Here is a 922,746-nt window from a genome sequence, read left to right as displayed (position 1 = left end):
CCCCTCCCCTATGAGCCCGGAGGGTAATACTAAAAGCATCATCCCGGTTGAGCTTGTATTGCCCATGAATCAAGTCGAAAGTGTCCGCAAAAGAATAACCCTTAATTAAACTGTCAGCGGCCAACACCCTGTATGCCAATTCTTTTAACCGTTTTAAGGTCAATGCCCCTCCCATATATTCACTAAAAACTGCCAATCCTTCCTGGGTCTCTACATTTTTGGGCAGACCGTTGGAAAAAATCTTCAAAGGCTGTTGCAAACCATTGTAGGTAGTGACCAAGTGCACACCAATTTCATGGTTGGCCAAAGTCAATAACTGATTCTTGCTGAACTTGGTGTTCTTTTTGATCAAAAGTGACTGGGAACTGTTACTCACCATAGCCTCCGCAGCAATATTGGTGGAGAACTTAATATTCAACGGAAAATCGTACTGCTTTACAAAATCTTCAAAATAGGAACGGGCCTCTTCAGCAGAAAACACTTTTTCCATATCCGAGACCATGGGTTCATCCCCAAAATGGAGAATGAAACGTGCATTTTGCACATCTTTTTCGGTTGGGGTACCATAAACCCGAAGCGAGTTGTAATAAAAATTCTTGCCTTTACCAATGGTTTCTATGCACTGTACCATGTTGGAATAGTAATAAATGACCTCTTGGTACAATTTTCGGATTCTGTCATCCGAGATTCGCTCTAAGCGCTGGGAGAAGAACAGCCTATGCAATTTATAGGGGTCGAACTTAAGCTTGGGGTACTTAAACTCGGGCTCAATGGTGTATTTTGAAGCAAAGAAGCGGTTTTTCTCCTTTTCAATATTTAATGGGTTAATATAGCTCAACAGCTCAATACGGCCTACCAAACGATCCAGATTGGCATCAATTTCAAATAGGTCGCCATATTCCCTAGCCAATTGCTGTGTTTCCTTTTCTCCTATCATACGTTCGCCTTTTCAAAAGCAGTTACCATTTCAGGAATCAAAATCTTTAATTGTCGCTCTACGGCCCAAACTACTTCGGGAAAAATTATCCCGGTATGCTCATCACAATAGATTTTCGAGATTTCAGTCGCCAAAACTAAGGTATTATTAAATTCGTGGGTTATAAATTTTAGAAAATGGCCATTCCCTTGGAAGGTATCATTGATTTTTGAAGTGGACGGTGTTCCATGAGGAAGCTCAATCGTCTGTAATCTTTCTCTCCACAGTTCTGCCAATCCCCCAAATCGCTCATTGTCAATATTGGAAGTACCCAAATTCCAAACCGGCACTTCCCGTTCCCAGCGCTTCCAGTTGTAGCTGTGCATATCAAACACCAACACCTTGGGGAACTTGGACTCCAGCTTGTTGACCAGAGCATGCACCACTTTGTAAAAATTGTGATGTTTTTGAAGGCTTATCTCCCGTTCGATTTCCGATAAAGGGGTTTTCCACAACTGTTTGCCCCAAGCATCGGTATAGATTGCCGTTTCTTCCGGTCGGTTCAGGTCGTACTCGAACCTACTATCGCGCCCGGCAATTACAATAGGATGGAATTGTATCATTTGCTTGGTGCAGGGGTCTTCCTCGTACCATCGTTCATACTCAGTATGCATACAATTGTCCCACAGCGATTTTCTGAATTGGTGTCCATCATGAACAGCACCACAGATGTAAGGGACATACCCATCAATCTTTAGGGTAAAGGAATAGTCTTCAGAAACGGCCTCAAAACATTCTTCGTTGTTGATGCGAAGAATAATGTCATCAATGCTGCACCTAAGCATTTTCAACTTCGTTACGTAAACGTGACCTACGGTCAAAAGCGGTCAGCTTGTCCACAACCTTACTTTCGATAAAATCAATGACCTTGGTCTGCACCTTGGTTTTATAGGCTTTATTGATGTAGGTAATGCCTCCAGGGGACATGACATTCACCTCCACCAATTTACCGCCGATTACATCAATGCCCACAAAGTAGAGTCCATCGTTTACCAATTTGGGACCGATCTGCTTACACAAAGCCTTTTCCTGTTTAGTAAGGGTGTGCTTGGCCACAGAACCACCGGCCGATACATTGGAACGATGATCATCCGAACCAGGTATCCTTCTCATAGCTCCAATGGGCTCTCCATTAAGCAGTAAAATACGGATATCCCCTTGGTCCGCACCTTGAATGTATTCTTGAAGTATGACGTAGTTAGAAGTTCCATCTGAGTTGGTTACATAAAAATCCAACAACGAGTTAATGTTGGACATAGCTGATTTTTCAATAAGGATTACTCCAGAACCCCCATAACCGTTCAAGGGCTTTAAAATCATCTTGTCCGCAGTTGAGGCTTTAATCTGTTGGATTAGATATTTCTTGTTTTTGGACACATGGGTCGCTGGGATGATATTGCTATGGCTATCCCCAAAAGCGGCCGTGTACAACTTATTATTGGCCTCTCGCAATCCTTGCAGTGAATTAACAATGAACACATCATCCTTTACGGAATCCAAAAAATTAAGCATCAGGGGATCCAAGGGAGGATTAGCTCGCATAAATATTACATCAAATCCTGCCAAAGGAAGCATTTCTTCGCGCGTACTGGCCTGCTTGTAGAAGGTTTTCGGACTACTGGAAATCTTTTCCTGCCTATTGATCACAGTACAAAAAGCGCTGGTAACACTGTTCCTAATGGTTAAATTGGCCGGCGTACACAAAGCCACGCCGTGCTTTCGTCTTACACATTCATGGATCAAGGCCAAACTGGTATCGTTTTCCGGATTGATCTGATCCCACGGATACATTAAAAAACAGATGTTCATCACAGTATGTTTTTGTTATTTTACTTCATCGTAATTGTCGTCCCATTCTTCAACATGTGGGTCTCCGAGCTTATCAACAGATTTGGCTACCACCATGGAAACAGTGGCATCACCTGTCACGTTCACAACAGTTCTGCACATATCCAAAGGTCTATCCACTGCAAATATCAAGGCTAGACCTATGGCCAATTTATCTGCGGGGAAACCGATTGATTCCAGTACAATCACCAACATTACCATCCCCGCACCAGGTACGGCGGCAGAACCGATAGAGGCCAATAGAGCCGTTAACACTATGGTCAATTGATCGGCAAAAGTGAGTTCAAAGCCAAGAGCTTGTGAAATGAAAACAGCGGCGACTCCTTGGTAAAGACTTGTCCCATCCATATTGATGGTAGCCCCTACCGGCAACACAAAGCTGGACACTTCTTTATCCACACCAATGTGTTCTTCCACTCTTTCCATAGTTACAGGCAGGGTTGCGGCACTGGAACTGGTAGAGAAAGCCAAAAGTTGGGCCGGACTTATTTCCTTTAAAAACCAAAAAGGGTTTTTCTTGGTAAAAGTAGATACCACAACAGCGTAAAAAACTATCATAAGAGCAAGCCCCAAAACCACGACACCGGCATATTTCAATAGGGCCAATAACAAATCAGGGTCACTCGAGGAGACCACAACCGCCGCCAATAGTGAAAAAACAGCATAAGGAGCAGTAAGCATGATCAAATCCACCATTTTTAGGACCACATCATTGAGGGAATCAAAGAAATCCTTTAAGGGTTTTGCCTTTTTTTCCCCTATCAATAACATGGAAATCCCCAAGAAAATGGTGAAAAAGATGACCTGTAGCATCAAGCTATTGTCACTCATGGCCGACAGAGCATTATCCGGGACCATGTCTACCAAAAACTGCAACGGACCGCTGTCCTTTTGTCGCGAAGCTTCTTCCAACTTGGAGGTGACCCCTGCATCATTCGCATAGGTTTCGGTAAGCTTGGTTACCGTTTCTTGGGAAATCCCTTTTCCAGGGCGTACTGTATTCACCAATATTAAACCAATGCTAATGGCCACTACAGTTGTGATGATGTAGATGCCTATGGTACGTAAACCTATATTCTTAAACTTGGAAATATCTTTGAGGTCCGAAATCCCCTTCACCAATGAAGCAATGATGAGTGGAATGGCAATCAACTTCAGCAGTTTCACAAAAACGGTTCCCAGAGGCTGGATCCAGTCAGAAACAAAATCATTTCCCCAGTCCACGAGGGTCATTCCAAATCCAAACAATATCCCCAAGAGCATACCGATAAGGATTTGCCAGTGCAGTTCAAGTTTACGCATATTTACTTTTTAGGAAAGTAATATACTATTTTTGATGGGAAACGCCGTAAAGCTGGTTAGATTTTGTTGGATCGGGCCAATAGCGTATAATCTGCCAGGACCAGAGCAGCCATAGCTTCCACAATGGGAACAGCTCTTGGAACAACACAAGGGTCGTGCCTACCTTTACCCTGGGTAGTCACTTTTTCCCCTTCTTTATTTATGGTGTCATAAGCCTGAAGTACCGTGGCAACAGGCTTAAAGGCTACACTGAAATAGATATCCATTCCATTGCTGATACCACCTTGGATGCCGCCGCTACGATTGGTTTTTGTGGTGCCGTCCGTATTATAAGCATCGTTGTGTTCGCTGCCCTTCATCTTCACACCATCAAACCCACTACCATATTCAAAACCTTTCACTGCGTTGATGGACAACATAGCTTCCCCCAATTTGGCATGGAGTTTATCAAAAACAGGCTCTCCAAGACCGATAGGTACATTTTGGATAACACAGGTAACCACTCCACCAATGGTATCGCCTTCTTTTTTAATGGATTTGATGTATTCTTCCATCCGACTTGCCATTTCCATGTCTGCACAGCGCACTGGATTGGATTCGATTACGGAAAAATCGAGCTGATCATAGCTCTTCTCCAACTTAAGCGCCCCAACTTGGGAAACATATGCCGTAATCTTAATGTCCTTCAACAATTGCTTGGCGATGGCTCCAGCCACTACCCTACTTGCTGTTTCCCTGGCCGAGCTCCGACCTCCTCCACGATAGTCACGAAAGCCGTATTTCCGATCATAGACATAATCGGCATGGGACGGGCGGTATGAATCCTTGATGTGAGAATAATCCTTGGATTTTTGATTGGTATTCCGAATAGCAAAACCAATAGGTGTTCCCGTGGTCTTTCCTTCAAAAACACCAGAAAAAAACTCCACCGTATCTGGCTCTTTGCGTTGGGTAACTATGGCCGACTGCCCAGGCTTTCTCCTGTCCAACTCCTCCTGAATCATTTGCAAGTCCAATTCAACACCTGCAGGGCAACCATCAATGACCCCGCCCAAGGCAACACCATGTGATTCCCCAAAAGTGGTCAGTCTAAAAAGTTGTCCAAAAGAATTCCCAGCCATCCGGTATAAAATTTAAGAATTTCAAAGGTAGATGTTAAAAATCGAATTCAAAAACAACCCAGCCACTTAATGTTATTGTAACAAATTGCTTTTCTGGTTGATGATTATTTAACGATATGCTCATGAAATATTGATTTGAATTTGATTTTAAGTTTATTCCTACATCCTTAATTTGTAAGTAAACCTATACGATTGAAAAAAAGGAAGATAGAACTCGCCGTCATATCCGATGTACATTTGGGCACCTATGGTTGTCATGCCCATGAACTCATTGCCTACCTCAATAGCATTCAACCTAAAAAGCTCATCTTAAACGGGGATATCATTGATATCTGGCAGTTTAAAAAACGGTATTTTCCGGCTGCCCATTTAAAGGTTCTCCGTAAAATAATAGGAATGGCCTCAAAAGGCACGGAAGTTTACTACATCACTGGAAATCATGATGAAATGCTCCGTAAGTTCAGTGATACTTCAATGGGTAACTTTAAAATTTCCAACAAATTGGTGTTGAATTTGGACGGCAAAAAGGCATGGATTTTTCATGGGGATGTATTTGATGTCTCCATCCAAAATGCCAAATGGCTGGCCAAACTGGGTGGATATGGATACGACTTGCTTATTCTCATCAATAGTCTGATCAATTGGGGCTTGGTGAGAATGGGGCGTGAAAAATATTCCCTTTCCAAAAAGATAAAAAATAGCGTAAAGCAGGCCGTGAAGTACATCAATGATTTTGAGCGCACTGCAGCCGACCTCGCCATAGAAAATGATTACGATTACGTCATCTGCGGACACATCCATCAACCCAAAAAGGAACGCTACGAAAACAAAAAAGGAAGCTGCGTATACCTTAACTCCGGGGATTGGGTGGAAAACCTGACCGCTTTGGAATATTCCTTTAAACGTTGGAAGGTCTACCATTACAACCATGACCGACTATCCCCTTTCTTTGCCGATGAGGACCTCAAGGAAATGGACATGAATGAACTCATTGCCTCCATAACCGACAAAGAGGTGGAAATTGAAAACGTTACCGAAGAGTACGAAAACCAAAAACTGGAAAGCGAAAAATCCCTAAACGACCAAAGCCTGTCTCAAGATTGATACTGGATGCTGGGCATCCCGTTCCGTTCCATCCTTGATTTGATGCCTACAACTGGTTCCATTGGCCGAAATCAATGTGTCTGCATCACTTTTCCGTACTGCGGGGAACAGCTTCAAATCCCCAACTTTCATACTGGTATCATAATGCTCTTTCTCGTACCCAAAGGAGCCCGCCATTCCACAACATCCTGATGCAATTATGGTTACTTTGTAGTTTTTGGGCAGATTAAGCACATCAAAGGTCACCTTCTGGTTGCTCAATGCCTTTTGATGGCAGTGATTATGAATTTTAACCGTTCTTTCTTCCTGCGTGAAACTATCGGAAGTAATATGACCTGCAGCAATTTCCGAAGCCAAGAACTCCTCTATCAAAAATGACTTTGATGCCAACTTTTCCAAAAGGGGTTTATCATTGTGAAGTCTTTGGTACTCATCACGGAACGAGAGAATCGCAGAAGGCTCCAATCCCACAATGGGGATATCCTGGTCCAAAATCTTCTTTAGCTTGTCCAAATTCTTTGCTACCAGTTTTTTGGCTTGCTTCAAAAACCCCTTGGACAAATACGTCCTACCACTTTCAGCATAAAACAGCTCCACATCATAGCCTAGTTTGCACAACAATTCTATCGCGTCCTTGCCCACTTCAATATCGAGATACTTGGTAAACTCATCCAAATACAAAACCACTTTCTTCTTGGAAAGGTCTGTGTTTTTTAAGTTGAATTGCTTCAAATGCTTCTCAAAATTAAATCGATATACTTTGGGCAGGCTACGCTCTTGGGCCACTCCGGAAGTTTTCTTTATAAATCCTCCGATAAGCTTGGAGTCGTACATAGCATTGGTCAGTCCAGAAAGTTGGCTCCCCAAGGCATTCAATTTGGTGTTGTACGCAAATAACTTGCTCCGCAAGGGGTAGCCATTACTTTCATGATACTGATACAAAAATTCAGCCTTTAAAGTAGCCACGTCTACATTACTGGGGCATTCACTGGCACAAGCCTTACAACTCAAGCAAAGATCAAAAACCTCCTTAAGTTCTTTTTGATCAAACTTATTGGCTTTCTCGGTATTGGTCAAAAATTCACGTAATGCATTGGCCCTACCTCTTGTGGTATCTTTTTCATTTTTGGTTGCGTGAAAACTGGGGCACATGCCTCCAGACATATGATGACTTTTACGGCAATCCCCACTGCCATTACATTTTTCGGCCGCCTTGAGGATACCCTCACTATCCGAAAAGTCCATCAGCGTAGTCACTTCGGGTTCTTCTCGGTCCACTTCGTACCGCAAGGATTCATCCATGGGGTAGGCATCCACAATTTTCCCTGGGTTGAAAATACTATTGGGGTCGAACAATGATTTTACCCGTTTGAGCAATTCATAATTCTCCTCCCCGATCATCATGGGGATAAACTCGGCGCGGACAATACCGTCTCCATGCTCCCCACTGAAACTTCCTTTATATTTTTTGGTGAGTTTGGCCACATCGGTGGTGATGGAACGGAACAATACCACATCCTCTGACTTCTTCAGGTTGAGAATGGGTCTTAAATGCAGTTCTCCAGCTCCGGCATGGGCATAATACACGGCATCTTGGTTGTAATCCTTCATGATTTGGGTGAACTCCCCGATAAAATCTTTCAAATCCTCCAAAGCAACCGCTGTATCTTCAATACATGCCACAGCTTTGCGATCCCCAACCATATTCCCTAAAAGTCCCAAGCCCGCTTTTCGAAGCTCAATGGCCTTGTTGATATCGTCACCCATCAAAACAGGATTGGCATAGCTCAACCCTGATTTTTCTAGCGTATCCAATAAATCCTTTAACTGTTTCTTCAATTCTTCCTCGGTATGAGCCCTCACCTCCAACATAAGAATGCCGGCTGGGTCTCCATCCACAAAAAACCGATTGGCCAGCTGCGCCCTGTTATTCTTGGTACAATCCAAAATAACCTTATCCATCATCTCGCAGGTATGCAGATTATGCTGCATAACAGGAGCCACATCACCTAAACAATCCTCTAAAGTTTTATAGTGTGTAGCGACCATAGCAGACATTGGTGGAGGTAAATCATCCACTTGCAAGGTAATCTCAGTGGTAAAGGCCAAAGTACCTTCACTTCCAGATAATAATTTACATAAGTTAAAATCTTCCTTGAAGGCTCCAAAAAGGTTGTTCTTCAACAATTCGTCCACCGCATACCCCGTATTTCTCCTATGGATACTGGCCTTGGGAAACTCTGCTTCAATATTATCCTGATTCTTCTTGTTGGAAAGCTCTTTCTCCAACTTGGCATAAATGGTTCCCTCCAATGAGGTCTCCAGTTTCTTCTTATCAAATATCTCTTTTGAGACTTCCGCGAATGAAGCTTCGCTACCATCGGATAAAATACAGTTCAGGGCAACCACCTTGTCTCTAGTCACTCCATACTGGATGGAAGTTGTTCCTGAGGAGTTGTTGCCGACCATTCCTCCAATCATACACCGGTTGGAAGTGGAGGTGTTGGGCCCAAAAAACAAACCAAATGGTTTTAAAAATAGGTTGAGCTCATCCCGAACCACGCCCGGCTGCACACGTACCTGTTTTTTCTCCTTGTCCAGATGTAGAATCTGTGTGAAATTTCGTGATACATCAACAACAATTCCCTCGCCCACACATTGGCCAGCCAACGAGGTTCCTGCGGTCCTGGGAATTAAACCTATATTGTTGTCTGTTGCAAAACGGACCAAGGTTTTAATATCATCTATATTTTCAGGGTATGCCACAGCGGTGGGCAACTTACGGTATACCGAAGCATCTGTGGCGTACAACGCCCTGCTAAGGTTATCCATCAACAATTCTCCGTTCAGATTTTGCGACAGAGATTTTAACAAAGATTTATCCAATCTGGAACAATTTTTGGTGACTGAAAGAGTTTCAAAAGTGTCTTAAAGACATTACAAAATTATTTTAATTTTAATTAAAAAGAGAACCTTATGAAGATTACCACACTATTTGCAGCGCTTTTTTTGTTTGCCTCAACCGCGGTGAGTGCGCAAGACATTGCCAATCACGCTCTTGGACTCCGTTTGGGGGACAGTGATGGTTTTGGAGCGGAAATTTCATATCAAAAATCCATAGCCCAATATAATAGGGCGGAATTCAACTTAGGCTGGAGGGACAGCCGTTATTTTGATGCCTTTAAACTTAGTGGTGTTTATCAATGGGTACACCAATTGGATGGCAATTTTAACTGGTACTACGGTGTAGGTGGAGGATTGGGAAATGTGGATTTTGATCCGGGACCCGATTTCGACAATGATAACGATGGCCTGTTTGTGTTTGCTGCAGGTGATATTGGGGTGGAATACAATTTTGACATCCCTCTACTCCTTTCCCTTGATTTTAGGCCTGAAGTGGGCTTGGTGGGCTATGATGGGTTCAGTGACAATTTTGACTTTGACATTGCCCTGGGGATTCGATACCAATTTTAAAAATACAGTTTAAAGATATTTTCACCCTTGTACCTTTTTGATAGGTACAAGGGTTTTTTTATGCCATATGGAATGAATACCTTAGCAACTTAAACTACAAGACATGAAATACGTATTTGTAATTGCTTTCGGAGTTTTACTATTGGCTTCGTGCAATTCTGAACCGAAAGGATATTCATTGAATGTTACTGTTACTGGCGAACCAGAGAACGGGACCAAAATATTTCTAAGAACCACCGATTCCCTAAACCAGCTTGTGGATTTGGACACTACCACCATAGAAAATGGAGCTTTCAGCTTTACGGGAACACAGGCCGAACCAAAGCTTTCATATCTATTTATGGAATCCGGTAGAGGAAACATTCCTTTTATTTTGGAAAACGGGGACATCAAAATCAAGTTTCAAAAAGACAGCATGACCTATGCCAAATTGGAAGGTACTCACCAGAATGATCTTTTCATGGATTTTTTGGATGACTCCAGGGTACTGTCCGAAAAAGCAATGTCCATGCAAAACGATATGCGTATGGCCGCCCAACAGCGCGATACCGCAACCGTTACTGCGCTACGGGAAGAATTTATAGAGTTCCAGGAAGAAGCTAAAAACTTCAATGTTGAATTCGCCAAAAACAATCCAGATGCATTAATCTCTGCTTTGATCATCGGTAACCTTATGGCCAGTAAGGCTTTACCCCATGAGGAAATCAAAGCCATGTTCGAAGCCCTATCCCCTGAGGTAAAGGCTTCAGAACCTGGAAAACAAATCAAAGAACAGTTGGATAAGATGAAATCCACCGAAGTTGGTGTAAAGGCTCCTGAATTCTCAGCGCCAACCCCAGAAGGTGATGTTTTGGCATTGAGCGATGTTACCACTAAAGGAAAACTCACTTTGGTCGATTTTTGGGCAGCATGGTGCAGACCTTGCCGGGAAGAAAACCCCAACATTGTTTCTGTGTACCAAAAATACAAGGATAAAGGTTTTAATGTGATCGGGGTTTCTTTGGACGCTCGTGCAGAAGATTGGAAAAGTGCCATCGAATCAGACGGATTGGTTTGGAACCATATTTCCAACTTAAAGCGTTTTCAAGACCCTATTGCCCAATTGTACAACATCAATGCCATCCCAGCTGCATTTCTTTTGGATGAAAATGGGGTGATCATTGCCAAAGATCTTCGCGGACCCGCCTTGGAACAAAAGGTGGCTGAGGTTCTTAATTAAAGAAAATATTCCCTTCAGATTTAAAAAGGCCCTTGATCAAGGGTCTTTTTATTGATTTATATTTTTCCCATTTTCTCCAAAACAAAGAGAATCACAATAGGCACGGCTAATAAAACCACAATGAAAGTATCTGTCACAAACAATTCCGGCTTAAACAACAAAGTGACCACATAGCCTCCTATAGCTCCCCCAAAATGAGCGGTATGTCCAATATTCCCCAACCTACTCTTCATCCCATAAATCGAATATAAAAGATAGGCTATCCCCAATACATAGGCCGGCAAAGGAATGGGAATAAACATGATTCCCAGCTGCATATCCGGATTCAACAGGATGGCCGCATATAAGATTCCTGTTACCGCGCCACTGGCACCCACGGCACTATAATAGGGTTCATCCTTATGAAAAAACAAGGCCAATAAGCTTCCCGCTACCAAACTGACAAAATAAATGACCAAAAATTTTCCGGGACCAAACCACCCAATCACCACATTGGCGAAAAAATAGAGGGTGAACATGTTAAAGAACAGATGGGAGATGTCAACATGCAAAAAGCCAGAAGTCACTATTCTGTCGCGCTGTCCAGCCCGAATTCCACTGATATTGAACTTATATCGGTCAAAAAAGCCCGTATCGTTGAATCCTCTAAGGGAAACAATGACATTGGCGGCCATAATGGCAATAGTAGCGATGTGTAAATTGAACATGAATAGTAAAGTTTGGATTCAAATATAGCTATATTTGCACACACGAATCGCCTATGCAGTTGACCATATTCATCCTTGTCTATCCCTTGCTCTGGTTGGTCTCCAGACTCCCCTTTAAACTGATCTACTTGCTTTCAGATGGCGTGTACGCGCTATTGTACCATGTCATCGGATATCGTAAAAAAGTGGTTCGTAGCAACTTGGCCTTGGTTTTTCCCGAAAAATCCCAAACGGAACGTCTAGTGATAGAAAAAAGGTTCTACAAGCATATGTGCGATATGTTCTTGGAAATGATAAAGACCATGGGCATTAGTAAAGAAGAAATCCAAAAACGGTTTACAGTAACCAATTTTGAACTGCTTCATAGCCTTGAAGAAAAAGGGACCAATACCATGCTTATGCTTCCCCACTACGCCAGTTGGGAATGGGTTTTGTCGTTAAACCTTCAAATACAGTCCAAAGGCTATGGCATCTATCAAAAAATAGAGAATAAATATTTTGATAAACTGATCCGTCAGATCAGGGGGAAATTCAACACTACTTTAATATCAACCCGAGAATCCAGAAAAATCCTGAAAGCTGCCAAAGAGAGCAATGAGTTGTTGATGGTGGGTATAATCAGTGATCAATCCCCGATGGTCAGCAGGGCAAAGTATTGGACGGATTTTATGGGAATTGTGGTTCCCGCCCACGTTGGAGGTGAGGAAATCTGCAAAGCCAATGACATTGTTCCAGTATACCTTAAGGTTAAAAAGAAGAAAAGAGGATATTACGAAGGCACTTTCAAAATACTTTCCGAAAACCCTTCTGAAGTAGAGAACTACAAGATAACAGATGCTTTTTTGAAAGAGACTGAAAAATCCATACACGAAGCTCCCGAGTATTATTTCTGGACCCATAAGCGCTGGAAACACAGAAATAAGGTTCCCTTAGAGTTTCAGAATCAGTAGGTAAGGTTTAAAATAGTGAACCACTTGACGTAGGTGGGATGCAATTTGTTGTTGGTCGAAATTTTATAGAATTTTTTTCCTAGTTTTCTACTTTCTAAACCAACTAAACAAACTTTCATGGAATTATTGCAAACGCTTTATAACGAGATCATAGGCTTTTTGGGTATCTCACAGGCTTGGGAAATTCTGAGTTCAGGCGATTATTCGTCCTTCACTACCTATGACGGTATTGTATCCCTGATTTATCCCATTATCCCGCTTCTGCTTATCCTTGAGCTTATTTTGGGATTGATATATAAAAAACCCCAAGCCAAGGTCTACAAGGTAAATTTTCTGATTTACATCTTCAATAGGTTTGTAGGACGGTTCATTGCTATTGCCATGGTTGCCTTTTGCATTGGATTATTTCAACAATATGCACCTTTCCAAACCACCATGACCTGGTATTGGTTCATCTACGGATATATTGTTTGGGAATTGGGCCATTTTGTCTATCACTATCTGGGCCATAAAGTTCGACTGTTCTGGTGTCTGCACTCCACGCACCATGCTCCGGAAGATATGAACCTATCCGTGACCCATGCCCATTTTTTCTTGGAGGCCCCGTATGCAGATACCATCCGGACCACCATCTGTATTCTTTTGGGAGTACAACCCGAATTACTGTTCCTGATCATGTTCATTGATGGCACCTATGGCGCTTTCATCCATGTTGGAGAGAATCTATTGAAAAATGGTCGATTGGGTTTTTTGAACAAAATTATCCTGACCCCATCACACCATAGGGTACACCACGCCAAAAACCCACTTTATATGGACACCAATTTTTGCAACCTGCTCAATATATGGGACAAGGTGTTCAAGACCTATCAAGAGGAACAGCACCATATCCAGATTGAGTATGGCATCACCCGTGAAATGGACTCAGGTAATTTTCTGGATGTGTATTTTGGTGAGATAGTGGCCTTGGCCAAAGATGTTTGGAATGCTCCGGGCATCCTCAATAAGTTTCGATATCTAGTCATGCCACCCGGATGGAGTCATACTGGCGACCACAAAACCGCCAAAGTGGTCAGAGGTGCCTATTTGGAATCAGTACATAGCTAAATCATTTGGAGGCCTGCTCCTTTATTGGAGAGTATCCAAAATCTTATACTTTTCTTAAAAGAGAACCGCAAGTTGGTTCTCTTTTTTTATATTCAACCTCATTCAATCAACAAAAAATGAAACAGTTAGCCACTATTTTCCTCTTCTGCACCTTTGTGTTTTCTTACGGACAACGACCTCCTAAAGACATTCCACAGGAAACCTTGGAAACCATTAAAACAGAAGTCTGGATTCCATTTATGGAAGCCTACGACCAATCCGACTCCCAAAAATTAAGGTCGATCCACACCCAAGATATTTTTAGGGTGACCCAAGATTTCAACCAAGTTGAGACCGGGGAAAAGTATCTGGAAAGCTTTGGGAGTTTTGTGGAATCCGTAAAATCTAGAGGTCATCAAGTGGGTATTGCCTTTGCAATCCGCTCCACGGCCCTCAACGACACCGGCGATATGGCCTACCAAACTGGATATTATCGTTTCAGTTCCAAAAGAGAGGATGATGAAGATCTTGTGGTAAGGGGATACGGCGAATTCAATGTGGGATTGCGCAAGGAAAACGGTACATGGAAAATATGGCTGGATGCCGACAAGCGCATCCAGCTTACGCCAGAGGATTTTAATGCACAGGAAATCCTGTACGAGTTGGAAAAATCCTAGCTCAATCCAGCCACTTCCTTGATCTCATCAATGATCCTATCGGCAAGACCATCGGCCTCCGCTTGGGATTTGGCCTCCGTATAGATTCGGATAATGGGCTCTGTATTGGATTTTCGCAAGTGTACCCAATTTTCGGGGAAATCAATCTTTACCCCATCAATGGTGGATACTTCTTCGTCTTTGTACTTGTTGTGCATAGCATCTAGAAGGGCATCCACATCCAACTCAGGGGTAAGTTCTATCTTCTTTTTGCTCATGAAATAGCTCGGGTAACTGGCCCTAAGTTCGGCCACTGTTCCTCCTCTTTCGGACATCAACATTAAAAAGAGCGCGGTGCCTACCAAGGCATCGCGACCGTAATGACTTTCAGGGTAGATGATTCCACCATTCCCTTCACCGCCAATAATAGCGTTGTTGGCCTTCATTTTGGTCACCACATTTACCTCTCCTACCGCTGCTGCCTCATAGATGCCGCCATGTTTTTCGGTAACATCCCGTAAAGCTCTTGACGATGATAGATTGGATACCGTATTTCCTTTGGTCTTTCCCAAAACATAATCGGCACAGGCCACCAAGGTATATTCCTCCCCGAACATTTCCCCATCATTGCTGATAAACGCCAGACGGTCCACGTCAGGGTCTACCACAATACCAAAATCGGCTTTTTCCTCAACCACTTTTTTACAGATGTCCCCTAAATGCTCCTTCAATGGCTCCGGATTATGAGGAAAATGCCCAGTGGGGTCACAATATAATTTCACCACTTCAACCCCCAATTCTTCCAACAATTTTGGAATGGCAATGCCTCCTGTGGAATTCACACCATCGACCACTACCTTAAATTTTTTCTCGCGGATCACATCGGCATCCACCAAGGAAAGCTCCAATACTTCATCAATATGGATATCAATGTAGGAATCGTTCTTGGTTATGGTCCCCAAATCATCCACTTCAACAAAGTTGAAATCCTCTTTTTCGGCCAGGGTCAATATTTTGGCACCTTGTTCCGCATCCAAAAATTCTCCTCGCTCGTTCAACAACTTTAGAGCATTCCACTGTTTGGGATTATGACTGGCGGTCAAAATAATACCCCCATCTGCTTTTTCAATAGGAACAGCGATTTCCACCGTAGGGGTTGTGGAAAGTCCCAAATCAATCACATCAATGCCCAATCCCACCAAGGTAGAGACTACCAAATTTTGAATCATCTCACCGGACAGTCGGGCATCTCTACCGATTACCACGGTCAATTTCCCCTTTTGGGAATACGCCTTCAACCATGTACCATAGGCAGCCGCAAACTTTACGGCATCTACCGGGGTCAGGTTTTCATTGGTTCGTCCTCCTATAGTTCCTCGTATTCCTGAAATTGATTTGATCAGTGTCATAGTGTTAAAAAAGTTTTTGCAAATATATAGGGCCTGTCCGTATTCCATGTTTGGAATTTGTAAATTTCGATGGAAAAGAAATTTGCCTCGATGAACTTCCTCGCCCACATCTATCTGTCCTTTGATGACAAGGAAATTACCTTGGGAAATTTCTTTGCGGACCATATCCGAGGCAATAAGTACAAACACTTCCCGGAGCGCATACAAAAAGGCATCTTGTTGCACCGGGAAATCGACACCTATACGGATGCCCACCCCATTCCCAAACAAAGCAGCAAGCGGCTGCACAAGAACTACAGCCATTATAGCCGTGTCATTGTGGATATCTTTTATGACCACTTTCTGGCCAAAAACTGGAGCGATTATTCAGAAGTTCCCCTTGAAGATTACGTGGAAAACTTTTATGACCTATTGGAGGACAACTACGACCTACTCCCTTTGGGCACCAAACGGATGATGCCCTATATGATTACGGACAATTGGCTGCTCAATTATGCCAACCTTGCCGGTATTGGGCGGGTCCTCAATGGAATGAACCGAAGGACACAGAATCGGTCGAAAATGAATTTTGCCATTTTGGACCTCGAAGAACATTATACTGACTTTGAAGCGGAGTTCACCGCTTTTTTTGAAGAATTGATTACCTTTTCCAAGCAAAAATTCATTTCCCTATGCGAAGAATAATACTCCTAGCCCCCCTCCTTTTCCTGTTCTTGAACTGTAAGCAGCAACCTGCGGTCCCTACGGGACTGGTCACGGAAAAGGCCATGGTGGTCTCGGCCCGTGAAGAAGCCTCAAAGATTGGAACGGACATCATGAAAAAAGGCGGGAATGCCTTTGACGCCATGGTGGCCACAGAGTTGGCTTTGGCCGTTGCCTATCCCTTTGCGGGAAATTTGGGTGGCGGTGGTTTTATGGTCTATCGAAAAAACAATGGCGATATCGGTGGAATCGACTATCGCGAAAAAGCCCCGCTTGCTGCCCACAAGGATATGTATTTGGATTCCCTTGGGAATGTGATTCCGAATATGAGCATCGTTGGAGCCACTGCAGTTGGTATCCCCGGGACCGTGGCCGGGGTCATGGAAGTACATGAAAAATTCGGTTCCCTGCCCCTATCCGAAATCATGGAACCGGTAATCGCTTTGGCCCAAAAAGGTGTGGTGGTTACCGAAAAGCAAGCCAAGCGATTGGAAAGCTACAAAGAGCGGTTTATTGAAGTTAATGGGGATAGCACCAAATTTGCCGCCAATTTCAAGGATGGGGACACTATAAAATATCCTGAACTGGCCAATACCCTTAAGAAGATTCTCGATAACGGAAAAAATGGTTTCTACAAAGGTGAAGTGGCCCAAAAGCTTGCGGCCTTTGTACAGGAAAAGGGAGGCTATATGACCGAAGAGGATTTAGCGAGGTATGAAGCCAAGTGGCGTGACCCGATTGTGTTCAACTATAAAGACCTACGCATTATTTCCATGAGTCCGCCCAGTAGCGGCGGGGTGACCATCAACCAAATCTTTAAGATGATGGAACCCCATGACGTTTCCAAGTTTGGGCACAATTCCGTGAAGACGATTCAGCTCTTCACCGAAGCAGCGCGACGTGCATATGCTGACCGAAATTATTTCTTGGGCGATCCTGATTTTGTGGATATTCCCTTGGAAACATTGCTCAGTGATGCCTATTTGCTGGAACGTATGGCCAATTTTTCATTTGACCAAGCCACCCCTTCTTCGGAAGTGAGTCATGGGGAGGTTGAAATTGTTGAAAGCTCAGAAACCACCCACTATTCCATTGTGGACAGCGAGGGCAATGCTATTTCTGCCACTACTACCCTCAATGGTGGATACGGTTCCAAACTCTATGCGGCGGAATTAGGTTTCTTTCTGAACAATGAAATGGACGATTTCAGCTCAAAACCAGGAGTACCCAATATGTTTGGATTGATTGGTGCCGAAGCCAACAGCATTGCTCCCGAGAAACGTATGTTGAGCAGTATGACCCCAACCCTTGTGGAAAAGGACGGAAAGCTTTATATGGTTGTTGGTACGCCCGGAGGCTCCACCATTATAACTGCAGTGGCCCAAACGATTCTAAACGTGTATGAGTTCAATCTGAGCATGCAAGAGGCCGTAAATGCCCCTCGGTTCCATCACCAGTGGCTACCCGACATGATCATCTTTGAACCTGAAGGGTTTCCTGAAACCCTTACCGATGAACTGAAATCAAAAGGATACATCATCAATGAAGAAAGAACCCCCATCATTGGAAAAGTAGACGCTATCCGTGTGCTCCCCGATGGTCGTTTGGAAGGCGGAGCCGATAAAAGAGGGGACGATACCGCTGTTGGATTTTAAAGTTTGCCTATGAGTTTTGATGTCGTTGTACTGACCGACCCAAGATATATCAACCCCAAAAAAGAAAGCGCCTACATAGAAAATGTCCTTCTTGAAGACCGTTTAGTCTTGGAAGCACTGCAACGTTTAGGGCTGAATGCCATACGAAAGTCTTGGGACGACCCGGATTTTGATTGGTCATCCACCAAATATGCATTGTTCAGGACCACTTGGGATTATTTTGACCGATATCAAGAGTTTTCCAAATGGTTGGAATCCGCCTCCAAACAAACGAAATTCATCAATTCCAAAGACCTTATTTATTGGAACATTGACAAACATTACCTGAAGGACTTATCAGATGCCGGAGTGAATATCCCCAAAACCATTTTTATTGAAAAAGCGACCCAAACCACCCTTCAAGATACCATTGAAGATGCGCTCGAAAATCAAGGGTTCATAGATGACATTTTTATCCTGAAACCCTGTGTTTCCGGAGCAGCCCGCCATACCTATAAAATCCTAAACGAAGACATTCCAAAACACGAAGCCATCTTTCAGGAGTTGATTGGCGAAGAAGCCATGATGCTCCAAGAATTTCAGGAAAATATTGTTAAGGAAGGAGAAATTTCCATGATGGTATTTAACGGAAAGTTCACCCATGCGGTACTCAAAATTGCCAAACCGGGGGATTTTAGGGTACAAGATGATTTTGGTGGAACGGTACACGATTACATCCCCTCCAAAGAACAGATTGCCTTCGCCGAAAAAGCGGCTCAAGCCGCATTGGAACTCCCGATATATGCCCGGGTGGATATTTTTAAGGATAATAACGGGGAATGGGCCTTGGCCGAGCTCGAAATTTTTGAACCTGAGCTTTGGTTTCGATTGTATCCTGAAGCGGCCAATATTCTTGCCAAAGGTATCAAGGAAACCTATTTCAAGTAATTTTTAGGTGTTGACCTGCCCCATTTGGCGTTTGAGCTCTTCCATGGACTGCTGCAACTGCTTCAGCAAACCAGTTTCTGTTGTGGCATCCACATTAAAGGTCAATTTGCTACTCACTTCCCAAATTTCTTGGATTTGGAAGGGCTTAATGTCGTAAGGTGGATACGCCTCGTTCAAGGAAACCAAAGTGATATTATTGGAATTGGGACGTTTCTCAATCTTTTTGACCATCACGGAATCCTGAAGCACCACCACGTACATTTTATTAGGGCTCACATGATCTATATGTTCAATGGCTCGGGCCAACACCCAATCATTGGGTTTTAGGTTGGGCAACATACTGTCGCCTTCGACTTGAAAACCGCGATAGGTGGCATTTCTAAACTCGGGAATGGGTAGGTCAAACGCTGGCAATTGTTGATACCAACTGGTATCTGTGATATTCTGGGGATACCCTGCCGCGGCCCGGGCATTCACCAATACCATATTGTCTTGGTCTGAATTATCAACAGTGACCACTTTGGGAATCACACTGGTTTTGGAAGTGTCCAGATGTTTCTGATCACTTTCCCCGAACAACCACATGGGATTTATCTTGAACTGTTTCAACAGCTCTGTCACCACTTTCCCGGATAGCTTGGTCCTTCCCCGCTCAATATCGGCCGTGGTATTCTTGACGCCCAACAATTGGGCAAACTCTGCTTGGGTAAATCCCAATTCACGTCGGATATCCGTAAATCGTTTTAAGGTTAGTTCATTTTCCATTTCATCCGTTCTTATATGAGATTGAGGCCTGAATTGTCATTATTTAACCTAAGAACAAAGACCTCTCGATTGCGGTCGAGGTGACCAAATAATTTCAAATATACATAATTTGGATTATTTCCAAAATATTTAATGGATTATATCCAATAATTGGAATATTTCCATATCTTTGATTGGAATATTTCCAAGTTATGAATTTTGAACGGATACGGGAAAAGTTGAACATTCTGGCTGATGCCGCCAAATATGATGTGTCCTGCGCCAGTAGTGGTAGTGACCGGACCAACAAAAGTCAAGGGTTGGGCAATGCCTCCAAAATGGGAATATGCCATAGCTATACGGAAGACGGCAGGTGTATCTCTTTATTGAAGATCTTATTGACCAACCACTGCATTTTCGATTGCGCCTATTGCGTAACACGGAAAAGCAATGATGTCCAACGTGCCGCTTTTAAAATCCAAGAAGTGGTGGACCTCACCATTAATTTTTATCGCAGGAATTATATCGAGGGGCTGTTCTTGAGTTCCGGAATTTTTAAAAATGCCGATTACACCATGGAACGTTTGGTGACCGTGGCCAAAAAACTACGGGAAGAGGAAAATTTCAACGGATACATCCATTTAAAATCCATTCCCGGGGCCAGTGATGAGCTCATGTACGAAGCAGGATTGTATGCAGACCGACTTTCCGTGAACATTGAGGTACCTACCATTTCAGGATTAAAGTTATTGGCTCCCGACAAAAAACATGAGGATTTCACCAAACCCATGCTCAAGGTGAAAAATGAGATTGTCCGCTACAAGGCTGAACGAAAAATCATCAAGAGCACTCCAAAATATGCCCCTGCCGGACAAAGCACCCAGATGATTGTGGGCGCTTCCGGGGAAACCGACAAGGACATCATGTATTCTGCAGTCCATTATTACAAGAATTACCAAATGCGCAGGGTCTATTATTCGGGCTATGTTCCCGTAGCAGATGATATGAGACTGCCCGCCATAGGCTCACAAGTGCCCATGTTGCGCGAAAACCGACTGTACCAAACGGATTGGCTCCTTCGGTTTTATGGCTTTGCCATTAACGAAATCCTGAACAAGGAACATCCCAACCTGGATATGGATGTAGATCCCAAACTCTCATGGGCATTGCGCAATCTGCACCATTTCCCCGTTGACGTCAACAGTGCAGACAAGGCTCTATTGGCACGAATCCCGGGAATTGGGATGCGTTCTGTGGATAAAATCCTTAAGGCACGCCGCTTTAGAAGACTGAACTGGGACCACCTTAAAAAAATCGGGGTGACCCTCAACCGTGCCCAATACTTTATGGTATGTGATTCCCGCCATTGGGAACGTAGGGATTTGGATGCGGAGAAAATCAAGGGTATGATCCTACAGACTTCAATAGGCAAGTTTCGGAATCAGTATAGCACCCAATTGTCATTGTTCAATTAAACATCAAAAATGAGCACTATGAAACCTTCAAAAACCCTAATTTACGATGGTAGCTTCAATGGCTTTCTTACTGCCGTCTTTGTCGCCTTCGATGAAAAAATTAATGTGGCCGACATCCAAAAAAATGGCCAAGGTCAGAACGGATTGTTTTCCGAATCAGAAACCATCTTCACCCATGTGGAAAAGGCCAAACGGGTCTGGAACGGAATCAGAAACAAGAGTCATAATGCCATTGCCAATGTGTATTTTGCTTTTTTGAGCGAAACCGAAGGGGTAGAATTGATGCTCTACACCTACATTCAAAAACTGATGGCCACCACCCTTGGAAAGCAAATGGATTATTCCGATGGGATTGTACTTTTCATTGACCAATTGGCCAAAAAAGTGGGTCGCGAAAAACACCGTATGGAAGCCTTTGTTCGCTTCCAACTGACCAAGGACGATATCTATTTTGCCAACATTGAACCCGATTTCGATGTGTTACCCCTGATTTCAAAACATTTTCGCCACCGCTACGCAGACCAGCAATGGCTGATCTATGATGTGAAACGTAAATATGGTATTTACTATAACCTGGACCATGTGGAAATGGTTTCCCTCAATCTGAAGGAAATCCATTTTAATAAAATCCATAAAAGTGATGCTTTTTTGAGCGAGGAATACGATTACCAGACCCTATGGAACGATTATTTTAAAAGTACCGGCATCAAATCCCGTATCAACCCAAAATTGCACACGCAACACGTACCCAAACGGTATTGGAAATATTTGAGCGAGAAGAAAGAGGCGGTATAACCAGTTCTCTTAATTTTGGACGTATCTTCCAAAAATAAAGAGTATGGCTTATAAGCAGTTAAAGCTTTGGTTTGATGTGGAATTGGCCCAACTATTGGCCAATAAGCTATCTGAAAAAGGTATTCCTATAAATCACGAATCGTTTACAAGTACAGTTTCGGAAAGAGTTGGCAAACTGGAGCTGAAAGATAGAATTGAGTGTATAGCCGATGCCTTGGAATCCCATTTAACTGGTGATTACCTTACCAATTTAAATTGTTTGTTAGCCATTTTGGGTCCTGAGAATAAAAAAGAGACAGGCATGTTCAAAGAGTTTTATTGGATTATGCCGATTGCCAAATATGTTGAAAAGTATGGCCATGATCATTTTGAACAATCCATGGAGGCCATTGGGGAAATCACCAAACGCAATACTGGGGAGTACGCTATCAGGCCCTTTCTTGAAAAGTACCCTGAACAGACAGTAAAGGTGCTTATTCAATGGTCTAAGAGCCCTAACAAACATGTACGTCGTTTATCCAGTGAAGGGGCAAGACCCCGCTTGCCATGGGCCAAAAAGCTGAACATGTTTGTACACGACCCATCCCCCATCTTTCCAATTCTGGAGAATCTTAAGGACGACCCCAGTAAATATGTCCAAACCTCGGTAGCCAACACCATCAATGACATCCTGAAAGACAACCCTAACAAAGCCAAAAAACTGGTTGAATCATGGGTGCCTCAGGCCACAATAGAACGTAAGTGGATTATTAAACACGCTCTTCGGAACCTGAGAAAATCAAATGATCAATGGGCCATGGAAATAATAACCAAACTATAGTGTTACTTACTCCGCTCCCCAACAAAATGATCGCTCTTATTTTTGAACAGCACATTGAAGCTGGTCAAGCTGCCATAGATGCGGGTAATATATTGCTGCAGGTCTATCTTTTCCTGATCATCCAGATTTTTACTGCTGTTGATTTTTTGTTCCATCACCCTGATGCGGTCACGCACCATCACGATCTTATGGAAGAAGGTCTCAATAGGCATTTCCTTGCTCTGCGTGGCATCATCCGGTTCCAAAACCAATTTTCCACCTTTCCATTTATCGGCAATTGCCACTTTCTCATGGGTATCACTCCATTTTTCCAAAATCTTCACCAAGGAACGCTCCACATCAAAAAAACTGACTGTATCCACTTCGTCCTCTACAGCTTCAATCACCTCAAATTCGGAATCCAAATCAATGGTTTCCAATCCATTTTCCAAAAATGTGACCCAATAATGCTTCGATGATACATTAGTCACCACCCCTTTACCATACTCTGGATGTTCAATTCTGGAACCAATACCCAATAATTTCATTTTATATAGTTAATGTCATTTCGTAGAAGCTTTGCATCTGAGAAATCTAGATTTCTCCCATTTGGTCGAAATGACTGTTTTCAAACTCAAAAATAAATCATCAATTAACAAAAACGAAACTTGGGGCCACTTCATTTTTACATCCCAAATCGCTACTTTTGAGGTTTGCTATGATTTTATGGTCAACTACGAAGAACATATTGAGGTTAAAGGCGCCAGAGTCCATAATCTGAAAAATATAGATGTTACCATTCCGCGTGAAAAGCTCGTAGTAATCACCGGTCTTTCGGGCAGCGGAAAATCCTCTTTGGCCTTTGATACCATTTATGCTGAAGGCCAGCGACGCTATATAGAAACCTTCTCGGCCTATGCCCGGCAGTTCTTGGGCGGATTGGAACGTCCCGATGTGGACAAAATTGATGGTCTGTCCCCTGTGATTGCCATTGAACAGAAAACCACCTCAAAATCGCCCCGCTCTACCGTTGGGACCATTACCGAGGTGTACGACTTTCTCCGATTGTTGTTTGCACGAGCTGGTGATGCCTACAGTTTCAACACTGGTGAAAAGATGGTCAGCTATAGCGATGAACAAATCAAAGATTTGATTATTGAGGCCTATCTCGATAAAAAAATAAACGTATTGGCCCCAGTGGTCAAATCCAGAAAGGGTCATTATAGGGAATTGTTCGAACAAATCGGCAAACAAGGATTTGTAAAAGTGCGTGTTGATGGCGAAGTGTTGGACATCACCAAGGGAATGAAAGTGGATCGTTACAAAACTCACGACATAGAGATTGTCATTGACCGCTTGAAAGTTTCGGAAAGTGAGGATTTCCATAAACGTTTGGGCGAGACTATCAACACAGCCATGTACAGTGGCGACAATGTGCTCATGGTTTTGGAAGAAGGCGAAACCATTCCCCGCTATTTCAGTAGAGATCTTATGTGTCCTTCCACGGGCATCTCCTACCCCACTCCGGAACCCAATACCTTTTCCTTCAATTCCCCAAAGGGCATGTGCCCAGATTGTAACGGTTTGGGGCACGTTCATGAAATCAACGAGCAAAAAATCATCCCCAATCCAAAATTGTCCATCAAGGCGGGTGGACTCGCCCCCTTGGGGGAATACAAAAAATCTTGGGCCTTTAAACAATTGGAGACCATTGCCCAGCGCTATGGTTTTGAACTGACCGACCCCATTGAAAAAATCCCGGCGGAAGCTATGGAAATCATTTTGAATGGCGGAAAGGATAGCTTTGAAGTGGATTCCAAAACCTTGGGGGTAAAAAGACAATACAAGATTGACTACGAAGGCATTTCCAACTTTATAAAAACCCAGTTCGAAGAGGCCAATTCCACTTCCATTAAACGGTGGGCCAAAGACTATATGGACAAGGTCCAATGCCCTTCCTGTGAAGGTGCACGGCTACGGAAAGAATCGCTCTATTTTAAGATTGGGGAGAAAAATATTGCTCAACTGGCCCAAATGGACATTGCCGAACTGTTCATTTTTTTCGAAAAGCTTGAAAGCTCCCTCGGGGGTAACCAAAAAATCATAGCCGAGGAAATCATCAAGGAAATCAAGACCCGGGTGCAATTTTTATTGGATGTGGGCTTGGACTACCTCTCCTTGAACCGAAGCTCCAAATCGCTTTCGGGAGGTGAGGCACAGCGTATACGATTGGCCACACAGATCGGCTCCCAATTGGTGGGCGTTCTCTATATTCTGGACGAACCCAGTATTGGTCTGCATCAACGGGACAACGAACGATTGATTCATTCCTTGGTATCCCTTCGCGATATTGGAAACTCCGTAATTGTGGTGGAGCACGACCGGGATATGATAGAACATGCAGACCACGTTATCGATATTGGTCCTAAAGCGGGCCGCCATGGAGGAGAAATCATCTCCGAAGGCACTCCCGAAGAATTAAGGAATCATCACACCTTAACAGCACAATACATTACAGGGGAACAGGAAATTCCCGTTCCTACAGAGCGCAGGAAAGGAACTGGTAAAAAAATCGTGCTTTCAGGGTGTACGGGTAACAACCTAAAAAATGTTACTGCCGAGTTCCCTTTGGGAAAACTGATAGGCGTAACTGGGGTATCCGGTAGTGGAAAGTCTACTTTGATCAATGAGACCCTCTACCCCATTATGAATGCCCATTACTTCAATGGGGTTAAAAAACCCATGCCCCATAAAAAAATTACCGGGCTCCAATATATTGACAAGGTTATCGACATCAATCAGTCACCCATTGGGCGCACACCACGTTCCAATCCAGCCACCTACACGGGTGTATTTAGTGAGATACGGGCGCTCTTTGCCAAGACCACCGAGGCCACTATCCGGGGGTACAAACCTGGACGGTTTAGCTTTAATGTGGCCGGAGGACGCTGTGAAACCTGTCAAGGTGGAGGCTTAAAAGTCATTGAAATGAACTTTTTGCCCGATGTTTATGTGGAATGTGAGACCTGTAATGGGAAGCGTTTCAATCGGGAAACTTTGGAAATTCGCTATAAAGGCAAGTCCATTGCAGATGTGTTGGATATGACCATCAACGAGTCTGTGGATTTCTTTGAAAACATCCCCAAAATTTATCGCAAACTAAAGACAATAAAAGATGTGGGATTGGGTTATATATCTCTGGGGCAACAGTCCACAACCCTTTCAGGTGGAGAGGCACAACGGGTAAAGTTGGCCACAGAGCTTTCCAAACGAGATACCGGAAATACTTTTTATATCCTCGACGAACCTACAACTGGCTTGCATTTTGAAGACATCCGGGTGCTTATGGAAGTGCTCAACCAATTGGTGGACAAAGGAAACACCATTCTCGTCATTGAGCATAATATGGATGTAATCAAAATGATGGACCATATTATAGATATTGGCTATGAAGGTGGCCGTGGGGGCGGAATGGTCGTAGCTACTGGTACTCCCGAGGAAGTGGCCAAGGATATGAAAAGCTATACGGCAAAGTTTTTGAAGAAAGAATTGGAGAATACAAAACAGAAAATTGCAAAGGCAGTTTAAATCATAATTATGCAGATGCGAAAAGAACAACATACCAAAGGATGGAATGAGATAAAGACAAACGATTCATGGGCCATATTCAAAATTATGGGTGAGTTTGTCAATGGATTTGAGAAAATGAGCCAGATAGGTCCCTGTGTATCCATATTTGGTTCTGCTAGAATTCGTCCCGGACAACCCTATTACGACTTAGCCGTTAGGATATCACAAAAAGTAGCTGAAGCAGGCTATGGTATCATTACAGGAGGTGGTCCCGGCATTATGGAAGCTGGTAACAAAGGCGCCAATATGGCTGGAGGAACTTCCGTTGGATTGAATATTGACCTGCCCTTTGAACAGCATGATAATCCATTCATTGATGATGACAAATCTTTAGACTTTGATTATTTCTTCGTACGAAAGGTAATGTTCGTGAAATACTCCCAAGGGTTTGTGGTAATGCCCGGAGGCTTTGGTACATTGGATGAGCTCTTTGAGGCCATCACCCTGATACAGACGCATAAAATTCAGAAGTTTCCCATTATTTTGGTGGGCACCGAGTTTTGGAAAGGATTATTGGATTGGATCAAAAACACTATGCTGGAAGCAGGTAACATAAGCCCAACCGATTTAGATCTAATCCGACTGGTGGACACGGAGGAAGAAGTGGTTGAAATCATTGATGCATTTTACAGAGGGCACGATCTCAGCCCGAACTTCTAAAAAACTTCTTTATTGACTGCGCATTTCTCTTTAGTTCGGATTTCTTTGCTGTTTTTTACGGTATGCTCCTCTCTGTGGGGACAACACACCAATGAAATCACCGCAATTCTGGACCATGAATCACAACAAATACAGGTGCGGCAGGGATTCACATACGTTAATGCATCCCAAAATGGGATATCTACCCTCTACTTTAACGATTGGAACCACGCCTATGCCAACAAGAATACCGCATTGGCCAAACGATTCGCAGAGGAATTCAACCGTAGCCTACACTTGGCCAAGGACAAGGAGCGAGGATATACCGAAATAAAAACCATAGTCGGAAATGATTATTCTGGATTGGATTGGAAGCGTGTTGAAAACAGAGATGTAATTGCCGTTAAACTAGAACAAGTTCTAGAACCTGGACAATCTATTCAGCTGTTCTTCACGTATACTGTTCATCTACCCAGTGCCAAGTTCACCACCTACGGATTTACTGGTCAGGGGTACAACCTCAAGGATTGGTATCTCACCCCAGCAGTTTTTAACGAAGGATGGCTTTTGTATGACAATGTAAACTTGGATGATCTGTATACCGATGTCACCAATACATCCATCAATCTAAAATATCCTGACAAACTGTTTTTGGCCACGAATTACGATGAGTCCAATACTACCAAGTTTCCTGGGGGACAATACGTAACACTTACTGGAAAAAACCGGAAAAGCTGTGAAATCATTTTGAGCCCTTTCAAGAGGTTCACCAAGCATGTTACCGGCCACCTAACTGTTACTTCTGACTTGGAATCCAACAAATATGATGAGATATCCCAGGGCATATCAATAAACAAAGTGTCTCAGTTTCTTGAAGAAAATTTAGGGGAATATCCGCATGACAATCTGCTGGTAAGCGAGTTTGCCTATAACAAGGCCCCATTGTACGGCATTAATCAACTTCCCTCCTTTATAAGGCCGTATGATGAACGTTTTCAGTTTGAAATGAAGTTTCTGAAGACAGCCATCAATAGTTTCCTGAAAGAAACCCTGTTCCTTGATCCAAGACAGGAGCGTTGGGTGAGCGATGCCATCGCCTATTATTTGATGATCAAATATGTGGAAGACCATTATCCCAAACAGAAATTGGCCGGAAAACTATCCAAGATTTGGGGGATTAAAGGCTTCCATTTGGCTCAAATGGACTTTAACGAACAATATGCCTTGTTGAGCATGTTACCTGTCCGGAAGAATATTGACCAAGCATTAACTGTCCGCAATGACTCATTAATCAAGTTCAACCAGAAAATCGCCAATGGGTACAAGGCAGGATTGGGCATGTCTTACCTTTCCGAATATTTAGGAGACAAAAAGGTAGACAGTAGTATCATCGAGTTCTATAAAAACCATCGTTTAACGTCCAAAGTAAATGCTTTGGATTTTAGAAAAACCTTGGAGCAGTTTGCTGATAAGGATATAAAATGGTTCTTTGATGAGTATGTAACTACGGATAAAAAGATTGATTTTAAAATCAAGAACATAAACAAGACCGAGGATTCCATTACTTTGGTCCTGAAAAACAAAAGAGGCACCAATGTGCCCATTTCGTTATTTGGTCTTCAAAAGGATTCTGTGGTTTCCCAGTATTGGTTCACGGATATCGATACTACCAAGACCGTGACCATACCCAGGAATGGGGAAGATCGGATGGTGCTCAACTATGACCAAAAGATTCCGGAGTTCAATCAACGTGACAATTGGAAAACCCTTAACGGTTTTTTCTCAAGCAACAAAAAACTAAAATTCCAATTTTTCAAGGATACCGAAGACCCCTATTACAACCAAGTCTTCTATGTGCCCATTGCCAACTTCAATATTTATGATGGTATAACGCCGGGAATGCGCATCTACAACAAGACCTTTTTGGAACGCCCCTTTCAATACGACATTTCGCCCACCTATTCTTTTTTGGAACGAACCCTTGTGGGCAAAGCTACCTTGCACTACAGGAAATATCACCAGAAAACGGGGCTATATGTCACCAATTATTCTATTACAGGTTCTACCTCGCATTTTCAGGTCAACTCCCGCTTTTCAACACTTACCCCGGCTGTGAGCTTTGGGTGGCGGCCCAATGATCTGCTGTCCAACCGTAGACAAAGTCTACTTTTTAGATACCGGAATGTTTTTAGAAGTATCGATGACAATATTGCGGATCAAATCGACACCGATCCAGACTATAGTGTAATGAATGTTCGCTTCATAGATGTGGACAACAATATCCTAAACTACAATTCATGGTTTTTGGATGCACAACATTCCAGTGATTTTACCAAACTCGCTTTTGAAATGGAATACCGCAAACTATTCCAAAGTAACCGACAGCTGAACCTTAGACTATTTGCTGGTAAGTTTTTACGCAACAAAACCGATTCCGATTTTTTCAGTTTTGCCCTTGATCGCCCCACCGATTATATGTTCGACCTAAGTTATTTGGGACGATCGGAAAGTTCTGGGCTTTACAGTCAACAAATTATTATTTCCGAAGGTGGTTTTAAATCAAAACTTGAGAATCCCTTTGCCAACGATTGGATGGTAACCGCAAATGCCAGTACTAATATTTGGCGATGGATTGAGGCTTACGGGGATGTTGGCTATCTTAAAAACAAGGGCGAAGATGCCCGCTTCGTATATGATTCTGGCATAAGGCTCAATCTGGTCACCGATTATTTTGAACTATACTTTCCTGTATATTCCAATAGAGGATGGGAAATTGCCCAGAATAATTATGAAGAACGCATTCGTTTTGTGGTCACGATCAGCCCTAAGACGCTCATAGGACTCTTTACCCGGAAATGGTTTTAATATTATCATATTCCCAAAAAACACCCCGCAAACAAACATCAATTTTAAAATATCTTTGTTTTTTAAACAAATTTTTATTGAATTGATATTTTATTAACAGGGTTTCATATTGCTGTTTTGAATGTATTTTAGTACTTTCGCAGAAATCTTAGACCGTCCATGAAACCCGATCCAAGTACAAGCAACGATATTTCCTTTGATGACTTTCAATCCCAAATCCTTCAGGATTATGAGGTTGCGGTCACCAGTAGGGAATGCAGCTTACTCGGAAGACGGGAAGTATTGTCGGGAAAAGCCAAGTTTGGCATATTTGGGGATGGTAAGGAACTGCCTCAGCTTGCCATGGCCAGGGCCTTTCAAGATGGGGATTTTAGAAGTGGGTACTACAGGGACCAAACCTTTATGATGGCTCTAGGATATCTCACTCCAAAGGAATTTTTCCACGGTCTTTATGCCACCACGGATTTGGAAAAGGAACCTATGAGTGCTGGAAGGCAAATGGGCGGGCATTTTGTTACCCATAGCCTTAATGAAGATGGCACATGGAAAGACCTTACCAAACAAAAAAACAGTAGTGCCGACATTTCATGTACTGCCGGACAAATGCCACGACTTCTTGGATTGGCCCAAGCCTCTAAGATATATCGTAATGTCAAGGAAATGGATCAGACCAATTTTTCCAACAATGGAAATGAGGTCGCATGGGGCACCATTGGAAATGCCAGCACCAGTGAAGGACATTTTTTTGAAACTGTAAATGCTGCCGGGGTAATGCAAGTGCCCATGGTCATCTGCATTTGGGATGATGAATACGGTATTTCCGTACCCGCTGAATTCCACACCACCAAAGGGGATATTTCCGAGATGCTAAAAGGCCTGCAACGCAATGAAAATGCTGCAGGATATGAAATATTGAAAGTAAAGGGGTGGGATTACACAGCCCTTACCCATACCTTTGAAAATGCATCTGATATTGCCCGGGAAAACCATGTTCCAGTATTAATCCATGTTACAGAACTCACCCAACCCCAAGGACACTCCACATCTGGATCACATGAGCGATACAAGTCTGCAGATCGTTTGGAATGGGAAAGGGAAAACGACTGCAATAAACGATTTAGGGAATGGATTCTTGAAAATGGAGTAAGTACAGAAGAGGAACTCAAAAAACTGGAACGGGAAATAAAACAAAAAGTCAGGGCTGCAAAAAAAGAAGCATGGCTAGAATTCCTGAAACCGCATCTTGTAGCTAAAAAACAGCTTGTGCAGTTGTTGTCCAATGCTGCTGACAAAAGTTCAAACCGTGCTTTCATCACTAAAATAAAGAATGATTTAATCGCCATTGAAGAGCCTCTTAAAAAAGATTTGGCTTCCAAGTCCAGGACTGCCCTTCGCTACGTCTTGGGTGAAGAAAACCAAGAAAAAGAGCAGCTTCAACAATGGGTTCAGGACTTTTTAAATGAGTCTCAACCAAAATACAGTTCGCACCTTTACAGTGAACTCCCCAATAGTGCTGCCCACGTAAAGCCAATAAGCCCTACTTATTCTGAAAAAGCCGAGGAAGTAGACGGAAGAATCATACTTCGCGACAATTTTGATGTGCTCTTCAACAAATATCCAAAAACCATGGTCTTTGGAGAAGATACAGGTAACATAGGTGATGTTAACCAAGGACTGGAGGGCCTTCAAAAAAAATATGGAGAGCTTCGCGTGGCCGATACCGGCATTAGAGAAACCTCCATTATAGGGCAAGGTATTGGTCTAGCGTTGAGAGGTCTTAGACCCATTGCAGAAATCCAATATTTGGACTATATCCTCTACGCCATTCAAACTCTAAGTGATGATTTGGCCTCATTGCTGTATCGCACCGTAGGAAAACAAAAGGCCCCATTGATTGTACGTACCCGAGGGCACAGACTGGAAGGCATTTGGCATTCCGGCTCACCTATGGGCGGATTGGTACATTTACTAAGGGGAATGCACATCCTAGTACCTAGGAACATGACCCAAGCAGCAGGTTTTTACAATACACTATTGAAAAGTGACGAACCTGCCTTGGTCATCGAAAGCCTGAATGGATATCGTCTCAAAGAGAAAAAACCTTCCAATCTGGGGGAATTTTGTACGCCGATTGGAAAAGTGGAAACCCTAAAGGAAGGGTCTGACATTACCCTACTATCCTACGGTTCTACCCTTCGCATAGTGGAAAAAGTGGCCCAAGATCTATTGGAAGTCGGTATTGATGCCGAAGTAATCGATGCACAATCACTTCTCCCTTTTGATTTGGACCATGATGTGGTAAAAAGTCTTCAAAAAACCAATAGACTATTAATTATTGATGAAGATGTTCCTGGAGGCTGCTCTGCTTATCTACTTCAAGAAATACTGGAAAAACAGGACGGATACCGCTTTTTGGACAGTGCGCCACAAACCTTGACCTCAAAGGCCCACAGACCTGCCTATGCTTCAGATGGAGATTATTTTTCTAAACCCAATGCAGAGGACATCTTTGAAAAGGTATACCAAATTATGCAGGAAACCGACCCCAACTCCTTTCCAAGTCTAAGGTAATTCCGTTTTTTGTCCAAAATAAAAGTTAGCAGCACATTTTTATGTGCTTTTCTTGCATGAATTAAAAACTTAATTAATATTTTCACACGGACAAAAAATCCCCCAAATGAAAAATAACACATTGGTCCACTTGGGCTTGGCACTGTTAAGAATTGTTCCTTCAGTGTTCATGTTGACCCATGGATATCCAAAACTCTTAAAACTTATCAACGGAAATACAGAATTTGCCAACCCATTTGGCATAGGCGAAGCTCCTTCCCTATTTTTGGCTGTAATCGGTGAATTTATCTGTCCGCTTTTGATGGTCATTGGCTTTAAAACCAGATGGGCTGCCATTCCAACAGCGATTACCATGGCTGTGGCCGCCTTTATGATCCATGGGGCGGACCCTTTCGGAACCAAGGAAAAGGCACTGCTCTTTTTTGTGGTCTTTGTTGTTATTTTTCTTTTGGGTCCCGGCAAGTATAGTGTAGACAAGAAATAGCTCTAGACAATTTCGGTCAGTAATTCTTTAAGTAAATCTGCCTGAGCCATATTATTGGCCCCCACCCCTTTGCCCTTAAGGTCCAAATTCCTTAAGCCTGATATAATACCGCTAACTCTTTTCATGGGATAGTTTTTGGCGGCAACCGAGTATTCTTTAACGAAATAAGGGTTTACACCCAATACTTTGGCCACATTTCCTGGAGAATGGTCACTTAGTCCATGATATTGCAGCAATTGGGTAAAGAAGGTGTTCAGCAAGGTTACGGTTACCACAAACGGGTTGTCCTTGGGGTTTTGCGCAAAATAATCAATGATACGGGATGCTTTGGCCACATCCTTTTCCCCTATCGCTTTCTTTAATTCAAAATTATTGAAATCCTTGCTAATTCCTATATTTTCCTCTATTACCTCGGGGGTGATTTCCGTAGAGGGCTGCACTACCAAGGTCAACTTATCCAGTTCGTTGTTGATTTTCCCCAAATCCGTTCCTAAAAACTCAACCAATAACATACATGCCTTGGGAGAAATCTTGTACTTTTTACTGGCAAGGGTCCTTCTTATCCACTCCGACACCTGATTCTCGTAGAGTTTCTTGCTCTCAAAAAGTTCCCCTTTCTTTTGAATGGTTTTATAGAGCTTCTTACGCTTATCCAACTTTTTGTATTTATAGCAGATAACCAAAATGGTCGTGGGCTGCGGATTTTCAGCGTAGGATGTCAGGTTCTCGATGGTTCTCGAAAGGTGTTGGGCCTCCTTAACGATCACCACTTGGTGCTCGGCCATCATAGGAAACCGTTTGGCATTGGAAATTACTTCGTCCACGCTGGTATCTTTTCCATAAAGTACCATCTGGTTAAAACCTTTTTCATCTTCAGTAAGGACATTGTCAGAAATATACTTTGAAATCCTATCGATGTAATAGGGTTCCTCTCCCATTAAAAAATAAATGGGTTTTGGGTTTCCTGCGTCTATTTCAGCTACAATTTCCTTTATCCTATCCATTCAGAAAAAAATCATCAAATTTGCCTAATGCAACCTTTAAACTTTCCAGCGTACTCGTTCCGAATCAAAAATAGCCAAAATAGACACTATATTTTTGACGGAATACGCAAAAAATTTGTGGTGCTCCAACCAGAGGAATGGGTACGCCAGCATGTACTTCATTTTTTGGTCTTTACAAAGAAATATCCCAAAAGCCTCATAAATGTTGAAAAGCAGTTAACGGTGAATACGTTGAAAAAAAGGTATGATGTGGTCGTGTTTAATCCCGATGGCTCTATTTTCCTGTTGGTGGAATGCAAGTCACCCGAAATCAAAATAAACCAATCCACTTTTGATCAAATTGCCCGATATAACCTGCAATTACAATCCCAATACCTCATGGTAACCAATGGACTGGAGCACTATTATTGCGAAATGGACCATCAAGAGGAAAAATATAGGTTTTTAAAGGAAATTCCTGATTTTAGCCGTTAATTTGCACCCGTTTTGAAAGTTGCCGTAGTCATACTCAATTGGAATGGGGAAGCCTTGCTCAAAAGGTTCCTTCCTTCTGTAATAAACCACTCTGAAGGTGCAGATATTTATGTGGTGGACAATGCCAGTACTGATAGCTCCGTTGCATTCATTAAACAACACTATCCCACTATTGGCATTGTACAAAATAATCTTAACGGCGGTTTTGCCAAGGGGTATAATGATGGACTAAAATCCATAGACGCCGACATCTTCTGCCTATTGAATTCAGATGTGGAAGTAACCCCAGATTGGCTGACTCCAATCATAAAGATTTTTAATACCCAGCAAGACATTGCCATAATACAGCCCAAAATATTAGACCTAAAACAGAAGGATCATTTTGAGTATGCCGGTGCAGCCGGGGGATTTATTGATATGTTGGGGTACCCGTTCTGCCGAGGTAGAATATTTCAGGCATTGGAAAAGGATACAGGCCAATACAATGATGTAAAGGAAATTTTTTGGGCCACAGGAGCCTGTATGTTCATCCGTCGAAATGTGTTTGAATCGCTGAATGGTTTTGATGAGGACTACTTTGCCCATCAAGAAGAAGTAGATCTCTGCTGGAGAGCTAAAAATGCTGGCCACAAAATTCTTTATGTAGGCCATAGCCATGTATTCCACTTGGGCGGGTCTACATTAAAGAATATGAATCCTAAGAAAACCTTCCTCAATTTCAGGAATTCTCTCTACTCTATCACCAAGAACCTTCCCAGGAAAAAAGCCTTTCCCATTATTTTTATGCGCTTGGTTTTGGATGGTATTGCTGCCCTAAGGTTTATCTTTCAATTAAAATTCAATCATTGTCTGGCAATTCTTCGAGCGCATATCAGTTTTTATGGTAACTTTAGAAAAATGTACAGAAAGCGGGAAAAAGCTAATTTTATATTAAAGTACCACACCACGACATCCATTGTATGGTCACATTTCGTACATCAAATAAAGAATTTTAACATTTTAGTAAAAGATTAACTATACCGAAATAAGGAAGATTTGCATTTTATCTAATTTTGGTCGAGATTTTTTACAAAGAGATATCTAACAATCCTTAAATTATATTCTGAACTATGAAAAAAGTTTTTCTAGGAACATTGGCGATGACAGTTCTACTATCATCTTGTGTATCACAAAAGAAATATGCTGATCTGGAAGCCAAGCAAAAAGAAACCCAAGATTTATTGAACTCTGCCACTGTTAAGTTGAACGACTGTTTGGAAGAGAAAGCAACGGCGGACTCAAGACTTCAGACCCTTGAAGATCAAAACGCCTTCCTTAAGGCCAATAACCAAGAGCTCATCAACAACATGGGCAACTTGACCACCCTTACCACAAAAGGTGCCGAGAACCTTGAAAAATCTTTGGAAAGCTTACGTGAAAAAGATCTTACCATCAGAAAATTGCAAGATGCCGTTACCCGAAGGGATTCTGTTAACCTTTCTTTGGTACAGAGCTTGAAAGGTGTATTGGGCAACTTGGATGATGAAGACATTGAAATCAGTGTTGAGAAAGGTGTTGTATTCGTTTCCATTTCTGACAAACTATTGTTCAGAAGCGGTAGCTACAACGTAACCAACGCAGCCAAAGAAGTATTGGGCAAAGTAGCCAAGGTAGTAAACAACAAACCCGATTTTGAGTTCATGGTAGAAGGTCATACCGACAATGTACCTTACAGAAGCGGTGTTTTATTGGATAACTGGGATTTGAGTGCCAAAAGAGCAACTTCTGTCGTACGAATCCTTCAAAATGATTTCGGTGTAGACCCAGCCAGGATGACTGCTGCAGGACGTAGCTACTATATTCCTTTGGTAAGCAATGAAACCTCTGCCGACAGAGCCAAAAACAGAAGAACCCGTATCGTGGTACTTCCAAAAATTGATCAGTTCTATAGCATGATCGAAGAAGGCATGAAAGATCCTGCCATCGGCGGTGGCGGAAAATAAGATCTTAGTAATTATACTAAACGAAAAGCGGCTCAATTGAGCCGCTTTTTTTTATGCTAAAAAATATCCGAATCTCCCTTCCCTTCCCTTACCACTTCGGGCACACCGGTTGATAGGTCTATGACCGTGGAAGCCATGTTATCTCCATAGCCACCATCTACCACAACGTCCACCAAATTTTGCCACTTCTCATAAATAAGTTCGGGATCTGTGGTGTACTCCAAAATATCATCCTCATCATGTATGGATGTGGAAACTATGGGATTTCCCAATTCTGTGACCAAAGCCCTGGCAATAGCATTATCGGGAACCCGAATCCCCACGGTTTTCTTTTTTTTGAAATCCTTGGGAAGATTGTTATTTCCGGGAAGGATAAAAGTATAGGGGCCCGGCAGTGTACGTTTTAATATTTTGAAGGTTGAAGAATCAATCTGCCTAACATAGTCCGATAGATTGCTCAAATCCGCACAGACAAAGGACCAATTGGCCTTTTCCAATTTTATCCCCTTGATCCTTGCGATACGCTGCAGGGCTTTGGAATTCGTAATATCACAGCCTAATCCATATACCGTATCGGTAGGGTAAATTACCAGCCCACCCTTCCGCAAAACATTGCCAATTTTCTCAACCTGCCTTGGGTTTGGGTTTTCTTCATAAAGTTTGATAAACTCTGCCATACATGTCTAGAAATGGCTCCAATGCCAATCTCTACGCAAGGTAACAAAGTTTACTTTGAAAACATACTTCCCTAAAAAAGGTCATTTTAGTTAAAAATATGATAAGACACTCAACCCATGATCTCTTTTTGCATCCATCCAATCAAAACAGCTATTCATCAAATAGATTAGGGCATTAATAAATTAAGGACCCTTTCATCAAGTTTAAACTGGGAAGTTTGCATAATAAGTGAATCAGAATCTTTATTGATATGAAATTCAACCATATACTATTATCTGCCATTTTAATTGCCTCTTTTGGGCTGTTGAATTGCACCAACAAGCAAAATGACCTAAAAAAATTCAATACCGGCAAAGCGTTGATTTTTTCCTTGGATAGTTTATTCACTAATCTTTCCAATGTCCCCACGAAAGCTAAAGGTTCATCCGAAGCTGTGGTTCATATCAATGAAGAAATACGAAAAACCATAGAAAGTATTGATGCTCCACAATTATTGGAAGAGTTGGCGGTTGAGTTCAAATCCAAAAAACATGATTTCTCATTTATAGTATCGAAAGATAAAAAAGTGGGGGTGTTCTCTTGGGATACTCGGATGGGCTTGTCGGAACAAAGTATTAAAAACATAGCGCTGTACAAATCAGGAGACCGAGTACTACCCACCTCTTTGTACGGAAAACCAATGGTTTATGACAAGGTCTACCAAGTTGAACCTGTATCAGGAAATACCATCTACACATTCCACGGCCACAGTGAAGCCATGGGGCACCCTAATTATCGATTGCATGCGTACACCCTAAAAAGTGGCCATTTGGAAGAAACTCCGGTTTTTCCGTTGAATACCACGTTTATCTCATCGGAAAAATCTTTTGCCGATAGTGATATTCAATCAATGGATTTTGAGGTCTCAAAAAATGGTTCCCATATTTTAATCTCCAAGGCTTTGGATTCTGCTACCGTTATTAAAACCTTGGCATTTGATGGCGAAAAGTTTGCGTCAGCTGAGGAAAAACTGGAAATATCCTATAAATAATTCCTTTCTCGGGTCAATCTTTTAAAACCTCCAGCTTTGCGAAACGGAGCAATAGCTTTTTTATTCCTCCTTGTTCAAACTGAATTTCTGCTTTCCTATCGTTTCCTACTCCTTCGATTTTTACAACCCTACCCCTACCAAAACGGGTATGGTTCACTAGGGAACCTTCCGTTAAATCAGAATCTATGCTTGGATTGCCAGCTGAAGGCGAAGCCAAATCAGGTTTCAATTTTCGTAGTTTGCGCAATTGATTTTCGTTGGGGCGTTGCACGCTGGGCGGCGTACCATTGCTTGGTTTCACCTGTCGGAGTTTGCTCTTGTCAACCTCACCAAAAATATTGGCATTGATCATGGATTTATACCGATACCCATCGTTTACCGGGGTAAGGTTATCCACATATTGTTCATCTATCTCTTCCAAAAATCTACTAGGGTCAGCATCAATAAGTTTACCCCATCGATATCTATTCTGGGTATAGGTTAAATAGGCCTGCTTTTCGGCCCTGGTGAGCGCCACGTAGAACAATCGCCTTTCCTCTTCCAACTCACTACGGGTGTTCATGCTCATAGCCGATGGAAAAAGGTCCTCTTCCATCCCCACAACATACACATAAGGAAACTCCAATCCTTTAGCCAAGTGAATGGTCATCAAGGCTACCCTATCATCATCACCTACATCCTTGTCCATGTCTGTAGCCAAGGCCACATCTTCCAGAAACTCCGTTAAGCTTCCCGTGGCATCCGCCAACTCTTTTTGCCCTTCCACAAAGTCCTTGATTCCGTTCAAGAGCTCTTCAATATTTTCCATTCGGGCAATTCCCTCCGGGGTCCCATCTTTCTTGAATTCCAACAACAAACCGGTCTTCTTGGACACGTGTTCTGCCAAGGTAAATGCATCAGAGCCTTCGTTCATGATTTGAAAACTCTTGATCATGGTCACAAAATCCTGCAACTTGCGTTTGGTTCCAGTATTTATATTGAGGTTGAGCTTCTCCAAATGTTCCATCACTTCATAAATGGAACGTCCGTAATGATTGGCAGCGACAATGAGTTTATCTATGGTGGTTTGCCCAATACCCCTAGCTGGAAAGTTGATGACCCGTTTTAGGGCTTCTTCGTCCTTGGGATTGACAATCAATCGCAAATAGGCCAAAACATCCTTGATTTCCTTGCGTTGGTAAAAAGACAATCCACCATAAATTCGATATGGGATATCCCGCTTTCGAAGCGCATCTTCAATGGCCCTCGATTGTGAATTGGTACGGTACAGCACAGCAAAATCCCCATTTTGCATCTGTTGCTGCATCTTATTTTCAAAAATGGAACCTGCCACATACCTCCCCTCCTCTGCGTCGGTGATACTTCTATGGATAATGATCTTATTGCCTGCATCATTGGAGGTCCATACCACCTTTTCCAACTGATCTTTGTTCTTTTCGATGATGGAGTTGGCAGCATTGACAATGTTCTTGGTAGATCGATAGTTTTGCTCCAGTCGATAGACCGCCACATCATCATAATCCCTTTGAAAATTTAGGATGTTACTGATATTGGCCCCACGGAACGAATAGATACTTTGGGCGTCGTCCCCAACTACGCAAATATTTTGGTAACGGTCCGACAAGGCCTTTACAATAAGGTACTGCGAGTGATTGGTATCTTGGTACTCATCCACCAAAATATATCGGAACCTATCTTGATACTTCATCAGAACCTCTGGAAAACGCGTCAGCAATTCATTGGTACGCAACAAAAGGTCATCAAAATCCATGGCACCGGCCTTAAAACAGCGGTCCACATAATTCTGGTATATTTCTCCTATCCGGGGACGCTTGGCCATGGCATCGGCCTCTACCAATTCCGGATTCTGAAAGTAGGCCTTTACGGTAATCAAACTATTCTTGTAGGACGAAATTCTATTCTGAATCTGTTTGTACTTGTAAATATCCTTGTCTAACCCCATCTCTTTGATAATGGAAGCTATCAAACGTTGGGAATCTTGGGTATCGTAAATGGTGAAATTGCTTGGGAATCCCAATTTATCCCCATCAAACCGTAATAACTTGGCAAAAACAGAATGGAATGTCCCCATCCAAAGATTTTTGGCTTCGGAAGTACCCACAATATCGGCAATCCGTTTCTTCATTTCACGAGCTGCCTTGTTGGTAAAGGTTAGGGCCAAAATGTTGAAGGAATCCACCCCTTGGTTCATCAAGTGGGCTATGCGATAGGTCAATACCCGTGTCTTCCCCGAACCGGCTCCTGCAATCACCATTAACGGGCCATCCTTATGCAATACAGGGGCTCGTTGTGCATCGTTCAATTCATCCAAAAAAGTACTCAAATGCTCGGCTTTTAAAACGTAGGGGTGAAATTAGCCAATAAAGCCCTCATGCTAAAATCATCCTGTCAATATTTATAAACACGAAGGAGTTTTGATTTGAATTGAATATATTTAACAACTCAACTTTTTGCTGATGAAGTATTCCCGTTTTTTACTTATTTCATGTTTTTTTATTGGACTTATGATAAATGCACAGGAGAAGAAAACAGGCCCTGTCCTCGAGAAACATGGAGCGGTGTGGGCTGTGGAAAACCAAGATTTCAAGACCGATACAAGTGCTGAATTCAAAGTGGTGTTCGATATCATGGACAGTCCTGACTCCCACACAGAAATCAATAAAAAGATAGAAACTGCGGCACGTTTTTTAAACATGCATGCCCAAAATGGTGTTCCGCTATCCCAGCTTAAAGTAGCATTGGTAGTTCATGGAGGCGCTACCAAGGACCTTGCCCACAACGAAGCATACCAAGATCGTTTTGGAACCATAAATCCGAATTACGATTTGATAAATGAGTTACAGAATGCTGGAGTACAGGTTATTTTATGCGGACAATCTTCGAATTCCCGAAAATACCCCAAAGAAGATTTGATTCCTGGGAGTAAGATAGCCCTTTCGGCCATGACCGCCCTTATCCAATTACAAAACCAAGGATATCGACTTATAAAATTTTAAACTGATTTCTTATGAACAAAATTATCACCCTTGCTTTTTTGGTATCTGGCCTATCCCTTTGGGCACAGGATGCCAAATTGGAAAAAGATTACCAGAATATTGAAAGTAAAGTCATTGAATGGCGCCGTGATATCCACCAAAACCCGGAACTTAGCAACCGAGAGTTCAAAACAGCCGAAAAGATTGCAAAGCATCTAAAATCCTTGGGTATAGAAGTGCAAACCGGCGTTGCAAATACCGGAGTAGTTGGTCTACTCAAAGGAGGAAAGCCTGGTAAAGTAGTTGCCTTAAGAGCGGACATCGATGCTCTTCCTGTTACTGAGCGCAACGACCTTCCATTTAAATCTACCGTAAAGTCGGAGTTTCTGGGAAACGAAGTCGGCGTTATGCACGCATGCGGACACGATACCCATACAGCCATTTTAATGGGAGTAGCTGAAGTATTGTCCAAAAACAAAGACAAGATTAATGGCACGGTCAAGTTTATCTTCCAACCTGCTGAGGAAGGTCCACCTCCCGGTGAAGAAGGCGGTGCCAAACTAATGGTCAAGGAAGGCGTTCTTCAAAACCCTGATGTGGATGCTATTTTTGGTCTCCACATTAATTCCCAGACCCCCATCAATACCGTTAAGTACAAACCGGGAGGGGCTATGGCAGCTGCCCAACGTTTTGTCATCAATGTTAAGGGAAAGCAGACCCATGGGTCGCAACCTTGGGCAGGTATCGACCCCATCATGATCAGTGCCAAGATTATCGATGGCCTTCAGACCATCATCAGCCGTGAAACCAACCTTACCAATGAAGCCGCGGTAATTTCAGTGGGGAAAATCACTAGTGGGGTCCGATTCAACATCATCCCTGAAAGTGCGGAGATGATCGGTACCATCCGAACTTTGGATTACGATATGCAGAAGCACATCAATAAACGTATGGAAGAAATGGTACCTGCCATCGCAAAAGCCTATGGTGCTGAAGCAACCATTGAAATTACCACATCCACAGCCATTACGTTCAATGATTTGGATTTAACAGCGCAAATGGCCCCTACCCTTGAAAAAGTAGCCGGCAAAGACAATGTTACCATTCACAAAGCTATTACAGGTGCCGAAGACTTTAGCTATTTCCAAGAAAAGGTACCGGGCATGTTTTTCTTTTTGGGCGGAATGACCCCTGGCACCACCGAGTCCTTTCCTCATCATACTCCTGATTTCAAAATTGATGACAGCGGACTCCTTTTGGGCGTAAAGACCATGACCCAACTTACTTTGGACTATTTGAACATGTAATTATGGAATCTATATTGGATTTTCTTGGAAGTATCCCTTGGTGGGGTTGGATACTTGCTTTTCTTTTTTTGGTAGCTGTCAGAGATGTTTTTTTTCAGAAAGCGCACACCATCAGTCATAATTTTCCAGTGGTAGGTCATTTACGATATTGGTTGGAGAGCATTGGTCCGGAAATGCGTCAATATTTTGTGGCCAATAATCGCGAAGAACTACCTTTCAACCGTATTGAACGTTCCTGGATTTATGCCTCGGCCAAAAAAGAAAATAATTATGAGGGCTTTGGTACGGACCGTGACATCTATGCCCATCAGCACATTTTTGTGAAAAATGCCATGATAGGGTATCAAATACCAGATGAACACCCAAACATATCTGACCCTTGTTTTCTACCCTGTGCAAAAGTCATTGGCGCCTACAATAAACGTAAAAAACCTTTTCGACCTGCTTCGGTGATAAATATATCTGCCATGAGTTTTGGTTCTTTGTCTGCTGCTGCAGTAACCGCCATGAACCTAGGCGTGGAAAAATCCGGAGCATACCACAATACAGGGGAAGGAGGTCTATCCCCATATCACAAACAGGGTGGTGATGTTATTTTTCATTTTGGCACAGGATATTTTGGAGTAAGATCAAGAGATGGCAACTTCTCTATGGAAAAGCTAAAAATACTGGTTGATGAAAACCCTTGTATAAAAGGAGTGGAAATAAAGCTTTCACAAGGAGCCAAACCTGGAAAAGGTGGGGTTTTGCCTGGTGCTAAAATAACCCATGAAATTGCTGAGATACGGGGTGTTGAAGTGGGCAAAGATGTACTTTCCCCTTCAACCCACAAGGCCTTTAGTTCTATCCCAGAGCTTTTAGAACTCATAGAATCCATTGCCGAGGAAACCGGACTTCCAGTAGGCATCAAGGGTGCTGTGGGAAAAATGGACCAATGGGAAGAATTGGCTGATTTGATGAAAAAATCGGGAAAGGGCCCTGACTTTATTACCATAGATGGCGGCGAAGGAGGAACCGGTGCCGCTCCCCCAAGTTTTGCAGACCATGTCTCGCTTCCATGGACTTATGGTTTCTCATCAGTCTATAGACTTTTTGCAGACCGTGGATTAACAGAAAGAGTGGTTTTCATTGGAAGTGGGAAACTGGGATTTCCAGCCAAGGCGGCCATGGCCTTTGCCATGGGTGTAGATTGCATCAATGTAGCCCGGGAGGCTATGATGAGCATAGGCTGTATACAAGCACAAGTATGCCATACCAATCGTTGTCCCACTGGTATCGCCACCCAGAACAAATGGCTTCAGAACGGCATAAATGTACCTTTAAAGTCTGACCGATTGGCACAATACTTCAAGACCTTCAGAAAAGAGTTTTTGGAAATTACCCATGCTGCCGGTTACGAACACCCTTGCCAATTTACCATGAACGATATCCAAGTAAACGTGGATGACGATTACCTGAGCAGTGATCTCGAAGCCGTGTATCGATATAAAAAAGTGGTGGTCCCGTTCGAGTCCATGCAAAGTCTATATGAATGTTCTCATTTGGGAGGACGACCAATTTTGAAAAAAACATCCTAATTTAGCAGTCGATTAAAACAGACCAATACACATACCACATATGAAAAAAAAGTTACCCCTTATTGTATTCTTAGCCATGACCGCAACTATGTTTTCACAAAGAAAAAGCGATCTTTTGGCCGAGATTGAAAGTCTAAAATCCCAAATATCAAATGTTGAGCAGGATTTGGCCAAGGCCAAGCGCGAGATATCTTCCAGCAAAGCCAAAGCTGAAACTTTGGAAGTGGAAAATGTAGGTCTTAGGGATGCCAATGCAACACTCTTGGGCAACTTGAGTAACTTCTCGGAGCTTTCAAAACAAAATTCGGAAAATGTAAACCGCGCCATGGCTGCCTTGGCCAGAAAAGAAAAACAGCTTAGCGGTATAAACGATATGATATCGGCAAACGATTCCACTGCTATTGTTTCCTTGACCCGAATTAAACAAACCTTAGGTGAAAATGCCAATGTTAGTGTTGGCGATGGCGTAATCGTTATTTCCAATAGCCTAAGCAGTCTTTTTGGCTCTGACACCTCCACCACCCTAACCGATGCTGGTAAAGCATGGCTTGCCAATGTATCCAAGGTAATTTTGACCAACCCTTCTTTTAAAACCGAAATTGAAGGGCTCAACATTACAGGGGAATTTGGCCCTACTTATGACCAAGCGGTATCCGTTTCCAAAGAGTTGGTAACGGTATTGGGGGTTCCTAGTACAAGCATTCAAGTTTCTGCCAAAGATGGTAACTTCAAGGAAGGTATCAATATTAAATTACAACCAGATTACAAAGGTTTTTACGCCAAGGCCAAAGAAAGTGCCAAAGCCACCCAATAATATGGGAAGATAGATACTTTTTAAAAGTTTGGTGCGTTCTTGTTCTGTAAAATCAACAAAAACCAATCTGTCTTATGAGTGGAGATGACATCCTTCAGCTTTTTGCCTATTTATTACCTGCCGTTGTAACCGGGGTCGTTGCCTTTTATTTTTTCAGGTTGCATACCCGTAATGAAGATGGCCGCAGAAGATTTCTTTTGCACAAAGATTCCCAAAAAGATACACTACCTGTGCGTTTACAGGCTTATGAACGTATGGTGCTTTTCTTGGAACGTATTGCCATAAACAGCTTGGTGGTTCGAGTGGCACCAAAGGGAAAAAGCAAGAGTGATTATGAGAATCTGCTCATCAAACAGATTGAAACCGAGTTTGAACACAACCTTTCCCAGCAAATTTATATGTCCGATGAATGTTGGAATATTATAAAAGCAGCTAAAAATGCTACCATACAAATTATTCGCTCAGCAGGGATGAGCCAAACGGATTCCCCTGACAAGCTTAGAGAGGACATCCTTAATCAAACTATGGAAAAACAATCCCCGTCCAACACGGCATTGGCTTATGTAAAAAAAGAAGTCAGTGAATTATGGGATTAATCTATTCCTGAAGTTCGGGATTGATTGGACTTGTCTCTTCGTTTTTGTTCTTGGCATACAGATACCCTCTTTTCCACCACAAGGTCATCCGTTCTTTGTTGAAGATGAGCGAATTGGTCGTTAGAACCGTAGGCGTGTAATAAAAGTTGATGATGGCATCCCGCTGGTTGGCCACGAGTTTCCCTATCCGTATATTTTGATTTTCTATCCTATCCAACATAAAACCGAAGATAGTGGTAATCAAGTCAAAAGGATTTTTGGAAGACATCCGGTTCAGATAGTTCACCTCAGTATGCAAGACCACTACATCAACTTCAGTTGCGCCACGACTTAGTGCTTCCTCTATGGGGACTAAACTGCCCAGCCCCCCGTCGGCATATTCGCAGCCATCTTTTTTCACCAAGCTCATAAATGGTGTGTAATTGGATGAAATCCAGATCCAGTCGCAAAACTCATCATAGGTACACTCGTTGATAGATTTGTATTCTACCTGGTTCAGGGACAAATTGGAAACCGTGACCACAACATCCATATCGCCTTCCTTCAATTCTTCGAACTCCTCCTTGGTTATGGACTCCCTAATCAATTTCCTTAGGTTTTCACTTTCCCCAAACGTTTTCTTTCCCCTGATAAAATTTTTCACCACATTCCAGTGGTTGATGGCAATAATCTCTACGCCATGCTTTTTTTTGATAAGGAAAGGACAATTGTTAAATATGCTATCTTGATCAACGGACGAATAGATTTCCTTGATTTTATCAAGCTTGTTGAGTGCCAAATGGGAAATCAGTAGGCTTCCCGTGGATGTACCCACAAAAATATCGTACTTGTGTTGGGCTTCCTGAATCAAAAACTGCGCAACACCACCTGCAAAGGCCCCTTTGCTGCCTCCTCCCGAAATGACCAATGCCCTCATTTGCCCAAAGTTTTATCCAAATATTGCTGTTCTTCTTGGTTTAACAAAGGATAAAGTGCTTTTAATCTTGCCATGCTGCCCTCACTTTTCAAAAACTCCTTCAACATGTTCCGAGACGATTTTTTAAAGTGCCATACGTGATGCCCACATGCCTCAATCAAGTTCCGCAACGTTTCATCGTTTAATCCCCCGATGCTTTTCAAATATTGAAAAGCCAACAACCGAACCTCAAAATGATAGTTGGAATTTGTATATGAACCCAATTCCTTGAAAAAGGAAGGTTTTGAATCCATTCGATATTCTGGGGTCACCAAGGCCAGTGTCAACCAAAGCAAACGAATATTTTTGTTCGGAAATCCAATAACGCCATCGACTTTGTCCAGATATTTTACTTGCTCTTCCGGAAAATCTGTCCAAAGTCTATATAAAGCAGGCTCCAAGGTCGCATAGCTCTTATCGTTAAGCAAGGTCTCAAAATCCTTTTGCAACGCTGCATCTACATTGGACAAAGTAAGTGCCACTGCTTGGCGAACTTTTGTATCCTCGGTCTGCAAGATTTTTGAAATGAAACTGGCGGGCAATTCAACCCCATAATCCAAAATCAAACGATGTTTTAACTGGCTGGATCGTAAAGTGGTCCAATGGCCCGTTAAGATCGCAGCAGCTTCGACCTTAGATTCCCCAATACTATCCTTGATTTTAAAATAAGTTTTAATGGAGGAGCTTTTTTCCATTAAAAAGGTCTTTATCTGATCAAATGGAAAGTCAGAATCTTGCAACCACGTATTCTCAAAATCGGCAAGATTCATTCCAGAAGCTTTTTCCATTTCCCACATAAAATCAGGTATGGTCACATTTTGAAAAGCATATTTGGTCAAATAATTCTTTATCCCTTGTCTAAAACTGGCATGCCCTACCCTGTCTTGAAGCATGACCAATGCCCAGGCTCCTTTTTCATAAAAGGTAAGGCTCCCTGCCCCAGAGTTGGTAAGTTCCTCCCCATTACCATCTTGCGAAAAACGTTCCAAGGCCTCTGCGGTTCCCAACAAATGCCAGTAAAAATATTCTTCTCCAAAAATGTCCTTTTCCGCCAAGTACGCATAGAATGTAGCAAATCCCTCATGCAACCAATGATGACTTCCGCTCTCCTCCGTCACCAAGTTTCCAAACCATTGATGGGCAAGTTCATGCGCATTTACATTGACGTAGTTTTTGTCCACAAAAGCCGTGGAATCGATTACATATTGGTTGGAAAAAATGGTACAGGTGGTGTTTTCCATGCCTGCATACAAAAAATCCTGAACGGGCACCTGTTTGTAGTTCTGCCATGGATAGGGAACGCCGATCTCCTTCTCCAAAAAATCAAAAATGTGTTGGGTATACCGATACGTGGGTTCAGCTTTTAGGCTGTCCTTGGGTTCATAATACAGCTCAATGGGCACTCCAGAAGAAGATTTGAGCTCTTTTTTATCGAAATCCCCAATGGCAAACCCCACAAGATAACTGCTCATAGGTTTTGTCATATCAAACTGCCATAGAAAAGCTTTTGAGTCTGGAAGTGTGTCTTTCTTTTTCAGTTTTCCATTGGCAATGACCTGATAGTCTTCCTTCAAAGTAATGTCCAAGTCAAACTCTACCTTTTCCGTCATGTCATCCAAGCTGGGCAACCAATGACTGGTATATTTACCTTGGCCTTGAGTCCAAACTTGGTCATTGCCAGGAATGTCATCATCCCAACCCAAAAAATATACTGTCTGTTTAGGTTGTGTTTCATATTGGATAAACAGCTTATTCTTTGCTGAAGGTTTTAATTTCTTATGGATTATTAACTTCTTTGTATTGTACAAATAGTCAACTTCTTTTCCGTTCAACTCAACTTTAAAGATTTTCATGTTTTGAGCATCAAGAAAAAAAGTGTCAAGTTGTGAAATGACATTAAATGAATATTCTACCGATCCTTTTATTTTCAAACTATCAACATCCACATAAATACCAGAATTGGCATGGGTAAAATCCACCTTGTCCTGAACCTGGGCGTTCAGCAATTGCACAAATAGGAAAAAAATAAGAGTCGGGCTCAGCTTCATGCCATCATCGTATCAAAAGTCCTTCCAAATTACATATTTTAGTTTGATGAATCCCAATTTTCTGCAAACTCCCATTCCCTATTTAAAAGGTGTCGGCCCCAACCGGGCGGATACCCTCAAGGCAGAACTGGGTATTGAAACCTATCGAGACCTGCTCCATCTATTCCCCAATCGGTATTTGGATAGGACCCAGTATTACAAAATTACCCAATTGCAGCCCAGCGGAGCCGATGTCCAAATTGTTGGAAAAATCATCCATCTAAAAACGATTGAACAGAAACGGGGAAAACGCTTGGTCGCCACTTTTGTTGATGAAACCGGACAAATGGAACTGGTCTGGTTCCGCGGCCACAAATGGATAAGGGAAAATCTGAAAATCAATGAACCTTACGTGGTTTTTGGTAAGGTTTCACGATATGGCAGTGCCTTTTCAATGCCCCACCCCGATATGGAGCTCCTGTCCGAACATCAACAAGGGGTAAAAATTGCCATGCAACCCATTTACCCTTCCACCGAAAAGCTTGTGGCCAAGGGTATCACCAATCGGGTTATAGGGAAAATGATGCAGCAATTGTTTTTGGAATCAAAAGCACAGTTCCCTGAGTCATTATCCAATACTATTCGGGAAGAATTACAACTCATTTCAAAAAGCGAAGCGCTTTTCAACATTCACTTCCCAAAAAACCAAAACTTACTGGCCAGGGCGCAGTTTCGGTTAAAGTTTGAAGAGTTGTTTTTTGTGCAAATGCAGCTCATCTCCAAAAAAATGCTTCGCAAACAGAAAATCAAAGGGATGCCGTTTGAGGCTGTAGGCGAAAAGTTCACCGAATTCTTTGAGAGTCACTTACCTTTTGACCTTACAGAAGCCCAAAAACGGGTAATCAAGGAAATTCGAAACGATTTGGGCAGCAACGCACAAATGAATCGTCTCCTACAAGGTGACGTAGGTTCTGGAAAAACCATAGTTGCACTGATGTGCATGTTGTTGGCCATAGACAATGGTTTCCAGACCTGCTTAATGGCCCCAACTGAAATTTTGGCCACACAACATTACAACGGACTCAAGGAGCTTTTGCAGAATATGGACGTGAAAATTGCCCTATTGACGGGTTCCACCAAAAAATCGGAACGGACCTTACTACACAATCAACTGGAAAATGGCAATTTGAATATTTTAGTGGGCACCCATGCGGTCTTGGAAGACAAAGTGCAGTTTAAAAACCTTGGCTTGGCCATTGTGGACGAGCAACATAGGTTTGGCGTGGCACAGCGATCTAAACTTTGGCACAAAAACCAAACTCCGCCCCATATATTGGTAATGACTGCCACTCCAATCCCTAGAACTTTGGCCATGAGTTTATATGGAGACTTGGATGTTTCGGTTATAGATGAATTGCCACCAGGCCGAAAACCCATTAAAACTGTACACCGTTTTGACAGTAACCGATTGAAGGTTTTTCGCTTCATCAAAGATGAAATTAAGAAAGGGCGGCAAATCTATGTCGTATATCCCCTAATCCAAGAGTCGGAAGCACTCGATTACAAGGACTTGATGGATGGTTACGAAAGCATTGTCCGGGATTTTCCGCAACCACAATACCAAATATCCATTGTCCATGGAAAAATGAAGCCCGCCGACAAGGATTATGAAATGGAACGCTTTGTAAAGGGCGAAACCCAAATTATGGTGGCTACTACGGTGATTGAAGTTGGGGTGAACGTTCCCAATGCCTCGGTAATGATCATAGAGAGTGCAGAACGTTTTGGGCTCTCCCAGATGCACCAGCTCCGCGGGCGTGTGGGTCGTGGTGCCGAACAAAGTTTCTGTATTTTGATGACGGGACACAAACTTTCTGAAGATTCCAAAACCCGGCTACAGACCATGGTGCGTACCAACGATGGTTTTGAAATTGCCGAAGTAGACCTAAAACTCCGTGGCCCGGGGGATTTAATGGGAACCCAACAAAGCGGCATGCTCAATCTTAAGATTGCCGATATTGTCAAGGATAACCAAATCTTGAAAACGGCACGCTACCACGCCGTTCAATTACTAAAGCAAGACCCAAGATTGGAAAAAGAAGAAAACAAGCCCATACTTATCGCCTATTCCAAAATGATGCAGAACAAGACTATTTGGAATTATATCAGCTAAAAAAAGCCCGATCAATACCGGGCTTTGTCTTTCTATGTCGAATTGAACATCAATTAATGTCCGATCCTTCTTGTAGTCTAGTAATATTGGCAGCTATGGCATCCTTGTTCAATTGGTCTGGGGCACGACCTTCGGCCACTTTAAGGTGTTTTAAGGCGTTTTTATAGTCCCCTACCGCAGAATAGCCCCTGGCCAATCCGTAATCCACTGGCCAGGTGCCCTTATGATTTTTCGCATTCCACTGGAACACCGCCAGGGCTTCATCTTTTTTCCCTTGTGCAATCAGTTGCCGTCCGTAACCATGAATTTCAAATACCGTACCCAATGGCATGGCTTCATCCATTACCGCTTTAGCCTCTGCAGCTTTCCCCTGTCGCTCCAAAATTTGGGATTTAATGCTCAAGTTGTTAAAATTCTTTTCACTAAAAAATTGTCCCTCAATGGCAGCATTTGCCCAACCTAAGGCCTCATCCAAATCACCTCCATTGTTCAGGGCATAATTAGCAGCCTGTTCCCAACTTTGCCTATTGAATCCCGGGCTTGTCTGCAATTGCTGGCGAATCTCTGCCAATATGTTTTGGGTAACATCGGTTTCAACCTTAAATGGAATTTTCTTTTTCTCCCAACTCAATGAAGCTACCGCAGAGTTGGCATCCACTTGGTCAAAACCAAAGGTAAGTTGCTCCACATGGGAAACTTCCAGAGTTTCAACATCCACGCGAAGGGCATCTTCAGCAGGGTCATAAAAGTAACTGCCCCAAGCCCCATGATTCTTCGAAAAAATAACCGTAGCGGTATTGTTTTCATTTACAATCATGTGCAGTCCGTACTTACCCGCTGGAAGGTTTTTTCCACCAATGGTAAGGTCGTGAGTAGTCTTAAAAATGGTATTTTCATTGGCTCCTGCACGCCATGGGGATTGCTCTGCGGTCCCAAATCCAAAATTGTTCATCCCATACGGGACCAATGCTCCCCAGACTTCCCTCTCATTTACGCTAGGTCGGGAGTAAACGATGGTGACATCCGTATTTCCTATCCGTTGGAAAACTTTTGCCATTTGACTTCCCCGTGGTAAAAAGTCCAATTGCGCAAAAGCGGTACTGGACATAAGAAATACGGTCATTAGAATTGTGGCCGAAAAGGCCGTGTAAAATTTTCTCATGGTTCGTTTTTTTGATGTAGTTAATGAATAAACTTTCAAGTTGATGTCCTAAAGTATGCAGCTTCAGGCTTGGATAGCGTTACAACAATGTTAAATAATACTGGAACATGTTAAATAACAATCATTTACCTTGTGCACTTTAAAGTTGAAGGATTCCCCAAAGTGATATTTGAAAATACTACGCCCGCTTTTGTTAACATTCGATGTTTTCTATAAAAAATGGAGTTGAACATCGTAATTTTAAACACAAAAAGCTCGCAAGTTTTTATTCGTACCTTAAATTTGTTGGCTTACCAATTATTGAATGCAACGATGAGTAAAACACTATTTGATAAAGTTTGGGATTCCCATGTGGTCCAACATATTGAGAATGGTCCAGATGTTCTTTTTATTGACAGGCATTTGGTGCATGAAGTAACAAGTCCCGTAGCTTTTTTGGGATTGAAGAATAGAGGCATCAAAGTACTGTACCCTGAACGTACATTTGCTACGGCAGATCACAACACCCCTACCCGAAATCAACATTTACCGGTCAAGGATAAATTATCGGCCAATCAACTAAAAGCATTGGAAGAAAATTCCAAAGCCCATAACATCCCATATTGGGGTCTTGGACATAAGAAAAATGGAATTGTGCACGTCATTGGGCCAGAAAATGGGATTACGGTTCCCGGAGCAACCATAGTTTGTGGGGATTCACACACTTCCACCCATGGTGCATTTGGAGCCATTGCCTTCGGAATTGGAACCAGCGAAGTGGAAATGGTGCTTTCCACCCAATGCATTATGCAACCCAAACCCAAAAGAATGCGCATCAATGTGGATGGAACTCTTAGCAAAGCGGTTACCCCCAAAGATGTGGCCTTATACATCATCTCCCAATTGACTACTTCCGGTGCAACCGGATATTTTGTGGAATATGCCGGGGAAGTGTTCAGGAACATGTCCATGGAAGGTAGAATGACCGTTTGCAACTTGAGTATTGAAATGGGTGCCCGTGGCGGGATGATTGCTCCTGACGATAAGACTTTTGAATACATTAAAGGTCGCGAATACACTCCAAAAGGCCATGATTGGGATACTGCAATGGAATATTGGAAAACTTTATATTCCGATGAAGATGCTGTTTTTGACAAGGAACTTTCCTTCAATGCCAGTGATATAGAACCGATGATTACCTACGGAACCAACCCGGGAATGGGAATGGGTATCCAAAAATACATTCCGCTTGCGGAAGCCGTTGAAGGTGGTGTGGCCACTTATAAAAAGTCCTTGGAGTACATGGACTTCAACGAAGGTGAGGCCATGATCGGAAAACCCATTGATTTTGTTTTCTTGGGAAGCTGTACCAATGGTAGGATTGAGGACTTTAGAGCCTTTGCCTCCATCATTAAAGGGAGAAAAAAAGCAGACCATGTGACCGCATGGTTGGTTCCCGGTTCCCACCAAGTGGAAGCAGCCATTAAGGAAGAAGGTATTTTGGACGTTCTTCAAGAAGCTGGTTTTGAGCTTCGTGAACCCGGATGTTCCGCCTGTTTGGCCATGAACGATGATAAGATTCCCGCTGGAAAATATGCCGTGAGCACCTCCAACCGAAACTTTGAAGGAAGACAAGGTCCTGGAGCACGTACACTTTTGGCCAGTCCATTAGTAGCGGCGGCGGCGGCGGTTACCGGAAAGGTCACCGACCCAAGGGAACTCATGGAAGAAGCGTTCGCATAACAATAAACAATGTACAATTGGCAATAAACAATGAACAATTATCAATACACAAAGGAACAACCTATTGTTAATTGGTAATTGTCAACTGAAAATTGAAAAAACATGGCATACGATAAATTCAACATATTAAAAAGTTCGGCGGTACCCATGCCCATTGAAAACGTGGATACTGACCAAATCATCCCAGCCCGATTCCTTAAAGCCACGGAACGTAAAGGTTTTGGGGACAATTTGTTTCGCGACTGGAGGTATAATTCAGATGACACCCCAAAAGAGCATTTTGTACTGAACAACCCCATCTACAGTGGAAAAATACTGGTAGGTGGAAAAAACTTTGGTTCCGGGTCATCCCGAGAACATGCCGCTTGGGCTGTATACGATTACGGATTCCGTTGTGTGGTTTCCAGTTTCTTTGCTGATATTTTTAGGAATAACTGCTTGAACATTGGGGTTTTGCCCGTGCAGGTAAGCCCAGAATTTTTGGACAAGATTTTTACGGCCATTGAATCCAACCCCAATACAGAGTTGGAAGTAAACCTTCCTGAACAAAAAATCACCATTTTAGAAACTGGTGAAAGCGAAAGCTTTGAAATCAACGGATATAAAAAACAAAATATGCTCAACGGTTTTGATGATATTGACTACTTGTTGAACATCAAAAATGATATCGAGGAATTTGCCGAAAAAACTCCTTTGTAGGCAGCAAAAAACCCGTCAGTAACGTAAAAATGAAGGCACGCACCGTTGAAATCATGGACACCACCCTTAGGGATGGTGAACAAACCTCTGGGGTTTCGTTTTCAGTCTCCGAGAAGCTCACATTGGCAAAGTTGCTGTTGGAAGAACTTCGGGTAGATCGCATCGAAGTTGCATCCGCACGTGTTTCCGAAGGAGAGCTTAAGGCAGTACAGAACATCACGGAATGGGCCGCTACCGAAGGTTATATTTCCAAAGTGGAGGTGCTTACCTTTGTGGACAATGGTGTATCCTTGGATTGGATGGTAAAAGCTGGTGCCAAGGTGCAAAACTTGCTAACCAAGGGGTCACTGAATCATCTTACCCATCAACTCAAGAAAACACCCGAGCAACATTTTTCAGAAATTGCCGCTGTAATCCAAAAAGCCCAGGAACTGGGCATTGAAACCAATGTTTATCTTGAAGATTGGAGCAATGGTATGCGAAATTCCAAAGAGTATGTTTACCAATTTTTGGATTTTCTTACCGCCCAACCCGTAAAACGAATTTTATTGCCCGACACCTTAGGGGTATTGACCCATGGTGAGACAGGCCTATTTTTCAAAGAGATCATTGAAAAATATCCAAACTCACATTTCGATTTTCATGGGCATAATGATTACGATCTAAGCGTGGCCAATGTCATGGAAGCTCTTAAGGCAGGTGCCCACGGGCTACACCTTACTGTAAATGGAATGGGGGAACGGGCAGGAAACGCCCCATTGGCAAGTGTTGTAGCAGTTATTAATGATTTCATGCCTGAAATCTCCATCGGGGTCAAGGAATCCTCGCTGTACAAAGTGAGCAAGTTGGTATCGGCATTTACCGGATTTGGCATCCCGGACAACAAACCCATTGTTGGAGATAATGTATTTACCCAAACTGCTGGTATACATGCAGATGGAGACAGCAAAAAGAATCTTTACTTTAATGATTTATTGCCAGAGCGTTTCGGTAGAAAGCGGAAATATGCTTTAGGCAAAACATCAGGCAAGGCCAACATTCAAAAGAACCTTCAAGAGCTTGGCTTAACGTTAAATGACGAAGAACTCAAAAAAGTTACTGAGCGCATCATAGAATTGGGCGACAAAAAAGAACGTGTCACCAAGGATGACCTTCCCTACATCATTTCCGATGTGTTGGACAGCGACCTCCATCAACAAAAGGTGTTTGTGAAATCCTATGTGCTCACCCACTCCAAAGGACTGAAGCCCTCCACTACCCTTTCCATTGAAATTGAAGGAAAGAGCTATGAGGAAAATGCACAGGGAGATGGACAGTTCGATGCCTTTATCAACGCGTTGAAAAAAGTGTACAAAAAAGAAGGAAGGGAACTGCCCAAGCTGGTGGACTATGCCGTTAGAATCCCTCCTGGGAGCAATTCGGATGCCCTTTGTGAGACCATTATCACTTGGCAGACCAAGGAAAATGAGTTCACTACGCGTGGATTGGACTCCGACCAGACCGTATCGGCCATAAAGGCCACAGAGAAAATGCTCAACCTAGTATAGATAATTGTGATTGTTGAAAACTGATAATTAAAGAAATGAAATTGAACATAGCCCTATTGGCCGGGGATGGAATCGGCCCCGAAGTAATAGACCAAGCTGTAAAAGTATCCAATGCCGTTGCAAAAAAATTCGGACATGACATCAATTGGACGCCTGCACTTACCGGTGCTGCTGCCATTGATGCCGTAGGAGAGCCCTACCCTGACGAAACCCATGAAGTCTGCGCAAACGCCGATGCCGTACTTTTTGGAGCCATAGGCCATCCTCGTTTTGACAATGACCCATCTGCCAAGGTACGTCCTGAGCAAGGGTTGCTGAAAATGCGTCAAAAATTGGGACTTTTTGCCAATGTACGGCCCACATTTACCTTTCCTTCATTGATTGACAAATCCCCTTTGAAAAGAGAACGTATCGAGGGCACCGACCTTATCATTCTTAGAGAGCTTACAGGAGGAGTTTATTTTGGGGAAAGAGGAAGAAAGGACAACGGGAACACTGCCTTTGACACCATGACCTATCAACGGTTTGAGATAGAGCGATTAGCCCGCAAAGGCTTTGAAATGGCTCTAAAACGCTCCAAAAAGCTTTGTTGTGTGGATAAGGCCAATGTTTTGGAATCCTCTAGATTATGGCGCGAAACGGTACAGAACATGGAAAAGGAGTACCCAGAAGTGGAAGTGTCCTACGAATTTGTAGATGCAGTCGCCATGCGTTTGGTACAATGGCCCAAAGCCTACGATGTTATAATCACCGCCAACCTCTTTGGTGATATCCTAACCGATGAAGCTTCGGTAATTTCTGGTTCCATGGGGTTGATGCCTTCCTCCTCGGTAGGCAGCAAAGTATCGCTTTACGAACCTATTCACGGTTCATATCCACAGGCAGCAGGCAAGAATATTGCCAACCCACTGGCAACCGTGCTTTCGGCGGCCATGTTATTTGAAGACCTTGACCTAATTGATGAAGCTGAGGTAATTCGTGCTGTTGTCAACAAGTCATTGGCTGAAGGCGTAGTAACCGAAGATTTGGCCGAAGGCGGTAAATCTTACGGTACCAGTGATGTCGGGGACTGGTTGGCTTCCAATATTTAACCAATCCTATAAAAATCAACTTAAAGAGCCCCATTTTGGGGCTTTTTTTATGAGACAAAAGAAGTCTCTTCAACTCAAAACCCCACTACGTCAACCCAAAACCCGTATCCGTCAATTACATCCCATTTTTTGTGATAAGCCATAATAGTTTTGGTGCCCAACAAAATCTCAAAAATATTAAGATGGCACTACAAGAGGAATTTGAACAACAGGGCATTTGGTTATTTCGACACCGAAGCTATTTACCCATAATTATTATTGTCATTGGGGCAGGCTTATACATTAATACTGAAATACACCCCGAAACATTTTTCCTTAAAGGCACCCCATACGAATTCTACTATGGTCTCTTTTGTTTGGTCGTAGGAATTCTGGGGCAATTCATTAGGGTCATCACCATTGGCTATGTTCCCAAGAACACATCAGGCCGTAATGTAAAGGGTCAAGTGGCCGATACATTAAACACAACTGGTATTTATTCCATAGTGCGTCACCCACTCTACTTGGGCAACTTCTTTATGTGGTTGGGGCCAGCCCTATTGACCGGGAATTTTTGGTTTATCATGGCGTTCTGTTTCCTTTTCTGGGTATATTATGAGCGTATCATGTTCGCCGAAGAGCAATTTTTACGCAAGAAGTTTGGGATGACCTATCTACATTGGTCCGAAAGGGTTCCAGCCTTTATACCCGATTTTAAAAATTATAGACGCCCCATCATGACCTTCAATTGGAAAAAAGTCTTGAAGCAGGAGAAAAATGGTCTCTTTAATCTCTTTGTCATCTTTTTTGTTTTTGATGTGATTGGAGAGCTCATTATAGGGGGCACCAACTTCAATCTTATCTTTTTGGGAGGTTTTATCGTTTCAGGGGTCAGTTTTATAGTTTTGACCTTCTTAAAACGACGAACTACCGTCTTGCAAGTGGAAAATAGGTTGCGGTAAACACTTATCGGTTCCCATTGGCCACAGACCGTCAACCCGAAACAAACATAGATCAATCCAAACAGGGCATCCATAAATCCGTACCAGAATTACCTCCTGTCTTTGTATTCCTTTGGAAAAACATTAAAAAATTCATGATGAAAAAACTAACTGTACTGGCACTCCTTCTTAGCTGCTTTGCCAGTTTCTCCCAAAAAAAAGTAAAGACCACCAAAAATCCGATTGGCTGGCAGTATACTATTTCACCCTTAAATGCATTGCCAGAGGAATACACCCACTATACAATTAATGTAGATACGGATTTGGATCCTTTGGATTTTTGGGATGAGATAAATGTTGGATTAAAACTTGATATAGAAGATAGGGTCGAAAGTCAAATTGCAATTCAAAAAGCGCATCAGGATACTATCAACGCTTGGGTTGAGAGATATATGGAACCTTTCAGCTACCCGATAGCCAGAACCAACTCCAATCCTCAATTTATAATTGAATTGACCACCAACCCTGTACAAATGGAAAATGTACAGGTGGATATAGACTATAGCGACCAAGAAAGCATATTGGGAGAAATCAATGTAACTGCCAATCTAGAAGTCCGTGACATGAATAATAACCTTCTAATGAACGAAGAACTAAGGTTTCTATTAGATGACCATGATGGTCCCACAAACCTATTGCGTTTAAGACATTTCTTTGTTAACCCTTCCTTTAAGCTAAAGTTCAAAATGACCAAGAAACCAGAAAAAAAGAAAGCATTATTAGAAAAAAGAATTGAAAAATATGAAGCCGTAATATTGGAATATTTTATTGAAGAAGCAGGGAAACAGCTTACCAATCATTTTGTTGATCAACGCTTGGATATGTATGCCGCCTCATTTGGGATCAAGGACAAATCTTATTCATCATTTAATGATTTAGCTGACAATGTGGCTAATAATATCAATGCTTTGACCTCTTTCAACAAAAAGAAACAGACTTCAATGGAAGAGATACTTCCCTCATTGGGACTAGCGCTGGAAAGCTGGAAAAATGAATTGAATACATTTTCATCCAACCCTGAGATGACTGATATTATCAATTATAATTTAGGATTGACCTATTTGTTTTTAAATGATGTGAATGCTGCCAGACAGCATGTCCAAAAAATAAAGGCTTATAACACATTGGACTCCAACACCATCTTCTCTGGAAGCTTCAACTATTATTTAAAAGGACTTGTTGATGCCATAGAAACCGTAGAAAGATTTGGCGACAGGGCAAAAGTATACCGACCCTAACCTTATGATTTCATAAAAAAAAGCCTTGGAAAAATCCAAGGCTTTTTTTTAACATCTAAGTAATACTAGAGATTTCTCGTTGTCCCGATAACCATCGCGACTTACTCGAAATGACATCGAAGCGTTCCTGTCATTTCGAACTGTCATCCTGAGCCCTGCCCTGAGCGAAGTCGAAGGGGTGGTCGAAGGAGAATGTGAGAAATCCAAACACCTCACTCACAACATTAATCAAAACATGGATGAAAAAGAGATTTCTCGTCGTCCCGATTACCACCGGGACTCTGTCGAAATGACATCGAAAAGCTCCTGTCATTTCGAACTGTCATCCTGAGCGAAGTCGAAGGAAAATGTGAGAAATCTAAACACCTTACTCACAACATTAATCAAAACATGGATGAAAAAGAGATTTCTCGTTGTCCCGATATCCATCGGGACTCTGTCGAAATGACATTGAGCTATTGTTAATTGCGTATTGCAAAAACTTGGCTTTTACAAAATATAATCCGTACTTAAAAAGTTGCTCACCTTGGCCTCCAACAACTGTTCAATGGTCTCATTGTTGAGGTCGTTGTCCTTAAAGGCTACAAAAGTCCGTATGGAGAACGAACGCAGGGCATCATGTACACTCAAGGTGGACTGGGCTGAATCCTTTCGCCCCGTAAACGGGTACACATCCGGGCCACGCTGGCAGGAGCTGTTCAAATTCACCCGACAAACGAGGTTCGCCAATGAATCAATAAGCGGTGAAAGTGTATACACATCCTTCCCGAACAAACTCACCTGCTGACCATAGTTGCTTTCGGCCATATCATCCAAAGGTTCCTCAATGTCCTTGAACGAAACAACGGGAATTATGGGTCCAAACTGCTCTTCTTCATACACCCGCATATCCTTGGAAACCGGATATAACACTGCTGGCCAGATGTAGTTATCAAAATGTTTTCCTCCTTTTTTGTTCATCACCTTGGCCCCTTTTGTTTTAGCATCATCCAATAGTTCTTGGATATAGGCAGGCTTCCCGGGCTCTGGGAGCGGGGTAAGGTTCACTCCCTCATCCCACGGGTTTCCAAACTTAAGAGCATCGACTTTTTCTGAGAAACGCTTTAGGAACTCTTCCTTGATATCCTCGTGTACATAGACCACTTTGAGCGCCGTACAACGTTGTCCATTAAAGGACAGCGTACCGGCAATACATTCATTGATAGTGAGGTCCAAATCGGCATCGGGCAATACAATGGCCGGGTTCTTGGCTTCCAAGCCCAACACCAAGCGCAATCTGTTGCTCTTGGGATGCTGTTCTTGTAATGCATTGGCCGATTTACTATTGCCTATAAGGGCCAAGACGTCTACTTTGCCTGTTTTCATAATGGGGGCCGCCACGGCCCTCCCTCTTCCGAAAAGAATATTTACCACGCCTTTAGGAAAACTACTCTTAAAAGCTTCCAAAAGGGGTGTAATCAACAAAACTCCATGTTTTGCAGGTTTAAATACAGTAGTGTTCCCCATAATGATGGCAGGAATCAACAATGCAAAAGTTTCGTTCAACGGGTAGTTATATGGTCCCAAACAGAGTACCACTCCCAGTGGCCCTCTACGAATATGGGCATAGACCCCATCATGCTTTTGAAACTTGGCGCTATCCCTATCCAACTGCTTATATTCCTCAATGGTATCATAAATATACTCTACGGTACGATCAAATTCCTTATAGGAATCTGGCAGCGACTTGCCAATCTCCCACATCAGTAATTTCACCACCTCATCGCGCTTTTGCTCCATTTTCTTCACAAAGGATTCCATGCATTCAATGCGGTCCTTCACTTTCATGGTGGGCCATACACCTTGCCCTTTGTCGTAAGCCGCCAATGCCGCATCAAGGGCCTCCATGGCTTCAGGCTCTCCCATATCGGGAATACTGCCCAAAGTGGTAGGGGCATAATCATTGGTGGAAGAAATTGTAGAAACCACAGGGGTTGTGCTGCCCTCCCATTTACGGAGTTCACCATTGACCAGGTAGGTTCCTTGGTGGATTTCTTGAGTAATTTGAAATGCTTCGGGTATTTTAGTTTTAGTTGCAGGCATAGGTTGTGATTATTGTTGTTAGTGTTCAAAAAAAGTCGCCCATTCATCACAAAGCTAACATAAAAATAGCTGTAAATCGGCTTGTTTTCAAAGGTTTCCCATCGAAAACGATAGAGTTTACACCAGTTTCAAAATAAGCTCAGAATTTGTTAAAAAGGTCACACCAGATACTGAAAAAGATCAGGCTTATTATTGAGATAATCCCCAAAGAAGTTGTTGGCCTTCATCCTCTTGATCAAAGGTTCCAGGTCTTCTGCCGATTTTAGTTCTATGCCCACCACTGCGGGGGCATTTTCCCTACTCGATTTCTTGGAGTATTCAAAATGAGTAATGTCATCGTTAGGCCCCAAGATGTCAGCAACAAATTCTTTGAGTGCTCCCGGACGTTGCGGAAACCTCACAATAAAATAGTGCTTTAAATTGGCGTACAACAAAGCACGCTCCTTAATTTCGGCGGTTCGGGTAATGTCGTTGTTGCTTCCGCTGATGATGCAGACCACATTCTTGCCCTTGATTTCATCGGAAAAATCATCCAATGCGGCAATAGTCAATGCCCCTGCTGGTTCCACCACAATGGCATCCCGATTATACAAATCCAATATAACCTGACAGGCTTTCCCTTCGGGAACAGTCGCCATTTTGTGAAGATAGTCTCTACAAATAGGAAAGGTCAATTGCCCCACTTTCTGAACAGCGGCCCCATCAATAAACTTGTCAATCTGTTGAAGCTCCACTAGTTTTCCATTGTCGATGGATTCTTTCATGGAAGGGGCTCCTTGGGGCTCCACTCCAATAATCTTGGTACTTGGGGACAATGCATGAAAGGTGGCACAAAGTCCAGAGGCCAATCCCCCACCCCCTACGGCAACAAAAACATAGTCAATTGGAACATCGGTCTGCTGAAGCAATTCCAATCCCACAGTTGCTTGTCCTTCAATGATTTTTTCATCATCAAACGGGTGGACAAAGGTTTTTCCTTCCTCCTCGCAAAATAATTGGGCTGCTTTATTGGAATCATCAAAGGTATCTCCCTCCAAAACCACCTTTACCCAATCGCCGCCAAACATCATGGTCTGGTCTATTTTTTGTCTTGGGGTCACTACAGGCATGTAAATGGTTCCTTTTACCTGCAAATGACTACAAGCAAAGGCCACGCCCTGGGCATGGTTACCTGCGCTGGCGCAGACAACCCCTCTCTTTAATTCTTCTTTGGAAAGCGAACTGATTTTATTATATGCACCTCGAATCTTGTAACTCCGAACACGGTGCAGGTCTTCTCTTTTCAATAAAATATTGGCCCCATATTTTTTAGAATAACGGATGCTCTGTTGTAAAGGCGTAACCTCGGCCACCTGGCCAATCGTCTTTGCAGCTTGGTATATGTCCGCTATTTGAGGGAAATAGGCATCCACGGTCTTCTTCATGGGGCCAATATCTATATTATGCTATAGGCTTCATAGCCGTCATTGATGCGCGCAAACGAGCTCCCACAACCTCTACGTCATGTTCGCGAATAGCTTTGTTCACTGCAATTAGCTTAACATTGTCCACACCACTGTCTTTTCCTTCTCCAAAGTGTTTGCCAATAACGTCTGTTTCCACTTTTTTCATGAAATCGGTCAACAAAGGCTTACACGCATGGTCAAACAAATAGCAACCATACTCAGCGGTATCGGAAATTACCCGGTTCATCTCGAACAATTTCTTTCTTGCTATGGTATTCGCGATCAATGGAGTTTCATGTAGGGACTCATAGTAAGCAGATTCCCCAATGATTCCAGATTCTGTCATGGTCTCATAGGCCAGTTCCACACCAGATTTTACGAAAGCAACCATTAACACCCCATTATCATAGTAGCCTTGCTCAGAAATGGCCACATCTCCTGCAGGTGTCTTTTCAAATGCAGTCTCTCCAGTTTCTGCTCTCCAATCCAATAGATTCTTGTCGCCATTGTCCCAATCTTCCATCATGGTTTTAGAGAAATGACCACTCATGATGTCATCCATATGCTTTTGGAATAAAGGACGCATAATGTGTTTCAACTCCTCTGCCAAATCAAAGGCTTTGATTTTGGCCGGGTTGGACAAACGGTCCATCATATTGGTAATCCCGCCTTGTTTCAACCCTTCAGTAATGGTTTCCCAACCGTATTGAATCAATTTGGATGCATATCCCGCATCAATGCCTTTTTCAATCATTTTATTGAATGAAAGGATCGATCCTGTCTGTAGCAGTCCACAAAGAATGGTTTGCTCCCCCATCAAATCTGATTTTACCTCAGCCACAAAGGAAGATTCAAGCACACCAGCCTTATCACCACCGGTAGCAGCAGCATAGGCCTTGGCTTGTTCCAACCCTTTTCCTTCAGGGTCATTTTCTGGGTGAACGGCTATTAGCGTAGGTACACCAAAACCTCTCTTGTATTCTTCCCGTACTTCAGAACCAGGACTCTTAGGAGCAACCATGATAACAGTAATGTCTTCACGTACCTGCATTCCCTCTTCCACTATGTTAAATCCGTGGGAATAGGAAAGTGTAGCGCCTTTCTTCATCAAGGGCATTACCGTACTTACCACATTGGTATGTTGCTTGTCTGGAGTTAGGTTGATGACCAAATCGGCTGTTGGGATCAACTCCGCGTAGGTACCTACCGTGAAGTTATTCTCTGAAGCATTCTTATAAGATTGTCTTTTCTCTTTGATGGCCGCTCCACGTAAAGCATAGGAAATATCCAATCCGGAATCTCTCATGTTCAACCCTTGGTTCAACCCTTGGGCCCCACAGCCCACAATTACAATTTTCTTGCCTTTTAGAGCGGTAACACCATCAGCAAACTCGCTGGGATCCATAAACCTGCATTTTCCCAACTGGGTCAATTGCTCGCGAAGTGATAGTGTGTTGAAGTAATTTGCCATTTTCTGTATTTGATTTTCTATTTATTGATTTTGAAATTCTGCTAAAATGTTGGTGATCGGCATAGCCGCCTTGCTCACGGCTATCCTGCCCGAACGAACAAACTGCATTATACCATATGGTTCAAGGGCATCGTGCATTTCGTCAATTTCATGGCGTCGACCTGTTTTGGCCAAGACAAAGAAATCCCTGCTCACAGTAACAATCTGAGAATTGCTTTCTTTGATGATATTTTGAATTTGGCGTTCATCAAACAACAAATGCGATGCTATTTTGAACAAAGCCGATTCTTGATAAATGGTCTCATCGTCTGTATGGTAATAGGCTTTGATTACCTCTACCTGCTTCTCAATCTGATTGACAATCTTGCGTGCCCAATCTTCTGTGGAATGAATCACAATCGTGAATTTTGATACATTTTCAATTTCTGACTTTGAGACATTTAAGCTTTCTATGTTAATGTGTCTCTTTAAGAATATTCCCGATATCCTGTTGAGCAATCCCACATTGTTTTCGGAATACACCGATATGGTATACCATTGATTTTTCATGTTCATTTTAATTTAACCGCAACTATAAGTCCAGTGGACCAATTCATTTTTGTAATTGTTATATCTTCTCTCCTTTCCAATTCTTGGATCAATTCTTTTGCCTTTTCCTCATGACCCGCGGGCCAATTGGGTTGTCTTATCATGTCGTCGATGATGTAAAACCCACCTACCTTCAGTAAAGCCAACGTTCTGTCCAGATGGCTATACTTTCCGGGCCAAGCATCTGCAAAAATCAAATCGAAAGGCTTGCCTTCATAGGATTCCAACCATTCACCTGCATCGGCACAAATCAGTTTCACTCGGGAGTCCTCCTTAAAAAAGGTGCTGGCAATCTGTACAAGCTCCGAATCGTTGTCCACACTGGTACTATGCGAATCTCCATCCATTCCTTTGATCATCCATGACAAGGACAGACCTATCCCAGTGCCCAACTCCAAGAAATTCCCTTTGGGTTTTGACGCCACCAAGGTTTTCAAGAGGGTGCCCACATACATATCCGAGCACATGGAAAACCCCATTTCTCTTGACTTGGCCACTAAAGCCGTATACTTGGACGGTGCGTCCAAAATTTGGGCTTGATCCATTTATTTCAACCTTATGTCGGAAACCGATGCTCCGGCTGGAATCATAGGAAACACATTATCTTCTTTCTCTACTTTAACTTCCAAGAAATACGGATTTTTGGAGGCCATCATTTCTTCAATGGCAGATTTAAGTTCCGAGCGCTCCGTTACTCTCCTGGATTGGATATGATACCCCTCAGCAATCTTGACAAAGTCTGGGTTCGTCATTACCGTAGAGGCATATCTGCTTTCAAAGAACAGCTCTTGCCATTGGCGCACCATTCCCAAGTGGTCGTTGTTCAATACCACAATTTTTACAGGGACATTATGTTGGAAAATAACTCCAAGCTCCTGGATGGTCATTTGGTAGCCCCCATCTCCTATGATGGCCACTACTTCACGATCCATAGCTCCCATTTTGGCCCCAATGGCCGCAGGAAGGGCAAATCCCATGGTTCCCAATCCTCCCGAAGTAATATTACTCTTGGTCTGCTTAAACTTAGCATATCTGCATGCAATCATCTGATGTTGACCAACGTCCGTAACAATAACCGCTTCATGCTTGGAAGCAATGTTTATTTGCTCCACAACTTCACCCATGGTTAGCTTTTCCTTTGTTGGGTGAATATCTTTTTCAATGACGGTGTCAAATTCTATTTGGTGCTTCTTGTCAAACTCCGCTCTCCACTCTTTGTGTTCGTTCTTGTTCACCAAGGGCAAAAGCAAGTCCAAGGTCTGTTTGGCATTTCCCAGAACAGCCAAATCCACCTTAACGTTTTTATTTATTTCCGCAGGGTCTATCTCAAAATGAATGATCTTGGCCTGCTTGGCGTAGGTATCCAGATTACCGGTTACCCGGTCATCAAAACGCATTCCTATGGCCAAAAGGACATCACACTCGTTTGTTAGGACATTGGGACCGTAATTTCCGTGCATACCTACCATACCCACGTTCATAGGGTGGCTTGTATCCAAGGCAGAAAGTCCCAAAATAGTCCATGCTGCGGGAATACCAGCTTTTTCCACCAAAGCCTTGAGTTCCTCTTCAGCTTCACCCAAAATAATTCCCTGCCCAAAAACAATGTATGGCTTTTTGGCATTGTTAATCAATTCAGCTGCAGCCTCAATAGTCTTCAAATCAGGCTCAGGAGCCGGTTTATAACTTCTTACCCCTGTGCACTTTTCATACACAAAATCAAACTCTTCCACTTGGGCATTCTTGGTGATATCAACCAATACCGGGCCCGGTCTCCCCGATTTAGCTAAATAGAAAGCCTTAGCCATAATTTCGGGGATTTCTTCAGCACGGGTAACTTGGTAATTCCATTTGGTCACTGGAGTTGAAATTCCAACAATATCAGTTTCCTGAAATGCATCGGAACCCAACAAATGTCTGAACACCTGACCTGTAATGCATACCATTGGTGTGGAGTCTATCTGTGCATCAGCCAGCCCAGTCACCAAATTGGTAGCGCCAGGTCCTGAAGTAGCCATGGCCACACCTACTTTTCCACTTACGCGTGCATACCCTTGTGCCGCATGGGTAGCTCCTTGCTCATGTCTTGTAAGAATATGTGTCAGCTTGTCTTGAAACTTGTACAATTCGTCATATACTGGCATAATGGCCCCACCAGGGTAGCCGTAGATAAGGTCCACACCTTCTGCCAAAAGACAATGTATAATTGCTTCTGCACCGGTTATGCGTATAGATGTAGTCTTTTTGTTCTCTTTTTTTTGTGCTTTCAATGTTTCCATGAGCCTTAATTTTTGGAAATACTATCCTTTCCCAATATGGGCATTGTATGTTTTTTAAAATAAATCAGTAACACATCCTTTTGAGGCGGATGAAACCGTTTTAGCGTACTTATATAGACTTCCTGATTTTATTTTCAGTTCAGGTTGCTTCCACGCTTTTTTTCTTTGTTGGAATTCTTCATCCGAAATATTGATGTTTATGGTATTCTTAACGGCATCTATGGTTATTTCATCCCCATCTTTCACCAACGCTATTCCTCCACCAACTTGTGCTTCGGGAGAAACATGCCCCACCACAAAGCCATGGGACCCTCCTGAAAACCTACCATCGGTAATCAACGCAACATCTTTACCCAAACCTGCGCCCATAATGGCAGAGGTGGGTTTCAGCATTTCGGGCATTCCAGGAGCTCCTTTTGGTCCCTCATAGCGAATGACCACCACATCTCCTTTTTGTACTTTTCCTGTATGAATGCCTTCGTTTACTTCAACTTCACTGTTAAAAACCCTTGCGGTACCGGTAAAACTCAAACCTTCCTTACCTGTAATCTTGGCCACAGCACCTTCCGAGGCCAAATTGCCATAAAGAATTCGAATGTGTCCCGTTTCTTTGATAGGCTGGTCCAAAGGTCTGATAATGTCCTGCCCTTCTGCCAAGTCTGGGGCATCCAATAAATTTTCAGCCAATGTTCTACCTGTAACAGTGATGCAATCTCCATGAAGCATCCCCTTCTTCAACATATATTTTAGGACCGCAGGAACACCCCCAACCTTATGAAGATCTTCCATGAGGTATTTACCACTGGGCTTTAAATCGGCCAGTAAAGGAGTGGTCTCACTTATCCTTGCGATATCATCCAAAGTAAAGTCCACCTGCGCAGCATGGGCAATAGCCATAAAGTGCAGGACAGCATTTGTAGATCCACCTAAAACCGTTATTAGTCTAAATGCATTTTCCAATGATTTTTTAGTGACGATATCTTTTGGTTTGAGGTCCTTTTGCAGTAGATTCAGTAAGGCAGTCCCTGCAGCTTCACAATCCGCATTCTTATTTTGGTTCACAGCTGGTATTGAGGAGTTAAACGGCAAAGACATTCCCATGGCCTCTATGGCCGATGCCATGGTATTGGCCGTATACATTCCTCCACATGCTCCTGCACCCGGACATGCTTTGTGGATTACTTCCTTATATTCGGTTTCATCAATGGTTCCCGCCACCTTTTGTCCATACGCTTCAAATGCGGAAATGATATCCAATTTCCTGTTATTGTGGCATCCAGGGGCAATGGTTCCTCCATACACCAAAATGGAAGGTCTGTTCAAACGCAATTGTGCCATTAAAGCTCCCGGCATGTTTTTATCACAACCCACAACGGTCACCAAACCATCGTAACTCATGGCTTGAACCACAGTTTCCATAGAATCTGCGATAATGTCCCGCGAGGGCAGTGAATACCGCATTCCGGGCGTTCCATTGGAAATTCCATCACTGACCCCAATGGTATTAAAAATGAGCCCGACCATATTGGTAGACTCCACTCCCTTTTTCACCTCTAATGCCAAATCGTTCAAGTGCATGTTACAAGGATTTCCCTCATAACCTGTACTGGCGATGCCTATCAATGGTTTTTGTAAATCTTCATCGGTCAACCCAATGGCATGCAACATGGCTTGTGCAGCGGGAAGGGTTGGGTCTTGGGTCACATTTTTACTAAACTTGTTCAGTTCCATTATCAAATTTCGTTCAAATCGAGATTTCTATTGAATTTACTTCAGTAATTCAAAGATAGATGTTTAAAAAACCCTATATTTTTAACAGTTTCGGGCTGTTTAAATCCATTTGAATTATAATCAATATACCATACTGATTATCAGCTATTTGCACTGAAAAAAATCCAATATTCATTTATTTTTTATTCCAAAAGAAAAGGGCCTGTATCAAATTTGATACAGGCCCTTTCCATCAACAGCAAGTCTGTATCATTCCAAATTTGGAACAATAATGACGACACCGTTGACTAGAATAGTTCTTTTCATACGTCAATGTTACAAAAAATTATTCTGAAACAAACCTATCCTTAAAAAATATTTGATTTTTTATACAAGCCTAAATGAGAGCTTATCTCCCATTTTCTTTTGGGCCAGTATGTCTATAGCTTGTTCGGAGAGCTGAAGTACCCTTGGATATCCACCTGTGGTCTGCCCATCCTTCATTAAAATAATTAATCTGCCTGCAGGAGTAAACTGGACGGTTCCCGGCAAGGTTCCAGATGTGAGCATGGACACTTCATGGCCCGGGACCACTTCTTTAAGTTGGTATGCCATGCGATTGTTTTCCTTGGACACCGTGAATGGTTTTGAAAAAATATCTGCTAATTGTGTATCAGACAGGATATCAAACTCAGGGCCTTTGAACACTTCCAATTCCTTGGTCGAAAAATGATTTTCAATCTTCACTTCCGATATCATTGGTGAGTAAGCAGCCTTTTCATATGGAATCCCATCCCCATCCTTAATTCTTTTTTTTGATGTGACTGGGAAATACTGGGAACGACTTTGCAAAACTTTTTCGGTTAGAAAACCTCCTTTAACAGCCAAGTATCCCCTAAGACCTGCTTCCAATTTGCCGTAGGAAAGAATATCCCCCGATGACACTTGCACTACCTGATAATTCTCAACGGGTATATTGTTGAGCGTAGCGGAAATATTGGCTCCAGAAAGGCATACAGCAGTGGGTTCATCAAACTGTAGTGTTGGCCCGGTCATTGTAATCTCCAATACGGCCGCATTTGGGTCGTTTTCCAAAAGAAGATTGGCTTTTTTTACCGAATCTGTATCCATGGCCCCAGAAATAGGTACTCCAATATCACGGTATCCAAATCTACCCAAATCTTGAATGGTTGTAAAAAAGCCCGATTTTAAAACCTTAAGCATTCAACTCAGTTTTTTCAGGTTTATAAATACCTACCTCCCCTTCTATTTTATGCAAGTCGTATTCGGCCTTGGATATTTGCTGAAATTGTATTTTGTCCCCAACCTTTATAAAACAAGGTTCCTTTAATTTTGGGTTGAATAGATTCACCGGACAATTCCCAATGATGTTCCATCCTCCAGGGGAGTCCTGTGGATAAATGCCCGTTTGTTTACCCGCCAATCCTACTGAGCCTTTTGCCACTTGTAACCGAGGTTCTGCTCGTCTGGGTATTTCCAAGGTTTGGGGCAATCCACCCAAATACATAAATCCCGGCAAAAAACCTATCCCATAGACAACATATTGATGTGATGTGTGCTGTAGAATCAACTCCTCGATGGATAGTTCCAATTTCTTGGCGACTTCTTCCAAATCAATGCCAAACTCCAAATCATAACACACTGGTATCTGCCATAAATGTTGGGCCCGCCTTATTTTAATATTCTCCAACTTGGCGTGACAGTCCAAAACCACCTTTTTGATTTGCTCAAAATCCAAATGTTCCTTATTGCATACCATGGTCAAGGAATTATATGCAACGGACATCTCCCACCCAAAAAGTTTCAACTCTTTAAAAGCATCATAAAAATCGAGGATGTTCGCCAAAATGGCTTCTTCAACTTGGTTGGGCCATTCAATAAGTATGGCACGTTCTCCAAAGGGCTTGATGGTTATGGGGTAACTTTTCACTTTTGTAATAGTACCTGGTGGTTGGGCAATTCTTCCGAAAGATACATCAATATTTCCAATGCGGAAGTGGTATCGCCATGCACACAAAAAGTTTGTGCTTCAATTTTTATTTCCTCACCTGAGACCGTCAATACCTTATTCTCCTTTATCATTGGAACCATATGTTTTAAGACACTTTTAGGGTCCTGAATTAGAGCATTTTCCAATTTTCGGGAAACCAATTCCAAATCATTGGTATAGTTTCTGTCCGCAAAAGCCTCAAATCGAACTTTATAACCTTTGAGCAGGGCCTTTGACTCCATCACTGAGCCAAACGGAACATATAAAAATGCCTTCTCCTTATACTGGTTTATCGCATCCAAATAGATTTCGGCCAAATTTTCATCCTTTGCTGTTTGATTGTACAGAGCCCCATGCGCCTTAATATGATGCAGCTTGACCTCCTCACCTTGCAAAACCTCCATAAAGGTTTTCAACTGATCCCGGATGCTCTTCTGTAGTTCTTGGGGTGAAATATCCATGACCTCCCTTCCAAAATTCACTTTGTCCGGATAGGAAGGGTGCGCCCCTACCTTTATATGATGCTTTTTGGCCAAATTTACAATCCGTCGCATGGTGGTTTCATCTCCGGCATGTCCACCACAAGCAATATTACAGGAACTTATGTGGGGAAAAAGCAAAGCTTCATTGCCCATTCCTTCTCCTACATCGCAATTAATATCTATAAACCATTGTTTCATCTACAACAATCCCGTTACGGTGAGAATACTTTTCAAGCCTAAAAAAATGGTAAATCCCACAATGCCTACTCCGATAGCATTCTGAGCTGTGGTATTTCTATAAGACCCCATTACTGACTTTCGGTTCACAATCCACAACAACAGAATTGCCATTATGGGCAGTAGTATTCCGTTCGCCATCTGGGCAAATTGGATGACTTGAATAGGTTTTATATCAAACGATAAAAAGAAAACCCCACAGAACAAGATAAAGCTCCAAACCATTTTAAACCTTTTGTCTTGCATTCCCCCGCTCCAACCAAAACAACTGCTGGCCACAAAAGCAGCGGCAAGGGATGCAGTTATGGCAGAAGTGACCCCCGCAGCCAATAGACCAATGGCCATAAGATGTACCGCCATTCTTCCAAATAGTGGCTCCAAGCCCTTAGCCATATCCAAAACATGGTTTACATCATCTATAGGTGCCGCAGAAGCGGTGACCAAGATAGCCAAGGATACAAGACCCCCCAACCCTATGGAGATGGCCGTATCCCACTTCACCGCTTTCAAGTCTTTATCGGATTTCCATTTTTCCTTTACCAAAGAGGCATGGAGAAAAAGGTTGTAGGGCACCACAGTGGTTCCTACCAAGGCAATAACGGTCAACAGACTGCCTTCGGGCAGGCCAGGAACAAACATACCTTGTAATATATCCGAAATGGAAGGCTGGGTCAAAAAAGCACATATCACAAAACATACGCCCATTAGAGCGACCAATCCCACAAAAATCCGCTCCAACAATTTATAATTGCTGAACCAAAGCAAAAGAAAGATTGCAACTCCCACTAAAAGCGGATAAAAAGGCATTAGAGATTTATCGGGAAAAAGTTGTTCCAGTCCCAGGGTTGCCCCGCCAATATTTCCAGCCTCATAGGCTGCGTTGCCAATTAGAATGGCTCCCAAGACCATCGCAACCACTATTTTTTTTGCCCAAGGACTTGTCAGCTCATTTTTTACCACGTCCACAAGTCCTGTTTGTGTCACTACTCCTATTCTTCCGGCCATTCCCTGAAGTGAAATCGTGGCAAGAATGGATACGAACAAAGCCCAGATAAGGGCATAACCAAACCGAACCCCTGCCAAAGTACACATGGCAATGGTACCGGGGCCCACAAATGCTGCAGCCACCAAAACCCCTGGGCCAATTTTTTTCCACATATCTGTGTTGATTTCTTGGCGTTCAAAATAAGAGGATATTGGGAGAAATGCTGCATTTCATCCAAAAAAATGCATTTCGTCTAAAAGTGGGGTGTTTTATATCGACAATTTATACGATAATGGAAAAGCAAAAGTTATAATAATCCCAAATCATACATAGACCTAAACCGAACAAATACTTATGACATGTAAGGATTGCGCCAGAAGTATCGGACACGAACAATACAGGGAATCTTTAGACTCCCTAAGTGTAGCACTTTGCGAAAGACATACCAGACTCATTAAAAGGGTCATCCTAAATAACAATACCCCATTAGAGGCCATACAACTCTTTTACGCACTAAAAGAAGCTGGGGCCAACCCCATGTTGGAATGGTGGGATGGCAAACGCTCCGTGGACATTGCCATTTCCCGGGTAAAACTCAATATAGAAATAGACAAAGACTACAATATGATTACCCATGAGCAGGCCATCAACGATTTAGAAGATGCCATGCACTCGTTTAAAAATGGGTTTACAACCATACGGATTCCCCATTTGGCCGTGAAGTACTATCTTGAAGATACCGTTCAGAATATTTTGGGAATCATCTCTGGTCTTAAGGCAAACATTAAGGCTATCTAGTTGCAAAACTGCAACTTGTTGTCCAGCTTGGTTTCCTTATATTCCAAAATATTGATGACAATGGGGTCTTCCCCAATGTTCTCCAGATCATTTATATAGTTTTTTCCGCGATACTCAAAATATTCAGTATCCCCTGGATCCAACTTAACCATGTCTATTTTGCCATTCCCGTAACGGGTCAAGGCCAATCCACCTGTTGTACACACCCAACCATAATTGGTATTGTGCTTTCTAAAAGGAATCCGTTGGCGTGGTGCCAGACGCAGCTCCCATAGTTTTACACTCTCATTTTCAAACACCAACCGATCACTCAACGATTGTGTTATTTTTTGATGCAGCAACTCATCTATCTTCTCTTGCTCCCACGGGTCAAAGTTTCCTGCAGGATTCAACTCTACACATTGCATTACAGTACACTAATTTAAAAACGGCTGCAAAATTATTGTATAATTGTTTCATTAATTAGCTGACATACAATGTTTAACGTATTTTTTACACTTTTCCCGATTTTTTTGATGTTTTTTATCATTTTGATTATGAACATCTTATGTATTGATGCATTCTTCAAGGAATCACTCTAACCAACCTTCGCGATCTAAACTTCTGTATTGAATAGCTTCGGAAATATGGTTTTCTTTTATATGGGAAGCATTCTCCAAGTCAGCAATGGTTCTAGATACTTTTAATATCCTATCATAGGCCCGCGCAGAAAGATTTAACCGTTTCATGGCCATTTTCAAGAGTTCTCTGGACGGATTGTCCAAAACACAGAATTTTCTAATGCTCTTGGTTCCCATCTGTGCGTTGTAGTGTATGCTTTCTGTATCCCTAAACCTTTGGGTCTGTATTTCTCGAGCTGCCATTACACGCTTTCTAACCGTAAAGCTATCCTCCCCGTTCCTTTCCTCTGACAGCTTATCGAAAGGCACTGGGGTCACCTCAATATGAATATCGATTCGGTCCAACAAGGGCCCTGATATCTTGCCAAGGTATCGTTGCATTTCTGCTGGGGATGAAGTCACCGGGGCATCCGGGTCATTGAAATATCCTGAAGGACTTGGGTTCATACTGGCCACCAACATGAAACTACTGGGGTAAGTTACGGTGTATTGGGCCCTGGCTATGGTGACTTCCCTATCTTCCATGGGTTGCCTCATTACTTCCAACACCCTTCGTTCAAATTCCGGAAGCTCGTCCAAAAAAAGTATTCCATTATGGGCCAAGGAAATTTCACCGGGTTGTGGATAACCTCCTCCGCCTACCAATGCAGCACTACTTATGGTGTGGTGTGGACTCCTGAAAGGTCTTTGGTTCATCAAGCCTTGATTTTTAACCTTCCCCACCACACTATGTATTTTGGTAGTCTCCAAGGCCTCTTGCAAGGTCATTGGTGGTAATATGGAAGGTAGTCGCTTGGCCAACATGGTCTTTCCCGCTCCCGGTGGCCCTATCAAAATAATATTATGTCCGCCAGCTGCGGCAATTTCCATACATCGTTTTATGCTCTCTTGCCCCTTTACATCGGCAAAATCGAATTCTGGGTGGTCTATATTGTTGTAAAATTCCTTTTGGGTATCTACTATGGTTTGATGCAGTGGGGTTCCGCAATCAAAATAATCAATTACTTCCTTAATGTTCTCTACACCATAAACTTCCAAACCATTGACCACTGCGGCCTCGGAAGCATTGTCCTTGGGAAGGATAAATCCTTTAAATCCTTCCTTTTGTGCTTTTATGGCAATGGGCAGAGCACCCTTGATGGGCTGAAGGCTCCCGTCCAACGAAAGCTCACCCATGATCAAATAATCTTCAATACCATTGGATTTAATTTGTTCTGAAGCCGTCAATATCCCCAAAGCTAAGGTAAGATCATATGCAGACCCTTCTTTTCGCATATCGGCTGGGGCCATGTTGATCGTAATCTTCTTACCGGGAATTTTGTAACCAATATTCTGCAGAGCTGCAGCTATCCGATAATTACTTTCCTTGATGGCATTGTCGGGCAAGCCGACCAAATGGTAACCCACGCCTTTATCAATATTTACTTCTACAACAATGGTTGTTGCCTCGATGCCAAATACGGCGCTTCCGTAAACTTTTATGAGCATTTGGGACTTTCTTGTTAAATCATCCCAAAAAGTAAATAATCTCTATCAACAATTATCCCCCGTTTGACGGATACCGGGTTCCCAGTTGACGTAAGCCTATTTAGAACCAACGGATTTTTTTAATGATATCATTCTTTAGTGAAGATAAGTACGGATTCCGCAGTACTTTGAATCTCTTCTTGGTTCATCATCATTTTTCGGAACTTGCCTTGTGCATACATTTCCGCCTGATCTTTGTAGTGTTTGCTGAACGGGTTACCTGATTGCCCTGTGGGCAAAATGCTGATACTGTTCTCTATATCTGAAAAATCAACAATACGTCTGGTAGACGGCCCAGAGTTTACTTTGTAAAGTCCTGTGCTATCGTAGGGGAAAGCTAAATTGTTGATAACCTCACGGCTTCCTTCAACCGGGAACGGTCCCACATTGAAGTATTTTCGCAGTGATTCCACCTGACCTATTGGGTGCGGGTGTTCCAATGTATGAACCTTGTCCCATGTCCATTGGCTGGGATCAGGACCAAAGTCCTCTACCAGGGAAATCCATGCATCCGAAAAAGATTTTAAGACTATGTCCCTGCGGGTTTCCACCACATCCTTGGTGTTCACATTATCCCACCACTGCCCCTCGGCCATATTAGCGCCCCATGCAATCTGTCGTTTAAAGAGATGGGTTGCCAAAAACTTATTGAACATTTCTTCGCCCATCTCATCTTCCATGGTATTCTTTACAGTAAAATATTCGCATCTGTGGTATAAGGTAGGTACCGTACTGTTCAAGGAGTAACGGCCATCCCAGTTTTTTAGGGAATCTACCTGTACCAATTGTTCCTTGGTAAGCAAGGTTACATCGAACATTTTGATTAGTTCCGTTATCAAGGAAGGATTAACGGAAGAGGTAACATCCAATATCATCTCAGATGCAGTGGTTTTATCCCAATCATTCTTAGCATCCAATAATTGCACAATGCGTTTAGCCCTGTTCTCGGGCAAATAATATCCTGGATAAAGCTGTCCGGCTATCGAATCTGGTTGATTGTTGGCAGAATACACATAATGCCAAGGCGGATTGATCGCACTTGGGTTTTCGGAAAAGTCTATATAATGCAATGGCTCTTCTTTCCCTGTTGCTCCATCCAAAATAAATTTTGTGGACAAGCTATCAGGCATTTGGTAGAGTTTTGCCGCAGCCCACCAGGCCACATTGCCTTCTGAATCCCCATACATAATGTTGAGCCCTGGAGCGTGAATTTTGGGCAAGGCATTTTTAAACTCATCTAAATTAGCGGCATGGCTTATTCCGTATAGGGCATCCAAAACCTCATTCTTGGGCTTTGTATAGACCCAGGACATGGATACAGGCCTTTCTTGTGAAATCTGGTCAGCAATGCCATTTAAGACAGGTCCATGGTGCGTCTTTTTGTACGCAAAGGATATATCTTCACCATCTTTCACCTTGATGGTCTTGTTCACATACTCAAAATCCAACCATGTATTGGCAACCTTGTATTTTGTACTATCCGATGGGTGTACTTCTTCATAATAAAAATCAATATCATCATTTTCGAACATGGTCATTCCATAGGCCAAGTTCCTATCATGGGCCAAAATTGGAAACGGAATGCCCGCCATGTGATATCCGTACTTTTCGTAGTTTGTGGCGTTTACATGCGCCTCGTACCAAACAGAAGGCTGAGCAAAACCAATATGGGGGTCGTTGGCAAAAATAACCTTGCCGTTTTTGGTTTTTTCAGGTGCGATCACCCAACTATTGCTTCCAATAAATTGAGGTATTGGCAAATTGTCCAATGCTTGGGTTACACTTTTGGTAATATCCACAGCCAATGAATCCATGGGAGTTTTCCGATAATTTTTGATCCATACGGTAGAAGTGTCGGAATCTATAGCCAAATCACGCATATATTCCTCTCCCAACTTATCGCGCAAACTGGTTAGCAACGGGTCTGTTTTATGAGCCATGGCAAAACTAAAAGCCATATAACCAACTGCATTATAAATGTCTTCCAGTATAAAAGGCTCTTTTTCCAATCCAGTGAGATGGAACTCTATAGGGGTCGGCCCTTTTTTTATGAATTCGTTGATTCCCTCAAGGTAGGCCCTGGAAAGCACAACCATTTCACTCTGCATGTTTAGTTGAGCAACTGTTTGGGTGGAATACTCGTCTATACCCAAGGAGAGAAAAAACTTGTCCGTTTTCACCAAATCCTCTCCAAAAACCTCTGAAAGCCTTCCAGTGGCCACACGGCGCAATAATTCCATTTGCCAAAGTCGGTCTTGGGCGTGTACATACCCCAAAGCTTTTACGGCATCCACCTCTGTGCTGGCATAAATATGGGGAATGCCATAGGTGTCGTAAAAAACATTCACCTTTTCCTGAAGTCCAGGTAAAGTCTTTTCCCCAGAATAATCAGGTTTAAGTGAGTTGACAAAAATAAGCGCTCCAACGGTTATGAGCAGTAGCAAAATGGCTATTGCCCAGAGTACCTTTTTTATCTTTTTCATGGAATTTTGGTTAAGCTAATTAGCATTCTAAGGTAAGTTTATTTTCTTGAATGCATTAAAAACCAACTAAAAATAACTGTTATTTATTCATGGAAAGTTGATGCTTCTCCAGTCCTGAACGCAACCATTTTTCATAGGTCTCTACATCAACATATTGCACAGCATCATTTAATATTTCCAAATTTGGGGATAGCAATACGTAATACGGTTGCGATGCGGCATTAAAGTTAATGGTTTGGAAGGTCCCCCACTTTTGACCAATGGTTTCTATGGTTTTTATTCTTCCGGAATCGTACTGAAAATCAAACTTTTCGGAGTCGGGAAGCTTTTTTCGATCATCTACGTAAAGTGAAATAAGAACATACTCATCCTTCAACAGAGGATATATACTGGAATGGCTCCATACATTTTCCTCCATCTTTCTACAATTCACACAAGCCCAACCTGTAAAATCCAACAAAATGGGCTTATTGACTTCTTTGGCATACGCAACGCCTTCGTCAAAATCCTTGAAGCAATCCAATCCCAATGGACAATCGCTCTCGGTTTGGGAAACACTATAAAAATCAGGAGGTGGAAAACCACTCAAAAGTTTTAATGGTATAAGATTGAAGATCCCCAGCACCAGGTATACCGAAAATGCCAATCCGAAAAGACCGAACATTTTGCGGGTAGCGGACAATTTTTGTTTGGGACCATCGTGTGGAAAGCGGAACAACCCAAAAAGGTAAAGGGTCATGAGCACAAATAGTACAATCCAAATACCCAAGAAAATCTCTCTTTTGAATATTCCCCAATTACCTACCAAATCTGCATTGGAGAGGAACTTGAAGGCCAACGCCAGCTCCAAGAAACCTAAAACCACTTTCACGGTGGTCATCCATCCCCCAGACTTGGGCAAAGAATTCAACCACGCCGGAAAAAGGGCGAAGAGCGCAAAGGGCAAGGCCAAGGCCAGGCCAAAGCCTACCATGCCCACCGTTAAATTGGTGGCCACATCACCATCAGCGAGGGTTGTACTCCCCAAAAGCCCTCCTAAAATTGGCCCCGTACATGAAAAGGATACAATGGCCAAGGTCAACGCCATAAAAAAGATTCCCAAACCTCCTCCTACTTTTGATGAGGCTGAATCCATCTTATTGGCCCATGAGCTGGGTAAGGTAAGCTCATAATAACCAAAAAATGAAAAAGCAAAAATCACAAAAATGACAAAGAAGAAGACATTAAGCCAAATATTGGTGGCTATGGTGTTCAATATTTGTGAGTCTACCGAATTGAATAGATGAAAGGGCAAACTCAACAAGAAATAAATCAACACAATAAAAAATCCGTACAAAACGGCGTTGGCAATTCCTTTTGATTTCTGTTGTGACTGTTTGGTAAAAAAAGAAACCGTCAATGGAATCATAGGAAAAACACAGGGCGTTAGCAAGGCAATAAGCCCTCCTAAAAATCCTAGACCAAATATCATCCACAAATTGGATTTTCCATCCGCTCCACCAAGTCCTCCTTGATTCAATAAAGATTTGTTCTTTAGTTCTACTCGAAGCGATTCGCCCAAGGCCAGGCTGCGCTCATCCAATTCTTTTTTGGTTTCAGCAAATGCATTGCCATCCAACGAAATTTGGAACAATACATCTTTGGGAATACAGACTTCTTTGCAGATTTGATAAAAGAGATTGACCGATATCTGTCGAATAGCTGGATTGAGCAGTTTTATTTTCTGGGTAAAAATGGCCTCTTTTTTGAAAAAGGTCTCCTCTACTTCAAAAATATCACTGTATTCTTTAATGGTTTCACTCTCAGAAGTCTTACCAATAAGTTCGTAATCCTCTCCAGCCTTTTCAAAGGTGAACTCGCTGGGCAAAGAACCCCCTTCGGCAGTATATTGGGAATACACATGCCAACCATCCATGATCTTACCTTTAAAGACCAATTCGTACTCGGTGTCCGATATTTTTTTTACTTCATGACTCCAAAGCGCAGGGTCTGCATCTGTTTGCGCAGAAAGGGCAAGGGTAGTAATAAAAAAACCAAATACAAGTAAAAAATACCTCATGTAACCAGTGTAATCTTTAAAATATCCTTGGTTGAATCCTCAACCTTGAACCGTTTGTCCGCCCTTCTTCCCACAACCCAGGCAATGGTATCGTTGGAACATAGCAACCATTGCTTTTCTTTGGAAATAACATCCACTTTTTCATCCTTAAAGAACTTGGACAGTTTCTTCTTGCCATCCATTCCGTAGGGATAAAAGTAGTCGCCTTTTTCCCAATTCCTTAACAATAACGGGAAGTTTAACTTTTCCTTATCCAAATAGATGGTGTTTCTTCCTGTATTTTCAATGGTTTTAACGTTTTGCAACCTAAGGTTGATAGGTTTTTCAAGTTCCTTGACATCATCCGAAATCCAAAACACTTCCTCCAATCCTGTCTCGATTGGGGACAAAATCAGATGGGTACGGTCTTTTACCAAACGATGGGTCTTGGAACGCACTTCCTTACCGCTCATGGCGTGCAACAAGCCTTCCACATCATTCCATTCCGTAAAGCCATACGCTCGGAAGAGTTCGTATAGATACCCTACCAAAGGTTTAAGTCCTTGTAACTTTTCCACGCTCACTCTGATGATATCTCCTTGGCTTTCAAACAGTTTTTTTCTGATTTCTTCCACGTGATGCCGTACCAAGGATTGGGTCTGCTCCAAATGGGATTGGGTCCGCTTGAAGTTTTCCAAAAAAGTCGGATGCAGTGTTTTGAGTTGGGGCACAATATCCAATCGGATTTTATTGCGAAGGTATTTGCTCTCCGAGTTGCTACTATCTTCCCGCCATTCCAAGGCATTGTTCTTGGCATGATCCAAGATTTCTTGCCTTGAAAAGTTTAACAAGGGGCGAATTACTTTTTCATTCTGAACGGGGATCCCTGAAAGACCTTCAATGCCCGTTCCCCGAGACAGATTGATTAAAAAGGTTTCCAAATCGTCATCGGCATGATGTGCTGTCAGTACAAAATCAAACTCTCCGGTATTTAAAACCTCATTGAACCATTGGTAGCGCAACTCCCTTGCCGCCATTTGGATGGACCCTCGGTAGGCCACCGCATATTTCTCTGTATCAAATTGATGGGTAATCACCTCCAACCCCAATTTTTCACCAAGGTCTTGAACAAAGATTTCGTCTGTATCACTTTCCTCCCCCCTTAATTGAAAGTTGCAATGGGCCAAGGTCACCTTCAACCCAGATGCGACACATAAGTGGGCCAATACCACGCTATCCACTCCCCCGCTACAAGCCAACAATAGTGGTTTTTCCTTTAGGAAGGGGAGATTGGAATTGATATGTTCGGTGAACTGTTTCAGCATGCCACAAAAATAGCAATAAAGATCAGTCCGTTTCCAAAACGCTGCGCATGGCCTTGGCCTTCAACAAACACTCCTGATATTCCTTTTCAGGATCCGACTTTGCCGTAATGGCACTTCCCACCGAATAGGACACATATTTGTTTGTGGCATTGTACAGAATACTTCGGATGACCACATTAAAATCGAAATCCCCTTTGGGGTCAAAATAGCCTACAGCGCCACTGTACAAACCTCTTTTGGTTTCTTCCAGTTCCTCAATGATCTTCATGGCCGAAATTTTTGGGGCACCGGTCATGCTGCCCATGGGAAAGGTCTCTTCAATAAGCTCGACCGGATTTTTGTCTTTTGGCATAGTGGCAACTACCGTCGAAATCATCTGATGCACTTGCTTGTAAGGATATACTTTGCATAACTCTTCAACAAAAACACTTCCTTTTAGCGCACTTTTTGAAAGATCATTGCGAACCAAATCGGTGATCATGATATTCTCTGCACGCTCCTTTTCATCTTGGGTCAGTTGCTGCTTTAGCTTTTCATCTTCCTTCTTATCCCTACTTCGGGGCGCAGTACCTTTAATTGGCTGGGAAATAACTGTTTGTCCTGTCTTTTTTAAATAGCGCTCTGGTGAAGCACAGAGAAGATACCTCTCGTTCAACCGCATAAAGCTAGCAAAAGGAGGTTGTGAAATGGTATTCAGGCGCTTGTAAGTTAACCAAGGATCTATGATGCTATCTTCAGCATAAAACTCCTGGCAGAAATTGGCCTCGTAAATATCACCTCGATGGATATGCTCCAGAAAACGGTTGGCTTTTTCAAAGTAGGCATTCTTGTGGATACGCATTTTTATTCGGATGGGAGTGGATGCGATTCTCTTTTCTTGCAACACTCCCCTATTTGACAAAAGTTGTTCATAATCACTTTCAATGTCCTCATCAAAATGCTCCAAATACAAGAAGGTCAATTCTTTTCCGTTGAGCAATATGATCTTTTCAGGCTGAAAAAACTGCAAGGTCTGAAATCCCAATCCATCAAAATTATGGGAATACAAGTCTTCCAGTTCATTTTTAAGGTCGTATGAAAAATACCCAAACAACCAATCTTGATTATTCCGAACAACATCCTTTAGTTGTTGCAATGAATTGATATCCTTTAAATCATCTGTCTGGCGAGAAACAGCCAAAACCGCATCATAGGAGTGGTAATCATTACGATGGCCATTGTCATCCAACCATACAATCTTTTCATAATCCCTGGTCCAGTGCAACAAGGACTGCTTAATAGTGTCTGGGTCGGAAATTGTATACGTTCGTTGCTTTCGCAAGGGGTCGCTTATTGAAGTGTTTCTAGAAAGGTGTCCAAAGCGGTAAGGTGCTCTTCTTTAAATTCGGCATTGACAATGGCCCCAGACCCAAAATTTTCATGGAATGAGGGCAGGGAAAAGGTAGATACAATCTCGGCTCCAAATCTGGGCAACATATTTTCAATGACCCCCAAAGAACCTATGCCTCCCCGTTTACCCCCTGAGGTCGACATTAAAAAGACCTTTGTGCCTTCCAAAAATTTACGGTCAATCCGGGACAACCAGTCCAATACGTTCTTAAAGTAAGCCGAAGGATTTCCATTGTGCTCGTTCACAGAAAGAATAAGGGCATCCGCTTGCTGAAAATCATCTTTCAGTTTCACTAATGCATCTGGATAACCGTTCTGTTTTTCATCATCCTCACTGAACATGGGATAGGGATGCTTAGCCATGTTTAGTTCCTGAATATCATGGGTTTGCACCAATGAAGTGGTATATTGAACCAATTTAAAATTGATGGAAGTTGAAGAATTGCTTCCGGCGAGTGCCAAAATTGCAGCCATTACAAGAAATATTTGATTGTTTCGCTAAAATACCCCAATTGATGAACAGATGCGACTATTTTGTATAATTTTGCCCCGAAAAGCATCCAAACCTATTGCTAAACAAGTATATAGGATAGCCGAAGACAAATGAAAGCACAGACCAACAGATTGTTTTTTATCGATACCATGCGGGCTTGGGCCATTTTAATGATGCTCCAAGGGCATTTCATTGATGGGCTTTTGGACCCCATTTACAGGGATACAGAAAACTCTATATTCAATGTTTGGTTGTATTTCAGGGGCATCACCGCGCCTGTTTTCTTTACGGTATCTGGTTTTATTTTCACTTATTTGCTGATTCGGATACCCCAAAAAGGATTCAATAATCCCAGAGTTGCAAAGGGTGTCCGCCGCGGATTACAGCTTCTTTTGATAGGGTATTTGCTTCGTTTAAATGTTTTGGGACTTTTCAAGGGACAACTGTACAACGCTTTCTATTTGGTAGATGTGCTGCACTGCATTGGTTTTTCCATTTTGGCATTGATTGGTGTCTATCTTCTTGCAAGCAAGCGAAAACCATATCTTTTCCCAACAATACTACTTGGGATTACCTTAATACTGTTCCTGTTTGAACCCGTGTATAAACAGTGGTCGTTTTCCTTTTTACCCAATGCCATAGCCAACTATTTTACCAAGGCCAATGGCTCGGTATTTACCATATTTCCTTGGTTGGGATATGCTACACTAGGCGGGTTTGTTTCGGTGCTCTTTACCCGATTCAAGGATTTTAAATATTTATATACTGTAGGCATTCCTTTGGCAACAGTGGTGGGGTATTTGCTGATTTATCATTCATCAGGTGCATTTACATCCCTATATAAAATTACGGGATGGGAGTTTTTTGGATTGATTCCTTTGAACAACTACCTCTTCATTAGGCTTGGGAATGTCTTTATCGTTTTTGCCGTGTTCATGCTCCTACGGAGATTCTTGACCAACCGTACCATTTTGAACATTGGTGCCAGCACATTGTCCATTTATGTCATTCACTTTATCATTCTCTACGGTAGTTTTACCGGAATTGGACTCTATCGTTTTTTCAACCATTCCCTTGCTCCACAGATAGTGATTCCGGGGGCAGTCCTTTTTATGGTTGTCTGTACGTATCTAGCCTTGAAGTACCACCGACATGAAGTAGAAATCAAATCACAGATTGCGTGGGTTATGGCTTCCGTGAAACGTCAAGCCATTGATATGAAAGAGACTTCAATAATTCCCCTGTTCAGGGAACTTTCCATCCGCGCGCGATTGGTATTGCGCAGATTTCTACGTACCGTTAGGGGCTAAAAAATGCCCAAAACGTCAACGATGTAACTCGATGACCCTTTGGGCAAATTTCCATACAGCCTTTGGCTGATGCTATACTTTAAACGTGTATGGCCCTATCATCTGTAGCGGCCAAGGCAGCTTCCTTAACAGCCTCAGCAAAGGTTGGGTGGGCATGGCTCATCCGGGCAATGTCCTCTGCAGATGCCCTAAATTCCATGGCTGTGACCCCTTCCGTGATCAAATCCGCACTTCGGGCTCCAATCATGTGCACCCCTAGCACCTCATCGGTCTTTTTATCGGCCAAAATCTTTACAAACCCATCTATGTCCATGCTGGCGCGGGCACGACCCAAGGCACGCATGGGGAATTGACCCACTTTATATTCCACACCAGCTTCCTTGAGCTGCTCTTCGGTTTTACCCACCGCGGCAACTTCTGGCCATGTGTACACTACGCCGGGAATCAGATTATAATCGATATGTGGTTTTTGACCTGCCAACAATTCCGCCACCAAAGTTCCTTCTTCTTCGGCCTTATGGGCCAACATGGCACCACGGATTACATCCCCGATGGCATAAATATTGGATACATTGGTCTGAAGGTGGTCGTTCACCTCTACTCTACCTCTATCATCCAATTTTACTCCGGCAGCTTCAACATTCAATCCGTCCGTGTAGGGTCTTCTTCCCACACAGACCAAGCAATAATCTCCCGTGAAGGTGACCTCCTGTCCTTTTTTATCATCGGCCTTCACAATGACCTCATCGCCTTTGCGCTCCACCGATTTTACTTTGTGGGATAGGTTGAACTTCACTTTTTGCTTCTTCATCACCTTCATCAACTCTTTGGAAAGCGCCCCATCCATTCCAGGGATAATACGGTCCATGAACTCCACGACGGTCACATCGGCACCAAGACGCTTGTATACCTGACCCAATTCCAGTCCAATGACCCCGCCTCCAATAACAATCATGTGCTTGGGAACTTCTTTCAGTTTCAATGCCTCTGTTGACGTAATGACCCGTTCCTTATCAATTTTGATGAAAGGCAATGTGGATGGCTTGGAGCCAGTAGCAATGATGGTATGCTTTGCTTCAATGGTCTCTTTTTTGCCATCAGCTTTGTCAATGTTGATGTGGGTGGCATCCTTAAAACTGCCTAAACCTTCATAAACATCAATCTTGTTTTTATCCATCAAGAATTGGATTCCTTTGGTAGTCTGGTCCACAACACCCTGCTTACGGGCAATCATCTGCTCCAGGTTCACCTTTATCTCTCCAGGAATATCAATCCCGTGCTCTTCAAAATGCTTTACGGCATCTTCGTAATGATGCGACGAGTCCAAAAGGGCTTTGGATGGAATACAGCCTACATTTAGACAGGTTCCCCCCAAGGTGGCATATTTCTCAATTATTGCAGTTTTCATTCCCAGTTGGGCACAACGGATTGCCGCTACATAGCCTCCGGGCCCAGAGCCAATAACGGCCACATCATATTGATTCATAGTAAATGCTTAGAGATAATTATTCTTTCGATTATCAGATACAAAAATAACAATGTTTCTCTGATAGACCATGCATTTTTCCTTAACATATCCGGGTAAAAAAGTTGGGGGGGGCTCCCTAGCGGAACAACTATACTGGAGCCAATGGGAATTTAATGGCACCGTAGCATCCCAACCAAAGTCCACCCAAGAGTGAAAGATGCACTCCCGACTCAAACCACAAAGGTCCACCCCATTGGCCACAAAGTGCCACCATGGACAGTTTTCCAACAATAAAGAGCGAAATAATAAAATGGGGCCAAAGATTATCCCGGACCACTATCAATGAAGAAATGAAACCTGTGAGAACGGCCGAGGTGAACATGGCCAATGTGCCCAATGTCAAATCCAATGTAGAGGAAGAGCAAAAACTCATCCCATCAAACAAAATATCTTGGGAAAGTGTAGTGTACAAGGACAAACATAGCCCTCCAATGACCGTGGCCAACACGGTAAGAAACAATCGGGTACGGGTTTTCATGACGGAAAAAGAAGTCTTTTGATGGTTGTTCGTTTTTTGATATCGCAAAAATTACACATCCTATTATACCGAAAGCCGTTTTTTAACACCGATTTAGGTTAAAGTTTGCTAAATATGTACCGATGGGCTGTTTTTCACCTCGTTGATAACAAACGAACTCTGCGTATTTCCAATATTGTTGATAGTGGTTAGCTTGGTCAACATGAACTCGCGGTAGCTTTTCATATCCCCAGCATGGATCTTTAAAATGTAGTCATAGTCGCCCCCCACATGAAAGCATTCGGACACCTCTTCCAACTTGAGGATTTCCCGTTCAAATTTCAATACATTCTCCTTAGTGTGCTGCACCAATCGTATCTGGCAAAGCACCATAAAGTCGCGCCGTACCTTCTCCTTGTCCACCAAGGCCACATAGTTTGTGATTACCCCATTGCGCTCCAATCTTCTTATGCGTTCATACACTGCTGTCTTGGAAAGTTGTAAGCTATCCGCATATTGTTTTGTTGTTTTCTTGCAGTCTTCCTGAAGCAAGTGTACCAACTGTATATCTGTTGCATCGAGTTCCATCCTGATGATTTTTCTATTTCCGATTGAATATTACATTAAAAATAGAATATAAATCTTGAATAGGAACTTTATATAGATTTAAAATCTAAATAATAACACAAATGTTGACTTAATACCCACATTTGAATACTTTTCACCTAAAATTATCAAACAATGGACTATAAAGCATCGGAACACATCCAAGACCTTCAATATTTTGGTGAATTTGGTGGGGTAAACCCCTCCATATCAGATTCTTCCACCTATACATTTCTTTCCGCAAAGACCATGTTCGACACCTTTGAGGGCAATACTGAAGGTTGCTATCTGTACAGCAGACACTCCTCCCCTTCCAATCTCTATTTGGGTGAGGCCATGGCCCAGCTGGAAGGCACGGAATCGGCCAATGTGTTTGCCAGTGGCATGGGCGCCATCAGCGCTGTGGTTTTTCAACTTTGCGATACGGATGACCATATAGTCTGCAGCAGGACCATCTACGGAGGCACCTATGCCTTTTTGAAAAACTTTGTGAAGAAGTTCAATATTTCCACATCCTTTATAGATATCACCGATTTGGACATGGTGGAGCAATCCATCACCCCAAAGACCAAAATGATCTATTGTGAAGCCATTAGCAATCCCCTTTTGGAAGTAGCAGACATCTCAGCCCTTTCCAAATTGGCCAAGAAACATGGTATTCCTTTGGTGGTGGACAATACCTTCTCCCCTTTGAACATCAACGCGGCCCAATTGGGTGCGGACATTGTCATACACAGTCTTACCAAGTTCATCAATGGCAGTAGTGATTGCGTTGCCGGCGCCGTTTGTGCTTCAAGCGATTTCTGCCTAAGCCTAAAAGATGTGAACAATGGAGCGGGAATGCTCATGGGAAGTACGTTGGACAGCCTCCGGGCGGCATCCATCCTCAAAAATATGCGTACACTGCATATCCGCATCAAAAAGCACAGTGAAAATGCTTTGTACTTAGCTCAACAATTTGAAAAGGATGGTTTAAAAGTGGTCTATCCGGGATTGGAAAGTCACTCTGGTCACAAGTTGATGAAATCCCAAATGAACCCAGAATATGGTTTTGGCGGGCTGCTCACCCTGGACGTAGGCTCAGTAGATCGGGCCAATGCTTTGATGGAACTTATGCAAACCCAAAAATTGGGTTATTTGGCAGTAAGCCTCGGTTTCTACAAGACCCTCTTCAGTGCATCAGGCAGTTCTACCTCTTCAGAAATTCCCATGGAGGAACAGGAGGCGCTGGGATTGTCGCAAGGACTTATCCGTTTTTCAATTGGATTGGACAACAACATCCACCAGACCTATTTGGCCATGAGGAGCTGTATGGAGAAATTGGGGATTCTAAACCTATCACCATCAGCTATTGATTAAAGGATAAAAAGCGGTTTGGAGAACAAGGTTCAAAATCGTAATATTACCTCTTAACAAACTCAGACCACATGCCAAACAAAGAGGAAAAACCAAAGTACAGACAGGATGAACATATTGTTGAAAATAAGGAGCTGACCATTGGGGAAGCCTTGATTCCTGTTTTTGCGCTGGTAGCCATGTTGGCCTATAACGTCTATGTTTTTGGTGATGACGCCCTGAGTGGTTCCAACCAGTTTATCCTTCTTATGGGAGGTGCCATGGCGGCCATCGTGGGGTTTTTCAATAAAGTATCCTACAAACAAATGATTGCCGAAGTGGCCGAGAATGTGCGTTCCACTACCGGGGCCCTACTTATTTTATTGATGGTGGGCGCCCTTTCCGGGACCTGGTTGGTCAGTGGTATTATTCCGGCCATGATCTATTACGGTCTCCAAATATTGAATCCCACCATATTTTTGGCAGCCTGCGTAATTATTTGCGCCATCATTTCCATTGCCACGGGAAGCAGCTGGACCACGGCCGCAACGGTGGGTATTGCATTGGTGGGCATTGGTGAAGCTTTGGGCATTTCTTTGGGAATGACAGCTGGAGCGGTACTTTCAGGAGCTTACTTCGGAGATAAAATGTCCCCTTTGAGTGACACTACCAACTTGGCCCCTGCCATGGCGGGCGGCGAATTGTTTTCCCATATTCGATACATGGCACTGACCACCGTACCCACTATCACCGTAACCTTATTGGTGTTCATTATTATGGGCTTTACCATTGAAACCAAAGGAGGTGCCGATACTGGTGCTATCCTTGAAACCATTGGGAGCACCTTCAATGTTAGCGGTTGGTTGTTCTTGGTACCTGTTGTGGTGATTTTTTTAATCGTTAAAAAAGCCCCTCCCTTATTGGCCTTATTGATAGGAACTTTATTGGGCGGCGCCTTCGCATTGATTTTTCAGTCGGATATTGTCACCTCCATTAGCGGTAGCGAAAACCTCACCTTTGAATCAGGATACAAGGGCATTTTAAATGCCATCACCGTAGACACCTCCATTGCCACGGACGACCCTGCTTTAAACGACCTATTCTCCTCGGGAGGAATGGCTGGTATGCTGGACACCATTTGGCTCATAGTCTGTGCCATGGTCTTTGGCGGCATCATGGACGGCATAGGTGCCTTGGAGCGCATCACCGAATCCTTATTGAAAATGGCCAAGACCACATTTGGGCTTTTTGCCAGTACCGTGGGCAGTTGTTTGGCGCTCAATGTAACCGCATCGGACCAATATCTGGCCATTGTGGTCCCTGGAAAGATGTTTTCCAAAGCATATCGGGAACGTGGCCTAGCCCCAGAAAATTTAAGTAGGTCCCTTGAAGATTCAGGAACCGTGACCTCTGTACTGGTTCCTTGGAACACCTGTGGTGCCTACCATAGCGGCGTATTGGGCGTTGGTGTTATGGAATATGGGATTTATGCGGTCTTCAATTGGTTGAGTCCGTTCATGACCCTATTGTTCGCCGCCTTCAAGATTAAAATCAAAATGTTGACTGAAAAGGCTACGGCATAAAAATTTATGGCCTCATTTTTACCCTAGGGCCATTTCTTTGCGAAATTGCAATTTTTCACCCTTCGTAATTGTTGGATTTTTAAAAATCCGCTGCTTTTTTTACACCATAAGTTAGGGTTATCCATCCATAGGAAATACTGATTTTTTCCTTGGGGAAAGCCATTTCCCTGCGCTAATTTTGCAGTATAACCTATATAAAAAAACACAAGAATGACATTAGTCGGAAGAAAATTTCCAAACATCGAAGTAAATGCCATTGATGAATTGGGCGACACTTTTAAAATCAACATTTTAGAAAAAGCCAAGGCTGAAAAAAAGAAAATTTTGCTTTTCTGGTACCCAAAGGATTTCACCTTTGTTTGCCCAACGGAGCTACACGCTTTTCAACAACATTTGGCCGAATTTGAAAAAAGGAACACTTTGGTGATTGGCGCATCTTGCGATACTGCAGAGGTACACTTTGCTTGGCTGAACACTGCAAAGGACAATGGTGGGATTGAAGGAGTAACTTACCCTATCGTTGCCGATAGCAATAGAAACTTAGCCAAGGCTTTGGGCATTTTGGATATTACCAACGAAGATTATAATGAGGAAACCGATTCTGTTCTTGTTGAAGGAGACAATGTAACCTACAGGGCCACCTATTTGATCGATGAGGAAGGTACGGTGTTCCATGAAGGCATCAACCATATGCCCCTAGGTAGAAATGTTAAAGAATTTATCCGTTTGGTGGATGCATTTGCCCACGTACAGGAAAAAGGTGAGGTATGCCCCGCCAACTGGGAAGAAGGTAAAGAAGCCATGAACGCCAATCGTGACGGAGTAGCAGAATATTTGGCCAACCACGTAAACTAAGGACATGGTCATAGAATTGGAAAAAGACAACCTGAGTGAACTTGTTGCAAGCAACGAGTCCGTTGTGGTACAATATTCCGCATCATGGTGTGGAAATTGTAGGATTATGAAGCCCAAGTTCAAGAAAGAGGCTTCCCTTAACCAAAATGTCACTTTTGTGATGGTTGATGCTGAAAAATTCCCGGAGTCGAGAAAAATGGCCAACGTGGACAATCTGCCCACCTTTGCCGCCTTTTCCAACGGGACATTGAAAAATCAGGTACAGACCAACAAATATGATGTATTAAAAACTTTGGTCCATGAAGTTGCCCATAATTAAACAGCTGGTCAATTTTGTTGAGGAGCATGATGAGGATTATCTTCTGGAAACCGCAGAAACATTGGAACACATCTGCGATGTTCCCAGTCTAAAAGATGAGGAATTGGACACCATTGGAGAACTCATCTCCAATATTTACGGCGCCTTGGAAGTATCAAATGAGATAAAAAACGGAACACCAAAAAAAGAAGCCTTAAATGCTTTTATGTCCCGAGTGCTGAGTTCCATCGACAAATAGACCCTACCATATTTTCTATTCAAGAACCTTCCCGTAATGCATTATGGGAAGGTTTTTTTTAAGTATTTTTGAGCCTGAACCAAATATATAGTTATGGCTACAGTCACCTTAAAAGGAAATGAAATACACACCCTTGGAAACCTTCCTGAGAATGGTTCCCAAGCCCCAGAATTCAAATTGACAAAAAACGACCTCTCCCCTGCCTCCCTTTCGGATTATTCGGGCCAAAAAGTGGTCTTGAACATATTCCCAAGTATAGATACGGGCACTTGCGCACAATCGGTTCGCCAATTCAACCAAGAAGCTGCCGAACTGGACAACACCAAGATACTTTGCATCTCCAAAGATCTTCCCTTTGCCCAAACCCGTTTCTGCGGTGCCGAAGGCATTGACAAGGTAGAGACCCTATCCGATTTCAGGGATGGAAACTTTGGAAAATCCTATAAGGTAGAGTTTACCGATGGCCCATTGCAAGGGCTTCTGTCACGCTCCATAGTGGTCCTCAACGAAAAGGGGCAGGTCATCTATTCCGAGCAAGTTTCCGAAACTGTGGACGAGCCCAATTATAAAGCTGCGCTTGAAGCATTGATGGATGCCTAAGGAATCTTTTTTCAAAAATAGGATCCGAGGTGTGGGCTTTGCATTCAAGGGCCTATTTTTGTTGTTGCGCACAGAGGCCAGCATCAAAATACAGTTTTTTATCGCCTTGGTGATAACCGCAGCGGGATTCTATTTTGAGATATCGCCCACGGAATGGATGCTTCAGCTTTTTGCCATTGGATTGGTCATGGGTATAGAGGGAGTGAACACGGCCATTGAAAAAGTAGCGGATTACATCCAACCCGATCAAGATCCAAAAATTGGTCTGATCAAAGATATTTCCGCGGGTGCCGTAATGATTGTATCCATTGTCGCCAGTATTATTGGATTGATCATCTATGTGCCCAAATTGATGTAACAACATCCAAAACCCTGTATAGCAGCGTAAATTTGTAAATTAGCCCCATAGCAAACGGATTAATGGCAAAGAAAAGGACAAAATCAAAATCCAAACCTACAACCGCCAAAAAGAAGGTCTCTTTACGGCCTTCCAAGCAAAACAAGATTATCTTGGGCAGTTTGCTGATTGTACTCAGCATAGCACTTTTCTTCTCTTTCATGTCCTACTATTTCACGTGGCAGGAAGACCAAAGCATCCTCTCCGAGTTTGCCCACAGAAATGCGGAAGCCAGTAATCTTTTGAACAAGTTTGGCGCTAGTGTGAGCCACTTTTTCATGTACCAGGGATTTGGGCTGGCTTCGTTCGCCTTCCCCTTATTGCTCGCCGTAACTGGACTTTACTTGTTCTTGGGGTTGAGTGGCAAAGGGTTGATAGGAAAGTGGATTTGGGGTCTAACTGGTATCATATGGATTTCAGTGGCCTTGGGTTTCTTTGCTGCAGAGCAACCCCTTTTGGGAGGGCTCATCGGTTATGAGATGAACGACTTCCTTCAAGATTATACCGGTAAGATTGGAGTCTTCTTGATCTTGATTTTTATGTTGATGGTCATTTTAGTACGACTCTTCAACTTTACGCCTGAAGGAGTTGCCAATTTCTTCCGGTCCCAACGACAAAAAATAAAATCCGATTTTCAAAAGGATGCTCCTCCTGTTGAAAATATGGATGAGCTTGATGAACTCAGCATTCAATTGGAGACAAAGGAAGCAGATGTTGCTCCAGTTGTGGATACTTACACCCATAAAAAAGACATACCTCCACTCCAAAATGAAGCAGGACTGGATGTTAACCTCCCCCAAGAAGAAGAGATAGACATTAGCCTTGAAGTTGAAAAAGTAAAGGAAGAAAAGGAGGAAAAAGACATCAAGGCAGAGAAATTGGTCAAGGATTTTGGGGAATTCGACCCAAAACTGGAACTAGGAAACTACAAATTCCCTCCTTTGGAGCTTCTGGAAGCGCATGGTGCATCTGGCGGAATCACCATCAACCAAGAAGAGCTGGAGGAAAACAAAAATCGTATTGTAAGCACCCTAAAGAACTACAAAATTGGAATTGCCCAAATAAAGGCCACTATCGGCCCCACGGTTACCCTCTACGAAATTGTCCCCGAAGCTGGTATTCGTATCTCCAAAATCAAAAATCTTGAGGATGACATTGCCCTGTCGTTGGCTGCTTTGGGCATACGTATCATTGCGCCCATTCCAGGAAAGGGAACGGTGGGTATTGAGGTACCCAATAAAAATGCATCCATAGTTTCCATGCGGTCAGTAATTGCCTCCAATAAATTTCAAAAGGCGGAAATGGAACTGCCCATAGCTTTTGGTAAGACCATTAGCAATGAAACCTTTGTGGTGGATTTGGCCAAAATGCCCCACTTGCTTATGGCGGGTGCCACAGGACAGGGTAAATCCGTAGGATTGAATGCTGTGATCACTTCGCTACTCTATAAAAAGCATCCTGCAGAGATCAAATTTGTTTTGGTAGACCCCAAAAAAGTGGAGCTAACCCTCTACAATAAGATTGAACGACATTTTTTGGCCATGCTTCCGGATTCCGAAGAAGCCATTATCACGGACAACACCAAAGTGATCAACACCTTGAACTCGCTCTGTATTGAAATGGACAATCGGTATGAGTTGTTGAAAACTGCAATGGTCCGGAACATTAAAGAATACAATGCCAAGTTCAAGGCCCGTAAGTTGAATCCCAATGATGGACATAAGTTCCTCCCCTATATTGTCTTGGTGATTGATGAGTTTGCAGACCTTATTATGACTGCGGGGAAGGAAGTAGAGACTCCGATTGCCCGTTTGGCGCAGTTGGCAAGGGCCATAGGAATCCATTTGATCATTGCCACCCAACGACCTTCGGTAAACGTAATTACCGGTATCATAAAGGCCAACTTCCCGGCCCGTATTGCTTTTAGGGTGACTTCCAAGATAGACTCCAGAACCATTTTGGATGCACAAGGAGCCGACCAATTGATAGGTCGTGGAGACATGCTTTTCACCCAAGGCAATGATGTGACTCGCTTGCAGTGTGCCTTTGTGGACACCCCTGAAGTTGGAAAAATAACCGAATATATTGGGTCGCAACGTGCCTATCCTGAAGCTCATTTACTGCCAGAATATGTAGGAGAAGACTCTGGCACGGGTATTGATTATGATATTTCGGACAGGGATGCTATGTTCCGTGAGGCGGCCGAAGTGATTGTTACGGCCCAGCAAGGATCAGCCTCCCTCATCCAAAGAAAATTAAAGTTGGGGTACAACAGGGCCGGTAGGATCATTGACCAATTGGAAGCCGCCGGAATTGTAGGTCCCTTTGAAGGAAGTAAAGCACGTCAGGTATTGATTCCGGACATTTACTCATTGGAACAATTTTTGGAAAACGAATCAAAATAACGCTATGATCAAAAAGCATATTCTTTTTATTGGACTATTAACCGTTGCATTTTTCTCCCATGCCCAAAGCTCATCCAAGGCAAAGGCCCTGTTGGATGAGGTATATGACAAAGTGAAGAGTTATGACAATATTTATATTGATTTCACTTCCACCATAGAAAATACAGAAGCAAACCTAAAACAAGAAACGCATGGCAATGTGACCCTAAAGGGCGAAAAATATTTCTTGAATTATTTTGGGGCACAACAATTGTTCGATGGCGACAAAGTCTACACTGTGGTTCCTGAAAACGAAGAAGTTACCATAGAAGATGTGAATGAAGATGCAGACAACGTAAGCCCTTCCAAAATGCTTACCTTTTATAAGACCGGCCACAATTATTCTTGGGACATTCTGCAAAATGCTGGCGGAAGAAAAATTCAGTATGTAAAGCTTACCCCCATTGATTCAAACACGGAGATAAAGTCGGTTCTTTTGGGCATAGACACCCAAACCAAACACATATACAAATTGATTCAAACCGGGAACAACGGTACAAAAACGACCATAACCGTTAATTCTTTCAAAACCAACCAGCCACTTTCAAGTACCCTATTTACCTTTGACGAGAAAAAATACGAGGATAAAGGGTATTACATAACACGAAACTAAGCATTGAAAATACTAGACCAGTATATATTATCGAGGTTTCTCTACAACTTCTTTAGTTCCTTTGTCATCTTGATTGTCATATTTATTTTTCAGGGAATATGGCTCTTCATAGATGATTTGGCGGGAAAAGGTCTGGGGTTTGTAATTATAGCCAAGTTTATTTTTTACTTTATCCCTACCTTGGTAGACAAGGTGCTGCCTTTGACCGTATTGCTTTCCTCCATCCTTACTTTTGGAACCTTTGCCGAAAATTATGAGTTTGCGGCCATGAAGGCTTCCGGCATTTCATTGCAAAGAGGAATGCGAAGCTTGGTGATTTTTGTACTTTTTCTAGGTGTGGTCACCTTCTTTTTTGCCAATAATGTCATCCCAAAATCCGAACAAAAAATATTCAACCTTAGACGGAACATTGCCAAGGTAAAGCCAGCCGCCGCCATTACCGAAGGGGTCTTTAGTGATTTTGAAGGCACTGGGGAGGGTATGAACATTAAGGTAGACCGTAAGTATGGGGACCAAGACCGGTTTTTGGAGAATGTGGTCATCCATAAAAAAACCAATCAAAATGTAAACAATACTGTCATCAAGGCCAAAGGTGGGGAATTGATCAGCAGTGAAGATTCCGATATCATCCAACTGGTTTTGAAGGATGGTAATTACTACGAAGAGTTGGTAAAAGATGACAATAAGGAAAAAAGGAAACAACCCTTTGCAAAAGCCCATTTTGAAACCTATACCATCAACATAGATATTTCAGAACTAAATGATCAAGATTTGGAAGAGGATGGCAACATTACCACGGACAAAATGAAAAACGTGGGCCGTTTGATCAAGGATATTGATTCTTTAGGCACCAACAATCTTGAAAAAGTAGAGGCATTTTCCAAAAACATTGTCAATCGAATGGGCGCCTTTCCTGCGAACCCTCCAGCTGTGGACAGTTTAGAAATCGCATCACAAATACAGGATAAGGCAATTTCCAAGGATTCCATAAAAACAGTGGACGATTTACTGGATGCACTACAGGAATGGCAGCGTTTGCAAGTGGTGAACAATGCCAAGAACTCAGTAAACAGTATTATGAACACCGTGGTTTCCAAAAAAGAAGAGTTGCAACAACGGTACAAGTTCTACAATGCCCATATATTGTCCCTGCACAAAAAATTTGCACTTGCTTTTTCTTGTATCATTTTATTTTTTGTTGGGGCGCCATTGGGGGCCATTATCCGAAAAGGAGGATTGGGATTACCTATGGTCATTGCCATTGTTTTATTTTTGACCTATTATTTTATTGGGGTCTTCGCTGGCAATTATGCCAAGGAAGGCAATATCCACCCAGCAATCGGAGCTTGGCTCTCTACCTTGATCATGTTGCCCTTGGGCATTTCATTGACCAAAAGAGCCACGGCGGACAGAGGATTGTTTGGTTTTGGACATATTATTGATCGTATTAAGAGCATTTTTAAACGAAAAAGCAACGTTGTTGAAGAGGAATGATTGAGGAAAAACAAATACAATTGCACGCCATAGAGGAAGCCATTGAAGACATTAGGCAAGGAAAGGTCATTATTGTTGTGGATGATGAAGATCGCGAAAATGAAGGTGATTTTGTGGCTGCTGCTGAACTGATTACTCCTGAGACCGTAAATTTCATGGCCACCCATGGCCGAGGGCTTATCTGTGCCCCGCTTACCGAAGGTAAGTGCAAAGATTTGGGCCTCCATAAAATGGTCACCCACAACACAGACCCATTGGAGACCGCCTTTACTGTTTCTGTGGATTTAAGGGGAAATGGAGTCACAACTGGGATTTCCGCTTCGGACAGGGCCAAAACCATCTTGGCATTGACCGATGCAAATACCAAAGCCCATGAATTGGCCCGCCCTGGACATATCTTTCCCCTAATTGCTAAAGAGGGTGGTGTGCTGCGTCGTACAGGACATACCGAAGCCGCTATTGATTTTGCCCGCTTGGCCGGACTGGAACCTGCTGGCGTCATCGTGGAAATCATGAACGAAGACGGCACTATGGCCCGTTTACCCCAACTTTTGGAAGTAGCAAAAAAATTTGACCTTAAAATTGTATCCATTGAAGACTTGATTGCCTACAGAATGGAGCATGACAGTCTTATTGAGCTTAAAGAGGCCTTCAATATAAAGACCCGGTTTGGGGAATATCGTTTGCGTGCTTACAAACAGACCACAAACGACCAGGTGCATATTGCCTTGGTTCGAGGTAACTGGAAACATGGCGACCCTGTGCTTACCCGAATCAACTCTACCCTTGTGAACAATGATATTTTGGGCACCCTCACCAACAACCCGGACGAAACATTGCACAGAATGTTCAACGTTTTGAATGCAGAGGACAAAGGCGCCATGATTTTTATCAATCAAGGAAACCAATCCAAAAATTTATTGGGCCGTTTGGCAGAATTAAAGAAACTTCAGGCGGAAGGTATTACCAAAGCTCCCAAAATTGATATGGATACCAAGGATTTTGGTATCGGCGCCCAGATTTTGCACGACCTCAACATTTCAAAGATTCGTTTGCTTTCAAATTCTGAACAGACCCGCCGAGTAGGGATGGTAGGTTACGGATTGGAAATTGTGGAATATGTGAAGTATTAAGATTCGACTTGGTCGTCCTCCATTAAGCGAATCAGTTCACCCACTTTTTTTAATCTGGGGGTAAACTCTTTCTTTACCACCCATTTGTTGACCTGATAAACAAATATTCCAATAGCACCAAAAACCGCGAGGCTGATCCAAACCATTTTTGTACTTGCTATTTGCGACCAAGATTTCGTCAACAAGTCTAATTTTCCAATCATTATCAAGACAACTCCTATCATGCAAGGAAGAACATACCATTGCATTAGTTTGCTTGATAATTTCTCATGGCGTTCTAAATAGACCCTACTCTTTTTTAAATATTTGAGATAGGCTTCATCTTCATTAGGTTTTGCCTTTTTCAGTTTTAAGGCAATATGTATCACATAGATTAGCCATATCACAATTAAAATAGCGCCAAATTTTGACAGTATACTTGGTAATCTGTATGCTTGGTAAGCAAAAATAGGAATCATTATTGTCGCTATACCAATTTCCATAAAATCCCAATATCTGGTAGTTATCTTAAACTTATCCAGACTTGATTGCACCTCCAGCATCAACCTCGATTTTTCAAACTTAATGCGTTCGTGGTTTGGTGAGGACTGCCAAATGGCAATGAGTTCGTTCTCCATCATAGCTTTTCATTTATACAGTTCAACAATTTTTCTTTGATTCGCTTGACCCTGACCGCGACCGTATTTTCCTTGAGTCCTGTAATTTGGGAGATTTCTTTGTATGGCACCTCTTCTAAATACAACGCAATGACCGCTTTGTCCACCTCATTAAGGTTTCTGACACAGGCCCTGAGCAGTATCAATTTTTGATCGCTTGGACTTTCTTCAGCTTGGGATTCAACATGCTCTACAATAATACTTTTGGTTCGAGCAAACCGAAATCTGTTTTTGATCAGGTTGGTTTTATACCTGAGACTTACATTTATCGTAATACGATAAATCCATGTTGAAAGTGATGAATCTCCCTTAAAATTGGGTAGTGATTTCCATATATTGACCAGTATTTCCTGAAAAAGGTCTTTGGCTTCCTCCGTATCTTTTGTGTACGAAATACAGATACGGAATATTTTTTCCTGGGAATGTTCCAGTGCATTTAGGAAAACACTTTCTAAATCTTCTTCCATAAAGATTGCTGGGTCTTTATTCCTTTTAGTTACCGTCAATCTTAAATTATGACAAAAACTTAAAAAAGAATCATTGCCCCTCAGCAACTTCTAATTGGGAGACACTTAAGCCTTGAGTACTTTTTGAATGGTTTGGACCATTTTTTGCGCTCTTTCCTGTACTTCAGTTTCAGTCCAACTTAATTTGATCAGACATGAAATGGTCCTGCCTATCCAGTGGTCGGATGCGGAAAAATCAGTTTTGGAATAGTCCGGCAACCCATTTATCACTTCTTGCGGTAGTTTGCCCAACGCTTTCTTTTGGGTAAGGTGTTCCCATTTTCTATAGTAGTGCCAGTTGTTATTGTACCAATAGAAGCAAGCATCAACTCCGTTTTCCCCCAAAGCTTTGTGGGCTTTTTGGGCAATCGTTTCCGAAGGAAGGAAGAAACTCAGGAAAGAGTAGTTCTCTTCTCCCTCATCAGGCACCGTTCGAAAGGTAATCTCCGGGACCTGGGACAGGGCTTCCCTTAAAATGGTATAATTTTTCTTCTGAAGAGCGATAAATTCATCCAATCTATTCAGTTGAGCCAGTCCCACGGCAGCGTTCAATTCTGAAATCCGAAAGTTGTATCCCAAGAAGGGATGCTCTTCCGCTCCCCTGTCGTTTCCAATATGGTCGTGCCCATGATCTGAATATTTATGGGCATTTTGGTAATAGGTCTCATTATTGGTTATAACAGCTCCTCCCTCACCACAGGTTATTGTTTTTACATAATCAAAGGAAAAACAGCCCAAATCCCCTATACTGCCCAAAGGTTTACCTTTATAACTTCCCCCAATGGCCTGGCAGGCATCTTCCAAGAGCAAAAGGTCGTGTTGGTCACAAATCTGTTGTAATGCCTCCAAGTTGGCCATGGAGCCGCACATATGAACTGGCATCACCACTTTGGTTCGAGGAGTAATTGCTTTCTCAACTGCCAATGGGTTTAACGTCAACGTATCGTCTATATCCACCAAAACAGGAATGGCACCAAGGGCCAAAATAGATTCAAAACTGGCCACAAAGGTGAACGTGGGCATGATTACCTCATCCCCTGCCCCTACACCTGCACTGGCCAACGCGGCCGTAAGTGCGGCCGTACCACTGCTCAACAGGTGTACGTGTTTGGCCTTCATTTTAGCGGAAAGGGCAGCTTCCAACTCCTTAGCCTTCCAATGTCCGTTACGCATTCCATCGAACCCGTAACGCATCAATACTCCAGAGTCCAATACATCCTGTACCTGTTTCCTTTCCTTATCTCCAAAAAGTTCAAAACCCGGCATTCTTCTCTTGTTTTATATTGTTAAAAAAACCATAGTTTAATAGCCATGGCTACCACCACAACCACTAAAAAGGTCTTTATGAATCCATCCCCTTTTTTTACCGAATAACGGCTTGCCACCCATGCTCCCGACCCGTTTCCAATGGCCAAAATAAGTCCCAATTTCCAATTCACCTTATCATTAAAGGCAAAAACGGCCAAAGCGGACAGCATATATATGAAAACCACCGCTACCTTAGTGGCATTTACCCGGACAAGGTTCATCCGGTTTACATAGTGCATGAAAAATATCATTAAAAAACCTAGACCGGCGTTGATGAATCCACCATAGATTCCAAAAAAGAAAAATACAATGAGGCTCAACCAGAGATACTTGCCTGTGAGCCTCTCTTCCATCTCCTCCATGCGCATTTTGGGTTTGAAAACAATGATAAGCACCACGGCCAACATAACCATGGCCAAGATTCGGTTAAAAGTCTCGCCATTAATGTCAATGGCAATCCAAGCACCCAATATGGCCCCTAGAAAGGCTGCAACGCCCAGATATAGATTGAAAGGGAAAGTGGAAACCCCCTTACTCTTAAATCCTGCTGTGGCCAAGGCCGTTTGGATAACAATGGCTACCCTATTGGTACCGTTTGCCACGGCTGGGGGAAGTCCCAAAAAGATAAGGGTTGGCAAAGACAGCAAGGAACCTCCACCGGCTACGGTATTGATAAAGCCTACGGCAAAACCAACCGCAACCAAAAGCACATAGTGGTACCATTCCATCATGCCAGCAAAAGTACTCCCTTAAAATGGGATTCATTAGTACAAAAAATTAAAGTTTATAAACTTTTACAGAACCAAAAAAGCTTTATATATTTGCACCCGCTTAGGAGGAATGGCAGAGTGGTCGAATGCGGCAGTCTTGAAAACTGTTGAGGGTCACACCTCCGGGGGTTCGAATCCCTCTTCCTCCGCTTAATGACGTGAAAAGCCCCTTAGATAGGGGCTTTTTATATTATACACAACTTAGAGAGTTTGTTTTGTCTTATTAAATGTGTATCACCGTTTCAAAAAAAAGATTCCTGAAAACAGTCTGTTCTGAATTGTGCCAATCCATTGATTGTCCAAATAATTTGAATCCTCATTTGATGGTTCTTCCTGTTCGGGTATTTTAAGCTTTCTATATTCCATGAGTACTTTTTTACATCGGGTGCAAGTTGATTATCATTAAATACTTTCAAAAAATGTCATGATGATTTCAGGCAGGTTCACATCTCGATTAAGGTTTCCCAAATAGTCCGGCCAATCCTTAAAGTCTGGATTAGCAAAATGATGTCCACCATTCATAATTTCCAAAGTGGATATTTTTATGCTTGATCCAAATGACGAATAAGTCCTTTGTACAGCCCTCGAGTTATCCCTTGGATAGGTGTCTTCATAATCTAATTTTGATTCCAGTTTTGATTCTCCAGGCAATAGGCTTAGCCAATAATCACGCGTTGTCTCCAAGGACATTACACATCCCCGGGTTTGCCCATCACCAGACCATACCTCTCCTCCTTCATAAGGGTTTATAGGGTCTGTAGTTCCATTTATCAACAGCATGGAAATTGCTTCATGGCTACTTGTACAGTCATCATTGTCCGAAACGGGAAGGTTGGCACCAACTACTGCAAAACCCTTAAATTCACTGGAGGCCACCTTGGCCAATTTAAAACACATGTGCCCCCCATTTGAATAGCCTACGGCGTAAACATCCAAGTCATCAAAGTCGAATTTACGCTTCAACCTTTTCTTTATATCCAAAAGAAACGCCACGTCGTTACTATTTTCCAGTTTTGCTGGATAGGTGGCCTTTGCCCTGCAATCGTTCCAATTTCCTTTATACCCTTCTGGATAAACTATAATGGTGTTACTGTCCTCTAGGGCCAATGTATTGAATTGCCCACCTACCACTTCTTCCATAAAATCCATGCCCATACCAGAACCATGAAGTACAAATATGATTTTTGCCTTGCCCCTATTTTCTTTGGGCTTCGTGTATCTAAAGAATCGAACCTTATCATCGACTTTCAACGAATCCACATACGACATTTGTGCATTCATCATAATAGGCATTGCAATAGCGAAAAGCCATAAAACGGCGTTGGATGTATAATTCTTCATCATTTTAAGATTAATGGGTTTTAAGTTGCGTAGAGCTCCTTTTAACCCTACGCAACTTTTTTGATTTTAATGTAGTATTTGGGTAAAACCGTATAGACAATCAAACCCAACTGTGTTTTCAGCAAATGCAGACATATCCAATGTGGCATTTAGGGTTGATCCTCCTGCAAAACCGGAATAGATACCTGTACCCGACACCACATTATCTTTTGTGTTTTCTTTCTTGATGAAAGCGTTCATATTAGCCGGTGGAGCCGGTATCATATCAATAAGGTTATGTAGTACCAAGGTGCTGTTTTGGGGGTCTTCAAACAAGAACACCGTATAGTTTTCACCAAACATGCTACCATCTTCAAAAGTTTCCGCACCTACGTTGATATCTATCACCGTGCCCATACTCTCCCCTGTTGCGGGATTGTACATGGTCATTTCAAAAGCATTTCCAGCGACGGACAAGTCGGTTCCCGGTAACTTGAAGTTTTCAACCATTTTACCTGTTACCGTTCCCTTTGCATTTATACTGAACATTGGGGTTGTTGTGGGGTCTTCATTGATGATATCCCCTTCATAATCATCATCGCTACAGGATAGCAATGCCATAAGACTAAAGGTTAGCGCTATGAGTTTAAAAATCACTTTTTTCATTTTGTACAGAAATAATAATTGTTCATGATGTCGTGTTCGTAATTTTCTACGGTAATGGTGCCAAAACCTGCTTCCGCAAGCATTTCTTTGGCCTTTTCCACTCCCCAAACTGTTCCCAGGCCCATTCCGCCCTGTGCAAGCGAAACGGACATGCAATGCAATGTTGAGGCGGTATAAAGAAATGGCGCCAATGGATGTTCTTCGTTATTCTCCAAATTGGAGGAAGCATTGATGTCCATCATAAGGTATTGACCTACGTCTTTTTTCAACAAAGCATTTATTTTGGAAAGGACCTTGTCCGGGAATGCCAGGTCATGGATAACATCAAAAGTTGTGATCAAGTCAAATTGCCTGTCAAAATGATAATCCAGCACATCGGCCTCAAAAAAATCAACATTTTTAAGTTCAGCTATCCTTGCCATGTTTTTGGCACTCTGTATAGGCTCTGGACAAATATCTATACCCACAAATTGACTGTTGGGAAAAGTTTTGGCCATTTCCATGAGTATTTTCCCATCACCACACCCAACATCCAGTACATCAATCCCTTTGGAAAGGAGCTGCAACAAATCTGGTTTGTGTTTTAGGATATTGTCAATAAGGTTATTTCCCACATTGGCATTGCTGATTTCCCCCATAACCTGATAGAATCTACCATACTCTGAGTAGGGTACTCCTCCCCCATTTTCAAAACAGTTCACAATTTTGTCCTCAACACCAGACCAAACGGGCAAGATAGAGGCAATGGCTGCCATGTTTTTTTCATTTGATTTACGCGTGAGGAAAAAGGCATTTTCGGCAGGTAATAGATAGGTCTTGTCCTTTGCATTATACTCAACTACCTTTCCACAAACCAAAGCTCCCAACCACTCCCTAACATACCGTTCGTTCAGCCCGGCCGATGTGGCTATTTCTAAAGAGGTGGACGGTTCCAAGGTATCCATTACATCAAACAACCGGGTTCGGTGCCCAATAGAAATCATTGTCCCCAGCGCAGCGTTGTTTATAACGGACATCATTTGCCCTGCAAAGGCTTCCATTTTGTTCGCATCACTAGGGATTCGGGGCAAACAAGAATTACACATAATTTTATTGTTTTAAGATTATTATGTGCAAACTTATGGGGGTTGCTTTGGCGGGAATGTTCAAATAAGTCCAAAGAATTGGCAAATTGGACCAAATCTATGAATTCATGGAAGCGCGATATTTTGTTGGCGTAACATCTTGCTGTTTTTTAAATGTTTTAATAAAGTGTGAAGCGCTTTCAAAACCACATCTAAAAGCCACTTCATTGATGTTCAAGTGAGAGTTCCCCAACAACTTTCTGGCCAATTGCAGCTTTCTATTGAGCAACCATTTTCCTGGTGCGGTTTTATACACTCTTACAAACTCCCTTTTAAAGGATGAAAGACTCATATTGCATAACTCTGCATACCCCGGAAGTTTTAGGGTGCTGGCATAATTCTCCTCCATAATTTGCCGTATCCCCACACGGTCGTCCCCTACCAATTGCAATAGGTATGATGATAGTTCGCCGTATTTGGGCTGGGTAAATAGATTTAATAACAGCTCATCAAACTTTACTTCCAAAAGTTCCTTGTTCACAACCTCCATATTGGCAAAATAGTTGAGAATGGTAAAAAAGAACACTTCCAGATTGGAATCTTGTTCCAGGGCAATTAAGTTTTCTTGGGTACCGTGTGCCAGATCTGCTCCATGGTCCATAACCTTCAAATAATCAAATTTGGACAAGAATGACCAATATAACTCTCTGGCAAGAAAAGCATCAGGGCACAATATTGCTCCTCAAAAAAGCTTTCACCAGTATACGCTCCTTTTTTCATAAAAAATACAGTGCCTTTGGCCACCGCAAGGTCTTGCCCCTTGGAACTGTATATTTTCTTCCCGGATGTACAAAATACCAAACACCCCACTTCCGTCCAGAATTTGAACGTCCGGTCTTCCAAAAAACACTTGTATTCCACACAAAGTAAATCGCGGATAATCACTTTCTTGTAGATATCCAGTGCTTTTAAAGTTTGATAAAAATTGATCATCTGTATTGACTTAAGTAATGATTATGATGATACAGACCAATTGTCTCGTCAACCTTTCAATTGTTTATGGTGTCGGTCAAATTCTCTCTGCCCTTCCGAGGTCAGGTAAGGATAAATGGCTTCCAATAACAGGCTACTATATTCCCGTATTGTCTTCTTGGCAACGCCTTTGGGGTGGAGTACTTGTGCAGACGACATCCAAAAATCGCCCAAAATTTGATAGCGTTTCCCAAGATTCCTGAACTGGTTGGGATACTGCTCCTCTTTCATTAAGCCTTTTTGAACAAAAGCGTCGAACAATTCGGTAATCTGCTCTTCCCTTAGCTTGGCCATACTCCGAAAGTGATTTCTTATGGTCTTGTGTTCTTGCATCACCTCGGTAAAATTCAACAGTATGAATCGATAATTATAAAAATTGATGGTTACCACTTCTGAAACATCAAACAGCAATTGTAAGCTGGCCTCCTTATTCTGATTGCCCAACATTACTTGATCGATGTCGTAAACCAATCTTCCATACAATTCGCCGATAATATCCTCTCTTTTTTTAAAGTGATAGTTTAGATTGCCTTGGCTAATACCCAAATCTTTTGCTATTGTTCGTAAGGTCACGCTAGATGTTCCATACCTGTTGAACAGTCGTAAAGCACTTTTTAATATGTTCTCTTTGGTATCTACCATAAGGCAAATATATAAAATTTTAGTAAACTTGACCTATTTTAGTACATTTGACCTAATAATGAAGGCTGCTTTACTTGGCCTAAACATTCATTCTTTTGAAGTTGGGAACGCCTTCTGGGGATTAAGTCACGATTGCATACTGAATTAGTAAGGTCCGTTGCAAATTGACCTTGTGTAAAAGACTTATGTGTTTTATAAAATTTCAAAAAGTTCATCAAGCGGCTTGCGCACCTTTTTTCTAAACTGAGTATGGTCTTCTTTGGAGCGAAAGCCCACGGGAACTATCACGCTTGCATTCAACCCTTTCTCGTCCAACCCTAGGATTGTATTGTACTTTTCCACCTCGTAGCCTTCCATGGGACAAGCATCAATCCGCAACTCGGCACAGGCCATCAAGAGGGTGGACATGGCCAAATAAGTTTGTTTTTCTGACCAAGACATCCAAGTAGTTTGGTCCATTCCCAACAAACTACGCTTGATAAGGTTTCCATATCCCTCCAATTTGTCCACTGGGGTACCCTGTATTTGGGAAATGGATTGAATGTATGCATCCACATCTTCATTCTTTCGTTGGGTGTAATTACAGAACACAAAAAGATGGGAAGCATCTGTAATCTGGTCTTGGTTCCATGAAGCTATTTTCAACTCCTCCTTGAGTTTCTGGTTTGAAATCACCAATACTTTATACAACTGAAGTCCATAGGATGAGACCGATAATTGTATCGCCTCCTTTAATTGCTCTATATCCTTTTCCCCTATTTTTTGGGTAGAATCGAATGTCTTGGTGGCATAACGCCATTTTAAATGTTTTAGCAACTCCATTTTTAAAAATCAATTTCCATTAATAGGCTCGCTACAAATCAAATTCAGTTAATTAAATGTCCTTGGTTGACTAAACCTCAACATAAAATCCACACTTTATACCTTTTAGCACTCATATCAATCCCAAGAACTGGTATTGGAAAGGGCATATTTGCCTGCGCCAAGGTAGTAGAAAACCATCCCCGAAGTTACATAAATAGCCAAAAGCTCCAATGACCAACCTCCAAAGTCATTCAATCTAAATATATTTTGGGTCTGGGCCAACAGTATGGCCACTAAGCTATTGAAAGCAAACAATAGGCCCGCAAAACGAGTCCTAAAGCCCAACATGATCATGAGGGGAGCCACTATCTCACCAACAAAGACACCCTGGGCAAAGACCCTTGGTAAACCATATTGCTCCAAGAGCATTTCTATGGAAGCCACTCCCATGATCAATTTGTTTATCCCATAGACCAACATTGTAAATGGAATACTTACCCGTAGTAGCAATATTGCCAAATTCTTGTCTTTTTTCATTTTGATTTATTTTGATTAAAATTTATAGTTCATAAAAACACCTATGTTCTCCAATGTTTTTTGGGCATTGCTGAATTGATCTAGGTTTACAGCCAAACCAAAGTTCAATCCCTGATTTGTCATGCCTATCCTGAGTTGCTGAAGTCCCCGTATATACCCTTTCCGGCCAATGTTCGCGGTGGCCAATAAATTAACATAGCCACGAATGTTCCAAATGAGATTTGGGGTATAGTTGAGTAAGAGGGCTTGTTCAAAAGAAAACCCATTTTGATAGGTGCTCCCGGCCGTGTAGCCCAAAGAAAAATTGGAACTATTGGTTTGCACACCCAAAGAAAATGTCCCAAAAGACCCTGGGTTTTTCACCCCAAAGGCCAAATTTGCACTAAGGCCTTTGGCAAGCCATAAAGAAGCGGTATTTCTGATAAAGTAAATATTGTTTTCATCGTTGTTGTATTCCGTATCAAACAATATCAAGTTATTCAACCTCAATTGCGGGGAAAGTTTATAATTCAAAGAATGCTTGTAGGTAATGGACCTATGCCCAAATACCATGTCGGGCGCATAACTCAAATCTTGTCCAGAGAGACTACTGCCCCATTGAAACACTAAACAAACAATTATAATCCTAAGGTTCATTGTTGTTATTTTTTTATGCAACAAATTTATTTTCAAAGGATTACGTGAATATTAAGGTAGATTAATAAAGTTCTGGATTAAGGATTTAAAAAAGAACGCAGTTGCGTTCTTTTTTTCATCTGACATTCCCGTTCTATTGAATCGTATAGCTTTCCAGATTTCCATAAGTCTTAAAACCCATTTTGGAATAGATTCGCTTCCCTGCTTCAGAAGCTACCAGATAACATTGGTTTCCCCCATTCCTTCTTACCTCCAAAATAAGCTTCTGTGTCATCTTTTTTCCAAGACCCAATCCACGATAATCTGGCAAGGTTCCGATCATGTGGATTCCAGAAGCTCCTTTCTGATCCACATAGAGTATCCCGCAAGAAACAAACTCATTGTCAAATTTCCCCAAGAACAGCTTCATTCTTGGATGCCCTTGCAGAGGAATAACCGTAGATACCAGCACTTGATAGCCGAATGATTCCGAGGCAATCTTAGCGAAAATGCCACTTAGTTTATTTGAATCTACTTGGACAAAAGGTGCTTCTTGATCGTCATTTACCTTGAAAGGTTTGTTTAAGGCCATAGCCGATACCTTGGAGCTCAATTGAAATCCCATTTTGACCAATTCACCACCCCATTTGGAATTTTCTGCAATAGCTACGGAGTTGGGCAATTTACCTTGCTTTATGTTGTGGAACAGCTCGTATCCGGATAATTTGTTCGGTTGCAAGCCATAAACTTTGCTAGGCCATGACCCATCTCCGGGATGGGTGGTATAAAATTCAGGATGCCGTATGAAAAAACTGCAATTCCGACCAATTTCGGACCAAAATTCGAATAGGTGTTCAATGATTGCCTTGTTCATAGCTCCAGAGCTGGGGTATTATTTTCCATTGCGGCAATGAGCGCTGCAGAATCTTCATAAAACCGATACTCTTTGATCATGCCATCCTGTATCCAACAAAGTTGTACCCAATCACTGTTAAACAGTTTTCCGGTTGATCTGACCAAATGGGAAAAATTGCCACGGGCCAATACCAGGTTCCCACCGGAAGAACAAACCTCTTTCACCAAAAAACTCTTGGTCTGGAACATATTGGATATGTTGGACAAGAATTCCCCTACTTCTTCCCTACCATGATAGATTCCGTGTAAGGCTCCTTCATTTCGTTCTTCCTCCTTGACACTGACAATGTAACATTGAGGGTGGAACAGTTGTATTACATCCGTTGTACGGCCTTCGGAAAAAGCATCAAAATACGTTTTAACAACATCTACGTTTGATTTTTGCAAATCATCTTTTCCTGCCAAGAACATTGCTGTTTTATGTTTCAACTCTGCTCTGTACGGCTCCAATAAAGTGCCTTCTTCAGCATTGTAGCTCTTATAAAAATTACCTAGAGAATATGTGCCCATGAGATTTCCTCCCCATCGACCTACCAAACGGGCCAACAAATCAAGATGGGACCTTCCCCCAGTACTTCCAGGCGAAGTGCTCATTAAAAAAATGGGTTTATTTCCAAAGAATTGTTGGTCGATACGGCTTAACCAATCTACTATATTCTTCAGGAATGCAGATGGAAGTCCGTTATGCTCCGGCGAGGCCATTATAAATCCTGTGGCCTCGTTCATTTTATGGAACAATACTTTTGCCGCTTTAGGAATCCCTATGCCTTCAATCGCCTGACTGTATAGGGGGAGTTCAAAAATTTTCAGGTCAATAAATTCGATTCCAGAATCTGGAAACTCCTGTATGACAGATTTTACTAATTTTTCATTGATAGAGTCTGGGTTGTTACTTCCCGCAAAGGCTATGATTTTTTTCATGGTGTACTGATTTATAGATTATCAATACAAACCTATCCCTTACACTTTGCGATAAACTTAAGGTATCTTAAGAAAGGTTATCTCAAGTCTTTCCGAAGTGCACTTAGAAACTCTGGGGTAACTCCCAGATAAGAAGCCACCATATATTGGGGTACCCTTTGTTCTATGTCCCTATGCTTGGAGCGAAACTCTAAATACCGTTCTTCCGCGGTTTTACTCATGGCGTTTATTGTCCTGTCTTGAAGTGATACATAGGCGTTTTCAAATTTTTTCCGATAAAATCTTTCAATGGCAGGTACCTCATTATATAGGTCGTTTAAAGTGTCCCGATGAATCTGAAGAACAATGGAAGGCTCCAAGGCTTGTACAAATTGCTTGGCCGGAGTACGGGTAAGATAACTATATAGGTCATTGACCCACCACCCTTCAATACCAAACTGAACAATGTGTTCCTTGGCCTGCTCATCCATATAATATGCCCGTAAACAACCTTGGGCAATAAACCGCATGTGGGTTGAAACATCGCCAGCAAATAAAAGTACCTCCTTTTTTTTCAGCTGATGCAATTGAAAACTGTTGGCCACTATATTGGCTTCCGTATGGGAAAGGGAGATGGTTTCCCTTAAATGTGAAACAAGCAAGTTTGTGGGTTCCTCCATGAAAAAGCTATGGGTCATTTCCACAAAATTAAGGGCATTTTAGGTTTTTACCGTTAACCGGGCCAAACTTTTACGACCTAGCCCCTAGTAATTTAAATCAACACCATCATGAATCGAAAATCTATTATCAACCTAGCGCTAAGAATCATAGCAGCAGTAATTTTATTGCAAACCCTATTTTTTAAGTTTACCGCCGCACCGGAATCGGTATACATTTTTGAGACATTGGGATTGGAACCAGTTGGACGTATAGGCATCGGTGTATTGGAATTGGTAACAGCCATTCTATTGCTTGTCCCAAGAACCACCGGGTTGGGTGCTCTATTGGGGATGGGAATCCTAGGTGGGGCCATTTTTTCCCATCTTACCCAACTTGGCATTGTGGTTCAAAACGATGGAGGTACTCTCTTTATATTGGCAGCGATCACTTTTGTTATCTGTAGTGTCTTGGCTTGGCAACATCGATTTCAAATCCCTATATTGAAAACCTTGTTGAAAAAATGATAATACAGCGTTAAACCCAGCAACCGCTTTGGTGTATTGCAAACAGGGGTTGTACCTTGCACAAAAAAGCACCTTTTCATGGATATTGAATCAAACCGGAATCTTAGCTGGGACGATTTTCAAAAAGTACAGATGGCCGTAGGGACCATTATTTCTGCTGAGGTTTTCAAAGAAGTTAGAAATCCCGCCTATAAAATGATCATCGATTTTGGCGAATTGGGAAAACGAAAGACTTCTGCACAAATTACCAAACTGTACAAACCTGAAGAACTTATTGGAAAACAAGTGGTGGCTGTGGTCAACTTTCCTCCAAAACAGATAGCAACCATGATGAGCGAATGTTTGGTGATGGGTGGCCTTGGGGACGACAAGGAAGTCATCCTTATCCAACCCGAACGAAAGGTAAAAAACGGTACGCGGATTGGTTAAAGCTACGTATCTTGTAACTATATGCCCAGATACCTCCTTATTTACCCTATTCGTTTTTCCCTTTTGGGGATTTTTCTTTGTTGTCTTCTTTTTAATGTCTGGCATGGGCATTCACAGCAAGATTCCTCTCGGATTGTCACTTATACCGATAAAATCATTTTAAAAGCCAACATAGATACCCGCGCCGATGCACTACTATACAGAAACCAAGATGAGGGTGAAAGATTGGAACTCACACCCAACAGTAGATATCGGCTCTTCCTGTCTTTGGACTATGAATTTATAGGGGTAAGTGTGGGTCTGGTCCCAGAATTTTTGGGAGCCAACTCCGATGAGAATCTTAAGGGCAAATCATCATTTACAGATTATCAGTTTCGCTTTTTCCTGGGGAAATGGGTACAAGGACTCTCCTATAGCAAAACAAAAGGATACTATGTAAGGAATACAGCCGACTTTGCTCCAAACTGGACTGAAGGAACCGATCCGTACGTACAATTCAACAATCTTACCAATTCCCATTATGGTATGTCAACTTCGTATGTTCTCAATCCAAACTTTTCATATCGGAACATCATCTACCAGAATGAGTGGCAAAAAGTGAGCAGCGGCAGTCTTATTCCAACCTTATATTATGACTACAATATTTTTTCTTTTGATGAACTGGATATCAGCAGCAAGGAAAAGTTTTTTAATCTAAGACTTTCTCCGAGATATTTCTATACCCATGTATTCCATGAGAATTGGTTTGTTTCCGGTAACCTGTCCCCTTCCTTGGGTGTTCGCTTCTCTAAAGAAGAAATCATGGAATCTGAAGTTATAGAAACTGAGCACAACACCTACTTTACACGCTCCTTTTCAACTGGATTGAATCTGGGTTACAGTTCAGAGAAGATTATTTTTGGTCTAAATCTCACCTTCAGCTCCGATTGGTATAATGAAGACAGCAACAGCAGTGTGGAAACGGACCAACTTTATGGAGTACTGTATTTTGGTTATCGTTTTCAGCCTCCAAAGTTTATAGAAAATGCATTTAAACCCTTTTCAGGGAATTAAAGACAAAACATGAAACAACGAATAGCGCATATTTCTTTGGTAGTGAATGACTATGATGAAGCCATTGCCTATTATACGAAGAAGTTGGGGTTTGATTTGCTACAAGACGTCCATTTGAACGAAGATAAAAGATGGGTGGTGGTAGCTCCAAAGGGAAGTCAAGAATGCAGCCTTTTGCTGGCAAAGGCTTCAAACGAACAGCAGAGCAACTGCATTGGCAACCAAACGGGCGGAAGAGTATTCCTATTTCTTTACACTGACGATTTTTGGAGAGATCATGAAAAAATGAAAAGCTTGAATGTTGAATTCATTGAACCTCCACGGGAAGAAATCTACGGCACCGTAGCTGTGTTTAAAGACCTTTATGGTAACCTATGGGACCTTTTGGAGCCTAAATGAATGGTTAACAAACAGCTTTACGTGCAGATAAACGGTTAAAAACATCGATAAACGATACTCCAGTGTTATTTTATTGAAAAATGTTTAAAATTTTTTCGATGAAATACATTTTTTAATCGGTAAAAGTGAAAACCTATGAAAAATTCATAAGTATTCCCTTAAAATCTTTTTGATCTTTGTCATGTATTAACCCCCAAATCAGAATATCATGACACGTTCACTTATCTACAGCCTACTTACTATCGGAATCTTCATCTGCAATGAAAATGCAAATGCACAGATGGATAAAGACCTTTTGCCCCATGTTATGGATGGCAACCTATCTACAATTGATGGTTATGTACCTTCCATGACCATTACCAAGGATGGTCAAACTGCATACTTTAGCAAGGCCACCTACCAAAAACCTTTATATGGAGTTTTTTCCAAGAAAGAACTCATCCATGAAATTTACAGAGTAGAAAACGTTGATGGTGAATGGAAAAACATGACCAAAATGGAAGTTTGTCCAAAATATGCTTCAGCAAAGCATCCTACTGTTTCTGATGACGGTAAACGCCTGTTCTTTGCCTCTAATATGCGTGGAAGCTTTGGAAAATATGATATTTATGTTGCCGAAATCAAATCTGATGGTAGCTTGGGCGTATCCAAAAACCTTGGACCTAAGGTGAACACCAAGGAAGACGAACTATACCCCAACTTGTACAATGGAACCTTATTGTTCTTTGCCTCCGAAGGAAGAGACGGTTATGGCGGTCTAGACCTCTACGCCACTCAAGTAGTATTGAATACCTTAACACCTTCCGTTAACTTAGGCGATCGCATCAACAGTGACAGAGATGACTACGCCATCCAACTAACGCCAGAAAAGGGACTTGGGTTCGTGGTCTCCAACAGAGGACAAAACCACACCATTTCGCAGTATACTGTTGCTTATGGACGAGCCAATAAGAATAATCATGACATTGCACAAAGGGATGCAAATCTTGAAACCGCAATGAACACCACAATACAAGAGTATACAAGTACGTCGTTTGAGGACAAATAAAAACATAAAAACCTAAAGTCGGTCAACTACCTGAGGTGTCATCTGATTCTGTTTCATAGCCGAGATTTGAAACACTCATGACCATGATAAGAAAGACAGGGGGAACTGACAGTCTATCATAGAAGCGGGTTGTATTATTTCAATCTGACCGATTTTACCAAGAATAGGATGCATTAAACTGCATCCTATTTTTTTGTATTATACTGAAATACAATTTTTTAGAATCAAAATGATTCATATTCAGTGTTTAATTCCAGTAAACCAAATCCAATTACAGGAATGCATTTGAACGAAAAACACTACAAAAAATTCTGTGGGAGTGAAAAAAAAACTAATTTAATTTTTGAAATAATACAAACCCAAATCTATTGGTCATGAAAAAAAACTACAACTCTCGGAAAAAAGGCATACCTAAAGCTACCTACAAGCTACCTTTTTAAGGTACTGAACAACCTTTTCTAAACTACATTTTGATCTGATCCAATTTGGATCTACCTGCCCTATTTGTTTGGTTCGGACAATGGCAGCATTAGGCGCGTGCATATAACATTCAATGCATTGCTCCCTAATATGTGTTCCATTTACCTGCTCATTCAACTGGCGGAACAGGTATTTTTTGCCCAAATTTTACCAAAAAAGGGATTTAATACTATAACAGAATCAGATGACCCCCAAATCTATGCGTCATGAAAACTCACCCTTTACAAATTGCGATCATCGACAATGATGAAAGCCTAAAACCTATGTACAAACTGTATTTTGAAGATACTGTGGAATATGAGCTGCACGGAATTTACAAATCAGTTCACGAGCTCTTGTCCAATTTTGGAAGAAAAACCCCTGACATCATTCTATCTGAAGTGACCTTGGCCGGCATATCCGGAATTGATGGTCTGGAATACTTCCTCAGGAAAGATGAAGACTTGAAAGTCTTGATGATGAGTCAAAAAAGCGATTTTAAGGTTATCAAGGAATCTTTCAAAAAAGGGGCCAGCGGCTACCTTACCAAACCGCTGACCAAAGATAGGCTCTTTGCTGCGGTTGAAGCACTACACCTGCATGGTGTGGCTTTGGAACATGAGATTGCCAAAAAAATCATCCATTCTTTCCAGACCAAATCTTTCGATTCGTTCTCCAGAAAGGAAAACCAAATTGCCGAACTCCTTACCCAAGGATTCACCTATAAAATGATTGCGGACAAGCTTTGTGTTACGCCCAGTGCCGTCAATTTCCATATTCAAAACATTTATGTAAAACTCAATGTCAACTCAAAATCAGAAGCGTTGGAAAAGCTTCGCGAAATGGAAATGCGCCAATTGAACGCAGCATAAGACCCAAATCAAGCAAACAAAAAACCCTGACTAAAGTCAGGGTTTTTTATGGTTTATGCTATTCGAGTATTACTTCACTTCCTCGAAGTCAACATCCTCTACATTATCACCTTCCTTGGTATTGCCTCCAGCAGCGCTATCAGCACCGGCAGATGGATCAGCACCATTGGCCTGGGCCGCTTCGGCTTGAGCCTTGTACATCTCCTCGGAAGCCACTTTCCAAGCCTCGTTGATTTTCTCCAAAGCAGGTTCTATCACAGCAACATCTTTGGTCTCATAGGCTTTTTTCAATTCTTCCAAAGCATCTTCGATGGGCTTTTTCTTGTCATCGGACAATTTATCGCCAAACTCCTTCAACTGCTTTTCGGTCTGGAAAATCATACCATCGGCCTCGTTCAGCTTATCAGCTTTTTCCTTGGCCTGTTTGTCCGCCTCGGCATTAGCTTCGGCCTCAGCTTTCATTTTTTGAATTTCCTCCTCGGTCAATCCAGAAGAAGCCTCTATACGGATATCTTGGGTCTTGTTGGTAGCCTTGTCCGTTGCAGAAACCTTGATGATACCGTTGGCATCAATATCAAAGGTTACTTCAATCTGAGGCGTACCTCTTGGTGCCGGTGGAATACCGTCCAAGTGGAACCTACCAATGGTTTTGTTATCCGCGGCCATGGGACGCTCCCCTTGCAACACGTGGATTTCAACCGAAGGTTGGTTATCCGCAGCTGTGGAGAATACCTGTGACTTTTTGGTAGGAATGGTGGTATTTGCCTCGATCAATTTGGTAAATACACTTCCCATGGTCTCGATACCCAATGAAAGTGGGGTAACGTCCAAAAGAAGTACATCTTTTACATCCCCGGTCAATACACCTCCTTGGATAGCGGCACCTACGGCCACTACCTCATCCGGGTTCACCCCTTTGGATGGTTTCTTGCCGAAGAATTTCTCAACAGCCTCCTGTACCGCAGGGATACGGGTAGAACCACCCACCAATATAATTTCATCAATATCACTTTTTGAAAGACCTGCAGATTTCAATGCGGTCTCACAAGGCGCAATTGTTCTTTTTACCAAATCATCGATCAACTGCTCAAATTTGGCTCTAGACAAAGTTCTTACCAAGTGCTTGGGTCCAGATGCCGTAGCCGTTACGTAAGGCAAATTGATTTCAGTCTGCGCAGAAGAAGACAATTCTATCTTGGCCTTCTCAGCAGCTTCACGCAAGCGCTGAAGCGCCATAGCATCCTTACGAAGATCCATATCCTCATCCTTCATAAACTCCTCGGCCAACCAATCAATGATTTTCTGGTCAACATCATCACCTCCCAAGTGGGTATCTCCATCCGTGGCCAATACTTCAAAAACGCCATCCCCCAATTCCAAGATGGACACGTCATGCGTACCTCCACCAAAATCGAAAACCACGATTTTTTGATCGGTGTCTTTTTTGTCCAAACCATAGGCCAATGAAGCGGCTGTTGGTTCATTGATGATTCGCTCCACAGTTAGACCGGCAATTTCACCGGCTTCCTTGGTGGCTTGTCTCTGGGAATCGTTAAAATAGGCAGGAACCGTAATTACCGCACGGGTAACATCCTGACCCAAATAATCTTCAGCGGTCTTCTTCATTTTCTGAAGAATCATGGCCGAAAGCTCCTGAGGAGTATATAAACGGCCGTCAATATCTACACGCGGGGTATCGTTGTCCCCTTTGGTTACTTTATACGGCACCCTGTCCGCTTCCCTTTTGGATTCAGAGAACTTGTTCCCCATGAATCGTTTAATGGAATAAATTGTTTTGTTAGGGTTAGTGACCGCCTGTCTTTTGGCAGGGTCTCCCACCTTGATCTCTCCACCTTCCACAAATGCAATCACGGAAGGGGTGGTACGTTTACCTTCGGCATTTGGAATTACCACTGGCTCGTTACCTTCCATTACAGAGACGCAGGAGTTGGTCGTACCCAAGTCTATACCTATAATTTTGCTCATTGTATCTAAAGTTATTCTGTTTAAAATTCTTTTTGTCTCGTTCTTGAAGTGTCAATGATCATGCCATGCCCTAGAATATGACAAGGTGTCAGACCGTATCTGACCATATTCAGAAATTTTTCCCTGTTAAGCTACCTATCGAAACCAAAATACCCTCCAAACTTATTTCCTTCTTTATCCAACCTACTTGTTATATTTGAAACATTAAATCGGATCTATGGAATGTATCAGTGTGTTTGATATGCTCAAGATTGGCGTGGGGCCTTCCAGCTCACACACCCTTGGGCCTTGGAGGGCAGCCGAACGTTGGATTGGCGAACTCAAAGAACAGAGCATTTTTGATGATATTGAACAGGTTTCCGTGTCTCTCTTTGGATCCCTTTCACTAACAGGCAAGGGCCATGCCACTGACATTGCCGTTGTCATGGGATTATTGGGCACAGACCCGGAAACTGTCCCTATTGATAGTATTGATTTGGCCATTGAAAATGTAAAAAGCAACAGCACACTCCAATTGGGAGGAACCCACTCCATAAAATTCGATTTTAAAAACGATCTTGTCTTTAAAAAGGAATTCTTGCCCTTTCATTCCAATGGTATTCGTTTTGAAGCACAGCTCTCCAATCGAAAATCAACTTCTGAAACCTACTACTCCATTGGAGGCGGTTTTGTGGTCAAGGAAGAATTGATTCACTCCAAAGAGAACAAGGAAACATTCAAGACCTTCCCCTACCCGGTTAAAACTGGACAAGAATTGCTGCAATACTGTCAGGAAAACCAAAAATCCATTTCGGAAATCGTTTGGGAAAATGAACTTTCATTGCGTTCTTCCGATGAGATCGACACAGGTTTACAGCGTATTTGGGATACCATGCTCGAATGTATGTACACGGGTTGCCATACCGAAGGAAAATTGCCTGGCGGTCTAAACGTAAAAAGGCGCGCCTTTGAAATGCATCAAAAATTAAAAGGCAATACTCCCTACACCACTCCTCAAGAATGGTTGGAAAGTATTCGGGGCACTGAAGTGAAATTCCGCCAAATCATCAAATGGGTCAGTTGTTTTGCATTATCCGTGAATGAGGTAAATGCCTCACTGGGAAGGGTGGTCACTGCTCCAACCAACGGAAGTGCCGGGGTAATTCCCGCCGTTTTGATGTATTATATGGTCATTGAAAACCACGATGCCAACTTTGATGATGTTCGACAGTTTTTATTGGTGGCCAGCGAAGTGGGAAGTATCTTCAAGAAAGGAGCCACCATATCCGCAGCCATGGGCGGCTGCCAAGCTGAAATTGGGGTATCCTCGGCAATGGCCGCTGCTGGGTTGACAGAACTCATGGGCGGTACGCCTGAACAGGTTCTTATGGCCGCAGAAATTGCTATGGAACACCATTTGGGACTCACTTGCGATCCTATTGGAGGATTGGTTCAAGTGCCCTGCATTGAGCGCAATGCCATGGGAGCCATTAAAGCCATTAACGCTGCGGAGCTGGCCCTCGACACCGATCCAAAAGAGGCTAAGGTCCCATTGGACAAGGTGGTCAATACCATGTGGGAAACTGCAAAGGACATGAATTCAAAGTATAAAGAAACTTCTGAAGGCGGTCTCGCCGTAGGTGTTTTCCTTAGCGACTGTTAAATAGGATTGCATCAAAAAATACAGCATTGAATATCGCTTTTTCTTTCTTAATCGGTTAAATTTCATTAGTTTAGTGTAGAACTGTAGAGCAATTGGATTCTTTCATTTGATAGAGAGCTCGATTGATTGCTTCCCCCACAGAACCGGATGTTCCAAACATCGGTTGGCTAACACACAACATCATCATCATGAAAACAAAACTAAGCTTGGCCATTTTGGCACTAGCAGTGCTAATGGTTATTCACCTAGCTAGCGATGAATCCCAATCCATCGTGAACAAGGATAGGCAAAAAGCCTCATTCAGCTTTATTAAATGTACTCCTACCACTTACCTATTGGATATAGTGGATTCAACCCAACAAATTGCTCCCCTTTTTGAAAACTTGGGTGATTTGAGTTACCCCATCACCACTAAAAGCGAAAAAGCCCAAACCTTTTTTAATCAAGGTCTGCGGCTCACCTATGCGTTTAACCATGCAGAGGCCCACAGGTCTTTTATGGAAGCATCCCGTTTAGACCCTACTTCGGCCATGACGTTTTGGGGTCAAGCCTATGCCTTGGGACCAAACATCAACGACCCATTGCCTCCAGAAGACCGAAAAATAAAAACCAACGAAGCCATGGCAAAGGCCAAAAGTCTTATCTCCTCGGCCACCCCAAAAGAGCAGGCACTAATTCAAGCACTTACAGCAAGGTATAGTGAAGATCTTACCAAAGATGTCGCGGAATTGAACATGGCCTATATGAACGAAATGGCAAAAGTTTTGAAAAAATACCCCGAAGATGCAGAGGTGCAAGTACTTTATGCTGCTTCGGTGATGAATACAGTCCCTTGGAACTATTGGGACCAAGATGGGAATCCATCTCCCAACATTTCTGAGGCCAAGGCTGCTTTGGAAAAGGCAATGGAAATCAACCCTAACAACCCTGGGGCACACCATTATTATATTCATATGGTAGAATTGCCCAAGCCTGATTTAGGTGTGGCCAGTGCCGATAAACTAGGAAAACTTATGCCCGCAGCCGGACATATTGTACACATGCCCTCACATATCTACATTCGGGTTGGGCGTTATTTAGATGCCGTAAAAGCGAATCAAGCTGCCATTTTAGCGGATGAGGATTACATTTCCCAGTGCTATTCACAAGGATTGTATCCTTTGGGGTATTATCCGCACAACATCCATTTTTTATGGTCCGCAGCCAGCTTGTTGGGTGATAGTGATATTGCCATAGACGCCGCAAAAAAAACGGCTGAAAAAGTTCCCGTGGGCGAATTCATCACCATGCCATTTCTGCAAGACTTTGCCTCTACTCCTATGCTGGCCTATACACGTTTTGGCAAATGGAATGAAATCTTGACCATACCTGCCCCCAATCCAGACATAAAGCACCTGAACCTGATCAGACACTATGCCCGGGGAATGGCATTTGTGCGAAAAGGGAACAAAAAAGAAGCGCAGGAAGAACTGGATGCCCTAGAGGCCTTAAAAAATGACCCTGATTTGGAAACCCTTGTGGCGACACCACATAATCCGTCCGTTAATGCCGCGAACATTGCCTATGAAGTAGTTGCGGGAGAACTTGCCGCCTTGAACGGGGACATCAACGGTGCAATAGAGCACCTGAGCAAAGCCGTTGAATTTGAAGACGGGCTTACCTACACGGAACCCGCTGCTTGGCACATTCCCACAAGACAAAACTTGGGTGCAGTCTTGATGAATGCCAAAAAATACCAAGAGGCTGAAAAGGTCTATCGAGAAGATTTAAGCGTGCTCAGGCAGAATGGCTGGTCGTTGATGGGACTACACAACAGCTTGAAGGCCCAAGGCAAAATGGAAGACGCACAGGCCATAAAAGATGAGTTTGACAAGGCTTGGAAACATTCGGATATCTCCATAGAAACTTCGATTTTATAGATGGGAAAACCTTCTTCGCTAAAACAAAACGGCTCCAAAATACCAATGGTACTCATTGCCCTTGGTATTTTGGCAGTGGTTTATGGCATTTTCAAAAATAACCCGGAATTGCCTGTTCTGGGACCAAAAGATTTCAATGCGGAACTGGTAGACGTTAGTTTTCAAAATAATATGGCACCTCATAGGGTTGCCAATTTTGAATTGATCAATCAGAATGGAGAAATCATTACCCAAGAAGATTATGGCGACAAGATTTACGTTACCGACTTCTTTTTTACAAGATGCCCTAGCATTTGTCCCATAATGACAAACCATATGGAGCAACTCCAGGAGGTTTTTCGGGATACCCCCGATGTGATGTTTTTATCCATTTCTGTAACTCCTGAAATGGACAGTGTCCCCATTTTAAAGGAATATGCCCTCAGAAATGGGGTATTGGATTCAAAATGGAACATCACTACGGGCAACAAAGAGCATATTTACAACCTGGCCCGTAAAAGTTATTTTGCGGCTGTGGATTATGGAGATGGCGGCTTACAAGACTTCATTCATACTCCAAACTTTGTTCTTGTTGACAAAAAAAAACAAATTCGGGGCGTATATGATGGAACCAACAATGACGAAATCCATAAGCTGATTGACGCCATAAAAACCTTGACCGAGTAATCTTATCAATGCTTACTCTTCCATACAGCCAGCCTTGCCCCTGGTATCTATCAAGTAGATGATTTTCCAGTCACCATCAAAATTTACCAGTTGAAAGGAATTTATGCCACAATGACTGAAAGTATCATTCAACCAAAATTCGTAGCCCACCCATGCATTGGCCATGGTACGGTCTACCTGAATGGAAAATGAGGTCAGTTTCTCCTCAAACTTAATGCTATCTGGAATACTACAAATGGAAGTGAGGAAATTTGAAAACTCTTCGTTGCGGAATCGGGTCTTGCCCTCTTGGTCCCTTCCAGTGGTCTGGAGCACCACCTGATCGGCCGAAACGCTTTTTATGATGGTAGAGTCCTGCTTGTGAAATCCATCAAAAAAGGTTTCTATGACCTCTTTTATTTGCTGTTCGAAATCAACATCCGGTGGGTTTGGGCCTTGTGCCGAAACCGTAAAGCATAACGCAGCTAGAAATACGAAACTTAGAAAAGTTCTCATGATATGTAGTTTTTTGATTGAAGTCCAATTTAAACAAATCTGCTTACATTTATCCTGTAAAACAGAACCAAATGTCAGTTGCCAAAAAAGAATACAAGAGAATTACTGTGAAATCTCTCATTGAAATGAAGCAAAACGGTGAGAAGATTTCCATGCTCACCTCCTACGATTACTCCATGGCCAAAATTGTGGATGCCGCCAATGTGGATGTTATTTTGGTGGGAGACTCCGCCAGTAATGTCATAGCGGGCCATGAAACCACATTGCCCATCACACTGGATCAAATGATCTACCATGCCAGTTCCGTGGTCCGTGCCGCAAAAAGGGCACTTGTGGTGGTGGACATCCCTTTTGGCAGCTACCAGAGCGACTCCAAGGAAGCCTTGCGTTCCGCCATCCGAATCATGAAGGAAAGTGGAGCCCACGCCATAAAAGTGGAGGGTGGGGCCGAAATCAAAGACTCGGTAAGCCGTATTCTGCAAGCAGGTATTCCTGTAATGGGGCATTTGGGGCTTACCCCTCAATCCATTTATAAATTTGGCACCTATACCGTTCGGGCCAAAGAAGAGGAAGAAGCGGATAAATTGAAGCAGGATGCCAAAATGCTGGAAGAATTGGGCTGTTTTGGTATCGTTTTAGAAAAAATTCCCGCAAAACTGGCCAAAGAAGTGGCCGAAAGTGTTTCTATCCCGATCATAGGCATTGGTGCTGGAAACGGAGTTGATGGACAAGTTTTAGTGGTACACGACCTACTGGGCATGACCCATGAATTCCACCCTCGTTTTTTAAGAAGATATATGAACCTTTATGACGAAATGAGCAAAGCCATATCCCAATATGTGGATGATGTAAAAAGCAGGGACTTTCCTAATGAGGAGGAATCCTATTAAATTCCAATCAGCAATTGTCAATTAACAATTCCCAACATTCTAACAAATACAATCTGGAAGTTCTCTACGAGGACAATCACCTTATTGTGGTCAATAAAAAACCTGGTGATATTGTACAAGGAGATAAAACCGGGGACACACCCCTCAGCGATATTGTCAAGTTGTACCTCAAGGAGAAGTACAACAAGCCCGGCAATGTATACCTCGGGGTGGTCCATAGGTTAGATAGACCAACTTCGGGTATTGTAGTGTTTGCAAAAACCTCCAAAGCTTTGCCCCGATTAAATAAACTGTTTTCTGAAGGAAGCTCACAAAAGACCTATTGGGCAGTAGTAAAAGGTGTCCCCCCGAAAGAAAGTGACACGTTGACCCATTGGCTGGTGCGGAATCCAAAACAAAACAAGTCTTACGCCCATGCCAATGAAGTACCCAATAGCAAAAAAGCCATTTTGGAATACCGAATCCTAAAAAAATTGGATAGTTACTTTTTACTGGAGATAGATTTAAAAACAGGAAGACACCATCAAATAAGGGCTCAACTTTCTGCCATAGGCTGTCGTATAAAAGGTGACCTAAAATATGAGGCGGGTCGCAGTAACAAAGATGGGAGCATTCATTTGCATGCACGGAGCTTGGTCCTGGAACATCCTGTGAAAAAGGAGCAGATATCCTTTTTGGCAAAACCGCCCATTGACCCTATTTGGAACGCTTGCATCAACGCGTAACGGCCATGGCCTTTTCCCTAATTATTTGGGAAACAGGTTTGTTCTGTAGGTGGCTTTCCAACCAAGAAAGAATGTCTAAATACAAAAACGCTCTTTTTTCGTAAGGGTGGTTTTCATACTTCTTGAGTTCATTATATAGCTTCTGGAACTCATCCTTTAATTCATGTGGATAGATATCTCCCAAGCTCCTTAAAAATTTGATCATCTCTTTTTGAACTGCATGTAAGTCGTTCATTTTCAATAAGAACTTGTACGTACTCTTTAGTTGCACTTCAAGATGGTAATCCATGCCCGCTTCGTAGTGCGCCACAAGACTCAATACCCTGGCAAAACACATGAGGTCTTCACGCATTTTCAAATTCTTGTTGGAAATTATTCGTTTTAAGTAGGCAATGCAGTTCTTGTTATCGCCATTCCCAAAATACAGACAAGCAATTTTATAATAGAGCAGCATAATATGGTGCTCATCTATTCGCTCCCTGTGTTTTTTAATTCCATACTCCACCACATTGACCAAGTACAATCCTTTATCGAAGGTTCCTTCCAAAAAGTGAAGGTTCAACTTATTTGAATTGATATACAGAAAAGCCAAAGAGGCAATATTATCGTTCTGTGGAAAGCTCGGGTTTTCAACCTGGGTTTCCAACCTATGCAAGGTTTCCCGAAACTGTGATGCATATTTTACAAAGAAAAGTGACTCCAATAGATAATGATTACCCTTCAGATAAAAAACAGGGTTCAAGGCAATCATTTCTTCATGGTCGTAAAAGAGGTCTACCCATTTACTTGCATATTTATAGGCAGACAAAAAATCTTGAATAAGCAGACTGTACCACAAATGGGCTTTATATAGCCATAGTTTTTCCCGAAAACCAAGACTTTCCAAACTATAATTTGGCATGTGGGAATCAAAATACGACTTCACTTTTTTTAAATCCTCATCGCCACGCACATACCCCACTTTAAGCATCATTCCGTATAATTGCAGGGAAAGATTGGAGAGTTTGCTGGTCATCACATTTTGGGCAGAAAGTTCTTTTGCCTGCACGGCCAACTCATCGGCCCTATCCGGAATACTTCGGGTAATATACTGTGTTTCAATTATCTTTTCAAATTCCACAATCTCATAGGCCACATTCTTCTCTTCATTTTCAATAGCAACGGTTTTGGCCTTGTCCAGAATCTTCAAACTCTGCTTGTAGAGTCCTTTTTGATATAGTATAGTGGCAAAATCAAGCTGTTCGCGAATTTGCACTCGAATATTTTGATTTACCGGGTTCAAACGCAAGCTTACCAAAATCTGCTTGTACAGATGTGCTTTCAAATTGGATAACTGAGCCTTTTTCACAATGCCACTTTCCAGGATTTGACGCTCGTCGTAACTCCGCATTTTGTCCAATAGGTTAAATAGGGCCAAAAACTTGGCGTCCGTATTGACCCCTAACCGGCCCACATACAGTTTAAACTGGCGCTTTTCTGATTTAGAAAGCGATTTTACCAGCACAAACAATGCATCCTTATGCGCATTTGTCATCGTAAAAAATATAATTTAAACAATTGAATATCAGTATACTATATAGCACTAAATACGATTTAACGTTGTATAAGGTTTTAACCTCACTTTTCCCTTTCCTCTCACCTTCTCTATTTTCGTGTATACACGACGAAACAGACAAATATAATGGGTAAAGATAAGGTACAAATTTTTGACACTACGCTAAGAGATGGGGAACAAGTTCCGGGTTGCAAGTTGGACACGGAACAGAAATTGGTCATCGCGTCACGTCTGGATGAGCTAGGTGTTGATGTCATTGAGGCCGGATTTCCCATTTCCAGCCCTGGAGACTTCAAATCTGTACAAGAAATCTCCAAATTGGTCAAAAATGCTACGGTATGTGGCTTGACAAGAGCCGTTAAAAAAGATATTGAAGTGGCCGCTGAGGCCATTAAACAAGCAAAAAAACCAAGGATACATACTGGAATTGGCACCTCTGATTCCCATATCAAATACAAATTCAATTCCACAAGGGACAAAATTATTGAGCGAGCCGTTGAAGCAGTTGCCTATGCAAAAACGTTTGTGGAAGATGTTGAATTCTATGCTGAAGACGCTGGACGTACGGACAATGAATTTTTAGCACAGGTGTGCGAAGCGGTCGTAAAGGCCGGAGCAACTGTTTTGAATATTCCTGATACTACCGGCTACTGCCTTCCAGAAGAATATGGTGCGAAAATGAAATACCTCAAGGAAAATGTGAAGAACATTGATAAGGCTATTCTATCGTGCCACTGTCATAATGACCTTGGATTGGCCACGGCCAACTCCATTGCTGGGGTAATTAACGGCGCCAGACAAATTGAATGTACCATCAACGGTATTGGTGAACGTGCCGGAAACACTTCTCTGGAAGAAGTAGTGATGATTTTAAGACAACATCCTTACCTTAATCTGGATACTGGCATCAACAGTCAGTTGCTATGGGATACAAGTCGTATGGTCTCCCAAAAAATGGGAATGCCTGTACAGCCCAATAAGGCCATTGTGGGCTCCAATGCCTTTGCACATAGTTCTGGAATCCATCAAGACGGTGTAATAAAGCAACGTGAAACCTATGAAATCATCGACCCAAAAGATGTAGGGGTCAATGAATCTTCCATTGTGCTTACCGCAAGAAGTGGAAGGGCCGCATTGGCATACCGCGCCAAAAAAGTGGGGTACGAACTTACCAAGCTACAACTGGATGTGGTCTATGAAAACTTTTTGAAGTTTGCCGACCGTAAAAAAGAAATCATGGATGAGGACATCCATGAAATTGTGGAAACCAGCAATATCAGCATACAAAGTCTAGCTTAATTCTCGGTTTCTTTTAGACGCAAATCCTGTCATCACATGAATTTGAACATTGCATTGCTTCCTGGAGATGGTGTAGGACCCGAAGTATTGGCCCAAGCTGTAAAATGTCTTCAAGCGGTTGAAGAAACCTTTAACCATAATTTTGTGTTTAAAGAGGCTTCCATTGGAGCCATAGCCATAGATAATAAAGGTGCGTCATTGCCAGAAAGCACCCTTAACCTATGTAAGGAAGCAGATGCTGTACTGTTAGGAGCCATTGGCCACCCTAAATACGATACCAATCCCAATTCCCCTATTAGACCCGAACAGGGACTGTTGAAATTAAGAAAGGAACTGGGACTCTTTGCCAACATAAGACCCGTAATTGCCCATTCGGCGCTTGTTGATAAATCTCCCTTGAAGAAAGAGGTTGTCTCGGGTACGGATTTTGTAATCTATCGCGAGTTGACCGGGGGAATTTATTTTGGGGAGAAAAAACTTAATGAAGAGGGTACGGTAGCTTCCGATCTCTGTGAATACTCTGAAGAAGAAATCAGCAGAGTGGCCCACCTCGCGTTTAAGGCTGCTAAAAACAGGAGAGGTAAACTTACCCTTGTGGACAAAGCCAATGTACTGGAATCTTCCAGACTTTGGAGAAAAGTGGTTGCCAAAATAGGTGAAAGTTACCCCGATGTAGTGTTGGATTATTTGTTTGTGGACAATGCTGCCATGCAAATCATTCTGAAACCGACCCAGTTTGACGTTATTCTTACCGAAAACATGTTCGGTGACATTATTTCTGATGAAGGAAGTGTTATTGGTGGGTCCATTGGATTACTGGCCTCGGCATCAATTGGAGAGGAAAGCGCACTTTTTGAACCTATCCATGGTTCATATCCCCAAGCTATGGGTTTAGACATTGCAAACCCTATTGCCTCCATTCTTTCGGTAGCCATGTTACTTGAGCATTTTGGTCTTATAGACGAATCGCTTGCCGTTCGAAATGCTGTGGATAAATCATTAAAGAAGGAAATTGTTACACCGGACCTAAAGCCTGATAGTCAATATGGAACCAATCAGGTGGGCGATTTCATTGCTCACAACATTGTTGATATTGAAGATGATTTCAGTGTAAATGATGAGAATATCCATTTGGGAAAATCCACTATTATTTAAACATCTGTCTTTATAGGTTCCGAAGCCAGTTCTTGCATGGTTTCAGTAAACTGTTTTTTGAATTCCTCATACTTTTTGCCCGTCGCAGGCCCGTTGAAGCCCGTATGAATCTTTCTGACTGCACCTTTTTTATCGAGATAAATAGTAGTGGGATAAGACAAAATATGGTTGAGCATGGGCAATTTTTCATTGGCTTTCTGTTTGTTGGAAGTACCAAACTGTGCCAGTAAAATGGGGTAATTTGCCCCTACCCTCTCTTTAAGGCGGCGAATACCCTCAAAGGCTTTTTCTTCGGTCTTGGCATATTCGAAGGCCAGAGCTACCAATTCAATGTTTAAATCTGGATGTTCTTTTAGGAAATCAACGTAAAATCGGGTTTCATCCAAACAATTGGGACACCAAGACCCCATAATCTGTACCAAAACAGGTTTTCCAGAAAATTTGGCATCGGACAAACTTACCATTTTGCCTGTGGCATCGGGAAAAGAAAAGTTCAACCGATCATAGCCTTCCCTTAGATACGTCAACGTATTGGCATCCGGTAATTCAAACGCCTCATTACGGGCACCCATAAATTCTTTTACGGAATGGTTTCCATCGTAAAACCTCCCCTCCAAAGTACTGTCTGTTACCTTGGCCATAAAAAGGTACACGTGTGAACCATCAAAAGCAGAAAGTTTTAGACTATCGCCAGTGACCACACCATCCAAATACCTATAATCTCCCGTTCTGGTTCTAAAAGTCCCCTTGATTTTATTCCCATTTTGCATAAATATGCCCTTTGCGGGGTATTCCGTATCTGTATTTATATCAAAATAAGTTTCCCATATCCCTGAAATATTGACGGCAGCATCCTGCTGTGTTTGGAAACGTTCCCGTTTTCCGTAAAAAGCACTAAACGGCACTATACGCTCCAAACTTTCTTTTATAAAGCTTCCATGAATTTCTTCCGCCGAAAAAGTTCCTGCAAAGTAACCCTCAAAAACAGGCATTTGTATGTGGATTGAATCACCTTCTATCTCGATCTCATCCACAGTGATCACCTCCTCGGCGTTATACATTTGCATAACGTAGCGTCCATCTGTATTCTTGGATAGGGTAAACGTAAAAGGCAAGTCTAGATGTGATGCAACCTCCATCATACCCCACCAGTCGCCGACCGATATTTCTTTCCCCTCCTTTTTGCATGAAACCACCAACAAAATCAGCGCCCAAAACAACGATATCCTCTTCATGATGTGAAAGATTTTTCTTAAAAGTAGAAAATAGTATCCAATTCTTACAATTTAGACCATAACCCTCTTATTATTTACATTGAATCTGTTGGGCTATTGTTTTATATTTGTCCCCTCTAAAATTGGGGTATGAAGATTTCTTACAACTGGCTACGACAGTTTTTACAGATTGATTGGGATTCACAAAAAACTGGTGAGTTGTTGACGGATTTAGGACTTGAGGTAGAAGGCATTTCCCGTTTTGAATCCGTGAAAGGTGGCCTGAAAGGTGTTGTTGTGGGCCACGTGCTCAGTTGTGAGCAACATCCAAATGCCGATAGACTAAAACTGACCACTGTTGATATTGGAAATGGAGAACCTGTACAAATTGTATGTGGTGCCCCAAATGTTGCCGCCGGACAAAAAGTTCCTGTAGCGACTATCGGAACCACATTGTATTCCAAAGAGGGTGAAGCATGGCAAATAAAGAAAGGAAAAATCAGAGGTGAGGAAAGCCATGGTATGATCTGTGCCGAAGACGAGTTGGGCTTGGGAAATGGCCATGATGGCATTATGGTATTGACCGAGACTTTGGAGCCAGGAACCCCTTGTGCCAAAGTGTTCGATATTGAGAGTGATGAGGTTTTTGAGATAGGCCTTACCCCTAACCGGTCCGATGCCATGAGTCATTTTGGAGTGGCCCGCGACTTGAAGGCTGGATTGGAACAGAAAGAAATCCAAAAGGAGTTGGTAACACCTTCCACCAGTAATTTTTCCATTGATAACCGATCCCTAAAAATTGATGTTGAGGTCAAGGAAAGCCAATTGGCACCAAGATATTGTGGAGTTACCATAAGCAATCTTATTGTTCAGGAATCTCCCCATTGGCTAAAAAACAGGCTAAAAGCCATTGGATTGTCTCCTATTAACAATGTGGTGGATGTAACCAATTATGTATTGCACGAATTGGGACAACCCTTACATGCTTTTGATGCATCCAAAATAAAAGGCAATAAAATAGAGGTCAAGACCTTACCGGCCGGCACAAAGTTCAAGACCTTGGACAATGTGGAACGTACCCTCCACGAAGATGATCTTATGATCTGCGATAGTGAAAAACCCATGTGTATTGCCGGAGTCTTCGGTGGGGTTTATTCCGGAGTAACGGAGCATACTTCTTCCATTTTCTTGGAGAGCGCTTATTTTGACCCTGTTTCCATTCGAAAGTCTGCCAAAAGGCATGGACTAAATACGGATGCTTCATTTCGATATGAGCGTGGCATCGACATCAACCTAACCGAGTATGCCCTTAAAAGGGCAGCATTGTTGATTCGAGAAATTGCGGGGGGATACATCACTTCTGAGGTTGTTGACCTTTACCCAAAGAAACCTCAGGATAGACAAGTGTTCCTGACTTTTGATAAAATCAACTCACTCATTGGACAGGAAATTCCAAGGGATACCATAAAATCCATTTTGTCTTCCTTGGAAATCCGCATAAACAATGTTACAGAGTCTGGACTTGGATTAACCATTCCCACCTATCGTGTTGATGTTACCCGAGAAGTGGATGTCATCGAAGAGATCCTAAGGGTATATGGCTATAACAATATTGCCCATAAGGAAAAGCTTACAGCTTCCATTGCCAAAACATCTCGCTTTGAAAACCATCGCATACAGGATGTGGTTGGAAATACCTTGGCATCCCAAGGATGCTATGAAATCATGACCAATAGTTTGGTTTCTCCCGATGCCCATACGCAAGAGCGTGATGGAGAAAAAATCACCATGCTCAACCCATTGAGTTCAGATTTGTCGGTTTTAAGGACTTCCATGCTGTTTTCTGGACTTCAAGCCATAAGCTACAACCATAATCGTCAGAAAACCAGTCTAAAACTTTTTGAATTCGGCAAGACCTACCATAAAATAGCAGGCGAAAACCAGGAGCGACAACATTTATCCATCTTTATTTCTGGAAACCGAGCGGCGGATAGCTGGAGTGTCCCTAGCAAAAAAACAGATTTCTTCTACCTCAAAGGTATTGTGGAATCTCTGTTTGATCGCTTGGGAATAAAAGACGTTAAAATTAAACCATGTACCAATACCGTCTATGCCGAAGGGCTTTCCTATGAAAAAGATGGCAATGTCTTGGCGCACTTTGGTTTGGCTTCAAAATCTGTTCTTAAAACGTTTGATATTAAGCAAGAGGTTTTCTTTGCGGACTTTGATTGGGATTCCATTCTTGCATTGGTGGGCAAACAAAATATTGTCTTTAAGGAAATCCCGAAATTTCCAGAGGTTACCCGTGATTTTGCGCTATTACTTAACGATTCCACGTCATTCCAGCAAGTGTATGACATTGCTTGGAAAACAGAGAAAAATCTTCTGAAAAAAGTAAACCTTTTTGATGTTTATACGGGCAAAAATTTACCGGATGGGAAAAAATCCTATGCCGTGAGCTTCACCTTGTCGGACGAGAAAAAGACCTTAACGGACAAACAAATTGACAAGATTATGGCTAAGTTATTGACCCAATATCAAAAGGAATTGGGTGCCGAACTACGCTGATTACATTTGTGAAGGCAGAATAACACTATCTATTTCATGGGCAACCCCATTCTTGAGGTTTAGGTCTGCAGAGGTAATGCGAGCTTGATTCCCCATTGGGTCGGTCAATACAATATCAAAACCTTCCATATGGGCCAGTAGTTTTTTACCTTGTATCGTGGTAAAGCTTGCCTTGCCATTTCCCCTGCACATAGCCCTCAAAATCCTAGAAGCGGTCAAATGACCTGCAACAATGTGGTAGGTCAACAATGACTTAAGGGCACTTTTGTCCTGTGAGTTGATGAGTTCCTTTATCTTTTCGGTAGAAAACCGCTCAAAAGCAGCATCTGAAGGCGCAAAAATGGTAAATGGTCCAGCTTTTTCCAAAATCTCTTCCATTTGCGTCACTTTTACAGCTTCAAAAAGTATTTTATGTTGCTCCGAATCTATGGCATTATGGGCAATTGTTTTAGTGGTAGATCTTGGAAGTTGAGCAAAGGCGGATGCGGTACAAACCATGCAAAGAGCCAGTAAAAGTTTGGTCAAAGGGGATTTCATTGGTTTTTGGTCAAATTTGGGACTCTTAATAGTATGATTTGTCGATTAAATGCTGAAAACTTCGATAAGTTACATCTTTTTAAGGATATACAAGCAGTTTTCCCGTCCCTACATTCAATTTAACACAACGTTAACATTAGATGGTTTTGGCAGCCTTTACAATCACCCCTACAATTGCTTAACTTTGAATAGGTTGCCAAGAAAAAGATTATGGTTTTCAAGAACACAAATATTGAAGAAAGTCTCCTTAAGGTCCGTAACAGACAGGTAAAAGAACTTCAGATTTTGGAAGAAGTCCAAGAAATTTTACGGAATGATGCCCAGAAGGAAGAGAAAATTGCCCATGAACTTGCTTCAAAAAATCCAAGCGTTCAAAACCCCTTTGTTTTTGACGAATTGGAGACCGATAAAATTTACCACATAGATCATATCAAACAAATCTGTATTGATTACCGACTTCGTTTTCTGGACAGTTCATATTTCAAAGGAGCGTTTCCTTCCAGTACCATAGCTAAAATTAAATCGCTGGAAAGACTACATCAAATCGATATAAAAGGGTATAAGGTAATGGCGCCTTCCAAGCTTTTTAAATTGGAGGACAAGGACGACCCCCTACTGTTTGCTCCCATTGGTAATGGGTATTATTATTTGGTGGATAAATGGGGGAACGACCTACATCCTTTCCGAAAATTATTGGTTTGGCCCTTCAAGAATATGGTCAATTTGACTCTTTTTGTGGTCTTGATCAGTTATTTGGTAACCCTTATGGTTCCCGAAGGTCTTTTTTCCAAAAAGAATACAACTGCCGAGTTTTGGATCATCTTCTTTTTTATGTTCAAATGTATTGCCTCCGTGGTTATTTTTTACGGTTTTGCCTTGGGCAAAAACTTCAACCCCGCTATTTGGAACAGTAAGTATTTTAATGCTTAGGCTGTAACGGCGTACATTTTCTCCCGTTGTTCTTTAATGGCCTTATCAGACATATAGTCGTCAAAAGTCAAATAGCGATCAATGGTACCCTTTGGAGTAAGCTCAATAATCCTGTTTGCAACGGTATGCACAAATTCATGGTCATGGGTGGTAAGCAATACCGTTCCTTTAAAGTTTTTCAAGGAATTGTTGAATGCCGTAATACTTTCCAAATCCAAGTGGTTGGTGGGTTCATCCAAAAGCAGTACGTTGGCACGAATCATCATCATACGGCTCAACATACAACGCACCTTTTCACCTCCTGAAAGTACGGTACATTTCTTAAGGGCTTCTTCACCACTGAAGAGCATTTTACCCAAAAATCCACGAATATAGACTTCTTCTCGTTCTTCTTCGGTTTTGGCCCATTGGCGTAACCAATCCACCAAATTGATGTCTTCTTTGAAATAATCGGAATTATCGGCAGGTAAATAGGACTGGGTCGTAGTAACCCCCCATTGATGCGAACCACTGCTCGCCTTAATCTTTCCTGAAATGATATCATAGAAGGCTGTAGTGGCCCTGGAATCTTTGGACAAGATGGCAACCTTGTCCCCTTTGGCCAAGTTGATGTTCACATCCTGAAACAGCAAATCCCCATCCTCTGAGGTTGCCGAAAGCTTCTCAACATTTAGGATTTGATCTCCGGCCTCACGCTCCCGGTCAAAGATGATGGCGGGATACCTTCTGCTAGATGGTTTGATGTCTTCCACCTTTAGTTTATCCAACATCTTTTTACGAGAAGTGGCTTGTTTGCTCTTGGCTACGTTGGCACTGAAACGCTGGATGAACTCCTGCAATTCCTTGGCCTTCTCCTCTGCTTTTTTGTTCTGTTGAGCACGTTGGCGAGCAGCCAACTGACTGCTTTCATACCAAAAGGTGTAGTTTCCTGAAAAAAGATTGATTTTCCCAAAGTCTATATCTGCGATACTGGTACAAACGGCATCCAAAAAGTGCCTGTCGTGCGAAACCACTATCACGGTATTGTCATAATTCGCTAAGAAATTCTCCAACCAGTTAATGGTCTCGTAGTCCAAATCGTTGGTAGGCTCATCCATGATCAGCACATCGGGGTTACCAAATAGTGCCTGGGCCAAAAGTACCCGCACCTTTAATTTGGAATCCATGTCTGCCATAACGGTGTAATGTAGCTCTTCCGATATCCCTAAATTGGACAAAAGGGCCGCCGCATCACTATCGGCATTCCAGCCGTTCATTTCTTCAAACTGCACTTGCAACTCGCCTATTTTCTCCGCATTTTCATCCGTATAATCGGCATACAACGCATCTATCTCCTTCTTGATCTTGTAAAGGGGTTTGTTTCCCATGACCACAGATTCCAAAACAGGAAACTCATCGTAGGCATTGTGGTTTTGTTCCAAAATGGACATACGCTTGCCGGGTTCCAAATGCACATGCCCGGAAGTAGCATCCAACTGTCCTGACAATATTTTTAAAAAGGTAGACTTCCCGGCACCATTGGCGCCTATAATACCATAGCAATTTCCATGGGTAAACGTAACATTTACCTCATCGAACAATACGCGTTTTCCAAATTGAACAGATAAATTGGATACTGATAACATGCAACTATTATTTTTTTGCAAAAGTAGCTAAACCTCCCCTTATTTCTAAATTTAAGAGTACTTTCTTAAACCCCACAAAAACAGTGTTTTACAACATTTAACTCGCCATTAACAGAGTGAGGCTTCGGGGATTCTTAATTTTGTTCGTAAATGTTTGGTTCGCAATATATGGTTAGATTATTACTCGGCCTCACTTTATTGTCTTTTCTAGCATGCGGGAAAAACTCCTCGGATTGTGCCGCTGTGTTCTTTGGCGGTGAAATTGTAAATCCTACTAGTGACTTTGTTGTACTCTACCATAATGATACTTATGTTGACTCGGTAAAGTTGGATGACAACAACCGCTTTTCCTTCAACCTTGAGGGCATAGAAGAGGGATTATACCATTTTGACCATACTCCAGAACTTCAATATGTATATCTGCAAGGCGGTGATAGTCTTCTAATCCGGTTGAACACTTTGGAGTTTGACGAATCTCTGGTTTTTTCAGGTGAAGGAAGTGAAATCAATAACTTTTTGATTGAAATGTTCCTGGCCTATGAAAATGAAGAACCTTTAGTCTACGACTATTACTCGCTAGACCCCGATGCATTCAACCAGAAAATTGACTCCTTGAAGGCCTCCAAAATTTCCCATTTAAAAGAACTGGAAACGGACCACGGACAGTTTACGGGCAAAGAATTGGCCATGGCCAAAGCATCCATTGACTATAATAGTTATCTATACAGGGAGAAATATCCGTTTTACCATAAGAAAAAAACCGGGGAGGAAACCATACACGACCTAGGCGCGTCATTTTATGAGTATCGCAACCACATTGACCTGAACAATAAGGACCTTACCTATTTTAGGCCCTATTTTGATTTTATGAAATGGCATTTGGGCAATGTATCCTACATGAGCTGTATGGAAAATTGCCATACGGGAAAACTTCCCATAAGTGACCGTTTACACTTTAACAAACACAAACTTCACCTTGTGGATAGCTTGGTAAAGGAAAATGAGCTTAGAGACATTCTTTTTAGAAACATAGCCGTGGATTACCTGTTGAAGGAGCACAATCCCAGTGAAGAAAGTCAAGCTTTTATAGAAAAGTTCCGTACACTATCTTCAAGCGATGACCATAAAAAGGAGATCGATCAATTGTATGCGGGCATTAAAAGCCTTCAACCCGAAAATAGCCTACCAAATATAGAGGTTAAGGATTCGGACAACAATGTGGTTTATTTGAAAGATGTGGTCAACAAAAAGAAAACCACCGTTTTCTATTTTTGGACCGCTGACCAGAAAGGGCATTTCAAAAATATTACACAACACATTGCCCAGCTTGAAAAAAAACATCCTGAGTGTAACTTTATTGGCATCAACTTAAAGACCAGCTATCCGCAATGGATAAGCATGATGGAGGAATTTCATTTGGACAAGAGCAAACAGTTCCACGGCGAGGATTTTAAGGAGATACAAATGGCCATGATCGTGGACGGACTCAATAAATGTATTATTACAAAAGACACGGTAATTGTCAATGCCTTTGGCAATCTGTATGCCTCCTTCTAATAAAAAAAAGCCTTGGTTAACCAAGGCTCATTCTTAATTTTCTTTTCTCCTTTACTTATGAATTTCCCTTTCGATAATCGGCCAAGAATTTTTCAAGTCCAATATCGGTAAGTGGGTGTTTCAACAATCCTGTGATGGATGACAAAGGTCCGGTCATAACATCCGCACCGATCTTTGCACAATCAATTACGTGCATGGTGTGACGGATGGATGCGGCCAAAATTTGGGTTTCAAACCCATAGTTGTCATAAATCAACCTGATTTCAGAAATAAGGTTCAACCCATCGGTGGAGATATCATCCAACCGACCCAAAAAGGGAGAAACATAGGTAGCTCCAGCTTTGGCGGCCAATAAAGCCTGTCCTGGTGAGAATACCAAAGTGCAATTAGTACGGATACCTTTATCTGAAAAATATTTCAATGCCTTTACACCATCTTCAATCATAGGCACCTTTACCACAATTTGCTCATGTAGTTCCGCCAATTCCTCGCCCTCTTTCACCATGGCCTCAAATTCGGTAGCCACAACTTCAGCAGACACATCGCCATCCACGATATTGCAGATATCCACATAATGTTTTAAAATATTGTTCTTTCCAGTGATTCCTTCTTTGGCCATCAAGGATGGATTGGTGGTAACCCCGTCAAGGACACCCAATTGTTGTGCTTCCTTAATTTGATCAAGATTGGCAGTATCAATAAAAAACTTCATTCCTTTAGTTTATAAGTGATTAGTATGAGGTATAAAACTACAATTTATAATGGTTGAGCAATAGTTTTTCGTAGAGTTTATCCGGTAAAATATTCTTAAGGACCAGAGAAAACTTTTGCATAAAAGCACCTACCGGATTATGCACTTTGGGTCGTTTTTGGTTGATGATCTTATACACCGCCTCTGCTACTTTAATGGGATCTCCGGCACTGTTTACATCATCGTTTATGGAATCTACGGTCTGTGCATATTTATCCTCATACGGAGAACCTTGCAAAACCGGAGCATGGTACCTTCCCGCCGCTATATTGGTAGCAAAATCCCCGGGGGCCACATTGGTAATGCTAATGCCAAAATCCTTGGTCTCCATGCGCAAAGCTTCGGTAATCAAGCCCAAAGCACCTTTGGTGGCCGAATAAAACCCGCGGAACGGCAAGCCCATATACCCTGCGATGGAGGTCACATTGATGATAGCTCCCCCACCCTGCTGGCGCATTTGTGGCAATACCGCTTTCATCACATGGACAGGTCCGTGAAAATTGGTATCAAAAACATCCAAGATTTCTTCATGGGGGGTTTCCTCAATGGGACCGGTAATACCTTTTCCCGCATTGTTGATCAATACATCCAAACGCCCTTCTTTGGAAACAACCTCGGAAACAGCCCTGTGGATGCTGCCCACATCCTTTACATCCAATTGGATAAGTTCAAAAGCATCAAAATAAGGGTGATTGTCCGGGTTTCGTGTGGTTCCGTAAACTTTATAGCCTTTGGAGGTCAAGAAAGTTCCAATGGCCTTGCCTATGCCAGAGGAGCCGCCGGTGATCAAAATAACTTTTCTATCCATGGCCATCTGAGTTTAGGGAACAAAAAAAGGCAAGCTACCTACATCGCACCGCTACGACCACATACCCTTGCTGCGTTCCCGCCCTGGGGGATTCTGCAGGAGCTGGTCGTGTAGGACTTGCCTGTGCAAATATACGACCTTTTAAAATTTGCCACAATCCTATTTCATTCTTAATTTCGAAGTGTAAGCATTTATGCCATGAAACATGCATTTAAGACTATGATCAAATTAGCTTCCATTTTTGGGTTTTTACTGTTCTTCCTAGGTTGTGGAGGAGAAAACGATCCTTCCAAACTTTTTTCCATTCAACTGGAGAACAACAATGTACAGCAATATCAAAAGGTAGGTGTTGCCATCAAAAACAAAAAAGATGTCGAAATCTCCAGTGTCAAATATTTTATGGATGGGCAAGAACTTCCTTTGGAAAACAACCAACTTACCATTAATGCAAAAACTTTGGGAAACAAAACGCTTGTGGCCCAAATTGAAATTGAGGGACAAACCGTAGAAATTAAGGAAGATTTTCGGTTGTTGGCCGCCCAAGCTCCTGAAATATACACCTATGAAATTGTGAATACTTATCCCCACGACCCTAAGGCTTACACCCAAGGCTTGGAGTTCCACAATGGTACACTTTATGAAAGTACGGGAAAAAAAGGGGCTTCCACTGTCAGAAAAGTGGATTTTGAAACTGGTGAAGTGATACAAAACATAGATTTGGACAATACCGTCTTCGGTGAAGGCATTACCCTTCTCAATGACAAGTTGTACCAACTCACTTGGCAAAGTGGTCTCGGTTATGTTTACAACGCCTCCAACTTGGAAAAAATTAGAAACTTCTCCTACGGCAAGAGCCGTGAAGGTTGGGGACTCTGCAACGATGGCAAAAAGCTCTTCAAAAGCGACGGCACAGAAAAAATCTGGTTTTTAGACCCTGAATCCCTTGAGGAAGTGGGCCATATTGAAACCGCAACCAATAAATCCATTTTCAACAAGGCCAACGAACTGGAATACGTGAACGGAAAAATCTATGCCAACGTCTATCAAAAGGAAAGCATGATGATCATTGATGCTGCCTCAGGGGCCATTGAGGGCGTGATCAACTTTGGTGGACTCAAGAGCAAAATCCAAAAAGGTCCTAACTGGGACGATACCAACTCTGTGCTCAATGGAGTAGCCTACCATAAGGACAGGGGCACTTTTTTTGTGACCGGAAAAAATTGGGACAAACTCTTTGAGGTGAACATCCTTAAAAAAGATTGATGAAGACCTATACCGAAGTCTTAAATGTATCCCCAGAAGACCTTGATGACCTTGACCATGTCAACAATGTGCGCTACGTGGAATGGATTCAGGATATTTCCAAGAAGCACTGGGAAAAGGTTGCCCCACAAGCCATGCGCAACGAAATGGCCTGGGTGGTTCGCAACCACAACATCAACTACCTAAAATCCGCCGTATTGGGAGATACGCTTCAAGTTTCTACCTATATAAAGAACAATACTGGCCCATTGTCCGTACGTGTTGTGGAAATCAAAAACAATAAAACAGGTCAACTTTTAGTTAATGCCCATACAGAGTGGTGTCTTTTGGATGCGAGGACGTTTCGTCCCAAACGCGTTCCCGAGGCTATCAACAATCTATTTCTATAGTGGACCGTTGGCACATAAACCTTGTTTCTGCCATGGCAGGGATTTTCCTTGTTGTGATGGGAGCATCGTGCCGAAAGGATTTTGACTACACTCCCAGCACTGGCCAGTTAACATTTTCCAAGGATACCGTTTTTCTGGATACCGTTTTTACCAACATCGGAAGCAGCACTTATACCCTGAAGGTATACAACCCCACCAACAATGACATTTTGATACCCTATGTGGGATTGGAAACCGGACAGAGCAGCAGTTATCGCCTCAATGTGGATGGTATGGCAGGAAAAGAGTTCGACAATGTACCCTTACTGGCCAAGGACAGCCTTTTTGTCTTCATCGAGACCACTTTTGACATCACCCCGACCACTACCAACGAATTTTTGTATGCCGAAAGCCTCATATTTGGAAATGGTACTTCAAACCAAAAAGTGGAATTGGTCACCTTGGTCAAGGATGCCGTTTTTTTATATCCCACTACCCATTCGGATGGTACCAAGGAAACATTGGTCTTGGGCCAGGATGAAACGGGGAACGACATTACTGTGGAAGGTTACTACCTAAAACCTGACCAGCTCAATTTTACCCAAGAAAAACCTTATGTAATCTACGGCTATGCTGCCGTTCCCGAAGGGAACACGCTCACTATGCAGCCTGGAACGCGGGTTCACTTTCATAACCGCTCCGGAATTTTGGTAGATGCAGGGGCATCCATCCACATCAATGGTGCATTGAGTGAAAATCAAGAAACACTCGAAAATGAGGTCATCTTTGAGGGTGACCGCTTGGAGCCCAGTTTTGAAGATGTCCCGGGACAATGGGGTACAGTTTGGATCAGGGAAGGCAGCAACAACAATATAATAACACATCTAACCTTAAAAAATGCCACAGTGGGCCTACGGGTCTATGGTGATACTGTTCTGGACTCCCCTACCCTTACTTTGCGCAATACCCAAATCTACAATAGTCAAGAATACAATCTTTGGGCCACGGCAGCCCATATCAATGCGGAAAATACGGTATTGGGCAACGCAGGAACTTCATCCTTGTATATTGACTTGGGTGGAAAGTACAATTTTGTGCACTGCACCTTGGCCAATTTTTGGCCACATAGCTTCAGGAACGGGACCGCACTGTACCTTTCCAATTTTTCTGGCGACATCACCAACAATTTGCAGAATGCCAACTTTGCCAATTGTATCATAGCTGGGAGTTTATCCAAGGAACTGGCCTTACTGCAAGACCCAAATGCCAATTTTAACTTTACCTTTTCCCACTGTTTGTTACAGTTTAACGATAACAATGGTCAGTTTGGAGAAAATCCACTCTACAATTTTGACAATACGGCCCTTTACCGTAACATAGTGTTGAACCAAGAACCAAGCTTTGTCAACCCATCTAAAAACCAAATGACCATTCATGAGGGCTCTGCAGCCATAGACCTTGCCGACACCAATGTTTCTCTTTCTGTTCCAATGGATCTTTTAGGAACGGATAGAACCCAGAATCCAGACATTGGCGCCTACGAATTTTCATCCAACAACTAGATTTTTAACTGTTTATTGGGAAAAATGTAGGAAAATAAACCTTTTTCAAGGGAAACCCCTAGTTTTTTTAAGGGAAAACTTTAATGAGTTTATTTGGCACGTTAGTAACTTGCAATCAGCATTTTGCATATGGATTATACCTACACCATAATAGATTCCAGCGCCTCTTCCAAGCTCCAATTGCAGCTCTATCTGCAGGAGTACGAAGATTTTACTTGCGCAGGGGTAGCCACCAGTGCTTCGGAAGGATTGGACATTATTTTAAAGTTCACTCCAGACGTAGTACTCGTTAATTTGGCCGAAGATGGTTTGGAGTATTTTCAAATGGTAACGGAACTCAACCAGTACATGCCCAGCTTGCCCATCATTATTGGGTATGCCACTACCAAGAAGTATGCATACAATGCCATTAAGAGTGGCTTTTTCGACTATTGGATACTGCCTCATAATGAATTTGATGTTAGAAAGACCATTATGAGGCTTCGCAAATTGCACCCCAAGCACAACATCCCATCCACCATTTGCCTTAAGTCCTATAATGATTATAGGTATCTGGACACCAAGGACATTTTATATCTAAAATCGGACAACAACGCCACGGATTTCTTTATGAGGGATGGCAACGTGGTCAGTGCCTTTAAGACCCTAAAATCTTTTGAAGACCTATTGCCTGCCGGTTTTGTTCGGATTCACCAAAGTTATATCCTTAACAGCCGGTATGTTTCCCGTATAAATTATGGCAAGTCTTTGTGCACACTCAAAAATGGCCAGGACGAACTCCCCTTCTCCAAAACCTACAAGGGCAAGATAGACGCCCTTAAGGAAATGCTCTCCAAAACTGCAGTAGGAGAGTTAAATTGATCAAATTCTAGCAGATTTAAGTAAAATTCTAGCAGAATCCCTACAGATTCTAAATACCCCCTACTATTCTGCGCTTCTTCATATTAGGTCGATAATTTGGCGGTATAAACCTATTTATTAAACCATAAACCTAATATTATGAAAAAATTACTTTCTATTGTTGCGATTGCCCTTTTGACCACTGGACTATTCTCTTGCGAAGCGGAAACCGATGTACAGGACACTGAAGCCATGATCAAGAACCTTAGCGTTGACTCAGATGAGAACGCCACAGATGGTAAATACTCTGAATCTGACCCTAGAGGAGGAAGCAACTAATTTTTGTATTTATCTGATTATCCGTAGTTTTAAGTCGTGAAAAAAATGTTCCGCCTCCTAATCGGTGCCACAATACTTTGTGCTCTTGTTACGCATGACCAAGATGGTTCCCAGACCAATGGGACTAGAATAGAATCTGCTTGGATGGACAATGGCAACAGCACGATTTCGGCACCTGACCATGGAAACCTAAATAGTATAAAATACCATCTGTCCGGGTTCAGGTCCAGCGCAGATGATCGAAAACTATAAGGATCAACCAACATACGATATAGCCCCAACCTCAATCATGGTATGGGGCTTTTTTGTTACCTTGTATGGGGTATTTTTTGTAACAAAACCTACTTTGCCTTGAAAATTAAGTATTTACTTCCCATAATGGCGCTTGTTCTCTGGAGCTGTTCCCAGAACACTCCAAAAAAGAGGGAGAGCGTTGACCAGAAAAGTGAGTCCATTAAACAATGGATCGCTTTTGCGCGCGATAGTGCCCATCTACCCTTGGAAGAACGCAAACAGTTTTTGCAAAACGCCCAACAGGTTGTATCTACTTTAAAGAATGACACTTTGATCATAAACCATCTTTCCAACATTTCCTTGGCTTATATGAGTCTTCCTGACTCTTTGGAGTTCCGAAAGACCAACAAACAGGTCATGGAACTGGCCAAAAAAGAAAAACAATATACCGCGTTGGGAAATTCCCATTGGGATATGGCTGAATTTTTTCAATCGCGCGGGAGTTTGGACAGTGCCTTTTACCATTACCAGAATGCATTGAAATCCTTTGAAAGTCTTCCTGTAGATTCCACTTCAAACTCGCTGAAAGGAAGAATGTTGTACAACATGGGGCGTATCCAAGACTCCTATAAAGATTATCTGGGAGCCGAAACAAGTGTAACCAGTGCTATAAAATATTTTAATGAGTTAAAGGATATAAGGAGGTTATACTTAAGTTATAATGTATTGGGTATCATTGCCAGCGGTATGGGCAACAGTGACAAATCCTTGGAATATTTTCAAAGAGGCAATACCTACATCAACCAAATGCAGAGTGCGGATCGCATAAAATACACCGAACAGAGCCAAAACAACATAGCCCACGAGTTTTTAAAAAAAGAAGATTATCGGCGTGCCAAAATAGCCTTTGGGGACTTATTGCAGAGCAAGGATATTTTCACCCGGAACCCCGAGCTGTACTCCATGTCGCTTTCCAGTCAGGCCTATGCCATTTATAAAGATGAAAAGAACTTAGACACGGCAAAAGAATTATTGTCTCAAGCCATTAAGATCAATGACAGCATAGCGTATACTGTTGACCAACCAAGGGCCAAACAATTTTATGCCGAAATTTTGGCAGATCAGGGCGATACGGCAAGTGCACTCCTTTATGCTAAGGAATCTCGCAGTATGGCTAAAGAAACCTATAACAATGATCGTCTTCTGGAAGTGCTCCGTCTGCTCACCAAACTGGATAGCAACAATGCTGCATCCTACTCCAATGAGTATTATGACCTTAACGAGACCCTTAAAGAAGAGGAGCGCACCAAACGGGATAAGTTTGCGCGTATTCGCATGGAAACTGACGAGATCATACAAGAAAACGAAGTTCTTACCCGCGAAAAAGAACTCTGGGCCGCATTTGCATTGATTTTTATAGGATTGGGTACAGCCGGACTTGTTATTATAAACCAGCAAATTAGAAACAACAAATTAAAGAACAAACAAAAGCAGCACGAAAGCAACCAGGAAATCTACAACCTTTTACTTTCGCAACAGGGCAAAATCGAGGAAGGAAAGCAAATGGAGCAAAAACGTATCTCCGAAGAACTACATGATGGGGTTTTGGGCGAGATGCTGGGTATTCGTTTAATCCTCAGCGGCCTTAACGAAAAAGAAGATGGGGATTCCGTGGAAAAACGTGCAGAGTTCCTTGAACGATTGCGTGATGTGGAAGAGGAAATCCGCACCATTTCACACGAACTCAACCATGCGGCCTATGAAAAATTTCATAATTTTATTGTGTCCTTGGAGGGCTTCATTGAAAATCTGGAACAGTCCTCAGACATTGAATGTTCTTTTGCGTACGATAATGAGGTAAACTGGGACGGGCTGTTGGGTGACATCAAGATAAATGCTATCCGAATTGTTCAAGAAGCGCTTAAAAACTGCGTTACCCATGCCAAGTGCAAAACAGCCAGTGTAGCCTTGGATGTGCAGGGCAATAAACTCAAGATTGTCATTGCCGATGACGGAGTTGGTTTTGACACCAAGAGAAATAGAAGGGGAATTGGTCTTAGAAACATTGCCTCAAGGGTAAAAAAGTTAAAAGGAACCTTGGATATAGAAAGCAGTAAGGGCAAGGGAACCACAATAGTGGCCACAATTCCCTGTAAATACACAGAAACTGTTCCCCGCAAGGGAGATTCAGACCAAAGAGAAACAATAAATGCCTAAATCTTACATAGTAAAGCAGAACATATGAGCACACTTAGAATATTGGCCATAGACGATCATGAAATGACGATGTTGGGGTATAAATATATCCTAGAGCGTATTGAGTTCGAAGGCTATGAAATCATTATTGTGGATACTGCCACCACGTTTGCCGCAGGAAAAAAATTGATCGAGGATTCCGTGAATTCCTTTAAGTATGATGTACTGTTGTTAGACGTACAACTATATGCCCCCAATGAGGAACAGCCCCAGACCGGGGAAGAACTTGGAATTTTGGCCCGAAAGCTGGTGCCAGACACCAAAATAGCATTTATGTCCTCCTTTAGCGATAATTTCAGGATCAACAGCATTTTAAAGACCGTTGATCCCGATGGCTATTTGGTAAAGACAGACATTGACCCAAAAACCTTGGAAGATGCGGTAAAGACCATTGTGCTGAATCCACCTTATTATTCTTCCAAAGCGCTATCTGCCATACGGAAAAAAATGTCCAACGACATTGAAATAGATGAAAAGGACCGACAGATTTTATACCACCTTTCCAAAGGAACCAAAAATAAAGATCTTGAGAAATTTATCCGGTTGTCACCATCCTCCATCGAAAACCGAAAAAGACACATGAAAACGCTTTTTGGCACAGAGAACGAAAATGATCTGGCCTTGATCCTAGCCGCAAAAAACAGGGGCTTTATTTAACGTATCCTTTCCCTAATTTTCGAAATAATAAGAAATAGTAAATAGTTTTTCCGGTTTATGACCTAAAAACCCTACAAACTAAGGAAAACCCATAGAATTTTTATGGGTTTCCTTTACTCTTAAAAAAAAGATTCATCCTAACTTTAAGGGTAAAGAAAAATTAGATAGCAGCCACATGTCATTACAAAAAAAAACCAATCTAAATTTCCACCATTATGGCCCAAGGGTATTTGAGGTCGCATATGGGTTGGATGAGTTTCTGAAAGTTCTGGAAAGAAACTTTTTTGCAGAAGCCAAAGTTCAGTGCACTTACCATACTGAGAGCAAAAAAACCGATATGGTTTTGGGATTGGACCTTAATTTTGGCATAACGGAAAGTCTACACCATTTTAATAAGGGGACTTGGGGAGGTATGACATTTTCAGAAGACAACCACGTTGTTTCGAATGAATTTAAAAACCGCTCTGGAGCATTTGAATGAAAAAAATATTCATTGTATAGACATTGCTGAAATCTCATTTCACTTTAAGGATACTTCTGTCATAATCTCCAGACTCTACGAACACAGTATTGCCGAGCAATTGGGAGATATCCTCCTAAGAATCAGTGAGCATTTTGTATACCTTACCAAGGGTCTTACCCAAATGCCCTATGAAGTCTTTGTTCCCGTTTTTGAGGACAAATCCCAACGTAATGAGGAATTTTTACAGGACCACAACGGATATTTTGATTACTGGGGACTCTATTTCGAAAGTGAAAAACAGCACCAAGTAATGGTATATTCCCTTGAGGAGAGAAGGCTCAACCATGAAGACCTTTTCCTTTTGGAATAGCTCAAAATAATCTACCGGAACTAAATATTAAGCCACAAGAAATTAACCATTGAACAAAGGTCGAGACTTCATAAGCTCATTGACCTTTTTGCGTACTTGTGCAATTCCTTTCTCATCTTCTGGGTTCATGAGTACTTGATCTATGAATTCCACAATGGTTTCCATATCATCTTCTTTGAGTCCTCTTGTTGTGATTGCCGGGGTCCCAAAACGTATACCAGAAGTAATAAAAGGAGATTGGTCATCAAAAGGCACCATGTTCTTATTGGCTGTGATTGCAGCCAGCTCAAGAACCTTTTCAGCATCTTTTCCTGTAATGTTCTTGTTCCTTAAGTCGATGAGCATCATATGGTTGTCGGTTCCTCCAGAGATTACTTTGTAATCTCGTTTCATAAAGGCCTTGGCCATAGCATCCGCATTTTTCTTTACCTGCAGCATATAGTGTAGGAAATCATCGGAAAGAGCTTCCCCAAAGGCTACGGCCTTTGCAGCAATAATATGCTCCAATGGACCTCCTTGATTGCCTGGAAAAACGGCCAAATCCAATAAAGCCGACATTTTTCTTAGGTTGCCATTCTTTAGTTTAATACCAAACGGATTGTCAAAATTTTTCCCCATTAAAATAAGACCCCCTCTTGGCCCTCTTAGGGTTTTATGGGTTGTTGTTGTAACAATATGGCAATGAGGAACGGGATCGTTCATGATACCCTTGGCTATCAATCCTGCTGGGTGGGAAATGTCTGCCATTAAAATGGCCCCAACACTGTCCGCAATCTCACGGAACTTGGCAAAATCCATATCGCGTGAGTATGCAGAAGCGCCCGCAATAATCAATTTGGGCTTTTCCCTTTCGGCCACCTCCCTGATTTTGTCATAATTCAAAGTACCAGTTTCTTCGTCTACACCATAAAAAACCGGACGGTACAATTTTCCAGAAAAATTTACGGGAGATCCATGGGTCAAATGTCCTCCATGGACCAAATCAAAACCTAAAATTGTGTCCCCAGGATTCAAACAAGCATGATATACCGAGGCATTGGCTTGTGATCCCGAGTGTGGCTGAACATTGGCATATTCTGCACCAAAAAGTTCTTTTGCACGATCAATGGCCAATTGCTCTACTTCATCAACTACTTCACAACCTCCATAATAACGCTTTCCAGGATAGCCTTCGGCGTATTTGTTGGTAAGTACCGACCCTGCGGCTTCCATTACTTGTGGGCTAGTAAAGTTTTCGGAGGCAATCAATTCAATTCCCACAATTTGTCTTTCCCTTTCCTGTGTTATCAGGTCAAAAATCTTCTGGTCTCTTTGCATTTGGCGATTAAATTTAACAAGGGTCAAAATTACGAATTGCTTACCTAATTATCCCAAAAAAAACGATTCTGTGTTTGATTTTATCAAACAGAAATCAACAATTTTATGATTTTTACAACCCATTGAAAAAGAGTTGATTAAAAGGATTTTATCCGATTTATACTACCGTTCATCCTTTTTCGTTAATAGATTGTGGGTTTTTGGCACAGCTGTTGAAAACAATTCTGTAACCCATAAATTCAAAACCTATGAAAAAAATTTTACTCCTTTCAATATCGGTTTTCATTGTCGCCTGCAGTGGTGTCAAAAAAACCCAAGAGGCCTTGAATAGTGGAAATTATGTGGCCGCTATGAACAAAGCCATAAAGAACCTTGCAGAAAACAAGACTAAAAAGGGCAATCAGCAATACATCCTGCTCTTGGAAGATGCCTTTGCCAAAAACACCCAAAGGGAACAGGCGGAGATTTCTTTTCTTCAAAATGATGGCAACCCTGCAAATCTGGAAGCCATTTACAACAAGTATTTGCATTTAAAGGAAATACAGCAACGTATACGACCTTTAATGCCTCTAACTATTTATGATGAGGGACGGGATGCCCGTTTCAGTTTTGTGAACTACGATTCCAAAATTCTAAATACCAAAGATGATCTTTCGGAGCATCTGTACAACAACGCCTTAAACTTATTGTCCGATGCCCGGACAAAGGCAGATTACAGAGCTGCATATGATGACCTTAAGTATCTACAGGAAATAAATCCCGGATATAAAGCCACAATAGCCAAAATGGATGAAGCGTACAACAAAGGCTTGGAGTTCGTTAGAGTTGAGATTGCCAATCAAACCGAACAAATCATCCCAGAGCGATTGGAAAAAGAGCTTTTGGACTTCAATGCTTTCGGTATCGATAATTTTTGGCTGCAATACCATACCAATCCCTTATCCGATGTGACCTATGATTATGCCATGAACCTAGATTTCATGGAAATCAATGTTTCCCCGGAGCGTGTCAACGAGACCCAGATTATTAAGGAAAGACAGATCAAGGATGGCTGGGAATATCTCCTGGACAGGAACGGAGATGTAGTTAAGGATAGTTTGGGCAACAAAATAAAGGTAGACAAAATGCGAACCGTTACCTGTAAGTTTTTTCAATTTACGCAAAGTAAGAGTGCTCAAATTGGCGCAAAGGTGAGTTTTACTGACTTAAGAAATGGGCAGGAAATAAATGCCTATCCCCTATCCAGCCAATTTATTTTTGAACACATTTTTGCCAATTTTCAAGGAGACAAAAGAGCATTGGAAGACGACCTCTTGGTCTATTTAAATGCACGGGAGGTACCCTTCCCTTCCAATGAACAAATGGTATACGATGCCGGAGAGGACCTTAAAGCACGCTTAAAAGGCATTGTCTCAAAACATCAGTTTAACTAAGAAAAAGCCCCGCAAAGCGGGGCTTTTTTTATATGTAATCTTGAATATTGATATCAGTAATCGCTCCATGCGAAGTATGGAAAGACACTTCTCCATCCTTAATAATCAATAATTGAGGCGATTCGTGTCTTACGTGAAAGCTATCAGCAATAGCGTTGGAAATGTCCCTATGGGCTTGGATATCCAAAAAATAAAGGTCGCATTTTCCTTCCCATTCAAAGGAACCCTTAAACATACGCCATGTCATTCCGCTAATACCACAGGTAGTGGAATGTTTAAAAATAAGTTGCGTTTTTTCTTGTGAACGCTCTTTCAATCCATCCAACTGCCCCAAGGTTGTCAAAGAAACCCACGGCGATGTTGTATCTTCATTGGTAGATTTATCCCGTTTCCCAAATACATTGTCAAATAATCCCATGCTACAAATTTAGAGGATATGTCGAGCAGAACCAAAAACCTTACACCTGACGAAATGTCCTGTGTTTTCAAGGGTTTACAGACATTTTGTCCGCTCCTGTTGTCTGGTAAGGTTGTTGAAATAGAGCAAACAAAACAAACACTATGAACTTTAACAATTTTACCATAAAATCACAGGAAGCCATCCAAAGGGCCCAGCAATTGGCCCAAGAGCATGGCCATCAACAAATAGAAAATGAGCACCTCTTCAAGGCCATTGCAGAGGTAGATGAGAATGTTTTGCCCTTCATTTTAAAAAAGTTGAATGTCAATGCATCCCTCGTCTATCAAATCTTGGACAAGGAGCTTCAGAGTTTTCCAAAAGTATCGGGAAGTGAAATCATGTTGTCCCGAGAAGCTGGAAAAACCTTGAACGAAGCAAGCATCGTTGCCAAAAAAATGGGCGATGAATTTGTCTCCGTGGAGCATCTACTGCTTGCCGTTTTTAAATCGAAAAGCAAAATAGGCCAAATCCTAAAAGACCAAGGGGTTACCGAAAAGGATCTCACTGCGGCCATTGAAGAGTTGCGCAAAGGAGGAAAAGTAACTTCGCAAAGTGCAGAGGACACCTATAATTCATTGGACAAGTACGCCAAAAACCTCAACCAATTGGCCGACAATGGTAAATTGGACCCTGTCATTGGAAGGGATGAGGAAATCCGTAGAGTACTGCAAATTTTATCCAGACGCACCAAGAACAACCCTATGCTGGTTGGTGAACCCGGTGTGGGAAAGACGGCCATTGCCGAGGGGCTGGCCCATAGAATTGTGCAAGGTGATGTCCCTGAAAACCTAAAGGATAAAGTGCTTTATTCCCTAGACATGGGCGCGCTTATTGCCGGTGCCAAATATAAAGGCGAGTTTGAGGAGCGATTAAAGGCCGTGATAAAGGAAGTAACCTCATCTGACGGCAATATTGTCCTTTTTATTGATGAAATCCACACCCTGGTGGGGGCAGGTGGCGGACAAGGCGCCATGGATGCGGCAAACATCCTAAAACCTGCCTTGGCTAGAGGAGAATTAAGAGCCATTGGGGCTACCACCTTGGATGAATACCAAAAATATTTTGAGAAGGACAAGGCCTTGGAGCGACGGTTCCAAAAAGTTATGGTTGATGAACCAGACACGGAAAGCGCCATCTCCATTTTAAGGGGTATCAAGGAAAAATACGAGACCCATCACAAGGTACGCATCAAAGATGAAGCGGTCATTGCCGCCGTAGAGCTTTCCCAACGCTACATCACTAATAGATTTTTACCGGATAAGGCCATTGACCTCATGGACGAGGCTGCATCCAAATTGCGTATGGAAATCAATTCCAAACCAGAGGAATTGGATGTACTGGACCGAAAAATCATGCAATTGGAAATTGAAATTGAGGCCATTAAGCGTGAAAACGATAAGGCAAAATTGCAAACCCTGAATTTGGACTTGGCCAACCTGAAAGAGGAAAGAAATGAAATCTTTGCCCAATGGGAGAGCGAAAAGACCGTTGTGGACAACATTCAAAAGACCAAGCAGGGCATCGAAGATTTTAAATTGGAAGCTGAACGGGCAGAACGCAATGGGGATTATGGCAAAGTAGCAGAGCTTCGGTATGGAAAAATCAAGGAGGCTCAAGAAAAACTGGACGCCCTCCAAGATGAACTGGCCAATCAGCAAAGTGCCGGCACCTTGATCAAAGAAGAGGTGACCAATGAGGATATTGCCGAAGTGGTGGCCAAATGGACCGGCATTCCTGTAACCAAAATGATGCAGAGTGAACGGGAAAAACTCTTGAAATTGGAAGACGTACTCCATCAGCGTGTTGTAGGTCAAGAAGAAGCCATTGTGGCCGTTTCAGACGCCATAAGAAGAAGTAGGGCTGGCTTGCAAGATGCCAAAAAACCTATTGGTTCGTTCCTGTTTTTGGGAAACACCGGAGTAGGAAAGACAGAGTTGGCCAAAACCTTGGCCGCCTATTTGTTCGATGACGAGAACGCCATTACACGAATAGACATGAGTGAATACCAGGAGCGACACTCCGTAAGTCGCTTGGTAGGAGCACCTCCTGGGTATGTAGGTTATGATGAGGGCGGGCAGTTAACAGAAGCGGTGAGAAGAAAACCCTATTCCGTTGTTCTGTTGGATGAGATTGAAAAAGCACATCCTGACACCTTCAACATTCTATTGCAGGTTTTGGATGAAGGTAGGTTGACCGACAACAAAGGACGTGTGGCTGACTTTAAGAATTCCATCATTATTATGACCAGTAATATGGGAAGTCAAATCATTCAGGAGAAGTTTGAGGACGCAATGGATGTGGAAAGTACAGCAGAAGCTGCCAGGGTCGAAGTCATGGGTTTGTTACGCAAGACCATCCGTCCGGAGTTTTTAAACCGAATAGACGACATTATTATGTTCACGCCTTTGAACAAAGCCAACATTAAGGAAATTGTAAGGCTGCAGTTGGAACATCTGAAAAAGATGCTTTCAAAACAGCACATTACCTTAGATGCCACGGAAGAGGCCATCAGTTATCTGGCCGAGAAAGGTTACGACCCACAATTTGGGGCCAGACCCGTTAAAAGGTTGATTCAAAAAGAAGTATTGAACAACCTATCCAAAGAGTTGTTGGCTGGTAAAATAAAGTCGGATAGTATCGTATTACTGGACTCTTTTGACGATCATTTGGTCTTCAGGAACCAAAATGAATTGGTTGAATAGACCTACTGATATAGAAAACGAAGCCCTTACACTGTTAAAAGTAGGGGCTTTTGCTTTTAAAATACCATACAGTATTTGATTTTTTATATATTAGTTACACCCAACCAAACTGAACCGCCATGACCAAAAAAGCAGAACGCACCACTGCGTACATTATTGAGACCGTAGCCCCCATATTCAATAAGTTTGGGTACGTGGGCACTAGCATGAGTGACCTTACCGAAGCCACAGGTCTTACCAAGGGTGCCATTTATGGTAACTTTGAGAATAAGGAGGCGCTTGCCTTATCCGCTTTTGAATACAACCGGAACCATTTATTGGGTGTCATAGATGAGAAACTTGCGGTTGATGGTACTGCTTTGGAAAAACTTTTTTCTTTAATGGCATTCTATCGGCAATACGATGTCTTTTCCCTTCCCTTGGGCGGATGTCCGATTCTCAATGTAGGTGTAGATGCGCAAAACAACAATACTCTGTTGGTTGCCGCAGTAAAAGAAACTATAAAGGATATTGAAGGAAAGATTGCGTTGGTCTTGGAAAATGGCGCCAATAAAGGTGAAATACGCTTACCAGTGCCCCCACTCCAATTTGCCAAACAACTTTTCACCATGGTTCAAGGGGCCATTGCCATGAGCACCATGACCCGAGACCGAAAATACCTTATCAACACCATGACCTATTTGGAACATCTGGTGCAGGGAGAAATCAAAAAATAGCCATTTTTGTGCTTAATTACCTCTCACTCTGAATATCCATGTTTTATCCGGGTACTTTCCAGAAAACTTGCTGTCTCTAGCCTTTCGGGCTTCTTGCATAGTGTTGTACCGCTCCAAGTACACATAATTATATTGGTTGACGCTACGGAAAAAGGATTTTGGCTCCAATCCTTTTTGCTGAAGGGTTTTCATGAAGTTTTCAAAATATTTTTTGGTTCCAAAGACATTGGCTATCAAATAAAACCCAGGCTCCAAGCCATCTGCTTGTGACACCTCCTCATATTTTTCGTTGGGTTCTACCTCAACTTTTTGTGCCAGCACCTTAGCAAGGCTATCTTGTTGCTGTTCCCTCTTATGTTGAAGTTCTGCCAACTCCACAGTTTGTATGGAGTCTTTTCTGCGTTGTTCTTCTTGAAGGCGTTTTTGGGCCAACTCTTCTTTCTGTTTTTCCAACAACTGTTGCTCTACGAGTTTTTGTTCCTTTTGCTTCCGCTCTTGTTCCAATCGTTGCTCCGTCCTTTGCTTTTGTTCTTGTTCTAAACGCTGCTGTTCTTCTAGGGCCTCTTTCTTTTTTTGTAATTCCTCCTCTTTTCTTTTAGCAACGGCTATCTCCTCTTCGCTTTCCATATCAGGTATAGGCTCCTCTTCCTCGATTGGTTTTTTATCAAACTTATAGGATAGTAAAATCTCCAAGGTAGAATCTTCATTAGTTAAAGAGGTGTCAGCACCAAACTCCATTAATCCGCCAATGGAAAAGACTCCTCCCAGGGTCACACCCAATCCGGCAGAGGCACCATAAAAACTGTTGTACCCTCCCTGTAACCAAACTTTGGGGGTTGATAGCAGCCCGTTGACCCCAATTTGTGTGTCGCCGTTAGGAACTGACTTCACATACAGCATAGGCCGCACAAAACTATGGCCCCAGTTGGAAAAAATTGACACTGGAACATCGTAATTGATACTTCCTGTAATGGTCTTAAAATTGGAAGTTTCTTCAAAATCACCTTCACCCCCGCCAAATCCAAAAGCATTCTCAAAGGCCAGCCCCAATCCAAACTGATTTGCCTGAAGCCGTATTCCCGGTGAAAATTGCACAATGAAGCCTTCAGCAGTCTCAAGCTGTATTGTATCCATTTGGGAATCGGGAATAAAGCGGTCGTCCGCCAAGCTGCGCTGCGAAGCAAATACATTGGTTCCGGCATAAACATCAACCCCCTCATCCACTGAAAACTTATGCACATAATTAAAATGTCCTCCCGTTTGCAGGAAAGTGCCTGTATTATGCTGCAAAAAACCTACAGCCACGGTTGATACGTTATTGATATTGTGGGTATAATTCAAAAAAGTGGTGGTAGGATCCCCATCCAAGGTCTGCCATTGCCAACGCATCCAAACGGAGAGCGAATTTGGCCTGTTCCAATTGGCAGCATAAGTGGCGTTTAAGAAACTGGCATTGAACTGCGTCAGAGTATGCTGCCTAAAATCAGATGGTAATTGGGGTTCTTGGGCCCAACCCAAAGCAGAAATCCATATCACCAAAAGGAAAAGCAAGGTCTTTCGCATACGAGAAAATAAAAATTAAACGTTACTTTTAAAACCAGAACCATAAATAACGAGGGAACTCTTATATCACTACTATGCGGATTATCAAAGCTCTAATTGCCCTTGCAATTATTTTAGTTGGAAGTGTCAGCTGCAAAGAAGATACGAAAATTGTGGAAGACCCTGTCATATCCACTTTTTATTTTATCAGACATGCTGAAAAAGACCGGACCGATCCAGACAATCCTGATCCAGAGCTAAATCAAGATGGCTTGGACCGGGCCATAAAATGGGCAGAGGTATTTGATCCCATAGCCATAGATGTCATTTATTCCACCAACTATGAGCGTACTTCCATGACGGCTGCGCCTACTTCGGTTAAAAAAAATGTAGACGTAAAGTATTATGACCCCAACAATATTGATATTGAACAATTTAAATCTGAAAATGAGGGTTTAAATGTTTTGGTGGTTGGGCACAGTAACACAACCCCTGCTTTTGTAAACAAGATGATCGAGGTTGAAAAATATGAACCCATGGACGATACGGACAACAGCAGCCTTTTTATTGTTCGCATCATTGACGGTGTTCCCACCGATTTTAGGTTGAAAATGGATTAATGCTTTTCTACTGCAATATCCGTAAGTTCGATTTTTGAAAGCAGCTCCAGTTCCCCATTGTTGAACCGTTTGCCTATTTCCAAAATGCCCGAATCCTCTTTTTTGGGTTTATAGTTCTCATAATCCACAAACCGGATACCATTTACGTACCGCTCATTGTAAGCCCTTCGGAACCGTTGACCTCCACCATTCACATGAAAGTCATATGCCAAATAATCAGGTTTAAAACTTTCTTTATCAAACCAATACACATAAGTATCATCAAAATCATCCCCTCCTCCTTCTTGATCAAAAGTGACTTTTACTTTGTAATACTCTTTTCCCTTTATGGTTTCTTCGCCTAAAAGCTCTTTGTTAACGGCTTTATCATTTAAACCATAGGGCAATCGGGCAAAGTAATGGACCGAATTTATGGAGTTTGCGTATTTGATGGCCATGGAATCCGGTACCTCAACAAGGGAATCGTTAAAGAAGCGTTGAAAACTGTTTCCCTTTTTAATATCCTTTACGGTAACGGAATCCAAGTTAAAGATCCGTACAAAGACCTTTTTCCCATCTTCCTTACTTGCGCTGTACTTCTTATCCCTGAAAACAAATGAGGTATCGTGGTTCTTGTATAACTCACCTCCACTGTCGGCTATTGATTTGTCCACAATTTCTTGTACGGATAGTGTTTCTTTTGCTGTCTCCTTGCAAGCAAGAAAAGATAAAAGGATTAGAAAAGTAAAGTATCTATTCATCGTTAGGGTTTCAAGTATATTCGTAAAATAAGCCACAACATTACAATTTTCTTCCCGAAGAGTTTATATTTTTGCCCTCCATGATGAAAAACATCAACATAAAGAACAAACGGGCCCGATTCGATTATGAGATTTTGGACACCTATACTGCCGGCATTGTCTTGGGAGGTACCGAAATTAAATCCATCCGATTGGGAAAGGCCAACCTATCCCAAAGTTTTTGTGAGTTCAATGACAAGGGCGAGCTTTTCGTCATTAACATGCAGGTTGATGAATATAGCCACGGAGGACATTACAACCACAGGCCCAAAGCAGAGCGAAAACTTCTTCTGAACAGAGGGGAACTCAGAAAACTTAGAAAAGAAGTGGCCACTTCCGGGCTTACGATCATTCCTCTTAACCTTTTTATCAATGACAGGGGATTGGCCAAAATGAATGTTGGATTGGCCAAGGGTAAAAAACAGTACGATAAACGGGAAACCATCAAAGATCGAGACAACAAGCGCAATCTTTCTCGAATCAAAAAAGATTTCAACAACTAGTTTTTGTCTTCAAGTAAAGGAACAAACCGAAAAGCGCCCAATTCTTTTTTCTCGAACCTTTTTTCCGACTTCCTAACAAATAAAGTCATAACCTGCTCATCCACACCTACAGGAATCACCAACCTTCCTCCCACCTTCAATTGAGACATCAAAGCTTTGGGAACTTCGGGGGCGCCGGCTGTAACTATGATACTATCAAAAGGGGCGTCATCGGGCAGCCCTTTATAGCCATCACCAAACACCATCTTTTTGGGCCTGTAATGCATCTTATTGAAGAACAAACGCGTTTTCTTGAAAAGCTCCTGCTGCCGTTCTATGGTATATACACGAGCTTTTAAGTGCAACAGAACAGCAGTTTGGTAACCGCTTCCTGTGCCTATTTCCAAAATGGAGTCATTAGGCTTCACCTGGAGCAATTGGGTTTGAAATGCCACCGTATAGGGCTGGGAAATGGTTTGATCCGCTCCAATGGGAAAAGCCTTGTCTTGATAGGCATGGTCCTCAAAACTACTGTCCAAAAACAAATGCCTTGGAATTGTTTTAATGGCCTCGATCACCCTTTTATCCGTTATTCCCTTAGTTGACAGCAATTCCGCCAACTTATTGCGCATGCCCTTGTGCTTAAGCGTGTCCTTCATCTCATTGGTCTGGTCCACGAATTTAAAAAGTTCTCCAAAAACTTTCCCTCGGTTCAGCCGTTATTTTTGTGGAAGAGTGCCCCCATATCCTTATTTTTGACAAAAACACATACTATGCTAAAAGTTGGTGTCCTAGGCGCAGGACATTTAGGAAAAATACATCTTAGGCTCTTGAACCAATCGGAAAAGTATGAGCTAGTTGGTTTTTACGACCCCGATGAAATCAATGCAAAAAAAGTAGCGGCCGAGTTTGGTTATACTTATTTTGAAAACATCAACACCCTCATGGATGCTGTGGACGTGGTAGATATTGTTACCCCTACCCTCTCCCATTATGATTGCGCCAAAAAGGCCATTGAAAAAGGAAAGCACATCTTTATTGAAAAACCCATAACCAATACCTCTGAGGAAGCACAGGAGTTGTTGGAGCTTTCCAAAAAACATCGTGTAAAAGGTCAGGTAGGGCATGTAGAACGTTTTAATCCCGCCTTTTTATCTGTAAAGGATAAGATAGAAACCCCCATGTTCATAGAAACCCATCGTTTGGCCGAGTTCAATCCCAGAGGCACCGATGTCCCTGTGGTCCTTGACCTTATGATCCATGATATTGACGTAATCTTGAGCGTGGTCAACTCCGATGTGAAACAAATCAATGCCAGTGGTGTATCTGTCATTAGCAGTTCTCCTGACATTGCCAACGCCCGTATAGAATTTGAAAATGGTTGTGTGGCCAATTTAACGGCCAGTCGGATTTCCCTGAAAAACATGCGCAAATCCCGTTTTTTCCAAAAGGACGCCTATATTTCTGTAGATTTTCTGGAGAAAAAAGTGGAAGTAGTGAAAATGAAGGATGCCCCGGAAAATCCAGGGGATTTTGATATGATCCTACAAAACGCGGAAGGAGAGAAAAAACAAATCTATTTTGAAAATCCCGAAATTGAAGTAAACAATGCCATTTTGGATGAACTGGAGACCTTTGCCGATGCCATACAAAATGACACCACACCTGTAGTAACCTTGGAGCAAGGTGCAAAAGCACTTCAAGTGGCCCTACAGATTATAGAATCGTTTGAAAAATAAGGTATGTCGTTCCCGACTACGCTCGAACTGGCATACATTCAATCCAAATACCATGAAAAACATAGCAGTCATCGGTGCAGGAACTATGGGCAACGGAATAGCCCATGTTTTCGCCCAAAATGGATTCCAAGTCAATCTTATCGACATTTCGCAAGCCTCCCTGGACAAAGGGATTGCCACAATCACCAAAAACTTGGACCGAATGTTGGCCAAAGAGGTTATCGACCAAAAGAATAAAGAGACCACCCTGGCCAATATCTCCACCTATACAGATTTGAACAAAGGGGTTTCCCAAGTGGACTTGGTAGTAGAGGCCGCCACGGAAAACCTGGACATCAAACTCAAGATTTTTAAGGATTTGGATGAGGCCTGCGAAGCAAGCACTATTTTGGCTACCAATACCTCTTCCATTTCCATCACACAGATTGGTGCAGCCACACAACGTCCGGACAAAGTCATTGGTATGCACTTTATGAATCCTGTCCCCATTATGAAATTGGTGGAAATCATCCGTGGATACAATACTTCTGATGCGGTGACCCAAACCATAATGGAACTTTCCCAAAAGTTGGGAAAAACCCCAACTGAGGTAAACGATTACCCCGGTTTTGTGGCCAATCGGATTCTTATGCCCATGATCAACGAGGCCATTGAAACACTTTACAATGGTGTAGCTGGTGTTCAGGAAATAGACACTGTGATGAAGTTGGGCATGGCCCATCCCATGGGACCATTGCAATTGGCCGATTTTATTGGGCTGGACGTCTGTCTTTCCATATTGAATGTGATGTACGACGGGTTTAAAAACCCAAAATATGCTCCCTGTCCCCTATTGGTGAATATGGTCATGGCAGGAAAACTGGGCGTAAAATCAGGGGAAGGTTTTTATGATTATTCCGAGTCCCGAAAAGCGGAACATGTTTCGGCTCAATTCAAATAATGAAAAATGGCCCTAGTAAAACCCTTTAAGGCCATAAGACCAACCAAGGATAAGGTCTCTTTTGTGGCTTCACGCTCCTACGAGGAATATCCCAAAGACGAGTTGAAGTCTGTACTAAAATACAACCCTTTCTCCTTTCTGCACATCATCAATCCAGGGTTTAAGTTTGATAAGAGCATTACTGGGAAAGAACGGTTTCGATTGGTGCACAATCGGTATTTGGAGTTTTTGGAGGAACATATTTTCCAAAAAGATGATCAAGCTTGTTTTTATCTCTACCAAATAGGAAAAGGGGATTTTAAAAGCCTTGGGTTCTTCTGCGCCTGCAGCGTTGCCGATTATAGAAAGGATGTCATCAAAAAGCATGAAGACACCATTCAACATCGAGAGCGGTTGTTCGCAGACTATCTGCACACCGTTGGTTTTAATGCTGAGCCTGTGCTGATGACCTACACGGATAATGATTTCATTCACGCCATATTTCAACAAGAAGTCCAAAAACAACCCGAATACGCTTTTTCCACTACGGACCGGGTTAGCCATAAGCTTTGGAAAATTTCAGATAAGAAAACCATCAAAAGTTTAGAGGCTGCCTTTGCCCAAATGGATGCCCTTTATATTGCTGATGGTCACCACCGTAGCGCTTCATCCAACCTGTTGGCAAAAAAAATGGAAGGCCAAAACAAAGTGCATACAGGTCAGGAAGCCTACAATTTCTTTATGGCTTATCTCATTCCTGAATCCCAAATCAAGATTTATGAGTTCAATCGTATGGTCAAAGATTTGAATGATCATACCAAAAAGGAATTCTTGATCAAACTGGATGAGCATTTTCGAATTGAAAAACGGGAAGATGGCCTCTACAAACCTACCAAGAAGCATCATTTTAGCATGTATTTGGAAGGTGAGTTCTATTCGCTCTACCTTAGAAGGACCAATTATACTTTTACCGATGCACTGAGTAAATTGGACACCCAAATCTTGTTCAAGACCATTCTTGAGCCTATTTTGGGAATAACGGACCTTAGAAACGACAAACGGATTTCCTACGGCTACGGCAAGCACAACCTTATTAAAATGAAGGACTGTGTGGATGAAGGTAAATTTGCCGTGGGATTCAGCTTGGTGCCCATTACTATTGAAGAAATAAAGTCTATTGCCGACGCAGGTTTGGTAATGCCGCCCAAGAGCACCTATATTGAACCCAAACTAAGGAGCGGATTGGCTATTTACGAATTATAATACGTCTTTATGTCGATTAAAGAACAGCTTAAAAACATAAAAACAGAATTACCCGATGGAGTAACCTTGGTAGCGGTTTCCAAAACCAAGCCCAATGAAGCCATCTTGGAGGCCTATGAAGCCGGACAGCGGGTGTTTGGTGAAAACAAAGTACAGGAAATGACCCAAAAATGGGAGGTGCTCCCCAAGGACATTGAATGGCATATGATCGGGCATTTACAGCGCAATAAGGTCAAGTACATGGCCGAATTCGTATCCTTGATCCACGGAGTGGACAGTCTTCGCTTATTAAAGGAAATAGACAAACAAGCCCAGAAGCATGATCGGGTGATTCCTTGTCTTTTGCAAATGCACATTGCAGAGGAAGACACTAAATTTGGGTTGGATGAAGCGGAATTAAAGGAACTTATTCAGTCCGAAGAATTCAAAGTCATGGAAAACGTAAAGATTATGGGATTGATGGGTATGGCTACCTTTACTTCAAACCAAAACCAGGTTCGAAAAGAATTTTCAAACCTTAAATCCATTTTCGAAAAGCTTAAGCAGGAACTTCCCAATATTTCAGTGCTATCCATGGGTATGAGCGGAGATTACTCCGTGGCTATTGAAGAAGGCAGCACCATGGTACGCATTGGAAGTAGTATCTTTGGAGTTAGAAACTATTCCTAAAAACACCAATACAGTTTCATGTACGCCATACTCGACATTGAAAGCACAGGAGGAAAATACAATGAAGAAGGCATCATGGAAATTGCCATTCATCGGTTCGATGGGCATAAAGTGGTGGACAAGTTTATCTGCTTGATCAATCCAGAGCGGGAAATTCAGCCTTTTGTATCAAAACTAACCGGAATCAACGATAAAATGCTCCGTTCCGCCCCAAAATTTCATGAGGTGGCCAAACGAATTGTTGAGATTACGGATGGCGCCACTTTGGTGGCTCATAATGCCCAGTTTGATTATCGTATTCTTAGGACAGAATTTAGACGATTAGGGTACGACTATCAGCGAAAAACGCTATGTACAGTTGATCTCTCCCAAAAATTAATCCCTGAAGCCGAATCTCATAGCTTGGGCAAACTTGCCCGCTCCTTGGGTATTCCCATGAGCGACAGGCATCGGGCCAATGGAGATGCCATAGCTACCCTGAAACTCTTTAAATTACTACTGAACAAGGATTCTGGCAAAGGCATCATCCAAGAGGTTATCCGGGAAGCGGCACACGGGGAACTATCCCACAACCAATTGGACATGGTCACTTCCCTACCCTCCGAAACAGGGGTGTACTACATGCACGACAAAGAGGGGGAAATCATTTTTCTTGGGAAGACCACAAACATCAAAAAAAGAGTCAACCAACATTTTACCAACGTGGGCAGTCTCGCAAGAAGATTGCAAAAAGAGACCAAAAGAGTCACGTATGAACCTACGGGAAGTGAACTCATTGCACTCCTTAAAGAATATCAAGAATTGCAAAAAACCAACCCGCGACATAACAACATTACCAAAAGAAATCTTTTTTCGCATGTGGTGAGTTTTAGCAAGAATGGCTCTGATCATATTCTTGTTGGCATAGAAAACGGCAGCTCTAAGGCTAAACTAAAAATGGGGTTCAGTGGTGCTGTTTCAGCCAAGAACTTTTTGGAAAGAATACAGTCTGAGTTTAATCTTTGCTCTTCTTCTTTTGCAAAAACACCCGAAAATGGAGTTGATGTCAATCCTCAACAATGCAATGAAAGGATAATGGAGGTGTTGGACAAATACAGTATTTTGGAAAAGAATGTTGCTTTGGTAGACCGTGGACGGGAAACAGGGGAGCGTAGCTTTTTGCTCATTAAAAATGGTCATCTACAAGGTTTTGGGTATGTGGAATTGAATCATCAAATGAATAATATTCATATATTGGAATCCATAATGACTCCTATGAGCAGCGATGAGAACACTACTTTTATCATTGAATCCTTTTTAAGAAAGAAAAATAGAATCAAGACCATAGCATTAACTCCTTCAACTTGAAAGAGCAGAACGCACATTCTGGATGGAAAAATAAACTTCATGAAATTATTTATGAGGCGGACACCCCAATGGGAAAATTGTTCGACATGGTCCTATTTTTCCTGATTATCCTCAGTGTAATTCTGGTAATGTTGGAAACCGTCAAGGAAATAGACGAACGTTACCATCAAATTTTACTAGCCTTGGAGTGGTGCGTAACCATCTTCTTTTCACTAGAATATATAGCCCGTATAGTCAGTATTAAAAAGCCATGGAAATACATTTTCAGTTTTTATGGCATCATAGATTTTGTATCCACTATTCCATTGTATTTAAGCTATATTTTGGCAGGTTCGCAGGTATTGTTAGCGGTTAGGGCATTCCGATTACTGCGTATTTTCCGGATATTAAAATTGGTGAAGTTTATTGGGGAAGCTTCCCAATTACAGTCAGCTTTAAAAGCCAGCCGTACCAAAATAGCCGTTTTCATTTATGTTGTACTGATACTTTCAGTAATCTTAGGCACTCTAATGTATCTTGTTGAAGGAGATGATTCAGGTTTCACCAGCATTCCCCGAAGCATTTATTGGACCATTGTAACCCTCACCACCGTAGGTTTTGGCGATATTACCCCACAGACAAGTTTAGGACAGTTCCTAGCTACGATAATCATGATACTAGGTTACGGAATCATTGCAGTTCCCACAGGCATTGTTACCGCAGAGTTCTCTCGAAATAAAAAAGAAATAGAAGGAGCCAAGAAAATGGTACATCTAAACACACAAGCTTGCCCAAGCTGCTCCGCAGAAGGGCATCGAGATGACGCTACCCATTGTTATAATTGTGGCCATACGTTATGAACTGCAAGGTACTCATAGCGGTAGTGGGGCCCACTGCCATAGGAAAAACTGCCTTGGGTATTGGATTGGCCCAACATTTTAACACCGAAATCATATCTGCTGATTCCCGGCAATTTTTTAAGGAAATGGAAATAGGTACTGCAGTGCCTTCCAAAGAGGAATTAAAGGCCGCTGTGCACCATTTCATTCAACATAAAAGCATTTTTGATCCTTATTCCGTTGGGGATTTTGAAAAAGATGCCATTGAATTATTGAGTAAGCTGTTTCGAAAGCAAGATGTTGCCATAATGGTCGGAGGAAGCGGTTTGTATGTGGATGCCGTAGTGAACGGATTGGATGAATTTCCAGAAGTAGACCCCAAAATCAGGGAATCCTTGAATCAAAAGTTGGATGAAGAGGGACTAAATTCCCTGCAAGAGGAATTAAAGGAAAGAGACCCGTCCTACTATAAAATCGTGGATATTGAAAACCCACATCGGTTGATTAGAGCCTTGGAAGTTTCCATTATGGCAAACAAACCCTATTCCACGTTCTTGAATCAATCCAAACCCAAAAGAGAGTTCAAGGCCCTTTATGTTGGCATAGAAGCGCCAAGAGAGGTCATATACAAACGCATCAACACCCGGGTAGACCTTATGATGCAGGCTGGTTTGTTGAAGGAAGTACAAAAGTTGCATCCGTACAAGCATCTGAACGCCCTACAAACGGTTGGCTACAAAGAACTTTTTGAATATCTTGACGGACATTGTCCTCTGGACACTGCTGTTTCAGAAATCAAAAAGAACACAAGGCGTTTTGCCAAACGGCAACTGACTTGGCTGCGGAAAAATCAAAATATACTCTGGGTGGACCACAAAACAGAACCTAAAAACATCTTTAAGGCAGTTTCAGACCAACTAAATAACATATGTCATGGTCAAGAACAATAAAGTCCTTGTTGTTATGGGCGTCAGTGGTACTGGAAAAACCACAATTGGCAAATTGCTTGCCGATCAGTTAGGTTATCCTTTTTTTGATGGAGATGATTTTCATCCTGAAGCGAACATTCAAAAAATGTCATCTGGAATTCCATTGAACGATTTAGACCGGAAAGGTTGGCTTTTACGGTTGAACGCTTTGGCTCTGGAGCATAAAGACTCAGGAGTGATTATAGCCTGTTCGGCACTAAAGAAAGCCTATAGAAGCATCCTAAAATCGGGAATGGGCCAACAACTTAAGTTTATCTATCTGGATGGTTCTTTTGATTTGATACAATCGCGTTTGGCGAGCAGAAAAGACCATTTCATGCCACTTGGGTTATTAAAATCACAGTTCGAAACCCTTGAGCCCCCTTCAAAGGCAATCACCGTGTCCATTGCACAAGAATCAAATAAAATCGTAGAAGAAATCCTAAGACAGCTCAAATGATTGAAGTCAATTTACTTCTTGCGGTCATTGTTGGTATATCCGTACTGCTTTTTTTAATTCTAAAGCTTCGCATCCATGCTTTTGTATCCCTATTGATAGGCAGCATTGTAGTAGGGCTTATTGCTGGTCTGGATGCCAAACAAATCATAGCCACCATCCAAACAGGAATGGGTGGGACATTGGGGTTTGTTGCAACCGTGGTAGGGCTCGGCGCCATGTTCGGAGGAATTTTGGAAGCTTCGGGCGGCGCCAAAACCATTGCAGACTTTATGGTTTCCAAATTTGGATTAAAAAATGCCCCATCGGCCATGGCCGTTTCCGGGTTTTTAATCGCCATCCCTGTTTTTTTTGATGTGGCCTTCATCATTTTGGTTCCCATGATCTATGCCTTGCAACGAAAAACAGGAAAGTCATTATTGTTATATGCCATTCCATTGCTTGCCGGACTGGCCATCACCCATGCTTTTATTCCACCCACTCCAGGACCCATTGCAGTTGCCGACATTATAGGGGCCGATTTAGGATGGGTCATTTTAATGGGTTTTTTTGCTGGAATTCCCTCTGCCCTATTTGCTGGCCTTCTTTTCGGAAAGTACATATCAAAAAAAATATTTGTTGAAGCACCTAAACAGATAGAGGACAAGAATCCAACCCAACTCCCTCCTATTGGACAAACACTGTTTATTATTGGCCTACCCATTTTGTTGATTCTAACCAATACCATACTGTCAACGGGAGCATTTGGTATTAATGAAACAATCTTGAATTTTATCGCTTTGATTGGACACCCCTTTTCAGCGTTGATCATAGCCAATCTATTGGCATGGTATGTTTTTGGAATCCGAAAAGGATTTTCCAAATCACAACTTTTAAACATTACCACAAAATCTTTAGCCCCAGCAGGAACCATTATCTTACTGACAGGGGCCGGCGGGGTATTCAAACAGGTACTGACCGATACTGGGGCAGGAGAGCTTTTGGCAACATCGTTGGGCAATGCAGGAATCCCTGTACTTATCTTTGCTTATATAAGTGCAGCCATTGTTAGGGTCATCCAAGGATCATCCACTGTAGCCATGATTACTGCCGCAGGACTGGTTTCGCCTTTACTTATCCATACTGATTTAAATTCGTTGCAATTGGCCTGCATGGTAATTTCCATTGCGTCTGGGGCAAGCATTTTTTCCCATGTAAATGATAGTGGCTTTTGGCTGGTTGGACAATATTTGGGCATTACTGAAAAGGAGACCTTTAAATCATGGACAGTAATGACCACAATTTTGTCGATTGTAGGAATGTTATCCGTATCCTTGGTGTACCTATTTGCCTAAATATCATACAATAAAAAAGCCGCCCTTTGGGCGGCTTACTATTAAAAAATAGTATTTCTTTTATTGGTTCTCAGCTTTAATCACCAATCTGAAACCTTCACCATGAATATTCAGGATCTCCACTGTATCATCACGTTTCAGATATTTTCTGAGTTTGGCAATGTACACATCCATACTTCTTGAGGTAAAGTAATTATCGTCTCTCCAAATTTTGGTCAACGCCAATTCCCTTGGCATTAAGTCATTCTCATGCAATGCCAATAAACGTAACAGTTCATTTTCCTTGGGCGAAAGTTTAATAGGCTCCTCATCGTTGAATTTCAAGAAGCGTAATTTAGAGTTCAAGTGGAAATTTCCAATTTGGAACTCAAACTGCTTGCTGTCTGCCAAGGTACTGGATGCTTTTCGTTGAAGTATGGCTTTAAGTTTCATCAACAACACTTCAGAATCGAAGGGCTTGTTCAAATAGTCATCGGCACCGGCCTTATATCCCTTGAGCACATCTTCTTTCATAGTCTTGGCAGTAAGGAAAATGATAGGAACATTCTCATTCTTCTCACGAATCTCCTTTGCTAGGGTAAACCCATCTTTGTAAGGCATCATCACATCCAAGATACAGACATCATAGTTGTCTTTTTTGAATTTCTCAAAACCCTCCATACCATTTTTGGCCAGAACCACTTCAAAATCGTTCATGGACAAATAGTCTTTAAGAACAATCCCAAAGTTAGGGTCATCCTCTACCAATAATATCTTCTTTTTCTCTGTTTCCATAGTTTGCTTTTAAATTAGGGGGAGTTTTATGAAGAATGTGCTTCCTTTTCCTTTTTCACTTTCTGCATAAACCTCTCCTTGATGGTCGTCTGTTATTCTTTTTACATAGGCCAACCCTAATCCGTGGCCTTTTACATTATGTATATCACCGGTATGCTCCCGGTAAAATTTCTCAAAAACTTTTTTAAGGACGGCTTTGCTCATTCCGGCCCCTTGATCTTGTACTTTTATGATGATATTGTTTTTCACCACTTCTGTATACACATCAATTTTTGGCGGCTCAGGGGAATATTTTATGGCATTGTCCAGTATGTTTACAATTACATTGGTCATGTGCATGTCATTGGCCAAAATTTCAGATCTCTCGGCTTCAAGATGGGCATTTACATAGCCTCCCCTATCCTGCACGATCAATTCCACATGGGCAATGGCATCGCCGATGATGTCGTGTACATCCACCCTGTCCTTACTGATGTCCAGTTGGTTCTTCTCCAGTTTAGATATTCTCAGAACGTTTTCCACCTGCGCATGCATACGTTTGTTCTCGTCCCTTATCATACCCAAATACCGTAGTACTTTTTCCTTGTCCTCTATCGCCTTTGGGTTGCGAATGGCTTCCACGGCCAAGTTGATAGTAGCGATGGGAGTCTTGAACTCATGGGTCATATTGTTGATGAAATCCGATTTGATTTCGGATATCTGCTTTTGCCTTATCAACTGATAGATAGCGCTGGAATATGCGATCATAATCACCAAAGTGAATATGAGGGACAATAGTGCCATCCCCGTTATAGACCTGAACAAGAATTTTTTCATTTTGGGAAAGGTGAGCAGCAATGAAAAATTGGTGAACCCCTCACTATCCTTGAAAATTGGCGCCTTGTACATTTTTGAACCGGAAAACTTGAACTTCTTTGACCGTACTTTTGTGGGGTAGCCCTGACTATAGACCCCATATTCGTAATCTATATCAATATTCCTGTTCTTCAGCTCTTGGCTCAACAAGAGTTCCAATTCTTGATTGGATACTCTTTTATGAATGGGTCTTGTCTTGGCATATTCCATAAAGACATCTTCCCATGCTGCCTTATCAATCCTGGACAATCCTCCAATTTTTTCAGCTCTTTGGATGGGGGTCAGACTATAGCTCTTCCCATCCAAGCCATACTCTTCCTTAAATACAGCCTTGGTACGTTTACTGGTATAGTTTTTAAACGTAGTTGTATCGTCTTCTCCGCCTATGTTATCAAAGAACGTAGATGTTATATTGTAATCTTCTTCAAGAATTCCGTGGGAATAAAAAAGAATCTCATCGGAGTTCAAATCCCGGTCAACAAACAAAAAATTCCTGAACTGTGTGCTTTTAGGTTGACCAATACTGTCCACGAGCGAAGCCAAACGGTCTGAATAATCTTTCATCTCCATCATCTCCACTCTACCAGCCACCTTATCCAAAATATCCGTGACCGTCCTTGAAAATTGCTCTTCCTTGTCGTTTATGGATGTCCGTATCCAATATACCTGAACGAATATTATCCCGGTAAGGGACAAACTCATAAGAATGACTAGAAGGACGAATAGCTTCTTGTTCATTGCGTCAAAATTAAATATTTAACATTTAGACCTTTGGCCGTTTAACCTAACCTTAACAAAAATGTTAAAATTATGAAGAAGACAGCGCCGCAAGCTTGGCGTGAAGTTCCTGAACCTTGCTTTTGGTAGTTTCCAAATCCACGTTTACGATACAAAAATGAGCCAAATCCACTTTTTGGGCATCCTCCATCTGATTTTTCATCCGCTCCATAACCTGCTTTTGTGTTGCTCCATCCCGTTCCATCACCCGTTGCAGCCGTAAATCAAATGGAGCTGTCACCAACACAATATAATCATATTGGTCTTGGGACTGGTTTTCAAATATCAATGCAGTTTCCTGAATTACATACGGCTCATCGTACTTTAATGACCAATCCAAAAAGTGATTCCTAACAGCGGGGTGCACAATACCATTAAGTTGTTCCAGTAATTTTGGGTCTTTAAAAACCTTTTCAGCTATGTATGCCCTATTTAATAGATTTCCTTCATAAGCCCCATCACCTAGAAGACCCATGATTTTACCCCTAAGCTCATCTGAGGTGGACATCAGTCGTTTGGCCTCCAAATCCGAGTCATAAACTGGAACCCCCAAATCTTTGAACATTTGTGCAATGGTGCTTTTTCCGCTCCCTATACCTCCAGTAAGTCCTACAATTTTCATGGTTGTTGTTCCAATATAAAATTGACTCTTGCCTCTTGCAACCTAACATCGTACACATTTTCAGGGCTCTTGGTTTTTTTGAGGAACAATACGGTTCTTTCGGCTCCATTCAATTGTGCATAATCTGCGGTCACCTCGAAATCCGATAACGAAATTTCCTTTAATCGTTCCACAGTGGCCTTGCAAAGTACCGTTACCGAGCTGGGAAAGGTTTTGATTTGGTATCCTTCAGGCAAATTTATCACCCGAACGGGCACTTCAAAAACCTTTTCTGAAAACCGCACCACTTTTCCTGAAACATTGACCCTCCCCACTGAAAAAATGGTATTGTCCATCCCTTTTGGAAAAATCAGTGACATTTCTCTTGAAAAATCCGTTGACAAATTGGTCAATTGTAAGGGGGCGGTCCGAATGCTTCGCAGTGTGTCTATTTCATTTTTTGGGCCTTTTACCACAACATGGTCTGGCGAAACATCCAATTTCCCATCCAAAATATGGTTTTGCTCAAATTGCATGTCCAGACTTGGCACCACGGGAATTTCTTTTGAGGCCACTTGATAAAGATCAACCTCTAATTGATTGCGATCTATTTCCAAGAGTGATATGTTCTGTGACAATTGCTGATCTATTTGCTTTTTTAGGGCATCTTCGGTCAATACATATTTCCCATTCAAGTATACCGCCTTCGACACATCAACATCTATCCGCTTCCTGAAAAAATTAAAATACAGGAACTGAAAACCGCTGGTTCTCAGCTTGGCTTCAACAGTACTTTCAGAATTTTTTCCCAATAAAAGTGTATCCGGTAGATTTCTGTAATTAATTGCAAAATTGGCTCTGGATTCGTAGGATTCAGACAAATTACTCAAAAACCAAGCTAGAAAAGAGCACAACAAAAACAGTGAAAAAACCTTCACTTTTCTTTGATTGAGGCCGTGCAATAGCTTTTTGAACACTTCTATTTTTTCTTAAAAAACAGCTTGGGAAACAGTTCCTCCGGTTCCCTATTACTAAAAGTAAGCAAGATTGTGGACTTGAAAAAACCTATTCCATACCCCGTAAACTGTGTCAATGCCGCAAATAGGGCCAAAAAGGCCACTTTTAAGTTCCGATTCTTGAGCAATGCATCAACAAACAGCAGTAAAAAATAAAAACCGTACAATACCAATGGAAGGTAAATCCCAAACAATCCGAGTATGACAGAAATGCTCAGACCAAGCATAAAAAAAGTGGGGAACCAATACGTAGGGCGGGCCGTGCCCGGATGCCATAGGTTTAAAATAGGCCGTACCATTCCAAACTTATTCACTTGGATGTAAAACTTATTCCAATCTATTCGCCTTTTATGGTAAACGTGGGCCTTTGGAAACAATCGGGAATCAAATCCTGCCTTCCAAATTCGAAAGGTCAAATCTGGGTCTTCCCCAGGGTGAATACGTCCAAATCCACCCGCTTTTTCAAAGGCTTCCTTGGATATTCCCATATTAAAACTGCGTGGCTGAAACTTTCCAACGGACTTTTTCCCTCCCCGAATCCCTCCCGTGGTAAAAAAAGAGGTCATCACATAATTGATGGCCTTTTGAACCGTGGTGAACGATTGATCGGCAGCATCGGGTCCGCCAAAACAGTGCACAAATTCCCTTTGGAGTTCCTTGTCCACTTCAGAAAGGTATTGCTCTGGCAAAATACAATCCGAATCCAAAATGATATAGTAATTCCCTTTCGCCTTTTGCATGCCAAAGTTTCGGGAATCCCCTGGCCCTGAGTTTGGTTTGTAGTAATACGAAATCTGGAGCTTATCCTGAAAGGTCTTAACTACTTCTTCCGAACTCTCCGAAGAACCATCTTCCACGATGACCACCTCAAAATCCTTCCGAAAAGTTTGTCTGGAAAGACTTTCCAACAGTTCCTGAATTTCATCAGGTCTATTGTATACGGGAACAATTATGGAAACGAATGTGTTCATGAAAAGTATGGAATGTCAGTTCGAGCGCAGTCGAGAACGCCTAAAAAATCCTGAATATGTGCTACACATCTCGACTGCGCTCGATGTGACCATCGAAAACTTCTTTGGTATAGGTCAGTTATTTGGTAAATTCATCGATTACCTCTTGACTTACCCCTGTATTGGAGAACCCACCATCATGGAACAGGTTCTGCATGGTTACTTTTTTGGTCAGATCAGAAAACAGACTCACGGTGTAATTGGCACAATCATCTGCCGAAGCATTCCCTAAAGGCGACATTTTTTCGGCATAGTTGATAAAACCATCAAACCCTTTTACGCCTTGTCCAGCTGTAGTTGGTGTTGGGGATTGTGAAATGGTGTTTACCCTTACTTTTTTCTCTTTCCCGAAGAAATAGCCAAAACTTCTGGCCACCGATTCCAAATACGCTTTGTTATCGGCCATATCGTTATAATCTGGGAATGTACGTTGGGCCGCCATATAGGTAAGAGCTACAATACTGCCCCATTCGTTCATGGCATCGGCTTTATATAGGCTCTGCATTACTTTATGAAAGGAAAGTGCGGAAACGTCCCAACCCTTTGCCGTAAAATCATAGTTCTCATCAGTATAATGCTTTCCTTTACGCACGTTCACGGACATTCCTATGGAATGAAGAACAAAATCCAATTTTCCGCCCAAGATTTCAGTGGCTTTTTCAACAAGGTTGTTCAAATCCTCTTCGTTGGTGGCATCGGCTGGGATAATTTCTGAATTGGTTTTTGCAGCCAATTCCTTTATCTGTCCCATTCGCATGGCAATGGGTGCATTGGTCAGCACAAAGGTACCTCCCTCTTCATGAACTCGTTCTGCGGTTTTCCAAGCAATTGAATTTTCATCCAAAGCTCCAAAAATGATTCCTCTTTTTCCTTTTAAAAGATTGTACGCCATATGTATTTTGCTATTGTTGGTTCTGTGGCAAAGATATTTATTCTATTTTGAAGTTCTCCGCTTTTTGCCCAAATGTGTTCTGTTTGCATTTCTATTGCAACAATTGCCGTGCATGGGCCAAAGCAGATTCTGACAATGACTTCCCTCCCAACATTTCTGCAAGTTCGGTAATGCGCTCATCGGTGCTCAGCTTTTTCATTTGGGTACTTGTGCCTCCCTCCTGCTCTTCCTTGAACACTTTAAACTGATGTTGTCCTTTTGAAGCCACTTGTGGCAAATGCGTTATGGAGAATACTTGCATGGTCTTGCTCATCCGTTGCATGATCTCGCCCATTTTGTTGGAAATCTCCCCCGAAACTCCAGTGTCAATTTCATCAAACATCATGGTAGGCAATTGTTCGTATGCAGCCAAAATGGACTTTATGGTGAGCATGATTCGGGAAAGTTCACCTCCGGAAGCTACCTTCTTCAGCTCTCCATAATTGGACCCCTTGTTGGCGGAGAACAAAAACACCAAGTCGTCCTTCCCGTGCATCTTAAATACATTGGTTTGATTTACTTCAATCTTGAAGCTGGCCGAAGGCATGCCCAATGCCGACAGGTTTTCCTGTAGCATATCTTTTAGTTTTGGAATGACCGATTTCCTAGCCTTGCTGATTTTGTCCGCCCAAGCATCCACTTCTTTGGTGATTTGTTGAACTTCAGCTCGTTTGGCTTCAATCTTTGATTCAATATTGGCAACCGCCTCCACTTTTACCGACAATTCCTCCCGAATCGCAATAAGCTCATCCACAGAAGCTACGTGATGCTTTTTTTGCAAATCGTACAATTGCTGTAATTGTCCATTAACGGTTTCCAATCGCTCTGGATTTGCCTCAACGGCATCTTTCATAGTTTCCAGTTCCGAGGCAATATCATCGGTTTCAATAAAAACGGATTGCACCCTATCGTTCAAGGATGCATATGCCGAACCAAAACCCGAAAGGTTTTGGAATGTTCGCTTTAAATCTGCCAATCGACCCAAAATGCCCAATTGTTCTTCATTCAACAACTGGTATCCTGCAGCCAATTGTTCCATGATCTGCTCTACATTGTTCAACTGCTCATATTCATCCTCCAGTTCTTCCTGCATACCAGCCCGCAACTTGGCTTCTTCCAATTCTTTCAACAAAAAACTGTTGTAATCGTGTTCTTTATCGGCATTGGATTGAAAATTGACCAATTCCTGTAATTCCCTCGATACTTTGGCGTGTTGGGCCAAATGGGTTTTGTAGTGCTTCAGGTTTTCTGAATTATCCGCAAGAGCATCGATGACCTTTAATTGAAAGTCGTTCTCGGTCAAACGAAGGGTCTGGTGCTGGGAATGTACATCTACCAACTGCTCTCCCAAGGTCTTGAGCACATCCAAGGTTACCGGGGTATCATTGACAAAGGCCCTGGATTTTCCACTGGGCAGTATTTCCCGACGCAAAATGGTATTATCCTCGTAATCCAGGTCGTTTTCTGCAAAAAACGGTTTTAGATTGTATTTGGAGATATCAAATTCAGCTTCTATCACACATTTTTGCTCGGTGTTCTTGAGCGATGTTAAATCTGCCCGTTTGCCCAATACCAAGGAAAGACCGCCCAACAATATGGATTTCCCTGCCCCTGTTTCTCCCGTAATTGTGGTAAATCCACTGGAAAAAGTCACATTGACATCGTCAATAAGCGCATAATTTTGGATGGAAAGATTTGCTAGCAATTTGGATAATTTTCCCCGTAAAGATAAATGTCTTTGGAGAACTTAGCTAGTAATTTATTTGGTTCCAAGTATTGGAATAAAATGGGGCCACTTTGTTCAGGGTTTCCTTGAGTTTTACAATATCCACCTTGGGGCCGTCGGAAAAGATGTTTTGGATTTCCTCAGATTTGGCATCAAAGAAAGTTTGAATCAAAAAAGCATTGGGACGTCTTTTGATAAGGGTCTCGAACAACCGAAGGCTTCCAGCAATGACCTGTTTCCCCGTACTATTATTATCGGCTAGAATATCCAAGCCCTTGCGGTGGTAATTATACATGGCGATGCGATATTCCCTAAAAGAATTGCTCAAAAGGTTGTCCACCAACTCAAAGCGGGTACGCTCACCGGTTTCTTGGCTCCATCCACTATAGTTGGATCCCTGTGCTTGTGTCACAATATTTTGGGCCGTTCTATAAAAATCATTGCCCCCTTCCAAAGAAAAGGTATCGGCATCCAAGCCCAAAACAAGGTATACATAATACGATATGACTCCTACCAGATTGGAGTCGAACAGATTGGGATTGTACACCAAGGGCTGAAATTCTTGGTATTGGAAATTGAAAGCATCATCCTTGTAATTAAACACAGAACTCTCATAGGAAGTGTTGAACACGGGACGGGAAGACTGTATTTGGATATTGGCCTCAAAACGGTCCGATTCGTATTGTGTTACGGTAATGAACATTCGGGCATTGACCTTCTCGTTTTCACGATAGACCCTATTGGTCCATTTGGTATTGTTTACAAAATCGTTCAGTGAACGTTCCAATGTCTTAAATATCTGTTGATTGGTCTGCCCTACTTGATCAGAATTTACGGTGACCTGACAATTGAGTTCCTGCGCGTGAACCGCAAATGAAACTATTAAAAATAGGCTGAACAATAGAATGTTACGCATGGATTCGTGCAATGATTTCTTCCCAAATATCCGAGGCCACTTCGGGCTTCGTCTTCAATCCAAACGTTTTTATCTGCAAATTCTTATCAATGAAGGTGATTTTGTTGGTGGCGCTTCCAAAACCTGCGCCATCATCCTTAAGTGAATTGAGCACTATGCCATCCAAGTTTTTACGCTGTAGCTTGCCTTTGGCATTTTCCAGTTCGTTCTGGGTTTCCAACGCAAATCCAACCAAAAACTGATGGGCCTTGCTTTCTCCCAATGACAAAAGGATGTCAGGGTTACGTTCAAGTGCTATGGTAAGACCACCATCTTCTTTTTTGATTTTTTCCTTGGCTACTTGCTTGGGGCGATAATCGGCTACGGCTGCGGCACATATGGCAATATCCGTAGTTGGGTAATGGGCATGGCACGCATCGTACATTTCTTGGGCCGATGTAACCCTTACCAATTTAATGGAGGTATGTTCTATGGACAATCCCGTGGGTCCGGATACCAAAATAACTTCTGCCCCCAAATCTGCCGCCTTTTTGGCGAGTTCAAAACCCATAGTGCCCGAAGAACGATTGCCTAAAAATCGGACAGGGTCTATGGCTTCATGGGTTGGACCTGCTGTAATAAGTACTTTTTTGCCTTTCAAGGGTAATCCTTCAACCAAATGGTCCTGAAGAAATTGAACAATGTTTTCAGGTTCTGCCATGCGACCCTCACCATGCAATCCGCTGGCCAATTCGCCAGATTCGGCTGGGATTAGATTATTACCGAATGACGTTAATTTTTCTATGGAAGCTTTGGTAGTGGGGTGCTGATACATGTCCAAATCCATGGCCGGAGCAAAATAGATGGGACATTTTGCAGATAGATAAGTAGCCATAAGAAGGTTATCGCATACCCCGTTTGCCATTTTGGAAAGGGTATTGGCCGTTGCAGGCGCTATGAGCATAATGTCTGCCCATAGACCGAGTTCCACATGGTTGTTCCATGAAATGCTACCGTCCTCCTCGTTGATGAAATCGGTTAGTACGGGATTCTTGGAAAGTGTGCTTAAGGTTAACGGGGAAACAAAAGAGCCGGCACTCTGGGTCATCACTATTTTAACCTGGGCACCAGCTTTTATCAATAACCTGACTAGAAATGTAGTCTTATAGGCGGCGATTCCCCCGGTAATACCTAAAAGGATGTTCTTACCGCCCAACATATTCTAGGCGTCTTTCTCTGTGTTTCTGTAGTAGATTTTATCTTCCAACCACTCCAATACAGCCAAGGCATGGGGCTTTGGCAATTTTTCGTAGAACTTGGAGACCTCAATTTGCTCCTTGTTCTCGAAAACCTCTTCCAAACTATCGCTATAGGTAGCAAACTCTTCCAGCTTTTCCAACAATTCCTTTTTTATTTCAGAATTGATTTGGATGGCACGTTTGGAAGCGATGGAAATGGCTTCATAGATGTTCTCCGTCTTTTGATCGAACTCGTTTCTGTTCAATGTAACTGTAGAGACCGGAGCTTTTGTATTTTTCAAATCTTGCATATGCAACTGTTTTAAAAAACTTGTTATTTGGAATCGGAAATGGTGTTAAATGCACTCAATTCCTTTTGGATTCTATCGGACAAATCGTCCGCTTTCTTTTTAAACTGTGTTTCGGGGTAATAACGTAATAGGTTATTGTAGGAGTCCAGAGCTTCCTGCAATCGCTCTTTCTTCTTGCTGTCAACACTGTTCATGGCCAAAGTGGTTGTGGCCTCTATACGGTAGTACAACGCTTCTTCCCTATATATTGAGCCTGGATTGTCCGATACAAAATTGTCCAATGCAGTAATGGCAGATACCAAAATAGTATAATCCCATCCACCCAATTTATTGAATTGTTTGGCAATCTCTATTTGCTTTTTCTCTTTCTTGGAGGTCAACTCCTTTGCCATGGTATTGGCCTCATCAAAATATTCCGATTCTGGATATGTGTTGATGAAGGTCTGCAATTTTGCCAAGGCCTTGTCTGTGTCTGTTTGGTCCAAAGAATAGGATGGTGAAAGCATGTAGTAGCTTTTGGCCCCTAAAAAACCTGCCTCTTGAATCTTGTCGCTCTGTGGATAAGATTTAAGGAAGCGTTCAAACTGATATCCTGCCAAATAATAATCCTCATTTTTGAAATAGCAATTGGCAAAGAAGAACATTACCCGCTCTCCTTGGGGTCTGCCCACATATTTTGGAGCTATCTGTTCAAACAACCGAATGGCTCTTTTGTAGTCGCCTTCTTCATAGAGTTTTTCGGCCATATCATATTTAGCCTTTACTTCCTCATTTTTAAGCACCTTTTGGTACTCACTGCAGGAAGCAAGAAAAACCATGGCAAACAATACAGGGAGAATGTACCTCATTTTCAAAAACATTTTGCAAAATTAGTGATAATGAACGGATTTAAAAAAAGAATTTAAAATCCAAAAGTAATAGGTACAACTACCATTCCCCAAGGTTTTGGGCAACTTTTAACGAAATTTAGGCATGAGCCGTATCCATTGCCTTCAAAAAAGCGCCAATTCTATTCTTGAGGGAGGGTGTGGCGTCTACCAAAGGTAGGCGTACAGTGGACTTACATAGGCCAAGACTTTCAAAAACACTTTTTATGCCTGCTGGGTTACCTTCTTCAAAAATAAGTTGCATCAATGGCAACAACTTATGGTGGATTTGATAAGCTTCATCAACATTTTCCTCCAATCCTAAGTTCATCATCTTTGAAAAATGACCAGGCAGTCCCTGTCCCAATACGGATATGACCCCGGAACCTCCCGCCAAAACGGTGGGCAATGCGGTGAAATCGTCTCCTGAAATCACCATAAATCCTTCGGGCTTTTCCTTGATGATTTTATCGATTTGAACCATATCCCCGCTAGCTTCTTTAATGGCAACAATATTAGGGACATCGTGGGCCAATCTTAGGGTTGTCTCTGCAAGCATGTTACTACCAGTCCTAGAAGGGACATTATACAAAATGATTGGTTTTGGGGAAGCTTTTGCAATAAACTTGAAATGTTGATAGATGCCTTCTTGCGTTGGTTTGTTGTAATAAGGTGAAACGGAAAGTATTGCATCAAAGTCCGATAGGTCCAAAGTGTTTAATTCTTCGGCCACGGCAGCCGTGTTGTTTCCTCCAACACCCAATACCAAAGGTAATCTTCCTGCATTGGTGCGCACAACCACATCCATGGCCAAAAGTTTATCGGCTTTGGACAACGTGGCAGACTCTCCCGTGGTACCCATGACCACCAAGTAATCCACTCCACCTTGAATGTTATGTTCCACAATCCTTTCCAAGGCGTTAACATCTACCGAAAAATCCTCTGTAAAGGGGGTTACCAAAGCAACTCCCGTTCCTACCAATTGTTCCATTACAGTTCTTTTAAAACCTTCAAGTATTTCTTTAATTCACTTTTAAACAACTCAAAGTCTTTCAGTGGCGTACTCAAGATCAAATCATTGACCTTTAAGTCTTGGGTGCCCAACCCTACTTTTAAGCGGGCCTTGGCCCTAACCGATAAAAGTTTCATCAAAAGATTGTCCTCTTCGTAATAGTTAATGAGCATATCATATTCCCTGCCCAAAAACTCAAGCACATATCCATTTCCTATTTGTCCTTTCCACCCAAGGTCTCTATCCGAGAACATCTGAATGGCATAAGGTGAACTTTTATCGTACTCTCTCTTATAACCAATGATTTTTATGGCATTGGGTTTAAGGGAAAAATCACCAATCAACTCATAAAATGCCTCTGCTTTCTGAAAATTATCGGTATCAACAATACAACCTATACTGGTGATCCCCTTCTCTCTGTTCACAGGCACGGGAGGCTTTTCCATTTCCTCCTTCAAATATTTGAGCCCTGATTTAACTTTAAATTTATCTTGGAGACCCCTTATAAACATAATTTTATGCATTTTTACAAAGGTAAATATTCTACCAAGATTACTTGACAAAGATACAGACGTGAGCGTTTTAAAATTAAAACAATTTGTTATATTTATAACGATGGGTTTTTTGTTTTCCTGTAAACAGGAGACTCAACAACTATCCTCAATCCAAGGACAACAGATTCCCATTGATGCTTCCCTCCATGAAGTAGATTCCATTGTTTCCTTTGTTGAACCATACAGGACCCGCATAAACCAAGTGCTGGACAGTGCCCTGGCTTACGCTCCAAAACCTTTTCTATTGGATGATGGCAAGCGCAATACTTCCATGGGAAATTTAATGGCTGATATTGTTTTGGAGGAAGCCACTCCTATTTTTAAATCCAGAACGGGAAACGACCTCGACTTTGTTGTACTCAATTACGGAGGTGTCCGGTCTATAATTTCCGAAGGAAGCGTAAGTGCCCGAAATGCATATGAGGTCATGCCTTTTGAAAATCGCATTGCCATTGTAGAAATGAGCGGTTCTGCGGTTCGGGAACTCATCACTTTTTTGGTCAACGCCACCCGAAGACATCCCATTGCGGGTATGCAGATTGTCTTGGATAAAAAAGGTGGTTTGGAATCTGTGGACATTCAAGGAAAACCCTTTGACGAAACCCGAACCTATTTTGTGGGGACTTCGGATTACCTGGTGCAGGGTGGACCCAGCATTGGATTTTTTAAGGACACTATTTCCACTTCTGATATTGATTACCTTTTGCGAAATGCAATCATTGATCATTTCAAGAAGGTAGATACACTCAATGCTATTGTTGATGATCGATTTATTCAATTGGATTAAATGAAACGAAGGGATTTTTTAATAAACACAGCGGCAGTGACAACCTTGGCTGGCATGGGCGGTATAAGCCTCAATTCCTGCTCCAATTTTGGAAGTAAGCAGATCACCATATTGCACACCAATGATGTACATAGTCATATTGACCCTTTCCCAAACTCGCACTCCCAATATCCAAATTTGGGTGGGGTGGCCCGTAGAGCAGCTTTAGTGGAGCAAATTAGAAATGAGAATCCAAATACACTGCTTTTTGACGCAGGCGACATTTTCCAAGGTACCCCCTACTTCAACTTTTATGGCGGAGAACTGGAATTCAAACTGATGAGTAAACTAAAGTACGATGCCGCCACAATCGGCAACCATGATTTTGACAATGGCGTGGACGGTTTGTTGGCTCAAATGCCCTATGCTTCGTTTGAAATGCTCTCGGCCAACTATGATTTTTCCAACACGGTACTGGACGGCTATGTGAAGCCCTTCAAAACCTATGTGGTGGATGAAATTAAAATCGGTGTATATGGACTCGGTATTGCTTTGGATGGACTTGTGACCAAACGTCTGTACAAAGAAACCCAATATTTAAATCCGTTTGAAATCGCTCTGGATATAGAACGTCAACTAAAGGAAGAGGAACGATGTGACCTGATCATTTGCTTGTCCCACTTGGGATACGATTATGAAAATCCTCAACGCCCTTCTGATACGCAGCTGGCGCAACGCACCTATCACACCAATTTGATTATTGGGGGGCACACCCATACTTTTTTGGAAAAGCCCGATGTCCGCACCAACCAAAATGGCGACTCCGTTTTGGTGAATCAAGTAGGATGCTATGGGCTGAATGTGGGTCGAATCGATTTTTATTTTGATGCCGCCAAAAAAACTACAACACAAGGAGTAAGCATTTCCGTTTAGGTTTCCAATGTCTAATTGGCAATAAACAATGATCAATAGATCATGTTCAATGAACAATACCGTCCTCATGCAATTGATAGTTGGGCTTGGACTTCAATTTACAAGGCCATGACCCGGATGAAAACGACTATTTATCCGATGAACTGCTTCTTTTCAATTCAATAAGCACTTTTAACCGAAAAAGTGAAACAAAGGTTTTGTTTTTTGTTAAATTTTTAACATTTTAGAGGATTCACACAAACCATTTTATATGAAAGAAAAGATTTTTACCCCACACCCCAAACATCTACCTCTATCCCTACTCTTTAGCTTTCTTCTGATCTCATCTATTTCATGGGCCCAAAGCCAACAGTCCCTCCCAGGACCTATTAGTGAGTTGACCATGAACAGCAATGGCGAAATTGCCTGTGAAATCCATGCGGCAGATGCTGCAGCGGCAGCCCATCACAGTATTGGCAAAGCACGCTCAGGACTCATAGTGAACGGAAACCAAAAATCTGCTTCAAACACTAAAAAAGCACCAACCGGAGCTACCATTTTTGTAGATTACTACAATTTTGATCCCTCACTACCCATTGAAGATTTTATAATTGCAGCCACAGCGTTTCAATCTGCAGTGGATGCATGGGCCAGTCTATTGTCTTCTGATGTGCCAATTTATGTTGCCGCTGTTTTTCAACCTTTGGATGAAGGTGTTTTAGGCTCCGCTGGACCCACCAGTGTTTTTGCCAATGCCCCCGGATTGGAAAGAAATACCTGGTATGGCGATGCCTTGGCCGACAAGCTTTCAGGGGAGGATTTAAATCCTACTAGTTATGACATCGTGGCCAATTTCAGTACGGTTTTCCCAAACTGGTATTACGGCACCGATGGAAATACCCCTGCTGGCATGTACGACTTTAAGTCTGTAGTATTACACGAACTTGGACATGGTTTAGGCTTCTTCGGCTCCCTATTTGTTGACAATGAAACGGGTATCGGAGATTATGGATTTGGCATTCCCAATCCCGTTTTCCCTGCCATTTATGATCGATTGGCCCATTCAGCTGATGGGAAGTCTATTTTGAAGGAAAACAAATACGGTAATTTTACCACAGCGTTGGGGGATGTGCTCCTTTCTGGCCCTCTGACTGCCAAAGGACCCCGAATCAAAGGAACTACCCAAGGTAAAGGTGCCCAAGTGTTCACCATATTGGATTCTGATATTTTAGGCGGTGAAATTCCAGGTCTTACCGATATTTGGTTGCCCGGCTCAAGCTATTCGCATTTGGATTATTTCACCTACGCCGGTGGACCCAACGGACTCATGGTTCCATTTTTGTCCACAGGAGCCTCTTTTGATAATCCCGGTCCCATTGTTCTTTCCATTTTTGATGACATGGGTTGGAACGGTAAGGTGAATCGTGAAGTTATGGAAAACCCCAATGCCCAGGATGATGAAGGTGATGACCCTTTAGCCGGAGCTGACAATGTAGTTGCCGTGTATCCCAATCCCTTCTCAAGCAACATAAATGTTAGTTTACTAGAAGGACGATCTATCAAAAAAGCAATTCTTACCGATGGCGGCGGATACAAATACAATGTTCCCAAAGGGAAAATCAGCGGAGGACAGCAGATCACCCTGGATTTATCCAACGCAAAAGGCCCCTCTGGACTTTACTTTCTTCAATTGACTTATGATGACAATTCTAGTGAAGTTGTAAAATTGTTCAAACAATAATCACAAAGTGATACTTGTCAAAGTAATATGGAAATGCCGGCTAAATGCCGGCATTTTTCATTGAAGATTGGTCTCCACCAAAAGTTTAAGTTCTTCCTCCAAACCATAGTTGGGAAAAGACTTACCTGCTTGACTGTACCAGTATTTAGCATTCCAGTCATCTCCTTCCTTTCTATGCAGGTACGCATGGATCCAACTGCCCATAGGGGTATGTAGGTCCTGGGCAATATCATGTGAAGCCTCCCAGTCGCCACGGGCATCATACCACAAAGCCTGAAGGGGTAAGGGCCATGCCGATGAAGGTTTGGCTTCTTCCAAAGTTTTTTGAAATGATGGGAAGTTTTCAGGGATCATGCACTCACTTTTTCCATAAACTCCTGTTCCGAAATGATGGGCACGCCCAAACTCTCCGCCTTGGTTTTCTTGCTGGGGCCCATATTGTCGCCCGCCACTACAAAACTGGTCTTGGATGAAATGGATGAGGCCACCTTGCCCCCATTGTCCTCAATGAGTTTCTTGAGGTCGTCCCGACTGATGCTTTCAAAAACGCCGGACACTACAAAAGTTTGCCCCTTCAATTTGTCGGTTTGATTTTCCAATTGTTCTTCAGATAGTGAGAACTGTAATCCATAAGATTTCAAACGGTCTACAAGTTCCACATTGGAGGAATCTGCAAAAAAACGAATCACACTTTCAGCAATCCGCTCCCCTATCTCATCTACAGCGATCAATTCCTCTTGGGTGGCCACCATCAACGCATCGATGTTTTTATAGGCCTTGGCCAATTTTTTGGCAACGGTCTCCCCAACATATCTAATTCCCAAAGCAAACAAAACCCTTTCAAAAGGGATGCTTTTTGATGCCGCCACACCATTGACCAAATTTTCAGCAGATTTTTCCGCCATTCTTTCCAAAGGCATCACCTGTTCCTTGGTCAGGGTGTATAAATCAGCATAATTGGCAATCAGTCCTTCCTTGAACAACAATTCCACCGTTTCGCTGCCCATGCCTTCAATATCCATAGCCTTTCGGGATATAAAATGTTGTATTCGACCTGTAATCTGGGGAGGACAACCCGTGTCATTGGGACAGAAGTGCTGGGCCTCCCCTTCTTTCCGAATGAGTTCCGTGCCACATTCTGGGCAATGGGTAATATATTCTGTAGGTTTTGAGTCGGTAGAACGCTTCGTAAAATCCACCGCAATAATCTTGGGGATGATTTCCCCTCCTTTTTCCACAAAAACGGTGTCCCCTTCGCGCACATCCAGCTTGGCAATCTGGTCCGCATTGTGCAGGGAAGCCCGTTTTACCGTTGTACCAGCCAACAATACAGGTTCCAGATTGGCCACTGGGGTAATGGCTCCGGTGCGCCCTACTTGGTAGGTGATTTCATTGAGTACGGTGGATACCTGTTCCGCCTTAAATTTATAGGCCATAGCCCACCGGGGGGACTTTGCCGTATACCCCAATTCTTCTTGATGTTGGATGCCGTTCACCTTTATCACCACCCCATCGGTTTCGTAGGGCAGGCTATGACGATGGGTGTCCCAATAATCCACAAACTCCATTACCTCTTGAGTGGACTTGCACAACTTGGCCACGGTGGGCACCTTAAACCCCCATTGCCTTGCTTTTTCCAGCACTTCAAATTGGGTCTTGATGCCCAAATTATTTCCAGTAATGCTATACAACAGACACTCCAAAGGACGCTGGGCCACCAAGGCACTGTCTTGCAGTTTAAGGCTTCCCGATGCTGTGTTCCTTGGGTTCATGTAGGGGTCTTCACCCGCTTCGATACGTTCTTGGTTCATCTTGGCGAAACCTTCGAGAGTGAGAATGATCTCGCCGCGGATGTCAAATTTTTGAGGGTAGTCCCCTTTTAATTGTAAAGGAACCGATTTGATGGTCTTGATGTTGGTGGTTACCTCATCACCTTGAAAGCCATCGCCACGGGTAACCGCCCGCACTAATTGCCCATCTTCATAGGTAAGGCTTATGGAAGCGCCATCATATTTCAGCTCACAGGTGAATTCTACCTGTACATCACCCAAAATACGTTGGATGCGTTTTTCCCAATCCTCCAAATCTTCCTTGGAATACGAATTGTCCAACGAATACATCCGATGTTCATGCACCACGGTCTCAAAGTTCTTGGTCACCGCTCCCCCAACCCGCAATGATGGTGATGTTGGGTCATGGAATTCGGGATGTTGTTCTTCCAGTTTTTGGAGTTCCTTGAGTTTCATATCAAACTCAAAATCCGAAATGGAAGGTTGGTCCAACACGTAATATTTGTAATTATGCTCCCGGAGTTCTTCCCGAAGGGATGTTATTTTTTGTTCGATGCTGCTCATCTGCTATATCTGATCTTTTTTAATCCATTTTGGGGTTGCCATTGGTTGGTACGATCTCATTTGGCCCAGAAGTCCTTCTGAAGTTGTATCCACCAAAAGCATATCCCTATTTTCTTGTTTCAATAGTCCTGCGACCACCATGCCATCCAGAAATTCCAACAGTTTGTCATAATATCCATTGATATTTAAAATCCCGATAGGCTTGGTGTGCAGGCCCAATTGTCCCCAGGTTACCATCTCGAACAATTCTTCAAGGGTACCAAATCCACCGGGCAGGGCAATAGTGCCTTCGGAAAGTTCGTGCATTTTCATTTTCCGTTCCTGCATGCTGTCCACCACAATCAATTCGGTAATCCTATCATGGAAAATTTCCTTGGAACGTAGGAAATCGGGAATCACCCCAATAACCTGTCCATGATGGTCCAATGCCCCGTTGGCCACCTGTCCCATCAGGCCTACTTTGGCACCACCATACACCAGGGTGATATTTTCATGGGCCAATAATGTACCCAATGCATACGACTCACGGACAATGGCCGTATCATTACCGTTACTGCTACCGCAAAAAACTGAAATACTTTTCATGGATTGGGATTCGCCTTGATCATCCTATCATTGCCAAAGATGTCTTTTCGGAGTTCAATTTCCGAAAAATTATGGGCTTTCAAAAGGGACTGGCTCTCTGCTCCCAAATATTGATTGATTTCCAAGTACAAACCTCCATTTTTGCTCAGGTTTCTATTGGCAAAATGGGCAATGGCCCTATAAAACAGCAAAGGGTCTTCATCCGAAACAAATAGTGCCAAATGCGGTTCGTGGTCGACTACGTTTTTCTTTATCTCCTTTTTTTCCAACTCCCTGACATAAGGTGGATTGGAAACGATGATATCAAATTCAAGTTCAAGTTCAAGTTCAAAATTAAGAATGCTGTGTTTTAAAAAGATAATCTCCACGGTGTTGGCTTTGGCATTCTTCTTTGCTACATTGAGGGCCCTCTCTGAAATATCCAAAGCATAGACCTTTGCATTGGGAATATTTTTGGCAAGTGAAATGGCAATACAACCGGTTCCTGTTCCGATATCCAGGATTCTTATTTCTGATGTCCGATGTTCGATTTCTGATTTCTGATTTTCCACATCATCCATAATCCATTGCACCAATTCTTCGGTTTCGGGTCGGGGAATGAGAACATCTTCATTGACGGCAAACTCCATGTCCATGAAATGGGTCGTGCCCAAAATATACTGCAGGGGTCGTTCTTGCTTCAGTTGTGTCAAAGCTTCAAACAGGGGCTGTTCTTCTTCCTTGGCCACCGTAGTCTTGGGTCGAACAACCAGAACAAAGCGCTCCAATCCCAGATAATGTTCTATACATCGGTAGAAGAATGCATCCACTTCCTCTTTGGGATAAATACCATCCAATTCCTTATGAAAAATGGTCTTGATTTCTTGGAGCAGCATTACAGTTTTTTTAGCATCCAGACCGGGCAAGAATAATGCCCTGTATTGCCCATAGGGGCATCAATATACTCGAAACCGCTGCGTTGGTAAAGTTTTTGGGCCGATTCCATATAGGGCATGGTTTCCAAATAGCATGCCTCAAAACCATACATCTTGGCCTTATCCAGGCATACGTTGATCATCTGCACGCCTAGTCCCTTCCCCCTAGCCTCTTCCAAAAAGTACATTTTTTGAAGTTCGCACACATTTCCATCGTAGTTCTCCAAAAGCGCAATTCCTGCACAACCAATGATGTGGCCATCATACTCCACAACAAAGTAGGTAGCCCTGGGCACATCATAGGCGGCATACATATCATCCAAAGCCTTATCGGCATACGCAGTACCCACTTTGGGCACCCCCATATCCTCCAAAACCTTGCGAACTACTTGGGCAACCTGAGCGTTATCTTCCGGAGTAATCTCACGGATTACCGCATCCTTCATATTGTGTTTTATTGTTCTATTTTTGTTGGGTGAAGATACACCAAAAATACATCCTCAGATGCATTGAACTGGGCAAAAAAGGACTGGGCAGCACAGCACCGAACCCTATGGTGGGTTGTGTTATCACCCATGATGGAAAAATTATTGGTGAGGGATACACCAGCCCTTATGGAGGTCCTCATGCCGAGGTGAATGCCATCAACTCAGTAATGGACAAAAGCCTTCTTCCCAAAGCTACACTGTATGTTCTCTTGGAGCCCTGCTCCCATTATGGAAAAACACCTCCCTGTGCCGATTTGATTGTTCAACATGGTATTCCCGAGGTGGTCATCGGAATCAAAGACCCCCATGACAAGGTGGCCGGAAAAGGCATCCAAAAACTGAGAGAAGCCGGGTGCAAGGTCACCGTTGGGGTTTTAGAAGAAGAATGTCGCAGTCACCTTAAGCGCTTTTTGACCTTTCAAGAGAAAAAGCGTCCCTATATTATATTGAAGTGGGCAGAAACCCAAGATGGTTTTATAGCCCCAGATCCAAAATTAAGGAAGAGCACCCCGGAACCGTTTTGGATCACCAACCCCTATTCCAAACAAATGGTGCACCAATGGCGAAGCCAAGAGCAGGCCATTTTGGTGGGGACCCAAACCGTATTGATGGACAATCCAAAGCTAACCACCCGTGATTGGAACGGAAAAAACCCGGTGAGGGTGGTTTTGGACAGGGATTTGAGAATTGGCGCCACTTTTCACGTCTTGGACAAAACTGTAAAGACCCTAGTCCTGACCCAAGTCAAAGATGCATCCCGCTATTCCGAAGGTATTGTTTATGAAATCATTGACTTTTCCAAGGCGATTGCCGCCCAAATATGCCATGTACTGTATCAACATTCCATAACCAGCATCATCATTGAAGGTGGTTCACGTACCCTTCAAACCTTTATCAAAGAAAACTTATGGGACGAGGCACGGGTCTTCAAAGGAGAAACTTTTTTTGGAAGTGGACTTCCTGCGCCAAAACTCTATGGACATCTTGTAAGCGAGCAATCTATTTTAACCGATACCTTATCCGTTTTTACCAATGATTAAAAATATTATACTCGATTTTGGGGATGTGTTCATCAACTTGGACAAGCCAGCAATAGCACGGGAGATGATCAAGTTTGGTTTTTCGGGCATTACTCCGGAATTGAGCTTGCTCTTCTTGGCTTATGAAAAAGGAGCTTTGGATTCCCAGAAATTCCTTGAACAAGTCTCAGGGTATTTCCCAGACGCCAAAGAACACGATTTAATCTATGCATGGAATGCCATTTTACAGGATTTTCCCGATGAGCGACTTACCTTTCTTGAACAGCTGGCCGAAGAAAACCAACACCGGCTTTTCCTGTTGAGCAATACCAATGACTTACATATTGAATGTGTGAAACGGCAATTGGGAATGGAAAAGTTCAACCGGTTCAAGAATGCTTTTGAGGTGTTCTACCTCTCCTATGAAATGGGTATGAGCAAACCTGACGCAGAGATATTTGAATTCGTATTGGAGCAAAACGACTTAACCCCATCCGAAACCTTGTTTGTTGACGACACCAAAGAGAACACAGATGCGGCGGCCGAGCTCGGCATTCACACTTGGAACCTTTTGGTAGGCCAAGAAGACATCACCCAACTTAAACGTTATCTGTAAATGATGGACCTAGCCTTGAGCATTCTGAGTTCCACCCTAATATTTGTGGTCTTTAAACTATTTGATGTTTACAAAATCCAAACCCTGTATGCCATCATTGTCAACTATGTGGTGGCCTGCATTGTTGGACTCTTCGTTTATGAAGGTCCCGTGAAAATGGGTGACGCTGTTGAATCTTCATGGTTTTTGGGCCCAATTTTTCTGGGAGTACTTTTCATCACCATTTTTAATCTGATGGCCAAAACCGCGCAGGTTGCAGGGGTATCTGTGGCTTCTGTGGCCACCAAAATGTCACTGGTCATTCCGGTACTGTTTGGGGTACTGTTCTATCAAGAGCATCTGTCCGCATGGCAGATCATTGGAATATTGCTGGCCCTGGTGGCCGTTTATCTGGCTTCATTAAAGGAGCAGCACATTACCATCCATAAAAAGGACCTGATATTGCCCACCTTGGTTTTCTTGGGTTCTGGGGTTATCGACACCAGCATTAAATATTTTGAAGAGCAACATCTCACTTCCCAAGAAATCCCTCTCTTCTCTTCCATGGTATTCGGGTGCGCCGCCTTAACAGGATTTATTTTTATTGGCTTCAAGGCCTTTAAAAACCCATTGCGCATCAACCTAAAAAATGTGTTGGGTGGGATAGCATTGGGCGTTCCCAATTACTTTTCCATTTTCTTTTTGATTCGAGCCCTGCGCTCCGATATGCTGGAAAGTGCCGCACTGTTTACGCTGAACAATGTGGCCATCGTCATGTTTTCGACCCTTGTGGGGATACTGATGTTCAAGGAAAGGCTTAGTCTAAAAAATTGGAGCGGTGTGGCCTTGGCCGTGGTAAGCATAATCCTTGTAGCTTTGTTTTAATGCAGGAAGACACCTTTAAAACCATAGCGCAGCCCACAACAGAGCTTCTATTCAAAGACCGGAAAAGTAAATTTTTTGCACAGGCCTTCCCTATTCAATCCGAAGATGAGGTAAAACCCATTGTAGAAAAACTTCGCAAAAAACACCATACTGCCAACCACGTTTGTTACGCATGGCAATTAGGGGAAAAGGAACATACCTATCGCGCCAATGATGATGGTGAGCCCAACAACTCTGCCGGAATGCCCATTTACGGCCAAATACAGTCTTTTGGAGTGACCAATGTATTGATAACGGTGACACGTATTTTTGGAGGAACCAAGTTGGGCGTAGGTGGCCTGATCCAAGCTTACCGTGCTGCCGCGCAAATGGCACTGGAAGATGCCAAAATCATTGAAAAAATACTAACGGCCCAATTTCAATTGCAGTTTGATTACCCCGAAATGGACAAGGTGATGCGAGGCATTAAACAACGAAATCTGGAAATTGTTTCCCAAAAAATGGAGATAGATTGCAGACTGGTCATTTCAGTTCGGGAAAGCGAGGCAGAACAGACTCTATTGTTTTTTGAAGAGATGCAGCATGTTCGTGTTAAGAAAATGGAATGAAGAACCGTGACCAAGCTCAAACCTAAGTTCAAACTCAAGCATAAGTGCAAGTCCTGACTCAAGTTCAGGTTAATTTGCGGTACTTTTTTACAGAAGCTACAGAAAATGTGCTTAACCCTATACCTATATAAGCTGACTTTGCTTTAACGGAAATATTATCTTTCCAGCTTTTCCAAAATGTATTCCGGACATTTCATGGGGCGGTTGGTCTTTTTATCCATAAACGCCAAGACGGTATGGGCCGTGGCCAAAAGTTCCCTGTCCTCATTATAAATTTTATAGTCGAACTCAATTTTTACCAGAGGCGTTTTTGTCAAGGAAGTCTCCACCGTGATCAAATCATCGTAAAGCGCAGATTTTTTGTAGTCTATCTGCAAAGAAATTACGGGTAGCATAACACCGTTCTCTTCCATGCTTCGGTAAGTAACCCCAAGGTCCCTTAGCCATTCCACCCTACCCATTTCCAAGTATTGGGCATAGTTGCCATGGTAAACCACACCCATTTGGTCAGTTTCTCCATAACGTACCCGAAAAGAATGCGAATTTAACCCCATATTTTAAATGAAAAATTATATATTAGAGACTTGGTTAACATTAGGGTAACATGCGAAAAAAAAACAAATTATTCAATGTGCATTTCATTTTTTTTTTTAAAGATTTGTTCACATATTTGTCGCATCCATTGGGCATCTAAATACCCCTAGATGTTACATCTAAAAGTGTTATTACTAACCAACAAAAAACGAGGAAAAACTTCATGAGTGTTACTGCTAATTCCGTATGGAACAACTGTTTGGCTTTTATCGAAGATAATATCCAACCGCAGGCATTCAAAACTTGGTTTGAACCCATCAAACCTATTAAGCTCACCGAAAAAGCACTTAGCATACAGGTTCCCAGCAAGTTTTTTTACGAGTGGCTGGAAGAGCATTATGTTAAGCTTTTAAAAGTGGCTTTAACTCGTGAATTGGGCAGTAACGCAAAATTGATCTACATTATTAAAATGGAGAACAAGTACGGGAACAAAGAACCGTTCACCGAACAGATTCCAAGTTCCAACCGTACCGCTGTTGCACCCCAGGAATTGGACGTGCCCATTACCTCTAAAAGTCCCGAGCTGAAAAACCCATTTGTTATTCCTGGGATACGGAACATAAAAATAGAATCCCAATTAAATCCCAACTACAATTTTGACAATTTCTTGGAGGGGGATTCCAACCGTTTGGCTAGATCTGCCGGAATGGCCGTGGCCAATAAACCGGGTGGAACCTCTTTTAACCCTCTTTTGGTCTTTGGTGGCGTTGGTTTGGGAAAAACCCACTTGGCGCATGCCATCGGGGTGGAAATAAAAGACAAGTATCCTGAAAAAACGGTACTCTATATATCTGCGGAGAAGTTCACCCAACAATATATTGAATCGGTTAAAAAGAACACCCGTAACGATTTTATCCATTTTTATCAATTGATTGACATCCTCATTATTGATGACGTACAGTTTCTCTCTGGTAAATCTGGAACACAAGACGTGTTCTTCCATATTTTTAACCACTTGCACCAAAACGGAAAGCAGGTTATCCTAACTTCGGATAAGGCACCTGTTGATATGCAAGATATTGAACAGCGATTGCTATCCCGTTTCAAATGGGGACTTTCTGCCGAATTGCAAAGTCCTGATTACGAAACCCGTGTTTCCATTTTAAAGAACAAACTGTATCGTGACGGTGTTGAAATGCCCGATGAAATCATTGATCATGTAGCCAAGAACATCAAGACCAATATTCGCGAGTTGGAAGGCGCCATTATTTCGCTGATAGCACAATCCTCATTCAACAAGCGTGAAGTGACCTTGGAACTGGCCCAGCAGGTTGTGGAGAAGTTCGTAAAGAATACCAAGCGCGAGGTTTCCATAGACTACATCCAAAAAGTGGTGTCCGATTATTTTGAAATGGATGTGGCCACGCTTCAATCCAAAACCAGAAAACGGCATATTGTACAAGCTAGACAATTAGCCATGTTCTTTGCCAAAAAGTTCACCAAGGCCTCTTTGGCCAGTATCGGTTCACAAATTGGAAAAAGAGATCATGCCACTGTATTGCATGCCTGTAAAACCGTGGATAATCTTGCTGAAACCGATAAACAGTTCCGAAAGTATATCGAAGACTTGAACAAAAAGTTCTCTTAACCTCAATTACATAATGAAAACCAAGGTGTTGATGGTCTGTCTGGGCAATATTTGCAGATCACCATTGGCCGAAGGCATTTTAAAATCCAAGGTAGATTCTGACAAGGTGTTTGTCGATTCCGCCGGAACTGCCGGTTACCATATAGGCAATGCTCCTGACTCTAGATCAGTTGCAGTGGCAAAGAAATATGGATTGGACATTGGCTCCCAAAAGTGCAGGCAATTTTCACAGATGGATTTCAAAGAGTTTGATTGGATCTATGTGATGGACCGAAGCAACCTTTCAAATGTAATCAACCTGGCCAAAACTACAGAAGAAATGAGCAAGGTAAAATTGCTTTTGGATGAGGTCAATTTAGGTATTAAAGAGGTGCCCGACCCCTATTATGGAGGGGAAAGCGGTTTTGAAGATGTATATCAAATGATCGACATAACTTGTGAAGCTATAGCAAAAAAACTAAATTAAACCTATGGAACAAGAGGTTAAACCGGGGTTGGTCATGGGCAAGGTGTATTTGATCCCCACAACACTTGGGGACAATGCTCCACTCGAAGTGCTGCCCATTTCCATTAAGCGAACCATTGAAAACATAGATCACTATATTGTTGAGAATGAGAAAACCGCTCGGCATTTCATCAAAAAGGTGAGCCCAGGCAAATCGCAACCTAATTTACACATAGAGTCCCTGAACAAGTATACCGATCCCTCTGTTATCCCATCCTATTTAGATCCCTGCATTCATGGTTTTAATATTGGGCTATTGTCTGAAGCAGGCTGTCCAGGTATTGCAGACCCTGGTGCCGATGTGGTACGGATAGCCCACGAAAGAAGAATCCAGGTCGTTCCTTTAGTAGGGCCGTCCTCCATTTTAATGGCCATGATGTCCAGCGGAATGAATGGGCAGAATTTCGCCTTCAATGGGTACCTTCCCATAGACAACAACGAGCGAAAGAGCATGATAAAAAATCTAGAACGTCTGTCAAGGGAAAAAGGTCAATCACAGATTTTTATGGAAACCCCTTATCGCAACAACAAGTTGGTCAAGGAATTGGTGCGGACCCTGCACAAGAATACGCGTTTGTGTATTGCCTGTGACATTACGCTTCCCTCAGAGTTCATCCAGGCCAAAAGTGCACATGAGTGGGGCGAACAAGAAGTAGATTTGGACAAACGCCCAACCATATATATTATTCAGGCATAAAAAAACCCCAGAACAACAATTCCGGGGTTGATTGTATTTTATCTTACCGTATTAAATCTTTGGATTTTTTTTCTGCGGAATGATGGAAACATCGTACCCTGCAAACTTCCTTATATAGTAAGAGATACTACTTCCGAAGGCATCAGCCACATCATCCTGACCATATGACCGAAGGTATTTCTTCACATTTCCAGCTCCAGCTAAGTGGGCCGCTGCCAAAATACCTGACTCGGTAATCTTGATTCCCCCAATTCTTTTTCCGTTAAAGCGTTTGATATCCCTACGCAATATCCATTTATTACGGGCGATGTTAATATCAAAAACTTTTTCTTGAAGCACCGGGTCATTTAAGAAACCGTCCATATCGTAGACGCCCATCAAATTTAGGGTGCTTCCCCCAAACTGATATTTACCCAAATACCCTAAAGTGTTCACTACATGATATTTTCCTTGGGATTCCTTGAATGCAAGGGCATCCTTAAAGCCATTATAGGCCTTTCCCAAAAAAGGAGGGGTCATCACATCAATTTCAGAATCCGCAATGGAATCCAACTGAACTGATTGCTCTAAGTTGGCCGTAACCTGAAGCGAATCCGGTATCTCGTGATTCACTTTTTTCATAACGGTATACGTACCAAAACTTGTTAAAATTACAATCATGGCAAGATGTAATATAAAACCTATCCATCTTTTCATAACGTTGCTATTTAAGTCTCCAACACCAAAAGCGTTGAAATTAAATTTGGCCGGCAAATATAGGGGGAGACTTTTTTTTAACAGTAGTAAAGCTCCTAAGATTTTCTTAAAAGAGGCTTAAAATACGTTAAAGAGCTGAAAATTAACGACGAACCGTGTTACCTGAGTACTTTTTGCTCATTTAACCACTGGGTATACTGCACCTTATTTCGGTTGTGCTGCGCTAAAGTTTTGGCGAACATGTGATATCCAAAATTGGAAACATCGGCCACAAAATAAAGATATTCGTGTTTTTCTGGATTGAGAACCGCTTCTATGGATGAAATATCGGGCATGGTAATGGGACCCGGTGGAACCCCGGCATATTTGTAGGTATTGTATGGGGAATCCATCTCCAAATCACGATACAGTACTCTTTTTATAATGGTGTCATAATTCCCTGTTTCCTTTTTAATGGCAAAAATCACCGTGGGATCGGCCTGCAACAAGATTCCTTTTCGGATTCGGTTGAGATAGACCCCCGCCACCCTACGGCGTTCATCCACTTTGGCTGTTTCTTTTTGCACCACTGCGGCCAAGGCAATAACCTGTTCCGGTGTAAGGTTCTGTTCTTTGGCCTTTTCTAGGCGCTCTTCGTTCCAAAATGATTGATATTCCTTCAGCATCCTGTCACGAAAACCTTCTGCCTTGGTGTTCCAAAAGAATTCATAGGTATTGGGAAGGTACATACCCAACTTACTGTCTTCATCAAAATTGGTTTCGCGAAGGAAATCCGCATCATTGAACGCATGCAAAAGCGATATGCTATCCGCCTCCAACTGTTCCGATATGCGACCCGCCAAAGACTCCAAAGATTCCTGGTTGTTGAAGGACACCCTAACCGGAATATTGGCGCTACGAAGGGTATTGATGATTTCGTTGTTGTTCATCCCCTTTTTCAAGGCGTACTTTCCCGCCTTAATATTGGTCACATAGCCTTTTCTTTTGGCAACGGCCTCAAAAGTGGACAAGTCCTTCAATAAAGGTTCCAGACTCGTTTTTACATCCGTGAAAGTGTCGTCTGAAGCGATATATACAAAGGCTTCATTATTATTGAACTGTGTATTTGGGCTAAAAATGGCATTATAAATTTGATAAACAACAAAGCCGCATACCAAAAGTCCGAGCAAGGCCACTGTCCAAAGTATCTTTTTAAGGTACATCCTTTCTTATCTTTTGAAACATTATCTCATTTTTGAATCCCGTATTGGTCCGAATCCATTCCTTTTTCACTCCTATTCTTTCAAACCCCAACTTTTCAAACAAATGGATACTGCTGGTATTTTCCTCCAGAATATTGGCATACAATTGATGAAGGTCTAAAACAGAAAAGGTATAATCACACAACAATTCAAGAGCTTCTGCCCCCAAGCCTTTATTCCGGTTTTCAGGGTTGGCAATTACAATACCTATTCCCGCCCTTCGGTTCTTCGGGTCAAAATCGAACACGTCGATAAGTCCAATACACTGGTCCTCCTTGTTGCAGATGCACAATCGTAATTGCTTTACCTCATAAATATCCCTGTGGGCATTCTCCAAATACAGCCGAAGCACTTTTTTTGAATAGGGTTTTATGGTACCACTGATTTCCCAAATGGAAGTATCGTTCTCTAACTGATATAGAAAATCCAAATCCGTTGGCTCCAAGGCTCTTAGATATATTTGCACTCCTTGTAAGCTTAACATACTATCTCACCTTTATATACTTGTACGGCCGGTCCTTGCAAAAAGACGTTCGTATAGATATCGTCTTGTCGCTCAAAACTTATGGTAAGCTTGCCCCCTGGGGTTTGCACCTTTACGACCTTGGATGCGGTTTTCCCAGATTGGTGCATGGCAATGGCCACTGCGGTGACCCCTGTTCCACAAGAGAGCGTTTCGTTTTCAACACCTCTCTCGTAGGTTCTCACCTGAAAGGCATCATTCCCTGATTGCTCCACAAAGTTGATGTTGCTTCCAGATTTTCCATAGATTCCGTATCGGAGCTTAGCTCCTTCCTTAGAGACATTAAAATGCTCCAGATTTTGCACGAGTTGAACATGGTGTGGAGAACCTGTATCCAAAAAACTGTAGTTGGGCTTTTCGCGAACCTCATCAACATCCACCATCTTTAGCTTCACCATGTCTCCGTCTATGGTAGCATGGTGCAACCCATCCACAGCATTGAAAGTGGTCTCATTGCCAATTACGCCTAAAAAATGGGCGAACGCCACCAAACATCTACCTCCATTCCCACACATGCTGCCCTCGGCCCCATCTGCATTGAAATACACCATCTTAAAATCCGAATTTGCATCATTCTCCAAAAGAATAAGTCCATCCGCACCTATCCCAAACCGTCGGTCGCACAAGTGCGCCACAAGCTTGGAGTCGTTTTTGGGAAATAGCTCCTGACGATTGTCGATGATCACAAAATCGTTTCCCGTTCCTTGGTATTTATAAAACTGTAACCTCATAATTCCCTACAAAGGAACAAATATAGGGCATTCTTTAAGAGTTTTTTTGTAGTTAAAAACGAGTTAAACCGATAAAGCCAAAAATTGAATTCTTTTAATTTTGTTAGAGCTAAATGTTAAATTAGTAATGATTATGAAGAGAATAGCTAGTTTATTTCTGGTATCCTTATTTGCAGGGGCAATTACCCTCGGAGCGTACAAATTATTTTTTGAGAAAGACAATCTCAACTGGTCTGCTTCCCAGGAAGCCATACCCGTATTGAGCACAAGCAACCTGCCAACATCGGCATTGGGGGCTGGAATCAATGAAGTGGATTTCACCTTGGCTGCGGAGAAAACGGTAAACTCTGTTGTGCACGTGAAAAACTTGACCTTGAGCAAAGGCCCGAGCAGTCTATCGGATTTCTTTTATGGTTTTGAACGCCAACAAACCCCGCAGATCGGTTCTGGGTCGGGCGTGATCATCTCTCCCGATGGCTACATTGTCACCAACAACCATGTAATTGCCAATGCCAGTCAATTGCAGGTGAACCTAAACAACAATAAAACTTATGATGCAGAAGTGATCGGTTCCGATGCCGATTCCGACATTGCACTTTTAAAAATCGATGCTGAAGAACCCCTACCTTATTTGGCGTTTGGAGATTCAGACAATGCCAAGATCGGGGAATGGGTACTGGCCGTTGGCAACCCTTTTAACCTTACCTCAACTGTTACGGCTGGAATTGTAAGTGCCAAGGCAAGGTCTTTGGGCAGAAACCAATCCTTTATCCAGACCGATGCAGCTGTAAACCCTGGCAACAGTGGTGGTGCCCTGGTCAATACCAATGGTGATTTAATTGGAATCAATACTGCCATTACCTCTCAAACCGGTTCGTATGTAGGCTACGCATTTGCTGTTCCCAGTAACATAGCCAAAAAAGTAGTTGAGGATATCATGGAATTTGGCAACGTTCAAAAAGGATTGTTGGGTATCCAAGGAGGTGACCTAACCTCTGCCCTTGCAGAAGAAAGAGGGCTTAGTATTTCTGATGGAGTGTATGTCTCCAAAGTAACAGAAGAATCTGGCGCTGCAGAGGCCGGCCTTCAAGAAGGGGATATTATTAAGCAAGTGGACAACATTGCAGTCCATAAGTTTTCAGAATTATCCGGATATCTATCTTCCAAAAGACCTGGTGATGTAGTCCAAGTGGTTGTAGATCGCGATGGAAAGAGTGTCTCCAAAAGAGTTACCCTAAAAAAACAATCCAGCATTATTTTGCCCATGACCGGATTTACCGTTAAAAACCTATCCAAAGAAGACAAAAAGAAATTTGGAGTATCCAAGGGTGTCAAGATTATAGATGTTCCCCAAGCCTATGGAAGATATGGTCTTCAAAATAAAGTTATCACAGAAGTTGATGGCAATGAAGTTGACAACATTGAAGATGCCAAACGTCATTTCGGGGAAATCTCAAGGTATGGCCGCACCAGCTTTACCATGATCAATGAAAAAGGGGAAAAAGAACATATGATCCTCCAATAAAAACATTGAAATACTCACTAAGAAAGCACCTCTACCAAGGTGCTTTTTTTATATCGAAATTCTTTTACGAAAACGTTTGAAATATCTAATTTTGTCAAAAATAGCTAACTAAGCAAACGTATCAAATAATCTATGAGCGACATCAAGTCCTACGAAAAGGAACTTGCCTTTCAGGCAGACCGAAGAAAAGCGACCACGGAATTCATAAAGATCATTAGCGACCTATGGTATGATAAAGCCATTGAAGTGGTTCTCTTTAAAAATCAAGTCATCGATAAAAATGTCAGTGACATCATCAACTTGCATGAATATGCTGGGGAGTTTGTCCAGAAACCGATTTCCATTTTTGATTCGGTCGAAATTTTGAGGGCCATAAACGATATCAATTTACCGCCGGCAAAATTGGACATTGGCAAGCTTACCTACGAATATCATTCAGATGAAAACAACCATCTCAATGTAAAATCTTTTGTACTGGATAAGCTCAAGGATGCTCAATTCTCCAAGGAAATAAAACCTAAAGACGTAGTTCTCTATGGGTTTGGAAGAATTGGAAGACTAGTAGCCAGGGAACTTATGGCAAAAACCGGAAGAGGTAGTCAATTAAGGCTCAGGGCCATTGTTGTTCGCGGTGAACTAAATGCGGAAGTTCTCGAGAAAAGGGCGGCATTGCTCCGAACCGACTCTGTTCACGGTCAGTTTATGGGCACCGTGGATATAGATCCAAAAAACAACGCTCTAATCATTAATGGCACTACCGTAAAATTCATCAGTGCCGAAAAGCCCGAAGACATCGACTATACCAAATACGGTATAATAAGCGCTTTGGTCATTGATAACACTGGGGCGTTCAGGGATAAGGAAGCATTGTCCAGACATTTGGAATCCAAAGGTGCTAGCAGGGTATTACTAACCGCTCCCGGAAAAGAAGTCCCAAACATTGTACATGGGGTAAACCACAAAGAGTTTGATCCAGACAAGACTAAAATCTACTCTGCAGCCTCTTGCACCACTAATGCCATTACACCAATATTAAAGGTTATAGAGGATTCCCTAGGGATTAAAAAAGGGCATTTGGAGACCATACATGCGTACACCAATGACCAAAATTTGGTGGACAACATGCACAAAAAGTACCGTAGGGGTCGCGCTGCCGCCTTGAACATGGTCATCACAGAGACTGGTGCAGGAGCAGCAGTAGCCAAGGCTCTGCCATCCTTGAAAGGGAAGCTGACCTCCAATGCCATTCGTGTACCAGTTCCCAATGGTTCTCTTGTGGTTTTGCATCTGGAAGTGAAAAACAAGACTTCCATAGAAGGTGTAAACACCATATTAAAGAAATATGCCTTGGAAGGGGATTTGGTAGAACAAATAAAATACTCCCTCAGCAATGAATTGGTGTCTTCCGATATTGTGGGAACTTCAGCTCCCTCCATATACGATAGCAAGGCCACTTTGGTATCCGGCGATGGTAAAAGCTTGGTGCTTTATATATGGTATGACAATGAATATGGTTATTCGCATCAGGTCATTCGATTGGCAAAATACATAGCCAAGGTTAGGCGTTATACGTATTATTAGTGGTCTGGATTGGAAGTGCCTCAACTGGAGTGATAAGGTTTTTCTTTTGATTTTTGGTTTATTGGTGTAATTTCGCCCTACCCTTAATCTAAATTTAATACGAGAATACTATTGACCATGAAGCATTTAACAGTTGTATTGACCCTAGCCCTACTGACTTCCTTTTCTGCAATTTTTGCCCAAGAAGAGGATTCTTCCCCAGATGAAAACAATACCTTGATCGGGCAATTTGAAGAACTGGAACGGAAATCAGGTAATTACAGAGCCAATGGCATCAGGTATGAGGTCATTAAACTATCCGATCTGTATGAGGTCAAAAACAATATTTTCGATTCCATAAATACCTCAAGCAAGACCATAAAAGATCTTTCTGCCACCATTACCGGTAACGAGGCCCAAATAGAAGACCTTAATTCTAAATTGCAGGATACCACCAATAAACTAAATACCGTTACCGAAGAAAAGGACAGCATTTCCTTTTTTGGCGCGTTGATTAGCAAAGGGACCTACAATTTTATTTTATGGTCCATCATTTTTGCTCTTTTACTGTTCCTGCTCTTTTTCATATACCGATTCAGAAACAGCAATTTCTTGACACATCAGGCTAAATCTGCACTAGCCGATTTAGAAAAAGAATATGAAGAGCACAGAAGGCGGGCCTTGGAACGCGAGCAAAAAATAAGCCGTCAATTACAGGACGAATTGAACAAACAGAAAAAGTAACAATAAGGCTTCCTCAAGGGAAGCCTTTTTAACGAACTTCATGACCCTAAAAAAGGCTACATCCGCTGACCTGAAACTTATCATACCACTTTTTGATGCATATAGGGTATTCTATGGACAGCCCTCAAACCTAAAAGCGGCCAAAACCTTTCTTGAGGAACGTTTTTCAAATGGGGACAATGTCGTTTTCTTGGCGATGGATAATGAAACCCCCATTGGTTTTACACAATTGTACAAAACCTTTTCTTCAGTTTCCATGCGTCCTTTTTACATTCTTAACGACTTGTATGTCTCCCCCGAATATCGGAAACAAGGAGTTGGCGAAGCACTGTTACAACAAGCAAAGCAGCATTGTCAACAAATGGAGTACAAAGGACTTGCATTGGAGACCGCCGTGGACAACCCGGCCCAAAAATTGTATGAACGCCTGAACTGGAAAAAAGAAACCGCATTCTTTCGTTATTTTTGGGCAAACCCCAAGTAGATCAACCGTTATTTTTGACCCTATTGCCTTAACCCATGAGGATAGATATCATCACCGTTTTACCAGAACTCCTAAAAAGCCCCTTTGAGGCTTCCATATTAAAAAGAGCCATTGAAAAAAACCTTGTAGAGGTTCATTTGCACAATCTAAGGGAATACACCACAGGTAAATATAGACAGGTTGATGATTACCAGTTTGGTGGTGGTGCAGGTATGGTTCTTATGGTAGAACCGATTGACAAGTGCATTTCCAAACTAAAGAGCGAACGGGATTATGACGAAATAATTTACATGACTCCTGATGGAAATACATTGAACCAAGGCATGGCAAACGAGATTTCATTAAAGAAGAACCTAATAATTCTGTGCGGACACTATAAAGGCGTAGACCAGCGAGTACGTGATATGTTTGTTACGCGAGAAATCTCCGTGGGTGATTATGTTCTCTCGGGCGGGGAATTGGCCGCTGCCATTGTGTGCGATGCTGTTATCCGACTGCTTCCAGGAGTTCTCAACGACGAGACCTCCGCACTTACCGACACTTTTCAAGACAACTTATTGGCTCCTCCAGTTTATACAAGGCCCGCCGAGTATAAAGGGCAAAAGGTTCCCGAAATCTTATTGAGTGGTGACTTTCCAAAAATTGAGAAATGGAGGGAAGAACAAGCCTTGGAACGCACCAACCAAAGAAGACCTGATCTACTAAAATAATTTACATGGAAAACAACGATTCCCTTTATTTCGCCGTAGGTGGACTATTCTATGGCTTGATACAACTGATTGTTCTGATTGCCTGTATCATCTTGGTGCTAAAGCAAAGAAACACCGCGACCATTTTAATGCTCACTGGCCAAATCTTATCCATTGTGTTTTCATTGGGCGGATACCTTTGGAACTTCCTTGCAGCAAAAAATGGGGTTGATTCACTATTACAAGCCAATAAAATAATGTCGGTGGTAGGGCCTCTTCCCTACGGCCTTTTTGCCATTGGACTGATTCTGTTCGCCATGAATCAAGTAAAAAAGAAAAGATTGGGTCAAGAAAATGTTTAAAGTACAAAAAACCGCTTGCCAATTCTAAATATTGCATTACTTTTGCAATCTCAAATTCAACCTCTGACGAAATCCGTGAAAGTTGATTTTGAAAAACACTTAAAAAAAATATCATGGAATCCTTAGTGAAATTTGTTGAAGACGAATTTGTTCCAAAAAAAGATTTCCCAAAATTTTCTTCTGGAGATACCATCACGGTATACTACGAAATCAAGGAAGGTGAAAAAACCCGTATCCAGTTCTTCAAAGGAGTTGTAATCCAGAGAAGAGGAAGTGGTGCCACTGAAACCTTCACCATCAGAAAGATGTCTGGTACTGTGGGAGTAGAAAGAATTTTCCCTATCAATATGCCTGCCTTGCAACGTATTGAAGTGAACAAGAAAGGTAAAGTTCGTAGATCTAGAATCTTCTACTTTAGAGGTCTTACCGGGAAAAAAGCCCGTATCAAAGAGATTAGGGGATAACAAAACCCCAACGCAAATAAAAAGCACCTTTTCAAGGTGCTTTTTTTATGAACAATTGTTAATAACAGTAGTTTATATATTGTTGATTTTTAATTGGTTATAAAATTTGGATATCTGCCGCTTAATCCTATCTTAGCAGAAGAAATAATGAAAATGATACCATCAGTTTCGTATTTCTATTTTAAAGTTGACGTTCTTTAAAAGCTGTGGTTTCCCTTTTTAATTAGTAACACTACTGATCACAAAAGGAATTTCAAGACAAGGTAAGGCTCAGGCTGCTTGAGGAGAAATGATGAATTTTATGTGCGAATGGAAGAGCAATTTTCCATTTTGATAGAATTTAGGAAACTATCGGTACACTTTGCTGAAAGTTGTTTGGTTGAAAAATTAAGGACAGGAAGCAAAGCAAACGTTAAAAGGAAAACAGGAACAGGTCTTAGGATTTGTGGTTTTGTAGCAACACAGAACAATGCTGTAAGTACTTTTCAGAAAGCCATATCAATGTTCGCACATAGATATGGCTTTTGTTTTTTCACATTCCCCTCCATTTTTGTACCCTTTTTACTTTATTCGGTATATTCATCACCATTCATATGTCGTATATTTGCACCGCTCAAACAAATACATTTAAATGGCCAAAATTTATTATACCAAGACCGACGAGGCTCCAGCCTTAGCAACCCTTTCTTTCTTACCCATTGTAAAAGCCTTTACCGAAACTGCAGATGTCACTATTGAAACCAAAGATATTTCTCTGGCAGGTAGGATAGCTGCTGCTTTTCCAGAATTCCTGAACAAGGACCAACAAGTTTCAGATGATTTGACCATTTTGGGGGATTTGGCTAAAACGCCCGAGGCCAATATCATTAAACTGCCCAATATCAGTGCTTCAATTCCTCAGCTTAAGGAAGCTATCGAAGAACTACAAGGAAAGGGGTTCAACCTACCCAATTACCCCGATGAGCCCAAAAATGACGAAGAAAAAAGCATTAAGGCAAGGTATGACAAGATTAAGGGAAGTGCCGTAAACCCTGTATTACGAGAAGGAAATTCGGACAGAAGAGCTCCCAAGGCCGTAAAAAATTACGCAAAAAAAAATCCGCACAGCATGGGGGAATGGTCTTCCAATTCCAAAACCCATGTAGCTTCCATGACCCATGGCGATTTCAAAGCCAATGAAAAATCGCTCACCATGGATCATGCCGGTGATGTTCGCATTGAACTACTGGACACGGAAGGAAACACAACCGTACTGAAAGATAAAGTCACCCTTCAAAAAGAAGAAGTCATTGATGCGACCGTGTTGAGCAAAAATGCATTGGTGGAGTTCTTGACCCATGAGATAGCCGATGCCCGAAAAAACAACCTTCTACTTTCATTGCACTTCAAGGCAACCATGATGAAGGTCTCCGACCCTATCATCTTTGGCCATGCCCTTGAAGTATATTTTGCAGATCTGTTTTCAAAATACGGGGATACATTCAAAAAAATGGGTATCAACCCAAATGATGGTTTGGAAACTCTTTTGGACAAATTGTCCGAGCTTCCAGATGACCAACATAAAGAAATTGAGCAAGCCATTGCGGCCAGCATAGAAAACGGTCCTGATTTGGCCATGGTGAATTCCGATAAAGGAATTACCAACCTTCATGTGCCCAGTGACGTAATCATCGATGCTTCCATGCCCGCTATGATCAGGAACTCCGGGAAGATGTGGGACAAGGACGGAAAACTCCAAGACACCAAGGCCATCATCCCTGATAGCAGTTATTCAGGGATTTATCAAGCTACCATTGATTTTTGCAAGGAACATGGCGCTTTTGATCCCACAACAATGGGAACGGTCCCCAATGTTGGACTTATGGCGCAAAAAGCAGAGGAATATGGCTCCCACGACAAAACTTTTGAGATTCCGAAAAATGGAAGTGTAAAGGTGGTGGATGCCTCAACAGGAAAAACCTTAATCGAGCACAAGGTTGAAGCGGGCGATATCTGGAGAATGTGCCAAGTAAAAGATGCTCCTGTCCAGGATTGGGTGAAATTGGCCGTAACCCGAGCCAAGGCAACCAACACGCCTGCCGTTTTTTGGTTGGACAAAGACAGGTCCCATGATGCCGAACTCATCAAAAAAGTCAACCTTTACCTAAAAAATCACGATACGCAAGGTTTGGATATCCGAATCCTATCCCCTCTTGAAGCTACCAAATTTACTTTGGAACGCATCAAAAATGGTGAAGATACCATCTCCGTGACCGGAAATGTGCTACGGGACTACCTTACCGACCTCTTCCCCATTCTGGAAGTGGGTACCAGTGCCAAAATGCTCTCCATTGTTCCTTTGATGAACGGTGGTGGACTATTTGAGACCGGTGCCGGTGGTTCTGCTCCCAAACACGTTGAACAGTTTTTGGAAGAAGGTCACTTGCGATGGGATTCCTTGGGCGAATTCTTGGCCCTTGGCGTTTCTTTGGAACATTACGGTGAGAAAAACAACAACTCCAAAGCCAAGGTATTGGCAGATGCATTGGATAAAGCCACTGAAAAATTCTTGGACAACGACAAATCCCCTTCCCGAAAAGTAAACGAATTGGATACCCGTGGAAGCCATTTTTATTTGGCATTGTATTGGGCAGAGGCGTTGGCAAACCAAAATGAAGATACTGAACTGAAATCGGTTTTCAGCAAAGTATTCGATACCATGTCTTCCAACGAAGAAAAGATTGCCCAAGAATTGATAGACGCCCAAGGTACTAGTGTAAATATTGGTGGATATTACTTGCCAAACCCAGAATTGGCATCAAAGGCCATGCGCCCTAGCAACACGCTTAATACCATTTTAGAAGGTATCGCGTAGCAACATATTGAAATTCATCTACACAAGGGTGCAAACCAATCCAATTTGGTTTTGCACCCTTTCTGTTTTTGGTATAGGTTTAATAGGTTGAGAGATAGTACATTCTATTTTTGCCGTCTCGGATAAATGTGTACTTTTAGTAAAACCCATTGAATGTCCAAACAGTACTTTTTTCTCCTGTTTACATTGTTGCTTCAACTTGGTTTTCTGCAAGCGCAACAAAAATTCACCTTGAGCGGTACCGTATCGGAAGCCAACAGCAATGAAACACTAATAGGGGTCACCATAGCCATTCCATCCTTAAAAACAGGAGTCACCACCAATGAATATGGTTTTTACTCCATTACCTTGCCTCAAGGAGACTACGAATTGGTTTTGAGTTATCTAGGATTTCAGGACATCAGGGAAACCATACGTCTTGATAGAAATATAAAGAAAGATTTCAACCTTCTGGAAGCCGCAGAAGAGTTGGAAGAGGTGGTGGTTACAGACAATGCGGAACGTCTGGATATCCGAAAACCCCAAATGAGTGTAAACACCTTGGCCGTAAGAACCATTAAGCAAATACCCGTGGTACTTGGTGAAGCCGATGTAATCAAGTCCCTCATCCTTTTACCCGGGGTCACCAATGCTGGTGAAGCTTCGTCCGGATTCAATGTCAGAGGCGGGGCGGCGGACCAAAACCTCATCCTATTGGATGAAGCCACTGTGTTCAATTCATCCCACCTGTTTGGTTTCTTTTCAGTCTTTAATCCCGATGCCATCAAAGATGTCAAACTTTTTAAAGGAGGTATACCAGCCAGATATGGGGGTAGGGTCTCATCGGTACTGGAGATTTTTCAAAAGGAAGGCAACAGCAAAGACTTTAAGGTTAACGGAGGAATTGGTGCCGTGGCCAGCAGATTGCTACTCGAAGGTCCCATCACCAAAGACCGAACCGCTTTTTTAGTTGGCGGAAGAGCGTCATACGCCCATCTATTTCTTCCCCTGTTCGATGTGGACAATAAAGCCTATTTCTATGACCTGAATACCAAAATCAACCATAAAATAAATGACCGAAACAGTATTTTCCTATCCGGTTATTTTGGAAGGGACCTTTTTAGCATCAACGATAATTTTGTGAACACCTATGGCAATGCAGTGGGAAATTTTAGATGGAACCATTTATTTTCAGACAAACTTTTCTCCAATTTGTCACTGATCTATTCTGATTATTTTTATGGCTTGGAGCTTGATTTTGTGGGGTTTGACTGGGATTCTGGAATTCAAAACTTTAACCTTAAATACGACCTAAAACACTACGTTAACGATAAGCTTCAACTCAATTATGGTATGCACAACACTTACTATGTGTTCAATCCGGGAAGAATACGCCCCAATAGCCCTGACTCTGGTATTGTTGAGGAGCAGTTGACAAAAAAATATGCCAATGAGAATGCTATTTATATTGATGTGGAGCATAAGATATCGGACAATCTTAGTATGGGTTATGGTTTAAGGGCCAGTCAATTTAACAGATTTGGACAGGATGAATTCTATGTATACGAAAATGACAATCCAGTATTGTTCGACCCATTTTCCTTGGTATATCGGGAAGCGGAACCCATAGATACCATCAATCCCGGTAGAAGTGGAACGCTAAAAAAGTTTTTCAATCTGGAACCACGGATATCGGCTTCCTATAATTTTGATGGTAAAAGCTCCGTTAAGGCAAGCTATACCCGTTTGGCCCAATATCTTCATTTATTGTCCAATACCAGTTCCCCTACCCCATTGGATGTGTGGACACCGAGCGGACCATTTGTAGAACCACAATTGTTGGATCAATATGCCATCGGATATTTTAGGAACATCAAGGATGGAGTTTTCTCTTTTGAAACTGAAGCTTTCTACAAGGAAATTCAAAATAGGATAGATTATATCGACGGCGCAAATCTAATTGCCAATAATGCCATAGAACAGATTATTTTAAATGGAGAGGCCCGTGCCTATGGTTTGGAATTTCTGATTCGAAAGAATGAGGGACGCCTAAAGGGTTGGTTGGCCTATACGTGGTCCAAATCGGAACAGCGCACACCTGGAAGAGACCTTAGGGCCCTAGGAATTGATACCGGTCGTTCCGACCTTGAAACAGGCATTAATCTTGGGCAATGGTACAACACGCCCTACGACAAGAGACACGACCTTGCCCTGTATGGCAGTTATGAACTGAGCCCCACTTGGAGCTTTAACGCCAACTTCATATTCCAGACAGGGCAACCCACCAATTATCCCATAGGTCAATTTGAATTTGAAGGACTGGTGGTTCCTTACTATGGCCTTCGAAATAAAGAAAGATTGCCGGACTACCATAGGTTGGATGTTTCTGCCATCTTGACCCCAAAAAGAAATCAACGAAAAAAAGTGCAATCCGAGTGGGTATTTAGCATTTACAATCTGTACAGTCGTAAAAATGCGGCTTCCATCAACTTTAGGGAAAATGAGGACACGGGTAGAAATGAGGCCATTCGCACCTCAATTTTTGGGATTATCCCGTCTATAACTTATAACTTTAGATTCTAACGTTATGAAAAAAGTATTCTACTACATACTTGCATTTTTAACGTTTTTCTCCTGCGAAGATGTGGTTGAGGTAAATCTCCCAGAAACCGAACCCAGACTCATCGTAAATGGACTTTTACGTGTAGATAAAAGTCAGGAATTCATTGATGTACGTATTGAAATGAAGGAAACCACGGGCTTTTTTGAGGAAAACACCATAACACAAGTGGAAAGTGCCGTGATTGCCTACGGTATTCCAAATGAGTTTGGTGAATTTACGGAGCTGGCTTTTTCCTCACTGGCCGAAGAGTCCCCAAACACAGGGATTTATGTTCCTGACCCAAATTTTTCATCGGACCAGCGTATTAGGACAACGGCTGCAGAACCCGGTGTTGTATTTATCCTCCAGATAAGTCATAAAGACAAAAATTATTATGCCAGAACGGAATATGCCCCTACTGTACCTATTGATGATTTAGAACAAGGGGACAACACCCTTTTTAATGAGGATGATATTGAAGTCATCGTAACCTTCACAGATGCCCCCGAAGTTTCCAATTATTATGTTTTCGACTTTGGATTTGGAAATTTCCAAGCCTTGGAAGACCAATTTTTTCAGGGGCAACAATTTCAATTTTCCTATTTCTATGATGGTAATGTAAATGAAGGACAAAACATCGCTATAAGTATTTTAGGGGCCGATCAGGAATTTTATAACTATATGGATCTACTGGTTGAACAAACACAAGACACCGGTGGTGTTTTCCAGACCCCTATTGCTACCGTTCGTGGTAATGTGTTTGATATCACCGGATTGGACAACATCGATATTTTTGACAATGTAGAGCGTCCTGATGAGTATGCTTTGGGGTATTTTGCCGTAGTGCAAGAATTTTCAGAGAACCTCACTATACAGTGAATATGAAGTTTTGGAAATCTTATCTGTTTAAAAACCTTTCGGCAGGTATCGCATTCTTTTCCCTTTTAGGGTGTGAGGACGTAATCGAGGTAAATGTCCCCCAAGAAGAACCTAGGTTGATTGTGAATGCTCTAATACGTGTCAATCCAAATTCAAACTTCGTTAACCTTCGCGTAAAGGTTAGCCTTACTAATTCTTTTTTTGGTGAAATCCCAGTGACCAACTTAGAACAGATTACACTAGCAGGTGCTGCTTTGGTTGACTATAACAATCCTGGTTCTGGAATCTATGAAGGTGTTAGGTCCCGTGAAAGCTTTGAGAGTCTTGAAGGAGAGGAAATATTATTACAAATTACTTGGGAAGACAAGCGCTATTACGCAAGTACCACTTATATACCTGCCGTGCCTATAGACTCCCTGGTAATTGGGAACAATACACTTTTTGATGAGGATGAAACCGAAGTGATCATTACATTTACAGATAATCCCGACCGGAAAAATTACTACATTTTCGATATGGGTTTTGGGAATTTCAACACTGTGGATGATCAATTTATCCAAGGCCAGCAGTTTACATTTTCTTACTTCTACGACCAAAAATTTGAGCCTGGCCAAGAACTTTCTATTAGCATATTGGGTGCAGATCAATCTTTTTATAATTACATGAATCTTCTTATTGAACAAACGGAAGATAATTTTGGAGTGTTTGAAACACCAGCGGCAACCGTACGTGGAAACATTTTTGATGTGACCGAGCTAGATAATATCGATTATTTTGACAACCTGAAAATTCCCAATGAATTCCCTTTGGGTTATTTTGCTGTGGTTCAAGAGTATTCACAAAGCATCATTATTGAGTGACTTGTGTGTATCACAGCATAAAATACAGTAAAATAACCATCAAAATACCCACGACACCTTGAAACAGGGTTCCTAAAGTGTGTCCCCTCAAAGCGGTTTTAACGGTAATATTCGAGAATTGGGAAACCACCCAAAAATAGCTGTCATTAATATGGGAAACGGTCATGGCCCCTGCTCCAACTGCCAATACCGCCAACGATTTATCCGTGGCAGAAATCAAACCAAAGCTCTCCAACAAAGGCGCTATAATGACCGAAGTGGTTATGATGGCCACTGTAGACGACCCTTGGGCGGTTTTCAGTACTGCAGCAATCAAAAAGGCAATCAATAATCCACCTACACCCGAACTGGACTCCAAATTGATCATGGAAGCAATGTCCATGGTACGTAGAATAGCTCCAAAAGCTCCTCCTGCGCCTGTAATCAAAACTATGGCCCCAGCTTGTTTAAATGCTTCTGGAACCCAACCTTCCTTCTCCTTAGCGGGTACGTTTCTTCCCAAGGACAGGGCAAAGAACACCCCTACCAACAAGGCCATGATGGGATTTCCCAAAAAGTCAAGCAGTTGAAAAATAACCCCTTCCCCCAGAGGATGGGTGGGATAGTTGACAATGGATTTCATAGCTATAAGCACTATGGGCGCCAAGAGCGGCATAAATGCCTGAATGGGTTTTATAGGAAGCTGAGCTTCTTCTTTATCCGATACGTCATCTCCCTTTACATCCCCCTTCAAGGATTTTCCAATGAGCTTGGCCCAAAAATACCCAGCCAGTGAAACAGGTATGGATACCGCTAGGCCCAAGAGCAGTACCAAACCCAAATCAGCTTCCAATAAAGCTGCTGCAGCCAAAGGCCCCGGGGTTGGTGGAACAAACACATGGGCCGCATACAGCCCCGTGGCCAAGGATATGGCAAAGACCATTACGGGAATACCAGTTCTCTTACTAATGGCCTTGTTCAAGGATGAAAGAATTATAAAACCTGAATCGCAAAATACGGGTATCGAAATCACATATCCCGCCAAGTTTATGGCCAAAGGAGAACGTTTTAGACCGATTATCTTCAAAATACTGCTGGCAAGAACCTGGGTACTTCCGGTTTTTTCCAGATAAATACCAATGACGGTCCCAAATGCAATAACCAATCCAATACCTGAGAGTGTTTTGCCAAAACCATCGCCAATAGTTTTCATAATCTCAGCTGGAGACAACCCTAGAAAGAAGCCAGAGGCCACCGCGGCAATGGTCAATGAAAAAATGGGATGCATTTTAAACTTTACCGTGGCCACAATGATAAAGAGTACCACCAAGGCCAAAACCAATAACTCCATACTTATTTTTTACAGGACATCCATTAAATATAAGCTAATATTCCTACTTTGGTCCTATGAGGCGAACAGACAAGGAACTTTTGGTTAAGGGAATAAAATCATTTGGCTACACGGTTGCAGCCATGTTCATGGGCCCTTTTTTACTCTATCAGGCGTTCAAAAATGAAGGACATCCGTTTTTTATCCCCGTTTTGATTTTGGGAATATTATTTGCCGCACTGGCCATTTATATGGGGTTTAGGTCCGTAAATATTGTAATGGATGCTTTATTTGGAAAGAAACCCAAAGACTAGTCTTTGGGAGTCGGAGAAACATTTTTCCATTTATTGCTGAGCTGCGCATAATCATAGTCAAGAACCGATTTTTGCCTATCCAACCGGTTTGAAGCAAACGCCCGCTGAAGGATATCTTCAATTAAATAATCCTCGTGCACGTTTTCTGGTCGGAATTCTTCTTTCAAGCTAATATTGAACATACTTGCGGTGGTGTTATACCAAAAGGCTCTCCACCCACTTCGCAATTCCTTGACCAAATCAAATGCAGTAGTACCCGTCTGCCGATAAATCAGTTTCACCAAAATCTGACCTTCGGTTCTAGTCAATTTTTTCAACTCGGCCGAAAACTCTTCCTCAATAAACTTTTGAACCTTCCGTGTATATCTTTTCTGATGTCGTCGCTTTTTAATGTGCTGCAGACTATCGTTCAATTCAACCAATCGCTCTGCGGCCAACTTGGCATAGGGATACACTTTTAAGGTCTTTCGTCTGAGAATATAGTACCGTAGCTTTTCATTGCGGTCGGCGAACTCCAGTTTTCCGAAGAGATATACTTCGTCCAAAGCTATGGAGCTATAGAGAATGGAATCACCCTCAAACCGAACGTAGTAATCCTGAATGGAGTCCATGGGATTCATCAAGGAATCCCCTTCCATCTCCTGCGTAAAACAAAGGCTGTGGAAGGTTAAAAAGACAATTAAAAAACTAGTTCGCCACATGCGGTCCATTACTCAAAAGTCCTGCCAAAATTAAGGATAAAGGTAAGATTTGGTTATTAAATAAAAGTGAATATTAGTATGTTTGTGAACTAAATTGAACACATGGCAGCAGCAAAGATCATCAACGCTAAATCCCTTAAATTTCTTGAAAAATATCTGAACAATGCCTCTCCCACGGGTTATGAATGGGAAGGACAGAAAATTTGGATGGAATACTTGAAACCTTATGTGGATGAATTCATCACGGACACCTATGGGACTGCCGTGGCCGTCATCAACCCAAAGGCCAAATATAAAGTAGTCATTGAGGGTCATTCCGATGAGATTTCTTGGTACGTAAACTATATCACGGACAATGGACTGCTCTATGTAATCCGTAATGGGGGCAGTGATCACCAGATTGCGCCGTCCAAATGGGTGAACATCCATACCAAAAAAGGCATTGTAAAAGGTGTATTTGGATGGCCTGCCATCCATACCCGTGACAGGGCTAAGGAAGAATCCCCAAAGGTTGAGAACATCTTTATCGATATCGGAGCCAAAGACAAGGCCGAAGTGGAGAAAATGGGGGTTCATGTGGGCTGTGTCATTACCTACCCTGATGAATTTCACATTCTTAACAAAAACAAATTTGTCTGCCGTGCCCTGGATAACCGCATGGGCGGTTTTATGATTGCTGAAGTGGCCCGTTTGCTCCATGAAAACAAAAAGAAGCTTCCTTTTGGACTCTATGTCACCAATTCGGTTCAGGAAGAAATTGGGTTACGCGGTGCCGAAATGATCACCCAGACCATTAAACCTAATGTGGCCATTGTCACCGACGTTTGCCATGATACCACCACCCCTATGATCGATAAGAAGAAGGAAGGGGAAACCTCCATAGGTTCCGGACCGGTAGTTTCCTATGCCCCTGCGGTACAAAATAAGCTGCGCGAACGCATTCTGGAAACGGCAGAAGCCAAAAAAATACCCTTCCAACGGTTGGCGGCATCCCGCTTTACGGGGACGGACACCGATGCCTTTGCTTATAGCAACGGCGGTGTGGCCTCTGCATTGATCTCGTTGCCCTTGCGCTACATGCACACCACTGTGGAGACCGTACACAAGGACGATGTGGAAAATGTAATCCGTTTGATCTACGAAACTTTGTTAACCATTAAGGACGGCGAGACATTTAGCTATTTTGATTAAACACAGTCATTTCAAACCGAAACCCAATTGGTATTGGGTAGAGCGTGAGAAATCTCACCTTTAGATTTCTCAATCGATACAAAGTATCTCATTTCGAAATGACCCTTTTGAAATAAAATTGAAAGCACATCAACCTTTTTCGGTTTTTGTGCTTTTTTTGATGCAATTCGTCACCTCAAACTTGTTTCAGGGTCTCGACATAAATAGATTCCTACTTTCACAGGAATTACATACTCTATTAAATTCACTTCTAAATTATGTACTATCTCGACTGCACTCGATGTGACATTTTCTTATCTTTAAGAAACTATGGATGAATGGGTCGACATTTTGGATGAGCAAGGTAACCCAACAGGAGCGTCCTGTTTAAAATCCGAAGCACACCGAAAAGGCCTGTTACATCCAACCATCCATGTGTGGCTCTACACCAAAGACGGGCGGATACTGCTCCAACAACGGGGCAAGCACAAGGATACCCATCCCCTACTTTGGGATGTTTCCGTAGCAGGACATGTGTCGTCCGGAGAGGATATTGAATGGGCCGCAGTACGGGAAGTGCAGGAGGAAGTGGGATTGACCATTTCCAATACCGATTTAAAACCCATCGGTAAGGTCAAAGCCATTCATAAAATTGCGGAGGATTTCATCGATGCGGAATTCCATCATATTTTTTTATGCGAACTCAAAGTACCATTAAGCAAGCTGACCAAACAAGAAAGTGAAGTGGAAGCATTGAAATTGGTCCCCCTACTTCAATTTGCAGAAGAAACTTGGGGCATGGCACGTGTTGAAAAATACGTGCCCCACGGAACGGAATATTACAAAACGGTCATTAAAGAGCTAAAAAATCGAATTTAGCTAATATCCTTTGCAAAAACGGCGGCAGTATCAAGTGCATAGGTTTTGTGTTGCCCCGATTTCATTTCCTTTACCACAAAAGCTCCCGCTTTAAGCTCCTCCTCACCCAATAAAACCACATAAGGTACGCCCCGCTTATCGGCATATTTAAACTGTTTTTGCATCTTGGCCGCTGTTGGGTACAAATCGGCACGCAATCCTGCCTTTCGCATAGAGGCCACCAATTTTAAGGCCTCCAACCCTTCCTTTTCGCCAAAATTGAGGCAAAGTACGTCCAAGGAAGTATCCAAGCTGTCGGGGAAGATATCCAATTCTTCCATTACCAGATAAATACGGTCCAATCCAAAAGAAATACCCACTCCGCTCACATCTTTCAATCCGAAAATACCCGTGAGGTCATCGTAACGGCCACCACCGCCAATGGAACCCATCTGGACACCTTTCGGCGCGGCCACTTCAAAAATGGCCCCTGTATAATAATTGAGTCCACGGGCCAAGGTCACATCCAACCGCAATTGGGCCGATTGCAATCCAATATGTTCAACGGTGGAAATAATTTCGTCCAACTCGCCTACTCCGGCCATGCCAATTTCAGAATCGGCCAAAAGGCCACGTAGCTGTTCCAATTGTTCCGAAGCGTTACCAGCCATGGAAAACAAGGGCTGTGCTTTTTGAATAGCACCTTCAGAAATACCCTTTTCCAACATTTCTTCCTTAACTTTCCCTTCCCCTATTTTGTCCAATTTGTCCAAAGCCACGGTGAAATCCACCAACAAATGCTTGGCCCCTATCACTTCAGCTATGCCGGAAAGAATTTTTCTATTGTTGATTTTAATGGTTGTTCCCTTTAATCCTAAATCGGTAAAAACCGCATCGTAGAGCTGTACAAACTCCACTTCCTGCAAAAGGGAGTTGGCCCCCACCACATCGGCATCACATTGATAAAACTCACGGAAACGGCCTTTTTGGGGCCTATCTGCGCGCCAAACAGGTTGTATTTGATACCTTTTAAAGGGGAAATCAATCTCATTTTGGTGCATCACCACATAACGGGCAAAGGGAACAGTCAAATCATACCGAAGGGCTTTTTCGGAGATTTTGGGCGTGAGCGAAGCTGAATTTTTGGAACTATAGGTCACATCATCCACCTTTGAGATAAAATCCCCGGAGTTCAATATTTTGAAAATCAAACGATCCCCTTCATCCCCATACTTGCCCATCAAGGTTTCCGAATTTTCAAAAGACGGAGTCTCTATGGGTTGGAAACCATAGGTTTCAAAATGTCTTTTTATGGTCTGGATGATATAGTTGCGCTTGGCCACTTCAGCCGGCGAAAAGTCTCGGGTTCCCTTGGGTATGGATGGTTTTTGTGCCATGTAGTGTAAAATTCTCGTGCAAATATACGGGGTTTGTCATAGGTTCAAAGTAGAAGTGATGGTCATTTCGAACGAATGTGAGAAATCTGTTTGATTTTGAGATTTCTCGTCGCTCATGCTTCGCGCTCTCCTAATGTCTTTTGCTTTTATCCTATTGAAAGCGGTCAACCAAAAACATGTATCTATCAATTCATAACCGCAATTCATCAATTACCACATTACAATGGTAGATAAATATGGTTCTTTTGAGGAGAACTTCTAAAATTGATACTATGAAATTTCCAAAAATTCTTATCTGCTGTCTCATTTCTATTGGCATTTTCATACTTTCTTGTTCTAGTGACGGCGGAGAACAAGGTCCGCAAGGTGATGCCGGCGCAAATTGCTGGGAAGCACCCGGAATAAGCGACATCAATAACGATGGCATAATCAACATTTTAGATTGTGTTGGAAATGACGGAGAAGCTGGTCTGGATGGCAATGCCAATGTGACTAAATTGGAATTCGACATTACAGACACTCCTGTTGGACAGACAGCTGTCATACTTGAAGTTCCAGAATTAACCGAGGAAGTTATGGAAAACAACACGTTACTATTCCATCTTGAGTTTTATAATCCAAATAATACGAGATATTATGCACTGCCTGGATACCACATTGGTTACACACTCCACTTTCAGCCCGTATATGAGGCAGGGTGGATAGCTCTAGTCATTAGCACTAGTGATGGAAACAATGGAGGTTGGCCTCAATTCATAGAAGGATACGGAGCCATACTCCATGTGACCATGGTTGAGATTTCGGACACACAAAGCCATTTGGAAAGCAATGATTTGTTAGAGAAATTAAAACTTGATGGTGTGGACCCTAACAATCTTGAGGAAATCATGGAATACTACAAAATGGATTAGGTTAAAAAATTTTGCTGCCTTGCTTCTTCGGAATGACACAAAAATCTAACGAGCAGCCTTTCCTAATTACATTTCTTGTCCTAAATATGTTCTCGACTACGCTCGAACTGACAATTGTTATACCCCTCAATCTCATTTCGAACCCTGTCCTGAGCAAAGTCGAAGGAGGTGTGGGAAATCTGTTTAATTTTGAGATTTCTCGTCGCTCATGTTTCGCCCTGACGAAACGACAAGTGTTTAGCGGAGAGAAGTATCCCAAAATGACATTGGTATAGATTCCTCAGTCGCTCTGCTTCTTTGGAATGACAAATGGTGATTGCTCTTGAACTTGAAATTTAAACTTTTTACTCCATGATCTGCTCAAACCATTGGTAGAGCTCCCCTTTGGTAATGGCTGCACCTTGTTTGATGAGTTCAAACTTGTCCATATTCTTGTCCTCCCCATATGCTTTGGAAGCAGTCAGGTATTCCACAAAATCGGATTGGAAATTCCGTTTGAACCAATCGAAGCCCACTTTAGTGCGCAGGTCAATTTCTGGGTTCATGACCTTTACGGATAGCAGTTTCATTTCCTTTTCGGTCAAATGGAACAGATGCATGTGCCTTTCAGAGATATTTTCCAGATACTCCACCTTGCTGAGTACTCCTTCCCATATCAAATCACTGAACACATCGATTTCTTCTTCGGCCACTTCGGGTTTTTCCATCTTTAGGGCGCTCCATTCCTCTGCGGTTATAGATTGAGTTGCCAAAAAGTTGATGAATTCAGGATGTAACTCTTCTAATTGTTCCTTAGTCAGTCTTCTGTACTTCATACTGTAAAAATAAAAAAGGCTGCACAATAGCGCAGCCTTTACGTAGTATTTCTGTAATGGTTAGTTAAAGATGTATCGTACCCCAAATTGGGCTTGCCATCTGGACAGCAAACTGGTGTCCGAACTAAATGTTTCCACCATATTGGGATCAAAGGTATAGGTAGGTACATTGTTGTCATCTACTGTTACACCCAATACCTGTTGATTGGCAGGAATTTCCACGATTCCCCAATCCGAACTGATCAAATTGCCCACATTCAACACATCCACACTTAATTGAATGGTATTTTTATTGGCAAACTTAATGTCCTGCAACACTTTTAAGTCCCATCTTCCCCTCCATGGGGCCAAAGCTCCATATCGTTCTGCATACTCTCCGCGGTGTTCGCTCAAATAATCATCTTGTTGAATGAAAGATTCAAAAGCTGCCGCTTGTCCATCACCACTGAAGTTCATTTGCCCCACCTCAGATGAGGTTGGGATATACAATAAATCATTGATGCTTGATCCATCGTTATTGATGTCACCTCCGTAGATATAATTAAAACGTCCTCCTTGGGCATACTCATAAAATGCGGAAATAGTGGTCCCTGTTTTAAAGGCTTGGGAGATAACCCCAACAAATCTATGTGTGTCCCCATATCTGGAATAGGACAACACATCATCATTGGCATTACCCGAAATGGCATTGGCCACAAAGGCATCCCCTGTGATTTCGGCTTCAATGGAGTTTACATCCTTAGAATTCAAGTAGCTATAGGCCAGACTGGCGTACAACCCATTTTCAAAGGTTTTTTGCGCCTTTAATACTATATTCCAAATTCTTCCCTTGTCCGAGTTTGAAAAAACATAGGCATTATTGATCAAATCATTTGCGCCGTATACGGGTCGGTTATCAACACCGGATAAGTTTTCCGATGGAGGCAACAACCCCCAGTTTTGCACATGCGGGCCATTTACATCTTTGGAATAGGAAAGGTCTGCCGTCAAAATCAATCCATTATCAAACCTATAATCGGCACCTAAACTGGTCCTCCATACCTGCGGCCATTTAAAATTTGGGTCCACCACTTGATAAAAGAAAACGTTGGGGTTCGCAATTTGGTTACCCAACCATACAAATGGAAAACGACCCGTAAAGATTCCGGTTCCTCCACGAATTTGAAGGGTGTTGTTATTGTGTACGTCCCAGTTGAAGCCCAAACGAGGTGAAATCAACCAATTATCGGTGGGCAATTCGGTGGAATCAAAGAAAACGGTTTCTCCGTTATTGGGATTTACATAAGGTATTTCCGGCACATAGGCCGGGGCAACCTCAATCACATCTTGCGCTTTTTGGGCCGAATCAAAATATAAAGGTCTGTCAAAACGAATACCGTAGGTCAATTTGAAGTTCTCCGTAGCATTCCATTCGTCCTGCAGATAAAACGCCAATTGCCCCACATTGGTCTCCGCTAAGGCCCAGCCATTTAGGTTTCCTTCGCCATTGGCTTCCAAAGAATTGTTCGCCGCTATGGCCGTATTGAATGCATCTTGGTAAAAAGCCACCAAACCAGCTTCGTTTGCGGGGTCTCTAAAATCCGCTATGGAACCAGTGGGGAAGAATACCCCTTGTGCTCCATAAGCCCCTAAGTTGAATGAATTGTCAAATTCGAACTTCTCAAAAGAAAATCCCAAGGTAAAGGTATGGTCCCCTTTAAAAAAATTCAGGTTGTTCGTCAATTGAAATACTTTTTGGTCCAATCTGTTATTGATGGAAAATGGTTCATGCCCTGCAATGATATAGTTGGAACTTCCATTTTCATCCAATAGTGTGATTGTGGGTGCCGGGGTTGATTTTGGATTTCTGAAATCATCAAAATGAGTATATCCAACCTGAAGTTTATTGATGGCTTCATCTGACAGGGTAGAATTTAATTCCAATTGAACCGACTGTATCTTGTTGTTGATCTCATATCCTGCATTTTCAAACTGCAAAGTGGATAGGTTTGGTCCTCTAAACCCAAGGGCTGTTGGGTGGGCCGGTTTTTCTTTTGATGCATCCAAAAAGTTATAGATGATTGCCAATCTGTTTTTCTCGTTGATGTTCCAGTCCAACTTAAAAATCCCTTTGGTGGATTCTTGATCAAAATTGAAGCCTTCATACCGTCCGGGGTTATAAAACTCTCCATTTCCAATAGAGACTTGACTCAAAATATTGGAAACCAATTCAAAATCGGAGGCCAGTACTCTGGATTCATTTATGCTTCCTGAGTTACGGTTAGGCACAAATCCGGAACTTCCAAGGTCCGTACGATCATCTTTTTCAAAATTGACGAAGAAAAAGAGTTTGTTCTTAATAATGGGTCCACCAATGCTCAATCCGTATTGGGACTGGCTTAAATCGGCCTTAAAAACATCATCTCCCTTAACTTTTCCACCGGTAAGGTCTTCATTTCGGTAAAACCCATATACTGTCCCGTAGAATTCGTTGGTTCCACTTTTTGTTACTGCGTTTACCGATGCCCCTGTAAATCCAGATTGGGTAACATCATAAGGTGCCGTAGTGACTTGGATTTGGTCTATTGCATCGATAGAGATGGGATTCGCATCAGTCTGTCCGCCAGGCTGGGCAGCATCTAGACCAAAAGGGTTGTTAAAGATGGCCCCATCCAGCGAGAAGTTGTTGAACTGGTCGTTCCGGCCCCCAAATGAACCGGCACTTGCTGTGGGTTCCAAACGGGTAAAATCGTTGGTTGATCTGGAAATGGTGGGCAAGCGGGTCAATTCTCTTCGCCCTACACTGGTTTCTGCACCGGTACGGTCGCTACCAAAGGTTCCTCCCCTATCCGAAATCACAACGACTTCGTCCAATTGTTGACTATCGGAAGCCAAATTCAAATTAAGATTGAAGGTTTTTCCCAACGAAAGGAAAACATCACTTTGGGTTTCGGTCTTAAACCCCACATAAGATATTGTGACCTCATATGGCCCACCAACCCTAAGGTTGAGAAGGTTAAATCGGCCTTCCTCATTGGTAATGGCCCCATAGCGTGTGCCTGTAGGTGTGTGCACCGCCACTACATTGGCGCCTAACAATGGAGCGCCTTGATCATCGGAGACTGTTCCCCTGATGTTCGACGTCGTGACTTGGGAAAAAACGGATGTGGACACGAGTAAGAACAGCATGCCCAATAACTGAAGTTTCTTCATAATGAATACGTTAGTTTTAGTTTTGAGTACCTACAAACATAGACAAAAAAAAGAGCTATGCATGCATAGCTCTTTACAAGTTATTAACCAAAGCTTAACGCTTACTTGGCTTCTGCTATCACTTCAAAAGGAAAATCCACAACAACTTCCCTGTGAAGTCTAATGATGGCATTGTAAGGTCCAACTCTTTTGATGGCCCCTCCTTTAATATTGATAAACTTTCTGTCTATTTGGTGACCAGCTTTTTCCAAAGCGGCGGCCAAATCTATATTACTTACCGAACCGAACAACTTGTCACCGGCACCTGCTTTGGCAGGGATACGGATTTCCAATTGTTTTATGGCCTCGGCCATGGTATTGGCTTCATCAATGATTTTTTTCTCTTTGTGAGCCCTTTGCTTTAGATTTTCGGCCAAAACCTTTTTGGCAGACGGTGTGGCCAAAGTGGCCAATCCTTGAGGGATAAGGAAATTTCTCCCGTAACCGTTCTTTACGGTAACGATATCATCCTTAAATCCCAAATCCTGTACATCTTCTTTTAGAATAAGTTCCATTCTTCGGTATTTTTTTATTTCAACATATCGCCAACGTACGGCATTAACGCTAGGTGACGGGCACGCTTAACAGCCTGGGCCACTTTTCTTTGGTACTTTAGGGAAGTTCCCGTAAGTCTTCTGGGAAGAAGCTTTCCTTGTTCGTTTACCAATTTCATCAAGAAATCTGGGTCTTTGTAATCAATGTACTTAATACCTGACTTCTTGAACCTGCAGTACTTTTTCTGCTTGTTGGTCTCAATGTTCAATGGGGTCAAATATCTGATTTCCCCATCTTTCTTTGCTTTTGCCTGTTGTTCTATAGATGCCATAACCCTATGCGTTTGCTTTTAATTTGGTTCTTCTTTTTTCGGCCCAAGCAATGGCATGCTTGTCCAATTTAACGGTCAAGAAACGCATAACGCGCTCATCTCTCCTGAATTCCAACTCATATGGTCCGATGGCTTCACCGGGAGCGGTAAATTCAAACAAGTGGTAAAATCCACTTTTTTTGTGCTGAATGGGATAGGCCAATTTTTTAAGTCCCCAATCTTCCTTGGAGACCATTTTGGCACCATTCTTAATCAAGAAATCCTCAAATTTCTTGACTGTTTCCTCTATCTGCGTTTCAGACAGAACGGGATTCAAAATGAAAACAGTTTCGTAATGGTTCATATTATATGTTTTTTAAAGGAGCGCAAAATTAGCAATATTTCTTTCATCCCGCAAGAAAACCCAAAAAACTTCGTTTAAATCACAAGAGTTATTAACAGAAATGAACCCAATAAACCTACGTAACGTATATGGCAATGTACACAACAAAATAGACCATGTTTACATCTTTTGTTGCTGTTAAACGTCTTTTTTATGTAATTTGCCGATGATTTAAAACCCTACAAATCACCCCATTCTATGAAATTAAAAAGTATAATTGTAGACGATTCCTCGATGCAGCGGATGGCCGTTGCAAAGTTGGTCAACAATCATCCACACCTTGCTTTGGTTGCGGAGTACAGCAACGCCATTGAAGCAAAAAATGGCCTAAAGAACCACGAAATTGACCTTATCTTTTTAGATGTTGAAATGCCAATCATTAGTGGTTTTGACCTTTTAGAGGCCCTTGAGAACCCGCCTCAGGTTATTTTGATCACGGGAAAACCTGATTATGCCCTTAAAGCATTTGATTATGACGTGACCGATTATCTTCACAAACCCATCACTTTGGCCCGTTTTGAAGCCTCCGTTAAAAGAGCAGTGGCCAAATACGAGCAAATGAATCGTGTTGATGAGGATGAAGAACATATTTTTGTGAAAAGCAACCTTAAAAAGCGCAAGGTTATCTTAAACGACATTAAATGGATAGAAGCCTTGGGCGATTACATTAAATTGGTAACCGATGAAGCCAATATCGTAATCCTATCCACCATGAAATCCTTCGAAAAGCAATTGCCTGCCGAAAAATTTCTGAGAATCCATAAATCCTATATCGTGAATCTGGAGAAGATTGAAAAATTCAACAGTAAAAATGTTGAAGTGGGGGGCAGACAGATTCCTTTAAGTAGAAACAAAAAGACTGAATTGGCAGAAGCACTGGCCAATGTATAACTAAATGTGGTCCACATTGTAGACCAGTCTTACACTTTTATACTTGGAAATAGCATTAAAGGATTTCTCAATTCTTTTAATGCTATTTTTTGTTTGTACTAGCGATTGTTGCCTTGGAATTTTAATAAGGATGTTTTTAAGATAATCCCTTCGGATACGGGCCACTGGGGGATATTCCGGCCCCAAAATGTCTTGTCCCAATACGTTTCTGAGAGAACCCGCCAACCAACTGGCAGCCTCGTTCAGCTTATTGAAATCCCTATCCTTTAAAGTAATTTTGACAATGCGTACCAAAGGTGGATATTTAAACTGCTCCCGTTCGTAATACTGCTCTGCGAACATCTTTCCATAATCGTTTGTGGTGACCTGTTGCAGTATTTGGTGATACGGATTATACGTCTGTATGAGCACTTTGCCTCTTTTTTGGGTCCGCCCTGCCCTTCCTGCCACCTGGGTAAGCATTTGAAAACTACGTTCATGGGCCCTGTAATCCGGAAAGTTCAACATAGAATCCGCATTCATGATCCCCACCAAACTCACATTTCTAAAGTCTAGCCCTTTGGTGACCATTTGGGTTCCCACCAAAATATCCATCTCTTGGTTTTCGAACGCTGAAATGATTTTTTCATACGCGTACTTCCCCCTAGTGGTATCCAAATCCATACGCCCTACGGCCACATCAGGGAAAAGATGATTGAGTTCTTCCTGAATCTGCTCTGTACCAAATCCCTTTTTATCCAATGTACCACTGCCACATGCCAAACAGGCCTGTTGCAAGGCCATATGGTAACCACAATAATGACAACGAAGCTGATTTCTTCGCTGGTGATAGGTAAGGCTCACATCGCAATTGGGGCATTGGGCCACATGGCCACAGGTGGTACACTCCACCACCGGGGCAAATCCCCGACGGTTTTGGAAGAGAATTACCTGCTCCCCTTCTTCCAAGGTTTCTGAAATGGCTCTGAGCAGAACCTCTGAAAAATGCCCCTTCATCCGCTTTTTCCGAGTCGCTTCCTTGATATCCACCAAACTAATGTCCGGCATGAGTACATTGCCATAACGATATTGGATGGGAGCATATCCATATTTTCCCTTTTTGGCATTGTCCATACTCTCTATACTGGGCGTAGCCGACCCCAGAACAATATGGGCTCCATGCAGGGATGCCAACACAACGGCCGCATCACGAGCATGGTATCGTGGCGCTGGATCAAACTGTTTAAAGGAACTTTCATGTTCCTCATCCACCACGACCAACCCTAAATTGGAAAACGGCAAAAACAGGGAAGAACGAGCACCAATGACAATTTGTGCCTTCTCCGCATTGGCCATCACATTGTTCCAGACCTCCACTCGTTCGTGGATACTGTATTTTGAATGATAAACGGACACTTTATGTCCAAAATAATGTCGCAACCTATTGATCAATTGCGAGGTCAGTGCAATCTCGGGCAACAGATATAGAGCCTGTTTACCCTCTTCCAAACATTCTTGGATGAGTTTTACATACACTTCGGTCTTTCCAGAAGAAGTGACGCCATGCAAAAGAACAGGTTTGCCTTCCGAAAAACCAGTTTGAATGGTTTCCAAAGCCTTGGCCTGATGTTCATTCAGGAGCATATGTTGGGATTCTTCCGATTCACCCTCAAAATTCACCCGATCAGTCTGAATGTGGTATTCCTTTAAAACTTCTTTATCAATAAGGGCCTTGATCACGGTCCTCGAACTGCCACTCTCTTTTTCCAAATCAGCTATAGGGATAGGTTTCTTGGTTTTGGCCTGTATTTGAAACAGGGACAACACCACCTGACTCTGTTTGGGTGCCCGGGTCAGCTCATTTAACAACTGCTCCAACTGGGCCTCGTCATCATAAGTTTCGGAAAGCTTTACATATCGTACCAGTTTAGGTTTATACTGCTCGTACAGTTCTTCCTTTTGGAGCACCACTCCTTTATGCACCAATCCATTGATGAGTTTCAGGACATTTTTTTTGTCTACAATGTCACTTACTTCGGCTATTTTCAGCGCACTCTGGTGCTGTAAGGCCTCATACACCAGAAACTCATCGTCACCCAATTGCATTTCATCAACCTGGGCGTCTTTGTTGGGCATGACCAAGGTTTCACTTTCCAATAAAAAAGCGCTGGGCAGCGCACTTCGTACTACCTCTCCCAAGGTACACATATAATACTGTGCCATCCATTGCCAATGTTTCAATTGAATTGCATTGACCAAAGGCTGTTCATCCAAAATCTGGTAGATTTCCTTGGCATCATAGGCCATAGGAGCATTGGTATGGATTTGATAGGCCAAGGCCGTATATATCTTGGATTTCCCAAAGGGAACGGCCACACGCATCCCTGGCTGCAAAAAATCCGCCTCTTCTTGTGTGATCTTATAGGTGAAAAGTCGTTCCAAAGGAATAGGTAGGACGACATCCAAAAAATACTCCATACACTTATTCTTCCTTTACCCGATGCCAGGTCTGGGTCCTGTACAAAAATGCCAAATAGCCCCTGACCATTAATTTGTCCATATCCTCCGGATGGAGCCACAATTTTCCTCTAAAGGTCATTCCGTGTTCCGGGTCCAACATATTTGTGCCCTTATACTCATCCTTATCGTTCTTTACAAGGTTTTGAAAAATCTTCATCCCCAATACGGGTTGGTTCTTGAACTTCCCCTTACACTTGGTACAGAGCGCATTTTTCTTCCCTTTTTCCAAAATATCGATGATTCTCGCCTGCAACAGCCCATTTTCACGATAAATCTCCACAATGGCCTTTGTAGCTCCACTTCGGTCGTCCACCGTTTTCCATTTTCCGAATACGGATTGGGACCACATGTTCTGGAAAACCAATACGGTCAGGACAAAAAAATATTTATGGAACATCTTGGTGCCTTTCATGTCGTTTCTTTAATGAATTCAGGGTAGCATTCAACTCAAAACCCAACAATAAGATATTGGAATTCAACCAAATGAACACCATCAAAATCAACAATCCCCCCAACGCCCCATAAAGTTCGTTATATCGGGCAAACTTTTCCACATAGATTCCAAAAAGATAGGAAGTGAGCACAAACAACAGAGTGGTCATCAAGGCCCCTGCTGAAAAGAATCTAGCCTTACGCCCTTCGGCCGTCCCGAAATAGTAGAGGATAGAGGTGGTCAGATAGGACAGCACCATGAAAAACAGGATTTTGGCCAATTGGATTCCTACAGTGTCTCCTTTTTCAATATCGGTCCCAAAGGTCTTTCCAAAATATTCGCTGGTATATTCAACAATGTAAAATTCAAAATACACAAAGGCCACAGCACCCACGATCAGCAGAATAGACAGCAATAGTCCCACCATTAGGGCATATACATATTGCCTAAAAAAATTCCGAGTGAGTTCCACATGATAGGAGTTTTCAAAACCGCCAAAAATGGCATTGACCCCATTGGCCACCAAAAAAATGGACAACAGAAAGGCCGATGACAACAACCCTCCTTGTTTTTGGTCCTTGATCTGTTGGTAGATGTCCCCAAAATAATCTCCCGTTGCCGAAGGCAGGAAAGATTCCAGAAAAAGTAGAAACTGGGCATCAAAATTCTCATTTCCTACCCGCACATATGGAATGACAAAAGGAATGAGGGTCACCATAAAGATAAGCAGCGGGAACAAGGCCATGAATACGCTAAATGCAATGGAACTAGCCCGTGTGGATACAGCACCTTTTACGATACCGACCACATACATTTCCATCAAATCATAGAAAGAGAGTCCCTCAAAAGCCTTGAGCTTTATTTTTTTCAATAACCGGACCAACCAGTTGACCACAGGTATTTTTTCCAACTGCTCTTCAATGGCTAAAGACATTTAAACGGCTTTTAAACTAAGGTCCATGTTGTATACAGAATGTGTCAATGCCCCGGAGGAGATATAATCCACACCACATTCGGCATATTTTCGAATAGTGTCTTCCGTAATTCCGCCAGAAGACTCGGTAAGACACTGCTTTCCTATGCGCTGCACAGCCTTTCTGGTATCGGCATAATCAAAATTATCCAGTAAAATCCTGTAGACGCCTTTGGAAAGCAGGATTTCTTCCACCTCATCCAAATTCCTTGCCTCTACAATGATCTTTAAATCCTTGTTTTGCTCTTTTAGATACTGTTGGGTCTTTTGGATGGCCTTGGTAATTCCACTAGCAAAGTCGATATGGTTATCCTTGAGCATAATCATATCGTAGAGGGCAAATCTATGGTTCTCCCCTCCTCCAATCTTTACCGCCCACTTTTCCAGGGCCCTGATTCCGGGAGTGGTCTTTCGGGTGTCCAAAATCTTGGTGCCTGTACCTTCCAAAAGAGACACGTAATATTGGGTCTTTGTGGCAATGGCGCTCATCCGTTGCATGGCATTAAGCACCAAACGTTCGGCCTTTAGAATGCTTTGGGAACTTCCCTCCACGTAAAAGGCAACATCCCCATACTTGACCGAAGTGCCATCAGGCAGTAAAACCTCGACCCTAAGCTCCGGGTCCACATATTCAAAAACTTGTTGGGCAAAGGCCACACCTGCCAATATGCCCTCGTCCTTCACCAAGAGCTTTGCCTTTCCTTGGGCAGTTGGTGGAATACAGGCCAAGGAGCTATGGTCGCCATCCCCAACATCTTCGCGAATGGCATTGGCAATGATTAAATTGAGTTCTTTCTGAAATTGTTCTTCGGATATCATCCACAAGGGGTTTTAACGAAAATAGTAAAAACATTCCTCCTTACCCATTCCCAATACATGGTTCTTGTTTCAACACAAAGGATTATTTTTGGGGATGCAGATTACCTTGATCGCCATAGGCAAAACCGATAATACTGATCTAGAACGACTTATCGCCATCTACGAAAAGCGGTTGCAACACTACATCAAGTTTCAGCTACAGGTTGTTCCCGATATTAAAAACAGTAAAAATCTTTCCGAAGCCCAACAAAAGGAAAAGGAAGGGGAACTGATTTTGGGACAGATTCAAAATTCCGATGTGCTCATCCTACTCGATGAAAAAGGAAAACAGTATACCTCGGTCGAGTTTTCCCAATTCCTCCAAAAGAAAATGAACAGTGGCATAAAGAATTTGGTGTTGGTCATTGGCGGACCCTACGGCTTCAGTGATGCTGTCTATCAAAGAAGCAATGGAAAAATAAGCTTGTCCAAAATGACCTTTTCCCACCAAATGGTGCGTTTGTTCTTTGTAGAGCAGTTGTACAGAGGGTTCACTATTCTACGGAACGAGCCTTATCACCATCAATGATTAAATCTTAGACCGCTTCGCTTAAAGATTCATGAGCAAAGACGCTGCTCTCACTTGGTTCTTGAGCCTTAGCTTATTTTTAGGATTTGGTGCTTGGGATTTGTTGATTCAGTTATTGATTTACTTTCTCGTGAACTTTATCTTTTCCCTTTCGTCTTGATTCTTGACTCTTGATACCTGATACTTGAGTTTTGTTTAGTAAAGCACTCTGAACTTAATGGTATTTTCTATCCCCTTAAGCTCCTTGATTACCTCCTTGTTGTATTCCTTGTCCAAATCGGTAATCACATATCCCACTTCAGAATCTGTGGAAAGGTACTGACCGGTGATGTTCAACCCATACTTGGCCAACACCTCATTGATTTTAGCCATGATTCCTGGAACGTTCTTATGAATATGTAAAAAGCGATGTGCTTTGTTTTGCTTGGGTAGTCTAATATTGGGGAAATTTACAGCATCCACTGTATTACCAGAGTTGATGTAATCCATGATCTTGTTCGGTACAAAGTCCGCAATGTCACGTTGGGCTTCCTCTGTACTTCCTCCAATATGTGGTGTAAGGATCACATTGGAAAGTCCTTGCAATGGTGTTTCGAACGGGCCGTTGCTTCGTGGCTCTGAAGGATATACATCTACAGCTGCACCACCCAACTTTCCGCTTTTAATAGCTGCTGCCAAAGCATCGATATCCACCACAAATCCACGGGAAAGATTAATAAGCTTGGCACCTTCCTTCATTTGGCTGATTTCACGCTCGCCAATGAAGTTCTTGTTCGCTTTATTATCATCCACATGCAAGGTTACCACATCAGAAACGGACAACAGGTCTTCCAAGGTACTGCATTTAGTGGCATTACCAATGGCCAACTGATCGTTTACATCGTAATAGTATACGCGCATCCCCATGGCTTCTGCCAAAACGGACATTTGCTTTCCTATGTTTCCGTAACCTACAATACCCAAGTTCTTCCCCCTCACTTCTTGGGAACCGGCTGCGGTTTTGTTCCACTCACCGTTATGGATTTCCGTACTACGTGGAAAAATGCTTCGCATCAACATAATGGTCTGTCCAATGGCCAATTCCACTACGGAACGAGTATTGCTGTAGGGCGCGTTGAACACCACAACCCCTTTTTTCTTGCTGTATTCCAAATCGATTTGGGTGGTACCAATACAAAAGGCACCTACTACCAAAAGCTTGTTGGCGGCATCCAAAACCTTTTGGGTCACCTGGGTCTTGGAACGTATCCCCAACACATGTACTCCTTTAATTCGCTCTATAAGCTCTTCCTCGGGAAGACTATGCTTAACCAATTCTACGGAAAATCCTTCTTCCGACAGGTTTTTAAAAGCATCGGGGTGGACATTTTCAAGCAATAATATCTTGATTCGGTTCTTGGGATAGGATAAATTACGTGGCAAATCGTTCACAAATAAAAATTCATCTAGGTTAGGTGCTACGTGGTCCGCATTGTTCGTCGCTTTCTCACGGTGCACATTTTCAGTATAGGCGAAAAACTTATGGGCAATTCCGGCCTCACGCATCACATAGTCGCTATAGCCATCACCAATCACTTGGACCTCGCCATCCAAATCCAAGTTCTTCAAACACTCTATTTTCCCATTATGGGAAGCAAGAACATTGGTTTCGTCGAATCCAATGATATTTCCTTCTTCATCAAATTTAAAGGTATTGGCATAAACCCGATCGGATGGAATGTTGTACTCTTTTACTATGGGATCGATAAATTCCTTGAATCCGCAGGAAATCACATATATATCATCCGAAAACTCTTTAAAAAAATCTTTGTTGGATGCTATGGATTTGGAAATTTTGTGTCGTAGTTCACCCACCAAACGCTCCAAATCGTTCTTGTGCGCGTTCAATAAGCGGATCCTTTTTTCAAGCGATTCTGTAAAGGAAATGTCCCCGTCAATCCCCAAGTTGGTAATTCTCTGTATCTCCTTGACAACTTCTTCCTTATTGGATTTGCCTTGCAGGGTAATCTCCGCCAAGACGTCCAATGCCTCTACCCGGGTAAGGGTGCTATCAAAATCGAAAACGTATTTGCGTCCCTCTTCTACCATGATGTTCTCAAAAAATTAAGGCGTAAAATTAAGCATTAATTCCATCAACCAAATTGGAACCCGACCAAAACCTTACAGAATTGCGGATAAATCAAAAAACGCTTTTAAAATGTTTGAAATGGCACCCAAATTCCGATTTTTTGTAATGATTGCGTTCAAAACCAACGGCGGGTAATCTTGGAATACATCCGATATTCCTTTCCAAATACCTCTTCCAATGCCCTTTCTTCATTTTTGATCTGAAAATGGTTCATATACGATACAAATCCTGCAGCCAACAGGGTATTGAATGCATTTCCCAGCCAAAGGCCGAAAGCCAATAAAAACAAGAGCATGCCCAAATACATGGGATTGCGGGTAAAATTGTAAATCCCGTTGGTCACCAGTTTTTTAGCTTTTTGCGGATTCAAAGGGTCAACCGTGGTCTTTGCCCAAAAAAATTGGATAATGGCAATGAGCATCACTAAGACTCCTAACCCAACAAGAATTGACATCAATGTAGTTCTTCCAAAAAAATCAAACTCCCCAAAAGGGAGGAATTCATCCAAAACATACATCAATCCGCCAAAAATGAGCAGTACCAAGGCAGGTGGTATCCGTAAATTCATATTCCACTTCTTCTGTATCGAAATTACTACTTTTGACCCTTATCTGAATCTTTTTGCCCTGTGAAACTTGTATTTGCCACCCATAACGACCACAAACTGCGAGAGGTACAACAATTGCTGCCAAAATCCATAGAACTGCTCTCTTTAAAAGATATTGGTTGCTTTGATGAAATCCCTGAAACGGGAGAAACCTTGGAGGAAAATGCCCAAATCAAGGCCAATTTTGTGACCCAAACCTATGGTTTTGATTGTTTTTCCGATGACACAGGGCTTTTGGTAGATGCACTTAATGGCCGACCTGGGGTCTACTCTGCCCGGTATGCCGGAGAGCAAAAAAATGCGCAGGAAAATATGTCCAAAATGCTTTCAGAAATGAAAGGGCAAGAGAACCGAAAGGCCCACTTCAAAACTGCTATCCACTTGAACATCAATGGTAAAAGTGTAGCCTTTGAAGGTATTGTTGAAGGCATCATAACCGATAAAGAATATGGCGATGGTGGTTTCGGATATGACCCTATCTTTATTCCTTCAGGGCATGAAAAAACCTTTGGCGAGCTATCGGCTGAAATCAAGAATGCCATAAGCCATAGGGGACGTGCCATTGAAAAACTGGTCAACTATTTAAAAAAGAAGGCCCAATAGTACCCACCGAACAAATTTAATGTACCTTTGCCGCTTTATTAACGCCGCCGGTATGGGCAAGGTGTTGCGATGGGCTTAAGAGGTTATACAGAAATCGCTCTATGCAACACAACATATTTGCGATTTAAGGTATATACCACTATGACAAAATTTGAAGCCTTGGGGTTGGATCAACCCCTATTGGATGCTATTTCCGATCTTGGATTTGAAACTCCTTCCGAAGTACAGGAAAAATCTATTCCCATTCTTTTGGAACAAGACACCGATTTGGTGGCCTTGGCCCAAACAGGAACAGGTAAAACCGCTGCTTTTGGTTTTCCCATGATTCAAAAAATACATGCAGAGAGTAGAACCACGCAAGGATTGATACTTTCCCCTACCCGTGAACTCTGCTTGCAAATCACCAACGAATTAAAATTATATTCCAAATATATTAAGGGACTTAACACCGTGGCCATCTATGGAGGTGCCAGCATCACGGAGCAGGCCAAACAGATAAAACGTGGGGCACAGATCGTTGTGGCAACCCCAGGACGGATGAAGGACATGATCGGTCGTGGCATGGTGGACATTTCCAAAATTGATTATTGTGTATTGGATGAGGCCGATGAAATGCTCAATATGGGCTTTTATGAGGACATCAAGGATATCCTATCCAATACCCCACAAGAAAAATTGACATGGTTGTTCTCTGCGACCATGCCCAAGGAAGTGGCTTCCATTGCCAAAAAATTTATGCACCAACCCGTGGAAATCACCGTGGGCACCAAAAATGCAGGAGCATCAACGGTACAGCATGAGTACTATGTGGTAGGCGGACGCGATCGCTACGCGGCCCTAAAACGTTTGGCTGATGCCAATCCTGGTATTTTTTCCGTGGTCTTTTGTAGAACCAAACGCGACACACAACGGGTAGCTGAAAAACTGATTGAAGACGGATACAACGCAGGGGCCTTGCATGGCGATCTAAGCCAGAACCAACGTGATTTGGTCATGAATGCCTTCCGAAAAAAGCAAGTGCAGATGTTGGTGGCCACTGACGTAGCCGCCCGTGGAATTGATGTGGACGATGTGACCCACGTGATCAACTATCAATTGCCCGATGAGATCGAAACCTACACCCACAGAAGTGGTCGTACAGGACGAGCTGGAAAATCCGGAATTTCCATGGTCATTGTCACCCGTTCCGAACTCCGAAAGATCAAGTCCATTGAAAATAAAATCAAACAGGAATTTCTAAAGAAAAATATTCCTGATGGTATAGAGATCTGCGAGATTCAACTATATCATCTGGCCAATAAAATAAAAGACACCAAGGTAAACAAGGAGATTGACAGTTATCTTCCCGCTATTAATGATGTATTGGAAGGCATTGATCGTGAAGAACTTATCAAGAAAATAGTTTCGGTAGAATTTACCCAATTTTACAATTACTACAGCAAAACCAAAGACCTTAACACCTCCGAAAGTGGCAGGGATAGAGATGACAAAGGGACTTCCAAAGGAGAAATTCCAAGTGAAGGTTCCGTGCGTTACTTTATTAATGTTGGTGAGCGCGATGGTTACGATTGGATGTCGTTGAAAGACTTCCTAAGAGATACATTGAATCTGGAAAAAGAAGACATTTTCAATGTAGACACCAAAGACAGTTTCTCTTTCTTCAATTCTGATGCGCATCTGGCTGAATTGATTATTCAAACCTTTAGCGAATTCAAATTGGAAGGTCGCTTCATCAATGTAGAAATTTCTACCAAGCCTGGTGGTGGCGGTGGAAAAGGTGGAGGCAAAAAACGTGGACATCGAAAAGGTGGACACCGAAAAGGTGGGAGCAACAAACCATCGTTCAAAGGAGGAAAAAAAGGCGGATACGCTAAGAAAGGTGGCAAAAAGAGGTCTGGCTTTTATTAGTTAATTCTATATTAAATGGCAAGGGCCTCCTGTTTATTTTTCTTTGTTTAGTACTTTTATACCGACAAAGATTGCATGAGAAGAATTCTACTTACCCTTTTTTCGCTTATTGCGTGGTCTTGTTTTGCCCAGAATGATGATGATTCATCCGTTCAAGGCGAGTTGACGGCCACTGTGGTCAATGCGCAGAGCGATTTTCCTTTGGAAAGCGTGCACGTCATCAACCTAAACCAAGTCAAGGGGACCATTACGGACCAAAAAGGGCGATTTACCATACAAGCCGCCGTGAATGATACACTCTATCTTTCCTATTTGGGTTTTAAAACACAAAAAGTAAGGGTAACCAACGATATGTTCCGATTTCAGGATACCAAGATAGCCCTAACAGAGCTCGCTTATGCTTTGGAAGAAGTTATTGTAAAGCCTTATCAATTGACTGGATATCTTGAGATTGACGTGAAGAACCTTCCTGTCAATAATGCCTATCAGTATAGCATTTCAGGGTTGAACACCAGTTATGAAGCAGGCAATAAAAGCCCAAGTGCGGTGACCAAGGTATTGGGTGCCATTCTGAATCCGGCAGACCTTTTGCGGAACCTCTTCGGCAAAAAACCACGTCAGATGCGAAAATTACGCCAAATGAAAGAGGATGACGGCATTCGCGATCTTTTGGCATCAAAATTTGATAGGGAAACATTGACGGAGCTACTTCAACTGGAAAAGGTGGATATTGAAGACATCCTTAACAACTGTAACTACTCCAAATCCTTCATCAATACGGCGAACGACCTTCAGATTTTGGACGCCATATCCAGCTGTTATGAAGAGTATAAAGTACTCAATCGAAAGTAAAAAGATATCCCACATAGACTTTGCCGACAGTACCGCTGCGCTATAAATAAATTTTAGTTTTCCATATTCATTTTATAGCTTTAGGCAAAATCCCAATGCATGAAAAAACTACTTCTCATCATGTCCATTCTGTCCACTTTTTTTGGTTGTAGGGAAGCTAAAAAAGAGCCACAGGCCATTGAGCAAGAGCAGGTAGTTGAGCAGCAAAATCCTAAAAAGAAGATTCCTTTTGTATGGGAAGGGGCCAATATCTACTTCCTACTTACCGATCGCTTTAACAATGGCAACCCCGAAAACGATGTTAATTTTGACAGAACGGAGGAAACTGCTGTCCTTAGGGGTTTTGAAGGAGGGGATATTCTTGGCGTCACCCAGAAAATTGAAGAAGGCTATTTTACCGATTTAGGCATCAATGCCATTTGGTTGACTCCCGTAGTCGAGCAAATCCACGGTGCCACAGATGAAGGCACTGGAAAAACCTATGGATACCATGGTTACTGGGCCAAGGACTGGACAGCCATTGACCCTAATTTTGGCTCCCGGAAAGATTTGGAAAATATGGTAAAAGCAGCCCATGCCAAGGGCATTCGTATTCTTTTGGATGTAGTGCTCAACCATACAGGGCCCGTTACCGAAAAAGACCCTGTTTGGCCAGATGATTGGGTACGTACCGGCCCAACTTGCGATTTTACCACTTACGAAACCACTACGACCTGTACCTTGGTCGAAAACCTTCCCGACATTCTCACCGAATCGGATGAACCTGTGGAATTGCCCGATGCCTTATTGGCCAAATGGAAGAAAGAAGGACGTCTGAGCCAAGAATTGGACGAACTGCAATTGTTCTTTGAAAGGACAGGATATCCAAGGGCGCCTCGTTATTATATCATTAAATGGCTCACCGACTACATTAACGATTTTGGCGTTGACGGTTTTCGGGTGGACACCGTAAAACATGTAAATGAAAATGCGTGGGCAGACTTGCATAAAGAGGCCAATTATGCCTTTGAGACCTGGAAGAAAAAACATCAGGACGAAATATTGGACAACAACCCATTTTATATGGTAGGCGAAGTGTACAACTATGGCATTTCCGGAGGTCGTGAGTTTGATTTTGGCGACAAAAAGGTGGACTATTTCAACTACGGGTTCAAGAGTCTCATCAATTTTGAATTAAAGGAAGATGGACAAAAAGATTATGAAACCATTTTTAAGAAATATAACCAACTTCTCAACACAAAGCTTAAAGGAAAGAGTGTACTCAACTACCTAACTTCCCATGATGACGGCTCACCTTTTGATAAAGACCGTACCCAGCCCTATAAAACTGCTAATGTATTGTTGTTGACCCCAGGTGCCTCTCAGGTATATTATGGAGACGAAACTTCCAGAAGCCTAGTGATAGAAGGGGCGGAAGGAGATGCCACCCTACGTTCCTTTATGAACTGGGAAGAATTGGATAGCATTGCCGAAATACAGAACATCCATAAACATTGGCAAAAACTGGGTCAGTTCAGAAGAAACCACCCTGCTATTGGTGCTGGGCGTCATAAACGTTTGTCCAAATCGCCCTATGTGTTTTCCCGAACCTACGTTGATGGCGATTATCGTGATAAAGTGGTTGTGGCCCTTGACCTGCCCAAAGGGAAAAAATCACTTGTGGTAAAAGGTTTCTTTGGAGATGGCACAAAACTGTACGACACCTATTCAGACACCGAAGTAATTGTTACCAAAGGTAAAGTGGTCTTGGACAATGAATTTGATATCGCTCTTTTGGAATTGGTGGAATAATCAACTCCTGGAATGCAACGCAATTCGGTTACCTTCCGAGTCCAAGAACAATCCCATATAGCCTACATCCGGACTTATTTGGGTCTTTGCTCTTATTATTTTGCCGCCTAACTGCTCCACACGGTCCAATTCTTGTTGTACATCGGCGCTAGCAAAATAAATTAAGACGCCATCCGTTTTGCTGGGCGTGTACCAATCCGCATTTTGGATAAGACAACCCGCTGCTCCAGTTTTGGTCTCATCCCATGGAAACCAACCCATTTTGGTACCCTCCATATCGTGTACCTGTATGACTATCCCAAAAACTGTTTCGTAGAATTTTTTTGCTCGGGCCATATCTTCAACTGGAATCTCAAACCAGCCCACCATGTTCTGTTCCATAGCTACTTTTCCAAAATGTCTTTTAATGATGCCAATCCTTCCTCAAAATCCTTACCAACCGCTTTGTCCATGTTCATGAACAACATCATGATGCTAAATGGGAATTTATTCTTTCCCGAGAAACCCCAAGTGACTTTGGTGGTGTTCCCATTCACTTCTTCAGTCATCAAATAGGCATCGGAATTGGATTTCCATGGTTTTAAGAATCGAAGTTCTGACTCAATACGCTCACCATCCACGATCTGCGTGATTTCCTGCTCCCCTTCTCCAACATCCTTGTTGCCGTTCCAATAACTGGTAGCTCCAACTTCCCCGTCGGTTCCAGTGAATTTTTTCTCCATGTTGGGATCCTTTTTGTTCCAAGGCGACCATTGATCCTGATTTTTCAGAAAACGAAGATTTTCAAAAACTTTGGATTTAGGTTGGGCAATTTCAATAGATCTTGAGACATTGTACGTCTTGGGCGCTATAGCTCCCAAAATAAGGATGAGCAGCACAATTCCAGCTAGGATGTAAAGTAGTGTAGCCATTTGTTTGTGAATTGGTTAGAATTTAAATGTACAAAAAACTTCATTTGGAAAGGTACCGTTCAATGATTCCTTCCACACTTTTAATGGACTTTTTGGTCCAGTCGAAACGCTTCTCAAAAATTTCATCTTCAGATAGTTGCCAATTCACATTGGAATTCCTGACCTTGTGCGCAAGTTCCTGTATAATGATTGCTGCCGATACGGAAACATTTAAGCTTTCGGAAAAACCCACCATGGGAATTTTTAGAAACCCATCTGCTTGCTGCATCACCTCTTCGCTCAACCCTTCTTTTTCGGTTCCAAAGAACAATGCCGTTTGTTTCTTTGGAAAAAAATCGGGCAACAAAAGAGAATCATCATGCGGGGTAGTAGCCATAATTTGATATCCTCGACCCTTTAATCTTGAAACACACTCCCCCGTACTTTGATATTTGTGTACATCAACCCACTGCTCCGCCCCAACGGCTATGTTCTTGTCCAACCGTTTTGAAAAACGGTCTTCCACCACATGCACTTCCTGTATTCCAAACACATCACAACTTCTAATTATGGCACTGGTATTGTGCATTTGGTACACATCTTCAATGGCCACCGTCAAAAATTTGGTGCGATTTTTCAATACCTCTAGAAAACGTTCCTTACGCTCTTCGGTCAAGTACCCTTGCAAATAGGTGAACAAATCATTATTCTGCATACTTCACAAGATAGAAAAAAACAAAATTCCTATTTTTGGGACTCCCCCAGCTCTGGCAGCCCCAACTTCCACCTAATTAAGAAAAAAATGACCAAAAAGAAAATAGTGGCGCTCACTGGTGCCGGCATGAGTGCCGAGAGTGGGTTGAAGACTTTTCGTGATTCCAATGGGCTTTGGGAAGGACACAATGTTATGGAAGTTGCCTCTCCGCAAGGATTTGCCAAAAATCCGGAATTGGTGCTTCATTTTTACAACCAACGGAGACGACAATTATTGGAAGTAAGCCCCAATGCAGGACACCACGCCCTAGTAGATTTGGAGCAGCATTTTGATGTACATATCGTAACCCAAAACGTAGACAATCTACATGAACAGGCAGGAAGTTCAAACGTTGTGCATTTGCATGGTGAACTTTTAAAGGTTCGAAGTACTGTGGACGAAGGTCATGTATTGGAATGGAAAAAAGACTTGGTTCTAGGCGATCTGGACAAGAACGGAAATCAACTTCGCCCTCACATTGTATGGTTTGGAGAAATGGTCCCTATGCTGGAAATAGCCGCCCAAATAACCCAACAAGCCGAAATTCTGATTATTGTTGGTACATCCATGCAAGTCTATCCTGCGGCAAGTTTAGTGCATTACGCACCAAGAACAACCCCTATCTTTTTTGTGGACCCCAAACCCAGTGTACGCTCTTCAGATTTTGAAAAAATCACCATCATTGAAAAAACTGCAGCAAATGGAGTTCCCGAACTAGTGGAACATCTTTTTAGAGAATTTCAACCATAATCCCGCATGACCCAACATCAACTCCATACCAAATTGAATTCAGGCAGACTTTCCAAGCCCAAAGTAGACCATCTAGTGGAACAATTGATACGCCAGCCTTCACTGACAGAGGCACTTTTTCTCGAGGTTTTGAGAGAAGATAAAGAAGGGACATTTAATGCCAGTTGGACCTTTGATCATCTCATGCGGAAAAAATTAGTGTACCTGCTGCCCATGATGACCCTTTTTACAAATAGTCTCTCCCAACTCAAGTGTGAGTCCTGTATCCGTCCCATGGCGCATATTTGTGAAATGGTTGCAGAGGCCTATTTCAAAAAGAAAAATCCTGTTTTCATCAAAAATATTGCCGATGAACATCTTGAAAAAATGCTGACAGCCTGTTTCGATTGGCTCATCAGCCCCATGAACATGGCCCCAAAGGTATTTTCTATGACCAGTCTATATTATCTGGGGCAAAAATTTGATTGGGTACACCCTGAACTACGCGTGATTTTGGAGGATTCTTATGCCACAGGTACGGTAGGATATCAGAACCGTGCCAAAAAAACACTGGACAAGCTGGCCAAATTAGGCCGATAAACTCTAGGAGTTTGAGTATCTTTGCCACTTTCAAAAACAGTACGTGAAAATGTCCTTAACGCAGCTCAACGCCATTTCGCCGATAGACGGTAGATATAGAAACAAAACCGAATCTCTTCAAAATTACTTTTCCGAGGAAGCGCTCATCAAATACCGTGTACAGGTAGAGATTGAGTATTTTATTGCCCTTTGCGAAATACCGTTGCCTCAATTGGCGGATTTTGATGCGACTAAGTTTGAGGAGCTACGTTTAATTTACAAAGCATTTTCTGCGGAAGATGCCCAGTCCATCAAAGAGATTGAAAAAACCACCAATCACGATGTAAAAGCCGTGGAGTATTTTATCAAACAACGTTTTGATGCCTTGGGACTACAGAACCATAAAGAGTTCATCCATTTTGGGTTGACTTCCCAGGATATCAACAATACGGCCATTCCGCTTTCCATTAAGGAAGCAATGAACGACAGTTATGTTCCTTCCTACTTTGAAGTCTTTGAAAAATTAAAGGAATTGGCCAAGGAATGGGAGAACATCCCTATGTTGGCACGTACCCACGGTCAACCGGCATCCCCTACCCGTTTGGGCAAGGAAATCGATGTTTTTGTAGAGCGTTTGAAAGAGCAATTCAATTTATTGAACGACATCCCCAGTGCCGCCAAATTTGGTGGGGCCACAGGAAACTATAACGCCCATAAAGTGGCCTATCCCAGCATAGATTGGAAAGCCTTCGGCCAAAAGTTCGTGCAGGAAAAATTGGGCCTATACCACTCTTTCCCCACAACCCAAATTGAGCATTACGACCATATGGCCGCTTTGTTCGATTGCCTTAAACGCATCAATACCATTTTGATTGACCTCAATCGGGACATTTGGACCTACATTTCCATGGATTATTTCAAACAGAAAATAAAAAAGGGCGAAGTGGGCTCATCGGCCATGCCGCACAAAGTAAATCCTATAGATTTTGAGAATTCCGAAGGAAACTTGGGTCTGGCCAATGCCATTTTCGAGCATTTATCGGCCAAACTCCCCATTTCCCGATTGCAGCGCGATTTAACAGATAGTACCGTATTGCGAAACGTAGGGGTGCCCTTTGCACATACCTTGGTCGGGTTTCAATCCACTTTAAAGGGGTTGAACAAACTCGTGTTGAACCAGCAAAAATTTGAGCAGGATTTGGAGGATAACTGGGCCGTGGTCGCAGAGGCCATCCAGACCATTTTACGCCGTGAAGGCTATCCCAATCCGTATGAAGCCCTTAAGGGTTTAACACGAACCAATGAGAAAATCAACCAGAAGTCCATTGCGGATTTTATTGAAACTTTGGAGGTTTCGGATGCCATCAAAACGGAATTGAAACAAATAACCCCAGCGAATTATACTGGGGTTTAATTAAACTCAAATTTATTTCATTTGATAATTTAACTATCCCTCCTTGTGGATTTCCACTTGGTGCGGATACGGAATCTCAATTCCGGCGGCATCCAAGGCCAATTTGCAATTTTCATAGGTGGCAAAGTACACATCCCAATAGTCCTCGGGTTTACAGAAAGGCCGTACGGCAAAGTTTACGGAGCTATCGGCCAGTTCCATCACATTTACCGAAGGGGCCGGGTCTTCCAAAACCTTGGGGTTTGTAGTGAGCACTTTTAGAAGTACCTCCTTGGTCTTTTTTATGTCTTCTCCATAGCCCACGCCAATCACGGTGTCCACCCGCATTTTGCCTTCGGCGGTATAATTGATGATGTTTCCATTGGCCATGGCCCCATTGGGAATAATGGCCAGTTTGTTCTGTGGGGTAACCAGTTTGGTGGTGAAGATTTCGATGCCCTTTACCACACCCAATACGCCTTGGGCCTCTATAAGGTCGCCTATACGATAAGGCTTAAAAATCATGAGCAGTACCCCACCCGCAAAATTGGAAAGGGAACCTTGCAGGGCCAAGCCTACGGCCAAACCTGCCGCTGCTATTACGGCAGCGAAGGTGGTAACGTCCACACCCAATCGCGAAATAACAACAATGATCAGGAAGACTTTGAGAGTCCAAGAGAACAGGTTCAATAAGAATTTTTGCAGGGATTCGTCATACTTGCTCTTGGACATGACCTTTCTGGTCCCAGAAATAATCCTCTTTACAATCCACATCCCCACAATGTAGATCAGGATTGCCGTAATGAGCTTGGGTCCAAATTCCTTGGCCAGATCTAGGCCGTAATTCATCCATTCTTCTGCTTTTTCCATGGTGTTGTTGATTTGTTAGTGTTCTTGTTATGAGACACTAAGATAAAAAAGAAGGTCACAAAAATGCTTGGGATTTGGCTCATTTAAACAAAAAAGGGCAACAAATGTTGCCCTTAGATGCGTTGTGCCCGTATGGCTACCCCTTTAAAAATTCTCCAATCTCACCCAGTCCCTCACCCTTATATTCCGATTTTTGGATGGCCTGCATGAGTTGTATAATATGTGCTGGGTTCATGTCCTTGCCCAAAACCCTAACCAAGGCAAAGCCTTTGTCATCACTATCGCCGTAGATAATGACCTCATCTATGGCATCTTCGTCACCCAAATATTTCACTACACCCTTTCCGTACTTGGAGTTGATTTTCATGAGTTCCACGAACTTTTCCCCTTTTAAGATCTCGCGCACCTTGTTTTTTTCCACCTCAAATTCTGCGGCGTTGTCTGAATTCTTCTTAAACGCCAATAGATTGAACTTTCGTAAGGATTCCACAGCTTCTTTCTGGGTTGGAGTAAGGTCTACGGCATCCATTTTTAGAATACTTGCTGGGACATCCACTGTGATAAAATTAGGGTTCTCCGAATTGTCCACGTAGTATTCCTGCAAGCTCTGTCTCGAAGAGCAAGAAGCCAACAGAATCACTGCCATTGCCAAAATTCCTTTTACTATATTTTTCATCTGTACTTTTTTTGATTGATTGTGTTTTATTTGTTTAAGCAATAGGTTATTGAATCTTGTATTTTGTTACAATTTCTCGACCTCTTTTCCTATTCCTATTTCTCCTGTATTTTATTCAATCCATTATGGAGTTTCATTTTGTTGGTCAAAGCTCCCACTTTGGTCAAATCAATGTTCCCTGTCATGGTCAAGAGAACCGTCTCAAAATGGTACTCTGGATTGTCCTTGGCTTCATCGATGCCGGTTGCAAACATCAACAACTCTTCTACATGGTCATCATCCTTACCTTGCTTAATGTAAAATTTCAAACTGGTATCACCATCCTTTACTTTCATCAACTCTTCCAGTCTCGAAGATTTTACATATTGTTCCATTGTAACTGCCATATCAGCGGCAGCTCCATTATCCTCTGAAAGAAAAATTTTGATACCGTCAATGTTCTTGGCCATCTGTACAAACTCTCGGCTTTCTGGGTCAGAATCGTTCTCCATCATATTTACAAAAATGTTCAACATTCCTTTGCTTATAGTCACCACGCCAATCCTATCGGAGTTCTCGAACTTGTCAAATATAGATTGTGAAATCCCTTTAAAAGGAACACAAGCCAGCAGCATTAAAATGAGCAGCTTTTTCATCTTACTAATTTCCTTTTTTGCCCGCTTTGTTCAACTCTTCGGGAAGGTTCATTTTTTTGGTCAGGGAGTTGATCTTGTTCAAATCGATGTCGCCTGTCAATGAAAGTAGCACAGTCTCGATTTTTCTTCCATCAGCCTCTACGTTGCTCAAATCGGTGACCAACATCAGTAATTCGCTAACATGGTCGTCATCCCTTCCTTGCTTAATGTAGAACTTTACATTGGCATCTTTGTCCTTCACGCGCATAAGCTCTTCCATCTTCGAGGATTTTAGGTAACTGCTCACGGAAGATCTCATGTCATCCCCTATTTTTTGGTTGTCAGTGGTAAAGACCTTAAGGCTTTTTAAACTACTGGCGATGTCCATAAAGTCCCGGGCTTCGGGGTCATCGATTTCCACATCTATTTTGGCCAATAAATTGAACATACTCTTGTTCACCACTACTGAGGTGACTTCATCCAGGTCTTCGTACTTGTCGAACAAGGATTGTGAGAATCCCATTGTTGGCAAAACCGCGATCAAAAAGATTAAAATATTCCGTTTCATGTTTTTCGTTTTTAATTGTTGTTGTAAATTTTTTGTTTTGCTTCTTCGAACTCTTTGAGGTAGGCCACTTTCTCCGTTCCTCGGCCAAAATTCTCGGCCAAGAGTTCAAAAGCTTTTTTGGTTTCCTGATAAGCGTAAGTTGCCTTTTCTAGCTCCGAACGCTTGTATTCTTGATACTGAAAATAAATGCCAAAGGTTAAAACTGCGACCGCTGCAACGGAAACCCATTTGTATAGATTACTTCTGGTTTTTAATGGAACCTGCTTGGTAAAGCGTTCTTCCTTGGCGTTGGAAAAGTAGTTGAACATAGGTCTGTACTGCTCCAAATGCACGGGTACGCTTTCTTGTGCAAAATACTCCCGTAGCTGTTCCTCCTCGGCCACCGTTGTGCTGGCCTCAAAGTACTTTTCCAATAACTTTTCTATATTATCCAATGCCATAGCTGTGTTTTTTTATTAATTCTTCGCGTACTGTTTTTCTAGCTCTTGAGAGCGCCACCCGAACTGCGGTGGGCTTCATTTCCATGAGCTCACATATTTCATCAAAATCATACTGCTCCACATCTCGTAATTGTAAGATCATTTTTTGTTGTTCGGGCAGTTCTTGCATAATGCGTTCCATCCATTGCACACTGTCCTCGGCTTCCAATTGGCGTTGCAACGAAGTGTTTTCATCACTATAATTGCTATGTACCAATTTTAGGTTACCCGCTTGTCTGGACTTTAAACGGTCCAAACAAAAGTTCTTGGTCATGGTCATGGCAAAAGCTTCCACATTTTTGTATTCTCCCATGGATTCATTCTTAGACCATAATTTCATCAGGATTTCCTGTGTGGCGTCCTCTGCTTCCTCCCTGGAGACCAACAAGCGTTTTGCCAGTCGGTATAGCTTGTCCTTAAAGGGCATCACCACATTTAAAAACTCTGATTGTTTCATTGGTTTGTCTTAGTTGTTTTAGACCTTATTTCTCGGTCTACATAATCACGACGACACATATCGAAATTTGTTACAAAAAATTTGTATTCTGATTTTATGTACCTATTTTGTATCGCAAATTTGTAAGAATTTATAAAAGTTATCGCCTTACTTACCAATCTCATCTCTAATTTGGAACAAATATTGATGAATCCAATAAAAACTCTGCTATGAAAAAATATGCTCTTCTATTATTGGGGCTTACAATCTTCTTTGTTGGTTGTAATAATGATGACAATCAAATCAAGAATGGGGAAACTCCCACCATGAACCCAGGATCTACTGCCATTGCCCAAAACTTTATGTGGCAAGCCATGAACCTCTGGTATTTTTGGCAAGAAGACGTCCCCAACCTTGCTGATGACAGGTTCTCATCCAATGATGAGTATACTTCGTTTTTGGAAGCAACAGCCAACCCTGAACTCTTCTACTATCAAATTTGCAACAAACATGCGGCACTTTTCGGAAACCAAAACTCCATAGATCGTTTTAGCTTTTTGAATGATGACTATACCGAACTGGTCAGCAATCTTTCAGGAGTATCCAAGAGTAATGGCTTAGAGTTCAATCTTAACTATTTCCAAGACGGAACCAATGTTTTTGGTTACGTACTTTACATTGTGCCGGATTCTGATGCTTCAACCAAAGACATACAAAGGGGCGATATTTTTACCCGTGTGAACGGACAACAATTGACCGGAGACAATTATGTCAGTCTGCTTTTTGGAAACAACGACACCTATACACTTGGAATGGCAGATATCGTGGACAATCAAATTGTGGACAACGATACGGAAGTGACTCTTACCAAAATTACCAACCAAGTGGAAAACCCTATTTTGGTAGCTAAAACTTTGGACATCAATGGGACGAAAATTGCGTATCTCATGTACAATCGATTTTTAGGTAATTTTAACGAACAACTTAATGCTGCATTTGGTCAATTTGTAAACGCTGGCGCCACAGAACTTGTCCTGGATATGCGCTACAATCCAGGAGGTTCCGTAAACACTTCCCGCCTTTTGGCCAGTATGGTCTATGGCACCAATACCAATGAGCTTTACATTAGGCAACGCTGGAATGATAAAATACAAGACCAATTGAGTGCCTCCCAATTGGAAGACTACTTTGCGAATACCACAGGTGCCAGTGCCATAAACACACTTAATTTAGATAGGGTGTTCATTTTAGCCACCAATGACTCGGCTTCTGCAAGTGAATTGGTGATGAATGGTTTGGCTCCCTATGTGGAAGTGATTCACATTGGGGGGACTACTAGGGGTAAAAATGAGTTCTCCATTACCTTGGTAGACGACCCTGAAAATTCCTTTATTTATGATGAGGACCGTGAAGGCAACATCAACCCACAAAATAGTTGGGGCATACAACCCTTGGTGGGAAGAAATGAAAATGCCGATGGTTTCTTTGACTATACAAATGGATTAACACCAGACATAACCCTAAATGAGGACCTGACCAATCTGGGCGTTCTGGGAGACCCCAACGAGCCGCTATTGGCCCGTGCCATTGATGAAATTACAGGTGCTGGTGCCAAAAGAAGCTTTTCTGTTCAAATGGCAGCAAAATCCTTTGCCAGTTCAAGACTACAGACTCCATTAAGGGACAACATGTATTTGGACAAGCCTTTGGACGTGGATATAGAACTAACAAATCCATGGGAATAAAAAAAGCGGCCGAGGCCGCTTTTTTTTTATGATTGGACTTTTTGCAAATCAAGTTGTCTGTATTTTCCTCTAAGGTGTTCCTGAATTTTAATTATTTCTGGGTGAAAAATTCCGGCCAACACTTCAATCCCGTTCACCAACGTACTTGCTGATGATTGCGTAAACATATCATAATCGGCAATAAAAACCTTTCCTTCCTTGACCGCCTTGATGTCATCCCATCCCAGACGCTGCATTAAAAGATGGATTTCCTCCATGGTTCGGTCAATCCCAAAACCACAGGGAGCAATGACCAAGACCTCCGGATTGTATTGTGTGATTTTTGACCAAGAGGTGACCACACTATCCCCAGACGGGTTCGAAAGCATATCCACACCTCCCGCATAGGCAATCTGATGGGGAATCCAATGACCGCAGTTGAATATGGGCTGTATCCACTCCATGAGCATCACCCGCTTGGGCAGTGCCTTAGCCGCACGCAATTGGTCGTTCACAGAACCGATACGTTTGTGAAGTCCTTCCAAATACCTATAAGCCGCCTCTTCCTTTCCCAAAGCCTTCGCAATGGTAATGGCCGATTCAAAAACATCTTCCAAGGATTCAGGGCTGATGGAAATCAGCTCAGGTTGTTTTTTCAAATTGGCCACGGCAGCCGAGGTACAAGCAGTATCAATCTGGCAAACATCGCACATGTCCTGGGTGAAAATAATGTCCGGGGCCATTTGCTCCAAAAGTGTTTCATCCACGTAATACAACTGCTTCCCTTGGTGCTTACTGGCCGAGAAAAGGGAATCGATTTCCTGACTCGACAAATTCTTGCCCTCAAGGATACAGCGCACCACGGGTTTCTTTTCCCTCAAGGCCTGTTCGGGACATTCAAAGGTTATTCCCATCAAATGTCCATCAAGGCCCATGTCATAGAGCATTTGGGTAACGGCAGGCAAAAAGGAGCAGGCTTTTAACATGCGATGGGAACTGGTTTAAAGATTCAAATTCAATCCAAAGGCCACATTCCTACCCCTAGTGGTAAAGCCAATCACTTCGGTATATTCTTCGTTCAATAGGTTATAGCCATTGACAAAGACCTTCAACCTGTTGGGCAACAATTGATGCTCCACATACAGATTTACCAAGGAAAATGACTCCAAAGGCTCATCCAAGAAGGTCATAAAGTTGGTATCAAACCGTTCCCCAGTATAAGCATAGCTTAAAGAGAGGTTTGTGGTTTCACATATTTGATAGCCTAAGGCAAAGTTTACCTTGTGTTTGGGAATACGGATGGCATTGTCCCCCTTTCGTTCCGTAAAGGTGTAATTCGCATTGATATCCAACACATCTATCGGTTTCCAAGACAGCTCCACTTCCACCCCACTGGCATCGATCTCATCGGAAATGTTGATGCTAGTGAAATTTTGGTCATACCCAATGGCATTTTTCTCATTCCGATTGAAATACAAAGCACTTACACGCAATCCATCATTGACCTTGTACTCCACACCCCCTTCAAGGGTTCTGTTCTCCTCAGGTTCCAAGTTTGGATTGGAACCAAAATCCCCAAACAATTGAATCAAACTAGGGGTAATGTACGATGTAGCATACGACCCAAACAGTTTTAGGTACCCATTGGCAGATGGAAAAACGTAGGAAGGGTTAAGATTGTACACAAAATGGCTACCGTACTCGGAATGGTTGTTCCATCGTCCACCAATGTTCAGGTTCAATCCAAAATCGGAAACATAGACCACATTGGCATAGGGGTCAACGATATTGAAATCCGTGTCAGTGGAAAACGTAGCCTCATCCTTGAGATAGTTTACGCCCAAAATGGTATGCCACTTCTCTTGGATGACATATTTGTTGTAAAAATCAAGTACCAAATTCTTTCCATCCGATATACTCTCCCCAAAGGTGCTTTTGGAATCCGTCTCGTAATCCGTATAGGCTGCGTTCAGGTGCAGCGACCCGTTGCCATACGCAAAAGATGAAGCCACTCCGGCCCTCTTCTGGTTCACTCTGGAACGGTTAGGGGCCTCCATAAAATCTGCATCGAATTCATTGGAATAACGGGTCTGGTTTCCATACACTGATAATCGAAAGTCCTCAGAAAATTGATAGCCCAATTTAACGTTGGTGCTGAAATGGGAAAAATTGTCCTCTTCGTTTTCCGGGGTCACTGCCGCGGAAAGCCCTTTGGAACTACGGTTGGAAAAATCCACCGCGTAATCGAACTTATCCAAGGTCCCATTCAAGGAAACCGCATTGCTCAGATTGCCCAAATTGTAATTCTGGTCATCGGCCGTCTGATTGGTCCCCACCGTGGATTGAAAATTCCCGGTAATCTTCTCCTTGGAGCTTTTCTTGGTGGTGATGTTGATCACCGCCGTGGCGGCATTGGTCCCGTAGAGGGTACTGGCAGCTCCCTTGATGATCTCTATACTTTCAATATTTGCCGTGGAAAGCAATCGCAAGTCGTATTCTTGACTAAAGGATGATGGATCGGAAACCCTAACCCCATCAATGATGACCAAAACCTGTCTTCCTCGACCGCCACGGGCAAAAACGCCCAAAACATCGCCGTCACGTCCACGACTTCCCGTAATCTCGATCCCACTCTTGGTGTTGATGATCTGGGCCACGGTCTGGCCTTGTTTTCGTTCCAATTCCTCAGCAGTGATCTTGATTACCGTCTTTCCTGAATTCTCACGCTTCAGTTCAAATTTGGAATCGCTCACCACAACCTCATCCAATTGTTGCACGTGGGCCGAATCTTGTTGTTGGGCACAAAGTCCCTTGCCTGCCAAAAGGGCGGCACATAACCATAAATGATTTTTCTTCATTTCGTTTAAATCAATAAACGGGAGCGTAGTATGGTGTTCATACGCAAACTTTTATCCCGAAAGTTTAACATTGTTTGTTTGAATTTGGCAGGTCTCCTGACTTGCTTTATGCGGTTTGACCTTCCCATCCCGGTCGGACAGTGGTTTAGAAGAAACCGCATCCCATTTTAAGGGTACCAAAACAAGTTTGGCATAAACTTACAGTTGCGGGAACAGTTCCGGATTTTCACCAGATTCCCTTTTAATCACACGTCAACAACAACGTGCAAACCAAAATTCAACGCGAAAGTAATCAATCTGTTTAATCTTTTTTGGCAAAAGTTAATTAATCTTACTTTTGGTCCATGGCAAAAAAACAGTTATCCATACTCCTGATCGGAATAGCTTCCATGCTCTTGGTTTTGGGCTGTGGCGAAAAAAAGAAGGCACCAGTCATCGACCTAGTAACTACGGAGGAAGCCCAAATCCAATACGCTACGGGCTTTACGGTCCAACACAATGGCCAGTTCACCGAAATTGAGGTCACTGCAGCTTGGCCCGGTTCCGAAAAAAGCTTCAAGTATGCCTTGGTACCGAGGGAAAAGTTGGCAGTCATTACCTTACCTAGTGATGCCTATGATGCCATTGTGGCGACACCGGTTGAGCGCATGGTAATCACTTCAACTACTCATATTCCTTCCTTGGAAGCCTTGGGAGTACTGGAATCCGTGGTAGGATTTCCCAATACCGATTTGATTTCCTCTCCTGTTACCCGGCAGCGAATCGACCATGGCCTGATCAAAGAATTGGGTACCAATGAGAATATCAATACCGAGGTGGTTTTGGAACTCAACCCCGAACTGGTCATGGGATTTGGTATCAATGATACCAACAAGGCCTATGACATCATCAAACGGTCTGGAATTCCCGTGGTCTATAATGGGGATTGGGTAGAACAGACCCCATTGGGAAAAGCGGAATGGATCAAATTCTTTGCCCCTTTCTTTCATAAAGAAATGGAGGCCGATAGTATTTTTTCGGATATCGAAAAGTCCTATCAAGAGGCCAAACTGTTGGCCAAAAATGCCAAAGAACGTCCTACCGTGCTTACTGGGGGTCTCTACAAGGATGTGTGGTACGTTTCCGGTGGAAAAAGTTGGATGGCCCAATTTTTAGAAGATGCCAATACTGATTATATCTGGGCAGATACGAAAGAGACCGGAGGAATTAGTCTAAGTTTGGAAGCCGTCTTGGAAAAAGCACAACAAGCGGATTATTGGTTGAACCCATCCCTTCACGGGACGTATGAAGAATTGGAACAGGCCAATAGCCATTACCACCAATTTTCGGCATTTTCCAATAAGAAGGTATATTCCAATGCCATCAGAAAAGGCGCAACAGGAGGATTGGTCTTCTATGAATTGGCACCACAACGCCCCGATTTGGTATTGAAAGACCTCATTTCCATTTTACATCCTGGACTCTTGACCGATTATGAACCACATTTTTACAGGCCTTTGCAATAGATGTCGCACCCAAGATCATATCGTCTTTCTTTTGTGTTGATTTCGGTCGCACTCTGCCTTGCAGTGGTATTGAACATCAGTTCGGGTTCCGTTTCCATTCCCTTTTCGGCAACCCTCTCCGGACTTTTGGGCAAACCCTTGGAAGTGCCCTCATGGGAATACATTCTTTGGGACTATCGGGTTCCCAAGGCGCTCACGGCACTTTTGGTAGGCGGTGGACTTTCCCTGAGCGGACTCTTGATGCAGACCCTGTTCCGAAATCCACTGGCAGGACCCTTTGTCTTGGGCATTAGCTCCGGCGCCAGTCTGGGAGCCGCACTGCTTTTAATGGGAGCTTCTTTTGTTTCAAGCTTTGCTTCCCTGTCTTTTGTCGGTGATGTTTCCTTGGCCATTGCTGCCAGTCTAGGCAGTTTTTTGGTATTGGCCGTAGTGCTCATTGTTGCACAACGTATTCGTGACACCATGGCCCTATTGATCATCGGGTTGATGTTTGGAAGTATCACCTCGGCATTGGTCAGCGTACTGGCCTATTTTACCAGCGCGGAAAGTTTACAGCGCTTCATATTTTGGTCTTTTGGTAGCGTGGGCAATTTGAGTTCCCAACAATTGTCCTTGTTGGCGGGGATTGTGATTTTGGGTGTCTTGCTATGTATCATCTCCATAAAGGCGCTGAATGCCTTCCTTTTGGGGGAACATTATGCACAAAGTCTTGGGGTTTCCCTGAAAAAATCAAGGTTGATCATCATCATTGCAGCGGGATTGTTGGCCGGTGGCATAACCGCATTTGCCGGACCCATTGTGTTCATCGGATTGGCGGTGCCCCATCTTACCCGACAGATATTCGACACCATGGAACACCGCATTTTGGTGCCTGCCGTCTTCCTGTACGGAGCTATCTTAATGTTGCTCTGTGATACCTTGGCCCAATTGCCCAACTCGGTGAACGTATTGCCCATTAATGCCATTACCTCATTGGTTGGGGCACCCGTGGTGATTTGGTTGTTGGTACGGAAACGCAAAATGATATTCTGATGGACCTAGTTGAAGAACATATCCTTTCCGCCAAAGAACTGACCATTGGGTATGGTTCAAAAGTTGTGGCAGAGCATATCAATTTTTCGTTGGAAACGGGAACGCTGTGCGGTATTGTAGGAGCCAACGGAATCGGGAAATCCACTTTGCTACGCACCTTGGCTGGTTTTCAGCCTAAATTGAGAGGCCGTATCGATTTAAAGGGCAAAACATTGGAAGACCATTCCCCATCTGAAATGGCCCAAAAACTCAGTGTGGTCCTCACTGAACCTCCGGCATCCAAAAACCTTACCGTACAGGAACTCATTGCCTTGGGAAGGCAACCCTACACCAATTGGTTGGGAAGCCTTTCTTCAATGGACAAAGACCACATCGACCAAAGTATAAACGCCTTTTTACTCAACGATTTACGAAATGCCAAATGCCACGAACTGAGCGATGGTCAGTTGCAACGAGTACTCATTGCCCGGGCCATGGCCCAGGACACGTCTTTGATTCTGTTGGATGAGCCCACCACCCATTTGGACCTCTACCACAAGGTTCAAATCTTGAAATTGTTGCAGCAATTGGCCCATCAAAGCCAAAAAACCATTGTCTTTACCACCCATGAAATTGACCTGGCCATTCAGCTATGCGATAAGACCTTGATTCTGGACGGAAAAAACAACCCATTTGGAGCACCTTGCGAATTGATTGAGCAGCACCATTTTGAGCGCCTGTTCCCTTCGGAAATGATTCAGTTTGATGCTAAAACAGGTACATTTAAGGTGAATAAGTAAGTTTATTTTCCGTTTCTGCATCCGTCGGAATCCGTTATCTTTATCCGAAGAAATCTTTTCATGAGCGCAGAACTTATCTATCTCATTATAGGAATCATTGCCTTGGCCTTGGGGCTGTTTGGTGGTATGTACATCCAAAAGTTAAAGACCAAGTCCACCGAAAGTGTTTGGGGCGAACGAGAGCAACAACTCTATGCCTCCATCAAATCCCTCAACGATAAATTATTGTTGGGCGATGAGGAACGGAAACAGTTACAATCCGAAAAGGAACAGCAAAGCAACCAGTTGGTGCGTTATCAGGCCGATTTGGAAAACCTTCAACTCAAAAACAGGGAACAAAAGGAGGAGGTTGAAAAACTACAGGAAAAGTTCACCAAAGAGTTTGAGCTCCTTGCCAACAAAATTCTGGAAGAAAAAAGTGAAAAGTTCACCAAGAGCAATAAAGAGAACATCGAGAACATCCTCACTCCTCTCAACAAAAAGATAAAGGAGTTTGAGGAAAAGGTGGAAAATTCGCAAAAGGAGAACATCAGCATACACTCTGCCCTCAAAGAACAGTTGCTCCACCTCCAAAACCAAAACCTTAAAATTACCCAAGAGGCCGAAAACCTGACCAAAGCATTGAAGGGTGATAGCAAAATGCAGGGGAACTGGGGAGAATTGGTATTGGAACGGGTCTTGGAAAAGTCTGGTTTGGAGAAAGATAGGGAGTATAGTGTCCAGCAAAGCTTTACCCGTGAAGATGGCAGTAGGGTCATGCCCGATGTCATCATCCACCTGCCCGATGGTAAAAAAATGGTCGTGGATTCCAAGGTCTCATTGACCGATTATGAGCGATATACCAATGCCGAGGAAGATGACAAGCCCAAATTCCTAAAAGACCATATCAACTCGCTGCGAAAGCATGTGGAACAGTTATCCGCCAAAAAATATGAAGATCTCTATGAAATGGAAAGTCCGGATTTTGTATTGATGTTCGTACCTATTGAGCCCGCCTTTGCCGTGGCCATAAACGAGGACGTTTCGCTTTACAACAAGGCTTTTGAACAGAACATTGTCATTGTGACCCCATCCACCTTGCTCGCTACGCTTCGCACCATTGATACCATGTGGAGCAATGAGAAACAGCAAAAAAATGCCATTGAGATTGCCCGACAGGCTGGCGCCCTCTATGACAAATTTGAAGGTTTTGTATCCGATTTGACTAAAGTGGGCAAGAAAATGGATGAAGCCAAAAGTGAGTACCGTGGCGCCATGAACAAGTTGGTGGATGGCCGTGGCAACATCATTACCAGTATTGAACGATTGAAAAAAATGGGGGCCAAAGCCAAAAAATCCTTGCCTGAGCCTATTTTAAAGCGTGCCCACGAGGATGATTTTGAAGAAGACCCTAAACTAGAACTATAAGCCGTGAGAAAGTTTTTATTTATCGCCATTTCTGCCATAGTGTTGGGAATTGCAGCCTATTTTGCCTTTATCTACTACGTGCCCTTCAGTGAAGGCTATCGCTCTGGGGAACTTATCAAATTCAGTCGTAGGGGTGTTGTGGTAAAAACCTGGGAAGGACAAATCAGTCAGGGACTTTCGGGTACCAATGTATTTTCCTTTTCCGTGGAGGACAGCCAAACGGAGATCATTGAAAAAATGAAGGAATACCAAGGCCAGTACATCAAAGTGACCTACAAGGAACGCTACGCCACCTTCTTTTGGCTGGGCGATACCAAATATTTTATCACCGAAGTGGAAACGGAAAAGTCACCGCTATTCAGAAATCAATGAAAAAATTTAAGTCGTCCAAAGAAAGTAGGGTCTCCATTACCGAACTGATGCTTCCCTCCCATTCCAATTTTGGGGGCAAGGTCCACGGTGGACACATTCTTAACCTTATGGACCAAATTGCTTTTGCCTGTGCCTCCAAGCATTCGCAAAGCTATTGTGTGACCGCCTCCGTGAACCGGGTGGATTTTTTAAATCCCATTGAAGTGGGTGAATTGGTCACGCTGAAGGCCTCTATCAACTACACTGGAAAAACCTCCATGGTGGTTGGGGTCCGGGTGGAATCCGAAAATGTGACCACCGGTGAAGTCAAACACTGCAACTCTTCCTATTTCACCATGGTATCCAAAGGCACTAACGGAAAAAACAAAGCGGTTCCCGGGTTGATTTTAAAAAGCAAACAGGACATCCGTCGATTCGCCCGAAGTAAGGAACGGAAGCAATCCGCCTATAATCGCGACAGCAAATACGAATCCAACAACTTTAAGGTAAACGAATTTTTGGAGTTTTTGGAAGGGGAAAACGTGACTATGGATTTGGACTAAGCCCTGCGGCGGCATCCTCATCCAAAAACCAAACCAGATTGCCTGATGAAGGGTCAACAAGGGTAGCTGGATATACTTCAGAACCTGCTGTTTTCTCTACAACTGCCTTTACTTTTTCCGCCTTGGAAGCTCCGGTGACCAAAAAAGCTACTTCTTTGGCGGTATTGATGACCTTTCCATTAATGGAAACCCTTTTTTGACCTGAATCGGGATGGGTGGCCACTACGCAATGGTCCTCGGCGTTCCAAAGCCCAATCTCATGGGGAAAAATGGAAGCCGTATGTCCGTCATCGCCCATACCCAGAATGACCAAATCAAACTGGGGAATGCCTTCTATCCTATCCAAATTTATTTCCAACAGGTTGGCATAGCGCATGGCTTCACCACTGGGGTCATTTTCTCCCAATACACGATGGATATTGGCTTCGGGCACCTCAATTTTTGAAAATAGATGCTCCACGGTCATTTTGTAGTTGCTGTCGTCATCGGTAGGAGGAACGCAGCGTTCATCCCCCCAATAAAAATGAATCTTGCTCCAATCAATTTCATCCGAAAATTTTTCAGCCAGTACATCAAATACAATTTTGGGCGTGCTCCCCCCGGAAAGGGCCACATGGAACTCTCCCAAATTGGCTTTCTCCTTAAAATAGGTTGAAAACTGCTCCGCTACCTCTTGCTTGTCTTTATATATTTTTAATTCCATCAACATCTAATTTCATTTGTTCTTGACTAAACCGGTTCTCGACTGCGCTCGAACTGACATCTCAGACATCAGACATCAGACATCAGACATCAGACATCAGACATCAGACATCAGACATCTAAAAAAACTAACAAATCACACAGTACCCGGGGTCATCGGCGAGATTCTCTCCCGGATTTCGCCAAAAGCCGAAGCCATTCATGAGATCATCGGCGTTTTCAGGGCCCCATACCCCTGCAGCATATCCGTACATACGAACATCCTTGCCATTCTTCCAATAGTCCAAAATGGGATCCACAAATTCCCAAGCGGCTTCCACCTCATCGGCACGGGCATAAAGTGTGGCGTCTCCCTGCATGGCATCCAATAAAAGTCGCTCATAAGCTTCCATGACATAAGTCTCAGCTAAACTGGAGTAATAAAAATCCAAATTGGCACGCTCCACCTTGAATCCCTGCCCCGGGACCTTAACCCCAAATTTGATCAAAATACCTTCATCCGGTTGTATTCGGATAATCAGTTTATTGTCCTTGCTTTGCATACCCGAATCCTTGAAAATCTGGTGGTGCGGTGCCTTAAAATGGATCACGACCTCGGTGACCTTGGTAGGCATCCGCTTTGCGGTACGCACATAAAACGGCACCCCGTGCCAGCGCCAGTTGTCCGCATAAAACTTAATGGCCGCATAGGTTTCGGTAGTGGAATTGGGGTCTACCCCCTCCTCTTCCCGATATCCGTTCATCTTTTCCCCGTTGATTTCGGAAGCTACATATTGCGCACGGATCGTATTGTCGAACAAAGTTTGCTCATCCTTCATGATACGAAGTGATTTCAGCGCTTTCACTTTCTCGTTACGAATCTCTTCAGGTTGGTCCCCAATGGGTGGCTCCATCACCACCAAGGATACAATCTGCAACAAATGGTTCTGGAACATATCGCGTAGCGCCCCAGATTTATCATAATACCCTCCTCTTTTCTCCACTCCCACACTTTCGGCATTGGTAATCTCCACATGGTCGATATAGTTTCGGTTCCACAGTGGCTCAAAAATGCTGTTGGAAAAACGGGTCACCAATAGGTTCTGCACCGTTTCCTTACCCAAGTAATGGTCTATGCGATATATCTGGGGTTCCGTAAAATATTTGTGAAGCCCTTTGTTGAGTTGCCTTGCCGTTTCCAGACTATATCCAAACGGTTTTTCAACAATCAAACGCTTCCAACCGTTGTTTTGGGTATTCATGCCCGCTTCGGACAAATTTTGGGCAATGGTCTCATATAATGTAGGAGGGGTTGAAAGGTAATACATGATATTCCCAGAGGTGTCATGATCGGCTTTCAGGCTTTCGACACGTTTGCGAATCGGCGCATAATCCGTATCGTAATCCTTCCCTAAATCCATATAAAAAAGCTTATCGGCGAAGCCTTTTACCTCACTTTCATCCAGTTTTTTGATTTTCTCTTTCAAATAGGGGCTTTTATACACCACCCTATCCCGAAATGCTTCATCCGTAAGGTCACTTCTGCTCGCCCCCAATACCACAAAATTGGGCGGTAGTTGCTTGGCCAAATAGAGATTGAAGAGGCCTGGAATCAATTTTCTTGCGGTCAAATCACCAGATGCTCCAAAAATCACGAGCATTTGGTTTTCGGTCTTTTTCATACGATAGCTGATATTGGCTGAGTAATTCCTTCGGATGGTCGCACACGCCATCCAATGAAGTCCTTTTATATTTGAGCATAACGAATATAAGGTTTATTTTAGGTTCTGATTTCAACAAATAGCTTACTTTAAATTGTCTTAACATAAGAAGCTGAAAACGAAGCACAATGACAGATACGTATGATTTTGGCCTAGTAGGTCTGGGAGTAATGGGACGCAATTTTATCTTGAATGTGGCCGATAATGGCTTTACCGCCTTCGGGAACGACTTGGATACCGAAAAAGTAAATGCACTGATCCAGGAAGGTGGCGATACCTCAAAAGTAAACGCCAGTTCCGATGTTAAAACCTTTGTGCAAGCCCTTACCACACCTAGAAAAATCATGCTGTTGGTCCCTGCGGGAAAAGTGGTGGACCTTGTCATTGACAGCTTATTGCCCCATTTGGACCAAGGCGATATCATCATTGATGGTGGAAATTCATTTTTTACGGATACAGACCGACGCGAGGCCTATTTGAAGGAAAAAGGCATCAACTTTTTTGGGGCCGGGGTCTCTGGTGGTGCCAAGGGAGCCAGAAAAGGTCCCAGCATCATGCCCGGGGGTTCCCGTGAGGCTTACCAACATGTGAAACCTATTTTTGAAGCGGTTTCCGCCAAATACAAAGGCGAACCCTGTGTAGCGTATTTGGGTCCTAAATCAGCCGGAAACTATGTAAAAATGGTGCACAATGGCATTGAATATGGATTGATGCAACTTACTTCGGAAATGTACGACTTGCTCAAAAAAGCGGGTGGACTCTCCAATGAAGAACTCCACAAAACCTATTCGGAATGGAACCAAGGGCGATTACAATCGTTTTTGGTTGAAATCACTTCTGAAATATTTACAGAAAAAGACAAGTTAACCAGTGCTGACCTTGTGGATATGATCTTGGACAAGGCCAAGCAAAAGGGGACCGGAAAATGGACCTCCCAAAATGCCATGGACTTGGGTATTCCCATCCCCACCATTGATGTGGCGGTGAGCATGCGGGAAATCTCGGCTCTCAAAGACGAACGGATCAAAGCGGATGCGTTGTACAACCGTCCAACACCTAAAGGTGTTGACAAAAATGACTTTATCTCCAAAGCGGAACAGGCATTGTATTTTGCCTTTATCATAACCTATGCCCAAGGCATGCACCAGTTGGCTGATGCCTCCAAAGAATATGGTTACAAACTGGAACTGGGTGAAATTGCCAAAATATGGCGTGCTGGATGCATCATCAGAGCGGCCCTTTTGGCAGATATTACCGACGCCTATCGCGCAGATAACGACTTGCAAAACCTATTGCTCTCCCCTTCCTTTGTGGAAAAAGTGAAGGAAACGGTTGATGCAGCCCGTGAATTGGTGGCCTACGGGGCCGCTAACGGCATTCCCTTACCCGGATTGTCCAATGCCCTTACCTACTTTGATGCCTATACCAGTAGCCGTTTACCGCTGAACCTCATTCAGGCGCAGCGCGATTATTTTGGCTCCCACACCTATGAGCGGGTAGACCGCGAGGGGATTTTCCATACCGAGTGGGAGGAATAAGACTAACCATCAGCAACTAACTCACAATCCTATGAAAAAATTACTCACTACCACAATTTTTACGGTCTTGTCCATTTCCTTAGGGATGGCGCAAGTACAGTCCAACTTGGAACTCTTGGACATCTTCAACATGGAGTACATTTCGGACCCTCAGATTTCCCCTGATGGTTCCAAAGTCATCTATGTACGGAATTTTAAGGACGTCATGACTGATAGAAATCTATCCAATCTCTGGATTGTGAATTTTGACGGCTCCAACAATCGCCCCTTGACCACAGGAAACCATAATGATTTTGCACCCAAATGGTCCCATGACGGCACAAAAATTGTCTTCAAATCCAACATGGCCGATGAAAAGATGAAGCTCTACCTCATGTGGTTGGACACCAAGGAAACCATGGCCTTGACCAATACGCCACAAGCTCCGGGGCAGGTTTCTTGGTCGCACAACGACCGGTATGTGGCCTTCAACATGTTTGTGCCCAAGGAAAATAAATCCATTATTAAGATGCCGGCCAAGCCCGAAGGCGCCAAATGGAACGACCCACCCAAATACATAGACCAAATGAATTATCGTGGAGATGGTCAAGGATATATAAAAGGTGGAAACATGCAATTGTTCACCCTGCCCATTTCCGGAGGAACGCCCAAGCAGCTCACCTTTACCGATTTTGACCACGGAGGTCCTATTTGGTCCAAAAATGACAGTCACCTCTATTTCAGCGCCAATTTTCACAAGGATGAGGAGTTTGAGGCCCTAGACAGTGAAATTTACCAAATCAGCGTAGGCTCCGGTGAAACCAAAGCCCTCACCGACCGTAATGGCCCTGATGGTAATCCCGTGCTTTCCCCTGACGGTTCCAAAATTGCCTATTTAGGTTTTGATGACCGTCTTCAAGGCTATCAATTGACCCATCTCTATGTAATGAATGTGGATGGAAGCAATAGTCAATTGATTTCCGGGGACTTCGACAGGGATGTGGAAGATATGGTCTGGAACAGCAAAGGGGATGGGCTCTATTTTGCCTACACCGATAAGGGACTGGGGAAACTGGCCTCCATAAACCTCTCTGGGAAAGTGACCGATGTGGCAGAAGGCTTGGGCGGACTGTCCTTGGGCAGACCTTACAATGCAGCCAGTTTTTCGGGTTCATCCAACAACAAATTTGCCTATACCTTGGGCACAACGGAGCATCCTTCAGATTTGGCGGTTGTCGATGCCAAAGGGAACAGCAAACGTTTGACCGCCCTCAATGACGACCTCTTTTCGTTCAAAAATTTGGGCAAGGTGGAAGAATTATGGTGGGAGTCCTCCTATGACCAACGCAAAATACAAGGTTGGGTGGTTACCCCTCCCAATTTTGACCCGTCCAAAAAATACCCCATGATCTTGGAAATACATGGAGGTCCCTTCACCAGCTACGGTTTTGTGTATTCCGCGGAAATCCAAGCCTATGCGGCGGCTGGTTATGTGGTGTTGTATACCAACCCTAGGGGCAGTACCAGCTACGGGGAAGAATTTGGAAACCTCATCCATCATGATTACCCCAACCATGATTATGACGACCTCATGTCTGGCGTGGATGCCTTGTTGGCCAAGGGTTTTGTGGATCAAGACAACCTTTTTGTCACCGGAGGTAGTGGTGGTGGGGTGCTCACAGCTTGGATCGTGGGCAAAACAGACCGTTTTAAGGCGGCCGTAGTGGCCAAACCGGTTATCAATTGGTATAGTTTTGTTCTTTATGCCGATGGTGTACAGTTCTTCTCCAAATATTGGTTCGGAAAAAAACCGTGGGAAGATCCTGAAAATTATATGAGACGTTCTCCCCTCACCTATGTGGGCAATGTAACCACACCAACCATGTTGATGACGGGTGAAGAAGATTATCGAACCCCAATAGCGGAATCCGAGCAGTTTTATGCCGCCTTGAAATTACAAAATGTGGAAACTGCCATGGTACGGATTCCAGGAGCTTCGCATGGCATTGCCAATAAGCCTAGTAACTTGATTGCCAAAATAGCCAGTGTATTGGCGTGGTTTGAGAAGTATAGGGACAAAGAATGATGTTATTACAAAATTAAAGTTTTCGTTTACAGCCACATACGTTTACCAAGCATTTCTACAATACGTTCTTAAACCCGCTTAAGTTTTTTGGGAATGGGGCTGGGTACCTTAGCATAAAATTTAAAAATGGTACAAATGCAGCAAAGAATTCAAATTGACGAAGTGCAACCTTTGGCGTTCGAGGCAATGTTCGGTCTTGAAGCGTATATGAAACAAGGAGAATTGAGCAAGACCCACTATGAACTTATCAAAATAAGGGCTTCACAAGTTAACGGCTGTGCTTTTTGCATCAATATGCATACCCAAGAGGCCTTAAAAATGGGGGAAGACCCCAAAAGATTATTTCTTTTGGATGCCTGGTGGGATACGGACTTATTCACCGAGGAGGAAAAAATCGTCCTTAAAATCACTGAAGAAGTCACCATGATCCATAAAAATGGACTCTCCCAAGAAACCTATGAGAAAGCCACTGATTGTTTTGATGGGAAATACCTTTCCCAAATTATCATGGCCGTTGTAACTATTAATGCTTGGAACCGCATTGCAATAAGTACGCGCAAGCCTTTGGGAAATTAAATTAGATCCAAATTTTTGAAAAGGCTCCAATAGGAGCCTTTTTCATTATAGATTCCTGGGGTTATAGCTTATATTCGTCATGTTCATTCCATTTCTGCTGTATGAAAAATTTTCTGTTACTTTTATTCCTTGTATCGACCATTGCCGCACTTAATTCTTGTATCGATTCCAAAACCAAGAAAACGGGCACAATCCCAAAGGTTGAGGATTTCAATATGGTCAATGTTAAAAATGAGTTCCAGATTTTAATCCCCAAGGATTTGGGTAAGACTACTGGACTCAACGCCGATGCTTCACTACAGTACCAGAATATCTATCAAGAAGCCTATATCATTGTTATTGATGAGCAAATAGGGGCATACATTGACACTTTCAAGGAGCTTGACCTGTACAATAGCGATAAATCTTTTATTGAAAACTATAGGGAGACCCAATTACAGCTTTTAGCGGAAAGAATTCGTATCCTGAAGCAAACCGAAGCCACATCTACAACAATCAACAAACTTGAAGCGTCACAGCTGTCAATCGATGCCAAAGTGGACGGTATTGAGGAGACCCTTTCTTACTTTTTAACCTTTGTGGAGGGAAAACAGAAAGTGTACCTGGTCATGTGTTGGACCACATCCTCCAAAAAAGAGGAACACAGAGCCACTTTTGAAACAATCTCCAATTCTTTTAAACTATTGGAGTGACATGGATATCAAATCTTTCCTCTGATGAACAAATAAAAATGAGGCGCCAAGCTACCCCCAAACCTTGGGTTGATTTCTATGATATAAGGGATGTCGTTTTTAACCTTGTAATTGACACAGCACAGACCTTCAAACCCAGTGGCATTAAGAATTTCCTCAAAAATCTTCAAATAGTGGTTTCTGTCTACATTTCTAATATGTGGGTCTTTTCCCTTGATCCCGGTTCGATCATCAAAAATGTATTTAAAGGTCAAGGCCTTCTCAATCTTTCCATTTTTTATTACAATGTGCGCGGCATGCTCATATCTTCCCGTGATAATCTCCTGAACAAAGAACTCATTGGAGTTTATTTTATCCAAATGTTTCTTTTCCAATGTTTCATCAGTGATTAGAAAGGTATTGGCACCCCATTTATCCTTTTTCTTTTTTAGGATATATGGATAACCTTCTATCTCACCAACATCGGGGATATATTTTCCAAAACCAGTGCCTATCAATTTCTCATTGAACAAATGTTTATTATCAAACAACTTTACAGCTTCAATACTTGGAGATGGCAGTATTGATGGCGTGGCACGCATCTTTTCGGTGATTGTCTCGCTTGTCAAATCAGCAATGGTCAAGGGAACTACCAAATCATAACCACTAAAGTCTTCGGTTTCCAAATCCTTAAAAAAAGCTTGGATTTTAGTGCCCTTCAATCCCTTGATGATCTCTTCCTTCCAATCACATACTTCTGAAAAAAGGATTTTCTTCTCTTTTGACCTATCAAAGAATTTTAAAGTATTAATATACGATGTAAGGGCCAGGTTGTTTAGCCGATGACCAACTCTGTCTAGTAAATGCATATAATTGTACTATAGATAAAATGAATCAAGGTGATAAATTGCCACTTGCAAAACTCCATTGACCACCCTTGAACTCCATTTAATAACGCTATTTACCAAATAAATTGCACAATAAGGTGTTGAATCCCATTAAACCTATAGAATTCTCGCCAAAACTTAAGAAAATATCCAAATTATTTGCTCAAATACATTTTCCTGCGTGAGTATAGATTATAGAACTCATCATCTTTTAGACTGTCTATAAACAAAATACTCTCCCCTGTACTCTTCATTTCCGGCCCCAAATTTTTGTTCACATTAGGGAACTTGTTAAAAGAGAAAACCGGTTGTTTTATCGCGTATCCTTCCAATTTTGGATCAAACGTAAAGTCTTTGACCTTCTTTTCCCTTAGCATCACCTTGGTAGCGTAATTCACATAAGGTTCCCCATACGCTTTTGCTATGAAAGGAACAGTTCTGGATGCTCTTGGGTTTGCCTCAATGATGTACACAATGTCATCTTTAATCGCAAATTGGATATTGATCAACCCTACAGTGTTCAGTGCCAAAGCAATCTTCTTGGTGTGGTCCTTGATCTGTTGCATCACAAACTCGCCTAAGTTAAACGGTGGTAAGGTAGCGTTGGAATCACCAGAGTGGATACCGCAAGGCTCTATATGCTCCATGATACCGATGATATACACATCTTCCCCATCGCAAATGGCATCTGCCTCTGCTTCTATGGCCCCATCCAAATAATGGTCTAAGAGCAACTTATTGTTGGGTATGCTTCGCAGCAAATCCACCACATGGGCCTCCAGTTCTTCTTTATTGATCACAATCTTCATCCCTTGTCCACCCAAAACATAGGATGGTCTCACCAACAGTGGAAAATTCAGCTCGTCGGCAAGGGCCAAGGCCTCATCTGCTGTTTCAGCCACTCCAAATCTTGGGTAAGGAATACCGTTGTCCTTCAACAAAGTGGAGAAACTTCCCCTGTCCTCTGCCAAATCCAAGGATTCAAAGCTTGTCCCTATAATATTGATTCCATATTTGTCCAATTTCTCGGCCAATTTCAATGCGGTCTGGCCTCCCAACTGTACAATGACCCCTTCGGGTTTTTCATGTAGGATGATGTCGTAGATATGTTCCCAAAAAACAGGCTCAAAGTACAGCTTGTCCGCTGTATCAAAATCCGTGGAAACCGTTTCAGGGTTACAGTTGATCATGATGGTCTCATAACCGCATTCGGCCGCGGCCAGAACGCCATGTACACAACAGTAATCAAACTCTATTCCCTGTCCAATCCTGTTGGGGCCGGAACCCAGTACCACGATTTTCTTTTTATCGGTCACCTCACTGTCGTTGGCAACATATCGTACGCCATCCGCAGTTTCGATTTCTTCTTCAAAAGTGGAGTAATAATATGGCGTAACGGCCTTGAATTCAGCAGCACAGGTATCCACCAATTTGTATACCCGGTTTATGCTCATATCCATACGCTTGCTGTGTACCTCGCTCTCCCAACAATCCAACATGTGGGCAATCTGTCTGTCGGCAAAACCTTTCTGTTTCGCTTCCAACAACAATGCTTTTGGTAAGCTTTCAATGGTATATTTTGATATCTCCATCTCCAAGTAATGCAATTCCTCGTATTGCTTCAGGAACCACATATCTATTTTGGTGATATCATGGATGCGTTTCAGCGGAATCCCAAGCTGGATGGCGTCGTAGATGACAAAAACCCTATCCCAACTGGGTACTCTTAACTTTTCAATGATGGTCTCATAATCCTTGTATCCCTTGCCATCGGCACCCAATCCGTTTCTTTTGATCTCCAAAGATTGTGTGGCTTTGTGCAAGGCTTCTTGGAACGAACGTCCAATACCCATTACTTCCCCTACGGACTTCATTTGAAGTCCCAAGGTTCTGTCAGAACCTTCGAACTTATCAAAGTTCCATCTCGGGATTTTAACAATCACATAATCCAAGGTTGGCTCAAATAAAGCCGATGTGGACTTGGTAATCTGGTTGTCCAGCTCGTCCAAAGTATACCCAATGGCCAATTTAGCGGCAATTTTCGCAATAGGATATCCTGTGGCCTTTGAAGCCAATGCTGATGATCGCGAAACCCTTGGATTGATCTCAATGGCAATGATGTCTTCCTTCTCATCTGGACTAACAGCAAACTGCACATTACATCCCCCGGCAAAATCCCCAATGCTCCGCATCATGTGGATGGCCATGTCCCTCATGCGCTGGAATGTCTTGTCTGACAAGGTCATTGCCGGTGCCACAGTAATGGAATCCCCGGTATGGATTCCCATGGGGTCCATGTTCTCAATGGTACAGATGATCACTACGTTGTCATTCTTGTCGCGGAGCAACTCCAACTCATATTCTTTCCATCCCATCAAGGCCTTATCAATCATTACCTCATGGATGGGCGATACTTCCAGACCGTGGCTCAACATATCGTCAAAATCCTCTGGGTCATAAACGATACCTGCCCCTGCCCCGCCAAGGGTAAAGGAGGCCCGTATTACCAAAGGAAAGCCAAACTCTTGTGCAATTTCCTTTCCTTTTAGGAAAGAGGTGGCCGATGCCTGCGGGGGCATGCCCACTCCTATTTTCAACATCAACTCCCTAAATTTCTCACGGTCTTCGGTAATGTTGATGGCGTCGATGTCCACACCTATGATCTCCACACCAAAGTCTTCCCAAATGCCTTTTTCATCGGCCTCAATACAAAGGTTCAAGGCCGTTTGCCCTCCCATGGTAGGCAAAACAGCATCTATATTGGGGTGGTTCTTTAAAATCTCGACAATTGATTTTGTGGTAAGGGGTTTCAGGTATACATGATCCGCCATGGAAGGGTCTGTCATAATCGTAGCGGGATTGCTATTGATCAAAACAGTTTCTATCCCATCCTCGCGAAGCGACCTAAGGGCTTGGGAACCAGAATAATCAAACTCACATGCCTGGCCAATAATGATGGGGCCAGAACCGATAATCAAAATGGATTTTAAATCTTTTCTCTTTGGCATTCTAAAAAGTGTTACTCGTTTTTGGTTTCAAGTCAAAAAAAAGGTGTTACCTAGAAAAGTAACACCTTTAATTTAAATCTAAAATACTATCATTATTTTTTATGTCTTGGCTCAGAGGAAACAGTTAACTTCTTTCTTCCCTTGGCTCTTCTTCTCGCAAGAACTTTTCTACCATTGGCAGTCGCCATGCGCTCCCTAAAACCATGCTTGTTTCTTCTCTTCCTTTTTGACGGCTGATACGTTCTTTTCATTTCGGAACTCTTTTAATGGATTTTGTTGTGGAAAGATTGTCTTTCCGAAAAATTCTGGGCGCAAATATACGAAGACTTTTTACTTTGACAAGCCCTGAACAAAAATATTTAATTTAGTTTTTACTACTTTTGCCACCTCTTTTAATCCAAAGAAAATCAACTGGAATATGTTCAACAAAAATCTTAAACTCGTAATAGCCGGTCTCATTATAGCCTATGCCGTATACCAATTTGTGGAAGGATACATTGGCAATGGTATTTCATTGATCCTGCTCTCCTTGGTATTCATCTTTCTGTACTTTAGGAACGAGTTTATTCTTTTAGCCTTCTTACGTATGCGCAAACAGGATTTGGAAGGCACCCAAAAGTGGTTGGACAAGATCAAAAACCCCGAAGCTGCCCTTATTAAAAAGCAACAGGGTTACTTTAACTACCTACACGGCATCATCTTTTCGCAAAAGAACCTTACCCAGGCCGAAAAATACTTTAAAAAAGCCCTAAAACTGGGGTTGACCATGGATTATGATGTGGCCATGGCCAAATTGAGCCTGGCGGGCATTGCCATGCAAAAGCGCAGAAAGCGTGAGGCCACCCAATTGTTGCAAGAAGCCAAAAAGTTGGACAAGAACAATATGCTTACCGAGCAAATCAAGATGATGCAACAGCAGATGAAGAAGATCTAAGGGCTCTTCACTTCTTTATTTTACTTTCTTTTTTTCGTTAGGATGGGCCATCCGTCAATCCAAATGGGGTATTAATCAATTGATCGGGGTTTTCCTGTTGACTTTCTTTTTCTTCACGCGATTATCAACAAACATAGATCATGCTCAAGGTCACTGCCATGGAATATATTCTTGATTTTTACCCGGGAGCTTTGCGCTTTTGTTTTACGGATGCTTACGGTACCCAACAAACATTGGTCGAAAAATTACCCGTTCTTGGGTTGGGTTACCCAGAAGATGGAACAAATCTTCCATTTGATTTTGAAATCTCCTTCAAATTGGTCAAAAAAGTTGATGACAAAATTTCAAAAGTCAAATTGGACTTTGGAATTTCAGATGAATATGGGAATTCCGAATTTTATATAATCTGTGACTAGAAATTTTGCTTCAACTGGACACCTCCATTAAACCTACCTTCCTACACTTCCCACCCGGTAATAGCCTTTATTGGGGATTTCAATGGTGTACTTTTTGCGTGAAGCGTTGTTCAAATGGGGTTCGCGCAACCAAGGGTTATGGCGTTTCAGCACCTTGTAGTTGATTTCGTAAAGCTCGGCAAAATCCGCCCAACTGGCCACAGCGGTATCCACCTCAACGGTAAAGGTGGGCACTTTTTCGTACATGTCCTCCTCGTCCAATTGGAAACCATACTTATCGCGGTTGGAGATAATCTCCTTGATGGCCAAAATACGGAACACATAGCGTCCGGTCTCCTGGCCCAAAAGCAAATCGTAGTAATCATCCACCTGTTGGATGCCCATATATTTTTGGATGCCTCCAGGTCCGGCATTATAGGCCGCCGCGGTCAGGGTCCATGTACCAAAGCGCTCTTTCCATTTTTTTAGGTACTCACAGGCCACTTGGGTCGCTTTTTCCACATGGTATCGTTCATCCACGTTATCGTTGACCTCCAGGCCGTATTCCCTACCTGTGGCTTTCATAATCTGCCAAAAGCCGGTAGCACCTGCCGGGGAGACCACATTTTCCAAACCACTTTCGGCCACGGCCAAGTATTTAAAATCGTCCGGGATACCATTCTTTTTAAGAATGGGCTCAATGATCGGGAAGTATTTGTTGGCCCGTTTCATAATCAAAAGGGCATTGGACTGCCAATAGGTGTTCACCAAAAACTCTCGGTCCACACGCTCCATGATCTCCGGGTCTTCCTGCGGAACAGGCTCACCCGCAAAATTCAAATCCTTTGGAATCTCTATGGCACTGATCTGATAGGTATCGGCCACATTCTTGTCCAAATCCTTGACCTCATTGGAAGGTGTTTCCTTCTTTTCAATCGTGTCCACTGAATCGGTCTGAACCGCAAATATGAGCGTACTCACCACTGCCACCAAACCAATAATCGCCAATATATTTTTAACCTGTTTCATACCAAGATTCTATAAAATTTACAGTAAAGATACTATAAGAACGGCCTTATTCTAAAATAATTGAGGGGAGATTTTGATTGAACCACTTGGCCCGGTGTATGATCATGGTATGGGTGCCGTTCTTTACCGTAATGCAATTTTTGATGTTGGCCATGGGAAAAACCGCGTCCTTCTCACCATGGATATGCACCAGATTTTTAGGGGCTTGGGTCTGGTTCCAGTTCACAATATGGTCTATGGACCAATCTATATAGGCCTTGTCCCTAACCGAAAGATACTTTTTGTACAAGTCCAAACGTTTGGTAGCGGTTTCCCCAAAAGCGTATTTCGCCAAAAGTTCCACATTGTTCACCAATCCCGTTGGCAGCAACTTGTGTACCTTGGTATACTTGGCAAAAATCATCCGTTTGGGTAGCTCATCCTTGGTCTTTACAGTAGACACCACTATCACTTTTCTAGTCTGTATATGATTTGCCATTTCCTGTACAAGCATCCCTCCAAAGGAAACCCCTAAGAGCACTGGGTGCTCATGAAGAATATTATCACACATCTTTTTTGCATAGGATTCAAAGGACATATTCCTGTCCGGAACGAACCACTCCAAGGTGTGTGTTTCAAAAATGTCAGGTGAAAGTGATAGACCATCAAAGATGGATGGGTTGGCCGCCATTCCCGGCATGAGGTATATATGGATTTTGTTGTCGGGCATTTCGCACCAAATATCGACAAGGGTTAGGAAATTAACAATTTTTTGAGTAATTTTGTACCCCTTTTGCAATTAACCCCTCAAGACAAGACGCATTTTTTAAAGGGAATAACAAATTACCACTTTGGTAATCGTGCCGAGTCAATTTTAAAAACAATACTATATGACTGAAATTGAAATCAATGACAATAGCTTCTTGCGCCAGTTTGAGACCAAAGTCGATGGCCTTTTAGCTAAAATTGAGTACTCTTCACAGGAGCGTAAAGTATTTTTGACCAAGTTGGTAATTCCTGAAGGGATTACCCAAGAAGGTTTTAAGGAAGCTTTTATCAAAGCTGTGTTGCACCACATTCAGGAAAAGAATTTGAGAGTGGTACCCACAAGCCCTCATATTGCAGGCTTTTTACGGAAAAACAGGCAGTATAAGGAGATGCTCCCCGTTGGGATTCGCATCTGACCAAACCAGTATGAAAACATTAAAAACCTCTCAAATGAGAGGTTTTTTTATGCTGATACCGCATTGGAGACAAACTCAAATCGCACCAGACCATCCTCGTCTATCTGGGTTAACTCCACTTGGTGCAAGGTATTCACCAATTCAGGATTCCAAGGCGTCTTGACCTTCACATAATTTTCTGTAAATCCGTGAATGTATCCGGATTTATTCTCTCCTTCAAACAAAACGGTGCGTACCGTGCCTAATTGGCTTTCGTAGAATGCCCTTCTTTTTTTGACCGATAGCCCCCGAAGCATTTTGCTCCGCTTGCTCCTCACTTTTTGGGGCACCACATGGTCCATTTCCGCCGCCAGGGTATTGTCTCTTTCTGAATAAGTGAACACATGCAAATAGGAAATGTCCAATTCGTTCAGGAAATGGTAGGTTTCCAGAAAATGTTCATCCGTCTCACCCGGAAAACCAACGATCACATCCACTCCAATGCACGCATGGGGCATGGTCTCCTTAATTCGTTTTACACGATCCACGTAGAGGTTGGACAGGTATCTACGGCGCATCAACTTTAAAATTTCATCGCTTCCGCTTTGTAGGGGAATATGAAAATGGGGTACGAACACATCACTTTGGGATACAAAATCAATAGTCTCGTTCTTCAACAAATTGGGTTCAATGGAAGATATGCGCAAACGATGAATGCCATCAATGGTATCCAAGGCCTTCACTAAATCCAAAAAAGTATGTTCGTGCTTTTTGTTTCCGAATTCTCCTTTGCCATAATCCCCAATATTCACCCCAGTCAATACAATTTCCTTAATGTCTTTTGAAGCAATTTCACGGGCATTGTGCAATACATTTTCCAAAGTATCACTGCGTGATATGCCCCTTGCCAACGGAATGGTGCAATAGGTACATTTATAATCGCAACCATCTTGTACCTTTAAAAAGGCACGGGTACGGTCTCCAATGGCATAACTGCCCACATAAAAATCGGCATCTTCTATCTCGCAGGAGTGCACCTCTCCCCTATCATTCTTGGAAAGATCGTTCAAGTAATCGGTGATCTTGAACTTTTCAGTGGCCCCCAATACCAAATCCACTCCATCTACAGCGGCCAGTTCTTCAGGTTTTAGCTGGGCATAGCATCCCACAGCGGCCACAAAGGCATCGGGGTTGCTTTTCTGGGCCTGCTTCACAATGGTCTTGAACCGCTTATCCGCATTCTCGGTCACCGAGCAGGTATTGATTACGTAGATGTCCGCTTCCTCGGAAAAATCCACACGCTCAAAATCCTCCTTTTCAAAACTCCGGGCGATTGTGGAAGTTTCGGAAAAGTTGAGCTTGCAACCCAAGGTGTAAAAAGCGACTTTTTTGTTCATTACCAAGCCTTTAATTAAGGGGTGCAAAGATAGTGATTTGTTTTTTTCGCTACCTTTAAACACATCATCAAAGAATCCCATATAATTAACCGGTGACCCATTGAACATTTTCCTGAAATACTTCATCGCATGGTTCCCCATGTTGATTTTAGCCATTCTGAACGGGACCCTCAGGGAATTCGTATTTAAAAAGCATTTTGGCGAACTGGCCGCCCATCAATTATCCACGGCCACACTACTTATTCTCTTTGCGGCCAGTATGGCCTTTATGGTCAAAATGTTTCCGCCCGAGTCTTCATCTCAAGCGATTTGGCTTGGCCTTTTCTGGATGGTGCTTACTTTGATTTTCGAATTCGGTTTTGGTAGATTACAGGGAAATTCCTGGGAAAAGCTGTTGCAAGATTATTACATCTGGAAGGGCCGTATTTGGGTCTTGGTTCCCATCGCCTTGGCCATAGGACCTTATCTTTTCTATCGTCTTTTTAAAAACTGACATGATTCAACCCCTTTGTTTTAAATTCTTTATAGTCATATCATTCCATAAAAATCCATACCTTAAACCCAATACTAAAAATCAACTCGTATGAAATTCCGTTTGCTGTTCTTGGGCCTTATTGTCCTGGCCACCTATTCCTGCAAAAAAGAAACCTCTCCCGCTTCCCTGATTAATTTTCAAGGTGATGAAACCTACACCGTGATTGTAGGCGAAAACAAAGTAGGACACCTCAAAACACACATTTCGGGAGATACCATTCATATTGACTATGATTACAAGAACAATGGACGTGGACCGACCATGAAAGAAACCATCATACTTAACGATGATGGCTTCCCTGTTCACTGGAACATTACGGGAAACACCACTTTTGGAAATGCCGTTGATGAGGAGTACAATTTGGACGGCCAAAATGCCTCATGGACCGATGCCACGGGTTCGGGTAGTGCAACCACAGAGAACCCAAAACTATACGTAAATCAATTTGGAAGTCCGTACGGGGATGCTTTGGCAGCCCGAGCACTGCTCCAGGCCCCAGAAAACACTTTGGAGGTCCTCCCGGCAGGTCAACTGACCTTACAGGAGATGGAAACTTTGAGTGTTCCCAACCCCTCAGGTGAAGGTGAATTGGCTTTGACCACCTATGCCCTATCAGGCGCAGGGTTGGACCCCTCCTATTTTATTTTGGATGATGCCCAGCGGTTCTTTGCCTCAATCACCCCAAGATACATTGCCATTCGGGAGGGATATGAGGCGGTGGAAAAGGATATGCGCGAACTCTCCGAAAACTATTCCGCCGATCGGTACGAAAACATACAAAAAGAGTTTGCCCATAAGTATGATGGAAAAGTACGCATACGCAATGTCCGCATTTTTGACCCCGAAGCTTTGGCCCTGACCGAACCGGTTTCCGTGGTGGTCGATGGCGAGCAGATTTTCGCCATTGAGGCCCCTGATGCCCAAGGCAGTGAAGGTGAGGTTGAAATCGAGGGCAATGGAGGCACCTTGGTGCCCGGCCTTTTTGAAATGCACGCCCATACCGGAGACGACGATGCCTTGTTGAATATTTTGGCCGGAGTCACTTCGTTCAGGGATATGGGTAACGATACCGAAGTCTTGAGCAACCTTATTGAAAAAATAGAATCCGGAGTGTTGGCCGGACCACGTGTTACCCGGTTGGGCTTTATTGAAGGAAAAAGTCCGTACAACAGCAACAATGGTATTTTGGTGGAAAGCAAGGAAGAAGCCTTGGCTGCTGTGGACATCTATCACAATTTAGGATTCTACGGGATAAAACTATACAACAGCATGAACGGGGATTGGGCTCCGGACATTGTGAAAAAGGCTCATGACAAGGGCATGTTCGTGACGGGACACGTCCCCGCTTTCTCCAACGCCAATGCCATGCTCAGGGCAGGTTTTGATGAAATGACCCACATTAACCAAACCATGTTGGGTTGGGTACTGGAGCCGGATGAGGATACCCGTACCCTATTACGCCTCACTGCCATGAAACGCTTCCCTGATTTGGATTTGAACAGTCCCGAGGTACAGGAAACCTTGGACCTTTTTGTGGCCAACAATACAGCTATAGACCCTACCTTGGCTATCCATGAGTTGTTGATGCTATCCCGAAACGGCGAGATTTCCCCTGGAACCACAGATTTTATAGACCATTTACCCCCCAATGAGCAACGTGGCTTTAAAGTGGCCATGGCCCAAATAGCAGATGAAGAAGAGGACAAAGCCTACCGGGAGGCCTATCAAAAAATTGTGGAGACCATCACTCTAATGAAGGAGAAGGGCATTTTTATAGTCCCTGGGACCGATTTGGGTGGTGCATTCTTCCTACACCGCGAACTGGAACTCTACCAACAATTGGGCTATACTCCCGCAGAATTACTGAAATTAGCCACCTACGACATGGCCCAATACCTCGGAAAGGACACTCTGGGCAGTATTGCCCCCGGAAAACTGGCCGATTTCTTTTTGGTGCCCGGCAATCCGGTTGAAAATATCAAGGACATCAAAACCATTTCATTGGTATCCAAAGGAGGTACGTTTTACTATCCTGCAGAGGTATACCCCGCATTTGGGATACGGCCTTTTACGGAAAAACCGGGCGTCAAGGAATAACTGTCATATGACAATGCTATACCATTAAAGCAATCTTCCATTTTCCAATGAAAATCAAAATAGCAATCCTATTACTGGGTATACTGGTATCTTCCTGCACTGAGGAAAAGAGCACCCAAATGCCCAACGTGATTCTTATTATGGCCGATGACATGGGGTACGAATGCATTGGAGCCTATGGTTCCACTTCCTACCAAACTCCCAACATCGATCAACTGGCGTCACAGGGAATCCGTTTTGCCAATTGTGTCTCCCAACCGCTGTGCACGCCTTCCAGAGTAAAGATCATGACAGGCAAATACAATTATCGCAATTATGATCATTTTGGACATTTAAACCTTTCAGAATACACCTTTGGGAACTTGATGCAAGATGCAGGATACGAAACCTGTATTGCCGGAAAATGGCAATTGAACGGCTTGGCCTACAAAGACATTATAGCTGACTGGAATGACAACACCAGGCCCAACCAATTTGGATTTGACGAATACTGCCTATGGCAATTGACCAAACAAAGAAGTGATGGTGGCCGCTATGCCGACCCCTTGATCGAGCAAAATGGACAAATCTTGGACCGTAATTCGGATGATTACGGCCCGGATATTTTTGCCAACTATATCTTGGATTTTATCGAACGGAAAAAAGACCAATCCTTCTTCGTGTACTATCCCATGGTCCTAGTCCATGACCCATTTGTCCCCACACCCGATTCACAGCAATGGGGCGATTCTGAAAACCGATATAAGAACGACACCACCTACTTTAAGGATATGGTTGCCTACACCGACAAGATTGTGGGCAAGATTGTTCGCAAACTTAAAGAATTACAACTGGATGAAAACACGCTGATCATTTTTACTGGTGATAATGGTACGCATCCCTCCATTACATCACAACTGGCAGAAGGCATAGTTCAAGGAGCCAAGGGAAACACCATAGATGCCGGGACCCATGTGCCCCTTATTGCGTATTGGCCTGCCCAAATCAAAGAGGGTAGGGTTTTTAATGACCTGATTGAATTCAGTGACTTTTTCCCAACATTTGGAGATATGGTCAAGGCTGATGTGAGTTCCGATGGGAAAAGCTTTTATCCTTTGTTGACCAATGGAACGTATACCCCAAGGGAAACTGCATTTGTCCATTATGATCCCCAGTGGGGCAAAAATGTAAACCAGTATAGAAATCAATTTGTACGTTCGTTGGATTATAAATTGTATCCTGACAGTACTTTTTATCACCTGAGCAACGACCTATTGGAAAAGAATCCCTTGTCTTCAGATTCACTTACCACCGAACAAGCGGTTATTAAAACTACCCTCGAAAACGAATTGAAAAGACATCCAGCCTGGAAATAAAACCATAAATGGTTTATGTTCTTGAATTTTGATGGTGCTGTCTTAGTACTTTCGCCACTTCTGGGTCAGTTCAAAGACCTTGTTGAGGATATTTTCCTCAACTTCATCAAACTCCACTCCCCTGCGGTCCATCATCACCTTGGCCGCCTCAAAGGCTTTCTTGGGATGGTACTCCTTAAACCCTGATGCCCCACCCCAACTAAAACTTGGGATAAAATTTCGAGGAAAACCCGGAGTGTAGATGTTACTATTAACCCCAATCACTGTTCCCGTGTTAAACATGGTATTAATGGCCGTTTTACTATGGTCACCCATCATAAGGCCACAAAACTGCAGTCCTGTATGATCAAAAGACTCGGTGGCATAGTTCCAAAGGCGAACTTTGGCGTAGTTATTTTTGAGGTTAGAATTGTTGCTGTCCGCCCCAATATTGCACCATTCACCCAAAACAGAGTTACCCAAATAGCCTTCGTGCCCCTTACTGGTATAGCCAAAAATAACCGAGTTATTGATTTCTCCACATACCTTTCCATAAGGTCCTACGGTAGTTGGACCGTAAATTTTTCCGCCCATTTTCACGATAGCATGGTCACACAGGGCAAATCCTCCACGAATAAGGCTACCTTCCCAGATTTCAGCATTCTTGCCAATGTAAATAGGACCATTGGTAGCATTTAAAATACTGTGCTCCACTATTGCACCCTCTTCCAAAAAGATTTTCTCAGGGCGAATCAATTTATTTGTATCCGAAATAGGGGCACTTTTCCTACCTTGGGTCAATAGTTTAAAATCAGCTTCCAGAGCTTCCCCGTTCCTACTGAAAATGTCCCAAGTATTTTTTAAGGCAAACACGTCTCCTTTGCATGCAACCTTTTCATAGTCATCCATATTAAAAGGTTTTTCCGGTTCATTAGCCCCATAGGCTATCACCTCATCATTGCATACCAAGGCTTGCCCCATATTCAACTGCTTTATCTGCTCCACAATTGAGGCATCGGGAAGAATATTTCCAATAATCACTATATTTTTATCCGCTGTGATCAAGGGAAACTTTACGGAGAGATATTCCTCGGTAAGGAAACTGACTTGGGTCTGCAGCCATTTTTCCCACTTTTCCTTTACGGTCAAAATCCCAATACGAATCTCGGCCACAGGTCTGGTAAACGTAAAGGGAAGCATAGCTTTTCGGTAATCGCCGTCGGAAAGGATATAGTTCATAGTGTTTGCTTAGATTGCCCTAAAATTAAAAAACGCCCCTGATAAAGCATCAGGAGCGTTCATATATTTCGTTGAAAGTAAGGACCTACTCGGCCTTCTTCTCTTCTTTCTTGAATTTTTTGTACTTATTCTTGAACTTATCAATCCTACCAGCGGTATCCACCAACTTGGTCTTACCAGTATAGTAAGGGTGCGAAGTTCTTGAGATTTCCAATTTTACCAAAGGATACTCAACACCATCTATGGTAATGGTCTCTTTAGCCTCTGCAGTGGATTTAGTGATAAACACATCCTCATTGGACATGTCCTTGAAAGCCACTAATCTATAATTCTCTGGGTGTATGCCTTTTCTCATCGTCTTAAATACTTAATCTCCGAATTTTCGAGGTGCAAATTTAATGATTTCTTTGACACCTCCAACTTAAAAAAGGAAAAAAGAAAAAAACTACCTTTAGTTGTAACAAAACTATGCTTTTGTTCACTAACAAATGAATCAACGCTAAAAACTTTTATAAATGGAAGAACAACAACCAAAGACCGGTAAATTCGCTCTCAATTATGGCCTTTTGTTAGGTCTGGTGTCTATAGTATTCGGGGTGATGCTTTACACACAAAAGATGCATTACGAAATGAGTGCCCCTGTAATGGTAGTTTCCATCATTTTAACGGCTGTGGCCATTTTCCTGGGTGTAAATGCATTTAAAAAAGCCAATGGAGGGTACTTGAAAATTGGGGAAGCTTTGAAAGTAGCAGTTGGCATTGCCTTGGTCTCTGCCATTATCTCCCTGCTGTACCAATATGTGCTAACCAGCTTCATAGAACCTGACTTTATGGACAAAGCCATGGAAATAGCTAAACCGAAAGCTTTTGAACAAAACCCTTCATTGACTGAAGAACAATGGGAACAAGGTGTTGAAATGCAGAAAAAGTTTGCATGGATGCGCTACCCCATAGGATTGATCATTAGCTGTGTTATTGGATTGGTCCTAGGTTTGATCACGGGCCTAATCCTGAAAAAGGAAAAACCCGCCTACTAAGGCAAAAAATACTACTTTTGAAAGGAATTCCAGAAACAAGAAATGCAGATTTCAATTGTAATTCCTTTACTGAACGAGCAAGAATCTCTAAATGAACTGCATGATTGGATTGTACGTGTAATGCAATCCAATCATTTTTTATATGAGATTATTTTCATTGATGATGGCAGTACTGATGGCTCTTGGGAAACCATAACCCAACTTTCACAAAAGGATTCCAATGTAAAGGGAATCCGTTTTTTGAAGAATTTTGGAAAGTCCCAAGCTCTTCATGCCGGGTTTAAGGCTGCAACAGGAGATGTGATCATTACCATGGATGCCGATCTACAGGACAATCCTGAAGAAATCCCTGAATTGTACCAATTAATTGCCCAAGATGGCAATGATGTGGTATCCGGTTGGAAGAAAAAAAGATACGACTCCGTAATCACCAAAAATATCCCATCCAAATTGTTTAATTGGGCGGCCCGAAAAACCTCTGGGGTAAAACTGCACGACTTCAATTGCGGCTTAAAGGCCTTTGACCATAAAGTGGTTAAAACCATTGAAGTCCATGGTGAAATGCACCGCTATATCCCGGTCTTGGCCAAAAACGCAGGATTTTCCAAAATCACTGAAAAAGTGGTGCAGCATCAAGCCCGAAAATATGGCACCACAAAATTTGGTATGGAACGCTTCATTAACGGTTTTTTGGATTTAATTACCATATGGTTCGTTTCCAAATTTGGTCGCCAGCCCATGCACCTCTTTGGCGCTTTGGGCGTTTTAATGTTTGTTGTGGGCTTTGGATTTTCACTTTATCTGGGCATAGACAAACTGTTCTTGCACCCTACAGGGCGTTTGATCACACAACGTCCACAATTTTATATAGCCCTGACAGCTATGATTATAGGCACACAGCTGTTTTTGGCAGGTTTTATTGGGGAAATCATGGTACGTTCCCGAAAAAATGATACTCGTTACAGCATTTCCAATAAAATTAATCTTTAAGGGCACGTAAACCCATAATCTTTGTATTTTTAAGACAATAAATTAACTTAACTATGGATGACGCCATTACTTCCTCAGCACATGCTTGGCTTACCGATTTTTTTGATGATGCAACAAAAAAAGAAATCCAACACCTGATTAAAAACGACCCGGAAGAACTTAAGGAACGCTTTTACAAGGATTTGGAATTTGGTACTGGGGGAATGCGAGGTATTATGGGTGTCGGCACCAATAGAATCAACAGATACACCTTGGGAAAGAACACCCAAGGCCTTAGTAACTATCTAAAAAAGATCTATTTAGATTCTGACCTTAAAGTAGTTATCGCCTATGATTGCAGGCATAATTCGGACACCTTGGCCAAAACCGTTGCCAATGTCTTTGCGGCCAACGGCATTAAAGTATATTTGTTCTCCGAACTGCGTACCACCCCTGAGCTATCCTTTGCGGTTCGGTACTTGGGCTGTCATGCAGGTATTGTCCTCACAGCTTCGCACAATCCACCGGAATATAATGGCTACAAAGTATATTGGGCAGATGGTGGGCAAATCGTTCCTCCCCAAGACGGAGAAATCATCGCCGAAATAGATTCCCTTTCTTTTGAAGACATTAAGTTCAATGCCGATGAAAGTCTGATTCAACATATCGATAAAGAAGTGGATGAGGCCTTTTTCAAGGCCTCTGTCGAGAATGGCAACTTTAATGCCAAGGGCAAGGATGATTTTAAAATCGTGTTTACATCATTGCACGGAACCTCCATTACCGCCATCCCTGAAGTACTGAAACGAGCCGGTTATACCAACGTAACGATCATTGAAGAACAGGCAAAGCCCGATGGTGGGTTTCCTACGGTAAAATCCCCCAACCCGGAAGAACCAGAAGCACTGGCCATGGCCATGGCCAAAGCCGAAGAAATTGATGCGGACATGGTGGTGGGCACCGACCCGGACAGTGACCGTTTGGGAATAGCCGTTAGAAACCTTGAAGGGAAAATGGAATTGCTCAACGGTAACCAAACCATGGTGCTGATGACCAAATTCCTATTGGACCGTTACAAGGAAAAAGGGTTTAAGGGCAACGAATTTATAGCCTCAACCATTGTATCCACCCCCATGGTGGAACAAATGGCCAAAGCCTATGGAGTAGAGTACAAGACAGCCCTGACCGGTTTTAAATGGATTGGCAAAATGATCAAGGATTTTCCCAATTCCAAGTTCATTGGTGGTGGAGAAGAAAGTTTTGGCTATATGGTGGGTGATTTTGTCCGTGACAAGGATGCCGTTACCGCTACCCTACTCGCTTGCGAAGCTGCCTCAAACGCGAAGGCCGAAGGAGGTTCTTTCTATGAGGAGTTGATTGACTGTTTTGTCCAATTTGGCTTTTACAAAGAAAAACTCATTTCCTTGACCAAAAAAGGCATTAGTGGTGCAGAGGAAATCAAACAAATGCTCAAAGATTTTAAAGAAAATCCTGTGGAATCCGTCCAAGGATCAAAATTATTGTGGATTGAGGACTACAACACCTCCATTGCTAAAAATGTACAGACCGGAGAAGAAAAAACCATCGATTTACCCAAATCCAACGTACTGATCTACGAAACCGAGGACGGCACCCGAATTGCTGCCCGCCCCAGTGGCACAGAACCTAAAGTAAAGTTTTATATCAGTACAAATACCAAATTGGACAGGGCCGAGGATTTTAAATCCGTAAATTCGCAGTTGGATACCAAAATTGACGGTATCCTTTCCGAACTGAATTTGTAGGTGAATGAACTACTTTAAAAAAATTCTCCGTTTTGCGGGACCTTACCGTAAATATGGTTTTTTGAATATTTTCTTCAATATCCTCTATGCGCTTTTCAGTGCGTTGTCCTATGCTGCCCTCATCCCAATGCTCAACGTGTTGTTCGATAAGACCCAGCAAGTTCACACTCCTCCAAAATTGGAGGGCATTGGGAATTTGAAAGACTACTTCATGGAGTATATGAACTATCAAGTCACCCAATATTCGGGAAATGACCCGATGAAAGGACTTATTTTGGCCGTAGGGCTGATTTTGTTCCTGTTCCTGTTCAAAAACATTTTCAACTATTTGGCCATGTACTTCATCACGTTTTTGCGCAATGGGGTGCTCAAGGATATCCGTAATAAGATGTACGAAAAGATTGTGGACCTGCCCATTTCCTACTTTTCCGAAAAGAAAAAAGGGGACGTCATTGCCCGGATCACTTCCGATGTGCTGGAAATACAGCATTCCTTTCTCTCCATTTTGGAATTGATCGTACGGGAACCTCTCACCATATTGTTCACAATCATTGTAATGTTCCTGATCAGTGTGAAGCTCACCATTTTCGTGTTCATTTTTATTCCCATCGCCGGAATGATCATCTCCAGGATCGGGAAATCCCTCAAACGCAAATCGGACCGGGTCCAAAAGGAACAGGGTGAGTTCCTCTCCATCGTGGAAGAGACCTTGAGTGGATTGCGGGTCATCAAGGCTTTCAATGCAGAATCCAAATTCTTTAAGACCTTCCAAAATTCAACCAGTCGTTTTTTCAAGTTCTCCAACTCCTTACTGAACCGACAAAACTTGGCATCGCCAACAGGAGAGTTCTTGGGGATTTTAGTGTTTGGGGTACTACTTTGGTTTGGAGGCCGAATGGTATTGTTGGAAGGCTCGTTAGACGCGGCCTCCTTCATTTCCTATATGGGTCTAGCCTTCAATATATTGACTCCTGCAAAAGCCATCAGTAAGGCCTCCTACGGGGTTAAAAAAGGGAATGCCGCCGCAGAACGGGTATTGGAGATCCTGGAATCGGAAAATCCTATTAAAGACGCCGAAAATGCATTGGAGAAAACTGATTTCAACCAAGGCATTGAACTCAGCAATATCTCATTCAAATATGAGGACGATTACGTGCTGAAAAACTTCAACCTAAAGGTTGAAAAGGGCCATACCGTTGCATTGGTGGGGCAATCTGGAAGTGGAAAGAGTACCGTGGCCAATCTGGTCACTCGTTTCTATGATGTCAATAAGGGTGAGATTTTGATTGACGGTACCAACATCAAACAAATCTCCAAAAAATCACTTCGAGGACTAATGGGACTGGTAACACAAGACTCCATTTTGTTCAATGATACGGTAAAGAACAACATTGCCATGGGCAAGGAAAATGCCACCACCGAAGAGATTGTGGCTGCGGCCAAAGTAGCCAATGCCCATGAGTTTATTATGGAACTTCCGCATGGTTACGATACCAATATCGGAGATAGTGGAAATAAGCTAAGTGGTGGACAAAAACAGCGTTTGTCAATCGCTCGGGCCGTCCTCAAAAATCCTCCGATCATGATTTTGGACGAGGCCACTTCGGCCTTGGACACTGAAAGCGAACGTTTGGTACAGGATGCCTTGGAGAAAATGATGAAAAACCGCACCTCCATTGTCATTGCACACCGCTTGTCCACCATCCAAAATGCAGATTCAATCGTGGTTCTAAACAAAGGTAAAATTGTGGAACAGGGAACCCATGAAGAGTTGATGAAGTCACAAAAAGGCTATAAAAAGCTGGTGGAAATGCAATCATTCTCATCCTGAAAGGAAGACACGCATTTGAGAAAATTAGTGTAATTTGTATCATACCCCTAAAAGTTTAAATATCAAGTTCAAGCTCAAATCATCTTTGCCCAAATTTTGGTTTCCGATTTCTGATGTCTGAATATTTAACACTTGAATAGATTTCTCGACTGCGCTCGAAATGACATCCGATACATTTGGGCAAATTAGTGCAATTCGTGTCAGACCTTTTGAAAGTTCAAGTTCAAAATCAAGTTCAACACTACCTAAACTCCGGGTTCCGATTTCTGAGGTTTGATTTCTGGATTAGTCACCCCAAAATAGATTTCTCACACTCCTTCGACTTCGCTCAGGACAGGGTTTGAAATAACAGCCTCACATTGATCATTGTCACCAATAATTGCCAATTGCATTAAACCTTTTACCCCTATCTTAGTCAAAGCACTAATTTGTACGGACAATTGATTGCCGAAGAAGCACTAGTCAAGGAATTAAAACAAAAGGAAAGTCGGGCAAAGGCCTTTGAAGTGTTGGTTAACACCTATAAAGAGCGCTTGTATTGGCATATACGCCGTATTGTGCTTGATCATGATGATACGGATGATGTGCTCCAAAATACTTTTATTAAAGTGTATAAGAATATTGACGGTTTTAAAGGTGAAAGCAAGCTATATTCATGGTTGTACCGTATCGCCACCAATGAATCGCTGACATTTTTAAAACAAAAATCCAAGAAAGCCGGAATCAGTGATGAGGAATTGAAGGACCGTATGGTAGAAAATTTGCAAGCAGATGTGTACTTTGAGGGTGATGAAATCCAACTGAAATTGCAAAAGGCATTGGCCACACTACCAGACAAACAAAAGTTGGTATTTACCATGAAGTACTTTCAGGAAATGAAATATGAGGATATTTCCGAAGTACTGGAAACATCGGTCGGTGCGCTAAAGGCCTCCTACCATTTAGCCGTAAAGAAAATTGAATCGTATCTTAAGGAAGATTAAACCTTTAGCGTATTTAAGAGTCGAACTAAAGAAATGAAAAAGGACAAGAAAAATAGCTTCAATACTCCGGAAGGTTACTTTGAGAACTTCAATGAGCGACTTATGGGCCGCATTGAAAAAGAGGTTCACTCAGAGTCCATCATCCCAAAATCAGATGGTTTTTCCATCCCTGAAAACTATTTTGACGAAATCACCCCAAAAATCATGTCCAAAACCTCTCATAGAGACGGCAAGATTATTCAATTAAACCCCTTTAGACGGTTCTATTACGGTACAGCCGCTGTGGCAGCAGTTTTCATTGTAATCTTTGGCTTCAACTGGAAATCCAATGCACCCATTGCGTTTGACGACCTGGCCAATACTGAGATAGATGCATACTTTGAGAGCAATGACCTAAACATAAGCACATATGAACTTGCAGAGTTGGTCTCTTTGGAAAATGTTGAACTTAATGACATTCTGGATCAAGATTTGGATGCGGAGAACATTTTGGAATATTTAGATGAAAATCTAGACGATTTTGAAGAATTAAATTTAGATTACGGTGATTATGAATAAAAGAATACTCATACTGTTCGCTTTGTTGGTGGGAACCGCTTACTTGCATGCCCAAGGTCCGGCAAGGGATCGCATAAAAACCCTAAAAGTGGCTTTTATAACGGAAAGGGTTGGACTTACCAGTCAAGAGGCACAACAATTTTGGCCCATATATAATGCCCATGAGAAAACTATGGAGAACATCCGAAGAAAGGAACGTAGGGAATTACGCTCTAAAATATCGTTGGCCCAAGATTTGACCGACAGCGAATCTTCCGCCCTACTGGACACCCTCATGGCCCTTCAAAAAGAAAAACATACTACAGAACAAGATTTCATCTCAAAAATCAGGACCGTTATTTCTGCCAAAAAAACATTGCTCCTCCTAAGGGCTGAAGAAGACTTTAAAAAACGATTGTTGCAACAGTACCGAAAACACAATGGAGGTGATTAATGGTCCTCCCTTTTTCCTGTCTTTTTATATTCCCAGCACTTTACCTATAACTCATTTAAGCGTATTGATTGGACGATTTTTACGCTCCATATCCATTCTACAAAATACACTACTACATCTTTGCGATTAAACTGAATTCGTTAACAATAATCCTCTTACTTTCAGTGTTTTGCCGTATCTCAACACAAAAAAGTATCAATTGAAACTACCCATCCGTCAAATCAAATGGGCCATTCGTAAATCGGATACAAAAATCAGCCTTTCAAAAATAGACCTTGCGGCAGCATCTAAAAGGGATGTTCACTTTAATCAAGTGTCTAAACAACATAATTTAATTCTATGAAAAAAGGTCTATTGAACGTTTTTATGAAAAGAAATCTTTTACACATCTTCGCAATTACTTTATTGATTTGGAGCTGTAGTTCTGATGATAGCCCACAACCTATCCCAACTGGTAAAACTGATGAAAAACCTACACTATCGGAGCTTCAGGGAGAGACTATGGGCAAGTTGACCGAAAATGGAAAACCTACTGTATGGAAAATTGAAACAGCCCAACTTTCCGCAGGAAGTGAAATACTGGACGTTACCAGCAATTTTAATGTCGCTGATGATGAATTCATTTTCTCCGGAAGTGTTTCCAATGGTTCTTTGGAATGGCGAAGAGGCCATGATCTGAACATGTCCGCATCTTCTATGGATGAAACTTTATTGGATTATTACCGATCTCCCAAAAGTTCCGCATTCTCTTTTGTGGGTGAAAGCAGTTCTGATTTGGTTTCAGATGACTTTGATATAAATGTCGCCCCAGACGGAACAATAACCGCAACGATTTCGGGTTCCGGTTCCGACACTTCAAAAAATGGAACCGTAACAGGTAAAGGCGGTATAGGTGAATTGGTCATGACATTGGTCAAAAAAAATCCGGATGATTACAAAGCACCTCCAACTGGCGGACTTCAATTCTCCGAAGCTTTTCAGTTTGGATCCACCTCAATTGAAGGTTATTCCCCAGGAATGATAGGATCTAACAGCGACAATAGCTTCTTTTTGGTAAACAGGGAAGATGCATTAAATGAGAATGAAGCCTGGGGACCAGAGCGAGTCATCAAATTTAACATTGATGATTTTTCGCAAGAGGAATATGTTTATACCAATCCTGAATTTCTGGATAATGGAGCCTCCAAACAACTTCATGTGGTCAACAATGAATTGATTGCCTTTGGAGGACGGTATGTCAACACTTACGATCTTGATCTTTCCGGCGACCCAACAACGGTGCCTCATGGTCTTGTATCAGAAGAGTTTGACTCAGAAATCATGTTTACTCGATTTGGTATTGCCGTGCAAGATGACAACGTTTATGTTATCGGTGGAGGTTTTGTGCCATCCGAAGGTTTTGATACTAAAGAGGCTAGAAATATTTACAAATGGGATTTGGAGACCATGACCCCTACCCTTTTTGCATCACTCCCAGAACGGCGGTATGGAGCACGCGGAACCATTGTAAATAATAAAATGTATGTTTTTGGTGGTTCATTGGGTTTTTATGATGACACTCCCACCAATACTATTTACGTTATCGACATGGATAACCCGAAAGATATTCAGACGCTGGCAATGCCCAAGAAATTAAGCTTCAGTTTTGTGCAGAAACATCAAAACTTGATTTATGTGGCAGGGACAACGTTACAATTTGACACAGAAGGCAATCCAAGTGGAAGAGAATCCACCATACATGTATTTGATACCCAAGATAACAGTATCACGGAAATCTCCCATAACTTAAATAACCCTGATGGCTTCCATTCCATACATCAAATGGCCTTGTTCAATGGAAAAATGTTCGTCATCTATGGAGGTATGCAAGGAGAGGAATTGCCCGATAGTATTTATGATGAATGGTTTATTTATGGAGCAGACCTAGAATAATACTTCAAAAGTATTGATGCTATAAACCACCGCTTAGGAACCATCAATTTCCTTATAATCCTCTAAAGGAGCCATTTGGCTCCTTTTTCAATTAAACCTTTTCCAAAACCATTCGTCCTATTGATATAAATCTTTAAAACCCGCAGTTATGAAAGGCTTAAAATTAACACTCGCAACCATGGCGTTTTTTGGACTGACGATGGCCGCTAACGCCCAACGAACCGTAGTGAGAACATATCCAGCTTATGGAACGGTAGTGACCACCATAAACCGCCCCCATCTGGTAATCCATAAAAACAAGAACTTTTATTATGCCGATGGCATTTGGTATAAAGCCAAGGGCAAAAAATATGTGGTCTGCGCAGCTCCCAAAGGAGTTAAGATATCCGTTTTGCCAAGAAGTTCAAAGGTTGTCTATGTTAATGGCAGAAGACTGTACAAGTATAGAGGCGTTTTCTATAAAAGAGCAGGACGGCACTATGTTGTGGTAACCGTATAGTTTTTTGGTTTTTTGAACATAAGAGCGGCGGAATAGCGTCGCTCTTTTTATTTGAAGACCAATTTTGCAATCCTATGCTTCCCTGCCGCATAAGCCACTGTATCGTTCAAAAAGCGTAAGGTATAAAAAGACTCCTCGCTCATGGGTTTCCAGCTTTCACCTCCATCGGCAGAATATGAAATCCCTGTAAAACCAACAGCCACCAAACCTTTCCCCTTGGAATTGGGCACAAATTGCACACAACTTTTATAGCCCGGTTCTTGACCATCGGCAATTAAATCCCATGTTTTCCCACCATCTTGGGTGATTATCTTGTTGGCGGTATTGGCGTCCGGTTGGGTATAATCCCCACCTATTGCAAAACCTATACTTTCATCATAAAAAGCCATGGAATAGATACCTTGTGTAGGTTCTTGGTGAATGATGGGACTCTGCTGTACGCTCCAAGTGGCTCCCTTATCAGAAGAATGATAAATCCTTCCTTCCGTAGTTGCCACCCACACTTTATTCCCTACAACTGAAATATTGGTGTTGCTCGCTGCAAAGGCTCCTTCCCCCTCTATCCCCTCTGGAAGATGTTCACAGGATATTTTGGACCAAGTTTGTCCACCATCTTTGGTAAGAATAATGGATAAACACCCATTTACACTATCGCCAACTGCAATCCCTTCCATATCGTTCCAAAAAGCCATGGCATCATAAAACACCCCTTCACCCTCTTCGGTATATACCACTTCCATTTTACCTTGGTCACCAGTTTTGTACAACAAGGCCGGATTGGCCACTGAAAGCATAAAAAAATCACTGGACGTATTTCCAACAGCCCTAAACTCAGGGGCAATGGAATCATATTTTTGGGTATTGGTCCGTACTTTTTCGGTCCTTACATCCACTGTTCCATATATTCCCTTACTTCCTGCAAAGGCCAACGTATTGCTGTCCAAAAAAGTAATGGCCCTAATGCTTACCGAATCCTCATAAACGGGCGTGATGGACACCCCTTGAAACGGCTGTTGCTTTTTTTCATCAACACAGGAAACCAAGATTAGGCCTAATAGCACACAAATAGAAAATCGCATAGTGGATATTTTGCTATAAAAGTAAGTAGAAATGATACCTTTGCAACTTATTTTACACCATGCGTTTACATCGAAATCTTGTTTTTGCCGTTATTGATGCCCTACATCTTATTTTTAATGAGGGTGAATATGCCGATAAGGTCATTGAAAAAGTACTGCGGTATGATAAGCGCTGGGGTGCACGTGATAGAGGATTTATTGCAGAAACAACCTATGACATTGTTCGATGGAAACGGTTATACACTGAAATTGCCGAGGCCCATGAACCATATACCCGTCCCCACTTGTTTCGATTGTTTTCGGTTTGGTGTGTGTTGAAAGGAATCCGAATCCCGGATTGGAAACAGCTGGAAGGTACTCCGGAGCGTCGCATAAAAGGACGGTTTGATGAGCTTTCAAAAATTCGAAAGTTTAGGGAATCCATTCCCGATTGGATGGATGAACTGGGTGAAAAATCCTTAGGCAACAAACTTTGGACCAAGGAAATCGCCGCACTCAACCAGCAGGCGGATGTAATCCTCCGTACCAACACTCTAAAAATCCAAAAAAATCAACTTCAGTCCTTTTTGGCCAAGGAAGATATTGAAACTCAAATCTTGGATGGATATCCAGACGCCCTTCGGCTCAAGGAACGGAAAAATGTATTTGTCACTTCCGCTTTCAAAGATGGACTTTTTGAAGTACAAGATGCCTCATCACAATTGGTGGCTCCTTTTTTGGAAGTTGAACCTGGACACCGTGTCATCGATGCCTGTGCCGGAGCAGGCGGTAAAACCCTTCACTTGGCTGCCCACATGCAAAATAAGGGACAGTTGATTGCCTTGGATATTTATGAAAGTAAGCTCAAAAAACTAAAAGTCAGGGCACGTCGCAATGGTGTCCATAATATGGAGACTCGTGCCATAGATTCCACCAAAGTGATCAAAAAACTGTACAACAGTGCCGATCGTTTGTTGTTGGATGCTCCTTGTTCCGGTCTAGGGGTCATCAAAAGAAACCCTGACTCCAAATGGAAGCTCGAACCTGAGTTCATTGACCGCATCATGGGGGTTCAACAGGACATTCTACAGAACTACAGTAAGATGCTCAAAAAAGGCGGACAAATGGTCTATGCCACCTGTTCCATCCTTCCCCAAGAAAACTCGGAGCAAGTCAAAAAGTTCTTGGAATCCGAAAATGGAAAGGATTTTGAGTTCATCAGAGAGAAAAATGTCTACGCGTCAGAAAGTGGTTTTGATGGGTTTTACATGGCCTTGATGAAGAAGAAAGCCTAAATACTGTCACATCTCGACTGCGCTCGATGTGACTAACGGTTTTCGGCTACACTCGATATGACACATCAAAAAATCCTATTCTTTTACCGTTGGATACTCTACACCCAATTGTTCCAAATAGGTATCGTATTTGGTTTCATCGTAATAGTACTTTTGTAATTCTGAGCGGTAGGCATCCTGCTTATCCTTGTTCAAATAAGTGGGCGGCATATCGTCTGCAGCAATCATAGGCTGATATTTGGTTTCTTTGCTCTGTTCATTGTTGAAGTAGTCCCACGCTCCTTTGAGCAACTCAGGATTTAAGAAAAAGTCCAATAAGGTCATGGCTTCGGCTTTGGCCCCGGCCGTAACTCCTTTATGGGCAATTGGGGTGGCCATAGCTATAGCGTTGCTCCAATGATGACCCTGCAATCCGGGGATATTGGAAGGAAAACGCATGGTAACCGTGGGCACTTTCCAAGAGATATCACCAATATCATCCGAACCACCGCTAACAGGCTCCAATACAGGTAGTCCCAGCTCCGCCAATTCGGTAGGAAGGCCTTCAATCTTCTCCGAACCCACTTCTGTCTGGACAGCTTTGGCCAGGGCTTGGTCGGCCGCAGACCAAGTAGGCAAGCCTACTTGTTTAATGTTTTCATACATGGTTTCCGCAATCACCTTATTGTAATGTCTAGGCCATGCCGTTCCCAAAACCCTAGAGGTCATGGTAGTTCCAGTCATTAAGGCCGCTCCTTTGGCAATATCGTTGGCTTCGGCGTACATTTCCATGATACCTTCATATTTAATATCCCTAAAATAGAACCAAATAGCCGCTTTGGACGGAACTACATTGGGTTGATCGCCGGCATCGGTAAAAATGGAATGGGAGCGTTTGAGCGGATGCAAATGCTCCCGTTTGTAATTCCACCCAATATTCATCAATTCGGCAGCATCAAGGGCGCTTCTTCCACGCCATGGAGCGCCGGCAGAATGGGCCGCCTCTCCCTCAAACAGGTATTCCACCGAAATCAGGCCCGTTCCGCGGGTTGGACCCCATGAGACCCCAAAATTGTTGCCTACATGGGTAAAGATGCACATATCGATATCATCAAAAAGACCATCCCGAACGTACCATGCCTTGGCGGCCACCAATTCTTCGGCAATACCAGGCCATAGAATCAAAGTGCCCCCAATATTTTCGCGTTCCATGATCTGTTTTACCGCCAAAGCGGAGGTGATGTTCAATGGAATTCCCGAGTTATGCCCTTCCCCATGTCCAGGTGCGCCTTCCACGATGGGTTTGTGATATCCCACTCCAGGATATTGCGAGGCTTTTGGAATACAGTCCACATCACTTCCCAAAGCAATTACAGGTCCATCACCGTTGCTCCAAGTGGCAAACCAAGCCGTGGGAATACCAGAAATGGAATGCTCAATGGCAAAACCATTGTCTTCTAGAATCCCTGTAAGGTATTTGGAACTCTCCACTTCTTGAAAACCAAGCTCAGCAAAACTGAAGATCTTGTCCACCATCACTTGGGACTGTTTGGCATGGTCCTCCACGATTTGGGCGACTTCGGACTTTAATTTTTCAACTTGTTTTTTGGAGTATTTTTTTTGGGCGGTTATTGATGTAATACAACTAAGAAGCAGCACCGCTGATAACAAGGTTTTAACAGTTTTCATGTGGTTGGGTTTTGAGTTAGCGTTAATCCTTCTAAAATAGGAAAAGAGAATGAAAATTTTGACTCATTCAAAGCTTGAAGAAGAAGTTTTAGAGAGTTGATAAAATTTCCTACATTTAAAAATGCTTTTTTGTCATTAAAGTCATTCAAATAAACCAATTATAAAAACTCTGTGTTGTTTTCTTATTTTCTCAAATAATCCTAAGTAATGACCGAAGAAAAAATCAAAGAAGCTCTATCTAATAATTATATTGGGGTTATAGCTGCTCGAAATGGTTTTTTCTTAGTCAAAGGTGAACATGACAGTGGAATCGACTTTAGCGTCAAATACCATATAACGCGGATACAGCCAAGTGGTAAAACTAGAGAAACAGAAGCTCCTTATTCCTGTAATTTACAATTAAAAGCTACTACAGAAAAATCAATTAAAATAAAAAAAGGTCATATAATTTATGACCTTAGAGTTGAGAATTATAATGATTTGATTTATCATAAAAGTTTGGGAAATACACCTCTGGTTTTGATTCTTTTTGTTTTACCATTTGATAAATTAAAGTGGGTTGAAATTTTTGATGATAAACTATACCTCAGTAAAAATGCATTTTGGTACTATCCTGATAAAGACGATGAAGTGAAAAATTCATCCACAGTAAGAATTAAGATTCCAATAGAAAATAAAGTAAATTTTGACTTCTTTAATGAAAGAATAAAAACTTGGATACCTGAATGGAAGTTAATAGATTGACATATAAAATTTACAAATATTTGATAAGGCATAATTGGAGTTATGATGGGCATTGGGAAAATCAATTTATCTATATGATTCCCCCAGTTTCTGATGGCTTTCCTGAGAAATTTAAATTAAAACTACCTATTTCAAACAAGTCAAAAGATTTTGGGATTTTTATGGATGATATAATTTCATTTCTTCAAGATAATTATAACACACACTTAATAATTGAATTTAAAAATCTAAACGATAAACTTAAAAATAGATTTAAAGCCAAGAGCAAATGGATTGAACCAGAATATAAAAGTAAGATAGAAGCTGTCAATAAATTTCACCCTTACTTTCCAAAGAATTCTTCATGGCATTAGAGGATAGAACATTAGACTATGTTGACTTCGGTCATCAGGAAAGACGAGTCGTCTTTCTAGGGAGGACTTGCTTTCAAGCTTGTTTAGATTCAGATATTAATATTTCACAGAGTGAAATATTTAAATCTGTATCATACCGCTCGGTAAACCTCGCTTGCGCACCCTCTTTTTTTATTGTTTTAAAAATGTTTTCTTTTTTTTTGATATTGATGTTAGAATTTGATATTGAAGATTTCACAATGAGAACATTAAGTAATGTTATCCTCTATGCCATGTTTTTATCATGAATTGGACTAAATATTCAAATAAGTATTTGTTAGAAGGATTAAAAAGAAAAATCCCTGAAAGTGAGCTACTTAAGAACCTGACCTATGCTAAATTTCTTTTTGACCAAAGACTGCCCATAATTTATGATGGTCAGCATCTTTCCTATTTAGTTGGTTATAAATTCGAATACTTATTAAGGGCAACAAAGCATACCCCTTATTTCTATAGACACTTTTCAATACCAAAAAAAAATAAAAAGAACAGATACATTGCCGAACCACTACCTAGTCTTAAAGAAGTACAACAATGGATTCTAAAAGAAATTTTACATAATCTCAAAGTTTCCAAATATGCTAAAGCTTATAAAAAGAAAAACAGTCTTAAAACAAATGCTAAATTTCATGTTAATCAAAAATATGTTCTAAACTTTGATTTTGAAGATTTTTTTGGGACTATAAAAAAAGAAAGAATACTTAATTTTTTTATTTCTATTGGCTATAACTTTGAAGTTTCAGATTTATTGGCATCTTTATGCACATTAAACAATAAATTACCCCAAGGTGCTCCTACCAGTCCTTATCTTTCCAATTTGATTGCAAAAGATTTTGATTCTGAAATAGGGAAGTATTGTTCAAGTAATTTTATTAGATATACTAGGTATTCGGACGATTTGACTTTTTCTGGAAATTTTAGTGTGGGAAAGCTTGATTCAGTTGTAAATAAATCTTCTTTTAAGCATCAATTCAAAATCAATGCAAAAAAAACAAGACTTACTAGAAAATCCGAAAGTCAACGTGTAACTGGCTTAGTTGTAAATAAAAAAATGCAGGCCCCTGTTGAGGTCAGAAAAAAGTTCAGACAAGATGTTTATTACATAAAAAAGTTTGGATTAACAAGCCATTTAAAAAAAACGAATATTCGTTTTGGAAATTATTTGGAGCACCTAATTGGAATCGGAAATCACATTTGCTTTATCAATCCAAATGACAAAAAAGCAAAAGAAGAATTAAAAATTCTTTTGGAGATTAAAAAACAGAGGATGGTAAACTCAGGTAAATAATTTTTTGCGACTTCTATCAACATTTTCAGTTAACAACTCGGTTGGACCATAGCCGAAAATCCAGTCCAAAGTCGTAAATTTGCACTTTCTTAAACCGTTCAATCCATACTCTGTATGATTCACTTTTTCGGGGACAAGGCTACTAAGGTTTTTGCCGTCCAGACCACTCAGGAGATTGCTCAAAAAGACATTGAAAAACTAACTTGGTTGTTTGGCAACCAACCCAAGATACAAGCGGCGTCCCTGGACGCCTTTTTTGTTGGGCCCCGTGCTGCCATGGTGACCCCATGGAGTACCAATGCCACAGAAATTACCCAAAACATGGGCATCAAAGGAATTCTAAGAATTGAAGAGTTCCGTTCAATCACGGTAGACTTTACGGATTACGACCCTATGTTGTTTCAAAAATACAAAGGGTTGGGTCAAGATATTTACACCATTGCCGTTGTTCCGGAACCTATTTTGGAAATTGATGACATTGCCACTTACAACCAAAAAGAAGGATTGGCCCTTAGCGATGAAGAAGTGGCCTACTTGGAAGACCTTTCCAAAAAATTGAACCGTAAATTGACCGACTCCGAGGTTTTTGGATTCAGCCAAGTAAACTCCGAGCACTGCAGACATAAAATATTCAACGGTACTTTTGTTATTGACGGTAATGAAATGCCCTCCTCTCTTTTCAAACTCATTAAAAAAACATCTGAGGCCAATCCCAACAATATCGTTTCGGCCTACAAGGACAACGTAGCGTTCATTGAGGGGCCCAAAGCCATTCAATTTGCGCCAAAAAGCGCCGACAAGCCTGATTACTATGAAGAAAAGGAATTTGATTCGGTACTATCCCTAAAAGCGGAAACCCACAACTTCCCGACCACTGTTGAGCCTTTCAATGGGGCTGCCACAGGTTCTGGAGGGGAAATCCGGGACCGTTTGGCAGGAGGTAAAGGATCGTTGCCTTTGGCAGGAACCGCCGTATACATGACCTCCTATTCCCGTTTGGAAGAAAATCGTCCATGGGAAAAGGGAATGGCTGAACGTGACTGGCTGTACCAAACCCCAATGGACATTTTGATCAAGGCTTCCAACGGGGCTTCTGATTTTGGCAATAAATTTGGTCAACCCTTGATCGCAGGTTCCGTACTCACATTTGAACATGCCGAGGAAGCCCGAAAATTGGGCTTTGATAAGGTCATTATGCTCGCCGGAGGTATTGGCTATGGAAAAAAGGACCAAGCCTTGAAAGACACTCCGAAAAAGGGAGACAGAATAGTCGTTCTAGGTGGTGACAATTATCGTATTGGAATGGGTGGCGCTGCAGTTTCCAGTGCCGATACAGGTGAATTCAGTTCTGCCATAGAATTGAACGCCGTGCAACGTTCCAACCCAGAAATGCAAAAAAGGGCTTCCAATGCTGTCCGTGGACTCTTGGAAAGTCATGACAATCCTATAGTTTCCATCCATGACCACGGAGCTGGTGGACACCTCAACTGTTTGTCGGAACTTGTGGAAGATACGGGAGGCACCATTAATACGGACAAACTCCCCATTGGAGACCCTACCCTATCCAAAAAAGAACTTATCGGGAACGAATCCCAAGAACGTATGGGATTGGTCATTGGTGAAAAGGATTTGGGATTGCTGGATCGCGTAGCCGCCCGTGAACGTGCCCCAATGTACAATGTAGGCGAAGTTACCGGTGACCATCGATTTACATTTGAGTCAGAAAAAACAGGTGAGAAGCCCATGGATTTGGAACTTTCGGACATGTTCGGAAGCTCTCCCAAAACCATTATGGAAGACACTACTTCCCATCAAAAATATCCTGCCCTGTCCTATTCCTTGGAACATTTCCATGACTATTTGGAGCAGGTACTGCAACTGGAAGCCGTAGCTTGCAAGGATTGGCTCACCAATAAGGTGGACCGTTGTGTGGGTGGCCATGTGGCCAAACAACAATGTGCTGGACCTCTTCAACTACCCTTGAACAACTGCGGCGTAATGTCGCTCGATTTTAAGACCATGGAAGGTATTGCCACCAGCATTGGACACTCCCCTGTTTCTGCCTTAATCGATGCAAAAGCCGGTAGTAGGAACAGTGTGGCAGAAGCTTTGACCAATATTGTTTGGGCGCCTTTGAAAGATGGCTTGAAATCAGTATCCCTCTCCGCCAACTGGATGTGGCCTTGCCGAAATGAAGGCGAAGATGCCCGTTTGTACGAGGCAGTGGAGGCCCTCTCCGATTTCAGTATTGCATTGGGTATCAATGTGCCTACGGGGAAAGATTCCCTCTCCATGAAGCAAAAATATAAGGATAGTGAGGTTTTGTCCCCCGGAACCGTGATTGTTTCCGCAGCGGCCAATTGTAACGATATTACCAAAGTAGTGGAGCCTGTCCTACAAAAAGATGGTGGGGACCTCTATTACATCAATATTTCCAAGGATGGGCATAAACTGGGAGGTTCTTCCTTTGCCCAAATCTTGAATGGCATTGGTGATGAAACCCCATCGGTTTTGGATGCTGACTATGTAAAGACTGTTTTCAATACTTTGCAAGAACTCATCAAAAAAGATCAGATTTTGGCCGGGCATGATGTGGCTTCAGGTGGTTTGATCACCACCCTTTTGGAGCTCTGCTTTGCCGATAATGACCTTGGGGCCAACTTGGACCTGTCCGGTCTTGGGGAAACGGATATCATCAAGCTTTTGTTCAGTGAAAATGCTGGCGTAGTGTTCCAAGCCAAGGACAACTCCGTGGAACGTACACTCCAAGAAGCAGGCATCGATTTTGCAAAAATTGGAACCCCCACTTCAGAAAGCACCCTGAAAATCAAAAACAATGGGGTGGAAATTGGATTGAACATTGCTTCGCTTCGCGATACTTGGTTCAAGACTTCCTATTTATTGGACAACAGGCAAACGGCCAAAGGCTTGGCCAAAAATCGATACGAGAATTACAAAAACCAGCCTTTACAATACATTTTTCCTGAAAGTTTTGATGGGAAACTGTCATCTCGAGCGCAGTCGAGAGATAACAGCCGACCCAAAGCGGCCATTCTGCGTGAAAAAGGAAGCAACTCCGAACGCGAAATGGCCAATGCTATGTACTTGGCCGGGTTTGATGTAAAGGATGTGCACATGACAGACCTCATCTCGGGTAGGGAGACGTTGGAGGACATTCAATTTTTGGGTGCCGTGGGCGGTTTTTCTAATTCCGATGTTCTGGGCAGTGCCAAAGGATGGGCCGGTGCCATCAAATACAACGAAAAGGCTAACAAAGTGATCAATGATTTCTTTACCCGTCCTGATACGCTTTCGGTTGGTATCTGTAACGGGTGCCAGTTGTTCATGGAATTGGACCTCATCAACCCCGAGCACGAAACCCATGGCAAAATGACCTATAATGAGTCTGGGAAACACGAGAGCAATTTCACATCGGTTAAAATCCAAGAGAACAACTCGGTAATGCTATCCAACTTGGCCGGAACCACATTGGGGGTATGGATTTCACATGGCGAGGGGAAATTTAGTCTTCCGCACGAAGAAGGAGATTATGATATCGTGGCCAAATACGGCTACGAAGGTTATCCTGCCAATCCCAACGGAAGCGATTATAACACCGCTATGCTCTGTGACAAAACCGGAAGGCATTTGGTGACCATGCCGCATATTGAACGGTCTACCTTCCCTTGGAACTGGGCCTACTATCCTAAAGATAGAAATGATGTGGTATCACCATGGCTCCAAGCCTTTGTAAATGCCAGAGAGTGGGTCGAAAAAATAAACAATGTGGATTAGAAAGGCCTTAAAATCTGATGTTCCTACCATTGTAGGCATGCTTGCCAATGACAAGTTAGGACAGCTTCGGGAAGATTATAGGGACCCTTTGCCCAATATTTATTTTGATGCGTTTGAAAGGATTGATCGCGATCCAAATCAAGAATTGGTGGTCATCGAGAATGATCAAAAACAAATTTTGGGTACCCTCCAACTTAGTTTCATCCAATATTTAACCTACCAAGGGGGAATCCGGGCCCAGATAGAAGCTGTTCGGGTAAATAGTGAGCATCGAGGAAAAGGAATTGGCAAAAAGTTGTTTCAATGGGCCATTGCACGATCTAAAGAAAGAAAAGCCCATGTAGTACAGTTAACTACGGATAAGAAACGCCCTGATGCGTTAAAATTTTATCAATCCTTGGGTTTTGTCGATTCTCACGAAGGCATGAAACTACACCTACTGTGAAATTGATAAATAATTATCAGGTTTTTTAAATAACCAATTTTAAAATACCACTTCCTTTCCCTATTTTGCAATTACCTAATAGAAACTTAGTATGCAAAACGTTACCCGATTGTTTGATTTCCCCTATTACCAGTTGAACAAACTTCCGCTGGAAAAGTCATTGGTCACCAAATACAATGGCAAATGGGTAGCAACCTCAACCCAAGAATATGTGGAAAAGGCCAATGCCATTAGTAGGGGCCTGTTGCGCATGGGGGTACAACCCAATGACAAAATTGCCATAATTTCCATGACCAACAGAACAGAGTGGAACATTATGGACATTGGGGTACTTCAGATTGGTGCGCAGACCGTCCCCATTTATCCCACCATATCCGAAGAAGATTACGAATACGTACTGAACCATTCCGAAGCAAAGTATTGCTTTGTTTCATGTGATGAGGTACTCCAAAAAATACTGTCTATCAGCGATAAACTAAAAAAGTTGAATGATGTGTATTCCTTTGACCAATTGACCAACTGTAAAAATTGGGGGGAAGTCTTGGAAAAAGGAGCTGATGATTCCAATCAAAATGAAGTGGAAAAATTAAAAGATCAGGTAAAACCGGAGGATTTGGCCACTTTAATCTATACTTCGGGTACAACGGGAAGACCTAAAGGAGTTATGCTCTCCCATGATAATATTGTGTCCAACGTAATTTCAAGCGAAACAAGGGTTCCTTTTGAAACCGGCGGCAGTGCCCTGAGTTTTTTGCCTGTCTGTCACATTTTTGAACGGATGATTTTATACCTCTACCAATATTGTGGAATTGAAATCCATTTTGCCGAAGGGTTGGACAAAATCAGCGATAACGTCAAGGAGGTAAAACCCAATGTAATGACAGTGGTACCTCGATTGTTGGAAAAGGTTTATGATGCCATTATTGCCAAAGGGACCTTATTGACCGGAGTGAAGAAAAAACTGTTTTTCTGGGCCGTGGAACTTGGACTAAAATACGAACCCTACGGTAAAAATGGGTGGTGGTACGAGAAACAATTGGGTCTTGCCCGAAAACTTATTTTCAGCAAATGGCAAGAAGGTCTAGGCGGGAATCTTTCGGTCATGGTATCGGGAAGTGCCGCTTTACAACCCCGTTTGGCTCGCATATTTGCTGCCGCAGGCATGCCGGTCATGGAGGGTTATGGTCTTACCGAAACCTCTCCGGTGATTGCGGTAAACGATCAACGGAACAAAGGATGGAAAATAGGTACGGTTGGCCGAATCATAGATGGGGTTGAAGTAAAGATTGCCGAGGATGGTGAAATTCTCTGCAAAGGCCCCAATGTAATGATGGGCTACTATAAGGACCCAGAAAAAACGGCAGAAGTAATGACCAATGGCTATTTTCATACAGGAGATATTGGCGAAGTGGATTCCGATGGCTTTTTACGCATCACCGACCGTAAAAAAGAAATCTTTAAAACCTCTGGCGGAAAATATGTAGCGCCCCAATTGTTGGAAAATCGCTTTAAACAATCCCGTTTTATAGAGCAAATTATGGTGGTAGGTGAAGGTGAAAAAATGCCCGCAGCCCTGATACAACCCAATTTTGAATTTCTGCACGAATGGGCCAAACGCCATAAGGTAACAGTAGGGGAAAACTCGGATATTGTCCTTAATGACAAGGTCATTGCCCGTATCCAAGAAGAAGTGGACCTAGCCAACGAAGATTTTGCCAAGTGGGAAAAGGTAAAACAGTTTCGTCTGACCCCAGATGTATGGAGCGTGGACAACGGTCACCTGACCCCTACCATGAAACTGCGTAGAAAAATTGTAAAGGAGAAGTACCTAGATCTCTATGATGACATTTATGGACATTGATCTTTCAATGACCGTTTAAGATGAATAATTATCCATATCCATTGTCTCTGGTCATTTCCAGCCTAGGCAAAAGATTTAATTTGGAGAGAACAATCATCAGAGCATAATCAATGAACAAATGTCATTCCCAAGTAAGATAGAAGTCCTTGATTACATTTGAAAGTTAAGCTCAAGCCTATTTGACCAGTTACAAAATCCCTTTTTGTTTCTTACCTGGTCAAGAAATCATTATACAGAAAAATTGTTTCTGAGTTAACTTAAATTTATTATGCATGCATAATAAATTTGTTTATATTTGAGGAAACCAAACTACGTATGAAGGACTTGACCATTGATTATGCATTGCGGGCAACATGGCAGGCGGTCAGTAAAATGTACAATGAGGAGGCCAAAAACTATGGGCTTACCATGGCAATTGGTTTTACACTCTTGAGCATTGACCCAAAAAAAGGGACGCCAAGTACAGCCTTGGGTCCAAAAATGGGCATGGAGGCAACAAGCTTATCCAGAATTTTAAAGAATATAGAGGGAAGAGGTTACATTCAACGTAAACCCAACCCCAATGATGGTAGAGGGGTATTGATACACCTAACAGCACTTGGCTTGGAAAAACGGGAAGAATCAAAAAGTGTAGTTCTTCGGTTCAACGAAGTGGTAAAGGAACACGTGGAAGAAGAAGATTTACAAAGTTTCTTTAAAATAGTGGAGGTCATCAACAAACTTATTTCCGATAAAAAAGTATACATAAAAACAACTAATTAAAACAAACATTCATAAATGAAAAGGCATATCAATAAAGTTGCCGTCATCGGCTCCGGCATTATGGGAAGTGGCATTGCCTGTCATTTTGCCAATATTGGGGTCGAGGTTTTGTTACTGGATATTGTCCCACGGGAACTCAACGAAAAAGAAAAGGCCAAAGGCTTGACACTGGAGGACAAAATGGTTAGGAACCGCTTGGTGAACGATTCCCTCACTTCAGCCTTAAAATCCAAACCGTCCCCGATCTATCACCAAAAATTTGCCGATAGGATCACAACAGGAAATTTGGAAGACGATATTGCCAAAGTGGCCCAAGTGGATTGGATCATTGAAGTAGTGGTTGAACGTTTGGACATTAAAAAACAGGTATTTGAGAATCTGGACAAGTACCGCACCGCTGGTACCTTGATCACTTCAAATACCTCTGGTATTCCCATCAAGTTTATGAGTGAGGGACGCAGTGAAGATTTCCAAAAGAATTTCTGTGGCACCCACTTCTTTAATCCTGCCAGATATTTAAAACTCTTTGAAATCATTCCAGGTCCAAAGACCTCCCAAGAAGTCCTGGATTTCTTGAACGGCTATGGCGAACAATACTTGGGCAAGACTTCCGTAGTGGCCAAGGACACACCCGCCTTTATCGGGAACCGAATCGGGATTTTCAGCATTCAGAGCCTTTTTCATGCGGTGAAGGAGTTGGGCATGACCGTGGAAGAAGTAGATAAATTGACAGGACCGGTCATTGGTAGGCCCAAATCCGCCACTTTCCGCACCGTGGATGTGGTAGGACTGGACACCTTGGTGCATGTCGCCAACGGTATATATGAAAATTGTAAGGAGGATGAACGCCATGAGCTCTTCAAACTTCCTGATTTCATCAACACCATGATGGAAAATAAATGGTTGGGGAGCAAATCTGGGCAGGGATTCTATAAAAAGGTAAAAGGTGACGATGGTAAGAGCGAAATCCTAACTTTGGATTTGGACACTATGGACTATCGCGCCAAAAAAAGTGCAAAATTCGCCACTTTGGAACTCACCAAGACCATTGACAAGGTCATTGAGCGTTTTTCCATATTGATCGATGGTAAGGACAAGGCAGGGGAATTCTACCGAAAAAGCTTCGGGGCCCTATTTGCCTATGTGACCCATCGCATTCCTGAGATTTCGGACGAACTCTATAAAATTGATGATGCCATGAAGGCTGGATTTGGCTGGGAACACGGACCATTCCAGATTTGGGATGCCGTGGGATTGGACAAAGGTCTGGAATTCATCAAGGCCGAAGGTCTGGAAGCCGCCTCTTGGGTTGCCGAAATGAAAGCGGCAGGCATCGATTCGTTCTATACCGTAAAAGATGGGGCCACCTATTTCTATGACATCCCCAAAAAGACCATGGAAAAGGTCCCAGGTCAGGATGCCTTCATCATTTTGGACAACATCCGAAAATCCAACGAAGTGTTCAAGAACAGTGGCGTGGTCATTGAGGATTTGGGCGATGGTATTCTCAACTGCGAGTTCCAGTCCAAAATGAACACCATTGGTGGCGATGTGTTGGCCGGATTGAACAAAGCCGTTGACTTGGCCGAAAAAGACTTTCAAGGATTGGTCATTGGTAACCAAGCAGCCAATTTCTCCGTTGGGGCCAACATCGGCATGATTTTCATGATGGCCGTGGAACAAGAGTATGATGAGCTCAATATGGCCATCAAATACTTTCAGGATACCATGATGCGGATGAGATACTCCTCCATACCCACTATCTCAGCGCCACATGGCATGTGTTTGGGAGGTGGCTGTGAGCTATCCATGCATGCCGATAAAGTAGTGGCAGCCGCAGAGACCTATATCGGTTTGGTGGAATTTGGCGTTGGGGTCATCCCAGGTGGGGGCGGTTCCAAGGAAATGGCACTTCGTGCTTCGGATACTTTTAGGAAAAATGATGTGGAATTGAATGTGCTTCAGGAATATTTCCTAACCATAGGAATGGCCAAAGTGTCCACTTCGGCTTATGAAGCCTACGATTTGGGTATCCTACAAAAGGGTAAGGATGTAGTGGTGGTAAACAAAGACCGACAAATTGCCACGGCCAAGGCCCATGCTAAAATAATGGCAGAAGCAGGCTATACCAAACCCGTTAAACGCAAGGACGTAAAAGTGCTTGGAAAACAAGCGTTGGGCATGTTCTTGGTGGGCACAGATTCTATGGAAGCCGGACATTACATTTCGGAACACGACAAGAAAATAGCCGATAAACTGGCCTACGTCATGGCCGGTGGAGATCTCTCCGAAGCCAGCTATGTCACCGAGCAGTACCTATTGGATTTGGAACGCGAAGCCTTCCTTTCACTATGTACAGAACGGAAAACCTTGGAGCGTATACAGCACATGTTGAAAACTGGTAAACCTCTTAGAAATTAGGAACAAGAATCAAGACATTGGAACCAAGACAGCCGTCTTTTCTCTTGGTTCTTGAATCTAAAAAATCTAAAAAAATGAAAACAGCATATATCGTAAAAGCATATCGTACCGCAGTGGGCAAAGCACCACGGGGACTGTTCCGTTTTAAAAGACCCGATGAACTGGCCGCTGAGACCATCGAACACATGATGAAAGAACTGCCGCAATTGGACAAAAAACGCATAGACGATGTCATTGTGGGCAACGCCATGCCGGAAGCAGAGCAAGGGTTGAACATGGCCCGACTCATCTCTTTAATGGGATTGGACATTGACGATGTTCCAGGAGTGACCGTCAATAGATACTGTGCCTCTGGACTTGAAACCATTGGCATTGCCACCGCAAAAATCCAATCCGGAATGGCAGATTGCATCATTGCGGGAGGCGCAGAGAGTATGAGCTATATCCCCATGGGAGGCTACAAGCCCACCCCGGATTATGCCACAGCCAAGGAAGGACATGAAGACTATTATTGGGGCATGGGATTGACCGCTGAGGCCGTTGCCAAACAATTCAATGTGTCTCGTGAAGATCAGGATGTATTTGCCTATAATTCGCACATGAAGGCCCTAAAAGCCCAAGAAGAAAATCGGTTCCAAGACCAGATTGTACCCATTGAAGTGGAACATACCTTTATCAATGGAGCAGGCAAAAAAGAAACTACCAGTTACACCGTGAGCAAAGATGAAGGCCCTCGAAAAGGCACCAATATCCCTACCCTGAACAAGTTAAGACCCGTTTTCGCTGCAGGCGGAAGTGTTACCGCAGGAAACTCTTCCCAAATGAGCGACGGCGCAGCCTTTGTCATGGTGATGAGCGAGGAAATGGTAAAAGAATTGAATCTGGAGCCCATTGCCCGATTGGTGAACTATGCCGCTGCCGGGGTAGAACCCAGAATTATGGGAATTGGCCCGGTAAAGGCCATTCCAAAAGCCTTGAAACAGGCCGGAATGAAGCAAAGCGACATCGAATTGATCGAATTGAATGAAGCCTTTGCCTCACAATCCTTGGCCGTTATCCGCGAACTGGGCCTAAACCCTGAAATTGTAAATGTGAATGGCGGTGCCATTGCCTTGGGACATCCACTGGGATGCACAGGGGCAAAATTATCCGTGCAACTCTTTGATGAAATGCGGAAACGCAATATGAAAGGCAAGTACGGCATGGTGACCATGTGTGTGGGAACAGGACAAGGTGCTGCGGGTATATTTGAATTTTTAGCTTAGGAACCAAGACGGATAGAGGCAAGATTCAAGACTATGGGAAGACATAATTTTAAAAAACTTAAAATTTGGCAGGAAGGGATGATTTTGGTTGATGAAACTTATCAAATGATAAAAGAATTTCCGGCTATGGAAAAATTCAATCTTGTATCCCAAATGACCCGTTGTGCAGTATCCATTCCATCTAATATTGCCGAAGGTACAAGCAAATCAACAAATAAGCATTTTAATAATTATATAGAAGTAAGTCTTGGTTCTAGTTTTGAGTGGGAAACCCAATTAATTATTGCCTTGAACCAAAAGTACATTTCCATAGAGAAATTTGAATTTTTAGAACATAAAATCCAACAATTACAAAAAATGATATCAAGCTTTCAAGATGGATTGAAATAAGTCCTGATTCTTGTCTCTTGAATCTAAAATCTTATAAAGATGAGCACAGAAACAACAAATAAAGACATTTTAAGAGGAGGTCAGTTTCTGGTAAAGGAAACTCCATGCGAGGATGTTTTCACCCTTGAAGACCTTACCGAAGAACAAAAAATGATGCGCGATAGCACCAAGGAATTCGTAGACCGGGAACTTTGGGCGCATTGGGAACGTTTTGAGAAAAAAGACTACGCCTATACCGAAGAGTGTATGCGAAAGGCCGGTGAACTAGGCCTATTGAGCGTTGCCGTTCCTGAAGCCTACGGCGGAATGGGAATGGGCTTTGTCTCCACCATGCTGGTCTGCGACTACATTTCAGGGGCTACAGGCTCCTTTAGTACGGCCTTTGGGGCACATACCGGAATCGGGACCATGCCTATTACCCTGTACGGTACCGAGGAACAAAAACAAAAATACGTCCCCAAGCTTGCCTCTGGCGAGTGGTTTGGCGCCTATTGTCTCACCGAACCCGGGGCTGGCTCCGATGCCAATTCCGGGAAAACCAAGGCTGTTTTATCCGATGATGGCAAACATTACAGCATTACAGGTCAAAAAATGTGGATTTCCAATGCGGGTTTCTGCGACCTGTTCATCGTTTTTGCCCGTATCGAGGATGACAAGAACATTACCGGTTTCATTGTTGAGAACAATCCGGAGAACGGCATTACATTGGGCGATGAGGAAAAGAAACTGGGCATCCACTCCTCCTCTACCCGACAAGTGTTCTTCAACGAGACCAAGGTACCTGTTGAAAATATGCTTTCCGAAAGGGGCAACGGATTCAAGATCGCCATGAATGCCCTGAACATTGGCCGGATTAAACTGGCCGCCGCCTGTTTGGAAGCCCAAAGACGGGTGCTCAATGAAGCGACCAAATATGCCAATGAGCGTATTCAGTTTAAAACTCCCATTATGAACTTTGGGGCCATCAAGGCCAAAATAGCCGATATGGCCACCAATGCCTATGTGGATGAATCGGCCTCTTATCGAGCTGCCAAGAATATCGAGGACCGGATTGCCATTCGGGAGTCCGAAGGCAACTCGCACCAAGAAGCAGAACTCAAAGGTGTTGAGGAATATGCCATTGAATGTTCCATTTTAAAAGTGGCCGTATCCGAGCATGTGCAACACACCACGGACGAGGGCATCCAAATTTTTGGGGGAATGGGCTTTAGTGCCGATACCCCAATGGAATCTGCCTGGCGCGATGCCCGTATTTCACGGATTTATGAGGGAACCAACGAAATCAACCGGATGTTGGCTGTGGGCATGTTGGTAAAAAAAGCCATGAAAGGTCATGTGGACCTCTTAGGTCCTGCGACTGCCGTTGGTGAGGAATTGATGGGCATTCCATCTTTTGACACCCCTGACTTTTCCGAACTGTTCTCCGAAGAAAAGGATTTGGTGGCCCGTTTGAAAAAGGTCTTCCTTATGATTGCCGGTAGCGCCGTTCAAAAATTTGGTCCGGATTTGGAACAGCACCAGATGTTGTTGCAATCCGCTGCGGATATTTTGATTCAGGTGTATTTGGCCGAGTCCACCATCCTTCGTACCGAGAAAAATGCAAAACGTTTTGGTGAAGAAGCCCAAGCCACGCAAATTGCCATGTCCAAACTCTATTTGTACAGAGCGGTGGATATCGTCATCCAAAAAGGAAAAGAAGCCATAGTTTCTTTTGCCGAGGGAGATGAACAGCGTATGATGCTGATGGGACTGAAGCGTTTCACAAAATATACTAACCAGCCCAATGTTGTGGCACTTCGCACGCAAATTGCGGATAAAGTGGCCGCAGATAACGGGTACACCTTTGATTGATGCAATTGTTTTTTGAAACAAAACAACTGAAGAACCGCCCTTAAAGGGCGGTTTTTTTATATCCTATTTTGCAAGGTTACATAGACAGCATACCTTTATCCTATGGAAAGGAACACTATGGAATCCCTTTATGATCAAAGTCAATTTAGGGAAATGGGTCACCGATTGATAGATCTTTTGGCCGACCATATCGACAACACCACTTCAGGGAAAAATCCAAAGACCATTGATTGGGCCGAACCCAGTGTTGAATTGGAATCCTGGAAGGATTTTTTCAACAACGGAAATGCAGACGATTTTTTTGAAAAGGTCATACACAGAACCACCCATACCCATCATCCTAAATACATTGGGCACCAAGTGGGAGTTCCTGCCCCAATTACCGCCTTGACCGGCTTGCTGGCCTCTTTGTTGAACAACGGAATGGCTGTTTACGAAATGGGAATGTCCCCTACGGCCATGGAACGCATCGTTACAGATCATATTTGCAAAAAAGTGGGCTACGGGGAAGCGTCCAGAGGGCTGTTGACATCAGGTGGTACACTAGCCAATCTCACCGCATTGCTATCGGCACGGAAAGCCAAGGCAAAGCACAACGTTTGGACGGAAGGCAGCTCCCAACAACTAGGCATCATGGTGAGCGAAGAAGCCCATTATTGTGTGGACCGTGCGGCACGTATCATGGGGTTGGGCGACCAGGGAATCATTAAAGTTCCGGTTACAAAGGATTTTACCATGGACACTTCCCAACTGGAAAATTACCACGCCAAAGCCTTGGAAAATGGAGTTCACGTTTTTGCGATTGTGGGCAGCGCCCCATCCACCGCGACCGGCATTTATGACGATTTGGAGGCCATTGCCCGGTTCGCAAAAGAAAAAGGATTGTGGTTCCATGTGGATGGTGCCCATGGAGGTGCTGCCATTTTCTCTAAAAAATACAAACATCTGCTCGCAGGGATTGAAAAATCGGATTCCGTGGTCATAGATGGACACAAAATGCTGATGATGCCTACCCTTACCACGGCACTTCTATACCGGGAAGGTATTCATTCGCATACCACCTTTGTCCAAAAAGCGGACTACTTATTGACCCATACGGATGAGGAAGATTGGTATAATGGAGGGAAAAGAACTTTTGAGTGCACCAAATCCATGATGGGCCTACATTGGTACATTTTACTAAAACTATACGGGGACGACATTTTTGACCAGAATGTGACCAAACTGTATGATTTAGGAAAAGAATTTGCCCAATTGATACATAGTGATTCTAATTTCGAGTTGGCCATTGAACCCATGTCCAACATCCTCTGTTTCCGGTATGTGGCACCTCAACTGAGTTTGGAACAGCTTAACAGCTTGAACCAATCCATTCGTCAGCAATTATTGGAGGATGGGGAATTTTATATGGTCCAGACCCAACTAAGGGGCGTGCATTACCTAAGGACCAGTTTAATGAACCCCTTTACCACCATGGAACATTTGGGGTGGCTATTGGAAAAAATCAAAACCCTAGCCGAAAAATTGATGGCTCCGGAACCTACCCTATAGATTCCAATATTTTTTCCTCGCTCTGCTTTCTTGAAAAGTTGATGGCACATTCGATCAAAGCCAAATGGGAATACGCCTGTGGGAAATTACCCAATAAGCGCTTGGTCTTAAAATCAATATCCTCGCTAAAGAGTCCCAAATGATTGCTATGGCCCAACAAACGTTCAAAAAGTTCCAAAGCCTTCTCTTCCTCCCCTATTTTAAAGAGGCTGTTGATGAACCAAAAGGTACAAATGGTAAAGGACGATGAGGGTTCGCCAAAATCGTCCTCATTCTTATAACGATACAATAATCCATCATTGCTCAATCCCTCCTCAATGGCCTGCACCGTGTTCACATATTTGGGGTCTCGGGCATTGATAAAACCATAGGGTTCCATCAACAATACCGAAGCGTCCAAGTGGCGGGAACCATACGATTGCACAAAGGCATTGATATCACTGTTCCATGCATTTTCATGGATATCTCTTTTAATTTCTTGCTCAAGTGCTGTCCATTTTTCAATCTTATGGGTCTTTCCAAAGATCTTGGCCACTTTAATGGCCCGGTCCAAAGCCACCCAGCACAGTACCTTGGAGAAGGTAAAATGTCTGTCTTCTCCTCGGAATTCCCAAATACCCTTGTCCGGTTCCCTCCAGTGTTTGCTTACAATCCAGACAATTCCTTTGGTGATGCTCCACAGCTCTTCCACATTTTCAATGTCATTGCTGAATTTCACCAACTGCTCATAGATGACATCCATAAGGATACCGTAAATATCGTTTTGCTTTTGCTTATAGGCGGCATTGCCAATACGAACAGGTTTCGAGCCCTTGTATCCATCCAAATGGTCCAAGGTTTGCTCCGTGAGTTTCTTTTCTTGATTGATACCGTACATAATCTGGAGTTTTTCATCCTTGTCCGGCATAAGGTCAATGATAAACTGCAGGTATCTTTTGGCGGAATTCTTATGCCCCAGTTCGGAAACCACCTTGATTACCATGGAGGCATCCCTGATCCAACAGAATCGGTAGTCCCAATTACGGACCTCACCAATGGTTTCGGGTAAAGAGGTCGTGGCGGCGGCCAAAACCGCCCCCGTTTTATCGTATGTAAGCATCTTCAAGGTAATTGCACTCCGTACGATTTCCTTGTTGAACTTTTTATAGGTAGGGGTCTTATCCACCCAATCCAACCAATACACTTTGGTACGCTCCAATTCCAAGGCCATTTTTTCCGTAGTGGGCTTAAGAATTTTCTCGTTGTAGCAAATCATAAAATAACCATCCTCTTTTAAGGAAATCTCCCCTCCTTCCAAAACCCCTTTTTTGTTGAAAGAGGTATAAAGGAACAGGGTATCATACTTTAACTTATGGGTGAGACTCGCTACAAAATCCTTTTTCACATGATGCTCGGTCTGCCCCAACCCGTATTCCAGTTTGGGATCGTACTTCACCGTAAAGCTTGGTTTTCCCGAAACATACTTTACATACCGAATGATCTCAGGAGGGGCATTGTACTTTCCATTGTTGTGTTTATGGTGCCTTGGCATAAAATCATGCACCTCAAAGACATCTTCCCCTCGGGAAAAACGTGTGATCAATATGGCTGTGCTATCATAGTATTGTTGATGAGTTTCATACGCATCATCCACAAGAAACTCAAAGCTTCCTCCTTTTTGCTCATCCAACAACTTTGCAAAGACCGAAGTGGAATCAAATTGGGGCAGACAACACCAATCCAGCGAGCCCGTTTTTGAGATTAAGGCAGCACTTCTACAATTTCCAATAATTCCATAATCCAGGTTATCCATAGGCTAATTATCCTCAAAAGGTTTAGAATGAATTGCTTTTACAGTCGAATTTCCCGAAATTTAAAGAAACTTAAAAGTAAAACCTGTCAAAAAATACCCTTTTATGGCCAAAACTATCATAATCTCAAATCGACTGCCCGTTCAATTGCAAATCAACAATGGAAGTATCAATGCCATCCCCAGTGTAGGAGGATTGGCCACTGGAATGAAGTCGGTGCACAGTGGCAGTGAAAGCCTTTGGATAGGTTGGTCTGGCCTCACGGATGAGGATACGCCCCCTGAACTTGAAGATGCCATTGACAAGGCCTTGAAAGAAAATGGCTGTGCCAAGGTAAAACTGAATGCCCAAGAAGTGGACGGTTTTTACTTTGGTTTCAGCAATAGGACCGTATGGCCCCTTTTCCATTATTTTTTGAAATATTCCGAGTTTGAACTGGATTTTTGGAACACCTACAAGGCCGTGAACCAGAAATTCGCTGACGCCATCATTGAAAAATCGGATGAGGATGACACCATTTGGGTACATGACTATCAGTTAATGCTGGTTCCGCAAATGGTCAGGGAAAAACGCCCTAATACCTCCATTGGATTCTTTTTGCACATTCCGTTTCCTTCCTACGAAATCTTTAGAACCCTCCCTTGGCGTGAAGAAATATTGGAAGGCTTGTTGGGGTCCGATCTTATTGGGTTCCACACCTACGACTATGAAAGGCATTTTTTGAGTTCTGTGCGAAGACTTCTGGGATTGGAGGTAAGCTTCAATGAGATTTATTTGGATAACCGCGTCATCAAAGTGGATTCTTTCCCTATGGGAATCGACTATAAGAAGTTTAGAGATGCCGCTTTGGTACAAGTTGAAAGAAAGCAAGACAATAGAAGTGATCTTCAAAAACGCTTGGATGACCATAAGGCCTCAGCTCCTGATACCAAATTGATTCTCTCCATTGACCGTTTGGATTACAGTAAAGGTATTGCCAAGCGCATCAATGCCTTCGAATATTTTCTCAACAAATATCCAGAGTACAAGGAAAAGGTACGGTTGATCATCCTTGCGGTGCCCTCTCGCTCCAATGTACCCCAATACCAATTGCTGAAAAAAGAAATCGATGAGTTGGTGGGACGCATCAATGGCGAACTTTCCACTGTAAATTGGACGCCCATCTGGTATTTTTATCGTTCCCTTCCCTTTGAAAACCTCATCGACCTGTATACTTCCAGTGATATTGCATGGCTTACCCCGCTTCGAGATGGGATGAACCTTGTGGCAAAGGAATACATAGCCACCCGAACGGACAAGTCAGGGGTGCTTATTTTGAGTGAAATGGCCGGATCTGCCTATGAGATGAACGAAGCCCTTTTGATCAACCCCAATAATTTCGAGCAGCAGGCAGATACCTTGCGCCAGGCCATTACCATGCCTTTGGAAGAGCAACAATCCCGAAATACCTTCCTTCAAAAACGGTTGGAACGTTACAATGTGGAAGTGTGGGCCAACGAATTCATGAGTGCCCTCAACCAAAAGAAAACACTGGGGCATGCCTATATCTCCCAAAAGATCACAAACGACTGCCTCAATACCATCTCCAAGGAGTACGCAGACTCTTCAAAACGGCTGTTGTTCTTGGATTATGATGGTACTTTGGCCGGGTTTCACAAAAACCCTCAAAAGGCATTGCCCGATGAGGAGCTTTACGACTTGCTGGATCAATTACATGAACAGGACAACACTACCCTATTTTTGATCAGTGGCAGGGACAAACAGACTTTTGGCAGGTGGTTCCTTCCCAAAAAGTACAATATGATCGTGGAGCATGGGGTTTGGATTTCCAAAGATGGTGAAGACTTTAAACTCTTGGAAAATGTAAAGAGCGATTGGATGGAAAAAATTAAACCGGTACTGGAATCTTTTGTGGATCGGACCCCTGGCTCTTTTATTGAAGAGAAAAACTACTCCATGGCGTGGCATTACCGAAACACCGACCCTGATTTTGGTGAAAAAAGGGCCACGGAACTCAATACGGTCTTGACCAGTCTTATCGGGAATGACGATATTAGCGTTCTCAACGGAAACAAAGTGATGGAAGTCAAAAGTAGTAATGTGAACAAGGGCAGGGCCGCCGTGCGCATGCTGGGAGAGGATGACTATGATTTCGTATTTGCCATTGGAGACGATTGGACTGATGAATTTATGTTCCAAGAACTCCCCAACTCGGCCATAACTGTTAAAGTGGGACTAAAAAAGACCCAGGCCAAATACCACGTTGAAAACACTAAACGGGTTCGGGAACTTTTAAAACGGTTTGCAAAACCATGATGAAACACTTCTACCTTTTAGTATGCTTGCTGATGACTTTCAACAGTTACAGTCAAGCAAATACTGAGGTCTACCTTTTTGACCTTGACATGAGCAACGGAAATGCTCCTTTATCCAATCCCAAGAATATATCCAACAATCATGGATATGACAACCAGCCCTCTTTTTGGGACGATGATACGGTATTGCTTTCTTCGACAAGGGCCGACCAAACCGATATCCTGCGATTCAACATCAATCAAGGAAGCACCTCTTCTTGGATTACCAATACACCCACGGGAAGCGAATACTCCCCACTGAGAATTCCAGGGGAAAACGCCATCTCTGCCATTAGGTTGGATTTGGATGGATTGCAGAGATTGTATGAATACGATATAAAAACCGGGGAATCCGAAGCTATTTCCGACTTAAAGATAGGTTATCATGTGTGGTACAATGACCATGTTTTGGTCTGCACAGTATTGGTGGCAGACCGGATGGATTTGGTGGTGATCGACCTCGATAATGGCTCCCAACATACCGTATACAAAAATGTGGGGCGCTCCCTCCATAAAATTCCGGGGACAGATTTGGTCAGTTTCATTAGCAAGGGCTCCTCAAAAAACGAACTTTGGCAAATCAAATCTCTTAACGTAACCAATCATGTAACAGATACTGTTTTAACGTTAATCGACCCCGTTGAAGATATGGTTTGGCTTCCCAATGGCGCACTTCTTATTCCCAATGACAACCGAATTTCCCTCTACAATCCAAAAGTGGGAGATACTTGGAAAGATTTCCAGGTTTTTGACAAAGACCAAGTCTTTAAAATATCCCGAATGGCCGTAAATCCAAGTGGAACGCGATTGGCCTTGGTCACAGAGATTTCACCCAAAGAAATCGTACAAAGGCAAGTGGATACCTTCAATAAACGGGATTTGGATGGGTTTGTCTCTTGCTATGCAGAAAATGTCCTGGCACAACGTTTTCCCAACGACACCATGTATGTGGGAAAGGCCAAAATGTTCTCCAATTATGAACGGTTCTACGCCAATACCAAAAATGCAAAGGTTGAGGTGGTTAAACGAATAACCCTAGGAAATAAAGTAATCGATGAGGAAATCACCATGGTTGATGGTCGACAGGGGCATCAAGTGGCTCTGTATACCGTTGAAGGTGGGCTCATCACCTCCATGACCTTTATTTTTCCCAATCAACAGACCGCAGATGCCGAATCCGTTGTGCAAGAGCAATTGGACGCTTATAATGCCCGCGACATTGATGCTTTTATGGATACCTATTCCGATACTATTGCCCTCTATAATTTTCCCAACCAAGTTACCCTCAAAGGCAAAAAGGATATGAGGACCAGATATGACTCCTTCTTTAAAAACACCTCCAACCTTCATTGTAAGATCAAGAATCGTATAGTTATCGGGAACAAGGTAATCGATGAAGAATATGTAACGGTAAATGATTCTGTGATAACCGCCGTGGCCATCTATGAAGTAGAAAATGGAAAAATCGTAAAAGTCACTTTTTTACAATGAGTCTTTTTGCTACTTTCATAGACTCACATTTTAAAATTTAAACCGTATCGCCATGAAAATCAACTACATTGCCTGCATCATGTTAGTACTCACCTTTAGTACTGTCCAAGCCCAGGATAATTACGAAAAATTGACCATTTCCATTGGTGTTGTCGTCTCGGACCTTGAAACCTCCCTCGATTTTTACACCAATATCATGGGTATGGAAGAAACCGGCGAACTGGATTTAGATGGTTCTTTCGGGAAAGTCTCGGGATTGACAGGGGGAAAGCCTTTGTTGGTAAAAATCTTAAAGCTCAAGAACAGTCCAGATGCGACAGAATTAAAATTAGTATCGTTCGGAAATGAAAAAACGGACATGGACAACCATATTCAAGATCAAAATGGCATGCAATACACCACTTTTTTCATAAACTCCACAGAAAACATCATAAAACGCATTCGCGAAAACAACATTAAGTTTCTGGGGGACACTCCCATACAACTACCCGATGGAAGAAATTTTATCCTGATTCAAGACCCTGACGGTGTTTTTATCGAAATCATTGGTCATTGAACCCTTTTTACAACAAATCAAGAATGAAACAGAAGACACTACTGCTTATTGCACTACTTTGCTTATTTATAGGCACAGCTCAAAACGACACCCGACTTTACGATATCATTAATACAGTTTCGGCTGAGCGCATTGAAAAAGATGTTACCACCTTGGTCAATTTTGGTACAAGACACACCTTGAGCGACACCACCTCGCAAACTAGGGGAATAGGTGCTGCGAGAAGGTGGATCAAATCAGAGTTTGAAAAAATATCTTCCGATTGTAATGGTTGTTTGGAAGTCTTCTACCAAAAAGATTTGGTCAAAAAAGGGGAAGGAGCCAGAATTGTAAAAGATGTTTGGGTGGTGAACGTCGTGGCCATTAAACGGGGCACCAAACACCCCAACCGATTTATCCTCATGAGCGGCGATATCGATTCCAGGGTGAGCGACCCGAATAACTTTACTTCGGATTCACCGGGGGCCAATGACAATGCCAGTGGTATGGCCGGAACCATTGAAGCTGCAAGGGTACTTTCCAAATATTCGTTTGATAGTAGTATCATCTTCGTTGGGCTTTCTGGCGAAGAGCAAGGACTCTATGGCGGTAAAGGTTTGGCTGCATATGCAAAGCAAAATAACTGGGACATTGTTGGCATTTTCAACAACGACATGATCGGTAACATCACCGGAGTGGATGGTGTGGTCAGCAATCGGGATTTTCGTATTTTCTCGGAACCTGTTCCCCCAACCGAAACCGAGGAAGAAAGACGGGCCAGACGCTTTTACGGCGGCGAAGTGGACGGTATTTCGCGGCAATTGGCCCGATATGTCTACAAAACCACCAAGACCTATATGCCGGAAATGAATCCTATGCTCGTTTACCGCTTGGACCGTTTTGGTCGTGGCGGGCATCATAGACCCTTTAATGATGCTGGTTTTGCCGGAATCCGCATCATGGAGGCCCATGAAAACTATACCCAACAACATCAGGATATCCGTATGGAAGATGGTATCGCCTACGGTGATGTCCTTGAACACGTAAATTTTGAATACGCCAAAAAACTGACCGCCGTAAATGCCATCAATCTGGCATCAATAGCCTGGGCACCCCCAGCGCCAAAAACCGTTGAAATTGGAGGTGTGGTAGAACCTGCCGCAAAATTAAAATGGTCCAAGGTAGACGGCGCCATGGGGTACAAGATTTACTGGAGGGATACCACTTCCCCCACTTGGGACAATTACAGGTACGTTGGCAACATTGATTCCTACACGCTAAACGGCATAGTAATTGACAATTTTTTCTTTGGAGTGGCAGCCATTGGCAAAGATGGACATGAAAGCCCGGTTGTGTTTCCAAACAAAGTTTTTAGATAAAAAGTAAGTCTAGTCATAAGGCTTTTATAGTATGAACATGAAGCAATATTTTATAATATCAGCACTTGTATTGGGAGTTTGCACTGCATCTGCCCAAAATTTCACCCGCCAAGACACCCTTAGGGGGAGTATTACCCCAGAGCGCGAATGGTGGGATTTAAATTATTATGACCTAAACGTAAAAATAGAGCCCGATAAAAAATACATCTCGGGACATAATGTGGTCCGCTATAAAGTACTCAACGCTGCCAAAGTGCTTCAAATTGATTTACAACAACCCATGCAAATAGCATCTGTGACCCAAGATGGCCAACCGTTGGAGGTCACTTCCGAAGGAAATGCACATTTTATCACTTTGAAGAAAGAACAGGTTCCTGGAGAGTTCAATACCATCGAAATCCATTTTTCAGGTTATCCCCGTGAGGCTGTGAGAGCCCCTTGGGATGGTGGTTTTTCCTGGAAAGAAGATATCAAAGGAAATCCTTTTGTGGCCACATCCTGTCAAGGGCTTGGCGCCAGTGTGTGGTGGCCCAACAAAGACCATATGTACGATGAAGTGGACAGTATGCGTATCCGTGCAACCGTTCCGAAAAACCTTATGGATGTTTCCAATGGAAAACTTGAAAGCGTAGAGGAGGAAGTCGATTTTAAGACCTACAACTGGTTCGTGGCCAATCCCATCAACAATTATGGTGTGAATGTGAACATTGGCAACTACGTTCATTTTGGTGAAAAATACGAAGGTGAAAAAGGCACTTTGGAGGTAGATTATTACGTACTGCCCGAAAATTTGGAAAAGGCCAAAGAACAGTTCAAACAGACCCCGATGATGCTCAAAGCATTTGAACATTGGTTTGGCCCCTACCCTTTTTACGAAGATGGTTTTAAGTTGGTGGAAGTACCCTATTTGGGCATGGAGCACCAGAGCTCCGTCACCTATGGAAACCAATACACCAATGGCTATTTGGGGCAAGACCTTTCCGGTTCTGGATGGGGCCTTAAGTTCGATTTTATCATTATCCATGAAGCAGGTCATGAGTGGTTTGCCAACAATATTACCTACAAGGATATTGCCGATATGTGGATTCATGAAGGCTTTACGGCCTATTCAGAAAACCTCTATCTGGATTACCATTACGGTCCCAAAGCTGCTTCGGAATATGTCGCGGGAACCCGAAACAACATTCAAAACGACAGGCCCATTATAGGTACTTATGGGGTAAACCAAGAAGGTTCTGGAGATATGTACTACAAAGGGGCCAATATGCTGCATACCCTTCGTCAGCTCATAGAGGACGATGAATTATGGCGGCAAATTTTAAGAGGTCTGAATACTGAATTCTACCACAAAACCGTGACCACGCAGCAAATTGAGGACTACATCAGTGAAAAAACTAACAAAGACCTATCCGCCTTCTTCAACCAATACCTGCGCACTACCATGATTCCCATGTTTGAATACCAACAAGAGGGAAGTTCCATAACCTATAGGTATGTGGACATTGTGGAGGATTTTGATATGCCCATTCGCGTATTTGTTGATGGTAAGGAACAGTGGCTCTTTCCAAATGCCGAATGGAAAACGGAGACGCTGCAAGGAAACGAACTCATTTTTGATCCTAATTTTTATATCGAAACCAAAAAAATCTGATTTGAGCAAACTCCCGGAGCATTATTTCCAAAACGATTCAGATTGGCGTGATTGGCTGCATGAAAACCATGACAGTTCAGACGGTATCCACTTGATATTCTACAAGGTGGAACACCATATGGAAAGTATGCGATGGGAAGAAGCCGTAAGGGTTGCCCTCTGTTATGGTTGGATAGATAGTACGGTGAAAAGTTTGGGCGACGGCAAGCGGAGACAATATTTTTGTCCCAGAAAACCCAAAAGTGTATGGAGCAAGCTCAACAAAGACCATATTAAGGATCTAAAATCCAAAAAATTAATGCACAGCAGTGGTCTTGCTGCCATTCAGGTTGCCAAGGAAAATGGTTCTTGGTCAGCTTTGGACGATGTTGAAAACGGAGTGGTGCCCGAAGACCTTCAACGGGCATTCAACCAAAATAAAGAGGCCAAAAAGAATTTTGAAAACTTCACCCACAGTCAACGTAAAAGCTATTTGTATTGGCTCAATCAGGCCAAACGTGAAGATACCCGACAGAAAAGGATAGCAGAAATTGTGGGGATGTCAGCCCAAAACATCAAATACAGAACCGATGGAAGGTAACCTTGCCTTCACCGAAATCATATTAAAGCATATTTAATTCATAAAGAGGGGATTTCCCTGCAGTCTCATTTCAGTTAACATCCTTTTAAGAATTCCACTTGGGGTTTTTGGTATCTTTAGGCGACTAATTGACCTTAAAAATGAAAAAGCCTCTTTTCCTGTTGATGCTCTTCGCATCAATATCTCTTTTTGCCCAAGATTTTTCAATGGATTTGCTTCAGGACATGAAGCCCCGGAACATCGGACCAGCCGGAATGAGCGGTCGTGTCACAGCCATTGATGTAGAACTATCCAATCCAGATGTCATGTATGTGGGAACCGCTTCGGGCGGCCTGTGGAAATCGACTTCGGGAGGGATTAAATGGGAACCCATATTTGACCATGAGGTTACTGCCTCCATTGGTGCAATTGCCATTCAACAATCCAACCCATCCGTAATTTGGGTAGGTACCGGAGAGGGAAACCCGCGGAACAGTCTCAACGGTGGATACGGTATCTACAAATCCCTTGATGGTGGAAAAAGTTGGAAGTCTATGGGGCTAGAGAAAACCCGTCATATTCACAGGGTCATTATTGACCCCACCAACCCTGATGTAGTCTATGTTGGGGCCATTGGTTCACCATGGGGCGAGCATCCAGAACGTGGTGTTTTTAAAACCACCGATGGCGGAAAGACTTGGGAGAAGATACTTTTTGTAAACAATAAAACCGGGGTGGCCGATTTGGTCATGGACCCCACCAATCCGAATAAATTGATTGCGGCCATGTGGGAGCATAAACGCGACCCGTGGTTCTTTAAATCAGGAGGTGAAGGCAGCGGTCTGTACATGACCCATGATGGAGGGGCCACTTGGAAACAGATTACCGAGGAGGATGGTTTGCCCAAAGGCGAACTGGGCCGGGTTGGTATTGCCATTGCACGTAACAAGCCCAATATTGTCTATGCATTGGTAGAAGCCAAAAAAAATGCATTGTACAGATCGGTTGATGGAGGTTTCAAATGGGAAAAGATCAATGATAAAAACGATATTGGCAATCGCCCATTTTATTACTCCGAAATCTATGTAGACCCCCAGAATGAAAATCGTGTTTACTCTGTTTTCACCTACATAAATGTCTCTGAGGATGGTGGGAAGAATTTTACCCAATTGATGCCTGCCTACGGAGTTACCAATGGTGTGCACCCTGACCACCATGCCTGGTGGATACATCCTACCAACGGACAGTTCATGTTGGATGGCAATGACGGTGGGTTGAACATCACCAAAAATGGAGGCAAGACCTGGCGCTTTATTGGCAATTTGCCCGTTGCCCAATTCTACCACATTAATGTGGATAATGAGTTTCCATACAATGTATATGGAGGCATGCAGGATAATGGTTCTTGGAGAGGACCAGCCTATGTTTGGAAAGATCAAGGTATACGGAACAGCTATTGGCAAGAAATTGCCTTTGGAGATGGTTTTGATGTTGTCCCGGATAAAGACAACAGTCAATTTGGATATGCCATGAGCCAACAAGGCTATGTTCGCCGATACGATTGGAAAACAGGGAACGACTACACCGTTCGTCCAACCCATCCAGATCCGGAAACCATGCTCCGTTTCAATTGGAATGCAGCCATTGGCCAAGACCCTTTTGACAATGGCACAGTCTACTTTGGAAGTCAGTTTGTACATAAATCCACCGATAAGGGACTAACATGGGAAGTCATTTCCCCTGATCTGACCACCAATGACCCCAAAAAACAGAAACAGAGCGAAAGTGGTGGACTTACCATGGATGCCACAGGGGCTGAAAACCATTGTACCATTATTGTAGTGGAGCCCTCCCCTGTTGAAAAAGATATGCTGTGGGTTGGTACTGATGACGGTCAGGTCCATTATACCCAAAATGGCGGTAGTACTTGGGTTGATGTCACCAAAAATATTAAAGGGTTACCCGCAGGTAGTTGGATTCCACAAATAAAAGCCTCGCAAAAAAATAAAGGTGAAGCCTTATTGATTGCCAATGATTACAGAAGGTTCAACTACACTCCGTATGCTTACAGAACCAAAGATTACGGAAAAACATGGACCCGTATTGTAGATGAAAATGATGTTGAAAGCTATACACTTAGCATCTTGGAAGACCCTGAAAACCCTAACCTTATGTTTTTGGGTACAGATGATGGATTATACATTTCTCTAAACGCTGGTTCCAAATGGCAAAAATGGGGAAAAGGCTTTCCGTCCGTTTCCACCAAAGATTTGGTCCTACAGCCCAGAGAGCAGGATTTGGTCATTGGAACCTTTGGTAGGGCCGCTTGGGTACTGGATGATGTTAGGCCATTGCGCGCTTTGGCGGGTAATTCAGCCCTATTGCAAAAGGAGATTAGCCTGTTCAACAGTCCTGATGCCTACTTGGCGGCATATCAGCAACCCACAGGAAGCCGATTTGGTGGTGATGCCTTGTATAATGCTGAAAATAGACCATCAGGGGCTATGATTACCTACTACATCAAAGATGTGGCTCCTAAAAAAGACGCTGGCAACAAAAAAGAAGATGAAAACGGGGAAGAAGCTTCAAACTCGGAAAGCACCAAGGAAAAAAACAAAGACTCCATCTTCTTTAATTTTTATGATGGGGACAAACTCATCAGAACCCTAAAATACAAGACACCCAAAAAGGCCGGGGTTCATAGAATCTATTGGGGGCTGGATGAAAAAGCCCCGGACTACCCATCAAGGACGATTGTGAAAAATCCAAGGGAGTCGGGCGGATTAACCGTTAAACCTGGAACTTATAAAGTGGTGGCCCACTATGGACAATTTAAGGATTCCACCTCTGTTACCGTAAAAACAGACCCTCGCTTAAACATTTCCTTGGCATCTATAAATGAAGTGTATGCCACTGGAAAAAAATTGGACGGTTATACACAAACTGCAGCAGATGCAGTAAAACAATTGGTGGAGAACAAGAACTTGGCCAACAAGTTCCAAAAAGAGCTTAAAGAATTGGACAAGGAAAAGTTCAAGGATCAAATTGAAGCTTCAAAGAACATAGTAAAGGAAATAGATTCGGTTATAGCCCTATATTTGGGCAAGGAAGACAAACGCCAAGGCATTACCCGAAATCCAGAACCTTCTGTAGTGCAAAGGCTCAATACGGCTGGTTCATATGTTGGTAGCCGTCAGTCCGGAATCACGGAAACGGAAAAAAGACTGGTCCGCTTTGCGGAAGACGAATTAAAATCGGCTTTGGACAAGACCAATACCTTTTTCAATGAAAAATGGAAACCTTATCGCAAATCCATAGAAAACTTAGATCTTTCACCCTTTAAAGAAACAGAAACCTTTAGTTTAGATTAATGCAGCATAAAAGAAGCACATTATCGGCCTTGTTGGTCGCACTTACCGCAACAGTATTTTTAAATGCCCAAACACCTGGAGAAGATGACCTTGGCGCTTGGTATATGTATTTTGGGACCAATAAAGTATCGGAGCGACTCAGTATACATACCGAAGCACAATTCCGATACTATGAAACCACAAGCAATTTTAACCAACTGCTGTTGCGTACCGGATTAAATTACCACATCGACCCAAGCGCCATTGCCACTATTGGTTACGGTTTCATCAAGACCGATGGTTCTTTTGATGAACCTTTGGGAGGATTGGACAGTAGGGAACATCGGATATTTGAACAATTCATATTAAAAAACAAGGTTTGGGAATTCCTTTTTGAACACCGCTATCGTTTGGAGCAACGGTTTTTGGAACTAGGGGATACCACCGATACTCAGCACAGGGCCCGCTATCGTATCCAAATGACCTTGCCGCTCACCGATACCTTTTTCTTGAATTTTTATGACGAGTTGTTCATAAACCTACAAGACGATTTGTTTGGACAAAATCGTTTGTACGGTGCTTTGGGCATCCATATTACGGAGAATAGCAGTGTTCAGTTTGGGTACCTTAGAAACCAGTTTGCCAATGCCGTTTATGACCGTTTGCAGATAGGTTTCTTTTTTAATCCCGACTTAAGAAAGGTCTTTGCAAAAAAAGCTAAGGACGAGAGTTAGTGGTTTTTGACCCCGTTGAGCTAATGTTGGATGGGTCAATTGCTCATTTATCAACCTAAAAAAAGCAATATGGGGATTCAAAAAGTAACTTTCAATAATAAAGAAGGGCAAATACTGGCAGGTCGCTTGGAGCAGCCGGTGGACCAACAACCGCACAACTTTGTACTCTTTGCGCATTGCTTTACCTGCACCAAAAATCTCTTGGCGGTTAAACACATTGGCAGGGCATTGACCTCAAAAGGTTTTGGTGTGCTGCGTTTTGACTTTACCGGACTTGGTGAAAGTGAAGGGGATTTTGCGGATACCAATTTTTCTGGAAATGTACAGGATTTGATTGCTGCGGCAGATTTCCTAAAGGAAAAATACAAAGCCCCTGCTTTGATCATTGGCCATTCTTTGGGTGGTGCGGCTTCCATCTTTGCAGCTTCAGAAATTGCTTCGGTAAAGGCAGTGGCTACCATAGGAACTCCATCCAATCCTGTTCATGTAAAGCATTTACTGAAGAGTGATCTAGAAGAAATCAATACTACTGGGAAAGCTGTTGTAAATTTGAGCGGGCGGGACTTTACCATCAAAAAACAGTTTTTGGATGATTTGGAAAACAAATCCCTAATAGAAGTCATCAAACACCTGAGAAAACCCATACTCATTCTTCATTCGCCCCAAGATTTGACCGTAGAAATCAGAAATGCCCAAGATATTTATATTGCTGCACATCACCCCAAGAGTTTTATCTCATTGGATGGTGCCGACCACCTATTGTCCAACAAACAAGATTCCATCTATGCAGGTGAAGTTATTGCAGGTTGGGCAACACGGTATCTGGATATTGAGAACACCCTAAATACCCCTTTAAAAACCGAGCACCAAGTAGTGGCAAGTTTGGATGGTGACAATGGCTTCACTACCCAAATGAAGGTTGGAAACCATTTCATGACAGCTGATGAGCCCACATCTTATGGCGGGAACGATTTTGGCCCTTCTCCCTATGAACTAGTTTCGGCGGGGCTTTCGGCCTGCACGGTCATGACCGTGCAAATGTATGTTAAACGCAAAGGTTGGCCCCTTGAAAACATTGAGGTGCATACTTCCTACGAAAAAACGCATGCCATAGATTGTGAAAACTGCGAAAGCGAGGGAACAAAAATTGATACCTTTTATCGGGATATTAAATTGACCGGGGACTTGGATGAGAAACAAAAGGCCCGAATCATGCAGATTGCTGATAAATGTCCCGTGCACAAAACCTTACACAGCGAGACCCAAGTAATCAACAAGTTGATTTAAACAAATAGGAGATTATAGCCGCATGTGTCGGATGTCAAAATAATCCAGCTCCAGTTCAATTACGGCATTGTAGATATTTCGAAGCGATTTTGCGTATTCCCTCTGGTTAATATATCCCTTTACTTTGTTTTCCCTTAGACGGCGGTATCCCTTACAAAAAGTTTTTTTCTTTTTGCAGTACACAAAGAAGTTGATATAATCTAGAACCTTAGAGATCACCGTCATAATTTATATGTTGATAGTCAACACAAATGGTATTTCTATAACGGTCCTATGTACAAAATCGTATGGTGCCTTAAGTTGATTGATCGGAAAATTATTGACACCTCCCTAAATAATGGTTACCTTAGACTGAACCTAAAAATTCTCACTAATGAAAAAAATACCCGCAGTGGTAATTGGGCTGGCGCTAATGGTTGGCTTTAGCTGCAAACAAGTAAAAAAGGAAGCGGAAGAGACATCCGAAGAAATAGAAGAAACCGTTGAACAAGTGGTTGAAACAATGGAAACCAAATCCATTTCGTTTAAAATGGAACCCAAAAGTGACAGTAATGTAAGTGGCGATGTAGCCTTTACCGAAGAAAATGGTACGGTTGTCATGAAAGCGCACCTTACCGGTCTTACCGAAGGTGAACACGCCATACATATCCACGAGAAGGCTGATTGTTCTTCGGCTGATGGAACTTCTACGGGAGGTCATTGGAACCCAACCTTCCAACCCCACGGAAAATGGGGTGCCCAGGAAGGGTACCATAAAGGAGACATTGGCAACTTTGTGGCCGATGCCGAAGGTAATGCCACCGTAGATTTTGCCACCAAGGAATGGTGCATCGGGTGCGACGATGAAACCAAGGACATCATGGGTAAAGCGGTCATCGTTCACCAAGGTGTGGATGATTTCACATCGCAACCCAGTGGAGCCGCAGGAGCCAGGGTTTCCTGTACCGGTATTATACAGTAATAAAACGGCGGCCCATGGGCCGCCGTTTACCCTTGAAACATTGTAAAAACCATTTCATATGGAAATAACAAAAGAATACTCCAATGGGGAAATCACCGTGGTATGGAAACCCAAACTGTGCCAACATGCAGGAATCTGTGTGAAAATGCTCCCCCAAGTATATAATCCAAAGGACAAACCTTGGATAAAGGCCGAAAATGCTTCGACCCATGAATTAAAGAACCAGATTGCCCATTGCCCTTCGGGAGCATTGAGCCACTACACCCCTACCTCCTGATTATGGAACAAGAGTATAATCTTGTGGACAACGCTGAAGCCAAACGGTTTGAGTTTGACTTGGGCGATTCTATTGCCAAAATAGAATACATCCGTGCCAAGGAAAAAATATATCTTACCCATACCGAAGTACCTGAGTCCCATGGCGGAAAGGGCATTGGTTCCAAATTGATCAAACAAACACTGGAACACATTAAAGCAGAAGACCTTACCTTGGTTCCACTCTGTCCTTTTGTTGCTACTTATATAAGCAAACACCCTGAATGGAAAACGTTGGTTCTAAAAGGAATCAATATTGCGTAAGCCATAACTTCTATTTTCCAAACAAACCCTTTGGGGAGCACCTTATTTTTATATCTTTAGCTGGACAGCTATGCATTTGGACAACCTCATACAAAGATTCCAGAATAAGGACAAGGCCGCTTTTGAGACCTTGCACAATATGTATGCGGAAAATATTTGTGGGGTAATCAATGTAATACTCAAAGACCCGGAACGCTCCCAAGAACTTTGTCAAGATGTATTTGTAAAAATCTGGAACAAATCGGACCAATACGATACTTCCAAAGGTCGATTTTTCACTTGGATTCTGAATATTGCCCGTAATACGGCCATTGACGAACTGCGTTCCAAAAGCCATAAAAACCAAAAGAAAAACCTCCCTGTTGATTCTCTCGTAGGTATTTATGAAAACAGTGAGGACCTAAATGGCAAAATAGACACCATTGGGCTGCAATCGTTATTGAAGGGGTTGAAGGATAAATGTATTCTATTGATAGATTTGCTTTATTTTAAGGGATTTACCCAAAAGGAAGCCGCAAAAGAATTAAAGACACCAATAGGCACCATAAAAACACGGATTAGAAGTTGTATTTCCGAAATACGGAAAAATTTACCCCAATAAGATGGATGTAAAGGAATACATAGCATCAGGAATTTTGGAACTCTACGTAGCTGGAGCACTTTCCCCTGAGGAAAATTTGGAGGTGCAACACTACGCGCTACAACACCCTGAAATCCAAAAAGAGATTGAGGCTATTGAGGAAACTGTACTTCAGCTTACCCGAACTGCTTCCCCAAAATTGCCAAAGGATAATTTTAATGAGATTTTGGCCCAATTGGACGATGTTATACCGTTTAAACCCGAAGCCTCCAAAAAGCGAACACCTTGGGGCAGTTATCTAGGTTGGGCAGCAGCGGTATTATTGGCTGTGGGACTTTTTGGGCTGTACCTTGAAAACAATAAGCTTAAGACCGAAATAGAAATCACCAATCAGGAAAGGGAAAATCTGGAGGAAATCCTATCCACTACCCAAGAAAGAGTTATTGATAAGGAAGCTCTTCTACAGCAACTTCGTGACCAAAATGTTACGGTTGTGGCGTTAGGCGGACAGGCTGTATCTCCAGATTCGTATGCCAAGGCCTACTGGAACCGGGAAGAAAGCAAGGTCATTATCGACGCCCAAGGTCTTCCTGAACCTCCACCTGGCTATACCTACCAGGTCTGGTCCCTAAAATTGAGCCCATTGACCCCCACCAGTATTGGTCTCTTGGAAGACTTTGCCACGGCCGACAGTAAATTGTTCTCTCTACCCAATCCCAATGAGTCTGAAGCATTTGGCATTACCTTGGAGCCCGAAGGTGGTAGCGAAACCCCTACACTGGAGCAGCTGTACACCTTAGGTGCCGTTGGGGCATAAAAAAAAGCAGCTTGGCAACAATCCAAGCCGCTTTTATTAAAAATCAATTCACCAAAAAATTATAGTTTCACCCCAACCCCAAATCCAAAAATCCATGGGTTGATATCAACATCGGCAACTACGGTCGCACCAAGTGCCGTGGTAGCATTTACAGTAGCATCTGTGTTCAAGAACAATTTTTTCACATCAACGTTCAAGAACCATTTGTCGTTAAGCATAAAATCGAATCCTCCCTGCAATGCATATCCAACGGCCGTATCATAATCCACGTCATCGGCAACAGGTCCCTCATCCACACCATAGAACAGGGTCAGGTTCAATCCAGCCCCCAAATAGGGCACAAAATCGCCTCCCGTGAAATGGTACTGCCCAGTCAATGTTGGGGGAAGCAGCCACACATGGCCCAAATCAATATCCCCAACTTGCGTACCAACGGCTTCAACATCGTGCTTAGTTGTGGCCAAAATCAACTCCAAAGACCAATTTTCATTAAAAAAGTAAGATATATCCAGCTCTGGAACAACCGCCGTTGAAATGGACGCATCCCCACCAATAGCTTCAATATCAGCGCTCTCATCTGGCGTTACTACAATACCACGAAGTCGAAATTGCCAAGGACTACCGGCATCGTCCGTCGATATATCCTGTGCTATTCCCATGTTGATGAATCCCATTAATGCCATCGCTGCTAAAAGTACTGTTCTTCTCATTGTCTTGAATTTTAAGATTGAACAAAATTACTGTGCAGAATAGCCCATAAACATGATGTTTATCATTGGAAAGTCTTGAGAAAAGACATGTAACCCAATCACGAATTGGATAGTAAAAATCAAGTAGGCAAGATAGCGTTGGTCATACCATTAAAACCACTTTTTACGCTTGAAAATAAGTATGGAGATTATTGTAACTACCAACATGAGTCCCAAAAGAACAAAATAGCCGTAGGGCCATTTAAGTTCCGGGATGTTCTCAAAATTCATCCCGTAAATTCCGGCCAAAAAAGTCAAGGGAATGAATATCACCGAAAATATGGTCAAGGTTTTCATGACCTCATTGAGGCGATGACCCTGAATACTAAAGAACAGATTGATTTGACTTTCCAACTCTTGGGTGTCCGAGTCAATATCATTGGTAAGTCCATTGATTTGCTCCCGAAGCTCACTAAAATACTTGGTATGAAACCCTTTTACCTCAACCCTTTCCAACCGATTAACAATATCGCGGAGCCCATGTGATGCTTTTTTAAATTGTTGGATGAGGGCTTTCTTGTTTTCCACCTCGAACATAAATTCAGGTGTCGGCTCCATTTTAGTGGCACGATCCAGCATGTTCTCCATAAGCACCATTTCTTCATATTTTTCCTTGTAGTTGGAAATCAAGGTTTCCAAAATAAAGAACAACAGATAATCGGCTTTTTTCTTCCGAATAATTCCCTTGTTATCAAAAATCCGTGCCCTTATCCAATCAAAGTGGTCTCCCCATTTTTCTTGGATACACCAGACAAAGTCCTTGGCCACCACAAAAAACATCTGTTCAGATTCCAGGTTATGGTTCTCGGTCTTGATGATTCTTGCCGCAATAAAAAGCTGCTCTTCCAGCTCTATTACCTTGTTTCCAAAGTTTTGGTTCAACAGTAGGCGTAGTAGAAAGTCATCCAATTCATTACTGAGCACCATCTTTCTGAACTCATCCATATACTCCAGGCCATAGGTGTTTACCCAGGTTATGGTCTTATTACTTTTGGAAAGCAAAATATCCTCTTCCAACGAAAATTTTCTATTGTAATAATCCTCAAGTGAATAGTTGATTACCCAGGTATTATTTTCGAAATCTGTAACCATTATTGTAAAAGTAAAACGGGTTATTTGTAGTTTAGAGCAATAAGTTAAACCAAATTTAGCAAGATTGGATCATGGTGGGCGTAATGTCTTTTAAAACTGAAATTTTAGTAACTGGAATATTATTGGTTGTCATTTTTATTTTGAACTCTTTGACCAAGAGAGCCATAAGGAGATTTGGCAGAACGAGTGCCATTGACATGAACAACCGAAAAATCATTTTTTATCTCAGCAACCTGTTCTTTTATGGTTTGGCCGCGGTAGGCCTCTCTTTGATTTGGGGTATGAATTTGAAGGATTTTTCCCTTTTCCTGTCTTCTACCTTAGCTATATTGGGCGTTGGGTTTGTGGCCCAATGGTCCATTCTTTCCAACTTGACCGCCAGTGTAATCCTCTTTTTTAGTCACCCGTTGCGTTTGGGGGATCGGATAAGGGTTTTGGACAAGGATTTTGATTGGACCGGAAAAGTTGAGGATATTAGCGGATTTTATCTTTTTATGCGAACTGATGATGGCAGAAGAATTACAATTCCCACCAACTTGGTCATTCAAAAAGGCATTGAAATCTTACAGAATCACGATACAGATTCCAGTGAAGAAGAAATTATTGAAAATTGATAGGATGCGCCACTATGCTTAGTGACGCATCCAAAACAACAACCAAGTAGCAACCCAAAAACCACTACTTTACGTTCAATAAGCCTTCATTTTAGAGTTTACAGGCTTAAAATTTGATTTTCCTTTAATGGTCCCAATTCGTAAATAGCCCCTGTCAATTCTTGCTTTAATTCCTTCACCTTGTCTAGGTTCCCATTTTCCTTATAGATTTCTGCAGCTTGGGTAAGAATAGCTGGTTCAAAGGTTTTGTCCCAGATAAAGTTCTCTACCAACTCCAAGGCTTTTTCTTTTTCCCCCTTTTTCAGATAACTGTAAGCCAGGAGTCCATAAGACTCTGGGGTTGGCCTATTTTCCACTTCACGTTGTGCCAATTTTAAGGCCTTCCCATTAACTTCCATACCAATGAGGAAATCTACATTATGGGCATTATACATTTCTCCATACCCTTTGTCCCCAACTCTCTTGTGATAATTGTCCAAAGCTTCCAGTTTAAGGGCTTCATTCCCAATAAACTCTGCAATTTCTGCCTTCAGTAAAAAATAATCCGGAGATTGGTTTTTCTTTATGATGGAATCCATTATTCTCAATGCCTCTTTCCCATCCCTTTCGTGGGAATATACAATCCAAGCAATCCCTTTTTTGGCATAGGCATTCTGGGGATCCATCTCTAAAGCTTTCAGATACAGTTTGTACGAATCTTCTATTCGTCCAGCATGACCATAAAAATCGCCCAAATTGGTGCTGGACCATAACATCAAATCTTTGTTTTTTGACATCTGCGCTCTTTCATAAGCCTTCTCCATGAATCGGATAGCAGTATCCAAATCACCTTTATGATCATTCCATTTGGCCAACCGAATCAGGTGTCCAAAATCTGACATATTTCGAATACTATCCAAATATGTATGGGCCTCCTGGTAATTACCCAGTTCCATGTGCACATCAAACAATAGGGATTGGGATGCATTGACCCCGCTTCCTTGCTCACGGGCTGCTAGGGCTAAATCCAAAGCTTCTTTAAATCGATGCTGTGAAATGTAATTTCTGGCCAAAGCTCTTAGATAACCAGCTTTCCCCACTGCGGCCACATCCACGGCCTTTTTAAGGGATTGTTCTGCCATCTTCAGGTATTTGATGTCTCCCGTTCCCTGAAAATATCTACTATATTCCCCAGCTACATTGCCTAGGCTCAGTATCTGCAAACTATCTTGCTTTATTTTGGAATCCCAAAGCTGATAATACTTTGAGGTTGTTTTCATTGGTTCTGAGGCCAAAAAGTGATTGTAATCATTCTGGTCTGTTTTAAAGACCTTTTCTTGCTGACATGATAGCAATACCATCGCCATTAAGAATATGAGTTTGTATTTTGTTGCTTCCATGATTCTGTTGTTGTTTAGTATGAAAAGGGAGAGGACATGTCCTCTCCCCTCTTCCCTTTCATAGCGATTACTCGGGATTTCCCAAGTAAGGGAAAGTTGTAGAAATATCTGCTGTTAACGAAACCCCATCGGAGGTCAACCTGGGTAGGTCGGCCATGCCATCATCATCCAAATCCTGACCACTGAACCTATCCCCTTCCATTCCTCCAAAGAAAAGAATCAGGGATACATCAATAATATCATCATTGGGGTGTCTTCCGGTAAGGGCCAATTCGTCTCCATCCGGCACCAGAATACGTCCATCGTTATCAAAATCAGTACCTGGATTAAAATATGTAGTAGGTAGGTCTGGGGCCACTTCAAGAACATCTGCTGCCAATACCGTGGTCAAGGTGGCTGCATCCAGTCCCAAAATATTGTTCTCATAATCAACATCAGCAGGATCTAGACCCAATTTAATGGCATAAACATCATGGTACTGTTCCAACCTTGCTTGAAATCCAGCTTGGAAAGTAGCCGACATCTCGGAAGGAATAGTAGTATTATGGGCATCCTTCACACTGGCCTCTCCTTCCATATCAAAACTTAGGGTAGTATTGATCCCCGGACGGCCTATATGATCCACTTGGGCGTAGGTTCCCGAAAAATCAGTTCCCATCATGTCATCATCGTCCATCATCATATCATCATCCATGCCCATCTGGATAGGGGTTTCATCATCATTACTACACGCAATGACTAAACCAAGGCTCAAAATCAACGTTGCTGTATATATCTGTTTTAGTCTCATGTTCGTCTATGTTTATGTTTATTGTTTTCTGTTAGTTGTTACCCAAGTCTTGTATACCGTTAACCCTAGGGCATTAGTGGCCGTAGGTGCTCCCAACATGGCATTGGGTATCTCTACAATGATGGAGAGTGTGTTGGCTCCGTCAAAAGTATCGGCAGCCTCTTCTGGGGGAAGGAACCCTCCCGGAGCTGAATCCATTTCCGGTGAGATTACCGCATTGAACTGGAAGAAATCAAAAAAGAATGGGTCTTGTCTGGGTCCGGCGAATAGTGAAACTCCATTGGTAGTTTCCACAATGGGGGTTGTTCCAGAAATTTCCACATCTCCTAAGGGTGAATCCACCAGAACCTGACTGTTGAGTCCTGTCTGTGAAGGTGTGGCAGGCCCAAAAAAGTACATTCTACCGTCCCTGGCAATGGCTTGAATAACTTGATCTTCGACCAAATCGCCATCCAAATCAATATTGATTTCAGTGAGCACGTCTTCATCGAAAGTCCCATAGGCCAATTCTGGCAATACGTTGGATTGGACATCTACCACAAAAACCGTATTGTCTGAGCCTTCACTGGGCTCAAAGGCATAAAAATCGGCTATGTCTGCGGTGGTTCCTGCGGTTGAAGGTGCATCGATATGATCTGCCGACACCAAAACGACTGCCGAGGCGATCAGTACCCCTAAACCCACTAAATAACTTGTTGTTTTTTTCATCTTACTTGTTTTAAAAGGTTTTCTACACCTCTACCTACGCAACTATTTCTGCAGCGGTTTGGTCTTTAAATGTTAAAAAAAACTTAATGGATTTTTAATGTCTCGAATGGGAATTAAATCTCATTAAGTCCTATAATTGTTTTACTTTGGTATGCAAATAATCATCCCAATGAACCCTTCTGCATCTGGATGGATCAAGAAGTTTGGTCACCTTGTCGCCAAAAAATCCGCTTATTTTACCGATTATGACTCGCTTTACCGGGAGTTGAAAAAAAATGGATTTGTATATGGCGTACATTTGGACATCCCTTCCTTTATAAAAGCAGAACATGTGCTGAGTGAAGATGAGATTGCAAAAATAAATCTGCTTACCTCGCTTTATTTTACCTTCCAGTTTGAAAAAGGAAAGACTTCCTTTGAGAACTTCATCAATACCGTGTTCAAGTATTATCAGTCCTTGGAAGTGGGACGCATTTCATTTTTGAGCAAAATCCTCAGCGGAAAACAAACCCAATCGCAGTTGGAAAAATTGATTGATTCAAGGATTTACCTTGGAGGAAATACATTCAATAGGGCTCTTGGCAGTAGTCTCACCAATTCCTTGCTCTTCGTGGATGTATTGATTTTTAGAACATATCTACAATCCAGTGATGATTTTAAGGAACATGCCCAATTACTGGAATACGTTACCATAAACATCGCCTACCACACCTTAAATTCGAAACAAGCTAAAAAAAAGGACGATAAACTTATTCAGCTTTTGGATGCCTCCCTAACTTATGTGGATTTGGACAAAGCAAGGTTTGATGGTTCTTATTTAAATCTTTTGGAGCAGAACTTCACGGTTTTTGAAAAGGATTATTTTTTGGATATGGCATGTCTGACCATTTGGGAAGATAAGTCGGTGGACTATACCGAATCTGAATATATTTTTGGCCTTGGAACGCATCTTGGAAAAACAAAAAAAGAGGTGGGGGAAGCTCTGGAATTTGTGAAAAATTTCTTTGAGGAAAACAAGGAGAAAATAACTTATTTAAATGACAAAAATTTAGCTGTTCAATTCTATGATGGCATGTCCAAAAATGTTAGCAAACTTATTTTAAGGAACAGCAAAAGGCTTAAAAAAGAACTGGAAGAAAGTAGGGAATTAATGACTCTTTTATCTAAGTCAACCGTGAAGGATTTAACGGAGGAGGAGAAGAAAAAAGTTCAAAATCAATTGGTCGATATTTTTAAAAGTATCCCTTCCTTAGCCATTTTTATGCTACCTGGCGGGGCGGTGCTTTTACCTATTTTTATCAAATTGATTCCCAAGTTACTCCCCTCCGCCTTTGACGATAACCGCATTGAGGAAAATTAAGCTTTTTATATAAAAAAAGTCACTATAAGTTTTATTTATAGTGACTTTTTAATTCTATTAAATTCAATTAAATCAGCATGTTAAATAATATTACTCTAACCAAAGCTTAAAGTCTTTAACACGCTCTCTACTTACAATGATTTCTTGCTCGTTAAAGTGGTTCAGCTTGATTTGAAGCCTTGAATTTGTATACGAAATGATATCTTTTATATAATTTATGTTGACATAAAACTTACGGCTTACCCTAAAAAAAATCTTCGGGGATAACTCCTCCTCCAACTGTTCCAAGGTGGTGTCCAACAAATAATTTCTACCATCTGAAGTTGCCGCATACGTTCCCTTGTTCTCGCTGTAAAAACATTCCACTTCATCTGCATTTACAATCTTGAGATGTTGTCCCACTTTAACCGTAAATCGTTTTTTGTATTCCCTTTCCAATGGGTCTATCAACAACTTTTTTATATCGTTGAAATCCACTGAAATTTTTTGTCCGCTAGGCTTAAAATTCCTGTACTTTTTTACCGCCTGTTCGAGCTCCTCATCGTCTATGGGTTTCAGAAGGTAATCAATACTGTTCAGCTTAAATGCCTGGAGTGCATATTCATCAAAAGCGGTGGTGAAAATAATGGCACTATTCACCTCGACCACATCAAAAATTTCAAAGGATAGCCCATCGGATAATTGAATATCCAAAAAAATAAGATCGGGGTGCGAATGGTTTTGGAACCATGCAATGGACTCATCCACGGAGTGCAACATGGTGGACACTTCCACTCCCAACTCGGCCAACAATCTACCCAACCGTCTTGCGGCAGGTTTTTCATCCTCAATGATGATTACATTCATTTCTTAACTAATTTATTCAAGGATCAAAGTACTTTTTATAGGTATTTGTCTATTTCGCTTGCTTCCCGCTCCATGATTTTTTTAATCTGCCGTTCTTCCCAAGTTCTTAGAAATTCTATCCGATATCTAAACAAATACACAACATGCACCAGCAATATTAAAGCCCATATTATAAAATTAACATGGACCCAATCAAAATACTGTAATTCTACCCGAACCCCATCAGGCAGTAAGGGAAGTAATATGCCCGTCTTAATCAAATAAAGGGTCCCGTTCACCACAATAAAAATCATCACATGCCTGTAAAAATCCTTAATCTCCTTAACTCTCTTGTAGGCCCTATCGTATTTGCTCTCCAAATTTTCCATTGGTCTATTGGTATTTACTGGCATCGTTCTTATCTTTTTCTATATACTTTTGAATCTGCCGCTCTTCCCAATTCTTTCCAAACAATATATTAAAACCAAAAACCTTGGCGGCATGGAAAAACAGTCCTATTCCCCATCCAAAAAGGGTGACAAAGTGAGGCCACTTCCAAAAAGAGTCGGAATTAATGTAGATACTCACCAAAATAAACCCATTTACAACCAGATAGACCGCAAGGTGTATATAGAAGGATTTTATTTCCTCGACCCGCTTTTTGGCCCTAGCAAACTTTTCTTTATCAAAATTTTCCATGATTATTTCCATTTAGTGGTTTCCTCCTCTTCTTTCATAAACTGTTTTATCTTTTTTTCTTCCCAACCTTTTCCGAAAAAGGGGTTTAGATTGAACGTGTCCACGGCATGGAACATAATTCCCAGGCCCCACCCAAAAGCGGCCCATAAAAACCACATATACCTAAAACCATTGGTAAAGTAGTTGATCAACGCCAATATTGACATGACCATGATGTAAGACCAAAGATGGGCGTAAAACTTTTTAAGCTCTTCCACACGTTCCTTGGCTCTTATGTATCTACTTTCCTTGTCCAAATTTTCCATTTCCTAACTTTTAGTTTCAGTTGATATAATTGTACCCCTTATTAAAATTCCCTGTTGTCCATAAACTCCTTGATTTTTCGCTCTTCCCAATCCTTACCCAAAATTGGATTATACCCTTGGGCGCAAAACCAAAGACCCATAAGACCAATTCCCCAACCAACCGCTGGAAAAATTATCCAAGGGTAACTGGTGGTCCTAAAATTCAAGTAGGCCAAAAGTGGGATTACGATACAGTATGCCAACAAGCTGGAGTAAAAAGACTTTAGCTTATCTACCTTCTTCTTTGCTTTAAGATACTTATTCTCGTTAAAGTTGTCCATATTTTTTCTTGTTTTTGGATTGATTGTCTTTATTTACACTTCAAAATTCAACATATACGGAAAGAGAAAGAAAAATTGGTTCGCGAACTGTCATTTAAACAGGATGAGCTGTGAGGGTTTGGAGATTGTAAAGCTTCGATACTATTTGAAAGTAGAAAAATCTGAAATCCAACATCTGACATCTGAGGTCTGAAATCTGAAAGAACTTAAAAAGTATCCTCATCCATAAACTCTTGGATTTTTCGCTCCTCCCAACGCTTGCCCCACAACGGGTTATACCCAAATGCCTCCATACCATGCATTAAAACCCCAAAACCCCAACCTAATGTTGGAAAAAACGCCCAAAGAAAATCTGTGGTCCTGAAATTGATCCACCACAAGAATGGAATCACAATACAATAGGTGATCAAGTTGCTATAAAAGTCTTTAATGGCCTTTACCTGCTCTTTAGCTTTGGCGTATCTCTTTTGGGCAATGTAATCCTTTTGTGTTTCCATAACGGTAAGTTTTTGGGTAAGCATGGGCAGGGAGACACTAAACTCCGAGGCTGATTTTTGAATGCTTACTTCGCGATCCGTTAAAATGTTATATCGCTGTTTTATGTTTTGAAGGCCAACCCCACTGCTCTTTTTCACCACCTGTTTTTCTTGAAGATTGTTGCTTACCACCAGCATTCCACCCACCTCACGAACTTTAATATGCAAAGGCCTGGAGGCGGTTACCACATTATGCTTGACCGCATTCTCTAAAAGTAATTGCAGTGACAAGGGAACTATTTTAGCCTCGGGTATGGAGCAGTTTTCAGGAATTTCAAAAACGATACTGTCCTCAAATCTCATTTTGAGAAGACGAACATAGGTCCGCGCGAAGTTGAGTTCCTCATCCACAGTGACCAAATCCTTGTTTTTTTGCTCCAAAACGTAGCGATACACTTTAGAAAGCGATGTGGTGAACTTCTGTGCCTGATTGGGATCTTCTTCAATAAGGCTTGTAAGCACATTAAGACTATTGAACAAAAAATGGGGGTCTAATTGGTTTTTAAGAGCATCAAACCTAGCTGATGCCGTACCCGCAATAATCTTCTGTTCCTTGACTTTTTTCTCCTGCCAATTTTTATAAAAATATGCGGCGTGAAAAAACACGGAGACCACAACCGTAATTAAAAGTGCAACAATGTAGAATATAGGTTCTTCTCCATTTACAAAAGCCTCCCAATCCTTTCCTTCAAACCCGACCCCGATTACAATACGTATCCAAAAAATACCAAGAAGCGTAAGTACAATTCCACCTATACCGCTAATGAGTATGCGGTATTTTCCATATTTTTTCCATACAACCTTATGGTTGATGTAATCATAATAGATGCTATTTATCAAGGTTAGTACAATGGAATACAACACATAATATCCAACTTCCCGAAACAACGTTGGTCCAAACACGATTCTTCTTCCCAATAGAGCCTCTACGCTAATAAAAATAACCGCTATCAATATGCCCAACCCCAAAGCGGTTAGCAGCAATTTCCCTATATATCGAACTGTTTTTTCCATTTACAATAGACCCGTATGCGCTTTAATACCGGTTAACCAATGTTAAAAGTAACAAAAAGGCGTGCGTTTTTCTTTATGATTGTTTTGAACCCTTCCATTCTTCCCCATTGAACACTTTTGTCTTGAAGAAAATGAGACTGTTCGTTTTTTGATTGATAGTGCAAAGCTGTCCATTTGACCCAAGGATTGAAAAATCAAAGTACCGAATTGTCATTTTTAGCAACTGGGCTGTAGAAACCAAAAAGCCCGGTGGGAGATTCCACCGGGCTTTATTTCAAATAATTGAAAATTATTTCGCAGAGTAGTCTTTATGGATAGCTTCTTCAAAGGCTTCCCAATGGGCGTCCGTCATCCTACCAGGAGTAAATAGGCAGATACCTGCTGCTCCATTTTCCATGGACACTTGAATGGCCTCTCCAATTTCTTCGGGCAATAATCCATGATTCTCTGGATCTTTTTCGTCACCCTTCTTTTCCGGTTTTGGACAAATGAACAGTCCGCTGTATACCGGTGCTCCGTCTTTAGCGGTGGCCACTTCCTCAGCAACCATTTCCCCAACCCATTTAGGGCCTTCCAAATAAAAATCATTGTAATTCATGGGATAAATGGCATCCAGGTTCCATTTTCCCCAATCCTGTCTCACCAATTTTTTTGCTATGGATGGGCCAGGAAAAACAGCTCCATTGATTTTCTTGTTCTTGGAATGCACCACTTCGGTCAGACGGTTTACCATACTGGTGATCAAATCATATCTAAACTGTTTCCACTCCATAACCTGGGAAGGATCTTCAGCTTCAAGAATATCAATCCCTGTTTTGTCTTTAAATGTTGATGTACAGTCGTCACAGTAACAGTAATCGAATTGTGGAAACTCCCTATCCATTACCAAACCGTACTTGTCCCATAGGCCACGAGCCAAGATCACATCAGGAAAACGAATATAATCCAAATGGATACCATCTACATGCTCAACCTCGGCAACACTACCATAGAGGTCGGCCAAAAAGTTATACACGCCTTCCTTGCTTGGGCATAAAAAGGTATAATGTGAAACATAGGCAGGCTTATCAAAAGCTGACTCACCTTTGCCATTAATAGCATACCATTCTTCCTTCAGCTTTGGATTCTTGCCCTGTACCATGGTAGGAATCCATGTATGAAACTCCATTCCAGCTTCTTTCACAAGCTTCCCAACCCTTCTGTAAGTTTCAGGGTCGTGTCCGCCATTGTACATAAGCCCATCGATGCCCTTTGCCTTAAGGTCGGCAAACTTTGCGGTCAATTCTTCATCCGTGGCTTCACCAGGCCCATAATCCCAGGCATAAACAGGGATTTTAGTCTTCGTTGGAGACTCTTTCTCCCCTTCTTTGTCTTTGCATGACACAATTGTGATGGCCAAAACCATCAACATTAAAAATTTCTGCATCTTTTGTTTTTTTGATTTAGTCAGGTATGAATTTAATTAATCCCAATGGCAATAAACCCAAAATTTAGACCAACAACATTACAAGCCAACCCAACGTCCGCCAAAAATATTCTTTCTTTTATATAAAGCATAAGAGCTTGGTTCACACCATCCTTGGATGTCTCAAAATCACATTGACAACCTTTTCTTCATCTTCCCCGTGCAACCCTCCAATTTTTCTTATGTCCTTAGGTCGAGTGAATCAAAAAACGATTTAGTCTAAACCTATAATTCAAAAAATCACAAATGAAACAAAAAAAGAAACGGCATGGCCCGCTATTATGGCTTTTGGGTCTATGTCTATCATTGAGTCCATCGCTCATGCATGGGCAAAACAATTTTACCATTAGTGGAAAAATTTCGGATAGTTCCAATGGGGAGACCCTATTTGGCACTTCCATTTTTCTACGTGGTACCGATATTGGTGCCATTAGCAACGAATACGGATTTTATTCCATCAGTGCTCCACAGGGAAGCTATACCCTCGTGTTTTCGTATATGGGTTACAACGAAATGACCCGAGAGATTGTTTTGGACCAAAACATGACCCTTGACGTGGAATTATTGGAAGCATCCACCCAGCTTGATGAGGTAGAGGTCACCGCTGAAGAACCGGAACGCGCCCTACTTCGCAAGCCCGAAATGAGTGTTTCCAAACTCAACATAAAAACTGTAAAACAAATGCCTGTTGTTTTGGGCGAAGTGGATATTATCAAGTCTTTACAGATTCTCCCCGGGGTTACCAACAATGGAGAAGGTTCCAGTGGGTTTCATGTACGCGGAGGAGCCGTGGACCAAAACTTGGTGCTTCTGGATGAAGCCATTATATACAACACCTCCCACCTGCTGGGTTTTTTCTCCGTTTTCAATGCCGATGCCGTAAAGGACCTTAAACTATACAAAGGGGGCATTCCTGCAAGGTTCGGAGGACGGGTATCTTCCGTTCTGGATGTGCGCCAGAAGGATGGGAACAGTAAAAACTTTGCCATGACCGGTGGAATTGGTGCCATTTCCAGCAGATTGGCCCTTGAAGGGCCCATGTTCAACGACCGTGGGTCTTTCTTGGTTGCTGGTAGAGGCTCCTACGCCCATCTATTTTTAAAGCTAGCCGGTGAGGACAACAGTGCCAGTTTTTACGATCTTAACCTAAAAACAAATTACAACCTCAACAAAAACAACAAACTCTACCTTTCGGGATACTTTGGGCGAGATCTTTTCAATTTTGGGGGTTCTTTTAGCAGTAGTTATGGGAATGCTTCGGGCAACCTTCGTTGGAACCATATTTTTAATGACCGTCTATTTTCCAACCTCTCCCTGATTTTCAGTAACTATGATTATGAATTGGGAATCGATTTTTTTGATTTTGATTGGGTTTCATCCATTCAAAACTATAATATAAAGTACGATCTTAAGTATTATTTCAGTGATGCCTTCAAACTCGATTTTGGAGCAGGAACCATAAAGTATGTGTTTGATCCCGGAAGGATAAAACCCACTGATCCAAGTTCTGCCATCAATGAACTACAATTGGACAAAAAACGTGCTTTGGAGAGTGCAGCCTATATTAATGCGGAACATAAGCTTACGGATAGATTAACGGCGCAGTATGGCATCCGCTTCAGCCATTTTAACCGGATGGGCGGACAACCCTTGAACGAATATCTAGATGATAGACCTTTGGTCTACAACAGCACGCTTCGTATTTATGAGAGGCAAGACCCCATCAATGAGGTAAACTATAAAAAAAGCGAGAGCATTGAAACATTCAGCAATTTGGAGCCTCGTGTTTCCTTGGCGTACCAACTCAATGAACTCTCATCGGTAAAATTGGGATACTCCAGAGCAGCTCAGTACATTCATCTATTATCCAATACCTCTTCGGTTACTCCCATTGATGTGTGGACCCCCAGTGGCAAATACATAGAGCCTCAGCTTTCCGACCAATTTGCCTTGGGCTATTTTAGAAATTTTAAAGACAAGGTGTATTCCATGGAGGTAGAAACCTTCTATAAAACAGTGGATAACCGAATCGACTATATTGATGGGTCCGACTTAATCGGAAACAACACCATTGAGCGTGAGATTTTAAGCGGTGAATCCAGAGCATACGGGGTTGAACTATTGCTTCGGAAAAATGAAGGTGTCTTTACGGGGTGGTTGGCCTACACCCTATCCAAATCGGAACAAAGAACACCTGGCGGAGATGCAGGTGGGCCAGGAATCAACAATGGTAATTGGTACAGTACTCCGCATGACCGTACCCATGACATCTCCCTTACAGGAGCCTATGCTTTAAACGATAAATGGAGTTTCGGGGCCAATGCCATTTTTCAAACCGGAAGGCCAGTCACTTATCCTAATGGTCAATACCAATATGAAGGAATTTCCATTGCCAACTATTCGGAACGCAATGCAGATCGTTTACCTGCTTATCACAGGTTGGATATTTCCGCCACCTACCAACCTAATAGGAAGCCGCAAAATAGATGGAAAGGCGAATGGGTCTTTGGCATTTACAATGTGTTCAATAGGAGAAATGCCGCATCCATATCCTTTGGTCAGAACTTGGAAACTGGAGCCAATGAAGCCAGTAGAACTGCCATTTTCGGGATAGTTCCTTCTGTAACGTACAATTTTAAATTTTAAACTCATGAAATCATTTTATAAAGTTTGCATTGGCCTATTATTCTTGGCCGCATCGTGCACCGATGTTATTGATGTAGATGTTCCCGAAGGCCCAGAGCGGTTGGTCGTGGAAGCTTCCTTGGATTGGGAAAAAGGAACCTCAGGGAATAATCAGACCGTGGTATTGAGCACCTCGACCCCATTCTTTGCCGAACAAAAATTTGCTCCTGTTCTTGGGGCTTCTGTCAAAGTCATTAACTTGGATAAATCCACGGAATTTGTGTTCGAAAGTCAAAATAACGGACAGTACACCACCTCATCTTTTGTACCTATCGTGGGTGACACCTACCGCCTAGAGGTAATTTACAACGGTGAAACCTATACGGCCACTGAAACCCTGTCCCCCTTGGTTGACACTATTGAGGTAACCCAATCCAAGGACGCCGGTGAGGATGAAGACGCCCTTGAAGTAAATGTCACTTTTAAAGACCCAGAAGGTCTTGGGAATTATTACTTCCTTCGCTTTAAAAGTCAAAATGACCTGTTGCCCGAACTCTATTACATCAAAGACGAGTTCATTGATGGCAATACGGCCACATTTTATTATGAAAAAGTAGAAGGCGAGGATAGTGTGGAAGAATTTGAACCCGGAGACTTGGTGGAAATTGCCTTGATGGGCATTTCGGAACAGTACCATGATTATCTCCGTCTTTTGGTAGACCAGTATGAAAATGCCGGAACCCCGTTCAGCCCTACACCGGTTCCGTTAGTTGGTAATTGTGTGAACATGGACAATCCCAACAATATTGCCTACGGGTATTTTAGGGTAACTGAAGTTATTCAAACCAGTTACACTTTTCAATAATTCAAATAAGCATTCCCTTTCCATTGGTCTGGGAATGCTTTCTTTTCTTTTTCCCGGAACGTAAAATTCTCCTACCCCACAAATTGCCCCCTACACCATACATTTTGCGTGGGAAAAACCAGTGTTTTGACTCATTTTTAGTTGACTTCACGCATTTATCCAGTCTTTTAAGTGATTCATATACAGTTTTTTACTATATTTATTAGAACCGACTGTTTACAACCTCCCCCTTGCATTCTTCTCGGCAAGTCCCATTTCTAAATAGATTTTTGTACTTGCGCACCATGTTGATTCACGACGCTAGAAATTAAGCAAGTTGCCTTTTGACTACAGATTTGCATAACCCGTAAATCAATATTTTGAAAACATCAACAACTCTGGTTGATTCAACCCTTAAACATTGTGCAAAACATTCACTGCACATGGAATACTTCATGGGTATAAAAACATACACTATAAGGATAAGGCTTGACTTCTCCAATTACACATCGCATTATAACCTATCCCCTGACCCTGTGGTCGGGGTATTTTTTTTACTAACCTAAAATCAACAAACAATGAAGAAAATTCTTTTATCATTTGCAGCACTGGCTCTGTTAATCTGTGCTTGTCAACAAAATTCCGTGAGATATACACAGAATTCACCAGAGATTGATACTGTTAAAAAATTGATTGCCAATTATGACAGTAAAAACTATGATACCAGCATGTATGCTGATACCTCCAAGACCTACTACAATTCCAATGATAATGCCATGTCGGCCGCCCAAACCATGGATTACCACAGGGAGTCCGAAGTAAATTATGCGTCCAGAGGGTTCAAAAGTGATCATCAAGAATATGAGATGGTGGTTACCGATGATGGTGAAACATGGGTGAACTGTTGGTTACAATGGAGGTGCACCCTCGCAGCCAACGGTAAGGAAATAGCCGTTCCCGTCCACTTGACCCTCCAATTTGTAGACGGCAAAATTGTTAAGGAATATGGCTACTGGGACCCTACCGAAATTGTATTGGAACTCCAAAAAATTGAAGCTGAGGCGAAGATGATGGAGGAAGAACAAACAGAATAATCACAAACTATACTAAAACTAAACACAATGAGACGATTACTTTTAACACTAACACTAGCGCCAATTTTAATAATGGCCCAACAGACAAATCAACCACCAATCTTTATGAATGTGATGATGACCCCACATCCAGAAAAGATTGAAGCATTTGAAGCCGGAGTAGCGGCCCATAACAAGAAGTACCACACCAGTGACCCAGGTCAGGTAAGTGTATTTTGGGTGGCCAGCGGCGAAAATTCAGGAAAATATGTGTGGAGTATGGGTCCAACTTCATGGGCGGCCATGGATGATGTGAGCAATTACGATGATGCACATACCCAAGACTGGAATACCAATGTAGCCGCAAATGCACTGGCAAAAATGGAAACCACCTATTGGAAAAACGACCCTAAGCATTCCAATTTCAGCAGGGATTTCAACCTAAAGAACCTGTCCATTTTTATGGTGGATGTAAAACGGTTCAAGCAGATGGAGTTTGCTTCTATATTGGATCGCGTGTACAAAGTGTTCAAGACCAAAGACCCAGACCACCAGTGGGGAACCTACTTCAACGAACTTCCCAATATGGACGGGCAAGATTTTGTTTGGGTCGATTTTTTTGAAAAATCAGCTTGGATGGGAGAAGAAGATAAGTTTATGCAATGGTATGAAGAAGTCCATGGCGCAGGCACCTTTTCTGGTTTCCTAAAAGATGTTGAAGCTGCCACAAATGGTGACCGTGGCGAACTGTGGATCTATAGAGGTGACCTCAGTGGTTCAAGTGGTGAGGTGAAGTCAAGGAGTAGCGGTCAGTAATTTTGTAGGATTTCAGCTTCAAAAAGACACCAAAGGATTGCATTTCATCGAAAAAACGGGGTATGGACGCGGAAAGAAGCCATTTTCAGCGTACCTATAACATGAACCTATTAATTAAACCCCATACGATGAGAACAAAAATCTTTATTTACGCACTGAGTTTTATCCTTTTTGCATTTATTGGCTGTTCAGATGACGCTGAAAACGGCAACACAGACACCATGGGAAGGTTAACAGTTCAGTTGACCGATGCCCCTTTTCCGTTTGATATGGTGGCAGAGGCCAATGTCACTATCTTTAAAATAGATGCAAGGTTAAAAGACGGCGAAGATGACAATGAAGAAATGGAGGATGAAAGTGGTTCTTCCTTTGTTACCTTAATGGAGGAGGAAATTTCCGTTAATCTTTTGGATTTGACCAACGGAACCACGGAAACCATGGCCGATTTGGATGTACCCGTTGGCACATATAATCTTATACGAGTATATGTGAAGGGTGTAAACGTGGTTTTGACCGATGAACGCACCTTTGACCTTAAGGTTCCAAGTGGTGAGCAGACCGGGATTAAAATATTTATTGATCCTGCTCTTACCGTAGCAGGTGGTTTATCCAGCGATTTATTGTTGGATTTTGATGTTAGCCGCTCTTTTGTAGCCAAGGGTAATGTGAATTCTGTTGATGGCATCACAGGATTCAATTTCAAGCCTGTAATCAAGGCCAGTAACCTGTCCACCGCAGGTACTTTGAGTGGTGTGGTCACCACCATGGATGGGGAATCTTCCGTTGCAGTGGAAGACGCCCAAATTTCTGTGTTGGATACAGACGAGGAGCCTGTAATCTCCGGAGCTACCAATGTGGATGGAAACTATGCCATAATGGGACTCAATGCCGGCATCTATAAAGTATTTGCCTCTATGAACGGATTTGTGAACACCGATACCGTAGAAGTTGAAATTGTAGCTGCCAACAAGACCATACAAGACTTCATTTTGGAAGCTGAAGTGGTTGAGGAAGGCAACTAGTCTCCTATTGATATTGAACCAAAAGAAAGCGGGGCAATGCCCCGCTTTTTTATTTTTTACCTGAAATCGCATGGACACGTATTTGTATCTTTGGATTCATTATTCCATAACGTTACCATTCCATGTACATTCCGCATCATTACAAAAATGAGAATCTTGATGAAGTGAAGGATTTTTTAACCCAAAACAGTTTTGGTATCTTGATCAATACTGTTGATGGGAAACCTTGGGGGACTCACATTCCTTTAGAATTGGAGACCAACCAAACTGGCAAGGATATTTTGGTGGGTCACATCTCAAAAGCCAATCCACAATGGAAAAATTTCATAAGTCCTTCAGAAGTGTTGTGCATTTTCAATGGACCCCATACCTATGTTTCTTCATCATGGTATAAAGAAGAAGAGGTTCCCACATGGAACTATATTGCCGTACACATCTATGGAAAAGTTACCATTTTGGATGAAGAACAGACCATGGCTTCTTTACATAAACTTGTGGATAAATACGAGCAAAACTCAAAAAATCCCATTTCTTTGCATCAGATGTCGCCCAATACCTTACGCCAAGTAAAGGGGGTGGTAGGCTTCCAAGTTGAAATCACGGAGATTCAGGCAGCCTATAAGCTTTCGCAGACCCGAGTTGAGGATCATCCCAAAATCATCTCTGAGCTTAACGAAGTCAACGACCCCGGAAGCAACACCATTGCCGAAATCATGAAAAGACGAAAGTCTTGACGATTTATTCGTTATCCTGATAAATAGCATCGGCCCAATTGGAATATCGGGGATTGTCCACATGCATGATCCATATCTCGTCGGTATACTTGCCTTTCATTTTGGACTGATAGGCCGCATAGGCATCTTCATTTTCTTGATACTTGGCCAGATACACATAATTAAGACCATTATCAGGGTTTTTAAAGTATTCCACATCCAGTCCTTTTGCCTTCAGCTTATTCATAAAATCTTTCAGGTACCTCTCATTTTTAAAGACATTGGCCACAATATAATGCCCTTTCCCTACCCCATCCAAATTGATGAACTTTTCAATGGGCTTGTAATCTCCCCCAGAAAAGGAACCACTTGATTTTTTAACTGTATGGTTCTGATTATTGGTTGAGTTGGCAGCCAATTGCGTTTCTGACATACTCTTCGCCAAGGAATCCAGGTCTTCTGTATTGGCCAAATACAACTTTTGTGCTTTCGCTTCTATATCGGGTCTGGTATTTCCCGTTTGCTGCTTCACCATATGCATGACCATTTCAAACCGTTTTTCCAAATCACGTTGCCTATTCTGCTCCATAGAATCCATCCTAAAAATAAGCTCGTTGATCACTGCATAATTATCTTCTTGCTGTGCCCTTAATTTTTCCAACTGTTCTTCCCAAAATGCCAAACCCTCTTTGTTGGTAGGTCGCAAAGTGGTCTCCACATCCAATTTGCTTTTCTGAACTTCCTTTTTTGACTTTTTGGCATCGGCTACCAAAGTTCCCTCGATGGGCTTTGACCCATCGTTTTCCGTTTCATTGGAAACCATAACGTTCTTGGACAAGGTTGGCACAAAGGAATAAGCTATTGACACCTCGTGGGTAACGCCAAGATTTATTAGGTTGTTATTGATATTTTTTTCAAAATTATAGCCAAAGGAAAGTCTGCGGTTCAAGTTGAACCCTGTTCCGGCGGAAGCTCCATAAAACTGGTCGTATCCTCCTTGAATCCAACCCAATTTGGGAAGGTCCAAAATAACCCCACCTCCAAAAATGGGATCATTGCTTCCCGAAAATCTTGCCCTTGCCAAAGGCATTAGTCTACCGTCTTCCAAAATCCCGCGGCCATTTTCAAATTCATGGGTGAACTGAACATGTCCAGAAAAAGTCTTTTCCGAAATATTGGTCAAAGACTTACCGGATTTTATATTGTAATCCACCAAATTCTGGGCAAAGACCCCAAAATCGAACTTACCCAGGGAAAGGTTCAATCCTGGTTGAAAAGAAATGATGGAGTTTTCGGAAGCCTCATTCAACAAGGGATCATCCTCAAGTGCAACAGCCCTATCCGGGTCAAAACTACTTACATAATAAGGAATGTTCACCCCAAAGGTGAGACTGCTTTTTTGCCCCAATTGTATCCCATGGGAATAATTGGCCATTACTCCTAAATTGGAGATGACACCGGATTTTTGGTTATACAAGCTCATTCCAATACCAATTCTATCATTGACCTGACCGCTGTAGCTCAAAAAATAATTCTGGTTGTTGTCACTGAACTCTGCACTTTGACTCCTGTGGAAAAAGTTTACATACGATTTGTCTTCCCGTACCGCAGAAAAAGTAGGGTTTATTAAAAACCGATTGTATTTGAGCAAATTTTGGAATGGAACATCATAGCTCATATAGGGGTTACTATCTTGAGCTAGTATTGTTTGACTGCCAAACCAACACGAAAAAATAAGCAATAAGACGCCTTTAGGTCTTAACTGGTGGGGGTTCCATAAAGATAATAGTAGTCGTATTTCCATAGCCGATTGGAATTTGTAGGTTAAGATACCCGTTTGGGACAGGTAGGTGTTTTTGGTTTTGTCTCATTAGCAAGATTTGGGAACTTGTAAGAGTTTTATTACTAATATGAATCGTAATATTACGTAATAATTCGGTAAACAACCAATTTTTTCGTTAAACGGAAAGGTTTCTCGTTATGACAACGTTTTAAACATCAAAATATTGGCTACACCCCTCAAAAAAAGAATGTTAAGGCTTACAAAATTATAATTTGATTTTCATGGTTTACCTGTAATTTTGTAGATAGTCTTATCCTATTGCACATGACCGTAAAACCTAAAATAGTTCCATACTCTGATATTTATCGTACAGCATTCAGAGCCCTAAATGAGGAATGGATTACCAAGTACTTTAAGATGGAGGAAATGGATCGTGTCTCCCTCCATCATCCCAAAGAATATATTTTGGACAAGGGCGGTTATATTGCCGTGGCTCTTTGGGAAGATGAACCTGTAGGCGTCTGCGCCCTTATTCCCAGTAAGCAAGAAGGGTATGATTTTGAACTGGCAAAAATGGGAGTGTCGCCCAAAGCACAAGGAAAAGGCATAGGAAAACTTATTGGGCAGCACATTGTTGAAAAAGCAAAATCCTTGGGGGCAAAAAAGCTATATTTAGAGAGCAATAGGGTATTAAAACCAGCATTGGGGTTATACGAAAAACTGGGTTTTGTTGAAATAAAAGGTGTTTCCTCTCCCTACGAACGAAGTGATATTCAAATGGAACTTATTTTGGAAATCTGACGAGGTTCCTTCTTCAGGATTTTTATGAAAGTTTGCTGTAACCCAATGGGTTGCATTACCTATCAAAAATAGCTCTTCTTGTAATTATATTTTCACATGTCGCTAAAAATGAGTACCTTAAGTTAATCAACCTATAAATCCGTTTATCATGGGAACAGTAAAGGACCTCAACAAATGGGCCAACGCCCATACCTATTATCCATTGGATTTGCTTCGTGTTGCCTTGGGTGTTTTTCTTTTTATTAAGGGTATAGAATTTATGACAAACCACGAACAAATGGCGGTGATGGCCAGACCCTTTCAAGAGATGCCCGGTGGTATGCTTATTCTACACTACGTTACTCCAGCTCATTTTGTGGGAGGTTTTTTAATTGTGATAGGGTTATTGACCCGCTGGGCCGTGATTGCACAATTGCCCATTTTAATAGGCGCCATTCTTACCAATTTTCTTGGGGTGATGGATGTATCCAATCTCATTCTGGCAATTGCGATTTTCTTGCTATGTATTTTCTTCACAATCTATGGGTCTGGAAAGCATTCGGCGGATTATTATCTGAAAATGCAGCAGTAAAGACTCTTGGGACCATATCGAATGCCTGTTTTTCAATCAATGCACATTGAACACATCACTTTGTTCGCATCACTTTAAAACACTACCTTTAATTTGCTGTTAATCAACCTAAAACCAACGCCATCAAACGCATTGCCCTCATATTACTTTGCGTATGTCTTTCGGTAAACATTGCGGAAGGGCAGACAGGTATTATAGATAGTCTCCAAAAAAAATACACTTCCGTTGATTCTGATTCCCTTCGGATTCGAATCTTAAAGGACATTGCTTGGGAGTACTTGAACAATAGGGGCAACTCCACTCTGGCCAGGGCACATATCGATAGCTTTCAAAGGTTAAGCAAGGAAAAAGAATTGTCTTGGGGCATTGCAATGGCAAATTACCAATATGCGGTTTTGGAACGACAAATTGGAAACTATGATCAGGCCTTGACTCATATTGATGCCTACCTTACTCATTTTAGAACCCAACAAGACTCATTTTCCTTGGCGGACGGGCTTTACCAAAAAGCCATTATTTTGGATAATCTGGGCAACTTTGATGAAAGCTTGGGAATCTATTATGACATTCTAAAAATCTATGAAGCCCATGACAATCAATTCAGCATTGCCAATACGCTGAATGCCATGGGGGAAATCCTGAAAAAGACCGGGAAAGTGTCCGAAGCCATGGACCACTACCAAAGAGCCTTGGCAATTTTCACCACTTTGGGAAACAAACCGGAAATGGCCAATTGTCTTTTTAATATTGGAGATACTTACATGCTTCAAAATGAACATGGAAAGGCAGTGGACTACTTTAACCAAGCATTGGTTTTGGACCAAGAAACCAATAGTGACTGGGGCAAGGCCTTTGATTATGAAGCTCTGGGTAAAGTGTATGGGCGACAAAAAAAGTATGCCGAATCTTTGGAATACCACAAAAAAGCATTGGCTTTACGGGAAAAATTGGGTCAGCAGTTGGAACTCTCCATGAGCTACACACAAATAGGCGCCATTAATCTAGAAATGAACCAACTCATTGAAGCTGAAAAAAACATCCTTTCTGCCATAGCCATATCTGAAACCATCGGGGCACGGCCACAGCTTCAGGAAAATTTTGGTATCCTCTCCAGAATTTATGAACGCAAAGGTGATTTGAAAAAAGCGCTCGATTATAAAAATAGATTCATCACCTTGAAAGACAGTCTTTTCAATGAAGCCAAATCCAAGCAAATTGAAGAGCTACAGGTACGGTTTGATACCCAGAAAAAACAAGATGCCATCACTGCGCTTCAAAAAGATGCAGAAATAAGTGGGCTCAAGATACGGCAACAGAAAACGCTAAGAAACATTGTCATTGGGCTTGCCTTGGCCATAGTGTTATTTCTTCTGTTTGCTTTTAATCGGTACAAACAAGAGCAACGGGTGAAACAAGCCGATGAAGAAAAGAAACGCGCGGTTTTGGAAGAGCGCAAACGTACGGAGATTGAAAAGCAACGGGTTTCCGAACTCCAAAAAATAGATGCCCTTAAAGATGAGTTCCTTGCCAATACTTCCCACGAACTGCGTACCCCTTTGGTCGGTATTATTGGATTGACCGAATCCTTGAAGGACGGCATTGCCGGCAAACTACCCAAAGCTGCGCTGGAAAATCTGGATATGATTTCAAGTAGTGGCAAACGGTTGTCCCATTTGGTCAATGATATCTTGGATTTCTCAAAATTGAAAAACAACGATTTGTCCTTGGTTCGTCAAGCTGTGGATATACTTGCGGTATCCAATATTGTGCTACGTCTCTCGCAACCCTTGCTACAGGACAAAAATTTAAAGCTCATCAATTCAATCCCAAAAGATATTCCACCTGTGGATGCTGATGAAAACCGATTACAGCAAATCATGCACAACCTCATTGGCAACGCCATTAAGTTTACCGAGAAAGGATACATTACCCTATTTGCTGAGGTCAAGGACAATTTCGTGGCCATCTCGGTATCGGATACTGGAATTGGAATTTCCCAGGACAAGCAGCAAGCCATTTTCAATTCGTTTGAACAGGGCGATGGGTCCACACAAAGAACCTATGGAGGCACAGGACTTGGTCTTTCTGTCACCAAACAGCTGGTGGAGCTGCACGGAGGAACCGTTCAGGTTGAATCCAAACCGGGTAAAGGCTCCATATTTACATTTACCCTGCCCAAGAGCGATGTCACCCGAAAAGAGCTCAAACAAAGAACCCGAGATGCCCAGGATTATATTCAACCCATGGTTAAGGGAAACGAACGGCCAACCACAAAACGTAAAGTAGCCAAAGTGGAAGGGGAATCACCCACAATTCTTGTTGTGGACGATGAGCCGATCAATCGTAGGGTTTTGGAAAATCATCTTACCATAGCCGGATATGAAGTCATTGAGGCCAGTTCCGGTAAGGAGGCCCTGAAATTATTGGACAACAATACGCCGTTTCAGCTTATACTACTTGATATCATGATGCCGGGCCTGTCTGGTTACGAGGTATGTGAAAATATACGCATGAAACACACCGCCAGTGATTTGCCTATCATCTTACTCACCGCCAAAAACACGGTAAACGATCTTGTGATTGGATTTAAGGCAGGTGCCAATGATTATTTGACCAAACCATTTTCCAAAGGCGAGTTGTTGAGTCGAATCAAGACCCACATTAACCTGAACACCATCCATAGGGCCACATCCAAGTTTGTTCCATCGGAATTTGTGCAATCCGTTGGCAAGGAATCCATTACCGACATTAAACTGGGAGACCATATTGAAAAAAATGTTACGGTTCTTTTTTCTGATATTCGTGATTACACTTCCCTTTCGGAAGGAATGACCCCGGAACAGAATTTTAAATTTGTAAATGCCTATGTAGGTAGAATGGGGCCAATTATTAAGGAAAACGAAGGGTTCGTAAATCAATATTTAGGCGATGGCATTATGGCGCTGTTTCCCAAATCTCCAGAAAATGCCTTGGATGCCGCCATTGAAATGCAACGTACCCTTAGTCTCTATAACAAAAGAAGGGTGGAAGAAAAAGGGTACAAACCCTTATCCATTGGGGTTGGATTGCATACCGGTCCCTTGATCATGGGAATCATCGGGGATGACAAAAGAAATGATCCTGCCGTAATTGCCGACACCGTGAACAGTGCAGCACGGGTTGAGGGGGTTACCAAACACTTTGGGGCTAAAATCATTGTCAGCGAAAGCAGCATCAACACCATGAATGACGTTTCCGGATTCAATTTTAGATATCTGGGCAAAGTACGGGTAAAAGGCAAGCAAAAGGCCATTGAAATTTATGAATGTATTGACGGCGACAGTATCGAGAGCATCTCATTAAAACTGGAAACACTATCGCACTACAGAGAGGGTATCCAAGCATTTTATAAAGGCCTGTTCAATGAAGCATCCACTGCTTTTCAATGGGTCCTCTACAAAAATCCAGGAGACACAGTGGTTCAATACTTAAATGAACAAGCCAAAAAATATGCCGTAATCGGTGCGCCGGAGGGTTGGACCTCAGGTACCGTTATGCAGGAAAAATAATTCATATTTGACCCACATATTCAGGTTCCTTCGAATAAGTCAAGGCTGAATACTGCTGAAACCGCTTATCAATAGTTTGTTGAATATACTGGATTGATTCAGCTACTTCACCAGGTTCATTTTCCAAAATCGTTTTAAACCGTTTTTCCATACCTAAATAGTCCTCCACAAGAATATGGGGTCTAGCCGAATCCAATTGCATCGGCTCCTGTCCCTTCATTTTTCTATTTGGGTCATTACGATACAACAACCATTGTCCTGATGCTACTGCCGCTTTGTGGTATTTTGACGGATACTTCATATCAATACCATGAGCCGGACTATGGCAATAGGCAATGATGATGGATGGTCCGTCATGTTTTTCAGCTTCCAAGAAGGCTTGTAAGGTTTGTTCTTGGTCTGCCCCAATGGCCACGGAGGCCACATAGACATCGTCATACTGCATGGCCAAGAATCCTAAATCCTTTTTTTGTTTCTGTTTGCCTTTTGCCGCATATTTTGCAGTTGCCCCAAAAGGAGTGGCCTTTGACATCTGTCCGCCCGTATTGGAATATACCTCGTTGTCCAACACCAAAATGTTTACGTTCTTTCCGGATGCCAACACATGATCTAATCCGCCATAACCAATGTCATAGGCCCAACCATCACCACCAACAATCCATACACTCTTCTTTACCAGACTATCCACATCCTGTAATAACTGTTGTGCTTTGGGCATTTGCACTTTCTTCAGTACAGCCTTCAATTGTTCAATACGATTTCTTTGCTGGTTGATTTCACCCTCGGTGGTTTGCCTGGCATTTAAAATATCCCGAATCAATCGGTCTCCAATAAATCCCGAAAGCCTCTGAAGCCCTCTTCTGGCTTTCATTGCCTGCTGGTCCAAAGACAACCTAAAACCCAAACCAAATTCGGCATTGTCTTCAAACAAGGAGTTGGACCAAGCTGGTCCCTTGCCCTCTTTGGTTTTGCTCCACGGGGTAGTCGGAAGCGCACCTCCAAAAATAGAGCTCGCTCCAGTGGCATTGGCCACCAACAAACGATCACCAAACAATTGCGACATTAATTTTAAGTAAGGAGCCTGTCCACAGCCATCCTCCCCCAACGGGTACTTAAACAAGGGTTCTTGGAGTTGTTGCTGCCCTACTTCGGAGACATCAATCTTATCCCTATCCATCTCGGGTATGGCAGAAAAATAGTCCCAATGCTTCTTTTTTCTTTCTAAATTGGGTTTGCTATTGTTCATTACCAGAGCTTTTGCTGGACAAGCATCCACACAGTTATGACAACCCGTACACTGATCAGGATTTACCTGAATGGTGTAGTCCAACAAGTTGAAACCTTCCATATCGAACAACATTTTGGTAGATTTCCAGCCAGATGGAGCCTCATCCAATATTTTACCATCATAGGCTTTTATGCGAAGGGCCCCAGACGGACATGCCATACTGCAAGCGCCACACTGTATACACTGATCCGTGTTCCAACTGGGGAGTTCTTTGGCCAGTTCCCTGTCATTATATACTGAGGTTCCCGTTGGATAGGTTCCATCCACAGGGAGTAGACTCACTAAGGCTTCGTCCCCCTTTCCAGACAAAAGTCGGCCTAAAAGTGTTTGGGCAAAGTCTTCATCCTCCTTCAATTCCCGTTCGACATGTTGATCTATGGATGACGTATCCACTCTTTTAATTTCTTCACGCCTTACGGAAAAGATTTGATGGTTGGAAACAGGATTGCCCATCATCAAATAGCTGGCATGCAAAACGGAAATGTTTTCGCCACTATTCTTTATATATTCCGATAGTTTCTCACTGTTGACCGCATAGAACCTTACCTTCTTCTTTTGAATGGTCTTTTGGGTTTCCCCGGAAAGTGCATTCCACACTTCAGTGGGCTGGTCTTCGGATAGCACCACGACCACCCCTTGAAAGGCTACACGCTCCAAGACAGAGTCTTTTTCAAGAAATTGAAGATTTTCACAGGCCACAAAATCCGCATGGGACACCAAAAAAGGTGCTTTTATGGGCGAATTGGAGACCCGAAAGTGGGCCACATTTCGAGAGCTTGATTTTCTATAGTCACACTCCTCATAGCCTTGCACAAAATTGCCCTCCGTATTTCCCACATACTGCAAAAGATTCTTAAACTGCTCTGAAGTTTTTGGATTTTTAATCGAATAAAACAAGGCCTGACCACCAAAGGGAATGGTAACCTCCATTTCAGCTTTGGGAAGGCTCAAATGGGTCACATCGTCCGAAATGCCTACCGTAAAATTATTCTTCGGCACTTCTTGCTTTAAATTGCAGATGATGGATTTGACCATAGTGGGTGTAAATTCCTTGGAACCCAACCCATACCTACCTCCAATGATCTTAGGAAGGAAACCGTTTGCTTGGTTTTGCACCAAAGCTTGGGTCACATCCAAATACAAAGGTTCCCCTACGGAAGCAGGTTCTTTGGTACGGTCCAAAACGGCAATGGCCTTGCATGTCTCCGGTAGGCTTTTGATAAAGTGCTCCACACTGAAAGGTCGATACAATCGTACTTTTACCAGTCCAATTTTTTCACCTTGGGCATTTAGTTGACCTATAGTGGTTTCAATAGTCTCGGTACCTGAGGCCATGGCAATGATCACCTGTTCTGCTTGGGGATGTCCCACATACTCAAAAATGTGGTACTGCCTTCCGGTAAGCTGGGCAAATTCGTTCATTTTTTGCTGCACGATTTTCGGGCAGGCATTGTAATAGGTATTCACCGCTTCCCGACTTTGAAAAAACACATCGGGAGCTTGGGAGGTTCCCCTAATCACGGGAGCATTGGGATTCAACGCCTTGTCTTTGTGGGCTTGTATGGTTTCGACATCCATCATCTGTCCGATAACAGTATCGGATACCTTCTCTATTTTGGAAACTTCATGCGAAGTTCTAAAACCATCAAAAAAATGCACAAAAGGGATTCTTGATGCCAAGGATGCCGCTTGGGTAATCAGTGCAAAATCCATGGCTTCCTGAACCGAGGCCGAACCCAATAAGGCATATCCGGTATTGCGAACAGCCATGACATCGCTATGGTCGCCAAAAACGGATAAGGCATGTGTTGCCACAGATCTTGTGGCCACATGGATCACATTTGGGCTAAGTTCACCCGCTATTTTGTACATGTTGGGCATCATCAAAAGCAATCCTTGTGATGCCGTAAAGGTGGAGGTCAATGATCCTGTCTGCAAGGCACCGTGCATGGCCCCTGCCACACCGGCTTCGCTTTGCATTTCATAAACCGAAGGAACATTGCCAAAAATATTTTCGTGTTGATGGGCGCTCCATTCCTCTACCAGTTCAGACATTTCCGAAGATGGAGTAATGGGATAAATGGGAAATACCTCATTGGTACGATAGGCCACATGTGCTACGGCCTGATTTCCATTTACGATACTGTATTTCTGGTTTTGCATGGGAGCGAGGTAAAAAATTTGCTAGTTGGATAAAAAAATAAGCCGCTCATTTTTAGGCGGCTTATTTTTAATTGATCTTACTTTTCGAACTCGATGGTAACCGGAGTTGGGTTGGTTATCATATCGAATACGGGAGAGAATTGTGACAAAGCTCTCAATTGCTCTTCGGAAGCATCGGACTTCACTTTGAATTTCACAGTGATACCCTTGTATCCTTTGCGTACTTCTGGGTCAAGACCCAAGAATCCGTGAAGATCAGCTTCACCACTCAAGGTACTTTCCATACCTTCAATGTCAATACCGTTGGCAGCAGCATGATAGGCCATTGCACCAGTTAAACAGGAACCTAAAGCGTGCAAAATGATTTCTGCTGGGTTAGGTGCTTGATCCTTGCCCAAAAGTACCTCAACGTGGTCGGCCTCCAAGGTAAAGTCTCCTTTTCTGGTTGGATGCTCCTGCCCTACACCATAGTAATCTTGGATACTGGTCACACAATGACCTCCTTCGATCCAGTTGTTTTTGGCTCTGAACTCGAACTTGGCCAATTCTGGGGTTTCTTGTACTGCGTTGATCGTGTCTACTAGTTGATCTACGTTTACTCCGTTCTTAATGTTTGCTGTTGTAATCATGTTTTTAGATTTTTAAGATTAATTGATTAACATTTGCCTTAGTAGATGCATTTGCCGTGCCAAAAAATATAATAACTTAAAAATCAATTACTTACATACAAGAATACAAAGATCAATGCTTACGAAATTTCGTTGATTTATGAGATTTCGTTAGTAGATTTACGAGATTTCGTCAATTTAGACCGGTCTGGAGATTCCCAGCGCCTTTATTCTGGAGGTAAGTGTGGTGGGACGCAGTCCCAGAAGCGCTGCGGCGCCATTTTTCCCGGAAATCTTCCATTGGGATTTCTTTAGGGCGTTTAAAATATTCTGCTTTTCCAGCTGTATCAATTCTTGGGAAGTATAAATGTGTTCGCTCTTGGTCTTTGGCGTCATCTCCTGTGAAGGATTGGAATTTGGTATGATTTCTGACCAATCTATCCCACCGTTTTGGGAAACAATAACAGCCCTTTCGATAAGGTTTTGAAGTTCACGAACATTTCCAGTCCATCCATATTTCAAAAACAATTGCTGCTGTGCTGCGGTCAGCGGTTTGATTTTTCTACCCATTTTCTTGGAAAAGTATTCGATCATATCATCGGCAATCAAACAAACATCCCTTCCCCTATCCCGCAAAGCGGGAATTTCAATCGGAAATACGTTCAAGCGGTAGAACAGATCTTCCCTAAACTTACCTTCCTTGGACAGTTTCAACAAATCCCGATGGGTAGCAGCGATGATACGCACATTCACCTTTATGGTCGTTGAGCTTCCCACAGGATCAAACTCCCCCTCTTGGATCACCCGCAACAACTTGGGTTGGAGATCCAACGGAAGTTCTCCAATCTCATCCAGAAAAATGGTGCCCTTATCCGCCAATAAAAAGCGGCCCTTTCTGCTATTGGTCGCCCCTGTAAAAGCACCTTTTTCGTGTCCAAAAAGCTCGCTCTCTATCAAATTGGCCGGAATGGCCCCACAATTTATCCGAATCAGAGGGCCATTGCTCCTGGCGCTGGCTTCATGAATGGCCCGGGCCACCAATTCCTTTCCTGTACCTGTTTCGCCATGCACCAATACCGTAGCTTGGGTTTGGGCTACTTGTTGAATGAGCTCCAACACTTTTATCATGGAACTGTGTTCCGCAATAATTCCGTGGTCATGGGTCAACTCCTTGATCTCTTCCTGCAAATACTCAGTCTGACTTTCCAGGGAGGTGATTTTATTTTCGGCCAACAACCGATCCTCCATATTCCGAAGAATCAATGTGTAAAATGTATCAGTATCGTTTCCATAATGGCTCAATGTACCCTCATTGTGGGTTTCCTTTCCATTGGACCCAATAATCTTTACCATCCTGGGCAAATAGATGTTTGAGCCTTCCGCCCCATTCTGGCAGATGGATTCCAAGAGGTGGGCCGATTCCTCATCTAAAAAGAAAAGAACGTTCCGCTGGTCCACATCATCATTTTCCAATAGCTTTTTTGCAGAGTCGTTGGCCAAGAATATCCTAAAATTGGCATCGAACATCAGAATGGCATCCATAGCTCCATCAATCAAACCTATCATTTTGGAATTCGCCAATTCCAATTCCTTCTTTGATGAGGCCAAACGCTCTTGGACCCTATCGAGCTCCCTGTGTCTTTTGATTAGAACGGACATGATTCCTTTTACAAATCCACTGTTAGAATCCATCAATTCCTGAAAATGAGTGGTCTCTATTTTTAATAGAATGGTTTCTTCTTCCGCTGTGACCGATACTGATCGCGGTTTGCTGTCAATTAAGGCATATTCGCCAAAACATTCGCCCTTGTGGAGCTTTCCATATATATGGTCTTTATCATGCACCCTAACATGACCTTCCAAAATAACATACATGGCATCCCCCAGCTCCCCTTTTCTTATAATAGTCCTATTGATTGGGTATTGTTCCTCCAACCCATTTTTGCACAACTGTAACAACGACACCTTGTCCACTTCGGAAAAGAACGGGACTTCCTTTAAAAAATTCACCAAATCCATGAGTCGTGCCGAGGTCATTGTACGGTTACAAGAGGTTATAGATGAAATAAATATAGGGATTTGCAACATAAAACAAGCTTGATCAAAATCGCTTATTTCAATTTCATAAAAGAAACATATCTAGGTCTACCATAAATTAAACTGATGGTTTTTTATACTTTTATGCTTCAAATTTATAATTGATGACCATTACCCAACTTCAGTATGTACTTGCTGTTGCAGAACACAAGAATTTTACATTGGCCGCAGAGAAAAGTTATGTTACCCAGCCCACTTTGAGCATGCAGGTACAAAAATTGGAGGATGAACTGGGTGTTCTAATCTTTGATCGCAGCAAAAAACCTATTTCAATTACTGCCGTAGGTAAAAAAATAGTGGACCAAGCCAAAAATATTGTTGCCGAAGCGGAACGCATCAAAGACATTGTGGACCAGGACAAAGGATATATAGGCGGGGATTATACGTTGGGAATCATCCCAACGGTAATGCCTACTCTGCTCCCCATGTTCCTGAACACTTTCATTAAAAAATATCCCAAGGTAAACCTTATCATCAAAGAACAGCCCACAGATGTCATGATACGAAATATTTTGGATGGCCATTTAGATGCTGGGATTGCTGCTACCCCGCTAGAAATTGAGTTTATCAAAGAACGGCCTCTTTATTATGAGCCGTTCGTTGGGTATGTGCCCCAAAACCATAGATTATCACAAGAGCAACTCCTCTCAACAGAGCATCTTGATGTGAATGATGTGCTTCTTCTTCAGGATGGGCATTGTTTTAGGGATGGGGTCATTAATTTATGTAAGGCCTCCAAGAACATAGGTGGCGAAACGTTCAAAATTGAAAGCGGTAGTTTTGAAACCTTGGTGAGTTTGTCAGATGAAGGCATGGGCATGACCTTGCTCCCCTACCTGAACACTGTTCAATTGGATGCTGCCAAAAAACAAAATTTAAAGCCTTTCAAAAGCCCATCCCCTGCACGGGAAATTAGTCTGATCTACCACAAAAGCGAGCTTAAGATACAGATTACCGATGCTTTGAAAGAAGTCATTTCGGGTATCGTTCGCGGAGCCATCGCCTTTCAGGATGTAAAAATCATTAGTCCCTTGGCCAAAAACTAAAAGGGCCGCTTTTCAGCGGCCCTTGTTTTAGATTATGCTTTTAACAATAATAGTGTGGGTTGTAATTCTGGTTTATCCAAAATATAGAATTGTAACCAGATTTTAAGTTCTTCTATTTCACTTGGCAATAGCCTTGAAACAGCTTTCTTCAATTCTTTCGCGAAGAGTTTGGCATCAAAACTGACCTTTTGTAGGATTGTTTTGGTGTAATCTAACATAGCTCTGGGCATTGAATTTTGATTAAATTGGATTAAATGGTTGCACAACTAATTTAGAAAAAATCTTAATTGAATAACTCCACCCCCAGTTAAAAATTGGATAAATTCGTGTTAAATTCGATAAATGACCTTATGCATCTAAATTTCAAACCACTGATATATAGTATTTTACTCTGCTTTATCTGGCTTACCGGATGTACTTCCATAAAGAAAAGCATCAATGCCAATTTAAAAATTGAACTTCTTGAAAACTCGTTTCATGGTTTGGTTGTGATTGATGCTAAAACCGAAAAGACTATTTATGATGTAAATGGGGATCGTTATTTTCTTCCTGCCAGCAACACCAAGCTCGTTACTTTTTATACAGGGGTTAAAATGCTTCCGAAAAACATCCCAACCCTAAAATATGCTGTTGCCAACGATACCCTTTTTGTGGAAGGAACCGGAGACCCCTCATGGTTGCACCCCCATTTAAAAGACACTACAGCTATTAATTGGCTAAAAAAACAAGGGAGCATTGCTCTTTATCTCGGGAATATTGAAGAAGACAGATACGGACCCGGTTGGGCTTGGGAAGACTATGACACCTATTTTTCACCAGAAAAAGGGCCGATTCCCTTATATGCAAATGTGGTCACTCTTTCCATTGCGGACAGTTTGAGCGTTTCTCCGTCTTATTTTTCCAAAAATGTAATTGTGGCTGAAGCTCCAAAAAGACGAACTGAATTTGCCAATGAATTTTTTATCAGCCCTTCGGAAACAGACACTTTGGAAGTTCCTTATATGACTAGTAAAAAGCTTACCAAACAACTATTGGAAATTGCATTGGGAAAGGAAATTACGCTAGTGGACTACTTTCCAGATGTGCCTAAACAAACGCTTTATGGCATGGAGACCGATTCCATTTTTAAGCAAATGCTGTTCAAAAGCGATAATTTTTTAGCCGAACAATTGCTGGTGGCTGCCTCTTCAACCGTTTCGGATACATTAGGCACCAAAGTGGCCATAGAACATATGTTCGAGAACGATTATAGCGATTTAAGTCAAAAGCCCAGATGGGTAGATGGTTCAGGTTTATCCAGATATAATCTTTTTACACCCCGTTCCTTTGTTGAAATACTTGAAAAATTACACCGTGAGGTTCCTGAAGAACGTTTGTTCGGGATTGTACCCATGTGGGGACCATCCAGTACGGTAAAAGAATGGCAAGATCCCACAACAGAGCCTTTCTTATATGCGAAATCCGGGTCGTTTGGAAACAATTACAACTTGAGTGGTTATGTAAAGACAAAATCAGGAAAATTGCTCATCTTTAGTTTCATGAACAATCATTTTAAAATTTCTTCCAAGGAAATTCGAAAAACCATGTACAACACCTTAAAGGAGTTATATCTTAGGTATTGAGCAAATTGTGTATTTGCGCATATTGGAGCAACATTATGGTTTTGGCATCCTTGATTTCACCTGTTTCCACCTTACGCAGGGCCTTATCGAAATCCATTTCCAAAACTTCTATGTTTTCAGTTTCGTCCTCGGCCCCACCACCTTCACTCACTTTCATGGCGTCTGTATACTGCCCAATAAAAAAGTATAGTATCTCAGTGACCGACCCTGGGGACATATACGATTCAAATATTTTTTTCACCTTGTCTATCTTATATCCTGTCTCCTCTTCCACTTCCATTTTAATGGTCTCCTCGGCATTGCCCTTCTCCAAAAGTCCAGCACAAGCTTCGATCATCATCCCATCTTCATTCCCATTCAAGTAGGTGGGCATACGGAACTGCCGTGTAAGTACCACTTTTCCTTTTTGAGCGTTGTACAGTAAGATAACCGCACCATTGCCACGATCATAGGCCTCGCGAACCTGTGTCTCCCATTCACCATCGTCACGCAAATATTCAAAAGTCACTTTTTCCAAAGTGTACCAATTGTCCGAGAGCAATTCCCTACTGATGTTCCTGATGTTCCTGCTTTTCAATATAAGAAAGGATTAAACAATAAAAATACACTTTATCTATAAAAGCCTATGCTGTGTTATTACATTTCCCAAAGGGATAACATTATATTAATATCTTTGGAATGTATAGAACCATCAACCTAAATTCATTTATCCCATGCGCCCAATAGCTTCCTTTTTTTACCTTTCTCTTTTTCTATTGCTCAGTTGTAATGGGAATCCCAAAAAAGGAAGGGAAAATGACAAAAAACTCCCCCGAATTGCCATTGCCGGATTGGGAATTGAATCCAGCACCTTTTCTCCTGCATTGACCCATGAGGAAGCTTTTCATGCCAAAATTGGGGACTCCATCTTTGATCGCTACCCATTCTTGAACACAGATTCCCTAAACCGCGCACGGGCAGAATGGATTCCTACTTTAGTGGGCAAATCTTTGCCGGGAGGTACGGTAACACGGGAAGGTTATGAATCCTTGGTGACAAAAACACTCAAAATGTTGGAGGAGAACAAACCTTATGATGGATTATTTTTTGATATCCATGGCGCTATGAGTGTTGTGGGCATGGATGATCCAGAAGGTGACCTCATCCAACGTATACGTGCGGTTGTGGGTGCGGATGCACTCATATCCACATCCATGGATTTGCACGGAAATGTCTCCAAACGTTTGGCCCAACATACTGATTTAATCACCTGCTATCGTATGGCACCCCATGAAGATGCTATGGAATCCAAAAAGCGTGCTGTGGAAAACTTAGTTTCGCGCCTCGAAAACGGTAAAGGAAAACCAAAATACAAAGCTTGGATTCCCGTACCCATTTTGTTGCCTGGAGAAAAAACAAGTACCCGTGTTGAACCTGGAAAAAGTCTCTATGCAAAAGTGCCTGGGGTTGCCAATCAAGATGGTGTCATTGATGCTGCTATTTGGATCGGGTATGCGTGGGCCGATGAACCTAGAAACCATGCTGTGGTAATGGTGACTGGCGACGATAAGCAAAAAGTAAGCACGGGTGCCGAACAATTGGCCCAGAGTTTCTGGGAAGTTCGAAAAGAGTTTGAATTTGTGGCCCCCACCAAACCTTACGAAGAAGCTTTGGAACTTGCCCTAGCCAGTGACAAAAAACCCTTTATGATCAGTGATATGGGAGACAATCCCACAGCAGGTGGTGCCGGGGATGTTAGCTGGACCTTGACCGAATTGTTACAAAGAGAAGAGTTCCACAAAGAAAATGGAAAAACCCTTATTTACGCTTCCATTCCTGGACCGGAACTGATTGAGGAAGCAATAAAAGTAGGCATAGGCGGAACCGTGAGTGCATCGGTCGGTGCGCAAATCGATAATCGGTATGCCCCTCCTTTACTTCTGACCGGAGAGGTCATGGCCATAAAACAAGGTGATGTCCATGCCGAAACCGAGGTGGTGGTAAAAGTGGGCAATGCCAACGTAATTGTAACCAAAAAAAGAAAACCCTATCATAATGAATCCGACTTTACTGAACTGGGATTAAATCCAAGGGAAACGGATATTGTAGTCGTCAAAATTGGGTATTTGGTTCCCGAGCTGTACAATATGCGGGGCGATTGGATCATGGCCTTGACGCCCGGTGGTGTAGACCAAGATTTGGAACGTTTGGGACATAAAAGAATCATCCGTCCCATGTTCCCTTATGATGAAAATATGGACCTGCCTGACCTTTCGGCCAGATTGATTAAAGCTTCGGACCAACTGGATTAAACAGTTACCGTTTTATTCAAGTACTGCCGAAACGGGAGCATTTCCTTATATACTTCCACAATTTTCCCTTTAAAGTTTTCTTGATAGACTTCTTCTCTTCTCAACTCATGAACAACCGCAAACGTCTTGTTCCGCAATAAGTGGATGTGCGGATGGTCATTGGAAAATCCTTTTGGGGCATTGGTCAGTTTTTCATCTTCGTACAGACCACCAAACAGTTTTTTGAAAGAAGGTTTGTCCAATAGGGCCTGTAGTTCCTCTCCATTGTAATCTATCCCATCACGAATACTGCGAAGTGTCTTGGGTTCGGGTCGCCAAAACCCTCCGGCCAACATGCAGTGCTTTAATCCAATTTCGATGTAAAAATCAGCAGAATGGGGTGCTTTGTCAAGTCCTGCGCCAAAATGGTCCTTGTACACGGGCTTGTTGGGATGGAACATGAGATTATTGTTGATTCGGTTGATGCCCTTTTTCCCTGGAGTGGGATAATAATCGGAATGCAGTTGGGCCATGGTCAAATCCATATCATCCAACCAAACGACAAAATCACTCCGGAGGGATTTGTACCATTTCCGATTGGCATCCATCCATTCTTTGTTGTTGTTTTGTTGGAGTTCTTCCAGAAAGTGGAACAGGTCTGTAAAGTTCATGCTACGAACATAGGAAAAATACGCTTAACCGTTATTCGGACATCAGACATTAGACATCTAAAAAAAGATTTCTCGACTACGCTCGAAATGACATATAATTTAATCACTGAGCCTTGAGCCCAAACTCCTAAAAATTAAAACCTATTGTCCCCGTCCAGCAAATCCCCCAGACCGCCCAATAGGCTTCCTTCCCCTTTATCCTTCCCACCTCCTTTGGGAGCAGCGGCCCATACCCTACTGGCCAATCTGCTAAAAGGCAATGATTGAATATATACTGTTCCTGGACCTTGTAAGGTAGCAAAGAACAGTCCCTCACCACCAAAAACGGTATTCTTTATTCCGCCCACAAACTCAATATTATAATCCACCGTTTGTGAAAAACCAACAATACAACCGGTATCTACCCTTAAAATCTCACCCGGACCCAAGACTTTTTTGGCCATGGTACCTCCTGCGTGCACGAAGGCCATTCCATCACCTTCCAATTTTTGCATGATAAAACCTTCTCCTCCAAAAAGTCCTCTACCCAGACGTTTCGAAAACTCAATACCTACGGAAACTCCTTTTGCCGCACACAGAAATGCATCTTTTTGACAGATAAATTTTCCTCCTTTTTCGGAAAGATCAATAGGCACGATTTTGCCAGGGTAAGGAGAAGCAAAGCTTACCTGTTTTTTACCTTGCCCAACGTTCAGGAAAGCTGTCATAAAAAGGCTTTCCCCGGTGAGCAAACGTTTTCCTGCGGAGAACAATTTGCCCAAAACTCCAGAGTCTTGGTTGGAACCATCTCCAAAAATGGTCTCCATTTTAATATCGGAATCCATCATCATAAAACTGCCGGCCTCGGCCACAACAGCTTCTTGGGGGTCGAGTTCAATCTCTACATATTGCATTTCTTCCCCGTAAATGTGATAGTCTATTTCGTGTGCGTTCATTTTCTATTGTTTTAATTTCTAACTATATGTTGAAGACCTAAACAATTTGTTACAAAAAGAACTCAACTTTTCAACTTCACCGTCCACTCAAAGTGAAAGGTGGAGACTTCCACCCCATCAGCATTCACGCCCACCGATTTCATCCAACAGGTCTGCCCCTCTCCAGTAGCTATCGTTTTTTGGATGGCATCGGCAATCAAATGACCCTCCTCGCACGTAAAAGTGATGCGTCCCGTGGCCTTTTTGGTAAAAACGGCCTTGTTATTGGCCACAAGCATGGAGATTTTTTCACCACTTTTTTGGATTTCGTTCATGACCAAGGCCCCAGTGCTAAGCTCTGCCGCCATACCTTGCACGGCCCAAAACATGGATTTAAATGGATTTTGATTGATCCACCGATGTTTTACAGTGGTCATTGCCTTCTGCTCATCTATATATGTCAATCGAATTCCCGTCCACCATGCAGAGGGGAGCTTAAAGAAGGTAAATGTGTTGATTTTACTGGGTGTCAGTGCCATACCATTAATTTAGGAAGCCTAAAAATAATCAAATTTGAAATGATTTTACATTGTTAAAAAAATGTTAATTTATAGTACTTTGTTTTGCATAGTACCATCTTTTGGATATATATTTGCATCGTAAGCTAATAGGTAAACCAATTTGTATATCAAAAATCATCAATCAAAAATGGCTGCAACATTAACCAAACACGAACGAAATTTATCTGCGATCATACACGCATCCACCTTTTCAAAGTACTTTATTCCCTTTGGGAACTTTATACTTCCTTTGATCTTGTGGACCGCCAATAAGAAAGAGCATGAATTTGTGGACTACAACGGTAAGCAAGCGCTCAATTTTCAGATGAGCATGCTCCTCTACTCTATTGTCGCTGGTCTGATAAGCATTCCCTTTTTTATTGGTGCTTTGCCAGATTTGTTCGATTGGGACTTTTTGGGCATCCATAGATTGAGTGACCTCAACAACCTGAATATCCATATAGACAGTGACAACTTTAGGCTTGGACGGTTGTTTTGGCCTGCAGGTATCAGTGGAGTAATCCAAGTGGGATTGGCTTTGGTGAACATCGTGTATTCTATCCTGGCCACTATTAGAACCAACGAAGGAGAATATTTTAAGTATCCTTTCACTATAAAATTCATCAAATAGTCAAAAAAAAAAGGAGTTTAATCATCAATCAAAAAACGAACAATTCATCAATCAATCATCAATCAAAAACCGTTTCCACTCCCCTGCTCATCACAGGGGACTGGAGTGGAAACAAAAGCGAACAGTTAATTTAATAGAACCATGAAGTTATGAACATAGAAAACACAAAAGCACAGATGCGCAAGGGGGTTCTGGAATACTGTATCCTGTCCATCCTAAAGGATGATGACAAGTATGCATCGGAAATTCTAGAGGCCTTGAAAGACGCCAAGATGCTGGTAGTGGAAGGGACCATTTACCCTTTGTTGACGAGGTTGAAAAATGCTGGGCTGCTCAACTATCGTTGGGAAGAGTCCACATCGGGACCTCCACGGAAATATTACGCCCTAACAGAAACGGGCCGTTTGTTCCTCAAAGAACTCAACGGTACTTGGGACGAACTAAGAAGCGCAGTGAATTTGGTAACCAACACTAAATAAGAATCTAAAATGAACAAGACAGTAAATATAAATTTGGCCAATACGCTCTTCCACATAGACGATGATGCGTATAACAAGCTAGGACGCTATCTCGAGTCCATAAAACGGTCGTTTGCCGGAACTCCCGGAAGCGATGAGATCATAGCCGATATTGAAGCGCGGATTGCCGAGCTCTTTTTGGAGAAAATGGAAAATGAAAGACAGGTCATTACCCAAAAACAAGTGGATGAGGTGATCAATGTCATGGGGCAACCCGAAGACTATATGGTGGACGAGGATATTTTTGAGGATGAACCCAAAAAGACCTACGAGCGCACCACCACCCGTTCCAAAAAACTATATAGGGACATCGATGAAAAATACATTGGTGGGGTCTGTGCCGGTCTGGAACACTATTTAGGCTTTGATGCGCTATGGATTCGGTTGATCTTTATCCTTTTGGCAGTATTCACCGGTTTTGGATTAATCGCCTACATCCTTCTTTGGATTTTGGTGCCCGAAGCTGCCACAACCTCGCAAAAATTGGATATGCGGGGAGAGCCTGTCAACATCAGCAATATAGAACGCAAGGTTAAAGAGGGGTTTGGTGATGTTGCCGACAAGGTAAAAAATGTTGACTACGAGAAAGTGGGCAACAAGGTCAAAAGCAGCTCCAAGACCTTTTTCGATGCTATTGGTGACATTATCATGTTCCTGTTCAAAGTATTTGGCAAGTTCATAGGTATTTTGTTGATCATCATCGGTGCATCCACTTTAATCGGATTATTTGTGGCTCTCTTTACGGTAGGCATGTTCAACGCAGTAAACTTTCCTGGAGTGGATTTCTACGAAATCGTGAACACCACCGGGGCTCCAGTTTGGGTAGTTTCCTTGTTGCTGTTCTTTGCTATTGGCATCCCATTCTTCTTTATCCTTTACTTGGGACTGAAGATTTTGGTGAACAATCTGAAATCTATCGGTAACATAGCAAAGTTCTCACTTTTAGGGCTTTGGTTGATTGCCGTAGGCTCCCTGTTTGCTTTGGGAGTTCGCCAAGCAGCCGAATTTGCCAATGTGGGGAGTGTTCATGAAGATCGTGTAATGGTGATGGAAAATCCCACGGACACTTTATTCATCAGCATGAAAGATACAGGATACCAATATGGTATGGAAGATGTACACTTTGGGCGTATGACCTTTACATATGATCAGGACGACAACAGAATACTGATTTCTGACGAGGTGGATATTAAAATCCGTAGGTCAGATGATGAACAGGTGAAAATCAATATCCGTAAAGATTCCCAAGGAAGCTCCGTACGGGCGGCCAGGGACAGGGCCAAAAATGTCAACTTTGGCTATGAAATCATCGGAAACCAAATAATCTTGGACGAACATTTAACCACCGATGTTTCCAACAAGGCCAGAAATCAAGAGGTTACGGTCACTATTTACGTTCCGGAAGGCAAAACCGTGTTCTTTAGAGAATCTACCCATGGCCATATTGGACGTGGTATAGAAAATGACAAAGAATATTACCGAAGCAGTATTGTGGGGTATACTTGGGTCATGGGCAGCGATGGGGAGCTCAAGTGCCAAGATTGTCCAGAAGATGATGATGAAGAAAACCCTGATGAAAATGAAGAGGGGGGCAAAATCATCATTAATGAAGATGGGGTGAACATCGACATTAAGGATAAGCACGATTCCTTTGAAATGAAAATTGATGAGGATGGCATTAAAGTGAAGGCCGGTGAGAAAAATAACAATTGAGCAATTCTTTTTAACAGTTGGGTAAGCTTTCCTACCCCAAATGGAAAGCAAATACGAGTTTTACACTGAAATAAATAAGTACAATCATCAATCAAATCACGAACAGTCCCTGAACTGGGGCAAAAAACAACAACCATGACTACACTAGCAAGATTAGCAATCTCAGCACTTTTTTCCTTATTTGCATCCTCATGTATGATGGACATCAACTTTGGAAGCGGTAAAAAAGGAAACGGCCAAGTGGTGGAAGAGACCCGAAACGTATCTGAAGACTTTACCATGATCTCCGCATCAGAAGGTTTGGATGTATACGTTACCCAGGATAGAGATTTTAAAATCTCTGTAGAAGCGGATGAAAATATCATTGACCTGATCGCCACAGACGTTAGAGATGGTAGATTGAAAATACATACCATTGAAAACATTGGCAGGGCCACTAAAAAAATATATGTGTCCCTTCCTGAAATTACGGCTTTGGAAAGTTCCAGCGGTGCAGACCTGATTGTTCAAAATGTCGTTGAAAGCAAAAAAATCGAGTTGGAAGCCAGTAGTGGGTCTGACCTGCAAGTAGAGCTTGTTGCCGAAGAAGTCTCTGCCGAAGCCAGCAGCGGTGCAGATATTCAAATTTCTGGAAAATCAGATGTACTTTATGCAAATGCCAGTAGTGGTGCAGACATTAAAGCCAAGGAACTGATCACCAAAAGATGCAATGCAGATGCCAGTAGTGGCTCCGACATTTCGGTAAACGTAACCGAATCATTGGTTGCAGATGCCAGTAGCGGTGCAGATATATCGTACACGGGTGAGGCCAGTGTACAGACAAAAAAATCGGTCTCAGGGAGTGTACACAAATACTAACCAGACCAAACCATCCAAAATCTGGAAAACCCGCTGAAACTTCAGCGGGTTTTTGCTTTTAAAACATCTTATGTGGTTATCTTAGCAGGTCTAAAACTTTTGTATAAATGCATATTGAAATCAAGAAATATGTGTTGCAATTGCAACACCCTTTTGGGATATCAAGAGAAACCCATGTGACCCAAGACACCATGATCGTCTGTCTTACGCTCAATGGGAAAACAGGATATGGTGAAGCCACTTCCAACCCCTATTACAAGATTACCGTGGAAAGCATGAAGACTGAAATTGAAGCGGTTCAAAACAACATAGAAACCTACGATTTTGATACACCCGAGAACTTCCATACATTTCTAAAAAGCCTAGGGCTGCAAAACTTCACCCTATGTGCCATGGATTTGGCGGCCAATGATCTGTATGGAAAATTACAAGGAAAACCTTTATATGAAATTTGGGGCACCAATACGTCATACTATCCTATCACCAACTACACCATTGGCATTGACACCATTCCCAAAATGGTTGAAAAACTACAGGAAAAACCATGGCCTGTCTACAAAATAAAGTTGGGCACTTCGGATGATGTTGCCATTGTGAGGGAACTGCGCCAACACACCGATAGTATTTTCCGAATCGATGCCAATTGCGCATGGACCGCCGAAGAAACTTTGAAAAATGCTCCCCTCTTAAAAGATTTAGGGGTAGAGTTTTTGGAACAACCGCTAAAGGCAGATGATTGGGAAGGCATGGAAAAAGTAAAAAAGGAATGTGTTCTTCCTGTCATTGCCGATGAAAGTTGTATTGTGGAAAGCGATGTTGAAAATTGTGGTGGCTACTTTGATGGCATCAACATAAAATTGACAAAATGTGGTGGCCTGACCCCCGCCCGACGCATGATCCAAAAAGCCAAAGAACTGGGATTAAAAGTAATGGTTGGTTGTATGACAGAGTCCACAGTGGGGATATCGGCCATAGCACAACTGCTTCCGCAACTGGATTATGTGGATATGGATGGCCCTCTACTATTAAAAGAAGACATTGCGCAAGGCGTACAAATTCTGGAGGATGGCAAACTCATTTTCCCCGAGCTACCCGGTAGCGGAATACAATTGTTGTAATGGCCCTACCACTTGATCGTATACCCGACCGGACTATAGTTGTTGACGATAAAGAATATCTCTATTTTGGTGGCACTTCATATTTGGGGCTGCAGTCCCATCCCCCTTTTATTGAGCTATTTTTAAAGAACGTGCAACAGTATGGTCTACATTATGGAGCATCCCGAAAATCCAATGTAAGGTTGGAAGTATACCGTAAGGCCGAGGATTTTTTAGGGAATTGGGTAGATAGTGAGGACTGCATAACTCTATCGTCGGGATATTTGGCTGCCCAATTGGTGGTACAAACCCTATTACAAAAGGGGCACTCGGTTATTGCTGCGCCAAACGCCCATACAGCACTTTTGACCGATAAAATTATTATGACCAATAGTGTTGAAGATTTGCAGGATCAGGTTTCCAAAAGTCTGGGACAACGGCTTGGCCCTGCCCCTGTCATTCTTTTTGATACCATTGATTTTTCAGGAGGACAATTCCCGAATTTTGAAACACTGCTAGGGCTTCCAATGGACAAAGTTATTTTGGTAGGAGATGATTCTCACGGTATAGGTCTTGTGGGAAATGAAGGAAGTGGCTGCTATGCCATGTTGAAACAATTAAACCCCTTTCAGCTTATCGTCTGTTGTTCTTTGGGAAAAGGTTTGGGAATCCAATCGGGAGCCATATTTGGTACTAAAAGCACCATTGAAATGTTTGGAAATACTGCTTTTTTTGGAGCAGCCAGTCCAACCTCCCCAGCATTTATGGGTACGCTTATGGAAGCAAGGACCATATATAATGAGCGAAGGAATATAGTGATGGAGCATTTAAAAATGTTTGAGGACAGCTATACTTTTTCAACACCGTTCAGCCATTTGGCCGGCCACCCTACTTTTGAGTTCTGTAACCCATCGCTGGCTCAATTTTTAAAGGACCATGGTTTTATTTTCACGAATTTCAATTATCCTGATGAAAATGGACCTATAATCAGTAGAATTGTCTTGAGTGCCTACCATAGCAAGGAAGATGTACAAAAACTTATAACCTGCTTGAACAGTTTTAAACCGTAGGTATGTTTTGCCAATTATTCCCCGTCCATCAATGGGTCAAACTAAATAATTAAATAAAGATCATGAACTATTTCTTTTATCACAATAGAGGGTTTTTCCTTTTATTACTTGTTTCAACCTTAATCCTATCCTGCAAAACAGATGCCCCTGCAGATAACACAGCCATCGAGTCCATTATTTCCTCCGTAACCAACGCACATGTTCCTGATAAACGGGTGGCTATTTTTGATATAGAGGCCAAATCAACAAGTATCGGATATGTTATAAAAGGTGAGACCAATCTACCAAAAGCCTTGGAATCTCTAAAAGAGGATCTTAAATCGCAACAAATCACCTATGTGGACAGTATTGAAGTCCTTCCCTCAAAAACCCTTGAAGGCCATATACAGGGGGTCATCAGAGTTTCGGTGGCCAATTTAAGGGGCAAAGCCTCACATGCTGCGGAAATGGTTACGCAAGCTACCATGGGAACACCGGTAAAAGTTTTTCAAAAACAAGGGAGCTGGTACCGTATACAAACGCCAGACCAATATTTGGGTTGGGTAGATGGCGGAGGAGTGGCCCTCATGGACCAAGAACAATCCAAGGCTTGGAAAAATTCGGAGAAATTGATCTATACGCAAACCTTTGGCAACTCTTATTCGGATAAAACCCAGAATGCCCAAGTGGTATCGGATTTGGTTTTTGGGAACATTTTACAATTGGTCTCTGAACAGGGCGATTTTTTTGAAGTGATGTACCCAGATGGAAAAAAAGCATTTATTGCTAAATCTGAAGGGGTACCATACAACGAATGGAAATCACAACTTCCCTTTACCAAAGAAGCTTTGGTAGCAACTTCCAAGAGAATGCTAGGGCTACCCTACTTATGGGGAGGAACTTCGGCCAAAGGTGTGGATTGCAGTGGTTTCACCAAAACCGTGTTTTTTATGAACGGGATGATTTTACCGCGTGATGCTTCCCAACAGATACACGAAGGAGTTTTGGTTGATGAAACCGGTGATTTTGAAAAATTGGTTCCAGGAGATTTACTCTTTTTTGGAAGAAAGGCCACCGATACCACCCAAGAAAAAGCGACCCACGTGGGTATGTGGCTCGGAAACAATGAATTTATACATTCGGCTGGCGATGTGCATATCAGCAGCATGGACAAGGATGCGGAAAATTACGATGAGTTCAACCATAACAGATACCTAAGAAGTAAGCGCATTTTAAACCAAAAGGACGAGGGAATTCTGTACTTAACGGAGCAAGACATTTTCTGAGTTATCCGCTAAGTCTTTAAAAGTAAAAGGCCATCCGATCGGATGGCCTTTTTATTAGAAACTAGATAGTTGTCTATTCATCCCACCAAACAGGATCTACAGGATCTTGCTGGTTGGCCAGAACATTGGCTTCATTTCTGGTAAGTTCACTGGCCGGATAATTTGCCCTCCTGAACCATTGACCGGGAAATTCTGTGTCCGCACTTTCTTCTTCACTTCTAATCTGTAATCCCGTGAAAACATCATCCGAAAAATCGTACCTGCGATAATCCACAAAAGTTTCAGGATTCAAGAAGTTATGGATGTATTTTTCCTTCATTATGTGGCTCAACATCAAACCTGCTTCTCCAACAGCAATTGCTCCATCAGCCATATAATCAGTGCCATCCACATCATACATTCCCATGCTGGCAGCAATACCGTCCAAATAAGCGGCATAGGCTGTTGCACTGGAACCAACACTGGTTTCGGTGCCCCCATTGGCCAAGAAAGCAGCTTCTGCTTTTATGAACAAAACTTCAGCATAACTGATCAAAATCAATGGTGAGTCCACACTGGTATAAAACCCATCAGTCCTAAAACCTGTATTGGCATCCGTACCATCCGGTGCAATTCCACCACCACCACTTACATAGCCTTTATACTCTGCCTCGTCGTTGTTTTCAGCAAATAAAGGAAGTCTGGGGTCTATTTCTACGATTCCGCCTTGGAAAGGAAAATACTCTCCGTTCATGGAGCTTACCAATTGGCTGGCGATATCCTTGCTAAGGTTACCGGTATTTCGGGCCAAGATCTCTTCAGAATACCATGGATTTATATTTCTATCATCATAGTACATGGCAAAATTATCGTCATTGGAGGTAAACCCATTTTCAACGGTCGCCAACACATCATTGGCCGAAACAATTCCTTTGTTCACCAAATGCAATTGATACCTTGCCTTGAGCGAATAGGCTGCCCTAAGCCACTTGTCAGTGTCCCCGCCATAAATTAAATCAGATGAGCCTAAGCTAAAAACAGAGTTGTCCGCAGCTTCCAATTTAGCAATGGCAGCATCCAACAATGCGAAGATCTCTGAATAGATTTCTTCTTGGGTATCAAACGTTGGGAAATTGTTTCCAGGACCTTGCCCAGCTTCCGAATATGGAATATTGTCCCAAGTATCGGTTGCGATACCAATGTTTACCGCAGTGAGGATGTCTGCTATTGCATCGATATGGGTTGAGCCATTTTCTTCGGCCTTAGTTTTGATAACTTGCAAATTGGGCAAAATATAAAGATACACCTGCTCCCAAAGTCCCGAAGCCGAAGTTTGCCCTGCGGCACCTCCTCCTGTGTTCACAAAATATTGCACATAGTTGCCAAAAGAAAGTTCGGCAGATCTTTGTCCCTCCATGGTACTGTGCATTACTGGAGCCATTAGGTCTTGCATTCGCAATTCCTCCTCCGTAGCTGTATTGGAAGGGGTGTTCACATCAAAATAATCTTCACTACATCCCGCCACAAACATGAGGGAGCACAGTAGAAAAACCTTTTCTATACTTATTCTTATTTTTTTCATAGTCATTTTTTAAAATGCAATATTTAAACCAAATGAATAGCTCTCACTCAACGGAATATTTAACCCTGTGAAGCCGTATACATTGCTGCCTGCGCTGTATTGATTCCCTTCTGGGTCATATCCATCAAAAGGCGTCCAGAGCAAAACGTTATTTACACTTGCCGAAACACTTACCTTTTCTATGTTCAAACTCTTGATAAGGTTGCTTTGAATATCATAGGACAAGGACACGTTTCTCAGTTTTACCCAACTGGCATCTTGTACCAACACTTCGGAAGCTCGGTTGTATGCATTGGAGTTTCTGTAGTAGTTGGCATCTATCAAGGCCTCGGTGGTATTCGGTACAAACCCTCCATTTCCGTCATCCATGACACCATCCAAAACTACATTGACATCACGTTGAAGTGTGCTCAATGGATTACCATTCCTAATGGAGTTTCTTAGGCCGGCATCATACAGGTCTCCTCCTTTCTTGTATTCCAACAAGACATTAAAACCAATTCCTTTCCATTTTAGGTTACTACCAATGGAAGAAATAAAATCTGGGAACGCATTCCCCACAATGACCCTTTCATCTGTATTGATTACGGGATAGCCATTGGCGTCTATATATCGTTCTCCATTTTCATATACCCATTTGTATCCATAGAGATTACCCATCTTATCTCCTTCCCTTACTTCTGAAGTGACCCCTGCAAAACCGGAATCGGCAAAGATGATGGATTCAACATCGTCAGGTATTTCCAACACCTCTCCTTCGCTGGTAGACCAGTTCAGGATAAGTTCCCATCGAAGATCTTGGTTTCTGATAATATCTGCACTGATCAAAAGTTCATGTCCAAATACCTTGTAATCTCCTGCATTTCTGAAAATTTGTGAATACCCTGAAGAATTGGCCACGCCCACACCAAATATTTGATCCTTGACACGGGAGTTGTAATAGGCGTAATCTAACCTGATACGGTTATCCATAAACCTTAGGTCCGCTCCAAACTCGGTCGATTGATTCTTTTCCGGTACAATTTCGAAGCCTCTTTGAGTACTTCTTCTGTAACCCCCTACGCCTGCAAAAGGAAAGTCGCCATCAACCACAAAATATTGTCCTGCTTGGCCAAATCCTGGGCCTTTTCCTACTTCAGCCCATGAAGCTCTTAGCTTACCAAAGGTAAACACATTGGTATCACCAAACAGGTCAGAGATGTCATATGCCAAACTTGCCGATGGATAAAAGAACGATCGGTTATCAACAGGTAAAGTAGAAATCCAGTCATTTCTTCCTGTCAAGGACAGGAATAGTTTATCCTTGTATCCCAACTTAAGCTCCCCAAAAACACCCATAACGCGTTCCTGAACAATTCTTTTATCTATAAAAAAGTTGGTGGTATTGCCTATTTCATTCAATCCGGGAATGTTCAATCCTTCTCCCCTAGCCTCAAGATAGGAGCGTTTTGAATCTGACAATTGATGCCCCAAAGTCAAGTCTGTTGTAAAATCATCTGACCATGATTTATTGAAAGCTGCCAAGAAATTGGATTCCAATCCGGTGAAATTAATGTTCTGTTCCAAGATAAATCCACCTACTTGAGAACCTCCATCCAAATCTGGTCCCACATATCTGTTTCGTGCATCGGAATAGTTGTCAATCTGTGCCGCATAGGTAAAGGTGACCCAGTCTTTAGGAGACCACGTCAAGGTAGTGTTACCAATCCAGCGGCTTACATCGTCCTCAAGATTACTGGTTTCCATAAGATATCTTGGGTTATCAATGATTCCAAAGGAATAATCACGTTCACTTCCATCTGGGTTCTTGTAATCATTTATAGGAAAGGTCCCAGAATAGTACGATAGGGCGCTCATCACGGATTTATCACCTCCATTGGCTCTTTTTCCTCCAGAGCTGGAAAACGCAACAGAACCATCAATATTAAAATTATCCGTTACCTTATAGCCTGCCTTAAGCCTAAAATTGGTCTTTTTATAGTCTGTATTGGGCAGCACACCCTGTTCGCTGTTGTTTCCAACCGAGAAGTAATAATTTATTCGCTCTCCTGCCCCACTAAGGTTTAAGTTAAGTTGGGTGTTAAAACCCGTTCTAAAGATGTCATAAGGGCTGTAAAACCGGTCGTTGGACAAATCAACGATGTTTCCATCCCCCAAGTCGTACGAATCCAACGAATATTCAGGACCCCATGAATAAAAAGATGTGGAATTTTGAACCCTGTTGAAGCCTGTTTCAGAATCTGGGTCGTACAATGTTCTTGGTGCACCACCAAAACCTTCCCTGTACGTAGTTTGTAAAGGTGGTGTGGTTCTAACATTTCTGAACGAAGTAGAGGCTGTCAAATTGATCTTAGGCTTGCCTAGTTTTCCTTTTTTTGTGGTGATAATGATAGCTCCGTTGGAAGCCCTTACCCCATAAAGTGCGGTTGCCGCCGCTCCCTTTAATACGTTAAAGCTTTCAATATCCTCCGGGTTTAGGTCTCCTGCCCTATTGGAAAAAGCAAATTGCTCTGAACTATTGGGAGAGTTGGAACCTGCACTTGGCCTAACCTCACCGGCAAAGGTATCATTGTTAAGGGCAAGACCATCAACAATGATCAAAGGTTGGTTCCCCCGTGAAGGGTCAATGGAAGTAACCCCCCGAATCAAAATATCAACACCACCACCGGAACTACCCGAGGTTCGGTTGATCTGTACACCCGCAATTCTACCCTGTAAGGTTTCTATAGGGTTGGCTTGGCCCACAAGATTAACATCCTCAGCACTTACTTTGGTAACTGAATATCCTAAGGATTTTTGCTTTTGTTCAACACCAAAAGCGGTGACCACCACTTCATCCAATTGTGTTGAATCTTCCTCCATGACCACATTGAGCCTGGTTTGCGAACCTACGGTTACATCTTTGGTCTGCATGCCCAAATACGAAAACTGTAGTACTTGTCCGCTAGAAGCGACAATGGAAAAATTTCCATCAAAATCTGTTGTGGTACCATTTGTTGTTCCTTGAACAACAATCGTGACACCTGGTAAGGGTTGACCCGATGAATCAGTCACCGTTCCTGTAATGGTCTGTCCATAGGTCGTAAGCCCCATAAACAAACCCATCAAAATGAGATAAACGTTCTTCATTCTTTAGTTTTATGTTATTTTTTGATGAATATTGATAAAAAAATTCAATAATCAAACAATTGCCGTTAAAAATGTTGTATTTGTAAAAAAATGACAAGGAGAGTGCACAATATTCAAAAAAAATAGGAAACCACAATATTTTTTTGATTTTCATTTTCTTCTGCAAAAGATCATTAAAATACTTGGATCAACAACCTGTTAATTTTTTAATTCCTTTTTTACGGATTCATTAGTTTTTATCGTATCTTATTAAGGATTAACAATTGATAACATAAACACACCTGTCATGAAAAAAATACTTGGATTGGTTTTTTTGGTGTTCATTTTTATTTCCACAGCATGGTACGCACCTCCAAAACCTGAAACAATGCATTCCATTGAGGGAACTTGGGAACTACAAAGCTTTTATAGCTATGATGATGGTGTAAACATTTCGGATACCGTGCCTAAAGCGGACGGATACCGGCAAGTAAAGATGTACTATAACGGTAAGGTCATGTGGACACGCTATGTGCCACAAGATTCGGTTGAGTGGTTTGGATATGGCCAATATAAGGTTACGCCGGATTCCTTGATTGAAACACTGGAATATGCCTCTTCATCCATGATGAGTGCGCTGGATACCCTTCGGGTTTTCCGATTTGAACTGGACATCACAGAACGTACGTATAGCCAAATTAGTTTTGATGAAGAAGGAAACAGAACTTTTTCTGAAAATTACGTTCGAATTGATTGACTCAACATGTAACGCACCAAAAAGGCACTGGAATTCCAGTGCCTTTTTTTGTTCTCATAGCGTATATTTCCTAAACCTTTATGGTGTCACGGTCTCCTTGCTTTCAACCATTGCCAGATAACGCTCGGCATCCAAAGCGGCCATACATCCAGTTCCTGCAGCCGTAATGGCTTGTCTGTAAATCTTGTCTTGGGCATCTCCACTAGCAAAAACACCGGGTCTGCTGGTCTTGGTAGATTTGGCTTGCGTAATAAGATACCCTGTTTCGTCCATTTCCAACTGTCCTTTAAAAATGTCAGTGTTTGGTTTATGTCCTATAGCAATAAAAAGTCCTGTAATGGCGATTTCCTCTTTTTCCCCTGTTTGATTATTTACCATTCTTAGGCCTTCTACCACTTGATCACCTATTACTTCATCTACTTCTGTATTGTATCGTATTTCGATGTTCTCCAAACTGTTTACCCTATGCTGCATGGCTTTGGAGGCTCTCATTTCATCCTTTCGGACAAGCATGGTCACCTTTTTACAGATATTGGCAAGGTATGAAGCTTCCTCAGCGGCAGTGTCACCACCACCCACTATGGCTACTTCTTGGCCTTTATAAAAGAATCCATCACAAACGGCACAAGCAGACACTCCTCCACCTCTTAGGCGTTGTTCACTTGGAATGTTCAGATATTTTGCCGTTGCTCCGGTAGAAATAATGATAGTTTCGGCTTCCACAATTTTGGAGTCATCCACCGTGACTTTATGTATTCCACCTACTTCATCGCTTAAATCCACGGCAGTTATCATCCCGATTCTTACATCGGTTCCAAAACGTTCTGCCTGTTGTTGTAACTGCACCATCATAGTGGGGCCGTCTATCCCTTCGGGATATCCGGGAAAATTATCTACCTCGGTAGTAGTGGTCAATTGACCTCCAGGCTCCATTCCAGTGTACAGTACAGGTCTTAAATCGGCTCTAGCAGCATATATTGCAGCGGTATAGCCCGCAGGTCCAGACCCAATAATCAATGTTTTTACTCTTTCCAGTTGTTCTGACATAACAAAATCTTCCTCTAAATTGTATGTTACAAAAGTAGGTTTTTTGTACAGAAACTTACAAAGCGGTAATTGGTTATCCCCTGCGGTTTTATTAAAAAGATGTGAACATTTCTAGAAAAGGCCAAAATCTTTCCATTGGGGACCAAAATAAAAGAGAGCCGTTGGGAGCGGCTCTCTTTGCAATAAGTAGATTAAATCCATGAATGGCAAATCTGCCCAGTTTCATAAAAACCGTTACAACCAAGAGGCTCAACCTCAAAAACCCCCTGGCGTAACGGAAACCTCTTAAGAACTAGAACTAGGTAAAGAACACTATAAGTACCCTACAAATACCCCATCCTATTGGGAGGTTATTTTTGATGGGGTAAACTTAGGTCGTATTATTTTTTTTAATGAAGGGGAATTAACCAATGGGCCATTTGCGTTCACGAATGGCCCATTTGAATTCATATTTAAAAAAAAGGGTGTAAAACAAAGTTCTAAAAGGAAATTTCCTACAAAAAACTTGTTTTCAATCTTTAAAGGCTAGTGGGAGTATTTTAGTTTTTTTTCGATGGTCTCGATCATTACGTTGGCAATGTCCATGCCCGTAGCATTTTCAATACCTTCCAATCCTGGGGAGGAGTTTACCTCCAAGAGCAATGGTCCCCTATTGGACCGGATAATATCCACTCCTGCCACATCCAAGTTGAGTACTTTAGCAGACTTAATAGCCAATTTACGCTCTTCAGGGGTTATTTTAATCAAGGATGCAGCACCTCCTTGATGAATGTTGGCCCTGAACTCTCCTTTTTGGGCCTGGCGCTGCATGGAGGCCACTACTTTACCATTTACCACAAAACAGCGGATGTCCTGCCCATTGGCTTCCTTGATAAACTCTTGGACCAAAATGTTGGTCTGTACACTCTTAAAAGCATTGATAACACTTTCTGCGGCCTTATTGGTTTCAGCCAACACCACTCCTTTTCCCTGAGTACTCTCCAATAATTTAATGATCAGTGGGGAACCATTGACCATGCGGATAAGATCTTTTGTATCCATGGGAGATTTGGCAAAACCAGTAATGGGAATATGGATATCGTTCTTGGAAAACAATTGTGATGCAAATAGTTTGTCCCTGGACTTGCTTATGGCATCTGCAGCATTGAGACAGTATACACCAAGCGTATCAAATTGCCGCAGAAGGGCACAACCATAAAAAGTTACCGAAGGTTTGATTCGTGGTATCACCGCATCAAATTTGTCCAAGATATTTCCACCTCTATATCTGATTTCGGGAGATCCTGCATCCAATTTCATGTAAACGTTCTCCACGTTCAGAAAAACCACCTTATGACCACGAAGCTCACCTGCTTCAACAATTCTTTTATTGCTGTACAATTCCGGATTACTGGCCAGAAGACCAAGGGTGAGCCCTGATTTTTCAGTCATGTAGGGCTTATATTTTTTGGAAATTTCTTCTTGGGAGACATTGCCCTGCCCAAAACTTTTTGAAGGATCAACCAGATAACGTTCATTGATGGCCTCACGCCCCAAAAGCATTCGATACTCCATGGTATCCCTATTTGCCAGCGTGAGTTCTATCTCAAATGTATGCTCCCCAATGGTTACCGGGGTTTTTATTACAGGTCTCTCCTCCGAAATTCCCTGGGAACTTTTTACGCTACGTACATCGTACAATTTAGCTTGGCATAAAATTGATATACTGCGATTGTCCTGCAAGGGGTTTACTTCAAATCGCACCCAATCCTCCAATCCTTTTGTAAAAATTTTGACCTTATTGGCCTGAATGGATGACGTCTTCGCGCCAGAATCCACCCTTGCCTTTATGGCCGGTATCCCCATGTCTTCCAATCGGCACCATTCCTCGCTGCCCAATATCCTTGTTTCGTCCAAAATTGTATATGGTTAACTGATCAATCGCATAATGAAAAGGTCCATTACCTCAACCAGAATCAAAATAATGATAATCCATTCCAGTCTACTACTTTCCCTATGATCCATTATGTCCTTGAACAAACTTAAATTTTCTTTTATAATATACCCTTGTTCCTTTATGGTTCTGTATCTTTCCTTTAAATCGAAGGTTTGTTTTAGACTCTTGTCCAATCGGTCCAAAGCCTCGTCTTCCCAAGTAACCTCATGGGAATCAAATATGTATAAATTTTCAGATATTTGGTTGTTGATGTTCAACACCCTTCCGATATGTCTTTTTAGTTTCTTACCTCCCAAATCCAGTTTTCCAAAGCACTCCAAATGGGTGGTATGTTCACGGGTCTCTTTCATGATCTGTTCAGAAAGTCCAGAGAAATAATCCAGTGCCACGGATTGCGACAGATGTAGTAAGGTAAGACGCATGGCCTCGATGTTGGATTCGGGCAGAGTAACCGTATTGTTCCCTACTTTGGGCTGTACTTGCCCAGCCACAAGCTCCACTTCTATTTCTTCCGTCAATTCGGGTTTTCGCCATTCCAGACAGAAAGGTCGCAATTTTTCCAAAACTTGGGTTATCGCCGTGTCATCATATCCAAGAAAAGCCACTATGCCATATTTAAATATGTACAGATAGCCCTCGTTATTGGAATAGAAAAGTTCATCGCGATCACCAAATACCAATTCTCCGTTAAATGCCTGTCTACACCCAGAAATGTCTATACTTCCAGCCAAGTGCTGGGCTATGGCCCTTGTTTTCATTTATATTGAAAAAATCTCCTCGGGATTCTTGAAGCTTTTGAACTCTACCATGTAACCATTGGGATCTTGTACAAAAAAGGAAAGGTGTTCTCCTGTCCTATTCTGCATAAAGGTGGCCTCTGTGGTAATCTCCAAGTCCATTTGGAAAAGCCTTGAATACAGTTCTCCCCAAACATCCACAGGAACAATGACGCCAAAATGAAACGATGGCAATACATAATCATCCAACCGATAGTTCTTAAAATCAAAATTAAAGCTTCCTGATTCGGTAAAGGTCAATTGATGGCCAAAAAGGTCAACATCCAACCATTTTTCAGTCTGTCTTCCCAAATTGGCCTGTACCACTTCTTGGTAAAAGGCTTTGGTCTCCGCTATGTTCTTACATGGCAAGGCGAGATGAAACTTGATGTCCATTATTTTTCTTTTTCTTTACTTTTCTATTAAAACTTTTAAAATAAGATCGAACGGCCAATCTGTCCGATTTATCCATGAACGGTAGTACTTCCTTCCAATCCATCCAATGAGCTGCCGCAAACTTGTGCTTTTCCTTCACTTTGATGGATGTGGGTTCCAATTGGATCAGGAAATAGTTTTTAATGACCGTTTCTTCTTTTCTTTTTTTGATATGGGAAAGAAAGAACTTAACCTGCCCTGAAACCAATTTCAACTTAATCTCCTCTCCTACTTCCCTTATCAGGGTCTCCTCTTCAGTCTCCTTTTTTTTCTTCACCCCTCCTGGCAAGGTGTATCGCAATGGTTTTTCCACCTTTTTCAATACTAAAACCTTATCCTTGTTGATGGCTACCAACCTTGATTTGACCACTTTTTTCATATCTGGGCATAAAATATAAGGGCAGAGCGTATCTGCCCTTATCTGATTATTCCAATACTTTTAAATCCACTATGACATAAATGTCATATTCTTCGTCTTCTTCATCGACTGCAGTATCCATTTTGTAGGTAACCCTAAATAATTTCCCCACTAAATCGGTTGAATCCAAATCATACTTTTGGGCAGCAGAGGCTTCAATCTCCGCAAATCCATAAGTAGACCCGTCCGCATCGGTGAACTCATACATTTCGTCCACGTAACCGTTAAAGGTTGCCTCTACCACAGAATCTTGAATGGTAGGTTTTCCCATTAAGGCCGTTAAGGACAAGAACATGAAAAAGATTGTTTTCATACTCTAAAAAAATTAATGGTCTGTACTAATTGTTTGGACCTTTTTGTTGGATGGTCACTCTTCTTCAGAGGTCTCCAACCCATCCGTGTCCAGGGATGTTTCTTCATCGCTGTCGTTATCAGATTCTTCGTGGTCTTCCATGGCCATCACCAAACGCTTGCTCACTTTAACCAAATAAGCGGTATCCTCGGTTCTGACCTCGATGCATTCCACAATTTCATTATCTGCATTTCGGTAGGTGACAATATCCCTATCATCATACCCATCTGGATATTTTTCTACCAAAAGGTCGAGTACATGTCGATTAAGCTTTTTATAATCCACTATTACCCGTTTCAATCCTAAGGTTTGCCTGTTTTTCATCATTACATATTTAAAAGGTAGGCAAAAATCAATGGCGCCACAATAGTAGCATCCGATTCTATAATATACTTTGGAGTATCAATGTCCAATTTACCCCAGGTGATTTTTTCATTGGGCACAGCTCCTGAATAGGAACCATAGCTTGTGGTTGAATCACTGATCTGGCAGAAATAGCTCCAAAAAGGGATTTCGGTCTGTTCCAAATCCTGATACAACATAGGAACCACACAAATAGGGAAATCCCCTGCAATACCACCACCTATTTGGAAAAAGCCTATGCCGTTGTCTGAATTTTTCTGATACCAATCAGCCAAAAAGGTCATGTATTCTATGCCCGATTTTACTGTACTGGCCTTTAACTCTCCTTTGATTACATAGCTGGCAAAAATGTTCCCCATGGTGCTATCTTCCCAACCAGGGACCACAATGGGCAAGTTTTTTTGTGCTGCAGCATACATCCAGGAGTCCTTTATGTCAATCTCATAGTATTCTTCCAAAACGCCAGATAACAGCAATTGGTACATATACTCGTGGGGAAAATATCTTTTTCCTTCCTCCTCTGCTTTCTTCCACAACTTAAATATATGCTTTTGAAGTCTTCTAAAAGCTTCTTCCTCTGGGATACAGGTGTCGGTTACCCGGTTCAATCCTTTTTCCAAAAGATCCCATTCTTCTTGTGGCGTAAGATCCCTATAATTTGGGATTCTCTTGTAATGGGAATGCGCCACAAGGTTCATGAGGTCTTCTTCCAAGTTTGCCCCAGTACACGAAACAATATGAACTTTATCCTGTCTTATGATTTCGGCAAAAATCTTTCCCAACTCGGCGGTACTCATGGCACCCGCCAAGGATACCAACATTTTGGAACCTTGATCCAATTGTGCTTCGTATCCTTTTGCAGCATCTACCAAGGAGGCAGCATTAAAGTGAAGGAAGTATTTTTGAATGAATTGTGATATTTCTCCTTTGTTATTCATCGTAATCGTCTGTTGCATTGGGTGATTTTTTAAAACCTTCTTCAGTTTTTGAAAAACCTTCCTCAACGTAATCGTTTTTCTTTAAAAATTTATAACTCAACATTTTGTAGTACAGCTTTGCGGCCAAAAAATCAGAGGAACGGTCCACCTCGTTTGGGCAGAGTTCAACAATATCAAAACCAACTACATTCTTTTCCTCGAACACCCTTTTCAAGAAATCCAAGGTCTCATACCAGAACAATCCACCTGGTTCAGGTGTTCCTGTTGATGGTAAAATGGAAGGGTCGAACGCATCCAAATCAAAAGTGATGTATACATTGTCTGTCATCAAATCCAAAGCACTGTCCATCCAAAAATCATCGGTTACCATTTCATGGGCAAAGAACACCTTGTCCCTATCCATGACCAAAGTCTCTGCATGATCCATGCTGCGTATACCCACCTGAATGAGGTTTGTGGTCTCATTGGCTTCATAAAGGGCACAGGCATGATTGTACTTGGTACCCATATATTCTTTCCGTAAATCGGCATGGGCATCAATTTGCAGAACGGTCAAGTCTTCAAAAGACTCGTTAAAAGCCCTGATTGCCCCAATAGATATGGAGTGCTCACCCCCAAATAGGGTCACCAATTTGTTTCGTTTGATGTACTCCTTGACGGTTTTGTGCACTGTACTGACCATGATATCGGGCGTTTCAAAATCCAAAATGGGTTCAGACAGATAAATTCCTACTTTATAGACTTCGCTATCCGTTTCAATATCGTACAGCTCCATATTCTCTGAAGCATCCAAAAAGGCTTCTGGTCCTTTGTCCGAACCTTTTCCCCATGTACTGGTACCATCGTAGGGAACGGGTAACAATACCACTTTGGCCTTTTCGGCCGATCCGTATTCCTTTGGAATACCGGCATACGTTTTATTCGTATTCATTTTAGTTAATTATTCGTATTCAGTTTTTGCTGGATTCCAGCACTTTTTTTGTGTTAATGACTGCTTCTTGTCGCTTTACGGCCCCGTAACCCAAAATGGACAGGAACTCCTGCGCTGTCTGTTGTTCCGCAAATACAGAAGTTTCAATGTTCCCTTCCCCGTCCCTATTGATCAATATGTGTTTGGGATGTGGGATTAGGCAATGCTGCAATCCACCAAAACCACCAATGGTCTCTTGGTAAGCCCCTGTATTGAAAAATCCAATATATAGGGGTTTGTCCTTTCTGTACTTGGGCAAATAAATGGCGTTCATGTGCTGTTCAGAGTTGTAATAGTCATCGCTATCACAGGTAAGCCCTCCCAACAGGATTCGCTCATATTCCTCGTTCCAACGGTTAATGGCCAACATTATAAAGCGCTTGCTTATGGCCCATGAATCTGGCATGGTGGTGATGAACGAAGAGTTGATCATGTTCCATTTTTCTCTATCATTCTGTTGCTTTTGATACAACACTTCATAGATGGTTCCTCCACTTTCACCAACGGTAAAACTACCAAACTCGGTAAAAATATTGGGGACATCCACTCCGGCTTCGTCGCACGCTTGTTTTATTTGATGAATAATTTCATCCACCATATAGGCATAGTCATATTCAAAAGCCAAAGAATTCTTTATTGGAAATCCGCCGCCAATGTTAAGGCTGTCCAACGTAGGGCAAACCTTTTTAAGGCTTACATAAACTTTTAAGCATTTCAGTAGTTCGTTCCAGTAATATGCGGTATCCCTTATCCCTGTATTGATAAAGAAGTGCAACATCTTCAGTTCAACTTTGGGATTGCCTTTTATGGATTGATTGTAAAAAGGAACAATGTTCTTGTACCCAATGCCCAATCTAGAGGTGTAAAACTCAAATTTTGGTTCCTCTTCGGAAGCAATACGGATACCCACCTTAAAATTATCTTCAATGGATTCACCCAAGAGCTCCAACTCCTCATAATTATCAATGACCGGAATACAGTTCTTATGTCCGTTATTGATCAATCGCGCAATGTTCTGGATATATTGATCCCTTTTAAACCCATTGCAGAGTACATAGGTGTTCTTGGATATCTTCCCACTCTTCTTCAAATGCTCCACAATATCAATATCAAAGGCTGAAGAAGTCTCTATATGGATATCATTTTTAAGAGCCTCATTAAGCACATGCTCAAAATGGGAACTTTTGGTACAATAACAGTAATGATACTTTCCCTTGTAAGCATGTTTCTCCATAGCTTCGCCAAACCATTGTTTTGCCCGTTGTATGTTATCGGAAATCTTGGGCAAATAGGTGAATTTCAAGGGAGCCCCATAGCGCTGTACCAAATCATATAGGTCAATACCATGGAATTGTAATTTGTTGTCCTCCAATTGGAATTCCTCTTGGGGGAAATCATAAGTCTGCTCGATCAAGTCGATGTATTTTGTTTTCATTTGCTTTTCGCGTTGCTAAAAATTATAAATAAAAGTAATTCGATGGGAGGCGAACTTGTTCTCAGATGCGAAATTCAAATACAGTATAGGCCACAAAGAAAGGTTTCCGTGAGAAATCACGGATTACGGAGTGTACTTCGGAAGTCAGCCCTAAGATTCGGTGTCTTATCCCTAAGACGGCTTTTTGGGTAGACTTCCTTATTCCCAAAAGCCCGAACATGAAAAAAGCTTTCAAAGTATAGGCAATGCGTCCCATTATTGGGGCTCATTCATGGGTCAAACATAAACAAAAAATGAATACAACAACTTTTTTGATAAAAAAATTTTAGACCCTATACCGTATTGATATTCAGTATATTGAAGTCAAAAACTCCTTTCCCATAGATTACAATACCCTTAAATGGTCTCAAAAAAAGTACCGCTTATCACCCCACCAAAGGAGGTTTATCATTTATGAAAGGCTGATGGTAATGCCTCCTACCCGTTGCGCGGTACAGGGCATTGGCCAAAGCTCCCATAATGGGTGGCAATGACGGCTCACCCAATCCGGTTGGATCTATGCCATTATCCACAAAAAAGCTCTCTATTTCCTTGGGAGCTTCCATATTCCGAATCAAACGATAGGTGTCAAAATTCTTTTGGTCCGTTTGGCCATTACTAAAGCTCAATGCGCTATAAGTAGCATGTCCTATACCATCTACAATTCCTCCTTCAATCTGGTTTTTGGCACTCAATGGATTGATTACAATACCACAATCTACTGCACACCACACCTTATCGATATTGGGCCTATCCCCATCCATGGTCAAATCCATAACTTGCGCCACATACGAATTGTGACAATAATAAGCAGAAACACCTCTTGATTTACCACTATTCGCCCCGTCTGTCCATCCCGATTTTTCTTGAACCAATTTCAAAACACCAGCATAACGTTCTGGGTCATAATCATTGTTCTCGGGATTGCCAACTGGGTTGTTCTTGGCCCTTTCAAAAAGTTCCAACCGGAAGGCAATGGGGTCTTTTCCTGCTGCCTCGGCCACTTCATCCATGAAAGCTTGCTCTGCTCCAGCAATAAAGTTGGAGCGTGGTGCTCTCCATGCTCCTGTGGTAACATTGGTCTGCAAGCTATGCTTCTCGGCCAAATAGTTATCCACGGCCCCAGCTGGAAAACGGTTTTCAAAAATTAAGTCGTCATTGGTTCCCACACCCCGCACATGCCAAGCTATCAAATTGCCTTGGTCATCCAAACCAGCTTTGTACCGTACTTTATAAGAAGGTCGATACGTCCCTTGGGTCATATCATCTTCACGTGAATATACCAATTTAATGGGGGCCTGCATTCTTTGGGAAATCACAGCGGCTTCCACTGCAAATGTTCCGTATAGGCGGCGGCCAAATCCCCCACCCATTCGGGTCATCATGATATCGATTTTCTCCGCGGGCATTCCCAATACGGACACCAAGGTCTTTTCCAAGAACTCTGGGGTTTGAATGGGGCCCAAAAGCTCCGCTTTTTCTGGGGTTACATGGGCAAAGAAATTCATGGGCTCCATGGTGTTATGTGCCAAAAAGGGTGCCGTATAGACACTTTCCACAATCTTGGCAGCACTTTTAAATGCTTTTTCTACATCCCCATCTTTTCGCGCTGCTTCTTTTGGAGCCGTATTCAACAAACTCGATAGAGCTTCATCATGGTACACACTACTTTCTAGCGTAGAGGCTTCTTCCCATTCTATCTCCAAAGCTTTTTTGGCCTGCATACATTCCCAAGTACTATTCCCAACTATGGCCACTTGTTCCGCAATGGCTCCTCCGTCCGACCATTGTTTTTCAGCATCTTCCGGATAGACCACTACCGGAAACACATCCTTGATCCCGGGCATAGCCATGGCCGCCGTGGCATCCATGGACTTATATTTCATTCCAAATGCGGGAGGGTGCACAATCATGGCGATGAGCATACCTTCCCGTTGTATATCCAAACCGAATAAAGGTTTGCCCGTCACAATCTTGGGGCCGTCCACATTCTTTCGGTCTGTACCTATAATCTTGAATTCACCCGTTTCTTTCAACAATACTTCTTCAGGAACCTCCAGCCCTGCGGCGATGGACGCCATTTCACCATATCCTGCAGAATTACCGCTGGCAGCATGATGAAGCCTTCCTTCACTTGTGGTGATTTCATCCACGGGAACTTGCCAAGTCTGGGCAGCTGCCTCTTTCAACATTTGGCGGGCCGTGGCCCCTGTCATACGAAGGCTCTCCCATCCTTGACGAATGGATTGGCTCCCTCCTGCCAATTGTCTTGTGAAAATATCGGTGTTCAATGGGGCCTGCTCAACAATAACATCTTTCCATGCAACATCCAATTCTTCAGCCACGATCATGGGCATGGCCGTCTTTACATTTTGACCTATTTCTGGATTGGGCGACATGATTGTCACCATACCATTATCGCCGACTTTGAGAAATCCATTGAGTTCAAACCATTCTTTAGGCATGGTGTTGACTTGTTCAGGAGTCATTTTGCAGGATGCCAACCAATTGAAGCCTAAAACAAGTCCGCCACTGGCCAAACCAGTATTTCTGATGAATGATCGTCTTCCTATTTTTGTCTTTATGAGTGTCATGGTCTTAATTTTATGTTAGCCCGGTTGAATTATGATTCTGAAGCCATTTTTACAGCTTTTCTAATACGGACATAGGTGCCACAACGGCAGATGTTTCCATTCATGGCCGTTTCAATTTCTTCGTCTGTTGGATTTGGATTCTTCTCCAATAATGCAGATGCCGTCATAATCTGTCCTGCTTGGCAATACCCACATTGAGGCACGTCCACTTCCAACCATGCTTTTTGCACGGGATGGTCCCCGTTCTCAGAAAGTCCTTCAATGGTCGTGATTTTCTTGTCCCCGATACTGGAAACGGGCAATATGCAAGATCGTGCAGCTGTTCCGTCCAAATGAATGGTACAGGCTCCGCACTGGGCTATGCCACAACCAAATTTTGTCCCGACCATGTTCAAATGGTCGCGCAGAACCCAAAGTATGGGAGTGGAGGGGTCTACATCCACCTCCTGTTTTTTTCCGTTGATGTTCAGTGTAAATGTTGCCATAGTTATTAAAAATTCCCTTGAAGTTATGGATTTTTCCATAATACAGACTCGCACCTAACAAACATTTACAATATTTTAATGGAAAGACTAGTGGCCTTGGATAGTCTCTATAGTTCTAAAAGTCAGGTTGATTCTTGGAGACCCTACCTTTTTGGTTGGGGGCAAACGATGTAGCCAATGGGTCTGGGTAGCTCCTTTCATCACCAAAAGACTCCCGTGTTCCAAGTGAATTGAAACCTTCTCCTTGGTGGTTTTATGCTTGAACGAGAACTTTCTTTCCGCCCCAAAGCTCAAGGAGCCGATGGCGCCATCTTTTTTCAAATCTTTTTCGGCATCACTGTGCCATGCCATGCCTTCTTCCCCGGAATGGTACAGATTAAGCAAGCACGAATTGAAACTTTCCCGGGCATGCTCTTCCACCATTCTTTTAAGCTCCAAAAGCTCGGGCGTCCATGGCAATGCTTGTTTAGTGGTGTTGGAATAGGTATACTCAAAAGGCAAGTCGCCATACCAGGCTACTTTTCTTTTGGTCTCGATGCGTTTACCATAGATGATGGCCACATCATTTTTCCAAGCAATGGCATCCATCAGTTTTTTATAATAGTCGTTGGCCTGACCATACTCCATGATAGGCCCATGATAGTTAACTATACCATCCTTCGGAAGCCAATTTTGGTCAGGGTCGTTTTGATTGGAGAACAAGTTCATCTTTCCATTTTTTATAGGCTATCCGCATGCAATGTCCACAAGGCCTGTATCCCAAAGAAAGGGCTTCTTTTTCTGTTTTGAAAAAAACACGGTTTTCCCGTTTCATTCGTTTGCCCGATGTACACTTCAAGGTACCATAAATCTTCAACTTCTTATGGCCGGCATATGTGATTTCTCTTTGCCTAATTCCTATTCTTACCTCAAAATCTTCCAGATGGGCGTGGTACAACATATCAACTTATGGCATCGTGAAAAATGATTCCCAAGGTATAACGTTCGCCACTGGACACCTCACTTACACCATGCCTCATATTCACCCTGTAATATCCTTTTTGGCCTTGTATAGGCCTAAAATTGGTGGTGAACACTACCATAGTCCCTTTTTTCGGTCTCAAGACCATTGCTTTTGACTGGGCTCTGGGTGTTTGCTGGGTCAAGACAAATTCCCCACCCTCATGATCCTCACCGGGTTCACTCAAAAACAATACCGCTTGAAGCGGAAAATAGACCTCGCCATACAGGTCCTGATGCAAGGTATTGAAGCCCCCTTCTCCATATTTCAGAATTAAGGGAGTGGGTTTCAATTGGTTCTGTTCCTTGCATTGTTCCACCAGTTCTTGATGGGTCATGGGAAATACCTCCTCTATTTTCAACGCTTTCATCCAAAGGTTGGCCACAGGTACCAGATGGGGGTATATGGCCTCGCGAAGAGTCTGAATCATATTGGGCAAAGGATAGTCAAAATACTTGTACTCGCCCAGTCCAAACCTGTATCGTTCCATAATTACAGTCTTCCGATACCCACTAGGTTTATCGTAAAGCCCTTTTAGCCCGTCACACTCCTCTGGAATGAGCAAATTGGGCACTAGGGCATACCCTTTGGCATGCAAACTTTCTTCCACAAGGGGCCAATCCACTTTGTGGATTCTTGATTTAAGTTGGTTCATCTTTGATGGATTCTGTAGAATTATTTTAAGGTTTCGGTTTGAGCCGCTTCCCACCCGATGATGGCACTCTTTCGTGTAGGGCCCCACATGTATCCGCCGAGTTGTCCCGAGGATTGGATGACCCTATGACAGGGAATTAGAAAAGCAACAGGGTTGCTTCCTATGGCCGTCCCCACTGCCCTGGACGCTTTGGGTTGATTGATTTTTTGCGCAATACTACCATACGTAGATAGATTTCCCATGGGAATCTTAAGGAGTGTTTCCCATACTTTTAGTTGAAACGGGGTACCGTTCAGGTGGAGTTTTATCTGGTCCAGCTTTGCCCAATCGTGCTGAAAGATGAACAGGCCATCCTGCTGGTTTTTGTCCAGCATCTGACGGTACTGGGCCTTGGGAAATCTTGATTTCAACCCCTTGAATGCAATGGTTTCATCGTGGATAAAGGACATATGGCAAATTCCTTTGGGGGTCGAAGCGACCAATAAGGGGCCAAATGGGCTTTCGGCAAAACTATAATTGATGGTCAGGTTTTCGCCTCCATTTTTAAACTCCCCCGGGGTCATTCCCTCAATGTTTATGAACAGGTCGTGGAGTCTGCTAGTCCCAGAAAACCCGGTTTCTTGGGCGGTATCGAATAAGGTGGCCTGTCGTTCCTTCAGCAACTGTTTTGCATATTCTACACTGATATACTGCATGAATTTTTTGGGGCTCACGCCCGCCCATTCCGTAAAAAGACGTTGAAAGTGGTATGGGCTCAAATGCACGGTCTCGGCCACTTCGTTCAAGGTGGGTTGCTCTTTGAAGTTATCCCTGATAAAATCTATGGCCTTTGCTATTCGTTTGTAATTGTAATCTGTCTGGGTTTCCATAACTGTATGATTTGAAACCAAAAGTATGCGACTTCAGTTTGCTTCAAAACCCGATTCTTGCTCATTTTAAAAACTGGAAATCAGCCTTGTAACATTTCTTGATTCTTCTTCAACAGCTCCACCACCCTTTCCTTTAGGGCTTCTGGTTCTACTATCTTGGCAAAATCCCCGAACATCAAATACCACCGGGCAAAACCGTTCTCCAAATCCATGGACATAAAGGTCATTTCCACAAATTCACCTTTTTGGGTTTCCGATACAAAACCATAGTGCTTTCTGCTACCCTGTATGTATCTGGCCACCACTTTATCGACCAATATCCTGACCTTTGTCTTTGGTGGTTTCTTTTCTTTTTGACGGTATTCATCCAAGGTGCCGTGCTCCAATACAAAATCAAGTGGTGTCCGCTCAATCCTATGGATTCTATCCGTTCGGAAATATCTGTAATCCTTCCGCAAATGACAGTACCCTAATATGTACCAAAATTCATTTTCATTGAAGAGTCCCACGGGCTCTATCTTCCGTTCCGATGGTATTTCTGTCTGAAGGGCACCATATCGCAAAAAGACTTGTTTCTTTTCTGCAATGCTCTCGAACAGAATTTCCAAAGCGTTGGGAACCTTTTCATTAAAGAGTTCCTTGCCCGGCAAAATGGATACTTGGGATTCCAAGGCTTCTACCCAGGCCTTTTCCCTTCCCCGCAAAACCGATTTAAGCTTGAACATAGCCGACTCGTGATAGGCTCCCAACGATTTGTCGGTAAACTTTTGCATGAGCTTTTCTGCGGCCACAAAGCTCCCAGCTTCCTCACGGGTGAACATTACCGGAGGCAAACGGTACCCTTCCATGATGGAATAGCCTACCCCTGCCTCGCTGACAATGGGCACACCCGATGCTTCCAAAGTACGAATGTCCCTATATATGGTACGAAGGCTTACATCAAAACGATCCGACAATTCCTGTGCCTTTACAATACGCTTGGATTGCAGTTGGATCAAAATTGCCACAATCCTATCAAAACGTTTTACGGTATCCATTCCCATAATTGAATGTGCTATCTCCCAAAGATAGGATTTCAATCCAAGGCCGGGAGAGCATTTCCATTTCATTTTAGTTTGTTTTAAATCTATTTCAGGATTACCTACACCCCTTAATTCCTTTTGGAATGAATGGTCCTGACTATGGCAAATATCTGTACAGTGCATGACAACCGTATGTCAACATCACTTTTTTTTGCTGAAGTTTTTTCTACTGACAAAGGGCTGTCACACCCCCCATCTACCTTTGGTTCCACAATCAAAATCTAAATCATGTATCATGGAAAAAACAGCAGAGCAGCAAAAAGAAACAGTACAGTTAATTACTCCTTCCCAATTATTGGAACACTGGCAAGGTCACAGAAGGGTAACGCGAAGGGTCATCGAGGCCTTTCCCGAAAAAGAACTCTTCACACACTCCATTGGAGGAATGCGTCCATTTTCGGAAATGGTAAATGAGCTCTTGGGTATTGCAGTCCCTGGGCTTCAGGAAATCGTTTCCGGCAAGACCACTGAGCTTAAAGAACATTTTGACCATGGCAAAAGCAAGGCAAGGGTCTTGGAGGCATGGGATAAGTCCACTGAGGAAATCAATAGCCTCTGGGGCAAAATCAAATTGGAACGATTTCAAGAGAACATTGTCCTATTTGGCCAATACGAAGGTTCCGTACAGTCTTCCATCTTCTATTTTATAGATAATGAGATCCACCATCGAGGACAGGCATATGTGTACCTACGTTCATTGGGGATAGAACCTCCTTTCTTTTGGGAAAGGGACAAATAACTTATATAAAGTATGAAGACCGTTTTAGTATTTAAGACTTCCGTCCTCGACAACAGAAGTGTGAAGAAGCTCAAACCCGTCTTGAACAAGTTGGTCACCAAAAATGGTGATTGGAATTTTGATCTGGAGGATTGTGACAACATCCTCCGGGTTGAAACCCAAAACCTAGGTGCCTTGACCATTTCCAAGTTGCTCAGGAAAAATGGATTTTCTTGCGAAGAATTGCATTGATTCTTTTTAACCAGACCGTTCAATGACTTTGTTTGCACTTTTTAGCACAGTACAGGCTAACCCATTATCTTAATTTTTGTAAGAAACCACTTCTTTATTTCATAAAATCATATTTGATCCACATCTATTTAAGTACATTTTTCTTTACTTCTTTCTAGGCTTCCAACCAGTTGGAAGCCTAGTCATTTATAGGTTTCTGATTATTTCAGACCACCCTTAACCAAAAGGTGTTAAATATTTCACAAAATGAATTTTGTAAAAAAAGTAGAGCTTACGTTTTTTTTTCTATATTGGTGAAATATTATCAACCTCTTAACATAATGGCTCTATTATCCAATATTTCGGAAGGTTATAATCAAAATGATAGGAAAAACTCTTCCCAAGAGTTTTCAAAGTCTTTTGATTCGGCTGCGGAGTGGAAGCTATTTTGCGATGGCAGTGAATCTGCTTTTGTTAAGATCTACAATCACTACTTTCAAATACTCTATAATTTAGGCAGACAGTTTTCAGGAGATACCGATTTGCTCAAAGATTGCCTGCAGGAAACTTTCATTTCCATCAGAAAAAAAAGACATGATCTGCACAAAGTAATTTCGGTCAAGGCCTTTTTAATAAAGTGTTATAGGAACAAGATAATTACCGAACAGAAAAAGCAGAACAAGAAAAGAAAAAAAATGGATTTGGGTTTGACCAATGATTCCTATGGATTCTTGGTTACACCATCCCATGAAAGCTTACTAGTTAACAAACAGTTCCACAAAGAACAAGTAAAGCTGATTCAAAAGTCCTTGAACAAATTGACCCAACGACAAAGGGAGGTGGTCTATTATTTTTATTACAACGGACTTTCCTATTCTCAAATCAAGGAAATCATGGGCTTTTCAAGCGTTCGGGCTGTACGAAACTTAATGTACAGATCACTTTCTGAATTAAAAAAGTACGCAGAAACGCCTGCCAAATAGCCGCTCTTATTTAACTATTGGCAAAAACAACCATGGCTAGCGCAAGGAATTCATAAAATGAGCGGCACTTATTTTGGTTTGATGAAATTTAATGCTTTACCCATGTTAAAAAACCAATAAGATTCTCAAGCAATTAGACGATTTTATATACAGTAAATACCTTCTTGAAGTTTTTTTTAAAAAAAAGTTAAGTTTTTTTGATGTCATTTATCAAATTGTGAAGTCATATTAATATAGTGCCACTATCTATGGATTATCACGAATACGAATTGGAAGATTTTTTGGCCGATCCAGAATTTAGAAACTGGGTATTGAAGCCAAACCCGTCCAACCATTTTTTTTGGAAAAAATGGTTATCCGCCAATCCGTCCAAAAAAAAGGCGGTCATGGTGGCCAGAGAGGTCATCCTTTCTTTCAAGTACAGTTCATCTGAAGATATTGACATTATAGACCAAGGTGAAATCCTTAAGTCTATCTTAGCCAAAAAAGATTCACAAATCACAGTAAAAAAAAGTAGCTGGCCAATGATGGCATTCCAAGCTGCTGCCTGCGCACTTTTAATGACTGCTTTGACAGTAGGCGTCAAGTGGTCCACCTCTACAGAGATAGCACCAGTTTTTATTCCATCAAAACTGATAGTAAAGGAAAATTTCCGCGGACAGAAATCCAGAATTACACTACCAGATGGATCCACGGTATACCTTAATAATAATAGCAAGGTTTCCTACAGTTCAAGTTTTGAGGAAAAAAGGGAGATTTTTTTGGAAGGTGAAGCCTTCTTTGAAGTTGAAAAAGATCCTACAAGGCCATTTGTGGTAAACTCAAACGGGCTATTGACCAAGGCACTTGGAACATCTTTTAACATTAAAGCCCATAACGGCAAAAAAGTAGAAGTAGGTTTGGTGACCGGTAAAATTCAGGTTTCGCCGGTTGTATCCGGGAATATGGATTCAGAAATTATAGATGCATTGGGTGGCAAGGCCACTTTTGATGCTTCCATGGGCAAGTTGGACATATCGGCCTATTCCGATATGGATTTTTACAAATGGACAAGGAGAATACTTGTTTTTAAGGCCGCAAGCTTTGATGAGGTCAAGGAAACACTGGAAAACTGGTACGATGTCGACATTGAAGTCAGCAATTTGAACAGACCCATTACCTATACTGGAAAATTTCCGGCCGAAAGTCTGGAAAGTGTGCTTGAACAAATGGCATATGCTGAACGGTTTTCCTTTAAAATGGATAAGGATAATCCTAGAAAAATAAGAATCAATTTTAAATAACTATAACCGCTAAACTTTAAATTATGGGAATGAAAAACTCTACTTAAAAAAATAAGTTTGCTCCAAAGAAAATGGCACTTTCGATGGAGACAAACTTATCATCAAAAGTTCAATTAAAAAATATATCAACTAAACCGACGTAAAAGTATGAAATTTAAACTAACTAAAACGATCGCTGTGCTCTCAAGAATCTTTATTTTGCAATTAGTTTTCTGCTATTTTGCAATGGCCAATGAGGGGTATACACAAAGCTTGAAAGACATTTACCTTAAATGGGACTCCGCAAAACAAGTGGATGTATTGGATGTCTTTGAGGAAATTGAAAGCCAATCGGCTTTTAAGTTCAATTATGACGAGAGAGATGTCAATAAAAAGGCAAGACTCGTTATTGCTACTGGATCATATTCCGTATATGACCTATTGGAACAGATAAGCCGTGAAGCTGCCCTTAACTTTAAAAGGACCAACAGCACTATTGCTGTTAGTCCAAGACCTAAGAAAGAAGCTCCCGTAATTGTTGAAAAAGAAGTGGTGCAAAAGACCGTAACAGGTACTGTAACAGCTGCTTCAGATGGTATGCCTTTGCCCGGGGTAAGTATCTTGGTGCAAGGGACCACCAATGGTACCCAAACAGATTTTGATGGTAATTATACCATTGAAGTTTCTCAAGGGGATGTATTGGTGTACTCCTATTTGGGTATGCTATCACAGAGAATTACTGTAGGTGCTTCCAACTCTATCGATATTGTAATGCAGGAAGACGCCAGCCAGTTGGATGAGGTGGTTGTAACTGCATTGGGTATCAAAAGACAGGAGAAAACCCTTACCTATGCCCAACAAACTGTAAAGTCAGATGAACTTACAAAAACTAGGGACCCCAACTTTATGAATGCACTTTCTGGTAAGACAGCAGGTGTTGAAATCAAGAAAAGTAGCTCAGGTGCCGGTGGGTCTACTAAAATTTTGCTTAGGGGTAACAAATCGCTTAGCGGTGATAGTTCACCTCTTTTTGTAATCGATGGTATTCCAATGGCAAACAACAAAGGAGGCCAGCCCGGAATGTGGGGTGGTACTGATGGTGGTGATGGACTTTCAGCCCTTAACCCTGATGATATTGAAAGTATCAGTATCCTTAGAGGTGCCAACGCTGCAGTACTTTATGGTAGCCAAGGTGCCAACGGGGTTGTATTGATTACCACCAAAAGCGGTGCTGAAGGAAAAACTACTGTAACGCTTAACAGTAGCTACACTTTTGAGCACTATTTGGAACTTCCCGACCTACAGTTCAAGTATGGAGCCATTGGTGCTGCAAAGGAAAGCTGGGATACTACTCCCGGGGATTATCAAAGTGCTTATGTTGAAGACTTTTTCCAAACAGGACATAACTTCTTCAACTCTGTAAGTGTTAGTGGTGGTACTGAAAAGACCCAGGCATACTTCTCTTACGGTAACATTAGCGCAACTGGTATTACACCTAAGAACAAGTATCTGAAAAACAACTTTACCTTTAAGCAATCAACCAAATTGTTTGATGATAAGCTTACCATCACTTCAAATGTTATTGGTGCTTTTGAAAGCAGCCATAATAGATTGCCTGCAGGATACTATTTGAACCCACTTACAGGTCTTTACTTTTTCCCAAGAAACAGAAGTTTCTATGATTTTCAGAATAATTACTCGGTTTTTGACCCTGTACGAAATATCGATTCTCAAAACTGGTTTGTTTCCGATCACCATCAATCCAATCCATATTGGATCATTAACAAGCAACCTCAGATGGATAAGAGAGATCGTTTCATCGGTAACCTTACCTTGAGCTACGATATCGCTGATAATCTTAACGTTCAGGCCAGGGCCAACTATGATTATGCAACAGTATTGAAAGAGCAACGTCACGCTGCTACCTCCAACTCTACAAACGTTCACCCAAATGGAGCTTGGAACTATCAGAAATATGAAGATAAATTGCTTTACACGGATATCATCCTCAACTACAATACTGATTTAAGCGATGACATTAGTCTAAATGCTTCTTTGGGTGCCAGCCACCAAGAAACCGAATATGGTGTTGGTGTTGGTGTTGGTCCTAACGGTAATGGAACAGGAACACTGGGTCTTCTGTACCCAAATGAGTTCTTCTTCCAGAACTTGCCAACCAACGTACCTGTAACCTCTCTTACCAACGGAACAGTAATTAAAGAAGGGGTTTTCCTTAATGCTCAATTTGGGTATAAAGAAATGTTGTTCTTGGATTTATCCGGACGTAACGACTGGGCCTCTACTTTGGCGCTTACAGGAAATGAGTCCTATTTCTACCCATCTGTTGGTGTAACGGCTATTTTAAGCGAAATGTTCACCATGCCAGAGGCTGTTAGCTTTGCCAAACTAAGAGGTTCTTGGACCCAGGTAGGTAACGAGGTGCCTTTCAACAGAATCAACCCTCAAAACACAATTTCTGCCAACGGCGGTGTGGATAGGAATACTACAAGACCCTTCGTGAATGCTAAGCCTGAAATCATAACCAGTACTGAATTTGGATTTGATGTTCGGTTCATGAATAACAGACTTGGATTGGATTTCACTTACTATTCAATCAAGAGTGAGGACCAGTTCATTCAGGTACCAACAACCTCAGGAGAAGGAGGTTTCACCACAGAATTCATCAATGCTGGTGAAATCAGTAACAAAGGGGTTGAGATCACTTTGAATACAATTCCTATTCAAACCCAGGATTTGGAGTGGAGTTCTTCCTTTAACTTTACCTCTAACAAAAATGAGGTGATAGACATAGGTCCAGATGACGAAAGAATATTCAATCTAGGGTCATCTGAAGGATACTATTCCAGATTGGTTGAAGGTGGTAGATACAACGACCTTTATGTTCTTAAATTCTTAAGGGATGATCAAGGCCGTATCCTATTTAGCAACGGCGCTCCAAGAAAAACAGACCTTCCAGAGCTTATCGGAAATCTAGATCCTAAATTCAGCTTAGGTTGGAACAACAACATTACGTTCAAGCGTTTCTCCTTTGGAGCTTTGATCAATGCCAAATTTGGCGGAAAAGTCTTTAGCCAAACTGAAAGTATGCTTGATGGTGCTGGGGTTTCCCAACGTACAGCAGATGCCCGTGATGCTGGAGCTGTAGCTGTTAATGGTTTTGATGAGGATTCTGGAACAGCAGTTACCAGTGTTGATCCTGAAACTTGGTTCCGTGCCATAGGTGATAGGAACGGTATTGGCGAGGCTTACGTATATGACCGTACCAACATTAAGTTGAGCCAGCTATCCATTGGATATAACTTTGATATGTCCAATTCTAGTCTGCCCATTAAAGCAGCTAGCTTGTCCTTTATTGGTAACAACCTTTTCTTCTTGTATAAGGATGCACCATTTGACCCTGAATTGGCAATGAGCACAAGTCAAACTGCACAAGGTTTGGACAACTTTAATTTGCCATCTACAGGAACTTACGGGTTTAACCTAAAACTAACATTCTAAAAAAAACAGTATGAAAAAGTTTTTATATCTCTTAACCCTGGTAGCGGCCTTCAGTTCATGTACTGAAAATTTTGAGGAAACGAACACAAACCCCTACCAGATATCCGATGAATCATTGAAGCAGGATTTTAACCATGTTGGTGCCTTCTACCCTTCAATGCTTAGCCAGATTTTTGGGAACCAGGTTAACCATAACCTGACCAATGTTTCATTTGCCCAGCACTTGGCACAACCCACTCCATTTACAGGTAACATCAATAACACTACCTATTATATCCGATGGAACGGATATTGGGGACGTGAATACGATTTTGTTATGGCTCCGGCCAAACAAGTTATTGAGATTGCCGAGGCCGATGGTTATACCGTTTTTGTGGAATGGGCCAACTTGATCAGAATTCTGTCCATGTCTAGGGTAACTACTTTTTATGGTCCAGTAATCTACACCAATTTCGGTACTGAAGGCGATGTATTGTATGACAGCGAACCTGCCTTGTACAATGCTTTCTTTAGTGATTTGGATAGAATCATAGCTGAGTTTAGCGCAAACATGGACTATACAGGACTATCTGATTTTGATGCCACATACGGTGGAGACGTTTCTCAATGGGCTAAGTTCGCCAATTCAATGCGTTTGCAATTGGCCATGCGTATCTCCAAAGCTGATCCAACTCTTGCTAGGGCGCAAGGTGAGAAAGCTTTGGCCGATCCTGTAGGATTGATTGAAACCAATGGGGATAACATGAACATTTCCTTGTATGGAAATAAATTCCACCCTGCCCAAATTTGCTTTGAGTGGAACGATACCCGTATGAGTGCCACTATGGAATCCATTTTGGTAGGATATAAAGATCCTAGAATCCATGCATTCTTTGATCCTGTATCCGATATGTCATTGGTGGCTGATCACCCAGAGTATCCTTACAAGGGTATACGTAATGGAGGTGAGCTTATTGCCAAAGATGACCATATTCCATTCTCAACCATCGACATAAGCTTTAACGACCCTGCAAAGGTCACTAAGCGAAAAGTGTTGAGTGCCGATGAAGTACATTTCCTTAAGGCTGAAGCTGCCCTTCGTGGTTGGGCCGGTGCCGGTGATGCCCAGACCAACTATGAGAATGGAGTGAAAGCTTCCTTTGAGCTTTGGGGTGCAGGTGGTGTAGATGCTTATCTTGCGGATGATACCAGTTTGCCTATTGATTATGATGGGGTGGTTTATCCAGATCCTGTCAATGATTTCACCAACCAGATTACCAACACCATTGCTTGGGATGAAGCGGCAGACAATGAAATCAAATTGGAAAAGATCATCACTCAAAAATGGATTGCTGCCTATACCAATGAAATGGAGGCTTGGGTAGACTTTAGACGTACAGGATATCCAAAATTACCCCCTGTTTATCAGAACAGCAGTAACGCTGACTGGGGTGTAGTACCTGTAGGCGAGTTTATCAAAAGAATGCCTTTTGTAAACGATGAACGTGAAAATAACCCTGCCGGTGTAGCCGATGCCACCGCAAAACTTGGTGGACCGGATGAAATCAACACCAGACTATGGTGGGATACCGGAGGTCCCAACTTCTAAAGAGTGGGAAAACCCAAAAAAACCTGTGGGATTCCCACAGGTTTTTTCTTTTGAGATGAAACCAACCTAACACTCTACTACATGCGATCAATTTCTATCATCAGTGTTCTGTACATATTGGTGCTGACCTCCTGCAACCCTATTGATTCCAATAAATTGTTCTCTAAAATGCCCTCTGGGCACACAGGCATCAAGTTTAAAAACTTGGTCGTGGAAACAGATGAACTAAACATTCTTACCTATGGATACATCTATAATGGTGGTGGGGTGGCCGTTGGAGACATCAATAATGATGGGTTAATGGACCTGTACTTTACAGGAAGTATGGTAGGCAGTAGATTGTACCTGAACAAAGGTGATTTTAAATTTGAGGAAATTGCCGAAAAAGCTGGTGTTTTTGCAGAAGGATTATGGAACACGGGGACAGCCATGGCCGATGTAAACGGTGATGGACTTGTGGATATTTATGTGTGCCGTTCGGCCGCGAAAGATGCCCCAAAACGAAAAAACCTATTGTTCATTAACAATGGAGATCTCACCTTTACCGAAAAGGCCAATGAATATGGCTTGGATGATTCAGGTTACTCCACGGAGGCCAATTTCTTTGATTACGACAAAGATGGTGATCTAGATGTATTCGTACTAAACCACTCCGTACAGCCCTATTCAAGTTTTAGGAACACCTCCAAAGAATTACGATCGGAATATATCCCAGAATATGCCGATCGTCTTTACAGAAATGACAATGGAAAATTCACCGATGTAAGCTCAGAAGCCGGTATTATTTCCAGCGTACTGGGATTTGGTCTTAGTGTTTCCGTAGGAGACATTAATAGCGACAACTGGCCAGACATGTACATTTCCAACGATTTTCACGAACACGATTTTTTATATCTCAACAACGGTGATGGTACTTTTACCGAGAGCCTAAAAAAATATATGGGGCATACCTCCTATTTTTCAATGGGTAGCGATGTGGCCGACATCAATGGAGATGGCAAATTGGACATAGTTACCCTTGACATGTTGCCCGAAGGCAACTTTAGGCAAAAAATGGTGCTGGGGCCAGACAACTATGACAAATATGATTTCTTGGTGAAATCCGATTTTCACCACCAATACATGCGGAATATGCTGCACATAAACAATGGCAGCTCATTTTCCGAAGTGGGACAGCTTTCCGGCATCCATGCCACGGATTGGAGCTGGGCTCCCCTACTCACCGATTTAGACAATGATGGTCTCACAGATCTCTTTGTCACCAATGGTCTTAAACGAGACTATACCAATATGGACTTTATGAACTTTGCCGTACAAAAACGCCTTGAAGAGATGGATTCTGGTGTGGAAATGGCCATAAAGGACCTCCTTAAAGAAATTCCCTCTTCCATTGAGGAAAACTATGCCTATAAAAACCTTGGGCATCTTAAGTTCGAAAAAGAGACCACTGCTTGGGGCCTTGGAGGTAAATCGCTTTCCAGTGGGGCTGCCTATGTGGACTTGGACAATGATGGCGATTATGACCTTGTGGTCAATAATATGGATGAAGAGGCCTTTATCTACCGCAACAATTCAGAGAAAATCACGCAGAACAACTATCTGAAAATTCAACTCAAAGGAAAAGACAAGAACACCTTGGCCATTGGTTCCAAGATTATTGTTGAAGCGGACACCTTAAAACTTCAGCATGAACTCTATACTTCGAGAGGTTTTCAATCTTCAGTTGACCCCTCCATAATTTTTGGTTTGGGTAAAGTTGGCACCATTGGGGAACTCAAGGTCATTTGGCCCGATGGCAGCATCACCCAAAAAAATAGCATTGCCGTCAATCAAACATTGCAATTAGATCAAAATGAGGCAACGGCCCAAGAAAATACCGTTGGGGAAATAGCAACTCTGTTTACCGAGATTACACAAGACAGTCTTGTAACCTTCAACCACAAAGAAAATAGATTTATTGATTTTGAAAGGGAACTACTTCTCCCCCATATGCTCTCTACCCAAGGGCCAAAATTGGCGGTATCCGATGTCAATGGCGATGGTTTGAAGGACATTTACATTGGAGGGGCTCAAGGTCAACCAGGAAAAATGTTCCTAAAAAAGGCCAATGGAAGTTATATTTCCTCAAGTGAAACCGTATTTGATCAAGACCGCAAGTTCGAGGACATAGGAGCTGTTTTCTTTGATGCCAATGGCGATGCCCAACCAGATTTATATGTGGTAAGTGGTGGAAATGAGTATGATGCCCTCCCTGGGAATTATACCGATAGGCTTTATATCAACCTAGGAAACGGTCAATTTAAAAACAGTAGTGATCAGCTGCCAAAAATGAGTTTTAGTGGCTCTTGTGCCGTTGTGGGCGATGTGGATGGGGATGGGGACCAAGACCTTTTTATTGGAGGAAGGTTGCAGCCAGGGAAATATCCCATGGCCCCCAATAGCCAAATCCTGCTGAATGACGGCAAAGGAAATTTCTCCAATGCGAGCGAGAGTATTCTTGGTGAAAATTCAAATTTGGGAATGGTAAACGATGCCGTTTTCACAGATTTCAACGCAGATGGCACTCAAGATCTGATTGTCGTTGGTGAGTTCACCCCGGTAATCTTCCTGGCCAACAAAAATGGAAAACTTGTACCGGAAACCCCTGAAGGATTGACCAATTCCGAAGGGTGGTGGAACACCATCACTCCCATCGATGTGGATAATGATGGCGATATGGATTACGCTTTGGGCAATTTTGGGCAAAATTCCCAATTAAAGGCAAGCGCAGAAGAGCCTGTTACCCTTTATGCAGATGACTTTGATGACAACGGCTCCATTGACCCTATACTGTGTTGTTATCTAGGTGGCAAAAATCACCCTGTATTCTCTAAGGATGATATTGGCTCCCAATTGGCCTACCTAAAGAGCAAATACATCAATTTTTCCGACTATGCGTCGCACACCGTTTCAGAAATCCTTGGAGAAGAAAGTTTGGCCAGGGCCCAAAAGTTTGAGGCACATACCTTTAAAACTTCCATCCTTAGAAATAATGGCAACGGTTTTACTTTGGAAGCACTCCCAGTTGAAGCACAATTTGCCCCAATATATGCCATGGTCCCTTTTGACATTGAAGGTGACGGCGATATGGACCTGATGCTCTTTGGAAATTTCTTTGATACCCGGGTCAAGTTTGGCCGATATGATGCCAATCACGGGCTTGTTCTGACCAATGATGGAAATGGCCGTTTCACCGCATTGGAACAAACAAAGACCGGCATGAACATTACAGGACAGGTAAGGGATGCAAAATTTATTGATGATTCAACTTTTTTGGTGGCCCAAAACAATGGCCCCTTATTAGTCTTCAAAACCAATTCTACCAACGAAAAATGAAAATTTTACTTTATTCCAGCTTACTTCTATTTTTTATCGGTGGTTACTCCCAAACAACGATTACAGAAGAAACCATGCTGTTGGAGACTTATGGGTTCAATACCCCTAACCCTGCTCCAATTTTAACCGAGAATCCTAAAATCTATCCCTATTTCAAGTACGAAGGCTATTCACACGAATCTGAAAAAAAAGAATGGAAGGTTGTAAAGCTTGAAAATGATTACATAGAAGTGTATGTGCTTCCAGAGATTGGAGGAAAAGTATGGGGCGCTATCGAAAAAAGTACCGGAAACGAATTTCTATACAAAAATGAAGTTGTAAAGTTCAGGAATATAGCCATGAGAGGTCCATGGACATCCGGAGGCATCGAGTTTAACTTCGGAATTATAGGGCATCACCCTGGTACAGCAACCCCTGTGGACTATTTGACCCGTACCAACGACGATGGAAGCGTAAGTTGTGTTGTTGGAAACCTAGACCTTCCCTCTAGGACCTATTGGCAAGTTGAAATAAAGCTGGAAAAGGACAAAGCCTATTTTGAAACCAATGCTTCGTGGTATAACGGTACACCGTTAAATCAATCCTATTACAATTGGATGACCGGTGCAGCAGTGGCCTCAGATGATTTGGAGTTCTTTATTCCCGGAAACGGATTCTTGGAACATGATGGTACTTGGAGAAAATGGCCCGTTGATGAGCAAGGAAGAAACTTGGCCATGTATCGCAACAATGATTTCGGCCCCGCAAAATCCTATCATATCGTAGGCGATTACCAAAACTATTTTGGAGGCTATTATCATGATAGAAATGTTGGTTTTGGACACTTATCTCCCTATGAACAAATGCCTGGACAAAAGTTATGGCTGTGGGCCCTATCGCGTTCCGGTGGTATATGGGAAGATTTACTGACAGATACCGATGGACAATATATTGAGTTTCAAGCTGGACGCTTGTTCAACCAATATTCCCCAGGTGTTGAAAATCCCATAACGCAGGCCAATTTTGACCCCTATGTCATGGACTCATGGCAAGAACAGTGGTTTCCTATAAAAGAAATCGGAGGCATGGAGGCTGCTTCCAAATATGGTGTCCTGAATGTGGAACGCAATGGAAACTCGGCCTACCTTGGCATCAATGCACTACAAGCCTTTAATGAACCATTGCACATTTTCGTGAATGGCAAAGAACTTCCTGTAGAAAACCTAAAATTGGAACCCATGGAAGTTTTTGAAAAAACCATTCCATGCAAAGACTCAGATGTTCTTGAGGTTTGGCTGGGAAACAACAGATTGAATTACGTTTCCAAAAGTAAAACCTTGCTCAAGCGAAATTTTGAACAAACCCCTGACTTTAAAATCCAAAAGATTGAAAAATTGTATCACGAAGCTTCTGAAGCCGTTAAGTTTAGGGAGTTTGCCCTCGCCGAAGTTAAATTGGACTCGCTACTGGCCGATGCTCCATATCACCCTAGTGGTCTAATACTGAAATCCCATACAGAATTTAGAAAAACTGAATATGATAGTGCCCTGGAATATGCAAACAAAGCATTGCAGTTAGATATTTATGACCCAACCGCAAATTATCTGTCAGGGATTGCCTATTGGGCCCAAAAAGATGCACTAAATGCCTTGGAGGCTTTTGGATGGGCCGCTAGAGCCATACAATATCGTTCCGTTTCATACGCACAAATGGCTGAAATACATCTCCATCAAGGTAATTTGGAAACCGCTGAAGAGTATGCCATAAAAGCATTGGATTTCAACCAACACAACCTCAATGCCAGACAGGTATTGTTGGTAGTACACAGGCTTAATAAGGATTCAAGTGCGTTCAACGAACAACTTTCAGAAATTTCCAAAATAAGCCCCATCCATCACTTTGCATCCTTTGAGGAAATACTCTTTTCCAGTAAAGAACCCAATCTTATTCTAAAACACATTCAAAATGAATTTACCAATGAGACTTTACTGGAACTGGCGCTCTCCTATTTGAATTTAGGCCAAAAAGAAACTGCTTTACACGTTTTGAACATATCAACGGACAGTAAATCCAAACTTCTTCTGGCCTATTTAGGTCGAGAAGATGGAGCTCAAAAAAGTACCGCTGTCCTGAACCAACTTTCAACCCAATCACCTGATTTTGTGTTTCCATATAGAAGGGAGATGCTCCCTGTTTTGGAATGGGCCGCCTCGACAAACAACCATTGGACGTTTAAATATTATTTGGCACAAAACTATTTGGCGGTAGGTCTGGAGAAAAAGGGCAAACAATTTTTAAAAGAATGTGGTGATGTTCCCGATAACGATACCTTCTACAGGTTCAGGGCAAAGGCTCTCCATGACGAATCCTACGAAATGCAATCAAAAGATTTCCAAAAAGCCCTCGCTCTTAAGCAGGGATACTGGAAAAATTGGGATGACCTTATTCTTTTTCAACTAAAGCACGGGCAAAATGATGCCGCCGTTGCTTTGGGCAAAAAGGCGGTGAAAAAATTCCCTGACAATTACAATGTTGGTCTAAGCTACGCCAAAGCGCTTTTGGCAATCAATGACTACCCCAAAGCCATAACAGTGTTGAATGGTTTAAGAATTTTACCTTTTGAACATGCTTCTGAAAGTAAACGAATATACACTCAAGCCCATACCTATCTGGCCAGAAAATATATGGAAAAAAATCAGTTCGGTAAGGCAATACCCCTTTTGGAGGCATCAAAGAAGTGGCCTGAAAACTTGGGCGTGGGAGCACCCTACAATCCCGATGAGAGAATGGCAGATTATCTGTTGGGACTGTGCAACACAAGCTTAGGCAATACTGATCAGGCAGAATCCAACTTCAAGGCTGTTGCCAACTATGAAATTGCACCCACATCAAAAATACGGAGCAATGCTATTTTTTCTGTTATGGCCATGAAAAAGTTGGGGAACAAGGAATCCTTACAAAACATATTGGACAAAGTAGAGAGTCAAAAATCCGAAAACGAGGATGCAGTTTTGGTTTGGGCTCTATACAATCAAGATCTGAACAAAGCAAATGAGCTGATGGCCTCAAAAAATATAGACCAAAGATTAGTTGACATATTAACACATTTATAAAACCCTAGCACATGGTTTCCAGCCGTAACATTAAAATCCTAATAATATCCCTCGGCACTATCTTGCTATTTTCGAACTGTAAGAAAATAGAGCCGGGACGTGATGGTGAGCTTTTTCTACCCGATGGTTTCTCTTCCGTGGTAGTTATTGACAGTATTCCTGAGACTGTAAGACATATGGACGTTACTGAAGATAACATCCTATATGCCAAACTAAGGAACTCTAAAGAGGATGGTACAATAGCAGCCATTCAGGATACCGATGGTAACGGTGAGGCAAACATCATTCAAAAGTTTGGGGAAAACAATGAGCCTCAACGCTGGAGCTACGCCACCGCCATGAGGATATACAATGGCTATATTTATTTCAGCTCCGACCTTGTTGTATATCGACAAAAATTAACTCCAGGCTCTCTTGTTCCAGAAGGCGAAGTTGAAGTGGTATTGACAGACGATCATGAACATGGCAAACACGAGCATATTGCCAAACCCGTAGCTTTTGATGGCAAAGGAAATATGTATGTGCCATTTGGTGCTCCTTCCAATGCCTGTCAAGACCCAAAACGTACTCCCGGCATTCCCGGAATGGATCCCTGTCCCCAACTGGAAGACCATGGAGGTATCTGGAAATTTGATGCCAATAAATTGGGGCAAACCCAAAAAGATGGGGTTAAATATGCTACAGGCATCAGAAGTGTGGTCGCCATGAGTTGGAATCCTGCTGATGATGAGCTTTATGTGCTCATGCATGGTAGAGATGACCTTTTACGATTGTGGCCGGATAAATATTCCCCTTGGGAAAGTGCACTATTGCCCTCCGAAGAATTCATGAAGGTTACGGAAGGCTCCAATTTTGGTTGGCCGTACTGCTACTATGATCAAATAAAAGGGAAAAAAGTATTGGCTCCAGAATATGGTGGAGACGGTGAAATCATAGGTCGATGTTCTGAATTTGAAGACCCCATTATTGGATTTCCAGGTCACTGGGCACCCAATGATCTTGTTTTTTATCAGGGAGACCAATTTCCCAAACGATATAAGAATGGAGCCTTTATAGCCTTCCACGGCTCTACCAACCGATCACCGTATCCCCAATCGGGATATTTTATTGGATTTGTTCCTTTCAAGGATGGCAAACCTAGTGGTGACGTAGAAGTTTTTGCCGATGGTTTTGCAGGTGTAGACCCTCTTGTGAGCGTTAGGGATGCCATTTATCGCCCTATGGGAATCGCTTTTGGCCCCGATGGCGACATGTACATATCCGATTCTGTAAAAGGAAAAATTTGGAAAGTCACTTTCAATGGTGATAGGAACAATTTTGGACAAGAGCAATTATTGGCCGTGGAAGACCGAAAGAAGCTGTCCCACATCAGGACCCCCGATGAAATCAAGGACAACCTAATTTCAGGAGGGCTTGTGGGTGGCCCAAAAGCCTACCAAACATACTGCAGTGCTTGTCACCAAAGAGATGGCAAAGGAGCACCAGGCAGATTTCCCCCGCTTACTGGAACGGATTGGGTTACTGGAGATAAAGAAAGACTCATCAATGTAGTGCTACGAGGTATGGAAGGCAGCATAAAAGTTGGCGATGAAGTCTACAACGGTATGATGCCCCAACATGGCTTCTTGAGCGATAAGGAAATTGCAGAGGTGCTGACCTTTATCAGAACAAATTTTGGCAACGAGGCCAGCGCCATTGACGAAAGTGAAGTTGCCGAATCAAGGGAAAAACTCCAGCAAAGTGGAGAGACGGGCCCCATACAAGTACAAACAGAATAATATAAATTTTTATCATAAACCAAACCGTATGAAAACGAAAATTCTAAAAATGGGCAATTTGTATGCAACTTTCAGCTTCTTTTTGTTCACCATGTTTGCCATGGCACAGGATTACGACATCTTAATCAAAGATGGGCATGTAATCGATGCCAAAAACAACATAGACAAAGTCATGGATGTTGCCATAAAGGATGGCAAGATTGCCGAAGTATCCAACAACATCTCCCAAAGTAAAGCCAAGACAGTAATCAACGCCAAAGGGCTTTATGTTAGTCCGGGACTTATAGACATTCACAGCCATAACTTTTATGGTACGGAATCCAACGCTTACCTGAGCAATGGTTATTATGCGGTCCCACCGGATGGTTTCACCTTCAGAAGTGGTGTTACCACAGTTGCGGACGCCGGGGGTGCCGGTTGGAGAAACTTTAGGCAGTTCAAAGAACAGGTAATCGATAGGTCCAAAACCAGGGTATTGGCCTTTTTGAACATTGTAGGCTCTGGAATGAAAGGAGGACCCATTGAGCAAAACCTAAGTGATATGGATGCCCGAATGACCGCTATGGTGGCAAAACAGTTCCCCAACGACGTGGTTGGGGTGAAATTGGCACATTTCAGTGGATTTGATTGGACACCCGCGGAAAGGGCCGCAGAGGCAGGAAGGCTTGCCGATATCCCAGTTATGATAGACTTTGGGGGAAGTGAGCCTGAGTTATCCTTGGAAACTCTCTTCATGGAAAAATTACGCCCCGGGGATATTTTCACCCATGCTTATGGCCATGTAGACGGTCGTACCCCCATTGTGGATGAAAATGGAAAAGTAAGGGACTATGTTTTTGCTGCACAAAAAAGAGGGATTATTTTTGATGTAGGCCATGGGGGTGGAAGTTTTGTTTTCGAGCAAGTCATTCCTGCCATGGAGCAAGGTCTCAAACCCAATTCCATAAGCACCGACCTTCACACAGGAAGTATGAATGGAGGAATGAAGGATATGGCCAATATCATGTCCAAATTCCTGAACTTGGGTATGTCCCTAAGTGAAGTTATCACCGTATCTACTTGGGAACCCGCAAAAATCATTCAACGTACCGATTTAGGGCATATTTCTGTAGGGGCTGTGGCAGATGTTACCGTATTAAACCACAGGAAGGGAGAGTTCGGATTCATAGACACTAGGAATACCAAAATGGAAGGAGATGAAAAAGTAGAATGTGAACTTACCATCAAAGATGGTAAAGTAGTCTACGATCTAAACGGTATTTCAAAACAAGCCTGGGGTAAATAGAAAATCCCAATTGCGATAATACAAACCCTATAACTAGTAAGAACAATTTTAATATAAACAACCAAAGATTATGAGCAGAAGAAAAGTTTTAAAAACGCTTTCCGCCCTACCCGTTGCGGGCGGACTAATGGGAACCGGATTGCTTTCGGCAAAAACGCTGGAAACTTCGGTGGCCCAACCCCTGGCACGGGACTTCTTCAAGGAGCTTGGAGTGCGTACGTTCATCAATGCAGCAGGAACCTATACCTCTATGACCGGATGTCTAATGAGCAAGGAAGTAACGGATGCCATTAAATATGCAACCACAGAATATGTGAATCTGGACGACCTACAGGACAAGGTCGGTGAGCGTATAGCCGAGCTGCTAGATTGCGAGTATGCCACCGTTTCCTCTGGGTGCTTTGGTGCCATGACCATTGGTTTGGCGGGGATTATCTGTGGAATGGACAACAAAAAAGTAAGCCAGCTTCCTGACACAACGGGACTGAAAAATGAGGTCATTGTACAAAAAGGACATGCCATTGGATACACCCATGCCCTATTGAACACTGGTGCAAAAATTATTGAAGTGGATGGCACCAAAGAATTGGAAAAGGCCATCAACAAGAACACCGCAATGCTTTGGTTCCTAAATGCAAATACCGATAATGGCAAGATCAAGCACGAAGAATTCGTTGCACTTTCCCAAAAACACAATATTCCGTGTATGATCGATTGTGCTGCGGACGTACCTCCGGTAGAGAATCTTTTCAAATACACCAAATTGGGCTTTGACCTAGTATGTTTTTCGGGAGGAAAAGGAATCCGTGGACCTCAGAGTGCCGGACTTCTATTGGGTAAGCGTAAGTACATTGAGGCAGCAAGATTGCACTGCCCACCAAGAGGTACCACTATTGCTAGGGGTATGAAAGTGAACAAAGAAGAAATTTTGGGTATGTTGGTGGCCTTGGAGCTTTACTTGTCCAAAGACCATGAACAAGAATGGAAACTTTGGGAAAGCCAGATCCAACTGATCAGTGACAGTGCCAAATCAGTTACCGGTGTAGAGACCGAAATCCATGTTCCTCCTTACGCCAACCACGTACCTAGCTTAAGGGTAACTTGGGATGAGAGTGTTGTCAAAATCACAAAAGAAGAAGCTCGTAAACAACTTCGTGAAGGGCATCCATCCATTCAGACCGTTGGAGGTAAGGATGATATAGGCATTACTACTTGGATGATGGATCCGGGACAGGAACGTGTTGTTGCAAAACGCTTGAAAGAAATATTGGCCAACGCCTAAAACGTCATAAACTATGAAACGTACTATTTTTTTTCTTAGTGCTGTTTTGATAGGCTTAGTTTCCTGTCAACCAAAACAAGAAAATCCGGCGCAGACCGAAAGTGCCCCTGTGGAGAAGGAAGTCATTGACCCCAATTATAATCCTGAAGCCAAAATTCAGGAATTGGGCATTACTTTGAGTGAACCCTCACCCCCTGTGGCCAATTATGTAAATGCCGTTCGGGTTGGAAACCTAATTTTTCTGGCAGGTAAGGGTCCTCTTAAAGCAGATGGTGAAAACATCACTGGCAAAGTGGGCGCAGACCTTTCCATTGAAGAAGGGTATGAAGCTGCACGGATTACTGGTATAAACCAACTTTCTGTGCTAAAAGCAGAACTAGGCAATCTTAACAAGGTAAAGCGTATTGTAAAAGTAAAGGGAATGGTCAATGCCGTACCTGATTTTACAGACCATCCTAAGGTGATAAACGGTTATTCCGATTTAATGGTGGCCGTTTTTGGAGAACGTGGCAAGCATGCACGTGCTGCTGTGGGAATGGGGTCTTTACCCAGCAATATTGCCGTGGAGATAGACATGGTGGTAGAAGTTCAAGAGTAAACCCAATTATCTGTCATATAAGAGCTAAGGCTGAATGGATTCATTCGGCCTTAGTTTTTTCTTGAATATATTCCTTAGGTGATTTCCCTGTATATTTTCGAAATACTGTTGAAAAGTATTGGGACGAGTTAAACCCGAGGTCATAAGCCACTTTGGTCACGGAAATTTCCCTTTGCAACCTTTTTTTGGCTAGATCAATACGTTTTCGATTTATATACTCCTTTGGAGTATTACCCATATTGATTTTAAACCACGCCTTAAAATAACCGGTTGACACTTGGGTCAAATCGGCCAATTCATCCACATAAATACTCCTATGGAGGTTTTTTTCTATAAAACCATCTATAGCCCTAATACGCTCTGATACTTCCTTTTCCTGCCTACGCTGTGAAAGTTCCAAAGTATCCAACAACAAGCGCAGTAACACCACTTCCTTTCGTATACTGTCCAATCCCTTTGCATCTTGCTTCACCAAGGTAAAAAGTTCCATCAACAGTTCCTTTAGTTGAAGTCCTCCAAAAAAAGGTGCGTTGGAAGCATTTTGTAGATGCTTCAACAATAAATTAGTCTTCTCTTGGGGTAAATGGCATAGTTTCCCGTGCCGGTCACCAAGCTGCAGTTGAATCCAGAACAACTCTCCTTTTTCTTCAGGCATACCTCCCGTACTATGGGTTTGGTTTGCTGGAATTATCAAAATATCCCCTCCCCTTAAATAATGTATCCGACTTCCCACACTATATTGTTGCACACCATCTATACAATAACAAATCTCAATACTATTTTGATGGAAATGATTCTCCAATCCCGGTTTTGCAGCGGAATAACGATAGTGGCCCATTTGCTGCACCCTGGAAATTCCATGCTGATGGGGCAAAAGAACGGTACGGGTCGACGTTTTTTTCATAACATGTTCAAAAAAGTAAGGTTGTATAAAAATAGTAGCTATTTTAATATAGAGTTGTCATTTTTGGAAAAACTTAAATCCATGGATACATTCAAGAAAAATTTTCTCTCGGAAGGCTATGTAGCCATCCCAGAATTATTGACAATAGATGAAGTAAAAGAACTTCAAGCCATATACAACCAACTTTTATCTGAAAAGGAAAAAACCAAAGGTTTGCGGAGTGACCTTGCGGGAAATACAGTGGCCGAAAATGAAAAAATGGAACGCATCACCCAAATTATGCGACCTAGCTTGGTTGAGGAAAAATTACAAAACCACCATGCATACCAAAAGGCTTTGCAGTGGGCCAAACAGCTTCTTGGTGATGATATGGACTTGGATTTTGATATGTTGATCAATAAAGCTCCCCACACCAATACAGAAACCCCGTGGCACCAAGATGCAGCCTATTGGATTGATTTACCCGACAAGCGTGCTGCCAGTTGCTGGATTGCGCTGGATAATGTCCATGAAGAAAATGGATGTATGTGGTTTCTACCCGTAAAAGAGCAAGAGGTACTGCCGCACCAAAGTTTGTCTGGCGGAGGTGCCCTGTATTGCAATTCAGATACTACCGGTGCCCAAGCAGTTCCCCTGCTTGCCGGCGGATGCACTTTCCATGATGGGTTTACCCTTCACTACAGTAAGGGCAACACCACCAATGGCCCACGAAGAGCACTTATACTTAATTTTAGGCCGAAACAGATGATTCTATTGGAGCGGGAACAAGGAATGGATCATACAGGTGACAGAAAAAAAAGAAGTTGATATATCCTGATATTCCTTTCATAAAAATTTTGTCTGTCTTAAGGGAATACCATTACTGGGCAATAAGCGACATAATCATATCTTTCTTAGATCGTGGAACCATAAAACAGTTTCTTACCCCGTTATCCTTTTCCCGGACCAAAGTTGGAACTTCTTCCAAGCCTTTCTCGGTATGGTTAAAAAACAAATAATCCTCATCCTTCAACAGTGCTTCAATCTGGCCTTCATTACCATTGAAAAGTGTTTCGCAGATTATTATGGGCTGTTGGGTTTTTATGGTTTCCTGGGACCCTTTGAGCACATGGACCTCGGCTCCTTCAGTATCTATTTTGATTAAATCTATCCTTTTATTGGGCTGGTTGTAATCATCCAATCTAGATGATCGTACTTTAACTTTCTTGGAGGGCAATTCGGTTTTTGTCCCAATGTTGTGTTCCCCTGATAAATTTAAAGTGTTCGGGAATTTTGGATTATGTATTTGATAAAACTCTATGTCCCCGTTTACATCGGAGAGAGCCACGGGTTCTACCTTTACCCTATCCGCAATGTTGTTGATTTTAATGTTTTCCTCAAGATAGGTCATGGGGCCCATTGAAGGTTCGAAAGCATGCACCTTCAGTTTTGGGTTTACCATACACCCTAGAATGGAATAATAACCAATATTGGTCCCTACATCCCAAAAAGTTTCAACCTTTTTTACCAGCTCTATAAAAAGAGGGGTGTATTCAAAATTCTCAGGTTTGTCCCAGAAAAGTTCACGTGTGATATAACTGGTTTGATTCGTCTTTAACCGAAACGCAATCCCATTGCCAACATCTACTTTTATCGACCCCGAAGGATGAATCTTTATGCGTTCTGGCAGCAAGGGAGACAAAATCCGGTTCACATTTCTCAGCAACCGATTCATATTTGGTTCATACACCAAAGAATGAAAAAAACCCATCAAATTAGACTTAAATGAAAATCAAAGTTACCATTTCAAACTAGAATCCTCATCAAGTTTTTGTACGAGTTGTACAGTAGATGGAAGAATAGGTGCACTTTGACCAAAAAACAGGGGTTTATGCCTCTTCTTCACTACGAAATCTTTAATTTGTACCAAACCTCATTGTTGACTTTCAATGACTCTACAAACATATTCTTTAACCCACAAGCTGCTTCTTTTTTCCTTACTTGTTTGCTCTTTCCCTTGCTTTTCGCAAAGCTATAATGTTGCTGATTATCAAAAAATAAATGAGACCAATGGTGGATTCACAGGGAATCTAGATGATTTTGATTCGTGGGGAATCGCCATAGACAATATTGGGGATTTGGACGGAAACGGGGTCAACGACTTGGCCGTAGGCGCGTACACCGACGATGATGGTGGCACTGATCGGGGAGCTGTTTGGATTCTTTTTTTGGATGCGGACAACCAAGTGATCGATCAAACCAAAATCAGTGATACTCAAGGTGGATTTACGGGAGTGCTTGAGGATGATGATCGTTTCGGGGGCGCCGTTGCCTATCTCGGGGATTTAAATTCTGATGGGCGTATTGAATTGGCCGTTGGTGCAGATTATGATGGGGATGGCGGGTATTGGCATGGTGCTGTTTGGATTTTGAGCCTAAACAACAATGGAACTGTGAACTCGCATGTAAAAATTAGTGATACCCAAGGAGGTTTTACTGGTGTCATAAACGGAGATGCGATTTTTGGAACCGATATTGAAAACATTGGAGATCTAAATAATGATGGCATTGCCGATTTGGCTGTTGCATCAAGAAGGGATGCTGACGGAGGTTCTAGGAGGGGTGCACTGTGGATACTTTTCATGAATGCCGATCTAACCGTGAACTCATATCAAAAAATCAGTGATACACAGGGTGGGTTTACGCCCATTCTTGAATTTGAGGATTATTTTGGGGGTTCCGTTCTCAACATGGGTGATTTGGATGGGGACAATATAACCGACATCGTTGTGGGCGCATATAGGGATGATGATGGAGCGGTAAATGCAGGCAGCTTTTATACCTTGTACTTAAATACAGATGGAACAGTGAAATCATCCCAAAAAGTAAGTAATCTTTCCGGGGGGCTTTCACATCAAATTTCTGGCAGCGCCCTGTTCGGTGAATCAATTGATGGAACCAATGACCTGGATGGTGATGGGAGGCTTGAAATTTTAGTAGGGGCTTTAGGGCACCTAAACCCTACCCTATCGTCTGCAACCGGCGGATTTTATATGATTGAATTAAACAATGATGGTACCGTTTCCGAAGACTTCTTTTATACGTACGGGGAGCATTGCTTCTCGGGAGAATTGAATGGTGGTGATTATTTTGGAGGGGCTATTACCCTTTTAAATGGTGGTCAAAATCCAAAAATTGCCGTGAGTGCCTATCACGACAGTGAAAATGGACCCGAGAGAGGTGCAATCTGGATTCTTGACTTAGGCGATGTTTTCTATACACTTTCTGACCAAACCGACCCCTCTGGGTGTTCAACCAATGATGGTTCATTCACCGTTTCGGACTTAGCCCCGGAAAAAGAATACACCATAACCTATGTGCATGGAGGAAATTTGGTGACGGACAATTATATCTCGGATGCAAATGGAATCGTTCAGGTTACAGGATTGGAGCAGGGAGCGTATAATGACATCATTGTAACTGAAAATGTAATCAACTGCACCGATAACCTTGGAAATGTTGTGCTAAGTGGGTCAAGTTTGGATGCTCAAATTACCATTACGGAACCAACGGAATGTGGTGCCAACAATGGAAGTATTATCATTAGCAATCTGGTTGCGAATATTGACTATACTATTTCCTATGAATACCAATCCATTCCAACTTCCCTGCAATCAATGGCAAATACAAATGGCGAAATCGTTGTTGATGAACTACCCGGAGGCTCTTACATGGGCTTCATGATCAGGGAAGAGGTAAACGGTTGTGAAAATTATTATGGTGATGTGGTGCTTGAAAGTTCAAACGCTGATTTGCAGTTTGTGACCACTTCCCCAACCAATTGTGTCAATTCTGACGGGAACATACAGATTATTGGTCTTGTCCCTAATGCGCTTTATCAGGTTACATACGATTTTAATGATGCCCAAACCACCAATACCATTGCTTCCGATGACTTTGGACAAATCAATTTAAGTGCTCTGGAAACAGGCTTATATGAAAACATCGTAGTTTTTGATGTGAACAATGGTTGCACGTTTTCCGAACCTTTCATTGGACTGCCTTGCGTTGAAGACAACGGACTTTGCTTTACATTCAAGAAGTTTTTCACCCCTAATGGTGATGGAATAAATGATTATTGGTTTTTAGAGAACGATGCAGACTGTGATTATTTTACCCAAATTTATGATCGCTATGGAAAATTGGTTGCCGTTCTAACTCCTGAAAATCCCAATTGGGATGGGCGCTACCGTGGAAAACCAATGCCTTCCACTACATACTGGTGCAATGTTCAATTCACAAATGGGACCATAACAGATGTCTACAGGTTTCATTTTGCCTTAAAGCGATGAGAATCCGCTCAGGGACGACTTGGTTACCTCTTGAGCTTGGATTTTAGCGAGCTCCGGTTTTGCAATTTCAGGCGGATGCATCCGATGATTCAATTTCGATGCACAAGATTCAGGGTCTTTATTGGTTGAAAGGCCAAAAGAGCTATTGCCATACCAATTAGAACCAAAAAAGTCATCTCAAGATTGGACAACATCATATTGATGCCCAATGATTTTTCCGAAATCTTTGTAAGCCTTTTACTTTCCTCTATTTGAATGGCCTCCAGCGCATCAAGGTTTTTCTTGAGTTCAACAAGTGTTTCCTTGGTCTTTAATAGCACATCTTGACTTTTACCTCCTGCCTTACCTTCCAATTCCAATGTTTCCAATCCAGAAAATCCATTTATCAAGCGCTCTAAAAGTTTGCTCTCTTCAAGAGTCAATACGGTGTTTTTATAATCATTCAGAATAGGCTGAATCTTTTGCGAGACAAGGTAAGGCTCCACTTTCTCCCTTCCTTCAATAAGGGCGAGTTCCTCCACATAAATATGGTTCCTTAGCTTGTAGATATAATCTTGGACCATAATACGGTCATGGTATATGGAACTGACCGTTCTTTGTATGGTTTCAAAATGCCTACGGTCCAGCAAATTGGATCCCAAGACCAATAAAAAAGTAAAAGTCAATATAGACCCAACCAGTATTCGTTGTTTTCCTGAAAGTTCAGCTTTCATAGTATCGTTTTTGCATTAAACCTCAACCACTCCTTTGCATTATGATTGGCATTGGAATCGTTTCATATATTGTATTCCATCAGCATATCACCTATTGAATTATTGACAATCCATCTTTTATAGTCAATGCCTTAATCGAATGGTTTGACCTCAATACCAAACCATTGTGCCAAAAAAATAGGCAAACGGTATGCCTAATGAATAGAATACACAGCGAACACTTGTAACTTATTATATACCAGAACTTTAAATCATTAAGAAAACATATGAACCAGCAGCGTTCCGGGGAATATTTACCCGCTTGGGTAGAAATCGACCAAACAATCATGATAACCAACTGTTTTTAAAGCACTTAGTGCTGACACTCTTTTACAGTCATTCCCGAACGTTATTTCTGTAACATTAAGGAGATTTAATGCGGGTTTAAACCAAAGGAAATGCATTGCTCTGCCAAGCCTAAGCTGTATCTTTGCCGCCAATGCGGAACAATTTTAGACAGGGATATCGAATTGGAAGATATATGGTGTTGATCCCAGAATGGCGATACCCAGCAAACGGACGTTTTTTACGTTTGATAAAGTTAGTGGGAAAACCGGCATTGAATACCATAAATAGAATGAAAAATGCTTCCTGGGTCCATATATACCAATCCTTTGCCTGATATGTCCAAAAAAAGACTTCGTTATCCTCTTTATGACAATTATCATGTTCACATCCATGAGCCTTTTCTACTTTTGTCCCTATGAAGCACACTATTATTCTTTTGGTCGCTTTTTCGATGTTGGTCAAGCCTCTTTGGCCCATCATGGAGTACGTGGCCAACTATGAATATATCTCGGAAGTGCTCTGTAAAAACAAGAACAGGCCAGAGTTGCAATGTAATGGTAAGTGCTACTTGGCGAAACAATTGGAAGAACAACAAAAAGATTCCGATAGAAATCCCTTTGGAGATCAACGGTCAAAAACGGAAGTCCAGCCTATGGATTTCTTCCAACCTATACCATCCGTTGACCTGTCCTTACAATTCCAAACTTGCATAGCCCCCAGTGGTTATTATTATCAAGATTTACATACATCACTTTTTGTTAGCGACATTCCCCACCCTCCAGAGCAAGCCTGAATGAATTCGACGTACCCCTAAGGGAAAATCTCCAATATTTTCCCAACTACTGGGTGCCCTTTATTTTTTGAATTGATTCAAAACCTTTAACCATGAAATCGAACTATTCATTTCGGGCCAGGTCAGCTTGCATAAAATATCCGCTAGTTGTCCTTGGGCTTTGCCTAATGTCAATTTTTCAGTCAAAGCTCCAGGCCCAAGAATCCATAGGGTTCCAAACCTTGGATTCAATTTTGACCATAGATTTAAAGGAGGTCATTGTCATCTCATCCTTTAAAAGAAGTATTGAACACAAATCGCAACCAAATCCACTATCCACTTTGGATGAATATCTGGAATCCTCCAAGAAAATATCCATGGTCAAGCGTGGTGCATATGCCTGGGACCCAATGCTCAATGATATGACCTCAGAGCGATTGTCCATTACCATTGATGGTATGCGAATTTTTGGGGCTTGTACGGATAAAATGGACCCTATAACATCCTATGTGGACGTATCCAATCTTTCGGATGTCCAGGTAAAAAGTGGACAACAAGGTGCCCAACACGGCAATGTGATCGGAGGGGCCATTGATATGCGCTTGGAGAAGAGCAACTTTAAACCCTTGGGCTGGACAGCCGCTGTAGAGACGGGGTATGAGACCAATAACACCTCTCAAATTGTGGGTGGAGAGCTCAATTACTCTGATGAAAATTTCTATTTGGATACCGATATCATTTATCGGAAGGCAGAAAACTATACCGCTGGTGGTGGTGAAGAGGTTGCCTTTTCCCAATATGAAAAATACAATCTGTCCGCCAATGCTGGGTACAAAGTCTCCGATGACCAAAAACTGTTAGCCAGTTTTATTTTTGACGAGGCCCGGGATGTAGGCTACCCTGCTCTTCCCATGGATGTATCCTTGGCACGTGCCTTTATTGGATCACTAAGTTGGGTGCAATCCAATTTTATTGGAAACCTTGAGAATTGGGAATCCAAGCTATATGCCAACACCATTACGCATATTATGGATGACAGCCAAAGACCCGATGTACCCATTCGAATGGATATGCCCGGTTGGAGTGACACCTATGGGTTTTATTCCCAGACCGAGCTCTCTTTTGATAACCATAGGTTTATAGGTAAAATCGATGGATTTTACAATCGTTCCTTGGCGGAAATGACCATGTATCCCAATAACCCCAATGAGCAGGAAATGTTCATGCTTACTTGGCCAGATGTACGGACGTTTAATACGGGTCTTTATTTGGAAGACAAAATTAACCTCAGCGACGGCATCCTAAAATTAGCTACTCGACTGGCCTACCAATCGTTTCATGTGGCGGATGATTTTGGACTGAACAGTCTTCGGATTTTCTACCCAGACATGGACCAAAGGCAAACACGTACACTAAAAAGTGTTTCGGCACACTATCACAAACAGTTTAAGAAATGGCATGTAAACGGTGGTGTTGCCTATGGTGATCGTGCTCCTTCTGTTTCTGAGGGATTTGGCTTTTATCTGTTCAACAGTTTTGACAACCATGATTACATTGGCAATCCAAATCTCAAGAATGAGAAAGCCTTGGAGACCCGAATCAAGGTTACATTACCATTAGATAATCTGGAGCTTGGTCTAGAGGGCAATTACTTTCACACCAGGGATTATATCATTGGTGAAATCGACCCAACACTCAACGAAATGACCATAGGTGCCGATGGTGTTAAAATCTATACCAATTTGAAACAGGCCAACCTTTATAATGTTTCTATGGATATGGAGTACAAGTTTACCCCAGAACTCAACTGGAGTGGACGGGTCTCTTATCACAGGGGCATAGACCACAATGGTCGCAATCTGCCCTTCATCAGTCCCGTTGACTACCGTTCCCAATTGAGCTATGCCCATGGAAGCTTTTCGGGATCAGTGACCTTATCCGGCGCAATGGACCAAACCAATTTTAGCCCCACTTTTGGGGAGGACCGTACACCTGCCTATACGTTACTGTCCCTATCCTTGGGCAAGACCTTTTCCCTTGGTGGGAATACGCTGTATGTGAAGGCAGGAGTTGAAAACCTATTTGACACCTATTACTCAACGTATTCCGATTGGAACAATATCCCACGCATGGGAAGGAACTTTTTCATGACCTTATCCTATGCCATTAATTAATCCTAATTATTAAAATCAAAAACAATGAAAACTATAAAATCCCTAATCATATTAATCGCACTATCTGCTGGAATTACATCTTGTTCCGATAATAACGAAAGCCCAATGCCTGTAACTGAAAATCCATTGGAAGCTTATAATCTGACAAGTAGTTTTGAGGCCAATGGCCATATGTTGGAGCTATATTCTGAAAAAGAGGTTTTGACCACAGGTTACAATGAGCTATACCTCCAAATTAAGGACTTGTCAACCGGTGAATATATCCCCAATGCAACCATTAGCTGGAATCCCGTTATGCACATGACCCAAATGAGCCATTCCTGTCCAAAATCGGAGATTTCAGCAACAGAGGAAAAAACCGTCTATAAAGGCTTTGTGGTCTTTCAAATGGCCAGCAACGCTAACGAATATTGGGAGTTGAACCTAGAATACAGCTTTGGGGGCACTACCTATACCATCTCGGAAACCATAGAGGTCAACGCCCCAGCTGATGGCAAAAAAACGGTCAATGTATTCATGGGTGCCGATGATGCCCGTTATGTTTTGGCCATGATGCCACTTACGCCAGAAGTTGCTATCAACGACCTATCGGCCGTACTATTCAAAATGGAATCTATGATGAGCTTTCAACCTATAGAAAACTATACCATAAAGTTAGATCCCAGAATGCCAGGAATGGGCAACCATAGTTCCCCCAATAATGAGGATTTAATCTATGACGCCACTGCCGGTAACTATGCAGGCAAACTGTCCCTCACCATGACCGGTTACTGGAAAATCAACTTACAGCTGCTCAATGCCAATGATGAAATCTTAAAAGGAGAAAGTGTTACGGAAGAGAACGAAAGTAGCAGTTTGTACTTCGAGATTGAGTTTTAAAATTTGTTGTTTACTTTTTATTCGTTTGTTTGAAAAGGTCATCCGATGGTGGGTGGCCTTTTTAATTTTTGATATTTTCTAGCTTAAAGATGCGGTATGGGTTCGGTTTCAAAAAAAGAATCAAATGGGAAAAAACTCTTCTAAATCCTGTTTTCCTTCCACCAAATCCAAAATAGTGGTATTTTGAAGGACTTTTATGAATTTTGCTTTGTTGGCTCCTACCAATTTATGCAACACACAGGGATTATCCATATCGCAGTCCTTAATTCCCAAAACACAGGACTTTATGCGCTTTTCCCCATCAATTATCCTAACAATGTCCATTAGGGTCCGTTTTCGGTCTTCATCGCTCAAATAGAACCCTCCTTTAGGTCCTCTAGTGGAGGAAATGATATTGTGCCGCGACAGTTCCTGTAACAGTTTGGCCAAGTAAGCTTCAGGCACATGGATCATTTCAAAAATATCCCTGACCATAATCTTACGGTCCTCATTGGAGTTTACTGCTAAATAAAGTACTCCCTTGATGGCATATTTGGAGGAGTTGGAGAGCATGACATTTTATATTCAACAAAGATTAAAAGACATTTTTATCCTTTTCATGACTATTATCATGTTTTTAGTGTTTTACCCATGCTACTTTTGATACGAAATTTTAACCATTTATCACATGAAGACTATAATAAAAGGAATGACCCTACTCTTTGCCCTCATCTTAATAAGCTGTGGTGGTAAGAAAGAGGAGAAAAAAGACGACGGTTTCAGTGTTCAAAGGCAAAAGACAACAACCGAGCAGCCTGCTGAAATCCCTACAACCGATCAGGTCAAAGCTTCTGAACGTGTGGATATGACCACAAAAGGTGTCGGCCCCATTACATCTGTTGACTTAGCACCTGAAATAGACCAAACCATGGCCGCCAAAGGCAAAGAAGTTTATGAGCAAATGTGTCTGGCATGTCATAGGGTAGGTAAAAAATTCATAGGACCGGCCCCTAACGGAATATTGGAGCGAAGAACCCCCGAATGGGTCATGAACATGATCTTGAACCCACAAGAAATGGTACAACAAGATCCTTTGGCCAAAGAACTCCTCCAAGAGTTTAACGGATCACCCATGTCCAACCAAGGGTTGACCGAAGATGAGGCACGTGCCATTCTAGAATATTTTAGAACCTTAAAATAATGCAAATGAAATCAACCATCAAACTCCGTATGATGGGGCTGCTTTTGCTGCTCATGGTAGTCAGCAGTTGCAAACAAGGGCCCCAAAACGACACAACAGCTTCTGGCCAAAATGATTCCGAGGCCATTCTGGAAAACAACAAGGGACAAGCCTTTATTGAAGACGATGGATCCACTCCCAATGTATTGCAAATAGCCATTGGCTCCCCGGACCACAGTACGTTGGTTGCCGCAGTGCAGGCAGCGGAGCTCGAAAATGCCCTAGTGAATGCAGGCCCGTTAATGGTGTTTGCACCCACCAATGCAGCTTTTGACGCTCTACCTGAAGGTACCGTTGAAAATTTGTTGAAACCTGAAAACAAGGACGCCTTGGCCAATATTCTCAAGTACCACGTTACCCCTGGCAACTATTCAAAGGATTTTTTGAAAAACTTCAAAAAATTGGGACAGGCCAATGATCAAAATGTCCCTGTTGAAATCAAGGGTGATGATGTTTTTGTTGGAGGTGCCAAAATAATTGCCAGTGTGCCTGCCGGGAACGGTATTGTCCATGTTGTGGACAAAGTTATCCTTCCCCCAAAAGAATAAACAATACCATTAAAACGAATAAATCCTAACACAATGAAAATTTACAAACAATTGATCATGTCCATGGGAGCTGTCCTGATGCTGGTTTCCTGTGGCCAACAAAACCAAAACTCAAACGGGGCACTATCATCGAGTGCCGCCGAAAAAGTGTATGTTGCTCCAGGCGAGCAGGACGAATACTATGCTTTCCTTTCCGGTGGATACAGCGGTAACCTTACCGTTTATGGACTACCTTCTGGAAGGATGTTCAAGGAAATTCCCGTGTTCTCCCAATTCCCAACTTCTGGATATGGATATTCTGAAGAGACCAAGCCCATGCTTACTACATCTCATGGATTTGTACCTTGGGACGATGCCCACCACCCTGATATCTCCCAGACCAATGGAGAACTGGATGGACGTTGGATATTCATCAATGGCAACAATACTCCAAGGATTGCCCGTATCAGTTTGAGCACTTTTGAAACAGAAGAAATCATCGAAGTACCCAATAGTGCCGGGAACCACAGTTCTTCATTCATTACCGAGAACACTGAATATGTAGTGGCAGGAACACGTTTCTCCGTTCCCATTCCACAAAGGGATATGCCAATCAATGAATACAAAAGCAATTTCAAGGGGTCTTTGTCCTTTATCAGCGTAGATCCAGAACACGGTCATATGGACTTGAAGTTTCAATTGTTGATGCCCGGGTTCAACTATGATCTTTCACATCCCGGTCGTGGGAAATCACACGGATGGTTCTTCTTTACTACCTATAACACAGAAGAAGCCCACACGCTTCAAGAGGTAAATGCATCACAGAACGACAAGGATTTTATTGCCGCAGTCAACTGGAAGAAAATTGAAGAATACGTAAACAATGGTGGAGGTACCAAAATGCCTGCCAACTATGCCCATAATGTTTATGATGAAAGCACCCATATGGCAACCACCACCATGAAAAAAGAGGTATTGACCGTTGATCCTTTAAAGGTGCCCGGGGCTGTATTTTTCTTACCTACTCCAAAATCGCCACACGGTTGTGATGTAGATCCAACTGGGCAATACATCATTGGAAACGGTAAACTGTCTGCAGACTTGACCGTACACTCTTTTGACAAGATGATAGCGGCCATAGAAGGTGAGAAATTCGACGGTGAAGCCTACGGTATTCCAATCCTTAAGTTTGAGGATGTATTGGCCGGACAGGTAAAAAGTGGTGGCCTAGGCCCCCTTCATACCGAGTTTGACAGCAAAGGAAACGCCTACACTACCTTCTTTATCTCTTCTGAAGTGGTAAAATGGAAATTGGGCACTTGGGAGGTCATCGATAGAAAACCCACCTATTATTCTGTTGGACACTTGATGATCCCCGGGGGTAACTCAAGAAAACCCTTTGGCAAATACGTAGTGGCCATGAACAAGATTACCAAAGACCGTTACTTGCCCACTGGACCGGAAATGGAACACTCTGCACAGATTTATGACATTTCTGGTGAAAAAATGGAACTCATCTATGATTTTCCAACGCATGGTGAGCCCCACTATGCTGCTGGTTGCCCAGCTGAACTGTTGGCGCCAAAATCAAAGAAAATCTACCGATTGGATGAGAACAAACACCCATACGCCGTAACATCGCCTACTGGTTCCAAAGTGGTACGAGAAGGTAACGAGGTCCACGTATATATGTCCACTATACGAAGCCACTTTACGCCAGACAATATCGAGGGTATCAAAGTGGGTGACAAAGTGTACTTCCACATCACCAACCACGAACAGGATTTTGATGTGCCGCACGGTTTCTCTATCCTAGGTCAGAACACCTCCGAGCTTCTGATTATGCCAGGACAGACCAAGACTTCGGTATGGGAACCCAAACAAGTTGGAGTATGGCCGTTCTACTGTACGGATTTCTGTTCTGCGTTGCACCAAGAAATGCAAGGATATGTCAGGGTTTCCCCTGCCAATTCCAACATGGAACTGAAATGGTCTTTGGGTGAATAATCCCAATTGACCCACCATTGAACAAAGCGGGCTGAGTCCATGACCTGCCCGCTTTTCTTACAAATTGAAGTTCATCAACCCTTCAGAAAAAAACACTCTCAATTTGTAACCCTTAAATCAAAAAAATGAAAAAGGCTAGTATACTAATGATCATTGGTCCTCTCTTCTTATTGGGATTGTACATCTTTCCTCTTTGGAACATTATGTTGGGAGCGCCACAGTACCCGGACCCCCTAGGGTTGAATATCCACATCAATGGCTTGCAGGGAATGAATGAATTTGACATTCAGAACATTGATGGCCTCAACCACTACATAGGAATGCAGACCTTGCCCAAAGTAGAAGATATGTGGGAATTTGGAACATTTCCCATCATTATTGGAATTATGGTAGCTTTAGGGGTATTGATCGGTATTTTGGGATATTTTAACAAAGTAGGCTATAAATGGTTTTTAGGATGGTTCATATTTATGTCCATTCTAGGGCTGTTGGGTATGTACGATTTTAATGCATGGATGATAGACTATGGTACCAACTTAGACCCCAATGCCATTATGAAATTAACCAACCCCGATGGAACTCCAATGACCTATAAACCACCCTTGCTGGGACATGTGAAGATGCTCAATTTTGATGTGACCTCTATGCCATCCATAGGCGCTTGGCTCATGTTCGTGGGTATGATGCTTACTTTGGCGGCCAGCTACCTAGGGTGGAAGAATGCTAATAAACAATAAAAACACTTCTCATGAAACCATCTTTTATCCTTTGTTTTGCCATGCTTGGCTGTATCCTTGGATGCACCGTAGGTCCTAAACCTATTGATTATGGCCATGTAGGCTGTCATTTTTGCAGCATGACCATTGTGGACAAGCAGCATGCTGCACAATTGGTCACAAAAAAAGGAAAGGTCTTTAACTTTGATGCGGTTGAGTGCATGATGAACCACTTAAAAGATGAGGATGAATCTACCATAGCCCTGTTTTTGGTCAATGATTTTGACCAACCGGGCGAATTGGTAAATGCTGCAGGGGCCACTTATTTGATCAGCGAGAACATCCCAAGCCCAATGGGTGCCTTTTTAAGTGCATTTGCGGAAGAACAGGCGGCCCAATTTGCGTTGGATGACAACGGTGGGGAACTGTTCACCTGGGATCAATTGAAACAAGAATACCAATAACTCCTAAAAACAACAATTATGTATATGATCGGAATTGATAACACCATTGCGCAACAACCTTTTCATGACCTACAAGTGGAGCAACTGGTTAAAAACCCGTCAATGGAAATCTTGAGTGTTAGTCTGGCCAAAGGTGCACTTTTCCCTAAACATTCGTCCCCAAAGGATGTGCATTTGTTTGTGCTGGAAGGTTGCATCGATTTTTATATCGAAAACCAGATCATTAATTTAACCTCCCAACAGCATTTTAGCTTTTCAAAGAATGTGGAACATTGGGTGTTGGCCAATGAGGATGCTAAATTCTTGATTATCCGATAAAACAATGGTTCCTAAACCCATCATACTTGTGTATGTATTGGCAGAAATACCATCATTATAATCTTGTCTGTTTTTGGTAGGTTTTAGTTCATAAAGCGGAGGTATACTATGAAAATCAAGAAAGAACATATAAAATTCATTTTGGGTTGTATTCTATTGATGGGTTTTCAAATGGGTATGGCAAACACCTGGACTGTTTGTGCTGCCTGCGAGAACAATTCCATTAAGGAAACCATTGCGCGTGCTGCTGATCATGACACCATACGCATTGAAAAAGGCATCTACAAAGAGTTTGAGATTTTGGTAGATAAACCATTGGTCATAAAGGGCATTGGCTATCCTATCGTGGATGGAGAGAAAAAGGGTGAGATTTTTAAGATTACTTCGGACAATGTTACCTTGGATGGCCTTTTTGTTATTAACGTTGGGGTAAGCTATACCAAGGACAATGCGGCCATACGGGTGGTTCAGAGCAAAAACTTCCTCATTCAGAATATGGTGCTGGAACAGTTGTTTTTTGGCATTTATCTGGAAAAATCTTCCCATGGCAAGGTGTACCACAACAGGATTATTGGCCAGGCCGTGGACGAGTACAATTCGGGAAATGGCATCCAACTTTGGTATTCCAAGGATGTGGACGTTAGCAAAAACCACGTGCAAGGTACTAGGGATGGTATCTATTTGGAGTTTTCAGACCGCATAACCATTACCGATAATACCAGTATGGACAATCTTCGGTATGGACTTCATTTTATGTTCTCGAACAATGATGTGTATTCAAACAATACCTTTGAAAATAATGGAGCTGGAGTCGCGGTGATGTTCTCCAAGTTTATTACTATGAAAAACAACAATTTCAAAAAAAATTGGGGAACAGCCGCCTATGGCATGCTTTTGAAGGAGATTAACGATGCGGAAATCAGCGGAAACACCTTCGAAGAAAATACCATCGGTATCAATATCGAGGGGTCCAATCGCATTCAATACCACAATAACGATTTCATCAACAATGGTTGGGCCATTCGAGTGATCGGAGCTTGCTATACCAACAGTTTTGTGGGCAACAATTTCCTGTACAATTCTTTTGACATTTCATACAACAGTAAACTCAACGACAATGTCTTTGAAGGTAATTTTTGGAGCAGTTATACCGGCTATGATTTGGACAAGGATGGTGTTGGCGATGTACCTTATAGGCCTGTAAAATTGTTTTCCTACATAGTGAACCGTACCCCTGAGACCATTGTGCTACTTCGAAGCTTGTTTATGGATATCATAGATTTTTCCGAACGGGTTTCCCCAGTATTCACCCCGGATGAGTTAAAAGACATTCGACCTTTAATGAAAATACGACCATGACCATAGAAATAAAAGACCTGCACAAGAAATTTGGAAAGAACCAAGTGTTAAAAGGAGTGGACCTTACCATTGACGAAGGCCATATTTATGCCATCCTAGGTCCCAATGGTTCAGGAAAGACCACACTGATCAAAAGCATTTTGGGCATGGTAATTCCAAATAAAGGACAGATAACGGTTTTGGAGAAACCCATTAAAAAGGATTGGAAGTACCGCAAGCAAATCAATTATCTTCCCCAGATTGCCAACTTTCCACCCAACATCAAGGTCAAAGAATTGATCCATATGATCAAGGACCTTCGGAACAGTACCGCTGATGAAACAGAACTTATTACACTGTTTGGGCTGGAACCCTTTCTAAACAAAAAACTGTCCACCTTATCCGGGGGCACCAAACAAAAAGTGAACATTGTATTGACCTTTATGTTTGACAGTCCATTGATCATTCTTGATGAACCTACCACTGGCCTAGATCCAAAGGCATTGATTCGGCTCAAGGAACTGATTCAAAAAGAAAAGGCCCAAGGAAAGACTATTTTGATCACCTCGCACATTATGCAGTTCGTGGAAGAGGTGGCCGATGAGATTGTTTATCTTCTGGAAGGTGAAATCTACTTCAAAGGGAGTATTGAAACGCTTTTGGAGCAAACGGAACAAACCAATTTTGAACATGCCATTGCGGCCATAACAACCATAGGAAGCCATGCTTAAAATATTGAAATACAGTTTTTACGATCTTATTAGAAGCCGCTGGAGCTACGTTTACTTTTTGTTTTACTTGGCTCTTGGATTTGTTTTACTTTTTTTGAACAATGATGTTTCCAAGGCTGTAATCACCTTGATGAATGTGATCATTGTATTGGTTCCATTGATAGGCACCATATTTGGGGTGATGTACTATTACAATTCCCGCGAATTCACCGAACTTTTATTGGCTCAGCCCATCAACCGAAGGTCCATTTTTATGGGACAGTACTTTGGGGTGGCTGGATCATTGACCATGAGTCTTGCGCTGGGTCTGGGCATTCCATTTGTTCTGTATGGACTCTTACGGAGCAATGCCATTTTTGATTTTTCACTGCTATTGGTCACAGGGGCTTTCTTGACCTTTATTTTCGTTGGGCTATCTTTTGTCATTGCCATATCCAACGAAAACAAGATAAAGGGGTTCGGCTATGCCGTTCTGTTATGGCTTTTTTTGGCCGTGGTCTATGACGGGTTGTTCCTGATGTCGCTCATCGTTTTTGAGGAGTACCCACTGGATACTTTTTCTTTGGTGGCCACAGCGCTCAATCCCATTGATCTTTCCCGTATCTTGATCCTGCTCAAATTGGACATCTCTGCCCTATTGGGCTACACCGGTGCCATTTTCAAGAAGTTCTTCGGCACTGATCTGGGCTTCTTGGTATCCATGGCCATTCTTTTACTTTGGACAGTATTGCCTATACTTGGTTTGGGGCATAAAGCAAAGCGTAAGGACTTTTAACACGGATATAGCGATTTTGATAAAATCAAATGAAAGAAAACCTGTACCGTCAACACCTTGGAATTGCTGTATTGTACTTCAGCATTGCAGCGGTATTGGGCTTACTGCTTCGCTCCTTCCCTATTTTCTCCTTTGATTTCAACTACAAATATGTAGTTCATGCACATTCGCATATTGCGCTTTTGGGCTGGGTATATGTGGCCTTGACCACTTTGCTCCATTTTTGTTTTGTCAAGAATGCATCCAACAGCACCTATCAACGAATTTTTTGGGGCACCCAAGCCACTTTGATCGGGATGCTCCTTACATTTCCCTTTCAAGGTTATGCCCTCTTTTCCATTATTTTTTCCACTCTATTCCTTATAGCATCCTATACCTACACCTATTATTTCTGGAAGAACATTGCACCAATACATAAAGAAAGTAATGGTTTAAAATGCGTAAAAGCGGCACTGATCTATATGGTTATATCAAGCTTTGGACCGTGGGTCTTGGGGGCTGTTATGAACACTTTGGGTGCCCAATCCATTTGGTACCGCTTGTCCATCTATTTTTACTTGCACTTTCAGTACAATGGTTGGATGTTATTGGCCTTGCTAGGATTGTTCCTGTTTGTTTTGGAGCAACGTGGACACATCATCCCCAAAAAAGGGTTTGGTCGTTTTTTTAAAATGATCAACTTCGGAATAATCTTTACTTTTTTCCTTTCCACCCTATGGACAGAACCATCACCATGGATGTATCTCCTTGGGGGAATTGGGGCAATTACCCAGATTGTTGCTTTTCTGCTTTATTGGGCACACACCAAAAACGGGATTGGAAAATTGTCTTTAACAAACCTTCAACGGCAGCTACTCTATACCGTTGTGGCGCTTACCTGCATTAAGATAGCATTGCAACTAATTACCGTTGTTCCCTACTTTGCCCTATTGGCGGCAAAGTACCTCGACTTTACCATTGGTTATTTGCACTTGACCTTTTTGGGGGTCATCAGTTTTGGGCTGTTCTTCTTTATGGACTATTTTGGCTTGGTACGAGTATCAAAATCATCCTGCGCACTTTATATGGTAGGATTCTTGCTTACGGAAGTCCTGATTTTCTTCAAAGGGTTTTCGGCTTGGCAGCAATGGGGAGTTTTTAGCGGATATACCTCATCCTTAGCACTTTGTTCTTTATTTATTTTTTTGGGATTGGTGTTGATGGCATTTCATAATAGAACCAAACCATGATTTTTTTAAAACAATCTAGGAATTTAATATTTGTAATGGTTTACATTTGATTTGTCTAGCGTTGTGCTGATAGAAAAAATAATAAAGGACAATTTTGTCCTAGTTAAATTAAACGCTATCTTTGTAGCGTAAGAAACAGCAATAGATGTTCTCAAAAGCATGTGAGTATGGTATTCGGGCGGCGGTGTACATTGCGCTGCAATCTTTGGATGGCAGACGTGTAAGCGTCAATGAAATTGCTGAGGAAATTGATTCTCCCATGGCATTTACCGCCAAAATCCTTCAACAGCTCACCAAGAACAATATTGTAGATTCCGTAAAAGGTCCAACAGGTGGATTTGAAATTGAGCGTGAAGCAATGGATACCGTAAAACTAAGCAAGATAGTGAAGGCCATTGATGGAGATAAAATCTATGTGGGGTGCGGATTGGGTCTAAAGGAGTGCAATGCAGACAAACCCTGTCCCCTACACGACAAGTTCGTAGATGTTAGATCCAATTTAAGGACCATGCTACAAAGTACAAGTCTGTACGAACTCGCCACAGGTTTGGAAGTGGGATTGACCTATTTGAAACGATAAAAAAATTTGAATTAATAAAGGATAAATTTATCCGAATTAAAAATTGAAACTATGAACAGTACTTTGGAAAAAACTATTGGGCAAATGGTAGCGGATGACTACAGGACTGCCCAGGTCTTTAAAGCGCACAAAATAGATTTTTGTTGCAAAGGAAATCGAACCCTATCTGAGGTCGCCTCCAAAAAGGGATTAAACTTAGAGGCTTTGCACGAAGAGTTGGATATAATCAAAGACAAAAACCAAGGGGATCAGCCCGATGTTGCGTCCTGGCCTTTGGACTTACTTGTCGATTATATTGAAAAGAAGCACCATCGCTATGTAGAAGAGCACATTCCTATACTCAATCAATATTTGGACAAGCTCTGCAGGGTACACGGGGAACGCCACCCAGAATTGTTTGAAATATTTGAACATTTTAAAGCATCGGCAGGGGAACTGGCCATGCATATGAAAAAAGAGGAACTTGTGCTCTTCCCTTGGGTTCGTAAAATGGTTGAAGGCTTTGCTGATCGTGAAACCTTGGAAGCTCCTCACTTTGGTACGGTACGCAATCCTATTCAAATGATGATGCAGGAGCACGACAACGAAGGGGAACGTTTCCGTAAAATTGCAGCGCTGAGCCAAGATTACACACCCCCTACGGATGCCTGCAACACCTATCGGGTAACATTCTCACTCTTGCAAGAGTTTGAGGATGATCTGCACAGGCACATCCATTTGGAAAACAACATTCTTTTCCCAAAGGCAGAAGCCATGGAGAAAAAACTGCTTTCCAAATGATTAAAAAATGGCGAAAAGCTCCATTAAAAGACACCATGCACTCAAGGGAGTGAGCCGTGAACACCATCAACATGAAACATTCATCAACAATACCCATGACCCATTCTGGAACTGATCAAAAATCCAGTAAATTGAAAAAATTCCATAAGCGCCTGTTCCTAGAATTCAAAAAAGGTCAAATGGGCTATGCGACCATAGCCATCATAGGCCAAAGTTGCCTAGGTTCAGCTGCCGCCATGGCGCTTTTAATATCGGAAATGGCCATGATTCCTAAAATGGTCCTGCTCTTTTTTGTCACCATTTTTTGTATGGCCTTCAATGGTGCCGTACTCGCCCAATTAAAACCTTTAACCACTTTTAATATATTAATACTTAGTGTAGCATTTAGCACCTTGGTCATTCTTTTCCAGATAATTTAATCTGTTCGGCAACCTAGAAGTGCGGCTCAAGCCATTCAGACAATATGGACCATATCACTTGGATCATTGGGTATCTATAATGGGAACCCAGTTTCAGTTAGGACGGACAAAAGGAGAATAGCTTGAGCCGATTTGTTTTGCTCTTCTATTTTCTATTCTATACATCGTCCCATAACGGGGAATATCTACTCGCAAATCATCCCCATACCCTTTGCAATTCGTTTATCATCCAACTTAATACGTATAAATCCATGGCAAAAGTCCTCCACGGTCTATAGCCTAAAATCTTACATATCCATATAGTATGTAGGTAGGCCTGCGTTATTAAATTGATAAAAATGAAAGTTATATCCTACTTATTTTGAGTAAATTACTATATTTAGTGTAATCTATTTAGTATGATTTATCATTTAATCACCAAGCCTTATTGCTATGGAAAACACCCTATTCTTTATTCTTAAGAATTTTCTTAAAAAAGAAAACTTTAAGGTTAATTTAAAAGAGCTCAAGTTTCAATTGTTAAGCCATCCTTCTTACCCAAGCCTACATTCCCTCACTGGAGTACTATCACATTTGGGGATTAAAAATTTGGCATTGGAGGTCCCTGTTGATATGTACACACTGCAACAAACACCCGATAATTTTATATCCTTGACCCAAGACAGACAATTTATGATGGTGAGTAGGGTTGGCAGTAAATTTGAATTATTGTTGGAAAACAAGGAGAGGAAGATAAAGGATGCGACCGATTTTTTGAAAGATTGGAGCGGCATCGTTGTGGCTGCGGAAATTGATGGTGAGAATACTAAACTTTCAAATGAAGCACCCAATAATAAACTTTCTTATGCCATCTATTCACTTACAGGATTTCTTTTGATTGGATTCTTTATTGGCTGGAATCCAGATTGGCTTCAGGCATTACAACTAAGCCTTGCTCTTTCCGGACTGCTAATCAGTATTCTTATTGTTAATCGCGAATTGGGTTTCAAATCTAAGGTAGTGGACGCGTTTTGTAGTGATGGTGAGTCTACTAGCTGCGATGAGGTGCTAAACTCCAAAGGTGCTTCGCTTTTTAATTTTTTAAAATTGAGCGATTTGAGTGTCATTTATTTTTTAGGCTTGGTCATAACCTGGCTGTTGGTTTTGGCGTTCGGTAAAACAAATTCGATTATTATCCTACTTACCACACTTACAATTCCTGTTACCCTTTATTCTATATACTATCAATACACTATAGTTAAAAAATGGTGTCCTCTATGTTTGGGTATTGTTGCAGTTCTATGGACCCAATTTGGGACTTTTTTGATGGGTGGCGCCGGAATTAAAGATATATCCCTGAATTTTGGCAATAGTGTTATTGCACTTTTTTCCTTTTTATTAGCTACTTCAATTTGGGTATTCATCAGACCTCTTTTACATGGAAGACATGAACTAGGAAAACTAAAAATTGAGCACTATAAGTTCAAACGCAATTTTGATTTATTTCTATCCGTCCTCAATAAAGGGGTTCACCTAGAACCAAATCTACCAACTTTCGCAGGTAGGGAAATCGTACTTGGCAATGTTCACGCCAATGTTAGTATTCTCTTGGTGACGAGCCCTCAGTGCTTTTATTGTAAGTCTGCCCACAAGGAGCTTGAAAAGGTTTTGGATAAAAATCCAGATGATATAAATCTTGTTATACGATTCAATGTAAATGCCAAAGAAAAGGAAGATATTGGAAATAGGGTATGTTCTAGACTTTTGGAGCTGTATGAAACCCAATCTGTGGAAACACTTCTAAAAGCTATGGGAGAGGCCTATGCTGAAGATTCCGATCTACCAAAATGGTTGCTGGACTGGGGCGAACCTATTAATCATGAGGACTATTCTACCATTTTACATGAGCAACAACAATGGTGTATTGAAAAAGAAGTGCATTTTACGCCCGCTGTCTATATCAATGGAAAAGAATTTCCAAAAGAATACCAGCGTACCGACATCTCTTACTTTATCGAAGATCTTACTGAAAGCACCAATGATTTAAGTGCCGTTGAAGAGAATACAGAACTAATAAATTCATAACCAAAGCCTGTACTTTTCCGCAATTGCATGCGGAAAAGCAGCGCTGAGGGAACAATATCTTTTCGCGAAAGATGGACACAAACCTTGAGTGTCATTAAATGTTCAGGGCCAATTTAATTTAAATATTATTTAAAATGAAAAAGTTAGCAAGTTTAACTGGTGTAAAAACCCTGGGAAGAACAGCCCAAAAAGCCATTAATGGAGGTAGTGCAGCATGCGTGCCTGGTAACGAATGTGCCGGCAAATCTCTTGGTGACAATTGTTTTTATGGGTGTCATAAATCATGCCCAGGAACATGTCTAAGTTCAGGGTGTATGCCATGGTAATCATATGCTCTTAAGAATTGGTACTGTGCTATATTCTTATTGCGAAAATAGGTCAAGAAGAAATTCTTGACCTATCTATTTTGCATTTTAGACAATAAATCCATGACCCTATACCAGTTAGATGACTTTAGTTTAATATATGGTTCATTCCTAGAAATTCACCCTTACACATTTCCACAATTATATGCCCACTTGATCTATGGCAAAATTCCCATTCTTTAAACAAGCAGAACAAAAAGACTGTGGTCCTACCTGCCTTAAGATGATAGCAAAACATTATGGCAGAGATATTGGCATTCAGAATTTAAGGGATTGGGCCGAGACAACCAGAGAAGGCAGCAGTTTATTAGGGCTTGGGGAAGCAGCGGAAAAATTGGGTTTTCATAGTATAGGCGTAAAATTGAGCTACAATAAGTTGGCCGATGTTCCTTTGCCCTGTATTCTGCATTGGAAAGAAGAACATTTTGTGGTACTCTATAAAATCAAAAAACATAAAACCTATATCTCCGACCCTGCCTATGGTCTAATTAACTATGAAACTGAGGAGTTTATCAAATTATGGATTGGCAGCAATGCAGATATCAATACCGAAGAAGGTGTTGCATTGTTGATCGAACCGACTGCCACGTTTTATGACCATGAAAAAAAGAATGAAAGAAAGGAGAAATTCAACATTTCGTTTTTATCGCACTATTTAATAAAGTACAAAAAATTTATTCTGCAATTGGCCATAGGTTTACTGGCAGGTAGTTTACTTCAACTAATAGTTCCCTTTTTGACCCAAAGCATTGTTGATGTCGGCATTCAAAATCAGGATATCAATTTTATTTATCTCATCTTGTTTGCACAGCTATTCTTATTTCTTGGTAGAACGGCACTTGAAGTAATACGCGGATGGATTTTATTGCATTTAAGTACGCGAATAAATATCTCCTTGGTATCAGACTTCTTCATAAAATTGATGAACCTCCCCATGGCCTTTTTTGATTCTAAGATGACGGGAGACCTCATGCAAAGAATAGGGGACCATAAACGTATTGAAAAACTATTGACCACTTCCTCTCTAAACGTATTATTCTCCATGGTCAATTTTTTCATATTCGGATTTGTTCTGGCCTATTACAACCTACAGATTTTTGCAATTTTCCTTTTAGGCAGTTGTCTTTATTTTGGATGGGTGTTGTTCTTTTTTAAAAAAAGAAAAGAACTAGATCACAAACGCTTTTCGGAGCTAAGCAAAGAACAGAGCAAAGTAGTGGAATTAATCAATGGCATGCAGGAAATAAAACTTCATAACGCCGAGCGCCGTTTAAGATGGAATTGGGAATATGTTCAGGCACGTTTGTTCAGGGTTGAAATGAAGAGTTTGGCTCTAGAGCAAACCCAAACTGTGGGCTCATCATTTATTAATGAGTTGAAAAACATTCTTATTACTGTACTCTCAGCTAAATTGGTTATTGATGGTGAAATCACATTGGGGATGATGGTGGCCATCTCCTATATTGTTGGACAACTAAATGCGCCTGTCTCCCAGATGATTGGCTTTTTCAGGGATGTTCAGGACGCCAAGATTTCGCTTAATCGCTTGGGTGAAATCCACAATTTGGAGGATGAAGAAAATACCAGTGAAAAGAAAATATTGCATTTGCCCAAAAACGCCGATTTAAAATTAGTGGATGTTTCCTTTCGCTATTTGGGAGGACTTGACCCAGTTTTAAAGAATCTAAATTTAACTATACCGGCCAACAAAATAACAGCGATAGTTGGAGTAAGTGGAAGTGGTAAAACTACCTTAATGAAATTGCTCTTACGATTTTACGAACCAAATTCAGGCAAAATTAGTATCGGAAGCAATAATCTAAACAAGATGGCACAAAAAGTATGGCGGGAACACTGTGGCGTGGTTATGCAAGAAGGTTATATTTTTAATGATACCATTGCCCAAAACATTGCTGTTGGCGCCGACATGATAGACGAAAAACGATTACGGAACTCGGTAAAGATTGCAAACATACAAGACTACATTGCAGGTCTTCCTTTAGGTTTCAATACAAAAATAGGATTGGAGGGAACTGGTCTAAGCACTGGTCAAAAACAACGCTTATTAATTGCAAGGGCAGTTTATAAAAACCCAGACTTTCTATTTTTCGATGAAGCCACATCTGCTTTGGACGCCAACAATGAAAAAAAGATCATGGAAAACCTTGATGGATTTTTTGTGGATAAGACGGTTGTCATTATTGCCCACCGGCTAAGTACAGTAAAAAATGCATCTCAAATCGTAGTTCTGGATAATGGTAAAATCGTTGAGATAGGTAATCATAAAGAGTTGACAAAGCAAAAAGGCAGCTATTACAATTTGGTGAAAAACCAATTGGAACTTGGAAATTGATAGAATGGAAAACAAACACACAGATGAGAAGTCAATTGCATTGCGAAGCTCCGCAGTGCAAGAAATATTAGGCCTAGTCCCCAATTGGATGATTCGTTGTGGAAATACGCTGATTTTTTTTTTGATTATCGGGGTATTTATAATTTCTTATTTTATCAAATACCCAAATACTGTTACTTGTGAGGTTGCTTTGAGTACAACAGTACCTACAGAAAACCTTTATGCAGATATTGATGGTACATTTTTAAAGCTTAATATTCAAGATGGGGACAGGGTCAATTCTGGAGATTTACTGGGAATGATCACTAATGATGGGGCAGACATGATGCTGACATCCAATATGTCTGGACAGATTCATTTTGTAGATTTTTGGAAAATTGGGCGCCATGTAAAACAAGGAGATTTGCTGTTCACAATCATGCCCACGGATCATGGTCCGTATATTGGAAAACTTAAAGTTCCCATGAACCAAATAGCAAAAATCAGAAAGGGGCAACAGGTCAGAATTTATTTATCGGAAGATATAATGCTGAAGAATGATATCATTGAAAGTACAGTACAGCGCATCGGTACTATGCCAGACCAAGATGGGTTTCTTTCAGTTGAAGTAAAAATAGGAGAGAGACTTGCCACCATTTCTGATAAAGAAATCAGTTATATGCCCGGCACTACAGGAAAAGCTGAAATAATTGTCGAAGATTTAAGGTTAATAGAACGCTTTTTCTATCAGCTAAGAAATATTTTTAATATGTAATCCAAACAAGCTCTATAAAATTGTATCCAGTATTTCTTTTTTCAATTTGTAGGTTTGGTATTTTTTTAAATAAGCCTGTACAACGTTCTGTGATGCATCAGTTCTTTCTCATTTACAATCTTAAAGGAGTGTGTATGTTTCATTGTGGTAAGCGATCAATTGCTTGAAGAAATCATCTTAAAATTATAACATATGTGTAATGGTCTGATCCTGACAAAAACACCTTTATATGATTTAAAATGATATGCCGAAAATACAAGCCACCTCAATTCATCATTATCAAACTCCATTTAACCTTTATAGGAAGGAACTAAATAAAAAAAGCTAGATTTTTAATCTAGCTTTTTTGTCGGGATGACTGAATCATCGACTAAATCTTATGTGATTGTAAATCATTGTATTACAACTGCAATCTTGAAGGTATTCCCGTTAAGAACACGGAAAGCAAAAAACGACTTTTAAATACAATTTTCACGTGCTTAACTAGACCTAAAAATACTAATAATATTCAATCTATTCATTTCAACTTTAAAAAGCTTAACTTTTATTCCTAAGATCAATCTATAGTTCAATAGTTTAAACCACTTTTAATGAAAAGTGAAAATGGCAAATCTATATCAATAACCTTTGTAGTTCAATAATCCCTATAACTAAATGAATTATACCTCTGTAAAAGAGAATAGTATCAGTAACCAAATTGATGGCCTTTAGTTATCCTTATATTACATAAAAGTTAAATAAGTCGTTGAAAACTAAAATGAGTCATAAATTACGAAATATGGGCATTACTAACTGTTCTGGTGGTATATACTTAATAAAGGTAGGTAGGTATATAAACAAGTTACCACACATATTGACCCGATAATTTGAGTATTTGAACCAAACAAAGAATGAAAAATCCTAATCTTAAAAAAATACTGGAATTACTCAAATACTTGGTAATTTACTATCTATCGGCAAAAATGATTTGTTTTGCCATACCAAAAATCCTTTTCATGCAATTCAGGATGTTGCATTGGGAATCCTATACACCGCTTGTGGAAATTTCCAAACTAAAACATATGTGGTCGTTTTTCGGCAGATCGTACAATTACAATTTATTTATCGGTTTAGTAGAGTTTTTGATTGGGGGATTAATTCTGTTCAATCGAACCCGACTCATCGGATTGTTGCTCGCTTTGGGGCTTTGTATTAACATTTTGATCTTGAACATTGAGTTTGATGTTTATTTTGCAGTATGGCACATTGCTGAAGATTTAATCATCGTCTTGATTTTGTTGCTAGGTTATCGAAAGGATGTCTATAAATTCTTTATCGAACTCGGCGGTAGAATGAATAAACCAATGACCCAACCGAAAACTAAATTTTCCAGACTGTTCCCTTATTTCTTCCTTGTAACGTTGTCGGTTTCCTATTTTTTATTTTCATTCCACACAAAGTCAAAATATATCGTCGATGAGGATGTAACAGGTTCTTTCAAAATACAATCAATTAGAATAAATGATTCAATAATTGACCTAGGCAAAGGAAAGATTGGTAACGAACCCATGATGTTCATCGAGCACAATAACCAGTTTGTGCTATCTATTGAGGACACTCTTTATATGGGCAAGTATATATTGGACGATAAAAAGATTACAATATATCTTGATAGCCCTACGAATTTCGGGATGACATCGTTGATAGGTGGCTCATTTGACAATAATTCAATTAAGGGCAAAATCAATGAAAACCGCTCTTTAGACTTAATTTATGAAAGAATTGACGGGAAAAAAGATTACTTGAACGACCTTTACAAATAAGCACTATCCATGGGGTATAAAATGTACATGTTGATAATTGCCTATTTCTTTTCCAATTTGACATTTTGCCAAATCTACGGCACGGTGAGAGATGGGGCAAACGGTAACGCCATTCCTTATGTCAACGTTTGGTTGAAAAACAAACTTATTGGAGCAACGACAGGTAGTGATGGAAAATTCACAATAGAAAAAGCTAAAATTGGTGACACCTTACACATTTCCTGTTTGGGATATTCTACCATGGAAATGCCTGCCAACAAGGAAAATATAATTGTCTTGAAGCCAGAAATCCATGAATTGGACGAGGTAGTCGTAATTCCCATGGATAACACCAAGGAATCCTCAATAATATCTTTTGAAAAAATCAAAAAAAATAGAAATTGGTACAACAATGGACATTACTCTTTGGCCAGGTTTTACGATTATATAGAAGATTGCCAGAAGACCCCGTTTCTTGGTCAAATCAGTTTAATTACGCTTAACGCGAAAAAGGAAGATGTTGTTTTTCGCATAAGATTGGTGGAGGTTGGCCCTAATGGGGAGCCGTCCCAAAAGGGATTGACCGAAAACTTAATCCTTAAATCCAAAAACGGTATAAATGAGATAACAGTTGATTTGAAAAAAGAAAAAATTCTATTTCCCAAAAATGGTTTTTTCGTTATTGTAGATAGGCTTAATTTAAACGAAAATAAGAGTTTTAATAGAACATCCAAGATTGAAATACTTCAGCCTGCAATCGGCATGGAAAGAAAAGAACAAGAAAAAAATACTTGGTTTGGATATGGAGGTAGGTGGATTCCCCCATTGGAAATGAAAAACTTCCTTGGGAGTAATGGAAATATAGCTGTCAATATAAAACTGACAAATTAAATAATGTATAGTAACCGGCCATAAATCATTGCTCATCTCCTGAAATAAATTCGCTACTTTTAAGAAAACAAATCATCAACCCTCTTTCTTCAAAAGTTGGTTCACCTCATCCAAGAACTCCCCTTCTTCAAAAGGCAAAAGTTGTGTGACAAGTTCCAATGTCTTACGTATATCCTCTCCCGGCTGTTTTACGTGTGGTGGGGAATAAGGGTCTCCTTGGGTAGCCAAGATACAAACATTGATCAATGCTTCTATGGTATCAAAAAGATCCAAGTAGCCATCCAATAAAACAAAGGATGGTCTGAACTTACCTTTTTGTAGACTGGTAGGCTCCAGTACCTCCAACTTATATCTTGCGGATTCCATTAGTTTCTTCAATTCCTTTTTGCTCTTTTTCATAGCTGTCCCCTTATTTGTTGTTTTATTAAATCAGTCCTCTTCTTTGGCTTTCTTTTCTTCCCTATAAAATAGGTTCAAGTGGTCCATCAAAGCTTCTTCTCCTACCGGCATCAACCGATTGGCTATGGTCATGGCCTGATGGATGAATTCCTCTTCGTTCCTGTCCATTACATCGTCCGTGCCTAACTCTGGATTTATTGCCCTCATGGAAAGGTATATCAATGCGCGAACGGTCAACAATAGATCGGCATGACCGTCAAGGTAAAAGAATGTGGGTTGGAACTTGCCCTTGAACCATGGATGGGGAACCAATGTTGGGCTATGGTCGTTCCCGTGGAATCTTAAATCCTTTATGAGCTTTTCTTCGTTCGGGTTCATGGATTCATTTTTTGTTTTCCAGTTTCGATAGTTTTTCGTCCAGTTTGTCCATAAAGTACATTTGGCTATCTGGAAGAATGCTCAATACCAGTTCCAATACTTGGGTAACACTATCCTCTTTGGATGCATTTTTGTTATCAGGGGACAACATCATTCCCTCTCCATCAAGGGCGAAAACGCAGACTTCCAAAAGACTTATGATCTGCATCAAAAGATGGTTATTGTCCCTGACCTCAAAGGACACATAGTTACCCTTGGGGTCTATGGATTTTTTGTTCCCCAACAGTCCTGAAAGATTGTTCCTCAACTGTTGAATCTCTTCCAAGGTCTTTAGCTTTTTATTCTTCTTCATAGTATGCTATTTTGGATTCATGATTGTATTTTGGTTCCGAAAGCAGTTTGCTGATCTTATCAAGAAATCTCATCTCATCATGGGGTATCATATCCAATACATATCCAAGCACTTCACGTATATTATGCTCCGGTTCTGGAACCACCCTATTTGAAAGCAGATCGGATTCCATTGCCGTAATACATACTTTTATCAAATTGGAAATCATGAATGAAGAGTCCAAATAACCCTCTGTGGTGATGTCTATGGTCTTGTGTCCGTTAAAGGACATCAGAGTTATAAAGTGTTCTTCCTCCCAATCTTTCAGTTTTCCCCATAGGGATTCTTCAGGTTCATCCCCATTATTATAGGCTTCAGTTTGGGCTTCATCGGTGGAATCCTCCTCACCCTCAATCCTATGCTTACAATGGTCATAGTGCCTAATATAAACGGCTTGCACCTTTTCAATAAATTCCCTTAGTTCGGATTGGATGGTATGGGCCTGGGTCTTGTCAATCTCAAATTCATTGCCGTAACGTGCTACACTATAGGCGTGTTCCAACAGCAGCAGCAGTTCATTGTTGTCCAATTCCAAAGTTTTGGAAAACGGAATAATCGTTGGAAAGTAATGTTTGCAATAGTTGATATGGCTAATGATGCTATGGGTCACCTTGCTCCTTCCAATACACATCTGCTCTATGAAGCGGAATCCAAGCTCAAAGGCTTGGTGCATGTTGAAGGTGGCAATGGCATAGTCCCCTTCCTTTATTAGTATGTCAGCAATATTGGCGAAGGCTTTGACCTTCTTTATTTCCGAATCATAGAAGCGTGTAGTCCTTTTGATGATGTTGGTCAGGGTCATTTCAGGATAGTCCAAAAGGTTTGCCCCTTCGAGACGAGCATATACCGTAATCCCAAGGCAACAATGTTCCAAGAAATAGAGTGACCCACGCGAAAGACCTATCTCGGACTGTTCCTCGGTATAGACCCTGATCCTGAAATCAGGATGTTCTTTCCCCAGCTTTGACACCAATGATAGTATCTCCTTGGGGATTGGGTCATTATCGACATCTGTAAAGAGTGTAAGGATATGATAAGTGGAATCGCCCTCTATTTGTTTTCTTGATAAAAAGATCGCATCAATGGTGATCATGTTCAGGGTGTTGTCAATCAAATTGGAGAGTTCCTCCGCTCTTTCAAAGTTTTCAGGTATGTTTGTATGGTGTTCCATAGGTTCGTGATTTAAAAGGTTCAAGAATCACAGACCATATTAAGGCCACATTCCCAAGTACCCCACCATAAACACTTGTACTTTATTGAAACTGTTTTGTATTTTACAATCGGATTATTGTGGGAAACACCCTATATTTGAGATATGCAGACAAAGACCAAGAACAACCATATAGGCAGAAAAATCAGTAGGATAAGGGAACTCCGTGGAATGAAACAAGAAACCCTTGCCGAAGAATTGGGCATCAGCCAACAGGCCGTTTCCAACATTGAGAACAGTGAAAAGGTGGACGATGTTAAGTTGGAAGAGATTGCCAAGGCTCTTGGTGTGTCAAAAGAAAGTATCGAGAACTTTTCCGAAGATGCAATCTTCAACTACTTCAGTAATTTTTATGATAACAGTACTGGGCAAGTTTATAATAGCAATTGCACTTTCAACCCACTGGATAAGGTAGTTGAGCTTTATGAGCGTCTTGTTCAGGCTGAAAAAGATAAGGTTACCTACTTGGAAAAGCTATTGGACAAGAAATAGCCAAATTCTCTAAATCAAATATTCTTATAAAAGTCCTTTTAAAAGGCGAACGGAACACAGTGAAGTGCTGCAAGCGTCCCAAATTCTTACCCCCAACTTTTGCGCATGGATCCTATCGGGTTTTTGTAGTGTTCTGGTAGATAAGCGTGAAGCAAAAACACGATAGGGCGCAACCTACTTTTGGATCTCAGTAGCCCATGTCCTCGCCTGTGCCCCTTGCCTTATCAATGCCCCTTCCAAGTGCCTTGATGATCTTGGCAGCCATCTGCACTTTATTGGTTGGGATACTGGGAGCCTTTACTCCCATTGTCTTAAGGAGTTTAAAGGCCATGTCCTTTTCCTTGGTAGGTAGTCCCATCACTTTGGCAAAGAATTTCCCCGGTTCCTTGGCATGGGCCTTTCTCCCAACATAGGATTCCACATAGTTCCTTTTGAAGCCCGTTGTCCTGTCAAAGGTCTTCTCCGCTGCTTGGTAAAAACTGTCCCTATCAAATCCTCTCTTGACCGTCTTTCCGTTCAGTTCTACTTCCGAAGCCTTGTGCTTTGCCATTGGGGAAAGCGTATAGGTGTTGGTCACATCCCTTCTGCTCACTATGATATGGATATGGGTCTGTGGCCCTTCTTTCTGCATCCCTGCGGCCACCAATTGTCCGTTCTGTTTGTGCGGGGCCAACCTTGTTTGCTCAGTTATCCTTTTTTCAAGCTCCTTGACATTCCCGATGGATTCGCCCCGTTCCACTTTCCGTATCTCGTTCCTGAGCCTTGCTATCTCCCCTCGGTATGGAGCATTCTCCTGGACCTGTTTGTCTGTGCCCCGATAGGTGCGCTCATGTTCGATTTTGGCATAATACTTTAAATTCTCCGCCTTTACTTCTTGGTTCCTATGGAAACTCTTGGCATAGTCCTCCATGAGTTTCCTGGTGTATTCCCTGAGTATGTTTGGATCATTTCCAATTGCCTGTAATTCCCTTTTATTGGGGCTGACCACTATGGAATAGAATTTCGGGTCTTTCTGCCTCAGTTTGGCCGTATTGGCATCTATTTCATCGATGACCGTTTGAGGGCTTACGCTGTCGTTCTCTTGGTCAAAGAACTCCTCCCTGAGTTCGGGCGACCTATCCTCGTTTTCCTTTTCCAGATAGTCCACATAGTTCCCCACACTGGAGTTGTAGGTACTGCCCATTTTCTGTGCTGAGATGGTAAGGTACATGAGCGTTATTTTAATCGATGTTTCAGGCTTTCAAAATCCCCGATGCCCATATTGATCTTTAGATATGGCTTTCCCATCATCGGCTCCACTTTCTCCACATTGTTGAGGATTTCATTGCAGTGCTTTTTATATCTATTGAATTCTTGCAGCATTCTATCGTGCTCTGTTTTCGGAACGGTGTTTCTTGGCTCCAGAAAATCCTTTCGCTCTTCCTGTAACTTAACGGGTTCACGTTTAGGTTTCCTACCATCCTTTACATAGGTCTCGTAAAGAATCAACATCATTTCATAGGTGGGCCGGATACTGGTCTTTTCCATGTTCTTGATAATGGCGATGAGCCTATCGAATTTCTTCATCATCTTCACCTCCAATTTTTTTATACTGTCAAGAATTATCTTTGTTCCCTCCCCAAATGGGTCAAGGTTGTTCTCATTGAAGTAATGTATCATCCCGTCCAATACCTCACTATGCGATTTGTTGAACCTTTTGGAATAACTGCGAAAGCGTATGGCCGTTTCCTTCTTTACGGTGATATTGGAATAACCGCCTGTCCCTTTCTTTGTATTACCGTTTGTTGATTTCTTTTCCATGGGCCGTATTTTATTTTTTAGTGAAATTGCGTCAATTTTTTCGTCAAAAATTTCCAGTGTTTACAGGGCTTCCCAAAGGGTTTACTGTAGATTTCGGAAAAGTCTACTGAAGCCCCTGATTTTGCACAGTATTCCAAAATCCGTTCAATCAACTGGTTTTCAACTTGTTGAAGACCCGAAAACAACCGTGATGGCGCAATTTGCGCATCACCCTCTTGCTATTCCCTTCGTCCCGCAAGCGGGACCAATGAATACAGCATGATTGAAAATCAGCTGCCCAATAAATATTCTTTGGTTTGTACGGACTTTTGGAAAGTCAAATCATATAATTATTGCCGTACTGTTGTGTTCAAAGACACTTTTAAAGATAACCAATTTTATCCATTTCTTGTTTATACTTCACTTATAGAGATTTTTTCTAAAATGAGAGTTTGTTTGACAATTGAATGTGCCTATGTAGCAAAATTCAAATCCGATAAACATTGTTATTATTCGTCTTAGGTAACTAGTTTTTGTACAAATTGACTCAGTTCAGTTCCCAATTTTTTAGTCCAAATGTCCACCAAGGTAACTTCTTCATTTCCATGATTTAAAACCAATCTAAATCCTGAATTAAATTTATCGTAATTTCTTGATTTAGTTTTTATGCTACGAATTGAATTGAAGGAAATATTTCGTCTCTTGGTTTTCATAATGTTATTCCGAAAATAATCTTGCGGTTCGATTATAACCAATCTTTTTTCAAGATCAATAATGACATTATTATTAGCTACGATTTTTTGGACTCGTTTATAAAAGGTTACAATAAACCATACCGTTGCAATTCCGATTAGATAAAAATTCGTCGATTTCGGTAATTGTTTATTGGTAATTACAATAGTTATAATAATTGGAACAATAACCACTATAAAAAGATTCCCAATCAAATTCATTTTATCAAATCCCTTGTTTACAAGAGTTACCAGGCCGCTTTCTTGTTCCAACTTGGGGTCATTATACTGATTCCGATTTACAGAGAAGTATTTTATAAAACTGTCTTTTTCTAGGTTCATTTAAATTGATGCCAACGTATAGTATATGAAAGGTAGGCGGTTTTGATGCACCAAACTTTCGGTTGAGAACAAAGTTTGATACGAGCCAAAAGCCCTTATTTTACTAATAATTCCGCCTATTTTTTTATACATTATTATCCACAGGTTTTCTTATTTTTCTATCGAAGTTTCCCATCCGTCATAATCACCATTTAGTTCTTGGGCTTTTTCCCATAGTTCTAAAGTGTACTCGTCAATTTCGTCATATCCAACTTTGTCAACTCTTGAAATAGAAATGACAAATTTATACTCATTGGGCTGTTCGGTTTTACCTTTATTTTTCGTTTCAAACCCTAAACCGTTCGTAAAACTCTCAAATTGGTCGAGTTCATTTTGTGTCTTAAAATAAATCCAATGGAAAACTTCTCTTGATTGGGTCAAGTTGTCTCCACCTTTTTCAAGTTGTTCAAGAACACGTCTGTTTTGAATTACTTGCATTTGTCTTGGCAAAGGATATAAAAAATCAAAATATCCACTCCATTCTTTATCTGGTTTATGCCCAAAATCAAATTCGTACTTTGAAAATGCTGTCATTGTCGAGGAAACTTGTTTTTCCATAAGAATCGTGTTTTCTCCGAAAAAGTAAAGGTCTCTAAATCCGTCTGAGGTCAAGCGACCCGCAAAAGTGTAATTGAGTTTATTACCCTCAAATGCTTTTATTATTTCATCTTCGATTTTCCATAAGTCGTCAGCATCATCATTACTTGAAAGTCCATCTTCTCTTGGATTTGGCATTTTAATCGAAACATAGACAACATTATCCTGACCACTTACTGGTGCAATGTTGATTAAGTTCAAGTCGGTCGCTATAGAACTCAATTTGTCATTTACGTTTGAAAAGTAAAAAGTCCAATCTGGCTGGTAGTCAGATTTCTTTTCTGTCTGTCCGAATAATTTACTTAAAAATCCCATTATCAGTATTACGGTCAATATTTTTCGCATTTGCTTTTTTCAACTTGTGGGTAACTAGGTTATATGAATGTAAAATACATCTATATACTCCTAAATTCGAATAAAATCGATGAATTTGATTAATTCTTACTGGAGAGCTTTACTTGCCTTCCATTTTTTTAACCAATATCATCATATCTTCACCGACTTTTTTTTCCAAGACCCTTGCATAAATTTGGGTGGTGGTTAGTTTAGTATGTCCCAACATCTTTGAGACGGTTTCTATAGGCACTCCATTGGACAAGGTTACCGTTGTTGCAAAAGTGTGCCTTGCAGTATGGAATGTCACTTTCTTGTAAATCTTACAGGCTTTACAGATTTCCTTTAGGTAATAATTGACCTTTTGATTGCTGTAAACAGGTAGTAGGACTTTCATCACTTTTCTTTCAGGCGAGTCTTCATATTTCTTGATGATCTCCATTGCCTGTGGAAGTAAGGGGATTTTAAGTTTTTCGTCCGTCTTTATCCTTTTGGTAAACAACCATTCATTGCCATCTATTCCTTTAAGTAGGTGGTCTGGGGTCAATGCCCTCACATCGATATAGGATAGGCCAGTATAGCACGAGAAGAGAAACACATCCTTGCATTTCTCAACTCCATCTTTTGTGAACGTGGTCTCTTCTATCAATTTCAATTCCCGTTTTGTCAAATATTCCCGTTCGGTTTTCTCAAAACGCAGTTTATAGTTTTCAAAAGGGTCTTTTGTTATCCAATCCAACCGAACGGCCAACCTTGACATTTTCTTAAGCCGTTCCATGTGTTTCATGGCTCCGTTATTGGTGCATTTGGTTCGTGTAGATGGTCTGTACTTTCTTAGGTACTGCTCAAAGTCCGATATAAAACGATAATTCAATTTTTTGAGTTTTATATCCTCTAGCCCATATTCTTCTTTTAAAAATAGGCCCACGCATCGTTCTGTGATGTGGTAGTTCTTTCTGGTTCCCGGACGTAAAGAAGTATGCATGGTTCCATTGTGGTAGGCAATCAATTGTTTCAATGTTTTTCCGCCCTCATCTTCCCCAAAAAATCTTGCTTTGATAGATAGTGGAGTGATTACTTTTTCTTCTGCCATCAATAGCCTATGGGCCTCATGTAAGCCTGTATAAATTTGGTCCAGATACTTGTTAAGGGAGATGACATAATTGGAAAATCCCTTGCCCCTTTTACGGCTATTGTCCCATAAATTGGTTTTGATTTCCCGATTTATGCTAAAATCGGTGCGCTCACCATCGATGGTGATCCTGCAATAGACAATCCGGTTATCGGATTGTACCTTGTGCTTTCTTGTAAAGAAATTGATTGTTAAACGATTGTTTTTCTGCATGTTGCAACCTTTTAGAGTGTTAATACTGTGAAAGTCAAAACACAAGAAAAATGGTTCTAAAAGTCATTTAAAGTTACAACAAGAACTGTAAGTGTTTGCTCCCGATGGGAACACGCTTGATATGATTTTAGATGGTTTTAAATGAATTCAAACGATATGCTTAAAAACACAAAACACTGAAAATCATAAGATTAACAGTGTTTTGATTTTACTTGAAAAGGTTAAGTCGGGATGACTGGATTCGAACCAGCGACCACACGCACCCCATGCGTGTACGCTACCAGACTGCGCCACATCCCGAAAACGGAATGCAAAAATATAAATTTTACAGATATTACCTTGCCAATTCCTGAAATTAAAAAAGAAAAACACCTCTATTCCAAATAGGAATACGAAAACATCGCACAAGTATCTGAACCTTAGCCCAGAACTGTACATGTAATTGTTTAGCCCTTTCTATCTATATAAGGTAAAATGTCCTACAAAGCGTTGTTTCTCCCTGTCGTTGGCGTTTACTACATACCAGTAATCCCCTGTGGGAAGGGGTTTACCCTCGTAGTTTCCATCCCATTTCTTCACTTGGTCCAAATGAGCCACTACCCTACCGTATCGGTCGTATATAATGACCTCAATATTTGGGAAAAATTCACGGTTTCCAGGATACCAGTAATCATTTAGATTATCGCCATCCGGTGTAAAGAAATCCGGCATTTCAGGCATTCCTTCAAAATCAAAAGGCATTACCAGGTTTGCCACGCACCCCCGCTCATCACGTACCATAATATTGATGTTGGCATCAACACTGATGTTGAAAATGTTGGTTTCACCGTACGATTCTCCTTGAAAGAAATATTCGTATCCTCCAAAACCACCCGTTGCCATGGCCGTTACCTCATTGGGACCTGTCTTAATTGCTTCCAAGGTTAGAGGTTCGTAAGCTTCAACTTCAAACTCCACAAAGGTTACACATCCATTTTGGTGATAAATGAATACTGTGTGCTCTCCCGCGGGGAGGTCACCAAAAGTACGCTGCTCGGTAGCCAAGGAAATATCATCCACGTCCAAGGCAAATAGTAATTGCGGAACTTGGGAGTTATCTGCAATATTGATACGAACAGTGCTATTCGGGAAAATACCGTCGCAACCATACGCTACCACAGGTTCAGCTTCTATTTCTATCCCAATGCCTATATCTGCCACAACATTGGTCTGGCATCCATTGGCATCCCTAACAAATATTACGTATGTCTCGCCTCCTGCCAGATTATCAAAAAATAAGCTGTCATTCTGGACAAAATCGGCGTCATCCGCAGAATTCACACTCGTGTAGTATGGGGCCGTTCCTCCGGTAACTCCCAAAGTCAAGGTACCATCATTATCGCCAAGACAGACTTCCGGGGTAGTGGAAACAACACTTGCCACCAGTTCGGCCGGCTGAGTGATTTCTACTGTTCTGGTGATAGTACAGCCCAAATCATCCTGAATAATAATATCATAGGTTCTAGGAGCAAGATCATTAAAAGTTTTCCTGTTCGGATTATTTGGATCATCTCCTTCAAAGAATTCACTCAAGGTATCAGAAATGGAATATCTAATGGCTCCTGTACCACCACTGGCCTCAATTATGATCTGTCCATTGGCGTCTCCGGCACAGACTACGGGAACTGCCTCCAAATACTCCAATACCAAAGGTGGTTTTGGCTCAATAACTATGGGGTCCGATATGGCCTCACATCCCCCACTCTGTGCATATACATAATACGTTCCGGGGTTCAACTCCCTAAAAATACCGGAGCTTTGAGCTGGACGAACAATAGTGGCCGCGGTTATGGGAAGGGTGTTGGAGTTTACCAAGGTATAAATATAACTTCCAATACCACCAAAGGCTTCCGAGCGTATAATTCCAGTTGCCTCACCTGCACAATTGATTGTGGCGTTGGTCAAATCCAATGCAATCACCAAAGGTGCGGCTGGGTCCAAAGAAATTTGGTTGGACTTTTCAAACGGACATCCATTTGAATTTTGGACATCATACTGGAAAGGTCCTGGATCAATAGTAATATCTTCTGCAATTTCCACACTTGTCATCCCTGCACCAAAGGGCACGAATGGGTCCGTTGTTCCCGCTCTACGGTAGAAATAGTCCACTCCAGGTTCAGGATTGGTCACCGTTAATTCCATTCTACCCAAATCCCCACAACCGGGAGGTTGTAATTCCACAAGCTCAGCCACAACAATTTCTGGGTCTTCCACGCTTATCAAATCTGTGGTAAAGCTACAGTTCCACCCATCAAAAATGGTAATTCTGTAATCACCAGCAGATAGGTTTGCAAAAGTTGGTGTGGTCTGGAGTCCACTGTTGGTGCCATCTGTAATCCTGTTCAATTGATAGAGGTAATTTCCTGGGCCTTGACCTCCTGCAATGGCAAATGCTTGGATAATTCCATTGTTGTCATTGTTACATGCCAAAGGTTGTACCACCTCGATATTTGCAGAAATTGGAATTGGCAATGGTAGATTGATATCCCGAGTTGCCTCGCACCCCCTTACATCCCTAACATTTACCGTATAGGTGTCTGTGGAAAGGTTTTCAAAAACAGGATTGGTATTGGGGAAATCCACCAAAATGGTTCCATCCGAAGCCACCAATTGATACTGATAGGTTCCCCATCCACCATCTCCGGCCGCCGTAATCTCACCCAAACCGGGAACATTACAGGTCACAGGCGAGGTTTGCACCGCATCCACCGTAAGTGCCCTATCCGGTGAGCGAACCGTGGTTACGTTACTGATCACATCACAGAAAGGGGAATCCAAGGCTTCAATATGCACCACCAAGTTTCCAGCGGGCACATCGATGATCAATTCTGGTGAGTTGATGGGTACATTGGTATCAAAACTACCGGTAACCCCTGTCGAAGTTTCCACACCGGCATTATCCCTTGTGAACACTTCGTAGTTGTATTGTCCGCTATAATTATTGATTTCCAAACTGATGATCCCATCGCTACCATTGAAACAAGTAACTGGTTGCACTTCGGCAATCAAAGCTTCCATGGTATTGTACTCTGGCATATTCACTGTTGTTGTGAGATAGGTACATCCACCGCTGCCCACATCGGTCACCGCAAAAATATAGTCGCCCGGGTTGGCAATATCCCATGTAACCCTATCGGTTCCACCAGAGCTTCTTGCGGGTTCTGAACCCAATGGAAGAATTTCCACCTCATAGTTTCCAGGCCCTTCATTAATGATAATGTCAATAGTACCCGGATTCACACCTGTTCCGGAAACATCACAGGTAATTGGATTTACATTATAACTGAACGTGATATCCGTGGGACTGTTAATGGTTACGGTTGATGTATCCTCGCACCCGTTTTGGTCTCGAACTGTCAATGTAATAGTCTGGTTGGTTCCATTGTCAATGACTTCAAATGTATTACTGGTCTGGAAGTTGGTACCATCAAACTGAGGAGTACCATCGTTCATACTATAGGTGTATGGGCCAGTTCCCGTGGCAGTTCCCGTTCCATCCCCGTTGGTGTCGGTAAAAATGGTAATGGTGGCCGTGCTAAATTGATTGCTGGATGGATTACAGCTGAACTCGGTATTTATGGCATTGGATTCCAACAAAGAGGGCTCATCTATGATGATGTTTCCTGATCTATCGGTACAGCCTCTATCGGATACCACCTCAACCTGATAGGTATTTGGAGGTAGGTCATCAAAGATGGGCGAACCTTGGGGGCCGGCAAAAATCGTGGAACCGGAACCTACGTAAAGGATATAACTTAATGGGGTATCGGTATCACTTCCGGGTTGCAATTCCACAGAAATGGTACCATTATCCGCTCCATTACAGGTAACATCACTGTTTGGAGTGGCTGTGATCACTGGAGTGTTCACGGTGGACACGTTGACTATGGCCTCATCAGAACACAACGGCGTGGTGTTGGAACTCAAATCGGTTACCAAAATATTGTAATCTCCCGGCAAAACGTTGTTGAACACATTGGTATACTGCGCAGGACCTATATTGGCCAAGGTACCCGCATCTCGCAATTGATACTCAAAATTACCACTACCTCCCGTAGTGTTCACCGTAATGACCCCATCTCCTGCATTACAGGTAGGGAACGAAGTAGCATCTGCCGAAATCGCAAAGAAATCGAATACTTCTGCGGTCACGGTATTGGTACAACCATTGCCATCCCTTACAGTAATCACATAACTGCCGGGGTTGGGCACTGTAAAAGTGGTACCAGTTTGAAATCCACTACCAATATCATACTGGAAGGTGTTTTCTGGTTCGGGGCCTGAAGTCAATGGAGATACCATATGAATCTGATAGCCGCTGGTGGCCGTACACTGGTTGACCACATCAATGACCGGAGTGGGCACACCTGCTTCTTGGGTTACCGATAATGTGGTAAAAGCGGTACAACCATTGGCATCCTGCACATAAAAATCGTAATTGGAAGGATAAGGCCCTGCTATTTCAAAAGTCGTATTCGAAGAGAAAACTGCAGGTGCCGCAGCTCCTGAAGGCACATAGGCATAATTGAATGGGGCCGTACCTCCAAAACCTCGAACTGTGACCAAGGCACCTGCATTACAGGTAGCCTCCACAAAATTATCAATGGTAATGGACGGTGAACTAAAATCAATGAACACCAAAGTACTTCCCGTACATCCGGTATCGGTATCATTAACGATAATTTGATAATTACCTGGCGCCAATCCCGTAAAAGTATCCGAAAACGGAAGGGTTTCATTGGTAAATGCTGTGGGGCCAGAAAGTGTGACTCCGGTATCCGTATTTTGAAGGGTTACCGTAAAATTGGCCGGATTGGCAGGTAATCCCGAAACTTCATAGTTGATGGACCCGCTCCCTGCCACATTACACGATGCTGTTGTAGATGTTGCTGTTACAGTAACTGGGCTAGGAGCTGTTATGGGATCTATTTCTTCAATGTAAATACATCCCAAGGCATCCCTGACTTCCACAAAATACGTTACGCCAAAGGTCACTATGGCCGAGAAATCATGAATATCCACACCATTTACATTGGCAGGCACAAATGGGCCTCCCCCAACAAGCCTAAATTCATAAGGGGCGGTGCCTCCCACAGCTTGTACCCTATACGAAAGGAAAGGGTCTGTACAATTCAACGGAGCTGCATCCAAAGGTATCAAATCCAGGGTGTTTTGGTCCAAGACCACTTGATCCCGATCTTCACAACCTTGGGCATCTGTGGTTACAATGGTATAATCCCCAGCAGGAAGATTGGGAAAGTTTACCGTTGTACTTCCCGTTCCCATGGAAGAGGCCACTAGATTTCCAGCCACATCCAACAGTACATAATCAAAAGGAGCTACGCCATTGTTTATGGTTGTGGAAATGGAACCGTTAACCGATCCCGTCGAACACACAGGGTCTGTGGGGGTAACCGTGGCATCCAATGGAACACTGGCCCCAATGGTTACATCGTAGGCTGGGCTTACACAGCCTCTACTATCACGAATTACAAATCCACCGTGGGTTCCAGGACCATATCCAGAGAAAATATTTTGTGTGCTAAAGGTAGCCCCGTTATCATTACTGAATTCATATGGAGGTATTCCTTGGCTTGTATCCGGAATCAGTTCTACAATACCGCTTGTGTTATCACCACATTGGGTATCTGTACCCATTACAGAGCCTGCAATGGTCTCTGGAGGCGAAATCGTGACCACATTGGTTTCGTTGGTACAGCCGTTGGCATCTGTAATCAAAAATTGATAGGTGGTATCTGAAACAATAGAGCCATCATTGGGAATGCTGTATACAAAAGAATTTCCTGTAATATTATTGTTGTCCGAAGTATACGGTGCCCCATTTATACTCACCTCATATATATCGTAATTTCCTCCAGAGGTATATCCATTACTGATATTCACCTGAATCTGGGCAGGTGGTCCGGCACAGTCCAGTTCTTGGATTGTAGTGGCATTGGCAACTACCTGTGGCTCTATGGTTTCGGTAACGGTATCCCTACAATCGTTGGCATCTCTAACATCGATGGTATAGGTTCCCGGGGTAAGCCCAGAAAAAATGTTGCTTGCTCCCCAAGCCCCTCCATTAATTCGATATTGATACGGAGCAGCCCCTAAAGTAGCGTTCACCGCCAAGGTAGCTGCTGTAAAATTGTCATAACAAAAATCTGAAGCACCCGCATCCAAAGTCAAAGTAGGTGCATCCAAACTTGTTAAAGTAAAACTATCTGTAATTGTACAGCCATTGGCATCGGTCACGCTTACCTGATATGTGCCGTCTTGGGAAAGATTGGAAAAAGTGCTTCCATTTTTAGGCCCTCTGGTTGAACCATCCGGCTGGGTAAGCGTATAACGGTTACCACCCCACCCTCCTGCGGTGTTGATTCGAACAGCCCCAATATTTCCATTTTGACAACTCATGTCGGTAACATCCAAACTGGAAATGGCAAAGGCTGTTGAAGGCTCTTCTATCACCAAAGTTGCCGTATCGGTACAATTAGTCTCTTCATCAGTCACGGAAATCACATAACTTCCTGCGGATAGCCCTGTTAAAGGAATGATGCTTCCATTTTGTCCAGTAAAGACTGTTCCTCCATCAATACTGTAACTGTAAGTGCTATTGAATCCATCCACTAAAAACCGTCCTTCCCCATCCGAATCCCCAACACAGGTAACCACCTTAGTTTGCTGAGCCGTTACCCCTATGGAACTAATATCGGTGATGGCATAATTTTCATTATATGAGCAACCTTCATTGTCGGTCACCCTAAAGGTATAGGTCCCCAATCCCAATCCAGCAAAGGTGTCATTGTTTCCATTATTGACCATACTTGCCGCTGGTGCAATAATTTCATAGGTATATGGGCCTGTTCCTCCCGTAACCGTAAGTTGCACAGAAGCCGTGGTAGTGATACAATCCAAACTTGAAATGGCAAAATCCAGATTGGTAGGTTTATTCAAGGCATTGAAAACAATATCTGGTAGTGCTTGCACACATCCATTGGCGTCCCTTACCAGCGGGGTGTAGGTACCCACCCCCAAGCTTGGGAAAACAGGGTTTGCGCTAAAGCCGGCCCCCACGCTGTATTCGTAAGGTGCCGTTCCTCCAGAAACCCCTGAAATAGTAATCTGCCCCCCATTTTCATTGGTACAGGTAGGCATAGAGTTCGGGGTGGCCGTGGCCGTAATGGTTGAAGGTGTCCCAATGGTCGCCACTTGTGGTGTCGTGGTACAGGTAAAAGAATCCTGTTCGTACCGTAGTACAACATCATAGTTGCCTGGAGCCAAATTGGAGAACACATTGCTTATTTGAAAACTGGCTCCGTTATTGATGCTATATTCAATTTCATAACCAAACCCATTGGTAACATTGATGGTTATTCTACCATCATTGGCGCCACCACAATTGGCATCTTCCTCGGTAATGTTGAAAATTGGTGGTGGAATATCGGGAACATCAACAGATGCACTCCGTTGGCAACCGTTGGCATCCTCTACCAAAATATTGTATGTGTTCGGGGTCGATACGGTAAAACTCGTACTACCGGTATAGGTTGAGCCAAAAGGCCCACCATCCACACTAAAACGATACGGCGCCGTACCCCCTGATGTGGTCAAGTTCACATTTACCGAAGTGGCCCCACAACCAAAACTATCCGATGCCGTGGCCGATACCGCCAACGGACTAATCCCATTTCCTATAGTAATGCTTCCTCCCGATGTATCCGTTGTGATGATTTCGGAGCAATTATTGGTTTCCACTCGGATACTATAGGTTCCTGGGCTTACATTGGCAAATGTATAGGCATCGGCTGCATTGGGACCAAAGGTATCTACGGTAACTCCATTCTTTATCAATCGATATGTATAAAATCCCGGGACACCGGATACTTGAACGTCTATGCTTCCGAGTTCTCCACTACATAGAATATCATTGGCGGTAACATCTACCGAAATATCCAAATCATTAACCGTAAGAACATTGGATGGAAATACACAAGCACTCGCAGAAACATTTTTCAGCCTTACATATACCCTGTAACTTCCCGATGTGGTAATATCAAAAAACGGAGCATCTTGATAGGGTCCAGCAGGAGTGTTCAAACTGTATTCGTATCCGGCGGGCACATTGGTCACCTCCACCCTACCCGGATTGCCACAAATGATATCTTCTTTAATCAGTTGGGGGTTCAAAGGGTTAAGTGTCGATTTAAAATAATAGTATTGCCCAGAACCTATTCGCACCCTAAACTCACCTGCCGTAGATAAATTATAAGTAGGGTTTACGCCTACCGTATTCCAAGTACAGGCACCATTGATTGTGGGGCAATTGTCCACCACAGTTGGCGCACAGGTATTGGGATCTAGTTTTTGCCATTCATAACTTCCACCAGATTGACTAAGTGTAAGCGTTCTAACATCACTGGTACCACATAAGAAAAATTTGGCCAGTGTGCTGCCGTCATTGGGACAAGTTACTTCTTCATTGGCCCCTTGGATAATGGTCGCGAACATAGGTGCACTTGCCGCACCGAAAGATGTTTCCATGTTCTTTACTGGGGCATTCACGGTGGCAACCGTTGCCTCTTTCTGCCCAGCCGAATTGGAAACCGAGGATACTATATGGGTAAGTATCCTTTTGACTTCTGTCTTTGCTAATACCGTGGAACTTATTATGGATATGGACACCACCAACACGGCATATAGCAGATGCCTTGTTTTTTGAGGGAGCATAGGTTAAGTCTTGTTAGGACAGAATATTTAGATTTGGGACCTTAATATTCTAAATCGTAGTTATCTATACTTATAAAAATCTCTTTATCTTGTCAACAATCAACTACAAAAAAGTAGCCGTTTATCTATAAAATCTATTATTTCAACGTAAAACTATGAAAAAAAGTGTGGTGTTTATTTATTTTTTCGTTGTACTGCTCGGTACATCATGCGCCCAAGTTTCCGACAAAGGCATTAATCTTCCCAAAACCATTGATTTTACTGTTGAACCCATAATTACAGGTATACAAAACCCATGGGGCATGGCTTTTCTGCCAAATGGGGGTATTTTGGTGACTGAAAAATCAGGTGAACTCCTTCTTCATGCCAATGGCGAAACCATAAAAATTGGGAATATTCCCGGAAATCTATATACCCGCGGTCAGGGTGGATTTATGGATATTGTACTGCATCCCAATTACAGGGAAAATGGATGGATTTACTTTTCCTTTGCATCCAGCGAAGGAGAACAAAAAGGGGGCAATACGGCCATTTTCAGGTCAAAACTCTCCAAAAACGAACTTGTACAAACCCAACTGCTTTACAAAGCCGAACCGAATTCTACCAAAGGACAACACTTTGGTTCTAGATTGGAATTCGATAAAAAAGGCTATTTGTACTTCTCTATTGGAGATCGCGGGGACAGAGACATAAATCCCCAGGATATTACCAAGGATTGCGGTAAAATATACCGGTTACATGATGATGGCCACATTCCCAATGACAATCCATTTATTGGTAAAACCGGTGCAAAAACTGCCATTTTCAGTTACGGACATAGAAACCCCCAAGGGTTAACGCTTCATCCTGAAACAGGACAATTGTGGGAGCATGAGCATGGGCCAAGAGGAGGGGACGAAATCAACATCATCCAAAAAGGGAAAAACTATGGATGGCCCGTTATTACATACGGAATCAACTATAGCGGCACAAAGATTACGGATGAGACCTCAAGACCAGGCATGGAACAACCGATATACCAATGGACCCCTTCCATTGGTCCGTCCGGAATGACCTTTGTGTCTTCGGACAAATATCCCAAATGGAAAGGAAATCTCTTGGCTGGTTCACTATCATTTCAGTATTTGGAACGTATAGTGATAGAAAACAACAAGGTTGTATACCGAGAAAAACTATTGGACGGTATGGGTAGGGTTCGCAATGTAAAACAGGCCCCTGACGGATTTATCTATGTAGGCATAGAAGGCAAGGGAGTTTACAAATTGGTGCCAGATATGTAATTGAAATGCCTATTTGAGGGCATCAATGGCAGCCTTGACGGAACCGTATTTCTTTAGGGCTTTTTCAGCTTCATCATATTCCAGACCCAGTTCCTCCATAACATAACGGGTACCACGGTCTACCAATTTGATATTGCTCAGCTGCATGTTCACCATTTTATTTCCCTTAACCCGACCTACACGGATCATAACCGCTGTGGAAATCATATTGAGCACCAATTTTTGGCTGGTTCCACTCTTCATACGGGTACTTCCGGTCAAAAACTCTGGACCTACATTAATCTCAATGGCGATATCACTATCGGTAGCTAGAGGAGACCCTGGGTTATTGGTGATTCCAGCAGTAAGAATTCCGTGCTTCCTTGCATCGGCAATACCGCCCAATACATAAGGTGTGGTCCCCGATGCTGCAATGCCCACAAGGACATCGTTGGTATTGATGTTGTGTTCCATCAAATCTTTCCAGGCTTGCTCTGTATCATCCTCGGCAAACTCCACTGACTTGCGAATTGCAATATCTCCACCAGCTATCAATCCAATTACTCTTTCGTGGGGCATTCCAAAGGTTGGGGGGATTTCAGAAGCATCTAAAATGCCCAAACGTCCGCTGGTACCTGCACCAATATAGAACAAGCGTCCACCTTTCTTAAAACGGGGGGCAATCTCATCTACCAATTCTGCCACTTTAGGCAAAACCGCCTCTACGGCATGGGCTACTTTCTTATCTTCATTGTTAATGTTTGTCACAATATCCAAGGCGTCCATTTGGTCCAATTGGTCATAAAGTGACGGTTCTTCCGTGATTTTGATGTGTTTTTTCACTTGGTTACAGTAATTGTATGTTCATATTCTTAAATGCATCGAGTTTAACATCCCAGGGCTCCAGTTCGGTGATTAACACGTCTATCTCTTCTACACCGCATATTTTAAAACGCTGTAAGGAACCTATTTTTTCAGAAATGCATGGAGACACCACCTTTCTGGAACTGTGTATCATAGCCTTCTTCATTTGCACGATCTCCCAATCGAATTCTGTAAGCCCCTCAACGGGGTGAATGGAATTGGTTCCCAAAAAACAGATGTCCACCTTTATTTCCGAAAGCATGTTAATGGCGCTCCCACCAATAGCAATCTGGGAATCCTTGGATAGTCTTCCCCCTATAAAAATAACCTCAATATTGCTCTTTGTCAACAATTGTACGGCAATGGGCAAGCTGGGTGTAAAACAGGTCAACTTAAATTTTGAAGGTAAGCGCTTGGCCAATTCAAGGTTGGTGGTACCCCCACTCAACAAAATTACCTGTCCCTCTTTAATCAATGATATGCCTTTTTCAGCTATTCGGGATTTTTCTTCAAGGGAATATACGGTCTTACCTATTGGGTTATAATTATTGAATCCCAACGAAATGGCACCACCATGCACCTTCTTCAGCAATTTCGAATTATGGAGCTCCTTTATATCCCTTCGTATAGTATCTACCGACACATCCAATAAACTGGCAATATCGGTCAGCAATACCCGATTGTGGATACCCACTTCATTTAAAATGAATCGATGCCGTTCTTCCTTTAACATATATCGGGTAAAGTTAAATAAATCTTAAAAAGATTGCTTATTACAGCAATACAATGCAAAAATAGGCAGATATTTGGATTATTTCAATTAAAATCGCTTTTATGTGCAATGTTTTGCTGTTTTTGCATATATTTGACAATAGATTTTCGAATTTTTGCAACATTTTTATAGGCTCTTTTCATGGTTTATCCATTCAATTTTAAGGCCTATATAAGGTTTCGAAGATTCACTGAACAAGCCTATGAACCCTTTGGCCCTAGGCCTTGAACTAACTAAATTATTGCTATTAACTCTTAATTAAAACTACTCAGATTTATGGGAAAACTTCATGCTTTTTTAGGAAAAATGAGGTTCCGATTGGTACTGCTGGCCATACTTGCCACAACGTTGAGCGCGTTTGGACAAAGTCAGTACACCTTAACGGGAACCGTAACTGAAAGCGGCACTGGACTTCCAGTGGTGGGCGCTTCGGTATTTATTGAAAACACATCATTTGGTACTGTTACCGATTTTGATGGAAACTATAGCTTTACAGCGTCATTACAATCTGGATCATACAACCTATCCTTTAGCTCATTGGGTTTCTCTTCCCAAAAGATAGTTATTGATGCCAGTGGAAATCTTACCATTACCACTGATGCCGTTCTTTCTGAAGATTTGTTGAGCCTGGACGAGGTGGTTGTTACCGGTACGGGTTCGGGAGCCAACAAAAGAGCGCTGGGAAATGCCATTTCTTCGGTCAAGTCAGAAGATTTGGTAGACAATGGCGCCACACAAATTGACCAAGCCATTGCAGGTAAGATCACTGGCGCCTTGGTTCAGCAGAACTCTGGTGACCCTGCAGGGGGTATCAGCATCCGTTTACGGGGGCCCAGTACCATTTCCGGTAATTCGGACCCGCTTTATATAGTGGATGGTATCATCATCAGTAACTCTAGTAACGAACTAGTGGATTTAGGTGGAAACACCCAAAACCGTTTGGCGGACATCAACCCCAACGATATTGAGAAGATAGAGATCATCAAAGGGGCCGCAGCTGCTGCCATTTATGGCTCACGGGCAAGTAACGGGGTGGTACAAATCTTTACCAAACAAGGAAAAAGTGGAGAGCCCAAGTTTTCCTTTATGACCAATACACGTATCAATGAACTCCGCAAGGAAATCGATTACAACAAAGTACCATTGGCTTGGACCGTTCCAACCGATCGTTCCGACCTGAACACCGTTGCCGTTGACCGATACAACCTACAGGATGAAATCTTTGAGTCAGGTTTTGGTGTGGAAAACTACCTTTCCATGACGGGAGGTACCGAAAAAACCTCTTATTACCTATCCGCTTCCCATTTGAGCAATGATGGAATCGTAAAAAACACCAACTTCAAGCGATATGGGTTCAAGGCCAACCTTACCCAACAAGCTTTTGATTGGCTAAAAATCACTGGTGGTTTCAATTATGTGCGAAGCGTCAGCAAAGATGTGCCCAACGGGGGTATCAACAATGCCTACGGCGCCATTACTGGATTTGTTTTCAGTGACAACTCCGTAAACCCGGCTCCAGATGAATCAGGAGTCTATCCGGTAACCTCACTATTGGTTCCAAGAACCAACCCGGCAGAAGCTGTTGCCCGATTCGATTTCGGACAGAAGACCAACCGTTTCATCACGAGCGTTGCTTTGGATGCCAACTTTACGGATAATCTGAGTGCCAAGTACACCTTGGGTATGGATTATTACAACCAATCCGCCACAGCATACATCCCCATCAACAATACATCCCCCAATGCCGATGGATATGCCAGACGATCGGATTTGAACAGTTTTCAATACAATTCTGACCTGAATCTAACCTATAAGGCAGATATCACCGATGCCATCGCATCCACCTCTACCCTTGGTGGTTCCTGGCAGTATGAAGAACGCGACAGGGTTGGCATCAATGCCACAGGACTTCCACCTGTAGTGGTAACGGCCACCGGAGGTAGTATTTTGGAACAAGGTGAAAGCCGCTCGCAAATATCCTATTGGGGTGCTTTTTTCCAACAATCGTTCTCCTTTAATGACAAAATTTACGTCAATGGAGCTGTGCGTATGGATGGTGCCTCAACATTTGGGGAGGATGAAAGAAATCAGTTGTACTTCAAAGCCAGTGGGTCTTATGTGGTTTCTGATGAAGACTTTTGGAAAAACACCTTTGGTGGAGCCTTCAACCTGTTCAAACTAAGAGCTTCTTGGGGGCAGGCTGGTAACTTGACCGCTTTGGGCGCATTTGACAGATTTTCAGTTTACAACCCTGATGCCTTGACCGGATCGGTAAGCTTGATTCCTTCTACCGCCCAAGGTAACGAAGACCTTAAGCCAGAGCGTCAAGATGAGATTGAAATTGGTTTTGATGCTGGACTATTGAACAGCAGATTGGGTATCGAATTCTCTTACTATAAACAAAAAGTAACCGACCTTCTATTGCCAAGGGTCCTTGCTCCTTCAAGTGGGTTTGGCTCCCGATTCGAGAATGTAGGTAATTTAGAGAATACAGGTGTTGAGATATTGTTGAGAGGAGTTCCAATTAAAAGCCAAGATTTTAACTGGGATGTTACAGCCACATTCTCCAAGAACAAAAACGAAGTTACCAACGTTGCCGGAGGTGGAAGATTGGCCTTGGCAGGAAGTTTCTCTACCAACTACGTCATAGAAGGAGAACCTCTAGGGGTTTTCTACAGACAGTTTTATGCTAGAAACGAGGATGGCTCCATTGCCCTGGATGCAGATGGATACCCATTTAGGGGCACCACAGAGGATGGAGAGTCTTCTAAAGTATTGGGAGATCCCAACCCAGATTGGTTCGGTTCTTTGATCAACGAATTCTCCTATAAAAACTTTGGTCTTCGCGTTCAGTTTGATGCCGTACAGGGATACGATGTATTTAACTGGAACCGAAGATTATTGGACAACGTCATCTTTGGTGGCGGCGCCCAAGTAGGTCAAGAACTTTTGGGTAATCTACCCAAAGGATACGGAAGTGCGCAAGCCAACATCTTCGAGGAATTTGTAGAGGATGGTTCTTTTGTAAAACTTCGTGAAGTAGCCTTAAGCTATGATTTTAAGCCTAAATGGGAGTATATAGACAATGTGAAGATCAGCTTGGTAGGTAGAAACCTAATTTCTTGGGACGACTACTCTGGTTGGGACCCAGAAGTCAGTGCCGCCGGACAGAGCAACGGGGTACGTGGATTTGACTTTGCTACAGTACCAATTCCAAGAACCTATCAACTAGGCTTTAACGTTAGTTTCTAATCCAATAAAAAAATTGATGATGAAAATATACAGATATACAAAACTAAAGCTGATGTTATTGCTTACCTCGGTAGTGGCAATCACATCGTGCGAAACCGATTTTGACAATCCCAATGCCGCAACGGACGACCAAGTATTCTCTTCCAGGGAAGGTATCTTGGCGGCAACTATTGGGATGCAGCAACTCTATTCCACCACTGGTTTACGGTGGATTGTTGAAACCCCTGCCATTACGGCTAGGGAAGGTGGCATTACCACCACGTTCCAAAACATGATTGAATTGGAAGATGGGGGCGATATCCCCAACTCCAACTCCAATGTCGTCGGACTTTGGTCCACCATGTTACGGGTTGTTGGTATTGCGGAAGATATAGCCGAAAATGCAAGTGCCATAGATATTGACCCCGGAACCCAAAGTGGTTTGGTTGCCTATGCCAAACTCTATCAAGCCATGAGCATAGGAGCTTTGGCCCAAAGCTATGAACAAGTAATTGTGGCCACTTCGGAGGATAATCCGCCTTTTGTATCTCGGATTGAAGGTTTCAATGCGGCCATAAACCTATTGAACGAGGCCAAAGCAGCTATTTCAGCTAACCCAATTTCAGGAGAATTCCAATCAGAGATCCTACGCGGTGATATCGATTTGACCAATACCATTGATGCCATGTTGGCAAGGTTCAACCTATATGCAGGTAATTATGAAGCTGCCATCAGTGCCGCTTCAGCTGTTGATCAGACTTCAGGTTCAGTATTCACATATGATTCGCAAAACCTGAATCCAATCTGGAGCAGGGTATACCAGAACAGTGCCCCAAACTTTAAGCCTAGGGACAATTTTGGTTTGCCAGATTCCTTTACATTCGATGTTAATGACGGTCGGTTCGATTTCTATCTAATCCCATTGGATGAACTAAACCAAAACCAATTGCCCATTGAGGATTTGGCAGGCTTCTTTGATGGCGACACCGAATCCATCCCGGTTTACCTTCCAGACGAGATGAACTTGATTATTGCTGAAGCCAACCTAAGAAAGGGAACACCTGATACTGGAGCGGCCATTGCAGCATTGAACGAGGTCTTGACCGATACAGATGATATATTTGGGGTAAATGCCAATGTACCAGCTTATGCCGGGGACACTTCAGTAGATGCCCTTTTGGACGAAGTATACAAAAACCGCCGTGCTGAGTTATTCCTGACCGGATCAAGCTTGGAAGATAGCAGAAGGTTTGGTAGGCCTCAACCAACACCAAGTGTTCAAAATTTTGATGAAGAGCGTAATAGGAATTTTTATCCTTATCCGAATACGGAAAGGGACAACAATACCAGCACTCCAGCAGATCCATCAATTTGATAATATAATTATTTGAGTTGTTAGTTGTTTTAATTTAATCCAAGTGAAAAGGCCTACATTTAGTGCATAGTAGGCCTTTTTTTTATTCTTATGAAGCGTATTTTATACATCCTTCCCGTTATTTTTTGTTTATCCTGTGCTGTGACCAAAGCCCCAAAAGAAGAGTTTAGGGGAGTTTGGATTGCCACTGTGGCCAACATTGATTGGCCCAAGAATCCCAAGGACAATGTTGAGAAAAAGAAGAGAGACTTCATTGAAATACTGGATTTTTACGAAGACTTGAACTTCAACGCTGCCATTGTCCAAGTCCGTACCGCTGGAGATGCCCTGTACGATTCGGATTTGGCCCCATGGTCCGAGTACCTCACCGGAAAAGAAGGTGAAGCCCCGGAAGGGTTTTCAAATCCTTTGGAATGGATGATAACGGAAACCCACAAAAGGGGCATGGAATTCCATGCATGGCTCAATCCCTATAGAGCCACAGTCGATTTGGATACTTCCGCACTTTCCAAACAACATGACTTCCATCAACACCCGGACTGGATGGTAAAATATGGGAAAAAGTACTACTACAATCCCGGTTTACCCGAAGTTCGACAGAAATTCAGTAAAATCATCGAAGAACTGGTCACCGGATATGAAGTGGATGCAATCCATTTCGATGATTATTTCTATCCCTACAAGGTCAAAGGAGAAGTTTTCAAGGATTCAACCACTTTTGCCACCTTTGGTCTTCCCAATCAAAATTTAGAGGATTGGCGCCGTAGTAATGTGGATTCCTTGGTGAAAGATGTACACCACACCATTAAAAAGAACAAGCCATGGGTACAATTTGGCATCAGTCCCTTTGGTGTATGGAAAAACAAGAGTACGGATCCCAAAGGTTCCGACACCCAAGCAGGACAAACCACTTATGAGGATTTGTATGCAGATCCCCTACTCTGGGTAGAGAAAGGTTGGTTGGACTATCTGGCTCCACAAGTCTACTGGAGCATGGATTACCCGGTTGCCTCCCATAAAAAAATCACTACGTGGTGGGCTAACACCACCCCAAATACCCACCTTTATATTGGAAACGGCACCTACAAAATAAAGAACAACCCGGACAAAGCCTGGAAACGAAACAACGAAATCCCCAAGCAGTTGAACTTTGCTAGGCAAGAGAGCAATATCAACGGGAACATCTTTTTCAGTGCCAAATCCCTAATCGGACAACATGAAAAAGTAAACCAGAAGCTCAAACGGAAATTTTACAGGCTTCCAACACAAAGTCCCGGTCCGCTGAACCACATTAACAGAACAGTTGCCATACCCGCGGTTGAATCCGTACAAAAACATGGCAGTCAACTAAAAATCTGTGTTTCGCATAGCGATTCTATCCCTAGATTCATCTTGCTCTACGAATTGGATCCCAAAACAAAGGAACCAAAAACACTTATCGGAACAGCGTATCTTTCCGAGAGTCAGGATTTGGGCTGTGTTCAAATGGAATTGGAAAGGAAGCAAATCAAAAAGAAGATGGGAGTAGTGGTTCGTGATGCTTATGGCAATGAAAGCCAAACCCAACCCTTGGAACAAAATCCAGTGGATTAGAAAACATAAGAAAAAACAATACAATGGATGTAGCAAAAAAGGACAAAAACGCATGGCTCTGGGTTCCCTTTCTCTATTTCACCCAAGGTATCCCTTACGTATTGGTGGTAACCGTTTCCGTTATCATGTACAAACGCTTGGGCATTGGAAATGCAGAAATTGGACTCTACACCAGCTGGCTCTACCTCCCGTGGGTCTTAAAACCGCTTTGGAGTCCCTTTGTGGAGTTGAACGGCACCAAGCGCAAATGGTTCTTGGTCATGCAGCTGATCATGTCCTTGGCCTTTTTGGGCATTGGTCTCTTTTTGCCTTCCAACGCATTTTTCACCATTACTTTGGCCTTTTTCTGGATGGCAGCCTTTGCCTCCGCCACCAATGACATCGCTTCCGATGGTTACTATATGATTGGGCTTTCACAAAAAAAGCAGTCCTTTTTTATTGGTATGCGGAGTACCTTTTACCGATTGGCCATGGTGACCGGACAAGGGCTTTTGGTGATTGTTGCCGGCTTTTTGGAGCATAAGTATGGAGACAATACCAAGGCGTGGTCCTTGACCATGATCGGTGCTGCGGTATTGATGCTGATCTTGACCGCGACCAATTTTATGGCCGCTCCAAAATTCGAGGCACCGTCAACGAAAGATTCTGAAAAGCCAACTAGTTTTTGGGAGGTATTTGCATCCTTCTTTAGAAAAAAGCATATTGGAATATCCCTTTTGTTTGTCCTTAGCTATCGTTTGGGCGAATCGCAATTGGTAAAAATGGCCTCCCCTTTTCTCTTGGACAAATTGGAGGTTGGAGGGCTCAGTTATTCCACCGAAGCGGTAGGTACCATTTATGGAACGGTTGGGGTCATCATGCTGTCCTTGGGCGGAATCATTGGAGGGATCCTTATCTCGAGGGATGGGTTAAAAAAATGGATGTTCCCCATGTTGTTGTCCCTAAACCTGCCCAATATCCTCTATGCCATATTGGCCATCACCCAGACCACCAGCATATATGCCGTAGTGGGCACCGTGGTGGTGGAGCAATTTGGATATGGATTTGGGTTTGCTGCATTTCTGGTCTTTCTCATTTACGTGGCCGAAGGTGCTTCAAAAACATCACATTATGCCATTGCGACCGGCTTTATGGCCTTGGGCATGATGCTACCCGGTATGCTCAGCGGATACATCCAGGAATGGTTGGGATACGATGGTTTCTTTGTTTGGGTGGTCATCGCGGCCATTCCGGCATTCCTTCTACTCCGATTTATTGAATACCCTGCCGATTACGGCAAAAAGACAAGCGAATTAGATGCATAAAAACATACTATCATACACGTCAGCCCAGAAAGACCTATCGCTACGGCAAAAGATCGGGCAATTGTTCATGCCAGCCGTTTTCATAAATGATACGGAAGAAGAGGTGGTCAAAATGGAGCAATTGATTCATGATCATTATGTAGGGGCCTTATGTTTCTTTCATAGCAGGGCCAGTGCGGCCACTAATTTTGAAGGAAAAAAGAAGGTCGTCCACAATGAAAAAAGTTATGACCGATTAAAAACCCTCATAGAGCGCTATCAAAAAGCGGCACAACAGCCTCTGTTGATTGCCATTGATGCCGAATGGGGTTTGGCCATGCGAATTGAAAACACCCCGCAATACCCGTATGCCATCACGTTGGGGGCACTGACCAACAACCTTGATCTTATTGAACAGGTTGGGCAGCATATTGGCTTGGATTGTAAGGAAGCAGGTATTCATTGGAATTTGTCACCTGTAGTGGACATCAACAGTAATCCTGAAAACCCAGTGATCGGTTACCGATCGTTCGGAGATAGTAAAGATGAGGTGCTTTCCAAAGCTGGGGCATACCTAAAAGGTATGGCAAGTTCAGGAACTTTGAATTCCATCAAACATTTTCCTGGACATGGCGATACGGCTACCGATTCCCATTTGGGACTTCCGGTCATCAACAAATCCTTGGAAGAACTCCAGGGAAATGAATTATACCCTTTTCACCAACTGATACAAAAAGGAGTGGACTCGGTCATGGTGGGGCATTTGTTGCTTCCGCAATTGGACAGCGAGGAACCTTCCACGACTTCATCAAAAATTATTACGGACTTGCTTCGCAATACTTTGGGGTTTGATGGCGTGGCCATCTCCGATGCACTGAATATGCACGCCGTTTCCCAACGATATCCCGAAAAGGGCAAGTTGGAAGCAACCGCCTTTACCGCAGGAATGGATATGTTGTGTTTTAGTGAAAATGTGGCCGAGGGCATTACCGAAATCCTCAACACCGCCACCGAAGCACAAATTGAGCAAAGTTTTGAACGCATTTGGCAGCTCAAGGAAAAAGCATTTTCCAATTCTAAAGACACTTCTCCGTCCCAAAAACCTTCAGAGCTAAATCGACTATTGGCGCAAAATACCCTTACCGAACTCTACGGCAAAGCTGAGGAAGTATCCAAAATCAAGGATGGTGAATTTCTCAATCTGTCGGTGAACAACAACACCCAAAATAGGTTTTCCCATAAAATAGAGGAAGACCTTGGCCAGAAACCATGGGATTTGGCAAAGGACAAAGCAATCGTTGAAACGTTGTTGGAAAAGCATCAAAATGTGGTACTGTCCATCTTCCCTCCTGCTGTAAAGCCAAAAAATAACTTTGGTTTTGAAAACGAGGTGTTGGATTTCATCAAACACATCATCACACAAAAAAATGTGCTCCTCTATCTTTTTGGAAATCCATATGCCTTGGACATCATGGGACTGTTACCCACATCAAATGCGGTTGTGGTGTATCAAGATTTTCCGGAATTTCAAGAAGAGGCCTTCCAACACTTTATAGGGCAGTTAACAGCCAAAGGAAAGCTCCCCGTACAACTTAAAACCTTTCAACCATGAAATCCGACATCATTTCCTCATGGGAGAAGAATGCAATGGAATGGATCAAGGTCATCCAGAACCAAAGCATCCCCTCCAGAAAGTTCACCAACGCAGCCATAGTGGAAACCATCAAAAATCTAAAGGGCAAGAAAATTGCCGACATAGGTTGTGGCGAGGGTTGGTTGACCCGGGAAATGACTGCCTCGGGATGGGAAGCTACCGGCATGGATGCCATAGCCAGCCTAATTTCCGAAGCCAAGACCAAAGGGAAGGAAGCCTACCATGTAGTCACCTTTGAGGACATCATATCAGGAAAAACCATTCCCAACGCGCCATTTGATGCCGCAGTCTTCAACTTCTGCCTATATCTGAAGGATGACCTTGTTCCCCTTTTACAAAACACCTTGAACCATTTAACCGATGGAGGTACTGTGGTAATCCAAACCCTACACCCCTTTTTTCTGGTACAAAACGGCATGCCCTATAAAAGCCAGTGGCTCACCGATTCCTGGAAAGGCCTACCCGGTAATTTTGAGGATGGCCATTCATGGTACGCCCGAACGCTGGAGGATTGGATCAACGAATTGAATGGTTTACAGCATGGAGGGGTTTCCATTGAAGAGGTAATCAACGATGAAGAAAAACCCATTTCCTTGATCATCAAAATTAAAAAAGCATGAGCACATATAAAGTTTTGGGATTGATGTCCGGCACCTCCTTGGACGGGTTGGACATGGCTTATTGTCATTTTACAGAAGAAAATGGGCGTTGGAAATTTTCCATTGAACGCACAAAAGAGGTTTCCTACACCGATGAGATGCGGGAACACCTCAAAAATGCCATTTTCCTATCCGAGGAAGACCATGCCCAACTCCACAAAGATTATGGGGTATGGTTGGGTGAACAATCCAAACACTTCATTGATGAAGAAAATCTAAATGTTGATTTCATTGCCAGCCATGGACATACGTCGCACCATAGACCGGAAGATGGTTTTACCTTTCAACTCGGAGATGGCCAACTATTGGCCAATACCAGTGGAAAGCAGATCGTTTGTGATTTCAGGACCAAAGACATTACCTTAGGCGGCCAAGGAGCTCCCTTGGTGCCCATTGGAGACAAATTGTTGTTCCACGAATATGATTTCTGTCTTAACCTGGGAGGTATCAGCAATATCTCGTTTGATGATAACGGAGTCCGGATAGCCTATGACATTGGGTTGGCCAACATGCCCTTAAACTACATTACCCAAAGAATGGGATTGGATTATGACGAAAATGGGAACCGGGCCAGAACGGGAACATTGGACCATGACCTCTTACAAAAATTGAACAGTTTAGCGTACTACAAACTACCCTATCCAAAATCCACCGGATATGAATGGTTCACTGGAGAAATTGTCCCTTTGATTCAAGCCTCAAAAGCCACTAACATTGATCTACTTCATACATTTATCCACCACAATTGTGAGCAGATTGCCAACGAGGTTAAAAAATATGCCGTAAAGACCCCCAACCAATTATTGGCCACGGGCGGTGGTGCCTTGAACCAGTTTTTTATGGACACGCTTCAAGAAAAATTAGGGAACACCGCTACGGTTTCCACTCCAACTAAAACCTTGATTGCCTACAAGGAGGCCTTGGTCTTTGCATTGATGGGCGTTTTACGCCTTAAAGGTGAAACCAATGTTCTCCGTTCGGTCACAGGGGCCCGTGAAGATTCCAGTAGCGGAGAGGTCTTTTATCCTATTCAGGGTTAAGCAGTCACCATTCTTCTGGGCTTTCTTCGCACCAGCATAAAAATCAATACCGAAAATAGCCCACAAACGGCCAAGCCTACAAACAAGGGCCAAACACTGTTTTTCACAAACTCACCAATAAAAGTGGCTATGGGTATGGCAAAAATCGTGGATACAAAGCCATTTATGGCCGCTCCAATTCCTGCTATGTGTCCAATGGGTTCCATGGCTATGGACCTAAAATTTCCCCACATGAATCCTAGACAGAAAAACTGTGCAGACAAGAATGCCACCAATACATAAATGCTGGGGTTGGGTGAATTAAAAAAAAGTACCGTATACAACAAAGCAATTATGGTAAAGGCCAATGTGGCCATAAAGGACAGCTTTCGCATACCAAAACGCATCACCAAGGTCCCGTTCAAAAAGGTGGAAAGTCCAATGGAAATCGCCAATCCCGCAAAAATATAGGGAAATACCTCTTTTAGGGCATATTGGTCCTCAAAAATATGTTGGGCCGAACTCAGATACACCAAAAATGCTCCAGTCACCAGACCAGAGGTAATCGTAAAGGCTACGGTTTCCTTGTGGCGAATAAATTCTTTCAACCCATCAATGAACACATGTCCAGAAAATGGTATCTTAAATTCAGGATGAAGGGTTTCGGGTTGTCGTTTCCAAAACCAAAGTGCTATGATCAAGGCAAAAATCAATTGGACATAGAAAATACCTTTCCAACCAAAGCTATCCAGTATAACCTTCCCTATGGCTGGGGCCACCACGGGCACCAAAATAAAGAACGCCACCACAAACGACATGATCTTGGCCATATAATCTCCTTCATAGGTATCCCGGATGATGGATATGGATATGGTCCGAGGTGCCGAAAGTCCAATCCCTTGAAGGATCCTACCCAGCACCATCACCTCCAAGGATGGAGCATACAAGCAGATAATACTAGCCAGTAGGAATAAAATAAATCCAGCATAGACCACAGGCTTTCTTCCATAACAATCAGACAGCGGACCGAAGAATAACTGCCCTAACCCCAGTCCCAAAAATATCATGGTCACCAACATTTGGTTATCTGTGGAATCCAAGCTGTTGATATCAACCCCTATATTGGAGATGGCGGGTAATAACGCATCAATGGCCAAGGCCACAATGGACATCAAGGCGGCCATTAAGGCTATAAATTCAAAATTAGGTTTTTGGGTTTCTTTTTGCATGATGCAAAATTAGGCATACCCCGCGGGCCCACGAAGTTTTTAAGAAAGTATTAATGTTATGTTTACGCATCAAACGTTATAGGTGAATAGAACTGGTGGCTTACATCTTTAAACCACCTTATTTTTATGACATTTTTTGATTTCGTTGTGTCTAGCTCGATGCCTATCTTTGAGAAAACCAAAAACTAAATGGACCTTTTAAAGACCTTGGTCGTGGGTTGTGGCAATATGGGAACTTCCCATGCCCGTGCCTACCACAAACTGGATGGATTTGAAATTGTGGGACTTGTGAGCCGTGGTGCCAAAAGCCGTGAACGATTGTCCAATGAACTGGGAGGCGTTCCCACTTTTTCCGATTACAGGAACGCCCTTGAAACGGCAAAACCCGATGTGGTTTCTATCAACACCTACCCTGATACCCATTTTGACTATGTAAAACAAGCTTTGGAATCTGGCGCCCATGTGTTTGTGGAAAAACCGCTTGCCTTAACGGTCGAAGAAGCCCAAATTTTAGTGGATTTGGCCCATCAACTTGGAAAAAAAATGGTGGTGGGATATATTCTAAGGGTACACCCTACCTGGACCAAGTTTGTGCAAATGGCACAGGGCTTGGGTAAACCCTTGGTCATGCGAATGAACCTCAACCAACAAAGTTCTGGCGAACAGTGGCATACCCATAAACAGCTTATGCACTCCATGTCGCCCATTGTGGATTGTGGGGTCCACTATGTGGATGTCATGTGTTCCATGGTACGTTCCAATCCTGTTAGCGTCTCCGCCATTGGGGCCAAATTGACAGAGGAAGTGGACAAAAACATGTACAACTATGGCCAGTTACAGGTCCGTTTTGAAGATGGCTCCGTGGGTTGGTACGAGGCTGGCTGGGGACCCATGATGAGCGAAACCGCTTTTTTTGTCAAGGATGTGATAGGCCCAAAAGGCTGTGTTTCCATCAATGATATGGATAAGGGAGAATCCGGTGATATTGAAGGGCATACCAAGACCGGAAGCTTAAAATTGCACCATAGCCAGTTGGACAGTGATGGGCATTTTGTAAAAAATGATGAAATCATTGATACTGCCGATGAGCCCGACCATGATGGTCTCTGTCTTTTGGAACAGGAATACCTGCTCAATGCCATCCAAAATGATGTAGACCTCACCGACCACCTGAACGATGCCGTGAACAGCCTCAAAGTGGTGTTGGCTGCGGATGAGTCGGTGAAAACGGGGAAAACCGTCAATCTATAATTTTCCGTTTCAGAATTACAACGGAATGTTCCCATGTTTTTTTCGGGGCGGTTGCACCTGTTTCTTTTCCAACATGGCGAAAGCCTTCAACAATTTTCGTCGGGTGTCTTTTGGCAGGATGACCTCATCAATAAATCCGCGTTGGGCCGCTCGGTATGGATTGGCAAATTTTTCGGCGTATTCCGCTTCCTTTTCCTTGAGTTTAGCCACTGGGTCGTCCGAAGCGGCAATTTCACGCCTAAAGATAATCTCACTGGCGCCCTTGGCTCCCATCACGGCAATCTCGGCACTGGGCCAAGCAAAATTGAAATCGGCACCAATGTGTTTGGAGTTCATCACATCATAAGCCCCTCCATAGGCCTTTCGGGTAATGAGAGTGACTCTGGGCACCGTGGCCTCGCTCAAGGCATATAACAGTTTTGCCCCATGCATGATGATACCGCTCCACTCCTGATCGGTACCCGGTAGAAATCCGGGAACATCCACCAAAACCAATAATGGAATATTGAAGGCATCACAAAAACGGGTGAAACGAGCTGCTTTCCGGGAACTTTTCACATCCAACACGCCAGCCAAGAACATGGGTTGATTGGCAATAATTCCTACACTTCTCCCTCCTATTCGGGCAAAGCCCACAATAATATTTTCAGCATACTCCTTATGGATTTCGTAGAAGGAATCAGTGTCAATAATGCCCTTGATGACCTCATGCATGTCATACGGCTTATTGGGATTATCCGGCACAATGTGCGACAGTTCTTCCCGCACCTCATCGCCCAAAACATAGTCCTGTAATTTGGGGGCTTCCGTGTTGTTCTGTGGCAAATACCCCAAAAGTTTTTTGATATCATCCAGACAGGTTGCATCATTGGAGGAGGTTTTATGGGCCACCCCAGACTTGGCCGCGTGGGTACTGGCACCCCCCAATTCTTCAGAGGTAACCTCCTCATTGGTCACCGTCTTGACCACATTGGGACCAGTAACGAACATATAACTCGTTTCCTCCACCATCACAATAAAATCCGTCATGGCGGGCGAATACACCGCACCACCCGCGCAGGGTCCCATCACTGCAGATATTTGGGGAATCACTCCCGATGCCTGCACATTCCGGTAAAAGATATCGGCATAGCCTCCCAATGATCGCACACCCTCTTGGATTCGGGCTCCCCCAGAATCGTTCAACCCAATGATGGGCGCCCCGACCTTCATGGCCAAATCCATCACTTTACAGATTTTTTCGGCATGGGTTTCGGACAAGGCTCCCCCAAAAACAGTAAAATCTTGGGCATATACGTATACCAACCTACCATTCACAGTTCCGTAACCAGTAACCACGCCATCCCCGTAGTACATTTCCTTGTCCATCCCAAAATCCGTGGTTCTATGGGTCACCAAAGCCCCCATTTCCTCAAAAGAGCCTTCGTCCAGCAGGTATTGTACTCGCTCTCGCGCTGTTAACTTCTTTTTTTTGTGTTGTTTTTCTATGCGTTTTTCACCTCCACCCAAATGAGCTTTGGCCAACTTTTCCTGAAGTGCTTTTATTTTCGGGTCCATGGATTCAATTTTTGGGCAGTTGAACTATTTTTTGGTCCTCCAGATAGCTGTGGAAAGCCACCAATGCAGCAACTTCCATCTCCCTGGCTTGTTGCTTTTTGACCATTTCTGGAGCATAGTGGGTCTTCACGAAATGGGTATCAAAATCCCCGGAACGAAAGGCCTCATGGGAAAAGACGAAGCTACCAAAGGGCAGGGTGGTTTCAACCCCCTTCACCTTATACGCCTTGATGGCTTTGAGCATCAATTCAATGGCCTCCTCCCGAGTTTTCCCGTAGGCAATCAATTTGGAAAGCATGGGGTCATAGTAAATGGGAATATCCATCCCTTCCGTAAAACCATTGTCCACCCGTATACCTCCGCCAACAGGCAATTGATAGGTTTCCAATTGTCCCACACTGGGCAAAAAATCATTCAAGGGATCTTCAGCATATACCCTTAACTCCACCGCATGTCCATGAATTTTGAGGTCTTCCTGTTTCATAGGCAACTCTTCTCCCCTAGCCACACGAATCTGCAATTCCACTAGGTCAACCCCAGTAACCATTTCGGTAACCGGATGCTCCACTTGCAACCGGGTGTTCATCTCCAAAAAATAAAAGTTGTGGTCGGCGTCCATTAAAAACTCCACTGTTCCCGCCCCAACATAATTGCAGGCTTGGGCCACCTTGACCGCCGCCATGCCCATTTCGTTCCTAAGCTTAGGGGTTAAAATGGATGAAGGGGCTTCTTCCACCACCTTTTGGTGGCGACGTTGTACACTGCATTCCCGTTCAAAAAAATGAAGGATGTTCCCGTGGGTATCGGCCATCACCTGAACCTCTATATGCCGAGGCGAAGCCACATATTTTTCAACAAAGACGGAACCGTCCCCAAACGCAGAGGTTGCCTCACTGATGGCGCGTTGCATGCCGGATTCCAAATCTTTTTCGTTCTCAACTATCCGCATGCCCTTACCTCCACCACCTGCTGAAGCCTTGATCAATATGGGGTATCCCACATCATTGGCAATCTTACGGGCCGTGGCCACATCAGTAATGGCCTCGTCTATTCCGGGCACCATGGGAATATCATAAGCCTTAACAGCTTCCTTGGCGGCCAGTTTACTACCCATCATGCGGATGGCTTTTGATTTGGGTCCAATGAATATCAGCCCATTTTTCTCCACCGCTTCTGCAAATTCAGCATTCTCACTCAAAAAGCCGTAGCCTGGATGTATGCCATCAACATTCAATTTTTTGGCCACTTCTATGATTTTATCTCCACGTAAATACGATTGATTGGAAGGTGCCTCACCAATGCAAACCGCTTCATCGGCCATTTGCACATGGGGCGCGTTCCGGTCTACGATTGAATAGACCGCCACGGTACGAATACCCATTTTCTTTGCGGTTTTCATCACCCGGACCGCAATTTCCCCTCTATTGGCAATCAATATTTTCTTCATGGTCTCCTATTCAAATTCTATAAGTAACTGTTTTTTATCCACCGCATCGCCTTTTTTAACCCCAAGTGTTTTGATAGTCCCACTCCTCGGGGAAGCTATGATGTTTTCCATTTTCATGGCCTCAAGAATCAAAAGCTGGTCGTCTTCCTTCACATCTTGGCCTTCTTGGACGAGAATGTCCAAAATGAGTCCAGGCATGGGGGCCACAATGGAATCAATGCTTTTTTGTCCGTTGGAAGCAAAGCCCATTGCTTTGATGAGCCCATCCAAAGGGGTGTTTATGGATACTTGATGCTCAGTCCCGTTCACGATGACGGTATAGGTACGGGTATTAAAATCTGAATCTATCATTTGAATATGATAAGATATTCCATCTTTCAGTAAATGAAACCCATTGGGGCTTGTTTTAATGATGTCCAACGAAGCAATATCCTCTTTTGACAGTTGAAATTCAGAAGTTCCATCAACCACAACAGTATACGGATTGTCCATAAATAGTGTTCCTATAGGTTAGTTTGATAAATATAAGATTAATGCACCAATCAGCATAAAGGCAGTTGGGTTATACATTTCAATCAAGCACAAATCCCGCCAAATGTTTACTTTTGGGCCAAAAGGTTTTATATGCTGATTCTTGGAATTGCCGGGGGAACGGGCTGCGGTAAAACTACCGTAGTGAACCAAATTGTGGATCAATTGCCCAAAAATGAAGTGGGTGTCATCTCACAGGATTCCTATTACAACGACTTGGCCCACTTGACCAAGGAAGAGCGGGGCGAGATTAACTTTGACCACCCCAATTCCATAGATTTTGACCTATTGATTTCGCATTTGGAGCAATTAAAGCAAGGAAAAACCATAAATAAACCCGTATACTCTTTTGTGGAGGAAACCCGCTTGGATGAAACCATTCCTACAACTCCTAGAAAAGTAATGATCGTTGAAGGTATTTTGGTACTGAGCAACTCACAGCTTCGGGATTTGTTCGACATAAAAATATTTGTGCATGCCGATTCCGATGAACGATTGATAAGAAGGTTGCAACGCGATATACGGGAGCGTGGACATGACCTTCAAAAAGTGTTGACCCGCTACCAAACAGCAGTGAAACCCATGCATGAACAATTTATAGAGCCTTCAAAAGAGTTTGCGGATATCATTATCCCAAATAATCATTATAATACGGTTGCCGTGGACATTGTGAGGACCATAATCAACGATAAATTGTTGTAAAATATGGGTTTAAAAGAGCTTAGAAATAAAAAATGGTTCAAGGTCATGACCAATATGTATGTATTAGTGTTGACCATTTTTGTGATTTGGATGGCTTTTTTTGATACGAACTCCTTTTTGATACACTGGGAACTTCGGAAAGAGATAAAAAAACTGGAAAAGCAGAAAGAGTTTTTAAAGGATGAGATTGCCAAGGACAAAGAAATCCTGGAAAAGATGTCCGACCCCGAAGAAATGGAAAAATTTGCCCGGGAGAAATACTATATGAAAAAGGAGAATGAAGAAATATTTTTGATTGAATACGAAGACAGCCTAAAAATCAAAAAAGATGAGTAAAACAGGCCTATTCCAAGAATTTCCCGAAGTTTCCTCCAAACAATGGAAGCAAAAAATACAGTTCGACTTAAAGGGTGCTGATTACAACGACACCCTGGTTTGGGAGTCCTTGGAGGGGATTGCGGTAAAACCCTTTTATCATGAAGAGGACCTGCAAAACATTAAAGCCCACCCAACTTCCGCTTCCCGAATATGGCATGTAGGTCAAACCATTTATGCAGGAAATGAGGAAGCAGCAAACAAAAAGGCTTTGGAAAGTTTGACCAAGGGTATTGAAGCTTTATATTTTACCATTCCAAACGGAGAAACTGATTTTGGCCTTTTGCTTTCCAATATCGATTTGGGAGGCGTGCCCCTTCATTTCACTTTTCAGTTTTTGGCCGTTCAGTCCATCAAAAACCTTTTAGAAATTTTGAAGGGTAAAAATGCCAAGGCATACCTCAATATCGATTTAATCGGGCATCTTTCCCGTGATGGAAATTGGTTCCATAACCTTGAAAAGGACCACGCCATTTTGAAAGAAATCCATGAACTTGCCAACACACATACTTCAGTGGCCACCTTTGGTGTGGATATAGCAATCTACCAAAATGCAGGGGCCAATATGGTACAACAATTGGCCTATGGGTTGGCCCATACCCATGAATACCTTAATCATTTTGCCACTTCAAGCACAACTCAGCAATCGTTTCCCATAGCATTCAAAGTAGCGATGGGAAGTAATTATTTCTTTGAAATTGCCAAGCTAAGGGCACTGCGTTGGCTTTGGGGCAGTCTGGCTTCGGAATATGGAATTGACCAAGATTGTCATATTACGGTAATTCCATCCACAAGGAACAAAACCCTTTACGATTATAACGTGAACTTGCTCCGCACCACATCGGAAAGTATGTCGGCCATTTTAGGCGGTGCCGATACAGTTTGCAACCTCCCTTATGATGCCATTTACCATAAGGACAATGCATTTGCAGAGCGAATTGCACGCAATCAATTGTTATTGTTGAAGGAGGAAAGTTATTTTGAAACGGTTTCAGAAGTTTCCAATGGGGCCTACTTCATCGAATCCATTACAGAGCAATTGGCGGAAAAAGCTTTGGCCCTCTTCAAACAGATTGAAAAATCCGGCGGTTTTTTAAGCGTGCTCAAAAAAGGGGTCATCCAACAAAAAATCAAGGAAAGTGCCACCAAGGAACAGCAACTTTTCGATAAAGGTAAAATTGTACTTCTGGGTAGCAATGCGTATCAAAACCCACAAGATCGCATGAAAAATGATCTGGAACTATATCCCTTTGTAAAAAAACAGTCCCGAAAAACCTTGATAGAACCCATCATTGAGAAACGATTGGCCGAAGCCTTGGAACAAAAAAGATTGGATGATGAGTAGAAAAGACCTTCAACATTTGGAGTTAAGTTCGGAGTTCAGAACTCAGAACTCAGAGCTCAGAAAAGCTGATAATCTCAGCCACGTCAACTTCGCTGCGGGCATATCCCCTTTTCTTCGTGGTCCGTACTCCACCATGTATGTTCGTAGACCATGGACCATCCGCCAGTATGCTGGTTTCTCCACGGCAGAAGAAAGCAATGCTTTTTACAGAAGAAATTTGGAGGCGGGCCAAAAAGGTCTTTCCGTGGCTTTTGATCTTCCCACCCACCGAGGTTACGACTCGGACAACGACCGCGTTGTTGGCGATGTGGGCAAGGCCGGGGTAGCCATTGACTCCGTGGAGGACATGAAAATCCTGTTCGACCAAATTCCCCTAGATCAAATGTCGGTATCCATGACCATGAACGGGGCCGTTATCCCTATCATGGCTTTTTATATTGCAGCAGCCGAGGAACAGGGTGTTTCCATGGAAAAGCTTTCCGGAACCATCCAAAATGACATCCTCAAAGAGTTTATGGTGCGGAACACCTATATCTATCCTCCTGCCCCATCCATGCAAATCGTTGCAGATATTTTTGAGTTCACCAGTAAAAACATGCCCCGTTTCAACAGCATCAGTATTTCTGGATACCACATGCACGAAGCTGGTGCCCCTGCCGCCATGGAATTGGCCTATACCCTTTCTGACGGCATTGAATATATTCGGACAGGAATTAAGGCGGGACTGAAAATCGATGAGTTTGCCCCCAGACTTTCCTTCTTTTGGGGCATTGGGATGAACCATTTCACAGAAATTGCCAAAATGAGGGCAGGTAGAATGTTGTGGGCCAAGTTGGTAGGACAATTCAATCCCAAGAACGAAAAATCACTTATGCTGCGCACCCATAGCCAGACCAGTGGATGGAGTTTAACAGAACAAGATCCTTTCAATAATGTGGCCAGGACCACTATTGAGGCAATGGCGGCTGCTTTTGGTGGCACTCAAAGTCTTCACACCAACGCTTTGGACGAAGCCATTGCCCTACCTACTGATTTTTCAGCACGGATAGCCCGTAACACCCAAATCTATTTGCAAAAAGAAACCCATATTACCAAAACGGTAGATCCATGGGCCGGAAGTCATGTAGTTGAACAATTGACCCAAGAAATTGCCGAGGAAGCTTGGGAATTGATTCAGGAGGTTGAAAAACTTGGTGGTATGACCAAAGCCATTGAAGCAGGTATCCCCAAAAGGCGTATTGAAGAGGCTGCTGCCAAAAAACAAGCCCGAATCGACAGCGGTCAAGACGTTATTGTTGGCGTGAACAAATACCAACTGGAGGATGAGGATGACCTGCAAATTTTGGAAGTGGACAATGCCAAAGTACGCCAACAGCAGATGGAGCGACTTGAACAAATAAAATCGACACGGGATATCAATACGGTTAAAAAAGCCTTGGACAACATTGGTACTGCAGCCAAAAAAGCCAGTCTAAATAACCCTGACCGCAAAAATTTGTTAGCTTTAGCGGTAGAAGCGGCCAAAGCTCGCGCCACCTTGGGAGAGATCAGTGACGCCATGGAAAGTGCCTTTGGACGCTACAAAGCAAAAATCCAATCTTTTACCGGCGTGTATTCGAAAGAAATCAAAAACGACGAAAGTTTTGTCAGGGCCCGTAAAATGGCTGACGAATTTGCAACCCAGGAGGGACGAAGACCTCGAATCATGGTGGCCAAAATGGGACAGGATGGTCATGATCGTGGTGCCAAAGTGGTGGCAACTGGCTATGCCGATCTCGGTTTTGACGTAGATATTGGACCCTTGTTCCAAACCCCTGCCGAAGTAGCCAAACAGGCCGTGGAAAACGATGTACATGTTCTAGGTATATCTTCATTGGCCGGAGGACACAAAACCTTGGTGCCAGAAGTGGTGCAAGAACTAAAAGAACAGGGGCGTGAGGACATCATGGTCATTGTTGGGGGCGTTATCCCCAAGCAAGACTATCAACACCTTCTAGATCGTGGTGCGGTGGCTGTATTTGGACCTGGCACAAAAATTAGTGATGCAGCTATTGAAATCTTAAAGATTTTAATGGATTAATTGCCCTTAACGGTCTCATAAATATAACTTTAACTTTCTTTAACGCTGAATGCCATGGTTATTCACCTACTGTTAACAAAATACATTTTTTAGCATCTTAAATAATCGTATTTTTAGCACCTAACTTACTATGAAATGGGCAAAATCATTGCTATTGCAAACCAAAAGGGCGGTGTTGGCAAAACCACTACTACGGTAAACCTTGCGGCCTCCCTTGGTGTTTTGGAAAAGAAAGTGTTACTGATTGATGCTGATCCCCAAGCCAATGCCACTTCAGGGCTAGGTATTGATGTTGATTCCGTGGAGCATGGCACATACCAACTATTGGAACATACCATGCCCGTTGAGGATGTAATTGTTCAAACCGACTCCCCGAATGTTGATTTGGTTCCGGCACACATCGACCTTGTGGCCATTGAGATTGAATTGGTGGACAAGGACAACAGGGAATATATGCTCAAAGAAGCGCTCAAGGGTCTAGGAGATCGTTACGATTTTGTCTTGATTGATTGCGCCCCGTCTTTGGGATTATTGACGCTAAACGCACTTACCGCTGCAGACTCCGTTATGATTCCCATTCAATGCGAATATTTTGCATTGGAAGGGTTGGGCAAACTATTGAACACGGTGAAAAGTGTACAGAAAATACATAACAACGATTTGGATATAGAAGGCATGTTGCTGACGATGTACGATTCAAGGCTACGCCTATCCAACCAAGTCGTGGAAGAAGTGAAAAAACACTTCGCAGATATGGTGTTCGACACCATCATACAAAGAAATGTAAGGCTCAGCGAAGCCCCAAGTTATGGTGAAAGCATTATAAAATATGATGCCAGCAGCAAAGGTGCCTCCAATTACCTTAACTTGGCCAATGAAATTTTGAAGAAAAACAAGGAGAAAGTTTAGATGGCGAAAGCAACCAAAAAACAGGCTTTGGGAAGAGGCCTGTCCGCTCTATTGAAAGATCCCGAAAACGATATTCAATCCGTTGGGGATAAAAATGCGGACAAGGTCATAGGCAATGTAGTTGAACTGGATATTGAATCCATTGAGGTGAATCCCTTTCAGCCGAGGTCCAATTTTAATGATGAGGCTTTGGAAGAATTGGCCAGTTCCATTCGTGAACTTGGGATTATTCAGCCCATAACCGTTCGGAAATTGGATTTCAACAAATTCCAATTGGTTTCAGGGGAACGCAGGTTCCGTGCATCAAAACTGGTAGGGCTGGAAACTATTCCTGCCTATATCCGTATTGCCAACGACCAAGAATCCTTGGAAATGGCCTTGGTGGAAAACATCCAACGGCAAGATTTGGACCCCATCGAGATTGCCCTATCCTACCAAAGGCTGATTGATGAAATCCAGATTACCCAAGAAAAATTGAGCGATCGTGTAGGTAAAAAACGTTCCACCATCACCAATTACCTCCGTCTTCTTAAACTACACCCCATCATCCAAACCGGAATGCGGGATGGGTTTATTAGCATGGGACACGGCAGGGCCTTGATCAATATCGAGAAGAAAAAAGAACAGATAGCCATTTATGAGAAGGTGGTTTCAGAAGGTCTTTCAGTAAGGGACACTGAGCGTTTGGTAAAAACACTCAAAGAACCTTCGGGAGAGGCAAGCGAAAAGAAAACAAAGGCTTCCAAGGAAATTCCCAGTTTTGTTTCCAAAGGCATGGATGAACTCAAAGATTTTCTTTCCGCCAAGGTAGATGTTACCTCATCCCAAACCGGAAAAGGAAAAATAGTAATTCCTTTTCACTCCGAGGAAGAGTTTCAGCGTATCAAAAAATTACTTACAGGTGAATAAAGGCCTATTATTATTGTTCTTTTTTTTATTGAATCTTCAATTTGGTCTCGCCCAAGAAGAAGAGAAGAAAGAAGATATGGAACCACCCCATCCAGCCGAGATTGATTCGTTGGCCCAAAATTTGGAGGGTTCTGGTATAACCATTGAAGAAGTAACTTACGAAAAGAAAGCAATAAATCCCTTGGCCCCCAGTAAAGCAGCATTCTACTCTGCAGTACTTCCTGGATTGGGGCAGATATACAACAAGCGATACTGGAAAGCTCCCATTGTTTGGGGAGCACTGGGAACAGCCATATACACTTACTCTTTCAACAACACCGAATACAGAAGTGCTCGGAACGCTTTTAAAAGAAGACTGGCCGGGTTTACAGACGACGAGTTCTATGACCTCAATGGGGATGGTGAAGGCCCGGACGTATCAGACGAGGCGCTTCAGGACGCCCAAGAACGTACCCAGCGCAGCAGGGACCTTTCGTTGGTGATCACCCTAGTCCTGTACACCTTGAATATCATTGATGCCAACGTGGACGCGCATTTGAAACAGTATAATGTGGATGACAATCTTGTGGTTGATTTTAAACCCTATTTAGATATGAACCCTTTCACCCAGGAACCCAATTTTGGAATGGCCCTGGTCGTAAAATTCTAAATTATGAACATTGCACTCTTTGGTTATGGCAAAATGGGTAGGATGATTGAACAAATTGCCCAAGATAGAGGCCATACCATTGTCGCGAAGGTTGATGTGGATACCAAGGAAATTCCCTATCACAAAATGGATGTTGCCATAGACTTTAGTACTCCCGAGTCTGCATTTGACAATATAACTGGGTGTTTTGAACACAAAGTACCGGTTATCTGCGGCACCACCGGTTGGTTGTCCAACTATGACCAAGCTGTCAGTATTTGCAATAAAAACCAATCAGGGTTTATATATGCCTCCAATTTTAGTTTGGGAGTGAACATTTTTTTTGAATTGAACTCGTATTTGGCCAAAATGATGTCCGGTCTAGAGCAGTACAATGTCACTATGGAAGAAATCCATCATACCCAAAAGCTTGATGCACCAAGTGGCACTGCAATTACCTTGGCTGAGGGAATCATTGCCCAGTCTGACTACAAAGGCTGGAAATTGGACCAAGAAGAAAACAACATTATACCCATTACATCCAAACGCGAGGGAATGGTACCAGGTACACATACCATATCCTATGGCAGTTCGGTGGACTCCATAGAAATTAAGCACACTGCCCATAATCGCGAAGGCTTTGCCTTGGGTGCAGTAATCGCTTCGGAATGGATTCAGGGCAAAACAGGTGTCTTTTCCATGAAAGACGTGTTAAACCTGTATTAAAAAACGTAACAAGAATAGAGACTGTAAGTCTTACAAAGAAACTTTTATATGAGCGGTACACAGTGGATCATTTTTATATTGGTCATCCAAGTCATCCATTTTTTGGGCACATGGAAACTTTATGTAAAAGCAGGGCGGAAAGCTTGGGAAGCCGCCATCCCCATTTATAACGGTGTAATCTTGATGAAAATCATCAACCGTCCTTGGTGGTGGGTACTGCTGCTGTTTATCCCCATTATCAACTTATTGATGTTCCCCGTGGTCTGGGTAGAGACCATTCGAAGTTTTGGCAAGAACAGCCTATTGGACACTTGGTTGGTAATATTGACCCTTGGCTTCTACATCTACTACATAAATTATGCAGAAGACGTTACCTATATTGAAGATCGTAGCCTAAAACCAAGAACCGGTCTGGGCGAATGGGTGAGTTCCATAGTCTTTGCCATTGTGGCCGCTACATTTGTCCACACTTATTTCTTTCAGCCATACGTAATACCTACGGGGTCCTTGGAGCGTACATTGCGGATAGGTGATTTTCTCTTTGTAAGCAAATTTCACTATGGTGCACGGATACCTATGACCACCTTGGCAGCGCCCATGGTCCATGACACCCTGCCCATGCTTAGAAAACGGTCCTATTTGGCCGATGTGAATCCAGAAACCTACAAGACTTCCTGGATCAACAAATTACAGCTGCCCTACATGCGTATACCAGGGTTTGAGCGGGTAAAGAAGAACGACATTGTGGTCTTTAGCCTGCCTTCGGACACGCTCTATCAATTCTTTAGAGCTGAAAAAGCCGTAAAAAAGCCCATAGATAAAAAATCCAATTACGTAAAGCGATGTGTGGGCACACCTGGTGATTCCTTGGCCGTTATCGATGGATTTGTATACATCAATGGGGAAAAACTACAATTGTCAGACCGGGCAAAGCCCATGTACAATTACAACATCTATGCTCAAAACGGGGTATCCAGTAAACTGTTGGAAGAAGTGGATGCTTCGGACTATTTTAGAACATACATCGCAGGGAATTTAAACCAAAACCAGTACAATGCACTTAACCCGTTTGTCTTGGGCGCCAACAGGAGTCAAGATGGCAAAATTGAATTGGTTACGGAAGAAAAAGGCATTCCAACTGAAGTCATACGACAGCTTAGATTATCATTGACAGAAGAAAAACCAAGGTCCAGAATTGCCAACCTTACCGATGAAATGGTTGCGCAGCTTCAGGAAAATCCTGCCATAGACTCGGTAGTAAAACTTGTTGAAGAAAAGGGTGTATACGGAGGCTCTTTCCCCCAAAAACCCAACCTGTACCCTTGGAACAGTGATAATTTTGGTCCCATCTACATCCCCAAAGAAGGAACAACGGTTGAAATCAATGCCAGAACCATTCCTTTGTACAAAAAAATCATTAGGGATTACGAACATAACGATGTAGAGGTTACCGGGCAGAAAGTACTTATCAATGGTCAAGAAGCCAACTCCTATACCTTTAAACAAGATTATTACTGGATGATGGGAGATAACCGGGACCACTCTGAGGATAGTAGGGCTTGGGGTTATGTTCCCGCAGATCATATTGTGGGCAAGCCTGTATTTTTATGGATGAGTTTTGACAATTTCAACGAGGGATTGTCCAATTGGAAGCCTCGTTGGGACCGTATCTTCACCACAGTTGGTGGAAGTGGGGAACCCATTTCCTATTTTAAATACTTTGTGGCCCTGATTGTAGGTTGGATTCTGTTCGACTTCATAAAAAAGCGAAGAAAGAAAAAGGCAGAATAAGACTTCCGCCAAAACCCTTACGTTCTTGAAAATAGTACTGCACCCATCCTATTTCCCCAGCATTGCAACCTTTTCGGTTATTGCACAGCACAATGTTATTTGGGAGGCTCATGACAATTTTCAAAAACAGACCTATAGAAACCGCTGTTATATCTGTACCGACCAAGGGAAACACATGCTCAACATCCCTATAAAACATGCGGGTGGAAAAGAAGGCAGGCAAAAATATGCCCATGTGGAAATGGACAACAGCTACCCGTGGAAAAAAATCCATTGGCGTACCTTGGAAACAGCATATAGAACCTCACCATTCTTTGAGTTTTATGAGGATGACATAAGACCATTGTTTGAAGGTCCACATACCTCATTGTACGATTACAATCTTAAAACCATTGAAACCATTGCAGAGTGTTTGGGAATTGGGATATCAGAGGAAAAAACAGCATTGTATGAACCGGAACTGTCGAACCAAATGGATGGCAGATTTTTAGTGGAAGCCAAAAAGGAAGTCAATCCAGAAATGGAACCCTATCCACAAGTCTTTGATGACAGACATGGGTTTGTATTCAATCTCAGTATATTGGATCTATTGTTTAACGAAGGCACCAACGCACTTTCCTATTTGGAAAATCAACCTTTGGATTTTTTACATGCTTAGGCATTTCGTACACTACGGCATACATTTTCTAATCCCGATTTTAATCGCCTTTTTTTTCTTTAAGGATCGTAAATTAAGGGTAGCAATCATCCTGTTATGCGGTATCGTGATTGATGTGGACCATTTCTGGGCAAATCCTTTATTCGACCCCAACCGCTGTAGTATTGGTTTTCATCCCCTACACAGTTATTGGGCCATATTGGGATACGCCATTCTGCCTTTTTTTAAACCCACCCGAATAATAGGTCTAGCATTGCTCATCCATATTCTTGCAGACTTTATGGATTGTCTATTGATGTGATTTCAGGCGCAACGTGGCCATGACTGGATAGTGATCGGACAATTTTTCATCAAAATTTTTATGTGACACTATCTCTACTTTAGGTTCAGCAAAGATGTAATCTATCCGAAGAGGAAAACCCAATAGATTGTAGGTACGTCCAAAGCCATCGCCCTTTTCCAAAAAAGTGTCCTGCATATCTCCTTTCACAATCTTATAGACATTGGAAAATTGTGTATTGTTGAAATCCCCACACACAATATTGGTATATGGGCTTTTCTCTATATGCTCCGTAAAGAACTTAGCTTGTTCCAACTGTTTGGCAAAAGTACTTACCAGTCGCTTATAATTTTTTTCTGATTCCTCTCCATTTGAAAGGGTTTCTGCTTTGGGGACGATGCTGAAGGATTGCAGATGCAGGTTATAGACCCTAACTGTATCCTTGCCCAACAAAATGTCTGCATAAATAATATTATTGACCGTGTTTGGCAATTCCAGGGACCCATTCCCAATAATTGGGTATTTGGAAAAAATGGCCTGTATGGTTCTTGGCGATAATTGGGGAGTTTCACTACGGTAGGGATATTGACTCAATTGTTTATACCGTATTCTGCTGTGCTCTTGAATACAAACAATATCGGGGTCCTCTTTTTTAATGAACGAAATTATCTTGTTGCCAATATTAGGCTCTTTTATCCACTCATTCTTATTGAACCCCCATACGTTATAGCTCATGATTGTAAGGTCATTGGATTGGGCTTCCTTGGTTTCATCCCCCATCTTATAAAAAGGTCCAAAACCTAAATAGCCTATCACAAGGGCCAACAAAGACAGAAAAAGTTTTCGCTTCCTCTTGAAGACCCAATAGATCAAGAACAAAAAATTAAGGATGAACAAGAAGGGAACAAACAGGCTCAAAGCCGAAAATATGGGTATTATTTGAAAATTGAGATATGAAGACAAACATGTGATAAGCAAGAAAAAGGCAACCAAAATGTTGATTGCAAAGGCTACCTTTTCAATGAGTGAAGCTGCTTTTTTCATACATCAATCCTCCTTGCCGGCTTTAAACAAAAAGTCTTTTTCCTCTTTGGACAAACTTTCATATCCAGATTTGCTGATCTTGTCCAAAATAGTGTCTATTTTCTTCTGTTTGGCGGCCTTGTCATAATCCATTGTTTTGTTTCCGGAAGCATTCTTTCTGTAAACGGTCTTCATATTGGCCTTTTTCTCTTTTGGCTTAAAGAGCTGTGCAATGGCTTCTACGAATCTGGTAAATCCGGCTCCTATATCCTTGCCATTCAACAGTTGCCTTGCATAGATATATCCCAGAAAAGCACCCCCCAAATGGGCCAATCTACCACCTACATTTCCGCCATAGGGTATCTGTATCAAATCAACCAAAACAAAAAATACCCCAACGTACCAAAGTTTAACATTGAAGAAAATAATCCGAACCTCTTGATTGGGAATATAGGCACAGATGAAAATCAGCACCGCCGTAACCCCTGCCGAAGCTCCTATCAATGCTGTATTGGCGTCTAATAAAGTTGGAAAGACATTGTAGCTTAAGAGGAAAACAATCCCTCCTACGATAACTCCCAAAAAGTATACATTTAGGAATCGCTGCCCATCAAAAAGGTTCAAAAAAATCCTGCCGGTAAAATAGAGCATGAGCATATTCCAAAAAATATGTCCCAGTCCAGCATGAAAAAACGAATAGGTAACCAAGGACCACGGTTGACCAAAAAACGTCAAGAAATCCTTGGGCAAATGAAACCAATGGGAAACTGAATAGCCCAACAGCGCTGCGGAAAGTCCATCCAGAATAAAGATCAGCACATTGATGGCGATGAGCTTTTCCGCAATGTTCAACCGAGCAAATTGATATGATAATCCGCCGTTTGCCATAGTTTAATCCCAACGATTATTGTTAAACTGGTTCTTTTTCCAATACCACATGATCAGGAAACCGATAATGGCTCCTCCAACGTGGGCCATATAGGCTGTATTACTTGGGCTGAAAAACGATTGACCTGTAAGCGCTGAAATAACATCCAAGAGTATGATCCCGGGAATGAAATATTTTGCCTTGATAGGAATAGGCAAGAAAATCAACATAAGTCTAGCCTCTGGGTTCATCATTCCAAAAGCGGCCAAAATCCCCATGATACAGCCCGAGGCACCAACCATGCTCGCATAATAGATTTGGGCATATTCGGGCAATATCGCCCTCACGGTGGACACCTGCAAGTTCGTTAGACCACCCTGAAGTTTGTTGGAAGTCATCATTTGCACCAATTGTTCATTTGTGAGCCCTGTGCTCAATAGTTCGGTCTGGGCCGGTAAAAAATTAAAATAATAGTACCCCAGCTGAAACAAAACCGCACCAAGTCCTGCTGAAAAATAAACGAAAAGAAAGCGGTTCTTGCCCAAAACTCGTTCAACGGGCGTTCCGAACATCCAAAGTGCAAACATATTGAATGCTATATGCATCAACCCTCCATGCATGAACATATGTGAAATTATTTGCCACCATTCAAAATTGCTGTTCTTAGGAAACCATAGTGCCAGCCATTGGTACATTTGGTCCCCGTATAATTGCGTGGCAAAAAACATGATCACATTAATGATCAATAAATGTTTTACCGCATCGGTCATTCTACCCATCTAACTGAATTTTTTATCGATATCCCCTTCGGAGATAATGGTGTATGTCAATTTTTGAAACGGACTCAAGGTTGGTTCCTTACAGGCAAACAAATTGTTCACCAAGGCCAACTGCGATTCTTGGTCCAAGATCTCCCCTGTCCGTACGGCCAAGTTTTTGGAAAGTGCTTGGGCCAATACTTCGGCCTGGGAAATGGAACCAGTATCAAATCCTTCCATATAATCCGCAATCAAGCGATCCAATACCGTGCCAATTCCACTTTCTGGAACCACTAGGGGCACTCCTGTCACTTTTACAGTCTCTTCCTCCAAACTTTCAAAAGCAAAACCTATGTTTGTCAGGCTATCCTTGATTTCCTGTAATATTCCCAATTCCTGTGTATTGAAGGAAAGCTCCAACGGGAACAAAAGCTGCTGGCTCACCCCTTCCTTTACAGTTATTTCCCCTAGAAATTTTTCAAAAAGAATCCGTTCATGTGCTCTATTCTGATGAATGACCAACATCCCGGATTTCACCGTGCTCACCACATATTTTCGCCGTAGTTGAAAGGTCGTGGCCAAATGCTCTCCCACCTCGTCATCGGCATACATGGTTCCCTGTACATCACTATCCGATTCAATGGCCAAGCTGCTAAAGTTATCTGTGTCAACCTCTTGATCCAAACCTTCATACAAATCTTCCCAGCCTTTTGCGCTTACTTTTTGAAAAGATCCTCCGCTCCTTCGCTCCGTGGCTTCCTGAAAAGGATTAAAAGTCGCATCAACGGTTACTTTGGGTAAAACGGCCCCTTTTTCCTTGTACGCATAAGGGGTATCCAAGTTGGGGTCATGGTCAAAATCCAGTATTGGCGCCACGTTAAACTGCCCCAAGCTATGCTTTACCGTTGAACGGAGAATGGCATAAAGCGTATTCTCGTCATCAAACTTCACTTCTGTTTTAGTGGGATGGATATTGATATCAATCGAAGACGGGTCAACTTCCAAATAAATAAAATAGCCTGGATACGTATCTGGCTTTATCAGTCCCTCAAAAGCTGCAGAAACAGCATGATGCAAATAGGGGCTTTTGATAAACCGGTCATTGGCAAAGAAAAACTGTTCCCCCCTACTCTTCTTGGCAAACTCTGGCTTACAGATAAATCCTGAAATTTTCACCACCTCGGTCTCTTCGTTCACAGGAACCAAACGGTCTTCCATGCGACTTCCAAAAATATGGGATATACGCTGACGTGGTTTCCCTTTGGGAAGATTAAAAATCTCCGAGCCATTGTTATAAAAATGGAACTCGATATTGGGATGTACCAGGGCAACCCTATGAAACTCGTCCGTAATATGCCGAAGCTCTACCTGATTGGATTTTAAGAAATTGCGACGAGCCGGAATATTAAAGAAAAGGTTTTTTACTGATATGGAAGTGCCTTTGGGCGTGGCCACAACCTCTTGGGAAACAATTTTGCTACCCTCAATCTTTATATGCACACCCACCTCATTGGTTTCGGTCCGGGTCTGCATATCTACATGGGCAATGGCCGCAATGGAAGCCAGGGCTTCACCACGGAACCCTTTGGTGCGTAGATTGAACAAATCCTGTGCCGACGAAATCTTGGAAGTGGCATGACGTTCAAAGGACAATCTAGCATCCGTCTCACTCATTCCGCTACCATCATCCACTACTTGAATAAGTGCCTTACCCCCATCCTTCACAATCAGTTTTATGGTTGTTGCCCTTGCATCAATGGCATTCTCCAGCAACTCCTTGACCACCGAGGCCGGACGTTGGACCACCTCCCCTGCTGCAATCTGGTTGGCAACATGGTCCGGTAAGAGTTTAATGATGTCCGTCATTAGGGATTCAGGAATATGGATAAATCAAAGTCGATTACAAAAAGGAACAGCAGCACCAAAATGGCCACAATAACAAGAAAACGAAGTTTCATGTTCTTATCACCTTCCATTTTCAGGTCTTCCTTGGCCGAACTGATTTTGTTCAGGAGCCCCCTCTGCGTATGCGCAGTACTTCGAAATTTATCTAGTTTGTGTTCTATTTTATACGGATTGCCCTCGCCCTTGTAGTAGCGCGGCGAGTAGTTGAATGATTTATTTTTCTTCAGTTTTAAAGGGTTTCGCATGGCATTCATATCCGTCTAACCCCAAAGGTACTTAAAATAGAAAAAAAGGTTTGGGGGAAGCTCCCAAAAAATGTTAACAGGGCTGGATTGCCCCGATTACAAGATTTATGGATTTTTTGAACCTGAACTTGTTCCTTGTACTTGACGTTTAAAATCTACCTTCCCAACACCGCCATCTGTATGGCAGCAATAGCAGCTTCTGTTCCTTTGTTCCCATGCTTGCCCCCACTACGGTCTTGGGCCTGTTGCAATGTATTGTCGGTGAGTACACAGAAAATCACGGGAACATCATATGCTATGTTCAAATCCTTGATACCCTGTGCTGTGGCACTGCAAACAAAATCAAAATGACTGGTTTCACCACGAATGACACTACCAATGGCAATGACAGCATCCACTTTTTGGTCCGTAATCATTTTTTTACAGCCATAGGTCAGCTCAAAACTACCGGGAACGTTCCACCGAACGACATTTTCAGGCAAAGCTCCGCAATCCACCAAAGCTTCATGGGCGCCATTAAAGAGCGCCTCAGTTATTTCATGGTTCCATTCAGAAACAACAATCCCAAACCGAAGTTGCTTCGCATTTGGGATTTTACTCTTATCGTAGACAGATAGATTTTTGTTCTCAGTGGCCATAATTTAGTTTTTGGCCATTCCAATCAGTGCATCAATACCAGAGCCTTCTTGGGAGTTTGGATAATCTTCCTTGATACGCTCAAAATATCCGACAGCTTTGTCTTTCTGTCCTAATTTCAAGGCCATTACTCCAGCCTTGTATAAAAATCTTGGGGTTGTAAACTCATTGTCACTATGTGCAACGGCTTTTTCGTAATAGTCTAAAGCATCCTCGGATTGGTTCAATTGCGAAAATGCATCCCCAATACCTCCTTTGGCCATAGCTCCCAAAACAGCATCATCAGAAGAAAAATTCTCTAGATGGGCAATGGCTTCCTCGTATTTTTGAAGGTTCAAATAGGTCATTCCCGCAGAATATTTAGCCAAATTAGCGGCTTTGGTCCCACTATATTCTTCAATGATATCCAAGAATCCGTATTTCCCCTCAGCGCCATTCAATGCCATGGCGAACAAGGAATCTTTCTCTGTCTCACTGGCAAGTGCCTGATCAAAATATTGTTGTGGATAAAAAAGTTCGTTGGCTGCAGTAGCTTCTTTCGGCTTTTGAATGAATTGGTGGTAGCCTAAAAATGCCAATACGCCCACAGCAATGGCACCAATCACTCCCAAAATGTAGTTTTGGTTCTTCTGTACCCAGGCCTCGGTCTTGGAAGCACTTTCATCCAGGGTATTAAAAACCTCTGCCGTTGTGCTGTCCTGTTCTTCAACTTGGGCTTCCTCTGCCTTGTTTTTGGGTTTAAAGCCTCTTCTCTTGTATGTTGCCATGCGTCATTTTATTGGTCGGGCAAAAATAAAGTTTTTATCCAAAATCAAAAGGCAATTTATTCGTTATTTTTGGAATCTTTAACCGGTCCTCAAAATCGCAAAACCCTTTTGGCCCCTAAAAGTTTTATGTTTTTAAGACATTTATCCTTAGTGAATTACAAAAACTTCGATTCCAAAACCTTGGAATTCGACCCTGTAATCAATTGTCTTGTGGGCGATAACGGAGTGGGAAAAACCAATATTCTGGACGCCATTTACCACCTTTGCTTTGGAAAAAGCTATTTTAATCCAGTGGCCACCCAGAACATTAAACACGATACGGATTTTTTTGTAGTGGACGGGGAATTTGAAAAGGAAAGTCGGACCGAAAAAATTATCTGCAGCTTTAAAAAAGGGGCCAAAAAAATCATCAAACGCAACGGAAAGGCCTATGAGAAGTTTTCGGAACACATTGGCTTTTTGCCCTTGGTAATCATATCGCCTTCGGACCGAGACCTTATTCTTGAGGGCAGTGAAACCCGAAGGAAATTCATGGACGGGGTGATTTCACAATCGGATAAGGCCTATCTACAGACCCTTATCAAATACAACAAGGTATTGGTGCAGCGGAATTCCTTGCTGAAATATTTTGTGGCCAACCACACCTTTGACCCCAACACTTTGGCCATCTACAATGAGCAATTGCACAATTTAGGGACGGGGATTCATAAAAAACGGGTTGACTTCATTGACTCCCTTATCCCTATTTTCCAAAAACAATACGCCCATATTTCCGAAAAAGATGAACAGATCACACTTTCCTACGAAAGTCAACTTTCCGAAGGAAACCTCTTGAATCTATTGGAAAGGAGTATTGATAAGGACCGAGCCCTACAATATACCAGCGTGGGCATCCATAAAGACGACTTGAATTTTATGATTGGTGGACATCCTATCAAGAAATTTGGCAGTCAAGGTCAGCAAAAATCTTTTTTGATCGCCTTAAAATTGGCCCAGTTCCATTTTATCAAGGAGCAGGCCAGCACCACTCCCATTCTGCTGTTGGATGATATTTTTGATAAGCTGGACGAAAACCGGGTTTCCCATATCGTGGGTCTTGTAAAGGATGATAATTTTGGACAGATCTTTATCAGTGACACCCATGCGGAACGAACAGAAAATGTAGTCAAAACCATTCATCAGAGCTATAAAATCTTTACCTTGTAGTATGTCTCGGATTCTTTTTTTTCTCTCAATTTTGATGGCTTGGGGATGCAAGGAAGCCTCCATTCCCAAAGAAAATCTGCAGTATCTGAACGGGTATTGGGAGATTTCCGAAGTGGGGTTTCCAGACGGTTCCAAAAAAACATACAAGGTCAACCCCACCATAGATTTCATCCAACTGGAAAATGGCAAAGGTTTTCGTAAAAAAATGCAGCCCCGTTTTGATGGCACCTACAAAACCTCTCATGATGTGGAACAATTAACCGTAACCCAAGTGGACGCCTTCTTTATCTTAAGCTATTCCAGTGAATTTAGCAATTGGGAAGAAACATTGGTGCAGATAGATTCCACCAACTTTTCCGTAATGAACGCAGAAGGTGTCACCTACTCCTACAAACGTTTTGAACCCATTAAAATTCCAAAATAATGGCCAAGAGACACAATTCCCATCTGCCCCTTAGCGAAGCGCTGAACGAGTTCATCAAGGAAAATAAGCTCCAAAAGGGTATGGACAAGGTAGATGCCCGCGAAGCTTGGACCAGATTAATGGGCAACGGGGTAAACAATTACACCACTTCGGTAGAACTCAAAAACGAGACCCTGTTTGTCTCCCTATCCTCTTCGGTACTCCGTGAAGAATTGAGTCTTGGAAAAAGCAAGATCATTGCTATGATCAATGAAGAATTAGGGAAGGAACTGGTAAAAAAGTTGGTGTTGCGGTAAGATGCCCCACCTAATTTCCATCATCCGTCAATTCATACAAGGCATCCATCAATTCATTACATAGAGTTACATCATAAAACTGGACATTGGCACGGTAAAACAATAAACCCAGTAGCATGAAATTGAAAAATCTATTTTACGTAAGTCTTCTCGCACTTGCCGTAATATCGTGCAGTAAAGACGATGGTCCCGATATAAGTAACAACAACACTCCAGTAATTACGGACCCAAAAACATTCAATGTCCCTGAAAACATTGACGATATGTACGTCATAGGAACCATTAAGGCCACCGATGCCGATGAGGAGGATACTTTGGAGTTCAGTATTTCCGCCAACAGCGATGCCTTGTTCGAAATTACCAAAGCTGGTGCCCTGAGCTTAGCCAACGGAAAATCGCTTGACTTTGCGACCAAATCCCAACATATTATCAGTGTCAGTGTCAGTGACGGTAAGGATAGTGCCAAGGCAAACATCACTATCAATGTAACCGAGTTTGATGAAAACAATGGCGCACCAAGTTTTAATGAAGCTTCCTATGCGTATCAGGTCGATGAAAACATAGGCAGTGGTGTAGTCTTTGGCACGTTGACCGCTGATGATCCAGAATCGGACCCACTAGAATTCTTGATAACAGAAAACGACAATGAACTTTTCGCCATTACCCCACAAGGTTCTCTAAGTGTTGCTGAAGGTAAAAATTTGGATTTTGAAACTTCTAATCAACACATCATCACGGTGGGAGTAACGGACGACAATACAACCACCACTATCCAAGTGACGATCAATGTAACCGATGATGGTAAACTGGCCGATGATCCAGACTCATTTGTGATGGTTTGGTCGGTAGTAAATGGTGGCCTGGACATAGAAATTGGGTTAAATCAAGCATACAACGATTACGATTTTGAGATTGATTGGGGGGATGGGCATACCGAAGTGGTAATTTCCAATGCCGACCTAACACATTCCTATGAGGCACCCGGAGACTACACCGTTGCCATAATGGGTGCTTTTCTTGCCATCAAAATGTCAAATTCGTCAACCAAACACCGATTGGTGGGCATAGAGCAATGGGGAACCACCGTATGGCAGTCCATGGAAAAGGCATTCTTTGACTGTATTAGCCTAAAAAACTATAATGCCACGGATATCCCTAACCTAAGTCAAGTCACTATATATGATGATGCTTTTGCAGGTGCTACCAACTTTAATGGCAACCTAAATAATTGGGACGTGAGCAATGCCACTTCCATGATCGGTATGTTCAGTGATGCAAGCGCTTTCAACCAGGATTTAAACAATTGGGTGGTTGAAAATGTCACGAACATGAGCTATATGTTCAGCGGTGCCACCGCCTTTGACGGCGATATTAGTACATGGAATGTGCAACAGGTTACCAATATGAACAATATGTTTCAGAATGCAAGCAGTTTTAACGGTGCCATTGGTGGGTGGACGACCACTCAACTAAATACCATGGAGGGCATGTTCAGTAATGCATTGGCATTCAATCAAGATTTGGATTGGGACACCAGCCAAGTGACCAATATGAGCAGGGTTTTCCATACAGCCGTCGCCTTTAACGGCAATATTGGCTCATGGGATACCGGTCAAGTCACGACCATGGAAGCAATGTTCAAAACCGCAGTTGATTTTAACCAAGACATCAGTACTTGGAACACCACCAATGTACTTACAATGAACTCCATGTTCTCTGAAGCGGTTGTCTTCAATCAAGATTTGAACACCAGCGCAGATTTGAGTGCCTGGAACGTTGAAAACGTAACGGATATGGAGCGAATGTTTGATGGTGCATTAGCTTTCAATGGCAACATTTCCAATTGGAATACAGGCAAAGTAACCACCATGCGAGCCATGTTCCAAGGCGGGGAAGGAGATAATGACAGTGCATTCAATGGAGATATTACAGGATGGGATACCAGTGCAGTGACCACAATGATGAGCATGTTCAATGACGCCACCTCATTTAATAGAGATTTAGGGGACTGGAACATTGAAAATGTAACTTCGATGGCCTTTATGTTGAGTAATTCTGGACTTTCCACGTTTGCCTATGATGGCACCTTGATAGGATGGTCTGCTCAAAATATACAAGCTCCAAGTTTGACCGCGACAGGATTACAATACTGTGATGTGCCAGAAGTGAATGCTGCCAGACAAACCTTAAATGATAAGGGAATGAACATTAGCGGCGATAACGCAGTGCCTTGTTTTTAATTTAGAAGTGTTGTGAAGCCACAAAAAAACCACCGAAATTCGGTGGTTTTTTTATTGCCTTAGAGAACGTTTGAGTTAAAAAACCTCCCGTCCCGAAAAGTGAAAGGATCCTTCAATAGCGGCGTTTTCATCACTATCAGAACCGTGTACGGCATTTTCCCCAATACTGGTTGCATACAACTTTCGGATAGTACCTTCCGCAGCTTCAGCTGGATTGGTAGCACCGATCAATGCACGGAAATCATCCACCGCATTGTCCTTTTCCAAGATAGCAGCAACAATGGGGCCTCTGGTCATAAATTCCACCAACTCTCCAAAAAATGGACGCTCCTTGTGGATAGCGTAGAACTCTTGGGCATCCCTTCGGCTCAATTGGGTGTATTTCATGGCTACAATCTTAAATCCAGCAGCCGTTATTTTTTCCAAAATTGCACCTATGTGGCCATTTTCAACCGCATCTGGCTTAATCATGGTAAATGTTCTATTTCCAGTCATTTTTTAAAATTTTGCGCAAACTTACGGTTTTTCAACCAACAGGCAAGGCTTAATAGGTCTGTTTTAGTTCCTGAAGGACAGTACCCTCCTCTCCCATCATCTTAAAATGTATCTCTTTGGTTTCAAGGTTGATGGTTATGGTACCATAGCTGGTTCTTGAGACCACTTCTCCCACCCGGAACGAATTGGGCTCCCCCGAAAAACTGGAATAGGAGTGTGTGAGTCCGCTACTGGTAAAGTCCACCAAAGGATACGGCAAGCCCGAAACGCTTTTTCGGGAAAACTCGGAAATATGTCGGTCACCTGACAAAATCATAACGCCCTTTGCCTTGGAATCCACGATGAGCTTTTCCAGCTTTTCCACCTCTTTGGGAAAATTCCCCCAAGTCTCGAATCCATGTTCTCCCGACAAAAACTGGATGCTGGACAAAATCAGATTAAAATCGGCATCGGAATGCCTCAACTCATCCTCCAACCATTTCCACTGCTCGGCTCCCAAGACGGTGGCCTCCGTGTCCAAATTGGGACTGTATCGTTTTTTGGAAACGGTATCCTTCACCAAGGCACTTCGGAAATAACGGGTATCCAGTACCAAAATTTTCACTTTGCCCTTTGCTGTTTCATAGTTGTGAACAGCATACACCCCCTCCCTACTCCTTCTAGGGCTATTTTTAGACACACCCATAAAATCCAGAAACACTTGTTGGCTTTCACTTTTCACCATAAACTCCTCCCCACCATCGTTCACGCCAAAATCATGATCATCCCATGTGCCAATAATAGGGGCCTTTGATTTCAGTTGGACATAACCCTGTACACTGTCTTGCATGGCATATATAGCCCTGAGTCTCTCCATATTGTCCGTATCGGCATAAACAATGTCACCACCCCAAATCCAAACATTGGGGTTTTCGTTCAGAATATCATCCCAAAATGGGTTGGGCTCCTGGGGCATGTTGCAAGAACCAAAAGCGACTACAAATGTAGAATCCGCTTTATTGGGGTTTCTTTTGCAGCCAAAAAAGAAAGTAATGGCACTAAATATAAGAAGTGTATACTTCATATAATCAATTTGGTTTTGAACAAAAATAGAGCTTATCCAGTTACCTCTATATTATATTATTGTATCTTTGGCCGCATGAATTTAGAGGACATCTCAGCGGTTAAGTCTATTCTTTCGCAGCCCCAAAAAATTGTTATCATCCCCCACAAAAACCCCGATGGAGATGCCATGGGAGCATGCTTGGGCTTATGGGGATTTTTAAAATCCATAGGGCAGACCGTCCATGTAATCGCACCCAACGATTATCCTAAATTCTTAAAGTGGATGCCAGGAAACGAATCTGTTGTAAATTTTGAATGGGGCAATGGAGAGGCCCAAAAATTATTGGATGAAGCCTCGGTTATTTTTACACTGGATTTCAACGATTTTTCCCGCACGGGACAAATGGAATCCGTGCTAAAAGAGAAACAAGCCGATTTCATTATGATAGACCACCACCAACAACCCAGTGATTATGCCAAGGTAACCTATTCGGATGTGAGCATAAGCTCTACCTGTGAAATGGTGTATAATTTCATTGATCTTTTAGGGGAAACCGATCGTATTACGGCAGCTATTGCCACCAACCTGTACACCGGAATAATGACGGACACCGGATCGTTCAAATACCGATCTACCTCTAGCAAAACCCATAGGGTAGTAGCGGACCTTATTGATCGGGGTGCGGACAATATGGAAATCCATAGACAGGTTTTTGATACCAATTCGCCCTCCCGCTTACATTTACTGGGAGTGGCTTTGAGCAATATGGTCATCCTACCCGAATACAAAACGGCATATATCACCCTTAGCCAAGAGGAACTGGATGCCAATGATTTTAAAAAGGGAGACACCGAAGGCTTTGTGAATTACGGGCTTACTTTGGAAGGGATTATTTTTGCGTTGATTTTTATTGAAAACAAGGATGAAGGGATTATTAAAATATCCTTGAGATCCATTGGCGAGTTTTCCGTAAATGAGTTTGCCCGAAAACATTTTAGCGGCGGAGGACACGACAATGCCGCTGGAGGGAAAAGCGAGCTTTCAATGGAAGAAACCTTGAAGCGATTCAATGAAATCCTAACAACCTATAAAAGCCAATTAAATCCATGAGGATAATAGTGATTCTTCTATTGGTATTCTTCGCTGCCTGTGGAAACCCTGAGCCTCGGCGACCCATAGAAGTACGGTCGGGCAGTTTTTTTAAGGAGTCCGTAGAACGGAATAGAGCCTTGCTCGCCGAAGAAGAGAAAGTCATTCAAGACATCATATCAAAAGACACGCTGCACACCTATATAGCAAGCCCCAACGGTTTTTGGTACTACTTTGAGACTAAAAATGATACTGCCACATATCATCCAAAGACCAATGATCAAATCTTGTTTTCCTATAACTTGATGACATTGGACAACGATACTATCTATTCTGCCAAGGATATTGGACCAACCTCATACGTAGTGGACAAAGAGCAATTGTTCCCCGGGCTTCAAAATGCGGTAAAGCTCCTTAAGATCAGCGAAAAAGCAACCTTTGTTTTTCCATCATTACAAGCCTATGGTTACCAAGGAGACAATAACTCCATTGCACCAAGAACTCCTTTAAAATCGTCAGTAGAGTTACATACAATCATTATTCACAAAGACAGTCTAAATTAAATTACACCTAACATGAAACACACCCTAGCTTTAATCGCTTTGTTTTCCATGGTTTTCCTAGGATGCAAATCCAGCAAATATGCAGATTTAGGAGATGGTATCTTTGCCGATATACAGACCACCCAAGGCGATATCATCATTAAATTGGAATACCAAAAAACCCCGGTGACCGTGGCCAATTTTGTATCCTTGGCCGAAGGTAACAGCCCATTTGTTGCAGATAGCCTGAAAGATAAAAAGTATTATGACGGTATTTCATTTCACAGAGTCATTAAAGATTTCATGATTCAAGGAGGTGATCCAACTGGAACAGGAGGGGGAAATCCTGGGTATAAGTTCAAAGATGAGTTCAATGATTCTTTATCCCATTCCAAAAAAGGAATACTTTCCATGGCCAATTCCGGTCCAAAAACCAATGGAAGCCAATTTTTCATCACCCACAAGGCCACACCTTGGCTCAATGGCAAGCACACCGTTTTTGGGGAAGTGGTAAGTGGTATGGAGGTGGTAGACTCCATAGCCAACGTGGAAACCGACCCTAGGGACAGACCCACAGTTCCTGTAGTGATGAACAAGGTCGAGATAGTTCGCAATGGCAAAGAGGCCAAAAACTTTGACGCCAATAAGATCATGGGTGACTATTTCGAAGAGGAAAAGGTCGCAGAGGCTGCTTTTCAGAAGATGAAAGAAGAACTTATCGCAGAATTTGCACAGCAAAGAGAAGCCGCTGAAGAAACCCCAACCGGTCTACGGATCTACACCGTAACCGAAGGAGAGGGCGAGCAACCCAAGGAAGGACAACAAGTCTTGGTGAGCTACGCAGGGTACCTGCTCAATGGCGACCTGTTTGACACCAACATGCAAGAGGTGGCAGAAAAATTCAACCAATTGAACCCAGCAAGAAGAGATCAGGGTGGTTATGCCCCAGTTCCTATGGAATACAGCCCCCAAGCTAGGTTATTCCCAGGTTTCAGGGAGGGTCTTCTTACCATGAAAGTCGGTGATAAAATCCGTATTTTCCTTCCACCCCATCTAGGATTGGGAGCGCAAGGTCGTGGCCCCATTCCTCCAAATTCCGATTTGGTCTTTGATGTGGAGATAACCGGAATCCAACAATAACCCTTATATTCAAGACACAAAAAAGCCGTACTTTTCCGTGCGGCTTTTTTTATGTTCAAATGTTGAAAAAAGAAAAGGTAAAAACTTACATCCTCATTGCGCTTCCTATCCAAGTTGTATTGGTAAAATGGATGGCAGCATACCCCAACTTTGTTGAGACGTATTACAGCAATGGACTCTATCTGCCTATTTCCAGATTTTTGAGGATTCTTTTGGGATGGATTCCTTTTTCCGTGGGAGATTTACTCTATCTGACCCTTGGCATATTGGCCATCCGCTATCTATATAAACACAGGAAAACCATAAAATCCAAACCGCTACATTTTCTCAAGAATATTGGTGTGGTACTTTCCATCGTCTATTTTGCTTTTCATTTGCTTTGGGGAATGAATTACTACCGACAGCCCATCACATGGAAATTGGGCATAGAACGGGAATACACCCTTGAAGAGCTGACCCAATTGACCCAATACTTTGCCAAGAAAGCGAATGCATATCAGCATCAAATTACCGGTGACAGTATTGACCCAGTACAGATTCCCTATTCTAAAAAGGAGATATTCAAAAAAACTGAGGATGGATATATCAAACTAAAAAAAGACTATCCAGACTTGGCATACAAAAGTCCCAGCCTCAAAACTTCTATTTTTAGCATCCCACTTACCTACATGGGCTATGGCGGGTATTTGAACCCTTTCAGCAACGAAGCTCAGGTCAATGGCATTACCCCTTTATTTCGTATGCCCACGGTAAGCGGACACGAAGTGGGGCATCAACTTGGTTATTCGGCCGAGGATGCCACCAATTTTATCGGGTATTTGGTCACTGTTCAAAACAATGACCCCTATTTTAAATATGCTGCATACCACAATGCCTTGGGGTATTGCCTCTCCGACCTTTCCAGAAAAGATGAGCACACTTCAAAGCAAATCATTGCAGCACTCCATCCAGGGGTAAAAAAGAATTTTCAAGAGCTCAGGGATTTCTGGGACCACTATCAAAATCCGTTGGAACCGGTCTTTAAATCCATTTTCAACACCTTTTTAAAAATGAACAATCAAGAAGAAGGTATTAAAAGCTATAATTCGGTGGTTGGACTAATGATCAATTTCCACCTAAAAAAAGAGACTTCTTCCTAGGGTTGTGCAATACCTCTACTTCAATTACCTTTAAAGCGACTAATTCAATTGATTGTAATATGAAAATGAAACTCGTGGCACTTGCCTTTTTCCTTGGCGGTGCTTTTTTAATGGCACAGGACTATTTTCCAAAAAATGACGGTGTCAAAACAAAAAACAACAACTACACGGCATTCACCAATGCCAAAATCTATGTGACTCCGACACAAATTATCCAAAACGGTACGCTCCTTATACATGATGGAAAGGTTGTACAAGTAGGAAAGTCGGTTAGCATTCCCAAAAATGCCATTGTTGAAGATCTTCAAGGAAAATCTATCTATCCTTCCTTTATCGATGTATTCTCAGACTATGGCGTTGCAAAACCGAAAAAAGCAGATGGCGGCGGTAGGTCGGCACAATACGACCCCAATAGGGAAGGATTTTACTGGAACGATCATATTATGCCCGAGAACAATGCCATCAGTGGTTTTTCCTATGATAGTAAAAAGGCCGAAGAACTACGTAAGGCAGGGTTTGGTGTCGTCAATTCACATATTCAGGATGGAATAGCACGCGGAACCGGTGTTTTGGTTGCCTTGAATGATAAAGCTTCAGAGTCCCAAAGAATCCTTTCCGACAAATCTGCCCAATATTTTTCATTTGATAAAAGCATCACTTCAAGACAGTCTTACCCTACATCCATCATGGGAGCCACGGCCTTGATGCGCCAGCTATATTATGATTTGGATTGGTACAACAAAGGCAATGTAGAAACTACCGACCGCTCCTTGGAAGCCTTGGAAGGGAATAAGGGTCTCAGCCAAATCTTTGCAGCCGGAGGGAATGGTAACATCCTTCGAGCCGATAAAATTGGAGATTTGTTTGGAATCCAGTATACTATTTTAGCAGGAGGCGACGAATATGAGCGCGTAGCGGATGTTAAGGCCACCAATGCACGATTGATCGTTCCCCTAAATTTTCCGGATGCCTATGATGTTTCCAACCCTTACGAAGCCCAATATGTGGCCTTGAAAGATATGCGTCATTGGAATTTAGCACCCTCTAACCCTAAAGTTTTGGAGGACAATGGGATTCAATTTTCATTTACCTTACATGAGTTGAAATCTCCATCGGACCTTTCATCCAAATTAATGAAAGCCATTACCTATGGCCTTTCCAAAACCAAAGCTTTGGAAGCTTTGACTACGGTGCCAGCGTCAATTTTGGGAAAATCGTCCGACATAGGCTCCCTACAACCCGGTAGCCAGGCCAATTTTTTAATCGCTTCGGGAGATATCTTTGAAAAGGAAACCACCCTCTACGAAAACTGGGTACAAGGTGTCAAAAATGTTATCCAATCCAAGGATCAAAAAGACATTCGCGGGGATTATACCGTGTCCATAAATGGACAGAATTATACCGCCTCCATTACCGGAGAGGTAAACAAACCCAAAGTTGAGCTTAAAAAAGGAACCGAAAAAGTGGATGCTAAGTTGGAATACTCCACCGATTGGCTGAACCTTTCCTTTTCCGAAAATGGTACGGAGTCCTATCGCTTCGCGGGAAAAGTTTCATCAGATTCCCAAAATATCGGCGGGAAGATTGTATTGCCCAACGGTACTGAAACTACAGTAACCCTTACCCAATCTGGGCCATTCAAGGAAACGTCAAAATCGTCTTCCACGCAAAAACCCCAACTTATGGCGGTTACCTACCCCAATGTGAGCTACGGATACAAAACAAAACCCCAACAGGAAAACATTCTCTTTAAAAATGCCACTGTTTGGACTGGCAACGCCATTTTGGAAAACACCGATGTCCTTATAAAGAATGGCAAGATTGACAAGGTCGGCAAAGACCTACGCGCAGGTGGGGCAAAAACTGTCGATGCCACTGGAAAACATCTAACTTCCGGGATTATAGATGAACACACACATATTGCAGCTTTGTCCATTAACGAAGCTGGTCATAATTCTTCTGCCGAAGTTCGGATGAAGGATGCCATAGACCCAAAGGATTTGGACATATACAGAAACTTGGCCGGTGGGGTAACCACCGTTCAATTACTGCACGGTTCTGCCAACCCCATTGGAGGGCGTTCTGCCATTCTTCGCTTAAAATGGGGCGAAAATGCGGATGGATTGGTTTTCCCAGACTCTCCCAAGTTTATAAAATTTGCCTTGGGTGAAAATGTAAAACAGTCCAACTGGAACAGCTATTCCCGTTTTCCACAAACCAGAATGGGTGTGGAACAAGTTTACACCGATTACTTCCAACGCGCCAAGGAATACGATGCCAAGAAGAAAAGTGGGCAGCCTGTACGTTATGACGAAGAAATGGAAGTACTTTCCGAAATTTTGAACAGCGAACGCTTTATCAGTTGTCATTCTTATGTACAGAGTGAAATCAATATGATGATGAAGGTTGCAGAAAAATTTGGTTTTAGAATGAACACCTTCACCCATATTTTGGAGGGCTACAAATTGGCCGATAAAATGGCAGAGCATGGTGTGGGAGGTTCAACCTTTAGTGATTGGTGGGCCTATAAATTTGAAGTAAACGATGCTATTCCCTACAATGCCGCCATCATGGCCAGTCAAGGAGTTACCGTAGCCATCAACAGTGATGATGCAGAAATGTCCAGAAGACTGAATCAAGAAGCTGGAAAGACCGTAAAATACGGAGGAATGTCAGAAATTGAAGCATGGAAGACCGTTACGTTGAACCCCGCCAAACTTTTGCATTTGGATGATAGGGTTGGAAGTATTGAGGAAGGTAAGGACGCCGATTTGGTGCTTTGGAATGCCCACCCGCTTTCCATCTATGCAAAAGCGGAAAAAACTTTGATAGAAGGCACTGTTTATTTTGATATTGAAAAAGACCAAGCTATTCGTGAATCTGTACAACAGGAAAGAAACCAACTCATCAACATGATGTTGAATGAAAAAGAAAATGGGGGGAAAACACAGACCCCAGTACAGAACAAGAAAGAACGATTTGAATGTGAAACCCTATAAAAACGAATCATGAAGAAACTATTTTTAATCATAGCAATAGGTTTTGGGGTTATCACAAACGCCCAGCAAACACCAGCCCCGGCACAAACGGAACAAATTGCCATTTTTGGTGCAACTGCCCATATTGGCAATGGGGAAGTGATAGAGAACTGCACCATCATTTTTAATGATGGAAAAATCACAGCCATTGGATCCGATCTTATGGCACCGACCATTGGCACCATGATCAATGCTCAAGGAAAACATGTGTATCCTGGCTTTATAGCCCCATCAAAATCTTTGGGACTTGTGGAAGTGGATGCAGTACGCGCCAGCAACGATCAAGATGAGATTGGCGAAATGATTCCAAACGTACGCAGTATAATTGCCTACAATGCAGAGTCAAAGGTTGTAGAAAGTATGCGGCCCAATGGGGTTCTTTTGGGGCAAATTACCCCTAGGGGAGGTCGGATTTCCGGAACTTCCACCATTGTACAGTTTGATGCGTGGAACTGGGAGGACGCAGCAGTAAAATTAGATGATGGAATTCACCTCAATTGGCCCTCTCTGTTCAGAAAAGGTAGCTCATGGTTAGGAGAGCCCAATGCCTTTTTACCCAATAAAAACTATCAAGAACAGGTTGATGAAGTTCAAACTTTCATCCAAAATGCAAAAGCGTATGGAAGTGGAAATGCTCAAGAAACCCATCTACCTTTTGCCGCGATGAAAGGAATCTTTGATGGTTCCCAACGTTTGTATATCCACGCCAGTGGAGAAAAGGAAATCATGGATGCCATAACCATAGCAAAAAAGATAGGTGTAGCACATATTGTATTGGTAGGTGGATACCGGGCGCACAAAGTGGCCGATTTCCTAAAACAGCATAATGTATCTGTATTGGTGAGTCAGCCTCATGCCTTGCCCCAATTTGATGACGATGATTACGATTTCCCGTACAAGTTACCAAAGTTATTGGTAGATGCTGGACTATTGGTAGGCTTGCAAAATGAGTCAATGTCCAACTTCCAGACCAGAAACCTACCCTTCTATGCAGGACAAGTGGCTGGTCAAGGCTTGGATAAAGAGAAAGCGTTACAATTATTAACGGGTAACACCGCCAAAATATTGGGAATCGATGCCCACTACGGCACCTTGGAAGTAGGTAAGAGTGCTACCTTGTTCATTTCTGAAGGAGACGCTCTGGATATGCGCACCAACCAACTTATCAAAGCTTTTATAGATGGCAGGGATATTTCCCTGGAAACCCATCAGACTGAACTTTGGAAACGGTATATGGGCAGATACGAAAACCAAGGAAAATAAAAAAAAGCGGCGTTCAATTGAACGTCGCTTCCATTTTAACAAAATTAATCAGTAACCAGTAATCAATTCTTTTTAGCCTCCACCGAAACAGCTCCTTCAGGTTTGGCATAAAATTCTTTGGGCTTGGGAGTGGAACTCACAGCAACATCCTTGAATGTCACTGTACTTTTGGGATCAAGAATGTCCCTTCCCTCATAATTGTACCACGTAATGGATTTGGGCAAGACCAATCCATTTACGGTCTGCCAATCATTATAACGAATCCATTTTACGTTATCCGATTTTTCACCTGTACGATAAGTAACCGTATAGCCCAACCAAGCCATTTGATGGGTATCTGGATCGGTGTGGATAAAATATTCATCCTTGGATGAAACCCCTACTCCAGACTTATAGGCAATCTTTACGCCGGGAAACTCTTTCCCCTCAAACCTCAACGCATCAGCTTCACCATACACTATTCCATCATCCGCCAGTACAAAAGGCATGGCATAGAAGTAGAACATCAGGTTATGGTAAAATGCGGCATCCCCCTCATAGGTAGATTCAGGATCTAACAACCATATTTCCTCCCCATCAAAACCCATGGAAACTTCTTTGGCATCCACTCGGTCCCTTCTTGACCAAAGGTCCACCGTATGGGTCTCTGGCTTATCGGGATTAGGGATAATATATGACAGGGTTCGTTGTTGCTTCCACTGTTTCAATCCGCCATGGGCATCAAAAACCTGCATCATGGCATCAGGATAATTAGAAGTTTGTTCATTGGTTTTGGCCTCGAAAGTTTTTGGTGTCTCTTCCTTTTTGACATTGGGCCTGCATGACCCTAGAATCAGTACTAGGGCGAGGATGGTTATTTTTTTCATGGTACATAAAATTTCACGATTGGTCGAAAACCCCTTTCATTAATTACAGGAATCTCTATTTTTGGAATGTGATGAAAGCCAAATTGATCAGCAGTATCCAAAATCCTTTGGTTAAAAAAACACTGCTCCTTAAAGAAAAAGCCAGGGAACGGAAGAAAACGGGCCGTTTTGTTGTAGAAGGCATACGTGAGATGAAACTGGCCCAAAAAGGGGGCTATGCCTTGGAAACCGTTTTTTTTTGCACTGAAGTCCTTTCAGATACTGATATCAATGTGTTTTTGGAGAATCCCTATACCGAATTGATCCAAATCTCCCAACAGGTTTATGAAAAAATGGCCTACCGGGAAACCACGGAAGGAATTTTGGCCATTGCCCAAAGCAAGTCCCACTCTTTGGACGGGATTCAATTCAAGAACAAAACTCCATTGATCCTTGTTGCCGAAGCCCCCGAAAAACCAGGCAATGTGGGAGCCTTGTTACGAACCGCGGACGCGGCTGCCCTGGATGCCGTTCTTATTGCCAACCCCAAATCCGATCTATACAACCCAAACATTATCCGTTCCAGTGTAGGGTGCGTTTTCACCAACACGATTGGAATGGGTACAACCGAAGAAATCATCGCTTTTCTCAAAGAGAAAAACATCACTATATATTGTGCTGCACTATCAGCCTCCAAAAATTATGTGGAATGCGATTTTAAACAAGCCTCTGCCATTGTTGTGGGCACCGAGGCTACAGGGTTGACCCAAACATGGCTACAGCATTCCCATCAAAATTTAATTATTCCCATGCAAGGGGAAATCGATTCCATGAATGTCTCCGTATCGGCTGCAATACTTATATTTGAAGCCAAGCGGCAACGTGGATTTTAAGCTATGGAAAAGAATGTACTCTTTTATATAATCCTTGCTATTTTGGTGGTTCAGTACCTCGTTCACCTGTTGTTGGAATATCTTAATGCCAGACAGTTCAAATCGGAGGTCCCATCAGAACTGTCTGATGTTTTCGATGAAACCGAATACAGAAAGTCTCAGAGCTACAAAACGACCAATTATCGTTTTGGGCTTTTTTCCGACGGTTTTTCGTTGGTGGCCACCCTTTGTTTTTTGTGGTTTGGCGGGTTTGAATGGGTCGATGGTCTTACACGATCCTTTACAGAAGACACCATACCAATGGCATTGCTGTTTTTTGGAATTATTGTTTTGGGTAGTACCATCATTGGATTACCTTTTTCATATTACAAGACCTTTGTTATTGAAGAAACTTATGGTTTTAACAAAACGACCAAGAAGCTATTCTTTTTGGACAAACTCAAAGGTGGTGTTCTCACCCTGATTTTTGGCGGTGGACTACTTTCGCTCTTCATTCTTTTTTACCAATGGACAGGCCCTAGGTTTTGGCTCTATGCATGGATTATGATTGGAGCAGTGATTCTTTTCATGAATCTATTTTATAGCCGATTGATAGTTCCTCTTTTCAATAAACAGACTCCTTTGGACGATGGCAGCTTAAAAAATGCCATTGAAAACTATGCGCAAAAAGTAGGCTTTGAATTAAAGAACATCTTTGTGATTGATGGATCCAAACGATCCACCAAGGCCAATGCTTATTTCTCTGGATTTGGGAAAGAAAAACGCATTACCCTGTACGATACATTGATCAATGACCTGAACGAAGAGGAAATTGTTGCTGTATTGGCCCATGAGGTTGGCCATTATAAAAGAAAGCACATCATATTCAATCTAATAGTTTCCTTGGCATTGATGGGTTTTACGCTGTACATTCTTTCGCTCTTCATCAACAATCCTGAAATTTCGAGAGCCATTGGGGTGAGTACTCCAAGTTTCCATGCAGGTCTTGTTGGTTTTGCCCTGTTGTACAGTCCCATATCGGAAATCACCGGGTTGGCCATGAACTATTTGTCGCGAAAGTTTGAGTTTCAAGCAGATGACTATGCCAAAACGACCTTTTCGGCACCCCCTTTGGTCAGTTCGTTAAAAAAGCTCTCCAAGAACAATCTGAGTAATCTGACCCCGCATCCCGCCTATGTTTTTGTCCACTATTCCCACCCCCCTTTGGTAGAACGAATCAGAAACTTAAAGGCATAGTTTTTGTTGTTTACCTGTAAAGTTTATGCTAACTTTAATATACTATGACGGAGGCTGCTATTGAAAAAGAGAACAAAGAGATTGCCAAGCAGTATAAGGAATTGCTTCGCATCAGCTATCAAACTTTGACCGACGAGGACAAGAAGTTGATACGCTCAGCCTTTGATGTTGCCGTAGATGCCCATAAGGAACAACGTCGGAAATCTGGTGAAGCCTACATCTTCCACCCTATTGCCGTGGCCAAAATCGTGGCTTCCAAAATTGGTCTGGATGCTGTTTCCATTGCTTCTGCCCTACTCCATGACGTAGTTGAGGACACCCCCTATACCTTGGCAGATATTGAACGTATGTTCGGAGAAACTGTGGCCCGTATTGTAGACGGACTTACCAAGATAGCGCACCTTAAAAAGGACATGGATATCAGTCAGCAAGCGGAAAACTTTCGGAAAATGCTGCTGACCCTCCACGACGATGTCCGGGTAATCATCATTAAAATAGCGGATCGGTACCACAACATGCTCACCATGGATTCCATGCCCGAGCACAAGCAGGTAAAGATTGCTTCGGAAACGCTTTATATCTATGCTCCATTGGCCCATAGGATTGGGCTGTACAACATCAAGACCCATCTTGAGGATCTGGCCCTAAAGTATACCGAACCAGAAGTGTACAAGGACATTCAGGCCAAGATAGAGGATTCTGAGGAAGACCAAATGGCCTATATCGAGGATTTCTCCGATGTGATTCGAAACTCGTTGGACAAGGAAGGCCTCAATTATCACATTAAGGGACGGATGAAATCCATTTTCTCCATCCGAAGAAAAATGAAGGCCCAAAATGTCTCCTTTGATGAGGTATACGATAAGTTTGCCATTCGGATCATATACAAGTCGGACCGCAAAAACGAAAAGTTTCTGGCCTGGAAGATCTATTCCATTGTTACCGATCACTTTACCCCAAACCCTGTTCGGCTCCGAGACTGGATCACCTCTCCAAAATCCACGGGATATGAGGCACTGCACATCACCGTAATGGGACCCAAGGGAAAATGGGTTGAAGTACAGATCCGAAGTGAACGAATGCACGAAATTGCGGAGAAAGGGTATGCCGCCCACTTTAAATACAAGCACGGAGATCAAAAAGAACAAGGTATCGAGGGATGGTTGAACCGCCTCCAGGAAGCTTTGGAAAGTGCTAACGGTAATGCCGTGGATTTTGTTGAGGAATTTAAACTCAATCTATATTCCAAGGAAATTTTCGTCTTTACACCCAAGGGAGATCTTAAGTCTATGCCAAAAGGAGCCACTGCCTTGGATTTCGCCTTTCACATCCATACCGAAATAGGTATGAAAACACGCGGGGCCCGTGTAAACGGAAAGCTTGTACCCCTGGGAACCGAACTCAGGAGTGGCGACCAAGTGGAAATCATAACCTCAGAAAGTGCCAAACCTACCCAAACATGGTTGGATTATACACAGACGGCCAGGGCACGTTCCAAGATAAAATCCTCTTTGGGTGAGGAAAAAAAGAACATAGCTGCCGAAGGAAAGGAAATCCTTCGAAGGAAGTTGAAATCCCAAAAAATAAACCTCAATGAGGACACCGTAAACAAACTGGTCACCTATTTTAAGTTAAAGACCAGCCTTGACCTATTCTATCGTGTGGGCATTGGGGTCATTGACAATGATAAGTTGAAAGATTTTGCCTCATCCTATCATAATGCCTTCCTTAATTTCTTCAAAAACAGGATTCGACGAACCCCGGCGCCAAAGGACATTGATAGGGATGAAATTACCACCAAGTACGACATGCTCGTATTTGGAAAGGAGGAAGAAAAATTGAATTACAAATTATCGCAATGCTGTAATCCAATTCCCGGTGATGATGTTTTTGGTTTTGTCAGCGTAAACGATGGTATAAAAGTGCACAAAAAGAATTGTCCAAACGCCATTTCCATGCAATCCAACTACGCCTATCGGATCATGAGTGCCAAGTGGATAGATTCCACCCAAGAGGAGTTTTCCGTTGACATTAAATTGGCCGGTATCGATAATTTGGGATTGGTCAATGATATTACCCGAATCATTTCGGACAATATGCACGTGAACATGAGAAACCTAAACTTTAATGCAGACGGGGGCACGTTTACCGGAAAGATCACCTTGGTTGTAAAAAACAACAATATCCTTAAAAAGCTAATGGATAATCTAAAGCGGGTAGAGGGAATAGATAAAGTGACCAGAATTTAATTTTTAGCTGTACCTTTGTGCATTAGCATAGGTAGAGAAAGCCATGGGGAACAACAAAAATCAGGAAATCGTAAAGAATGTGTTCACTGCCTTCCTTGAGGAAAAGGGACATCGTAAAACACCTGAGCGCTACGCCATTCTACAGGAGATTTATGAAAGTGACGACCATTTTGATGTAGAATCGCTTTACATTAAAATGAAAACCAAAAACTACAGGGTAAGTCGGGCAACGCTTTACAACACCATAGAATTGTTGTTGGAGTGCAAATTGGTTCGAAAACATCAGTTTGGAAAGAGCCAGGCACAATATGAAAAATCCTATTTTGATCGTCAACACGACCACGTTATTTTAACAGATACTGGAGAAGTTGTGGAATTCTGTGATCCCCGCATACAATCCATCAAAAAAACCATTGAAGAGGTTTTTGACATTAAGATCAATACACATTCATTATACTTTTACGGCACCCGTAACAAAGAAAAGAACCTAACCGAATAACCCACACATTTCATGGTAGATTTATTGCTTGGACTCCAATGGGGAGACGAAGGAAAAGGAAAAATTGTTGATGTACTGACCAAGAAATACGATATCATAGCCCGCTTTCAAGGAGGTCCAAACGCTGGACACACCTTGGAATTCGATGGTATTAAACACGTATTGCACACCATTCCTTCGGGCATTTTTCATAAAAACGCCATTAACATTGTGGGAAATGGCGTGGTCATAGACCCCGTGATCTTTAAAAAAGAGTTGGACAATTTGGAGAAGTTCAACATTGACATCGTTTCCAAATTGTTGATTTCCAGAAAAGCACATTTGATCTTGCCTACCCACAGATTATTGGATGCCGCTTCTGAAGCCGCCAAGGGAAAAGCCAAAATAGGCTCCACATTAAAGGGCATTGGACCTACCTATATGGACAAGACAGGTCGTAACGGTATGCGTGTGGGCGATTTGGAATTTGAGGACTGGAAAACCAAATATCGTGCTTTAGCCGATAAGCATGAAGCCATGATTAGTTTCTACAATGTGGATATACAGTACAATTTGGCCGAGTTGGAAGCCGAATTCTGTGAAGGTGTTGAAATGTTGAAGAAATTGACCTTCATCGACAGTGAGGAATATGTTTTCAAAGCACAGGCCGAAGGTAAAAAAATACTGGCTGAAGGCGCACAAGGTTCATTACTGGATATTGACTTTGGCACCTATCCCTATGTAACCTCGTCCAATACCACCGCTGCAGGAGCTTGTACCGGATTGGGTGTGGCTCCCAATAAAATAAAAAGGGTATTCGGGATTTTCAAGGCGTACACCACCCGTGTGGGCAGTGGCCCCTTCCCTACCGAGCTTTTTGATGAGGATGGTGAGACCATGGGCCGCGTAGGAAATGAATTTGGCGCCACTACTGGAAGACCGCGCCGTTGTGGTTGGTTGGATTTGGTAGCTTTGAAATATGCCGTTCAAATCAATGGGGTAACAGAACTTATGATGATGAAAGCCGATGTACTTAGCGGCTTTAAAACCATCAAGGTTTGTACTGCTTACAAATACAAGGGTGAAGAGATAAAACACCTACCTTACAATATTGAGGAAGAACATGTAACACCTTTGTACACCGAAATGAAGGGTTGGGCAAAAGACCTTACCAAACTTACAAAAGCAGAGGAATTACCCCCTGCTTTGAATGATTACATCGCATTCTTGGAACAGCAATTGGAAGTTCCAATCAAGATTGTTTCCGTAGGTCCTGATAGGCTTCAGACCATACACAGATAATCTTTCCTTCGGAAAAGCCATAAATCAACCCTAGATTCCCTAGTCCATGTAGGAAGTTAGGGTTTCTTTGTGACTTAGGTCACCAAAGCTACGCTTCGTTATCCGTAAATTTGTAATGATAAATAGAGGAGCCCTAAATCATTGTAGATAGGGCTGAAAATCATTTAAAAGCAACATTTATGGCTACCCTTAATCAAATTGGTCTCGATAAGAATGCTTCAAAAGCCTTATCGGAAAAATTAAATCAGCTTTTGGCCAACTATCAAATATTCTATATGAATGCTAGAGGATTTCATTGGAATATAAAAGGAGAAAAGTTTTTTGAACTACATCTGAAGTTTGAAGAGCTTTACAACGACTCCCTTATAAAAATCGATGAGATTGCCGAAAGAATCCTGACCTTGGGATTTACCCCACTACACACTTATGGCGACTATATGGGATTGTCCAAAATCAAAGAGGCTAAAAACATATCCAACGGCGTTGAGGCTGTTACCCAAATCCTAAAAGGATATGAAGTACTCCTACCTTTGGAAAGGGAACTCTTGGAAATGTCAGGGGATTCCAATGACGAAGGCACAAATGCCTTGATGAGCGATTATATCAGGGAACAAGAAAAACTCATCTGGATGTACACCGCTTATCTTAACGGATAGAGAAAATCACAATCCTTTTCAAATCCCAAAGCTTTCCAAATACCGTATGCCACTTGCATTAAAAGTCATACTTTTGGACAAAATTCTGTGGATTTGAAAAGGATTTCTTTTTTCATTCTGATTTTATCGCTTTATACGGCCATTGCCCAAGAAGAGACCCCGCAAACCCAAAGTAGGCAAATCAACATTGTGTACGGGGCCAATTTCACCAAAAATGAGAGCGAGTATCCCGGAGCTTCCATTTTTAGCAGGGATGATGAGCGCCAAGTACAGTTTGAACACCAAGGTGCCGACCTATGGTGCGATATCGCCATATTTTATTCCAAAGAAAATAGGCTGAGGGCCCTAGGCAATGTTAGGCTTCAACAAGGGGATTCCATTGAAATGAACAGCGCTAAACTGGACTGGAACGGAAACACCAGTTTGGCCAAGGCCTGGGAAAATGTAGACCTTTCCGATGGGAAAATGACCCTGACCACGGACACCCTCTATTTTGACCGGGAAAAGCAGATTTCCTACTATAACTCCGGGGGGAAGGTGGTCGATTCGGTCAATGTGCTCACCAGTAAAGTTGGCACGTACTTCACCGAACTTAAAAAAGTGCAGTTCAAAGACAAAGTCCATATAGACAATCCCGAGTACATTATCGATTCAGAGCAGCTGGATTACTACCGGATTTCCAAAAATGCATACATGTACGGCCCCTCCACCATTACAGGGGAAGACTATAAAATCTACTGTGAACGTGGTTTTTATGATACCAAGGTAGAACAAGGTTATGGCATAAAAAACACCCGAATTGATTACGACAACAAAATCATAAAAGGAGACAGCCTATATTTTGACAAGGCCACAGAGTTTGCTTCGGGAACCAACAACATTAAAATTACCGACACCATCAATAACAGCGTAATAAAAGCGCACCACGCTGAGGTATTCAAAGCGAAGGATTCCGTTTTTGCAACCAAAAGAGCCGTCTCCATAAGCTTGGTACAGAACGATTCGCTCTACATGCACGGAGATACCCTGATGGCCACTGGCAAAACTGAAGACCGTATTGTTCGGGCCTTCCGAAATGCCAAATTCTACAAGACAGACTTGAGCGGCAAATGTGATTCCATCCATTTTAGTGAGAAGACCGGAATCACCCAACTGATCACAAATCCCATTCTTTGGAACGTGGATAACCAAATTACGGGAGACAGCATCCATTTGATCACAGATTTGGAAACCGAAAAACTGGATTCCCTCAAAGTTCTGGAAAATGCGTTCATCATTTCTTTGGATACCATTAGCGGTACAGGATACAATCAAGCTAAGGGTAAAGATCTCTTCGGAAAATTCATCGAAAATGAGCTTAAAATCATAGACTTGGTCAAAAACACCGAGGTTATTTATTACGTATATAATGATGACGAAGAACTTATTGGCATAGACAAGACCATTTGCAGTAGAATACGTTTGCTCATGGCCAATAACGATATTGAGGACATTTCCTTTTTTGTGAATCCGGACGGGGATATTTTCCCAGAAAAGGATTTGCCCGTGGAGAGCAGAAAATTAAAAGGCTTTGTCTGGCGTGGCGATGAGCGTATTCGTTCCAAAGATGAAATTTTTGATGAGGACGACAATAACATCGAACTGGTAAAGATTCGGGGTATTGAAAACCCTATAGATATTGATGCGGAGGAAGAGGAACGGAGCAAAAATGAGAACGACCCTGTCAATGCTATCAATTCCAAAGCTACGAAGCCCAAGAAAACACAGGTTACCAAAGCACAAAGACCCTAATGTCCAAATCGGATTTTTTCACATATCAGGCCCAAACCACCCCTCATCCCTTAGGCTTGGAGATTTCCCATGCCAAAGGCAGCTATATCCATGATGTACATGGCAATGCCCATTTGGATTTTGTGGCAGGGGTATCCGCCTGTGGTTTGGGACACTCTCATCCCAAGGTAGTGAAGGCCATAAAACAGCAAGTGGACCGCTACATGCACGTAATGGTCTATGGTGAGTATGTGCAACAACCCGCAGTGGAATTTTCCAAATTACTGGCCTCCCATCTTCCAGAAAACCTAGAGACCACCTATTTGGTAAATTCGGGAACCGAAGCCATGGAAGGCGCTTTAAAATTGGCCCGAAGGTATACGGGACGTTCCCAAATTGTCGCTGCCAACAAGGCATACCACGGCAATACCATGGGAAGTTTAAGCATAATGGGTTTTGAAGAACGAAAAAGCGCCTTTAGACCTTTAATCCCCGATGTTAGGTTCATCAACTTCAATTCTTATGAAGATTTGGAGAAAATAACAACCAGGACTGCAGCCGTGGTTTTGGAAACCATTCAGGGGGGTGCAGGATTCATTCTTCCAAAAGAGGGATATCTGGAAAAAGTTAGGAAGCGCTGCAACGAGGTAGGTGCACTTTTGATTTTGGACGAAATTCAACCAGGATTTGGCCGTACAGGAAAACTTTTTGCCTTTGAGCATTTTAACTGTTCCCCAGATATTTTGGTCATCGGAAAAGGAATGGCATCCGGGCTGCCCGTTGGAGCCTTTGTGGCTTCCAAGGAAATTATGTCCACGCTTCAGGACAGCCCTAAATTGGGACACATCACTACTTTTGGCGGCAACCCTGTCATAGCAGCTGCCAGTCTGGCAACCTTGCAAGAACTAACTGAATCACAACTTATTACAGAAACCCTTGAAAAGGAAAAGTTGTTTAGAAAACGTTTGGTACATCCTTTGATAACTGAAATACGAGGAAAAGGATTAATGCTGGCCCCAATAGTAAAGCATAAGGAAATTGCCGATTATTTAATTCTAACTGCTGCCAAAGAAAAGCTCATTCTTTTTTGGTTGCTTTTTGAACCAAAAGCGGTTCGGATTTCGCCTCCATTGACTATTTCAATGAAAGAAATTGAGCAAGGTTGCGACCAAATAATAGACATTTTAAACCGGTATAAACCTGCCACTGTTAACTAATTTGTTGATAACATACCCCAAAAATGGACGAATTCACCTATACAAACGGTTAATTTTAAGTCCATAGTCAAACCAAACAAGTTCCTATGGCGTTAGATTCTAACGAACATTCTGACAAATCCATTAGCAAATTCGAGTCCATGCTTCGGACAGATGATGTCTACTTTTTTGATGCAGAGGACTTTGAAGAGATTATCCACCACTACCTTAACAACGGCAAAATTTCCTTGGGGAAAAAAGCTATCCAAATTGGTTTGGAACAGCATCCAAATTCACTGGAATTGAAATTGTTACAGGTAGAAGTGCTAGCTTTTGAAGACAAGTATGAAGCGGCCGAAAAGTTATTGGACGAAATCCAAAATTTGGATGCCTACAATGAGGAAATCTACATTCAGCGCGCTAATATCCAATCCAAACAAGACAATCACCAAGAAGCGGTAAATCTGCTTTTGGAGGCACTCCACCTCACTGAAGATAGTTTTGACATCCATTCTCTTTTGGGCATGGAATATCTTTTTATGGACGATTATGAACGGGCCAAGCGAAGCTTTATGAAATGCGTTGAGTTTGACGACCGAGATTATTCCTCCCTTTACAATGTGGTGTACTGCTTTGAATTCTTGGAGGATTTCGATGGAGCCATCCACTATCTGAACGATTATTTGGAGCGAAACCCCTACTGCGAAGTGGCTTGGCATCAGTTGGGAAAAATGTACTATGCCATGGACATGTATCCCGAAGCCTTGACTGCTTTTGATTTTGCAGTAATTTCAGATGATTCCTTTATTGGAGCCTATTTCGAAAAAGGTAAAGTACTTGAAAAGCTAGGCAGGTATAATGAGGCCATTGAAAACTATGAAGCCACGATCTCCATAGATGACCCAACCAGTCACGCCTTTTTAAGATTGGGCAAATGTCACGAAAAGTTGGGTAATACGGATTTGGCCAAATACTACTATTACAATACGGTTCACGAAGACCCACTCCTGGACAAAGGATGGCTCGCCATTACCGATTTTCATTACAGCCTAAAAGATTATGAAAAAGCACTGTATTATATCAACAAAGCCATCAATATTGATGGGGATAATCCCCTGTACTGGAAAAAGTCAGCAAAAATCTATTTTGCCCTAGAAAATTATGACGAGGCCGATTTTGCCTACAAACAAACTGTTGATTTAGGCAACTATGAGTTAAGCACTTGGAAAAATTGGGCCGAGACCCTCAAAAGAATTGGAGATTTAAATTCTTCCATCCAAGTGGTTATCCAAGGACTGGAATTCTATCCTGAAAACCCCGAACTTACCTATAAGTTGGCTGGCCTTTACCTAAAAAATGGAGAAATGGCGGAAGCCAAGAAAAAATTGGCACAGGCCATTCAATTGGACATGGATAAATTACAGCTGTTCGATGAGGAATTTCCCGAGTTCAGTGAAATAAAATGGGTTAAATCCTTTGTCTCCAAAATAAAGAAGACCTCCACATAATCTAAAATACATTACCCCAAATCCATGCAAGTACGCCGATTAGCTGACTATATTTTTATTACCCTTAAAGGAATGGCCATGGGGGCTGCGGATGTGGTTCCAGGTGTTTCGGGAGGTACAATCGCTTTTATATCCGGTATTTATGAGGAACTTATATCCTCAATCAACAATATAAATCTATCGCTCATAGGGATTTTGCGAAAGGAAGGCATTAAAGCAGCGTGGACCAAGGTCAATGGGAATTTTTTGGTGGCCCTTTTTCTTGGGATTTTTATCAGTGTGCTTTCTTTGGCAAAATTCCTTAGCTGGCTGCTTGAAAATGAACCCATCTTGCTTTGGTCATTTTTCTTCGGTCTTGTTTTGGCCAGTATTTTTTTCGTGGGGAAGGAAATTACTAAGTGGACTTTGGGAACAGCATTGATATTAATTTTTGGTGCTGCTTTGGCCTATTTCATCACTGAACTTCCTGCTAGCGAAAATATCGACAGCCTGCCCTACCTCTTTGTGTCTGGCGCCCTAGCTGTTTGTGCCATGATTCTCCCCGGAATTTCAGGTGCGTTTATCCTAGTATTGCTTGGGTCTTACAAAACTATTTTGGACGCCGTTCATGAACGGGACATTAAAATAATATTGGTCGTGGGCCTCGGTGCCATTTTTGGGCTGCTAAGTTTTGCCCGTTTGCTAAAATGGATGTTTAATCACCATAAAAACCTCACCTTGGCCCTTTTAACGGGATTCATTTTGGGTTCATTGAACAAAATTTGGCCTTGGAAGAAAGTATTGGAGACCAAAACCTTTGGTGACAAAACCATAGTTGTGGACGATATCAATGTCTGGCCTTCCTCATTTGACGGGGACAATCAGTTAATCCCTGCCATAATCCTAGCTATAATTGGTTTTTCGCTTATTTTTATCCTGGAAAGATTAGCTTCCAAAAAATAAAGAAAACCTATTGGGCATATGCATCAACCTAGATCTTTTCTGGACAATTTCTTTTTGGTCATCAAAGGTCTCTGTATGGGAGCGGCCAATAAAGTGCCCGGGGTTTCTGGTGGCATTGTGGCTTTTGTAGGAGGTTTTTATGAAGAGTTTATCTATTCATTGCAGAAACTCAACTCCAAGGCCGTTAAACTATTTTTTAATGGACGGTTCAAAAGTTTTTACCAATACACCAATGCCCAGTTTCTAATACTGCTCATTTTTGGAATGCTGGTGAGCTATTTTAGTGTTTCCAGAATATTGGACTATTTCTTGGACCACAACGAATTACTGGTCTGGGCCACTTTTTTTGGAATGATTTTAGGATCCATTTACTACATCGGCAAAGATTATGATTCATGGAACCAAAGGACAATTCTAGTAGGCGTTTTAGGCTTAATTGTTGGAATTTCTATCAGTTTTCTTAGCCCTGCCAAGGAAAACGACAATCTATTTTTCATCTTTTTCTGTGGAATAATCAGCGTGTCCGGAATGACTCTTCCAGGTCTTTCTGGCTCGTTTATATTGATTCTCCTTGGAAACTATGTGCTCTTACTGGTCGATTCCGTAAATGCCCTGTACGATACTTTTTCCGATATTTTTTCGGGTGATTTTGGTTTTCTGGACAATGCGGAACGCATGCAAACCTTAAAAATTCTGGCCATATTTACTTTAGGTTCCGCAACTGGCTTGGTCACCTTTTCGCATTTGTTGAGCTATGTACTCAAACATTACAAGGCTTCCACAACTGCGGCCATTTTAGGATTTATCACCGGGTCTTTGGGGGTTTTATGGCCATGGAAACGCACCATGTACAAAATGGACCACTTAGGAAATCCTTTATTGGACTCCAATGGCGATAAGGTTATCCTCAATTACGAACGCTATCTTCCCAATTTGGGCCATACCGAGACGTGGTGGGCCATACTCTTTGTTATTTTGGGAATTTTGATATTATTACTCTTGGATTGGTATGGAAAAAACAGGAAAGGAAAAAAACAGGTACGGACTACTCGGTAAAAACATTTCATACTCCTTTTCCCAAGGGTATTTCACCCAAAAATTTAAGGACTTGGGATTGGTGGACCATAGTTATGAGAACTTCGACCTCCAAGAAATAACAGAATTCAGTGAAATTCTATCCCAAAACAGACTAAAGGGCCTTAACGTTACCATTCCATACAAAGAAGCTGTTATTCCTTATCTGGATGACATGGATGGACAAGCAAGGGAAATTGGCGCCGTGAACACCATTAAGTTTACCAAACAAGGCCTAAAAGGATTCAATACCGATGCTTATGGCTTTAAAACATCACTAAAACCCTTCTTGAAACCCCATCATACCAAGGCACTTGTTTTAGGTACGGGAGGAGCTTCCAAAGCCATTAACTTTGTATTGAACGAGTTAGGCATTGCCAATACGTTCGTCTCCAGAACCAAGAAAACTGGGCAGTTCACCTATGATGAATTGAACAAGGATATTATTGAGACGCATACCGTTATTATAAACTGTACTCCTTTGGGCACTCATCCCAATGTTACGGAAAAACCAGATCTGTCCTATCAATTCGTTGGAAGCGACCATTTACTATACGATTTGATCTACAACCCTGAAAAAACTACCTTTTTGGCTATTGGAGAGGCTAATGGGGCTGCCATCTGCAACGGTTTATCAATGCTTCAATACCAAGCTGAAAAAGCTTGGAAAATCTGGAATACGCCTTAAAAAAGGTCAACAGTGCGCCATTATGGCCAATCCGCACAACAAAAAACTTCCGCAAAAGAAGAATCAATACTTTTGCTATTAGACAATTAAGTTGCTAAATTGGCTATAATTATCATCAATCCAAAGGAAAGGAGACTACTAATGCAGGAAAATGATCATAAACTTCAGCAAGCTGAAGGTGGCACAGAGCACATATCGGACAATACTAAGAAAACCTTGGAGGAAAGCCCCACTTCTGACCCAAAGTCATCCGATGATACTGTTTCTGAAACTATAGAGAACACTAAATCCGAAGAAACTGCTTCCCCAAATCCTGAGAAAGGTGAGGAAGAGAAAAAAGCAGATATCCAAGATTCCAATGAGGCTATTGATGAAATAGATGCTGACAATGCTGAAGATGCTGAAGACACGGACAATGAAAAAAGGCACTTTATCCCTATGCTGGACTATCATTCCATGCCCATGGAAAACCTTGTGGGTGAGCTCCAGCGCCTTATTAGAAATGAAAAGATACAGGCCATTGGCAAACACGTAAGTTCCATTAAATATGAGTTTGACCAAAAGTTCCAAGAATTTTTAGAGCACAAAAAGGAAGAATTCGTTTCCAAAGGTGGCAACGAGGTAGATTTTAAGTATAACTCAGTTGCCAAAAGGCAGTTCAACGAGGTCTATTCCGATTATCGTGAAAAACGTGACCACTATTACAAGCAATTGGAGCAAACACTGAAGAGCAACCTCCAAAAGCGATTGGAAATCATTGAGCAGCTTAAAGGGCTTATTGATGTAGAGGAAGACATCAACACCACTTATAAAAATTTTAAGGAACTCCAAGAAAATTGGAAGAATGCAGGGCCAGTACCTAGGGCCAGTTATAACGATGTTTGGCGCACCTACCACCACCACATGGAAATCTTTTATGATTTTCTTCACCTAAATCGTGAGTTGCGTGATCTTGACTTTAAGCACAATCTGGAAGAAAAGCTAAAACTCGTAGAGCGCGCTGAGGCATTGGTCAATGAACCAGATTTGGGCAAAGCTTTTCGGGAGTTGCAAACCTTGCACAAAATTTGGAAAGAAGACATTGGCCCAGTTGCCAAGGAACAGCGTGAAGAGGTTTGGGACCGTTTCAGCAATGCTACCAAGGCCATGCACCAGCGTAGGCAAGAGCATTTTCAAGAACTTGAAAAAGTTTACGAAAAAAACCTTGAAAAAAAGCAAGATATCATTGCTGAAATCGCCAATATAGCGGAAAATGTGACCGATAACCATAGAGCCCTTCAACAACAAATCAAACAAGTTGAAGCTCTTAGGGATTCCTTTTTCAAGGCAGGTAAGGTTCCTCAAAAAGTCAACGAAGAAACTTGGAGCGCCTTTAAGGAAGCTGTCCGGAAATTCAACAGGAACAAAAATGCCTTTTACAAAAACCAGAAAAAGGAACAGCACAAGAACTTGGAGAAGAAAAGAGCTCTTCTGGAGCTCGCCTTATCTTTAAAAGATAGTGATGACTGGAATACATCCACTCCAGAAATGAAACGGATTCAAAGTGAGTGGAAAAAAATTGGCCATGTTCCCAGAAAATATTCCGATAAAATCTGGAACGAGTTCAAGAATGCCTGCAATCATTATTTTAACCGGCTTCATGCTGAAAAAAATGATGCCCACAAAGAGGAATACCAAAACTTGGAAAAGAAGACAGCCTGTCTGGAGCGCCTTCGTGCCTTCAAGTTGAGTGGGAATACTGATAAGGATTTGGAAACCCTTAAAAAGTTTTTGGCCGAATGGAAAAGCTATGGTCATATCCCCTATAACAAAAAGCACATCAATGGTAAGTTCAATAAAATCATGGATGCCCTTTTTAATAAATTGGGAATTAGCAAACAAGAGTCCGAACTCCTGAAATATGGAAACAAAGTACAGGAACTTGCCAAAACGGAGGATAACCGCGCCATAGGAAACGAAAGGGTCTTTATCAGAAGAAAAATTGATGAGAGCAAGTCGGAAATCAGGCAATTGGAGAACAATCTTCAATTTTTCTCCAATGATTCTGAAGACAATCCTCTGGTACAAGAGGTCATAAACAACATAGAAAAGCAGAAAGAAGCGCTACAAACTTGGAAGGAAAAACTCAAAAAACTGAACATTCTTGAGAACAAAATCAACCGGGAAATAGAGGAAGAAGATTCATCTGAGGAAGAATAAAGAGGTGAGATTTTCTTAATGTTGATCCTTAATGCAAATCCTTTTGGTTTAGGAGCTTTTTTACAATCGAGCAGGTAAGTATTTGTCACTTTCCCCTACCAATCCTGTGTTTAAATATCCGTAAACCTTAACACGATATCATGGATGCATTGAATCAACAAATTGAAACCCATTACTTAAAGGAAAACCTATACCATGAGATTTTAAATCGCCTCAAAGATCAGCATGTAAATCTAGATCATGTAAAACGAAGTGACATTGCTGGCGTGGATGAATTTCATGTGAGGGGAGCGGAAGTTTCAAGAGAATTGGCATCAACCATTGCCCTAAAAGATCTTAAAGTTTTGGATATGGGCAGTGGTCTTGGAGGCCCTTGCCGAATGTTGGCCGATGAATATGACTGCCATGCTACTGGAATAGACCTGAGCACCGAATTTGTGAATACTGCCAATGCCCTTTCCAAACTGGTAGGACTTGATGACAAAACCCAGTTTGTTCAAGGAAGTGCCACCGAACTTCCTTTTGAAGACAGTTCGTTTGATGTAGTCTGGACCCAGCATGTACAAATGAACATTCCGGACAAACAGAAGTTCTACAGCGAGGCTTACAGGGTATTACGCCCTGGAGGGTATTTTTTATACTATGACATTTTTAGAAAAAGTGATGATGGCGTCACCTACCCCATGCCATGGGCAGCCCATGAAGGATTAAGTTTTCTCTTCAAAGGTGAAGAAATGGCAAAAATCATGGCAGAACTAGGTTTTACTTTGAAATCAAAAAAAGACCAAACCCAAGCTGGAGTAACTTTTTTCACTTCGCTTTTAGCTCGTATTGCTAAGTTTGGACCTCCTAAATTAGGATTGAACGTTTTGATGGGAGAATCCACAAAACCAAAACTTACCAATCTTTTGGCACACTTTCAAAAAGGGGTATTGTGTTTGGAAAGTGGTGTTTATCAAAAATAAAAACCGCCTACCTTACTTTGCCACATTTACTGAACGGGTCTCACGAATCACAGTGACCTTCACTTGGCCGGGATAGGTCATATCTGTTTGTATTTTCTGGGAAATTTCAAATGAAAGTTCGGCCGCTTTATCATCGCTTACCTTTTCACTCTCCACAATCACACGAAGCTCTCTACCCGCTTGAATAGCATAGGCTTTTTGCACACCATTGAATCCAAAAGCGATGTCTTCCAAGTCCTTCAAACGTTGAATGTATGAATCCAAAACCTGTCTACGGGCTCCCGGACGTGCGCCACTAATGGCATCGCAAACCTGTACAATGGGAGAAATAAGGGTGGTCATTTCTATTTCATCATGGTGGGCACCAATGGCATTACAAACCTCTTTTTTCTCACCATATTTTTGCGCCCACTGCATTCCCAATATAGCGTGCGGTGTTTCCACTTCCACTTCGGCCATGGGCACTTTTCCAATATCATGTAAAAGTCCTGCACGTTTGGCTAATTTGGGATTAATTCCCAATTCAGCGGCCATTACCCCACAAAGCTTGGCCACTTCCCTTGAGTGTTGCAACAGATTTTGTCCGTATGAAGAACGGTATTTCATTCGTCCAACAGCCTTTATCAATTCTGGGTGAAGACCGTGAATCCCCAAATCGATTACGGTGCGTTTTCCAATCTCGGCAATCTCTTCGTTGATTTGCTTTTCCGTCTTTTTAACGACCTCTTCAATACGTGCTGGGTGGATTCGTCCATCGGTCACCAAACGGTGCAAAGACAAACGGGCAACCTCCCTCCGAACGGAATCAAAACAAGACAGTATAATTGCTTCAGGAGTGTCATCCACAATGATCTCAACACCTGTGGCCGCTTCCAAAGCACGGATATTCCGACCTTCCCGTCCAATGATACGCCCTTTTACATCATCAGATTCCAAATTAAAAACAGATACGCAGTTCTCCACGGCTTCCTCCGTTCCAATGCGTTGGATGGTATTGATGACAATCTTTTTTGCCTCTTGCTGTGCTGTAAGCTTTGCTTCCTCCAAAGTACTCTGAAGATAAGCCATGGCATCAGACTTTGCGGTTTCTTTCAAGGATTCTAGCAATTGGCTCTTTGCGTCTTCGGCCGATAGGCCCGAGATTACCTCCAACTGTTGTACTTGGCTTCTGTGCAGTTTTTCAACTTCGGATTGTTTCTTGTCGAGGATTTCACTTTTATGATCAACCTCCTTGAGCTGTTGCTCCAGTTGCTGATTTAATTTCTTGTTCTTGGCAAGTTCACTGCTGACTTGGGATTCTTTGTCCCGGGTTCTCTTTTCCGCTTCACCAATCTTCTTATCCTTATTGATGATTACTTTTTCATGCTCTGCCTTTAACTCCAAAAACTTTTCCTTGGCTTGGAAAATTTTATCCTTTTTGATGTCCTCACCTTCCTTCTTGGCCTCTTTTATGATATTTGATGCATCCCTTTTGGCATTGGAGATAATTTTGGTCGCCTTGCCCTTCTCCATCATCTTGGCGATGGCAAATCCTATTGCCAAGCCCACAACAGCCGCTATAACGATTACTATGATGTTATCCATGTTGATTATGTTTGGTTATAAAAAAAGCCCACACTGGAGGAAGTTTTGTACAAACTCCAAATTACAGGTTTAGGGCTACCAAGCTGCTCAAGGATCCCTATACAGGTAGGGCCTGCTTTTACAACCTAAACTCACCCTTTTTAATTATAATAGTGTTGAGTTTGTCAAAAAAATATTACCAATGTGGGCAGTAACAATATTTATTTTAAAGAACTTATTCCCCTAGTTTGGAATACACCAAATCGTTCAGGGCCCTTAGCCGTTCCATGGCAGCTTTGGTTCCTTCGGACTGATCTATTCCGCCTTGCTCTATTTTTGAGGCGAACTGCAGGGCACACATGGCCAAAACGTCCTGTTTGTCCCTGACAGCATAGTTCTGCTCGAACTTTTTGACCAAATTTTCAATATTCTTGGCCGCTTTTCGCAATCCTTCCTCCTGTTTAGGGTCTATTGTTAGAGGATATACCCTATCAGCAATGGAAAGCTTTATTTTGAGCTTCTCTTCCATCATATTGGAACAAACTAATCCGCCAACTTGGCTATGCAAACATCAAGTTCGCGAATTAATGTATTTATTTTGAGCTTAGCTTCTGTTTTGCTAGTATTACTACCCAGCATCGTGTTTGCCATTTTTAAGGAATTGTACTTTTCTTCCCATTCCAAAACGGCATCTTGTTTAAGTTTGTTCTCCTCTTTCACAAGGTCCAATTCTTCTTTCAACTTGGCATTGGCCTGATGCAACAACTCCATTTTGTGCAACAGTTTGCTCACTTTGTTTTCCAAAGAATCAACAATCTCAACAAGTTCGCCCATATATGCAAACATCAATGCGTACCACACAAAGTTAACCAACCTTGGCTAACTTCGCAATACTTTTTGGATTTATTCTTAAAGTGTTCATTTAAACCTTTTTTGGCATTCTTATGGACTTTTTACAAATCAAAACATTGGTTATTTTCGTATCTAATTATAAAATATAGCATGCGTTTTAACTTTTTTGGTGTTTTCCTTTTGTTTTCCATAGTGCTTAAAGCACAAGAAAATTACCCTACCGATACATTTCAATCCCCCATGGAAATTCCCATTGTACTTGCTGGTACATTTGGGGAATTACGGTCCAACCACTTTCATTCTGGAATAGACATTAAGACGCAGCAACGGGAAGGGTTGCCCATTTTGGCCGTGGCAGATGGCACCGTTACCCGCATTAAAGTTTCGCACTGGGGCTACGGCAAGGCGCTCTATGTGGCACATCCCAGCGGGCACACTTCGGTCTACGGTCACCTCAAAAAATTTGGTCCCGAGATTGAGGAATATGTAAAAAAAGTACAGTACGCCAAACAATCCTATGAAGTTGAGATTTTTCCAGATTATGGAGAACTAAAGGTCTCCAAAGGCAATATCATAGCCTACTCCGGAAATACTGGTGGTTCTTCTGGCCCACACCTTCATTTTGAAATCCGCAGCAGCGTTTCCGAAAAACCTACCAACCCCCTGCTCTATGGTTATGACGTAAGGGATGCCACAAACCCCTCTCTAGTAGGTCTTTTTGCCTATCCCCTATCCAACGATGCCTTGGTTAACCGAAGTTCAGAAAAAATACAAGTAAATTTTACCAAACAGGCAGACGGAAGCTTTAAGGCAGACAAAGTTACAGCCAACGGTACCATAGGTTTTGGTATCAACAGTTTTGACCGCCAAGATATGGCCGCCAATCAGAATGGAGTCTACTCGGTTAAACAAACCGTTAACGGAAGAGTGTACCTGGAATACGATTTTGAAACCTTCTCCTTTGGAGAAACCCGGTATATAAACACCTTGATAGATTATGCCCATTTTGGCAAGTACCGACAACGCATCCAAAAATGTTTTAAGGAACCATATAATCATTTGAGCATATACAAAACCCTTTACAACAATGGAAAAATTGATATTGAGGAAGGTATGTCCTATAATGTGGAATTATTGATTTCCGATATTGAAGGAAATGAGACGAAGGTCATTATTCCCGTTGAAGGGAAAAAGGAATCTCCCAAGAACAATTTGAAAAATGAAGTTACCAGTGACTTCATCATTGCAAACAAGCCCAATAATTTTGATTTAGGTGCTGCCAAAGTATATTTTCCCGCCAATACGTTTTATGAGGATTTCTACATCGATTTAAAAAAGGGGAAGGATACGGTGATGATACATGACAATAGTGTGGCTGCCCACAGAAACTTCACCATTAGTTTTGACCCGTCCCAATATACTCCCGAAGAACGAAAGCAATTGTTCATTGCCCGTTTGGATGACCAAAAGAGACCATCCTATTCCAAAACTTACAAACGGGACGGCTCGTTTACCACCCGAACACGCGCTATGGGCATGTATACCTTGGCCAAAGATACCGTTGCCCCAACCATATCGCCAAAAAACTTTAAAGAGAACCAATGGCTGAGCAATTATAGCTATTTAAGTTTAACCATTTCGGATGACTTAAGCGGTATTGATACCTATTCCGCCACACTAAATGGGAAATGGATTTTGATGGAATACGAGCCAAAGACCAATACCATTACCTATAATTTTGATGATAACATCTTGAATGACACACAATGTGAGCTAAAAGTAACCGTTACGGATAATGTAGGAAACTCCAGTACCTTTACGGGTACTTTTTTCAGAAAATAGCCCATTGATCCACCTCAAGCCCATAACTGTTCTGTTTTTACTGTTTTGGGCAGCATTGCTCCAAGGACAAAACGCAACCGTATTCGGTACTATTTTGGATGAGGAACAGTCCCCAATTCCCAATGTGAATATTGTTTATGGGGACGCTGGTACGGTTTCGGATGATAACGGCTATTTTATGCTTCAAGTGGTTGCCGATACTCCAAATACCTTGACTTTCTCCCATGTGGGGTTTAAAGACATTGTGGTAGAACAGCTGACCTTGCTCACCAATGAAACTTTTGAATTGAATCCTGTAATGTACAAGGATGTAGTACAGGTGGCAGGTGTGGAAGTTTCAGCCACGGGTGAGAAAAAACTTGAGGGCATAACCACAATCTCTCCCCAAACGGTTCGGAAAATCCCAGGTGCCAATGCTGGAGTAGAAAATGTCCTGAAACTGATTCCAGGTGTATCCTTCAACAATGAATTAAGTACACAGTACCATGTGCGCGGAGGTAATTTTGATGAAAATCTGGTCTATGTGAACGGTATTCAAGTTTACCGCCCCTTTTTGATACGTTCCGCACAACAAGAAGGTTTAAGCTTTGTAAATAGTGATATGGTCTCTGGATTGGATTTCTCCCCTGGTGGATTTCAAGCAAAGTACGGGGACGCACTATCCTCTGTCTTGGACATTACCTATAAAACCCCAACAAGGTTTGGACTGCGCCTCAATGGAAGTTTTCTTGGCGGCAGTGGCACACTGGAAACGGCATCTAAAAACAAAAAATTCACCTCCATTACTGGGGTACGATACAGAAACAACAGCCTATTGGTTAATAGTCAACAAACAGAAAGCAACCTGAACCCTAAGTTCGTTGATGCCCAAAATTACCTTACATACAGATTTTCCAACGTGTTTCATTTAAGTTTCTTGGGCACTTATTCCATAAACGACTATGAAAATGAACCTTTCACCCGGCAAACCAATTTTGGGACCATTAATGACCCCAAAGCTTTGCTTGTCTTTTATCAAGGAAGGGAAAACAACACATACACCAATGCTCTGGGCGCATTAAAATTGGACTATTACTTGGGGGATAATACCGTATTGGGACTTACCTCTTCTTTATACCATACCCAAGAGGAAGAGTTCTCGGACATCATCGCTTCTTATGAGCTGGGACCAGTGGATACCGACTTCAGCGATGGAGACTCCGGTGATGCCAATGCCCCAAGGGGTATTGGTTCCCAGTTCACGAGGGCAAGAAATCAGCTGGACGCCTTAATTTTCACCATTTCCCATACCGGAAAGTTTTCCAAAAACAGAAAAACGCTGGAATGGGGCCTCAAGTTTACCCATGAAGATATCCGTGATCAACTCAGGGAATCTGAATTTATTGATTCAGCAGGCTATATCATACGTCCTTCCGAACCTCCCTTACCCAACAATCAACCAGAAGAACCTTTTCTGGGCGATATCCTTCCGTATGAAAGTGCTATGGCCACAAACTATGTTAAGACAAGTAGATTGGCAGGCTTTATCCAATATGCACACCAAATGGACCTGAAAAACCAAACCCTATATTTTAATGTGGGAACCAGAATCCAGCATTGGACCATATCAGGAGAGGGGTTTAATAACAGCTCCCAGACCATATTTAGTCCAAGAGTTCAGTTTTCCATAAAACCAAATTGGGAACGGGATGTTTTATTTCGATTTTCCACCGGGAGCTACCAACAACCTCCATTTTATAGAGAACTTAGGGATATTACCGGCTCAATCAATCCCCAGGTGAAAGCGCAGAAATCCATTCACTATGTATTGGGGAGCGAATACAGTTTTAACCTCAAGGACAGGCCATTTACTTTATTGGGCGAAGCTTATTACAAAGATTTAAAAAATGTAAACCCCTACACTATTGAAGATGTTCGGTTACGATATGCTGCCCAGAATAACACAACTGCTTTTGCTTATGGAGTGGACTTAAGGCTTGTTGGTGCTTTTGTACCCGGAACAGAGTCGTGGGTAAGTTTGGGATATCTACAGACCAAGGAAAATATAGCGGAGCGCGGATACATTCCCAGACCCACTGACCAACGCTTAAAGTTTGCCATGCTGTTCCAGGATTATATGCCCAACATCCCAAATCTTAGACTCTATCTCAACTTAGTTTACAATACTGGGGTCCCCGGAGGGTCACCCAATACTGCCGACCCTTACAATTTTCAGAATAGATTAAGAGATTATAAAAGGGCCGATATGGGAATTTCCTATATTTTTGCAGACGAAAAAAACAAACATCCGCAAGGGCATTGGCTATATAAGTTTAGAGAATGTAGTGTTGGTTTTGAAATTTTCAACCTGTTCAACACTCAAAATTCCATAACCAATACCTGGGTAAGGGATGTAGATACCCAAAGGCAATTTGCCGTGCCGAATTATTTGACAAGCCGTGTCTTCAACTTAAAATTTGGGATGCGATTTTAACTAGAATGATGAAGAAAATCTTTCCGCTTATTATGTTCTTTACCACTGCATTGGCACTGGGGCAAAAGAACATCTATGAGAATAGAAAGTTTGATGAACTTACCCAAGACCACCATGTTTTGGCCATTGTACCCTTTATTGCCCACTTGGAGCTCAAAGAAACTGTAGACCACAGTGAACTCAAGATATTGGCCCAAAGGGAAGGTTATGCTGTACAGAATGCCTTGGAAACATATTTTTCGCAACGCAAGAAGCGTAAAAAATTCAATGTGGATTTTCAGAACATTGCCAATACCAATGCCATTTTGTCGCAAAACGGTATTGATTACAATAACCTGGACATTTACACCACACAGGAACTTTGCGATATTCTGAAGGTGGACGGCATCATCAGTGGCAACCTAAACCTGAACATTTTACTTTCTGAGGGAGTGCCCACCAATTTCAGTCTTCTGGACTATTTTAGCGGAGATGCCAACTACGGTAGAATCGGGGTGAAAATCAGTGATGGGGAAACCGGCAAACTCCTCTGGAAATACGAAAACGAAATCACCAAAAAAACCGGAAAGAACACCACGGAACTCATTGATAAAATGATGAAGACAGCCTCCCGAAAGTTTCCGTACGACAAGGAAAAAAAGCGCAAAAACAAGAGCTGATCAGCTTTCAGCAAAATCCTTGAGTACCTGAACGGTGTAATCCAACTCTTGCTTGGTGTTGTATTTAGAAAATGAAAAGCGCAAAGAGGGCTTTTCCAATTCTTCACTGGGCAGGATTTCGGCAAGTACATGGGAACCCAAATTGCTCCCAGATTGACACGCACTTCCCTTTGAGCAGGCTATACCTTTCATATCCAAATGAAACAAAAGCATCAATCCTTTCTGTTTATCAAATGGTAAACGGACATTCACCAAGGTATACGTGCTTTTTTCCATATCACCTGAGAGTCCATTAAAAACAGCCCCCGGTATTTCTTGCTGCACTTTTTCAATAAAATAACGCTTCAAATCCTTAACAAGCTGGGTTTCTGTCTCCAGATTGTCATACGCTTTCACAAAGGCCTCCTCCAAGCCCACAATATTATGAAAAGGCTCTGTGCCCGCCCTATGCCCACGCTCTTGGGAGCCACCAAAAATCATGGGTTTCAACCCTGAATTCTTACGGACAAACGCAAATCCAATTCCTTTTGGCCCATGAAACTTATGGGCTGCCGCAGTCATAAAATCAATCGAAATGGTTTGTACATCCCAAGGGTAATGCCCAATGGACTGTACCGTATCGGAATGGAACAGCGCAGCATTTTCCTTACATAGGTCGCCAATGGCCCTTATATCGATGATATTTCCTATCTCATTATTCACATGCATTAAGCTTACCAACTTTTTGGAGTCGTCCTGCTTTAAAAGATGCTCTAAATAACCTAGACTTGGGTTGCCATTTTCATCCAATTCCACAAAGTGAAGTGCAATTCCATATTCTTTTTCCAACTCTTCAGCCGTATGAAGCACGGCATGGTGCTCAATTTTGGAAGTAATGATGGTCTTTACACCCAAATCCCGGACCGCACATCTTAAAATCATATTATCTGCCTCGGTCCCACCAGATGTAAAAATAATTTCCGATGGTTGCGCATTCAAGGTTTTGGCAATGGTCTTCCGCGCTTTTTCAACAGCAGTTTTAGCCGACCTCCCATAACTGTGTGTAGACGAAGGGTTGCCATAAAATTGTGCCAAGGCCTCTTGCATCCGCTCAATTACCTCATCCCTTACCTGCGTTGTTGCCGCATTGTCCAGGTATACTTTTTGCATGATTAAGTTCTCAAGTTAAGTAGGCCAAAAATAGGGGAAATAAAGTTAATTTCTTTTAAAGTGTACCTTGGGTTTGGGGTATTACATTGGAATTGCTTTAAATTTGGTGCATGAGAAAATTTTTCTTGATGGGTCTTTCCGTTGCCATGTTCGTTTCATGCAGCGATGGCGATTTGCAAATCGAGACCATTGACTTCGATAGTGTTTCAGTTCAGTTTTGTACAACGCCCCAAACAACCGCCAAAAATATCCTATTCAAAATAAATGGGACCGAGGCCTTGATTTTGGAACTCCAGAGCGGTGTCCTCAATAAGGGCGTTTCGGGAGAGACCGTGACCACGGAAAGTTCTGTACCCAGCCAATCCCAAATTACCTATCGGGTATTCTCAGATGATGTTGGCAAGAATTATTTTTGTGATGATTTCCCTCCGGTTGACCCCGTTGTAATTGATGAGATTGAGGCCCAAGACGGGGCGGTTTTTATTGAAACCACTGCCAACGAAGACAATACCAGCTTTGTGCATACCATAAGCCTGAGCGGCATTTCTTTTGTAACCAAATCAGGCGAGCGGATTACCAATCTAAGCATCAACGAATTTGGAGAGGTCAGCACCACAATACCTACCAATTAGGCATTCTGATAAATATATACTTCTGTTGCCCCAAGGCCGTACTTTTGGTAGTCGGCATCATAAAACTTGAGGTTGTCATATTTTTTAAAAAGGTAGTACAGCTCTTCTTTAAGGATTCCCTCTCCCACCCCATGGATAAAAACAACCTTTTGGATACGCTTGGAAATAGCAAAATCCAACTGCCGTTTTGCCGTTTCCAATTGTAGATTGAGCATGTCAAATTTTTCCATACCCTTGGTAGATTTCACCAATTGGTTGATATGCAGGTCCACCTCCATTTTGGGTGCGTTCCTTTCCTTAGGCTTTGTGGTTTGAAATCTTTTTTTCTTAGGTCTTTCCTCTTCCCTTTTAACATGGGACACCTCAAAATTGGAGACGGTGATACCATCCGCCACTTTTACCAGTTCGGTTAGACGGTATTGCAAAGGGAAACCTTCTTCGGTGACAATAATGGCCATATCATCCGTAATGGACTCAATCCTGCCCGAAATGGCTTCATCCAGTACCTCTACCCTGTCTCCAATAACAAAACCCTTCATACGTCCCATCTTAAAAAAATGCTAAAAAAGTTGGCCCTGAACGCAAAAATAATAGTATTTTTCTTCACTCTATTAGCGATGATGTACCCATTACTAACCATCTTACAACTCAGTCTAAAAGAATACATGCTGCCCTGCCTAAATAAGGAATTACTGGGGGTGGATTGTCCTGGTTGTGGGTTGCAAAGGTCGGTAGCACTATTATTTGAAGGAAATTTATGGGTCGCTTTTAAAATGTATCCCGCAACTTTCACCCTAATACCTCTATTTCTGGTATTGATAAGCTCAAAAGTACTTAACTTTAAATTCGATAACCGTTTGATCATAGGCCTAAGTATTGCAACTGTAGCCCTTATTTTGATCAATTATACCGCAAAACTCATATTTTAAACTTTAAATCATGGAACAGAAAAAATTACCAAACGTTACCTTGGCCCTGGTTTTGGCCATTTTCTCCTTGCTTTGCTGCTGTTTTGGAGGAGCACCGGGACTAATTTTGGGTGCAATTGCCTTTTTCTTGGTAAGAAAGGACGAAAAGGTCTATGCAGAAAGTCCGGAGAATTATTCCAACTACAGCACCCTTAAGACCGTTAAGATCCTTGCCATCGTAGGAATGGTCATTGGCGCTCTTTATCTGATTTACACCTTTTGGTCCATAAATCAAATGGGAGGCTGGGAAGGCTATATGGAACGTGTAAACCAAATGATGGAACAATATCAATAAATAATTAAACTATAATGGAAACTAACCAAAGTATGCCGCCAAAACCGAACAATTATATGGTCTTGGCCATTTTAAGCACTATTTTCTGCTGTATTGCCACAGGAATTGCAAGTATCATTTACGCATCAAAAGTAAATGAATGCTATGCCCGCGGAGAATATGCAGAAGCTGAAAAAGCATCGAAGAATGCAAAAATGTGGGCTTTCATAGGAATCGGGCTTTCTGTCTTGATCTGGATTATCTATGTAGCTTTCTTCGGCGTTGCATTTTTAGGGGCTCTGTCCAATGCAGGCAGCTACTAAAAAAATATTGGTAGTAGGATTGGGAGTATTGTCCGTAGTGGCAATACTCCTTTATTTTTCCTTTAATCCAGAAAATGGTTTGCTATTTCCAAAGTGCCCCATGCACCAATATTTGGGCATATATTGTTCTGGATGTGGCAGCCAAAGAGCCATTCATGATCTTCTGCATTTGCGTATTGGCGACGCTATAGGACACAATGCCCTCTTGTTGCCTGCACTATTTGTGATCCTGCAACACTTACTTGTAAAAGCTGGGGTTCTTAAAGGGAAGAGCCTTCTCGGTTATCGATACGCGCCATTGGTACTCTTGGTTGTTGTACTGCTATTTATGGTACTTAGAAACCTGAAATTATATCCTTTTGAACTTTTGGCCCCTTAGTTGGCCACTTCACTGATAAACTTGAGTCGGTAGAGTCTGAGTTCCTCATCCTCATAATCCCCATCAAACTCTTCTATGGCCTGGGAGATGGAGTCCGTATCTGCTTCCAAAAAGTACTCGTGAATCTCTTCTTGCTGATCTTCATCCAAGATTTCATCTATCCAATACCCTAAATCCAATTTGGTCCCACTAAAGACAATCTGCTCCATTTCTTTGATAAGTTCGGGAATTTGCAATCCCTTAGCCGAAGCTATATCATCCAACGGCAACTTGCGGTCCACACTTTGAATCACATATAGCTTTAACCCTGAATTGGCCCCCGTACTCTTCACCACTAAATCCTCGGGCCTAATCACATCGTTCTCCTCAACGTACTTGGCAATCAGTGATACAAATGGTTTTCCATATTTTTTGGCCTTACCTTCCCCTACTCCTTGGATATTGAGCATCTCCTCCATTGAAATAGGGTATTTTAGGGCCATGTCTTCCAACGAAGGGTCCTGAAACACAACAAAAGGAGGCACTCCAATCTTTTTTGCCTCACCCCTTCGAAGGTCTCGGAGCAATTTTAACAGATTGTCATCGGCACTACCTCCACCTGATTTTGCAGCGGCAACCACAGCATCATTACTTGTTTCTGTGTAAACATGATCTTTGGTCATCATGAAGGATTCCGGTTTCTGCAGAAATACCTCCCCTGCTGGAGTCAAATGCAGAATACCATAACGCTCTATTTCCTTTTTCAACAATCCTGCCACCAAAACCTGCCTAATAAGGGCCATCCAATACATTTTATCCTTATCGGAACCAATGCCAAAGAAAGGTTTTTCGTCGGTTTTGTGCGATGAGATCATAGCATTGACCTTGCCCACCAATACTTTTACAATTTCCTTAGTCTTAAATTTTTCATTGGTGTCCTTAACGACCTTCAAGAGTTTCACCACTTCGTCCTTGGCCTCTTCTTTGGGTTTGGGGTTTCTGGCATTATCATCCATATCGGCCCCTTCTCCATTGGTTTCGTCAAATTCTTCCCCAAAATAATGCAGGATAAATTTTCTCCGTGACATGGACGTTTCGGCATACGCTACAATTTCTTGCAATAGGGCATTGCCTATTTCCTGTTCGGCCACAGGCTTGCCAGACATGAACTTTTCCAATTTCTCCACATCCTTGTAGGCATAAAAGGCCAAACAATGTCCTTCACCCCCATCTCTTCCGGCCCTTCCGGTTTCCTGGTAATAACTTTCTATACTCTTTGGGATATCATGGTGGATGACAAAGCGGACATCGGGCTTATCTATCCCCATCCCGAAAGCAATGGTAGCCACTACCACATCCACTTCTTCCATCAGGAACATATCCTGGTATTTGGAACGTGTCTTGGCATCAAAGCCGGCATGATAGGGCACGGCACTGATTCCATTCACTTGAAGCACTTGGGCCAATTCCTCTACCCGTTTTCGGCTCAAACAATAAATGATTCCTGATTTCCCTTGATTCTGCTTTACAAATCGAATAATATCCGCATCTACATTCTGTGTCTTGGGACGGACCTCATAGAACAAATTGGGCCTATTAAAGGAGGCTTTGAATACTTCGGCATCGGTCATGCCCAAATTCTTTATAATATCTTCCTGCACCTTTGGTGTGGCCGTGGCCGTAAGTCCAATGATGGGAATATCATCCCCCAATCGATTGATAATCCCCTTTAAATTTCGGTATTCGGGCCTAAAATCGTGTCCCCATTCCGAAATACAGTGGGCTTCATCTACCGCAACAAAAGACACCTTAACACTCCTTAAAAATTCTATATTCTCCTCTTTGGTCAAGGATTCCGGCGCCACATACAACAACTTGGTAAGACCATTGACCATATCTTCCTTGACCTGTTTTACCTCGGTCTTGGTCAATGAAGAATTAAGCACATGGGCTATTCCTTGCTGCTCGGATATGCCTCGAATGGCATCCACCTGGTTTTTCATCAGGGCAATCAAGGGCGATATGACTATGGCCGCACCATCTTTCATGATGGCCGGGAGTTGATAGCACAAGGATTTACCTCCACCCGTTGGCATGATTACAAAAGTGTCCTTTCCATCAAGCACATTTTGTATTACATTTTCCTGAAGTCCCTTGAACTTTGAAAAACCAAAAATCTTTTTTAGCGAGGCGTGCAACTCAGTATTCGTAAGACTCATTTCCGCATTTTCGATTTTAATCTAACCCCCTGTATAAAATGGGGCTTGACTTTAAATTTTCAACGTCATTTAAAAGTAGGAAGTATTCTATCTTCCATAAATGGACATAAAAGATAGTTTGATTAAGTTTGTAAACTTAAATATAAGACATTCTTTTAGGAATACAATCAGTTAATCCGTTAATTACATTGAGCGACATTCAGTCTATTTTATCCACTGCAAAACGAACCCTGGAAATCGAGAGCAAGGCCATAGGCAATCTTATTAGCCAGCTTGACGAACAATTTGCCCTAGCCGTACAGTATATCTTGGAATCTAAGGGAAGGGTTGTGGTTTCCGGAGTGGGAAAAAGTGCCATTATAGCCTCCAAAATAGTGGCCACATTAAATTCTACCGGAACCCCTGCGATTTTTATGCATGCCGCAGATGCCATCCATGGCGATTTGGGCACCATTCAAGAAAACGATATCGTAATTTGTCTTTCCAAAAGCGGCAATACCCCCGAAATAAAGGCATTACTTCCTTTAATCAAAATTGGAAAGAACAAATTGATCGGGATTACGGGCAATTTGGATTCGGTCTTGGCCAAACAAGCAGACTTTGTACTGAACACCTATGTGGAAAAAGAAGCTTGCCCCAACAATCTAGCCCCTACCACCAGCACTTCGGCACAGATGGCCATGGGTGATGCCCTTGCCATATGCCTGTTGGAACTCAGAGGGTTTACCAGCTCAGATTTTGCCAAATACCATCCCGGTGGCGCATTGGGCAAAAAGCTATATTTGCGGGTTGCAGATATTGTGGTGAACAACCAAAAACCGCAAGTCGATGTCAACTCAAATGTAAAAGAGGTGATTGTTGAGATTTCTGAAAAAATGTTGGGTGTTACGGCAGTCATTGAAAATGGCAAGGTAGTAGGTGTTGTTACCGATGGGGACATTCGAAGAATGTTGAGCAAATATGACAACATCAATGGGCTTACCGCCAAAGATATCATGACCTCCAACCCAAAATCTGTAGATGTGGACACCCTTGCGGTAACCGCATTGGAATTACTTCAAGAAAAAGGGATTTCCCAACTATTGGCCTTTGACAATGGGGCCTATGCTGGGGTAGTCCATATCCATAACCTTATTAACGAGGGAATCCTATAATGGCAAAAACAGCAAAGAAAAATCCAGATGAGATGTCCTTTTTGGATCATTTGGAAGAATTGAGATGGCACTTGATACGCTCAACCTTGGCCATAGTTATTATTGCCTGCGCGGCATTCGTTTTCAAAGGATTTATTTTTGACACCATTTTGTTCGGACCCAAGAACATGGACTTTCCCACCTATAAGTTCTTTTGTAGAATCGCCACTTATTTTGGCATTAATTCCGAGTTTTGTGGAGATGAGATGCCATTTACCATTCAAAGTAGATTGATGGCCGGACAGTTTTCGGCCCACATCTGGACCTCTATTTGGGCGGGTATAATCCTTGGTTTCCCATACATATTGTACGAATTGTGGAAATTTATCAGCCCGGGACTTTACGAGAACGAACGTAAATACTCCCGTGGTTTTATTCTGACCGCATCCTCTTTGTTTTTCTTAGGGGTACTTTTCGGGTATTACGTGGTAGCCCCCCTATCCATTAACTTTTTGGGAACCTATCAAGTCAGTTCAGAGGTACTCAATGAAATAGACCTCGCCTCATATGTAGGCGCTGTAAGATCATCGGTTATTGCCTGTGGCATCATGTTTGAACTGCCCATCATCATTTACTTTTTGACCAAAGTAGGGTTGGTGACTCCGGAAATCTTGAGAAAATATAGAAAAATAGCTTTGGTGATTGTCCTGATTCTTTCAGCAATCATTACACCTCCCGATGTAACCAGCCAAATTGTGGTTGCCGTACCTGTACTTATTTTGTATCAAATTAGCATCCGGATTTCCAGCATGGTCGTAAAGAGAGAAGCCAAAAAAGAAAAAGAGAGAAAAAATGCCAAATAGTGTAGACGAGTTCAATGCCTATCGTTCCAAAATGAACGAAAAATTGCTTGCCGAGAACAACAAACTCATCAAGCGTATCTTTAATTTGGACACCAATGCCTATATGGCCGGTGCTTTGGATGTAAAGACCAAAGAGTTATTGGGCTTGGTTGCTTCTGCCGTTCTTCGCTGTGATGACTGCGTAAAATACCATTTGGAGCACTCCAAAAAGGCAGGGGCCAGCAAGGAAGAAGTTATGGAAACTTTGGGTATCGCTACCTTGGTCGGAGGAACCATTGTGGTTCCCCATTTGCGCAGGGCCTATGAATTTTGGGAAGATTTGGAGGAACACGATGCTTAAAAAAAACCAAAAGAACACGCCGCAAAAATAGAATATGTTTAGTTTTGGCACATTCGTATGAAGCTACGCGCAGAAAATATAATGAAGGCCTATAGGGGCCGAAAAGTTGTCAAGGGCATTTCGCTCGAAGTAAACCAAGGTGAAATCGTAGGGCTATTGGGTCCAAATGGAGCAGGTAAGACTACATCTTTCTACATGATTGTAGGCCTTATAAAACCCAATGGAGGTCAAATCTTTTTGGACAACATGGACATTACCAACTTTCCCATGTACAAAAGGGCGCAGAACGGTATTGGCTATTTGGCACAAGAAGCTTCGGTATTCCGGAAATTGAGCATTGAAAAAAACATCCTTAGCGTATTGCAACTCACCAAACTGAGCAAAAAAGAGCAACACATGAAAATGGAGTCGCTTATTGACGAATTTGGTCTGGGGCATATCCGTAAAAACCGGGGTGATTTATTGTCCGGGGGCGAACGCCGACGTACCGAAATTGCCCGCGCCTTGGCAACCGATCCAAAGTTTATTTTGTTGGATGAGCCCTTTGCCGGTGTAGATCCCGTGGCCGTGGAAGATATTCAGCGAATCGTGGCCCAATTGAAGAACAAAAACATTGGTATTTTGATCACGGACCACAACGTTCAGGAAACCTTGGCCATTACTGAACGGTCTTACCTTATGTTCGAAGGAGGAATCTTAAAAGCGGGGATTCCCGAAGAATTGGCTGTGGACGAAATGGTCAGAAAGGTATACTTGGGGCAAAACTTCGAGCTTCGAAAAAAGAAACTGGACTTTTAGCTCTTCCCCTCCCATTTTTTCACTTTCACCTGAATAGATGGTGATAATGTCTTCAAATGCGTAATAAAACCCATCCTGTCCTTTGGCGAAATAATGATGCTGTTGAATCGGTCATAACGCACTTCAAGTCTTTGCAAGGATGCGGCAGGAGCCGAAATAGGGTTGTAAGTTTCCTCAATAGCCTTAATTGATTCAATGGGAATTACTTTTTTGAACCAAAAAAAGGATTTGACCACCAGCACCTCCTTCTTAATTTCATAGGATATGGAATAAAATATGGCAATAAATAAAATCAGGATTCCGATTGGGATGGCCAATTTTACCCAAGCCCCTTCTTTGATTGCAGGAACCATGCCCGCACCAGAAATCAATAGAATTGGAACAAGAAGTTCCAACCCTACTTTCGAAGGGTATACTTTACCATCTACATACTTTTGTTCAGCTTTGGGCATTTTTTTGGAAGTTCAAAACCGAAGCGATCAAGTAAAAAACAATGATCAAAGGAATCGCTAAAAATTTTAAGGTCAGCAGCATAATCAAACTACCTATCAAAAACAGATATCGCACCGCATTGTCCTTAAAACTCCAATTGTCAAATTTCAAGGCAAAAAGTTCAATTTTGGAATTCAATAAATAAGCACTGAGAAGGGTTAAACCTATCAAAAACCATTGGTTCAGTATAATTCCACTGAGCACCTCATTGGTATGATACAATAAAATAAGGGGCAAGGAAAGGATCAAAAGGGCGTTGGCCGGTGTAGGCAATCCTTTAAATGAGGAAACTTGGTTCTCATCCACATTAAAATTTGCCAAACGGTATGCTGAAGCCAAGGTGATCACAAAACCTAAAAAAGGTAATAGGGTAATTTCATCATCGTGGCCAAAAAAACCGAGGTTCCATCCGCCACGTTCCGCCATATTGAGCAATTGGAACATAACAATCCCAGGCACCAATCCACTGGTAATCATATCAGCTAGGGAATCTAGCTGTACCCCAATTTCACTTTGCACATTGAGCAAGCGAGCAGCCAAACCGTCAAAAAAATCAAAAAAAATCCCAATAAAGACAAAGAGAGCGGCCCATTCCAAATGGTTGAGCACGGCAAAGACGGTAGCCACACAACCACTGAACACATTGAGTAGTGTTAGAAAATTGGGAATATACGACTTCATAAATTTCAATTTCCGTAAAAATAAGGTAAAAAGATTTTGATGTTCGGCTGAGCCGTATTTATTCTGATATTTGCCCAGACAAATCAAACCATGAAGGCAAGAATCCTTTTTTTCACCATATCACTTTTACTAGGGGTACAGGCGCTTGCCCAAGCTCCACAACTCTCAGAAAAGTCACAGGTAAGTCTCCTCACCTGTGCCGCTGGCGATGAGCTCTACTATGCTTTTGGGCATAGTTCGTTCCGGGTGCAGGATTCTGTGTTGGGAATAGATGTGGTCTATAATTATGGTACGTTTGATTTTAATCGACCCAATTTCTACCTGAACTTCGTCAAGGGAAAATTGATCTACTCCCTTTCCAGACGCAGTTTTGATGACTTTCTTTTTGAATATGAAATGGAGAAAAGATGGGTCAAGGAACAAATTTTGGACCTCACCCTTGAGCAAAGAAATCAACTGCTTGCTTTTTTCGAGAACAATTACCTGCCCCAAAACCGGGACTATCTTTACGACCCGCTACTGAACAATTGCTCCAGCATTACCGGGGACATCCTAAAAGACCAATTTGGGGATGCCATTGTTTTTGATGGTTCTTATTTGAATGAACAATACACCTTCCGACAATTAGTGAGGCAATTTATGAATATCAACTCTTGGTCCATGTTTGGTATAGACTTGGCTTTTGGTTCCGTAGTAGACCGAAAGGCTACTGTACAGGAACATATGTTCCTGCCCTATTACGCCATGGAACAGATACGCCATACCTCCTTGAATGGAAAACCCTTATTGAAGCGAGAGCGTTCCGTTTTGGATTATGATGAACATATACAACAAAGCTTCTTTCCACTATCTCCTTTGTTTTGGTTCTGCTTGTTGTTGGGATTCACGGCCTTGATCACCTATTTTGACCATCAACACAAAACACGAAGCCGTTGGTTGGATTTCACTTTGTTCTTGTTGACCGGGTTGGTCGGCACTTTTCTATTGGTGTTATGGTTGGCCACCGATCACACTTCAACACCCAAAAATTTTAATGTGTTGTGGGCCTTCCCCCTCAACGCGATAGTTGCTTTTGTATTTATATTCCAAGACAAATTACCGCAATGGCTACCGAAATATTTATGGACAGTATTGGGCCTCATAGGCCTCATGTTGCTATTTTGGATAATTAAGGTCCAGATTTTTTCACCTGTGCTGATTCCTTTACTTTTGACCCTTGCTATTCGATATGTCTACCTCTTGCGGTATTCCAAGTTATAGCACAAAACATTCTCCATGAACTTATTAACGGTAGAGAACATATCTAAATCATATGGGGAGCTGGTCTTATTTTCTGATATTTCCTTCGGAATAAACAAAGACCAAAAGATAGCTCTCATCGCCAAAAATGGAAGTGGAAAAACTTCCATCCTCAACATCATGTCCGGGAAAGATGCTACCGAAACGGGGCAAGTAACGGTGCGTAAGGGGATTAAAGTGGCCTTTTTGGAGCAAGAACCCAGTCTGGACCCCAACCTTACCATAGAGGAGACCATTTTGGCCACGGACAATGAAACGTTGAGGGTCATTTCCAACTATGAGAAAGCTGTGGAAAACCCCGAGGACACCGAACGTTACCAAAAAGCCTTTGAGGCCATGGAACGACTCAACGCCTGGGATTTTGAGACCCAATACAAGCAAATTCTCTTCCAACTCCAACTGACCCAACTCGATGCCAAGGTAAAAACACTATCGGGAGGACAGCGAAAACGCTTGGCCTTGGCCAATGCCCTGCTCAACAAACCAGACTTGCTTATTCTGGATGAGCCCACCAACCATTTAGACCTTGAAATGATCGAATGGCTTGAAACCTATTTTGCCAAAGAAAATATCACGTTGTTCATGGTGACCCACGATCGGTATTTCCTAGACCGGGTCTGCAATGAAATCCTTGAACTGGACAACAATCAATTGTACAGCTACAAAGGAAATTACACTTATTTCCTTAAGGAAAAGGAATCCCGAATGGAGCGGGAGGAAGTGGAACAACACAAATCCAAACAACTCTACAAAAAAGAGTTGGACTGGATTAGGAGACAACCCAAGGCACGTACCACAAAGTCCAAATCCCGGATTGATGACTTTAGCGAAATCAAAAAAAGGGCGCACCAACGCCGTAAAGAACACGAGGTACAACTGGAACTGAACATGGAACGCTTGGGCAGTAAAATTCTGGAGCTGCACAAAATTTCCAAATCATATGGGGAAAAGTTACTTCTGGATAAGTTCGATTATACCTTCACCAAAGGGGAACGAGTGGGCATTATTGGGCAGAACGGCACAGGAAAGTCCACATTTTTGAATATCATCACCCAACAAGAAACGGTTGATGGAGGAAAGGTAGTGGTGGGCGACACGTTAAAATTTGGTTATTACACCCAAAAAGGTATTCCCGAGAAAGAGGGGCAAAAGGTCATTGATGTCATTAGGGAGTTTGGGGACTATATCCCCCTTAAAAAGGGCAAACAAATTTCTGCCCAACAGCTACTGGAGCGTTTTCTTTTTGATAGAAAAAAACAGTACGATTTTGTTGAAAAGCTCAGTGGCGGGGAGCGTAAGCGCCTGTACTTATGCACCGTACTCATACAGAACCCCAATTTTCTGATTCTTGATGAGCCCACCAACGATTTGGACATTGTTACCCTGAACGTGTTGGAAAGTTTCCTTTTGGATTTTCCTGGCTGCTTGATCGTGGTATCGCACGACCGCTATTTTATGGACAAGATCGTGGACCACTTGTTTGTCTTTAAAGGAAATGGGGTTATTGAAGACTTTCCGGGCAACTATACCGATTACAGGGTGTACGAGAGCAGCAAGATTGCCGAGGAACGGGAAAATAAGGGCAATGCTTCGGAAAAAACGGAAAAAACCCATTGGAAGGAAAAGGACAACAGCGGTAAGCTGTCCTACATGGAGCAAAAAGAATACAAACAACTGGAAAAGGACATTCAAAAACTAGAGGAGCAAAAAGAGGTTTTACAGAACAAGTTTACAAACCCCGATTTGAGCGGTGACGAAATCAACCAGCTTTCCATTGAACTCAAAGAAATTTCAGATACCATTGAAGAAAAAACAGAACGTTGGTTTGAACTTTCAGCCATTTTAGAAGGATAAGTATGTGGTTCAGATTTGGTACTTTTCTAAAGTTTTTATCAAAATCCACCAACCAACATGGAGTCCACTCACCATTTGTCTTCAAGTATGTAACCAAATGCCTGTACGCCAAAGGAAAATTCAGCAAGGATAAAACAGCAAATGTATTGCTAAAAAGCATCGGCTATTTTAAGGTCAAAACCATATATATCCATAAAAATCCGGACCTTGAAAAATTGGTCGAAATCTATTTCCCTCAAGTACGCCCTAGTGAAAACATGGTTGATATTTTGTATACGAAGTATTTGGATGCCCATGATTTGGAGAAACTTCTCTCCAATGGAAAGTTGCACAATGACAGTATGGTTTTGATAGACTCCATTCATGAAGACCCAGAAAGCGAACTTGAATGGAAAAACCTCATTGAATCACCAAATATTACGGTAAGTATGGACCTATTTCATTGTGGGGTTCTATTTGTTCGAAAAGAACAGGTCAAGGAACATTTCACCATTCGGATATAAAAAAGTAAATTTAGGTATGGAAAATGTAGCAACAGATAACACCATTTGGTACGTTCTGGCCGTGTTGGGACTCATTTATTTGATTATCATATTCCGAAACAAGCGCGGTACCCGTCGCAGGAAATCCAGAAGATTTATGGATGGAAAACGAATGCGTGACCGGGACGATGAACAATAATCACTGACTTCTGATATCAGATATCTGAAATCTGAAATCTGACTACTGAAAACTTATGAAAATATATACCAAAACAGGGGACCAAGGTACCACCGCATTATTTACAGGGACACGGGTTCCCAAACACCATATCCGCATAGAAAGCTACGGCACCATTGACGAACTCAACTCGTTCTTGGGGCTGTTACGTGATCAGAAGATAGATACCCATTCCAAAAAAACAATCGCCCTTATCCAGGAAAAGCTCTTCACAGTGGGGTCCATTCTGGCCACAGAACCCAAAAAGGATAATCGACTTAAAATTCCACGTATCAATTCTGACGATATAGAATTATTGGAAAAGGAAATGGACGCTATGAACGAAAATCTTCCCCAGATGACACATTTTATCTTGCCGGGAGGACATACCATCGTGTCATACTGTCATATTGCCAGAACCGTATGCCGCAGAGCAGAACGTATGATTTCTTATCTGAACGAAAACGAATCGGTTCCTGAAACCTTACTGTCCTATATAAACCGCCTGTCTGACTATCTCTTTGTCTTGGCACGAAAGTTGTCAAAAGATTTGAAAGCCGATGAAGTCAAGTGGATTCCCGAGAAATTGGACCAATAAATCTGTTTTTTTAACGTTAGAGTTTTGCCAATGTCAAAATAATTTTTAAATAATGCAGTTTTTACTTGGCAAATTGGGTTTAAAAATTATTTTTGCAAAAAATTTAAAATCAAACCGTTACTATGTACTGGACATTAGAACTAGCCTCATATTTAAGTGATGCGCCTTGGCCAGCCACCAAAGACGAACTAATAGATTACGCCATCCGTACTGGAGCTCCGTTGGAAGTTGTAGAAAATTTACAGTCCATGGAGGAAGAGGGTGGCGAAATATACGAATCCATCGAGGAAATCTGGCCAGATTATCCCACCGAGGAAGACTACCTCTGGAATGAGGATGAATATTAGATTTTCAGAATAAACAAAGCACGTTAAAAAGTCTCATTTGAGGCTTTTTTTTATGTAATTTTGGCAGCCTAGCAAAAGATTTCCAACATAATCCCATCAATGGAACAGCTTTTGCCATTCTAAAAAAAAACACAATTCATGAGTTTTATAAATTCCGTACTGAAGGTTTTTGTGGGAGATAAATCGGAGAAAGATGTAAAGTCCCTACAACCTTTGGTCAAAGAAATAAAATCCTTCGAGGAACAATTGGAAGGATTGTCCCACGATGAGCTTAGACAAAAAACCACGGCCTTTAAAAGCTTGATTGCCGAAGACTGTAAAGAAATCAATGACAAAATTGCAGCTTTACAGGAAGAGGTAAACAATTCCAACGACATAGACCGCAATGAAGAAATCTACTCCGAAATAGACAAACTCAACGAGGAAGCCTATAAAATTTCGGAGACAACATTGAATAACATCCTCCCTGAAGCCTTTGCAGTGGTAAAGGAAACCGCAAAACGCTTTGCGGCCAATGAAACGCTTACGGTCACTGCTTCAGAGTTTGACCGGGCTCTTTCCGGTGACAAAGACTATGTTACTTTGGAAGGCGACACCGCCATCTGGAAAAATTCATGGGATGCCGCTGGTAAGGAAGTAACTTGGGATATGATACACTACGATGTACAGCTCATTGGAGGTATTGCACTGCATCAAGGAAAAATAGCCGAAATGCAGACCGGGGAAGGAAAAACATTGGTGGCCACTCTCCCACTCTATCTAAATGCCTTGGCCGGCAAAGGTGCTCACTTGGTAACCGTTAACGACTATCTGGCCAAAAGGGACAGTGCTTGGATGGCACCCATTTTTGAATTCCATGGCTTATCCGTGGACTGTATAGATAAACATCAACCTAATTCTGATGGAAGACGGGCCGCTTATAATGCCGATATCACCTATGGAACCAATAATGAGTTTGGTTTTGACTACCTGCGCGACAATATGGCGCATACCCCGGGAGATTTGGTACAGCGTCCCCACCATTATGCCATTGTGGATGAGGTGGATTCGGTATTGATTGACGATGCACGGACCCCATTGATCATATCTGGTCCCGTACCGGAAGGTGACCGTCATGAATTCAACGAATTAAAACCAAAGGTTTCGGACATCGTCCAAAAACAGCGCCAATATCTGACAGGTGTTTTGGCAGAAGCCAAGAAACTTATCGCAGCAGGTGACACCAAGGAAGGTGGATTCCTTTTGCTACGTGTACACCGTGGGCTTCCCAAAAACAAAGCGCTCATTAAGTTTTTGAGTGAAGAAGGGGTTAAACAATTGTTGCAGAAGACCGAGAACTTCTACATGCAGGACAACAATCGGGAAATGCCCAAAATCGATGCCGAATTATTGTTTGTAATCGATGAAAAAAACAACCAAATAGAGCTTACAGACAAAGGAGTCGATTATATTTCAGGAGATCAAGACAAGGATTTCTTTGTGATGCCCGACATCGGTAGTGAAATCGCCAAAATTGAAAATCAAGATCTAGAAATTGAAAAAGAGGCAGAGCTAAAAGAAGACCTTTTCAAAGATTTTGCGGTAAAGAGTGAACGCATCCATACCATGACACAGCTATTAAAAGCCTACACACTTTTTGAAAAAGATGTGGAATATGTGGTCATGGACAACAAGGTAATGATCGTTGATGAGCAGACCGGTCGTATTATGGATGGTAGACGTTATTCCGATGGGCTTCACCAAGCCATCGAGGCCAAGGAAAATGTGAAGATCGAGGCCATGACACAGACCTTTGCCACCATCACCCTTCAGAACTATTTTAGAATGTACAACAAGCTGGCCGGTATGACTGGTACAGCGGTCACTGAAGCAGGTGAGTTTTGGGAAATCTATAAGTTGGATGTGATGGAAATCCCAACCAACCGACCCATTGCCCGTGATGACAGACATGATTTGATCTATAAGACCAAGCGTGAAAAATATAATGCCATTATTGAAGAAGTTACCGGACTAGCCAACGCTGGAAGACCTGTGTTGATCGGTACTACCTCAGTGGAAATATCAGAGCTGCTTTCCAAATTGCTGAGTGTACGCAAAATCAACCATAATGTATTGAACGCCAAACTTCACAAAAAAGAGGCGGACATTGTTGCCGAAGCTGGAAAAGCAGGCGTGGTGACCATTGCCACGAACATGGCCGGTAGAGGTACGGATATTAAACTATCCAACGAGGTGAAGGATGCCGGCGGTCTCGCCATTATTGGTACGGAGCGCCATGATTCCAGACGTGTGGATAGACAGTTGAGAGGTCGTTCCGGACGTCAGGGAGACCCAGGTAGCTCGCAGTTCTATGTTTCTCTGGAAGATAACCTGATGCGCTTGTTCGGGTCGGACAGAGTAGCCAAAATGATGGACCGAATGGGCTTGGAAGAAGGTGAGGTCATTCAACATTCCATGATGACCAAATCCATTGAACGGGCCCAGAAAAAGGTAGAGGAAAACAACTTTGGTATCCGTAAACGTCTTTTGGAATATGATGATGTTATGAATGCCCAAAGGGAAGTGGTCTACAAACGTAGAAAGCATGCCTTGCAAGGGGAACGGCTTAAGGTGGATATTGCCAACATGATCTACGATACTTGTGAGGTAATCGCAGAAACCAATAAAATGGCCGATGATTACAAAAACTTCGAGTTTGAACTGATCAAGTACTTCTCAATTACATCACCCATTAGTGAAGAGGAATTTAAGAAATTAAGCTTTCAGGAAATTGCAAATACCATTTACAAGGCTTCCTACCAGTTCTATCAACAGAAAATGGAGCGTAGTGCCCATACGGCATTCCAAGTCATCAAAAAGGTATACGAAGACCAATCCAACAATTTTGAGCGCATTGTGGTACCTTTTACCGATGGCATCAAAACCTTGAATGTGATCACCAATTTGGAAAAAGCCTATACTACAGATGGCAAGCAATTGATCACTGATTTTGAGAAAAATATCTCATTGGCCATCATTGATGATTCCTGGAAAACGCATTTGCGAAAAATGGATGAGTTGAAGCAATCTGTCCAGTTGGCCGTACACGAACAAAAAGATCCGCTTTTGATTTATAAGTTCGAGGCATTTGAACTCTTTAAGGAAATGATAGACAAGGTGAACAAAGAAGTAATTTCATTCCTGTTTAAGGGAGAATTGCCTTCAGAAAACACTAGTCAAATCCAAGAAGCCAGAAATGTGCGAAGGCCCAAGGAAAATCTTCAAACCTCAAAAGAAGAAATTCCAAACAGTGATGAACTAGCTGCCCAGAACAGAGCTGCAGGACAGACCCAAAGGCAAAGACCACAAATTACCGAGACCATTGTGCGTGAAAAACCAAAAATTGGCAGGAACGACCGGGTCACCATTAAAAATGTGATGTCCGGGGAAAGTAAAACCTGCAAGTACAAACAAGCTGAGCCCCTTATTGAAAAGGGCGAGTGGGTTCTTGTGGAGGATTAATTTCCAAAAAAATAAAAATTTAGTTAGCGGCAGCGATTTTAGCTGCCGCTTTTGATTATATCAAAAAACATTTTAGATTTACAGCACAAACACCCCGTAACAAGCTACTTTTACTACTCCATTTTCAACCTTATCGTAGTAGAGGAAAACAACCAAGCGTAGCATATGAAGATTCCTATTAAGGACAGATATCGATTACAAGATAAAATTGATTTGATACTTAAAGTTAATTATAGCTCTTCTTTGTTCGCATTTATCCTAGGGATAATCTGCCTCTTTCTTCTGGATATTAAAGGCGTGATTCCGTATGCCTGCTTTGGTTTTGCCGTCGTAAATTTGGTAAACACACTTCTTTACAAGCAACACCAAAACCTTATCCTCACATACAATCTCACTTCGGTCTTGGCCATGATTGGCGCCACTTTGGTAACCATATATAGTGGTGGTATTCAAAGCCCGTTTGTTTTTGTACTGGCCATTGTAGTTTTTGCCGGTTATGTGACCACCAAGGTGTTCGGACAGCTCTATTTGATTATTAACCTATCTGTGCTCGCCATTTTATTTCTGTATGATGTTGGGAACTTTAAGGTTACCGAAAATACCATTCCTTTGGAATCCAGGGATTGGTTTGCATTCTTGAGTGCCGTTTTTGCAGTCTATTTATTGGGCGGCGTCTTTGGTAAAAATCTCTTAAGGGCGCATCACAAATTATACAAGTCCAGAAACGAGATTCAAGAGCGCATCCAGGAGAAGGAAATTTTACTAAAAGAAGTCCACCATCGGGTCAAGAACAATCTACAGACCGTTTCCAGCCTGTTGAGTCTACAATCCCGTGCCATAGCCGATGAAAAAATCAGCAACATCATCAAAAGTAGTCAGAATAGGGTTGTATCCATGGCCATGGTGCACGAAATGCTCTACAAGCGGGACGATTACCTTTCAAAAATTGAACTTAAGCCCTATGTACAGGAATTATGCGATTACCTGGTACGTTCGGTAAAAGGAAACTCCAATAGTGTCAAGGTCAATCTGGATATTGACGACAACAAGCTCAGTATAGATACCATAATTCCCCTTGGACTTATTATCAACGAAACCATTACCAACGCTCTTAAATATGGTATAACGGAAGAGCATGATGGGGAAATCCATATTTCTTTGCACAAGCTGCCCAATGATCGTTATGAGATGTTCTTGGGAGATAATGGCATTGGGTATTCCGAGGACATCAACCCCAGAACAACAAATTCGTTGGGACTTAAACTTATCTATAACCTAACACGCCAGCTAAGAGGTACCATTTCGCGTGATTATGCCAAGAAAGGAACCTATTATCGTATAGAGTTTGAGGAAATTATAGAGGAATTCAACTCTGTTGATTAAACTGTTTTTTTATCTTTAGAAGATTATCATTAATCTTCATCGCATGTTAAAAAAACTACTCCTAGGAACCTTCCTTGTCTGTATTACCTTTTCAGTATCTGCCCAAGATTACTTTTTTAAGAAATTCCACCCTTTTAACGATAATGTACCCTCGCCTGAAGAGTTTTTGGGGTACGGCATTGGTGATAGGCACACGCGACACGACCTCATCGTGGCTTATTTAACCAAACTTGCTGAAGTTTCGGATAGGGCCAGCATCCACCAATACGGTCAAACACATGAAGGAAGAAAACTGGTCATACTAACGGTTTCTTTACCAGAAAACTTGAACAACCTGGAACAATTGAAGCAAAAACACCTTCAATTTACAGACCCGTCCCAAACCCCAACCAATTATGATGAGGTCCCCATTTTCATCAATTTGGGGTACAACGTCCACGGGAATGAGCCTTCCAGCTCCGAAGCAGCTTTGCTGACCGCCTACACCTTGACCGCTTCCAACCATCCTGAAATATTGAATTACTTAAAGAATAGCGTAATTTTTATCGACCCTACCATTAATCCAGATGGAAGGGACAGGCATACCCAATGGGCCAATATGTATCAAGGCAATCCATTGGTGGCCGACCCTGCCGATGCCGAACATAACGAATACTGGCCCATGGGCCGGACCAACCATTATTGGTTTGATCTAAATAGGGACTGGTTATTGGCCATTCACCCAGAAAGTAGGGGCAAATTGACTTGGTATCATGAGTGGTACCCCAATGTAGTGACCGACTTTCATGAGATGGGTAGCCAGAGCACGTATTTTTTTGAACCGATGAAGACCAATGGCTCCCTAAACCCCATCATGCCCAAAGAAAACTACGAAGACCTCAACAATCTTTTTGGTGATTATTTCTCCAAAGCATTGGACAGTATTGGTTCTTTTTACTTCACCAAAGAAGTTTTTGATGGAACCTATCCTGGTTACGGCTCCTCCTACCCTGATCTTCAGGGCGGTTTGGGATTGTTATTTGAGCAGGCAAGCTCTAGGGGGCATAAGCAAACCACCGATTTCGGGGAAATTACTTTTCCGTTCACAATCAGAAATCAATACACCTCTAGCATCACCACCGTTAAAGCAGCGGTTGAAAACAAGGCCATGCTACGCAAATACCAACAAGATTTCTTTAAAAGTGGACTCACTAATGCTTCAAAGAGCCGAATTCAAGGATATACGTTTGGGGATGATCATGACGCCAATCGTGTAAAGGCTTTTGTAGACAAGCTGTTATTGCACAAGATAGATGTTTATAAATCCGGGAACAGGTTTGTGGTGCCCACACGCCAACCACAGTACAGAATGGTGCAGACCATGTTTGAAACCTACGGTAAATATCGGGACAGTGTTTATTATGATGCTTCAGCTTGGTCCGTGGCCAATTTCTACAATATGAAATATAGTCCAGTGAATAACATAAACTTGGGCGAGAAAGTAACTTCCACAGATGGTCTTGTGAATTCACCGGCCGTGCAAAAATCAAGGTATGCCTATATCATCGATTATGATGATTATAATGCTGTAGCCGCGTTGCATTTTCTTCAACAAAAAGGATTGGTGCTTTCTTCTTCCTTTAAACCATTTACCATAAAAACAACCACTGGTGATAAAAAGTTCAACTATGGGGCCTTGGTTGTTCCGGTGAGTCTTCAAAAGAAAGATGCCAATACTGTGTACGAATTGGTACAAGAGGCCCAACAAAAATTTCAGGTTCCTAGCTATGCCATTCCATCAGGATATAGCCTGCAGGGGATTGATTTGGGCAGCAGGTACGTCTCTCCCATTACCAAACCCAAAGCAGTTATGCTTATTGGCGATGGCACACGGTCCTATGAAGCCGGAGAGGTTTGGCATTTATTGGATACCCGTGTTCATATGCCCATTACCAAGGTGCCTTTGCGGAATTTCAACAGGTTGGATATGGACAAGTACAACACTTTGGTTATGATATCCGGAAACTATGATTTCTCCGAAAACCAACTTAAAAAAATCAAAGATTGGGTAAGTAAAGGCAATACTTTGATTACTATTGGAACGGCTTCTAAATGGGCCATCGATAAAAAATTGGTCAAGGAAAAATTGACCGAACAGGAGAAAGACTCCACCGCAATTGTGGAACGTAAACCTTATGTGGATGCCCCAGAGAACATTGGCAAGGAAAGTGTGGGAGGAGCTATTTTTAAGGTAGATTTGGATGTGACCCACCCCTTGGCCTTTGGATATCGTGACACTTCCATTCCAGTATACAAGAACAATTCCGTTTGGTTGGCTCCAAGCAAGAATGCCTATGCAACCGTAGGCAAGTATGCCAAAAATCCGCATATTGATGGCTTTATCACTTCCAAGAATATGGAAGAAAACCTTAAACCCTCTGCCTCTTTAATTGTTAGTGAGGTGGGAAGCGGTCGTGTGGTACTTTTTGCCGACAACCCCAATTTCCGGGGGTCATGGTACGGCACCAACCGTCTGTTCCTAAATGCATTGTTTTTAGGGGATAAGATTGAGGTTCCAGAATAACCAACACCAGATATCATGAAAAAAATACTTTTCCTTGTAATATCACTTCAGTTTCTCTGGGCCACAGGTCAAGAGAGCATGAGTGAAGGACCATTTTCGCAACTTATCATCAGAGGGGTAACCTTAATCAATGGCAACGGTTCACCGCCAAGAGGTCCTATAGACATTGTTGTGGAGAACAATAAAATTGTAAGCATCCAAGTGGTGGGGTACCCTGGTGTTAAAATAGATGAAACCAAAAGGCCCAAGCTAAAACCCGGGGGCAAGGAGTTGGATTGCTCCGGTATGTACCTCCTTCCGGGATTTATAGATATGCATGGCCATATTGGTGGTGAAGCCCAAGGGGCAGACTCCGATTATGTGTTCAAACTTTGGATGGCACACGGCATCACCACCGTTCGGGAACCTAGTGGTAGAGGTGTAGACTGGACACTTGACCTCAAACGGAAAAGTGAAAAGAATCAAATCATTGCCCCACGTATTTATGCCTATACCGGTTTTGGTCAGCAAGGTGGGGATTTCAATCCCTTGAACGGTTCTGCCATAAGTACTCCTGAGCAAGCTCGGAAATGGGTACGCGCCAATGCCGAACGGGGAGCGGATGGCATCAAGTTCTTTGGTGCCCCTCCAGAAATCATGACCGCTGCCTTGGATGAAAACAAAAAGTTGGGGTTACGGTCCGCATGTCACCATGCCCAGACCGATGTAGCTCGATGGAACGTCCTCAATTCTGCCAGGGCAGGTCTAACCACCATGGAACACTGGTACGGCCTTCCTGAGGCGCTATTTGAAGATAGAACCGTTCAGGATTATCCGTTGGACTACAACTACCAGAATGAGCAACATCGTTTTGAGGAGGCCGGGAAATTATGGGAACAGGCCGCCAAACCGTATTCCGAACATTGGAACAAGGTCATGGATGAGCTCATCAGTTTGGATTTTACGTTGGTTCCCACATTCAATATTTATGAAGCCAGTAGGGACTTGCATCGGGCAAGAAGGGCCGAATGGCATGAAGACTACACCTTGCCCTCCCTTTGGGAGTTTTATCAACCCAGTATGATCTCCCATGGTTCCTATTGGCACGATTGGGGCACGGAACAAGAGGTGGCATGGAAACGAAACTACAAACTCTGGATGACCTTTATCAATGAATATAAGAACCGAGGTGGTCGTGTGGCCACGGGGTCAGATTCCGGGTTTATATTCCAATTGTATGGATTTGCCTATATCCGGGAAATGGAATTGCTACGTGAAACGGGGTTCCATCCCTTGGAAATCATTCGGTCTGCTACGTTGAATGGAGCGGAAGCATTAGGTGCTTCTGATAAGATTGGCACAGTGGATGTTGGTAAGATGGCCGACTTTGTAATCCTAGCGGAAAATCCGCTACGGAACTTCAAGGTACTCTATGGTACAGGAGCCATTAAGCTGACCGAAGATAATGAAGTGGTCCGTGTGGGCGGGGTTACCTATACCGTTAAAGACGGAATCGTTTACGACGCGAAGGCACTTTTACGGGACGTAAAGAAGCAAGTACAACAAGCAAAAGAAAAATTGAACTACAACCTAAAGCAACCGGGATCAAAATAGCATCCATAAACGATTCTGGGATTAAATTAATTTTTGGCAGGATAGAAGTATATAAAATACTGACATCCTGCTTTTTTATTGGAACATTTTTTTTCGGAACGAAAAGACTATTGAGGCCATCACAAAAGCAACCCCTAGAAAAAGTGTAAATGGAATAACGATACCCACAATCATGATTATGCCAATTTAGCTCTGTCCTTTTTGGTTTTGAAAGAAAGCTCTTTTTTAACCCTAGAGTTTTTGAACTTGTACAACCTAGCAACCTCAGTTTCCTTTTTGGCTTGCTTCTGGATATCAATGTTCAATTCAACTCCTACAGTAACGGTATCAACTTTAACTTCTTTGTTAGCATCTTGTGCCATAGCTACTGTTCCGAAGAAAATTACTGCGATGATGGTTAAAATTGTTTTCATGATTTGGGTTTTTATTACAATGTAAATCTACCCTCGAATGACCCCTGGATCAGATTTCTGTCGCTAAACCCCCCTTTTTTTTCGGTGTAGAAACTTTTCTTGGATAAAGTGTTTTTTATCGTCGATGAACGATTTTGGGTCAAAAAACAGCACACCGATTCGGCGTGCATTTCATCGATCGTTTTAAAGACCGAATCTCTGCAAACCCTTGTAAACAAAGAGATTATTTGTAGGAAAAGAAATACAGAAAATAGATTTAAAGTGGTAAAAAACTTACAAATTTGATTTTTTACTCAAATACGGAAAGGCTATTGGAAAAGGTTCCAAAAACATCGATTAACACTTTTTAACACCCCTCATCGTAATAGTTGCTATCTTATCCCTACTAAGCAAAAAACAACACAAATGAAGACCATTCAGATTTCCTTTTTGACTTTACTATTATTTACATCTATAAGTTGTCAGTCCAAGACCAAAAACAACAAACAGGAAATGGGCCAAAAAGAACAGAAAGAGACTCTAAAACAAATGGCCCCATCGAATGAAGAACTCCAAAAGTATGAGACCGCTTATTTTGCCAGTGGTTGTTTTTGGTGTGTTGAAGCCATTTTTGAAAGCGTAAAGGGGGTTAAAGAGGTTTATTCAGGTTATTCGGGCGGAAAGAAAAAGAACCCAACATACGAACAAGTGGGATACGGCCGTACAGATCATGCAGAAGCCGTTGAAGTATATTACGATCCCAATGTTATCTCATTTCCCCAATTGGTACAGGTCTTCTTTGGGTCCCATGATCCTACCACCCTAAATCGTCAAGGGCCGGACCGTGGTGCTCAATACCGGTCCATCGCCTTTTATAAAGATGACACTCAAAAGAAAACCATTGAGGATTACATTGCCAAATTGGAAGCTGCCAATGTATTTGGAAAACCCATTGTTACCCAGGTAAAGCCCTTTGAAAAATTCTACATGGCCGAGGAATACCATCAAGACTACGAGAAAAAGCATCCCAACAATCCGTACATCCAACAAGTATCCATTCCTAGGTTAAATAGGTTTAAGGCCAAATTTGGATCTTATTTAAAGGAAGACACCCATTAATTCGGGTTTATAAAAAGTATTTGTGATTACATCCAGAAAAACAACTAGGAAAGAAGCGTTGCGCGTTTTCTGGAGCTTGGAGAGAAAAGGAAGCTTTATTGCTTCAGGACAACATCACTATATCTGGAGTTGATATTTATGGACTTATTGTCTGTTTGATTGATATAGTACCCTTTGTGTACTTGGGTAGCATGATTTTTGGAAGTTTCCAATACCATGGACTTTGGATAGGTAAATTCTGAGGCTGTTTCATTCACATAAATTGAAAACGCCACCGAAGGTAATTTAAACGCTACTTCCCCATTCTCCACGGAAACATCAATAGTACTGAAACTATCGGTCACAGTATCAATACTCAAAGCTCCCAAAGTACTGTTCACCAAAGCCTTTCCTTTTAATTTTCCAATAAACACATTGGATGACACGGAATTCAATTTCAACTCCTTTACTTCATTCAGGTTTACGTTCTCGGCAAAATCGGTCTGTAGCTGGCCATAGTTCCACTGCTGTACCACAATGGGGGAATACGAAGCCTTTATACTGGTCTTACTGCCATCGATGGTAGAAGCAAGCAAGCTTGCGTAGGACAAGCTTGCGTTAATGTTCTTTGTATTGGCGGCCAATTTCACCTCACCGTGCCGCACATCCATTTTAAGTTTAATGTACTTGGGCATTTTGATCTTGATACGCTTTTTCACCTTGTATTCCTTATGTTTTCCATCCTCCGAGGAATAATAAAATACATTGGGACCATCTTTATGAATACGGAATACCCTTTCATGCTCGCGTTTCATCTCTTCCTGCTGGCTTCTTGCTTCCTCTCTCTGCGCCTTCACTTCTTCCCTAACTTCCTTTCGCATTTGTTCGCGCTCCTCCATGAGCTGCTTACGGTCCTCCTGCATCTGCTTTCTCATTTCCTCCCTTTCCTTGGCCCGATCTTTCAATTGATCGCTCCATTCCTCAAAACGCTTTTTGTACTTCTTGTCAAAATTTTTATCAAAGTTCTTCTTCCACTCATTTAAATATTTGTCCCCATCTTTTTTGTAAGCATCATAATCAAACTCCATAAAGGGCATGGGCGGCATTGGGGGCAATTCGGGAATAACAACTATCTCTGGAATTTCGGGAATCTCTGGAATCACCGGAATTTCAATATCTGCCATGATATGCTCCACGGAGGGCACATCAGGAAAAACAAAATCAAAATTACTGTTGAAATCGTATACCATGGGACCAAAACGGTTTCCTTGGGTGCGAACTTCAATTTCCTTGCTATTGCCCATGATCTTGATCAGATCTTTCTCAAAATACGATGTTGCCTCCTCGTCAGTGGCCCCTTCCAGTTCCACCACGGCAGTTACTTCCACTTGGTCTTTGTCCCACGTTTCAAACTCAATGTCTGCATAACTGGTATTCAGGTTGATGACGGCCTCCTTGTCAACATTGAAGGTCTCCTTGTACGTTTTTGATTTCTCTTGTGCCTGGATAGCGGTACCCGCCATCACAAAGAGCATCAGGCTAAACCATATTTGATGATTCCTGTTCATTTTTTGATGATTTTAATTGATTTAACTTTGATTTTAATCGTTGTAACAACTGCAATCGCAATTGAAGGTTTTTTACCAAGGCACCAATGGTCTGGTCATTGGGACCTATTTCGTTAAGCTCTACGTTCAGTCGGCGGTATTCCGCATCCAGTTCGGCCAATCGCGCCATATAGCTGTCCAGTACTTCCTTATTCTCCGGGTTGGACTCCAAATCTGAAAGTTGCAGATTAATATTGGTGAGATAATAATTCTCTACTTTCTGCAAATCTGGGGACAAATCACCCAAAGAAAAGGTTTGCTGGATCTTGGTCTCATTCCCAACCACTTGGTCTGTAACTGGGGATATTTTTTGCTCCCCCGATAAAAAGTAAGCGGTAACTCCCAAAATAACCACAACCGAAGCGGCAATTCGCATCCAAAAAATCTGGGGAGTCCTATTTTTGGTGGGACTCGGAAGCTCTTTCTCCAATTTGGACAAAAACCGAGCCTCGTGCCCTTCTTTCATGCTGTGTGTCCTTTCCCGCTCTTTGGCGAACATTTCTTTAAGATCCTGTGCCATAAGCTATATCTTTTAATGTTTCTTTCAATTGTGCCTTCCCTCTCAATAGTCGGGTACGTGAGGCCGATTCAGAGATTTCCAATATCTCTGCTATTTCCCCATGATCATAGCCTTCCACTAAATAAAGCTGCACCACATATTGGTACTTTGCTGGCAATTCCTCAATAGCCTTTTTTACCTCTTCCATGGATATTCCTCCATCTACCTTCCAATCATCCGTTTCAGCTACCTGTAAATAATTCTCATTTAGTTCAATGGTTCTTTGGTGCTTCGATTTCAAAAAATCTATACTCCCATTCACCACTATCCGTTTTAACCATGCCCCAAACGTAACCTCGCCTTTATACTGATCAATACGCTGAAAAGCTTTGATAAAGGATTCTTGGAGGACATCCTCGGCATCATCCGGGTTTTTTAAAAAGCGCATGGCCACTCCGTACATACCATTGCAATATTGGCGGTACAGTTTTACTTGCGCCTTGCGGTCGTTGGCCTTGCATCTTTCAACCAGATCAATTTGAAACACGGTCGGTTTTATGTTGGGTTAATTTGTTGTTCTATGTAAGGACGATGGAAAAAAAACAACGTTGCAAAATAGTTCTCTTTTTGCAGTTTTTTAACAAAAAATCCCGTTGAAGGTTCAACGGGATTTATTTTAGTGATATATATTTCAATCTTTTATTCGTCCATAAGAAGATTCAAGTGCACGGTAATATTGTCCCGTGTGGCCTTGCTATATGGGCAAATTTCATGGGCGGCATTGATCAACGTCTCCCCCATATTCTTATCAACTGTAGGCAGGTAAGCATCTAAGGTTGCTTCCAAGTAAAAACCATCCTCCTCTTTGTTGAATTCAATAGTGGCCGTAACACTGAAATCCCCCAAATCGTCAATATGGTGTTCCTTGGCAACAGCTTGTAAAGCACCTGCAAAGCAGGTAGAATAAGCTGCGGCAAAAAGTTCCTCTGGATTGGTGGATTTTGAATCAGGTTTTCCTTTGGAATTGGGCATACTGATGTCAAAATCGATTACCCCATCCTCACTCTGTACATGCCCGGAACGTCCTCCCGTATTGGTAGCCTTACTCTCAAAAATAGTTTTCATCTGTAAATTAGGTGTTAAGTTCTTAAAAATCGGACTAGTCAATCTACTATCCAATATTCAACATGAGAAGTTACCATTTGTAGATGGATGTCCCTAATTACAGTTATTAAATTTGTGTGAAATAGTGCTTATTCCCTCCATTTAAAAGTAGTGGTCACAATCATTTGTAATACAGTATAACCCATAAAAACTTTATACCTTAGTAGTAGGACTCCATTAAAAGATATCTTGGCCAACAAAAAAAATACAACTCCCGGTACCATTTCCAAAATTCAGGAGCTACGGAAACAGGAAATTTCTGTGGATACCTTGACCAAAGGCATCTTTGAAGGAAACAAGGCGCTACTGGCCAAGGCCATTACTTTGTTGGAAAGCACCAATCCCGAGCATTTTGAAAAGGCCAATGCTGTAATCGAGAAATGTCTTTCCCGACCAAATTCCAGTATCCGTTTAGGGATTACTGGTGTTCCAGGAGTAGGAAAAAGCTCCTTCATTGAAGCATTGGGTGCCCTCCTGACCTCAAAAGGAAAAAAGGTGGCTGTTCTGGCGGTAGACCCCACAAGTTCCTTGAGTAAAGGCAGTATTCTTGGGGATAAAACCCGCATGCAGTCCCTTTCAAAAGACCCCAACGCCTTTATCAGACCCTCTCCTTCCGGAAGCTCTTTGGGCGGAGTGGCCCAAAAGACCAGGGAAAGTATCATTTTGTGCGAAGCTGCGGGGTACGATGTCATTTTAGTAGAAACCGTTGGTGTGGGACAAAGTGAAATTGCGGTCCACAGCATGGTAGATTTCTTTTTGCTCTTGAAATTATCCGGAGCGGGCGATGAACTGCAAGGCATTAAACGGGGCATTATGGAAATGGCCGATGCCATTGCCATTAACAAGGCCGATGGTGACAATTTGGAGCGGGCCAACTTGGCCGCAGCAGAATTTTCAAGGGCCCTTCATCTCTATCCACCTAAAGCAAACGGATGGATAGCCAAAGTTTTAAAATGCTCAGCCATAGAAAATATGGGCATTCAAGAGATTTGGGACATGGTTAAGGATTTTGTGGAACAGAATAAGAAAAATGGTCATTTTGAAGAAAACAGAAAACTTCAGAACAAAAACTGGTTCCTTCAAACCGTAGACGAACAAATCAAGCAGTATTTTTATCAAAAAGCATCGTTCAAAAAAGCTCAGGACAAAATGTTGAAGGCTATTGAGGAAAACAAAATATCCCCCTTTTATGCCGCAAAAAATCTGTTGGCAGATATAACCAAGGAACTTTAAATAAAAGCAATAAATTTGCACAGATTTTAAAACGAATGAGCACCGTCACCGATTCCCTTTTATCCATAGTGGTCCCCTTGTACAATGAAGAGGACAATGTGGTCCTTCTTACCCAAAAGATCCACGAGAGTCTTGAAGGGTACAACTATCAAATTGTCTATGTGGACGATTTTTCAACCGACAAGACCCGCCAAAAGGTCAAGGAAATGGATGATTCCAAAGTCCATTTGATAGAGTTGAAAAAGAACTATGGACAAAGTTTGGCCTTGGCCGCCGGACTTGATTACGCTGAAGGAGAATACATCATTACCATGGATGGGGACTTGCAGAACGACCCTTCCGACATTCCCCAAATGCTGGAATATGCTGTAAGCGGGGAATATGATGTTGTCACAGGGATTCGTCAGAAACGTAAGGATTCCCTCATCAAGAAAATTCCCTCCAAGATTGCCAACTTCTTGGTGCGAAGGGTGACCAAACTCGATATCAAAGACAATGGCTGTGCCCTCAAAGTCTTTACCAAGGATATTGCCAAAGGACTCAACCTATATGGTGAAATGCACCGTTTTATTACACTTTTGGCCCATTTGGAAGGCGCCCAAATCAAGCAGGTTCCGGTGAAACACCATGCCCGCCATGCCGGGGTTTCCAAATATGGGTTGGAACGGGTATTCAAGGTTGTAGCTGATATGATGCTGTTACTCTTTATCCGAAAATATTTTCAGCGTCCCATTCACCTCTTTGGAATTTTTGGGGTATTGCTCATCATTCTAGGCATTTTTATAAATATCTACTTGCTGGTTGTAAAACTCGGCTTTGGTCAAGACATTGGCAGTAGGCCTTTGCTCATTTTTGGGGTCATGTTCATTTTGGGGGGCATACAACTCTTCACCATTGGTATTGTGATGGAGTTGTTGATTCGCACCTATTACGAATCCCAACAGAAACGACCCTATCGCATCAAAAAAATCTCTATCGGTGACGGAAAAGCTGCGTAAGAAGCTCATTACAGCTCTGAAAATTGTCATCAGTGCGGTATTGATTTACTTTATTTTCACCAAAATAGAACTCAAGGACGTTCTGCAGACGTTAAAAAAGAGCGGCCCCATCTATCTGGTTTTGGCCATTCTTTTATTTATCCTTTCCAAAGTATTGGCCGCGTTTAGGCTACAGCTCTACTTTCACCAGATCGGGGCAAAAATTACGCAATTGGCCAACCTAAAACTATATCTATTGGGCATGTTCTATAACCTATTTCTCCCCGGTGGAATTGGCGGTGATGCCTACAAAGGCTACGTAGTCCAAAAAGAATATAAGCCCGGGACAAAGAAAGTGGTCTCAGTTTTATTTATAGACCGATTGAGCGGCATGTTGCTACTTTTTGTCTATGCCTGTACCTTGGCGCTCCTATCTTCCAGTGCTTTTTTTAATGGATTGAACGGACTTATTGCTCTGGCCATTCCCCTTAGTATCGTGGTCTTTTGGTGGGTGAACAAACGCTTTTTCATTTCTGGATTCCCTGTGTTTTGGAAATCCTTGGGCTATTCTGCCTTGGTGCAATTGGCCCAATTGGTTTGCGTGTTATGCATTCTGAAATCATTGTCCATTGGATTGGATGTTGTGGAGTACCTTTTTGTCTTCTTGGTTTCTTCCATTGTATCGGTGATTCCATTGACCATTGGTGGAATTGGAAGTAGGGAGGTCACCTTTTTATATGGTGCGGAGTGGTTGGGATTGAATGCCAGCACTTCCATTGGCATCAGTTTTACTTTTTTCCTGATTACGGCCTTGATTTCCCTTATGGGAATGTATTATCATTTTAAAAAGCCGGAACTGAAAACGGTTTCCTAATCCAAATGCACCAAATGCATTCGGTTCAATTTCTTCTGACGGGTGTTGGGGTTCAAAAATTTAATCTGAAGGCGGGTAATCCGGAATTGGTCCACAGTAATCTGCTCGTGCCAATGGTATCTATCATTTTGGAGTCTTTCCAATTCATGGTCCGTAGCATAGACCCAAACATCATGCTTATCTGCCAAATCTGATAAGGAAACAATCTTGACGGGCTTTTTGTTATAAAAATCCAAGGCCCAAGTATGTCCTTCCGAAATCTTATAGATTTTGTCCACAGGAATGTTGTTCTCCGCAACTTTCCCAGCCATGGTGGAACCGGCTTGGTATTGAAGCAGGCGTGGGTAAAAATGGGTATTGAGCAATCCATTCAGCAATAACGAGCTGCAAACTGAAATGGTTAAAATCCTAAGATAAGGCGCCTCTTGTTTCAAACAATAGTAGACAACGCCAGAAAGTGCTGCCAACAACACCAAATAGCCGTACCAATGCTCCAACTTGAACACATAAAAGCAAACCAGAACGGTAAAAACGAAGACCAGGCTCAAAATAAAGTACTGTACTATTACCAATACTTTGGCCACCTTTTCCTTTTGTTCATGATGGACTCGATACAGATATCCTGCTGAAAGCACCGCATACAATGGAATGAGTATGTTCATGTAATGCGGCAGTTTAAACTGCGCAAAACTGATCAGAAAAAAAAGAATGGAGATGCTTCCAAAGGTCAGGAACTCCAATTGCGGCCTATAGGCAAACTTGGTTTCCCAAAACGTTTTGAGTTTTGTCCAGTAGGCTATCAAGGCCAAGACGGTCCAAGGCAGAAACACCCATAAAAAGGTATGGAAGAAAAAAAAGAAATCGCTGCTGTTCTTGCCTACGCCTTCCCCGCTCATCCGTTCAAAACTCTGTTCCCAAAAAATAAAGAAGATACCGCTGCGGTGGTCTTTTCCTCGAATAACCTTTTCCGGGTGCAGATCAAATTGGTGATAGTAGGCGTAGAGCATGGGGGTTATGGTCAAACCAAAAACTACTAAAGCCACCAATACCTTCCAGTTGATCAATCGCATCCATTTTCGGGTATAGGCCAAATGGCAAAGTACCGAAACCCCAATGACCACTAGGGCAATCTGGCCTTTGGTTGAAAAAGCCATCCCAGCTCCAAAAGCACCCAGTATGATACCCTTAAGGGTATTTTTCTCAATGTACGTGACCAACTGCCAAATGGAAAAAATGGCAAAGCCGGTCAAAACCGCATCGGTACGCACATCGATGTTTGCCAACACAATGGTCTGTGCCGTCATAAAAATTAGGGCAGCAAATCGACCCACATCTTTGTTGTAGAGCAATTTCCCCAAGCCATGACAGCTATAGGCTCCCAGCAGGGTCGCCAAAACCCCGGGAATCCGGTAGGCCCAATCGTGTATCCCAAAAATTTTATAGGAAAGTGCCGCCAACCAGTAGTGCATATGGGGCTTGTCCAAGTATTCTTCTGGTCCTTTGAAGAGGCTCAAAAAATCATTTTCTTGAACCATCCGCATGGCCATGACGGCAAACTGTGCAGAATCGTTCTCGAAAAGGGTCACGAACATTCCAGCGATATAGACCAGAACAATAAGGGTAAGTAAAAACCAGTATCTGGCCGTTGAAATCATGTCCCTATTTTTTGGAATGCAAATATAGCCAACTTGGCAAACAACCATCCGAACACTAGGCCTACAACAGCCCCCGTGAATACATCCAAAGGAAAATGAACCCCGATATAAATCCGGCTATAGGCCACCAAACAGGCCCATATCATAAGGACCAATCCCATGTACCTCACCTTTCCGCAGAACAGAACCGCAAAAAAAGTGGCCGGTCCAAAAGAATTGGCCGCATGGGCGGAAAAGTAACCAAACTTCCCTCCACAATAGCTTTTCACCAAACGCATGATTCCACTGATCTCCGGATCGTGGCAAGGTCGTAATCGGCCGACACCGTATTTGAAAAAATTGGATAGTTGGTCCGTGCAGGTAATCAACAAGGCCACACTCACCAGAATGATGCCGGTCTTTTTCCATCCAAAATTTTTATAGGAGAGATAAAGCAGCAGCACATACAGGGGAAATGAATTCCTAGTCTTGGTCATGAACATCCAAAAACCGTCCCAAGTGGGAGTCCCCAATCCGTTGAGGAAGAGAAAAAGGTCTTTGTCGTATTGCAGCAGTTGGTCCAGCATCTACGCGTCGTATCTGGAAACTTCGCGATCGTAGAATGCCGTGGCCGCTTCAATAAGTCCCTCCGCTTCTTCAGCAAGTTCTGCCTCATCCTCTTTGGAGAATTCCTCCATCCATTCCACTTCATCATTTTCCAAGTTGATGATGAACCGTGGATATTCGGTATGGACGATGAATATCGCATCGGGATGATCTGTATTATCCGCTAAAAGAAATTTGGGCAGTTCCATATTTTTTTTGATTTAAATCCGGTCAATAAAATCCGAATCAGTCCTGTATCAATTTTTTGGTCAAATAGATGAATCGAATATACAACAATACCGCCGAAGCCGTAAGCCCGGACAACAATCCTATCCAAATCCCGGTGCTTTTAAAATGGGTATGCAGACCCAAGTAATAGCAAATGGGAAATCCGATTAACCAATAGGCCACAAACGTGATCAAGGTTGGAATCTTTACATCCTGAAGTCCCCTAAGAGCACCCAAAACCACGACCTGTAATCCATCGGATATTTGAAAAAATGCCGCCACCAACAGCAACTTGGCCGCAATGACGATTACTTCGGTATTGTCCATTTGATTGACAAGGTCGTCCACATCCAAATAAATGGTGGGGAACCAATGTCTCCCAATCAAAAAGAGAGCGGCAAAAACGATTTCCAACAATAGGGTGAGGAAAAAAATGGATTCCGCAATTCTTTTGAGCTCCCTAAAATTCTGCAGTCCTTTTTGATTGCCCACACGGACCATAGCAGCCACACTGAGCCCCATTCCCACCATAAAGGTCATACTACTCAAGTTCAATGCTATCTGGTTGGCCGCTTGGGCATTTTTACCCAATACCCCACTCAACCAAATAGCAGCAGTAAATATGGCCACTTCAAAGAACATCTGCATGGCCGATGGAAATCCAAGACTAATGATCTTGTTCATCACCTTCTTCTCTATCACCTTAAAGTTGAACCCGGTCACGTAGGGTTGAAACTTCTCTTTTCTCTTCAGTAGAAACCAGATGTATCCCACCATGATAAATCGTGAGGCCAAGGTACCAATTGCCGCTCCAACGATGCCCAACTTGGGAAATCCAAACGAACCAAAAATCAATAGGTAATTCAGTGAAATATTCACCACATTGGCCAAAATGGTAGCATACATGGGGTATTTGGTCTGCGACAGTCCTTCCGAGAATTGCTTAAACGCTTGAAACATGACCAAGGGAACCAAGGAGAAGGCCACCAACTCCAAATAGGGAATGGCCAATTCCACCACTTCAGGGGGTTGTTGCATGGAATGCATCAATGGCTTGCATAGTAGAATGATTCCGAAGAGGGACAATCCCAATAAGGTACACAGGACCAATCCGTGTTTGAGGGCACTTTTGCCATCTGCCTGATTTTTGGCCCCATCGGCCTCGGCCACCAAAGGGGTAATGGCCGTTGAAAATCCAATCCCGAGTGACATGGCTATGAACACAAAACTGTTCCCCAACGATACGGCTGCCAGTTCAGCGGTTCCCAACTGCCCCACCATGATATTGTCCGCAAAGGCCACAAACGTATGCCCCAACATCCCCAAAATTACGGGGTAGGAGAGCTTAAGGTTGTATTTAAATTCCTTGGTGTACCGTTGAAACATCGTCATGACAATTGGAACCGACAAATATAGAACCTTCGGTACGGTTGTCCGAATTAAAAAAATGCTAAATCTCTAGAAAAAAACTTTTAAAATGCTTCTTCCAAAATGGATTGCATCTCTGGGAAATTTTCATCGGTATCGCCATACTTTTGACGTTCCTCCACGATGGCTTTTTTCATTTCCGATATGATATCGGCATACTTGGGGTCCCCATACGCATTGTGGAGTTCCTTGGGATCATTTTCCAAATCATAGAACTCCCATTGGGGTTCCGTAGATTCGGAGGAAGCCCCACTCATGCCCAATCCCTGCCCGTAGAAAAAAGCAAGCTTGTACCGATGGTTTCTCACGCCAAAGTGAGCAGGTCTTTTGGGTTCATGCAACCAATAGCGGTAGTACATTTGCTTTCTCCAATCGGCCGGTGCGTTTCCGTTTAGGATTTCCCGAAAACTTCTCCCTTGCATGTAGGATGGCTTTTCTATGCCTGCATAATCGGCCAATAAAGCAGGAAAATCAATATTTAGGATAATATCATCTATACGCTGCCCACCTTTGATTTCCTTGGGATAGCGGATTACGAAGGGCATTCTTAGGGATTCCTCGTAGATCAAACGTTTATCAAAAAAGCCATGTTCGCCCAGAAAATAGCCTTGATCGGCCGTATATACGACCACGGTATTATCAGCCAAACCTTCTTCTTCCAAGAAATCGAGCAGTCTACCTATATTATCATCAATGGCAGCACCACTACGCATAAAATCCTTGACCAATTTTTGGTAGATTTTCTTGCGTTTCTGGACACTGTCCAAGCCATCCAAGGGGTAAGGCAACCCCGGATAATAGGTCCAAAACTCATCCGGCCTTTCGGTTGCGGCTTGCCAACGATCAGCCAAGCGCTCCAAAATTTGTCCATTGAATGTCCTTCCCGTGGTTTCCGGACCAAAATCCAGTAAAGATTCGGGCTCCGGGATTTCTTCATCCACATACAAATCTGCAAATCGTTCCGGATAATCAAAAGGCTCATGCGTAGCCTTAAAATGGGTGAACATTAAAAAAGGTTTGTCCTTGTTTCTGTTCTTCAAATGTTCAATGGTTAAATCGGTGATAACATCTGTGGAAAAGCCTTCGTATTGTTTCCCTTGGGTCCCATCAGCACCATCCACCCAATTATCTTTGGTTTTCAAGATTGGATTCACATAAACTCCTTGTCCCGGCAAAACCTCAAAATGGTCAAAGCCTTCGGGCTGTCTGTACAAGTGCCACTTGCCTATCACCGCGGTTTGATACCCAGCCTCACCAAAGGTTTTTGCCACATTGGGATGGCCCACCGGAAGTGGTTCCCTTAAGGTGTACACCTGATTCAGATTACTATACTGACCTGTGAGAATGGTGGCCCGGCTTGGGCTACAGATGGAATTGGTACAGAAGGCGTTGTTGAGTACCGCACCTTCCTTTGCCAACCGTTCAATGCTGTTGTTCTGCACATACTCTTCCAAGATTCCGCCATAAATCCCCCAAGCTTGCGAGGTATGGTCATCGGAAAGAATAAAGAGGATGTTGGGTTTTTCCTCCACTTTGGGTTCTTCTTTGGTCTTGCAGCTCCATGCCACTGCCATCAGCAGGGAAAGTATTGCAATTTTTTGTAAACGGTTGGTCTGTATCATATTCATTCTGGTTTATCTATTTTCTTAGCCTCTTCCCAAAATACATCCATCTCGGCCAAGGTCATTTCTTTCAGGGTCTTTCCCTTTTCTTTGGCTTTCCCCTCTAAAAATTGAAAGCGATTTATAAACTTTTTATTGGTCCGCTCCAGGGCATTCTCGGGATTCACTCCCAAAAATCGGGCGTAATTGACCATAGAAAAAAACACGTCCCCAAATTCGGATTCCATTTGGTCAGCATTGTTGGATTTGATTTCCTCCTGTAATTCGCCCAATTCTTCCTGTAGCTTTTCAAATACCTGTTCGGGATGTTCCCAATCGAACCCCACCCCGGCCACTTTTTCTTGAATCCTATTGGCCTTGACCAAAGCCGGAAGGCTCTTGGGGACCCCTTCAAGTACGCTTTTCTTTCCTTCCTTGAGTTTGATGTTCTCCCAATTCTGTTTCACCTCTTCTTCATTCTCAACAATTACGTCGCCATAGATATGCGGATGGCGGTTGATCAACTTCTCGCAGATACCATTGGCCACATCGGCAATGTCAAAGTTTTGGGTTTCCGAACCTATTTTGGCATAAAACACGATATGCAACAACAAATCGCCCAATTCCTTTTTGACTTCTTCCAGGTCATTGTCCAAAATGGCATCACCCAACTCATAGGTTTCTTCTATAGTGAGATGGCGCAAGGTTTTCATGGTTTGCTTTTTATCCCATGGACATTGGGCCCTCAACTCATCCATAATGGTCAAAAGACGATCAAACGCGGCCAACTGTTCAGTTCTCGTATTCATGCATTGGGTTTTGTCCAAAAATACAAAGACATGGAAAAGGCGCACCTCGAATTGTTGGCATATTTATAAAGACTTTCCCTTATTTTTCAACATTCATCAAAATAGTTGCGAAAAACATAAGGGGGTGCTAGGGTGAAAATCGTATTTTTGAAAAAATGGCAAGCATGAAACCAATATTCTTGCTCGGAACTTTTTTCCTATCCGTAGCAATATCGGCACAAGAAATCATTAAACTGCCCAAAGATGGTAATCCTCCCGTGGAATGGAGCTCTCCTGAATCGGAATACTTCTCAGAAATTTGGCAAGCACAAGTCACTACCAATGTCTCGGAACCTACCTTGCAGGTGTTCCGCCCCAAGGAGGCAACAAATACCGGAACAGCGGTAATCGTGGCTCCTGGAGGTGGATTGTATGCCTTGAGCACCACCACTGAAGGTAGCCAAGTGGCCCAATGGCTCAACGAAAAAGGTATTACTGCTTTTGTTTTAAAGTATAGATTGGTCCCCACAAGCGAGGACGGTGTTGCCGAAATTGAAGAGCTTTCGGCCAATGATCCAGATAAGATAGGGGTTGAAGCTGGAAAAGTGCTCCCCTATTCCATCCAAGATGGCCTAAATGCTGTGGCCCATGTCCGAAAAAATGCTGAATTATATGGAATCAAACCCGACAAAATTGGTTTTATGGGATTTTCTGCTGGTGGAGCGGTCACCGTTGGTGTAGGCTATAACTATACTGAAGAAAGTAGACCCGATTTTTTGGTCCCCATCTACTATTGGTCCTATGTGATGCCGGTCCAAGAACCCAAGGCCGATTCCCCTCCCATGTTCCTTATCTGTGCCTCGGACGACCCCTTGGGCTTGGCCCCGGGCAGCATTGCCCTGTACTCTTCATGGCTGGAGGCTGGCAAGCCTGTAGGGATGCATATGTACAGTAAAGGAGGCCACGGTTTTGGGATGCGGAAACAAGGACTTCCCTCCGATACTTGGATCGAACGGTTTTACGAATGGAGCCTTGCCCAAAATCTTGTCAGCACTAATTAAATCACTCCAATGAATAAATTACTCCTACCAATATTATTACTCCCCTTTTTACTGCATGCCCAAGACATCCAACGCTACCAAAAAGAAGTGGAAACGATCCAGAAAAACAATGATTCCATTTGGGATGCCACAAAACCCACCTTGGTCTTCACAGGCAGTTCCAGCGTACGCATGTGGAAAGATGTACAACAACGGTTTCCCGATTATCAAATTCTAAACAACGGATTTGGTGGCTCTGAATTTTCCGATCTTCAACACTATTTGGATGAGTTAATATTGGATTATGAGCCTGTAAAAGTGTTCATTTATGAAGGAGACAACGATATCAGCGCCAAAAAAAGACCAAGGGCCATCCTAAAACTCTCGGAGGAAATCCTAAAAACACTTCAACATGAAAAGCCCCAAATGGGAATTGTGTTGATTTCGGCCAAGCCGAGCATTTCCCGGTGGCATTTGAGACGTAAGTACAAACGTTTGAACAGAAAACTCAGCAGATTGGCCGCAAAGACCGATGGTGTTGAATTTGTGGATGTATGGACTCCTATGCTAAACAACAGAAAAGTAATGGATGACATCTTCATTGAAGATGGATTGCACATGAACAAAAAGGGGTACGACATTTGGCAGCAAACCCTCAAAGATTATATCAACCTTAATACAAACCCTAACTAATTATGATATCCAGAATTTCAGTAGCTTTTTTGGTATTGATTGCCATGGCCGCCTGCCAGCCGGCCAAGCCAGAAATCAATTTCCCAAAAACCGATTTGGGGGCCGCCCCTTTAATTCCGAAACCTGTAAAAACAGTTGCAACGCATAGCGCTTTTGGATTGGATCAAAATACGGCCATTTATACTTCTACAAAAGATCCAAAACTTGAAAAAGTAGGCCAGTTCCTTTCCGAAAAAATTAAATGGTCCACTGGATTGGATCTTGCCGTGAATGCCACGGATGATTCAAAATCCGTGGAACGGTTTATCTATATCAATTTGGCCGATGATGCCAGCTTGGAAACGGAGGAGTCCTATCAATTGGATATTAAAAAAGATTCCATCCTGTTGAATGCCAAAACCGCGGCAGGAGCTTTTAGGGGAATACAGACCTTGCGACAGCTCATCCCTGAAAAAAGCAACGATACCCTGACGGACCATGCCCTTTGGCCCATCCCTTCGGGACAAATTGTGGACAGTCCAAAGTTTGAATACCGAGGTGCCATGTTGGATGTGGCCAGACATTTCTTCACTTTGGATGAAGTAAAGAAATACCTTGACATTTTGGCCTATTACAAGTACAACACCCTACACTTGCACCTGACCGATGACCAAGGATGGCGTTTGGAAATCAAATCCTGGCCCAAATTGACCGAAGTGGGTGGTGAATTTGAAGTCGGTGGTGGTAAAGGTGGTTTTTATACCCAAGAAGAGTATAAGGAGCTTGTGGCCTATGCCGCAGATAGACACATCACCATAGTTCCCGAAGTGGATATGCCCGGACACACCAATGCCGCTTCGGTAAGCTATCCGTTCTTGAACGGCAATGGAAAACCTGTAAAAACCTATACGGGGACCCAAGTGGGCTTTAGCACTTTTGATGCCCAAAAAGATACCGTGTATAGTTTTCTGGATGGTGTAATCGGTGAGATTGTTGAACTGACCCCCGGCCCATACTTTCACATGGGAGGTGATGAAAGCCATGTTACCAAGAAAAGTGATTACATCCTGTTCGTGGAAAAGGTGGAGAAAATCATCCAAAAACATGGCAAACAAATGATTGGATGGAACGAGGTTGCCCAAGCTGATATTAGCTCTTCCAGTGTGCTTCAACTTTGGAACGAGGCAAAATATGCCACCAAGGCCGCACAAGATGGTTCCAAAATCATTCTATCCCCAGCCGAAAAAGCCTATTTGGATATGCAGTATGATTCACTTTCCAAATTTGGATTGCACTGGGCCGCCTATATTCCTGTTGATGAAGCGTACAAGTGGGACCCAGAAACCTACATAGAAGGCTTGCCCAAGGAAAGTATTTTGGGCATTGAAGCACCACTTTGGTCAGAGACCATAAGCAATAGTGAGGAATTGGAGTATTTGGCCTTTCCACGCGCCATTGGATACGCCGAATTGGGCTGGTCACCCGCAGAGCACTGCAACTGGGAAGACTACAGACAACGCTTGGCACAACAGGTAGCGTACCTCAACAAGAAACAAGTAGCATATTATCCCACCAAATTGGTGGATTGGAAAGAGGAATAATTATTCTTCTTCACTGGAGGCGACGGCGGATTCTTCCCCTTCGCCTTCAGTTTTTTCTTCCACGAAGTCCGTGATATTGTTATCGGTAAGAAGATTGTACCACTGGATAATTTTCTTGATGTCACTGGCATACACCCTATCCTCATCATAATTGGGCAGTACACTGAAGAAATATTCCTCCAAATCTATTTTGTCTGCCTTATGGCTGATGGAGGTTTTGTTCCCCCCTTCTTTTTCCTTGATTTTTTGGAAGACTTCCTTCAAAGGCACTTCTTCCTCCAAAGTGTAGATGGCAATTTCGGACAGTACGCTCACGTTGCTTCGCATACCAACGGTGATGCGTTTGCCGTCCAAAAGGGATTCACCCACAAAACCGCTTCTGGTCTGTGTCAGTAATTTGTAAAGTCCAGGTTTACCACCTATAGATAAAATCTTGTCCAATGCCATTCAAAATAAATTTATGCGCGCAAAAATATGTTTTTATCGCAAATGCTAACTTTTTTAACGTCCTTTTTTGATATTGGGAAATCGCATCTTGTAGTCCACATTGATCTTTCCCTTGGAAATTTTGTCCAAGCGGTTTTTCAACAGACGCTTTTTAAGGGATGAAAGTTTATCGGTGAACAAGACCCCTTCTATGTGGTCATATTCATGCTGAACTACCCTTGCCAATAGTCCACCATAGGTTTCGGTATGGGGCTCAAAGTTCTCATCAAGGTAACTAATGGTAATCTCAGGTTTACGTTTTACATCTTCCCGAATATCTGGAATGCTCAGACAACCTTCATTAAAATCCCATTCGGTTCCGCTTTCTTCTTCAATTTTGGCATTGATGAACACTTTTTTGAAACCTTTCAATTGCTCCTGTTCTTCTTTGCTGAGATCTTCATCATCTGAAAAGGGGGTTGTATCCACCAAAAACAAACGAATAGGCAACCCTATCTGCGGTGCGGCCAATCCAACGCCGTGGGCATTGTACATGGTCTCCCACATATTTGGAATCAATTCATTCAGTTTGGGATACTCTGCTGTAATGTCAGTTGCAACCTTTCTTAAAACGGGGTCTCCGTAGGCAACAATAGGTAAAATCATAAAACTAAATTCTATTAAGATATGCCTGCAATATCAATGTGGCGCTAATTTCATCGACAAGGCTCTTGTCCTGTCTTTTTTTCTTTTTCATCCCACTATCCAGCATGGATTGAAATGCCATTTTGGATGTGAACCGTTCATCTTGACGTTCTATGGGTATAGCAGGAAACTTGTTCGAAAGCTTTTTCAAAAAAGGCTGAATCAAGTCTTCCGATTCTGATTGGGTATTGTCCATTTGCTTGGGCAATCCCACCACAAACCGCTCCACAGGCTCATTATTAATGTAATCGTCAAGAAAAGAAATCAAGTCCTTGGTTTCAACCGTGGTAAGTCCGGAAGCTATTAATTGCAGTTCATCTGTTACTGCAATTCCAGTTCTCACTTTTCCATAATCCAAAGCTAAAATCCTTGCCAAATCAATTTTTTGGCAAAAATAACCTTAAAAATGTTATGCCCTTAAAATACACCGCAATATTCTCACAAGGGGATTATCTTTGTCAAAATTTTAAGAAAAATGACAGAATTAAGGGCACTGATTGAAGAAGCATGGGACAACAGAGCGTTGTTGTCTGAAGAGAAAACCCAGAATGCCATCCGGGAGGTTATCAATTTAATTGATTTGGGAGAACTGCGATGCGCAGAACCGATAAAAGACGGTTGGCAAATCAATGAATGGGTAAAAAAAGCCGTTGTCCTATATTTTCCAATCCAAAAGATGGAGGTGCTTGAAGCTGGCATTTTTGAATATCATGACAAAATCCCATTGAAGAAAGGATATCAGGAGAAAGGGGTACGTGTGGTGCCACACGCCGTGGCCAGACACGGCGCTTACATCTCCAAAGGAACCATTCTTATGCCCAGCTACGTGAACATTGGTGCGTATGTGGACGAAGGCACCATGGTAGACACATGGGCCACGGTGGGCAGCTGCGCCCAGATTGGAAAAAATGTCCACTTAAGTGGTGGTGTAGGTATTGGTGGTGTCTTGGAACCCCTCCAAGCTGCGCCCGTAATTATTGAAGATAATGCCTTTATTGGTTCGCGCTGCATTGTTGTGGAGGGAGTCCGTGTGGAAAAAGAAGCTGTTCTTGGAGCCAATGTGGTCTTGACAGCCTCTACGAAGATCATTGATGTTACCGGAGACAAACCCATAGAATTAAAGGGAAGGGTACCAGCAAGATCTGTGGTCATTCCTGGAAGCTATACCAAAAAATTTCCCGCAGGAGAATATCAAGTTCCATGTGCCCTTATTATTGGAAAACGAAAAGAGAGTACGGACAAAAAGACTTCACTGAACAATGCGCTTAGGGAGCACGACGTAGCAGTATAATAGGTTACTGGAAGAAATAGTTCAGCAACAAACCTAGACATCAATCAGTTGCTCAATAAAAGGGTAAAATACTTTTCGTTTTTGTAAAAACTGAAAGCAACCTTCTTTCATTTTCTTAATCTTAGAGTTGTAAAAACGTTTTAACTGTTAATTTTTTGAATAAAAAGTAGGGTATCCTGTTTTGTTGTTGTTGTAGGAAAAATAAACAGATAAACAATTTTTACCCTGTTTTTTTGTTATAGTTTTGTACATACCTAACCATTTACCATTGAAAATGCCAAAATTGAGCACCCCAAAGCAAAAAATTTCAGCACTAATCATAACCTACAACGAAATGGGCTACATTGAAAAATGTATAGATTCCGTTTCGTTTGCCGATGAAATCCTTGTTGTGGATTCTTATAGTACCGACGGCACCTATGAGTATTTACTGGAACATCCCAAAGTAAGGGTCATTCAAAATCCTTTTGAAAACTTTACTGCGCAAAAGTCATTTACCCTAAAACAGGCTAAAAATGATTGGGTTCTTTTTCTGGATGCCGATGAAGTGGTGACCGAAAAGTTACAGAAGGAAATCACTAGCACCATAAACAACCCCGAAGCTTGTGAAGCTTACTGGTTTTATCGCAAGTTCATGTTCCAAAACAAACCCCTTAATTTTAGTGGGTGGCAAACAGACAAGAATCATAGACTCTTCAGAAAAAGTAAAGTGCGCTTCACAGACAAAAAATTGGTACATGAAACGTTGGAAGTGGATGGTTGTTCCGGTATTTTAAAAGAGAGACTTACCCATTATTGCTATAAAGATTACGAAGATTATAAAGGTAAAATGCTAAAGTACGGACAGTTAAAGGCCAAAGAGGACTTTTACAAGGAAAAGCATTTTAACTATGTGCTCATGACCGTAAAACCTTTTTGGAAATTCTTCAATCACTACATTATAAGACTTGGTTTCTTGGATGGCAAAAAAGGTATCAAAATTTGTTACCTTAATGCCCTTGGTGTATTGGAAAGGTTCCGTGAGCTTAAACGATTGGAAAAGAAAAACGAATTGGCCTATTATTTGGTGATGCCATAGTACGTCCAAACTGCCTTTTTGGACTTCGTCTCTTTACGTATCAGTTGATTTTTGGCAATCGCCTCTGGTGTTTTATACCCTCGTTTGTGGTCTAAATGCACACATACAGCACTGTATCTTAGCTGTTTTGACTTTATTCCAAAATTAAACAAGCGCTCTCCCAATTCTCTATCCTCTCCCCCATATTGCATCCGCTCATCAAAACCGTTGACGTTCAATATATCTTTTTTCCATGCCGAGGAATTATGACCGTTCCAACTGGCATTGGTTGGTGTAATCGTATTCAAAAGCTTTGAGATAAACCCACTTGCTGTCAGCTTATTATTTTTAAAAGTCTTGGGAATACCCATCTCCTTCAACCATTGAATATTGAAACAATTCTGTTTTTCAATATCCTCCAAAGTAATGGCTTTTGAAATGTTCATCGGCAGCATATAATACCCCCCAGAAATAAAATAACCTTGCTCTTTGTTGATGTAATGCACCTGCACAAAATCTTCCCTGGGAATGCAATCTCCATCTGTCATGATAACGTATTCTGCCTCACACACATCAATGGCCTTGTTCAGGATTCTACACTTTTGGAAACCATCGTCTTCTTGCCAAACATGCTTGACGTTATAAAAGAGCTGCTCCCGCATTTCTTCAACCATCTGTTTTGTCTCAGGACCCGAACCATCATCGGCCACAATAAGCTCAAAACCCTTATAAGTCTGGCAATTGAAACCCCATAGGACTTTTTTCAACCATTCCGGGTTATTGTAGGTGCTTACTATGACGCTTACCTGAATCACTGAATATTGTTTACTTTTGACTAATTTTACAAAAGTAGTTTTTTGTCATTCATCTCCAATAAATTCCTCCTATTAATCTGACCCGTATGTCCAGAACCTATGTGGGATCTACCATATATCACATTTATCTTGCACTGTTGCATATCCTGAAAGATTCGAGATACGAAACGGAAAACCTCGGGGAAAATCTTCTTTTTTTGGTGGAAAGCACACCCATGATCGAAACCCTTATCCCCAATCTAAAGAAACGCTTTTTTAGGGACGTCCATATCATATCGGAAAGGAAAGACCATGTGTCCGATCTCGGGAAATTCAATTATTCATTCCGAAGGAAACAAAAACTCATTCCCTACTTGGAGTCCAAACATCCTGTTCTCGCCAAGGAAAAGACCTTTATTCAGAATTCTGATATCTATCTGTGCGATACCGATTCGTCCAAAAGCTATTTTCTCTACGAGTTTGGGAAAAAAGACCTCAATATGATAGAGGATGGCGCCCGTACCTATAGCCAACGCCATAGTGGTTTTGAGCAATTCATAAAAACTTACCTCACCAAAACCCCTATTGGTGGTGGTTTTGATAAAGAAATCAAAACCATTTTTGCCCAATTTCCTGAAAAATTACCTGTCCCACTCCCCAATAAGGCTGTTGAGCTGAACATTAAAAAGGAAGTGGCCAAACTTGATGAAAAAACCAAACAGGAAATTTTTTCCATTTTTCTGCCAGAAAATGCCTTTACCATCAAAGGGGACAATAATGCCCTTATCCTTACGCAACCTATATCCGAGGACAAAGTCATAAAGAACGAAGCAGAGAAAATAGCCATCTACAGGGATGTGATTTCCAAGGTGCCTTCGGGCATGAACATTATCTTAAAAACCCATCCCCGGGAAACTACCCAATACGAAGAACATTTTAAGGACATTACCGTGTTACCCGCCCTTTTCCCCATAGAAATATTAGGGCTACGTGAAGGTTTTTTCTTTGAGCAGGGCTATACCTTGTTTTCCACCGCACTTTCCAATTTGGAAATTGTTAAGCACAGATTTTTTCTGGGCAAGGATTATTTGGATAAATTTACCGTTAAAGCAACCAAGAACCTGATAAAGAACATGGACGTTCATCCATAGCATTCAGTTATGTCAAAAAAAAGCATCGGATTCATACCACTACGAAAAAACTCAAAGGGCATCCCTGGCAAGAACAAAAAGAAATTGCTGGGCAGACCCTTGTTCACTTGGGTGTTGACAGAAGCCATCTTCTCTAATCTTGATGAGGTCTATGTCTTTACCGATGACGACGACATCATCGATTACATCTCCCAGCATTTTAAATGGGCACCCAAGGTAAAACCCTTGAAACGCTCCGATGAAAATGCCTCGGATACGGCTTCCACCGAAGCGGCCATGTTGGAATTTTGTGAGTCCGCGCAGATTGATTTTGATGTGTTTTGCCTGTTGCAGGCCACATCACCTCTTACTAAAAGGAACGACATCAACGCCGCCCTGACCCAATTGAACGATGATGGTTTTGATGCCGTCCTCAGTGTGGTAAATACGCACCGCTTTACTTGGTCCAAAGACGGCAAACCGTTGAACTACGACTTCAAAGCAAGACCAAGACGACAAGATTTTGATGGACTTCTTATTGAAAATGGGGCGATCTACTGCACCCATAAAGAAGCACTCCTGGAGTCCAAAAACAGGTTGAGTGGTTCCATTGGCCTTATTGAAATGCATGAGGAAACCTTGGTGGAGATTGATTCCGAAACCGACTTTCAGATTATTGAACAATTGCTGATTTCCCATTTCAAATCCAACAAATCTGCACAACGCATCAACCACTTTATTTTGGATGTGGATGGCGTTTTCACGGACGGAAGCGTCACCTTCAACAAGGAAGGGGAATTCTCCAAGCGCTTTGATATGCGCGATGGTATGGGGCTGGAAGTGTTGCGCGAGCACGGGGTAAATGTCATGGTTATGACCTCCGAAAATTCCCAAGTAGTGGGTCAGCGTATGAAAAAATTAAAAATCACGGATACCTTTTTGGGGGTAAAGGACAAATACTCTTTTCTGGAAAACCTTTGTTCGGAAAGAAATATTTCCCCAAAGGAGATTGCCTATATTGGGGACGACGTAAACGATTGGAGCAACATCCTCAGGGCTGGCTGGTCCTTTTGCCCCTCAAACGCAACCAAACATATCAAATACCATGCAGATATGGTCTTAAAGAACAAATCTGCGCAAGGTGCCATTCGCGAAGCTTGCGAATTTATCATCAACTATAATCTAAGATTCAATGACCTATAAAGAACCCTATATCATTGCCGAAATCGGATGCAACCACAAAGGCGACATGAAAATCGCCAAGGAGTTGATCAACATGGCCAAGATTTTTGGTAATGCCAACGCGGTAAAATTCCAAAAGCGGAACAATAAAGAATTGCTCACCGAGGCGCAGTACAATGCCCCCCACCCCAATCCTATCAACTCTTACGGGGACACCTATGGGGCGCACCGGGAGTTTTTGGAGTTCGATGTGGACCAACACCAAGAATTGAAGGACTATTGCGAAGAAGTGGGTATTACATACTCCACTTCGGTTTGGGAGACTACCTCTGCCAAGGAAATTGCCGGATTGAACCCGGATTTTATAAAAATCCCTTCTGCCTGTAACAACAATTTTGAGATGTTGGGATGGCTATGTGATAATTACAATGGGGAAATCCATATCTCAACAGGAATGACCACCAAGGATGAGATTAAAATCCTTGTGGACTTTTTTGATGAACGGGGAAGAGGCAAAGACTTGGTCGTCTACAATTGCACCTCGGGCTATCCAGTTCCTTTTGAAGATGTCTGCCTCTTGGATATTCTGACCCTTCAGGAAAAATATGGGGACAAGGTCAAGAGCATTGGATTTTCCGGTCACCACTTGGGAATTGCCATTGATGTTGCCGCCTACACCTTAGGTGCTCATGTCATAGAAAGACATTTTACCCTAGACCGAACATGGAAAGGTACCGACCATGCCGCTTCTTTGGAACCCATGGGTCTCCGAAAGCTGTGCCGGGACCTAAGGGCCACCCATAAAGCACTGACCTACAAACAAAAAGACATTCTGGATATTGAGAGTGTACAGCGCGAAAAGTTGAAATACAAAAAATAAATGGGTGCCGATTTTAATGAAGAGCTGCAAAAATGCTTCGAGGTTCTGAAGCAAGGCGGACTGATTCTTTACCCTACCGATACCGTTTGGGGCATTGGCTGCGATGCCACCAACCCTGAAGCCGTCCAGAAAGTATATGCCCTTAAAAACAGGGAAGACAGCAAGGCCCTTATTTGTCTTGTGGCCAATCAGGCTATGTTGGAGCGCCATGTAAAAGAAGTCCCCGAAGTGGCCTATGACATCATGGATTTGGCCACCAAACCCACTACCATTGTATTTGATGAACCCATCGGTGTGGCCCAAAACCTGGTCGCCGAAGACAATACCTTGGCCATACGAGTGGCTTCGGACAAGTTCTGCCAATACCTTATCAACAAATTTAGAAAGCCCATTGTATCTACATCGGCCAATATTTCCGGGGAACCCACTCCAAAACGGTTCAAGGATATCGGTCCTGAAATTTTAAAAGGAGTGGACTATGTGGTAAATTTGCCGGACGAAAACAAAGATCCTTCCCCATCATCCATTATAAAATTGGGCAATGATGGGCTGGTGAAGGTAATCCGGGAATAAAATGACGCAGGAATTCCATACAGAGGCCATACAACATCCTATTTTTCAACTTATTGGAGAAGCTTCCGATGAATTGGGTGTGGACTCCTATGTGATTGGAGGATATGTCCGTGATTACTTTTTGAACCGAAAAACACCCAAAGACATTGATATTGTTGCCGTAGGCAGTGGGATTCAACTCGCCAAAGCCGTGGCCAAAAAATTAAAAGGAAGACCCGAAATCTCGGTTTTCAAGAATTTTGGAACGGCCATGATCAAGTACAAGGATTTGGAACTGGAGTTTGTGGGTGCCCGAAAAGAAAGCTACCACCGGGACAGTAGAAAACCCATCGTGGAGGATGGCACTTTGGAGGATGACCAAAACCGACGTGATTTCACCATCAACGCTATGGCTTTGGCACTGAACAAAGACAATTTTGGGCTACTTCTGGATCCTTTTGACGGATTGTCCGATTTGGACAGGGAAATCATCCGGACCCCTTTGGAGCCCGGTATCACTTATTCTGATGACCCTTTGCGCATGATGCGGGCCATCCGGTTTGCCTCCCAACTCCATTTTACCATAGAATTGAAATCGCTCCAAGCCATTTCGGAAAACCAAGAACGCATCAAGATTGTTTCCGGGGAGCGTATTGTGGATGAACTCCACAAAATATTACTCAGTGAAAAACCATCCGTAGGTCTTTCGTTGATGCACAAAACAGGACTCTTGTCCATTATACTTCCAGAATTGACGGCTTTACAAGGCATAGAAGAAATTGAAGGGCAACGCCACAAGGACAATTTCTGGCATACCTTGGAAGTGGTGGACAACATTTCCGAAACCACGGACAACCTTTGGTTGCGATGGGCGGCTCTTCTGCACGACATTGGAAAGGCACCCACAAAAAAGTTTCATAAAAAAATTGGTTGGACCTTCCACGCCCACGAATTTGTTGGGTCCAAAATGGTTTACAAACTCTTCAAACGGTTGCGGATGCCCTTGAACGAGAAAATGAAGTTTGTACAAAAAATGGTGTTGATGAGTTCCAGGCCCATTGTTTTGGCCGAAGACCATGTTACCGATTCTGCGGTACGGCGATTGGTATTTGACGCCGGTGATCATGTAGATGACCTTATGACCCTCTGCGAAGCGGACATCACCACCAAAAATCCCAAAAAGCAAAGAAGGTACAAGAACAATTTTCAGATCGTCCGTCAAAAAATAGTGGAAGTGGAAGAACGGGATCATGTCCGGAATTTCCAGCCCCCGGTTTCCGGCGAGGAAATCATGAAAACCTTCAATTTGAAGCCCTCCAAGGAAATCGGCATCATCAAAGAAGCCATCAAAGAGGCCATTTTGGAAGGTGAAATCCCCAATGAATATGAAGCTGCCTACCAGTTTATGCTGAAAAAAGGCAAAAAAATGAACTTAAAAGTCCAATCGGAATGAAAACGAACAAAGCTGTTGTGTATTGGTTGTTGACGGGCTGTGCGCTCATTTTTGTGATGGTTTTGGTGGGTGGTATTACCCGTCTCACCCATTCCGGATTGTCCATATCGGATTATAAATTGATCCACGGCACCCTTCCTCCCATGAACGAGCAAGAGTGGCAAGAAGCTTTTGACCTTTATAAGCAGTACCCAGAGTACCAAAAATTGAATTCCCATTTTGATCTGGAGGATTTTAAGGACATCTACTTTTGGGAATGGCTGCATCGCTTTATTGGAAGGTTTATTGGCATAGTTTTTATTCTGCCCTTCCTGTATTTTCTTTTCACTAAAAAACTGGACCGGCCTACCATTAAAAAATGTTTGGTTCTTTTGTTTTTGGGTGGATTTCAAGGGTTTTTGGGCTGGTATATGGTAAAAAGCGGATTGGTGGACCATCCTGATGTTTCCCATTTCAGGTTGGCGTCCCACCTCACCATGGCCTTCCTTACCTTCGCGTTCAGTCTTTGGGTGGCCTTGGACCTGATTTACCCCACTAAAAAAGAAATCAATCCCAGTATACGAAACCTCATCCGTGTTGGGTATGTGGTCTTGTTGCTTCAAATCATCTGGGGCGCCTTTGTGGCTGGATTGGATGCTGGTTTTATCCACAACCATTGGCCCATGATGAGTGAGGGGAAATTAATGCATGAAACCGTTTACATAGAACATCAGCCTGTAATCAAAAACTTTTTTGAAGGCAAGAGTGGCGTGCAGTTCGTGCACCGCTATTTGGCCTATATTGTGGTTGCATTCATAGCCCTTATTTGGTTCAAAACCCGAAAAGTGGAACGCACACCCCTACAGGAAAAAGGTTTGAAATTGTTACTGGCCTTGGTCAGTTTACAATTTGTTCTGGGAGTACTTACGCTAATATATGCGGTTCCCCTGTGGTTGGGCATTGCACACCAGATCGGAGCATTTTTCCTATTGGCAGCCATGACCTTTACCTTGCATCGGTTCACCAAATAACACCTATTTGTCGTAAATTTGTGCCCACTCTAAAATTTTTTGGATGATTTATAAGATCAGGATTATTCTTGATGCTGAGGAAGATATCTTCAGGGACATTGAAATTGAGGATAACAACACATTGGAAGAATTCCACAATGCCATAACCCAAGCCTTTGGTTTTGAAGGTGGTGAAATGGCCTCTTTTTATACCTGTGACGAGGAATGGAACCAAGATGAGGAAATTGCCTTGTTCGATATGAGCGAGAACGGTTCCGATGTCCGGTTGATGAACGAAACTGTCCTTGACGATGTAATGACCGAACAATCCCCAAAGTTGATTTATGTGTACGACTTTTTCAGCATGTGGACCTTTTTTGTGGAATTGGCCGATATTGTGGACAAGGAAGATGGAAGAGTTTATCCCAATGTCCTCTTCAGTTTCGGGGAACTCCCTGATTCGCCCCCAGAAAAAAAGTTTGAATCCGACCCTGATGCTTCCGTTGATTTTGACAATCTTCTGGACAGTTATGACGACATGGATTTTGATGAAAACTGGAACTAACAAGCCCTAACTCCTAACTTAAAAAATGCTAAACCTATATTCCGCCCAAATTGAAAGTATCTCCCTCCACAGAGTGGGAAACAAGAGTAAAAACGAATCCGCCTTTTTATCCGCGGAGCCTTTTTCCCTGAATGATGAAATGGCCGGATTGCTCAAAGAATACTTTTTTAAACCCTTTCGGGAGAAGGAAGAAAACTACTTTAGATTTTTCAATGATGTAGATTTGGAGTTCAACGAAGTGTACAAATCGGTTGCCGAATTGTTCTTGGATCACGGAACGGCGCACCAAGCCTCCAAAAAAATCACCACACACCTGTTTGAACAGTCCAACCACCCTCATATCAAAAGCGGGGAAGTGTATGTAGTGCATTTTTCGGACATGGTCATCGACAATAAAAAAACCGATGCCGTTGGTATTTTTAAAAGTGAGCTGAAGCATGATTTCCTACAATTCCAGGAAAAAGAGCAAAATCTAGAAATTTTGATCCGACAGGGCATCAACATTAACAAATTGGACAAGGGCTGCATCATTTTCAACATGGAAAAGGAAGAAGGGTTCAAAGTGCTGTCCGTCGACAGTAATCGCTACGATGCCAAATATTGGCTGGAGAACTTTTTGGGTCTTGTTCCCCTAACCGATGAAAACTTTTATACCAAAAACTACCTTAAGTTCTGTCAAAACTTTGCCAAGGATGTGGTATTGCCCGCAGAGGACAAACAACAGGAAGTACTCTTCATGAACCGCGCGGTGAACCACTTTGCCAAGAACGATGCTTTTGAGGAAACCTCTTTTTTAAATGAGGTGATGGAAAACCCAGATTTAATTCCCGAGTTCAAACACTACAAGGTTGAAAAAGGTCCCAAATACAGCATTGAGGACGTTTCCAATTTTGATATTGCCAACAAGGCTGTATCCGATGCCCGGAAAAAAATCAAGAATGTTATCAATCTGGACACCAACATCCAGATTAAAATGGATTTCATCAATCCGGAATCCGCCCAAAAATTTGTGGAAAAAGGTTGGGACGAGGAACGACAGATGTACTACTATTTGGTATATTTTAACAAGGAACAGAAGAGCTAGAATTTCTTCTCGATGATCTGTTTCATACTTACATCCTCATAATTTCGTTTTACAAAATCCAACGCAAGCGACAATACTTCACCCATGGTTGTGCTTTTTTTAAAGTCCATATCCTTGGTGAGATCATAGATTTCGTGCTTTAATTGTTCAATGTTCTCCGGAAGCGATATGGTATCGGGTTTAACAGCAGCAATCAGCCTACGGATACGGTTTCCAGAGCTTAGGATACGCTTAGCCACTATGGAGCGTTCCTCAATTTTATACTGATCTACCGAATCTTTTTGCAATTTGGCACGTACCAGTTCCACCATTTTATAGTTCTCTTTAAAAAACTGGGGGCGGTACACTTTCAATTTTCCTTCAAAGCACTGCTGGTCAAAATCAATCGCCCTGATTTTGTAGACCACATGATCAAAATCATGGACCGGGACAATGACATAATTATAGGAGCGCATATCGCCCAATAACCGAATCATACACCTTTCGTTGAATTTCACGAACTCCTTGGCCAATTGGGCCTTTTCGGATTCGGAACATTTGGGCAGCATATCCTTGATGAAAACATCACCCGGAATTCCCGCGATATGCTCTTCGATAAGCGTTCCCTTATATACCAAAAAGTTAAGGTTATAGGGAGAAAGCATATGCTCCAACTCCAAGCCATATATCCGTGACGCATCGGTCTTCTTCACATAAAAATAAGTGTAGTTATCATTGAGGATATTCCGAACCTTGATACGGAAAGGCTTAGAATTGCCAAAAGTGCAAAAATCAATGGCATCTACATTTAAATATTCCAGAATGCGATCACTACCATCCGAATGCAAAATAGAGTATACTTGCTTAAGGCTCATATCGATTTCCTGTCGATCAAAATCAGAGTAATACACCCTTACCCAGAGCGTGTCCTCTTCATTGGCATCGTAGACCACCACAGACCCCGAAAAGCGGAGTAAATCATCATAGAAAATGGGAATCTCTATTTTTCTATTGTATTTATGGAGGTAACTATCCAGTTTTTTTTGGACCGGATAGGCAGGCTTTTTCTTGGACATCAGTTTTTCCTCGGACATTCTTTTCCTATTTTGTAACAAATTGTACAATTCCTCGTCAAGTTACTATAAACAAATCAAAAAACGATTCTGTCTTGGAGACTATACTCACCGTAAATCATCTCACCAAAAAATTTGGTCTTCTAACGGCTGTAAGCGACCTGTCCTTTACTATAGAAAAGGGTAATGTTTATGGCATATTAGGCCCCAATGGCAGTGGCAAGTCCACTACTTTGGGCATTATTTTAAATGTGGTGAACCGCACTTCCGGTGATTTCAGTTGGTTTGATGGTTCCACCTCTACCCATGAGGCCTTGAAAAAAGTGGGGGCCATTATTGAACGTCCCAATTTTTACCCGTACATGACGGCCATCCAGAACTTAAAACTGGTATGCAAGATTAAGGAGGTTCCTAGTGCCAAAATTGAAGAAAAGCTGAAATTGGTCGGTCTTTGGGACAGGAAAGACAGTAAATTCAAGACCTATTCCCTAGGGATGAAACAGCGTTTGGCCATCGCCTCCGCCCTGCTTAACGACCCTGAAATCCTTATTCTGGATGAACCCACCAATGGGTTAGACCCGCAAGGCATCCACCAGATAAGGGAAATCATCAAAAAAATTGCAGGCCAAGGCACTACCATTTTATTGGCTTCCCACTTGTTGGACGAAGTTGAAAAAGTGTGTTCACATGTTGTCATCCTGCGTAAAGGGGAAAAATTATATTCAGGACTGGTAGATGGAATGATGGCAAGTCATGGCTTTTTTGAGCTTCGTTCAGCAGATATGGAAAAACTGAAAGAACTGTTGGAAACCCATGCCAGTTTTGGAAAAATCAACAGTTTTAACGGCACCCTTACTGCCTACCTCAAAGAAGAAATGGACGCGGAGTCCCTCAATAAAATGCTATATGACAAAGGCATTATCCTTTCCCATTTGGTAAAGCGCAAGGAAAGTCTGGAGGAACAATTTTTAAGCCTTACCAAAAACAACTAACCTAATTACGAAATGGTACGTCTACTACAAATAGAATTCATAAAACTCTGGAACAATAGAGCCAGCAAGGTTCTTATCATCTCCTATTTTGTGCTGCTTACTTCTATAGCATTGATTGCGGCAATAAAGTTCGACATCGGCCCGGTCCAGTTTCATTTGGCCGACCAAGGAATATTTAATTTCCCCTATATATGGCACTTCAATACCTTCGTCACTGCCATTTTTAAACTGTTTTTGGCTATTGTCATTGTTTCCATGATGGCCAATGAGTACAGCAATAAAACCATCAAACAAAACCTTATTGATGGATTATCCAAAAAGGAATTTCTATTGTCCAAGGTTCTCACCGTGGTTTCCTTTGCCTTAATTTCAACAGTTTTTGTGTTTGCGGTATCCTTGATTTTGGGATTGATTTATTCCGACTATAACGAACTCTCCATCATTTTTTCGGATTTGGAGTTTCTATTGGCCTTTTTTGTGAAGTTGGTGGGGTTTTTCTCTTTCTGTCTCTTTTTGGGCATTTTGGTGAAACGGTCGGCTTTTGCCTTGGGCTTCTTGATTTTATGGACCATTCTGGAACAGGTCATCTTTGGTTTGTTGGGCTGGAAGGTCATGAGTTGGCCCGCCGCAAAAAAAGTAAAGGACTTCTTTCCCTTGGAGTCCATGATGAACCTCATCAAAGAACCGGGAACCCGGCTTTCAGCGGTACAGAATATTGGTGACCAAATTGGTGAAAACCTTCGGTTTGACTACCATACCTATTGGTACGAGTTCTTGATCGTCCTCTTTTGGACGGCAGTATTCATCTATTTGTCCTACCTACTCCTCAAAAAGCGTGATTTGTAGTATCTTGTGAGATACTCTCATTATGCTGGATGCTAAGTAAATACTTATTTGTTCTATTTCTTTGCCTATCCCCTCTTTCTATTTTTGGTCAGGGACAAACTTCCCGTTGGTATTTTGGAAAGGGTGCTGGAATACAGTTCAACAATGATGGGAGCGTCACTTCCCTTACCGATAGTAGGATTAACACCTTGGAGGGTTGCGCCTCTCTATCGGATGCTTCGGGCAACCTTATTTTATATACGGACGGCATTCGGGTCTTCAACAAAAACCATGATGTCATGGTAAACGGAGCAGGGTTATATGGAGACCCTTCAAGCACCCAATCGGCAATCATCGTCCAAAAACCGGATGACCCTAACATTATTTACATCTTTTCCGTTGATACTTCCACCTCCCAGAACGATCTTGACCGCGGTTTGAACTATTCCATAGTAGATCTTACGTTGGATGGAGGCAATGGGGCCATTACCCAAAAAAACATTAATCTGCTCCCTGACTGTTCCGAAAAAATTGCCGCTGTACTAAAAAACTGTTTGGACCAGTCCATTTGGGTGGTCACTCTAGGTCCTGAAACCCCTAAAACTGGGCCTTTCAATACCTATTATGCTTTTCAGGTTGATGAAAATGGGGTAAATACCACTCCGGTTACCAGTACTTTCAACAATTTGAATATCGAAGATCCCAGAGGCTACTTGAAATTCTCAGCAGATGGAAATGTTCTGGCCAGTGCCAATGGCAATTCCGGGTTGTTTATTTACAGTTTTAATGGGGATACCGGATTACTGTCCCAACAAAAGGAGATAAAAGTATCCGTACCCAATAAATCTGCCTATGGTTTGGAGTTTTCGCCCAACCAGCAGTTCCTATACGTGCACACTTTTAACGATGCGGCGCCAATAGAGGTAGGCGTACATTCTTCTTCATTGCTCCAATACGACATCACCGAACCCAACATAGCTTCAACTGAGGTTGAGTTGGACCAAAGACCCATTTATAGGGGTGCTTTGCAACTCGGTCAAAATGGAAAAATCTACAGAACCACCGCAGAAAACTACCTTATAGGATCGGACCATCTCGGAGTCATAGAAAACCCCAACGAAAAGGGTATTGCTGCCAATTACATCCATGACGCAGTCTATTTGGGAAATGGCATTGCCAATCAAGGACTTCCCCCTTTTGTCCAATCATTCTTTAATAGGGTCGAGCTCATAAAAAATGATGATGGCACCACATCCACTTCGCTCAGCATATGTGAAGGTGATGAATTCACTTTGGAAGCAGAAAGTATTCCCAATGCCACATACCATTGGAAAAAGAATGGAAATCCAATATCCAATGCAACAAATGCATTAACCGTTGCCCCAGCTTCATTTTCAGATTCCGGTCGGTACAGTCTGGAAATCATCTCTAACAATCCCAGTATATGCCCTATCATTGGTGAAGCGTTCATTTCGGTGAATGCAATTCCGAATGCCCCCACACTTTCTTTATCGCAGTGTGATATCGTGATGGACAACAACATCGATGGAGTCACCCAGTTCAATTTGAATGAAGCCATCTTTGACAATTCTTTTTCCTACACTTTTTATGAGTCCATGGCGGATGCGAATCTGGACAATCCCATTCCAAATCCAGTGGGCTATTCAAACACAACCCCGTTTGATCAAATCATTTATTACAAAATTGTGGATGCCAATGGATGCGAAAATGTTGGGGAGCTTCAATTAATAGTAGAATCGATAGTATTGACAGAGGAAGATGAAAAATATTTTCCCATCTGTGATGAAGATCCCCATGATGTACTTCTGGCGGGTTTTTTTGACCTCGATGCGTATAGGGAAGCAAACTACCCGCTTTCCACAGTTTCATTTTATCCTACACAGGCAGATGCCATTTTGGAACAAAACCCCATAGATAAAGAGTATATTTCCACTTCCACCACAATCTTTGCGCGAATTGAAGATACCAATGCCTGTGAAGACGTAGACTTAATCAACCTGGTGGTATACCCTGCGCCAACATTGGACTTTATGGAAGAGGTCATATGGTGTACTGATGGGCCACCTCATTCCATTGACGCTCCGGATGGTTTTGATATATACCGTTGGTATCGGGAGGAAGGCAATGACCATATCTTTATAGCGAATGAGCAAAATATGCAGGTTACCTCAACTGGAAACTACATTCTTGAGGTAGGCAACATTTACCCTACCCCAAATGGGTCGATGGAATGTACCAATACTACCCGGTTCAAAATATTGCCATCGAACAAAGCTTTGGTCAAAGATATCTTGGTAAGCGATATTTCCGAAAACAATATGGTCGAAATTCAGGTTTCGGGAGATGGTGAATATGAATATTCATTGGATGGAATCTTATATCAAGATTCTCCATTGTTTGAAAACGTAGAACCCGGATTATTAACGGGCCATGTTCGGGATAAAAATGGCTGTGGCCTATCCAAAAAAATGATCTCGGTTATTGGATATCCCAAATTTTTCACCCCAAATGGAGATGGAATCAACGATTCTTGGCAAATTATCGGTATCAATGAACAATTTCAACCAGAAAGTATAATTTTAATCTATGATCGATACGGGAAACTCTTGGCCCAAGTAAGTCCAAAAACTCAAGGTTGGAACGGCATGTACAACAACAGTCACCTCCCCGCTTCAGATTATTGGTTTGCGGTTACCTTGCAGGACGGTCGAGTATTCAAGGGGCATTTTACTCTAAAACGATAATATGTCAATGGGAATTGGAAAAACAATATGCATTACGTTTTTTTTGCTTTTCATGGTCTTAAATACCTATGGACAGCAATGCCCAGACTTGGTCAACCCTGTTAATGGAGCAACCAATGTGGCCGTCAACACTACCATTTCATGGGAGTCTGTGCCTGGAGTCCCGGCCTATCTTATTTCACTGGGCACGTCGCCTGGAGGCACGGAGTTGCTCAATGCCCAAAACGTAGGAAATTCGCCCAACTATACTCCTCCCAAAGGCCTACCGGAAAACACCACGATATATGTAACCATAACATTGTTCTTTTTTGACCAACCCGATATCATCTGTACTACTCAAAGTTTCACCACGGAAACATTGACACAGCCCCCTACTTGTACCCAAACTACCAATCCAGTTGACATGGCCACCGATGTAAATCCCGCTTCCAACATTAGATGGCAATATACCTATGGCGCCACTGGGTATTATGTGAGCTTGGGCACTACTCCTGGCGGTGTCGATATTTTGAACACATTTGATGCAGGAAACAATTTAAGCTACGACCCACCTGGAGAACTACCTTCCGAAACAACCATTTATGTTACCATTGTACCCTACAACAGCATAGGGGCTGCAACCAATTGTCCCTCTCAGAGTTTTACCACCAGCGAGGTCTCCCCCTTACCCAGCTGCACAAGTATGGTATACCCTCCAAATGGCGAAATAAATGTACCATTGACCCCGCTTCTGGAATGGTTTGAGGTTCCCGATGCAACAGGTTATCGGGTAACCATTGGATCAACGCCAAACGGAGCGGACATTTTGGATAATGCCACATTTTTCACAAATTCCACTCCTGTACTAAATTTTGTGCCCAATCAGACCTTTTTCATCAGGGTAATTCCATTTAATGATGCTGGTTCTGCCCAAAGTTGCATCCAAGAGAGTTTTTCAACCTTGCTGGGATGCGGCCCCTATTTGGATTTGGCTTCGGGTGAATTTGTAACCCTAAATCCGGAAATTGATTTCCCGGACAGTGTATCTTTCTGTGAAAATGAAGCTCCCCTAATAATTTCTTCTGATGATGTTGCCGATGGTTTTAGATGGTATCAAATAGATCAATTTGGTGCCGAGAGCCTAATTTCCCAGACCAATGAAGTGGCATTGACCGAAAATGGCTCATACAGATATGAAGCCTACAACCTTGTGACCCAATCGGGAGATATTATTGAATGCCCCACGACCAAAGTGTTTAACGTGGTCTCCTCGGAGTCACCTACCATTGAACGATTACAGGCTTCCAATGCGGGAACAGGTTTAGAGATCCGCGTGGAAGCATCTGGAAGCGGAGACTATGAATATGCTGTGGATAATAGGGATGGCCCCTATGTTGATGATAACATTTTTAGGGGATTGGAGCCTGGCTCACATACATTTTACGTTAGGGACAAAAATGGATGTGGCATAGCCGAGAAAAGGTTTACGCAGGACCTGACCTTGGAGGGGTTCCCAAAGTTTTTTACCCCCAATGGAGATAATATCAATGATTTCTGGCAGTTCATTCAACCCCCAAATGGTGACGTAGTTGTTTTGCAAAGTATTTATATTTTTAATCGATATGGGGCACTGTTAAAGGAGATCTCCCAAAACTCTTTGGGCTGGGATGGCAATTTTAATGGCCGTCCGTTACCTGCTGGCGAATATTGGTTCAGGGCTGTTGATGACTCCAACAGGGAAATAAAAGGACACTTCACACTAAAGCGATAATATTACCCATTTGCTTTATTATAGCCCTACCCTTTAGTATTTTTATCCTATGAAATTTCAGGTAGTATCAGATTTTAAACCCACAGGTGACCAACCACAGGCCATAAAACAATTGGTAGAGGGCATTGAAGGAAATGAGGGCCACCAGACCTTATTGGGGGTGACCGGCTCTGGAAAGACTTTTACCGTGGCCAATGTGGTGGAATCGGTGCAGAGACCCACGCTGGTACTGGCCCATAACAAGACCTTGGCCGCACAGTTGTATTCCGAATTCAAGCAGTTTTTTCCCAACAATGCCGTGGAATACTTTGTATCCTATTATGACTACTACCAGCCCGAAGCCTATATACCCTCTAGCGGATTGTACATAGAAAAGGACCTTTCCATCAATGAGGATATAGAAAAACTCCGTCTCAGCGCCACTTCATCCCTCCTTTCTGGCAGAAGGGACGTATTGGTGGTTGCCTCGGTCTCCTGTTTGTATGGTATAGGAAACCCCATCGAGTTTCAAAAGAACGTGATTTCCATCCACAGAGATCAGGTGATTTCCCGAACTAAATTCTTAAAACAACTGGTACAAAGCCTCTATTCCCGTACCACAGCAGATTTTAGAAATGGAAACTTTAGGGTAAAGGGAGATGTTGTGGATGTATTCCCGGGATATGCCGACCATGCTTTTCGTATCCATTTTTTTGGGGATGAGATAGAAGAAATTGAAGCGTTGGACCCCTTCAACAATAAGGTCATTGAGGTTTATGATTCACTGAACATCTATCCGGCGAATATGTTCGTGACATCGCCAGATGTGCTTCAAAATGCCATACACCAAATACAGGATGATCTGGTAAAACAAGTTGATTATTTCAAAGAAATAGGCCGACCACTGGAAGCTAAACGACTGGACGAACGTACCAATTTTGATTTGGAGATGATCCGCGAACTTGGCTATTGCTCCGGAATTGAAAATTACTCCCGATATCTGGATGGAAGGGAACCGGGTACACGGCCTTTCTGTTTGTTGGATTATTTCCCAGACGATTATCTGATGGTTGTCGATGAAAGCCATGTGACCATCCCACAGGTACATGCCATGTACGGTGGCGACCGTTCGAGAAAGGAGAATTTGGTGGAATACGGTTTCCGTCTACCTGCAGCCATGGACAACCGCCCCTTAAAGTTTGAAGAATTTGAAGCACTTCAAAATCAAGTTATCTATGTAAGTGCCACGCCTGCTGATTATGAGTTGGAACTGAGTCAAGGTGTGTATGTGGAACAGGTCATCCGTCCCACAGGATTGCTAGACCCCATTATAGAAGTAAGACCCAGTGCAAATCAGATAGATGATTTGGTGGAAGAAATACAACAGCGGGTGGAACTCGATGAACGAACCTTGGTCACCACCCTTACCAAACGTATGGCAGAAGAATTGACCAAGTATTTGGCTCGGATAGATATTCGCTGCCGATACATACACAGTGACGTGGACACCTTGGAAAGGGTAGAGATTATGCAGGATTTACGAAAAGGGCTTTTTGATGTGCTGATCGGGGTCAACCTACTCAGGGAAGGACTGGATTTACCCGAAGTGTCTTTGGTGGCCATTTTGGATGCCGACAAAGAAGGTTTTTTGCGAAGTAACCGCTCATTGACACAGACTGTAGGCCGCGCGGCACGTAACCTTAATGGCAAGGCCATTATGTATGCCGATACGGTAACCGATAGTATGCAGAAAACTATTGATGAGACCAACTATCGCAGGGAAAAGCAAATGGCGTACAATCTTGAAAACAATATTACCCCCAAGGCACTGAATAAGAGCTTGGACAGTGCATTGGCCAGAAATTCGGTATCTACCTATCATTTCCAAAAAGAGGAACTGCGTGCCGCAGAACCAGATTTGGAATACCTTACCCAGAATCAAAAAGAAAAGTTGATTCGTGAAAAGAGAAAAGCCATGGAAAAAGCGGCTAAAGAACTTAACTTTATGGAGGCAGCCAAACTTCGGGATGAAATAAAGATGCTCCAAGAACAGGAATAAATGAAACGCGCTCCGAACATATCTGCCGGAGCGCGCCAACTAACTAACCAACTAATCTAACCATCATGAAACACCTCTAGTTGGTGCGTTTCATTTTTTATTTACCCAATAGAAATCAGGCGCTTGGGTTTTGGCAATGCTTCTTCTTTCTTGGGCAACGTTAATTTCAATACCCCATCTTCATATTTTGCATCGATTTTAGAGCCATCTACCGTTTCAGGTAAGGTGAAAGCTCTTTTAAATGATGAATACGAAAATTCCTTTCTGGTGTAATTTTCCTTGGTATCCTTGCTTTCCGACTTTATTTCACTGGAAACGGTAAGCACGTCATGGTCAACTTCCACGGTAAAATCCTCTTTTTTGACACCGGGAACAGCCAATTCAAGCTCAAATTCTTTCTCATTGTCCTTAATGTTTACAGCAGGAACAGTTGTATTCCACTTGTCGGTGCCACCGAACCAATCCGGTCCCATAACATCATTCAACAAAGCGGGGAAAAATAGATTGTTTCTCTTTACTATACTCATGGCGATTTACTTTTTTAGGTTAAACTTTTAAATCACCATGCATAGGACAAATTATGTACCATTGCACAAATCATGTCTATTTGACATGATTTTAACAAAATATTATGACAAAATGACATTAATTGTAATGCGCCTTGAAGATATTGATCAGCACATCTGGTGGAATTACTTTATCTGGATAGTTGTGCATGACCTCGAGCACTTGACCGATAGCTGCCGGAGGCAATCCCATATGAAGTCCGATATTGTACAAGGTGTTCACTTCCTTTTTGTGTTGTTCTTGGTCAACATTCATCAAAAGCAGTAGCCTGTGAAACTGAACTATGCGTTCAGCTTGGGTTTTCAGCACAATCCTTGGGGAGTTTTCTTTGAGAAGTCCATCAAATACATCCCTTTCCACACCTAAGTTCAGGGCCACTTTGAGTAAAAATTGGTATTCAGATTCCTTCAAAGAATGATCCACCCTTGCAAAAGCAATCATCTCTGAAAGAATACTTAATTTTTCCTCGTAGGTACCCATAGGTGCGGATTTTTAGATAGGTTCCTATATTACATAACTCGAAAACTCAAAATTTAGTGCATAAAAAAGCCCCGATGCGATTCAGGGCTTTTTGAAATAGTTGAACAATAGCTTCTGCTATGCCGTAACCCGAACAGGAACAGCAAATACTTTTCCGGAAGGGATTCCTTCCAATTTCACTTTCTGATAGTTCAATCTGCTCTTGATGAACCCTTCAAGAGTACTATTCTTTGTGTCCACTGAAAGCACCACAAGCTCACCGTTTTTATTTATGGTGAAAATAACTTGTGCCGTCCAATCCTCAGTAGCCAATTTAAGGGTATTGTTTTTCAACATCCCTTGGATTTGGGAGCAAAGGCTTTTTTCAGGATTTTCTTCGGTACTTGGATTGGCAAAAAGGGCCATAGTTGCGAACAACGTAAAAGTCAATGTAATAGCTTTGATTTTTTTCATGATTTCGTTTTTGTTTTCTGATTTTGATGATGCTTAAGAATAGGTTTTACAACTCTTTAATGAACGTTTCTTTTTGAAAGACAAGGCAAAATTACGCTCCAAAAAACCGAAATCAATACACCAACGGTGCGATTTAACTGACATTTAATTTCTGTAACCTTGGCTTAATATTCATGCTTTCCCATCATCACGGAAGTGGTTTGCAAGCTTATCAACACACTTTTCCTTTTTAGATTAAAACATCTATCAAAAACAGCAAAAGTTTGAATACCTTGAAATGGTTTTTGTATTGGATCAAGAAAAATAAAAAAGGGCAACGTTAAAAAAACGTTGCCCTTATCTTTTGGAGTATTACGGAAGTTACCCCAATACTTCTTTTACTTTATCCGCAGCTTCTTGGAACTGTACAGCAGAATGCACAGCCAATCCAGAATTGTCTATGATTTCTTTGGCCAATTCGGCATTGGTCCCTTGCAATCTAACAATAATGGGAACCTTGATAGCGTCGCCCATATTCTTATAGGCATCCACCACACCTTGCGCTACTCTATCGCAACGAACAATACCGCCAAAGATATTGATCAATATTGCTTTTACATTCGGGTCTTTTAGGATGATTCTAAAAGCCTCTTCCACCCTTTTTGCATCAGCCGTTCCTCCAACATCCAGAAAGTTGGCAGGTTCACCACCGGCCATTTTTATCAAATCCATAGTAGCCATGGCCAATCCGGCACCATTCACCATACAGCCCACGTTACCGTCCAAATCCACATAGTTCAACCCCACCTCTCTAGCTTCAACTTCAATGGGGTTTTCCTCACGAAGGTCACGCATTTCGGCATAGGCCTTTCTTCTATACAATGCATTGTCATCTATAGACACCTTGGCATCAACGGCCATGATTTTATCATCAGAAGTCTTAAGGACTGGATTGATTTCAAAAAGACTGGCATCACTTTGCTCATATGCCTTGTAAAGGGCAGTAACAAATTTCACCATCTCTTTGAACGCATTGCCGGATAGCCCTAGATTAAAAGCTATACGCCTAGCCTGAAACGGCAAAAGACCTGTTGCGGGATCAATTTCCTCGGTAAAAATAAGATGAGGGGTTTTTTCAGCCACTTCCTCAATATCCATACCACCTTCCGTGGAGTACATTACCATGTTTCTACCTGTACCTCTGTTCAACAATACAGACATATAAAACTCATTGGTTTCACTATCTCCTGGATAGTAAACATCTTCAGCAATTAATACTTGGTGTACTTTCTTTCCCTCTGCAGATGTTTGTGGAGTAATAAGGTTCATCCCTATGATGCTTCCTGCCAATTCTTCAACTTCCTTCAAGTTCTTGGCCAATTTAACGCCTCCGCCTTTACCCCGGCCTCCTGCATGTACTTGAGCTTTGATCACATGCCATCCCGTACCTGTTTCCTGAGTAAGTTGTTTGGCGGCGCTTACCGCTTCATTCGCGTTTCGGGCAACAATTCCGCGTTGTATCCTTACTCCAAAACTGGCTAAAATTTCTTTTCCTTGATATTCGTGAAGATTCATCTGTGAATTAACTTTTGTTCGTTGACAAAAATAGAAAACCACACCGAGAAATAGAAGATGAAAAAAGAATAATTGCCTTCCAATCCATTACCTATGACAATTGTAGGGCTTTTTGTTGAATTGAACCTTCAAATTTTAAAGTCTTCGAAGTCCAAAGGGTCAAAATTCTTAAAGTGCCCGTTCATTTCAATAACGGTTTTGGCATGGTTTACTTGGGTTAGAATAGCCGTGGTGGATTCCAAATGATCTTTGATGAACAGCAAGCGATCGGTTTCGTTGGAAATCTGTAGCAATTGGTATTCCTGTTCAAAGGAAAGTCCCATTTTATGCGCCAAGGAATAACTACTGAACTGTTTTGGGGAGATTTGGGTAAAGGGAACATCCATTAGTCCATATAACTCTTCCACTTTTTCAAGGACTTCCACTCTAAGTTTCTCATCTGCACTGTTCTCCATATCCAAAAACTCAACATCTCCACCCGCATATAGCTTCCCTTCCATCTGATTTTCAAAGGAAAGCATCTTAAACACCTGACGTGCCACACAGATCACATCCATTTCACCATTATCGTATGTCGTTACAACCTCGACCAATTGCACCTCGGTTCCATAGGATAAGGTATTATTGATAAACACTGGTATTCCAAAAGTGATCGCTTCATTTCTACAATCATTGATCAATTGCTTGTATCGCTCTTCAAAAATGTGCAAGGGAACGGTCTCACCCGGAAAAAAAACAGATTGTAGTGGAAATAGCGGTAGTTTCATTGTTGGAGTTTGCCTAAATGTACAATGTGAAACCCAAAGGCGCAAGTATTTAAAAAGTCATTTGTTATTTATAAAACAATTTGTTACAAAAATATTTCTCTGCTTTTTATTCTTGTACAACCCGAGTACAAGGCTTAGTTTTGTCGGAAAGACTAATCCATATGAATTCCAAAGATTTATTGAAGCTTGCCGGCGAGTTTGGTGCTCCACTTTACGTTTACGATGCCGAAAAAATAGCCTCACAATACCATAGATTGACCCAAGCGTTTGAAGGGGTTCCAAACCTAAGATTGAATTATGCCGCCAAGGCACTGTCCAATATCAGCATCCTTAGGTTTATGAACCATTTGGGAAGTGGTTTGGACACGGTTTCCATACAAGAAGTAAAACTTGGTCTATTGGCAGGTTTTGCGCCTGAATCCATCATATATACTCCCAACGGTGTTTCCTTGGAAGAAATTGAACAGGCTGCGGCACTTGGAGTTCAAATCAACATAGACAACCTATCCGTTTTGGAACAGTTTGGAAGCAAGCATCCTGATATTCCAGTTTGTATCCGAATAAATCCGCACGTGATGGCCGGTGGAAACTCTAAGATATCTGTGGGTCACATCGATTCCAAGTTTGGTATCAGTATCCATCAAATTCCACATTTACTCCGCATTGTGGAACTTACCAATATGAATATAAATGGTATTCACATGCATACAGGAAGCGATATTTTAGATATTGATGTATTCCTTTATGCCTCTGAAATACTATTTGAAACCGCCAAAAACTTCAAAGATTTGGAGTTTATAGATTTTGGAAGCGGGTTTAAGGTTCCTTACAAAAAAGGTGACATCCAAACCAACGTAGAAGAATTGGGTAAAAAATTGACCGCACGTTTCAATGAATTCTGTGCCGAATATGGTCGCGAACTTACCTTGGCCTTTGAGCCTGGCAAATTCTTGGTGAGCGAGGCGGGTTACTTTTTGGCAAAAGTCAATGTTGTAAAACAGACCACATCCACCGTTTTTGCAAGTGTTGACTCTGGATTCAATCACCTTATCAGACCCATGCTATATGGTTCCAGTCACGACATCATCAACATTTCCAACCCCAAGGGACGGGAACGGTACTACTCCGTTGTGGGATATATCTGTGAAACGGATACTTTTGGCAGCAATCGCAGGATCAATGAGATTTCTGAGGGCGACATTCTTTGCTTTAAAAATGCCGGAGCCTATTGTTTTACCATGGCCAGCAACTATAACTCCAGATATAGGCCGGCTGAAGTTTTATGGTATAAAAACAAGGCACATCTAATTAGGGAAAGGGAAACGTTTGATGATATTTTAAGAAACCAGGTGGATACCAAAGATTTATTCAAAGTAACCCAAAAAGAAGCTGTAAAATAAGATGGGGGTCATTGCCCTATTGCTTGCCATTGTATTTATCTTCCTTTCCGGATTGCATTTGTATTGGGTTCTTTTTGGTATCAAGGACCCCACACGGGTGCTCCCCACCAATGAAGATGGTCAGTTATTGATGCAGCCCGGGAAAGCAGGCACATTCCTAGTAGGCTTGTTTTTGGCGCTTTTTGCCTCTATTTACCTTAACAAGGTTTTGGAGTTTTTCAATTTTGAAGGGGTGACCCATATCTCTTTGGGAATTGGCGCTTTGTTTTTAGTAAGGACCATTGGGGATTTTAGATACGTTGGTTTTTTCAAGACAGTGAAGAACACCAATTTTGCGGGAATGGATTCAAAGTTCTATTCCCCATTGACCTTGGTCATTGCTGCGCTTATCTTCGTTTTGGAGTTTTGGGGTTGAATACTTTTTTGGCACAATTTTCGTTAGTTTTGTATTGGTTGGGAGACCAATATCTCAAAACACAAGCACTATGCGCACAATTTTTACCCAAATCAGTTTAATGTTTCTTCTATTGACAGGGTTTCAGGCCCAAGCACAGGATATCAATTGGGTGTCTTGGGAAGAAGCAGTGCAATTGTCACAAACCGATGCCAAGCCCAAAAAAATATTCATCGATGTGTACACTGATTGGTGTGGATGGTGTAAAAAAATGGACAAGGATACCTTTCAAAATCCTGAGGTTTCCGCTTACATGCAGGACAATTTTTACATGGTAAAGTTGGACGCCGAAGGGAAAGACCCCATTGAATTTCAAGGTAAAACCTTCAAGTTTGTCCCTTCTGGAAGAAGAGGTTACCATGAATTCGCCGCAGCCTTACTGCAGGGAAAAATGAGTTATCCCACGGTGGTCTTTTTGGATGAGGATTTAAAAATGTTATCTCCGGTGCCCGGATACCAAAAGGTAGAGCCCTTTCTACAAATTGCCCGTTACTTTGGGGACAATATCTACAAGGATCAGGATTGGCAGACGTATGCAGGAAAATAAACCCGCTTAATTTTACTACCTACTATAATTTGGACTTTCCTTAGTGATGGTTACATCATGCGGATGGCTTTCATGGATACCACTGGAAGTGATTTTCACAAATCGCCCAGTTTCTTTAAGGGTTTCTATATCCTTGGCACCACAATAGCCCATTCCAGCACGCAGACCACCAATAAATTGATGCATGCTCTCGTATAGATCACCTTTGTAGGGTACACGCCCCACAATGCCTTCGGGAACCAATTTCTTGATATCGTCTTCCACATCTTGGAAGTAGCGGTCCTTACTGCCTTGTTTCATGGCCTCAACAGAACCCATTCCACGGTATGATTTGAATTTTCGACCTTCATAAATAATGGTTTCTCCAGGAGATTCCTTGGTACCTGCCAACAAAGAACCCAGCATCACCGTATCGGCTCCGGCAGCAATAGCTTTGGGAATATCCCCAGTATATCGGATACCTCCATCGGCAATCACAGGAACCCCAGTACCTTTTATGGCAGCAGCCACTTCCAATACAGCGGAGAATTGCGGGAAGCCAACTCCGGCAACCACACGGGTGGTACATATAGACCCTGGTCCAATACCCACTTTAACCGCATCAGCTCCGGCTTCAACCAAATACTTGGCTGCTTCGGCAGTAGCTATATTACCTACGACCACATCAAGCTCTGGGTATGCTTTTTTGACTTCCTTTAGGATACCGACCACACCTTTGGTGTGACCATGAGCTGTGTCGATAATAATAGCATCCACACCAGCATTTACAAGAGCCCCTGCCCTTTCCACAGCATCGGCCGTTACCCCAACCGCGGCAGCAACACGCAAGCGACCGTATTGGTCTTTATTGGCAATGGGCTTCTGGGTTAGTTTGGTGATGTCCCGAAAGGTGATAAGTCCAACCAATTCATCCTTGTCATTCACCACTGGTAATTTTTCAATTTTGTTTTCTTGAAGAATTACCTCGGCCTGTTGCAATGAAGTACCCTCACCAACAGTTACCAAATTTTCCGAAGTCATGACCTCCGCAATGGGGCGATCATTATTTTTTTCGAACCGCAAATCCCTATTGGTCACGATTCCTATCAATCTTTTATTATCATCCACAATTGGAATTCCCCCAATGCTATGCTCCTTCATATTGGCTTTGGCATCCCTAACCGTAGAATCCAAAGGAAGAGTAACAGGATCCATGATCATACCACTTTCGGCTCTTTTAACCTTACGGACTTTAAGGGCTTGCTGCTCGATGGTCATGTTCTTATGAAGCACACCAATGCCTCCTTCGCGAGCCATAGCTATGGCCATACGGGATTCAGTGACCGTATCCATTGCAGCAGATACAATAGGAACATTAATGGTAATGTTTCTTGTAAATTTCGATTGAATATTGACTTCCCGGGGAAGTACTTCGGAATATGCTGGCACAAGTAGGACATCATCATAGGTCAATCCTTCGCCAACAATTTTGTTTAGGTGGGCTTCCATTGCAATTACGAATTAATTGCGTGCAAATGTACCACTATTTTAGTTCATATCTATCTATTTTGGCATTTGGTTAATGGTATATAAAATTTATTTTTATTTAGACTTATTATAAATAATTAATATCTTTATCCCATAATCCAATTTGATATGTGTGAATCCCTCATCATTTTAGACCAATCCAAGAATGGTATATTGACCTTTTGCAATAGAAGCAAGCTATTTCAGTTGATTTTCAACAACCTGTGTTTTGAATTATACGAATGGGAATTGGATGCTTTTAAAGAGTATATCCACCAGTTGGATGCATCGTATTGGGAAAAACAGCTGAAACATTGGTCACAACAGCGTAAAATCCCCATTTCGGTTGGGAAGAAACATTTCATTGTTTTGGTGAACAAGGAAGAGCTTATGGAAATAAAGCAGTTACTGCGTTACGAAAAGCTCCAACCAGAACTTATTGGCTACCACGATATCGATTATACGTTTATTGAAAACTGATTTCGAAAGGACTTTCCCCTTATCCAATACTCATTACTTTCGCGATGGCCTAGCACACTGCCACAAAACCAATGCGGCGGAGCAAGTATACGTAAGGGTCATTAATATGCCTGAAAAAATAACTACATATTTAAACCAAGATATGCCTTTCCACATCAGGTAAATGCCCCCGAAGGTCAATACCACCGATAAAAAAGGCTCTATGGTCAAAAAGAGCTTCCATTTTTTTGGTAAACGGGTCAACCATACCAATCCTCCCAACAAAAAAAAGATCATGGACATGGACAGAATATGCGTGTGCACAATGGTGAGCATCTCACGGTCGCCCTTCTTGAACTTCATCACCGTGGCTTCTTCATCTTCCTCGTTGCCCAAATAATTTTCCTCGATTCCAGCAGGTGTTGTAGAATCGGTTTCTTTGATAAAGAGCAATCCCGTGAAAAATCCAATGGATAGTATAATAACAAAGGTGCTTATGAACAAGCGAATCTCTTTGGGGAATGTAGACAGCACACCGTTATATACCATTATAGCTGTCCTTTATCCTGAAGTATTCCTATTGTCTGAAGCAGATTGTCCATGGATTTGGTCATGGAATTCACCGAAATGGTGGCACCAGAGATGGCGTCTATATTGGTATCACTGTTTACACGATCACCGCCCGTTTTTCCCAAAAACTGCTTCAACCATCTTTTGCTTCCAATTTCGCCACCGTATTCCTCCCTGTAGACCAACACTTTTGTATTGATGATTTTTACGTTGCCATCAAACAACACCAAATAATCAAACTTTGCGGTTTTGCTAGGCGCTTGGTCAAAAAATGCATATCCCAAAATTGAATCTCCAGCAGTGATTCGATACAAATTTTCTCCTGAAATCTTGGTAGGCAGTTTGGCATTCAAGTCATTCGTAATAGTAATGGGCTGCATGGCAAAATCAACCACCTCGAAGGTCTTTTCCACTTCTTTCAGCACTCTCTTGTTGACCTCCTTTGGAGCGGCGAATGCAAGTAGCACTAAAATAAAGGGGATAGCTAAATATGATTTTGCCGATTTCATCCCACAAATATATTAATTTAGACTCATTACGAATAAAAATAGGATGGAATATTACATCCACCCTACTTCAATCTTCTTAGAACCAAACTCCTATTCCAAAGTTCAAACGGTCCTGCACATCTGAGTCATCTGCAGCATTACTCCTGAACTGATAGTCTCCCTTGACCACCACACCTGGTGCAATATGATAGGTTAATCCCGTAGTAACATCGGTACGGTCATAGGCCTCATTTTTTACCAAACCACCCTCGGTATCCGCATGGGTGTTATACATTTCGTAACGAGCAAAAGCAAAAAGCTTTTGTCGATTTCCTGCAGGAAGGACATTATAAGCTCCTTCCAAATACCAACCTTGCAATGCACTTCCCAAATTACTTCCGGTTAGATCATTATAGGCATCCGTATCTGATAGGGAGGCATGTATAAATTGTCCTCTGGCGGTAAAGTTTTGGTAGGCATAACGGGCATCCAGTCCGAACATGGCGATACCAATATCCGCACCATCAAATTCCTCTACGTCGTCATCGGCTTGGGTACGTCCAAAATAGGTTGAAAAACCCAATCGTAATCCGGGAATGCCATAGTAATCCAGCTTGGTGGATAGGTTAGGGCTATCAATGGTGGATTGGATTCCTTTTTGTCTACCACCACGAAGGCCGCTGGAACCACTTAATTTCCCAGCTACACCACCTTCGCCATCGGCTTCAGCAGATTTGAATCCATTAAAAAGGTAGGCTTGATATCCCAAGGAAATGGAGTTGAACCTTCCGGTTACCCCTACCCCAAGCTCACGCCAAGTGGTGGGAACAATGGAATTGTCCAAACCTGGGCGTTCCGTTCCATTAAACGTGGTTGGTTCGTGGAATTCGTTTATGATTCCCATGGGAACCAACATCAATCCACCACGGATATTAAGGTTGGGAGCCGCATTGTAGTTCACAAAAGCCTGCTCCACAAAGACCTCTTCAACGTGCTCAAATTCCACCTCAGTAACAAACTGGGTACGGTCGTCAAATCGGTATCCAAAAAGTAGAACCAGACGTTGTACATCCAATTCACCGTTATCTCCTTCAGGCTGATTGTACAGCATCTCGCCATAGGCACCCACGGTTACTGCAGAAGCATAATTTCCTGATAGTAAACGCTGTGCAGCGTTGATTTGTTTCTGGGGATCAAGTTGGATTGAGTCGGTTTGTGTCTGTGCAAACGTAAATGACGCACATAACAAAGCAAATAGAATAGTTGTTTGTTTCATGTTTTTTAATAATTGCGCGGCAAATATATTCCTACCTCTTAAAGCAACCAAATTTATTTGGACTTAGTTTAAATAAATTTTAAGGCTTAGTACACGACAGCATCAAAAAAAGTTAGTGATACGCAGAGAAAAGTTCGGTGGCCTTGTTGTAAGCAGCCTCAAAAACCATCCAGTTTACACCTGTGTAGGCTTTTTCGGCAGTAAAATAGGATAGCATTTTTTCCGTGGGCATGTTCCCGGTAAGCTCATCCTTGGCCATGGGACACCCTCCAAAGCCCTGAACAGCACCATCAAAGCGTCTGCAACCTGCTTTGTAGGCCGCATCCACTTTTTCATGCCATTTGGTCGGGGTGGTGTGCAAATGGGCGCCAAATTCAATATCTGGATATTTGGGAATGAGATTGGAAAACAAATACGAAATGGTCTTTGGGGTGGAACTCCCAATGGTATCGGAAAGGGACAAAATTTTGGTGCCCATATCGGCCAATTTTTCAGTCCACTCCCCTACCACGTCCACATCCCAAGGGTCGCCATAAGGATTTCCAAATCCCATGGAAATATAGGTTACCACTTCCTTGCCATGGGCATTTGCCAATTCCAGTATACCCTTTAGGGTATCCACAGATTGCGCTATGGTCTTATGGGTATTCCGCATTTGGAAGTTTTCGGAAATTGAAAATGGGTAACCCAAGTAAGTAATTTCAGGGTGTTTGCAGGCATCCTCCGCACCTCGGATATTGGCTACAATAGCCAAGAGCTTACTCTTTGTTTTAGAAAGATCTAATCCTGCCAAAACCTCTGCGGTATCCTGCATCTGCGGAATGGCCTTGGGTGAGACAAAACTGCCAAAATCCAACGTGTCAAAACCACATCCCAAAAGCGACTGGATATACCTTACTTTTTCCTCGGTGGGAATAAAGGTCTTTATGCCTTGCATGGCATCACGCGGACATTCTATGAGCTTTACTTTTGACATTGGCTGCCTGTAAAATTAGCACTATTTATCCGATAGCAATAGATAAATAGCGATTCCCACAAAAACAATGATCTGGACCCATTTGAGATAACTTCCTACTTTGGGATGGCGCATCAAGTAGGTTGAAATGCTTCCGGCCAAAACAGCGATCATCCCAAAAATAATGAAGGCCACCAACATGAATAGTAGGCCAAGCACATAGAATTGGAGTACCGAACTCAACGTTTCGCTAAAGAGAAAACCCGGAAAAAATGCCAAAAAGAAAATAGTGACCTTGGGATTGAGGACATTCATGGCAAAACCGGTCTTAAACAGTTTAAAAGAGCTTTGTGAAGGCCCTTTTTCTTGTTCAACGTGAATGGTATCGCTACCTCTATAAACTTTAATTGCCAAATAAATAAGATATGCAGCGCCAAAAAGTTTTATTCCAAAAAAGAGGGCATCACTGCGCTTAATGATTTCGGACACTCCAAAAGCAAGCAAAGTGGTATGCACCAAGCACCCACTGACCAATCCTAAAACCGTAGCCAAGCCTGCCTTGACACCATTGGAAATACTTTGGGTAAGCACAAAAATATTGTCTGGTCCAGGAGAAATGGCCAAGGCTGCCGAAGAAACCAAAAACCCAATAAGAATAGGATAATTAATGGTTTCGGTGCTTACCAGGAACAACTGCTGCATCTTATTCTACGATGTGCGGTCCAAAATGGCCTTGTTGATTTTTTTGATCAAACCCGGACCTTCATAAATAAATCCGGTGTACAACTGCACCAAATCGGCACCAGCATCCAATTTTTCAAGGGCATCTTCAGGAGAATGGATTCCCCCCACCCCAATGATTGGGAATGCCTTGTTGCTCTTTTCGGACAAAAACCGAATGACCTCTGTGCTCCTTTTGGCCAAAGGCTTGCCACTAAGCCCTCCTTGCTCCTCTGAAACAATGAGGTCAGATTTAAGGCCTTCTCGGGAAATGGTCGTATTTGTGGCAATGACCCCATCAATTTCTGTGGCTTTTACAATAGCTATAATGTCCAAAAGTTGGTCATTGCTTAGATCTGGCGCAATTTTTAAAAGGATGGGCTTTTCTTTTTTGTTCGCTTTTTTAGCCTGCTTGGTATTCTGCCTCTTTAGTTTTTTTAGCAATTGGGTCAACGGTTCTTTATCCTGAAGCTCCCGTAATCCTGGTGTGTTCGGTGAACTTACATTGACCACAAAATAATCTACATGTTCAAAAAGGGCTTCAAAACAGATTAGATAATCTTTAATGGCTTGGTCGTTGGGCGTGACCTTGTTCTTGCCAATATTACCGCCCACAATGACCCGATGCTTTTTCTTCAGCAGTTCCACCGCTTCAAAAACCCCATGGTTGTTGAATCCCATTCGGTTTATAATGGCACTGTCCTTTCGTAGTCTAAAAAGCCGCTTCTTAGGGTTTCCGGGTTGCGGTTTGGGGGTCAAGGTCCCTATTTCAACAAAACCAAAACCAAAATCCGAAAATTCGTTGAAGAGTTGTGCATTCTTATCAAATCCAGCGGCCAGACCCACAGGATTTTTGAATTTCACTCCAAAAACCTCTCGTTCCAACCTTGGGTCCTTTAGTTCAAAAATCTTTCTGAAAAGAGGCCCAAGTCCCATTCTGGAAAACCATTTAATAGCCCAAAATGAAAAGTGGTGCACGCTTTCTGGATCAAACAAAAATAAGATTGGGCGAATGAGGGTTTTATACATTCAAAAGATTTTCAACAAAAATAAAAACTCTTAAAACAGAACACACCAAATCGTTCATTTTTCGTCAACTGACCTGTTTATATAGATAGGGCGCAACGTAAGCTGATCGCAGAGTTTCACGTAAAAGTTGTACTGTTTTGGATTAAAAATCGACAGCAATCTTTTGTCCATCATGCGGACATTTTGTTTCATACTGTCCATAATGGTCTTATACTCTTTGGAAATAGTCATCAAGACTTCGGGAGAACTTTCTTCATGCTGTTTTAAAAGAAACTCAGCCTGATTGCTCAGGATTTCATTCCTGACCTTTAATTCGGCGCTCCAATTCCTAAGATTTTGTTTCTGCTCATCGTTTAGCTGAAATACCTCCGCAATGGTTTCGTCATCTGTACCTCCCACGCCCAAAACGCATTCCTGTTGCGCCTTTGTGCCAATGACGGATAAAAGAAAAACAAGTACTAAAATTCTGTGCAAGTTTGGTCAATTTTGAAAAGCATGGGAAAGATAAGTTTTAAAACATTCTTTTCTTAAGATTACGATTGAATAACCATTATTTTTGATAAAAAGCACAACATGGAAAAACTTTTGCCCCGATTTCTGGATTATGTAACCACCGATACCCAAAGTGACCCCTACTCCAAAACAACCCCCAGTACGGAAAAACAATGGGATTTGGCCAAAAAATTGGTCATGGAGCTACATCAAATTGGTCTTCAGGAAGTTTCCATTGATGAGAACGCCTACATCATGGCAACCTTGCCCAGTAATCTGGACAAAAAAGTGCCCACCATCGGCTTTATTTCACATATGGACACCTCTCCTGATTTTTCGGGAAGGAATGTAAAACCACAAATTATAAAAGACTATGATGGAAAGGATATTGTGCTCAACAAAGCGAAGAATATTGTGCTTTCCCCAAGTTATTTTGAGGATTTATTGCAGTACCAAGGTCAGACTTTAATCACCACGGACGGCAATACCTTGCTTGGAGCTGATGATAAGGCAGGTATTGCCGAGATTATTACAGCTATGGAGTATTTGGCACAACATCCCGAAATAAAACATGGAAAAATACGGATTGCCTTCACCCCAGATGAAGAAATTGGAAGGGGCGCCCATAAGTTTGACGTAAAAAAGTTTGGTGCCGATTGGGCCTATACCATGGACGGTAGTCAAGTGGGCGAACTGGAATATGAAAACTTTAATGCGGCCAGTGCCAAAATCATGGTTAAAGGAAAAAGCGTCCATCCCGGCTATGCCAAGAACAAAATGGTAAACGCCATTTCCATAGCCAATGAATTTTTAAGCTTGCTCCCTCAGAGGGAAGTCCCGGAACACACCACAGGAATGGAAGGCTTTTTCCATGTGCACAAGCTTAAGGGAGAAATTGAAAACGCCCAAATAGACTTGATCATCCGTGATCACGATGCCGAACATTTTCAAGCCAGGAAGGATCTTCTTGTCAATATTACCGAAAAGCTCAACAAAAAACATGGGGATTGCATCACTATCGAGATTGAAGACCAATACCGCAACATGCGTGAAAAGGTGGAGCCGGTGTTCCACATTGTGGAGATTGCCCAAGAAGCGATGGAGTCCTTGGGCATTGAACCCATCATAAAACCGATAAGAGGAGGGACCGATGGATCGCAATTGAGTTTCATGGGACTACCCTGCCCCAACATCTTTGCCGGGGGGCACAATTTTCATGGTAAATATGAATACGTCCCTTTGGAAAGTATGGAGAAAGCTGTCCAGGTTATCGTGAAGATTTGCGAACTTACTGCCAGTCAAATTAAATGATTATGGAAAAATCAGAAAAAATAGCGGCGTATTATAGCAAAGACCACCCATTTAAAGAAGGCATAGTCCAACTCAGAAAACTGGCCCTGCAAACCAAAAGTGAGGAGGACTTTAAATGGAGTTTTCCGGTGTATACGGTCAATGGTAAAAATGTGTTTGGCATCTGCAAGTTCAAAAATCATTTTGGGGTCTGGTTCTTTAATGGGGTGTTCTTGAAAGATCCCAAAAAAGTGCTGGAAAATGCCCAAGAAGGAAAAACCAAGGGTATGCGGCATTGGAAGTTCCACACTTTGGGCGAGGTCGATAAGAAGGCAGTGTTCGCCTACATGCAGGAAGCCATTGAAAACCAGAAAAAGGGTATGGAGATCACTGTGGAAAAGACATCAAAAGTGACCATTCCGTCATTGCTTCAGGAAAAATTAAAGGAAAATAAGGAGTTGCGAACCGCATTCGAAAATTTTACTCCTTATAAACAAAAGGAGTTTTGCGAATATATCTCTGAAGCCAAACAAGAGCAGACCAAACAAAGACGGTTGGAAAAAATACTGCCCTTGATTGAAAAGGGTATTGGGTTAAATGACGCCTATAGATAAATATTACACTACTATGGCAGTCGTAATTTATTGCTTGAATTTTCGCACTCAATTAAACCTATATTATAAATTATTAAAATGAGAGTGGATATTATAGGAGGAGGGATAGGAGGTTTAACTATGGCCATAGCCCTTCAAAGAAAAGGAATAAGAGCTCAGGTATACGAACAAGCTAATGAGTTAAAACCAGTTGGGCTGGTATAATACTTGCAAACAATACTATGCAAGTTTTTCAGAGACTAGGCTTGGACTCTAAAATTGTTCAAAACGGGAATCGAATATCTTGCATGAATATCACCTCGCCTAATTTGACGAAACTTTCAAGTATAGATTTAAAATACTTTGAGACCAAGTATGATTGTCAAAATATTGCCATTCACCGAGCAGCACTTCAAAAAATATTGGCAACGGAATTAGAGTCCAATAGTTTGAAACTGGGCTACAAACTTTCAAAAATGGAAGTGGTGGGCAACTCCAATCTTTTAAGGTTTGAAAACGGTAAAAAAATCAACTCTAAAATTACATTGGGAGCTGACGGGCTTAACTCTACGGTTCGAGGTTTTTTGTTTCCAACCACAAGAATAAGAAACGCTTTTCAAGTTTGCTGGCGTGGAACTGTTAATCATGCTTTACCAAAAAAATTCAAAAACGAACTCAATGAAGCTTGGGGAAAAGGCAACAGGTTGGGATTTGTGCAAATTGGGTCAAATGAAGTTTATTGGTATGCTTCAAAAACCTTTAAAAAAAGTGCCAGCGAGCATTCAGTGGATAAGCTACCTGATTTTTTTTCAGGATATGACCATATTATACAGTCCATAATCTCAAAAACTCCAATAGAGAAAATTCATACAGCAACCATTGCCGACCTAGCACCCATAAAAAAATGGTACAAAAACAATACTTGTCTGATAGGAGATGCAGCCCATGCCACAACCCCAAATATGGGTCAAGGAGCATGTCAAGCAATAGAGGATGCATATATCCTTGCAGAGTGTTTGAGTAAATTTAATGGTAATGAGGCATTTTCAACATTTCAGAAATTAAGAATGCTAAAAGTAAATAGTATTATAAACACAAGTTGGCGAATAGGAAAGATTGCGCATTGGAAAAACCCAATAGCAACTGGATTAAGAGATCAGCTCATAAAAATCACTCCTAACAGAATCAACAAGAAGCAATCCCAACAAATATTCAAACTTGAAACTATTTAACGCAGTCAAATTTGTTATATCCCTCTTTTGCGACAGCCTATTGTGATACCAAAAAAACATGGCTTCGAACAAGTCAAAAACTGCATTTCTCAATTTATCATCACTTCTAAAAAATCCTCTAGCCCATGCAAATGATCCACATGATCGGGGGCTGTATTGCCCACAAACGCCTTGACCTCAAAATTGCCTTTTTGGGTTTCGGACACTTGTTGCATGCCCATGGGACCCCATTCCAGAATCGGGTTTCGTTTTAACCCCAATTCCGTGATCAACCAATCGGCGGTTTCAGTGGTACTGGCATAGGTTCCCGGAAAAATCTCGGAATGGGTTATGAGCATCTTCTTCTCTCCGTTGACTGCTTTTTGGGCAAATGCCAAGAAACCTTTCATTTTTTCTGCATTCAATTGCCCGCCTTGGGCCAAAGGAGTGGCATCGGGAAGATAATCGGTATGGAGTCCATCCAAAAGTACAATACCATCAATGCTGGCTTCATGGGCCTTCAACAACTCACGAACGGCACCATATCCGGCACTAAAGGAGCTGAAATATACTTTTCCGATCTGGTCTACACCTAATTCATCCTGTATGGCTTTCAACAGACGGGGATAGACCTCCACATCGACAAAAGGCGCTGCATAGACCGAAGAACCCGAACCTTGTTGCACCACGGCCAAAACCATAGGCCTTTTTAAATTGTGAACGGCCTGCATGGCCACAAGGGGTGCTCCATGAAAATGGATGAGCAAATCCAACTCTCTAATGCCCTCCGTAGCAGAAGGCAAGTATACTGTGACCGGTTTAGACAATATATTCTCCAATACAATCTTAGTACCCGGAGGCTCTTCATTCTTCAGTCGGGCGTGTTCCCGGATATAATCCTGCATGGGAGAAGGTACTTGTCTTACCTGCGATGCAATTTCTTTTTTTGGAGTTGAGCATCCTAACATCAACACCCATGCAAAGCATAAACACATGGCCTGTGAACGGCTATCGAGGAAAATATTCATAAAGTTTGATAGAACTTATTTTGTTGGCATTTTCCAGCCATTATGGTATTCATTGACCAATAGCAAATCGGCCTCTTTATGATTGAATTGTTTTCTTTGGGCATCCCAGAACAAGCGCTCTCCCGTTTTATAGGCCACGTTGCCCATATGGCTAACAACCGCAGCATCGTAACCTACCTTAATAGGAGCATTAAGAATAGTCTTGTCCCTTTTCTTAATGGCTTCCAAGAAATTTACTGTATGCAAATCCAAGCCATTCGCATCTACGGTCTGTAGGGGCACCGGCTCTATTTTAGGTCCCAAATCCTCACTCCAGTTAGGTCGATTTTTCTCAGGGATGACTTCCCATCCTCCGCGATCCAACACCAAGGTGCCATTGTTGCCAATAAAGGCTACACCATGGTTTCTGCCGTAGTTACCACCATCTATACCGTTGGCATGTTCCCACAAAAGTGAAAAGCCATCGAACTCATACACCGTTTGCAAGGTATCCGGAGTCTCAGCGGCATCATCAGGGTAGGCGAACTTCCCTCCCATGGCCATCACGGACTTTGGCGTGGCTGCCTTCATACCATACAGGGCATAATCAATTAAATGCACACCCCAATCGGTCATCAAACCTCCGGCATAGTCCCAAAACCATCTAAAATCAAAATGGAAGCGATTTTTATTAAAAGGACGGTCTTGTGCAGGGCCCAACCACATCTTATAGTCCACCCCTGCCGGAACGGTGCTGTTGGCCACTTTGGGAATGGATTTCATCCAACCTTGGTAGGCCCAGGTCTTTACCAAACGTATCTGACCCAATTTCCCCGAATGCACATAGTTTATAGCATCCACAAAGTGGGGTTGGCTTCTCTGCCACTGTCCTATCTGCACCATTCGGTCGCTGGTATCAACAGCAGACAACATGGCTTCGCACTCAGCTATGGAATTGGCAATGGGCTTTTCGCAATAGACATCTTTTCCGGCATCCACTGCATCAACCAATTGAAGACAATGCCAATGGTCCGGAGTTCCAATAATGACAATATGGATGTCTTTATCTTCCAACATCTTGCGATAATCCGAATACCATTTTGGTTTCTTGATGTTGGCCTTTTCCAAATTTGCGGTCTTGGCACGAAGCACATTCTCATCCACATCGCATAGTGCCACTACTTCAACCTCACTATTCTTTAAAATTGAGGTAAGGTTGGCAAATCCCATACCATTGCAACCTATAAGTCCCACATGAATCTTATCATTGGGGCTGATGGTCTTTCGGATAGTGGCCAAAATCTCTGTTGGAAAAAACAAGGAAGTTCCCAAACCAACCGTATATAACGACCCTTGTCTTATGAATTGTCTTCTTGTACCCATTTTTCAAATTTTGAATAAGATACAAAAAAACGTCCCCCACAAACTGAATTGTGGGGGACGTTTTACTTTTAATTTCTTGAGAAACTATTTTTTATCCGGAGTAGTGTTCAATTTTCTACTCATTTCCATGGAAATGGCGGAACGATCAAACTTTAGACGGCCTGCCATGGTTTCAATGACACAGGAGAAATCCTTGTCGTTCAATTCCACGATTTTGCCGTGAAGCCCACTTTTTGTGATGATGCGGTCTCCTTTTTTCAACTCCGAAGTAAATTTCTTCTCATCCTTCTGACGTTTGACCTGCGGACGAATCATGAAGAAATACGCCACGGCAAAAATCAATATCAGAGGTAAAAATTGTCCTAAACTTTCCATTAAGGTAATTTATCTATTTAACAGGACCGGCAGGAGCCGCTTCCTTAGGATTAACAAAGGCCTTGATCCTTAAGGTTTCAGTGCCTTTTTCTGTGTTGGCTGTAACGGTAATGGTCTTGGTAACCTGATTTTGTCCTGAACCGTTGAACTTTACTACCAATTCGCCTGAATCTCCAGGAGCAATCGGGCTGTTCTTTGGATATTCCGGCACAGTACAACCACAGCTACTTCTTGCATCGGTGATGATCAAGGGGGCATTTCCAGTATTGGTAAACTTGAAAGTAGTCTCTTGTGGAGTTCCTTGGGTTATGGCACCAAAATCGTGCTCGGCCTTTTCAAAGCTCATTACGGGAAGCTGTTTTTGAGCTTCGTCCCTTGAAGTTGCATTTTCCACATTGTCGGCAACTATTTTGTTGGATGCCTTGTCTTTGCAGGAAACACTGATCATGGCAACAACCATGATCAAACTAAAAACTGTTGTTATTCTTTTCATGATAAAAATTTGTTTTTCCAAAAATACTCAAATATTGTTTATTGTAATCCTCTACCTATTTTTTGTAGCCTTCCGTCAGATTTATACTCTTTGGCCAACTTGTCCAAAACCCCATTTATGAAAATACTGCTCTTTGGTGTGGAATACTCCTTGGCGATCTCCAAATACTCGTTTAAGGTTACTTTCTCCGGAATGGAAGGAAAGTTGAGTAACTCACAGATTGCCATTTTTAAGATGATTAGATCTATTTCGGCTATACGGTCATTGTCCCAATTGGGAGTTTTCCCCTCAATTTCCTTTTCCCATTTGGCATCATTGAGCAAAGTCTTGGTCAAAAGGTCATTTGCAAAAATCATATCCTGTTGGTCTTTGAGCAAGGAGGGTAGAAAAAAACGATTCCCTGAAGCTTCGGTTGCTTTTCGAAGCCGTTTGGACAAAAAAGTGTTTACAATGGGAAAATCATCGACCCAAGTGAGTTTATCATCCTCAAAATATTCATAAATCTTCTCGTTCGGGGCAATTATTTCCTTAAAAAGCTGTGCCACCACTTCCCTATCGTCTTCATATCCATCCTTTCCATTGGTCATGTATTCTTTGTATATCTCGCTGGAAACGACCTCTTTGTACAGAATCTTTACATACTCATCGTTCAAGTACCAGTTGTTCAATTTTCTTTTGGAAAGTTCGTCTTTCAGGAGTTCATTTTCAGCAATTTGAAGCAATAACCTGTTCTTCACAAACTTTTCCCGATCGGGATACTTATCTTCCTCAGTGGCAAGGTACTTTTTGGAAGCATGATTGGCATGTTTGGCCGCCAAACGCTGTAATTCGGCCAAAAGGCTTAGAATCAGCAAATAGAGCACGTACATATTTTCAATACTAACTCTTAGGAATTTTTCCTGTTTCTGCAAGGAGTCGTCCTTGGATTGGACCAGTGCGTAGATGCACTGCATCACTTTTACTCTGATATGCCTTCTGGTAAGCATTTTTAAAGAACTTTTAAAGTCATTGATTGGCTTTCACAGCGCAAAAATAGTCTTATATTTCAATGTGGCCTACCAAAGTTGTTTTCTTATCAGTTTTATAACATTTATTTTCGGACCAATGGTATATCTTTGTTCGATTGTCAATCATCAGACGTTCTAAAAACCACCTTCCCTCTTATGAAGGAACTGAAACACCTTAATAAATACTTCAAAAAATATTGGTTTAAGTTATTGATGGGGGTGTTGATCACCATCATTGCTAGATTGTTCTCTTTGGTCTTGCCCCATTACGTGAACAATTCCATCCAAATTGTTGAAAAGTACACTGGAAATACCATTACACTTTCCGAAGCAAAGCAATCTTTGTTCCATTACATCTTGATTGTCGTTGGAGCGGCTTTGCTTTCCGCTCTTTTCACTTTTTTGATGCGGCAGACCATCATTAACGTATCCCGGTATATTGAATATGACCTAAAGAACGAGGTGTTTGATCACTATCAAATCCTGAACCTTGATTTTTACAAAAAGAATCGTGTCGGGGACCTCATGAACCGTATCAGCGAGGATATCAACCAAGTGCGCATGTACGGTGGACCTGCTATTATGTATGGCATCCAGACCTTCACGCTTTTTGCCTGTTTGATCCCATTAATGTTCATAAAAGCACCAACCTTGGCTGCTTATACTTTGTTGCCTTTACCTGTTTTATCGGTTTTGATTTATCAGATCAGTAAAATCATCCATAAAAGAAGTACCAAGGTCCAAGAGTTCCTGTCAACCCTGTCCACCTTTACCCAAGAATCCTTTTCAGGGGTTTCCGTAATCAAAGCTTATAGCATAGAACCACGGATCAACCAAGAACTTAGGGATTTGGCCACTGAAGGAAAGGACACTAGCATGGCCTTGGCCAAAGTAAACGCTTGGTTTTTCCCCTTGATGGTGCTGCTCATTGGTATTAGCAACACCATTGTTATCTACGTGGGTGGCATGCAATATATAAATGGGCAAATAGAATCTTTTGGAATTATTGCTGAGTTTATCCTATATGTAAACATGCTAACATGGCCTGTCGCCATTGTGGGATGGCTCACTTCCATCATCCAAAGAGCTGAAGCCTCACAAAAACGGATCAATGAATTTTTAACCATACAACCCACCATTAAAAATGAGGTTGTAGCGTCTACACCCATCAAAGGGGATATTGAGTTCAGGAATGTGTCCTTCACCTATGATGACACCAATATTACTGCCTTGGACAATGTATCCTTTACAATAAAGGCTGGGGAGACTGTGGCCTTTTTAGGAAAAACGGGGTCCGGGAAATCAACCATTTTGGATTTGGTGGCCCGCTTGTACGACACCTCTTCGGGCGAGGTTTTAGTAGATGGTATTCCCGTTCAAAAGCTCAACCTGAACAGTCTAAGAAGTTCTATTGGTGCCGTACCGCAGGATGCTTTCCTCTTTTCGGACACCATAGAGAACAACATCCGCTTTGGTGATGAAAATGCTTCATTTGATGAGATTGTAGCTGTGGCGAAGAAAGCCGTTGTGCATGAAAACATTGAGGGTTTTGCCAAGAAATACAATACTATACTAGGTGAACGGGGTATTACCCTTAGTGGTGGACAGAAGCAACGGGTCTCCATAGCGCGGGCGTTGCTCAAAGACCCCCAAATTTATCTTTTTGATGACTGTTTGTCCGCCGTGGATACCGAAACCGAGGAAGAAATCCTGAACAATCTCAAACGGGCATCCCAAAACAAGACCACCCTGATAGTAAGTCATAGGGTATCATCTGCCAAGAATGCCGATAAGATTATTGTGTTGGAAAATGGCAAGATTATTCAAGAAGGCACCCATGATCAATTGAACAATGTTGATGGTTATTATAAAGAACTCTATATCAACCAGCTTTCAGGGAAAGAATAATAAAAAAGTTGCTGAATTAGCTTTTTTTTTACATTTTTGGTAGAATTATACAACAAAGCAACTAATTACAACAACAGACCACATGGGCGAGAAAGATATCATGGATCAGGAAGAAATTTACTCCAAAGTCTTACGGGCCGGGAGAAGAACTTACTTTTTTGATGTAAGAAGCACAAAGGCCGGTGATTATTACTTAACCATTACGGAAAGTAAAAAATTTACCCATGATGATGGCTCCTTCCACTACAAAAAGCACAAAATCTATCTGTACAAAGAAGATTTTACCGCTTTCAAGGAAATCATGGAAGAAATGATGGATTACATCATTGACGAAAAGGGCCAAGAGGTAATTTCTGAACGTCATCAAAAGGATTTTAAAAAAGAAGAAAACGACATTAGTGAAAATGGAACTGCCCCAGGTAGTTTTACCGATGTTGATTTTGATGACATTTAATTGGGATATCATCCTAAAAAAACATTAAAACGACCTACATTCTGAAGGTCGTTTTTTTATTTTTAACCTATGACTAATTCAAGAAGAAACCAATGAAAAATTTCAACTTCCTTTTCCTTGCCATTTTTGCAAGTTTTACCCTTAATGCCCAAGAAGTTACTTTGGACTATTATCTGCCCGATGACATTTCATATGATACCGCAATCCCAAAACCAGCGGATGTCATTGGCCATGAAGTTGGGGAATGGCACGTGACCCACGACAAATTGATGTTCTACATGCAGACCCTTGCCGCTTCCAGCGACAGGATCACCATTGAAAATCGGGGAACAACTTTTGAGGGAAGACCTTTACTCCTGCTCACGGTGACTTCACCAAAAAATCATCAAAATATAGAGACCATTCGGCAACAGCATGTGGCTCTTTCCGAAGGAAATGCCAATACAGACACCGCCAATATGCCCATTGTGGTCTACCAAGGGTTTTCCATTCACGGAAACGAACCCAGTGGTTCCAATGCGGGATTGGCTTACGCCTATTATCTTGCTGCTGCCCAGGGCCCAGAAATTGAATCTCTTTTAGACAATATGGTCATTCTCATGGATCCCAGTTTCAATCCTGATGGGCTACAACGTTTTGCCTATTGGGCCAACATCCACAAAAGCCAGAACTTAAATCCAGACAACAACGAAAGGGAATACCATGAAGTATGGCCCGGAGGACGTACAAATCATTATTGGTTTGATATGAACCGTGACTGGCTTCCCGTGCAATTACCGGAGAGTAGAGCCCGAATTGAAACGTTTCACAAATGGTTGCCCAATATTTTGACCGACCACCATGAAATGGGCACCAACTCCACCTTTTTCTTTCAACCCGGGGAACCTACAAGGGTACATCCATTGACACCAAAAATAAATCAGGAACTTACCAAGGAAATTGGAAGCTACCATGCCAAGGCTTTGGACAAAATTGGGTCACTCTACTACTCCGAAGAGAATTATGATGATTATTATTACGGAAAAGGATCCACATTCCCCGATGTAAATGGAAGTATCGGCATTCTTTTTGAACAAGGCAGCTCAAGAGGTCATATCCAAGAGAGCGAAAATGGTATTTTAACCTTCCCATTTACCATAAGAAACCAATTTACTACTGCGCTATCTACCATTGAGGCCGCAAAGAATATGCGTACCAAAATTTTGGACTATCAGAAAGCGTTCTATGCAGACCTTCGCAATGAAGCCGCCCGTAGCAAAACAAAGGCCATTATTTTTGGTGATAGCAAGGACGCTTCAAAAACTTGGCATTTGGCCGAAATTCTTAAGAGACATAAGATCAAGTTTCACGAATTAGCCTCTGATGCCACCATTGGTGGGAAAACTTTCAAAAAAGGGCATAGCTATGTAGTTCCGATGAACCAAAAGAATCCAAGACTCATCAACGCCATGTTTGAAAAGCGAACCACTTTTACCGATAGTCTTTTTTATGACATCTCCGCTTGGACCTTTCCTTTGGCCTTCAATGTGGATTACGCAGAACTTAGTTCCCTGTCCAATGCAGGACCTGAGGTTATGGATTTTGAAAAACCTTCTGGCGGCGTTGACAAAAAGAGCAGCTACGCCTATGTGTTCGAGTGGCATGAATATTATACACCAAAGGTCTTGAACAAAATTTTGGAAAAAGGATTGAGGGCCAAAGCGGCCATGTCTCCCTTTACCTTGGAAGGAACACGCTATGACTATGGTTCTATCATGGTTCCCGTCCAAAATCAAAAACTGGATTCGGATGGGCTTTATACCTTTTTGAATAAAATTGCCCAAGAAAGTAGCATTAAAATTAATGGTGTTTCAACAGGCTATACCCAAGGCATAGATTTGGGAAGCAATGATTTTGAAGCCCTGAAAAAGCAGAAAGTTGCCTTGTTGATAGGAGATGGCACGCGTTCCTACGATGCCGGGGAAATCTGGCACTTGTTCGATACGCGCTACGACATGAAAATCACAAAAATAGACACCCGTTATTTCAACAGTGCGGATCTTGATTCGTACACTGCATTGATTCTTCCAGGAACTGGTTGGGGCGGCAGTAATCTATTGGATAAAAAAGGGGCCGAAAAGGTTAAGGAATGGGTAAAGAACGGGGGTACCGTGATTGGCTACCGAAACACGGCCAATTGGTTTAAAAGCAACGAATTCATAGATTTAGAGCTACGCAAGGATACTTTGGTCGCCAAAAACATTCCTTTTGATCAAAAACAGGATTTTCAAGGAGCCCAAGTTACAGGTGGCGCCATCTTTGAAGCCATATTGGATAGATCACATCCCATTAATTATGGTTACAAAAACGACAGATTGGCCCTATTCAGAAATACCAACATCTATTTGAACCCAGAAAAGAACAGCTATGACAACCCGATTCAGTACACCAATAATCCGTTGTTGAGTGGTTATATTTCGGAAGAAAATGCAGAACTCATCAAAAATAGTGTTCCATTCAAGGTAAAACGAATGGGTAAGGGAAGAGTGGTATTGTTTACAGACAACACCAACTTCAGGGCATTTTGGTATGGCACCAACAAGCTTTTGATGAACGCCATTTTCTTTGGACACATGATGTAAGGGATGTTGTAGTGCATCCACTAATGGAAAGAGTCATCCAAAAATGAACAATTATGGCTAGAACCCCAAGCAATATGTTGCCACTGGGCACCAAAGCTCCAGATTTCAAATTAAGGGACACTGTTTCTGATAAAATCCTTTCTTTATCAGATTTGAAAGGAGAAAAAGGAACCGTGGTCATGTTCATTTGCAATCATTGCCCCTTTGTGATTCACGTAAACCCAATGATAGCCAAACTTGGCAAGCAATACCAAACCCAGGGCATTGGTTTTGTGGCAATTTCCAGCAACGATGTGGTTAATTATCCTCAGGATGCCCCGCATCTTATGAAAGAAAATGCCAGGAAAATGGAATACACATTTCCTTATCTCTATGATGAAAGTCAGGAAGTGGCCAAAGCATACGACGCAGCCTGCACGCCTGACTTTTATCTTTTCAATTCTGATTTGGAATTGGTGTACCGAGGACAATTGGACGATTCAAGACCGGGAAATGGTTTGCCACTCACCGGGTCCGACCTCCAAGATGCCATGGATGCCATTTTAACCGGGAAGCAAGTAAACATAGATCAGAAGCCTAGTATTGGCTGCAATATTAAATGGAAGTAGATGAAAATCAGTCCAAAAAAGGCCCTGGAAGAACTATCGACCAAAAATTCCCGCTTTTTGACCTTGTTCCAGCACGGCAGTCTGTCCGTTGAAATTTACAAACCAGAAAAAGTCGATCTACAACAACCCCATTCCCGGGACGAGGTGTATGTAGTGATTTCTGGAAGTGGTGAGTTTTTGAACAATGGAAAGAGAACCACTTTTTCGGTTGGAGATTTCTTGTTTGTGCCTGCAGGAGTGGAACATCGGTTTGAAAATTTTACTGATGATTTTGCCACATGGGTATTATTCTATGGTCCTGAAGGAGGAGAAAGCGACATATGAACAATCTTGTAGTTTTGGAAACCGTGGATGCTTCCACACTGGAAACGTATATCTCCGTTGGGAAAAAATCTTATCGGGAACACTACCTCCATCTGTGGGAAAATGAAGACCCTACTCCTTATATTTCCATTGGCTTTACCAACACTATTGTAAGTGCAGAGTTAATGGACCCCAACGTAACCAATTACCTTGTAAAAATGGGTCAGGATATTGTTGGCATCGTAAAATTGGTGAAGAACAAAGGGGTGGATGAATTTCCTGATGAGACATCACTCAAAGCAGAAAAAATCTATCTGCTCAAGGCATTTTCTGGAAAAGGATTGGGTAAAAAGGTGCTTCAGCTTATCGAAAAAAAAGCCATCGACCTAAAAAAGAAAGTAGTTTGGCTAGATACCATGCAAAAAGGGAAACCCTTGCAATTTTACCTTAAAAATGGCTTCAAAATAAAAAGAGAAAGTGAACTTACCATTATTGGGGCAAAACCTTCAGAAAAAGCCATGTACATTTTGACAAAACAACTTTGATTTACCAGCAATGACGTTCCAAAAGATTTTTAATATGGGCAAAATGATGGCTGCCGTGCCATGCATAGCGTCCTATGTTTTCCTTTAGTGTTGTCTCCTCATTACCATCGGGGTGCGTAAACTTACGTTGTAAATCTTCTTCCGTAAGGCCCTTTAAAAGATGTACAAGCTTGGCATGTACCACTTTTAAGTGGTCCAAGGACATTTGTATGGGAGCGGTCTTGGAATCAAACAATTCTGCCCAAGCTTTCTCATCATAAGGCTTGATCAACGGATTGTCCTCGGTAAGTGCCCATTTAAATCGAATATAGCTATGATGGTGACTATCCGAAATATGGTGTACCAACTGCCTCACCGTCCAACCATCTGGGCGATAAGGAGTCTCCAATTGTTCCTCGGAAAGTGGATTGACCATATTTGCCAAGCGTTCGGGAAGATGTTCCAAAATAGCAATCCATTCATCCAAATTTTGTTGCGTGATCGGTTCTGGAATCTGATAGTGCCCGATAGGATACCGAAGTTGTTCCAATTGTTCTTTTTCCATACATCAAAAGTAATGAACTCTTGCATGCAAACACAAATCACACGACTACAAAGTATAAGTGCAGCATAGAATTTTAATACACTTTTAACGCGCTGAAAAACCAACGATTAATTTATCTACTAATTTTGTAGGATACTATTATTTTTAATCTAAAAACAAAATACAAATGGCCACACTACGATTGGGCGATACCGCTCCTGATTTCACTGCCGTAACTTCTGAGGGCACATTGAACTTTTACGATTATCTTGGTGATGGTTGGGGCATTCTTTTCTCCCACCCTGCCGATTTTACTCCGGTTTGTACAACAGAGTTGGGTACTGCCGCCAAGTTTAAGGACGAATTTGATAAGCGCAATGTTAAAATGATGGCTTTGAGTGTTGATGGTGCCGAATCCCACAAGGAATGGATAAAGGACATTAACGAAACACAGCAAACAGTAGTCAATTTTCCTATTATTGCGGACGAGGACAGAAAAGTATCCGACCTATATGATATGATCCACCCTAATGCCAACGACACCCTTACCGTTCGTTCGGTATTCATTATTGGGTCTGACAAAAAAGTTAAGTTAATATTGACCTATCCCGCTTCAACAGGAAGAAACTTTTACGAGTTGCTGAGGGTCGTGGATTCCCTTCAGTTGACGGCAAACCACAAAGTGGCCACTCCTGCTAACTGGAAAAATGGGGAAAAAGTAGTGGTAAGTCCTGCCATACCCACCGAAGAGGCCAAACAAATCTTTTCCCGTGGCGTTGAAGAAGTTAAGCCTTATTTGCGGTTAACTCCAGACCCAACCGCATAGTTATTTACAAGAAAAAAGCATAAAAAGCCTAATTATCAATAAATTAAATGTACTTTCGCTGCTCAATTAATTTTTTTAGTATTTATTATGAGTAAAGGAACAGTAAAATTCTTCAATGATTCAAAAGGTTATGGTTTTATCACTGAAGAAGGTTCAGAAGCAGATCACTTTGTACACGTTTCAGGTTTGATCGACGAAATTAGAGAAGGTGATGTTGTAGAATTTGAACTACAACAAGGTAAAAAAGGATTAAACGCCGTAAACGTGCAAGTTATTGATTAAGGCATAAACGTACTTTTTTATAGATCAAAAACCCGGACAATTGTCCGGGTTTTATTTTTTTAAAAATTCCACGCAACCTCTTTTCTTTTTACTATCTACTCTAAAACACCGTTCCCCATAACCATTAAACAACAAATACCATGACCGCTTTTTTTTGGATACTCCTCATCCTTTTTATCATCAATGCATTATTGCTCATTGTAAGTGCCATTGGTTCCAAAAAGGGTTCTTAAAATAAGGGACTCTCAACGGAGAATAGAGTAAGTTTTTAAAATTAAAGGCAATAGAGTAGGGTTTTCTTACGTTGAATTGTTATCAATAAAAAGACAAAAATCCAATATGGGCACATTCTTTACCGTTTTACTTCTATTACTGGTTGTCAACTTTGGTGTACTGTTGATCAGTAGCAAAAGCACAAAATAAAAAAGCTCCCTTTTTTAAGGAAGCTTTTCCAGTATCATTGAATTAAACTCATGTTATTTCACATCCATCAGTTCCACATCAAAAATCAAAGTGGCGTCTGGTGGAATAACACCTCCAGCTCCAGCACTTCCATACGCCAAGTGCGATGGTATTACAAATCTGGCCTTATCACCTACCTGCAACAATCCTATCCCTTCATCCCATCCAGGAATTACTTGGCCAACACCAAGGCTAAAATCAATAGGTTGATTTCTTTTATAGGAAGAATCAAAAACCTGCCCGTTGGACAAACAGCCTTCGTAGTGTACTGAAACGGTACTCCCTTTTTGGGGCTTGGCACCACTTCCCTTTTGAATAATTTTATAGCGTAGTCCGCTGTCGGTCTTGTCAAAACCAGCAGCCAACTCCTCCATCTCCGCTTCTGCCTTGGCTTTAGCTTCCGCAATTCGTTTTTCCCGGGCACCCTCAAAAGTCCTGAAAGCTTCAATAGCATTCCAATTTTGGGCAGCATCACCTACTCTAACTATTTCCAAACTTTCAATAGCATCTCCTTGAGCAATGGTATCCACAACTTCCTGTCCATGCTCTACATGTCCGAAAACCGTATGCTTATTGTCCAACCAAGGTGTGGCCACATGGGTAATAAAAAATTGGCTCCCATTGGTACCAGGACCGGCATTGGCCATGGAAAGTACCCCCGGTCCTTCATGGGTCAATTCCGGATGAAACTCATCATCAAACTTATACCCAGGGTCTCCAGTTCCAGTACCTTGCGGACAGCCTCCTTGAATCATAAAATCAGCAATAACTCTGTGGAATTTCAACCCATCATAGTAGGGTTTACCTTGTGGTTTTGCCGAATTTTCCATATTTCCTTCTGCCAAAGCCACAAAATTACCCACAGTACCCGGGGTTTTATCATAAGTAAGCTTCACCAATATTTCACCTTTGGAGGTATTGAATTTCGCGTAGATTCCGTCTTGCATATCTTCTGATTATAAATTATTCGGATGTTATATTTTCCAAGGATGCAAAGGTAGGGGTTTTAAAGAGCATTACCTTGAATAGATGGTTTTTTGGGAAATAGAAAGTATTTTTATACCTATATGCAACCATCAAAACCTCAGTAAAGATTCTTTCGAAAATTTGATACATGACAAATACAGTGAACTGGAGCGCCTTATTTTTATGCGCCATGCTATGCATTACCACCGCATATGGCAAAAAAGGTACAGCCCGAAGTGTCTTTCCCATAAAAACGCTCCTCTTTAAGGTTACCAGCCCCAATACCCAAAAAACTTCTTATTTGTTTGGGACGCACCATGCGTTTGGAAAACAGTTCTTTGATTCCCTCACATCAGCCAATGAATTTTTGGCGACTTCGGACCTATTAATAAAGGAAAATCTGAATATTCCTGGGCAAATGGCCGAGGATATCATTAACCACCGTGAAGTGGAAACCAAATGGAATCAGTACTTGGACAGAGAAGATTTACAATGGATACAACGTATTTTTGCATCAAGCAAAATGGATTTCAACAAATTGACGCCGACCGAGCTTCACGTGTTCTTGAACCGCTATTTTAAAGAACGAATCTGTTTGTCAAAAGATACTGAAGCCAATTATCTTTCCCTGGATGATTACATAGGCACCAAGGCGCAAAATCTAAACATTCCCCTGTTGGGATTGGAAACCACGGAAGAACAAATCAATCTTATCAACAAAGATGTGGAAGGCATGCCCAAAAGAGTCCATAAAAAAAGACTTGCAGGTATCATGGACAAAATAAAATCCAAAAATAAAGATGGTTGTGGAGAAGTGGATTGGTACGCCAAAATGAATATTGATTACCAATGGAACCGTCCTTGCACCAATACTTTGATATTGACCAATAGAAACAAGGCATGGATGAAAACTATAGAGAGCAAACTACAAACCAATAACTGTTTTATTGTGGTAGGGTTAAGCCATCTTATGTATGAATGTGGGTTGATACCCCAGTTAAAGGCTTTGGGCTATACCGTAACACCGGTAGCACCAAACTAATGCCATGTCATAAATTTAAAATCATACAATATGAAAGACCCTTGGTTAAAACGATGGGACGCACGATATAGCAACACTGCATACGCCTTTGGGGAAAAACCCAATGAGTATCTGCGCGAACAATTGGAAAAGCTTCAGCCTGGGAGCATCCTCTTTGCCGCTGAGGGTGAAGGCCGCAATGCCGTGTATGCCGCCAAATTGGGTTGGACCGTTTCCGCATTCGACATCAGTACGGAAGGACGGAAAAAAGCATTACAGCTTGCCGAAAAGAACAAAGTATACTTGAACTATGAGGTGGGGCAACTACCCGACCTTGCATATACCGAAGGGCAATTTGATGCCATTGTACTGATCTATGCCCATTTTCCGGCCTCCATTAAGTCCACATACCACAAACTGCTCAGCGCCTATTTACGCAAGGGTGGGACGGTAATTTTTGAGGCTTTTGGGAAAAAACATCTGCCCTATCGGGAGAAAACCCCCAAGGTGGGCGGCCCTAGGGACTTGGAAAGCCTCTTCTCCATGGAAGAATTGCTCCAAGATTTTACGGATTATGAAATCATTGAGCTTGTGGAAAAGGAAGTTGAGCTCAACGAAGGACTTTACCACTCGGGAACTGGTTCGGTGGTGCGGTTTGTGGGACGGAAAAAATAAAATCACCAAATCACTCTTTTTTGAAACTGGAAACCCTGAACTTAGACCAAAAACCTGCCGGATGACAAAAATCACCTCGAAGCCCAACTGCGGAAACTCTCCCAAAATGGCATTTTTGAAAGAATTCAATAGTGCGTTTGTCAAAACCAATGTGAAATTCCTTCTGGACAGTGTAACGGATGATATCGTCTGGACCATTGTTGGGAATGGAAAAATAGAGGGAAAAGAGCAATTTGCCGATGCATTGGAACAAATGACCACCGAAAACATATCGGAATTGATCTTGGACCAAATCCTTAGCCACGGAAAAGAAGGGGCTGTACGCGGGACCATGGTGATGCGGAACGGAAAGCAGTATGCCTTTTCGGACTTTTATGAGTTCAAAGGGGCCAAAGGCGAAAAGATCAAGAGCATGACCTCCTACGTCATCAAACTATAAAACGAACCGCAGAGATTCGCAAGGAATGAAATCGAACATTGAAACCATAAAGGATTTGTACCAAGACTTCTCCAAAGGAGATACCAACGCCATAAAGGAAAAATTTGCCCTGGACATTGAATGGATCCAAATGAAGGGCTTTCCCAATGGAGGGCACCATATTGGGTTTGATGCCATTCTCAAAAACGTGTTCCAGAATTTTGGGGAGAACTGGACCTCTTGGGCCGCAACCATTGACGAATATGTGGATGCAGGCGAATCGGTCTTTGCCATTGGACAGTACAAGGGCACTTATGGTAAAACAGGAAAATCCATGACCGCGGATTTTGCCCATCGGTATGTCCTGAAAAATGGAAAGATCACCAAGTTTACCCAATATACGGACACCAAGTTGGTGGCCGATGTAATGGAATGATCACCTTAAAACCTAAAAAGCTCCAGCAAGGGCACTTCCAGAACTTGGGCAATTTCATATAAAGTGTAGACCGTTGGATTTACCCTCCCATTTTCAATCTTCTCCAAAGCTTGCCGGTCTTTACCACAAGCATATGCCAAATCGGCTTGCCGCAACCCCTTTTCTTCCCGGAGTTGGACCAACCGCATTCTGAGTTTCATTTTTAGTTCTTCTTTATCCACAAAACAAATATCCAGAATTTCTTTCTATACCGTGTTCGCTATTGCGAACATTCAAGTTTGAACCATGCATCGAAAACTAAAAATCCATTCCAAATTCCGTCGCCGTACCTGGGGCAACATTCTGGTGCCCGAAATACGGTTGGAGGGCCATTGGCTCAAGGAACTTGGTTTTGAGGAGGGGAAAACAGTACAGGTGATCATGCAGGAAAAAAAGCTCACCCTTGTTATTTTGGAACAGAATCCCGACCAACCTACCTCATAGGATCCAAACCGTTCCCAAACATGCATATAGCCTACAAACGCCTCCCCGAAATTGAAAATTCGCAGCTCATCGCCTTAATGAACCATCCCTTGGTCCGCCGCCAAATGCCCTTGCTAAAAGAAAATTTCACCGAGGAGCACTGCAAGACCTTTATCGCCGCCAAGGAACAACTGTGGCAGGAACACGGGTACGGACCATGGGCCTTTGTGGTGGATGGCACATTTGCAGGTTGGGGCGGCCTACAGCCCGAAAATGGTGAGGCCGATCTGGCCTTGGTCCTCCATCCGGATTATTGGGGACTGGGTAAAAGCTTGTATAAAGGCATCATTAAAAAGGCTTTTGGGGAGATGGGACTGCCCTCGGTAACCGTATTGTTCCCACCCACACGCATCCGCGTACAAGGTTTGCTTCGCTTGGGGTTTGTAAAGGAACGCGAGCTCCATGTGGGCAATGAACGGTTCATCAGGTACCGCTTATGGAACCCAAATGCGGTAGAATCCCATAAGTCTTAAATTTCTGGAAATCTCATAAATTTTGCCGATTTTTATAGGATTATTTGTACCGATTTTATAGTTGTATGGGGAAAAGAAAAAAGCAGGCGAAAATTTTACGGGTTTTTAGAAAAGTGCACCGTACCACAGGTGCCTTTTTATTTGTATTCTTCTTTTTCATATCGGTCTCCGGCCTGTTGCTCGGCTGGAAAAAGAACACTGCAGGGATGATCCTTCCCGAGTCGCAAAAGGGCACTTCCACCGATTTACGGGACTGGCTCCCAGTGGACAGCCTGCACACCATTGCCTGCAACACCTTGCACAACTCCGTTTCGCCACAGCTTTCCTTGGAACTGGACCGCATTGATATGCGCAAGGACAAGGGCATGGTAAAGTTTGTCTTTGTGGATGCATACTACGAGGTACAGTTGGATGGTGCTACGGGCAATGTGCTTTCCATTGGCCAGCGCCGTTCAGACTTTTTGGAAAAAGTACACGACGGCTCCATTCTGGACCGTTATCTGGGAACTTCGGGAGTGATAAAATTGGTGTATACCAGTATGATGGGCACTTCACTCTTGTTGTTCACCATCACAGGTTTTTGGTTGTGGTACGGCCCCAAAAGAATGAAAAAGACCACAAAGCCCAAGCTTGTTTCAACCTCAAAGGCAGGGTGAACGGTCATTTTGGTATATTAGGCGTATGATCTAACCCTAAATACCAAACATTATGACCAAAGGACGAATGGAGGCTTTCAGCGATGGCGTACTGGCCATCATCATCACCATCATGGTTTTGGAAATCAAGGTTCCCCATGGAGAGGAATTCACGGACCTTGTTCCGTTGATCCCGGTTTTTTTGAGCTATGTGCTCAGTTTTATCTATTTGGGCATCTATTGGAACAACCATCACCACATGATGCACACGGTAAAAAAGGTCACGGGAAAGGTACTTTGGGCCAATCTGCATCTTTTGTTCTGGCTCTCCTTGGTTCCCTTTGTGACGGGGTGGATGGGCGAAAACCATTTTTCGGAAAACCCTATTGCCCTATATGGTGTCATCCTTTTGATGGCAGCACTGGCGTATTTCTATCTACAGTACACTATCATTAAAACACAGGGAGAGGACTCCGTATTGAAAAAAGCCGTGGGCAAGGACCTGAAGGGCAAGCTTTCCCCCATTCTGTACCTTATTGGGATTGCTTTTGCCTGGATTACACCATGGGTATCAGGAGCTATGTTCGTCCTTGTAGCCTTGATTTGGCTCATTCCCGACAAAAGAATCGAACGGATTTTGGAGGGTTGACCCTTGGTTATCCCTTTATTTTTGATGCTGGAATAATACCGTATTTATCCATTAGGTACACCAGACTGGTCATAGAAGCTGCTCCCAGCTCCAGCTCACGTTTGTTCACGTGCTCAAAAGTGTCGTTCTCGGCATGGTGATGGTCAAAATACCGTTGTGAATCGGGTACCAAACCGGCCAGGACAATATCGGGGTTTTTCATGGGGCCAATGTCGGCACCACTAAACCCTTTCACGAACAAATGGATTAAATAAGGTTCAAACAAGCTTTTCCAGCTTTGGATCTGGTCAAAATTTTCATCGGAACAATCCAGTGAAAAACCCCTTGGGGTAAATCCACCTGAATCGCTTTCCAAGGCAAAGACGTGGTTTTCGTTCTTGCTTTGGGCCACTTCGGCATATTTGTTACCTCCGCGGAGGCCGTTTTCCTCATTCATGAATAACACTACGCGAATGGTTCGCTTAGGTTTGTAGCCCGTTTTCTTCAACAATCTAAGAACGTCCATGCTCTGCACGCAACCGGCACCATCGTCATGGGAACCATCGCCCAAATCCCAAGAATCCAAATGTCCACCCACAACCATGACTTCATTGGGATAGGTGCTTCCCTTAATCTCGCCAATGACGTTATAGGATTGCACATCCTCGTATTGTTTGCAGTTCTGCTTAAAATAAAATTTGATGTTGGGATTGAGTTTTAGGGTGGTACTCAACAAATCGGCCCCGTTGGTACTGATGGCCGCCGCAGGAATCCTCTGGGAAACGGGCATATCGCCATAGCTCATGGAACCCGTATGTGGATAATCATCCGAGCGCAGGTTCATGGAACGTACGATCACACCAAGCGCACCATACTTGGCAGCCTCGGCCGCACCGGAATACCGTTGGTCCACACAACCGGAATACGATGCGAAAGTGCTTATCAGCGTAGGGTCCATAGGTCGATTATAAAAGACAATCTTTCCCGCTATTTTATCCTTGCCCAATTTTTGAAGGTCTTCTATCCCCTGAACCTCAACAATATTGGCCTTTAGGCCACCATCTGGCGTGGCCACGGAACCTCCCAAGGCACAAATGGGCAAATTGGTGGTAAGTCCTGGTTTGGTTTCCATATAGGCAAACTCCGGGAGTCCCCTCACCCATTTGGGTACCATTACGGGTTGTAACCATACTCTATCCAACCCCAAGGAATCCAACTGGCCCTTGGTGTATTCCACGGCCTGTTGTGCCTGTACTGACCCAGACAAACGACCACCAATCTGGTTCGAAAGGTAATCCAACCATTCGTACGCCTGCCCATCAGTTAAGGCTTTGTCGTATATGGCCTTTATTTGCTTTTCGTCATCGGATTGTGAAAAAAAGGGGGTACTTGCCAGCAAAAGGGTTAAAAACAGTACTAATCTCATGGGGTTTCTTTTTCCAGTTCTTGTTTAAAGGTTTCTAAATTAGCCTTTATTTCATCATCGAGCTCGGGTTCCTCGATATCTTTGTACTTTTTTAACGCTTCCAGCATTACGGATGCCACAATGACACGGGCTGCTTTTTTATTGTCTGCCGGAACCACAAACCAAGGTGCATGTTCCTTGGAGGTTTTGTTCAAGGCCTCTTCATAACATTTTTGATAGTTATCCCATAATTTGCGCTCTTCAAGGTCACCTGGGGAAAATTTCCAGTTTTTTCGCTTTAAATGGATTCTGCGCAATAAACGTTGACGCTGTTCTTCTTTGGAGAGGTGTAGAAAAAACTTAAAGATCACCGTCCCATTTTCGGCCACATGCTTCTCAAAATCATTGATTTGTCTGTAGCGTTTCTCCCAAAAGGCATCATCTATATCGGAAATGGACTCCACTCCCGGTAAATTTTCACCTAAAATATATTCGGGGTGCACCTTGGTGACCAACACATTTTCATAATGAGTTCTGTTAAATACCGAGAACTTGCCCCGTTCAGGCAGGGCAATGTAATGTCGCCATAGATAGTCGTGTCGTAATTCCAATGGTGTGGGTACCTTAAAACTATGCACTACCACCCCCCGAGCATTGAAGTCTTTGAAGACTTCCCTGATCAAGCTATCCTTTCCTGCGGTATCCATGCCCTGTAGGCATACCAAAACACCATATTTACCATGGGCATACATGGTATCTTGGAACTCTCCTAAATCCTTTCGGATTGACTTGAGTTCCTTTTTTAACTCTTTTTCTGACGCTCCAAAATCCTGATATGTAGCTCTTTGGGATAAATTAAACCCTTCTTCTACTTTATATGTATTCGTATTGATTTTTTCCATGGGATTGAATATAGTCCATTTTGAGCACTCTTTCAACCCAAAAAAGATTGCTATTCATCGACACTTTTACCACTCATGGATGAAGATTGCTTTTTTATCGATCTTATTCGTAACGGCCTCACCCCTGTCCTAATTTAGTGGGAATCAAAGACGCTACGTCCCAAATCAAATGCGTTATGAATACTAGAAAGATTATCCTACTTATAGTCTTTGTCATAGGTATACTTGGCCTATGCTTAATGGTTTCATTTAGAGGCACAAATGCCTGTGAATATGCCAATTCCAACCTTGAATACATCAAAAGCAAAATACAGGATGCCGTTGTTTCCAAAGACATGGAAATGGCCAAATACCATGCATACAAGGCGTTGAATGGCATTGAAAAAACCCGATCCAATTTTTTGGACTGCGGATGCGAGGGAACCATTGAAAGTCTGGAGAATGCCCTAACCGAGCTTAAAACTGCTACTAAGGCCGAGTCTCTAAAGACTTCCAAAAAATCATTGCACCGAGCTTTGGAGAACACCTTGATCGGCATTAAAGTGCTACGGGTTTTTGAACAAGAGCATTCAAGCTCTTACGGTAACTCTACTTTGGTCATGAACACCAAGGAAGCGTTGGAAAACCAACATGGAATGTTCCTGACGCATGAAAATATGGTAAAGCAGCAGGTACACAATTGCCTTTTAGGGTTTGAATCCTCTTTGGAAAAAGTGGTTCAAGAGGTAGATTGTGAGGAAGCGCAACGATTTGTGAGCAATATTTATGAGGAATCAAGATTGGTCCTGCTCAACACCGAATTGTCGGCCCACAAGAAAGAATACCATCAGCGGGTAAAGAACCTTACCAAAGATGCACTTTCACGTTTGGATAAATGTGGCGCTTTGGAATGATTATTTACTGGCAAAGAGCTTAACGTCCTCTTCGGACACTTCCTTGCCCCCAAGAATAATCAAACGTTCAACCACATTACGTAGCTCCCTAACATTTCCGGTCCAGTCATACCCTTTAAGAAGTTCGGTGGCCTTTTTTGAAAACTCCTTGGGAGCTGTTCCTTGTTCGGATGCTATTTTCTTGGCAAAATGTTCTATCAGTAGAGGAATATCGTCCCGTCTATCATTCAATGCAGGTACTTTTATTAGGATGACCGCCAAACGATGGTAAAGGTCCTCCCTAAACTTTCCGTCCTCTATCTCCTTTTTTAAATCCTTGTTGGTAGCTGCCAACACGCGAACATCCACTTTAATGTCCTTATCGGAACCTACCCTGGAAATCTTGTTTTCTTGCAACGCTCGAAGTACCTTGGCTTGTGCCGACAAGCTCATATCGCCAATCTCGTCCAAAAATATAGTGCCTTTGTTAGCTGCCTCAAACTTGCCTGCCCGATCCTTAACAGCAGAAGTAAAGGCGCCTTTTACATGGCCAAACAATTCACTCTCTATCAATTCGGATGGAATAGCAGCACAGTTCACCTCTATAAAAGGTGCTGCGGACCGTGGACTTTTTTGATGTAGCCAATGGGCCACCAATTCTTTTCCTGTACCATTAGATCCTGTGATCAGTACGCGTGCATCGGTGGGAGCCACCTTTTCAATCATATCCTTAATGACTCCAATTTCTTCGCTATTGCCCACCATTTCATAATTCTTGGAAACCTTCTTTTTAAGAATTTTATTCTCTACCACCAACTCTTTTCGATCCAAAGCATTCCGTACCGTAGTAAGCAATCTGTTTAAGTCTGGTGGCTTGGAGATATAGTCAAAGGCACCCATTCGCATTGTATTCACTGCGGTATCCAAATCGCCATGCCCAGAAATCATAATGAAAGGAATCTCAGGTTTTATTTTTTTTGCGGCCTCCAATACCTCAACACCATCCATTTTTGGCATTTTTATATCACAAAGGACCAAATCAAAGTCTTCTTTCTTTATGGTCTCTATCCCACTAAGTCCATCTTCTGCTTCTTGAACACTATAAGAATCACTTTCCTCGACCAAAATTTTCACTAAAACCCTTCTAATGGCTGATTCGTCCTCTATTACCAAAATTTTTGACATACGCTTTTTTTAAAAGATTCCTATTTTGAAGCCAGTCCTAATATAAAAATTTGCCTCGTCATTCAGCAAAAAAACATCTCCTTGATCGTCATTTCTTAACTTTCCTTCCTGTTCGAAAGAACGACCAGCCATAACAAAAATGGATGTGTTCTTAGATAGGTTGTACTGATATCCCAGCGTACCCACCAGAGCGGTCAATGATATTTTGGATGCAACTTGATCATTGGGCAAAACAATATTGTTCTGGACATTTATAAAATACCCATCCAAGAACAATGCCAAGTCCACTGAATGTTTTTTGTTGATGTAATGCTTAAAGCTTGAACGCGGTATTCCAAGCGTGTAAGACCACTTTGGATGAAACTTTCTATAATAATTTATCAAAGGTAACGGAACAGGGATACCGGTGGTACTGTTATAGGTGAGCCCCAGAACTATTCTATATGGCCGGTCTGCATTGGGGCGTTCTTTCCAAAATGCAGCTGTCGCATTCAGGAAAAAATCATCGGTGAGGGACCCACTGGTAAAATTAGAGGCCATTCTTGGGGTAAGAATGGAGACGAAGTTCCAATTCCCGTTCCATTTGGTAATGAATCCCAAATTCATGTCAATGACATGAAACCGAATCAGTTCGCTCTTATCAAATGGAAAGTCTTGGGAATAGCCCACATCAAAGCGGTTGTATTCCATGCCGGTAATAAGGTAATCTTTCTTTGCATTAACCTGTATGGGCAGATTAAAGAGGAACTTATACCGCTGGGTTTTTATTCCAGAATCGTTTTCGGGGATATTCAAGTATTCCACTCTGAGAATATCGGTGCTTTGGGCCAATGCTTTTGGCCCACAAAGTATGGCTAGGGACGCCAAGCACCCCCAAAGTATTGAACTGCAGGTTGAGGTTTTTATCTTGCTTAAGTTTTTTGCTGAATAATATGCACATCTCGTTGCGGAAACGGAATGCTTATGCTATTTTCTGCGAACTTGGAATTGATTTTATATCTCATTTCGCTTTTGATCCTAGGATCGCTGAAACTGTCGTTGGTAAAAAAATGTATGGAGAACATAAGGGCCGAGTCTCCAAAGTCATCAAACAACACAAATGGTTTTGGATTTTTAAGGATTTGCTTTTGTTCGGCGGCCACTTGTTCCAAAATTTTGGTAACCAACTCCACATTACTTCCATACGCCACCCCAACACTTACCCTCTCACGTGTGGTACGATGATTTTGGGTATAGTTGAACATGATATCACTGATGAACTTGTGGTTTGGAATGATAACTACCTTATCATCTCTGGTAATGGCCCTCGTAGTCCTGAGCTTTATTTCGAATATCTTGCCGACCTTACCTTGAACCTCAACAATATCACCAACCTGAAGCGACTTGTCCACTATAATGAAAATACCCCCAAGAATGTCTTTGAACAATTCCTGAAGTGCCAATCCCAAACCTACAAAGAGCGCAGCCGATGCGGTGATGATCAACGTAATATCTATCCCGGCACCACTCAAAGTGACCAAGATCACCACTAGGTAAATTACATAATTGGTGAACTTGAAGACACTTGAAAACTTTTGCTTGTCTTCCCGCTCCATCTTATGGGTGAGCAAATACCTGACCCATTTTAAGACAAATTTGGCCACAATAATGGTAATGGTCAGTAAGAGAAGAAGCCCCAAGGTCAGGTTAATGGATTTTTCTCCCTCACCAATATGAAATCCAAGATTGAGAAACTCCTTGATGGAACCCCAAATATCTTCTTGGATGATTTCCTTTATCTCATTATCTGCTTGCATGTTCCTTTAATATCGTAACCATTTGATCAATTCTTTGTAGGTTGGTTTTTTACCGTACATCAATATCCCAACCCTATAAATCTTTGCGGCGAGGGAGACAATTCCCAGAAAAGTAACCACCAACAAAGCTATGGATGCCAACAATTGCCATAAAGGTACACCACCTTCCCCAATTCCACCAGGTAATCGCATCAACATAACAATTGGAGAGGTCAGTGGAAACAATGAAAAGCCAACCGCAATGGGTCCATGCGGATTGCTAAAAACAGAGAAGAACCCTACATAAATGGCCAACATGAGTGGCAAAATAATGGGGAAAATAAATTGTTGGGTATCGGTCTCATTGTCCACTGCCGCCCCAATGGCAGCATATATTGAACTGTAAATCAGGTATCCCAAAATAAAGTAGATAAAAAAGGAAACTATCAACAACCCCCATGGAATATCCAATATTTCCTTTGTATAAATCATCATCTCGCTATCCATGGTTGCCAATTGGGACATTTCATTCATTGCACCTGGCGGCATATTGGTATTGCCTGCCATGGCTCCAAGGTCTATACCCAACAACATTACCGCCAAAAACAGTAATATCGAAGCGGATATCAACCAGATGGTAAACTGGGTAATTCCCGCCAAAGATGTACCTATAATCTTGCCCAGCATCAATTGGAAGGGTTTTACTGAGGAGATAATCACCTCAATGATCCTGCTGGTCTTTTCTTCTATTACGCTCCGCATTACAAAACCACCATAAATAATAATGAACATCATAATGGCATAACCAAAGCCACCACCAATGAAAGCTTTGATTTCATTGATGCCCTTCACACTCTTTTCACCATCAAAAGTCGCCAGTTGAAGGTCAAAAGGCTGTTCCACCAGTGAAAACTGATCTTGTGAAACCCCTAGTTTTTTCAATCTTTCTTGCCGTAACTTTCTTTGAAAAATACCTTCCAAGTGTTGCGTGATCTGTGTGCTTGGATTGTCCTTGGTATATAAATGGGCAGATTCCGCCACTTGTTCCCCATTCTCACCATAGGGGAGGTGCAATAGTCCGTAATATCCCATAGCACTTATGGAATCTTTGGCCTCATCCAAACTCAACCCATCCAAATGAATATAGGAAATATGCTCTGTAGGCATAAACTCCTGTTGAAAAAAAGCACTCTCATTAAGTATGGAAATGACTCTTTTTTCATTATCGTTTATTTTGGTAAGGTAGGCTATCAATACAATCATCCCCACAATCAAGAGTGGGCTTAATATGGTCATGACAATAAAGGTCCGGTTCCTCACCTTCGCCAAATATTCCCGCCTAATGATCAGTCCTAACTTACCTATCATTGTCCTTGTTGTTTACGGTTTGGATAAAAATGTCATTGGCCGATGGAATGGTTTCCTCAAAACGGTTCACATTGGCAATTTTAGATAGTTCGGAAAGTATTTCGGCAGTATGGGAAGAAGGTAATTGTACTTTGAAATCCAACTGGTTTTCCCCATCATCAAAACTTGAGGACAGTATATGGTACTTTTCGTTCAGTTCCTGGATCAACTTTTCTGCATTCTCCTGGGTCTGCAGCCCTACATTGAAAATGTTGTTTTTGTATGCTTTCTTTATGTCAGAGAGTTTTCCGTCAAGGATTTTTTCCGATTTATGGATCAGGGCAATATACTCGCAAAGTTCTTCCACGGATTCCATTCTGTGGGTAGAAAAGATGATCGAGGTCCCTTTTTCCTTGAGCTGAAGAATCTCATCTTTGATGATATTGGCATTTATGGGGTCAAACCCGCTGAAAGGTTCATCAAAAATCAACAATTTTGGGTCGTGAAGAACAGTTACAATAAATTGAATCTTCTGTGCCATTCCCTTTGACAGTTCCTGGATTTTCTTGTTCCACCAGTCGCCAATATTTAGACGGTCAAACCAATACTTTAATTTTTCCTTGGCCTCACTTTTGGATAGCCCCTTTAATTGGGCTAAATAAAGAGCTTGCTCCCCTACCTTCATGCTCTTGTAAAGACCGCGCTCCTCTGGCAAGTACCCTATATGTGCTATATGGTGTTGTGCCAATGGTTCACCATCGAACAAAATTTCTCCAGAATCCTGATGGGTAATCTGATTAATTATCCGGATGAAAGAGGTTTTACCCGCACCGTTGGGTCCCAAAAGACCGTAGATGCAATTTTTGGGTATATTGAGTGAAATGTTGCTCAATGCGGTATAGTTTCCATATGTTTTGGAAACATTTTTGGCAACAAGGATGTTCTCCATGCATTCTATTTTTTCAAAGATATGTATTTGCCCAATACGATCAAATCCCCTTAAAACAAAAACCCACCCTTAAAAATTTCAAGGATGGGAAAAAAATTGCTATGAAAAAGAAAATTAGATATTGGTCACCCAACATCAGTTTCAAATATACGTTTTTTATTTAAACAGCAAGTTTTTTCTTGTTATGAGAACATATCTTTTACCTTTTCAAAAAAGGATTTATCCGATTTTTCAGGCTTTGGCACAAAATTTTCGTCATTTTGCATTCGTTCAAAAAACTCCCGCTGTTCCTTATTTAGTTCCTTCGGAGTCCATACATTGACGTGCACCAACAAATCGCCACTACCATAACCATTAATGCTGTTGATTCCTTTCCCCCTCAATCTCAAAATCTTACCGGATTGGATTCCAGGTTCCAATTTTATTCGCACTTTGCCCCCAATGGCATCTATTTCCTTTGAACTGCCCAGTACGGCTTCCGAAATACTGATGTATAAATCGTAGTGAAGGTTATCCCCTTCCCTTTTGAGCGTATCGTGTTCAATGGTCTCTATCGCTACCAATAAATCTCCTGGGATTCCATTTCCAGGCGCCCCGTTTCCTTTTCCGGACACCTTTAATTGCATACCATCTTCAACCCCTGGTGGAATTTTAATAGAAACGGTCTCCTCTTCTACTTTAAGCCCTTGGGCATCAGCCCCAGCAGGACGTTTATCTATGGTTTGTCCAGAACCTCCGCAGGTACTACAGGTGGTAGCGGTCTGCATTCTGCCCAAAATGGTATTGGTAATTTTTGTGATCTGTCCAGAACCGTTACAAGTGGGACAGGTTTTGTAGGTGACCCCATCGGCCTGCACCTTTCGTCTCACTTTAACTTTCTTCTCTACCCCGTTGGCAACCTCTTCCAAGGTAAGTTTTACCCGAATACGCAGATTGCTTCCCTTGACCCTACGCTGTCCGCCACCGCCAAATCCACTGAAACCACTAAATCCACCACCAAATGCACTTCCAAAGATATCTCCAAACTGACTGAAAATATCATCCATGTTCATACCTCCTCCGCCAAATCCAGCGCTACCATCAAAGGCTGCATGGCCAAACTGATCGTACTTTGCGCGCTTGTCCTGATCGCTCAAAACCTCATAGGCTTCGGCCGCTTTCTTGAACATCTCCTCTGCCTTGGCATCCCCAAGGTTCTTGTCAGGGTGAAATTCAATAGCTTTCTTTCTGTAAGCCTTTTTTATTTCTGCGGCGGATGCTCCTTTGGAAACACCTAATATTTCGTAATAATCCTCCTTCATACACTGCTAGTTAGTTGCCAACGACCACCTTGGGGTGTCGAATGATACGGTCTCCCAGCTTAAAGCCTTTTTCAACCACATCTATGATTTTACCTTTCAATTTTTTGTTGGGTGCCGGGACTTGGGTTATGGCATCGTGGACTTCAGCATCAAAAGTATCGCCTTCGCCAACCTCTATCTGTTCCAAGCCCTTATTTTTAAGCGTTTCCTTAAACTTATTGTTGATAAGCTCCACGCCTTTGAACATTTCTTTGTCCTCAGATTTGGAAAGTTCTTTCAAGGCACGATCAAAATCATCCAAAACGGGCAATAGAGATACCATGACTTCTTGGCCCGCCGTCTTAAAAAGATCCATGCGTTCTTTGGAAGTTCTCTTTTTAAAGTTTTCGAACTCGGCAAAAAGTCTTAAAAACTTATCTTTCTCCTTGGCCAACTCCCCACGTAGTTTGTCTTCCTCCGAAGCTTCCACATTTTCTCCTTTGTCCCCAGCATTATCCATATTCTCATCGTTCAGCTCAGGATTTTCAACAGTTTGGGCCTCTTCTTGGTACCCTTCCATTTCCTCAACCTTACTTTTCTTGCTCATATATGTCTATTTTATTCTCTTTTTGAAGTGGCAAAAGTACTGCCAATTGCTCGAAAATGTCAAAATGTCACAACAAAACCTAAAAAAATCCGCTAAAGCGGATTTAGACTTACACTAAAAGTTATGCTATTAGACCAACTCCTCAGAAACAGGATCCAATGATGTCTTGCTGTTCTTTTCGGAATAAAGGTCTTGTAATGCCAAACAAATATTGGGATATTGAAAATCGAACCCTTCATTTTCCATCTTTTTGGAACTCACCCTATGGCTTGCCAATAGGAGATAAGACATTTCACCCAAAAGCATCTTAAGCAATACCTTGGGCACATTTGGAAGCCAAAGTGGATAGTCCAATGCCCGCGCCAACTCCTTAGTCATTTTGGCATTGGTTACCGGATTCGGCGCCACACCATTATACACTCCATTGAGGTTATTCTCCAAGATAAACACAAACATTTGCGCCAGATCATCAATATGTACCCAAGATTGCCATTGATCTCCACTACCCACTGGAGCTCCTGCGTATTTTTTAACAGGTTTGGCCATCTGTGGCAAAGCTCCACCTTGGGTGGACAATACAATCCCGATACGAACTTTTGAAACCTCAATTCCCAAGTTCTTGAATGTATCGGCTTTTGCCTCCCATTTCTGGGCCACCTCACCAACAAAACTGTCATCCACCTTAGACTCCTGTTCATTGTAGAATTGCGAAAGGGAATTTGGATATATACCAATGGCAGATGCGGAAATCAATAACTCAATAGTCGATGTATCCTCTTTTTCCAATGCATTGTACAATGTTTGTAGGCTATTGATTCTACTGGAAAGAATCTTCTTTTTGTGTATTGGGGTCCAACGTTTGGCAATACTGGTCCCTGCCAGATTGATTATGGCATCGACTCCCTTAAAACAAGCTGAATCTATTTTGCCTTTACTTGGATTCCAATAAAAACCGTTGTACGTTTCAGACTGTACTATTTTGCGCTTTTGGGTAGTTAAATAGTTCACAGCAATTTCCTTCTCATGCAAAACTTTCACGATTGCTTGTCCAACTAAACCCGTAGCACCTGTAATCAGCACCTTCATACCTCCATTTTTCCACAAATTTACAGGTTTAAAAGACTGTTTATGAGGTATTAATTTAGGTTTAACACAAATAGCCCTACTTTAAGCAAATTTATGATAAACTCTAGCCACGATCTTAACAACTGGTTGACGTAAATTAGATTTTCCTTGCTCTGAGCATTTCGCGTTTTCCGGGTGGGCCGGGCAGCCGCTCTACGGTAAACCCAACAGTTTGCATGGCGCGTCTTACGCTACCTTTGGCGGCGTACGTGACCAGAACACCTCCTTTTTTAAGAGATTCATACATTATCTTAAAAATCTCTTCGGTCCAAAGCTCTGGTTGTACCCTGGCCCCAAACGCATCAAAATAGATAAGGTCGTATTCTTCCTTATCATTTATTTCCTTAAAATCTTTTTGTTGCTTGTTGATCGAAAAACTTTTAGAAATCTGGAGATTTTCCTCCCAAGGGAGCTGATGCATTTTCTCGAACAATTGTTGATGGCTCAAGGCATTCAACCTTGTACCATACCCCAATTCGGCAACTTCTTTTAAGGAAACCGGATAGGCTTCCACACCAACATAATTTATGGTCAAACCTAGTTTTTCGGCTTCCAACAAAGTAATAAAGGCATTCAATCCAGTACCAAAGCCAATCTCCAATAAATTGATTTTTGAGTTTTTGAACAACCGCAAACCGTGTTCAATAAAAACGTGATAGGCCTCCTGTACGGCACCATGTTTGGAGTGGTACTGCTCATCCCATTCCTCTATTTGGATGGTCTTTGAGCCATCTCCTGTAGTAATGATCTTTCTTTTCAATCTTATTCTTCAATGAGAACCCCTGCTGCCTCATACCTAAGTATGCGCTTAGGCTCCACGATCTTATCAATTTCTTCTTGCGAAGCACCACTGTCCTTGGCATAATGTTTTTGGTCGTCCACGGACATTTCTTCCAAAAAAGCAATCCCGTCCATGTAGACCTTTTTATCCGAAGCATCGGTCGGCACAAAAAAACCATAGTCCTTAAATCGCACGAAGACTTCGTCATCTGTATTGATTTTAACCTTCATCCAACACCCCTTTACTTGGCATACTTCCTTGATCTCACCCACCAATTGGGTTTGGACAGAATCCTTTAGCGATAGGTTTTCAAAAACAGCCCCATCTCTTCCGGGTTTCTCCAAAACAGTGAACTTTTTTCCATAGTATTCTTTCTTGACTTGCTCCTGGGCAAATATCAATTGGGTTGCAAACAATAGCAAAACAGCATAAAAAATGTTAAAAGACCTCATTTTATCCAATATTTGAACCATTCTGAACAAAGAACAGAAATTAGAATTTTGAAACTCCTAAAAGTAACAATAAATAGCTAATTTTAACCTTCCTAATGTTAATGATATGGAAGCTGTAATGAACAATATCTCAGTAGAAAAGGCAAAAACATCCAAAATCCATGAGGTGGATTTTGAAAATCTTTCTTTTGGAAGCATTTACACAGATCACATGTTGGTCTGCGATTACGTTGATGGCGAATGGAAAACTCCAAAAATTGTTCCTTACCAACCCATTACCCTGGATCCTTCAGCAAAGATTTTTCACTATGGACAATCTATTTTTGAAGGTATGAAGGCTTACAAGGACGACAATGAAAAAATATGGCTGTTCCGTCCGTTGGAAAACCATAAACGTTTGAACAAATCCGCAAAGCGATTGGCAATTCCCGAACTTCCCGAGGCTTATTTTATGGAGGGACTTACAACCTTATTGCAATTGGAAAAAGATTGGGTTCCTACCACTCCGGGCAGTTCCTTATATATTAGACCTTTTATATTTGCTTCTGGCACCGGTTTTCACGCCTCACCTGCCAATGCCTATAAATTCATCATAGCCTGTGCACCCTCCGGCACCTATTTTTCTGGGAGTGTAAAGGTTTTGATTGAGGAAACCTATTCACGTGCTGCAAATGGTGGAGTGGGCTATGCCAAAGCAGGGGGTAACTATGCCGGACAGTTTTATCCGACCCAATTGGCTGCGGAAAAAGGATATCAACAGGTCATCTGGACCGACGACAACACTCACGAATTTATTGAGGAAGCTGGTGCCATGAACGTTTTTGTACGTATTGGAGACACCCTTCTCACAGCCCCTACCAATGACCGTATTCTTGACGGTATTACCCGGAAAAGCATCTTGGACATTGCCAAGGACGAAGGAATAAAAACCGAGGTCAGGAAAGTCTCTGTCCATGAAATAGTGGAAGCTGCCAAAAACGGTTCCTTGAAAGAAATGTTCGGTGCGGGTACGGCTGCAGTGGTTTCACCCATAGGTGCCTTTGGCTATAAGGGAGAAGATTACGAACTTCCAGAACTAAAGGATAGCTTTGCTTCACGCCTGAAGAAAAGAATAACAGACATTCAATACAATAGAGCCGAAGACAAGTTCGGTTGGCGATATCCAGTTTCATGAGTTAATAAAAAAGGCACCTAAAGGTGCCTTTTTTATTTGTCCATAATGGATTGAATGTCCGGTTTAAAATAATTTGGACCCTTCATCACTTTTCCGTCCTCCCTATATATAGGTTTCCCATCCGATCCCAACTTGCTCATGTTACTTCGTTGAATTTCCTCAAAAACCTCTTCAATCTTATATTGCATGCCGTGCTCCAAGATGGTTCCGCACAGAATGTAAAGCATGTCTCCCAAGGCATCAGCCACTTCAATTAAATCACCATCATTGGCCGCCTCCAAATACTCTTGGTTCTCCTCATCCATAAGATTAAACCGTAATAAGTTTTTCTCTTTTCCCAAATTTGCCTTTGGCTTGGTTGAAACACCTAGACCAAAAGAATTGTGGAACAACTCCACCGCCTTTATTTTACTTTTCATTATACTCGATTTGATTTAGCTTTGCATAAAAATAAAAAATATGTTCAGCTCAGGACAGTTAATTTTTGCGCTACTTTTTATCATAGCATTTGTAGCAATCATCTCTTTCACATATAGAAAGGACAAAAAATTACATAAGAAAAATTATAAAGGCGTTAAATGGGTGCTGATTTCTTTTATGACTTTTATTGCTATCCTATTCTTGATCAAGAACTTTCTTAAAAATTAACATAAGAATTAGATTCCCCACAAAAACCGAGAGGTTGACAACTTTTATAGCGCTAAATAATCCAAACCTATAGGAAAAAACGTACTTTTGTTTAACAATTGTTTAGCAGAAATAAATGACAACTTTTTTTAGCCTATTTTTTGTTTTGCTCGCAATCAATGGCCTTTTTTTAATTTTCAGTGCCACTAAAAGTAGAAAAGGATTTAAAAAACCGATTCAAAAAATTTCAGAGACCACTATTACAAAGTTCTTCCCCCAAGAGTCTTCTGAAACCGAGTACAAAAAAGCAGTATAGTTTGTACATTTGGGTATGAAACAGGCCATTCTTGTTTTTTTAGGGGGTGGATTTGGCAGCGTTCTTAGGTATGCCATTTCAAAACCCTTGAACCCCTTGTTCCCAAATTTTTTCTTTGGTACTTTTTTGGTAAATATAATTGGTTGCCTCCTTATTGGCCTTATTTTGGGCTTATCCGCCAAAAGCAATCTATTATCCCAAAATTCCACACTATTTTTGGCAACGGGCTTTTGCGGAGGTTTCACTACTTTTTCCGCTTTTGCTTTTGAAAAACACTTTCTTCTCAAGAACAGTGAATTGCTTCATTTTTCCATCTATCTAATTTCCAGCATTGTTATCGGCATTTTTGCCGTTGTCTTAGGATTATGGCTCTCCAAGTTCGGCGAGTAAGTTATAATTCCTGAAACGCCTCTTCATTTTGTTAAATTTTTAACAATTAGTCGCCAGCTCTTTCGTTTGCACATCAAAATCTTGCGTTTTATCCTTTCTGGAAAAAACATATTCATCAATATTCCATAAAAAACATAATTAAAATAGCATACCCCTAAAATTTCAGGGGGTGATTTTTTATTTTAATAAAAATTGGACCTATACCCCCTAAATATATATGGTCTTATATGGTTTAACATATATTTGGGAAATCAATTAACCGTATTATTATGAAAAAAGTCGAGGCAATTATTAGAAAATCAAAATTTGATGAGGTGAAAAAAGCCCTACATCAGATTGAGGTCAACTTCTTCAGTTACTGGGATGTGACTGGAGTTGGAAACGAGAAACAGGGACATGTATACCGAGGCATATCCTATAGTACCAGTGATATACAACGAAGGTATCTGGTCATTGTGGTTTCGGATGATTTTTTGGAAAGGACCATTAATGTCCTATTGGATACCGCTAGTACAGGAAACGTAGGCGATGGAAAAATCTTCGTATCAGACATGATAGAAGCTTACAGGATACGAACCAAGGAAAGCGGTAGCGCAGGAATTAACTAAACTAACAGCCAAAAACTCAAAAAAACTTAGATTATGATTGTACAAGGACAAGAAGCAATAGATAAAGCCATTGAAACCATTAATGGTGACATGGGTGCATTATGGATTACCATTGCAGCCATTTTGGTTTTCTTTATGCAGGCAGGATTCACCCTAGTGGAAATTGGATTTACCCGCAGTAAAAACTCGGGCAATATTATAATGAAAAATTTTATGGACCTTTCAATAGGCTCCATTATGTTCTGGGCAGTAGGTTATGCCATTATGTACGGCAGCGACCTTGTAGGCGGAGGCTTTTTTAGATCAAGCCCTTCCGATCAAGGGTATTTCTTTTTTAGTGCAACGGATTGGCACAACTTATTCTTCCAAACCGTTTTCTGTGCTACCGCTGCTACCATTGTATCTGGTGCCATAGCCGGTAGGACCAAATTTTCGACCTACCTTATCTTTTCAGCCGTACTCACCACCCTTATCTACCCAATATCCGGTAGCTGGTATTGGCCATTTGATGATGATGCTTGGTTGAACACTGCCGGATTCATCGATTTTGCGGGCTCTTCTGTGGTTCATGCCGTTGGAGGTGCAGCAGCTTTAGTGGCCGCTATTTTGGTAGGTCCCCGAATTGGAAAATACGTAGATGGCAAAGCAAAAGTTATCCCCGGCCACAATATGGCCTTTGGCGCCCTAGGTGTGTTTATTTTATGGTTGGGATGGTTTGGTTTCAACGGTGGCTCCCAATTGGCTTGGGGAGGAGAGAACACTGTTGGTGCAGTCGGCGTTATCATCAACACCAATATTGCTGCAGCCATGGGAGCTATAGCGGCTCTCTTCTTTAGTTGGGCCAGATACGGAAAGGCGGATATCTCCATGACTTTGAACGGTGCTTTGGCCGGTTTGGTAGGTATTACTGCAGGTTGTGGTGCCGTAAACACTTTTGGAGCTCTTTTCATTGGACTTATTTGTGGCATTGTAGTGGTCTCGTCTATTGAATTCATTGACAAGAAATTGAAAATTGACGACCCAGTAGGAGCTATTTCAGTACATGGTGTATGTGGCTTTTTGGGCACAGTACTTATTGGATTCTTTGCCTTGGATGGTGGATTGTTCTATGGAGGCGGTGCCAAACTATTATGGGTGCAAACCTACGGTTCACTGGCATATATCCTTTGGGCCGGAGCAGCATCATTCATTGTACTGTTCATTTTAAAGAAGACCATAGGTCTTAGGGTTTCCGAAAAAGAAGAAATAGAAGGCTTGGACCTTCACGAACACGGAATGGAGGCATACCCGGAACACATTTCCTCCCAAAACAACTAACTAGCTCAAACAAAAAACGGAGCGTTTGGCAGAACGCTCCGTTACATAATCTTCAAACTAACTCTATTTAAATAACCGTATGCCCCTCGCAAGAAGGGCATCTAAAACGATTCCAAGATGAGAAAGATTACGAATGCAAATTACGTAAAAAAAATCGCTTTTCCAGCACTGGCGCTGATCTCTATGGGTATGTTTGCCCAAGAAGAAGAAAAGCCGAAATTCAATTTTAGTGGTACTGTTGACGCCTATTATAGATCAAACATTACAGCTCCAAATGGCGAGGAAGCCATTGCCCCAGGTTCATCATTTGCCAATTTGGATGGATTTTCCCTGGGTATGGCCAATGTCATCGCCAACTATGAAGGTGAAAAGGTAGGATTTGTGGCGGATTTGGTCTTTGGACCCAGGGGAACCGATGCTATTTTTGCCTCGCCGATGTATTCCGCCACAGGAGATATCGTCAACCAATTGTATGTATACTGGAATGTCAGCGATGCTGTCACACTTACCTTTGGTAATTTCAACACCTTTTTAGGGTATGAAGTAATTTCTCCTGCTGCCAATTTTAATTACAGCACATCTTATCTATTTTCCTACGGCCCGTTTAGTCATACAGGCTTAAAGGCTGATTTTGATTTGGGAAGTGATTGGTCTGCCATGTTGGCTGTAATGAACCCCACAGATTTGACCGAATTGAATGGAACCGGGGATTACGCTGTTGGAGCCCAGTTGGGATATTCCGGTCAGTTTTTGAATTTCTTGTACAGCCAAGGTGGATTTGAAGTAGACTTCACGGGAGGCTTTGATGTCTCCGAAGAATTCTTTTTGGGTATAAATGCCGCCCACTTTAGCCAAGAAGATAATGGTGGAACTTTTACAGGCATTGCCCTTTATCCACAATATAAAACCTCGGAAAACTTTTCAATTGGCCTTCGCGGCGAATATTTCATGGAGGGTGATTTCTTTGGTGCAATCGGAGATCAATTTGATGCGGATGGCGATGCCAGTGTGTTTGCCTTAACACTTACAGGGAGTGCCACTGTTGGCGATTTGATCCTAAAACCTGAAATTCGTTTGGACAGTGCTTCCGAAGATGTTTTTATAGATAATGACAGAGCTCCTACGGCTAGCTTGGCCTCTGTGCTTTTTGCTGCGATATATTCCTTTTAATCCCAAGGAAAATTATCCAAGAGAAAGCCTTACTCCACTAGGATTAAGGCTTTTTTAGTCTTTATTGAAGTTTTTCACTCCTGCTCTCACCATAGTTCTCAAATAATTTTGCCTTGGCACGAGAGGGCAGGAGTACTTTTTGTTATATACACAATATGGATTGTATGCCTTGTTGAAATCAATCACAAGAGTATCCCCCTCCGGAATGGACAAGTCTATATAACGCCCTCCCCCATAGGTCTCTGCTCCGTTGGTTTCATCTAAAAAAGGGAGGAACAGATAATCTTCATATCCCTCATCATCCATTAAATCCAGACTTTGGTAGACTTCCAACTGGTGTTCACTTCCATTCAGGGTAAAGTAGGCAATTCCATAAACCACCTCTCGGCTTTTTCTGTCTGTGGTGGTGGGCAACAAAAATGGTACGGCGTCGGGAGTCAACACAAACTTTGCCTTGACCACATAGGTAGTGTCAGGCTCAAAAAAATCCAGTCCTTCAAAATCCTTGCGATACCTATCTGGCAGCGGAGAGGTTTCAGGGTCCCTAAAACTTTCGTTTGTCTCTTTCTGAAATTTTAATATATCCTCCACCAAAGATGATTTGGAAGATACCTTTTCCTCTTGGTCATGATATTTCTTACCATTGCCACATGACAAAATAATCAACACAACTAGGGTCAACACGTATTTCATGCACTCAATTTTACAACAAAAGTAGTGGAAATGATTCTTAATGGTAACTTAGCGCCACTATGATGAACAAAGTATTCTTTTTAGCCACCTTGGTTTTTCTATCCGCTTGTTCGGAGAAAAAATCAATAGAGGAAATCCAACAGGTAGAACAGCGGATATTACCAACTTTGGACCCTGATCGATACAATGTGGGATTTTTGATCATGGATGGAGTTTACAATACGGAGTTCACGGCTCCTTTCGATATATTTCAGCATACACAGTTCAGAAAAGGGATCAAGGCCATGAACACTTTTTCTGTAGCCAACACTTTGAAACCGATAACCTCGTTCGAGGGCATACGTATACTTCCCGATTTTGACTACACCCAGGACGCATTGCCCAAAATTGATATTTTGGTGGTTCCAAGCGCAGAGCATCACTTGGATACGGACTTGAAAGATACCACAATGCTGAATTTTGTGCGTAAGGTGAGCAAGGAAGCCCTATTTGTGACCTCGCATTGTGATGGAGCCTTTGTATTGGCCAAATCGGGAGTTTTGGATAGTGTGGTTTCCACAACTTTCCCAAGCGACATTGGGAAGTACAGGGAAATGTTCCCCCATCTCAATGTCAAGGATAGCGTTTTGTTTGTTCACGATGGAAAGTTCATTACCTCGGCAGGTGGGGCAAAAAGTTTTGAAGCGGCGCTCTACCTATGCGAATTTCTATATGGAAAGGAAATTGCCGAATCCATAGCAGGCGGGTTGGTCATTGATTGGAAACTTGACGAGGTTCCAAAACTTATTCTTCCTCAATAATATCGTAAAGAGCGTCTTTTAGATATTTGGAGACCAAGGTGTTAAACTCAGGGGTTATCCTTAAAAGGGCCGTATGCTCCAATCCATACAACCTCTCTTTATCCTTGAATCCTTTTTTCAAGGCTTCCTCCAAGTAGAAGAGAGCCGTCCCAAAATCCTCGTTCTTAGCGCTTAAGGAAATGGTCTTGAGGTAAAATTCGAAGTTATTGGGTTCCAAAATCGTTTTTAGCATGTATAAAAAGGCAAGGGCATCTTGGTCTATAACCTCATTCGTTTGAACCATTTCAATATTGTCTGTCGCCAAAGCATTCACAAAACCCAACAAACGATTTCCCATTTCCACTTCGTAGGGGTTAGAACTTGTGACAAACTTGTTTATCTCGGCCATTTGATAGTTCCACCAACCCAAATTCTTAAAATTATGGGTAAGCAAATCCTCTTCCATATAATACTGATAGTCTTCCTTTAAAAGTGTTTCCTTCAAAAAAGCGGCATTTTCGGCACGTCTCATGGCCCTAAACTGCTTATTCTTTCTTAGTTCCTTTTGTACTTTCCGAAGTGAATCCAAATTTTTCAGCGCCCCGTACATGCCCATCATTTCACCTAAATACTGCTCGGCCACAAGAAAGTTTCCAGAGTTTTTAAGACTGTTTATCTTCTCCAAATCTTCTTGAAAAGCTGCTTCCACATAAGCAGAATCCCTGGGTATCCATTTTCTTCCCATGGCCTGCAGAGTGAACAACTGCATTCCTTTTTTCAGGTATTCTTTTTCTGGCCAATCGCTTTTTTCTTCGAACAACAATATATGGTTGGGAAATTTATAGGCGTCCAATATTTTCTCATCCGACAATAGTGTTGGGTAATTAAAATGGTTCTTGTTGACCATCCCAATGAAATGGAAGGGTTCCTTTATATTTAGTAAGTCTGTATTGGCGAGTGATGCGCTTATGGAAATCACCCCCTTTACTTGTTTGATAAAAGTGGGCACCAAACTGGCAAAACGTCCTCCAGAATCTGTACCCGCTGCATACAATCTCCCATTTTGAATGGGCAACATGCCTGTTATACTTTCCAGTGAACCTGCCGTTGCCAACATATTATTGGTCAATGAAATACTATCTAACACCCTAGGCGCAGCCAAGACATAGCCTTCCTCTTCAGCGGATGATAAAAACATGGACATGGCTTGTTTTTCTTTACCTTCCAAATTGAATATCATCAACAAAGGCCATTGCCTGTCTGTAGTAAAATATGTGGGAAGATAGAGCGAAAAAGTACTTGAAATGGAATCGTTTGCTGGGATTGACTCAATGATTTCCCCCTTTTTTAAGGTTATGGTTTGGGCTGAAAGAGAGGTCAGCAGAATACCTGAGAGAAAAAGTAATAGGTATGGTTTTTTCATAGTTCTATTGCAACAAAAATCTAGCCAAAAAGGTTAAGAACTCCAATTACCCATGCATTAATCGGAATTTACTTGATCAACTTGCCATTCTTTATCGGGGCATGGGCCACAACATTACTTAATACTATATGGGTTCTACATTCTCCGTACACGATAAGTTCGTCAATAAATTTTTCCAAATGGGCCTGGTCCCGAAGCACCACTTCCATGATAATGTTCTCGTTCCCGGTAATCCGATAACAGTTTACCACCTCTTGAAATGACTTCACCTTGTCCAAAAAAGGCTTTAGTTTTCCCATAAAGGCCCTCAACATAATAATCGCCTTAAGCTGATGACCTGCCAAAACGTAAGAGATATTGGCACCATAGCCCTCAATGATTCCCAAGTCCTCCATCTTTTTTACACGCTCTGCAACCGCCGGCGGTGTAAGACCAACTTTACGCCCAATATTGGCAAAAGATTCCCTGGCATTTCGCTGCAAATACCCCAAGATTTGCCAATTAAGTTCATCGACCTTCATATATAAAGAAAAATAGCTTTCAAAATTTATATTTAAAGGTAAAATAACTTTTTCTCTTTTGAAAACAAAGTAACAATTTTTAATTCGTGCGTAATTTTATAGGACAAAATTGCTATGAAAACATGGAGAAGAGTTCTCTAAATTCACTGGTTGTCTACCGTAATTCTTTGGCTTTGCGAGATTTGAGCGAAGCTGTGGCTTCGTATTTTTCCTATAATAAGGAAATTCTATCGTTGCGTAAGATCGATAATTTTCGGGATGACATTTCCCAATCCCTTAAAAACGATGCACTGCTCATTACCAAAGAAGTGGAGCAAGCTGCCTTGAGCAATTCCTATTCCGTTCGGATGCGAAGTCTTAGCTACATCAACATTATGACCCGCAATATTTTAGCCTATTGCAATGGTTTGGAACGCGATGGTGTAAAGGAAAAGGAATATCTAAACCTGCTTCGCAAGGAAATTAAAATTTTTAGGGTTTCCTTTAAAAAGTGGCGAAAGTCTTTTCACAATAGAAACGACTAGTTTTCCCTTTTTACATATTACGTCGGTATTGCCCTCCCACTTGAAACAAGGCTTTTGTGATTTGCCCCAAAGAACAGTATTTGGTGACTTCCATTAGTTTTTCAAAAATATTCCCATTTTGAACTGCGACCTGTTGTAGCGCCAACAAATGCTTTTCTGCCGCACCACGTTCCCTTACATGGAGGTTGTTCAAAGTATCAATTTGGTTTTTCTTCTCTTCTTCCGTTGCCCTAATCACTTCAGCCGGTAAAATGGTGGGGGATCCCTTGGAACTTAAAAAAGTATTCACCCCAATAATGGGATATTCCCCGGAATGTTTCAAGGTTTCATAATGAAGACTTTCCTCTTGAATCTTGGAACGTTGGTACATGGTCTCCATGGCACCCAATACTCCGCCCCGTTCCGTAATTCTATCAAACTCCATCAATACTGCCTCTTCCACTAAATCTGTCAACTCCTCGATGATGAAAGACCCTTGAAGTGGATTCTCATTTTTGGCCAATCCCAATTCCTTATTGATGATCAATTGTATGGCCATGGCCCTACGGACCGATTCTTCGGTTGGAGTGGTTATGGCTTCATCATAGGCGTTGGTATGCAAAGAATTACAATTGTCATAAATGGCGTAGAGCGCTTGAAGCGTAGTTCTAATATCATTGAAATCAATTTCTTGGGCATGCAAGCTCCTTCCAGAAGTTTGTATATGGTACTTCAACATTTGGGCCCTAGGGTTGGCCCCATATTTTTCCTTGAGTGCCTTGGCCCAAATCCTTCGGGCCACCCTTCCTATCACAGCATATTCGGGATCCACCCCATTGGAAAAGAAAAACGATAGATTGGGACCAAACTTATCAATGTCCATTCCCCTGCTCAAATAATATTCCACATAAGTGAATCCATTGGAGAGGGTAAAAGCCAATTGTGTGATGGGATTGGCACCGGCCTCGGCTATATGGTATCCTGAAATAGAGACCGAGTAAAAATTACGCACTTGATGGTCAATGAAATATTCCTGCACATCCCCCATCAACCTCAGGGCAAATTCGGTTGAAAAAATACAGGTATTCTGCGCTTGGTCTTCCTTTAAAATATCGGCCTGTACCGTTCCCCTGACTTGGCTCAGGGTTTCCTTCTTGATTTTTTCATACACCTCTTTGGGCAACACCTGATCTCCGGTGATCCCCAAAAGCATCAATCCCAAACCATTGTTCCCTTCGGGAAGGTCTCCTAAGTACGTGGGACGGGCTGTTTTTTTCTTTTTGAAGATATCCTCAATCTTCTTCTCGACCTCTTTTTCGAGTCCTTTTTCCTTGATGTACTTCTCACAGTTTTGATCAATGGCAGCATTCATGAAAAAGCCCAATAACATCGGAGCCGGCCCATTGATGGTCATACTCACAGAAGTCATGGGATTGCTCAAATCAAACCCGGAATAGAGCTTTTTGGCATCATCTAAACAACAAATGGACACTCCGGCATTACCAATTTTCCCATAAATATCTGGTCTGTGGTCAGGATCATTTCCATACAATGTCACAGAATCAAAAGCTGTGGAGAGACGCTTTGCAGGCATATCCAAACTTACATAATGGAACCTTCTGTTGGTACGTTCCGGGCCACCTTCCCCTGCAAACATTCTTGTAGGGTCCTCCCCTTCCCGCTTGAAGGGATACAGTCCAGCAGTATATGGAAACTCTCCTGGCACGTTCTCTTGCAAAATCCAACTGAGAATATCACCCCATGCCTTGTATTTGGGTAAGGCCACTTTTGGGATTTGACTATGGGAAAGTGATTGGGTATGGGTTTTTATCTTCACTTCTCGATTCCGTACCTTAAAGGAGTAGACCTCGGATTTGTATTGGGCAACCGTATCCCGCCATTTTAAAATCGATTCCCAGTGCTGTGGCAGGAGGTGCATCTTCACCTTATCAAACTCTTTGATCAATATATTCAATAAGCTCTTTTCATCGGCACTTGTTGAATGGGAAAGAACATTATCCTCATTAAGACCTGATTTACCCAAAAAAAGTTCCTCGGCTTTACTTTGGTCCATATCCAAAATACTGGCCAAGGTGAGAAAAATACCATACAGCTTTTGGGCGACCTTGGCTTGATTGATTGCCTTAAGATCATAAGACCTATTATTCTCGGATATTTCTGAGAGGTATCGGGTGCGGGATGGTGGAATTACATATATTTTTTCGGCCATTTCTTGGGTCACCTCAAAATTTGAAACCAATTTGGAACCTGCCTTTTCCACCAAAGTATCCATGACCTTTTTGTAAAGATTGTTCATCCCAGGATCATTGAATTGCGAAGCAATGGTCCCAAAAATGGGAAGGTCCTCTTCCTTGGCATGCCATAGCCCATGGTTTCGCGCGTATTGCTTTTTTACGTCGCGAAGGGCATCCAAAGCTCCCCTTTTATCGAACTTATTTATGGCCACCACATCCGCAAAGTCCAACATATCTATCTTCTCCAACTGGGTAGCAGCTCCAAATTCCGGAGTCATCACATAAAGAGACACATCGCTATGTTCCAAAATCTCGGTATCTGACTGACCTATTCCTGAGGTTTCCAGAACAATTAAATCATACTTTGCGGCCTTAAGAACCTGAACGGCTTCCGATACATGTTTGGAAAGGGCCAAATTCGACTGCCTGGTGGCCAACGACCGCATATATACCCGTTCGTTATTTATAGCGTTCATCCGGATCCTATCCCCCAAAAGTGCTCCACCGGTTTTTCGTTTGGATGGGTCCACAGAAATAATGCCCACATGCTTCTCGGGAAAATCCGTCAAAAAGCGGCGGACCAGCTCGTCTACCAAACTGGATTTCCCAGCACCTCCTGTCCCGGTTATTCCCAAAACGGGCACTTTCGCAGCTCCGTCCTGGATTTCATCTTCATATTTTTCAAACTCGTCATGTCTGTTTTCTGCCAAGGAAATCAATCTAGCAATTGAATTGACATCTTTCCCTTCCAGTACTTTTCCGACCTTTTTCCCTTTGGGAAGTATTAAATCCGGGACTTGGGCATCGCAGCGCTGCACCAAATCATTGATCATCCCCTGCAGTCCCATATGGCGACCATCATCAGGTGAATAGATGCGCTCTATTCCGTAGGTCATTAATTCTTTTATTTCCTCGGGAAGTATCACACCTCCACCACCTCCAAAAATCTTGATATGGCCAGCCCCTCTTTCCTGGAGCAAATCAAACATATATCTGAAGTACTCATTATGCCCACCTTGATAGGAAGTCATGGCGATGGCATTGGCATCTTCCTGAATGGCACAGTCCACCACTTCGGCGACACTTCTATCGTGTCCCAAGTGAATCACCTCGACCCCGGTGGATTGGATAATACGCCTCATGATATTAATGGCTGCATCATGCCCATCAAAAAGCGAAGCTGCAGTTACAATCCTGATTTTATTTTTAGGCGAATAGGGTTTGATTTGTTCCATTATCAATAAAAGGTCTTTTTCCGCCATGCAATTTACAGAAAATGCAAATCAAAATCGATTTCACTTAGAATATTACAAAAAACTTTGGTCATTTGGTCTGCTTTTTCTGAATGTTATAATTTTATCGGTCTAAATTCGTCCATGAAGCTCACTATACTTATCCATTGTCCCGACCAATCCGGTATTATACGATCCGTAACCACTTTTATCCATCAGCAAGAAGGAAACGTTGTGTATTTGGATCAGCATGTGGACAAACAGGCTGGGGTTTTCTTTATGCGTTTGCAAAGTGAGTTTGAAAAGAAAATTGTTTTGGATGATTTCAAGACAGAATTCGGCGCCACCCTTGCCAAAAAATTTGATATGGAGTGGGATGCCTATCTTGAAGGCCACAAACCAAAGATGGCCATCTTTGTATCCAAGTACAACCATTGCCTTTATGATTTATTGAGTCGTTTCAACTCTGGAGAATTGTTGGTCGATATTCCTTTTATCCTGAGCAACCACCAAGATTTGGCCTATGTGGCGGAACAGTTCAAGATTCCGTTTTACCATGTTCCTGTTACCAAGGAGACCAAAGAAAATGCCGAGGCCGAACAGCTCAAACTATTAAAGGAACACCAAGTGGATTTTATCGTATTGGCACGTTACATGCAGATTATATCCCCGAGATTGATTGATGCCTATCCTCAAAAAATCATTAACATCCACCATTCCTTTTTGCCGGCCTTTGTGGGAGCGAAACCGTACCATGCCGCTTTTGAACGTGGTGTCAAAATTATTGGGGCCACTAGTCATTATGTAACTGAAGATTTGGATGCCGGCCCTATTATTGAACAGGATGTCACGGCTGTTTCCCACTCGCATTCCATCAAGGATTTTATTGCCAAGGGAAGGGATTTGGAACGAATTGTACTTTCCCGAGCCGTACAGCTCCATGTAGCCCGAAAAACCATGGTCTACAATAATAAGACCGTGATTTTTTCATAGTCGACAACCGGAATCACTATTTGGCTGACACGGATTTATACAGTCCAAAACAGGCAATGACCCCCCACACAAAATTAATGAAGAGTACGGCCCAAGCCGAATAATAGGCGCCGTTGGCTACAAAAAGGACACTGCCGATAATGTTGTACCAATGGTATACGGGTTGATTGGAAGTCCATCTTCCACGAATCAACATGTAGTAGGAAAAGAGAAAGCAATAAGAACCAACCCAGCCCAACAACTCAAAGAAAACCCCCATCAATCCGCATATTTAAAAAGGCCCAAACAGTGCCTTATGTAGATTTCTTGCTGCCTTTGATGATCCTCATCATTCTGTTGGAACATCCCCATGTAGTAATAGGACCCATCGATTAAGGCAAAGATGATTTCGGTGAGCTCATCAATATTAGTGTTGGTTATGATTCCATTGTTATGCGCCTGTTTCAATTCTTCCCGCAGCACATCGTGCAATTGCAGTAGGTACTCTTTAAAACTGTCATTGAAGGCCTTGTTCCTGTAGATAAGGGCATAACAGCTATAAAACACCCCATCGTCAAAATACTGGTTCCATTTTCTTGAAAATAGATTATAGATCAACGCCTCAAGATCCTTTTGGGTCTTTATGGTTCCCAAATGATCTTCCACCAATACCTTAAGGTGTTGTTGAAGAATATATTCGTTCAACCCTATCAATAGTTCGTCCTTGGTATTAAAATAGTGCATGACCAAACCATTGCTGATTCCCATGGCTTTGGCCACTTTGGCTATGGAAGCATTTTCCAGTCCAATCTCCTTGGACACCTCATAAAATGCCTTTATGATTTCCAATCGCCTTGTTGGCCCCAAACTCTTTCTTCCCATGGTTCGTCCAAATTATAATGTTAAAGCAATAATACTCTTTTTTTTAAAAAAATAGATTGACTGAACGTTCAATTAATTTATTTTATAATTTCGTAACGATCACTTAAATATTTATTAATTGAACGTTTATTCAATTTACATTTCTTTGACCCATCGTTTAACACATCATCATGAAAACTAACTATCTTCTTTTTCTCACTGCCCTTTTCGGCCTTACCACTACTTATGCAAGCTCTACGACTACGCTGGATTCCATTGCAAAAAAAGTGGTGTTCATCATTGTGGATGGCATCTCGGCCGATCAACTAAAAAATGCCCATACGCCTTATCTGGATAGTATTGGAACCTCGGGAGGATACACCAATGCCTATGTTGGTGGTGGAAAAGACACCTATTCCGAAACCCCCACTATCTCTGCAGTAGGCTACAACAGCCTTCTTACGGGGACATGGGCCAACAAACACAATGTATGGGGGAATGGTATTAAAAAACCCAACTATAACTACCCTACCATCTTTAAGTTACTCAAAGACCAACGACCCAACGGAACCGTAGCGGTCTTCTCTTCCTGGTTGGACAATAGAACCAAACTCATTGGTGACGGTCTCCCGGAAACCGACCATATAAAAGTAGACTACGCCTTTGATGGGCTGGAGCATGACACCATCAACTATCCGCATGATGCCCAAAGAAACTTTATGAAACTGATTGACTACACGGTGGCCGACCAAGCTGCAAAGACCATTCTTGAAAAAGCCCCGGATGCTTCATGGGTCTATCTGGAGTTCTCCGATGATATGGGCCATGGGTTTGGTGATAGCGAACGATTTAACGCAGCCATACAGTTTGAAGATGCCCTCGTGGGCAAAATTTGGCAGGCCATAAAAAAGCGACAATCAACCCATAAGGAAGAATGGTTGCTTATTGTGACCACCGATCATGGTAGAAGTTCCAAGGATGGCAAGGGTCATGGAGGCCAGAGTGATCGGGAGCGTAGCACTTGGATCGTGACCAATTCCCAAAATACAAATACCTACTTCAAGGAGCAGACCCCTGCCGTTGTGGACATCCTGCCTACCATGACTGACTTTCTCAGCCTTAACGTACCCATGGATGTGCAAAGGGAGTGGGACGGGGTCTCCTTGATACAACCCGTAGATGTCATTGACCTAAAGGCAAAAAAAGAAGGCAAAAAGCTTGTTCTGACCTGGAAGCACTTTGCCAAAGGGGAGGCCAAACTGTACATGAGTGACACCAATGAATTTAATTCGGGAGGGAAAGACACCTACAAATTGGTAAAGACAGTTGCCCTTGAAGAAGGTGGAACAACCCTTTCCGTAAGAAAACTTCCCAAGGGGTTTTGCAAACTCGTCCTGGAAACCCCAAATACCAAATTGAACACATGGATTTTGGAAAATAAATAACAACTAAACCATCTAAATGCAAACATGAAATGAAAAACAACTTACTTTTTGTACTGTTTTTAACCACCGCTTTCCTAGGCTATGGCCAGAAGGAAGTCTCTGGTACCATCGCCGACGCCTCCAATGTACCTTTGGCCGGTGTGACCGTAATGGTCAAAGGCACAACGAACGGAACCGCATCCGACTTTGACGGAAACTATTCCATTACGGTGGAAGAAGGCCAGGTTTTGGAATTCTCCTACATTGGTTTCACCACCAAGGAAGTGACTGTTGGCGCATCCAATACCATAAATGTGGTGTTGGAAGAGGATGTCCAAAGCTTGGGCGAAGTGGTCGTCGTAGGTTTTGGCACCCAAAAGAAAGTGAATCTTTCCGGTGCTGTGAACAACGTATCCGTAGAGCAATTGGACACTAGGCCCATCAACAATGTAACCCAAGGCCTGCAGGGTATTTCCCCGGGTCTGAACATTGATTTCAACAGTGGTGCCCCCGGAGCTAATCCTGTAGTGAACATTCGGGGTTTTACCTCCATCAATGGAGGAAATCCCTTGGTAATCATTGATGGCGTCCCTTCGGATGTATCACTTTTGAATTTGATTGCCCCAGAAGACGTTGAAAGTATCTCTGTACTAAAAGATGCCTCTTCCGCGGCAATTTACGGAGCAAGAGCTGCCTTTGGGGTACTATTGATCACCACAAAGACCGGGAGTAAGGAGAAGACATCCATCCGATACAACACTTATGTTACCCTAGGCACCCCAACCGTTGTACCCGAGAAAACCACCGATCCCTACATCTATCTGGCATTGCAACGTTTGTCCGAGGATAATACCCCATGGACTGGTGTGGGAACCTCAGCCGAAAGACTGGCTTGGGCAAGGGAACGAAGCGACAACCCGCTTGGCACTGTTGGAGTAAGGGAAAGTTTCAACAACCCCGGACTATGGGAATATATGGGTAATGAAAACTGGACCAATTATTTCTTGTCCAGCAACACCTATTCCCAAAACCATAACCTAAGCTTCACAGGAGGTTCAGAAAAAGTGAGCTATTATCTTTCAGCCTCGCACAACAAACACAATGGTTCCTTAAAAATTGCGGATGACTACTTCAACAGAACTGGATTAAGAAGTAGGGTCAATGTACAACTGAACGATTGGCTGAGTCTGGGCAACAATACTTCCTATCTAATTTCAAAGCGGAAAAACCCCTCCTATTTCAACATTCAAACCTTATACAACTTTGCTCCTACGGATTGGGACAAAAATCCCGATGGCAGCTGGGCCAATACCGATGTTGGATGGATGGGCGCCCGTTTGACGAATGGAGGAAACGAGACCGGTAAAACCAATACATTCCAGACCACATTTGACACCCAGGCTTGGTTGATCAAGGACATTCTAAAAGTCAATGCCGAGTATACCCTGCGCAAAGAGCATTATAATTATGATGCCAATTATGCCAAGTTTCAGATAGGATACGGCCCGGACGATGTTCGTGAAGAAGGAATAAACGAAGTATGGAAACGATTCTCCGATGAACGATATCAAGTATTGAACATCTACGGAACTTTCAACAAAAACTTTGGTGACCATGCCTTGACTCTTTTGGGCGGTTACAACCAAGAAGAGTCCCGATATGATTATGTGACCCTTAACCGGGATGCGGTCATCTCCTCTTCCCTCCCCACCCTTGAATTGGCAACGGGTACGCTATATGGCAACCAATTTATACGATCATGGGCACTGCGTGGATTGTTCTACAGGGCCAATTACATCTATAAAGATCGCTATATTTTGGAACTCAATGGAAGATATGATGGTTCATCCAGGTTCCCAAAAGATAAACGTTTTGGATTCTTCCCATCTGTTTCCCTCGCTTGGAACGTTGCCAACGAAAACTTCATGAAGTCCCTATATCCAACCTTGAACCTATTGAAGTTCAGGGCATCCTATGGTTCCCTTGGAAACCAGGATGTAGGGTCCGATAAATTGAACGATGGTTCCTTTGACTATATCCCTTCCATGGGATCGGATTTGGCAGATTATATCATCGATGGTGAACTGCCTTTAAAAATTACGGCGCCAGGCATTGTTTCCAACAACTATACTTGGGAAGAAGTAGTTTCCAAGAATGTGGGCGTGGACCTTGGTATGTTCAACAATAAGTTCAATGCTTCTTTTGATTATTTTGTCCGGGACACCAAAGGAATGCTCACGCTGGGCAAGGACCTTCCTGCCGTTTTGGGTGCCAGTGAGCCTAAAGAAAATGCAGGAGACCTACGTACCGAAGGCTGGGAATTGTCCTTGAGCTATCAGAACAACTTTGGAAACCCCAACAACCCATTACGATTCAGTGCCAAATTTAATTTGAGTGATAGTAAATCCACCATCACCCGATTTGACAACCCCAACAGAAGCCTTCTCCAGTATTACGAGGGCATGGAAATTGGGGAAATTTGGGGACTTACCTCCGATGGTTTCTTTAGATCTCAAGAGGAAATCGATGCTTTGGACGAAACCAGCATCATTCCGTGGGGAGCTCTCGAAATTGTGGAAGGATGGCCCAAATATGTGGACTTGGACGGAAACCAAAAAATTGAAAAAGGATTGTCTGCCGATGACCCCAAAGACATGAAAGTCATTGGAAATATGTTGCCTAGATACCGTTTCGGACTTAACCTCAACTTTGACTGGAACAATTTTGACCTTGGTGTTTTTCTTCAAGGAGTGGCCAAACGTGACTACTATCCAAGGGATTATCTGTACTGGGGCTTCTACCAACAGCCTTACTCGGGCGGATATGAACACTTACAGGATTTTTACCGGGCTTCCGATGACAGTGCAGACCGTGTTGCCAACCACTCCCAATCCTATATCAATGCTGGGTTGGCCAATGCAAATACCGATGCTCGATACCCAGTACTCCAGGCTTGGTTGGCAGATAGGAACTTGGGAGAGCGTTTGGACCAAGCCCAAGGTTTGGCCATTCCCCAGACCGCTTATCTATTGGATGGGTCATACCTAAGGCTGAAAAATATCACCTTCGGGTATACCATTCCGGCGAAGTTCACCAAGAACATGGGCATCTCCTCGGTACGTCTGTACTTTAGTGGCGACAACTTGTTTGAATGGTCCGAAATTGCAGATTTCTTCGATCCCGAAGCGGTTTCCGATATCAACGAACGTATCAACCCTGCCTATAGTGCCCCTAGGGGTGAGACCAGTGGATACCAATATCCCTACCAGAGAAAATATTCTTTTGGAGTCAATGTCAATTTTTAATCAAACAACACGAACACGTTAAACCTTAAACATGAAAAAGGTATTCAACATAAGTATTCTGATGGTACTCGTCTTAGTATCATCCTGTAATGACGACTTTTTGGAGCGCTTGCCCGAAACCGAGATCGTTGCCGACAATTTCTTCAATACTGAAGAAGACTTGTCCATCTATATAAACGGCCTGTACAGCTTTCCAGGATTTGGAATGTACTACGCTGATGAAGCCACAGATAATTCCGCTACCACGGGAAATCGGGAAATCAAGACTATTATGACCACGGAGGCCAACTCCAATACCATAACTTCAGGTTGGGATTGGAATTACCTCCGGAATGTCAATCTATTCCTTGAGAATTCACCAAAAGCAGATGTTTCCGAGGAGATTAGAAATCATTACGATGGGCTGGCCCGTTTTTTCAGGGCCCAATTTTATATGGGAAAAATAAAGCGCTATTCCAATGTACCGTGGTATGATACGGTATTGACCACCGATTCCGAGGATTTGTATAAAGCCAGTGACTCCCGTGAATTTGTCATTGAAAAAATCTTTGAGGACTATCAGTTTGCCATAGACCATGTCTTGGAAGATCAACCCGAAGGTGCTGTGAACAAATGGTTGGTTCTAGCCTATGCCAGTAGAAATGCCCTTTATGAAGGAACTTACAGAAGATATCATGACGAATTGAATTTGGCCGGAACTGCCAATACCTATTTGCAAATGGCTTCCAATTTTTCGAAGCAAATCATGGATAGCGGTAATTTCTCCATTTACAACACGGGAAACCCCAACTCAGATTACTACACCCTGTTTTCGAGTGAGAACCTGACCTCAAACCCCGAAGTTATCTTTACCAACATCAATATAGCCAATGTAAAGGATAGTGGTGCATGGAGCGGGGTTTTTGGAAATTATGAGATGTCTCCCGCACGTGATCTTGTGGAAAGCTACTTGATGGCAGATGGTACTTATCTGAGCGACCAGCCCAATTATGAAACGTTGACATTTGTGGAAGAGTTTACCAATCGGGACCCCAGATTAAGTCAGACCTATGCTTTTCCTGGGTGGGAGCTTATTTATGTGACCAACTATTCCTCTGGAGCTGCCAACTATGTACAACAGCTAAACAAGAATTTTACCGGCTATCACCAAATCAAGGGATTTACAAATAGTTTAGATCAAGATTTTAGAAATGATGTGGATGTACCAGTATTCCGTTATGCCGAGGTACTACTGACCCATGCCGAGGCGGAAGCCGAACTGGGCTCCGTTTCACAAAGCATTTTGGATGCCACTATAAACGAATTGCGCGGCAGAGTGGGCATGCCCACTCTTACCATGTCCGTAGCTTCAGACCCTGTTCAAGCTGCCAGATACCCCAATCTAAGCAACCCTGTTCTTTTGGAAATACGTAGGGAAAGAAGAGTGGAACTTGCCTTGGAAGGAAGACGGTTGGAAGATCTTAATCGATGGAAAGCCGGAAAACTGATGGAAAAGGAACCTCGCGGTTTATACTTTCCAGGTTTGGGCAAATACGACCTTACGGGTGATGGCATTGAAGACATCATTCTTCTTGGCGCTTCTGATGTAGTTCCCAATCCCGAAGACCGGGAGACCAACAGTTTGGATGTTACCTTGATCTATTATAGGACCGGTACTATTGGTGAAGATGTGGACGTATATCTTACCAACGGTTCAAGCGGTTATGTGATAGCCACGCCGGAGAGGGGCACTTTTACCGAGCCAAAAGATTATTATAGACCCATTCCAGCTACAGAAGTTACCCTGAACCCCAATTTGGAACAGGTTTTTGGCTGGGATTAGGGTTCAATTGTTTGAGTTAGTTTGCTTTAGTAAAGGAGGCCATAGGCCTCCTTTACATTTTTGTACAATAATTATTACCCTTAATGGGTATGCAACTCTTGCAAAGCCTTGATTTTCCTCGAAAATTTTCAATTGGTGGCCATTTTCTTGAGGTTTAGGCGTATTTTCAACCCATAACTATAAAAAAAAATACCATGAAACGAACACTGCTATGCATTCTCCTATTTCAGTTTGTGGGATGCACCGAACTGCAACAAGTAGTAAACCAATTGCCCCAAGGAACCACAGGAATTGGAAATGCAGAAATTGCCCAAGGTCTTAGGGAAGCCCTAAACATGGGTATTGAAAAACAAGTGGACAAGTTGGCCCTTGAGAATGGCTTTTTTAAGAATGAACTGGTAAAAATCCTTTTACCCCAAGAGCTTCAGAAGGTAGACAAAACCCTTCGCGATGTGGGTCTTGGCAATCTGGCCGATGAAGGTTTAAGAATCATCAACCGTGCGGCAGAGGATGCCGTGGGTGAAGCCACTCCTATTTTTGTGGAGGCGGTCAAGGGAATCACCTTTAATGATGCCAGACAGATTCTATTGGGAAGCGACAATGCCGCCACACAGTACTTGGAAGGTTCCACCAAAACAAAATTGTACGAAAAGTTTAATCCTATCATCAAAAATTCTTTTCAAAAAGTGGGGGCCGACCAAATCTGGAGCAACATCATCACAAAGTACAACAACCTGCCACTAACCAATAATGTCAACCCGGATTTAACCGACTACACTACCACCCAAGCCTTGTCTGGAGTGTATACCATGATTGCCGTAGAAGAGAAGGAAATACGGACAAAAATTTCCTCTAGGACCACCGATTTGTTAAAAAAGGTGTTTGCTTTGCAAGATTAATCATAATTTTTTCCGAATTACACAATAATAGAAATTTATTGTCGTTATAATTTCAATAAAATGAGACATTTATAACAAATTCCTAAAGTTAATTTAACCTTTATCCCACGGTTAAGCGGGAATTTTGCAAAGAATTATAATTATCTGAGTTAGCATTTTTTTGAGTTAGTTAGTTTTAAAACCGGTGCATGCACCGGTTTTTTTATACCCCTGAGCAACCATGCTAATTCTTTCTGTAAAGTCCATCGAATGCCGTGGATACAACATCGTCCCCTTGTAAAACCTCCCAAAGTTGCCGCACGGTACCATCCATATTTTTGGTCCAGATGATTCGGTTTCTATACATTTTACCATCATCTTTCATAAACTCTTCTGAAGTAAGAATCATTTGATTGCCGACCTTGTTTCCTTTTAATTTTAGGTGGGTACCGGTATTGTCTACCCATAACTGTTCCCATTGCTGATTGGCTATGTTGAAAAAGTTGATGCTGGTACCAGTATATCCCGAGGTGGCACTGACCCAATTCTCACGAATCACACATCCATTTTCTTCCCTGTTAATACTACTCTTACCTGCAGGAGTACCATCGGCGAAATTAGTAACCGTCCATTCGCCCACCCAAAAATCAAAAGCTTTTTGATCATTTGAACAGCAATTACACCCAGCAGTGTTTTGGGCATTTAGATAAAAAGTGGACAACAAGATAAAGGACAGCACCAATCTCCGCATAAGGCAGTCTTTTGTATTCCAAAAATGTTCAAGTGGCTCTCCTAAAGGTACGTTAATTAATTCCTTAATAAATGTAAAGGGACGTCAATAAAACACGCCTCAATGTTAAATTTTAGATAAAGTACCTGATTTATAGACGTATACCCCCATATCCTATAATCCACAGAGCTGTTTTGGACGTATCTTTGTTATAACAAATCTTGTGATATGAACAATCAGTATTGTAGAGTCGGAACTGTGACCCCGATCACTAGCGGAAATCAGGCAATCTCCATTTTGGAGTTCAGATACAACAACTTTCTTGAAAAAGCAGCCAATGTTTCATCCATGGATACTCATTTGGGTGAATTTTTCAGAAGAAAGGCCCAAGGCATCAAAAAGATATTGGAAGCTTTGAGCTAAGACTTTTGAAGCAGTTTTTCCAATTCAATGGCCATTTCCATTTGAATGGCTTTAGCTTTGTTTGCAGCAACATCTGCAAAATCCAACCCTTGGGAAGCATACAGTATTCCTCGGGAAGAGTTGACCAATAGCCCAACCTCTTGGGTCATTCCGTATTGGCAGACTTCCTGTAAGCTTCCTCCTTGTGCCCCTACTCCTGGCACCAACAAAAAACTTTCCGGTACTATTTTCCGAATTCCCTCTAGATAGGTGGCTTTTGTAGCCCCCACTACATACATCAACCTTTCTGAATTTTTATACGTTTTAGATATCTCCAAAACTTCTTTGTAAAGTTCTTCATCCCCAATTTTCTTGGTCTGAAAATCAAAAGCCCCTTGATTGGATGTCAATGCCAACAATATGACGTGCTTATTCTGGAAATCCAAAAATGGCTCCACGGAATCACGGCCCATATATGGTGCAATGGTAATCGAATCAAAATTCAAGGTTTCAAAAAAGGCCTTGGCATATCTTGTGGATGTATTTCCAATATCTCCCCGCTTGGCATCGGCAATGGTAAAAACTTCAGGATGCATCTCATTTAAATAGCCCATGGTCCTTTCCAAGGATTTCCAACCTTGGAGACCATACGCTTCATAGAATGCAATGTTGGGCTTATAGGCCACACAGTATGTATGGGTAGCATCTATGATGGCCTTATTGAATGCGAAAATGGGATCCTCCTCTTTGAGCAGGTGTTGGGGAATCTTATCTAGATCTGTATCCAATCCAACGCATAGAAAGGATTTCTTTTGATGGATCTGTGAAATTAAGTGCTCTATTTTCATGGACAGGTATTCTCGCCTTGCTTCTAACCGTTAAAAAATTTCCGAAGCTTCTTTTAATTTCTCGGTGTTTTCCACTAGCATCAACTCATCAATTATTCTTTGGATATCTCCATTGATGATATTCTGCAAATCGTAAAGGGTAAGGCCAATTCTATGGTCTGTTACCCTGCCTTGGGGATAATTGTATGTTCTGATCTTTGCCGAACGGTCACCACTACTTACCTGGGAATTTCTTTTAGCGGCATCCTCGGCTTGTTTTTTGGCCAACTCCATGTCGTACAATCTAGATCGAAGCACCTTAAAGGCCTTATCTTTATTCTTGTGCTGGGACTTCTCATCCTGACACTGCGCCACCAACCCTGTGGGGATATGCGTTAACCGAACCGCAGAATAGGTAGTGTTTACCGACTGCCCGCCTGGACCTGAAGAACAGAAATAATCAATCCGGACATCTTTTGGGTCTATCTGCACATCAAAATCCTCGGCTTCGGGAATCACCATCACCGTAGCCGCACTGGTATGCACCCTACCTTGGGTTTCGGTCTGAGGTACGCGTTGTACCCGATGTACCCCTGCCTCAAACTTTAAGGTACCATACACATCTTCCCCTGAAACCTCAAAATGGATTTCCTTATATCCCCCACTGGTTCCTTCACTTAAATCGATAATATTGGTACGCCACCCTTTGGATTCGCAATATTTGGCATACATCCGGTACAGATCTCCCGCAAAAATGCTGGCCTCATCACCTCCGGTGCCAGCCCTAATCTCCATGACCACATCCTTGGCATCTTCCGGATCTTTTGGGATGAGCAAGAACTTTATCTCTTCTTCCAACTTGGGCAAAGCCCCTTTGGCCTCCTCCAACTGCATCTTGGCCATTTCCACCATTTCGGCATCACTTCCATCTGTAATGATTTCCTCAGCCTCTTCAATATTATTGGTAAGGTTGATATACTCTTCACGTTTATCCGCGAGTACTTTCAGGTCCTTGTATTCCTTGTTCAGCTTAATGTACCGCTTCTGATCGGCAATGACATCTGGCTGAATGATCAAGTCCGAAACCTCATCAAAACGCTGTTTTACAATGTTGAGCTTGTCTAGCATAGATCCATCCTCGTTAAGATTGCGAATTTACGATTTTTGGTTGGATTGTATTTCCAAGAAGTGTATCAGTTCCCCACAAAAGTGGTCCCCAAAGTAACAATGAATGCATTGAGGCCATCGCTTCGATCATACTGACTAAAGCGCAGGTCTATAGTCTTCAATCCGAAACTGAACACCTTGGTATTGGCAAAGATGTCCTTGTATTGGATTCCCGCTCCATACTGATGGGCATCATATTTGGACAAATCGTAATCCGAAGTGTAAAATTCAAAGGTGGAGAGGGCGGTTTCCTTTGAATAGAAATAATCCGCCGCCGTTTGGGTGTAATAGCGATACGCAGGATAGAGCGTAAACTTATCCGATAACTTAAAGGGAAGTTCCAGGTTGGCCGTATGCGAAGTAATACCCCAATCATCCCAGTAAAAGCGATAGTAGGACCGGAGCACCAAAAAATCGTTCACATAATAATTGAGCCTACCTCCAAACGGAAGCTTCAATCTACTGTCCGGCAACCGTTCCACATCATCCGCCAATTGGAAATCATCAATAAAAAAATCGGAAGCATCCCCAAAATACACTCTTTGAAAAGGTGTACTCAACAAACCGTTCTGGGAAACCACATCCATAAAAAGGGCCCCCTGTAACTTTTTCCCCATAATTTGGGAAAAACTCAAAGAAAGCGAGTAGGAGTTCCGACTTTCCTTATCAAATTCAGTAAAAGTGGGAGCATAGGAACCATTCCCCTCTACCCTATCATCAAAAAAACCAGGTCTAAGTTCAATAGGATAAATAGCATTCCACTTATCCAAAAAAACATTTCCGCCCAGACTCAACTCTGTGTTCTTTTCATTGAACAATCGGGTATAGCTCCCCCCAAAACCAATTGAGAAATAGTCATATTCCGATGAAAAATACGCATTGGCACTCCAAATAGTGTTCCGGTCTTCCGAAGTATGCTGATAACTAGGGTTGATATAGGCCAATACATCTTTACGCGATTCCCCTGTTGATGCATCAAAAGGGGTAACATTGACCCCGCCATCCAGTGGATTCACATTACTGGATGAAGCAGACGTATAGGCAGACAGACCAACATCTACCGTTAACACATCATCTTCGTTCAAGGGCATGCGCAGCACAATGCTCGAGGTGGCATCGGTGAGTTCTTCTGTACCTTCTCCCCCTGTTACCGCGGCATTATTGCCATCCTGATTATAATAACTAAACAGCAAATCAACCTCACTGGTCTCCAACACCCGTCTTTTGTAAGTAGTATTGTCTTGTTGTGCCATTACTGTGGAAATACCCAACAATAGCAAAAAGATAGTGGGCAAACTTTTGGGTAAACCACCATGGATTTTGGTCATCGTCACTTTAATTGCATCCACAACCGCCGCCTGTTTTTCCTCCGTTGGCTCCCGAAGAAGCTTCCCGATAGATGTGGAAATTCGTTTCAAAACGTTCGCAAGGCCGTGCGCTCAATTGCATTTCGGCATCGCTCAAGTATACCTTATCGTATTCCCGAACTACTACACAGGAGCTGGAACAAATCAACAACAAAAAGAAAAAAGCAAGCTTAGCCATAGTTAAATTTAGGGATTCGTATCGAAAATGATTCCAGAACTCTTGTGTATTTTATTATTGGAATCCACCACAACGGCCTCAACTCCATCTATTTGATTGATCATGTGGATTCCGCTATCCTTTCCCATGATAAAGACAGCTGTTGCCAAAGCATCACAAAGTTCGGCCTGTTTGGCAAAAATGGACACACTGTTGATTCCTGTTGTGGGATATCCGGTTCTTGGGTCAATGATATGGGAATATTTTTTTCCCTTGAACATGATAAACTTTTCATAATTGCCCGAAGTGGCCACCGAAGACTCTATAATGGGCATCCAACTGAACACCTTGTCCTTGCTCAACGGATTGGCAATACCCACCAACCATTTCTCCCCAGTCACCTTGGTTCCCCAAGTGGTAAGGTCGCCGGAAGCATTTATAATCCCTCCTTTCACCCCTTTGGAGGACAAAAGCTCCTTGGCCCGGTCTGCAGCATACCCTTTCCCAATGGCACCAAAACTGATGCGCATTCCAGAATCCTTTAAAAAAACCGACCGCTCATCCGGATTTAATAGTATTTTTTGATACCCAATCTTGGCTATGGAACTTTGAATTGCCTTTTCTGATGGGATACTGTCCATACTACCGTCAAACTTCCAAATATTATCCATGGAAGCATAGGAAATATCAAATGCCCCATCCGTTATCTCCGAAATTTTTATGGATCGCTCAATAAGCCCATAGAGTTCCGGACTTACTTTAACGGGTTTTATTCCTGCATTCTGATTAATTTTTGAAGTTTCGGAATTGGGGTCCCAAGAAGATATTATTTTTTCGATTCGTTCAATTTCCGAAACAGCCTCATCAATATCCAAATAGCCTATCTCCTCATTTGGGGCCACTACGGTAATCTCGAACCGGGTACCCATCAATTTCATGGTCTTTTTAACCGTAATATCCCTTCGCTCCAACTGCCCAATGGACAGCAGACACGAAAAACTGAACAAAAGGACAAACAATTTTCTCATGGGATAAAGCCGTTCAATATGGATATGTATTTTTTGGGCGATGCCTTGACATTGAACCCGGTTTTACCCAAGACTGACTGGTCTTTATCCAAAACAACAACTAACGGAAAGTGGCCCTTGGGGTTAAACTTTTGGGCAAGAGCAGCGTTGGTTTCCGACAATTCCAAAGGGAGTTCATTTTTTTTCTTCTTCGGAAAATCCGCTTTATAGAGCACATAATGTTCGCTGGCATACAGCTTAAATTCTTCGGATTGCCAAATCTTCTTTTCCAGTCGTATGCAAGGGGCACACCAATCGGAACCCGAAAACACTAAAATGATAGGTTTGTTTTCTTTATTTGCCAAGCCAACAGCCTGATCAAAGCTACTTTGCCATTCTTGGGCCTGTAGGCTTCCAAAAACAAGTAGGAATATGATTTGGAGGAACTGTTTCATGATTTGGGACTTAAAAAAACTACTTACTCAAAAACCCGAAGTATGGAGCCATTGAGTTCGGTATTGAATATTTTAAGGGGGTTACTGGTTGTACTCAAGTTCAAGGAAGTCCCATCTTGTGCAAATCGGGATTGATGTGTGCTGCAATGAAAAACACCGCCGTCTTCAGAAATAAATCGTATTTCTTCGGTTCCTTGGTGACTACAAATCTTACTGGCCGCTATTAATTCCCCTTGAAGGTTTCTGGCCACGACAATATCCAAATAGGTTAGGTTGGCCGATGATTTCACCGAAATGTAACCGCCATTGTTTGCCAACGGTGCCGCTTCTGCGGATGTCAAGTCTATGGTAAAGTCCACACCTTCGGATACTGGAAAAGTTTCCAGTTCTCCATCTTTTGAACACCCTTGTAAACAGGGAAAAGTTAAGGCAAATGCAGCACCTGCCCCTAAACTTCTTAGAAATTCCTTCCTTTCCATAGCATGAGGTTTATAAAAAGAACGTGAAATTAAGCTGATTCGTATGCCTAATATTCAAACTTTCCGTACGTGCTTTGAATGGTAAGTCTCTTGTCTTCCGATGCCTCAACCCTACCAATGACCTGAGCATCTACATCAAATTGTTTTGCAATGGAAATAATATCCTCAGCTACTTTAGGGTTTACATACAACTCCATTCGGTGCCCACAATTGAAGACTTGGTACATTTCCTTCCAATCGGTCCCTGATTGCTCCTGGATCAGCTTGAAAAGCGGAGGTATAGCGAACATATTGTCCTTTATGATGTGAAGGTTATCCACAAAGTGGAGAATCTTCGTCTGTGCCCCACCGCTGCAATGCACCATACCGTGAACTTGCTCGGCAGTATATTTTTCCAAAACTTTTTTGATGATTGGCGCATAGGTTCTTGTGGGAGAAAGTACCAATTTTCCAGCATCCAATGGAGAATTGGGCACCGTGTCCGTTAATTTCACCTGTCCAGAGTACACCAAGTCATCTGGAACAGACGCATCATAGCTCTCCGGATATTTTTGGGCCAAATATTTTCCAAAAACATCATGGCGGGCCGAGGTAAGCCCGTTGCTTCCCATTCCGCCATTATATTCATTTTCATAAGTGGCTTTCCCAAAAGAGGCTAGCCCTACAATAACATCTCCCGCCTCAATATTGGCATTATCTATGACTTTGGAACGTTCCATCCGGGCGGTTACCGTGGAATCGACAATAATGGTTCGGACCAAATCGCCAACATCCGCTGTTTCACCACCTGTGGAACGGATGGAGATTCCATGCTTGTCCAAATCAGAAATAAGCTCTTCTGTTCCATTGATTATAGCCGAAATGACTTCTCCGGGAATCAGGTTTTTGTTCCTTCCTATGGTGGAAGACAACATAATGTTATCTGTGGCCCCTACACAAATAAGGTCGTCCACATTCATGATCAAGGCATCTTGGGCAATCCCTTTCCAAACCGAAATATCACCGGTTTCCTTCCAATACATATAAGCCAGGGAAGATTTGGTCCCGGCACCATCGGCATGCATTACCAAGCAGTGTTTTTCACTTCCTGTTAAATAATCAGGGACTATTTTGCAGAACGCCTGTGGAAAAAGGCCTTTGTCAATGTTCTTAATGGCATTGTGCACATCTTCCTTAGAGGCCGAAACTCCTCGCTGCGCATATCTTTTACTGGTTTCAGATGACATTTTAAAGCTTTGGGCAAAAATAACGGAAAGCCACGAATTAATCGCTAGGTCTGTTTTCCTTCTTTCCTATTTTCCGAACAATAGTTCCCTGTACTTGGTAAATGGCCATAAATCGTCCGCAATAAGTTTTTCAAGTTTATCGGACTGTGCACGAATAACATCAAAATAAGGTTTCACATTGTCACAATATGCTTGTGCTTTTTTATGTGCGGTGGAAAGTCCGTTGGCCCGTTTTCTGGCATCGGTCATTTCGTCTGTCAATTTTTTGATTTCCATGATGTGCTCACCAATCTGCTCCAAAATATTCAGCTGAGTCTCCGCCACCTTCTTATGGGCAGCACCATAGACTTCTTTTAATCCGGAAACGTTTTCCAACAATACATTCTGATACCTAATGGCAGCCGGGATGATATGGTTGTAGACCATTTCACCCAACACCCGCCCTTCTATTTGAATATGAAATATATAGGCTCCCAATTCCACCTCTTGGTGGGCTTTGAGTTCCACCTCGCTCATAACTCCCATATCCTTGAACAGGGAAATGCTTTCCTTGGAAGTAATTATTTGCAATGCCTGCGGAGTGTTCTTGTTATTGCTCAATTTTCTCCTTCTGGCCTCTTCCTGCCATTCTGTTCCATACCCGTCACCTTCAAAACGAATACGCTTGGAGGTTTTTATGTATTCCCTTAAAACATTGAAAACTGCCTCATCCTTTTTAAGGTTCTTTTTATCGATAAGCGCATCCACCTCCTTTTTAAATTCGGTGAGCTGTTTAGCCACAATGGTATTGAGTATGGTCATGGGTTTGGCGCAATTGGTCTTGGAACCTACACCTCTCATCTCAAATTTATTCCCTGTAAAAGCAAAGGGGGAAGTACGATTACGATCCGTATTGTCCAAAAGTATCTCTGGAATCTTCCCTACCACATTTAGCTTGAGTTCTGTTTTTTCCTCTGGCGACAGTTTTCCTTTGGAAACTCCTTCCAATTCGTCCAACACATCGCTCAGCTGTTTGCCAATGAAAATGGAAAGTATGGAAGGTGGTGCTTCGTTGGCCCCCAATCTGTGATCATTACTGGCCGATGCTATGGAGGCACGCAACAATTCTTCATACGAATCTACCGCCTTGATGGTGTTCACGAAAAATGTTAAAAACTGAAGGTTTTTCATCGGTGTGGTACCCGGGCTTAGCAGATTCACCCCTGTATCTGTTGCCAATGACCAGTTGTTATGTTTTCCAGAACCGTTGATACCTTCAAATGGCTTCTCATGAAAAAGCACCCTAAAATCATGTCTGTCCGCAATCTCTTCCATGACATCCATCAGCAATAAATTATGGTCAACAGAAAGATTGGCCTCCTCAAATACTGGAGCCAGCTCGAACTGGTTTGGTGCCACCTCATTATGCCTTGTCTTTACCGGAATACCCAATTTGGTGCATTGTTTTTCCAAATCGCTCATAAAACTTAGCACTCTTGGTGGTATCACCCCAAAGTAATGGTCATCCAATTGTTGTCCTTTTGCTGCGAGATTGCCCACAAGGGTACGTCCCGCCATAACCAAGTCCAATCGGGATTGAACCAGCGCCTTGTCCATTAAAAAGTACTCCTGCTCCCAACCCAGGGTAGCATAGACTTTGCGTACGTTTTTGTCAAAATACTGTGCAACATCCGTTGCCGCTTGGTCAATGGCATGCAACGCCCTCAAGAGCGGCGCCTTATTATCTAGGGCCTCTCCCGTATACGCCACAAAAATGGTTGGAATACAGAGGGTTGTTTTATAAATAAATGCCGGCGATGTTGGGTCCCATGCCGTATATCCACGAGCCTCAAAAGTGTTTCGGATTCCTCCACTGGGAAAGCTGGACGCATCAGGTTCTTGCTGCACCAATTGGGCACCGCCAAACTTTTCCATGGCTCTTCCATCAGGCAAAATATCAAAGAAAGCATCGTGTTTCTCTGCCGTAGCACCCGTCAAGGGTTGAAACCAATGTGTGTAATGCGTAGCTCCCATGGACAACGCCCAAGCTTTCATCCCTTCGGCCACTTGGTCAGCTATTTTTCTATCAATTTTATTCCCTTGAAAGATGGCCGACTTTACATTGTCAAAAGCCTCCTTGGTCAAAAATTGGAGCATCTTATCCTCGTTGAACACATTCTTCCCGAACAGTTCGGAACGTTTCCCAGCTTCATCAATGGTAATGTGTTCCCTTTTTCTACTCTCTGTCAGAGCATTGAATCTCATTTTTGGCATCGGTAAGCGATTTAATATGCAAAGCTACAATTAACAATTTAATAATTTTACGGACGAAAAATACTTTTTTTTCATATTACCCCCTCAAAAACAGGGGCAACAAAAATTTTATCGTTGATTTTGTCATTTTAACCCTGCAAAAGATATATTCTCGGATGAAAAATATATTTTTGTCAATCATAAATTTGAGAACAAATAACTAGCACGATTATGAGCAAATCTAAATTAGAGTACATCTGGTTGGATGGTTATGAGCCAACGGCCAACATGAGAAGCAAAACTAAAATTGAGGACGATTTTAGCGGGAAATTGGAAGATTGCCCCATTTGGTCTTTTGATGGGAGTTCTACCCAGCAAGCAGAAGGTGGTTCATCTGACTGTTTATTGAAGCCTGTGGCCATTTACCCTGACCCAGCTCGAAAGAATGGTTATTTGGTAATGGCTGAGGTATTGAACTCTGATGGCACACCTCACGTTTCTAACTCAAGGAACACCATTGATGATGAGAACGATGATTTCTGGTTCGGTTTCGAACAAGAATATTTTATTATGGATACCCATACCCAACTTCCTCTAGGCTTCCCTGTTGGAGGTTACCCTGGACCGCAAGGTCTTTACTATTGCTCTGTTGGTGGAAAAAACACTCATGGCAGGGAAATTGTTGAAAGACATGCGGATCTTTGTATAGAAGCTGGCCTAAACTTCGAAGGTATCAACCAAGAAGTAGCCTGTGGCCAGTGGGAATTCCAGATTTTTGCCAAAGGCGCCAAAAATGCCGGAGACCAAATTTGGATTGCCCGTTATTTATTGGACAGATTGACCGAAGAGTATGATTACTATATTGAATACCACCCAAAACCCATTAAAGGAGATTGGAACGGTTCCGGTATGCACGCCAACTTCTCTAACAGCACACTAAGAACCTGTGGTTCCAAAGAAGTGTATGAAAAAATATGTGAAGCCTTTAGACCAGTTGCTTCTGAGCACATTGCCGTTTACGGTGAGTTCAACGACCAACGATTGACTGGAAAGCACGAAACAGCTTCCATCCACGATTTCAGCTACGGAGTTTCAGACAGAGGAGCCTCCATTCGTATTCCAATCCTAACCGTTGAAAAGGGATGGAAAGGATGGTTGGAAGATAGAAGACCTGCTTCCAATGCGGATCCATATAGAGTGGCTGCCAGAATTATCACCACGGTAAAATCAGCCAAGGTATAATGTAGCATGCCCCATAATGCATAGATTAATTGTTGACTATATAAAAACCGCCCCATGGGGCGGTTTTTTAATTTATGGTAATGTATACAAAAGACGCATAAAAGGCAAGAAGCACTAGACCGTCCCGCCATCCAAGTCGTAAGCCTCTAGGGAAAAATACCAAGGGAAGTATCAGAAAGGATATACCCAACATCCAAAAAATATCACTTGAGAGCAGGCCTTGGTCCACAACAGTTATTGGGGTGATTATCGAAGTAATCCCCAAAACCGCCAAAAGGTTAAAAATATTGGACCCTATCAAATTCCCCAGCGAAATAGCTTTTTCCTTTTTCAACACTGCAATTACAGAAGCCGCCAGTTCTGGGATGCTGGTACCTACAGAAACCACCGTTATCCCAATAACCCTGTCGCTCACCCCAAAAGAAGATGCCATTCCCACTGCCCCATCAATCAAAAATTCTGAGCCACCCCAAAGTGCGGTACCACCCAAACCTAAAAACAATGTAGTCTTGTACATAGGAAGAGGTGTATCATCTTCCGGCATTTCATCCACAACGGCCGTTTTTTGAAAACGAAGAAGATAAACCAAGAACAAGAACAGCATAGCAACCAGAATAATGCCCTCATACTGTTGCAGTACCCCATCAAAATAAATAAATCCACAAAAAAGTAATGAAGCTACCATCATTACAGGCCAATCGGTGGTATAAAAATTCTTTCGGACATCTATACTTCCCATAAGTACGGTAACGGCCAATACCAAGCCCAGGTTTGCAATATTGGAGCCTACCACATTGCCCAAGGCCAAATCTGGAAATCCATCCAAAGCTGCTTTAATACTTACAATTAGTTCCGGAGCCGATGTGGCAAATGAAACCACCGTCATCCCAATTACAATTTTGGGTATAGCCAATCTGAGGGAAAGTGCCACTGCGGATTTTAATAACCAGTTTCCTCCTGCAATTAACAATACAAGACCCAGAACAATAAAAAGTATGTTTTCCAAAGAGTACGAATTTGTGGCAAATATATATGAAGATTTATTAATGGTTGAGCTTCAAGAAAAGTGTTGCCAACTTGAGCAAAAATCTATCTAAACCAAGCGCAGTTTTGTTATGAAAAATGGCGAAAGAATTTATTGAATCCTATCGGCCCCATTAATGAAATGACCATAAAAGCCCCATTTTTAAACCATACTCCCCTTGGTTTTCAAAAAAGACTTAAAAACAGCCCTACAATTATAACATTTTATAATTCTTTCAAGGTTTTTACATTTAAATATGTAACTAGTTCCAAGACACATTAAAAATATTGAAGGGCCATCTCATTTAAAAGACTACAATCCTGTATGCAATTGTATAGATTCTTGGTCAAAAACTTGGAGACATGATTTCTATCATTTTAAATTGAAAAAACAAAATCAGAAAACAACCATTTTTTAACCCAAAATCCATCTACCGATGATAACTATTGTGAAACTTTTTGTGATGCTCCTCATCCTCATCATTGAATCAATTTTCATATGATGCAATATATCTTTTTGACTTACAATTTCCCTTTTATTAAAAGTTTAGCATTTATGTTCTACTGATTTGATTATTTTACACCTGTAACAAATCAACTTAAAAAAAGTGAAAAAAGTAACAATTCTAGCCGTGGCATTTTTGGCCATGACGTCCTGCAAACAAGAAGCAAAAAAAGAGGAAGCCCCTTCCCAAAGTGATGAGTTCTCCAAAGTATTGGACAATTATTATGAGGATGGACTCAAATTGAATCCATTGGCCGCCACCTTGGCTGGTGACCACAGATATGATGATTCATTTGCCAATCCGCTTTCTGATGCCTACAAGGAACAATCAAAATCCTATTATGAAGGGTATAAAGAAATGCTGTCTCAATTCCCGGATGAAAATCTTACTGAAAGTGAGCAAATGAGCAAGGCCATTCTCTTATGGGAGTGCAACATTAATCTGGAAGAATTTAATTTCAACGCCGATCTTACCCCTATTGACCAAATGTGGTCCCTTAATTTATTTGTGGGGCAGCTGGCAAGTGGAGCCAGCGCCCAGCCTTTCAAAACGGTCCAAGATTACGAAAATTGGATGAAACGGGTAGATGTCTATTTGGAATGGCTATCCAGTACGGAAACCAAGATGAAGGAAGGTATGGAAAAGGGTCATGTGCTTCCAAAGTCATTGATTGTAAAGGTACTTCCCCAACTTCAATCCCAAACAATCAAAAATATTGATCAGCATCTTTTTTATCAACCCATAAAGAACATGCCGACAGATTTTACTGATGAACAAAAGGCATCGCTAACTGCTTCGTATGAAGACATGATCACAAACAAGATCATTCCAGCCTACGAAAGCTTATACAATTTCATGAGTACCGACTACCTAGCTGCCGGTAGAGAAACGAGCGGCATACAAGGCGAACCTAATGGAGATGCCTATTATGCCCATCAAATTAAAAAATACACTACCACCAACATGACTGCAGCCGAAATCCACGAATTGGGATTGAGCGAGGTGGCCCGTATACGTTCCGAAATGGAAAAAGTAAAGGCCCAGGTTGGTTTTGAAGGAGATTTAAAAGCATTCTTCGACTATGTCCGAAACCACAAGGACCTTATGCCATTTACTGAGCCTCAGCAGGTAATTGACAACTTCAATGCCATTCATGAGCGCATGAAGCCGCAGATTGAAAAACTTTTTGACCAAAAACCAAAAACCCCTTTTGAAGTAAGACGCACCGAGGCATTTCGTGAGAATTCGGCAAGTGCCGAGTACAACCAAGGGTCCTTGGACGGTACCCGACCTGGTATTTTTTATGTTCCCATCCCCGATGCCAGTAAATACAATACCTATTCGGATGAGTCCCTTTTCCTTCATGAAGCCATTCCAGGTCATCATTACCAAATTTCATTGACCCAAGAGAATGAAGAGCTTCCCCAGTTCAGAAAGACACTTTGGTATAGTGGATATGGCGAGGGATGGGCCCTTTATACAGAGTCTTTGGGCAAAGAATTGGGACTGTACACCGACCCCTACCAATATTTTGGAATGTTGGGAGCTGAAATGCACCGAGCCGTGCGTCTTGTGGTAGACACGGGCCTACATTCAAAAGGGTGGACCCGTGAGGAGGCCATTCAATATTCCTTGGACAATGAAGCTGAATCCGAGGCCAGTATCATTTCGGAAATTGAACGATACATGGCCAACCCAGGTCAAGCTTTGTCCTATAAAATAGGGCAATTGAAAATTAGGGAACTTCGCAAAAAGGCTGAAGATGCTCTAGGGGACACCTTCAATATTGGGCAATTCCACAACCAAGTTTTGGAGACTGGTTGTGTTCCCTTGGCTTTATTGGAGGATAAAATTGACCGTTGGATTGCTTCCAACAAATAAGAATTCCATAAAAAGGCCAACTAAGTTGGCCTTTTTCTTTTTCTCCCTCTACAAGGGGCAACCCAATATCTTGGTTATATTTGCCTTAACCAACACCTAACACCATGCTTTTCAAAATTTTGGCAAAAATCAATAAGGCAATACTTCCATCCTATACCAAAAAGGGATTGGACCTTTCCAAGGCTTCCAAATTACAATTGGCCATTATAGGCTGGCGGTACTATGTTACCAAAAACGCTTTGAATTAATATTGCAGAAGAGCTTCTATTTGGTAACCGTTTAGTTTTTTGGCTCCATTTAAGAAGGTAAGCTCTATTAAGAAATTACATTGCACCACTTCTCCACCAAGTTTTTCAATCAGCTTGCAAACAGCACTGGCCGTTCCTCCCGTAGCCAGTACATCATCATGGACCAACACCTTTTCGCCTTTTTTGATGGCATCGGTATGGATTTCCAAAATTTCCGAACCGTACTCCAGTTCATAGGACTCCGAAATGGTAGTATGGGGCAGTTTTCCCGATTTTCTTACCGGAACGAATCCAGCTCCTAAACGCGAGGCCAATAATGGCGCAAAGATGAACCCTCTACTGTCTACCCCCACCACTTTATCAATATGCATATGGCTTGCAAAACCGCAAAGCACATCGCAGGCTTTGTTGAGCGCTTTTGGATCACTTAAAAGTGGGGTTATGTCCTTGAAGATGACACCGGCTTTGGGAAAGTCTTCTATATCACGAATGTAGGAAGCTAAATCCATAGATTTTTTTGACAGCACAGGTTTTGTAGTAAAGGTAAAAAGAAATATATTTGCAGCCCTGTTAAAAGGCCTCGTGCCCGCCCGTTCCAAAGGGAACGTTCGGACGGGGCGCGAAAATGACATTTTGATGTTCTTTGTTTATGTGCTGTACAGTTCTAAATTCGAGCGATATTATGTTGGTTTCACCAAGGATATTGCTAGACGATTGAAGGAACACAACGCAGGAAAAACCACATCGACCAAACCATTTGTTCCTTGGAAGTTGGTTCATGAAGAAAGTTTCGAAACTTTAGCAGAGGCTCGAAAAAGAGAAAAATACTTGAAATCGGCTGCTGGAAGAAGATGGAGAAAATTACATATTAGGCCGCGTGGCGCAACTGAATAGCGCATCTGATTACGGCTCAGAAGGTTGCAGGTTTGAATCCTGCCGCGGTCACTGGGTAGCAATACCAAAATAATGGAAAACCTTACAGAACTTATAACTGTAAGGTTTTCAGCATTTTTAGGGTATCATTTAATTTGATTTGATTTCATATCATTCGGTGACAAATCGGTCAACAAAATCAAATCGTCAACACTGTTGACCGAATGGAGCTCTAAAACACTGACACATAGTTGATTTGACTTTCGTCTTAACGTTTAATCCTAAGATGACAACTATGAAAACATCACACACCTTTTCAATCCTATTCTGGATCAACAAATCACGAGCTATTAATAAGAAAGCGGAAATCTTCGTAAGAGTGACCGCAAATGGGAAAAGAGCCAATATTGGTGTCAAGAGAAAAATAAATATTGACCTATGGGATAACCAAAACAAAAAGGTCAAAGGAAAAACAAAAGAGTCAAAAGAAATCAATCGATATCTAAACCTTGTTCAAGCTAGATTATTAGGTATTTACCAAGATCTAAAATACAAGGGAGAACTGATAACACCACAATTAGTCAAATCACTTTATCACGGTGAAAATATCAGTTCCAAGACTCTTTTAGAATTACTAGAGTACCATAATAGAAAAATTGAAAACACTTTGGCTCCAGGCACCATTCGAAATTTTGGAATCACCGAGAATTACATTAACAGATTTCTGAAAAAAAATCTCAAAACAACTGATGTTTATCTATGTCAGCTTAACTACAAGTTCATTTCAGATCTTGAAATGTTTTTAGTTAATTATTATCCAAAGGGTCATCCCAAGGCAATGAGCCACAACACCGTCATGAAACACCTGCAACGACTTCGTAAAATAGTCAATCTCGCATACCAGCTGGAGTGGATGGACAAAGATCCTTTTTTACGTTGGAAACCTACATTTGAACAGAAACAGCGGGAATTTCTTAGCCAGAATGAACTGAACAATCTGGAAACCTACCTTTTCCCAATCGACCGATTGGATCGTGTAAGAGATCTTTTTGTTTTCAGTTGCTATACTGGTATAAGCTACTCTGATATTATGGGCCTGACAAAAAACAATCTTATCATCGGAATGGACGGTAAAAATTGGATAGCCACAAAAAGATTGAAGACCAAAACTTCAGTGAGGGTTCCCCTTTTGGAGCCTGCCCAAAAAATATTGGATAAATATGAAAGCCACCCTGTCACGACGCACTCCGGAACTCTTTTGCCAAAAATCACCAATGAAAAAACCAACTTATACTTAAAGGAAATTGCAGATGCGGTGGGCATCAAAAAGAACCTGACCTTTCATATGGCACGACATACCTTTGCCACAACTGTTACCCTATCCAATGGAGTTCCCATTGAAACAGCATCCAAATTACTGGGGCATACAAAGTTGGCCACAACACAAATCTATGCTAGGGTTCTGGACAAAAAATTGAGCGAGGATATGATCGACTTACAGCTAAGGCTCAATGACAAAAAGGAAGTGTAAAAAAAGAGGGAGGCAACAACCGCCCCTCATTTTAATCAATCTTTTTGCCCAGTTTTGACCAACAGAACAATTCCCATTAACTGGAATCTTGAATACAAATAAAAACAAAAGGCATAATGTAAACCATTATGCCAATTGCCAACTAAACTAACTCTGATTATTTGTTTTCACTATTTTCCACCCTTAATTAAAATGGGATTGGTATCGTTTTAATGATTACTATTTTTTTTCTCAAGACAATTGGAACTGATTTTATAGTTTTCTGATTACCCATTCAGACACCACAAAGGTTTCCTATTCCTCTTTCTTTATATAATCCTGTCCTGTGAGGCTCAATAGCACGGATTCTTGCCACACTTTCATCTGTTGTTCCAAATCAAAGGCAATGTCTGAATATTCATCAATAAGATTATTGGTTTCACCTGGGTCTTCATGTACATTATACAACTCCTTGACAACATTTCCATTACGGTCATCTATGACCAATTTGTACTGGTTATTGAGAATGGAGCGATCTCCCAAATAATCCTTTTCATCAACTTCAGGATGATGGAAATTCTTAAAAGATCGTGTAAACTTACCCTCAGAAATTTTTGCCAAAGGGGTGGTCCCTTCCTGCAATTCGGGATCAATATATGGATCATTGTCCTTCAAATGTCCTATATCAAAGTTCCAAAATTGGATAGGAATTAAACGCTCTTTTGCTTCTCCTCGAATGACCGGTAAAAGACTAATACCATCCAATGGCCTTTTGGGTAGTTTTGCACCAGCTACCTCACAAACGGTCGAGAAAATATCAGTGGTAACCGCATTAACCTCAGACACTCTTGATTTTTTTATTTTTTGCGGCCATTCTATGATACCGGGTACTTTTGTTCCACCCTCATAAACGGTTCCTTTTAGACCTTTCAGTCGGGAATTGTACAATCCGCTGGGCGGGATTCCGTTATCACCACAATACCAAATAAGTGTATTTTCTTTAATACCTTCGCTTTCCAGATATGTCCTTAACTTGCCTATTGCGCGATCCATGGCCGTTATTTCTGCATAACGTTCAGGAAGCACAGAATCCAATGGTCTTCTCACCTGTTCTCCCGTTTTTAAAGAGGTAATACGGGTATACTTGTTACCCAAACTATCTGGCAAATCTTTATAGAGTGCCAAATCTTCGGGCAATGCTTCATAGGGCTCATGGGGAGAGCCAAACCATACTACTGAAAAAAATGGTTTTTTATCTTGTTTGGCTTTATCTATAAAGGCGATGGTTTCATCAATGATGACTTCGGAGCCTTCACCTTTTATTTGAACAGGAGGCGCCCCATTTCTGGAAAGCAACGGATCTATCTCAAAGAAATTGTCGTGCGATATCCAAGTATCAAATCCCATTGCACCCGGATTGGTGGGGGAACCTTCCTTGACAGGCCCCAAATGCCACTTGCCAAAATGTGCCGTTGTATATCCTACATCTTTGAGTAACTGTGCAATGGAGATTTCCTCTGGTCTTATGGACCATCCTGGGGTGTAAACCCCATACCTGTTAGGATGACGCCCCGTTATGATACTGCCTCGCGTGGGCGAACATGATGGATGCGCGGAATAAAACCGGTTCAATACCAACCCTTTTTCTGCCATATCATCCAATACTGGTGTTTTGATATAAGGGTGTTGATTGTAGCCCGCCTCTTCCCATCCATGGTCATCACCCATCAACAAGATAATATTGGTTGGTGTTTTTTGACTTTCTTTTTTGTCAATTTTTGATGGTTTTGATGAACAACTAACTCCACAAAAAGTTATGCTCAACAAAAAAAGGATGCTATGTATTGTCTTTTTCATTATAAAATCAGTGCATTACAAGGTTAACATGTGTCTTTTCTATAGTGCCGCCCGTGGGCTAAACGGGTCGGTTTAATTATAAATCTGGCATTTTATGTATTGGTCTGATTCGAATATTTCTGTAGAAAATCTCAGCTCCTTCTGATTGTAACTGAATCTTTCCCTTTGTCAATCGCTCGGATTTATCGTCCTCAACAAATTTTATGTTTTTCAGGTGCATAATTTTTTTTCCATTCACTACGTGGATGCTTTCATCTCCAAAGGCATAAATATCCACTGTATTCCATTCGCCGTTCGGTTTTTCATAGTCTGATGATCGTTGGCAGTACCTCGAACCTCTCCAGTCAAACTTCTGTAGTGGTCCGGATGCATTATACTTGAATTTTCCATTATCATCAGTCTCCACGTTTACTTGGGCTGTAGTAGCCTGTACACACCATAAATCTCCCGTATCACCTTCCTGAATCTGACATTCCACAGAACTCATCCAAACACCTCCACGGGCAGCTTCTTTTCCAAAAGAATGGTAGAGAATGCCACTGTCCCGTTTGCTATCCTGTCGGGGGGGATATCTCTCTTCACCCCATTTAAACTGTAGGGTTAGATGATAATTTTCATAGGCTTCATCAGTTACCAATATCCCAAATGTCTCGCCAGAAATTCGGATAACTTTCCCACCATCCATTTCTGTTACAGAGAACACTCCGAGTGGGTCTTTGTTCAATCCAATGGGTTCCACATAGTTCCCATTTTCCATTTTAAGCCCCGCCACTTTAGAGGTCGGTTCGGGTCTTCGTTGATAGGTGTACCATCCAGTGAGATCTTTACCGTTAAAAAGTTCCTTGGACCCTGATTCGATTGTTGTGCTCTGCGACCATACAAAAGGCGCTGCAAGCATGCCCAGTATTGTGAGTGCTCTATTCATCGAATTTCGGATGAAGTTTGTTCCCGTCATTTTATGAGGTTTCATTCCTTTATTCCATGATCAATTGCTGAATCATGATTTGAGCATATTTCTTGCCCAGCTTCCTTTGTGCGGCAGAGTTAAAATGAAGATGGTCCCCTTTATGATCCAATCCTTCGGAAGAAACAAGAAACAGGCGATTATCCTCTTCTGCAATCGTCCCTAGTGTAGTATTGACGTCATTAAAGTATGCCGCTTTCTCCTCTGGTTCAGCAAACCTTCCCAATTCACCCATGACAATGGGGATATCCTCATTTTGAACCATAGTTCTAAACTTTATGAACAAGCTGAGCAGCGCATCTGAATAACGGGGCAAATCCTCAGCATTGGCATTGCTTTCTCCCTGATGCCACAATATCCCTTTGATAACACCTTTCTTTTTGGCCAAAGCCACCTTTTGATTCAAATTGGACAATAGACTGACCCCTCGATGATCTTCATCGTTCTGCCATTGAAAAACAGAACTACCTCCCACAGCACATGGCACCAAGGCAATCGTGACCGAATCCGGTACTTTGGTCAATAGCTCTTGGGCAAAGCTCATACCGCAATCCAATCCTGCGGCATCAGGCTCATAAAAATGTAAGGGTTCCTTTGCCGCTACCCATTGATTCTTGCTGTTTATGGTAATGATTCGTTTGTTGGCAACTTGGTCTTCCTGTTCAATTATTCCCCTACCTGCCATATTGGACTGACCGGCCATCAGAAACACCCAAATATTAGGGTTTCCCAATTCAGTCTCTTTTGCATCCGTATCCTCGGGTTCATCCTGTTCTGATTTACAAGATAGGGTCACCACCAAAATCAACATGAGAAACGGCCACCGGTATTTGATTCTCCTTTTTTTCATTACCGGGAAATTATAATTTGATCATTGCCTGAACCGGTATATTGTCCATAATAAAAACCATCTCCCATGCTCTTAAAATTGAACTCACTACTGCTAATCGGTTGCTTGGCCGAGTACAACATAATGCTGCCAGGTTCCTCCATCTCAATTACCAGTTCCTCTTGGGACGATTGAACAATCTCAACAGTGGAAGGACTTAAGTATTTGTCATTTCTACCGATTACCGACCATCCATTATTGATGGGACTGATAAGAAACAATTTATGACCAAATCCATCAATTTCAAAATCAACTCCCTCATCAACAAGAAGTTGACCTTTTTGTTCTCCCCAATCGTAAAGGATCAATCCCTCTTCAGGTAGCTCCCAAAATCCTGGAAAGGGTTGTGTCATGGCCGATGCCTGGGTATAATCTTGAGGAGTAATGGTTCCTTTCAACGACCCATCGGTAACGATACTTAGATTATAGGCAACAATTGCACAAGATTTGTTCTTTAAGGGAGCTATTGTCTTGTATGCCGCATTGGGCTCATACAGCGCATCATTAAAAATAGATTCGGGCAGGGGAACCCCGGGTGCCTCTGGCCGAATCAACTTACCATTGGTATAGCACAATGGATTGATTACCCTTGGCTCAAACTCAGAGGGGTCATCCGATAAGTAAATGGGGCCTCCTGACAATGCTTTGGTGACGGACATTGTCTCTCCAACTTGGCTATCGGATGAATGGAACATGTCATGATCGGGCCATAAGGTTTGGCCCAGCCACAATACATTAAAAACCGATTGTAAAATTTGGGACTTGGAAGTTTCCAAATCGTTTTTGATGTAATCAGGACTCGTCCGCATCGTAGCACTATTACCGGTATTGAGCATATCTATGATGTTCTGGGCACTGCAGTTCATCAAACCAATTCCTTCTTCCAGGCAAGCTTCTTCCAACGCCAATACATTTTCCCTGTGCGCACTGGCTGCATTTTCACTTCCGTAGTATTCCATAGTGGACCGGGAAACGTTGTCAGTCTTCATAAAATCAAACCCCTGCTTTTTAAGGGTGGATACCATGTAGTCATAAAACGCTTGGCTTGACTCCATATCATCTTTGGGCAATAGGCCATCTTCCCTATTGGGATTTTGCATAAGGAATGGTGAAAGCTCGTCCATGGTGTGGTCCACGTGCACCCCATTCCAATGTGATAAAAAGCCATGCCAAATACCCATCCATTTAATCCCATCATCACTTTTTCGGGAAATTATTGGGTCCCAGCCATGAGGAAACTTATCCCGGTTAGGCGTAAACGATAGAAGCATTTTATCATCATCATCTTGATGACCATCATCGATCAAAAACCATCGAACCGGCACATCTGATTTCTCAATATCATCAATAGCACCTACCAAGGTAGACTCATTTATGTTCTTTTTGTACTGTTCCCAAGTACACCAGCCCAGATACGTCAGCGGCTCTGGATATTTCTTTAAAGACCGTAGACTTGCCGTAGCTCCGACAGCCTCGTGATTTATTGCCAATTCCCAGACTTTTGCAATGGATTCGTACACATTTTCCGATTCATACCATGCCAACAAGGGCACATTCCTATTTTCTGGGACGGGTCTGGTTCCCAAAGAGCCATAATCCAAGGTCAGTTTACCGTCTTCCGTAACCTCCAACCAACTTGTACTGGCCTCTCCAGAGAGCGGGAGCAGTGTCAGGTAGTTCCCATTCGCCAACTGGAACACCATGGTCAATGCCCGTCGGTTGGGGGCGGGAATCCTTGGAGGTACAGGGTCTTTTTTTTCGAAAATCGAGGTAAGGTTATTGCCCCCTACCCAAGGGAACATGCGGTTGCTGGCCCCAATCCATCTAAAATGGTCTGCGTCTGCGGCCACATGACAAAAAGCCTCGAATTCGGGCAAAATGATTTGCCGTTTCGACGGCACATCCAATGGTTCAGGAGCCTCAAGCACAATAACATTTTCTTCTTCTCCATGAGCCAAGTCAATGCTTTTGCCCAAAGAATTATCCTTTTGCTTTTTTTCAGCACAAGATGCCAAAGCAAGAACCATTAAAAGTATGGTGTACAATTTTTGTACTGTAACTTTCAGTTTCATATTGAATTTTATTTGACCTGAGTCATTATAAAAAATGAGCAAAAAAACACGCCCGTTAGGTTAGGGCGTGCTTTATACATTGTGCAAAATCTTAATCCACCCCTTCTGGTTTTGTTTGATTTGGATCTGTTAGTGGTGGAATGTTTGTTTCGGAACCTGGATACCCCATGGCCTGGTTTATGTGTCCCAAGGAATTGGCCCTAATTTCATTTTCCTTTATGGGCCAGTACACATGATACGGTAATATTCTATAGGGGTTTGGACCTTGGAATATCTCATCCCTGTAGAAATTATTGTGACTGATCACCCGATCATAATACCAATTATTTTCATGCATGTTATCTATTGAGTAGCCATTCAATCCCAGTTGGGCCATTATATAGGCAACACGGGTAAGTTCAGTCTTTCGTGGGGTTTCCCTATATAATTCTCTGGCTCTTTCATCAAAAATATAATCGATGTCAACATTGGCAGCCGGTGTGGCTTGGGCCCTGGACCTAACTACATTGACATCAGCGGTGGCACTTGCCACATTCCCATTCCACCAGTGAGCTTCGGCCCTCAACAAATAGAGCTCTGCCAATCTAAAAACATATTCGTCACTGTTTGCCCTTGCCGGTGTAGTGGTCCCTGTCTCGTCTATATAAACCATTTTGTTGTACGCTATTGGGTACCATTGACGAATATCAGTAACCGAACTTGGATCGAACGGTTGTCCAAAAAAGGCTGAATTTGGATCGTTATAGACATAGCGTTCCATCCCAAAATAATTGTTTTGAGAGTACCGCAAATCATTGGGGTCTTCATTTCTCAAATCCCTGAACTCAAAAGAAGGCACCATTCTACCAACTCCGCGCCCCAGTTGTTCAATCATTCGAAACCCTGTCCCAAAATCGAGATCGGTACAAGCGCGTGTACCATCTGGATCTCTGGCCTGCCACCATACTGGAACCCAGTCCCGCATCTTGGCAGCTCCACCATTGTCACTATTTCCAGTTACCAAAAATCCATCTTGTACCACTAGAATGGCCTCAGTATTTTCGGGAATGCTTTTGTTATTTTTCTGATGCAAATCCCACAGTACATCAAATCCGTTTGGATCTAAAAACGAATAGCTTAAAAATTCTTCCTCAGTGGTTCCAAATCGCTCCGTCATCAAAGCGTATTGCCCCCCATCAATAACTTTTGAAGCTTCAGTAATAGCATCATTGAACCTTCGTAACGAGAGATAGCATTTTGTCAATAAGAAAGAACCTGCAGCTTTATTAATATCCCCAGGTTGGGCAAAATCTGGTAACCATTGCACTGCAAATTCCAAATCCTCAGTAATTTTTTGAAGAATAGATTCCCTGGAATGGGAATAGAAATCAAGTCTAGGAGCATTAATTTCCTCCAAAACCAAAGGCACATCGCCAAATTGGTGCACCAATCTATAGTACCAAAATGCTCTTCCAAAATAACCTTTGGCCCGTAGTTCATTCTTAACTTCATCGGGCTCATCAATATCATCTACCCTATTGATAATCAAATTTGCGTCCTTTATGGCCTGCCATGCAAGTCCCCAATACTGTCTTGTTGCTTCATCTTCAGTAGAATTGGGCGTCATCTGAAGTTCTAAGTTATGGGGTTGGTTTGCAGGAGGTGCCCCATTTACCGCAAAATCTGAAAAATTCCATTCAGACATCAAGTAATGAGCATCTGTTTGAGCGTATTCCTCCCTAAATCGGCTGTTCATATTAACGATTACCGATTCTATACCAGCCCTGTTATCAAGGGTATTTTCAGGTGAAAAGAATGATAAGGGTTCAGGTTCCAGCCGTTCCTTTGAACAGCTAAATACCAAAAGTGCGGTTATGATAAAAAGATATTTATATTTTTTCATTTTGTACATTTTTAATTAAAAACTTAAATCAAAACCAAATGCGGTTATCAGCGGCGTTGGTCTTCCAGTTTCAACATCCCATCCGTAGTCCCAACCACCAAGTGTAAATGCCTGAAAGTTTTGGACATTTGCATATAACCTCAAAGATTGAATTTTGAGCTTTTCAGTAAGTGTTCTTGGAAAATTATAGCCCAAGGTGACGTTTTGGATTCTGATAAATGATTTATCATCATACCAATTCGTTTCTGGCGAAGAATTCTTTGAATCCAATCTTGCCCATTCGTTTGTGGGATTATCTGGTGTCCAAAATGGTGTTTTTATCTTATTGAGTCTTTGTTGCTGAATCCTAAAATTGAAGTGTTCATTATTTGACCCTTTATGCCCTAACAAGGCATTTGCAAAGAATGAAAAATCAAAATTCTTGTAGGTAAAATCATTTCTCATGCTTGCCCTATACTTAGGCCTTCTATTACCTTGAAAAACCTGATCATCAAAATCGACAATGCCATCGTCATTGACATCCAAAAGTTTTACATCTCCGGGCACACGACCGTAAACAGCAGCTTCATCCTCTTCCCCTAACTGCCAGATTCCTGTGATTTTATAATCAAATATCTCATCAATGGCATGCCCTATGTACCAATCGTTCGCTATGTCATCTTCCTCTCGTTGTCCAATAACATTGCCCTGGTCATCCAGTACATCGACCATATCCCCATAAAGGTGGTTTATTCTGTTACGGTTATGGGATAATATGAAGCTTGAACTCCATGAAAAATTATCATTATCTATGTTTACCGTGTTCAATGAGAGTTCAAATCCTTTGTTTTCCACTTCACCTAAGTTGGCAAACACGTCTCCATATCCTGTAATTATTGGCAAAGATCTTTGAAGCAATAAATCATTGGTTACACTGGTATAGTATTCTATGGCTCCTGTTACACGCGAACCAAATAAACTAAAATCCAGCCCAGCGTTATATGACTCGGTGGTTTCCCATTTTAAACCGAGGTTGGAGAGATCGGTAGCATTGATGCCCACCACGGTTGATTGGTCATAGATGTAATTGGTTCCCTGCAATCTGGACAAAGCCGAATATATTCCTATATCCCTGTTCCCATTTCTACCCCAAGAGAGCCTTAATCTTAGGTTGTTTATAAAATCGGCGTTCTCCAAAAAACCTTCGTCAGAAAGTCTCCAACTAACTGATAATGCAGGAAATGTAGCATAGGGATTGTTGGTGCCGAAAGCTGAATAACCGTCCCTTCTAACGGTTGCAGTCAAATAATATCGATTGAAAAAATTATACGCCAACCTGGCCATCATGGCATCCCCCGAAGAACGAGTGTCATCAGCATTGATAATTGGATTTGACCCAATTCCCAAATTGTGATAGGAAAGATTGTCGTTGGGGCTAAATTCTGAATTGGATTGAAAACTCTCATAGGTTTTGGCCTCTTCAATATTATACAATAACGTTAGGTCGAAGTTATGTGCACCAAAACTTTTATTCCAATTGATAATGTTATCCACCATCCATCGATTCTCGAAAATATCTCGTCTAGATCCTTGGTCACCTCCATCTCCCAATGTTGCAATAACAGGTCTAAATCGGTAATCCTGAATAAAATTGGAACGATTTGACCAGTTGATTCGGTAAGAGAACCCAAAAGGTAATTTTAATTTAGCATAGAGGTTTGTAAAATACTCGCGCTGTCTATAGAGATTGTCTTGGTATGTCCATAAATAAGGATTGGACGCCAAGGTATCATCATAGGGTAAATGCTTGTATTCTCCATCATCATAAAACAAGTTGCCAAAGGGGCTTTGATATTGATAACTCTGCAAACGATTAGGCAAATTAACGGGTTCTTTTAAGAAAAGTGTCTGCATATTAAGCCCAACCGAAAGTGCATTGCTGATTTTGGTCTCCAGATTCATTCTCCCTCTTAACGATTCACTTTCCTCAAAAAGCATGATGCCTTCATTCTTTACATGACCTAAAGATCCATAGTAACTTACGTTATCGGTTTTCCCAGAAACACTAATGGTATTGTTCAACCGAAGACCTGTTTGAAAAATGAGATCTCTCCAGTCCAGCGAATTTCCAGTCTTGATGTTCTCCTTTTCAACATCGCTCAACTCCAATCTATCATACCATATGTCAGAGGGGTTAGTGGCAGTTCCTCCCAGACCGTCGTATTCCAACCAATCGTTCAATGAAACGCCGGATGGAAGATTATTGGGGTCACTATAATATCCGGTTTCCCTAGGGACAACCTGACCGAATACAGCGCCTTTATAGCCCAAAAAGTCGTCCGGACCATAAACTTCCTCTACCGATCCTGCGTGTGCAAACCCTGCTGAACTTCGCAGATTTATTATTGGCTTGCCCGTGGTACCTTTTTTAGTGGTTATAATAATTACCCCTGAGGCAGCTCTAGACCCATATACCGCTGCAGCACTTGCATCTTTTAATACATTCACACTTTCAATATCTGCCGGATTGATGCTGGAAATACTTCCTTGAAAAATTACGTCGTCTACAACCAATAATGGTGCGGTGTTGGCTCCAAGTGAAGTTTCGCCCCTGACCAATAGGTCGGAGTTTCCCGAAGCACTGGTACTGGTACCAACGTTTAAACCAGGCAATGATCCTCGCATAAGCTCAGAAACATTGGTAGCACTTGGCTGCCTATCCACGGCTTTTTTATCAAAAGAAGATACGGCCCCTGTTAAATCTTTCTTGGCAGCGGTACCGTATCCTATTACGACAACTTCATCTAGAGCAGCTGTATCCTCCTGCATCTGCACCACTAAAGTTTCATCTTGACTGATAGTAAAGCGTTGGGACAAAAAGCCCACATAAGTGACTTCCAATACGGCATCCTGGGGCACTGTTATTTCAAAATTACCATCAAAATCCGCCTGTGTTCCCATTGAGGTTCCTACTATTACTACGCTGGCCCCCGGTAAGGGAACAGCATCCTTATCCGTAATGGTTCCATTAACAAGGTATTCTTGTTGTTGTACCTTATTACTACTAGAAGGGGGATCCTTTGCTTGTCTTTTTTTACTCAAGGAAATTTGACGATCTTCAATATGGTATTCGATATTAGATCCACTGAACATTATGCGAAGGATGTAACCAATTTTTTTGGCCTTCACATCAATGTTTATCTTTCTATCCAAGTCCACCTCATCCCTATCAAATAAGAACCTGAATTCAGATTTGGACTCAATGGCCTCAATCACTTGGGCAATGTTTGCGCTTTCCATTTGCAGTGTCAACTGTTTCTGCTGTGCGTAAGTGGAGGTTGTGGCTTGAATCTCTACAAACGAAACTATGAGTAGTATAAAAGAAAGTTTCATTTTGAGGTTATAGTTAATACACCATAGCCGTTTGAGCAATGGCTTTTTATGTTTATTTTCCATACTTTTGGTTTGGTTTTAAATGTTAATTGCGTTTAATCCATTTCTAACCGGGAAATACTGGAACTATTTTCCGGTTTTTTTATGTCAGTTGTTCATAAGCGTTTCGTTTTAGTTATAGTTTGGTTTCAATATCTTATTGCCGTTTGTCAATGAAAATTTCCTTTCCTTGTATATTGTAATCAATGGGAGCCACTCTTGACAGGTGATGCATCACTTCTTCAATGTTTTCCAAATCCACTTGAAAACTGGCATCATACCGCTTATCTGAAAATTCTTGTAGGTTACAGTGAATGGTCACATCATATGAGCGTTCCAATTTTGTAATAATGGATTCCAATCCTGCATTCCTAAAAATCAATTCACCGTTCAACCATCCTGTGTAAAGCCTAATGTTAGCTGGAGAAATGGAAATATTACCATTTTCCTTATGCCATTCTGCTTTATGACCAGGTGTCAAGAGTTGTTTTTCCTGTGGCCGTCCATTTTCATAAATGGCCACTGAACCTTCGACCAAAACCGTTTCAACATCAACACCTTCAGTATAGGTGGAAACATTGAATTGGGTTCCCAGAACCTCAATGTTCAGATTATCTTGAAAGGATACAACAAAGGGTCTGGCACTGTCTTTTTCGACCTTAAAATATGCTTCTCCAGTGATGGTGACATCTCTTCTTCCCTTTTGGGAAAAGGCAATGGGGTATCGCATATGTGTTCCTGAATTTAAACTAACATGGGTGCCATCCGAAAAAATCAGTTCAAACCTTTTGCCCAAAGGGACCGTTAGTTCGTTGTAAACCAGTTTTTCGCCTACATGTTCATTCTTTACAGCTGAATAGTCCAGTACTTTACCCTTCTGCACTCCAATTGTATTACCTTCTCCATCCAACATTTTAACTTCCGTCGTTTGCTCGTCTGAAATAATCTTTTTGCTTCCATCCGCTTGGGTCAAAATAATCTGGTCTTTCCCTAGATTCAATGTCTCATTATCGTTTGAGTTTTTGGATATGACCCAATACATTGAAAAAGACCCTAAAATTCCACCTATGAATATGGCGGCATACTTTAAAATGTCTTTTTTTGAAAAGGTTCTTACTTTACCCGTACTGGTTTCTTCTATCTTCAACCTAGTCTTCAGTGTTTCCCAATTACTTTCTAGGTCAGTGTCTTCAATAATCTGCAATGCCAGACCCACCAACCCAGCTTTCTGGAGTTGTTCAACTAAATTCTCTTCCTCTTCACTTAGGAGATTTTTTGTCGTTTCATCAAGAGAGCCTTTATCAATAATCTGACTAAGGGCAATATGTAGGGTGTTCGTTTTCTTCATATCTATATATATGTTCCTAAATGTTTAAAAAATAGCTACAGAAAATTTATTTTTTTTTAATCTTTTGTACGTTTTTGATGTAGGTTGTAAATAATTAGGTGGTGATTTTATCAAATCATTATAATCGCTCGATTGATAGTAGCGAAACAGAAAGGTGGGTGTGTATGCGTTAGATAAGGTTGCTCAGGTAAAGTGCAATTATGGAGATTTTATCCAGTTCTGCACTTTTAAGGAAGTCATAGGTCCTTCTCATTTGAGCCTTTACGGTATTGATGGATATGTTGCGCATTTCGGCAATTTCCTTATAGCTAAGGCCTCCTAAAACAAAGTCTAAAAAAATGTTCCTTCTTGATTCCGGTATAGCCTGAATAATCTGATTCATTTTCTCAAATCGAGATTCATTTACATTTGCATTCTCATGTGACTCCTTGGAAACAAGAATCAATTTACTGAAGATGTGTCTTTCCTTTTCCTTTTTAGTCATCTGTTTTAGACTTAGCTTCCTTACCGCCGATATGCCATAAGACCTAAAGTTTTTATGCACGGTAAGGGTTTCCTTTTTTTTCCAAATCGTTTCAAAAAAGCTTTGTACAATATCCTCAGAAATTGCTCTATCTTTTACAATGGCCAAGGCTGCAAATAAAAAATGGATGTAATTCTCTTTGTATAATTTTTCAAATTCCTTTGAATCGAGATTTTTCATATAGCTCATCTTACTAAGAAATCACACAAAACTCTTTTGTTATGGCGCCAGAACAAGAGATTGTTCCAGCACCATCTTTAAAAGCAACTAACTCAAATATTTTAACTCTTCAGGAACCATGAGGGGTCTCCCTTGTGGAACACTTTAACCCAAAAATTTTATCAATTACTCTTTTTGTAATTATTCGGGCCTCTCCTACTTTCGAGTGATCTTATATTTTCTGTGTATTAGTTACACGATTATAAAAATATAAATTTTATCTTTTATTTTACATTATATTTTAATTGTTTATCATAAAAAATTACAGAATACTTAAAACTAATAGAAAAACCACATATCCATAAATGTATAATTCTTATAAAAAAAACTAAAAGCTGTATCGGATTTTCATATGGAAGAAAAGTATGCATATGATCTTAAAAAAATCTATGCTAAAATCATAAAACATAAAATGACATAATCATCATCACCGTAGATCCAAAACCAATTTTATTTAACCTTGTTTTCAACGCATTAAAATAATCGAGTAAAAATGGTATTGAGGATGTTTGTTATTTGGCACCGTGCGTTGAGAATTCCCATCAGACAGTTCTGTATAATACCTACATCTCTATTCTTTGTTCCATGGCACTTACCCTTGCATATCCAAAAACCATAACCTGAAAGTTTAAATAAATTCAGAATGTAAACTAATTATTTAGTACGGAGAAATGAACTTTAACAAACCAGTGAGCATGTTTTACTTTGAAAATTTAATAAAAAGGTGCCTAAAAAACCCCAATCTTGAAATAGAAATCTATATAGAGGCAAACGCAACGAAGTGGAGTGCTGCAAGCCCCAAATACTTACCCTTAACTAATTTACTGAGCAAGGCAAAAGGTCATTTTGGAAGCTTTACGTCTCCGTTCAATTCGTTCATAACTTCACAAGGGCTATCATAGGTCTAATTTCGTTTTTCATCAAATTGCGTCAATTTTTTCTTCAAAAATTCCCAGTGTTTATTGGGCTTCCTAAAGGGTTTACTGTAGATTTCGGAAAAGTCTACTGTAGCCCCAGATTTTGCACAGTATTCCGAGATCAATTCAATCGACTGGTTTTCAACTTGTTGAAGACCCGAATACAACCGTGATGGCGCAATCTGCGCATCACCCTCTTGCTATTCGTTTTTTCACGCGAGCGTGAAAACCCAAATACCTTTCTTTGGTGTATAGAGTAACAATAAATTCAGTTTTTTTATTAGGAGCTGTTGATTGAACTTATCTTTCCAAACACTACAAAAAACCGATAGACCAATTGAAAAAGTTGAAGGTAAGACTCGGGACTTCAAAACTGACCAATGACTTATCAGGATTCTAATTATTTCAAAATGGGCTTATTCTTGTTTGAGGTTATTTCAAACATTTAAAATTATTATCTTTATATCGAAAGTTGAATCATCAAGAATTACGACCAAATTAAAAGACAGTAATTCGGTCAACAGTTTTTGTAAGGTCTTAAAATCCTTTAAATATAGGGCTTGTGGAATGAGGTTTGAATCCTGCCGCGGTCACTTAAAACACAAACCCTGTATGAAAATGCAGGGTTTTGTTATTTATTAAAATACCGTAAGTTGCAGACCGTTGTAAATACTGGCAATGACAAAATCGTTGTGTCGTTGAGTTGCCGGTTTACATTTTCAGGAAGACATGCAAAGGGATTAATCAATGTGCCGGCATCAACCCTTTTCTATTGTAACAACTTTTGCTTTAGGTTGAAGATAATATCTGAAATGAAGAGAGGCATGTATCTTATCGTCAGCCCTTCAAATGAAAAATCAATTGCATTTTTATAATTTTTATCAAATTCTTTTTTAAGCTGCCTTCTAAACTTGATTGTATCCTGATTTTTAGGTTCTGTCCGTTTACTTTTTCGAGTATTTTGAAGATGGTACTTAATATTTTCCATCAATCTTTTCCTAACCAGCTCGTTTAATGCATTGTCATTGGGAAAGAGATTTTGTGTCCTATTCTTCAAATAAAGGTTCACATCAAAAACTATATACTTTCTTGCGTCATAACCGTTTCTTGTAATGGATTCGTTATTATCGACAAAATACATATACAAGGGCGCATTTATATAACAGGCAGACTCGACGTGTTCCAATAAATTAATACCGAAGATGACATCAGATGTTATGTGTATACCTTCCTTAAACTTTATCTTTTTCGCCAGTTCCTTTGGATATAGATTTCGCCAGAGGTAAAACCCCTTTTTCAAATAATCTTCAAGGATTTTCCCCTTATCCCATGTCTCAACTTTTAATGACGAAAAGGTTTCGGGAAATTCTTTTTTGCGGTTTGAGAACAGCGCTTCAAAAGTGAAGATCTTATTGCTTTGACCATCTACATAATTCATCAATAGTTGATACATGTCTTTATGTATCCAGTCATCCGCATCAACAAATGAAATATAATCCCCCGTAGATTTTTCAAGTCCCCTGTTCCTAGCTACAGAGACCCCTTGATTTTTTTGATGCAGAACTTTTATTCTAGCATCTTTAGATGAATAGTCATCACATATTTCCGGAGAACCGTCAGTAGACCCATCATTGATCAAAATAACTTCTAGGTTCCTATACGGTTGCCCAAGAATACTGTCCAAACATCGTCCAAGGTATCTCTCTACATTATAGACAGGCACTATGACGCTTATTTTGTATTTCATACGTATTGACTCTTAATACTGAAAAAACTAAAACCGGGTAGAGAGAAAACTGGGAGGAAGAGTATGATTCGGTTGTTTGAGGGGTGGTGGTTATCAACTTTATTGTGTTCTTGACTGAGCCAAGGCTTATTTTGAAGCGCTCTTGTTTTTCATGCACTCGTACTTCATTAAATGTTTCCATTACCGCATGTCAATAGCTTTTCAACTAAAAACTTTGCCAAAGTACGGAATTAAACGCATGCGAGGTGAAAGGGAAGACCTATTTAAAGTGATTCTAACAAAGTTCTCCTTATCTACAATTAAGTCTTACTAAAAGGCTTGAAATTAGCTACAGAAATTCATTTTTTCAAGTTGGGAAAATGTAACTTGGCGTCAAGGGTTTTGAACACGATCTCCATCGGCATCAAATAATTCGGTTGTAATCAAAACATGATTGGCATCATAGTTTATTTTTTCAAAAGCAACCCCATTATCTTTTCTATTTACCAATTTCTTATCGGTACCTAGATATTTTTTTTCCATGATTAGGCCCAAAGAATTTCTTACATACTCTACACGATGCACTCCGGAGACTTTATGGATTGTATTGGCGCCTTCTTTATCCAAATACGTTTCAGAAATTAGATGCCTCCCATCCTCTGTCCATTCCATAACATATTTGGCATATCCGTTATTTGCATTTTTAGGATTTCCTTCACCATCCTGAAATTCCAGCATTGTTTTGTTGCCAAATGCATCCGTTTCAAAGTGCCAACGTTCCGCACCGGACCAATGGGTTGCAGGATTCTTGTGCTTATCGAAGAATACAATATCCTCTAGGTCATACTTGTTCCAACTGTTCTGCTCTCCGGCAGTATGGGAAGATCCAATGGCGGGATTCCAATGCTCATCAAAAACCTCCCATCGATCAAATCTTCCATGAATGTCATAATAGTATTTAAAAACAGCTGCTCCATTATCCGTGCTGACCAAGTTTCCATTGGAATCAATATTTTCGAGGGTTCCAAAATACCCTTGCTCATTGAAGGTCATACGGGTTCTCAAAAATTGAAAATCACCCCGCAAAGGAACTATTTTCCCTGTGCTATCCAAACGCTCCTCAATAAGGCTTCCATTGGGCTCGTGGAACCATTGGTAGCGCATCACACCAAACCAGTCAGAAACCGGCTTACCGTTGGCATCAATAAAAGTCAAGGAGATGTTTCTCCCCAATACATCCTTTTCATAAATCTTGGCATACACCTTCCCCATCACGGAAATCCGGTTTCCAAAACGGTCAAAAAAATGGTGCACTTCCTTATCCCGGGTATAGGTGATTTTGGTATGGGGTGCATTGATGTTCAGGTTTCCAAATCGACCTTCAAACTCCTTGTATTCCTCTCCAATACGAACATGGGTTGCGATAACCTGGTTGCTTGCATTATAGTCCACTTTTAGATTGATTCGGTGCAACGCCTCTTCTTCGGTAATGGGATACCCTCCCTTTACAGGTTGATATGGAGATTCCCAAAAAGGCAACAATGCATAATATTCACTTCTATGGACATCTTTTATCTGTTGCGCATGACCCAAATTGGATACTAATGCCACGAATACCAGAACCATTGTTTTTGTTGATTTCATGATGTATGGATTTCAAAGAGATTGCCAAATGATTTTAGGCAGATTTGTGGTCCAAATATGAAACTAGTTTGATGGTTTTTTCTCCTGTTTATAAAAAAGCGGATATCCATTTATATGAATTTTAACATATAATGGAGGCCATACAGGTTAACTTGACCCCAAACCGAAATACATGGAACCTTCTATAGCATTGACCATTTTTTCCGGGGCTGCCATTTCCAGTGGGCTAATGATGGCCCTTTACTTTATTTTGGTCCGCAAGGAAAATAAATGGGGAGACCTTGCCGTGGGGCTCTTGTTCTTGGCCTTGGCGATGCGACTTTCCAAATCATTGTTCTCCTATGTTTTTCACGGGTCTTCCATGATGGGCATCTCATTCGGACTGCTGGGTTCAATTCTTATGGGCCCTTTGCTTTTCCTATATTTTAAATACTCACTATCAGAAAAAAAAGAGTTTCAATGGTCTCACGCTTTACACTTCATCATTCCTTTTGGAGCATTTATTCTTGCAATCAATGAGCTTGTCCCCTCCTATGATCTCTATGTGTGGGCAGGACATTTTTTAATGGGATACCTTATTGTTCTGGGGTATCAATATATATTTTCCAAGCGTTCAGAGGGCATAGCTTCAAAATGGCACAATGTATTGTTTTATGGAATTCTTGGTCTGTGGCTCTTATTTTCCCTTCAACTATATATCTCCAGTAGGATATTTTACATCTGGGGCATCCTATTGGCCTCTTTGATCATCTATATCCTGTTTTTTACCGCGTTGAAAACTCCCATGTTCCGAAGCAAAAATAGGCAAGTGACGATTCCCAATATGTTGAAGGATAAAATAATCCATGCCCTGGAAGTGGAACGGATATTTGTACAACAAGGAATTTCCATTGCCCAGTTCTCTGAAAATATAGATGTTCCTGTTTATCTGGTATCCAATGGGATAAAACTCATTTACGGAAAAAATTTCAAGGACGTCATCAATAGTTTTAGAATTCGGGAGATTACTTCAAAACTATCCCATGTTGATTTTGCCCATGAAAAAATTGAAAATTTAGCCTATGATGTAGGCTTCAACACATCTTCCGCTTTTTATAGTGCTTTTAAAAAGGAAACCAATATGACCCCAAGGGCCTATCAAAGGCAGCAACAAAAAGAGTCATTTCGCAAAAACAAACCATGACAAATTTCCTTTGCATTGGACCGAAACTTAAAAACACTATTTTCGTTACAAATCAGGGATTTATCGTATGGACAAAGACATTAAACTGCTATGGGAAGACCTTAACGAAGAACTCTATAACTTTATCCTCAAACGGGTTCGCCACGAGGATGACACCAAGGATATACTCCAAGATGTATTTCTTAAGATACAACTTAAAATGGACACCCTTCAAAATCCTTCAAAGTTGACCTCTTGGGTATATCAGATTACCAGAAATACCTTATCTGACCATTACAGGGGCAAAAAAAACTCAAAGGAAACCCCATTCCATATTGATTTACCGGAAACTGGTGAGGAAGACCACGTATATGCCCGACTTTCCAATTGCATCAATGGCAAAATAACTGCCTTGTCCACAAAATACAAGGAGGCCATTCTTATGACCTCGTTCAAGGACTTCACCCAAAAACAGTTGGCACAATTTGAAAATATCTCCTACTCAGGAGCCAAATCCAGGGTGCAACGGGCCAAGGATATTCTAAAGGGAGATATTTTAGATTGCCCCAATGTGGTCAAGGACTCCGATGGCAACATCATTGATTATCTAAAATAGTTGTTGCTGCGTCCTTTTTGCGGTGTCATCGCCTACAGGGCAACATAGCCAAACATTATGAAAAAAAGAACCGTTTATCAAGTCGATGCATTCACCAAGGAAAAATTTAAGGGAAACCCGGCCGGAGTGGTATTGAATGCAGAGGGGATGACCTCTGGGCAAATGCAATTGATCGCCAGGGAACTGAATAATTCGGAAACTGCTTTTCTGTTTCCGTCCTACGGAGGAGATCATGATGGCAAAATCCGATATTTTACCCCGACTACAGAGGTGCCCATATGTGGACATGCCACCATTGCTGCCCTTTATGCCAAGGCAAAGGAAGAACAACTGGATTCCTGCATTCTGAAGATGAAAACCACAGTCGGTATTTTGCCTATAGAGATTATCAAACAAGCTGGCGACTATCAGATTGTTATGGAACAAGGCCGTTTTCAACTTTATCCCCCATTGGATGCATTCATTGCACAACGTATTCTTTCCGCATTTGGGCTTGACAAAACTGATTTGGAAGAAAAATGTCCCATTCAAATTGCTTCTACAGGTCATTCCAAGGTGATTATAGGAATCCGTTCACGTTCAAAACTCAATCAATTAAAACCGGATATGATCAGTTTGGCCGAAATAAGCCCTGCAATCCAATGCAACGGCTATTTCGTTTTCACTTTTGATTCCATCTCCAGCGAAGTATTGACCTACGGTAGGATGTTCGCTCCCGCCATTGGCATTATGGAGGATCCCGTGACTGGAAATGCCAATGGACCCTTGGGCGGGTATTTGGTAGACAATGGCATTGTGCAGCATAAAGGGAGATATTTTGAATTTGTGGGAAGACAAGGAGAAATTATGAACCGGATGGGAGAAATGCAGGTCAGCGTCAACATTGAAAATAACCGCACAACATCTATTCAGATAAAGGGAAATGCCGTAATTGTATTCCAAACTGAAATCGAAATCTAGCCTAGGTCAATACAAAATGCGTCTTTTTTAGTGGTTCCACGTCCATAGGATAAAAACCATTAAAAAATGAACGTAAAAGTACAGGTTGTCAATGCCTTTGTTGACAAAGGAAAAGGAGGGAATCCAGCAGGTGTGGTACTGGATGCCGATAATTTTTCACAATCCCAAAAATTGCATATTGCCAAAGAGGTTGGTCTTTCGGAAACCGCTTTTGTTTCAAAATCTGAAACTGCGGATTTTAAATTGGAATTCTTTACACCTACTCGACAAATAGCTCATTGCGGACATGCAACTGTGGCCACATTTTCCTATCTAGAACAACTGGGCAAGGTTCCCAAGCAAAATTCTTCCAAGGAAACCATCGATGGAAACAGGGACATTAAATTGGTGGAGGGTCTAGCATTCATGGAACAGCGCGCCCCAAAATATGGAGAACTTACATTGGTGAAGGATTTTATTCTCGAATCTTTGGGTCTGGATGCGTCAGACTTGATGTCCCATGCAGCTTTGCAGTATGTCAACACCGGTAACGCTTTTTTTGTAATCCCAGTGAAGAACGAAAACATATTGGGGCATATCTCACCCAAACAAGAGCTCATTCAACAGCTGAGCGAAGCCTTTGACCTAGTAGGTTTCTACCCCTTTGCTATAGATATGGACGAACCCATGTTCGATGCCACAGCCCGCATGTTCGCTCCCCGTTATGGCATTGATGAGGAAGCCGCCACAGGTATGGCCGCAGGTCCATTGGCCTGTTACCTTCACGATATTCTTGGACTGAAAAAGGAACGGTTCAAAATCCGCCAGGGACAATTCATGCGACCTCCTTCTCCCAGTTCCATCATTGTTGATCTTAAAATAGAACAAGGAAAAATCCTTAGTTTAATGGCTGGAGGAAAAGGAGTGGTCAGCAAAGAACTGGAAATAACCCTCTAGAAACTTAAAGTCGCAAAGCATGAAAACCATCTTGTACGTCACTGATCTGTATTACGTTGCAAAGGGACGAAACTACCATGAGGAAGATTTAATGGTCTCGGCCAGATTAAAATCACACTTCAACATCCTATTGGTGCATCCCACCCAAGCGCAATCTTTTCTTGATATGGCTGATATCGTCATTTTTAGAAATACGGGGCCTATAATGGGATTTTCGGATGATTTCCAGCAGTTCAAGAAAGCGGTGTACAATAAAAACATTCCCATTTTTAATACATTGGACGGCAATGCCGATATCAAGGGTAAACACTATTTACTTGATTTGACCCTGAACAATTTTCCCGTTATCCCCACCATTGACCGATTCTCTCAAATTCATCGATTGGGCTCCTCAAATAAATATATTGTAAAACCCATGGATGGGGCAGATTCCATTGGGATGACAGTAGTGGACAAAGAGCAACTGGAAAGCTTATCTTGGGAAAATTGTATTGTGCAGCCCTATGTGGATTTTGAGCATGAAGTTTCAATGTACTACCTCAATAATGAATTTCAGTATGTGCTCTACGCTCCTGACAAAGCCAAAAGGTGGGAACTTTATGAAACCAATCCTTCCTTGGAAGACCTGACATTTGCCAACCGCTTTGTGGAATGGAACGGAATGAAACATGGGATTACCCGTGTAGATGCATGTCGCCTAAAAGACGGCTCACTTTTGTTAGTGGAATTGGAAGACCTAAACCCATTTCTATCCTTAGATCGACTTTCATCAAAAAAGAGGGATTCCTTTCTGGACAATTTCGTATCTGCAATCAATGATCTATAAACCATTAACTGTTAAACGAGCGGGACTGGGCATGCCCAGTCCCGCAAACGTTATTTCATAAATGGATAATCTGTATAGCCTCTTGCCCCTCCCCCACCAAATAATGTATGGGTATCGGATATAGCGTTCAAGGAGGCTCCTTTTCGCACACGCATAGGGTAATCCGGATTGGATAAGAAGTTCCTTCCAAATCCTATCAAATCGACCAATTGTTCTTTTAATAAGCTTTCACCTTCTTCAGGGGTTTTACTGCCTGTAACAATTATGGTGTTTTGGAATTTCTCCCTTAACTGCACCCTAAATTCATAGGGGATTTCCGGGGCATCCTCCCAATCCACTTCGCTTAAGTGAAGGTAAACAACATCCATTTTGTCCAGGTTTTGAGCGGCCAACATAATGGTATCCAGAATTTCCGGATCATCCATATCCTTCAATTTAATAAAAGGTGAAAGACGTACCCCTACTTTGTCCTTGCCCACAGCGTCGGCAACTGCCTGTACAATTTCCAGCAACAAACGGATTCGGTTTTCCATGCACCCCCCATACTCATCGGTTCTTTTATTGGCATTGCTTCTCAAAAACTGATCTATGAGATAACCATTGGCCGCATGAATCTCTACCCCATCAAAGCCTGCTTCCATGGCGTTTTTGGCACCTACAACATATTCGGAAATAACCTGTTCAATATCTTCATACGTCATTTCACGAGGCTCTCCAACAGGCACAAAGGTGGCATCACCGTTAGGAGCTCCATCAAAAATATACACACTGGCCCCATTTGCCGAAATGGCCGAAGGGGCAATGGGCTTGAGTCCGTTCACCTTGGATGACGATATACGCCCCACATGCCATAGTTGCAAAAATATCTTACCTCCTTTTTCATGGACATTCTTTGTGACTCCTTTCCACCCCTGAATCTGCTCCGGGGTATAAATTCCGGGGGTCCGGGCATACCCTTTGCCCTGTAAACTTATTTGTGTGGCTTCGGTAATAATGATTCCCGCTGATGTACGCTGACCATAATATTGGGCCATTAAATCATTGGGTACATCTCCTGGTTGACTGCTTCTGGAACGTGTCATGGGCGCCATCACAAAACGGTTGTTCAGGTTGATTTTCCCCAAAGTATATGGAGAAAACAAATTTTTATATTTCATGGTTCTAATTTTTTGTCAGTATAAAATGGCCACTTTTCCAATGGTGGCATTGGTTTCCAATATTTCATGGGCCTTCTTTAGGTTTTCCACCGTAAAATCATGTAATGTGGTATTCAATGTGGACTGCAGGGTGCCGTCATCCAATAAACTTGCAAGACAGTTTAGAATATGGTGTTGTTCCTTCATATCATCCGTAGCAAACATGGATCGGGTGAACATCAATTCCCAATGAAAACTCACACTTTTGGATTTCAATTGACGAAGGTTTACAGGTTGGGTGGGATCACTGATGGATCCTATGCTCCCTTGAGGTTTTATGAGCTGCACAAAAGCGTCCCAATATTGGTTGGCATCCACAAAATCCAAGATATAGTCCACGGTTTCAAAACCAGTTTTCCTCATTTCATTGAGCAAATCCTGATGATTGACTACATGATCTGCCCCCATACTTTTACACCATGCCACGGTTTCCGGACGGGAAGCAGTGGCCACAACCTGCAATCCGGCCACTTTTTTCGCCAATTGAATGGCCACGGAGCCAACTCCACCTGCTCCTCCAATAATGAGTACACTTTTTCCCTTATCCTTCTCTGGCGAAATCCGAAGACGGTCAAAAAGTATTTCCCAAGCCGTAAGTCCCGTTAAAGGCATAGCTGCAGCAGCCTCCTTTTTTATATTTTTTGGAGCAAAACCCACTATTCTTTCATCAATCAATTGAAATTCTTGATTGCTACCCGGTCTGGTGATATCCCCTGCGTAAAAAACCTTGTCCCCTTTTTTAAACAGGGACACGCTATCCCCAACCGCCTCCACAACGCCTACAGCATCCCAACCAATTACCTTGGGTTCATCCAATGACTTTCCTTTAAGACTGTTCTGTCGCATTTTATAGTCCACAGGGTTTACCGATATGGCCCCTACCTTCACCAATAGATCATGGCCTTTTGGGCTTGGGGTTTCTTTTTCAAATTGCAAAAAACTATCCTCATGGGTAAGAGGAAGTGAGGTCTTAAATCCTATGGCTTTCATATTATCTTCCTTTTGAAATTTTATTGGTTATACTTCATCTCTGAATTGTCGACTGGAGTGTTGGGATCGTCTTTCACCATTGTGGCGATATGGTCCTTTCGCATAAAGACCACACCCTTGTGTTCTTTTGCATATTGGATAAACTCATCCACTATCCTTACAACAGATGGGGCTCCGCCTATCCTATCATGCAGGCTTACACTCATCATCCGTCGTTTGTGGTTGCCTTCGGCATACAATTGGTCAAACTCTGCTTTCAGTTGGGCCAAAAACTGGTCTGGCGACCAATGTTTTCCTTCAATATTTACAATATCGTTGTTGCGCAATGTGTAGGGAATGATCACAAAGTTTTCCCCTCTGACTTTGGCAATAAAAGGCTCGTCACGGCTCAAATCATCTATATGATAGAGAAAATCCAAATCCTGTAGCACCTTCAACGTATTGGGTCCTCTTCGTAGCCAATTTGCATTATACCCCCGTCCCCGTTGTCCGGTGATAGACTCCACGGTATCAATCCCTTTTTTGATGAATTCAAACTCGTCTTCATAGGATAGATTCCACTGATCATCCCAAGCAATTCCGTGGGCCGCAACTTCATGTCCACGTTCCGATATGGCCTTGGCTATTTTGGGGTATTGAACAGCAGCTTCCCCCACAATATGGGAAGTGACCTTAATGTTGTGTTTGTCCCACAGGTCCATCATACGCCACATTCCTTCCTTGGCCCCATAACGGAACCAACTTTCGGCTGGGAGGTCAGGGTTGCCCTTGGGCAATGGATTTCCCGAAAATGGACTTTCTGCCCCTTCGGGTTGACCGCCCGTCTCAAACTGCATGGAAAATGAGACGACCAAGCGGGCTCCATTGGGCCAATGGGAGGTCAGTTCGGTGCCATGGTCACCCTCCTTGGCCATAGCATCTTCTTTTCTACTATCACTTACATCTGCACAGGAACCAAAAAGGGCCATCAGACATAGAAAGAAGGGTGACAATCTTTGTAATATCAATTTCATGTTTCAATTAGATTACGATTTGATGGAACAAAATTCCCCAAGAAAAATCATTCTATTATTGTAAAAAAACAGTATACTTTTGTAAAATAATTTGAACCATGAAAAGAATATTCAGCAGGTATGCCCTAAATGTTTTTCAGCTCAAGCTGGATGAATGGCCCTATGCCACCCATACCCATAATTTTTATGAGCTCATCTTGGTCAACGAGGGCAATGGGAAGCATTTTCTCAACGGGACATCCTTTTCGTATGGTCCCGGACATGTCTTCTTGTTGACGCCGGAAGATTATCATTCCTTTGAAATAGAAAAATTTACCGTATTTACCTATATCAAGTTTACTGAACAATTGTTTACTGAAAAACGTTTGGGCAATGGTTCCCCACAATGGACAAAAAAATTTGAAGAGGTCCTGTATAACCCGAATACGGTTCCGGAATGCATCATTAAAGACCAAGAGGATAAAAAACTACTCTTTCCCCTAGCAAAAATGTTGTTGGATGAATTCAATGATCCCAAATTGGATTCCAGATCTCTGATGTTGGAGCTTTTTGGGGCCATAATGGTATTGGTGGCGCGTAACTTGGCGAAAAAAAATCTCAGTATCAGCAAGGCTGCCCTAAAGGAACAGGACAAGGTTCAACAGCTTCTTGCCCATATCAGAAAAAATATGGACAAAAAAGAACTGCTCTCCCAAAAACACATTTCGGCGACCTTCAATCTATCTCCCAACTACATCAGCATGTACCTGAAAAAGCACACAGGAATGGGACTTCAAAAAATGATCAATGAGACCCGTTTGAAAACGGCTGAGCGGTTATTGAAACAAAGCTCCCTTACCATTTCGCAAATATCCAATCAAGTAGGGTTTACCGATGCAAGCCATATGAACAAAATGTTCCGAAAATATAGAGGAATGAATCCTATAGAACTAAGACATTAGTTGGTACAACACCACATAAAGTAGGTGTGTCAATCAAAAATCGACGGATTTACAGCGACTCGTCTGTCATTGAGAAATCACAAATCTTTCAAATTTTTTTAAACTATTGTAGTTCAACAACTTATTTATGTTTTTTACATACCTTTTAGAAAGATTTTAATTTTTTCCCGACTTATTAAAACTAAAAACAGAAATCCAAGGAAATGAAAAAAGTACTATTGACCACCATCTTGCTTGCAACACTCTCGAGTTTCATATCCGCCGAAAAAAGAATTACCCAAGAGAGCCTTACACCATCCTCTTTTGATAGATATGGTATCTTTCAACATCAAATCAATATTGGAAATCCTTTACTGTCAGGAACCACTGCGTATGATCCCCTCACACAAGAGTACACCATTCAGGGAGCGGGATCAAATATGTGGGGCAAAAAAGATGAATTCCAGTATGTGTACCAGTCCATACAAGGCGATTTTATTTTAAGGACCCATGTCGCATTTGTTGGAGAGGGAATTGATGCCCACAGAAAAATAGGTTGGATCGTACGCAACAATTTACAAGGCGACTCTCCACATGTGAATGCCTGTGTTCATGGTGATGGATTGACCTCTCTACAGTTTAGGAGGGAAAGTGGGGCTGAAACCGAAGAACTGATTTCACCAGACAAAGCTCCGGATGTAGTGCAGTTAGAGCGACGAAATGGGGTGTATTATATGTCCACAGCCAAATTTGGTGAACCCTTCACTACCATAAAACTTGAAGGAGTCAGCCTTAAAAACGAAGTCTTTGTTGGCTTATATGTTTGTTCCCATAATGTAGAAGTACTGGAAAAGGCCATTTTTTCAAATGTCCGCATCATAAAACCAGCTCCCATGGGGTTTAAACCCTATCAGGACTATATTGGCAGCAACATGGAGGTGATGAATGTGGATACCGGGCACCGAAAAGTTCTTTTTCAATCTGCGCATTCCATCCAAGCTCCAAATTGGTCAACAGATGGAAAAGCTTTGCTATACAACTCCAATGGATTTCTATATCGCTATAGTTTTGAAAACCAAGAAATATCCCAACTCAATACAGGAACCGCAATCAGCAATAACAATGATCATGTTTTTTCTTTTGATGGAAGTCTTCTAGGCATCAGCAACCACAATCCCGATGATGGTGGCCTTTCTTCTATTTATGTCATGAACCCAGAAGGAGATTCTCGGCCTAAAAAAGTTACCAAGGATGGGGTGGGCGCCTCTTATCTCCATGGTATTTCTCCAGATAACACACAGATGGTATTCACAGGTCATCGCAATGGAAAATACGATCTCTATTCTGTTAACATTGCATCTGGCCAAGAAAAGCAGCTAACAGACACCAAGGATTTAGACGACGGGTCGGAATATTCACCAGATGGAAAGTATATATACTTTAATTCGAATCGAACAGGAAGCATGCACCTTTGGCGAATGGACGCCGATGGGAGCAATCCTGTACAACTGACGGATGACCCCAATTTCAAAGATTGGTTTCCCCATATTTCCCCTGACGGAAAATGGATTGCATTTATTTCATTCCCCCCTACAACTGGGTTCGGAGACCATCCTTTTTACAGACACTGTACCCTACGATTAATGTCAACCAAAGGGGACATGCCAAAAATCATTGCATATATCTATGGGGGACAAGGAACCATTAACGTGACCAGTTGGTCTCCTGACAGTAAACAAATAGCTTTCGTGACCAATAGTGATTAATCTTTACTGGGTGCTATTATAGAGGCTGGTTCCATTAGGGAATCCAAAGAGGATTGAGCCTCTTTCAATTCAACTTTCAAGCGTTCATTTTCCTGAAAATATTGTGAGCGTATCCGTTCCATTTCCCTTTCAAAATCATCGGCTGGAACATATTGAGGTTCAAACAAACTCTCTTTTAAAATACTGAACAGGGTAAACAAAAAACTAATGGCAACTGCAGAAATGAGCCCAAAAAGCAATGTTTTCTCTTTTTTGAGTCCGGGCGAGTTCTTTTTTAACAACTGTTTTTCGTCCTTGCTCAATTTACGATTGCTAGAGAGTTGGTCCAAAAACACGTCCCACTTTTCCTCTTCCCGTACATACATATCCATGAATCCTCCCTCATCCAAAAAATCTTGGGTACTGGGTGTAGAGGCCAACATAAATATTTCCAGACCGTTACCGCTCATTATATCCAATAAATTGGCGTCATACTCCTGAATTTCCCTTACCAACCGTTCCACAAATTGTAGGTTGTAGTTGGGTCTTAAAAATTCATCATACAACGTCTGAATCTCAAAATAATCACTACGCTCCAAGGCATATTCCAAAAAACGGTCTTTTAATTCGGCCTTAAAAAATTCACCCATTTCTCAGATACAGTGATTAGCGATTTGATATATTGGTTTCATGGGTAAAGGTACAGCAGTCTATTAGTTTTGTGGTCTCGGCTTAAGTAAAGAATTTGTGATTTTTGGTTGAATCTTTTGTTCTGAAAAACTTGAATGTAATAAGAAGATTTTATTCCCTTCAAAAGAAAATATGCAATCTATGTGATTTAACTAAAAAGGGACGGTAAGCCTAAACAATTTCTGCGCTTAACCCGGCCTGTAGCAGTTGGGAACACTTTGGCTTTAGAAAAGAATACTCTCCAGTCTTTACGGTACATTTACCATTGTAATGCACGATTAAAGAACATTGTTCCGCTTGTTCAGGAGTATGATCGCAAACATTGATCAAGGTTTCAATGACATGATCAAAAGTATTCACGTCATCATTAAAAAGAACAATCTCGCTCTGATTTACAATCTCCTCTTCCAGTAGAAGGTCTTCCGATTCTTTTTCCTTAGTGCCCATAATTGCGGAGTTATGTCTTTCTAATTTACATATTTTGCCGAAATCCAATTATTTTTTTCAAGATTTTTTTCAAATTTCAATCCATATTCACCACATTTTGAGGAAATTGCATTCAAATCCTCCAAATAAAAGCCACTTAGCAAAAGTATTCCCCCAGAATTAAGACACTCGGCATATACGGGAATATCCTCCAGTAGAATATTTCGGTTGATGTTGGCCAAGATCACATCGTATTTTTTCCCTTTCAACAAGCTACTATCTCCCTGAAAAGCTGTAATACTCTCGCAATCATTCCTTTCTATGTTTTCCTGGGTGTTCAAGTAGCACCATTCGTCAATGTCAATGGCATCTACAGGTCCTGCCCCTTTCTTTTTGGCCAAAATGGCCAGAACTCCGGTACCGCAACCCATGTCCAACACCGATTTCCCTTGGACATCAATATCGAGAATATGCTGAAGCATCATGTGGGTGGTTTCATGGTGCCCGGTTCCAAAACTCATCTTCGGCTCAATTACAATATCGTATTCCACCTCAGCTGCTGGGTGGAACGGAGCACGCACCATACATCTGTCCCCAACGGTAATGGGATGGAAATTCCGTTCCCATTCGGCATTCCAGTTTTGTTGTTGGATTTCTTTTTGGGTCCATGAAATTTCAAAACCGGGTTGCTGCAGGATATAAAGTCCGTCCAAAATATCCTCCCGCCAATCCGATTTTAAGATATAGGCCAAAAGCCCGGTTTCGTTCTCCACAAAACTCTCAAACCCCACCTCTCCCAGTTCGGCAATCAAAATATCCGTTGCCGGCTGGGCCGGTTCTATCGTAAAATCATACTCGAGATATACCAATCCCATAGTTTCCAATCAAATGGCGTTGATGATGGCCACAAAGTCCGAAGCCACCAAGGAAGCTCCTCCGATCAATCCTCCGTCCACGTCAGGTTTGGAAAAAATCTCCTCTGCATTGCCCGGTTTCACACTTCCTCCGTAGAGAATGGAAACTTCATCGGCAATGGAAGCATTGTAGGCCTCTGCAATGGTCTTGCGGATAAAGGCATGCATTTCTTGCGCCTGCTCTGGGGAAGCCGTCTCTCCAGTTCCTATGGCCCAAACAGGCTCATACGCCAAAACGATGTTTTTCCAAGCACCGGCCTCCAAATGGAACAATCCGTTCTTCAGTTGACTTTCCACTACGGAAAAATGGTTGTCGGATTTCCGGTCCTCCAATTCTTCACCAAAACAAAAAATAGCTTTTAATCCCTTGGCAACAGCGGTGTCCATTTTCTTTGCCAACAGTTCATCGGTTTCACCAAAGTAAGCGCGTCGCTCGGAATGACCCAAGATAACCGTATCTACATCCAGGTTCAAGAGCATATCCGCAGAAATTTCACCAGTATACGCACCGCTTTCCGCAAAATGCATGTTCTGGGCCGCCACTTTGATGGTGGAGGATTCCAAGCTTCGTTGGGCCGTTTCCAGGTTCACAAAAGTGGGAGCCACAATGACCTCCGCTTTGGTGTCGGGCAGTTTTGCGGAAAGTTCGGCCAACAAAGCCTCGGTCTCTTCCCTATTCTTGTTCATCTTCCAGTTTCCTGCCACTATCTTCGTTCTCATGTTTTGTTTTTTTGTGGGTTATGTTTAAAGCGTAAGTTTATCTAAGTCGTTGTAATGCACTTTTTGTTGAATGGTGCCCTTTCTTAAAACCAATATTGCGGGATTGGAACGCACAATGGTCTTCAATGTAGTCTCATCCGTAAAGTAAAAGTCGAAATCCAGTTTATATTTTTGTTCCACCTGATTGGCCAAATCGTCACTTGAGGCTGACATACCGATTACCGTATATCCCTTTTTCTTTGCTTCATTGGTCACCTGGGCCACTTCGGGGAAAAAATCGTAGTTGCTCTTGGCCAGATCGTAAGCTACCACCATGATGAGCTTATCCTCTTCCAAAAGTTCGGCAGCATAATCCTGACCGTCCTTTTCAATGGTGAAATCATGGATGGGAGGTTCGTATCCTGCTTGAATCTGTGTGGTCTCCACATCTATGAACTCACCTTCCACGCTAGGATATTCCCCATTGGTGACTATGGTTTGTTCGCCTCCATCCCCCTTGAAACGCCAAGCATATTCGTACAGGGGTTGTGGCGCATCATCCGGAACCGTCATCCCCTCTTGGATATTGGCGCCAATTTTATAAGGCCTGAAATCCACGGATGGCAAATGGTTCAAAACGTGGTTGGCAAATAACATACAAGCCAACAAGGCTGCTCCTCCCACCATCCAATTGGTTTTTGTGTTGAAAAGTGGAGTGATGTATTTTCTTCCATAAAATAAAATCAGAATGAAAACCAATAGTATCACATCCTTGGTGAACGATTCCCAAGGGGTCAGTTTTACAGCATCACCAAAGCAACCACAATCAGTCACTTTGTTGAAATAGGCGGAGTAAAACGTGAGGAAGGTAAAAAATACAATCATCAGCAAAAGACTCCAAACCGTAAGCTTCGGTTTAAAGCCAATAAGGAGCAATACCCCCAAGATCACCTCAACGATCACTACAAAAATGGAAATGCCCAAGGCCATGGGCAGAAAAAAGGGCAAGTCCAGTACACCAGGGCTAAAATATTCCTCCAATTTGAACGAAAATCCTACGGGGTCGTTCAATTTAATGAGGCCACTGATGATGAAAAGCACCCCTACAAAGACCCTTGAAATCCAAACTAAATATTTCATGTTTTTTTCAAAATAAATTCCAACTTAGCAAAAACCTTAATCTGACACAAATCACACGAATTTTCACCAATGGGTTGATGGCTATAGATATGATATGCGATTGGTAAAAAATTCAACAGTCTTTATTGTCCTGGTTCTTGACTCTTTTCCCTTTTCTCCTAAATACAATTTCCCTTGTCATCATCTTCTGTTATTTGGAATTTAGATGAATCAGTGCAAAAACTGCGTAGTTAATCATATCCTGATAGTTGGCATCCACCCCTTCACTTACCAATGTGGCACCTTGATTATCCTCAATCTGCTTTACACGAAGCAACTTCTGCAGGATAAGGTCCGTCAGCGAACTCACCCGCATATCGCGCCAGGCCTCACCGTAATCGTGGTTTTTGTCTTCCATCAATTTTTTGGTGATGGCCACTTCGGCATCATATAGGGCAATGGCCTCCTCAGCGGTCAGATCGGGTTGTTCCGCCACTCCTTTTTTAATCTGGATCAAGGCCATAATCGCATAGTTGATGATCCCAATGAATTCTGATTGTTCACCTTCATCCACCTTTCGCACATCGTTCTGCTGTAGGCTACGGATGCGTTGGGCTTTGATAAAAATCTGATCGGTCAGGGAAGGTAGGCGCAAAATCCGCCAAGCGGTACCGTAGTCCTGTGCTTTTTTTAAAAACAATTCCCGGCAGGTATGGATCACCGCATCGTACTGTTGGGAAGTCTGCTGCATGTATTGTTGCTAATTTGCGTAAATTTCGTCCAAATAAATGTGCCCAGAGCACTTTGCCAAAGATAGTGAAACCCAACAAAGGAGATATTTTTTATGACCATAAACTGTAAAGGTGAACTTATAGATCTTACGGTGCCCAAAGTCATGGGTATTCTTAACCTTACCCCAGATTCTTTTTTTGATGGGGGAGCCTACAAGGACGAAGCCTCTATATTGAATCAAGTGGGATACATGCTAGACCATGGGGCCACCTTTATAGACATGGGAGCCTACAGCTCACGCCCAGGGGCGGAACATGTGGATGAGGACGAGGAGCTGAAGCGCATGCTTCCGGTCATTGAATTGATCCTTAAAAAATTCCCGGACACCTTGATTTCTGTGGACACCTTCCGGAGCAGGGTCGCTGCCGAAAGTTTGGAAAGAGGTGCGGCCATCATCAATGATATTTCCGCTGGAAATTTAGATCAGGAGATGTTTCGCACGGTAGCCCAATTTCAAGTACCGTATATCATGATGCATTTGAAAGGCACCCCGCAATCCATGCAGAAAAAGGCCACTTATACCGATTTGATCAAGGACCTTCGACATTACTTTTCCGAAAAAGTGCAGGAAGCCACTTCCAAAAAGATCAATGACATCATCATAGATCCCGGCTTTGGCTTTGCCAAGACCACCGAACAAAATTATACCCTGTTGAACCATTTGGACCTTTTCAAGACGTTCGGTTTGCCTCTTTTGATTGGATTGAGCCGAAAATCCATGATCTATAAAGTATTGGATTCCAACCCAAAGGAAGCGTTGAACGGCACCACCTCGCTGCACACGATTGCGTTGTTGAAAGGGGCAAATATTCTACGGGCCCATGATGTCAAGGAGGCTATGGAATGTGTGAAACTGGTATCGGCCTTAAAAGCCAATGCCCTCTAGTTTTTGGTTCTTCTATTTTTGCTAATTTTACAAAAACACCGCGGTTGGATTTTCTAAATTTTCTCGAGTTTAAAATCACAGATATCATAGACATTGTCTTAGTGGCCGCGCTACTCTACTACGTGTACAAATTGGTGCGGGGCACTGTGGCCATCAATATTTTTATTGGGATTGTTATTGTTTGGGCCTTGTGGAAGCTTACGGAACTGCTGCAAATGAAAATGATCAGCAGTATGGTGGGTGGGTTCATGAACATTGGGCTTATTGCCTTGATCATTGTATTCCAACAGGAAATCCGGAAATTTTTATTGATGATAGGTTCCACCAATCTGGCCTCAAAGCGAAGTTTTGTCCGTCATTTCAAGTTTTTGAAACAGGAGGCCATGCCCTCGGACACGGATGTAGATGCCATTGTTGGGGCCTGTGACCGCATGGCCGACACCAAAACTGGGGCCATCATAGTTATGGAACGTAACAATTCGCTGGATTTTATAAAATCTACCGGAGACGCCATGAACATTATGATCACCCAACCCATCTTGGAAAGTATATTCTTTAAAAATAGTCCCCTCCATGATGGAGCCATCATCATTCAAGACAACTATGTTACTGCCACTAGGGTAATTTTACCTGTTTCCAATGACAGGAATATTCCCTTACGTTTTGGATTAAGGCACAGGGCTGCTGTAGGAATCACAGAGAAGACAGATGCCATTTGTCTGGTCGTTAGTGAGGAAACCGGTTCTATCTCTTACATTAAAAATGGGGAATTCGTTCCTTTTAAAAGTGTGGAAGAACTCATAGCCCTTATCAAGAAAGATTTGGAATAAATCTTTAATTCCTAAGCAACTTCTTCTGCCAAGAACTGTGCTTCATATAGGTCACTATAATATCCTCCTTTTTTCAAGAGCTCTTTATGGGTCCCTATTTCAACAATTTTACCTTGATCCATCACAATGATTTTACTGGCCTTTTTAATGGTGGCCAATCGGTGGGCAATGATGATGGACGTTCTTCCCTCGGTAATTTTATCTGTTGCTTTCTGTATTAATTGCTCAGAATAGGTATCCACAGAAGATGTAGCCTCATCCAAAATCAAAATGCTTGGATTGCTTACATAGGCCCGCAGAAAAGCAATCAGTTGACGCTGCCCACTGGAAAGCATGGACCCCCTTTCCTTTACATTGTATTGATATCCCCCGGGAAGGCTGGAGATAAAATCGTGAACTCCAATTTGTTTGGCCGCAGTTTCAATTTGTGACAATGTTATGGATTTATCGCGAAGCGAGATATTATTGGCTATACTGTCCGCGAACAAAAACACATCCTGAAGTACTATCGCTATATGTGACCTAAGTGATTTTAGGGTATAGTCCTGAATGTTGACTCCATCTACCAAAATTAATCCTGAATTGATCTCATAAAACCGGTTGAGCAGATTAATGATGGTGGATTTTCCAGCTCCCGTTGCCCCAACAATGGCCACCGTCTCACCTGCGTCTACCTTGAACGAAATACCGTGGAGCACTTCTTCATCCTTAATGTAGCCAAACCGCACATCACTGAACTCAAGATCTCCCTTGACCTCTGCTTTTTCCACATTGCCTTCATCGGCAATATGACTATCGGTATCCAAAATCTTGAACACCCTGTTGGCAGCTACCATCCCCATCTGAAGGGTGTTGAACTTATCCGCAATCTGTCGCAATGGACGGAACAAAAGATCCATCAGGAAAAAGAAGGCAAAAATGGAACCTGTATCGTTAAGGGCCACATTTTCAATATTCTGTATCACTCCAAAATATACCACCATACCAATTCCTATGGAATAGGATATCTCTGCCACTGGGAAGAAGATGGAGTTGTACCAAACTGTCTTGAGCCATGCATTTTGATGTTTCTCATTGATGACCCTGAACTTTTCCTTCTCGATTTCCTCCCGGTTAAAAAGCTGTACAATCTTCATCCCGGCGATGCGTTCTTGTACAAAGGAATTGAGGTTGGCCACCTGTGCACGAACCTCGATAAAGGCCACTTTCATGGCTTGCTGAAACAAACGTGTAGCAATCAAAATCACCGGTAATATGGCAAAAACAATCAAGGCCAGCTTCCAATTGGTGTATAGCATAATGGCCGCACCCAACAACATTTTGAGGACATCGGCCACGATCATAAAAAATCCTTGACTGAAAATTTCACCAATACGTTGCATATCTGCCACGGCCCTTGTGACCAAAACCCCAATGGAGGAGTTGTCAAAATAGGTCATTTTAAAGCTCATCATCTTTTCAAAAAGACGGATACGGATATCCTTGATCACGGATTCCCCCAAAAGGTTGGCGTAATAGCTGAACAAAAGTTGGGTGACCACCTGCCCCACCAATACCGCCAACATAAAAAGTATGGTAGTCAACAGTTTTTGACTGTCCTTGTTCTCCAAGGCTTCGTTGACGATGTCACGTACCAAAATGGGAATTTCAACCGCAAAAGCTGCTGAAAGTATGGCCGTAAGTGCCACTACCCAAAAGATGCCCCGGTAAGGCTTGGTGTGTGCAAAAACCCGTTTGAACAGACCAAAATCAAATGCTTTTCCTATTTCGTCACTTTTGCTCATCAAATCGTTCTTTTGGATATAAAACCTTGGTCAAATATAATCCTTTTGCCGGGACGGATACCCCTGCTTTACCCCTATCCTTGCTCTCCAATATCGTGTTGACATCCTCAGGGTTTAGCTTGCCCATCCCCACATCCAACAAAGTTCCCACTATGGCACGCACCATGTTTCTTAGAAAACGATCAGCAGTTATAGTGAACACCCATTTGTCTTCTTTCTTTTCCCAAGCAGCCTCTTTCACATCGCACAAAAAAGTCTTTACATCGCTGTTGGATTTGGAAAAGCACTCAAAATCCTTATGCCCCAATAAAAGGGTTGCGGCTTGGTTCATCGCCTCCAAATCCAAGGAATGCTTTGCATAATGGGCAAAATCAAAATAAAAGGGATTCTTTTCCTGAACCAACCAATATTCATAGGTCCGTTCAACCGCATCAAACCGGGCATGGGCCTCGGGAACCATGCAAAATATCTCCTGAACGGAAATATCTTCGGGCAAAAAGGCATTGAGACGATACACCAATTCTTCCCTATCCTCGATTTTATCAAAATCGAAATGGGCAAACATCTCCTTGGCATGCACACCGGTATCGGTCCTGCCCGCTCCCACGACACTCAATTTCTGTCGCAAAAGGGTGGACAAGGCTTTTTCAAGCACTTCCTGCACGGTAATGGCATTGGGTTGGTTCTGCCATCCGTGGTATGCTTTCCCGAAATAGGAAAATTGGATAAAATATCTCAAAGGGATCCCTTACTTTTAAGTTGTTAAAGATAATCCAATCCCATCCAACACGAACCCAAGCTCTATTTTTTAGCATATTTTTAGCGTTATGACCAAGATTCTTTTACTCTCGGACACCCATGGACACATGGATCCCACCATTTTAAAGTATGCGGCACAGGCCGATGAAATATGGCATGCAGGGGACATAGGAAGCTTGGAGGTGACCGATCAATTGGAGGCCTTAAAACCTGTTCGTGGAGTGCATGGCAATATTGACGACCATGTGATTCAAAAGGAATTTCCAGAAAACAATCGGTTTATGTGCGAGGGTGTGGATGTATGGATCACGCATATAGGGGGCTATCCGAACAAATACAATGTAAGGGTACGCGATGAGATTCGCAATAATCCCCCAAAACTCTTCATCTGTGGGCATTCACATATCTTAAAGGTGATGAACGACAAAAAATTGGGGTTGCTTCACATGAATCCTGGCGCATGCGGAAAACATGGGTTTCATCAAGTACGAACCATGCTCAGGTTTGTGATAGACGAGGATACAATATCGGATTTGGAGGTAATCGAATTGGGGCAACGGTAACCTAAAACAAAAATCCCGACCTAAGCCGGGATTTTCTTCGCACTAATACTACTAAGATGTTAGGTTTAACGTAAGCGATCAACAGATTTTACAAGATCTTCATCCTTTTTGATAGCCCTGTTGGCCAGGACCAGAAAAACGATAGAAAATACAGGAATCAGCATCCCAATACCCTTCTCAGAAACCACAGCCTCTCCGGATAAGCTTAGCGATCGATAAACGAAAAATCCTAGTAAAAAAAGATTCAATATCATATTCAATCTGTTTACCACAAATTGATTTTGTCTGTTTTTGTACAATAAAATGGACACTACGGCCAAGATAGCAGCTACATAAAAAGCAATGCTTACCCATACTTCGTTTTGGGCATGGACTTCTGCACCATCAACGGTTACCCATAGATTCAAAAAGAACGGAAGCACTCCTGCCAAGAAGGCCACAATCAGTAAAAAAAACGTTTGAATCCGTTGAATCATTGTGCAAATTGCTTTCGAAATGCAAAAATAGACGTCTTTTTGATAAATGGGCCTTAATTCCTGAAAAATAATTTGTATACTTGTGTCGTTATTAGCGAAGTACTTACCCAGGAAATCTTTCCTCCAGTAGCACCCAAATAACTTTTTTTACTTCAATATTTCAGATTAGACACGTTTAACTTATTCAACACTTAATGTTCGAGATTTCAGATCTAAAAGCTAAAAAGCTTCCTGAGTTGCAAGAAATTGCAAAAGGTCTTAATGTTCCCAAGTTTAAGTCCTTAAAAAAATTGGATTTGGTTTATCAAATCCTCGATGTACAGGCATCGAACCCCAAAGCGGTGGCAGAAAGTCCGGCCGCTCCAGAAAAAAAACCTGCTGCTCCAAAACCTAGAAGGGCCAGAACCCCGCGTTCAACTGATTCTGAACGCAACAATGTCCCAAAAGAAGCTACAGAAAATGTAAAGGAATCCAATTCCGAGGAAAAAAAGGAAGATCCCAAAGTGCAGCCTCAAAAAAAGGAGCACAAGCAAGGTAATACTACCCAAAAAGGGCAGAACAATAATCGAAGAAATAACCAACATCAAAAAAGCGGTTCACACGATAAAAAGAACAGCAACTTTGATAAAGACCTAAAAAACAGGTACAAAGAGCCAGAATTTGAGTTTGACAGCATTATAGAGAGCGAAGGTGTTCTAGATATCATGCAGGATGGGTATGGGTTCTTGCGCTCTTCGGATTACAACTATCTTTCTTCCCCTGATGATATTTATGTTTCCCAGTCGCAAATTCGTCTGTTTGGACTAAAGTCAGGAGACACCATCTTAGGGAACATAAGACCCCCCAAAGAAGGTGAAAAATATTTCCCTTTGATCAAGGTGAACAAAATTAACGGTATGGACCCCCAAGTGGTCCGCGACCGAGTGTCTTTTGAACACTTGACCCCATTGTTCCCCAAAGAAAAATTTAAATTGGCCGAGAAACAAAGTACCATTTCCACACGGATCATGGATTTGTTCTCACCCATTGGCAAAGGGCAACGTGGTATGATCGTATCGCAGCCCAAGACCGGTAAGACCATGCTGTTGAAGGATATTGCCAATGCTATTGCCGCCAATCATCCTGAGGTATATCAAATCATTTTACTGATTGATGAGCGTCCTGAAGAAGTCACCGACATGCAACGTAATGTACGTGGCGAGGTGGTTGCTTCTACTTTTGACAAAGAAGCCTCTGAACACGTTCGTGTAGCCAATATTGTACTCGACAAAGCCAAGCGATTGGTAGAGTGCGGTCATGATGTAGTGATTCTTTTGGACTCCATCACACGTTTGGCCCGTGCTTATAATACGGTACAACCTGCATCCGGAAAGGTATTGAGTGGTGGTGTGGATGCCAACGCCCTACATAAGCCTAAACGCTTTTTTGGAGCTGCCCGTAACATTGAAAATGGTGGTTCGCTTTCCATCATTGCCACAGCATTGACCGAGACTGGTTCCAAAATGGACGAAGTAATCTTTGAAGAATTCAAGGGTACTGGTAATATGGAACTTCAGTTGGATAGACGAATTTCCAACCGTAGAATCTTCCCTGCCATTGACCTTATTTCTTCTTCTACCAGAAGGGATGATTTATTGTTGGATGAAAACACCATTCAACGGATGTGGATCATGCGCAAGTATTTAGCAGATATGAATCCTGTGGAGGCCATGGAATTCATGGAACAGCGCATTAAGCAGACCCGAAACAACGAAGAGTTCTTGCTCACGATGAATGAATAGTATTTTTTTTATTCAACCATCTGTATAACAATAACTTAAAAACCCTTTGGAGAATTCCAGAGGGTTTTTTCTTTACCTATTCTAAAGAAAAAGCATATCTTTAAATCGTTTCCTCAAAACCGAACTTTAACACTTTGAAACTATGAAAAATACCAAAAAAGTAGCAGCTATTGGTCTAGGTGCTTTTTTACTGATGCTCGGGGCATGCCAACAGGGTCCAAAAAAGGAAGAACCCTCTGAATCCATCACTACCGGGCAAACCCAAGAAAAGGTTGACCCTCCCCGGGGCATAATTTCCTTGGAAGAATCAAAATCCCTGTACGATAACTACACCAAAAACAGGGTAGAAATGATTCAACAATTTGAAACAGAACGAAATCCAGACGAAAAGTTCGAAGTCGCCCGTTTCACAGCATTCAGCTATGATGAAATTAAACAGTATATGGCCTTTATTGAGCAAGAGGCTCAAAACGCACAAGTAGATATCTCATCACTTCGATTCTACTTTGCCAATTATCCTGACAAGCAAGACTTCCCTGATGGAAAAAAGATTGTTCATCCCAGACAAAATTCCATTTTCATTGTTCCAGCCATGAAGGCTGACGGTGGTGAATATGGGTTCTATATAGGGGCCGACGGCAAGGCTAAACTCATAAAAAATGCCGTAGGACAGACAGAGGTTGGCAATGTTCAAGACAATAAACAAAAATCGCAAGCTGGTTTTGTGCCTAGTCTCAGTAGTGCTGCAAGTGCCAATGGAGACCAGAGCCTTACCTTAAATAGGGGAAATTCATCTCCTCCACCATGGGATGACTATTAATTGTATTGGGCATGGTCCAAGAAATCTATTTGTTTTTAAAGGAGCAATACTATCTTCCTTTATACCTAGTGACATGGATTGTTTCAGTATTCACCTACCGAAAGTATTTTGATACTGCACTAAAATACTTCCCCATGTTCATTGCCTACACCTTCTTTACGGAGTTGCTTGGCTATTTCATTAAGTATCATGAAGATTTTCAATTCTTCTCCGATGAGCGATATTCTTGGCGCAATATCATCATTTACAACATTTACCAAGTTGTTACTTTTCTATTTTTTTGCAGGATATATCTCAAAACCATCCAATCCAAATTGTATAAAAAATGGATACGCTATGGTGTTATTGCGATGCTTTTGGGCTATATAATAAATATCATCTTTAAAAATCCGTTCTACGAAGGTCTATATTATGCAGATATTTTTGGGTCTTGGGTTTTGTTGATGTGCATTATCTTTTACTTTAAGGAAAAAAAACAAGAGAAAAATCCATATCCCCAAAAACAAAATTTATTGTTTTGGATAAGTTTGGGCAGTTTTATCTTTTATCTGCTGGTACCTTACATATTGTTAATTGGTAACACCAGCGCAAACTTATGGTTCTATCTACACCTAAGAACCGTACTACTCCTGCTCATTCTGGTTATGTACAGCTGTTTTATCATTGGCTTTTTAGTTGGAAAAAGAAAAGCCTTCCGTTAAATACAATCTAAAAAGTTTGGTCATAAAAAAAGCTCCCAATTCGGGAGCTTTTATATATTTCCATCAAGCAAATATTACATTCCTGCAACTCTGCTCATCAATTTGCTTTTCAAATTGGAAGCCTTATTGGTGTGGATGATATTCTTCTTTGCCAATTTATCGATCATTCCAACAACAGTAGGCAACAAAGCCTCTGCAGCCTTCTTGTCTTCCTCGTTACGCAATTTTTTGATGGCATTACGCACAGTTTTGTGCTGATACCTGTTGCGCAAGCGTACTGCTTCGTTTCTTCTGATTCTCTTTAATGCTGACTTATGGTTTGCCATTGCCTTTATTTATACTTTCTAAATCCTTTTTTTGTAGCCCGTAGGGGAATCGAACCCCTGTTACCAGGATGAAAACCTGGCGTCCTAACCCCTAGACGAACGGGCCTAATTAATTTGAAAACCTGATTAAAAATCAAAGTTTTCCAATATTCCATTGAACTTTGTAGCCCGTAGGGGAATCGAACCCCTGTTACCAGGATGAAAACCTGGCGTCCTAACCCCTAGACGAACGGGCCATAAGGTTGCACAATTGCGGATGCAAAAATACAACTATTTTTAAGTCTTGCAACAGTAATTATTATTTTTTGCACCTACTTAATAGGCCTTGGCAAACAATACCCTTTGGGCTGATGGTTTTCCTGTTACCATACAGACCCCTTCTTCCTTATCAACATTCAACGGAATACAGCGAATGGTAGCCTTGGTGTCTTCCTTTATACGTTCTTCGGTTTCGGCCGTACCATCCCAATGCGCGGTAACAAAACCACCCTTTTCCTCAATTACACGTTTAAACTCTTCGTAGGTATCCACTGGGGTGATGTGCTCCTTTCTATACGTCAGCGCCTTATTGTAAATGTTCTCTTGGATTTCTTCCATGAGGGACACTACCTTTTCCACGACATCGTCCGCCTTTACGGATTCCTTTTGTAAAGTATCTCTTCGAGCCACTTCATAGGTTCCATTTTCAAGGTCACGTTGCCCAACGGCCAAACGTACGGGAACCCCTTTCAGTTCATATTCATTGAACTTGAATCCCGGTTTATGGGTATCCCTTTTATCATATTTAACGGAAAGTCCCTTGGAACGCAGTTCTTTTACCAAGGGTTCCACTTTTTCGGAAATGGCGTCCAGTTGGTCCAATCCTTTATAAATGGGCACGATCACCACCTGAATGGGCGCCAATTTTGGTGGAAGCACCAAACCATTGTCATCACTATGGGTCATCACCAATGCTCCCATAAGTCGGGTTGAGACTCCCCAAGAAGTAGCCCAAACATATTCTTGTTTTCCTTCCTTATTGGCGAATTTCACATCAAATGCCTTGGCAAAGTTCTGTCCTAAAAAGTGTGAGGTCCCCGCTTGGAGCGCTTTTCCATCCTGCATCAATGCCTCAATACAATACGTTTCCTCTGCCCCTGCAAAACGTTCACTGGCAGTCTTGGTGCCTTTCATCACTGGAACACCCATGTGTTCCTCGACAAATTCGGCATACACGTTCATCATTTGTTCCGCTTCAGCCACAGCCTCTTCCCTTGTGGCATGCGCCGTATGTCCTTCTTGCCATAAAAACTCGGCCGTACGCAAAAAGAGGCGTGTACGCATTTCCCATCGCACCACATTGGCCCATTGGTTCACCATGATGGGCAAATCGCGATAGGACTGAACCCATCTTCTATACGTATCCCAGATAATGGTTTCGGAAGTAGGACGCACAATAAGTTCTTCTTCCAACTTGGCATCCTCATCCACTATGATCCCACTACCGTCCTCCGCATTCTTCAACCGATAGTGTGTTACCACCGCACATTCCTTGGCAAAACCTTCTACGTGACTTGCTTCCTTGCTCAGATAGGATTTTGGAATAAACAAGGGAAAATAAGCATTCTCATGACCTGTTTCCTTGAACATTTTATCCAATTGGGCCTGCATCTTTTCCCAAATAGCGTAGCCATAGGGTTTTATGACCATACATCCCCTAACTCCCGAATTCTCAGCTAAATCTGATTTTACGACAAGTTCATTATACCATTTGGAATAATCCTCTGCTCTACTCGTTAAATTTTTACCCATCTACTATAGTTTGGCACAAAACTTGTGATTTTATTAGCGAAATAATTCGGTAAAACTAATTATTTTTAATATGTTCAACAATAAAAATTGCGCAATGATAAAGTTAATACCCCACAGAAAATTTCAAGCTCTTGCCATACTCCCAGTGGCCACCCTCCTTGTGGCTTCCTGTGGATCGTATCAGCAAGCTTCGTATTATGAAGATGGTATCTATTCCAACGGTGATCGCGTTGTTCGTGTAGAAAAAAAGTCTGCGGAAGCCGTACGCATTGAAGAACAAGAAAACAATTTATACGGCGATTATTTTGGACAAAAAGCGGATGAATATGCTGAGATTTTGGATGACGAAATCTTCACCGACATTGACAGCTATTCCAGTCAAATGCAAAACGACACCATTCCATTAGGTGAGCAAACCGATTATTTCGCGTACAATAATACCTATAATGGCAATCCCGGATGGGGTGACAATCCCACCAGCCTTACCATAAATGTCTATGACAATAATTGGGGCTGGGGTGGCTTCGGTTGGGGATGGAACGACCCTTGGCTATGGAACACTGGATGGGGATGGAATGCCGGATGGGGATGGGGCTGGAACAGACCTTGGAGATTTAACCGTTGGGGCTGGGGCGGATATTACGGCTGGGGTGGATACCCTTACTATGGCGGTTGGGGATATGCCGGCTACTACGGTTGGGGCGGCTACTATAACTATGGCTGGAGACCCTACTACAACAATAGATATTACGGAAGAAATTATGCCTATAACCGAACCCGAAGAGGCTATAACAGCGTAATTCCCGGCACAACATTAAGAGGACGCTCCAATCTTGCATCAAGGTCAAGCGGTTATACATCCCGATACAGAACAGATAGTGGACGTTCCAACTTGAGCAGCAGAACTGCAACATCTGGAAGAAGCTCCAGAACCTACAGTGGCCTAAGCTCAAGAAGAACCGTTAGTGCAGATGCCTCTGCCCGGAACAGGGACTACAGAACCAGCAGAAGCACAAGAACCACTCCTCGATATAACAATAGTGGTAGTTCAAGAACATACCGTTCCTATGGCACCACACCTTCCACAAGAAGTAGTGGCACTTACAGAAGAAGCGGAACAGTGAACAGAAGCTCATCTTCTCCCGGTTATCGCAGTTCGGGAAGAAGTACAAGAAGTTATCAATCTTCACGTAGTACGGCTCCAAGCCGAAGCAATTATAGTAGGTCTTCTTCGGGATCAAGCTCACGAAGCAGTGGCTACAGAAGTAGTGGCTCTAGCTCTAGAAGTAGCGGAAGCTATAGAAGTTCCGGAAGCAGCTCCAGAAGTTCTGGCGGCAGATCAGGAGGTTCTTCACGCTCATCGGGAAGAAGTAACGGAAGACATTAAATCCCAGAAATCCATCTCAACTCATTAAAAAAATTGAAAATGAAACAAATTTCAACTTTCATAATGGTATTGGCATGCACTTTTGCAACCGCACAGACCATAGACGACGTTTTACGATACAGTACAGAAAATATTCAGGGAACGGCAAGATTTCAAGCCATGGGTGGCGCATTTGGAGCGCTTGGCGGTGATTTATCAGCCTTAAATGTCAACCCTGCAGGTTCTGCAGTATTCAATTTCAGTGAAATTAGCATCACGGGGTCCAATTATCACCGAAACAATGATGCGTTCTTTGGAAACAGCGTAAGCAATACCACCGACAATTCCTTGGAATTTAACCAAGTGGGAGGTGTTCTGGTATTTAAATCCACAGAAAGTCCTTGGAAAAAAGTTGCCTTGGCATTCAACTATGATATGGTACAAAATTTTGACAATAGCTTTTTTGCAGGAGGAAGCACATCTGTAGGTATAGACAATTATTTTTTGAACTTTGCCCAAGGCCAGCCACTTGGCCCTCTCCGCGTACAGCAGGGAGAGTTCATTGAAGAAGCCTATCTGGATATTGGCTCCAGCCTTGGATATGGCGCCCAACAGGCTTTCCTAGGATTCCAAGCAGGCCTTATTGAACCTACGGTAGATGATGATGACAACACTTCTTACTTTTCAAATGCCGAATACAGCAGCGTAAACCAAGAATACCTTCAGACCACTTCCGGATACAACAGCAAGTTCACGGTAAATTTTGCCGGCCAATATCAGGAAAATCTTTACGTAGGTGCTTCATTGAATTTTCACAATGTACTGTATGACAGGGTTACTTTAATGGATGAGAATGGATATAACCAAGACTCCCCTATTCAATTCACCACTTTTGATAATTTATTGCATACCGAAGGCTATGGGTTTTCATTTAGCCTTGGGGCCATTGCCAAATTAAATGAAAGTGTGCGTGTTGGAGGTAGCTATCAGTCCCCTACGTGGTACGAGTTGACGGACGACACTTCACAGCGCATCAACTCCACTTTGGCGGTATCGGATATCGATTTCATTGATTTTAGCATTGTTAACCTGTACGAAGATTATCGCATAAAAACTCCCGGCAAACTTACTGGTAGTGTTGCCGTAATCTTTGGCCAAGATGGTTTGTTGAGTTTTGACTACGGATACCAAGACATGTCACAAGCAGAGCTTAGACCCACATCTGATCCTAATTTTGCATCGGAAAATGATTTTATAAATGAAACACTTGGCGTTGTAAACACCTATCGATTGGGTGGAGAATTCCGAATAGACCAAGTAAGTTTAAGGGCGGGGTATAGATACGAGGACAGTCCTTATGAAAATGACGACATTGTGGGCGAACTAACTGGATTCTCTGGCGGTATCGGCTATAGTTTTGGAGGAAGCAGATTGGATTTGGCCGTTAGCCGAACCGAACAGGATGTAAACACCTTCCTTTTTGATTCCGGTATTAATAGTTCCGCTATGATCAATAGGATAAATACCAATATTTCCTTGGGATATAGTTTTAAATTCTAATTTGGGAATATTTGAAGAATGCAAGGTCGGAGCAATCCGGCCTTTTTTTGTTTTAACGTACTAAGGAAAAGTGCCTGCGTACCGAACGGGCCACCATAACCCCGCTGTCATCTCGATCATAATCCAGTCTAAACCAGTAGTCGGAAGAAGGCAAATCCCTTCCGTTAAAGGTTCCATCCCATCCTAGATTGGGATCCAACTGCTTCAATAACTTACCATAACGATCAAAGATAAATACGGTTGGGTTGGACAATTGATCAATACCATAAACATTCCAACTGTCGTGCACCCCATCCCCGTTGGGCGTAAAGAATTTGGGATAACCCACCACCAAAAATGGAACAGGGTCTGAAGTTCCGCAGCCATTCTTGTCATTTATGACCACTGAGTTTAATCCGGGAGGAACATCCAAGAAAATAGGATCATCCTGAAACTCCCCGCCATTGATGGCATATTCATAATCCCCATCGCCATCGGGAATAAACTCCACATTATACGGGTCGGTTTGATCACTGCTCACCAAATCATCCAAAATGGTTACCGTTAAACTTGGGATACCGTAATAAGTAATTAAAATATCATCAGTAATGGGATTCCCAAAAGGCCATTCAATAGTAACATAATATCTTCCAGAATTAGGGCTTGAAACCATTAACTCAGCGCCAAAAGGACCTGTTCCCGGCAATGTAGCATCAATAACCCCGTCATCATCATAATCCACAGTCCATTCAACAGATGTAACACTGGAACCTGCTGGAGAGTTCAACGCCGATAAGGTAATAGGTGTTGTTTCATCTTCACATGCATAAATATCAAATCCAAGAAAATTATCTCGAAAATCACAATCCAAGGCCGTGTTCTGATCATCCTCAACCGATGTGCCTGTAAATGTTAGGATGAACGACTCTGGGTCATCATCAAAATTGGTGTTGTAATTGTTAATGTACAGGTAATAGATTTCCCCAGCGGTAACATCCAACCATTCATCATACGTGTTCTGGCTCTGCTTTACAAAAGGAGCTCCTTCCCTACCATCCACAGGATTTACCCCAATTCCTGTAAATCCGGTATCGTTGGTTTCATAATTGCAACGAATGGGCTGGGCGGTCCCATCTCCCACTATGGTACAAAAGTTTTGACCTGTGGTTTGATCAAAGGGACCATAAACTGCAAAATCCCATTCCGCGGTAAGAACTCCACCCGGATTGGGAAGCGCTTCAATATCAAATCCAATCTGCCCATCTGTTCCAGCACGAAAAACATACCATCCTGTATTGTGCTCTATATTTGCCGAACTATTGCTCCCCTTTTCCAAGCAACCCGTTTGGGTAATCACTTCGGGGTCAAAATCATCAATATCACCACTTCCGTCAGTAGTTCCCATAATAGGGGCATCTGCACACACAGGAATTGCTGTTCTACAATCTGGGGAGTTTTGAGCGCATACTGCCATGGAGAATATAAAAAAGCAGCATATTGCGCTAAATAGAGCTCTCATAGAATTTTTTGGGGCTAAAGGTTATTCTATATATAACCTCTATAACTCCATATGGTATCCTTTTAGTATTTGTTCATCGAAAAAATATGCTGTTAATCGATGAAATGCGTTTTCAAGTTAACGCTTCAAGGAAAAATGACTTTGGAGATATTTGGCATTTACCCTATTGCCATTCGCATCAACATACGATAATTTAAACCAATAATCTGTGGAAGGAAGTGGCTTTCCATTTAGATTTCCATCCCAGCCAGCATCCAATTCAGTCATTTGCTTTATCATTTTACCATAACGGTCAAAGATAGTGACCACTGGAGAATTCAATTCTGAAAGTCCTTCTATTTGCCATCTTTCATTGAGCACATCCCCATTGGGTGAAAAACTGGCCAAATAGCCCACAACCACAATATTTTCCCTGACCTCTCCACAGCCATGGATGTCCCGCATGGTAACCTCATGACTTCCCGGAAGCACATCTTCAAAAGTATTACTGGACTGAAAATCCCCATCATCCAATCGGTATTCCAATTCGGTATTGCTCTCGGTGATGATTCTCACCGTATTTCTCGGTTTAAAATCATCAATTTCAACATCGGTTATCACTGGTAATTCCGAAATGTTCACAGTAATGGTTCTTGTTGCCTCGCAAGACAAACCACTGGAGGCATGGGTCACAGTAACGGTATATTCCCCTTCTTCGGAAACCATAATGCTTGGACTTTGCTCACCCGTACTCCATTGATAGGTGTAATTAGGATTGGGCATGGTTTCCCCAATGAAAATGGCACCGGTTCCTTCACAAATTACCATTTGTTCCGAAAAGGTCAGCTCAGGAACCTCAATGGCATCCAACAGAAAACTCTCAGATGCATCATAACAATTTGGATTGGCCAATGAAGTGGTCCGCACATAAATGGTCTCTTGCCCCGGGCTTTTTTCATATTCCTTAGGCAATGGGCTTATTCCCGTATCTGCATCGGACTGCGAACTATGGTAGCTCACTATAAATTCATTGGGATTTTGGTTTCCCAAAGCCTCTATGTCTTTTGTTGATAAATCAAAAGTGGTATTTGGTGTATGGCAATAAACTGCATCTGTCAGGGTTCCAGTGACGGGGCTGGCATTGAATCCCACTTGTACATCGCTTATGATAGTGCCCGTACCAGTAGCGACCACAACACGATATTGTGCAGAATCTGGCGCGGTATAGGTTGAAGCATTGGCTCCTGAAATCAATTGAAATCCGCTGCCTGTATCGCTATACCACTCATATCCGACCGCTCCAGAAGTAGTAGCGTCCAAAACTACGGTATCACCTTCACATGCGGCAACTGGAGGCCCCAAAAGGTTGTTGATTATGGAACAGTCAAGCGCATCATTGGGATTGGTTAACCAAATATCACCTGTAAACTGTATGGAAAACCCGGAATTTACATTGCTAAAATTATTGATAAAGAGGTAATAATCCTGTCCCGGCTCTACCTGAAGCCAATCTTCATAATGAACGGATTCCCCATCACCTGTAGGATCTTCCCCTACGCCAATAAACCTTTTGGAATCACTGTTATCAAAAAAATTGCAACGAATAGGCTCACCCAACGTATTGCAATCACTGGCCTGGTATAGTGCAAAATCCCAGTCTTCGGAACTATTGTGTCCAATATTGAATCCCAGTTGTCCTGATGCCCCGGTGCGAAATCGATACCATGCAGAGTTGGATTCTATGGTGCCGGAAGTGGTCTGTTCCAAACAACCACTGGAAGCAGCTCCGTAGAAATCATCAACACCAAAACCATTGGTTCCCCCATTAATCGGTGTGTTGTTACAAATGGGAACAACAGTGGCGCAATCTGGTGATACTTGGGTATAGCCAAACTGCCAAACAAGGGTACATAATAAAGCTTTTAAAACCGATTTCACCATAAAAGACTGTAGGTTTGGGCATTATAAAAGTAGAAAGTCCCCTTCCTTAACAATAATTTATGTTGTCAAACCCCCGCTATCAGATGTTAAATAGTCCATTAATGTATATCTTTGCTTTCTTGAAGAAACAGCAATGAAAATAGAGCAGGCATTGGAAGAACAGTATGAAGACAGGGGCAACGATCATGTTGGCTCTTCAACCGAAACCCCTATGAGGGATAATGCTTTTGTATTGAGCGATGAAGAAAAAATTGAACGGATACAGAAAAGTGTACGTGAAATCATGTTGACGCTCGGCCTTGATTTGGATGATGACAGCCTGGCCGGAACACCTAAAAGAGTGGCCAAGATGTACGTAAAGGAAGTTTTTGGCGGACTACATCCCAAGAGAAAACCTGAATCCTCCACATTCAAGAACAAATACAAGTATGGTGAAATGTTGGTAGAGAAGAACATTGTTCTTTACTCTACCTGTGAGCATCACTTGTTGCCCATAGTGGGACGGGCGCATATTGCCTATATTTCCAACGGTACTGTGGTTGGGCTTTCCAAAATGAACCGTATTGTTGACTATTACGCCAAGCGCCCTCAAGTACAGGAACGCTTGAATATCCAAATTGTAAAGGAAATGCAACGGGTGCTGGGCACCGAAGATGTAGCCTGCGTTATTGATGCAAAGCATCTTTGCGTAAATTCAAGGGGAATCCGTGATATTGAAAGCAGCACGGTAACTTCTGAATACGGCGGAAAATTTAAAGATGAAGCTGTAAGACGGGAATTTTTGGATTACATCAACCTGGATACCGACTTTTAATCCTACTTTTTTAAATGCAACTTTATAAAGACCAAAATCTAAAAGTACACAATTCACTTTCTGGAAAAAAAGAGGTTTTTCAACCTATAAACGAAGGCCATGTGGGCATGTATGTCTGCGGTCCCACGGTGTATAGCAATGTACATTTGGGCAACTGTCGCACCTTTATGTCCTTCGATATGATTTTCAGGTACTTCAAACATTTGGGGTATAAGGTTCGCTATGTACGGAATATTACAGATGCCGGACATTTGGAAAACGATGCCGATGATGGAGAGGACAAAATTGCCAAAAAAGCCAAGTTGGAGCAGATTGAACCCATGGAAGTGGTACAACGCTACACCGTGGATTTCCATAACACCCTGCAACAATTCAACCTATTGCCCCCAAGCATAGAGCCTACGGCAACAGGGCACATTATTGAGCAGATAGAGATTATCAAGGATATTCTGGAAAAAGGATTTGCTTATGAGGTCAATGGTAGTGTGTACTTTGATGTGGTCAAGTTCAACAAAGACCACGAATATGGAAAGTTGAGTGGAAGGAAACTGGAGGATATGATTGCCAACACCCGCGAACTTACCGCCCAGGATGAAAAGCACAACCCACAGGATTTTGCCCTTTGGAAAAAAGCCGAGCCACAGCACATCATGCGTTGGCCCTCACCATGGGGAGATGGTTTCCCAGGCTGGCATTTGGAGTGTACTGCCATGAGCACCAAATATTTAGGAGAGACCTTTGATATTCACGGAGGGGGGATGGATCTAAAGTTTCCCCATCACGAATGCGAAATTGCACAAGCCGAGGCCAGTACAGGAAAATCCCCAGTAAAATATTGGCTCCATGCCAATATGCTCACCCTCAATGGGAAAAAAATGTCCAAATCCACGGGTAACAATATTTACCCCTCTGAAATCATAAGTGGTAACAACGACATCTTGAGCAAGGCCTATTCCCCTGCCGTGGTACGCTTTTTTATGATGCAGGCACACTACACCAGTATCTTAGATCTTAGTGATGATGCGCTCCAGGCTTCGGAAAAGGGATACAACCGATTGATGGATGCCCTCAATTGTTTAGATGGATTAAAAACTGGCGCATCCTCTGATTTTGATGTCGAGGCATGGAAGCAAAAATGCTATGATGCCATGAACGATGATTTCAATACCCCTATCTTGATTGCCCATCTTTTTGATGCTGTAAAGCACATCAACTTGATCAAGGAAGAAAAGGAAACCATCACGCAAGAGGACAAAACGTTACTTTTATCCACCATGAACAGTTTTGTTTATGATGTTTTGGGCATTGAGAACCAATCCATGGGTCAAAATGATTCCAACGCTTTGAATGGTGTCATGGAATTGCTGATTGAACTTCGTAATGAAGCAAGGGCTAACAAGGATTTTGCCACTTCGGACAAAATCAGGGACGAATTGACCGCTTTGGGCATTCAGCTAAAGGACGGAAAGGACGGCACTACCTTCAGTATAGGTTAAGTCCGCAGAAACGGATACAATGTCGATAAAAAGAATTTTAATTGCCCCCTTTGTACTGCTGGTACGAGCCTATCAATTGCTCATTTCACCATATTTACCAGCTACATGTCGTTATTCCCCCACCTGTTCACAATATACGCTTGAGGCACTTAAAAAACACGGCCTATTTAAAGGTGGCTGGCTTTCCTTAAAACGTATAGCTAGCTGTAATCCTTGGGGTGGAAAGGGTTATGACCCTGTCCCATAGAACATTCCAACTGTCAACTATAAGTTCCCAAACCATGTAAACCTTTATCAGGTATTGCAATTACAAGTACCAAAAAAGTAATAATCCTCTCGCCTGTCCAATCAAAGTAGTTATATTAGTCCAAAAATTAACTCAATGTATTTTCTTGGTTTTAATTGGAATCCGGAGGGAACTTTGTTCAAAATAGGGTTCGTTCAAATAAAATATTATAATCTGCTTTGGATAGCTGCCTTTGTTGCGGGTTGGTTTATCATGAAACGGATATTTGAGAACGAAAAAAAGTCCATGGAAAAATTGGACTCACTTTTTATATACACCGTAGTCTCCATTATGCTCGGTGCCCGTCTGGGTCATGTCTTCTTTTATGATTGGTCTTACTACAAAAATCACTTGATTGAAATTCTTTTGCCCATTCGCGAAAGTGCCAATAGTTCTTTGTTTGGATTCATCAATGGATATGAGTTTACCGGTTTCACGGGATTGGCCAGCCATGGAGCCACTATTGCCGCCGTTATTGGAGTATGGCTCTACTGTAGAAAATGGGAAGACATAAAAATGCTTTGGTTATTGGACCGATTGGTAATTCCTTCGGCCATTGGAGCGAGTTTTGTGCGGTTTGGAAATTTTTTCAACTCCGAAATCAACGGGAAAATTGTAGATAAATCCTATTTTTTAGCCACTCGTTTTATTCGAGACTCAGATGATATGCCATCATACAGAGCCATGGCCCTGACCCATGAAAAGACTGAAAATGCCGCTTACAAAGCCATTGAACACAATCCCGATTTTGCCAACCTTCTAGAATCCATTCCGTTTAGACACCCCGCACAATTGTATGAAGGCATCTGCTATATTTTTGTGTTCGTGGTACTGTACCAACTATATTGGAAAACGGACAAAAAAGATAGGCCCGGTTATCTTTTTGGGCTCTTTATGGTACTTTTATTTGTGGTTCGGTTTGTTGTGGAATTCTTTAAGAAAAGTCAGGGAGGTTTTGAAGATACTCTGGGCCTTTTGTCCACCGGCCAGTGGTTGAGCATCCCTATGATCATAATTGGACTTTTCTTTATGTACAAACCCCTTCCAGAAAAAGACTGATTCCATGTACCTTAAATCATCCATAATCCTCTTGGTTTTTATCTTGGCCTCATGCAAGACAGAAAATAATAAGGAAATAAAGACAGAGACCATTAAATTCAAAAAGGAAGGAAGCCTGAATATTCTTCAATCTCAAACAGACTCGCTACTGGTGGAGTTTGATATAGAAATAGCCGAAACCGACTACGAGACCCAAACAGGTCTTATGTATCGGGAATCCATGGAAAAAAATCAAGGGATGCTCTTTATCTTTCCAGATGTGTCCATGCACTATTTTTATATGAAGAACACCTTGATTCCTCTGGATATCATTTACATTGGGGAAAACCAAAAAATTGCCAGTTTTCAAAAAAATGCCCAACCTAATGATGAAACCAGTCTCTCTTCCAAAGTACCCATTAAATATGTTTTGGAAATAAATGCTGGTCTTTCAGATAAGTTTGGGTTACAGGTGGGAGACAGCATTACCTTTACCAAAAACTAAATGTCCAAGTATCTGCTAGAAGGTCAAACTACGGAACGATTGCTGTTTCGCAATATACAACCGTCAGATTTTAATGATTGGCTGCCCTTTTACCGTGAACCAAAATCCACTCAATTTTGGGAAGGGTTGCCGGAAAATCCCATAGAAGCATGCCAAGCACAATTTGACCGTATTTTTGAACGCTATGAAAACGATTTGGGCGGCATGAACGCCTTGATTCTGAAAGAAAGCGGGCAACTGGTAGGTATCTGTGGTCTTCTTGTTCAAACTGTTGACAATACTGAGGAACTGGAAATAGGATATTCTGTATTGCCAAAGTTTTGGTTACGGGGATTTGCTTTTGAAGCTGCCCAAAAATGCAAGGAATATGCGTTTGAACAAAACTATGCCAATTCCTTAATATCCATTATCCATGTAGATAATGTTCCCTCACAAAAAGTAGCTCTAAAGAATGGCATGTTATTGGACAAAACAACTTCATATAAAGATAATCCAGTCTATATTTTTAGGGTAAATCAGGCATAATCTCTAATTTCAATGCCAGAATCTAGATTTCTCTTCAAAACATGCAGAAAACCAGAAATTTTGCCGTTTTAATCAATAACACATCCTATTCCGGCAATTTCATCAACCAATTGTTGAAACAAGATTCCATTAAAGGTTTTGAAGAACTTGCCCCAAAAAAAGGAGGGTTGTTTTCCAGAGCGGAAATTGAACGGTTCATGGATGAAGAGGAACGCCACGATATAAAAATCCTTACCCGAAATACAGACCAGTCCTTAAAAACCATGAGCAGTGGAGAACAGAAAAAAGCCTTGCTCAGCCATTTAATGTCCGAAAACAACGATTTTTTGGTCCTGGTGAATCCTTTTGACAATTTGGATGTCGCAACGCAAAGTCAATTAAAAGATGAACTCTGTGCTATTGGAACAAGAAAAACATTGATTCAACTAGCAAGCCGTGTAGAAGATATTTTACCCGTGATGACGGAATTTTTTAAACTCGATGGCGATGTCCTTGTACCATATCTTTCCGAAGCATCATTTTGGGAGGCCAACCGACAAAATTCCATACAGTTTAAGGGAGCCATACCACCTCCATTGGAGCCCATCAACCTTGAGCACCCTGAATTGGTAAATTTTGAAGGGGTTTCAGTCAGTTTTGATGGCAAACAAGTTTTGGACCGTATTAGCTGGAGGATTAAAAAAGGAGATTTCTGGCAATTGGTAGGCCCCAATGGTAGTGGAAAAACAACCCTGTTGTCCATGATCACGGGAGATAGCCATAAGGGATACGGTAAAAACCTTTCCCTGTTCGGTCAAAAAAAAGGAAGCGGTGAAAGTGTATGGGACCTTAAAAAAAAGATTGGTTATTTTACCCCGGCCATGACAGATAAATTTGGTGGATACCACACGCTGGAGCATATGGTCATCTCTGGACTCCATGATTCAATTGGCTTGTACGTACTGCCCACCCAAACTGAAAAACTTTTGGCACGTGAGTGGTTACAGCTTTTGAATTTGTATGATAAACGAGATTATCTTTTTAGAGAGCTTTCAGCTGGGGACAAACGGTTGGTCATGACTGCAAGGGCCATGATCAAGCATCCTCCCTTGCTTATATTGGATGAACCAACAGCGGGTTTGGATGATGCCAGCGCAGCCTTGTTTGTTGCCTTAGTGAATAAAATTGCCCAAGAAAGTCATACCGCCATAATCTTTGTTTCGCACAGAATGGAAGCGGGCTTGCATCCTCAATTTAATTACGTCTTGGAGATGAGACCCAACGGTTCAGTTGGAACGGTAATCCAAAAATAAAATCACCATACGTCATCATCATATCATAAAAAATAAAAGCCGCTCTTAAGAGCGGCTTTTATTCGTGTAATCTAAAACTATTTAACTAGGCTGCCGTTGCAGCGGCAACTTTCTTCTTCAAGGCGTCGAACATAATTGGAGTTGCTATGAACACGGATGAATAGGTACCCACAATTACACCCACAATCATGGCAAACATAAACCCTCTAAGGCTTTCTCCTCCAAAAATGAAGATGGCCAATAGTACGATCAAGGTCGTCAAAGACGTATTTAACGTACGGCTCAAGGTGCTGTTCAATGCCTCATTGATATTCTCTCCAGCTTTCCAGCCCTTCAGACCAACAATCTCCCGGATTCTATCAAATACTACCACAGTATCGTTCAAGGAATATCCAATTACGGTAAGAATGGCCGCAATGAATGCTTGGTCTATCTCCATATTGAAAGGCATAATGCTGCCGGTCAAGGAGAAAATTCCCAATACAATCATTACATCATGGAAAACCGCAACAACGGCACCCAATGAAAACTGCCATTTTCTAAATCGGAACAAGATATAAAGGAAAACTACGGCCAACGATCCCAAAATAGCCAAGAAGGCATTTTTCTTGATGTCATCGGCAATGGTAGGCCCAACCTTTACGGATTGCATGATTCCAATGGATTTTTCTGAAGCTCCAACGGTAAAATCTTGAAACGAAGTACCGTCCGGCAAATATTTCTGTAAAGTAGTATATAATTTATCCTGAATTTCATTATCAATTTCCACGCCTTCTTCATCAACCTTGTAAGGGGTGGTTACCTTTATCTGGTTGGCATCCCCAAAGGTTTTCACATTGGTTCCACTACCGAAAACCTCGTTCAACTCAGAGGCAATTTCTGATGGATTGACTGCTTTTTCGAAACGGATTTGGTATGACCGTCCTCCAATGAAATCCACTCCTTGCTGCAATCCTGTTGTGAACAGGGAGAAGGCACACACAACCAACAAAATACCTGAAACCACGTAGGCAATCTTTCTTTTCGATAAGAAGTCGATATGAAGGTTGTTGAAAAGACCTTTGGTCATGGCGGTAGAGAAATCCAAACGTCGACCCTTTTTGGCTGTATAGGCCTCAATCATCAATCGAGTTACAAAAATGGCTGTGAATAACGATGTTACAATACCTATCAATAAGGTTGTAGCAAATCCTTTAATGGGTCCTGAACCGAAAACAAAGAGAATGATTGCTGTCAATCCAGTAGTGATATTGGCATCCAAAATGGAAGACAGGGCATTTCCAAAACCATCGGCAATTGCCTGAGCCTTTCCTTTGCCTCTGGCCAATTCTTCTTTTATCCTTTCAAAAATAAGTACGTTCGCATCAACCGACATACCTATGGTCAATACGATACCCGCAATACCTGGCAGCGTAAGTACCGCTCCCAAGCTTGTCAACACTCCAAAAATCAAAAGAATATTGAATATTAGGGCGATATCTGCAAAGACACCTGCTCTACCGTAGTAGAATATCATCCACAACAAAACAAACGCCATGGCAATCATGAAAGAGGCAAAACCGCTATCAATGGCTTCTTGCCCCAAAGATGGTCCAACCACTTCAGATTGAATGATCTCTGCGGATGCAGGAAGTTTCCCTGCCCGTAAAACATTGGCAATATCCTTTGTTTCGTTTACGGTGAAGGTTCCTGTTATCTCAGAACGTCCCCCTGAAATTGGTCCAGTTGAAACCCCGGGAGCCGTATATACTTTATTATCCAGAACAATGGCAATACCTGTTTGGTTGCTATAGGCATCCCCTGTTAGTTTTTCCCATTCCTTGGCACCTCTGGTATTCATGGTCATGCTTACCGCAGGCTTGTTGTACTGATCAAATGTATCTTGCGCATCAGAAACCACATCCCCACTGATTCTAGGTGTACCATCCCTGTTAGACTTAAGGGCATACAACTCAACTACTTCAGAGTCTTGAGCCGGTCTTTCCCAAAGAAATTTCACAAACTGTACATCGTTCGGCACCAATCTCTTGATTTGGGGCATTCTCAGATACCCTCCAATTTCTGCGGTATCTGCGACCAATGCTCTTGCTATGGCATGGCTACCTGGATTGGCCGGAATAAGTTTACCCAAAAGTGGGTTGGTTTCCGGTGCCATATCCAAAGAGTCCTGTGCCACATCGGACAACAAAGAATCTATTTCAGATTCTGGTTTGGAAATTACCTCTTCTACTTGCTCTGGCCCCAAGATTTCTTTTAGCCTTTCATTGGCATTTACCAAAAAGGCTCCCAAGCTCTGGTTGCTCTGTGAGTACGTTTCCCAAAACTCCAATTGTGCGGTACTGGAAAGCAATTCTTGTGCACGGGCTATATCCCTTGCCCCTGGCAATTCCACCAAAATACGGCCAGAGTTTCCTTCCCTTTGGATGTTGGGCTGGGTAACACCAAAACCATCTATACGTTCACGAAGTACTTCAAATGCAGAAACAATGGATTCATCAATCTTTCTCCTGATGATGGGCTTCACCTCATCATCGGTCATTTGAAAATTGACATCCTCACTAAGACCCTTATTGGCAAAAATATCTGGAGAGGCCAATTTGGTATCTCCCTTGATATTATCAAAAGCATCAAAAAATAACTCCAAATAGGTGGCATCACTATTTTTGGAGGCATTGTCGGCATCTGCCAATGCTTTGTTGAAAACCGGGTTTTTGGTATTGTTGGCCAAACCTTTCAAGATGTCCTTTACGGAAATCTGCAGGGTTACGTTGATCCCTCCTTTAAGGTCCAACCCCTTGTTCAGCTCTTTTTTCTTGGCATCATCATAGCTGGTAAAGCCCAAAACAGTGTTGTCACTGATGGAATCCAAATACGATGCCTCTAAAGCTTCACGCTTGGCGACATAATCTTCCTCAGCTTCCGAAATTTGGCTAACGGCGTAAGCCTCAGCATCCTTTTCCAACTTACTTGTAATAAAAGTAAAGGATAGCTGATAGACACTCACCAAGCCAAAAAGGATCGCGAAAAGCCTTATAAGTCCTTTATTCTGCATGGATTATTAAATTTTTAGAAGTTTTCTTAAACAGCGTGCAAATATATCATTTCCGATAAGATTTGCCAATAGAAATTGATGGAATTGCAATTCTACTTTACCGTTACGCCATAAAAACAAAAAATGTCATTTTGAACCGGAGGCGAAATCCTAGAATCATTTCTGGGAAATTCACCACTTTTTTGGCACAAAATGACACTTTTTATGGTATCCTGATCTAAATTATAGCTGAAGCAGTCCGTTGGTCTTTTTAACACCTTCCGCACTTTCCTGCATCTTGGCTTTTTCGGCATCGCTGAGCTCTATCTCAACGATTTTCTCTATTCCGTTCTTACCCAATAGCACAGGAACTCCAATACAGATATCGTCCAATCCGTATTCTCCTTCCAAAAGTGTTGAGCATGGGTACATTTTCTTTTGATCGCAAGCTATGGCCTGTACCAATCCGGAAACAGCGGCTCCCGGGGCATACCATGCGCTGGTTCCCAACAACTTGGTCAACGTGGCACCACCAACCTTGGTTTCTTCCACGACCCATTGCATTTTGTCTTCAGAAAGGAACTCCGATACTTTTACACTGTTTCTGGTAGCATGGCCAATTAAAGGTACCATACCTACATCGCTGTGTCCACCGATTACCATACCATCCACATCTGAAATTGGCGCTTCCATAGCTTCGGCCAGTCTATACTTGAAACGGGCACTGTCCAAAGCTCCTCCCATACCAATAATCCTGTTCTTTGGAAGACCCGTAGCCTTGTGTACCAAATAGGTCATGGTATCCATTGGGTTACTTACCACAATGATGATGGTATTTGGGGAATGCTCCAAAAGGCTTGTGGCAACAGTCTTTACGATTCCTGCATTGATTCCTATAAGTTCTTCGCGGGTCATTCCAGGTTTACGTGGAATTCCAGAGGTGATTACCGCAATATCACTACCTGCTGTTTTGGAATAATCATTGGTGGTTCCAGTAATTTTTGTGTCAAAACCGTTCAACGACGCCGTTTGCATCAAATCCATGGCTTTTCCTTCGGCATACCCCTCTTTAATATCCAACAAAACAACTTCAGATGCAAAATCCTTCATTGCAATATACTCCGCACAGCTTGCTCCCACTGCGCCTGCTCCAACTACGGTAACTTTCATGTTTATAGGTTTAAATTTTAATCGCTCAAAAATAAGGCATTTAGGTCAGAAAAAAACTGACTTTCCACAGTTTTAATGTCTTAAACTCCAACTCGTAACACAAACGTAAAATTTCGCATACTTGTTAACAAAATATGCAGTTCATCGAAGATTTACCCTAAAATGAATTTTGCAGCTTCTCTTGATGCAATACTTTCCTACAGATCTACGTTCTAATAGTCCCAAAATCTGTTTTAACCTACTTGACCTATGAAGAAGCTCTTTTCATTGCTGTCCATAATAGGCATTGTTGCCATAAGTAACTGTAGCCGAATCCCAGAGAACAATGACCCTATTTTGGGCATCTGGGCCAAAACACAAACTTCAACAATTGAGGGAAAAGGTTCCAGCACCGCCCGTGAAGAATGGATTTTCAATGATGTTTACCTGGGAAGGTATCAAAGTTATTCCAACTCCAAACTGATTTTTTATACCGATTTTAAATGGTCCGAAGAAAATGGCACCTACACCATAATCTACGGCGACCCACAGGTTACCGACATCACGGTCAGTTTAGAACATACAAGTGACCCTGAGGTTTTAACCCTGGAAAACGGTTCGGTCTTTGCCACCAGGGATTAATTGGCAAGACTACCTATATGAGAATAAAAGGCCCCAACAAAGTTGGGGCCTTTTTAATGGTTGGTTGTATGTTATGTTGATTATCTAAATCCGAAGTTTACACCAAAGGTGAAGGTATTGAATTCCCCTATGTTATAATCGGCATTGAGTCTAAAAAAGCCTAGTTTTAGTTTAGTGCCGACATTGGCCACCACTCCGCTAACTTTATTGCTGATTTTGAACGGATCTTCATAAGTGGTCTGGAATGGTCCCGACTGCACTTGATAGGTTCCCAAAACATCCGTGTCGGATTTTCCGGTAATGTATCCCAATCCGCCATAGAAATTAATTACAGGCAAACGCGTAGATGCAACAGCGCTGAAATTCCAAGAGCTAAACTTGGCATCTATATGCTGGTTCTCACCATCAATAACATCGGTATCGGTAAAATCGTACTCTCCTGTTAAATTGGTATATCCGATTACTGCAGAAATAGCAACGGGAAGCACCTTATCAGCTGGCAGGTGCTTGGTAAAGTCATGTTGTATCCCTAAACCAAAGAGACCTATTTTTACATCATCCGTATTGATTTTGGGCAAGAACCGGGCTTTGACTTCGGTTCCTTTAATAAGTCCAACGCTGGCCTGAATGTATCCTGAAGGCACAAAGTTGAGATCTTCCGAAGCCAATCCTGATGGCAGTTCAAAGTCTACCCGCTCAGTTATACCGGGGGCAATTTCAGCTTCCACATAAACCCTTACCCCTTCAATGTCCCCCAAGGCGGTTGACACCAATTTAGAGGTACTACCATCATCAAACTGAAGGTTTTCATAGTCAGCCGTATTCAAAGTGAACGCTTTTTTGTCGTCTTTGTTCTTAAACCCTGTAAGGTTTCCAACTATGGAAATCTCAAACCCACCCAAGGGCTTTGCATCTGCCGAATTGTACCATCCGTTGGAGATACTGTAAACTCCAGCCTCGGTAACTGGATTTAACCAAGCCGTTGTGAAGCGTTCGGCATCGTTGAGCCCTGCGGCCAGAATGTCGTTAAGGTTGGATTGGGCCATTGCCAAGGAAAAATTGCACAATGTCACCAAAAGAATTATTCTTTTCATTTTGTAAAATTTTTCCTAAAACTAAAAAACTCGCCTCTGAAAGGCGAGTTTTTGTTGTGAAATGGTCGTTATCTATGCGTCTATGTTGGCATAGACGGCATTTTTCTCTATGAATTCCCTCCTTGGAGGTACCTCATCGCCCATCAACATGGAGAAGATTCGGTCAGATTCAGTGGCATTGTCTATGCTTACTTGACGTAAGGTTCTAAACTCAGGATTCATGGTAGTATCCCATAATTGCTCGGCATTCATCTCACCAAGACCTTTATAACGTTGGATACTAGCCCCTCCGTTCATGGACTCAATGATTTGATCCCTTTCCTTGTCATTCCACGCATAGCGTCTTTTGGCGCCTTTCTTTACCAAGTACAATGGCGGTGTAGCAATGTATACGTGTCCGCTCTCAATCAACTCTCGCATGTATCGGAAGAAGAAGGTAAGAATCAAGGTTTCAATATGGCTACCATCCACATCGGCATCACACATGATGACAACTTTATGATAGCGCAGTTTATCCAAATTCAATGCCTTGCTGTCTTCTTCGGTACCTATGGTTACCCCAAGAGCTGTATAAATATTCTTGATCTCCTCATTTTCAAAGACCTTGTGTTGCATGGCTTTCTCAACATTCAGGATTTTACCACGAAGCGGCAGAATAGCCTGAAAGTTTCTATCCCTACCTTGCTTGGCTGTACCTCCCGCGGAATCTCCCTCCACCAAGAACACTTCGCACTTGGTTGGGTCCTGTTCCGAGCAATCTGAAAGCTTTCCAGGCAATCCTCCAACACTCATTGGATTTTTGCGCTGTACCATTTCTCGGGCCTTGGCAGCCGCATGTCTTGCTTGGGCCGCCAACTTTACTTTTTCAACAATCTGTTTGGCATCTTCAGGATGCTCTTCCAGATAATCGGTCAACATTTCAGAAACGGCCTGACTAACGGCACTGGTCACCTCACGGTTCCCAAGTTTGGTCTTGGTCTGCCCTTCAAATTGGGGTTCTGCTACCTTTACGGATACAATGGCCGTAAGTCCTTCCCTAAAATCGTCCCCAGATATTTCAAACTTCAACTTGTCCAACATACCGGAATTATCGGCATATTTCTTTAGTGTGGTGGTAAGACCCCTTCTAAAACCAGACAAGTGGGTACCTCCTTCATGGGTATTGATGTTGTTCACGTAGGAATGTAGGTTCTCCGTATACCCTGTATTGTAGACCATGGCCACTTCAACAGGAATGCCATTTTTCTCTCCTTCCATGGAGATGACACTTTGAATCAATGGTTCACGGTTGCCATCCAAGAATTTGATGAATTCCTTCAATCCTTCTTCGGAATGGAAGGTTTCGGAAATAAACTCTCCTTTATCGTCCTTATTTCGTTTATCTGTCAATGTAATGGTGATGCCCTTGTTCAGATAGGCCAGCTCACGCATTCTATTGGATAGGGTCTCGTAGCTATACTCCGTGGTCTGGGTGAAGATAGTGTCATCTGGCACAAAAGTGACAATGGTACCAGTTTCATTGCTATCCCCAACACTTTTGACCGGATATAGCGTTTTTCCCCTTTCATATTCCTGCTCCCAAATCTTACCTTCACGGTAGACGGTTGCCTTTAAATGTTTTGAAAGTGCGTTCACACAGGATACCCCGACCCCGTGAAGACCCCCGGATACCTTGTACGAGTCCTTGTCGAACTTCCCTCCGGCACCGATCTTGGTCATGACCACTTCCAAGGCAGAAACACCTTCTTTTTTATGCAAGCCCACAGGGATACCCCTACCGTTGTCCTTGGTAGTGATGGAATTGTCCTCGTTGATGACTACATCAATCGTATCGCAATACCCGGCCATGGCCTCATCTATGGAGTTGTCCACTACTTCATATACCAAATGGTGCAACCCTCTGACCCCTACATCGCCAATATACATGGAAGGTCTCATACGTACGTGCTCCATGCCCTCAAGGGCTTGGATACTATCCGCCGAGTACTGTTTTTTATTTGCTTCTTCGCTCATATATTCTTGTGTTTGCCTTGAAATTTTCAAATCCTACAAATATAAGGAATACCCTTATAAATTAGGTCATTGAAGGCTATTGTACCCCCTAAGTTATCAACAAAGAAATGTGGAAAACAACGAGCTGCCGAAGAAGAGGTATCCGCAGCACATAACAACAAAAAGCCCCTTGTGCAAGGGGCTTTTCCGACTAATTGAAAATGAAACAAAACAACATCTTCCTTCTACATAATCTTAAAAATCTTATTTCACATAGGCATCGGTGTGAACGTTAGCCACGGCCCTGCCTGATGGGTCATTCATGTTTTTGAAGGCTTCATCCCACTCCAGTGCAATCTTGGTACTACAGGCCACTGATGGCTCTTGTGGCACGCTCAACGCTGCTGCATCGGAAGGAAAGTGACTTTCAAAAATGGAACGGTAATAGTATTCTTCCTTGGACGTTGGGGTTTGGATAGGGAACTTAAAGTGGGCGTTGGCCAATTGCTCATCGCTCACCTCTTCCTGTACCAAACTCTTCAAAGTGTCTATCCAGCTGTATCCCACACCATCCGAAAACTGCTCTTTTTGTCTCCATGCCACGCTTTCGGGCAAATAGGATTCAAAAGCCTTACGGACCACCCATTTTTCCATACGTTCCCCATTGATCATTTTATCTTTTGGGTTGATTCGCATAGCCACATCCATAAACTCCTTGTCCAAAAACGGAACCCTGCCCTCTATGCCCCATGCCGCCAAGGATTTGTTGGCACGAAGACAATCATACATATGCAGTTTATCCAATTTTCGTACGGTCTCCTCATGGAAATCTTTTGGACTTGGTGCCTTGTGGAAGTACAAGTAGCCTCCAAAAAGCTCATCGGCACCCTCTCCTGAAAGAACCATTTTTATTCCCATGGATTTGATTACCCTAGCCATAAGATACATCGGTGTGGAAGCCCTTATAGTAGTAATATCATAGGTTTCCAAGTTATAAATCACATCCTTAATGGCATCCAATCCTTCCTGAATGGTAAACTTTATCTCGTGGTGTATGGTCCCGATATGTTCTGCCACCTTTTGGGCTGCAGCCAAATCCGGTGAACCTTCCAATCCTACCGAAAAAGAATGTAGTTGCGGCCACCAAGCATCGGTAGTATCTCCGGACTCAATACGTTTTTGGGAATATCTTTTGGCAATGGCCGAAGTAACCGAGGAATCCAATCCACCGGACAATAAAACTCCGTAGGGCACATCGGACATTAACTGACGGTGCACAGCGTCTTCCAAAGCCTTTTTCACCTCTGCAATGCTGGTCTCGTTTTCCTTGACGGCCTCGTACTCCATCCAATCCCGCTTGTACCATCTTTTAAATTCTCCATCAGAACTGTGCAGATAATGACCTGGAGGAAAAAGTTCTATTTTGGAACAGGTTCCTTCCAAGGCCTTCAATTCCGAGGCCACATAAAAGGTCCCGTTCTTGTCCCATCCAATATACAGAGGGATAATCCCCATATGGTCTCTAGCGATGAAATATTCATCTTTCTCACTATCATAAATGGCAAAACCAAAGATGCCGTTCATTTCATCAATGAAATCCACTCCTTTTTTCTGATAGAGTGCCAAAATGACCTCACAGTCGGATTGGGTCTTGAACTCATACTCTCCTTCAAACTGCTTTCTGAGTTCCCTATGGTTATATATTTCACCGTTGGCGGCTAACACCAATTTACCATCGGCACTGAACAGAGGTTGTTTCCCCGAAGCCGGGTCTACAATGGCCAAACGTTCATGAGCCAAAATTGCTTTATCATCGGCATAAATTCCGCTCCAATCCGGCCCTCTGTGCCTTACTTTTTTAGACATCTCCAATAATTGGGGTCTAAGTACTTCCGTACTTTCCTTCACATCAAATGCGCATACAATTCCACACATAAATCGAATATTAGTAACAATTTCTATGCAAAGATGACCATTGAAGTTCTTAAATAAAACTAATAAATGTATTTCAATTTCAATTAATAATATTATATCGATAAAAAATAACCAAATGAAACTATATCTAGGAATATGATTAAAATATTGAGCACATTGTAAGGTTCCTAAATTTTAACGTCTCTTTATAAAAACACCATGTTTTTACACCCTAGTTTTGAAAACAACTAAAATCACAATCATGAAAAATGTATTCTTATTTACTTTTTTAACCTTGGCATTGGTATTCACTTCAGAAGCCACTGCACAAAAATTTAGCGGGCTGGATAAAAGTCCTGCCGATATTGCCACCTACCCCACTAGCTATAGGGAATCTGACAAGGCCGTAAAGGTCATTTACAGCCGTCCCCAACTAAAGGGACGTAGTATTTCTGAGCTTGCCCCTGCCGGCAAGGTATGGAGGACTGGAGCCAATGAGTGTGCTGAAATCATTTTTTACAAGGATGCCAATGTTGGTGGGAAAACGATTAAGGCTGGGACCTATTCTCTTTTTACCATACCAGGTGACAATGAATGGACGGTTATCCTAAACAGCAACTTGAACCAATGGGGTGCTTATTCATATGATAGTGCCGCGGACGTTGCAAGGGTTACCGCCAAAGCGGGTAGTGATGAGGAAGAATTGGACGCTTTTTCCATTGCTTTTGAAGATGAAGGTGACATGGTCATGGGATGGGGAACCACTCGTGTTTTCTTGCCCATCAGTTTCTAAAAAATTATTGCTATGAAAAAGAAAAAGGAGGCATAAGCCTCCTTTTTTATTTTACTTGAACTCCTCCAACAAAAACCTGTTCCGCTTCCATATTTGGAACGTTTTCTATGGGAACACTCATGATGTCTTCACTTAAAATCACGAAATCGGCAAACTTACCAGGTTCTATACTGCCTTTTTCTTGCTCCTCAAAGTTGGAATGGGCCGCCCAAATCGTCATTCCTTTTAAGGTTTCTTCCCTTGACAGGGCATTTTCCATTTGATAGCCTCCTTCAGGATAGTTATTTACGTCTTTACGAGCCACCGCAGCGTAAAATGTTAGGAACGGACTCACTTGCTCCACGGGAAAATCGGTTCCCAATGCCACAGTCCCTGCCTTGTCCAATAGTTCTTTGAAAGCATAGGCCCCTTTTACGCGATCTGACCCCAAACGGTCTTCGGCCCAATACATATCGCTGGTAGCATGGGTGGGTTGAATAGAAGGAATGATCCCATTTGAAAAATAATCAAAATCTGCTGGTGAAATGACCTGTGCATGTTCTACCTTCCAACGGCGATTCGGTTTTCCTTCCAAGGCTTTTTCATAGGCTCGCAACACAACTACATTGGCCGAATCCCCAATGGCATGGGTATTCATTTGATAATCCGATGCCGCAATACGCTCTGCCAGAGCCCCAATTTGATCTACTGGTGTAACCATAGCGCCGTAATGGCCGGGCTGATCGGAATAGGGCTCCCTTAACGCCGCGCCCCTTGAGCCCAAAGCACCATCTCCGTATACTTTTACGGAGCGTACATTTAAATTGTCAGTTTTAATGATTCCCTTGTTCAGGAAATAATCCAAGTTGTCTGGAGAACTGCTCACCATGGCGTATACCCGAATGGACAAATCTCCAACTTGTTGCAGACTATCAATGAGTTCAATAGTTCCTCGACTCAATCCAGCATCATCCACCGTGGTAAGCCCATACCCAAAGCATAATCTTTCGGCGTCCTTTAACGCTTGGATTTGGGTTTTTCTATCAGGTTGAGGCGTAATGGCATCGACCATTCCCATAGGGCCATCCACCAAAATACCTGTCAGTTTTCCATCCTTTTTAATGATATCGCCTCCTACGGCCTTGGTTTCCAAAGTGATCCCGGCCAAATCCAATGTTTTTTGGTTGACCAAAATCGCATGTCCATCGATTCTGCGCAGTACAACTGGCGTATCCGGAAACATTTCATCCAATTTGTCCTTGGTAGGAAACTCCTTCACCTCCCAATCATTTTGGTCCCACCCCCTTCCAAAAATAAAATCGGAAGGACGTTCTTTCTGAAAGGCCATAACCTTATCCAAAATCTCTTCAAAACTGGTGGTACCCACCAAATCCACTACCTGTTGGTTCAGTCCTAATGCATAAAAATGGCAATGGGCATCTATAAAACCGGGAACAATGGTCTTGCCTTTGGCATCCAGCTCTACCTTGGCGGTATATTTTTGATAGATTTCCTCTGTTTCGGTAACGGCAACAAACTTTCCATCTTTGATGGCCATATAACTGGCTTTGGAAAAATCGCCATCAACGGTATAAATATTGGCGTTATGGACAATCAGGTCTACTTCCTCTTTTGGGTTACAGGCCAAAAAGAAACCTATTGAGAATAGGAGGGTATACTTTTTCATGGAACGGACGGTTTCCTCCAAAAATAGAAAATGTAGGGAATATTCAAGGGTTACTCATCCACAAACTCGGTCATCACAAATTCTACCCTGCGATTTTTTCTCCGGGCCTTGTCGGTTAAGGAAGTGTCCAATGGGATCTTATCCCCATACCCCTTGTAGGAGATACGGTTCTTATTGAGACCCAATCCCATAAGGTATTTGGCCACACTGCTGGCCCTTTCCTTGGAAAGAACATCGTTATAAGAATCGGAGCCTAAATCGTCTGTATGTCCGCTGATTGACACTTTCAGGTTAGGGTGCTTTTTCAGGTATTCAAATACATCTTGAAGACTCTGTTTCGCCTTGGGCTGTAAATCAAAACGGTCAAAATTAAAATTGACATGGTCCAATACATAGACTTCATTGGGTTGGTATTCGGGACCAAGATACGTTAGCGAAATATCGTCCAAGTAGTAATAAGCATAGCCTTCTGCATTGGGGTCGTCGTTTTTGAAATCCAGATAATGTGTAGCGGCATTGCTCATAAAATTTCCCAAGATGAGATGGGTTTCAAATCCTTTGGCCACGATATCCATACTGAGTTCTATCCAGCTTTGCTTGTCATCATAAAAACTGTCTGAAGAAAACTGTTTAATGTGTGTGGTCTGAATAATCTGAGATGTCAGCGCCTTATGGGAAAGCTGTCTTTTAGTGTGAATCGACAAAGGTTTTTCTGAAAATACAGCACCCATATCCTTAACAGCGCCATCGGATTTTTCGGAAAGACTCATTACCAATTGCAATCGGTATCTGTGTCCTTTTTGTAAAGTTTCGAACAGGGGTACTTGAATGTACTCCCTGTAATCTTTTGGGGCATAAAGGTACATTCCTGCATAGGCCGTGCCTTCAAAAGCTTCTTGTTTTCCTTTGAAGTTCATGGGAATGCCCAATTTGGTCCGGCTACATTCGTTGAAATAATCCGTGGTGCCCAAGGTAGGGGCGCTCCAATGCTCTGCATCCCTGTTTAAGTTACTCATTTTGATGGGGCAGGTCGAGTAATCCTCAAACCCCCCATTACGTACCAAATTCTGTGCTCTTGCCGAAGAAAAAATCAGCATAAAGCTTACAAACAACAGTATGTGAATGAATCGCAGTGACATGGTTTTCCAATTAAATTGGAGCAACCAATCATTTTTATACTTTTAGGACTGGCGCAAGGTTTTAAACGCCATTTTTAACAAATTATTGCGTATTTACTTACAAATTAGAAGTCAAACTTATAGGATACTCCTGCCAAAGCCTGAAAGCCTTGTACCCTAAAATTGGCCCAACGTTGGTAATCACTGTTGGCAATATTGGATGCTTTTACGAAAACCGAAAGTTGTTCATTAATGTGATACCCAGCATGGGCATTGGCATCAAAAAAGCTATCCAAGGTTACAACGGTAGAGGGAAACTCAAATGGCTCGGCTCCCACCGTAGCCTGTGACACCAAATCATCACGCTCGCCCACATAGAACAAATTGGCCCCAAAATACCATTGATCATTAATTTGGTAATCCATGAACAATGATCCCTTAATGGTGGGCAAGTTCCAAGCGGGGTTATCCGTTTCGGTATCATAATCGTAAAATTCCGCATTGACGCCCAAGCTAAAGTTTCGGTTGACATCCACGTTCAATTCTCCGAAAACACCCAAGGTTTTTACATCATCATAAAAAACCTGGAAGGAATTGCCGTAGTAGTAGCTTTTCTCATCATCCCGAAACAGATTCTCAGGGTTTAAGAAAAAGAGTGGTCTCATATTTTCAGCGGTGTAAGACCCTTTTATATTGTACCCGATATTAGAGGTCAACTGTCCTTTGAGCCCCAGATAACCTTCATATTGCCTATCGGTGGGCATCACATTCAATGTGGGTGACACATAGGGGTTATCCATTACAAAATCGTGATAGGAATTCTGTTTTAACTCTCCTTCAATACCACCATAAGCAATCACAGTTTCATCCAATAGTCTATAGGAAGCAGTAACCGCAGGGTAGATATAGAAATTACTGTCGCTGTTCTCCGTATCCAATCCATATACAAAACTGGCCCCGAGGTTCACGGTAAGGTCATCCCTTAAAATCAAAAGGCTGGGTGTGACCCCTGCTTGAAATTGACTGTAGTTGATTTCGCCGTCATTGGCCGTATTGTTCAGGGAGGCATTCTTAAAATTCCCGTTCACAAAGTCTACTTTGGCCCCAATCGTCACCAATTCTTCGGTAATGGGCAATTCCAAAGTAGGATTGACGACCACACGATTTTCACCAGACTCTGTGGCATCCCAAAAACGCCTCAACAAAACATTCCCAGTTTTAAAGAATGAGTCCTCCATATTGAGGTGGGCTTTGGCCTCAGCATTAAAATAATTTTGTTGCTCATCCATGGCGGCCACCGTTGCTTCGTCAAACGCACCGTTTTCAATACCGTACCAGTTGTACAATTGATGTTGCAGCCCAATGCTGGCACCCCAATCCATATACCGGTCCTTTTTAGCGTAAGAGGCATTCAATTTGGTATTGTAAAAATCGGTTTCCAAAGGGGTTGAATCCAAATCCCCACGAGATGAGTGATGTGAGAGCCCAAAATCCAACAAATCCTCTCCCCGATTAAATTCCCTGCTGGTATATACATCCACCAAGGCATTATTGTAATTGCCCAACCCCACCGAGGCATAGGAATTGTACAAAGTCGGCGCAGGGGTTCTTTCCACTCCAGAGGCTTTTCCTTTGGCCGGGGTAAAGGTTGAGGCCACAGGGACTGAAAAAATACTGTAATCGATTTTTTTCTTTTGCAGTACTATGGAATCATTGAGGTTGGGTGCCGACTTTATTTTGAAGGCATCCGAAACGGTGGGGGAATACGGTTTTACCACCGTTACCGTTTCCGTACCAATGTCATCGGTTTCTTGGGCGACAACGATTCCACAAAGGCTCAAAAATATCAGTGAAAATATATAGATTCTCTTTTGCATGCTGGTCTGGATTTAGTTTCCGTTGGGATCTACTGAAGAATTGCTTTCGGCCTGTTTGGCCTTGATCACGGTGAGCTCCCCTTTGGCTTCGGCCACGATGTCATCAAACTCGGCAAAGTTGGAGATTACACTTTCCAAAATATAGGTAGCTTGAAAGGCATCACCCAAGTTGTAGAAGTTTTTGGCCATGATCACCAACCCTTTTCCGCCCCACTCCTTGTATCCGGAATAATCCTTTGCCAATTTCTGAACGGCTACATTTGACCCTTCAAAATCCTGCTCTTGGTTTTTGAAGTAGGCATCGTAATACCAAGCTTCGGCCGCCAACTCACCCGTAGCAATTTTCTTCACATCCTGATAAGCGGTCTTGGCCAGGGCCTCATTGTTTGTTGCAATAGCTGAACGTGCTATCATGATTTGGGCATCGCTCTTGATGCGGTCATCAATTTTGGGTGCTTTCAGTACTTTCTCAGCGTAGGCGATGGTCTGACGGTAATCCTCTTGTCCATAATACCCTTTCATTAAATTGGATTGTGCAAAGGTTCGGTTTTCCACAATGTCCGCACTACTTTCCAACTGTTTTAAATAGGGGATGGCGCTTTTGTAATCCTGTTTTTCTACATAGATTTCACATACACGGGTAAGGGCCTGCTCCGTATATTCGCCATTTCCACTACTGGCCACCGCCTGATATTTGGGCAGGGCCTTATCCTTTTCTCCTTTGGAGAAGTACAATTGGGCCAATGAAAAATTGGCGTTTTGGGCATGGAGACCATTGGGAAATTCCTTTAGATAATCTTCATACCCTCTAATTGCGGCATCCGTCTTTCCTTCCACATATTTTCGGTCGGCCGATTCAAAACTGGCATTGTCCAGTTCGGCATCGGTAACTTCCACGAAATCCAGATTTCGGGCCCAAGCGGCATACTCACTTACCCTTCCTTCATCCACATAAACCAATTTGGCCGTGGCCACCGCCTGTTTGGCCTCTGGGGTGTTGGGATACTTCTGGACCACTTCCTTGAGCTTGTCCAATGCCTGTTGGTTCCTACTGGCATTGTAGTGTACCAATCCCTGCCTCAACATTCCCCGAGGAGCAAACTTGCTCTGTGAATATTCTGCCACCAATCGGTCATAGGTTCTCAACCCTTCGCTTTCCTGGCCATTTTTAACGTATGAATTCCCCAATTCAAAAAGGGCATCATCGCGCAAAGTAGATGTTGGATATCGGGTCAAAAATTCGTTCAAGCCTTCAATTTTGGCCGAATTGTCTCCTAAAAATCCACTACTGAGTGTTTTTTGAAAAGCGGCATAATCCCGTTCCGGGCCATTCATTTTAGAGGATTCATCATAGGCCTTCATGGCCAATTGGTATTTGCTGGTCACAAAATAGCTGTCCCCCAATCGCAAATAGCCGTCGTTCTTCCGTTGGTCATCAAGGGTAGTGGAATTGACTACATTTTTGAAATAGGCTATAGCATTGTTGTAATCCTTCAACTTAAAATAACAATATCCTAGATTGTAATCGAGTTCTTGAGATTCTGGCATGGATTTGGCCGCTGGCAACCCTTGCAGTTTAACAAAATCCACTAAGGCTTCCTCAAAACGGTCCAATCTATAGGCCGATTCCGCTTTCCAGTAAAGGGCCCTAGCTTCAAATCCCTTGTTTTCTGCACTCTTCAACGACTTGGAAAATCGTTCCGAAGCGGCTTGGTAATCCCCATCAATAAAAAGTTCCACTCCACGATAAAAGGCCACCTTTTGGTAGGTCTCCTTACTCGCATAGTTTTTATTCTCCTCCAACAGTTGCATCGCTCCTTCAAAATTTTTGGATGTGATGTACGAATCCACCAAAAGCTCTTGAATTTCCAATTGGTACTTATCCTTCGGATATTTTTCAAGATAAGAGGTCAATACTTGTGGAACGGGTTCGTAGGCATTTCCAACTTCATAACTGAGTCGTGCGTAGTTGAGAAAAGCATCTTTTTGGATTTCCGGACTGAAGTCCATCTGGGAAGCATTCCGAAAGGCATTGAGGGCCTCCGATTTTTTGTCCAGCTTCAGGTAGCATTCCGCTAAGTGATAATAAGCGTTCTGCGACACGTTGTTGTTGCCCCCTATAATTTTATTGAACTGTTGAATGGCATTTTCATAGTCACCTTGCTTGTAATGACTGTAACCCAACAGATAGTAATCCGTGTTGCTCCATTTTCCCCGCTTGCCTTTATATTCTTCCAAATAGGGAATGGCTTCGGCATACTGTTTTAGGTTAAAATAGCTTTCCCCTATGATCTTGTTGAGTTCCGAAACTTCTTGCCGGTTGGACTTGGGCAATTGTTTTTTAGCCATGGCAATGGCTTCCTCGAATTTCCCCAATTTAAAATTGAGGTCCGCTTGGTAATACGATAACTTTTCGCTTAGTACCTCCTGATCGGTAATCTGGTCGAAGCGTGCACTGGCCTGATCATAATCATCTTGTTCATAGGCGATGTAGCCTAGATAGTATTTGGCTTGTGATCCATATTTTTGGGAGGTGCTCACCTTGTTCAAATAGCGTTCGGCCTCTTCAGGTCTTTTGGAAGCATAGAGGGCATATCCGTTATTGAAATTGAACCGCTCCTTATCTGAATAGGCCATTGCAGATTCATCCACTTTCTTGTACCATTTTAATGCGTAGGGATATTTCCCGGTCTCAAAATAGTAATCGGCCACATCCAAAAATGCGGAATTCCGTTTGGTGGAGGTGGGATAGCGCTCCACAAAATCCTCCATCATTTTATCGGCTCCGCGCTGGTTCAACCGGATGGCGGCATTGGCAGCGTAGTACGCGCTGTTGGCCTCGGTCTCTTGGTCCTTGGTGCTGGCCTTTACCGTTTCAAAAATGGTCTGTGCCGCTTGGTACTGTTGGTTGTTGTAGAGTGCCAAAGCATCTTGGTATGCTTTGTTTTCGTGGGTATATACTTTGGTTTCCTGTGCCGAAAGCACAAAAAAAGTTCCCAATACCATGGGAATAAGGAGGAGGTTTTTTCGATTCATAGTGTTCTACGCTGTTCTCGACTAACTTTTACCATAACGTCAAAATTTGAGCCAAAGTATATTTAGATCGTAATATGTCGAATTTGCATTGGTATTCCTTGGCTATTTTTCAAGAATTGCTACTTTTGATTTTAAGGCTCGATCACCTCTAGAGCTTTTCTAACCTCAAAAATAACAATGTCATCAACATCTTGTCCAAATTCAAGGACAATCCATGACATTTTTATTTCACACTTCAATCTCACCGTTTTGATCATGGGCAACAACCTCTATCGCCCTGACCGGACACATTTTTATTATTAATTTTTAATTCAATCACTAAGCCATGATCTATGCCATCATTCTTTTCATTGCATTTCTTTCTCTAATCATTTTCCTGTTCAACAATTTAATTGCCAAAAAGAACAAGGTCCATGAAGCTTTTAGCAGTATAGATGTCATGTTGAAAAAACGGACAGACTTGATTCCCCAACTGGTAAAAACAGTAAAGGGCTATATGGTCCATGAGCGTGAAACCCTATCCGAAATCACCAAACTGCGAGAAAAAATCATGAATCAAAATCTTACCAACGAAGAACGAATTAACCTGGAAAGCCAATTGAATCAAATGCTAGGGAAGCTACACATTGCTGTTGAAGCATACCCTGACCTAAAATCGAGTGAAAACTTCTTGCTACTCCAATCCAGCCTGAACGAAGTGGAAGAACAGCTCTCTGCCGCAAGAAGGGCTTATAATGCAGCTGTAAACTCCTTTAACAATGCCTTGGAAATGTTTCCTTCCAATCTTGTGGGCAAAATCATGGGGTATTCCCCAAAAACCTTTTTCATCATCGACCCCATGGAAGCGGAACCCCCAACAATATCCTTTGAACAATAGTTTGGGATGATGGATCTTACAACCCTAAAAAGAGAACTCCTCCCCTTGCTGAAAAAAGCAGAAAAAGTGAGAAAGCGCTATCGATTCTTCAAAATCGGAAGTGCTTTGTTCATTGTCATCATTCTTCTGGGATTTACCTCCTTGCCCATCTTCATGTATGCCAACAGTACCAGTTATCTCAAATGGATGAGCAAGCTTTCCGAGGCCAATTCATGGTTTTCCTTCCAAACCTTCATGGTGCTGTACTGGATTCCATTTTTTGTGTTCTTGACAGCATCACAAAACCTGAAAAACAAGTATAAAGGGGCAGAAAGGGAAATTCTAAAAACCCTTCTCAAGAAAACAGCTCCTGAGTTTGCATTCAATGAAAACCTACAGATCACCTCCAAGGAAATAGAGGCCAGTAAACTCATCCCAAGCTATCTCCAGGTCAATTCACCAAAACATAACACACGACCTAAAGTCCACAATCTCAACTTTGGCCTCTTATCAGGAAAAATAGGAGACGCTTCCATAAAGATGGGTGATGTAAAAATCCTCAATCAAAGTCTTTACGGTTCCTATCTTATGTACATTCCCTTTTTCACCCATTTTTTGTTGTTCTCCACCTATCTAAGACCATGGCTTTCAAAAAAGCATAGCATTGAACAGACCGGAAGCAGTTTCCTAGGCATGTTTGCCATCATGGACTTCAACAAAAAATTCAATGGCACCACCATTGTCCTTCCCGATCAGCTTGAAAAAAGAGTGGGGTACCTCGCCAAGACCATCCAACAATTGAACCTGAACCGAGACCCATTGGTAAGCCTTGAAAATCCTGAGTTTGAAAAAGAGTTTGTGGTCTACAGTACCGATCAGGTGGAGGCACGCTATATTTTGACCCTTTCCCTAATGGAGCGAATAACCAGCCTAAAAAGAAAGGTGAACAGACCGATCATGCTTTCATTTAAAGAAAATAAGCTGTACATGGGAGTACATCATCCCTACGGCTTTTTTAGCTTGAACGAAAGCAAGAACTTAACCACCTCAAATGCCATTGAGGTTTTCTATGAAGATATTACCGCAGCCATGGACATTGTCGAGGATTTAAACCTGAACACCAAAATCTGGAAACAATAATACGGTAGACCCATCAAAACTTGCATTAACGATTTATTTTGATACTATTACAGTAAATTCAAATACTTTTGTATTGTTTCCTGAAGATATATTATGCCTGAAACCATTGTAAAATTAGAGGACGTAGCCGTATTCCAAAATGAGAACCTTGTACTGAAGGATATTGATCTTGAAGTAAAAAAGGGGGAGTTTGTATATGTCATTGGAAAAACCGGTAGCGGTAAAAGTAGTTTTATGAAAACGCTATATGCCGATATTCCCCTAAAACAAGGGTCTGGCAATGTAGTAGATTTTGACCTAAGAAAACTTCAAGAAAAAGAAATCCCTTTTCTTCGAAGAAAACTGGGTATTGTTTTTCAGGATTTTAAGCTGCTCCCCGATCGCAATGTGAACAACAATCTTCTTTTTGTACTCAAGGCTACCGGTTGGACCGACCCGTCAAAAATGAATTCCAAAATAGAAGAAGTTCTGGACAAGGTGGGCATGAAGACCAAAGGTTTTAAATATCCGCATGAACTTTCTGGAGGAGAACAACAACGTATTGCCATTGCCCGCGCCCTTTTGAACGACCCTGAGCTTATTCTTGCCGATGAGCCAACGGGAAATCTGGATCCGCAGACCAGTGTAGAAGTAATGAAGGTTCTTCAGGAAATCAATCAAAATGGACGTACGATCATCATGGCAACCCATGACTATGCTTTAATTTTAAAATACCCTCATAAAACTTTAAAATGTGATGGCAGCAAGGTCTTTGAAGTCATCCAAAAAGCAGTTTAGTACATATCAGCAGTCATATAAACGCCAAAAAATGTCAGAAAGAAGTGGTAAATGACGATCATTGTGTATAGTTTGCCACCAAAACTTTGACCACCAAAAGTTTTTTTGTTTCTTTTGCCTAAACAAAAATTCCTTCCATTTATGGAAATTCTTGGTATCGACATCGGTGGATCGGGCATTAAAGGAGCTTTGGTCAATGCCGAAACTGGCGAAATGTTAACCGAACGACATCGAATTCCCACTCCTAAATCCCGAAAACCGCAAGAAATGGCCAAGGTAGTGGCTGAAATTGTGGACCACTTTAATTATAGTGGCCCTGTTGGATGTGGTTTCCCTACCATTGTAAAAAACGGAGTTTGTATTTCTCCTGGAAATCTTGATCCCAGTTGGGTTGGTGTGAACATCGATGAACTATTTACCGAAGCCACCGGACATGAGGTCACCGTATTGAACGATGCCGATGCCGCTGGTTATGCTTCCATGAACTACGGTGCCGGAAAGGGACAGGATGGCCTTGTGATCATGATTACCATTGGTACCGGATTGGGAAGCGGTGCTTTCTATAATGGTATTCTTCTCCCCAACTTTGAATTGGGGCAGATTCCTTATAAGAAATATAAGAAGATTGAAAAATGGGCTGCCGCCTCTGCTAAGGAACGTGAGGGCCTTAGCTATAAAAAATGGGGCAAGCGTTTCAACAAATTCCTGAATTTGGTGGAATTGATTGTTAATCCTGACTTGATAATTGTTGGTGGAGGCACATCAAAAGACTGGGATCAGTTTAAACATCTCATCGATATTGAAACCAAAGTGGTAAAAGCGGAACTTATGAACCATGCTGGTATTATTGGGGCTGCCGTAGGTTGTTTACGGGAACAACATCATGGGCATTTACATTGATGTTTAAACACAACAACAAATCCAAGTACAAAAACAATTTTGGATACAGGACCATTGTCAGTTCAAGCCTAGTCGAGAACAACAAATAACAATACCAAAGTACCAAAACAGATAAGTCGTCCTAGCTTAATAAACTTGGAGTCAAAAACCTAAACAGCTCCTATTCTACCTTGTTACGCTTACGATCTACTTCCTTTAGATAAATCTTTCGAAGTCTAATATGGTTAGGAGTTACCTCAACATACTCATCTTTTTGGATGTATTCCAAGGCCTCTTCCAACGAAAATTTAATAGCGGGTACAATCTTGGCCTTATCATCTGCACCAGCAGAACGAACATTGGAAAGTTTCTTGGTCTTGGTTACGTTTATAGCCATATCGTCTCCCCTAGAGTTTTCACCAATCACCTGACCTTCATAAATTTCCTCTCCCGGATCAATAAAAAACTTACCCCTTTCCTGTAATTTATCAATGGAATAAGGAATTGCCGTTCCATTTTCCATGGAAATCAAGGAACCGTTCAATCGCTGTGCAATGTCTCCTTTCAAGGGTTGGTATTCCTTAAATCGGTGGGCCATAATGGCTTCACCGGCAGTGGCAGTCAATAATTGGTTTCGCAATCCAATAATCCCCCTAGAAGGAATCATGAACTCACAGATCATTCGAGAACCTTTGGCCTCCATACTGATCATTTCTCCTTTTCTAATGGAAACCATTTCCACGGCCTTTCCGGAAACCTCTTCCGGCAAATCAATGGTAAGGTGCTCCACAGGCTCACATTTTATCCCATCCACTTCCTTGATGATTACCTGCGGTTGTCCAATTTGAAGTTCATATCCTTCCCTACGCATGGTCTCGATCAAAACGGAAAGGTGCAATACCCCACGGCCAAATACCATGAATTTATCAGCACTGTTGGTTTCTTGTACCCTTAGGGCCAAGTTTTTCTCCAACTCCTTTTCCAATCTTTCCTTGATATGCCTTGAGGTAACAAATTTTCCATCCTTTCCAAAAAATGGACTGTCATTGATGGTGAACAACATACTCATGGTTGGTTCATCAATAGCGATGGTCTTCAACTTTTCAGGATTCTCAAAATCCGCTACGGTATCCCCTATTTCAAAACCTTCCATACCTACAATGGCACAAATATCGCCAGCAGTTACTTCCGAAACTTTTTGTCTGCCCAAACCTTCAAAGGTGAACAGTTCTTTGATACGGGTCTTTACAATGCTGCCATCCCGCTTCACCAAAGAAATCTGTTGTCCTTCCTTTAAAGTACCACGCTGTAATCTACCAATGGCGATTCGTCCAGTAAAGGAGGAAAAATCCAAAGAAGTAATCAACAATTGCGTAGAGCCTTGTTCTGGTTTAAATTCCGGGATATGTTCAACCACCATGTCCAAAAGTGGCTCAATGCTATCTGTAGGTTTCTGCCAATCGGTGCTCATCCAATTGTTCTTGGCTGAACCATATACCACTGGAAAATCCAATTGCCATTCCTCGGCACCCAATTCAAACATAAGGTCAAATACCTTTTCGTGTACTTCCTCAGGCGTACAGTTTTCCTTATCCACCTTGTTGACAACCACGCAGGGCTTCAATCCAAGGTCAATGGCTTTTTGGAGTACAAAACGGGTCTGCGGCATGGGTCCTTCAAAGGCATCCACCAGCAACAATACCCCATCTGCCATATTGAGGACACGCTCCACCTCTCCACCGAAATCGGCGTGACCAGGAGTATCTATGATATTGATTTTGGTGTCTTTATATTGAACGGAAACATTCTTGGAAACAATGGTGATACCACGCTCCCGCTCCAGGTCATTGTTGTCCAAAATTAAATCGCCCTTGTTCTCGTTATCCCGAAACAACTGGCAGTGGTACATAATTTTATCAACCAAGGTGGTCTTGCCGTGGTCTACGTGGGCAATGATTGCAATATTCTTGATTTTGGACATAACCTGTTTTTTTAAGGCCGCAAAGATACTGCTATTTTCTACTTGTCAACACGCTAAAGTGTTATTTTTATCTTATTGATTTTGTGCAGGTTCCGAAGTCAACGCCCCACACACCATCTTTTTTCGCTCACGATCCAGCCCAGGCTCAAATTTACTACGGGATAAATACCCCCTTTAAAAGGCCCCACATAGTATCCTGCCCCAGCATCAATGGAGAAACTTATTCCAGAATTGTAGCTGCGCTGTACCCCATACACCAAGCCTCCATACCCATGAACACCATCCACTACCCTGTTTTCCACTATGCGACTACCGGGTGAGAATATCGCCGCTGATGGTGCCAAATAATTCCCAGAGTTCCCATAGATGGGTTTTCTTCTCCGCTGTCTTCCGTTGAAATTGTGGTAATATCGGTTCTGGACTGTAATCGCTGGGAAAAAATCCAGGTTTTCCATAGGTTCGGTGCTGGCAGGTTCCAAGGCCATCTGCCAAGCCACTCTTATATCCAAGGTACTGTTCACTCCAAGACCCATTTCATACTCCACACCCGGATTAAAAACATTGATCTTGATTTGCCGTATCTCACAATTCATACCATATTGGGCACGAGAGAAAATACTGGAAAACAAGAACACCATAAAAAGAATACAACGCATTGTAGGTTAATTTGGTAATCATATAACATTTACTTTTTCAAAATAGTATTTTTGCTGAAAAAGATATCCCATGCAATTAGACGCCATTCCACAGATAAAACATACAGATAACAACAACTTTTTCTTATTGGCTGGTCCCTGTGCCATTGAAGGTGAAGAGATGGCCATGCGTATAGCGGAAAAAGTAGTGGCCATCACGGATAAATTGCAGATTCCCTATGTGTTCAAAGGGAGTTTCAAGAAGGCCAATCGCAGTCGCATTGATTCCTTTACCGGAATTGGGGACGAAAAGGCATTGAAAATCCTGAGAAAAGTCTCCGAGACTTTCAAGGTGCCCACGGTAACCGACATCCATGAAATCTCTGATGCAAAAATGGCAGCGGAATACGTGGATGTGCTTCAAATTCCAGCTTTCTTGGTACGCCAGACCGATTTGGTGGTTGCCGCTGCAGAAACCGGAAAGGTGGTCAATCTAAAAAAAGGACAGTTCATGAGCCCGGAAAGCATGAAACATGCGGTTACCAAGGTCACGGAAACGGGCAATGAGCAGGCCATTATAACGGATCGAGGTACCATGTTCGGCTATCAAGACATGATTGTTGATTTTAGAGGTATTCCCACCATGAAACAATATGCGCCCGTAGTATTGGATGTGACCCACTCCCTACAACAACCCAATCAATCTTCTGGAGTTACCGGAGGCAGACCGGCCTTGATCGGCACTATGGCCCGCGCAGGTATTGCAGCTGGTGTGGATGGTCTTTTTATGGAAACCCATTTTGACCCAGCAAATGCCAAGAGTGATGGAGCCAATATGCTGGATTTAAGCTTATTGGAAAAATTACTAACCGATTTGACTGCTATCAGACAAACCATTAATTCCCTATAAAAAAGTAACCTCCTCTTTGTCAGTAGCTTAACAAAAAACTTCTATTTTATTTTTAATTAGTCTAAATATTCCTTGCGTGAATACGCAGTGAGATATACATTTGCATTCAAAATTTATTTAGACCAATTATAAATAACCTTATGAAGAATATATTTCTCATCCTCAGTTTTGCGGTATTTTTTGCTTCGCATGCACAAACTGGAAGCCTTAAAGGCAAAGTAATCGATTCAAGAAACAGCGCACTTCCCAACGTAAACATCTCCATTTCCCACACCAGTCTGGGAACTCCAACTGATGATTCAGGAAATTACTTGATCCAGGATCTATCACCAGGCTCCTATACCCTGACATTTTCCATGATCGGGTACGAAACCCAAACTTTTTCAGCTACTGTGGTGGCCAATAGAACAACTTCTGTACCCACGATAGCATTGATTGAAAAGAACGAACAATTGAACGAGGTGGTTGTTGAAGGCCTTCAGAACAAATATGTGGAAAATGAACCCTCCACGTCTTTGAGACTTAAGACCAAGCTGGTTGAACTACCCCAAAATGTTCAGGTAATCAGCGCCGAAATTCTCCAAGACCAACAGGCTACCAGCATCATGGATGGCGTTATCCGCAATGTCAGTGGGGTTACCATGCTGGAACACTGGGGGCATTTTGCCCGTATCAACATGCGTGGTTTTCGCTTGCCTGCGTTCCGAAATGGAATCAACGTTCAAGACAGCTGGGGACCATTGTCCGAGGATATGAACACCGTGGAGCGTATTGAATTTGTAAAAGGTCCTGCCGGATTTATGATGTCTGCCGGAGAACCTGGCGGTTTCTATAATGTAGTGACCAAAAAGCCCACCGAGCAATTCATTGCCAATGCATCTTTTAGCGCAGGTAGTTTTGATTTTTACCGTGGCACCGTTGATGTAAGCGGAAAACTTTCCGAAAACGGAAAGCTATTGGGCCGGTTCAACGCCATGCTACAGACCAGTGACAGCCATAGAGGCAATGAAGATGTCACCCGATATGGAATAGCACCTTCGCTTACCTACAAATTTTCGGACAGGACATCCGTTACCGCAGAAATGAATCTGCAACAAGCCGAATCCTATATCGGTTCAGCCTATATTTTTGCACCCTCCAGTGCTGGGTTCGCCAGCTTGGACAGGGACTTTAAATTCACCAACAACGATTATCCAGTAACTGATATCCAAGAGGTAACCTTCTTTGCCAACCTAAAGCATGAGTTTTCCGATAATTGGAGTGTGGAAGGACAGTTGGGCTATTTGCGCTATGACCAAGTAGGTAATTCAACCTGGTTGCTTTCTTTGGAAGAAAATGGAGATGCATACCGTTATGTTTCCAAATGGGATGCCCTTTCTCTAGGTAAATATGCGCAAGTATACCTTTATGGGAATTTCAATACAGGTCGGGTTTCGCACAAAATAATGGGTGGTTTTGATTATAGTGATAAAAAGTATTGGGCTGATTGGTTCGAAACTTCCGTAGTGGATACCACTGCACCTTTCAATATTTTCAATCCAGTATACGGGGATAGCCCTGAACCTGTTTTCAATCGTTCTTCTTCCGTTCAATACAGAAATGGAGGCACCCCTTATGGTGCCAGTACCGTAAGGGCCCATTATGCACAAGATGAAATCGGGTTTATCGACAATCATGTCCGGTTGACCTTGGCAGGTAGATACACCAATCTGTATACCATTGGTAAAACAGAAACAGATGATGTATTTACTCCTCGTGTTGGGTTGAGTGTGGATATCATTCCTTCTTTAACTGCTTATGCTCTATACGACCAATCCTTTTTGCCACAAAGTGGTGTGAGCAGTTCCGGCGAGTTGCTCAATGACCCTGTTGAAGGAAAAGACATTGAAGGTGGTGTGAAGGCCAATTTCTTTGATGGCCGATTGCGAACCTCCTTGGGTGTTTACAAAATCAATAAGAATAAAATCTTGGTGGGCGACCCGGCTTTTCCCAATGACAACTTCTCCATCTATTCCGGTGAAATAGAATCCAAAGGAATCGAATTTGATGCACAGGGACAAATTACCCCTGAACTGAACATCATCCTTAACTATGCCAATACCAATGTAAAAGATAAATCGGGTAGTCTTGTAGCTGGACATTCCAAACATGTGACCAATGGATGGTTGAACTACAACTTTTCCGAGGCTTCGGCACTAAGTGGATTTGGAACATCTTTGGGGTACCAATACCAAGTGGACCGTTCCACATGGGCCTGGGCCGCAGACAACCAATCCAATCTACCCAACTATTTTAGATTGGATGGAGCACTTTCTTGGAGAAACGACCATTTTAGGGTTCAATTGAACATCAACAACATTTTGGATGAATACCTGTATTCCGGATCAGACTACGGAACCTATCTGTACTGGCAATCTGAACCTGGAATCAACGGCAGGGTAACCATAGCCTATACTTTTTAACCTAACCTTTATAATGGGCCCATTCACATGGGCCTTTAACACCTTACATCATGAAAACGAATTTTATCGCATTAATGCTCTTGCTTTTTGGCATGGCTACCGCCAACGCCCACTACTTATGGATAGAGACCGAAGGCAATGGAACCTTGGGCCAACCCCATGAAGTACGTGTACACTTTGGGGAATACACCTATGGTGTCATTGAAAAAGTTAAGGGCGAAGCATTCCCATCTGTATCCAAGTTTACCCTTTGGGTAATTGCTCCCGATGGCTCAAAAATTGAGCTGAAAACGACCCCGGAAGAAGAATATTACTTGGCCCATTTCACACCAAATGAGAATGGTGTATACACCGTGGTCATGAACAACAATGAGATTGATGTGATCGATTACACCCAATATGACTTTGGCATTTTCAAAACGCATTACCATTCTACCGCCAAGGTACAGATTGGCAATACAGATGCCGACACCAAAACAGCCAACCCCAATGGCATTGTGGTAAAGCAACTGACCCATAACGGAAATGAAGTAAAACTCCAGGTGTTGTACAAAGGCCAACCCTTGGCAAAAAACGAACTGCAAATCTATGTGGCGGACCTTTGGTCCAAGACCTTGCACACTGATGATAATGGCGAGGTATCCTTTGCCCTGCCCTGGAACACCAAGTACATTGTGGAGACCACTACCAAAGAAGAAGTTCCAGGCTCGTACAAGGGAGAGGACTATCAGTTTATTTGGCACTGTGCCACCTACTGTATCAAATAATTTTAAAATAGATCATGGTCACTGGAATCGCTCTCATCCTATGTATTGCCTTTTGCCTCCTCTACAGCACTTCCAAAAAAATGACTGGTGTTGGGGTCTTGGGTTTCGAAAAATGGGTAGATAATCACCGTAACGCATCCCAATATCTGGGTCTGGGTCTTATGACCATTTCCTTACTATTGAGCTGTTGGATATGGGGGTTGGGTTCTGGGGCATTTACCTTCTTTGTCCTCCTTATGACAGTGGCCAGTTTGGTTGTCTTACTGGCCCCATTGCGATTGATTTCCTATGCGACTATGGGAGGTACGGTAGTTTTCTTTTTGATTTGTGAACTAATATTGTTCTAATATGCCAGCCAACAAAAAATACCTGACCAGTTCCCTAACACAGCGTTTCGCCAAAATAACCGCTGCCATTTTGGGAGGGTTAATGGTAGCCGTATTGTTCCACATGGCCTTGGCCAGTTGGTTCAACCATGTTGCCGTTATCATCACCAGTACCTTTTCCGCTTTCATCCTTTGGGCCGTGTTAATGGTATTGGCCTTTTTAGGGAAGAACGGATGGAAAATCTGGGGCATTTATTTGGCTGTTTCGCTACTCTTTGGCGTGCTTATCTATTTTGGCCATCAAAACCATCCAATCGTATAGACCAACCATGGGAAACCGCATTTACAACATTCTTTTTCACACCCATACCGTTAGCGGTATAGTAATCAGTGTGGCCCTCTATGTTATCTTTTTTACTGGTTCTTTCTCCTTTTTTAGGGATGAAATTGCCAATTGGCAGCGGGGGCACGATGTATCCCAAGAAGACGCCATTGTAACCAGCATGGATTCGCTTTTGACCCATATTTCAAAAGAGTACAATCTTTTGGGTCGTGATGTGGAGATTAGCCATTATTACAATGAGCGAAGTGTAAATGTCAACCTGGGGGCCTCTAAAGATTCCCTTGCATCCGAGGAAGATCAAACCCGTGGTTTTTTCTATTTGGACACTTCGGATAAATCCAAACGGGATTATGTTGGGTCCTACCATTTAGGCGAATTCTTGTACCGACTACACTTTTTGGACCAGATTCCATACCCCTATGGCCGCTATTTGGCCGGATTGGTGGCTTTCTTCTTTCTTTTTGCCATCCTAACCGGTATTTTGGTCCATTGGAACAAAATTGTCTCCAACTTTTATGTGTTCCGCCCTTGGGCCAAAATAAAAGCAATGTGGACCGATGCCCACACCGCTTTGGGCGTGATAGGGTTTCCGTTTCAATTTGTATATGCCGTTACCGGAGCCTTTTTCCTTTTGAAAGGCATATTGATGCTTCCCCTTGTAGCCGGGTTGTATGATGGTGACCAAAACCAACTGTTTGAAGATTTGGAATACAACCATCCCGAATACACCTATCAGAATGAGAAATTGGACAAGTCCATACATCTAGACCCTTTGATTGCCAATCTGAAGGAAGAATGGCAAGACTTCAAGGTTACCGAAGCCCATATTTTCAATTATGGGGATACCAACATGCATGTAGCCCTAAGTGGTCATATGGGATATTCCACCAAGCTTAATGGATTGGGACATCGCATCTACAAAATTGCAGATGGTTCCATCGTGGAAGAAAAAATGCCGATAACCAATAATTCCTATCTGGATGGAGTGAAAAATATGATGTTCCGACTACATTTTGGGGATTATGCAGGGAATGGCCTTCGTCTCATCTCCTTTATCCTTGGATTGGTCTCCTGTTTTGTAATTCTATCTGGGATTATGATATGGTTGGTGGCGCGAGACAAAAAGAACATTCCTGAGAAACGGCGTAAGTTCAACCATCAAGTGGCCAACATTTACATGGCGATTTGTTTGACCCTTTATCCAGTTACCGCCGTGGAATTTATTGTGGTAAAATTTGCCGAAGAGGTAAATCGAGCCTTCTTGTATCGAACCTATTTTCCCATTTGGTTGGTTGCCACCCTCTTTTTCATCTTCAAAAAGAATATTGGCTTCACCAACAAATGGACCTTGCTATCAGGTAGTATTTTGGCGCTGATGGTTCCCATTGCCAATGGCATTTCCTCTGGAAATTGGATGTGGGTCAGCTACAACAACGGCCATCACCATATCTTATTGATAGATTTGATTTGGATGGTTTTGGGATTGATTACCCTTTGGGTGGCACTCTTCAAGCTCAAGAAGCCCATACCCAATAAAAATACGGTCAAAAGCTAGCCCTATTTCCAAAAACCTTTGTGGTTTACAGAACTGGCATCCTCAAGAATTGCCACAAGTACCTCTGCATCAATTTCCTCGGGTTGGTGATATCGAAGGGATTTCATCACCTTTCTACCTTCGGTGACCATTTTATCCAGATGAACGGTTAAGTGGGCGGAACTCCAAAAACCTACATCCACATACCCCTTTTTGGCGGACGCATTTAGATAACAAAACGGTTTTCCTCCCAAATAATAAAACGGAATACGATACTTATATTTTAATTCCACATCAGGAACTGTGCTCTCCACAAAGACCTGCAATTGCAAAAGAATGCTTTTGAACGGTTCAGATTGATCTAGGATGTATGCTTCAGCTGGGTTCATGTATCAAAAATCAGAAATTGATTCCATTTTACCATTTCTTAATCCAAATTATTTTTCTTGTAAAGCAATAATGTAAGAACGTTTCATACATTTGGAAAAAACCGACCACCATGAAACTTCAACCTCTTTTTCTGTCCTTTTTTGCCTCCGCCGTGATTTTTGCCCAAGAGCATTCGCACACAAGCGCAAGAGCGATTACATTCCCAGATGTTCCCAACTATAAAACCCTAAAAACAGATTTCCATCAGCACACGGTTTTTTCGGATGGAAATGTATGGCCCACCATTAGGGTATCGGAAGCCCTACGGGAAAATTTGGACGTAATTTCCTTAACCGAGCATTTGGAGTATCAACCGCATAAGGAAGATATTCCCCATCCTGACAGAAACCGTTCTTTTGAATTGGCCATGGCCGAAGCCAAAGACCACGACCTGTTGATCATTAATGGTTCTGAGATCACCCGCGGTGCCCCCATGGGTCACAACAATGCCATTTTTATACAAGACGCCAATAAATTGTTGCATGACAAGGCGGAAACTGTTTTTGGGGAAGCCAAAAAACAAGGCGCTTTTGTATTTTGGAACCATCCGGCATGGTATCCCCAATCCCCAAAAGGAAATCCCATTTTAAGTGATTTCCAAAAAGACCGTATCCAAAAAGGAGAATTGCACGGTATAGAAGTCATTAACATGGGGGATTATGCTGAAGAATCATTGGCCTTGGCCTTGGAAAACAACCTGACCATTATGGGTACCAGCGATATCCATGGCCTTATTGATTGGGACTATACTGAAAAAGGCCATAATCGCCCCATTACTTTGGTCTTTGCAAAAGAAAAAACTGCAGCATCGGTTAGAGAAGCGTTGTTTGCGGGACGAACCGTAGCTGTCTATAACTCCCTTTTGGTTGGGAAGGAAGAAAATCTAATTCCACTATTGGAGGCCTGTATTTCCATTGAAGAAGCTACCTATATCAACAAAACTTCCATTTTAAAGATAACGCTAAAGAATGGGTCTAGCAGCGATTTGATCTTTGAAAATCAAATGCCCTATACTTTTTATTCCAGCCCCGCTGTGTTTACTGTTCCTGCTGAAGGCACAAAAGTTATTCAGGTTAAAACATTGGAAAAATTGGATTCCCTAACCTTAAATTTAAAAGCATTGGGAGCATATGTTGCGCCAAAACAACATCCTACCGTTCAATGGGAAGTAAAGGTTGAAAACGCGGACTAAGCTACCGAGAAGAGTTCGCGGCCATTGATTTCTGCATCAAAATCCGCACTAATTTTTTTGATGTGCTCCGCTGGGGTTTTGTTGGAAATCCAAATCCATTGGTTATCCATATCAACATCAAAATGAAAACAGGAAAAATCGGCACAACAGTCCCCGTCGAATTTGGATAGGAGGAACTTTGTAATTCTGGGCCTGAGCTTATACTCTAGGTCTATGCAGGCCCTTTTGGCTGAGGCGTCCAGATTCCCGGACAATATCCATTTGAATTTCACTTTAGCCGATATAAGAGAGTCAATATACTAAAAAATGGGCTATACACCATAACACATTCCTTATATCGATGAAATGAATCACTCCACCCCATCTACATACCCTTGCAAATACGAATACCGCGAGGTCAACTTCCCATTTTGGGTCATTCGGGCCCGTTCCAAAATACCATCTTCGTCTCCGTTAAAAAAAGCAGGAATCACATATTTTGAGAAGGCTTCCCCAAAACCATTACTGGCATCCCTGGGCAACTCACACGGAAGATTATCCACGGCCATGACCGCTATGGCATTGGTATTCTTAAAATCGGTTTCCGACTCGGAACTGGGTTCATAGCCATATACGGGATCTGCAATGGTGGATGGTCGTATGGTGGAAGCCACTGGACCATCTATGTCACAGCTAATATCGGCCACTACCTTGATTTTAAATTCGGATTGCTTTGCATCTTCCCTAGTATAGAGGTATGGGGCACCATCACCGTAAAAATGACCTGCAATATAAAAGTCGGTCACTTTGGCAAATCGAAAAAAGTTGGATTTGTACTCTTGTGGGTTTTTAAAGAAATCGGCTTTATTGCCACGCACCCCATCTTTTCGCTTGTTGTATTCTGATGCATCGATTTGGCAGTAAACCACCTCTTGATAGGTTTTGTTCAGGTAGTCAGAAACATTGACCCGTTTTATTCCCATGGCATCCAACATTTCTCTGGCCCCATTGCCTACCCTTCCCTTGCCGGTCAACAAGATTTTTATGGCCGGCAGTTTAACATTTTTGAGCTCCCTTATCAAGGCCTGTTGATCTTCCAAAGTTTCCGCTTTGGGTAAATTGAAAAGATCAAACTTTAAACCATAAGTCCTTATTCCATTGTAAGCTCCAACAATTCCAGCATACCTGCCAAAGGCCACCAAACGTTGTTCCTTGGTATTGGTAATCACTTCATGATCATAAAGCTCAATGTTTTTTTCCAAAATGGCCTGCAACAATGTCCGATTATAGGGCTGCTTTTTTATGGTATGGGAAAAGAAAAAATACTTTTTATTGGGAATAAGGTATTCTATGGGCACTTCCTTTACGCCAAGCAACACATCGCACCCTTCTATATTATTTACTACCTGAATATTACTTTTTAAGTATTCTTCATCTGTAAAAACCCTTATGGGAGATGATTCCACTTCTATTTGGGCCTCGGGAAAATTAGTCAGGACTTTTTGACATTCCACCGGTGACAAAACCACCCTGCGATCTGGCGGGTTTTTCCGCTCACGTATAATTCCGAATTTCATACAACGCTTTGGTATAATTGTTGACCAAAATAAGAGTATTGTATAGGGTAAGCAAACTTTTTATCTTTTGAAGATATAAGTTACCTTTGCCCACCGCGTTAGGGATAGAGGTGGTATCCTTTTTCTGTCATTTCGAGCGCAGTCGAGAAACAGAAAAAGATAAAGCCGATAGCCCGACCAAGAATCTGCTACGCAGATTCTTGGGAACGCCCATACTATAACTGTGCTCAGTGCAGGATTAGTTCTTTGAAAAAATTGAGAAAGATTCCTGCCTACGCAGGAATGATATCTCATTACGGGGCCGACTGGTTTTGACAGCGAGACCAATGGCTATGTAAGCATGTCGAGCTATGGGAATGATGCTCGTTAATTCAATGTCTCAACTTTTTTAAATGGCGAGTCTAACTACGCTTTAGCTGCTTAATTGACTGAATTATAGTAAGTCCAAGCCTAGTCCCGCAAGGCGGGAAAGCTGAATGTCCCTTGGTAGCCCTTGTTGACGGCGACCTTTTTTGGGGCACCATAAAAGTCAACACCGGATTTTTGTGGCTTCGGCAAAGATCCTAAACTTAAGAAGCTAAGTGTACGATAGGCAGTCCTTGGTCGGTCGTGCATCGAAAATTGAACTCGGACTAAGCATGTAGAAAGCCTAGTTGTTGCTTGTTTGGACGAGGGTTCGAATCCCTCCGGCTCCACTAAAATACCATCAAAACAACACATTAAACCTGTAAATTACTGATTTACAGGTTTTTTTATTTTATTTGGTTTCATTTAAACTCGAATAATATCAAATAAAAAGACACCAAATCGATACCCATTTTAAAAACACAAAAGTGGTATCGATTTCCTTGTAATTATCTCTTTTTTAGATTTTTATAAAACTCTATAAATTATTTTTCATACCTTTATTTGGCATAAATCGATACCCAAAATATGTCAAATTCCTTTGCAGTCCTTTTTTACCTTAAAGACAAACGTCTCGACAAGAACGGAAAAGCCGGACTATACCTAAGATTAACGGTAAATGGCCAGCGTTCCGTCATAAGTCTTCACAGAAAAATTGACCCTGAAAAATGGGATTCAAGAATGAACAAATTGAAAGGAAAAGGAATGGAGGCAGAAGAATTGAATCGATTTATGGCAACCGTCCGCCACAAGGTGAACAAGATACATCATGAATTAGTGGAAGAAGGAAACTTTTTTACTGTTCATGATATAAAGGACAAATTCTTGGGTAATGACAAAAGGGTAAAAATGCTTTTGGAGCTCTTTGATGAGCATAACCAACAAATGGAAAAATTGATTGGTATTGAATTTGCCCTGGGCACCTATAAACGGTATCATACTACTCGCAGCCATGTGGCTGAATTTATCAAAACTGAACTGAGAAAATCAGATGTTCCTGTTCGAGATGTGGACTTGAAATTCATTAAGGGTTTTGAATATTTTCTCAAAGTGACGAAAAAATGCAATCATAACTCGGCATTGAAATATGTAAACAATTTCAAGAAAATCATCCGAATGGCCGTTGCCCATGAATGGATCAGCAAAGACCCTTTCTACAACTACAAAGTACAATTCAAAACGGTAGAGCGTGAATTCCTATCCAAAGAGGAATTACAGACTTTGGTGGACAAAGAAATTGATGGGGAACGTTTGAATGTGGTCCGGGATATGTTTGTGTTCTGTTGTTATACCGGACTCTCTTATATTGATGTTCGAAAACTACATCCTGATAATATCGTAACCCATATTGATGGGAGCCTCTGGATAAAGTCCAAACGTACCAAAACAAAATCTAGATTGGGTATTCCTTTACTACCAACTGCCCTGGGCATTATTGAAAAATACCAAGACCATCCCAAAGTCGTAAACGGGGATTGTGTCTTACCTGTTTTGAGCAATCAGAAATCCAATGCATATCTCAAGGAAATTGCTGCCCTCTGTGGCATTAAAAAGAACTTGACCACCCATTTGGCCAGACATACTTTTGCCACCACTGTAACACTTTCCAATGGCGTTCCCATTGAAACTGTTGGGCAAATGTTAGGACACAAAAATCTTAGAACTACACAACATTATGCCAAAATCATTGACAGGAAGGTAAGCGAGGATATGGCGGTTTTGAAAAGCAAATTAAAAGCACTCTAGCTATCAGGATAACTGAACCATTCATATGATTACATATTGATATAAATGAGAAAAAGCATTTCTTCTTTTGTGGTTGATTAACTAAAAAGCATTGCAAGCAGTATTTGGAAAACAAGAAACACAGTTAGGTCCTTAATTTTAAGGTATATTCTCTTACTGCAAAGACTACATCGAGTAAAAGAAACAAGATTATCATAAGCAATTTTCCTCGCTAGCTTCGATAATTATAAAAACTCTTCTCCTCCTATTCTATACAGAACATCACTTATTTTAACAAAGGGAATTAAACAGCTAATTCTTTGGTTTTTACATTTTCAAAAACAACTTTGCAAATTATAGGGTCAAGTAAAGAGGGCTCTCGATCATATACTTTTCTTGAACCACCGGCACTTACTCTCCATATATCTATATCAGGGTACCTATGCGCCAATAAAATGCATAATAATGCAAATGGCTTTGGCCCCTGAGGTGCTAATATGATTTTATAATCATCTCTTAAAGCATGATACAAAGATGTAAGCTGTGATTCAGTAGAAATTAAATCATTTACCGGATGACAATGAATATTTTGGCTATCCAAATTCACTAAAAGATCAGAGTTATTTTGTTCTATATCTGTCACATATTTCTCATCAAAAGCCGGTTTCGAATAAAAAACAAATGTTTTTTCTGGATCAATATGTTCCACCAAGCCTTTAGCCCTGTACTTTTCATAACCTAAACCAATAACCAAAACTATAGGTTTATTGGATGCCGAAATCCTATAAACACCAGGTATTGGCCCCATATATTGGTTTGGCATAGGCTCTTTTGGTTTTGAATACTTTGCCGGAGTATAGCCAAATGAAATTTGTAAACTTTCCAAAACTGAATGCTTAAATGAAAAATAGTTAATGATAGTGGAGTACCACACTTTTGTCATACAAGAGTAATCAACAAAAACATTCAATTCCTTTCTCTTCAAAAAGTCAGTAAAAATATTGTCCAAGATTCCTATTATATCTTCAAAATTTCCTTCACCAGCTTCTATATCATGTTTTACAAAACCTAATTCCAAAAACTTCCCGTCATTTATCTTTCGTTGCTTTTCTTCTTTTCTCTCTTTAAAACCAATGTATATTTTTCTTGATTTAGATTGATTCTTTAGCTTTTCAACCAAGCAAGTTGCCCTGCTTTCATAACCAGAAGAAGCTATAATCAAATCATACTCATCCTTTTCGATGTTTGTCAATGTAATCTGTTCAGCATATTTAATTTTCATTATAAATCCAGTTTTGCCTGATTCGATGGTTTATTGACCATGTTCTTTTTATTTAAAATTGGTTTTATACAAGATGAAAGACTAACTCTAGTATAAGTTCTTAATGGAAGCTTAAATTTTGGATGGAATAAATAAGATAACCTTAGCCTTTTCCCCTTTATATTAACGTCAAAGCCATCCTTTGAAGGATTTAATAGAATTATTGCTCCTTGATAAACAGCTTGTTCAAGTACAGAAGTAATTGCATCATCTAAATTCTCATCGACATAAAACGAACCTTTGGGATCCCTACTAAATTCTCCAAGGAGCTGTAAATCACTTAAATGAGATCCAATCATATCAAGCATTTGTGTTAAAGTAAATTCTTGACCATTATGTCTTCGAATAGTTGATTTTGGAATTGCGCTTAGGCTTTCAAGAAATCTTTCAGCAATTTTACTATATACAATCCCTTGCTGTTTATTTGATATTTTTTTAGGTCTATTTTTATCAGTACCCGCCAACATCATATCCATAATCCCTTTAAGCCACCTTGGGTTACCATCACAAATCTTGTACAATACTTCTTCTCCAAAAAAAAGTGAATGCGCCTTTCTCATTCTTTTCTTTTTAGGTTGCCTAGTTTCTTTGTAATTGTTATAATAGTTTCTAAAGTAGACTGAAGGTTTAATTTTTCTTAGAACAGTATCTTTTTTATTCTTATTTAATTCATCTACGCTTGGGTCAATAGGATTAATGTTAGCGGAGATCAAATGATTTCGAAAAGAGGTATCTACTTCAGCCAATTTAATTATTTCAGACCAGATTTCACCTCCCTTTTCATACTCTCCCTTTGTAGAACTATATATGGGATTAGTTCCAAAAATCAATTTAACATCTATCTTTTTGCCATATCTCCTTTGTAAAATATTGGATACTATCTTCTTACTAAAAACTTCGTATTTAGTGCCTATTTCTGTTGGCCACATTTTAATCAAAGTGACATCGTTTAAAGTACTAGCCAATAAATCTTTAGGTATTTTTGTGATAGGACTTGAACTCAACTTGTAAAGCAGTTGCTGATTTCCCCGGCTTCTTAAAGATTCAAACAATCTATCTTGCAGCCATTTTGGTGCCAGCTCCAACTCATCAAAACAGAATGCCCAATTAGTAATTTTATAACCCATTATTTGCTCAAATGCCTTGATTGCTACCTCAGAAGCATTTTCAAAGTCAAGATTAAAATATGACCGGTTATATTTTACCTCATCTTCTGTTTTACAATTAAGAGTTGTTTCACTCATGTGTTGAGCTAAATTATTTGCACTACTAGATAAGGCTAGTCTAATTTTACCCAAAGTTGGTACCGTTGGTGGTAATCCCCACTCTTTTATTAAAAATTTGCAGAATTCTGCTAATTTTTCATCACCCACATTCTTAATTTCATATTCGAGTAATGACTCTATCGTTTGGGTTGTCGAATCCAAAACTCTTAAGGTTACAGCAGTCTTTGAAACTACTTTTGCATAGTTTGGGAACTTTTTTTCCAGTTGTCCATAATAAGCTTCTTTATTTGTATTCCAATAAATGTCGGTAGGTATATAAATAGCAACAAAAGGAAGGTTCTTTCTAATATTTTTAGCTTTTGGGTTTTCCCAATTATACAAAGCTGGTAAAGTCAACATTTTCATCATAGTTGTCTTCCCACAACCTCTCGCACCAAGTAAAACTGAGTGACTATTCTTTATTAATTCCTCAAATTTTGGATCAATTAGAAATGTTTCAGCCACTTCTTTGGCTTTTAGATTTTTAGCATTATATACTACATGAAAATTATCGGTTTTCATCCTCGTTTGGGTTATATTTCTTTCCAATTTTTGATGGTAGGCGTTCTTTACTATAATTAACCTCTAATTCGTATATATCATCTAATGTTTTTTCTAAATCAACAAGTTCTTTTGGTGTTAAATATTGTACTTCTGGAATTTCCACTTCAATCTTGTCCCACCTTATCTCAACCGAATTTTTACTTTGATACAATTGGTTAATTTCTAAACAGATATCCTTAATATTTTTATTGGAACCGAAACCAGTATAACTAGGTAAATTAGGTGGGCCACCATTTGCTCTTCTCCACCCGTTTCCTTCTAAATATTCCCAGGTTCGAATCTTCCCCACCGCTTGATTATTTCCTGTTTTTGTTATAGTCATCATATGAAAGGAATTAAACATTCCGTGCATCATTAAACCACTCTTAGCTGAAAAACTTCCAGAGGAAAGAATTGGAATACGCTTACCACCACATGGATGATATTCTAAACTTGGATAATGTTTATGACCATGAACAAAAACATCAAAATTACTTTCAATAAGACCTTTTAATAAGTCAGCACTGTTTTCCAATACATCTTCCGCTTGTGGATTAGGCAAAGGGTATTCCATGGGATGGTGATGGCATAATGCTACTTGAATTTTACTATCCTCTCTCTTTTCAACATACTTTTTTATTTCTTCAATCTGAGCTTTATCGACTTTTCCTTGAACTGCAGTATCTTTACTTCTATGAAAATGACAACTATTAATCACCAAAACCCTTACATCAGGAAATTCAACAAAACAATATCCATTTGCCCAATATTCATCACGTAACTCTTTACTTTTGAAAGGATAGGATTTACCTATTTTTTTTGGAACTCGAAATACTTCATCTTTAGATATTTGCTGCCTTGAATCAATATCGTGGTTGCCAATTGTCGCAATAACATCTTTAGTGCTCATCTCATGAGCAATCTCATTAATAAAGTCCCAACCAGATATTAGGCCTTGCGGATCGGTACCATTGGTGATATCCCCAGGACAAAACAAATAATCTATATTCTCTTTGAAATCAGGAATCACCTGCTCAATGAATGATTGAATTGGATGTTCTGCGGCAGGATTTCTAAGACTATCCGTTAATAAATGTGAATTAATGCCTAGCGGATGACTACTATGATGACAATGCAAATCACTAATAATCGCAATATTAATAGATGTTGATTCCACTGAGTTTTTTGCATTCATTAGCTAACGTTGGTAATAATTAACTCCTTGTAATTCCTACGTGTTTTAGTTCTTCCACCGACTATACTAGGCCTCTCAACAGAATATATTTCACCAACTCCCCTATAATATGATCTAATTGTAGGATGTTCAGCATTTGACAAGATATAATAGGCCCCTATTTCATTAATTTTCCTAACCATCTCTACCAACCTTTCTTGGTCTTCGAGTGAAAATAATTTACTGTTATAGGCAATAAATCCATTGTTTTCATGTGCCACAGTATAAGGAGGATCTAAATATACCAAATCATCCTTCCTCACATTTTTCAGTTGACTATAAAAATCATTTGAAGACAATTCAACTCCTTGTAATTTATGGTGGACCTTTATCAAGTTTGATTCCGTAATTAAGTCTACATTTTTTCGTCTACCATAAGGAACATTGAACCCACCTTTTGGATTAACTCTATATATCCCGTTAAATGCAGTACGATTTAGGTAAATAAATCGTGCGGCTTTTGTGTGATCAGTTCGGCATTTCATAGATCTAATCCTATAATAGTCTTCTTCTGAATTTTTAAACTTTTTCAAACTGGAAATTACCGCCTGTGGCCCTTTTTGAATCTCGACAAATGCATTTATTAATTCATCATTTAAATCATTTAAATAGACATTGCCATTAGGATTTAAATGAAAGAATATTGCTCCGCATCCCAAAAAAGGCTCGTGATATCCTAAAAATTTTTTTGGAATAAATTTTTCAATCCCTTTTTTAACAAACCATTTTTTGGAACCAGTCCATCTTAGAAATGGTATGGCAGATTTACTGTTTACGTCATCAATTTCAATCATACTGCAATTGGAGCTTTAATTGCAGGGTGAGGATTGTACCCTTGTAATTCGAAATCATCATATGTAAAATCAAATATCGATTTCAATTTCGGATTAATTTTCATTTCAGGATATGGTCTTGGCTCTCTACTTAATTGAAGTTGAACTTGTTCAAAGTGATTGTTATATATATGAACATCCCCAAAAGTGTGTATAAATTCTCCATAGTTTAAACCACAAACTTGCGCAATCATCATAGTTAAAAGTGCAAATGAGGCAATGTTAAACGGGACACCTAATAATAAGTCAGCACTTCTTTGGTATAATTGACAAGACAACTTTCCCTCCACGACATAAAATTGAAAAAGAGTGTGGCATGGGGGTAAAGCCATGCTATCTACATCTGCTACATTCCAAGCGCTAACAATGATTCTCCTAGAATCCGGATTATTCTTTAATGTTTCAATTACGTTTGAAATCTGATCTATGTATCTTCCATCAGGAGCTGGCCATGAGCGCCATTGATATCCATAAATAGGTCCTAACTCTCCTTTATCATCAGCCCATTCATTCCATATTTTAACACCGTTATCTGTAAGATATTTAATATTGGTGTCTCCTTTTAAAAACCAAAGTAATTCATAAATAATAGATTTTAGGTGTACTTTTTTGGTTGTAATCAAAGGAAAACCTTCATTGAGATCAAATCTCATCTGATATCCAAAAATGCTTCTAGTACCAGTACCTGTCCGGTCAGATTTATCCATTCCGTTTTCGAAAACATACTTTAGAAGTTTTTCGTATTGGTCCATTCTTTTTTGAAAAACTAAGGTTTTTATTTTGTGAACTGCAAATTAAGCTTGACTGCAAGAGGGGGAAAAGCTAATATAATAATTGTAATCTATTTCCTCAGTAAATATCAAAAAAATTAAGCTCCCTATCAGAGATGTTCATTTGAAAAATTACAACAGCTACTCTAATCAAATTAGTTTCTTTCATGCAAGTAAACCCCAAATCTTACCATAACTAACTTGCGCCGGATCCTGCTTCGATTTTACAGCGTGCAGGTAGCTAAGCGTTAGGTAAAATCGAAATAGGGCGCACTTGCTAAGGTTCAAACTTGTTAGCATTACCCAAATCACAGCAAACAGCCACAAATTTTAAGAAGTATTGGTTGGAGCTTTAAATTGCACCAAATTGTATCAAGTATTATTTTTTGCAACAAACTTTTTCAGTGTTTAAAGGGTCTGCGAAGGTTTTTGCAACAAACCCCTTTTTAGGCCGAAATTTTCGTTAATTGTAACTTATTGTAAATAAGTAGATTACTACAAACCCTTTTTGGAGGCTATTTACAAATTGTGACAATTTTTTCCAGTGTTTACAGGGCTTCCCAAAGCTTTTGACCCAATTTCGGAAAAGCTAAAAATTTAAAACAACTTATAATTAATTGATTGTAAGTTATTTATGAAACATAGCATCGCTTTAGCGTGCTATCCTCTCGCTATACATTTCTTCCTTGTTAAAACTCGTCAAAAATGTATACGCTTTGCGCTTTTCCTAACCTCCAATATTAATCCAAAACCATTTAAATAATATTAGGTATTTTGTTGAGTTTTCTGGTAACTTCCAGTAAGGTTTGATTAAGGAGTGATTTCCTTCTCCAAAATCTCACTCTTTTTGAACTGGTGGGTTGATACTATTCCACTTAAAAATCATAAATTCACATATCGCGATTCGCGAATTGCAAATCAAAAACATGAAAAAGCATAGTGGTATGCGACCTCATGATGTGGTCATTCTACTTAAGATTATAGCTAAAGGGGATAAACCGTGGTTCAATAAAGATTTGGCCAATGAGTTGCATATTAGCCAAAGTGAGGTCAGCGAGTCTTTGAATCGAAGCAGAATTGCAGGGCTTGTTTCCGAAGATAAAAAGCAAGTTTTTAAATTGGCCTTGCTTGATTTTTTGACTCACGGTCTTCGCTACGTATACCCCGAACAACCTTCATCTTTCGTTCGAGGGGTGCCTACCTCCCATAGTGCTCCTCCGCTCAATGAAGTTATCCAGAGTGAGCAAGATTACGTTTGGCCCTATGCTTTTGGCACAAATCGTGGATTTGCCATAGAGCCGCTGCATCCTAATGTTCCCAAAGCTTGCTTGGAAGATGCTAAACTTCATGAATTATTGGCATTGGCCGATGCTTTGCGATTAGGAAAGGCCAGAGAACTGAATTTGGCTATACAAGAATTGGAAAAGCAATTAAAGTAACAAATTATTCAATTAAATCGGATGAGATTAATGACCTTAAAATCCAAATTATGTTCCGACTCCTATTTCTTGGCTCGTAAATGCTCGGCCCTTACGGACAAAGGAAGAGAGCTACACAAAACTGATATTTATGGCTAAAACCAAACAAAAAATAAAGGTCATGGTAGCCTCAACTGTTTATGGTTTTGAAGACCAATTGGCGGCTATTGTGGCTCAATTAAATACCTTGGGATATGATGTTATAAACTCGCATTATGGAACTGTAAAAGTTAATCCGAATCTTTCCAATTTAGAAAATTGCCTAAAAGCAGTTGAAGAGTGTGATTTTTTTATCGGCATAATTAGACCATACTATGGAACAGGGAACATAGGAGAAAAGAATATAACCTTTGAGGAAATAAAAAAAGCTATTGAACTTAATAAGCCTTATTGGTTTTTGGTTCATCGCGATGTGGTTTTTGGACGACTACTGTTGAATAAAATTGAATGCAAGGATGGTAAAGGGTTTAAAATTAAAAAGAACAGATTTTTTGACGAACGCTCTATTGATGTTTACAATTACATAATTAAAGATGGTACTCCTGTTCCATTAAGAAATGGCAATTGGGCACAAGAGTTTTATAGACTAGACGAAGTCATGACCTATATTCAAGCACAATTTGGTGATTTAGGATTTATTGAAAGCTTAATAAATGATAAAGACGATGAGCAATAGTTTTATTATTAAAAATTTACTCACAAAAGATGAAGGCAATCGTTTAGACTTTAAATCTAAAGTTTCAAAAACATCTATTGCAAAAATTGTTACCAGTTTTATTAATACTGAAGGAGGAGATATTGTGATTGGTGTAAATGAGAAAAAGGAAATAGTTGGTGTCGAAAATGCTGAAAGTAAAGTTGCTTCATTACAAAAATTATTATTTGAACAAATAAGGCCTGAAGCTCCCATTTCTTTTCAAATAATAAATTACAAGAACAAAGATTTAATTCTTATCAGTACATGGGAAGGCGGAAAAAAACCGTATCAGTTTAAAAACACGATTTATATTAGGGAACAAAGTCGTACTAAAGTTTCGGATGCCAATACTTTAAAAAGTTTAATAACTGAACGAAAGAATACGGATTTTCATTGGGAACGAAGAACAATTCTTGGGGCAGAGCTAGAAGATTTATCTCAACGGGAAATTGATAAGACAATATCATCTTATAAGGAAAAGTATCCAAATTCCAATTATGAGGATAATGAGGATTTTTTAATTCAACGTGGTCTTATTAGGAATGCAAGTATTACTAACGCTTGTGCGTTATTGTTTGCAAATAATCCGGTAAAGTTTATTCCTCAATCACCAATAAGAATTACTGTATTTCCAGGAACTAAAATTGGAGATAAGTTTTTAGGTGATAGGCTGTTTGAAGGAAATCTTTTTGAAAATATAATTGACTGTCTTGAGTATTTGGATTTAGTATATGGTAAAACAATAGAAGTCAGAGGAAATTTAAGAACTGAAAAATACAATTATCCTGAGCTAGCTATTCGTGAAGCTGTTATGAATGCTATTGTTCATAGAGATTATAATTCTGTTAATAGTTTTATTCAAATAGATATATTCTCTGATAGAACAGAATTTACAAATTATGGTAAGCTTCCAGAAGGTATTACAATTAAAGATTTAAAGAAAGAACATAACTCTATTCTTAGAAATCCAGATGTTGCGCAAATTTGCTTTATTAGGAAATATATAGAAATGCTAGGTAGTGGTACTTTAAGAATGATTAATGATTGTAAAAGAAATGGTTTTAAAACACCAGAATGGAAAGAAGACGACAATGTTTTCAGAGTAATTTTTAAAGGTGTAAATCATAGAAACCCAAATGAGGGAGTAAATGAGGGAGTAAATGAGGGAGTAAAATATATTGTTTTTGAAAATGTAAATGAGGGAGTAAATAAATCTCTAAATGAAGTACTCGAAGTCATTAGAAATAATCCCGAACTTAAATCTAACGAGATAGCCAGTCTAATTGGTAAAGGAGTATCAACAACAGAAAGATATCTTAAAATTTTAAAAGACGAAAAATTAATTGTATTTCTAGGTTCACCTAGAACTGGAGGCTATATTTTGACTACTTCTTTGGATAAGAATCAAAATAATGATTAAATACAAAAAGCCTTCAAAAATGCCAGTGATAAATATTAGATACTCCTCACATTAATCAATGACAAAAACTCATCGATATTTTTTCAGATAATACGAGGTAATCATTGTACCCTTCGAGAAGAAGAAAATGATGAACTTGCAGACAAATTGAAGTTTAAAAGGGCTTTGATACCGTTATAAAACTCGGTTTATTAGAGAACAAACCGAGTTTTAAGGATTTAAATAACCATCACTTCTTATTACTTACAGTGCCTGTTGGACTGGAAGCTTGTTCAGCAGTTTTGTCGGTATCTTCCGAGTCCTTACTTTCAGGTAAAAAATAATTCACAACGGTTTTAGCATCATCTTTATACTCATTGTAAAGCGCTAGAACTTTTTCTGCTTCAATTTTTGTTGGATTAGATTCTATAATTTTAAGCTTAACACCAGCTAAAAGATGACCAGCAGGTATTGTAAATAATCCTGTGCGATATTTATGCTTATCATTTTTATCACTGCCATTCGTTATACCAAAATCCACTCCAGTTATTTTTATAGGATCAATTTTCACTTCTTCGGCAGGTTCAATTTTAACATTGCCTCCCGTTGTTTCTTGTTTTACTTTTAAGAAATATGGGGTTATTTCTATTGAATAATCTAATGTTGATTTTCCACTTTTTGTACGAGCCTTACTTAAGCTTAATTCTAAGCTATTTACATAGTAATAAGCCAAAGGATATTCCTTTTTAGGCTGTACAGCCTTCAATTCTATGGAAAGTAATGTTGTGTCGCTATTCTTTACGATACCAGTTCTTTTAAAATGAATATTTGGTAAATCTTTCTCATAAAACTCTTTATAAGAATTGCTTGCTTCGTACTCTCCTACAAAACTTTTAGCTCTTTTGTCTAAGTATTTTTCAATAGAAGTAAATACTGCATCTATAGCTATTGGCGCCAACGTCCCAAAAAAGCCGGCGGCCTGTTTATTACTTAATTGCAAACTGTCGAATTTGATATTTTTTTGGGATTTAAGTATTAAGGAGTATCTACTCTGCTTAACTTTTGCTGAACTTCCAGACTTATCGAAAACTTTGTCTTGAGCACTAAGGTTAAAAAACATTGTGAGTGTAATTAGATTAAAAAATAATTTTTTCATTTCTCTATATGTTAAGTTGTTGATTGTAATATTCTACTTTTATTTATCCATTTGTCCCATACTTCGATAACCTCATTATTAACTTTTATGGCTGAGTTAGGACAACCACCCTCTGTATGAACGCCTACTACCTCAAATTTTTTATTATTCTCTATAAAAACAGGGCTCCCGCTACTGCCTTTATTAGTATCTAGCATATAGTGCAAACGTTTGGTGTTTGTCAATTCCTTTACCTTTCCTCCGTTATAAAATTGAACCGAGGATTTATCTTTTGGATAACCAGAGTTTATAACTGTCATCACTGTTTTTAAGTTGGTGTAGGCAAAAAATCCTTTTATTTGATTATAAAGTGTGTCTGTTTTCAGAAAAATAGCACCATGGTCATAATCATCTAATGCATTGTAATACCAAAACTCTGTCGTTTCAAAGTTTTCTGATATTTCAAAAGAAAATGGTCTCTCGCCTTTGAGGGCACCAGGTATTACCTTGACTGAATTCACCCATCCCATTTCATGACTAAATAAACAATGACCGGCGGTGATGACACATCTTGGCGAAATAAAAAAGCCGCTACCTCTGAATAAATACCCATTAAAATCAAGATGCAATTCACATATATACTTAAAAGGCTTTTCCAGGTGCTTAGAAGGTTGCCTATCATCATTATCACAAACATTTTGTTTTTCTATTTTTAAGTCATCGATATGAGGAATTTCTTCATTTTCATCAAAATTTGATTTTTTAAATGTTGTGATTGATTTAAATCGATGAGCAACCAAAGGATTCATTATTCTTACTTTTAAATTGAAGCAAATATTTAATAATATTGTCTACGTAAACATCCCCATTCCTAGGTATTTTTGACATAAATCCTTTATTTGCAAACCATTATGCATAAAAAAAGGAGCAAAAGCTCCTTGCTGATTAGAAAAATTGAGTTACACTTAAAACTCATACTTCTTCTCCACCGCATATCGTAACAACTCCCCCGCTCCACTCAATCTCAGTTTGCGTATCATGTTTTTGCGGTGTGTATCCACCGTACTCTTGCCAATAAAAAGTTCATCCGCTATTTGATGTGAGGTTCGGCCTTTGGCTATCAGTTGTAAAATCTCCCGCTCACGAGAGGAGAGTATACTTTTCGAGCTATTTTTTTCTGTTTGGGGCTGATTGATTTTTTTATCATAATAGGTCTTGCCACTGGCCACTACGCGAATGGCTTCAAGTACTACGTCTAGACTGCTGTTCTTTAAAATATACCCATGGGCTCCGGCATCCAGCATTTGTTGCACGGCTTCTTCTTGATCAAACATGGTAAAGGCAATGACTTTGGTATAGGGTAATTCTTTAAGGATAATCTTCGTCGCTTCTATACCATCCAGTTTCGGCATGCGAATATCACACAACACCACTTTGGGTTGTTTAAGTCGAACCAACTGCAGTAACTCTTCGCCATTGTTGGCATGTCCGATTACCGATATATCATCCTCATATCTCACATATGATCGAATCCCATCAATCAGGGCTTGGTGGTCTTCAGCTATGGCTACGGTAATCATACGGGTATATCGATTAGTATTGAAGTGCCCTTTCCAAGGACGCTATCCACGGTAAAGTTACCTTCTAAATGTTCCACACGTTTTTCAATATTGGTCAATCCCATACCAGACTTTTCCTTGATTACTTGCGAACGATTAAAGCCTTTGCCGTTGTCCTCCACAATAATGTTCAGGTTGTCCTCATGTTGGGTCAATTGAATATTCACTTTGGAGGCTTCCGCATGTTTTATGGCATTGGCCACCAGCTCTTGTACCATTCTAAAAATGGAAAGCTCCAAGGAATTTTCCAAGCGGTCTCCCATACCGAAATCTTCAACAGATACTTGCAGGGTATTGGATTCGGAGATTGACTTTGCCATTTTTTTGATGGCAGGGAGTAAACCTTGGTCACTCATTACCCCAGAATTCTTACTATGGGCCATTCTCCTGATTTTTTGATAGGCCTCTTCCAGCAATTTTTGGGCGTTTTGCAATGCAGGATCCTTTGCACCGGTCCCTGCCTTGTCAAAATGTAATTTAATCGTTGCCATGAGACTTCCTAAGTCATCGTGCAGTTCTCCAGCTACTTTTTGGCGTTCTTTTTCCTGTCCAGAAATCATTGCATCAATACTGACCAATTCTTGTTCCTTGAAAAGATTCTCAACCCGTTGTTGTTTAAGCAATGCTTCTTGTTCGGCAAGTTGACGCTTTTTGATTGTGTTTTTTTGAAGAAGGATGGCTATTCCAGCACCCAAGAACAAGGCTAGGCTTGCAGCAATAAGCCAATTGCGATTGGCCAATCGCCTTTTTTCAATCTCCAAATTGTCTGCTCTAAGTTTTTCGTTGTCATACTTTTCCTGAATATCTGAAATAGTAGCATTTTGTTGAGCCAGATTTATAATATCCTTAATAGAATCATATTTATGAAGATAGGTATAGGCATTTTTAAAATCGGCTAAATAGTAATAGGTAAGGTTCATATTACCATATAGAATTTTTTTGGTTTTGTCTTTATATTTTTTGACTTCTAAGGTTTCAGCTTTTTTATAATATTTCAATGCATCGTAGTATTTTCGAGATCTACGAAAACTATTACCTATATTATTTAATAAATCATGCTTGAGATTTGAAAAATCTTGTTGAACACCTTCATAATTCAGTCGATTTAAAGCTTGGAAATAATAGTATTGAGCAGAATCTTGATTTTTAATCCTACCGGAAAACACCACACCTACATTCATTAAGTTCGTACTGGCCATTTTAGAATCGCCAATGCTATCAAATAATTTATAAGCGACCTTAAAATGATTCAGAGGTACTGTATAGTTTTTATTTAAAAAAGTTGTTCTTCCTTTGTAATTGTATCCTTGTGCAAGTAGTGCGACATTCTTTGTACTATTGGCATACTCCCAAAACTCATTGAAATATGTAGAATCGGCAGAGAGGTTATTTTGGCTGTCAAGAAGACTACTAATTTCTAAATTCATTTTGGCTACTTCATACATCTTTTTATCCTTTAGGAATTCTTTTTTCGCCAATTTATAATAATGAAATGCAGAATCTTCTTTATTTAGATTTTCAAAGGCAGAGCCTATTAAAAACTGATGCTCCCCTGTTAGCTGAATCTTATTATACTTAGCAACCAACTGATAGTCTCGAACAATTTGATTGTATAATCCATGATCATCTAGTTTTTGAAAATATGGCAGGAGAGTGTCATTTTGAGCGAAACAAATAGTTCCACTTAAAATCAATAATAAAAATGACGTTCTTGTTTTTCTATTGGTTGCCCCCAATTACGTCTCCATTTTGTTCTTTGGGTTCCTCATCTTTAAACTTACAGACACCTTCAATATCACATCCTATCCAGATATAGTCACTTAAATGTTGTACGCAATTTTTAAAATAAGGTAGTAAACAGGAAGGGTTGTCGTCATGTATGACATATACGATTAATTTCCCATCCCTACGTAATTTTGTTGTATCCAACGGTTTTCCTTTTATTCTTTCAAATGGAATTTTACAGCGTAGATATCCCCTTATGGGCAACGTATCTGTAGGAAACCCATGATTTCCACCTAAATTGATAAAAACTGCACTATAGTTCTTGCTAGAAATGTTCACTATGTAGTCCCTATTCATTCTCAGATTATTATTGGTCAGAGGTATTTTTAAGTTGAGTGTCATTTCCTTTAAGTCAAAGTAATTATTTGCCTTATCGCTACCGTCAGGTCGATGTCTCTCATCCCCTGGGTCAGGACTTTTCTGATTGGGACTACCTACAATAATGAGTTCTTCCTTTATTTGATTAGTTCTTTGACAAGAAAATGTTAACGACACAGTCAATATAAGCAGAAGTTTTACAGCTTTCATTTTTTGATTTTTTGTTGTATCAAATTTTAGCACTTAGTAAAAGATAAACAATCCCCATTCCTAGGGATTTTTACCAAAACCAAGAAGAAAAGTGATTGGATAAAACTATGAGGCTCTGTAAATTAGAAATTTAACCTCTAAAACCATTGTAGATTTTCCTTAAAAAAACTGGGGTTTTCCCGCAAAAGCAGAGTGATTTCAGAGATAAGTCACCTATTCGGTGAGCATAAAATTTTGAATAGCTGAAAAGCCCTTATTTACTGGGGTTTTAAGTGATAGGTTCTGGTCCCTCCGGCTCCACCAAAACACCATCAAAACAAAACATAAAACCTGTAAATCAGTAATTTACAGGTTTTATTTTTTTAATCTCTAGCAACAGCATTAATAAAGTTGTCGCTATTCAGGTTCAAACATGGTTCTATTCCATAACAACTCATTAAGGATATAATTTGTATGACCACAAAAATCAAGCGTAAGAATCAGCTACAACCTTATCAAGAAAGTTTGGTCTGCTCCTTACTAAAACTGGTGGGCCATTCAAATACCTCCAACCCGAAAAAGGGAAGGGCTGCCAATAGATGATCAAAGATATCGGCCATGATATATTCATAGTTTTCCCAACGCTTATCCGAACTAAACACATAGATTTCCAACGGAATGCCATGGGGCTCAGGCTGTAGTTGGCGAACCATCAAGGTCATTCCTTTGTGCACTGCCGGATGTTGCTCCAAATATTCCTGTATATATTTTCTGTATACCCCAAAATTAGTCAGATTTCTACCATTTATCGCCAGGGACTTATCAACTTCATGAGACTCGTTATGGGCTTTAATTTTATCCATGCGGTCAATGAGATAGGGTCTAACACGCTCAATCTTCTTAAGCTCATCAACATCTAGATCGGTTAAAAAACGTATGCTTTTTTGGCTTATGAGTATGGGACGCTTTATTCTTCTCCCCCCTGATTCCTGCATACCTCTCCAATTTTTAAATGAATCGGAAATAAGTGCATAGGTAGGAATGGTTGTTATGGTCTTGTCAAAATTCTGCACTTTCACGGTAGCAAGACTAATTTCCACAACATCCCCGTCGGCCCCGTATTTATCAAAAGTGATCCAATCCCCAATACGTACCATATCGTTGATACTTACCTGTATGCTCGCCACCAGCCCCAATATGGAGTCTTTGAATATCAACAATATAATGGCCGAGGCCGCACCCAGTGCTGTAAAAAACTTCCAAATTGTAGTTTCTGTAAGAATGGCAAAAATGGCAAGACCGCCCAAAACCCATGCAAAAATCATGAAAACCTGAATGTAACTATCCAAAGGCTTGTCCCTGTATCGTGCTTTACTTCGAAGATAGTCTTTGGTGCTCCTCAAAATATTCTTGGCAATAAGCAACATGGAGATTACAAACAGGGTCTGTAGCAGTTTTATGGAAATACCACGTGCCCATTCAAAGTCCAAAAAAACAACAGGCACAACCTCAAAAAGAAACAGCAAAGGAAAAATACGGGCCACATGTCTGGGGACCCTATGGGAAACCAAATAGTTATCAAAATTTGTGGCGGATTTACGTGCCAACCGAACGGATAAAAGTCGCAACAGTTTCCATATGATAAAGTCTAAAAGACCCGCTATGATTAGGCTAACCAATAAAAGCAGCAACAAATTCAAATATGATGCAACATTTTCGGCAAGCCCGATCTCCAATAATCGGTCGTATAAAATTCGTTTGTAATCCATTCCGTGAAAGATGATAAATCAAGTGTGCCAAAAATAATCCAAACCAAGCCCAAGACAAAATATTGACCGATTACACAATTGATTAATTTACCGATATGACTATTGAACCGCACGGTTTGTTTCCAATTTGACCATTAACTCCCACAAATACAATACCCCTCTTGGTACATGGAAACAGCCTTTCCATTTGCCTCCCTTCATGTGATGCGTAATTTTACCCTCCCGTGACAGATAGCCAAACCATTCCCCATGATCTTCATCCACAAAATGACCCCATGTATAACTATGTAGTTTCACCAACCATTCCCAGCATCGGATATCGCCTGTGAAATAAAACCCTTTTGCACATGCTATCATGGCTTCAATATGGGGCCACCAAAGCTTATTGCTCCATTCAAGTTGCTCAGGAGGATTACCTTTGAGGTCCATAAAATAAAACAGCCCCCCATATTCCGAATCCCAACCGTATTCCAAGGTAGATATAACAGCATCCATGCACTTTTGGATGAGTTCCTTATCATTTTGCCGCTCAGCAATGTCCATTAAAAACCATAGGGTTTCCAAACCATGCCCCGGATTAATAAGCCTACCTTGAAAGGTATCACTGAAACCGCCATCCATATCAACATTCTCTAAGATCAACCCATGTTCTGGCTTATAAAATTGGGACAAAATCTTTCCCTTAACACTATTGAGTTGTTCGTCCACCACCTTGGCGTCCAAAATATGATCGAGTTCCATTACCAAATTACTCAGGATCATGGGCAAGCTTAGACTTTGCAGGTCCCTGGTACCTGGATATGTCTTTTCATATTTTCCTTTTGGATTATCCTGTGCATCAAGGATATTATAAAAAGCTTCGGTAGCTATTGCATTATATTCCGCTTTGCCGGTGATTTTCCCAAGCTGACCAAAAGCCATGGACGCAAAACAATCTGAAAAGATGTTATATGGCTGTACCAAGGGACTCCCCTTTTTATCCAAGGAAAAGTACCATCGTCCGGATTCACTTCTGCCGTATTTCTGTAAGAAATCAGCACCATGGATTGCTATGTTAAGCCATTTTGAATTTGATTCAACCTCACTGTAAAGCTTGGCGAACATCCATACTTGCCTACATTGGAGCCAAACAAACTTATCTGTATCATATACACTCCCATCGGCTCCCAAACAGGTAAAGAACCCTCCATTTTCATTATCTATGGAATGTTTTTCCCAAAAAGGCAGAACATGTCTCAATAAATTTTCTCTGTAAATTTCCTTGTACTTTCCAAAATCTTCTTTTCCTATGGCCAAAACGAATTACTTTTAGTTTCCCTTCTTCTTTGGGTTCAATAACCGCAATAAACAATATTAATTTTTTAATATTAATTATCCAATAATTATTAATTTATTTTATTAATTAGATTGAACATAATAAAACCAGTTTCGCACCTTCGCTTAAGGCATTACCCCTTAATGCTTTAGAAACAATCCGAAAAGCTGACAGATACAGCTTCATGGTTTCAATATTTTGTTTTCATTGCCATTGTGGTTTTCTTATTATTTTTATAATCGCGTCTCGGTCCAAAAAAGAGAGAATGAAAAAAAACAAGCATAATATTTTTAATGATATCCCGGACGAGCAAAAAAGCGGTGTCGTTATCAAGAACCTACAGCTCAAGAAAAAGATCATTAGGCTATTGGACAAAAAAGGAGCGGCAACGATCAACGACATCTCAAAAAAATTCAACTCCAGTTCCCCCAAGGTAAATAAGCTTATCCAAGAGCTGATTGACGAAGGACTTGTTGAAGACCTTGGCAAAGCAGAAACTGATGTGGGCAGGCGTCCCCACCTATACGGCCTCATTGGTGATTCCATGTATTTTATAGGGGTTGATTTAGGGCGGAATTCCATAGAAATTGGACTGATGGATTTCAATGAAAACCCAATCCATTTTTCCAAGGATATTGAATTCAACTTGGAAAACTCAGAAAAATCACTTCTTCAACTATGTGACATTATCAACCTTTTTATAGACAAAAATCCCAAATGGAGAAACAAAATCATACGAATCGGCGTAAACCTTTCCGGTCGCGTGAACCATTTAAGTGGATACAGTCATAATTTTTTCAACTTCACAAAGATTCCTTTGAGCAGCATCCTCCAAGAAAAAATAGGGATTCCTTGTTTCATAGAGAACGACACAAGAGCCAGGGCATTTTATGCGTTCTATAGCAGAGAATCCAAAGACAGCGAGAACATACTTTATGTAAACGCAGATTATGGACTAGGACTGGGCGTGCTTGCGCAAGGGAAGCTTTTGTATGGAAAATCAGGTTATTCTGGAGAATTTGGACACATCCCCTTTTTCAACAACGAAATCATCTGCATATGCGGCAAGAAAGGATGTCTAGAAACAGAAGTTTCAGGAAGGGCCCTTGAAAAACAGTTCAAAGACAAGCTCAAAGGAGGGCAATCTTCATCCTTGCAAAATGCTTTCGCAAACATTGAAAACATCAAGATGGATGATATTATCAAAGCGGCCAACAATGACGACACACTATCCATTGAACTTATTGGAGCAATGGCCGAAAAGCTCGGAAAGGGCATCACCACCTTGATTCACTTATATAATCCAGAACTGATTATCTTCGGAGGTGCTTTGACCAAATCCAAAGACCATTTTTTTCTACCACTCCAAATGACCGTCAACAAATATTCCCTAAGTATTGTAAGGGCCGATACGCAATTGGAACTATCTAAAGGTACCGAGGGAACAGGGGTGTTCGGAGCTTGTTATTTGGCAAAACACAAGGTTTTGAATCCAAACCCATCTTGATTTTATTCCTCCCAAAACCTTTCTATCTCCTCCAAAGTCTTACCTGTTGTTTCTGGAACCAACTTCCAAATAATGTACATGTACGGAAGGCACATTACAGCAAATAGGACAAAAGTTCCCTGCGGACTCAACACCTCTAAAAGCCATGGTGTCAATTGACCCACTATGAAGGTCCCCATCCAAAGCGAAAAGCCAGCTATGGACATGGCCAGACCTCGTATCTTGGTTGGGTACATCTCAGAAAGTAGCACAAAAATCACTGCCGAGATGGAAATGGCGGTAAAGAAAACGTATGCCAAGAACAGAATCAACAATATATAGGAAGAAATACTCCAATCAGAAGCTTTGATAAAGTAACCTGAGATGAGCAATAAGGTAATTATCATTCCCGTCACACCAAAATACACCAGCTTTTTCCTCCCAACCTTGTCAATAATATAAAGCGCAAGAATGGTTGTAAGCACATTGACACCTCCCACAAACACCTGATAAAACAGGGCATCCTCGCCAGACATTCCACTCTGCTCAAAAATAGTGGGGCCATAATACAACACGGCGTTGACTCCCATGAACTGGCCCAATATGGCTACCGCAGCACCAATCAATATAGCTTTTAAGAAATTAGGTTTCAATATCAGCTTCCAGTTTCCTTTATCCACTTCACCCAATGAAATCTTCATCTCGTTCACTTCTTCTTGGATTTTCATTGATGAATTGTAAATCTTGCCCAGCACCATTTCGGATTTCTTTTCATTACCCCTAAAGAACAACCATCTTGGACTTTCTGGCAGTAGAAATACCATCAATAAAAATATGAGAGCAGGAAATGCCTCCATTCCCAGCATACCCCTCCACACTTCTTCCACAAGCAATTTGTTCCACAGATCCCCTTCAAGATGACCAACACTTTCCGAAAAATCAAGCAATTCAAAATTAACCAGATAGGCTGCCAAAAAGCCAACGGTAATCGCCAATTGATACAAGGTTACCATAGCACCCCTATATTTGGCAAAAGCAATCTCGGAAATGTACATTGGAGAAATAATAGATATCATCCCAATACCCACACCACCACATATTCTATAGCACACAAGCTGAAACATATCCATGGCCAATGCGCAACCTACAGCAGACACGAAAAAGAAAACAGAGGAAATCAACATGGCTTTTTTTCTGCCAATCAAATCACTGATGTAACCAGCCACCAATACCCCACCAATGGAACCGATCAAAGCCGAACTGACATACCACCCCTGTAAAACGGAATCCAGTTCAAATTGTGAAGTAACCATGGTTATGGTTCCGGATATCACCGCAGTGTCATAGCCAAAAAGAAAACCTCCCAGAGCAGCTACTGCCGAAATAAAAACCACGTACCCTAGGTTGCCTTCTTTGGCGATCTGATCAATATTCATAATGCATACTTTATGAATTACAACTTACTGATATTTATTTTTATAATTATATTTATTAATAATTTTTTTTAAAATATTGAAAATTACGGACTAACCCTTGTCCTGTTGATACCCTTGATCTTATAAAAAGGGATGATTGTCTTGTAAATGACAAGCCTGGCCTGGGTTATAAAATCTTATATCCCAAAATATTCCCTATACCTGTTGTATAAATGCCCTGCTTGCAGATATGCTGATTGCGGACTCATGAAATGTGAAAATTCGAATGTAATCGCTTTATGATAATTTGCTCGTTGAGCTGCTTCCAGCTTCATTCTAAGCTTATCAAACTTTATAGGGAAGAATTTTATGGGCATATCCCTACTGAAAGATTCAGCATTGGTCCAGCACTCAATACCATACCGATCGGCCAACTTTTTGTTTACCCCGAAGAACGCATCCAACTCATCATAATCTATATGCCCATCTTGAAAGGCACAGGCATCAACCACCTCATGGATTCCGGAAAATATTTCATCCCATTCCTTTTCATGCTCCACCACGGATACAGCTTCGGATTTGGTCAACGTTCCCGAAGCCGCGGCCACGGCCTTTTTTCCATCAATCCAAGGGGAAATCAATGTGGGCAATCCTCCAGAGACATCTTTACATTGCTTGCCCAATTTATGAAAGGAGGTGATGGCACCCTTAGTCCTTCTGCTGATTTCACCACTCAAGTACCACCCCTGAAAACTTTTGTAGCGACTGCCATAATTCTTCCATACCTCATCTATCACAAACAAATTGGAATCTATTTCTTTGGTCAAATCTCCAGTATCCCAATATTCACCAGAATCGTATAGACCAAAATAAAACTTCATTTTATACTTCTCGGCAAGGCGAAGAAATAACTCCAATAAATCTACCGAAGGTCTATAGCATCCTTTGGAAAGAAGGTATTCTGATGGATAGGTGATAAACTTTCTATAACCAGACCTGATCATGATCACCGTGTCTATCCCAATTGCTTTCATATGCTGGAAATCACGTTCCCATTCCTTTTCACCCCAATTCTGATGAGGAATATCATGTGATATTTCATCCAAAAAGGTACCCGTAATCTGCAGCCCCTGCTGTTTTGGGACAATCAAATTTGATTCTTCAAAGAAAAACTCAGGCTCAGAAGCATTTAAATAGGGCTCTGCAAATAAAGCCGTTCCACCAAGCATGGCATTCTTCATAAATTGTCTGCGTTTTGAATCTTTTCTTTTCATAAAAAGTTTTTAGTACACTTCAATCAAGTCTAAGTGTAGTTGTTCATAAAGTCCAGGAATAATGATATCAGGGTGATTTCAACCAATCCGAATCACTAAAGTATATAATTCACAGCATACATTGTTTGCCATAAAGAATTCATATTGATGGATACATTCGAAGTTACAGTACCTAAAACCTGCATTTTTTATGCAATAATGGTGTTTTTTGCATACAACAGCACGCAATAACCTTATAAACCCCATTAAATTGCACGTATTCCGTGTACATAGTCCTGCAAATCCTTAGTTTTGCATTTTTATTCCTTCATTTATGAACAAAGTCAAAAGACAAAACCTCATCCTGAACTTGGTCAATACCAAACGAAAAGTATATTCCAATGAATTGGCCTTGGAGCTTAATGTTTCCGAAGACACCATTAGAAGGGATTTAAACAGTCTTTCTGCCGAAGGGCTTATCAATAAAGTACACGGTGGCGCTATAAGCAAAACCCAAAAATATTACAGCTATAACCACAACCTTATCATCAATAATGACAAAAAGGAACTTATAGCCCAAAAAGCCGTGAGCCTTATTGAAGACGACACTTCTATGATCATTAGTGACGGTACCACCAATCTTACCTTGGTGCGTTTTCTGCCCAACGACATCCGCGCCACAGTATACACCTACTGCCTTCCCATTGCCATGGAACTGGCCAATCGCCCCAATATTGAACTTTTTTTCTTGGGCGGAAAAATCAACAAAAATTCTTTGGTCACCATTAGTTTGGATGTCATCCAAAAAATTTCCAGATTAAAGGTCGATTTTGCTTTTTTGGGCACTGGAAGCATTACCCCAACGGGAATAACCGAAGGTTCTTATGAGGTAGCCAGCATTAAACGCGAATTCGTGACCGCCGCAGACCAAACCATATCTTTGGTAACCTCAGACAAGCTCAACAAAAAGCAGAGCCATATCGTATGTGACATCGATGAGATTTCCACCTTGATTACTGACTTGGACCCTGCCGACCCTCTACTGGATGAATATAGGGCAACAGGGGTTAAATTGCTGTAAACAAGCAAACCTACTCCATTGCTAATTTTAGGGGTTCTTTTTTGCCAACAGCTCTTCCAAGGACACAAACTTATATCCCTTTCCGTTCAAAGTGGTTATAAGCTCTTCCAATCGATTATAGAATTTATCAGTACGATTTGGGTCGGTTCCCACATGAGTTAAAAGCAAGAAACCATGCAATCCTTCTTTTTCCTCATACGAAAGAATGGATTCCATAATCTCAGCACTGCTCCTGTAATTTTCCATGTCCGGAGTGGTGTAATCTGCATGGGAAATGGTTCCCGGCGTGTAATTGATCAAGCTTAAATCCAATTGATTGGTCCATTGGGTAATCTCGCTACTGTTCCACTCGTAAGGAGGCATAAAAAAGGGAGCGTCCTCTTTTTGTATCCCATGCTCCGCCATGATTTCATAATTGTCCAACAAATCTTTTTGAAAGCCGTACTGCGTTACCAATAACTTCTTTTGGGGAGACCAATCGTTGTACAACAAATGCTTATCTGAATGCGCTCCCAAATAATGCCCCCCGTCTTTTAATCTCTTAATCAGGGTAGCATACTTTGTATTCCTATAAAAGTTTCCGGTAAAAAAGAATGATCCTTTTATTTGATGTTTATCCAAGGTCTCCAAAATTAACGGCAGTCCATCTGCATATTGATCTCCGGTAAAGGTTAGGTTGATTTTCTTTTCGGAAGTGTTTCCACGTATTAGAGCACCACTTTCATCATAGGTGAAATCTGCTTTTTTATGCCCTGCTTTTTGACTTTTGGATTCCATGGAAGATAAATAATACACCAAAGAGGCCGTCCCATCCATAGTGGGTTCGTTGGTGGAATAATCTCCAATATCATCATGATAAACCACCAAATCGGACTGAAACTCTGCATAACTATCCTCCTCTTCTAACTTGATTCCAATTAGACTGTTGAAAATAGAACCATAAACCGGTCCATCCACCAATCCTCCATAGGTTGCATATCCTTCCAGTACAGTGAGGGACGAATGGGGTTTTACAGGCGAATCGGCATGACCAGGTAGTCCAACGATCATACTAGTGCCCCAAGGGTTGCAGCCAAACAGCCAATCCCTGAGTGCAGCCTCCATTTCCAAATAGGTATCATCCCCAGTGAGTTCACGATACATGTGGGATTGTGTCACCGCAGCGGTGACAAAGTTATTGGAACACCACACAAAGGGAGTTCCTATAAGAAACGCATTGTCTTTCCCTCGTTCATGAATAGCTTTGAGTCCTTTTTTATACAAGTTGGCCAAGTTTTTTGCCTTTTGATTTTTTCCTGAAACAGCCAGTTCAAAATGCCCTGCATTCAAAAAAGGGTAGTACTGGTAGTGCCTAACGGTATCCTTTCCTATCCATGGAGAAATCTGCTCCTTTTGGGCAAAATCCATTCCCTCATTTTTATATATAGCATCACCAGTAAGATTGTACAAGGCCCCGGCAGCCAATTCCATATCATCGTGCCAGTTTTCTTCCTCATAAAAATACGGGGCCTTGCATGGTGCAGTCTGACTGACTCCTGGATTTTTCTTGCCAAAATCATACGCATTGCGCGCCCTAGACAGAAGATCTTCTGTGTACTCAGGATAAAAATCCTTTAAGACCATACCTCCAATGGCAAAAGCAGAAGCAAACTTGCCTGCAGTAGAGGCAGCACCAGTAGAACGGTTTTGGTATTTTTTAAGCCCTTGTTTTTCAGCAGAAGCTAAATAGACCGGTCTGCCCTTTCTGTTTTCATCATAGATCACACTATCTTTGTTGGGCAACCTATACCCTGCATGGTCCCTATCATCTGCAATCTGGTTATAGTATTCTTCTGGGGAAGGATTCATTTTTTTTAGCCAATCCATTCCAAACTTGGCTTCATCAATGATGTCGGGAATACCATTTTTTCCCGGAAGACCGTTTGCTTGGAACATATCTCCAAACGCTCCGGGGTTTTCGCGGTAAGCCAACAATAACTGGTATACTGCATTGGCAGATGTTGCTGTATACTGCAAATAATCCGATGCATCATGCCATCCTCCAGTAACGTCTATACGTTCTCCCTCCCGCTTGGGGTTGTAAACAATAAATCCATCATCCATATGGCAGGAATCCGTTAAAAACGGGTTGTACCCACAGCGCTGTTGGCGCATGTACTTTAGAAGAAAATCAGCCGTATTGTCATAGACATTGGCATTTATATCAAACTCTGGGGAGGTAATGGTATTGGCTTGGATAAAATACCTTCCCGTTGCCTCGAAGTCACTAAAATCCAATCGGTACGATGATGCAAAAGGACCATAAGTCCCTTTGGCCATTACTCTTCTGGACGTATATACTTTCTTGCCAGTGACCGCATCAACCAAGGAAAAAGATTTTACCTCTACCTCTACTTTGGATCCCAAAACCGCCACTTTAATGGATTGTGGTAAATAACCCAAATTGTTTATCCGTATCCAAGATTCTTCTTTGGCCCACCCAATGGCAAAGGCAAAAATAAAAAATACCAACAACATCCTATTTTTCATGTAACAACCAAATTTGTGAATCAACCTAGACCCCTTTTAAGGTCGTTGAAGTTGATCAAATGAAAATTATAATTTAAATATTCCTTGTGTATTCTATTGATATGGTCCAAGTCCCATTGTCTGTCTTTATTAAGACTGGAAAAGCAATTAGGATCATAGCTCCCCGGATGGAACACCAGTTCATGAACCTTCCCCTTTTCGAGTCCTTTTAGCCAGAAATCTATTTCTGGGAAATGCTCTACTGAGCCATAAAAATATTTTTTATCCGGCATTACCACACCCCTAAACACCTTTCCGTGATTTCGGAACGACAGTCTCTTCTCACGACAAAATTTTGCCACAATAGAGTGGTATTTGGTATGTAAATGTTCCTTATGCACGTCCAAATGACTTGGGGCAATACCAAAAATATCAATGAATTTCTGGTACTGTCCCTTTACTTGTTCCATATGTTTGTCATAGGTGAATTCTACATGTAGACCTACACTAATGTCACTATATCCATTCAGATATTTGAGTTCTTTCACCGATGCGGCCTGATTATCCGAAATACGGTTAACCATAACGGTCGTGGAAGTAATCTTCTTTTCCACTAAAAGCTGAATAATATGCCCATTGAAATGATCGCTCATTCCAAAATCATCTGCATTGATTATCAAGTACGCCATGTCCCTGTTTAAACTCCCGCTATTCTTCTCTTGTACTCACTCAGCGCTTCTGCCAATCTTTGTTTGGAAGTTGAATCTCCAGGAACATTGTGAGATGGGTGGATGTGGAGTTTCACCCCTCTGTCTGCCAATATCTCAGCAACGGTGGTAACGGTCATCCAAACAGCTGTTACAAAGGCCATTGTAGAAACAGGACCCACTTTGTCCACATGGTTCTTTAGAGGAACCGATGCATCCTCGGCAGGGGCACAGGTGTCCACTACCAAATCGGCCAACTCAAACAATGTTTTTCCGCAAGAATGCTTAGTGGTCTTGTTTTTAGCTTCGGCAGCCGAACCAAACACAATGACCTTCATACCCTTTTCCTTGGCATCCAATGCAATATCAATGTTTACGGCATTAACGCCCGTATGTGAAAACAACCACATGGTATCTTCTTTATCAAAATTGTGCCCTTTCATGATCTCGCGGCCATAGCCTTCCACCCGCTCCAAAAAGATAAACTGATCAACACCCATTTGTCCAACAATGTTGGTAAAAAAGGTAAGGGGGAGTTCCACAATGGGATGAAAGCCCACAAAACCACCAATTCTTGGGTACATCTCCTCAATAGGGAGGGTGGCATGACCACATCCAAAGGTGTGCACCCATTTTCCCTTCTCTATGGAATCTGCCATGATTTCGGCCGCTTTTTGAATATTCTCGATTTGAGTGTCCTCGATTTTGGACATCACATTCCTGGCATTGTTAAGCCACTCTTTTGCTAACATTATAGATGTATTTAATATTTAATTTGATTTAATCTTTTTTGTAATCCGAGAATCAGCCCAGCCATGGCAATTACCAACACCACTAGAAGAACGGGGTATAATCCTATTCCAAAGTATTGCGAAACCCAGCCCATGAGGTAATTGCTAAGCACATTTCCGATAAGCGCAATGGTAATCACCAAACTAAAGGCGGTACCCGTTAGTTCCTTGTACATTTTCCCCACGTAACCCAAGACCACAGGAAACCCCGCGGCAAGACCAATCCCAAAGCCAACAAGACCCATAATTGAAAGGGAATGTGCTTGAAAAGCCCAAATAATCACAACACTTCCCAAAAGGATGCAGACGCTTAAAAGCAATACGGTATACGGGTTTATCTGACGCAGGATTTTTCCCAACAGTAATCGGGCAGCGCAAAGACCACCCACAAAAAGGGACAGAACAAATAATGCATCGGCAGGTTCAAAAGCTCTTTCGGTCTCCAAAAATAGGGTGGTCCAATTATTGGCTATTCCCTCCAGACCACTCTGAAAGAACAAAACAAAACCCAGCAATAAAAGAACAGGGTCTTTTAACATCCCCAACCCTTGCGCAATTGGGAAACCTTGTGCTTTCTTGGGACTTGGAAAAATTGTAATGCCAAAAAGAACAACGGGTAGCAGCATTCCCATGCCCATCCAAAAAATGAGCACATCTATCTCTAAATATTTTTGCAAGAAACCAACGACTGCAGGAACACCTAAAGCACCTACTCCGTAAAAAACGCCCAACAAACTCAAATTGGCACTGTGCTTATCCTTACTGATATCCGACACCAAAGCGTTAGTGGCCCCGTTTAAGATTCCACCTCCCAACCCAATGATCAAAATAGTCCACTTCAAGTAGTCGGATTGCGTGGCAGCACCCAAACCTTCAAACCCAATAAATGAAAGCAATCCGCCTATGATCAATATAATTTTGTACCCAAACCTATCCACCAAAGGGCCAAAGACAATGGACCCTAAAAGAATGCCCAATGGCAATAAGGATAGGGTGGCCCCGGTTTCAACATTGCTTAGGTATATCTTTTTTGAAATGGATGGCAGCAATGACCCCAAAGAAATCATCACAACACCAAACAGCAACATTCCCAAACAGGCTGCCGCAAAGACCACTTTGTAATTATATTTCTTCTCTTTCTTCATCGAAAATGATTCAGGTCTTATTCTGATTTATTCAAGGATGTAAGAGCCAAATACCCAGCACCTACAAGTCCAGCATCTCCTCCCAAACCAGAAACATCCACGGTCACGTTTCCAAAACTAATGGGTTGGGCCCATCGCTTTGATTCCAATTTGATTTCTTCCAAAAACTGGGAGCCCGGGCCAAATACACCACCACCAAAAATGATTTTCTCTGGATTAAAAATGCTGATCAAATTCCCTGTACACATTCCCCAATATTTTACCGCCGTATCCAGCACGAAAACTGCAACCGAATCACCTGTCCTATATGCTTCAAACACATCTTCAGTTGATAAGGTTTCTTGATCTAGGCTTCTTAAAGTACTCTCCATTTCGGGGCTTTCTTTTAAAAGTGTTTTGGCATGATCAGAAATCCCACCACCAGAAGCATAGTGTTCCAAATTACCCCCTTGATGGCTTTTATTGGAGAAATTCACATCCATCCCCAACCATCCAATGGAACCGGCAATACCATTGGCCCCATTCAACACCTTGCCATCTGCCAAAATTCCAACACCTATCCCCGTTCCTACTGTAATGAACAAAGCGTTATCACAATTTTTCGCCTTTCCTTTCCACACTTCCGCAAGAATGGAACAGGATCGATCATTATCAACAAACACAGGTACATTTGCTTCATTTATTCCTTCTTCAACTACCTTTTTTAAAGGGTAAGATTCCCATCCAGAAATGTTCGGCGCCCAAACGGTTTGGGTAATCCCATCACTTATTCCGGGAACGCAGATTCCCACAGCCTTAATTAAGAATTCTTCCTTCTTTGCCAAAGCCATGAGTTCGTTGACCAACTTGACTATCAACACCCCAACGTCATTACCAACCCTGCCATCAAGCTTATTCACTTTTTTCTTTAATTGGGTGCCATCAAGTAAAAAAAGACCACCTGCAACTTTGGTCCCTCCCAAGTCAACTCCTATTACACCCACCTTGTCATGCCCCATTCTTCTTTGTTTACATTAACAACATGCACAAATTAAGCAAAAAATTACTTTAAACTACATGCGATTCTCATTTTTTTGCATTTTTTATGCGCTTTTAAAAAATTATTTACTCATTCATGCATTTTTTTGGCATTTTTTTGAATCGATAAACCACGTCAAAAACTCCCTATCTTCTTGAGACAAGCATGCCACCTACAACCTCTTCTTTTTTACCTATATTAGTTCACCGTACCATCAAACCAGATGATTATGAGAACTTTGTTCGTCCTGCTATCCTTTTCCCTATTAAATATAGTTTCTTTATTTGCGCAATTGAACCCCAAACTTTTTGAGAACCTCAACTTCCGCTTTATTGGTCCAGAAGGTAATCGAACCATTGCCATAGCAGGAGTACCGGGAGACCCCATGGTAAATTATATTGGTGCAGCTTCTGGCGGATTGTGGAAAACCACGGATGGTGGCATTAACTGGAATCCCATTTTTGATGACCAAGAGGTTTCATCTATTGGGTCGGTGGCTTTAGCTCCTTCAAACCCCAACATCGTATGGGTAGGAACGGGCGAGACTTTTGTCATACGTCCTGCACACGCCATGGGTGACGGCATCTACAAGTCTGAAGATGCAGGAAAAACCTGGAAAAAAATGGGTCTTGAAAAAACTGGGCGCATCGGTCGGGTAATCGTTCACCCCACCAATCCGGACATTGTCTATGTCGCTGCACTAGGCCATACCTACGGCCCCCAAAAGGAACGTGGCGTGTACAAAACCACTGACGGTGGAAAAACATGGAAACAGATTTTGTTCATTGATGAACATACGGGAGCAGCTGAAATGGCCATCGACCCAAAAAATCCAGACCGACTGCTCGTAGGCATGTGGTCTATTCACATCAATACCTGGGGACTGAACAGTGGCGGTCCAGGAGGCGGGGTATACCGCACCACCGATGGCGGCAAGTCTTGGGAACCCTTATCCAAGTACGGCTTGCCTGGAGGAAAAGACCAGCCCGTTGGGAAAACAGCTGTGGCCATTGCCCCTTCCCAACCCGATGTGGTCTACGCCCTTTTCGAAATTGACAGTCCCGCCCTGTATCGTTCCGAGGATTTTGGGAACACATGGACCCTTCAAACCCAAAACCATGATATTGCCGAAAGGGCACCGTACTACACCCGCATGGCCGTTTCCCCTGCAGACCCGGACGAAATCTATTTTGCCAGTGTAAAGTTCAGCACCTCTACGGATGCCGGTAAAAACATCACTGGAGGGTATGCTGCAGGTGGCGACAATCACGATATTTGGCTAGATCCTACTAATGCTGACCGCATGATGGTGGCCCATGATGGTGGAGCGAGTATTACTCTTAACCACGGAAAAAGTTTTCAACGTATAGTGTTGCCCATTGCCCAAATGTACCACGCCGCGGTTGATGACAAAATCCCATATAATGTATATGGAAACCGTCAGGATGGATATTCGTACAAAGGACCCAGCAATAGCCTCCAAGGCTATATTCCGCTTGGTCTTTGGGAAGGTGTGGGAGGTTGCGAAAGTGGATTTGCCCAACCTGACCCCTTTGACAACGATATTATTTGGTCCGGCTGCTATGATGGTGGACTTCAACGGTACAACGCCCGAACTGGCCATGCACGTGATGTTCGCGTTTGGCCCGAAGCGGGATATGGATGGGAACCCGGTAAATTAAAGTACCGATGGCATTGGAACTTTCCGTTGGCTTTTTCGCCACATACCCCACATCGGGTGTATGTAGGGAGCCAGTTTGTGCATAAAAGTGATGATGACGGACAAAGCTGGCAGGTCATTAGTCCCGATTTGACCTTAAACGACAAGACACACCAACAAAATTCAGGCGGGGTGGCCATTGATAACCTAATGACTTTTGATGGCGCCACGCTCTTCAGTATTGCGGAATCCAAATTGGAACCGGGACACGTCTGGACCGGAAGCAATGACGGACAGGTGCATTTGACCCAAAACGGCGGGGAAACTTGGACCAATGTAACCCAAAACATTCCCGACCTTCCCCAATGGGGGACCATTGCCAATATAGAGCTTTCCCGATTCAAGAAGGGAACGGCATACATTTCCGTGGACCTTCACCAAATGGGCGATTTTGACCCTTATGTGTACAAAACTTCGGATTATGGCCAAAGCTGGAAATTGGTCAGTGGCACCGTACCCAAATCCGTCCATAGTTTCGCCCATGTCATCAAGGAAGATCCCAAAAGGGAGGGCATGCTCTATTTGGGAGTGGACAATGGCATCTATGTGAGTACCAATGATGGGCAAAATTGGATGCGTCTGCGAAACAATCTCCCCCCAGCACCGATATATTGGTTGGAAATCCAGGAGCGGTTTGATGATTTGGTCGTGGGAACCTACGGAAGAGGGTATTACATTCTGGACAATATTTCACCTTTGCGCGAATACGATATGGATGCCCAAGGCAAGGATGCCCATCTGTTCAGCATACGTCCCTCCTATCGGTTTCAGGAAAAGCAAAGCATAAAGACCGATGGCCCCAGTCTTAACTCCGGTACCAATCCTGCCTATGGGGCAGACATCAACTACTTTTTAAAGGACAGTACCGACCAAAAAGTGGAAATCCAGATTCTTACCTCCAATGATGAAATCGTGCGCACACTTCCAGGAAAGAATGACGCCGGCATCCATAGGGTGATGTGGGACCTTAGATACGAACCCACTTACAAACCCAAATTGCAATCCCCCCCCCCTGGCCGACCTTGGGTACAACTGAACGGTGAGGGTTGGCGCCCCTTGGTGACATGGGATTTGGATTTGATGCGGGGACAATACGGTCCCAGAGTGGTGCCAGACACCTATAAAGTAAAACTGATTGTTGGGGAAACAGCATATGTTCGGGAAGTGGAAGTCCTGAAAGATCCTTCCACTGAAGGAACCTTGGAAGATATCCAAAAACAAGTGGCCTTTTCCCTAGAGCTCAGGGATGCCATAAACGTGGCGGTGACCATGATCAATGATATTGAATCCATTCGGGCCGAACTGAATGAGATCATTCCACAGTTACGAAACAAAAATGATAAGAAAAAGGCAGAACAGCTCCAATCCATGGCTGAAGCGATTGCAGGTTCCTTATATGACATCCATTTGACCGGTGCCCGGGAAGATGCATTTCGGTCCCCGATGAAACTATACGGTCGTTTAAGTGCCCTTGCCAGCGATATCACCGGAAACGGTGTGGACTTTAGACCCACTGACCAACAAGGGGAGGTCTACTCCATTTTCAACAAAAGGCTCAAAGACGTTGATGACAAATTCAAAACCTTTATGAACGTAGAGGTCTACAACTTCAACAGTCAATTGAAAAAAAGTGAGCTTCAAATACTATTGGACAAGAAAATCAAGTCTTGATCAACACACGAGACACTACAAAACTTGAAATCCATGGGCATAGGGATCGTCATCATCTATGATGATGGTATTATACCCAGTTATTTGGGCCCAACCCTGGATGCTGGGTACAATGGCATTGACATTGGTCAAAGTAGTTTCTTTTTCAACCCTCCCAATAAACTTACTCCCGATAAAACTTTCATGGATGAAGTCTTCCCCTACCTTCAACTTGCCCTTGGCATGCAACTGCGCCAAACGGGCCGATGTTCCCGTGCCACAGGGCGAACGATCAATGGCCTTGTCCCCATAAAACACGGCATTTCTCCCTGAGGAGGTTGAATCTAAAGGATTTCCTGTCCACATCATATGGCTGACATCCCTGATGGTGGTGTTTTCAGGATGGATGAATCTATCGGGATATTTTGCATTGATACGTTCCCGGACCACCTTGGAATATTGAATGATCTTGGATGCTGAAAAATCATGTACTCCGCTAAAATTATCCTGCGGATCCACAATGGCGTAGTAGTTCCCGCCATAGGCCACATCAAAGGTGATTTCTCCCAACTCCGGGCATTCCACGGTCAGGTTTTCGGCCGCCAAATAGGATTTCACATTTACCAATTTCACCCAATCCACTTTCATGCCCGTCTGTTGGTATTCGATCTCGACCAAACCAGCGGGGGCTTCCATTCTAACTTTTCCAGGGATTTTAGGCTGAATTAATCCTTCCTCCAAAGCAATGGTGATGGTCCCGATAGTTCCATGACCGCACATGGGCAAACAGCCTGAGGTTTCAATAAAAAGAATCGCGATGTCATTTTCGGGCTCGTGTGGCGGAAAGAGGATACTGCCACTCATCATATCATGGCCCCTTGGCTCAAACATAAGCCCTTTTCGAATCCAGTCAAATTCCTTGAGGAAATGCTGTCGCTTTTCACTCATATTCCGACCCAAAAGGTTGGGACCTCCCCCTGTCACCAAACGCACAGGGTTTCCACAGGTGTGGGCATCCACACAAAAAAACGTCTTTCTTGCCACGGCTAGTGCTTCAACTAAATTATATCGTGTTTAAAAATACAACCTTACTTCAAGTAAGTGGGCAACAATTCTTCTGGAAAGGATTGGTAACTGATCGGCCTTGCCCATCTTTTGATGGAATGGATGCCCACCGCAGTGAACCTCGAATCCGTAGAAGCTGGATATGGTCCGCCGTGCTGCATGGACGGGCACACCTCGACCCCAGTGGGAACACCGTTGTAAATGATACGCCCCACCCTGTTTTGGAGCACATCGACCAAGGTTTCCAAATCCAAATCATCATCTTTTTCAGCAATCAAGGTTCCGGTCAGCTGGCCTTCCAAATTTTCTATGACCTGAAAGAGTTCTTCTTCATCCTTGCACTGTACCACCAAAGAAAAAGGCCCAAAAACCTCTTTGTGCATTTTGGGGTTGTTCAAAAAATCGGCCCCTGAAACCGTGGCAACTTCCGCTGGGGCATCATTGACCTGCACATCTTTACTTCTTTTGGCTATACTTTCCACACCTTTTTGGGAAGTTACCTCCTCACCATTTCTCTCATAACCCCTCTTTATATTGGGGTGTAACATGCATTGTGGTGCAATGGCCACGGTCTTTTCAGCCAACACTTCGACAAAATTTTGTGTATTGGCATCCTTGATAGTCAACAGCAATCCCGGATTGGTACAAAACTGTCCTGTTCCCAATGTTATGGAATCTGCATAGGTTTGCGCGATTTCATCGGCCCTTCGGGAAATGGCCTTGGGGGTGATGACCACGGGATTGATACTCCCCATTTCCGCAAATACTGGGATAGGTTCTTCCCGTTGCGAAGCCAAATCGAACAGTGCTCGACCTCCTGTGATACTTCCAGTAAATCCTACTGCCTTTATCTTGGGATGTTTCACCAAGTTCACTCCCACGTCCACACCTCCGTTGACACAAGAAAATACCCCATTGGGCATTCCTGTCTCTTGGGCCGCCTTGACAATGGCAGAAGCCACCAATTCCGAGGTACCCGCATGCATGGGATGCGACTTCACAATCACAGGGCACCCTGCCGCCAAGGCACTTGCCGTATCCCCGCCTGCCGTGGAATAGGCCAACGGAAAGTTGCTCGCCCCAAATACCGCCACAGGCCCCATGGGAATCAAGGTTTTTCTTAAATCCACTTTGGGAATGGGCTTTCGGTCCGGTTCGGCCGCATCAAACGTATTTTCCCGCCAATCGTCCTGGGCCACCAACTCGGCAAAAGAACGCAATTGAAAAACGGTCCGTCCCCTTTCTCCCTTGGCTCTTCCTTCGGGAAGTCCGGTTTCGGAGATATATCTTTCCACCAATTCTTCATCCAACTCCAAAATATGATCCGCAATGGCATTCAAGAACGCCGCCCGTTGTTTTCCTGGAATCTTTCTGTAGGTCTTGAAAGCGTTCCAAGCCAATTCAGCGGCCATATCCACTTCCTCTGGGGTGGCTTCCACAAAAGTTGAAGGATTTTCCGTATTCAATTTTGGGTTCAAGGTCGTGAATTTCACATCCCCTTTCCCACTCAAGTTGTTTCCAATGTAGTTTTTGCCTGTAATCATTATGCGTTACTGCTGAGATTTTTATAATCGGGCAATACGGGTCTATTCTTTAGGCCAGTTTCAATGATTTTCAACACCCGCTGCCTTTCCCCGCCTTGCAAAGGCAGTCTGGGAAGCCTCACATTCTCCGTACCTATGCCCGTGGCCACTTCGGCCAATTTTATGTTCTGCACCAATTGTGGACTGATATCCAATTCCAACAAGGGCATGAACCATCTATAAATTTCAAGTGCCTCGTTGATTCTTCCCGCCTTTACCAATTCGTAAATGGCTACCGTTTCAGCTGGAAAGGCACAGACCAGACCGGCCACCCAGCCATCGGCCCCTATAGCCAGACTTTCCAGACCCAAGGTATCCACACCCGTGAACACTTTTACACGGTCCCCAAAGCGGTTCTGCAATCGGATGATATTGGTAATATCCCTTGTTGATTCCTTTATCGCTTGGATATTGCTGCATTCCAGCAAATCTTCCAACATATCCAAAGTTACCTCAATTTTATAATCTACAGGGTTGTTGTAGAGCATTATGGGCAACGAAGTATTGTTGGCAATGGCCTTGAAATAGGTCACCGTTTCAAAATCGGTGGCCCTGTACCGCATGGGAGGCAATACCATGAGTCCGTCTGCACCTGCCTTTTCCGCCTGCTGGGCCATGGCAATGGCGTCCTTGGTGCTTTGCTCCGCGACATTCATGACCACAGGTATTTTTCCATCCGCTATGGCCAATGAGGTTTTGATCAGGGTTTCTTTCTCATCCGGTTCAAGGGTACTGGCTTCCCCTAGGGTACCTCCCAAGATAATTCCATGGACACCTGCCTCCATCTGCGCCTTGATGTTCTTTTCAAACAAGGCAAGGTCCAATTGATCATTGGTGGTGAACTTTGTGGTAACTGCTGGCATTACGCCTTTCCATTGTAGCATAACGATATGTTTTAATCACAAAATTAGAAGAGACAAGCCCAATCTTCGGTCTGAAAATTACCCAGTTCCAATACTATATTATCCTTTAAATATATTTTTTATGTATTTTATGATGATTTTTGTATCATTTTTATGAAAATACTACCCTTTAAAATACCCAAACCCAAAGATGAAGCCTTGGTGTACCAAGAGGACCGGGAAAAGGTTTTCTATGATCAACTCCATCAACATGCCGAAATCCAGATAAGCTATATTGAAAAGGGAGCAGGCACCCTTATTGTTGGGGATTCCATCAATGAATATAAGACCAACGACATTTTGGTGATTGGAAGTTATGTCCCCCATGTTTTCCGAAGTGATACCAATACCACAGATGAATCCGTTATGCGCACATTGTTTTTTGATCAGGATTCCTTTGGAAAAGATTTTTTCGCTCTTCCCGACCTTGCGGCCACTCACCCCTTCTTTCAACAATCGGTATACGGGATGAAAGTGGTTTCCCATAAGGAAAATACCATCGCTCTTTTTAAGCAGTTACGGCAACAGAACAAATTGGAACAGATTGCCTCCCTACTTTTAATCATCAACCAAATAACAAAATCCGAAACCCAACCTCTCTCTTCATTTGTATACAACAAGGCTTTTTCGGACGATGAGGGAAAACGCTTGAATAAGGTATTCGATCACGTCATGGATCACTACCACGAGCAAATTACCTTGCAAGAGGTTTCGGAAATAGCCCATATGAGCAAAAATGCCTTTTGTAGGTATTTTAAAAAGCGTACCAACAAGACCTTCTTTCAGTTTTTGATTGAAATACGTATAGAGAATGCCGGAAAACGAATCATCTACCGACCCGAACTTCCCATTTCCTTGGTTTCTGAACTGTGTGGTTTTAGCAACTTGGCCAATTTCAATAGAAAATTCAAGGAGTTGAAAGGGTGCACTCCCACCCAATACAGGGGACAATTTCAATAGAAAAGGACCCAAACCAAAATGACCGGGCCCTTTCCATGAACATAAATAACAACCCTACCAAATAGTTATGATTTCCTCACGCCGCATTTTGCTGCCTTTGGGAATATCAAAAGCTTTGATGAATTCCTCAAAATTGGACAGTGCTCCATTGGCCCGATAAAAACTAGGGGAATGCGTATCTGTTTTCACTAGGTTTTCCAAGGACTTATCCCGATACTTACCTCGCCACATTTTGGCATAAGCGAGAAAAAATCGCTGCTCATCCGTTAGTCCGTTAATGACTTGGGCACCTTTTTCGGCCTGATTGATTTTCATGGCTTCAAAAGCAATGGCCAAGCCTCCCAAGTCGCCAATATTTTCTCCCAAAGTGAGCTTGCCGTTCACATGGATGGAATCCAACACCACGTAGGCATCGTATTGCTCTTCTATCTTCTTGGCCCTCGCCTCAAACCGTTCCCTATCCTCGGGGGTCCACCAGGACTTCAGGTTTCCATCGGCGTCGTACAGGCTGCCATTGTCATCAAATCCATGGGTGATCTCATGCCCAATGATAACCCCTGCCGAGCCATAATTGGTGGCATCATCGGCATCATAATCAAAAAAAGGCGGGTTAAGAATCCCTGCGGGGAAGACAATTTCGTTACGATAAGCCGAAAAATACGCATTGACCGTGGGCGGAGTCATTCCCCAGGCGTTGGGATCAACCTCACCCCCCAAACGGTTCAATTGCCTTAAATAGTCATGCTCCCTTAAACGAATCACATTTCCGAAGTAATCATCGGCCTTGATGTCAACCGCAGTATAATCCAACCATTCATCGGGATATCCTATTTTCACCCCCATTTTATCCAGTTTATGGCGAGCCTGGATCTTGGTCTCTTCGGTCATCCACGTATATCGGTTTATCCGTTGATGGAATGCTTGCTTCAAATTATCAATGAGCCCGATCATCTTGTCCTTGTTCCGCTTGGGAAAATACTTTTCCACGAAGAGCTTGCCCAAGGGTTGACCCAAATTTATGTCCGTAGAGTTCTGTGCCAGTTGCCAACGTGGAAACTCTTCCTCCACCCCATTCAATGTGGTTTGGTAAAAAGCAAAACTTCGATCTCGGATGGCATTGTTCAACATGGGGGTTGTTCCCCGAATCACCTTCCATTGCATATACGTCTTCCAATCGGAAACAGAGAAATCATCCAACATCCGATCAAACATTGCCAAAAATTCGGGCTGGTTCACGATAACATAATCCACTTCCTTGTTCAACCCCAAATCCTTAAAATACTTGGGCCAATCCACATTGAATGTGAGTTGATCGAGCTCGGCCATGGTCTTTTGGTTATAGTTCCTTTCCGAATCCCGAAGTTGGACCGGGCTTCTATGGATTTGAGCCATCCGGGTTTCCATTTCGAAGATTTTTTGGGCCGCTTCCCGCTCCTTGCCTTGGTGCAATTGGAGCATTTTGAAGATATCCGTCATCAATTCGAGGTATTTGTCCCGAAACTCCTGATACTGTGTGTTGTCTTCCAAGTAGTAGGCCCTGTTGCCCAGACTCAAGCCAGACTGACTCAGATAGAGGGCATACACGGAGCTGTTCTTGGCATCCAGAACGGTGTAGGTGCCAATGGGCGCTTGAATGCCTTTGGCATATAGTTGCGCGGTCAGTGCTAAATAATCCTCTTTGGTGGTGATTTGTTCCACTTTGTCCAAGTACGCTTTAAGGGGCTTCAACCCCAGATTTTCCAATCGTAGGGTATCCATACAACTGGCATAGAAATCGGTCACCATTTGCTCCGTTGAACCCTTTTCGTAGGTTGTATTGCTCTCCGTAAGCTCCTTAAAAATGCCCTTGATTCGGTCCTGGTTTGCAAAATAGACCTCATGAAAGCTACCCCAAGAGCCATAGGCCGCTGGAATCTCCGTGCTGTCCAACCATTGGTGGTTCACATAGGTATAAAAATCGTCTTGGAGCTGTTGTTTCTCCTGTGCAAAGGCCATGGTTGTAGCCATTAGGGCCAAAACTGCCATCATCCTGTTTTTCATATGTTCGTTTTTTGAGTTGTTGCTGTGTTTTCTTTCCAATGTCAATCCCAAACAAATTTCCATGAGCCATCCTCTTGGCGCTTCCAAACCGTATGGAACACACCTTTGGCCTCCGCCGGATTGCCTTCGGCATCCTCATAGGAAAATGTGTAATACCCAAAGGTGTAGCCCAGGTCCCCAGATTTGGACACTTCTATAAACTCCGGTTTCCAAGCCAATCCTTTGGAGGTTTGGTTCTGCATAAAATCGGCAATGGCCTGCTTGCCCTCAATGAGTTGATTATTTCTCATGAGAACGGCATCTTCGGCAGCGTAGGCCAGAAAGGCCTTGTTCATGCCTTCTTCCTTGGCCATTTTTGCGAAGTCGGCCTCGGCATCGGCAATTTGTTGTTTCCAGGTCTCCAAAACTTGGGGAAGTGGTTCTTGGGTCTGGCCACATGCCATGAGCAGTACCATGGCCAATACACTACATACATTAAATGTTTTCATGACTTCAAATTTTAGTGGTTGGGGTTCCAATTGGGCTGGGTCTTTTTTCCATTTACGGAATATGTATTGACCGCCTTCAAATCGGTTCCGTTTTTATATTGATATTCAAATCTATGAACTCCTATTTGAGTATTGTTGACTGGGTTTTCATCAGCATCCAAATAGCTACGCTCCACCAACCTCCCTTTTTCATCATAATTGTTCTCTTCTATGGAATAACTACCCGACCCATTGACCATTTCTCCCTCTAGATTATAATAAGAGCCACGGACAGGTCGCCCCTCTACATCAAACTGGGTTTTATATTCGTGAATTTTATTCGCGCCGAGTCCTATTGGGTTTCCTTCCTTATCAAAAAAAGACCTTGTGGCCAAAAATCTTCCATCAGAACTATACGTGGTTCTGATGATTCCAATACCACTATTGGAGTTGACAGATCGGTTTTCCATATCCAAAAAAGTCCGTTCCACTTCATTGCCGTGTTCATCAAAACGATATACCACTTTATGCACCCCCCAATTGGTGAGCTGTGGCTCATTGTTCTGATCAATGAAAGCGGCTTCCTGTTCCGAAAAAAAATCAGAAGGGATATAGGCTATTTTAGCAATATTGGTCATACCCCGTGTTAATCTACCTTCCCCATCATAGTTGGACCATTCTGTAAGTTGTCCACTGGCATTGTACCTCACTTGGGTGTTGACCACATTTGCTTCGTCGGGTGTGGGGGTCTTACCTTCTTTTCCCAAATTGGTCATTTGGGCCAGTAGACCGTGTGCATTATAGGAGAAAAGGGTTACAAAATATTGGAACTCTGGGCGGTTTCGGACTAACTCATCCCTGATGTTATAGCGCCATTCCATAACATCGCCATTGGGCAAAGTCTCCCAAACGTATTTGGCTATGCCAAAATCATTTTCAATGATGTTCCCTTCAATATTGTGGAAGGTCAGGCCAATTCTCTTCCCTTCCGCATTCAGGGCAAATCTCGCTTCGTACACATCTCCTGAAACCAAGGTTCGGTGACCAAACTCGTTGTAAAATATTCGAATTTCTTCATTTTCTTGATAGTTAATTTTGATTTTGGGTGCCCGTACAAATCGGTCTGAAAATGGAACCAGTTTACCATTGAGCACATAGCGACACTCCACCAACCTTCCCTTTTCATCATAATCCAATTCAAAGTGTTTCTTGTTGCCCACATCCTCCTTGTCCACCATCTTGGCCCCTCTGATATCGGCAAAAGGGGTTTCCCGAAACACAATGCCCATGGCATATTGAGTATGCTGTGCGGTTACCTTTAGTCCACAACTCAATAGCATCAATACTGCCAAGATTAGGTTTGTTGCCTTTTTCATTCAGTTCCCTTTTTATGGTTTGATATGATCATAAAGCCAATCGATAGGTGAGTTTCATCAAGAAAATGTTCTCCGGTTTTTGTCCAAAAATGCCCGATTCCAATCCGCGTGTCAAACTATCCGAAGGGTCCATAAAGTTGGATATCCCCTGCGACCAGACCAAAAACAGCTCAGACCCCGGGATGTATTCCCAACGTACCACCAAATTGGAACGAAACTCCACCAAGGAAAAATCAGGATCATCAAAACTATAATCCATGGTTCCGTCCAGATTTTCATCCACCATATACATTCCCATATCCAACTGCTTGGCTAACTGTCCCTCTTCCAGCAATTGATAGCGATCAAAAAGGTTTTCTGCCACCGGATTGGTGATGTAGTTGAAATGGGAATACCGCCCCCTGGCAATAAAAGGTTGCCCATAGTATTGAATGGTGAGGTTGGGATTTATGGTGTAGTTCACCCGAATGGCCGCACTCAATGTTTTGTTATCTATTTCCGAAGTAATGTATCGGGGCATCCCATTGAATTGGGTCTCCGTGACATATTGGGTTCTATGGGGGTATCTGGCATACTGTGGACTAAAGGATATGCTCAGAGCATTCGAGGGCTGATAGGTAATCCCGCCGGTAAATTCAAAAATGGTAAAGTGACCCTGTTTGGCTTCCGAATAGAGCAAATCGGCACTAAACCGTAGTTTTTTTCGTAAATCTGTACTAGCAGTAAACCAGACAAAGTTTTCCCGTGAGAGCTTGAATCGTGGACCACCCTGCAAGTGCGCCGTACGATAATTAATGGGGATATGTCCTCCACCAACATCAAAGCTCCAATTGTTCAAAAAAGTACCATCTGCCCCAAATTGGTATTGCATGCGGTTTCGGTTCCCTTCAAAATCAAAACTATTGAAGTAATTAAAATTAGCCCCTACTCTCCTAAACTTTCCCATTTGGCGGGTAGATTCGTAGGCCACTGTATTGTATTGACGAAACTCATCGGTCTGACGCAAAAATCCAATATCATTGATTTCGAGCTCTGGGGATTTCCAAAAAGCGCCAATGGTATATCGCAAATTGCCACCACCCACTTTTCCATACTCCAATTTTCCTCCGGTTCCCGCCAATGAGGTTCGGGTGGAATCCACTTCCACGTGACCCGCATCGGTGCGTTGGAACAAATGGGTCAAGGTATTTTGGGTTGCGGCAATGGCCTCCCTACTCCCCTTTACCTTACTAAAAATGGAATAGCCCATGAGGTAGTAGTTCCGGTTGTTCCACTGGTGTTTAAAGTCCAACCCACCCGAATAGGCGTCGGTATGCAAAAAATTGAGTTGGTCGGGCACGTCAAACCTATTGGTGGCCGTTACGATACCCCCTACGTATGAATTGTTGTTGTTAAAGTCTTTCTGTAATCGCCCCACAAAATAATTGGTAAGCGGTTCCACCAATTCCTCGCTTCGTTCCCCATTGGTGTCGATTTCGGCATATTCCTTGGCCGTTAAACTTTCCATAACACCTATGGACCACCCATTCTTGGTCTTTCCCGAAAATTTGGCCGCACCAAGAATAGTAGTGTTTCCCGGTCGGTCCACATATTGGTCACCAGACACACTGGGGTATCCTTGCGGGGTCCTTCCTATGCGCCTCGAATAAAATAGATTGTCCGAGGCATGCGAAAATCTGTAATCAAAAATATTCTTGTTCTCTACAAAAAAGGGTCGCCGTTCCTGAAAAAATATCTGGAAGCCATCCAAGGCTATGGCCGAAGGGTCGGCCTCCACCTGTCCAAAATCGGGGTTCACGGTCAAATCCAACGTAAGGTCATTGGTCACTCCAATCTTGGCATCCACTCCCCCATTCAACTTAAAATCATTGCCATCCCTAAAGGGATTTCCCTCCTCTTTTTCATAGGTTTTTAGCTGCGTTACCGTAAAAGGCTGTATTTCCAGCTGGTTTTGCGGAGTCAGGTTTTTTAATCCATGGAGTTCCCCAAACTCACTGACCCAGCCTGGGGCATCTTGGGGAATACGCTGCCAAACGGAGCGTTCCTCATTTCTAAAATAACGTCTTAAAACCTGGAGCCCCCAGACTTGTTCCTTATCTGCATTAAACCGCAGCTGACTTAAAGGAATTTTGATTTCGGCGGTCCAACCCTCATCATCTATCTGGGTTTTAGTCATCCAAATGGGGTTCCAACTACTGTCCCAATCATCCCCATTATTGGAAACAAATTCATCCCCACGAACCCCAGCCACCGTTGCCGTAAAGGAAAATGCGGTCCGAAGATCGTGGTAACTGTCAATGTTAACCTCAACCCAATCGCCATCAAAGGTATCCCTACGGCCCATCCGCCGAACAATACTATCCGGCTCAGCATCCAAGGCCCTTATGGCAAAATAGATATATTTGGTATCGTAAATGATCTTGAACTTGGTTTGAAAGGTAGGTGGTGTGTTTTCATCTGGGCGAACCTCTATAAAATCACCGCCCCATTCTACAATATCCCATATTGGGTCGTCTATTGCTCCGTCAATAATCGGAGTTCGTCCATCTTGAATGGCATTGGTGTTATATTTCTTTTTTTCAATGATCTGGGCGTCCAAGACCTGAATAGAAGCCGGCAAAATAGCCAGCCACAAAAAAATCTTTCCCATGTAATAGTTTTATGCACCAGCCCGCATTGACTTCAATCCTAATGGATTGTTGTTGATATAAGTGATGACTGTCGTTTTTTGATTGATTTGATTGACATTTCCCGCTAAATTTAGCTGATGATAGCATCTCTCTTTTTAAAAAGAATTGAAGACACTTTTTTTTGATGCAGGCACACAAGTATCTGATTTGAAACACCTTTATCATGAAATGGAGCAATTAGTTTTCGCAATCAATGCAGTAAATGTTCCCTATTTTCGCCTAAATTGCATGGATGGCTTATAGAGTAATCATTGTAGATGACGAATTGCTGGCGCGACAGCGAATTGTTGAGTTATTGGAAACACGAAAGGAATTCCATATTGAAGCGCAATGTGCCAATGGGGAAGAAGCCATCCAACAAATCAACACCGTTGGGCCCGATGTGCTTTTTTTGGATGTGGAACTGAAAGACTTAACTGGTTTTGATGTGCTCCAAAACCTGAACCTACGGAAAATGCCTTTGATCATCTTCATCACGGCCTACGACAGCTATGCCATCCAGGCCTTCAACAATTATGCTTTGGATTTTCTACTAAAACCCTTCAAAAATCACCGATTTTTTGAAACTCTAGATCGTATTGAGGAACGGATGAAACTCAACAATTATGGAACCGATATGAGGCAGTTTTTATTGGATATTCAAGGTAATATTGGAAGCTCTCCAAACACTATGGCTTCCCGGTTTCCCATTCGAGAGAACAACCGAACTGTTTTTTTGAACAAGGAACGCATCAAGTATATCTGTGCTTCCAGCTATTATTCGGATGTTCACAGTGTAGACAAAACCTATACCGTTAGGGAATCCCTTAAAAATCTTTTGGTACAGTTAAACGCCTCCAACTTTGTACGGATCCACCGATCTACCATCATCAATGTGGACCATATGCAGGAACTTGTTCATTCAGATTATAACGAAATGGACGTGCGGATGCATGATCAGGAACTGTTCCGAATCAGTAAATCATATAAAAAGGAATTTCTAAAAAAATTGGGGTTGACCACATGACCAATCTGTTGAAAAAATATGGGGAGAGACCTTTGATCATCTATTTGGTGGTCTTTTACACTTTTATTGCCCTAGTGGATTTTCTACGGAGCTTTTACTTTCTGTACAGTGGTCCAAGGCGCGTCACGAACGATTTTACCGGGCTGGTTTTGGTGAGCCTTGTTGATTGGGCCGTTGTACTCCTTTTTATGTGCTCCGTTTCCTTGCTCACCAAATACCTTCTGATGAAACGGGTATCCTGGACAAAGATCATTCCATTACACATTGTGTTGAGTATTTTGCAAAGTTACCTTGTTGGGTTTATCTCTCCTCTGTTGCTCACTTACGAACTGATAACCATTGAACTTGGCTTTTTCGAGAAGGTCACGCATACCTTTTTCTTCAATGTCACCACCAATATCTTGCTCTACAGTTCCATGATTCTCATCATCTACGCCTATTTCTATCTTCAGCAGATAAAAAATCAGGAGATACGGAACAAGGTTCTAGAGAACAGTCTCATAAAGTTTAAACTGAAAACCCTGGAGAGTCAGCTCAATCCCCACTTCCTTTTCAACACGCTGAACAGTATTTCCAGCCTTATCCCCAACGATCCGGATGCCGCCCAAGACATGGTGGCAGATATTAGTTTCTTGCTTCGGAAATTCCTAAGCATTGATGACAAGAACTTTATCACCGTTCGGGAAGAATTGGAAATTTTGGATTACTATACCAACATTCTAAAACAGCGTTTTCAGGAAGATCTGGTAATCACACGAGAAGTACAGGAGTCCACTCTGTACAAACAGATTCCACGATTGTTGATACAGCCCATTATTGAAAACTCCATAAAACATGGATTCTCAAAGGAAAACAAAAAGCTGAATATACATCTGTCCATCCAAGACCAAGGAGACTCCATTTTGTTATCGGTGGAAAACAATGGTAAAAGAATACCCAAGTATCCCATTTATTCCAATAGTGGCATAGGAATCATCAACATTAAGGAACGATTACAGGCATTGTATCACGGAAAATCGGATTTTCATTTTGAGAATATGCCCAAAGGGGTTAAAACCGTGATTACCATTCCCAAAGTACAAAGCATTTAATGCATTTTCTTATAAGTTCACATCAAATAAAGATAAATCGGAATCAATTTTGCACGAACAGGGATAGAAAACACGAGTTTAGCACTGTTTTCAAAACAATGGTTTTGTTTGATGATTTATGCTAAAGCCAACTTAAATAGTTGGCTTTAGTTCTTATAGCTACTAAGGTATGGTTAAAAAAATAGGGGTACTGCTATTTTTTGCAGTCGTAGGTCAAACGTTTGCACAAACTTCGTTCAAGGGTAAGATAGTGGATTCCAATGGTGCTGCCATTGCCTTTGCCAATGTGGTAGCCATGAGCAAGTCTGATTCAACCCTGATAAAAGGTGCCATCACCGATATGGATGGGGTGTTCAACATTGACGTAAAACAACCACAGAACAGCTATTTATCCATTTCATTTGTAGGTTTCCAGACTACAACCGTGACCGACCTGTCCAATACCAATTTGGGAAACATAACTTTGGAAGACCAGACCCAAGCACTTGAAGAAGTTGCCGTGGTAGGTCAAAAACCCTTCATTCAAAAAGAACAGGACAAGCTGGTGCTCAATGTAGAGAACAGTATCGTTAACACGGGAAACTCCACCATGGAGTTGTTGGAAAAGGCCCCAGGGGTGATCATAGATCAAGATGATGTCATATCCCTTAGTGGTCGTACCGGGGTACGAATCTATATGGATGGAAAGGACACCCGTTTACAAGGGGAACAATTGGCCAATTTACTGCGTAGCCTGCCTTCTTCCAATATCGAGAAAATAGAGATCATCACCAATCCCTCGGTACGTTATGAGGCCCAGGGCAATGCGGGCATTATCAATATAGTCACCAAAAAAGGGAAATTGTATGGTACCAACGGAAGCCTTACCTTGAGTCCGGGATACGGGCGTTATTTCCGATGGAACAGCGCTATGGACTTTAACCATAGGACTGAAAAATTGAACCTCTACGGTCAATATTCCTATACCGATCGCAATCAATACCAAGAAATTGTCATTGATCGGGTATTTTTGGACGGGGACCAGCCCCAAGGTTATTATGACCTTCAAAATGATTTTGAACTGCCACTGAAAACGCATACCGGAAGGTTAGGGTTGGACTATACGGTAAGCGAGAAGACCACACTCGGGGTTCTGTTCACCGGACTCAACAATAAAACCGAGAACATCTCTACCAGCAACGTTTTAGGGTACAATACGGACTGGGAACTTATTTCGGAGGAGAACACGGACACGGATATTGCCTCCGAATGGAACCAGTTTACAGCCAACCTTAACGCCAGACACAACTTTGCGAACAAAAGTGTCCTCAATTTTAATTTTGACCATGCCCGTTACAGCAATTGGTCTGACCAAAAGTTTGTCTCCAATTTTGACTTTTTTGAAAGCAACACTACTGCCCAAGACATTCTTTTGGGAGATGTTGACGGTTTCCTTAACCTTACCGGGATTACCGTGGATTATGAGCTCCCATTAAAAAATGGGGACCGATTTGAAGCCGGTTGGAAAAACACTTGGGTAAAATCGGATAACGACTTGGCCTATGTGAATGAAAACAACGGGGTCACCACCCCAAATACCAACCTCAGCAACCATTTCATCTATGATGAAGATATTTACGCGGGCTATGTGAGCTACAACATCAATCGTGAAAAATGGAATGCACAAGTGGGGCTACGGGCCGAAAACACATCTGTTATTGGCAACCAGATCACCACCAACACGGTCAATAAAATGGATTATTTGAACCTGTTTCCCACGGCTTCCTACAACTATACGTTTAACGAAAAGCATACCTTGGGTGTATCGGCGGGCAGGCGTATTGACCGCCCCGGTTATGGCCAGCTCAATCCCTTCCGAACCTTTGTGAACACCAACACCTACCGTGAGGGGAACCCCTATCTGCAACCCCAGTTCACATGGGTGAGTGAGGTCAATTATACCTTTAAGCAGCGTTACTACTTTGCCTTCAATGTAGGTATTACTGAAGATCATTTGACCATGGCCATTATTCGTGATGGGGACCAAGAGGTGGTCATTGTACGTCCCATCAACATCGACAGACTGAAGAGCTATTCCTTTGTGGCCAGTCTTCCCATACAGTTCAACAATTGGTGGCAGAGCAATTGGAACATTAACGCATCCATCAATGATTTTGATGGAGACATCAATGGGTTCAATTTTGACCGCAGCAATCCTGTGGTAAGTCTCAATACCAACCATAGTTTTGGATTGGGGAACGGCTACCGATTGCAGGCCGGGGCCTTTTATCTTTTCCCTCACTATGGAAGCATTACGAGGGCAGAGACCATTTCGTCCTTTTCCGTGGGACTCCAGAAAAACTTGTTCAAGGATGCCATGACCCTACGGTTCAACATCAATGATATTTTCTGGAACCAATACCCCACTGGAAGAACCGCTTTTGGCAATCTGGACGATTCCTTCACTAGCTACCGGGACACCCGTTATGCCACCCTTTCCATTTCTTGGCGATTTGGAAAACAGTCGGTACAGCCGGTTCGTAGAAGGCAGTCCGAAATCCAACAGGAAATGGACCGGGCACGACAACAAAACGAAGGATAGCCCGAAATTTCTACTTGGGGTTTACTTTAAAAAAGTTCTAACTTTAATGCTCGAACTTTTGCGAAGTTGTATACCATCATCGACATAGAGACCACTGGGAACGGAATCAAGGGGAACAAAATCACCGAAATTGCCATTTTTAAGTTTGATGGTACCCAGATTGTGGAGGAATTCACTTCCTTAGTGAATCCACAATGCTCCATTCCGTATTTTATCACCGGACTTACGGGAATTGATGACCAGATGGTGCAAAATGCGCCCACTTTCCCTGAAATTGCAGAAAAGGTTCTGGCCCTGACGCAAGACTGCATCTTTGTGGCTCATGCCGTGAATTTTGATTACGGGGTGATTAAAGAGGAGTTTCGGAGCATAGGGATGGACTTTACCCGAAAAAAGCTGTGCACAGTACGCTTATCCCGAAAACTCATTCCCGGATTGCGATCCTACAGCTTGGGAAAACTCTGCTCCGCGATTCAAATTCCGTTAACGGACCGACACCGCGCACGAGGCGATGCCCATGCTACCACCCTGTTGTTTCAAAAACTATTGAACACCCCCAATGCGGAACTTGTGTTCCAAAAATTTCTCAATGCTCGAAGCCAAGAGGCCACTTTGCCGCCCCATTTGCCCAAATCGGTTTTTAATAAGATCCCGGCCCAACCGGGCATCTACTACTTTAAAAACCAAAATGGGGAAATCATTTATGTGGGAAAGGCCATCAACTTGAAAAAAAGGGTACTCGGCCATTTTTATGATAAAAGTGCCAAGGAAATCCAGCTCTGTAGCGAAACGGCCGATATTGATTTTAAACTTTCAGGAAGTGAATTGGTGGCATTGCTTATGGAATCGGCGGAAATCAAGCGATTGTTTCCCTTGTACAACCGGGCCCAAAAGCGAACGGTTCGGCAATATGCCATTTTTCAGTACGAGGATAGAAATGGAATCACCCATTTGGCCTACAACACCTTAAAAGGGGCACCCAACCCCATAAAAGTTTTTTATAACCAAACCGATTGCAGGGCCTATTTGCATGAAATGTGCAAAAATTTTGCGTTATGTCCCAAGTATTGCCATCTTCAACAAACGCAATCAGCCTGTTCCCATCATGAGATTACCAGTTGTGAAGGGATATGCCGAGGCGAAGAATCTATCGAGGATTACAACCGGAAGGTAAAAAATGCCATTCGGGAAACGAGATCTTTGGAATCTGAGGTCAGGGTCATTAAGGAAAAGGGACGAAATCCCGAGGAAAGCGCGGTGGTTCTCATTGCAGAGGGAGTGTATAAAGGGTATGGTTTTATTGACCAAGGGACGGAGGTGTCTTCTTTGGAAGATATTGAGGCTCATATCATCCCACAGAAACACACTTTGGAAACGCAACGCATTGTGGAGGCGTTGTTACCCAAATTGGAGTCTTTTGTCCTGTAAGGGGTTGACACGAATTTCACGAATATTCACAAAGGCATTGCGGTGGATTCCGCATCAGGTGCGGAATGATGGCTCGTTTTTCTGGGTCATTTCGAACGGTTGTCCTGAGCGCAGTCGAAGGATAAAGTGAGAAATCTAAATTGGAAGAGAGATTTCTCAATCGCTACGCTCATTTCGAAATGACAAGGCACTACGGTGGATCCGCATCAGGTGCGGAATGACAGCTCGTTTTTCTGGGTCATTTCGACCGCATGGGAGAAATCTTAAGATGGAAAAGAGATTTCTCGGTCGCAAGCTCCCTCGAAATGATACCATAGCTAATAAGTAAAGTACCTCAAGCTGTTATGCGGACTTTAAAGACTGCATCAGTATCTTTTAAATGCTGGAACCCCAAGTAAAGTTCCCGTTGATTTACCGAATACGGGTAAAACGAAATGGGTTCAATGCAGATCATGTTCCTTACTTCCGTCCAACACATGAACTGGCCAAAGCCCTCCGTCTCTATGGTCAACTCACGCTCATCTTTGAGTGTAATTCGGGTACAGTCCTTTACCTGATATGCCCTACTTCCCACATCCAATACCTCATCCAAGGAAATCTCCCTATCATTTGCAACCAGCGTAGGAGTCTTTGTGTACAGTTTAAATGCAGGGTGATAGCCCAACATAAACGGCATATCCCTTTCCCCGGAAATGATAAAGGAAATCTCCAAAGTGTTCCCTTTCAATAAAAAGGATTTTTCAAACCCAAATCCATAGGGCCACATAAGTCGGGGTTTGGGGGATTTTTCTGGATATTTTGAATTGTTTACGGGGGTACCCGCTTGATACTTTTTGACAAAAACCGCAGCATCCTCTGCTTGGGAAATCAGCTGGTATTCCAATTCCCGAAGCAATCCATGCTGATCCTGAACAGCATTTCCCCTTGGCACCTGAACATGATAGCCCGCTTCATTTACCGGCCCAATTATGGGAAACATTTCGGTATCTGCATTACGCCAACCAGGGCTTCCCTTTTGATGGATGAACTCATGGCCGTCCACCAAAAAACTTACCAATTCACCTGCATCTATATCTACGGTGGCACTTTTACTTTTAAGCTGAACCATGATTATTGGTTTATCAATCGATAAATAAGGATGGCAGTACGCTTGGTCAAGGCTTCAATGGTGTTAAGGTTGACGGTTTCCTCGGGGGTGTGGGCTCCTGTGCCCATGGTGCCCAGACCATCCAGACAATCCACATATTGGGCCACGAAGGACACATCGGCTGCACCCCTTCTTCCGGGGTCATAGGCCAATACTTCGCCTTGTTTTAAATCCAAGCTTACTTGGTTCAGGGTATTCAGCAATTGCATATTGCCCTCAGTGGGTTTCATGGCGGGGTAACTATCCGTAAAATTGATGGTTGCCGAAGTATGCGGCAGGTTTTGCCCCACAATTTCGCGCATTTTGTTCCGGGCGCGTTCTTTCTGTTCTTCTGAAATAAATCGGAGTCCACCCCTCACCATGGCCTTTTGTGCCACTACATTGGTTTTTCCAAAAACATCACCTTTGCTTGTGGAAGCGTCAAAATTAACAAATGTTCCGCCCAAAAGGGTTCCAGGGTTGAAGGTCAGCAGGTCCTCCCCTTTGACCTCGGTATAAAATTGGTGTAGAATACGTGAGATTTCAAAAATGGCACCAGCGCCTACATCTTCATTGAAGATTCCAGAGGAATGGGCCCGTTTTCCCTCCACTTCCAAGGCCCATCCCGAAGCACCTCTTCTGGCCACAGTGGCATAGTTGAACCCTGTGGACGTTTCAAAACCAAGGGCGATATCGCTTCGCTTGGCTGCCTCCACTAAATCCTTTCTACTGACGGACAGGGGTTTCCCAGTACTTTCTTCATCTCCTGTAAAAGCAACAATGATTTGGGCATCTTTCAACAGACCGTTTTCCTGCAAGGCTTTGAGGGCATACAGCACAATGACATCGCCTCCTTTCATATCGTTGCCACCGGGGGCATGAGCAATGCTATCGTTTACCATTTCAAAGGTCTGGAAGGGGCTATCTTCCTCAAAAACCGTATCTAAATGCCCAATAAGGAGTAATTTTTTGCCCTTTTTGCCCGAGGTTTCGGCAAATAGATGGCCGCCCCTGTCCATATCATTGGGCATTTCTATCCATTGGGTCTGAAAATCAATGGCATCAAAGGCATCCTTAAAAACCATACCTACTTCCTTGACCCCTTCGGCATTTAAAGTACCACTGTTAATGTTTACCACCTTTTCTAAAAACTGAATGGCCTCGGAATTATTCTTTTCTATGGAAGAAACAATATTCTTTTCGGTTCGGGAAAGTTTTTGTGCAGTGATTGAACATGTTACGATAAGGGCAATTGAGGTTATTAGATGCTTGAGCCACATAATATGATGTTTTGCCCCGAATTTATCAATTTTTACTCGATAAACCCTTTTTCGCGCATCCAATCGTCATTGAACATTTTGCCCACATACCTACTTCCATGATCATGGAAGAGCACCACGATCACATCGTCCTTGGTAAAATGTTCCTGTAATTGCAATACCCCTTTGATGGCCGCTCCAGCAGAATTGCCCAAAAACATCCCTTCTTCGCGGGCCAAGCGGCGAGTGTAAATGGCGGCATCCTTGTCCGTTACCTTGGTGAAACCGTCAATGATGTCAAAATCCACATTCTTGGGTAGGATATCCTCCCCTATCCCTTCGGTAATGTATGGATAGATTTCGTTCTCATCAAAAATGCCGGTCTCGTGGTATTTTTTAAAGACCGAGCCATAGGTATCCACCCCCCAAACCTTGATATTGGGGTTTTGTTCCTTGAGGTATTTCCCCACTCCTGAAATGGTGCCTCCGGTTCCGACTCCCACCACAAAATGGGTGACCTTGCCATCGGTTTGTTTCCAGATTTCAGGTCCAGTGGTCAAATAATGGGCCTTGGTATTGCCTGGGTTATCGTATTGATTCACATACCACGAATTGGGAATTTCGGTCGACAATCGCTTTGCTGTGGAGTAATAGCTACGGGGATCGTCAGGAGCCACATCGGTAGGACAAACATGCACCTCACTCCCCATAGCCTTGAGGATATCTATCTTTTCCTTGGATTGTTTATCGCTGATTACACAGATCATTTTATACCCCTTTATAACTGCGGCCAGGGCCAATCCCATTCCTGTGTTTCCTGAAGTTCCTTCAATAATGGTGCCTCCAGGTTTCAAGATTCCAGAAGCCTCGGCATCTTCCACCATCTGGAGGGCCATACGATCTTTGACTGAATTTCCGGGATTAAAGGTCTCGTATTTGGCCAAGACCAGACAAGGCAATTCCGACACCAACGTGTTCAGTTTCACCAAAGGGGTATTTCCAATAGTTTCAAGAATGTTGTTTGCATAATCCATAGTCAACACAAAGATAGGTTTTTGGATAGTCCTTCGCACTTTGCACCTTTAGTTGCAAAAAAATAGGCTGCCTTACTCGAACTTAATGGCTTTTACAGGGGTAATCTTGGTGATAATATACGAGGGAACCAACAGCATCAGCAGACACAATGCCATAACCCCCAAATTCAACAATACAACCATAGATCCGTCCATATACACAGGAATGTAGTCGATATAGTACTCTTCGGGATTGGGAAACTTGAACATGCGGTATTTGTTCTGAAGGAACAAAACACCGAGTCCGATTACATTGCCCCAGAGCAATCCAATGGTGATCAAATAGGCGGCATTGTACAAGAACACTTTTCGGATGCTCCAGTTGGCCGATCCCAACGCTTTTAGAATCCCGATCATTTGGGTACGCTCCAAAATCAGTACCAAAAGGGCCGTGATCATGTTTATTCCGCCCACGATGATCATAATGCCTATGATTAGGGCGATGTTAAAGTCAAAAAGTCCAATCCATTCAAAAATGCGATAGTATTTGACCTTTATGTTTTGGGTGTCCAAACTGGAAAGCGTTTTTCCATAAATTTCGTTACTCTTTTCTTCGAGTTGATCAAAATCTTCGAGAAAGACCTCAAAATTGCCAACTTGATCCCCATCCCATTTGTTCATGCGCTGGATATGTCGAATATCCACAAAAACGTAGGTGGCATCGAACTCTTCAAAACCGCTGTCGTAAATTCCAACAACTTCAAACTTCCTGTTGTTGGGTACTTGATTGGCATCCCCATCCTTCAAGAAAAAAGAAAAGAAGGAGTCACCCACTTTCAGTTGCAGGCGATTGGCCATAGTTCTTGAAACCAGCGCTTCTTCATTGAGCTTTTCGGTGAAATTGGGCAATCTGCCATCAACGATGTATTCAGCAAAGACCGACCAATCGTAATCCTTGCCCACACCCTTGGCCAACATTCCCTCAAAAGTGTCCTCAGTTCGGATAATACCTCCTTTGGTTGCCACGGCCTGTACATGCCTTACCCCCTCTACATTCTTGAACTCGGGGTAAAAATCCTGCTGGAGCGGTATGGGCGAGAGGGAAACCTCGGAAATATTGTTATCGTAATTTGAAATTTGGATATGACCGTTGAATGCAGCTACCTTTTCCCGTATCTTGCGTTTCAGTCCAACGCCGGTAGCCAAAGCGATGAGCATCATGATCACGCCAATGGCAATTGCGGCAATGGCAATTTTTATTATAGGGGCAGAAATGCTAATTTTATCTTCTTTCCCTGTAATCAGGCGCTTAGTAATAAACAATTCTAAATTCAACGAATGCCCATTTTATCCATTTTCAAAAGTACAGTTTTATTGTTGGTTTTGGTGCTTTCCTCCTGTAGGGAACAGCAAAAAAAGGAGAATCCAGAAGTTGCAACGGTTCAAACGGAGCCTGTTCCCGAAATCAAGGTGGCTGCCAATAGAACGGAAGTTTACCTCCCTTTGCTGCAAGGTAAAAAGGTGGGGGTCGTGGCCAACCAAACCAGTGTCATCTTCAATGATAAAGGGCATGTCCACTTGGTGGATTCCTTACTTTCTCTTGGAGTTGATGTAAAACAGGCCTTTGCCCCCGAACACGGATTTAGGGGTGAGGCGGATGCCGGTGAACATGTAACGGATGGGATCGATGCCAAGACCGGGCTTCCCATAATTTCCCTGTATGGCAAAAACAGAAAACCTTCCAAAGAACAATTGGACCAATTGGATGTGATGGTTTTTGATATCCAGGATGTGGGCGTTAGATTTTACACTTATATCGCAACACTTCAACTAGTTATGGAAGCCTGTGCCGAATACAACACCCCCATCATCGTACTGGATAGGCCCAATCCCAACGGACATTATGTTGATGGGCCCACCATGATGAAAGAACACAAAAGCTATTTGGGCCTTAATCCCATTCCGCTGGTATATGGAATGACCATAGGGGAATACGCCAAAATGTTGAATGGGGAAAATTGGCTGGAAGTTGGAAGAAAGGCCGATTTAACCGTTATCACCCTTGAAAACTATACCCACGAGTCCGATTACCACCTCCCTATACGGCCTTCCCCCAACCTTCCTAGCGATGTGGCCATTACCCTATACCCCAGTTTAGGACTTTTTGAGGGCACTAACGTCAATGCCGGCAGGGGAACGGAATTCCAGTTTCAACGGTATGGAGCTTCTTTTATGGACAGTACCAAATATGATTTCAGCTATGTTCCGGCCCCCAATTTTGGGTCCAAAACCCCTAAGGAAGATGGAAAAACCTGTTATGGAAAAGACCTTTCCAAAATGGAACGGATGAACGAGGTTTCCGTGCAATGGGTCATGGATGCTTACAACAATACATTGGACAAATCCAAGTTTTTCCTTACCAGTGGGTTTACCAAACATGCAGGTACACCTTTACTTCAACAGCAAATTGAGCAAGGCCTCTCCGAAGCTGAAATCAAGGCCACATGGCAAGATGACCTTACCGCTTTCAAAAAAATCCGGGAAAAATATTTGATTTACGATTAACCTTCAGTAGTAGGTCGCCTGTATTTATGAAAAGGTTGCTTTAGCAATCCTTTAATACTACTGTTCTCCTTTTCATTCGGGAAGGTATCCACGCCATACACAATTTGGTCGGTGTCCATGGTCATATAGGTGCCGAACAAACGGTCCCAAATGGAGAAAATATTTCCGTAGTTGGAATCGGTGTAAGGCAATTTGTAGTGATGGTGCACTTTGTGCATATCCGGGCTCACGATGACCCAGCTAATGATTGAATCTACTTTTTTGGGCAGTCTAATATTGGCATGGTTGAACTGCGAAAGCACCACGGATAAGCTTTGGTACAACATGATGATGCCAATGGGAGCGCCAACAACAAAAACTCCGATTAAGGTGAATGTATACCGAATCAAACTTTCCAAAGGATGGTGTCTGTTGGCCGTAGTGGTATCTACATTATGGTCCGAATGGTGCACCAAATGGACCATCCAAAGTGGTTTTACCTTATGCTCCACCCAATGGGCGGTGTAGGCACCGATCAAATCCATGAACATGACCCCAAGTGCCACATAGAGCCATAAGGGCATCTCCGGAAGCCAATTGATGATTCCAAAATTATTGGTCACGGCCCAATCCGAAGTTTTCAGGAGTAAAAAAGCCAAAGGAAAGTTCACCAAAATGGTGGTCATGGTAAAGAAAAAATTGGGAACGGAGTGCCGCCATTTTTTATACGGTACGCTAAAAAGGGGCATAATGCCCTCCAAAATCCAGAAAAAGGTAATTCCACCCACCAAAATAAGGCTTCGATGCCAAGAAGGGATGGTTTCAAAATAGGCCATTAACTGTTCCATATTCCCAAGATATGAAAAATCATCAAAGCTTGATACGTCTTTTCATTTCTTCCACAATATTGAAGGCTGCCGGACAAATGGCCACATTCTTCAAGGTAAGATTACTGATCTGTTGAAACTTTTTTCGGTCCGTGTGTGGAAATTCACGGCATGCCTTGGGCCGGACATCGTAAATGGAGCAATAGTTGTCCGCTCCTAAAAAAGCACAGGGTACTTCCTGCAAAACATAATCATTTTCCTCATCGACCCTAAGGTATTGATCAATAAACTGGGAAGGCCGCATTCTAAAATGCTTGGCAATGCGCTCTATGTCCGTATTGGTGAAAAGAGGGCCGGTAGTTTTACAGCAGTTGGCACAGGTAAGGCAATCTGTTCGCTCAAATTCCTCCACATGCAATTGCTGCATAACATAGTCCAAATCCTTGGGTACTCTCTTCTTTAATTTTGCGAAAAACTTTTTGTTCTCCGTATGTTTTTCCCTGGCCTTTTGGGGAAGTTCTTCAAGATCATCAATCATAACACACAAACTTATCCATTTTAAACCTTAGTCTGCAATTATTGTCACACCTTTGCACCAAAGAAACCCCAATATGGCTGATGTTTTTGGAAAAGCATTGCAGGATTATCATCAAGGAAAGTATACTGAGGACATCACTACCTATTCTTCCTTGGATGAAAAAGACAGTATTCCACTGCCGTATTTGTTCCGGGATTATGACCAAATGCCCATATTGGAGCGAAAAGCGCTTGCATTGACCAAGGGCAGAGTCTTGGATATTGGTTGTTGTGCAGGGGTACATTCACTATATCTTCAAAAGAGAGGTATGGATGTTACTGGACTGGACAGCTCCGCGGGTGTCATTACAGTTTGTAAAGAAAGAGGGTTAAAATCAACAGTAAATAGTTCCATCGAAGATTTTAAGGGAGACTCTTTTGACACACTACTTTTATTGATGAATGGCATAGGTCTGGCAGGGACCCTGGACAATTTGAGTTCCTTTTTACAGCATTTGGCCTCATTATTGCGGCCCAATGGTCAGATACTGTTGGATTCAAGTGACATCATTTATATGTTTGACCAAGATGAGGATGGGGGATATTGGATTCCCGATAGTGGCAAATATTATGGAGAAGTCACTTTTACATTAGAATATAAAAAACAAAAGAGTATTCCTTTTGAGTGGCTTTACCTAGACTACAATACGTTGTTCAATGCATGTCTAAGCAATGGTTTGGTATGTGAATTGGTAAGTTCTGGCGAACACTATGATTATCTGGCAAGGCTCACCAAAAAATGATACTAGAACCTGATATAGTACGTTTTATCTTATATTCACCATTATGAAAAAGAGAATCACCTATTATTTTTTCTCGGTATTGTTTTTGTTCTTGGGTTGTTCCAAAGATGCCGAAAACAATGAGACTGGTCCTGATGGAGTAAACAAAACCGCAAATTTATTGGCTACTGGTGCATCGGCCAATGATTTACTGTCCAATTCCAACTATGACAAACTTTTGATTGAAATAGGCTTTGTTTCGGGTTTTCGCCCTACTGCAGAGGCCATAGCCACTTTTGAGGAATTTTTAAGGGCGCGGACCTTTAAGGAAAGTGTGGAGTTCAGTTATCAAGCACTTACCTCTCCCAATGAAGAGTCCCTTACCAACGAAGAGATAGCCAAATTGGAAAGTGAACATAGAACAGCTTATAACAATGGAACCACTTTGGCCATCTATATTTATTTTGCGGATGCCCCTTCTGAAAATGATGATGAAAGTGAAGGTTTGGTGACCCTTGGAGCTGTGTATAGAAATACGTCCATGGTCATCTACGAGGCTACTATACGTGAATTGGTGGGGAACAGCACACTCATTTCCGTTGCCGATGTAGAAGCAGCCACCCTAAACCACGAATTTGGACACTTATTGGGCCTTGTAAATCTTGGCACCACCCCTGTCAACGCAGACCATGAGGATACCGAAATTGACGACGAAGAGGGCGAAATAGGCAACAACCATTGCAATGTGGAAGGTTGTCTTATGCGTGCCGAACTACAGTTTGGAGGTTCCTTGGCCAAAATGATGCGGAGCAATGTTTCCAGAGGTTTGACTGCAATCCCGCAATTGGATGCTGAGTGCATCTTGGACCTTCAATCTAACGGGGGACGATAATAATATCTTACCTTAAGGGATGTTTAAGTACTTGTGTGTTTGCAAGGAAACCTTCCATTTGGGATGTTGCATCACATAATTCACAATAAGAGGAACCATCTTTTCCCGGACACTCCATTCTGGCTGTAAATACAAGATACAATCCCCCTTAACCTTGGCGGCCTGCTCCTCGGCAAAGATAAAATCGTGCTTGTTGTACACTATAATTTTAAGCTCATCTGCCCTTTTGTAGATTTCGTCCTCAGGCAGCTTGTTCTTTTTTGGTGATAGACAAATCCAGTCCCAAACACCTGTCAAAGGATATGCACCGGAAGTTTCAATATGGGTTTGTAAGTTTCTGGACTTTAAGCCAGTGGTCAACGGCCCCATATCCCAAGTCAAAGGCTCACCCCCTGTAACCACAATGGTATTGGAATATTTTTCGGCGTTGTCCACAATTTGATCAATTGCCGTGGGGGGATGGGTCTCAGCATTCCAGCTTTCCTTAACATCGCACCAATGACATCCAACATCACAGCCTCCTACCCTTATAAAATATGCTGCGGTTCCTTTATGGAAGCCTTCACCCTGAATGGTATAAAACTCTTCCATCAAGGGAAGCATCAAACCCTTGTCCACCAAATCCATAACATTGTTCTTTACCATGGCGCAAAGATACAGTTAAATAGGCTTAACACACATCATATGAAACTGTAACAACTTTTCTTTTTAATCGTCTTACCTCTAAACCTTTACCGTGAAAACCAATAAAAGTACTGCCCGCTTGGCCGGATTTCTATATTTAATAGTGGTCCTTGCTGGAATTTTTTCCCTATTGTATGTCCCTTCTCAACTTATTGAATGGAAAAACGCCCAACAAACTTTGGAGAACATTCAGAATTCCGAAAGTTTGTTTCGGCTTGGCATGGTGGCGGAAACCATCAGTTTTACTGCTTTTCTATTATTGCCATTGGTGCTATACAAGCTCTTTCATACCGTGAACAAAACTTTTTCGGTGGCCATGGTGGCCCTGGCCCTGCCTACCGTCCCTATTTTCTTTAGCATCCTTTTGCATAAATTTGCCGTTCTGTCATTGATTCATGCTCCTGAAAATCCATCTTGGCCCATTGCAGAACAGATTCTGTTCCATTTGGGACAATATGGCGACGGAAACCTCTTAGGTCAAAATTTTTGGGCCTTATGGCTTTTTCCTTTTGGATATTTAGTTTTTAAATCTGGTTACCTTCCCAAGTTGCTCGGTATTTTTTTGATGGTGGGCAGTCTTGGATATTACTTGGATTTTTTGGGAAAGATTGCTTTTCCCAATTACTCGGATTTTGCTTTATCAGGGTACATGACCATCCCCGCCAGTATTGGGGAAATTGGAACCTGCCTTTGGCTGGTCATTTTTGGGGCCAAGGAAAAAACAAAAGAAGTCTGAGCTTACCGTTTCAAAGTATGATGGCCCTGCATGTCTGCCTCTCTAGCTTCCCGTAAAGAAGGTTTCTTAATGCGGTTTTCTGTTTTGCTTAAAATTCCCCTATTTTTATCGCAAATTCATCGCGATGGACAACAAAGAAAAATTCTTTGGCCTTATAGAACAAGGTTACACCACCAAAGGGGATTACATTACCGTTGGAGCAGGTATGTTGGGCGGCGAGACCATTACCAATGCCTATATTAAAATTCCCTTAAAAACCCTTAACCGCCATGGCCTTATTGCCGGGGCAACAGGAACGGGCAAGACCAAAACCCTACAAGTGCTTGCTGAAAACCTATCGGATAAAGGCATCCCAGTGTTGCTTATGGACCTTAAGGGTGACCTTAGTGGAATTGCACAGCCTAGTCCTGGCCATCCAAAAATTGATGAGCGCCATGAAAAAATTGGACTCCCATTTGAAGCAAAAGGATTTCCTGTTGAAATATTGTCACTTTCTGAGCAGGACGGAGTTCGTCTTCGGGCTACTGTCTCAGAGTTTGGACCCGTTTTATTGTCCAGAATCTTAGATCTTTCGGTCACACAAGAAGGAATCGTGGCCGTGGTCTTTAAATATTGCGACGATAATAAACTACCCTTATTGGATCTAAAGGATTTTAAAAAAGTCCTTCAATATGCTACAGGAGAAGGTAAAGAGGAGTTCCAGAAAGCCTACGGACGTATTTCTACCAGTTCCACAGGAACCATTCTTCGCAAAATCATAGAATTGGAGCAACAGGGCGCCGACCTTTTCTTTGGTGAGAAATCCTTTGATGTTGAAGATTTGGTGCGCATTGATGAAAATGGCAGAGGTTATGTAAACATCATCAGACTAACAGATATCCAAGACCGACCTAAATTGTTTTCAACATTTATGTTGAGCTTATTGGCCGAAATATATTCCACTTTTCCTGAACAGGGTGATAGCGAAAGACCTGAGTTGGTCCTTTTTATTGATGAAGCCCACTTAATATTTGATAATGCCTCCAAAGCACTGTTGGACCAGATAGAAAGTATTGTAAAATTGATTCGCTCCAAGGGCATAGGGCTTTATTTTGTAACCCAAAACCCCACCGATGTACCCGATGATGTACTTGCCCAGTTAGGCCTTAAAGTACAGCATGCCCTACGTGCATTTACCGCCAAAGATAGAAAAGCCATAAAGCTCACCGCACAAAACTATCCCATTTCGGAGTTTTATGATACGGCTGAAGTCCTCACCTCATTGGGAACCGGGGAGGCCTTGGTCTCTGCATTGGACGAAAAGGGACGGCCCACCCCTTTGGCCGCCACCATGATGCGCGCACCCATGAGCCGAATGGATATTCTAACGGATGCCGAGCTCAAAGACGTTTTAGGCAAATCCAGATTGATCAAAAAATACAATGAGGAAATCGATAGGGAAAGTGCCTACGAAATCCTTAACGAGAAAATTGAAAAGGCCGAACAAGAGGCCGAAAAGGAAAAAGAAGAAAAAACTACTTCAAGAAAATCCTCTTCAACCAGACGAAGTACAAGGATGAACCCAGTGGTAAAAGTACTTACCAGTGCCACGTTCATAAGAGGAGTCCTGGGAGTATTAAAAAAAGTAATCCGATAAAATTTTATGAAAAAAGCGTTGTGTACCTTGAGCATCCTTGGTGCTTTGGTATTTTTATCTTGTGAAAAAGAAACCACTTTTCTTATCACCGAAAACAGTGTGGGGCCATTGGCAAAGTCCACACCAACCTCTGATTTGGATGCCCTTTTTGCTGCAGACTCCATTGTAAGGGATACTGCCATGGCTCAAATTGGGACAAACAATACGAAAGTGGAAATTTTTGAGAAGGGAGGACAACATTTGTTAACGCTCACCCCAAATACCGATAGCATCCCAACGATAACCAATGTGCGCATCATGGATTCCCGCTACAAAACCGAGAGAGGCATTAGTCTAAAAAGCACGTTTGGGGATATTCAAAAGCAATATCCTATAAAAAAAATTGTGACGACTCTGTCCAGCATTGTCATCTTTCCAAAAGAAAGCAACCTGTATTTTACGATTGATAAGGAAGAATTGCCTGCTGATCTACGATTCACGAGGACAGATATAGAAGCTGTCCAGATTCCGCATGAGGCCAAAATAAAATACTTGATGCTCGGTTGGGAGTAATCTTAGATTTTTTAGATTAGACCATAGCGTTCCCGATTGGCAATTACTTTTGGACTGTTGGTCTGCATCCATTCAGTCAGTTCCAGTAATTTTTCAACATAGGATTGCCCAAACTCGGTAAGGCTGTATTCTACCCTAATGGGGACTTCAGCATAAGCATTTCGAGAAATGTACCCATCGGCCTCCAGTACTTTCAACCGTTGACTCAGTACCTTATTGGAAATACCATACACAAACTTCTTAAGCTTGTTAAATCGCAAAACTGGAAAGTAACCCAACCAAAGAAGAATCAGGGCACTCCATTGGTCCGAGGCCACTGACATAACATCTCTGACAGGGCATAGTTCAGGTGGGTTTTTATAATCTATATGCCCGAACATTTTTTCCAACTTTTTTGCCATGCTAACTTTCTGATTTTCAGTAATAGTTTCTGTTTCCATACTTAGTTGGGGTTTGGTGACTTCTTTTTTCTTTAAAAATGAATATGTAATTTTAGTTTCTAAATAAGAGTAAGTTACAAAAAGTAACCGATATGAAAAAACTGTTGAATAAAATAGCTCCATTGGCCTACGGACAATATTTTAACGTTTATACGCTGGTAGCCCCAAAAAAAGCAGCGCACAGAGCTTTCTGTTTGTTTTGCACCGTTCGGAAAGGGAGGGTACAACCCCAGCAGGAGGAATATTTGAAAGATGCAAAACACGAGGTTGAAGAAGTAGCCGGACATCAATTACAATCCTATCATTGGCCTGGAGACAAAGAAACCGTATTGTTGGTCCATGGATGGGAAAGCAATACCTTTCGCTGGAGAAATCTCATCAAAAAACTCCGGGAAGCCAATTTTAACATCATTGCTTTTGATGCCCCCTCCCACGGATATTCTTCGGGTAAGTTGCTCTATGTACCTCTCTACGAACAGGCTGTGCACCACATGGTGAACAAATACAATCCCAAGCACCTCATTGGGCATTCCGTTGGCGGTATGACATTGATGTACAATGAATACAAAAATCCAAATCCAAAGGTTGAGAAGATTATCACCATCGGGTCCCCTTCCGAGTTCCATGAAATCATGGGTCATTTTCAAAACATATTAAAATTCAACGACCGTGTCATGAAATCTTTGGACAATTATATCCTTGATCGGTTTGGATTCCAAATACGGGAATTTTCCACATCCAAATTTGCCCAATCCAACACAAAAAAGGGATTATTGTTCCACGATGTACACGATGCAATAGCTCCGTACAAAGCGTCAAAAGAAGTCCATGCCCAATGGTCAGGCAGCACTTTGGTAAGTACTGAAGGCTTGGGGCACTCCATGCATCAAGACGACGTAAACAATCAAATCATAGATTTTTTGGATGCCTAGGGAAGAAATCCTAAATTTCCTAAAAAATCATCATGAAGCAGATTACTCCCTTCCATGTTGCCATTCCCGTTCACAATTTAGATGAATGCCGAACTTTTTATAGGGACATCTTAGAGTGCGAAGAAGGTCGCAGTAGTGATCATTGGGTAGATTTTAACCTATTCGGTCATCAATTGGTGATTCATTACAAACCAAAATCTGAAGAAACGCTCCACACCAATCCTGTAGATGGTAAAAATGTTCCTGTGCCCCATTATGGTGTGGTATTACCTTGGGAAACTTTTGAGTCTTTTTCTGAAAACTTGAAGAAAAAAGGAGTTGAATTTGTCATCGAACCCTATATCCGTTTTAAAGGCGAAGTTGGGGAACAGGCCACCATGTTCTTTTTAGACCCTGCCGGAAACGCCCTTGAATTTAAAGCTTTTAAGGATATGGACCAATTGTTCGCCAAATAGAAGTCAACCATGAAAAACGTAAAGCCTATTTTTCTGCTAGCTTCAACACTGGCAATAACAGTATTCACCCTCGGCTGCAAGCAAAAAAACAAGGAAACTGGAAAAGACCAAAGTGAATGGATTCAACTATTCAACGGGGCAAATTTGGACAATTGGACCGTAAAAATTCACCACTATGAGGTTGGGGATAATTTTGGGGACACTTTTAGGGTAAAAGATAGTATTCTCCAGGTGAGGTACGATAACTATGAAGGCCATTTCAATGAACGCTATGGTCATTTGTATTACGACCAACCTTTTTCCAACTATCATTTGGTCGTGGAATATCGGTTTGTGGAGGGATGGTACGAGACTGCACCAGATTATACATTGCTAAACAGTGGGGTCATGTTCCACTCCCAAGACCCCAGAACCATGCCCAAGGAGCAAGACTGGCCCATTTCCGTGGAGATGCAGTTTCTTGCGGAAGTAAACAAAGGAGAATCCAGACCAACCGGAAACATGTGTTCACCTGGGACAGATGTGGTTTATGAAGGACAGATTGACCCTAGACACTGTATTAGTTCTTCCAGCGACACCTATCCAGTTGGGGAATGGATACGTGCAGAGCTGATTGTACATGGCGATTCGTTGATTACCCATATCATCAATGGCAAAAAGGTATTGGAATACAGCAAGCCCCAGATTGGTGGTGGTGTGGCCAATCGCTATGACGAAGCCATTAAAATTGATGGGACCCCTCTAAAAGAAGGATTCATTGCGCTTCAAAGTGAAGGCCAAGCCATAGATTTTAGAAAAGTGGCGTTAAAGATTCTTGACGAGTAAGAACTCATTCCAAAGTGAGCCCTTTTCTTCTTACCCACAAATGGGCAAATACCATGTTGGGCACCCAACAAAGCCATGCCACAATTTTGTAGGCAATTAAAAATTCGCCAAAAACCATTGTTAGCAAAGGTAGCCAAATGCGAAGTGTAACTGCTGCAAAACAGGCCGCGTAGCTGTAGATCATCATTCCCTGATGCAAGGACAGGTCTTTTTTTCTGATAGCCCAATATGCCCATCCCGTGGTGTATAACCATATCAATCCCAACCCTATAAATCCTAGTGCCGGAACAATACCCCCTGTTGCGAAAAATCCCAGATATACTCCACAGATTCCACTGATAAAAGCTGCCCCTACATAAACTTTCCCAAGGTTTCGGTGTAGTTTTAAGTACTTGGAACGTAACTTTTTACTAAACTGCGACCACCCCAATAACAAGGCCAATCCTCCAAAGGAAATATGTCCGTAGAAAGCAGCACGCCAAACTTGATTGGCCAATAGTTCCTTTGATTTTCCGGCCAGAAGACCAAAATCACCAGAGGAAAATAAATAAGCCAAGGGATATATTCCAATGGCCATGGCCAAAAAGGCGAACACAATCCAAGCTACCCTGTTTCTAACCATACCGGCTATATACTTTGATTTTCAGATAGGTAAGTTATCGAATATTTGGGTGAAAAAACAAGAATCAAAAATCTTAATCGTTATATAGGTTGATGAACCGGCCATTAAGCCTCCCAAATCGTATCATCATGAAAATAATTCTACTTCTGATTACCATATTTTTTTCATCAATGGCAGTAACAAGTTGCACCAATGACGAAGGAGAGACTGAGTTTGACCACATTACTCCTGAAGAGGAGCAACAAGCCCTTTTAGATAGGATGGAGCAGGAAAAGTGAATTAACTTTTCTTGTTTTTGTGTCTTCCTCTAGCCAACAAGGTGTTTTTTAGCAACATGGCAATGGTCATAGGACCTACGCCACCAGGAACTGGCGTGATGTAAGAGGCTTTTTTGCCCACATTTTCAAAATCGACGTCCCCAGTGATGTAGTATCCCCGTTCCTTGGTTTCATCAGGAACGCGGGTAATACCCACATCTATGATGACCACCCCATCCTTGACCATATCGGCTTTAAGGAAATTGGGAACTCCCAGTGCAGAAACCACAATATCGGCTTGCAAGGTAAGTGATTTAAGATCCTTGGTCCTACTATGGGTTAGGGTAACCGTGGCATCGGCCGCTTTTCCTTTCTGGCTCATCAAAATACTGATAGGCCTTCCCACAATATGGCTTCTACCGATCACTACAGTGTGCTTGCCTGAAGTTTCAACATTGTATCTACGCAGCAGCTCCATAATACCAAAGGGAGTAGCGGGAATAAACGACTCCATATCAAGCGCCATTCTACCAAAATTGGTGGGATGAAAACCGTCCACATCCTTGTTGGGGTCAACGGCCAACAATACCTTTTCCTCATCAATATGTTTGGGCAGGGGCAACTGAACAATATATCCGTCAATATCTGGATTGGCATTAAGTTCCGCTACCTGCTTCAACAGGGCATCCTCTGTGGTGTCTTCAGGAAGATGGACCAAGGTGGATTCGAAACCTATTTTTTTACAGGAACGTACTTTACTGCCCACATAGGTTAGGCTAGCACCATCGTTCCCCACCAAAACGGCGGCCAAATGGGGTACTTTTTCCCCTCTCTCTTTCATTTGCGCCACCTCGGCGGCGATCTCTTCTTTGATTTGGTTTGATATTTTTTTTCCGTCAAGGATTTCCATGGTCTGGCTTTGGTTTTCTGGTAATTAAATAGTGGTTCTGTTATCTATTGTCTGATTTCTGAAGTCTAGTGTCCGATGTCTGATGTCTGTTGTCTGACAAAATTATCGCATGTTCTGCATCATCTGCATCATCTTTTTGCCACCTCCACCTTGCATCATCTTCATCATTTTGCTCATTTGGTCAAACTGTTTCAGCAATTGATTCACTTCTTGGATGGAAGTACCACTACCGGCTGCGATACGCTTTTTTCGACTAGCATTGAGTTTGGATGGTGTAGAGCGTTCATCAGGGGTCATGGAGTGGATAATGGCCTCAATATGCTTAAAGGCATCGTCATCAATATCCAAGCCTTTAAGGGCCTTTCCCGCACCGGGAATCATCCCCATAAGGTCTTTCATGTTCCCCATCCGTTTGATCTGCTGAATCTGACTTAGGAAATCGTCAAAACCAAACTTGTTCTTGGCAATTTTCTTTTGGATTTTACGGGCCTGTTCCTCATCAAACTGCTCTTGGGCACGTTCTACCAAGGAAACCACATCTCCCATCCCCAAAATACGATCGGCCATCCTTGAAGGGTGAAAAACATCGATGGCTTCCATTTTTTCACCGGTACCAATGAACTTGATGGGCTTGTCCACCACAGATTTAATGGAAATGGCAGCACCCCCACGGGTATCCCCATCCAGTTTGGTCAGGATAACCCCATCAAAGTTGAGTACATCGTTGAAGGCCTTGGCCGTATTCACCGCATCCTGACCCGTCATGGCATCCACCACAAAAAGGGTCTCTTGAGGCTCAATAGCCTTGTGGATGTTGGCAATCTCGGTCATCATTTGTTCATCCACGGCCAATCGACCTGCGGTATCCACGATTACCACATTACAACCCAAACCTTTGGCATGTTTTATACCGGCTTTGGCAATGGCCACGGGATCATTGTTCTCCCGATCGGAATACACCTCAACCCCAATTTGTTCGCCAACCACATGCAACTGGTCAATCGCCGCGGGACGATACACATCACAGGCCACCAACAATGGTTTTTTGGTCTTCTTGTTTTTGAGGAAATTGGCCAATTTTCCGGAAAAGGTGGTCTTACCGGAACCTTGTAGACCAGACATTAAAATTACGGATGGATTTCCTGAAAGATTGATATCCTCTGCATCGCCACCCATAAGTTGGGTAAGCTCGTCCTTTACAATCTTTACCATAAGCTGGCCAGGCTGCAAGGTGGTCAGTACATTCTGGCCCAATGCCTTTTCCTTTACGGTATTGGTAAATTCCTTGGCTATCTTAAAGTTGACATCGGCATCCAATAGGGCCCTACGAACCTCCTTAAGGGTTTCCGCCACATTAATCTCCGTAATCTGTCCATGTCCTTTGAGGACGTGGAGCGCCTTATCCAGTTTATCGCTTAAATTGTCGAACATGTTCTTACTTCAGTTTAAAAGAGGGACAAATTTAAGAATAATTAAAAAGAAAAGGACGGCTTTGGGGAGAGCCGTCCTTTTCAAACTAACAGATTGGGGAAATTTTATGGTTTTTCAAAGACCAATATCTCCGTTGAGTTCTCTTGTTCATGTACCAATTCAATTCTGTTGGCCTCAACCATGTTGATATACCAATCTTCGGTAAGTTCTCCCAAAGAGCCTTCTGCACCTAAATTCAAATAGAATTTCAGCACTCCGTCATGGTTTCTCAACACCCTCCACAGTCCTTCTGCAATTGGATCATCATTTATAGATACTCCTACTTGGTGCATGGCATCGAAATTGAATTCCATAGTAGCATATTCACTGGTAAGGTCTTCATTGTTTTCCTTATACTGCGCAACCATCCATGGTCCACCCATCATAATATTCCTAATTTCCGCTACATCTTCATCATCCGCATTATCATCACAAACACGCTGTAAGATTAGTTCGTAGCCAATATCTTCCACTTCAAATTTAAGTCTGTCATTGGCAAGATCTCTTAAAGGCCATTCGAAGTTAACCCCGGGTTCATCTCCCATGGTAATCATAAGTGACATGACCAACTGGCTGTTAAGGCCTATTTCCCAAGTACCTTCGGAAGTTGATACACCATTGCTCAAGGTAACCACACCCTCTGCCATAAACTTGAATTCATAGCCCAACAATCTTTCAATCTCTTCGCCTTGGTTTTTCACTTTTTTAATGATCCATTCACATTCACCAAGGATAGCTCTCAAGGTATCAGGGTCTGGTTCTTCTCCGGGATTGATGTCACATCGTTGCTTAAGTATGATCCTGTTGGCACTTTCGGCATATAGTTTGATCTTGCCTTCACCAATTTCATACACCACCCATTCCAAATTAAAGTCAACCAAAGTGTCGAATTCCAAGGTCAGAACTGGTCCATGGTCAGACTGGCTAGTACTCCATGTACCATTAATCGTATTCCCGCTGGAAACTTTTACTACTACGGTACCATCTTCGGAAAAAGTCATCAAGTATTCAAAATATTGACCGGTCTGGTCCACTTCATTGCGGATTACTTCTCGTACTTCCCATGGGCATTCCACCAAATAAGCGTCCAATCGTTCTTTGCTAAAATCATCATCATTATAATCATCATCGTCATCTTCGTCACAATCGTCCTTGGCATTGCTCAACGCAGCAGCAAGTGAAGCATTGTTTTCAACTACGATTTCGGTACCATCGTATTTTTTTAGGGTGATGGGAAAGTCAATACTCACCAAGGCATCATCCTCAAGTTCTGCAAAGAACTTTCTCATTTGCTCATCGCTTTCAATCTTAACCTCTCCTGATACTTGGTTGTTCACATCAAAATTGAACAAGGTGATGGGGTATACAAAATCGATACATTCAATATCATCATCGTCTCCTCCTTCAAGGCAATCTCTTGCCATATCCTCCAATTGGTCAACGTTTTCAATAACGATTTCACTAAAATCCGAAAGGGTAATCGTAACGGGGAAGATGATATCAAGAATGTCATCATCATCATCTATTTCATCAAAGATTTCCTCTATGGTGTGCAAGTCTTCTTTGGAATCTATTGTGATTTGGATTCCATTCACCTCCACGGTATAGGGAAACTTAACGGCAAAACAACTTGCTTTGTCTACAATATTGTCATAAGAACCATCTTGTGAAGATGTTTTCTCGATCAGTTGCGCCGTATTGGAGTTGGCAATAATGGTTTCCTGATCTTCAACGCCGCCAATTTCCTCGAACTCATCTTGGCAAGCAGTAAAATTAAGGCCCGCAAGTAAAAGGCCTACGTATAAGAAGTTGTGCATCAACTTTTTCATAACAATTTGAATTTTGGGGTTAGAATTCAATCCTAAAACAACTGCGTTAAAAAAAACCCTACCAAATCTTAATTTTTTTTAAAATATCTTTGGAACGGAAACAAATCTTTTTCCATGAACAACGTTTGTGAAGAACAAGTCTTCAGTTCCATATTCAAGTCCAATTCCAAAACGGTTTTCAACTATATCTATTATAAGTTTGGAAACGCGGAAAAAGCAAATGATGCGGTACAGGAAGCTTTTGTAAAGCTTTGGGAGAACTGCGCAAAGGTGAGCCCGGAAAAAGCAAAATCCTACGTATACACCGTTGCCAATAATCTTTATTTAAATGTAATAAAGGCTGAAAAGGTACGGTTGAAGTACGCTAATTCCGTAAATGAACAATCTTCCTATCTCTCGCCAGAATTTTTGATGGAAGAAAAGCAGTACAAAGAAAAGTTGGAAAATGCCCTTAACGCGCTTCCCGAAAATCAACGGACCACTTTTTTATTGAACAGAATCGATGGAAAAAAATATGCCGAGATTGCCGAAATGGAAGGTGTTAGTGTAAAAGCCATTGAAAAACGGATGCATTTGGCCCTAAAAAGTCTGAGGGAACAAATAGATGGCTTATGATACAATGTATAATGGACAATTTATAATTAGCAATAATTAATTGCCGTTAACCATTTATTGAACATTGCTAATTGATAAAGTAGGGTTTTTTAGAATATAGTTGTTACAATAAGGTAAAGCATAGAAACCATGCAGGAAAATTACTTGGCAAAATGGCTCAGTGGAGAGCTTTCCGAAAAGGAGCTTGCGGAATTTAAAAAGTCCGCGGAGTATGCTTCCTATCAAAAGCTCAAAGAGACCTCAAGCACTTTGAAGTCTCCAGAATTTGATATGGACAGTGCTTTTGAACTGATCAAACAGCAACATTTTGGCCAAGCACCAAAGGTAATCACCCTAAATCCGTTCAAGAAATTCCTTCGTGTTGCCGCCGTGATAGCTGTAATGCTTGCCGGTTCCTATTTCTATCTCAACTCACTGGATGAATCCATCAGTACGCAATTTGCGGAACGTACCGAGGTTACCCTTCCTGATAATTCTGAGATTTTCCTCAATGCCGATTCCCACATCTCCTACAACAAAAAGAATTGGGACAAGGAACGAAACGTCTCCTTAAACGGGGAAGCCTTCTTCAAAGTGGCCAAAGGAAAAAAATTCACCGTGCAAACAGACCACGGAACTGTTGCAGTGCTCGGAACCCAATTCAATGTAGAAAATAGAAAAGGTTTTTTTGAAGTGACTTGTTACGAAGGTTTGGTAAGCGTTACTTTTAATGACCAAGAAACCAAATTGCCAGCGGGTTCATCGTTTTTGGTCATTGATGGAAAACTTGTAGAAACTGCTAAACCCAAAGACAATCAACCCGCATGGATGAACAACGAAAGTAGCTTTGAAAGTATACCCCTCCAATTTGTCTTCGCTGAATTGGAAAGGCAGTTTAACCTCCGTGTGACAACAAAAAATATAAACACCGAGTTGCTTTTTACGGGCAGCTTCAACAACACAGACCTCAATATGGCGTTAAAAAGTATAAGTACCCCCTCCCAAATCCATTACAAAGTTGAGGGTGATAATGTACTTTTCTATGCTGGGAACACTCCGCAATAGCCAGTTCTGCCTTTTGTTGGGCTTTTTACTGTTCTTCCTTACCCTACCCGCCCAGGAAAAACAGCAAACCCCTGTTGACCTTATTTCTTATATAAAAACCTTGGAAAATCGGTTCAATATCAAATTTTCATATCTCAATGAGGATTTGGATGATTTCAAGCTCTCCGTTCCGGAGAACAGGGTCAGTTTGGAGGACATTCTAAATTATATCGAGTCTAAATTCCAGATAAAGGCAGAAAAACTTGATGAACGCTACTACACCCTGACCAAAAGCTCCCATATATCCCTTTGCGGAACTGTGTTGGACAATTTTGCAGAGAACACCATTCCCGGGGCTTCCATAGAGGTTTTAGGAACCAAGATAGCCCAGACCACGGATACCAATGGCAATTTTTCCATGAACAACATACCTAGGGATGCCTCTCTTAAAATTCGATATTTGGGCTACCTTACCAAGTACATTCCCATTGAAGATTTGATCCGCCAAGAATCGTGTGCAAAAATCTTGATGGCCCCGCACTACGAACAATTGGATGAGGTCATTGTGTACAAATATTTGACCACGGGCATCCTCAAAGAACAAGATGGTAGCATTACCTTGAACACTGCTGAATTTGGAATCCTGCCAGGACTTATAGAACCCGATGTACTACAGACCGTTCAGGCACTGCCCGGCATAAAGAGTATTGATGAGACCGTATCCGATATCAATGTAAGAGGTGGGACAAATGACCAAAACCTCGTGTTATGGAACGGCATAAAAATGTATCAGTTTGGGCATTTTTTCGGGTTGATATCTGCCTTCAACCCCTATCTGACCGACAAGGTCTCCGTTATAAAAAATGGGACGCCCGCTGCCTTTGGTGATGGGGTGAGCAGCGTCATCCAAATGGAGACGAGCAACCAAATTGTGGATACTTTTGAAGGCGGAGCTGGCTTCAACTTCATCAGTGGGGATATCTTTGGCCAGTTTCCCTTGAGCAACAAATTAGGCTTTCAGTTTTCGGCAAGGCGCTCCACAACCGATTTTCTGAACACGCCCACCTACAATAAATTTTTCGATCGGGCCTTTCAAGATAGCAAGGTGACCGATGAGAACAATGTTACCGTTGATGAGAACATTTCAAGGGATGAAGATTTCTATTTCTATGATTTTTCGGGAAAATTGCTGTACGACATCAATGATTTTCATAAGCTGCGATTCAGCGCAATCCACATCAACAACAATTTAAATTATATTGAAACCGACCAGACCAATGATGAGACCACCCAAAGCATCTTGGAGCAGACCAATATCTCCATTGGGGGTCAACTGTTGAGTGATTGGTCCGGCAACTTTTCTTCTCAACTCAACGTGTATTATTCCAGATACAACTTAGACGCACAAAGCATTTTTGACAATCAGATACAGCAACTGGAGCAAAAAAACATTGTGGATGAACGGGCAGTAAAAGTGAACACCGAATACAAATTTACAGATCATCTACAATGGACCAATGGGTTCCAATATATTGAGACAGGTGTGGAAAACTTTACTGATGTTAATGTACCAGATTTCCATAGCAAAGTTATAGATGTAATCCGGATTCGCTCTCTTTACTCCGAAGCTAGACATACGTCTTTTAGAAATAAGTTTATCTGTATGTTAGGGGTACGATTCAACTTCATTGAAAACCTAGGTACATTCAACAAATATTTGGTGGAACCCCGTATCAATCTCAACTTCAAACTGGCCAATTATCTTCGGGCAGAGTTGTTGGGGGAGTTCAAAAGCCAGACCACCCACCAAATCATAGATTTGGAACAAAACTTTTTAGGCATAGAAAAACGCCGATGGACCTTATCGGATGACGACACCTTACCCATCACCCATAGCAAACAAGGCTCCTTAGGCATTAATTATGAACGAAATAATTTTTATCTAGGCCTTGAAGGTTTCTACAAAAACGTGGATGGCATCAGCACCCGAACCCAAGGGTTTCAGAACCAAAACCAATTTAGCGGGGAAATAGGCAGTTATGATGTAAAAGGCGTTGAATTCCTCATCAATAAAAGAGGGGACAATTATAGCACTTGGTTGAGCTATGCCTACAACAAAAACGATTATACATTCAACTCGGTGGTGCCTAGCAAATTTCCCAACAATTTGGACATACACCACACCATAACCTTTGCGGGAACCTACAATTATAAAGACCTAAAACTGAGTTTGGGCATAAACTACCGTACTGGAAAGCCCTACACCGAACCCTTGGAAGGAGATCAAGCTTTGGACAATTCCTTTTTCCCGGCCCGAATCAACTATCAATCGCCCAACAGCAGCCGTTTACCTGAGTATTTTAGGGCAGATGCCTCTGCAGTCTATAGTTTTGATATGGGCAGAAGGATACGGGCAACCACTGGAGTTTCGTTGCTCAATATGACCAACCGCAAAAATAGTTTAAACCGGTATTACCGTGTTAATGATGAAGACCAAATTGAAGCTGTGGAAAGTATTTCCTTGGGCATTACCCCCAACATGAGTTTTAGGATTAGTTTCTAAGCTTAAGTGAAACCTTCAAAAACAATATCACGGATGATCTGTATAGGGAGGTTCCTCAGGAGTGCCACCACCACTTCCGCCACTTGTGGTACCGCATGGAGGATTTAAGGAAGGATTGGGAATTAACGACCCCTGTTTACCTACGGTAGCATATATGGAGGATATTTCATCTCCCCAATCACTACACCAACTACTACTACAATGTGGAACAGTAGTATATGGAACATTTGGCCCAACAGAGTGTGTGAAACTTCTAAACTTCCAAGCTCCCAAATTTGAAGCAGACAAAGTAACTGATGACAAGCCACTTTGTCTAACATCCAATATAACTTTTTTGCCTCCATAGTTAATATGTTCGTATAATATGAGATAGCAATTTTCAACTTTCAACGAACTAATCCTATCGTTGAAGCTAAATCCAAAATAGGTACATGTTTTTAAGTTGGGGTTATGAAACATGTAACTATCGGGGTTATAATATTCTGGATTAAAATATCTTTTGAAAGATTGACCGCCAAAAAGTGTATGCTCGTATATAGTAAAACTTGAATCCCAAAAAAAATCATTATTATTTTCTGCCATCCTTACACCCTTTGCTTCATTATTTGATCGAATGTTCATCGCCAAATCGGTTATTTTGGACTCTTCAAAAGATTGATTATCCTCAAAAAGAACCGGAAATTCCATATCGGGATTGATGTAGATGACAGAATTTTCAGAGGATAGCACCTCATTAAGTATTCTGAAATCATCTGTTTGATTATATAATGGTTCCTTCTCAGATAGATCAACTTCCACAGATAATTTCTCCCCATTATATATGAATGAGATTTTTTCTATATGGCTTTGATACAATTCCTCATCCTCCATTGCGGAATCTTTGGAACAAGAAAAAACCAATGATAACAAAAGACACAGTAAAAAAGCATTTCTCATATTTTTAAACCTAATAGTTAGTATATCTTTTGTTAAATGTAGTATTTATCTTCATAATTTTGATGATACAATAAAAATATTTAGGAATTATCCTATAATTTAATTTCAATCAAAAGGCTTGACATTTTAGATTTACGATTAAATCATCTTTAACTTATCAAGATAACTAAACCCACACCAAGTTTGGTTCAGACAAAATTTCCCATACCAATTCCATTTACGGCTCTATTCGCAGGTAAATGAAATTCAAATGAATCTGGAATTTTTACTCCTCCAAATTTCTGAACACATTCAACAAAATCCAAAAGACCCCTCCCTCAATAAGAGAAGTGAACTTTGTCAGCTATCAAAACTAGGAGAGTTCAGATTTGCTACATCCGCTCCGGAACATCAATCCCCAATAGTCTAAAAGCGGATTGAATCACTTGCGCCACTTTTTGGGATAGTTGTACCCTGAACTGTTTTTTGGTTTCATCAGGTTCGCCCAAAATGGACACCTGCTGATAAAAGGAATTGAATTCCTTCACCAAATCATAGGTGTAATTGGCAATCAAGGCCGGACTATAGTTTTCAGCAGCCAATTGAATGGTTTCTGGAAACTGCTGAATACCCTTTAACAGCTCCTTCTCCTTTTCATGAAGGGAAAATGTCATGTCGAGCGCGGTCGAGACATCAAAATTGGCTTTTCTTAGAATGGATTGAATCCTAGCATAGGTATATTGAATAAAAGGCCCCGTGTTCCCTTGAAAATCCACGGACTCCTCCGGATTGAACAAAATCCGCTTTTTGGGGTCCACTTTCAGGATGTAATATTTTAGAGCCCCCAACCCAATGGTTCGGTACAGTTGCTGCTTTTCTTCTTCGGTATAGCCTTCCAGTTTGCCCAATTCTACCGAAATGGCCTCTGCGGTCTCCTCCATGTTGGTGATGAGGTCATCCGCATCTACAACGGTACCTTCCCTACTCTTCATCTTTCCGCTGGGGAGGTCCACCATACCGTAACTCAAATGGTACAATTGTTCCGCCCAAGTATACCCCAATTTCTTCAGGATGAGGAACAACACCTTAAAATGGTAGTCCTGCTCATTTCCAACGGTATATACCATCCCATTGATATCCGGGAAATCCGTTACCCGCTGAATGGCCGTTCCAATATCTTGGGTCATATAGACGGCGGTACCATCGGAACGCAACACAATTTTCTCATCCAGTCCCTCATCGGTAAGATCGATCCACACGCTGCCATCTTCTTTTTTAAAGAAGACCCCCTTCCCCAGACCTTCCTTGACTACATCCCGACCCAACAGATAGGTGTCACTCTCGTAGTAAAGTTTATCAAAATCTACTCCAAGGTTTTTATAGGTGGTATCAAAACCAGCATATACCCAAGCGTTCATTTTCTTCCAAAGGGACACTACCTCAGCATTTCCCGCTTCCCATTTGCGGAGCATTTCTTGGGCTTCCAATAAAATGGGTGCTTCCTTTTCAGCTTGGTCCTTGTCAATTCCACTGGTAACCAATGCTGCAATTTGCTCCTTGTAAGCCTTGTCAAAGGCCACATAGTATTTCCCCACCAAATGATCGCCTTTTAATCCGGTGGATTCTGGAGTCTCACCTTCCCCAAATTTCTGCCAAGCCAACATGCTTTTGCAGATATGGATGCCACGATCGTTGATAATCTGGGTTTTGTACACTTTTCGTCCCGATGCCTTTAAAATCTCAGCTACGGAATACCCCAACAAGTTGTTTCGGATATGTCCCAAGTGCAATGGTTTGTTGGTATTGGGAGAAGAATATTCCACCATTACCGCACCATCCAAAAGTGTTTTTACATACCCGTAGTTTGTCTCCTGTTTAATGCCATTGAAAAAATTGAGATAGTAACTATCTTCAATAACGATGTTTAAAAAACCTTGTACCACATTGCATTTGGCCACTTCATCTACATGCTCTTGCAGATAATCACCGATTTGGGTGCCAATCTGTACGGGATTTCCCTTGATATGGCGCAACATGGGAAACACCACTACGGTAATATCCCCCTCAAAGTCCTTTCGGGTGGGTTGAAATTCCACTGTGGGAAGTTCCACTTGGTACAGTTCTTTTACGGCCGCAATGACCTTAAGGCTCAAATCGTTCTGCAAACTCATCTCAAAAGCATTTCAGCCCGCAAAACTACACATTTTTTTGCGCTTTTGTTTTACTATTTCTGCCACGCAGCATTACACATCCACACAATTTTGAGTATTTTTAGGCATGCTTCTGAACGTCTCTTATTCCGATAAAGACATTACCCGAAAAATTGATGCTTCGGTAGGAAAACCTTTTCCCTTAAGGGAAAGATTCGCCATGGGCGGGATTGGCTCCCCAAAACTCTTTATCACCGAGACCAGTGTGGAAATCCAAAACCTGCTTATTTTGGACAACAACCTGAACAGTTGCAACATAGAACTCAGGCCCAAGGGTATCATTGTACGGTTTAGGTCGCTATTGGAAACCTACGGACTCGTTATCCCCTATTACAAATTAACGCTGTACAAAGGAGACATGGCCGTGCACTCCATCCATATGGACCATCACTATATCAAAGTTATATCGGACACCAAGGCCGTTCAGAAATTCTTCAAGAAATTATTGGACCAGAAAGCGAACAATACACCAACCTCCATTGAAGACCTATGAGCCTGTTTAAAAAACAACCGAAAATTGAGGTAAAACCTTCCCCAACAGATCAAAAACTGTATCGCGCGGGGTGGATGGTCGTGGCCTTCAATGTCTTTTTGGTACTGGGAGTCTATTTTGATCTCCCCGAAACCATCCCCACGCACTTCAACTTTCAGGGGCGGGTAGATGGTTATGGACCTAAATCTACCTTGTGGGCCATTCCCATGCTCAGTGCTGGACTGTACCTTGCCATGGGCCTAATTGCCACCAAATTAAAACCGTGGCTCATGAACTATCCGGTAAAAGTTACCGAGGAAAATGCCCCCAAGCTATACCCATTGGCATTGCGAATGCTTTCAGTAATGAACTTCTGTTTTGTAATGGCCTTTTTGATCACCACCGGAATCATTCTTTTAAAAATAAAAGGCTGGATCAATACTGCAGATGTTCAGTTACTTATTGGATTATGGGTACTCAATGGCCTTATACCCCTATACTACGTCTACAAAATGGTAGTGGTGGCAAGGGAGCAGGTCTAGGTTCAAAGTTTAGGCATAGGGTATTCGAGTAAATTTGTGGCATTCGTGTCCAACAAAAAAAACATCATTTCGACATAAGATGCAAAGCATCGATTGAGAAATCCCAACCACCCATAGATTTCTCACATTCGTTCGAAATGACATAGAACATTCGAGTAAATCCGTGACATTCGTGTCCAACAAAAAGAGATTTCTCACATGCCTGCCCGTCCGGTCAGGCGGGCGCTCGAAATGACAACAACAGGCAAAACGTCATTTCGACATGAGTCCCGAAAACTGTCGGGACGATTGAGAAATCCCAACTAACCCATAGATTTCTCACATTCGTTCGAAATGACATAGAACATTCGAGAAATCCGTGACATTCGTGTCAAACCATTATGTGTTTTGTCATCTTGAGCGCAGTCGAAAGGTGGACAAAACATCTCGACTGCGCTCGATGTGACAAGACTTAGGTACGTTTGTTACAAATTCCCTCTTAAATCGTCTAACCCGTGTGCAACCTTTTAGCAGTTGCCCTGTCTTTATAAAAAATACATCAAAAACGAACAGATGACCTTGCCCAACACCAAGATCTTTCCAGTGTTACTTTTCCTCATGGCCCTGCCCATGACCGCCCAGACCATCAGCTCCCGACTGGTGGATGCCAAGACCCAAAAAGGCATTCCGTATGCCACGGTACAGTACGGCGAACACCAAGGCACGATCACCAACGATGAAGGCCGTTTCAGCTTTACTTTGGAAGCCGCCTCCGCACCCGATTCCATTTACATCTCCTCTATGGGGTACGCCAAACAGGGCTTTGCCCTTGCCCAGTTGCAGGACAGTGTGGTACTCCTTCAACCCAAGGCCATTGAACTCAGCGGCGTGTACGTGTTCGACAAGGAGCTTACCGTGGACGAGATCATCGAAAAAATGGTGGAGCGCCTTCCGCAGAACATCAACAAGGAACCCGTGAAACAGCGCTTCTTTTTACGGCAGTCCGAGCTGGCCACCATTACCAAGGTGGACTTCGGGTTTGAGGAATCCAGCATTGCGGAGCTCAATAAAGGGCTCATGGACAGCATTGCGGCAAGCATCCCCAAAAACGCCAAAACCTATACCGAAAGTCTGGGCGACCTATACAAACACAACGGCAAATACAAACTGGACATCATCAAGGCGGCCGACCTGTACGACAAGAACCAAGTGGGTTCCTTTGAGGAACTGGGCGAACGCATGCAGACCATTTTTACGCAGAACATAAAACCGGACTCCTATCTGAAGATCAAATCGGGTATTTTTAGCCAAAAGGTGCAGGTAGATTCCATCCTCAGCGAAATGGCGGAGGAAGAGGCCCAAAAGATACAGGACGAAGTGGAAAAGGACACCATCTCCGGCCTGGTGGATGCCCAACGAAGCGCGTTCAAAGAACTCCTGAACGAACTCTACTACCAAGAGGACAGCCAGCTGGACCTTACCCGAAAGACTCGAAAGTACGCCTTTACCCTGGCCGGCTATGCCGAAATGGACGATGCCGGGGTCTACGTGATAGACTATGAACCCAAGCGGGGCAGTGCCGAGTTCAAGGGCCGCCTCTATATAAACATCTCCGACTTTGCCATTATGCGGCTGGATGTGCAGAACACCGAGCGCCTGCGCAATTTTAGGCTGTTGGGCATTACCTACCGCGAAGTGCTCTACAAGGGTACCATGCGCTTTGCCCAACTGCCCAATGGCAAGTACGACCTCCGCTTTATGGACTTTACCTTTGGCCGCTACTTTGCCGTGGACCGCCCGCTAAAGGTGATCGAAAAGAACAAGCACGTAAAGGGCCGCCGCAAGCAGAACGAACTCTCGCTGAACATAGATTTTAGGATGAGCCCCACCCAAAAATGGGAACTGGTGGTGTTTGACCAAGAAGTGGTGCCCGAAGCCCGGTTTACCAACTTTAAAGAGGACAAGACCGCACGCGCCACCTATATGCCCACCTATGACCCCGGGTTTTGGCAAGGCCATACCATTATGGAGCCCAACCAAGCCATACGGAAATTTACTGTGGAAGAGTAGTTGTAAGGGTTGAGTTTTAAATGTTGATTTTTTAGTTTATCGCTTTAACCTTTCACCCAACACCTTTTACCCCTCTTGTCATATATGACATGCATCCATTACCGAAAAACGCTTTTTTTGCTCCTATTATGGAAAAAGACGAGACTTTTAAAGAATGGATTGTAGACGGCTACGGCTCACCTGAAAAGTTGGCCCAAATTTTAGAGTTGGGAATTTTTATGTTGTTCTTTTTGGAAGAAGACACCTTCTCCCGAAGGGAGGTGCAAGATGTTGTAGAAGCGATCAAAGGAATTGTGTTGAAGTTGCAGCAAGTTTAATGTCTTACTGACTCACAATAAGCCTTCATTTTTAAAGAAATTTAATTCTAATTACTTTTCTAAGACTACCTTGTCCACTCCCTTAAACCCGCCTGTTTTAGTGAATTTCATATTGTGAACAAAGTTTTGCATACTATCTGAAGGGTCTATTGATTCAAGATTTAGCGATTGGATGGTTTCAGGTGGCATGATGACAGAAAGAATAGAAGTTTCCTCTAAATGTCCTGTTTTTGAATTCAAGAGATTTGACACCGCATTAACTCTAACATATTCTACGGGCAAATAGGCAAAAATCTCTCTAGCGATTCTAATCACTGCACTGCAAATATGATCCTGATATAACTCATTGAATTTCGATTTCGGCATATTCTTTTTTGAAAGTTTACCTGTCGAAGTTTGAGTCAGTACATAATCAGGAATTATGTCTATGCTGTTCACATGTATGTCTACATCAATAAAACGCTCCGTGAAAGAAATGTTTAACTTTGAACCCAATTCCCCAATATCTGAGAAAGGGTCAAAATATTCTATTACTTGTTTATAGCTTTCCGTGTCCTTGCCTTCAACCCCACTACATATTTCTTGAAGTTCTTCCCAATTTTCCAATTCTATTTTGTATTGTTCAAAATTCAGGTCGTTCTTCTTTTTATCTTTTTCCTTTGCCCTCTCAACTTCCTTCTTTAATCGCTCAATTTTCTTTTTTGAAGAACCAAACATCTTATCCATAAATGATGGTTTAAACAAGTCTAATTTGTTTTTAGCGACAATCTCAAAAGTATCCGAAATTTCTGGTTCAGAAGGCTTTGGTTCATTTCTTATTATTTCCCAACTTACTGTTTCAGTACAATTCTTGTGTACCGATTGTAACAGTTCCACATAGTAGTTATAATCAGAAACCGCTTGTCTTGCATCTTCAATAGCTTGAAACTTTTGCTGCTCCCTAAATCTTTTTGCTGCCTCTCGTGCCCTTCTCTGCTGCTCTCTTTCAGCTCTTCGAACCGCAGCGCCATATGATCTAAGTACTTGATTTACCGTTGCCATTTTAAAATATTTAGTAACATGAAGCCGTATTCAATGTGAATAAAAGTCGTCGGAAAAAAATATATTTCGGGGAGGGAAACTTCTAAATATCAACCTAATATAAACTTTTTTACCAAAATATCTTACAAGGCATAGCGAGAAAGCCTATTACAATGTACAATTAGCAATTTACAATGAACAATGTCCATCCTGCGTCATGCCGAACCTGCCCGAATGGTACAGGCGAGCTCGTTTCGGCATCCCATCCCAAAGCATAAGACCCTGAAACAAGTTCAGGGTGACGGTAGCTTTCGAGATAATTCGTGTAATCCGTGTCAACCCCGAAAAGAGATTTCTCACATGCCTGCCCGTCCGGTCAGGCGGGCGCTCGAAATGACAAAAAACAGGCTAACCGTCATTTCGATATGAGTCCCGATAGCCAGCGGGACGATTGAGAAATCCCGACCCGTCCATAGATTTCTCACGTCCGTTCGAAATGACCTAGAGCATTCGAGAAAATTTGTGGAATCAGTGTCAACCCAAAAAGAGATTTCTCACATGCCTGCCCGTCCGGTCAGGCGGGCGCTCGAAATGACAAAACAGGCAAATCGTCATTTCGATATGAAATGCAAAGCATTGATTGAGAAATCCCAACCACCCATAGATTTCTCACATTCGTTCGAAATGACATAGAGGATTCGAGAAAATCCGTGTAATTCGTGTCAAACTCCGAAAAGAGATTTCTCGCATGCCTGTCCGTTCGGACGGACAGTCGAGATGCCCTGTCTACCTTTCGACTCCGCTCAAGATGACAAGGCCAGCCAGTAGTCATTTCGATATGAGTCCCGATAGCCAGCGGGACGATTGAGAAATCCCAACCCACCCTTAGATTTCTCACAGCTCCTTCGACTTCGCTCAGGACAAGGTTCGAAATGACAAGCAAAAGCTCGAAATGAGAAGTGCAGATTTCCTGTTATCTTAGGCAAGACAAAATGAGATTTTTCGCTTTGCTCAAAATGACAAAATAAGGTCGGCATTTACAACTTCTTAAAACATAACCCACTATTGGCGGTCTCCACCGGGCTGCTGTTGCTGTTTTCGGCAGTGGTGTTCCTGTTTACGGAGTGGAGCTACCAATCCATTGAAGTGCTCTCACTCTGGGTGCGGAGCCACTTTGGGTATTTTTACCTGTATCTGGGCCTCGGCTGCGTACTGCTGCTCTTGGGCATTGCCGTATCGCCATGGGGGAAGCTCAAATTGGGCAAACCCAACGAAAAACCGGAACATTCCACATGGGCGTGGGCCAGTATGCTCTACAGTACAGGCATGGGAGCCGGAATTTTGCTCAGGGCGGTGCAGGAACCTGTTTTTATGCAGCAAAACCCGCCTTTTGCCTCCAACACCACCCCGGAAATCTTGGCGTTGGAGTTCACCTTTTACCAATGGGGCTTTACCGCGTGGGCCTTTTATGGACTGTTTGCCCTGATCATTGGCCATGCGCTCTTTGCCAAACACCAGAAAGTACTGGTGAGCAGTTCCATTCCACAAAAATTTAAGGGCGTCAAACGCGCCAATGCGGTGGATATTCTGGCCATCATCACCACCGTTTTCGGGTTGATCGCCGCCATAGGTCTGGGCACTGCCCAGATTACGGGAGGGCTCAACCATGTGTTTCAGTCCAATTTTGGGGTGACGATTACTTTACTGCTGGCCATTTTGATTTCCGCCATTGCGTTTGTCTCGGTGTGGTTGGGGGTGGACAAGGGCATTAAACGGATTTCCAAATTCAATATTTTGGTGACGCTGCTGTTGTTGGCCTTTGTGTTCGTCAATAGCAATATGGGGGATATCCTGCTTTCCTTCGGAAAGACCTCTTGGCACTACCTCATGGATTTTGTTCCGATGAGCATCGCGGTGGGGCGCTACAACCCCGGCATCGACTTCCTCACTGATTGGACGTTTTACTACTGGGCCTTCTGGTTGGCTTGGGCTCCCTTTACCGGTATTTTCATCGCCCGGATTTCACGAGGGCGCACCTTGCGGCAAATGTTGTTGGGGGTTTTGATCATCCCTTCGTTGGGGACTTTCTTTTGGTTTTCGGTTTTTGGCACTTCGGCTTTTGAAATTATTGAAAGTTGGGGCAGTTACAACAATGAGTTTGGCAGTGTATTCTCGTCCATCTTTATCTTTTTTGGGGAATACCCGTTTTCGGGACTGCTCAATGGCATCACCATTTTATTGCTGGTGAGCTTTTTGGTCACTTCCGTGGATTCTGCCGTATTTGTATTGAGCATGTTCACGGACAAGGGCAATCCCAATCCTCAGAAAAAACATCGACTTATCTGGTCCATCTTTATTTTGCTGGCCACCTTGGCGCTCATTCTCCTAGGCAATGCCAAACCAGACATTGATGTACTTACTGCCGTTCAAAAACTGCTCATCATCACTTCCCTGCCCTTCGCTTTTTTTATGGTGTTTATGGCTACAGTTTTTTTGAGCTCGTTTCGAAAGAAAGGATAAACTGGCATACTAATTATTGTATATTTAAAGAAGTTCCCCGCTAGGTTAACCTAATACTTTTAAATATGTTAACGAGAAAGCGTAAAATACTGTTGGGGAACTTATTTTTCTGGGGCATTGTACTCCTTGTATCGACCTATTATTACCTTACCAATGTTGAAAGTTATATTTTCTATAACCCGTCTGAAGTAAGCGAAGTAAAATTAAAATACAAATGGTGGCTGGTTGCACATTTTGCTCCAGCTGCAACTACCCTTTTTCTCGGCCCCCTGCAATTTATACCTTACATCCGAAACCGATTTTTAAAGTTTCATAGGATTTCTGGCAAAATCTATATTATCGGGTCGCTGGTTTCCGCACTAACAGTATATGTGCTTTTGGTGACCACCTATTCTTTACCCGGTGCCATTCCATCCTTGGCCTTATTGGCCACTATCTGGATCTTTACCACAATCATGGCCTATATCAGCATCCGAAAACGCAATGTGAAGGTGCATAAAGAATTTATGATCCGTAGTTATGTTTGCGGGCTTGCCTTTGTTTTTATCCGATTGTTGCCAGAGGTTGATTACTTTACCGGAATCTTTAGTTTTATTGAGGACGAAACCATGCGGTATACCATTTACGAATGGATTTGTTGGGTATACCCTTTGATGATTACTGAGTTCTTTTTGAGCTGGCGGCCTCAATTGAAGAAGCTACTGAAAACTTCAAGAAAATAAACTCCCATCCAGTCATTGGTCATTTCGAAGTGAGATGCAGCGCATCGATTGAGAAATCCCAACCAACAGATTTCTCACATTCGTTCGAAATGACCTGGGGCATTAGAGATAATTCGTGCCATTCTTGTCAAACCAAAATAATTTCCCACAACTCCTTCGCCATACATTCAGGACAGGGCTCGAAATGACCTAGAGCATTCGAGAAAATTGGTGCCATTTGTGTCAAAACCTCAGAAGAGATTCTTCGCTTTGCTCAGAATGACGTCAAAGCATTCGAGAAAATTAGTGCAATTCGTGTCGAACCCCTATGCTTTGGGCAAAAACACTTCCGCCATCATACAGCGGGCACTACCGCCACCGCATGTCTCGATAGTATCCAACGGACTGTGAATGATGGCACAATGCTTTTCAATGGCCTTGATCTGATCATTGCGGAGACTGTTGTAGGCGGCTGAACTCATCACCATAAAACGTTGGTCATTGGCCCCTATTACTTGGAGCATGTTCCCAGCAAAGTGGTACATCTGTTCCTCGGTAATGTCGATGATTTCCTTACCGTCCATCTTAAGATGGTCTACTACATTCTTGCGTTCCTTTTTGTCATCGATAGTAGCCAAACAAATCACCGAAAAGGTCTCGGCCATGGCCATCATCACATTGGTGTGGTAAATGGGCAAACGCTGCCCGTCCACGGTCTGGTTGGCCGTGAAAATGACAGGGAAACAGTCAAAATCTTCACAGAACTCAATAAAAAGTTCCTCATGGGCCCGTTCTGATAGGGCGCAATACGCCTTTTGATGAACGCGATCCAAAAGGATACTACCCGTTCCCTCCAAAAACACACCCTCTTCCTCGGCCTCGGTATAGTCCATGATATTGTTGATGGCAAAACCTTGCTGCTCCAGAATGTCCAAAATATCTTCCCGGCGTTCCTTTCTTCGGTTTTCCGCGAACATCGGATATACGCATACCGTCCCATCTTCATGAAAGGAAACCCAGTTGTTCGGAAAAATGGAATCCGGGGTGTCCTGTTCCTTGATATCGTCCACCACGACCACTTGGACCCCGTGATTCTGAAGCTCCTGCACAAAAGTGTCAAACTCCTGTTGCGCCTTTTGGTTGATTTCTGTATTCTTTAGGTCAAGGTCTTCCTGAAAATAATTGTTGACCGCCGTTTGTTCGTTCATCCGGAAAGCCACCGGGCGAATCATGAGAATGGTATTGGTAATCTGTGTTCTCAATGCTTGTTTTGTTAAGTTTCTCTAGGCAAAGGTGGGTATTATTCCCGAATCAAAGGCATGGTACTGCAACGAAGTAACCCTTCTTGTTTGGCGATTTCGGCATAGGGGATTTCCTCTACCGTAAAACCTTGTTCCCATAACCAGTTGTTGAGTCGGGTAAATCCTTTTTCGGATACCACCACTTCGGGGGAAATGGAAAATACGTTGCTGAACATTTGGTACATCTCGTCTTTGTTAATCTCAAAAACATTGTCCTTTCCAAAATGGTCTACCAACCATTGGTATTCCTCTTCCAACAGAAATCCATTTCGGTGCAAAATGGCCTTGTCCTTTCCCACAGGCTGAAAACAGCAGTCCAAATGCAGGGCATTTTCCTTTGGGTCGGTGTTGGATTTTCGTAGTTCAAAAGACTTTACGGTTTTGTGGGGAAACATCCTTCGGATGTACTCCACGGCTTCCTTATTGGTACGTGCCGTGATATAATCCGGATAGTCGGGGCCGGTATAGGTTCCTATAAAGATATAATCGTTCCAAGGCATTACGTCCCCTCCTTCAATATGGACTTCTTCTGGGGGGCGAATGACCTTGTTGGGGTCTATCCTGTCCAACACCTCATGAATGGCCACAAACTCCCGTTCGCGATCGGGAAGGATATTGGCGTGAAAAAGCTTATCCTCAATCACAAAAGCAATGTCACGGGCAAAAATCTGATTGCAGTCCTGCAATATCTCTGGGCGATATACCTCCACGCCATACTTTTGGAATACCTTGGCAAAGGCATCCATCTCCTTTTCCATATCTGCTTCTTTAGGATATGTTCCTGCTAAAATATGCTCCAAGGATTTTGGGTCATATGCCTCATCTGGGCTGGGCACAGGTCCGCAGCTCTTAGCTGTTCCTAAAATCACTGCCTTTAATGGGCTGGTTTCATCAACAATGTTCAATTGCATCATACCGATTTTCACTATTCTACCTCCATATACATCAAGGCAAATGGGGTTTTTCCATAAAAAATTTAAGGCAAATCTAGTGTTTTACTACCTATTTCCCATTTGTAGGAAAAGAAAAAAAGCCTAACCACTCTATATGTTTTTCCCAATAGGAATCAACAATCTTAAAAAATCACAATACTTTGATTATCATGTCATTAAAACCTACCTCTTAATGTTCTTTTTTAATGAATAAATGTGGATATTACCTTTTTTATCATTACATTTGTATTAAGATTTTTCTTACAAATGAAAAGAATTGTGTTTTCTTCCGTTTTGATTGCTGGTTTGATCGCGGTCCTTGGCCATATCAACGCAGCGCATTATGGAGACCTTTTTAGAAGTCGTCCAAACTCCGGACAACAACAGCCTATGGTATACTCTGCCAAATTTAAGGAATGTATTGCCGAGGAGGATTTTCCCGTAAAGGCAGTTACAAAGTTTGTCAACGCTTTTAAGGAAAGCGGCCGGGATATGGAAAAGGTTGAAGCATCCATTAAAAAGTATGGTTCCTCTTTGGATTCCACACTTAAAAATTTAAGCTATATAGATGCTCATGATTTTTTGCATAAGCAATTTCAACACTCCAAGGATTTGATTTTGAACCATGAAATATCTGAAATACAAGAACACTACCATCGTGAAATTATGCGATTATGCTATGAGAATGATAGATTGTTAAACCTTGATTCCGACATTGGTGCCCCCTGAAAAAAGTCCCAAGAAAAAAGGCGATTGAAATAATTCAATCGCCTTTTTTATTTTCGATATCCTTCTGTATTTATCTTTTCTCCAATGGCACAAAAGACCTTAAGTTTTCGCCTATATACACTTGTCGGGGTCTTCCTATAGGTTCTTTGCGTAATCGCATTTCTCTCCATTGTGCAATCCAACCAGGTAATCTACCCAAGGCAAACATAACGGTGAACATTTCGGTAGGGATTCCCAAAGCGCGATAAATGATTCCTGAGTAAAAATCCACATTAGGGTATAACTTGCGGTCCACAAAGTATTTATCCTCCAAGGCTTCTTTTTCCAATCCTTTGGCAATGTCCAAAATGGGATCATCTATCCCTAAGTTGCCCAACACCTCGTCCGCAGCTTTTTTGATGATCCTTGCTCTTGGATCAAAATTTTTGTACACTCGGTGCCCAAAACCCATCAATCTGAAAGGGTCGTTCTTATCCTTGGCCTTGGCCATGTATTTTTTAGTATCACCTCCATCTTCCTGAATGGCTTCCAACATTTCCAAAACAGCTTGATTGGCCCCACCGTGCAGTGGTCCCCAAAGGGCAGAAATCCCTGCTGAAAGTGACGCAAAGAGACCTGCATGTGATGATCCAACTATACGAACAGTTGATGTAGAACAGTTCTGTTCATGGTCTGCATGCAAAATCAACAACTTATCTAATGCATTAATGGCGATAAGGTCTTTTTTATACTCTTGATTGGGTCTTTTGAACATCATCTTGTGAATGTTCTCTACATATCCCAAAGTGTCATCACCATAGTCCAATGGCAATCCCTTTTTCTTACGCTGGGTCCATGCCACTAGTACTGGAAACTTTGCCAAAATGCGTACAATGGAGTTGTACATGGCGCTTTCGGAAGAGACATCCACCGAGCTAGGATTAAAAGCTACCAAAGCACTGGTAAGTGATGATAGCACCCCCATTGGATGGGCGGATTTTGGAAAGCCGTCCAAGATTTTCTTCATCTCTTCATCCACTTGTGATTCCTCTTTGATATCACTATGGAATTTTTCCAACTGTTCTTTATTGGGCAATTCGCCAAAAATTAACAGATATGCCACTTCCAAAAAGTCGGCCTTTTCTGCCAGCTCTTCAATGGAGTACCCACGATACCTTAGAATCCCTTTTTCTCCGTCCAAAAAGGTGATGGCACTTTCGCAGGATCCTGTATTCTTGTACCCTGGGTCCAGAGTCACTATCCCACTTTCTGCCCTCAAGCTTTTTATATCAATTGCCAATTCATCTTCAGTACCTTTCACCACGGGAAATTCATACCGTTTCCCTCCATATTCGAGTATAGCTGTATCCGACATTTTATGTTTTAATAGATTAGTAAAAATAGAAGTGGAAAAATACGAAAAAGCGGAATCATTAACAATTTACAATGACCATTTGTGTTGGTATTAACAGTAAAATATCAATTGCCAAAAAATTGTTATGAATCTAATCGATACAAGAGCTTATAATACTCATCCACCGACTTCTTCCAAGTAAATCGCATGCGTTTGGCTGAAGCCTGGACTTTCTTCCAGGTTGGTTTATCGTTTACATAAACATCCAGTGCTTCATCTAGCACATCCAACATGTTCTTTATTTTTTCATCATAGTTTTCGCCATCAAAGCTGAAACCTGTCTTCATATGTTTCACCGTATCCTTCAACCCACCTGTATTGTGTACCAAACAGGGGTTTCCGTTGCGCATGGCCAACATCTGGCTTATACCACAGGGCTCAAAAAGACTGGGCATAAAATAAAGGTCAGATTCCAGATAAATGGAGTCAATCAAATTTTCAGATTGGCCATTGGTAAAAATGAAGTTTTTGTGCTCGTAGCTCAATTTTCTGAAGAGTTCTTCATATTCCGGTGCACCAGTCCCCAGCAACATAAAAATGCCATCCACTTTTTCCAGTTTCTTAAGGACTTCCACAAAGGCTTCAGGAGACCTCATAAAGAAATAGAACTTTTGCTCCGTTAACCGGGCCACACTTGATGCAATGAACTTGGGTCTATTATCTACATATTCCATGATTTTCTCCCCCGTATGGGCCAGAAAATCTGCCTTGTATTTTTTGGATTCTTCTTGCAACCATTTAAACAAGGCTTTAACCGTGTTCCTGTATATGAACCCTTTTGCCTCTTGGTTGATGTTCTTGTAATTGCATCCATTGAGGATTCCAAACAGCCTTCCTTCCTCATCGGCCTTTTGCAAATCTCTTTCCAACCCTTCACCTCCTATAAATTCTGGGGGCGAACTTGGCAATAAAATATCTTCCTTGTACGAGGGAGAAACCGTATGCACCGCATCGGCAAAACGGATTCCTACAGCCATAAGATTGATACAGTCCTTGTACCGATAATCCATGAGCCCTTTATAATCTATGGGTACATTGGGAAACCAGTTTTTAACTGAAGAATAATTATCATCAAAGGGGCGTATTCCCTGAATGGCCAGATTATGGATGCTATACACAAACCGAATATCCTTTAGGTTCTTGTACTCGGGGTGATATTGTCTTAAAAACAACAGAAGGCTGGAATGCCAATCGTGCAAGTGCACCACATCCAAATCCCCAAAAGCTCCTTTTTTAATGGCTTCGGCCACTGCGGTACAGAAAATGAAGTACTTTATGGCATCGGTGTAAAAAGGTTCTTCTGGATCGTTGTGGTAAATATGGGCGATATCCCCAGCTTCAATTTCAGGATGGTGCAGCACATAGTGCACAATATTGGGAAACTCCTTTTTGGGCTTCACCTCATACAGTTCTGCCATATACCCCAAGCCCCGTAAGCTGAAATTCAAGTTTGTCTTGAGCAATCCCCCTTGATGTAGCCTCCCGTAGGAAGGAACGATAACATGCACCTTATCTCCACGTTCAGAAATCATCCGTGGCACATCCCGTACCACATCGCCCATTCCGCCAGCCTTGCAATTGGCCAGTCCATCATTTTCCGCTGCAACAAAAAGGAAGTTGTTCATAGGTACATTTTAGTTTGATTAGTTTCAAACATTAATTTATAGAAAGTTTGCTACTGTTACAAATAAAAAGCCTTTCTCTGTCGAGAAAGGCTTTTTTATGCTAAAAAAACATTATGATTTAATTTACCTTGAAGGCTTTTTCTTGAGGATAGTAAGCAACACTTCCCAATTCTTCCTCAATACGCAACAATTGGTTGTATTTTGCCATACGGTCACTTCTTGAGGCAGAACCGGTCTTGATCTGTCCTGTGTTCAATGCTACGGCCAAATCGGCAATGGTATTGTCCTCGGTCTCCCCGGAACGGTGCGACATTACTGAAGTATATCCGGCATTTTTAGCCATGTTCACGGCAGCGATGGTCTCTGTAAGCGTACCTATTTGGTTCACTTTGATCAAGATGGAATTGGCAATACCGTTCTCTATACCTCTAGACAAACGCTCCACATTGGTCACGAACAAATCGTCCCCAACCAACTGTACCTTGTCTCCAACTTTATCGGTAAGCATTTTCCATCCATCCCAGTCATTTTCATCCATTCCGTCCTCAATGGAGATGATTGGATATTTTTCACAAAGGTCTGCAAGGTACTGCGCCTGTTCTTCCGATGTTCTTACAACACCTTTATCTCCTTCAAACTTGGTATAATCGTATTTACCATCCACATAAAACTCCGCAGAAGCACAGTCCAAAGCGATCATGACATTATCGCCCAATTTGTATCCTGCTTTTTCAACGGCTTTGGCAATGGTATCCAAAGCATCTTCGGTACCTCCCTCCAAAGTAGGTGCAAAACCACCTTCATCACCAACAGCAGTACTCAAACCACGATCGTGCAATACTTTTTTCAGGTTGTGGAAAATCTCGGTCCCCATTTGCATGGCATGGCTAAAATCTTTGGCCTTGACCGGCATTACCATAAATTCTTGAAATGCGATAGGAGCATCTGAATGCGAACCACCATTGATAATGTTCATCATGGGTACGGGAAGTGTGTTGGCACTTACGCCACCTATGTAACGATACAACGGCATCCCCAATTCATTGGCAGCAGCTTTGGCAACGGCCAAGGAAACTCCTAGAATGGCATTGGCGCCGAGTTTGGATTTGTTGGCTGTTCCATCCAACGCTATCATGGTCTGGTCTATAAGGTTCTGCTCAAACACAGAGGCACCCACCAATTCTTCGGCAATGATTGAATTGACATTCTCCACGGCCTTGGCAACACCTTTACCCATGTAAGAGTTTCCTCCATCCCTAAGCTCAACAGCTTCATGCTCTCCTGTTGAGGCTCCTGAAGGTACCGCAGCCCTTCCCAAAATTCCATTTTCGGTAACTACATCTACCTCTACCGTTGGATTTCCTCGTGAATCCAATATCTGTCTTGCATGAATGTTGATAATAATGCTCATTTTTAACTAAATGTTTGTGGTTTCTATTAATTGGGCTAAGATACGAAAAGGAGTCCCTTTAACCCTATCTCAAGGCCCATAAAACGTACTAAATAACCTAAAAATAAACTATAACGTTTTAGTTTTTCCCAGTCTTGATTGCATCAAAAAACTGGTCGAAAAGATAATCGGCATCATGTGGCCCGGGACTGGCTTCTGGGTGATATTGTACCGAGAAAACCTCTTTGTCCTTCATCCGAATCCCTGCCACCGTTTGGTCGTTCAAATGGGTGTGGGTAATCTCCAAATCCGGATGGGCCTCGGTCTCCTCCCTGTTGATGGCAAAACCGTGGTTTTGTGAAGTGATTTCCCCTTTCCCAGTCACCAAATTAAGGATAGGATGGTTGATACCCCTGTGCCCGTTGTACATTTTATAGGTGGAAACCCCATTGGCCAAGGCCAATACTTGGTGCCCCAAACAAATCCCAAAGAGTGGTTTATCTGAATTAATCATTTTCTTGGCTGCGGCAATGGCATCCGTCAACGGCTCTGGATCACCAGGTCCATTGGAGATGAAATATCCATCCGGGTTCCATTCCTTCATTTCTTCAAAAGAAGCATTGTAAGGGAAGACTTTGATGTAAGCTCCTCTTTTCGCCAAGTTTCGCAAGATGTTCTTTTTGATACCGATATCCAAAGCGGATATTTTGTATGTTGAATTTTCATCGCCATAGTAATACGGCTCTTTGGTGGACACTTTGGAGGAAAGTTCCAAACCCTCCATACTTGGAACGCTCTTCAACTCTTCCTTTAGGGCATCTATTTCATCCACACGGGTAGATATCAAAGCGTTCATGGCTCCATGGTCCCTGATGTAACTTACCAAAGCACGGGTATCCACATCCGAAATGGCCAAAAGGTTGTTCTTGTCCAAGAACTCCAATAGACTCATATTGGCGCTGGGCCTGGAGTATTCATAACTGAAATTTTTACAGATAAGGCCGGCAATCTTTACAGAATCAGACTCAATCTCATCGGCATGTGTGCCATAGTTCCCAATGTGGGCATTGGTGGTCACCATAAGTTGCCCAAAATAAGAGGGGTCTGTGAAAATTTCCTGATAACCGGTCATCCCGGTATTAAAACATACCTCTCCTACAGCGGTGCCTTCTTTTCCTCCCACGGCCTTACCATAAAAAATGGTTCCATCGGCCAATAATAGTAATGCTCTTTTTTTCGCGTGATACTTCATTTGTGTGCTCTAATTTCAGTTTTGACAAAAAAACATAAAAAAAGGATAAGTTCTCACTTATCCTTTTTCCACTAATACAATAGTTAATAACATTCTTCTTATTCTTCAGAATCGTCGGTTTTGGTTTCGGCCACTGGCGCAACAGGCTCAGCTTTCTTGGTTCCTCCCCTTCTACTTCTTCTTGTGGTTTTCTTCTTAGGCTGACCTGCGTTGTATAGCTCATTGAAATCTACCAACTCTATCATGGCCATATCGGCGTTATCCCCTAGACGGTTACCCAACTTGATGATTCGGGTATATCCTCCTGGTCTATCAGCAACTTTTTCAGCTACGCTTCCAAAAAGTTCTGTAATGGCCTCCTTGTTTCTAAGGCTGCTGAAAACAATCCTTCTGTTGTGCATGCCTTTTTCGGCAGTTTGGTTGTTCTCTGTCTTGGCCTTGGTGATCAAGGGCTCAACAAACTGTTTCAAAGCCTTGGCCTTGGCAACTGTGGTATTGATTCTCTTATGCTCAATAAGGGAACATGCCATATTGGCCAACATAGCCTTTCTGTGGGCCGATTTTCTTCCTAAGTGATTAAACTTCTTTCCGTGTCTCATTGTTTCAATTTATCATCTTGCTACCAAATCCCTACGTTATTGGGAGAGCAAAATATGATTATTAATCTTTATCTAATTTGTATTTGGAAAGGTCCATGCCAAATTGTAGGCCTTTGTTGATGACCAACTCTTCCAATTCGGTCAAGGATTTTTTACCAAAGTTCCTGAACTTCATCAAATCGTTCTTGTTGAAGGAAACCAAGTCTCCCAAAGTATCCACTTCGGCAGCTTTAAGGCAGTTCAAGGCCCTTACGGAAAGGTCCATGTCCACCAATTTGGTCTTCAACAACTGACGCATGTGCAAAGATTCCTCATCGTAGGTCTCTGTTTGGGCGATTTCATCAGCCTCAAGGGTGATGCGCTCATCGGAGAACAACATAAAGTGATGGATCAAAACTTTGGCAGCTTCGGTCAAAGCATCTTTTGGGTGGATGGAACCATCGGTAAGAATCTCGAAAACCAATTTTTCGTAATCGGTCTTTTGCTCTACCCTGAAGTTCTCAATGCTGTATTTTACGTTTTTCACCGGAGTGTAAACGGAATCCACGGCAATGCTTCCCAAAGGTGCATTGGATTTTTTGTTTTCCTCGGCAGGAACGTAACCACGTCCTTTTTCTATAACGATCTCAAGGTTGATGCTCACTTTGGGATCCATGTTACAGATCACCAACTCTGGGTTGAGCACTTGGTATCCTGAGATGAATTTTTGGAAATCACCGGCGGTCAATTGTTCCTTTCCGCTAACGGAAATGGAAACAGTCTCGCTCTCAACATCATCAATCTGTCTTTTAAAACGAACCTGCTTAAGGTTCAAAATGATCTCAGTTACGTCTTCAACAACGCCTGGGATAACAGAAAACTCATGTTCAACTCCATCTATGCGCACAGAAGTGATGGCAAAACCTTCCAAAGAGGAAAGCAATACCCTTCTCAGCGCATTCCCAACTGTTAATCCATAGCCAGGTTCCAAAGGACGGAATTCAAATTTCCCTTCGAAATCTGTTGAATCGATCATTATAACTTTATCGGGCTTCTGAAAATTAAGTAATGCCATAATTGGATTAATGTTGAATTCTTATTTAGAGTACAATTCGACGATCAATTGCTCCTTGATATTTTCAGGGATTTGGATTCTTTCCGGAATGGAAACATAGGTTCCTTCCTTCTTTTCGGAATTCCAAGTCATCCACTCGTATACACTGCTGTTGTTGGCCAAAGAATCTTCGATAGCCTGAACGGATTTTGATTTTTCCCTAACTCCCACTACATCGCCTGCTTTAAGGGAGTAGGAAGGAATATTTACCACATTACCGTTAACGGTAATATGACGGTGAGATACCAACTGGCGAGCTCCCCTTCTTGATGGGGCAATACCCAATCTGTACACAACGTTATCCAGACGGGATTCACATAGTTGTAAAAGTATTTCACCCGTTACCCCTTCTTTTCTTTTGGCCTCTGTAAACAGATTACGGAACTGACGTTCCAAAATGCCGTAGGTATACTTGGCTTTTTGCTTTTCTGCCAACTGAATGGCGTATTCTGATTTTTTACCACGGCGTCTGTTGTTACCGTGTTGTCCTGGAGGATAATTTTTCTTTTCGAAAGACTTGTCGTCACCGAAAATCGCTTCTCCAAATTTTCTAGCGATCTTTGTTTTTGGTCCTGTGTATCTTGCCATCTTCTTTAAATTGGAAAGTGCGATTATGAATTAAGGCTTATCCTTCGATAATCTAACTGCACCTTCAGTGAAGACCCTATTGGGCCGTTGAATATACTTAAAATTAAACTCTTCTTCTTTTAGGAGGTCTACAACCGTTGTGTGGAAGTGGTGTAACATCTATAATCTCGGTAACTTCAATACCTGAATTGTGGATGGAACGGATGGCAGACTCTCTACCATTTCCTGGTCCCTTTACATACACCTTAACTTTGCGCAACCCTGCTTCATGGGCAATCTTGGAACAATCCTCTGCAGCCACCTGAGCAGCATAGGGAGTATTCTTTTTGGAACCACGGAATCCCATTTTTCCTGCGGAAGACCATGAAATCACATCACCTTTTTTATTGGTAAGCGATATGATGATGTTATTGAAAGATGCAACAACGTGTGCTTCGCCGGTAGATTCGACGATAACCTTACGTTTTTTTGTTGTTTTGGTACTTGCCTTTGCCATATTTTTTAGTTTCTAGTGTTAGCTCTTAGTTATTGGAATCCTAGACTTTTACATTTCAAACAGATTCTTCTAACGTCTAAATACTAACTAATGACTATATCTGCTTATTATTTAGTTGCTTTCTTCTTGTTGGCAACTGTTTTTCTTTTTCCTTTCCTGGTCCTAGAGTTGTTCTTGGTACGTTGACCCCTAAGCGGCAATCCGGCTCTGTGGCGAATTCCACGGTAACAACCGATGTCCATCAATCGTTTGATGTTCAATTGGGTCTCTGAGCGAAGTTCACCTTCAATGGTATAAGCGGAAACAGCTTCCCTGATACGACCGATTTCATCATCGTTCCATTCAGAAACTTTTGTATCCTCACTTACTTGGGCGGTCTTCAAAATCTCTTGCGCCCTACTTTTACCTACTCCGAAGATGTAGGTAAGTGCAATAACGCCACGCTTTTGTTTAGGTATATCTACACCTGCAATTCTTGCCATAATTACCCTTGTCTTTGTTTAAATCTAGGATTCTTTTTGTTGATTACGTACAATCTGCCTTTTCTGCGAACTATCTTGCATTCGGCACTCCTCTTCTTTATTGATGCTCTTACTTTCATCGTAATTAGTATCTATAAGTAATTCTTGCTTTCGTTAAATCGTATGGACTCATTTCCAACTTTACTTTATCCCCGGGAAGCAACTTGATGTAGTGCATTCTCATTTTTCCGGAGATGTGTGCCGTTACCACGTGCCCGTTTTCCAATTCTACCCTGAACATTGCGTTTGACAATGCTTCAATGATAGATCCGTCTTGTTCTATTGCTGGCTGCTTTGCCATAAATTATGCTACTTTTCTATTCTTTCCGGTTTTCATCAAACCGTCGTAATGTCTGTTCAACAAATACGAGTTCACTTGCTGTACGGTATCTATTGCCACACCCACCATGATCAACAATGATGTTCCTCCGTAGAACAGTGCCCAACCAGCCTGAACATCCATCAACTTTACCACAACCGCTGGCAACACTGCCAAAAGTGCCAAAAATACAGATCCTGGAAGGGTAATCAAAGACATGATCTTGTCTAAATAATCCCCTGTTTCCTTTCCAGGTCTTATACCGGGAATGAAACCACCACTTCTTTTCAAATCATCGGCCATTTTATTGGTAGGCACGGTAATCGCTGTATAGAAGTATGTGAAAATGATGATCAATACTCCAAATAGGATGTTGTAGGCCAAACCGAAAATATCAGCAAACTGAACCTCCATCCATTGCCCCACGGCTGTATTGTTAAATGTTCTACCCAACAAACTGGGTGCAAACATAATCGCTTGGGCAAAAATGATAGGCATTACTCCAGAGGCATTCAATTTTAAAGGAATGTACTGGCGTGCTCCCATTACGTTCTTCTCGTATCCACCTGAAGCCGTTCTTCTTGCATATTGTACTGGAATCTGTCTTACCGCCATCACCAAAAGGACGCTCGCCAAGATGACCAAGAACCATACAATTACCTCAATCAACATAAACATGATACCTCCTGTGTTATTGGTAGTCCTTGAAATAAATTCTTGAACGAAGGACTGTGGCATGGTAGCGATAATACCAATCATGATCAATAGGGAGATACCGTTTCCGATACCTTTATCGGTAATTTTTTCACCCAACCACATGGCAAAAACACATCCAGTTACCAAAATAATCACAGCTGGAACAATAAAGTCCAACCCTTTACCCAATACAAAGGCACTATCTGGAACCCCAAGAGCACCAAGTCCGTACAAGTATGCTGGAGCTTGAACGATACATATACCTATGGTCAACCACCGTGTAATTTGGTTGATGGTCTTTCTACCACTTTCTCCTTCTTTCTGCAATTTTTGCAGGTAAGGAATGGCAATCCCCATCAACTGCACCACAATGGATGCGGAGATGTAGGGCATAATCCCCAATGCAAAAACGGATGCATTGGCAAAAGCACCTCCAGTAAAAGCATTAAGAATTCCCAAAATACCTGAATCGGTACTCGAGGCCAACTGGGTCAATTGGGCTGTATCAATACCAGGAAGCACAATTCGGGTACCGAAACGGTATACCAACAACAACCCAAGGGTAAGGATGATACGTTGTCTCAGCTCATCGATTTTCCAGATATTCGATATGGTCTCAATAAATTTCTTCATGCTATACTATTGCTTATAAATTTATTGCTTCTCCTCCGGCAGCTTCTATGGCAGCTTTGGCGGAAGCCGTAAATTTATGTACAGATACTTTTAGGCCGGCTTTCAATTCTCCGTCACCCAAAATCTTAACCAAGTCATTTTTGTGGGCCAATCCGTTTTCCACAAGAGTGTCCAAAGTAACTTCTTTTTTCACAGTACCATTGTCCACCAATTCTTGTAGTTTTCCAAGATTGATTCCTCTGTATTCCTTTCTGTTGATGTTTTTGAACCCAAACTTGGGGACACGTCTTTGCAAAGGCATTTGACCTCCTTCAAAACCAATCTTTTTGGAATATCCTGATCTGGACTTGGCACCTTTGTGTCCACGGGCAGCAGTACCTCCTTTACCGGAGCCTTCTCCTCTACCTAAGCGTTTTCCCTCTTTGTGAACAGCGCCATCCGCTGGTTTAAGATTGTGTAAATCCATGTTCCGTTATATTTTAAGCTTCCTCTGTGGAAACCAAGTGTTTTACCTTATTTACCATTCCAAGGATACTGGGTGTTGCTTCGTGTTCAACAACATGCCCGATCTTGCGCAGTCCTAGGGCCTCCAAAGTCCTTTTTTGGTCCTGTGTCCTTTTGATAGCGCTCTTTACTTGTGTAACCTTAATCTTTGACATAATATCCTCGTGTTTATCCTTTAAAGACTTTTTCCAAAGAAACTCCTCTTTGCTTGGCCACGGTATCGGCACTCCTCAACTGCAACAAGGCATCAAAGGTAGCCTTTACCACATTGTGTGGGTTGGATGAACCTTGGGATTTGGACAATACGTCATGTACCCCTACAGCTTCCAATACGGCCCTTACAGCTCCACCAGCGATTACCCCAGTACCGTGTGATGCAGGCTTGATGAAAACCCTTGCACCGCCATATTTTCCTTTTTGTTCGTGGGGAAGCGTAGCTTTGGTCAAAGGAATACGAACCAAGTTCTTTTTGGCATCCTCAATGGCCTTTGCAATTGCAGTGGCAACTTCTTTGGATTTCCCCAAACCATGTCCAACAACACCGTTTTCATCACCAACAACAACTATCGCTGAAAAACCAAAAGCTCTACCACCCTTGGTTACTTTGGTAACCCGTTGTACACCAACCAAACGGTCTTTCAACTCAAGTCCTCCTGGCTTTACTATTTCTACGTTCTTGTAATTCTGGTACATAGTCTTATTAGAATTTTAGTCCTGCTTCCCTAGCTCCTTCAGCCAATGATTTAACTCTTCCGTGATATAGGTTTCCACCTCTATCAAAAGCTACGGTCTCAATCCCTAATTTTAGGGCTTTCTCCGCTATGGCCTTACCCACTGTGCTGGCAACTTCGGTTTTTGTTCCTTTGGCATCAACACCCTTATCTCGTGATGAGGCTGCTGCCAAGGTAACCCCTTTGTTGTCATCAATCAACTGGGCATATATTTCTTTATTGCTTCTGAAGACAGACAACCTTGGTCTTGCTTCAGTTCCGAACGATACTTTGCGTATTCTTCTTCGGATGCGTAACTTTCTTTCAGTCTTAGATAATCCCATAGTCTTAATTATTAAGCTGATTTACCTGCTTTTCTTCTCAATTGTTCACCCACAAACTTGACACCTTTTCCTTTGTAAGGCTCTGGCTTACGGAAGGATCGTATCTTGGCGGCAACCTGACCTACCAATTGTTTATCGTGGGAAGTTAGTTTTACGATAGGGTTTTTCCCTTTTTCAGAAATGGTCTCAACCTTCACTTCTGGAGCAATGTCCAAAATGATATTGTGGGAGAATCCAAGTGCCAAGTCCAATTTTTGACCTTGGTTGCTGGCTCTGTATCCAACACCTACAAGTTCCAATTCCTTGGTCCATCCTTGAGAGACTCCTTTTACCATATTGGCAATAAGGGCACGATATAACCCATGCTTTGCTTTGTGTTCTTTGGAATCGGAGGGTCTTTCTACCAAAACATTGCCATCCTCAACCTTTACGTCAACCCCAGCGAAATCTTGGGAAAGCTCTCCCATTTTACCTTTAACGGTAACCAAGGCTTCTTTCACCTCTACGGTGACCCCTTCTGGAATTGCAACTGGACTGTTACCTATTCTTGACATTTTCTTCTCTTTTCTCTATTAATATACGTAGCACAATACCTCACCACCAACATTCTCTTGTTTGGCCTGCTTGCTGGTCATTACACCGTGTGATGTAGACACAATTGCAATACCTAAGCCGTTCAAGACCCTTGGCAACTCACCTGAACCTGCATATTTTCGCAGACCTGGCTTACTTACCCGCTGCAATTTTTTAATAATTGGCTCCTTGGTAAACTTATCGTACTTAAGGGCTATTTTAATGTTCCCTTGTACACCATCATCTTCGAACTTGTAGCTCAAAATATAGCCTTGATCGAACAATATTTTGGTAATCTGTTTTTTTAGATTGGAAGCGGGAATATCCACTACCCTATGACCTGCCTTGTTGGCATTTCTGATTCTGGTCAAATAATCTGAAATTGGATCTGTAAGCATTTCTTTTCTTTATCTAAATTACCAACTAGCCTTTTTAACCCCAGGAATTAAGCCTTGATTGGCCATTTCCCTGAAAGTCACCCTGGATATTCCAAAGGTTCTCATATATCCTCTTGGTCTTCCGGTCAATTTGCAACGGTTGCGCATACGTACCGGTGATGCGTTCTTGGGCAATTTCTGAAGGGCCTCGTAATCGCCAGCTTCCTTCAGGGCCTTTCTCTTCTCGGCATATTTTGCAACCATCTTTGCCCTTTTTCTTTCACGGGCTTTCATTGATTCCTTGGCCATATTAGTTCTTTTTAAAGGGTACTCCCAGTTCGGTTAACAATGATTTTGCTTCTTTATCGGTTTGGGCCGAAGTAACAAATGTAATATCCATCCCATTGATTCTATTGATTCTATCAATATTGATCTCTGGGAAAATAATCTGCTCCGTGATTCCTAGATTGTAATTTCCCCTACCGTCAAAACCAGTGGCTTTAACACCTTGGAAATCTCTTACCCTAGGAAGGGCAGATGTAATCAGTCTGTCCAAAAATTCGTACATACGTTCACCTCTCAATGTCACTTTGGCACCGATGGGCATTCCCTTTCTCAATTTAAACGTGGCAACGTCTTTCTTTGATAGTGTAGAGACTGCTTTTTGGCCAGTGATATTGGTAAGCTCATCAACAGCATGGTCAATAAGCTTTTTATCGGAAACAGCTGCTCCAACCCCTCGGCTTACAACAATCTTTTCCAACTTGGGAACCTGCATTACGTTACTGTAACTGAATTCTTCAGTAAGCGCCTTTACTATGCGCTCATTATATTCCTGCTTTAATCTTGGTATATAACTCATGACTAAATTACTTCATTGGATTTTTTGGAAAACCTTACTTTCTTTCCATCCCTTACTTCGTAGCCAACTCTGGTAGTGTCTCCAGATTTTGGATCAATCAAAGAAAGGTTTGAAATATGCATGGGAGCCTCCTTTTTTGTTATACCTCCTTGAGGGTTGTTTGCACTTGGCTTTTCGTGTTTGGACACCATATTGATGCCTTCCACTACAGCTTTGTTCTTTTCACGGTCTACGCGAAGCACTTTCCCTTCGCTGCCTTTGTGGTCTCCCGCAATGACTCTTACCGTATCCCCTGTTTTTATTTTCAACTTCATCTCTGGTATTTCTTTTACAGCACTTCGGGTGCCAATGAAACAATCTTCATAAACTGCTTGTCCCTAAGCTCCCTTGCAACCGGTCCAAAGACACGGGTTCCTCTCATCTCACCAGTAGGGTTCAACAATACGCAGGCATTGTCATCAAAACGGATGTAAGAACCGTCAGGTCTTCTGACCTCTTTTTTGGTTCGAACAACCACCGCAGTGGAAACAGAACCTTTCTTTACAGTACCGTTTGGAGTAGCTTCCTTTACGGTAACAACAATTTTGTCACCCAACGAAGCATACCTTCTTTTTGTTCCTCCAAGTACGCGGATAGTCAGAACTTCTTTTGCTCCAGTATTGTCCGCAACCTTTAATCGTGATTCTTGTTGTACCATAATTATTTAGCTCTTTCAAGGATTTCTACCAACCTCCAGCATTTAGTTTTGCTCAATGGTCTGGTTTCCATTATTTTAACGGTATCGCCTTCGTTGCAATCGTTCTTTTCGTCATGGGCAACATATTTCTTGGTCTTCAAAACGAATTTACCGTACATAGGGTGCTTTACTCGCTTTACCTCAGAAACCACAATTGATTTCTCCATTTTGTTGCTGGTAACAACGCCTATTCTTTCTTTTCTTAAATTTCTGTTTTCCATAAGGCAGAACCAATTATTGTAATTCCCTTTTAGTTAATTCTGTTGCAAGTCGTGCTACCGTCCTTCTTGCTTTTCTGATCTGTAAAGGATTTTCCAAAGGAGTAACGGCATGGGCCATTTTAAGGTCGGCATGCTGTTTTTTGAACTCGGCCAACTTCTCCTTTAGCTCTTCAATTGAAAGTTCTTTTACTTCTGATTGTCTCATCTTTCTTCTCAATTAAAAATTAAGCGGAATAATCCCTAGCTACGATAAACTTGGTTTTGACTGGCAATTTCTGGGCCGCTAGCCTAAGGGCTTCTTTGGCCACATCCATTGGTACCCCAGCAACTTCGAACATGATTCTTCCAGGTTTCACAACAGCAACCCAATATTCTGGAGCACCCTTACCTTTACCCATACGTACCTCAAGAGGCTTTTTGGTAATGGGCTTGTCCGGGAATATCTTGATCCACAACTGACCTTGTCTTTTCATGTACCTTGTCGCAGCAATACGCGCAGCCTCTATCTGACGGGAAGTAATGAAGTGGGAATCCATGGACTTGATACCGAACATTCCATTGGAAAGTTGGTGCCCTCTCTGTGAGTTACCCTTCATACGCCCCTTCTGGGCCTTACGAAATTTTGTTCTTTTTGGCTGTAACATCTTACCTTACTTTATCTTATTACTTTCTACGGCGTGGCTTTTTACCACCATCTTGTTTACCGCCTTTTCCTCCTTGACTCTTGCTCAATCCTACCAATGGGGAAAGCTCTCTTTTACCATAAACTTCTCCCTTCATGATCCAAACCTTGATCCCAAGCCTACCATAGGTAGTGTGCGCTTCATGCAAGGCATAGTCAACATCGGCACGGAAAGTGGACAATGGGATCCTTCCTTCCTTATAAGACTCTGAACGCGCCATCTCAGCTCCGTTCAAACGTCCTGAAATCTGAATCTTTATCCCTTCAGCGTTCATACGCATTGCAGCCGCAATGGCCATTTTAATGGCTCTACGATATGAAATCCTGCTCTCAATCTGCCTTGCTACGCTGGCAGCAACCAAATTGGCATCAAGCTCAGGTCTTTTGATTTCATGAATATTGATTTGAACCTCTTTGTTGGTAATCTTCTTAAGCTCTTCCTTAAGTTTATCTACCTCTTGCCCTCCTTTGCCAATAATGATACCTGGCCTTGCGGTGGTAATGGTAATGGTGATCAATTTCAAGGTTCTTTCTATAATCACCCTAGACACGCTGGCTTTTGCCAAACGCGCATGGACGTATTTTCTAATTTTATCGTCCTCAGCCAGCTTATCGCCGTAATCGTTTCCTCCGTACCAGTTGGATTCCCATCCTCTGATAATTCCTAAGCGATTTCCTATTGGATTGGTCTTCTGTCCCATATTCTATTTTCTAGCTTTGAACGTTGTTATTGGATTCCAAAATCATGGTCACGTGGTTGGAACGCTTTCTAATTCTGTGCGCCCTTCCTTGAGGAGCAGGTCGCAAACGCTTCAACATAGTTCCACCATCTACACGGATTTCCTTGATATACAAATCAGCCTCCTCGATACTGGAATCCTCATTTTTAGCTTCCCAGTTGGCAATTGCGGAAAGCAAAAGCTTTTCCATCTTCCTGGAAGCCTCTTTTGAGTTAAACCGTAGAATGGCCAAAGCCATTTCAATTTGCTTTCCTCTTACCAAGTCTGCCACCAAACGCATCTTTCTTGGAGATGTTGGACAGTTGTTAAGCTTTGCAATAGCAAGTTGCTTTTTCTCTTCCTTTAACCTTTCGGCCATTTGTCTTTTACGAACTCCCATAGCTTACTTACTTTTTTCCTTTGTTTTTAGCTCCAGCATGACCTCTAAAAGATCTTGTTGGCGAAAATTCTCCAAGTTTGTGGCCTACCATATTCTCGGTAACATACACTGGAACAAATTGCTTCCCATTGTGTACCGCGATGGTCTGTCCCACGAAATCGGGGGTTATCATAGAGGCTCTAGACCAAGTCTTGATAACCGTTTTCTTTCCTGATTCTATATTAGCTTGGACTTTTCTCTCCAGGCTATGATGAACGAATGGTCCTTTTTTTAACGAACGTGCCATTTACTTTTTCTTTTATTTCTTTCTACGTTCTATGATGTATCTATTGGTGTCCTTGGTCTTGGAACGGGTTCTGAATCCTTTTGCAGGAATACCGTTCTTAGATCTTGGGTGACCTCCGGAAGCCCTTCCTTCACCACCACCCATTGGGTGATCCACAGGGTTCATGGCCACTGGCCTAGTTCTTGGTCTTCTACCCAACCATCTGCTTCTACCCGCTTTACCAGATACCAACAATTGATGATCGGAGTTGGATACCGCACCGATTGTAGCCAAACAAGTTGCTAAAATCATACGGGTTTCCCCAGAAGGCAATTTAACGGTAACGAACTTACCATCCTTGGCCATCAACTGGGCAAACGTACCGGCGCTTCGAGCCATGATAGCTCCCTGACCAGGTCTCAATTCTATGCAAGAGATAATAGTACCCAATGGAATCTCACTCAACGGAAGGGCATTTCCAATTTCAGGAGCAGAACCTGTTCCAGATTGGATAGCCTGTCCTACCTGCAGACCATTTTGGGCAACCACATATCTTTTTTCTCCATCCTTGTATTCTACCAAGGCGATAAATGCAGTTCTGTTGGGATCATATTGGATAGAGACCACTGTAGCCTCAACACCTTGCTTGTCCCTTTTGAAATCGATAATTCGATATCTTCTTTTATGACCCCCACCTCTATGGCGCATGGTCATTTTTCCTTGACTGTTCCTACCACCTGACTTTTTTAACGGAGCAAGCAAGCTTTTCTCCGGCTTATCAGTAGTGATCGCGTCAAATCCGTTTACTACTCTAAAACGCTGTCCAGGGGTTATCGGTTTTAATTTTCTAACTGACATTTCTCGTCTTTATAGATTACTGTAAAAATCAATAATATCACCTTCAGCCACATCAACAATTGCTTTTTTCAAAGCATTTGTTTTTCCATGTTGGATTCCAGTTTTTGTATAACGACTCTTACGATTTGGACCGTAGTTCATGGTTCTCACCTTCTCCACAGAAACACCATAAGTAGCTTCAATTGCCTCTTTGATTTCCAATTTGTTGGCCTTAGGGTCAACATAGAAACCATAACGATTGAAAAGCTCGCTATCAGCGGTCATTTTTTCCGTAATTATCGGTCTTATCAACACACTCATGATACTTCTATTTCTTTAGGTTCGATTCAATTCCTTCCAAAGCACTTTCCATAAGAACCAAACTATTAGCGTTAACTATTTTGTAAGTGTTTAATTCTGAGTTAGTTACAACTTCGGAGCGCTCCAAATTACGCGACGACAAATATACGTTATTATTTGTATCGCCCAACACAATAAGAGACTTTTTATTTTCCAGACCCAAAGAGGTAAGGAAAGCCACAAAATCTTTGGTCTTGGGAGTTTCAAAATTGAAATCTTCTACAACCACCACAGATTTCTCCTTGGTCTTAAGACTCAAGGCAGATTTACGGGCCAATCGCTTTAGATTCTTGTTCAACTTTTGAGTGTAGTCCTTTGGTCTTGGACCAAAAATTCTACCTCCACCCCTAAACACAGGAGACTTAATGCTACCGGCCCTTGCGGTACCAGTTCCTTTTTGTTTTTTGATCTTACGGGTACTCCCGGCAATCTCAGCTCTTTCTTTAGCTTTGTGGGTTCCTTGTCTTTGATGCGCCAAATACTGCTTCACATCCAAATAGATGGCATGCTCATTGGGCTCTATGGCGAAAACATCGTCAGAAAGGTCTACCTTTCTTCCGGTTTCTTTTCCTTTAATATCTAAAACTGCAACCTTCATTACTTCTCAATTGTTACGTAAGCATTTTTGTGACCTGGAACACAACCTTTCACTACGATAAGGTTTTTCTCAGGAACCACTTTCAATACTCTCAAGTTTTGGACCGTTACTCTTTCGCCACCCATTCTACCGGCCATTTTCATTCCTTTGAAAACTCGGGCAGGGTATGATGCAGCTCCAATGGAACCAGGAGCTCTCAATCTGTTGTGCTGACCGTGTGTTGCTTGACCAACTCCACCAAAGCCGTGACGCTTAACAACTCCTTGGAATCCTTTTCCTTTTGATGTGCCAATCACATCAACAAATTCACCTTCTACAAATAGGTCGGCACCAACGATGTCCCCTAATTTGTATTCACCTTCAAAATCTTGGAATTCAACGACTTGTTTCTTTGGAGAAGTACCTGCTTTCTTAAAGTGACCTGTTTCGGCCTTGTTAGCACGTTTTTCTGCCTTGTCATCGAAACCAAGCTGAAGGGCACTGTACCCGTCAACCTCTTCGGTTCTGACTTGGGTAACCACGCATGGTCCAGCTTCGATAACGGTACATGGAACGTTCTTTCCATTCTCGTCGAAGATGCTGGTCATACCGATTTTTCTTCCTATTAACCCAGACATATTTAACTAATTATTAATTGTTTACTTTTTTTATTTAGCCAATTTCTTGGCAAAAAAATTGGGTCAAGAAAATATTCTGCTCTGACCCAGATTTTTTCTTTCACCGTTTTTCCTAAACCATCGTTCAGGACATGTACTTTGTTAGTTTTAAGTGTTAAGTTGAAAGTTATAAATGACCTATAACGAAATTCAAAACTTTCAACTCAACACCTATCACTTTTATCAGACCTTAATCTCAACCTCAACACCACTGGGAAGCTCAAGCTTCATAAGGGCATCTATGGTTTTTGATGAAGAACTGTAAATATCCAATAGTCTTTTGTAAGAACTTAATTGGAACTGTTCCCTTGATTTTTTGTTCACGTGGGGTGAACGCAAAACCGTGAATATCTTCTTGTGCGTAGGCAATGGAATGGGTCCAGTTACCACAGCACCGGTCGTTTTTACTGTTTTCACGATCTTTTCAGCAGATTTGTCCACCAAATTGTGATCGTAAGATTTCAATTTTATTCTAATTTTTTGACTCATCTTGCTGAAATTAAGCGGTTACTCCTTTAGCTGCTTTAATCACCTCTTCCGCAATATTGGAAGGAGTTTCTGCATAGTGTGAAAATTCCATGGTGGATGTAGCCCTACCTGAAGACAATGTCCTCAAGGAAGTTACATATCCAAACATTTCTGATAACGGCACAACAGCTTTTACAACTTTTGCACCTGCCCTATCATCCATGTTGTTCACCTGACCCCTTCTTCGGTTCAAGTCACCTACAATATCACCCATGTTTTCTTCTGGAGTCAATACCTCCAACTTCATGATAGGCTCCATCAATACAGCACGGGCTTTCTTGGCAGCTACTTTGTAACCAAGTTTAGCAGCCAATTCAAAGGACAAGGAATCAGAATCCACAGGGTGGAACGATCCATCCTTAAGGGTAATCTTCATGCTGTCCATTTCAAAACCAGCCAAAGGACCATTTTTCATGGCCTCCCTGAAACCTTTCTCAACAGATGGAACATATTCTTTAGGAATGTTACCACCTTTAATTTCGTTAACAAACTCCAATCCGGCTTTAGTCTCCTCACTTGCAGGCTCCATAGTAAATACGATATCAGCGAATTTACCACGACCACCAGTTTGTTTCTTGTATGTTTCTCTGTGGTCGGCAGTAGCAGTAAGTGCTTCCTTGTACTCCACCTGAGGCTGACCTTGATTTACTTCCACTTTGAACTCACGTCTCAAACGATCCACGATAATATCCAAGTGAAGCTCGCCCATACCTGAGATGATTGTCTGCCCTGAAGCTTCATCAGTTTTTACTTGGAAAGTAGGATCTTCCTCGGCCAATTTAGCCAAAGCCATACCCATCTTATCCACATCCGCCTTGGTTTTTGGCTCAACCGCGATACCGATAACGGGATCAGGGAAGTTCATACTCTCAAGAACGATAGGAGCATTCTCAGCAGACATGGTATCACCAGTCTTGATATCTTTAAATCCTACAGCAGCACCAATATCACCAGCCTCGATATAATCGATGGCATTTTGTTTATTGGAGTGCATCTGATAGATTCTGGAGATACGCTCTTTTTTACCGGAACGGTTATTCAAAATATAAGAACCAGCATCCAAACGACCAGAATATGCTCTAAAGAAAGCCAAACGACCTACGAAGGGATCAGTGGCAATTTTAAAGGCAAGAGCAGCAAATGGCTCTTTAGGATCTGGTTTTCTGGTAACTTCTGCACCAGTATCAGGATTAGTTCCTACAATATCATCTTTATCCAAAGGAGAAGGCAAGTAACGGCAAACGGCATCCAAAAGGAACTGAACCCCTTTGTTCTTAAAAGAAGAACCACACACCATAGGAATGATGGCCCTATCCATTACCGCAGCACGCAATGCAGCATGCACTTCTTCTTCTGTGATGGAATCTTCATCTTCGAAGAATTTCTCCATCAAATTTTCATCATATTCCGCAACAGCTTCGATCAAGGCAGCTCTGTACTCCTTCACCTCATCCAACATATCCGCAGGAATATCCACAACATCAAAAGTGGAACCGAAGTTGTCATCGTGCCATACGATTGCCCTGTTCTTGGCCAGGTCAACAATACCTTTAAAATCAGCTTCATCACCAATCGGCAATACAATTGGCACCGCATTGGAACCCAACATTTCACGAACCTGCTTACACACGTTCAAGAAGTTGGAACCTTGGCGGTCCATTTTGTTTACAAATCCAATTCTTGGTACTTTGTAGTTATCGGCCAATCTCCAGTTGGTTTCGGATTGCGGCTCAACACCATCCACAGCACTGAACAAGAATACCAAACCATCCAAAACACGAAGAGACCTGTTTACCTCAACGGTAAAATCCACGTGTCCGGGAGTGTCTATAATATTAAAGTGGTAATCTTTTGTTTCAGGCAATGGCTGGGCGTTCTCCATAGGGAACTTCCAAGTACATGTTGTAGCGGCGGAAGTAATGGTAATACCACGCTCCTGCTCTTGCTCCATCCAGTCCATGGTAGCTGCACCGTCATGCACCTCACCAATCTTGTGACTCACACCTGTATAAAAAAGAATACGCTCTGTAGTAGTTGTTTTACCAGCATCAATATGAGCTGCAATACCTATATTCCTTGTATATTTTAAATCTCTTCCCATTGTAATGATTAGAATCTAAAGTGCGAGAATGCTTTATTGGCCTCGGCCATTTTGTGTGTATCTACTCTTTTCTTCACTGCAGCACCTTCTTCTTTGGCGGCAGCCAAAATCTCAGAAGCCAATTTTTGGGCCATGGATTTTTCGTTACGCTTTCTTGCGTATAGAATCAACCATTTCATGGCAGTGGATATTTTTCTATCTGGACGAATCTGCATTGGAATCTGGAATGTTGCACCACCTACCCGTCTACTTCTTACTTCAACATGTGGCATAACATTGGAAAGCGCATCTTTCCATAACTCCAAAGCGGTTTTTTCTTCGTCTGTGTTCTTTTCATCAACGATATCAATTGCATCGTAGAAAATCTTGAATGCAATTGACTTTTTACCGTCCCACATCATCATGTTCACAAAACGTGTAACTAGCTGATCGTTAAATCTTGGATCTGGTAAAAGTGGTCTTTTCTTTGCCTGCTTTTTTCTCATTGCTTCTTCTTAAAGTTGATTACTTTTTGGGACGCTTAGCACCATACTTTGATCTTCGCTGCGTTCTTCCTGCCACACCGGCAGTATCCAAAGCACCTCGAACGATGTGGTATCGCACACCAGGCAAATCCTTTACTCTTCCGCCCCTAACCAATACTATCGAGTGCTCTTGGAGGTTGTGACCTTCTCCAGGGATGTATGCGTTCACCTCTTTACCGTTGGTCAACCTTACCCTTGCAACTTTACGCATTGCAGAGTTTGGTTTCTTTGGTGTAGTGGTGTAAACCCGCGTACAAACCCCTCTTCGTTGAGGACACGAATCCAAAGCAGCCGATTTACTCTTCTTGGTAATCGTGGCCCTTCCTTTTCGTACTAATTGTGAAATTGTTGGCATTAAAATTCCTATTAAAAACTAAATAACCCCCATTTTGAGGGCTGCAAATGTAGTGATATTTCGGAATAATTCAAATGAAGAATAACTTATTTTACCATGCAACCGAAAAAAGATGGTTTAAGACCGATGAAATTCCACCCAAATCAATCCAACTTGCGATAATAAAATCCAACAGCTCCATTACACTAATACCTCCCAACATTTTACATTAAACAGAATCCAACACGCCAAGGTCAACCCCTTGAGAAAGTATAAAAGAGGTGAATTTAAAACAAAGAACTACAGAATTCGATTCCAAATTATTAAAAATTAACATCGAAATCAATCCTCATCCCTTTAAATCATTAACAAATCTTAACAAAAAAAAGCGCTATATATTAATAGGTATACCTAAGGCAAAAAATTACAAGTAAACCTGACATGGATTATAGAATCAACAAGTTATAAATACAACTTATTCCGCCATACTTGCTCATTATTTTGCGTATAAATCAATTTTGAAGTGTTAAAATTAACAGCTCAATTAAATATGGGCATACACTTTAACTGTTTTTCATTTACTAACAGCTTCTTAAAATTTTAGTAAAATTAGTTTGGATTATTAACATGAAATTATGATTTTAGCGCCTAGCTAATTCAAATAATTTTAAAATGAGAACAAAACTTAATGGATTGTTAACGCTATTATTGGCGTTTGTTGTGCATATATCCTTTGCACAAGACAAGACGATTACAGGTACTGTTACGGATGCTGACGGCCTTCCGTTACCTGGAGTCAATATTGTCGTCGATGGGACCACGAATGGCACCCAAACAGATTTTGATGGGAATTATGCCATCAATGCAAGCCAGGGTCAAACATTGGTCTTTACCTATATAGGGCAAAGGCCAACCAGTAGGGCCGTAGGTGCCGGGAACGTGATCAATGTCCAAATGGAAGAGGACACCCAAGCACTTGAAGAGGTTGTTGTGACTGCACAAGGTCTTGAGCGTGAGGCCCGATCCCTTGGTTACTCGGTCAGTGAGGTTGACGGCGAGGACATCGAGCAAAATGCACAACCTGATTTAGGTCGTATCCTATCGGGTAAGGCTGCAGGTGTTAACATTACGGCAACAAATGGTGTTACTGGTTCTGGAACCAACATCATTATTCGTGGTTATACTTCCATTAGTGGTAGCAACCAGCCCTTATTTATTGTAAACGGCGTGCCTTTTGATGGAGGAACCAACGGAGATGACCCTGCTGGGGGAAGAAACTTCCTGGACAACATGACAGAGTCCAGTAGGTTTTTGGATTTAGATCCAAACTCCATTGAAAGCGTGAACGTACTTAAAGGACTTAGTGCCACGGTACTTTATGGTGAGGCTGGTAGAAACGGTGTAATCCTGATAACTACCAAAGGTGGTGCCGCTGGATCAACAAACAAAAAGTTTGAAGTAAGCGTAACCCAATCTTCATTTTTCTCAAGTGCCATCCTACCTAAATATCAAGACAATTATGGAGGTGGTTTCCACCAAGATTACGGATTCTTCTTCAGTAACTGGGGACCAGGATTCGATGCTGATTTAAGGGAAAACCCAAACTTTAGAGGATTTGATGCCGATGGTACTACATTGGTAAATGGACCTCTTTTGGGAATTGCCGATCAGACATTGGTTGCAGGATTTGAAGACATAGCTAATATTCCTTATCGTTATCAAGCTTATGATAGTGTTGATGACTTTTTTAGAACAGGAACAACATCAACCACTTCTGTTAACGTAACTGGTAGTGCAGAAAAAGTGAACTACAACATTGGTTACACTCACTTGGAAGATAATGGTGTTACTCCTGGAAACAAATTGATCAGAAACAACTTTTCTGTTGGTGGTAAGGCTCAGTTAAGCAATAAGTTCACTTTCTCAAGTGCCCTTAACTATGCAGTAACCAGATACTCCTCTCCTCCTATCGCACCAAGTTTTGGTTCAGGTACTGGTTTTGGTGGTGGTTCTGCTTTTGGTGACTTGATGTATACACCTCGTAGTGTAAACTTATATGGTCTTCCTTTTGAAGCTGCCGATGGTAGAAGTATTTACTATCGTTCCGGTAACGACATTCAAAACCCAAGATGGACAGTTAAAAACTCTAAGGTTACCCAAGACGTAAGAAGGGTTTTTGGTAACATCAATGGAGTTTATCAGTTGAACGATTGGTTGAGTGCAACATATCGTTTAGGTCTGGATCAATATACAGAAGCAAGTGCTTACGGTCAAAACCGTGGTGGTGTGGATGGTAACCAAACTGGTATCTACAGAACCCAGGATGTTACCAGCACCATTTGGGACCATACCGTATTGTTGACCGCCAATAAAGATCTTAATGACAATTTCAACTTAGGGGTTAACCTTGGTGCTACATCAAGAAGACAAACTTTCAGACGAGAAGGTGTTGAAAGTACCCAACAGTTGGCCTTTGGAGTTTTGGAACACTTCAATTTTGTGAATCACTCAACAGTGAACAGTTTCAACAACGCCAACATTGGATTCCAAAGTGAGCAAAACACCCTAGGTTTATATGGTGAAGCTGTATTGGGATATCAAGATTTCTTGTACTTGAACGTTGCAGCCAGGAATGACTGGACTTCCACTTTGGAATCAGATAATTTCTCACTATTCTATCCTGGTGCGAGTGTTTCTTTCATTCCAACATCAGCATTTGATGGTTTGTCTGGAGAAGGCCTAAACTATCTTAAAATGCGATTTGGATATGGTTCTTCTGCTGGATTCCCTCCAACATATAGTACTAGAAACACATTGGCTCTTTCATCCAGAGCATTTGACCTAGGTTCTAGAGGTGTATTGTCTGGAAATTCAGTTTCCGGTAGATTGGGTAATCCAAACTTGGTACCTGAGCGAGTGGAAGAATTTGAAGTTGGTATGGACACTAGGTTTTTTAACAGACTTAACTTGAATGTGAGTGTCTTCAAAAAGCAAACTACAGATTTGATTACTGACCAAGGTCTTGATGACGCTACAGGTTTTACCGTTACACGTATAAATGCCGGTGAATTGGAAGTTAAAGGTATCGAGGTCGACTACGACATAGACATCCTTAAACCTGTAAGTGGTGCTTTCTCTTGGAACATTGGAGGTAACTTCTACGCAGATGAATCTACTGTGACCAACCTTCCTGAAGGTGTTGAGCAAATCTTGCTTACAGATGCAGTTAACGGATATGCTGCCAACTATGCAGTAGAAGGCAGACCTTATGGAACTTTCCTCGGAAGTACGGTCCTAAGAAACGATGCCGGTGAACGTGTTGTTGGAACAGATGGTGTATATCTAACTGATGAGACATTGGTAGAAATAGGTGATCCCAACCCAGATTGGACTACAGCTTTGAACAGTACGTTCAAATATAAAGGATGGTCATTCTTTATGGATTGGCAATACCGACATGGTGGCGACATATTCTCTACCACTGTGGCTTCCTTGACCGGTAGGGGTGTTGTTGATCTTGACAACCCTGTAGACCGTGAATCAACTTATGTTCTACCTGGTGTGAAAAATACTGATGGTTCTCCGAATGACATTCAAATTACAGGAACTAACCTAGGATTTGATGTCTATGGTATCTCTGGAGCAAATGAGTTTTGGATTTTTGATGGTTCAACTATCAGGTTAAATGAAGTATCCATCGGATATGATGTTCCTTCCAAGTTATTGGAAAAAACTCCCTTTGGAACTTTAACCTTCACTGCATCAGGATTCAACGTATGGTACAAAGCGGTCAACTTCCCTGATGACATTCGCTTTGACACCAACTCGTTGGGTACAGGGGTTGGTAACGGTTTAGGTATCGACTTCATCACAGGGCCCAGTGTTAGACGTTATGGATTCAGCGTAAAGGCAACATTCTAAATCAAAAAAAATTAAAAATGAAAAAAGCATATAAATCTTTAAAAAAGCATTTCAGCAGAGCCTCGGTTGTACTTGGCGCGGTGCTTGTCTTTGCTGCCTGTGAATCAACACAGTTGGAAATTTTGGACAGCCCAAATGCATTACAACCCTCTCAGGCTGATATCGATTTGTTCCTGAACAACATTCAATTGGGAACTGTATTTTTCTTCGAATCAGACAACACCGATAACTTCAACGGTGTAAATGAGCTCGGAGCTAAGGTCTCAAGACTTTTGGCAATGACCGCCGGTAACCAATATGAAAACGTTTATGTTGGTCAGGACATGAATGAAGTATGGGAAGATGCATATTCTGATGTTCTTATTGATGTCAGAACTATGGTTCCTTTGGCAGAAGAACAAGGATTGTACACCCATGCTGCCATTGGCCAGATTTTGGAATCCTATATTGCCATGACATTGGTAGATTTCTTTGGGGATGTTCCTTACTTTACAGCTCTTAAAGGAGCCGAGGACCTAAACCCTGCAGCTGACTCCGGTCAAGAAATTTATGCTGCTGTGGATGCCCTTTTGACAGAAGCAATAGCAAATCTAAATCGTGATGCACTTGCTGGGCCAGCCAATGATGTTTTCTTTGGAGGAAGCGAATCAAGCTGGTTAAAATTTGCCAATACGTTGAAGTTGAAACTATATCTTCAGACCCGTCTTGTAGATGGTAGCGTTGCTGGTAAAATAAACTCTCTTATTGCTAGTGGCAATCTAATGACAGATTTAGAGGACAGTTTCTTCTTTCAATATTCTTCAGTTGATGCCAACCCAGATAGTAGACATCCAATATTCTCAGACAACTTTGATCAAGGTAAAACAGATTATCAAAGTAACTGGTTTATGAGCTTTATGGCTTTGGATAGATCACTTCCAGACCCTAGAATTAGATACTACTTCTACCGTCAGCAATTGGACTTTTCTGAAGCTGACAACCAAACCAAGGAATGTGTGAATGAAGTTGCTCCTGCCCACTATGATTCGGGTGAAGTCTTCTGTACCGTTGGTGATGGTTACTGGGGTAGGGATCACGGCGATAACGATGGTATCCCACCAGATGATGATTTAGTTGCATTGCACGGACCATATCCTGTAGGTGGACCTTTTGATGACAATTCTGCATCTCCACAGTTAAGCAGGGATGTAGGTCTTGAAGGAGCCGGTATCTCTCCAATCATGATGTCGTATTTTACACACTTCATGTTGGCCGAATCTGCCTTGACTTTAGGAACTACCGGAAGTGCAAGAACTTATTTGGAAAGTGGTATGCGTCAATCCATTGAGTACGTAATGGATTTTGGTGCAAGCTTGGCTGGAACCTCAGTATTCGTTCCTACACCAGCTAACGTTGATGATTTTGTAAATGAAGTACTTGCAGATTATGATGCTGCCGACAACGATGGAAAACTGGAAATTATTGTAGAGCAATATTTTACAGCATTGTTTGGAAATGGTGTAGAAGCTTATAACACCTACAGAAGAACAGGTTACCCAAATATGCAACCAACGTTGCAGCCCAACCCAGGTGTGTTCATGAGAACATTCCCTTACCCTGATAATTTGGTAAACCAAAACTCTAGTGTGTCTCAACATCCAATTTCCACACAAGTTTTCTGGGATAACAATCCTGCAAGCTTTATTGACTAATTCAAAAAAAATATAACAATGAAAAATATTGTTTTCTTAACTATAACTCTTCTTTCCTCGGCGTTCTTTATGTCGTGTGAAGATGACGCTAAAGACCCATGGACAATCCATGAAGAATCAGCGAATCTAGCAACGTTCGTCACCATTGCAAAGGAGACCATTGTAATAGATTTTACAGATTCAGGATCATCATTTTCATTTTCAATCGATGCGCCTTCCAGCAACATTGCAAGCTACGAACTGGCTGTATCTAGAGTAAGTGGAGGTGCTGCGTCAGACACATTGCCTCTGACCTCTGCAACATCTTTCCCTGCTGATTTTGACATCACAGCCTCTGATTTGGCTTCTGCCCTAGGTTTGGATGTTGCCGATCTTAGTGCCGGGGACCGTTTTAACTTTGTAGGTACGGCCACAAGCACAAGCGGTGATGTTGCCGATATCACAAATCTAAATGGTGATGCTGTAGGACCAGGTCAGTTTAACGCTTTCCGTTTCAACACATTCCTATCGTGTCCTTTTAACCAAGCTGATGCTATTGGAACCTATGAAACTACGGTAGATGCATTTGGTTTGGCAGCTGCGACTTTTGAAGTTACTGCAGGACCAGATGAAAACTCAGTTGTAATCAATGACCTAATTCAGCCTGGTCTTTCCATGATAATGGAAGTAAATCCAAATACGGGGATTGGCGCCATAGGCCGTACCCCAATGGCGGATGATTTCTTCGGTTATTCTGGAGGTAATATCAATACAACAGCTACTCCAAGTTTCTTCTTCTCTTGTTCTGGAACCATTTCTGCGGTATTCCAGTATACTGTGGATTTAGGAAGCTTTGGATCTTTTGGATTTGCAGCTCAGAAGCTATAAGATATTCCACATATGAGATAATATGACCGCCAGCTTTAAACAAAGCTGGCGGTTTTTTTAACAATTTCATTATGAACACATACATTTTAAGACTGCTACTACTTTGCATATTATTCCTATGCGCCCCCTCTTGTAACCAAGATGACACCGTAGTCGATGATATTATAAACGAAGAGCCGGATCCAGACCCAAATCCAGACCCAGACCCGGATCCAGACCCGGATACCGACAAACCTATTTTTGAAAGTGATACTGGCAATGTATTGGTATACGATGAAGAAAAGATATTTGATGGATATGTATTGGTCAATGATGCTAGCGATAATAGGGTATATTTAATGACCAAGGAAGGCAAAATAAGCTATGAATGGGAACTACCCAGTAACATCGGTAATGATGCTGAACTTCTTGAAAATGGAAAACTTTTGGTAGCCCTAACAGATGAAAATGCATTTTATGATGTTGGCGGATTTGGTGGCCGTATTCAGATTATAAACCCTGATAGATCCGTTGAGTGGGATTTCTTATACTCCACGGAAGACTATATCTCCCATCACGATATTGAAATGCTGCCCAATGGAAATGTACTTATTCTAGCATGGCAAAAAAGAAGCGAAGAAGATGCCCTGCAAGCTGGTTATGACGGAATTCCAGACAATGAACTCCTGCTTCTGGAGAGCCTCATAGAGGTTAATCCGGAAAATAATGACATTGTGTGGGAATGGTATTCTTGGGATCATATAATCCAAGACTTTGATGACACTAAAGATAATTTTGGTGATATTGCCGAAAATCCCCAACTCATAGACCTTAACTTTCACGATGATGACAGAGGGGATATCATGCACGCCAATGGCCTGGATTATGACCCTGTAAATGACTTGATTTACCTAAGCGTCAATTTTTATAGCGAAGTCTGGGTGATAGACCACAGTACAACAACAGAAGAAGCAGCCACTAATTTAGGAGGTAATTACAACAAAGGAGGTGATTTGGTTTATCGTTTTGGTAATCCTTTAGCCTACAAAAATGAAACAGGCACTCGCCTTTTCTATAACAATCACTTCCCCAATTATCTTGATAATGATGAAATTGGGGCAGGCAACCTGCTTATCTACATGAATGGAAACAATGGCTCACAACAACAGTCGCATGTGTACGAGCTAAATCTTCCTGACAGTTTTACACTATTGCCCGAGAATGATAATGAACCCACAATTGAATGGGAATTTACAGATGCGGAGCTATATTCTCCAATTGTTTCTGGAGCAGTTCGGCTTCCCAATGGAAACACATTGATTGCCGAGGGAAGGTACGGGTATTGGGAAGTTACAGAATCTGGTGAGGTCGTATGGCTTTTCGAGGGAAATAAACTTTTCTGGCGTGGATATTCTTATCCAAAAGACCATCCTGGCGTTTTACTTTTAGAACTTAATTAAAAATAAAAAAGGGGCCTTAAAAGGCCCCTTTTTTATTTATTTTTTAAAGTGTATTGGCGTAATAGAACAATGTTTGCAAATCACTCTTATCATCCAAATTAATTTTATTCTTCCTTACAAAAGATTTTATTTTGGGTCTATCTTCATCATCAAACATGCCCAACACATCCTTAGCATTTCCATCAATTTCCACTACTACATCTCCATCTTCCTTGCCAAAATAATAATCAACCTGGGTAATGAATTTTGAGTTGGTTGGCAATGTCAATGAAGTCGGCGCAATCTTTCCTTCCAAAAAGAGTTTTGATTTTCTAACAAACAACCAATATTTACCACTATTTACCAAATTAGTAACATACCCTTGCTTAACCTCTCCATTTGCGTTCTTTAATCTATGGTAAAGAACCTTCTTACTATCTACAATACAAAAGAGCTTTTCACTCTTTAATAAAGCTCCATATTCTTCCTCATCCAGCAAGGTCTTTTTAATCTGTATTTCATCTGCAAATCCGTCGTACCTCAAAAAGGAAGTCCCCATATAACCATTATCGTAGTATATATCCCCTTGCTTAAAGCTCTCATCAAAATAAGCAGACCCTTCAATGGTTTTGTAGGAATCATGGTTGGTATTTCTCTTGGTATGATCCTCCAACTTCCTATAAAACTCATCCAATCCACGAATGCGCCCCTGTTGACCACTTACCGCTGCCGAACCCATTCCTGGCCTTTGTGCAAAAACAAAACTTGTAAACACAAAAGGGCAAATAAAAACCATTATTTTTACCATTTCTTTTTTTATCATGCTTCTATATTTTAACTGATTTAAGGTAAGTAATTTACTAATTTTAACCCAATTGCAAAAAAATCACTGGGCTTTAAGATTATATTTTTTCTGACAAAACTGATACTATTTTGAACAAACACAATTCTTCACATATATACGGAATACGAAGCATACTGGAAGCCATAATTGCAGAGCAGCCCATAAACAAGATATTTCTTCAAAAAGGACTTAAGGGAGAACTTTTCATGGAGCTGGAAAGCGCCATTCGAAAAAATGGCATCAGTGTATCTTACGTACCCATAGAAAAACTAAATCGCCTTACCCGAAATAATCACCAAGGCGCTGTGGCCCAGATTTCCCCGGTAAAATTCCATGTTTTTGAAACGTTGATAGAAAGTGTTCTGGCCAGCGAGAAAAACCCTCTTTTTTTGCTTCTGGACCAAGTATCGGATGTTCGAAACTTTGGTGCCATTATCAGAACAGCGGAGTGTTGTGGGGTACACGGTATCATTATCCCAAAAAATGGAGCGGCACCAGTAACGGATGACACCGTAAAAACATCAGCTGGGGCAGCATTTACTGTACCCATGGCTAAAGTAGATCATCTAAAAGATGCTCTGTTCTATTTACAATCTTCAGGTATTCAAGTAGTGGCAGCCACAGAAAAAGCCGAAGATGACATCTATGCCGTGGATTTTAACCAACCCTCTGCCGTTATCATGGGGTCCGAAGACAAGGGTATTTCTCCTTCCATACTCAACATGGTAGACTACAGGGCCAAGCTTCCCCTCATGGGCAACATTGGCTCTTTAAATGTCTCTGTGGCATGTGGCGTGTTCCTTTACGAAGCGGTCAGGCAAAGGATAAACCAAATCTAAGCATCGCTGTCCTTTTTGTAGTGATATTTAATATTGATTTGCTCCTCTGATTCCGGTTCCATTTCAATAAAGTTCCCGTCCTCGTCAAAGTGTCTTAGGAAAGGGTCATCCGCTTCCTTATAATCTTCCTTTTCCCAATCGTATTTTTTTTCAATGGGAAGCCGAACCCTTATAGCCAATGCCAAGATAAATCCAGTAAGAAATCCGGCCAAATGTCCTTCCCAAGAAATATTCTCTTTTACTGGAAAAATATACCAAATCATACTCCCGTAGATGAATACCACCACCAACGAAAGGGCCACCAACCTAAAATGCTTGGCTAAAATACCCTTAAAAAAAATGAAACTTGCCAATACATAAATAAGCCCACTGGCACCAATATGATAAGATGGTCTTGCAATCAACCAGGTGATCAACCCAGACATGAGGGTGCCAAAAATCAAAATTCTAAGGGCAGACTCCCTATAAAAATAAAAAAGGAAGGCCGTTAAAATAGCCAAGGGAAAGGTGTTATTGTACAAATGCTCCACGGAACCATGTATAAATGGACTGAACAAAACGCCTCTTAAACCAGAAAGCCTTCTGGGGTAAATACCAAATTCATTAAAGTTGACCCCAAATTGAACCTCAACCCAAAATACGGCCCAAATGGATAGCACAGCCATTAAGGGAGCCAAAAGGACTCCGTCTGAAAACCTAAAATCATCGTCACCTTTCATAAAAAAGAAAACACAATTTTCTAACCATACCCTCAATTTACACAAATTGTCATGCTATTAAAATAAACCCAATGCCAAAGAGTCCTATATCTCCGTATAAATTTGTTTTATTTTTACGGTTATGAACGAACCCTTGGCAGAACGGATACGCCCAAAAAGTTTGGAAGACTATATCAGTCAGCAACACTTGATTGGCCGCAACGGCTCCCTGACCAATCAAATCAAAAACGGGGTAATCCCTTCCTTGATTTTTTGGGGACCTCCAGGAACAGGAAAAACCACTTTGGCCAATATTATTGCCCATGAAAGCCAACGCCCATTCTATACATTGAGTGCAATAAGCAGTGGGGTCAAGGACGTGCGCGAGGTTATTGAAAAAGCAAAGCAAAGCGGAGGGTTGTTTACATCCAAAAACCCTATTCTGTTCATTGATGAAATACATCGTTTCAGTAAATCGCAACAAGATTCTTTGCTTGGAGCTGTTGAAAAAGGTTGGGTCACCCTTATTGGTGCCACTACCGAAAACCCGAGTTTTGAGGTAATTCCCGCTCTTTTATCACGCTGCCAGGTTTATGTCCTGAATTCTTTTGGAAAAGAAGATTTGGAAGCACTCTTGGACAGGGCCATGACTACTGACTCCAATCTAAAGAAGAAAAAGATAGAACTCAAGGAAACTGAGGCTTTACTACGCCTATCCGGTGGAGACGGTAGAAAATTGTTGAACATTTTTGAACTCATCGTTAATTCGGAGGCGCAGGAAAAAGTTGTGATCACCAACGAATTGGTACTCAATAAGGTTCAAAAAAACACCGTTCTCTACGACAAGACAGGAGAACAGCACTATGATATCATTTCGGCATTTATCAAGTCCATTCGTGGAAGTGACCCCAACGCTGCCGTGTACTGGCTGGCCCGCATGATTGAAGGAGGTGAAGACGTAAAGTTTATTGCCCGGCGTATGGTTATTTTGGCATCAGAAGATATTGGAAACGCCAACCCGACCGCTCTTGTCATGGCCAATACTACATTTCAGGCAGTGAATACCATTGGCCATCCCGAAGCCCGAATCATTTTAAGTCAATGTGCCACCTATTTGGCAAGTTCTCCAAAAAGTAATTCAAGTTATATGGCCATCAACCTTGCACAACAGAAGGTAAGGGAGACGGGCGACCTATCCGTTCCCATGGCCATACGAAATGCACCCACCAAGCTAATGAAGGATTTAGGGTATGGAAAAGGATACGGCTATGCACATGACCACAAAGACAGTTTTGTTGACCTTGAGTTTCTTCCAGATGAAATTTCTGGAACCTCATTTTATCAACCTGGCAATAATGCCAGAGAGAATGCCATGCGTGAATTTTTAAAGAAGCGCTGGAAAGATAAATATGGATTTTAAAATTTGATTTGGAGTTCCTGAAGTTTTTTGGCCCCGTTCTCTGAATGTTCCAAGAACCATTTTTCTTCTTTTTTGAAGACCACTCCATTACTTCCTTGGTAGTTCACCAAAAAAACATCTGGGATTGAAGTTTCTTCCAATTTAAGCACCACTTTTGGGGTACTGTCCACCAACTGGTAACCATTCTCAATGGGTTGCGCATACAAAACTTCGGAAGGCAATAGCTGTGCATTTTGCTGCTCCTGCGCCTTTACCATATTGGAAGGCTTGGGCTCCAAACTTTTATAGCTCTGGTTTTCAGGTGTGGCCTCTTGCTGAACCAGCTTGGGCGACTCTGACACCTCTGGCTCTTCAACTTCGTCTACCGACTGGATATCGTTTTTAAAACTTACGGTAATGGGTTCTTCCCGTACTTCTTTTTTCGCTTCCTTTTTGGGAACATAGTGATAATCCATCCCATCAAATGACACAAGAGCCTTCTCCATGGCATCCCTGTAGGCCGGAACGTACTCTTTTATTTTACTCCTCCCCTCTACAGTCCTGAATATTTCTTTGGATTGACAATCTGTAAATACGACCGCTAATTTTGTTGAAAACAAGCTAGACTCATCAAGGAGGTCTGCATTAAGCCCTAAGCACCTATTATTTGCCAAGTCCTCGGGCAATGCGTCATTATACACCACTGTAAATCCTTTTTGGGTTAAAAGGTATTTCATGACTGTACTGGTCTGATACTGGTTTTCAGACTTTAATGCGCTAAAGCTCTTGGGAACAATAATGTATTTATAGTTGTTCAGTTGTGCGTTCATTAAATTGCTTGCCCCAAAGGCAAACACCAATATGTACAAGACTTTTAGTTTCATATAGTGTATATGCTCAATTATTGTTCCAAGATATAATATTAAATCCAAATTGTAAAGAAGCATAGTGACTATCGGCAACGTTCCGGTAACTCAACAGGTTGTCTCCCATGATATAAAAATTCAGAGGACCTGCTTGAAGATTAAGGCCTAAGCCAACATTTGTCCATGAATATTTGTCAACCGTGTAGGTCCCCTTAAGTGACAAAACCCTTCCGAACCTCCTTTGGTAAAATCCGGTTAATGCATATTGAATTTCCCGTGGTCTTTTTATCATAAAAAGTTGCCCTCCAATACTATTTCTATAAAAACCCTCAGTTTTTCTTCCTTGCTGGTTGACCGCACAACCACAATTTTCAAAGCTAGACTCTCCCCCCTCCCCGAAATCATACCGAATTGAACCGTAAACTTTTATCGGCCTTAAGGAAATATACTTTGATTCATTTTCTTCATAAGGCAGGGATTCTTCTATATCGTCCACCAATTCTTGCCAAAGGTCATTATTTACATTGTTGATGTCTTCCGGCAAGAAAACTGTTATACCTTCGGTACTTGCATTCCCTCTAAGCGTATAATTCTTAACATCTTTCGAGTTGTTCATAAAACCAATATCCAGCATACTTCCGGTAATGGTCAGTTGTGGGTCTGGATTATAGCTAAAGCCCAGATCCATTCCTAAACCTAGATTACCTCCCAAAAATGCTCTCTTTGAAAAAAGCTTGGTCAACTCTTTCCCTTCACCAGACTCATTCTCATCCAGAATATCGAAGACAGATTCTATTCCTGCCGTCTGCAATTGCATATCAGCCACAATGGAACTCACATAAATATTGTTTTGCCCTTGGGTGGTAATAAAAGACCCGGTATTTTGTATGGATTGGAACTGATACACGCCCGAGTACAACTTGGCCCGAGCACCCACGGTCAATACATTGCTTAATTTCCTATTGATGCCAAAATGGAAGACACTGGCCATTTCCCCTCTCAAGCTCAAATCTCCCAAATCAAAACTTCTTCCAATATTGTTCCCACCATTGCCCTCAAAGGCCAACAAAGCCAAATCCTTGGGCCAATACACAACAACATCATTCTCCAAATACATTCCAAAACTGTAGTAATCATCCGGTCTGTCACGTCCCCTAAAACCAAGATTCAGTAATTCAATCTGGACGGTTGAGCTAAAATCATCCCTCCTCGTCATGGCATCCAACACACGCTCCCTTACCTTAGTGGTAAAATCTATCCCATCGTTTGCAAATAAATCGTTAACGGTAACACCGCTTGTTCCCGCCTGAAGAGACAATCCGGAAAGCACTGGAATCCCAGCATGCCATTTTTCACTGGTCTTCACTCCGGGATTTAGCATCAAAGATTGTGGAATCTCATAAAAATCGTAAAGTATTTGCTTGTTTTGGCCATACAGGTAACCAACTCCCATCAAAATAAAAGTACAGAACAACCGCTTTAACCTCATTTCAATTGGAATAAGAATTCTGCTGCGGTCCGCAAGATTACTTTGGGTTCTGGGTCGGAAGATATGCTTGTGGAGTCACTTAAGTTGCTTGCCGCAACCCGAATGCTCGATGTTTCCCTTAAGATATTTAGATTTTTTCCGGTAGGTCCATAATCTACCTCCCGCATAAAAGTTGTTGGTTGATTTGGTTGAACATCGAATGATTCCACATCCAACACATTATTTGCTGCATCCAAAAACTCAATGGTAATGGCCAATTGCTTGCTAGTGGTGTTGTCAATTTCATAGAAAAGCGTGCCCTCCAAAAGGTTTTCAGATACAAATTGCTCATTGAAAGCATCAAAATTGATAGTTTGAACGTAAAAATTCCCTAGCCCACCAACTGCATTAATAGTGGCTTCATCCGACTCTAAATAAATAAGACTTGAAGCTACTAGAGGGGTTATCTGAAGGTCATTGAACTGATTAAAATCCTGCTCCTCTGTACAAGAACAAAATATCAGTGGAACTAAAATAAATGCCAAAAGTAAACGGCCAAGGAATCCTTTCATAGATCAAAAACATTTTCATATAGAACAATGGGGGCTTGCCGCACCCTACCATAACTCTATAAAATGCTTTTTATTTCAATGAGATTGTTAATTGTATGGCATTCGCCGTGGTCAGATTCTTTGTTGGAATTAAAGTGCAATACCTGCATCCTTGCTGTTTTCGCCCCAAGGATATCAGCCTCAAAACTATCCCCAATCATTAGGGTGTGAACGGGATCAACATTGGCCTTGTTCAGTGCCAACTCAAAAATATAGGGATGCGGTTTCTTTACCCCAGCCATTTCTGAATTAATAATTTGATCAAAAAAGTGATGAATATTGCTTCCCTTAAGTTTTTTCTCTTGAACTTCCTGAAAACCATTTGTAATGATGTGCAATCTATACTTGGGCAATAAATACTCCAAAATCGTAACTGTATTGGGCATAAGATGGGTAAACGAAGGAAGGTGGGCTATGTATTCAAGCGACAAGTCATGGATGAGATTATCTGAAACGGTTGTCCCAACGGCATCAAATGTTCGTCTTAATCTTTGAAAACGCAACTCAGATTTTTCAATTCTATTTTCACGATAGAGCTTCCAATACTCTAGGTTGATGGGAACATAAACCTCTAAAAAATCTTCCAGTTTCACCGATACATTGTTTTCTTGGAAAATCTTTTCGAAAGTAAGGGCCGAATTCTTTTCAAAGTCCCATAAGGTATGGTCCAAATCAAAGAATACATCAGTAATTGGGTGTTCAAACATAATATCGTCTCAAAAAGGATTGATACATTTCCATCCAATCGATTTTATGATCGGACCCTAACAGTTCATTGGAAAAAACTATGACCAAATTTCCATTCACTTGCTTTACCCATTGATACACCTTGTCCATTTTATCAAAAACCTCCTCTTTGTTGCCATAATTCATCAAGGCATAATCGTGTACCGTAAACGGGTGTACTTTTAAGGGTTGACGCACTTCCATGTTGATATCATAAAAGTGAAAGGGAGTACAGGTTCCCGCCCTAAAACCAATCTCATGGGTATATCCCATGGAAAAATCATCTGTAAACTCAGTTTCAACAAGATTTCTGTAGGTTGTGGGCACACTTACCCTATTATACCGGAGCCTAGAATAGTTGATGGGTTTGTTGATTAGATTTCCCAATTGTTTCTTTTCCTCTTTCAATACAGATTTATTGGTTGAGGACAGAAACGATGTGCTCAATGAGACCACACTATAATCTGCCACCGACTTTATTAGATATCTAAACTTATTGTTATTGGGAGATATGTTTTTGTCATGGGCAGAATGCTTGGCAAATTGAAAAAAGAACATAGTCCTGATGGGCAGTTTCTTGTGGATTTCCACCAATTCATAAAAATTATCATAGGGATCTTTGCTGAACCCAAGCAATACCGAAAAGCGTTTAACAATGTTTTTCAGTCTAAAACTACCCAAATCTATAAACACACCTCCAAGACTCCTCACAAAACCACGCATGGCATAACAGTGCGAAGTGGTCACATTTATAATCGATGTGAAACTATATGACCGCTCACTTGCACCAATATCTGGAAATCTTTCTTTTAGGGCATCAAGCAACTTATAGGCCCATAAATCCACCACGGGGAGTTCCAAAAAATTGTTCTGATAGGCCAAGCTTTCCTTTACCGGAAACCTTCCCACACTATCCTTTACATGGGGTAAGTATTCCTCATACCTGCTCAAAAGAAAGAAACTGGCCGAGAAAATATCGAAGGGGATTGAGCTTTTTTCCCCGGATGAAAAAAAACAGGGCACTCCATCCCATTCTGAAACCTTGATTTCCAAGTCATTGATTCCTTGTTCAAAAAGAAGGTCATTGCTTCTTATGAAAAACTCGTTCTGTAAGGGTTGTTTGGAATAGGTAATCTTAGGACCAGAGTGTTTAATAAAATCTTCCACTTTGGTCGTGAATGAGATATCTATCCCCAATATCTTTTCAAATACCTGCCTTGCCGTATAGGTAAGTCTGTTGGTAACTTTATGGGTGAATATCAATAACATGTATTGCAATGATTACAAAATTCCTTGATCGGCAAAACTAAAATAGTGATGTTGTGCCAAAACCAGATGATCCAACACCTTAATATCCAAGGCCTCTGAAGCCTTTCTTAACTTTTGAGTAATCTCTTTGTCCGCTGCACTGGGTTTCAATGTTCCAGACGGATGGTTATGGGCCAAAATAATCCCTACAGCCCCAAGTTCCAAGGCTTGCTTTAGTACCAGCCGTACATCTACCAAGGTTCCGGTTATACCCCCTTTGCTCAATTGGGACTTTTGAATGACCTTGTTTGAATTGTTGAGGTACACAATCCAGAACTCCTCATGCTGTAACTCTCCCATTAGTGGGTAAAGTAGTTCAAAAGCATCCCTACTTCCCGAAATTTTGGTAATCTTCGTTGTATCCTGCATTCTTCTTCGCCTACCCACTTCCAAAGCGGCTGCAATGGTAACAGCTTTGGCTTCGCCTATGCCTTTGAACTTCATCAATTGGTTTACCGAAAGCTTTCCCATTTCGCTCAAATTATGGTCAACGGAGGCCAATATCCGTTTAGATAATTCCACCGCACTCTCATTTCTGTTTCCAGAACCTATGAGAATGGCAACCAACTCTGCATCTGACAAAACAAAACTGCCCTTGTGCCTCAATTTTTCCCTGGGCTTGTCATCATCCGCCCAATTTTTGATTGATAAGGAAACCATTTTTTCTTGCATCCTCTAAAGATAGGAGATTAAATTTATGTAATTTTCAAGGTAAATAGTACACTATGAAATCTTTGTTCAACACTGAGGTCCATGCTGAAATCTTATCTCGAATAAATCAACTTTCCGAGTCCACCCAGAGGCAATGGGGCAAAATGGAGGTTGGACAAATGTTGCACCATTGTCAGTTTCCCCTAAAAGTGGCTTTGGGTAAACTTACAATAAAAAAACCTAATCCTTTTATGAAATTAATTTACAGCGGTTTTAAAAAAAGCATGTACAGCGATAAACTTTGGAAACATAATTTACCAACCGCCCCTGGATTTGTGGTTACTGAGCCAAAAGAATTTGTTCAAGAAAAGGAAAAGCTGGTAAACCTGGTCAATGATTTTTATGGTGAAAGAGAAAAAGAAGTATGGGGCAGACACCCTGCCTTTGGAGACCTTACCAACGAACAATGGGGACAAATGCAGTACAAACATTTGGACCACCATTTACGGCAATTTGGGGTATAGTATAATCCCTTATTAGTTTTTGATTATTTATCTATTATATTAGCGCCCTCGCAGCAAAGTATAACCCCTTTTTTTAATACGCATCCGTTACGGACATTGGTGCAATCTTTTTAGATTCCATCACTGCCCGATACAACGTCTTGCGTATGATTAAATCTAAATTGGGTTAAAGCAGGGCCAACCTTCCAATATCGAATTGATTCCCAACGAAATCAAAGAAAATGGAATTCGAGTAGCGTTATGGGCGCACGGTTGAAAATCGAAAAGAGTAAACCCCAAAATCTTTAAATTAATTGAAATGAAATATCTTTTAAAATTAACCTATATCTTGGCGCTATGCCTTTCTACAATTTCCTGCAATGAAAAGGGGAACGAGCTGCTAGCAGATGCTTCAATCACTGCAACACCACTCAATTCCAAAAATCCTGTGAACCCCTTTATCGCTCAGGCCAACCCTAATAATCCTTATGACTTTGTGGGCGCATTGCACAACGAGATTATGCTGGATTTTCTGAATACATATTCCAATCAAGAGCTGAGTATTCAGCAAACTTGTGATATAGCCTTACAACTTGCCAACTCCAATGAAAATTTTGTGGAAACTGTTGGGACTGTAACCAGCAACATTAATGCAGCGGACATTGAGGAAGGAATCGCTGATTTCGAAAATAATTTTCATGGTATTATTGAAGCCCAAAATATTTCAACCGAAGCAAAAACAGCTTTGAAAGGCGTGGTGGATCATTTGTTTGAGCTGGCTTACTCAGATTTGGAAAACGCACCCGATCAAGAAGGTATAGAGGCTTATTTACTCAACTTTGAAAACCAGGTAGTTGCCGAAGAATCCTATTCTCAAACCGATAGTCAGATGTTGCTTTCAGCATCAGCTACTGCCAGATATTCCACTGCGCTATGGTATAACTATTATGGCCCTAAAACTGTAAACAATCCAGAAGGCGGAAAGGCCAAAATAAAATGGTGGGGATGGGTTGTAGTTGGAGTATCGGATTTGGCAGGTGCCGTCATAGGAGGTGAAGGAGGCCCAGCTGGCGCCATCCTTGGAGGAGTCTCTGCCAGCAAGACTGCCCATAGTTTTGTCAAGGATTTACAAGATTAACCTTTAACAAAAAGGGTCGTACACGTGCGACCCTTTTGCCGTTCACACTTCAACTTCACTATTGTTGATATCCATACAAAAATCACATTGAAATGTACTTTTTCAAACCCAAAGCGCTACTATTTGGCCTTCTACTTTTCTCTTTCTTTGGATGTACTAAAAAGGATTTTGAAGGAAAAATATATATCGTTGCCAGAAATTCAGACTCCAAAGAAGGTAATCTTGTTTTAAAATACAACCGTCACAAAGAAAAAATCTCCCATATTGGTATCGCCTTTCAATCTAGTATGGATGCCAAGGTGTATCATATAAGCTATGATAGTTTAAACCATAGAAATTCTTCATTGATTGAAGAAAAACTATCAGATTTTTGGAACTCACCGAACCCCATAGATAACTCTGCCTGGAGTATTGATATTGGACAAGAAGAGTATGTAAGAGCCAGAGTGTTTATTGATTACATACAGGATATGAGAATTCATTTTGATTTTAATCCCAATACCAAAAACGGGTTGTATTGTTCTGAGTTTGTATATCGCGCATTAATGTATGCCAACCCCAATAAGTTTGCAACTGAACCAAAATGCAAAAAACTCAATCCGTTTGAGCAGATGATCGTTGGCATCGATTCGATGTGTTTTTATTCAACCGATTTTTTCCTAGATCTCCCGGGGATTGAAAAAGTAGAATCCTCTCTATAAGATTTTTTCCTTTAACAATTCAAAATCCAATCCTCCGTAATCCCCCGAACTCATCAGAAGCAATACTGAATCAGAAAAATTCAGGTCATAAAGGTACTCTTGAAAAGAATTGGAATCTGTAAAAATGTTGACATCACTCCTATTTAGGGCCTTACCTATTTGCTCAGCAGTCACTTCTTCCAGCCCTTTGATCTTAACCGTCTCTGGGTCGTAAAATACCACTGCTTCATCCGCTGCATCCAAAGCCCCATCATACTCCTTAAGGAATTCGGCATTTAAACTACTATAGGTATGCAACTCCAAACAAGCAATCAATCTTTGTCTTGGATACTGCTCCCTAACCGCCATGGTTGTTGCCTTTACCTTGCTGGGCGCATGCGCAAAATCCTTAAAAACAACGCTATTGGTTCCTTGTGCCATTTTTTGCAACCGCTTTGCAGCACCTTTAAAAGAGGCTATGGCCTCATAAAAGTCAGCCTCATCCACGCCCATTTGTTGGCAAATCCATTTGGCACCTGCCAAATTGTTCAAATTATGTGCTCCAAATATTTCCAAAGGCATATCCCCCTCTGGTGTTTCGAGCATGGTTACACCTTCCAAAATAGTATGATCGGGAGTAGTGTACGGAAATTTACGGATAGTATTCTCTGAAGCTTCTACTATTCCTTTAAGCGTTTCATCTTCAATATTATAGGTTATACTGCCACCGTTCACGATGCTATCCACAAATATTTGGAATTGCTCCACATAAGTATCAAAAGTGGTAAACACGTTGATATGATCCCAAGCAATCCCACTCAAAAGGGCAATATTTGGTTTGTACAAATGAAACTTTGGTCTTCGATCTATAGCAGATGAAAGGTATTCGTCCCCTTCCAAAACAATAAACTCATTGGTTTCGGTTAGGTGAACCATACGATCAAAACCATCTAATTGAGCTCCAACCATATAATCCACTTCAATATCGTGGTACTGGAGCACATGCAAAATCATGGAAGTAATCGTGGTCTTGCCATGACTCCCCCCTATCACAACCCGAGTCTTGTATTTTGACCTTTCGTATAAATACTCAGGATAGGAATAAATTTTCAATCCCAGTTCCTGGGCTTTAAGCAGCTCGGGGTTGTCTTTTTTGGCATGCATTCCCAGAATAACAGCATCCAATTGACCATGGATTTTATCTGGAAACCAACCGAATTCTTCTGGTAATAAACCCTGTGCTTTCAACCTACTTTTGGAGGGTTCATAAATGATATCGTCACTTCCCGTGATGACATCCCCGGTTTCCTTCAACGCCAAGGCCAAATTGTGCATGGCACTACCTCCAATAGCTATAAAATGTATTCGCATCAAATCAATTTAACATTCAAAAATAGCCATTGATAAAGTCAATACAAACAATCAAGTCACCTTATTAATTTCTATCTTGAGGAAAAATTGAAAAGATGAACCTATCCAAAATCCGATCCAAAGAAATTATGCCAGGATACCATGGAAAATTAGTGCATGGCAATGCCATATCATGGGCCTTTTGGAATGTTGAAAAAGATGCCATTGTTCCGGAACACCAACATATACATGAACAGATTATGCATGTAGTGGAAGGAGAATTTGAGTTCACTCTTAACGGGGATACAAAGGTCTATTACCCTGGGGATGTGGTCGTAATCCCATCCAATATACCCCACAGTGGCAGAGCACTCACCTCTTGCAAATTAATGGATGTCTTTAGCCCGGTTCGGGAAGAATACAAATAAAATGAACATAACACTAAAAGGAAAAACCGCCCTTGTTGGTGGTAGCAGTAAAGGAATTGGCAAGGCCATTGCACTTCAGTTGGCTGCCAGTGGGGCAAGTGTAACCGTAATGGCCCGGAATGAAAATGACCTTAAAACCGTTGTTTCCCAAATGGATACAACACAAGGGCAAAAACACAGCTATTTGTTGGTGGATTTCTCCAATTTCACCTCTTTCAGTAAGATAATCACCCAATTTTTCAAAGAAAATAAGGTAGATATCTTGGTCAATAACACCCAAGGGCCAGAAGGAGGCGGAGCTTTGGAAAAAAAGGTGACCGATTACCAACAGGCCTTTGACCTACTCTTTAAATCTGTGGTCCTTACCACAGAACTGGCTTTACAACATATGCAGGAAAACCAATGGGGCAGAATCATCAATGTGGCTTCCATTTCAGTAAAGGAACCTCTTAATTACCTTGCACTTTCCAATTCCATTAGGGCCGCTGTGGTAACATGGGCCAAAAGCTTGTCCGTGGATGTTGGGAAAGACAATATAACCGTGAACAATGTGCTTACTGGATATTTTGACACCGATAGGATTGCCTCATTGAACGCCAAAAAAGCCGAAAAAATGGGAGTTTCCCAAGAAGACGTTCGAGGAGAAATGGAAGCAAGGGTTCCTGCAGGGCGAATTGGCAATCCAGAAGAGTATGGTTTTTTAGTGACCTTTTTGGCATCGGACAAAGCTGCCTATATCAACGGGACCAACATTCCTATTGATGGCGGTCTTTTAAAATCCTCATGAGAAAATTTTTATTTATAACAAAATATTTTTCGTGTTAAATTATCATATGCGTAATTTTTAGCTACTTTTATTGTTCAACCAATAAAAAGCAAACCTATGAATTCAAAAGTTTTTTTGGTAGTTCGAATACTTTTAGGGCTTTTCATCTTAGTATTCGGGCTTAACAAGTTCCTCAATTTTATGCCGCCACCAGGCGAAATGCCCGAAGCAGTAATGAACTATTTTGGTGCGGTTTCGTCAACCCATACCATTAAATTGGTGGCCATTGTTGAAATTTTGGCCGGCCTTGCCTTTATTCTTAACAAATATGGAGCACTTATGGCTGTGATATTGATGAGCGTATCTGTCAATGCCGTACTCTTCCATGCTACTTTGGCCCCTGCTGGCATAGGACCTGCATTGGGTCTTTTGATCTTGAATATTTTGGTGTTGATCGGCTATAAGGATAGGTATAAAGACCTTCTACGGCCTTAATACGTAATTTGTCATATCGAGCGGAGTTGAGGCACATTGCCCAAACCCTGATTCCTAGGACTCTCAGCTCCGCTTGAAATGCCATTCCCTACCACTTCCATAAAAATGGAATTTCTGCTCGCTTTCTGATTATAAACTCATACGGTCTTTAAAAATATAGGATTGCCTTCGGGAAACTTCCACTTCGTCTCCATTCTGCATGGTAAGTTTAAGTTTACCATTAAACCAAGGCACTACATTTTTAATGAAATTGGTATTTACTATTTGTTGCCGATTAGCTCTAAAAAAAGACTCTTCGGGAAGCTTTTCCTCTACTTGGTTCAACGATTTGTACAACAATGGTTTTTTATCCTCAAAAAAAACGCGGGTATAATTCCCCACAATCTCAAAATGGGAAATATCCCCAATCTTCACCAACCAACATGAGTCGCCATCCTTGATGAAAATCTGACTGTTTCTGGTCAGTTTTTTTGAATTTCCCATTCCTTCTTGAACCGACTCCAATTTTCCCCTTACTTTCTCCATGGCCATACCAAAGCGTTTTTCGCTTACGGGTTTCAACAAATAATCCAAGGCGTTGTACTCAAACGATTTTATGGCATATTCATCAAAAGCCGTAGTGAAAATGGTAATGGGGACTTCATCCAGCATCTCCAAAAGTTCAAAACCGTCCTTTTCGGGCATGTTGATGTCCAAGAACAAAAGGTCGGGTAAGGTACTTTGGATAAGATCAAACCCTGCATCAACATTTTCAGCTTCACCAAGGAGTTCTATGTCATCATATTTTTTGATGAGCTCCTTCAATTCATTTCGGGCCAATCTGGAGTCTTCAACAATGACTGCTTTAATTTTCATGCCAATGGTATTTTTATGGTGGCCACCACCTCGTTTGAAATTTCATTCAAATTAAAGGAAGCTCTATCGGCGTACAGTAGATTTAAACGCTGTTGAATATTTTTTAAACCCAGTTGGGTAGAATCTTCAGCAATTTTTAGTTTGCCCGTATTCCGGACCTCTATCCCCAGATGTTCTTTTTCTTTTTTGATATTCAACTTTATGACCCCTCCTTTTTTAAGGTTGGAAATACCGTGCTTGATGGCATTCTCCACCAATAGTTGTATGACCATGGGCGGAATCTGCAAATCCAACGTGTCATCCTCCAAATTTTTAAAGAATTCCAAGCGGTTTTCAAACTGAATTTTGGATAGGTCGATATAATTATCCACCATTTCCAATTCTTCCCGTACAGAAATGGCATTGCTACTGTTCTGCGTAAGTGAGAATCGTAAAATTTCGGAAAGCTTGGTGAGCATCTCCCGGGATTTTTCCACATCTTCCAACATCAATCCCCTGATATTGTTAAGGCTATTGAACATAAAGTGAGGATTTATCTGGCCCTTCAGGGTGTTCAGTTGTGCTTGTTTTAGATGCGTGTTCAGTTCTAAACGCTCTATTCGGTCCCGATTAAGTTTAAGGAGCAACTTGATCACCAAATAGGTCACCGTCCACGCTCCAATAAGAAACAGGGAATTGAGCACCTGTATCCCTACATTGTCGTGATACTTGAACATTTGGAGTTCTGAAGGTGTCAATGCCGGGCCAAACTCAACATATACATATCCAAAAATAAAGTTCAGGACAGCAAACAACAAGGATGCGAATAGAAAGGAAACTAAAACCTTTATGAGCTCCTTGATCCCGAAGCCATCAAACCGTATAGCTCTTTTTAGGTACAGCCGTAACAAAAAAGTTACCGCAACACCAAGCACTGTGCCCATAATCACCGAATAGATGAGCAGGGATATGCTAATCTGTTTTACCACAAAAACAGAGATTAGATTGATAAATCCCCAGCCCAGAATCTGTAGGATCCAAAAAGCATACTCTTGTTTTTTATTGCTCAATTCCATGAATGCCATCAACGGTATCCCAAATATACTTTAAGGAGTTTAACCCAATGGAATCCAATTTACTGATTTTGTGTTTGCTTTTTCCAGAAAGGCCTGCAACAGGTCCTGCTGGGAGAAAGAAAGGCCATCAAAGCCAAATATATTCCCATGTAAAAGAATACAAAATACGTATCATATTCCCAACCATTGAATTTCCCATAAGCCCCTATCGAAATACTTATTATTCCCATGATTAAAACGACTTTCTGCGTTGTACTCAATTTTCTCATTGTTTAGATTTAAAGGTTGGCAAACTGTTTTTACAAGAAGATATCCACCAACAAGGTTATCATCAATCGTACAAGTGCTATCATTACTTTCGGTTTTGGAATTTTGTACAAGGCTAAAATACAGGGCTTTCCATTCAGGTGCACCTGAATTATGGGCAGTGGTAAAAAAGACACAGTGAACGGCAACCATAACTCCCATAAAGTTCCAACAAACAAAAAAGGAGCTTAAAAAGCTCCTTTTTAATCGAGAATCAGTCCTATAAATCAATCCTTCAACGGCTGGGGGATTTCCTGTTGTCCCAAATGTTTGGCATAAAAGCCCATCATGGCCTTATAGAGTTCGATACGGTTCTCCTCTTTACCAAACCCATGGCCTTCATCATATTTTACCATATAGGGTACGTCATAGCCCTTACCTCTTAGAGCACTCACAATTTGGTCTGATTCATCTATATTGACCCTAGGATCGTTTGCCCCTTGCACCACGAACAAAGGTTTTTTCATTTTATCTATCTGATATACTGGAGAAACCTCTTCCATAATTTTCTTTTCTTCTGGAACGTCCTCATCATACCATATTTCCTTAATGATTTTTAAGTACGGTTTCCAATACGGAGGAATAGTCTTCATGAAAGTGAACAAATTGGATACTCCTACATAATCCACACCACAAGCGTAGAGATCCGGTGTCTTGGTCAAACCCCTTAACACGGCATACCCTCCATGACTACCTCCATAAATTGCGGCCTTGTTAGGGTCTACCCAACCTTGGTCCACTACATATTGCAATCCATCCTCCACGTCATCCATGGCTTTTCTTCCAATCTGTTTAAAGCCAGATTCCAAGAACTCCCTACCATACCCCCCAGAAATCCTAAAATTCACCTGTAATGTGGCATAGCCCCTACTGGCAAACAATTGTGCTTCCGGGTTAAAGCCCCAAGAATCCCGGATGCCTTGCGGTCCACCATGGGGGTTGACAATAACAGGTACCTTTTGGCCGGCCAAAGCTGCTTTGGGCAAGGTGATATATCCATGCAGGGTAATACCATCCCTGCTGGTGAAGGTTATGGGACGCATTTCGGCCATATCCTCTTTTTTTAACTGCGGCATGGTATTGTAAAGCTCCGTAAGTTCATCCTTGGCCACATTGTACGCATAATACATGCCATACACCCGGTCGCTGTCTACATAAAGCATATACAGGTTTTCATCTTCAGTGCTATCCAATATACTGTACTGCATTCCGGGAAGTTCTTGCTTTACGCGAGCATCCAGTTTTTTAAAGACCTCGCTTACTGGGACTACCACACTTTTTTCTCCTTCGTATGTAAAATAATCCACTTCATAGTTTCTGGTTCTGGACAGCCCCATATTCTGCACATCGTAATGATCATTAAAAAAGACCTTCTTTATGGTTTTGTTCTCCTTAAGATCGAACAGCTGTACTTCCGCTTTATCATTGTCTAGATTGGAAACCACGTAAGCATCATGAGGATATTCTGTTGCATAGTTAAAGCTGGTGATGAAAAAGTTATCCTTCCAATTCAGCTGTTTCAAGACTTGGAAACCGCCATTGCCATCCTCATAATAGGTATCCTGCTCCACTCCATCCCTAAGTCTTGTAAATCCTTTCAATTTTCCGTTTCTATCAAAATCGTATCCCAAAATAGGGTTGGCTGGGTCATCATTGGTATACAACTGGGTCAGTTCGCCGTTCACCACATTCAGTTTAAAAGGTTCAAAGACCTGGGCATTGTTCTTGTTCATGGAAACAATGATATGCTCTTTATCATCCCGTAACAACTCTGTGAAATCTGCCCTTACACCATCAAAGGGAGTCAAGTCCTTCAAGTTGCCTCCATCCAAATCCACTGCATAAATATGGTAGTTTTCATTGCCTCCCTTATCCATGGAAAAGTATAGTCTGTTATTGTTTAACCAGCCATAAATCCTTACAAGTTCTTCCTTTTCCTCAATGGCTTTTTTTACCTCATTGGTCTCCAGGTTCTTCACATAAATATGACGTTTACCATTCTCATCGCTTTCCCTGTAGGACAAGTATTTTCCATCTGGGGAAAACCGAAATGTGAACCCCTTGGGATTGCCAAAATAGTCTTCCACGGTGTACCGATAATCTCCCTGGTCCAATGCGGCCAAGGAAACCAATTCGTCATTGGAACTGGCCAAAGTGGTATCGCCAGGTTTTTCTTGGGCATGAAGGGCAACTCCCAAAAACATAAATAGGGAAACCCCACAGGCCCATTTGATCCTTTGTGTTGTTTTCATACGTGTTGAATTAAGTGTTTGTTTTGAAAAAATGATGTTATAACAAATTAGACTGTCCGTATCTTTCTTTGTTACAAAAACCAACAAAAAACTGATAATCAACCGGAAACATCCAATTACAAGGTTGACCGCAATCTTGTCCTTACTTTGTTTCTGGGGGAAACTTTGACAATGTTTTTTTGACCAGGGCCCTCAATCTTTCTTCGCGAACGCTAGGGGAAGCGTTATCTCGATAGCCACTTTCAGTGGAGGCTTGCCAGAACAGCGCATCACGTTGTGCATCCACAAAATCAAACAGAATATGACGCTGTATTCCAGAATTTCCAATGGGCAATCCAACGGAAACTCCGCCACCCACATTTCTTCCCGTGCCACCAATACCAACACCTACAGCGCTGTTGGGCGGACTACGAAATTCACTGCTCTGAATATTGATGAAAAAATCAGGCTCTTCGGCCAAACGATACCCTTTTATCTGTAAGGTGGAATCCAAAATCCGAATGAGACGCTTTTCGTCCAATTGGGTCAAGCCCGAATCCAAATCGGAAAAATAATTGTAAGTGGTATAACTGGAAAAGTCCGTTCCCTTATCGTAGTCATAATTGACCCGAATGGAGACGCAAGAGGCCAATAGGCTACACAATACAATAATCCATAGGTTTCGCATGGCAGATAAATCTGGATTAGCTTAAAATTAAGGATTATTTGGCTTGGGTGGGAGAACAGGCGCCTTTATTCGTTCAATAGCGCCCACAGCTTATCCTTGAGCTGCTGAATGCCCAATTGGCTTACCGATGAGATAAATAGATAGGTGACATCCTTAAAATCGGGCTCCATTTCCTGTCGCATTTCTTCAATAAGCTCCTCATCCAACATATCGCATTTGGAAATGGCCACAATACGCTGTTTGTCCAACAACTCTGGATTGTACCGTCTCAGCTCATCCAAAAGAATGGCATATTCCTGACTGATGTCCTTGCTGTCTGCCGGAATCAAAAAAAGTAAGGTGGCGTTGCGTTCAATATGACGCAGAAAATAGTGGCCCAGACCCTTGCCTTCGGCCGCACCTTCAATAATTCCGGGGATATCGGCCATGACAAAACTCTGGAAATCCCGATGCTCCACAATACCCAGATTGGGTTTTAAGGTAGTAAACTCGTAATTGGCAATTTTAGGCTTTGCCGAGGTCATCACGGATAGCAAGGTGGATTTCCCAGCATTGGGGAATCCCACAAGACCCACATCGGCCAAAACCTTAAGTTCCAAAGTTAACTGGGCCTCCTGCCCCGGGATTCCGGGTTGTGCATATCTAGGAGTCTGGTTGGTAGGGCTTTTAAAATGCCAATTGCCACGACCTCCCATACCACCTTCCAAGACAATCTTCTCTTCTTGGTCCTCGGTAATCTCAAAAAGAACGGCATTGGTCTCGGTATCTCGTATCACCGTCCCAAGGGGAACCTCCAAATAGGTGTCGGCCCCATCGGCACCGGTACTCCTATTTTTACTGCCATGCTCCCCGTGACCTGCCTTAAAATGTTTTTTGAACTTATAATGGACCAACGTCCATAGGTTTTTGTTCCCCTTCACGATCACGTGGCCTCCACGGCCACCATCACCACCGTCAGGACCTCCCTTGGCAACATACTTTTCCCGATGTAAATGCGCAGAACCCTTGCCTCCGTTCCCGGAAGATACATGCACTTTCACATAATCCACAAAATTGCCTTCGGTCATGTCAATGGTTTTGTTAGCAGAAAGGTGAAGGGTAAAATGTTACCTCCGTCTCAGTCCAAAGTATCTATTACCTTGCCCAAACGCTCGGTGATTTCTACAATATCCCCAATTCCGTTTACGGAATGGAATTTCCCCTGCTTTTCATAATACGCTTTCAAAGGGGCTGTTTTTTCGTTGTATTCCTCAAAACGATTGCGGATTTTGCTCTCATCTTGATCATCGGAACGCCCACTGCTCTTTCCGCGCTCCAATAAACGGGCGATCAGCACCTCATCATCGGCCTCTAGGGCAATAGTGGCATTTACCTTCATATCCTTGGATTCCAAAAAGTTGTCCAAAGCCTCTGCTTGTGCAGCGGTTCGAGGAAATCCGTCAAAAATAAAACCTGAAGCTTCTGGATGATTCTCCACTTCTGCCTTCAGCATATCAATGGTTACCTCATCGGGGACCAAATCGCCCTTATCGATATAGGATTTGGCCAACTTGCCCAATTCCGTTCCATTTTTAATGTTGTATCGGAACACATCCCCTGTGGAAATGTGTTTCAAATTGTACTTCTCTTTCAAGAACCCAGCCTGGGTTCCTTTTCCTGCTCCTGGCTTTCCAAAAAGCACTAGGTTGATCATATCTGCTTGGTTTAATTGGTATACTTCCCTTAAATTTCTGCCCATTTCATTGTAGTCCAAACCGTAACCCACAATAAAATTATCCGGGATTTCCAACCCTACATAATCAATGGCATATTCACCATTGTAGATTTCGGACTTGTAAAAAAGGGCAGCAATTTTAAATTCCTTCACATTGGTCTGGGAAAACAGGTGCACCAATTGCTTCAATGTTCTTCCCGTGTCGACCACATCTTCCAAAATAATGACACTCTTTCCTTCCATGTCTTCTTGAACATCCAACAAGGTTTCAACAATCCCGGTGGAAGTCAATCCTTGATAGGAGCTCAACCGTACAAAAGAAACTTGGCAAGGGTGCTGATACGCCTTTAAAAAATCGGCCACAAACATAAAGGCTCCGTTGAGTACACCTACAAAAAGGGGTGTCTCATCCTTGTAGTCCTTGGCGATTTCCGCCGCCATTTTTTCTATGGCCGCAAGGATTTGTTCTTCCTTTAAGTAAGGTTTAAACAACTTGTTGTTTAGCTTGATCAACGTATCAGTATTTTGGTCAGGTTGGCAAAGATAGCATTTTTTGGGGGTGGTATGCCCAGCATCTTTCATCCCTTCAAGGAATTCATGTATTTTTGCAGTCATTCCAATTTAATGATCCATGGATTTTTTCTCTTCCAATTTTAAACTCGGTATTTTAGGGGGTGGGCAATTAGGCAAAATGATGCTCTACGAAACCCGAAAATGGGACATCTTTACCAAGGTCATGGATGCTTCACCCGAAGCGCCCTGTAAAATTGCTTGCAACGAGTTTGTGGAAGGTAGCCTTATGGATTTTGATGCTGTTTATAATTTCGGGAAGGACGTAGATGTCCTCACCATTGAAATTGAAAATGTGAATGTGGACGCCCTTGAAAAATTGGAACATGAAGGCAAAAAGGTCTATCCTCCGACCAAAGCCTTGCGTACCATCCAGAACAAAGCCACACAAAAACTATTCTATACGGACCACAATATCCCAACTGCGCCGTTCATGCGTTTCGCCTATACTTCTGAGATAGAAGACAGCATTTCCAACGGTGGCCTCCAACTTCCTTTTGTTTGGAAAAGTGCCCAGTTTGGATACGATGGCCAAGGTGTGAAGGTGGTCCGGAAAATAGAAGATTTAAACGGACTTCCCAATGTAGAGTGCATTGCCGAAAAAATGGTCAATTTTAAAAATGAATTGGCTGTAATCGTATCGCGAAACACCAAAGGTGAAGTAAAAACATATCCCGTGGTAGAGATGGAGTTTCACCCAGAGGCCAATCAGGTTGAATATGTTATCTGTCCGGCCAGAATTGGGGATCCCGTAGCACAAAAAGCCACTGAAGTGGCTCTCAAAGTGGCTGAACATTTACAACCTGTAGGATTATTGGCGGTGGAATTGTTTCAAACGCAGGATGACCAAATTTTAGTCAACGAAGTAGCACCAAGACCTCATAACAGTGGACATTATAGTATTGAAGCCAGCTATACCAACCAATTTGAACAGCATATCCGGGCCATTTTAGGCCTACCTTTGGGAAAAACGGATAGTAAAGTAGCGGGAATCATGGTTAACTTGGTAGGTGCCGAAGGTCATACCGGGGATGTGGTCTATAAAAACATGGACTCTATTTTGGAAATGGATGGGGTAACACCTCACATCTATGGAAAAAAACAGACCCGTCCGTTTCGAAAGATGGGCCATGTAACCATTGTAGACGAAGATATGGCAAGAGCCCGTGAAGTAGCCCAAAAAGTTAAAGAAACCATCAACGTTATAAGCAAATAAAAGTATGAGCAAAGTAGCCGTAATCATGGGAAGCACAAGCGACCTCCCCGTTATGCAGGACGCCATCGATATTTTGAAAGAGTTCAATATTGAAGTGGATGTGGACATTGTCTCCGCACACCGAACTCCAGAAAAACTTTTTGATTTTGGCAAAAACGCCCATAAAAATGGATACTCGGTCATCATAGCCGGGGCCGGCGGAGCTGCGCACCTTCCGGGAATGGTGGCATCCTTGTCCCCCTTGCCGGTAATCGGTGTTCCAGTAAAAAGCAGCAATTCCATTGACGGATGGGACTCTGTTCTCTCCATTTTACAGATGCCCGGCGGGGTTCCCGTAGCCACTGTGGCCTTGAACGGCGCAAAAAATGCTGGGATTTTGGCCGCTCAGATTATTGGGAGTTCAGACCAAAAAGTTTTATCGAAAATGGTGGACTACAAACAAGGCCTCAAAGAAAAAGTAATTAAAGGAGCAGAAGAAGTTCGTAACAAAAAATAAACCTACGCAGAAATGCCCAATAATAATCCTCTCTTGGAGCCCTTTGATCAAGCTCCATTTTCAAAGATCAAGAACGAACATTTTAAGCCTGCCTTCTTGGAGGCTATTGAAAGTGCCAAAAAAGAAATTGATACCATAGTGGAAAACCCTGAAGCGCCCACCTTTGAAAACACTTTGGAAGCTTTGGATTTTTCAGGACAGCAGTTGGACAGGGTATCCAGTGTTTTTTTCAACCTGAACTCCGCAGAGACCAATGAGGAAATCCAAAAAATAGCGCAGGAGGTGTCTCCTTTATTGTCAGATTTCAGCAACGACATTACTTTGAATCAAGCACTTTTTGCTCGTATCAAAACGGTGTATGGGCAACGGGAGAACCTTTCCCTGACCCCTGAGCAACAGACCTTGTTGGAAAAACGCTATAAAAGTTTCAGCAGAAACGGAGCAAACCTCAACGAAGCGGATAAAAAGAGGCTTCGGGAAATTGATGCCGAACTTTCCAAGTTAAAACTGAAATTCGGTGAAAATGTACTGGCCGAAACCAACAAATATGAAATGTTGCTGTCCAACGAAGAAGATTTAAAAGGTCTTCCTGAAGGCGCAAAGGAAGCGGCCGCCCAGTTGGCGCAATCTAAAAACAAGGAGGGCTGGCTCATCACCTTGGATTATCCCAGCTATATTCTTTTTATGAAATATGCCGAAAATAGGGCGTTGCGCAAGGAACTGTCTCTGGCCTTTGGCAGTAAAGGATTCCATAATGATGCATTGGACAATCAAGAAAATGTGCTGCAAATTGTCGCCCTTCGTCATGAACGTGCCAACCTATTGGGTTATCCCACCCATGCCCATTTTGTGCTGGAGGAACGTATGGCGGAAACTCCTGAAAAGGTGTTGGAGTTCTTGAATGAACTTTTGGAGAAGGCCAAGCCTGCCGCCGAGAGGGAGTTTGTAGAGTTGGAGGCCTTTGCCAAAGAATTGGATGGCATTGACCATTTGGAAAAATGGGACAGCGCGTACTACTCTGAAAAATTAAAGCAGAAACTGTTCAATTTGGACGATGAAAAATTGAAACCCTATTTTAAGCTTGAAAATGTAATCAGTGGGGTTTTTCAAGTTGCTGAAAAACTTTTCGGACTAACCTTCAAGGAGGTTTTTAATGTGGACAAATACCATGATGAGGTAAAGACCTATGAGGTTTATGATGATTCAGGCAATTTTGTTTCACTTTTCTATGCCGATTTCCATCCCCGTCCCGGGAAACGTGGTGGGGCTTGGATGACCTCGTACAAGCCGCAGTACACTCACAACGGCAAAAATAGCCGCCCCCATGTCTCCAACGTATGTAATTTTACGAAGCCAACTTCTTCAAAACCTTCGTTGCTTACCTTCAATGAGGTGACCACTTTGTTCCATGAGTTTGGACATGCCCTTCATGGGATGTTGGCCAACACGATCTATCCTGGTCTTTCGGGAACTTCCGTGTATTGGGATTTTGTGGAACTCCCCAGTCAGGTAATGGAGAATTGGTGCTATGAAAAAGAGGCCTTGGAGCTTTTTGCCTTCCATTATGAGACAGGAGAGCTCATTCCCATGGAATTGGTTGAAAAAATAAAGGAATCTGCCACTTTTCAAGAAGGCATGGCCACCATTCGCCAATTAAGTTTTGGTTTCTTGGACATGGCATGGCACGGTTCGGACCCATCGAGCATCAAAGACGTAAAAGATTACGAAACAAAGGCTTTTGAAAGTACAGCCCTGTTCCCCGATACCCCTGAAACCTGCATGAGCACTTCTTTTTCCCATATTTTTCAAGGAGGATATTCTTCAGGGTATTACAGCTACAAGTGGGCTGAAGTTTTGGATGCGGATGCCTTTGCTTATTTCAAGGAAAAAGGCATTTTCAACAAAGAAATTGCGAATAGCTTCAAGGAACATGTGCTTTCTAAAGGAGGCACAGAGAATCCCATGGAACTGTACAAACGTTTTAGGGGATCCGAACCAAAAATTGATGCTTTGCTGGAAAGAGCCGGTTTGATAAAAAAGGTTGGTTAATTTCCCATAGTATCGTTTTTAGTTCATCTTGGATTAAAGGGATGGCTCAATTACCATCAACAATTTTCTTTTGGATGTTTTGCAATAGATTATCTGTAAGATCATTGGACAAAATCCATTACTTTTGATACTTCAAACAAACTATGGCCGAACACAGACTTCATCCTGAGAATTGGGTAGACCACTATGCAGATTATCTGTTCAATTACGCCGTTGCGCGGGTAAGCGATGCAGAAATTGCCAAGGATCTGGTTCAGGAAACTTTTTTTGCCGGACTAAACTCAGCTAAAAATTATAAAGGTGATGCTGCAGAACGCACTTGGTTGATTGCCATTTTGAAACGCAAAGTCATTGACCATTACCGCAAGATCAATTCAAAAAAAGGAAAGGCAGAGGTACGGGTGAGCTATAGTTCTGATTCTGATGCCGAGGGAGACTGGTTGGAAGAACAAGTGGCCGACCCATTTAGCCAAGATGGCGATAACGTTCTGGAAAACGAAGAACTGGGATTTGCCATCCAAGAGTGTATTTCCAAACTACCTCGCAAACAGGCCCAGGTTTTTCAGATGAAAACCATCCAAGGGATGAGTACAGAAGATATTTGTAATGAACTGGACATTAATCCGTCCAACTTGTGGGTGATGATCCACAGAGCAAGAACGGCACTTATGGGTTGTTTAAATGATAATTGGTTTTAGTTATGAAGATTTCATGTGAAGAGGCGTCACATATCTGTACAAAATCGCAGTACAAGGAAGCTAGCTTTTGGGAAATCCTGAAGCTTCGCATACATATTCTGTATTGCAAGGCCTGTGCAAAATATTCAAAACAGAACGGCACGCTTACTTCCTTATGCGATAAAGCCGAACTAAATGTTCTTTCTGAAGAGGATAAAGAATGTATGAAGAAGGATTTGGAAAAGCGACTCTAAAGGAATATATCCACTATCCAAAAAAGAGCCAACCACATCACTGGAATACCTTCTATCCAAAATGATGCAAAGTACCGTTTCATGATTCTCCTTTGCGAGGCAAGGATAAAAATTAAAACAAAGGTCATTGCCAATCTTAACCCAATTTCTTTAGGGTTGACTTCATCCCTTAAAAAGGTCAGCAAAAAGAAAGTAATGGCAAGGATTACTCCCAGTCTTTGGGTTTTCTTCACCCCTAAAACCTGTGGTAAAGTCCTTAAATCTTTATGGTCCCATTTTAGATCCCTGATTTCAAAGGGTAAAATCAACACCACCACTAAAATAAAACGTTGCAGAAACAAAACCCAGATATCCCAATCCAAAGATACTTTAGCATCCATAACAGGTAATAGTACTGTAAAACCTACCCATACCAAGGCCACAATAAAAATCTTGAACCCTCCCAAACTCCTTAAATTTTTCATGTTGGGAAGTAATGGCACCGCATATAATGCGGAAATCACCCCTAAAATCAAGGTAGTTTCCCATATTTTAGAATCCAATTGAAGTAAAAAGTACATCGCAAAACCAAAGGACACAAAGCTGAAGGCCTGAATACCCCTGTGATAAGCATTGGAAACAATCAGGTATTTGTAGGCCTCTACCCCGTATTTTATAAAGTTGTAACAAACAATAACGCTAAAAAAAGTAAACCCCATGAGCGTACCGTCCCAGGACATCCCTAAAAGATAAAATGTGATTCCCATAAGTGAAATCACCGAAAGAGCTACATGGATACTGGCGTCCAGATAAAAATCAAAGATTGGTTTTAAGCCTCTCATTGTATAAAATAATAGTCCCAGGAACAAACGTTAACCAATGGTTAACAACTTTGGCAGGGCCACTTTCAAAATTGCCTATTTTCATTGAATTAATCCCTAATTTTGTGCACTTTATTGGATTGAACATGAATACAGAAGTATTTGCCGCCAGACATATTGGCATAGCAGAAAAAGACCTCTCCAAAATGTTTGGAACCATTGGGGTCGATAATATGGAACAGTTAATTTATGAAACCATTCCAGATGACATTAAGCTGAAGGAAACCCTAAATCTTCCCAAAGGAATCAGCGAACATGAGTTTTTGGGGCATATCCAAAGACTGTCTGAAAAGAACCAAATTTTTAAAACTTATATTGGGTTGGGATATCATGAATCCCTTACCCCTTCGGCAATCAAAAGGAACATCTTGGAAAACCCGGGATGGTACACCGCTTACACCCCATACCAGGCCGAGATAGCCCAAGGGCGATTGGAAGCTCTGTTGAACTTTCAGACCATGGTCAGTGATCTTACTGGAATGGAGTTGGCCAACGCCTCTCTTTTGGATGAAAGTACAGCGGCAGCGGAAGCCATGACCATGTTGTTTGAACTCCGTTCCAGACAACAAAAAAAGGATGGGGCCGTAAAGTTTTTTGTTTCTGAAGAGATTCTACCGCAAACCCTGAGCTTGCTCAAGACACGGGCTATTCCGTTGGGTATAGAATTAGTGGCTGGCAATCATGAAACCTTTGGTTTCTCCGAAGATTTTTATGGAGCCATTCTTCAATATCCGGGCAAATCCGGACAAGTGAACGATTATGCGGGATTTGTTCAAAATGCCAAGGACAACGATATAAAAGTTGCCGTTGCTGCCGATATCTTGAGTTTGGTACTCCTTACTCCTCCCGGTGAATGGGGTGTTGATGTTGTCGTAGGCACCACCCAACGTTTTGGTATTCCACTGGGATACGGTGGCCCACACGCAGCCTTCTTCGCCACCAAGGAAGAATACAAAAGAAACATTCCCGGTAGAATCATTGGAATCACAAAGGATACCGATGGCAACCCTGCACTTAGAATGGCCCTTCAAACACGGGAACAGCATATTAAAAGAGACAAGGCCACATCCAACATCTGTACGGCTCAAGTATTATTGGCCGTTATGGCTGGAATGTATGCCGTTTACCATGGACCCAACGGATTGAAATATATAGCTTCCAAGGTTCATGCCCAGGCAGCGCAACTGGCCAAGATTTTGGAATCGTATGGATTTGAACAACTCAATTCCTGTTATTTTGATACCATAAAGGTTAAAGTGGGCAATAGCATTGCATTAAGGGAAATCACGGAAGGTCATGGTATCAACCTAAATTATATTGATACCGATACCGTTTCCATTTCATTGAATGAAGCTGTTTCCGAAGATGACCTGAAAACTTTGGCGCTTTGTTTTGCGGATGCCCACGGAATAAAAACCCATAATGCCGAACCTGTTTCCGCAGAAGGTATCATTCCGGAAACTCTTAAACGTAAGAAGCCTTTTTTGGAGCACGAGGTTTTCAATAGCTATCATTCAGAAACCGAATTGATGCGCTACATCAAAAAATTGGAACGCAAGGATTTGGCTTTGAACCATTCCATGATTTCCTTGGGAAGTTGTACCATGAAGCTGAATGCCGCTTCCGAAATGCTTCCCCTAAGTTGGGCTCATTGGGGCAATATTCACCCATTTGTACCCTTAAAGCAAGCACAAGGATATCAAGAAATGCTCAAGGCATTGGAATCCCAATTGAATACGATTACCGGCTTTGCCGCTACGTCACTTCAACCCAACTCAGGAGCCCAAGGGGAATATGCGGGCCTCATGGTGATTCGTGCTTATCACGAGTCGCGAGGGGAAGGACATCGAAATATTTGCCTTATCCCTGCATCAGCACACGGAACCAACCCAGCTTCGGCTGTAATGGCTGGTATGGAGGTGGTGGTTACCAAAACCGATGAAAAAGGAAATATAGATGTTGCCGACCTTGAAGAAAAAGTGCAACAACATTCCGAAAACTTGGCTGCCTTGATGGTTACCTATCCATCCACCCATGGTGTTTTTGAATCGTCCATAAAACATATCACCCATTTGATTCATGAAAATGGAGGGCAAGTATACATGGACGGTGCAAACATGAACGCTCAAGTTGGTCTAACCAATCCAGCCACCATTGGTGCGGATGTTTGCCACCTTAACCTGCATAAAACTTTTGCCATTCCACATGGCGGTGGAGGTCCTGGTGTTGGCCCTATATGTGTTGCGGAGCAGTTAAAACCTTTTTTGCCTTCAAATCCCGTCGTTGAAACTGGCGGCAATAACCCCATAACTGCCATTTCAGCAGCACCTTGGGGCAGTGCTTTGGCTTGTTTGATTTCCTATGGATATATTAAAATGCTGGGAGCCGAAGGTTTAACCAATGCCACCAAAGCCGCTATCCTCAATGCCAATTACATCAAAGACCGCCTAAAAGGCAAGTTCGATGTCTTGTATACCGGAGAAAGGGGAAGAGCTGCACACGAAATGATCATTGATTGTAGACCCTTCAAGGCCAATGGCATTGAAGTAACCGATATTGCCAAAAGATTGATTGATTATGGATTCCATGCCCCTACAGTTTCATTTCCGGTGGCTGGAACCCTGATGATTGAACCTACCGAGAGTGAAAGTCTCGCTGAATTGGACAGGTTTTGT

857 protein-coding genes, 5 tRNA genes, 3 other RNA genes and 1 riboswitch (2 of these 866 cut by a window edge) are annotated in these 922,746 nt (G+C 42.2%); of the genes, 450 read left to right on the top strand and 415 right to left on the bottom strand.

The genetic code is table 11. The features are described 5' to 3' along the window. The 5 genes in view from ACP14V_RS07785 to aroC are tightly spaced (at most 56 nt apart) and all read right to left on the bottom strand, a layout consistent with a single transcriptional unit that may run on beyond the window. Window positions 1-937 carry the 5' portion of a flavohemoglobin expression-modulating QEGLA motif protein gene (locus ACP14V_RS07785; protein WP_272610048.1) on the bottom strand. It extends 236 nt beyond the left edge of the window, so 937 of the gene's 1,173 nt are visible here — the first part of the coding sequence; the start codon lies at window positions 935-937; its stop codon lies off the left edge, out of view. Then, on the bottom strand, window positions 934-1,761 hold the full coding sequence (locus ACP14V_RS07780) for an N-formylglutamate amidohydrolase (protein WP_272610047.1): 828 nt from the start codon (window positions 1,759-1,761) through the stop codon (window positions 934-936). Before ACP14V_RS07780 ends, ACP14V_RS07785 begins: the two co-directional genes overlap by 4 nt. Then, window positions 1,754-2,785, bottom strand: a complete 1,032-nt coding sequence (gene gshB / locus ACP14V_RS07775) for a glutathione synthase (RefSeq protein ID WP_272610300.1) — start codon at window positions 2,783-2,785, stop codon at window positions 1,754-1,756. The genes ACP14V_RS07780 and gshB overlap by 8 nt, the downstream gene beginning before the upstream one ends. Before the next feature lie 15 nt (window positions 2,786-2,800). Then, entirely contained in the window at window positions 2,801-4,126 is a 1,326-nt protein-coding gene (locus ACP14V_RS07770; RefSeq protein WP_136566944.1) for a dicarboxylate/amino acid:cation symporter, read from the bottom strand. 56 nt (window positions 4,127-4,182) lie between these two features. Further along, on the bottom strand, window positions 4,183-5,247 hold the full coding sequence (aroC, locus tag ACP14V_RS07765) for a chorismate synthase (protein WP_272610046.1): 1,065 nt from the start codon (window positions 5,245-5,247) through the stop codon (window positions 4,183-4,185). 192 nt (window positions 5,248-5,439) lie between these two features. On the opposite strand from aroC, the gene ACP14V_RS07760 reads away from it, so the two are divergent. Then, window positions 5,440-6,351, top strand: coding sequence for a UDP-2,3-diacylglucosamine diphosphatase (locus ACP14V_RS07760; RefSeq protein WP_272610045.1), 912 nt, complete (start codon window positions 5,440-5,442; stop codon window positions 6,349-6,351). Here the strand turns inward: ACP14V_RS07760 and ACP14V_RS07755 are convergent. Further along, on the bottom strand, window positions 6,322-9,237 hold the full coding sequence (locus ACP14V_RS07755) for an FAD-binding and (Fe-S)-binding domain-containing protein (protein WP_272610044.1): 2,916 nt from the start codon (window positions 9,235-9,237) through the stop codon (window positions 6,322-6,324). The genes ACP14V_RS07760 and ACP14V_RS07755 overlap by 30 nt on opposite strands. A gap of 90 nt (window positions 9,238-9,327) precedes the next feature. Here ACP14V_RS07755 and ACP14V_RS07750 point away from each other — a divergent pair, with 90 nt between their 5' ends. Together ACP14V_RS07750 and ACP14V_RS07745 are read left to right on the top strand one after the other, a co-directional pair. Next, window positions 9,328-9,825 carry a hypothetical protein gene (locus tag ACP14V_RS07750; protein ID WP_136566940.1) on the top strand — a complete coding sequence of 166 codons (498 nt, stop codon included), beginning with the start codon at window positions 9,328-9,330 and terminating at the stop codon, window positions 9,823-9,825. Between the two features lie 103 nt (window positions 9,826-9,928). Next, window positions 9,929-11,044: a TlpA disulfide reductase family protein gene (locus tag ACP14V_RS07745; protein WP_272610043.1), complete on the top strand. Its 1,116-nt coding sequence runs from the start codon at window positions 9,929-9,931 to the stop codon at window positions 11,042-11,044. A 56-nt stretch (window positions 11,045-11,100) separates the two neighbouring features. Here the strand turns inward: ACP14V_RS07745 and ACP14V_RS07740 are convergent, their stop codons facing one another. Then, window positions 11,101-11,751, bottom strand: coding sequence for a rhomboid family intramembrane serine protease (locus ACP14V_RS07740; protein WP_272610042.1), 651 nt, complete (start codon window positions 11,749-11,751; stop codon window positions 11,101-11,103). A gap of 53 nt (window positions 11,752-11,804) precedes the next feature. Between ACP14V_RS07740 and ACP14V_RS07735 the strand changes: the two genes are divergently transcribed. The 3 genes from ACP14V_RS07735 (at window position 11,805) to ACP14V_RS07725 (ending at window position 14,464) form a co-directional block, all read left to right on the top strand. Then, window positions 11,805-12,701: a lysophospholipid acyltransferase family protein gene (locus ACP14V_RS07735; protein WP_272610041.1), complete on the top strand. Its 897-nt coding sequence runs from the start codon at window positions 11,805-11,807 to the stop codon at window positions 12,699-12,701. A 117-nt stretch (window positions 12,702-12,818) separates the two neighbouring features. Continuing rightward, the gene (locus tag ACP14V_RS07730; protein ID WP_272610040.1) at window positions 12,819-13,808 is read left to right on the top strand and encodes a sterol desaturase family protein; all 990 of its coding nucleotides are present in this window, start codon (window positions 12,819-12,821) and stop codon (window positions 13,806-13,808) included. A gap of 116 nt (window positions 13,809-13,924) precedes the next feature. Next, window positions 13,925-14,464: a YybH family protein gene (locus ACP14V_RS07725; RefSeq protein ID WP_272610039.1), complete on the top strand. Its 540-nt coding sequence runs from the start codon at window positions 13,925-13,927 to the stop codon at window positions 14,462-14,464. On the opposite strand, the gene glmM is transcribed toward ACP14V_RS07725, so the two are convergent. Then, entirely contained in the window at window positions 14,461-15,852 is a 1,392-nt protein-coding gene (glmM, locus tag ACP14V_RS07720; RefSeq protein ID WP_272610038.1) for a phosphoglucosamine mutase, read from the bottom strand. The genes ACP14V_RS07725 and glmM overlap by 4 nt on opposite strands. 90 nt (window positions 15,853-15,942) lie before the next feature. Between glmM and ACP14V_RS07715 the strand changes: the two genes are divergently transcribed. Genes ACP14V_RS07715 through ACP14V_RS07705 form a run of 3 tightly spaced genes read left to right on the top strand, consistent with a single transcriptional unit; the run spans window position 15,943 to window position 19,136 of the window. Further along, window positions 15,943-16,536: an acyl carrier protein phosphodiesterase gene (locus ACP14V_RS07715; protein ID WP_272610037.1), complete on the top strand. Its 594-nt coding sequence runs from the start codon at window positions 15,943-15,945 to the stop codon at window positions 16,534-16,536. After that, window positions 16,524-18,209, top strand: coding sequence for a gamma-glutamyltransferase (gene ggt, locus ACP14V_RS07710; RefSeq protein ID WP_272610036.1), 1,686 nt, complete (start codon window positions 16,524-16,526; stop codon window positions 18,207-18,209). Before ACP14V_RS07715 ends, ggt begins: the two co-directional genes overlap by 13 nt. Window positions 18,210-18,218: 9 nt before the next feature. After that, window positions 18,219-19,136, top strand: coding sequence for an ATP-grasp domain-containing protein (locus tag ACP14V_RS07705; RefSeq protein WP_272610035.1), 918 nt, complete (start codon window positions 18,219-18,221; stop codon window positions 19,134-19,136). A gap of 3 nt (window positions 19,137-19,139) precedes the next feature. Here the strand turns inward: ACP14V_RS07705 and ACP14V_RS07700 are convergent, their stop codons facing one another. Further along, window positions 19,140-19,901 (bottom strand): XRE family transcriptional regulator, encoded by a 762-nt coding sequence (locus ACP14V_RS07700; protein WP_136566931.1) that lies wholly within the window; start codon window positions 19,899-19,901, stop codon window positions 19,140-19,142. A 191-nt stretch (window positions 19,902-20,092) separates the two neighbouring features. Between ACP14V_RS07700 and ACP14V_RS07695 the strand changes: the two genes are divergently transcribed. The 3 genes from ACP14V_RS07695 to ACP14V_RS07685 are packed head-to-tail and all read left to right on the top strand — an operon-like array spanning window position 20,093 to window position 22,970. Further along, entirely contained in the window at window positions 20,093-21,355 is a 1,263-nt protein-coding gene (locus ACP14V_RS07695) for a putative DNA modification/repair radical SAM protein (RefSeq protein ID WP_272610033.1), read from the top strand. An 18-nt stretch (window positions 21,356-21,373) separates the two neighbouring features. Next, window positions 21,374-22,150, top strand: a complete 777-nt coding sequence (locus tag ACP14V_RS07690; RefSeq protein WP_272610032.1) for a TIGR03915 family putative DNA repair protein — start codon at window positions 21,374-21,376, stop codon at window positions 22,148-22,150. Between the two features lie 43 nt (window positions 22,151-22,193). Beyond that, window positions 22,194-22,970, top strand: coding sequence for a DNA alkylation repair protein (locus ACP14V_RS07685; RefSeq protein ID WP_272610031.1), 777 nt, complete (start codon window positions 22,194-22,196; stop codon window positions 22,968-22,970). A gap of 2 nt (window positions 22,971-22,972) precedes the next feature. Here ACP14V_RS07685 and ACP14V_RS07680 read toward each other — a convergent pair whose 3' ends face one another. Continuing rightward, complete coding sequence (locus ACP14V_RS07680; RefSeq protein ID WP_272610030.1) at window positions 22,973-23,497, bottom strand: hypothetical protein; 525 nt, start codon at window positions 23,495-23,497, stop codon at window positions 22,973-22,975. Window positions 23,498-23,675: 178 nt separating this feature from the next. Here ACP14V_RS07680 and uvrA point away from each other — a divergent pair, with 178 nt between their 5' ends. The 5 genes from uvrA (at window position 23,676) to ACP14V_RS07655 (ending at window position 33,138) form a co-directional block, all read left to right on the top strand. Continuing rightward, window positions 23,676-26,537, top strand: coding sequence for an excinuclease ABC subunit UvrA (gene uvrA / locus ACP14V_RS07675; RefSeq protein WP_272610029.1), 2,862 nt, complete (start codon window positions 23,676-23,678; stop codon window positions 26,535-26,537). 15 nt (window positions 26,538-26,552) lie between these two features. Next, complete coding sequence (locus tag ACP14V_RS07670; RefSeq protein WP_136566925.1) at window positions 26,553-27,239, top strand: TIGR00730 family Rossman fold protein; 687 nt, start codon at window positions 26,553-26,555, stop codon at window positions 27,237-27,239. Between the two features lie 12 nt (window positions 27,240-27,251). Continuing rightward, entirely contained in the window at window positions 27,252-30,083 is a 2,832-nt protein-coding gene (locus ACP14V_RS07665; RefSeq protein WP_272610028.1) for a metalloprotease, read from the top strand. 159 nt (window positions 30,084-30,242) lie between these two features. Continuing rightward, window positions 30,243-32,654: an alpha-ketoacid dehydrogenase subunit alpha/beta gene (locus ACP14V_RS07660; protein WP_272610027.1), complete on the top strand. Its 2,412-nt coding sequence runs from the start codon at window positions 30,243-30,245 to the stop codon at window positions 32,652-32,654. A gap of 106 nt (window positions 32,655-32,760) precedes the next feature. Further along, a complete protein-coding gene (locus ACP14V_RS07655; protein WP_272610026.1) occupies window positions 32,761-33,138 on the top strand; it encodes a DoxX family protein in 378 nt (125 codons plus the stop codon). 2 nt (window positions 33,139-33,140) lie between these two features. On the opposite strand, the gene holA is transcribed toward ACP14V_RS07655, so the two are convergent. Further along, window positions 33,141-34,142, bottom strand: coding sequence for a DNA polymerase III subunit delta (holA, locus tag ACP14V_RS07650; protein ID WP_272610025.1), 1,002 nt, complete (start codon window positions 34,140-34,142; stop codon window positions 33,141-33,143). Window positions 34,143-34,169: 27 nt separating this feature from the next. On the opposite strand from holA, the gene ACP14V_RS07645 reads away from it, so the two are divergent. The 3 genes from ACP14V_RS07645 (at window position 34,170) to ACP14V_RS07635 (ending at window position 36,598) form a co-directional block, all read left to right on the top strand. Then, the gene (locus tag ACP14V_RS07645) at window positions 34,170-34,616 is read left to right on the top strand and encodes a type I restriction enzyme HsdR N-terminal domain-containing protein (protein WP_136566921.1); all 447 of its coding nucleotides are present in this window, start codon (window positions 34,170-34,172) and stop codon (window positions 34,614-34,616) included. Window positions 34,617-34,628: 12 nt separating this feature from the next. Continuing rightward, window positions 34,629-35,630 carry a glycosyltransferase family 2 protein gene (locus ACP14V_RS07640; protein WP_272610024.1) on the top strand — a complete coding sequence of 334 codons (1,002 nt, stop codon included), beginning with the start codon at window positions 34,629-34,631 and terminating at the stop codon, window positions 35,628-35,630. A gap of 95 nt (window positions 35,631-35,725) precedes the next feature. Further along, a complete protein-coding gene (locus ACP14V_RS07635) occupies window positions 35,726-36,598 on the top strand; it encodes an OmpA/MotB family protein (protein ID WP_136566919.1) in 873 nt (290 codons plus the stop codon). Window positions 36,599-36,654: 56 nt separating this feature from the next. On the opposite strand, the gene ACP14V_RS07630 is transcribed toward ACP14V_RS07635, so the two are convergent. Beyond that, window positions 36,655-37,275: an L-threonylcarbamoyladenylate synthase gene (locus tag ACP14V_RS07630; RefSeq protein ID WP_272610023.1), complete on the bottom strand. Its 621-nt coding sequence runs from the start codon at window positions 37,273-37,275 to the stop codon at window positions 36,655-36,657. Between the two features lie 251 nt (window positions 37,276-37,526). Here ACP14V_RS07630 and ACP14V_RS07625 point away from each other — a divergent pair, with 251 nt between their 5' ends. Further along, window positions 37,527-38,306 carry a hypothetical protein gene (locus tag ACP14V_RS07625; protein ID WP_272610022.1) on the top strand — a complete coding sequence of 260 codons (780 nt, stop codon included), beginning with the start codon at window positions 37,527-37,529 and terminating at the stop codon, window positions 38,304-38,306. Between the two features lie 13 nt (window positions 38,307-38,319). On the opposite strand, the gene ACP14V_RS07620 is transcribed toward ACP14V_RS07625, so the two are convergent. Further along, window positions 38,320-40,650: an ATP-dependent helicase gene (locus ACP14V_RS07620; protein ID WP_272610021.1), complete on the bottom strand. Its 2,331-nt coding sequence runs from the start codon at window positions 40,648-40,650 to the stop codon at window positions 38,320-38,322. Window positions 40,651-40,783: 133 nt separating this feature from the next. Here ACP14V_RS07620 and ACP14V_RS07615 point away from each other — a divergent pair, with 133 nt between their 5' ends. The 5 genes from ACP14V_RS07615 to ACP14V_RS07595 all read left to right on the top strand — a co-directional run bounded on the left by ACP14V_RS07615 (window position 40,784) and on the right by ACP14V_RS07595 (window position 45,596). Then, entirely contained in the window at window positions 40,784-41,323 is a 540-nt protein-coding gene (locus ACP14V_RS07615) for a DsrE family protein (protein WP_272610020.1), read from the top strand. Between the two features lie 11 nt (window positions 41,324-41,334). After that, window positions 41,335-42,609 carry an amidohydrolase gene (locus ACP14V_RS07610; RefSeq protein WP_272610019.1) on the top strand — a complete coding sequence of 425 codons (1,275 nt, stop codon included), beginning with the start codon at window positions 41,335-41,337 and terminating at the stop codon, window positions 42,607-42,609. Between the two features lie 2 nt (window positions 42,610-42,611). Next, the gene (locus tag ACP14V_RS07605) at window positions 42,612-44,186 is read left to right on the top strand and encodes an FMN-binding glutamate synthase family protein (RefSeq protein WP_272610018.1); all 1,575 of its coding nucleotides are present in this window, start codon (window positions 42,612-42,614) and stop codon (window positions 44,184-44,186) included. Between the two features lie 40 nt (window positions 44,187-44,226). Continuing rightward, the gene (locus tag ACP14V_RS07600; RefSeq protein ID WP_272610017.1) at window positions 44,227-45,000 is read left to right on the top strand and encodes a hypothetical protein; all 774 of its coding nucleotides are present in this window, start codon (window positions 44,227-44,229) and stop codon (window positions 44,998-45,000) included. Between the two features lie 74 nt (window positions 45,001-45,074). Beyond that, a complete protein-coding gene (locus ACP14V_RS07595; RefSeq protein ID WP_136566911.1) occupies window positions 45,075-45,596 on the top strand; it encodes a hypothetical protein in 522 nt (173 codons plus the stop codon). A gap of 1 nt (window position 45,597) precedes the next feature. Here ACP14V_RS07595 and ACP14V_RS07590 read toward each other — a convergent pair whose 3' ends face one another. After that, window positions 45,598-46,512 carry a patatin-like phospholipase family protein gene (locus tag ACP14V_RS07590; protein ID WP_136566910.1) on the bottom strand — a complete coding sequence of 305 codons (915 nt, stop codon included), beginning with the start codon at window positions 46,510-46,512 and terminating at the stop codon, window positions 45,598-45,600. Then, window positions 46,509-48,599, bottom strand: coding sequence for a M1 family metallopeptidase (locus ACP14V_RS07585; RefSeq protein WP_272610016.1), 2,091 nt, complete (start codon window positions 48,597-48,599; stop codon window positions 46,509-46,511). Before ACP14V_RS07585 ends, ACP14V_RS07590 begins: the two co-directional genes overlap by 4 nt. Window positions 48,600-48,645: 46 nt before the next feature. Here ACP14V_RS07585 and recG point away from each other — a divergent pair, with 46 nt between their 5' ends. After that, window positions 48,646-50,751, top strand: a complete 2,106-nt coding sequence (gene recG, locus ACP14V_RS07580; RefSeq protein WP_272610015.1) for an ATP-dependent DNA helicase RecG — start codon at window positions 48,646-48,648, stop codon at window positions 50,749-50,751. Between the two features lie 49 nt (window positions 50,752-50,800). Here the strand turns inward: recG and ACP14V_RS07575 are convergent, their stop codons facing one another. Beyond that, on the bottom strand, window positions 50,801-51,913 hold the full coding sequence (locus ACP14V_RS07575) for a DUF2911 domain-containing protein (protein WP_272610014.1): 1,113 nt from the start codon (window positions 51,911-51,913) through the stop codon (window positions 50,801-50,803). A gap of 312 nt (window positions 51,914-52,225) precedes the next feature. Here ACP14V_RS07575 and leuC point away from each other — a divergent pair, with 312 nt between their 5' ends. From leuC to ACP14V_RS07545, 6 genes are all read left to right on the top strand, one after another. Beyond that, on the top strand, window positions 52,226-53,635 hold the full coding sequence (gene leuC, locus ACP14V_RS07570) for a 3-isopropylmalate dehydratase large subunit (RefSeq protein WP_272610013.1): 1,410 nt from the start codon (window positions 52,226-52,228) through the stop codon (window positions 53,633-53,635). Window positions 53,636-53,737: 102 nt separating this feature from the next. Further along, window positions 53,738-54,334 carry a 3-isopropylmalate dehydratase small subunit gene (gene leuD, locus ACP14V_RS07565; protein WP_272610012.1) on the top strand — a complete coding sequence of 199 codons (597 nt, stop codon included), beginning with the start codon at window positions 53,738-53,740 and terminating at the stop codon, window positions 54,332-54,334. Between the two features lie 29 nt (window positions 54,335-54,363). Next, on the top strand, window positions 54,364-55,881 hold the full coding sequence (locus ACP14V_RS07560) for an alpha-isopropylmalate synthase regulatory domain-containing protein (RefSeq protein ID WP_272610011.1): 1,518 nt from the start codon (window positions 54,364-54,366) through the stop codon (window positions 55,879-55,881). A 35-nt stretch (window positions 55,882-55,916) separates the two neighbouring features. Beyond that, window positions 55,917-56,972: a 3-isopropylmalate dehydrogenase gene (leuB, locus tag ACP14V_RS07555; RefSeq protein ID WP_272610010.1), complete on the top strand. Its 1,056-nt coding sequence runs from the start codon at window positions 55,917-55,919 to the stop codon at window positions 56,970-56,972. Between the two features lie 182 nt (window positions 56,973-57,154). Continuing rightward, window positions 57,155-57,913 carry a methyltransferase family protein gene (locus tag ACP14V_RS07550; protein ID WP_272610009.1) on the top strand — a complete coding sequence of 253 codons (759 nt, stop codon included), beginning with the start codon at window positions 57,155-57,157 and terminating at the stop codon, window positions 57,911-57,913. Between the two features lie 134 nt (window positions 57,914-58,047). Then, a complete protein-coding gene (locus ACP14V_RS07545; protein ID WP_272610008.1) occupies window positions 58,048-59,190 on the top strand; it encodes a hypothetical protein in 1,143 nt (380 codons plus the stop codon). Window positions 59,191-59,679: 489 nt separating this feature from the next. On the opposite strand, the gene ACP14V_RS07540 is transcribed toward ACP14V_RS07545, so the two are convergent. The 11 genes from ACP14V_RS07540 to ACP14V_RS07490 form a co-directional block, all read right to left on the bottom strand. After that, a complete protein-coding gene (locus ACP14V_RS07540) occupies window positions 59,680-61,272 on the bottom strand; it encodes an NADP-dependent glyceraldehyde-3-phosphate dehydrogenase (protein ID WP_272610007.1) in 1,593 nt (530 codons plus the stop codon). 158 nt (window positions 61,273-61,430) lie between these two features. Continuing rightward, a complete protein-coding gene (ilvA, locus tag ACP14V_RS07535) occupies window positions 61,431-62,696 on the bottom strand; it encodes a threonine ammonia-lyase IlvA (RefSeq protein WP_272610006.1) in 1,266 nt (421 codons plus the stop codon). Window positions 62,697-62,712: 16 nt separating this feature from the next. Then, window positions 62,713-64,188: a ketol-acid reductoisomerase gene (ilvC, locus tag ACP14V_RS07530; RefSeq protein WP_424988054.1), complete on the bottom strand. Its 1,476-nt coding sequence runs from the start codon at window positions 64,186-64,188 to the stop codon at window positions 62,713-62,715. A 21-nt stretch (window positions 64,189-64,209) separates the two neighbouring features. After that, window positions 64,210-64,737 (bottom strand): acetolactate synthase small subunit, encoded by a 528-nt coding sequence (ilvN, locus tag ACP14V_RS07525; protein ID WP_136566898.1) that lies wholly within the window; start codon window positions 64,735-64,737, stop codon window positions 64,210-64,212. A 2-nt stretch (window positions 64,738-64,739) separates the two neighbouring features. Next, window positions 64,740-65,321 carry an O-methyltransferase gene (locus ACP14V_RS07520; protein WP_272610004.1) on the bottom strand — a complete coding sequence of 194 codons (582 nt, stop codon included), beginning with the start codon at window positions 65,319-65,321 and terminating at the stop codon, window positions 64,740-64,742. Then, window positions 65,322-67,055: a biosynthetic-type acetolactate synthase large subunit gene (ilvB, locus tag ACP14V_RS07515; protein WP_136566896.1), complete on the bottom strand. Its 1,734-nt coding sequence runs from the start codon at window positions 67,053-67,055 to the stop codon at window positions 65,322-65,324. Window positions 67,056-67,109: 54 nt separating this feature from the next. Continuing rightward, window positions 67,110-68,786, bottom strand: a complete 1,677-nt coding sequence (gene ilvD, locus ACP14V_RS07510) for a dihydroxy-acid dehydratase (RefSeq protein ID WP_272610003.1) — start codon at window positions 68,784-68,786, stop codon at window positions 67,110-67,112. Between the two features lie 366 nt (window positions 68,787-69,152). Then, window positions 69,153-69,989 (bottom strand): biotin-dependent carboxyltransferase family protein, encoded by an 837-nt coding sequence (locus ACP14V_RS07505; protein WP_272610002.1) that lies wholly within the window; start codon window positions 69,987-69,989, stop codon window positions 69,153-69,155. Further along, the gene (gene pxpB, locus ACP14V_RS07500; RefSeq protein ID WP_272610001.1) at window positions 69,982-70,716 is read right to left on the bottom strand and encodes a 5-oxoprolinase subunit PxpB; all 735 of its coding nucleotides are present in this window, start codon (window positions 70,714-70,716) and stop codon (window positions 69,982-69,984) included. Before pxpB ends, ACP14V_RS07505 begins: the two co-directional genes overlap by 8 nt. Next, window positions 70,713-71,456 carry a 5-oxoprolinase subunit PxpA gene (gene pxpA, locus ACP14V_RS07495; protein ID WP_272610000.1) on the bottom strand — a complete coding sequence of 248 codons (744 nt, stop codon included), beginning with the start codon at window positions 71,454-71,456 and terminating at the stop codon, window positions 70,713-70,715. Before pxpA ends, pxpB begins: the two co-directional genes overlap by 4 nt. Next, window positions 71,457-72,653 carry an Nramp family divalent metal transporter gene (locus ACP14V_RS07490; protein WP_272609999.1) on the bottom strand — a complete coding sequence of 399 codons (1,197 nt, stop codon included), beginning with the start codon at window positions 72,651-72,653 and terminating at the stop codon, window positions 71,457-71,459. A gap of 181 nt (window positions 72,654-72,834) precedes the next feature. Between ACP14V_RS07490 and ACP14V_RS07485 the strand changes: the two genes are divergently transcribed. Next, window positions 72,835-73,278 (top strand): hypothetical protein, encoded by a 444-nt coding sequence (locus tag ACP14V_RS07485; protein WP_136566890.1) that lies wholly within the window; start codon window positions 72,835-72,837, stop codon window positions 73,276-73,278. On the opposite strand, the gene ACP14V_RS07480 is transcribed toward ACP14V_RS07485, so the two are convergent. The 7 genes from ACP14V_RS07480 to ACP14V_RS07450 form a co-directional block, all read right to left on the bottom strand. Further along, window positions 73,275-73,685, bottom strand: coding sequence for a hypothetical protein (locus tag ACP14V_RS07480; protein ID WP_272609998.1), 411 nt, complete (start codon window positions 73,683-73,685; stop codon window positions 73,275-73,277). The two genes, ACP14V_RS07485 and ACP14V_RS07480, sit on opposite strands and share 4 nt — an antisense overlap. Window positions 73,686-73,850: 165 nt before the next feature. After that, the gene (locus tag ACP14V_RS07475) at window positions 73,851-75,386 is read right to left on the bottom strand and encodes a YifB family Mg chelatase-like AAA ATPase (protein ID WP_272609997.1); all 1,536 of its coding nucleotides are present in this window, start codon (window positions 75,384-75,386) and stop codon (window positions 73,851-73,853) included. Between the two features lie 128 nt (window positions 75,387-75,514). Next, on the bottom strand, window positions 75,515-77,908 hold the full coding sequence (locus ACP14V_RS07470; RefSeq protein ID WP_272609996.1) for a penicillin acylase family protein: 2,394 nt from the start codon (window positions 77,906-77,908) through the stop codon (window positions 75,515-75,517). A gap of 79 nt (window positions 77,909-77,987) precedes the next feature. Continuing rightward, a complete protein-coding gene (locus ACP14V_RS07465) occupies window positions 77,988-79,967 on the bottom strand; it encodes a protein-disulfide reductase DsbD family protein (RefSeq protein ID WP_272609995.1) in 1,980 nt (659 codons plus the stop codon). After that, window positions 79,964-81,271, bottom strand: a complete 1,308-nt coding sequence (tilS, locus tag ACP14V_RS07460) for a tRNA lysidine(34) synthetase TilS (RefSeq protein ID WP_272609994.1) — start codon at window positions 81,269-81,271, stop codon at window positions 79,964-79,966. The genes ACP14V_RS07465 and tilS overlap by 4 nt, the downstream gene beginning before the upstream one ends. Window positions 81,272-81,293: 22 nt before the next feature. Further along, window positions 81,294-82,592 carry an anthranilate synthase component I family protein gene (locus ACP14V_RS07455; protein WP_272609993.1) on the bottom strand — a complete coding sequence of 433 codons (1,299 nt, stop codon included), beginning with the start codon at window positions 82,590-82,592 and terminating at the stop codon, window positions 81,294-81,296. A gap of 8 nt (window positions 82,593-82,600) precedes the next feature. After that, the gene (locus ACP14V_RS07450; RefSeq protein ID WP_272609992.1) at window positions 82,601-83,134 is read right to left on the bottom strand and encodes an NADPH-dependent FMN reductase; all 534 of its coding nucleotides are present in this window, start codon (window positions 83,132-83,134) and stop codon (window positions 82,601-82,603) included. A gap of 129 nt (window positions 83,135-83,263) precedes the next feature. On the opposite strand from ACP14V_RS07450, the gene ACP14V_RS07445 reads away from it, so the two are divergent. After that, window positions 83,264-84,463 (top strand): heparan-alpha-glucosaminide N-acetyltransferase domain-containing protein, encoded by a 1,200-nt coding sequence (locus ACP14V_RS07445; protein ID WP_272609991.1) that lies wholly within the window; start codon window positions 83,264-83,266, stop codon window positions 84,461-84,463. A 79-nt stretch (window positions 84,464-84,542) separates the two neighbouring features. Here the strand turns inward: ACP14V_RS07445 and lpdA are convergent, their stop codons facing one another. The 3 genes from lpdA to ACP14V_RS07430 all read right to left on the bottom strand — a co-directional run bounded on the left by lpdA (window position 84,543) and on the right by ACP14V_RS07430 (window position 87,036). Continuing rightward, window positions 84,543-85,949 carry a dihydrolipoyl dehydrogenase gene (lpdA, locus tag ACP14V_RS07440; protein ID WP_272609990.1) on the bottom strand — a complete coding sequence of 469 codons (1,407 nt, stop codon included), beginning with the start codon at window positions 85,947-85,949 and terminating at the stop codon, window positions 84,543-84,545. A gap of 130 nt (window positions 85,950-86,079) precedes the next feature. Then, the gene (locus tag ACP14V_RS07435; RefSeq protein WP_272609989.1) at window positions 86,080-86,469 is read right to left on the bottom strand and encodes a hypothetical protein; all 390 of its coding nucleotides are present in this window, start codon (window positions 86,467-86,469) and stop codon (window positions 86,080-86,082) included. Window positions 86,470-86,577: 108 nt separating this feature from the next. Continuing rightward, window positions 86,578-87,036 (bottom strand): Lrp/AsnC family transcriptional regulator, encoded by a 459-nt coding sequence (locus ACP14V_RS07430; RefSeq protein ID WP_272609988.1) that lies wholly within the window; start codon window positions 87,034-87,036, stop codon window positions 86,578-86,580. Between the two features lie 153 nt (window positions 87,037-87,189). Here ACP14V_RS07430 and ACP14V_RS07425 point away from each other — a divergent pair, with 153 nt between their 5' ends. From ACP14V_RS07425 to ribB, 11 genes are all read left to right on the top strand, one after another. Next, complete coding sequence (locus tag ACP14V_RS07425; protein ID WP_272609987.1) at window positions 87,190-88,413, top strand: aminotransferase class I/II-fold pyridoxal phosphate-dependent enzyme; 1,224 nt, start codon at window positions 87,190-87,192, stop codon at window positions 88,411-88,413. A gap of 68 nt (window positions 88,414-88,481) precedes the next feature. Further along, window positions 88,482-89,972, top strand: a complete 1,491-nt coding sequence (gene nhaC, locus ACP14V_RS07420) for a Na+/H+ antiporter NhaC (protein ID WP_272609986.1) — start codon at window positions 88,482-88,484, stop codon at window positions 89,970-89,972. Between the two features lie 210 nt (window positions 89,973-90,182). After that, window positions 90,183-90,827 carry a peroxiredoxin gene (locus ACP14V_RS07415; RefSeq protein WP_116217827.1) on the top strand — a complete coding sequence of 215 codons (645 nt, stop codon included), beginning with the start codon at window positions 90,183-90,185 and terminating at the stop codon, window positions 90,825-90,827. Window positions 90,828-90,831: 4 nt separating this feature from the next. Then, window positions 90,832-91,146, top strand: coding sequence for a thioredoxin family protein (locus ACP14V_RS07410; RefSeq protein ID WP_272609985.1), 315 nt, complete (start codon window positions 90,832-90,834; stop codon window positions 91,144-91,146). Next, complete coding sequence (locus ACP14V_RS07405; RefSeq protein WP_136566875.1) at window positions 91,127-91,384, top strand: DUF6952 family protein; 258 nt, start codon at window positions 91,127-91,129, stop codon at window positions 91,382-91,384. Before ACP14V_RS07410 ends, ACP14V_RS07405 begins: the two co-directional genes overlap by 20 nt. Before the next feature lie 93 nt (window positions 91,385-91,477). Further along, a complete protein-coding gene (tpx, locus tag ACP14V_RS07400; RefSeq protein ID WP_272609984.1) occupies window positions 91,478-91,984 on the top strand; it encodes a thiol peroxidase in 507 nt (168 codons plus the stop codon). Next, on the top strand, window positions 91,977-92,342 hold the full coding sequence (locus tag ACP14V_RS07395; RefSeq protein ID WP_272609983.1) for a diacylglycerol kinase family protein: 366 nt from the start codon (window positions 91,977-91,979) through the stop codon (window positions 92,340-92,342). Before tpx ends, ACP14V_RS07395 begins: the two co-directional genes overlap by 8 nt. A gap of 62 nt (window positions 92,343-92,404) precedes the next feature. Next, complete coding sequence (locus ACP14V_RS07390) at window positions 92,405-94,786, top strand: DNA translocase FtsK (protein WP_272609982.1); 2,382 nt, start codon at window positions 92,405-92,407, stop codon at window positions 94,784-94,786. 4 nt (window positions 94,787-94,790) lie between these two features. Then, the gene (locus tag ACP14V_RS07385; protein ID WP_136566871.1) at window positions 94,791-95,438 is read left to right on the top strand and encodes a LolA family protein; all 648 of its coding nucleotides are present in this window, start codon (window positions 94,791-94,793) and stop codon (window positions 95,436-95,438) included. A gap of 3 nt (window positions 95,439-95,441) precedes the next feature. After that, complete coding sequence (locus tag ACP14V_RS07380) at window positions 95,442-96,932, top strand: LptF/LptG family permease (protein ID WP_272609981.1); 1,491 nt, start codon at window positions 95,442-95,444, stop codon at window positions 96,930-96,932. Further along, window positions 96,929-98,065, top strand: a complete 1,137-nt coding sequence (gene ribB, locus ACP14V_RS07375; RefSeq protein ID WP_272609980.1) for a 3,4-dihydroxy-2-butanone-4-phosphate synthase — start codon at window positions 96,929-96,931, stop codon at window positions 98,063-98,065. The genes ACP14V_RS07380 and ribB overlap by 4 nt, the downstream gene beginning before the upstream one ends. On the opposite strand, the gene ACP14V_RS07370 is transcribed toward ribB, so the two are convergent. The 4 genes from ACP14V_RS07370 to ACP14V_RS07355 form a co-directional block, all read right to left on the bottom strand. Then, window positions 98,062-98,685: a hypothetical protein gene (locus tag ACP14V_RS07370; RefSeq protein ID WP_272609979.1), complete on the bottom strand. Its 624-nt coding sequence runs from the start codon at window positions 98,683-98,685 to the stop codon at window positions 98,062-98,064. The two genes, ribB and ACP14V_RS07370, sit on opposite strands and share 4 nt — an antisense overlap. Further along, window positions 98,682-99,188, bottom strand: coding sequence for an RNA polymerase sigma factor (locus ACP14V_RS07365; RefSeq protein WP_272609978.1), 507 nt, complete (start codon window positions 99,186-99,188; stop codon window positions 98,682-98,684). Before ACP14V_RS07365 ends, ACP14V_RS07370 begins: the two co-directional genes overlap by 4 nt. 105 nt (window positions 99,189-99,293) lie before the next feature. After that, entirely contained in the window at window positions 99,294-100,493 is a 1,200-nt protein-coding gene (locus ACP14V_RS07360) for a DegT/DnrJ/EryC1/StrS family aminotransferase (RefSeq protein WP_272609977.1), read from the bottom strand. Window positions 100,494-100,513: 20 nt separating this feature from the next. After that, entirely contained in the window at window positions 100,514-101,266 is a 753-nt protein-coding gene (locus tag ACP14V_RS07355) for a sulfite exporter TauE/SafE family protein (protein ID WP_272609976.1), read from the bottom strand. Window positions 101,267-101,369: 103 nt separating this feature from the next. Between ACP14V_RS07355 and ACP14V_RS07350 the strand changes: the two genes are divergently transcribed. Continuing rightward, window positions 101,370-101,454 (top strand) — tRNA-Ser (locus tag ACP14V_RS07350). 85 nt (window positions 101,455-101,539) lie between these two features. Here the strand turns inward: ACP14V_RS07350 and ACP14V_RS07345 are convergent. From ACP14V_RS07345 to ACP14V_RS07285, 13 genes are all read right to left on the bottom strand, one after another. Continuing rightward, complete coding sequence (locus ACP14V_RS07345; RefSeq protein WP_262709773.1) at window positions 101,540-101,671, bottom strand: hypothetical protein; 132 nt, start codon at window positions 101,669-101,671, stop codon at window positions 101,540-101,542. A gap of 36 nt (window positions 101,672-101,707) precedes the next feature. After that, window positions 101,708-102,649 carry an alpha/beta hydrolase family esterase gene (locus ACP14V_RS07340; protein ID WP_272609975.1) on the bottom strand — a complete coding sequence of 314 codons (942 nt, stop codon included), beginning with the start codon at window positions 102,647-102,649 and terminating at the stop codon, window positions 101,708-101,710. A gap of 63 nt (window positions 102,650-102,712) precedes the next feature. Further along, complete coding sequence (locus tag ACP14V_RS07335) at window positions 102,713-103,291, bottom strand: hypothetical protein (protein ID WP_272609974.1); 579 nt, start codon at window positions 103,289-103,291, stop codon at window positions 102,713-102,715. Next, window positions 103,288-104,376 carry a class I SAM-dependent methyltransferase gene (locus tag ACP14V_RS07330; protein ID WP_272609973.1) on the bottom strand — a complete coding sequence of 363 codons (1,089 nt, stop codon included), beginning with the start codon at window positions 104,374-104,376 and terminating at the stop codon, window positions 103,288-103,290. The genes ACP14V_RS07335 and ACP14V_RS07330 overlap by 4 nt, the downstream gene beginning before the upstream one ends. 97 nt (window positions 104,377-104,473) lie before the next feature. Continuing rightward, entirely contained in the window at window positions 104,474-105,043 is a 570-nt protein-coding gene (locus ACP14V_RS07325; protein WP_424988041.1) for a helix-turn-helix domain-containing protein, read from the bottom strand. Continuing rightward, a complete protein-coding gene (locus tag ACP14V_RS07320; protein ID WP_424988039.1) occupies window positions 105,022-105,348 on the bottom strand; it encodes a hypothetical protein in 327 nt (108 codons plus the stop codon). Before ACP14V_RS07320 ends, ACP14V_RS07325 begins: the two co-directional genes overlap by 22 nt. Window positions 105,349-105,396: 48 nt before the next feature. Beyond that, window positions 105,397-106,029 carry a TetR/AcrR family transcriptional regulator gene (locus ACP14V_RS07315; RefSeq protein WP_272609971.1) on the bottom strand — a complete coding sequence of 211 codons (633 nt, stop codon included), beginning with the start codon at window positions 106,027-106,029 and terminating at the stop codon, window positions 105,397-105,399. 192 nt (window positions 106,030-106,221) lie between these two features. Next, window positions 106,222-106,851, bottom strand: coding sequence for an NAD(P)H-dependent oxidoreductase (locus ACP14V_RS07310; RefSeq protein ID WP_272609970.1), 630 nt, complete (start codon window positions 106,849-106,851; stop codon window positions 106,222-106,224). Window positions 106,852-106,968: 117 nt separating this feature from the next. After that, window positions 106,969-107,370 carry a DoxX family protein gene (locus ACP14V_RS07305; protein ID WP_272609969.1) on the bottom strand — a complete coding sequence of 134 codons (402 nt, stop codon included), beginning with the start codon at window positions 107,368-107,370 and terminating at the stop codon, window positions 106,969-106,971. Between the two features lie 15 nt (window positions 107,371-107,385). Beyond that, window positions 107,386-108,006: a hypothetical protein gene (locus ACP14V_RS07300; RefSeq protein WP_272609968.1), complete on the bottom strand. Its 621-nt coding sequence runs from the start codon at window positions 108,004-108,006 to the stop codon at window positions 107,386-107,388. 133 nt (window positions 108,007-108,139) lie between these two features. Then, window positions 108,140-108,859, bottom strand: a complete 720-nt coding sequence (locus ACP14V_RS07295) for a GNAT family N-acetyltransferase (RefSeq protein WP_272609967.1) — start codon at window positions 108,857-108,859, stop codon at window positions 108,140-108,142. Beyond that, window positions 108,856-109,821 carry an NAD(P)H-dependent oxidoreductase gene (locus ACP14V_RS07290; protein WP_272609966.1) on the bottom strand — a complete coding sequence of 322 codons (966 nt, stop codon included), beginning with the start codon at window positions 109,819-109,821 and terminating at the stop codon, window positions 108,856-108,858. Before ACP14V_RS07290 ends, ACP14V_RS07295 begins: the two co-directional genes overlap by 4 nt. Before the next feature lie 77 nt (window positions 109,822-109,898). Further along, entirely contained in the window at window positions 109,899-110,498 is a 600-nt protein-coding gene (locus tag ACP14V_RS07285; protein ID WP_272609965.1) for a Crp/Fnr family transcriptional regulator, read from the bottom strand. 90 nt (window positions 110,499-110,588) lie between these two features. Here ACP14V_RS07285 and ACP14V_RS07280 point away from each other — a divergent pair, with 90 nt between their 5' ends. The 6 genes from ACP14V_RS07280 (at window position 110,589) to ACP14V_RS07255 (ending at window position 115,244) form a co-directional block, all read left to right on the top strand. Beyond that, window positions 110,589-110,984 carry a DoxX family protein gene (locus tag ACP14V_RS07280; RefSeq protein WP_272609964.1) on the top strand — a complete coding sequence of 132 codons (396 nt, stop codon included), beginning with the start codon at window positions 110,589-110,591 and terminating at the stop codon, window positions 110,982-110,984. Between the two features lie 78 nt (window positions 110,985-111,062). After that, window positions 111,063-111,413: a tRNA-binding protein gene (locus tag ACP14V_RS07275; RefSeq protein WP_272609963.1), complete on the top strand. Its 351-nt coding sequence runs from the start codon at window positions 111,063-111,065 to the stop codon at window positions 111,411-111,413. Window positions 111,414-111,434: 21 nt separating this feature from the next. Next, entirely contained in the window at window positions 111,435-112,466 is a 1,032-nt protein-coding gene (locus tag ACP14V_RS07270) for a DUF4421 family protein (RefSeq protein WP_272609962.1), read from the top strand. 9 nt (window positions 112,467-112,475) lie between these two features. Beyond that, entirely contained in the window at window positions 112,476-112,865 is a 390-nt protein-coding gene (locus tag ACP14V_RS07265) for a VOC family protein (protein WP_272609961.1), read from the top strand. A gap of 208 nt (window positions 112,866-113,073) precedes the next feature. Then, window positions 113,074-113,913 (top strand): hypothetical protein, encoded by an 840-nt coding sequence (locus tag ACP14V_RS07260; RefSeq protein WP_272609960.1) that lies wholly within the window; start codon window positions 113,074-113,076, stop codon window positions 113,911-113,913. Between the two features lie 686 nt (window positions 113,914-114,599). Continuing rightward, on the top strand, window positions 114,600-115,244 hold the full coding sequence (locus tag ACP14V_RS07255) for a response regulator (protein WP_272609959.1): 645 nt from the start codon (window positions 114,600-114,602) through the stop codon (window positions 115,242-115,244). 69 nt (window positions 115,245-115,313) lie between these two features. On the opposite strand, the gene dnaK is transcribed toward ACP14V_RS07255, so the two are convergent. Beyond that, window positions 115,314-117,230: a molecular chaperone DnaK gene (gene dnaK / locus ACP14V_RS07250; RefSeq protein ID WP_272609958.1), complete on the bottom strand. Its 1,917-nt coding sequence runs from the start codon at window positions 117,228-117,230 to the stop codon at window positions 115,314-115,316. 217 nt (window positions 117,231-117,447) lie between these two features. Here dnaK and ACP14V_RS07245 point away from each other — a divergent pair, with 217 nt between their 5' ends. The 3 genes from ACP14V_RS07245 (at window position 117,448) to ACP14V_RS07235 (ending at window position 121,457) form a co-directional block, all read left to right on the top strand. Continuing rightward, on the top strand, window positions 117,448-118,872 hold the full coding sequence (locus tag ACP14V_RS07245) for an L-serine ammonia-lyase (protein ID WP_272609957.1): 1,425 nt from the start codon (window positions 117,448-117,450) through the stop codon (window positions 118,870-118,872). A 188-nt stretch (window positions 118,873-119,060) separates the two neighbouring features. After that, on the top strand, window positions 119,061-120,791 hold the full coding sequence (locus ACP14V_RS07240) for a tetratricopeptide repeat protein (RefSeq protein ID WP_272609956.1): 1,731 nt from the start codon (window positions 119,061-119,063) through the stop codon (window positions 120,789-120,791). Continuing rightward, on the top strand, window positions 120,792-121,457 hold the full coding sequence (locus ACP14V_RS07235) for an SCO family protein (protein ID WP_272609955.1): 666 nt from the start codon (window positions 120,792-120,794) through the stop codon (window positions 121,455-121,457). Between the two features lie 12 nt (window positions 121,458-121,469). On the opposite strand, the gene ACP14V_RS07230 is transcribed toward ACP14V_RS07235, so the two are convergent. After that, window positions 121,470-121,952 (bottom strand): nuclear transport factor 2 family protein, encoded by a 483-nt coding sequence (locus tag ACP14V_RS07230; protein ID WP_272609954.1) that lies wholly within the window; start codon window positions 121,950-121,952, stop codon window positions 121,470-121,472. A gap of 71 nt (window positions 121,953-122,023) precedes the next feature. On the opposite strand from ACP14V_RS07230, the gene panB reads away from it, so the two are divergent. Next, complete coding sequence (gene panB / locus ACP14V_RS07225) at window positions 122,024-122,842, top strand: 3-methyl-2-oxobutanoate hydroxymethyltransferase (RefSeq protein ID WP_272609953.1); 819 nt, start codon at window positions 122,024-122,026, stop codon at window positions 122,840-122,842. Between the two features lie 20 nt (window positions 122,843-122,862). Then, window positions 122,863-123,567: an RluA family pseudouridine synthase gene (locus ACP14V_RS07220; RefSeq protein ID WP_272610299.1), complete on the top strand. Its 705-nt coding sequence runs from the start codon at window positions 122,863-122,865 to the stop codon at window positions 123,565-123,567. Here the strand turns inward: ACP14V_RS07220 and ACP14V_RS07215 are convergent. Next, the gene (locus tag ACP14V_RS07215; protein ID WP_136566293.1) at window positions 123,557-125,101 is read right to left on the bottom strand and encodes a hypothetical protein; all 1,545 of its coding nucleotides are present in this window, start codon (window positions 125,099-125,101) and stop codon (window positions 123,557-123,559) included. The genes ACP14V_RS07220 and ACP14V_RS07215 overlap by 11 nt on opposite strands. A gap of 147 nt (window positions 125,102-125,248) precedes the next feature. Between ACP14V_RS07215 and ACP14V_RS07210 the strand changes: the two genes are divergently transcribed. Both ACP14V_RS07210 and leuB (ACP14V_RS07205) read left to right on the top strand, forming a co-directional pair. Further along, entirely contained in the window at window positions 125,249-126,421 is a 1,173-nt protein-coding gene (locus ACP14V_RS07210) for a 2-isopropylmalate synthase (protein WP_136566292.1), read from the top strand. Between the two features lie 36 nt (window positions 126,422-126,457). Next, on the top strand, window positions 126,458-127,576 hold the full coding sequence (gene leuB / locus ACP14V_RS07205; RefSeq protein ID WP_272609952.1) for a 3-isopropylmalate dehydrogenase: 1,119 nt from the start codon (window positions 126,458-126,460) through the stop codon (window positions 127,574-127,576). Here leuB (ACP14V_RS07205) and ACP14V_RS07200 read toward each other — a convergent pair. Continuing rightward, window positions 127,573-128,811: a peroxiredoxin family protein gene (locus ACP14V_RS07200; protein WP_272609951.1), complete on the bottom strand. Its 1,239-nt coding sequence runs from the start codon at window positions 128,809-128,811 to the stop codon at window positions 127,573-127,575. The two genes, leuB (ACP14V_RS07205) and ACP14V_RS07200, sit on opposite strands and share 4 nt — an antisense overlap. Window positions 128,812-128,940: 129 nt before the next feature. On the opposite strand from ACP14V_RS07200, the gene pheT reads away from it, so the two are divergent. Next, a complete protein-coding gene (gene pheT / locus ACP14V_RS07195) occupies window positions 128,941-131,358 on the top strand; it encodes a phenylalanine--tRNA ligase subunit beta (protein WP_272609950.1) in 2,418 nt (805 codons plus the stop codon). On the opposite strand, the gene ACP14V_RS07190 is transcribed toward pheT, so the two are convergent. After that, window positions 131,359-131,895 carry a fasciclin domain-containing protein gene (locus ACP14V_RS07190; protein WP_272609949.1) on the bottom strand — a complete coding sequence of 179 codons (537 nt, stop codon included), beginning with the start codon at window positions 131,893-131,895 and terminating at the stop codon, window positions 131,359-131,361. Window positions 131,896-132,105: 210 nt separating this feature from the next. On the opposite strand from ACP14V_RS07190, the gene ACP14V_RS07185 reads away from it, so the two are divergent. Next, complete coding sequence (locus ACP14V_RS07185; protein WP_272609948.1) at window positions 132,106-132,825, top strand: hypothetical protein; 720 nt, start codon at window positions 132,106-132,108, stop codon at window positions 132,823-132,825. On the opposite strand, the gene ACP14V_RS07180 is transcribed toward ACP14V_RS07185, so the two are convergent. After that, window positions 132,822-134,450 carry an ABC-F family ATP-binding cassette domain-containing protein gene (locus ACP14V_RS07180; RefSeq protein WP_272609947.1) on the bottom strand — a complete coding sequence of 543 codons (1,629 nt, stop codon included), beginning with the start codon at window positions 134,448-134,450 and terminating at the stop codon, window positions 132,822-132,824. The two genes, ACP14V_RS07185 and ACP14V_RS07180, sit on opposite strands and share 4 nt — an antisense overlap. Before the next feature lie 168 nt (window positions 134,451-134,618). Here ACP14V_RS07180 and ACP14V_RS07175 point away from each other — a divergent pair, with 168 nt between their 5' ends. After that, window positions 134,619-136,007 (top strand): TlpA family protein disulfide reductase, encoded by a 1,389-nt coding sequence (locus ACP14V_RS07175; protein ID WP_272609946.1) that lies wholly within the window; start codon window positions 134,619-134,621, stop codon window positions 136,005-136,007. A gap of 55 nt (window positions 136,008-136,062) precedes the next feature. Here ACP14V_RS07175 and fsa read toward each other — a convergent pair whose 3' ends face one another. From fsa to ffs, 3 genes are all read right to left on the bottom strand, one after another. After that, the gene (fsa, locus tag ACP14V_RS07170; RefSeq protein ID WP_272609945.1) at window positions 136,063-136,719 is read right to left on the bottom strand and encodes a fructose-6-phosphate aldolase; all 657 of its coding nucleotides are present in this window, start codon (window positions 136,717-136,719) and stop codon (window positions 136,063-136,065) included. 37 nt (window positions 136,720-136,756) lie between these two features. Continuing rightward, entirely contained in the window at window positions 136,757-137,566 is an 810-nt protein-coding gene (locus tag ACP14V_RS07165; protein WP_272609944.1) for an SDR family oxidoreductase, read from the bottom strand. A gap of 24 nt (window positions 137,567-137,590) precedes the next feature. Then, window positions 137,591-137,689: signal recognition particle sRNA small type (ffs, locus tag ACP14V_RS07160), an RNA gene on the bottom strand. Window positions 137,690-137,764: 75 nt separating this feature from the next. On the opposite strand from ffs, the gene ACP14V_RS07155 reads away from it, so the two are divergent. From ACP14V_RS07155 to ACP14V_RS07110, 10 genes are all read left to right on the top strand, one after another. Beyond that, window positions 137,765-138,829, top strand: coding sequence for a glutaminyl-peptide cyclotransferase (locus tag ACP14V_RS07155; protein ID WP_272609943.1), 1,065 nt, complete (start codon window positions 137,765-137,767; stop codon window positions 138,827-138,829). Then, the gene (locus tag ACP14V_RS07150; protein ID WP_136566282.1) at window positions 138,829-139,218 is read left to right on the top strand and encodes an acyl-CoA thioesterase; all 390 of its coding nucleotides are present in this window, start codon (window positions 138,829-138,831) and stop codon (window positions 139,216-139,218) included. The genes ACP14V_RS07155 and ACP14V_RS07150 overlap by 1 nt, the downstream gene beginning before the upstream one ends. A gap of 32 nt (window positions 139,219-139,250) precedes the next feature. Further along, entirely contained in the window at window positions 139,251-140,759 is a 1,509-nt protein-coding gene (locus ACP14V_RS07145) for a choice-of-anchor Q domain-containing protein (protein ID WP_272609942.1), read from the top strand. A gap of 129 nt (window positions 140,760-140,888) precedes the next feature. Further along, entirely contained in the window at window positions 140,889-141,620 is a 732-nt protein-coding gene (locus ACP14V_RS07140) for a LytR/AlgR family response regulator transcription factor (RefSeq protein WP_272609941.1), read from the top strand. A gap of 138 nt (window positions 141,621-141,758) precedes the next feature. Beyond that, window positions 141,759-141,938, top strand: coding sequence for a hypothetical protein (locus ACP14V_RS07135; protein WP_272609940.1), 180 nt, complete (start codon window positions 141,759-141,761; stop codon window positions 141,936-141,938). Between the two features lie 45 nt (window positions 141,939-141,983). Beyond that, window positions 141,984-142,190, top strand: coding sequence for a hypothetical protein (locus ACP14V_RS07130; protein ID WP_272609939.1), 207 nt, complete (start codon window positions 141,984-141,986; stop codon window positions 142,188-142,190). Window positions 142,191-142,289: 99 nt separating this feature from the next. After that, window positions 142,290-144,389, top strand: coding sequence for a sensor histidine kinase (locus tag ACP14V_RS07125; protein ID WP_424988024.1), 2,100 nt, complete (start codon window positions 142,290-142,292; stop codon window positions 144,387-144,389). Window positions 144,390-144,413: 24 nt separating this feature from the next. Then, a complete protein-coding gene (locus tag ACP14V_RS07120) occupies window positions 144,414-145,085 on the top strand; it encodes a response regulator transcription factor (RefSeq protein WP_136566276.1) in 672 nt (223 codons plus the stop codon). 175 nt (window positions 145,086-145,260) lie between these two features. Next, window positions 145,261-145,566, top strand: a complete 306-nt coding sequence (locus tag ACP14V_RS07115; protein ID WP_424988022.1) for a hypothetical protein — start codon at window positions 145,261-145,263, stop codon at window positions 145,564-145,566. Continuing rightward, the gene (locus ACP14V_RS07110) at window positions 145,532-145,918 is read left to right on the top strand and encodes a hypothetical protein (RefSeq protein ID WP_424988020.1); all 387 of its coding nucleotides are present in this window, start codon (window positions 145,532-145,534) and stop codon (window positions 145,916-145,918) included. Before ACP14V_RS07115 ends, ACP14V_RS07110 begins: the two co-directional genes overlap by 35 nt. A 42-nt stretch (window positions 145,919-145,960) precedes the next feature. Here ACP14V_RS07110 and glyA read toward each other — a convergent pair whose 3' ends face one another. Further along, the gene (gene glyA, locus ACP14V_RS07105) at window positions 145,961-147,235 is read right to left on the bottom strand and encodes a serine hydroxymethyltransferase (protein WP_272609935.1); all 1,275 of its coding nucleotides are present in this window, start codon (window positions 147,233-147,235) and stop codon (window positions 145,961-145,963) included. A 248-nt stretch (window positions 147,236-147,483) separates the two neighbouring features. Between glyA and ACP14V_RS07100 the strand changes: the two genes are divergently transcribed. Continuing rightward, complete coding sequence (locus ACP14V_RS07100; RefSeq protein WP_272609934.1) at window positions 147,484-148,668, top strand: hypothetical protein; 1,185 nt, start codon at window positions 147,484-147,486, stop codon at window positions 148,666-148,668. A 28-nt stretch (window positions 148,669-148,696) separates the two neighbouring features. Here ACP14V_RS07100 and ytxJ read toward each other — a convergent pair whose 3' ends face one another. After that, window positions 148,697-149,086: a bacillithiol system redox-active protein YtxJ gene (gene ytxJ, locus ACP14V_RS07095; RefSeq protein ID WP_272609933.1), complete on the bottom strand. Its 390-nt coding sequence runs from the start codon at window positions 149,084-149,086 to the stop codon at window positions 148,697-148,699. Window positions 149,087-149,229: 143 nt separating this feature from the next. Between ytxJ and clpB the strand changes: the two genes are divergently transcribed. Further along, window positions 149,230-151,830 carry an ATP-dependent chaperone ClpB gene (gene clpB, locus ACP14V_RS07090; RefSeq protein ID WP_272609932.1) on the top strand — a complete coding sequence of 867 codons (2,601 nt, stop codon included), beginning with the start codon at window positions 149,230-149,232 and terminating at the stop codon, window positions 151,828-151,830. A gap of 119 nt (window positions 151,831-151,949) precedes the next feature. Continuing rightward, entirely contained in the window at window positions 151,950-152,546 is a 597-nt protein-coding gene (locus tag ACP14V_RS07085; RefSeq protein ID WP_136566270.1) for a TetR/AcrR family transcriptional regulator, read from the top strand. A 12-nt stretch (window positions 152,547-152,558) separates the two neighbouring features. On the opposite strand, the gene ACP14V_RS07080 is transcribed toward ACP14V_RS07085, so the two are convergent. Further along, entirely contained in the window at window positions 152,559-154,109 is a 1,551-nt protein-coding gene (locus ACP14V_RS07080; RefSeq protein ID WP_272609931.1) for a PorP/SprF family type IX secretion system membrane protein, read from the bottom strand. Window positions 154,110-154,183: 74 nt separating this feature from the next. Between ACP14V_RS07080 and ACP14V_RS07075 the strand changes: the two genes are divergently transcribed. Continuing rightward, window positions 154,184-154,708, top strand: coding sequence for a histidine phosphatase family protein (locus ACP14V_RS07075; RefSeq protein ID WP_272609930.1), 525 nt, complete (start codon window positions 154,184-154,186; stop codon window positions 154,706-154,708). Here the strand turns inward: ACP14V_RS07075 and ACP14V_RS07070 are convergent. Then, window positions 154,705-155,448, bottom strand: coding sequence for a DUF6503 family protein (locus tag ACP14V_RS07070; RefSeq protein WP_272609929.1), 744 nt, complete (start codon window positions 155,446-155,448; stop codon window positions 154,705-154,707). The genes ACP14V_RS07075 and ACP14V_RS07070 overlap by 4 nt on opposite strands. A gap of 80 nt (window positions 155,449-155,528) precedes the next feature. On the opposite strand from ACP14V_RS07070, the gene smpB reads away from it, so the two are divergent. Beyond that, window positions 155,529-155,990, top strand: a complete 462-nt coding sequence (gene smpB / locus ACP14V_RS07065; protein WP_136566266.1) for an SsrA-binding protein SmpB — start codon at window positions 155,529-155,531, stop codon at window positions 155,988-155,990. Here smpB and ACP14V_RS07060 read toward each other — a convergent pair. Beyond that, a complete protein-coding gene (locus tag ACP14V_RS07060) occupies window positions 155,987-156,628 on the bottom strand; it encodes a protein-L-isoaspartate(D-aspartate) O-methyltransferase (protein ID WP_272610298.1) in 642 nt (213 codons plus the stop codon). The two genes, smpB and ACP14V_RS07060, sit on opposite strands and share 4 nt — an antisense overlap. A 114-nt stretch (window positions 156,629-156,742) precedes the next feature. On the opposite strand from ACP14V_RS07060, the gene ACP14V_RS07055 reads away from it, so the two are divergent. From ACP14V_RS07055 to ACP14V_RS07015, 9 genes are all read left to right on the top strand, one after another. Then, window positions 156,743-157,708 (top strand): Gfo/Idh/MocA family protein, encoded by a 966-nt coding sequence (locus ACP14V_RS07055; RefSeq protein WP_272609928.1) that lies wholly within the window; start codon window positions 156,743-156,745, stop codon window positions 157,706-157,708. Between the two features lie 52 nt (window positions 157,709-157,760). Next, the gene (locus tag ACP14V_RS07050) at window positions 157,761-158,648 is read left to right on the top strand and encodes a 3-hydroxyacyl-CoA dehydrogenase family protein (RefSeq protein WP_272609927.1); all 888 of its coding nucleotides are present in this window, start codon (window positions 157,761-157,763) and stop codon (window positions 158,646-158,648) included. A gap of 6 nt (window positions 158,649-158,654) precedes the next feature. Further along, on the top strand, window positions 158,655-159,890 hold the full coding sequence (locus ACP14V_RS07045; RefSeq protein WP_272609926.1) for a DUF1015 domain-containing protein: 1,236 nt from the start codon (window positions 158,655-158,657) through the stop codon (window positions 159,888-159,890). Window positions 159,891-159,899: 9 nt separating this feature from the next. Further along, window positions 159,900-160,559 carry a YggS family pyridoxal phosphate-dependent enzyme gene (locus ACP14V_RS07040; RefSeq protein ID WP_272609925.1) on the top strand — a complete coding sequence of 220 codons (660 nt, stop codon included), beginning with the start codon at window positions 159,900-159,902 and terminating at the stop codon, window positions 160,557-160,559. Window positions 160,560-160,577: 18 nt separating this feature from the next. After that, a complete protein-coding gene (locus ACP14V_RS07035) occupies window positions 160,578-161,906 on the top strand; it encodes an exonuclease domain-containing protein (protein ID WP_272609924.1) in 1,329 nt (442 codons plus the stop codon). Between the two features lie 68 nt (window positions 161,907-161,974). Next, entirely contained in the window at window positions 161,975-162,745 is a 771-nt protein-coding gene (locus ACP14V_RS07030) for an ion transporter (protein ID WP_409557935.1), read from the top strand. Beyond that, window positions 162,742-163,674: a tRNA (adenosine(37)-N6)-dimethylallyltransferase MiaA gene (miaA, locus tag ACP14V_RS07025; protein ID WP_272609922.1), complete on the top strand. Its 933-nt coding sequence runs from the start codon at window positions 162,742-162,744 to the stop codon at window positions 163,672-163,674. Before ACP14V_RS07030 ends, miaA begins: the two co-directional genes overlap by 4 nt. Further along, complete coding sequence (locus ACP14V_RS07020; RefSeq protein ID WP_272609921.1) at window positions 163,658-164,152, top strand: gluconokinase; 495 nt, start codon at window positions 163,658-163,660, stop codon at window positions 164,150-164,152. The genes miaA and ACP14V_RS07020 overlap by 17 nt, the downstream gene beginning before the upstream one ends. After that, window positions 164,149-165,483 (top strand): GntP family permease, encoded by a 1,335-nt coding sequence (locus ACP14V_RS07015; RefSeq protein WP_272609920.1) that lies wholly within the window; start codon window positions 164,149-164,151, stop codon window positions 165,481-165,483. The genes ACP14V_RS07020 and ACP14V_RS07015 overlap by 4 nt, the downstream gene beginning before the upstream one ends. Window positions 165,484-165,543: 60 nt before the next feature. Here the strand turns inward: ACP14V_RS07015 and ACP14V_RS07010 are convergent, their stop codons facing one another. The 13 genes from ACP14V_RS07010 to ACP14V_RS06950 form a co-directional block, all read right to left on the bottom strand. Beyond that, on the bottom strand, window positions 165,544-166,257 hold the full coding sequence (locus ACP14V_RS07010; protein ID WP_136566257.1) for a response regulator transcription factor: 714 nt from the start codon (window positions 166,255-166,257) through the stop codon (window positions 165,544-165,546). A gap of 9 nt (window positions 166,258-166,266) precedes the next feature. Next, entirely contained in the window at window positions 166,267-167,850 is a 1,584-nt protein-coding gene (locus ACP14V_RS07005) for a sensor histidine kinase (RefSeq protein WP_136566256.1), read from the bottom strand. 70 nt (window positions 167,851-167,920) lie between these two features. Next, complete coding sequence (coaE, locus tag ACP14V_RS07000; RefSeq protein ID WP_272609919.1) at window positions 167,921-168,511, bottom strand: dephospho-CoA kinase; 591 nt, start codon at window positions 168,509-168,511, stop codon at window positions 167,921-167,923. After that, window positions 168,508-169,380, bottom strand: a complete 873-nt coding sequence (locus ACP14V_RS06995) for a CdaR family protein (protein WP_272609918.1) — start codon at window positions 169,378-169,380, stop codon at window positions 168,508-168,510. The genes coaE and ACP14V_RS06995 overlap by 4 nt, the downstream gene beginning before the upstream one ends. An 89-nt stretch (window positions 169,381-169,469) precedes the next feature. Then, window positions 169,470-170,477, bottom strand: coding sequence for a glycosyltransferase (locus ACP14V_RS06990; protein WP_272609917.1), 1,008 nt, complete (start codon window positions 170,475-170,477; stop codon window positions 169,470-169,472). 118 nt (window positions 170,478-170,595) lie between these two features. After that, window positions 170,596-171,408 carry an enoyl-ACP reductase FabI gene (locus ACP14V_RS06985; protein ID WP_136566252.1) on the bottom strand — a complete coding sequence of 271 codons (813 nt, stop codon included), beginning with the start codon at window positions 171,406-171,408 and terminating at the stop codon, window positions 170,596-170,598. A gap of 91 nt (window positions 171,409-171,499) precedes the next feature. Next, window positions 171,500-173,152 (bottom strand): DNA repair protein RecN, encoded by a 1,653-nt coding sequence (recN, locus tag ACP14V_RS06980; RefSeq protein ID WP_272609916.1) that lies wholly within the window; start codon window positions 173,150-173,152, stop codon window positions 171,500-171,502. 46 nt (window positions 173,153-173,198) lie between these two features. Next, window positions 173,199-174,089 carry a DUF4835 family protein gene (locus ACP14V_RS06975; RefSeq protein ID WP_272609915.1) on the bottom strand — a complete coding sequence of 297 codons (891 nt, stop codon included), beginning with the start codon at window positions 174,087-174,089 and terminating at the stop codon, window positions 173,199-173,201. After that, window positions 174,082-175,287: a bifunctional phosphopantothenoylcysteine decarboxylase/phosphopantothenate--cysteine ligase CoaBC gene (gene coaBC, locus ACP14V_RS06970; RefSeq protein WP_272609914.1), complete on the bottom strand. Its 1,206-nt coding sequence runs from the start codon at window positions 175,285-175,287 to the stop codon at window positions 174,082-174,084. The genes ACP14V_RS06975 and coaBC overlap by 8 nt, the downstream gene beginning before the upstream one ends. Window positions 175,288-175,290: 3 nt before the next feature. Beyond that, the gene (locus ACP14V_RS06965; RefSeq protein WP_272609913.1) at window positions 175,291-175,617 is read right to left on the bottom strand and encodes a DNA-directed RNA polymerase subunit omega; all 327 of its coding nucleotides are present in this window, start codon (window positions 175,615-175,617) and stop codon (window positions 175,291-175,293) included. Between the two features lie 23 nt (window positions 175,618-175,640). Continuing rightward, window positions 175,641-176,477 (bottom strand): outer membrane protein assembly factor BamD, encoded by an 837-nt coding sequence (locus ACP14V_RS06960; protein WP_136566247.1) that lies wholly within the window; start codon window positions 176,475-176,477, stop codon window positions 175,641-175,643. A 106-nt stretch (window positions 176,478-176,583) separates the two neighbouring features. Continuing rightward, window positions 176,584-177,474 carry a 4-hydroxy-tetrahydrodipicolinate synthase gene (gene dapA / locus ACP14V_RS06955; protein ID WP_272609912.1) on the bottom strand — a complete coding sequence of 297 codons (891 nt, stop codon included), beginning with the start codon at window positions 177,472-177,474 and terminating at the stop codon, window positions 176,584-176,586. After that, complete coding sequence (locus ACP14V_RS06950; RefSeq protein ID WP_272609911.1) at window positions 177,474-178,007, bottom strand: DUF6913 domain-containing protein; 534 nt, start codon at window positions 178,005-178,007, stop codon at window positions 177,474-177,476. The genes dapA and ACP14V_RS06950 overlap by 1 nt, the downstream gene beginning before the upstream one ends. Window positions 178,008-178,110: 103 nt before the next feature. Here ACP14V_RS06950 and ACP14V_RS06945 point away from each other — a divergent pair, with 103 nt between their 5' ends. From ACP14V_RS06945 to ACP14V_RS06935, 3 genes are all read left to right on the top strand, one after another. After that, entirely contained in the window at window positions 178,111-178,836 is a 726-nt protein-coding gene (locus ACP14V_RS06945) for a 5'-nucleotidase C-terminal domain-containing protein (protein WP_201741846.1), read from the top strand. After that, the gene (locus tag ACP14V_RS06940) at window positions 178,837-179,748 is read left to right on the top strand and encodes a metallophosphatase (protein WP_272609910.1); all 912 of its coding nucleotides are present in this window, start codon (window positions 178,837-178,839) and stop codon (window positions 179,746-179,748) included. It abuts the gene before it with no gap. Between the two features lie 250 nt (window positions 179,749-179,998). Further along, the gene (locus ACP14V_RS06935) at window positions 179,999-181,468 is read left to right on the top strand and encodes a hypothetical protein (RefSeq protein ID WP_272609909.1); all 1,470 of its coding nucleotides are present in this window, start codon (window positions 179,999-180,001) and stop codon (window positions 181,466-181,468) included. A gap of 57 nt (window positions 181,469-181,525) precedes the next feature. Here ACP14V_RS06935 and ACP14V_RS06930 read toward each other — a convergent pair whose 3' ends face one another. The 5 genes from ACP14V_RS06930 to ACP14V_RS06910 are packed head-to-tail and all read right to left on the bottom strand — an operon-like array spanning window position 181,526 to window position 185,767. After that, complete coding sequence (locus ACP14V_RS06930) at window positions 181,526-181,822, bottom strand: hypothetical protein (protein ID WP_136566242.1); 297 nt, start codon at window positions 181,820-181,822, stop codon at window positions 181,526-181,528. Next, the gene (ligA, locus tag ACP14V_RS06925) at window positions 181,819-183,822 is read right to left on the bottom strand and encodes an NAD-dependent DNA ligase LigA (RefSeq protein ID WP_272609908.1); all 2,004 of its coding nucleotides are present in this window, start codon (window positions 183,820-183,822) and stop codon (window positions 181,819-181,821) included. Before ligA ends, ACP14V_RS06930 begins: the two co-directional genes overlap by 4 nt. Window positions 183,823-183,825: 3 nt before the next feature. Then, window positions 183,826-184,407, bottom strand: coding sequence for a TIGR00730 family Rossman fold protein (locus ACP14V_RS06920; protein ID WP_272609907.1), 582 nt, complete (start codon window positions 184,405-184,407; stop codon window positions 183,826-183,828). Beyond that, window positions 184,404-185,282 carry a peptide chain release factor N(5)-glutamine methyltransferase gene (gene prmC, locus ACP14V_RS06915; protein WP_272609906.1) on the bottom strand — a complete coding sequence of 293 codons (879 nt, stop codon included), beginning with the start codon at window positions 185,280-185,282 and terminating at the stop codon, window positions 184,404-184,406. Before prmC ends, ACP14V_RS06920 begins: the two co-directional genes overlap by 4 nt. Further along, window positions 185,282-185,767 (bottom strand): GNAT family N-acetyltransferase, encoded by a 486-nt coding sequence (locus tag ACP14V_RS06910; protein ID WP_272609905.1) that lies wholly within the window; start codon window positions 185,765-185,767, stop codon window positions 185,282-185,284. The genes prmC and ACP14V_RS06910 overlap by 1 nt, the downstream gene beginning before the upstream one ends. A 29-nt stretch (window positions 185,768-185,796) precedes the next feature. Between ACP14V_RS06910 and ribD the strand changes: the two genes are divergently transcribed. The 4 genes from ribD to ACP14V_RS06890 are packed head-to-tail and all read left to right on the top strand — an operon-like array spanning window position 185,797 to window position 188,916. Continuing rightward, window positions 185,797-186,849, top strand: a complete 1,053-nt coding sequence (gene ribD / locus ACP14V_RS06905; protein ID WP_272609904.1) for a bifunctional diaminohydroxyphosphoribosylaminopyrimidine deaminase/5-amino-6-(5-phosphoribosylamino)uracil reductase RibD — start codon at window positions 185,797-185,799, stop codon at window positions 186,847-186,849. Continuing rightward, on the top strand, window positions 186,842-187,444 hold the full coding sequence (locus ACP14V_RS06900; RefSeq protein WP_272609903.1) for an HAD family hydrolase: 603 nt from the start codon (window positions 186,842-186,844) through the stop codon (window positions 187,442-187,444). The genes ribD and ACP14V_RS06900 overlap by 8 nt, the downstream gene beginning before the upstream one ends. Next, window positions 187,445-188,308 (top strand): EamA family transporter, encoded by an 864-nt coding sequence (locus ACP14V_RS06895; RefSeq protein ID WP_272609902.1) that lies wholly within the window; start codon window positions 187,445-187,447, stop codon window positions 188,306-188,308. After that, window positions 188,308-188,916, top strand: coding sequence for an IMPACT family protein (locus ACP14V_RS06890; RefSeq protein ID WP_272609901.1), 609 nt, complete (start codon window positions 188,308-188,310; stop codon window positions 188,914-188,916). Before ACP14V_RS06895 ends, ACP14V_RS06890 begins: the two co-directional genes overlap by 1 nt. Before the next feature lie 155 nt (window positions 188,917-189,071). Here ACP14V_RS06890 and ACP14V_RS06885 read toward each other — a convergent pair whose 3' ends face one another. Then, window positions 189,072-189,470, bottom strand: coding sequence for an acyl-CoA thioesterase (locus tag ACP14V_RS06885; RefSeq protein ID WP_136566235.1), 399 nt, complete (start codon window positions 189,468-189,470; stop codon window positions 189,072-189,074). Between the two features lie 203 nt (window positions 189,471-189,673). Between ACP14V_RS06885 and dnaA the strand changes: the two genes are divergently transcribed. The 3 genes from dnaA to ACP14V_RS06870 are packed head-to-tail and all read left to right on the top strand — an operon-like array spanning window position 189,674 to window position 192,300. Continuing rightward, window positions 189,674-191,098, top strand: a complete 1,425-nt coding sequence (gene dnaA / locus ACP14V_RS06880; protein WP_136566234.1) for a chromosomal replication initiator protein DnaA — start codon at window positions 189,674-189,676, stop codon at window positions 191,096-191,098. Window positions 191,099-191,111: 13 nt separating this feature from the next. Then, window positions 191,112-191,564 (top strand): low molecular weight protein-tyrosine-phosphatase, encoded by a 453-nt coding sequence (locus ACP14V_RS06875; RefSeq protein WP_272609900.1) that lies wholly within the window; start codon window positions 191,112-191,114, stop codon window positions 191,562-191,564. Between the two features lie 4 nt (window positions 191,565-191,568). Further along, window positions 191,569-192,300, top strand: coding sequence for an SAM-dependent methyltransferase (locus ACP14V_RS06870; protein ID WP_272609899.1), 732 nt, complete (start codon window positions 191,569-191,571; stop codon window positions 192,298-192,300). A gap of 51 nt (window positions 192,301-192,351) precedes the next feature. Here the strand turns inward: ACP14V_RS06870 and ACP14V_RS06865 are convergent, their stop codons facing one another. The 4 genes from ACP14V_RS06865 to dapF form a co-directional block, all read right to left on the bottom strand. Next, a complete protein-coding gene (locus ACP14V_RS06865; protein WP_272609898.1) occupies window positions 192,352-192,996 on the bottom strand; it encodes a hypothetical protein in 645 nt (214 codons plus the stop codon). A 158-nt stretch (window positions 192,997-193,154) separates the two neighbouring features. Next, complete coding sequence (mltG, locus tag ACP14V_RS06860; protein ID WP_272609897.1) at window positions 193,155-194,198, bottom strand: endolytic transglycosylase MltG; 1,044 nt, start codon at window positions 194,196-194,198, stop codon at window positions 193,155-193,157. Next, window positions 194,188-194,721, bottom strand: a complete 534-nt coding sequence (locus ACP14V_RS06855) for a GNAT family N-acetyltransferase (protein ID WP_272609896.1) — start codon at window positions 194,719-194,721, stop codon at window positions 194,188-194,190. The genes mltG and ACP14V_RS06855 overlap by 11 nt, the downstream gene beginning before the upstream one ends. Then, window positions 194,715-195,491 (bottom strand): diaminopimelate epimerase, encoded by a 777-nt coding sequence (dapF, locus tag ACP14V_RS06850; protein ID WP_272609895.1) that lies wholly within the window; start codon window positions 195,489-195,491, stop codon window positions 194,715-194,717. The genes ACP14V_RS06855 and dapF overlap by 7 nt, the downstream gene beginning before the upstream one ends. 133 nt (window positions 195,492-195,624) lie before the next feature. On the opposite strand from dapF, the gene ACP14V_RS06845 reads away from it, so the two are divergent. The 11 genes from ACP14V_RS06845 (at window position 195,625) to ACP14V_RS06795 (ending at window position 208,493) form a co-directional block, all read left to right on the top strand. Continuing rightward, window positions 195,625-197,016: a trypsin-like peptidase domain-containing protein gene (locus ACP14V_RS06845; protein WP_272609894.1), complete on the top strand. Its 1,392-nt coding sequence runs from the start codon at window positions 195,625-195,627 to the stop codon at window positions 197,014-197,016. Between the two features lie 132 nt (window positions 197,017-197,148). Then, window positions 197,149-198,597: a glyceraldehyde-3-phosphate dehydrogenase gene (locus ACP14V_RS06840; protein ID WP_272609893.1), complete on the top strand. Its 1,449-nt coding sequence runs from the start codon at window positions 197,149-197,151 to the stop codon at window positions 198,595-198,597. Between the two features lie 117 nt (window positions 198,598-198,714). Beyond that, window positions 198,715-199,320 carry a tRNA (guanine-N1)-methyltransferase gene (locus ACP14V_RS06835; protein ID WP_272609892.1) on the top strand — a complete coding sequence of 202 codons (606 nt, stop codon included), beginning with the start codon at window positions 198,715-198,717 and terminating at the stop codon, window positions 199,318-199,320. 40 nt (window positions 199,321-199,360) lie between these two features. Continuing rightward, window positions 199,361-199,804, top strand: coding sequence for a GNAT family N-acetyltransferase (locus tag ACP14V_RS06830; protein ID WP_272609891.1), 444 nt, complete (start codon window positions 199,361-199,363; stop codon window positions 199,802-199,804). 35 nt (window positions 199,805-199,839) lie between these two features. Then, window positions 199,840-200,514, top strand: a complete 675-nt coding sequence (gene trmD, locus ACP14V_RS06825) for a tRNA (guanosine(37)-N1)-methyltransferase TrmD (protein ID WP_272609890.1) — start codon at window positions 199,840-199,842, stop codon at window positions 200,512-200,514. 5 nt (window positions 200,515-200,519) lie between these two features. After that, window positions 200,520-200,855 carry a hypothetical protein gene (locus ACP14V_RS06820; protein WP_272609889.1) on the top strand — a complete coding sequence of 112 codons (336 nt, stop codon included), beginning with the start codon at window positions 200,520-200,522 and terminating at the stop codon, window positions 200,853-200,855. A gap of 113 nt (window positions 200,856-200,968) precedes the next feature. Then, window positions 200,969-201,319 carry a 50S ribosomal protein L19 gene (gene rplS, locus ACP14V_RS06815; protein ID WP_136566221.1) on the top strand — a complete coding sequence of 117 codons (351 nt, stop codon included), beginning with the start codon at window positions 200,969-200,971 and terminating at the stop codon, window positions 201,317-201,319. A 631-nt stretch (window positions 201,320-201,950) separates the two neighbouring features. Then, the gene (locus tag ACP14V_RS06810) at window positions 201,951-204,173 is read left to right on the top strand and encodes an NADP-dependent isocitrate dehydrogenase (RefSeq protein WP_272609888.1); all 2,223 of its coding nucleotides are present in this window, start codon (window positions 201,951-201,953) and stop codon (window positions 204,171-204,173) included. 153 nt (window positions 204,174-204,326) lie between these two features. Further along, window positions 204,327-206,735, top strand: coding sequence for a TonB-dependent receptor (locus ACP14V_RS06805; protein WP_272609887.1), 2,409 nt, complete (start codon window positions 204,327-204,329; stop codon window positions 206,733-206,735). A 4-nt stretch (window positions 206,736-206,739) separates the two neighbouring features. Further along, window positions 206,740-207,633: a DUF4249 family protein gene (locus ACP14V_RS06800; RefSeq protein ID WP_272609886.1), complete on the top strand. Its 894-nt coding sequence runs from the start codon at window positions 206,740-206,742 to the stop codon at window positions 207,631-207,633. 2 nt (window positions 207,634-207,635) lie between these two features. Next, complete coding sequence (locus tag ACP14V_RS06795; RefSeq protein ID WP_272609885.1) at window positions 207,636-208,493, top strand: DUF4249 family protein; 858 nt, start codon at window positions 207,636-207,638, stop codon at window positions 208,491-208,493. Between the two features lie 10 nt (window positions 208,494-208,503). Here ACP14V_RS06795 and ACP14V_RS06790 read toward each other — a convergent pair whose 3' ends face one another. Beyond that, the gene (locus ACP14V_RS06790; protein WP_272609884.1) at window positions 208,504-209,823 is read right to left on the bottom strand and encodes a GntP family permease; all 1,320 of its coding nucleotides are present in this window, start codon (window positions 209,821-209,823) and stop codon (window positions 208,504-208,506) included. Between the two features lie 56 nt (window positions 209,824-209,879). Here ACP14V_RS06790 and ACP14V_RS06785 point away from each other — a divergent pair, with 56 nt between their 5' ends. Further along, complete coding sequence (locus ACP14V_RS06785; protein ID WP_136566215.1) at window positions 209,880-210,116, top strand: DUF6095 family protein; 237 nt, start codon at window positions 209,880-209,882, stop codon at window positions 210,114-210,116. On the opposite strand, the gene ACP14V_RS06780 is transcribed toward ACP14V_RS06785, so the two are convergent. Next, the gene (locus tag ACP14V_RS06780; protein ID WP_136566214.1) at window positions 210,113-210,817 is read right to left on the bottom strand and encodes a DUF4294 domain-containing protein; all 705 of its coding nucleotides are present in this window, start codon (window positions 210,815-210,817) and stop codon (window positions 210,113-210,115) included. The genes ACP14V_RS06785 and ACP14V_RS06780 overlap by 4 nt on opposite strands. Window positions 210,818-210,919: 102 nt before the next feature. Here ACP14V_RS06780 and ACP14V_RS06775 point away from each other — a divergent pair, with 102 nt between their 5' ends. Then, window positions 210,920-212,008 (top strand): M42 family metallopeptidase, encoded by a 1,089-nt coding sequence (locus ACP14V_RS06775; protein ID WP_136566213.1) that lies wholly within the window; start codon window positions 210,920-210,922, stop codon window positions 212,006-212,008. Between the two features lie 309 nt (window positions 212,009-212,317). Further along, window positions 212,318-212,866: an NUDIX hydrolase gene (locus tag ACP14V_RS06770; protein ID WP_272609883.1), complete on the top strand. Its 549-nt coding sequence runs from the start codon at window positions 212,318-212,320 to the stop codon at window positions 212,864-212,866. Here the strand turns inward: ACP14V_RS06770 and hisS are convergent. After that, on the bottom strand, window positions 212,863-214,242 hold the full coding sequence (gene hisS, locus ACP14V_RS06765; protein WP_272609882.1) for a histidine--tRNA ligase: 1,380 nt from the start codon (window positions 214,240-214,242) through the stop codon (window positions 212,863-212,865). The genes ACP14V_RS06770 and hisS overlap by 4 nt on opposite strands. A 272-nt stretch (window positions 214,243-214,514) precedes the next feature. On the opposite strand from hisS, the gene ACP14V_RS06760 reads away from it, so the two are divergent. After that, a complete protein-coding gene (locus tag ACP14V_RS06760) occupies window positions 214,515-215,153 on the top strand; it encodes a hypothetical protein (RefSeq protein WP_272609881.1) in 639 nt (212 codons plus the stop codon). A 344-nt stretch (window positions 215,154-215,497) separates the two neighbouring features. On the opposite strand, the gene ACP14V_RS06755 is transcribed toward ACP14V_RS06760, so the two are convergent. The 5 genes from ACP14V_RS06755 to rpsF all read right to left on the bottom strand — a co-directional run bounded on the left by ACP14V_RS06755 (window position 215,498) and on the right by rpsF (window position 220,368). Beyond that, window positions 215,498-215,968: a DUF6495 family protein gene (locus tag ACP14V_RS06755; RefSeq protein ID WP_272609880.1), complete on the bottom strand. Its 471-nt coding sequence runs from the start codon at window positions 215,966-215,968 to the stop codon at window positions 215,498-215,500. A 60-nt stretch (window positions 215,969-216,028) separates the two neighbouring features. Further along, window positions 216,029-219,160 carry a TonB-dependent receptor gene (locus ACP14V_RS06750; RefSeq protein ID WP_272609879.1) on the bottom strand — a complete coding sequence of 1,044 codons (3,132 nt, stop codon included), beginning with the start codon at window positions 219,158-219,160 and terminating at the stop codon, window positions 216,029-216,031. 101 nt (window positions 219,161-219,261) lie between these two features. Next, the gene (rplI, locus tag ACP14V_RS06745; protein ID WP_272609878.1) at window positions 219,262-219,714 is read right to left on the bottom strand and encodes a 50S ribosomal protein L9; all 453 of its coding nucleotides are present in this window, start codon (window positions 219,712-219,714) and stop codon (window positions 219,262-219,264) included. Window positions 219,715-219,728: 14 nt separating this feature from the next. Beyond that, window positions 219,729-220,025, bottom strand: a complete 297-nt coding sequence (gene rpsR, locus ACP14V_RS06740) for a 30S ribosomal protein S18 (RefSeq protein ID WP_106145737.1) — start codon at window positions 220,023-220,025, stop codon at window positions 219,729-219,731. A gap of 4 nt (window positions 220,026-220,029) precedes the next feature. Continuing rightward, window positions 220,030-220,368, bottom strand: coding sequence for a 30S ribosomal protein S6 (gene rpsF / locus ACP14V_RS06735; RefSeq protein ID WP_136566208.1), 339 nt, complete (start codon window positions 220,366-220,368; stop codon window positions 220,030-220,032). 237 nt (window positions 220,369-220,605) lie between these two features. Here rpsF and ACP14V_RS06730 point away from each other — a divergent pair, with 237 nt between their 5' ends. Then, complete coding sequence (locus tag ACP14V_RS06730; RefSeq protein ID WP_100818563.1) at window positions 220,606-221,298, top strand: LytR/AlgR family response regulator transcription factor; 693 nt, start codon at window positions 220,606-220,608, stop codon at window positions 221,296-221,298. On the opposite strand, the gene priA is transcribed toward ACP14V_RS06730, so the two are convergent. The 4 genes from priA to nadC are packed head-to-tail and all read right to left on the bottom strand — an operon-like array spanning window position 221,299 to window position 226,022. Then, entirely contained in the window at window positions 221,299-223,755 is a 2,457-nt protein-coding gene (gene priA / locus ACP14V_RS06725; RefSeq protein WP_272609877.1) for a replication restart helicase PriA, read from the bottom strand. A gap of 4 nt (window positions 223,756-223,759) precedes the next feature. Beyond that, entirely contained in the window at window positions 223,760-224,209 is a 450-nt protein-coding gene (locus tag ACP14V_RS06720; protein ID WP_272609876.1) for a DUF2147 domain-containing protein, read from the bottom strand. Continuing rightward, the gene (locus ACP14V_RS06715; RefSeq protein ID WP_272609875.1) at window positions 224,184-225,164 is read right to left on the bottom strand and encodes a YihY/virulence factor BrkB family protein; all 981 of its coding nucleotides are present in this window, start codon (window positions 225,162-225,164) and stop codon (window positions 224,184-224,186) included. The genes ACP14V_RS06720 and ACP14V_RS06715 overlap by 26 nt, the downstream gene beginning before the upstream one ends. Then, window positions 225,165-226,022: a carboxylating nicotinate-nucleotide diphosphorylase gene (gene nadC / locus ACP14V_RS06710; protein ID WP_272609874.1), complete on the bottom strand. Its 858-nt coding sequence runs from the start codon at window positions 226,020-226,022 to the stop codon at window positions 225,165-225,167. A 94-nt stretch (window positions 226,023-226,116) separates the two neighbouring features. Here nadC and rlmH point away from each other — a divergent pair, with 94 nt between their 5' ends. Then, complete coding sequence (gene rlmH / locus ACP14V_RS06705; RefSeq protein ID WP_272610297.1) at window positions 226,117-226,590, top strand: 23S rRNA (pseudouridine(1915)-N(3))-methyltransferase RlmH; 474 nt, start codon at window positions 226,117-226,119, stop codon at window positions 226,588-226,590. 195 nt (window positions 226,591-226,785) lie between these two features. Here rlmH and serA read toward each other — a convergent pair whose 3' ends face one another. Then, the gene (serA, locus tag ACP14V_RS06700; RefSeq protein ID WP_272609873.1) at window positions 226,786-228,678 is read right to left on the bottom strand and encodes a phosphoglycerate dehydrogenase; all 1,893 of its coding nucleotides are present in this window, start codon (window positions 228,676-228,678) and stop codon (window positions 226,786-226,788) included. 155 nt (window positions 228,679-228,833) lie between these two features. Next, the gene (locus ACP14V_RS06695) at window positions 228,834-229,286 is read right to left on the bottom strand and encodes a methyltransferase family protein (RefSeq protein ID WP_272609872.1); all 453 of its coding nucleotides are present in this window, start codon (window positions 229,284-229,286) and stop codon (window positions 228,834-228,836) included. Window positions 229,287-229,346: 60 nt separating this feature from the next. Between ACP14V_RS06695 and ACP14V_RS06690 the strand changes: the two genes are divergently transcribed. The 4 genes from ACP14V_RS06690 to ACP14V_RS06675 all read left to right on the top strand — a co-directional run bounded on the left by ACP14V_RS06690 (window position 229,347) and on the right by ACP14V_RS06675 (window position 234,479). Continuing rightward, window positions 229,347-229,928: a non-canonical purine NTP diphosphatase gene (locus ACP14V_RS06690; protein WP_272609871.1), complete on the top strand. Its 582-nt coding sequence runs from the start codon at window positions 229,347-229,349 to the stop codon at window positions 229,926-229,928. Window positions 229,929-230,069: 141 nt separating this feature from the next. Then, a complete protein-coding gene (locus ACP14V_RS06685; protein ID WP_136566200.1) occupies window positions 230,070-231,836 on the top strand; it encodes a DEAD/DEAH box helicase in 1,767 nt (588 codons plus the stop codon). A 75-nt stretch (window positions 231,837-231,911) separates the two neighbouring features. Beyond that, window positions 231,912-232,688: a carboxypeptidase-like regulatory domain-containing protein gene (locus ACP14V_RS06680; RefSeq protein WP_136566199.1), complete on the top strand. Its 777-nt coding sequence runs from the start codon at window positions 231,912-231,914 to the stop codon at window positions 232,686-232,688. 99 nt (window positions 232,689-232,787) lie between these two features. Continuing rightward, window positions 232,788-234,479, top strand: coding sequence for an alpha-amylase family glycosyl hydrolase (locus ACP14V_RS06675; RefSeq protein ID WP_272609870.1), 1,692 nt, complete (start codon window positions 232,788-232,790; stop codon window positions 234,477-234,479). Here the strand turns inward: ACP14V_RS06675 and ACP14V_RS06670 are convergent, their stop codons facing one another. Genes ACP14V_RS06670 through ACP14V_RS06660 form a run of 3 tightly spaced genes read right to left on the bottom strand, consistent with a single transcriptional unit; the run spans window position 234,480 to window position 236,084 of the window. Then, complete coding sequence (locus ACP14V_RS06670) at window positions 234,480-234,860, bottom strand: VOC family protein (protein WP_272609869.1); 381 nt, start codon at window positions 234,858-234,860, stop codon at window positions 234,480-234,482. It abuts the gene before it with no gap. A 2-nt stretch (window positions 234,861-234,862) separates the two neighbouring features. Continuing rightward, window positions 234,863-235,390, bottom strand: a complete 528-nt coding sequence (locus ACP14V_RS06665; protein ID WP_272609868.1) for an SRPBCC family protein — start codon at window positions 235,388-235,390, stop codon at window positions 234,863-234,865. Window positions 235,391-235,430: 40 nt separating this feature from the next. Then, entirely contained in the window at window positions 235,431-236,084 is a 654-nt protein-coding gene (locus ACP14V_RS06660) for a TrmH family RNA methyltransferase (protein ID WP_136566195.1), read from the bottom strand. A gap of 87 nt (window positions 236,085-236,171) precedes the next feature. Here ACP14V_RS06660 and ACP14V_RS06655 point away from each other — a divergent pair, with 87 nt between their 5' ends. From ACP14V_RS06655 to purB, 3 genes are read left to right on the top strand one after another with little or no spacing between them, the layout of a single operon-like run. Next, window positions 236,172-236,873 carry an SIR2 family NAD-dependent protein deacylase gene (locus ACP14V_RS06655; protein ID WP_272609867.1) on the top strand — a complete coding sequence of 234 codons (702 nt, stop codon included), beginning with the start codon at window positions 236,172-236,174 and terminating at the stop codon, window positions 236,871-236,873. A gap of 6 nt (window positions 236,874-236,879) precedes the next feature. Then, on the top strand, window positions 236,880-237,452 hold the full coding sequence (locus ACP14V_RS06650; RefSeq protein ID WP_272609866.1) for a hypothetical protein: 573 nt from the start codon (window positions 236,880-236,882) through the stop codon (window positions 237,450-237,452). Between the two features lie 49 nt (window positions 237,453-237,501). Further along, complete coding sequence (gene purB, locus ACP14V_RS06645; protein ID WP_136566192.1) at window positions 237,502-238,845, top strand: adenylosuccinate lyase; 1,344 nt, start codon at window positions 237,502-237,504, stop codon at window positions 238,843-238,845. Window positions 238,846-238,878: 33 nt separating this feature from the next. Here the strand turns inward: purB and ACP14V_RS06640 are convergent, their stop codons facing one another. The 6 genes from ACP14V_RS06640 to ACP14V_RS06615 form a co-directional block, all read right to left on the bottom strand. Beyond that, window positions 238,879-239,694, bottom strand: coding sequence for a mechanosensitive ion channel family protein (locus ACP14V_RS06640; protein WP_272609865.1), 816 nt, complete (start codon window positions 239,692-239,694; stop codon window positions 238,879-238,881). A gap of 136 nt (window positions 239,695-239,830) precedes the next feature. Next, window positions 239,831-240,370: a DUF4252 domain-containing protein gene (locus tag ACP14V_RS06635; protein ID WP_136566189.1), complete on the bottom strand. Its 540-nt coding sequence runs from the start codon at window positions 240,368-240,370 to the stop codon at window positions 239,831-239,833. A gap of 95 nt (window positions 240,371-240,465) precedes the next feature. Continuing rightward, a complete protein-coding gene (locus ACP14V_RS06630; RefSeq protein ID WP_272609863.1) occupies window positions 240,466-241,005 on the bottom strand; it encodes a DUF4252 domain-containing protein in 540 nt (179 codons plus the stop codon). 4 nt (window positions 241,006-241,009) lie between these two features. Beyond that, window positions 241,010-241,552, bottom strand: coding sequence for a DUF4252 domain-containing protein (locus ACP14V_RS06625; RefSeq protein WP_272609862.1), 543 nt, complete (start codon window positions 241,550-241,552; stop codon window positions 241,010-241,012). Window positions 241,553-241,563: 11 nt separating this feature from the next. Then, entirely contained in the window at window positions 241,564-241,992 is a 429-nt protein-coding gene (locus tag ACP14V_RS06620; RefSeq protein ID WP_272609861.1) for a hypothetical protein, read from the bottom strand. Next, window positions 241,979-242,488: an RNA polymerase sigma factor gene (locus tag ACP14V_RS06615; RefSeq protein WP_136566186.1), complete on the bottom strand. Its 510-nt coding sequence runs from the start codon at window positions 242,486-242,488 to the stop codon at window positions 241,979-241,981. Before ACP14V_RS06615 ends, ACP14V_RS06620 begins: the two co-directional genes overlap by 14 nt. A 209-nt stretch (window positions 242,489-242,697) precedes the next feature. Between ACP14V_RS06615 and ACP14V_RS06610 the strand changes: the two genes are divergently transcribed. Next, entirely contained in the window at window positions 242,698-244,212 is a 1,515-nt protein-coding gene (locus tag ACP14V_RS06610; protein ID WP_272609860.1) for a S41 family peptidase, read from the top strand. 26 nt (window positions 244,213-244,238) lie between these two features. On the opposite strand, the gene ACP14V_RS06605 is transcribed toward ACP14V_RS06610, so the two are convergent. Both ACP14V_RS06605 and ACP14V_RS06600 read right to left on the bottom strand, forming a co-directional pair. Further along, a complete protein-coding gene (locus ACP14V_RS06605) occupies window positions 244,239-245,177 on the bottom strand; it encodes an ABC transporter substrate-binding protein (RefSeq protein WP_272609859.1) in 939 nt (312 codons plus the stop codon). A 15-nt stretch (window positions 245,178-245,192) separates the two neighbouring features. Next, complete coding sequence (locus ACP14V_RS06600) at window positions 245,193-247,049, bottom strand: TonB-dependent receptor plug domain-containing protein (protein ID WP_272609858.1); 1,857 nt, start codon at window positions 247,047-247,049, stop codon at window positions 245,193-245,195. 69 nt (window positions 247,050-247,118) lie between these two features. After that, window positions 247,119-247,339, bottom strand: a riboswitch (cobalamin riboswitch). Between the two features lie 54 nt (window positions 247,340-247,393). Between ACP14V_RS06600 and ACP14V_RS06595 the strand changes: the two genes are divergently transcribed. Genes ACP14V_RS06595 through ACP14V_RS06570 form a run of 6 tightly spaced genes read left to right on the top strand, consistent with a single transcriptional unit; the run spans window position 247,394 to window position 252,686 of the window. Continuing rightward, a complete protein-coding gene (locus tag ACP14V_RS06595) occupies window positions 247,394-248,554 on the top strand; it encodes an ABC transporter substrate-binding protein (RefSeq protein WP_272609857.1) in 1,161 nt (386 codons plus the stop codon). Beyond that, complete coding sequence (locus ACP14V_RS06590) at window positions 248,555-249,586, top strand: FecCD family ABC transporter permease (RefSeq protein ID WP_272609856.1); 1,032 nt, start codon at window positions 248,555-248,557, stop codon at window positions 249,584-249,586. Further along, a complete protein-coding gene (locus ACP14V_RS06585; protein WP_272609855.1) occupies window positions 249,586-250,365 on the top strand; it encodes an ABC transporter ATP-binding protein in 780 nt (259 codons plus the stop codon). Before ACP14V_RS06590 ends, ACP14V_RS06585 begins: the two co-directional genes overlap by 1 nt. 60 nt (window positions 250,366-250,425) lie before the next feature. Next, window positions 250,426-251,772, top strand: a complete 1,347-nt coding sequence (gene rmuC, locus ACP14V_RS06580) for a DNA recombination protein RmuC (protein ID WP_272609854.1) — start codon at window positions 250,426-250,428, stop codon at window positions 251,770-251,772. Window positions 251,773-251,775: 3 nt separating this feature from the next. After that, a complete protein-coding gene (locus tag ACP14V_RS06575) occupies window positions 251,776-252,144 on the top strand; it encodes a 6-phosphogluconate dehydrogenase (RefSeq protein WP_116217965.1) in 369 nt (122 codons plus the stop codon). Next, a complete protein-coding gene (locus ACP14V_RS06570) occupies window positions 252,141-252,686 on the top strand; it encodes an acyl-CoA thioesterase (RefSeq protein WP_116217966.1) in 546 nt (181 codons plus the stop codon). The genes ACP14V_RS06575 and ACP14V_RS06570 overlap by 4 nt, the downstream gene beginning before the upstream one ends. Here ACP14V_RS06570 and pgl read toward each other — a convergent pair. Together pgl and zwf are read right to left on the bottom strand one after the other, a co-directional pair. After that, window positions 252,670-253,389: a 6-phosphogluconolactonase gene (gene pgl / locus ACP14V_RS06565; protein WP_272609853.1), complete on the bottom strand. Its 720-nt coding sequence runs from the start codon at window positions 253,387-253,389 to the stop codon at window positions 252,670-252,672. The genes ACP14V_RS06570 and pgl overlap by 17 nt on opposite strands. Before the next feature lie 127 nt (window positions 253,390-253,516). Beyond that, entirely contained in the window at window positions 253,517-255,049 is a 1,533-nt protein-coding gene (zwf, locus tag ACP14V_RS06560; RefSeq protein ID WP_272609852.1) for a glucose-6-phosphate dehydrogenase, read from the bottom strand. Between the two features lie 167 nt (window positions 255,050-255,216). Here zwf and gndA point away from each other — a divergent pair, with 167 nt between their 5' ends. The 4 genes from gndA (at window position 255,217) to ACP14V_RS06540 (ending at window position 259,959) form a co-directional block, all read left to right on the top strand. Then, the gene (gene gndA, locus ACP14V_RS06555) at window positions 255,217-256,626 is read left to right on the top strand and encodes an NADP-dependent phosphogluconate dehydrogenase (RefSeq protein WP_272609851.1); all 1,410 of its coding nucleotides are present in this window, start codon (window positions 255,217-255,219) and stop codon (window positions 256,624-256,626) included. A 31-nt stretch (window positions 256,627-256,657) separates the two neighbouring features. Further along, window positions 256,658-258,691, top strand: coding sequence for a S9 family peptidase (locus tag ACP14V_RS06550; protein WP_272609850.1), 2,034 nt, complete (start codon window positions 256,658-256,660; stop codon window positions 258,689-258,691). Between the two features lie 135 nt (window positions 258,692-258,826). Beyond that, window positions 258,827-259,267 (top strand): carboxymuconolactone decarboxylase family protein, encoded by a 441-nt coding sequence (locus ACP14V_RS06545; protein ID WP_272609849.1) that lies wholly within the window; start codon window positions 258,827-258,829, stop codon window positions 259,265-259,267. A gap of 101 nt (window positions 259,268-259,368) precedes the next feature. After that, a complete protein-coding gene (locus ACP14V_RS06540; RefSeq protein ID WP_272609848.1) occupies window positions 259,369-259,959 on the top strand; it encodes a hypothetical protein in 591 nt (196 codons plus the stop codon). Window positions 259,960-259,967: 8 nt separating this feature from the next. On the opposite strand, the gene ACP14V_RS06535 is transcribed toward ACP14V_RS06540, so the two are convergent. The 3 genes from ACP14V_RS06535 to rpmH form a co-directional block, all read right to left on the bottom strand. Continuing rightward, window positions 259,968-260,807: an ATP-grasp domain-containing protein gene (locus ACP14V_RS06535; RefSeq protein WP_272609847.1), complete on the bottom strand. Its 840-nt coding sequence runs from the start codon at window positions 260,805-260,807 to the stop codon at window positions 259,968-259,970. Between the two features lie 173 nt (window positions 260,808-260,980). Further along, window positions 260,981-263,833: a carbamoyl-phosphate synthase large subunit gene (carB, locus tag ACP14V_RS06530; RefSeq protein ID WP_272609846.1), complete on the bottom strand. Its 2,853-nt coding sequence runs from the start codon at window positions 263,831-263,833 to the stop codon at window positions 260,981-260,983. A 92-nt stretch (window positions 263,834-263,925) separates the two neighbouring features. Then, window positions 263,926-264,084: a 50S ribosomal protein L34 gene (rpmH, locus tag ACP14V_RS06525; RefSeq protein WP_082433296.1), complete on the bottom strand. Its 159-nt coding sequence runs from the start codon at window positions 264,082-264,084 to the stop codon at window positions 263,926-263,928. A 167-nt stretch (window positions 264,085-264,251) separates the two neighbouring features. Here rpmH and ACP14V_RS06520 point away from each other — a divergent pair, with 167 nt between their 5' ends. Continuing rightward, the gene (locus ACP14V_RS06520; protein WP_272609845.1) at window positions 264,252-264,767 is read left to right on the top strand and encodes a DUF2892 domain-containing protein; all 516 of its coding nucleotides are present in this window, start codon (window positions 264,252-264,254) and stop codon (window positions 264,765-264,767) included. Between the two features lie 140 nt (window positions 264,768-264,907). Further along, a complete protein-coding gene (locus ACP14V_RS06515) occupies window positions 264,908-265,183 on the top strand; it encodes a hypothetical protein (protein ID WP_272609844.1) in 276 nt (91 codons plus the stop codon). A 33-nt stretch (window positions 265,184-265,216) separates the two neighbouring features. Here ACP14V_RS06515 and ACP14V_RS06510 read toward each other — a convergent pair whose 3' ends face one another. Both ACP14V_RS06510 and ACP14V_RS06505 read right to left on the bottom strand, forming a co-directional pair. After that, a complete protein-coding gene (locus ACP14V_RS06510) occupies window positions 265,217-266,191 on the bottom strand; it encodes a lytic transglycosylase domain-containing protein (protein WP_272609843.1) in 975 nt (324 codons plus the stop codon). A 46-nt stretch (window positions 266,192-266,237) separates the two neighbouring features. Beyond that, window positions 266,238-266,900 (bottom strand): alpha/beta hydrolase, encoded by a 663-nt coding sequence (locus ACP14V_RS06505; RefSeq protein WP_272609842.1) that lies wholly within the window; start codon window positions 266,898-266,900, stop codon window positions 266,238-266,240. Between the two features lie 160 nt (window positions 266,901-267,060). Here ACP14V_RS06505 and ACP14V_RS06500 point away from each other — a divergent pair, with 160 nt between their 5' ends. Further along, complete coding sequence (locus ACP14V_RS06500; protein ID WP_136566158.1) at window positions 267,061-267,354, top strand: GNAT family N-acetyltransferase; 294 nt, start codon at window positions 267,061-267,063, stop codon at window positions 267,352-267,354. A gap of 47 nt (window positions 267,355-267,401) precedes the next feature. On the opposite strand, the gene mtaB is transcribed toward ACP14V_RS06500, so the two are convergent. Continuing rightward, entirely contained in the window at window positions 267,402-268,730 is a 1,329-nt protein-coding gene (gene mtaB / locus ACP14V_RS06495) for a tRNA (N(6)-L-threonylcarbamoyladenosine(37)-C(2))-methylthiotransferase MtaB (RefSeq protein WP_272609841.1), read from the bottom strand. A gap of 100 nt (window positions 268,731-268,830) precedes the next feature. Between mtaB and ACP14V_RS06490 the strand changes: the two genes are divergently transcribed. The 3 genes from ACP14V_RS06490 to ACP14V_RS06480 all read left to right on the top strand — a co-directional run bounded on the left by ACP14V_RS06490 (window position 268,831) and on the right by ACP14V_RS06480 (window position 272,717). Further along, on the top strand, window positions 268,831-269,223 hold the full coding sequence (locus ACP14V_RS06490) for a hypothetical protein (RefSeq protein WP_272609840.1): 393 nt from the start codon (window positions 268,831-268,833) through the stop codon (window positions 269,221-269,223). A 90-nt stretch (window positions 269,224-269,313) separates the two neighbouring features. Then, the gene (locus tag ACP14V_RS06485; protein ID WP_272609839.1) at window positions 269,314-271,362 is read left to right on the top strand and encodes an amidohydrolase family protein; all 2,049 of its coding nucleotides are present in this window, start codon (window positions 269,314-269,316) and stop codon (window positions 271,360-271,362) included. A gap of 47 nt (window positions 271,363-271,409) precedes the next feature. Then, window positions 271,410-272,717, top strand: coding sequence for a sulfatase-like hydrolase/transferase (locus ACP14V_RS06480; protein ID WP_272609838.1), 1,308 nt, complete (start codon window positions 271,410-271,412; stop codon window positions 272,715-272,717). A 42-nt stretch (window positions 272,718-272,759) separates the two neighbouring features. Here the strand turns inward: ACP14V_RS06480 and ACP14V_RS06475 are convergent, their stop codons facing one another. Next, on the bottom strand, window positions 272,760-273,935 hold the full coding sequence (locus tag ACP14V_RS06475) for a GlmU family protein (RefSeq protein WP_272609837.1): 1,176 nt from the start codon (window positions 273,933-273,935) through the stop codon (window positions 272,760-272,762). Window positions 273,936-274,020: 85 nt separating this feature from the next. Beyond that, window positions 274,021-274,290 (bottom strand): type B 50S ribosomal protein L31, encoded by a 270-nt coding sequence (locus tag ACP14V_RS06470; protein ID WP_136566152.1) that lies wholly within the window; start codon window positions 274,288-274,290, stop codon window positions 274,021-274,023. A 160-nt stretch (window positions 274,291-274,450) separates the two neighbouring features. Between ACP14V_RS06470 and ACP14V_RS06465 the strand changes: the two genes are divergently transcribed. The 9 genes from ACP14V_RS06465 to ACP14V_RS06425 all read left to right on the top strand — a co-directional run bounded on the left by ACP14V_RS06465 (window position 274,451) and on the right by ACP14V_RS06425 (window position 283,961). Continuing rightward, on the top strand, window positions 274,451-274,972 hold the full coding sequence (locus ACP14V_RS06465) for a DUF4199 domain-containing protein (protein ID WP_272609836.1): 522 nt from the start codon (window positions 274,451-274,453) through the stop codon (window positions 274,970-274,972). 42 nt (window positions 274,973-275,014) lie between these two features. After that, window positions 275,015-275,962 carry a glycosyltransferase family 2 protein gene (locus ACP14V_RS06460; RefSeq protein WP_136566150.1) on the top strand — a complete coding sequence of 316 codons (948 nt, stop codon included), beginning with the start codon at window positions 275,015-275,017 and terminating at the stop codon, window positions 275,960-275,962. Window positions 275,963-276,015: 53 nt separating this feature from the next. Further along, window positions 276,016-277,725 carry a phospho-sugar mutase gene (locus ACP14V_RS06455; RefSeq protein WP_272609835.1) on the top strand — a complete coding sequence of 570 codons (1,710 nt, stop codon included), beginning with the start codon at window positions 276,016-276,018 and terminating at the stop codon, window positions 277,723-277,725. Between the two features lie 4 nt (window positions 277,726-277,729). Then, the gene (locus ACP14V_RS06450; protein ID WP_272609834.1) at window positions 277,730-279,556 is read left to right on the top strand and encodes an ABC transporter ATP-binding protein; all 1,827 of its coding nucleotides are present in this window, start codon (window positions 277,730-277,732) and stop codon (window positions 279,554-279,556) included. Window positions 279,557-279,996: 440 nt separating this feature from the next. Then, on the top strand, window positions 279,997-280,539 hold the full coding sequence (locus tag ACP14V_RS06445; protein WP_272610296.1) for an RNA polymerase sigma factor: 543 nt from the start codon (window positions 279,997-279,999) through the stop codon (window positions 280,537-280,539). Window positions 280,540-280,572: 33 nt separating this feature from the next. Beyond that, window positions 280,573-281,097, top strand: coding sequence for a hypothetical protein (locus tag ACP14V_RS06440; protein WP_272609833.1), 525 nt, complete (start codon window positions 280,573-280,575; stop codon window positions 281,095-281,097). Further along, window positions 281,090-281,530, top strand: coding sequence for a hypothetical protein (locus ACP14V_RS06435; protein ID WP_272609832.1), 441 nt, complete (start codon window positions 281,090-281,092; stop codon window positions 281,528-281,530). Before ACP14V_RS06440 ends, ACP14V_RS06435 begins: the two co-directional genes overlap by 8 nt. Before the next feature lie 339 nt (window positions 281,531-281,869). Further along, window positions 281,870-283,462: a Kelch repeat-containing protein gene (locus ACP14V_RS06430; protein ID WP_272609831.1), complete on the top strand. Its 1,593-nt coding sequence runs from the start codon at window positions 281,870-281,872 to the stop codon at window positions 283,460-283,462. 148 nt (window positions 283,463-283,610) lie between these two features. Then, the gene (locus ACP14V_RS06425; protein WP_272609830.1) at window positions 283,611-283,961 is read left to right on the top strand and encodes a DUF6515 family protein; all 351 of its coding nucleotides are present in this window, start codon (window positions 283,611-283,613) and stop codon (window positions 283,959-283,961) included. Window positions 283,962-284,008: 47 nt separating this feature from the next. Here the strand turns inward: ACP14V_RS06425 and ACP14V_RS06420 are convergent, their stop codons facing one another. Next, window positions 284,009-285,040: a WD40/YVTN/BNR-like repeat-containing protein gene (locus ACP14V_RS06420; protein ID WP_272609829.1), complete on the bottom strand. Its 1,032-nt coding sequence runs from the start codon at window positions 285,038-285,040 to the stop codon at window positions 284,009-284,011. Between the two features lie 59 nt (window positions 285,041-285,099). On the opposite strand from ACP14V_RS06420, the gene ACP14V_RS06415 reads away from it, so the two are divergent. Beyond that, window positions 285,100-286,314, top strand: coding sequence for an RsmB/NOP family class I SAM-dependent RNA methyltransferase (locus ACP14V_RS06415; protein WP_272609828.1), 1,215 nt, complete (start codon window positions 285,100-285,102; stop codon window positions 286,312-286,314). Window positions 286,315-286,389: 75 nt separating this feature from the next. Here the strand turns inward: ACP14V_RS06415 and ACP14V_RS06410 are convergent, their stop codons facing one another. Further along, window positions 286,390-287,982 (bottom strand): amidohydrolase, encoded by a 1,593-nt coding sequence (locus tag ACP14V_RS06410; protein ID WP_272609827.1) that lies wholly within the window; start codon window positions 287,980-287,982, stop codon window positions 286,390-286,392. Window positions 287,983-288,189: 207 nt separating this feature from the next. Here ACP14V_RS06410 and ACP14V_RS06405 point away from each other — a divergent pair, with 207 nt between their 5' ends. From ACP14V_RS06405 to ACP14V_RS06350, 12 genes are all read left to right on the top strand, one after another. Next, window positions 288,190-288,726, top strand: coding sequence for a DUF4365 domain-containing protein (locus ACP14V_RS06405; protein ID WP_272609826.1), 537 nt, complete (start codon window positions 288,190-288,192; stop codon window positions 288,724-288,726). Further along, the gene (locus tag ACP14V_RS06400; protein ID WP_272609825.1) at window positions 288,708-289,079 is read left to right on the top strand and encodes a hypothetical protein; all 372 of its coding nucleotides are present in this window, start codon (window positions 288,708-288,710) and stop codon (window positions 289,077-289,079) included. Before ACP14V_RS06405 ends, ACP14V_RS06400 begins: the two co-directional genes overlap by 19 nt. 283 nt (window positions 289,080-289,362) lie before the next feature. Next, a complete protein-coding gene (locus ACP14V_RS06395) occupies window positions 289,363-290,406 on the top strand; it encodes a retron St85 family RNA-directed DNA polymerase (protein ID WP_272609824.1) in 1,044 nt (347 codons plus the stop codon). 114 nt (window positions 290,407-290,520) lie between these two features. Then, window positions 290,521-294,201, top strand: coding sequence for a phosphoribosylformylglycinamidine synthase (gene purL / locus ACP14V_RS06390; protein ID WP_272609823.1), 3,681 nt, complete (start codon window positions 290,521-290,523; stop codon window positions 294,199-294,201). Continuing rightward, entirely contained in the window at window positions 294,191-294,646 is a 456-nt protein-coding gene (locus ACP14V_RS06385; RefSeq protein WP_272609822.1) for a GNAT family N-acetyltransferase, read from the top strand. The genes purL and ACP14V_RS06385 overlap by 11 nt, the downstream gene beginning before the upstream one ends. Window positions 294,647-294,737: 91 nt before the next feature. Next, window positions 294,738-296,507: an AMP-dependent synthetase/ligase gene (locus ACP14V_RS06380; protein WP_272609821.1), complete on the top strand. Its 1,770-nt coding sequence runs from the start codon at window positions 294,738-294,740 to the stop codon at window positions 296,505-296,507. 315 nt (window positions 296,508-296,822) lie between these two features. Further along, a complete protein-coding gene (locus tag ACP14V_RS06375) occupies window positions 296,823-297,269 on the top strand; it encodes a MarR family winged helix-turn-helix transcriptional regulator (RefSeq protein ID WP_424987972.1) in 447 nt (148 codons plus the stop codon). Between the two features lie 15 nt (window positions 297,270-297,284). Continuing rightward, entirely contained in the window at window positions 297,285-299,690 is a 2,406-nt protein-coding gene (locus tag ACP14V_RS06370; RefSeq protein WP_272609820.1) for a 3-hydroxyacyl-CoA dehydrogenase/enoyl-CoA hydratase family protein, read from the top strand. Between the two features lie 74 nt (window positions 299,691-299,764). Then, window positions 299,765-300,955, top strand: coding sequence for an acetyl-CoA C-acyltransferase (locus ACP14V_RS06365; RefSeq protein ID WP_272609819.1), 1,191 nt, complete (start codon window positions 299,765-299,767; stop codon window positions 300,953-300,955). Window positions 300,956-300,988: 33 nt separating this feature from the next. Continuing rightward, window positions 300,989-301,345: a four helix bundle protein gene (locus ACP14V_RS06360; protein WP_272609818.1), complete on the top strand. Its 357-nt coding sequence runs from the start codon at window positions 300,989-300,991 to the stop codon at window positions 301,343-301,345. Between the two features lie 39 nt (window positions 301,346-301,384). Beyond that, window positions 301,385-303,196, top strand: a complete 1,812-nt coding sequence (locus ACP14V_RS06355) for an acyl-CoA dehydrogenase family protein (RefSeq protein WP_272609817.1) — start codon at window positions 301,385-301,387, stop codon at window positions 303,194-303,196. A 102-nt stretch (window positions 303,197-303,298) separates the two neighbouring features. Further along, the gene (locus ACP14V_RS06350; RefSeq protein WP_272609816.1) at window positions 303,299-304,747 is read left to right on the top strand and encodes a pyridoxal phosphate-dependent decarboxylase family protein; all 1,449 of its coding nucleotides are present in this window, start codon (window positions 303,299-303,301) and stop codon (window positions 304,745-304,747) included. On the opposite strand, the gene ACP14V_RS06345 is transcribed toward ACP14V_RS06350, so the two are convergent. Beyond that, window positions 304,737-306,539: a glycoside hydrolase family 15 protein gene (locus tag ACP14V_RS06345; RefSeq protein ID WP_272609815.1), complete on the bottom strand. Its 1,803-nt coding sequence runs from the start codon at window positions 306,537-306,539 to the stop codon at window positions 304,737-304,739. The two genes, ACP14V_RS06350 and ACP14V_RS06345, sit on opposite strands and share 11 nt — an antisense overlap. Window positions 306,540-306,642: 103 nt before the next feature. Here ACP14V_RS06345 and ACP14V_RS06340 point away from each other — a divergent pair, with 103 nt between their 5' ends. The 9 genes from ACP14V_RS06340 to ACP14V_RS06300 all read left to right on the top strand — a co-directional run bounded on the left by ACP14V_RS06340 (window position 306,643) and on the right by ACP14V_RS06300 (window position 319,877). After that, the gene (locus tag ACP14V_RS06340) at window positions 306,643-308,853 is read left to right on the top strand and encodes a bifunctional alpha,alpha-trehalose-phosphate synthase (UDP-forming)/trehalose-phosphatase (RefSeq protein WP_272609814.1); all 2,211 of its coding nucleotides are present in this window, start codon (window positions 306,643-306,645) and stop codon (window positions 308,851-308,853) included. Beyond that, a complete protein-coding gene (locus ACP14V_RS06335; RefSeq protein ID WP_272609813.1) occupies window positions 308,850-310,382 on the top strand; it encodes a nuclear transport factor 2 family protein in 1,533 nt (510 codons plus the stop codon). The genes ACP14V_RS06340 and ACP14V_RS06335 overlap by 4 nt, the downstream gene beginning before the upstream one ends. 52 nt (window positions 310,383-310,434) lie before the next feature. Then, window positions 310,435-310,938 (top strand): VOC family protein, encoded by a 504-nt coding sequence (locus ACP14V_RS06330; protein ID WP_136566127.1) that lies wholly within the window; start codon window positions 310,435-310,437, stop codon window positions 310,936-310,938. A 23-nt stretch (window positions 310,939-310,961) separates the two neighbouring features. Continuing rightward, on the top strand, window positions 310,962-312,296 hold the full coding sequence (locus ACP14V_RS06325) for a M28 family peptidase (RefSeq protein ID WP_272609812.1): 1,335 nt from the start codon (window positions 310,962-310,964) through the stop codon (window positions 312,294-312,296). 37 nt (window positions 312,297-312,333) lie between these two features. Next, window positions 312,334-313,947 (top strand): M1 family metallopeptidase, encoded by a 1,614-nt coding sequence (locus ACP14V_RS06320; protein ID WP_272609811.1) that lies wholly within the window; start codon window positions 312,334-312,336, stop codon window positions 313,945-313,947. Between the two features lies 1 nt (window position 313,948). Next, entirely contained in the window at window positions 313,949-314,527 is a 579-nt protein-coding gene (locus ACP14V_RS06315) for a YdeI/OmpD-associated family protein (protein ID WP_272609810.1), read from the top strand. Between the two features lie 140 nt (window positions 314,528-314,667). Continuing rightward, window positions 314,668-317,877: a WD40/YVTN/BNR-like repeat-containing protein gene (locus ACP14V_RS06310; RefSeq protein ID WP_272609809.1), complete on the top strand. Its 3,210-nt coding sequence runs from the start codon at window positions 314,668-314,670 to the stop codon at window positions 317,875-317,877. After that, the gene (locus tag ACP14V_RS06305; protein ID WP_272609808.1) at window positions 317,877-318,590 is read left to right on the top strand and encodes a DUF2490 domain-containing protein; all 714 of its coding nucleotides are present in this window, start codon (window positions 317,877-317,879) and stop codon (window positions 318,588-318,590) included. The genes ACP14V_RS06310 and ACP14V_RS06305 overlap by 1 nt, the downstream gene beginning before the upstream one ends. Before the next feature lie 69 nt (window positions 318,591-318,659). Next, window positions 318,660-319,877 carry a bifunctional alpha/beta hydrolase/OsmC family protein gene (locus ACP14V_RS06300; RefSeq protein ID WP_272609807.1) on the top strand — a complete coding sequence of 406 codons (1,218 nt, stop codon included), beginning with the start codon at window positions 318,660-318,662 and terminating at the stop codon, window positions 319,875-319,877. Between the two features lie 12 nt (window positions 319,878-319,889). On the opposite strand, the gene ACP14V_RS06295 is transcribed toward ACP14V_RS06300, so the two are convergent. Continuing rightward, complete coding sequence (locus ACP14V_RS06295; RefSeq protein ID WP_272609806.1) at window positions 319,890-320,102, bottom strand: hypothetical protein; 213 nt, start codon at window positions 320,100-320,102, stop codon at window positions 319,890-319,892. A 148-nt stretch (window positions 320,103-320,250) separates the two neighbouring features. Here ACP14V_RS06295 and ACP14V_RS06290 point away from each other — a divergent pair, with 148 nt between their 5' ends. From ACP14V_RS06290 to ACP14V_RS06270, 5 genes are all read left to right on the top strand, one after another. Further along, window positions 320,251-320,838: a superoxide dismutase family protein gene (locus tag ACP14V_RS06290; protein ID WP_136566118.1), complete on the top strand. Its 588-nt coding sequence runs from the start codon at window positions 320,251-320,253 to the stop codon at window positions 320,836-320,838. A gap of 58 nt (window positions 320,839-320,896) precedes the next feature. Continuing rightward, a complete protein-coding gene (locus ACP14V_RS06285; RefSeq protein ID WP_272609804.1) occupies window positions 320,897-321,115 on the top strand; it encodes a (4Fe-4S)-binding protein in 219 nt (72 codons plus the stop codon). A gap of 2 nt (window positions 321,116-321,117) precedes the next feature. After that, window positions 321,118-321,417: a GNAT family N-acetyltransferase gene (locus tag ACP14V_RS06280; protein WP_272609802.1), complete on the top strand. Its 300-nt coding sequence runs from the start codon at window positions 321,118-321,120 to the stop codon at window positions 321,415-321,417. A 70-nt stretch (window positions 321,418-321,487) separates the two neighbouring features. Then, window positions 321,488-322,018, top strand: a complete 531-nt coding sequence (locus ACP14V_RS06275; protein WP_136566115.1) for an RNA polymerase sigma factor — start codon at window positions 321,488-321,490, stop codon at window positions 322,016-322,018. 1 nt (window position 322,019) lies between these two features. Beyond that, window positions 322,020-322,814: an anti-sigma factor gene (locus ACP14V_RS06270; protein WP_136566114.1), complete on the top strand. Its 795-nt coding sequence runs from the start codon at window positions 322,020-322,022 to the stop codon at window positions 322,812-322,814. A gap of 59 nt (window positions 322,815-322,873) precedes the next feature. Here ACP14V_RS06270 and ACP14V_RS06265 read toward each other — a convergent pair whose 3' ends face one another. Together ACP14V_RS06265 and ACP14V_RS06260 are read right to left on the bottom strand one after the other, a co-directional pair. Then, a complete protein-coding gene (locus ACP14V_RS06265) occupies window positions 322,874-323,524 on the bottom strand; it encodes an OmpW/AlkL family protein (protein ID WP_272609801.1) in 651 nt (216 codons plus the stop codon). A 150-nt stretch (window positions 323,525-323,674) separates the two neighbouring features. Continuing rightward, complete coding sequence (locus ACP14V_RS06260) at window positions 323,675-324,655, bottom strand: CorA family divalent cation transporter (RefSeq protein ID WP_136566112.1); 981 nt, start codon at window positions 324,653-324,655, stop codon at window positions 323,675-323,677. A 197-nt stretch (window positions 324,656-324,852) separates the two neighbouring features. On the opposite strand from ACP14V_RS06260, the gene ACP14V_RS06255 reads away from it, so the two are divergent. Continuing rightward, window positions 324,853-325,269, top strand: a complete 417-nt coding sequence (locus ACP14V_RS06255) for a mechanosensitive ion channel domain-containing protein (RefSeq protein ID WP_236640891.1) — start codon at window positions 324,853-324,855, stop codon at window positions 325,267-325,269. 98 nt (window positions 325,270-325,367) lie between these two features. On the opposite strand, the gene ACP14V_RS06250 is transcribed toward ACP14V_RS06255, so the two are convergent. From ACP14V_RS06250 to ACP14V_RS06240, 3 genes are all read right to left on the bottom strand, one after another. Then, window positions 325,368-326,648, bottom strand: coding sequence for a tetratricopeptide repeat protein (locus tag ACP14V_RS06250; RefSeq protein ID WP_272609800.1), 1,281 nt, complete (start codon window positions 326,646-326,648; stop codon window positions 325,368-325,370). A 67-nt stretch (window positions 326,649-326,715) separates the two neighbouring features. After that, window positions 326,716-327,438 carry a DUF4331 family protein gene (locus tag ACP14V_RS06245; RefSeq protein WP_272609799.1) on the bottom strand — a complete coding sequence of 241 codons (723 nt, stop codon included), beginning with the start codon at window positions 327,436-327,438 and terminating at the stop codon, window positions 326,716-326,718. 18 nt (window positions 327,439-327,456) lie between these two features. After that, the gene (locus ACP14V_RS06240) at window positions 327,457-328,146 is read right to left on the bottom strand and encodes a DUF4331 family protein (RefSeq protein WP_272609798.1); all 690 of its coding nucleotides are present in this window, start codon (window positions 328,144-328,146) and stop codon (window positions 327,457-327,459) included. 169 nt (window positions 328,147-328,315) lie between these two features. Here ACP14V_RS06240 and ACP14V_RS06235 point away from each other — a divergent pair, with 169 nt between their 5' ends. Further along, window positions 328,316-329,506 carry an LETM1-related biofilm-associated protein gene (locus ACP14V_RS06235; RefSeq protein WP_272609797.1) on the top strand — a complete coding sequence of 397 codons (1,191 nt, stop codon included), beginning with the start codon at window positions 328,316-328,318 and terminating at the stop codon, window positions 329,504-329,506. Between the two features lie 90 nt (window positions 329,507-329,596). On the opposite strand, the gene ACP14V_RS06230 is transcribed toward ACP14V_RS06235, so the two are convergent. The 7 genes from ACP14V_RS06230 to ACP14V_RS06200 form a co-directional block, all read right to left on the bottom strand. Continuing rightward, on the bottom strand, window positions 329,597-330,352 hold the full coding sequence (locus ACP14V_RS06230; RefSeq protein WP_272609796.1) for a LytR/AlgR family response regulator transcription factor: 756 nt from the start codon (window positions 330,350-330,352) through the stop codon (window positions 329,597-329,599). A 35-nt stretch (window positions 330,353-330,387) separates the two neighbouring features. After that, window positions 330,388-330,720, bottom strand: coding sequence for a 2TM domain-containing protein (locus ACP14V_RS06225; RefSeq protein WP_272609795.1), 333 nt, complete (start codon window positions 330,718-330,720; stop codon window positions 330,388-330,390). 4 nt (window positions 330,721-330,724) lie between these two features. Next, the gene (locus ACP14V_RS06220; protein WP_272609794.1) at window positions 330,725-331,030 is read right to left on the bottom strand and encodes a 2TM domain-containing protein; all 306 of its coding nucleotides are present in this window, start codon (window positions 331,028-331,030) and stop codon (window positions 330,725-330,727) included. Window positions 331,031-331,032: 2 nt separating this feature from the next. Further along, entirely contained in the window at window positions 331,033-331,335 is a 303-nt protein-coding gene (locus ACP14V_RS06215; RefSeq protein WP_272609793.1) for a 2TM domain-containing protein, read from the bottom strand. 41 nt (window positions 331,336-331,376) lie between these two features. After that, window positions 331,377-331,655 (bottom strand): 2TM domain-containing protein, encoded by a 279-nt coding sequence (locus ACP14V_RS06210; RefSeq protein WP_136566102.1) that lies wholly within the window; start codon window positions 331,653-331,655, stop codon window positions 331,377-331,379. A gap of 206 nt (window positions 331,656-331,861) precedes the next feature. Beyond that, window positions 331,862-333,205 carry a 2TM domain-containing protein gene (locus ACP14V_RS06205; RefSeq protein ID WP_272609792.1) on the bottom strand — a complete coding sequence of 448 codons (1,344 nt, stop codon included), beginning with the start codon at window positions 333,203-333,205 and terminating at the stop codon, window positions 331,862-331,864. 289 nt (window positions 333,206-333,494) lie between these two features. Then, a complete protein-coding gene (locus ACP14V_RS06200; RefSeq protein ID WP_272609791.1) occupies window positions 333,495-334,631 on the bottom strand; it encodes a hypothetical protein in 1,137 nt (378 codons plus the stop codon). Between the two features lie 285 nt (window positions 334,632-334,916). Between ACP14V_RS06200 and ACP14V_RS06195 the strand changes: the two genes are divergently transcribed. From ACP14V_RS06195 to ACP14V_RS06170, 6 genes are all read left to right on the top strand, one after another. Next, window positions 334,917-337,316, top strand: a complete 2,400-nt coding sequence (locus ACP14V_RS06195; protein ID WP_136566099.1) for a TonB-dependent receptor — start codon at window positions 334,917-334,919, stop codon at window positions 337,314-337,316. 4 nt (window positions 337,317-337,320) lie between these two features. Beyond that, a complete protein-coding gene (locus ACP14V_RS06190; protein ID WP_272609790.1) occupies window positions 337,321-338,160 on the top strand; it encodes a DUF4249 domain-containing protein in 840 nt (279 codons plus the stop codon). 557 nt (window positions 338,161-338,717) lie between these two features. Next, on the top strand, window positions 338,718-339,233 hold the full coding sequence (locus ACP14V_RS06185; RefSeq protein ID WP_136566097.1) for a nuclear transport factor 2 family protein: 516 nt from the start codon (window positions 338,718-338,720) through the stop codon (window positions 339,231-339,233). A gap of 27 nt (window positions 339,234-339,260) precedes the next feature. Continuing rightward, window positions 339,261-340,028, top strand: a complete 768-nt coding sequence (locus ACP14V_RS06180) for a hypothetical protein (protein ID WP_272609789.1) — start codon at window positions 339,261-339,263, stop codon at window positions 340,026-340,028. 128 nt (window positions 340,029-340,156) lie between these two features. Continuing rightward, the gene (locus tag ACP14V_RS06175; RefSeq protein WP_272609788.1) at window positions 340,157-341,050 is read left to right on the top strand and encodes a DUF4382 domain-containing protein; all 894 of its coding nucleotides are present in this window, start codon (window positions 340,157-340,159) and stop codon (window positions 341,048-341,050) included. A 122-nt stretch (window positions 341,051-341,172) separates the two neighbouring features. Further along, a complete protein-coding gene (locus tag ACP14V_RS06170) occupies window positions 341,173-341,784 on the top strand; it encodes an FMN-binding negative transcriptional regulator (RefSeq protein WP_272609787.1) in 612 nt (203 codons plus the stop codon). 4 nt (window positions 341,785-341,788) lie between these two features. Here the strand turns inward: ACP14V_RS06170 and ACP14V_RS06165 are convergent, their stop codons facing one another. Further along, the gene (locus tag ACP14V_RS06165; RefSeq protein WP_272609786.1) at window positions 341,789-343,567 is read right to left on the bottom strand and encodes a PorP/SprF family type IX secretion system membrane protein; all 1,779 of its coding nucleotides are present in this window, start codon (window positions 343,565-343,567) and stop codon (window positions 341,789-341,791) included. A 303-nt stretch (window positions 343,568-343,870) separates the two neighbouring features. Between ACP14V_RS06165 and ACP14V_RS06160 the strand changes: the two genes are divergently transcribed. The 3 genes from ACP14V_RS06160 to ACP14V_RS06150 all read left to right on the top strand — a co-directional run bounded on the left by ACP14V_RS06160 (window position 343,871) and on the right by ACP14V_RS06150 (window position 348,466). After that, window positions 343,871-344,347, top strand: a complete 477-nt coding sequence (locus tag ACP14V_RS06160; protein WP_313791642.1) for a GNAT family N-acetyltransferase — start codon at window positions 343,871-343,873, stop codon at window positions 344,345-344,347. A gap of 148 nt (window positions 344,348-344,495) precedes the next feature. Further along, window positions 344,496-344,918 (top strand): DoxX family protein, encoded by a 423-nt coding sequence (locus ACP14V_RS06155; protein WP_272609785.1) that lies wholly within the window; start codon window positions 344,496-344,498, stop codon window positions 344,916-344,918. Between the two features lie 278 nt (window positions 344,919-345,196). After that, window positions 345,197-348,466 carry an ATP-binding protein gene (locus ACP14V_RS06150; RefSeq protein ID WP_272609784.1) on the top strand — a complete coding sequence of 1,090 codons (3,270 nt, stop codon included), beginning with the start codon at window positions 345,197-345,199 and terminating at the stop codon, window positions 348,464-348,466. Window position 348,467: 1 nt separating this feature from the next. Here ACP14V_RS06150 and ACP14V_RS06145 read toward each other — a convergent pair whose 3' ends face one another. From ACP14V_RS06145 to ACP14V_RS06135, 3 genes are all read right to left on the bottom strand, one after another. Then, the gene (locus ACP14V_RS06145) at window positions 348,468-351,917 is read right to left on the bottom strand and encodes a 4Fe-4S binding protein (RefSeq protein ID WP_272609783.1); all 3,450 of its coding nucleotides are present in this window, start codon (window positions 351,915-351,917) and stop codon (window positions 348,468-348,470) included. A gap of 77 nt (window positions 351,918-351,994) precedes the next feature. Further along, window positions 351,995-352,546 (bottom strand): OsmC family protein, encoded by a 552-nt coding sequence (locus ACP14V_RS06140; RefSeq protein WP_272609782.1) that lies wholly within the window; start codon window positions 352,544-352,546, stop codon window positions 351,995-351,997. 177 nt (window positions 352,547-352,723) lie between these two features. After that, on the bottom strand, window positions 352,724-354,562 hold the full coding sequence (locus tag ACP14V_RS06135) for a sigma 54-interacting transcriptional regulator (RefSeq protein ID WP_272609781.1): 1,839 nt from the start codon (window positions 354,560-354,562) through the stop codon (window positions 352,724-352,726). A gap of 164 nt (window positions 354,563-354,726) precedes the next feature. On the opposite strand from ACP14V_RS06135, the gene ACP14V_RS06130 reads away from it, so the two are divergent. Beyond that, on the top strand, window positions 354,727-355,668 hold the full coding sequence (locus ACP14V_RS06130; protein WP_272609780.1) for a hydrogen peroxide-inducible genes activator: 942 nt from the start codon (window positions 354,727-354,729) through the stop codon (window positions 355,666-355,668). A 32-nt stretch (window positions 355,669-355,700) separates the two neighbouring features. Here ACP14V_RS06130 and ACP14V_RS06125 read toward each other — a convergent pair whose 3' ends face one another. Continuing rightward, on the bottom strand, window positions 355,701-355,898 hold the full coding sequence (locus ACP14V_RS06125; protein ID WP_136566083.1) for a hypothetical protein: 198 nt from the start codon (window positions 355,896-355,898) through the stop codon (window positions 355,701-355,703). Between the two features lie 120 nt (window positions 355,899-356,018). Here ACP14V_RS06125 and ACP14V_RS06120 point away from each other — a divergent pair, with 120 nt between their 5' ends. Further along, on the top strand, window positions 356,019-357,290 hold the full coding sequence (locus ACP14V_RS06120) for a D-alanyl-D-alanine carboxypeptidase (RefSeq protein WP_272609779.1): 1,272 nt from the start codon (window positions 356,019-356,021) through the stop codon (window positions 357,288-357,290). Here the strand turns inward: ACP14V_RS06120 and ACP14V_RS06115 are convergent. Continuing rightward, window positions 357,280-357,867 carry an NUDIX domain-containing protein gene (locus ACP14V_RS06115; RefSeq protein ID WP_272609778.1) on the bottom strand — a complete coding sequence of 196 codons (588 nt, stop codon included), beginning with the start codon at window positions 357,865-357,867 and terminating at the stop codon, window positions 357,280-357,282. The genes ACP14V_RS06120 and ACP14V_RS06115 overlap by 11 nt on opposite strands. Window positions 357,868-358,003: 136 nt before the next feature. Here ACP14V_RS06115 and ACP14V_RS06110 point away from each other — a divergent pair, with 136 nt between their 5' ends. Then, a complete protein-coding gene (locus tag ACP14V_RS06110) occupies window positions 358,004-359,581 on the top strand; it encodes a M81 family metallopeptidase (RefSeq protein WP_272609777.1) in 1,578 nt (525 codons plus the stop codon). Here the strand turns inward: ACP14V_RS06110 and ACP14V_RS06105 are convergent. From ACP14V_RS06105 to ACP14V_RS06095, 3 genes are all read right to left on the bottom strand, one after another. Further along, window positions 359,578-360,231 carry a DUF2461 domain-containing protein gene (locus ACP14V_RS06105; protein ID WP_272609776.1) on the bottom strand — a complete coding sequence of 218 codons (654 nt, stop codon included), beginning with the start codon at window positions 360,229-360,231 and terminating at the stop codon, window positions 359,578-359,580. The genes ACP14V_RS06110 and ACP14V_RS06105 overlap by 4 nt on opposite strands. Before the next feature lie 134 nt (window positions 360,232-360,365). Next, a complete protein-coding gene (locus ACP14V_RS06100; protein WP_136566078.1) occupies window positions 360,366-361,166 on the bottom strand; it encodes a TIGR00266 family protein in 801 nt (266 codons plus the stop codon). Between the two features lie 62 nt (window positions 361,167-361,228). Then, window positions 361,229-361,684 carry a DUF4442 domain-containing protein gene (locus ACP14V_RS06095; protein WP_272609775.1) on the bottom strand — a complete coding sequence of 152 codons (456 nt, stop codon included), beginning with the start codon at window positions 361,682-361,684 and terminating at the stop codon, window positions 361,229-361,231. A gap of 169 nt (window positions 361,685-361,853) precedes the next feature. Between ACP14V_RS06095 and ACP14V_RS06090 the strand changes: the two genes are divergently transcribed. The 7 genes from ACP14V_RS06090 to ACP14V_RS06060 all read left to right on the top strand — a co-directional run bounded on the left by ACP14V_RS06090 (window position 361,854) and on the right by ACP14V_RS06060 (window position 368,857). Continuing rightward, window positions 361,854-362,336 carry a DUF4870 domain-containing protein gene (locus ACP14V_RS06090; protein WP_272609774.1) on the top strand — a complete coding sequence of 161 codons (483 nt, stop codon included), beginning with the start codon at window positions 361,854-361,856 and terminating at the stop codon, window positions 362,334-362,336. 149 nt (window positions 362,337-362,485) lie between these two features. Next, window positions 362,486-362,815, top strand: a complete 330-nt coding sequence (locus ACP14V_RS06085) for a PadR family transcriptional regulator (protein WP_272609773.1) — start codon at window positions 362,486-362,488, stop codon at window positions 362,813-362,815. Between the two features lie 9 nt (window positions 362,816-362,824). Beyond that, window positions 362,825-364,567 (top strand): PspC domain-containing protein, encoded by a 1,743-nt coding sequence (locus ACP14V_RS06080; protein WP_272609772.1) that lies wholly within the window; start codon window positions 362,825-362,827, stop codon window positions 364,565-364,567. 135 nt (window positions 364,568-364,702) lie between these two features. Further along, complete coding sequence (locus ACP14V_RS06075; protein WP_272609771.1) at window positions 364,703-365,425, top strand: head GIN domain-containing protein; 723 nt, start codon at window positions 364,703-364,705, stop codon at window positions 365,423-365,425. Window positions 365,426-365,532: 107 nt separating this feature from the next. Further along, on the top strand, window positions 365,533-366,543 hold the full coding sequence (locus ACP14V_RS06070) for a dipeptide epimerase (RefSeq protein WP_272609770.1): 1,011 nt from the start codon (window positions 365,533-365,535) through the stop codon (window positions 366,541-366,543). Beyond that, window positions 366,543-367,592, top strand: coding sequence for a pyridoxal phosphate-dependent aminotransferase family protein (locus tag ACP14V_RS06065; protein WP_272609769.1), 1,050 nt, complete (start codon window positions 366,543-366,545; stop codon window positions 367,590-367,592). The genes ACP14V_RS06070 and ACP14V_RS06065 overlap by 1 nt, the downstream gene beginning before the upstream one ends. 62 nt (window positions 367,593-367,654) lie before the next feature. Then, a complete protein-coding gene (locus ACP14V_RS06060; RefSeq protein WP_272609768.1) occupies window positions 367,655-368,857 on the top strand; it encodes a C40 family peptidase in 1,203 nt (400 codons plus the stop codon). Window positions 368,858-368,930: 73 nt separating this feature from the next. Here ACP14V_RS06060 and ACP14V_RS06055 read toward each other — a convergent pair whose 3' ends face one another. Beyond that, window positions 368,931-370,418, bottom strand: coding sequence for a SusD/RagB family nutrient-binding outer membrane lipoprotein (locus ACP14V_RS06055; RefSeq protein WP_272609767.1), 1,488 nt, complete (start codon window positions 370,416-370,418; stop codon window positions 368,931-368,933). Window positions 370,419-370,427: 9 nt separating this feature from the next. Further along, the gene (locus ACP14V_RS06050) at window positions 370,428-373,547 is read right to left on the bottom strand and encodes a SusC/RagA family TonB-linked outer membrane protein (RefSeq protein WP_272609766.1); all 3,120 of its coding nucleotides are present in this window, start codon (window positions 373,545-373,547) and stop codon (window positions 370,428-370,430) included. 286 nt (window positions 373,548-373,833) lie between these two features. Between ACP14V_RS06050 and ACP14V_RS06045 the strand changes: the two genes are divergently transcribed. Beyond that, window positions 373,834-374,283 carry a hypothetical protein gene (locus ACP14V_RS06045; protein ID WP_136566066.1) on the top strand — a complete coding sequence of 150 codons (450 nt, stop codon included), beginning with the start codon at window positions 373,834-373,836 and terminating at the stop codon, window positions 374,281-374,283. A gap of 78 nt (window positions 374,284-374,361) precedes the next feature. Here ACP14V_RS06045 and trxB read toward each other — a convergent pair whose 3' ends face one another. The 17 genes from trxB to ACP14V_RS05960 all read right to left on the bottom strand — a co-directional run bounded on the left by trxB (window position 374,362) and on the right by ACP14V_RS05960 (window position 389,638). Further along, complete coding sequence (trxB, locus tag ACP14V_RS06040) at window positions 374,362-375,330, bottom strand: thioredoxin-disulfide reductase (protein WP_272609765.1); 969 nt, start codon at window positions 375,328-375,330, stop codon at window positions 374,362-374,364. A 525-nt stretch (window positions 375,331-375,855) separates the two neighbouring features. Then, on the bottom strand, window positions 375,856-377,229 hold the full coding sequence (rimK, locus tag ACP14V_RS06035) for a 30S ribosomal protein S6--L-glutamate ligase (protein WP_272610295.1): 1,374 nt from the start codon (window positions 377,227-377,229) through the stop codon (window positions 375,856-375,858). Between the two features lie 9 nt (window positions 377,230-377,238). Next, window positions 377,239-378,024 (bottom strand): RMD1 family protein, encoded by a 786-nt coding sequence (locus tag ACP14V_RS06030; RefSeq protein WP_272609764.1) that lies wholly within the window; start codon window positions 378,022-378,024, stop codon window positions 377,239-377,241. Then, entirely contained in the window at window positions 378,025-378,438 is a 414-nt protein-coding gene (locus ACP14V_RS06025; protein WP_136566062.1) for a VOC family protein, read from the bottom strand. After that, entirely contained in the window at window positions 378,404-378,856 is a 453-nt protein-coding gene (locus ACP14V_RS06020) for an NUDIX hydrolase (protein ID WP_272609763.1), read from the bottom strand. Before ACP14V_RS06020 ends, ACP14V_RS06025 begins: the two co-directional genes overlap by 35 nt. Before the next feature lie 46 nt (window positions 378,857-378,902). Further along, complete coding sequence (locus ACP14V_RS06015) at window positions 378,903-379,208, bottom strand: hypothetical protein (RefSeq protein ID WP_272609762.1); 306 nt, start codon at window positions 379,206-379,208, stop codon at window positions 378,903-378,905. A gap of 54 nt (window positions 379,209-379,262) precedes the next feature. Further along, on the bottom strand, window positions 379,263-379,547 hold the full coding sequence (locus tag ACP14V_RS06010) for a hypothetical protein (protein ID WP_136566310.1): 285 nt from the start codon (window positions 379,545-379,547) through the stop codon (window positions 379,263-379,265). A 26-nt stretch (window positions 379,548-379,573) separates the two neighbouring features. Next, window positions 379,574-380,548 carry a deoxyhypusine synthase family protein gene (locus ACP14V_RS06005; protein ID WP_136566059.1) on the bottom strand — a complete coding sequence of 325 codons (975 nt, stop codon included), beginning with the start codon at window positions 380,546-380,548 and terminating at the stop codon, window positions 379,574-379,576. Then, on the bottom strand, window positions 380,541-381,479 hold the full coding sequence (gene speB, locus ACP14V_RS06000) for an agmatinase (protein ID WP_272609761.1): 939 nt from the start codon (window positions 381,477-381,479) through the stop codon (window positions 380,541-380,543). Before speB ends, ACP14V_RS06005 begins: the two co-directional genes overlap by 8 nt. A gap of 19 nt (window positions 381,480-381,498) precedes the next feature. After that, window positions 381,499-382,953, bottom strand: a complete 1,455-nt coding sequence (locus ACP14V_RS05995) for an arginine decarboxylase (RefSeq protein ID WP_136566057.1) — start codon at window positions 382,951-382,953, stop codon at window positions 381,499-381,501. A 425-nt stretch (window positions 382,954-383,378) separates the two neighbouring features. Then, the gene (locus ACP14V_RS05990) at window positions 383,379-385,586 is read right to left on the bottom strand and encodes a xanthine dehydrogenase family protein molybdopterin-binding subunit (RefSeq protein WP_272609760.1); all 2,208 of its coding nucleotides are present in this window, start codon (window positions 385,584-385,586) and stop codon (window positions 383,379-383,381) included. Between the two features lie 29 nt (window positions 385,587-385,615). Next, window positions 385,616-386,071 carry a (2Fe-2S)-binding protein gene (locus tag ACP14V_RS05985; protein WP_272609759.1) on the bottom strand — a complete coding sequence of 152 codons (456 nt, stop codon included), beginning with the start codon at window positions 386,069-386,071 and terminating at the stop codon, window positions 385,616-385,618. Between the two features lie 87 nt (window positions 386,072-386,158). Next, window positions 386,159-386,779: an alpha-ketoglutarate-dependent dioxygenase AlkB family protein gene (locus tag ACP14V_RS05980; RefSeq protein WP_272609758.1), complete on the bottom strand. Its 621-nt coding sequence runs from the start codon at window positions 386,777-386,779 to the stop codon at window positions 386,159-386,161. Continuing rightward, complete coding sequence (locus ACP14V_RS05975; RefSeq protein WP_272609757.1) at window positions 386,748-387,011, bottom strand: Ada metal-binding domain-containing protein; 264 nt, start codon at window positions 387,009-387,011, stop codon at window positions 386,748-386,750. The genes ACP14V_RS05980 and ACP14V_RS05975 overlap by 32 nt, the downstream gene beginning before the upstream one ends. A gap of 1 nt (window position 387,012) precedes the next feature. Beyond that, window positions 387,013-387,726, bottom strand: a complete 714-nt coding sequence (locus ACP14V_RS05970) for a 2OG-Fe(II) oxygenase (protein ID WP_272609756.1) — start codon at window positions 387,724-387,726, stop codon at window positions 387,013-387,015. A 20-nt stretch (window positions 387,727-387,746) separates the two neighbouring features. Continuing rightward, on the bottom strand, window positions 387,747-388,595 hold the full coding sequence (locus ACP14V_RS05965) for a methylated-DNA--[protein]-cysteine S-methyltransferase (RefSeq protein ID WP_272609755.1): 849 nt from the start codon (window positions 388,593-388,595) through the stop codon (window positions 387,747-387,749). Between the two features lie 80 nt (window positions 388,596-388,675). After that, window positions 388,676-389,638, bottom strand: a complete 963-nt coding sequence (locus ACP14V_RS05960; RefSeq protein WP_272610294.1) for a helix-turn-helix transcriptional regulator — start codon at window positions 389,636-389,638, stop codon at window positions 388,676-388,678. A gap of 274 nt (window positions 389,639-389,912) precedes the next feature. Between ACP14V_RS05960 and ACP14V_RS05955 the strand changes: the two genes are divergently transcribed. From ACP14V_RS05955 to ACP14V_RS05900, 12 genes are all read left to right on the top strand, one after another. Continuing rightward, a complete protein-coding gene (locus ACP14V_RS05955) occupies window positions 389,913-390,416 on the top strand; it encodes a DinB family protein (RefSeq protein WP_272609754.1) in 504 nt (167 codons plus the stop codon). A 12-nt stretch (window positions 390,417-390,428) separates the two neighbouring features. After that, window positions 390,429-390,647 carry a hypothetical protein gene (locus tag ACP14V_RS05950; RefSeq protein WP_136566049.1) on the top strand — a complete coding sequence of 73 codons (219 nt, stop codon included), beginning with the start codon at window positions 390,429-390,431 and terminating at the stop codon, window positions 390,645-390,647. Window positions 390,648-390,967: 320 nt separating this feature from the next. Beyond that, window positions 390,968-391,609: an RNA polymerase sigma factor gene (locus tag ACP14V_RS05945; protein WP_136566048.1), complete on the top strand. Its 642-nt coding sequence runs from the start codon at window positions 390,968-390,970 to the stop codon at window positions 391,607-391,609. A gap of 248 nt (window positions 391,610-391,857) precedes the next feature. Next, entirely contained in the window at window positions 391,858-392,892 is a 1,035-nt protein-coding gene (locus ACP14V_RS05940) for a FecR family protein (protein ID WP_272609753.1), read from the top strand. 147 nt (window positions 392,893-393,039) lie between these two features. After that, window positions 393,040-396,390, top strand: coding sequence for a SusC/RagA family TonB-linked outer membrane protein (locus ACP14V_RS05935; protein ID WP_272609752.1), 3,351 nt, complete (start codon window positions 393,040-393,042; stop codon window positions 396,388-396,390). Window positions 396,391-396,400: 10 nt separating this feature from the next. Continuing rightward, a complete protein-coding gene (locus ACP14V_RS05930) occupies window positions 396,401-397,978 on the top strand; it encodes a SusD/RagB family nutrient-binding outer membrane lipoprotein (protein WP_272609751.1) in 1,578 nt (525 codons plus the stop codon). 81 nt (window positions 397,979-398,059) lie between these two features. Continuing rightward, a complete protein-coding gene (locus ACP14V_RS05925) occupies window positions 398,060-401,353 on the top strand; it encodes a VCBS repeat-containing protein (RefSeq protein WP_272609750.1) in 3,294 nt (1,097 codons plus the stop codon). Then, window positions 401,350-404,445: a DUF5107 domain-containing protein gene (locus ACP14V_RS05920; protein ID WP_272609749.1), complete on the top strand. Its 3,096-nt coding sequence runs from the start codon at window positions 401,350-401,352 to the stop codon at window positions 404,443-404,445. Before ACP14V_RS05925 ends, ACP14V_RS05920 begins: the two co-directional genes overlap by 4 nt. Before the next feature lie 11 nt (window positions 404,446-404,456). Continuing rightward, complete coding sequence (locus ACP14V_RS05915) at window positions 404,457-406,223, top strand: c-type cytochrome (RefSeq protein WP_272609748.1); 1,767 nt, start codon at window positions 404,457-404,459, stop codon at window positions 406,221-406,223. A gap of 28 nt (window positions 406,224-406,251) precedes the next feature. After that, complete coding sequence (locus tag ACP14V_RS05910; RefSeq protein WP_236640890.1) at window positions 406,252-407,508, top strand: amidohydrolase/deacetylase family metallohydrolase; 1,257 nt, start codon at window positions 406,252-406,254, stop codon at window positions 407,506-407,508. A gap of 70 nt (window positions 407,509-407,578) precedes the next feature. Beyond that, entirely contained in the window at window positions 407,579-408,790 is a 1,212-nt protein-coding gene (locus ACP14V_RS05905) for an aminotransferase class V-fold PLP-dependent enzyme (protein WP_236640889.1), read from the top strand. Between the two features lie 13 nt (window positions 408,791-408,803). After that, the gene (locus tag ACP14V_RS05900) at window positions 408,804-409,388 is read left to right on the top strand and encodes a RidA family protein (protein ID WP_272609747.1); all 585 of its coding nucleotides are present in this window, start codon (window positions 408,804-408,806) and stop codon (window positions 409,386-409,388) included. Between the two features lie 40 nt (window positions 409,389-409,428). On the opposite strand, the gene ACP14V_RS05895 is transcribed toward ACP14V_RS05900, so the two are convergent. Beyond that, window positions 409,429-410,292, bottom strand: coding sequence for an AraC family transcriptional regulator (locus tag ACP14V_RS05895; protein WP_272609746.1), 864 nt, complete (start codon window positions 410,290-410,292; stop codon window positions 409,429-409,431). Window positions 410,293-410,373: 81 nt separating this feature from the next. Here ACP14V_RS05895 and ACP14V_RS05890 point away from each other — a divergent pair, with 81 nt between their 5' ends. Further along, window positions 410,374-411,099, top strand: a complete 726-nt coding sequence (locus tag ACP14V_RS05890; protein ID WP_272609745.1) for a phytanoyl-CoA dioxygenase family protein — start codon at window positions 410,374-410,376, stop codon at window positions 411,097-411,099. Window positions 411,100-411,151: 52 nt separating this feature from the next. On the opposite strand, the gene ACP14V_RS05885 is transcribed toward ACP14V_RS05890, so the two are convergent. Then, complete coding sequence (locus tag ACP14V_RS05885; protein WP_272609744.1) at window positions 411,152-412,006, bottom strand: FkbM family methyltransferase; 855 nt, start codon at window positions 412,004-412,006, stop codon at window positions 411,152-411,154. Between the two features lie 214 nt (window positions 412,007-412,220). Here ACP14V_RS05885 and ACP14V_RS05880 point away from each other — a divergent pair, with 214 nt between their 5' ends. Then, a complete protein-coding gene (locus ACP14V_RS05880; protein WP_272609743.1) occupies window positions 412,221-414,623 on the top strand; it encodes a T9SS type B sorting domain-containing protein in 2,403 nt (800 codons plus the stop codon). Between the two features lie 89 nt (window positions 414,624-414,712). Here ACP14V_RS05880 and ACP14V_RS05875 read toward each other — a convergent pair whose 3' ends face one another. Further along, window positions 414,713-415,336 carry a hypothetical protein gene (locus ACP14V_RS05875; RefSeq protein ID WP_272609742.1) on the bottom strand — a complete coding sequence of 208 codons (624 nt, stop codon included), beginning with the start codon at window positions 415,334-415,336 and terminating at the stop codon, window positions 414,713-414,715. A gap of 742 nt (window positions 415,337-416,078) precedes the next feature. On the opposite strand from ACP14V_RS05875, the gene ACP14V_RS05870 reads away from it, so the two are divergent. The 3 genes from ACP14V_RS05870 (at window position 416,079) to ACP14V_RS05860 (ending at window position 419,488) form a co-directional block, all read left to right on the top strand. Then, window positions 416,079-416,456 (top strand): hypothetical protein, encoded by a 378-nt coding sequence (locus tag ACP14V_RS05870; protein WP_272609741.1) that lies wholly within the window; start codon window positions 416,079-416,081, stop codon window positions 416,454-416,456. A 167-nt stretch (window positions 416,457-416,623) separates the two neighbouring features. Beyond that, window positions 416,624-418,609: a TonB-dependent receptor gene (locus ACP14V_RS05865; RefSeq protein WP_424987942.1), complete on the top strand. Its 1,986-nt coding sequence runs from the start codon at window positions 416,624-416,626 to the stop codon at window positions 418,607-418,609. A gap of 24 nt (window positions 418,610-418,633) precedes the next feature. After that, a complete protein-coding gene (locus ACP14V_RS05860) occupies window positions 418,634-419,488 on the top strand; it encodes a hypothetical protein (RefSeq protein WP_272609739.1) in 855 nt (284 codons plus the stop codon). A 120-nt stretch (window positions 419,489-419,608) separates the two neighbouring features. Here ACP14V_RS05860 and ACP14V_RS05855 read toward each other — a convergent pair whose 3' ends face one another. Then, complete coding sequence (locus ACP14V_RS05855) at window positions 419,609-420,040, bottom strand: RrF2 family transcriptional regulator (RefSeq protein WP_272609738.1); 432 nt, start codon at window positions 420,038-420,040, stop codon at window positions 419,609-419,611. Window positions 420,041-420,155: 115 nt separating this feature from the next. On the opposite strand from ACP14V_RS05855, the gene ACP14V_RS05850 reads away from it, so the two are divergent. The 18 genes from ACP14V_RS05850 (at window position 420,156) to ACP14V_RS05765 (ending at window position 438,799) form a co-directional block, all read left to right on the top strand. Then, window positions 420,156-420,668, top strand: coding sequence for a c-type cytochrome (locus ACP14V_RS05850; protein ID WP_272609737.1), 513 nt, complete (start codon window positions 420,156-420,158; stop codon window positions 420,666-420,668). A gap of 5 nt (window positions 420,669-420,673) precedes the next feature. Beyond that, entirely contained in the window at window positions 420,674-421,255 is a 582-nt protein-coding gene (locus ACP14V_RS05845; protein ID WP_272609736.1) for a fasciclin domain-containing protein, read from the top strand. Between the two features lie 33 nt (window positions 421,256-421,288). Continuing rightward, the gene (gene nosZ, locus ACP14V_RS05840) at window positions 421,289-423,241 is read left to right on the top strand and encodes a Sec-dependent nitrous-oxide reductase (protein ID WP_409557931.1); all 1,953 of its coding nucleotides are present in this window, start codon (window positions 421,289-421,291) and stop codon (window positions 423,239-423,241) included. A gap of 125 nt (window positions 423,242-423,366) precedes the next feature. Continuing rightward, complete coding sequence (locus ACP14V_RS05835) at window positions 423,367-423,978, top strand: hypothetical protein (RefSeq protein WP_272609735.1); 612 nt, start codon at window positions 423,367-423,369, stop codon at window positions 423,976-423,978. 11 nt (window positions 423,979-423,989) lie between these two features. After that, the gene (locus tag ACP14V_RS05830) at window positions 423,990-424,421 is read left to right on the top strand and encodes a nitrous oxide reductase accessory protein NosL (RefSeq protein ID WP_272609734.1); all 432 of its coding nucleotides are present in this window, start codon (window positions 423,990-423,992) and stop codon (window positions 424,419-424,421) included. 24 nt (window positions 424,422-424,445) lie between these two features. Beyond that, window positions 424,446-424,739, top strand: coding sequence for a cupin domain-containing protein (locus ACP14V_RS05825; protein ID WP_272609733.1), 294 nt, complete (start codon window positions 424,446-424,448; stop codon window positions 424,737-424,739). A 159-nt stretch (window positions 424,740-424,898) separates the two neighbouring features. Then, entirely contained in the window at window positions 424,899-426,098 is a 1,200-nt protein-coding gene (locus ACP14V_RS05820) for a nitrous oxide reductase family maturation protein NosD (RefSeq protein WP_409557934.1), read from the top strand. Continuing rightward, on the top strand, window positions 426,095-426,808 hold the full coding sequence (locus ACP14V_RS05815; protein WP_272609731.1) for an ABC transporter ATP-binding protein: 714 nt from the start codon (window positions 426,095-426,097) through the stop codon (window positions 426,806-426,808). The genes ACP14V_RS05820 and ACP14V_RS05815 overlap by 4 nt, the downstream gene beginning before the upstream one ends. Continuing rightward, window positions 426,801-427,583, top strand: a complete 783-nt coding sequence (locus tag ACP14V_RS05810; protein ID WP_272609730.1) for an ABC transporter permease — start codon at window positions 426,801-426,803, stop codon at window positions 427,581-427,583. Before ACP14V_RS05815 ends, ACP14V_RS05810 begins: the two co-directional genes overlap by 8 nt. Before the next feature lie 29 nt (window positions 427,584-427,612). Next, window positions 427,613-428,812 carry a hypothetical protein gene (locus ACP14V_RS05805; RefSeq protein ID WP_272609729.1) on the top strand — a complete coding sequence of 400 codons (1,200 nt, stop codon included), beginning with the start codon at window positions 427,613-427,615 and terminating at the stop codon, window positions 428,810-428,812. 145 nt (window positions 428,813-428,957) lie between these two features. Then, window positions 428,958-429,392, top strand: a complete 435-nt coding sequence (locus ACP14V_RS05800; RefSeq protein WP_272609728.1) for an RrF2 family transcriptional regulator — start codon at window positions 428,958-428,960, stop codon at window positions 429,390-429,392. A 51-nt stretch (window positions 429,393-429,443) separates the two neighbouring features. Next, entirely contained in the window at window positions 429,444-430,172 is a 729-nt protein-coding gene (gene ric / locus ACP14V_RS05795; protein WP_272609727.1) for an iron-sulfur cluster repair di-iron protein, read from the top strand. A 71-nt stretch (window positions 430,173-430,243) separates the two neighbouring features. After that, the gene (locus ACP14V_RS05790; RefSeq protein WP_272609726.1) at window positions 430,244-430,591 is read left to right on the top strand and encodes a hypothetical protein; all 348 of its coding nucleotides are present in this window, start codon (window positions 430,244-430,246) and stop codon (window positions 430,589-430,591) included. A 432-nt stretch (window positions 430,592-431,023) separates the two neighbouring features. Continuing rightward, a complete protein-coding gene (locus tag ACP14V_RS05785; RefSeq protein ID WP_272609725.1) occupies window positions 431,024-432,655 on the top strand; it encodes a vitamin K epoxide reductase family protein in 1,632 nt (543 codons plus the stop codon). A 525-nt stretch (window positions 432,656-433,180) separates the two neighbouring features. Next, window positions 433,181-435,373: a peptidase domain-containing ABC transporter gene (locus tag ACP14V_RS05780; protein WP_272609724.1), complete on the top strand. Its 2,193-nt coding sequence runs from the start codon at window positions 433,181-433,183 to the stop codon at window positions 435,371-435,373. Beyond that, on the top strand, window positions 435,363-436,127 hold the full coding sequence (locus ACP14V_RS05775) for an HlyD family secretion protein (RefSeq protein WP_272609723.1): 765 nt from the start codon (window positions 435,363-435,365) through the stop codon (window positions 436,125-436,127). Before ACP14V_RS05780 ends, ACP14V_RS05775 begins: the two co-directional genes overlap by 11 nt. Window positions 436,128-437,017: 890 nt before the next feature. After that, window positions 437,018-437,929 (top strand): hypothetical protein, encoded by a 912-nt coding sequence (locus tag ACP14V_RS05770; protein ID WP_272609722.1) that lies wholly within the window; start codon window positions 437,018-437,020, stop codon window positions 437,927-437,929. 9 nt (window positions 437,930-437,938) lie between these two features. After that, window positions 437,939-438,799 carry a carboxypeptidase-like regulatory domain-containing protein gene (locus tag ACP14V_RS05765; protein WP_272609721.1) on the top strand — a complete coding sequence of 287 codons (861 nt, stop codon included), beginning with the start codon at window positions 437,939-437,941 and terminating at the stop codon, window positions 438,797-438,799. 75 nt (window positions 438,800-438,874) lie between these two features. Here the strand turns inward: ACP14V_RS05765 and ACP14V_RS05760 are convergent, their stop codons facing one another. Genes ACP14V_RS05760 through ACP14V_RS05745 form a run of 4 tightly spaced genes read right to left on the bottom strand, consistent with a single transcriptional unit; the run spans window position 438,875 to window position 441,138 of the window. Next, the gene (locus ACP14V_RS05760; protein WP_272609720.1) at window positions 438,875-439,198 is read right to left on the bottom strand and encodes a hypothetical protein; all 324 of its coding nucleotides are present in this window, start codon (window positions 439,196-439,198) and stop codon (window positions 438,875-438,877) included. A 30-nt stretch (window positions 439,199-439,228) separates the two neighbouring features. Next, a complete protein-coding gene (locus ACP14V_RS05755) occupies window positions 439,229-439,576 on the bottom strand; it encodes a hypothetical protein (RefSeq protein WP_272609719.1) in 348 nt (115 codons plus the stop codon). A 4-nt stretch (window positions 439,577-439,580) separates the two neighbouring features. Further along, window positions 439,581-439,928 carry a hypothetical protein gene (locus tag ACP14V_RS05750; RefSeq protein ID WP_272609718.1) on the bottom strand — a complete coding sequence of 116 codons (348 nt, stop codon included), beginning with the start codon at window positions 439,926-439,928 and terminating at the stop codon, window positions 439,581-439,583. Further along, window positions 439,915-441,138: a HEPN domain-containing protein gene (locus ACP14V_RS05745; protein ID WP_272609717.1), complete on the bottom strand. Its 1,224-nt coding sequence runs from the start codon at window positions 441,136-441,138 to the stop codon at window positions 439,915-439,917. The genes ACP14V_RS05750 and ACP14V_RS05745 overlap by 14 nt, the downstream gene beginning before the upstream one ends. A 144-nt stretch (window positions 441,139-441,282) precedes the next feature. Here ACP14V_RS05745 and ACP14V_RS05740 point away from each other — a divergent pair, with 144 nt between their 5' ends. Further along, window positions 441,283-441,669: a helix-turn-helix domain-containing protein gene (locus tag ACP14V_RS05740; RefSeq protein ID WP_272609716.1), complete on the top strand. Its 387-nt coding sequence runs from the start codon at window positions 441,283-441,285 to the stop codon at window positions 441,667-441,669. Window positions 441,670-441,856: 187 nt separating this feature from the next. Here the strand turns inward: ACP14V_RS05740 and mobB are convergent, their stop codons facing one another. The 7 genes from mobB to ACP14V_RS05705 form a co-directional block, all read right to left on the bottom strand. Further along, complete coding sequence (gene mobB, locus ACP14V_RS05735; RefSeq protein ID WP_272609715.1) at window positions 441,857-442,879, bottom strand: MobB family relaxase; 1,023 nt, start codon at window positions 442,877-442,879, stop codon at window positions 441,857-441,859. Window positions 442,880-442,884: 5 nt separating this feature from the next. Continuing rightward, window positions 442,885-443,469, bottom strand: a complete 585-nt coding sequence (locus tag ACP14V_RS05730; RefSeq protein WP_272609714.1) for a BfmA/BtgA family mobilization protein — start codon at window positions 443,467-443,469, stop codon at window positions 442,885-442,887. A gap of 497 nt (window positions 443,470-443,966) precedes the next feature. Beyond that, entirely contained in the window at window positions 443,967-444,521 is a 555-nt protein-coding gene (locus ACP14V_RS05725; RefSeq protein WP_272609713.1) for a hypothetical protein, read from the bottom strand. Window positions 444,522-444,671: 150 nt separating this feature from the next. Further along, on the bottom strand, window positions 444,672-445,502 hold the full coding sequence (locus tag ACP14V_RS05720) for a DUF695 domain-containing protein (RefSeq protein WP_272609712.1): 831 nt from the start codon (window positions 445,500-445,502) through the stop codon (window positions 444,672-444,674). A gap of 109 nt (window positions 445,503-445,611) precedes the next feature. Next, entirely contained in the window at window positions 445,612-446,835 is a 1,224-nt protein-coding gene (locus ACP14V_RS05715) for a site-specific integrase (protein ID WP_272609711.1), read from the bottom strand. A 226-nt stretch (window positions 446,836-447,061) separates the two neighbouring features. Then, window positions 447,062-447,135 (bottom strand) — tRNA-Pro (locus tag ACP14V_RS05710). A gap of 156 nt (window positions 447,136-447,291) precedes the next feature. Continuing rightward, complete coding sequence (locus ACP14V_RS05705) at window positions 447,292-455,607, bottom strand: T9SS type B sorting domain-containing protein (protein ID WP_272609710.1); 8,316 nt, start codon at window positions 455,605-455,607, stop codon at window positions 447,292-447,294. Window positions 455,608-455,762: 155 nt separating this feature from the next. On the opposite strand from ACP14V_RS05705, the gene ACP14V_RS05700 reads away from it, so the two are divergent. Further along, window positions 455,763-456,887, top strand: a complete 1,125-nt coding sequence (locus ACP14V_RS05700) for a PQQ-dependent sugar dehydrogenase (RefSeq protein WP_272609709.1) — start codon at window positions 455,763-455,765, stop codon at window positions 456,885-456,887. A 9-nt stretch (window positions 456,888-456,896) separates the two neighbouring features. On the opposite strand, the gene murQ is transcribed toward ACP14V_RS05700, so the two are convergent. Together murQ and ACP14V_RS05690 are read right to left on the bottom strand one after the other, a co-directional pair. Beyond that, a complete protein-coding gene (gene murQ / locus ACP14V_RS05695) occupies window positions 456,897-457,709 on the bottom strand; it encodes an N-acetylmuramic acid 6-phosphate etherase (protein WP_272609708.1) in 813 nt (270 codons plus the stop codon). Between the two features lie 4 nt (window positions 457,710-457,713). Continuing rightward, a complete protein-coding gene (locus ACP14V_RS05690; protein WP_136565948.1) occupies window positions 457,714-458,463 on the bottom strand; it encodes a DeoR/GlpR family DNA-binding transcription regulator in 750 nt (249 codons plus the stop codon). A gap of 315 nt (window positions 458,464-458,778) precedes the next feature. On the opposite strand from ACP14V_RS05690, the gene ACP14V_RS05685 reads away from it, so the two are divergent. From ACP14V_RS05685 to ACP14V_RS05655, 7 genes are all read left to right on the top strand, one after another. After that, complete coding sequence (locus ACP14V_RS05685; protein ID WP_272609707.1) at window positions 458,779-461,754, top strand: SusC/RagA family TonB-linked outer membrane protein; 2,976 nt, start codon at window positions 458,779-458,781, stop codon at window positions 461,752-461,754. Between the two features lie 16 nt (window positions 461,755-461,770). Next, window positions 461,771-463,108 (top strand): hypothetical protein, encoded by a 1,338-nt coding sequence (locus tag ACP14V_RS05680; protein ID WP_272609706.1) that lies wholly within the window; start codon window positions 461,771-461,773, stop codon window positions 463,106-463,108. Window positions 463,109-463,198: 90 nt separating this feature from the next. Next, window positions 463,199-464,701 carry a glycoside hydrolase family 10 protein gene (locus ACP14V_RS05675; protein ID WP_272609705.1) on the top strand — a complete coding sequence of 501 codons (1,503 nt, stop codon included), beginning with the start codon at window positions 463,199-463,201 and terminating at the stop codon, window positions 464,699-464,701. 23 nt (window positions 464,702-464,724) lie between these two features. Beyond that, on the top strand, window positions 464,725-466,005 hold the full coding sequence (locus tag ACP14V_RS05670; protein WP_272609704.1) for an MFS transporter: 1,281 nt from the start codon (window positions 464,725-464,727) through the stop codon (window positions 466,003-466,005). Beyond that, the gene (locus tag ACP14V_RS05665; RefSeq protein ID WP_272609703.1) at window positions 465,998-467,596 is read left to right on the top strand and encodes a glycoside hydrolase family 3 protein; all 1,599 of its coding nucleotides are present in this window, start codon (window positions 465,998-466,000) and stop codon (window positions 467,594-467,596) included. The genes ACP14V_RS05670 and ACP14V_RS05665 overlap by 8 nt, the downstream gene beginning before the upstream one ends. Then, a complete protein-coding gene (locus ACP14V_RS05660; RefSeq protein WP_272609702.1) occupies window positions 467,593-468,258 on the top strand; it encodes a class I SAM-dependent methyltransferase in 666 nt (221 codons plus the stop codon). The genes ACP14V_RS05665 and ACP14V_RS05660 overlap by 4 nt, the downstream gene beginning before the upstream one ends. Next, complete coding sequence (locus ACP14V_RS05655) at window positions 468,255-469,337, top strand: anhydro-N-acetylmuramic acid kinase (protein ID WP_272609701.1); 1,083 nt, start codon at window positions 468,255-468,257, stop codon at window positions 469,335-469,337. Before ACP14V_RS05660 ends, ACP14V_RS05655 begins: the two co-directional genes overlap by 4 nt. Here the strand turns inward: ACP14V_RS05655 and ACP14V_RS05650 are convergent. Continuing rightward, window positions 469,334-470,545: a multidrug effflux MFS transporter gene (locus tag ACP14V_RS05650; protein ID WP_136565940.1), complete on the bottom strand. Its 1,212-nt coding sequence runs from the start codon at window positions 470,543-470,545 to the stop codon at window positions 469,334-469,336. The genes ACP14V_RS05655 and ACP14V_RS05650 overlap by 4 nt on opposite strands. Window positions 470,546-470,734: 189 nt before the next feature. On the opposite strand from ACP14V_RS05650, the gene ACP14V_RS05645 reads away from it, so the two are divergent. Next, the gene (locus ACP14V_RS05645) at window positions 470,735-471,796 is read left to right on the top strand and encodes a Gfo/Idh/MocA family protein (RefSeq protein WP_272609700.1); all 1,062 of its coding nucleotides are present in this window, start codon (window positions 470,735-470,737) and stop codon (window positions 471,794-471,796) included. 15 nt (window positions 471,797-471,811) lie between these two features. Here the strand turns inward: ACP14V_RS05645 and ACP14V_RS05640 are convergent, their stop codons facing one another. From ACP14V_RS05640 to ACP14V_RS05630, 3 genes are read right to left on the bottom strand one after another with little or no spacing between them, the layout of a single operon-like run. Continuing rightward, window positions 471,812-473,353 carry an acyl-CoA carboxylase subunit beta gene (locus ACP14V_RS05640; RefSeq protein ID WP_272609699.1) on the bottom strand — a complete coding sequence of 514 codons (1,542 nt, stop codon included), beginning with the start codon at window positions 473,351-473,353 and terminating at the stop codon, window positions 471,812-471,814. Window positions 473,354-473,357: 4 nt separating this feature from the next. Further along, complete coding sequence (gene accC / locus ACP14V_RS05635) at window positions 473,358-474,800, bottom strand: acetyl-CoA carboxylase biotin carboxylase subunit (protein ID WP_272609698.1); 1,443 nt, start codon at window positions 474,798-474,800, stop codon at window positions 473,358-473,360. A gap of 6 nt (window positions 474,801-474,806) precedes the next feature. After that, window positions 474,807-475,292, bottom strand: a complete 486-nt coding sequence (locus ACP14V_RS05630; RefSeq protein WP_272609697.1) for a biotin/lipoyl-containing protein — start codon at window positions 475,290-475,292, stop codon at window positions 474,807-474,809. Window positions 475,293-475,424: 132 nt separating this feature from the next. Here ACP14V_RS05630 and udk point away from each other — a divergent pair, with 132 nt between their 5' ends. From udk to ACP14V_RS05575, 11 genes are all read left to right on the top strand, one after another. Then, a complete protein-coding gene (gene udk / locus ACP14V_RS05625) occupies window positions 475,425-476,033 on the top strand; it encodes a uridine kinase (protein ID WP_272609696.1) in 609 nt (202 codons plus the stop codon). 3 nt (window positions 476,034-476,036) lie between these two features. Continuing rightward, complete coding sequence (locus tag ACP14V_RS05620) at window positions 476,037-476,369, top strand: FtsB family cell division protein (RefSeq protein ID WP_136565933.1); 333 nt, start codon at window positions 476,037-476,039, stop codon at window positions 476,367-476,369. Next, a complete protein-coding gene (locus tag ACP14V_RS05615; protein WP_272609695.1) occupies window positions 476,362-477,753 on the top strand; it encodes a methylmalonyl-CoA mutase subunit beta in 1,392 nt (463 codons plus the stop codon). Before ACP14V_RS05620 ends, ACP14V_RS05615 begins: the two co-directional genes overlap by 8 nt. After that, complete coding sequence (gene scpA / locus ACP14V_RS05610; RefSeq protein ID WP_272610292.1) at window positions 477,746-479,833, top strand: methylmalonyl-CoA mutase; 2,088 nt, start codon at window positions 477,746-477,748, stop codon at window positions 479,831-479,833. Before ACP14V_RS05615 ends, scpA begins: the two co-directional genes overlap by 8 nt. A 135-nt stretch (window positions 479,834-479,968) precedes the next feature. Then, a complete protein-coding gene (locus tag ACP14V_RS05605; protein ID WP_136565931.1) occupies window positions 479,969-480,742 on the top strand; it encodes a ParA family protein in 774 nt (257 codons plus the stop codon). Then, window positions 480,743-481,651 carry a ParB/RepB/Spo0J family partition protein gene (locus ACP14V_RS05600; RefSeq protein WP_272609694.1) on the top strand — a complete coding sequence of 303 codons (909 nt, stop codon included), beginning with the start codon at window positions 480,743-480,745 and terminating at the stop codon, window positions 481,649-481,651. Then, window positions 481,644-482,300: a DUF5683 domain-containing protein gene (locus ACP14V_RS05595; RefSeq protein WP_272609693.1), complete on the top strand. Its 657-nt coding sequence runs from the start codon at window positions 481,644-481,646 to the stop codon at window positions 482,298-482,300. Before ACP14V_RS05600 ends, ACP14V_RS05595 begins: the two co-directional genes overlap by 8 nt. A gap of 3 nt (window positions 482,301-482,303) precedes the next feature. Then, complete coding sequence (gene dapB / locus ACP14V_RS05590; protein WP_272609692.1) at window positions 482,304-483,005, top strand: 4-hydroxy-tetrahydrodipicolinate reductase; 702 nt, start codon at window positions 482,304-482,306, stop codon at window positions 483,003-483,005. A gap of 48 nt (window positions 483,006-483,053) precedes the next feature. After that, on the top strand, window positions 483,054-484,796 hold the full coding sequence (lepB, locus tag ACP14V_RS05585) for a signal peptidase I (protein WP_272609691.1): 1,743 nt from the start codon (window positions 483,054-483,056) through the stop codon (window positions 484,794-484,796). A gap of 25 nt (window positions 484,797-484,821) precedes the next feature. Beyond that, complete coding sequence (locus ACP14V_RS05580; RefSeq protein WP_272609690.1) at window positions 484,822-485,454, top strand: WbqC family protein; 633 nt, start codon at window positions 484,822-484,824, stop codon at window positions 485,452-485,454. Beyond that, window positions 485,447-485,755: a DUF6122 family protein gene (locus tag ACP14V_RS05575; protein WP_272609689.1), complete on the top strand. Its 309-nt coding sequence runs from the start codon at window positions 485,447-485,449 to the stop codon at window positions 485,753-485,755. Before ACP14V_RS05580 ends, ACP14V_RS05575 begins: the two co-directional genes overlap by 8 nt. On the opposite strand, the gene ACP14V_RS05570 is transcribed toward ACP14V_RS05575, so the two are convergent. The 7 genes from ACP14V_RS05570 to ACP14V_RS05540 all read right to left on the bottom strand — a co-directional run bounded on the left by ACP14V_RS05570 (window position 485,744) and on the right by ACP14V_RS05540 (window position 491,936). Then, window positions 485,744-486,778 (bottom strand): endonuclease/exonuclease/phosphatase family protein, encoded by a 1,035-nt coding sequence (locus ACP14V_RS05570; RefSeq protein WP_272609688.1) that lies wholly within the window; start codon window positions 486,776-486,778, stop codon window positions 485,744-485,746. The genes ACP14V_RS05575 and ACP14V_RS05570 overlap by 12 nt on opposite strands. A 3-nt stretch (window positions 486,779-486,781) precedes the next feature. Continuing rightward, a complete protein-coding gene (locus tag ACP14V_RS05565) occupies window positions 486,782-487,645 on the bottom strand; it encodes a rhomboid family intramembrane serine protease (RefSeq protein WP_272609687.1) in 864 nt (287 codons plus the stop codon). Window positions 487,646-487,648: 3 nt separating this feature from the next. Beyond that, a complete protein-coding gene (locus ACP14V_RS05560) occupies window positions 487,649-488,404 on the bottom strand; it encodes a rhomboid family intramembrane serine protease (protein ID WP_272609686.1) in 756 nt (251 codons plus the stop codon). Continuing rightward, window positions 488,405-490,249 carry a DNA mismatch repair endonuclease MutL gene (gene mutL, locus ACP14V_RS05555; RefSeq protein WP_272609685.1) on the bottom strand — a complete coding sequence of 615 codons (1,845 nt, stop codon included), beginning with the start codon at window positions 490,247-490,249 and terminating at the stop codon, window positions 488,405-488,407. It lies immediately after the preceding gene. Then, window positions 490,249-490,533, bottom strand: coding sequence for a riboflavin synthase subunit beta (locus ACP14V_RS05550; RefSeq protein ID WP_136565921.1), 285 nt, complete (start codon window positions 490,531-490,533; stop codon window positions 490,249-490,251). Before ACP14V_RS05550 ends, mutL begins: the two co-directional genes overlap by 1 nt. 155 nt (window positions 490,534-490,688) lie before the next feature. Beyond that, window positions 490,689-491,171 (bottom strand): 6,7-dimethyl-8-ribityllumazine synthase, encoded by a 483-nt coding sequence (ribH, locus tag ACP14V_RS05545; protein WP_272609684.1) that lies wholly within the window; start codon window positions 491,169-491,171, stop codon window positions 490,689-490,691. 3 nt (window positions 491,172-491,174) lie between these two features. Then, window positions 491,175-491,936 (bottom strand): tetratricopeptide repeat protein, encoded by a 762-nt coding sequence (locus ACP14V_RS05540; protein ID WP_272609683.1) that lies wholly within the window; start codon window positions 491,934-491,936, stop codon window positions 491,175-491,177. A 126-nt stretch (window positions 491,937-492,062) separates the two neighbouring features. Here ACP14V_RS05540 and recF point away from each other — a divergent pair, with 126 nt between their 5' ends. From recF to ACP14V_RS05520, 4 genes are all read left to right on the top strand, one after another. Further along, window positions 492,063-493,142, top strand: a complete 1,080-nt coding sequence (recF, locus tag ACP14V_RS05535) for a DNA replication/repair protein RecF (protein WP_272609682.1) — start codon at window positions 492,063-492,065, stop codon at window positions 493,140-493,142. Between the two features lies 1 nt (window position 493,143). Next, complete coding sequence (locus tag ACP14V_RS05530) at window positions 493,144-493,566, top strand: hypothetical protein (RefSeq protein WP_272609681.1); 423 nt, start codon at window positions 493,144-493,146, stop codon at window positions 493,564-493,566. Next, complete coding sequence (locus ACP14V_RS05525) at window positions 493,566-493,862, top strand: DUF721 domain-containing protein (protein ID WP_272609680.1); 297 nt, start codon at window positions 493,566-493,568, stop codon at window positions 493,860-493,862. Before ACP14V_RS05530 ends, ACP14V_RS05525 begins: the two co-directional genes overlap by 1 nt. Window positions 493,863-493,978: 116 nt before the next feature. Then, a complete protein-coding gene (locus tag ACP14V_RS05520) occupies window positions 493,979-496,102 on the top strand; it encodes a BspA family leucine-rich repeat surface protein (protein WP_272609679.1) in 2,124 nt (707 codons plus the stop codon). A 75-nt stretch (window positions 496,103-496,177) separates the two neighbouring features. Here the strand turns inward: ACP14V_RS05520 and ACP14V_RS05515 are convergent, their stop codons facing one another. Then, on the bottom strand, window positions 496,178-496,597 hold the full coding sequence (locus ACP14V_RS05515) for a nucleoside-diphosphate kinase (protein WP_272609678.1): 420 nt from the start codon (window positions 496,595-496,597) through the stop codon (window positions 496,178-496,180). 49 nt (window positions 496,598-496,646) lie between these two features. Beyond that, window positions 496,647-497,660, bottom strand: a complete 1,014-nt coding sequence (locus ACP14V_RS05510; RefSeq protein ID WP_272609677.1) for an alkaline phosphatase D family protein — start codon at window positions 497,658-497,660, stop codon at window positions 496,647-496,649. Between the two features lie 75 nt (window positions 497,661-497,735). Between ACP14V_RS05510 and ACP14V_RS05505 the strand changes: the two genes are divergently transcribed. The 6 genes from ACP14V_RS05505 to ACP14V_RS05480 are packed head-to-tail and all read left to right on the top strand — an operon-like array spanning window position 497,736 to window position 505,853. Next, the gene (locus ACP14V_RS05505) at window positions 497,736-498,752 is read left to right on the top strand and encodes a DHH family phosphoesterase (protein ID WP_272609676.1); all 1,017 of its coding nucleotides are present in this window, start codon (window positions 497,736-497,738) and stop codon (window positions 498,750-498,752) included. Next, window positions 498,749-499,294: a gliding motility-associated peptidyl-prolyl isomerase GldI gene (gene gldI, locus ACP14V_RS05500; RefSeq protein WP_272609675.1), complete on the top strand. Its 546-nt coding sequence runs from the start codon at window positions 498,749-498,751 to the stop codon at window positions 499,292-499,294. The genes ACP14V_RS05505 and gldI overlap by 4 nt, the downstream gene beginning before the upstream one ends. Window positions 499,295-499,306: 12 nt before the next feature. Then, on the top strand, window positions 499,307-500,413 hold the full coding sequence (locus ACP14V_RS05495; protein ID WP_272609674.1) for a peptidylprolyl isomerase: 1,107 nt from the start codon (window positions 499,307-499,309) through the stop codon (window positions 500,411-500,413). Between the two features lie 59 nt (window positions 500,414-500,472). After that, the gene (locus ACP14V_RS05490; RefSeq protein ID WP_272609673.1) at window positions 500,473-501,552 is read left to right on the top strand and encodes a DUF3810 domain-containing protein; all 1,080 of its coding nucleotides are present in this window, start codon (window positions 500,473-500,475) and stop codon (window positions 501,550-501,552) included. A 59-nt stretch (window positions 501,553-501,611) separates the two neighbouring features. Beyond that, a complete protein-coding gene (locus ACP14V_RS05485; protein WP_272609672.1) occupies window positions 501,612-504,551 on the top strand; it encodes an amidohydrolase family protein in 2,940 nt (979 codons plus the stop codon). Window positions 504,552-504,560: 9 nt separating this feature from the next. Continuing rightward, window positions 504,561-505,853: an amidohydrolase family protein gene (locus ACP14V_RS05480; RefSeq protein ID WP_272609671.1), complete on the top strand. Its 1,293-nt coding sequence runs from the start codon at window positions 504,561-504,563 to the stop codon at window positions 505,851-505,853. Window positions 505,854-505,915: 62 nt separating this feature from the next. Here ACP14V_RS05480 and ACP14V_RS05475 read toward each other — a convergent pair whose 3' ends face one another. Next, window positions 505,916-506,719 (bottom strand): DUF6503 family protein, encoded by an 804-nt coding sequence (locus ACP14V_RS05475; RefSeq protein WP_272609670.1) that lies wholly within the window; start codon window positions 506,717-506,719, stop codon window positions 505,916-505,918. Window positions 506,720-506,790: 71 nt separating this feature from the next. Between ACP14V_RS05475 and ACP14V_RS05470 the strand changes: the two genes are divergently transcribed. From ACP14V_RS05470 to ACP14V_RS05405, 14 genes are all read left to right on the top strand, one after another. Continuing rightward, window positions 506,791-507,591: a TrmH family RNA methyltransferase gene (locus ACP14V_RS05470; protein WP_272610291.1), complete on the top strand. Its 801-nt coding sequence runs from the start codon at window positions 506,791-506,793 to the stop codon at window positions 507,589-507,591. Between the two features lie 3 nt (window positions 507,592-507,594). Next, window positions 507,595-508,827: a M48 family metallopeptidase gene (locus ACP14V_RS05465; protein WP_272609669.1), complete on the top strand. Its 1,233-nt coding sequence runs from the start codon at window positions 507,595-507,597 to the stop codon at window positions 508,825-508,827. Window positions 508,828-508,871: 44 nt separating this feature from the next. After that, the gene (locus ACP14V_RS05460) at window positions 508,872-511,076 is read left to right on the top strand and encodes a RelA/SpoT family protein (RefSeq protein ID WP_424987920.1); all 2,205 of its coding nucleotides are present in this window, start codon (window positions 508,872-508,874) and stop codon (window positions 511,074-511,076) included. A gap of 43 nt (window positions 511,077-511,119) precedes the next feature. Further along, the gene (locus tag ACP14V_RS05455; RefSeq protein WP_136565903.1) at window positions 511,120-511,575 is read left to right on the top strand and encodes a Fur family transcriptional regulator; all 456 of its coding nucleotides are present in this window, start codon (window positions 511,120-511,122) and stop codon (window positions 511,573-511,575) included. A gap of 12 nt (window positions 511,576-511,587) precedes the next feature. Beyond that, window positions 511,588-512,856, top strand: coding sequence for an adenylosuccinate synthase (locus tag ACP14V_RS05450; protein WP_272609667.1), 1,269 nt, complete (start codon window positions 511,588-511,590; stop codon window positions 512,854-512,856). Window positions 512,857-513,035: 179 nt separating this feature from the next. Beyond that, window positions 513,036-513,512: a Dps family protein gene (locus ACP14V_RS05445; protein WP_272609666.1), complete on the top strand. Its 477-nt coding sequence runs from the start codon at window positions 513,036-513,038 to the stop codon at window positions 513,510-513,512. 87 nt (window positions 513,513-513,599) lie between these two features. Next, the gene (locus ACP14V_RS05440) at window positions 513,600-515,303 is read left to right on the top strand and encodes an OstA-like protein (protein WP_409557930.1); all 1,704 of its coding nucleotides are present in this window, start codon (window positions 513,600-513,602) and stop codon (window positions 515,301-515,303) included. Then, window positions 515,303-516,499: an aspartate aminotransferase family protein gene (locus tag ACP14V_RS05435; protein WP_272609664.1), complete on the top strand. Its 1,197-nt coding sequence runs from the start codon at window positions 515,303-515,305 to the stop codon at window positions 516,497-516,499. Before ACP14V_RS05440 ends, ACP14V_RS05435 begins: the two co-directional genes overlap by 1 nt. Before the next feature lie 86 nt (window positions 516,500-516,585). Then, complete coding sequence (locus ACP14V_RS05430) at window positions 516,586-517,986, top strand: tetratricopeptide repeat protein (RefSeq protein ID WP_272609663.1); 1,401 nt, start codon at window positions 516,586-516,588, stop codon at window positions 517,984-517,986. Window positions 517,987-518,010: 24 nt separating this feature from the next. After that, the gene (locus ACP14V_RS05425) at window positions 518,011-518,928 is read left to right on the top strand and encodes a DUF368 domain-containing protein (protein ID WP_272609662.1); all 918 of its coding nucleotides are present in this window, start codon (window positions 518,011-518,013) and stop codon (window positions 518,926-518,928) included. Window positions 518,929-518,946: 18 nt separating this feature from the next. Beyond that, window positions 518,947-519,984, top strand: coding sequence for a DUF368 domain-containing protein (locus ACP14V_RS05420; protein WP_272609661.1), 1,038 nt, complete (start codon window positions 518,947-518,949; stop codon window positions 519,982-519,984). Further along, window positions 519,938-520,690, top strand: a complete 753-nt coding sequence (locus tag ACP14V_RS05415; protein WP_272609660.1) for a shikimate dehydrogenase family protein — start codon at window positions 519,938-519,940, stop codon at window positions 520,688-520,690. The genes ACP14V_RS05420 and ACP14V_RS05415 overlap by 47 nt, the downstream gene beginning before the upstream one ends. Window positions 520,691-520,831: 141 nt before the next feature. After that, on the top strand, window positions 520,832-522,889 hold the full coding sequence (locus ACP14V_RS05410; protein WP_272610290.1) for a DUF349 domain-containing protein: 2,058 nt from the start codon (window positions 520,832-520,834) through the stop codon (window positions 522,887-522,889). Between the two features lie 140 nt (window positions 522,890-523,029). Beyond that, on the top strand, window positions 523,030-523,854 hold the full coding sequence (locus ACP14V_RS05405) for a class I SAM-dependent methyltransferase (RefSeq protein ID WP_272609659.1): 825 nt from the start codon (window positions 523,030-523,032) through the stop codon (window positions 523,852-523,854). Between the two features lie 12 nt (window positions 523,855-523,866). On the opposite strand, the gene rny is transcribed toward ACP14V_RS05405, so the two are convergent. The 4 genes from rny to ACP14V_RS05385 all read right to left on the bottom strand — a co-directional run bounded on the left by rny (window position 523,867) and on the right by ACP14V_RS05385 (window position 526,251). Continuing rightward, window positions 523,867-525,438: a ribonuclease Y gene (rny, locus tag ACP14V_RS05400; RefSeq protein WP_272609658.1), complete on the bottom strand. Its 1,572-nt coding sequence runs from the start codon at window positions 525,436-525,438 to the stop codon at window positions 523,867-523,869. Window positions 525,439-525,489: 51 nt separating this feature from the next. Continuing rightward, window positions 525,490-525,599, bottom strand: a non-coding RNA gene (gene ssrS / locus ACP14V_RS05395) — 6S RNA. Window positions 525,600-525,652: 53 nt separating this feature from the next. Further along, a complete protein-coding gene (locus tag ACP14V_RS05390; RefSeq protein ID WP_136565972.1) occupies window positions 525,653-525,946 on the bottom strand; it encodes a cell division protein ZapA in 294 nt (97 codons plus the stop codon). Window positions 525,947-525,960: 14 nt separating this feature from the next. Beyond that, window positions 525,961-526,251, bottom strand: a complete 291-nt coding sequence (locus ACP14V_RS05385; protein ID WP_136565892.1) for a hypothetical protein — start codon at window positions 526,249-526,251, stop codon at window positions 525,961-525,963. A 168-nt stretch (window positions 526,252-526,419) separates the two neighbouring features. On the opposite strand from ACP14V_RS05385, the gene ACP14V_RS05380 reads away from it, so the two are divergent. From ACP14V_RS05380 to ACP14V_RS05370, 3 genes are read left to right on the top strand one after another with little or no spacing between them, the layout of a single operon-like run. Further along, window positions 526,420-528,111, top strand: a complete 1,692-nt coding sequence (locus ACP14V_RS05380; RefSeq protein WP_272609657.1) for a M23 family metallopeptidase — start codon at window positions 526,420-526,422, stop codon at window positions 528,109-528,111. Between the two features lie 4 nt (window positions 528,112-528,115). Then, window positions 528,116-530,584: a TonB-dependent receptor gene (locus ACP14V_RS05375; protein WP_313791641.1), complete on the top strand. Its 2,469-nt coding sequence runs from the start codon at window positions 528,116-528,118 to the stop codon at window positions 530,582-530,584. Window positions 530,585-530,592: 8 nt separating this feature from the next. After that, window positions 530,593-531,243, top strand: a complete 651-nt coding sequence (locus ACP14V_RS05370; protein WP_272610288.1) for a hypothetical protein — start codon at window positions 530,593-530,595, stop codon at window positions 531,241-531,243. On the opposite strand, the gene ACP14V_RS05365 is transcribed toward ACP14V_RS05370, so the two are convergent. Then, window positions 531,244-532,392 (bottom strand): cysteine desulfurase family protein, encoded by a 1,149-nt coding sequence (locus ACP14V_RS05365; protein ID WP_272609656.1) that lies wholly within the window; start codon window positions 532,390-532,392, stop codon window positions 531,244-531,246. A 110-nt stretch (window positions 532,393-532,502) separates the two neighbouring features. On the opposite strand from ACP14V_RS05365, the gene ACP14V_RS05360 reads away from it, so the two are divergent. After that, window positions 532,503-533,024 carry a hypothetical protein gene (locus tag ACP14V_RS05360; protein ID WP_272609655.1) on the top strand — a complete coding sequence of 174 codons (522 nt, stop codon included), beginning with the start codon at window positions 532,503-532,505 and terminating at the stop codon, window positions 533,022-533,024. Here ACP14V_RS05360 and ACP14V_RS05355 read toward each other — a convergent pair. Next, on the bottom strand, window positions 533,021-533,563 hold the full coding sequence (locus ACP14V_RS05355; RefSeq protein WP_272609654.1) for a Smr/MutS family protein: 543 nt from the start codon (window positions 533,561-533,563) through the stop codon (window positions 533,021-533,023). The genes ACP14V_RS05360 and ACP14V_RS05355 overlap by 4 nt on opposite strands. An 18-nt stretch (window positions 533,564-533,581) precedes the next feature. On the opposite strand from ACP14V_RS05355, the gene ACP14V_RS05350 reads away from it, so the two are divergent. Genes ACP14V_RS05350 through ACP14V_RS05335 form a run of 4 tightly spaced genes read left to right on the top strand, consistent with a single transcriptional unit; the run spans window position 533,582 to window position 534,968 of the window. Beyond that, entirely contained in the window at window positions 533,582-533,953 is a 372-nt protein-coding gene (locus ACP14V_RS05350; protein WP_313791640.1) for a DUF2752 domain-containing protein, read from the top strand. 10 nt (window positions 533,954-533,963) lie between these two features. Then, on the top strand, window positions 533,964-534,287 hold the full coding sequence (locus ACP14V_RS05345; protein WP_136565886.1) for a CCC motif membrane protein: 324 nt from the start codon (window positions 533,964-533,966) through the stop codon (window positions 534,285-534,287). Between the two features lie 14 nt (window positions 534,288-534,301). After that, window positions 534,302-534,589: a CD225/dispanin family protein gene (locus ACP14V_RS05340; RefSeq protein ID WP_236640873.1), complete on the top strand. Its 288-nt coding sequence runs from the start codon at window positions 534,302-534,304 to the stop codon at window positions 534,587-534,589. After that, window positions 534,573-534,968, top strand: a complete 396-nt coding sequence (locus ACP14V_RS05335) for a DUF2752 domain-containing protein (RefSeq protein ID WP_272609653.1) — start codon at window positions 534,573-534,575, stop codon at window positions 534,966-534,968. Before ACP14V_RS05340 ends, ACP14V_RS05335 begins: the two co-directional genes overlap by 17 nt. On the opposite strand, the gene recQ is transcribed toward ACP14V_RS05335, so the two are convergent. Continuing rightward, window positions 534,965-537,166 (bottom strand): DNA helicase RecQ, encoded by a 2,202-nt coding sequence (gene recQ, locus ACP14V_RS05330; protein ID WP_136565884.1) that lies wholly within the window; start codon window positions 537,164-537,166, stop codon window positions 534,965-534,967. The two genes, ACP14V_RS05335 and recQ, sit on opposite strands and share 4 nt — an antisense overlap. Window positions 537,167-537,354: 188 nt before the next feature. Between recQ and ACP14V_RS05325 the strand changes: the two genes are divergently transcribed. The 4 genes from ACP14V_RS05325 to lptB are packed head-to-tail and all read left to right on the top strand — an operon-like array spanning window position 537,355 to window position 540,300. After that, on the top strand, window positions 537,355-538,320 hold the full coding sequence (locus tag ACP14V_RS05325) for a KpsF/GutQ family sugar-phosphate isomerase (protein ID WP_272609651.1): 966 nt from the start codon (window positions 537,355-537,357) through the stop codon (window positions 538,318-538,320). Then, a complete protein-coding gene (tatC, locus tag ACP14V_RS05320; RefSeq protein ID WP_272609650.1) occupies window positions 538,320-539,162 on the top strand; it encodes a twin-arginine translocase subunit TatC in 843 nt (280 codons plus the stop codon). Before ACP14V_RS05325 ends, tatC begins: the two co-directional genes overlap by 1 nt. After that, on the top strand, window positions 539,152-539,502 hold the full coding sequence (locus ACP14V_RS05315; RefSeq protein WP_116218205.1) for a carboxymuconolactone decarboxylase family protein: 351 nt from the start codon (window positions 539,152-539,154) through the stop codon (window positions 539,500-539,502). Before tatC ends, ACP14V_RS05315 begins: the two co-directional genes overlap by 11 nt. Window positions 539,503-539,559: 57 nt before the next feature. Beyond that, window positions 539,560-540,300 (top strand): LPS export ABC transporter ATP-binding protein, encoded by a 741-nt coding sequence (gene lptB / locus ACP14V_RS05310; RefSeq protein ID WP_136565880.1) that lies wholly within the window; start codon window positions 539,560-539,562, stop codon window positions 540,298-540,300. On the opposite strand, the gene ACP14V_RS05305 is transcribed toward lptB, so the two are convergent. Together ACP14V_RS05305 and ACP14V_RS05300 are read right to left on the bottom strand one after the other, a co-directional pair. Next, entirely contained in the window at window positions 540,297-540,752 is a 456-nt protein-coding gene (locus tag ACP14V_RS05305; protein WP_272609649.1) for a PH domain-containing protein, read from the bottom strand. The genes lptB and ACP14V_RS05305 overlap by 4 nt on opposite strands. Beyond that, entirely contained in the window at window positions 540,739-541,473 is a 735-nt protein-coding gene (locus tag ACP14V_RS05300) for a CDP-alcohol phosphatidyltransferase family protein (RefSeq protein ID WP_272609648.1), read from the bottom strand. The genes ACP14V_RS05305 and ACP14V_RS05300 overlap by 14 nt, the downstream gene beginning before the upstream one ends. 90 nt (window positions 541,474-541,563) lie before the next feature. Between ACP14V_RS05300 and ACP14V_RS05295 the strand changes: the two genes are divergently transcribed. The 10 genes from ACP14V_RS05295 to ACP14V_RS05250 all read left to right on the top strand — a co-directional run bounded on the left by ACP14V_RS05295 (window position 541,564) and on the right by ACP14V_RS05250 (window position 555,310). Further along, window positions 541,564-542,733: a DUF4105 domain-containing protein gene (locus ACP14V_RS05295; RefSeq protein ID WP_272609647.1), complete on the top strand. Its 1,170-nt coding sequence runs from the start codon at window positions 541,564-541,566 to the stop codon at window positions 542,731-542,733. 15 nt (window positions 542,734-542,748) lie between these two features. Beyond that, on the top strand, window positions 542,749-544,626 hold the full coding sequence (locus ACP14V_RS05290; RefSeq protein ID WP_272609646.1) for an ABC-F family ATP-binding cassette domain-containing protein: 1,878 nt from the start codon (window positions 542,749-542,751) through the stop codon (window positions 544,624-544,626). A 2-nt stretch (window positions 544,627-544,628) separates the two neighbouring features. Further along, a complete protein-coding gene (locus ACP14V_RS05285) occupies window positions 544,629-545,129 on the top strand; it encodes a hypothetical protein (RefSeq protein WP_272609645.1) in 501 nt (166 codons plus the stop codon). A 16-nt stretch (window positions 545,130-545,145) separates the two neighbouring features. After that, a complete protein-coding gene (locus ACP14V_RS05280) occupies window positions 545,146-545,307 on the top strand; it encodes a hypothetical protein (RefSeq protein ID WP_272609644.1) in 162 nt (53 codons plus the stop codon). 55 nt (window positions 545,308-545,362) lie between these two features. Next, window positions 545,363-545,923 (top strand): cob(I)yrinic acid a,c-diamide adenosyltransferase, encoded by a 561-nt coding sequence (locus ACP14V_RS05275; protein ID WP_272609643.1) that lies wholly within the window; start codon window positions 545,363-545,365, stop codon window positions 545,921-545,923. A gap of 122 nt (window positions 545,924-546,045) precedes the next feature. Then, window positions 546,046-546,270, top strand: a complete 225-nt coding sequence (locus ACP14V_RS05270; protein ID WP_013551418.1) for a DUF2795 domain-containing protein — start codon at window positions 546,046-546,048, stop codon at window positions 546,268-546,270. A gap of 138 nt (window positions 546,271-546,408) precedes the next feature. After that, window positions 546,409-549,771 (top strand): preprotein translocase subunit SecA, encoded by a 3,363-nt coding sequence (gene secA / locus ACP14V_RS05265; RefSeq protein ID WP_272609642.1) that lies wholly within the window; start codon window positions 546,409-546,411, stop codon window positions 549,769-549,771. A gap of 165 nt (window positions 549,772-549,936) precedes the next feature. Further along, window positions 549,937-551,154, top strand: a complete 1,218-nt coding sequence (locus ACP14V_RS05260; protein ID WP_136565872.1) for a sensor histidine kinase — start codon at window positions 549,937-549,939, stop codon at window positions 551,152-551,154. Between the two features lie 43 nt (window positions 551,155-551,197). Further along, on the top strand, window positions 551,198-553,717 hold the full coding sequence (locus ACP14V_RS05255; protein WP_272609641.1) for a M14 metallopeptidase family protein: 2,520 nt from the start codon (window positions 551,198-551,200) through the stop codon (window positions 553,715-553,717). A gap of 15 nt (window positions 553,718-553,732) precedes the next feature. Further along, entirely contained in the window at window positions 553,733-555,310 is a 1,578-nt protein-coding gene (locus ACP14V_RS05250; RefSeq protein ID WP_272609640.1) for an amidohydrolase family protein, read from the top strand. 176 nt (window positions 555,311-555,486) lie between these two features. Here the strand turns inward: ACP14V_RS05250 and ACP14V_RS05245 are convergent, their stop codons facing one another. Continuing rightward, window positions 555,487-555,723, bottom strand: a complete 237-nt coding sequence (locus tag ACP14V_RS05245) for a hypothetical protein (RefSeq protein WP_272609639.1) — start codon at window positions 555,721-555,723, stop codon at window positions 555,487-555,489. 405 nt (window positions 555,724-556,128) lie between these two features. Here ACP14V_RS05245 and msrA point away from each other — a divergent pair, with 405 nt between their 5' ends. Further along, on the top strand, window positions 556,129-556,821 hold the full coding sequence (gene msrA, locus ACP14V_RS05240) for a peptide-methionine (S)-S-oxide reductase MsrA (protein WP_272609638.1): 693 nt from the start codon (window positions 556,129-556,131) through the stop codon (window positions 556,819-556,821). Window positions 556,822-556,916: 95 nt separating this feature from the next. On the opposite strand, the gene ACP14V_RS05235 is transcribed toward msrA, so the two are convergent. From ACP14V_RS05235 to ACP14V_RS05220, 4 genes are all read right to left on the bottom strand, one after another. Then, entirely contained in the window at window positions 556,917-558,368 is a 1,452-nt protein-coding gene (locus tag ACP14V_RS05235) for a hypothetical protein (RefSeq protein ID WP_272609637.1), read from the bottom strand. Then, complete coding sequence (locus ACP14V_RS05230; RefSeq protein ID WP_272609636.1) at window positions 558,340-558,927, bottom strand: hypothetical protein; 588 nt, start codon at window positions 558,925-558,927, stop codon at window positions 558,340-558,342. The genes ACP14V_RS05235 and ACP14V_RS05230 overlap by 29 nt, the downstream gene beginning before the upstream one ends. Continuing rightward, window positions 558,911-559,453 (bottom strand): RNA polymerase sigma factor, encoded by a 543-nt coding sequence (locus ACP14V_RS05225; protein WP_136565865.1) that lies wholly within the window; start codon window positions 559,451-559,453, stop codon window positions 558,911-558,913. The genes ACP14V_RS05230 and ACP14V_RS05225 overlap by 17 nt, the downstream gene beginning before the upstream one ends. A gap of 152 nt (window positions 559,454-559,605) precedes the next feature. Further along, on the bottom strand, window positions 559,606-560,031 hold the full coding sequence (locus ACP14V_RS05220) for an organic hydroperoxide resistance protein (protein WP_136565864.1): 426 nt from the start codon (window positions 560,029-560,031) through the stop codon (window positions 559,606-559,608). Between the two features lie 228 nt (window positions 560,032-560,259). On the opposite strand from ACP14V_RS05220, the gene meaB reads away from it, so the two are divergent. The 3 genes from meaB to ACP14V_RS05205 are packed head-to-tail and all read left to right on the top strand — an operon-like array spanning window position 560,260 to window position 563,154. Beyond that, window positions 560,260-561,303: a methylmalonyl Co-A mutase-associated GTPase MeaB gene (meaB, locus tag ACP14V_RS05215; protein ID WP_272609635.1), complete on the top strand. Its 1,044-nt coding sequence runs from the start codon at window positions 560,260-560,262 to the stop codon at window positions 561,301-561,303. 35 nt (window positions 561,304-561,338) lie between these two features. Beyond that, complete coding sequence (locus tag ACP14V_RS05210) at window positions 561,339-562,301, top strand: glycosyltransferase family 2 protein (protein WP_272609634.1); 963 nt, start codon at window positions 561,339-561,341, stop codon at window positions 562,299-562,301. Then, window positions 562,282-563,154, top strand: coding sequence for a lysylphosphatidylglycerol synthase transmembrane domain-containing protein (locus ACP14V_RS05205; RefSeq protein WP_272609632.1), 873 nt, complete (start codon window positions 562,282-562,284; stop codon window positions 563,152-563,154). Before ACP14V_RS05210 ends, ACP14V_RS05205 begins: the two co-directional genes overlap by 20 nt. Here the strand turns inward: ACP14V_RS05205 and ACP14V_RS05200 are convergent. The 6 genes from ACP14V_RS05200 to mazG form a co-directional block, all read right to left on the bottom strand. After that, window positions 563,151-564,809: an ArnT family glycosyltransferase gene (locus ACP14V_RS05200; protein ID WP_272609631.1), complete on the bottom strand. Its 1,659-nt coding sequence runs from the start codon at window positions 564,807-564,809 to the stop codon at window positions 563,151-563,153. The two genes, ACP14V_RS05205 and ACP14V_RS05200, sit on opposite strands and share 4 nt — an antisense overlap. Next, entirely contained in the window at window positions 564,806-565,375 is a 570-nt protein-coding gene (locus ACP14V_RS05195) for a phosphatase PAP2 family protein (protein WP_272609630.1), read from the bottom strand. Before ACP14V_RS05195 ends, ACP14V_RS05200 begins: the two co-directional genes overlap by 4 nt. After that, the gene (locus ACP14V_RS05190) at window positions 565,376-565,603 is read right to left on the bottom strand and encodes a hypothetical protein (RefSeq protein ID WP_116218229.1); all 228 of its coding nucleotides are present in this window, start codon (window positions 565,601-565,603) and stop codon (window positions 565,376-565,378) included. Window positions 565,604-565,640: 37 nt separating this feature from the next. Further along, window positions 565,641-567,008 carry an MATE family efflux transporter gene (locus ACP14V_RS05185; protein WP_272609628.1) on the bottom strand — a complete coding sequence of 456 codons (1,368 nt, stop codon included), beginning with the start codon at window positions 567,006-567,008 and terminating at the stop codon, window positions 565,641-565,643. 86 nt (window positions 567,009-567,094) lie between these two features. Beyond that, a complete protein-coding gene (locus ACP14V_RS05180; RefSeq protein ID WP_272609626.1) occupies window positions 567,095-568,672 on the bottom strand; it encodes a sulfatase family protein in 1,578 nt (525 codons plus the stop codon). A gap of 2 nt (window positions 568,673-568,674) precedes the next feature. Then, window positions 568,675-569,460 (bottom strand): nucleoside triphosphate pyrophosphohydrolase, encoded by a 786-nt coding sequence (gene mazG / locus ACP14V_RS05175; protein WP_272609625.1) that lies wholly within the window; start codon window positions 569,458-569,460, stop codon window positions 568,675-568,677. 164 nt (window positions 569,461-569,624) lie between these two features. Here mazG and ACP14V_RS05170 point away from each other — a divergent pair, with 164 nt between their 5' ends. Genes ACP14V_RS05170 through ACP14V_RS05160 form a run of 3 tightly spaced genes read left to right on the top strand, consistent with a single transcriptional unit; the run spans window position 569,625 to window position 572,752 of the window. Beyond that, window positions 569,625-570,500, top strand: coding sequence for an alpha/beta hydrolase (locus ACP14V_RS05170; RefSeq protein WP_272609624.1), 876 nt, complete (start codon window positions 569,625-569,627; stop codon window positions 570,498-570,500). Between the two features lie 9 nt (window positions 570,501-570,509). Then, window positions 570,510-571,172, top strand: coding sequence for a GDSL-type esterase/lipase family protein (locus tag ACP14V_RS05165; protein WP_272609622.1), 663 nt, complete (start codon window positions 570,510-570,512; stop codon window positions 571,170-571,172). A 2-nt stretch (window positions 571,173-571,174) separates the two neighbouring features. Further along, on the top strand, window positions 571,175-572,752 hold the full coding sequence (locus tag ACP14V_RS05160) for a family 20 glycosylhydrolase (RefSeq protein ID WP_272609620.1): 1,578 nt from the start codon (window positions 571,175-571,177) through the stop codon (window positions 572,750-572,752). On the opposite strand, the gene ACP14V_RS05155 is transcribed toward ACP14V_RS05160, so the two are convergent. Genes ACP14V_RS05155 through ruvX form a run of 3 tightly spaced genes read right to left on the bottom strand, consistent with a single transcriptional unit; the run spans window position 572,753 to window position 574,259 of the window. Further along, window positions 572,753-573,199: a DUF5606 domain-containing protein gene (locus ACP14V_RS05155; protein ID WP_136565851.1), complete on the bottom strand. Its 447-nt coding sequence runs from the start codon at window positions 573,197-573,199 to the stop codon at window positions 572,753-572,755. Between the two features lie 54 nt (window positions 573,200-573,253). Beyond that, complete coding sequence (def, locus tag ACP14V_RS05150) at window positions 573,254-573,844, bottom strand: peptide deformylase (protein ID WP_272609618.1); 591 nt, start codon at window positions 573,842-573,844, stop codon at window positions 573,254-573,256. A 4-nt stretch (window positions 573,845-573,848) separates the two neighbouring features. Beyond that, window positions 573,849-574,259, bottom strand: coding sequence for a Holliday junction resolvase RuvX (gene ruvX / locus ACP14V_RS05145; protein ID WP_272609617.1), 411 nt, complete (start codon window positions 574,257-574,259; stop codon window positions 573,849-573,851). 99 nt (window positions 574,260-574,358) lie between these two features. On the opposite strand from ruvX, the gene ACP14V_RS05140 reads away from it, so the two are divergent. Continuing rightward, window positions 574,359-575,174 (top strand): 2,3,4,5-tetrahydropyridine-2,6-dicarboxylate N-succinyltransferase, encoded by an 816-nt coding sequence (locus tag ACP14V_RS05140; protein ID WP_136565848.1) that lies wholly within the window; start codon window positions 574,359-574,361, stop codon window positions 575,172-575,174. Between the two features lie 274 nt (window positions 575,175-575,448). Beyond that, the gene (locus ACP14V_RS05135) at window positions 575,449-576,252 is read left to right on the top strand and encodes a glycosyltransferase family 2 protein (protein WP_272609616.1); all 804 of its coding nucleotides are present in this window, start codon (window positions 575,449-575,451) and stop codon (window positions 576,250-576,252) included. Here ACP14V_RS05135 and ACP14V_RS05130 read toward each other — a convergent pair. Then, window positions 576,234-577,046, bottom strand: coding sequence for a glycosyltransferase family 2 protein (locus ACP14V_RS05130; RefSeq protein ID WP_272609615.1), 813 nt, complete (start codon window positions 577,044-577,046; stop codon window positions 576,234-576,236). The genes ACP14V_RS05135 and ACP14V_RS05130 overlap by 19 nt on opposite strands. 86 nt (window positions 577,047-577,132) lie before the next feature. Here ACP14V_RS05130 and ACP14V_RS05125 point away from each other — a divergent pair, with 86 nt between their 5' ends. The 8 genes from ACP14V_RS05125 to ACP14V_RS05090 are packed head-to-tail and all read left to right on the top strand — an operon-like array spanning window position 577,133 to window position 584,860. Then, window positions 577,133-578,176, top strand: a complete 1,044-nt coding sequence (locus tag ACP14V_RS05125) for a glycosyltransferase family 52 (RefSeq protein WP_272609614.1) — start codon at window positions 577,133-577,135, stop codon at window positions 578,174-578,176. A gap of 9 nt (window positions 578,177-578,185) precedes the next feature. Then, entirely contained in the window at window positions 578,186-579,358 is a 1,173-nt protein-coding gene (locus ACP14V_RS05120) for an acylneuraminate cytidylyltransferase (protein ID WP_272609613.1), read from the top strand. Continuing rightward, a complete protein-coding gene (locus ACP14V_RS05115; RefSeq protein WP_152131110.1) occupies window positions 579,348-580,217 on the top strand; it encodes an N-acetylneuraminate synthase family protein in 870 nt (289 codons plus the stop codon). The genes ACP14V_RS05120 and ACP14V_RS05115 overlap by 11 nt, the downstream gene beginning before the upstream one ends. Then, window positions 580,218-580,790, top strand: coding sequence for an L-threonylcarbamoyladenylate synthase (locus ACP14V_RS05110; RefSeq protein ID WP_272609612.1), 573 nt, complete (start codon window positions 580,218-580,220; stop codon window positions 580,788-580,790). A 1-nt stretch (window position 580,791) separates the two neighbouring features. Continuing rightward, on the top strand, window positions 580,792-582,222 hold the full coding sequence (locus tag ACP14V_RS05105; RefSeq protein ID WP_272609611.1) for a CCA tRNA nucleotidyltransferase: 1,431 nt from the start codon (window positions 580,792-580,794) through the stop codon (window positions 582,220-582,222). Continuing rightward, the gene (locus ACP14V_RS05100) at window positions 582,219-583,232 is read left to right on the top strand and encodes a COX15/CtaA family protein (protein WP_272609610.1); all 1,014 of its coding nucleotides are present in this window, start codon (window positions 582,219-582,221) and stop codon (window positions 583,230-583,232) included. The genes ACP14V_RS05105 and ACP14V_RS05100 overlap by 4 nt, the downstream gene beginning before the upstream one ends. A 43-nt stretch (window positions 583,233-583,275) precedes the next feature. Beyond that, window positions 583,276-583,776 (top strand): IS1096 element passenger TnpR family protein, encoded by a 501-nt coding sequence (locus ACP14V_RS05095; protein ID WP_272609609.1) that lies wholly within the window; start codon window positions 583,276-583,278, stop codon window positions 583,774-583,776. Between the two features lie 25 nt (window positions 583,777-583,801). Next, window positions 583,802-584,860 carry a nucleoid-associated protein gene (locus ACP14V_RS05090; RefSeq protein WP_272609608.1) on the top strand — a complete coding sequence of 353 codons (1,059 nt, stop codon included), beginning with the start codon at window positions 583,802-583,804 and terminating at the stop codon, window positions 584,858-584,860. Here ACP14V_RS05090 and ACP14V_RS05085 read toward each other — a convergent pair. Continuing rightward, the gene (locus ACP14V_RS05085) at window positions 584,857-585,933 is read right to left on the bottom strand and encodes a hypothetical protein (protein ID WP_272609607.1); all 1,077 of its coding nucleotides are present in this window, start codon (window positions 585,931-585,933) and stop codon (window positions 584,857-584,859) included. The two genes, ACP14V_RS05090 and ACP14V_RS05085, sit on opposite strands and share 4 nt — an antisense overlap. Window positions 585,934-586,007: 74 nt before the next feature. Here ACP14V_RS05085 and ACP14V_RS05080 point away from each other — a divergent pair, with 74 nt between their 5' ends. The 5 genes from ACP14V_RS05080 to uvrB are packed head-to-tail and all read left to right on the top strand — an operon-like array spanning window position 586,008 to window position 594,282. Continuing rightward, complete coding sequence (locus tag ACP14V_RS05080; RefSeq protein ID WP_272609606.1) at window positions 586,008-586,904, top strand: ABC transporter ATP-binding protein; 897 nt, start codon at window positions 586,008-586,010, stop codon at window positions 586,902-586,904. A gap of 12 nt (window positions 586,905-586,916) precedes the next feature. After that, a complete protein-coding gene (locus tag ACP14V_RS05075) occupies window positions 586,917-587,750 on the top strand; it encodes an ABC transporter permease (protein WP_136565835.1) in 834 nt (277 codons plus the stop codon). 29 nt (window positions 587,751-587,779) lie between these two features. Further along, entirely contained in the window at window positions 587,780-590,494 is a 2,715-nt protein-coding gene (locus ACP14V_RS05070; RefSeq protein ID WP_272609605.1) for a T9SS type B sorting domain-containing protein, read from the top strand. Between the two features lie 7 nt (window positions 590,495-590,501). Beyond that, a complete protein-coding gene (locus ACP14V_RS05065; RefSeq protein ID WP_272609604.1) occupies window positions 590,502-592,244 on the top strand; it encodes a T9SS type B sorting domain-containing protein in 1,743 nt (580 codons plus the stop codon). Between the two features lie 49 nt (window positions 592,245-592,293). Then, a complete protein-coding gene (uvrB, locus tag ACP14V_RS05060; protein WP_272609603.1) occupies window positions 592,294-594,282 on the top strand; it encodes an excinuclease ABC subunit UvrB in 1,989 nt (662 codons plus the stop codon). Between the two features lie 101 nt (window positions 594,283-594,383). On the opposite strand, the gene ACP14V_RS05055 is transcribed toward uvrB, so the two are convergent. From ACP14V_RS05055 to ACP14V_RS05035, 5 genes are all read right to left on the bottom strand, one after another. Next, a complete protein-coding gene (locus tag ACP14V_RS05055; RefSeq protein ID WP_136565831.1) occupies window positions 594,384-594,809 on the bottom strand; it encodes an Hsp20/alpha crystallin family protein in 426 nt (141 codons plus the stop codon). Between the two features lie 118 nt (window positions 594,810-594,927). Further along, window positions 594,928-595,329, bottom strand: coding sequence for a TerB family tellurite resistance protein (locus tag ACP14V_RS05050; RefSeq protein ID WP_272609602.1), 402 nt, complete (start codon window positions 595,327-595,329; stop codon window positions 594,928-594,930). Window positions 595,330-595,446: 117 nt separating this feature from the next. Then, complete coding sequence (locus ACP14V_RS05045; RefSeq protein WP_272609601.1) at window positions 595,447-595,782, bottom strand: hypothetical protein; 336 nt, start codon at window positions 595,780-595,782, stop codon at window positions 595,447-595,449. A 360-nt stretch (window positions 595,783-596,142) separates the two neighbouring features. After that, window positions 596,143-597,336 carry an ADP-forming succinate--CoA ligase subunit beta gene (gene sucC, locus ACP14V_RS05040; protein ID WP_272609600.1) on the bottom strand — a complete coding sequence of 398 codons (1,194 nt, stop codon included), beginning with the start codon at window positions 597,334-597,336 and terminating at the stop codon, window positions 596,143-596,145. A gap of 128 nt (window positions 597,337-597,464) precedes the next feature. Then, entirely contained in the window at window positions 597,465-598,103 is a 639-nt protein-coding gene (locus tag ACP14V_RS05035; RefSeq protein WP_272609599.1) for an LON peptidase substrate-binding domain-containing protein, read from the bottom strand. Window positions 598,104-598,264: 161 nt separating this feature from the next. On the opposite strand from ACP14V_RS05035, the gene lysA reads away from it, so the two are divergent. From lysA to ACP14V_RS05020, 3 genes are all read left to right on the top strand, one after another. Beyond that, the gene (lysA, locus tag ACP14V_RS05030) at window positions 598,265-599,503 is read left to right on the top strand and encodes a diaminopimelate decarboxylase (protein WP_136565826.1); all 1,239 of its coding nucleotides are present in this window, start codon (window positions 598,265-598,267) and stop codon (window positions 599,501-599,503) included. Window position 599,504: 1 nt separating this feature from the next. Next, window positions 599,505-599,918: a DUF3995 domain-containing protein gene (locus ACP14V_RS05025; RefSeq protein WP_272609598.1), complete on the top strand. Its 414-nt coding sequence runs from the start codon at window positions 599,505-599,507 to the stop codon at window positions 599,916-599,918. A gap of 70 nt (window positions 599,919-599,988) precedes the next feature. Next, window positions 599,989-600,504, top strand: coding sequence for a thioredoxin family protein (locus ACP14V_RS05020; protein ID WP_136565824.1), 516 nt, complete (start codon window positions 599,989-599,991; stop codon window positions 600,502-600,504). A gap of 15 nt (window positions 600,505-600,519) precedes the next feature. Here ACP14V_RS05020 and guaB read toward each other — a convergent pair whose 3' ends face one another. Beyond that, window positions 600,520-601,992: an IMP dehydrogenase gene (gene guaB / locus ACP14V_RS05015; RefSeq protein WP_272609597.1), complete on the bottom strand. Its 1,473-nt coding sequence runs from the start codon at window positions 601,990-601,992 to the stop codon at window positions 600,520-600,522. A 147-nt stretch (window positions 601,993-602,139) separates the two neighbouring features. Here guaB and ACP14V_RS05010 point away from each other — a divergent pair, with 147 nt between their 5' ends. Further along, window positions 602,140-602,490: a DUF6686 family protein gene (locus ACP14V_RS05010; protein ID WP_272609596.1), complete on the top strand. Its 351-nt coding sequence runs from the start codon at window positions 602,140-602,142 to the stop codon at window positions 602,488-602,490. 33 nt (window positions 602,491-602,523) lie between these two features. On the opposite strand, the gene ACP14V_RS05005 is transcribed toward ACP14V_RS05010, so the two are convergent. From ACP14V_RS05005 to ACP14V_RS04975, 7 genes are all read right to left on the bottom strand, one after another. After that, window positions 602,524-603,018 carry a hypothetical protein gene (locus ACP14V_RS05005; RefSeq protein ID WP_136565821.1) on the bottom strand — a complete coding sequence of 165 codons (495 nt, stop codon included), beginning with the start codon at window positions 603,016-603,018 and terminating at the stop codon, window positions 602,524-602,526. Continuing rightward, complete coding sequence (locus tag ACP14V_RS05000; protein ID WP_272609595.1) at window positions 603,018-603,506, bottom strand: FMN-binding protein; 489 nt, start codon at window positions 603,504-603,506, stop codon at window positions 603,018-603,020. Before ACP14V_RS05000 ends, ACP14V_RS05005 begins: the two co-directional genes overlap by 1 nt. 118 nt (window positions 603,507-603,624) lie before the next feature. Next, window positions 603,625-604,803 (bottom strand): hypothetical protein, encoded by a 1,179-nt coding sequence (locus tag ACP14V_RS04995; RefSeq protein ID WP_136565819.1) that lies wholly within the window; start codon window positions 604,801-604,803, stop codon window positions 603,625-603,627. A 112-nt stretch (window positions 604,804-604,915) separates the two neighbouring features. Beyond that, window positions 604,916-605,779: a hydroxymethylglutaryl-CoA lyase gene (locus tag ACP14V_RS04990; protein WP_272609594.1), complete on the bottom strand. Its 864-nt coding sequence runs from the start codon at window positions 605,777-605,779 to the stop codon at window positions 604,916-604,918. Between the two features lie 21 nt (window positions 605,780-605,800). Then, on the bottom strand, window positions 605,801-606,460 hold the full coding sequence (locus ACP14V_RS04985; RefSeq protein ID WP_272609593.1) for a LysE family translocator: 660 nt from the start codon (window positions 606,458-606,460) through the stop codon (window positions 605,801-605,803). Window positions 606,461-606,466: 6 nt separating this feature from the next. Then, window positions 606,467-607,507: a quinone-dependent dihydroorotate dehydrogenase gene (locus ACP14V_RS04980; RefSeq protein WP_272609592.1), complete on the bottom strand. Its 1,041-nt coding sequence runs from the start codon at window positions 607,505-607,507 to the stop codon at window positions 606,467-606,469. A 54-nt stretch (window positions 607,508-607,561) separates the two neighbouring features. Beyond that, window positions 607,562-607,981, bottom strand: coding sequence for a hypothetical protein (locus ACP14V_RS04975; RefSeq protein WP_272609591.1), 420 nt, complete (start codon window positions 607,979-607,981; stop codon window positions 607,562-607,564). A 99-nt stretch (window positions 607,982-608,080) separates the two neighbouring features. Between ACP14V_RS04975 and pepT the strand changes: the two genes are divergently transcribed. From pepT to ACP14V_RS04955, 4 genes are all read left to right on the top strand, one after another. Next, window positions 608,081-609,310 carry a peptidase T gene (pepT, locus tag ACP14V_RS04970; protein WP_272609590.1) on the top strand — a complete coding sequence of 410 codons (1,230 nt, stop codon included), beginning with the start codon at window positions 608,081-608,083 and terminating at the stop codon, window positions 609,308-609,310. 2 nt (window positions 609,311-609,312) lie between these two features. Next, complete coding sequence (locus ACP14V_RS04965; protein WP_272609589.1) at window positions 609,313-609,903, top strand: YdeI/OmpD-associated family protein; 591 nt, start codon at window positions 609,313-609,315, stop codon at window positions 609,901-609,903. 78 nt (window positions 609,904-609,981) lie between these two features. After that, the gene (locus ACP14V_RS04960) at window positions 609,982-610,107 is read left to right on the top strand and encodes an NAD(P)-binding protein (RefSeq protein WP_424987916.1); all 126 of its coding nucleotides are present in this window, start codon (window positions 609,982-609,984) and stop codon (window positions 610,105-610,107) included. Between the two features lie 17 nt (window positions 610,108-610,124). Beyond that, on the top strand, window positions 610,125-611,114 hold the full coding sequence (locus ACP14V_RS04955; RefSeq protein ID WP_424987914.1) for an FAD-dependent monooxygenase: 990 nt from the start codon (window positions 610,125-610,127) through the stop codon (window positions 611,112-611,114). Between the two features lie 89 nt (window positions 611,115-611,203). On the opposite strand, the gene ACP14V_RS04950 is transcribed toward ACP14V_RS04955, so the two are convergent. From ACP14V_RS04950 to nusB, 5 genes are all read right to left on the bottom strand, one after another. Continuing rightward, complete coding sequence (locus tag ACP14V_RS04950) at window positions 611,204-612,121, bottom strand: hypothetical protein (protein WP_272609587.1); 918 nt, start codon at window positions 612,119-612,121, stop codon at window positions 611,204-611,206. 15 nt (window positions 612,122-612,136) lie between these two features. Continuing rightward, window positions 612,137-613,483, bottom strand: coding sequence for a Gfo/Idh/MocA family protein (locus tag ACP14V_RS04945; RefSeq protein ID WP_136565810.1), 1,347 nt, complete (start codon window positions 613,481-613,483; stop codon window positions 612,137-612,139). A gap of 84 nt (window positions 613,484-613,567) precedes the next feature. Further along, window positions 613,568-613,858 carry a preprotein translocase subunit YajC gene (gene yajC, locus ACP14V_RS04940; protein WP_136565809.1) on the bottom strand — a complete coding sequence of 97 codons (291 nt, stop codon included), beginning with the start codon at window positions 613,856-613,858 and terminating at the stop codon, window positions 613,568-613,570. A gap of 13 nt (window positions 613,859-613,871) precedes the next feature. After that, complete coding sequence (locus ACP14V_RS04935; protein ID WP_272609586.1) at window positions 613,872-614,351, bottom strand: DUF1573 domain-containing protein; 480 nt, start codon at window positions 614,349-614,351, stop codon at window positions 613,872-613,874. A 38-nt stretch (window positions 614,352-614,389) separates the two neighbouring features. Further along, complete coding sequence (nusB, locus tag ACP14V_RS04930) at window positions 614,390-615,337, bottom strand: transcription antitermination factor NusB (RefSeq protein ID WP_272609585.1); 948 nt, start codon at window positions 615,335-615,337, stop codon at window positions 614,390-614,392. A 177-nt stretch (window positions 615,338-615,514) separates the two neighbouring features. On the opposite strand from nusB, the gene ACP14V_RS04925 reads away from it, so the two are divergent. The 6 genes from ACP14V_RS04925 (at window position 615,515) to ACP14V_RS04900 (ending at window position 621,797) form a co-directional block, all read left to right on the top strand. Beyond that, window positions 615,515-617,266 (top strand): ABC transporter ATP-binding protein, encoded by a 1,752-nt coding sequence (locus tag ACP14V_RS04925; RefSeq protein ID WP_136565806.1) that lies wholly within the window; start codon window positions 615,515-615,517, stop codon window positions 617,264-617,266. A gap of 82 nt (window positions 617,267-617,348) precedes the next feature. Next, window positions 617,349-617,720, top strand: a complete 372-nt coding sequence (locus tag ACP14V_RS04920; protein ID WP_136565805.1) for a PUR family DNA/RNA-binding protein — start codon at window positions 617,349-617,351, stop codon at window positions 617,718-617,720. A 92-nt stretch (window positions 617,721-617,812) separates the two neighbouring features. Then, the gene (locus tag ACP14V_RS04915) at window positions 617,813-620,341 is read left to right on the top strand and encodes a M14 family metallopeptidase (RefSeq protein WP_272609584.1); all 2,529 of its coding nucleotides are present in this window, start codon (window positions 617,813-617,815) and stop codon (window positions 620,339-620,341) included. A 53-nt stretch (window positions 620,342-620,394) separates the two neighbouring features. Then, window positions 620,395-620,949, top strand: a complete 555-nt coding sequence (locus ACP14V_RS04910; RefSeq protein WP_272609583.1) for a thioredoxin family protein — start codon at window positions 620,395-620,397, stop codon at window positions 620,947-620,949. After that, entirely contained in the window at window positions 620,950-621,273 is a 324-nt protein-coding gene (locus ACP14V_RS04905; protein WP_272609582.1) for a cupin domain-containing protein, read from the top strand. It abuts the gene before it with no gap. Beyond that, window positions 621,270-621,797 carry a GNAT family N-acetyltransferase gene (locus ACP14V_RS04900; RefSeq protein ID WP_272609581.1) on the top strand — a complete coding sequence of 176 codons (528 nt, stop codon included), beginning with the start codon at window positions 621,270-621,272 and terminating at the stop codon, window positions 621,795-621,797. Before ACP14V_RS04905 ends, ACP14V_RS04900 begins: the two co-directional genes overlap by 4 nt. Before the next feature lies 1 nt (window position 621,798). On the opposite strand, the gene ACP14V_RS04895 is transcribed toward ACP14V_RS04900, so the two are convergent. Next, window positions 621,799-622,341: a YfiT family bacillithiol transferase gene (locus ACP14V_RS04895; RefSeq protein WP_272609580.1), complete on the bottom strand. Its 543-nt coding sequence runs from the start codon at window positions 622,339-622,341 to the stop codon at window positions 621,799-621,801. A gap of 166 nt (window positions 622,342-622,507) precedes the next feature. On the opposite strand from ACP14V_RS04895, the gene ACP14V_RS04890 reads away from it, so the two are divergent. Together ACP14V_RS04890 and ACP14V_RS04885 are read left to right on the top strand one after the other, a co-directional pair. Beyond that, the gene (locus tag ACP14V_RS04890) at window positions 622,508-623,146 is read left to right on the top strand and encodes a peroxiredoxin (protein WP_136565799.1); all 639 of its coding nucleotides are present in this window, start codon (window positions 622,508-622,510) and stop codon (window positions 623,144-623,146) included. Window positions 623,147-623,233: 87 nt separating this feature from the next. Then, the gene (locus ACP14V_RS04885) at window positions 623,234-623,428 is read left to right on the top strand and encodes a cold-shock protein (RefSeq protein WP_272609579.1); all 195 of its coding nucleotides are present in this window, start codon (window positions 623,234-623,236) and stop codon (window positions 623,426-623,428) included. 476 nt (window positions 623,429-623,904) lie between these two features. Here ACP14V_RS04885 and ACP14V_RS04880 read toward each other — a convergent pair whose 3' ends face one another. Further along, window positions 623,905-624,837 (bottom strand): peptidylprolyl isomerase, encoded by a 933-nt coding sequence (locus ACP14V_RS04880; protein ID WP_272609578.1) that lies wholly within the window; start codon window positions 624,835-624,837, stop codon window positions 623,905-623,907. Between the two features lie 167 nt (window positions 624,838-625,004). On the opposite strand from ACP14V_RS04880, the gene ACP14V_RS04875 reads away from it, so the two are divergent. The 4 genes from ACP14V_RS04875 to ACP14V_RS04860 all read left to right on the top strand — a co-directional run bounded on the left by ACP14V_RS04875 (window position 625,005) and on the right by ACP14V_RS04860 (window position 627,406). Then, window positions 625,005-625,898 carry a TraB/GumN family protein gene (locus tag ACP14V_RS04875; RefSeq protein WP_272609577.1) on the top strand — a complete coding sequence of 298 codons (894 nt, stop codon included), beginning with the start codon at window positions 625,005-625,007 and terminating at the stop codon, window positions 625,896-625,898. A gap of 30 nt (window positions 625,899-625,928) precedes the next feature. Continuing rightward, complete coding sequence (locus ACP14V_RS04870) at window positions 625,929-626,552, top strand: class I SAM-dependent methyltransferase (protein WP_272609576.1); 624 nt, start codon at window positions 625,929-625,931, stop codon at window positions 626,550-626,552. Between the two features lie 61 nt (window positions 626,553-626,613). After that, window positions 626,614-626,991 carry a nuclear transport factor 2 family protein gene (locus ACP14V_RS04865; protein ID WP_272609575.1) on the top strand — a complete coding sequence of 126 codons (378 nt, stop codon included), beginning with the start codon at window positions 626,614-626,616 and terminating at the stop codon, window positions 626,989-626,991. 25 nt (window positions 626,992-627,016) lie between these two features. Beyond that, window positions 627,017-627,406 carry a nuclear transport factor 2 family protein gene (locus ACP14V_RS04860; protein ID WP_272609574.1) on the top strand — a complete coding sequence of 130 codons (390 nt, stop codon included), beginning with the start codon at window positions 627,017-627,019 and terminating at the stop codon, window positions 627,404-627,406. Window positions 627,407-627,411: 5 nt separating this feature from the next. Here ACP14V_RS04860 and ACP14V_RS04855 read toward each other — a convergent pair whose 3' ends face one another. After that, the gene (locus tag ACP14V_RS04855) at window positions 627,412-627,606 is read right to left on the bottom strand and encodes a helix-turn-helix transcriptional regulator (protein WP_272609573.1); all 195 of its coding nucleotides are present in this window, start codon (window positions 627,604-627,606) and stop codon (window positions 627,412-627,414) included. A gap of 85 nt (window positions 627,607-627,691) precedes the next feature. Here ACP14V_RS04855 and ACP14V_RS04850 point away from each other — a divergent pair, with 85 nt between their 5' ends. From ACP14V_RS04850 to ACP14V_RS04835, 4 genes are all read left to right on the top strand, one after another. Further along, window positions 627,692-627,889: a SymE family type I addiction module toxin gene (locus tag ACP14V_RS04850; RefSeq protein ID WP_272609572.1), complete on the top strand. Its 198-nt coding sequence runs from the start codon at window positions 627,692-627,694 to the stop codon at window positions 627,887-627,889. 20 nt (window positions 627,890-627,909) lie between these two features. Beyond that, on the top strand, window positions 627,910-628,401 hold the full coding sequence (locus tag ACP14V_RS04845) for a GNAT family N-acetyltransferase (protein WP_272609571.1): 492 nt from the start codon (window positions 627,910-627,912) through the stop codon (window positions 628,399-628,401). Window positions 628,402-628,466: 65 nt separating this feature from the next. Beyond that, a complete protein-coding gene (locus ACP14V_RS04840) occupies window positions 628,467-629,057 on the top strand; it encodes a PepSY domain-containing protein (RefSeq protein WP_272609570.1) in 591 nt (196 codons plus the stop codon). A 52-nt stretch (window positions 629,058-629,109) separates the two neighbouring features. Beyond that, on the top strand, window positions 629,110-629,685 hold the full coding sequence (locus ACP14V_RS04835; protein ID WP_136565791.1) for a TMEM175 family protein: 576 nt from the start codon (window positions 629,110-629,112) through the stop codon (window positions 629,683-629,685). A gap of 7 nt (window positions 629,686-629,692) precedes the next feature. Here ACP14V_RS04835 and ACP14V_RS04830 read toward each other — a convergent pair whose 3' ends face one another. Both ACP14V_RS04830 and ACP14V_RS04825 read right to left on the bottom strand, forming a co-directional pair. Then, entirely contained in the window at window positions 629,693-631,090 is a 1,398-nt protein-coding gene (locus tag ACP14V_RS04830; RefSeq protein ID WP_272609569.1) for a M20/M25/M40 family metallo-hydrolase, read from the bottom strand. Next, window positions 631,087-631,971, bottom strand: coding sequence for a PPK2 family polyphosphate kinase (locus tag ACP14V_RS04825; protein ID WP_272609568.1), 885 nt, complete (start codon window positions 631,969-631,971; stop codon window positions 631,087-631,089). Before ACP14V_RS04825 ends, ACP14V_RS04830 begins: the two co-directional genes overlap by 4 nt. A 176-nt stretch (window positions 631,972-632,147) precedes the next feature. Here ACP14V_RS04825 and ACP14V_RS04820 point away from each other — a divergent pair, with 176 nt between their 5' ends. Beyond that, the gene (locus ACP14V_RS04820) at window positions 632,148-632,864 is read left to right on the top strand and encodes a hypothetical protein (RefSeq protein WP_272609567.1); all 717 of its coding nucleotides are present in this window, start codon (window positions 632,148-632,150) and stop codon (window positions 632,862-632,864) included. Here the strand turns inward: ACP14V_RS04820 and ACP14V_RS04815 are convergent, their stop codons facing one another. The 10 genes from ACP14V_RS04815 to ACP14V_RS04770 all read right to left on the bottom strand — a co-directional run bounded on the left by ACP14V_RS04815 (window position 632,865) and on the right by ACP14V_RS04770 (window position 642,344). After that, complete coding sequence (locus tag ACP14V_RS04815; RefSeq protein WP_424987911.1) at window positions 632,865-634,028, bottom strand: sigma-54-dependent transcriptional regulator; 1,164 nt, start codon at window positions 634,026-634,028, stop codon at window positions 632,865-632,867. Window positions 634,029-634,037: 9 nt separating this feature from the next. After that, window positions 634,038-634,895, bottom strand: coding sequence for a DUF6268 family outer membrane beta-barrel protein (locus tag ACP14V_RS04810; protein ID WP_272609565.1), 858 nt, complete (start codon window positions 634,893-634,895; stop codon window positions 634,038-634,040). A gap of 44 nt (window positions 634,896-634,939) precedes the next feature. Continuing rightward, window positions 634,940-635,824: a mechanosensitive ion channel family protein gene (locus tag ACP14V_RS04805; RefSeq protein ID WP_272609564.1), complete on the bottom strand. Its 885-nt coding sequence runs from the start codon at window positions 635,822-635,824 to the stop codon at window positions 634,940-634,942. Window positions 635,825-635,830: 6 nt separating this feature from the next. Further along, the gene (locus ACP14V_RS04800) at window positions 635,831-637,168 is read right to left on the bottom strand and encodes an ABC transporter permease (RefSeq protein WP_272610286.1); all 1,338 of its coding nucleotides are present in this window, start codon (window positions 637,166-637,168) and stop codon (window positions 635,831-635,833) included. Further along, on the bottom strand, window positions 637,161-638,099 hold the full coding sequence (locus ACP14V_RS04795) for an ABC transporter ATP-binding protein (protein WP_272609563.1): 939 nt from the start codon (window positions 638,097-638,099) through the stop codon (window positions 637,161-637,163). Before ACP14V_RS04795 ends, ACP14V_RS04800 begins: the two co-directional genes overlap by 8 nt. A gap of 182 nt (window positions 638,100-638,281) precedes the next feature. Beyond that, window positions 638,282-639,400 carry a molecular chaperone DnaJ gene (gene dnaJ, locus ACP14V_RS04790; protein WP_272609562.1) on the bottom strand — a complete coding sequence of 373 codons (1,119 nt, stop codon included), beginning with the start codon at window positions 639,398-639,400 and terminating at the stop codon, window positions 638,282-638,284. Between the two features lie 10 nt (window positions 639,401-639,410). Continuing rightward, window positions 639,411-639,986 carry a nucleotide exchange factor GrpE gene (locus ACP14V_RS04785; protein ID WP_272609561.1) on the bottom strand — a complete coding sequence of 192 codons (576 nt, stop codon included), beginning with the start codon at window positions 639,984-639,986 and terminating at the stop codon, window positions 639,411-639,413. 129 nt (window positions 639,987-640,115) lie between these two features. Beyond that, window positions 640,116-641,072 (bottom strand): TIGR01777 family oxidoreductase, encoded by a 957-nt coding sequence (locus ACP14V_RS04780; protein ID WP_272609560.1) that lies wholly within the window; start codon window positions 641,070-641,072, stop codon window positions 640,116-640,118. A 136-nt stretch (window positions 641,073-641,208) separates the two neighbouring features. Then, window positions 641,209-641,871 (bottom strand): tRNA (5-methylaminomethyl-2-thiouridine)(34)-methyltransferase MnmD, encoded by a 663-nt coding sequence (gene mnmD / locus ACP14V_RS04775; RefSeq protein ID WP_272609559.1) that lies wholly within the window; start codon window positions 641,869-641,871, stop codon window positions 641,209-641,211. Between the two features lie 2 nt (window positions 641,872-641,873). Then, window positions 641,874-642,344, bottom strand: coding sequence for a DUF4920 domain-containing protein (locus tag ACP14V_RS04770; protein ID WP_272609558.1), 471 nt, complete (start codon window positions 642,342-642,344; stop codon window positions 641,874-641,876). A gap of 106 nt (window positions 642,345-642,450) precedes the next feature. Here ACP14V_RS04770 and ACP14V_RS04765 point away from each other — a divergent pair, with 106 nt between their 5' ends. After that, on the top strand, window positions 642,451-643,518 hold the full coding sequence (locus tag ACP14V_RS04765; protein ID WP_272609557.1) for a branched-chain amino acid aminotransferase: 1,068 nt from the start codon (window positions 642,451-642,453) through the stop codon (window positions 643,516-643,518). A 32-nt stretch (window positions 643,519-643,550) separates the two neighbouring features. Here ACP14V_RS04765 and ACP14V_RS04760 read toward each other — a convergent pair whose 3' ends face one another. After that, the gene (locus tag ACP14V_RS04760) at window positions 643,551-643,937 is read right to left on the bottom strand and encodes a nucleoside triphosphate pyrophosphohydrolase family protein (RefSeq protein ID WP_136565776.1); all 387 of its coding nucleotides are present in this window, start codon (window positions 643,935-643,937) and stop codon (window positions 643,551-643,553) included. Window positions 643,938-644,476: 539 nt separating this feature from the next. Here ACP14V_RS04760 and crcB point away from each other — a divergent pair. The 4 genes from crcB to ACP14V_RS04740 all read left to right on the top strand — a co-directional run bounded on the left by crcB (window position 644,477) and on the right by ACP14V_RS04740 (window position 647,946). Further along, on the top strand, window positions 644,477-644,851 hold the full coding sequence (gene crcB, locus ACP14V_RS04755; protein ID WP_136565773.1) for a fluoride efflux transporter CrcB: 375 nt from the start codon (window positions 644,477-644,479) through the stop codon (window positions 644,849-644,851). A gap of 269 nt (window positions 644,852-645,120) precedes the next feature. Then, the gene (locus ACP14V_RS04750) at window positions 645,121-645,459 is read left to right on the top strand and encodes a P-II family nitrogen regulator (protein ID WP_072877242.1); all 339 of its coding nucleotides are present in this window, start codon (window positions 645,121-645,123) and stop codon (window positions 645,457-645,459) included. A gap of 33 nt (window positions 645,460-645,492) precedes the next feature. After that, on the top strand, window positions 645,493-646,776 hold the full coding sequence (locus ACP14V_RS04745) for an ammonium transporter (RefSeq protein WP_272609556.1): 1,284 nt from the start codon (window positions 645,493-645,495) through the stop codon (window positions 646,774-646,776). A 117-nt stretch (window positions 646,777-646,893) separates the two neighbouring features. Further along, on the top strand, window positions 646,894-647,946 hold the full coding sequence (locus ACP14V_RS04740; RefSeq protein ID WP_272609555.1) for an outer membrane beta-barrel protein: 1,053 nt from the start codon (window positions 646,894-646,896) through the stop codon (window positions 647,944-647,946). Between the two features lie 54 nt (window positions 647,947-648,000). Here the strand turns inward: ACP14V_RS04740 and ACP14V_RS04735 are convergent, their stop codons facing one another. Next, entirely contained in the window at window positions 648,001-648,639 is a 639-nt protein-coding gene (locus ACP14V_RS04735; RefSeq protein WP_272609554.1) for a DUF1684 domain-containing protein, read from the bottom strand. Between the two features lie 59 nt (window positions 648,640-648,698). On the opposite strand from ACP14V_RS04735, the gene ACP14V_RS04730 reads away from it, so the two are divergent. Further along, entirely contained in the window at window positions 648,699-649,439 is a 741-nt protein-coding gene (locus tag ACP14V_RS04730) for a DJ-1/PfpI family protein (protein ID WP_272609553.1), read from the top strand. On the opposite strand, the gene ACP14V_RS04725 is transcribed toward ACP14V_RS04730, so the two are convergent. After that, window positions 649,423-650,841 (bottom strand): alpha/beta hydrolase, encoded by a 1,419-nt coding sequence (locus tag ACP14V_RS04725; protein ID WP_272609552.1) that lies wholly within the window; start codon window positions 650,839-650,841, stop codon window positions 649,423-649,425. The genes ACP14V_RS04730 and ACP14V_RS04725 overlap by 17 nt on opposite strands. Before the next feature lie 68 nt (window positions 650,842-650,909). Next, window positions 650,910-651,362, bottom strand: a complete 453-nt coding sequence (locus ACP14V_RS04720; RefSeq protein WP_136565767.1) for an Lrp/AsnC family transcriptional regulator — start codon at window positions 651,360-651,362, stop codon at window positions 650,910-650,912. 122 nt (window positions 651,363-651,484) lie between these two features. Between ACP14V_RS04720 and ACP14V_RS04715 the strand changes: the two genes are divergently transcribed. Then, on the top strand, window positions 651,485-651,886 hold the full coding sequence (locus ACP14V_RS04715; protein ID WP_136565766.1) for a hypothetical protein: 402 nt from the start codon (window positions 651,485-651,487) through the stop codon (window positions 651,884-651,886). Window positions 651,887-651,896: 10 nt separating this feature from the next. Here the strand turns inward: ACP14V_RS04715 and ACP14V_RS04710 are convergent, their stop codons facing one another. Then, window positions 651,897-655,355 (bottom strand): methylmalonyl-CoA mutase family protein, encoded by a 3,459-nt coding sequence (locus ACP14V_RS04710; protein ID WP_272609551.1) that lies wholly within the window; start codon window positions 655,353-655,355, stop codon window positions 651,897-651,899. A gap of 141 nt (window positions 655,356-655,496) precedes the next feature. On the opposite strand from ACP14V_RS04710, the gene purU reads away from it, so the two are divergent. Beyond that, window positions 655,497-656,345 carry a formyltetrahydrofolate deformylase gene (gene purU, locus ACP14V_RS04705; protein ID WP_272609550.1) on the top strand — a complete coding sequence of 283 codons (849 nt, stop codon included), beginning with the start codon at window positions 655,497-655,499 and terminating at the stop codon, window positions 656,343-656,345. A gap of 16 nt (window positions 656,346-656,361) precedes the next feature. On the opposite strand, the gene ACP14V_RS04700 is transcribed toward purU, so the two are convergent. Further along, entirely contained in the window at window positions 656,362-656,604 is a 243-nt protein-coding gene (locus tag ACP14V_RS04700; protein ID WP_272609549.1) for a CBU_0592 family membrane protein, read from the bottom strand. Further along, window positions 656,604-657,206 (bottom strand): TetR family transcriptional regulator, encoded by a 603-nt coding sequence (locus ACP14V_RS04695; protein WP_272609548.1) that lies wholly within the window; start codon window positions 657,204-657,206, stop codon window positions 656,604-656,606. Before ACP14V_RS04695 ends, ACP14V_RS04700 begins: the two co-directional genes overlap by 1 nt. Before the next feature lie 170 nt (window positions 657,207-657,376). Between ACP14V_RS04695 and ACP14V_RS04690 the strand changes: the two genes are divergently transcribed. The 4 genes from ACP14V_RS04690 to ACP14V_RS04675 all read left to right on the top strand — a co-directional run bounded on the left by ACP14V_RS04690 (window position 657,377) and on the right by ACP14V_RS04675 (window position 664,635). Then, window positions 657,377-658,630, top strand: a complete 1,254-nt coding sequence (locus ACP14V_RS04690; protein ID WP_272609547.1) for an alkaline phosphatase family protein — start codon at window positions 657,377-657,379, stop codon at window positions 658,628-658,630. Window positions 658,631-658,659: 29 nt separating this feature from the next. After that, complete coding sequence (locus tag ACP14V_RS04685) at window positions 658,660-661,914, top strand: SusC/RagA family TonB-linked outer membrane protein (protein WP_272609546.1); 3,255 nt, start codon at window positions 658,660-658,662, stop codon at window positions 661,912-661,914. Window positions 661,915-661,945: 31 nt separating this feature from the next. Next, on the top strand, window positions 661,946-663,736 hold the full coding sequence (locus tag ACP14V_RS04680; RefSeq protein ID WP_272609545.1) for a RagB/SusD family nutrient uptake outer membrane protein: 1,791 nt from the start codon (window positions 661,946-661,948) through the stop codon (window positions 663,734-663,736). A 194-nt stretch (window positions 663,737-663,930) separates the two neighbouring features. Beyond that, a complete protein-coding gene (locus ACP14V_RS04675; protein ID WP_136565763.1) occupies window positions 663,931-664,635 on the top strand; it encodes a DUF4197 domain-containing protein in 705 nt (234 codons plus the stop codon). Between the two features lie 223 nt (window positions 664,636-664,858). Here ACP14V_RS04675 and ACP14V_RS04670 read toward each other — a convergent pair whose 3' ends face one another. Beyond that, the gene (locus ACP14V_RS04670; RefSeq protein WP_272609544.1) at window positions 664,859-665,365 is read right to left on the bottom strand and encodes a hypothetical protein; all 507 of its coding nucleotides are present in this window, start codon (window positions 665,363-665,365) and stop codon (window positions 664,859-664,861) included. A gap of 207 nt (window positions 665,366-665,572) precedes the next feature. On the opposite strand from ACP14V_RS04670, the gene ACP14V_RS04665 reads away from it, so the two are divergent. After that, a complete protein-coding gene (locus ACP14V_RS04665) occupies window positions 665,573-665,767 on the top strand; it encodes a hypothetical protein (RefSeq protein WP_136565761.1) in 195 nt (64 codons plus the stop codon). On the opposite strand, the gene pyrF is transcribed toward ACP14V_RS04665, so the two are convergent. From pyrF to ACP14V_RS04620, 9 genes are all read right to left on the bottom strand, one after another. Next, entirely contained in the window at window positions 665,764-666,594 is an 831-nt protein-coding gene (gene pyrF / locus ACP14V_RS04660) for an orotidine-5'-phosphate decarboxylase (RefSeq protein WP_272609543.1), read from the bottom strand. The genes ACP14V_RS04665 and pyrF overlap by 4 nt on opposite strands. A gap of 30 nt (window positions 666,595-666,624) precedes the next feature. Then, window positions 666,625-667,701 (bottom strand): peptide chain release factor 1, encoded by a 1,077-nt coding sequence (gene prfA, locus ACP14V_RS04655; RefSeq protein ID WP_272609542.1) that lies wholly within the window; start codon window positions 667,699-667,701, stop codon window positions 666,625-666,627. A 65-nt stretch (window positions 667,702-667,766) separates the two neighbouring features. Beyond that, the gene (locus ACP14V_RS04650; protein ID WP_272610285.1) at window positions 667,767-668,993 is read right to left on the bottom strand and encodes a DUF3570 domain-containing protein; all 1,227 of its coding nucleotides are present in this window, start codon (window positions 668,991-668,993) and stop codon (window positions 667,767-667,769) included. Between the two features lie 82 nt (window positions 668,994-669,075). Further along, on the bottom strand, window positions 669,076-669,285 hold the full coding sequence (locus tag ACP14V_RS04645; protein WP_136565758.1) for a DUF4266 domain-containing protein: 210 nt from the start codon (window positions 669,283-669,285) through the stop codon (window positions 669,076-669,078). Between the two features lie 8 nt (window positions 669,286-669,293). Continuing rightward, window positions 669,294-670,292, bottom strand: a complete 999-nt coding sequence (locus ACP14V_RS04640) for an FAD:protein FMN transferase (protein WP_272609541.1) — start codon at window positions 670,290-670,292, stop codon at window positions 669,294-669,296. Continuing rightward, window positions 670,289-670,726 carry a thioredoxin family protein gene (locus ACP14V_RS04635; RefSeq protein WP_272609540.1) on the bottom strand — a complete coding sequence of 146 codons (438 nt, stop codon included), beginning with the start codon at window positions 670,724-670,726 and terminating at the stop codon, window positions 670,289-670,291. Before ACP14V_RS04635 ends, ACP14V_RS04640 begins: the two co-directional genes overlap by 4 nt. Window positions 670,727-670,749: 23 nt before the next feature. Further along, window positions 670,750-671,205 (bottom strand): Rieske 2Fe-2S domain-containing protein, encoded by a 456-nt coding sequence (locus ACP14V_RS04630; protein ID WP_272609539.1) that lies wholly within the window; start codon window positions 671,203-671,205, stop codon window positions 670,750-670,752. Window positions 671,206-671,252: 47 nt separating this feature from the next. Further along, window positions 671,253-672,431, bottom strand: a complete 1,179-nt coding sequence (locus ACP14V_RS04625; RefSeq protein WP_272609538.1) for an AIR synthase related protein — start codon at window positions 672,429-672,431, stop codon at window positions 671,253-671,255. A gap of 66 nt (window positions 672,432-672,497) precedes the next feature. Next, window positions 672,498-674,684 carry a glutamine synthetase III gene (locus ACP14V_RS04620; protein ID WP_272609537.1) on the bottom strand — a complete coding sequence of 729 codons (2,187 nt, stop codon included), beginning with the start codon at window positions 674,682-674,684 and terminating at the stop codon, window positions 672,498-672,500. 210 nt (window positions 674,685-674,894) lie between these two features. On the opposite strand from ACP14V_RS04620, the gene ACP14V_RS04615 reads away from it, so the two are divergent. After that, window positions 674,895-675,905: a glutamine synthetase beta-grasp domain-containing protein gene (locus tag ACP14V_RS04615; RefSeq protein WP_136565752.1), complete on the top strand. Its 1,011-nt coding sequence runs from the start codon at window positions 674,895-674,897 to the stop codon at window positions 675,903-675,905. A gap of 67 nt (window positions 675,906-675,972) precedes the next feature. On the opposite strand, the gene ACP14V_RS04610 is transcribed toward ACP14V_RS04615, so the two are convergent. Further along, window positions 675,973-676,911, bottom strand: a complete 939-nt coding sequence (locus tag ACP14V_RS04610; RefSeq protein ID WP_272609536.1) for a calcium/sodium antiporter — start codon at window positions 676,909-676,911, stop codon at window positions 675,973-675,975. Window positions 676,912-677,536: 625 nt separating this feature from the next. Here ACP14V_RS04610 and ACP14V_RS04605 point away from each other — a divergent pair. Continuing rightward, window positions 677,537-679,315, top strand: a complete 1,779-nt coding sequence (locus ACP14V_RS04605; RefSeq protein WP_409557929.1) for a DUF885 domain-containing protein — start codon at window positions 677,537-677,539, stop codon at window positions 679,313-679,315. A gap of 104 nt (window positions 679,316-679,419) precedes the next feature. Beyond that, window positions 679,420-679,563, top strand: a complete 144-nt coding sequence (locus tag ACP14V_RS04600; protein ID WP_136565750.1) for an SsrA-binding protein — start codon at window positions 679,420-679,422, stop codon at window positions 679,561-679,563. Here ACP14V_RS04600 and ACP14V_RS04595 read toward each other — a convergent pair. Continuing rightward, a complete protein-coding gene (locus tag ACP14V_RS04595; protein WP_272609535.1) occupies window positions 679,560-680,072 on the bottom strand; it encodes an adenine phosphoribosyltransferase in 513 nt (170 codons plus the stop codon). The genes ACP14V_RS04600 and ACP14V_RS04595 overlap by 4 nt on opposite strands. 127 nt (window positions 680,073-680,199) lie before the next feature. On the opposite strand from ACP14V_RS04595, the gene ACP14V_RS04590 reads away from it, so the two are divergent. From ACP14V_RS04590 to ACP14V_RS04580, 3 genes are all read left to right on the top strand, one after another. Next, entirely contained in the window at window positions 680,200-680,457 is a 258-nt protein-coding gene (locus ACP14V_RS04590) for a GIY-YIG nuclease family protein (RefSeq protein WP_424987903.1), read from the top strand. Next, window positions 680,435-680,508, top strand: a tRNA-Arg gene (locus ACP14V_RS04585). Before ACP14V_RS04590 ends, ACP14V_RS04585 begins: the two co-directional genes overlap by 23 nt. 223 nt (window positions 680,509-680,731) lie before the next feature. Further along, window positions 680,732-681,967: a site-specific integrase gene (locus ACP14V_RS04580; RefSeq protein ID WP_272609533.1), complete on the top strand. Its 1,236-nt coding sequence runs from the start codon at window positions 680,732-680,734 to the stop codon at window positions 681,965-681,967. A 294-nt stretch (window positions 681,968-682,261) separates the two neighbouring features. Here ACP14V_RS04580 and ACP14V_RS04575 read toward each other — a convergent pair whose 3' ends face one another. The 10 genes from ACP14V_RS04575 to ACP14V_RS04530 form a co-directional block, all read right to left on the bottom strand. Continuing rightward, window positions 682,262-683,803: a sulfatase family protein gene (locus tag ACP14V_RS04575; RefSeq protein ID WP_272609532.1), complete on the bottom strand. Its 1,542-nt coding sequence runs from the start codon at window positions 683,801-683,803 to the stop codon at window positions 682,262-682,264. 76 nt (window positions 683,804-683,879) lie between these two features. Next, window positions 683,880-684,728, bottom strand: a complete 849-nt coding sequence (locus tag ACP14V_RS04570) for a 3-keto-disaccharide hydrolase (protein ID WP_272609531.1) — start codon at window positions 684,726-684,728, stop codon at window positions 683,880-683,882. 49 nt (window positions 684,729-684,777) lie between these two features. Next, a complete protein-coding gene (locus ACP14V_RS04565; protein WP_272609529.1) occupies window positions 684,778-685,617 on the bottom strand; it encodes a sialate O-acetylesterase in 840 nt (279 codons plus the stop codon). Beyond that, window positions 685,617-687,728 carry a Sip1-related alpha-galactosidase gene (locus ACP14V_RS04560; RefSeq protein WP_272609528.1) on the bottom strand — a complete coding sequence of 704 codons (2,112 nt, stop codon included), beginning with the start codon at window positions 687,726-687,728 and terminating at the stop codon, window positions 685,617-685,619. Before ACP14V_RS04560 ends, ACP14V_RS04565 begins: the two co-directional genes overlap by 1 nt. Before the next feature lie 91 nt (window positions 687,729-687,819). Next, on the bottom strand, window positions 687,820-689,610 hold the full coding sequence (locus tag ACP14V_RS04555; protein WP_272609527.1) for a RagB/SusD family nutrient uptake outer membrane protein: 1,791 nt from the start codon (window positions 689,608-689,610) through the stop codon (window positions 687,820-687,822). Between the two features lie 15 nt (window positions 689,611-689,625). Further along, window positions 689,626-693,045 (bottom strand): SusC/RagA family TonB-linked outer membrane protein, encoded by a 3,420-nt coding sequence (locus ACP14V_RS04550; protein WP_272609526.1) that lies wholly within the window; start codon window positions 693,043-693,045, stop codon window positions 689,626-689,628. A gap of 133 nt (window positions 693,046-693,178) precedes the next feature. After that, a complete protein-coding gene (locus ACP14V_RS04545) occupies window positions 693,179-694,369 on the bottom strand; it encodes a FecR family protein (RefSeq protein WP_272609525.1) in 1,191 nt (396 codons plus the stop codon). Between the two features lie 169 nt (window positions 694,370-694,538). Continuing rightward, on the bottom strand, window positions 694,539-695,072 hold the full coding sequence (locus ACP14V_RS04540; RefSeq protein ID WP_272609524.1) for an RNA polymerase sigma factor: 534 nt from the start codon (window positions 695,070-695,072) through the stop codon (window positions 694,539-694,541). Window positions 695,073-696,797: 1,725 nt separating this feature from the next. Then, complete coding sequence (locus ACP14V_RS04535) at window positions 696,798-697,775, bottom strand: glycosyltransferase (protein WP_272609523.1); 978 nt, start codon at window positions 697,773-697,775, stop codon at window positions 696,798-696,800. A 372-nt stretch (window positions 697,776-698,147) separates the two neighbouring features. Further along, a complete protein-coding gene (locus ACP14V_RS04530) occupies window positions 698,148-699,398 on the bottom strand; it encodes a hypothetical protein (protein WP_272609521.1) in 1,251 nt (416 codons plus the stop codon). Between the two features lie 172 nt (window positions 699,399-699,570). Here ACP14V_RS04530 and ACP14V_RS04525 point away from each other — a divergent pair, with 172 nt between their 5' ends. From ACP14V_RS04525 to ACP14V_RS04505, 5 genes are all read left to right on the top strand, one after another. Then, window positions 699,571-700,581, top strand: coding sequence for a helix-turn-helix domain-containing protein (locus tag ACP14V_RS04525; protein ID WP_272609520.1), 1,011 nt, complete (start codon window positions 699,571-699,573; stop codon window positions 700,579-700,581). 67 nt (window positions 700,582-700,648) lie between these two features. Further along, on the top strand, window positions 700,649-701,176 hold the full coding sequence (locus ACP14V_RS04520) for a sigma-70 family RNA polymerase sigma factor (RefSeq protein ID WP_272609519.1): 528 nt from the start codon (window positions 700,649-700,651) through the stop codon (window positions 701,174-701,176). A 57-nt stretch (window positions 701,177-701,233) separates the two neighbouring features. Then, window positions 701,234-702,136 carry a PhzF family isomerase gene (locus ACP14V_RS04515; RefSeq protein ID WP_272609518.1) on the top strand — a complete coding sequence of 301 codons (903 nt, stop codon included), beginning with the start codon at window positions 701,234-701,236 and terminating at the stop codon, window positions 702,134-702,136. A gap of 66 nt (window positions 702,137-702,202) precedes the next feature. After that, on the top strand, window positions 702,203-703,072 hold the full coding sequence (locus ACP14V_RS04510; protein WP_272609517.1) for a PhzF family phenazine biosynthesis protein: 870 nt from the start codon (window positions 702,203-702,205) through the stop codon (window positions 703,070-703,072). 19 nt (window positions 703,073-703,091) lie between these two features. Continuing rightward, a complete protein-coding gene (locus ACP14V_RS04505; protein ID WP_272609516.1) occupies window positions 703,092-703,898 on the top strand; it encodes an ATP-grasp domain-containing protein in 807 nt (268 codons plus the stop codon). A 50-nt stretch (window positions 703,899-703,948) separates the two neighbouring features. On the opposite strand, the gene ACP14V_RS04500 is transcribed toward ACP14V_RS04505, so the two are convergent. From ACP14V_RS04500 to ACP14V_RS04490, 3 genes are read right to left on the bottom strand one after another with little or no spacing between them, the layout of a single operon-like run. Beyond that, window positions 703,949-705,055, bottom strand: coding sequence for an alkene reductase (locus ACP14V_RS04500; RefSeq protein ID WP_272609515.1), 1,107 nt, complete (start codon window positions 705,053-705,055; stop codon window positions 703,949-703,951). 15 nt (window positions 705,056-705,070) lie between these two features. Further along, window positions 705,071-706,084, bottom strand: coding sequence for a zinc-binding alcohol dehydrogenase family protein (locus tag ACP14V_RS04495; protein ID WP_272609514.1), 1,014 nt, complete (start codon window positions 706,082-706,084; stop codon window positions 705,071-705,073). Window positions 706,085-706,104: 20 nt separating this feature from the next. Next, window positions 706,105-707,097 (bottom strand): polysaccharide deacetylase family protein, encoded by a 993-nt coding sequence (locus tag ACP14V_RS04490; protein WP_272609513.1) that lies wholly within the window; start codon window positions 707,095-707,097, stop codon window positions 706,105-706,107. A gap of 98 nt (window positions 707,098-707,195) precedes the next feature. On the opposite strand from ACP14V_RS04490, the gene ACP14V_RS04485 reads away from it, so the two are divergent. Both ACP14V_RS04485 and ACP14V_RS04480 read left to right on the top strand, forming a co-directional pair. Then, complete coding sequence (locus tag ACP14V_RS04485) at window positions 707,196-708,038, top strand: helix-turn-helix domain-containing protein (protein WP_272609512.1); 843 nt, start codon at window positions 707,196-707,198, stop codon at window positions 708,036-708,038. Between the two features lie 203 nt (window positions 708,039-708,241). After that, entirely contained in the window at window positions 708,242-709,783 is a 1,542-nt protein-coding gene (locus tag ACP14V_RS04480) for a TolB family protein (RefSeq protein WP_272609511.1), read from the top strand. Here the strand turns inward: ACP14V_RS04480 and ACP14V_RS04475 are convergent. The 6 genes from ACP14V_RS04475 to ACP14V_RS04450 form a co-directional block, all read right to left on the bottom strand. Then, window positions 709,780-710,412, bottom strand: coding sequence for a hypothetical protein (locus ACP14V_RS04475; RefSeq protein WP_272609510.1), 633 nt, complete (start codon window positions 710,410-710,412; stop codon window positions 709,780-709,782). The two genes, ACP14V_RS04480 and ACP14V_RS04475, sit on opposite strands and share 4 nt — an antisense overlap. A gap of 211 nt (window positions 710,413-710,623) precedes the next feature. Next, window positions 710,624-710,899, bottom strand: a complete 276-nt coding sequence (locus tag ACP14V_RS04470) for an ATP-dependent Clp protease adaptor ClpS (protein WP_136565744.1) — start codon at window positions 710,897-710,899, stop codon at window positions 710,624-710,626. A 20-nt stretch (window positions 710,900-710,919) separates the two neighbouring features. Next, window positions 710,920-711,753 carry a 50S ribosomal protein L11 methyltransferase gene (gene prmA / locus ACP14V_RS04465; RefSeq protein ID WP_272609509.1) on the bottom strand — a complete coding sequence of 278 codons (834 nt, stop codon included), beginning with the start codon at window positions 711,751-711,753 and terminating at the stop codon, window positions 710,920-710,922. A 9-nt stretch (window positions 711,754-711,762) separates the two neighbouring features. Next, window positions 711,763-712,512 carry a triose-phosphate isomerase gene (gene tpiA / locus ACP14V_RS04460; protein WP_272609508.1) on the bottom strand — a complete coding sequence of 250 codons (750 nt, stop codon included), beginning with the start codon at window positions 712,510-712,512 and terminating at the stop codon, window positions 711,763-711,765. A 24-nt stretch (window positions 712,513-712,536) separates the two neighbouring features. Further along, window positions 712,537-713,631 (bottom strand): BT_3928 family protein, encoded by a 1,095-nt coding sequence (locus ACP14V_RS04455; RefSeq protein WP_272609507.1) that lies wholly within the window; start codon window positions 713,629-713,631, stop codon window positions 712,537-712,539. Between the two features lie 190 nt (window positions 713,632-713,821). Continuing rightward, on the bottom strand, window positions 713,822-714,361 hold the full coding sequence (locus tag ACP14V_RS04450; protein ID WP_116218349.1) for a DUF1599 domain-containing protein: 540 nt from the start codon (window positions 714,359-714,361) through the stop codon (window positions 713,822-713,824). A gap of 93 nt (window positions 714,362-714,454) precedes the next feature. Here ACP14V_RS04450 and folP point away from each other — a divergent pair, with 93 nt between their 5' ends. Continuing rightward, complete coding sequence (gene folP, locus ACP14V_RS04445; protein ID WP_272609506.1) at window positions 714,455-715,288, top strand: dihydropteroate synthase; 834 nt, start codon at window positions 714,455-714,457, stop codon at window positions 715,286-715,288. Window positions 715,289-715,332: 44 nt separating this feature from the next. Continuing rightward, window positions 715,333-716,118, top strand: coding sequence for a diadenylate cyclase CdaA (gene cdaA / locus ACP14V_RS04440; protein ID WP_136565738.1), 786 nt, complete (start codon window positions 715,333-715,335; stop codon window positions 716,116-716,118). 11 nt (window positions 716,119-716,129) lie between these two features. On the opposite strand, the gene ACP14V_RS04435 is transcribed toward cdaA, so the two are convergent. Together ACP14V_RS04435 and truA are read right to left on the bottom strand one after the other, a co-directional pair. Then, window positions 716,130-717,902, bottom strand: a complete 1,773-nt coding sequence (locus ACP14V_RS04435) for an ABC transporter ATP-binding protein (RefSeq protein ID WP_272609505.1) — start codon at window positions 717,900-717,902, stop codon at window positions 716,130-716,132. Further along, window positions 717,889-718,641 carry a tRNA pseudouridine(38-40) synthase TruA gene (gene truA / locus ACP14V_RS04430; RefSeq protein WP_272609504.1) on the bottom strand — a complete coding sequence of 251 codons (753 nt, stop codon included), beginning with the start codon at window positions 718,639-718,641 and terminating at the stop codon, window positions 717,889-717,891. The genes ACP14V_RS04435 and truA overlap by 14 nt, the downstream gene beginning before the upstream one ends. A gap of 88 nt (window positions 718,642-718,729) precedes the next feature. Here truA and ACP14V_RS04425 point away from each other — a divergent pair, with 88 nt between their 5' ends. Further along, window positions 718,730-719,224, top strand: coding sequence for a metallophosphoesterase family protein (locus ACP14V_RS04425; RefSeq protein ID WP_272609503.1), 495 nt, complete (start codon window positions 718,730-718,732; stop codon window positions 719,222-719,224). 65 nt (window positions 719,225-719,289) lie between these two features. Here the strand turns inward: ACP14V_RS04425 and ACP14V_RS04420 are convergent, their stop codons facing one another. Beyond that, window positions 719,290-719,700: a DUF4293 domain-containing protein gene (locus ACP14V_RS04420; protein WP_272609502.1), complete on the bottom strand. Its 411-nt coding sequence runs from the start codon at window positions 719,698-719,700 to the stop codon at window positions 719,290-719,292. Window positions 719,701-719,894: 194 nt separating this feature from the next. Between ACP14V_RS04420 and rho the strand changes: the two genes are divergently transcribed. The 3 genes from rho to ACP14V_RS04405 all read left to right on the top strand — a co-directional run bounded on the left by rho (window position 719,895) and on the right by ACP14V_RS04405 (window position 723,002). Then, entirely contained in the window at window positions 719,895-721,481 is a 1,587-nt protein-coding gene (gene rho / locus ACP14V_RS04415) for a transcription termination factor Rho (protein ID WP_136565733.1), read from the top strand. Between the two features lie 142 nt (window positions 721,482-721,623). Then, window positions 721,624-722,301 carry a hypothetical protein gene (locus ACP14V_RS04410; protein WP_272609500.1) on the top strand — a complete coding sequence of 226 codons (678 nt, stop codon included), beginning with the start codon at window positions 721,624-721,626 and terminating at the stop codon, window positions 722,299-722,301. A gap of 11 nt (window positions 722,302-722,312) precedes the next feature. After that, window positions 722,313-723,002, top strand: a complete 690-nt coding sequence (locus tag ACP14V_RS04405; protein WP_136565731.1) for a hypothetical protein — start codon at window positions 722,313-722,315, stop codon at window positions 723,000-723,002. Between the two features lie 74 nt (window positions 723,003-723,076). On the opposite strand, the gene rpsT is transcribed toward ACP14V_RS04405, so the two are convergent. The 4 genes from rpsT to proS form a co-directional block, all read right to left on the bottom strand. Then, complete coding sequence (rpsT, locus tag ACP14V_RS04400; protein ID WP_129653071.1) at window positions 723,077-723,328, bottom strand: 30S ribosomal protein S20; 252 nt, start codon at window positions 723,326-723,328, stop codon at window positions 723,077-723,079. Between the two features lie 34 nt (window positions 723,329-723,362). Continuing rightward, a tRNA-Glu gene (locus ACP14V_RS04395) sits at window positions 723,363-723,434 on the bottom strand. Between the two features lie 58 nt (window positions 723,435-723,492). After that, window positions 723,493-723,564: transfer RNA gene (locus ACP14V_RS04390), tRNA-Glu, on the bottom strand. Between the two features lie 79 nt (window positions 723,565-723,643). Next, window positions 723,644-725,119: a proline--tRNA ligase gene (gene proS / locus ACP14V_RS04385; RefSeq protein ID WP_272609499.1), complete on the bottom strand. Its 1,476-nt coding sequence runs from the start codon at window positions 725,117-725,119 to the stop codon at window positions 723,644-723,646. 94 nt (window positions 725,120-725,213) lie between these two features. Here proS and ACP14V_RS04380 point away from each other — a divergent pair, with 94 nt between their 5' ends. Beyond that, on the top strand, window positions 725,214-726,506 hold the full coding sequence (locus ACP14V_RS04380) for a hypothetical protein (RefSeq protein WP_272609498.1): 1,293 nt from the start codon (window positions 725,214-725,216) through the stop codon (window positions 726,504-726,506). A gap of 39 nt (window positions 726,507-726,545) precedes the next feature. Then, window positions 726,546-728,045, top strand: coding sequence for an OmpP1/FadL family transporter (locus ACP14V_RS04375; RefSeq protein WP_272609497.1), 1,500 nt, complete (start codon window positions 726,546-726,548; stop codon window positions 728,043-728,045). Between the two features lie 52 nt (window positions 728,046-728,097). On the opposite strand, the gene ACP14V_RS04370 is transcribed toward ACP14V_RS04375, so the two are convergent. Next, window positions 728,098-729,429: a T9SS type B sorting domain-containing protein gene (locus ACP14V_RS04370; RefSeq protein WP_313791639.1), complete on the bottom strand. Its 1,332-nt coding sequence runs from the start codon at window positions 729,427-729,429 to the stop codon at window positions 728,098-728,100. Between the two features lie 231 nt (window positions 729,430-729,660). Further along, a complete protein-coding gene (locus ACP14V_RS04365) occupies window positions 729,661-731,463 on the bottom strand; it encodes a T9SS type B sorting domain-containing protein (RefSeq protein WP_272609495.1) in 1,803 nt (600 codons plus the stop codon). Between the two features lie 133 nt (window positions 731,464-731,596). Between ACP14V_RS04365 and folE the strand changes: the two genes are divergently transcribed. The 7 genes from folE (at window position 731,597) to ACP14V_RS04330 (ending at window position 737,419) form a co-directional block, all read left to right on the top strand. Then, window positions 731,597-732,277 (top strand): GTP cyclohydrolase I FolE, encoded by a 681-nt coding sequence (gene folE / locus ACP14V_RS04360; RefSeq protein WP_272609494.1) that lies wholly within the window; start codon window positions 731,597-731,599, stop codon window positions 732,275-732,277. Between the two features lie 14 nt (window positions 732,278-732,291). Then, on the top strand, window positions 732,292-733,773 hold the full coding sequence (gene cysS / locus ACP14V_RS04355) for a cysteine--tRNA ligase (protein WP_272609493.1): 1,482 nt from the start codon (window positions 732,292-732,294) through the stop codon (window positions 733,771-733,773). Between the two features lie 19 nt (window positions 733,774-733,792). Then, window positions 733,793-734,020, top strand: a complete 228-nt coding sequence (gene yidD, locus ACP14V_RS04350; protein WP_272609492.1) for a membrane protein insertion efficiency factor YidD — start codon at window positions 733,793-733,795, stop codon at window positions 734,018-734,020. 135 nt (window positions 734,021-734,155) lie between these two features. Continuing rightward, window positions 734,156-735,118 carry a prolipoprotein diacylglyceryl transferase gene (gene lgt, locus ACP14V_RS04345; protein ID WP_272609491.1) on the top strand — a complete coding sequence of 321 codons (963 nt, stop codon included), beginning with the start codon at window positions 734,156-734,158 and terminating at the stop codon, window positions 735,116-735,118. Between the two features lie 4 nt (window positions 735,119-735,122). Beyond that, entirely contained in the window at window positions 735,123-735,602 is a 480-nt protein-coding gene (locus ACP14V_RS04340; RefSeq protein WP_272609490.1) for a DUF192 domain-containing protein, read from the top strand. Beyond that, a complete protein-coding gene (locus tag ACP14V_RS04335; protein ID WP_272609489.1) occupies window positions 735,603-736,127 on the top strand; it encodes a GNAT family N-acetyltransferase in 525 nt (174 codons plus the stop codon). It abuts the gene before it with no gap. A 41-nt stretch (window positions 736,128-736,168) separates the two neighbouring features. Then, window positions 736,169-737,419, top strand: a complete 1,251-nt coding sequence (locus tag ACP14V_RS04330) for an ATP-binding cassette domain-containing protein (RefSeq protein WP_424987895.1) — start codon at window positions 736,169-736,171, stop codon at window positions 737,417-737,419. An 85-nt stretch (window positions 737,420-737,504) separates the two neighbouring features. Here the strand turns inward: ACP14V_RS04330 and secDF are convergent, their stop codons facing one another. Continuing rightward, window positions 737,505-740,471 carry a protein translocase subunit SecDF gene (secDF, locus tag ACP14V_RS04325; RefSeq protein WP_424987893.1) on the bottom strand — a complete coding sequence of 989 codons (2,967 nt, stop codon included), beginning with the start codon at window positions 740,469-740,471 and terminating at the stop codon, window positions 737,505-737,507. A gap of 222 nt (window positions 740,472-740,693) precedes the next feature. Beyond that, entirely contained in the window at window positions 740,694-741,620 is a 927-nt protein-coding gene (gene mdh / locus ACP14V_RS04320; RefSeq protein WP_272609486.1) for a malate dehydrogenase, read from the bottom strand. Between the two features lie 249 nt (window positions 741,621-741,869). Between mdh and ACP14V_RS04315 the strand changes: the two genes are divergently transcribed. After that, a complete protein-coding gene (locus ACP14V_RS04315) occupies window positions 741,870-742,241 on the top strand; it encodes a hypothetical protein (RefSeq protein ID WP_136565715.1) in 372 nt (123 codons plus the stop codon). 80 nt (window positions 742,242-742,321) lie between these two features. On the opposite strand, the gene ACP14V_RS04310 is transcribed toward ACP14V_RS04315, so the two are convergent. The 3 genes from ACP14V_RS04310 to asnB form a co-directional block, all read right to left on the bottom strand. Next, window positions 742,322-743,335, bottom strand: coding sequence for a DUF6588 family protein (locus ACP14V_RS04310; RefSeq protein ID WP_272609485.1), 1,014 nt, complete (start codon window positions 743,333-743,335; stop codon window positions 742,322-742,324). 72 nt (window positions 743,336-743,407) lie between these two features. Continuing rightward, entirely contained in the window at window positions 743,408-745,348 is a 1,941-nt protein-coding gene (gene gyrB, locus ACP14V_RS04305; RefSeq protein ID WP_272609484.1) for a DNA topoisomerase (ATP-hydrolyzing) subunit B, read from the bottom strand. A 243-nt stretch (window positions 745,349-745,591) separates the two neighbouring features. Continuing rightward, the gene (gene asnB, locus ACP14V_RS04300; protein WP_272609483.1) at window positions 745,592-747,262 is read right to left on the bottom strand and encodes an asparagine synthase B; all 1,671 of its coding nucleotides are present in this window, start codon (window positions 747,260-747,262) and stop codon (window positions 745,592-745,594) included. Between the two features lie 241 nt (window positions 747,263-747,503). Between asnB and ACP14V_RS04295 the strand changes: the two genes are divergently transcribed. After that, a complete protein-coding gene (locus ACP14V_RS04295) occupies window positions 747,504-748,034 on the top strand; it encodes a DUF2911 domain-containing protein (RefSeq protein WP_272609482.1) in 531 nt (176 codons plus the stop codon). A gap of 46 nt (window positions 748,035-748,080) precedes the next feature. Here ACP14V_RS04295 and ACP14V_RS04290 read toward each other — a convergent pair whose 3' ends face one another. The 4 genes from ACP14V_RS04290 to ACP14V_RS04275 form a co-directional block, all read right to left on the bottom strand. Continuing rightward, window positions 748,081-749,700: an amidohydrolase gene (locus ACP14V_RS04290; RefSeq protein ID WP_272609481.1), complete on the bottom strand. Its 1,620-nt coding sequence runs from the start codon at window positions 749,698-749,700 to the stop codon at window positions 748,081-748,083. 50 nt (window positions 749,701-749,750) lie between these two features. Then, a complete protein-coding gene (locus ACP14V_RS04285) occupies window positions 749,751-750,839 on the bottom strand; it encodes an OmpA family protein (protein ID WP_136565709.1) in 1,089 nt (362 codons plus the stop codon). Window positions 750,840-750,943: 104 nt separating this feature from the next. Beyond that, window positions 750,944-752,695 carry a TonB-dependent receptor gene (locus ACP14V_RS04280; RefSeq protein WP_272609480.1) on the bottom strand — a complete coding sequence of 584 codons (1,752 nt, stop codon included), beginning with the start codon at window positions 752,693-752,695 and terminating at the stop codon, window positions 750,944-750,946. 12 nt (window positions 752,696-752,707) lie between these two features. Then, complete coding sequence (locus ACP14V_RS04275) at window positions 752,708-755,731, bottom strand: tetratricopeptide repeat protein (RefSeq protein ID WP_272609479.1); 3,024 nt, start codon at window positions 755,729-755,731, stop codon at window positions 752,708-752,710. A gap of 325 nt (window positions 755,732-756,056) precedes the next feature. Between ACP14V_RS04275 and ACP14V_RS04270 the strand changes: the two genes are divergently transcribed. The 4 genes from ACP14V_RS04270 (at window position 756,057) to ppgK (ending at window position 759,404) form a co-directional block, all read left to right on the top strand. Next, window positions 756,057-756,608: a LemA family protein gene (locus ACP14V_RS04270; protein WP_272609478.1), complete on the top strand. Its 552-nt coding sequence runs from the start codon at window positions 756,057-756,059 to the stop codon at window positions 756,606-756,608. A 6-nt stretch (window positions 756,609-756,614) separates the two neighbouring features. Further along, window positions 756,615-757,727 carry a DUF3137 domain-containing protein gene (locus tag ACP14V_RS04265; RefSeq protein WP_272609477.1) on the top strand — a complete coding sequence of 371 codons (1,113 nt, stop codon included), beginning with the start codon at window positions 756,615-756,617 and terminating at the stop codon, window positions 757,725-757,727. Window positions 757,728-757,820: 93 nt separating this feature from the next. After that, window positions 757,821-758,504, top strand: coding sequence for a cell division ATP-binding protein FtsE (locus ACP14V_RS04260; protein ID WP_272609476.1), 684 nt, complete (start codon window positions 757,821-757,823; stop codon window positions 758,502-758,504). A gap of 141 nt (window positions 758,505-758,645) precedes the next feature. Then, window positions 758,646-759,404, top strand: a complete 759-nt coding sequence (ppgK, locus tag ACP14V_RS04255) for a polyphosphate--glucose phosphotransferase (protein ID WP_272609475.1) — start codon at window positions 758,646-758,648, stop codon at window positions 759,402-759,404. 160 nt (window positions 759,405-759,564) lie between these two features. Here the strand turns inward: ppgK and typA are convergent, their stop codons facing one another. Together typA and ACP14V_RS04245 are read right to left on the bottom strand one after the other, a co-directional pair. Next, window positions 759,565-761,364 (bottom strand): translational GTPase TypA, encoded by a 1,800-nt coding sequence (gene typA, locus ACP14V_RS04250; RefSeq protein WP_272609474.1) that lies wholly within the window; start codon window positions 761,362-761,364, stop codon window positions 759,565-759,567. Window positions 761,365-761,462: 98 nt separating this feature from the next. Beyond that, on the bottom strand, window positions 761,463-762,020 hold the full coding sequence (locus ACP14V_RS04245) for a hypothetical protein (RefSeq protein WP_136565701.1): 558 nt from the start codon (window positions 762,018-762,020) through the stop codon (window positions 761,463-761,465). 70 nt (window positions 762,021-762,090) lie between these two features. Here ACP14V_RS04245 and kdsA point away from each other — a divergent pair, with 70 nt between their 5' ends. The 6 genes from kdsA to ACP14V_RS04215 all read left to right on the top strand — a co-directional run bounded on the left by kdsA (window position 762,091) and on the right by ACP14V_RS04215 (window position 768,362). Further along, window positions 762,091-762,909 carry a 3-deoxy-8-phosphooctulonate synthase gene (kdsA, locus tag ACP14V_RS04240; RefSeq protein WP_272609473.1) on the top strand — a complete coding sequence of 273 codons (819 nt, stop codon included), beginning with the start codon at window positions 762,091-762,093 and terminating at the stop codon, window positions 762,907-762,909. A gap of 140 nt (window positions 762,910-763,049) precedes the next feature. After that, window positions 763,050-765,371 carry a TonB-dependent siderophore receptor gene (locus ACP14V_RS04235; protein ID WP_272609472.1) on the top strand — a complete coding sequence of 774 codons (2,322 nt, stop codon included), beginning with the start codon at window positions 763,050-763,052 and terminating at the stop codon, window positions 765,369-765,371. A 50-nt stretch (window positions 765,372-765,421) separates the two neighbouring features. Beyond that, entirely contained in the window at window positions 765,422-766,138 is a 717-nt protein-coding gene (locus ACP14V_RS04230; protein ID WP_272609471.1) for a DUF4198 domain-containing protein, read from the top strand. Between the two features lie 14 nt (window positions 766,139-766,152). Continuing rightward, entirely contained in the window at window positions 766,153-766,485 is a 333-nt protein-coding gene (locus ACP14V_RS04225) for a hypothetical protein (protein WP_272609470.1), read from the top strand. A gap of 1 nt (window position 766,486) precedes the next feature. After that, window positions 766,487-766,786 carry a hypothetical protein gene (locus ACP14V_RS04220; RefSeq protein ID WP_272609469.1) on the top strand — a complete coding sequence of 100 codons (300 nt, stop codon included), beginning with the start codon at window positions 766,487-766,489 and terminating at the stop codon, window positions 766,784-766,786. 7 nt (window positions 766,787-766,793) lie between these two features. Then, window positions 766,794-768,362 (top strand): PepSY-associated TM helix domain-containing protein, encoded by a 1,569-nt coding sequence (locus ACP14V_RS04215; RefSeq protein ID WP_272609468.1) that lies wholly within the window; start codon window positions 766,794-766,796, stop codon window positions 768,360-768,362. Between the two features lie 2 nt (window positions 768,363-768,364). Here ACP14V_RS04215 and ACP14V_RS04210 read toward each other — a convergent pair whose 3' ends face one another. Further along, on the bottom strand, window positions 768,365-768,730 hold the full coding sequence (locus ACP14V_RS04210) for a DUF1801 domain-containing protein (RefSeq protein ID WP_136565694.1): 366 nt from the start codon (window positions 768,728-768,730) through the stop codon (window positions 768,365-768,367). 110 nt (window positions 768,731-768,840) lie between these two features. On the opposite strand from ACP14V_RS04210, the gene ACP14V_RS04205 reads away from it, so the two are divergent. Beyond that, window positions 768,841-769,962: an Sb-PDE family phosphodiesterase gene (locus tag ACP14V_RS04205; protein ID WP_272609467.1), complete on the top strand. Its 1,122-nt coding sequence runs from the start codon at window positions 768,841-768,843 to the stop codon at window positions 769,960-769,962. Here ACP14V_RS04205 and ACP14V_RS04200 read toward each other — a convergent pair. After that, on the bottom strand, window positions 769,959-770,234 hold the full coding sequence (locus tag ACP14V_RS04200) for a hypothetical protein (protein WP_136565692.1): 276 nt from the start codon (window positions 770,232-770,234) through the stop codon (window positions 769,959-769,961). The genes ACP14V_RS04205 and ACP14V_RS04200 overlap by 4 nt on opposite strands. Window positions 770,235-770,312: 78 nt before the next feature. Then, complete coding sequence (locus ACP14V_RS04195) at window positions 770,313-771,518, bottom strand: NAD(P)-dependent oxidoreductase (protein ID WP_272609466.1); 1,206 nt, start codon at window positions 771,516-771,518, stop codon at window positions 770,313-770,315. Window positions 771,519-771,815: 297 nt separating this feature from the next. Between ACP14V_RS04195 and ssrA the strand changes: the two genes are divergently transcribed. Together ssrA and ACP14V_RS04185 are read left to right on the top strand one after the other, a co-directional pair. Next, window positions 771,816-772,216: a transfer-messenger RNA gene (ssrA, locus tag ACP14V_RS04190) on the top strand. Window positions 772,217-772,451: 235 nt separating this feature from the next. Beyond that, on the top strand, window positions 772,452-773,669 hold the full coding sequence (locus tag ACP14V_RS04185; protein ID WP_272609465.1) for a site-specific integrase: 1,218 nt from the start codon (window positions 772,452-772,454) through the stop codon (window positions 773,667-773,669). Window positions 773,670-773,952: 283 nt separating this feature from the next. Here ACP14V_RS04185 and ACP14V_RS04180 read toward each other — a convergent pair whose 3' ends face one another. The 5 genes from ACP14V_RS04180 to ACP14V_RS04160 are packed head-to-tail and all read right to left on the bottom strand — an operon-like array spanning window position 773,953 to window position 779,596. Next, window positions 773,953-774,930, bottom strand: a complete 978-nt coding sequence (locus tag ACP14V_RS04180; protein WP_272609464.1) for a hypothetical protein — start codon at window positions 774,928-774,930, stop codon at window positions 773,953-773,955. Beyond that, complete coding sequence (locus tag ACP14V_RS04175) at window positions 774,930-776,756, bottom strand: hypothetical protein (protein ID WP_272609463.1); 1,827 nt, start codon at window positions 776,754-776,756, stop codon at window positions 774,930-774,932. Before ACP14V_RS04175 ends, ACP14V_RS04180 begins: the two co-directional genes overlap by 1 nt. Beyond that, a complete protein-coding gene (locus ACP14V_RS04170; RefSeq protein ID WP_272609462.1) occupies window positions 776,743-777,972 on the bottom strand; it encodes a metallophosphoesterase family protein in 1,230 nt (409 codons plus the stop codon). Before ACP14V_RS04170 ends, ACP14V_RS04175 begins: the two co-directional genes overlap by 14 nt. Next, entirely contained in the window at window positions 777,972-778,805 is an 834-nt protein-coding gene (locus ACP14V_RS04165) for a DNA adenine methylase (RefSeq protein WP_272609461.1), read from the bottom strand. The genes ACP14V_RS04170 and ACP14V_RS04165 overlap by 1 nt, the downstream gene beginning before the upstream one ends. Next, window positions 778,802-779,596 carry a thymidylate synthase gene (locus tag ACP14V_RS04160; protein WP_272609460.1) on the bottom strand — a complete coding sequence of 265 codons (795 nt, stop codon included), beginning with the start codon at window positions 779,594-779,596 and terminating at the stop codon, window positions 778,802-778,804. The genes ACP14V_RS04165 and ACP14V_RS04160 overlap by 4 nt, the downstream gene beginning before the upstream one ends. Before the next feature lie 944 nt (window positions 779,597-780,540). Here ACP14V_RS04160 and ACP14V_RS04155 point away from each other — a divergent pair. The 3 genes from ACP14V_RS04155 (at window position 780,541) to ACP14V_RS04145 (ending at window position 783,209) form a co-directional block, all read left to right on the top strand. Further along, entirely contained in the window at window positions 780,541-781,053 is a 513-nt protein-coding gene (locus ACP14V_RS04155; protein ID WP_272609459.1) for a hypothetical protein, read from the top strand. A 130-nt stretch (window positions 781,054-781,183) separates the two neighbouring features. Next, entirely contained in the window at window positions 781,184-781,768 is a 585-nt protein-coding gene (locus ACP14V_RS04150) for a DUF4062 domain-containing protein (RefSeq protein WP_272609458.1), read from the top strand. After that, the gene (locus ACP14V_RS04145; protein ID WP_272609457.1) at window positions 781,758-783,209 is read left to right on the top strand and encodes an ATP-binding protein; all 1,452 of its coding nucleotides are present in this window, start codon (window positions 781,758-781,760) and stop codon (window positions 783,207-783,209) included. Before ACP14V_RS04150 ends, ACP14V_RS04145 begins: the two co-directional genes overlap by 11 nt. Window positions 783,210-783,438: 229 nt before the next feature. Here the strand turns inward: ACP14V_RS04145 and ACP14V_RS04140 are convergent, their stop codons facing one another. The 7 genes from ACP14V_RS04140 to ACP14V_RS04110 all read right to left on the bottom strand — a co-directional run bounded on the left by ACP14V_RS04140 (window position 783,439) and on the right by ACP14V_RS04110 (window position 791,299). After that, a complete protein-coding gene (locus ACP14V_RS04140) occupies window positions 783,439-784,344 on the bottom strand; it encodes a hypothetical protein (RefSeq protein WP_272609456.1) in 906 nt (301 codons plus the stop codon). A gap of 11 nt (window positions 784,345-784,355) precedes the next feature. Beyond that, window positions 784,356-785,132, bottom strand: a complete 777-nt coding sequence (locus ACP14V_RS04135; protein ID WP_272609455.1) for a trypsin-like serine peptidase — start codon at window positions 785,130-785,132, stop codon at window positions 784,356-784,358. A 156-nt stretch (window positions 785,133-785,288) separates the two neighbouring features. Next, window positions 785,289-785,903: a response regulator gene (locus ACP14V_RS04130; protein WP_272609454.1), complete on the bottom strand. Its 615-nt coding sequence runs from the start codon at window positions 785,901-785,903 to the stop codon at window positions 785,289-785,291. Further along, entirely contained in the window at window positions 785,900-787,678 is a 1,779-nt protein-coding gene (locus ACP14V_RS04125; RefSeq protein WP_272609453.1) for a sensor histidine kinase, read from the bottom strand. The genes ACP14V_RS04130 and ACP14V_RS04125 overlap by 4 nt, the downstream gene beginning before the upstream one ends. Further along, window positions 787,662-788,255 (bottom strand): hypothetical protein, encoded by a 594-nt coding sequence (locus tag ACP14V_RS04120; protein WP_272609452.1) that lies wholly within the window; start codon window positions 788,253-788,255, stop codon window positions 787,662-787,664. The genes ACP14V_RS04125 and ACP14V_RS04120 overlap by 17 nt, the downstream gene beginning before the upstream one ends. A 494-nt stretch (window positions 788,256-788,749) precedes the next feature. Beyond that, window positions 788,750-790,003 (bottom strand): mechanosensitive ion channel family protein, encoded by a 1,254-nt coding sequence (locus ACP14V_RS04115; RefSeq protein WP_272609451.1) that lies wholly within the window; start codon window positions 790,001-790,003, stop codon window positions 788,750-788,752. 99 nt (window positions 790,004-790,102) lie between these two features. Next, window positions 790,103-791,299, bottom strand: a complete 1,197-nt coding sequence (locus ACP14V_RS04110) for an AGE family epimerase/isomerase (RefSeq protein WP_272609450.1) — start codon at window positions 791,297-791,299, stop codon at window positions 790,103-790,105. Window positions 791,300-791,583: 284 nt separating this feature from the next. On the opposite strand from ACP14V_RS04110, the gene ACP14V_RS04105 reads away from it, so the two are divergent. Next, window positions 791,584-792,825, top strand: coding sequence for an ROK family transcriptional regulator (locus ACP14V_RS04105; RefSeq protein ID WP_272609449.1), 1,242 nt, complete (start codon window positions 791,584-791,586; stop codon window positions 792,823-792,825). Window positions 792,826-792,827: 2 nt separating this feature from the next. Here ACP14V_RS04105 and ACP14V_RS04100 read toward each other — a convergent pair whose 3' ends face one another. Both ACP14V_RS04100 and ACP14V_RS04095 read right to left on the bottom strand, forming a co-directional pair. Next, a complete protein-coding gene (locus tag ACP14V_RS04100) occupies window positions 792,828-794,240 on the bottom strand; it encodes a sugar porter family MFS transporter (protein ID WP_272609448.1) in 1,413 nt (470 codons plus the stop codon). A 176-nt stretch (window positions 794,241-794,416) separates the two neighbouring features. Continuing rightward, complete coding sequence (locus tag ACP14V_RS04095; protein WP_272609447.1) at window positions 794,417-795,493, bottom strand: DUF4434 domain-containing protein; 1,077 nt, start codon at window positions 795,491-795,493, stop codon at window positions 794,417-794,419. 313 nt (window positions 795,494-795,806) lie between these two features. Here ACP14V_RS04095 and ACP14V_RS04090 point away from each other — a divergent pair, with 313 nt between their 5' ends. Further along, entirely contained in the window at window positions 795,807-796,553 is a 747-nt protein-coding gene (locus ACP14V_RS04090; RefSeq protein ID WP_136565686.1) for a DeoR/GlpR family DNA-binding transcription regulator, read from the top strand. A 27-nt stretch (window positions 796,554-796,580) separates the two neighbouring features. On the opposite strand, the gene ACP14V_RS04085 is transcribed toward ACP14V_RS04090, so the two are convergent. From ACP14V_RS04085 to ACP14V_RS04065, 5 genes are read right to left on the bottom strand one after another with little or no spacing between them, the layout of a single operon-like run. Further along, complete coding sequence (locus ACP14V_RS04085; RefSeq protein ID WP_272609446.1) at window positions 796,581-799,082, bottom strand: glycoside hydrolase family 9 protein; 2,502 nt, start codon at window positions 799,080-799,082, stop codon at window positions 796,581-796,583. Between the two features lie 20 nt (window positions 799,083-799,102). Next, on the bottom strand, window positions 799,103-799,750 hold the full coding sequence (locus ACP14V_RS04080) for a ChbG/HpnK family deacetylase (RefSeq protein ID WP_272609445.1): 648 nt from the start codon (window positions 799,748-799,750) through the stop codon (window positions 799,103-799,105). Between the two features lie 8 nt (window positions 799,751-799,758). After that, window positions 799,759-800,520, bottom strand: a complete 762-nt coding sequence (locus ACP14V_RS04075) for a sugar isomerase domain-containing protein (protein WP_136565683.1) — start codon at window positions 800,518-800,520, stop codon at window positions 799,759-799,761. An 11-nt stretch (window positions 800,521-800,531) separates the two neighbouring features. Further along, on the bottom strand, window positions 800,532-801,704 hold the full coding sequence (locus tag ACP14V_RS04070) for an MFS transporter (RefSeq protein ID WP_272609444.1): 1,173 nt from the start codon (window positions 801,702-801,704) through the stop codon (window positions 800,532-800,534). 17 nt (window positions 801,705-801,721) lie between these two features. After that, window positions 801,722-802,702, bottom strand: coding sequence for an ROK family protein (locus ACP14V_RS04065; protein ID WP_272609443.1), 981 nt, complete (start codon window positions 802,700-802,702; stop codon window positions 801,722-801,724). 249 nt (window positions 802,703-802,951) lie between these two features. On the opposite strand from ACP14V_RS04065, the gene ACP14V_RS04060 reads away from it, so the two are divergent. Then, entirely contained in the window at window positions 802,952-806,113 is a 3,162-nt protein-coding gene (locus tag ACP14V_RS04060) for a WD40/YVTN/BNR-like repeat-containing protein (protein WP_272609442.1), read from the top strand. A 15-nt stretch (window positions 806,114-806,128) separates the two neighbouring features. Here ACP14V_RS04060 and ACP14V_RS04055 read toward each other — a convergent pair whose 3' ends face one another. Genes ACP14V_RS04055 through ACP14V_RS04045 form a run of 3 tightly spaced genes read right to left on the bottom strand, consistent with a single transcriptional unit; the run spans window position 806,129 to window position 809,624 of the window. Continuing rightward, a complete protein-coding gene (locus ACP14V_RS04055) occupies window positions 806,129-807,136 on the bottom strand; it encodes a 4-hydroxyproline epimerase (protein ID WP_272609441.1) in 1,008 nt (335 codons plus the stop codon). 44 nt (window positions 807,137-807,180) lie between these two features. Next, window positions 807,181-808,701 carry an aldehyde dehydrogenase (NADP(+)) gene (locus ACP14V_RS04050; protein WP_272609440.1) on the bottom strand — a complete coding sequence of 507 codons (1,521 nt, stop codon included), beginning with the start codon at window positions 808,699-808,701 and terminating at the stop codon, window positions 807,181-807,183. Then, the gene (locus tag ACP14V_RS04045; RefSeq protein WP_272609439.1) at window positions 808,701-809,624 is read right to left on the bottom strand and encodes a dihydrodipicolinate synthase family protein; all 924 of its coding nucleotides are present in this window, start codon (window positions 809,622-809,624) and stop codon (window positions 808,701-808,703) included. Before ACP14V_RS04045 ends, ACP14V_RS04050 begins: the two co-directional genes overlap by 1 nt. 132 nt (window positions 809,625-809,756) lie before the next feature. On the opposite strand from ACP14V_RS04045, the gene ACP14V_RS04040 reads away from it, so the two are divergent. Then, on the top strand, window positions 809,757-810,602 hold the full coding sequence (locus ACP14V_RS04040; RefSeq protein ID WP_272609438.1) for an AraC family transcriptional regulator: 846 nt from the start codon (window positions 809,757-809,759) through the stop codon (window positions 810,600-810,602). Window positions 810,603-810,656: 54 nt separating this feature from the next. Here ACP14V_RS04040 and ACP14V_RS04035 read toward each other — a convergent pair whose 3' ends face one another. From ACP14V_RS04035 to ACP14V_RS04020, 4 genes are read right to left on the bottom strand one after another with little or no spacing between them, the layout of a single operon-like run. Then, a complete protein-coding gene (locus ACP14V_RS04035) occupies window positions 810,657-812,642 on the bottom strand; it encodes a M13 family metallopeptidase (RefSeq protein WP_272609437.1) in 1,986 nt (661 codons plus the stop codon). A 41-nt stretch (window positions 812,643-812,683) separates the two neighbouring features. Further along, entirely contained in the window at window positions 812,684-813,130 is a 447-nt protein-coding gene (locus ACP14V_RS04030; RefSeq protein WP_272609436.1) for a YybH family protein, read from the bottom strand. Window positions 813,131-813,141: 11 nt separating this feature from the next. After that, the gene (locus ACP14V_RS04025; protein WP_272609435.1) at window positions 813,142-814,485 is read right to left on the bottom strand and encodes a hypothetical protein; all 1,344 of its coding nucleotides are present in this window, start codon (window positions 814,483-814,485) and stop codon (window positions 813,142-813,144) included. A gap of 28 nt (window positions 814,486-814,513) precedes the next feature. Then, on the bottom strand, window positions 814,514-817,135 hold the full coding sequence (locus tag ACP14V_RS04020) for a DUF5916 domain-containing protein (protein ID WP_272609434.1): 2,622 nt from the start codon (window positions 817,133-817,135) through the stop codon (window positions 814,514-814,516). Between the two features lie 272 nt (window positions 817,136-817,407). On the opposite strand from ACP14V_RS04020, the gene ACP14V_RS04015 reads away from it, so the two are divergent. The 4 genes from ACP14V_RS04015 (at window position 817,408) to ACP14V_RS04000 (ending at window position 823,281) form a co-directional block, all read left to right on the top strand. Next, window positions 817,408-818,181, top strand: a complete 774-nt coding sequence (locus ACP14V_RS04015) for a LytR/AlgR family response regulator transcription factor (RefSeq protein ID WP_272609433.1) — start codon at window positions 817,408-817,410, stop codon at window positions 818,179-818,181. After that, window positions 818,178-819,272: a sensor histidine kinase gene (locus tag ACP14V_RS04010; protein WP_272609432.1), complete on the top strand. Its 1,095-nt coding sequence runs from the start codon at window positions 818,178-818,180 to the stop codon at window positions 819,270-819,272. The genes ACP14V_RS04015 and ACP14V_RS04010 overlap by 4 nt, the downstream gene beginning before the upstream one ends. 169 nt (window positions 819,273-819,441) lie before the next feature. Next, a complete protein-coding gene (locus tag ACP14V_RS04005) occupies window positions 819,442-821,853 on the top strand; it encodes an outer membrane beta-barrel protein (protein ID WP_272609431.1) in 2,412 nt (803 codons plus the stop codon). A 66-nt stretch (window positions 821,854-821,919) separates the two neighbouring features. Continuing rightward, entirely contained in the window at window positions 821,920-823,281 is a 1,362-nt protein-coding gene (locus ACP14V_RS04000) for an exonuclease domain-containing protein (RefSeq protein WP_272609430.1), read from the top strand. Between the two features lie 334 nt (window positions 823,282-823,615). Here the strand turns inward: ACP14V_RS04000 and ACP14V_RS03995 are convergent, their stop codons facing one another. The 4 genes from ACP14V_RS03995 to ACP14V_RS03980 form a co-directional block, all read right to left on the bottom strand. Continuing rightward, the gene (locus ACP14V_RS03995; RefSeq protein ID WP_272609429.1) at window positions 823,616-824,389 is read right to left on the bottom strand and encodes an aldose 1-epimerase; all 774 of its coding nucleotides are present in this window, start codon (window positions 824,387-824,389) and stop codon (window positions 823,616-823,618) included. A gap of 2 nt (window positions 824,390-824,391) precedes the next feature. Continuing rightward, complete coding sequence (locus ACP14V_RS03990) at window positions 824,392-825,687, bottom strand: M20/M25/M40 family metallo-hydrolase (protein ID WP_272609428.1); 1,296 nt, start codon at window positions 825,685-825,687, stop codon at window positions 824,392-824,394. Window positions 825,688-825,719: 32 nt separating this feature from the next. Beyond that, entirely contained in the window at window positions 825,720-826,700 is a 981-nt protein-coding gene (locus ACP14V_RS03985) for a PLP-dependent cysteine synthase family protein (RefSeq protein ID WP_272610283.1), read from the bottom strand. A 72-nt stretch (window positions 826,701-826,772) separates the two neighbouring features. Beyond that, window positions 826,773-828,014 (bottom strand): ABC transporter permease, encoded by a 1,242-nt coding sequence (locus tag ACP14V_RS03980; RefSeq protein WP_272609427.1) that lies wholly within the window; start codon window positions 828,012-828,014, stop codon window positions 826,773-826,775. Window positions 828,015-828,017: 3 nt separating this feature from the next. Here ACP14V_RS03980 and ACP14V_RS03975 point away from each other — a divergent pair, with 3 nt between their 5' ends. Next, a complete protein-coding gene (locus ACP14V_RS03975; protein ID WP_272609426.1) occupies window positions 828,018-829,244 on the top strand; it encodes an exo-beta-N-acetylmuramidase NamZ family protein in 1,227 nt (408 codons plus the stop codon). Here ACP14V_RS03975 and ACP14V_RS03970 read toward each other — a convergent pair. Beyond that, window positions 829,241-830,071, bottom strand: a complete 831-nt coding sequence (locus tag ACP14V_RS03970) for a sterol desaturase family protein (protein WP_136565663.1) — start codon at window positions 830,069-830,071, stop codon at window positions 829,241-829,243. The two genes, ACP14V_RS03975 and ACP14V_RS03970, sit on opposite strands and share 4 nt — an antisense overlap. Window positions 830,072-830,093: 22 nt before the next feature. Further along, a complete protein-coding gene (locus tag ACP14V_RS03965) occupies window positions 830,094-830,588 on the bottom strand; it encodes a YkgJ family cysteine cluster protein (protein WP_136565662.1) in 495 nt (164 codons plus the stop codon). A gap of 73 nt (window positions 830,589-830,661) precedes the next feature. Between ACP14V_RS03965 and ACP14V_RS03960 the strand changes: the two genes are divergently transcribed. Both ACP14V_RS03960 and ACP14V_RS03955 read left to right on the top strand, forming a co-directional pair. Beyond that, window positions 830,662-831,369 carry a class I SAM-dependent methyltransferase gene (locus ACP14V_RS03960; protein ID WP_272609425.1) on the top strand — a complete coding sequence of 236 codons (708 nt, stop codon included), beginning with the start codon at window positions 830,662-830,664 and terminating at the stop codon, window positions 831,367-831,369. A 43-nt stretch (window positions 831,370-831,412) separates the two neighbouring features. Continuing rightward, a complete protein-coding gene (locus tag ACP14V_RS03955; protein ID WP_272609424.1) occupies window positions 831,413-832,240 on the top strand; it encodes a hypothetical protein in 828 nt (275 codons plus the stop codon). 12 nt (window positions 832,241-832,252) lie between these two features. Here the strand turns inward: ACP14V_RS03955 and ACP14V_RS03950 are convergent, their stop codons facing one another. Then, the gene (locus ACP14V_RS03950; RefSeq protein WP_272609423.1) at window positions 832,253-832,885 is read right to left on the bottom strand and encodes a 7-carboxy-7-deazaguanine synthase QueE; all 633 of its coding nucleotides are present in this window, start codon (window positions 832,883-832,885) and stop codon (window positions 832,253-832,255) included. A 91-nt stretch (window positions 832,886-832,976) separates the two neighbouring features. Here ACP14V_RS03950 and ACP14V_RS03945 point away from each other — a divergent pair, with 91 nt between their 5' ends. The 3 genes from ACP14V_RS03945 (at window position 832,977) to ACP14V_RS03935 (ending at window position 835,848) form a co-directional block, all read left to right on the top strand. Beyond that, on the top strand, window positions 832,977-833,660 hold the full coding sequence (locus tag ACP14V_RS03945) for a DUF4386 domain-containing protein (protein WP_272609422.1): 684 nt from the start codon (window positions 832,977-832,979) through the stop codon (window positions 833,658-833,660). Between the two features lie 124 nt (window positions 833,661-833,784). Then, window positions 833,785-835,296 (top strand): helicase HerA-like domain-containing protein, encoded by a 1,512-nt coding sequence (locus ACP14V_RS03940; RefSeq protein WP_136565657.1) that lies wholly within the window; start codon window positions 833,785-833,787, stop codon window positions 835,294-835,296. Between the two features lie 6 nt (window positions 835,297-835,302). After that, window positions 835,303-835,848 (top strand): hypothetical protein, encoded by a 546-nt coding sequence (locus ACP14V_RS03935; RefSeq protein WP_272609421.1) that lies wholly within the window; start codon window positions 835,303-835,305, stop codon window positions 835,846-835,848. Window positions 835,849-835,859: 11 nt separating this feature from the next. Here ACP14V_RS03935 and ACP14V_RS03930 read toward each other — a convergent pair whose 3' ends face one another. Beyond that, window positions 835,860-836,288, bottom strand: a complete 429-nt coding sequence (locus ACP14V_RS03930) for a winged helix-turn-helix transcriptional regulator (RefSeq protein WP_136565655.1) — start codon at window positions 836,286-836,288, stop codon at window positions 835,860-835,862. A 92-nt stretch (window positions 836,289-836,380) separates the two neighbouring features. Here ACP14V_RS03930 and ACP14V_RS03925 point away from each other — a divergent pair, with 92 nt between their 5' ends. From ACP14V_RS03925 to ACP14V_RS03915, 3 genes are read left to right on the top strand one after another with little or no spacing between them, the layout of a single operon-like run. Further along, window positions 836,381-837,220 (top strand): alpha/beta hydrolase, encoded by an 840-nt coding sequence (locus tag ACP14V_RS03925; RefSeq protein ID WP_136565654.1) that lies wholly within the window; start codon window positions 836,381-836,383, stop codon window positions 837,218-837,220. A gap of 32 nt (window positions 837,221-837,252) precedes the next feature. After that, on the top strand, window positions 837,253-837,675 hold the full coding sequence (locus ACP14V_RS03920) for a VOC family protein (protein ID WP_136565653.1): 423 nt from the start codon (window positions 837,253-837,255) through the stop codon (window positions 837,673-837,675). A 9-nt stretch (window positions 837,676-837,684) separates the two neighbouring features. Then, entirely contained in the window at window positions 837,685-838,500 is an 816-nt protein-coding gene (locus ACP14V_RS03915; RefSeq protein WP_272609420.1) for a 3-keto-disaccharide hydrolase, read from the top strand. A gap of 4 nt (window positions 838,501-838,504) precedes the next feature. Here the strand turns inward: ACP14V_RS03915 and ACP14V_RS03910 are convergent, their stop codons facing one another. Beyond that, complete coding sequence (locus ACP14V_RS03910) at window positions 838,505-839,122, bottom strand: DUF2306 domain-containing protein (protein WP_272609419.1); 618 nt, start codon at window positions 839,120-839,122, stop codon at window positions 838,505-838,507. Window positions 839,123-839,250: 128 nt separating this feature from the next. Between ACP14V_RS03910 and ACP14V_RS03905 the strand changes: the two genes are divergently transcribed. After that, window positions 839,251-839,400, top strand: a complete 150-nt coding sequence (locus tag ACP14V_RS03905) for a hypothetical protein (protein WP_272609418.1) — start codon at window positions 839,251-839,253, stop codon at window positions 839,398-839,400. A 1-nt stretch (window position 839,401) separates the two neighbouring features. Here ACP14V_RS03905 and folD read toward each other — a convergent pair whose 3' ends face one another. The 3 genes from folD to ACP14V_RS03890 form a co-directional block, all read right to left on the bottom strand. Next, on the bottom strand, window positions 839,402-840,289 hold the full coding sequence (gene folD / locus ACP14V_RS03900; protein WP_272609417.1) for a bifunctional methylenetetrahydrofolate dehydrogenase/methenyltetrahydrofolate cyclohydrolase FolD: 888 nt from the start codon (window positions 840,287-840,289) through the stop codon (window positions 839,402-839,404). Window positions 840,290-840,391: 102 nt separating this feature from the next. After that, on the bottom strand, window positions 840,392-841,720 hold the full coding sequence (gene ffh, locus ACP14V_RS03895; protein WP_272609416.1) for a signal recognition particle protein: 1,329 nt from the start codon (window positions 841,718-841,720) through the stop codon (window positions 840,392-840,394). A gap of 104 nt (window positions 841,721-841,824) precedes the next feature. Further along, window positions 841,825-843,588, bottom strand: a complete 1,764-nt coding sequence (locus ACP14V_RS03890) for a hypothetical protein (protein WP_272609415.1) — start codon at window positions 843,586-843,588, stop codon at window positions 841,825-841,827. Window positions 843,589-843,702: 114 nt separating this feature from the next. On the opposite strand from ACP14V_RS03890, the gene ACP14V_RS03885 reads away from it, so the two are divergent. The 3 genes from ACP14V_RS03885 to ACP14V_RS03875 all read left to right on the top strand — a co-directional run bounded on the left by ACP14V_RS03885 (window position 843,703) and on the right by ACP14V_RS03875 (window position 847,789). After that, a complete protein-coding gene (locus tag ACP14V_RS03885) occupies window positions 843,703-844,203 on the top strand; it encodes an RNA polymerase sigma factor (RefSeq protein WP_272609414.1) in 501 nt (166 codons plus the stop codon). A 129-nt stretch (window positions 844,204-844,332) separates the two neighbouring features. After that, window positions 844,333-845,247: a FecR family protein gene (locus ACP14V_RS03880; protein ID WP_272609413.1), complete on the top strand. Its 915-nt coding sequence runs from the start codon at window positions 844,333-844,335 to the stop codon at window positions 845,245-845,247. Further along, window positions 845,225-847,789 carry a TonB-dependent receptor gene (locus ACP14V_RS03875; RefSeq protein WP_272609412.1) on the top strand — a complete coding sequence of 855 codons (2,565 nt, stop codon included), beginning with the start codon at window positions 845,225-845,227 and terminating at the stop codon, window positions 847,787-847,789. Before ACP14V_RS03880 ends, ACP14V_RS03875 begins: the two co-directional genes overlap by 23 nt. A gap of 27 nt (window positions 847,790-847,816) precedes the next feature. On the opposite strand, the gene ACP14V_RS03870 is transcribed toward ACP14V_RS03875, so the two are convergent. Beyond that, on the bottom strand, window positions 847,817-848,659 hold the full coding sequence (locus tag ACP14V_RS03870; RefSeq protein WP_272609411.1) for a hypothetical protein: 843 nt from the start codon (window positions 848,657-848,659) through the stop codon (window positions 847,817-847,819). Between the two features lie 437 nt (window positions 848,660-849,096). Next, window positions 849,097-850,875, bottom strand: a complete 1,779-nt coding sequence (gene argS, locus ACP14V_RS03865; protein WP_272609410.1) for an arginine--tRNA ligase — start codon at window positions 850,873-850,875, stop codon at window positions 849,097-849,099. Window positions 850,876-850,981: 106 nt separating this feature from the next. On the opposite strand from argS, the gene ACP14V_RS03860 reads away from it, so the two are divergent. The 4 genes from ACP14V_RS03860 to ACP14V_RS03845 all read left to right on the top strand — a co-directional run bounded on the left by ACP14V_RS03860 (window position 850,982) and on the right by ACP14V_RS03845 (window position 854,294). Then, window positions 850,982-851,407, top strand: coding sequence for a hypothetical protein (locus ACP14V_RS03860; RefSeq protein ID WP_272609409.1), 426 nt, complete (start codon window positions 850,982-850,984; stop codon window positions 851,405-851,407). After that, window positions 851,404-851,928, top strand: coding sequence for a DUF1648 domain-containing protein (locus ACP14V_RS03855; protein ID WP_136565642.1), 525 nt, complete (start codon window positions 851,404-851,406; stop codon window positions 851,926-851,928). Before ACP14V_RS03860 ends, ACP14V_RS03855 begins: the two co-directional genes overlap by 4 nt. 552 nt (window positions 851,929-852,480) lie before the next feature. Next, window positions 852,481-853,977: a carboxypeptidase-like regulatory domain-containing protein gene (locus ACP14V_RS03850; RefSeq protein ID WP_272609408.1), complete on the top strand. Its 1,497-nt coding sequence runs from the start codon at window positions 852,481-852,483 to the stop codon at window positions 853,975-853,977. 128 nt (window positions 853,978-854,105) lie between these two features. Then, entirely contained in the window at window positions 854,106-854,294 is a 189-nt protein-coding gene (locus ACP14V_RS03845; RefSeq protein WP_272609407.1) for a hypothetical protein, read from the top strand. 51 nt (window positions 854,295-854,345) lie between these two features. Here ACP14V_RS03845 and ACP14V_RS03840 read toward each other — a convergent pair whose 3' ends face one another. After that, entirely contained in the window at window positions 854,346-855,335 is a 990-nt protein-coding gene (locus tag ACP14V_RS03840; protein WP_272609406.1) for a hypothetical protein, read from the bottom strand. A 1,044-nt stretch (window positions 855,336-856,379) separates the two neighbouring features. Here ACP14V_RS03840 and ACP14V_RS03835 point away from each other — a divergent pair. Next, entirely contained in the window at window positions 856,380-857,834 is a 1,455-nt protein-coding gene (locus ACP14V_RS03835; protein WP_424987876.1) for a BCCT family transporter, read from the top strand. A gap of 65 nt (window positions 857,835-857,899) precedes the next feature. After that, window positions 857,900-858,556: a DUF2306 domain-containing protein gene (locus tag ACP14V_RS03830; RefSeq protein ID WP_136565637.1), complete on the top strand. Its 657-nt coding sequence runs from the start codon at window positions 857,900-857,902 to the stop codon at window positions 858,554-858,556. Between the two features lie 305 nt (window positions 858,557-858,861). On the opposite strand, the gene ctlX is transcribed toward ACP14V_RS03830, so the two are convergent. Together ctlX and ACP14V_RS03820 are read right to left on the bottom strand one after the other, a co-directional pair. Further along, window positions 858,862-859,767 carry a citrulline utilization hydrolase CtlX gene (gene ctlX, locus ACP14V_RS03825; protein WP_409557933.1) on the bottom strand — a complete coding sequence of 302 codons (906 nt, stop codon included), beginning with the start codon at window positions 859,765-859,767 and terminating at the stop codon, window positions 858,862-858,864. 68 nt (window positions 859,768-859,835) lie between these two features. Continuing rightward, entirely contained in the window at window positions 859,836-860,750 is a 915-nt protein-coding gene (locus tag ACP14V_RS03820; protein WP_272609404.1) for a dimethylarginine dimethylaminohydrolase family protein, read from the bottom strand. Window positions 860,751-861,035: 285 nt separating this feature from the next. Between ACP14V_RS03820 and ACP14V_RS03815 the strand changes: the two genes are divergently transcribed. Further along, window positions 861,036-861,497, top strand: coding sequence for a hypothetical protein (locus ACP14V_RS03815; protein WP_272609403.1), 462 nt, complete (start codon window positions 861,036-861,038; stop codon window positions 861,495-861,497). Between the two features lie 70 nt (window positions 861,498-861,567). Here ACP14V_RS03815 and ACP14V_RS03810 read toward each other — a convergent pair whose 3' ends face one another. The 36 genes from ACP14V_RS03810 to rpsL form a co-directional block, all read right to left on the bottom strand. Further along, window positions 861,568-862,851, bottom strand: coding sequence for a citrate synthase (locus ACP14V_RS03810; protein WP_136565634.1), 1,284 nt, complete (start codon window positions 862,849-862,851; stop codon window positions 861,568-861,570). 122 nt (window positions 862,852-862,973) lie between these two features. After that, the gene (locus ACP14V_RS03805; RefSeq protein ID WP_272609402.1) at window positions 862,974-864,515 is read right to left on the bottom strand and encodes a glycogen synthase; all 1,542 of its coding nucleotides are present in this window, start codon (window positions 864,513-864,515) and stop codon (window positions 862,974-862,976) included. Between the two features lie 118 nt (window positions 864,516-864,633). Then, on the bottom strand, window positions 864,634-865,926 hold the full coding sequence (gene eno / locus ACP14V_RS03800) for a phosphopyruvate hydratase (RefSeq protein WP_272609401.1): 1,293 nt from the start codon (window positions 865,924-865,926) through the stop codon (window positions 864,634-864,636). 118 nt (window positions 865,927-866,044) lie between these two features. Further along, a complete protein-coding gene (carA, locus tag ACP14V_RS03795) occupies window positions 866,045-867,157 on the bottom strand; it encodes a glutamine-hydrolyzing carbamoyl-phosphate synthase small subunit (RefSeq protein ID WP_129653233.1) in 1,113 nt (370 codons plus the stop codon). A 98-nt stretch (window positions 867,158-867,255) separates the two neighbouring features. Beyond that, window positions 867,256-867,756 (bottom strand): 50S ribosomal protein L17, encoded by a 501-nt coding sequence (gene rplQ, locus ACP14V_RS03790; protein ID WP_129653234.1) that lies wholly within the window; start codon window positions 867,754-867,756, stop codon window positions 867,256-867,258. 61 nt (window positions 867,757-867,817) lie between these two features. Beyond that, complete coding sequence (locus tag ACP14V_RS03785) at window positions 867,818-868,810, bottom strand: DNA-directed RNA polymerase subunit alpha (RefSeq protein WP_116218571.1); 993 nt, start codon at window positions 868,808-868,810, stop codon at window positions 867,818-867,820. A 21-nt stretch (window positions 868,811-868,831) separates the two neighbouring features. Further along, a complete protein-coding gene (rpsD, locus tag ACP14V_RS03780) occupies window positions 868,832-869,437 on the bottom strand; it encodes a 30S ribosomal protein S4 (protein ID WP_136565630.1) in 606 nt (201 codons plus the stop codon). Between the two features lie 103 nt (window positions 869,438-869,540). Next, entirely contained in the window at window positions 869,541-869,933 is a 393-nt protein-coding gene (gene rpsK, locus ACP14V_RS03775; RefSeq protein WP_272609400.1) for a 30S ribosomal protein S11, read from the bottom strand. 107 nt (window positions 869,934-870,040) lie between these two features. Beyond that, the gene (gene rpsM, locus ACP14V_RS03770) at window positions 870,041-870,415 is read right to left on the bottom strand and encodes a 30S ribosomal protein S13 (protein WP_116218574.1); all 375 of its coding nucleotides are present in this window, start codon (window positions 870,413-870,415) and stop codon (window positions 870,041-870,043) included. Between the two features lie 2 nt (window positions 870,416-870,417). Then, window positions 870,418-870,534: a type B 50S ribosomal protein L36 gene (ykgO, locus tag ACP14V_RS03765; RefSeq protein ID WP_013621733.1), complete on the bottom strand. Its 117-nt coding sequence runs from the start codon at window positions 870,532-870,534 to the stop codon at window positions 870,418-870,420. 5 nt (window positions 870,535-870,539) lie between these two features. Further along, a complete protein-coding gene (gene infA, locus ACP14V_RS03760; protein WP_008613577.1) occupies window positions 870,540-870,755 on the bottom strand; it encodes a translation initiation factor IF-1 in 216 nt (71 codons plus the stop codon). 3 nt (window positions 870,756-870,758) lie between these two features. Continuing rightward, window positions 870,759-872,102, bottom strand: a complete 1,344-nt coding sequence (secY, locus tag ACP14V_RS03755) for a preprotein translocase subunit SecY (RefSeq protein ID WP_136565628.1) — start codon at window positions 872,100-872,102, stop codon at window positions 870,759-870,761. Between the two features lie 13 nt (window positions 872,103-872,115). Beyond that, a complete protein-coding gene (rplO, locus tag ACP14V_RS03750) occupies window positions 872,116-872,568 on the bottom strand; it encodes a 50S ribosomal protein L15 (protein ID WP_136565627.1) in 453 nt (150 codons plus the stop codon). A gap of 13 nt (window positions 872,569-872,581) precedes the next feature. Further along, window positions 872,582-872,761, bottom strand: a complete 180-nt coding sequence (rpmD, locus tag ACP14V_RS03745; protein WP_207211079.1) for a 50S ribosomal protein L30 — start codon at window positions 872,759-872,761, stop codon at window positions 872,582-872,584. Window positions 872,762-872,774: 13 nt separating this feature from the next. Then, complete coding sequence (gene rpsE, locus ACP14V_RS03740; protein WP_136565626.1) at window positions 872,775-873,299, bottom strand: 30S ribosomal protein S5; 525 nt, start codon at window positions 873,297-873,299, stop codon at window positions 872,775-872,777. Window positions 873,300-873,306: 7 nt separating this feature from the next. After that, window positions 873,307-873,660 carry a 50S ribosomal protein L18 gene (gene rplR, locus ACP14V_RS03735; RefSeq protein WP_272609399.1) on the bottom strand — a complete coding sequence of 118 codons (354 nt, stop codon included), beginning with the start codon at window positions 873,658-873,660 and terminating at the stop codon, window positions 873,307-873,309. Between the two features lie 11 nt (window positions 873,661-873,671). Continuing rightward, window positions 873,672-874,214, bottom strand: coding sequence for a 50S ribosomal protein L6 (gene rplF / locus ACP14V_RS03730; RefSeq protein WP_272609398.1), 543 nt, complete (start codon window positions 874,212-874,214; stop codon window positions 873,672-873,674). 18 nt (window positions 874,215-874,232) lie between these two features. Beyond that, a complete protein-coding gene (gene rpsH, locus ACP14V_RS03725) occupies window positions 874,233-874,631 on the bottom strand; it encodes a 30S ribosomal protein S8 (protein ID WP_272609397.1) in 399 nt (132 codons plus the stop codon). 18 nt (window positions 874,632-874,649) lie between these two features. Next, window positions 874,650-874,919 (bottom strand): 30S ribosomal protein S14, encoded by a 270-nt coding sequence (rpsN, locus tag ACP14V_RS03720; RefSeq protein WP_116218582.1) that lies wholly within the window; start codon window positions 874,917-874,919, stop codon window positions 874,650-874,652. A gap of 1 nt (window position 874,920) precedes the next feature. Next, a complete protein-coding gene (gene rplE, locus ACP14V_RS03715; protein ID WP_272609396.1) occupies window positions 874,921-875,472 on the bottom strand; it encodes a 50S ribosomal protein L5 in 552 nt (183 codons plus the stop codon). Between the two features lie 2 nt (window positions 875,473-875,474). After that, window positions 875,475-875,786: a 50S ribosomal protein L24 gene (gene rplX / locus ACP14V_RS03710; protein ID WP_272609395.1), complete on the bottom strand. Its 312-nt coding sequence runs from the start codon at window positions 875,784-875,786 to the stop codon at window positions 875,475-875,477. Window positions 875,787-875,800: 14 nt separating this feature from the next. Then, entirely contained in the window at window positions 875,801-876,169 is a 369-nt protein-coding gene (gene rplN, locus ACP14V_RS03705; protein WP_106145060.1) for a 50S ribosomal protein L14, read from the bottom strand. Window positions 876,170-876,171: 2 nt separating this feature from the next. Beyond that, window positions 876,172-876,429 (bottom strand): 30S ribosomal protein S17, encoded by a 258-nt coding sequence (gene rpsQ / locus ACP14V_RS03700; protein ID WP_014032003.1) that lies wholly within the window; start codon window positions 876,427-876,429, stop codon window positions 876,172-876,174. A gap of 13 nt (window positions 876,430-876,442) precedes the next feature. Next, window positions 876,443-876,634: a 50S ribosomal protein L29 gene (gene rpmC, locus ACP14V_RS03695; RefSeq protein ID WP_116218585.1), complete on the bottom strand. Its 192-nt coding sequence runs from the start codon at window positions 876,632-876,634 to the stop codon at window positions 876,443-876,445. A 19-nt stretch (window positions 876,635-876,653) separates the two neighbouring features. After that, window positions 876,654-877,073 (bottom strand): 50S ribosomal protein L16, encoded by a 420-nt coding sequence (gene rplP, locus ACP14V_RS03690; RefSeq protein WP_136565620.1) that lies wholly within the window; start codon window positions 877,071-877,073, stop codon window positions 876,654-876,656. Window positions 877,074-877,092: 19 nt separating this feature from the next. After that, the gene (rpsC, locus tag ACP14V_RS03685; protein WP_136565619.1) at window positions 877,093-877,812 is read right to left on the bottom strand and encodes a 30S ribosomal protein S3; all 720 of its coding nucleotides are present in this window, start codon (window positions 877,810-877,812) and stop codon (window positions 877,093-877,095) included. Window positions 877,813-877,822: 10 nt separating this feature from the next. Then, a complete protein-coding gene (gene rplV, locus ACP14V_RS03680) occupies window positions 877,823-878,230 on the bottom strand; it encodes a 50S ribosomal protein L22 (protein ID WP_136565618.1) in 408 nt (135 codons plus the stop codon). 7 nt (window positions 878,231-878,237) lie between these two features. Next, the gene (rpsS, locus tag ACP14V_RS03675) at window positions 878,238-878,516 is read right to left on the bottom strand and encodes a 30S ribosomal protein S19 (RefSeq protein WP_136565617.1); all 279 of its coding nucleotides are present in this window, start codon (window positions 878,514-878,516) and stop codon (window positions 878,238-878,240) included. Between the two features lie 12 nt (window positions 878,517-878,528). Further along, window positions 878,529-879,353 carry a 50S ribosomal protein L2 gene (rplB, locus tag ACP14V_RS03670; RefSeq protein ID WP_136565616.1) on the bottom strand — a complete coding sequence of 275 codons (825 nt, stop codon included), beginning with the start codon at window positions 879,351-879,353 and terminating at the stop codon, window positions 878,529-878,531. Window positions 879,354-879,362: 9 nt separating this feature from the next. Next, the gene (gene rplW / locus ACP14V_RS03665) at window positions 879,363-879,653 is read right to left on the bottom strand and encodes a 50S ribosomal protein L23 (protein ID WP_136565615.1); all 291 of its coding nucleotides are present in this window, start codon (window positions 879,651-879,653) and stop codon (window positions 879,363-879,365) included. Window positions 879,654-879,660: 7 nt separating this feature from the next. Then, complete coding sequence (rplD, locus tag ACP14V_RS03660; RefSeq protein WP_136565614.1) at window positions 879,661-880,290, bottom strand: 50S ribosomal protein L4; 630 nt, start codon at window positions 880,288-880,290, stop codon at window positions 879,661-879,663. Further along, window positions 880,290-880,907 carry a 50S ribosomal protein L3 gene (rplC, locus tag ACP14V_RS03655; protein ID WP_136565613.1) on the bottom strand — a complete coding sequence of 206 codons (618 nt, stop codon included), beginning with the start codon at window positions 880,905-880,907 and terminating at the stop codon, window positions 880,290-880,292. The genes rplD and rplC overlap by 1 nt, the downstream gene beginning before the upstream one ends. A gap of 222 nt (window positions 880,908-881,129) precedes the next feature. Then, on the bottom strand, window positions 881,130-881,435 hold the full coding sequence (gene rpsJ, locus ACP14V_RS03650) for a 30S ribosomal protein S10 (protein WP_007094989.1): 306 nt from the start codon (window positions 881,433-881,435) through the stop codon (window positions 881,130-881,132). Between the two features lie 10 nt (window positions 881,436-881,445). Next, on the bottom strand, window positions 881,446-883,575 hold the full coding sequence (gene fusA / locus ACP14V_RS03645; RefSeq protein WP_272609394.1) for an elongation factor G: 2,130 nt from the start codon (window positions 883,573-883,575) through the stop codon (window positions 881,446-881,448). Window positions 883,576-883,583: 8 nt separating this feature from the next. Then, the gene (gene rpsG / locus ACP14V_RS03640; RefSeq protein ID WP_116218595.1) at window positions 883,584-884,060 is read right to left on the bottom strand and encodes a 30S ribosomal protein S7; all 477 of its coding nucleotides are present in this window, start codon (window positions 884,058-884,060) and stop codon (window positions 883,584-883,586) included. 19 nt (window positions 884,061-884,079) lie between these two features. After that, window positions 884,080-884,454, bottom strand: a complete 375-nt coding sequence (gene rpsL, locus ACP14V_RS03635) for a 30S ribosomal protein S12 (protein WP_013305196.1) — start codon at window positions 884,452-884,454, stop codon at window positions 884,080-884,082. A gap of 651 nt (window positions 884,455-885,105) precedes the next feature. On the opposite strand from rpsL, the gene ACP14V_RS03630 reads away from it, so the two are divergent. The 4 genes from ACP14V_RS03630 (at window position 885,106) to ACP14V_RS03615 (ending at window position 892,351) form a co-directional block, all read left to right on the top strand. Next, window positions 885,106-888,354: a SusC/RagA family TonB-linked outer membrane protein gene (locus ACP14V_RS03630; RefSeq protein ID WP_136565611.1), complete on the top strand. Its 3,249-nt coding sequence runs from the start codon at window positions 885,106-885,108 to the stop codon at window positions 888,352-888,354. Window positions 888,355-888,371: 17 nt separating this feature from the next. Beyond that, a complete protein-coding gene (locus ACP14V_RS03625; protein ID WP_272609393.1) occupies window positions 888,372-890,045 on the top strand; it encodes a SusD/RagB family nutrient-binding outer membrane lipoprotein in 1,674 nt (557 codons plus the stop codon). A 69-nt stretch (window positions 890,046-890,114) separates the two neighbouring features. Then, window positions 890,115-890,912 (top strand): hypothetical protein, encoded by a 798-nt coding sequence (locus tag ACP14V_RS03620; RefSeq protein ID WP_136565609.1) that lies wholly within the window; start codon window positions 890,115-890,117, stop codon window positions 890,910-890,912. 71 nt (window positions 890,913-890,983) lie between these two features. Further along, on the top strand, window positions 890,984-892,351 hold the full coding sequence (locus tag ACP14V_RS03615) for an aryl-sulfate sulfotransferase (protein ID WP_272609392.1): 1,368 nt from the start codon (window positions 890,984-890,986) through the stop codon (window positions 892,349-892,351). 43 nt (window positions 892,352-892,394) lie between these two features. Here the strand turns inward: ACP14V_RS03615 and ACP14V_RS03610 are convergent, their stop codons facing one another. After that, on the bottom strand, window positions 892,395-893,153 hold the full coding sequence (locus ACP14V_RS03610) for a hypothetical protein (RefSeq protein WP_136565607.1): 759 nt from the start codon (window positions 893,151-893,153) through the stop codon (window positions 892,395-892,397). A 110-nt stretch (window positions 893,154-893,263) separates the two neighbouring features. Here ACP14V_RS03610 and rlmB point away from each other — a divergent pair, with 110 nt between their 5' ends. Next, window positions 893,264-894,013 carry a 23S rRNA (guanosine(2251)-2'-O)-methyltransferase RlmB gene (gene rlmB, locus ACP14V_RS03605; protein WP_136565606.1) on the top strand — a complete coding sequence of 250 codons (750 nt, stop codon included), beginning with the start codon at window positions 893,264-893,266 and terminating at the stop codon, window positions 894,011-894,013. Here rlmB and ACP14V_RS03600 read toward each other — a convergent pair. Next, window positions 894,010-894,732 carry a rhomboid family intramembrane serine protease gene (locus tag ACP14V_RS03600; RefSeq protein ID WP_272609391.1) on the bottom strand — a complete coding sequence of 241 codons (723 nt, stop codon included), beginning with the start codon at window positions 894,730-894,732 and terminating at the stop codon, window positions 894,010-894,012. The genes rlmB and ACP14V_RS03600 overlap by 4 nt on opposite strands. A gap of 121 nt (window positions 894,733-894,853) precedes the next feature. Between ACP14V_RS03600 and ACP14V_RS03595 the strand changes: the two genes are divergently transcribed. Then, the gene (locus tag ACP14V_RS03595) at window positions 894,854-896,131 is read left to right on the top strand and encodes a replication-associated recombination protein A (protein ID WP_272609390.1); all 1,278 of its coding nucleotides are present in this window, start codon (window positions 894,854-894,856) and stop codon (window positions 896,129-896,131) included. On the opposite strand, the gene ACP14V_RS03590 is transcribed toward ACP14V_RS03595, so the two are convergent. From ACP14V_RS03590 to radC, 6 genes are read right to left on the bottom strand one after another with little or no spacing between them, the layout of a single operon-like run. Then, the gene (locus tag ACP14V_RS03590) at window positions 896,128-896,994 is read right to left on the bottom strand and encodes a hypothetical protein (protein ID WP_272609389.1); all 867 of its coding nucleotides are present in this window, start codon (window positions 896,992-896,994) and stop codon (window positions 896,128-896,130) included. The genes ACP14V_RS03595 and ACP14V_RS03590 overlap by 4 nt on opposite strands. A 13-nt stretch (window positions 896,995-897,007) precedes the next feature. Next, a complete protein-coding gene (locus tag ACP14V_RS03585) occupies window positions 897,008-898,465 on the bottom strand; it encodes a DUF5723 family protein (protein WP_272609388.1) in 1,458 nt (485 codons plus the stop codon). Next, window positions 898,462-899,016: a hypothetical protein gene (locus ACP14V_RS03580; protein WP_136565601.1), complete on the bottom strand. Its 555-nt coding sequence runs from the start codon at window positions 899,014-899,016 to the stop codon at window positions 898,462-898,464. The genes ACP14V_RS03585 and ACP14V_RS03580 overlap by 4 nt, the downstream gene beginning before the upstream one ends. Window positions 899,017-899,072: 56 nt before the next feature. Continuing rightward, entirely contained in the window at window positions 899,073-899,762 is a 690-nt protein-coding gene (locus ACP14V_RS03575) for a YjjG family noncanonical pyrimidine nucleotidase (RefSeq protein ID WP_272609387.1), read from the bottom strand. Continuing rightward, on the bottom strand, window positions 899,755-901,050 hold the full coding sequence (locus tag ACP14V_RS03570) for a polysaccharide deacetylase family protein (RefSeq protein ID WP_272609386.1): 1,296 nt from the start codon (window positions 901,048-901,050) through the stop codon (window positions 899,755-899,757). The genes ACP14V_RS03575 and ACP14V_RS03570 overlap by 8 nt, the downstream gene beginning before the upstream one ends. A gap of 12 nt (window positions 901,051-901,062) precedes the next feature. Further along, window positions 901,063-901,761, bottom strand: coding sequence for a RadC family protein (radC, locus tag ACP14V_RS03565; RefSeq protein WP_136565598.1), 699 nt, complete (start codon window positions 901,759-901,761; stop codon window positions 901,063-901,065). 53 nt (window positions 901,762-901,814) lie between these two features. Between radC and ACP14V_RS03560 the strand changes: the two genes are divergently transcribed. The 3 genes from ACP14V_RS03560 (at window position 901,815) to ACP14V_RS03550 (ending at window position 904,082) form a co-directional block, all read left to right on the top strand. Further along, entirely contained in the window at window positions 901,815-902,264 is a 450-nt protein-coding gene (locus ACP14V_RS03560; RefSeq protein ID WP_272609385.1) for a DUF1569 domain-containing protein, read from the top strand. A gap of 298 nt (window positions 902,265-902,562) precedes the next feature. Beyond that, window positions 902,563-903,381, top strand: a complete 819-nt coding sequence (locus ACP14V_RS03555) for a hypothetical protein (protein WP_272609384.1) — start codon at window positions 902,563-902,565, stop codon at window positions 903,379-903,381. Window positions 903,382-903,473: 92 nt separating this feature from the next. After that, window positions 903,474-904,082: a hypothetical protein gene (locus tag ACP14V_RS03550; RefSeq protein ID WP_272609383.1), complete on the top strand. Its 609-nt coding sequence runs from the start codon at window positions 903,474-903,476 to the stop codon at window positions 904,080-904,082. Here ACP14V_RS03550 and ACP14V_RS03545 read toward each other — a convergent pair. After that, complete coding sequence (locus ACP14V_RS03545; protein WP_272609382.1) at window positions 904,077-905,432, bottom strand: UDP-N-acetylmuramate--L-alanine ligase; 1,356 nt, start codon at window positions 905,430-905,432, stop codon at window positions 904,077-904,079. The two genes, ACP14V_RS03550 and ACP14V_RS03545, sit on opposite strands and share 6 nt — an antisense overlap. Window positions 905,433-905,527: 95 nt before the next feature. Between ACP14V_RS03545 and ACP14V_RS03540 the strand changes: the two genes are divergently transcribed. The 3 genes from ACP14V_RS03540 to ACP14V_RS03530 all read left to right on the top strand — a co-directional run bounded on the left by ACP14V_RS03540 (window position 905,528) and on the right by ACP14V_RS03530 (window position 907,100). After that, on the top strand, window positions 905,528-905,839 hold the full coding sequence (locus ACP14V_RS03540) for a cupin domain-containing protein (RefSeq protein WP_272609381.1): 312 nt from the start codon (window positions 905,528-905,530) through the stop codon (window positions 905,837-905,839). Between the two features lies 1 nt (window position 905,840). Then, window positions 905,841-906,626, top strand: a complete 786-nt coding sequence (locus ACP14V_RS03535) for an SDR family oxidoreductase (RefSeq protein ID WP_272609380.1) — start codon at window positions 905,841-905,843, stop codon at window positions 906,624-906,626. A gap of 96 nt (window positions 906,627-906,722) precedes the next feature. Further along, a complete protein-coding gene (locus ACP14V_RS03530) occupies window positions 906,723-907,100 on the top strand; it encodes a DoxX family membrane protein (protein ID WP_272609379.1) in 378 nt (125 codons plus the stop codon). Between the two features lie 129 nt (window positions 907,101-907,229). Here the strand turns inward: ACP14V_RS03530 and ACP14V_RS03525 are convergent, their stop codons facing one another. From ACP14V_RS03525 to ACP14V_RS03500, 6 genes are all read right to left on the bottom strand, one after another. Continuing rightward, window positions 907,230-907,955, bottom strand: coding sequence for a LytR/AlgR family response regulator transcription factor (locus ACP14V_RS03525; RefSeq protein WP_272609378.1), 726 nt, complete (start codon window positions 907,953-907,955; stop codon window positions 907,230-907,232). Continuing rightward, complete coding sequence (locus tag ACP14V_RS03520) at window positions 907,952-909,010, bottom strand: sensor histidine kinase (RefSeq protein ID WP_272609377.1); 1,059 nt, start codon at window positions 909,008-909,010, stop codon at window positions 907,952-907,954. The genes ACP14V_RS03525 and ACP14V_RS03520 overlap by 4 nt, the downstream gene beginning before the upstream one ends. A gap of 533 nt (window positions 909,011-909,543) precedes the next feature. Continuing rightward, a complete protein-coding gene (locus ACP14V_RS03515; RefSeq protein ID WP_409557928.1) occupies window positions 909,544-911,568 on the bottom strand; it encodes a S9 family peptidase in 2,025 nt (674 codons plus the stop codon). Between the two features lie 142 nt (window positions 911,569-911,710). Next, a complete protein-coding gene (locus ACP14V_RS03510; protein ID WP_272609376.1) occupies window positions 911,711-912,235 on the bottom strand; it encodes a DUF4136 domain-containing protein in 525 nt (174 codons plus the stop codon). A gap of 65 nt (window positions 912,236-912,300) precedes the next feature. Continuing rightward, a complete protein-coding gene (gene obgE / locus ACP14V_RS03505; RefSeq protein WP_424987849.1) occupies window positions 912,301-913,302 on the bottom strand; it encodes a GTPase ObgE in 1,002 nt (333 codons plus the stop codon). A gap of 50 nt (window positions 913,303-913,352) precedes the next feature. Beyond that, window positions 913,353-914,462, bottom strand: a complete 1,110-nt coding sequence (locus ACP14V_RS03500; protein ID WP_272610280.1) for an adenylate kinase — start codon at window positions 914,460-914,462, stop codon at window positions 913,353-913,355. A 118-nt stretch (window positions 914,463-914,580) separates the two neighbouring features. Here ACP14V_RS03500 and ACP14V_RS03495 point away from each other — a divergent pair, with 118 nt between their 5' ends. The 5 genes from ACP14V_RS03495 to ACP14V_RS03475 all read left to right on the top strand — a co-directional run bounded on the left by ACP14V_RS03495 (window position 914,581) and on the right by ACP14V_RS03475 (window position 919,211). Continuing rightward, complete coding sequence (locus ACP14V_RS03495; protein WP_272609374.1) at window positions 914,581-915,735, top strand: 5-(carboxyamino)imidazole ribonucleotide synthase; 1,155 nt, start codon at window positions 914,581-914,583, stop codon at window positions 915,733-915,735. A 4-nt stretch (window positions 915,736-915,739) separates the two neighbouring features. After that, a complete protein-coding gene (purE, locus tag ACP14V_RS03490) occupies window positions 915,740-916,231 on the top strand; it encodes a 5-(carboxyamino)imidazole ribonucleotide mutase (RefSeq protein WP_272609373.1) in 492 nt (163 codons plus the stop codon). A 12-nt stretch (window positions 916,232-916,243) separates the two neighbouring features. After that, window positions 916,244-918,280, top strand: a complete 2,037-nt coding sequence (locus tag ACP14V_RS03485) for a M3 family metallopeptidase (protein ID WP_272609372.1) — start codon at window positions 916,244-916,246, stop codon at window positions 918,278-918,280. 143 nt (window positions 918,281-918,423) lie between these two features. Further along, window positions 918,424-918,978 (top strand): sigma-70 family RNA polymerase sigma factor, encoded by a 555-nt coding sequence (locus tag ACP14V_RS03480; protein WP_272609371.1) that lies wholly within the window; start codon window positions 918,424-918,426, stop codon window positions 918,976-918,978. Between the two features lie 2 nt (window positions 918,979-918,980). Further along, on the top strand, window positions 918,981-919,211 hold the full coding sequence (locus ACP14V_RS03475) for a hypothetical protein (RefSeq protein WP_136565583.1): 231 nt from the start codon (window positions 918,981-918,983) through the stop codon (window positions 919,209-919,211). Here the strand turns inward: ACP14V_RS03475 and ACP14V_RS03470 are convergent. Beyond that, a complete protein-coding gene (locus ACP14V_RS03470) occupies window positions 919,208-920,032 on the bottom strand; it encodes a hypothetical protein (protein ID WP_272609370.1) in 825 nt (274 codons plus the stop codon). The genes ACP14V_RS03475 and ACP14V_RS03470 overlap by 4 nt on opposite strands. 125 nt (window positions 920,033-920,157) lie before the next feature. Between ACP14V_RS03470 and gcvP the strand changes: the two genes are divergently transcribed. Continuing rightward, on the top strand, window positions 920,158-922,746 hold the 5' portion of the coding sequence (gene gcvP, locus ACP14V_RS03465) for an aminomethyl-transferring glycine dehydrogenase (RefSeq protein WP_272609369.1). The gene runs 264 nt beyond the window's last position; the window shows 2,589 of its 2,853 coding nt (coding positions 1-2,589); it begins with the start codon at window positions 920,158-920,160; its stop codon lies off the right edge, out of view.

Origin of the sequence: Flagellimonas alvinocaridis (assembly GCF_965248585.1) — a bacterium.
In the GTDB taxonomy this organism is placed as follows: Bacteria; Bacteroidota; Bacteroidia; order Flavobacteriales; family Flavobacteriaceae; genus Flagellimonas; species Flagellimonas alvinocaridis.
Note: the sequence above shows the minus strand (reverse complement) of the source record. Positions and strands in the feature narration are given on the sequence as shown.

Excerpts from the sequence above, each read along its gene's own strand:
- ACP14V_RS07780 (WP_272610047.1), bottom strand. The coding sequence starts at position 1,761 with ATGCTTAGGTGCAGCATTGATGACATTATTCTTCGCATCAACAACGAA.
- gshB (WP_272610300.1), bottom strand. The coding sequence starts at position 2,785 with ATGAACATCTGTTTTTTAATGTATCCGTGGGATCAGATCAATCCGGAA.
- ACP14V_RS07770 (WP_136566944.1), bottom strand. The coding sequence starts at position 4,126 with ATGCGTAAACTTGAACTGCACTGGCAAATCCTTATCGGTATGCTCTTG.
- aroC (WP_272610046.1), bottom strand. The coding sequence starts at position 5,247 with ATGGCTGGGAATTCTTTTGGACAACTTTTTAGACTGACCACTTTTGGG.
- ACP14V_RS07750 (WP_136566940.1), top strand. The coding sequence starts at position 9,328 with ATGAAGATTACCACACTATTTGCAGCGCTTTTTTTGTTTGCCTCAACC.
- ACP14V_RS07745 (WP_272610043.1), top strand. The coding sequence starts at position 9,929 with ATGAAATACGTATTTGTAATTGCTTTCGGAGTTTTACTATTGGCTTCG.
- ACP14V_RS07740 (WP_272610042.1), bottom strand. The coding sequence starts at position 11,751 with ATGTTCAATTTACACATCGCTACTATTGCCATTATGGCCGCCAATGTC.
- ACP14V_RS07735 (WP_272610041.1), top strand. The coding sequence starts at position 11,805 with ATGCAGTTGACCATATTCATCCTTGTCTATCCCTTGCTCTGGTTGGTC.
- ACP14V_RS07730 (WP_272610040.1), top strand. The coding sequence starts at position 12,819 with ATGGAATTATTGCAAACGCTTTATAACGAGATCATAGGCTTTTTGGGT.
- ACP14V_RS07725 (WP_272610039.1), top strand. The coding sequence starts at position 13,925 with ATGAAACAGTTAGCCACTATTTTCCTCTTCTGCACCTTTGTGTTTTCT.
- glmM (WP_272610038.1), bottom strand. The coding sequence starts at position 15,852 with ATGACACTGATCAAATCAATTTCAGGAATACGAGGAACTATAGGAGGA.
- ACP14V_RS07715 (WP_272610037.1), top strand. The coding sequence starts at position 15,943 with ATGAACTTCCTCGCCCACATCTATCTGTCCTTTGATGACAAGGAAATT.
- ggt (WP_272610036.1), top strand. The coding sequence starts at position 16,524 with ATGCGAAGAATAATACTCCTAGCCCCCCTCCTTTTCCTGTTCTTGAAC.
- ACP14V_RS07705 (WP_272610035.1), top strand. The coding sequence starts at position 18,219 with ATGAGTTTTGATGTCGTTGTACTGACCGACCCAAGATATATCAACCCC.
- ACP14V_RS07700 (WP_136566931.1), bottom strand. The coding sequence starts at position 19,901 with ATGGAAAATGAACTAACCTTAAAACGATTTACGGATATCCGACGTGAA.
- ACP14V_RS07695 (WP_272610033.1), top strand. The coding sequence starts at position 20,093 with ATGAATTTTGAACGGATACGGGAAAAGTTGAACATTCTGGCTGATGCC.
- ACP14V_RS07690 (WP_272610032.1), top strand. The coding sequence starts at position 21,374 with ATGAAACCTTCAAAAACCCTAATTTACGATGGTAGCTTCAATGGCTTT.
- ACP14V_RS07685 (WP_272610031.1), top strand. The coding sequence starts at position 22,194 with ATGGCTTATAAGCAGTTAAAGCTTTGGTTTGATGTGGAATTGGCCCAA.
- ACP14V_RS07680 (WP_272610030.1), bottom strand. The coding sequence starts at position 23,497 with ATGAAATTATTGGGTATTGGTTCCAGAATTGAACATCCAGAGTATGGT.
- uvrA (WP_272610029.1), top strand. The coding sequence starts at position 23,676 with ATGGTCAACTACGAAGAACATATTGAGGTTAAAGGCGCCAGAGTCCAT.
- ACP14V_RS07670 (WP_136566925.1), top strand. The coding sequence starts at position 26,553 with ATGCGAAAAGAACAACATACCAAAGGATGGAATGAGATAAAGACAAAC.
- ACP14V_RS07660 (WP_272610027.1), top strand. The coding sequence starts at position 30,243 with ATGAAACCCGATCCAAGTACAAGCAACGATATTTCCTTTGATGACTTT.
- ACP14V_RS07655 (WP_272610026.1), top strand. The coding sequence starts at position 32,761 with ATGAAAAATAACACATTGGTCCACTTGGGCTTGGCACTGTTAAGAATT.
- holA (WP_272610025.1), bottom strand. The coding sequence starts at position 34,142 with ATGGATAGGATAAAGGAAATTGTAGCTGAAATAGACGCAGGAAACCCA.
- ACP14V_RS07645 (WP_136566921.1), top strand. The coding sequence starts at position 34,170 with ATGCAACCTTTAAACTTTCCAGCGTACTCGTTCCGAATCAAAAATAGC.
- ACP14V_RS07635 (WP_136566919.1), top strand. The coding sequence starts at position 35,726 with ATGAAAAAAGTTTTTCTAGGAACATTGGCGATGACAGTTCTACTATCA.
- ACP14V_RS07630 (WP_272610023.1), bottom strand. The coding sequence starts at position 37,275 with ATGGCAGAGTTTATCAAACTTTATGAAGAAAACCCAAACCCAAGGCAG.
- ACP14V_RS07625 (WP_272610022.1), top strand. The coding sequence starts at position 37,527 with ATGAAATTCAACCATATACTATTATCTGCCATTTTAATTGCCTCTTTT.
- ACP14V_RS07615 (WP_272610020.1), top strand. The coding sequence starts at position 40,784 with ATGAAGTATTCCCGTTTTTTACTTATTTCATGTTTTTTTATTGGACTT.
- ACP14V_RS07610 (WP_272610019.1), top strand. The coding sequence starts at position 41,335 with ATGAACAAAATTATCACCCTTGCTTTTTTGGTATCTGGCCTATCCCTT.
- ACP14V_RS07605 (WP_272610018.1), top strand. The coding sequence starts at position 42,612 with ATGGAATCTATATTGGATTTTCTTGGAAGTATCCCTTGGTGGGGTTGG.
- ACP14V_RS07600 (WP_272610017.1), top strand. The coding sequence starts at position 44,227 with ATGAAAAAAAAGTTACCCCTTATTGTATTCTTAGCCATGACCGCAACT.
- ACP14V_RS07595 (WP_136566911.1), top strand. The coding sequence starts at position 45,075 with ATGAGTGGAGATGACATCCTTCAGCTTTTTGCCTATTTATTACCTGCC.
- ACP14V_RS07590 (WP_136566910.1), bottom strand. The coding sequence starts at position 46,512 with ATGAGGGCATTGGTCATTTCGGGAGGAGGCAGCAAAGGGGCCTTTGCA.
- ACP14V_RS07585 (WP_272610016.1), bottom strand. The coding sequence starts at position 48,599 with ATGAAGCTGAGCCCGACTCTTATTTTTTTCCTATTTGTGCAATTGCTG.
- recG (WP_272610015.1), top strand. The coding sequence starts at position 48,646 with ATGAATCCCAATTTTCTGCAAACTCCCATTCCCTATTTAAAAGGTGTC.
- ACP14V_RS07575 (WP_272610014.1), bottom strand. The coding sequence starts at position 51,913 with ATGAGAAAATTTTACACGGCCTTTTCGGCCACAATTCTAATGACCGTA.
- leuC (WP_272610013.1), top strand. The coding sequence starts at position 52,226 with ATGAGTAAAACACTATTTGATAAAGTTTGGGATTCCCATGTGGTCCAA.
- leuD (WP_272610012.1), top strand. The coding sequence starts at position 53,738 with ATGGCATACGATAAATTCAACATATTAAAAAGTTCGGCGGTACCCATG.
- ACP14V_RS07560 (WP_272610011.1), top strand. The coding sequence starts at position 54,364 with ATGAAGGCACGCACCGTTGAAATCATGGACACCACCCTTAGGGATGGT.
- leuB (WP_272610010.1), top strand. The coding sequence starts at position 55,917 with ATGAAATTGAACATAGCCCTATTGGCCGGGGATGGAATCGGCCCCGAA.
- ACP14V_RS07550 (WP_272610009.1), top strand. The coding sequence starts at position 57,155 with ATGGCACTACAAGAGGAATTTGAACAACAGGGCATTTGGTTATTTCGA.
- ACP14V_RS07545 (WP_272610008.1), top strand. The coding sequence starts at position 58,048 with ATGATGAAAAAACTAACTGTACTGGCACTCCTTCTTAGCTGCTTTGCC.
- ACP14V_RS07540 (WP_272610007.1), bottom strand. The coding sequence starts at position 61,272 with ATGCCTGCAACTAAAACTAAAATACCCGAAGCATTTCAAATTACTCAA.
- ilvA (WP_272610006.1), bottom strand. The coding sequence starts at position 62,696 with ATGAAGAAGACCGTGGATGCCTATTTCCCTCAAATAGCGGACATATAC.
- ilvC (WP_424988054.1), bottom strand. The coding sequence starts at position 64,188 with ATGGCAAATTACTTCAACACACTATCACTTCGCGAGCAATTGACCCAG.
- ilvN (WP_136566898.1), bottom strand. The coding sequence starts at position 64,737 with ATGAAAAATCAATGGTATACCATATCGGTGTATTCCGAAAACAATGTG.
- ACP14V_RS07520 (WP_272610004.1), bottom strand. The coding sequence starts at position 65,321 with ATGGATCAAGCCCAAATTTTGGACGCACCGTCCAAGTATACGGCTTTA.
- ilvB (WP_136566896.1), bottom strand. The coding sequence starts at position 67,055 with ATGGAAACATTGAAAGCACAAAAAAAAGAGAACAAAAAGACTACATCT.
- ilvD (WP_272610003.1), bottom strand. The coding sequence starts at position 68,786 with ATGGAACTGAACAAGTTTAGTAAAAATGTGACCCAAGACCCAACCCTT.
- ACP14V_RS07505 (WP_272610002.1), bottom strand. The coding sequence starts at position 69,989 with ATGCTTAAGGTTTTAAAATCGGGCTTTTTTACAACCATTCAAGATTTG.
- pxpA (WP_272610000.1), bottom strand. The coding sequence starts at position 71,456 with ATGAAACAATGGTTTATAGATATTAATTGCGATGTAGGAGAAGGAATG.
- ACP14V_RS07490 (WP_272609999.1), bottom strand. The coding sequence starts at position 72,653 with ATGTGGAAAAAAATTGGCCCAGGGGTTTTGGTGGCTGCAGCATTTGTG.
- ACP14V_RS07485 (WP_136566890.1), top strand. The coding sequence starts at position 72,835 with ATGACATGTAAGGATTGCGCCAGAAGTATCGGACACGAACAATACAGG.
- ACP14V_RS07480 (WP_272609998.1), bottom strand. The coding sequence starts at position 73,685 with ATGCAATGTGTAGAGTTGAATCCTGCAGGAAACTTTGACCCGTGGGAG.
- ACP14V_RS07475 (WP_272609997.1), bottom strand. The coding sequence starts at position 75,386 with ATGCTCATAAAAGTTTACGGAAGCGCCGTATTTGGCATCGAGGCAACA.
- ACP14V_RS07470 (WP_272609996.1), bottom strand. The coding sequence starts at position 77,908 with ATGAAAAAGATAAAAAAGGTACTCTGGGCAATAGCCATTTTGCTACTG.
- ACP14V_RS07465 (WP_272609995.1), bottom strand. The coding sequence starts at position 79,967 with ATGAGGTATTTTTTACTTGTATTTGGTTTTTTTATTACTACCCTTGCC.
- tilS (WP_272609994.1), bottom strand. The coding sequence starts at position 81,271 with ATGCTGAAACAGTTCACCGAACATATCAATTCCAATCTCCCCTTCCTA.
- ACP14V_RS07450 (WP_272609992.1), bottom strand. The coding sequence starts at position 83,134 with ATGGCTGCAATTTTGGCACTCGCCGGAAGCAATTCTTCAACTTCCATC.
- ACP14V_RS07445 (WP_272609991.1), top strand. The coding sequence starts at position 83,264 with ATGAAAGCACAGACCAACAGATTGTTTTTTATCGATACCATGCGGGCT.
- lpdA (WP_272609990.1), bottom strand. The coding sequence starts at position 85,949 with ATGAATCAATATGATGTGGCCGTTATTGGCTCTGGGCCCGGAGGCTAT.
- ACP14V_RS07435 (WP_272609989.1), bottom strand. The coding sequence starts at position 86,469 with ATGAAAACCCGTACCCGATTGTTTCTTACCGTGTTGGCCACGGTCATT.
- ACP14V_RS07430 (WP_272609988.1), bottom strand. The coding sequence starts at position 87,036 with ATGGAACTCGATGCAACAGATATACAGTTGGTACACTTGCTTCAGGAA.
- ACP14V_RS07425 (WP_272609987.1), top strand. The coding sequence starts at position 87,190 with ATGGACTATAAAGCATCGGAACACATCCAAGACCTTCAATATTTTGGT.
- nhaC (WP_272609986.1), top strand. The coding sequence starts at position 88,482 with ATGCCAAACAAAGAGGAAAAACCAAAGTACAGACAGGATGAACATATT.
- ACP14V_RS07415 (WP_116217827.1), top strand. The coding sequence starts at position 90,183 with ATGACATTAGTCGGAAGAAAATTTCCAAACATCGAAGTAAATGCCATT.
- ACP14V_RS07410 (WP_272609985.1), top strand. The coding sequence starts at position 90,832 with ATGGTCATAGAATTGGAAAAAGACAACCTGAGTGAACTTGTTGCAAGC.
- ACP14V_RS07405 (WP_136566875.1), top strand. The coding sequence starts at position 91,127 with ATGAAGTTGCCCATAATTAAACAGCTGGTCAATTTTGTTGAGGAGCAT.
- tpx (WP_272609984.1), top strand. The coding sequence starts at position 91,478 with ATGGCTACAGTCACCTTAAAAGGAAATGAAATACACACCCTTGGAAAC.
- ACP14V_RS07395 (WP_272609983.1), top strand. The coding sequence starts at position 91,977 with ATGCCTAAGGAATCTTTTTTCAAAAATAGGATCCGAGGTGTGGGCTTT.
- ACP14V_RS07390 (WP_272609982.1), top strand. The coding sequence starts at position 92,405 with ATGGCAAAGAAAAGGACAAAATCAAAATCCAAACCTACAACCGCCAAA.
- ACP14V_RS07385 (WP_136566871.1), top strand. The coding sequence starts at position 94,791 with ATGATCAAAAAGCATATTCTTTTTATTGGACTATTAACCGTTGCATTT.
- ribB (WP_272609980.1), top strand. The coding sequence starts at position 96,929 with ATGATTGAGGAAAAACAAATACAATTGCACGCCATAGAGGAAGCCATT.
- ACP14V_RS07370 (WP_272609979.1), bottom strand. The coding sequence starts at position 98,685 with ATGATGGAGAACGAACTCATTGCCATTTGGCAGTCCTCACCAAACCAC.
- ACP14V_RS07365 (WP_272609978.1), bottom strand. The coding sequence starts at position 99,188 with ATGGAAGAAGATTTAGAAAGTGTTTTCCTAAATGCACTGGAACATTCC.
- ACP14V_RS07360 (WP_272609977.1), bottom strand. The coding sequence starts at position 100,493 with ATGCCGGGTTTTGAACTTTTTGGAGATAAGGAAAGGAAACAGGTACAG.
- ACP14V_RS07355 (WP_272609976.1), bottom strand. The coding sequence starts at position 101,266 with ATGATGGAATGGTACCACTATGTGCTTTTGGTTGCGGTTGGTTTTGCC.
- ACP14V_RS07345 (WP_262709773.1), bottom strand. The coding sequence starts at position 101,671 with ATGGAATATAGAAAGCTTAAAATACCCGAACAGGAAGAACCATCAAAT.
- ACP14V_RS07340 (WP_272609975.1), bottom strand. The coding sequence starts at position 102,649 with ATGATGAAGAATTATACATCCAACGCCGTTTTATGGCTTTTCGCTATT.
- ACP14V_RS07335 (WP_272609974.1), bottom strand. The coding sequence starts at position 103,291 with ATGAAAAAAGTGATTTTTAAACTCATAGCGCTAACCTTTAGTCTTATG.
- ACP14V_RS07330 (WP_272609973.1), bottom strand. The coding sequence starts at position 104,376 with ATGTGTAATTCTTGTTTGCCCCGAATCCCTAGTGATGCGAACAAAATG.
- ACP14V_RS07320 (WP_424988039.1), bottom strand. The coding sequence starts at position 105,348 with ATGATCAATTTTTATCAAACTTTAAAAGCACTGGATATCTACAAGAAA.
- ACP14V_RS07315 (WP_272609971.1), bottom strand. The coding sequence starts at position 106,029 with ATGGTAGATACCAAAGAGAACATATTAAAAAGTGCTTTACGACTGTTC.
- ACP14V_RS07310 (WP_272609970.1), bottom strand. The coding sequence starts at position 106,851 with ATGGAGTTGCTAAAACATTTAAAATGGCGTTATGCCACCAAGACATTC.
- ACP14V_RS07305 (WP_272609969.1), bottom strand. The coding sequence starts at position 107,370 with ATGAAAAAAGACAAGAATTTGGCAATATTGCTACTACGGGTAAGTATT.
- ACP14V_RS07300 (WP_272609968.1), bottom strand. The coding sequence starts at position 108,006 with ATGAACCTTAGGATTATAATTGTTTGTTTAGTGTTTCAATGGGGCAGT.
- ACP14V_RS07295 (WP_272609967.1), bottom strand. The coding sequence starts at position 108,859 with ATGAACAAGGCAATCATTGAACACCTATTCGAATTTTGGTCCGAAATT.
- ACP14V_RS07290 (WP_272609966.1), bottom strand. The coding sequence starts at position 109,821 with ATGAAAAAAATCATAGCCTTTGCGGGAAGTAACAACCCAGACTCTATC.
- ACP14V_RS07285 (WP_272609965.1), bottom strand. The coding sequence starts at position 110,498 with ATGACCCATAGCTTTTTCATGGAGGAACCCACAAACTTGCTTGTTTCA.
- ACP14V_RS07280 (WP_272609964.1), top strand. The coding sequence starts at position 110,589 with ATGAATCGAAAATCTATTATCAACCTAGCGCTAAGAATCATAGCAGCA.
- ACP14V_RS07275 (WP_272609963.1), top strand. The coding sequence starts at position 111,063 with ATGGATATTGAATCAAACCGGAATCTTAGCTGGGACGATTTTCAAAAA.
- ACP14V_RS07270 (WP_272609962.1), top strand. The coding sequence starts at position 111,435 with ATGCCCAGATACCTCCTTATTTACCCTATTCGTTTTTCCCTTTTGGGG.
- ACP14V_RS07265 (WP_272609961.1), top strand. The coding sequence starts at position 112,476 with ATGAAACAACGAATAGCGCATATTTCTTTGGTAGTGAATGACTATGAT.
- ACP14V_RS07260 (WP_272609960.1), top strand. The coding sequence starts at position 113,074 with ATGACACGTTCACTTATCTACAGCCTACTTACTATCGGAATCTTCATC.
- ACP14V_RS07255 (WP_272609959.1), top strand. The coding sequence starts at position 114,600 with ATGAAAACTCACCCTTTACAAATTGCGATCATCGACAATGATGAAAGC.
- dnaK (WP_272609958.1), bottom strand. The coding sequence starts at position 117,230 with ATGAGCAAAATTATAGGTATAGACTTGGGTACGACCAACTCCTGCGTC.
- ACP14V_RS07245 (WP_272609957.1), top strand. The coding sequence starts at position 117,448 with ATGGAATGTATCAGTGTGTTTGATATGCTCAAGATTGGCGTGGGGCCT.
- ACP14V_RS07240 (WP_272609956.1), top strand. The coding sequence starts at position 119,061 with ATGAAAACAAAACTAAGCTTGGCCATTTTGGCACTAGCAGTGCTAATG.
- ACP14V_RS07235 (WP_272609955.1), top strand. The coding sequence starts at position 120,792 with ATGGGAAAACCTTCTTCGCTAAAACAAAACGGCTCCAAAATACCAATG.
- ACP14V_RS07230 (WP_272609954.1), bottom strand. The coding sequence starts at position 121,952 with ATGAGAACTTTTCTAAGTTTCGTATTTCTAGCTGCGTTATGCTTTACG.
- panB (WP_272609953.1), top strand. The coding sequence starts at position 122,024 with ATGTCAGTTGCCAAAAAAGAATACAAGAGAATTACTGTGAAATCTCTC.
- ACP14V_RS07215 (WP_136566293.1), bottom strand. The coding sequence starts at position 125,101 with ATGACAAATGCGCATAAGGATGCATTGTTTGTGCTGGTAAAATCGCTT.
- ACP14V_RS07210 (WP_136566292.1), top strand. The coding sequence starts at position 125,249 with ATGGGTAAAGATAAGGTACAAATTTTTGACACTACGCTAAGAGATGGG.
- leuB (WP_272609952.1), top strand. The coding sequence starts at position 126,458 with ATGAATTTGAACATTGCATTGCTTCCTGGAGATGGTGTAGGACCCGAA.
- ACP14V_RS07200 (WP_272609951.1), bottom strand. The coding sequence starts at position 128,811 with ATGAAGAGGATATCGTTGTTTTGGGCGCTGATTTTGTTGGTGGTTTCA.
- pheT (WP_272609950.1), top strand. The coding sequence starts at position 128,941 with ATGAAGATTTCTTACAACTGGCTACGACAGTTTTTACAGATTGATTGG.
- ACP14V_RS07190 (WP_272609949.1), bottom strand. The coding sequence starts at position 131,895 with ATGAAATCCCCTTTGACCAAACTTTTACTGGCTCTTTGCATGGTTTGT.
- ACP14V_RS07185 (WP_272609948.1), top strand. The coding sequence starts at position 132,106 with ATGGTTTTCAAGAACACAAATATTGAAGAAAGTCTCCTTAAGGTCCGT.
- ACP14V_RS07180 (WP_272609947.1), bottom strand. The coding sequence starts at position 134,450 with ATGTTATCAGTATCCAATTTATCTGTTCAATTTGGAAAACGCGTATTG.
- ACP14V_RS07175 (WP_272609946.1), top strand. The coding sequence starts at position 134,619 with ATGGTTAGATTATTACTCGGCCTCACTTTATTGTCTTTTCTAGCATGC.
- fsa (WP_272609945.1), bottom strand. The coding sequence starts at position 136,719 with ATGAAGTTTTTTATTGATACTGCCAATCTTGATCAAATTAAGGAAGCA.
- ACP14V_RS07165 (WP_272609944.1), bottom strand. The coding sequence starts at position 137,566 with ATGGATAGAAAAGTTATTTTGATCACCGGCGGCTCCTCTGGCATAGGC.
- ACP14V_RS07155 (WP_272609943.1), top strand. The coding sequence starts at position 137,765 with ATGAAACATGCATTTAAGACTATGATCAAATTAGCTTCCATTTTTGGG.
- ACP14V_RS07150 (WP_136566282.1), top strand. The coding sequence starts at position 138,829 with ATGAAGACCTATACCGAAGTCTTAAATGTATCCCCAGAAGACCTTGAT.
- ACP14V_RS07145 (WP_272609942.1), top strand. The coding sequence starts at position 139,251 with ATGGCAGGGATTTTCCTTGTTGTGATGGGAGCATCGTGCCGAAAGGAT.
- ACP14V_RS07140 (WP_272609941.1), top strand. The coding sequence starts at position 140,889 with ATGGATTATACCTACACCATAATAGATTCCAGCGCCTCTTCCAAGCTC.
- ACP14V_RS07135 (WP_272609940.1), top strand. The coding sequence starts at position 141,759 with ATGAAAAAATTACTTTCTATTGTTGCGATTGCCCTTTTGACCACTGGA.
- ACP14V_RS07130 (WP_272609939.1), top strand. The coding sequence starts at position 141,984 with ATGTTCCGCCTCCTAATCGGTGCCACAATACTTTGTGCTCTTGTTACG.
- ACP14V_RS07120 (WP_136566276.1), top strand. The coding sequence starts at position 144,414 with ATGAGCACACTTAGAATATTGGCCATAGACGATCATGAAATGACGATG.
- ACP14V_RS07115 (WP_424988022.1), top strand. The coding sequence starts at position 145,261 with ATGTCATTACAAAAAAAAACCAATCTAAATTTCCACCATTATGGCCCA.
- ACP14V_RS07110 (WP_424988020.1), top strand. The coding sequence starts at position 145,532 with ATGAATTTAAAAACCGCTCTGGAGCATTTGAATGAAAAAAATATTCAT.
- glyA (WP_272609935.1), bottom strand. The coding sequence starts at position 147,235 with ATGCAAAGAGACCAGAAGATTTTTGACCTGATAACACAGGAAAGGGAA.
- ACP14V_RS07100 (WP_272609934.1), top strand. The coding sequence starts at position 147,484 with ATGAAAAAAATTTTACTCCTTTCAATATCGGTTTTCATTGTCGCCTGC.
- ytxJ (WP_272609933.1), bottom strand. The coding sequence starts at position 149,086 with ATGGGATTATTTGACAATGTATTTGGGAAACGGGATAAATCTACCAAT.
- clpB (WP_272609932.1), top strand. The coding sequence starts at position 149,230 with ATGAACTTTAACAATTTTACCATAAAATCACAGGAAGCCATCCAAAGG.
- ACP14V_RS07085 (WP_136566270.1), top strand. The coding sequence starts at position 151,950 with ATGACCAAAAAAGCAGAACGCACCACTGCGTACATTATTGAGACCGTA.
- ACP14V_RS07080 (WP_272609931.1), bottom strand. The coding sequence starts at position 154,109 with ATGCGAAAGACCTTGCTTTTCCTTTTGGTGATATGGATTTCTGCTTTG.
- ACP14V_RS07075 (WP_272609930.1), top strand. The coding sequence starts at position 154,184 with ATGCGGATTATCAAAGCTCTAATTGCCCTTGCAATTATTTTAGTTGGA.
- ACP14V_RS07070 (WP_272609929.1), bottom strand. The coding sequence starts at position 155,448 with ATGAATAGATACTTTACTTTTCTAATCCTTTTATCTTTTCTTGCTTGC.
- smpB (WP_136566266.1), top strand. The coding sequence starts at position 155,529 with ATGATGAAAAACATCAACATAAAGAACAAACGGGCCCGATTCGATTAT.
- ACP14V_RS07060 (WP_272610298.1), bottom strand. The coding sequence starts at position 156,628 with ATGAAGGACACGCTTAAGCACAAGGGCATGCGCAATAAGTTGGCGGAA.
- ACP14V_RS07055 (WP_272609928.1), top strand. The coding sequence starts at position 156,743 with ATGCTAAAAGTTGGTGTCCTAGGCGCAGGACATTTAGGAAAAATACAT.
- ACP14V_RS07050 (WP_272609927.1), top strand. The coding sequence starts at position 157,761 with ATGAAAAACATAGCAGTCATCGGTGCAGGAACTATGGGCAACGGAATA.
- ACP14V_RS07045 (WP_272609926.1), top strand. The coding sequence starts at position 158,655 with ATGGCCCTAGTAAAACCCTTTAAGGCCATAAGACCAACCAAGGATAAG.
- ACP14V_RS07040 (WP_272609925.1), top strand. The coding sequence starts at position 159,900 with ATGTCGATTAAAGAACAGCTTAAAAACATAAAAACAGAATTACCCGAT.
- ACP14V_RS07035 (WP_272609924.1), top strand. The coding sequence starts at position 160,578 with ATGTACGCCATACTCGACATTGAAAGCACAGGAGGAAAATACAATGAA.
- ACP14V_RS07030 (WP_409557935.1), top strand. The coding sequence starts at position 161,975 with ATGGGAAAATTGTTCGACATGGTCCTATTTTTCCTGATTATCCTCAGT.
- miaA (WP_272609922.1), top strand. The coding sequence starts at position 162,742 with ATGAACTGCAAGGTACTCATAGCGGTAGTGGGGCCCACTGCCATAGGA.
- ACP14V_RS07020 (WP_272609921.1), top strand. The coding sequence starts at position 163,658 with ATGGTCAAGAACAATAAAGTCCTTGTTGTTATGGGCGTCAGTGGTACT.
- ACP14V_RS07015 (WP_272609920.1), top strand. The coding sequence starts at position 164,149 with ATGATTGAAGTCAATTTACTTCTTGCGGTCATTGTTGGTATATCCGTA.
- ACP14V_RS07010 (WP_136566257.1), bottom strand. The coding sequence starts at position 166,257 with ATGGAAACAGAGAAAAAGAAGATATTATTGGTAGAGGATGACCCTAAC.
- ACP14V_RS07005 (WP_136566256.1), bottom strand. The coding sequence starts at position 167,850 with ATGAACAAGAAGCTATTCGTCCTTCTAGTCATTCTTATGAGTTTGTCC.
- coaE (WP_272609919.1), bottom strand. The coding sequence starts at position 168,511 with ATGAAAATTGTAGGACTTACTGGAGGTATAGGGAGCGGAAAAAGCACC.
- ACP14V_RS06990 (WP_272609917.1), bottom strand. The coding sequence starts at position 170,477 with ATGAACACATTCGTTTCCATAATTGTTCCCGTATACAATAGACCTGAT.
- ACP14V_RS06985 (WP_136566252.1), bottom strand. The coding sequence starts at position 171,408 with ATGGCGTACAATCTTTTAAAAGGAAAAAGAGGAATCATTTTTGGAGCT.
- ACP14V_RS06975 (WP_272609915.1), bottom strand. The coding sequence starts at position 174,089 with ATGCGTAACATTCTATTGTTCAGCCTATTTTTAATAGTTTCATTTGCG.
- coaBC (WP_272609914.1), bottom strand. The coding sequence starts at position 175,287 with ATGTTGGGCGGTAAGAACATCCTTTTAGGTATTACCGGGGGAATCGCC.
- ACP14V_RS06965 (WP_272609913.1), bottom strand. The coding sequence starts at position 175,617 with ATGCAAGATTTGAAAAATACAAAAGCTCCGGTCTCTACAGTTACATTG.
- ACP14V_RS06960 (WP_136566247.1), bottom strand. The coding sequence starts at position 176,477 with ATGTTTTTGAAAATGAGGTACATTCTCCCTGTATTGTTTGCCATGGTT.
- dapA (WP_272609912.1), bottom strand. The coding sequence starts at position 177,474 with ATGGAACAATTGGTAGGAACGGGAGTTGCTTTGGTAACCCCCTTTACA.
- ACP14V_RS06950 (WP_272609911.1), bottom strand. The coding sequence starts at position 178,007 with ATGTTTATAAGGGGTCTCCAAGATAAATTTAAAGTTAAATCAGGGCTC.
- ACP14V_RS06945 (WP_201741846.1), top strand. The coding sequence starts at position 178,111 with ATGGGTTTTTTGTTTTCCTGTAAACAGGAGACTCAACAACTATCCTCA.
- ACP14V_RS06940 (WP_272609910.1), top strand. The coding sequence starts at position 178,837 with ATGAAACGAAGGGATTTTTTAATAAACACAGCGGCAGTGACAACCTTG.
- ACP14V_RS06935 (WP_272609909.1), top strand. The coding sequence starts at position 179,999 with ATGAAAGAAAAGATTTTTACCCCACACCCCAAACATCTACCTCTATCC.
- ACP14V_RS06930 (WP_136566242.1), bottom strand. The coding sequence starts at position 181,822 with ATGATCCCTGAAAACTTCCCATCATTTCAAAAAACTTTGGAAGAAGCC.
- ligA (WP_272609908.1), bottom strand. The coding sequence starts at position 183,822 with ATGAGCAGCATCGAACAAAAAATAACATCCCTTCGGGAAGAACTCCGG.
- ACP14V_RS06920 (WP_272609907.1), bottom strand. The coding sequence starts at position 184,407 with ATGAAAAGTATTTCAGTTTTTTGCGGTAGCAGTAACGGTAATGATACG.
- prmC (WP_272609906.1), bottom strand. The coding sequence starts at position 185,282 with ATGCTGCTCCAAGAAATCAAGACCATTTTTCATAAGGAATTGGATGGT.
- ACP14V_RS06910 (WP_272609905.1), bottom strand. The coding sequence starts at position 185,767 with ATGAAGGATGCGGTAATCCGTGAGATTACTCCGGAAGATAACGCTCAG.
- ACP14V_RS06900 (WP_272609903.1), top strand. The coding sequence starts at position 186,842 with ATGATTAAAAATATTATACTCGATTTTGGGGATGTGTTCATCAACTTG.
- ACP14V_RS06895 (WP_272609902.1), top strand. The coding sequence starts at position 187,445 with ATGATGGACCTAGCCTTGAGCATTCTGAGTTCCACCCTAATATTTGTG.
- ACP14V_RS06890 (WP_272609901.1), top strand. The coding sequence starts at position 188,308 with ATGCAGGAAGACACCTTTAAAACCATAGCGCAGCCCACAACAGAGCTT.
- ACP14V_RS06885 (WP_136566235.1), bottom strand. The coding sequence starts at position 189,470 with ATGGGGTTAAATTCGCATTCTTTTCGGGTACGTTATGGAGAAACTGAC.
- dnaA (WP_136566234.1), top strand. The coding sequence starts at position 189,674 with ATGAGTGTTACTGCTAATTCCGTATGGAACAACTGTTTGGCTTTTATC.
- ACP14V_RS06875 (WP_272609900.1), top strand. The coding sequence starts at position 191,112 with ATGAAAACCAAGGTGTTGATGGTCTGTCTGGGCAATATTTGCAGATCA.
- ACP14V_RS06870 (WP_272609899.1), top strand. The coding sequence starts at position 191,569 with ATGGAACAAGAGGTTAAACCGGGGTTGGTCATGGGCAAGGTGTATTTG.
- ACP14V_RS06865 (WP_272609898.1), bottom strand. The coding sequence starts at position 192,996 with ATGAAAAGATGGATAGGTTTTATATTACATCTTGCCATGATTGTAATT.
- mltG (WP_272609897.1), bottom strand. The coding sequence starts at position 194,198 with ATGTACCTTAAAAAGATACTTTGGACAGTGGCCTTGCTCGGACTTTTG.
- ACP14V_RS06855 (WP_272609896.1), bottom strand. The coding sequence starts at position 194,721 with ATGTTAAGCTTACAAGGAGTGCAAATATATCTAAGAGCCTTGGAGCCA.
- dapF (WP_272609895.1), bottom strand. The coding sequence starts at position 195,491 with ATGAGGTTACAGTTTTATAAATACCAAGGAACGGGAAACGATTTTGTG.
- ACP14V_RS06845 (WP_272609894.1), top strand. The coding sequence starts at position 195,625 with ATGAAGAGAATAGCTAGTTTATTTCTGGTATCCTTATTTGCAGGGGCA.
- ACP14V_RS06840 (WP_272609893.1), top strand. The coding sequence starts at position 197,149 with ATGAGCGACATCAAGTCCTACGAAAAGGAACTTGCCTTTCAGGCAGAC.
- ACP14V_RS06835 (WP_272609892.1), top strand. The coding sequence starts at position 198,715 with ATGAAGCATTTAACAGTTGTATTGACCCTAGCCCTACTGACTTCCTTT.
- ACP14V_RS06830 (WP_272609891.1), top strand. The coding sequence starts at position 199,361 with ATGACCCTAAAAAAGGCTACATCCGCTGACCTGAAACTTATCATACCA.
- trmD (WP_272609890.1), top strand. The coding sequence starts at position 199,840 with ATGAGGATAGATATCATCACCGTTTTACCAGAACTCCTAAAAAGCCCC.
- ACP14V_RS06820 (WP_272609889.1), top strand. The coding sequence starts at position 200,520 with ATGGAAAACAACGATTCCCTTTATTTCGCCGTAGGTGGACTATTCTAT.
- rplS (WP_136566221.1), top strand. The coding sequence starts at position 200,969 with ATGGAATCCTTAGTGAAATTTGTTGAAGACGAATTTGTTCCAAAAAAA.
- ACP14V_RS06810 (WP_272609888.1), top strand. The coding sequence starts at position 201,951 with ATGGCCAAAATTTATTATACCAAGACCGACGAGGCTCCAGCCTTAGCA.
- ACP14V_RS06805 (WP_272609887.1), top strand. The coding sequence starts at position 204,327 with ATGTCCAAACAGTACTTTTTTCTCCTGTTTACATTGTTGCTTCAACTT.
- ACP14V_RS06800 (WP_272609886.1), top strand. The coding sequence starts at position 206,740 with ATGAAAAAAGTATTCTACTACATACTTGCATTTTTAACGTTTTTCTCC.
- ACP14V_RS06795 (WP_272609885.1), top strand. The coding sequence starts at position 207,636 with ATGAAGTTTTGGAAATCTTATCTGTTTAAAAACCTTTCGGCAGGTATC.
- ACP14V_RS06790 (WP_272609884.1), bottom strand. The coding sequence starts at position 209,823 with ATGGAGTTATTGGTTTTGGCCTTGGTGGTACTCTTTATCATTGTGGCC.
- ACP14V_RS06785 (WP_136566215.1), top strand. The coding sequence starts at position 209,880 with ATGAGGCGAACAGACAAGGAACTTTTGGTTAAGGGAATAAAATCATTT.
- ACP14V_RS06780 (WP_136566214.1), bottom strand. The coding sequence starts at position 210,817 with ATGTGGCGAACTAGTTTTTTAATTGTCTTTTTAACCTTCCACAGCCTT.
- ACP14V_RS06775 (WP_136566213.1), top strand. The coding sequence starts at position 210,920 with ATGGCAGCAGCAAAGATCATCAACGCTAAATCCCTTAAATTTCTTGAA.
- ACP14V_RS06770 (WP_272609883.1), top strand. The coding sequence starts at position 212,318 with ATGGATGAATGGGTCGACATTTTGGATGAGCAAGGTAACCCAACAGGA.
- hisS (WP_272609882.1), bottom strand. The coding sequence starts at position 214,242 with ATGGCACAAAAACCATCCATACCCAAGGGAACCCGAGACTTTTCGCCG.
- ACP14V_RS06760 (WP_272609881.1), top strand. The coding sequence starts at position 214,515 with ATGAAATTTCCAAAAATTCTTATCTGCTGTCTCATTTCTATTGGCATT.
- ACP14V_RS06755 (WP_272609880.1), bottom strand. The coding sequence starts at position 215,968 with ATGAAGTACAGAAGACTGACTAAGGAACAATTAGAAGAGTTACATCCT.
- ACP14V_RS06750 (WP_272609879.1), bottom strand. The coding sequence starts at position 219,160 with ATGAAGAAACTTCAGTTATTGGGCATGCTGTTCTTACTCGTGTCCACA.
- rplI (WP_272609878.1), bottom strand. The coding sequence starts at position 219,714 with ATGGAACTTATTCTAAAAGAAGATGTACAGGATTTGGGATTTAAGGAT.
- rpsR (WP_106145737.1), bottom strand. The coding sequence starts at position 220,025 with ATGGCATCTATAGAACAACAGGCAAAAGCAAAGAAAGATGGGGAAATC.
- rpsF (WP_136566208.1), bottom strand. The coding sequence starts at position 220,368 with ATGAACCATTACGAAACTGTTTTCATTTTGAATCCCGTTCTGTCTGAA.
- ACP14V_RS06730 (WP_100818563.1), top strand. The coding sequence starts at position 220,606 with ATGAAATTAAAAAGTATAATTGTAGACGATTCCTCGATGCAGCGGATG.
- priA (WP_272609877.1), bottom strand. The coding sequence starts at position 223,755 with ATGGAGTATTTTTTGGATGTCGTCCTACCTATTCCTTTGGAACGACTT.
- ACP14V_RS06720 (WP_272609876.1), bottom strand. The coding sequence starts at position 224,209 with ATGAAAGGCACCAAGATGTTCCATAAATATTTTTTTGTCCTGACCGTA.
- ACP14V_RS06715 (WP_272609875.1), bottom strand. The coding sequence starts at position 225,164 with ATGTCTTTAGCCATTGAAGAGCAGTTGGAAAAAATACCTGTGGTCAAC.
- nadC (WP_272609874.1), bottom strand. The coding sequence starts at position 226,022 with ATGATATCCGAAGAACAATTTCAGAAAGAACTCAATTTAATCATTGCC.
- rlmH (WP_272610297.1), top strand. The coding sequence starts at position 226,117 with ATGCAGATTACCTTGATCGCCATAGGCAAAACCGATAATACTGATCTA.
- serA (WP_272609873.1), bottom strand. The coding sequence starts at position 228,678 with ATGGTAGAAGAGGGACGCAAATACGTTTTCGATTTTGATAGCACCCTT.
- ACP14V_RS06695 (WP_272609872.1), bottom strand. The coding sequence starts at position 229,286 with ATGAATTTACGGATACCACCTGCCTTGGTACTGCTCATTTTTGGCGGA.
- ACP14V_RS06685 (WP_136566200.1), top strand. The coding sequence starts at position 230,070 with ATGACAAAATTTGAAGCCTTGGGGTTGGATCAACCCCTATTGGATGCT.
- ACP14V_RS06680 (WP_136566199.1), top strand. The coding sequence starts at position 231,912 with ATGAGAAGAATTCTACTTACCCTTTTTTCGCTTATTGCGTGGTCTTGT.
- ACP14V_RS06675 (WP_272609870.1), top strand. The coding sequence starts at position 232,788 with ATGAAAAAACTACTTCTCATCATGTCCATTCTGTCCACTTTTTTTGGT.
- ACP14V_RS06670 (WP_272609869.1), bottom strand. The coding sequence starts at position 234,860 with ATGGAACAGAACATGGTGGGCTGGTTTGAGATTCCAGTTGAAGATATG.
- ACP14V_RS06665 (WP_272609868.1), bottom strand. The coding sequence starts at position 235,390 with ATGGCTACACTACTTTACATCCTAGCTGGAATTGTGCTGCTCATCCTT.
- ACP14V_RS06660 (WP_136566195.1), bottom strand. The coding sequence starts at position 236,084 with ATGCAGAATAATGATTTGTTCACCTATTTGCAAGGGTACTTGACCGAA.
- ACP14V_RS06655 (WP_272609867.1), top strand. The coding sequence starts at position 236,172 with ATGACCAAAAAGAAAATAGTGGCGCTCACTGGTGCCGGCATGAGTGCC.
- ACP14V_RS06650 (WP_272609866.1), top strand. The coding sequence starts at position 236,880 with ATGACCCAACATCAACTCCATACCAAATTGAATTCAGGCAGACTTTCC.
- purB (WP_136566192.1), top strand. The coding sequence starts at position 237,502 with ATGTCCTTAACGCAGCTCAACGCCATTTCGCCGATAGACGGTAGATAT.
- ACP14V_RS06640 (WP_272609865.1), bottom strand. The coding sequence starts at position 239,694 with ATGGAAAAAGCAGAAGAATGGATGAATTACGGCCTAGATCTGGCCAAG.
- ACP14V_RS06635 (WP_136566189.1), bottom strand. The coding sequence starts at position 240,370 with ATGAAAAATATAGTAAAAGGAATTTTGGCAATGGCAGTGATTCTGTTG.
- ACP14V_RS06630 (WP_272609863.1), bottom strand. The coding sequence starts at position 241,005 with ATGAAAAAGCTGCTCATTTTAATGCTGCTGGCTTGTGTTCCTTTTAAA.
- ACP14V_RS06625 (WP_272609862.1), bottom strand. The coding sequence starts at position 241,552 with ATGAAACGGAATATTTTAATCTTTTTGATCGCGGTTTTGCCAACAATG.
- ACP14V_RS06620 (WP_272609861.1), bottom strand. The coding sequence starts at position 241,992 with ATGGCATTGGATAATATAGAAAAGTTATTGGAAAAGTACTTTGAGGCC.
- ACP14V_RS06615 (WP_136566186.1), bottom strand. The coding sequence starts at position 242,488 with ATGAAACAATCAGAGTTTTTAAATGTGGTGATGCCCTTTAAGGACAAG.
- ACP14V_RS06610 (WP_272609860.1), top strand. The coding sequence starts at position 242,698 with ATGAAAAAATATGCTCTTCTATTATTGGGGCTTACAATCTTCTTTGTT.
- ACP14V_RS06605 (WP_272609859.1), bottom strand. The coding sequence starts at position 245,177 with ATGTTAAAAGCCTGCTCCTTTTTGCCTGCCGTTACCCAAATGCTCTAT.
- ACP14V_RS06600 (WP_272609858.1), bottom strand. The coding sequence starts at position 247,049 with ATGAAGAAAAATCATTTATGGTTATGTGCCGCCCTTTTGGCAGGCAAG.
- ACP14V_RS06595 (WP_272609857.1), top strand. The coding sequence starts at position 247,394 with ATGGCAAAAAAACAGTTATCCATACTCCTGATCGGAATAGCTTCCATG.
- ACP14V_RS06590 (WP_272609856.1), top strand. The coding sequence starts at position 248,555 with ATGTCGCACCCAAGATCATATCGTCTTTCTTTTGTGTTGATTTCGGTC.
- ACP14V_RS06585 (WP_272609855.1), top strand. The coding sequence starts at position 249,586 with ATGGACCTAGTTGAAGAACATATCCTTTCCGCCAAAGAACTGACCATT.
- rmuC (WP_272609854.1), top strand. The coding sequence starts at position 250,426 with ATGAGCGCAGAACTTATCTATCTCATTATAGGAATCATTGCCTTGGCC.
- ACP14V_RS06570 (WP_116217966.1), top strand. The coding sequence starts at position 252,141 with ATGAAAAAATTTAAGTCGTCCAAAGAAAGTAGGGTCTCCATTACCGAA.
- pgl (WP_272609853.1), bottom strand. The coding sequence starts at position 253,389 with ATGGAATTAAAAATATATAAAGACAAGCAAGAGGTAGCGGAGCAGTTT.
- zwf (WP_272609852.1), bottom strand. The coding sequence starts at position 255,049 with ATGAAAAAGACCGAAAACCAAATGCTCGTGATTTTTGGAGCATCTGGT.
- gndA (WP_272609851.1), top strand. The coding sequence starts at position 255,217 with ATGACAGATACGTATGATTTTGGCCTAGTAGGTCTGGGAGTAATGGGA.
- ACP14V_RS06550 (WP_272609850.1), top strand. The coding sequence starts at position 256,658 with ATGAAAAAATTACTCACTACCACAATTTTTACGGTCTTGTCCATTTCC.
- ACP14V_RS06545 (WP_272609849.1), top strand. The coding sequence starts at position 258,827 with ATGCAGCAAAGAATTCAAATTGACGAAGTGCAACCTTTGGCGTTCGAG.
- ACP14V_RS06540 (WP_272609848.1), top strand. The coding sequence starts at position 259,369 with ATGAAAAATTTTCTGTTACTTTTATTCCTTGTATCGACCATTGCCGCA.
- ACP14V_RS06535 (WP_272609847.1), bottom strand. The coding sequence starts at position 260,807 with ATGCATTTACTAGACAGAGTTGGTCATCGGCTAAACAACCTGGCCCTT.
- carB (WP_272609846.1), bottom strand. The coding sequence starts at position 263,833 with ATGCCAAAGAGAAAAGATTTAAAATCCATTTTGATTATCGGTTCTGGC.
- rpmH (WP_082433296.1), bottom strand. The coding sequence starts at position 264,084 with ATGAAAAGAACGTATCAGCCGTCAAAAAGGAAGAGAAGAAACAAGCAT.
- ACP14V_RS06520 (WP_272609845.1), top strand. The coding sequence starts at position 264,252 with ATGTTCAACAAAAATCTTAAACTCGTAATAGCCGGTCTCATTATAGCC.
- ACP14V_RS06515 (WP_272609844.1), top strand. The coding sequence starts at position 264,908 with ATGCTCAAGGTCACTGCCATGGAATATATTCTTGATTTTTACCCGGGA.
- ACP14V_RS06510 (WP_272609843.1), bottom strand. The coding sequence starts at position 266,191 with ATGAAACAGGTTAAAAATATATTGGCGATTATTGGTTTGGTGGCAGTG.
- ACP14V_RS06505 (WP_272609842.1), bottom strand. The coding sequence starts at position 266,900 with ATGCCCGACAACAAAATCCATATATACCTCATGCCGGGAATGGCGGCC.
- ACP14V_RS06500 (WP_136566158.1), top strand. The coding sequence starts at position 267,061 with ATGACTGAAATTGAAATCAATGACAATAGCTTCTTGCGCCAGTTTGAG.
- mtaB (WP_272609841.1), bottom strand. The coding sequence starts at position 268,730 with ATGAACAAAAAAGTCGCTTTTTACACCTTGGGTTGCAAGCTCAACTTT.
- ACP14V_RS06485 (WP_272609839.1), top strand. The coding sequence starts at position 269,314 with ATGAAATTCCGTTTGCTGTTCTTGGGCCTTATTGTCCTGGCCACCTAT.
- ACP14V_RS06480 (WP_272609838.1), top strand. The coding sequence starts at position 271,410 with ATGAAAATCAAAATAGCAATCCTATTACTGGGTATACTGGTATCTTCC.
- ACP14V_RS06475 (WP_272609837.1), bottom strand. The coding sequence starts at position 273,935 with ATGAACTATATCCTTTCCGACGGCGATTACCGAAAAGCTATGCTTCCC.
- ACP14V_RS06470 (WP_136566152.1), bottom strand. The coding sequence starts at position 274,290 with ATGAGAAAAGGCATACACCCAGAGAATTATAGATTAGTGGCTTTCAAG.
- ACP14V_RS06465 (WP_272609836.1), top strand. The coding sequence starts at position 274,451 with ATGGAAGAACAACAACCAAAGACCGGTAAATTCGCTCTCAATTATGGC.
- ACP14V_RS06460 (WP_136566150.1), top strand. The coding sequence starts at position 275,015 with ATGCAGATTTCAATTGTAATTCCTTTACTGAACGAGCAAGAATCTCTA.
- ACP14V_RS06455 (WP_272609835.1), top strand. The coding sequence starts at position 276,016 with ATGGATGACGCCATTACTTCCTCAGCACATGCTTGGCTTACCGATTTT.
- ACP14V_RS06450 (WP_272609834.1), top strand. The coding sequence starts at position 277,730 with ATGAACTACTTTAAAAAAATTCTCCGTTTTGCGGGACCTTACCGTAAA.
- ACP14V_RS06440 (WP_272609833.1), top strand. The coding sequence starts at position 280,573 with ATGAAAAAGGACAAGAAAAATAGCTTCAATACTCCGGAAGGTTACTTT.
- ACP14V_RS06435 (WP_272609832.1), top strand. The coding sequence starts at position 281,090 with ATGAATAAAAGAATACTCATACTGTTCGCTTTGTTGGTGGGAACCGCT.
- ACP14V_RS06430 (WP_272609831.1), top strand. The coding sequence starts at position 281,870 with ATGAAAAAAGGTCTATTGAACGTTTTTATGAAAAGAAATCTTTTACAC.
- ACP14V_RS06425 (WP_272609830.1), top strand. The coding sequence starts at position 283,611 with ATGAAAGGCTTAAAATTAACACTCGCAACCATGGCGTTTTTTGGACTG.
- ACP14V_RS06420 (WP_272609829.1), bottom strand. The coding sequence starts at position 285,040 with ATGCGATTTTCTATTTGTGTGCTATTAGGCCTAATCTTGGTTTCCTGT.
- ACP14V_RS06415 (WP_272609828.1), top strand. The coding sequence starts at position 285,100 with ATGCGTTTACATCGAAATCTTGTTTTTGCCGTTATTGATGCCCTACAT.
- ACP14V_RS06410 (WP_272609827.1), bottom strand. The coding sequence starts at position 287,982 with ATGAAAACTGTTAAAACCTTGTTATCAGCGGTGCTGCTTCTTAGTTGT.
- ACP14V_RS06405 (WP_272609826.1), top strand. The coding sequence starts at position 288,190 with ATGACCGAAGAAAAAATCAAAGAAGCTCTATCTAATAATTATATTGGG.
- ACP14V_RS06400 (WP_272609825.1), top strand. The coding sequence starts at position 288,708 with ATGGAAGTTAATAGATTGACATATAAAATTTACAAATATTTGATAAGG.
- ACP14V_RS06395 (WP_272609824.1), top strand. The coding sequence starts at position 289,363 with ATGAATTGGACTAAATATTCAAATAAGTATTTGTTAGAAGGATTAAAA.
- purL (WP_272609823.1), top strand. The coding sequence starts at position 290,521 with ATGATTCACTTTTTCGGGGACAAGGCTACTAAGGTTTTTGCCGTCCAG.
- ACP14V_RS06385 (WP_272609822.1), top strand. The coding sequence starts at position 294,191 with ATGTGGATTAGAAAGGCCTTAAAATCTGATGTTCCTACCATTGTAGGC.
- ACP14V_RS06380 (WP_272609821.1), top strand. The coding sequence starts at position 294,738 with ATGCAAAACGTTACCCGATTGTTTGATTTCCCCTATTACCAGTTGAAC.
- ACP14V_RS06375 (WP_424987972.1), top strand. The coding sequence starts at position 296,823 with ATGAAGGACTTGACCATTGATTATGCATTGCGGGCAACATGGCAGGCG.
- ACP14V_RS06370 (WP_272609820.1), top strand. The coding sequence starts at position 297,285 with ATGAAAAGGCATATCAATAAAGTTGCCGTCATCGGCTCCGGCATTATG.
- ACP14V_RS06365 (WP_272609819.1), top strand. The coding sequence starts at position 299,765 with ATGAAAACAGCATATATCGTAAAAGCATATCGTACCGCAGTGGGCAAA.
- ACP14V_RS06360 (WP_272609818.1), top strand. The coding sequence starts at position 300,989 with ATGGGAAGACATAATTTTAAAAAACTTAAAATTTGGCAGGAAGGGATG.
- ACP14V_RS06355 (WP_272609817.1), top strand. The coding sequence starts at position 301,385 with ATGAGCACAGAAACAACAAATAAAGACATTTTAAGAGGAGGTCAGTTT.
- ACP14V_RS06350 (WP_272609816.1), top strand. The coding sequence starts at position 303,299 with ATGGAAAGGAACACTATGGAATCCCTTTATGATCAAAGTCAATTTAGG.
- ACP14V_RS06345 (WP_272609815.1), bottom strand. The coding sequence starts at position 306,539 with ATGGATAACCTGGATTATGGAATTATTGGAAATTGTAGAAGTGCTGCC.
- ACP14V_RS06340 (WP_272609814.1), top strand. The coding sequence starts at position 306,643 with ATGGCCAAAACTATCATAATCTCAAATCGACTGCCCGTTCAATTGCAA.
- ACP14V_RS06335 (WP_272609813.1), top strand. The coding sequence starts at position 308,850 with ATGATGAAACACTTCTACCTTTTAGTATGCTTGCTGATGACTTTCAAC.
- ACP14V_RS06330 (WP_136566127.1), top strand. The coding sequence starts at position 310,435 with ATGAAAATCAACTACATTGCCTGCATCATGTTAGTACTCACCTTTAGT.
- ACP14V_RS06325 (WP_272609812.1), top strand. The coding sequence starts at position 310,962 with ATGAAACAGAAGACACTACTGCTTATTGCACTACTTTGCTTATTTATA.
- ACP14V_RS06320 (WP_272609811.1), top strand. The coding sequence starts at position 312,334 with ATGAAGCAATATTTTATAATATCAGCACTTGTATTGGGAGTTTGCACT.
- ACP14V_RS06310 (WP_272609809.1), top strand. The coding sequence starts at position 314,668 with ATGAAAAAGCCTCTTTTCCTGTTGATGCTCTTCGCATCAATATCTCTT.
- ACP14V_RS06305 (WP_272609808.1), top strand. The coding sequence starts at position 317,877 with ATGCAGCATAAAAGAAGCACATTATCGGCCTTGTTGGTCGCACTTACC.
- ACP14V_RS06300 (WP_272609807.1), top strand. The coding sequence starts at position 318,660 with ATGGGGATTCAAAAAGTAACTTTCAATAATAAAGAAGGGCAAATACTG.
- ACP14V_RS06295 (WP_272609806.1), bottom strand. The coding sequence starts at position 320,102 with ATGACGGTGATCTCTAAGGTTCTAGATTATATCAACTTCTTTGTGTAC.
- ACP14V_RS06290 (WP_136566118.1), top strand. The coding sequence starts at position 320,251 with ATGAAAAAAATACCCGCAGTGGTAATTGGGCTGGCGCTAATGGTTGGC.
- ACP14V_RS06285 (WP_272609804.1), top strand. The coding sequence starts at position 320,897 with ATGGAAATAACAAAAGAATACTCCAATGGGGAAATCACCGTGGTATGG.
- ACP14V_RS06280 (WP_272609802.1), top strand. The coding sequence starts at position 321,118 with ATGGAACAAGAGTATAATCTTGTGGACAACGCTGAAGCCAAACGGTTT.
- ACP14V_RS06275 (WP_136566115.1), top strand. The coding sequence starts at position 321,488 with ATGCATTTGGACAACCTCATACAAAGATTCCAGAATAAGGACAAGGCC.
- ACP14V_RS06270 (WP_136566114.1), top strand. The coding sequence starts at position 322,020 with ATGGATGTAAAGGAATACATAGCATCAGGAATTTTGGAACTCTACGTA.
- ACP14V_RS06265 (WP_272609801.1), bottom strand. The coding sequence starts at position 323,524 with ATGAGAAGAACAGTACTTTTAGCAGCGATGGCATTAATGGGATTCATC.
- ACP14V_RS06260 (WP_136566112.1), bottom strand. The coding sequence starts at position 324,655 with ATGGTTACAGATTTCGAAAATAATACCTGGGTAATCAACTATTCACTT.
- ACP14V_RS06255 (WP_236640891.1), top strand. The coding sequence starts at position 324,853 with ATGAACAACCGAAAAATCATTTTTTATCTCAGCAACCTGTTCTTTTAT.
- ACP14V_RS06250 (WP_272609800.1), bottom strand. The coding sequence starts at position 326,648 with ATGGAAGCAACAAAATACAAACTCATATTCTTAATGGCGATGGTATTG.
- ACP14V_RS06245 (WP_272609799.1), bottom strand. The coding sequence starts at position 327,438 with ATGAGACTAAAACAGATATATACAGCAACGTTGATTTTGAGCCTTGGT.
- ACP14V_RS06240 (WP_272609798.1), bottom strand. The coding sequence starts at position 328,146 with ATGAAAAAAACAACAAGTTATTTAGTGGGTTTAGGGGTACTGATCGCC.
- ACP14V_RS06235 (WP_272609797.1), top strand. The coding sequence starts at position 328,316 with ATGAACCCTTCTGCATCTGGATGGATCAAGAAGTTTGGTCACCTTGTC.
- ACP14V_RS06230 (WP_272609796.1), bottom strand. The coding sequence starts at position 330,352 with ATGAATGTAATCATCATTGAGGATGAAAAACCTGCCGCAAGACGGTTG.
- ACP14V_RS06225 (WP_272609795.1), bottom strand. The coding sequence starts at position 330,720 with ATGGAAAATTTGGAGAGCAAATACGATAGGGCCTACAAGAGAGTTAAG.
- ACP14V_RS06220 (WP_272609794.1), bottom strand. The coding sequence starts at position 331,030 with ATGGAAAATTTTGATAAAGAAAAGTTTGCTAGGGCCAAAAAGCGGGTC.
- ACP14V_RS06215 (WP_272609793.1), bottom strand. The coding sequence starts at position 331,335 with ATGGAAAATTTGGACAAGGAAAGTAGATACATAAGAGCCAAGGAACGT.
- ACP14V_RS06210 (WP_136566102.1), bottom strand. The coding sequence starts at position 331,655 with ATGGACAACTTTAACGAGAATAAGTATCTTAAAGCAAAGAAGAAGGTA.
- ACP14V_RS06205 (WP_272609792.1), bottom strand. The coding sequence starts at position 333,205 with ATGGAAAAAACAGTTCGATATATAGGGAAATTGCTGCTAACCGCTTTG.
- ACP14V_RS06200 (WP_272609791.1), bottom strand. The coding sequence starts at position 334,631 with ATGCAGAAATTTTTAATGTTGATGGTTTTGGCCATCACAATTGTGTCA.
- ACP14V_RS06195 (WP_136566099.1), top strand. The coding sequence starts at position 334,917 with ATGAAACAAAAAAAGAAACGGCATGGCCCGCTATTATGGCTTTTGGGT.
- ACP14V_RS06190 (WP_272609790.1), top strand. The coding sequence starts at position 337,321 with ATGAAATCATTTTATAAAGTTTGCATTGGCCTATTATTCTTGGCCGCA.
- ACP14V_RS06185 (WP_136566097.1), top strand. The coding sequence starts at position 338,718 with ATGAAGAAAATTCTTTTATCATTTGCAGCACTGGCTCTGTTAATCTGT.
- ACP14V_RS06180 (WP_272609789.1), top strand. The coding sequence starts at position 339,261 with ATGAGACGATTACTTTTAACACTAACACTAGCGCCAATTTTAATAATG.
- ACP14V_RS06175 (WP_272609788.1), top strand. The coding sequence starts at position 340,157 with ATGAGAACAAAAATCTTTATTTACGCACTGAGTTTTATCCTTTTTGCA.
- ACP14V_RS06170 (WP_272609787.1), top strand. The coding sequence starts at position 341,173 with ATGTACATTCCGCATCATTACAAAAATGAGAATCTTGATGAAGTGAAG.
- ACP14V_RS06165 (WP_272609786.1), bottom strand. The coding sequence starts at position 343,567 with ATGGAAATACGACTACTATTATCTTTATGGAACCCCCACCAGTTAAGA.
- ACP14V_RS06160 (WP_313791642.1), top strand. The coding sequence starts at position 343,871 with ATGACCGTAAAACCTAAAATAGTTCCATACTCTGATATTTATCGTACA.
- ACP14V_RS06155 (WP_272609785.1), top strand. The coding sequence starts at position 344,496 with ATGGGAACAGTAAAGGACCTCAACAAATGGGCCAACGCCCATACCTAT.
- ACP14V_RS06145 (WP_272609783.1), bottom strand. The coding sequence starts at position 351,917 with ATGCAAAACCAGAAATACAGTATCGTAAATGGAAATCAGGCCGTAGCA.
- ACP14V_RS06140 (WP_272609782.1), bottom strand. The coding sequence starts at position 352,546 with ATGATTACAACAGCAAACATTAAGAACGGAGTAAACGTAGATCAACTA.
- ACP14V_RS06135 (WP_272609781.1), bottom strand. The coding sequence starts at position 354,562 with ATGACCTCGGCACGACTCATGGATTTGGTGAATTTTTTAAAGGAAGTC.
- ACP14V_RS06130 (WP_272609780.1), top strand. The coding sequence starts at position 354,727 with ATGACCATTACCCAACTTCAGTATGTACTTGCTGTTGCAGAACACAAG.
- ACP14V_RS06125 (WP_136566083.1), bottom strand. The coding sequence starts at position 355,898 with ATGCCCAGAGCTATGTTAGATTACACCAAAACAATCCTACAAAAGGTC.
- ACP14V_RS06120 (WP_272609779.1), top strand. The coding sequence starts at position 356,019 with ATGCATCTAAATTTCAAACCACTGATATATAGTATTTTACTCTGCTTT.
- ACP14V_RS06110 (WP_272609777.1), top strand. The coding sequence starts at position 358,004 with ATGCGCCCAATAGCTTCCTTTTTTTACCTTTCTCTTTTTCTATTGCTC.
- ACP14V_RS06105 (WP_272609776.1), bottom strand. The coding sequence starts at position 360,231 with ATGAACTTTACAGACCTGTTCCACTTTCTGGAAGAACTCCAACAAAAC.
- ACP14V_RS06100 (WP_136566078.1), bottom strand. The coding sequence starts at position 361,166 with ATGAACGCACACGAAATAGACTATCACATTTACGGGGAAGAAATGCAA.
- ACP14V_RS06095 (WP_272609775.1), bottom strand. The coding sequence starts at position 361,684 with ATGGCACTGACACCCAGTAAAATCAACACATTTACCTTCTTTAAGCTC.
- ACP14V_RS06090 (WP_272609774.1), top strand. The coding sequence starts at position 361,854 with ATGGCTGCAACATTAACCAAACACGAACGAAATTTATCTGCGATCATA.
- ACP14V_RS06085 (WP_272609773.1), top strand. The coding sequence starts at position 362,486 with ATGAACATAGAAAACACAAAAGCACAGATGCGCAAGGGGGTTCTGGAA.
- ACP14V_RS06080 (WP_272609772.1), top strand. The coding sequence starts at position 362,825 with ATGAACAAGACAGTAAATATAAATTTGGCCAATACGCTCTTCCACATA.
- ACP14V_RS06075 (WP_272609771.1), top strand. The coding sequence starts at position 364,703 with ATGACTACACTAGCAAGATTAGCAATCTCAGCACTTTTTTCCTTATTT.
- ACP14V_RS06070 (WP_272609770.1), top strand. The coding sequence starts at position 365,533 with ATGCATATTGAAATCAAGAAATATGTGTTGCAATTGCAACACCCTTTT.
- ACP14V_RS06065 (WP_272609769.1), top strand. The coding sequence starts at position 366,543 with ATGGCCCTACCACTTGATCGTATACCCGACCGGACTATAGTTGTTGAC.
- ACP14V_RS06060 (WP_272609768.1), top strand. The coding sequence starts at position 367,655 with ATGAACTATTTCTTTTATCACAATAGAGGGTTTTTCCTTTTATTACTT.
- ACP14V_RS06055 (WP_272609767.1), bottom strand. The coding sequence starts at position 370,418 with ATGAAAAAAATAAGAATAAGTATAGAAAAGGTTTTTCTACTGTGCTCC.
- ACP14V_RS06050 (WP_272609766.1), bottom strand. The coding sequence starts at position 373,547 with ATGAAGAACGTTTATCTCATTTTGATGGGTTTGTTTATGGGGCTTACG.
- ACP14V_RS06045 (WP_136566066.1), top strand. The coding sequence starts at position 373,834 with ATGAAAAAAATACTTGGATTGGTTTTTTTGGTGTTCATTTTTATTTCC.
- trxB (WP_272609765.1), bottom strand. The coding sequence starts at position 375,330 with ATGTCAGAACAACTGGAAAGAGTAAAAACATTGATTATTGGGTCTGGA.
- ACP14V_RS06030 (WP_272609764.1), bottom strand. The coding sequence starts at position 378,024 with ATGAAAACAAGGGCCATAGCCCAGCACTTGGCTGGAAGTATAGACATT.
- ACP14V_RS06025 (WP_136566062.1), bottom strand. The coding sequence starts at position 378,438 with ATGGACATCAAGTTTCATCTCGCCTTGCCATGTAAGAACATAGCGGAG.
- ACP14V_RS06020 (WP_272609763.1), bottom strand. The coding sequence starts at position 378,856 with ATGAAAAAAGTGGTCAAATCAAGGTTGGTAGCCATCAACAAGGATAAG.
- ACP14V_RS06015 (WP_272609762.1), bottom strand. The coding sequence starts at position 379,208 with ATGAAAACAATCTTTTTCATGTTCTTGTCCTTAACGGCCTTAATGGGA.
- ACP14V_RS06005 (WP_136566059.1), bottom strand. The coding sequence starts at position 380,548 with ATGAATAACAAAGGAGAAATATCACAATTCATTCAAAAATACTTCCTT.
- speB (WP_272609761.1), bottom strand. The coding sequence starts at position 381,479 with ATGAATACGAATAAAACGTATGCCGGTATTCCAAAGGAATACGGATCG.
- ACP14V_RS05995 (WP_136566057.1), bottom strand. The coding sequence starts at position 382,953 with ATGAAAACAAAATACATCGACTTGATCGAGCAGACTTATGATTTCCCC.
- ACP14V_RS05990 (WP_272609760.1), bottom strand. The coding sequence starts at position 385,586 with ATGACACTCATAAAGACAAAAATAGGAAGACGATCATTCATCAGAAAT.
- ACP14V_RS05985 (WP_272609759.1), bottom strand. The coding sequence starts at position 386,071 with ATGGCAACATTTACACTGAACATCAACGGAAAAAAACAGGAGGTGGAT.
- ACP14V_RS05980 (WP_272609758.1), bottom strand. The coding sequence starts at position 386,779 with ATGAACTTGTTCTCCAATCAAAACGACCCTGACCAAAATTGGCTTCCG.
- ACP14V_RS05975 (WP_272609757.1), bottom strand. The coding sequence starts at position 387,011 with ATGTTGTACCACGCCCATCTGGAAGATTTTGAGGTAAGAATAGGAATT.
- ACP14V_RS05970 (WP_272609756.1), bottom strand. The coding sequence starts at position 387,726 with ATGAACCAACTTAAATCAAGAATCCACAAAGTGGATTGGCCCCTTGTG.
- ACP14V_RS05965 (WP_272609755.1), bottom strand. The coding sequence starts at position 388,595 with ATGGAAACCCAGACAGATTACAATTACAAACGAATAGCAAAGGCCATA.
- ACP14V_RS05960 (WP_272610294.1), bottom strand. The coding sequence starts at position 389,638 with ATGGGAATGGATACCGTAAAACGTTTTGATAGGATTGTGGCAATTTTG.
- ACP14V_RS05955 (WP_272609754.1), top strand. The coding sequence starts at position 389,913 with ATGGAAAAAACAGCAGAGCAGCAAAAAGAAACAGTACAGTTAATTACT.
- ACP14V_RS05950 (WP_136566049.1), top strand. The coding sequence starts at position 390,429 with ATGAAGACCGTTTTAGTATTTAAGACTTCCGTCCTCGACAACAGAAGT.
- ACP14V_RS05945 (WP_136566048.1), top strand. The coding sequence starts at position 390,968 with ATGGCTCTATTATCCAATATTTCGGAAGGTTATAATCAAAATGATAGG.
- ACP14V_RS05940 (WP_272609753.1), top strand. The coding sequence starts at position 391,858 with ATGGATTATCACGAATACGAATTGGAAGATTTTTTGGCCGATCCAGAA.
- ACP14V_RS05935 (WP_272609752.1), top strand. The coding sequence starts at position 393,040 with ATGAAATTTAAACTAACTAAAACGATCGCTGTGCTCTCAAGAATCTTT.
- ACP14V_RS05930 (WP_272609751.1), top strand. The coding sequence starts at position 396,401 with ATGAAAAAGTTTTTATATCTCTTAACCCTGGTAGCGGCCTTCAGTTCA.
- ACP14V_RS05925 (WP_272609750.1), top strand. The coding sequence starts at position 398,060 with ATGCGATCAATTTCTATCATCAGTGTTCTGTACATATTGGTGCTGACC.
- ACP14V_RS05920 (WP_272609749.1), top strand. The coding sequence starts at position 401,350 with ATGAAAATTTTACTTTATTCCAGCTTACTTCTATTTTTTATCGGTGGT.
- ACP14V_RS05915 (WP_272609748.1), top strand. The coding sequence starts at position 404,457 with ATGGTTTCCAGCCGTAACATTAAAATCCTAATAATATCCCTCGGCACT.
- ACP14V_RS05910 (WP_236640890.1), top strand. The coding sequence starts at position 406,252 with ATGAAAACGAAAATTCTAAAAATGGGCAATTTGTATGCAACTTTCAGC.
- ACP14V_RS05905 (WP_236640889.1), top strand. The coding sequence starts at position 407,579 with ATGAGCAGAAGAAAAGTTTTAAAAACGCTTTCCGCCCTACCCGTTGCG.
- ACP14V_RS05900 (WP_272609747.1), top strand. The coding sequence starts at position 408,804 with ATGAAACGTACTATTTTTTTTCTTAGTGCTGTTTTGATAGGCTTAGTT.
- ACP14V_RS05895 (WP_272609746.1), bottom strand. The coding sequence starts at position 410,292 with ATGAAAAAAACGTCGACCCGTACCGTTCTTTTGCCCCATCAGCATGGA.
- ACP14V_RS05890 (WP_272609745.1), top strand. The coding sequence starts at position 410,374 with ATGGATACATTCAAGAAAAATTTTCTCTCGGAAGGCTATGTAGCCATC.
- ACP14V_RS05885 (WP_272609744.1), bottom strand. The coding sequence starts at position 412,006 with ATGAATCGGTTGCTGAGAAATGTGAACCGGATTTTGTCTCCCTTGCTG.
- ACP14V_RS05880 (WP_272609743.1), top strand. The coding sequence starts at position 412,221 with ATGACTCTACAAACATATTCTTTAACCCACAAGCTGCTTCTTTTTTCC.
- ACP14V_RS05875 (WP_272609742.1), bottom strand. The coding sequence starts at position 415,336 with ATGAAAGCTGAACTTTCAGGAAAACAACGAATACTGGTTGGGTCTATA.
- ACP14V_RS05870 (WP_272609741.1), top strand. The coding sequence starts at position 416,079 with ATGAAGCACACTATTATTCTTTTGGTCGCTTTTTCGATGTTGGTCAAG.
- ACP14V_RS05865 (WP_424987942.1), top strand. The coding sequence starts at position 416,624 with ATGTCAATTTTTCAGTCAAAGCTCCAGGCCCAAGAATCCATAGGGTTC.
- ACP14V_RS05860 (WP_272609739.1), top strand. The coding sequence starts at position 418,634 with ATGAAAACTATAAAATCCCTAATCATATTAATCGCACTATCTGCTGGA.
- ACP14V_RS05855 (WP_272609738.1), bottom strand. The coding sequence starts at position 420,040 with ATGCTCTCCAACTCCTCCAAATATGCCATCAAGGGAGTACTTTATTTA.
- ACP14V_RS05850 (WP_272609737.1), top strand. The coding sequence starts at position 420,156 with ATGAAGACTATAATAAAAGGAATGACCCTACTCTTTGCCCTCATCTTA.
- ACP14V_RS05845 (WP_272609736.1), top strand. The coding sequence starts at position 420,674 with ATGAAATCAACCATCAAACTCCGTATGATGGGGCTGCTTTTGCTGCTC.
- nosZ (WP_409557931.1), top strand. The coding sequence starts at position 421,289 with ATGAAAATTTACAAACAATTGATCATGTCCATGGGAGCTGTCCTGATG.
- ACP14V_RS05835 (WP_272609735.1), top strand. The coding sequence starts at position 423,367 with ATGAAAAAGGCTAGTATACTAATGATCATTGGTCCTCTCTTCTTATTG.
- ACP14V_RS05830 (WP_272609734.1), top strand. The coding sequence starts at position 423,990 with ATGAAACCATCTTTTATCCTTTGTTTTGCCATGCTTGGCTGTATCCTT.
- ACP14V_RS05825 (WP_272609733.1), top strand. The coding sequence starts at position 424,446 with ATGATCGGAATTGATAACACCATTGCGCAACAACCTTTTCATGACCTA.
- ACP14V_RS05820 (WP_409557934.1), top strand. The coding sequence starts at position 424,899 with ATGGGTTTTCAAATGGGTATGGCAAACACCTGGACTGTTTGTGCTGCC.
- ACP14V_RS05815 (WP_272609731.1), top strand. The coding sequence starts at position 426,095 with ATGACCATAGAAATAAAAGACCTGCACAAGAAATTTGGAAAGAACCAA.
- ACP14V_RS05810 (WP_272609730.1), top strand. The coding sequence starts at position 426,801 with ATGCTTAAAATATTGAAATACAGTTTTTACGATCTTATTAGAAGCCGC.
- ACP14V_RS05805 (WP_272609729.1), top strand. The coding sequence starts at position 427,613 with ATGAAAGAAAACCTGTACCGTCAACACCTTGGAATTGCTGTATTGTAC.
- ACP14V_RS05800 (WP_272609728.1), top strand. The coding sequence starts at position 428,958 with ATGTTCTCAAAAGCATGTGAGTATGGTATTCGGGCGGCGGTGTACATT.
- ric (WP_272609727.1), top strand. The coding sequence starts at position 429,444 with ATGAACAGTACTTTGGAAAAAACTATTGGGCAAATGGTAGCGGATGAC.
- ACP14V_RS05790 (WP_272609726.1), top strand. The coding sequence starts at position 430,244 with ATGAAACATTCATCAACAATACCCATGACCCATTCTGGAACTGATCAA.
- ACP14V_RS05785 (WP_272609725.1), top strand. The coding sequence starts at position 431,024 with ATGGAAAACACCCTATTCTTTATTCTTAAGAATTTTCTTAAAAAAGAA.
- ACP14V_RS05780 (WP_272609724.1), top strand. The coding sequence starts at position 433,181 with ATGGCAAAATTCCCATTCTTTAAACAAGCAGAACAAAAAGACTGTGGT.
- ACP14V_RS05770 (WP_272609722.1), top strand. The coding sequence starts at position 437,018 with ATGAAAAATCCTAATCTTAAAAAAATACTGGAATTACTCAAATACTTG.
- ACP14V_RS05765 (WP_272609721.1), top strand. The coding sequence starts at position 437,939 with ATGGGGTATAAAATGTACATGTTGATAATTGCCTATTTCTTTTCCAAT.
- ACP14V_RS05760 (WP_272609720.1), bottom strand. The coding sequence starts at position 439,198 with ATGAAAAAGAGCAAAAAGGAATTGAAGAAACTAATGGAATCCGCAAGA.
- ACP14V_RS05755 (WP_272609719.1), bottom strand. The coding sequence starts at position 439,576 with ATGAACCCGAACGAAGAAAAGCTCATAAAGGATTTAAGATTCCACGGG.
- ACP14V_RS05750 (WP_272609718.1), bottom strand. The coding sequence starts at position 439,928 with ATGAAGAAGAATAAAAAGCTAAAGACCTTGGAAGAGATTCAACAGTTG.
- ACP14V_RS05745 (WP_272609717.1), bottom strand. The coding sequence starts at position 441,138 with ATGGAACACCATACAAACATACCTGAAAACTTTGAAAGAGCGGAGGAA.
- ACP14V_RS05740 (WP_272609716.1), top strand. The coding sequence starts at position 441,283 with ATGCAGACAAAGACCAAGAACAACCATATAGGCAGAAAAATCAGTAGG.
- mobB (WP_272609715.1), bottom strand. The coding sequence starts at position 442,879 with ATGTACCTTACCATCTCAGCACAGAAAATGGGCAGTACCTACAACTCC.
- ACP14V_RS05730 (WP_272609714.1), bottom strand. The coding sequence starts at position 443,469 with ATGGAAAAGAAATCAACAAACGGTAATACAAAGAAAGGGACAGGCGGT.
- ACP14V_RS05725 (WP_272609713.1), bottom strand. The coding sequence starts at position 444,521 with ATGAACCTAGAAAAAGACAGTTTTATAAAATACTTCTCTGTAAATCGG.
- ACP14V_RS05720 (WP_272609712.1), bottom strand. The coding sequence starts at position 445,502 with ATGCGAAAAATATTGACCGTAATACTGATAATGGGATTTTTAAGTAAA.
- ACP14V_RS05715 (WP_272609711.1), bottom strand. The coding sequence starts at position 446,835 with ATGCAGAAAAACAATCGTTTAACAATCAATTTCTTTACAAGAAAGCAC.
- ACP14V_RS05705 (WP_272609710.1), bottom strand. The coding sequence starts at position 455,607 with ATGCTCCCTCAAAAAACAAGGCATCTGCTATATGCCGTGTTGGTGGTG.
- ACP14V_RS05700 (WP_272609709.1), top strand. The coding sequence starts at position 455,763 with ATGAAAAAAAGTGTGGTGTTTATTTATTTTTTCGTTGTACTGCTCGGT.
- ACP14V_RS05690 (WP_136565948.1), bottom strand. The coding sequence starts at position 458,463 with ATGTTAAAGGAAGAACGGCATCGATTCATTTTAAATGAAGTGGGTATC.
- ACP14V_RS05685 (WP_272609707.1), top strand. The coding sequence starts at position 458,779 with ATGGGAAAACTTCATGCTTTTTTAGGAAAAATGAGGTTCCGATTGGTA.
- ACP14V_RS05680 (WP_272609706.1), top strand. The coding sequence starts at position 461,771 with ATGATGAAAATATACAGATATACAAAACTAAAGCTGATGTTATTGCTT.
- ACP14V_RS05675 (WP_272609705.1), top strand. The coding sequence starts at position 463,199 with ATGAAGCGTATTTTATACATCCTTCCCGTTATTTTTTGTTTATCCTGT.
- ACP14V_RS05670 (WP_272609704.1), top strand. The coding sequence starts at position 464,725 with ATGGATGTAGCAAAAAAGGACAAAAACGCATGGCTCTGGGTTCCCTTT.
- ACP14V_RS05665 (WP_272609703.1), top strand. The coding sequence starts at position 465,998 with ATGCATAAAAACATACTATCATACACGTCAGCCCAGAAAGACCTATCG.
- ACP14V_RS05660 (WP_272609702.1), top strand. The coding sequence starts at position 467,593 with ATGAAATCCGACATCATTTCCTCATGGGAGAAGAATGCAATGGAATGG.
- ACP14V_RS05655 (WP_272609701.1), top strand. The coding sequence starts at position 468,255 with ATGAGCACATATAAAGTTTTGGGATTGATGTCCGGCACCTCCTTGGAC.
- ACP14V_RS05650 (WP_136565940.1), bottom strand. The coding sequence starts at position 470,545 with ATGCAAAAAGAAACCCAAAAACCTAATTTTGAATTTATAGCCTTAATG.
- ACP14V_RS05645 (WP_272609700.1), top strand. The coding sequence starts at position 470,735 with ATGGACCTTTTAAAGACCTTGGTCGTGGGTTGTGGCAATATGGGAACT.
- ACP14V_RS05640 (WP_272609699.1), bottom strand. The coding sequence starts at position 473,353 with ATGGACCCGAAAATAAAAGCACTTCAGGAAAAGTTGGCCAAAGCTCAT.
- accC (WP_272609698.1), bottom strand. The coding sequence starts at position 474,800 with ATGAAGAAAATATTGATTGCCAATAGAGGGGAAATTGCGGTCCGGGTG.
- ACP14V_RS05630 (WP_272609697.1), bottom strand. The coding sequence starts at position 475,292 with ATGGACAATCCGTATACTGTTGTGGTTGATGGAACTTCTGAATTTCAA.
- udk (WP_272609696.1), top strand. The coding sequence starts at position 475,425 with ATGCTGATTCTTGGAATTGCCGGGGGAACGGGCTGCGGTAAAACTACC.
- ACP14V_RS05620 (WP_136565933.1), top strand. The coding sequence starts at position 476,037 with ATGGGTTTAAAAGAGCTTAGAAATAAAAAATGGTTCAAGGTCATGACC.
- ACP14V_RS05615 (WP_272609695.1), top strand. The coding sequence starts at position 476,362 with ATGAGTAAAACAGGCCTATTCCAAGAATTTCCCGAAGTTTCCTCCAAA.
- scpA (WP_272610292.1), top strand. The coding sequence starts at position 477,746 with ATGAGTAGAAAAGACCTTCAACATTTGGAGTTAAGTTCGGAGTTCAGA.
- ACP14V_RS05605 (WP_136565931.1), top strand. The coding sequence starts at position 479,969 with ATGGGCAAAATCATTGCTATTGCAAACCAAAAGGGCGGTGTTGGCAAA.
- ACP14V_RS05600 (WP_272609694.1), top strand. The coding sequence starts at position 480,743 with ATGGCGAAAGCAACCAAAAAACAGGCTTTGGGAAGAGGCCTGTCCGCT.
- dapB (WP_272609692.1), top strand. The coding sequence starts at position 482,304 with ATGAACATTGCACTCTTTGGTTATGGCAAAATGGGTAGGATGATTGAA.
- lepB (WP_272609691.1), top strand. The coding sequence starts at position 483,054 with ATGAGCGGTACACAGTGGATCATTTTTATATTGGTCATCCAAGTCATC.
- ACP14V_RS05575 (WP_272609689.1), top strand. The coding sequence starts at position 485,447 with ATGCTTAGGCATTTCGTACACTACGGCATACATTTTCTAATCCCGATT.
- ACP14V_RS05570 (WP_272609688.1), bottom strand. The coding sequence starts at position 486,778 with ATGAAAAAAGCAGCTTCACTCATTGAAAAGGTAGCCTTTGCAATCAAC.
- ACP14V_RS05565 (WP_272609687.1), bottom strand. The coding sequence starts at position 487,645 with ATGGCAAACGGCGGATTATCATATCAATTTGCTCGGTTGAACATTGCG.
- ACP14V_RS05560 (WP_272609686.1), bottom strand. The coding sequence starts at position 488,404 with ATGGGTAGAATGACCGATGCGGTAAAACATTTATTGATCATTAATGTG.
- mutL (WP_272609685.1), bottom strand. The coding sequence starts at position 490,249 with ATGACGGACATCATTAAACTCTTACCGGACCATGTTGCCAACCAGATT.
- ACP14V_RS05550 (WP_136565921.1), bottom strand. The coding sequence starts at position 490,533 with ATGCGAAACCCTTTAAAACTGAAGAAAAATAAATCATTCAACTACTCG.
- ribH (WP_272609684.1), bottom strand. The coding sequence starts at position 491,171 with ATGGCCACTGAGAACAAAAATCTATCTGTCTACGATAAGAGTAAAATC.
- ACP14V_RS05540 (WP_272609683.1), bottom strand. The coding sequence starts at position 491,936 with ATGGCAACATACAAGAGAAGAGGCTTTAAACCCAAAAACAAGGCAGAG.
- recF (WP_272609682.1), top strand. The coding sequence starts at position 492,063 with ATGTTTTTAAGACATTTATCCTTAGTGAATTACAAAAACTTCGATTCC.
- ACP14V_RS05530 (WP_272609681.1), top strand. The coding sequence starts at position 493,144 with ATGTCTCGGATTCTTTTTTTTCTCTCAATTTTGATGGCTTGGGGATGC.
- ACP14V_RS05525 (WP_272609680.1), top strand. The coding sequence starts at position 493,566 with ATGGCCAAGAGACACAATTCCCATCTGCCCCTTAGCGAAGCGCTGAAC.
- ACP14V_RS05520 (WP_272609679.1), top strand. The coding sequence starts at position 493,979 with ATGAAATTGAAAAATCTATTTTACGTAAGTCTTCTCGCACTTGCCGTA.
- ACP14V_RS05515 (WP_272609678.1), bottom strand. The coding sequence starts at position 496,597 with ATGACTGGAAATAGAACATTTACCATGATTAAGCCAGATGCGGTTGAA.
- ACP14V_RS05510 (WP_272609677.1), bottom strand. The coding sequence starts at position 497,660 with ATGAAGTATACACTTCTTATATTTAGTGCCATTACTTTCTTTTTTGGC.
- ACP14V_RS05505 (WP_272609676.1), top strand. The coding sequence starts at position 497,736 with ATGAATTTAGAGGACATCTCAGCGGTTAAGTCTATTCTTTCGCAGCCC.
- gldI (WP_272609675.1), top strand. The coding sequence starts at position 498,749 with ATGAGGATAATAGTGATTCTTCTATTGGTATTCTTCGCTGCCTGTGGA.
- ACP14V_RS05495 (WP_272609674.1), top strand. The coding sequence starts at position 499,307 with ATGAAACACACCCTAGCTTTAATCGCTTTGTTTTCCATGGTTTTCCTA.
- ACP14V_RS05490 (WP_272609673.1), top strand. The coding sequence starts at position 500,473 with ATGTTGAAAAAAGAAAAGGTAAAAACTTACATCCTCATTGCGCTTCCT.
- ACP14V_RS05485 (WP_272609672.1), top strand. The coding sequence starts at position 501,612 with ATGAAAATGAAACTCGTGGCACTTGCCTTTTTCCTTGGCGGTGCTTTT.
- ACP14V_RS05480 (WP_272609671.1), top strand. The coding sequence starts at position 504,561 with ATGAAGAAACTATTTTTAATCATAGCAATAGGTTTTGGGGTTATCACA.
- ACP14V_RS05475 (WP_272609670.1), bottom strand. The coding sequence starts at position 506,719 with ATGAAAAAAATAACCATCCTCGCCCTAGTACTGATTCTAGGGTCATGC.
- ACP14V_RS05470 (WP_272610291.1), top strand. The coding sequence starts at position 506,791 with ATGAAAGCCAAATTGATCAGCAGTATCCAAAATCCTTTGGTTAAAAAA.
- ACP14V_RS05465 (WP_272609669.1), top strand. The coding sequence starts at position 507,595 with ATGGAAAAGAATGTACTCTTTTATATAATCCTTGCTATTTTGGTGGTT.
- ACP14V_RS05460 (WP_424987920.1), top strand. The coding sequence starts at position 508,872 with ATGACGGAGGCTGCTATTGAAAAAGAGAACAAAGAGATTGCCAAGCAG.
- ACP14V_RS05455 (WP_136565903.1), top strand. The coding sequence starts at position 511,120 with ATGGGGAACAACAAAAATCAGGAAATCGTAAAGAATGTGTTCACTGCC.
- ACP14V_RS05450 (WP_272609667.1), top strand. The coding sequence starts at position 511,588 with ATGGTAGATTTATTGCTTGGACTCCAATGGGGAGACGAAGGAAAAGGA.
- ACP14V_RS05445 (WP_272609666.1), top strand. The coding sequence starts at position 513,036 with ATGGCTACCCTTAATCAAATTGGTCTCGATAAGAATGCTTCAAAAGCC.
- ACP14V_RS05435 (WP_272609664.1), top strand. The coding sequence starts at position 515,303 with ATGTCCAAATCGGATTTTTTCACATATCAGGCCCAAACCACCCCTCAT.
- ACP14V_RS05430 (WP_272609663.1), top strand. The coding sequence starts at position 516,586 with ATGGCGTTAGATTCTAACGAACATTCTGACAAATCCATTAGCAAATTC.
- ACP14V_RS05425 (WP_272609662.1), top strand. The coding sequence starts at position 518,011 with ATGCAAGTACGCCGATTAGCTGACTATATTTTTATTACCCTTAAAGGA.
- ACP14V_RS05420 (WP_272609661.1), top strand. The coding sequence starts at position 518,947 with ATGCATCAACCTAGATCTTTTCTGGACAATTTCTTTTTGGTCATCAAA.
- ACP14V_RS05415 (WP_272609660.1), top strand. The coding sequence starts at position 519,938 with ATGGAAAAAACAGGAAAGGAAAAAAACAGGTACGGACTACTCGGTAAA.
- ACP14V_RS05410 (WP_272610290.1), top strand. The coding sequence starts at position 520,832 with ATGCAGGAAAATGATCATAAACTTCAGCAAGCTGAAGGTGGCACAGAG.
- ACP14V_RS05405 (WP_272609659.1), top strand. The coding sequence starts at position 523,030 with ATGGATGCATTGAATCAACAAATTGAAACCCATTACTTAAAGGAAAAC.
- rny (WP_272609658.1), bottom strand. The coding sequence starts at position 525,438 with ATGGATAACATCATAGTAATCGTTATAGCGGCTGTTGTGGGCTTGGCA.
- ACP14V_RS05390 (WP_136565972.1), bottom strand. The coding sequence starts at position 525,946 with ATGGAAGAGAAGCTCAAAATAAAGCTTTCCATTGCTGATAGGGTATAT.
- ACP14V_RS05385 (WP_136565892.1), bottom strand. The coding sequence starts at position 526,251 with ATGGGCGAACTTGTTGAGATTGTTGATTCTTTGGAAAACAAAGTGAGC.
- ACP14V_RS05380 (WP_272609657.1), top strand. The coding sequence starts at position 526,420 with ATGCGTTTTAACTTTTTTGGTGTTTTCCTTTTGTTTTCCATAGTGCTT.
- ACP14V_RS05370 (WP_272610288.1), top strand. The coding sequence starts at position 530,593 with ATGAAGAAAATCTTTCCGCTTATTATGTTCTTTACCACTGCATTGGCA.
- ACP14V_RS05365 (WP_272609656.1), bottom strand. The coding sequence starts at position 532,392 with ATGCAAAAAGTATACCTGGACAATGCGGCAACAACGCAGGTAAGGGAT.
- ACP14V_RS05360 (WP_272609655.1), top strand. The coding sequence starts at position 532,503 with ATGAGAAAATTTTTCTTGATGGGTCTTTCCGTTGCCATGTTCGTTTCA.
- ACP14V_RS05355 (WP_272609654.1), bottom strand. The coding sequence starts at position 533,563 with ATGAAGGGTTTTGTTATTGGAGACAGGGTAGAGGTACTGGATGAAGCC.
- ACP14V_RS05350 (WP_313791640.1), top strand. The coding sequence starts at position 533,582 with ATGCTAAAAAAGTTGGCCCTGAACGCAAAAATAATAGTATTTTTCTTC.
- ACP14V_RS05345 (WP_136565886.1), top strand. The coding sequence starts at position 533,964 with ATGGAACAGAAAAAATTACCAAACGTTACCTTGGCCCTGGTTTTGGCC.
- ACP14V_RS05340 (WP_236640873.1), top strand. The coding sequence starts at position 534,302 with ATGGAAACTAACCAAAGTATGCCGCCAAAACCGAACAATTATATGGTC.
- ACP14V_RS05335 (WP_272609653.1), top strand. The coding sequence starts at position 534,573 with ATGCAGGCAGCTACTAAAAAAATATTGGTAGTAGGATTGGGAGTATTG.
- recQ (WP_136565884.1), bottom strand. The coding sequence starts at position 537,166 with ATGAGTCTTACGAATACTGAGTTGCACGCCTCGCTAAAAAAGATTTTT.
- tatC (WP_272609650.1), top strand. The coding sequence starts at position 538,320 with ATGGCAAAAACAGCAAAGAAAAATCCAGATGAGATGTCCTTTTTGGAT.
- ACP14V_RS05315 (WP_116218205.1), top strand. The coding sequence starts at position 539,152 with ATGCCAAATAGTGTAGACGAGTTCAATGCCTATCGTTCCAAAATGAAC.
- lptB (WP_136565880.1), top strand. The coding sequence starts at position 539,560 with ATGAAGCTACGCGCAGAAAATATAATGAAGGCCTATAGGGGCCGAAAA.
- ACP14V_RS05305 (WP_272609649.1), bottom strand. The coding sequence starts at position 540,752 with ATGCCCAAAGCTGAACAAAAGTATGTAGATGGTAAAGTATACCCTTCG.
- ACP14V_RS05300 (WP_272609648.1), bottom strand. The coding sequence starts at position 541,473 with ATGAAGTCGTATATTCCCAATTTTCTAACACTACTCAATGTGTTCAGT.
- ACP14V_RS05295 (WP_272609647.1), top strand. The coding sequence starts at position 541,564 with ATGAAGGCAAGAATCCTTTTTTTCACCATATCACTTTTACTAGGGGTA.
- ACP14V_RS05290 (WP_272609646.1), top strand. The coding sequence starts at position 542,749 with ATGAACTTATTAACGGTAGAGAACATATCTAAATCATATGGGGAGCTG.
- ACP14V_RS05285 (WP_272609645.1), top strand. The coding sequence starts at position 544,629 with ATGTGGTTCAGATTTGGTACTTTTCTAAAGTTTTTATCAAAATCCACC.
- ACP14V_RS05280 (WP_272609644.1), top strand. The coding sequence starts at position 545,146 with ATGGAAAATGTAGCAACAGATAACACCATTTGGTACGTTCTGGCCGTG.
- ACP14V_RS05275 (WP_272609643.1), top strand. The coding sequence starts at position 545,363 with ATGAAAATATATACCAAAACAGGGGACCAAGGTACCACCGCATTATTT.
- ACP14V_RS05270 (WP_013551418.1), top strand. The coding sequence starts at position 546,046 with ATGTACTGGACATTAGAACTAGCCTCATATTTAAGTGATGCGCCTTGG.
- secA (WP_272609642.1), top strand. The coding sequence starts at position 546,409 with ATGAGTTTTATAAATTCCGTACTGAAGGTTTTTGTGGGAGATAAATCG.
- ACP14V_RS05260 (WP_136565872.1), top strand. The coding sequence starts at position 549,937 with ATGAAGATTCCTATTAAGGACAGATATCGATTACAAGATAAAATTGAT.
- ACP14V_RS05255 (WP_272609641.1), top strand. The coding sequence starts at position 551,198 with ATGTTAAAAAAACTACTCCTAGGAACCTTCCTTGTCTGTATTACCTTT.
- ACP14V_RS05250 (WP_272609640.1), top strand. The coding sequence starts at position 553,733 with ATGAAAAAAATACTTTTCCTTGTAATATCACTTCAGTTTCTCTGGGCC.
- ACP14V_RS05245 (WP_272609639.1), bottom strand. The coding sequence starts at position 555,723 with ATGAAAACAATTTTAACCATCATCGCAGTAATTTTCTTCGGAACAGTA.
- msrA (WP_272609638.1), top strand. The coding sequence starts at position 556,129 with ATGAAGACCATTCAGATTTCCTTTTTGACTTTACTATTATTTACATCT.
- ACP14V_RS05235 (WP_272609637.1), bottom strand. The coding sequence starts at position 558,368 with ATGAACAGGAATCATCAAATATGGTTTAGCCTGATGCTCTTTGTGATG.
- ACP14V_RS05230 (WP_272609636.1), bottom strand. The coding sequence starts at position 558,927 with ATGGCACAGGATCTTAAAGAAATGTTCGCCAAAGAGCGGGAAAGGACA.
- ACP14V_RS05220 (WP_136565864.1), bottom strand. The coding sequence starts at position 560,031 with ATGAAAACTATTTTTGAGAGTAAGGCTACCAATACGGGAGGACGTTCC.
- ACP14V_RS05210 (WP_272609634.1), top strand. The coding sequence starts at position 561,339 with ATGAGCACCGTCACCGATTCCCTTTTATCCATAGTGGTCCCCTTGTAC.
- ACP14V_RS05200 (WP_272609631.1), bottom strand. The coding sequence starts at position 564,809 with ATGATTTCAACGGCCAGATACTGGTTTTTACTTACCCTTATTGTTCTG.
- ACP14V_RS05195 (WP_272609630.1), bottom strand. The coding sequence starts at position 565,375 with ATGCTGGACCAACTGCTGCAATACGACAAAGACCTTTTTCTCTTCCTC.
- ACP14V_RS05190 (WP_116218229.1), bottom strand. The coding sequence starts at position 565,603 with ATGGAACTGCCCAAATTTCTTTTAGCGGATAATACAGATCATCCCGAT.
- ACP14V_RS05185 (WP_272609628.1), bottom strand. The coding sequence starts at position 567,008 with ATGTTTCAACGGTACACCAAGGAATTTAAATACAACCTTAAGCTCTCC.
- ACP14V_RS05180 (WP_272609626.1), bottom strand. The coding sequence starts at position 568,672 with ATGATACAGACCAACCGTTTACAAAAAATTGCAATACTTTCCCTGCTG.
- mazG (WP_272609625.1), bottom strand. The coding sequence starts at position 569,460 with ATGAATACGAGAACTGAACAGTTGGCCGCGTTTGATCGTCTTTTGACC.
- ACP14V_RS05170 (WP_272609624.1), top strand. The coding sequence starts at position 569,625 with ATGAAACCAATATTCTTGCTCGGAACTTTTTTCCTATCCGTAGCAATA.
- ACP14V_RS05165 (WP_272609622.1), top strand. The coding sequence starts at position 570,510 with ATGAATAAATTACTCCTACCAATATTATTACTCCCCTTTTTACTGCAT.
- ACP14V_RS05160 (WP_272609620.1), top strand. The coding sequence starts at position 571,175 with ATGATATCCAGAATTTCAGTAGCTTTTTTGGTATTGATTGCCATGGCC.
- ACP14V_RS05155 (WP_136565851.1), bottom strand. The coding sequence starts at position 573,199 with ATGGCATTGGACAAGATTTTATCTATAGGTGGTAAACCTGGACTTTAC.
- def (WP_272609618.1), bottom strand. The coding sequence starts at position 573,844 with ATGATTTTACCTATTGTTGCCTACGGAGACCCCGTTTTAAGAAAGGTT.
- ACP14V_RS05140 (WP_136565848.1), top strand. The coding sequence starts at position 574,359 with ATGACAGAATTAAGGGCACTGATTGAAGAAGCATGGGACAACAGAGCG.
- ACP14V_RS05135 (WP_272609616.1), top strand. The coding sequence starts at position 575,449 with ATGCCAAAATTGAGCACCCCAAAGCAAAAAATTTCAGCACTAATCATA.
- ACP14V_RS05125 (WP_272609614.1), top strand. The coding sequence starts at position 577,133 with ATGTCCAGAACCTATGTGGGATCTACCATATATCACATTTATCTTGCA.
- ACP14V_RS05120 (WP_272609613.1), top strand. The coding sequence starts at position 578,186 with ATGTCAAAAAAAAGCATCGGATTCATACCACTACGAAAAAACTCAAAG.
- ACP14V_RS05115 (WP_152131110.1), top strand. The coding sequence starts at position 579,348 with ATGACCTATAAAGAACCCTATATCATTGCCGAAATCGGATGCAACCAC.
- ACP14V_RS05110 (WP_272609612.1), top strand. The coding sequence starts at position 580,218 with ATGGGTGCCGATTTTAATGAAGAGCTGCAAAAATGCTTCGAGGTTCTG.
- ACP14V_RS05105 (WP_272609611.1), top strand. The coding sequence starts at position 580,792 with ATGACGCAGGAATTCCATACAGAGGCCATACAACATCCTATTTTTCAA.
- ACP14V_RS05100 (WP_272609610.1), top strand. The coding sequence starts at position 582,219 with ATGAAAACGAACAAAGCTGTTGTGTATTGGTTGTTGACGGGCTGTGCG.
- ACP14V_RS05095 (WP_272609609.1), top strand. The coding sequence starts at position 583,276 with ATGATTTATAAGATCAGGATTATTCTTGATGCTGAGGAAGATATCTTC.
- ACP14V_RS05090 (WP_272609608.1), top strand. The coding sequence starts at position 583,802 with ATGCTAAACCTATATTCCGCCCAAATTGAAAGTATCTCCCTCCACAGA.
- ACP14V_RS05085 (WP_272609607.1), bottom strand. The coding sequence starts at position 585,933 with ATGTCCGAGGAAAAACTGATGTCCAAGAAAAAGCCTGCCTATCCGGTC.
- ACP14V_RS05075 (WP_136565835.1), top strand. The coding sequence starts at position 586,917 with ATGGTACGTCTACTACAAATAGAATTCATAAAACTCTGGAACAATAGA.
- ACP14V_RS05070 (WP_272609605.1), top strand. The coding sequence starts at position 587,780 with ATGCTAAGTAAATACTTATTTGTTCTATTTCTTTGCCTATCCCCTCTT.
- ACP14V_RS05065 (WP_272609604.1), top strand. The coding sequence starts at position 590,502 with ATGGGAATTGGAAAAACAATATGCATTACGTTTTTTTTGCTTTTCATG.
- uvrB (WP_272609603.1), top strand. The coding sequence starts at position 592,294 with ATGAAATTTCAGGTAGTATCAGATTTTAAACCCACAGGTGACCAACCA.
- ACP14V_RS05055 (WP_136565831.1), bottom strand. The coding sequence starts at position 594,809 with ATGAGTATAGTAAAGAGAAACAATCTATTTTTCCCCGCTTTGTTGAAT.
- ACP14V_RS05050 (WP_272609602.1), bottom strand. The coding sequence starts at position 595,329 with ATGGGTACCTACGAGGAAAAATTAAGTATTCTTTCAGAGATGATTGCT.
- ACP14V_RS05045 (WP_272609601.1), bottom strand. The coding sequence starts at position 595,782 with ATGAAAAAAATCAAAGCTATTACATTGACTTTTACGTTGTTCGCAACT.
- sucC (WP_272609600.1), bottom strand. The coding sequence starts at position 597,336 with ATGAATCTTCACGAATATCAAGGAAAAGAAATTTTAGCCAGTTTTGGA.
- ACP14V_RS05035 (WP_272609599.1), bottom strand. The coding sequence starts at position 598,103 with ATGAAACTACCGCTATTTCCACTACAATCTGTTTTTTTTCCGGGTGAG.
- lysA (WP_136565826.1), top strand. The coding sequence starts at position 598,265 with ATGAATTCCAAAGATTTATTGAAGCTTGCCGGCGAGTTTGGTGCTCCA.
- ACP14V_RS05025 (WP_272609598.1), top strand. The coding sequence starts at position 599,505 with ATGGGGGTCATTGCCCTATTGCTTGCCATTGTATTTATCTTCCTTTCC.
- ACP14V_RS05020 (WP_136565824.1), top strand. The coding sequence starts at position 599,989 with ATGCGCACAATTTTTACCCAAATCAGTTTAATGTTTCTTCTATTGACA.
- guaB (WP_272609597.1), bottom strand. The coding sequence starts at position 601,992 with ATGGAAGCCCACCTAAACAAAATTGTTGGCGAAGGATTGACCTATGAT.
- ACP14V_RS05010 (WP_272609596.1), top strand. The coding sequence starts at position 602,140 with ATGTGTGAATCCCTCATCATTTTAGACCAATCCAAGAATGGTATATTG.
- ACP14V_RS05005 (WP_136565821.1), bottom strand. The coding sequence starts at position 603,018 with ATGGTATATAACGGTGTGCTGTCTACATTCCCCAAAGAGATTCGCTTG.
- ACP14V_RS04995 (WP_136565819.1), bottom strand. The coding sequence starts at position 604,803 with ATGAAACAAACAACTATTCTATTTGCTTTGTTATGTGCGTCATTTACG.
- ACP14V_RS04990 (WP_272609594.1), bottom strand. The coding sequence starts at position 605,779 with ATGTCAAAAGTAAAGCTCATAGAATGTCCGCGTGATGCCATGCAAGGC.
- ACP14V_RS04985 (WP_272609593.1), bottom strand. The coding sequence starts at position 606,460 with ATGCAGCAGTTGTTCCTGGTAAGCACCGAAACCATTAATTATCCTATT.
- ACP14V_RS04980 (WP_272609592.1), bottom strand. The coding sequence starts at position 607,507 with ATGTATAAAACCCTCATTCGCCCAATCTTATTTTTGTTTGATCCAGAA.
- pepT (WP_272609590.1), top strand. The coding sequence starts at position 608,081 with ATGGAAAAACTTTTGCCCCGATTTCTGGATTATGTAACCACCGATACC.
- ACP14V_RS04965 (WP_272609589.1), top strand. The coding sequence starts at position 609,313 with ATGGAAAAATCAGAAAAAATAGCGGCGTATTATAGCAAAGACCACCCA.
- ACP14V_RS04960 (WP_424987916.1), top strand. The coding sequence starts at position 609,982 with ATGAGAGTGGATATTATAGGAGGAGGGATAGGAGGTTTAACTATGGCC.
- ACP14V_RS04955 (WP_424987914.1), top strand. The coding sequence starts at position 610,125 with ATGCAAGTTTTTCAGAGACTAGGCTTGGACTCTAAAATTGTTCAAAAC.
- ACP14V_RS04950 (WP_272609587.1), bottom strand. The coding sequence starts at position 612,121 with ATGAATATTTTCCTCGATAGCCGTTCACAGGCCATGTGTTTATGCTTT.
- ACP14V_RS04945 (WP_136565810.1), bottom strand. The coding sequence starts at position 613,483 with ATGGGTACAAGAAGACAATTCATAAGACAAGGGTCGTTATATACGGTT.
- yajC (WP_136565809.1), bottom strand. The coding sequence starts at position 613,858 with ATGGAAAGTTTAGGACAATTTTTACCTCTGATATTGATTTTTGCCGTG.
- ACP14V_RS04935 (WP_272609586.1), bottom strand. The coding sequence starts at position 614,351 with ATGAAAAGAATAACAACAGTTTTTAGTTTGATCATGGTTGTTGCCATG.
- nusB (WP_272609585.1), bottom strand. The coding sequence starts at position 615,337 with ATGCTTACCAGAAGGCATATCAGAGTAAAAGTGATGCAGTGCATCTAC.
- ACP14V_RS04925 (WP_136565806.1), top strand. The coding sequence starts at position 615,515 with ATGAAGGAACTGAAACACCTTAATAAATACTTCAAAAAATATTGGTTT.
- ACP14V_RS04920 (WP_136565805.1), top strand. The coding sequence starts at position 617,349 with ATGGGCGAGAAAGATATCATGGATCAGGAAGAAATTTACTCCAAAGTC.
- ACP14V_RS04915 (WP_272609584.1), top strand. The coding sequence starts at position 617,813 with ATGAAAAATTTCAACTTCCTTTTCCTTGCCATTTTTGCAAGTTTTACC.
- ACP14V_RS04910 (WP_272609583.1), top strand. The coding sequence starts at position 620,395 with ATGGCTAGAACCCCAAGCAATATGTTGCCACTGGGCACCAAAGCTCCA.
- ACP14V_RS04905 (WP_272609582.1), top strand. The coding sequence starts at position 620,950 with ATGAAAATCAGTCCAAAAAAGGCCCTGGAAGAACTATCGACCAAAAAT.
- ACP14V_RS04900 (WP_272609581.1), top strand. The coding sequence starts at position 621,270 with ATGAACAATCTTGTAGTTTTGGAAACCGTGGATGCTTCCACACTGGAA.
- ACP14V_RS04895 (WP_272609580.1), bottom strand. The coding sequence starts at position 622,341 with ATGGAAAAAGAACAATTGGAACAACTTCGGTATCCTATCGGGCACTAT.
- ACP14V_RS04890 (WP_136565799.1), top strand. The coding sequence starts at position 622,508 with ATGGCCACACTACGATTGGGCGATACCGCTCCTGATTTCACTGCCGTA.
- ACP14V_RS04885 (WP_272609579.1), top strand. The coding sequence starts at position 623,234 with ATGAGTAAAGGAACAGTAAAATTCTTCAATGATTCAAAAGGTTATGGT.
- ACP14V_RS04880 (WP_272609578.1), bottom strand. The coding sequence starts at position 624,837 with ATGCAAGACGGAATCTACGCGAAATTCAATACCTCCAAAGGTGAAATA.
- ACP14V_RS04875 (WP_272609577.1), top strand. The coding sequence starts at position 625,005 with ATGACAAATACAGTGAACTGGAGCGCCTTATTTTTATGCGCCATGCTA.
- ACP14V_RS04870 (WP_272609576.1), top strand. The coding sequence starts at position 625,929 with ATGAAAGACCCTTGGTTAAAACGATGGGACGCACGATATAGCAACACT.
- ACP14V_RS04865 (WP_272609575.1), top strand. The coding sequence starts at position 626,614 with ATGACAAAAATCACCTCGAAGCCCAACTGCGGAAACTCTCCCAAAATG.
- ACP14V_RS04860 (WP_272609574.1), top strand. The coding sequence starts at position 627,017 with ATGAAATCGAACATTGAAACCATAAAGGATTTGTACCAAGACTTCTCC.
- ACP14V_RS04855 (WP_272609573.1), bottom strand. The coding sequence starts at position 627,606 with ATGAAACTCAGAATGCGGTTGGTCCAACTCCGGGAAGAAAAGGGGTTG.
- ACP14V_RS04850 (WP_272609572.1), top strand. The coding sequence starts at position 627,692 with ATGCATCGAAAACTAAAAATCCATTCCAAATTCCGTCGCCGTACCTGG.
- ACP14V_RS04845 (WP_272609571.1), top strand. The coding sequence starts at position 627,910 with ATGCATATAGCCTACAAACGCCTCCCCGAAATTGAAAATTCGCAGCTC.
- ACP14V_RS04840 (WP_272609570.1), top strand. The coding sequence starts at position 628,467 with ATGGGGAAAAGAAAAAAGCAGGCGAAAATTTTACGGGTTTTTAGAAAA.
- ACP14V_RS04835 (WP_136565791.1), top strand. The coding sequence starts at position 629,110 with ATGACCAAAGGACGAATGGAGGCTTTCAGCGATGGCGTACTGGCCATC.
- ACP14V_RS04830 (WP_272609569.1), bottom strand. The coding sequence starts at position 631,090 with ATGAGATTAGTACTGTTTTTAACCCTTTTGCTGGCAAGTACCCCCTTT.
- ACP14V_RS04825 (WP_272609568.1), bottom strand. The coding sequence starts at position 631,971 with ATGGAAAAAATCAATACGAATACATATAAAGTAGAAGAAGGGTTTAAT.
- ACP14V_RS04820 (WP_272609567.1), top strand. The coding sequence starts at position 632,148 with ATGAATACTAGAAAGATTATCCTACTTATAGTCTTTGTCATAGGTATA.
- ACP14V_RS04815 (WP_424987911.1), bottom strand. The coding sequence starts at position 634,028 with ATGTCAAAAATTTTGGTAATAGAGGACGAATCAGCCATTAGAAGGGTT.
- ACP14V_RS04805 (WP_272609564.1), bottom strand. The coding sequence starts at position 635,824 with ATGCAAGCAGATAATGAGATAAAGGAAATCATCCAAGAAGATATTTGG.
- ACP14V_RS04795 (WP_272609563.1), bottom strand. The coding sequence starts at position 638,099 with ATGGAGAACATCCTTGTTGCCAAAAATGTTTCCAAAACATATGGAAAC.
- dnaJ (WP_272609562.1), bottom strand. The coding sequence starts at position 639,400 with ATGAAGGAGGATTATTACGAAATATTAGGTGTTTCCAAAGGAGCATCC.
- ACP14V_RS04785 (WP_272609561.1), bottom strand. The coding sequence starts at position 639,986 with ATGAGCAAGAAAAGTAAGGTTGAGGAAATGGAAGGGTACCAAGAAGAG.
- ACP14V_RS04780 (WP_272609560.1), bottom strand. The coding sequence starts at position 641,072 with ATGAAGGTGCTGATTACAGGTGCTACGGGTTTAGTTGGACAAGCAATC.
- ACP14V_RS04770 (WP_272609558.1), bottom strand. The coding sequence starts at position 642,344 with ATGAGGTCTTTTAACATTTTTTATGCTGTTTTGCTATTGTTTGCAACC.
- ACP14V_RS04765 (WP_272609557.1), top strand. The coding sequence starts at position 642,451 with ATGGAAGCTGTAATGAACAATATCTCAGTAGAAAAGGCAAAAACATCC.
- ACP14V_RS04760 (WP_136565776.1), bottom strand. The coding sequence starts at position 643,937 with ATGAAAAGTAAAATAAAGGCGGTGGAGTTGTTCCACAATTCTTTTGGT.
- crcB (WP_136565773.1), top strand. The coding sequence starts at position 644,477 with ATGAAACAGGCCATTCTTGTTTTTTTAGGGGGTGGATTTGGCAGCGTT.
- ACP14V_RS04750 (WP_072877242.1), top strand. The coding sequence starts at position 645,121 with ATGAAAAAAGTCGAGGCAATTATTAGAAAATCAAAATTTGATGAGGTG.
- ACP14V_RS04745 (WP_272609556.1), top strand. The coding sequence starts at position 645,493 with ATGATTGTACAAGGACAAGAAGCAATAGATAAAGCCATTGAAACCATT.
- ACP14V_RS04740 (WP_272609555.1), top strand. The coding sequence starts at position 646,894 with ATGAGAAAGATTACGAATGCAAATTACGTAAAAAAAATCGCTTTTCCA.
- ACP14V_RS04735 (WP_272609554.1), bottom strand. The coding sequence starts at position 648,639 with ATGAAATACGTGTTGACCCTAGTTGTGTTGATTATTTTGTCATGTGGC.
- ACP14V_RS04730 (WP_272609553.1), top strand. The coding sequence starts at position 648,699 with ATGATGAACAAAGTATTCTTTTTAGCCACCTTGGTTTTTCTATCCGCT.
- ACP14V_RS04725 (WP_272609552.1), bottom strand. The coding sequence starts at position 650,841 with ATGAAAAAACCATACCTATTACTTTTTCTCTCAGGTATTCTGCTGACC.
- ACP14V_RS04720 (WP_136565767.1), bottom strand. The coding sequence starts at position 651,362 with ATGAAGGTCGATGAACTTAATTGGCAAATCTTGGGGTATTTGCAGCGA.
- ACP14V_RS04715 (WP_136565766.1), top strand. The coding sequence starts at position 651,485 with ATGGAGAAGAGTTCTCTAAATTCACTGGTTGTCTACCGTAATTCTTTG.
- ACP14V_RS04710 (WP_272609551.1), bottom strand. The coding sequence starts at position 655,355 with ATGGAACAAATCAAACCCTATTCGCCTAAAAATAAAATCAGGATTGTA.
- purU (WP_272609550.1), top strand. The coding sequence starts at position 655,497 with ATGAAGCTCACTATACTTATCCATTGTCCCGACCAATCCGGTATTATA.
- ACP14V_RS04700 (WP_272609549.1), bottom strand. The coding sequence starts at position 656,604 with ATGGGGGTTTTCTTTGAGTTGTTGGGCTGGGTTGGTTCTTATTGCTTT.
- ACP14V_RS04695 (WP_272609548.1), bottom strand. The coding sequence starts at position 657,206 with ATGGGAAGAAAGAGTTTGGGGCCAACAAGGCGATTGGAAATCATAAAG.
- ACP14V_RS04690 (WP_272609547.1), top strand. The coding sequence starts at position 657,377 with ATGAAAACTAACTATCTTCTTTTTCTCACTGCCCTTTTCGGCCTTACC.
- ACP14V_RS04685 (WP_272609546.1), top strand. The coding sequence starts at position 658,660 with ATGAAAAACAACTTACTTTTTGTACTGTTTTTAACCACCGCTTTCCTA.
- ACP14V_RS04680 (WP_272609545.1), top strand. The coding sequence starts at position 661,946 with ATGAAAAAGGTATTCAACATAAGTATTCTGATGGTACTCGTCTTAGTA.
- ACP14V_RS04675 (WP_136565763.1), top strand. The coding sequence starts at position 663,931 with ATGAAACGAACACTGCTATGCATTCTCCTATTTCAGTTTGTGGGATGC.
- ACP14V_RS04670 (WP_272609544.1), bottom strand. The coding sequence starts at position 665,365 with ATGCGGAGATTGGTGCTGTCCTTTATCTTGTTGTCCACTTTTTATCTA.
- ACP14V_RS04665 (WP_136565761.1), top strand. The coding sequence starts at position 665,573 with ATGAACAATCAGTATTGTAGAGTCGGAACTGTGACCCCGATCACTAGC.
- pyrF (WP_272609543.1), bottom strand. The coding sequence starts at position 666,594 with ATGAAAATAGAGCACTTAATTTCACAGATCCATCAAAAGAAATCCTTT.
- prfA (WP_272609542.1), bottom strand. The coding sequence starts at position 667,701 with ATGCTAGACAAGCTCAACATTGTAAAACAGCGTTTTGATGAGGTTTCG.
- ACP14V_RS04650 (WP_272610285.1), bottom strand. The coding sequence starts at position 668,993 with ATGGCACAACAAGACAATACTACTTACAAAAGACGGGTGTTGGAGACC.
- ACP14V_RS04645 (WP_136565758.1), bottom strand. The coding sequence starts at position 669,285 with ATGGCTAAGCTTGCTTTTTTCTTTTTGTTGTTGATTTGTTCCAGCTCC.
- ACP14V_RS04640 (WP_272609541.1), bottom strand. The coding sequence starts at position 670,292 with ATGAGAAAATTGTTTGTCCTTTTGTTCAGTTTTTCGTGTCTGCTGTCC.
- ACP14V_RS04635 (WP_272609540.1), bottom strand. The coding sequence starts at position 670,726 with ATGAAACAGTTCCTCCAAATCATATTCCTACTTGTTTTTGGAAGCCTA.
- ACP14V_RS04630 (WP_272609539.1), bottom strand. The coding sequence starts at position 671,205 with ATGGAAAGGAAGGAATTTCTAAGAAGTTTAGGGGCAGGTGCTGCATTT.
- ACP14V_RS04625 (WP_272609538.1), bottom strand. The coding sequence starts at position 672,431 with ATGTCATCTGAAACCAGTAAAAGATATGCGCAGCGAGGAGTTTCGGCC.
- ACP14V_RS04620 (WP_272609537.1), bottom strand. The coding sequence starts at position 674,684 with ATGCCAAAAATGAGATTCAATGCTCTGACAGAGAGTAGAAAAAGGGAA.
- ACP14V_RS04615 (WP_136565752.1), top strand. The coding sequence starts at position 674,895 with ATGAGCAAATCTAAATTAGAGTACATCTGGTTGGATGGTTATGAGCCA.
- ACP14V_RS04600 (WP_136565750.1), top strand. The coding sequence starts at position 679,420 with ATGCTTTTCAAAATTTTGGCAAAAATCAATAAGGCAATACTTCCATCC.
- ACP14V_RS04595 (WP_272609535.1), bottom strand. The coding sequence starts at position 680,072 with ATGGATTTAGCTTCCTACATTCGTGATATAGAAGACTTTCCCAAAGCC.
- ACP14V_RS04590 (WP_424987903.1), top strand. The coding sequence starts at position 680,200 with ATGTTCTTTGTTTATGTGCTGTACAGTTCTAAATTCGAGCGATATTAT.
- ACP14V_RS04580 (WP_272609533.1), top strand. The coding sequence starts at position 680,732 with ATGAAAACATCACACACCTTTTCAATCCTATTCTGGATCAACAAATCA.
- ACP14V_RS04575 (WP_272609532.1), bottom strand. The coding sequence starts at position 683,803 with ATGAAAAAGACAATACATAGCATCCTTTTTTTGTTGAGCATAACTTTT.
- ACP14V_RS04570 (WP_272609531.1), bottom strand. The coding sequence starts at position 684,728 with ATGAATAGAGCACTCACAATACTGGGCATGCTTGCAGCGCCTTTTGTA.
- ACP14V_RS04565 (WP_272609529.1), bottom strand. The coding sequence starts at position 685,617 with ATGAAAAAAAGGAGAATCAAATACCGGTGGCCGTTTCTCATGTTGATT.
- ACP14V_RS04560 (WP_272609528.1), bottom strand. The coding sequence starts at position 687,728 with ATGAAACTGAAAGTTACAGTACAAAAATTGTACACCATACTTTTAATG.
- ACP14V_RS04555 (WP_272609527.1), bottom strand. The coding sequence starts at position 689,610 with ATGAAAAAATATAAATATCTTTTTATCATAACCGCACTTTTGGTATTT.
- ACP14V_RS04550 (WP_272609526.1), bottom strand. The coding sequence starts at position 693,045 with ATGGAAAATAAACATAAAAAGCCATTGCTCAAACGGCTATGGTGTATT.
- ACP14V_RS04545 (WP_272609525.1), bottom strand. The coding sequence starts at position 694,369 with ATGAAGAAAACGAACACCCTACATATTGCCCTTAGTCAGATTATTGAT.
- ACP14V_RS04540 (WP_272609524.1), bottom strand. The coding sequence starts at position 695,072 with ATGAAAAATCTCGATTCAAAGGAATTTGAAAAATTATACAAAGAGAAT.
- ACP14V_RS04535 (WP_272609523.1), bottom strand. The coding sequence starts at position 697,775 with ATGAAATACAAAATAAGCGTCATAGTGCCTGTCTATAATGTAGAGAGA.
- ACP14V_RS04530 (WP_272609521.1), bottom strand. The coding sequence starts at position 699,398 with ATGAAATCAACAAAAACAATGGTTCTGGTATTCGTGGCATTAGTATCC.
- ACP14V_RS04525 (WP_272609520.1), top strand. The coding sequence starts at position 699,571 with ATGGAACCTTCTATAGCATTGACCATTTTTTCCGGGGCTGCCATTTCC.
- ACP14V_RS04520 (WP_272609519.1), top strand. The coding sequence starts at position 700,649 with ATGGACAAAGACATTAAACTGCTATGGGAAGACCTTAACGAAGAACTC.
- ACP14V_RS04515 (WP_272609518.1), top strand. The coding sequence starts at position 701,234 with ATGAAAAAAAGAACCGTTTATCAAGTCGATGCATTCACCAAGGAAAAA.
- ACP14V_RS04510 (WP_272609517.1), top strand. The coding sequence starts at position 702,203 with ATGAACGTAAAAGTACAGGTTGTCAATGCCTTTGTTGACAAAGGAAAA.
- ACP14V_RS04505 (WP_272609516.1), top strand. The coding sequence starts at position 703,092 with ATGAAAACCATCTTGTACGTCACTGATCTGTATTACGTTGCAAAGGGA.
- ACP14V_RS04500 (WP_272609515.1), bottom strand. The coding sequence starts at position 705,055 with ATGAAATATAAAAATTTGTTTTCTCCATATACTTTGGGGAAAATCAAC.
- ACP14V_RS04495 (WP_272609514.1), bottom strand. The coding sequence starts at position 706,084 with ATGAAAGCCATAGGATTTAAGACCTCACTTCCTCTTACCCATGAGGAT.
- ACP14V_RS04490 (WP_272609513.1), bottom strand. The coding sequence starts at position 707,097 with ATGAAATTGATATTACAAAGATTGTCACCCTTCTTTCTATGTCTGATG.
- ACP14V_RS04485 (WP_272609512.1), top strand. The coding sequence starts at position 707,196 with ATGAAAAGAATATTCAGCAGGTATGCCCTAAATGTTTTTCAGCTCAAG.
- ACP14V_RS04480 (WP_272609511.1), top strand. The coding sequence starts at position 708,242 with ATGAAAAAAGTACTATTGACCACCATCTTGCTTGCAACACTCTCGAGT.
- ACP14V_RS04475 (WP_272609510.1), bottom strand. The coding sequence starts at position 710,412 with ATGGGTGAATTTTTTAAGGCCGAATTAAAAGACCGTTTTTTGGAATAT.
- ACP14V_RS04470 (WP_136565744.1), bottom strand. The coding sequence starts at position 710,899 with ATGGGCACTAAGGAAAAAGAATCGGAAGACCTTCTACTGGAAGAGGAG.
- prmA (WP_272609509.1), bottom strand. The coding sequence starts at position 711,753 with ATGGGATTGGTATATCTCGAGTATGATTTTACGATAGAACCGGCCCAG.
- tpiA (WP_272609508.1), bottom strand. The coding sequence starts at position 712,512 with ATGAGAACGAAGATAGTGGCAGGAAACTGGAAGATGAACAAGAATAGG.
- ACP14V_RS04455 (WP_272609507.1), bottom strand. The coding sequence starts at position 713,631 with ATGAAATATTTAGTTTGGATTTCAAGGGTCTTTGTAGGGGTGCTTTTC.
- ACP14V_RS04450 (WP_116218349.1), bottom strand. The coding sequence starts at position 714,361 with ATGCAGCAGACTTCCCAACAGTACGATGCGGTGATCCATACCTGCCGG.
- folP (WP_272609506.1), top strand. The coding sequence starts at position 714,455 with ATGACCATAAACTGTAAAGGTGAACTTATAGATCTTACGGTGCCCAAA.
- ACP14V_RS04435 (WP_272609505.1), bottom strand. The coding sequence starts at position 717,902 with ATGAGCAAAAGTGACGAAATAGGAAAAGCATTTGATTTTGGTCTGTTC.
- ACP14V_RS04425 (WP_272609503.1), top strand. The coding sequence starts at position 718,730 with ATGACCAAGATTCTTTTACTCTCGGACACCCATGGACACATGGATCCC.
- ACP14V_RS04420 (WP_272609502.1), bottom strand. The coding sequence starts at position 719,700 with ATGATTCAACGGATTCAAACGTTTTTTTTACTGATTGTGGCCTTCTTG.
- rho (WP_136565733.1), top strand. The coding sequence starts at position 719,895 with ATGTTCGAGATTTCAGATCTAAAAGCTAAAAAGCTTCCTGAGTTGCAA.
- ACP14V_RS04410 (WP_272609500.1), top strand. The coding sequence starts at position 721,624 with ATGAAAAATACCAAAAAAGTAGCAGCTATTGGTCTAGGTGCTTTTTTA.
- ACP14V_RS04405 (WP_136565731.1), top strand. The coding sequence starts at position 722,313 with ATGGTCCAAGAAATCTATTTGTTTTTAAAGGAGCAATACTATCTTCCT.
- rpsT (WP_129653071.1), bottom strand. The coding sequence starts at position 723,328 with ATGGCAAACCATAAGTCAGCATTAAAGAGAATCAGAAGAAACGAAGCA.
- proS (WP_272609499.1), bottom strand. The coding sequence starts at position 725,119 with ATGGGTAAAAATTTAACGAGTAGAGCAGAGGATTATTCCAAATGGTAT.
- ACP14V_RS04380 (WP_272609498.1), top strand. The coding sequence starts at position 725,214 with ATGATAAAGTTAATACCCCACAGAAAATTTCAAGCTCTTGCCATACTC.
- ACP14V_RS04375 (WP_272609497.1), top strand. The coding sequence starts at position 726,546 with ATGAAACAAATTTCAACTTTCATAATGGTATTGGCATGCACTTTTGCA.
- ACP14V_RS04370 (WP_313791639.1), bottom strand. The coding sequence starts at position 729,429 with ATGGGAACTACTGACGGAAGTGGTGATATTGATGATTTTGACCCCGAA.
- ACP14V_RS04365 (WP_272609495.1), bottom strand. The coding sequence starts at position 731,463 with ATGGTGAAATCGGTTTTAAAAGCTTTATTATGTACCCTTGTTTGGCAG.
- folE (WP_272609494.1), top strand. The coding sequence starts at position 731,597 with ATGAAAATAGAGCAGGCATTGGAAGAACAGTATGAAGACAGGGGCAAC.
- cysS (WP_272609493.1), top strand. The coding sequence starts at position 732,292 with ATGCAACTTTATAAAGACCAAAATCTAAAAGTACACAATTCACTTTCT.
- yidD (WP_272609492.1), top strand. The coding sequence starts at position 733,793 with ATGTCGATAAAAAGAATTTTAATTGCCCCCTTTGTACTGCTGGTACGA.
- lgt (WP_272609491.1), top strand. The coding sequence starts at position 734,156 with ATGTATTTTCTTGGTTTTAATTGGAATCCGGAGGGAACTTTGTTCAAA.
- ACP14V_RS04340 (WP_272609490.1), top strand. The coding sequence starts at position 735,123 with ATGTACCTTAAATCATCCATAATCCTCTTGGTTTTTATCTTGGCCTCA.
- ACP14V_RS04335 (WP_272609489.1), top strand. The coding sequence starts at position 735,603 with ATGTCCAAGTATCTGCTAGAAGGTCAAACTACGGAACGATTGCTGTTT.
- ACP14V_RS04330 (WP_424987895.1), top strand. The coding sequence starts at position 736,169 with ATGCAGAAAACCAGAAATTTTGCCGTTTTAATCAATAACACATCCTAT.
- secDF (WP_424987893.1), bottom strand. The coding sequence starts at position 740,471 with ATGCAGAATAAAGGACTTATAAGGCTTTTCGCGATCCTTTTTGGCTTG.
- mdh (WP_272609486.1), bottom strand. The coding sequence starts at position 741,620 with ATGAAAGTTACCGTAGTTGGAGCAGGCGCAGTGGGAGCAAGCTGTGCG.
- ACP14V_RS04315 (WP_136565715.1), top strand. The coding sequence starts at position 741,870 with ATGAAGAAGCTCTTTTCATTGCTGTCCATAATAGGCATTGTTGCCATA.
- ACP14V_RS04310 (WP_272609485.1), bottom strand. The coding sequence starts at position 743,335 with ATGAAAAGAATAATTCTTTTGGTGACATTGTGCAATTTTTCCTTGGCA.
- gyrB (WP_272609484.1), bottom strand. The coding sequence starts at position 745,348 with ATGAGCGAAGAAGCAAATAAAAAACAGTACTCGGCGGATAGTATCCAA.
- asnB (WP_272609483.1), bottom strand. The coding sequence starts at position 747,262 with ATGTGTGGAATTGTATGCGCATTTGATGTGAAGGAAAGTACGGAAGTA.
- ACP14V_RS04295 (WP_272609482.1), top strand. The coding sequence starts at position 747,504 with ATGAAAAATGTATTCTTATTTACTTTTTTAACCTTGGCATTGGTATTC.
- ACP14V_RS04290 (WP_272609481.1), bottom strand. The coding sequence starts at position 749,700 with ATGAAAAAGTATACCCTCCTATTCTCAATAGGTTTCTTTTTGGCCTGT.
- ACP14V_RS04285 (WP_136565709.1), bottom strand. The coding sequence starts at position 750,839 with ATGTCACTGCGATTCATTCACATACTGTTGTTTGTAAGCTTTATGCTG.
- ACP14V_RS04280 (WP_272609480.1), bottom strand. The coding sequence starts at position 752,695 with ATGCAAAAGAGAATCTATATATTTTCACTGATATTTTTGAGCCTTTGT.
- ACP14V_RS04275 (WP_272609479.1), bottom strand. The coding sequence starts at position 755,731 with ATGAATCGAAAAAACCTCCTCCTTATTCCCATGGTATTGGGAACTTTT.
- ACP14V_RS04270 (WP_272609478.1), top strand. The coding sequence starts at position 756,057 with ATGATCTATGCCATCATTCTTTTCATTGCATTTCTTTCTCTAATCATT.
- ACP14V_RS04265 (WP_272609477.1), top strand. The coding sequence starts at position 756,615 with ATGATGGATCTTACAACCCTAAAAAGAGAACTCCTCCCCTTGCTGAAA.
- ACP14V_RS04260 (WP_272609476.1), top strand. The coding sequence starts at position 757,821 with ATGCCTGAAACCATTGTAAAATTAGAGGACGTAGCCGTATTCCAAAAT.
- ppgK (WP_272609475.1), top strand. The coding sequence starts at position 758,646 with ATGGAAATTCTTGGTATCGACATCGGTGGATCGGGCATTAAAGGAGCT.
- typA (WP_272609474.1), bottom strand. The coding sequence starts at position 761,364 with ATGTCCAAAATCAAGAATATTGCAATCATTGCCCACGTAGACCACGGC.
- ACP14V_RS04245 (WP_136565701.1), bottom strand. The coding sequence starts at position 762,020 with ATGCGTTGTATTCTTTTTATGGTGTTCTTGTTTTCCAGTATTTTCTCT.
- kdsA (WP_272609473.1), top strand. The coding sequence starts at position 762,091 with ATGCAATTAGACGCCATTCCACAGATAAAACATACAGATAACAACAAC.
- ACP14V_RS04235 (WP_272609472.1), top strand. The coding sequence starts at position 763,050 with ATGAAGAATATATTTCTCATCCTCAGTTTTGCGGTATTTTTTGCTTCG.
- ACP14V_RS04230 (WP_272609471.1), top strand. The coding sequence starts at position 765,422 with ATGAAAACGAATTTTATCGCATTAATGCTCTTGCTTTTTGGCATGGCT.
- ACP14V_RS04225 (WP_272609470.1), top strand. The coding sequence starts at position 766,153 with ATGGTCACTGGAATCGCTCTCATCCTATGTATTGCCTTTTGCCTCCTC.
- ACP14V_RS04220 (WP_272609469.1), top strand. The coding sequence starts at position 766,487 with ATGCCAGCCAACAAAAAATACCTGACCAGTTCCCTAACACAGCGTTTC.
- ACP14V_RS04215 (WP_272609468.1), top strand. The coding sequence starts at position 766,794 with ATGGGAAACCGCATTTACAACATTCTTTTTCACACCCATACCGTTAGC.
- ACP14V_RS04210 (WP_136565694.1), bottom strand. The coding sequence starts at position 768,730 with ATGAACCCAGCTGAAGCATACATCCTAGATCAATCTGAACCGTTCAAA.
- ACP14V_RS04205 (WP_272609467.1), top strand. The coding sequence starts at position 768,841 with ATGAAACTTCAACCTCTTTTTCTGTCCTTTTTTGCCTCCGCCGTGATT.
- ACP14V_RS04195 (WP_272609466.1), bottom strand. The coding sequence starts at position 771,518 with ATGAAATTCGGAATTATACGTGAGCGGAAAAACCCGCCAGATCGCAGG.
- ACP14V_RS04185 (WP_272609465.1), top strand. The coding sequence starts at position 772,452 with ATGTCAAATTCCTTTGCAGTCCTTTTTTACCTTAAAGACAAACGTCTC.
- ACP14V_RS04180 (WP_272609464.1), bottom strand. The coding sequence starts at position 774,930 with ATGAAAATTAAATATGCTGAACAGATTACATTGACAAACATCGAAAAG.
- ACP14V_RS04175 (WP_272609463.1), bottom strand. The coding sequence starts at position 776,756 with ATGAAAACCGATAATTTTCATGTAGTATATAATGCTAAAAATCTAAAA.
- ACP14V_RS04170 (WP_272609462.1), bottom strand. The coding sequence starts at position 777,972 with ATGAATGCAAAAAACTCAGTGGAATCAACATCTATTAATATTGCGATT.
- ACP14V_RS04165 (WP_272609461.1), bottom strand. The coding sequence starts at position 778,805 with ATGATTGAAATTGATGACGTAAACAGTAAATCTGCCATACCATTTCTA.
- ACP14V_RS04160 (WP_272609460.1), bottom strand. The coding sequence starts at position 779,596 with ATGGACCAATACGAAAAACTTCTAAAGTATGTTTTCGAAAACGGAATG.
- ACP14V_RS04155 (WP_272609459.1), top strand. The coding sequence starts at position 780,541 with ATGAAAAAGCATAGTGGTATGCGACCTCATGATGTGGTCATTCTACTT.
- ACP14V_RS04150 (WP_272609458.1), top strand. The coding sequence starts at position 781,184 with ATGGCTAAAACCAAACAAAAAATAAAGGTCATGGTAGCCTCAACTGTT.
- ACP14V_RS04145 (WP_272609457.1), top strand. The coding sequence starts at position 781,758 with ATGAGCAATAGTTTTATTATTAAAAATTTACTCACAAAAGATGAAGGC.
- ACP14V_RS04140 (WP_272609456.1), bottom strand. The coding sequence starts at position 784,344 with ATGAAAAAATTATTTTTTAATCTAATTACACTCACAATGTTTTTTAAC.
- ACP14V_RS04135 (WP_272609455.1), bottom strand. The coding sequence starts at position 785,132 with ATGAATCCTTTGGTTGCTCATCGATTTAAATCAATCACAACATTTAAA.
- ACP14V_RS04130 (WP_272609454.1), bottom strand. The coding sequence starts at position 785,903 with ATGATTACCGTAGCCATAGCTGAAGACCACCAAGCCCTGATTGATGGG.
- ACP14V_RS04120 (WP_272609452.1), bottom strand. The coding sequence starts at position 788,255 with ATGAAAGCTGTAAAACTTCTGCTTATATTGACTGTGTCGTTAACATTT.
- ACP14V_RS04115 (WP_272609451.1), bottom strand. The coding sequence starts at position 790,003 with ATGGATTACAAACGAATTTTATACGACCGATTATTGGAGATCGGGCTT.
- ACP14V_RS04105 (WP_272609449.1), top strand. The coding sequence starts at position 791,584 with ATGAAAAAAAACAAGCATAATATTTTTAATGATATCCCGGACGAGCAA.
- ACP14V_RS04100 (WP_272609448.1), bottom strand. The coding sequence starts at position 794,240 with ATGAATATTGATCAGATCGCCAAAGAAGGCAACCTAGGGTACGTGGTT.
- ACP14V_RS04095 (WP_272609447.1), bottom strand. The coding sequence starts at position 795,493 with ATGAAAAGAAAAGATTCAAAACGCAGACAATTTATGAAGAATGCCATG.
- ACP14V_RS04090 (WP_136565686.1), top strand. The coding sequence starts at position 795,807 with ATGAACAAAGTCAAAAGACAAAACCTCATCCTGAACTTGGTCAATACC.
- ACP14V_RS04085 (WP_272609446.1), bottom strand. The coding sequence starts at position 799,082 with ATGAAAAATAGGATGTTGTTGGTATTTTTTATTTTTGCCTTTGCCATT.
- ACP14V_RS04080 (WP_272609445.1), bottom strand. The coding sequence starts at position 799,750 with ATGGCGTACTTGATAATCAATGCAGATGATTTTGGAATGAGCGATCAT.
- ACP14V_RS04075 (WP_136565683.1), bottom strand. The coding sequence starts at position 800,520 with ATGTTAGCAAAAGAGTGGCTTAACAATGCCAGGAATGTGATGTCCAAA.
- ACP14V_RS04070 (WP_272609444.1), bottom strand. The coding sequence starts at position 801,704 with ATGAAGAAAGAGAAGAAATATAATTACAAAGTGGTCTTTGCGGCAGCC.
- ACP14V_RS04065 (WP_272609443.1), bottom strand. The coding sequence starts at position 802,702 with ATGGGGCATGACAAGGTGGGTGTAATAGGAGTTGACTTGGGAGGGACC.
- ACP14V_RS04060 (WP_272609442.1), top strand. The coding sequence starts at position 802,952 with ATGAGAACTTTGTTCGTCCTGCTATCCTTTTCCCTATTAAATATAGTT.
- ACP14V_RS04050 (WP_272609440.1), bottom strand. The coding sequence starts at position 808,701 with ATGATTACAGGCAAAAACTACATTGGAAACAACTTGAGTGGGAAAGGG.
- ACP14V_RS04045 (WP_272609439.1), bottom strand. The coding sequence starts at position 809,624 with ATGCTACAATGGAAAGGCGTAATGCCAGCAGTTACCACAAAGTTCACC.
- ACP14V_RS04040 (WP_272609438.1), top strand. The coding sequence starts at position 809,757 with ATGAAAATACTACCCTTTAAAATACCCAAACCCAAAGATGAAGCCTTG.
- ACP14V_RS04035 (WP_272609437.1), bottom strand. The coding sequence starts at position 812,642 with ATGAAAAACAGGATGATGGCAGTTTTGGCCCTAATGGCTACAACCATG.
- ACP14V_RS04030 (WP_272609436.1), bottom strand. The coding sequence starts at position 813,130 with ATGAAAACATTTAATGTATGTAGTGTATTGGCCATGGTACTGCTCATG.
- ACP14V_RS04025 (WP_272609435.1), bottom strand. The coding sequence starts at position 814,485 with ATGAAAAAGGCAACAAACCTAATCTTGGCAGTATTGATGCTATTGAGT.
- ACP14V_RS04020 (WP_272609434.1), bottom strand. The coding sequence starts at position 817,135 with ATGGGAAAGATTTTTTTGTGGCTGGCTATTTTGCCGGCTTCTATTCAG.
- ACP14V_RS04015 (WP_272609433.1), top strand. The coding sequence starts at position 817,408 with ATGGCTTATAGAGTAATCATTGTAGATGACGAATTGCTGGCGCGACAG.
- ACP14V_RS04010 (WP_272609432.1), top strand. The coding sequence starts at position 818,178 with ATGACCAATCTGTTGAAAAAATATGGGGAGAGACCTTTGATCATCTAT.
- ACP14V_RS04005 (WP_272609431.1), top strand. The coding sequence starts at position 819,442 with ATGGTTAAAAAAATAGGGGTACTGCTATTTTTTGCAGTCGTAGGTCAA.
- ACP14V_RS03995 (WP_272609429.1), bottom strand. The coding sequence starts at position 824,389 with ATGGTTCAGCTTAAAAGTAAAAGTGCCACCGTAGATATAGATGCAGGT.
- ACP14V_RS03990 (WP_272609428.1), bottom strand. The coding sequence starts at position 825,687 with ATGTGGCTCAAGCATCTAATAACCTCAATTGCCCTTATCGTAACATGT.
- ACP14V_RS03985 (WP_272610283.1), bottom strand. The coding sequence starts at position 826,700 with ATGGATTATGCAAACAACATTCTTGAAACTATTGGAAATACCCCTTTG.
- ACP14V_RS03975 (WP_272609426.1), top strand. The coding sequence starts at position 828,018 with ATGCCCATTTTATCCATTTTCAAAAGTACAGTTTTATTGTTGGTTTTG.
- ACP14V_RS03970 (WP_136565663.1), bottom strand. The coding sequence starts at position 830,071 with ATGGAACAGTTAATGGCCTATTTTGAAACCATCCCTTCTTGGCATCGA.
- ACP14V_RS03965 (WP_136565662.1), bottom strand. The coding sequence starts at position 830,588 with ATGATTGATGATCTTGAAGAACTTCCCCAAAAGGCCAGGGAAAAACAT.
- ACP14V_RS03960 (WP_272609425.1), top strand. The coding sequence starts at position 830,662 with ATGGCTGATGTTTTTGGAAAAGCATTGCAGGATTATCATCAAGGAAAG.
- ACP14V_RS03955 (WP_272609424.1), top strand. The coding sequence starts at position 831,413 with ATGAAAAAGAGAATCACCTATTATTTTTTCTCGGTATTGTTTTTGTTC.
- ACP14V_RS03950 (WP_272609423.1), bottom strand. The coding sequence starts at position 832,885 with ATGGTAAAGAACAATGTTATGGATTTGGTGGACAAGGGTTTGATGCTT.
- ACP14V_RS03940 (WP_136565657.1), top strand. The coding sequence starts at position 833,785 with ATGGACAACAAAGAAAAATTCTTTGGCCTTATAGAACAAGGTTACACC.
- ACP14V_RS03935 (WP_272609421.1), top strand. The coding sequence starts at position 835,303 with ATGAAAAAAGCGTTGTGTACCTTGAGCATCCTTGGTGCTTTGGTATTT.
- ACP14V_RS03930 (WP_136565655.1), bottom strand. The coding sequence starts at position 836,288 with ATGGAAACAGAAACTATTACTGAAAATCAGAAAGTTAGCATGGCAAAA.
- ACP14V_RS03925 (WP_136565654.1), top strand. The coding sequence starts at position 836,381 with ATGAAAAAACTGTTGAATAAAATAGCTCCATTGGCCTACGGACAATAT.
- ACP14V_RS03920 (WP_136565653.1), top strand. The coding sequence starts at position 837,253 with ATGAAGCAGATTACTCCCTTCCATGTTGCCATTCCCGTTCACAATTTA.
- ACP14V_RS03915 (WP_272609420.1), top strand. The coding sequence starts at position 837,685 with ATGAAAAACGTAAAGCCTATTTTTCTGCTAGCTTCAACACTGGCAATA.
- ACP14V_RS03910 (WP_272609419.1), bottom strand. The coding sequence starts at position 839,122 with ATGGTTAGAAACAGGGTAGCTTGGATTGTGTTCGCCTTTTTGGCCATG.
- ACP14V_RS03905 (WP_272609418.1), top strand. The coding sequence starts at position 839,251 with ATGAAAATAATTCTACTTCTGATTACCATATTTTTTTCATCAATGGCA.
- folD (WP_272609417.1), bottom strand. The coding sequence starts at position 840,289 with ATGGAAATCCTTGACGGAAAAAAAATATCAAACCAAATCAAAGAAGAG.
- ffh (WP_272609416.1), bottom strand. The coding sequence starts at position 841,720 with ATGTTCGACAATTTAAGCGATAAACTGGATAAGGCGCTCCACGTCCTC.
- ACP14V_RS03890 (WP_272609415.1), bottom strand. The coding sequence starts at position 843,588 with ATGAAAAAGTTGATGCACAACTTCTTATACGTAGGCCTTTTACTTGCG.
- ACP14V_RS03885 (WP_272609414.1), top strand. The coding sequence starts at position 843,703 with ATGAACAACGTTTGTGAAGAACAAGTCTTCAGTTCCATATTCAAGTCC.
- ACP14V_RS03880 (WP_272609413.1), top strand. The coding sequence starts at position 844,333 with ATGCAGGAAAATTACTTGGCAAAATGGCTCAGTGGAGAGCTTTCCGAA.
- ACP14V_RS03875 (WP_272609412.1), top strand. The coding sequence starts at position 845,225 with ATGCTGGGAACACTCCGCAATAGCCAGTTCTGCCTTTTGTTGGGCTTT.
- ACP14V_RS03870 (WP_272609411.1), bottom strand. The coding sequence starts at position 848,659 with ATGGAGGATGAGGAATTGTATCAAAGCCATATAGAAAAAATCTCATTC.
- argS (WP_272609410.1), bottom strand. The coding sequence starts at position 850,875 with ATGAGTTTGCAGAACGATTTGAGCCTTAAGGTCATTGCGGCCGTAAAA.
- ACP14V_RS03860 (WP_272609409.1), top strand. The coding sequence starts at position 850,982 with ATGCTTCTGAACGTCTCTTATTCCGATAAAGACATTACCCGAAAAATT.
- ACP14V_RS03855 (WP_136565642.1), top strand. The coding sequence starts at position 851,404 with ATGAGCCTGTTTAAAAAACAACCGAAAATTGAGGTAAAACCTTCCCCA.
- ACP14V_RS03850 (WP_272609408.1), top strand. The coding sequence starts at position 852,481 with ATGACCTTGCCCAACACCAAGATCTTTCCAGTGTTACTTTTCCTCATG.
- ACP14V_RS03845 (WP_272609407.1), top strand. The coding sequence starts at position 854,106 with ATGGAAAAAGACGAGACTTTTAAAGAATGGATTGTAGACGGCTACGGC.
- ACP14V_RS03840 (WP_272609406.1), bottom strand. The coding sequence starts at position 855,335 with ATGGCAACGGTAAATCAAGTACTTAGATCATATGGCGCTGCGGTTCGA.
- ACP14V_RS03830 (WP_136565637.1), top strand. The coding sequence starts at position 857,900 with ATGTTAACGAGAAAGCGTAAAATACTGTTGGGGAACTTATTTTTCTGG.
- ctlX (WP_409557933.1), bottom strand. The coding sequence starts at position 859,767 with ATGATTCGCCCGGTGGCTTTCCGGATGAACGAACAAACGGCGGTCAAC.
- ACP14V_RS03820 (WP_272609404.1), bottom strand. The coding sequence starts at position 860,750 with ATGATGCAATTGAACATTGTTGATGAAACCAGCCCATTAAAGGCAGTG.
- ACP14V_RS03815 (WP_272609403.1), top strand. The coding sequence starts at position 861,036 with ATGAAAAGAATTGTGTTTTCTTCCGTTTTGATTGCTGGTTTGATCGCG.
- ACP14V_RS03810 (WP_136565634.1), bottom strand. The coding sequence starts at position 862,851 with ATGTCGGATACAGCTATACTCGAATATGGAGGGAAACGGTATGAATTT.
- ACP14V_RS03805 (WP_272609402.1), bottom strand. The coding sequence starts at position 864,515 with ATGAACAACTTCCTTTTTGTTGCAGCGGAAAATGATGGACTGGCCAAT.
- eno (WP_272609401.1), bottom strand. The coding sequence starts at position 865,926 with ATGAGCATTATTATCAACATTCATGCAAGACAGATATTGGATTCACGA.
- carA (WP_129653233.1), bottom strand. The coding sequence starts at position 867,157 with ATGAAGTATCACGCGAAAAAAAGAGCATTACTATTATTGGCCGATGGA.
- rplQ (WP_129653234.1), bottom strand. The coding sequence starts at position 867,756 with ATGAGACACGGAAAGAAGTTTAATCACTTAGGAAGAAAATCGGCCCAC.
- ACP14V_RS03785 (WP_116218571.1), bottom strand. The coding sequence starts at position 868,810 with ATGGCATTACTTAATTTTCAGAAGCCCGATAAAGTTATAATGATCGAT.
- rpsD (WP_136565630.1), bottom strand. The coding sequence starts at position 869,437 with ATGGCAAGATACACAGGACCAAAAACAAAGATCGCTAGAAAATTTGGA.
- rpsK (WP_272609400.1), bottom strand. The coding sequence starts at position 869,933 with ATGGCAAAGGCAAGTACCAAAACAACAAAAAAACGTAAGGTTATCGTC.
- rpsM (WP_116218574.1), bottom strand. The coding sequence starts at position 870,415 with ATGGCAAGAATTGCAGGTGTAGATATACCTAAACAAAAGCGTGGCGTT.
- ykgO (WP_013621733.1), bottom strand. The coding sequence starts at position 870,534 with ATGAAAGTAAGAGCATCAATAAAGAAGAGGAGTGCCGAATGCAAGATA.
- infA (WP_008613577.1), bottom strand. The coding sequence starts at position 870,755 with ATGGCAAAGCAGCCAGCAATAGAACAAGACGGATCTATCATTGAAGCA.
- secY (WP_136565628.1), bottom strand. The coding sequence starts at position 872,102 with ATGAAGAAATTTATTGAGACCATATCGAATATCTGGAAAATCGATGAG.
- rplO (WP_136565627.1), bottom strand. The coding sequence starts at position 872,568 with ATGGATTTACACAATCTTAAACCAGCGGATGGCGCTGTTCACAAAGAG.
- rpmD (WP_207211079.1), bottom strand. The coding sequence starts at position 872,761 with ATGTCAAAGATTAAGGTTACACAAGTAAAGAGCGCTATCAAAAGGACA.
- rpsE (WP_136565626.1), bottom strand. The coding sequence starts at position 873,299 with ATGTACCAGAATTACAAGAACGTAGAAATAGTAAAGCCAGGAGGACTT.
- rplR (WP_272609399.1), bottom strand. The coding sequence starts at position 873,660 with ATGGGATTATCTAAGACTGAAAGAAAGTTACGCATCCGAAGAAGAATA.
- rplF (WP_272609398.1), bottom strand. The coding sequence starts at position 874,214 with ATGTCAAGAATAGGTAACAGTCCAGTTGCAATTCCAGAAGGGGTCACC.
- rpsH (WP_272609397.1), bottom strand. The coding sequence starts at position 874,631 with ATGCTTACAGATCCAATTTCAGATTATTTGACCAGAATCAGAAATGCC.
- rpsN (WP_116218582.1), bottom strand. The coding sequence starts at position 874,919 with ATGGCCAAGGAATCAATGAAAGCCCGTGAAAGAAAAAGGGCAAAGATG.
- rplE (WP_272609396.1), bottom strand. The coding sequence starts at position 875,472 with ATGAGTTATATACCAAGATTAAAGCAGGAATATAATGAGCGCATAGTA.
- rplX (WP_272609395.1), bottom strand. The coding sequence starts at position 875,786 with ATGAAGTTGAAAATAAAAACAGGGGATACGGTAAGAGTCATTGCGGGA.
- rplN (WP_106145060.1), bottom strand. The coding sequence starts at position 876,169 with ATGGTACAACAAGAATCACGATTAAAGGTTGCGGACAATACTGGAGCA.
- rpsQ (WP_014032003.1), bottom strand. The coding sequence starts at position 876,429 with ATGGAAAACAGAAATTTAAGAAAAGAAAGAATAGGCGTTGTTACCAGC.
- rpmC (WP_116218585.1), bottom strand. The coding sequence starts at position 876,634 with ATGAGACAATCAGAAGTAAAAGAACTTTCAATTGAAGAGCTAAAGGAG.
- rplP (WP_136565620.1), bottom strand. The coding sequence starts at position 877,073 with ATGTTACAGCCAAAAAGAACAAAATTTCGTAAGGCCCAGAAGGGGCGT.
- rpsC (WP_136565619.1), bottom strand. The coding sequence starts at position 877,812 with ATGGGACAGAAGACCAATCCAATAGGAAATCGCTTAGGAATTATCAGA.
- rplV (WP_136565618.1), bottom strand. The coding sequence starts at position 878,230 with ATGGGAGTTCGTAAAAGACAAATGGCCGAAAGGTTAAAGGAAGAGAAA.
- rpsS (WP_136565617.1), bottom strand. The coding sequence starts at position 878,516 with ATGGCACGTTCGTTAAAAAAAGGACCATTCGTTCATCATAGCCTGGAG.
- rplB (WP_136565616.1), bottom strand. The coding sequence starts at position 879,353 with ATGTCAGTTAGAAAATTAAAACCGATAACCCCTGGACAGCGTTTTAGA.
- rplW (WP_136565615.1), bottom strand. The coding sequence starts at position 879,653 with ATGAGTGTGTTGATAAGACCGATAATTACGGAAAAAATGACCGCTGAT.
- rplD (WP_136565614.1), bottom strand. The coding sequence starts at position 880,290 with ATGAAGGTTGCAGTTTTAGATATTAAAGGAAAAGAAACCGGAAGAAAG.
- rplC (WP_136565613.1), bottom strand. The coding sequence starts at position 880,907 with ATGTCTGGGTTAATAGGAAGAAAAATCGGTATGACCAGCATCTTCGAC.
- rpsJ (WP_007094989.1), bottom strand. The coding sequence starts at position 881,435 with ATGAGTCAAAAAATTAGAATAAAATTGAAATCTTACGATCACAATTTG.
- fusA (WP_272609394.1), bottom strand. The coding sequence starts at position 883,575 with ATGGGAAGAGATTTAAAATATACAAGGAATATAGGTATTGCAGCTCAT.
- rpsG (WP_116218595.1), bottom strand. The coding sequence starts at position 884,060 with ATGAGAAAAAAGCAGGCAAAGAAAAGACCACTTTTACCAGATCCAAGA.
- rpsL (WP_013305196.1), bottom strand. The coding sequence starts at position 884,454 with ATGCCAACAATTTCACAATTAGTACGAAAAGGAAGGGCCACGATTACC.
- ACP14V_RS03630 (WP_136565611.1), top strand. The coding sequence starts at position 885,106 with ATGAGAACAAAACTTAATGGATTGTTAACGCTATTATTGGCGTTTGTT.
- ACP14V_RS03625 (WP_272609393.1), top strand. The coding sequence starts at position 888,372 with ATGAAAAAAGCATATAAATCTTTAAAAAAGCATTTCAGCAGAGCCTCG.
- ACP14V_RS03620 (WP_136565609.1), top strand. The coding sequence starts at position 890,115 with ATGTCGTGTGAAGATGACGCTAAAGACCCATGGACAATCCATGAAGAA.
- ACP14V_RS03615 (WP_272609392.1), top strand. The coding sequence starts at position 890,984 with ATGAACACATACATTTTAAGACTGCTACTACTTTGCATATTATTCCTA.
- ACP14V_RS03610 (WP_136565607.1), bottom strand. The coding sequence starts at position 893,153 with ATGATAAAAAAAGAAATGGTAAAAATAATGGTTTTTATTTGCCCTTTT.
- ACP14V_RS03600 (WP_272609391.1), bottom strand. The coding sequence starts at position 894,732 with ATGAAAGGTGACGATGATTTTAGGTTTTCAGACGGAGTCCTTTTGGCT.
- ACP14V_RS03595 (WP_272609390.1), top strand. The coding sequence starts at position 894,854 with ATGAACGAACCCTTGGCAGAACGGATACGCCCAAAAAGTTTGGAAGAC.
- ACP14V_RS03590 (WP_272609389.1), bottom strand. The coding sequence starts at position 896,994 with ATGAAACTAAAAGTCTTGTACATATTGGTGTTTGCCTTTGGGGCAAGC.
- ACP14V_RS03585 (WP_272609388.1), bottom strand. The coding sequence starts at position 898,465 with ATGAGGTTAAAGCGGTTGTTCTGTACTTTTATTTTGATGGGAGTTGGT.
- ACP14V_RS03580 (WP_136565601.1), bottom strand. The coding sequence starts at position 899,016 with ATGAAAGGATTCCTTGGCCGTTTACTTTTGGCATTTATTTTAGTTCCA.
- ACP14V_RS03575 (WP_272609387.1), bottom strand. The coding sequence starts at position 899,762 with ATGTTTGAACACCCAATTACTGATGTATTCTTTGATTTGGACCATACC.
- ACP14V_RS03570 (WP_272609386.1), bottom strand. The coding sequence starts at position 901,050 with ATGTTATTGATATTCACCCATAAAGTTACCAACAGACTTACCTATACG.
- radC (WP_136565598.1), bottom strand. The coding sequence starts at position 901,761 with ATGCAAGAAAAAATGGTTTCCTTATCAATCAAAAATTGGGCGGATGAT.
- ACP14V_RS03560 (WP_272609385.1), top strand. The coding sequence starts at position 901,815 with ATGAAATCTTTGTTCAACACTGAGGTCCATGCTGAAATCTTATCTCGA.
- ACP14V_RS03555 (WP_272609384.1), top strand. The coding sequence starts at position 902,563 with ATGAAATATCTTTTAAAATTAACCTATATCTTGGCGCTATGCCTTTCT.
- ACP14V_RS03550 (WP_272609383.1), top strand. The coding sequence starts at position 903,474 with ATGTACTTTTTCAAACCCAAAGCGCTACTATTTGGCCTTCTACTTTTC.
- ACP14V_RS03545 (WP_272609382.1), bottom strand. The coding sequence starts at position 905,432 with ATGCGAATACATTTTATAGCTATTGGAGGTAGTGCCATGCACAATTTG.
- ACP14V_RS03540 (WP_272609381.1), top strand. The coding sequence starts at position 905,528 with ATGAACCTATCCAAAATCCGATCCAAAGAAATTATGCCAGGATACCAT.
- ACP14V_RS03535 (WP_272609380.1), top strand. The coding sequence starts at position 905,841 with ATGAACATAACACTAAAAGGAAAAACCGCCCTTGTTGGTGGTAGCAGT.
- ACP14V_RS03530 (WP_272609379.1), top strand. The coding sequence starts at position 906,723 with ATGAATTCAAAAGTTTTTTTGGTAGTTCGAATACTTTTAGGGCTTTTC.
- ACP14V_RS03525 (WP_272609378.1), bottom strand. The coding sequence starts at position 907,955 with ATGAAAATTAAAGCAGTCATTGTTGAAGACTCCAGATTGGCCCGAAAT.
- ACP14V_RS03520 (WP_272609377.1), bottom strand. The coding sequence starts at position 909,010 with ATGGAATTGAGCAATAAAAAACAAGAGTATGCTTTTTGGATCCTACAG.
- ACP14V_RS03515 (WP_409557928.1), bottom strand. The coding sequence starts at position 911,568 with ATGAAAACAACACAAAGGATCAAATGGGCCTGTGGGGTTTCCCTATTT.
- ACP14V_RS03510 (WP_272609376.1), bottom strand. The coding sequence starts at position 912,235 with ATGCGAAACCTATGGATTATTGTATTGTGTAGCCTATTGGCCTCTTGC.
- obgE (WP_424987849.1), bottom strand. The coding sequence starts at position 913,302 with ATGACCGAAGGCAATTTTGTGGATTATGTGAAAGTGCATGTATCTTCC.
- ACP14V_RS03495 (WP_272609374.1), top strand. The coding sequence starts at position 914,581 with ATGGATTTTTTCTCTTCCAATTTTAAACTCGGTATTTTAGGGGGTGGG.
- purE (WP_272609373.1), top strand. The coding sequence starts at position 915,740 with ATGAGCAAAGTAGCCGTAATCATGGGAAGCACAAGCGACCTCCCCGTT.
- ACP14V_RS03485 (WP_272609372.1), top strand. The coding sequence starts at position 916,244 with ATGCCCAATAATAATCCTCTCTTGGAGCCCTTTGATCAAGCTCCATTT.
- ACP14V_RS03480 (WP_272609371.1), top strand. The coding sequence starts at position 918,424 with ATGGCCGAACACAGACTTCATCCTGAGAATTGGGTAGACCACTATGCA.
- ACP14V_RS03475 (WP_136565583.1), top strand. The coding sequence starts at position 918,981 with ATGAAGATTTCATGTGAAGAGGCGTCACATATCTGTACAAAATCGCAG.
- ACP14V_RS03470 (WP_272609370.1), bottom strand. The coding sequence starts at position 920,032 with ATGAGAGGCTTAAAACCAATCTTTGATTTTTATCTGGACGCCAGTATC.